Source organism: Shimazuella sp. NTD250 (genome assembly GCF_059510375.1).
This window is the reverse complement of record NZ_JCAJZS010000001.1, coordinates 230686-910600: the sequence shown is the minus strand read 5'-3', so window position 1 is coordinate 910600 and position 679915 is coordinate 230686. Positions and strand designations below refer to the sequence as shown.

698 protein-coding genes, 11 tRNA genes, 1 other RNA gene, 16 pseudogenes, 1 riboswitch and 2 other annotated features (1 of these 729 cut by a window edge) are annotated in these 679915 nt (G+C 39.6%); of the genes and pseudogenes, 461 read left to right on the top strand and 265 right to left on the bottom strand.

From position 1 onward, the window contains the following. Positions 1-423 precede the first annotated feature (423 nt). A complete protein-coding gene (gene pcaD, locus AC5WOF_RS04845) occupies positions 424-1242 on the bottom strand; it encodes a 3-oxoadipate enol-lactonase (RefSeq protein WP_496048804.1) in 819 nt (272 codons plus the stop codon). A 367-nt stretch (positions 1243-1609) separates the two neighbouring features. On the opposite strand from pcaD, the gene AC5WOF_RS04840 reads away from it, so the two are divergent. From AC5WOF_RS04840 to AC5WOF_RS04810, 7 genes are all read left to right on the top strand, one after another. Then, positions 1610-2044 (top strand): Lrp/AsnC family transcriptional regulator, encoded by a 435-nt coding sequence (locus tag AC5WOF_RS04840; RefSeq protein WP_496048803.1) that lies wholly within the window; start codon positions 1610-1612, stop codon positions 2042-2044. Between the two features lie 274 nt (positions 2045-2318). Continuing rightward, positions 2319-3191: an RNase adapter RapZ gene (gene rapZ, locus AC5WOF_RS04835; protein WP_496048802.1), complete on the top strand. Its 873-nt coding sequence runs from the start codon at positions 2319-2321 to the stop codon at positions 3189-3191. Continuing rightward, complete coding sequence (locus AC5WOF_RS04830; RefSeq protein WP_496048801.1) at positions 3152-4183, top strand: gluconeogenesis factor YvcK family protein; 1032 nt, start codon at positions 3152-3154, stop codon at positions 4181-4183. Before rapZ ends, AC5WOF_RS04830 begins: the two co-directional genes overlap by 40 nt. Positions 4184-4247: 64 nt before the next feature. Continuing rightward, entirely contained in the window at positions 4248-5204 is a 957-nt protein-coding gene (gene whiA, locus AC5WOF_RS04825; RefSeq protein ID WP_496048800.1) for a DNA-binding protein WhiA, read from the top strand. Beyond that, on the top strand, positions 5197-5454 hold the full coding sequence (locus AC5WOF_RS04820) for an HPr family phosphocarrier protein (RefSeq protein WP_496048799.1): 258 nt from the start codon (positions 5197-5199) through the stop codon (positions 5452-5454). Before whiA ends, AC5WOF_RS04820 begins: the two co-directional genes overlap by 8 nt. 83 nt (positions 5455-5537) lie before the next feature. After that, positions 5538-6209, top strand: a complete 672-nt coding sequence (locus AC5WOF_RS04815) for a hypothetical protein (protein WP_496048798.1) — start codon at positions 5538-5540, stop codon at positions 6207-6209. A 43-nt stretch (positions 6210-6252) separates the two neighbouring features. Further along, positions 6253-6606, top strand: a complete 354-nt coding sequence (locus AC5WOF_RS04810; protein WP_496048797.1) for a hypothetical protein — start codon at positions 6253-6255, stop codon at positions 6604-6606. Between the two features lie 656 nt (positions 6607-7262). Here AC5WOF_RS04810 and cshA read toward each other — a convergent pair. Next, complete coding sequence (cshA, locus tag AC5WOF_RS04805) at positions 7263-8732, bottom strand: degradosome RNA helicase CshA (protein WP_496048796.1); 1470 nt, start codon at positions 8730-8732, stop codon at positions 7263-7265. Between the two features lie 363 nt (positions 8733-9095). Then, positions 9096-9683 (bottom strand): ATP-dependent Clp endopeptidase proteolytic subunit ClpP, encoded by a 588-nt coding sequence (gene clpP / locus AC5WOF_RS04800; protein WP_496048795.1) that lies wholly within the window; start codon positions 9681-9683, stop codon positions 9096-9098. 377 nt (positions 9684-10060) lie between these two features. Between clpP and AC5WOF_RS04795 the strand changes: the two genes are divergently transcribed. The 4 genes from AC5WOF_RS04795 to AC5WOF_RS04780 all read left to right on the top strand — a co-directional run bounded on the left by AC5WOF_RS04795 (position 10061) and on the right by AC5WOF_RS04780 (position 13547). Beyond that, a complete protein-coding gene (locus AC5WOF_RS04795) occupies positions 10061-10939 on the top strand; it encodes a haloalkane dehalogenase (RefSeq protein WP_496048794.1) in 879 nt (292 codons plus the stop codon). A gap of 173 nt (positions 10940-11112) precedes the next feature. Then, the gene (locus AC5WOF_RS04790; protein WP_496048793.1) at positions 11113-11514 is read left to right on the top strand and encodes a hypothetical protein; all 402 of its coding nucleotides are present in this window, start codon (positions 11113-11115) and stop codon (positions 11512-11514) included. 230 nt (positions 11515-11744) lie between these two features. Further along, positions 11745-12146, top strand: a complete 402-nt coding sequence (locus AC5WOF_RS04785; protein WP_496048792.1) for a hypothetical protein — start codon at positions 11745-11747, stop codon at positions 12144-12146. Between the two features lie 537 nt (positions 12147-12683). Continuing rightward, positions 12684-13547, top strand: a complete 864-nt coding sequence (locus tag AC5WOF_RS04780) for a hypothetical protein (protein WP_496048791.1) — start codon at positions 12684-12686, stop codon at positions 13545-13547. 222 nt (positions 13548-13769) lie between these two features. On the opposite strand, the gene AC5WOF_RS04775 is transcribed toward AC5WOF_RS04780, so the two are convergent. Next, positions 13770-13844 (bottom strand) — tRNA-Arg (locus AC5WOF_RS04775). A 401-nt stretch (positions 13845-14245) separates the two neighbouring features. Here AC5WOF_RS04775 and gap point away from each other — a divergent pair. The 8 genes from gap to rnr all read left to right on the top strand — a co-directional run bounded on the left by gap (position 14246) and on the right by rnr (position 23671). Continuing rightward, positions 14246-15256 (top strand): type I glyceraldehyde-3-phosphate dehydrogenase, encoded by a 1011-nt coding sequence (gene gap / locus AC5WOF_RS04770; RefSeq protein ID WP_496048790.1) that lies wholly within the window; start codon positions 14246-14248, stop codon positions 15254-15256. Between the two features lie 108 nt (positions 15257-15364). After that, positions 15365-16549: a phosphoglycerate kinase gene (locus tag AC5WOF_RS04765; protein WP_496048789.1), complete on the top strand. Its 1185-nt coding sequence runs from the start codon at positions 15365-15367 to the stop codon at positions 16547-16549. Between the two features lie 10 nt (positions 16550-16559). Then, positions 16560-17297 (top strand): triose-phosphate isomerase, encoded by a 738-nt coding sequence (gene tpiA / locus AC5WOF_RS04760; RefSeq protein ID WP_496048788.1) that lies wholly within the window; start codon positions 16560-16562, stop codon positions 17295-17297. 3 nt (positions 17298-17300) lie between these two features. Next, the gene (gpmI, locus tag AC5WOF_RS04755; RefSeq protein ID WP_496048787.1) at positions 17301-18839 is read left to right on the top strand and encodes a 2,3-bisphosphoglycerate-independent phosphoglycerate mutase; all 1539 of its coding nucleotides are present in this window, start codon (positions 17301-17303) and stop codon (positions 18837-18839) included. A gap of 3 nt (positions 18840-18842) precedes the next feature. Beyond that, positions 18843-20126 carry a phosphopyruvate hydratase gene (eno, locus tag AC5WOF_RS04750; protein WP_496048786.1) on the top strand — a complete coding sequence of 428 codons (1284 nt, stop codon included), beginning with the start codon at positions 18843-18845 and terminating at the stop codon, positions 20124-20126. Between the two features lie 37 nt (positions 20127-20163). After that, on the top strand, positions 20164-20397 hold the full coding sequence (gene secG / locus AC5WOF_RS04745; protein ID WP_496048785.1) for a preprotein translocase subunit SecG: 234 nt from the start codon (positions 20164-20166) through the stop codon (positions 20395-20397). Positions 20398-20579: 182 nt separating this feature from the next. Next, positions 20580-21338, top strand: a complete 759-nt coding sequence (locus AC5WOF_RS04740; RefSeq protein WP_496048784.1) for an alpha/beta hydrolase — start codon at positions 20580-20582, stop codon at positions 21336-21338. 5 nt (positions 21339-21343) lie between these two features. Further along, on the top strand, positions 21344-23671 hold the full coding sequence (gene rnr / locus AC5WOF_RS04735; RefSeq protein ID WP_496048783.1) for a ribonuclease R: 2328 nt from the start codon (positions 21344-21346) through the stop codon (positions 23669-23671). Positions 23672-23727: 56 nt separating this feature from the next. Here the strand turns inward: rnr and AC5WOF_RS04730 are convergent, their stop codons facing one another. Together AC5WOF_RS04730 and AC5WOF_RS04725 are read right to left on the bottom strand one after the other, a co-directional pair. After that, complete coding sequence (locus AC5WOF_RS04730) at positions 23728-24798, bottom strand: LPXTG cell wall anchor domain-containing protein (protein ID WP_496048782.1); 1071 nt, start codon at positions 24796-24798, stop codon at positions 23728-23730. 825 nt (positions 24799-25623) lie between these two features. After that, positions 25624-25830: a hypothetical protein gene (locus tag AC5WOF_RS04725; protein WP_496048781.1), complete on the bottom strand. Its 207-nt coding sequence runs from the start codon at positions 25828-25830 to the stop codon at positions 25624-25626. A gap of 269 nt (positions 25831-26099) precedes the next feature. Here AC5WOF_RS04725 and AC5WOF_RS04720 point away from each other — a divergent pair. Continuing rightward, positions 26100-26175 (top strand) — tRNA-Ala (locus AC5WOF_RS04720). 289 nt (positions 26176-26464) lie between these two features. On the opposite strand, the gene AC5WOF_RS04715 is transcribed toward AC5WOF_RS04720, so the two are convergent. Next, positions 26465-26977 (bottom strand): SRPBCC family protein, encoded by a 513-nt coding sequence (locus AC5WOF_RS04715; protein WP_496048780.1) that lies wholly within the window; start codon positions 26975-26977, stop codon positions 26465-26467. Between the two features lie 169 nt (positions 26978-27146). Continuing rightward, positions 27147-27848 carry an NAD(P)H-dependent oxidoreductase gene (locus AC5WOF_RS04710; RefSeq protein WP_496048827.1) on the bottom strand — a complete coding sequence of 234 codons (702 nt, stop codon included), beginning with the start codon at positions 27846-27848 and terminating at the stop codon, positions 27147-27149. A gap of 145 nt (positions 27849-27993) precedes the next feature. Between AC5WOF_RS04710 and AC5WOF_RS04705 the strand changes: the two genes are divergently transcribed. From AC5WOF_RS04705 to AC5WOF_RS04675, 7 genes are all read left to right on the top strand, one after another. Further along, the gene (locus tag AC5WOF_RS04705) at positions 27994-28359 is read left to right on the top strand and encodes a winged helix-turn-helix transcriptional regulator (RefSeq protein WP_496048779.1); all 366 of its coding nucleotides are present in this window, start codon (positions 27994-27996) and stop codon (positions 28357-28359) included. Positions 28360-28949: 590 nt separating this feature from the next. After that, complete coding sequence (locus AC5WOF_RS04700; protein ID WP_496048778.1) at positions 28950-29624, top strand: response regulator transcription factor; 675 nt, start codon at positions 28950-28952, stop codon at positions 29622-29624. After that, positions 29614-30930: a sensor histidine kinase gene (locus AC5WOF_RS04695; RefSeq protein WP_496048777.1), complete on the top strand. Its 1317-nt coding sequence runs from the start codon at positions 29614-29616 to the stop codon at positions 30928-30930. Before AC5WOF_RS04700 ends, AC5WOF_RS04695 begins: the two co-directional genes overlap by 11 nt. A 138-nt stretch (positions 30931-31068) precedes the next feature. Beyond that, complete coding sequence (locus AC5WOF_RS04690) at positions 31069-31872, top strand: COG4705 family protein (RefSeq protein ID WP_496048776.1); 804 nt, start codon at positions 31069-31071, stop codon at positions 31870-31872. Between the two features lie 156 nt (positions 31873-32028). Next, on the top strand, positions 32029-32826 hold the full coding sequence (locus tag AC5WOF_RS04685; RefSeq protein ID WP_496048775.1) for a COG4705 family protein: 798 nt from the start codon (positions 32029-32031) through the stop codon (positions 32824-32826). Positions 32827-33032: 206 nt separating this feature from the next. Next, a complete protein-coding gene (locus AC5WOF_RS04680) occupies positions 33033-33155 on the top strand; it encodes a hypothetical protein (RefSeq protein WP_496048774.1) in 123 nt (40 codons plus the stop codon). Between the two features lie 200 nt (positions 33156-33355). After that, positions 33356-34084 (top strand): polysaccharide deacetylase family protein, encoded by a 729-nt coding sequence (locus tag AC5WOF_RS04675; RefSeq protein ID WP_496048773.1) that lies wholly within the window; start codon positions 33356-33358, stop codon positions 34082-34084. A gap of 138 nt (positions 34085-34222) precedes the next feature. Here AC5WOF_RS04675 and AC5WOF_RS04670 read toward each other — a convergent pair whose 3' ends face one another. The 3 genes from AC5WOF_RS04670 to AC5WOF_RS04660 form a co-directional block, all read right to left on the bottom strand. Then, on the bottom strand, positions 34223-35680 hold the full coding sequence (locus tag AC5WOF_RS04670) for a protein kinase domain-containing protein (RefSeq protein WP_496048772.1): 1458 nt from the start codon (positions 35678-35680) through the stop codon (positions 34223-34225). A 139-nt stretch (positions 35681-35819) separates the two neighbouring features. Next, a complete protein-coding gene (locus AC5WOF_RS04665) occupies positions 35820-38684 on the bottom strand; it encodes a protein kinase domain-containing protein (RefSeq protein ID WP_496048771.1) in 2865 nt (954 codons plus the stop codon). Between the two features lie 127 nt (positions 38685-38811). Then, on the bottom strand, positions 38812-39810 hold the full coding sequence (locus tag AC5WOF_RS04660; protein ID WP_496048770.1) for an NADP-dependent oxidoreductase: 999 nt from the start codon (positions 39808-39810) through the stop codon (positions 38812-38814). Between the two features lie 381 nt (positions 39811-40191). On the opposite strand from AC5WOF_RS04660, the pseudogene AC5WOF_RS04655 reads away from it, so the two are divergent. Beyond that, positions 40192-40987: pseudogene (locus AC5WOF_RS04655) on the top strand (DUF2935 domain-containing protein). Between the two features lie 573 nt (positions 40988-41560). Here AC5WOF_RS04655 and AC5WOF_RS04650 read toward each other — a convergent pair. The 5 genes from AC5WOF_RS04650 to AC5WOF_RS04630 form a co-directional block, all read right to left on the bottom strand. Further along, positions 41561-41637 (bottom strand) — tRNA-Arg (locus AC5WOF_RS04650). A gap of 192 nt (positions 41638-41829) precedes the next feature. Further along, entirely contained in the window at positions 41830-42474 is a 645-nt protein-coding gene (locus tag AC5WOF_RS04645) for a class I SAM-dependent methyltransferase (RefSeq protein ID WP_496048769.1), read from the bottom strand. 183 nt (positions 42475-42657) lie between these two features. Beyond that, positions 42658-43326 carry a phosphatase PAP2 family protein gene (locus AC5WOF_RS04640; RefSeq protein WP_496048768.1) on the bottom strand — a complete coding sequence of 223 codons (669 nt, stop codon included), beginning with the start codon at positions 43324-43326 and terminating at the stop codon, positions 42658-42660. Between the two features lie 204 nt (positions 43327-43530). After that, a complete protein-coding gene (locus tag AC5WOF_RS04635) occupies positions 43531-44046 on the bottom strand; it encodes a hypothetical protein (RefSeq protein WP_496048767.1) in 516 nt (171 codons plus the stop codon). A 146-nt stretch (positions 44047-44192) separates the two neighbouring features. After that, entirely contained in the window at positions 44193-44612 is a 420-nt protein-coding gene (locus AC5WOF_RS04630; protein WP_496048766.1) for a hypothetical protein, read from the bottom strand. A 273-nt stretch (positions 44613-44885) separates the two neighbouring features. Between AC5WOF_RS04630 and AC5WOF_RS04625 the strand changes: the two genes are divergently transcribed. Beyond that, positions 44886-45968, top strand: coding sequence for a low temperature requirement protein A (locus tag AC5WOF_RS04625; protein ID WP_496048765.1), 1083 nt, complete (start codon positions 44886-44888; stop codon positions 45966-45968). Between the two features lie 47 nt (positions 45969-46015). On the opposite strand, the gene AC5WOF_RS04620 is transcribed toward AC5WOF_RS04625, so the two are convergent. Continuing rightward, complete coding sequence (locus tag AC5WOF_RS04620; RefSeq protein ID WP_496048764.1) at positions 46016-46819, bottom strand: polysaccharide deacetylase family protein; 804 nt, start codon at positions 46817-46819, stop codon at positions 46016-46018. A gap of 296 nt (positions 46820-47115) precedes the next feature. Between AC5WOF_RS04620 and AC5WOF_RS04615 the strand changes: the two genes are divergently transcribed. From AC5WOF_RS04615 to AC5WOF_RS04595, 5 genes are all read left to right on the top strand, one after another. Then, positions 47116-47658 (top strand): RNA polymerase sigma factor, encoded by a 543-nt coding sequence (locus AC5WOF_RS04615; RefSeq protein ID WP_496048763.1) that lies wholly within the window; start codon positions 47116-47118, stop codon positions 47656-47658. A gap of 5 nt (positions 47659-47663) precedes the next feature. Continuing rightward, a complete protein-coding gene (locus AC5WOF_RS04610) occupies positions 47664-48182 on the top strand; it encodes an anti-sigma factor family protein (RefSeq protein ID WP_496048762.1) in 519 nt (172 codons plus the stop codon). After that, positions 48179-49057 carry a hypothetical protein gene (locus tag AC5WOF_RS04605; RefSeq protein WP_496048761.1) on the top strand — a complete coding sequence of 293 codons (879 nt, stop codon included), beginning with the start codon at positions 48179-48181 and terminating at the stop codon, positions 49055-49057. The genes AC5WOF_RS04610 and AC5WOF_RS04605 overlap by 4 nt, the downstream gene beginning before the upstream one ends. A gap of 5 nt (positions 49058-49062) precedes the next feature. Continuing rightward, positions 49063-49737 carry a phosphatase PAP2 family protein gene (locus AC5WOF_RS04600; RefSeq protein ID WP_496048760.1) on the top strand — a complete coding sequence of 225 codons (675 nt, stop codon included), beginning with the start codon at positions 49063-49065 and terminating at the stop codon, positions 49735-49737. Between the two features lie 104 nt (positions 49738-49841). Continuing rightward, positions 49842-50213 (top strand): hypothetical protein, encoded by a 372-nt coding sequence (locus AC5WOF_RS04595; protein ID WP_496048759.1) that lies wholly within the window; start codon positions 49842-49844, stop codon positions 50211-50213. Between the two features lie 82 nt (positions 50214-50295). Here AC5WOF_RS04595 and AC5WOF_RS04590 read toward each other — a convergent pair whose 3' ends face one another. Both AC5WOF_RS04590 and AC5WOF_RS04585 read right to left on the bottom strand, forming a co-directional pair. Then, positions 50296-50616, bottom strand: a complete 321-nt coding sequence (locus AC5WOF_RS04590) for an antibiotic biosynthesis monooxygenase (RefSeq protein WP_496048758.1) — start codon at positions 50614-50616, stop codon at positions 50296-50298. Between the two features lie 24 nt (positions 50617-50640). Then, on the bottom strand, positions 50641-51012 hold the full coding sequence (locus tag AC5WOF_RS04585; protein WP_496048757.1) for a hypothetical protein: 372 nt from the start codon (positions 51010-51012) through the stop codon (positions 50641-50643). A gap of 675 nt (positions 51013-51687) precedes the next feature. On the opposite strand from AC5WOF_RS04585, the gene AC5WOF_RS04580 reads away from it, so the two are divergent. Then, the gene (locus AC5WOF_RS04580) at positions 51688-52020 is read left to right on the top strand and encodes a metal-sensitive transcriptional regulator (RefSeq protein WP_496048756.1); all 333 of its coding nucleotides are present in this window, start codon (positions 51688-51690) and stop codon (positions 52018-52020) included. Positions 52021-52136: 116 nt separating this feature from the next. Next, positions 52137-52358: a hypothetical protein gene (locus tag AC5WOF_RS04575; protein ID WP_496048755.1), complete on the top strand. Its 222-nt coding sequence runs from the start codon at positions 52137-52139 to the stop codon at positions 52356-52358. Positions 52359-52400: 42 nt separating this feature from the next. On the opposite strand, the gene AC5WOF_RS04570 is transcribed toward AC5WOF_RS04575, so the two are convergent. From AC5WOF_RS04570 to mgsA, 3 genes are all read right to left on the bottom strand, one after another. Beyond that, positions 52401-52991: a hypothetical protein gene (locus AC5WOF_RS04570; protein WP_496048754.1), complete on the bottom strand. Its 591-nt coding sequence runs from the start codon at positions 52989-52991 to the stop codon at positions 52401-52403. A gap of 162 nt (positions 52992-53153) precedes the next feature. Then, positions 53154-53747, bottom strand: coding sequence for a hypothetical protein (locus AC5WOF_RS04565; protein ID WP_496048753.1), 594 nt, complete (start codon positions 53745-53747; stop codon positions 53154-53156). Positions 53748-53925: 178 nt separating this feature from the next. After that, a complete protein-coding gene (gene mgsA, locus AC5WOF_RS04560; protein ID WP_496048752.1) occupies positions 53926-54333 on the bottom strand; it encodes a methylglyoxal synthase in 408 nt (135 codons plus the stop codon). A 1100-nt stretch (positions 54334-55433) separates the two neighbouring features. On the opposite strand from mgsA, the gene AC5WOF_RS04555 reads away from it, so the two are divergent. From AC5WOF_RS04555 to AC5WOF_RS04525, 7 genes are all read left to right on the top strand, one after another. Further along, positions 55434-56120, top strand: a complete 687-nt coding sequence (locus AC5WOF_RS04555; protein WP_496048751.1) for a GNAT family N-acetyltransferase — start codon at positions 55434-55436, stop codon at positions 56118-56120. 905 nt (positions 56121-57025) lie between these two features. Then, positions 57026-59065 carry an alpha-helical endospore appendage domain-containing protein gene (locus AC5WOF_RS04550; RefSeq protein WP_496048750.1) on the top strand — a complete coding sequence of 680 codons (2040 nt, stop codon included), beginning with the start codon at positions 57026-57028 and terminating at the stop codon, positions 59063-59065. A 27-nt stretch (positions 59066-59092) separates the two neighbouring features. Further along, positions 59093-60745 (top strand): alpha-helical endospore appendage domain-containing protein, encoded by a 1653-nt coding sequence (locus tag AC5WOF_RS04545; protein WP_496048749.1) that lies wholly within the window; start codon positions 59093-59095, stop codon positions 60743-60745. Between the two features lie 99 nt (positions 60746-60844). Continuing rightward, on the top strand, positions 60845-62497 hold the full coding sequence (locus AC5WOF_RS04540; RefSeq protein ID WP_496048748.1) for an alpha-helical endospore appendage domain-containing protein: 1653 nt from the start codon (positions 60845-60847) through the stop codon (positions 62495-62497). A 29-nt stretch (positions 62498-62526) separates the two neighbouring features. Then, the gene (locus AC5WOF_RS04535) at positions 62527-64152 is read left to right on the top strand and encodes a DUF11 domain-containing protein (RefSeq protein WP_496048747.1); all 1626 of its coding nucleotides are present in this window, start codon (positions 62527-62529) and stop codon (positions 64150-64152) included. Between the two features lie 16 nt (positions 64153-64168). Continuing rightward, complete coding sequence (locus tag AC5WOF_RS04530) at positions 64169-64840, top strand: DUF11 domain-containing protein (protein ID WP_496048746.1); 672 nt, start codon at positions 64169-64171, stop codon at positions 64838-64840. Positions 64841-64858: 18 nt separating this feature from the next. After that, entirely contained in the window at positions 64859-66892 is a 2034-nt protein-coding gene (locus tag AC5WOF_RS04525) for a hypothetical protein (RefSeq protein WP_496048745.1), read from the top strand. A gap of 77 nt (positions 66893-66969) precedes the next feature. Here AC5WOF_RS04525 and AC5WOF_RS04520 read toward each other — a convergent pair whose 3' ends face one another. The 5 genes from AC5WOF_RS04520 to AC5WOF_RS04500 form a co-directional block, all read right to left on the bottom strand. Continuing rightward, the gene (locus tag AC5WOF_RS04520; RefSeq protein WP_496048744.1) at positions 66970-67563 is read right to left on the bottom strand and encodes a class I SAM-dependent methyltransferase; all 594 of its coding nucleotides are present in this window, start codon (positions 67561-67563) and stop codon (positions 66970-66972) included. Positions 67564-67816: 253 nt separating this feature from the next. Further along, a complete protein-coding gene (locus AC5WOF_RS04515; RefSeq protein WP_496048743.1) occupies positions 67817-68485 on the bottom strand; it encodes a hypothetical protein in 669 nt (222 codons plus the stop codon). A gap of 205 nt (positions 68486-68690) precedes the next feature. After that, positions 68691-70091, bottom strand: coding sequence for a YfcC family protein (locus AC5WOF_RS04510; RefSeq protein WP_496048742.1), 1401 nt, complete (start codon positions 70089-70091; stop codon positions 68691-68693). 24 nt (positions 70092-70115) lie between these two features. Beyond that, a complete protein-coding gene (locus AC5WOF_RS04505) occupies positions 70116-71291 on the bottom strand; it encodes a M20 family metallopeptidase (RefSeq protein WP_496048741.1) in 1176 nt (391 codons plus the stop codon). Positions 71292-71421: 130 nt separating this feature from the next. Continuing rightward, entirely contained in the window at positions 71422-72321 is a 900-nt protein-coding gene (locus AC5WOF_RS04500; protein ID WP_496048740.1) for a LysR family transcriptional regulator, read from the bottom strand. Between the two features lie 139 nt (positions 72322-72460). Between AC5WOF_RS04500 and AC5WOF_RS04495 the strand changes: the two genes are divergently transcribed. Further along, on the top strand, positions 72461-72799 hold the full coding sequence (locus AC5WOF_RS04495; protein ID WP_496048739.1) for a hypothetical protein: 339 nt from the start codon (positions 72461-72463) through the stop codon (positions 72797-72799). Positions 72800-72929: 130 nt separating this feature from the next. Here the strand turns inward: AC5WOF_RS04495 and AC5WOF_RS04490 are convergent, their stop codons facing one another. From AC5WOF_RS04490 to AC5WOF_RS04465, 6 genes are all read right to left on the bottom strand, one after another. Beyond that, entirely contained in the window at positions 72930-73757 is an 828-nt protein-coding gene (locus AC5WOF_RS04490; RefSeq protein WP_496048738.1) for a hypothetical protein, read from the bottom strand. Between the two features lies 1 nt (position 73758). After that, complete coding sequence (locus AC5WOF_RS04485) at positions 73759-74496, bottom strand: AAA family ATPase (protein ID WP_496048737.1); 738 nt, start codon at positions 74494-74496, stop codon at positions 73759-73761. 238 nt (positions 74497-74734) lie between these two features. Further along, entirely contained in the window at positions 74735-75457 is a 723-nt protein-coding gene (locus tag AC5WOF_RS04480) for a GntR family transcriptional regulator (RefSeq protein ID WP_496048736.1), read from the bottom strand. A 20-nt stretch (positions 75458-75477) separates the two neighbouring features. Beyond that, the gene (locus tag AC5WOF_RS04475; protein ID WP_496048735.1) at positions 75478-76335 is read right to left on the bottom strand and encodes an SAM-dependent methyltransferase; all 858 of its coding nucleotides are present in this window, start codon (positions 76333-76335) and stop codon (positions 75478-75480) included. Between the two features lie 66 nt (positions 76336-76401). Further along, positions 76402-76938 (bottom strand): SgrR family transcriptional regulator, encoded by a 537-nt coding sequence (locus AC5WOF_RS04470; protein WP_496048734.1) that lies wholly within the window; start codon positions 76936-76938, stop codon positions 76402-76404. A 12-nt stretch (positions 76939-76950) separates the two neighbouring features. Continuing rightward, positions 76951-78006 carry a tetratricopeptide repeat protein gene (locus AC5WOF_RS04465; protein WP_496048733.1) on the bottom strand — a complete coding sequence of 352 codons (1056 nt, stop codon included), beginning with the start codon at positions 78004-78006 and terminating at the stop codon, positions 76951-76953. Positions 78007-78140: 134 nt separating this feature from the next. On the opposite strand from AC5WOF_RS04465, the gene AC5WOF_RS04460 reads away from it, so the two are divergent. From AC5WOF_RS04460 to AC5WOF_RS04440, 5 genes are all read left to right on the top strand, one after another. Beyond that, positions 78141-79550: a protein kinase domain-containing protein gene (locus AC5WOF_RS04460; protein ID WP_496048732.1), complete on the top strand. Its 1410-nt coding sequence runs from the start codon at positions 78141-78143 to the stop codon at positions 79548-79550. Between the two features lie 161 nt (positions 79551-79711). Then, the gene (locus AC5WOF_RS04455; RefSeq protein WP_496048731.1) at positions 79712-80533 is read left to right on the top strand and encodes a hypothetical protein; all 822 of its coding nucleotides are present in this window, start codon (positions 79712-79714) and stop codon (positions 80531-80533) included. A gap of 216 nt (positions 80534-80749) precedes the next feature. After that, complete coding sequence (locus AC5WOF_RS04450; protein WP_496048730.1) at positions 80750-81745, top strand: DUF4097 family beta strand repeat-containing protein; 996 nt, start codon at positions 80750-80752, stop codon at positions 81743-81745. A gap of 17 nt (positions 81746-81762) precedes the next feature. Then, the gene (locus AC5WOF_RS04445) at positions 81763-81978 is read left to right on the top strand and encodes a hypothetical protein (protein WP_496048729.1); all 216 of its coding nucleotides are present in this window, start codon (positions 81763-81765) and stop codon (positions 81976-81978) included. Continuing rightward, positions 81968-82615: a hypothetical protein gene (locus AC5WOF_RS04440; protein WP_496048728.1), complete on the top strand. Its 648-nt coding sequence runs from the start codon at positions 81968-81970 to the stop codon at positions 82613-82615. Before AC5WOF_RS04445 ends, AC5WOF_RS04440 begins: the two co-directional genes overlap by 11 nt. 40 nt (positions 82616-82655) lie before the next feature. Here AC5WOF_RS04440 and AC5WOF_RS04435 read toward each other — a convergent pair whose 3' ends face one another. From AC5WOF_RS04435 to poxB, 3 genes are all read right to left on the bottom strand, one after another. Beyond that, positions 82656-83213 carry a DUF2179 domain-containing protein gene (locus AC5WOF_RS04435; protein ID WP_496048727.1) on the bottom strand — a complete coding sequence of 186 codons (558 nt, stop codon included), beginning with the start codon at positions 83211-83213 and terminating at the stop codon, positions 82656-82658. A gap of 318 nt (positions 83214-83531) precedes the next feature. Beyond that, complete coding sequence (locus tag AC5WOF_RS04430) at positions 83532-85538, bottom strand: hypothetical protein (RefSeq protein ID WP_496048726.1); 2007 nt, start codon at positions 85536-85538, stop codon at positions 83532-83534. A 285-nt stretch (positions 85539-85823) separates the two neighbouring features. Beyond that, positions 85824-87542, bottom strand: coding sequence for a ubiquinone-dependent pyruvate dehydrogenase (poxB, locus tag AC5WOF_RS04425; RefSeq protein WP_496048725.1), 1719 nt, complete (start codon positions 87540-87542; stop codon positions 85824-85826). Between the two features lie 173 nt (positions 87543-87715). Here poxB and AC5WOF_RS04420 point away from each other — a divergent pair, with 173 nt between their 5' ends. The 5 genes from AC5WOF_RS04420 to AC5WOF_RS04400 all read left to right on the top strand — a co-directional run bounded on the left by AC5WOF_RS04420 (position 87716) and on the right by AC5WOF_RS04400 (position 90431). Continuing rightward, the gene (locus AC5WOF_RS04420) at positions 87716-87922 is read left to right on the top strand and encodes an oxidoreductase (protein ID WP_496048724.1); all 207 of its coding nucleotides are present in this window, start codon (positions 87716-87718) and stop codon (positions 87920-87922) included. Between the two features lie 347 nt (positions 87923-88269). Continuing rightward, a complete protein-coding gene (locus tag AC5WOF_RS04415; protein WP_496048723.1) occupies positions 88270-88815 on the top strand; it encodes an NAD(P)H-dependent oxidoreductase in 546 nt (181 codons plus the stop codon). Between the two features lie 19 nt (positions 88816-88834). Further along, positions 88835-89308, top strand: coding sequence for a hypothetical protein (locus AC5WOF_RS04410; RefSeq protein WP_496048722.1), 474 nt, complete (start codon positions 88835-88837; stop codon positions 89306-89308). Between the two features lie 134 nt (positions 89309-89442). Further along, positions 89443-89790 carry a hypothetical protein gene (locus AC5WOF_RS04405; RefSeq protein WP_496048721.1) on the top strand — a complete coding sequence of 116 codons (348 nt, stop codon included), beginning with the start codon at positions 89443-89445 and terminating at the stop codon, positions 89788-89790. A 179-nt stretch (positions 89791-89969) separates the two neighbouring features. Further along, a complete protein-coding gene (locus AC5WOF_RS04400; protein WP_496048720.1) occupies positions 89970-90431 on the top strand; it encodes a hypothetical protein in 462 nt (153 codons plus the stop codon). Positions 90432-90584: 153 nt separating this feature from the next. Here AC5WOF_RS04400 and AC5WOF_RS04395 read toward each other — a convergent pair whose 3' ends face one another. Further along, the gene (locus AC5WOF_RS04395) at positions 90585-92366 is read right to left on the bottom strand and encodes an ankyrin repeat domain-containing protein (RefSeq protein WP_496048719.1); all 1782 of its coding nucleotides are present in this window, start codon (positions 92364-92366) and stop codon (positions 90585-90587) included. A 193-nt stretch (positions 92367-92559) separates the two neighbouring features. On the opposite strand from AC5WOF_RS04395, the gene AC5WOF_RS04390 reads away from it, so the two are divergent. The 6 genes from AC5WOF_RS04390 to AC5WOF_RS04365 all read left to right on the top strand — a co-directional run bounded on the left by AC5WOF_RS04390 (position 92560) and on the right by AC5WOF_RS04365 (position 99182). Continuing rightward, complete coding sequence (locus AC5WOF_RS04390) at positions 92560-94098, top strand: FAD-dependent oxidoreductase (protein WP_496048826.1); 1539 nt, start codon at positions 92560-92562, stop codon at positions 94096-94098. A 143-nt stretch (positions 94099-94241) separates the two neighbouring features. Beyond that, a complete protein-coding gene (locus tag AC5WOF_RS04385; protein ID WP_496048718.1) occupies positions 94242-94892 on the top strand; it encodes a hypothetical protein in 651 nt (216 codons plus the stop codon). A gap of 9 nt (positions 94893-94901) precedes the next feature. Then, entirely contained in the window at positions 94902-97091 is a 2190-nt protein-coding gene (locus AC5WOF_RS04380; protein ID WP_496048717.1) for an NHL repeat-containing protein, read from the top strand. Positions 97092-97185: 94 nt separating this feature from the next. Beyond that, entirely contained in the window at positions 97186-97806 is a 621-nt protein-coding gene (locus AC5WOF_RS04375; RefSeq protein WP_496048716.1) for a DUF4397 domain-containing protein, read from the top strand. 7 nt (positions 97807-97813) lie between these two features. Beyond that, positions 97814-98434, top strand: coding sequence for a DUF4397 domain-containing protein (locus AC5WOF_RS04370; protein WP_496048715.1), 621 nt, complete (start codon positions 97814-97816; stop codon positions 98432-98434). Next, positions 98421-99182 (top strand): DUF4397 domain-containing protein, encoded by a 762-nt coding sequence (locus AC5WOF_RS04365; protein ID WP_496048714.1) that lies wholly within the window; start codon positions 98421-98423, stop codon positions 99180-99182. Before AC5WOF_RS04370 ends, AC5WOF_RS04365 begins: the two co-directional genes overlap by 14 nt. Before the next feature lie 41 nt (positions 99183-99223). Here AC5WOF_RS04365 and AC5WOF_RS04360 read toward each other — a convergent pair whose 3' ends face one another. Both AC5WOF_RS04360 and AC5WOF_RS04355 read right to left on the bottom strand, forming a co-directional pair. Then, a complete protein-coding gene (locus AC5WOF_RS04360; protein WP_496048713.1) occupies positions 99224-100036 on the bottom strand; it encodes a sporulation protein in 813 nt (270 codons plus the stop codon). Between the two features lie 489 nt (positions 100037-100525). Continuing rightward, positions 100526-100921: a hypothetical protein gene (locus tag AC5WOF_RS04355; protein WP_496048712.1), complete on the bottom strand. Its 396-nt coding sequence runs from the start codon at positions 100919-100921 to the stop codon at positions 100526-100528. 143 nt (positions 100922-101064) lie between these two features. Here AC5WOF_RS04355 and AC5WOF_RS04350 point away from each other — a divergent pair, with 143 nt between their 5' ends. The 4 genes from AC5WOF_RS04350 (at position 101065) to AC5WOF_RS04335 (ending at position 103810) form a co-directional block, all read left to right on the top strand. Continuing rightward, positions 101065-102027 (top strand): 4-hydroxy-3-methylbut-2-enyl diphosphate reductase, encoded by a 963-nt coding sequence (locus tag AC5WOF_RS04350; protein WP_496048711.1) that lies wholly within the window; start codon positions 101065-101067, stop codon positions 102025-102027. Positions 102028-102213: 186 nt separating this feature from the next. Further along, positions 102214-103083, top strand: coding sequence for an Rpn family recombination-promoting nuclease/putative transposase (locus AC5WOF_RS04345; protein WP_496048710.1), 870 nt, complete (start codon positions 102214-102216; stop codon positions 103081-103083). Positions 103084-103150: 67 nt separating this feature from the next. After that, complete coding sequence (locus AC5WOF_RS04340) at positions 103151-103405, top strand: hypothetical protein (RefSeq protein WP_496048709.1); 255 nt, start codon at positions 103151-103153, stop codon at positions 103403-103405. A 183-nt stretch (positions 103406-103588) separates the two neighbouring features. Continuing rightward, entirely contained in the window at positions 103589-103810 is a 222-nt protein-coding gene (locus AC5WOF_RS04335) for a hypothetical protein (RefSeq protein WP_496048708.1), read from the top strand. Between the two features lie 325 nt (positions 103811-104135). Here the strand turns inward: AC5WOF_RS04335 and AC5WOF_RS04330 are convergent, their stop codons facing one another. Further along, positions 104136-105377, bottom strand: a complete 1242-nt coding sequence (locus AC5WOF_RS04330; RefSeq protein ID WP_496048707.1) for an MFS transporter — start codon at positions 105375-105377, stop codon at positions 104136-104138. Between the two features lie 791 nt (positions 105378-106168). Between AC5WOF_RS04330 and AC5WOF_RS04325 the strand changes: the two genes are divergently transcribed. Beyond that, positions 106169-106399 (top strand): DUF397 domain-containing protein, encoded by a 231-nt coding sequence (locus AC5WOF_RS04325; protein ID WP_496048706.1) that lies wholly within the window; start codon positions 106169-106171, stop codon positions 106397-106399. 65 nt (positions 106400-106464) lie between these two features. On the opposite strand, the gene AC5WOF_RS04320 is transcribed toward AC5WOF_RS04325, so the two are convergent. Then, entirely contained in the window at positions 106465-106779 is a 315-nt protein-coding gene (locus AC5WOF_RS04320) for a hypothetical protein (protein ID WP_496048705.1), read from the bottom strand. Positions 106780-106796: 17 nt separating this feature from the next. Next, positions 106797-107030: a hypothetical protein gene (locus tag AC5WOF_RS04315; RefSeq protein ID WP_496048704.1), complete on the bottom strand. Its 234-nt coding sequence runs from the start codon at positions 107028-107030 to the stop codon at positions 106797-106799. 292 nt (positions 107031-107322) lie between these two features. On the opposite strand from AC5WOF_RS04315, the gene AC5WOF_RS04310 reads away from it, so the two are divergent. Next, positions 107323-108708, top strand: coding sequence for a tetratricopeptide repeat protein (locus tag AC5WOF_RS04310; protein ID WP_496048703.1), 1386 nt, complete (start codon positions 107323-107325; stop codon positions 108706-108708). Between the two features lie 98 nt (positions 108709-108806). Here the strand turns inward: AC5WOF_RS04310 and AC5WOF_RS04305 are convergent, their stop codons facing one another. Further along, positions 108807-109025, bottom strand: coding sequence for a hypothetical protein (locus tag AC5WOF_RS04305; protein ID WP_496048702.1), 219 nt, complete (start codon positions 109023-109025; stop codon positions 108807-108809). Between the two features lie 122 nt (positions 109026-109147). Here AC5WOF_RS04305 and AC5WOF_RS04300 point away from each other — a divergent pair, with 122 nt between their 5' ends. Further along, a complete protein-coding gene (locus AC5WOF_RS04300; protein ID WP_496048701.1) occupies positions 109148-109576 on the top strand; it encodes an exosporium protein C in 429 nt (142 codons plus the stop codon). Between the two features lie 424 nt (positions 109577-110000). Here the strand turns inward: AC5WOF_RS04300 and AC5WOF_RS04295 are convergent, their stop codons facing one another. Next, positions 110001-110465: a hypothetical protein gene (locus AC5WOF_RS04295; RefSeq protein WP_496048700.1), complete on the bottom strand. Its 465-nt coding sequence runs from the start codon at positions 110463-110465 to the stop codon at positions 110001-110003. A 396-nt stretch (positions 110466-110861) separates the two neighbouring features. On the opposite strand from AC5WOF_RS04295, the gene AC5WOF_RS04290 reads away from it, so the two are divergent. Together AC5WOF_RS04290 and AC5WOF_RS04285 are read left to right on the top strand one after the other, a co-directional pair. Further along, the gene (locus tag AC5WOF_RS04290) at positions 110862-112259 is read left to right on the top strand and encodes a hypothetical protein (protein WP_496048699.1); all 1398 of its coding nucleotides are present in this window, start codon (positions 110862-110864) and stop codon (positions 112257-112259) included. A gap of 271 nt (positions 112260-112530) precedes the next feature. Continuing rightward, positions 112531-112728 (top strand): YwbE family protein, encoded by a 198-nt coding sequence (locus AC5WOF_RS04285; RefSeq protein ID WP_496048698.1) that lies wholly within the window; start codon positions 112531-112533, stop codon positions 112726-112728. Positions 112729-112885: 157 nt separating this feature from the next. Here the strand turns inward: AC5WOF_RS04285 and AC5WOF_RS04280 are convergent, their stop codons facing one another. The 4 genes from AC5WOF_RS04280 to AC5WOF_RS04265 form a co-directional block, all read right to left on the bottom strand. After that, a complete protein-coding gene (locus AC5WOF_RS04280) occupies positions 112886-113233 on the bottom strand; it encodes a hypothetical protein (protein ID WP_496048697.1) in 348 nt (115 codons plus the stop codon). Between the two features lie 178 nt (positions 113234-113411). Next, the gene (locus tag AC5WOF_RS04275) at positions 113412-113582 is read right to left on the bottom strand and encodes a hypothetical protein (protein WP_160801367.1); all 171 of its coding nucleotides are present in this window, start codon (positions 113580-113582) and stop codon (positions 113412-113414) included. Between the two features lie 261 nt (positions 113583-113843). Continuing rightward, positions 113844-114251 carry a hypothetical protein gene (locus AC5WOF_RS04270; protein WP_496048696.1) on the bottom strand — a complete coding sequence of 136 codons (408 nt, stop codon included), beginning with the start codon at positions 114249-114251 and terminating at the stop codon, positions 113844-113846. A gap of 86 nt (positions 114252-114337) precedes the next feature. Beyond that, entirely contained in the window at positions 114338-114646 is a 309-nt protein-coding gene (locus AC5WOF_RS04265; RefSeq protein WP_496048695.1) for a DUF1811 family protein, read from the bottom strand. A gap of 62 nt (positions 114647-114708) precedes the next feature. Here AC5WOF_RS04265 and AC5WOF_RS04260 point away from each other — a divergent pair, with 62 nt between their 5' ends. Further along, entirely contained in the window at positions 114709-115095 is a 387-nt protein-coding gene (locus AC5WOF_RS04260) for a hypothetical protein (RefSeq protein WP_496048694.1), read from the top strand. On the opposite strand, the gene AC5WOF_RS04255 is transcribed toward AC5WOF_RS04260, so the two are convergent. Further along, positions 115096-115278: a hypothetical protein gene (locus AC5WOF_RS04255; protein ID WP_496048693.1), complete on the bottom strand. Its 183-nt coding sequence runs from the start codon at positions 115276-115278 to the stop codon at positions 115096-115098. Positions 115279-115415: 137 nt separating this feature from the next. Between AC5WOF_RS04255 and AC5WOF_RS04250 the strand changes: the two genes are divergently transcribed. The 3 genes from AC5WOF_RS04250 to AC5WOF_RS04240 all read left to right on the top strand — a co-directional run bounded on the left by AC5WOF_RS04250 (position 115416) and on the right by AC5WOF_RS04240 (position 118474). Further along, positions 115416-116189 carry an enoyl-ACP reductase FabI gene (locus AC5WOF_RS04250; protein WP_496048692.1) on the top strand — a complete coding sequence of 258 codons (774 nt, stop codon included), beginning with the start codon at positions 115416-115418 and terminating at the stop codon, positions 116187-116189. A 206-nt stretch (positions 116190-116395) separates the two neighbouring features. Next, the gene (gene speD / locus AC5WOF_RS04245; protein WP_496048691.1) at positions 116396-116809 is read left to right on the top strand and encodes an adenosylmethionine decarboxylase; all 414 of its coding nucleotides are present in this window, start codon (positions 116396-116398) and stop codon (positions 116807-116809) included. Between the two features lie 150 nt (positions 116810-116959). After that, the gene (locus AC5WOF_RS04240) at positions 116960-118474 is read left to right on the top strand and encodes a carboxypeptidase M32 (RefSeq protein WP_496048690.1); all 1515 of its coding nucleotides are present in this window, start codon (positions 116960-116962) and stop codon (positions 118472-118474) included. A gap of 133 nt (positions 118475-118607) precedes the next feature. Here AC5WOF_RS04240 and AC5WOF_RS04235 read toward each other — a convergent pair whose 3' ends face one another. Both AC5WOF_RS04235 and AC5WOF_RS04230 read right to left on the bottom strand, forming a co-directional pair. After that, on the bottom strand, positions 118608-119186 hold the full coding sequence (locus AC5WOF_RS04235) for a hypothetical protein (RefSeq protein ID WP_496048689.1): 579 nt from the start codon (positions 119184-119186) through the stop codon (positions 118608-118610). Between the two features lie 379 nt (positions 119187-119565). Then, positions 119566-120003: a hypothetical protein gene (locus AC5WOF_RS04230; protein WP_496048688.1), complete on the bottom strand. Its 438-nt coding sequence runs from the start codon at positions 120001-120003 to the stop codon at positions 119566-119568. A 210-nt stretch (positions 120004-120213) separates the two neighbouring features. Here AC5WOF_RS04230 and AC5WOF_RS04225 point away from each other — a divergent pair, with 210 nt between their 5' ends. From AC5WOF_RS04225 to AC5WOF_RS04215, 3 genes are all read left to right on the top strand, one after another. After that, positions 120214-121017, top strand: a complete 804-nt coding sequence (locus tag AC5WOF_RS04225) for a hypothetical protein (protein WP_496048687.1) — start codon at positions 120214-120216, stop codon at positions 121015-121017. 30 nt (positions 121018-121047) lie between these two features. Next, positions 121048-121818, top strand: a complete 771-nt coding sequence (locus AC5WOF_RS04220) for a sporulation protein (RefSeq protein WP_496048686.1) — start codon at positions 121048-121050, stop codon at positions 121816-121818. A gap of 82 nt (positions 121819-121900) precedes the next feature. Further along, entirely contained in the window at positions 121901-122173 is a 273-nt protein-coding gene (locus AC5WOF_RS04215; protein ID WP_496048685.1) for a hypothetical protein, read from the top strand. A gap of 27 nt (positions 122174-122200) precedes the next feature. Here AC5WOF_RS04215 and AC5WOF_RS04210 read toward each other — a convergent pair whose 3' ends face one another. Next, the gene (locus tag AC5WOF_RS04210; protein WP_496048684.1) at positions 122201-123058 is read right to left on the bottom strand and encodes a PIG-L family deacetylase; all 858 of its coding nucleotides are present in this window, start codon (positions 123056-123058) and stop codon (positions 122201-122203) included. A 353-nt stretch (positions 123059-123411) separates the two neighbouring features. Here AC5WOF_RS04210 and AC5WOF_RS04205 point away from each other — a divergent pair, with 353 nt between their 5' ends. The 3 genes from AC5WOF_RS04205 to AC5WOF_RS04195 are packed head-to-tail and all read left to right on the top strand — an operon-like array spanning position 123412 to position 128664. Beyond that, entirely contained in the window at positions 123412-125739 is a 2328-nt protein-coding gene (locus AC5WOF_RS04205) for a 3-hydroxyacyl-CoA dehydrogenase/enoyl-CoA hydratase family protein (protein ID WP_496048683.1), read from the top strand. Between the two features lie 13 nt (positions 125740-125752). Beyond that, complete coding sequence (locus tag AC5WOF_RS04200; protein WP_496048682.1) at positions 125753-126931, top strand: acetyl-CoA C-acyltransferase; 1179 nt, start codon at positions 125753-125755, stop codon at positions 126929-126931. Between the two features lie 11 nt (positions 126932-126942). After that, complete coding sequence (locus tag AC5WOF_RS04195; RefSeq protein ID WP_496048681.1) at positions 126943-128664, top strand: acyl-CoA dehydrogenase FadE; 1722 nt, start codon at positions 126943-126945, stop codon at positions 128662-128664. A gap of 441 nt (positions 128665-129105) precedes the next feature. Here AC5WOF_RS04195 and AC5WOF_RS04190 read toward each other — a convergent pair whose 3' ends face one another. Beyond that, the gene (locus AC5WOF_RS04190) at positions 129106-130236 is read right to left on the bottom strand and encodes an SMP-30/gluconolactonase/LRE family protein (protein ID WP_496048680.1); all 1131 of its coding nucleotides are present in this window, start codon (positions 130234-130236) and stop codon (positions 129106-129108) included. Between the two features lie 382 nt (positions 130237-130618). Here AC5WOF_RS04190 and AC5WOF_RS04185 point away from each other — a divergent pair, with 382 nt between their 5' ends. The 3 genes from AC5WOF_RS04185 to AC5WOF_RS04175 all read left to right on the top strand — a co-directional run bounded on the left by AC5WOF_RS04185 (position 130619) and on the right by AC5WOF_RS04175 (position 132712). Further along, positions 130619-131146, top strand: coding sequence for a DUF6932 family protein (locus tag AC5WOF_RS04185; protein WP_496048679.1), 528 nt, complete (start codon positions 130619-130621; stop codon positions 131144-131146). Positions 131147-131151: 5 nt separating this feature from the next. Beyond that, complete coding sequence (locus tag AC5WOF_RS04180) at positions 131152-131622, top strand: helix-turn-helix domain-containing protein (protein ID WP_496048678.1); 471 nt, start codon at positions 131152-131154, stop codon at positions 131620-131622. A gap of 73 nt (positions 131623-131695) precedes the next feature. Then, a complete protein-coding gene (locus tag AC5WOF_RS04175; protein ID WP_496048677.1) occupies positions 131696-132712 on the top strand; it encodes a P1 family peptidase in 1017 nt (338 codons plus the stop codon). Between the two features lie 217 nt (positions 132713-132929). Here the strand turns inward: AC5WOF_RS04175 and AC5WOF_RS04170 are convergent, their stop codons facing one another. Beyond that, entirely contained in the window at positions 132930-133058 is a 129-nt protein-coding gene (locus AC5WOF_RS04170) for a hypothetical protein (RefSeq protein WP_496048676.1), read from the bottom strand. A 248-nt stretch (positions 133059-133306) separates the two neighbouring features. Between AC5WOF_RS04170 and AC5WOF_RS04165 the strand changes: the two genes are divergently transcribed. After that, positions 133307-134089, top strand: coding sequence for a trypsin-like serine peptidase (locus tag AC5WOF_RS04165; RefSeq protein ID WP_496048675.1), 783 nt, complete (start codon positions 133307-133309; stop codon positions 134087-134089). Between the two features lie 180 nt (positions 134090-134269). On the opposite strand, the gene AC5WOF_RS04160 is transcribed toward AC5WOF_RS04165, so the two are convergent. From AC5WOF_RS04160 to AC5WOF_RS04150, 3 genes are all read right to left on the bottom strand, one after another. Further along, positions 134270-134566, bottom strand: coding sequence for a hypothetical protein (locus tag AC5WOF_RS04160; RefSeq protein ID WP_496048674.1), 297 nt, complete (start codon positions 134564-134566; stop codon positions 134270-134272). A 246-nt stretch (positions 134567-134812) separates the two neighbouring features. Beyond that, a complete protein-coding gene (locus AC5WOF_RS04155; RefSeq protein WP_496048673.1) occupies positions 134813-135151 on the bottom strand; it encodes a hypothetical protein in 339 nt (112 codons plus the stop codon). An 87-nt stretch (positions 135152-135238) separates the two neighbouring features. After that, entirely contained in the window at positions 135239-135649 is a 411-nt protein-coding gene (locus tag AC5WOF_RS04150; RefSeq protein WP_496048672.1) for a hypothetical protein, read from the bottom strand. A gap of 243 nt (positions 135650-135892) precedes the next feature. On the opposite strand from AC5WOF_RS04150, the gene AC5WOF_RS04145 reads away from it, so the two are divergent. Together AC5WOF_RS04145 and AC5WOF_RS04140 are read left to right on the top strand one after the other, a co-directional pair. Beyond that, positions 135893-136840 carry a tyrosine-type recombinase/integrase gene (locus AC5WOF_RS04145; RefSeq protein ID WP_496048671.1) on the top strand — a complete coding sequence of 316 codons (948 nt, stop codon included), beginning with the start codon at positions 135893-135895 and terminating at the stop codon, positions 136838-136840. A 59-nt stretch (positions 136841-136899) separates the two neighbouring features. Continuing rightward, complete coding sequence (locus AC5WOF_RS04140; RefSeq protein ID WP_496048670.1) at positions 136900-137796, top strand: YitT family protein; 897 nt, start codon at positions 136900-136902, stop codon at positions 137794-137796. 159 nt (positions 137797-137955) lie between these two features. Here AC5WOF_RS04140 and AC5WOF_RS04135 read toward each other — a convergent pair whose 3' ends face one another. Then, positions 137956-139707 carry an MFS transporter gene (locus AC5WOF_RS04135; protein WP_496048669.1) on the bottom strand — a complete coding sequence of 584 codons (1752 nt, stop codon included), beginning with the start codon at positions 139705-139707 and terminating at the stop codon, positions 137956-137958. 382 nt (positions 139708-140089) lie between these two features. On the opposite strand from AC5WOF_RS04135, the gene AC5WOF_RS04130 reads away from it, so the two are divergent. The 3 genes from AC5WOF_RS04130 (at position 140090) to AC5WOF_RS04120 (ending at position 141781) form a co-directional block, all read left to right on the top strand. Continuing rightward, positions 140090-140536: a RidA family protein gene (locus AC5WOF_RS04130; RefSeq protein WP_496048668.1), complete on the top strand. Its 447-nt coding sequence runs from the start codon at positions 140090-140092 to the stop codon at positions 140534-140536. A gap of 51 nt (positions 140537-140587) precedes the next feature. Next, positions 140588-141583 carry an asparaginase gene (locus AC5WOF_RS04125; RefSeq protein WP_496048667.1) on the top strand — a complete coding sequence of 332 codons (996 nt, stop codon included), beginning with the start codon at positions 140588-140590 and terminating at the stop codon, positions 141581-141583. Between the two features lie 72 nt (positions 141584-141655). After that, positions 141656-141781 carry a hypothetical protein gene (locus AC5WOF_RS04120; RefSeq protein ID WP_496048666.1) on the top strand — a complete coding sequence of 42 codons (126 nt, stop codon included), beginning with the start codon at positions 141656-141658 and terminating at the stop codon, positions 141779-141781. Between the two features lie 100 nt (positions 141782-141881). Here AC5WOF_RS04120 and AC5WOF_RS04115 read toward each other — a convergent pair whose 3' ends face one another. Then, on the bottom strand, positions 141882-142616 hold the full coding sequence (locus AC5WOF_RS04115) for a YheC/YheD family protein (RefSeq protein WP_496048665.1): 735 nt from the start codon (positions 142614-142616) through the stop codon (positions 141882-141884). 157 nt (positions 142617-142773) lie between these two features. Further along, complete coding sequence (locus AC5WOF_RS04110; protein ID WP_496048664.1) at positions 142774-143166, bottom strand: hypothetical protein; 393 nt, start codon at positions 143164-143166, stop codon at positions 142774-142776. 191 nt (positions 143167-143357) lie between these two features. On the opposite strand from AC5WOF_RS04110, the gene AC5WOF_RS04105 reads away from it, so the two are divergent. The 3 genes from AC5WOF_RS04105 (at position 143358) to AC5WOF_RS04095 (ending at position 150123) form a co-directional block, all read left to right on the top strand. Beyond that, on the top strand, positions 143358-144494 hold the full coding sequence (locus AC5WOF_RS04105) for a transglutaminase domain-containing protein (protein ID WP_496048663.1): 1137 nt from the start codon (positions 143358-143360) through the stop codon (positions 144492-144494). 385 nt (positions 144495-144879) lie between these two features. Further along, on the top strand, positions 144880-149202 hold the full coding sequence (locus AC5WOF_RS04100; protein WP_496048662.1) for a PDDEXK-like endonuclease domain-containing protein: 4323 nt from the start codon (positions 144880-144882) through the stop codon (positions 149200-149202). A 144-nt stretch (positions 149203-149346) separates the two neighbouring features. Beyond that, a complete protein-coding gene (locus tag AC5WOF_RS04095; RefSeq protein ID WP_496048661.1) occupies positions 149347-150123 on the top strand; it encodes an alpha/beta fold hydrolase in 777 nt (258 codons plus the stop codon). A gap of 55 nt (positions 150124-150178) precedes the next feature. On the opposite strand, the gene AC5WOF_RS04090 is transcribed toward AC5WOF_RS04095, so the two are convergent. From AC5WOF_RS04090 to AC5WOF_RS04080, 3 genes are all read right to left on the bottom strand, one after another. Then, positions 150179-151381: an aminotransferase class I/II-fold pyridoxal phosphate-dependent enzyme gene (locus AC5WOF_RS04090; RefSeq protein WP_496048660.1), complete on the bottom strand. Its 1203-nt coding sequence runs from the start codon at positions 151379-151381 to the stop codon at positions 150179-150181. Between the two features lie 21 nt (positions 151382-151402). Further along, positions 151403-151891, bottom strand: a complete 489-nt coding sequence (locus AC5WOF_RS04085) for an Lrp/AsnC family transcriptional regulator (protein WP_496048659.1) — start codon at positions 151889-151891, stop codon at positions 151403-151405. A gap of 144 nt (positions 151892-152035) precedes the next feature. Continuing rightward, positions 152036-152959: a proline dehydrogenase family protein gene (locus tag AC5WOF_RS04080; protein WP_496048658.1), complete on the bottom strand. Its 924-nt coding sequence runs from the start codon at positions 152957-152959 to the stop codon at positions 152036-152038. Positions 152960-153125: 166 nt separating this feature from the next. Here AC5WOF_RS04080 and pruA point away from each other — a divergent pair, with 166 nt between their 5' ends. Beyond that, a complete protein-coding gene (pruA, locus tag AC5WOF_RS04075) occupies positions 153126-154670 on the top strand; it encodes an L-glutamate gamma-semialdehyde dehydrogenase (protein ID WP_496048657.1) in 1545 nt (514 codons plus the stop codon). Positions 154671-154814: 144 nt separating this feature from the next. On the opposite strand, the gene AC5WOF_RS04070 is transcribed toward pruA, so the two are convergent. The 5 genes from AC5WOF_RS04070 to AC5WOF_RS04050 form a co-directional block, all read right to left on the bottom strand. Beyond that, positions 154815-155222, bottom strand: a complete 408-nt coding sequence (locus AC5WOF_RS04070) for a hypothetical protein (protein WP_496048656.1) — start codon at positions 155220-155222, stop codon at positions 154815-154817. A gap of 601 nt (positions 155223-155823) precedes the next feature. Then, a complete protein-coding gene (locus AC5WOF_RS04065; RefSeq protein ID WP_496048655.1) occupies positions 155824-156078 on the bottom strand; it encodes a hypothetical protein in 255 nt (84 codons plus the stop codon). Positions 156079-156133: 55 nt separating this feature from the next. Further along, positions 156134-156922, bottom strand: coding sequence for a LamG domain-containing protein (locus AC5WOF_RS04060; RefSeq protein ID WP_496048654.1), 789 nt, complete (start codon positions 156920-156922; stop codon positions 156134-156136). 129 nt (positions 156923-157051) lie between these two features. Next, positions 157052-158101 carry a sensor histidine kinase gene (locus tag AC5WOF_RS04055; RefSeq protein WP_496048653.1) on the bottom strand — a complete coding sequence of 350 codons (1050 nt, stop codon included), beginning with the start codon at positions 158099-158101 and terminating at the stop codon, positions 157052-157054. Beyond that, positions 158094-158774 (bottom strand): response regulator transcription factor, encoded by a 681-nt coding sequence (locus AC5WOF_RS04050; protein WP_496048652.1) that lies wholly within the window; start codon positions 158772-158774, stop codon positions 158094-158096. The genes AC5WOF_RS04055 and AC5WOF_RS04050 overlap by 8 nt, the downstream gene beginning before the upstream one ends. A 222-nt stretch (positions 158775-158996) precedes the next feature. Here AC5WOF_RS04050 and uptA point away from each other — a divergent pair, with 222 nt between their 5' ends. From uptA to AC5WOF_RS04025, 5 genes are all read left to right on the top strand, one after another. Beyond that, positions 158997-159605, top strand: coding sequence for an undecaprenyl phosphate transporter UptA (gene uptA / locus AC5WOF_RS04045; RefSeq protein WP_496048651.1), 609 nt, complete (start codon positions 158997-158999; stop codon positions 159603-159605). An 80-nt stretch (positions 159606-159685) separates the two neighbouring features. Continuing rightward, positions 159686-159874 (top strand): twin-arginine translocase TatA/TatE family subunit, encoded by a 189-nt coding sequence (locus AC5WOF_RS04040; RefSeq protein WP_496048650.1) that lies wholly within the window; start codon positions 159686-159688, stop codon positions 159872-159874. Between the two features lie 115 nt (positions 159875-159989). Beyond that, the gene (locus tag AC5WOF_RS04035) at positions 159990-160199 is read left to right on the top strand and encodes a DUF397 domain-containing protein (RefSeq protein WP_496048649.1); all 210 of its coding nucleotides are present in this window, start codon (positions 159990-159992) and stop codon (positions 160197-160199) included. 206 nt (positions 160200-160405) lie between these two features. After that, positions 160406-160609, top strand: a complete 204-nt coding sequence (locus AC5WOF_RS04030; RefSeq protein ID WP_496048648.1) for a DUF397 domain-containing protein — start codon at positions 160406-160408, stop codon at positions 160607-160609. Between the two features lie 236 nt (positions 160610-160845). After that, a complete protein-coding gene (locus AC5WOF_RS04025; protein ID WP_496048647.1) occupies positions 160846-161052 on the top strand; it encodes a DUF397 domain-containing protein in 207 nt (68 codons plus the stop codon). Between the two features lie 69 nt (positions 161053-161121). Here AC5WOF_RS04025 and AC5WOF_RS04020 read toward each other — a convergent pair whose 3' ends face one another. Then, positions 161122-162081: a DMT family transporter gene (locus AC5WOF_RS04020; RefSeq protein ID WP_496048646.1), complete on the bottom strand. Its 960-nt coding sequence runs from the start codon at positions 162079-162081 to the stop codon at positions 161122-161124. A 171-nt stretch (positions 162082-162252) separates the two neighbouring features. On the opposite strand from AC5WOF_RS04020, the gene AC5WOF_RS04015 reads away from it, so the two are divergent. Further along, complete coding sequence (locus tag AC5WOF_RS04015) at positions 162253-162549, top strand: hypothetical protein (protein ID WP_496048645.1); 297 nt, start codon at positions 162253-162255, stop codon at positions 162547-162549. Between the two features lie 234 nt (positions 162550-162783). Here the strand turns inward: AC5WOF_RS04015 and AC5WOF_RS04010 are convergent, their stop codons facing one another. Beyond that, complete coding sequence (locus AC5WOF_RS04010; RefSeq protein ID WP_496048644.1) at positions 162784-163593, bottom strand: HAD family hydrolase; 810 nt, start codon at positions 163591-163593, stop codon at positions 162784-162786. A 117-nt stretch (positions 163594-163710) separates the two neighbouring features. Here AC5WOF_RS04010 and AC5WOF_RS04005 point away from each other — a divergent pair, with 117 nt between their 5' ends. From AC5WOF_RS04005 to rlmD, 8 genes are all read left to right on the top strand, one after another. After that, entirely contained in the window at positions 163711-164667 is a 957-nt protein-coding gene (locus AC5WOF_RS04005; protein WP_496048643.1) for an MBL fold metallo-hydrolase, read from the top strand. Positions 164668-164932: 265 nt separating this feature from the next. Then, the gene (locus AC5WOF_RS04000; RefSeq protein ID WP_496048642.1) at positions 164933-165082 is read left to right on the top strand and encodes a hypothetical protein; all 150 of its coding nucleotides are present in this window, start codon (positions 164933-164935) and stop codon (positions 165080-165082) included. 225 nt (positions 165083-165307) lie between these two features. Then, entirely contained in the window at positions 165308-165598 is a 291-nt protein-coding gene (gene gatC / locus AC5WOF_RS03995) for an Asp-tRNA(Asn)/Glu-tRNA(Gln) amidotransferase subunit GatC (protein WP_496048641.1), read from the top strand. A gap of 11 nt (positions 165599-165609) precedes the next feature. After that, positions 165610-167058, top strand: coding sequence for an Asp-tRNA(Asn)/Glu-tRNA(Gln) amidotransferase subunit GatA (gene gatA / locus AC5WOF_RS03990; RefSeq protein WP_496048640.1), 1449 nt, complete (start codon positions 165610-165612; stop codon positions 167056-167058). Next, complete coding sequence (gene gatB, locus AC5WOF_RS03985) at positions 167055-168482, top strand: Asp-tRNA(Asn)/Glu-tRNA(Gln) amidotransferase subunit GatB (RefSeq protein WP_496048639.1); 1428 nt, start codon at positions 167055-167057, stop codon at positions 168480-168482. The genes gatA and gatB overlap by 4 nt, the downstream gene beginning before the upstream one ends. Before the next feature lie 183 nt (positions 168483-168665). After that, positions 168666-168971: a hypothetical protein gene (locus AC5WOF_RS03980; RefSeq protein WP_496048638.1), complete on the top strand. Its 306-nt coding sequence runs from the start codon at positions 168666-168668 to the stop codon at positions 168969-168971. After that, complete coding sequence (locus AC5WOF_RS03975) at positions 168968-169717, top strand: sirohydrochlorin chelatase (RefSeq protein ID WP_496048637.1); 750 nt, start codon at positions 168968-168970, stop codon at positions 169715-169717. The genes AC5WOF_RS03980 and AC5WOF_RS03975 overlap by 4 nt, the downstream gene beginning before the upstream one ends. Positions 169718-169725: 8 nt before the next feature. Then, complete coding sequence (gene rlmD, locus AC5WOF_RS03970) at positions 169726-171102, top strand: 23S rRNA (uracil(1939)-C(5))-methyltransferase RlmD (RefSeq protein WP_496048636.1); 1377 nt, start codon at positions 169726-169728, stop codon at positions 171100-171102. On the opposite strand, the gene AC5WOF_RS03965 is transcribed toward rlmD, so the two are convergent. From AC5WOF_RS03965 to AC5WOF_RS03955, 3 genes are all read right to left on the bottom strand, one after another. Continuing rightward, a complete protein-coding gene (locus AC5WOF_RS03965; RefSeq protein ID WP_496048635.1) occupies positions 171086-171298 on the bottom strand; it encodes a hypothetical protein in 213 nt (70 codons plus the stop codon). The genes rlmD and AC5WOF_RS03965 overlap by 17 nt on opposite strands. A gap of 61 nt (positions 171299-171359) precedes the next feature. Next, entirely contained in the window at positions 171360-171797 is a 438-nt protein-coding gene (locus tag AC5WOF_RS03960; RefSeq protein ID WP_496048634.1) for a peptidylprolyl isomerase, read from the bottom strand. 531 nt (positions 171798-172328) lie between these two features. Next, entirely contained in the window at positions 172329-172508 is a 180-nt protein-coding gene (locus AC5WOF_RS03955) for a hypothetical protein (RefSeq protein WP_496048633.1), read from the bottom strand. A 405-nt stretch (positions 172509-172913) separates the two neighbouring features. Between AC5WOF_RS03955 and AC5WOF_RS03950 the strand changes: the two genes are divergently transcribed. The 17 genes from AC5WOF_RS03950 (at position 172914) to AC5WOF_RS03870 (ending at position 189889) form a co-directional block, all read left to right on the top strand. Beyond that, a complete protein-coding gene (locus tag AC5WOF_RS03950) occupies positions 172914-173585 on the top strand; it encodes a PIG-L deacetylase family protein (RefSeq protein ID WP_496048632.1) in 672 nt (223 codons plus the stop codon). Positions 173586-173842: 257 nt separating this feature from the next. Further along, a complete protein-coding gene (locus AC5WOF_RS03945; protein WP_496048631.1) occupies positions 173843-174139 on the top strand; it encodes a YerC/YecD family TrpR-related protein in 297 nt (98 codons plus the stop codon). A gap of 73 nt (positions 174140-174212) precedes the next feature. Beyond that, on the top strand, positions 174213-174923 hold the full coding sequence (pcrB, locus tag AC5WOF_RS03940) for a heptaprenylglyceryl phosphate synthase (RefSeq protein ID WP_496048630.1): 711 nt from the start codon (positions 174213-174215) through the stop codon (positions 174921-174923). Continuing rightward, positions 174924-177062 carry a DNA helicase PcrA gene (pcrA, locus tag AC5WOF_RS03935; protein WP_496048629.1) on the top strand — a complete coding sequence of 713 codons (2139 nt, stop codon included), beginning with the start codon at positions 174924-174926 and terminating at the stop codon, positions 177060-177062. A 12-nt stretch (positions 177063-177074) separates the two neighbouring features. Further along, positions 177075-179081 (top strand): NAD-dependent DNA ligase LigA, encoded by a 2007-nt coding sequence (gene ligA / locus AC5WOF_RS03930; protein ID WP_496048628.1) that lies wholly within the window; start codon positions 177075-177077, stop codon positions 179079-179081. A 249-nt stretch (positions 179082-179330) separates the two neighbouring features. Continuing rightward, a complete protein-coding gene (locus tag AC5WOF_RS03925; protein WP_496048627.1) occupies positions 179331-180974 on the top strand; it encodes a transglutaminase-like domain-containing protein in 1644 nt (547 codons plus the stop codon). Positions 180975-181082: 108 nt separating this feature from the next. Beyond that, positions 181083-181361, top strand: a complete 279-nt coding sequence (locus tag AC5WOF_RS03920) for a hypothetical protein (RefSeq protein ID WP_496048626.1) — start codon at positions 181083-181085, stop codon at positions 181359-181361. Positions 181362-181413: 52 nt separating this feature from the next. After that, positions 181414-181656: a hypothetical protein gene (locus tag AC5WOF_RS03915; RefSeq protein WP_496048625.1), complete on the top strand. Its 243-nt coding sequence runs from the start codon at positions 181414-181416 to the stop codon at positions 181654-181656. A 3-nt stretch (positions 181657-181659) separates the two neighbouring features. Continuing rightward, positions 181660-182001: a DUF2085 domain-containing protein gene (locus AC5WOF_RS03910; RefSeq protein WP_496048624.1), complete on the top strand. Its 342-nt coding sequence runs from the start codon at positions 181660-181662 to the stop codon at positions 181999-182001. A 41-nt stretch (positions 182002-182042) separates the two neighbouring features. Further along, positions 182043-182222, top strand: coding sequence for a hypothetical protein (locus AC5WOF_RS03905; protein WP_496048623.1), 180 nt, complete (start codon positions 182043-182045; stop codon positions 182220-182222). Positions 182223-182568: 346 nt separating this feature from the next. Further along, positions 182569-185196 (top strand): transglycosylase domain-containing protein, encoded by a 2628-nt coding sequence (locus AC5WOF_RS03900; RefSeq protein ID WP_496048622.1) that lies wholly within the window; start codon positions 182569-182571, stop codon positions 185194-185196. A gap of 209 nt (positions 185197-185405) precedes the next feature. Further along, positions 185406-185909 (top strand): glycerol-3-phosphate acyltransferase, encoded by a 504-nt coding sequence (locus AC5WOF_RS03895; protein WP_496048621.1) that lies wholly within the window; start codon positions 185406-185408, stop codon positions 185907-185909. Between the two features lie 54 nt (positions 185910-185963). Then, positions 185964-186169: riboswitch (cobalamin riboswitch) on the top strand. 77 nt (positions 186170-186246) lie between these two features. Then, a complete protein-coding gene (locus AC5WOF_RS03890; protein WP_496048620.1) occupies positions 186247-187167 on the top strand; it encodes an ABC transporter substrate-binding protein in 921 nt (306 codons plus the stop codon). Next, positions 187168-188178, top strand: a complete 1011-nt coding sequence (locus AC5WOF_RS03885) for a FecCD family ABC transporter permease (protein ID WP_496048619.1) — start codon at positions 187168-187170, stop codon at positions 188176-188178. 4 nt (positions 188179-188182) lie between these two features. Then, the gene (locus AC5WOF_RS03880; protein WP_496048618.1) at positions 188183-188968 is read left to right on the top strand and encodes an ABC transporter ATP-binding protein; all 786 of its coding nucleotides are present in this window, start codon (positions 188183-188185) and stop codon (positions 188966-188968) included. After that, entirely contained in the window at positions 188965-189519 is a 555-nt protein-coding gene (locus tag AC5WOF_RS03875; protein WP_496048617.1) for a cob(I)yrinic acid a,c-diamide adenosyltransferase, read from the top strand. Before AC5WOF_RS03880 ends, AC5WOF_RS03875 begins: the two co-directional genes overlap by 4 nt. Before the next feature lie 16 nt (positions 189520-189535). Beyond that, positions 189536-189889 carry an arsenate reductase family protein gene (locus tag AC5WOF_RS03870; protein ID WP_496048616.1) on the top strand — a complete coding sequence of 118 codons (354 nt, stop codon included), beginning with the start codon at positions 189536-189538 and terminating at the stop codon, positions 189887-189889. A gap of 41 nt (positions 189890-189930) precedes the next feature. Here AC5WOF_RS03870 and AC5WOF_RS03865 read toward each other — a convergent pair whose 3' ends face one another. Beyond that, complete coding sequence (locus AC5WOF_RS03865) at positions 189931-190851, bottom strand: LPXTG cell wall anchor domain-containing protein (RefSeq protein WP_496048615.1); 921 nt, start codon at positions 190849-190851, stop codon at positions 189931-189933. A gap of 362 nt (positions 190852-191213) precedes the next feature. Beyond that, on the bottom strand, positions 191214-191981 hold the full coding sequence (locus AC5WOF_RS03860) for an AIM24 family protein (RefSeq protein WP_496048614.1): 768 nt from the start codon (positions 191979-191981) through the stop codon (positions 191214-191216). 436 nt (positions 191982-192417) lie between these two features. Here AC5WOF_RS03860 and AC5WOF_RS03855 point away from each other — a divergent pair, with 436 nt between their 5' ends. The 5 genes from AC5WOF_RS03855 (at position 192418) to AC5WOF_RS03835 (ending at position 194700) form a co-directional block, all read left to right on the top strand. Then, positions 192418-192957, top strand: coding sequence for a peroxiredoxin (locus AC5WOF_RS03855; protein ID WP_496048613.1), 540 nt, complete (start codon positions 192418-192420; stop codon positions 192955-192957). Between the two features lie 70 nt (positions 192958-193027). After that, positions 193028-193477, top strand: a complete 450-nt coding sequence (locus tag AC5WOF_RS03850) for a TlpA family protein disulfide reductase (RefSeq protein ID WP_496048825.1) — start codon at positions 193028-193030, stop codon at positions 193475-193477. Then, positions 193474-193854: a glycine cleavage system protein GcvH gene (gcvH, locus tag AC5WOF_RS03845; RefSeq protein ID WP_496048612.1), complete on the top strand. Its 381-nt coding sequence runs from the start codon at positions 193474-193476 to the stop codon at positions 193852-193854. The genes AC5WOF_RS03850 and gcvH overlap by 4 nt, the downstream gene beginning before the upstream one ends. 18 nt (positions 193855-193872) lie before the next feature. Beyond that, positions 193873-194097, top strand: coding sequence for a DUF2553 family protein (locus AC5WOF_RS03840; protein ID WP_496048611.1), 225 nt, complete (start codon positions 193873-193875; stop codon positions 194095-194097). Positions 194098-194283: 186 nt separating this feature from the next. Beyond that, positions 194284-194700, top strand: coding sequence for a hypothetical protein (locus AC5WOF_RS03835; RefSeq protein ID WP_240873161.1), 417 nt, complete (start codon positions 194284-194286; stop codon positions 194698-194700). A 200-nt stretch (positions 194701-194900) separates the two neighbouring features. Here the strand turns inward: AC5WOF_RS03835 and pckA are convergent, their stop codons facing one another. Further along, entirely contained in the window at positions 194901-196472 is a 1572-nt protein-coding gene (pckA, locus tag AC5WOF_RS03830) for a phosphoenolpyruvate carboxykinase (ATP) (RefSeq protein WP_496048610.1), read from the bottom strand. Positions 196473-196743: 271 nt separating this feature from the next. Here pckA and AC5WOF_RS03825 point away from each other — a divergent pair, with 271 nt between their 5' ends. From AC5WOF_RS03825 to AC5WOF_RS03805, 5 genes are all read left to right on the top strand, one after another. After that, complete coding sequence (locus tag AC5WOF_RS03825; RefSeq protein WP_160801283.1) at positions 196744-197148, top strand: S1 RNA-binding domain-containing protein; 405 nt, start codon at positions 196744-196746, stop codon at positions 197146-197148. Positions 197149-197320: 172 nt separating this feature from the next. Beyond that, positions 197321-198124, top strand: coding sequence for a hypothetical protein (locus AC5WOF_RS03820; RefSeq protein ID WP_496048609.1), 804 nt, complete (start codon positions 197321-197323; stop codon positions 198122-198124). Between the two features lie 55 nt (positions 198125-198179). Next, complete coding sequence (locus AC5WOF_RS03815; RefSeq protein WP_496048608.1) at positions 198180-199019, top strand: hypothetical protein; 840 nt, start codon at positions 198180-198182, stop codon at positions 199017-199019. Between the two features lie 316 nt (positions 199020-199335). Next, positions 199336-200310: a threonine ammonia-lyase gene (locus AC5WOF_RS03810; protein ID WP_496048607.1), complete on the top strand. Its 975-nt coding sequence runs from the start codon at positions 199336-199338 to the stop codon at positions 200308-200310. Between the two features lie 95 nt (positions 200311-200405). Further along, positions 200406-201833: an MATE family efflux transporter gene (locus AC5WOF_RS03805; RefSeq protein WP_496048606.1), complete on the top strand. Its 1428-nt coding sequence runs from the start codon at positions 200406-200408 to the stop codon at positions 201831-201833. Positions 201834-202029: 196 nt separating this feature from the next. Here the strand turns inward: AC5WOF_RS03805 and mnmL are convergent, their stop codons facing one another. Then, positions 202030-203010, bottom strand: a complete 981-nt coding sequence (gene mnmL, locus AC5WOF_RS03800) for a tRNA modification radical SAM protein MnmL/YtqA (protein WP_496048605.1) — start codon at positions 203008-203010, stop codon at positions 202030-202032. A 721-nt stretch (positions 203011-203731) separates the two neighbouring features. Between mnmL and pdhA the strand changes: the two genes are divergently transcribed. The 5 genes from pdhA to AC5WOF_RS03775 all read left to right on the top strand — a co-directional run bounded on the left by pdhA (position 203732) and on the right by AC5WOF_RS03775 (position 209492). After that, positions 203732-204829: a pyruvate dehydrogenase (acetyl-transferring) E1 component subunit alpha gene (gene pdhA / locus AC5WOF_RS03795; RefSeq protein ID WP_496048604.1), complete on the top strand. Its 1098-nt coding sequence runs from the start codon at positions 203732-203734 to the stop codon at positions 204827-204829. A 12-nt stretch (positions 204830-204841) separates the two neighbouring features. After that, on the top strand, positions 204842-205819 hold the full coding sequence (locus tag AC5WOF_RS03790) for an alpha-ketoacid dehydrogenase subunit beta (protein ID WP_496048603.1): 978 nt from the start codon (positions 204842-204844) through the stop codon (positions 205817-205819). A 62-nt stretch (positions 205820-205881) separates the two neighbouring features. Continuing rightward, a complete protein-coding gene (locus AC5WOF_RS03785) occupies positions 205882-207171 on the top strand; it encodes a dihydrolipoamide acetyltransferase family protein (protein ID WP_496048602.1) in 1290 nt (429 codons plus the stop codon). 1 nt (position 207172) lies between these two features. After that, a complete protein-coding gene (gene lpdA / locus AC5WOF_RS03780; protein WP_496048601.1) occupies positions 207173-208579 on the top strand; it encodes a dihydrolipoyl dehydrogenase in 1407 nt (468 codons plus the stop codon). A gap of 232 nt (positions 208580-208811) precedes the next feature. Next, entirely contained in the window at positions 208812-209492 is a 681-nt protein-coding gene (locus AC5WOF_RS03775; RefSeq protein WP_496048600.1) for a DUF1361 domain-containing protein, read from the top strand. A 302-nt stretch (positions 209493-209794) separates the two neighbouring features. On the opposite strand, the gene AC5WOF_RS03770 is transcribed toward AC5WOF_RS03775, so the two are convergent. Continuing rightward, on the bottom strand, positions 209795-211261 hold the full coding sequence (locus AC5WOF_RS03770; protein WP_496048599.1) for a tetratricopeptide repeat protein: 1467 nt from the start codon (positions 211259-211261) through the stop codon (positions 209795-209797). A 291-nt stretch (positions 211262-211552) separates the two neighbouring features. Between AC5WOF_RS03770 and AC5WOF_RS03765 the strand changes: the two genes are divergently transcribed. From AC5WOF_RS03765 to AC5WOF_RS03745, 5 genes are all read left to right on the top strand, one after another. Next, the gene (locus AC5WOF_RS03765) at positions 211553-212023 is read left to right on the top strand and encodes a hypothetical protein (protein WP_496048598.1); all 471 of its coding nucleotides are present in this window, start codon (positions 211553-211555) and stop codon (positions 212021-212023) included. A 70-nt stretch (positions 212024-212093) separates the two neighbouring features. Beyond that, on the top strand, positions 212094-212261 hold the full coding sequence (locus AC5WOF_RS03760; protein ID WP_496048597.1) for a hypothetical protein: 168 nt from the start codon (positions 212094-212096) through the stop codon (positions 212259-212261). A 132-nt stretch (positions 212262-212393) separates the two neighbouring features. After that, positions 212394-213236 (top strand): alpha/beta fold hydrolase, encoded by an 843-nt coding sequence (locus AC5WOF_RS03755; protein WP_496048596.1) that lies wholly within the window; start codon positions 212394-212396, stop codon positions 213234-213236. Then, on the top strand, positions 213205-213762 hold the full coding sequence (locus AC5WOF_RS03750; protein WP_496048595.1) for a TetR/AcrR family transcriptional regulator: 558 nt from the start codon (positions 213205-213207) through the stop codon (positions 213760-213762). Before AC5WOF_RS03755 ends, AC5WOF_RS03750 begins: the two co-directional genes overlap by 32 nt. 99 nt (positions 213763-213861) lie before the next feature. Next, the gene (locus AC5WOF_RS03745; protein WP_496048594.1) at positions 213862-214758 is read left to right on the top strand and encodes a quinone oxidoreductase family protein; all 897 of its coding nucleotides are present in this window, start codon (positions 213862-213864) and stop codon (positions 214756-214758) included. A 365-nt stretch (positions 214759-215123) separates the two neighbouring features. Here AC5WOF_RS03745 and AC5WOF_RS03740 read toward each other — a convergent pair whose 3' ends face one another. Further along, the gene (locus tag AC5WOF_RS03740) at positions 215124-215729 is read right to left on the bottom strand and encodes a pentapeptide repeat-containing protein (protein ID WP_496048593.1); all 606 of its coding nucleotides are present in this window, start codon (positions 215727-215729) and stop codon (positions 215124-215126) included. A gap of 222 nt (positions 215730-215951) precedes the next feature. On the opposite strand from AC5WOF_RS03740, the gene AC5WOF_RS03735 reads away from it, so the two are divergent. From AC5WOF_RS03735 to AC5WOF_RS03710, 6 genes are all read left to right on the top strand, one after another. Continuing rightward, positions 215952-216446, top strand: coding sequence for a DNA glycosylase AlkZ-like family protein (locus tag AC5WOF_RS03735; protein ID WP_496048592.1), 495 nt, complete (start codon positions 215952-215954; stop codon positions 216444-216446). A gap of 130 nt (positions 216447-216576) precedes the next feature. Further along, positions 216577-217011 (top strand): GNAT family N-acetyltransferase, encoded by a 435-nt coding sequence (locus tag AC5WOF_RS03730; protein ID WP_496048591.1) that lies wholly within the window; start codon positions 216577-216579, stop codon positions 217009-217011. Between the two features lie 5 nt (positions 217012-217016). Further along, positions 217017-217793: an SDR family NAD(P)-dependent oxidoreductase gene (locus AC5WOF_RS03725; protein WP_496048590.1), complete on the top strand. Its 777-nt coding sequence runs from the start codon at positions 217017-217019 to the stop codon at positions 217791-217793. A 440-nt stretch (positions 217794-218233) separates the two neighbouring features. Continuing rightward, entirely contained in the window at positions 218234-218383 is a 150-nt protein-coding gene (locus AC5WOF_RS03720; RefSeq protein ID WP_496048589.1) for a hypothetical protein, read from the top strand. A gap of 416 nt (positions 218384-218799) precedes the next feature. Continuing rightward, the gene (locus AC5WOF_RS03715) at positions 218800-220389 is read left to right on the top strand and encodes an ATP-binding protein (protein ID WP_496048824.1); all 1590 of its coding nucleotides are present in this window, start codon (positions 218800-218802) and stop codon (positions 220387-220389) included. Between the two features lie 2 nt (positions 220390-220391). Then, the gene (locus tag AC5WOF_RS03710) at positions 220392-221087 is read left to right on the top strand and encodes a response regulator (RefSeq protein WP_496048588.1); all 696 of its coding nucleotides are present in this window, start codon (positions 220392-220394) and stop codon (positions 221085-221087) included. Positions 221088-221130: 43 nt separating this feature from the next. Here the strand turns inward: AC5WOF_RS03710 and AC5WOF_RS03705 are convergent, their stop codons facing one another. The 3 genes from AC5WOF_RS03705 to AC5WOF_RS03695 are packed head-to-tail and all read right to left on the bottom strand — an operon-like array spanning position 221131 to position 223910. Then, a complete protein-coding gene (locus tag AC5WOF_RS03705) occupies positions 221131-222171 on the bottom strand; it encodes an ABC transporter substrate-binding protein (protein ID WP_496048587.1) in 1041 nt (346 codons plus the stop codon). Positions 222172-222226: 55 nt separating this feature from the next. Continuing rightward, positions 222227-223084, bottom strand: a complete 858-nt coding sequence (locus AC5WOF_RS03700) for an ABC transporter permease (protein WP_496048586.1) — start codon at positions 223082-223084, stop codon at positions 222227-222229. After that, on the bottom strand, positions 223062-223910 hold the full coding sequence (locus AC5WOF_RS03695; RefSeq protein ID WP_496048585.1) for an ABC transporter ATP-binding protein: 849 nt from the start codon (positions 223908-223910) through the stop codon (positions 223062-223064). The genes AC5WOF_RS03700 and AC5WOF_RS03695 overlap by 23 nt, the downstream gene beginning before the upstream one ends. Positions 223911-224177: 267 nt before the next feature. Here AC5WOF_RS03695 and AC5WOF_RS03690 point away from each other — a divergent pair, with 267 nt between their 5' ends. From AC5WOF_RS03690 to AC5WOF_RS03680, 3 genes are read left to right on the top strand one after another with little or no spacing between them, the layout of a single operon-like run. Beyond that, positions 224178-225665, top strand: coding sequence for a spore germination protein (locus tag AC5WOF_RS03690; RefSeq protein WP_496048584.1), 1488 nt, complete (start codon positions 224178-224180; stop codon positions 225663-225665). Beyond that, positions 225662-226834, top strand: coding sequence for a Ger(x)C family spore germination protein (locus tag AC5WOF_RS03685; protein WP_496048583.1), 1173 nt, complete (start codon positions 225662-225664; stop codon positions 226832-226834). The genes AC5WOF_RS03690 and AC5WOF_RS03685 overlap by 4 nt, the downstream gene beginning before the upstream one ends. A gap of 3 nt (positions 226835-226837) precedes the next feature. Next, positions 226838-227926: a GerAB/ArcD/ProY family transporter gene (locus AC5WOF_RS03680; RefSeq protein ID WP_496048582.1), complete on the top strand. Its 1089-nt coding sequence runs from the start codon at positions 226838-226840 to the stop codon at positions 227924-227926. A 252-nt stretch (positions 227927-228178) separates the two neighbouring features. Here the strand turns inward: AC5WOF_RS03680 and AC5WOF_RS03675 are convergent, their stop codons facing one another. Further along, positions 228179-228616: a carboxymuconolactone decarboxylase family protein gene (locus AC5WOF_RS03675; RefSeq protein WP_496048581.1), complete on the bottom strand. Its 438-nt coding sequence runs from the start codon at positions 228614-228616 to the stop codon at positions 228179-228181. Positions 228617-228783: 167 nt separating this feature from the next. Here AC5WOF_RS03675 and AC5WOF_RS03670 point away from each other — a divergent pair, with 167 nt between their 5' ends. From AC5WOF_RS03670 to AC5WOF_RS03635, 8 genes and pseudogenes are all read left to right on the top strand, one after another. Beyond that, positions 228784-229323: an Rrf2 family transcriptional regulator gene (locus tag AC5WOF_RS03670; protein WP_496048580.1), complete on the top strand. Its 540-nt coding sequence runs from the start codon at positions 228784-228786 to the stop codon at positions 229321-229323. Between the two features lie 208 nt (positions 229324-229531). Beyond that, entirely contained in the window at positions 229532-231373 is a 1842-nt protein-coding gene (locus AC5WOF_RS03665; RefSeq protein ID WP_496048579.1) for a HEAT repeat domain-containing protein, read from the top strand. A gap of 375 nt (positions 231374-231748) precedes the next feature. After that, entirely contained in the window at positions 231749-233245 is a 1497-nt protein-coding gene (locus AC5WOF_RS03660; RefSeq protein ID WP_496048578.1) for a malate:quinone oxidoreductase, read from the top strand. A gap of 601 nt (positions 233246-233846) precedes the next feature. Further along, a complete protein-coding gene (locus tag AC5WOF_RS03655; RefSeq protein ID WP_496048577.1) occupies positions 233847-236627 on the top strand; it encodes a type 2 lanthipeptide synthetase LanM family protein in 2781 nt (926 codons plus the stop codon). Between the two features lie 333 nt (positions 236628-236960). Next, a complete protein-coding gene (locus AC5WOF_RS03650) occupies positions 236961-237203 on the top strand; it encodes a hypothetical protein (RefSeq protein WP_496048576.1) in 243 nt (80 codons plus the stop codon). 190 nt (positions 237204-237393) lie between these two features. Next, positions 237394-237522 (top strand): annotated as a pseudogene (locus AC5WOF_RS03645) (hypothetical protein); the annotation flags it as partial. Between the two features lie 261 nt (positions 237523-237783). Continuing rightward, positions 237784-238278, top strand: coding sequence for a DinB family protein (locus AC5WOF_RS03640; RefSeq protein ID WP_496048575.1), 495 nt, complete (start codon positions 237784-237786; stop codon positions 238276-238278). 417 nt (positions 238279-238695) lie between these two features. Then, complete coding sequence (locus AC5WOF_RS03635) at positions 238696-239274, top strand: carbohydrate-binding protein (RefSeq protein WP_496048574.1); 579 nt, start codon at positions 238696-238698, stop codon at positions 239272-239274. A 2-nt stretch (positions 239275-239276) separates the two neighbouring features. Here AC5WOF_RS03635 and AC5WOF_RS03630 read toward each other — a convergent pair whose 3' ends face one another. Continuing rightward, entirely contained in the window at positions 239277-239549 is a 273-nt protein-coding gene (locus AC5WOF_RS03630; RefSeq protein ID WP_496048573.1) for a hypothetical protein, read from the bottom strand. 198 nt (positions 239550-239747) lie between these two features. Here AC5WOF_RS03630 and AC5WOF_RS03625 point away from each other — a divergent pair, with 198 nt between their 5' ends. Continuing rightward, entirely contained in the window at positions 239748-240140 is a 393-nt protein-coding gene (locus AC5WOF_RS03625; protein ID WP_496048572.1) for an acyl-CoA thioesterase, read from the top strand. Here AC5WOF_RS03625 and AC5WOF_RS03620 read toward each other — a convergent pair. Then, positions 240128-240346 (bottom strand): DUF1128 family protein, encoded by a 219-nt coding sequence (locus tag AC5WOF_RS03620; RefSeq protein WP_496048571.1) that lies wholly within the window; start codon positions 240344-240346, stop codon positions 240128-240130. The genes AC5WOF_RS03625 and AC5WOF_RS03620 overlap by 13 nt on opposite strands. Before the next feature lie 35 nt (positions 240347-240381). On the opposite strand from AC5WOF_RS03620, the gene AC5WOF_RS03615 reads away from it, so the two are divergent. Continuing rightward, complete coding sequence (locus tag AC5WOF_RS03615; protein ID WP_496048570.1) at positions 240382-240765, top strand: DUF309 domain-containing protein; 384 nt, start codon at positions 240382-240384, stop codon at positions 240763-240765. On the opposite strand, the gene AC5WOF_RS03610 is transcribed toward AC5WOF_RS03615, so the two are convergent. Together AC5WOF_RS03610 and AC5WOF_RS03605 are read right to left on the bottom strand one after the other, a co-directional pair. Further along, positions 240739-241311: a YdcF family protein gene (locus tag AC5WOF_RS03610; protein ID WP_496048569.1), complete on the bottom strand. Its 573-nt coding sequence runs from the start codon at positions 241309-241311 to the stop codon at positions 240739-240741. The genes AC5WOF_RS03615 and AC5WOF_RS03610 overlap by 27 nt on opposite strands. After that, complete coding sequence (locus AC5WOF_RS03605) at positions 241304-241645, bottom strand: iron-sulfur cluster biosynthesis family protein (protein ID WP_496048568.1); 342 nt, start codon at positions 241643-241645, stop codon at positions 241304-241306. The genes AC5WOF_RS03610 and AC5WOF_RS03605 overlap by 8 nt, the downstream gene beginning before the upstream one ends. Positions 241646-241773: 128 nt before the next feature. On the opposite strand from AC5WOF_RS03605, the gene tpx reads away from it, so the two are divergent. Beyond that, positions 241774-242295, top strand: coding sequence for a thiol peroxidase (tpx, locus tag AC5WOF_RS03600; protein ID WP_496048567.1), 522 nt, complete (start codon positions 241774-241776; stop codon positions 242293-242295). A 326-nt stretch (positions 242296-242621) separates the two neighbouring features. Further along, the gene (locus AC5WOF_RS03595; RefSeq protein WP_496048566.1) at positions 242622-243428 is read left to right on the top strand and encodes an ATP-binding cassette domain-containing protein; all 807 of its coding nucleotides are present in this window, start codon (positions 242622-242624) and stop codon (positions 243426-243428) included. Positions 243429-243550: 122 nt separating this feature from the next. Here AC5WOF_RS03595 and AC5WOF_RS03590 read toward each other — a convergent pair whose 3' ends face one another. The 4 genes from AC5WOF_RS03590 to AC5WOF_RS03575 form a co-directional block, all read right to left on the bottom strand. Then, complete coding sequence (locus AC5WOF_RS03590; protein WP_496048565.1) at positions 243551-244081, bottom strand: hypothetical protein; 531 nt, start codon at positions 244079-244081, stop codon at positions 243551-243553. A gap of 402 nt (positions 244082-244483) precedes the next feature. Next, the gene (locus AC5WOF_RS03585) at positions 244484-246037 is read right to left on the bottom strand and encodes a hypothetical protein (RefSeq protein WP_496048564.1); all 1554 of its coding nucleotides are present in this window, start codon (positions 246035-246037) and stop codon (positions 244484-244486) included. Positions 246038-246251: 214 nt separating this feature from the next. Beyond that, positions 246252-246797 (bottom strand): hypothetical protein, encoded by a 546-nt coding sequence (locus tag AC5WOF_RS03580; protein ID WP_496048563.1) that lies wholly within the window; start codon positions 246795-246797, stop codon positions 246252-246254. A gap of 163 nt (positions 246798-246960) precedes the next feature. Further along, the gene (locus AC5WOF_RS03575) at positions 246961-248523 is read right to left on the bottom strand and encodes a hypothetical protein (RefSeq protein WP_496048562.1); all 1563 of its coding nucleotides are present in this window, start codon (positions 248521-248523) and stop codon (positions 246961-246963) included. 83 nt (positions 248524-248606) lie between these two features. Here AC5WOF_RS03575 and AC5WOF_RS03570 point away from each other — a divergent pair, with 83 nt between their 5' ends. Then, positions 248607-248735 (top strand): hypothetical protein, encoded by a 129-nt coding sequence (locus tag AC5WOF_RS03570; protein WP_496048561.1) that lies wholly within the window; start codon positions 248607-248609, stop codon positions 248733-248735. Positions 248736-249023: 288 nt separating this feature from the next. Here AC5WOF_RS03570 and AC5WOF_RS03565 read toward each other — a convergent pair whose 3' ends face one another. The 4 genes and pseudogenes from AC5WOF_RS03565 to AC5WOF_RS03550 form a co-directional block, all read right to left on the bottom strand. Beyond that, entirely contained in the window at positions 249024-249926 is a 903-nt protein-coding gene (locus AC5WOF_RS03565) for an NAD(P)/FAD-dependent oxidoreductase (RefSeq protein WP_496048560.1), read from the bottom strand. Positions 249927-249972: 46 nt separating this feature from the next. Next, positions 249973-250753, bottom strand: a pseudogene (locus tag AC5WOF_RS03560) (NAD(P)/FAD-dependent oxidoreductase). A 108-nt stretch (positions 250754-250861) separates the two neighbouring features. Continuing rightward, on the bottom strand, positions 250862-251176 hold the full coding sequence (gene trxA, locus AC5WOF_RS03555) for a thioredoxin (protein ID WP_496048559.1): 315 nt from the start codon (positions 251174-251176) through the stop codon (positions 250862-250864). A 377-nt stretch (positions 251177-251553) separates the two neighbouring features. Continuing rightward, positions 251554-251955: an RrF2 family transcriptional regulator gene (locus AC5WOF_RS03550; RefSeq protein WP_496048558.1), complete on the bottom strand. Its 402-nt coding sequence runs from the start codon at positions 251953-251955 to the stop codon at positions 251554-251556. Positions 251956-252596: 641 nt separating this feature from the next. On the opposite strand from AC5WOF_RS03550, the pseudogene AC5WOF_RS03545 reads away from it, so the two are divergent. From AC5WOF_RS03545 to AC5WOF_RS03515, 7 genes and pseudogenes are all read left to right on the top strand, one after another. Then, positions 252597-253612: pseudogene (locus AC5WOF_RS03545) on the top strand (Tn3 family transposase); the annotation flags it as partial. 638 nt (positions 253613-254250) lie between these two features. Next, positions 254251-255225, top strand: a complete 975-nt coding sequence (locus AC5WOF_RS03540; RefSeq protein ID WP_496048557.1) for a metal ABC transporter solute-binding protein, Zn/Mn family — start codon at positions 254251-254253, stop codon at positions 255223-255225. Further along, positions 255225-256061, top strand: a complete 837-nt coding sequence (locus AC5WOF_RS03535; RefSeq protein WP_496048556.1) for a metal ABC transporter ATP-binding protein — start codon at positions 255225-255227, stop codon at positions 256059-256061. The genes AC5WOF_RS03540 and AC5WOF_RS03535 overlap by 1 nt, the downstream gene beginning before the upstream one ends. Next, positions 256058-256942 (top strand): metal ABC transporter permease, encoded by an 885-nt coding sequence (locus tag AC5WOF_RS03530; RefSeq protein WP_496048555.1) that lies wholly within the window; start codon positions 256058-256060, stop codon positions 256940-256942. The genes AC5WOF_RS03535 and AC5WOF_RS03530 overlap by 4 nt, the downstream gene beginning before the upstream one ends. Before the next feature lie 5 nt (positions 256943-256947). After that, positions 256948-257769, top strand: coding sequence for a metal ABC transporter permease (locus tag AC5WOF_RS03525; protein WP_496048554.1), 822 nt, complete (start codon positions 256948-256950; stop codon positions 257767-257769). Positions 257770-258027: 258 nt separating this feature from the next. Then, complete coding sequence (locus AC5WOF_RS03520) at positions 258028-259119, top strand: permease (RefSeq protein ID WP_496048553.1); 1092 nt, start codon at positions 258028-258030, stop codon at positions 259117-259119. Between the two features lie 12 nt (positions 259120-259131). Further along, the gene (locus AC5WOF_RS03515) at positions 259132-259878 is read left to right on the top strand and encodes a TIGR03943 family putative permease subunit (RefSeq protein ID WP_496048552.1); all 747 of its coding nucleotides are present in this window, start codon (positions 259132-259134) and stop codon (positions 259876-259878) included. 94 nt (positions 259879-259972) lie between these two features. Here the strand turns inward: AC5WOF_RS03515 and AC5WOF_RS03510 are convergent, their stop codons facing one another. Beyond that, positions 259973-260785: a cation efflux transmembrane domain-containing protein gene (locus tag AC5WOF_RS03510; protein WP_496048551.1), complete on the bottom strand. Its 813-nt coding sequence runs from the start codon at positions 260783-260785 to the stop codon at positions 259973-259975. 306 nt (positions 260786-261091) lie between these two features. Here AC5WOF_RS03510 and AC5WOF_RS03505 point away from each other — a divergent pair, with 306 nt between their 5' ends. From AC5WOF_RS03505 to AC5WOF_RS03495, 3 genes are all read left to right on the top strand, one after another. Further along, a complete protein-coding gene (locus AC5WOF_RS03505) occupies positions 261092-261685 on the top strand; it encodes a hypothetical protein (protein ID WP_496048550.1) in 594 nt (197 codons plus the stop codon). 111 nt (positions 261686-261796) lie between these two features. Next, entirely contained in the window at positions 261797-263212 is a 1416-nt protein-coding gene (locus AC5WOF_RS03500; protein WP_496048549.1) for a PepSY-associated TM helix domain-containing protein, read from the top strand. A 525-nt stretch (positions 263213-263737) separates the two neighbouring features. Continuing rightward, complete coding sequence (locus tag AC5WOF_RS03495; RefSeq protein ID WP_496048548.1) at positions 263738-264388, top strand: uridine kinase family protein; 651 nt, start codon at positions 263738-263740, stop codon at positions 264386-264388. A gap of 175 nt (positions 264389-264563) precedes the next feature. Here the strand turns inward: AC5WOF_RS03495 and AC5WOF_RS03490 are convergent, their stop codons facing one another. The 4 genes and pseudogenes from AC5WOF_RS03490 to AC5WOF_RS03475 form a co-directional block, all read right to left on the bottom strand. Then, complete coding sequence (locus AC5WOF_RS03490) at positions 264564-265454, bottom strand: HNH endonuclease (protein ID WP_496048547.1); 891 nt, start codon at positions 265452-265454, stop codon at positions 264564-264566. A gap of 31 nt (positions 265455-265485) precedes the next feature. Then, the gene (locus AC5WOF_RS03485) at positions 265486-265764 is read right to left on the bottom strand and encodes a hypothetical protein (RefSeq protein ID WP_496048546.1); all 279 of its coding nucleotides are present in this window, start codon (positions 265762-265764) and stop codon (positions 265486-265488) included. A gap of 370 nt (positions 265765-266134) precedes the next feature. After that, the gene (locus AC5WOF_RS03480; RefSeq protein ID WP_496048545.1) at positions 266135-266809 is read right to left on the bottom strand and encodes a hypothetical protein; all 675 of its coding nucleotides are present in this window, start codon (positions 266807-266809) and stop codon (positions 266135-266137) included. A 139-nt stretch (positions 266810-266948) separates the two neighbouring features. After that, positions 266949-267553: pseudogene (locus AC5WOF_RS03475) on the bottom strand (recombinase family protein). Positions 267554-267751: 198 nt separating this feature from the next. On the opposite strand from AC5WOF_RS03475, the pseudogene AC5WOF_RS03470 reads away from it, so the two are divergent. Together AC5WOF_RS03470 and AC5WOF_RS03465 are read left to right on the top strand one after the other, a co-directional pair. Next, positions 267752-269624 (top strand): annotated as a pseudogene (locus AC5WOF_RS03470) (Tn3 family transposase). A 272-nt stretch (positions 269625-269896) separates the two neighbouring features. Next, positions 269897-270157: a hypothetical protein gene (locus tag AC5WOF_RS03465; protein WP_496048544.1), complete on the top strand. Its 261-nt coding sequence runs from the start codon at positions 269897-269899 to the stop codon at positions 270155-270157. A gap of 33 nt (positions 270158-270190) precedes the next feature. On the opposite strand, the gene AC5WOF_RS03460 is transcribed toward AC5WOF_RS03465, so the two are convergent. Together AC5WOF_RS03460 and acnA are read right to left on the bottom strand one after the other, a co-directional pair. Then, positions 270191-272098: an FUSC family protein gene (locus AC5WOF_RS03460; RefSeq protein ID WP_496048543.1), complete on the bottom strand. Its 1908-nt coding sequence runs from the start codon at positions 272096-272098 to the stop codon at positions 270191-270193. 184 nt (positions 272099-272282) lie between these two features. Further along, the gene (gene acnA / locus AC5WOF_RS03455) at positions 272283-274994 is read right to left on the bottom strand and encodes an aconitate hydratase AcnA (RefSeq protein WP_496048542.1); all 2712 of its coding nucleotides are present in this window, start codon (positions 274992-274994) and stop codon (positions 272283-272285) included. A 192-nt stretch (positions 274995-275186) separates the two neighbouring features. On the opposite strand from acnA, the gene AC5WOF_RS03450 reads away from it, so the two are divergent. From AC5WOF_RS03450 to AC5WOF_RS03430, 5 genes are all read left to right on the top strand, one after another. Beyond that, a complete protein-coding gene (locus AC5WOF_RS03450) occupies positions 275187-275777 on the top strand; it encodes a class I SAM-dependent methyltransferase (RefSeq protein WP_496048541.1) in 591 nt (196 codons plus the stop codon). A 40-nt stretch (positions 275778-275817) separates the two neighbouring features. Continuing rightward, positions 275818-276354: a DedA family protein gene (locus AC5WOF_RS03445; protein WP_496048823.1), complete on the top strand. Its 537-nt coding sequence runs from the start codon at positions 275818-275820 to the stop codon at positions 276352-276354. A gap of 205 nt (positions 276355-276559) precedes the next feature. Continuing rightward, positions 276560-276712 carry a hypothetical protein gene (locus AC5WOF_RS03440; RefSeq protein ID WP_496048540.1) on the top strand — a complete coding sequence of 51 codons (153 nt, stop codon included), beginning with the start codon at positions 276560-276562 and terminating at the stop codon, positions 276710-276712. 234 nt (positions 276713-276946) lie between these two features. Beyond that, the gene (locus tag AC5WOF_RS03435) at positions 276947-277687 is read left to right on the top strand and encodes an IclR family transcriptional regulator (protein WP_496048539.1); all 741 of its coding nucleotides are present in this window, start codon (positions 276947-276949) and stop codon (positions 277685-277687) included. 19 nt (positions 277688-277706) lie between these two features. Beyond that, positions 277707-278138 carry a hypothetical protein gene (locus tag AC5WOF_RS03430; protein ID WP_496048538.1) on the top strand — a complete coding sequence of 144 codons (432 nt, stop codon included), beginning with the start codon at positions 277707-277709 and terminating at the stop codon, positions 278136-278138. Between the two features lie 24 nt (positions 278139-278162). Here AC5WOF_RS03430 and AC5WOF_RS03425 read toward each other — a convergent pair whose 3' ends face one another. Further along, on the bottom strand, positions 278163-278948 hold the full coding sequence (locus AC5WOF_RS03425) for a hypothetical protein (RefSeq protein WP_496048537.1): 786 nt from the start codon (positions 278946-278948) through the stop codon (positions 278163-278165). Positions 278949-279106: 158 nt separating this feature from the next. Next, positions 279107-280486: a TcaA 3rd/4th domain-containing protein gene (locus AC5WOF_RS03420; protein WP_496048536.1), complete on the bottom strand. Its 1380-nt coding sequence runs from the start codon at positions 280484-280486 to the stop codon at positions 279107-279109. Between the two features lie 180 nt (positions 280487-280666). Here AC5WOF_RS03420 and AC5WOF_RS03415 point away from each other — a divergent pair, with 180 nt between their 5' ends. The 6 genes from AC5WOF_RS03415 (at position 280667) to AC5WOF_RS03390 (ending at position 284749) form a co-directional block, all read left to right on the top strand. Next, complete coding sequence (locus AC5WOF_RS03415; RefSeq protein WP_496048535.1) at positions 280667-281353, top strand: 7-carboxy-7-deazaguanine synthase QueE; 687 nt, start codon at positions 280667-280669, stop codon at positions 281351-281353. Between the two features lie 2 nt (positions 281354-281355). After that, positions 281356-282027: a 7-cyano-7-deazaguanine synthase QueC gene (gene queC, locus AC5WOF_RS03410; RefSeq protein ID WP_496048534.1), complete on the top strand. Its 672-nt coding sequence runs from the start codon at positions 281356-281358 to the stop codon at positions 282025-282027. Between the two features lie 47 nt (positions 282028-282074). Next, positions 282075-282467, top strand: a complete 393-nt coding sequence (locus tag AC5WOF_RS03405) for a 6-pyruvoyl trahydropterin synthase family protein (protein WP_496048533.1) — start codon at positions 282075-282077, stop codon at positions 282465-282467. Continuing rightward, on the top strand, positions 282468-282944 hold the full coding sequence (queF, locus tag AC5WOF_RS03400; protein WP_496048532.1) for a preQ(1) synthase: 477 nt from the start codon (positions 282468-282470) through the stop codon (positions 282942-282944). 343 nt (positions 282945-283287) lie between these two features. Next, entirely contained in the window at positions 283288-283704 is a 417-nt protein-coding gene (locus tag AC5WOF_RS03395; protein ID WP_496048822.1) for a BrxA/BrxB family bacilliredoxin, read from the top strand. Between the two features lie 112 nt (positions 283705-283816). After that, the gene (locus AC5WOF_RS03390) at positions 283817-284749 is read left to right on the top strand and encodes a UCP032817 domain-containing protein (RefSeq protein ID WP_496048531.1); all 933 of its coding nucleotides are present in this window, start codon (positions 283817-283819) and stop codon (positions 284747-284749) included. Between the two features lie 219 nt (positions 284750-284968). On the opposite strand, the gene AC5WOF_RS03385 is transcribed toward AC5WOF_RS03390, so the two are convergent. After that, positions 284969-285688: an alpha/beta hydrolase gene (locus AC5WOF_RS03385; protein ID WP_496048530.1), complete on the bottom strand. Its 720-nt coding sequence runs from the start codon at positions 285686-285688 to the stop codon at positions 284969-284971. 213 nt (positions 285689-285901) lie between these two features. On the opposite strand from AC5WOF_RS03385, the gene AC5WOF_RS03380 reads away from it, so the two are divergent. The 7 genes from AC5WOF_RS03380 to AC5WOF_RS03350 all read left to right on the top strand — a co-directional run bounded on the left by AC5WOF_RS03380 (position 285902) and on the right by AC5WOF_RS03350 (position 293818). Beyond that, a complete protein-coding gene (locus AC5WOF_RS03380; protein ID WP_496048529.1) occupies positions 285902-287842 on the top strand; it encodes an AMP-binding protein in 1941 nt (646 codons plus the stop codon). Between the two features lie 185 nt (positions 287843-288027). After that, positions 288028-288288, top strand: coding sequence for an AbrB/MazE/SpoVT family DNA-binding domain-containing protein (locus tag AC5WOF_RS03375; RefSeq protein WP_028777806.1), 261 nt, complete (start codon positions 288028-288030; stop codon positions 288286-288288). A gap of 183 nt (positions 288289-288471) precedes the next feature. Beyond that, positions 288472-289524 (top strand): thiamine pyrophosphate-dependent enzyme, encoded by a 1053-nt coding sequence (locus tag AC5WOF_RS03370; protein WP_496048528.1) that lies wholly within the window; start codon positions 288472-288474, stop codon positions 289522-289524. Further along, a complete protein-coding gene (locus AC5WOF_RS03365; RefSeq protein ID WP_496048527.1) occupies positions 289496-290470 on the top strand; it encodes an alpha-ketoacid dehydrogenase subunit beta in 975 nt (324 codons plus the stop codon). The genes AC5WOF_RS03370 and AC5WOF_RS03365 overlap by 29 nt, the downstream gene beginning before the upstream one ends. 86 nt (positions 290471-290556) lie before the next feature. Beyond that, on the top strand, positions 290557-291915 hold the full coding sequence (locus AC5WOF_RS03360) for a cytochrome ubiquinol oxidase subunit I (protein ID WP_496048526.1): 1359 nt from the start codon (positions 290557-290559) through the stop codon (positions 291913-291915). Next, positions 291905-292933: a cytochrome d ubiquinol oxidase subunit II gene (locus tag AC5WOF_RS03355; RefSeq protein ID WP_496048525.1), complete on the top strand. Its 1029-nt coding sequence runs from the start codon at positions 291905-291907 to the stop codon at positions 292931-292933. Before AC5WOF_RS03360 ends, AC5WOF_RS03355 begins: the two co-directional genes overlap by 11 nt. A gap of 579 nt (positions 292934-293512) precedes the next feature. Then, on the top strand, positions 293513-293818 hold the full coding sequence (locus tag AC5WOF_RS03350; RefSeq protein WP_496048524.1) for a hypothetical protein: 306 nt from the start codon (positions 293513-293515) through the stop codon (positions 293816-293818). Positions 293819-294291: 473 nt separating this feature from the next. Here AC5WOF_RS03350 and AC5WOF_RS03345 read toward each other — a convergent pair. From AC5WOF_RS03345 to AC5WOF_RS03335, 3 genes and pseudogenes are all read right to left on the bottom strand, one after another. Continuing rightward, positions 294292-294501, bottom strand: a pseudogene (locus AC5WOF_RS03345) (IS4 family transposase); the annotation flags it as partial. A gap of 131 nt (positions 294502-294632) precedes the next feature. After that, positions 294633-295727 (bottom strand): NADH:flavin oxidoreductase, encoded by a 1095-nt coding sequence (locus AC5WOF_RS03340; protein WP_496048523.1) that lies wholly within the window; start codon positions 295725-295727, stop codon positions 294633-294635. Between the two features lie 85 nt (positions 295728-295812). Continuing rightward, positions 295813-296094 (bottom strand): hypothetical protein, encoded by a 282-nt coding sequence (locus AC5WOF_RS03335; RefSeq protein WP_496048522.1) that lies wholly within the window; start codon positions 296092-296094, stop codon positions 295813-295815. Between the two features lie 150 nt (positions 296095-296244). Between AC5WOF_RS03335 and AC5WOF_RS03330 the strand changes: the two genes are divergently transcribed. Both AC5WOF_RS03330 and AC5WOF_RS03325 read left to right on the top strand, forming a co-directional pair. Further along, positions 296245-296583 carry a winged helix-turn-helix transcriptional regulator gene (locus AC5WOF_RS03330; protein WP_496048521.1) on the top strand — a complete coding sequence of 113 codons (339 nt, stop codon included), beginning with the start codon at positions 296245-296247 and terminating at the stop codon, positions 296581-296583. After that, complete coding sequence (locus tag AC5WOF_RS03325; protein ID WP_496048520.1) at positions 296580-297236, top strand: NAD-dependent epimerase/dehydratase family protein; 657 nt, start codon at positions 296580-296582, stop codon at positions 297234-297236. The genes AC5WOF_RS03330 and AC5WOF_RS03325 overlap by 4 nt, the downstream gene beginning before the upstream one ends. Positions 297237-297254: 18 nt before the next feature. On the opposite strand, the gene AC5WOF_RS03320 is transcribed toward AC5WOF_RS03325, so the two are convergent. Continuing rightward, entirely contained in the window at positions 297255-297617 is a 363-nt protein-coding gene (locus AC5WOF_RS03320) for a winged helix-turn-helix transcriptional regulator (RefSeq protein WP_496048519.1), read from the bottom strand. 198 nt (positions 297618-297815) lie between these two features. On the opposite strand from AC5WOF_RS03320, the gene AC5WOF_RS03315 reads away from it, so the two are divergent. The 4 genes and pseudogenes from AC5WOF_RS03315 to AC5WOF_RS03300 all read left to right on the top strand — a co-directional run. Continuing rightward, the gene (locus AC5WOF_RS03315; protein ID WP_496048518.1) at positions 297816-299027 is read left to right on the top strand and encodes an MFS transporter; all 1212 of its coding nucleotides are present in this window, start codon (positions 297816-297818) and stop codon (positions 299025-299027) included. Further along, on the top strand, positions 299020-299862 hold the full coding sequence (locus AC5WOF_RS03310) for an aldo/keto reductase (RefSeq protein WP_496048517.1): 843 nt from the start codon (positions 299020-299022) through the stop codon (positions 299860-299862). Before AC5WOF_RS03315 ends, AC5WOF_RS03310 begins: the two co-directional genes overlap by 8 nt. 231 nt (positions 299863-300093) lie before the next feature. Further along, positions 300094-300717, top strand: a complete 624-nt coding sequence (locus AC5WOF_RS03305; protein WP_496048516.1) for an RtcB family protein — start codon at positions 300094-300096, stop codon at positions 300715-300717. A 214-nt stretch (positions 300718-300931) separates the two neighbouring features. Next, positions 300932-301762: pseudogene (locus AC5WOF_RS03300) on the top strand (RtcB family protein); the annotation flags it as partial. A gap of 58 nt (positions 301763-301820) precedes the next feature. Here the strand turns inward: AC5WOF_RS03300 and AC5WOF_RS03295 are convergent. Then, on the bottom strand, positions 301821-302291 hold the full coding sequence (locus AC5WOF_RS03295; protein ID WP_496048821.1) for a LysR family transcriptional regulator substrate-binding protein: 471 nt from the start codon (positions 302289-302291) through the stop codon (positions 301821-301823). 5 nt (positions 302292-302296) lie between these two features. After that, positions 302297-302701 (bottom strand): LysR family transcriptional regulator, encoded by a 405-nt coding sequence (locus tag AC5WOF_RS03290; protein ID WP_496048515.1) that lies wholly within the window; start codon positions 302699-302701, stop codon positions 302297-302299. A gap of 115 nt (positions 302702-302816) precedes the next feature. On the opposite strand from AC5WOF_RS03290, the gene AC5WOF_RS03285 reads away from it, so the two are divergent. Continuing rightward, positions 302817-303734, top strand: a complete 918-nt coding sequence (locus AC5WOF_RS03285) for a PhzF family phenazine biosynthesis protein (protein ID WP_496048820.1) — start codon at positions 302817-302819, stop codon at positions 303732-303734. Positions 303735-303901: 167 nt separating this feature from the next. Here AC5WOF_RS03285 and AC5WOF_RS03280 read toward each other — a convergent pair whose 3' ends face one another. Then, on the bottom strand, positions 303902-304879 hold the full coding sequence (locus AC5WOF_RS03280; RefSeq protein WP_496048514.1) for an NADP-dependent oxidoreductase: 978 nt from the start codon (positions 304877-304879) through the stop codon (positions 303902-303904). 160 nt (positions 304880-305039) lie between these two features. On the opposite strand from AC5WOF_RS03280, the gene AC5WOF_RS03275 reads away from it, so the two are divergent. After that, positions 305040-305606 carry a TetR/AcrR family transcriptional regulator gene (locus AC5WOF_RS03275; RefSeq protein ID WP_496048513.1) on the top strand — a complete coding sequence of 189 codons (567 nt, stop codon included), beginning with the start codon at positions 305040-305042 and terminating at the stop codon, positions 305604-305606. 66 nt (positions 305607-305672) lie between these two features. Here AC5WOF_RS03275 and AC5WOF_RS03270 read toward each other — a convergent pair whose 3' ends face one another. The 4 genes from AC5WOF_RS03270 to AC5WOF_RS03255 all read right to left on the bottom strand — a co-directional run bounded on the left by AC5WOF_RS03270 (position 305673) and on the right by AC5WOF_RS03255 (position 311729). Further along, positions 305673-305999 carry a hypothetical protein gene (locus AC5WOF_RS03270; RefSeq protein WP_496048512.1) on the bottom strand — a complete coding sequence of 109 codons (327 nt, stop codon included), beginning with the start codon at positions 305997-305999 and terminating at the stop codon, positions 305673-305675. Between the two features lie 86 nt (positions 306000-306085). Then, complete coding sequence (locus tag AC5WOF_RS03265) at positions 306086-307534, bottom strand: reverse transcriptase family protein (protein WP_496048511.1); 1449 nt, start codon at positions 307532-307534, stop codon at positions 306086-306088. Between the two features lie 16 nt (positions 307535-307550). Beyond that, entirely contained in the window at positions 307551-309176 is a 1626-nt protein-coding gene (locus AC5WOF_RS03260; protein ID WP_496048510.1) for an SWIM zinc finger family protein, read from the bottom strand. A 12-nt stretch (positions 309177-309188) separates the two neighbouring features. After that, positions 309189-311729 carry a hypothetical protein gene (locus tag AC5WOF_RS03255; protein WP_496048509.1) on the bottom strand — a complete coding sequence of 847 codons (2541 nt, stop codon included), beginning with the start codon at positions 311727-311729 and terminating at the stop codon, positions 309189-309191. A gap of 476 nt (positions 311730-312205) precedes the next feature. On the opposite strand from AC5WOF_RS03255, the gene AC5WOF_RS03250 reads away from it, so the two are divergent. From AC5WOF_RS03250 to AC5WOF_RS03225, 6 genes are all read left to right on the top strand, one after another. Beyond that, the gene (locus AC5WOF_RS03250; RefSeq protein ID WP_496048508.1) at positions 312206-313447 is read left to right on the top strand and encodes an ATP-grasp domain-containing protein; all 1242 of its coding nucleotides are present in this window, start codon (positions 312206-312208) and stop codon (positions 313445-313447) included. Continuing rightward, positions 313444-314649, top strand: coding sequence for an ATP-grasp domain-containing protein (locus AC5WOF_RS03245; protein WP_496048507.1), 1206 nt, complete (start codon positions 313444-313446; stop codon positions 314647-314649). Before AC5WOF_RS03250 ends, AC5WOF_RS03245 begins: the two co-directional genes overlap by 4 nt. A gap of 617 nt (positions 314650-315266) precedes the next feature. Continuing rightward, positions 315267-315358: transfer RNA gene (locus AC5WOF_RS03240), tRNA-Ser, on the top strand. 14 nt (positions 315359-315372) lie between these two features. Next, positions 315373-315448: transfer RNA gene (locus AC5WOF_RS03235), tRNA-Phe, on the top strand. 19 nt (positions 315449-315467) lie between these two features. Next, positions 315468-315543: transfer RNA gene (locus tag AC5WOF_RS03230), tRNA-Thr, on the top strand. Positions 315544-315586: 43 nt separating this feature from the next. Continuing rightward, a tRNA-Trp gene (locus AC5WOF_RS03225) sits at positions 315587-315660 on the top strand. 154 nt (positions 315661-315814) lie between these two features. On the opposite strand, the gene AC5WOF_RS03220 is transcribed toward AC5WOF_RS03225, so the two are convergent. Next, entirely contained in the window at positions 315815-316234 is a 420-nt protein-coding gene (locus AC5WOF_RS03220; RefSeq protein ID WP_496048506.1) for a YugN family protein, read from the bottom strand. Positions 316235-316411: 177 nt separating this feature from the next. Here AC5WOF_RS03220 and AC5WOF_RS03215 point away from each other — a divergent pair. From AC5WOF_RS03215 to AC5WOF_RS03200, 4 genes are all read left to right on the top strand, one after another. Next, positions 316412-316485: transfer RNA gene (locus AC5WOF_RS03215), tRNA-Cys, on the top strand. Between the two features lie 33 nt (positions 316486-316518). After that, positions 316519-316606, top strand: a tRNA-Leu gene (locus AC5WOF_RS03210). A 64-nt stretch (positions 316607-316670) separates the two neighbouring features. Then, a tRNA-Arg gene (locus AC5WOF_RS03205) sits at positions 316671-316747 on the top strand. A gap of 41 nt (positions 316748-316788) precedes the next feature. Continuing rightward, positions 316789-316865 (top strand) — tRNA-Arg (locus tag AC5WOF_RS03200). A gap of 131 nt (positions 316866-316996) precedes the next feature. Here the strand turns inward: AC5WOF_RS03200 and AC5WOF_RS03195 are convergent. Both AC5WOF_RS03195 and mnmA read right to left on the bottom strand, forming a co-directional pair. Then, on the bottom strand, positions 316997-317659 hold the full coding sequence (locus AC5WOF_RS03195; protein ID WP_496048505.1) for a hypothetical protein: 663 nt from the start codon (positions 317657-317659) through the stop codon (positions 316997-316999). A 225-nt stretch (positions 317660-317884) separates the two neighbouring features. Then, positions 317885-318976 (bottom strand): tRNA 2-thiouridine(34) synthase MnmA, encoded by a 1092-nt coding sequence (gene mnmA, locus AC5WOF_RS03190; RefSeq protein WP_496048504.1) that lies wholly within the window; start codon positions 318974-318976, stop codon positions 317885-317887. Positions 318977-319137: 161 nt separating this feature from the next. On the opposite strand from mnmA, the gene AC5WOF_RS03185 reads away from it, so the two are divergent. The 3 genes from AC5WOF_RS03185 (at position 319138) to pepV (ending at position 322569) form a co-directional block, all read left to right on the top strand. Continuing rightward, the gene (locus AC5WOF_RS03185; RefSeq protein ID WP_496048503.1) at positions 319138-320619 is read left to right on the top strand and encodes a VWA domain-containing protein; all 1482 of its coding nucleotides are present in this window, start codon (positions 319138-319140) and stop codon (positions 320617-320619) included. A gap of 6 nt (positions 320620-320625) precedes the next feature. Then, positions 320626-320943 carry a hypothetical protein gene (locus tag AC5WOF_RS03180; protein ID WP_496048502.1) on the top strand — a complete coding sequence of 106 codons (318 nt, stop codon included), beginning with the start codon at positions 320626-320628 and terminating at the stop codon, positions 320941-320943. A gap of 219 nt (positions 320944-321162) precedes the next feature. Then, positions 321163-322569 carry a dipeptidase PepV gene (gene pepV / locus AC5WOF_RS03175; protein ID WP_496048501.1) on the top strand — a complete coding sequence of 469 codons (1407 nt, stop codon included), beginning with the start codon at positions 321163-321165 and terminating at the stop codon, positions 322567-322569. A gap of 358 nt (positions 322570-322927) precedes the next feature. Here pepV and AC5WOF_RS03170 read toward each other — a convergent pair whose 3' ends face one another. Together AC5WOF_RS03170 and AC5WOF_RS03165 are read right to left on the bottom strand one after the other, a co-directional pair. Beyond that, complete coding sequence (locus AC5WOF_RS03170; RefSeq protein ID WP_496048500.1) at positions 322928-323590, bottom strand: hypothetical protein; 663 nt, start codon at positions 323588-323590, stop codon at positions 322928-322930. Between the two features lie 19 nt (positions 323591-323609). Beyond that, positions 323610-324752, bottom strand: a complete 1143-nt coding sequence (locus tag AC5WOF_RS03165; RefSeq protein ID WP_496048499.1) for a cysteine desulfurase family protein — start codon at positions 324750-324752, stop codon at positions 323610-323612. Positions 324753-324924: 172 nt separating this feature from the next. Here AC5WOF_RS03165 and nadB point away from each other — a divergent pair, with 172 nt between their 5' ends. Genes nadB through nadA form a run of 3 tightly spaced genes read left to right on the top strand, consistent with a single transcriptional unit; the run spans position 324925 to position 328403 of the window. Then, positions 324925-326487: an L-aspartate oxidase gene (gene nadB, locus AC5WOF_RS03160; RefSeq protein ID WP_496048498.1), complete on the top strand. Its 1563-nt coding sequence runs from the start codon at positions 324925-324927 to the stop codon at positions 326485-326487. Beyond that, entirely contained in the window at positions 326453-327307 is an 855-nt protein-coding gene (gene nadC / locus AC5WOF_RS03155; protein ID WP_496048497.1) for a carboxylating nicotinate-nucleotide diphosphorylase, read from the top strand. Before nadB ends, nadC begins: the two co-directional genes overlap by 35 nt. Further along, entirely contained in the window at positions 327300-328403 is a 1104-nt protein-coding gene (nadA, locus tag AC5WOF_RS03150; RefSeq protein ID WP_496048496.1) for a quinolinate synthase NadA, read from the top strand. Before nadC ends, nadA begins: the two co-directional genes overlap by 8 nt. 31 nt (positions 328404-328434) lie before the next feature. Here nadA and AC5WOF_RS03145 read toward each other — a convergent pair whose 3' ends face one another. Further along, the gene (locus AC5WOF_RS03145) at positions 328435-328953 is read right to left on the bottom strand and encodes a hypothetical protein (protein WP_496048495.1); all 519 of its coding nucleotides are present in this window, start codon (positions 328951-328953) and stop codon (positions 328435-328437) included. 140 nt (positions 328954-329093) lie between these two features. Further along, positions 329094-329648: a hypothetical protein gene (locus tag AC5WOF_RS03140; RefSeq protein WP_496048494.1), complete on the bottom strand. Its 555-nt coding sequence runs from the start codon at positions 329646-329648 to the stop codon at positions 329094-329096. Between the two features lie 238 nt (positions 329649-329886). Between AC5WOF_RS03140 and AC5WOF_RS03135 the strand changes: the two genes are divergently transcribed. After that, entirely contained in the window at positions 329887-330597 is a 711-nt protein-coding gene (locus AC5WOF_RS03135; RefSeq protein WP_496048493.1) for a DUF1028 domain-containing protein, read from the top strand. Between the two features lie 184 nt (positions 330598-330781). Here the strand turns inward: AC5WOF_RS03135 and AC5WOF_RS03130 are convergent, their stop codons facing one another. After that, positions 330782-331195, bottom strand: a complete 414-nt coding sequence (locus AC5WOF_RS03130; RefSeq protein WP_496048492.1) for a creatininase family protein — start codon at positions 331193-331195, stop codon at positions 330782-330784. 168 nt (positions 331196-331363) lie between these two features. After that, the gene (locus AC5WOF_RS03125) at positions 331364-332461 is read right to left on the bottom strand and encodes a L,D-transpeptidase family protein (protein ID WP_496048491.1); all 1098 of its coding nucleotides are present in this window, start codon (positions 332459-332461) and stop codon (positions 331364-331366) included. A gap of 228 nt (positions 332462-332689) precedes the next feature. Between AC5WOF_RS03125 and AC5WOF_RS03120 the strand changes: the two genes are divergently transcribed. The 4 genes from AC5WOF_RS03120 to AC5WOF_RS03105 all read left to right on the top strand — a co-directional run bounded on the left by AC5WOF_RS03120 (position 332690) and on the right by AC5WOF_RS03105 (position 336034). Further along, complete coding sequence (locus AC5WOF_RS03120) at positions 332690-333811, top strand: HAD family hydrolase (RefSeq protein WP_496048490.1); 1122 nt, start codon at positions 332690-332692, stop codon at positions 333809-333811. Positions 333812-333883: 72 nt separating this feature from the next. Continuing rightward, complete coding sequence (locus AC5WOF_RS03115) at positions 333884-334492, top strand: superoxide dismutase (protein WP_496048489.1); 609 nt, start codon at positions 333884-333886, stop codon at positions 334490-334492. A 161-nt stretch (positions 334493-334653) separates the two neighbouring features. Continuing rightward, positions 334654-335427, top strand: coding sequence for a cell wall hydrolase (locus tag AC5WOF_RS03110; protein WP_496048488.1), 774 nt, complete (start codon positions 334654-334656; stop codon positions 335425-335427). Between the two features lie 142 nt (positions 335428-335569). After that, positions 335570-336034, top strand: a complete 465-nt coding sequence (locus AC5WOF_RS03105) for an SRPBCC family protein (protein WP_496048487.1) — start codon at positions 335570-335572, stop codon at positions 336032-336034. 71 nt (positions 336035-336105) lie between these two features. Here AC5WOF_RS03105 and AC5WOF_RS03100 read toward each other — a convergent pair whose 3' ends face one another. The 4 genes from AC5WOF_RS03100 to abc-f form a co-directional block, all read right to left on the bottom strand. After that, positions 336106-336243 (bottom strand): hypothetical protein, encoded by a 138-nt coding sequence (locus tag AC5WOF_RS03100; protein ID WP_496048486.1) that lies wholly within the window; start codon positions 336241-336243, stop codon positions 336106-336108. 223 nt (positions 336244-336466) lie between these two features. After that, positions 336467-337012, bottom strand: coding sequence for a hypothetical protein (locus AC5WOF_RS03095; RefSeq protein WP_496048485.1), 546 nt, complete (start codon positions 337010-337012; stop codon positions 336467-336469). 95 nt (positions 337013-337107) lie between these two features. Beyond that, positions 337108-337995, bottom strand: a complete 888-nt coding sequence (locus AC5WOF_RS03090; RefSeq protein WP_496048484.1) for a Vgb family protein — start codon at positions 337993-337995, stop codon at positions 337108-337110. A 15-nt stretch (positions 337996-338010) separates the two neighbouring features. Further along, positions 338011-339573, bottom strand: coding sequence for a ribosomal protection-like ABC-F family protein (gene abc-f, locus AC5WOF_RS03085; protein ID WP_496048483.1), 1563 nt, complete (start codon positions 339571-339573; stop codon positions 338011-338013). Between the two features lie 351 nt (positions 339574-339924). Here abc-f and AC5WOF_RS03080 point away from each other — a divergent pair, with 351 nt between their 5' ends. Then, positions 339925-340728 (top strand): HAD family hydrolase, encoded by an 804-nt coding sequence (locus AC5WOF_RS03080; RefSeq protein WP_496048482.1) that lies wholly within the window; start codon positions 339925-339927, stop codon positions 340726-340728. Positions 340729-340975: 247 nt separating this feature from the next. On the opposite strand, the gene AC5WOF_RS03075 is transcribed toward AC5WOF_RS03080, so the two are convergent. Together AC5WOF_RS03075 and AC5WOF_RS03070 are read right to left on the bottom strand one after the other, a co-directional pair. Next, on the bottom strand, positions 340976-341383 hold the full coding sequence (locus tag AC5WOF_RS03075) for a hypothetical protein (RefSeq protein WP_496048481.1): 408 nt from the start codon (positions 341381-341383) through the stop codon (positions 340976-340978). A gap of 393 nt (positions 341384-341776) precedes the next feature. After that, on the bottom strand, positions 341777-342391 hold the full coding sequence (locus AC5WOF_RS03070) for a hypothetical protein (RefSeq protein WP_496048480.1): 615 nt from the start codon (positions 342389-342391) through the stop codon (positions 341777-341779). Positions 342392-342533: 142 nt separating this feature from the next. Here AC5WOF_RS03070 and AC5WOF_RS03065 point away from each other — a divergent pair, with 142 nt between their 5' ends. From AC5WOF_RS03065 to AC5WOF_RS03055, 3 genes are all read left to right on the top strand, one after another. Next, positions 342534-342815, top strand: coding sequence for a small, acid-soluble spore protein, alpha/beta type (locus AC5WOF_RS03065; protein WP_496048479.1), 282 nt, complete (start codon positions 342534-342536; stop codon positions 342813-342815). Between the two features lie 90 nt (positions 342816-342905). After that, a complete protein-coding gene (locus AC5WOF_RS03060; RefSeq protein ID WP_496048478.1) occupies positions 342906-344027 on the top strand; it encodes an MGDG synthase family glycosyltransferase in 1122 nt (373 codons plus the stop codon). A 257-nt stretch (positions 344028-344284) separates the two neighbouring features. After that, positions 344285-345244: a bile acid:sodium symporter family protein gene (locus AC5WOF_RS03055; RefSeq protein WP_496048477.1), complete on the top strand. Its 960-nt coding sequence runs from the start codon at positions 344285-344287 to the stop codon at positions 345242-345244. Between the two features lie 58 nt (positions 345245-345302). Here AC5WOF_RS03055 and AC5WOF_RS03050 read toward each other — a convergent pair whose 3' ends face one another. The 4 genes from AC5WOF_RS03050 to AC5WOF_RS03035 form a co-directional block, all read right to left on the bottom strand. Beyond that, positions 345303-345740, bottom strand: a complete 438-nt coding sequence (locus AC5WOF_RS03050; protein ID WP_496048476.1) for a hypothetical protein — start codon at positions 345738-345740, stop codon at positions 345303-345305. 165 nt (positions 345741-345905) lie between these two features. Then, positions 345906-347069, bottom strand: a complete 1164-nt coding sequence (locus AC5WOF_RS03045; RefSeq protein WP_496048475.1) for a cytochrome P450 — start codon at positions 347067-347069, stop codon at positions 345906-345908. 373 nt (positions 347070-347442) lie between these two features. Continuing rightward, positions 347443-347778 (bottom strand): YolD-like family protein, encoded by a 336-nt coding sequence (locus tag AC5WOF_RS03040; RefSeq protein ID WP_496048474.1) that lies wholly within the window; start codon positions 347776-347778, stop codon positions 347443-347445. Continuing rightward, positions 347775-348995: a DNA polymerase IV gene (locus AC5WOF_RS03035; protein ID WP_496048473.1), complete on the bottom strand. Its 1221-nt coding sequence runs from the start codon at positions 348993-348995 to the stop codon at positions 347775-347777. The genes AC5WOF_RS03040 and AC5WOF_RS03035 overlap by 4 nt, the downstream gene beginning before the upstream one ends. 243 nt (positions 348996-349238) lie before the next feature. Here AC5WOF_RS03035 and AC5WOF_RS03030 point away from each other — a divergent pair, with 243 nt between their 5' ends. The 3 genes from AC5WOF_RS03030 to AC5WOF_RS03020 all read left to right on the top strand — a co-directional run bounded on the left by AC5WOF_RS03030 (position 349239) and on the right by AC5WOF_RS03020 (position 351643). After that, complete coding sequence (locus AC5WOF_RS03030) at positions 349239-349661, top strand: cell wall hydrolase (protein WP_496048472.1); 423 nt, start codon at positions 349239-349241, stop codon at positions 349659-349661. Positions 349662-349687: 26 nt separating this feature from the next. Then, positions 349688-349996 carry a spore coat protein GerQ gene (locus tag AC5WOF_RS03025; protein ID WP_496048471.1) on the top strand — a complete coding sequence of 103 codons (309 nt, stop codon included), beginning with the start codon at positions 349688-349690 and terminating at the stop codon, positions 349994-349996. Between the two features lie 177 nt (positions 349997-350173). Then, positions 350174-351643, top strand: coding sequence for an MATE family efflux transporter (locus tag AC5WOF_RS03020; protein ID WP_496048470.1), 1470 nt, complete (start codon positions 350174-350176; stop codon positions 351641-351643). A gap of 95 nt (positions 351644-351738) precedes the next feature. Here the strand turns inward: AC5WOF_RS03020 and AC5WOF_RS03015 are convergent, their stop codons facing one another. The 4 genes from AC5WOF_RS03015 to AC5WOF_RS03000 all read right to left on the bottom strand — a co-directional run bounded on the left by AC5WOF_RS03015 (position 351739) and on the right by AC5WOF_RS03000 (position 355683). Further along, on the bottom strand, positions 351739-352125 hold the full coding sequence (locus AC5WOF_RS03015; RefSeq protein ID WP_496048469.1) for a hypothetical protein: 387 nt from the start codon (positions 352123-352125) through the stop codon (positions 351739-351741). 177 nt (positions 352126-352302) lie between these two features. Continuing rightward, positions 352303-353427: a TolB-like translocation protein gene (locus tag AC5WOF_RS03010; RefSeq protein WP_496048468.1), complete on the bottom strand. Its 1125-nt coding sequence runs from the start codon at positions 353425-353427 to the stop codon at positions 352303-352305. Positions 353428-353512: 85 nt separating this feature from the next. Further along, positions 353513-354982: a sensor histidine kinase gene (locus tag AC5WOF_RS03005; RefSeq protein WP_496048467.1), complete on the bottom strand. Its 1470-nt coding sequence runs from the start codon at positions 354980-354982 to the stop codon at positions 353513-353515. Further along, on the bottom strand, positions 354979-355683 hold the full coding sequence (locus AC5WOF_RS03000) for a response regulator transcription factor (RefSeq protein ID WP_496048466.1): 705 nt from the start codon (positions 355681-355683) through the stop codon (positions 354979-354981). The genes AC5WOF_RS03005 and AC5WOF_RS03000 overlap by 4 nt, the downstream gene beginning before the upstream one ends. A gap of 385 nt (positions 355684-356068) precedes the next feature. On the opposite strand from AC5WOF_RS03000, the gene AC5WOF_RS02995 reads away from it, so the two are divergent. The 10 genes from AC5WOF_RS02995 to AC5WOF_RS02950 all read left to right on the top strand — a co-directional run bounded on the left by AC5WOF_RS02995 (position 356069) and on the right by AC5WOF_RS02950 (position 364392). Beyond that, positions 356069-356785: a hypothetical protein gene (locus tag AC5WOF_RS02995; protein ID WP_496048465.1), complete on the top strand. Its 717-nt coding sequence runs from the start codon at positions 356069-356071 to the stop codon at positions 356783-356785. Next, complete coding sequence (locus AC5WOF_RS02990) at positions 356782-357696, top strand: type II toxin-antitoxin system RatA family toxin (RefSeq protein ID WP_496048464.1); 915 nt, start codon at positions 356782-356784, stop codon at positions 357694-357696. Before AC5WOF_RS02995 ends, AC5WOF_RS02990 begins: the two co-directional genes overlap by 4 nt. Beyond that, positions 357693-358457 carry a cyclase family protein gene (locus tag AC5WOF_RS02985; protein ID WP_496048463.1) on the top strand — a complete coding sequence of 255 codons (765 nt, stop codon included), beginning with the start codon at positions 357693-357695 and terminating at the stop codon, positions 358455-358457. The genes AC5WOF_RS02990 and AC5WOF_RS02985 overlap by 4 nt, the downstream gene beginning before the upstream one ends. Beyond that, entirely contained in the window at positions 358454-358858 is a 405-nt protein-coding gene (locus AC5WOF_RS02980; RefSeq protein ID WP_496048462.1) for a hypothetical protein, read from the top strand. The genes AC5WOF_RS02985 and AC5WOF_RS02980 overlap by 4 nt, the downstream gene beginning before the upstream one ends. Before the next feature lie 6 nt (positions 358859-358864). Further along, positions 358865-360106, top strand: coding sequence for a beta-ketoacyl-[acyl-carrier-protein] synthase family protein (locus tag AC5WOF_RS02975; RefSeq protein WP_496048461.1), 1242 nt, complete (start codon positions 358865-358867; stop codon positions 360104-360106). 4 nt (positions 360107-360110) lie between these two features. Next, positions 360111-361211, top strand: coding sequence for a beta-ketoacyl synthase N-terminal-like domain-containing protein (locus AC5WOF_RS02970; RefSeq protein WP_496048460.1), 1101 nt, complete (start codon positions 360111-360113; stop codon positions 361209-361211). Between the two features lie 79 nt (positions 361212-361290). Beyond that, positions 361291-361710, top strand: coding sequence for an endonuclease domain-containing protein (locus AC5WOF_RS02965; protein ID WP_496048459.1), 420 nt, complete (start codon positions 361291-361293; stop codon positions 361708-361710). A 51-nt stretch (positions 361711-361761) separates the two neighbouring features. Beyond that, positions 361762-362061, top strand: coding sequence for a hypothetical protein (locus tag AC5WOF_RS02960; RefSeq protein WP_496048458.1), 300 nt, complete (start codon positions 361762-361764; stop codon positions 362059-362061). A gap of 427 nt (positions 362062-362488) precedes the next feature. Next, positions 362489-363163 carry a hypothetical protein gene (locus AC5WOF_RS02955; RefSeq protein WP_496048457.1) on the top strand — a complete coding sequence of 225 codons (675 nt, stop codon included), beginning with the start codon at positions 362489-362491 and terminating at the stop codon, positions 363161-363163. Between the two features lie 569 nt (positions 363164-363732). Then, positions 363733-364392, top strand: coding sequence for a hypothetical protein (locus tag AC5WOF_RS02950; RefSeq protein ID WP_496048456.1), 660 nt, complete (start codon positions 363733-363735; stop codon positions 364390-364392). A 176-nt stretch (positions 364393-364568) separates the two neighbouring features. Here AC5WOF_RS02950 and bacA read toward each other — a convergent pair whose 3' ends face one another. Beyond that, a complete protein-coding gene (gene bacA, locus AC5WOF_RS02945) occupies positions 364569-365405 on the bottom strand; it encodes an undecaprenyl-diphosphate phosphatase (protein WP_496048455.1) in 837 nt (278 codons plus the stop codon). Positions 365406-365541: 136 nt separating this feature from the next. Next, positions 365542-365712, bottom strand: coding sequence for a hypothetical protein (locus AC5WOF_RS02940; protein ID WP_496048454.1), 171 nt, complete (start codon positions 365710-365712; stop codon positions 365542-365544). Between the two features lie 152 nt (positions 365713-365864). Here AC5WOF_RS02940 and AC5WOF_RS02935 point away from each other — a divergent pair, with 152 nt between their 5' ends. From AC5WOF_RS02935 to AC5WOF_RS02920, 4 genes are all read left to right on the top strand, one after another. After that, entirely contained in the window at positions 365865-366170 is a 306-nt protein-coding gene (locus AC5WOF_RS02935) for a hypothetical protein (RefSeq protein ID WP_496048819.1), read from the top strand. A gap of 207 nt (positions 366171-366377) precedes the next feature. After that, positions 366378-366962: a biotin transporter BioY gene (locus tag AC5WOF_RS02930; RefSeq protein WP_496048453.1), complete on the top strand. Its 585-nt coding sequence runs from the start codon at positions 366378-366380 to the stop codon at positions 366960-366962. A 63-nt stretch (positions 366963-367025) separates the two neighbouring features. Then, positions 367026-367328, top strand: a complete 303-nt coding sequence (locus tag AC5WOF_RS02925) for a hypothetical protein (RefSeq protein ID WP_496048452.1) — start codon at positions 367026-367028, stop codon at positions 367326-367328. 239 nt (positions 367329-367567) lie between these two features. Next, complete coding sequence (locus tag AC5WOF_RS02920; RefSeq protein WP_496048451.1) at positions 367568-368137, top strand: biotin transporter BioY; 570 nt, start codon at positions 367568-367570, stop codon at positions 368135-368137. A gap of 338 nt (positions 368138-368475) precedes the next feature. Here AC5WOF_RS02920 and AC5WOF_RS02915 read toward each other — a convergent pair whose 3' ends face one another. From AC5WOF_RS02915 to AC5WOF_RS02905, 3 genes are all read right to left on the bottom strand, one after another. Continuing rightward, positions 368476-369459: an aldo/keto reductase gene (locus tag AC5WOF_RS02915; RefSeq protein WP_496048450.1), complete on the bottom strand. Its 984-nt coding sequence runs from the start codon at positions 369457-369459 to the stop codon at positions 368476-368478. A 75-nt stretch (positions 369460-369534) separates the two neighbouring features. Then, a complete protein-coding gene (locus AC5WOF_RS02910) occupies positions 369535-370386 on the bottom strand; it encodes an aldo/keto reductase (protein WP_496048449.1) in 852 nt (283 codons plus the stop codon). A gap of 57 nt (positions 370387-370443) precedes the next feature. Further along, positions 370444-370881: a MerR family transcriptional regulator gene (locus AC5WOF_RS02905; protein WP_496048448.1), complete on the bottom strand. Its 438-nt coding sequence runs from the start codon at positions 370879-370881 to the stop codon at positions 370444-370446. 83 nt (positions 370882-370964) lie between these two features. Between AC5WOF_RS02905 and AC5WOF_RS02900 the strand changes: the two are divergent. After that, positions 370965-371167, top strand: a pseudogene (locus tag AC5WOF_RS02900) (recombinase family protein); the annotation flags it as partial. Positions 371168-371244: 77 nt separating this feature from the next. Here the strand turns inward: AC5WOF_RS02900 and AC5WOF_RS02895 are convergent. Then, on the bottom strand, positions 371245-371640 hold the full coding sequence (locus tag AC5WOF_RS02895) for a cupin domain-containing protein (protein WP_496048447.1): 396 nt from the start codon (positions 371638-371640) through the stop codon (positions 371245-371247). Positions 371641-371662: 22 nt separating this feature from the next. Next, positions 371663-371980, bottom strand: a complete 318-nt coding sequence (locus tag AC5WOF_RS02890) for a carboxymuconolactone decarboxylase family protein (protein WP_496048446.1) — start codon at positions 371978-371980, stop codon at positions 371663-371665. Positions 371981-372160: 180 nt separating this feature from the next. Between AC5WOF_RS02890 and AC5WOF_RS02885 the strand changes: the two genes are divergently transcribed. Both AC5WOF_RS02885 and AC5WOF_RS02880 read left to right on the top strand, forming a co-directional pair. Further along, positions 372161-372565, top strand: coding sequence for a MerR family transcriptional regulator (locus tag AC5WOF_RS02885; RefSeq protein ID WP_496048445.1), 405 nt, complete (start codon positions 372161-372163; stop codon positions 372563-372565). A gap of 41 nt (positions 372566-372606) precedes the next feature. Beyond that, entirely contained in the window at positions 372607-373812 is a 1206-nt protein-coding gene (locus AC5WOF_RS02880) for an MFS transporter (protein WP_496048818.1), read from the top strand. A gap of 239 nt (positions 373813-374051) precedes the next feature. Here AC5WOF_RS02880 and AC5WOF_RS02875 read toward each other — a convergent pair whose 3' ends face one another. After that, on the bottom strand, positions 374052-374174 hold the full coding sequence (locus AC5WOF_RS02875; protein WP_496048444.1) for a hypothetical protein: 123 nt from the start codon (positions 374172-374174) through the stop codon (positions 374052-374054). 204 nt (positions 374175-374378) lie between these two features. On the opposite strand from AC5WOF_RS02875, the gene AC5WOF_RS02870 reads away from it, so the two are divergent. The 4 genes from AC5WOF_RS02870 to AC5WOF_RS02855 all read left to right on the top strand — a co-directional run bounded on the left by AC5WOF_RS02870 (position 374379) and on the right by AC5WOF_RS02855 (position 376088). After that, positions 374379-374540, top strand: a complete 162-nt coding sequence (locus AC5WOF_RS02870) for an NAD(P)H-binding protein (RefSeq protein ID WP_496048443.1) — start codon at positions 374379-374381, stop codon at positions 374538-374540. Positions 374541-374606: 66 nt separating this feature from the next. Next, positions 374607-375641: a zinc-binding dehydrogenase gene (locus AC5WOF_RS02865; protein ID WP_496048442.1), complete on the top strand. Its 1035-nt coding sequence runs from the start codon at positions 374607-374609 to the stop codon at positions 375639-375641. A gap of 25 nt (positions 375642-375666) precedes the next feature. After that, positions 375667-375834 (top strand): cupin domain-containing protein, encoded by a 168-nt coding sequence (locus tag AC5WOF_RS02860; protein ID WP_496048441.1) that lies wholly within the window; start codon positions 375667-375669, stop codon positions 375832-375834. A gap of 89 nt (positions 375835-375923) precedes the next feature. Then, a complete protein-coding gene (locus tag AC5WOF_RS02855; RefSeq protein WP_496048817.1) occupies positions 375924-376088 on the top strand; it encodes a Tn3 family transposase in 165 nt (54 codons plus the stop codon). 134 nt (positions 376089-376222) lie between these two features. On the opposite strand, the gene leuD is transcribed toward AC5WOF_RS02855, so the two are convergent. Both leuD and leuC read right to left on the bottom strand, forming a co-directional pair. Then, positions 376223-376819 (bottom strand): 3-isopropylmalate dehydratase small subunit, encoded by a 597-nt coding sequence (gene leuD / locus AC5WOF_RS02850; RefSeq protein WP_496048440.1) that lies wholly within the window; start codon positions 376817-376819, stop codon positions 376223-376225. Continuing rightward, positions 376803-378245, bottom strand: coding sequence for a 3-isopropylmalate dehydratase large subunit (gene leuC / locus AC5WOF_RS02845; RefSeq protein ID WP_496048439.1), 1443 nt, complete (start codon positions 378243-378245; stop codon positions 376803-376805). Before leuC ends, leuD begins: the two co-directional genes overlap by 17 nt. Positions 378246-378393: 148 nt before the next feature. On the opposite strand from leuC, the gene AC5WOF_RS02840 reads away from it, so the two are divergent. From AC5WOF_RS02840 to AC5WOF_RS02830, 3 genes are all read left to right on the top strand, one after another. Next, positions 378394-378795, top strand: a complete 402-nt coding sequence (locus tag AC5WOF_RS02840; protein WP_496048438.1) for a GtrA family protein — start codon at positions 378394-378396, stop codon at positions 378793-378795. An 87-nt stretch (positions 378796-378882) separates the two neighbouring features. Further along, positions 378883-379065 carry a hypothetical protein gene (locus tag AC5WOF_RS02835; protein WP_496048437.1) on the top strand — a complete coding sequence of 61 codons (183 nt, stop codon included), beginning with the start codon at positions 378883-378885 and terminating at the stop codon, positions 379063-379065. Between the two features lie 135 nt (positions 379066-379200). Next, a complete protein-coding gene (locus AC5WOF_RS02830) occupies positions 379201-379359 on the top strand; it encodes a hypothetical protein (protein ID WP_496048436.1) in 159 nt (52 codons plus the stop codon). 5 nt (positions 379360-379364) lie between these two features. Here AC5WOF_RS02830 and AC5WOF_RS02825 read toward each other — a convergent pair whose 3' ends face one another. Beyond that, complete coding sequence (locus AC5WOF_RS02825; protein WP_496048435.1) at positions 379365-380243, bottom strand: helix-turn-helix transcriptional regulator; 879 nt, start codon at positions 380241-380243, stop codon at positions 379365-379367. 132 nt (positions 380244-380375) lie between these two features. Here AC5WOF_RS02825 and AC5WOF_RS02820 point away from each other — a divergent pair, with 132 nt between their 5' ends. Further along, a complete protein-coding gene (locus AC5WOF_RS02820) occupies positions 380376-381356 on the top strand; it encodes a quinone oxidoreductase family protein (RefSeq protein ID WP_496048434.1) in 981 nt (326 codons plus the stop codon). 70 nt (positions 381357-381426) lie between these two features. Here the strand turns inward: AC5WOF_RS02820 and AC5WOF_RS02815 are convergent, their stop codons facing one another. Then, positions 381427-382395: a glycosyltransferase family 2 protein gene (locus tag AC5WOF_RS02815; RefSeq protein WP_496048433.1), complete on the bottom strand. Its 969-nt coding sequence runs from the start codon at positions 382393-382395 to the stop codon at positions 381427-381429. 267 nt (positions 382396-382662) lie between these two features. On the opposite strand from AC5WOF_RS02815, the gene AC5WOF_RS02810 reads away from it, so the two are divergent. The 10 genes from AC5WOF_RS02810 (at position 382663) to AC5WOF_RS02765 (ending at position 390355) form a co-directional block, all read left to right on the top strand. Then, positions 382663-383235, top strand: coding sequence for a beta-class carbonic anhydrase (locus tag AC5WOF_RS02810; protein ID WP_496048432.1), 573 nt, complete (start codon positions 382663-382665; stop codon positions 383233-383235). A 358-nt stretch (positions 383236-383593) separates the two neighbouring features. Then, complete coding sequence (locus tag AC5WOF_RS02805; RefSeq protein ID WP_496048431.1) at positions 383594-384355, top strand: dimethylarginine dimethylaminohydrolase family protein; 762 nt, start codon at positions 383594-383596, stop codon at positions 384353-384355. Between the two features lie 45 nt (positions 384356-384400). Further along, a complete protein-coding gene (locus AC5WOF_RS02800) occupies positions 384401-385255 on the top strand; it encodes a dimethylarginine dimethylaminohydrolase family protein (RefSeq protein ID WP_496048430.1) in 855 nt (284 codons plus the stop codon). Positions 385256-385294: 39 nt separating this feature from the next. Then, complete coding sequence (locus tag AC5WOF_RS02795; RefSeq protein ID WP_496048429.1) at positions 385295-386686, top strand: amino acid permease; 1392 nt, start codon at positions 385295-385297, stop codon at positions 386684-386686. 162 nt (positions 386687-386848) lie between these two features. Next, entirely contained in the window at positions 386849-387373 is a 525-nt protein-coding gene (locus AC5WOF_RS02790) for a hypothetical protein (protein WP_496048428.1), read from the top strand. Between the two features lie 26 nt (positions 387374-387399). Further along, positions 387400-387765 (top strand): hypothetical protein, encoded by a 366-nt coding sequence (locus AC5WOF_RS02785; RefSeq protein ID WP_496048427.1) that lies wholly within the window; start codon positions 387400-387402, stop codon positions 387763-387765. 257 nt (positions 387766-388022) lie between these two features. After that, positions 388023-388256 (top strand): hypothetical protein, encoded by a 234-nt coding sequence (locus AC5WOF_RS02780; protein ID WP_496048426.1) that lies wholly within the window; start codon positions 388023-388025, stop codon positions 388254-388256. Further along, positions 388253-388651: a type II toxin-antitoxin system VapC family toxin gene (locus tag AC5WOF_RS02775; RefSeq protein ID WP_496048425.1), complete on the top strand. Its 399-nt coding sequence runs from the start codon at positions 388253-388255 to the stop codon at positions 388649-388651. Before AC5WOF_RS02780 ends, AC5WOF_RS02775 begins: the two co-directional genes overlap by 4 nt. Positions 388652-389162: 511 nt before the next feature. Then, complete coding sequence (locus AC5WOF_RS02770) at positions 389163-389825, top strand: FMN-dependent NADH-azoreductase (protein WP_496048424.1); 663 nt, start codon at positions 389163-389165, stop codon at positions 389823-389825. A gap of 188 nt (positions 389826-390013) precedes the next feature. Beyond that, positions 390014-390355, top strand: a complete 342-nt coding sequence (locus AC5WOF_RS02765) for a hypothetical protein (RefSeq protein ID WP_496048423.1) — start codon at positions 390014-390016, stop codon at positions 390353-390355. A gap of 496 nt (positions 390356-390851) precedes the next feature. On the opposite strand, the gene AC5WOF_RS02760 is transcribed toward AC5WOF_RS02765, so the two are convergent. From AC5WOF_RS02760 to AC5WOF_RS02745, 4 genes and pseudogenes are all read right to left on the bottom strand, one after another. Further along, a complete protein-coding gene (locus AC5WOF_RS02760) occupies positions 390852-391208 on the bottom strand; it encodes a hypothetical protein (protein ID WP_496048422.1) in 357 nt (118 codons plus the stop codon). A 145-nt stretch (positions 391209-391353) separates the two neighbouring features. After that, positions 391354-392736, bottom strand: coding sequence for a helix-turn-helix domain-containing protein (locus AC5WOF_RS02755; RefSeq protein WP_496048421.1), 1383 nt, complete (start codon positions 392734-392736; stop codon positions 391354-391356). 42 nt (positions 392737-392778) lie between these two features. Continuing rightward, positions 392779-392907, bottom strand: a pseudogene (locus AC5WOF_RS02750) (hypothetical protein); the annotation flags it as partial. 125 nt (positions 392908-393032) lie between these two features. Continuing rightward, on the bottom strand, positions 393033-393497 hold the full coding sequence (locus AC5WOF_RS02745) for a hypothetical protein (RefSeq protein WP_496048420.1): 465 nt from the start codon (positions 393495-393497) through the stop codon (positions 393033-393035). 269 nt (positions 393498-393766) lie between these two features. On the opposite strand from AC5WOF_RS02745, the gene AC5WOF_RS02740 reads away from it, so the two are divergent. From AC5WOF_RS02740 to AC5WOF_RS02725, 4 genes are all read left to right on the top strand, one after another. Then, positions 393767-393961, top strand: coding sequence for a hypothetical protein (locus AC5WOF_RS02740; protein ID WP_496048419.1), 195 nt, complete (start codon positions 393767-393769; stop codon positions 393959-393961). Continuing rightward, positions 393939-394313 carry a hypothetical protein gene (locus tag AC5WOF_RS02735; RefSeq protein WP_496048418.1) on the top strand — a complete coding sequence of 125 codons (375 nt, stop codon included), beginning with the start codon at positions 393939-393941 and terminating at the stop codon, positions 394311-394313. Before AC5WOF_RS02740 ends, AC5WOF_RS02735 begins: the two co-directional genes overlap by 23 nt. Further along, positions 394310-394474 (top strand): hypothetical protein, encoded by a 165-nt coding sequence (locus AC5WOF_RS02730; protein ID WP_496048417.1) that lies wholly within the window; start codon positions 394310-394312, stop codon positions 394472-394474. Before AC5WOF_RS02735 ends, AC5WOF_RS02730 begins: the two co-directional genes overlap by 4 nt. A 169-nt stretch (positions 394475-394643) precedes the next feature. Continuing rightward, positions 394644-395210, top strand: a complete 567-nt coding sequence (locus tag AC5WOF_RS02725; RefSeq protein WP_496048416.1) for a hypothetical protein — start codon at positions 394644-394646, stop codon at positions 395208-395210. A 299-nt stretch (positions 395211-395509) separates the two neighbouring features. Here the strand turns inward: AC5WOF_RS02725 and AC5WOF_RS02720 are convergent, their stop codons facing one another. After that, positions 395510-399109 (bottom strand): dynamin family protein, encoded by a 3600-nt coding sequence (locus AC5WOF_RS02720; protein WP_496048415.1) that lies wholly within the window; start codon positions 399107-399109, stop codon positions 395510-395512. A gap of 126 nt (positions 399110-399235) precedes the next feature. Between AC5WOF_RS02720 and AC5WOF_RS02715 the strand changes: the two genes are divergently transcribed. The 4 genes from AC5WOF_RS02715 (at position 399236) to AC5WOF_RS02700 (ending at position 401180) form a co-directional block, all read left to right on the top strand. Further along, the gene (locus AC5WOF_RS02715) at positions 399236-399646 is read left to right on the top strand and encodes a CoA-binding protein (RefSeq protein ID WP_496048414.1); all 411 of its coding nucleotides are present in this window, start codon (positions 399236-399238) and stop codon (positions 399644-399646) included. A 240-nt stretch (positions 399647-399886) separates the two neighbouring features. After that, positions 399887-400261, top strand: a complete 375-nt coding sequence (locus AC5WOF_RS02710; protein WP_496048413.1) for a DUF309 domain-containing protein — start codon at positions 399887-399889, stop codon at positions 400259-400261. 101 nt (positions 400262-400362) lie between these two features. Beyond that, positions 400363-400929: a hypothetical protein gene (locus tag AC5WOF_RS02705; RefSeq protein WP_496048412.1), complete on the top strand. Its 567-nt coding sequence runs from the start codon at positions 400363-400365 to the stop codon at positions 400927-400929. Positions 400930-400955: 26 nt separating this feature from the next. Beyond that, positions 400956-401180: a hypothetical protein gene (locus tag AC5WOF_RS02700; protein ID WP_496048411.1), complete on the top strand. Its 225-nt coding sequence runs from the start codon at positions 400956-400958 to the stop codon at positions 401178-401180. Between the two features lie 215 nt (positions 401181-401395). On the opposite strand, the gene AC5WOF_RS02695 is transcribed toward AC5WOF_RS02700, so the two are convergent. From AC5WOF_RS02695 to AC5WOF_RS02680, 4 genes are all read right to left on the bottom strand, one after another. Further along, positions 401396-401524, bottom strand: coding sequence for a YjcZ family sporulation protein (locus AC5WOF_RS02695; protein ID WP_496048410.1), 129 nt, complete (start codon positions 401522-401524; stop codon positions 401396-401398). 33 nt (positions 401525-401557) lie between these two features. Continuing rightward, entirely contained in the window at positions 401558-401689 is a 132-nt protein-coding gene (locus tag AC5WOF_RS02690) for a YjcZ family sporulation protein (RefSeq protein WP_496048409.1), read from the bottom strand. A 34-nt stretch (positions 401690-401723) separates the two neighbouring features. Then, a complete protein-coding gene (locus tag AC5WOF_RS02685) occupies positions 401724-401843 on the bottom strand; it encodes a YjcZ family sporulation protein (protein WP_496048408.1) in 120 nt (39 codons plus the stop codon). A 69-nt stretch (positions 401844-401912) separates the two neighbouring features. Next, positions 401913-402035 (bottom strand): hypothetical protein, encoded by a 123-nt coding sequence (locus AC5WOF_RS02680; protein ID WP_496048407.1) that lies wholly within the window; start codon positions 402033-402035, stop codon positions 401913-401915. 333 nt (positions 402036-402368) lie between these two features. Here AC5WOF_RS02680 and AC5WOF_RS02675 point away from each other — a divergent pair, with 333 nt between their 5' ends. Further along, on the top strand, positions 402369-402653 hold the full coding sequence (locus tag AC5WOF_RS02675; protein WP_496048406.1) for a bacteriocin: 285 nt from the start codon (positions 402369-402371) through the stop codon (positions 402651-402653). Between the two features lie 437 nt (positions 402654-403090). Here AC5WOF_RS02675 and AC5WOF_RS02670 read toward each other — a convergent pair whose 3' ends face one another. Next, on the bottom strand, positions 403091-404170 hold the full coding sequence (locus AC5WOF_RS02670; RefSeq protein WP_496048405.1) for an isocitrate/isopropylmalate family dehydrogenase: 1080 nt from the start codon (positions 404168-404170) through the stop codon (positions 403091-403093). Between the two features lie 119 nt (positions 404171-404289). Here AC5WOF_RS02670 and AC5WOF_RS02665 point away from each other — a divergent pair, with 119 nt between their 5' ends. From AC5WOF_RS02665 to AC5WOF_RS02645, 5 genes are all read left to right on the top strand, one after another. Beyond that, positions 404290-404703, top strand: coding sequence for a DUF948 domain-containing protein (locus tag AC5WOF_RS02665; RefSeq protein WP_496048404.1), 414 nt, complete (start codon positions 404290-404292; stop codon positions 404701-404703). Continuing rightward, entirely contained in the window at positions 404690-405031 is a 342-nt protein-coding gene (locus tag AC5WOF_RS02660; protein ID WP_496048403.1) for a YtxH domain-containing protein, read from the top strand. Before AC5WOF_RS02665 ends, AC5WOF_RS02660 begins: the two co-directional genes overlap by 14 nt. Before the next feature lie 113 nt (positions 405032-405144). Beyond that, on the top strand, positions 405145-406236 hold the full coding sequence (locus tag AC5WOF_RS02655) for a bifunctional 3-deoxy-7-phosphoheptulonate synthase/chorismate mutase (RefSeq protein ID WP_496048402.1): 1092 nt from the start codon (positions 405145-405147) through the stop codon (positions 406234-406236). 194 nt (positions 406237-406430) lie between these two features. Then, on the top strand, positions 406431-406739 hold the full coding sequence (locus AC5WOF_RS02650) for a type II toxin-antitoxin system RelE/ParE family toxin (protein WP_496048401.1): 309 nt from the start codon (positions 406431-406433) through the stop codon (positions 406737-406739). Beyond that, positions 406726-407007 carry a helix-turn-helix domain-containing protein gene (locus tag AC5WOF_RS02645; protein ID WP_496048400.1) on the top strand — a complete coding sequence of 94 codons (282 nt, stop codon included), beginning with the start codon at positions 406726-406728 and terminating at the stop codon, positions 407005-407007. Before AC5WOF_RS02650 ends, AC5WOF_RS02645 begins: the two co-directional genes overlap by 14 nt. Positions 407008-407079: 72 nt before the next feature. On the opposite strand, the gene AC5WOF_RS02640 is transcribed toward AC5WOF_RS02645, so the two are convergent. Next, positions 407080-407262 (bottom strand): AbrB/MazE/SpoVT family DNA-binding domain-containing protein, encoded by a 183-nt coding sequence (locus AC5WOF_RS02640; RefSeq protein ID WP_496048399.1) that lies wholly within the window; start codon positions 407260-407262, stop codon positions 407080-407082. Positions 407263-407495: 233 nt separating this feature from the next. Between AC5WOF_RS02640 and AC5WOF_RS02635 the strand changes: the two genes are divergently transcribed. From AC5WOF_RS02635 to acsA, 5 genes are all read left to right on the top strand, one after another. Next, on the top strand, positions 407496-409430 hold the full coding sequence (locus AC5WOF_RS02635; protein ID WP_496048398.1) for a hypothetical protein: 1935 nt from the start codon (positions 407496-407498) through the stop codon (positions 409428-409430). Between the two features lie 119 nt (positions 409431-409549). Beyond that, positions 409550-410590, top strand: a complete 1041-nt coding sequence (ccpA, locus tag AC5WOF_RS02630; protein WP_496048397.1) for a catabolite control protein A — start codon at positions 409550-409552, stop codon at positions 410588-410590. Continuing rightward, positions 410587-411303 (top strand): 5'-methylthioadenosine/adenosylhomocysteine nucleosidase, encoded by a 717-nt coding sequence (locus AC5WOF_RS02625; protein ID WP_496048396.1) that lies wholly within the window; start codon positions 410587-410589, stop codon positions 411301-411303. The genes ccpA and AC5WOF_RS02625 overlap by 4 nt, the downstream gene beginning before the upstream one ends. Positions 411304-411388: 85 nt before the next feature. Continuing rightward, positions 411389-411547 carry a DUF1540 domain-containing protein gene (locus tag AC5WOF_RS02620; protein ID WP_496048395.1) on the top strand — a complete coding sequence of 53 codons (159 nt, stop codon included), beginning with the start codon at positions 411389-411391 and terminating at the stop codon, positions 411545-411547. A 162-nt stretch (positions 411548-411709) separates the two neighbouring features. Further along, positions 411710-413401 carry an acetate--CoA ligase gene (gene acsA / locus AC5WOF_RS02615; protein WP_496048816.1) on the top strand — a complete coding sequence of 564 codons (1692 nt, stop codon included), beginning with the start codon at positions 411710-411712 and terminating at the stop codon, positions 413399-413401. Positions 413402-413486: 85 nt separating this feature from the next. Here acsA and AC5WOF_RS02610 read toward each other — a convergent pair whose 3' ends face one another. The 4 genes from AC5WOF_RS02610 to AC5WOF_RS02595 form a co-directional block, all read right to left on the bottom strand. Continuing rightward, entirely contained in the window at positions 413487-414071 is a 585-nt protein-coding gene (locus AC5WOF_RS02610; protein WP_496048394.1) for a hypothetical protein, read from the bottom strand. Between the two features lie 147 nt (positions 414072-414218). Further along, positions 414219-416567 (bottom strand): transglycosylase domain-containing protein, encoded by a 2349-nt coding sequence (locus tag AC5WOF_RS02605; RefSeq protein WP_496048393.1) that lies wholly within the window; start codon positions 416565-416567, stop codon positions 414219-414221. 179 nt (positions 416568-416746) lie between these two features. Next, the gene (locus AC5WOF_RS02600; RefSeq protein ID WP_496048392.1) at positions 416747-419056 is read right to left on the bottom strand and encodes a transglycosylase domain-containing protein; all 2310 of its coding nucleotides are present in this window, start codon (positions 419054-419056) and stop codon (positions 416747-416749) included. A gap of 133 nt (positions 419057-419189) precedes the next feature. Continuing rightward, complete coding sequence (locus AC5WOF_RS02595; protein ID WP_496048391.1) at positions 419190-421649, bottom strand: transglycosylase domain-containing protein; 2460 nt, start codon at positions 421647-421649, stop codon at positions 419190-419192. Between the two features lie 48 nt (positions 421650-421697). Then, positions 421698-421927: a binding site (T-box leader), on the top strand. Between the two features lie 82 nt (positions 421928-422009). Here AC5WOF_RS02595 and AC5WOF_RS02590 point away from each other — a divergent pair. The 3 genes from AC5WOF_RS02590 to AC5WOF_RS02580 all read left to right on the top strand — a co-directional run bounded on the left by AC5WOF_RS02590 (position 422010) and on the right by AC5WOF_RS02580 (position 424251). After that, positions 422010-422159 (top strand): hypothetical protein, encoded by a 150-nt coding sequence (locus tag AC5WOF_RS02590; RefSeq protein WP_496048390.1) that lies wholly within the window; start codon positions 422010-422012, stop codon positions 422157-422159. Positions 422160-422184: 25 nt separating this feature from the next. After that, a complete protein-coding gene (gene tyrS, locus AC5WOF_RS02585) occupies positions 422185-423447 on the top strand; it encodes a tyrosine--tRNA ligase (protein ID WP_496048389.1) in 1263 nt (420 codons plus the stop codon). Between the two features lie 141 nt (positions 423448-423588). Then, positions 423589-424251, top strand: a complete 663-nt coding sequence (locus AC5WOF_RS02580; protein WP_496048388.1) for a hypothetical protein — start codon at positions 423589-423591, stop codon at positions 424249-424251. Positions 424252-424386: 135 nt separating this feature from the next. Here the strand turns inward: AC5WOF_RS02580 and AC5WOF_RS02575 are convergent, their stop codons facing one another. The 6 genes from AC5WOF_RS02575 to trmB all read right to left on the bottom strand — a co-directional run bounded on the left by AC5WOF_RS02575 (position 424387) and on the right by trmB (position 428985). Further along, positions 424387-426153 carry an ABC transporter ATP-binding protein gene (locus AC5WOF_RS02575; RefSeq protein ID WP_496048387.1) on the bottom strand — a complete coding sequence of 589 codons (1767 nt, stop codon included), beginning with the start codon at positions 426151-426153 and terminating at the stop codon, positions 424387-424389. 246 nt (positions 426154-426399) lie between these two features. After that, positions 426400-426840 carry an HAD family hydrolase gene (locus tag AC5WOF_RS02570; RefSeq protein WP_496048815.1) on the bottom strand — a complete coding sequence of 147 codons (441 nt, stop codon included), beginning with the start codon at positions 426838-426840 and terminating at the stop codon, positions 426400-426402. 8 nt (positions 426841-426848) lie between these two features. Beyond that, positions 426849-427139, bottom strand: a complete 291-nt coding sequence (locus AC5WOF_RS02565) for a hypothetical protein (RefSeq protein WP_496048386.1) — start codon at positions 427137-427139, stop codon at positions 426849-426851. A gap of 211 nt (positions 427140-427350) precedes the next feature. Continuing rightward, on the bottom strand, positions 427351-427953 hold the full coding sequence (gene rpsD, locus AC5WOF_RS02560; protein ID WP_496048385.1) for a 30S ribosomal protein S4: 603 nt from the start codon (positions 427951-427953) through the stop codon (positions 427351-427353). A 245-nt stretch (positions 427954-428198) separates the two neighbouring features. After that, positions 428199-428336: a hypothetical protein gene (locus AC5WOF_RS02555; protein WP_496048384.1), complete on the bottom strand. Its 138-nt coding sequence runs from the start codon at positions 428334-428336 to the stop codon at positions 428199-428201. Then, entirely contained in the window at positions 428329-428985 is a 657-nt protein-coding gene (trmB, locus tag AC5WOF_RS02550; RefSeq protein WP_496048383.1) for a tRNA (guanosine(46)-N7)-methyltransferase TrmB, read from the bottom strand. The genes AC5WOF_RS02555 and trmB overlap by 8 nt, the downstream gene beginning before the upstream one ends. 585 nt (positions 428986-429570) lie before the next feature. Here trmB and AC5WOF_RS02545 point away from each other — a divergent pair. The 3 genes from AC5WOF_RS02545 (at position 429571) to AC5WOF_RS02535 (ending at position 431151) form a co-directional block, all read left to right on the top strand. Next, complete coding sequence (locus AC5WOF_RS02545; RefSeq protein WP_496048382.1) at positions 429571-429918, top strand: hypothetical protein; 348 nt, start codon at positions 429571-429573, stop codon at positions 429916-429918. A gap of 285 nt (positions 429919-430203) precedes the next feature. Further along, positions 430204-430686, top strand: coding sequence for a PaaI family thioesterase (locus AC5WOF_RS02540; protein ID WP_496048381.1), 483 nt, complete (start codon positions 430204-430206; stop codon positions 430684-430686). A gap of 15 nt (positions 430687-430701) precedes the next feature. Further along, complete coding sequence (locus AC5WOF_RS02535; RefSeq protein WP_496048380.1) at positions 430702-431151, top strand: NUDIX hydrolase; 450 nt, start codon at positions 430702-430704, stop codon at positions 431149-431151. A gap of 332 nt (positions 431152-431483) precedes the next feature. Here the strand turns inward: AC5WOF_RS02535 and AC5WOF_RS02530 are convergent, their stop codons facing one another. Together AC5WOF_RS02530 and AC5WOF_RS02525 are read right to left on the bottom strand one after the other, a co-directional pair. After that, positions 431484-432749 (bottom strand): cation:dicarboxylate symporter family transporter, encoded by a 1266-nt coding sequence (locus AC5WOF_RS02530; RefSeq protein WP_496048379.1) that lies wholly within the window; start codon positions 432747-432749, stop codon positions 431484-431486. A gap of 26 nt (positions 432750-432775) precedes the next feature. After that, positions 432776-433273, bottom strand: a complete 498-nt coding sequence (locus AC5WOF_RS02525; protein ID WP_496048378.1) for a GAF domain-containing protein — start codon at positions 433271-433273, stop codon at positions 432776-432778. A gap of 128 nt (positions 433274-433401) precedes the next feature. Between AC5WOF_RS02525 and AC5WOF_RS02520 the strand changes: the two genes are divergently transcribed. The 4 genes from AC5WOF_RS02520 to AC5WOF_RS02505 all read left to right on the top strand — a co-directional run bounded on the left by AC5WOF_RS02520 (position 433402) and on the right by AC5WOF_RS02505 (position 436606). After that, positions 433402-434517, top strand: a complete 1116-nt coding sequence (locus AC5WOF_RS02520; protein WP_496048377.1) for an aminopeptidase — start codon at positions 433402-433404, stop codon at positions 434515-434517. 482 nt (positions 434518-434999) lie between these two features. Beyond that, the gene (locus AC5WOF_RS02515) at positions 435000-435482 is read left to right on the top strand and encodes a DUF2975 domain-containing protein (protein ID WP_496048376.1); all 483 of its coding nucleotides are present in this window, start codon (positions 435000-435002) and stop codon (positions 435480-435482) included. A gap of 15 nt (positions 435483-435497) precedes the next feature. After that, a complete protein-coding gene (locus tag AC5WOF_RS02510; RefSeq protein WP_496048375.1) occupies positions 435498-435719 on the top strand; it encodes a helix-turn-helix domain-containing protein in 222 nt (73 codons plus the stop codon). Between the two features lie 98 nt (positions 435720-435817). Next, positions 435818-436606, top strand: a complete 789-nt coding sequence (locus AC5WOF_RS02505; RefSeq protein WP_496048374.1) for a DUF817 domain-containing protein — start codon at positions 435818-435820, stop codon at positions 436604-436606. A 157-nt stretch (positions 436607-436763) separates the two neighbouring features. Here AC5WOF_RS02505 and AC5WOF_RS02500 read toward each other — a convergent pair whose 3' ends face one another. Continuing rightward, entirely contained in the window at positions 436764-437612 is an 849-nt protein-coding gene (locus AC5WOF_RS02500; protein ID WP_496048373.1) for an NmrA/HSCARG family protein, read from the bottom strand. Between the two features lie 159 nt (positions 437613-437771). Here AC5WOF_RS02500 and AC5WOF_RS02495 point away from each other — a divergent pair, with 159 nt between their 5' ends. Next, positions 437772-438110 (top strand): winged helix-turn-helix transcriptional regulator, encoded by a 339-nt coding sequence (locus AC5WOF_RS02495; RefSeq protein WP_496048372.1) that lies wholly within the window; start codon positions 437772-437774, stop codon positions 438108-438110. A gap of 957 nt (positions 438111-439067) precedes the next feature. Here the strand turns inward: AC5WOF_RS02495 and AC5WOF_RS02490 are convergent. Further along, positions 439068-440186, bottom strand: coding sequence for a DUF475 domain-containing protein (locus AC5WOF_RS02490; protein ID WP_496048371.1), 1119 nt, complete (start codon positions 440184-440186; stop codon positions 439068-439070). A gap of 234 nt (positions 440187-440420) precedes the next feature. Here AC5WOF_RS02490 and tnpB point away from each other — a divergent pair, with 234 nt between their 5' ends. The 4 genes from tnpB (at position 440421) to AC5WOF_RS02470 (ending at position 444880) form a co-directional block, all read left to right on the top strand. Then, a complete protein-coding gene (gene tnpB, locus AC5WOF_RS02485) occupies positions 440421-441548 on the top strand; it encodes an IS200/IS605 family element RNA-guided endonuclease TnpB (protein WP_496048370.1) in 1128 nt (375 codons plus the stop codon). A 467-nt stretch (positions 441549-442015) separates the two neighbouring features. Continuing rightward, a complete protein-coding gene (locus tag AC5WOF_RS02480) occupies positions 442016-442279 on the top strand; it encodes a CD3324 family protein (protein ID WP_496048369.1) in 264 nt (87 codons plus the stop codon). Between the two features lie 138 nt (positions 442280-442417). After that, positions 442418-443242, top strand: a complete 825-nt coding sequence (locus AC5WOF_RS02475) for an alpha/beta fold hydrolase (protein WP_496048368.1) — start codon at positions 442418-442420, stop codon at positions 443240-443242. Between the two features lie 297 nt (positions 443243-443539). Further along, positions 443540-444880, top strand: a complete 1341-nt coding sequence (locus tag AC5WOF_RS02470) for a tetratricopeptide repeat protein (RefSeq protein WP_496048367.1) — start codon at positions 443540-443542, stop codon at positions 444878-444880. Between the two features lie 924 nt (positions 444881-445804). Here the strand turns inward: AC5WOF_RS02470 and AC5WOF_RS02465 are convergent. After that, positions 445805-446794: a tetratricopeptide repeat protein gene (locus AC5WOF_RS02465; protein WP_496048366.1), complete on the bottom strand. Its 990-nt coding sequence runs from the start codon at positions 446792-446794 to the stop codon at positions 445805-445807. A gap of 166 nt (positions 446795-446960) precedes the next feature. Between AC5WOF_RS02465 and AC5WOF_RS02460 the strand changes: the two genes are divergently transcribed. After that, the gene (locus AC5WOF_RS02460; RefSeq protein ID WP_496048365.1) at positions 446961-447563 is read left to right on the top strand and encodes a TetR/AcrR family transcriptional regulator; all 603 of its coding nucleotides are present in this window, start codon (positions 446961-446963) and stop codon (positions 447561-447563) included. Positions 447564-447723: 160 nt separating this feature from the next. Here AC5WOF_RS02460 and AC5WOF_RS02455 read toward each other — a convergent pair whose 3' ends face one another. Further along, on the bottom strand, positions 447724-448185 hold the full coding sequence (locus tag AC5WOF_RS02455) for a helix-turn-helix domain-containing protein (RefSeq protein ID WP_496048364.1): 462 nt from the start codon (positions 448183-448185) through the stop codon (positions 447724-447726). A 306-nt stretch (positions 448186-448491) separates the two neighbouring features. On the opposite strand from AC5WOF_RS02455, the gene AC5WOF_RS02450 reads away from it, so the two are divergent. Further along, positions 448492-449064, top strand: coding sequence for a PadR family transcriptional regulator (locus AC5WOF_RS02450; RefSeq protein WP_496048363.1), 573 nt, complete (start codon positions 448492-448494; stop codon positions 449062-449064). Beyond that, on the top strand, positions 449048-450028 hold the full coding sequence (locus AC5WOF_RS02445) for a BtrH N-terminal domain-containing protein (RefSeq protein WP_496048362.1): 981 nt from the start codon (positions 449048-449050) through the stop codon (positions 450026-450028). Before AC5WOF_RS02450 ends, AC5WOF_RS02445 begins: the two co-directional genes overlap by 17 nt. Positions 450029-450253: 225 nt before the next feature. Here the strand turns inward: AC5WOF_RS02445 and AC5WOF_RS02440 are convergent, their stop codons facing one another. Further along, positions 450254-450952, bottom strand: a complete 699-nt coding sequence (locus AC5WOF_RS02440) for a MerR family DNA-binding transcriptional regulator (protein WP_496048361.1) — start codon at positions 450950-450952, stop codon at positions 450254-450256. Between the two features lie 172 nt (positions 450953-451124). Between AC5WOF_RS02440 and AC5WOF_RS02435 the strand changes: the two genes are divergently transcribed. After that, a complete protein-coding gene (locus tag AC5WOF_RS02435; protein ID WP_496048360.1) occupies positions 451125-452378 on the top strand; it encodes an MFS transporter in 1254 nt (417 codons plus the stop codon). 53 nt (positions 452379-452431) lie between these two features. Then, positions 452432-453184, top strand: coding sequence for a DUF6273 domain-containing protein (locus AC5WOF_RS02430; RefSeq protein WP_496048359.1), 753 nt, complete (start codon positions 452432-452434; stop codon positions 453182-453184). A gap of 136 nt (positions 453185-453320) precedes the next feature. On the opposite strand, the gene AC5WOF_RS02425 is transcribed toward AC5WOF_RS02430, so the two are convergent. Together AC5WOF_RS02425 and AC5WOF_RS02420 are read right to left on the bottom strand one after the other, a co-directional pair. Beyond that, positions 453321-453551 carry a hypothetical protein gene (locus tag AC5WOF_RS02425; protein WP_496048358.1) on the bottom strand — a complete coding sequence of 77 codons (231 nt, stop codon included), beginning with the start codon at positions 453549-453551 and terminating at the stop codon, positions 453321-453323. A gap of 43 nt (positions 453552-453594) precedes the next feature. Then, complete coding sequence (locus tag AC5WOF_RS02420; RefSeq protein ID WP_496048357.1) at positions 453595-453960, bottom strand: hypothetical protein; 366 nt, start codon at positions 453958-453960, stop codon at positions 453595-453597. A gap of 147 nt (positions 453961-454107) precedes the next feature. Between AC5WOF_RS02420 and AC5WOF_RS02415 the strand changes: the two genes are divergently transcribed. Beyond that, a complete protein-coding gene (locus AC5WOF_RS02415) occupies positions 454108-454389 on the top strand; it encodes an Fpa/YlaN family protein (protein WP_496048356.1) in 282 nt (93 codons plus the stop codon). On the opposite strand, the gene AC5WOF_RS02410 is transcribed toward AC5WOF_RS02415, so the two are convergent. Both AC5WOF_RS02410 and cax read right to left on the bottom strand, forming a co-directional pair. Further along, a complete protein-coding gene (locus AC5WOF_RS02410) occupies positions 454378-454659 on the bottom strand; it encodes a hypothetical protein (RefSeq protein WP_496048355.1) in 282 nt (93 codons plus the stop codon). The two genes, AC5WOF_RS02415 and AC5WOF_RS02410, sit on opposite strands and share 12 nt — an antisense overlap. An 87-nt stretch (positions 454660-454746) precedes the next feature. Next, the gene (gene cax, locus AC5WOF_RS02405) at positions 454747-455805 is read right to left on the bottom strand and encodes a calcium/proton exchanger (protein ID WP_496048354.1); all 1059 of its coding nucleotides are present in this window, start codon (positions 455803-455805) and stop codon (positions 454747-454749) included. A 175-nt stretch (positions 455806-455980) separates the two neighbouring features. Here cax and AC5WOF_RS02400 point away from each other — a divergent pair, with 175 nt between their 5' ends. Then, the gene (locus tag AC5WOF_RS02400; protein WP_496048353.1) at positions 455981-456796 is read left to right on the top strand and encodes an NYN domain-containing protein; all 816 of its coding nucleotides are present in this window, start codon (positions 455981-455983) and stop codon (positions 456794-456796) included. A gap of 142 nt (positions 456797-456938) precedes the next feature. After that, entirely contained in the window at positions 456939-457337 is a 399-nt protein-coding gene (locus AC5WOF_RS02395; RefSeq protein ID WP_496048352.1) for an Asp23/Gls24 family envelope stress response protein, read from the top strand. A gap of 109 nt (positions 457338-457446) precedes the next feature. Here AC5WOF_RS02395 and AC5WOF_RS02390 read toward each other — a convergent pair whose 3' ends face one another. Further along, positions 457447-457791 carry a YugN family protein gene (locus AC5WOF_RS02390; protein WP_496048351.1) on the bottom strand — a complete coding sequence of 115 codons (345 nt, stop codon included), beginning with the start codon at positions 457789-457791 and terminating at the stop codon, positions 457447-457449. A 356-nt stretch (positions 457792-458147) separates the two neighbouring features. On the opposite strand from AC5WOF_RS02390, the gene AC5WOF_RS02385 reads away from it, so the two are divergent. The 5 genes from AC5WOF_RS02385 (at position 458148) to AC5WOF_RS02365 (ending at position 463057) form a co-directional block, all read left to right on the top strand. Next, on the top strand, positions 458148-459356 hold the full coding sequence (locus AC5WOF_RS02385) for a M20 metallopeptidase family protein (protein ID WP_496048350.1): 1209 nt from the start codon (positions 458148-458150) through the stop codon (positions 459354-459356). 56 nt (positions 459357-459412) lie between these two features. Beyond that, on the top strand, positions 459413-459853 hold the full coding sequence (locus tag AC5WOF_RS02380) for a CBS domain-containing protein (RefSeq protein WP_496048349.1): 441 nt from the start codon (positions 459413-459415) through the stop codon (positions 459851-459853). Positions 459854-460705: 852 nt separating this feature from the next. After that, positions 460706-461179: a stage V sporulation protein AC gene (gene spoVAC, locus AC5WOF_RS02375; RefSeq protein WP_496048348.1), complete on the top strand. Its 474-nt coding sequence runs from the start codon at positions 460706-460708 to the stop codon at positions 461177-461179. Between the two features lie 3 nt (positions 461180-461182). Beyond that, positions 461183-462178, top strand: a complete 996-nt coding sequence (gene spoVAD / locus AC5WOF_RS02370; RefSeq protein WP_496048347.1) for a stage V sporulation protein AD — start codon at positions 461183-461185, stop codon at positions 462176-462178. A gap of 153 nt (positions 462179-462331) precedes the next feature. Beyond that, positions 462332-463057, top strand: coding sequence for an alpha/beta fold hydrolase (locus AC5WOF_RS02365; RefSeq protein ID WP_496048346.1), 726 nt, complete (start codon positions 462332-462334; stop codon positions 463055-463057). On the opposite strand, the gene AC5WOF_RS02360 is transcribed toward AC5WOF_RS02365, so the two are convergent. Together AC5WOF_RS02360 and AC5WOF_RS02355 are read right to left on the bottom strand one after the other, a co-directional pair. Continuing rightward, complete coding sequence (locus tag AC5WOF_RS02360) at positions 463054-463422, bottom strand: ThuA domain-containing protein (RefSeq protein WP_496048814.1); 369 nt, start codon at positions 463420-463422, stop codon at positions 463054-463056. The two genes, AC5WOF_RS02365 and AC5WOF_RS02360, sit on opposite strands and share 4 nt — an antisense overlap. Positions 463423-463494: 72 nt before the next feature. After that, positions 463495-464022 (bottom strand): VOC family protein, encoded by a 528-nt coding sequence (locus AC5WOF_RS02355; RefSeq protein ID WP_496048345.1) that lies wholly within the window; start codon positions 464020-464022, stop codon positions 463495-463497. A gap of 143 nt (positions 464023-464165) precedes the next feature. Here AC5WOF_RS02355 and sigZ point away from each other — a divergent pair, with 143 nt between their 5' ends. Further along, entirely contained in the window at positions 464166-464705 is a 540-nt protein-coding gene (sigZ, locus tag AC5WOF_RS02350) for an RNA polymerase sigma factor SigZ (RefSeq protein WP_496048813.1), read from the top strand. Here sigZ and AC5WOF_RS02345 read toward each other — a convergent pair. From AC5WOF_RS02345 to AC5WOF_RS02335, 3 genes and pseudogenes are all read right to left on the bottom strand, one after another. Then, positions 464655-464885, bottom strand: a pseudogene (locus tag AC5WOF_RS02345) (hypothetical protein); the annotation flags it as partial. The gene sigZ and the pseudogene AC5WOF_RS02345 sit on opposite strands and share 51 nt — an antisense overlap. 34 nt (positions 464886-464919) lie before the next feature. After that, on the bottom strand, positions 464920-466281 hold the full coding sequence (locus tag AC5WOF_RS02340; RefSeq protein WP_496048344.1) for an MFS transporter: 1362 nt from the start codon (positions 466279-466281) through the stop codon (positions 464920-464922). Between the two features lie 41 nt (positions 466282-466322). After that, the gene (locus AC5WOF_RS02335) at positions 466323-466946 is read right to left on the bottom strand and encodes an FMN-dependent NADH-azoreductase (RefSeq protein ID WP_496048343.1); all 624 of its coding nucleotides are present in this window, start codon (positions 466944-466946) and stop codon (positions 466323-466325) included. Positions 466947-467040: 94 nt separating this feature from the next. On the opposite strand from AC5WOF_RS02335, the gene AC5WOF_RS02330 reads away from it, so the two are divergent. Next, positions 467041-467559, top strand: a complete 519-nt coding sequence (locus AC5WOF_RS02330) for a MarR family winged helix-turn-helix transcriptional regulator (RefSeq protein ID WP_496048342.1) — start codon at positions 467041-467043, stop codon at positions 467557-467559. A 197-nt stretch (positions 467560-467756) separates the two neighbouring features. Here AC5WOF_RS02330 and AC5WOF_RS02325 read toward each other — a convergent pair. Further along, positions 467757-467882 (bottom strand): annotated as a pseudogene (locus AC5WOF_RS02325) (recombinase family protein); the annotation flags it as partial. 209 nt (positions 467883-468091) lie between these two features. On the opposite strand from AC5WOF_RS02325, the gene AC5WOF_RS02320 reads away from it, so the two are divergent. Together AC5WOF_RS02320 and AC5WOF_RS02315 are read left to right on the top strand one after the other, a co-directional pair. Continuing rightward, on the top strand, positions 468092-468676 hold the full coding sequence (locus tag AC5WOF_RS02320) for a TetR/AcrR family transcriptional regulator (protein ID WP_496048341.1): 585 nt from the start codon (positions 468092-468094) through the stop codon (positions 468674-468676). After that, positions 468669-469661: a glycerophosphodiester phosphodiesterase family protein gene (locus AC5WOF_RS02315; protein WP_496048340.1), complete on the top strand. Its 993-nt coding sequence runs from the start codon at positions 468669-468671 to the stop codon at positions 469659-469661. Before AC5WOF_RS02320 ends, AC5WOF_RS02315 begins: the two co-directional genes overlap by 8 nt. 63 nt (positions 469662-469724) lie before the next feature. On the opposite strand, the gene AC5WOF_RS02310 is transcribed toward AC5WOF_RS02315, so the two are convergent. The 3 genes from AC5WOF_RS02310 to AC5WOF_RS02300 form a co-directional block, all read right to left on the bottom strand. Further along, positions 469725-469964, bottom strand: a complete 240-nt coding sequence (locus tag AC5WOF_RS02310; RefSeq protein ID WP_496048339.1) for a hypothetical protein — start codon at positions 469962-469964, stop codon at positions 469725-469727. Between the two features lie 127 nt (positions 469965-470091). Next, positions 470092-470505 carry a ribosomal protein L7/L12 gene (locus tag AC5WOF_RS02305; protein ID WP_496048338.1) on the bottom strand — a complete coding sequence of 138 codons (414 nt, stop codon included), beginning with the start codon at positions 470503-470505 and terminating at the stop codon, positions 470092-470094. A gap of 110 nt (positions 470506-470615) precedes the next feature. Next, on the bottom strand, positions 470616-471986 hold the full coding sequence (locus AC5WOF_RS02300) for a hemolysin family protein (RefSeq protein ID WP_496048337.1): 1371 nt from the start codon (positions 471984-471986) through the stop codon (positions 470616-470618). A 358-nt stretch (positions 471987-472344) separates the two neighbouring features. On the opposite strand from AC5WOF_RS02300, the gene AC5WOF_RS02295 reads away from it, so the two are divergent. From AC5WOF_RS02295 to AC5WOF_RS02280, 4 genes are all read left to right on the top strand, one after another. Beyond that, on the top strand, positions 472345-472737 hold the full coding sequence (locus AC5WOF_RS02295; RefSeq protein ID WP_496048336.1) for a YlbF/YmcA family competence regulator: 393 nt from the start codon (positions 472345-472347) through the stop codon (positions 472735-472737). A gap of 373 nt (positions 472738-473110) precedes the next feature. Further along, positions 473111-473557: a hypothetical protein gene (locus AC5WOF_RS02290; protein WP_496048335.1), complete on the top strand. Its 447-nt coding sequence runs from the start codon at positions 473111-473113 to the stop codon at positions 473555-473557. A gap of 135 nt (positions 473558-473692) precedes the next feature. After that, on the top strand, positions 473693-474493 hold the full coding sequence (minD, locus tag AC5WOF_RS02285; RefSeq protein WP_496048334.1) for a septum site-determining protein MinD: 801 nt from the start codon (positions 473693-473695) through the stop codon (positions 474491-474493). A gap of 23 nt (positions 474494-474516) precedes the next feature. Then, entirely contained in the window at positions 474517-474783 is a 267-nt protein-coding gene (locus tag AC5WOF_RS02280; protein WP_496048333.1) for a cell division topological specificity factor MinE, read from the top strand. 137 nt (positions 474784-474920) lie between these two features. Here AC5WOF_RS02280 and AC5WOF_RS02275 read toward each other — a convergent pair whose 3' ends face one another. Then, the gene (locus AC5WOF_RS02275) at positions 474921-475703 is read right to left on the bottom strand and encodes a hypothetical protein (protein ID WP_496048332.1); all 783 of its coding nucleotides are present in this window, start codon (positions 475701-475703) and stop codon (positions 474921-474923) included. Positions 475704-475918: 215 nt separating this feature from the next. Here AC5WOF_RS02275 and AC5WOF_RS02270 point away from each other — a divergent pair, with 215 nt between their 5' ends. Further along, positions 475919-476323, top strand: a complete 405-nt coding sequence (locus tag AC5WOF_RS02270; RefSeq protein WP_496048331.1) for a hypothetical protein — start codon at positions 475919-475921, stop codon at positions 476321-476323. A 7-nt stretch (positions 476324-476330) separates the two neighbouring features. Here the strand turns inward: AC5WOF_RS02270 and AC5WOF_RS02265 are convergent, their stop codons facing one another. Beyond that, entirely contained in the window at positions 476331-476483 is a 153-nt protein-coding gene (locus tag AC5WOF_RS02265) for a hypothetical protein (protein ID WP_496048330.1), read from the bottom strand. Between the two features lie 200 nt (positions 476484-476683). On the opposite strand from AC5WOF_RS02265, the gene AC5WOF_RS02260 reads away from it, so the two are divergent. From AC5WOF_RS02260 to AC5WOF_RS02250, 3 genes are all read left to right on the top strand, one after another. Further along, entirely contained in the window at positions 476684-476848 is a 165-nt protein-coding gene (locus tag AC5WOF_RS02260; protein WP_240873387.1) for a hypothetical protein, read from the top strand. Positions 476849-476996: 148 nt separating this feature from the next. After that, on the top strand, positions 476997-477206 hold the full coding sequence (locus AC5WOF_RS02255) for an alpha/beta-type small acid-soluble spore protein (protein WP_496048329.1): 210 nt from the start codon (positions 476997-476999) through the stop codon (positions 477204-477206). Between the two features lie 194 nt (positions 477207-477400). Further along, positions 477401-477892: a hypothetical protein gene (locus tag AC5WOF_RS02250; RefSeq protein ID WP_496048328.1), complete on the top strand. Its 492-nt coding sequence runs from the start codon at positions 477401-477403 to the stop codon at positions 477890-477892. A 117-nt stretch (positions 477893-478009) separates the two neighbouring features. On the opposite strand, the gene AC5WOF_RS02245 is transcribed toward AC5WOF_RS02250, so the two are convergent. Then, on the bottom strand, positions 478010-478357 hold the full coding sequence (locus AC5WOF_RS02245) for a hypothetical protein (protein WP_496048327.1): 348 nt from the start codon (positions 478355-478357) through the stop codon (positions 478010-478012). A gap of 76 nt (positions 478358-478433) precedes the next feature. On the opposite strand from AC5WOF_RS02245, the gene AC5WOF_RS02240 reads away from it, so the two are divergent. Beyond that, entirely contained in the window at positions 478434-479531 is a 1098-nt protein-coding gene (locus tag AC5WOF_RS02240; RefSeq protein WP_496048326.1) for a S8 family peptidase, read from the top strand. Positions 479532-479700: 169 nt separating this feature from the next. Here AC5WOF_RS02240 and AC5WOF_RS02235 read toward each other — a convergent pair whose 3' ends face one another. Continuing rightward, positions 479701-480204 carry a gamma-type small acid-soluble spore protein gene (locus AC5WOF_RS02235; RefSeq protein WP_496048325.1) on the bottom strand — a complete coding sequence of 168 codons (504 nt, stop codon included), beginning with the start codon at positions 480202-480204 and terminating at the stop codon, positions 479701-479703. 92 nt (positions 480205-480296) lie between these two features. Here AC5WOF_RS02235 and asd point away from each other — a divergent pair, with 92 nt between their 5' ends. The 5 genes from asd (at position 480297) to greA (ending at position 486807) form a co-directional block, all read left to right on the top strand. Further along, complete coding sequence (gene asd, locus AC5WOF_RS02230) at positions 480297-481151, top strand: archaetidylserine decarboxylase (RefSeq protein WP_496048324.1); 855 nt, start codon at positions 480297-480299, stop codon at positions 481149-481151. Between the two features lie 2 nt (positions 481152-481153). Continuing rightward, positions 481154-481750, top strand: a complete 597-nt coding sequence (locus AC5WOF_RS02225; protein ID WP_496048323.1) for a rhomboid family intramembrane serine protease — start codon at positions 481154-481156, stop codon at positions 481748-481750. 40 nt (positions 481751-481790) lie between these two features. Further along, the gene (locus AC5WOF_RS02220; protein WP_496048322.1) at positions 481791-482996 is read left to right on the top strand and encodes an MFS transporter; all 1206 of its coding nucleotides are present in this window, start codon (positions 481791-481793) and stop codon (positions 482994-482996) included. Positions 482997-483138: 142 nt separating this feature from the next. Further along, positions 483139-485871 carry a DUF2339 domain-containing protein gene (locus AC5WOF_RS02215; protein ID WP_496048321.1) on the top strand — a complete coding sequence of 911 codons (2733 nt, stop codon included), beginning with the start codon at positions 483139-483141 and terminating at the stop codon, positions 485869-485871. A 459-nt stretch (positions 485872-486330) separates the two neighbouring features. Then, complete coding sequence (gene greA, locus AC5WOF_RS02210; RefSeq protein WP_496048320.1) at positions 486331-486807, top strand: transcription elongation factor GreA; 477 nt, start codon at positions 486331-486333, stop codon at positions 486805-486807. Positions 486808-486815: 8 nt separating this feature from the next. Here the strand turns inward: greA and AC5WOF_RS02205 are convergent, their stop codons facing one another. Next, complete coding sequence (locus tag AC5WOF_RS02205; RefSeq protein ID WP_496048319.1) at positions 486816-487292, bottom strand: hypothetical protein; 477 nt, start codon at positions 487290-487292, stop codon at positions 486816-486818. 68 nt (positions 487293-487360) lie between these two features. On the opposite strand from AC5WOF_RS02205, the gene AC5WOF_RS02200 reads away from it, so the two are divergent. Both AC5WOF_RS02200 and AC5WOF_RS02195 read left to right on the top strand, forming a co-directional pair. Beyond that, on the top strand, positions 487361-488491 hold the full coding sequence (locus AC5WOF_RS02200) for a metallophosphoesterase (protein WP_496048318.1): 1131 nt from the start codon (positions 487361-487363) through the stop codon (positions 488489-488491). Then, complete coding sequence (locus tag AC5WOF_RS02195; protein WP_496048317.1) at positions 488488-490683, top strand: ATP-binding protein; 2196 nt, start codon at positions 488488-488490, stop codon at positions 490681-490683. Before AC5WOF_RS02200 ends, AC5WOF_RS02195 begins: the two co-directional genes overlap by 4 nt. On the opposite strand, the gene AC5WOF_RS02190 is transcribed toward AC5WOF_RS02195, so the two are convergent. Then, the gene (locus AC5WOF_RS02190) at positions 490673-491038 is read right to left on the bottom strand and encodes a group I truncated hemoglobin (protein ID WP_496048316.1); all 366 of its coding nucleotides are present in this window, start codon (positions 491036-491038) and stop codon (positions 490673-490675) included. The genes AC5WOF_RS02195 and AC5WOF_RS02190 overlap by 11 nt on opposite strands. 100 nt (positions 491039-491138) lie before the next feature. Then, entirely contained in the window at positions 491139-491300 is a 162-nt protein-coding gene (locus AC5WOF_RS02185) for a hypothetical protein (protein ID WP_496048315.1), read from the bottom strand. A 118-nt stretch (positions 491301-491418) separates the two neighbouring features. Between AC5WOF_RS02185 and AC5WOF_RS02180 the strand changes: the two genes are divergently transcribed. The 4 genes from AC5WOF_RS02180 to tkt all read left to right on the top strand — a co-directional run bounded on the left by AC5WOF_RS02180 (position 491419) and on the right by tkt (position 496509). Further along, positions 491419-491781: a hypothetical protein gene (locus AC5WOF_RS02180; protein WP_496048314.1), complete on the top strand. Its 363-nt coding sequence runs from the start codon at positions 491419-491421 to the stop codon at positions 491779-491781. 91 nt (positions 491782-491872) lie between these two features. Next, positions 491873-494029, top strand: a complete 2157-nt coding sequence (locus AC5WOF_RS02175; RefSeq protein WP_496048313.1) for a RelA/SpoT family protein — start codon at positions 491873-491875, stop codon at positions 494027-494029. A 5-nt stretch (positions 494030-494034) separates the two neighbouring features. After that, positions 494035-494475, top strand: a complete 441-nt coding sequence (dtd, locus tag AC5WOF_RS02170) for a D-aminoacyl-tRNA deacylase (RefSeq protein WP_496048312.1) — start codon at positions 494035-494037, stop codon at positions 494473-494475. 42 nt (positions 494476-494517) lie between these two features. Further along, positions 494518-496509 carry a transketolase gene (gene tkt / locus AC5WOF_RS02165; RefSeq protein WP_496048311.1) on the top strand — a complete coding sequence of 664 codons (1992 nt, stop codon included), beginning with the start codon at positions 494518-494520 and terminating at the stop codon, positions 496507-496509. 105 nt (positions 496510-496614) lie between these two features. Here the strand turns inward: tkt and AC5WOF_RS02160 are convergent, their stop codons facing one another. The 4 genes from AC5WOF_RS02160 to AC5WOF_RS02145 form a co-directional block, all read right to left on the bottom strand. Next, the gene (locus tag AC5WOF_RS02160; protein ID WP_496048310.1) at positions 496615-496992 is read right to left on the bottom strand and encodes a hypothetical protein; all 378 of its coding nucleotides are present in this window, start codon (positions 496990-496992) and stop codon (positions 496615-496617) included. A 137-nt stretch (positions 496993-497129) separates the two neighbouring features. Then, on the bottom strand, positions 497130-497513 hold the full coding sequence (locus AC5WOF_RS02155) for a hypothetical protein (protein WP_496048309.1): 384 nt from the start codon (positions 497511-497513) through the stop codon (positions 497130-497132). Between the two features lie 179 nt (positions 497514-497692). Continuing rightward, entirely contained in the window at positions 497693-498118 is a 426-nt protein-coding gene (locus AC5WOF_RS02150; protein ID WP_496048308.1) for a hypothetical protein, read from the bottom strand. Between the two features lie 85 nt (positions 498119-498203). Further along, a complete protein-coding gene (locus tag AC5WOF_RS02145; protein ID WP_496048307.1) occupies positions 498204-498578 on the bottom strand; it encodes a DUF423 domain-containing protein in 375 nt (124 codons plus the stop codon). 242 nt (positions 498579-498820) lie between these two features. Then, positions 498821-499069 (top strand) — a binding site (T-box leader). Between the two features lie 57 nt (positions 499070-499126). On the opposite strand from AC5WOF_RS02145, the gene hisS reads away from it, so the two are divergent. From hisS to AC5WOF_RS02125, 4 genes are all read left to right on the top strand, one after another. Continuing rightward, complete coding sequence (hisS, locus tag AC5WOF_RS02140; RefSeq protein WP_496048306.1) at positions 499127-500383, top strand: histidine--tRNA ligase; 1257 nt, start codon at positions 499127-499129, stop codon at positions 500381-500383. A 5-nt stretch (positions 500384-500388) separates the two neighbouring features. After that, complete coding sequence (aspS, locus tag AC5WOF_RS02135; protein WP_496048305.1) at positions 500389-502158, top strand: aspartate--tRNA ligase; 1770 nt, start codon at positions 500389-500391, stop codon at positions 502156-502158. Between the two features lie 181 nt (positions 502159-502339). Beyond that, positions 502340-502523: non-coding RNA, 6S RNA (gene ssrS, locus AC5WOF_RS02130), on the top strand. A 39-nt stretch (positions 502524-502562) separates the two neighbouring features. After that, a complete protein-coding gene (locus AC5WOF_RS02125) occupies positions 502563-503147 on the top strand; it encodes a 5' nucleotidase, NT5C type (RefSeq protein WP_496048304.1) in 585 nt (194 codons plus the stop codon). Between the two features lie 177 nt (positions 503148-503324). Here the strand turns inward: AC5WOF_RS02125 and AC5WOF_RS02120 are convergent, their stop codons facing one another. Both AC5WOF_RS02120 and AC5WOF_RS02115 read right to left on the bottom strand, forming a co-directional pair. After that, a complete protein-coding gene (locus tag AC5WOF_RS02120) occupies positions 503325-503861 on the bottom strand; it encodes an NADPH-dependent FMN reductase (protein WP_496048303.1) in 537 nt (178 codons plus the stop codon). Beyond that, positions 503854-505170: a replication-associated recombination protein A gene (locus tag AC5WOF_RS02115; RefSeq protein ID WP_496048302.1), complete on the bottom strand. Its 1317-nt coding sequence runs from the start codon at positions 505168-505170 to the stop codon at positions 503854-503856. The genes AC5WOF_RS02120 and AC5WOF_RS02115 overlap by 8 nt, the downstream gene beginning before the upstream one ends. A 340-nt stretch (positions 505171-505510) precedes the next feature. On the opposite strand from AC5WOF_RS02115, the gene cymR reads away from it, so the two are divergent. From cymR to AC5WOF_RS02050, 13 genes are all read left to right on the top strand, one after another. Then, the gene (gene cymR, locus AC5WOF_RS02110) at positions 505511-505930 is read left to right on the top strand and encodes a cysteine metabolism transcriptional regulator CymR (protein ID WP_496048301.1); all 420 of its coding nucleotides are present in this window, start codon (positions 505511-505513) and stop codon (positions 505928-505930) included. A 165-nt stretch (positions 505931-506095) separates the two neighbouring features. Continuing rightward, positions 506096-507232 carry a cysteine desulfurase family protein gene (locus tag AC5WOF_RS02105; RefSeq protein WP_496048300.1) on the top strand — a complete coding sequence of 379 codons (1137 nt, stop codon included), beginning with the start codon at positions 506096-506098 and terminating at the stop codon, positions 507230-507232. A gap of 13 nt (positions 507233-507245) precedes the next feature. Beyond that, complete coding sequence (locus AC5WOF_RS02100) at positions 507246-507713, top strand: hypothetical protein (protein WP_496048299.1); 468 nt, start codon at positions 507246-507248, stop codon at positions 507711-507713. Next, complete coding sequence (gene recD2 / locus AC5WOF_RS02095; RefSeq protein WP_496048298.1) at positions 507710-509917, top strand: SF1B family DNA helicase RecD2; 2208 nt, start codon at positions 507710-507712, stop codon at positions 509915-509917. The genes AC5WOF_RS02100 and recD2 overlap by 4 nt, the downstream gene beginning before the upstream one ends. Positions 509918-509989: 72 nt before the next feature. After that, complete coding sequence (locus AC5WOF_RS02090) at positions 509990-510493, top strand: PRC-barrel domain-containing protein (protein ID WP_496048297.1); 504 nt, start codon at positions 509990-509992, stop codon at positions 510491-510493. 15 nt (positions 510494-510508) lie between these two features. After that, on the top strand, positions 510509-510727 hold the full coding sequence (locus tag AC5WOF_RS02085) for a YrzR-like zinc ribbon domain (RefSeq protein WP_496048296.1): 219 nt from the start codon (positions 510509-510511) through the stop codon (positions 510725-510727). A gap of 12 nt (positions 510728-510739) precedes the next feature. Next, entirely contained in the window at positions 510740-510910 is a 171-nt protein-coding gene (locus AC5WOF_RS02080) for a hypothetical protein (protein ID WP_496048295.1), read from the top strand. A gap of 265 nt (positions 510911-511175) precedes the next feature. Further along, on the top strand, positions 511176-512351 hold the full coding sequence (locus AC5WOF_RS02075; RefSeq protein ID WP_496048294.1) for an MFS transporter: 1176 nt from the start codon (positions 511176-511178) through the stop codon (positions 512349-512351). A 479-nt stretch (positions 512352-512830) separates the two neighbouring features. Then, complete coding sequence (locus tag AC5WOF_RS02070) at positions 512831-514006, top strand: MFS transporter (RefSeq protein ID WP_496048293.1); 1176 nt, start codon at positions 512831-512833, stop codon at positions 514004-514006. 80 nt (positions 514007-514086) lie between these two features. Continuing rightward, positions 514087-515505, top strand: a complete 1419-nt coding sequence (locus tag AC5WOF_RS02065) for a thymidine phosphorylase (protein ID WP_496048292.1) — start codon at positions 514087-514089, stop codon at positions 515503-515505. A gap of 109 nt (positions 515506-515614) precedes the next feature. Next, complete coding sequence (locus AC5WOF_RS02060) at positions 515615-516340, top strand: hypothetical protein (protein WP_496048291.1); 726 nt, start codon at positions 515615-515617, stop codon at positions 516338-516340. A 90-nt stretch (positions 516341-516430) separates the two neighbouring features. Next, positions 516431-517507, top strand: a complete 1077-nt coding sequence (locus AC5WOF_RS02055) for an AI-2E family transporter (RefSeq protein WP_496048290.1) — start codon at positions 516431-516433, stop codon at positions 517505-517507. Between the two features lie 130 nt (positions 517508-517637). Next, complete coding sequence (locus AC5WOF_RS02050; protein WP_496048289.1) at positions 517638-518144, top strand: GNAT family N-acetyltransferase; 507 nt, start codon at positions 517638-517640, stop codon at positions 518142-518144. Between the two features lie 57 nt (positions 518145-518201). Here the strand turns inward: AC5WOF_RS02050 and AC5WOF_RS02045 are convergent, their stop codons facing one another. Continuing rightward, complete coding sequence (locus AC5WOF_RS02045; protein ID WP_496048288.1) at positions 518202-519299, bottom strand: acyltransferase family protein; 1098 nt, start codon at positions 519297-519299, stop codon at positions 518202-518204. Positions 519300-519412: 113 nt separating this feature from the next. Continuing rightward, positions 519413-520009 (bottom strand): TetR/AcrR family transcriptional regulator, encoded by a 597-nt coding sequence (locus AC5WOF_RS02040; protein ID WP_496048287.1) that lies wholly within the window; start codon positions 520007-520009, stop codon positions 519413-519415. Between the two features lie 464 nt (positions 520010-520473). Between AC5WOF_RS02040 and alaS the strand changes: the two genes are divergently transcribed. The 13 genes from alaS (at position 520474) to AC5WOF_RS01975 (ending at position 530220) form a co-directional block, all read left to right on the top strand. Continuing rightward, complete coding sequence (gene alaS / locus AC5WOF_RS02035) at positions 520474-523107, top strand: alanine--tRNA ligase (RefSeq protein ID WP_496048286.1); 2634 nt, start codon at positions 520474-520476, stop codon at positions 523105-523107. A 57-nt stretch (positions 523108-523164) separates the two neighbouring features. Then, a complete protein-coding gene (locus tag AC5WOF_RS02030) occupies positions 523165-523413 on the top strand; it encodes an IreB family regulatory phosphoprotein (protein ID WP_240873430.1) in 249 nt (82 codons plus the stop codon). 247 nt (positions 523414-523660) lie between these two features. Further along, positions 523661-524086, top strand: a complete 426-nt coding sequence (ruvX, locus tag AC5WOF_RS02025) for a Holliday junction resolvase RuvX (RefSeq protein ID WP_496048285.1) — start codon at positions 523661-523663, stop codon at positions 524084-524086. Continuing rightward, the gene (locus tag AC5WOF_RS02020; RefSeq protein WP_240873432.1) at positions 524083-524358 is read left to right on the top strand and encodes a DUF1292 domain-containing protein; all 276 of its coding nucleotides are present in this window, start codon (positions 524083-524085) and stop codon (positions 524356-524358) included. Before ruvX ends, AC5WOF_RS02020 begins: the two co-directional genes overlap by 4 nt. A gap of 13 nt (positions 524359-524371) precedes the next feature. Then, positions 524372-524644, top strand: a complete 273-nt coding sequence (locus AC5WOF_RS02015; protein ID WP_496048284.1) for a DUF1292 domain-containing protein — start codon at positions 524372-524374, stop codon at positions 524642-524644. 138 nt (positions 524645-524782) lie between these two features. After that, positions 524783-525835 (top strand): endolytic transglycosylase MltG, encoded by a 1053-nt coding sequence (mltG, locus tag AC5WOF_RS02010; RefSeq protein ID WP_496048283.1) that lies wholly within the window; start codon positions 524783-524785, stop codon positions 525833-525835. Between the two features lie 193 nt (positions 525836-526028). Beyond that, positions 526029-527795, top strand: a complete 1767-nt coding sequence (locus AC5WOF_RS02005) for a peptidoglycan D,D-transpeptidase FtsI family protein (RefSeq protein WP_496048282.1) — start codon at positions 526029-526031, stop codon at positions 527793-527795. Positions 527796-527927: 132 nt separating this feature from the next. Then, positions 527928-528164 (top strand): hypothetical protein, encoded by a 237-nt coding sequence (locus tag AC5WOF_RS02000; protein WP_496048281.1) that lies wholly within the window; start codon positions 527928-527930, stop codon positions 528162-528164. Between the two features lie 293 nt (positions 528165-528457). Beyond that, a complete protein-coding gene (locus AC5WOF_RS01995) occupies positions 528458-528688 on the top strand; it encodes a hypothetical protein (protein ID WP_496048280.1) in 231 nt (76 codons plus the stop codon). A 295-nt stretch (positions 528689-528983) separates the two neighbouring features. Next, a complete protein-coding gene (locus tag AC5WOF_RS01990) occupies positions 528984-529322 on the top strand; it encodes a hypothetical protein (protein WP_496048279.1) in 339 nt (112 codons plus the stop codon). A gap of 252 nt (positions 529323-529574) precedes the next feature. Beyond that, the gene (locus AC5WOF_RS01985) at positions 529575-529757 is read left to right on the top strand and encodes a hypothetical protein (protein WP_496048278.1); all 183 of its coding nucleotides are present in this window, start codon (positions 529575-529577) and stop codon (positions 529755-529757) included. A gap of 147 nt (positions 529758-529904) precedes the next feature. Then, complete coding sequence (locus AC5WOF_RS01980; RefSeq protein WP_496048277.1) at positions 529905-530177, top strand: hypothetical protein; 273 nt, start codon at positions 529905-529907, stop codon at positions 530175-530177. Continuing rightward, the gene (locus AC5WOF_RS01975) at positions 530140-530220 is read left to right on the top strand and encodes a hypothetical protein (protein WP_496048812.1); all 81 of its coding nucleotides are present in this window, start codon (positions 530140-530142) and stop codon (positions 530218-530220) included. Before AC5WOF_RS01980 ends, AC5WOF_RS01975 begins: the two co-directional genes overlap by 38 nt. 276 nt (positions 530221-530496) lie before the next feature. On the opposite strand, the gene AC5WOF_RS01970 is transcribed toward AC5WOF_RS01975, so the two are convergent. Together AC5WOF_RS01970 and AC5WOF_RS01965 are read right to left on the bottom strand one after the other, a co-directional pair. Continuing rightward, positions 530497-531774, bottom strand: a complete 1278-nt coding sequence (locus tag AC5WOF_RS01970; protein ID WP_496048276.1) for a BaiN/RdsA family NAD(P)/FAD-dependent oxidoreductase — start codon at positions 531772-531774, stop codon at positions 530497-530499. A gap of 130 nt (positions 531775-531904) precedes the next feature. Continuing rightward, entirely contained in the window at positions 531905-533236 is a 1332-nt protein-coding gene (locus tag AC5WOF_RS01965) for a VWA domain-containing protein (protein WP_496048275.1), read from the bottom strand. Between the two features lie 247 nt (positions 533237-533483). Between AC5WOF_RS01965 and AC5WOF_RS01960 the strand changes: the two genes are divergently transcribed. From AC5WOF_RS01960 to AC5WOF_RS01950, 3 genes are all read left to right on the top strand, one after another. After that, positions 533484-533765: a hypothetical protein gene (locus AC5WOF_RS01960; protein ID WP_496048274.1), complete on the top strand. Its 282-nt coding sequence runs from the start codon at positions 533484-533486 to the stop codon at positions 533763-533765. 200 nt (positions 533766-533965) lie between these two features. Next, complete coding sequence (locus tag AC5WOF_RS01955; protein WP_496048273.1) at positions 533966-534841, top strand: hypothetical protein; 876 nt, start codon at positions 533966-533968, stop codon at positions 534839-534841. Positions 534842-534881: 40 nt separating this feature from the next. Continuing rightward, positions 534882-535817 (top strand): hypothetical protein, encoded by a 936-nt coding sequence (locus tag AC5WOF_RS01950; RefSeq protein ID WP_496048272.1) that lies wholly within the window; start codon positions 534882-534884, stop codon positions 535815-535817. Between the two features lie 105 nt (positions 535818-535922). Here the strand turns inward: AC5WOF_RS01950 and AC5WOF_RS01945 are convergent, their stop codons facing one another. The 3 genes from AC5WOF_RS01945 to AC5WOF_RS01935 form a co-directional block, all read right to left on the bottom strand. Next, entirely contained in the window at positions 535923-536243 is a 321-nt protein-coding gene (locus tag AC5WOF_RS01945) for a hypothetical protein (protein WP_496048271.1), read from the bottom strand. 203 nt (positions 536244-536446) lie between these two features. Beyond that, entirely contained in the window at positions 536447-536734 is a 288-nt protein-coding gene (locus tag AC5WOF_RS01940) for a hypothetical protein (RefSeq protein WP_496048270.1), read from the bottom strand. A gap of 261 nt (positions 536735-536995) precedes the next feature. Continuing rightward, complete coding sequence (locus tag AC5WOF_RS01935; protein ID WP_496048269.1) at positions 536996-537505, bottom strand: hypothetical protein; 510 nt, start codon at positions 537503-537505, stop codon at positions 536996-536998. Positions 537506-537783: 278 nt separating this feature from the next. On the opposite strand from AC5WOF_RS01935, the gene AC5WOF_RS01930 reads away from it, so the two are divergent. The 4 genes from AC5WOF_RS01930 (at position 537784) to AC5WOF_RS01915 (ending at position 540363) form a co-directional block, all read left to right on the top strand. After that, positions 537784-538209: a DUF4395 domain-containing protein gene (locus tag AC5WOF_RS01930; RefSeq protein ID WP_496048268.1), complete on the top strand. Its 426-nt coding sequence runs from the start codon at positions 537784-537786 to the stop codon at positions 538207-538209. Positions 538210-538469: 260 nt separating this feature from the next. After that, complete coding sequence (locus AC5WOF_RS01925) at positions 538470-539021, top strand: class IV adenylate cyclase (protein ID WP_496048267.1); 552 nt, start codon at positions 538470-538472, stop codon at positions 539019-539021. Positions 539022-539049: 28 nt separating this feature from the next. Then, positions 539050-539922, top strand: a complete 873-nt coding sequence (locus AC5WOF_RS01920; RefSeq protein ID WP_496048266.1) for a diacylglycerol/lipid kinase family protein — start codon at positions 539050-539052, stop codon at positions 539920-539922. 108 nt (positions 539923-540030) lie between these two features. Beyond that, positions 540031-540363, top strand: coding sequence for a hypothetical protein (locus tag AC5WOF_RS01915; protein WP_496048265.1), 333 nt, complete (start codon positions 540031-540033; stop codon positions 540361-540363). A gap of 46 nt (positions 540364-540409) precedes the next feature. On the opposite strand, the gene AC5WOF_RS01910 is transcribed toward AC5WOF_RS01915, so the two are convergent. Continuing rightward, positions 540410-540751: a hypothetical protein gene (locus AC5WOF_RS01910; protein WP_496048264.1), complete on the bottom strand. Its 342-nt coding sequence runs from the start codon at positions 540749-540751 to the stop codon at positions 540410-540412. Positions 540752-540986: 235 nt separating this feature from the next. Here AC5WOF_RS01910 and AC5WOF_RS01905 point away from each other — a divergent pair, with 235 nt between their 5' ends. The 17 genes from AC5WOF_RS01905 (at position 540987) to AC5WOF_RS01825 (ending at position 562232) form a co-directional block, all read left to right on the top strand. Next, positions 540987-542606, top strand: a complete 1620-nt coding sequence (locus AC5WOF_RS01905) for a glutamate synthase-related protein (protein ID WP_496048263.1) — start codon at positions 540987-540989, stop codon at positions 542604-542606. Positions 542607-542790: 184 nt separating this feature from the next. After that, complete coding sequence (locus AC5WOF_RS01900) at positions 542791-543228, top strand: PepSY domain-containing protein (protein WP_496048262.1); 438 nt, start codon at positions 542791-542793, stop codon at positions 543226-543228. A 282-nt stretch (positions 543229-543510) separates the two neighbouring features. Further along, positions 543511-544029 (top strand): PepSY domain-containing protein, encoded by a 519-nt coding sequence (locus tag AC5WOF_RS01895; protein ID WP_496048261.1) that lies wholly within the window; start codon positions 543511-543513, stop codon positions 544027-544029. Between the two features lie 162 nt (positions 544030-544191). Continuing rightward, a complete protein-coding gene (locus AC5WOF_RS01890) occupies positions 544192-544866 on the top strand; it encodes a response regulator transcription factor (protein ID WP_496048260.1) in 675 nt (224 codons plus the stop codon). Between the two features lies 1 nt (position 544867). After that, positions 544868-546136, top strand: a complete 1269-nt coding sequence (locus AC5WOF_RS01885) for a sensor histidine kinase (RefSeq protein WP_496048259.1) — start codon at positions 544868-544870, stop codon at positions 546134-546136. 96 nt (positions 546137-546232) lie between these two features. Further along, positions 546233-546793, top strand: coding sequence for a PepSY-associated TM helix domain-containing protein (locus tag AC5WOF_RS01880; protein ID WP_496048258.1), 561 nt, complete (start codon positions 546233-546235; stop codon positions 546791-546793). A gap of 68 nt (positions 546794-546861) precedes the next feature. Continuing rightward, positions 546862-547545: a response regulator transcription factor gene (locus tag AC5WOF_RS01875; RefSeq protein WP_496048257.1), complete on the top strand. Its 684-nt coding sequence runs from the start codon at positions 546862-546864 to the stop codon at positions 547543-547545. Then, positions 547542-548999 (top strand): sensor histidine kinase, encoded by a 1458-nt coding sequence (locus AC5WOF_RS01870; RefSeq protein ID WP_496048256.1) that lies wholly within the window; start codon positions 547542-547544, stop codon positions 548997-548999. The genes AC5WOF_RS01875 and AC5WOF_RS01870 overlap by 4 nt, the downstream gene beginning before the upstream one ends. A gap of 207 nt (positions 549000-549206) precedes the next feature. Beyond that, the gene (locus tag AC5WOF_RS01865) at positions 549207-551417 is read left to right on the top strand and encodes an ArnT family glycosyltransferase (RefSeq protein ID WP_496048255.1); all 2211 of its coding nucleotides are present in this window, start codon (positions 549207-549209) and stop codon (positions 551415-551417) included. Between the two features lie 272 nt (positions 551418-551689). Next, a complete protein-coding gene (locus AC5WOF_RS01860) occupies positions 551690-553954 on the top strand; it encodes an ArnT family glycosyltransferase (RefSeq protein WP_496048254.1) in 2265 nt (754 codons plus the stop codon). Positions 553955-553971: 17 nt separating this feature from the next. Then, positions 553972-554949 (top strand): glycosyltransferase family 2 protein, encoded by a 978-nt coding sequence (locus AC5WOF_RS01855; RefSeq protein ID WP_496048253.1) that lies wholly within the window; start codon positions 553972-553974, stop codon positions 554947-554949. Next, a complete protein-coding gene (locus tag AC5WOF_RS01850) occupies positions 554936-555448 on the top strand; it encodes a GtrA family protein (RefSeq protein WP_496048252.1) in 513 nt (170 codons plus the stop codon). The genes AC5WOF_RS01855 and AC5WOF_RS01850 overlap by 14 nt, the downstream gene beginning before the upstream one ends. Further along, positions 555348-556235, top strand: coding sequence for a UTP--glucose-1-phosphate uridylyltransferase GalU (gene galU / locus AC5WOF_RS01845; protein WP_496048251.1), 888 nt, complete (start codon positions 555348-555350; stop codon positions 556233-556235). The genes AC5WOF_RS01850 and galU overlap by 101 nt, the downstream gene beginning before the upstream one ends. Beyond that, positions 556235-557242, top strand: a complete 1008-nt coding sequence (galE, locus tag AC5WOF_RS01840) for a UDP-glucose 4-epimerase GalE (RefSeq protein WP_496048250.1) — start codon at positions 556235-556237, stop codon at positions 557240-557242. Before galU ends, galE begins: the two co-directional genes overlap by 1 nt. 14 nt (positions 557243-557256) lie before the next feature. Then, positions 557257-558978, top strand: a complete 1722-nt coding sequence (locus AC5WOF_RS01835) for a phospho-sugar mutase (RefSeq protein ID WP_496048249.1) — start codon at positions 557257-557259, stop codon at positions 558976-558978. Between the two features lie 20 nt (positions 558979-558998). Continuing rightward, positions 558999-560630, top strand: a complete 1632-nt coding sequence (locus AC5WOF_RS01830; protein ID WP_496048248.1) for an MptA/MptB family glycosyltransferase — start codon at positions 558999-559001, stop codon at positions 560628-560630. Between the two features lie 687 nt (positions 560631-561317). Continuing rightward, positions 561318-562232: an ADP-ribosylglycohydrolase family protein gene (locus tag AC5WOF_RS01825; RefSeq protein WP_496048247.1), complete on the top strand. Its 915-nt coding sequence runs from the start codon at positions 561318-561320 to the stop codon at positions 562230-562232. Between the two features lie 458 nt (positions 562233-562690). Here the strand turns inward: AC5WOF_RS01825 and AC5WOF_RS01820 are convergent, their stop codons facing one another. Next, a complete protein-coding gene (locus AC5WOF_RS01820; RefSeq protein ID WP_496048246.1) occupies positions 562691-563176 on the bottom strand; it encodes a DUF2690 domain-containing protein in 486 nt (161 codons plus the stop codon). Positions 563177-563393: 217 nt separating this feature from the next. Between AC5WOF_RS01820 and AC5WOF_RS01815 the strand changes: the two genes are divergently transcribed. The 4 genes from AC5WOF_RS01815 to AC5WOF_RS01800 all read left to right on the top strand — a co-directional run bounded on the left by AC5WOF_RS01815 (position 563394) and on the right by AC5WOF_RS01800 (position 567880). Then, positions 563394-563576 (top strand): hypothetical protein, encoded by a 183-nt coding sequence (locus tag AC5WOF_RS01815; protein ID WP_496048245.1) that lies wholly within the window; start codon positions 563394-563396, stop codon positions 563574-563576. 599 nt (positions 563577-564175) lie between these two features. Further along, positions 564176-565693, top strand: a complete 1518-nt coding sequence (locus AC5WOF_RS01810; RefSeq protein ID WP_496048244.1) for a spore germination protein — start codon at positions 564176-564178, stop codon at positions 565691-565693. Beyond that, the gene (locus AC5WOF_RS01805) at positions 565674-566768 is read left to right on the top strand and encodes a GerAB/ArcD/ProY family transporter (RefSeq protein WP_496048243.1); all 1095 of its coding nucleotides are present in this window, start codon (positions 565674-565676) and stop codon (positions 566766-566768) included. The genes AC5WOF_RS01810 and AC5WOF_RS01805 overlap by 20 nt, the downstream gene beginning before the upstream one ends. Beyond that, on the top strand, positions 566765-567880 hold the full coding sequence (locus tag AC5WOF_RS01800; protein ID WP_496048242.1) for a Ger(x)C family spore germination protein: 1116 nt from the start codon (positions 566765-566767) through the stop codon (positions 567878-567880). Before AC5WOF_RS01805 ends, AC5WOF_RS01800 begins: the two co-directional genes overlap by 4 nt. Positions 567881-567917: 37 nt before the next feature. Here the strand turns inward: AC5WOF_RS01800 and AC5WOF_RS01795 are convergent, their stop codons facing one another. Both AC5WOF_RS01795 and AC5WOF_RS01790 read right to left on the bottom strand, forming a co-directional pair. Beyond that, the gene (locus AC5WOF_RS01795) at positions 567918-568430 is read right to left on the bottom strand and encodes a DUF3189 family protein (RefSeq protein ID WP_496048241.1); all 513 of its coding nucleotides are present in this window, start codon (positions 568428-568430) and stop codon (positions 567918-567920) included. A 107-nt stretch (positions 568431-568537) separates the two neighbouring features. Next, positions 568538-569272: a DUF4183 domain-containing protein gene (locus AC5WOF_RS01790; RefSeq protein WP_496048240.1), complete on the bottom strand. Its 735-nt coding sequence runs from the start codon at positions 569270-569272 to the stop codon at positions 568538-568540. Positions 569273-569539: 267 nt separating this feature from the next. Here AC5WOF_RS01790 and AC5WOF_RS01785 point away from each other — a divergent pair, with 267 nt between their 5' ends. Next, positions 569540-569824 (top strand): DUF4183 domain-containing protein, encoded by a 285-nt coding sequence (locus AC5WOF_RS01785; RefSeq protein WP_496048239.1) that lies wholly within the window; start codon positions 569540-569542, stop codon positions 569822-569824. Positions 569825-569886: 62 nt separating this feature from the next. Next, the gene (locus tag AC5WOF_RS01780) at positions 569887-570588 is read left to right on the top strand and encodes a DUF6155 family protein (protein ID WP_496048238.1); all 702 of its coding nucleotides are present in this window, start codon (positions 569887-569889) and stop codon (positions 570586-570588) included. Between the two features lie 292 nt (positions 570589-570880). Here AC5WOF_RS01780 and AC5WOF_RS01775 read toward each other — a convergent pair whose 3' ends face one another. After that, positions 570881-572221 (bottom strand): helix-turn-helix domain-containing protein, encoded by a 1341-nt coding sequence (locus AC5WOF_RS01775; protein ID WP_496048237.1) that lies wholly within the window; start codon positions 572219-572221, stop codon positions 570881-570883. 552 nt (positions 572222-572773) lie between these two features. Between AC5WOF_RS01775 and AC5WOF_RS01770 the strand changes: the two genes are divergently transcribed. From AC5WOF_RS01770 to qoxD, 8 genes are all read left to right on the top strand, one after another. After that, the gene (locus tag AC5WOF_RS01770) at positions 572774-573064 is read left to right on the top strand and encodes a hypothetical protein (RefSeq protein WP_496048236.1); all 291 of its coding nucleotides are present in this window, start codon (positions 572774-572776) and stop codon (positions 573062-573064) included. A 175-nt stretch (positions 573065-573239) separates the two neighbouring features. Next, the gene (locus AC5WOF_RS01765; RefSeq protein WP_496048235.1) at positions 573240-573389 is read left to right on the top strand and encodes a hypothetical protein; all 150 of its coding nucleotides are present in this window, start codon (positions 573240-573242) and stop codon (positions 573387-573389) included. 75 nt (positions 573390-573464) lie between these two features. Next, positions 573465-573845, top strand: coding sequence for a hypothetical protein (locus tag AC5WOF_RS01760; protein ID WP_496048234.1), 381 nt, complete (start codon positions 573465-573467; stop codon positions 573843-573845). Positions 573846-573906: 61 nt separating this feature from the next. Further along, complete coding sequence (locus AC5WOF_RS01755) at positions 573907-574563, top strand: hypothetical protein (RefSeq protein ID WP_496048233.1); 657 nt, start codon at positions 573907-573909, stop codon at positions 574561-574563. Between the two features lie 486 nt (positions 574564-575049). Next, the gene (qoxA, locus tag AC5WOF_RS01750; protein WP_496048232.1) at positions 575050-575994 is read left to right on the top strand and encodes a cytochrome aa3 quinol oxidase subunit II; all 945 of its coding nucleotides are present in this window, start codon (positions 575050-575052) and stop codon (positions 575992-575994) included. Between the two features lie 43 nt (positions 575995-576037). Further along, on the top strand, positions 576038-577987 hold the full coding sequence (gene qoxB / locus AC5WOF_RS01745; RefSeq protein ID WP_496048811.1) for a cytochrome aa3 quinol oxidase subunit I: 1950 nt from the start codon (positions 576038-576040) through the stop codon (positions 577985-577987). Between the two features lies 1 nt (position 577988). Further along, positions 577989-578597 (top strand): cytochrome aa3 quinol oxidase subunit III, encoded by a 609-nt coding sequence (gene qoxC / locus AC5WOF_RS01740; protein ID WP_496048231.1) that lies wholly within the window; start codon positions 577989-577991, stop codon positions 578595-578597. Further along, positions 578598-578894: a cytochrome aa3 quinol oxidase subunit IV gene (qoxD, locus tag AC5WOF_RS01735; protein ID WP_496048230.1), complete on the top strand. Its 297-nt coding sequence runs from the start codon at positions 578598-578600 to the stop codon at positions 578892-578894. 376 nt (positions 578895-579270) lie between these two features. On the opposite strand, the gene AC5WOF_RS01730 is transcribed toward qoxD, so the two are convergent. Next, positions 579271-579939 (bottom strand): hypothetical protein, encoded by a 669-nt coding sequence (locus tag AC5WOF_RS01730; RefSeq protein ID WP_496048229.1) that lies wholly within the window; start codon positions 579937-579939, stop codon positions 579271-579273. Positions 579940-580695: 756 nt separating this feature from the next. Between AC5WOF_RS01730 and AC5WOF_RS01725 the strand changes: the two genes are divergently transcribed. From AC5WOF_RS01725 to thrB, 3 genes are read left to right on the top strand one after another with little or no spacing between them, the layout of a single operon-like run. Next, positions 580696-581997, top strand: coding sequence for a homoserine dehydrogenase (locus AC5WOF_RS01725; protein ID WP_496048228.1), 1302 nt, complete (start codon positions 580696-580698; stop codon positions 581995-581997). Continuing rightward, the gene (thrC, locus tag AC5WOF_RS01720) at positions 581994-583067 is read left to right on the top strand and encodes a threonine synthase (RefSeq protein WP_496048227.1); all 1074 of its coding nucleotides are present in this window, start codon (positions 581994-581996) and stop codon (positions 583065-583067) included. Before AC5WOF_RS01725 ends, thrC begins: the two co-directional genes overlap by 4 nt. A gap of 15 nt (positions 583068-583082) precedes the next feature. Continuing rightward, positions 583083-583997 carry a homoserine kinase gene (thrB, locus tag AC5WOF_RS01715; protein WP_496048226.1) on the top strand — a complete coding sequence of 305 codons (915 nt, stop codon included), beginning with the start codon at positions 583083-583085 and terminating at the stop codon, positions 583995-583997. Between the two features lie 162 nt (positions 583998-584159). On the opposite strand, the gene AC5WOF_RS01710 is transcribed toward thrB, so the two are convergent. The 5 genes from AC5WOF_RS01710 to AC5WOF_RS01690 are packed head-to-tail and all read right to left on the bottom strand — an operon-like array spanning position 584160 to position 588345. Then, positions 584160-584873 (bottom strand): GntR family transcriptional regulator, encoded by a 714-nt coding sequence (locus AC5WOF_RS01710; RefSeq protein WP_496048225.1) that lies wholly within the window; start codon positions 584871-584873, stop codon positions 584160-584162. Between the two features lie 52 nt (positions 584874-584925). Next, positions 584926-586317 (bottom strand): glycoside hydrolase family 1 protein, encoded by a 1392-nt coding sequence (locus AC5WOF_RS01705; RefSeq protein WP_496048224.1) that lies wholly within the window; start codon positions 586315-586317, stop codon positions 584926-584928. A 57-nt stretch (positions 586318-586374) separates the two neighbouring features. Then, on the bottom strand, positions 586375-587697 hold the full coding sequence (celB, locus tag AC5WOF_RS01700; protein ID WP_496048223.1) for a PTS cellobiose transporter subunit IIC: 1323 nt from the start codon (positions 587695-587697) through the stop codon (positions 586375-586377). A gap of 12 nt (positions 587698-587709) precedes the next feature. Further along, the gene (locus tag AC5WOF_RS01695; protein WP_496048222.1) at positions 587710-588033 is read right to left on the bottom strand and encodes a PTS sugar transporter subunit IIA; all 324 of its coding nucleotides are present in this window, start codon (positions 588031-588033) and stop codon (positions 587710-587712) included. A 3-nt stretch (positions 588034-588036) separates the two neighbouring features. Further along, a complete protein-coding gene (locus tag AC5WOF_RS01690; RefSeq protein WP_496048221.1) occupies positions 588037-588345 on the bottom strand; it encodes a PTS sugar transporter subunit IIB in 309 nt (102 codons plus the stop codon). Between the two features lie 165 nt (positions 588346-588510). Here AC5WOF_RS01690 and AC5WOF_RS01685 point away from each other — a divergent pair, with 165 nt between their 5' ends. From AC5WOF_RS01685 to AC5WOF_RS01670, 4 genes are read left to right on the top strand one after another with little or no spacing between them, the layout of a single operon-like run. After that, complete coding sequence (locus tag AC5WOF_RS01685; RefSeq protein ID WP_496048220.1) at positions 588511-589440, top strand: ROK family protein; 930 nt, start codon at positions 588511-588513, stop codon at positions 589438-589440. Between the two features lie 34 nt (positions 589441-589474). After that, positions 589475-590422 (top strand): mannose-6-phosphate isomerase, class I, encoded by a 948-nt coding sequence (manA, locus tag AC5WOF_RS01680; protein WP_496048219.1) that lies wholly within the window; start codon positions 589475-589477, stop codon positions 590420-590422. Positions 590423-590473: 51 nt separating this feature from the next. Continuing rightward, positions 590474-591376 carry an aldo/keto reductase gene (locus tag AC5WOF_RS01675; RefSeq protein ID WP_496048218.1) on the top strand — a complete coding sequence of 301 codons (903 nt, stop codon included), beginning with the start codon at positions 590474-590476 and terminating at the stop codon, positions 591374-591376. Between the two features lie 56 nt (positions 591377-591432). Further along, positions 591433-591933, top strand: coding sequence for an NUDIX domain-containing protein (locus tag AC5WOF_RS01670; protein WP_496048217.1), 501 nt, complete (start codon positions 591433-591435; stop codon positions 591931-591933). Positions 591934-591982: 49 nt separating this feature from the next. Here the strand turns inward: AC5WOF_RS01670 and AC5WOF_RS01665 are convergent, their stop codons facing one another. Both AC5WOF_RS01665 and ade read right to left on the bottom strand, forming a co-directional pair. Continuing rightward, entirely contained in the window at positions 591983-594103 is a 2121-nt protein-coding gene (locus AC5WOF_RS01665) for an NHL repeat-containing protein (RefSeq protein ID WP_496048216.1), read from the bottom strand. Between the two features lie 130 nt (positions 594104-594233). After that, positions 594234-595973: an adenine deaminase gene (gene ade / locus AC5WOF_RS01660; protein WP_496048215.1), complete on the bottom strand. Its 1740-nt coding sequence runs from the start codon at positions 595971-595973 to the stop codon at positions 594234-594236. 160 nt (positions 595974-596133) lie between these two features. Here ade and AC5WOF_RS01655 point away from each other — a divergent pair, with 160 nt between their 5' ends. Further along, positions 596134-596853, top strand: coding sequence for a lysophospholipid acyltransferase family protein (locus tag AC5WOF_RS01655; protein ID WP_496048214.1), 720 nt, complete (start codon positions 596134-596136; stop codon positions 596851-596853). 30 nt (positions 596854-596883) lie between these two features. Here the strand turns inward: AC5WOF_RS01655 and AC5WOF_RS01650 are convergent, their stop codons facing one another. Next, positions 596884-597477 (bottom strand): HD domain-containing protein, encoded by a 594-nt coding sequence (locus AC5WOF_RS01650; protein WP_496048213.1) that lies wholly within the window; start codon positions 597475-597477, stop codon positions 596884-596886. Positions 597478-597544: 67 nt separating this feature from the next. Further along, positions 597545-597925 carry a hypothetical protein gene (locus AC5WOF_RS01645; protein WP_496048212.1) on the bottom strand — a complete coding sequence of 127 codons (381 nt, stop codon included), beginning with the start codon at positions 597923-597925 and terminating at the stop codon, positions 597545-597547. A 194-nt stretch (positions 597926-598119) separates the two neighbouring features. Here AC5WOF_RS01645 and AC5WOF_RS01640 point away from each other — a divergent pair, with 194 nt between their 5' ends. The 9 genes from AC5WOF_RS01640 to AC5WOF_RS01600 all read left to right on the top strand — a co-directional run bounded on the left by AC5WOF_RS01640 (position 598120) and on the right by AC5WOF_RS01600 (position 610180). Beyond that, on the top strand, positions 598120-599487 hold the full coding sequence (locus AC5WOF_RS01640) for a glycosyltransferase (protein WP_496048211.1): 1368 nt from the start codon (positions 598120-598122) through the stop codon (positions 599485-599487). 310 nt (positions 599488-599797) lie between these two features. Beyond that, positions 599798-601168 carry a glycosyltransferase gene (locus AC5WOF_RS01635; protein WP_496048210.1) on the top strand — a complete coding sequence of 457 codons (1371 nt, stop codon included), beginning with the start codon at positions 599798-599800 and terminating at the stop codon, positions 601166-601168. Between the two features lie 305 nt (positions 601169-601473). Then, positions 601474-602841: a glycosyltransferase gene (locus AC5WOF_RS01630; RefSeq protein ID WP_496048209.1), complete on the top strand. Its 1368-nt coding sequence runs from the start codon at positions 601474-601476 to the stop codon at positions 602839-602841. 300 nt (positions 602842-603141) lie between these two features. After that, positions 603142-604506: a glycosyltransferase gene (locus tag AC5WOF_RS01625; protein WP_496048208.1), complete on the top strand. Its 1365-nt coding sequence runs from the start codon at positions 603142-603144 to the stop codon at positions 604504-604506. 395 nt (positions 604507-604901) lie between these two features. Beyond that, the gene (locus AC5WOF_RS01620; protein ID WP_496048207.1) at positions 604902-605723 is read left to right on the top strand and encodes an ABC transporter ATP-binding protein; all 822 of its coding nucleotides are present in this window, start codon (positions 604902-604904) and stop codon (positions 605721-605723) included. Positions 605724-605801: 78 nt separating this feature from the next. After that, positions 605802-606731, top strand: coding sequence for an iron-hydroxamate ABC transporter substrate-binding protein (locus AC5WOF_RS01615; protein ID WP_496048206.1), 930 nt, complete (start codon positions 605802-605804; stop codon positions 606729-606731). Between the two features lie 30 nt (positions 606732-606761). Then, positions 606762-607796: a FecCD family ABC transporter permease gene (locus tag AC5WOF_RS01610; protein ID WP_496048205.1), complete on the top strand. Its 1035-nt coding sequence runs from the start codon at positions 606762-606764 to the stop codon at positions 607794-607796. After that, complete coding sequence (locus AC5WOF_RS01605; RefSeq protein WP_496048204.1) at positions 607793-608806, top strand: FecCD family ABC transporter permease; 1014 nt, start codon at positions 607793-607795, stop codon at positions 608804-608806. Before AC5WOF_RS01610 ends, AC5WOF_RS01605 begins: the two co-directional genes overlap by 4 nt. A 174-nt stretch (positions 608807-608980) precedes the next feature. Beyond that, positions 608981-610180 carry an MFS transporter gene (locus AC5WOF_RS01600; protein ID WP_496048203.1) on the top strand — a complete coding sequence of 400 codons (1200 nt, stop codon included), beginning with the start codon at positions 608981-608983 and terminating at the stop codon, positions 610178-610180. Between the two features lie 39 nt (positions 610181-610219). Here the strand turns inward: AC5WOF_RS01600 and AC5WOF_RS01595 are convergent, their stop codons facing one another. Then, positions 610220-611353 carry a cation:proton antiporter gene (locus tag AC5WOF_RS01595; RefSeq protein WP_496048202.1) on the bottom strand — a complete coding sequence of 378 codons (1134 nt, stop codon included), beginning with the start codon at positions 611351-611353 and terminating at the stop codon, positions 610220-610222. A 292-nt stretch (positions 611354-611645) separates the two neighbouring features. On the opposite strand from AC5WOF_RS01595, the gene AC5WOF_RS01590 reads away from it, so the two are divergent. After that, positions 611646-612335 carry a lysophospholipid acyltransferase family protein gene (locus AC5WOF_RS01590; RefSeq protein WP_496048201.1) on the top strand — a complete coding sequence of 230 codons (690 nt, stop codon included), beginning with the start codon at positions 611646-611648 and terminating at the stop codon, positions 612333-612335. A 440-nt stretch (positions 612336-612775) separates the two neighbouring features. Here AC5WOF_RS01590 and AC5WOF_RS01585 read toward each other — a convergent pair whose 3' ends face one another. Further along, positions 612776-613852 (bottom strand): hypothetical protein, encoded by a 1077-nt coding sequence (locus tag AC5WOF_RS01585; protein WP_496048200.1) that lies wholly within the window; start codon positions 613850-613852, stop codon positions 612776-612778. A gap of 445 nt (positions 613853-614297) precedes the next feature. On the opposite strand from AC5WOF_RS01585, the gene AC5WOF_RS01580 reads away from it, so the two are divergent. From AC5WOF_RS01580 to AC5WOF_RS01570, 3 genes are all read left to right on the top strand, one after another. Further along, positions 614298-614639, top strand: a complete 342-nt coding sequence (locus AC5WOF_RS01580; RefSeq protein WP_496048199.1) for an EthD family reductase — start codon at positions 614298-614300, stop codon at positions 614637-614639. 337 nt (positions 614640-614976) lie between these two features. Next, a complete protein-coding gene (locus tag AC5WOF_RS01575) occupies positions 614977-615387 on the top strand; it encodes a YndA family protein (protein WP_496048198.1) in 411 nt (136 codons plus the stop codon). A gap of 211 nt (positions 615388-615598) precedes the next feature. Continuing rightward, positions 615599-616015 (top strand): YndA family protein, encoded by a 417-nt coding sequence (locus tag AC5WOF_RS01570; RefSeq protein ID WP_496048197.1) that lies wholly within the window; start codon positions 615599-615601, stop codon positions 616013-616015. A 60-nt stretch (positions 616016-616075) separates the two neighbouring features. On the opposite strand, the gene AC5WOF_RS01565 is transcribed toward AC5WOF_RS01570, so the two are convergent. After that, positions 616076-616945: a DUF6612 family protein gene (locus AC5WOF_RS01565; RefSeq protein ID WP_496048196.1), complete on the bottom strand. Its 870-nt coding sequence runs from the start codon at positions 616943-616945 to the stop codon at positions 616076-616078. A 269-nt stretch (positions 616946-617214) separates the two neighbouring features. On the opposite strand from AC5WOF_RS01565, the gene AC5WOF_RS01560 reads away from it, so the two are divergent. Then, positions 617215-618666, top strand: a complete 1452-nt coding sequence (locus tag AC5WOF_RS01560) for a CsxC family protein (protein WP_496048195.1) — start codon at positions 617215-617217, stop codon at positions 618664-618666. Positions 618667-618940: 274 nt separating this feature from the next. Here AC5WOF_RS01560 and AC5WOF_RS01555 read toward each other — a convergent pair whose 3' ends face one another. Together AC5WOF_RS01555 and AC5WOF_RS01550 are read right to left on the bottom strand one after the other, a co-directional pair. After that, positions 618941-619405 (bottom strand): DUF8821 family protein, encoded by a 465-nt coding sequence (locus tag AC5WOF_RS01555; protein WP_496048194.1) that lies wholly within the window; start codon positions 619403-619405, stop codon positions 618941-618943. A 20-nt stretch (positions 619406-619425) separates the two neighbouring features. Further along, on the bottom strand, positions 619426-619905 hold the full coding sequence (locus tag AC5WOF_RS01550; RefSeq protein ID WP_496048193.1) for a GyrI-like domain-containing protein: 480 nt from the start codon (positions 619903-619905) through the stop codon (positions 619426-619428). Between the two features lie 95 nt (positions 619906-620000). On the opposite strand from AC5WOF_RS01550, the gene AC5WOF_RS01545 reads away from it, so the two are divergent. Further along, entirely contained in the window at positions 620001-620963 is a 963-nt protein-coding gene (locus tag AC5WOF_RS01545) for a helix-turn-helix transcriptional regulator (protein WP_496048192.1), read from the top strand. A 90-nt stretch (positions 620964-621053) separates the two neighbouring features. Continuing rightward, positions 621054-621782 carry a type 1 glutamine amidotransferase gene (locus AC5WOF_RS01540; protein WP_496048191.1) on the top strand — a complete coding sequence of 243 codons (729 nt, stop codon included), beginning with the start codon at positions 621054-621056 and terminating at the stop codon, positions 621780-621782. Between the two features lie 276 nt (positions 621783-622058). Here AC5WOF_RS01540 and AC5WOF_RS01535 read toward each other — a convergent pair whose 3' ends face one another. The 3 genes from AC5WOF_RS01535 to AC5WOF_RS01525 all read right to left on the bottom strand — a co-directional run bounded on the left by AC5WOF_RS01535 (position 622059) and on the right by AC5WOF_RS01525 (position 624346). Beyond that, positions 622059-622379: a YnfA family protein gene (locus AC5WOF_RS01535; protein ID WP_496048190.1), complete on the bottom strand. Its 321-nt coding sequence runs from the start codon at positions 622377-622379 to the stop codon at positions 622059-622061. Between the two features lie 292 nt (positions 622380-622671). Next, positions 622672-623208, bottom strand: a complete 537-nt coding sequence (locus AC5WOF_RS01530) for a hypothetical protein (protein ID WP_496048189.1) — start codon at positions 623206-623208, stop codon at positions 622672-622674. A gap of 541 nt (positions 623209-623749) precedes the next feature. Continuing rightward, positions 623750-624346, bottom strand: a complete 597-nt coding sequence (locus tag AC5WOF_RS01525) for a class I SAM-dependent methyltransferase (protein WP_496048188.1) — start codon at positions 624344-624346, stop codon at positions 623750-623752. A gap of 442 nt (positions 624347-624788) precedes the next feature. Here AC5WOF_RS01525 and AC5WOF_RS01520 point away from each other — a divergent pair. The 7 genes and pseudogenes from AC5WOF_RS01520 to AC5WOF_RS01490 form a co-directional block, all read left to right on the top strand. Further along, positions 624789-624992 (top strand): annotated as a pseudogene (locus tag AC5WOF_RS01520) (RNA polymerase subunit sigma-70); the annotation flags it as partial. 235 nt (positions 624993-625227) lie between these two features. Then, a complete protein-coding gene (locus tag AC5WOF_RS01515; protein WP_496048187.1) occupies positions 625228-625740 on the top strand; it encodes a hypothetical protein in 513 nt (170 codons plus the stop codon). A gap of 67 nt (positions 625741-625807) precedes the next feature. Then, the gene (locus AC5WOF_RS01510) at positions 625808-626419 is read left to right on the top strand and encodes an AAA family ATPase (RefSeq protein WP_496048186.1); all 612 of its coding nucleotides are present in this window, start codon (positions 625808-625810) and stop codon (positions 626417-626419) included. Between the two features lie 60 nt (positions 626420-626479). Further along, positions 626480-627016 (top strand): AAA family ATPase, encoded by a 537-nt coding sequence (locus AC5WOF_RS01505; RefSeq protein ID WP_496048185.1) that lies wholly within the window; start codon positions 626480-626482, stop codon positions 627014-627016. A gap of 199 nt (positions 627017-627215) precedes the next feature. Continuing rightward, positions 627216-627395 carry a hypothetical protein gene (locus AC5WOF_RS01500; RefSeq protein WP_496048184.1) on the top strand — a complete coding sequence of 60 codons (180 nt, stop codon included), beginning with the start codon at positions 627216-627218 and terminating at the stop codon, positions 627393-627395. Positions 627396-627731: 336 nt separating this feature from the next. After that, positions 627732-628097: a GNAT family N-acetyltransferase gene (locus AC5WOF_RS01495; protein ID WP_496048183.1), complete on the top strand. Its 366-nt coding sequence runs from the start codon at positions 627732-627734 to the stop codon at positions 628095-628097. 339 nt (positions 628098-628436) lie between these two features. Then, positions 628437-628625, top strand: coding sequence for a hypothetical protein (locus AC5WOF_RS01490; RefSeq protein ID WP_496048182.1), 189 nt, complete (start codon positions 628437-628439; stop codon positions 628623-628625). A gap of 484 nt (positions 628626-629109) precedes the next feature. Here the strand turns inward: AC5WOF_RS01490 and AC5WOF_RS01485 are convergent, their stop codons facing one another. Further along, complete coding sequence (locus AC5WOF_RS01485; RefSeq protein ID WP_496048181.1) at positions 629110-629640, bottom strand: DUF4352 domain-containing protein; 531 nt, start codon at positions 629638-629640, stop codon at positions 629110-629112. A gap of 150 nt (positions 629641-629790) precedes the next feature. Beyond that, positions 629791-630153, bottom strand: coding sequence for a hypothetical protein (locus AC5WOF_RS01480; protein ID WP_496048180.1), 363 nt, complete (start codon positions 630151-630153; stop codon positions 629791-629793). Between the two features lie 543 nt (positions 630154-630696). On the opposite strand from AC5WOF_RS01480, the gene AC5WOF_RS01475 reads away from it, so the two are divergent. From AC5WOF_RS01475 to AC5WOF_RS01450, 6 genes are all read left to right on the top strand, one after another. Further along, entirely contained in the window at positions 630697-633537 is a 2841-nt protein-coding gene (locus AC5WOF_RS01475; RefSeq protein ID WP_496048179.1) for a UvrD-helicase domain-containing protein, read from the top strand. A 223-nt stretch (positions 633538-633760) separates the two neighbouring features. Further along, positions 633761-634036: a hypothetical protein gene (locus AC5WOF_RS01470; RefSeq protein WP_496048178.1), complete on the top strand. Its 276-nt coding sequence runs from the start codon at positions 633761-633763 to the stop codon at positions 634034-634036. Between the two features lie 138 nt (positions 634037-634174). Further along, positions 634175-634327: a hypothetical protein gene (locus AC5WOF_RS01465; protein ID WP_496048177.1), complete on the top strand. Its 153-nt coding sequence runs from the start codon at positions 634175-634177 to the stop codon at positions 634325-634327. A gap of 41 nt (positions 634328-634368) precedes the next feature. After that, positions 634369-634578 (top strand): hypothetical protein, encoded by a 210-nt coding sequence (locus AC5WOF_RS01460; RefSeq protein ID WP_496048176.1) that lies wholly within the window; start codon positions 634369-634371, stop codon positions 634576-634578. 993 nt (positions 634579-635571) lie between these two features. Further along, complete coding sequence (locus tag AC5WOF_RS01455; protein WP_496048175.1) at positions 635572-635859, top strand: hypothetical protein; 288 nt, start codon at positions 635572-635574, stop codon at positions 635857-635859. 267 nt (positions 635860-636126) lie between these two features. Then, complete coding sequence (locus tag AC5WOF_RS01450; protein ID WP_496048174.1) at positions 636127-636849, top strand: methyltransferase domain-containing protein; 723 nt, start codon at positions 636127-636129, stop codon at positions 636847-636849. A gap of 198 nt (positions 636850-637047) precedes the next feature. Here the strand turns inward: AC5WOF_RS01450 and AC5WOF_RS01445 are convergent, their stop codons facing one another. Both AC5WOF_RS01445 and AC5WOF_RS01440 read right to left on the bottom strand, forming a co-directional pair. Further along, complete coding sequence (locus AC5WOF_RS01445) at positions 637048-637485, bottom strand: beta/gamma crystallin family protein (RefSeq protein ID WP_496048173.1); 438 nt, start codon at positions 637483-637485, stop codon at positions 637048-637050. 69 nt (positions 637486-637554) lie between these two features. Continuing rightward, a complete protein-coding gene (locus tag AC5WOF_RS01440; protein WP_496048172.1) occupies positions 637555-637773 on the bottom strand; it encodes a hypothetical protein in 219 nt (72 codons plus the stop codon). A gap of 736 nt (positions 637774-638509) precedes the next feature. Between AC5WOF_RS01440 and AC5WOF_RS01435 the strand changes: the two genes are divergently transcribed. The 3 genes and pseudogenes from AC5WOF_RS01435 to AC5WOF_RS01425 all read left to right on the top strand — a co-directional run. Beyond that, entirely contained in the window at positions 638510-638677 is a 168-nt protein-coding gene (locus tag AC5WOF_RS01435) for a hypothetical protein (RefSeq protein WP_496048171.1), read from the top strand. A gap of 33 nt (positions 638678-638710) precedes the next feature. After that, positions 638711-640330 (top strand): recombinase family protein, encoded by a 1620-nt coding sequence (locus AC5WOF_RS01430; RefSeq protein WP_496048170.1) that lies wholly within the window; start codon positions 638711-638713, stop codon positions 640328-640330. Beyond that, positions 640317-640496 (top strand): annotated as a pseudogene (locus tag AC5WOF_RS01425) (sigma factor); the annotation flags it as partial. The gene AC5WOF_RS01430 and the pseudogene AC5WOF_RS01425, both read left to right, overlap by 14 nt. 122 nt (positions 640497-640618) lie before the next feature. On the opposite strand, the gene AC5WOF_RS01420 reads toward AC5WOF_RS01425, so the two are convergent. After that, positions 640619-641131, bottom strand: a complete 513-nt coding sequence (locus AC5WOF_RS01420; RefSeq protein ID WP_496048169.1) for an acyl-CoA thioesterase — start codon at positions 641129-641131, stop codon at positions 640619-640621. Positions 641132-641265: 134 nt separating this feature from the next. Here AC5WOF_RS01420 and AC5WOF_RS01415 point away from each other — a divergent pair, with 134 nt between their 5' ends. Next, positions 641266-641457 carry a hypothetical protein gene (locus AC5WOF_RS01415; RefSeq protein WP_496048168.1) on the top strand — a complete coding sequence of 64 codons (192 nt, stop codon included), beginning with the start codon at positions 641266-641268 and terminating at the stop codon, positions 641455-641457. Between the two features lie 708 nt (positions 641458-642165). On the opposite strand, the gene AC5WOF_RS01410 is transcribed toward AC5WOF_RS01415, so the two are convergent. The 3 genes from AC5WOF_RS01410 to AC5WOF_RS01400 form a co-directional block, all read right to left on the bottom strand. Continuing rightward, the gene (locus tag AC5WOF_RS01410) at positions 642166-643341 is read right to left on the bottom strand and encodes a hypothetical protein (protein ID WP_496048167.1); all 1176 of its coding nucleotides are present in this window, start codon (positions 643339-643341) and stop codon (positions 642166-642168) included. A 287-nt stretch (positions 643342-643628) separates the two neighbouring features. Beyond that, positions 643629-643832 (bottom strand): RICIN domain-containing protein, encoded by a 204-nt coding sequence (locus AC5WOF_RS01405; protein WP_496048810.1) that lies wholly within the window; start codon positions 643830-643832, stop codon positions 643629-643631. Between the two features lie 17 nt (positions 643833-643849). Beyond that, a complete protein-coding gene (locus AC5WOF_RS01400; RefSeq protein ID WP_496048166.1) occupies positions 643850-644380 on the bottom strand; it encodes a hypothetical protein in 531 nt (176 codons plus the stop codon). A gap of 520 nt (positions 644381-644900) precedes the next feature. Here AC5WOF_RS01400 and AC5WOF_RS01395 point away from each other — a divergent pair. Further along, a pseudogene (locus tag AC5WOF_RS01395) lies at positions 644901-645002 on the top strand (IS3 family transposase); the annotation flags it as partial. Positions 645003-645062: 60 nt separating this feature from the next. On the opposite strand, the gene AC5WOF_RS01390 reads toward AC5WOF_RS01395, so the two are convergent. Next, positions 645063-645374 carry a hypothetical protein gene (locus AC5WOF_RS01390; RefSeq protein WP_496048165.1) on the bottom strand — a complete coding sequence of 104 codons (312 nt, stop codon included), beginning with the start codon at positions 645372-645374 and terminating at the stop codon, positions 645063-645065. A gap of 854 nt (positions 645375-646228) precedes the next feature. Between AC5WOF_RS01390 and AC5WOF_RS01385 the strand changes: the two genes are divergently transcribed. From AC5WOF_RS01385 to AC5WOF_RS01375, 3 genes are all read left to right on the top strand, one after another. Further along, positions 646229-646495, top strand: a complete 267-nt coding sequence (locus AC5WOF_RS01385) for a phage holin (RefSeq protein ID WP_496048164.1) — start codon at positions 646229-646231, stop codon at positions 646493-646495. Positions 646496-646672: 177 nt separating this feature from the next. After that, positions 646673-646873, top strand: coding sequence for a hypothetical protein (locus tag AC5WOF_RS01380; RefSeq protein WP_496048163.1), 201 nt, complete (start codon positions 646673-646675; stop codon positions 646871-646873). Positions 646874-648456: 1583 nt separating this feature from the next. Beyond that, positions 648457-649980 (top strand): recombinase family protein, encoded by a 1524-nt coding sequence (locus AC5WOF_RS01375; RefSeq protein WP_496048162.1) that lies wholly within the window; start codon positions 648457-648459, stop codon positions 649978-649980. Positions 649981-650035: 55 nt separating this feature from the next. Here AC5WOF_RS01375 and AC5WOF_RS01370 read toward each other — a convergent pair whose 3' ends face one another. Continuing rightward, positions 650036-651205 carry a glycosyl hydrolase family 18 protein gene (locus AC5WOF_RS01370; RefSeq protein ID WP_496048161.1) on the bottom strand — a complete coding sequence of 390 codons (1170 nt, stop codon included), beginning with the start codon at positions 651203-651205 and terminating at the stop codon, positions 650036-650038. A gap of 326 nt (positions 651206-651531) precedes the next feature. Here AC5WOF_RS01370 and AC5WOF_RS01365 point away from each other — a divergent pair. Then, positions 651532-651915 (top strand): annotated as a pseudogene (locus tag AC5WOF_RS01365) (sigma-70 family RNA polymerase sigma factor); the annotation flags it as partial. A 29-nt stretch (positions 651916-651944) separates the two neighbouring features. On the opposite strand, the gene argH reads toward AC5WOF_RS01365, so the two are convergent. The 5 genes from argH to AC5WOF_RS01340 form a co-directional block, all read right to left on the bottom strand. Next, the gene (argH, locus tag AC5WOF_RS01360) at positions 651945-653390 is read right to left on the bottom strand and encodes an argininosuccinate lyase (protein ID WP_496048160.1); all 1446 of its coding nucleotides are present in this window, start codon (positions 653388-653390) and stop codon (positions 651945-651947) included. 17 nt (positions 653391-653407) lie between these two features. Then, entirely contained in the window at positions 653408-654136 is a 729-nt protein-coding gene (locus AC5WOF_RS01355; RefSeq protein WP_496048159.1) for an amino acid ABC transporter ATP-binding protein, read from the bottom strand. A gap of 14 nt (positions 654137-654150) precedes the next feature. Beyond that, the gene (locus AC5WOF_RS01350; protein ID WP_496048158.1) at positions 654151-654810 is read right to left on the bottom strand and encodes an amino acid ABC transporter permease; all 660 of its coding nucleotides are present in this window, start codon (positions 654808-654810) and stop codon (positions 654151-654153) included. 90 nt (positions 654811-654900) lie between these two features. Further along, complete coding sequence (locus AC5WOF_RS01345) at positions 654901-655722, bottom strand: transporter substrate-binding domain-containing protein (RefSeq protein ID WP_496048157.1); 822 nt, start codon at positions 655720-655722, stop codon at positions 654901-654903. 27 nt (positions 655723-655749) lie between these two features. After that, on the bottom strand, positions 655750-656700 hold the full coding sequence (locus tag AC5WOF_RS01340; protein ID WP_496048156.1) for a dimethylarginine dimethylaminohydrolase family protein: 951 nt from the start codon (positions 656698-656700) through the stop codon (positions 655750-655752). 332 nt (positions 656701-657032) lie between these two features. Here AC5WOF_RS01340 and AC5WOF_RS01335 point away from each other — a divergent pair, with 332 nt between their 5' ends. Both AC5WOF_RS01335 and AC5WOF_RS01330 read left to right on the top strand, forming a co-directional pair. Next, positions 657033-657728 carry a DUF421 domain-containing protein gene (locus tag AC5WOF_RS01335; RefSeq protein WP_496048155.1) on the top strand — a complete coding sequence of 232 codons (696 nt, stop codon included), beginning with the start codon at positions 657033-657035 and terminating at the stop codon, positions 657726-657728. An 82-nt stretch (positions 657729-657810) separates the two neighbouring features. Then, the gene (locus tag AC5WOF_RS01330) at positions 657811-658014 is read left to right on the top strand and encodes a DUF1657 domain-containing protein (RefSeq protein ID WP_496048154.1); all 204 of its coding nucleotides are present in this window, start codon (positions 657811-657813) and stop codon (positions 658012-658014) included. Between the two features lie 195 nt (positions 658015-658209). Here AC5WOF_RS01330 and AC5WOF_RS01325 read toward each other — a convergent pair whose 3' ends face one another. The 8 genes from AC5WOF_RS01325 to AC5WOF_RS01290 all read right to left on the bottom strand — a co-directional run bounded on the left by AC5WOF_RS01325 (position 658210) and on the right by AC5WOF_RS01290 (position 663992). Further along, a complete protein-coding gene (locus tag AC5WOF_RS01325) occupies positions 658210-658914 on the bottom strand; it encodes a DUF421 domain-containing protein (RefSeq protein WP_496048153.1) in 705 nt (234 codons plus the stop codon). Between the two features lie 8 nt (positions 658915-658922). Beyond that, entirely contained in the window at positions 658923-659273 is a 351-nt protein-coding gene (gene spoVAE / locus AC5WOF_RS01320; protein ID WP_496048152.1) for a stage V sporulation protein AE, read from the bottom strand. Continuing rightward, the gene (gene spoVAD, locus AC5WOF_RS01315) at positions 659270-660289 is read right to left on the bottom strand and encodes a stage V sporulation protein AD (protein ID WP_496048151.1); all 1020 of its coding nucleotides are present in this window, start codon (positions 660287-660289) and stop codon (positions 659270-659272) included. The genes spoVAE and spoVAD (AC5WOF_RS01315) overlap by 4 nt, the downstream gene beginning before the upstream one ends. Further along, entirely contained in the window at positions 660290-660772 is a 483-nt protein-coding gene (gene spoVAC, locus AC5WOF_RS01310) for a stage V sporulation protein AC (RefSeq protein WP_496048150.1), read from the bottom strand. It abuts the gene before it with no gap. 19 nt (positions 660773-660791) lie between these two features. Beyond that, entirely contained in the window at positions 660792-661646 is an 855-nt protein-coding gene (locus tag AC5WOF_RS01305; protein ID WP_496048149.1) for a DUF421 domain-containing protein, read from the bottom strand. Between the two features lie 19 nt (positions 661647-661665). Continuing rightward, positions 661666-661872 carry a DUF1657 domain-containing protein gene (locus tag AC5WOF_RS01300; protein WP_496048148.1) on the bottom strand — a complete coding sequence of 69 codons (207 nt, stop codon included), beginning with the start codon at positions 661870-661872 and terminating at the stop codon, positions 661666-661668. Between the two features lie 331 nt (positions 661873-662203). Further along, entirely contained in the window at positions 662204-663301 is a 1098-nt protein-coding gene (locus AC5WOF_RS01295; RefSeq protein WP_496048147.1) for a GerAB/ArcD/ProY family transporter, read from the bottom strand. A 184-nt stretch (positions 663302-663485) separates the two neighbouring features. Then, positions 663486-663992: a PadR family transcriptional regulator gene (locus AC5WOF_RS01290; protein WP_496048146.1), complete on the bottom strand. Its 507-nt coding sequence runs from the start codon at positions 663990-663992 to the stop codon at positions 663486-663488. Between the two features lie 325 nt (positions 663993-664317). Here AC5WOF_RS01290 and AC5WOF_RS01285 point away from each other — a divergent pair, with 325 nt between their 5' ends. The 4 genes from AC5WOF_RS01285 (at position 664318) to AC5WOF_RS01270 (ending at position 667727) form a co-directional block, all read left to right on the top strand. After that, the gene (locus AC5WOF_RS01285) at positions 664318-665214 is read left to right on the top strand and encodes a mechanosensitive ion channel family protein (RefSeq protein ID WP_496048145.1); all 897 of its coding nucleotides are present in this window, start codon (positions 664318-664320) and stop codon (positions 665212-665214) included. A 215-nt stretch (positions 665215-665429) separates the two neighbouring features. Then, positions 665430-665747 carry a DUF485 domain-containing protein gene (locus tag AC5WOF_RS01280; protein ID WP_496048144.1) on the top strand — a complete coding sequence of 106 codons (318 nt, stop codon included), beginning with the start codon at positions 665430-665432 and terminating at the stop codon, positions 665745-665747. Then, positions 665744-667273, top strand: coding sequence for a solute symporter family protein (locus AC5WOF_RS01275; RefSeq protein WP_496048143.1), 1530 nt, complete (start codon positions 665744-665746; stop codon positions 667271-667273). Before AC5WOF_RS01280 ends, AC5WOF_RS01275 begins: the two co-directional genes overlap by 4 nt. Before the next feature lie 226 nt (positions 667274-667499). Then, positions 667500-667727 carry a hypothetical protein gene (locus AC5WOF_RS01270; protein ID WP_496048142.1) on the top strand — a complete coding sequence of 76 codons (228 nt, stop codon included), beginning with the start codon at positions 667500-667502 and terminating at the stop codon, positions 667725-667727. Positions 667728-667828: 101 nt separating this feature from the next. Here the strand turns inward: AC5WOF_RS01270 and AC5WOF_RS01265 are convergent, their stop codons facing one another. The 4 genes from AC5WOF_RS01265 to AC5WOF_RS01250 are packed head-to-tail and all read right to left on the bottom strand — an operon-like array spanning position 667829 to position 671195. After that, positions 667829-668455, bottom strand: coding sequence for an ABC transporter permease (locus AC5WOF_RS01265; protein ID WP_496048141.1), 627 nt, complete (start codon positions 668453-668455; stop codon positions 667829-667831). A 10-nt stretch (positions 668456-668465) separates the two neighbouring features. Continuing rightward, on the bottom strand, positions 668466-669356 hold the full coding sequence (locus AC5WOF_RS01260; RefSeq protein WP_496048140.1) for a glycine betaine ABC transporter substrate-binding protein: 891 nt from the start codon (positions 669354-669356) through the stop codon (positions 668466-668468). A 48-nt stretch (positions 669357-669404) separates the two neighbouring features. Further along, entirely contained in the window at positions 669405-670058 is a 654-nt protein-coding gene (locus AC5WOF_RS01255; protein WP_496048139.1) for an ABC transporter permease, read from the bottom strand. Next, the gene (locus tag AC5WOF_RS01250) at positions 670059-671195 is read right to left on the bottom strand and encodes an ABC transporter ATP-binding protein (RefSeq protein ID WP_496048138.1); all 1137 of its coding nucleotides are present in this window, start codon (positions 671193-671195) and stop codon (positions 670059-670061) included. Positions 671196-671451: 256 nt separating this feature from the next. On the opposite strand from AC5WOF_RS01250, the gene AC5WOF_RS01245 reads away from it, so the two are divergent. The 4 genes from AC5WOF_RS01245 to AC5WOF_RS01230 all read left to right on the top strand — a co-directional run bounded on the left by AC5WOF_RS01245 (position 671452) and on the right by AC5WOF_RS01230 (position 678397). Beyond that, positions 671452-672027, top strand: a complete 576-nt coding sequence (locus tag AC5WOF_RS01245) for an NfeD family protein (RefSeq protein ID WP_496048809.1) — start codon at positions 671452-671454, stop codon at positions 672025-672027. 6 nt (positions 672028-672033) lie between these two features. After that, the gene (gene floT / locus AC5WOF_RS01240) at positions 672034-673512 is read left to right on the top strand and encodes a flotillin lipid rafts scaffold protein FloT (protein ID WP_496048137.1); all 1479 of its coding nucleotides are present in this window, start codon (positions 672034-672036) and stop codon (positions 673510-673512) included. Between the two features lie 217 nt (positions 673513-673729). Next, positions 673730-676102 carry a helicase HerA domain-containing protein gene (locus AC5WOF_RS01235; RefSeq protein ID WP_496048136.1) on the top strand — a complete coding sequence of 791 codons (2373 nt, stop codon included), beginning with the start codon at positions 673730-673732 and terminating at the stop codon, positions 676100-676102. Between the two features lie 27 nt (positions 676103-676129). Next, complete coding sequence (locus tag AC5WOF_RS01230; RefSeq protein WP_496048135.1) at positions 676130-678397, top strand: putative type IV secretion/conjugal transfer ATPase; 2268 nt, start codon at positions 676130-676132, stop codon at positions 678395-678397. Positions 678398-678453: 56 nt separating this feature from the next. On the opposite strand, the gene AC5WOF_RS01225 is transcribed toward AC5WOF_RS01230, so the two are convergent. Both AC5WOF_RS01225 and AC5WOF_RS01220 read right to left on the bottom strand, forming a co-directional pair. Next, positions 678454-679449 (bottom strand): inorganic phosphate transporter, encoded by a 996-nt coding sequence (locus tag AC5WOF_RS01225; RefSeq protein ID WP_496048134.1) that lies wholly within the window; start codon positions 679447-679449, stop codon positions 678454-678456. Next, on the bottom strand, positions 679442-679915 hold the 3' portion of the coding sequence (locus AC5WOF_RS01220; RefSeq protein WP_496048133.1) for a DUF47 domain-containing protein. It continues 147 nt past the right edge of the window; the window shows 474 of its 621 coding nt (coding positions 148-621); its start codon lies beyond the right edge, outside the window; its stop codon occupies positions 679442-679444. The genes AC5WOF_RS01225 and AC5WOF_RS01220 overlap by 8 nt, the downstream gene beginning before the upstream one ends.

The window sequence follows — 679915 nt, the reverse complement described above, 5'->3', positions numbered from 1 at the left end:
GAAAACCTACCATAAACGGTAGGTTTTTTCTTTTTAAAAAAGAAAGCTTATAAAACTGAGTCAAGATTTCATATAACACATATGCATAAACTAATGGCTTATAGCATGTAAAAAATAGATCAAAACATTAATCATTCAACAAACCATAATCAAATAGTTTGAGAGAATTTAGAGAATAAAAAATACTCTTTGCAAATTTATTTATAGAAAGAGTATTTTTTACATTTATAGCTTAAGGGAAAGTAGAGTTTTTGGTTTTGCTTATGGAAAAAAAATACATAGAAACTAAAAGTGCAACCAATATGAATATAGCAGCTATCCAACTCCTGTTTTCAACAGTGAAATATCCTATAACTAAACCACCAAACCCAGCCCCACTGCATTATCCAATTGAAAATTTGACATGTCTCTAATTCTTTTCCCTTACTTCGAAAGCAAAAATTCAATAACTTCACTGTGGAATCTGTCTGTATGTTCTATATTAGACAAATGAACAGCTGGTAACATGACTAGTTTGGAATTAGGTATTGTTTTAGCGATCAATTCTCCATGACTCGGGAGAGTTACTGTATCTTTTTCTCCAGCTATCACCAATGTTGGACTATTAATTAGTGCTACTGTTCTACGCATATCTAAATCACGAATTGCTGCGAATGCTCCCATAAATCCATTTGGATCAGTAGAAAGTACCATATCTCGAAACGTTGATACAATATCATTTTTTTCTTTCAACATAGATGGTGGAAACCAATTTCCAATAAACATATCAGCTAATCCAGACAAATCTTTGTTTTGCTTTAGCGAATTTATCAATTCATCCCATTGATCGGCTGGACCTAAATAGGATGAAGTATTGGATAAGATCAGTTTCTCAATTCGCTCTGGGTGATGAATTGCTAGCCACTGTGCCACTGCACCACCTAGTGATAGTCCAAGGAAATGAACTCGTTTGATATGCAAAGAGTCAATCAACTCGATTACATCTCGTCCCATTCTGTCAATAGAATATGCTCCTGATGGTGCATCTGAAGAACCATGGCCACGAAAGTCATAACGTAAAACATGGAAGTGTTTCGATAATTCTGCAATTTGTCCATCCCACATGTTGAGTGTAGTACCAATTGAATTTGCCAAAACCAATACCGGTGCGTCTGCTGATCCATCGAACTGATATGCTATACGATTTCTATCGCCAGTAGTAAAATGTTTTAGAATACCTTTGGTTTTTAATTCGCTTGTCATTTTCCTAATTCTCCTTTTAAAAATAATGGATTTATGATTTTAAATCTAATAACTGCTTGCTTCTAGGTGATAAATTGTTTATTACAATGAAATCTGCTAGTTCATTTGATAAAATATATTTAGCTAATATTTTATTTTAAAACGTTAGTATTAATAATAATGTGTATTTGCACATATTGATTATAATAGATCATATGGAATCGGAACTTCTTTGTGTGTGCCCTCCTTTTTATGTATTAATAATACTTGCTTTTGATGGAGGAATACATGGAAAAATAAAAGCATATGGTTTGATTTGCTTTTAAATTAAAAGGAAATATAAAAGGTGACTTTTGTTCTATGTAATGATGGGAGATGAATCTTAACAATGGACCAAACAGATGTAAAAATACTTGAATTATTGCAGCAGAATGCACGGACTACGATCTCTCAGTTGGGACGGCTAATTAATATGACTCAACCAGCAGTTAGTGAACGAGTGCGGAAATTAGAAGAACAAGGAGTTATTACTGGCTATCATGCGGTGGTAAATCCTGAAAAACTGGGGAAACAAATTACCTCATTTGTATTGGTACAAGCTAATGATTGTGGGAATCTATTCGAATTTTGTAAACAATCTAAAGAGGTTATGGAGATGTACCAATTGAGTGGGGATTTCAATTATATCTTAAAAATAGTGACTGATTCATTAAAAACGATGGATCAGTTCATTATAGACTGCAGCAAGTATGGTTTTACCAAAACAATGACAATACTTTCTACACCAATACAATCGAAAACGATACTAGGTGAGTCCAAATAAATTTCTACCTATATGATAGGGACAAAAACTTGAAAATTACCAACGAACAGCCTGCTATTTTGTAGGTTGTTTGTATTTTCTTATAGTTGTGTTTACTGAAATTGTTTTCCTAAAATATCCTATAAATTTTCACTAGTAAAAATTACTTATTAAGTATTATATTTAAATTAAATATATTATTTTATGCCAATGCCATGTCTATCTCTTCACTTGCTTTTTTATTGATGGAAAAGGTGCTATAGTAAAAAACATAAGAAAAAGCGGAGTGTGGGCTATGCAGAAACATAATGAAGTTCAACTTGTTGTAGTTACAGGTATGTCTGGAGCAGGAAAAACAGTCGCAGCTCAGTGTTTTGAAGATCTCGGTTACTTTTGTGTAGATAATCTTCCACCAATCCTTATATCTAAATTTGCTGAGCTATTGGGTCAATCAAATGGGAAACTACAAAAAGTAGCACTTATTATCGATCTGCGAGGCAGAGCATTTTTCTCCACCTTGTTAGACTCTTTAAAACAATTGGAGGAACAGTATGGAATCCATCATCAAATCCTTTTCCTTGAGGCAGATGATGATACACTTGTCCGGAGATATAAAGAGACAAGAAGAAGACATCCGCTTGCGCCTGACGGAACACCACTTGATGGTATTCGGCAAGAGAGGGTGTTATTGCAGGAGCTTCGAGAAAAAGCAGATAATGTGATTGACACTAGCAGACTTCGACCACTTGAACTCAAACAGCAGATTCAAACATTACAGAACGCCTCGAAGACAGATGCATTTGTTACATTTATGTCATTTGGCTTCAAACATGGAATTCCCATTGACGCTGATTTAGTTTTTGATGTGCGTTTCTTACCTAACCCACATTATGTTAATGAATTGCGTCCGCAAACAGGCAGAGAAAAGATCGTCTCTGATTATGTGATGAAATGGGAAGAGACCAAACTGTTTCTAGAAAAGATAATAGATTTGCTAACTTTTCTTATACCACAGTATAAAAAAGAGGGTAAGTCTCAACTCGTGGTAGCGATAGGTTGTACGGGGGGTAAGCACCGTTCTGTGGCAATTGCCGAGCATCTATATCATACATTGAAGGATCAGGAAAGATGCCAAGTGAAACACCGAGATATGGAGAAAGGCGGTTAAGCACAGGTATGAAACGGAAAAAACAATACCCGCGGATGGTCTGTATTGGTGGAGGTACAGGGTTATCAGTCTTGCTCAGAGGTCTCAAAAAGTTTCCTGTAGAGATCACAGCCATTGTGACAGTCGCAGATGATGGTGGTAGCTCAGGTCGATTGCGTAATGATCTACAGATGCCCCCGCCTGGCGATATTCGAAATGTATTAATCGCAATGGCTGATACAGAGCCGCTGTTAGAGAAAGTTTTTCAACATCGCTTTCAAAATGGAAACGGACTAGCAGGACATAATTTAGGTAATTTAATGATTGCTGCCATGCAAGAGATCACAGGTGATTTTACTACAGCAATCAAAGAATTGAGTAGAGTGCTCGCCATAAATGGAAGGGTTTTCCCTGCGAGTGAGCAAGATGTGGTGCTCTTAGCAGAAATGATGGATGGAACGATTGTCAAAGGAGAGTCTCAAATTCCCAAGGCTGGGAAGAAAATACGTCGAGTGTTTCTCCATCCGCCAAGTCCAAAGCCGCAAGAAGAAGCGATAGAAGCCATTCGAGAAGCGGATGGGATAATTGTAGGTCCAGGAAGCTTATATACAAGCATACTTCCAAATCTCCTAGTGAAAGGGATGGCAGATGAGATTCGGAATTCCAATGCTTGTAAAATTTATATTTGTAACATTATGACGCAGCATGGTGAAACAGATGGCTTCTCAGCGAGCGATCATATTCGCGTTATTTATGATCATGTTGGGCCTGGCTTGTTTGATTTTACATTGCTGAATAATGAAGTCCCTCCTTCTTTTTTAAAGGAGCGGTATGCTAGCAGTCAGCAAAGCATGGTTCTACCAGATTTAGAAGAGATCATGCGTCAAGGGTGCCATCCAATCATGGATAACTTGCTGCTCTATCGAACCTTACTAAGGCATGATGCTTATCGGATCAGCAAACACATCTTAAGGTTAGTTCGTGGAAGATTAAGGGAGTATCAGGGAGTTTAGTTGCGGATAAGTGTGGGAATCCATTAAAATGGATAGTAAGTAAAGTAGCTAGAAGGGACAAATCATGTCGTTTACTTCGGATACAAAAAAAGAACTAACAAAAATGGAAACCAAACCATGCTGCAAAAGAGCTGAGTTATCAGCATTAGTCCGCATGAATGGTATACTTGAAATCAAACATAAGCAACTAATGGTGGAACTTGTTACAGAGAGTCCTTCTACTGCAAGACATATGTTTTCCTTATTGCGTGGATTGTATCAAGTTCAACCAGAAGTACTTGTAAGAAAAAAGATCAGGCTGAGAAAAAATAATGTGTATTCTATCCGTCTTCATCAAAATTCAGCTAAAATACTTGCAGATTTGGCGATTTTTGAACTTGAGACGTGGCAGCGAATCCCAGGGATTTCTTCCACTTTAATCGTTAATTCTTGTTGTAAACGTTCTTACCTAAGAGGTGCCTTTCTCGCTGGTGGATCTGTCAATAATCCTGATAGTGGTTCTTATCATATGGAAATCATGACAACCTACCACGATCATGCGGAATCCTTACAGCAATTAATGGAGGAATATCATCTGAATCCCAAAATGATTGAACGGAAGAAAGGCTACATCGTTTACATGAAAGAAGGAGATAAAATTGGTGAATTCCTAAATATTATTGGGGCTCACCCATCACTCCTTCACTTTGAAAACGTTCGCATCATGAAAGATATGCGAAATTCAGTCAATCGGTTGGTAAACTGTGAGACTGCAAATCTTAATAAGACTGTACAGGCTGCGATGCGGCAAAAAGAAAATATCGAGTTGATAGCAGAACATCATGGACTGGATAATATACCTGAAAAACTCAGAGAAGTAGCGGAGCTGAGATTACAATATCCAGAAGTAAATTTTACTGAACTAGGAGAGTTAATTCCAAGCGGGAAAATTAGTAAATCTGCGGTGAATCACCGTATGCGAAAAATTGATGAGCTGGCCAAACAACTACGAGACAAATTGGGGGAAAATGACAGTGTATAATCAAAACGTAATAGTGACTTTAGATGTTGGCCTACATGCCCGTCCAGCAGCATACTTTGTTCGTGAAGCAAGCCGTTTTTCGTCGGAGATTTATGTGATCAAAGGCACAGCCAAAGTAAATGCGAAAAGTATTATGGGTGTTATGAGTTTAGCTGTTAATAAAGGGACAGAGATTACAATCGAAGCATCAGGACGAGACGAACAGGAAGCTGTAGAACGATTGGTAGAGATCGTGCAAGAAAAAAGTTAAGAGAGTGTCACAATTATAACAAGGTTGAAGGCTAAATTTTGTTATGATGGAGGGTGATGAAGAATGACATGGAGGACAACAACATGGATATTCTACTTTACCCTCTTTTTGTATTGGGTTGTATGGTTTTATTCTTTTGTTGTTTTCGTTTCTTTCAGGAATCCCCGTTTTGGGGAACAGCTTGGGTTTTTTTCCTAATCATAGCCCTTGCGTACGATAATCTTGTCTTGTTATGCGGTAGATGGATTGGGTTTGGAGAAACATTGGAGATGCTAAGTATGATTCGTTATCTCCTGCATGTATTACTCATCCCTACACTAGCCTTTGTATCTTTAGATTTTCTTCGGAGAACGGGAGCGAGATGGGTGGAAAGTGTAGCAATCAAAGTATTGTTCAACCTCTATACTTTCATCGTGACCATCATTGGAGTTTTTCATGATTTTTTGTGGGTTCATATGGAAGCAATTTCTATAAATGGGATTGACCGGTATATTGTGAGCGAATCTCCGTTTTCAATTTCGATGCTATTTGCTTTTGTACCGATGATTCTTACATCCTTTGTGGTGTGGAAAAGAATGCAATGGTCTATCCTATTTTTTGGATGTCTCTTTGTTAGTTTACTCGGAGCGATTGCTTTCTTTGTTGAATATTACGCACTTGGTTCATTTACCGAATTGATTTTTATGTCTGTTTTAGTATTGACAGAATATAGATTTAAACAGGAAGATTTCACATCCAACCTTTTTGAAGCATGAAGATAACCCTACCTAGACAAACTACTTTTAGGAGGTGGGAAACATGCTTCGACAAATAGGTTGGATTATTTTATGTTTTGGTCTTTTGCTTACGGCTTGTCAACGTACAGCAGCCCCTGAGAGAAGAACAGGTTTGGATAATGATTCTCGTTCCTATAGTTATGTGAGTTATCCAGAGAGTAAGATGGTTCAAGCTGCAAAAACAGTTGATGCTGTTTACCGGGCAAAAATGGAGTATACAGGTCGCAATATTATCATGGATATCTATGTAAAACCTGGTGTTAAGCCTCGTAATTATGCCATGATTGAAGCACAAGTAAGAAAAAAAGTTACACAAGCAGCTCCGCTAAATCCTTTTATCCTTCATATCCATCCAGCAGAAGAAAGCCGAACCTAAAGTTAGGTTCGGCTGTATTTTTGTGTTGGGGACTGGTCGGCACATGATCTACATGCGCCTGACCAGTCACAACAGTACAACCCAAACGCCAAAGCCCGTATCAAGATCCGCTGTGTAGGGGAACTCAGACCGATCCAATGGACAGAATGTAAACTGGATGCATGTCGATTATTCTATTATAAATTAACCATTATTTTCTGTAAATTATTTAGTACGATTATGTCATTAAATTTATTCTTCATATTCATCCAACAGAAGAAAGCCGAACCTGATGTTAGGTTCGGCTGTATTTTTTATGTCGGGGTCGAATTACAGGCTTGTGACCGACCCATTTGTACGTAATGTCGTACAAACGTAAGATGCAAGACGCAAGATGCTCGGACGTAAGATGCGAGACGCTCAGACGAAAGATGCAGGATGCGTGATGCTTAGACGAAAGACGTCAGGACGTACGGATGAGTGATGCAAGATGAGTAACATAATCTTTGATGTTACGATTTAATCATACTATAATAAATAAGATAATTCAATCAATGGATACTAATTCTTGAATAGAAATAAAAAAACCGGATTAAATAAATAATCCGGTAATTATTGAGGAAGTTGCTATTCCCTGTGTTTGTTTTTTTGAAGAATGTCATTCTAGAAAAATCGTTTTATCTATTCTTCGCTCGTTTCTTTTTCTCAACGAAACGATTTTTTTGTTTCCCAGAAGCAAAAGAGCCGCCTTTTCCATTACTTCGCTTTGTTTTAGGAAAAACTCTCTTTTCTGTTTTTCTCTCTGGTTTTTTTGGTGTACGTAATCTTCCTGGTGCATTTAGATCGGAAATGTTTACTTTTGTCTTATTTGGTTCCTTGGTAATCATTTTGAGAGCTGCTGCTACAAGTGCTACAGAATCATGTTCTTCTAACAGTTTTTTAGCGAGCTCGCGATAAGAACCATAATTTTTTTCTTCCACTGTACTGCGTAAGTTTTCCATTGCAGTTAACTGTTGACCTTCTAACGCTTCATGGATCGTTGGGATTGCTTCTCGTTTAATCTTTTTCTTGGTCATTCGTTCGATATAGCGAAGGTGATCCATTTCACGATAACTGACAAAGGTGATTGCTACCCCTGTTTTCCCTGCACGGCCAGTTCTGCCGATGCGGTGGACATAGCTCTCAGGCTCTTGAGGGATATCGAAGTTATAGACATGGGTTACTCCTGAGATATCGAGTCCGCGAGCAGCGACGTCTGTGGCGACCATGATATCGATTGTACCCTCTTTAAAACGGCGTACAACCGTATCACGGCGAGTTTGGTTGAGGTCACCATGCAGTCCTTCCGCAGCATAACCTCGCTTGCTCAACGCCTCAGTAAGTTCGTCTACGCGTTTTTTGGTACGTCCAAAGATGATGGCTAGTTCTGGAGATTGGATGTCGAGCAGGTTACATAAAACATCAAACTTTTGCTTAGGAGCAAGTTCAATAAAAGATTGCTCGATGTTTGGCATGGTAACTTCTTTTGCTTTTACTTTTACTTGCATAGGGTCAATCATAAATTTATTTGCCAATTTGCGAATTTGTTCAGGCATGGTAGCAGAGAAAAGCAAGGTTTGTCTCTCAGATGGTGCTTGATCCAAAATAGCCTCAATATCTTCGATGAAGCCCATATTTAGCATTTCGTCTGCTTCATCCAACACAACGATCTGGATATTTTGCAGGCGAATGGTTTTTCGACGAAGATGGTCTTGTAGTCTACCTGGTGTACCGACGATAACTTGAGGTCGTTTTTTTAGTGCTCTGATTTGGCGGTCAATATCTTGGCCGCCATAAACAGGTAATGCGCGAACGCGTTTAAATTGACCGATTCGATTTAATTCCTCAGCAACTTGAATAGCGAGTTCTCTGGTAGGTGCGATGACCAAAGCTTGAATACTTTCATCATGTGTATCGATGCGCTCGACAAGAGGTATTCCAAACGCTGCGGTTTTTCCTGTTCCGGTTTGTGCTTGCCCGATAAGGTCTTGGCCTGAAAGAGTGATAGGAATGGTTTCTGCTTGGATGTCGGTAGCTTCTTCATAACCCATTTGACTGATGGCTTGCAGAAGCTGTGGGCTTAATCCTAGCTCGGAAAAAGGTTTCAATGTGTTTAAAACTCCTTTAATTAATTTGTGGTTGTTTCTCTTATTATTTGTATAAAATCTCATCCTATGTTGCAGGATGCAAGAATCTAACTCCAGATGAGCAAATCCGCTGATCCGCTTCGCGAGAGGGGACCCCGGAACGTGTCTTCCGCGTCTTGTTGTAAAGAATACATGGGACGCTACAGCCAAGCATAGAGAGACTAGGAGCAAAGCGGCCTAGCGAGCATTTTGCTCTTGTTTGAGGTGTATATCTTCGCTGGGAATGATTTATATCTATATCTGCTCAAGTAGAGAATCTAATCTTTTAATCCCGCAAAAAATCCACCCGTCAGGGTGGATTTCGATTCATCTTATTTGTCCATCTTATTTCTTTTCGATCACTTTGTCAATCAATCCGTACTCTAAAGCTTCCTCAGCGCTCATAAAATTATCGCGGTCGGTATCTTTTGCGATTCGTTCGATGGGTTGTCCGGTAAATGTGGAGTACAAATGATTTAGTTTATCGCGCATTTTAATGATACGTTTTGCTCGAATTTCAATATCAGATGCTTGACCTTGTGCACCGCCGAGTGGTTGGTGGATCATTACTTCACTGTTTGGCAGGGCAAATCGTTTTCCTTTTGCTCCTGCTGCAAGCAAGAAAGAACCCATGGACGCTGCAATCCCAATACAGTTGGTTTCAACATCAGGCTGAATAAACTGCATGGTATCATAAATTGCCATTCCAGCAGTAATGGAGCCGCCTGGAGAATTGATATATAAGTGTATATCTTTTTCTGGGTCTTCTGCTGCTAAGAATAGCAACTGAGCAACAATCACATTTGCTACATCATCATCGATAGCACTACCAAGTAAGATAATACGATCTTTGAGAAGTCGAGAGTATATATCATAGGAGCGCTCACCACGGTTTGTTTGTTCAACTACCATTGGTATTAGGTTGTTCATCATGTTCGTCTCCTCCATATGTAGGAAATATTTTGTTCACAGGACTATCATACCTCATTGGTCAAAAAAGGTCAAATATTTTTCAGAGGGGGAATTTCTGCATAAAATCTTGTGTTGAAGTTTATCTTAATAAAATCGTATTATGTTCTTATATATTCAAATGTTTTTATTTCAATAAAAATGAATAAATGATCGTGTTATCCCTTGAAATCATACTATGAAATTTAATTTACCTCATATAGTTGACTTATCAACAATATGGAGTTATACTCTGTTTATAGTTGATAAGTCAACTAATAACCAGCCACATCATAGTACTACAAATGTAGTAACAGGTACAAAATACTATCTATGGTGTAAACAGAAGGGTGAGAGATTATATGATTAGCGGAGCATTTCCTTATCAAAAAAAGCATCAACAAGTTTTCGATTTAGAGATGGCATATGTGGAAGTAGGTAGTGGTAATCCAATCGTTTTCTTGCATGGCAATCCAGCATCTTCCTATCTCTGGAGAAATATTATTCCTTATGCGCAAGAATATGGACGATGTATTGCCCCAGATCTAATCGGAATGGGAGATTCGGAAAAATTAACTGAAAGTGATCCAGATTCATATACCTTTGTCGAGCATCGAAAATACCTAGATGAGCTTCTCAATAAACTTGGAATTCATAAAAATATCATCTTCGTGGTACACGATTGGGGTTCAGCTTTGGGCTTTGATTGGGCACGACGTCATCCTGGTGCGGTAGATGGCATTGTGTACATGGAGGCGATTATCAAACCCCGCAGCTGGAGCGAGATTCCAGAACAGGGGCGCAAAATTTTTCAGGCATTGAGATCTTCAGAAGGAGAAAAAATGGTACTGGAACAAAACTCTTTTCTCAATGTCAATCTTCCGGTTGGTATCTTGCGTGAGTTGACAGAGGAAGAAGTGGCTCAATATCACCGACCTTTTACAGAAGCAGGGGAAGGACGTCGTCCGATGTTATCTTGGGCGCGGCAATTGCCCTTTGATGGTAATCCAGCGGATGTGACAGAGATAGTCACCGCTTATGGTGATTGGTTAGCACAGAGTTCTGTTCCTAAATTATTCATCCATACAGAACCTGGAACAACTCCACAGTCTCATGTAGATTTTTGCCGCAGCTGGCCTGAACAGACAGAAATCACAGTAGCAGGGCGGCACTATCCAATGGAAGATGCTCCTGATGAGATTGGAACAGCGCTTGCAGCTTGGTTGGAAAAGTTGAAATAAAGATTTTTGATAGCTGGTTAATTCTCCAAAAAGAATTAACCAGCTTTTTTCAAATGTAAAGATAAGATGCTTAAATTACTAGAACGGTTGCATCAATAGACAGTTATTTTCATTTTTTATATAATGAAATCAACCATTCGTTGAGCCCCAATTGTGGGGGAAGGAAGGCAATCATGCGTCCCTCTCGCTCCATCGAGAAAATCGCAGCTCGTCTGGCCATCCTGTGTGGCGAAATCGAGGCGGAACTCCAGATCACCGATCAGCACCTCCGGAGCGCGAAGTGCCCCTGTGAGGTATTCATCTACTCGGTTGCGAAGGTCATGCTGGAAGCCAAGAAGCGTCGGGCGGACCTGCTGCTGACCGAGCTGCTGAAGTCGGTCCCCGAGGAACTCCGTTCGCTCCTGCTCGACAAGGGCAGGGCCTACGGCTACGCACGCCGGCTGTACGAGCGTTACAGCGTCCTCGTGAAAAAGTACCCCGGGTACGCGTGGAACTACGGCGTGGCCGTCCAGATGGAGCTGATCGCAGGGAACGACTTCCGCAAGGAAGTCTTCGAGCCCTGGCTCTCCAAGTAAGAGCCTCCTCCACGGGACTCACCCCGGGGACAGGAAGACAGCAGTGCTGATCTCCCTGCCTCCGGGTCCAAATCCAAAATTCATTTATATATAGATAAGCTGTGATTACCATTCACAGCTATTTTTGCTTTCACTAGGGCAAACAGAGTCATAGATGTTTCTTTAGAAATCTTGTATAATTTTATTAATCCTAATGTTGAGTCCCTTGAACAGGGAGAAGGAAGGGCCAAGTGGTTTCGGACTCGGTATTTATCCGAGCTCTTACTCAGGCAGCGACATGCGGGGTGATCGATGCTCTCATCGAAATCTCCAATCGGCTAAAGCGAAACTTCGAAGAGGAGCACATCTCCGGAGTCACGATGGGGCATTCCGTCCACACGCTTCAAGAATGGAAGGCTGAGGCAGATCGAAACTTCGCTGAGTATCTGAGCGAGATCCCGGTAGGTTTCCATAACCGGCTCAAGACGCTGAGGTCCTACTATCAAGCTGCTTGTGTGTGGAAGGCATACAATGGCCTTTGTGCGATCAGTCCCAATGACTTCGGTGGGGATCTGGAAAAGGCAGTGAAGGCTGAAGAGTATGCCCTAGAGAACTACTTGCTGGCCGTCATCATTTCACAGCACTCTGAGTGAAGCCCTTTTCTCACGGGGACTCACCCGGGTACAGGGAGAATAGCAGCTTTCTGCTACTTCTCTGTACCCGCACCGATTTAATCGTAGTTGATATAGATCAGTGAAAAATACACAATGGGTACACCCAACTTTGCAAAATCATTGTTGGTAATACTACTGCCATTGATTTCCCATTGTGTCGTTTTTGCTTTTCTAGCGGAATACATGGAGTACTTTGTATCATATCGAGATACTTTTTGGGACTGTTAAACACATTAATCAATTTTTATAGCCCTTTTCACCTGAAAAGGTTCCAGTTCAATTATTACTCGATTCATTAAATCATGTTGTAAATTTGGATAAGTTAACTTGTCCAATGCCGGGACTCCATCAAAGAACTGAATAAGAGCAAAATATTATGAAAAAAAGAGAAAATGGAACACAGCTCTGGAGCAGTATGGAACGGTTGTTCAAATTGTCAATTCATCTGTAGATGATATAGACGACAGCAATTTGAAATCTGCTTGTTATAATGGGATGGGTAGAGTTTATTTATTTTTGAATGATCTTGCTAACGCTCTAACGTATGTAAACCATGGAATTGAATCGTTCAAGCCTGAGAACAAACGTCACCATATTCAATATAACTTATGGATTAACAAGGCAATTATCCTTGAGAAACTGAACAGAGACATGGAAGCGTTGTTACTTGTGGAAGAAGTATATGAGCAAGGAAACAGCATAAGAAGTGATGATGCTTGGTTAAACTTATTGCTCATTCGTATTGAGTTGTTGAACAAACTAGGCAGATATGATGAAGCCATTCATTTTGCACAAGAAGGACTATTCCTTGCTCGTGTTGATGAATTATATGACCATGCCTTTGACTTGTGGTCGTCTTTAGGTGAAAGTTATTATCAAAAAGGATTTATGACAAATGCTGAACTTTGTTATCAATCAGCTCTAAAATTAGAAGGTAAAATAAAAAAGAAACGCTTAGCTATTAAAACCCATACTCATTTGGGGATTGTATACTGTGGATTTGAGAAGCTAAAAAAAGGTCAGTCTATACTTGAAAACGCTGTCAAACTAGCCCGTGAATATAAAGATGTTCAAGGCATAGTGAAAGCTCTTATCGCTTTGAGTCAATGTTTGATCATGCAGAACAAGGACATGGACGCATACAAATATCTTGAAGAAGCAAGAGAACTGGCAACTGAGTATCACTTTGAAGAGCTGATGTTTGACATTTTACTGAATATGAGTGATATTTGTAAGAGACAGAATTTACCCGATTATCATAAAATAACGGGTGAGTTCCAAGAGGTTTCAATATCTTTGGTGAAAGGTAGGAAAGCACTAATGAAACATCAAACCGCAATCCCAAAAAAAGTTGCTTTCAGCCACCCTCCAAATGACTAGAACCGCATCAAGAAAGCTCCTATCCTGTTCATGGTTAGGAGTTTTTGATTTTGTTGACCTAAAAATCACGAGTAGACGCTCGCATTATACCTTTTAAAGGTTTTATAGTCATGAAAAACGCTCTTTTCTTCGAAGTTTCGGAAGAAAAAGAGCGTGAACAGCAGTATGCAATTTCCTACGTTCAACACTTGAACCCACTGATAAACCGCATAAATATTGTTGTGGTGCGCCTACCAGGATTCGAACCTGGGCACCCGGTTCCGGAGACCGGTGCTCTATCCCCTGAGCTATAGGCGCATGATAGGACAACCGCTATTATACCATGTTTTCAATCCATAGTACAACAATAAAAAAAGTGTACAATTTGTGGTTTACCTGTACCCTAAAATATAGTAATTTAAAGTAGTAATGATTTTTGTTGACAATGATTGATCCTATACATCATTTCTCATGATGATAGGAGTTGGTAGATGGCGATCTCAAATAAACGATAATATTTATCGCATGTCGAGATAGTAAGCGGTTTCCATAAGGCATTTTGTCTTGCACCCAGAGATCAGTCAACGCATATCAACTCCCATTAGAAAGGATGATGGGATGCCATTCATCGTTAACAGTCCGATTGGACTGTTTTATTTATTTGAAATGGCATTTTTTTGGTCATACTACTAAGGAATGCGTATAAGGAGGAAGTATGTATGGGTAAAGGTAGAGTTGCAATTAATGGATTTGGAAGAATTGGGCGTAATGTGTTTCGTTCTCTGATCGATCATCCAAACTTGGAAGTAGTGACAGTAAACGATCTAACGGATAATAAAACATTGGCTCATTTACTTAAATATGATTCGGTACACGGTACTTTGGATGCCACCGTTAAAGTATCTGATAATGGTTTTAAGGTGAATGATCACGAAGTAAAAGTAACAGCGGAACGTGATCCTGAGAAGCTATCTTGGGCAGAAGATAACATCGATATCGTGATTGAATCTACTGGTCGTTTTACCAAACGTGCAGATGCAGAAAAACATTTGAAAGCCGGTGCCAAAAAAGTCATCATTTCTGCTCCTGCTTCGGATGAAGACATCACCGTCGTTTTAGGAGTAAACGAAGATAAATATGATGCACAAAGCCATCATGTTATTTCCAATGCTTCTTGTACAACCAACTGTCTGGCTCCTGTAGCAAAAGTATTGCATGAAAAATTTGGCCTCAAACGCGGGTTTATGACTACTGCACATGCATATACCAATGATCAACAAATTCTCGATCTTCCTCACAAAGATCTTCGACGTGCACGTGCTGCTGCAATGTCTATGATTCCAACTACTACAGGTGCTGCAAAAGCGATCTCGCTTGTTCTCCCGGAACTGAAAGGAAAATTAAATGGTATGTCGATCCGTGTTCCATCTCCAACCGTATCCATTATTGACCTCGTTGCTGAGTTAGACAAAGATGTGACAGTAGAAGAGGTCAACAGTGCTTTGAAAGAAGCAGCAGAAGGGGAATTACAAAATATATTGGATTACTCCAATGAACCATTGGTTTCGATTGATTACAAAGGAAATCCACATTCTTCTATCGTTGATGGACTTTCCACGATGGTATTGGAAGACAACATGGTAAAAGTACTTGCATGGTACGATAATGAGTGGGGTTATTCTTGCCGAGTAGTAGACTTAGCAGATTTTATTTTAGAAAAAGGTGTTTAATCCTTATTTTTAAACAGCATATCTGTAGAAGGGTATAAAATAATCGGTTACAATCAGATCGGTTTTAATCGAATGTTTTGTGCGCAGTCAATTGGGGAGGAATCACCTTTGGATAAACTTACTGTCTATGATATCGATTTGCATGGCAAGCGAGTATTTTGCCGTGTCGATTTCAATGTTCCATTATCAGAAGGTAAGGTGGCAGACGATACGAGAATTCGTGCTGCCATCCCTACTATTTCGTACTTGCTGGAACAGGGCGCTAAAGTGATACTGGCAAGCCATCTTGGAAGACCAAAAGGAAAAGTAATCGAAGGGTATCGTCTGACACCAGTTGCAAAACGACTTGGAGAATTGATTTCCAAAGATGTGAAAAAAGTGGATCAAGTGATTGGGGAAGAAGTAACGGAAGCTGTAGAACAGTTACGAGATGGAGAGATTCTCCTTCTGGAAAATGTTCGCTTTGAAGCAGGTGAGGAGAAGAATGATCCGGCATTAGCTAAAGCGTTTGCTGATCTTGCAGATGTCTTTGTCAATGATGCTTTTGGAGCAGCTCACCGAGCACACGCTTCCACCGCTGGTATAGCTGCCTACATACCTGCCGTTGCTGGGCTTTTACTGCAAAAAGAATTGGAAGTACTAGGAAAAGCGATTGGTGATCCTGATCGACCTTTCACAGCTATCATCGGTGGTGCAAAGGTAAAAGATAAGATTGAAGTGATTCAAAATTTATTGCAAAAAGTGGACAACCTGCTAATCGGTGGGGGTTTGGCTTTTACGTTTGTCAAAGCACAGGGTTATGAAATTGGGACCTCTTTGCTGGAGAAAGATAAACTCGATTTAGCCAAAAGCTTAATCCAGCAGGCTAAAGACAGAGGAGTAAAATTGTATTTGCCGATCGATGCAGTAGTAGCTGATCGTTTTGCAGCAGATGCAAAAGGTACAGCAGTAGACATTGATCAGATTCCAACTGACAAAATGGCTTTGGATATTGGTCCTAAAACGAGCGAACAGTTTCAAGATGTGGTACTTTCTTCTCAGTTGGTTCTGTGGAACGGTCCTATGGGAGTATTCGAAATGGATCAATTTGCAAAAGGAACGTATCGTGTGGCAGAAGCTCTAGCTCAGTCTGATGCCTATTCTATTGTTGGAGGCGGAGATTCTGCGGCTGCACTCGTAAAATCAGGTCTATCCGATCAAGTTGATCATATTTCCACTGGTGGTGGAGCGTCTCTTGAGTTTTTAGAAGGAAAAGAGTTACCGGGAGTAGTAGCTTTGACAGATAAAAGATAGGGGGTAGATCATGCGTACACCTATACTAGCTGGCAACTGGAAGATGTATAAAAATCTATTAGAAACAAAGGATTTTCTAAGACAGTTTCATGAGCAGACCATTCCTGAGGATCGAGAAGTAGTCATATGTGCTGCCTTTCCTTCTTTACCTTGGCTGACAGAAGCATGTGAAGGTACTTCGATTCAAATTGGTGCGCAAAATGTGCATTGGGAATTAGAAGGCGCTTATACAGGCGAAGTAAGTGTGGAGATGCTGAAAGCATTACATGTTACCCATGTCATTATTGGTCACTCGGAGAGACGGGCATATTTTGCCGAGACAGATGAAGTGATCGGTCGTAAACTTCGCACCGTACTTACCGCTGGTTTAACTCCAATTTTATGTGTAGGAGAAACATTGGAAGAAAAAGAGCTGGGGAAAACAAATGAAGTGGTTAAACGTCAAATTCGTACAGCATTAGAGGATGTCAGTGCTGTTGAAGTAGGCAAATTAATCATTGCATATGAGCCTGTTTGGGCTATTGGCTCAGGGCTGGCTGCAACTCCTGATGATGCGGAAACGGTTATTTCCTACATTCGCAGTTTACTGCCAGAACGATATCAAGATAAAGTTCGTTTGCTGTACGGAGGAAGTGTGAAACCGGGAAATATCGCAACATACATGAGTCAACCGAATATTGACGGTGCGCTCGTTGGTGGTGCTAGCTTAGATCCTAACGGGTTTCACCAGATGTTAGATGAGGTGTAATTCATGCATAAACCAGTAATGCTCTGTATCTTAGATGGATTTGGCCTGCGGGAGGAAACCAAAGGCAATGCAGTAGCCGCAGCAAGGAAACCAAATTTTGATCGATTTTGGAGTGAGTTTCCACATACTACTCTAGGGGCCAGTGGTAATGCTGTTGGATTACCTGAGGGGCAAATGGGTAACTCTGAGGTCGGGCACTTAAATATTGGCGCTGGTCGTGTTGTATATCAAGATTTGACAAGGTTATCCAAAGCAATTGATGATGGTTCCTTTTTCCATAATGAAACTTTTCTTCAAGCGATAAAACATGTCAAAGAACATAATAGTAGTCTTCATTTATATGGGTTGCTTTCCGATGGTGGTGTTCATAGCCACATCAAGCACTTATTCGCCTTATTGGAACTATGTGCAGAGGAAAAATTGGAGAAAGTTTTTGTACATGCATTTTTGGATGGACGAGATGTTTCTCCAGAAAGCTCGGTTGACTACATTCATCGATTGCAAGCGAAGATGAATGAACTGGGAGTCGGAAAAATCGCTACTCTGCAAGGTCGTTATTATGCTATGGATCGGGACAAACGATGGGAACGTACACAGAAATCGTATAATGCGATGGTCTATGGAATAGGTCCAACTTATCAAGACCCAATCCAAGCTGTCCATGAATCATACGAGAAAAGTGTGTACGATGAATTTGTGATGCCTACTGTTCTCGTAGATGAGCAAGGCCAACCTGTTGGTAAAATTCAGGACAATGATGCTATTATTTTCTTTAATTTTCGACCTGATCGTGCCATTCAAATCTCACAAGCATTTACCAATGCTGACTTTCGTGGATTTGATCGTGGAGAACATCCTCCAAAAGATTTATTTTATGTATGTATTACGAAGTTTAGTGAATCGGTTGACGGCTATGTCGCCTATAAACCTACTGACTTAGACAATACACTCGGAGAAGTATTGGCCCAAAATAATTTGCGGCAGCTAAGAATTGCGGAGACAGAAAAATATCCTCATGTCACCTTTTTCTTCAGTGGAGGAAGAGAAGATCCGTTTCCAGGTGAAAAACGAATCTTGATTAATTCTCCAAAAGTTGCAACCTATGATCTCAAACCGGAAATGAGTGCGTACGAAGTAACGGATGCACTATTGAAGGAGATCCACGAAGAAAGTGTTGATGTTATCATCCTTAATTTTGCAAACCCAGATATGGTAGGACATTCTGGCAAGTTAGAGCCTACTGTAAAAGCAGTGGAAACAGTGGATGAGTGTCTAGGGAAAATAGTAGATGCACTGTTAGATAAAAATGGTGTTGCGATTATAACTGCGGATCATGGGAATGCAGATATGGTTATCGATGAAAATGGAAACCCGTTTACCGCCCATACAACAAATCCAGTTCCTTGTATTGTGACATTGCCTGGGATAGAACTTCGCTCAGATGGCGTATTGGCAGATCTTTCCCCAACAATCTTGGATTTGTTGGATGTTACCAAACCAGCAGAAATGACAGGAAAATCATTACGAATTGGAGGCGCATAATAAATGACTACAATTGAAACTGTATACGGCCGTGAAGTACTGGATTCTAGAGGGAATCCAACCGTAGAAGTAGAAGTGACGCTGGAGACTGGTGTAGCTGGAAGAGCAATTGTTCCTTCTGGAGCATCAACTGGAGCTCATGAAGCTGTGGAACTACGAGATGGTGAAAAAGACCGCTACGATGGAAAAGGCGTTCTGCAAGCAATTCGCCATATCAATGGAGTAATTGCAGAAGAACTAGAAGGTATGGATGCACTCGATCAATTGATGATTGATCAAACGCTCATCCAGTTAGATGGCACGCCTAACAAAGGTCGTCTGGGGGCTAATGCTATCCTAGGTGTATCCATGGCAGTGGCACGTGCAGCAGCAAATGCACTCAGTGTACCATTGTATAACTACTTAGGTGGATTTAACTCCAAAGTGTTGCCAGTTCCAATGATGAATATCCTAAATGGCGGAGCACATGCAGATAACAACGTAGATATTCAAGAATTTATGGTCATGCCAGTTGGAGCCAGCAATATCCGGGAAGCAGTCCGAATGGGAGCAGAAATTTTCCATTCTCTAAAAAAAGTATTAAATGAACAAGGGCTTTCTACTGCTGTTGGGGATGAAGGTGGATTTGCTCCGAACCTCTCATCTAATGAAGAAGCTTTGAAAACGATTGTTACAGCAATTGAACGTGCTGGCTACAAACCCGGCACAGAAGTAAAATTGGCACTCGACGTTGCTGCGACCGAGATCTATCAAGATGGAAACTATCATTTTGCTGGTGAAGGAATTACTCGTTCTCCTCAAGAAATGATCGCTTTTTATGAGGATCTTGTGTCCAAATACCCCATTGTTTCAATCGAAGACGGACTTGCAGAAGACGATTGGGATGGATGGAAACTCCTCACGGAACGTCTAGGAGAAAAAGTACAGTTGGTTGGGGATGACTTATTTGTGACCAACACTGTACGTTTGGCAGATGGGATTTCCCGTGGGGTAGGGAATTCGATACTAGTAAAAGTAAATCAAATTGGCACTTTGACGGAAACATTTGATGCAATTGAAATGGCTAAACAAGCAGGTTATACTGCTGTTATCTCTCACCGTTCAGGTGAAACCGAAGATACGACAATTGCAGATATCGCTGTAGCTACTGGAGCCGGTCAAATCAAAACAGGAGCACCATCACGTACAGATCGTGTGGCAAAATACAATCAATTGATGCGGATTGAGGATGAACTTGGTTTTACTGCAACGTATCTAGGGGATAATGCTTTTTACAACCTGAAGTAAATGTGGTAAATTGAATGGGGCGAGGAGGTTTTATCATATGGTACTTGCAGTAAAAATATTGTTTAGCGTCGTAAGCGTAGGCCTCATTATTGTAATCCTTATGCAGTCGAGCAAAAGCGCTGGTCTATCAGGTGCAATTGGTGGCGGTGCTGAACATAATATGGGTAAAGCAAAAGCGAGAGGGATCGATTTACTGTTATCCCGGATAACAGTAGCATTGGCAATACTCTTTATGATTCTTGCTTTAGCCGTTGGATACTTTATAAAATAAAATAGTTTCCCTTTAGACAGCTGAGTTTATCGGCTGTTTTTTTTTGTTCATTATTGTTTGTCTTTTGCGATTTGTTTCCGCTCGTGGTATAATTTCGTAAGAGTTTCCAGCACTTTTCCTATTCAAACTACTAAAGCGACTCGTCTGTGAGTCGCTTTTCATATAAATCGGAGCTGAATGTGATGCAATTGATAAAGCGCTCATCTGACCCTTTTTTTTATTCAGCTGGAAAAACGGGTATTCTACTCATACATGGATTTACTGGAACACCATCTGAGTTAAGACCAATGGGAGATTACTTACATAAACAAGGTTTTACGGTATCTGCACCGCTATTGCCTGGGCATGGAACCTCTCCTGAAGATTTACAGATGACCCGCTGGCAAGATTGGGTACAAAGTGTTGAAAATGCATTTGAGGAATTGAAACAATCAGGTGTACAAAGACTATACCTAGTGGGATTATCCATGGGTGGCATATTAGCTCTTGTCCAAACCATCCAGCAGCAGTCACTCGTCAGTGGAGTAATATCGATGTGTGCTCCTATAAAGGTAAAGGATTTTCGGGCAAATTTTGTGCGGTTGATCCATTGGTTTATGCCTTTTTCGCTTAGAGGAGAAAAACATCCCGATATTGAACAGCATTTGATTCCATATGATCGCACACCACTCAAAAGTGTTGGGGAACTAAATCGATTGATCCGTTTCGTTCGAAGAAATTTGAAACAGGTAGAAGTACCAGCACTGATCATACAATCACGCCATGATGAGACAGTGAATCCAAGTAGTGCCACTATTATTTATAACAGCATTTCTTCCCAAGATAAGACACTTACCTGGTATGAAAACTCCTCTCATATTATTACGGTTGATCGAGAGAGAAAAAAGTTATTTCAAGAAGTGGAGCAGTTTATATTGCGTACTTCTTCTGAAAGGGAGTAATTTGGTTGTTAAGCCTACAAAAAATAGTGCAGTTTCTAGATGAAGAATCTTATAAACCACTATCCTTTGAGGAAATTGTGGCAGCGCTTGATTTAAAAGGAGAAGAAGATAAGCTTGCTTCTCTTTTAGAGGAATTAGAAACAAATGGTTTTGTCATCAAAACGAAGAACAAGAGATATGGAACACCGGATCGAATGAATCTCGTTAGAGGAAAAGTTCAGGGAAATGCCAAAGGGTTTGCTTTTGTTATTGCAGATAAAAGCGAAATAAAAGACATCTATATCCACTCCAGTGATATGAATGGTGCAATGGATGGAGATATCGTTTTGGTACGTGTATTTAATAAAAAGAAACAAGACCGTCGACCAGAAGGGGAGATCGTAAGAATTGTAAAACGCGGCCGTTCACAGGTGGTTGGAGTTTTTCGTGCGATCAACGAACATTTTGGTTTTGTTGTACCAGATGATAGAAGGCTGCCAGCAGATATTTTTATTCCTGAGGAGCATCGCATGGGTGCGTCCAATGGTCAAAAAGTCGTTGTTAAGCTGAGTCATTTTCCAACTGACCGCAATAGTGCAGAAGGAGAGATTATCGAAGTTCTTGGAAACAAAAATGACCCGGGAGTCGATATTGTTTCCATTATCCGCAAACATGGTCTGCCGGAACAGTTTCCACCTGAAGTGGAGGCAGAAGCAGAAACTATTAATGAGACGATTACAGATACAGATCTCCAGGGCAGACATGATCTACGTGATCGAGTAATGGTGACAATCGATGGAGAAGATGCCAAAGATCTCGATGATGCGGTGTCTGTGGAAAAATTACCGAATGGAAACATTTTATTGGGGGTACATATCGCGGATGTTGGGTACTATGTGACAGAAGGAAGTGCCCTTGACCGTGAAGCGTATGAGCGTGGATGTAGTGTCTACTTAGTAGATCGCGTAATCCCAATGCTGCCAAAAAGGTTGTCCAATGGTATTTGTAGTTTGAATCCACAAGTCGATCGCCTAACCATGACTTGTGATATGGAAATGGATAGGCGTGGGGAATTGGTGGCTTATGATATTTATCCATCTGTGATCTGTACCAATGAACGGATGACTTATAGCAATGTACAGAAGATTTTAGAGGAGCAGGATGAAGAGCTCATCGAACGTTATAAAGATCTGGTACCTTATTTTCAACTGATGGGAGATTTAGCAGAAAAACTTAGAGCAAAACGGATACGTAGAGGTGCAGTCGATTTTAATTTCACCGAAGCAAAAATCAAAGTAGATGAGAGTGGGAAGCCAATCGATATCGTAAAGCGCCCGCGTTCTGTTGCTGAACGTCTGATTGAAGAGTTTATGCTTGCTGCTAATGAAACAGTGGCAGAGCATTACAATCGCTTAGAAGTACCTTTTGTTTATCGGATACATGAAAATCCAGATGCAGAGAAATTACAGTCCTTTTACCAGTTTGTAACCACATTTGGTTATCGTATGAAAGGCAAAGCGGATAAAGTAAAACCTCGTGCCCTCCAAGATTTACTCGCAAAAGTCAGTGGACGGCCGGAGGAAAAAGTGATAAGTACGGTTATGCTCCGTTCCATGAAACAAGCAAAATATTCAACAGAAAATGCTGGTCACTTTGGTTTAGCAGCTAATTTTTATTCGCATTTCACCTCGCCCATTCGCAGATATCCAGACTTATTGATTCATCGGGTGATGAGGGAAATTTACAATAATGGGGCTTTATCCTCAGAGCGAATAGAACAGTTGCAGTTATTTCTGTCTGATGCCTCTGAGCAATCTTCTGTGCGTGAACGAATTGCAGTAGATGCAGAGAGAGAAACAGATGATCTGAAACAAGCAGAATACATGACAGAGCATATTGGTGAAGAATACGAAGGAATTATCAGTGGAGTAACTAGCTTTGGTATTTTTGTAGAGTTGGATAACACCATCGAAGGTTTGATTCATGTTAGTTTTCTCAATGATGATTACTATCGGTATGAAGAAAAGTATTATTGCTTGATTGGAGAACGCACCGGTCGAGTGCTGCGAATTGGCGATAAAGTAAAGATCAAAGTAAGTGGAGTCAATATGGAAGAGCGAAAAATCGATTTTGAGCTTTTAGAGCATACTCCACAAGATATTCCATTGCCAACAACACAAAAGGAAAAGCAAAAGAAGAAGCCTGTTCGTAAAAAGCCAACAAATAAAGCAACCCCAAGAAAGCCAAAACCAACAGGAGTCAAAAAAGAAACAGCAAAAAAAGAGGCAGACGCTCCAGCAAAACCACGAAAAAGACGTAGAAGAAAACCACGCAAAACAAGTGTAAATGGATGATCGAAGTATATAAAAAGGCTTACTACCTAGGTAGTAAGCCTTTGGAATCCTTTTTATTATTTCACCAAGCGACGATATCCGAGGATTGCACCACCAAGTGCTATGAGAACAAGTCCTGCAACCAAACCAGTTGGGTTAGAAGTAGCAGTTTTAGGCATTGGTCCACCCTTTTTAGAGTTGTTAATAACTTTATCCACGGTTCCTTTATCGACAGGTTTTGTAGGTTTGTAGTCAGTTGGAGGAGGTTTGATTTCTCCGCCATTCCCTTCTTCCGTAACCTCCAAGGTCATGAACTTGATGATCGCAGTTTCTTCACCATCCACTTTTCCTTCAAAAGCGATATAGACCAAATAAGTACCTGCTTTGATTCCTTTGAAAGTATGAGTGAAAGTAGTACCTTTAAAATTTTCAACGTCTTTAGCGTCGATAATTTTTTCGCCATTCTCATCCGATACTGCAATACCCCAGCTACCAACTGCGTCTTTTGCAGGGTTAAGAGTACCAGTAAATTTATCATTGTTGCCTACTTGTTTGTAGTCAAATGTTAGATCAGGAATGGAATGAGTTCCTTCTACTTTTGTTTCTTTCCCATCTGCTTTTCCTTCGAATACGATTTTGATCGCATGAGCTTGAATTTCTCCCGCTTCCTCAAAATCAGCATCGAGAGAGAGGTTAAAGGAAACCGAGGTTTTTTTGTTGTTTTTAGTAGCTTTCTTCTTGCCATCTACATAAAAAGTCCAAGTTCCTTCAGCAGATTTAACATCGGACAGTTGTGCATTGATCGCATAACCAACATCGTTGAGTTTACGATGAATTTCCAGCTTTGTTTCTGTAACAGGAGTAGTAGTGTTGTTATCGGTTTCTTTTGGTTTATCCGTTTTACCAGCAGGAGGTTGTGTTTCTGTGTTTGGTTTAGGAGTTTCTTTTTCTTTGTTTTCAGCTGGTTGTTGGTCTTTGCTATCAGAAGTTGTTTTTTCGTCTACTGGAGCAGGTAAAGTATGAGGTTGCTCCGTATTCGTTATGGTAGAATCATCTTTCTGAGTTTCTTCCGCCTTAGCAAGATTATGTAGAGGTGAAAGTGTAAAAATTAACGCTAATGAGAAAAAAGAGGCAAGTAAGCGCTTCATAAAAAGAATTTCCTCCTTGGGAGTATAAAATTATATTTATTAACTAGCTAATTATAGGTTTTTAAAATGGCCAAATCAACTAAAATATCAAAGATATGTTGTGATTATATCGATTTTTTGTGTCTAATTTATGAAATTTAATTTGATAATCGAAACTTTAGGGTAAATGTTTGATCGATAAGGACACCTTTCATCATGTGCAAAGTATTCCTTTTGACTTTTATTTGAAAGTGAAAAATATATAATATGGTTAAGAAAAGAAGATGGGAGAGTGCTACACTGGCAGTTTATTCCGAGAGGTCAACCGCTTGAACTACGGAATATAGTTTGGCGATTTATGAACGCTATTTTATACGTAGTGTTATCTGCCAATAAAAAAGAGTGTACACTACCCAAAAAACTAGAGAATCCTTTCGTTAGGTACGTTGTAAATAACGTAATTAACGAAAGGGTTTTTTGTTATGCCTAAAGAGAGAAAGCGAGGACGGTTCGAAATTAGAACGTGCTTTAAGCCGTGTCAATGAAGAACTGGCAAATAGAGCTTTATATATTTCATAAATAAAGGGTTCTTGAAACGCTTAATTTAAAGAAACGCCGTCTAAGGGCATTAAAAATCCGCTGAAAGGTCAAAGTACCTCAGCGGACTTTTTTTCCGTGACAGGGCGTATCAGCGGCTCTATATTTGAGTTAATTATACCGTCAAATTTATATGAACAAAAGTTGTTATCGAGCCCGAGCAGCCGCTTGATTAAAAGCAGTTGCTCAGGTGTACTCTTAGCCGGAGCACATCCTACAGGAGAAATATCCCTGTGGGGCTCTCTGTTATCACAGTACGACGTCGGTGTACGTTCCGTCCCCGTTTTTCCTCCACCTACGGTTGCCGCGGTGGTCGAGGCGGTAGTGAACGCCGTCCTCGATGACGCACTTGTTTCCCTCGCTGTCGACGTAGTCGTAGCACACCGCGCGGGAGTTCACAGGGATCTCGACCTGCGCGTCCGTACTGTCGGAAGGGGTCTCAGCGTGAGCAGACACAGGAACCTCCTGTAGAGGTTGGTTATTGACTAACTTTATTTTAAATTATTTACAATTCATTTTCAACAGGTTAACGCTAACTAGAGTGGATACCCGCTAGAGTTGGCGTATTGGATAGTGTGTAATATGGTGAATTTGCTCACTTCGGGTAGCGTGCTAATTACGTTCGGGAAACTGTATTTGCAATAATAGAGGTAACGGGGGTTATCTTTAACACTTGTTTTTTATCGGAAATTGCGCTACACTAACATTTGCAACGTATCTAATATGGGGTATTAGCTCAGCAGGGAGAGCGCTACACTGGCAGTGTAGAGGTCAGCGGTTCGATCCCGCTATACTCCACCACCCAATGTCTATAAGCGTTTTTAAACGATATGTGTACGGTATTTTATGCAAAGTGTACTCTGTAAATAATATGTAGTGTCATAACCTTCAATTAGGTACGTTATGAAAACGTGCTCGATGGAGGTTTTTTTGTTATTCCAAAGAGGGGAAACGAGGACGGGCGAAATTAGAACACGCTTAAGCTGGGTTAATGAAGAACTAGCACGATACCACCTATCTCATCTATTTCATGACAAGACCGCCACCTTTGCGAAGTGACGGTCAGTCTCATCTCTTTTCAAGACGATTTTTAGGAATATACCTGCTGAGCTGTGTGTGCCAGCCCGTCGATCCATTCTTGATGGGCGTTAAGCATGGGATTTGGCTTTTCTTGAGCCATATCTTGAGCTGGCTTCCCGTTCTGTGTCTCTTGGGTGAGGATTCGTACCCGACCGCCGGGAAGATCCTCCAGCAGCCAAGCGTGGTGAACATCTAATGCTGTATTTGCTGAACCTTCCACCCAGCCGTGCCAAGCAACTCGTGCCGGTTTACCATCGACAGGCGGTTCGTATTCAGTTACCTCCGCCTCTACTGGGAAACTGAAGGTAGTGAATCGAAAGCGGGCACCCTTACTTAACTCAGGGCCAGATCCATCGTAAAAGCGAATATCCGAAACATTGCTGTAGTAACTTGGCCATTCTGAGGTGTTATTGAGGTACTTCCACACCTCAGTTGTGCTCATACTAGGTACGATAATCTCATTAGAAACAAAGTTGTCGGTTGTACTTGGCGTATATCCTTCGGGCCAAATGATTTCATTCATGGTATAACATTCCTTTCTTTTATCTGGAAAAAGGTTAAAACGATGTGTCGTTGATTTGGTTCCATGGGAATGTTTCGTTGCATCCGATAATTATCCAATGAAACGAAACCTTTTTGTATTACGCGATTATCCAAATTGTTTTATTCGAATGACAATGGTTTGATGTTGGTTATTTCACCCACTCCACCACTTTATCGATAGACTGCCTAGTCTTCTGTCGAGGATTTTGTATGCGATATCCAAATGCAACCATTGTTGAAATGCCGAATTGTTGTCCTTGAATAATCCCCTCTGTTTTTAAAATGTCCTCTGCCTTCTCCTTGTCATATCCTTCAATGGGACAAGAATCGATTCCGATTTGAGCTGCTGCTGTCATCATATTGCCGAGGGCAATATACGTTTGTTTGCTTGACCAATCAAATATAGCACGGTCGCTTTCTAGTAGACGAAAGTCGGACTCCTGAAATTTTTTCAAAGCTTCGTATTTCCCGTTAATGTTTTTTTCTGGCAACTTCTGGATTTCTCTGTTCATATATTGAATATAAGCAGAATCATAGTGCATATCTTCTTTTGTTCTCGCTAGTATGATGACAAAGTGACTAGCGGTTGGAAGTTGACGCTGTCCTCCCCAAGTGACAGTTCGTAGTTTTTCACGTAAAAGTTCGTTTTGGACAACGACAAATTTCCATGGTTCAAATCCAAAGGAACTGGGTGATAATCGCCCTGTTTCTAAAATAAAATCAAAATCTTCATCCGAGATTTTTTTCAGTGGATCAAATTCTTTACAAGCATGGCGAAAATGATAGGTTTCGAGAATTTGTTCTTTTCTAACTTGTTTTGTTTCTATCGTAATCAGATCCTTTCTTTTTATTAGTTTGGATAGTGATTTATTTTAAAGACCTTTTATTCAGTCGAAGAATCTTTACAAAGTCTATTGTAATGAGTACAATACATATTTAAAAGTAGGCACATTTTTGTTGTATAGTATCATTTTTTATACTTATGGGGGGATGGAATTGGAATTTCAAGGCTTATCAAGTTGGGAGCCATATGGATATGCTTGCCCGGTTGAGGTAACGATCGATGTGATGGGGGGAAAATGGAAAAGTATTATTCTTTATCACCTTTTGGCAGGAAAAAAGCGTTTTAATGAGTTTCGCCGGTTAATACCTGGAATTACGCAACGGATGCTCACCTTGCAGCTTCGCGAGTTGGAACGGGACGGAATCATACATCGAGAGATATATAAGCAAGTGCCGCCAAAAGTGGAATATTCTTTGACTGAATTTGGGCAGACATTGGCTCCGATTATAAAGCAAATGATGGAGTGGGGGATAAAGCATACTAAGCAAATTGCAGAATCACGTGAGGGAACAGTGTGAATAAGGCTTGTTAAGTGAAACCTCGAAATCCTGTACAACAATTGACATATGTATACTAGGTTAAACTAAAATCATATAGTGAGTTACACTGGTAGTGTAGAGGTTAGCGGTTGAATGCCGCTATACTCGGCCACCCAAACCTCTTGTATATCAAGGGGTTTTTGATTTTTAGAGATACAAAGAAAATAGAGGAAATGTAGAACTGCAAACGAAATACAAATCTTTAGTACACTGAAGTTTTTGTGATTTTTCGGTTGGTTTTCTGTTAGCAATTGCTCAAAGCCCTCAGCAGTTTCTTGTTGTATATTGAGTAAGGTGTGGCTATATGTGTCCATTTTAATTCTTGTGTTTGCATGATTTAGTTCCGAAACAATTTTGCTGTTTCAACTTTAAAATAGCATGAGCTCGCCGGATGTCATGAACACATATTTTTGTAAGGGGATACTGTTCAATGATTCGGTAAAACTTCGTACTGGTGGGAGTGCCAAATCTGTCGCAATAATCAAATCCTAATTTGGATATGATTTAAATTAACAGCTGCTATTGCAGATATCATTTGGTTTTACTTAACTAAAGATTGGAGAGACCTTATGAAGATCCTATTAGCCGAAGATGATCATCGTCTAGGCAAAATATTAGAACATATGTTAAAAGTGAAAGAAGGGTATTCTGTAGAGTGGTATACGAACGGAATGGAAGCTTATGAATATGCCCTTGCCTCCCATTATGATTTAATCATATTGGATTGGATGATCCCTAAACTAGATGGAATCTCTGTATGCCAAAAACTAAGACAAAATGGCTATGCAGGAGCTATCTTAATGTTAACAGCCAAAGATAACGTTTTGGATCGTGTAGAAGGGCTTGATTCAGGTGCTGATGATTATCTAACGAAACCGTTTGAATTGGAGGAACTCTTTGCCCGTATCCGTGTCCTTACGAGAAGAAACTATGCCCCATTGTATGAGGATGTTGTCTCGTTAGGAAATCTCAAAATTGACCGTACGAAACGTATATTATATCGTAATGGAACTGAAACTACGCTAACTCCACGTGAGTTCGATTTACTAGATTTATTGATTCGTAACAAAGGTCAAGTTTTAACTCGTGAAGTAATTCTTGATCGTGTATGGGGTTATCATGCAAATGTAGGATTTAACTCTGTAGATGCCTACATCAAATTGTTGCGAAAAAAAATTGATGAGCCTGGAAAGCAAACAATGATTAGTAATATTCGGGGAGTAGGATACTCTATTGAAGCATAATTTGAATCTATTTTCTTCTACTAGAAAACAGCTTACACAATATAATAGTGGGATGTTAATTATTTTCTTATTACTTTTTAATGTTGTAATAAGTATTGTTCTCTTTCTTATTATTTATCAGGAACAGAGAATGGAATTGTTTGATCTCGGTAAACAAGAGATTAATGAGCTCAAGATAGATATAGATGAATATCCAAGAGAGCAAAACAAAGATAATATTCCAGTTCCTAGTATAAATAGAACAAAAGGAATTTTTCTAACTTATTTTCTAAAATTCAATCATAACCTTATCATCATTGATGAGTTTTCATCAAAAATCCGTAAGCCTATCTTAAAAAACGTAGCAAATTGGAAACCAGACAAAATGGAATTCAAATTTTTGAGGATTGAATTGTCCGAAAAGGACTCTTATTATCTATTTCTTGTTTCACAAAATGTTTATCAAAATGGCGAACGCAAAGGAACGATTTACATCGGGAAAGATATCACCTATTTGATCACCATGTATTACCACTTTTTATTTATCCTGTTAGGAATTTCGCTTCTCTTTTTTGTGATTGCCCTACTTGTTGGACGAACCATGACAAAGCAAGCAATTAAGCCAATAATTAAAGCATATACGTTACAGTCTGAGTTTATCGCTAATGTTTCCCATGAATTAAGAACTCCTTTAAGTGTGTTGCAATCAGGACTAGAGACAATCGAATTTGAAGAAGCCAAACGTTTCTCGCCAATCTCCAAAAATATCTTATCCGATCTGCAAGAAGAAGTAAGAAGCACAACACAACTAGTGAACCATTTATTATATTTAATCCGTTCCGATTTAGGTGAACAACCAACGATAAAAGAGAATTTTGATCTACTCACTCTGATGCAACAAATTATTCGCTTATTCCAACGGTTGTCCGAATCAAAGGAAATAAGATTAGATTTACTTACACAAAATCCATTACCAATTTACACAGACAAAGAAAAAGTAAAGCAATTGCTGTATATTCTCATTGATAACGCATTAAAATATACGCCAAATGGTGGTTATGTAAGTATCTCATACGAACGAAAAAATGAGATACTTTCTATTATTGTTCAGGATAATGGAATTGGCATTTCTTTTGAGCAACAGAAACGTATTTTTGACCGATTTTATCGAGCAGATAAAAGCCGTTCACGGCAAACTGGAAGTTCAGGTTTAGGTTTATCCATCGGTAAATCGATTATCGAAGCATTACATGGAACAATTAAAGTTTCTAGTAAACAAAATGTTGGAAGTAAATTTACCATTATCATCCCACTTCAAAAAGGGTAAGTTTTTTAGAATTGAGTTAGACAGTAATTATGTCTAATTTTTTTTGTTTTTTTCATGTGTTTTTCAGTCTTCTGTTTTATAGTCTTTCAGTGAGAAATAACTAGTGATATATGAATGAACAAAGGAGGATCACATAAAATGTCCAGTGATATACCGACTAGCTCATCACGAATTCAGGAAATTTGGAACAAGGTTCCCGAGGTTACGATTTTCTTCTGGATTATTAAAATCATGGCCACCACGGTTGGGGAGACTGCGGCAGACTTTCTGAATGAAACACTGGGTTTTGGTTTGACGAACACAACTTTTGTTATGAGTGGGCTCTTGCTTATCACCCTGTTCTTACAGTTTCGAGCAAAAAAATATATACCGAGTATTTATTGGCTCACTGTCGTACTAATCAGTGTTGTTGGCACGCTGGGTTCAGACAATCTCACAGACAATTATGGAGTATCACTCGAAACAACAACAACTTTCTTTTTCATCTTAATGGCAGCAACATTTATCATTTGGTATGCAAGTGAGAGGACTCTATCCATTCACTCCATAAATACTACGAAGCGAGAAGCATTTTACTGGCTAGCTATCTTGTTTACCTTTGCTCTTGGTACTGCTGCTGGCGATCTGATATCGGAAGGGTTTGATCTAGGTTACTGGGTATCAGCGCTCATGTTTGCTGCCGTAATTCTAGTGGTAACCATCGCCCACTATCGCTTTAAATTAAATGCAGTGTTATCCTTCTGGATTGCATACATCTTGACCCGCCCCTTTGGCGCCTCTGTTGGAGATTTTCTATCCCAGCCTCGAAGCGACGGAGGACTTGGTTTGGGTACAACGGGAACTAGTGCTATTTTTCTTGTCATCATCTTGAGTTTAGTCATCTACCTAACCAAGACGAAAATAGATGATTCCAACAAAACGGAACAGCTTCTTGTTCGTTAATCAGTTGACTTTAGAATCGCTTAGGAGAGGGTGGAGCATAACCTCTCCTCCATCTTTCAATCTGTAAATAATAATTTACAGTCAAATCGTTTTCATAGGACGAACTCCAGAGAATAAAGGATATATTTCGTATAAATTCGGAGGAAAAAACTACAAATGAATAAATCTGTATCTAACAACATGCAACAGGGAATGCAAATCTTTACAAAGGTTCCCGAGATTACAGCCTACTTCTGGTTAACCAAAGTACTGACTACTGGAATGGGCGAAGTATTTTCTGATTATCTAGTCAAAAGTATCAATCCCATGATTGCCGTTGGGCTAACAGGGATTGCCTTAGTCGTTTCTTTGATCCTGCAATTTTCCGTAAAAAAATATGTGGCATGGATTTACTGGTTAGTCGTTGTGATGGTAAGTATTTTTGGGACGATGGCTGCTGATGTAATCCATGTTGCCATAGGTATCCCATATGTGGTATCCACTATCTTTTTTATCATTGTAATGATTGTTCTCTTTTCCATTTGGTATGCGAAAGAGAGAACTCTCTCTATACACAGTATCTATACTCGTCGACGTGAACTATTTTACTGGGCTACGGTGCTTATCACATTTGCACTAGGTACCGCTGCAGGAGATATGACAGCATCCACTATGCACTTGGGCTATTTTTCTTCAGGAGTAGTGTTCACTGTCTTCCTGATTATACCAGCAGTAGGCTATTGGTTATTTGGTCTGAACCAGATCTTAGCCTTTTGGTTTGCATATATCATGACGCGTCCTGTAGGTGCCTCTTTCTCGGATTGGATCTCGGTTTCAACGGGCCGTGGAGGTTTGGGATGGGGAGAAGGTATTGTCAGTCTTGCAATGACCATAGTTATCTTGGTGCTTGTAGGTTTTCTGTCCATTACTCGTAAGGATATGAAAAACGAAATTGCTGGTTCTGTAATGAATTAACAAGAAACGAAGTGGTATTCATTCAAATTGAAAAAAGAGCCAAAGAACCCATTTTACCTTTCTCTAGAATGCAGCATCACAATATCATATTCCGTCTGACCAGATTGGATCTCTTACCAATCCTGAGCTTCTAATACACCAAGGAGCGCGAATTCCTTTACACATTCAAGAGTTACCCAGAGAGACACTCGGACATACGATGAACCATGGCTTTATTCTTTCGATTTGCTTTGCTTGGGTTAGTTGCTGCGTTTTTTGCAGGTTCTGCTCGTTTTAACCAATTCAGTTCGCGGAATAAAATCAGTCAGGCAAGTCTAGATCAATCATGATGGTTAGACTTCTTGTACTTGTATTCGTTGGTAATCTTGTAGTTTTATCATTCAGAGAATATTTTAGACTTAAATATGTTCGATTTCCTCTGTAAAAGATCCCGGTACCTTTTGGTACGGGATTTTTGTGATGTATGGCATTCTTTTAGGGGAAATGGACATACTACTTTCATACAATTAGAGATGGAGCAAAAGTTACTATGAAATGGTTGATTATTGGCATACTTCTATTTATTACGATAAACAATACAGGTTTAACTAGTCATCTTGCATATGCAGATGATCCTCCTAAAGATCGAAAATATTATGAGACCCATAAGGAAATCTTTTGGGATAAACCCATACATAAAAAGTGGATTGCATTAACCTTTGACGATGGTCCGAGTTCGAGAACCACAGGAAAACTTCTCTCTCTTCTTCAAAAATACCAAGCGAAAGCCACCTTTTTTTGTTTAGGCAATAAAGTAAATCGATATCCAAAGATCGCTAAATCTATTGTGGTACAAGGTCATGAAATTGCCAACCATACTTATTTCCACTTCGATTTGAATCGATTAACGGGTGAAAAATTAGACAAAGAAATAAAGATGACTCAGACAGCTATAGAACAAGTTACTGGAACGAAACCTTATTTATTTCGGCCTCCAGGTGGAGTATACAATGATCAAGTGGTGAGCATTGCAAAGAAAAATCAACTTAGGATGATTATGTGGAGTTGGGATCAAGATACAAAGGATTGGAGTAATCGGACAAAAAAATCATCTATTGTAAATAAGGTTCTAAGGAATGCTAGTAATGGAGATATTATTTTGTTTCATGATATGAACGAGAAAACAGTATTGGCTTTAAAAGAAATCCTGCCAGAATTAAAAAAACGAGGATATCAGTTTGTAACCGTCTCCCAAATGTTACAAGCAGCAGAACAATAATTTTATTAATTCCAAAATAAGTTTCGTTACCAAAAATAAGAAAGGATTATTTTGTTCCACCTCCAAGCGCTAGCGTAAGTGAAGGAGGTTCATAGAACGATTACTTGAAAAGTCAGATATTCCTCAAATTCTGTCTTATTAATGAAACTTAACAATAAGGTACATAAAGAACATAAAAAATACAAAAACACATAAAAGCACAGTCTCTTTACGATCGCTTAATATTTTTGCTGCCTCTTTATTTCCAGCATTTGCAGCAGCTTGTAACCATCGTTCTCCTTCCTTTTTATTTTGTTTGAGATACTCTCCATTTATCAAATACTTTCCCAAAGAGTACATGGCCTCTGTATACCCAGCTTTTGCAGCTGCTAGTAACCACCGCTCTCCTTCCTTCAAATTCTGTTCGAGATACTCTCCTTTGATCAAATACATTCCTAAGGAGTACATGGCTTCTTTATTCTCAGCATTTGCAGCAGTTTGCAGCCACTGCTCTCCTTCCTTTATATTCTGTTCCAGAGGTGCCCCCTCTAACAAGTGACATCCTAACCGCAGCATAGCCTCTCCATGCCCAGCTTTTGCAGCGGCTCGTAAATATTGTTTTCCTTCCTTTGTATTCTGTTCTAGCTGTTTTCCATCTAACAAATCCAATCCTAACTGGAACATTGCATTTACATCATCTGCATTTTCAGCTTGGATGTTTGTTTCGCTGTGTCTTTCTATTTCTATCGATACTGCTGCTTCAATTGCATTGTCTGCTTCAGGATTATTGTCTAAGCCCGCCAATTGGAGAAGAACATGCTGTAAATCATCAAACATATCCCTTACATGCTGATATCGATTTTCCGGTATTTTTTCTGTCGCTTTTTTGATTACTTGGAAGAGGGAAGTGGGAATATCCGGGTTGATTTGTCTTGGATCAGGAATGGGTTCCAATAGATGCATCATTACAACTGCAATATAATCATTTGCGGTAAAAGGACGCTGTCCCGTCAATAGCTCGTATAGCACAATGCCAAGAGAGTAGATATCAGACTGGTGTGTAACATCTTTATTTTGAGCTTGTTCAGGCGAAAAATAAAACATCGTTCCGATAAGTTCTCCTGTTTGTGTGAATGCGGTATCCGATGCCATTCGACGAGCTATGCCGAAGTCAGAGATTTTAATTCCTCCTGAATTCGTCATCAAGATATTCGATGGTTTGATATCACGATGAATGATCTCATTTTCATGTGCATAGGCTAACCCGCTGCATATTTGAAACATGATATGTAATACATCGATTACCGGCATCGGTTTGTTGTTTGCGATCCATCTATCCATGGGGACACCATCGACATACTCCATCACCATAAAAGGGATATCCTGATCCATATTTGCATCATAAATATTTACAATATTTGGGTGGGGTAGTTTTGCTAACAGCTTTGCTTCTCGATCAAAGCGATGATCCAATAGTTTCGCTGCATCGGAAAAGGGGACTTTCACTGCTACTCTTCTTTCTAAGATGTGGTCTTCAGCTAAATAAACCGCACCCATCCCGCCTTTACCAATCACATCCATAATCTGATATCGTTGATTTAGCAGACTTCCGATCATGAAAATTCCCCCTTTTTACTTAATATTATAACTTTTAATTGTACTAATAGGAGAGTTAACTTGCATGATATTACCAGCAGGAAAGGAGAGTATATATGCTAAATACTATGTGTTTCGGTATTCTATAAATTCGGTCTTATTAATTTAGATACTTATGAAGGAGGTAGATAATGAGTATCCAGAAGGCTATCCATCCGAGAGTATCTTCAATCGATTCTCCATTTGATGAAGAGTATACTTCCTCATCATTCCTTTTTTTTGCAGCAGCTAACCATCGCTCTCCTTCTGTAATATTCTGTTCTAGATACTTACCTACTACCAAATACTTCCCTAGACAATACATTGCCTCATCGTTCTGAGATTTAGCAGCAGCCCGTAACCATCGCTCTCCTTCGATAATATTCTGTTTAAGATATTTTCCTTCAATCAAGTGTTTTCCTAGATAACACATAGCCTCATCATTCTCTGTTTTAGCAGCAGCACGTAGCCATTGTTCTCCTTCGGAAATGTTCTGGTTTAGAAGATACTTTCCTTCAATCAAATACTTTCCTAACAGGAACATCGCAAATTGATTTTCAGCTTTTGCAGCGGCACGTAACCATTGTTCTCCTTCTACTACATCTTGTTTTAGGTGATACCAATTTCCCTCTATTAAATCTCTGCCTAAAAAGTACGAATACAACATGTTCGCTTTTGCAGCCGCATGTAAGTATCTTTTTCCTTCCGTAATATTCTGTTCTAGATACTCTCCACTTATCAAATATGTTCCTAACAGGTGCATCGAAGCAGGGTCCTTTTTAGCAGCCGAACGTAAGCACCGTTCTCCTTCCCCAATATTTTGTTCCAGATACTCTCCTTCAATCAAATGCTTTCCTAAATACTTCATCGCGTATGGAACATCTTCCAATTCCGCAGCTGCTTGTAAGTACTGTTTTCCTTCCATAATATCCTGTTTCAGATAATCCCCTTCAACCAAACACCTCCCTAACCAGTACATCGCAAATGGGTAAGATTCCGCAGCATCCCGTAAGAACTTCTCCCCTTCCGAGATATTCTGTTTTAAATGCTCCCCTTCCATCAAATGTTTTCCTAATTGGTACATCGCATACGGATCAGATTCCGCAGCAGCTCGTAAGTATAACTCTCCTTCCACAATATTTTGTTCTATCCGTCTTCCTTCAATCAAATCTAATGCTAAAAAGCACATCGAACTAGGATCAGCTTTGGCAGCGGCTATTAACCACTGTTTTCCTTCGATAATATCTTGTTCTAAATGCATTCCTTTTTTTAAATACCATCCTAACTCTTTCATTGCTTCTGCATAACCTTTCTCGGCAGAGGCACGTAACCATCGTTCTCCTTCTGTCACATTCTGTTGGAGATGCTCTCCTTCCATTAAATACTTTCCAAGCAGAAACATAGCCTCTGCATTCTCTTTCCGTACGGCATCGCGTAACCACTGTTCTCCTTCAATAATATCCTGTTCTAGATGCTCCCCTTCAATTAAGTGCACTCCTAAGTAAAACATAGCTTCCACATTCTCTTTTTTTGCAGCGGCTCGTAAGTATAGCTCTCCTTCCGTCCCATTCTGTTCTAGATGCTCCCCATCCATCAAGAGCATTCCTAAATGAAGCATAGCCTCTACATTTCCAGCCTTAGCAGCAGCCCGTAACCATTGTTCCCCTTTTTCAATATCCTGTTCAAAATGATCCCCTTCAATTAAGTGCATTCCTAAATAAAACATAGCCTCTACATTTCCAGCCTTAGCAGCAGCCCGTAACCACTGTTCTCCTTTTTCAATATCCCGCTCTAGATGCTCTCCTTCAATCAAGTGAACTCCTAAATGAAGCATAGCCTCCACATTTCCAGCCTTAGCAGCAGCCCGTAACCACTGTTCTCCTTTTTCAATATCCTGTTCTAGGTTCTCTCCTTTCATCAAGAGCATTCCTAAATGAAGCATAGCCTCCACATTTCCAGCTTTTGCAGCTGTTCGTAACCACTGTTCTCCTTTTTCAATATCCCGTTCTTGATGCCCCTCATCAATCAAATTCAGTCCTAACTGAAGCATTGCTTTTGCATCATCAGCCTTTGCGGACACTGGGATGTTTGTTTCGCTGCGCCTTTCTATTTCTATCGATACTGCTGATTCATCTGCATTATCCAATTTAAAATATCGTTCTGATCCTTCCATTTGGAGAAGAACATGCTGTAAATCATCAAACATGTCCCTTACATGCTCATATCGCTTCTCTGGTTCTTTTTCGGTTGCTTTTTTGATTACTAGGTAGAGGGGAGTGGGAATATCCGGATTGATTTGTCTTGGATCAGGGATAGGTTCCAGTATATGCATCATCGCAACTCCAACAAAATCATTTGCGGTAAAAGGACGCTTTCCTGTTAATAGTTCGTATAACACAATGCCAAGAGAGTAGATATCGGACTTTTGTGTAACTTCCTTATTCCGCGCTTGTTCAGGCGAAAAATAAAATGCCGTTCCTACAAGTTCTCCCGTTTGTGTGAATACGGTGTCCGATTCCATTCGACGAGCTATACCGAAGTCAGATATTTTAATGTCTCCTGAACTCGTCATCAAGAGATTAGAAGGTTTGATATCGCGATGAATAATCCCTTTCTCATGTGCATAGGCTAATCCGCTGCATATTTGAAACATGATATGTAATACATCAAGCACTGGCATAGGCTTCTTGTTTGCGATCCTTCTATCTATGGAGACACCATCGACATAATCCATCACAATAAAAGGAAAATCTTGATCCAAATTTGCATCATGAATATTTACAATATTCGGATGGGACATTTTAGCTAAGTTCGTCGCTTCTCGAAAAAAGCGTTGATCCAATAGTTTATCTGTAGTGGCAAAGGGAATTTTCACTGCCACTCTTCTTTCTAAAACTTGATCTTCAGCTAAATAAACCGCAGCCATCCCACCTTTACCAAGCACATCCATAACCCGATATCGTTGATTTAGTAAACTTCCGATCATGAAAACGCCCCCTTCTTACTTATATTATAGCTTTTAACACTAGTGATAAGTGATTTAAATTGCATGATATTGCCAGTCAAATAAGAAGGAGATCGTTTTTATCGCAGTTATTGAATGGACAGATATTTTATCTAATTTTTATAATTATTTTCCCTTTTGCTCTTCCTGATTCCGAATACTCAAGTGCCTTCTGGGTATCTTCAAAGCTAAAAACTCTATCAATCACAGGTTTGATTTCTCCAGATTCAATAAAGTTTGCAATAATGCTTAATTGTTTTCCACTAGGCTTCATAAACAAAAATGTATACTGTACATTATGCTTCTTTTCAAATTTAGAAAGTTTGTGACTGACTACTGAAAACAAGATTTGTTTAATGAGTCCTAAATCATTTTCTTTAGCAAAACGGGCATTTGGTAATCCTGAAACAGAAACAATTTTCCCTCCGCTTTTTATAACGTGGAATGATTTTTCTATGATTTTTCCTCCGAGTGTATCAAATACTGCATCATAATCTTTCAGTATATCTTCGAATTTTTCTGTTTTGTAATTAATAATTTTATCTGCACCAAGAGATTTTACTAAATTAATACCAGCTTCACTGGCAGTAGTCGCAACAGTTGCTCCCATTAATTTGGCCAATTGAATAGCAAATGTACCTACACCACCAGCTCCAGCATGAATCAAAATTTTCTGTCCTTTTTGTAATTGTAGGATGTCATGTAACGCTTGGTATGAGGTGAGACCTACGAGTGGAATCGATGCTGCTTCCTCCAAACTCAAATTTTTAGGTTTTAGAGCTATATCGTTTTCATGAATGGAGATGTATTCTGCGAAAGTACCGATTTTACTTTTGCGTGGACGACCATAAATTTCGTCTCCAACTTTAAAACGAGTCACTTTTGCTCCAACCTTTGCTACGACTCCAGCAAAATCATTCCCTAGAATAAGTGGCATCTTATGTTTAATCAGTAATTTTACATTTCCATCACGGATCTTAAAATCAACAGGATTTATGCTAGCGGCATGAATTTCCGCGAGAACCTCATAATCTCCAACGTCAGGTAAGGGCATATCTGCTAAAGTTACTGGGACTCTCCCATACCTTTTAATAACCATTGCTTTCATTGTCTATACCTCCAAATAAAATCTAATATAATGCTTGCCTTCAATAAGACTTCATCAACTTTTCAATATCCAACACTAGATTTTTAAATAATTCGTCGAATAGTTTAAGTTAATCAACCAAAAGAATAAGTATAAGAATAAATTATAGATCTTTCCTGTGCAATATTGGGAAAGAAAATCGAGACGAATCATATCTTACTTTTACCTATGTGCCATTGGTCTTCGTTCAGATATATACAAGGAAACTAAGGTAATTCTTTATCCTATTTCCTATCTAATTCTTTTTCATTGTCTTCTTTCATAAAGATAAGGAAGAGAATTTTTTCATATATGGAAGCGGTAATACAGAAAAACGAAAGCCATGAAGATGGAGGTAGGTGGATGTCTGATCTTTTTGTAGCTCGTTCACTAGATGAGATTCGTTTTTGGGCACGTATTATGAAGGAGCACTCCCTTTTTCTCAAGTTAGGATTTCGATGTGAGGACCAAACTAATCCAAGAAGCGGATTATTATTATGCCGTATTCGAAGACATAGAAAATAGAGCCCATGCATTCTCATTGGAAACTGATCCAAAGAAAATAAAAAGTTTTAATTCAAAAGTTATTGTTGCTGCTACTGGCATTTGGGCATTTAAAAGAAAAGTATTAGGTTTGGTCATTTGTTGCAAACTTCCAGGCCAAAATAACTTTCCATTACTAATTGACCATACAAGCAGAGAAGCAAATTACTTTCGAAGAAGATTAAAGCAACTGAATAAAGGGAATTTAGCTCCATTACAAGACGCTATTATTGATGAGAATGTATTCTTCTTACGTATTATGGCTGACCATGCAAAATTTATTGGTCATTTACTAGATCCTTCTGAACGAAAATTAGGGGAAACTGCGAGGAATTTTAGTCACGATTTTGATCAGTTACTCTTTCAAGCAAAAGATTTAGAATCCATGCGACCTCAATCACAAACAGTTCCATTGCTTGGGCAGTTTCTTGATCAAAATCGTGTTTCCGTACAATCCTTACGAGACTTCAAGAAAACCGCACGTGATTTAATCGAACAGTGTCGGATCAAAAGTATTATTCATCCATTATTAGCAGATCATGTTTTCCGGGAAGCGGAGAGATTCCTTGAAATCATTGATATGTTTGAACAGCATTTATCGCAAGTCCAATGTTAGATCCATTTATATTTTTTGATAGAAACTCATGAGTAATCTTCTTAAGAAAAATAGATCAATAGGTATTCATACAATCTTCATTTTTCATTCAGCGTAAAACACTTAATAAGAGAAGAAGGTTTTTTTTGGCTAAAAAAGTAAAGTAAGTTCCACTTCCTAAGGATTTGTAATCAATTTGCCCGGAGGGAAACATGAAATTGATCCAGGATCAGTTTGTTTAATTAGCCATGCTAGGAAGATTAATGAAACAATCTTAGGAAGGCGTACAATTCCCCTTTGGTTCGTTATCAACTTTTTTATGCTTATTTAGAGGGGTGAAAAAACGTTTCATCCTGATGTTTATTGTGTTAAGCGCTTAGGTCTTATTGCAGCTAGGGAAATGGAGCCTGTATACTCACTTTGGTTTTTGTTAAATATAAAAAATCCCGATACCATTTGGTTCGGGATTCTTTGCGTTATTATCAAACAGGTTGAAAATCACTATAGCAAAATCAACTTTATCGTCACAATTATCTCGATATGTCTAATAAAAAAATCTTGGTGCGTGGATGATCCTGAGACCATCCACGCGTGAACAGGAAGAGTGGACTTGAACCACTGACCCGCATCCCTCGCAAGGGTGTTGCTCTACCACTGAGCTACACTCCTGTTCATTGAGTATTCTATTATAAAACGAATTTTCCTACAAGTAGAGTATAAAAGCTAATTATTGAGCAGAAAAAAGATGAAACTGTAAAAATAAAAGTCCAGTGTAGCCGGACATATAAAAGTAATAGAGCAATATTCGATTTATATAATTAATGAGTATCAAAAAAACAAAAACGGCAAGACTGCACTTGGTTTTATAATTTTTTCGTTGCATGTAATAACCACACAAAATGATTATAACGAGTAAAGGTCACGTCAAATCCATGTTTTTCTAAAATGTTACGCAACACGGGAATGGTTGTATAGTACTCCCTTTGTAAATCTTCGGCTAAATGATGAAATCCACGCCGTTTTGCGTGCTTAATCGTATCCATAAATGCTTTTTCATTTTCAAACATGGTGTCAGCGAATAGTATTTTGCTGCCAGATTGAAGAAACTCCCCATACTTTTCAATGGCTTCTTCTTTTTCTGCATCGGTTAGATGGTGAAATGCATATGTGCTTACAATGCTATCGATTTGAACATCCGGTTGTGGGAATTGGAGGAAATCCCCATCTTGTATGGATATACGATTACCTAGTTTTTCCACCGCTAGATCCCTCATTGGTTTCGAGGGCTCAATTCCATATATATTTAAATTGTTGTTAAGGAGTTTTATTGTTAAATTTCCTGTTCCAACCCCGAACTCCAACACATTTCCAAATGCTAACTCTGCTGTATTCTGCAAAATAGCTTCATACTGTTCAAACACTTCCTTGTACTCTTCATCCTGTCCAGAAACCGAAGAATCATATTTTTCTGCCCAACCCTCAAAGATGTCTAAAAATTCCCGACCCATGATGTGCACTCCTTTAATGCTTATAATTTCTATAAGTATAGTGTGATTTTAAATGTTAATTTCTCTCAAATTATCACATCTCTTTTCTTTCAGCAAGTAAAAAAATAGACAAAAGGAAAAAAGGAGAAATTCACAGAGAAGTGAATGATTAACATATGGTGCGTAAATGCTATATATCTTGGCCTAGGAATGGTTTATTTGATTTTCTATGTCTTTTGCTATTTTTAACCCTATGAGGCAAATGGTTAACCAAGCTCCTCCAACAGCATACCCACCTAAAATATCACTTGGATAGTGAACTCCAAAATAAACTTTACCAATCCCAATCATGGTAACGAAAATAGAAGTGTTTATGATAATAAAAGCTTTAGCAGAATTTGATTTCATAGCTGTAACAAACAAAACACATAACATGCCATAAAAAATAATCGACCGCATCGAATGACCACTCGGATAACTAAAACCTGAATTTATTAGTATTCGATCCAAATCTGGACGTTGACGATGGAATATGGATTTCAAAAGGAGATTGAAATACTGTGCTCCTACTATTCCAATTATGAGAAAAAAAGCCTCCAGTCTTTTTTGCATCCAAATGAATAGAGTCGAAAAAATGATAAGGAGTAAAAATATGCCTTCATTTGACCCGAAAAAGGTAATAAACTTCATCGGTTTATTTAGATAAGGGTAAAAAGTGTGCAGCCAATTGATGATGGTTTGGTCCAAGTGGTAAAGCTTTCCTTCTGCTAGTTCAGTGGAAATCTTCCCAAACATTGTAATAAACAAGCCAAGCATTACAAGAGAAAATAGGATATATGTTTTGGTTGATCGAGATAGCGAAAAACCTCGCATGAAAACGTATCCTTTCAGGAGTACTTGTATATAGTTGGTTGATGTTGACTGTCAGAAATTAGTTAAGTTGGGAAGCTAAATTTTGATTGTTAAGAACATGGATATGCAAATTTACGACGAAACTTTACCATATTTTCTTATTTCAAATGTCTCAACATGTGCATATAGGAAGATCCCCTTACCAATTGGTTAAGGGGATCGCTGTTAATATTTTGAGTTATGATGATTTGTTTTAGGAAGATTTTTTTTTCTGTTCTGTCGTAACAAGTAAAGTCCAATTCGATTTACGATGATGAAACCGAAAATGGTATAGCTGATAGTAGTCCATGCACTATCTCCCATATAAATATATCCCAATACAATTTTTCCAACTAAGTATATATTCCATATGATAAGACCTAATTTAATGGAGTGTTTCCAAAAAGCCAAACACAAAAATACAGCAAATATAAGATATAGAATGGCTATAACCAAATCAGAGAGAGGGCTGTGGAATATTATTTTTTCATATTCAAGACCTGCTTGCATGTGGAGGTTATCGAACGTTCCATTTGCAATTAAGCCTACTATACTAAAAGTCATAAAAAGAAAGGTAATAACTAATCCTAGCCAGTGGCGTTTATAAGCAAAATAACAGCTGACGATTAAGAAAATCGCACGGATATACCAGTTTAGTGGATTTAAATGACGACTAAACGCTAAAATTGTATGAAATTCCAAAATAATCACTCCTGCTGTTTTCACACGAACTGTTGCTATCATTCTAGTTTACATTTATTTCATTTGGTATAGGAAAAATATAACTCACTTTCATGCATTTTTAAAATAATTCACAGGGTATATGATAACAATAAGTAAATTGCCCATTAAGGTTGTAATTTAGATTGTATAATTTTCAGTTTTATTTCTTCTTCTATGTATTTATCTAGTAATTTGTTTATTTCTATTCGTTCTGTCTGCTCAGCAAATGCAGCTTCGAAAGAAAGTTTCTGAGACTCAAACTCTAGTGTTTCTAATCTTTCATCAACTAATTTTGTAAGGCTTTGAAACTCTATTGTGTTTATTCTTTCTAATTTACGAAGTTGAAACTTTTCTTTTAGGTTCTTCAAAGCATTTAATTGGTTAGTTGTTTTCACATATTCCCTATTAGATGGAGGGTTTAAGATTGGACTGCCTTTGCATAAAAGGTGTTTGGTGAAAAATAAAATACATTCTTTGACCAGTTTTTCTAAGTAAGATAATTCATCCGGTGTTAATTTATTTTTGGCATATAATTTTGTGATCATAACAGTTGTCTCTCCTTGATCATTCTAATTATTGCCATTATAACAAATAGATGGTGATGTGGGGAGGGAGGAGCAAGATGCCTCAAAATAAGCAACTGTCGTTTTTTTGCTTGTTATGGAAAACTGTTATGGTTCTTGCACGATAATCGATAGGCTAGAAATTTCATCGTAAGTATGAAATGATACAATCGTTAAAATACTACAGTTAAAAAGAAAAAGACAATTAATCATTTGTGTAACTGCTCGAATGATTACAGCGTCGAGGGAGGAAGGATGGACAAAAAGGTTACTTGGCTGGAACTTTTCTATGATCTCATTTTTGTAGCAGCTATTGCAAAAACGACCCATGTATTACTACATGAACATCATGGTAAGATTCCATTCGAATATTTATTAAAATTTTTGTTGATGTTTGTTCCTATTTGGTGGGCGTGGGTTGGGCAATCTCTTTTTATGAACAGATTTGGAGAGGATACAGTTAGGCATCGTTTATTTATGATAGTGCAAATGTTTTTTGTTCTATTGATGACTGCAAGCCTCCATGTCGATTTTGACACCTATTATTTTACTTTTCTCATTGGATATGTTGGGATTCGTTTTCTTACTTCACTCCAGTATTTATGGATTAGTCGTAAGGAAAAAGGTGTACGCAAACAGACAGCAGCATATTTAGGTTATGGCTTTTTCATCGGCATTTTGATTTCTTTATGTTCTTTATTTTTTGATTCATGGTTAAGATATTTCGTTTTGTATTTAGGAATATTTATTGATGTATTCATTCCTGTGTTTGGACGCAAATATTTAAAAAGGGTGCCTACTCATCTCGGACACTTGTTCGAGCGGTTTGGTTTATTTACAATCATTTTATTTGGTGAATCTATCGTTAGTTTGATTGCAATTCTTAACATAGAAGATCTAAATTGGAGGACAATTGCATTTGCTTTACTCTCATTTATTATCGTAATTGTTATGTGGTGGCAATATTATGATAATTTGGAAGAAAAGTTAGATAAGCAAATAGCTTCATCCGGTCAATCTATCATTTATGGTCACTTATTTATTTATCTATCTTTAAGTGTTATTGCGGCACTTTTGCAACTATCTTCTTTATACAAGATGGATTACAAATTTTTATTGGTGTTAACTTTTTCTATCGTATTCCTGTATGTAATCTCTACCATTTTGGTGTTTCATCAATATCGAATCGAAGAGCATAAACTAAAGTTTTCCCATTTGGGTCTATTATTTGTCTTATTGGTTATCTTTTTAATCTTTGACTACTTTGTGATTGTTTCCAACTTGGTCATCTTTCTAGAACTCTGTATCTTCTTTCTAGTCTTTAAAAAAGTAACCTGATCAAACTCACTTTGATCAGGTTACTTTCAACTCTAAGGCTGTGAAAACTATGAACCCAATTGGTTCTTTTGCACATATTGTTCTGCGCCAGAATGGCTTTGTGAAGAAGCAATTGGAGGGAAGAATTTTTTTTTCACCATTTCATCTACTCTTATACAGTGATATCCTTTGTGGAGAACATTTTGGAAAACATATTCCAGTGCTTCGATTGTAAACGATGGAGCATCGATATCAGCACCCAATGTATCTCCACTATCATGTAACAGAATAATATCCCCGTCTTTTATGTTTTGAAGTAAATTTTTCTTAATTCTCTCGCTTCCTCCCTTACTTTTCCAATCGCCAACCATTAGGGACCACAGTATAATTTGAAAATGTTTTCGTAATCCAAAGTCAAATAAGTTCAGTAAACCCCAAGGAGGTCGATAAAAAATGGGACGGACTCCAGTGATTTGTTCAATAAGTGAAGCTGATCGATTCAATTCACGATGAAGGGCCCATGGTGTACGAAACCAATTAGATTTATGTACATAATTGTGCACACCGATCAAGTGTCCCTCAAGATGCATACGACGAATTAAATTCGGGTATTTTTCTACTTTCGACCCAAGAGTAAAGAAGGTAGCTTTGATATTATATTTTTTTAAAAGATCTAGCAGTTGAGGAGTATATGTTGGATCAGGACCATCATCAAAAGTAAAGGCTAATCCATGCTGGATAGGTCTTCTTTTGTATACCCCAATACCTAATCCCAAAGTAGCGATAGCCGGAAGGATTGCATAAACAAAAAATAGAATTACGATAAATATTATTTCTGTCACTAGAAAATGCCCCTCAACAAAATGTAACATTTGTGAAAACTCCTTTTTTGTAGCTTTTCGTGATATGCCACAAAGTTGTTCTTATAAAGCTAAGCCTATTATAAACAATAAAAAAGACGACTGAAGTACAAGAAAAGTTCACCAAACAAGTATTTTTTATCATTTTTTTCTTTTATTGATTTTAGATAGGACGAAAATACATTTTATCAATCGTATAAAAAAAAAGAAAATATAAATAATGAGTAGTAGATGAACTTTTGAGTGTTGTTCACCGTCTATTAAGGTATGAACTTTCTTATTGAAGTGGAGGCAGGAGAGGGTAGGGTGTGGACCAAGAGCTTTACGATCTGATCACCAAAGCAAAACAAGGGGATAAAAATGCATTTGAAGCCCTTGTAGAGCGGTACAAAAGACAGGTATACTATCAAGCTGTAGCTATGTTAAATGATACCATTGAGGCAGAAGATGTCCTTCAAGAAGCTTTTATCAAAGCCTATTTCTCTTTGGAGAATCTAAAAAGTCCCTTTGCTTTCACTTCTTGGTTAAGTAAGATTGTGTATCATTTATGCAATGATCGTTTAAAGAAGCGATATAAAGAGAAAGTGGTTGTCAGTGATTGGCTAACAAATAAAATAGAGAGTATTCATAACTCAAATCTTCCTATCGAACAAAAACAATTGGAAATGGATTTATATCAAGCTTTAGAGTCTCTATCTTCTGAGCATCGTTCCGTTTTTCTACTCAGAGAAATACAAGGATATTCATATCAAGATATAGCGAAAATGATGGATATTCCTGAAGGAACTGTCAAATCAAGAATACATACGGCTCGTATGACATTACGAAAAGAATTAAAAAGAGAGGGGTGATCAAAATGCAACATGTGGATCATTTGCTATCTGCCTATGTAGATAATGAATTGAAAGAGCAGGAAAGATTAGTAGTAGAGAAGCATTTGCAAGATTGTACAGATTGCCTCGAACTATATGAAGATTTCACTTGGATGAATGGGCAACTAAAAAATACTTTTGAAAGCATTTTATTACCGAAGGATATAACCAGCAAGGTAATGGCAGGAATATATTCTGATGAAGAGCAAACTTATCGAGAAATACAAGGTATCCTTTCGTATACGGCCTTACGTTGGAGTACCATAAGTAGTATTTTACTTCTGCTTGTCATCCATATATCTCTGTTTTTTCTATTAGGGAGTCTATTTTCTTTTACTCCTATTCGTATTTTGTACCATCTCGTTCATAGTTTTCATACCGTTTTTTCTGCTATACCATACTTAAGTCTAACTGTAGCTATTTTCTGTATTCCTTTGATAGGGGCATCGCTTTGGTCTTTACGCCTATTGTTGAGTTCAAAAAAGGTGGAGATACAACAATGAAACGGAAGTTCATTTTATTAAATCTCCTATTTTGTGTTTTTGGGTATATATGGATGGGAAGCGGAAATGTATATGCATCAAATAGTGCAGATACCTTGCCCTTTTCTAACAATAATACGGTGTTTTCACATAAAGATTTGGTAATTTCCGAGGGACAAAAAATCGATCATGTCGTCGAGTTTGGCAGTGATGTTACATTAGCAGGATCGGCTAGAGAAATCATCGTGGTAGGTGGTAATCTTCATATTAAGAAAAATGCACATGTAGAAGAATTAGTACTCGTCATAGGTGGAAAGATCACACAGGAGCCAGGAGCCAAAGTTACAGATGAAATTTTCCATCTGTCTTTTGACAATCAAATGGCAAACAATTTGCTGATCACCAGCAGTTTTATGTTTGGTTGGTGGTTCTTTCGATTCTCTTTAAGTTTGTTACTGTTCATTCTGCCTATAGCGACTGTTCTCATCACACAGCAACGAATCGAACCTTTTATTGTGAGAATTCGTCAAGAGTTAAAACAAACAATGCTAATAGGTATAACAACAAGTTTATTATTGCTTGCTATTGCTAGCCTTCTTATCATTAGTATTATTGGAATACCGATCCTCATTATTTTAGCCCTTATCCTCATCGTCTTTAGCATCATTAGTTTAACGGCTGTTTCGATCATGATCGGCGAGCAGATTTCCTTGATAAGGGGCCGCGAAAAATGGCTGATCGCAGCAGTTGGTTCAGCTATCCTTGCGTCTGTTATTAACTTTCCATTATTAGGAGGAATTTTGTTATTAGGTCTTCATTGGTTATCGTTAGGTCTCATGACTACATGGTTATGGGAGAAAAAGGATAGATGGAGCAAACGGAAAATTAAAGGATGAAATAGATGAACTGGTCTAAGGTTTTAGCACATACCAAAAATTATATACTAATTTCTACCTTGTTTTTATCCTTTTTCACTTTTGTCTTTGCCAGATTTGCTGATGAACTGGTGGAAGCTGACTTATTTCACTTCGACCAAACGATTATCGATTGGGTAGAGACATTTATTAATCCAAAACTTACTTCCATCATGAAAGTCTTTACCTTTTTTGGTTCTCCACTAGCATTAATATTATTTCTTATCATTACTGTATTGTGTATGCTATGGCAAAGAAAAAGATGGGAAGCTTTGTTTCTTGTCATTGCGATAGGAGGAGGAGGGCTGTTTAATCTATTACTCAAGTGGATTTTTCATCGCCAAAGACCAACTTTGCATCGTCTCATTCAAGAAACAGGCTATAGTTTTCCCAGCGGACATTCCATGGCTTCGTTTATTTTTTATGGAATGATTTGTATGTTATTCATGGTGTTTTTAAAATCTAGAACACCAAAAGTTATCATGTTCCTATGTACTGTTATTATGATCGTGATGGTTGGTTTGAGTCGAATTTATTTAGGAGTCCATTATCCAAGTGATGTTCTAGCTGGATATGCAGCTGGTGGAGTATGGTTAACGATTTGTTTAATAGGTTTGAGGCTTGTAATTGGGGCAAGAGAGAAGAGTGAAACTAACTTCTAGACATACAAGAAGTTAGTTTCACTCTTTGTAGGAGTATTCTTTTTATTTGGACAGACATCTGTGTTAAGCTATAGGTAACCAGCCCTAGTTGTGAGGAGGACAAGGTGAGCAGCTTGGATGATCTGTTCAACCAGATCGAAGAGGATGGTGTTGACGTACAGCAGGTGCGCGACGCAATCGAAGAGGGCGAGAATCGGTGGCTTCAGAAGCTGCTGATTCTCGCCCAAGACTCCATCAGGTGGTACCGGCGGGCAGCTGCGAAGCTCCGCGATACAGGGTACGAGATGGAGATGCTCCCCATCGGTCAGAGGGGGGTAAGCCCGTATCGAGGGGCCAAGCCTTACCTGACCAAGGCGGAGGAGTTGCTGGAGCTGGTCAACGAGCTCCGCGGCCAGACCGATCCGCACGTGATCCACGCCATCGAGCAGAAGATCGTTCGCCTCGTCCCCTTGGATCTGATGCGGTCCGACAGTTAGGGGTGGGGGGCACCGCTCTGGTACCGATGTGGTACCAGAGCCGGCGTCCCGCCGATTTAAAGCTAAAACAGCTTATAAAATACTATTCTGCTGCTTTTTTGACAGCCTTTACTTCATACTTCCTGACTTCCATACCAAGGATATATTCTGGTTTTGGTTTTCCGATTTTTGCTTTATGCTGGGCGATATGTGCTTCGCTTTTCCCCCATTGTTTCCAGTGTTCTTTTGATTCCCACCGTATCAAGACGATTATTTCTTCATCACCACGTCGAGCTTTCTTGACCATGATAGTTGAATCAATAAACCCATCTTGTTTTTCAATGATCCCTTCTTGGCTGAATCGCTGGACTACTTGTTCGGCATTTCCTTCTGTGACGGTCATTTTCCTTAGCTGCACAAACACCCTATTACCTCCCATATAAATAATTCAGTCTTCTTCTTTCTTCTCATCGTTAGAAGTCTCCATGTCGGAGAGATTTCCTTGATCTGCTTTTCCTATGCTGCTTGATCCATCTTCTTCAAATTCATGAAGTTCAAATAAGTGAACAAACTCATTGATGACCATTTCCACTGCTTTTAATTCCCCTACTAGAACGGGGTGGATGGATTGAAGTTCGGCTGAATTTAATTGTTGTTTAAGGGTAGATCGTTTCATATTCAGCATCTCCAAGAAAGCGATGGCTCTGCCTCTGCGAAACGTTTTAGCCCCATGTCTGTGCATCTTATGTTCTCTTCGCCTATGCTCCTCACCAAAGTGATGCTTGAACCTCTCATACTCTTTAAATCCGGGATATCTCATGAAACCCCTCCTGTTTGTATGCGTTTGTATACAACTGACTACGATTTTAATTGTATACGTTTGTATACAAAGTGTCAAAGTGATATTTTGTAGGTATTCATCTACTGCCATTTTTTTCTGTTAGGAGAAAGTACTTTTTTTAGTGTGTTGTATAAATTTAATCTTTTTTAAATTCGAATAATGGGATGATATTATCGTTATACTGTTGTATCCTATGATTAGAGGTAGCAATAAGGCTATCTCTGCGTCTACCTCATGGAGGTGCACATGACCGCCGATCCCACCGAAGAGAATCAGGGAACGGGTCAGTCTGAACCGCAGGATCAGACGCAGTACCCGAGTACCCCCGAAGAGCAGCGGGAGCTCGCAAGGGACTACTCCAATCTCCGGTAATAGGAGCTGATCGTTCCTGTTAGTTGGAGACAAGGCCGGCTGATCTGTGTGCGAATACAGATCAGCCGGTCACCCAATGCGATATTTCCAATTGATATAAAAGAAGGCGAGGGAAATTCCTCGTTTTTTTATTTGTAAAAATCAAACGACCGACTGACAGATGACATCAGCCGGTCGCTTTGTTCCCTAATAGCAAGCAAGGGACAAATGGAGTGGATATAGGGTAGGGGGCTATGTTAAAATAAGGGGAAGTATCAGTTTCTAAGATCGGAGAGAATGATAATGGATATAAATACAAATGAAAAATTGACACAAGAAGCTTGTCATGTAGAGGATGTCCGCAAAAGTCATCACTCTGATAAGATCAAGAAAAATTTGATGAACCGTTTAAGTCGAATAGAAGGACAAGTTCGTGGTGTCAAAGGATTAATAGAAAAGGATACGTATTGCGATGATGTGTTAAACCAAATTGCTTCCATTCAATCCGCATTGAATGGTGTTGGCAAACTGCTGCTAGAACAGCATTTGAAAACGTGTGTAGTAGAACGATTTCAGGAAGGCGATGAAGAGGTAATTGATGAACTATTGATTACTGTCAACAAGTTGATGAAATAAGAGGATAGACACCGGGACGAGTTATCCCATTTTACGTCTCTGTCTTTTTTTCGTTAAAATAGTATAAGTCCAACTGATATTTCAGAAAGCAAGCCATAGTAAAGGAGTTGTCTTTGTTGCATCCTGATCGAGAAAAGAAAGTCCATACAGGTTGGAAAATACTTGGTTATGTGTGTGTTGCACTTACTGTACTTTTGGCATTAGCCGCTGTAAACAATATTGCTGGTGCAAGTGGTGGTGATTCTGCTGAGCGTTTAGGAAGAGTTATCGGTGCTATAATCGTTCCCGTATTAGTAGGATATTTTGCACGATATTGTTTTCGTAGGTCAAATAGATAGTAAAGAAAAGGAAACCACTGCTTAATAGATAGCAGTGGTTTCCTATATGGCTCTGCGACTTAATTTTCGTCTACTATTTAGAATAAGGATTTCCAGTAATAGTCCAATTCCTGAGGAAATCCAAAGCGCTTCTGTACTGTTTTCTTCTACTCGGTTTGCGACGATAGGAGGAAACCATCCCGATGGGTCTTCTAAAATGGTTGCTTGCTGGCCTATTTTTAAACCCCAACAGCCAGTAGCTTTAGTGAGGGGATAACGAATTGGTTTTTTGTCCATTGTGACTAATTTACAATCTTGAGTTTCCTCTTGTTGATTTCCGTTGAATAGTTGTATATCTACAACGATGGCAAGCTCTTTTACTCCTAACTTTTCCATGGATACATAATGTATGGCAGCACCTGCATACATCAGAAATGCAAAAGAAGCGAAGCCGACTAATATACCAAGTGAAAATCCACGAATGGAAATTATCGCGATAATAAAAAGAGCAAGTAAATAACCAATGAACATAAAAGGTGGATGATCAATGAGCCATGCGCAGCCGATGAGAAGCAGAGGGATAACGATCAGTAAGGATATAGTGACCATCGTGTAGGAAACAGAAATACCATTCTGTGTTTTTTGTGTTTCCACTGATAACATCCTTTTCTGTGATATTATCTTTATCTTTCGATTAATTATACAATAAGGCGGAGGATAAAATACTTATCCTTTTGAATTTATTGTATTTTTCTGTAAATAAGAAGCGAGTGTGAATTGTTTGGTCTTTTTCATAAAAAAAATCACTGCTACACACTATGCAGTGATCTTTTTTCTCCGCAATCTTCCATACAAAATAAAGATTTCCATCAGCAGCCCGATTCCAACGGAAGTCCAAATTTGCTGAGTGATTGAACCATCTAAATTCGTTGCAAGCATTGGTCGAAGCCAACCAGAAGGGTCTACTACAACGTTTACTTTTTGTCCAACCTTTAAGTTATCCCAACAGCCCGTTGCTTCTGTCATCGTGTATCGTACAGGCTTTCCATCTGTTGTTACAATTGTGCAATTCCAATCTGCACCTTTTCGATTATTTTCATGAGCTATATTTGCTAAAATAGCAGAATACTGAACTCCGGATTTTTCCATTGATATGTCATGTAGTGCAGGGCCGACAAACAGTAGAAAGGCAAATGCAGTAATACTAACAAAAGTACCTGGGCCTGCACCACATAGTGCCCAAGCGATACAGATCACGAAGAGTGCAAGAAAGACGCCAATTATATCAAGAGAAGGATGCTGGGCCAGCCATGCACATCCGATGAGAAGAAGTGGAACGAAAACGATAGTCATGATAGTTATCAAGAGGTGAGAATAAGTATTTTTTTGCTGTGTCTTTTGTACCGGCATATTGTACTTCCTTTTCTGATTGGTATTCATTTTATATTCTATCTACTGTTCCATCAGAGTATTTTTTACTTTATTAGAAAAATGCAAACCAGATCCGCGGGTTTCTTTCGTTTCATATAGCGAATATTGACTCTTTTTGTATCTCAATAAAAAAACAACCATACTTGATAAAATAAACTCAAGCATGGTTGTTTTCTTCATTTTGTTCTTTTAACAGCCAGCCAATTTCTAGTGCTTGTACCAATAAAGTAGCAGTTGATTGGTTTGTTGCTAGAGGTATACCATAAACATCGCATAGGCGGAGCAAAGCACTGATATCTGGTTCATGAGGCTGTGCGGTGAGTGGGTCACGAAAGAAAAAGATCAAATCGAGATCACCCATAGCAATGAGAGAACCTATTTGTTGATCTCCGCCTAATGGACCTGATTTTAATAGATGAATGTCTAAATTAGTTGCTTCCATGATGCGTTTTCCGGTTGTTCCTGTTGCGTAGAGGGAATATGGCAGAAAAACAGATTCATATTTCCTCATAAATTCAACCATTTCTACTTTCTTTTTATCGTGGGCTACTAGAGCTATTTTCAACGTGACCGCCCCATTTTATTAGATTTCATCTGTTTATTTCTAGTAGATATTATACTTTTTTATCAGTATATATGAAAGATAGATTGAATTTAAAGAGAAAGAAATGACTGTTTGATTTTCCATTATTAGTATAGATTTATTAATTAAATATATAAAAATAATGCCAAATGGCTAATTTTTCGATATTTCTGTTGACGTCAAAGCATAATTTTATTAGTCTTATAAAGGTTCTACCAATAAAAAAACTGCACAGCAAAGAAAGGAATGAATTAATTTGGAATCTTACTTTCATTTGGAAACTTATACAAATGACACGAGAAGCAAAATTTACCGAGAAGTAAAAAGTATTCCTGCGACAGAATTGGAATCCACTATCCCAACAGGCGTTTCTACGAGCACAAAACCAAAATGGATGAATTGGTTACGTGTAGTCCCTTTTCTCAAATTCTAGGATTCCTCTTCTTCTCACTCGCTTTGCTTCTTCTGTATTTGTTATTCCAATCGTCGTTTGATTACCTAAATTCCCACTCTTCACTTTTTCTATGTCATTGTTTTAAAGGAGTTATTTTCAGATGAATATTAGCAAGAATTGCATAGTACTAGCTAATTAAGCAGTATTTATACCAGAGACAGGTTTGGATATTAGGTCAAACTCTTTTTGCCTAATGCGGAAATCTGTCTTTTTTGGTGTATGTGTCTGAAAGCGATTTCTTTTTATTACTCAGTTTTACGCGAAAAACTTGTCTTTGTCAATAATTTATTTTTGTTTTTAAATTTATTTTTGTTTTGGTTTGTGAATATCCAGTAAATGAATAGTTGAGGGAGGTTATTTTTGTAGTTTAATATTTATGGAAATAATTTAATGGTTTGATTTAAAAATTGAAAAGGGAGTTTCAGCCTTTTTATTGGGATATTAATTTAAACTCTGATAAGTCTTGTCCTTATAGGAAAATAGTTTAACTAATATCACAGGCTAAATAATAAAAAATATAACGTTCAAATAACAACAAATCATCTGTATAATAGTAATTAGCCTAATACAGGCACCTAAAGGGGGTTCCCCCCCCTGAATGTACAACCGACCTAGAAGGAGCAAAGTAGTGAACCTCTCTGAGATTTTCGCGAAGGCACTGACCGGAGAGCTGATCATCGAGACCCCCCGGTTCTGGCTCGTGCCGACGTCGGAGGAGCACGTGGACGACCTGATTCCGGTTCTGATCGAGCCGGAAGGCAAGAAGCTGTCCACGTGGGGCTTCTACCACCCCGACACCGCCGAGCGCATGAGTCCTCGCGACGGCGTGACCGCTCGTGAAGTAGTGATCGCCTTCATCAGGTCAGCTCGTGCGGCCTGTGAGGCTGGCGAGCGCCTGCCTTTCACCGCCATCGACAAGATCGATGGCAAGGCCAAGGCGGTCATCTCGTACGTCGACATCGTCGACAAGCACGAGCGGTGCACGCTGGGCTGGGCCATCGCCGGACCGGAGTACCGCGGACAGAGGGTGATCTCCGAACTCGCCATCTGGCTCATCGACTGGGCGTTCCGCGTGGCTGGTTTCGAGCGGGTTCAGGCCGACGTCTCGGCCGAGAACGAGGCCTCCATCAAGGCTGCTTCTCTGGCAGGACTCCTTGAGGAGGGCCGCCGCCGCAAGCACATGAAGGTCGCCTTCCAGAACGAAGATGGGACCCAGCAGCGTCACGACATGCTGCTGATGGGCCTTCTCGCCGAGGACTGGCCGGGCGCAGAGCGCCAGATGGAAGAGCTCTGGAAGGACTCCACCACCGGTTGATCCATCAGGATGGGGAGAACTTCTCCGAGTCGGGCACATTTCGTGCCCGGCTCACCTGATAATGAAATGAACCAGACTTTTGGTTGTATATATTTGAGTATTCATTTAGTACATTTTGCTTATATCGTCTTCTTTGAAACCCTTATATAGTAAGGGTTTCTATTTTGTTAAAGAAAAAAGAAAGTCACATACTTCTGAGTTATCTTCCAATTGTTAGACATACGGTGACACGAATGGATTGCCTCGCCATGTAGGAAAGCGGATCCATTGTCGCATAATATGAACTCCACCTCTAGAGTGTTTCATCTGAACCAGTGGGGAGGCGCCACATAAATAGATTGAATATTTTGATGATATAAACTCCTTTCAACCTGTGTTTACGCTTCTTACATAACTATTTGTATTTTTATAGCCTCCTCTTTTTTTATTTATCTATTAATAACTCCATTATTTTCTTTTCCTAGATTCAAAACTAACTCAGGTGTATGTGATGCTTACTATCGTTGATAGAGAAGAGGTGATCAGTTTATTCTCATAAAATGGAAAATATTTGTTGTGAAAAGAATTCCGCTCTACATTTATAATATCTGATCTCCTATAATTATACAATTCTTATTTTTTGTATTTATTTATTTTTTTGGGGTTGACAGACTATTTTTCCTATATGTTACAATATTGAAGTGTGACAGGAATGTTTTTCAGTTTGCTGATATACTTTGCTGCTATGTTTCTGTTTTGCAAATTTGTTGTCCCTGCAAAAATCTCCGAAATGATAATAGAATAGAAATAGTGTTCTTTCCTTACGCCGAAGAAAATAGTTGTTTTCCTCTGCCCGCTTTGGGCTGCTTTGTATGCAAAACAGATATTTTGTTCCATCATTATTTTTCCTCGAAAGGATGAAGTGGATGGCACTGCTTCGGCGGTTTTCGACAACTACGAAGGGCGCGATGACTTTTACTGGTAATACGCTCGGCTATGGCGAGCTAAATACCATCTACAATGACATTGGCGCATTTCTGACCCTCGATGTTTCTCTGCAAGTCCCTGGTTACCCTCTTGGAAGTACGCTCGATTGGAAAAAGAATTCTTCGATGGCCTATCTCAATCTCCCTACCGGCAGTGAAGTGTTATATGCAGAATTGATTTGGGGTGGATCGACCAAATCAAGTAAAGAAGATGTGACAAATGAGATCAATACTCCCGTTACGCTGATGGATTCATTAGGTGGATTGCAGTCGATCACACCTGATCCTGCAACAGCCCAGCAAGTCACCCATGAATCGCAAGTGTTTTATATTCGTTCTGCTGATATTACAGATATCGTGAAAAACAGTGGTGCTGGGTCTTATGTGGTCAATGGTGTACCAGCAACGGTACTCCATACGAGTAGAAGTAACGCTGCTGGTTGGACGCTGGCAGTTATTTATAAAGATGTATCCCTTGCTCTTCGAAACATGAATCTCTTTGTAGGTATTGCCTCGATCGACCGAACTGGATTTGTCGATCAAACCATCTCTGGTTTTGCTACCCCTGATACAAGACCATTCGCTGCCCGTGCCTTATTGACAGCGATTGAAGGTGACAGTTTCATCCCTAAAGATCAGTTTTTATTTGGGCCTGATACAAGCAGTTTGCAAGTGATTTCTGGGCCAAATAATTTAGCAGATAATTTCTTCGCCTCTCAGATCAATGATGACAATGGAAATTTGGACACCAATGGGACAGCTGGTACAAACAATGTTACCCCTGGTCAAAAGCAATCTGCCAACCGCTATGGTTGGGATATTACCAATGTCGATGTTTCTAACGCGATGGATACATCTCAGACATCTGCAATTGCACGTCTTGCCACTAAGGGAGATGGATTTGTCTTATCTGGTCTCGGTCTGCAAATTGATGTGAACAGCCCGGATATACAGATGGAGAAAACGGTTGACAAAGATATTGCTGTAGTCGGAGATATTTTAACCTATACTATTTTGGTTTCTAACAATGGATTGGTAGAAGCCGAGAATGCCATTTTTACGGATAGACTGCCTGTTGGTGTCTCGTTTGTTCCCGGAAGTTTGCAAATAGATGGGATCACCCAGCCGACAGCAGATCCTACCAAAGGTGTATCCATTGGTTCCGTTTCGATTGAAGGACCAGTAGAAATCGTATTCCAAGTAGAAGTAACATCTGTACCGCCAAGTGGAAAAGTTCTAAACAAAGGAACGTTAGATTATGAGTTTCATAGTGCTCCAAGTCTTCCCGTCAGCTATGGTTCGAATGAATCCAATGAAGTGGAAACAGTGGTCAAACGAGTTCAAATTGATGCTGTGAAAATGGAAGATAAATCAGTTTACGACAAAGAAAATGAAGTCATTACTTATACAGTTCTTGTCTCTAATAATGGCGATGTCGATGTAAATAACATTTTGGTCAAAGATGCGATTCCTGATGGAACTTCCCTTGTTCCAAACAGTATAAAAGTGAATGGTACTACCATAACAGTTGATCTAACATCTGGTATCCCAGTTGGCTCCCTCGCACCTGATCAGAGTGTAGAAATCACGTTCCAAGTGTCAGTGTCAGCTCCATTACCACAGCAAATCGATAATCAAGCAGAAGTGAGTTATGACTATCAATTAAAGCCAGATGGTGAGGTTGTATCAGAAAGCGAGACGACAAATGTTATTACAGCAGTGATCTTGACAGAATGCCAGAAAGCACAAAATCAAATTTTTGAATCAGTAGCACAGCAAGAAATCGCATTAGCTAGATTGCTACAGGCTGAGAGTACCAAAGTAAAAACGGCAGTAGAAGCTTTCTCTGAAGGAAGAATATCCGCTAATCAGCTAGCTAGAATCAATCAAAGTGCTGATCGGGTCACTCGGAAAATTGCGCAATTAGAAAATATTCTCAAACAAAAATTAGATGTTGCCAAGGAAATTTGTTGCTCGTAACGTGATGCAAAGCAAAAGGAGAGAAGCATGCCATTTTATCAACGCTTTACGAAAACGACAAATGGTCAATTGACGTTTACTGGTAATTCGTTGGGATACTCCGATGGTGGCAATGATATTGGAGCTTTTATCACAACTGATACATCCAAGCAAGTGAGTGGATACCCAGCAGGAAGTACGATGAATTGGCAAGACAATTCATCTTCGGCAATATTGCGGATGGTCGATGATGCAGAAGTGCTCTATGCTGAGTTGATGTGGGGTGGATCAACTAATTCTGATTCGGAAAATGTGATGGGATCGATCAATTCGCCAATTACTTTTATCACTCCTACCGGTACTTTTTCCGTAAGTCCGGACCCGCTTACAGCAAGAGAAGAACCAGCGACTTATGGCCAAGTATTTTATAGTCGTTCAGCGAATGTGACGAGTTTGGTGCAAGCGGCTGGAGCAGGTGTTTATACGACAGCTGGAGTTCCTGGTACCGTACGACCGAAAGCAGGAGCAACAAATACCACTGGATGGACACTGGCAGTTGCATATAAGCACCCAGATCTGAAGATTCGAAATATGAATATTTATGCAGGTTCCCAACTGATCAACAGAAATAATCCGCCTACAGACGAAATTTTATCTGGGTTTATGACCCTAGAAGCAGGTGAAATCAAAGGTCGAGTGATGTTGACCGCGATAGAGGGCGACTCTAGTATTTTAGGAGATCGTTTTGAATTTGGTCCTGATACTTCATTGTTTTCCGTGATCTCTGGCCCAAACAATCCCGCGAATAACTTTTTTTCTTCACAGATTAACGATGACAATGGGGATTTGGATACGAGTGGAACATCAGGTACATTAAACCAATCCGTTGGTTCAGATGCTTTTGGTGTTCGTTCGGGATGGGATATTACAAATGTAGATGTATCCTCTACATTACGAAACAGTCAAGATCAAGCAATTGTACGTATTGCTACAGCAGGAGATACGTATATGGTCAGCGGATATGGTGTGCAACTCGATGCCAACAGTCCAATTGTGAAAATGACCAAATCAGCAGATAAAACAAAGGCGGTAGTAGGGGAGATTGTTACCTACACCTTAGAAGTCAAAAATGAAGGATTTGTACCTGCGACCAATGTTATTTTTCAAGATTTCCTCGATCCAGAGCTAGAGTATCTTCCAGATAGCTTGCGGGTTCGCGGTGTGTCATTTCCGGGTGAAGATATGGAAACAGGAGTTAATGTTGGTACGATCTCCGTTGGTGAGACGATTATCATTACCTACCAAGCAAAGATAAAAAAAGAACCGCCAAGTAAGGTTGTTCACAACAAAGCTTCGATGACATTTGATTTCCAAAGTAGACCTGATCTACCTATCTCTACTGCGACTAGTGTAAGTAATGTGCCTGTTGTAGAAGTGATTGAACCTCCCCCCTGTGAAGAAAGCAAAAATGAGATTATCAAGACCGTGGCCGAAGCCGAAAAGGGCATCGCTCATGTCATTCGTGCAGAGGCAGAAAAGGTCGAAGTTGTCTCCCGTGCTTTTCAAGATGATACTGTATTGATTCGTGATTTGATCGCAGTGAATGACAGCGTAGAACAGATGTTGGATGCAGTGATTGAATTAGAGGAGAAATTAATAAACAAATTATCAATCGTCAAAGATGTTTGTGACTACTGTTAGGTGAAAATGTGCAGTTGGAAAATATACTCAAATAAAAATGAGATGTTGCCAAGAATACTTTGTTGCTCGTAACGAAAATCAAGGCAAAGGAGGAGAAGCATGCCATTTTATCAACGCTTTACAAAAACGACAAATGGTCAACTTACTTTTACTGGTAACACGTTGGGCTATGCCGATGGCAGCACCGACATCGGGGCGTTTATTACGATTGATACCTCTAAACAGGTAGGCGGGTATCCAGCAGGAAGTACGATGAATTGGTGGGAGAATTCATCCTCAGCAGTTTTACGTATGGTCGATGATGCAGAAGTACTCTATGCGGAACTGATGTGGGGTGGATCGACCAATTCCAATTCAGAAAATGTAATAGGTTCAATCAATACGTCTATTACTTTCATCACACCAACAGGCACTTTTTCGGTAAGTCCTGATCCGCTAACTTCTAGAGAAGAACCATCTCAACAAGGTCAAGTATTTTATGCTCGTTCAGCAAATGTGACCAGTTTGGTGCAAGCGGCTGGTGCAGGAGTATATACGACCGGAGGTGTACCCGGAACAGTTCGACCCAAAGTAGGTGAAACGGATACGGTTGGATGGACGTTAGCAGTAGCATATAAACACCCTAGTCTGAAGATTCGAAATATGAATATTTATGCTGGTTCGCAATTGATTACACAGTTTAATCCGCCAGTCGATGAACGTTTGTATGGCTTTATGACATTGGAAGCAGGTGAAGTAAAAGGTCGTGTGATGCTGACTGCGATGGAAGGAAACTCCAATCTTCCAGGCGATCGCTTTGAGTTTGGACCAGATACTTCTTCTATGCAAGTCATCTCTGGTCCTAATAATCCCGCTAACAACTTTTTTGCTTCCCAGATCAATGATGACAATGGAAACTTGGATACGAGCGGGACAGCAGGTACATTAAACAAACCTATTGGTTCAGATGGTTTTGGTGTTCGCTCAGGTTGGGATATTACAAATGTGGATGTATCCAGTACGTTACGCAACAGCCAAGGTGAGGCGATTGTACGTATCGCTACGGCGCAAGATACGTATATGGTCAGTGGGTATGGTGTGCAACTGGATGCCAATAGTCCGATTGTCAAAATGACAAAATCAGCAGATAAAACCAAGGCGGTAGTAGGGGAGATTGTTACCTACACCTTGGAGGTCAAAAATGAGGGATTTGTACCTGCTACCAATATTATTTTTCAAGATTTCCTTGATCCTGAGCTGGAGTATCTACCAGATAGTTTGCGAGTACGAGGGGTAGCTTTTCCGGGAGAAGATATCGAAGCAGGAGTAAATGTCGGTACGATCGCAGTTGGTGAGACAATCATCATTACGTATCAAGCAAAGATAAAAGAAGAACCCCCAGGTAAGGTTGTTCACAACAAAGCGTCCATGACCTTTGATTTTCAGAGCAGACCTGATTTGCCGATTTCTACAGCGACTGTGATCAGTAATGTACCGGGAATCGAAGTGATCGAGCCTCCTCCGTGTGATGAGAGCAAAAATGAGATCATCAAAACCGTTGCAGAGGCAGAAAAAGGAATTGCCCATATCATTCGCGCAGAGGCAGAAAAAGTAGAGGCTGTATCCCGTGCATTCCAAAATGATGAAGTTTTGATCCGTGATCTCATTGCAGTTAATGAAAGTGTAGAGCAGATGCTCGATGCGGTGATTGAATTAGAAGAGAAGTTAATAACAAAACTATCGACCGTCAAAGAAATCTGTGATTACTGCTAAATCAAAACAAATGGGGAGGAAGGTGTATTATGGCACTCATTCGCCGCTATGCAGCTACGATCAATGGGGCAATCACGTTTACTGGCAATACGCTGGGTCTTGCTGATCTGAGTAATCCAGGAAACTTTTATATTGGCGCATTTCTCACTACAGATACAACAAAGCAAGTATCTGGTTTTCCACCAGGAACGACGACAAACTGGGCGGAAAATAAGTCTGCGGCCGTTTTACGGCTCACAAGCAGTGCAGAAGTGCAGTATGCAGAGCTAATTTGGGGTGGTACAACAGATGCAAATGTCAATGGTGCATTGAACAATCCTGTTGATTTTACCACTCCAAACGGCATGGTTTCGCTTGCTCCTGATCCTGCCACCGCACAACAAAATGGCAACTTTTACGTTCGTTCTGCGGATGTGACTGATTTGGTGAAAGCAGCAGGAGATGGCAGGTATGCTGTTGGAAAGGTACCTGCTACTTTAGGGGCAGTTGGTTGGACATTGGCAGTCGCATACAAAGATGCTGCCATGCCAAGTCGAAATATTACGTTTTTTGTGAATGACACATTTATATACAATGGTTCGCCTCAATCGATTGAAGTTACCGATTTCGGTACTCCTACGACAGGACCAGTCAATGCTCGCTTGTTAGTGACAGCAATGCAGGGAGATACAAACCTTGTCGGAGATCAATTTTTATTTGGACCAACGGATTCCACTTTGCAGCCCATGAGTGGTCCGAATAATCCAGCCAGTAATTTCTTTGCTACCCAAATCAATGATGACAATGGAAATTTAGATACAAGTGGAACAGCAGGTAATCTCAATCCTGCCATCGGAGGTTCAAACGGTGTTGTTCGTTATGGTTGGGATATTACCAATGTCGATGCTTCCACGGCGATGATCAACAGCCAAAATCGAGCGGTTGCTCGCTTTACATCCAATAGTGATGCTTATCTCATATCTGGATTAGCGGTTCAGATCGATGTGGACAGTCCAAAGATTCGAATGGAGAAGACAGCGAACCTTTCGGAAGCAAAAGTACGAGATGTTGTCACTTATACTGTTTTGCTGGTGAACACAAAAGAGATCGAGGCCAGAGATGCTGTTTGGACCGATATATTACCAGCCGAACTTCAATTTGTTCCGGGAAGTATTCGAGTCGATGGAGTTCCCCAGCCGAGCAGTGATCCTGCAACAGGTGTTTCCCTTGGTACATTGGGCTTAAATGAACCAGTGGAAATCACATTCCAAGCTAAGATTGTGAATGTCCCTCCAGATGAGATTATCGAAAACGAAGCTTCGCTCACGTATGAGTTTGAGAGTGCCCCTGGTTTGCCAATTGCGACAGGCGAGGCATCCAGTACAATCGCAGAAACAAAAGTAGTCGTTCGACCTCCGACTCCATGTGAACGAAACAAAGAAATAATTGAAAATTCCATTCGCCAAGAAGAACAAAATATGAAATTGCTTCAAGATGCGGAGCTGCTCAAAGTGAATGCTGCCAATCAAGCATTTGCAGATGGGACCATAACCGCTGCGGAGCAGGCCCGGATCATCCAAAGTGCGGATGGTGTTTCCGATGCGCTTCGTGTGCTGCAACAAGCACTTGATGACAAAAGAGCCAGCCTCACAGATTTATGTAGTGGATGTAAATAGAGAGGAGCGGTGAAAGATGGCGGAAAAACCAGAAGTGGTGCTGACAAAAGAAGTAGATAAGACAGATGCTGTCGTTGGAGATATTTTGACTTATACCGTGTTTTTGACAAATGATAGCTTGGTAGAAACGAGTAATGTGATTTTTAAAGATGAATTACCAGAAGAACTGGCTTTTGTGCCGGGAAGTGTAAAGATTGATGATGTTCCGAATACGAGTGCTGATCCGACTGCCGGATTTCCTCTTTCCCCTATATCCATTGAAGGTCCAATCGTAGTTACCTTTGAAGTGGAAGTACTGAAACCTGATCCTAGTGGTGTTATTGGGAATACAGCAAGTGCGGAGTATGAGTATGAAGGAGAACCAGGTGAACCACCGGTCAAAGACAGCGCAGCGAGTAACGAAGCACAGACCAATGTTCCTGCTGGGCGATCAGCTTGTGAGTGGGCGAGAGATTTGATCATACACTCCATCGCCCAAGAACAAAAGGCGATTGCCGGAGTAATCGATATGGAAGGAGAAAAGATTCAAGCGGCTTCCCAGTTATTTCGCGCCGGTCTGCTCACCGTAGCGGAGTTGTTGGAGTTAAACCAGAGTGCAATAAATGCAGTGCGTTCCATTGCACAATTGGAAGATGTGTTAATTCAAAAATTAGATCAAAGCAAAGATATTTGTTGTGGTTGTAGCTAAAGGGAAAGGATGGATGAGATGAGCTTTCAAAGGCGTTATTCGACAACGACAAATGGGGCAGTTACGTTTACCGGAAACACCCTTGGATTGAGCAATACCAATACCATCTATTCAGATATTGGAGCATTTATTACCCTCGACACTACAAAGCAAGTAATCGGATATCCTCCTGGTTCTACACAGGATTGGAGGGAAAATGGTTCTGTTGCTCGCTTACAAATACCGACTGGAGCAACGGTTTTATATGCAGAGCTTATCTGGGGAGGTTCTACCAAGACAAGTACAGAAGATGTGACCAGTGAGATTAATGGAGCGATTACGTTTGCTTCACCAGTCAGTACGTATACTATCACACCAGATACCACTACTGCACAACAAGTAAACCAAGCAAATCAAACGTTTTATGTCCGCAGTGCCAATGTGACGAGCTTAGTGAACAGTGATGGGGCAGGTACGTACACAGTCAGCGGTGTACCTGCAACGGTTCAGCGATTTAAAAGTAACAACGTAGCAGGTTGGACATTGCAAGTGGTCTATCAAGATGCTTCGCTTCCTCTGCGAAATATGAATGTATACGTCGGGACAGCTTCTATTGAGCGGGCTGGTGCGATCAATCAATCCATTACTGGTTTCTCCACTCCTGATTTAGGAGATGTTCATGCCAGACTGCTCGTTACGGCTATGGAAGGTGATTCCAGAATACCAGGAGATCAGCTCCTATTTGGCAAAGATGCGTCTTCACTGAGCCCTGTATCAGGACCGAATAATCCTGTAGATAATTTCTTTGCATCGCAGATCAATGATGATGATGGAAATCTAGATACAAGCGGAACAGATGGTTCGTTAAATGCCACCCCGGGAAATGCCGCTGGAGCGGTTCGCTATAGCTGGGATATCACCAATGTGGACGTCTCTGATGCGATGGAAAATAGCCAGACAGACGCAGTTGTTCAATTTACTTCCAAATCGGATGGATATATTGTAACAGGTTTAGGGGTGCAAATCGATGTAAACAGCCCGGAAATCAAAGTTACCAAAGAAGTAGATAAGAAGGCAGAAGTAGTGGGAGAAATTCTGACTTATACCATCTTTGTAGAGAACGATGGACTAACCGAAGCACAAAACACCATTTTAAAAGATACACTTCCACCTGAGGTTTCATTTATTCCCGGCAGTCTATTGATCGATGGCGTGTTACAACCAAGTGGTGATCCAACAGCAGGAGTAAATATTGGTTCGGTTTCTATCGAAGGGCCGGTCGTGGTTGAATTTCAAGTAAAGGTAAATAAAGTTCCCCCAGATAACGTAGCAGTAAATAAGGCTTCTGTCATCTACGATTTTCAAAGTGGTCCTGGTTTGCCGACCTCTACAGGTACAGCGGAAAGCAATGAAGCGACAACGGTTATCCGTTTTGTTCAAGTAGAGATAGCCAAAAAAGAAGATGTGCCTGTGTATAATCGAGCAGGAAACACGATTTTGTACACGATCGAGATTGACAACACAGGAGACACTGATCTGATAAATGTTGTCGTAGAAGACGTCATTCCAAATGGTACAAAGTATGTCGCTGGCAGCTTAAAACGAGATGGTGTTCCGGTTAGTGGGAATATTGAAACAGGAGTAAATATCGGAACGGTTGAAGCAGGTAAACTTGTCCTCGTTACTTTTGAAGTAGAAATCGATAGCCCAGAACCAGAAAAAGTGGTCAATGATGCAAGGGTTCACTATGAATACGAACTGATCCCCGGAGACCAAGTATTTGAGAAGGATACAAATACAAATGAAGTAACAGCAACACTTGTCACCAACTGTAAAGAAGCACAAAAACTCGTCATTGGTAAAATAGGAGAAGAGGAACTGGCAATAGCAGGAGAGATTGTTCAAGAGAAAGTAAAAATTCAAGATACCATCCGTTCCATTTTTGCTGGAGCAAAAGATGCCCAAGAACTTTTAGAGGTCAACCAAAATCTAAATCAAAAATTGCAGAGAGTTATTTCTCGTGAATCAGCATTGCTTTTGACTTTAGAAAAAGGTAAGAAACTCTGTTGCTAGCTTAACTTTCCACACCAACATTACATCTAATGGAAAGCAAACGCCTAGAAGAATAGGCGTTTGCTTTTTTTTCCTCTTTATCGTTTAGTCAGAATCACAAGGCCTCCATGTAACAAAATAGGTCTTCCATCATTCATTTCTAAAGGATAGACAGGGGTTGCATCGAAAGTATCACCAAAAAATAATTTTATTGCTTCATCGGTAATGGCATGAAAACGTTCATTACTGGTATCTCTACAGCCGCGTATGAAGATTTTTCCGCCTGGTTTTAGTAAACGAGCCATCTCTTTTGCATAATCAGGCCGAATGTCATTAGGTAGCACATGAAAACATCCGCGGTCATTGATGAGATCGACAGTTTGGTCAGCAAGCGGAACATGAAGTATATTTGCTTCCTGAAAGGTGATGTCTAATCCCAAATCTTTCGCACGCTGTGTGGCAATCTTGAGAGCTTCTACACTCTGGTCGAATCCATAAGTGGTAAATCCACACTGTGCTAAAAAAATTGCTTCTGTTCCTGCTCCACAACCTACATCAATAGCGACTTTTCCAACTGTGGAACCGTAAGCAGCAGCAAAACTGACTAGTTCTTGTGAGGGATGGGACATTCCCCAAAGCTGCTGGTATTCCCCAGTCCGATAAGCTTCATCCCATTGTGAAAATGTTGGCATTTTTCGATCACCTCACATCCATTGTAAAATATGGAACCATTCCGAGCAATTGTTAAACATTAAAACCATCAGCCTAAAAAAACTGATGGTTTTACATTTATGATATGAACTTTTTCATGATTTTCTTCCATTCAGCTTTAACCATGCAAATGATTTTACGCTATAAAACGGCGACCGGCTGGATCATCTGATCCAGCCGGTTCACGTCACCCATGAGGAGGGTGGCGTTCCGTACTCTCTACTTGGAAGAAGTTCAGAGCTTCTTGGCTCCGTCCGCGGCGGGTTCGACTCCTTCCTGGCTCGTCTCCACCGTGTCCGTGTTCTTGCGCAGCTTCTTCCACTTTGCGATCAAGAGGAAAAAGCCGCTGAGCAGGAACAGTCCGGCTGCGAGCGTCAGAATGCTTCCCCACATATAGATGTTGGACAGATCGTGGAGGTTCTCGCTCAACTTCTGGCAGAGCTCAGAGACACGACCGGAGTTGCCCGGCTTCTGCCTCCAGCTCTGGGCGTTGTCCCGGTTGCTGGAGCTGAGTGAGAACAGCCACCAGCTCGCCCAGAAGTAGAACGCTGAGCCGGCCAGCGAGAGGAGCGGTTCGACGACCGGAGACAGCTTCTTCTCAGAGCGCTTGCTCTCGTCAACGACGACCAACTTGAAGCGGTCGCCAAAGGCGATCTTCATTGCACCGAGTGTCACATAGACGAAGATCGCTCCCATGATCAGGAACGAGGTGGTGGCTACCCCCAGCGCGTTGAGGCTCTGGTGCTCGTACGAGCTGGTCTGGTAGTGCTCGAACAGGCTCTGGTAGTACCGGGAGTTCTCCCCCTGAATCTCCCCCATCATGAAGAGTGGGTAGAGGATCGCCGCGAAGATGACGCTCACGAACAGCAGAGCCCGAAGGATGCGCTTGAAACGGTTGTTCATATACACTTCTTCCGGTTGAGTTACGGTTGTACGTAAAATATATCACACTAATAAGGGAGTTGGTATTGTTTTCAGCCTCTTTTCTGTAATATCTGACTAAATATCACAAACTCATCTATTATAGATTCCAGCTCTTTCCCGACAGTTTAAACAATAGAGAAGCTGCTTTCCTCTACGATGAGAAAAGCAGCTTTGTTTTTTAGCTTTACGTATAATGGATCAGATTTGCAATGATTACAAATACGGCGCCGATGATCACCCATACGATCATAAGTGGCCACATAAACTTGAGCCATTTTTGATAAGTAATCCCTGATACCGATAAGCTTCCCATCAACATAGAGGAAGTTGGTAAGATGATATTCGTAAATCCATCACCCATTTGGTAAGCTAATACAGCTGTTTGTCTTGTTACATGGATGAGGTCTGAAAGTGGAACCATAATCGGCATCGTAGTTGCAGCTAACCCTGTACCAGAGGTGATAAAAACATTCATAATAGTCTGGAAGAAATACATACCAAGGACTTGAATGGAACTTGGAAGATGACCGATGAGTCCAGATAAAGAATAGACAATGGAATCAATGATATGTCCTTCTTCAAAGACCATCAATATACCACGAGCTAAACCGATGATCAGTGCTCCATATGTCATCGATTTAGCTCCGATGACAAACTCTTTTGCTATTCTGCTCGGGCCAAACCCGGATAAGAATCCAGCGATGATGCCCATACTCAAGAAGAGTGCGGATAACTCCTCGATCCACCAATCTTGTGTAGATACTCCCCATACTAAGCTGCCAAAACCAACTAAAAGTGTGAGTAAAACAAGGTAATGTTTGCCTTCCATTTTTGGAACATCCACTTGCTCCAAAGTTTGACTGCTGTTCTTTTCTTTTTCTAACTCTGCAACAAAAGAAGATTTTGGATTATTTTTTACTTTTTGTGCATAGCGGATGAGGTAGTAACTTGTGATGATAAGTAAAACAACTAGTAAAATAGCACGCAGCCATAATCCAGAAAACATGGGGATTTGAGCGATGGTTTGGGCAATCCCTACATTAAATGGATTTAAAAGTCCTGCTGTAAAACCGATCGAAGCCCCAAGGGAAACCATCGCCGTTCCAACGATTGCGTCATATCCAAGTGATCGGGCGACAGCTATACCAATCGGAACAAACACCATACATTCGGTAGACATCCCCATCGAAAAGCCGCCAACCGAAAACAGGGTGAGGAAAATGGGGATAATGAGCTTGTCTTTGTTTTGAAATCGATGGGCTATCCTCCCAGTTATCGCATTGATAGTTCCTGTTGCCGTAATAATTTGAAAAGCACCACCGACGATAAAAATAAACATGATGATATCAGCAGAATCATTTAATCCTTTGACGATCATTTTCGGAACTTGAACAATGCTGACTGCACTTGATTCGATATGATGATAAGAATTTGGTACAAGTTCGGTCTGATCTGTTTTTTTATCTTCAACTCGTTTGAACTCGCCAGAAGGGATCAAGTATGTGAAGAAAGAAGCGATGATGATCAATAAAACTAGCAAGACATACGTGTGTGGAAACTTGAAATATTTGAGTACTTTGCTCATAAAATTTCCCCCTACTAGTCGCATCTAAGATGATTGTTTTTGTTTCCAAGCTTCAAATTCTTGTCGAACTTGCTGAAAAGCTTCTGGATTGTCGATCAGATCATATGCTGTCATAGCAAGTGCTTTAGATGCCTGAATCAGACCTGCCATACCAGCTTCGGAACCTGCAAGAGCTGCAAATTCAGATGTATGGGTGGTTTCATTTCCGATTTGAATATAAGGGTGGATAGTAGCTGTTACTCGTCCAACATTTCCAATATCAGATGAGCCTAATCCACCTTGTGTCGGCGGTTCACTTACTTCAATTCCCATGGATTCGAGGTTATGGCGAAAAAGATCTGCTAAAGCATGATTGTTATTTCGTTCTGCATAGATGAGTCCTTCTGTAATCTCGCATCTGGCTCCCATAGCTTCTGTTGCATGTTCCACTGTGCGATACACTTTTTGTCTAACAACTTCAAGGCCTTTGACAGTTGCAGCCCGCATCAAAAATTTGGCTTCGGTGAAGTCTGGTACGACATTTGTCGCTTCACCGCCATGCGTGATAATGCCATGAATCCGTACATCATCAGTGAAAAATTGGCGCAAGGCATTGATTGCATTGTAAGAAGTGATCAATGCTTCCAATGCACTGATTCCTTTTTCTGGGGCAGAAGAAGCATGTGATTGCTTGCCGAAAAATTGAATCGTCGCGTCCACGCAAGCTAATCCACCGCGAAGTACCCATGTTTTCTTTTGTGGATGGCACAGCATAGCTGCATCGATATCATCGAAGATGCCATCATCAGCCATCAAGATTTTCCCGCCACCTTCTTCTTCAGCAGGTGTTCCGATGACGACAATTTTCCCTTGCAGATCCGGTACAGCATCTTTTAACGCTAAAGCAGCTCCTACAGCTGATGATCCGATGATATTGTGACCACAGGCATGTCCAATTTTCGGCAGTGCATCATATTCTGCAAGAAAGGCAATAGCAGGTCCTTCTCCATTGTCCCAAGTAGCACGAAAAGAAGTGGGGAGTCCTGACAAGCCTTTTTCAATTTGAAAACCTGCTTTCTCTAAAGGTTCAATCAACCAGCCTTGTGCCTGATGTTCTTCAAAACTTAACTCTGGGTTCGCATGGATTTTTAATGATAGCGCTTTTATTTCTTCGCTTCGTTTTTCTACAGCAGCTTGAATTTTATTCTTGTTATTTCCCATTGAAAGTAATCCTTTCTCTATCCATTTCTAATTAAAGAGGGTGATAGCGTTATCATTACATAAATTGTACCCACTCCTCTGGGATAAGGGAATTCAAGAATTTTTTGGTTCATTCATAAAAAATTTTTGGTTAATCATGCGGATAAGTGGATTTGATATAGTTTACAAAGCGTTGAACGACTTTCAGATGTGCGGTTTCTTTTTTATGCATCAGCCAAGTGTTCCGTTTTAAAGCTTTGCTATCTTTTGCCATAAGATCATATGTGTAAAGATCGTCGTCCTGATGGATAAAAATACGAGGGACAATTGCATATCCCATCCCGTTTCGCACCATCTCCCGGCACGTTTCATAACTATCTACTTGCATGGCAATATAGGGTGGCTGGTCATAGTGATCATTCCACCATTGATCAATACTGTGGATAATTGTTGTATGAGAGCTGCTTTTCGCTTGAATGGAGTTGAGAGGTTCTCGATAATGTACTTTTGGTAGATCAGGCAGTTTATTAAGATCGATTGGATCTTTGGAGATAATGCAGATATTTTCCTCTTCTAAAAAGTATTTTTCCTCGTACCAATGGTAATCCCCGCGAATAATCCCGACATGGAGCTCATCTGCTAGTAGCCCATCGATTAACTCATTGCTCATTCCTGTTGTGACATGGATTTGAATTTGAGGAAAGGCAGATTGAAATGTTTTTAATAAGGGCGGGAGCTTGTATTGAGCAAAGTAACTGGAAACACCTAATCGAAGAGTTCCTCTCTCGTCATGACGAATGTTGATGACGAAGTCTTTAGCCTTTCGCAGATTTTTTAGTGTTCTCTCTGCGTAGGCAAGGAGGTATTCTCCTTCTGGAGTAAAACGAATTCCTTTCTTTTCTTTGACAATGATGGGGACAGCAAATTCCTTTTCGATTTGCTGGAGTCGATAGCTCAGTGCAGGTTGAGTGATATAAAGCCGTTCAGCAGTTCGTGTTAAATTACGTTCTTCATTTAGGTATATCAAAAGTTGGCAATCTTGTTCTGTCATACTGTTATCCTCCGTTATAATAATGTTAATATACGCCAGAAATAAGGAGTTATGAAAATATATAGATAAACAAATAGATTTGTAAGATGTTATAATATTTAATGGATTGTTGCAAATTCAGAAGAAGGAGGGGGATTAGATGGATAAAAGAAAAATGGCGAGAGACTTCGTGGATGTCATGGACCAGATGGAAAATGTTCGTAGCAGTCGTAATTTTATCGTGGTTGAGATTTTAATTCTTTCCGCAATTTTAGGATATTATTTCCACTCATGGCCTACATTTATTGGCTCTGTCATCATACTAGCCATATTATTTGTTATCCCATATTTACGAGTTGTATTATTTGTACCACTGAGTATCATCTGGGGACTAATCGCTTATACCGTATTGGGTATGTTTGCGAGCGGAAATATAGCAATCGGCGGCGGAGCTTTCATTGGCCTGCTTGTTTTTTTTATTCACATTGGTTCTCGGTAGAATAAGATAAAGGTCATCTAAAGATTTTCATGAACCTTTAGATGACCTATTTTATGTTGATTCACTATACTTCAATAAGTTATTTGAATAATTTGATTTTTAATACAGGAAAGGATATCAATAATTTCATTTACTTCTTTTTTAGTTTATTTGCTTCCCTGTGTAAAAGACCTGCAAGTTCCATATAATCACCTTGGTCAACTCTGCGCAGCATATGTGTTATCACATACAACTGTGCTAAATATCCATCTTTACTATCCAATATATCTTGAAATGTTTCGTACACTTGGTTTGCGATTTCAGGAACGAGTAAACTGTGGCAATACAAATATGCAGCATCATATCCAGCAGGGGCCATTCCCCAACTCTCCCAATCTAAAATACTACATAATGGATTCATTAAATTAGCCCAGTGCAGATCAGCATGTGCAGTAGTCCAGTTACAAACTTCACTATCAATATCATCACCATAGAATACAAGAAATCGCCGAGATACCTTTTCTTGGCTTATAGTAGTTCTATTTGTCTGATAGGAAGATAGAACATCTAAAAATTTTCGTAAATCTGACCACCATTGAGTGGATAATTTGATATTCGTTCGTAACTCTGGTGTAGCTGAACACACTCGACTATTTATATAAGTGTGTAACTCAGCACGGTAAAGAGTATCGCCTTCTTCATATTCTGTTACTCTGAGAACCTTCGGTTTAGAGATACTTTGAATGGCATTAGCAGCTTTATTTCCTTCCCACCAGTCTCCTTGCGCCCACCACTTTTGTTCAGAAACCACTCGAAGCCAGTATGTATCCTCCAGTTTTCTTACTTTGCATCCTATTGATCGGTTATTCCAACCAAAAAAAGGATCACCTAATAGCAATAAATCATATTGCTTTGCATATTTAACAAGTGCTTCATACATTTCAAATTGCTTACCTTCATATGGATTCGAGAAATTCATATTATTTTTCCTCATTCACAATATGACGTAAATAAATGGAGGGATTAGAGAGAAATCTTTGCCAATGGTCTACTAACTCAAGCTCTTTCCAAGGTAATCTTTTGATTCCTTCTGTGCTAAGTTCTAAAATATCAGCTTTAGGTAATGCAGTTAACAGAGGAGAATGTGTAGCACAAATGACCTGTGCGCCGATTTCAGACAGGCGGTTCATGATGGATATTAAATGGAGGCAGGATGAAAAAGAAAGGGCTGCCTCTGGCTCATCTAGTAGATATAATCCGGGTTCTGTAAACATGGTATCTAATACTTCCAGATACCCTTCCCCATGACTCATTTCCATCACATTCTTTTCCCAATAACCACGCATTCCTGTGACAAAAGACATGAATCCATGTGCGGTTTCAGCTCGTAAAAAATACCCTTTTCTTTTTTTAGGAATCGCAGACACCTTTGATCCAATAGGTGTATAGTTTAGTTTCATTACTTCACCCAAAGGGGTTTGGGGACGATCATTAACAAATTTTCGTCCCGCACGACCTCCATGAGCATCTAATCCATAAGCTTCTGCAATACCCTCTATAATGGTAGATTTACCAGAACCGTTTTCTCCTACTAAGAACGTAATAGGAGTTTGAAACGTTAATCCTTGGCGTACAATTTGAGAAACAGAAGGAACATCAAAAGGCCATCTATCTCCATCTATTAAATTACAGTCACAGATAACCTCTTCTATAATCATGGTTTCACCTGTCTTTTAATCAAAATAAGTTAGCCAACAACTGATCTTTTTATCATATCGAATTTATTGATTCTGTTTTCTCCATTTCTTCAATCCACGCACTCAGAAAACAAGTTAACCCCCTTTTCCTCACTCTCTCGGATGTATCGATTTCTCGAAATGTTTCGGTATTTCTCCTTCCGGTAGACAGTTGGGGAGGGGGGATATTTATCATGAATGCTCATATGCTAAAAAACTATCAATCCATTGTAAATTGATAGTTAAAGTCATAGACATCTGCTCGGTCTGTTAACAAGCAATATTCAAGTAATCTTCCATCATCATTGAATACTTTCCGCAAAATATTCATGATGACTACCTTGTTCTTCTTTGGATCATCGACTAACTTCAAATCTTTTATATCTTGATCAGTGGGCAATGTAGCTCGCAATGTTTCATCAATATACTTTGGTTTCAATCCCATTGCTCGCATGGATCGGTATAGACCTGATCCTTTTTCCTTAATCCTTCCTTCAAGTTCCGGTAGATTGATATAGTCTGGCATGTAAGAACGAGACACAGCAGCGAGTTTATCTTCCAACCATTGTTCATGACAGTAGTACAACACTGGTGCTTGCATTTCAGCCAATACCTCATCAGGGATATCTTTGTTATCGCTTATAATCCTTAACTCAAGTAAATTTTTATGATACTTCTTCCCTGCTGAATCTCTAGAGAAGCTTTTTCTTGTACTTTTGTGAGGTAATTTTGGGCGTACTTTTCGAGGGTTTCTGGTACTTGAAGAAATAACCAATCCTTCACGTATGAGAGCATTCACAGCAGATTGAATAGTCATTGGATGAGCATTGAATTCTTTACTTAACTCTAGATTTGTTGGGAAATTTTGACCAGGTGCATATATTTTCGTTTTGATCCGTTCTTTTAGAACTTCGAATATTTCTGTCCACTTTATTTTAGCCATCATGAGTACCTTCCTTTGTGCTATTTTACATACGCAAAAGCTATTGCTAAACCTGGAAGCATGATGCGTTTTGCATTAACCCCTTTAAAATACAGCCGTTTTAATTCATCAGATGAAGCATTATGAATATCTTTAAAACCACGATCATTTAGAAAGGACTCGATTTTTCCTTCTTCAATTCCAAAAATATAGTTTTCTCCTGTCCATCTTGCGGAACGATGTATGCTTTTTATATGGACATTGTTTGTATCTTGTAATGTTTCCTTGTAGTAGTAATCAAAAATGACTGCGCTGCCTGATGCGCTGTGGTTGGCAATGAAAGATAAGGTGCTATCTACGCCTTCTGGATTCAGATAGACTGTGACTCCTTGCCAAATAAAGAGTGTTTTCTTATTTTCCGAATAGCCATTTTGCAAAAGTCGTTCTCTTAAATCTTGTGTATTGAAGTCGACTGATACAAACGTAACATTTTTAGGCAGGGGGTTAATGATAGTTTTTAGTTTTTGTAATTTGACTTTTTGTGTCGCAGGATGATCTACTTCAAATACTTGTGTCTTCTCGATACCATCTATTCGATATCCACGGGTATCGAAGCCTGCACCAAGGATGACAATTTGATCAAAATCTTGCAGTAGGCATTTTTTCAAAAAGTCATCGATATAACGCTCCCGAGCAGTGACAAACTCTAAAGCTCCATGGTTGAATTTTTCAAATAATCCAGAAGTCATAATCCATTTGCTGAAAATATAGGTGATGCTGTTCACAAAGGAACGAGCGAATGGATCAAAACAAATACGTTCCTTTTCGGGTCTGCTCGATTCAAGAGCACGCATCAATGCGATTCCCATAGCTGTTGTACTGGATTTTTCACTTTTCAATCTGATCACTCCAATTTTACATAGGGAATAAAGAATGAAACAGCAAGTATCTTCCCACTTGAAAAGTTAAGAATCGGAATCTTTTTTTGGCCATTGAATGGTATTATGTTGGGGCATTTTTTTTCCTAATACCCACGAAGAAGTGCGATTTCCAACATAACGAACAATATGATTAAAGGTCATTTTTTTAGAAGCAGGTGAAAGCTTTTTGTCTTCTGATTGGTCTATTTGTGGTAGATTTAATCCAAATTGAGGTCGTAATTGGTTATAGCATTTCTTTTTGATATCGATAGGGATTTCTTTTCTGTCAAGAAACTGTAATGCTTCCTCCATATTATTTTGCTGGATAAGGCTTTGAAAATGAAGGATGATGACAGATGATAGAGGGAAGTTAAAGGTAAGATGAGAGCGATTTCCTCTTCCTTTGCCTGATGTCCATTCTATGAATCCATCACTGTGCATTTTTTTTAACAGAAGCCGTGCGTTGCGTGAGGAACAGTGAAGGATTTCGGATATTTTTGCGGTATCAACCGTGATAGGAGTTTTGTCTGTTACAGTATGAAACGCAAGCCTCAGTTCAATGTAGTATTCAATTGTGTTCATTTTTAACACCTCCTATGCTTTGGCAGCTATAAGATCCAATGCTTCTTGCCATCTTCCTTTTTGGCGGAGCAGCTGGATTTTTTTGGTGATAAGGTGTTGTCTTTCCATTTGGCTTTCTTCTGATAGCGCTAACGCTTTGTTGATAAATTCTAGAGAGGAATCCAACTGATTTTTAACTAGTTTCATGTCACTTAGCAGTTCATATGCCTTTATTGAAAAGGGAGTATGGTTTTCTTGTTCCGATAAGATGATGTTGCAGTAAGAAGTTGCTTCTTCCCATTCTCCATCTTGATATAAGAAGGTGGCCAATTTACTCATACATTGCAATTTCATCTGGGGTTGTTCTAATTGGAGATACAAAGACATTGCTTTTTGTAGTTCTTGAGTTGCCTGATCATAGACATGATGATATCCATAAAGAATGCCCAGATTCATATGTGTTCCGGCTAGATTTTCTTCATCTCCAGCTAACTCGAATGAAAGCAGAGCCTTTTCAAAATGTTGTCTGGATTGATGGAAATCGTGGAGCTGCATATAACAAACGCCTAAAGACATAAAAATTTGGCCTGATTTATAGGTTATATCTAGGTTTGCACTGAACTGAAGAGCCTTGTTAAAGTAATAGATAGCAGAATAGACTTCCCCTAGTTTCCCATGTTGAACCCCTAGTTGAAAGAATAGTGTTATCTGGGTATAGGTTGAAATCTGTTCATAGATGGCAATCTCATAAGCTTCTATCAACAAATGGAGTGCTTTATCTTCTTCACCTGATAAGGAGATCGTTTTACTCATGGCGATCATTGTCCGAATAAGAGGATTTTTATCTGGGTAGCATTCGAGGTTGTTCATGCTCTTGATAAAATAGGATTGTGCATTTTCTATATGTTTTTTGTGCGATTCCCACTGGCCTAAAATCCAATAAAAAATACCTTGTTCCCGACTGGGCCAAGTTTCTACTTCCTTTGCTTGGAAATCTTTGATCAAATCATAAGCTTCTTGAAATTTATACCGTTCTATTTTTTTCTCTGCCATATATATAGGACGGAGCGTCTTTTTATTCGGTTCCATGATGTTCAAATTTTCACCCTTTACATTATAATGAAGGGAAAGAGTTTAAAGGTAATCACTTCCATTATATCATTTTTTCAAAATAATTTTTATTATTGCACTCATTAATGTTTTCTAAAAGGAGAAAAGGCAAGGTGTTACAGGATAGACAGAGACTCATCGATCGGTATGACCTGATCAAAAAGTTAGGCCAAGGCGGAATGGCTACTGTATATTTGGCATGGGATACACGTTTAGAAAGAAACGTAGCGATAAAGGTGATCGATGATAGGCAGTTAAATGGAGAAGAGGGAATAGAAAGATTTATACGTGAAGCGAAAATTGTCAGCAGTTTAAATCACCCCAATATTGTTCAAATATATGATATTGTTCATCAAGATGAGACGCATTTTATCGTAATGGAATATGTGGATGGTCCATCTCTGCATCAAGTATTAAAAGAAAATGAAAACTTAAGTGAAGATCAAGTGATCCATTTTGCAAGTCAAATTTGTGACGGTTTAGCTCATGCACATGAAAATGGAATCATTCATCGTGACATTAAGCCTCATAATATTTTATGCACTGCAAGCGGCGTCGCAAAAATTGCTGATTTTGGAATCTCCAAACTAATGGATTCTACAAAGATGACGTTAACTGGTATGGTAATGGGATCGGTCCATTATTTTTCTCCAGAGCAAGCTTCTGCCCAAGCTGTACAGCCATCCTCCGATGTTTATTCTTTGGGTATTGTGATGTATGAAATGATGACAGGTATGGTGCCTTTTGATGAAGAGAGTTATATTGCCATTGCAATGAAGCATATCAATCAACCTGTGCCTTCTTTAAAGGGTTTAGGCAATAAGATAAACCCAAAGTTAATACAAATTATTTATAAGGCATTGGAAAAAAATCCTGCTCGTCGTTTCCAGACAGCAAATGAAATGAAATTATCGCTTTTAGGGCTTATGAAACCGAGTATACCTACAACATTAAAGAATAAAGAAACTGCATATCTCTACCGCAGTCCTGTAGTCTATTTGTCCATAACGATTCTATTGGTACTGGGCACTGTTGGTACATACATTTGGTATAATGCGTATCAAAGTGAAGCAACAAAACAAACACAAATCAACGAAAAAAGTGTAGATACACCAACATCGAAGGCAAAAGGGAAGTACCCTTGGTGGAAAGAACTCCCCAAAAATAATAAACTAAGCCGTATTTTTCATAATCGCAAGGTAGAAGGAGAAGATGGGGAGTATGATGTGAGTGTAGATGTGGGGGATTTACCTTCTACTAAATTTTATTACAACATTTATGTAATCGATCGGATAAGTTCAAGGCTTGTGATATCGAAGCAAACCGTTCAATACAAACGTTCTTCACAATCGACACTAACTCCTGTGAAATTTCATGTAACTGTTCCAGAACAATTGTTGCCGATAAATGAAGGCATTGCAAAAATCGAATTTTACTGGAAAAATGACCCAAATAGCAATGAAAAAAACTATGTGGCAGAAGAAAGCTTATTACAACAATGGGGAACAGCCCCTTCGTCATGAAGAAAATAGAAGAGATGGATGGAAGGCTTACTTCTCATCCATCTTTTTTCGTTAACAAAAGGGGTAAGCCTCAAACTGTAAATTACCCTTTTTCCTTTGTTATAAAGCTTTTAAACTAAAGTAGAAATAAGTATCTCATGAGGTATACGGAGGAACTTTTTATGAGGAAATTTAATTTTTTATTCTGTTTACTCCTAGCGGTTACTGCCATAATATCCGGTTGTACCATGAATTTCGCTAGTGAGAATGGACAAAAAGATATCAATTCCAATCCAAACCCAATCCGAGTCACTATTTACAAACATTATGAGGATGGAGTAGAGCTGAAATTCGAATTGCTAAATGCACAAACAGCAAAAGGAACTTGGACAATTCAAGATTGTGGAGAACAAGATATACAAAAAAATAAAGGAGCCATTGTTATTCATAGTGTTGCAGACTGTATGATCCCAGAGGGGCATGAAAACGACAAAAGCTATTACACGCAGTATATAAATTTTACAGGGATAGTAAATGGGGAAAAAGTAACATCGGATAAGGTTTATGTGTTGGATTACGATGAGGTAGATAAAGTGCCTTTGGAGCGCCAAAATCCTGATAGTGGCTGGGTGATGCTTCAAACTTTTATAAAAACAGGATATTTATATGGAGCAAGCGTTCATATTGGATCGACCCGTGCTGAAATAATTGATTTTTTTGGAAAACCTGAAACAGAGAGCCCAAATTTCCTCGATTATGGGGATATTTATTTTACCATGTACGGTGATCATGTAGGGATGATTAAGATGATAAATACAAAAGAATTCCCGATTGATGTTCCTAATAATGACAAAGATGAATTGGTCCGTGTGTTTGGAAATCCAGATCAAACTCATGAATATGATGGAATCTACTATAGTGACTACGATCTCGGAAAGAGTACGGCTACTTTTGCATGGAATGAAAAAGAATCTAAACTTGTAAGTGTCGAAGTGTCCGAATAGTAATCGAAAAGGGAACTTAGTCTGTTAAACAGGATTAAGTTCTTTTTTATGCAGTTGAAAAAGAAAAAAGGTGAAATCTAGATGTTTTTGTTTACCCTTTGTGCAATTTAGAGCAGTTTTTATTTACATGGACTGTTATATAAAACTATGTCAAAATGTATAGTATTAATTTAAAAAAATGGAACTTAGCGTCATTTCCTCGAAAGGGGTGTACAGTTGAAAAACAAAACAAAAATCATATTGACTGCATTGATTATAGTTGTACTTCTAGGAGTTGGAATCGTTTATTCTTATTCAGATCTTTTTCAAACAAAACCCGTAGATGATCGCAAAGTGGTAAATCAGGTGAAAAATGTTGATGGTATATCAGCAAAGATAATAGGGATCTACTCAAGTGGAGCAAATCTACACCTACATAAGAGTAACAATGATCAAATGCAAGCGAAAATTAACGGGAAAATACCGAAACAAGATGATGTTGAGTTGAAATGGTCGAAACAAGGGGACGAAGTATACTTAGAAGTTTATGATAAAGAAAATAATGTGAAAACAGAAACAGAAAAACAAGCATTCCCCTCAGAGCTAAGCTTAGATGCTTTCATCCCAAGTAAAGTCTATGATTCTATCGAATTGAGTACACACGATGGTAATTTAACATCGGATATTCCCCTACAGGCTAGTGAAATAAAAGTAGATACACAAGCAGGATCAGCAAATCTCTCGAATATCTCCGGAGATCAAGTTCATTTTACAAGTGATGAGGGAAATATCCAGTTGAAAAAAATCAACGCTGGGTACATGACGCTTACTTCATGGGATGGAAATATTTCACTCCTAGACTCTGTGGGACAGGTAAAAGGAGAATCACAATCTGGAGACATCAACATCACCCGCTATAATGGATCGATGATTTTGAAATCGAGCACAGGAAGTATAAGAGCTGAACAAATTGCACCTGTATACACGAGTGATGAAATAACAACAGAAACAGGAAATGTGGATTTTACGTTTCAAACCTTACCAGCTAACCTCTATCTCGCTCTTACAAGTGAAAGCGGTACGATGAATAATAGCTTACCAATTAAAAAAATGATCGATAAAGATAAAGATTATTATCATATTAGATACATCAAAGGAACCCTCGGTAATGGAACAGGAAACTTAGTTATTGATACCAAGAAAGGTGATATCCATGTATCCTTAAAAAAATAAATCAGTGAGGAATAAAAATGCGAGTAAAAAAAATAGCTTATTTCATTCCTATGTTTATGTTGCTGCTTGTTCTGTCAGCTTGCTCAGGAAAAGCTGCAAAAGTAGTAGTAAAACCGTTGACAAAAGATCAAGTGATGTCAAAGGTTTCTCAGCAATTGAAAAAACAAACGAAGCTAATCCCTGTCCAATATCATCGCAGAGACATTGATTGCTGGGGGATGGGTGGAGTCTAAAATCGAATACTATGGGGATAAGGAATACTATACGCAATCGAAATATAGCGATGGGTCTTCGGACGAACAAGTCTATCAATTACCCGGATACCAATACTATCGAAATATATATGATGGCGAGAAAAAAGCATGGGAGAAAATCCCATATGAGAGACCGTTCAAAGCGGAAGATATAGCGTCTATGACTTCTTCTGGCAGTATAAACGATTTAAAGGCCCAAACTTATTTTTCTGTTTTAAAATCAGTTGGGGATCAAGTCCAAATGAAAGAAACAGACAAAACCTATGAATTAAATGTAACAAGTACAGATCAAAATAATAACTTCAAATGGATGCAAGGCTATCTAAAACGATATGCAGACGTGATTGATCCTAAGGAAATAGCGTTTCAAAAGTATCATACGAAAATGGTAATCGACAAAAAAACTTTTACGGTTCAAATCATTGAAAATGAAGTTTTCTATACAAGACAAACGATAAATCTGGATAATGGAGTGAAAGGACAAAAACATCTCGATATCCAAACTGTTATCAAGTACCCTGGTGCAAAGAAATTAGTTGTGCCCAAAGATGTAGTAAGTGAAGCGGACAAGAATGATCCAATGAAGCAATTTGAACAACAGTTCCAGCAAAAATAAAAGCTTTGCTCCTTTTTTAGGGGCAAAGCATTTTTTACACTTAAATTGCTTTTTTCTTTTTGGGGAGAGTTAATACATTGGATGCTCTACGAAAAGGTTGGAAAGAGAAACCACCCTGAAAATGTTTAGGTTCATAAGCTACGATAAAGGCATGTGGGTCTAGTTCTGTGATCTGTTTAGAAAGTTTATGCTGTTGTTTTCGATGTGCTGTAATAGACAGAACCAATCGCTCTCCATCCATACCTTCGCCAAACCATGCAGTGACTCCATAACCAGCCGCTCTTAGCTGTCCTGCAAGTTGAATGTTCTCTTTTTTGGTGATAACGGAAATATTTAGATATCCAAGTGCTAGCTTTTCTTCTAATTTCATGCCTAAAAATAACCCAATGCCATAGCTGACACAGTAGACGATCAAATTGATCGGTTGACCCAAATTGTCCAATACAATTTTGAATCCAATTACATAAACCAATACATCCACGCTACTTAGCAATGCTGCCATAAACTGATAACCTTTGATGGTGAGTATGGTACGAACAGTAAGCATGGATACATAAACAATTTGCAGTACGACAATCAGCAGCAAAGTGGTGAACATAGGGCATCCTTCTTTTCTGGTAAAATACTGTCTCGTCCCTTTTCGAGGCATATCCAGTGCTATAAGATGATATGAGTGCATGAATGAGCGGATAGCTTCTCTTTTCATAGAGAATCATTCGTTTAGACGATAAGATTATACAACCGGCAGTTCTTATTCGGCAATAGGTTTTTGAAAATTATTCTCCTTTTTTTGTTTTTTTATTTTAATGTTCTTTTTCTCATGGTTTCATGTACCGATAAAAAGAAAAGAGCCTTGAAATAGGCCCGAATAATCTAAAAATGATGTAATTGTTTTACTTTTTCCAACAAAAGATTTTTAAGGAGTAGACTTATTTAGCTCACCTTTTTTGGGAGCAGGACTATATTTCAAGTAAGAAACCAATCCTCCCATCCCAAGTAAAGAAAGGACAATAAAAAGGGCCAATCCTGTCCAATGGATTCCTAACCATTTATAACTAGGGACATCTTCAAAAATAAGTTGCAATAGACCACTGAATAATACAACAGGAAATCCAAAAATCGTGATGAGCACAATCAAACGATTTGTCTTTAAATTAGTGTGGTTTTCAATGATTTGTTCTAACTCAGAAATAGATTCATATAATTCTTGGAGTTGGCTGTGCAAGGTCCAACGTTTTTCCAGCGTTTCACGAAAGAGTTGCAGATGATAATCCGAAGAAGAGAACATGGTTGTAAGAATGGCATAGCGAATTTTCGTCTTATTGGAGCTGATCCAATGATTGATTTCCATGAGTTTTACATTGGACAAGGTTTGTTTCATTTTTAACCATTCCAACACTTTCGACATCATCTGAATACAATCTTGATGTACGCTTTGGAAGAGAGTGACCTGCTTCACTACATGTTCGATTTCTTGCTGATATGCGGGCAGATCAAGGGACTCTGTATTCCAATCATCTAGTAAAAAAACACCATTTTCATGCACGATAGCATAACCAAATGGAGTTTCAACAAAATCAAACGAGCTTTCCGGAGGTAAAGGATAGATAGGCGGAATCTCGTCTTCTCGAATGCGTGATGCGCATATTGCTAAATATCGTTGCAGTGTTGGAGATGTCACTAAAACTTGCTGCTGTCCGAGTGAATTCCATTTTGCAGCAGTTAAAAATTTTTCTTTTGCCCAGATAGGTTTGCATTCATATATTCGGCAAGAGTCTCCAATTGTTCCATTAGATAGGTAGGGATTTACAGTAATAGATTTAGCAGGATTGTATAGCTCCCAGATAGTGTTTATTACATCAGACCACTGTACTTTGGAATGTTCTTTTTGATGATATTTACATTTTGGGGCAGTTACAGTTTGATAGTTACCGTTTTGATCATGCCAATGACAATCGGTAGGCCGATGGACACCCCAACGTTCATTTTCCAATGATTCGAGTTTATACCATAAGTCTTTTAAATGGAGATTTTGCCCTGCTTCTACTTGGATAACAATGTCACGACCAGTGCCGCTTAATTCTGGGCGATAGATGGCGAAAAATTGGAACCCTGATTCAAGCCATGTTCGTTCTTTATCATGGATAAGAAAAGATTTGAGCAGTCCGATATAGGTGTTTTCTGTCGTTATAAATGCATCGACAAGCATGGTTTTCTGCGAGTCTTTGACGGGCAGCTCTAGTTGTGTAATGGTTGCTTGTTTGATGCTCAATTCATATTTTTGATACTCTCGCTTCAAGTAAAGTAAAGCACGGTTATATTCTTCGATGTGGTCGGAGTTGGGAATCTCATAGGGGAGTACTTGATCCATCATCAGGGAAATAGCAAGATAGATACATGCCTGAAGGCCTTCTGTTACATTGGATTCATCAATGATAGTAAACATTTTACCATCTTCATTGATCTGCTCCTCAATAAGGAAAAAAGAGTGTGCCAATGCACTGTGCAAGCATCCCCAAGATTGAAATGGTTTTCCTGTTGTTTTTACATCATCTGATTCCCATCGGATGGTATAGTCTATCCATTCAAAGGGGAAATCTTTTCTGTCTACATTATGATGTCGGCAATAAAACATAATAAATGTCAGACATGCATCTAATGATAAATCTTCGAAATAAAAAGAGTACTCTTGGAAGGGTTTGTTATGGAGGAGGTGCAGTTCTTCTAAGTGGTACAACATTTCGGTTGTAGATTCATAGCCATCATTTTGATAGTAGTAAACAAGTTTGTTTTGATAATAAGAAAATAATTCATTTCCAATAAACACTTCATTGTCATAGCTAGGAATTTTGTTCGGTTCATAATGAATGGTAACTTCCTGCAACTCATTATAAAGTTGTTGCAAACAATCGATAAGTTGCAATTGTCCACATCCTTTTAAATAATTTTACTTTATTACAAATATTGTATCGAAAATATTTTAATATTTCAAATGATAAACGCCTAAAAAAGAAGAAAAGCTCACTTTTTTAGGCGTTTATTTCTATATATCGGTTACAAATGCTTTTGATATTTTTAACAATATTGTAAATAAATCTCATAAGAAGATGATTTTTGAAGGGAAAAAGTAGAATCATATGTCTGTAAAAATATCGAAAAACTCACGTGTTGGAAGTATGGTACCATAGAACAGAAACTTTTGGATAGATCACCGAAACAAGTTTGTCTTTGTCAGTTCCACTAATTCATTTCCATGACCACTCAACACTGCTTTTAGCATCCACAAAGTAAAGCCTTTTGCTTGGTCAAATGTAATGGAAGGCGGCATCGCTAATTCTTGTCGATTGACAACAACATCGACAACCACTGGACCATCCTCCTTTAGTGCTTGAGATATTGCTCCTTCTAACTCCAGCGGATTTTCCACTCGTATTCCTTTCATTCCGATAGCTTGAGCCAAAGCAGCAAAGTTGGGATTGTCGAGTTCTGTCCCCATTTCAAGATAACCAGCAGCCTTCATCTCCAATTCTACGAAAGCGAGTGAACCGTTGTTATAAACGATGATTTTTATAGGAAGTTTATGCTGTTTAAGAGTCAGCAAATCCCCCATTAACATCGATAGACCTCCATCACCAGACAAAGAAATGACTTGACGTCCCGGCTGGGAAACTTGAGCTCCAATTGCTTGCGGCAGTGCATTTGCCATCGTGCCATGAGTAAATGATCCTAAGAGTCGTCGTTTGCCATTCATACGCAAATACCTAGCCGCCCACAGAGTAGGTGTTCCAACATCGCATGTCAAAACAGCATCTTCTGAGGCAAGATCGCTTACAAGTTTAGTCAAATATTGGGGATGAATCACATTGCGTCCCGGAGCAGCCAGCTCATCTAATTCTTTACGGACATGAGCATAATGTTTGGAGAACCGCTTAAGATGGTCTGGGTCGTGGTCTGCTAAGTGAGGTAACAATTTTTCGATAGTTTGTTTTACATCTCCGCAAAGACCGTAGGTAAGTGCCGTTCGGCGACCTAGATGAGAAGGATCTATGTCTACTTGAAGAACGGTGGCCTTTTCCGGGTAAAATTGCCGATATGGAAAATCGGTTCCAAGCATAAGCAGTACATCACATTCCATGATGGCATGATATCCAGAAGAATAGCCGATTAATCCTGTGAGTCCGACAGAATAAGGATTATCATATTCTAAATATTCTTTTCCTCTGAGAGCTATGACCATTGGGGATTGTAACTTTTCACATAATTTCATTAGAGAATCATGTGCGCCTGCACAACCAGCGCCACACAACAAAGTTACACGTTTTCCATCATTTAAATATTCAGCAAGTCGTTTGATTTCATTATTATCGGGATGGATGATGGGATGAGTTGGGTGGAAAACATGTTCAGGCACATCTGTTTTATCGTACTCAAAAGCGGCAACATCCCCAGGTAACACTAAAACAGATACATCTGAATTTGCGACTGCTGACTGCATGGCCATGGTGACCATATGAGGGATTTGTTCTGCTCCCATTACCATTTCACAAAAAGAACTGCATTCTTTGAATAATTGATCTGGTCGAGTCTCTTGAAAATAACCGCTTCCGATTTCAAAGCTGGGAATATGGGCAGCAATGGCAAGTACAGGTACTCGGTTTCGGTGGCAGTCGTACAACCCATTAATGAGATGCAAATTACCAGGTCCACTGCTTCCGGCACAAATTGCGATGCTCCCATTTAAGGAGGCATCTGCTCCTGCTGCAAATGCAGCAACTTCCTCATGACGTACATGAATCCATTCGATTTTTCCTGAACGCCGAATAGCATCGATGAGTGCATTAAGTGAATCTCCAATTATTCCATAAATTCGTGTCACGCCAGCGTTTATGAGTGTTTGGACGATAGAATCAGCAATAGTTCTTTTCATCGAATCTCTCCTTTGTCATCTATTTAGTCTGTCGATTTTCAACGGAGTTATTCTCTTAAAAGTCATATGAGATCAAAAGATACAACGGTTTGTGGATCGTTTTTTCATTGGATTCTGGAATCCATATCTATACTACCTTTCAAGCTTATAGTTTAAAAGAGGAGAGGTAACTTATGATAAATACTATCACAAGCCCTGTGATGATTGGAAACTTACAGTTCAAACAGTATGTAAAATTACCGATTATAGCAGTCGGGAAGATCTATACGACAAATTTGGCAAATGCTATTTTAGCAGATCGACTAGCAGATATAATTGCAATAGGTAGACCTTTACTCGATGATCCGTTATATGGTAAAAAAATGCTCGAAAAGGAATAAAAGCGACCCCTCATGTTTTCGTTCTTCTCCGACGAGAGGAGTCGACAAGATGAGGGTTTTTTTAGGATTTGTTTTGTTAAATTTCCCCTTACGATGAAACAAGCTAAAAACAACAAAAATGAGTTATTACAAGGAAATTCAGATGTCGAATGAGATTTTCCCATTAATTCATGTATTTAAATTTTAATGTTGTTCATATTTCTTTCCCCACAATAATGATTTCTTTGATATAATCATACAGGGACACAATTTGCTCAAAGGGTATCAATTATTTCGTATGGAATATGTGGAGGATTGACACCCTAGTAAAGAGAGACTAATGTTAGCTCGTATCAGGAGGAAACGCCATGAAAGTATATGTTGTTTATGATAGTGAAGGTGGACACACAGAGTCATTGGCCAAAGCTGTAGCTCAAGGTGCAGGTAATGTAGAAGGTGCTGAAGTACATATTCACCATGTAAATGATGCAGATGTTTATCAAATGGTAGATATGGATGCTATTATTTGGGGATGTCCCGGTCATTTTGGAACAATCAGCGCTGGGCTAAAGACATGGATTGATAAACTCGGTTATTTATGGGCTGAGGGAAAACTGATCAATAAAATCGGAGGAGTTTTCTGTACCACTGCTACACATCATGGTGGTTTAGAAGCGACCCTGCTCAATTTGATAACTCCTATGTTGCACCAAGGAATGATTGTAGTTGGCCTTCCTGCCGATATTCCAGAAAATGCACTCTATGGTTCATACTATGGTGTTGGTGTTACTTGTCCAGTAGAAGATACACCTGGAGTTGCTACAACATTAACGGCAAACGATACCGCTCTAGGACGGGCACTTGGAAAAAGGGTTGCAGAAGTGACCAAACAATTTGTTGAAAATCGAGGCTAGGTAAGGGAGAGTAAGCCCCATGATTATACCTATTATTTGTTTTGCAATTGCTGCTATTCTCTTGATTGTTCTAATCGTGGTAAATGTTCGCGCTGCATCCAACCGTAATAAAGAGGAATCACAAGTTTTAGAAGCTGAATCCATTGTGGAAACACCAGAAGAAGTACTAGAATCCAATCCAGCTGAATCTACGATTCAAAAAGTGGCGGAAGAGGTAGCAGAAGAAGAACGGATTTCAGAAGAACAATTAGAAGCAGAATTGCAACCTGTAACAAAAGAGGAACATGTTGAAGAAGTAAATCTAGAATCGAAAAGAGAAATAGAAAAAGAATCAAATAAAGAGACAAAGCCTTTTAAGATCGAAGATAGTACCTATCGGGCAGCTTTGAAAAAGTTCCAATCCCAAAAGCCGGGGCTAGCTAAAAAGAAAATCCAGATTTCTGATTCAGACTATCGCAGTGCACTTCGATCGATGCAAAAGAAAGACAAATAATCATTAAAATCCCCTTGTTATGAAAACAAAGGGGATTTTTTTATGTTCAATTTATGTAAAATGGTTAATTGCATTATCTCCTTTTCCTTTTCTCTTTCATAAAATATAGCAATCTATGGAGAGGGGGTAATAGATTGGAAACATTTAACAATAACGAGCGTCACCGCAGACATCGCCGCCGTAGACATCACCGCAGACATCACCGTAGACATCACCACAGACGTCATCACAGTGATCCTCAGAGCCATTTTCGCACAGAAGTGATTGTTTTACGTCAAGGTCAAACGGCTACTCGTACCTGTGGTTCGTTTTCAGGTAGAACGATCACGGCAAGACTTCGTCGAGGAGAGGTACTTGTAGCGATTTGCCGTTCTTCTCGCCGCAGATTTATTTTTGTTTGTGAAAGAGCCATATTTACGAGAACCATATTCTTACAGCGCGGAACAAGGATTGTTGTAAGTTGTCGTCGGAGATTTACCTAATCTCATTCTATAAAAGAATCGACTCCTTTTCAGGAGTCGATTTATTTAATTTCTGGCTTTGGTGTAGGTGTTTTTAGGATAAAAATAAAGTAAATCAAGTAAATGGCTATTTGTTGTTAATAAAATATAGGGTAATATGAGGATAAGCAGTGTAATAAGGCTCAGGAAGGGAAACAGTTGTGCATCGTGTGAGTCTGTTCTCGCTCAACAAGACCAAGAAGCTTACCTTGGTCATCCATCTCTGTTCGTTCCTACTCTGGCTGCGTCTCATCGTGTTGCTCTATGTCGATGTGCAGATGTGGAAGAAAAGAGGTGCCTCCTGTTTCGGGTGGATTTTCATCGTCGCCCTGATGGGGGTTGCCACTATGGTAATCACCATTTGCACCGACTTTTTGCCGGACAATTTCGGTAAACTTCTCTTTTGGTCCATTGCTTTTTTCTACGTTTTTGGGCTCATTCCCTACAGCATCTACCGTCAGGAGAAGCTGAAGAGGAGACTTGCCAGCCTGAAGGTGCAGAAGAAGGAGATCGCTGCAAAGAAGAGAGACCGCACAACGGCAGGACAAGAGAAAGCGTCAGCTTTGAGAGTGCAGGAGCGGAGCGATCCTCAGGGAACGAATATGAAATTGGTGTTCGCTTAAACAGAAAGTGAATCACGAGCACATTGTGTTTCTCCTTCTGGGTTGTGTGCTGCTGACGGATTATCCTGATTCGTCGCCAGCACACCAGCACATAAAGATAGGTGAAATAGATAAAAGAACACATCTTTTTTGAGAAGTGTTCTTAATGTTTGTTTATTTGGATGTTTTATAAAAAGAAGTCTGCCAGAGTTCATCTAATCCAATTTGCAAAATCTCTTTGCTATAATCGTATAATTGTGCAATAGGCTGTCCCTCTTCCACATGATCCAAAGTAAAACTCGTGATCAAATCACTTTCCGCTATCACATTTTGGGTTTCCTCTCGTAATTCATCAGGACAACGAAAGTGAAATTGCGTATAGTCCACATCGGATTCTTCATTCCACCAGTTGGTATATAACATCCAAGCATCAGGATATTCTGGATGAAAGGCAAAGTATTGCGTTACCACCATCATATCTTCTCGATCGTTTGATTCAAGGTGAAGTTCTTTTTTTGCATAAAAGAAGAAATTTACTTGATTCGCAGCGATTTCATGTACTGCTACATACCGATTGACAAACCCTAGTTGATAGGCAAGGTTTAAAAATTTATTTCTATCCCAACGTATAAAGATGGCATCATTCCAATCGTCATCATGGAAGAAATGGGTGAGATGGCTTGTATCTGTTTGGAAGTCTGTTGACCTCGGTGGCAGAGCAGCTTCAGGAATAGGCTGTCCCGCCTCTATAAGAGCTGTTTCCATCGTAGCGATTGTCTTCGTTTGTCGATTAAATACAGCCCATGTGTAAGGGGACAGGCCAACTCCATCTTTGGAAGTACAGTCGGCACCATGTTCAATCAAGCCCTTTACGATATTCACATAACCTCGTTTGCTCGCTTGGAGAAGCGGAGTAACATTTTGCTTATTTGGTCTATTGATGTCAGCTCCAAGTTCAACTAAACACTCGATAATCAATTGATTACCCATGTCTATCGCTTTAATAAGCGGTGTTTCATCTATTTCGCTTATATTGTTTAAGAAATCAGGACGATGTTGGACCAGCGTTTTGATGATTTTTGGATATTCCGCTGTAGTTTGATCTACTCTTCTGATTGCGTCGTGAATAATAGATTTTTTTTCTAACGGAGCTCCTAATTTAATGAGTTCTTGTAAAATCGCATTATTACCTACGTTAACTACTGCTTCCCAGCATGCCTGATCGAGTTGATCAGGAGTAGCTATTGCGCCGTATTTATGCAGTGCTTGAACAGTAGCAGCATTGTATGCACAGCGATATAGGGAAACACCACTGTGTACATTTGGATTTGCTCCATGTTGCAAGAGAAGATCAACAATGCGATGGTAGCCAATATATATTGCGTGATACAAAGGAGTTTTCTCCCAGTAATCTGCTTGGAAATCTTCATGATTTAGTCGATTTGGGTCCACTCCAGACGAAAGCATATATCGAATAGCTGATTCTTTTCCTTGTTTTGCAGCATCATATAAGGAGATATGTAACAAATCATCTTCTAAGCCTCTTCGGGCGTTCTGTCTTGATTTCACAAATACATCACAAGTTGCTGGTGTCAAAGCGAGCTGATATGGCTTTTGTCCCCATTTGTTTTCCGCGTCTGCGTTTGCTCCATTTTGTAAGTAGGTTGCAATCGCTTCTGTAAACCCTTCATATGCTGCTAAATGTAATGGTGTATTGCCCCATTCATCTGTGCTGAGGACAGACAATCCTTGTTCGATGAGATACGAGGTCATCTCTTTTGTTTTACTAAAATAAAATAACGTGATGCCGTCTGATGTTTTTTGCTTCAAATGTACAGGAAACTCTTGTAATCTTTCTTTTACTTTCTCTAAATCATTGTTTCTCACTAAGTTACAAGTCGTTTGAAATTCTTTGTCTTGTTGGTCGATATGTCGGATAAATAAGATAAGTAGCACTCCTTTGTATTGGGGTAAATACATTATTATTTTGAAGGTTCGTTTTTCATTTTACAAGAAAAGCGAACTTTTTTTATAGGATCGTTCTCTCAAATGGGAAAAGTATTCGCTGACTATTGGAAATGTATAACCATTTTTCGTTTCGGTGAATATATCTTTTGAGTGTGTGATGTCTATGACAATGGAGGTTAATATCTTGGACGGTCAGATCCCTATCTACCCAGAACCTTACTGGAGAGATCCAAATCCTTTTCCTGGGTTTCCTAGTCTAGAGGAAGATTTGAAGACAGATGTAGTTGTGGTCGGAGCAGGAATTGCTGGTATTACAACAGCATATCTGCTTGCCAAAGAAGGGAAAAATATCATACTTGTAGATGCTGGAAGAGTGGGGAATGGAACTACAGGACACACCACAGCAAAAATAACCGCTCAGCACGATGTGATTTATGATGAGTTGATTCAGCATTTTGGTACAGTTCAAGCAGAATCGTATTATTTAGCAAATACATCTGCTAAAAAATTTATCGAAGATACGATCCATCAGCTTGCGATTGATTGCGATTTTAAACAAGATGACGCCTATCTCTATACGATAGATGATGCCAATAAAGCAAAATTGGAAACAGAAGCCAAAGCTTACCAAACATTAGGGATCAAAGGTTCCTACATCGATAAACTGCCATTGGAATTAGGGGAAAAAGCAGGATTGATGATGCCCAGCCAAGCGAGATTTCATCCGCTGCGCTATTTACAAAAATTATTAGATGAATTTGTGTCTTTTGGTGGAAAAGTTTTTGAAAATACGACAGTTGTAGATATAGAAGAAGGTCAGCATCCTATCGTTATTACTCGTGAAAATTTAAAAATCACTTGTGAGGATGTTGTTTTGTGTACCCACTTTCCTTGCTACGATAAAGGGGCGTTTTTTGCTAGACTTCATGCAGAACGTTCCTATGTTCTAGCAATAAAACCAGAAAAGGTTTACCCAGGTGGGATGTACTTATCGATCGATTCTCCAGCAACCCGTTCCCTTCGAGAAGTCGCGATTAATGGAGAACCGCATGTTTTAGTTGGAGGTCAGTCACACAAGACTGGTAAAGGTGTTTGTACGATGCAGCACTATGAGATATTGGAACAATTTGCCCGTGATACCCTTGGAATGAAAGAGTATCTGTATCGCTGGTCCGCCCAAGACTTGATTACACTTGATAATGTTCCTTACATTGGGCGAATGACAAAAAAACACCGCAACATTTATATAGCAACTGGATTTCGCAAATGGGGAATGTCTCATAGTACTGTCTCTGCGTTATTGATTACCGATTTGATCATGGAACGGCCTAATCCTTATGAAGCGTTGTATACACCATCACGTTTCCAAGCAGATCCAAGTCTTCGTAACGTAGTTGTGCAAAATCTAAATGTTGCAGGAACACTCCTTGCAGGTAAAGTAGGTTTAACCTTTAAAGAGCCTAAAGATTTAGCGAAAGATGAAGGCGCAGTTGTAATGGTGGACGGACAACGATGTGGAGCATACCGAGATACAGATGGAGATCTTCATATTGTTGATTCCACCTGTACCCATTTGGGTTGTGAAGTGGAATGGAACCATGGCGATCGTACATGGGACTGCCCTTGTCATGGATCTCGTTTCTCTACAGATGGAGAAGTCATCGAAGGACCAGCAGAAAGACCGCTAGGCAAAGTTGCATTAGAAGTAGAGCAAAGATAATGGAACCAGACCAGTTCCGAAATTGATTGTTTAGATAAAAAAATAGTATTCCATCATAAAATTAATGAAAGCGCTTATCACCTCTCTGTAGTTTTGATATGATAGGGAAACAGGCCATTTTATATACAAAAGAAAGGTCACTGATGAGCAGAAAGCTTGTAGCCAATGTTTTTATCATCGATCGAAGGGGTCCCGATGGGAACTTTCTCGATGATTGGACAAAGTGGCGGGTGCTGATTCTTCAGAGGAAGCCAGATGATTATAAGGGAGTAGAATCTCGCCAAGGTCTGGGGCTGGTCAGCGGCAGAGTATTTTCGGTGATGTGGGAAATTTCCAAGAACAACAGTGACTTGATGTTCAAAGAACACCGAGACTTTGTCGAAGTCAATGTCAACAAGGATGAGTTTTCCTCGGAAGTTTTCCAAGCCAGTAAAGCTGTTAAGGTTAAGTTTTTCGTCAAGCGAAGGATGCTAAACAAGACTGGCATCCCACGTGCCAGAGAGGTTATTCCTCAATTGATCAAGCGTAAGACCCAGCTGGATGTTGCTCAATCTTCGCTTCTCTTTGTGACTTACAGGAAGCTTGATCTGGCTCCTGGCAGGGTTGTCATCTACGTTATAGACAAGCCTGGTGGCGATCCTAAGTTTCCTTATCATGAATGTGCCTATTGGCTAGAACTTGGGAAAATCAGAGACTGGTTTGAAATTGGAAATGTGAAAACACGCCTTCCTAATTGGATTCGGCGTGGAGCTCTTCAGGCTGCTAAGGTTCTGGAGGAATCTTTGGTGTCTTAGAGAGTCCGGGTGGTAGATGAGTATGGCTACCGCCCGGAGCGCAATCATATATATGTTAACCATTTGGAGCAGGTGACGTGCCTGCTCTTTCATTTTCTTTTGCAAATAAAGAATAAGATAGACCGGGCAGATAAGACTAAACGTATCATGAAAAACATTCATCATATATCTAAATGGAAGAATGGCAGTTTTTGTTCCTCGATTCTCTTTATTGTTGGTCTTGGTTTTGGAATATGGCTTCAGGGAACAGTATATGCGGATGAAATGGAGGACCTTGGTCCACAAGTTTACGATTTGACACTTTATGAGTCTGCTTTTGGCAAAGATGTAAAGGGCAGACCTGTCGTATATGCGCCGATTGTTGGCAATCCTAGCAAATTGGTCATCGCAGATTTGAAAACAAGGAAAGTTCAAAAGGTCATACCTATTCCCGGAGCAAAAGGAATATGGACTGTTACCATATCAACAGACGGGAAAGTATGGCTGGGGTCATATAGCAATGGTCATGTCTATCGCTATGATCCAATTACAGAAGTTTTGACAGATATGGGTGTATCTCCATCTGGCAGCAATGTCCTCTATGGGCTTGACCCAGGCAAAGATGGAACTGTATATGGCGGTTCTTATGGTGCTGCAAAAGTTTTTGCTTATAATGTAGCCGGGAAATCGTATGATCTAGGGTCGGTATTTCCAGATGTGTATGCTAGAGATCTGGCATTAGATGCTGAAAATGATGTGCTCTTTGCAGGAGTTGGTGCAATTCGGGCAAATGTAGTTCGATTCAATCTGAGGACAGGAGAAAAAAGACCGATCTTACCAGTGGAGTATCAGACAGATTCTTTCGCTTATGATCTCGATTTTGTTGCCGGTAGATTATTTGTCAAATTAGAACCGTCTTTTCGTGAGGTATTGTTGGACCCTGTAACGGGTAAACCCGATATGGTGACAAATGGATTGACCAAGCAGCAACAAGAGTTTTTTTCGATTGGTTCACGTGGTGTATCTCCACTTGCACCAGATGGGCAATCCGTTTATTTCTCCTATAAGTATCAACTTTATCGGTTTGATACGACCACCAAAACCTATGCGCCTGTTCCTGGTGCATCCCTTGCAAATAATGTGATCAGTTGGGGCTGGGAAGAATTTGATGAACCCGGTTATCCTGGCAAATCATTAGTTGGAATGATTGGTAACTACGATGGTAGAGTTTTTCGTTATAATCCGACCACAGGAAATCATGAAGAGTATACGCTTCCTTTTCCACCACAGCCGCTTGATCTTTACCATGTTATTGCAGGACCAGATAGAAAATTGTATTCCAGTGCTTATATCAATGGGTCACTTGGGATTTATGATACAGAAACAGGCAAACACAGTCAGTTTCCTGGTCTAGGTCAAGTAGAAGGTTGGGTATGGGATCGTGATAAGTTATATGTTGGAACATATCCAGAAGGGAAAATATTAGAATATGATCCCAAGCAAACTTGGCGGGTAAAAGAAAATCCGGTGATGCTCTTTCATTTAAAAGAATATGAGCAAATCAGACCGTTGTCTCTTGTTGCTTTCCATCACAAGCTATACGTCGGGACTCGATCCGAATATGGGACATGGGGCGGGGCGCTAACCGTCTATGACCTCGTGAAAAAAGACAAACCAAATGTGTTCCGTAATATCGTTCCCAATCAAACGATCACCACTCTTGCAGCAAAAAATAACCGCATATGGGTAGGTACGAGCATCGAAGGCGGAGACGCGACAACCCCAAAGGAATCAGAAGCAGTATTATTTGAATTTGATCCAAATACAAATACAAAAGTCGCTGAGTACTCTCCGTTAGTCAAAGGTATACCACTAAGAATCAGTGGCTTGACAGTAGGTCCTGATGGAATGCTGTGGGGAATATCCGACGGGATATTGTTTCAGTTTGATCCTGTAAAGAGGCAAGCAGTACGACAGGCACCTCTTGTTCGAGGGGCAAGCTCGACAGGTACTTCGATGGTATTTCATCCAAATGGATACCTCTATGTTACAGTAGATGGAAGCTTATTCAAGATCGATCCAAAAACGTGGAAAAGGTGGCGAATTCCCTATAAAACCAATCTATATCGATTGGTGAGAATTGGTAATGATTTGTATATGAAAGCTGGCCCAAAGGTGAACATTGGGGTAAATCTCGTAAAATATAAACCGGAAGAGTAGGGTATAAACCCTGCTCTTTTTTATATTTTCTAACATGGGTTGCCCTTCCCATGCATAAAAGTAGTAAAGAGCTGTATGGAATGGGGGGAGAGAAGTGACAGCAGCGGGGGTTCGAATAATTCATGCGAGTACAGATATGGGCGAGTTTGATGTGTATGTCAACGATGCTTTATGTACGAAAGGGCTGCCTTTTACAGCGATCACCCAATATATGAGACTTCCTGCCGGAGACAATTGGGTAGAGGTATATCGAGTAGGAGATCAGAGCAAAGCCATTCATCGACGGATGATATCGGTACGAGGAAATAAGTGCTATACCGTCTGTTTGCAGCCAAAAAAAATATTTGTTGTAGAAGACAGTCTCCTATCGAAAAATCGTTCTTCTGGGCCTTATTTGCGATTTATTCATTTTTTAACAAAAGGACCTAATATGGATTTGGTAAACATTAGTGGTTCTTGCTTCTTTTCAAACAATAGCTATATGAGTGTGAGTCCTTATCGCGCGGTCACTCCTCAGACTACAAACTTTTCGTTAAGGGTATCTGGTACACGCAACATCTTATTTCATTCGCCTATTTATCGCTTAGAATCGAACCATACTTATTCTGTCTATGTCATGGGAACTTCCCCTGATTTCGATCTGCATGTTCTGATTGTTCCTGATCGGGAGAGCCATCTCCATAGAGAAAGGAAACATACAGGAAAAGAAGGATGAAAAAGATATGTATATGAAAAGAGAGGCTTCTACTTGTCAGATACTGCATGCTTGTACATTACTCCCGACACCAATAGATATATATGTAAACGAAATGAAATGTGTTCATTCCCTCAGGTTTGGTGAAATAACAGTGTCTTTTGAAGTGATGAGCCCATTTCCGACTATAAAGATTACTTCGTCTATGCAGCCAGAGCGAGTGTTATGGGAATCTCAAGTTGAACTTCCAGATGCAGATCATTTTACATTAGCGATTACGGAAAATCGTCATACTCCACGACTTTCGCTTTTTCGGGATGACGTGTCGCCAGTTACAGGCAGAACAAAGCTGCGAATGATTCAATTATCACCAGACATAGAGCCTGTCAGTATTGCCAATGAACGGCAAGTGTTGTTTTCTAATGTCGCATTTGGAGAGGCGCGTTTTCTAACGTTATCGCCATATACTTCAGCCCTGCAAGTTTGTTTTACACCTAACAATGAGCTGATTTACCGTGTACCTGAGTTGGCTTTCCAACCGGGAGAATCATATACCTTGTTTACAGTAGGAAAAAAACATCAGAAGCCGAAATTTCAACTTTTACTTTTGAAGTCCAATAAGGAGGCAGATAACATTGTGGAGAGATGAGCTGGAAAAAGTGACACAATACTACTTTTTGGCAAACTACTACCAAGAAGTAGACAAGGAAAAATATGAAAAATATACCGAAGCTTATCACCATCACTTAAAAAAGTACGAGGAATCATTCATACAAAGTAGTACTCATGAACAAACGATTCCAGTGCAGGCGAGAAGGGCAAGAATTCGTTTTTTACATGCAGCAGTAGTAGCTGCCAGGCAACCAGTAGATGTACATATTGATGGGAGATATGCAGCGACGATTACATATTTGACAGTTAATCCCCATATTCCCCTTAAAGCAGGAAAACATACGGTTACTCTGTATCCAACAAGACAAACTACCAATCCAATTTGGCAGCAAGAGATTACAGTGGATAGTGGAAAACGATATTTATTTGTAGTTGCCAATAAAAGTAAAAAACCCACTGATGGTGTGCAGCTGATTCGTTATGAAGAGACGGATACGATTCCCGCCAATAAAGCGAAGATTCGTTTTATTCATCTCTCCCCTGATGCACCATCGCTAGATTTGGTGGAACGACAGCAAAATATCTCTTTCTCAGATGTTCCCTATAAAGAACACACCCCATATGCAGTAGCAAATCCAGGTAGGACAAATATACAAGTAAGAGTGACAGGAACACAAAACAACATCGCTGCAATTGCTTTTGATACAACCAAAGATCATGCTTACACGCTAATTGCTGCTGGCAATGCGAACAATCTATATTGGTTATTGTTATTAGACCGTTAGGAAAGAAGCAGACAATAAAAAATAAGCTACCGCATCGTAGCTTATTTTTTTCGGCGGTCAAATTCGTTTACGAGATCATTGACAAACTTGCCCATCGCGCCCACAAATGAAGATCGGCCATGAGCATCTTTTCTTTGTTCCCTTCCATCAACCAAAGTGGATAAGGTTTGTTGTAAATAAGATTTTAATTTTCCAAGGTTTTCGAGAAGATGCATAGGAAGAATAATTTCATGTTGTTTATGTTTACTTCCGAAAAATGAATAAATGGTAAGGTCAACTAAAAGTCTTATCTGATTAGGGTCTAATGCGACAATAAAGGACATGCGTTCTAACTTGTCAAATAAAAAAGTAGTAGGAGTAAAAATAAATTCTTGTGTGACACCATTAAATAAACGTGAATCAGCTTGTTCTTGAAAACCCAATTGTTCCAGTGCTAACAAGGCTTGTCTTAGGTCGAAGGAGGGGATAACAATAATTTCATCACGGTCTGAAGCATCTATTCCACCTTGTATGTCTAAATGGGTGGAAAGATAGAAAGAAGCGGTTGGACTTGTGATTAACAAGTCTTCTGGTATCGGCAGTTCAAAAGGAACCACTCTTTGTTGTCCAGGTTGGATGGCGAAGGATGCTTGGTATGGGATGACAGCAATCAGATGAGTGATTTTTTTGTTATCTTTTGTCGTTAATTCAAAATAAAGTTCCACTTCAATTTTATTGATCACTTGTTCCACTGTGCCACCCTGTAAAACGAGTTCTCCTTTTACTTGACCGCCTAGCGGGACTTCAGCTTGATATAGAACAAGATCTATCTTTGCTGCTCCCTTTCCTAATATGGCCATCATTTTCTTAAACATGGTAAATCCCCATCCTTGTCAAACGCTATGTACTTAGTTTACCATATACAGTGGCGTTTTTCCTGTGCAAGGAAAAGAGGAGACACCATTTTCAAACAAGTAAATTCTGTGATAATGTGGTGATTAATGGGTGTAACATGTGATTTTCGTGTATAATAGACAAGAATACATCCAAGTTAAGTAGCAACATTTTATGACGATTTAGCATTAGTTCACCATTCATAACATGAAAAATATTATAGTATGGAGTGAAGATCATTATCAAAAGGTGAGGAGGTTTTGTTGGAAAATGAATGAATCTTTTCTGGACTCATCTGCTCTACTTATTTTTTCCATGAGTATTTCATTTGTATTAGCAACTTTGTATATTCGGGAGCGAATCAAGAATTCATCCAAATCATAAATGGATACCTTGCCTGTAGGGCAAGGTTTTTTTTCGCAGGGATTGGAAGAAATCAAAAAAAGGCGGGATTCCCGCCAAATGATGGTTTAGCATCCACAACCGCCGTGATGATGAGTAGAAGAGGATTCCCGACGATAAGAAGAGGATTCGCGACGAGGATCGCAAGGATCATAGCGACGAGAGTCACGATGTCTCCATTGCTCCTTGCACCATTTCATATACATTCTGAGCATTTGCATTTCATAACGATGACACATTTTCATATGGCGATACATGTGATGTAACATTTTTGGATCACATGGGACAGCACAGTGATGTTTATGATGGTGTCTGTAATGATGTTTTGGTGGATGGTACGGTGCTTGATAAGGTGGTTGGTAAGGTGGATATGTTGGTCTGGGTATTGGCATTGGCATTGCTTTTTTAGGAGGCATTGGTGGTAATACAGGCTTTACAGGTGGTCTTTGTTCCACGTTAATCACAATCCCTTCTGTTCTGATGACACGATATCGTATGTATGCCCCTAAGCAAATGTACCAGTTCTATTTGCCCAACTTTTGGGATATTCGTTTGCAACCTCATTTGGATTCGATATAATAGTTGTGACGATTGGGAGGGTTTTTAGATGGAAGTGAAAAAGATAACTCCACGTGGCTATTGCTATGGGGTTGTGGATGCTATGGTACTTGCCAGACAAGCAGCACAAGACCTAGACTTACCGCGTCCTATTTATATTTTGGGTATGATTGTGCACAACAAGCATGTTGTTGATGCTTTTACGGACGAAGATATTATTACGTTAGATGGCCCAAATCGCTTGGAGATTCTAGAGAAAATAGATAAAGGTACTGTTATTTTTACCGCACACGGGGTTTCCCCAGAAGTTCGCAGACGCGCTCGTGAACGTGGGCTGACAATCGTGGACGCTACTTGTCCAGATGTGACCAAAACCCATGATCTCATCCGAGAAAAAGTAGCGGAAGGCTATGAGATCATTTACGTTGGGAAACAAGGTCATCCAGAACCAGAAGGTGCACAGGGAGTAGCACCAGGCCATGTGCATTTGGTCGAAAATGAAAAAGACATCGAGGATCTGACATTGACAAATGCTAAATTACTTGTGACGAACCAAACTACCATGAGTCAATGGGATACCAAACACTTGATGAATAAAGTGCTAGAAAAGTTCCCAAAAGTAGAGATTCACAATGAAATTTGCCTCGCTACCCAAGAACGCCAAGAGGCAGTAGCCCAGCAAGCAATAGGAACCGATTTGGTTATCGTAGTGGGAGATCCGATGAGCAACAACTCCAACCGTTTAGCCCAAGTATCCCTAGATATCGCTGGAGTCCCTGCTTATCGAGTAGGAGATGTCAGCGAAATTCAACTCGATTGGCTGGAAGGGAAAAACTTGATCGGAGTGACTGCTGGTGCTTCTACCCCAACACCAATCACCAGAGAAGTCATCCAGTTTTTAGAACAGTACGACCCACAAGAAGAATCAACTTGGGAGCGAAAACGTACAGTAAATCCGAAAAAGATTCTTCCGCCAGTGAAAAAGAAAAAAGGTATTTCCCCGCAAAAATAAGCCCATTTGGGCTTTTTTTCGTTTAGGGAATATGATTTCTGGAAAAAAACATTTACAAACATACATTCTGATGTTAGAATTGTCCAAAATTAATCATTCTAAAAAATTCCAATCCTTCCAGTCGTAACACGATATCGAAGAGGGATTTTTGAGTGATATAATGATTATAATAAGAGGACGATGGTAATGGACGTATTAGACCCAAAGGTAGATTTTGTATTTAAAAAGATTTTTGGCAGTGAAGAAAATAAAGATGTACTTCTGTCTTTTCTAAACGATACACTAAAAGAAACAAAACAACAGCCGCTCACTCATATTATCCTTGTCAATCCATATCTTGACACAACAATGGTGAAAGACAAATTATCCATATTAGATGTGCGAGCGGTGACTGCCGATGGAAAACAAATCAATTTAGAAATTCAGCTTTTCAATAAATACGATATCCAAAAACGCACATTATTTTACTGGTCGAAAATGTATGGTGAGCAATTGAAGAAAGGGCAACCTTATGGAGACCTGAAGAAAACTATAACGATCAATATCTTAAACTTCCGTGTGATACGAAATGACCGCTATCACAGCATTTTCCACTTGCGTGAAGATCATACACAGCACATTTTAACGGATGATATCGAGATTCATTTTTTGGAACTGCCTAAACTAGTTAGTTCTAGTAATTCGTCAGATCATCTCGTTCGTTGGCTTTCTTTTTTAAAAGAAGTCGATAAGAGTAAATGGGAGGAGTTGGCAATGGATAAGCCTGAATTAAAAAAAGCAATGGCTGCATTGGAGTATTTAAGCCAAGATGAAGAAGCGCGTATGTTATATGAAATGAGAATGAAAGCGTTAATGGATGAACGCTCTGCATTGGATAAAGCTGAGAAACGTGGAGAAAAAAAAGGATTAGAAAAGGGACTAGAACAGGGAATAGAAAAAGGAAAGATAGAGATAATTAAAAACATGTTAAAATTTGGAGTTTCTATATCAGTATTAGCAAAAGCAAATGATTTAACAGAAGAAGAAGTTCTTAAAATTAAAGAGAGTATGAAGTAATCATTGCCATTTTTTTGTTGGATTAGTTTGGATTCATCAATATGATTAAGCCCTTTTGGGGAAAAAGGTGGAGTGTTTAAGTCCAGAGCAAGAAGCACGTATATTAGATCAAATGGGGGAGAGAGCGTTAATGAATGAAATTTCTGCTTTAGATTACGCTGAGAAACGTGGATATGAGAAAGGATTGGAAATAGGGAAGAGATTGGGGGAAGAAAAGATCATCAAGAAAATGATACTACTGGGAGTAGGTGAATCATTTATAGCAGAAGTAACAGATTTAACATATGAGGAAGTCCTAAAATTCGAAGAAAATATGGAATAGCTACATCAATTTGTATTAAATCGAACAAGAAAAATTATCTAAAGTTAAATGAATCGATACAATTTTGATAAGGAACGAAAGAGAAATGAACTAATTCCTTTAATCTGAATATTGAATTTGCTATAATCACAGTAAGCATTCTTCTTACAGGAGAAGAATCATGGAACCTGGAGAGGAGGTTACATGGTCGGTAAGTGTGAGCTTTGCTCCGCGGAAAATGTAGAGCTTGTCCCCTTCTACTCGAAGCACTATTGCATCGAGTGCAAGTTGGAGAGAGAAGTGCGAGAAGAGTACTTGGACAACGTCGAGGACCCGTATGCGGAAGATGCGTACTGGGCGGCAGTCGATGCAGAAGATGACTTCGACGATGACGAGTACTACGACTACTACTACGACGAAGACTAATCCAGCGTAATACCTGGACTCCTCGGTTCCTGCCCCGTGGTGTGACGGGGCACCGCAATTATTTCAATATATATTTTCTATCATGACAAACTCCTATTGAGACAAGGGAGTTTGTTTTGTGTTAAGAGAGGAATATAGTTTTCGTACTTACGGAATTTCATACTCTATCCAGCAAAAAACGTTTGGCGACTGGAATCACTCTTAGATTTAACTAAGCTTTTGTGTGATTTCAGTCGCCGTATTCTCACTCTAGAAGAGCGGAATCTATCGTTTTACGTGGACCTCTTTTGATCTTATCGAAGATCACATGATCTTATCATCAGCTTTAATGCTGTTTTTTCTCTGCTTCTTCATTTACTGGGCTTATAGGTGAGAACTTGACAAAGGGGAGGACAACCAGACTAACGAGGACAATAGGAATGCCCAAAAGCCAAAATGTCCGGTCATCTGCTCCTGTGATCATTGCAAGCATAGATGCCATCAAGGTACCCAGAGTTGATACGAGCTGGAGAGCTCCGGTGTGGGCAGCATGGTGCTGTGTGTTTTGCTTGACAAGGGTCCACAGTGAGTTGTTGATGGCTCCGTAGCTCGTTCCTGCGATCACTACGCTGATGATGAGCCAAGGTGATTGAGACGGATCATAAGCGGCCACTCCGAGTCCCATCGCCAAAGTGACGATACCGATCATGATAATCGTTTTGTTGTCCCGCCATTTAGACAGTTTTTCTGCTGCTACCCATTGTCCAAATGGGTTAGCGACAAGCATGATGATTGGGATGGAACCAGCTAGGAGCGGCTCTTTGATGAACAAGACTCCGTATGACAAGATCATGAATCCAGCCATCGTATTTCCGATGCATGACAGGTACCATCCTACGAGTTGTCCCACCACTTTAAGATGATGGAGACTTGTCCCTGAAGATTGTTTTACCCATTGTCGGGGGTTCATTTTTGCCTTGGTTTGTTTCCTCCGTTGCTGTTTGCTGTCTTGTGGGATATTCCAGACAGCCTTTAGCGTGAGTAAACTCATTCCGCAGGAAATTCCAGTCCAAACCCACAAGAAACCGGACCAGGATTCCAACAATTGAAACTGAAGGAAGCTGAGAACAATGCCAACAGATGAACCAATGCCCCATACGATCGCATTGTTTGTCATTCCTTCTTGAGTTTTGCTATCAGGCAAAGTTGAGGCAAGGAGCGCGTTGATGCTGGAGCCGCCTACTACAGTCATGAAAAAAATGATCGGGTAGGCAATCAGAATAATCCATGTTGTATGATGGACGATTGACATCGTAATCAACCATGGTCCCAAGCACGACAAACCAAATGCGATCGATGCAATCTTCTTCGGACCGATTCTGTCTCCTAGAAATAGGAGAAACGCACTACTGATAAGGTAGGTAGCCGCTGTCCCAGTTTTTGTTTCAGGGATAGATCGTGCCATTCCTTGGATCTGGAGCAGCTTGGAAATGGAGCTGTATCCTACCAAGGATACAAAAATGCCATTGAAGAAAGTCGCTAATAGTACAGTAGGGTTGGCATGACTAAGCCATTTCGGCTGTTTCATCTTTCTCCTATTTCGAGTTGTTTCGTCAAGGTTGCTTTTTCAGCATTTCTCTCTTTGTAGTTTGCTGATTCAAGCATGAAAACGATCCTTGCTCGTTCTCTTCTATTATTAAATCAAATAGATAGTAACAATGAAATGCATTCAGCAGAATAAATTGAATATTTATATGTAAGTATCTTTTTTATGTCTATAAATAAGAATTTAATACAGAGTGATGTGATGAAAGTTATAAATTGTAATATATACCATTGTAAAATCGATAGGTATACTCAGAATATTTTGTGTTATACTTATAAGTGTCCTTCCGTTGGGAAGGATTATGGAACCGGGGGAGGAGGCTATATGAACAGGTGTAATTACAAGCCTCGTTCTGAGGCTGTAGAATCCTGTACGGACAGCTCCATCAACCCTAGGTCCTGTCTCGACGGTATACCGAGTCCTGTCGAAAAAGTGCGAATCGACAAGCTGGACCCGATAGACCCTGATGACACGGACACCAATGGGAACCCGAACATAGACTGGCAAGGTGGTCTTGACTTGTAGTAACCAGTTCAGTACTTTCCGGTTCCTGCCCCTTCCCATGCGGGGAGGGGTGCCGTTATTATCATATATATTTATAACCAACAAACTCCCTTACCTTCATGGGAGTTTGTTGTTGTTCCAATACACTGCAAGGGATTTCGTATTCAATGAATTCGAAATAAATTTGTTAATTGAATTTTAAAAAAATATAGTCTTTTACTTCTGGATTGTATATAATAAAAAAGCCGCAAGAAAGATCCATCAAATAGATGGTGCAAGAAAGAGCGGCTGGAGTAAGATTGCTTTCCGCAAGCTGGAAAAAGTCATCGCGATCCCAAGGCTCATCGAACTGCGTCGAGGCGCGGGTCGATGGAGCCGAGGTCGATGTCCGTGACTCCAAGACGGTCGGGTCCGAGCAGGACAGCTCCGGGTATCCGATCCTGACCTTCTCTCAGACGGCATGGGGACAGGTCAAGCTGCTTGGTCAGGCTCTGATCTAGTCGCCTGACAGCATGAAAAGCCCCCTTGGTGGTCACAAACCATCAAGGGGGCACGTCTTTTTTATCTAAGAGTAGGCGTCATAGCTTTTTCCGTGAATATAGGTAATTCCATTGCCCATCTCGACCACTTCTGCATCCAATAACGTAATTTCCATTTTCATGCCATCTTCGCAAGTGAGCGTGAGTTTACTCACTTGTCTTGTTGTGATGCTCGGTTTCATATGGGGATTTTCATCAAAAAAGTAATCAATTCGCAGTTCATCTGCTCCAAGCGAGAGCCTTGATCGATTGTAAAACCGCCATTGTTGGCTTATTTTCAAAAAATCTACAAACTGCCTCACTTTATCTCTGCATCCTTCTACGACCAATCGCAATGCCATAGTCAATCACCTCAGTATTATTTTTGTAATTTTCTGATTTCCATTCGGATAAGGGCATGTATCCATCTGTCGTTGTCGTCCACTCCATGTGGGAATAAAAATTTCACGATATATCCTTTTTTTCGCTGATAAAGTTCATCCACAATCTGCAACTTTTGTTGGTGCATTTGATCAGCTGTATAGCGGTAATGATCTGCTATTTGCTGCAATGTTTCCGTAATTTCAAGTGGAACGGTTTTATTTTCGATCACCCATTCTAAATCCATTTCAAGTAGGTAGTGTTCATTGCAAACTCCTTTCTATATTTTTTATGTTATAAAAATGATTTCTTCATGCTGATAGGTTTGCAGCAGAAAATTGGTTTTCTGAAGAAAAGAAACTTTCTCTTTTTTAGAATTATAACGAATAGATTGGATATTTGCACTGACTGGATTCCTTCACCTAAATCCTGTAGCTGATCGTGTACCCAGTTGAAAATAATTGAAAAAGTGTCATAATTACGGTAATCAAAATTTACCAATTCTGAAATGGAGTGTCTGGAAGATGGACAAGAAGAGAATCGGATTGAAACTAAAAGCAGAGCGAAACAAAAGAGGTATATTGCAAAAGGAAATAGCAGATATACTCAAAGTGGGTACAACCACGATTAGTAATCTGGAACGTGGATTTGATGGAGTAGCAGAAGAAAAGTATATCTTATATGCCCAGCAGTTTGGACTAGCAGAAGAACTTTGTGGTGTGATACCAGAAGAAGTGAAGAAAGAACGGGATTACTTAAAGAAATTAAAAAATGTAGACGATCTCTTAGTAAGTGATCCAGATAAATGGGAGCATCAGTTAGAATTGTTGAATGAAGAAATGGAAATTGAGATGGATACGAATTTAGCTCCATTCTATTATTTTTTGCAAGGGAGATGCTACTACGAAAAACATAAGAGTATGAAAGCTAAAGGTATAAAAACCGATTCCTCAAAAAACATAGTAGCCAAAGCAGAGAAGTATTTCTTACTTGTCATCCATCAGATCGACGAAGAGCATTTTCTTTCAAATACAAATATAAAGGCAATGAGCTATAACTTTTTGTGTATACTTGCCCACAGTCGAAATGATTATGTGAGTGGAGTGAATTTTGTTCAACAAGGGATAGATTGTTTTGTAGAGGGTGGAAAACGGGAACATACCAAATATAATCTCTTATTAAACAAAGCTATTTATTTAGATGATCTCAATCAAAATGAAAAAGCTTTATCTGCCTTAAAAGATTTAGATGCAGCAATCAAACAGGCAACTGACCCCTACGAGGTAAAAATTCCTGTAGTAATCCAGATGTACTTAATCTATGCATCAGTCTTACATAAATTAGGTCTTACCAAGGAAGCATTGCAGAAAGCAGCGAAGGGAATTAGGATTGCGTTTAAAAATGGGGATTACAACAAACTTTTTTCTTTATGGTCTTGTGTAGGCATTATCTATTTTTCTCTTGGTGAATTAGAAAATGCTGAGGAGTATTTTTATAAAGCCTTGGAAGTAGATGGTATGGTAAGTAGAGAACATATCAAACCTTATAATTATAGATTTCTTGGTCCTTTTTTAGTTCAACAGCATAAATTTGAAGAAGCGAAAGTGATTCTTGACAAATCAATCGCGATCAGTGAAAAATACAATAATAGATTGTTCCAGACAGAATCCCTTTTGGGTCTAGGAAGATGGTATGTGGAGCAATCATTATTTGAGGAAGCGATAAAAACGTTAAATAAGGCAAGAGATATGTCTAAAGAGTATGGTTTCTTACATTTAGAGAAAAAGATACTGATTAGTTTGTGTGATTGTTATGAGGAAATTTCCCCTGAAGAATTGAAAAATCATTCTCTCGCTCTGTATTTGATTCTTAAAAAGGAAGGGGTTCAGGATGCACATGGAATATGGTGATGGTGAATTAGTAGATTAGCTTTGAAAAGCTAGAATAGAACAGTTGCGAATAACAAAAGTCATTGAACCTTTTTATATATGGATCAATGGCTTTTCTTTTAAGAAGAATCGTTACACAGGTTGTATGGATGCGTGAAACCTACTTCCTTCTTGGTGGAGTCCGTGGGCAATATGATGACAGTGCCCGGGTAGTCAGCGAGAACCTTTTCGATGGCGTTCGGGACATGAACTGCCTGTGGTCTCTGTACGGCGTCGTTGTAGCCGAACATGCCCAATTGACACGTCAGCATATCGAACTTCCCCGTTTGCTTGCGCATTGCACGTCCTCTATTCTAAAAGATTAGTACTTCTAAAAACTTTATAAACATATAATTTGTCCAATCATTCTCCTTTTGCCAGACATATATTGATAATAGATTAAATGAAAGGAGATGCTTTTTTGGTACATATTATTGATAAAGCTGCTGTTCAACCACTAAGTAAATTTAACTTAGCAAAGTCTTTTACTATCAAACGTTCACCAGCAAGATCTCTCCTAGCAACCATTCGTATAAGAATACCTGCTGCAAATGCCCAGCCAAATAGAGTTGAATTAGTAGCAACTGTTGGTGTTCGTGGGGTTACTGGTATCGCTCAGATTCTTTTTAGAATCTTCCGCGACGGAGTAGAGATTTTGAATACACTGCAAGGTATTGAATCGGCAGATTCTGAACAAAACTATGCTGTCACATTTCAGGCAATCGATATAAATGTAAGATCAGGTAGACATGTATACACAGTTACCGCTGAAAATCAAACCGCAAACACTCAAGCTGATGTTGTCGGCCCAGTATCATTTAGTGGACTAGCTGTTAAAACAACAATATGATATTACATTCCCTTATAGGAAACAGGGGGGTGAGATTTAGAAAAGGGCTGGTTCTTTTTATGTCCTCTAAATCTCGCCCCCTTCTTAAATGCAAAAAAACAATGTTAATAAAAGTTGCATGTACCGTTATGACTTTCCTTTCGCAGCAAACTACCTTCTTCTATTTAAAGGAATTCATTTTTCTGGAAATAAGTTAAAGAAATTATTTTTGTATGTTCAGAAAGTTAGCAGTCTCTATCCCAAGACTGTTCCTGCTGATTTATCTGGGAATGGAAACGAATAAGTGTATGATGAATACGACAATGGGAAGGTTCTAAAAGAAGCATACTAAGATAATGTAGGAAGTAAGAGGAGTATATCAATAAATTGGTCCGCAGAATGGTTTGGTATATCACCATTCTGCGGGACCGAGGGCGGAGTTGTCTCATGACCAGCAGGGGTCTTCTCCGAGCACCTTCACGAGCTCGTTTCGGACGAGTTCCTTGTTGGGGAGCTCGTCGAACGCCCTGCGGATGGCGCGTCGAACGTAAGAGCGGGCCAAGCGGATCAGCTCGGCTACCTCACCCCATGTCCTCACTGCCATCATCTTCTCACAGGTGACTTGGCGCTCGGAGTCGGTCAGCTCTTCCGAACTGAGCAGCAGGGACTCCAGCCCCAGAAGCGTTGTTTCATATTCGGGCTCCGCGTTGGAAGCATTCAGAGTGGTGACGAGCAGGAACTTCTTCGCCAGGGCACAGCTGCCGGCAAAGAGAAGTTCGTGAGCCTTCGTGGGGTTGTTTCCCAGTTCCCACTCGTACTCACCGTACACCTGCTCGATTTCCTCCCGAGCCTGCTGGATCAGCGCGTGCAGTGCAGTGCGGGTGTTCTCGGAGAGAGCAGTGTTGGTCATATTTCCTCCTCGGTCGAGGTCCTTACTTATATTATAAGCTTGACTATTTGGTTGGAACAAGCAACAGTTTTCAGTATTTGATTTATGAAAAACTTTTCGTTGTAGTCCTTCATTCCTCAAATCATTCACATAACCCCATAAACGGCAATCGGCTTGGATACGATGATTCAGCCGATTTTCGTCTCTTAACAAGGTGACGAGGAGTATGCTCTATGCGGAATGTGTTTAAAAAGCTCAAAATTTTGATCTAGGGTACTTGAGGAGCAAGTGGTTCTACCTCTACGGTCTATTTAGAAAAATAGAGAAGATTGACTCTAATCTGGTTGATTTGGATATATGGATATGCCAACATAGAAGTAACCGGTTCTGGATCAAACCCACCGAAAGGAACGAGTGATGGCGCCTTACACTCAGCAGCAGATCATCGACGAGGTGTTCGGGAACGAGGCATTCCAACACAGGCTCAACGCACGTCTCCGCGACACCCGGCAGAACCCTTATTCTGCCCATGGTGTCATGAAGATTGTACACACTCAGATGGATCTTGCTCTCTACAGGGCAGAAGAAACGATGGAGCAGCTTGGGCTCAACCTTAGCGAGTTGGAGAAGGTGAACACCTTTTTCCTCGCCACTGTTCCGTTCATCCGTGTATGGAAAGAGTTCCGGCAGGCATTCAGTAAGAGCACGGTGAACCTTGCTTCTCTGATGCCGGAGTTGAACGACGCGGATGAGTTCGTGTCTTCCGCCGTGAGGGTGGTGGACCGCGTGTTGGCTGAGGTGGTAAGTCAGGAGAAGGGGAGCTCCACTCTGTCTACAGACAGGCTGCTGTCCATCCTCTCCGGTGCTTGCCGCAAGAACTTCGATGACTCATGGAGCGACAAGGAGCGCTGGGTTTACGAGGTCGCAAGTCAAACATTCGATGTCTCTTACGAGGTCTGGGCTGTCACCATCGAGAGGGTCCTCCGTGAAGTGGAGAGCCTGCTCCCGGCTGTCCGTCAGGAGGCAATGGAGCGCAAGCTCCACCTGACTGAAGGGTGGCTGCTGGTTTATACGATTTTCTTCCTTTTCCCTTCCGTCTTCGGTGCGGGGGAAGGTCAGGAGAAGGGAACCGTGTTTCCAGTGATCAGCGATGAGCTCGCTGGTGAATTCTGCCAGACGCTCAATGAGCGGATCGATCTGAGTAGTGCAAACTCCATCGGCAAGGGCCTGTTCCAGGCCGTAAGCAGCCTGATGGAACGGGTTCGCCAGCCGAACGTGGATGAGGATGCTCTGCTGGATGTCTGCTACAGCTTCTGCTACGGCATCGTGGCTGAGCGGTTCCGCAAGGAGCAGGAAGTCGCCGAAGCGGCAGCCCAGGTGTTTCGGCGATATGACCTCTGCGTGCAGGACGACATCAACTCCATCGTAGTTGCGAGCAACGCGTTTGCTGATGCTTTGCAGCGTGTCTATGACAAGGCAAAGGAACTGCCCGCAGAGAAGGTTCTACAAGTCATCTTCGATGAGTGCTTTGTTCCTACAGAGCAGCAGGCTCATCAAGAACGCAAGGCCCGCTTGGACTCCTATGGGGCTGAGTGGGAGGAAATCACAGTGAGTGTCTCCTATGCTGTACGGCCGTACCTCGGCTTCTACAACGGTGCCCTCGCAAGGTACCGGGAGAACTTCGATGAGGCGTTCCAGAAGGTGTACCTCTGGATCAAGGAAGCTCTCCGAGCTGCGAGTCAGAGGGCGGAGGAGCTGGAGCTCATCCTGCCGACGAATCGGCTGGTATCGCTGACCATCGCGTCCCTTCGTTGAGCACAATCAAGAACCGGAGCTGAGCCGCAAGCGTCCCTGCTTGTGTGCTCGGCCCCAATTTATTTTTTAATTCTTAGTTTATGGACATTAGGAAATTTCCTCTCCTTTACGTTAATTCCATACATAGATAGCTTCTGTTGTCTCATGATTTGTATCATATAATTTGAAATACACTTCTGCTGTTTAGAGTTATACACTCGTTTTTTCAAAAGAAATAGGAAATTTCAAAGAAAAGCTTTAAAATAAGAAGAAACAATTTGGAGGCATCAAAATGGATGGAAAAACAAGAAGCAACTTACACCCTGGACTGCTCGTAGATATCATCTTAAAAAAAGATCAACGTACAGGAAATCGAACAAGGGGAGTAATAAAAGATTTACTAACTAAATCTCCAACCCATCCACATGGAATCAAAGTGCGGTTAGAAGATGGACAGGTTGGCAGAGTGATTGAAATTATTGAGGAATAAGATTGAATCAAAAAATAACGCCTTTTATTGGCGTTATTTCTATATGGTGATTAGTTGTTTAGGTTCTAAAAGAATCTATTTACTATTCCTTAATTATTGGGTCGGCGGCCAAACTACATTGTAGTCTGGCCGCCGCACTCCGAAGAGATGCTCAGCTTCAGTCGGTGAAGGTCTCCTTGAAGGCTCGATCGATTTCTGCCATGCCCTCGGGACCGAGCCCCACCCATGAGGTGAGGGTGCGCCAGTGGTTCTCCGCCCACTGCACGATGACGACACCGCTCGCCTCGTCACGCACGATGGTGGCCTGGCTGGAGTCGGTGATCACGATCCACGCGGTGGAGGGAAGGAGGCGGTACCTCAGGTTGTCACCGTTCTCCTTGATCACCTCGACGACGGCCTTGTTGGTTGGGTCGCTGGTGTTGGTGAACGTGACGGTGAACTTGGTGTTTTCACCCTCCTGAACCTCGGTGAAGTCTTGGGGGTCGACCTTGGAGTCCAGCGGCATGTTATTCCTCAGAGTTCATTGTGTAAAGCATGGTACCTTACACGGTTATCTCCATTATAGGGTGTGGCATTTTTATTGTAAATCACACTAACATGCAACAAGAAGAAAGTTCCCTTGTCACAGAAAACATCCTAAAAACAAAAGCGACCGATGGTCGCTAGAAATTTTCGAATATTTACTATAAAGTTAATTGCTTTTGATCACGATTCATAAACGTATAACATTGGTTCATCGTGCCTCTAAATTCGATCCGATGATCTTTTTTCATCGGATTGTACCAAGCGAAATAGTTATCCTCATGGATGATAGATGGGGGTAATTTCTCCGAATCTCGAATCACATAATACATACCGAGCACCTCCTAGTTGTATTATGATCGAAAAGAGGAAGAATTAACCATGCTGTACAAGTTTATTATTTTTTAAGCTAAGTTAGTTTCATAGAATTAGCACTTTTGCTTCTTATTTTCTAAAAATAAAACCAATGCCAAGTTTCAAACAAGAGGCTTTGGTTTTGTTCATCTATATAAAGTTTCGTTTGTGTTCAGGCCTCTGGACAACGATAATGCTTGTCATCCAGAGTACGCCTGTAGGCGGGCGGGGTGCTCGACCTAGAAGCCCAGAGTCAACTGGGGGTCGAACCTGTCGTCAGTGCGGAAAACAACGGACCACTTTCCTTCCATACAGAAGACGTGGGCGTAAAGCCCCTCCGGGACGGAGATCCTCACCGGCACACTTCCGTGAACCATGAGGGTCCCGCCGTGGACGATGATGTACGCGTCCAGGTGGTTGAACCCTGCGAAGTAGGGTGCCTTCGTCGAACGAACCTTTACCGATTCGTACCTGGTGATCGTTACATCCGCGGTTTTGTCACCGAAGCCAGTCGCGAATGTCGACAGCTCGATGCCAGGGACGATGGCATCCCCTTCCTTGTTCGTGTAAGGGTCTTCCACAAGGTTGGTGAAGAACAGGAACTGGTTTCCGTAGATGCCCTTGATGCGCTGAGACTCGACCATCATGGGAGCTCCTCCATTGCCTACAGGTGAATATATTTAATTATATCTTGTTTTATTGCACTTATCTATAAGAATATTAAGACTACTTTCTAGTCCTGAGGTTTTAATAAAGATAATGGAAATGCTTCTTTTTCGGTTTTTCCTTCAAATGTGCCCCATGCATATATCCCATTGAGATATTCAACATGGAAAATCTTCCATTCTCCTTCAATTTGATATTTTGCATCTAACGAAATCGTTTTTGGGTCGATGAGGTACGATTTGGCGAGATTTATTTTTTGCCTGAGGATTGCGGCATTGCTTTCTAATTTATTATTTTCAGCTTCTGCAAGCTGTTTTTCCAGTTCTTTGATGGTTTTGGTAAGTTCTTCTGGTATCATTTGGCTGTATCGTTTCACTTCGTTTGCCTCCTTCTGTATAATAATGATCATACAATAAATAGATAAGGCAAGGTGATAGAATGTCAGAACGATATGTTCCCAAAATACAAGAAGCAGCGATCCCAGAAGATGGAGGCTGGGTAGAAGGGGAAAAGCACCCTATTCTTTTATTATCCATCCCAACTTGGGAAGACTTAGAAACAGACCCAGAGCAAATCCGTGCATATGTGTGGATGTATGATCGTGAGCAAGACGCTTATCTTTTTTGCTATCAGTTAAAAGACGGCACGGAAAAAGCAATCGCCTTTATTTCTGACCATGCTGGTTTATTGTTAAAAGACGAGCATGCAAAAGGAACGTTCTCGATGATGATTATGAATCAAGGATTGCAAGAGGTGAGCTCATCGAATTCCGTTTTGCTGATTGAAGATATAAATTTGGTTCGTCATCCAAGTGCTGGTTGGTAATTAATATTCATCGATTTCATGAAGCAAATGGATATGCCCTACATCTTCATGGTGATGATCTGCGCGCAGACGATCCAATACTTTTTTGTATTCGTCTACTCGTACATAAGATTGTTCGGTTTCTAATACTTTGGTCAAGGCAAGGATCACAATTTCCTTTTCATGTTCATTTAGCGAAATCATACAGCCAGCCTCCTCAAGAGTTCATTCTTTTTTAGTATCTCCCAAAACAGCTTTAAAATTGACATCGCTATCATTTTTTTGTAGGCTGTCATGTATCGGCTTTCATTTTTGGTTTATTGGGAGAAAGAGGTGCTTCGTTGAAAGGCTTATTGGATGGAAAGAAAATAGTCGTGATGGGTGTAGCAAATCGACAAAGTATTGCATGGTCAATCGCGAAGTCGCTGCACCTTGCCGGTGCCCAGCTCGCTTTTACATATGAGAATAAACAAATCCAGCAATCTGTGAGTTCGCTTGTTCATACGGAAATCCCTAGTTCTTATAGTACTGTCTGTGATGTTACAGCAGACGAACAGATAAAAAGTTCATTTGCTCACATTTACGACCATTGGGGAAAAATTGATGGTGTCATACATAGTATATCTTATACAAAAACTGAAGATTTGCCCTATTCGTATTTACAAACTACGCGTGATCAATATACTATGACTCAAGACATTGGTATTTATTCCCTCATTGCCGCAGCAAGAGAAGCAAAACAATATATGAGTGATGGTGGAACAATCGTTACCCTCACCCATATGGGTTCAGAAAAAGTACTTCCTCATTACCATGTTATGGGGGCTGCGAAAGCGGCATTGGAATCGAGCGTTCGTTACTTAGCGAATGAATTGGGTCCGGCAAATATTCGGGTTAATGCGATTTCCGCAGGTCCCATCCGAACTTCTGTTACAGAAGGCGTGAGAGATTTCGATTATATGCTCTCAGTCGTAGAAGAACGTGCTCCGCTTCGCAGAGGGATAGACGCAGAAGAAGTAGGAGATGCAGCGCTTTTTTTATGCAGTTATTTAGGGCGGGGTATCACTGGAGAAATCATACATGTAGACGGTGGGTATAATATTATTGGGATGTAGATTAATTTTATGAAACCAATTGAATTTCTTCAGATAATATGATAAGGTACAGGATGTTGCAACCAAACCAACTTGAGCTATTAGGATCAGTGATTCACTCGAAGGGTTGGGACCTCATTGGACTAACCTTCCCCCATAAGTGATCCAATACGATCCTAGCGGAATTTGGCTCACACCAATTTTTTGCTAGGAAGGGGGGCCGAAAGATGGAAGAATATTCTACTTTCGGAAGGCATGTGGCTATGGATGCCTGGGGTGTGCCGTTTGACCTTTTAAACAATGCAGAAGAATTAAAGAAGTATATGATACAGGCAGCTGAGTCCTGTGGAGCATCTGTTCTATCGGTACAGGCCCAAAAATTTGACCCTCAAGGTGTTACAGTGCTAGTCATGTTATCGGAGAGTCATCTGTCGATTCATACGTATCCCGAAAAAGGATTTGCTGCGCTGGACTGTTATACCTGTGGTCATACCGTTGACCCACAGATCGCCATCGACTATATGGTTGAGTATTTGCAGCCATCACAAGCCTTCGCCAAAGTTTTGAAACGCGGCGATGGGCCGATTGTCGATTGGGATAAGCCCGTGATAGAGCACACAAAAAAAATTATATCAATATAGTTTGAGTTCCTTTAAATGCGGTTTTTTTTCTACTCGTATAGTAGAAAAGGCCGCTTTTTTTTGCGATGATAGTAAGGAAGTTTGGAGCAAAGCAGGAAAAACGACTGATCGTCGTAAATGTTACCTATGGAGTAGAAAGGAGTCTTTATTTTGGAACTTTATCAATCCTTTAAAAGTTACCTAAAGGAATACATGACTTTGGATTCATATATTCATATGCTCGTATGGGATCAATCCACAAATATGCCAACAGCAAATGCCGATTATCGCGGTCATCAAATCGGTTTCATCAGCAAACTGGCACATGAAAAGTTGGCAGACCCAAAAATGGGAAGAATGCTGAATCAGCTTGTACCTTGGGCAGCAATGCTTGATCCGGATTCAACAGAGGCCAGACTTGTCGCAGAAGTAGCAAAAGATTATGAGCGCGCAGTCAATATTCCCTCTGCCTTTATGGAAAAGTTTTTTAGCCATACTGCACGTGTTTATCAGACTTGGGTTGAGGCGAGAGAGAAAAACGATTTTTCCCTTGTCGCTCCTTTATTGCGTGAATCATTGGAATACAGCAAGGAGTATTCATCTTTTTTTCCCGATGCTCAGCATGTCGCTGATCCTTTAATTGATCGCAGTGATGAAGGTATGTATGTTTTTATCTTGCAGCCTCTCTTTCATGACTTACGGAAAAAGTTGGTGCCGATGATCGAACAAATCCGGGAATCGGAACCTGTAGATCGCAATTGTTTGATCCAACACTATCCGAAGCAAAAACAGTTACAATTTATCGATATGGTGCTCGATCATCTCAAGGTGGATCGAAGTCGAACGAGACAAGATTTCTCCCCGCACCCTTTTATGATTCGTCTAGCAGGAGATGATATTCGCATCACCACACGGATCAGGGAATGGGAAGTGACTGACGGGCTCTTTAGCAGTATTCATGAGTCTGGTCATGCGTTATATGAGTTAGGTATTGCACCAGAATTATTCGATACCCCTCTGATGAAAGGTGTATCTTCTGGTCTTCATGAGAGCCAATCGCGCTTATGGGAAAACTTAGTGGGCAAAAGCCGTGAGTTTTGGGAGTTTTTCTATCCTAAATTGCAATCTGTATTTCCTTCTCAACTAGGTTCTGTACCGATGGAGGCGTTTTATCGGGCGATGCATCATGTCTCACCTTCTCAAATCCGAACAGAGGCAGATGAGATCACCTACAATTTACATGTCATTATTCGTTTTGACCTGGAGCTGGATCTGTTGACAGGAAAGCTGGATATCGCCGATCTCCCAGAAGCTTGGAGACAGCGTTACAAAGAGGATTTAGGAGTAGAGGTGACAGAGGTCAAAGATGGTGTATTGCAAGACGTACATTGGTTTGCTGACTTTATCGGAGGGCAGTTTCAAGGATACACAATCGGAAATATACTCAGCTGCCAATTGTTTGATGCTGCTAAAGCAGCTCATCCTTCGATCCTAACCGAAATGGGACAAGGGCAATTTGCCACGATGCACCATTGGCTGAAATCGAACATTTATCAGCATGGCAAAAAGTTCACTACAACTGAGATCATTCATCGAGCTACAGGTCAGGCGCTCAGCATTGATCCATATGTGAAATATTTAACGGAAAAGTATCAGACGATCTATCCTTCTTTGCAAACATCATAAGCTTGAAACCCCACTTCTAAATCATACAGAAGTGGGGTTTATCTATGTCAACAAAATCAACAAATTATTCGTACTCCGGCCAGCAGGGACGACAGCTCAGGTGAACTGTCATCTCTGCTGGAACCGAAGCGCCTCAGGCGGCGTACTCTTCGGGGTGCTCCCGTACGTACTTCGCCCAGGTCTCCCAGACACGCCCGTTGATGGGGGACTGAACCGTGGTGGCCAGCTCCCTCTCGAAGTAGGCGACAGCCGTTTCGGCCATCAGCTTGGTGACGGGAACACCGATGTAGAGCGCGTTCCCGGCGTCGACCGCCTCCCGGTACGGGGCCTCGGCCTCCTGCTCCGCGGCATCGTACTGATCCTCGGGGATCGAGTTGATGTCCTCCAATTCGATCCCTAGGACGTCGTCGAGTGACTTCATGAGCTCCAGTTCGTTGAGGATCGGGATGTTGTGGAGCATCCGCTTGACGTTACGGACCAACTCCTCGTAGTACCCCGTGGCCCAGTCGATCTGGTTGTTGACGAAGAACTCCTTGTTCGAGGCGTTCTTGCCGGTGTTCTTCGGCAGCGTACCGGTGACTTGCATGTTGCCGATCACGACCCGCCACATCCGCCGAAGCTTACGGCCGTCGAGGAGTGTCCAGATGCGCTCGATGTGGATGGTTGCCTCGATGGCAGGCTGGACGGGCTGGAAGGTGCTGTTGGCGGCCATGTTCGGCTCCTCCATCAGGTTGAGTGACTGTATCCTTATTATATGGAAGTACAGTAAGTTTGTATAGATTTTAGAAAATCTAAAATCAAAGTTTTCAAATATAAGAGTTGACGCTGTTTACATGTTTTTAATGGTTTACAGCGTTATAACTTAGGAAGTTTCATGTTTATGCAAGAAACTCGGAACGAGCTATCCTTTTTTGCAAACAGCAAAGAAAAGTTAGAACCCCACTTCTAAATCATACAGAAGTGGGGGTTTATTTATATCAACAAATTAAATTCATGCTCCGGTTTCAGCGGACGACAGCTCAGGGAACTGTCATCTCTGCTGGAACCGGAGTGTCCGTCAGGAGGCTTACATGAGGTTGTTCTCACTTCCTTCAGTTGGAGTTCCACACTTTCTCAAGCTCCTGCTGGGCGTTGGCCACCGCCTCCACAAAGTAGGTGCGAATCTCTTCGGCCTTTTCCTCGGTGACTGGTTTGTCGATCTCCAGAGCTTCAGCCTTGGCGAGCTCCTTCATGGAGATGGTCCAGCCCTTGATCACCGGTACACCGTTGACCATCCGCTTGACGTTGCGGTAGATTTCCTGGAGGTACCCCCGGATCAAGTTGATTCGAGCGTTGACAGAGCGCTCCGTGTCGGTGAGCTGGTCGTAGAGCTTGCGGCCGGTCTCGGGGTCAACAGGGATCTCCGGCAAGCCGCTGATCTCGTCGATGTCGCTGACCATGACCCGCTTCATCTCACTGCCTGAGATGTCGACGATGGTGATGGTCGCTTCGATGGTGGGCCGAACCGGCGTGCTGGTCTCGGAGGCCATGGTCGGCTCCTTCGGGTGTGTGATAGGTGTTATGTATATTATATGAAAATAAAAGAAATCTGAATAGATATGACACGTTAAATGGAAAAACAATGTCATGAAGTTCACTGAATGAATATACGAACTTATGTGTTTTTATGCCAAAAAACAGGATTATTTACATCGATTAGAAGGACTTTCCTAACCAAAAAGAGAAGCAAGTTGATAACGATGAAAAGAAAGAAAGGTGCAGATGTGAATCAAGAACATGAGTACGGAATATCATCATTTCTATCAGCTCCCTCCTCTTTTCAAGAGAATGAAATTTGTCAAAAAATTGCGTTTCGACTTGCACATATGATCAAACAACGGAGGCAATTTGCGATCTCGATCTTGGAGATATATGTTACCGAGCCGATGTTTACTGATCTTATTCAAGATGTCTACCCAGACTCAGACCTTTTTTCACTCAAAATGAACGCTGATATTTTTGTTGCTTGGAATAAAAATGCTGTCGTACAGATTATCTCTCATCATCGAGATGGTATTCCAGATAAGTTTGATATTATCATCATCTCGCCTAATTGCCAGTTCCAGCGGGAGATGCCAGCATTGTTTCAGTTTAGTGGGGAGTTGTTAGAAGAAAGCGGCATTGTGGCAACGACGTTTTTTGGCCCCCATACCTTTATGGAGTTACATAATTGTTTGAGCTGGATTGATGATTCGGAAATAGGGAGTTACCCGCCTGCTCAGTTTAACCCGCGAACCTATTGGGAAAAGCGTTTGGAGCAAGACGGACTTCATTTGGAAGATGTACAAGAGGTTCAGTTCCGCAAGACTTATCACAATAGCCAAGGAGTATTTCAAATGGCCGCTTTATTCGGCTATTTTCATGCAATGGAACAAAAATTAGCAGACGATAATAACCATTTGTTGCACAATTGGATGAAAGCATATAATCAAGGATTTCGAACCAAAGATGGAAATGTATATACAACTTATCATCTCATTGATCTTATAGGGCGGTTTCTCTGATACAATAAGATCAGGAGGGTGATAACTACCATGTTGAAAAAGTTTCTGGCATCGATTGGATTTGGAGCAGCAAAAGTAAACTTACAACTGGATCAAGCAGTTATGACGATGGGACAGCCCATCTCTGGAACCATTTTCGTCGTCGGTGGAGAATCCGAACAAGTGACAGAAGGGTTAAAAGTTTCCCTTCATCTTACTTCCCGTTATACAAGGGGTGAGCATGAACACCATGTACATGAAAAGGTAACGACGATCCCGATTACCAATGAAAAGCTTATTTTGGGCCCAGGTTCTCGGTATGAGTATCCTTTTCATTTTGTTTGTCCAGATGGATTACCTGTAAGCTCTGTTTGTACTCATTATTATTTTGAAACCGATTTAGATATTGATCAGGCGGTAGATGCGAAAGATCGAGATTATATGGATGTTTTACCATCAGGAATACTTAAAAACTTTTTAGATGCTTTTCATTCTTTAGGATTTCAGCATTATGCAGAAGGATATACAGGTAGAAGAGACGCAACACAAATTATTCAGTTTCGACCCACTACTTGGTTACGTGGGAAATATGATGAAATCGTGTTTTCTTATGCAACTGAGCTTGCCAGTTCACAAATCACTGGTTGGTTTGAATTAGATAAAAAGGCACGTGGTTTGATGGGGGCACTTGCCGACGAATTAGATTTGGATGAGAAGAAAGGTCGTTATACGTTCTATTCAAGTGATCTTTCCTCTGTGGAACGTGCTGCGGAAACCATTCAACAGTTTATTATCCAACATTCGGAAGGTTTATATGGTTAATAAAGTAAAATAATTCTTTATTGAATACATCGCCTGCATCGAATAAACTTTTTATACGGATGATGCGAAGCGAGGGAAATAGATGGCAAAACCGATTAAAAAAGGAAAGTCTCGATATTCGAGTGGTTTTAATGGAAAGCAAATTGGAGGATTTATCATCGGGATTCTCTTTTTTGCAGCAGTTGCTTTCGGCATATATTGGTTATATCACAATTATAGTGCTTCCAATAGCGGAGGCAATAGTGTAGCTGCTCCTATTCAAAAATTTATAACAGATCATGGCTTCCAATCTTCTGGATTGTTAATCTTAGCAATTGGTGGAGTGCTGTTTGCATTTATCTTTAATAAAAAATAACCAGAGCGTAAAGACTCTGGTTATTTTTTATTTTTTGGTCAATACCGAATATTTGTGAGCATAGAAAGATCTGAATTGTTCGCTAACGCTGATATAACCACATGCATACCATCCATTTTCAGGGTCCCAATGGTTATAAGTGTTAATGGAAGAATCAAGGTAATAATTATCAGTTGGATTGACTAATTTGATATGAGGTCCTCTTAATTTTTTCTTGGCAAGTCGAGACATGTAGACAGATGCAAAAGTTCTTTTCTTTTTGATTTTTCCTTGTTTGTAGAGCTCATTGAGTACTTTTCCTGTCATGGAGTGTTCTGGAAGAGTATCCATCTCACTCATTCCATTATGTGTTACGTCATTGGATAGGCTTTCAAAGTATAGAGCTACTGATCTTATTAAATTCATTTTATATCCATTTTTATTAGGGTCATATACATCTCGGTGTTTTTCGTCTATGCCTAATGCTTCAGCGGAAAATAAAAATTCCCGTACCCGTGATCTTCCTAATTCTTCATGGGTAATTTTTTTCGGTGCTGCCATTTTATTTAATTTTCCTAAAATAGCGGAGCCTTCGCCATGTGTAAACAGTACCAAGAATACAATCTTGCCCGCAGTTAAATCATTTCGAATTGGTACGCCATACGTCAAAATTTCGTCGTCTGGATGGGGGACATAGTAAACTGAGATGGGTTTGTTTCTAAGTGATTCTTCTGGAATACGAAGTTTGGTCAAACCGTATGCTTTAATATCTTCCTTTTTGTGGAGTTTTCCATCGGATATGCTTATCGCATTTACTCCATAACCCATTTCAAAAAAACTATAGATCACATAACATCCTAGAAAAAACGAACATAGTAAGAAAAAACGAAATATCCACTTGCCCATCATACATTCCCCTTAAGCATAATGATTCCATATGTGCAATATCTAATAGAAAGGAGAGAAAGCTTATTTTAAGATTAACATTTATTACTAAAATGTTAATAGATAACTCTTTAAAAAATATTGACTATTTTCAAATGTAGCGAAATAATAAAGTGATGTACTACGGTTGAGCAAATTTACTAACATACATTTTGATCCAAGTCCGCTGTTGTTGAGAAACACAAAGGACGCTTCAGCTATGGATATATTCGCTGGATTATTTTTATCTCTTTTCGCTCGAGTTGAAATGTAGCTATTTTCCCTCTATTCCGAACGGTTTGTTACAGACGGATTAACGAAAAGGAGCTATGAAAATGCTAGAGATAAAACAGGTAGCAGTATTGGGTGCTGGTGTGATGGGTCGTGCGATCGCTGCCCATTTTGCTAATGCAGGTTTTGTCACATATTTGTTCGATCGGGTGCCAGAAAACGAGCAAAATCGAAATATTCTAGCAGAAAAAGCCAAAGAATCTCTTCTTCGAGAAAAGCCCTTTCCCCTTTTTTCTTCAACGATTGCTTCATCTATTCAAACTGGAAATTTCCAAGATGACTTTCACAAGTTAGCAGAAGTAGATTGGATAATTGAAGCGGTTGTAGAGGATGAAACGATCAAACAGCAGTTACTTGCAAACGTGGAGCAAGTTTGGAATGGGAGATCTATTATAAGTTCGAATACTTCTGGTATTTCCGTCAATAAAATCATAAACGATCGAAAGGTATCTTTTCAACAACATTTTTTAGGCACACATTTTTTTAATCCTCCCAGATACATGAAGCTTCTTGAGCTGATTCCAACGAAACACACACTTCCTTCTATCACCAATACAGTCCAAAAATTTTCCGAAGAACGCCTTGGAAAAGGCGTTGTTATCGGGCGCGATACACCAAATTTTATTGCCAATCGGATTGGCACCTATGGTATTCAAGTGATCCTCAAGGCGATGGAACAATGGTCTTTTTCTCCTGAGATGGTAGATGAATTAACAGGACCTCTTTTAGGCAGACCCAAAAGTGCCACTTTTCGGACACTCGATCTGGTCGGTCTAGATACTTATGTCCATGTTGTCAAAAATGTTCGTGATCAATCGCAAGATGAAGAAGAGCAAAATGCATTTCAAACTCCTGCTGTTATCCAAAAGTTAATAAATGAAGGTTCGTTAGGTGAAAAGACCAAGCAAGGGTTTTATCGCAAACAGAAAAATACGATTCAAGCTCTCGATCTTGATACATGGCAGTACAAAGATCGAAAAAAAGCAAATATCCCAGAACTGGAACAGATCAAAAGAGAGAAGAATCTGGGGTCTCGTTTGCAAGCTTTGTTTCAACTGAACCATGATATCGGGAAGTTTCTCTGGTACATCACGAAAAAGACACTGCTTTACACTGCAACCTATTCTCCTGCTATTTCCCGCCATCTCATCGATGTGGATCGGGCGATGAAATGGGGGTTTAACTGGGATGTTGGTCCATTTGAGCTGTGGGATCAGCTAGGTTTGGCTGCGACAGTAGAGCGAATGAAACAAGAAGGAGAAACGATTCCGGCTTGGATTGAACAACTCATTGCGGATGGGAAAACGTCCTTTTATCAGTCTGATCAATTCATCGATCTGGATGGTTCTTATCAGCCGATTGAGGAGCATCCAAAAATAATTCCGATTCGTCCTGCATCTCCAACCAAAATCAAAGGAAACCAAGGTGCGAGTCTTATCGATATTGGGGATGATGTAGCCTGTTACTTGTTTCATTCCCCTAAACAAGCTATTGGCAATGACGCCTTGGAGATGCTCGACTATGCTGTTACAGAAGTAGCTGCTAATTACCGTGGACTGGTCATTACAGGCAGCGGGATCAATTTTTCAGTTGGAGCCAATCTTTTGATGATGTTGATGTTTGTTGAAGATGAAGATTATGATGCGATTGATCTTATGATCCGCCGGTTCCAAAAAACGTTAGGGTCTCTGCGCACTTGTTCTCGTCCGGTAGTTGCGGCTCCTTATGGGCTGACCCTCGGCGGTGGAGTGGAGATGTGTCTGCCTGCCGACCGCATTCAAGCTTCAGCGGAGACCTATATGGGATTGGTAGAAGTAGGCGTTGGATTGATTCCGGCTGGGGGTGGTTGCAAAGAATTACTGCTGCGTATTCATGAGCAGACCAATGGAGCGAATGCAAGGGCAATAGAACCGTTTGTCCATCAAGCATTTCAAACAATCGGGCAAGCAAAAGTGTCTACAAGCGGGTTAGATGCAAAGAGCTATACCTATTTACGTCCATTGGACGCAATCACCATGAACCGCGACTTTTTGCTGCATGACGCCAAAGAAACAGTACTTGCATTAGATCGAGTAAACTATCAAGTACCCAAAACGAGCAAAATCCCTGTTTTAGGAAGTAATGGTGCCAATACGATGAAACTGGGAGCTTATCAGTTTTGGAAGTCTGGCTATATATCAGAGCACGATTATAAAATTGCTTCTAAACTTGCATATGTTTTAGCTGGTGGAGAAGTTCCAGAAGATACATTGGTTGATCCTGCTTATTTGCTCGATCTAGAGAGAGAGGCTTTCCTGAGTTTGATCGGAGAACCCAAGACACAAGCTCGAATGGCTCACATGTTGCGTACAGGAAAACCGCTTCGCAATTGAGGAGGGAAAAAAGATGCGGGAAGCAGTAATCGTGGCAGCAAAACGTTCTGCGGTTGGAAAGGCATCAAGAGGTGCCTTGCGCCATACTCGTCCAGATGATTTTGGAGCATTGGTGTTACAAGGATTGCTCCAGCAATATCCACAGATAGACCCAAAAGAAATCGATGATATCATCATTGGCTGCGCATTTCCTGAAGGGGAACAAGGGATGAATTTTGCTCGGACGGTCAGCTTACGAGCGGGATTACCTGTGGAAATTCCTGCGATGACGATCAATCGTTACTGTTCTTCCGGACTGCAATCGATTGCTTTAGCATCCGAGCGAATCATGTGTGGATTTGCAGATATGATCATCGCAGGTGGAATTGAGAGCATGAGTATGGTACCGATGGGAGGTGCTCGTCCTTCGCCTAACCCATACTTGATGGTGCACTATCCCGAAACCTATCTATCAATGGGACACACAGCAGAAGAAGTAGCGAGGCGTTATCAGATAAGCCGTCAGATGCAGGATCAATTTGCTCTTACCAGCCATCAAAAAGCAGCAAAAGCACAGCAGGAGGGAAAGTTTACGGAAGAGATAATCCCGATAGAAGTGACGGAGTGGAAAGAATCAGAGGACGGTTCTCCTGTTAGAAGCAGGCGGCACTTTAGCGAAGACGAAGGAATAAGGCTCGATACATCGCTTGAAGTCTTGGCAAAACTCCGCCCGGCATTCCAAGTAAACGGGACAGTAACAGCAGGGAATTCCTCACAAACGAGTGATGGAGCGGCAGCAGTTATTGTTATGAGCCGTGAAAAAGCGGAAGAATTAGGACTTAAGCCATTGGCTGTTTTTCGAGGGTTCACAGTAGCAGGTGTTGAGCCGGAAGTGATGGGAGTAGGTCCAGTTCAAGCGATACCAAAGCTGTTAAAGCAAACAGGGGTGACATTAGAGCAGATTGACCGCATTGAGCTAAACGAGGCATTTGCTTCGCAGTCTGTGGCAATAATCCAAGAGTTAAACCTAGATGAAGACAAAATAAATGTAAATGGCGGGGCAATTGCTTTAGGTCATCCTTTGGGATGTACGGGAACAAAGTTAACGGTATCTATTTTGCATGAACTTATTCGGGAAAAGAAGAAGTATGGAATTGTGACGATGTGTATCGGTGGCGGTATGGGTGCAGCAGGACTATTTGAACGCGTATAGGAGGGGAAAACATGGGTAAGGGAGGCTCTTTTCTCATTGCAGAAACATTACCATCTGATATATTTACACCGGAAGATTTTACAGCAGAGCAAAAAATGATGGCGAAAATGACAGAGGAGTTTGTCAAAGAGCAAGTTTGGCCAGTGCTTGCCCAGATCGAAGAGCACCAATTTTCGCATACCGTCCGTCTGCTCAAAGAAGCAGGGGAATTAGGTTTACTCGGTGCTGATGTTCCAGAGGAGTTTGATGGACTTGGATTGGATAAGATCAGTTCTACCTTGATCACAGAAAAGATGGCACTTTCTCGATCATTTGCGCTCTCTCATGGTGCCCATGTAGGAATCGGAACACTGCCTATCGTGTTTTTCGGCACAAAAGCTCAAAAACAAAAATACTTGCCTGACTTGGCGAGCGGTAAAAAACTGGCCGCATATGCCTTGACAGAGCCAGGGTCTGGATCAGATGCCTTAGGCGCAAAGACGACAGCTGTTTTAAATCAAGCAGGAACCCATTACCTATTAAACGGAGAAAAACAGTGGATTACCAACTCTGCATTTGCTGACCTGTTTATTGTTTACGCTAAAGTAGATGGTGATAAATTTACCGCCTTTATCGTGGAACGAGATTTCCCGGGAGTTTCCACAGGGGCAGAAGAGAAGAAGATGGGCATCAAAGGTTCTTCTACCCGTACTTTGATTTTACAAGATGCTCAGATACCTGTTGAAAATGTCCTCGGCGAGATCGGCAAAGGTCACCGGATTGCTTTTAATATTTTAAATCTGGGACGATTTAAGCTCGCTGCGGGAACACTCGGTTCAGCGAAACGAGCAATTGAAATTTCGAAAGAATATGCCTTAGAGCGAAAACAATTTGGCGTACCTATTGCTACATTTGCTTTGATTCGAGAGAAACTAGCGAATATGCAGATTCAAACGTATGCCTTAGAGAGTATGGTATACCGAATCGCTGGGTTGTTTGAACAAGGATTGAGTACCATTGAGCAGTCCGACGGAGCAGGAGTCGCCAAGTCGATTCACGAATGGGCAATTGAGTGTTCCTTAGCTAAAGTTTTCGGTTCGGAGACACTGGATTTTGTTGTAGATGAAGGGGTTCAAATTCACGGTGGATACGGTTTTATGCAAGAGTATGAGATTGAAAATATGTATCGCGATTCGCGAATCAACCGGATATTTGAAGGAACAAATGAGATCAATCGGCTGCTGATCCCCGGAACTTTGTTAAAGAAAGCATTATCCGGCGAGCTTCCTTTGATGGCAGCAGTGGGTGATCTGACGAAAGAAATCATGAATTATACCCCAAGTCTAGAACAGGAAACAGATAACCTTGCAGTGATCGAAAAAATCGTCCAAAACAGCAAGAAAATATTTTTGCTTGCAGCAGGTACAGCAGTAGATAAATACCGGGAAAAAATGGATCAAGAGCAGGAAGTTTTACGAGACTTAGCGGATATTGTCACTCTGCTGTTTGCCTTGGAGAGCGCATTTCTTCGCACCAAGAAACATCCTGATGAATCCAAAGAAGAGATGACCTTAGCATTGGCTTTTGACATCAAAGAGAAAATCGATAGAGCCTCTAGACATGCATTATCTGCTATTTTCTCGGGAGATGAACTGACGACCCACTTAGCGATCTTGCGGAGATACAATCGGGTGAAACCGATCAATGAAGTGAAAGTGAAGCGTTCGATTGCGGAGAATTTATTAAGTATATAACAACTCGGAACACGAGGTTGAAAATCTTTAAAATCGAAAAGTTTTTGATGGTGAATATGATTATTCCCAGTATTGACAATATGAAAGAAGGGTGGATATACTAATCTTAGACTTGAGCTAAAAATCAACAAAATCAGTAAAAATCAAAGAAGTCATAAGAATCAAAAAATCGATACACAAAATCAGTAAAACGATGCAGGATAAATTCTTATGCTCAACAACTGAACAGTTCTTCTAACAGGTCCTCCCCTCTGATGATACCTTCCTCCGAGGTGCCTAACGAGGCATTTTGTTCGATTGAAGGATAAACGAGCGGAGCGGACGAACCGTTAGGAAGAACGGGATCATGGCAGCCAGTCGTGATCCACCCGTATATAAAGTGTATAACTTTCACATATTAAAAAAGCCACTCCTTTTGGAATGGCTTTTTGGTTTTCCTGTTTATTTTACATAAGGTTTAAATAATTCTTTTCCAAGTTCTCCGGCATTCACTTTAAATACTACTTGCTTATCGTTAGGGCCATCTGCAAAGAAATCTTGGTTTGTGATCAAGACGTTCGTTCCCATGAAAGCGACGTTTGCAGGTAGGGAGTATGGAACTGCTTGCTGTTGGTTTTCCTCTGGAGTAGCTGGTGTACGAGTGATTTCTTTTCCATCTGGAGAAAGAACTAGAAAAGCACCTGGTAAAGCTAAAGCTACATACAATTTACCAGATTGACCAATCGCAAATCCATCTGGTCCTTCCCCGTCTTGTTGTGCTTGCCAGATCAATTTCTTCGTCCCAGGGCTGCCGTCTTTGTTGATAGGGAGTTTGTAAATGCGGCCTCTTCCACTGAAAATTTGATTTGGATCGGTAACATGATAGAGTGAAACAGCAAGCACAAGCGTTTTTCCGTTATCAGCGAAGCGAATACCATTGGCACCAAAGACGGAGTCTAAGTCAGGATCAGTATACCAAATTTTCGCTTTTCCCCCGCCATTTGGAACTTTCCAAATGAGAGATTGCTGGATATCTGTCACGTATAAAGTACCATCTGGAGCGAATACAAGATCGTCTGCATAAGAGGTACGATCTTCGGACTCAGCGGAGCAGTCTCCAGTAGGTTGTCCATTGACGCATGGCTGTACTTCATGGAAAGTGGCATATGTAGATTGCTCACCTGTTTTTGGATTTAGACGGATGATACGAGATGGATGGCGGTCTAAGATATAGAGGTTGCCTTGTTTATCTAAAGCCATTCCAAGGATACCTTGTGCACTGGAAGCTTGTCCTTGGATGACATAATCTTTCTTGAGGTTTCCGTTTTTATCATAAGCGAACACATGGGAAGGTGTATTTGCAGGATTGGTTCCACTTTGGTGTGTTCCAACATAGATGGTGTTATCTTCTGATACGACAACCCCTTCAGGAAATCCGGGAGCTGGTACTTTCGCGAAAACTTCTGTTTTTAATGTTGAGGCTGCTTGAACAGGAGCTGCCACCGTAGATAAAAGAAGGATAGAGATAATGAAGACAGTCAAAGCAATTCCTAAAATAGATCGATGGCTTTCTCGATTTATTTCGAAATTCATCAGTATCACCCTTTACAGAAGTTTGGATAAGTAATTTTTGGAAATTCAACATAGAGAGACTGTTAAGAAAATAAGAGATCGTCTAAGAAATAAATTCTTAAATAATTATTTGGAAATTCGCGATATATGCATACTTCCTCCTTTCTGAAACGATAACTCTATTATAATGAAGAATGAAGAAAATTGTTATAGTTAAAATTTTAATTATTTATATATATTTAGTATGGATTTAATCTGTTTTAGGAAAAAAGAATCAGAAGGAATTGCTATGAGTGAAGACAAAATCCTTAAAACGGAAACTTTTTTAAAACATCTTTATTTATGTATAATACATATGTTATATTTTACTCAAATATAATGATATAATAGATGAGGATAAAAGATGTTTGTATTAACGAGTGAAGGAAACTTGCAACTAGGGATATATTCTATGACCCTTTCACAATTTACTACTTCCATTTTCGTTCTGGGTACCAAACAGATGAATAATCAAGTCATCGCAAAGCGCAAACAACTATGGTCACATGCGGAAAAATATTTAGCTTTATTGTTAGAAAGCGAAGATGTTTTGGCAGTATTTCTTGGAGGGTCTTTTTGTTCTATACATCCTTGTAATGATTTGGATGCATTCTTTGAAATCAATATCCCACCTTATATAGGTCGAAATCGAGCTAAGGCAATCTACTATGTAGATCAGGTTTATCAGCGTTTGGATGAGGCTTGTATACAAAAAGGGTGGGAACCATTTTCTAATGATGTGGTTTGGGAAAAGGGGCTAGATGTTCATCCCTCTTATTTTGCAGAAGTACCAGGAAAGAGGAGAGGGAAATTGGTAAAGACATTTCATGAATATTTTTCAGAAGATCGATCTGGAAGACCTCGGGGTATAATCCAAGTTGAGAAAGGATGAGAAAGATGGCTCTGATTACCAATGAGGAAGAATATAAACAACTTAAGAATGACTTAGAAGAAAATCTTTCTTTTTTACAGGAGGAAATAGAGGAGCTTCGTTCAGAAGGGGTTGAAGAAACAGTTCTCGATCGAGTTTTCCGTCGGAAAAAACATCAGTTGACCCAAATGGAACAAGATATTCAAGAATATGAGGATATCTTTAACGGTAATTTTGACCCTACCCATTGCAAAGATCTTGAACTTGGACGCCATTTGATCAAGTGTCGATTATACAAACGAATGACACAAGCGCAGTTAGCCGAAAAATTAGGGGTAACACAGCCAGCAGTCGCAAGAGATGAACGTTATGAATATGCAAAGATTGGTTTTGAGAAGTTGCAGCGCGTCTGCCAAGCAATGGATATTAATCTTCATGTTTCTATTCATGAAATTGCTTCAGGAAAAGAAGAAACATCAGCAAGTAAAAGTGCTTAATAGGAAAATAATTAAATCCGCAGGAAAGGCTGCAACTAAAAAAAGCAGCCTTTTTTATATAGGAGAGGGACTAGTGAATAATGTAAATAACACACTGACAGCTCTAACAGGAGTAAAAGTAGGACATGCAACACACTTGGATAAATTAACAGGCTGTACCGTTGTCACCTTTGATCAATTCCTTCCTGTTGCCTACACAGCGTATGGAGGGGCGTCGAGTACCTTTAACACAGATACCTTACACCTTGGTAAATCATATTACCGCCGGAATGGGTTGTTTGTCGCTGGAGGATGTTTACCCGGGTTGGCAAGTGCTTCTGCCATTATGGAACGGATGATTGAAGATGGTATTGGCGATCTTGCAGCAAATATCATCAATCCGAGTATCAGTGGGGCAATTGTTTATGACTTGGGTACGAGAATCGCCCAGTTTGATGGGAATTTTGGACGTGAAGCATATGACAATGCCACAGGTCGGCCGGTGCAAAATGGCAATGTTGGGGCAGGAACAGGTACGACAGTAGGGAAATTTTATTATTTGGAAGATGGAACTAAGTTTCCAGCGATGAAGTCTGGAGTTGGGTCGGCTAGAGTAGATTTAGGTAATGGGGTGATAGTTTGTGCATTGTCTGTCGTCAATCCAGTAGGGAATGTTGTACTTCCAGATGGGAAAATTCTCGCGGGGAATAGAGGAGAGCACAAGCCTGTACTCACGTATGAGGAAGTGAATGGTTTTACGACATCCGATAGTATGAATACGACCATTTCTATCGTGGGGATCAATGCGGATTTACGGACGCGGGAAAACTATGACCGTGTAGCACACCTCGCTTCACATGGACATGTAAGGGCTATTCATCCTGTACATACCTCGCTTGATGGGGATACAATCTTTGTTTTTTCTACGGAGGAAGTAAAAGCGATAGATGACAACCCAGACTGGCCGAGTATGGAGGTAGATCGAGTAGGGAATGCTGCTGCAAGGGCGGTACTGGAGAGTATTTATGATGCTTGTTTGAAGGCAGAGTCGATAAGATTTGATGGGGGATATCAGGGGATTGTTCCTAGCTGCAAAGATTTTGGTTGGTAGAGATTAGGGATAAGGAAAAGATTATGTTTTGATTTTTATTGGAATTATGTTTATACTGAATATATCGGAGAACAACCCGTTCTCCACTTGCGAGGAAGGACCCTACAATATGGGTGGCAATGCACCGCACTACAGCGGACCCAGTGATCCGTCCCACTCCAGCGGTTCCGCCGGTTCCGACGTCTCGACCACCTACCGTTCCGGCAGCTCCAGCAGCTCAGACAACTCCGGCAGCTCGGGCTCCGGAGGCTCGGACGACTCCGGTTCGGGCAAGTCCTGGCAGCAGGAGATCGCTGACCTGTTCTAGTGGGGAACCTTCCCTGCTGGGGCGTGCAGAGAACAACATTGGGCTCTGCACGCCCGCCCGAAAATAAGCGATGAAGCTTACTATAGATTGTGAAAACCATACAATTTCTTTGAATCTAAGGAATTGTATGGTTTTGTTATTTCCTTTGGATACATTTTTTGTTTAATACTATTACAGTATGGAGGATAAATGCTTCTATAAATACGAAATAATTTTAGATTCCAAAGTGAATTTTGATTCGTTTTTGATAAAATAGATCCAAGGTTAACTTCAACAGCGGAGTACTAGTGAAACTATCTCGTTTTCAGTGTATAGCTCTCCTGATCATCCTTCTGACTTTGATCACAATGGGTCTCTGTGTTTGTAAAGTCTCCAATGCCGTGGAGTCAATCCACCAGTACGAAGTTATTGAGGCTCAGAAGAAGCCGGATGTGCGGACTAAGGTGGAACAGCCCTTCGATGGTCCCTATCAGGCGATTGCCCATCTCACGATGGATAAGCCTGGGATGACAACTTACTGCACGGGATTCGTCATATCCCCTAGAGCAGTGTTGACAAATAGGCACTGCTTGGAGGACGCTCATTCGGCACTGGTCGAGATTGTCGAAAAAAAAGAAGGGGGTATCACCACTCTCTCAGCACACATGAAGTCCACCCGCTTCCAAGTGAGTGCGAGTGGTCAGGACTACGGCGTCATTTTTCTGCCCGAACCCATCCTTTCTGCCCACTTCGGCTTGCAAGCATTCCCTGAGGATGCTGAGTCTGCTGATATGGTCTCCGCGGGGTATCCCGGTGACAAAAATTTCTTCACCATGTGGGAAAGCAAGTACCACGGTTTCGCTTATTTGGGCGAAAAGGGAGTCATTTCTGGTGGAGTGGCTTTTCATGGTCAGTCTGGTTCCCCGCTTTTTCAAGTAGAGGGAAATCGGTTTGTAGCCAAGGGGATTATTTGGGGTGGGACGGCCTGTAACAAGCATGAAATCTGTCCAAAGGAACAAGTGACCTACTTCGTTCCATTCACGGACCGAGTGCTGATAGAGATTAGAATGTGGATCACCATGAGCAAGTGAGCATGGCTCGATCTGCACTAGTACTCCCCCGGCGGGCTGCACCTCACCAAGGTAGCAGTCCGCCGCCCATTTTTGGATAAATAGTGTTACCTTATGTATTTAAACACAACAAAACCACCTATAGGTGGCTGTTTTTTTTTATCGGGTCGAGACAACTGGATGCCGCCTCGACAGTTTGGTTCAGTTTGGAAGATTTAGAGCCTTTTCATACGCATCTTTGGGGCTGGGAAGTTGTTCCCAAGCAGGTCGGTGAGATAGTGTGCATACTGCCCTGAACATTGCAATCCAAGCAACAGTGAAGGCTTTTTGTTTGTGGTGGCTTTCTTGGAGTTGATCAGAGGTGAGGTTTAGACCTCGGATGGCATTGATACCAGCTCCAAGAACCTTGTCCCTGATCTTTGTGAGATTGTGCTCATCTAGTGTTGTTAGCTCCCCCTGAATGTTACAACTAAGACCAAGAAGTTTCAATAGATACATACGAAGTCTCCATCTATGCGAGAACCTAACAACTTTAGCTTATACAAATATCTATATGAGATCAAACTTCTTTTTCGCTGTTCAGTTTGATTTGTTTAAGATTTAAAACGACCGACGGACTGTACCTATGAGGGACAGCCCGTCGAGGGTACGGCTAGCTGGGTAGCTTCCGTACGGTGTCCATCGTCACCATTCAGTCTGAATGGTGACGATGGACTTTTTTGTTCTCCCCGAACTTGGGAAGACTCAGGAAGCCGGCTGGATGAACCAGCCCCAGTGGGGATCGTCTGCCAAGATCGACAGGAACCTTGCGTTCATGCGCTCACGCGCACTGGACGAGCTGCGCTCGACCCCGCGGGGGTCACCGGAGATGGTGCTCTCCAGCAGTTCACGCATGGATGCGAGCTTGTCCGGGTGGTCGAGGAAGATCTCCCGAACAGCCAGGTTTACGAGCCAGCGGTACTGGTCGAACCATGGATCGATGGTGTTTTCCGAGGGTGTACCGACTCGCGTCTGGATCAACGCGTTGTGGACGGCCGTGTCGCAGTCGCTGAAGCTCGCGACGAGTGCGTCGAGCCGCTTCAACGACTCCGCTGCGTACTCTGCCAGTTCTCCGCTCAGGTGCTCCTCGATCAGGGCTCGTGCTGAGCGCTTGTAGGAGCTGCTCAGCAGCTAGGAGCCGTTGGCGAAGAACTCCTCCTTGTTCATCACCTCGATCTGAGGTGAGAGCCTCTTGAACTTCTCGATCTCTGCCGTGTTGAGCAGAGTGCTGACGATGACGATCGGTCCGCGGAAGTCCCGCTGGAGCAGCCAGGTGCAGAACGCGAAGGTGTTTGCGGGCGAGCAGGAGTACGGTTGGTCGTTCCACTGGGAGTTCCCCTGAACGACGACAGCCTGAACCAGGTACGTACCGTCGGTGAAGACCTGCATGGCCTCCGTGATGTGGCTTGCCATGTACAGGTATGTGCCCCCGCCGACCGCCTTCTCGTAGTCGGACCAGAGGATGGGCATGTAGTCGACCCCGAGGATGATTTCCTCGCTTTCGGTCTGGGCGGTCTGGTTCTGGGGCGCGGTGGTGTTCACGATGTCTTCCTTCGAGTTCGGGTGAACAGTTACTAAAAGTAGTATATCATTATTGCCAATCTTCTGATGAACAAGGGTGAAAATAAAATCTTATAAAAAACGCAACGGAATATTTTTTCCGTTGCGTTTTTGTGTTATAATAAAACCATAGAAATAAAGCATGATAAAATTCGCAAACAGTATTTAGGTGATAATCGAGCTTTTAACTATACAACGGAATTTTTTGAAAGAAGGTTTAACCTCATGAGAGCCCCTCTTGATCAGCGATGTCTTGATTTATTGGAGGAATACGAGCAGTATTTGCTATCTTCCAAAAGTGATCAGACTGTTGATGCTTACCTGCGAATTCTTCGGCAGTTTATCGAATGGATTGGTGAATGTCCGAGTGATAAAGGAATATTTTTGGTGGAACATTTGTCTCGTGAAGAAGTAGAAGTATTTTTAGTGAAACTCCAGCAAAAAGGTTACAGCAGTGCGCATCAACACAAAGTACGAGCGGCAATCAGCCGATTTGCAAACTGGATGATTCAAGAAAAACAGCTGTTGTCCCAAAATCCAGCGTATGCTATCTATGTACCGCCTCAAGCTACTTTTACTCCACGGGAGTTGACTGATAGACAACGAGAAGTACTGAAGAGTTTAGTGGAAAGACAGCAAAATTTACGTGGGAAAGCAATCTTCGCTCTAGGATACTGGGCAGGATGCCGGGTGTGTGATGTGTCTTGGCTACAAATGGAAGACTGTCATCTTGACTCCAAAACAGGGTGGATAACAGTTGGCACTAAGAGTGGGAAGAAACGAGATATTGATTTATTGGAAGAAGTGCGCAAACCACTCTATGCATACTTGTATAGTGAGGAACGGAGGAAGAAAGACAGCAGCTTTGTCTTCTTATCACAAAAATCAGGACACTTGACGGAAAATGGTATTCATCGTTGGTTTTCCAGTTTGAAGAAAAAGGCTGCCCAAGATGAATGGGAGTTTATTCACGATATTACGTTTCATGAGTTACGCCAAGATTTTGCGCATCGTGCTAGAAGTGCGGGATGGAGTCTGGAGGAGATCGCTTATTACCTCGGCCATGTGACCAAACAAGGAACACCCTCCATCCAAGCAACCGCAAAATATACACAGTTAAATAGAGAGCAGATAAAAGAGAAACTGAAACAAATAGAGGGGAAAAATATTTAGAAGCGTTTATTCCTCTTCCTAGCAGCATCGAAGAAAACAGATAAAGGGAGGTATACGTTATGGGAGAAGTTATAACAGCATCAGCGATCGAAAAAACAAACCATAAAAAATTGACCAGCCTAAAACTACTGAAGCGGGGAACCATGATATTACTCGGGGCTATCTTGGTAGCGATTGGACTGGAAATATTTTTGGTTCCAAACCAAGTTATTGATGGAGGAATCGTCGGCATTTCCATCATGTTATCTCATCTTTCAGGATGGAACTTAGGATTATTCTTATTTGTCCTCAACTTGCCCTTCTTCTTCTTGGGATATAAGCAGATCGGGAAAACATTTGCTATCTCCACGCTATTTGGTGTCGCTGTCATGTCACTTGGCACCTCATATCTGCATCCTGTCCCAGCTTTGACAAAAGACCCATTACTAGCAGCAGTTTTTGGGGGGATTATTCTCGGAATCGGGGTCGGCCTAGTTATTCGATATGGTGGATCGCTTGATGGAACGGAAATATTAGCGATTTTGTTCAACAAAAAAATTCCGTTCTCGGTTGGACAGACGGTGATGTTCTTCAACTTATTCATTTTGGGAAGTGCCGGGTTTGTATTTGGCTGGGATCGGGCCATGTACTCGTTGATCGCTTATTTTATCGCATTTAAAGTAATCGATATCACTATTGAAGGTTTTGAAGAAACAAAGTCGGTATGGATCATCAGTGAAAAGTCAAAGGACTTAGGAGATGCAATCCTTAACCGTCTCGGACGTGGTGTTACCTATATGAAAGGAGAAGGTGCTTATACGGGAGAAGATAAAAGAGTTATCTTCTGTGTAATCACCCGATTGGAAGAAGCAAAAATGAAGGCAATTGTCGAAGATATCGACCCTCAAGCCTTTCTTGCTATCGGTAATATACACGAGGTGCGAGGAGAGAGCTTTAAGAAACGGGATATTCACTAGCTAAAACACAATCAAATTTTACCAAGAAGTAGACGTTCAGATTACTCTAAGAAAAAAGTAGAAACCATTTTTGATTCATGCCTTTAGCTTATACCAAAAAATGACAGCACCTCCTTCCTATGAATGGGAAAGGAGGTGCTTTGGCCCTAACTTTTTTCTCTATGAAACGGCCTTAAGTGCCTTAGACCACCTATCCTCTAGTCCATAGGACAAGAAGACATCATGAAGTTCAAGTCCCGGCAGATCAAAAACTTGTACCGCATTCAGCAGGCACTCTACTTCTTCTATACCTCTCGCCTCTACATATTTGGTACTTTCACAGTACTTAGTCTCCAAAAGAGCTAGGGTACGATTTAAATATGCAGCTCCTTGGACTTTTTCAGGCCAGTAGAGCAACTTTCCAGGGAGAGAATATTTCACAAAGTCCTTTGCTCCAACCTCCTGCAAAAGATGGAGGATAATCGTTCGTACTTGTTGAATTTTCCGCTCGATTGTTTGATGGAGTGGGGAATTCAACGGTGATCCCTTTAGAGCAGCTTGTAGATAACCAAGTGCTTTAAAGGCATTTTCGATTTTTAGGACAAGCGCCCGTTCTCGATCTCCCTCTTTTACAGGTGGAATTCCATCTCCCTGTTTAATCTGAATGATTTCCCTTGCATACCTATCCACTTCTGATGGGTTAGGATTAAGCAGGTGGACACAGATCGTGTTCTTTTTAATTTCCAGACGCAGCTCAATGAAAGGTTTGGGAGGCCCGCAGAAAGTAAGAGCTGCAAAGGAGCCTAGAAGCAGTGGAAGAATGGAAATCCACATGTGGTCAGATCCCACAAGACTCCACATCAACCCTGCATAACCAGGTCCGATGATCCCCCCAAGCTGTTTTAGCAGTACAGCAGTAGCATTCGCTCTACCCAGTTGATTTCGATCTGCCGTAAAGTTTACTCTCTCCAAGATGCCTAGGTTGTTTCCAGCCATCGCAACCCCAACCATTATTCCGATTAGCAGAAGCACCCAAAATGGCTGATCTTTGCTGATAAGAATAAAACTGAGCATCAGTGTGAGAATACTTCCACCGATGACCAACTTGTTGCGGTTTACTACCAACTTTGGCATCACAGAGATTACGGCAATACCGTTGACTACAGTGGAGAGGAAAAGGATGACCCCAGCACGCTCTCCAATATATAGTGCGAAATAGGTGAGAAATGCCCAATACGCGGAACTAACACCTACATCTGGAAGGGATGCATGAAGAGAATTTTTCGCAATTATTCTCTTTGCAAAGGAATGAATGTAGGAAAGTAGTTTGTTTCCTACATTCCTACACTCCAACCGAATAGAGGAAACCGTCATAATGGTCCAATAAACCAGTATAACAGCAATTCCACCGATGATTCCCGTGGAAGACCACAGCAAGATCGGATTGTTAACCAGTTGCAGACCATAGTACATGGAGATTCCTGAGCCTGCGAAATTCAGGCTCAACATGATGCCGTGGACTCTAGCTTGAAAGACCTGATCAGTGGCTAGTACCTTCTGCCTCACCAAAACAATGAGCGCATTCATGACGAGCGAAAATAGAATCCCATTTATCACTCGTACACTGATGATTTCCCAAAGCTCATCGGCAAAAGGATATAGGAGATATACTCCTGTTAGAGGAAGCATAGCGACCAGCAAAACCTTTTTTGGTCCATACTGATCTGTCACCCATCCAAAGCAAAGTCCACAGAGCATCGTAGTCAGCGAGTATACGCCAACAATCAACCCCACTGGAAATTTCTGTTGATAAAGGGTAATGTGCAGTGGTTGAAAGATGAGGGAGGGAATGACAGCGATAGCGAGCATCTGCCCCAGCATTGCTGCGGCAAGTTCGATTCCTGCTTGTCTCCGCAAACTCAGCCTTTTCATATCTACTCCTAAAAGAACAGGTGGCCTTTTGAATATTATATTTCTTTTTTTTCCGTAATACAAAAATTTCGATTTTTTATCTCGATAAGATAACAAAACAAATCTAGGCAGTCAAAAGTATTTTGGCGGATTCATTCTGTTTTCATGATTTTAAAGGTCGCTTCCGCTTCATCTGTTGAGTCTAATGGATTTCTCATTAAAGAAGCTCATTCGAATTAGGAATAGTCATTTACATCGAATGCTGCTCATGGTTTAAGGTAAGAACCGTATCAGTGATCCGAATATAGGGGTTCCTAATCTTGGGGAATTTATGAATAATGAAACATATGGCATTTGAATAATAAATGATTGCAATTGATGACAAAATGGATATCATGAATGTATGAAAATCACACATATTAACCCAGAAAACCTTTCTAAAAATCCGGCGTTTACCCAAGTAGTGACGGTCGAAGGTTCAGGAAAAACAGTTTATGTAGGCGGTCAAAATGCAGTAAATGCAACTGGTGAAATTGTTGATGATGACTTAGGTACCCAGACGGAGCAGGCTCTTCGAAACGTAAGTACAGCAGTAGCAGCTGCAAATGCAACTCCAAAAGATGTAGTGAAACTTACTATTTATATCGTGCAAGGCCAACCGATCCAAGCTGGCTTTCAAGCAGCAAGGAGAGTAGAAGGATGGGATCGTCCGACTGCCATAACGGTTTTAGTCGTACACAGCTTAGCAAAACCCAAATTTCTAGTTGAAATTGAAGCTATTGCAACAGTAAAAGGATGGAAATCTCTGGAAAATCAAATCTCTTTCTCTTTTACACAACAAAAAGACTAGATCAGACATAATAATAAATGGACATCACAAGAAGAAACGGGAGTGCTCAAGTTGAAGAAAAAGCTATTGCTGTTGGCTACAGGTGGGACAATTGCCTCGCTTCAAGGCGATAATGGATTGGTTCCTGGAATGACTCCAGATGAATTGATTCACTTTGTGGATAAAGTTCCTCCCCTGTACCAACTTGACACGAAACGATTGATGAATATTGACAGCACTAATATGCAACCGGAATCATGGGTTACCATCGCAGAAGCCATCCGCGATCATTATGCTGACTACGATGGATTTGTGGTCACTCATGGAACAGACACGATGGCCTATACTTCTTCTGCTCTGTCTTATATGTTACAGCAGGGGAGTAAACCGATTGTACTGACAGGTTCACAAGTCCCGATGAATTTCGAACCTACTGATGCCAAACGCAATTTACAGGACGCCATTCGGTTTGCGTGTGAAGATGTAAATGGTGTATTTGTCGTGTTTAATGGTCGAGTGATTCAAGGGACAAGAGCAGTAAAAATAAAGACCAAGAGTTATGATGCATTTGAAAGCATCAATCACCCTTACATTGGTTATGTAGATGGAGAAGAGATCACATATCCTTTAGGGAAACCAACAAACGACCAGCATGTACTTCTATGTGATACTTCCGTCTGTACAGATGTGATAGTTGTCAAATTGTATCCAGGTATCAAGCCAGAGTTGTTTGATTATCTTAAGCAAGTGTATAGAGGGGTTATTATCGAGAGTTTTGGCAGTGGGGGTATTCCGATTGTCGGTCGCAATCTATTGCCAAAAATCGAAGAACTGATCGACAGTGGAATAGCAGTGGTGATTACTACACAGTGTTTGGAAGAAGGAGAAGACTTACATCGATACGAAGTAGGCAGAAAAGTAGTGGAAAAGAGTATTATTCATACAAGGAATATGAATACAGAGGCGATTGTTGCAAAATTGATGTGGACATTAGGGAAAAGCAATGAACCAAATGAAGTGAAGAAACTCATGGAGACTCCTATCGCCCATGACCGATTGGCAACGTAATTTTTTGGAAAGTGTCATTTCCCTTTTTCTGAAGTAAAATAGGAGAAGGGGCTTTCAACTTGAGGAATAGAGATGGGAATTGAGATAAACATAATCGATGATCCCGAATCAAGTGGACAAGACATCGCTATCGACTATACCAATGATCAGGGACAACTTGTAGATATTGAGATAGTCACTGTCGACTTGGATGAGTGAACTGTCTTATATGTCCTATGGAAGCACCATGACCGACAAACAGCTTACTAATTTGTCGGTCACTCCTTTTATATTGCAATCACCATCTATCGACGACCTTCTAGCCTTTCATCTTCTTCATTTTCATAATACGCTGATAAGAGGGCTGATCTTTGCGAAATACTAACATCCCCGGTTTGATGTTAATTTCATAGATCCACAATTGTCCTTTTTCATCGACACCAATATCTAATCCGAGCTCCGCCCACTTAGGAAACTCTTGGCCAAATGTTTCTGTTGCTTCTACTGATAGGGTGGTTAATTGTTCGATATATGCTTCTCTTTCCTCAACGCTTAATCCCAAATGATCTTTTAATAAAGTACGGATGGGGACTGGTGTCCCTCCGCTATAAGCATTGGTTGCAACCCCTCGCTTACTTGCCACACGACCGATTATTGCTCCCATCTCCCATTCTCCATGAATCCGCAGTAAGTGTGTACGGATATCAAATAGCCGTCCGTTTTTGGTGTAACTAGCGATGCCTTGTTGAATGAGATAAGGCCGATTCATTTTCTCACGTTGGATACATCTCATGAGTGATTCGATCGTATTTTTATGAAATGTTTTATTGCGGTCACGTGGTTTGACAAGATAACCATTGGCTTTTCTCTCTATGCGAATCACGCCTTTTCCTTGGCATGAATTATTTGGTTTAACATAAATCGTAGTATATTTGTTTAGCATGGTTTGTAGACTGGATTTGGTAAGAGAGTGATATTCCGGGATATGGGATGAAACATAAAAGTTGCTGGACAATATTTTGGCATTCCCGACTTTACTAATCTCTTTTTGCATATTTTCACCAGCCTGTCAGGATCAAGTTTCTATCAGTTTATGTGGTGAAAGATAGAATGGGAAGGGCACACGATACTGTAAGGAAATCTAGTAGAAGATAGAAACAAATGCAGGAAACATGGCGAGACCGGATTCCCAATGGGAACCCGGTCCGTGATCACCTGACAATAACTCGTTCTTTCAGGCGGTCTCGTGCAGGGAGAAATTTTCCATCCCTGAAAAACTGAAAAGGATCGGTGAAAAATGGAATGAAGTTGTTGTGGTTTCCTTTGTAGGTAATTGTGAAAAATGACTTGCCTTGATCAAGTTGGAATGCTTGCTCTTGTACTACATCGATTTCAAAAGAGATTTGCTCCGAGTGACCTTCATCTGGGATAAAGTCCAAAGTTACTAGGCCGCTCGCACAAATAACACTCCTTCCTGTCCACTGGACTAGCTCAGGGTGAAAAGTGCTGATGGTGATGATTATGGGTCCATAGATACCAGCAAAGGTATGGATCTCACCATCGACCTCAGTAGAAACCGTTTCCAATATTCCAAAAGGCTTCATCCTTCTCCCAATCGTTTCGTTTACTCTTTTAGTATATAGAATATTGGTTAAAAAAACAAAATACTTGCATTAATTTTTTTGCTTTAAGACAACAGGAAATGCTGTGGAAATGAATAGAATATAGACCTTTTCCCCATTCCAGATTAAACTATAAAGTACGGGGAAAAATCAACAAAAAGGGGACTGCTATTTTGCAAACCAACTGGATCACCATCATTGTAGTGTTTTTGCTTGTTAGCCCTCTGTTGATAGGTTTAATCAGAGGTTTACCACGTGAATTAGATAAATTGACATACAGCCTTCATTCTCTATGTTCCTCTGTTTTATGGCTTTTCTCTTATGGCATCACGTTTTGGTTACTGCGTGGCTTTGTCAAAGTTAATAACTTGCCAGATATAAGCCGATTACAATGGATACAACAACAATTACAAGCTAGTATTTTTGCATGGGCGGCAGCAGTTCCTATCCTTGCATTACTTATCTATTGGCTCCTTAAATTAATCGCATGGCCAATCATTTCGCTGTTGACTGGAAGCGTTCATCATGTGAGCAGATGGACAGAGCGACTGCCTCAGGGATTAAGTAGAGTGTTTGGAGTGATCATAAATGTTCCAAAAGCAATTTTGCAAACATTGATCTTTCTAATCGCAGTTCACATTGGATTAGCCTATCTGCCTTCTTCTGACCTCTCGAAGATGGCGGAAAATAGTGGTGTCTATCATTGGACCGATCAGAAAGTAATCACACCAGTGCTGGCCAGCACATGGAGTAAAGAACTCCCTGTCCTTGGTCAGCAAACAAAAGATTGGTTTCATCAGATCAGTCAAGAAGCAGCAAAATATGGGCCTAAAGACAGCAAAAGCTTTTGGACATGGCAAACGAGATTTGACTCCAATGCCCAAATTGATAGAACCGCAAAATCAATAGTCAGAGGGGCGAAAAGTGATCGAGAAAAAGCATATCGACTGTATAAATGGATTGGGGAAAATATTAGGTACGATGATAATAAAGCGTTAGCCATTCAATCAGGAAATTTCCGCTCGCTCACATATGGTGCGATTCCAACTTTCCAGACGAGAATGGGTATTTGTTCGGATTACTCTGCATTAATGGTAGCGATGGGGAAAGCAGTAGGGCTTGAAGTAAAACAAGAGCTGGGTCAAGCTGTATTACCTGATGGAAGCGGAGGAGCTCACGCTTGGAATGTGGTGTATTTGAAAGATGAAAACAAACAGATTCCTTGTGATCCTACATGGGAGAAATCAGGAAATTACTTTGATAACCGTGATTTCTATGTTTCCCATCACCCAGATAAAAAAGCTTTATAAAAGGCAGGAGCCTATATTCCTGCCTTTTTTCTTTGGAGTAACCAGCTCCAATGTTGTTTTTCTAATTTGCATTATTCAACGTAAAAGCGCAGATGTGCACCTCAGACAAGGGCACAAATCTCGCTATGTCGCTGTGCTCCTAGTCTCGCTTTGGGTGGATGGAGCGTCCTTTGTGTTTTTTTAACAACAGACGCGGATAACACTCATATCAAGCGATTTTATCCAGTATTCAATCTTATTTAGGCAACAACCTCTAGAGAAATATATACCTCAACGAGATTAGTTTTTACCATAAATTTCTGTATAATTAAATTTATATGTATATCTATATGCAGCGAATATAGATTCTTATTTTTATTTTTTTATTATGTGGAGGATGTTTTTTATGGACTCAGTTCAGACAAAAGTGAATCAAGTATTTCAATATCTGTGTGAACTAAAAAGATTAAATTACCGCATTCAACGTAAAATTACAGATTTTGAAAAATACTGGTGGCAAGCGGATTTAGCACGTCTTTCAGATATTTGGATTCACGATGATAGATTAGAAAACGACCAGTGGGTCATTGCGCATAGACCAGTCTTATCCCCTGTTCCAAAAATACCTGAGCAATTGCAAGAATGGGTGATCAATTGGGGAAATCCTAAGCAAAAGCCAGAAGTGATAATACAGATACCTAAAGAAAGCGGAACGGGAGAAGACTCTATTTATGAACGATTTATCGATGATAAAGCGAGAAAGGAAGTGTTTGATCATTGGTTAATAAATGAATGGATACCTTGGGCAAAGGAAAAACAGCAGGCAAAAAAGTTTTATGATGAAATGTTTACAATGTTTCAGCTGCTGCAAGATGAAGGGGATAACTGGGAGATTGTATGGGGACAAGGTTTGTTAACATGGGAAAAAGACGATGTGAAAATACAAAGACATCTCCTCACAACGCCGTTAGAATTACGCTTTGATGCTGAACGAGGTTTGTTTACTTTATGTTCCACTACAAAGGGATCACGTGTGGAAACAGATATGTTACTGCATTTAGATATTCCGAATGTGAGAATGATTCAAGAGTTAGACCAAGTGGAAGTGCAACCCAAAAACAAAGAAGAAGTAGCTAGTCTTTTAAAGCAAGTAGCAAATATGTTGAGTTCTGAAGGGAAATTTGTTGAAGAGTGGGTGCCGATCAAGCAAGTCACCCCTCATTTGACGATTTCCTACAGTCCAGCAGTTTTTATACGCAAAACAGCTGGAAGAGTTTGGGATGTGGAATATCAAACTGTAATGGATCAATTGGAACAAAATTACCCTATTCCAGAAACCCTAAAAAAACTTGTCTCCTCTGAGGATGGAAGCAGGATAGAATCCAAAGCTGTTTATTCCCGAGAGTGGAAAAGTTTAGAGGATAACTTACTCTTCCCTTTACCTGCTAATCAGGAACAAACTGAAATCGTTCATAAGTTAGCAAGAAATGCTGGGGTAGTAGTACAAGGACCACCAGGAACAGGAAAAAGCCATACCATTGCTAATTTGATTTGTCATTTACTCGCCCACGGCAAAAGAGTTTTAGTAACAAGTGAAAAGGATCAGGCTTTAGAGGTATTAAAAGAAAAAATTCCAGAAGAAGTAAGGGATCTATGTGTAAGCGTGCTTGGTGGAGATAGTAAATCCATACAAGAGATAGAAAATTCAGTTCGTACAATTGCTGACAATTTGGAGCGGAAAAATATCTCTGTTCTCTGTGAAAATATTCAACTGTCCCAAAAAGAATTAGAGGAAACACGTAGAAAAATGGCACGAAATCAAGAGGAAATCAACAAAGTACTCCAAATAGATAATGAAGAAAAAAGTATTGCAGGAGTAACATTTAAGCCGTTAGAAGCAGCTAAATGGCTAAAGGAACAGGAGCAGTATGATTGGTTTCCTGATTCTATTCTTCCCGGAACGAAGTTTCCTTTATCAAAAGAAGAACTCATCTCGTTCTATCGCATTTTAGCAAGTTTTTCAAAAGCGGATTTGGAAAGCTTGCATCTAAAAAGACCTAATCGAGAACAGTTACCGAGCCTTGATCGATTTCATGAGCAGACGCATCAATTTATTGTATTGAAACAGAAGTTCAATGAAGGAAGTCCTTATATACAAGACTGGAAAATACCTGATAGATTATCCTTTTCTCTTGAGGCGTTAATTCAGCAAAACCATAAAAATGTAAAACTTCTCGATCACATGTCCAAAGATAATTGGAAAATAGCGATTTTAACTGATATGGTTCATCATACAAACCAAAAAGAAGAGTGGATTCGTTTTTTTAAAGATTATAAAGCACAATTAGAACAAATAATTCGTATCGAAAAAGAATTGCTAGAGTATGAAATTCAGCTTCCCCCGCATCCGGAACGTAAGATACTAGAAGATATCGAAATGATTGTGGAAAGGATCAATCAAAATAAATCTACAGGCTGGATGTACAAAAAGATAGTCGGTAAAAAGTATGCTTATCTGTTTGAACAATGTTTTATTGATGGTTTGCCTGCGCAAAGACAAGAGCAGTTTGATTTGGTCAAACAGCGTTTAGTTGGTAATCAGTTGAAACGCAAATTTCAAATAAAATGGAATCGAATTATGGAAGAGGTAGATGGGCCCCTTATCGATATAGGAGATAGAAAATGGATAAGAGAAGTGCTGGAAGCTTTGAAGCAATTTGAAACGATTATTTTGTGGGAGAAAAAGATTATAGGTCCACTTGCTCCTTTTGCCCAATCATTAGGAGCAAAGGATGTAGATTGGATTAATGCCGAGTCATTCGCTGACTTTCAATATGGTTTAACAGTCTTGCAACTCCATTATCAAATCAAAGAAATAGAAGCTTTTTTTCAGCAAACTTCCTTCAAATTAAGCAGAGAAAGCGAAGAACAAAAGACCATTCATCCAATATGGGATTCCCTGCAAACGGCTTGCCAGCAAAAAGATGCTAAGAAGTGGGAGGAGGCGTGTGAAGAAGTCACTCGATTGGAAAAGATTGAACCTGATTTTTTGCACTATCAACAATTAAAAAATAGATTGACAGAAGTCTGTCCCAAATGGTGTGAACAGTTGATTTCGAGATCACTGCGTCCGTCATTACCACCTGATGATATAGATAAAGCGTGGATTTGGAGCCAATTCAATCATTGGTTAAATGAATTAAAGCAGCAAAAGTCTGTAGAAGAACTGGAAGAAGAATTCCAATTAGAGCGACGAAGAGAAGCGAATTTAATTCGTAAATTAGTTGCGGATCAAACATGGAAAGCTCAATTGGAACGGGCAGATGATCAGCAAAAGAGAAGTTTAACTACTTGGATGCAAATGATGAAAAAGCTCGGAAAAGGTACTGGTAAATATGCCTCCAAATACCGAAAAAGTGCGAGTAGAGAACTAAATAACTGTAGGGATGCAATTCCTGTTTGGATCATGCCGATTCAACGCGTCATTGAAAACATAGAACTCACAAATAACTTATTTGACGTTGTGATAGTGGATGAGAGTAGTCAAAGCAATTTATTTTCTTTGAGTGCACTGTTACGTGCTAAAAAAGCAGTTATCGTTGGGGACGATAACCAAATAAGTCCCGAAATAGTCGGTTTAGATCGCTCACAAAACGATGAATTAATCAAACAACATTTAAAAGGAATTCCTGGGGCAGATCAATTAGAGCTTTCGACGAGTCTGTATGACACCGCTAGTCGAATTTTTACCAATAGTAAAGTTGTCTTAAAAGAGCATTTTCGCAGTGTTCCTGAAATTATTCAATTCAGCAATGATCTCATGTATGGTGGAAAAATAGACCCGCTTCGTCTGCCGCTAATCGAAGAGATGTATGATGATCCTGTTTTCACTGTGCATGTGAAAGATGGATATCGGAAGGAAACGGCCAAAGCATGGAACGAACCAGAAGCAAATGCAATAGTGGAATTTATTCTTCATTGTTGCAGCCAAGAGAAATATAGAGGGAAATCAATGGGTGTTATATCTCTTCAAGGTTATGATCAAGCATTGTTAATTGAACAATTACTGCGAGAAAAATTGGGCGAGAGTGAAATGGTACAGCGTAACATCATTTGTGGAGATGCTTATCGATTTCAAGGGGCAGAAAGAGATATTATCTTTTTGTCGATGGTTGCAGCAAACAATATGACGATTGGAGTTCTAACGAAAGAATCTGATCGAAGACGTTTTAATGTTGCAGCAAGCCGAGCTAGAGACCAGCTGGTTTTGTTTCATTCTGTACAGCTGGATGATTTAAATGTGAATTGCATGCGATATCAGCTTCTTAACTACTGTCTGAACCAAAAAAAGCAAAGAACGCAAGAAATCAAAGAAGTAGATCATTTATTTGAATCTACTTTTGAGAAAGATGTGTACCGATTCATCACAGCAAGAGGTTATCAGGTAACGCCTCAGGTTCAAGTAGGGAGTGTAGGAAAGCGAATTGACCTTGTCATCGAAGGTAATGGTAACCGAATAGCAGTAGAATGCGATGGAGATAAGTGGTATGGGCTTGATAGATGGGAAGCGGATCTTGAACGACAGCGCATTTTAGAACGAGTAGGATGGAAGTTTTGGAGAGTCAGAGGAAGGGAATTTTACCGTGATCCTGAGAAAGCGATGAAGGCATTATGGGAAAAATTGGATGAATTGAATATTTATCCAGTAGAGGATCCTGTGAAGGCATGATTGCGAAGGTATGGATAGTGTTGGGGTGACAGGCGGATTTAATTACATTGTAATATGTAGTTTATCTGATAGAATTTAATAAGTATTGAGATCTCTTTATTTGGTTTGCCGTTATTGATTATACGATTATGGAGATGAATAAATATGCCTACCTTTGTTGTCAATGATGCAACCTTATACTACGAAGAAGAAGGACAAGGAAGCCCGCTTATCTTACTTCATGGACTTACCCAAGATATAGAAACACTCATTTATGAAAGAGAATTTCTCAAACCTTACTTTCGTATAATATCTTTAGATGCTCGTGGGCATGGAAAATCATCCAAACCTGCTTCCTATATTCTTAAAGATCTTGTTCAAGATGTTATTGCCCTGATGGATCACTTAGGTATTGAAAAAGCCAGCGTAATGGGGATATCATTAGGAAGTTATATTGCTCAAGGTGTAGCAGTTGAGATGCCTCATCGAGTTAAAAAATTAATACTGGTTGTTCCAAAAGCTCATGGAAAAACTTCCTCTATACAGGAGATGTTTCATCGCTATGGAGAAGAACTGGATGGTATGGATTCTCAACAACAATTGTCTTATTTGTCTAAGTATATGTTTTACGATCCAATAGCTGTTGGAAACGAGTTAAAAGAATGGGAAGAAAAAGGTACCATTCTAAGTCCAGAACAACAGGTAGCTGCCAACAAGGCATTGGAAGGATTTGATTACCGCTCAGATTTACATAAAGTAGAGGCAAAAACATTGGTTATTAGTGGACAACATGATAGATTAAATCCACCTGAACGTGGAAAAGAGGTCGCATCTTTGATACCCAATGCAACATTTGTCTTATTTGAAAAGTCGGGACATGCACCAATTATTGAAGAGAAAGATCGTTTTAAGCAAGTTGTGGCGGATTTTTTGATAAAGTAAGATTTATAATCTAAAATGATGACAACAAATAAGACCCTGATCAGGGTCTTATTTGTTAACCAAGTTGCAAATAATGTTTACTATTCGTTTGTCTTTTCTTCTCTACAAAACGTTTCATCCGCTTCATCGCTTCGTCCAGTCGTTCTAATGATGTAGCGTAAGAACATCGAATGTGCTCCGTTCCGCTTGGGCCGAATACTCCTCCTGGCACTACTGCTACTCCTTCCTCCAGTAAAAGCTGTTCAGCAAATGTTTCTGCATCTAATCCAGTAGATGCGATAGAAGGAAAGACGTAAAAAGCACCTTCTGGTTCCATACAAGTCAGACCCATTTCACTTAAAGAGTGTACGACGAAACGGCGTCTTCGATCATATTGTTGTTTCATATTCAGACACTCTTGCAGACCGTTTTGCAGTGCTTCAAGTGCTGCGATCTGGCTCATTCTCGGTGCACAAAGGGCAGTGTACTGGTGGATTTTTAACATGCCTCTCCACAAGATTTCTGGAGCAGCGATAAAACCGATTCGCCAGCCGGTCATGGCAAATGCTTTGGAAAAGCCATTTATCAAGATCGTATGGTCTTTCATTCCATCAAAAGACGCAATCGAAACGTGATTTTTGTTTTTATACGTCAATTCAGCGTATATTTCATCTGATATCACAATCAGCTCATGTTTTTTTACAAATTCAACGATAGGGGCGTAATCTTCTGCTGTCATGATAGCGCCTGTTGGATTGTTAGGAAAACTGATGATAAGAGCTTTTGTTTTCGAGGTAACGCGTCGTTCTAAATCTTCTACCCGTAATTTGAATCCTTCTCTAGCGTGAGTAGCTACAGGAACCGGGATACCGCCAGCTAATACGACACAAGGCTCGTAAGATACATAAGCAGGTTCTACTACCATTACCTCATCACCTGGGCAGATGAGGGCTCGTAAGGCTAGATCGATAGCTTCACTGCCTCCAAATGTAGTGAGAATTTCTGTTTCAGGATGATAAGATAAGCCAAAGCGTTTCAGTAAATATTCAGAAATCGCAGATAGCAATTCAGGTAGACCTTGGTTAGATGTATAGCTAGTAGGTCCGTGTTCCAATGAATCCGTTACTGTTTTACGAATGTGATAAGGAGTGACAAAGTCAGGTTCTCCCACTCCAAGAGATATAGCGTCAGGGATTTGATTGACAAGATCAAAAAAACGCCGAATTCCAGATGGAGCCATATCTCTTACAATGGGAGATAGTTTAGACTCTAAATCCATGTCAACACAACCTTTTCCAGATTAAGGGGCAATATGTAGTCGATTATCAGGACCATCTGTATCGAGAAGAACATCTGCCTCTTTGTATTTTTTTAGAATAAAATGTGTTCTGGTATTGACTACAAAATCAAGAGGGGCGAGTTTTTCGGTTACAAAAAGTCCAACTGCTTCAAGGGAATCTACTTCCAATGTGATGGAAAGATCGTATGCTCCAGACATCAAATAAACATTCACCACTTCATCATACATCGCAATCCTTTTCGCAATTACATCAAAACCATGAGCCTGCTGAGGGGTTACTTGTACATCGATGAGTGCATGAACTCTTTGCTTCCCGATTTTTTTCCAATCTATCACACATTGATAGGCAATGATAGCTTGTTTTTTTTCCAATAAACCAATAGTCTTACGTACCTTATCCTCAGGTTGATTTACAATATGCGAGATTTGTTCGATGGTGAGTCGAGCATTTTCCGATAACACAGATAGGATTTCTTCTTGCAGTTCCATTTTCTAGCCCCCTTCTTGATAAATGGCAGCCTGCAATAATTTGCTTTATATATAGTAACAAAAAAAGAGCGTTTGGGCTCTTTTTTTTCATGTAATTTCATTCTTAGCATCGTTTAAGTTTCATAAACCTGACTTTTCCATTCTTTACTTCTTGAAGAGGTTTTTAAGGATAAAAAGGGCATTTGCTGGTCGCTCTGCTAACCGTCTAGTAAAATATGGATACCACTGTTTGCCAAAAGGTGTGTAAACTCTCACTTTATATCCTTCTGCTACTAATTTCCGGGCAAGATCAGTGCGAATTCCATACAGCATTTGAAATTCATATAGGTGATCGGCAATTTTTTGCTCCTTGATCCAAGCCAGCAGGGGATAAATCATGTTCTCATCATGAGTGGCAATTGCTGTGTAAGCCCCATTGGTAAGGTGTTGTTTGACCAATTGAATAAATTGTTCATCGACATCTTTTTTTGCTGGAAATGCTACTTCTTTCGGCTCTTTATAGGCACCTTTTACAATTCGTAGATTGACCCCTTGTTTTCCTAAGTGTGCTACATCTTGCTCTGACCGATAGAGGTAAGATTGGATGACGAGTCCTATGGTAGCGTTTCCATATTCGGATAGTAAAGTTTGAAAGATGTCCATCGTTATTTCGATTCGTGGAGTATCTTCCATATCGATCCGTAAAAAATTATGAGTTTCTTTTGCTTTTGCTGCAATTTTTTTCATATTTTCTAAGCAAAAAGCGGAATCTATATCTAGGCCGAGTTGTGTTAACTTGACGGAGATGTTTGTTTTGTAGAGTCCTGCTGCATAAATAGCGGCATAAGTATCGATAGCTACACGGGTAGCTTCCAAAGCCTCTTCTTTTGAAGTGACACTTTCCCCTAAGTGATCTAAGGTTACCCACAAGTTTTGTTCATTTAATTCGCCAGCACGAGTAATCGCATTTTGCAGCGTTTCTCCAGCGACAAACCGACCTGCACCGAGCTTTAAGCCATATTTTCCAGCTATCGAGCGTATCGCTGGATTCGCGGCTAGGGATAAAACCATTTTTCTTGCAAATGACATGACTACACCTACTTCTATTATGAAATAATGAATAAACTTTAATTTACAGTTGTTATTATACAAATTATAGAGAAAATAGACAATAGAGACCCGTAGATGATTGTTTTTAGGTCGTAACTGCGTTACAATTTTATCGAGTTATAAAAAATTAGGAGGAAATACTTATATGATCCCATTTCGTAATGAACCTTTTACCGATTTCTCCGTAAAAGAAAATCGCAGAGCATTTGAAGCTGCTTTGGATAAAGTTAGATCGGAATTAGGAAAAGAATACGATCTGATTATCGGCGGTAAACATATCAAAACTGACCAAAAAGTGAATTCTATCAATCCTTCCAATACAAAAGAAGTAGTGGGAATTGTTTCAGAAGCGGATGAAAAACTAGCGGAACAAGCGATGCAGACCGCTGTTGACGCTTTTTCATGGTGGAAACATGTCGATCCGGCTGCGCGTGCCAGTGTATTGTTTAAAGCTGCTGCGATTCTTCGCCGTAAAAAACATGAGTTTTCTGCTTGGATGGTGGTAGAAGCAGGTAAGAGTTGGCCAGAAGCAGATGGAGATACAGCAGAAGCAATTGATTTTATGGAGTTTTACGGAAGAGAGATGCTTCGTCTCGATGAACGTCAACCCGTAACACCGCTTATCGGCGAACAAAATGAATTGAGATATTTACCAATTGGGGTTGGGGCAGTTATTCCTCCTTGGAACTTCCCGCTTGCGATTACAGTTGGGATGACGACGTCAGCGATTGTTGCTGGTAACACAGTTGTTTTAAAACCTGCTACTCCTACCAATGTAATCGCTTACCAATTTGTCAAAATACTTGAGGAAGCAGGTCTTCCAGGCGGGGTTGTCAACTATGTTCCAGGACCAGGTCCTGTAGTTGGGGAATACTTTGTCAAACATCCGATGACCCGCTTTATTTCCTTTACAGGTTCTCGTGAAGTAGGGCTTCGCATCAATGAACTAGCTGCAAAAACAGTTCCAGGACAAAAGTGGATCAAACGTGTTGTCGCAGAGATGGGCGGGAAAGATTCCATTGTTGTGGATGAAGATGCTGATCTCGATCTAGCAGCAGATGCGATTGTAAAATCTGCATTTGGTTTTGCTGGTCAAAAATGTTCTGCTTGTTCGCGTGCAATCGTGCATAAAAACGTGTATGACGAAGTTTTAGAGAAAGTGACTGAGAAAACCAAAAGCTTGAAACTAGGTGAAGCGGACGATGTTTCCATCGATTTAGGTCCTGTTGTCGATGATAAAGCATATAATAAAATTTTAGAGTATATCGAGATCGGGAAGAAGGAAAGTCGTCTTGTCGCAGGTGGAGAAAAAGGGGACGAAAGTGGTTACTTTATCGAGCCTACTGTCTTTGCAGATGTTGACCCCCAAGCACGTATCTCCCAAGAAGAAATCTTCGGTCCTGTGCTCGCGTTTATCAAGGCAGACAGCTTTGATGAAGCACTTGAAATTGCCAATAATACCGAGTTTGGATTGACTGGCGCTGTCATCTGCCGTGACCGTTTGAAATTGGAAAAAGCTCGCAAAGAGTTCCATGTTGGAAACCTCTACTTTAACCGCAAATGTACAGGAGCATTAGTAGGTGTTCATCCATTTGGTGGATTTAATATGTCTGGTACGGATTCCAAAGCAGGTGGACGGGATTATCTCTTATTATTCTTGCAAGCACAGTCAGTTTCAGAAGCTCTTTAATAATGTGATGTATGAAAGACCACTGGCGCAAAGTGGTCTTTTTGTATTGAACATTTATAGGAATGGTTGTTTTCGGCGGGCAGTGTCGGGTGGAAGTTTTTCTGTTCCATCCCAACACTGCCCTTCTCCCTATGAGGATTACTTCTAGCTCTCTTCCTCATCCTCCTTCAGCATTTCGCCGAGGGTCCGCAGAGCGTCGAGGAAGTGCGGGTCGGTGTCCGGGTCGAGCCCAGAGGGCATCTTCTGCTCATCGTCAGCCATCTGGCGAGCGATGTCGACGTACCGTTTGGTGAGGAAGGCTGTAAGCGGATTGAGATCGCCGAGAGCGACGCCATCCTCCTTACCGCCCTTCATCAGCTCTTCGAGTCCAACCTCGCCCAGCACCAACTGCTTGAGCTGGTCGTAAGCGTCGAGAGTCGCGTTGAGAACGTCCGCCGCCGGGTTCCCAGAGGGAATCGACTCGACGGCGTTCATCTCAGGGCGAGTCAACTCATCGATCGTCTTCTGGAAGGCATTGGCGGCCTCGTTGGACGTGAGGATGCGAGGAGTCATGCGAACCTCCGTATAGGGATGGAAGGGATGTAGCGCATTTAGTATAAATGATAAAAAATCAAATGAGAAGAATCATATATAAAACTTATTCGTTTTTTAATATTTTTTTAAATGATAGCTTTATCTTTACTATGTGCGACTTATCAACTCTGCAAACACACCTATAAAATTTATTTCACAATAGAATGAATCTATTGTGTTTTTAGATGTTTATTGCTATAATGAATTTAAGGAATCCTCCTAATAATATAGGATATCCTGATATAATCTTTGAGAAAGTCTAAGTTCATCAAGAGTGATATTTGACGTAAGGAGGAAAGCTAAATGCGCGATTTTATTCCGCCTCCAGCACACTAATATTCGTCCTATTCCTTCATGATGATTAGACAATTTGATATGAAAAGAAAAGGCCACCAGCAACCACGATGGAAATGGATGTTGGTGGTTTGTTGTGTTCCAGTCTTATTTTAAAGATTGGGTAATCATAAATACTAAAAAAAGCCCTAAAAACGGGCTTTTGATTTTGGAATTGGGGGGATGTGAGGTTCGAATGAACGAATTTCACATCCATCCTACTAAAAGTTAGGCCCCCCCATGAAAACTATCTTGATCTTCTAGCGAAGAAGTAAAGCAGATCGACGACCGGAGGAACATACTCGAACAACAGGGGTTCCCCTGCGCTCAGCCGCTCGATCTCCGTCTCGACCTGGCACGCGAAGGGGTTGTCGTACAGGAAGCAAGCGCCTCCTGCAAAACACTCCAAGACGAGAATCAAGTTGTGTTCCTCTTGATTCTTCGCCTCCTTCGCGAGCTCGGCAATGGCCGACTCAGCTTCTTCGAGAGTCTGGATAGTCATGGTTGCCTTTCCTGTAGCAGGAATACTTGGATTCCATTATACGATAGATAGGAAATTAACGGAATACTTTGACGAAATCAATATCATAATCAATTGGTTGCTTTCCCTGTGGAGCTCGTTTTCCATTGTCAACCGATAGATTGGAGATTAAAAATGCAGTCCAATTAGGTCCTACACCAGTGTTATCGGAATATACAGCTTTTAAGTTGTCTTCAGAGGAGCCGACATACCATGTGTTGTTGTTCTCGCCGATTTTTGTTCCAATGTAAATCCATTTACCTGGTCCGATGAGCGATTCGTCTTCATAAATGGAACCTGCTGGTTTAACATGATTGGTCAATTCTAGTTTGTGGGGATTATCCGAATGCCATTCAAATATATCGATTTCGTTTTTACCATCTTTCCAAGTCCAAAAGCCAGGCCAAGCGCCGACATTTCCAGTTGGAAGCTTGACATGCGTCAAAAGGAAGTCCCCTGCCTGCGCTTGAAATTGGTTGCCGCCAGAGTCACAAGAATCTCCTGTCGTGACAAGTCCTGTATCCCAGTATCCATCTCCTTTAGGAGTTGCTTGGATATGTAAATTTCCATCTATGGTCTTCATGGCATCCGTAGTGAGGTTATCTAACTTATCATGGTTAGGATTTGTCGTGCAAAATTCATAAGAGGCTGTTTTCCAGCCCCATTTCTTATCCACACCTACTTGCAGGTCATTGAAGTCTTCTTGGAAGACGATGGTTTCCTTTGTGGGATTATCTTCTTCCGCATGAGAGTTGATTGGTGAGATGGAAAGGCTTACAAGTAAAGAAAAAGTAATAATGGAACTTCTCCAAAGTATCTTTGACATTTCTCCACTCCTTGTCTTCGAACTTATTTGTATTGTAAAGCATTCCTATGCGAAACATTTTGTCTATTTCGTAAAGAAAAATTCTCCTACTGTAACGAAAATAGACATCTTTTTCAGATGTCTAGATTGCTATTTTCTATATTTTAAGGGGATGGAAACAATTATAGTGGTTCCTTCTCCTACTCTACTTTTCACTTGAATCGTTCCATGGTGGAGTTCGACAATTTTTTTGACGATGGAAAGTCCAAGACCACTCCCTCCCGCATTGCGGTTTCGTGATTTATCCCCTTTATAAAATCGTTCAAAAATATGAAGTTGATCTCCTTCGGAAATGCCTGATCCTGTATCCGTAAATTGAACAACTGTATTTTCATTGATTTGCTGCAAGGAAATGGTGATGGTACCATGTTCACTTGTAAATTTGATGCTGTTATGCAGTAAGTTTGTCCACACTTGGTTGAGCAAATCAGCATCAGCGGATATGGTTATTTCTTCTAAAATAGGTTCTACCGCAATTTTTTTGCCTAACCACTGTGGTTCATTTACTAAGATCACTTGCTGCAATTGCTTGTCCAATCGATAGTCAGTAGCAGCAAATGGATGATGTTCCGATTCCAGCGAAGTAAGTTTCATCAAGTTATCACTCAATTTTGACAGGCGGATACTTTCGGTAATGATAATATCGATATAGTGTGCACGCTGGCTTGGTGACAGCTCATCATTTTGCAAGGCACGGGCAAACCCACGGATGGAGGTGAGTGGTGACTGGATTTCATGGGAGACATTGGAAATGAAAGTTTGTCTCATTTTTTCCATTTCTCCAAGTTCTTCTGCCATATCATTAATACTGCTTGCTAATGCTGCAAAAGGATGTCCCCTATTGAGTTTTCCTAAGTTTAATTTAACTTTAAAGTTTCCCTTACTGATCTGTTTGATGGCATCAACAATGACATGAAAGACATCATCTCGATGAGAGCTAAATATTTTCCCAATTACATACATCGTAGATATCATTAACACAAAACCAATCAAGCCGATGAGCAAGTCTTTTACATATTCGCTCGTTAGAACTTCAAGGGTGGGGAATAAGAGATTTACCAACCAATAAGAGACAGACCAAAAGAATAAAACAAAACTGATTCCTACTAAAGGACCTAGTACACTTTTGAGCCTAGCCATGTTGGGCTACCTCCAAACGGTAGCCCAAACCGCGTACCGTCCGAATAGCAAAGTCGTATTGCCTTTCTGGAAATCTTTCACGAAGGCGTTTTACATGTACATCGATGGTTCGTTCATCTCCTTCAAAATCATAGCCCCAAATGCGTTCGATCAGATGTTCACGAGTTAAAGTTCGGTTTGGATAATTAGCAAACTCAAATAAGAGCTCAAACTCTTTGAGTGGAATAGAGATGGGAGTCTGTTTGTGTAATATTTCATGTCGTGAGCGGTCCAACAGTAATTCTCCTAATTGTACGCGGTTAGAGGATATAATTTGATATCTTCTAAGTAGCGCTTTTACGCGCACTACTAATTCTTCTACTTCAAACGGTTTGGTCAAGTAATCATCGGTACCAACCCGAAATCCTTTTATTTTATCGGTGGTCTCTCCTTTGGCAGTCAACATGAGAATGGGGAAATCATAAAACTTTCTAAGTTCGGCACATAGTTCAAAACCGTCCATCTGTGGCATCATGATATCTAAGATGACCATATCCACTTGGATGGAATCAAGATGTTTCAATGCTTCTTTTCCATTTATCGCTTCATCTACTTCATAGCCTTCTTGTTTAAGAAAGATACTCACTACTTCACGGATGTGATCATCGTCATCTACCACCATAATACGTGCCATATGGGATTCTCCTTTGTACATTTTCTGTTCTCTTTAGTATAGAGGAGATTTGTGAATAGAACATGAATAATTGAATTTCCTAGCTGTTTTGTAATGAGAATATGAGCTTTTGGGAAACCAAACAAAGACCGAACATCTGGATCGATTGTGTGACAATAGTGGACGAGCTGCGGATTGTCGTCTATCATCTTGTATAGAAGAACGAGAGAAAAGGAGAAATTCATGGAAAACATCTTTTTTTCAATACTAAATTGGTTAACAGATCTCGGCTACTTTGGAATCGCATTAGGATTAATGGTAGAAGTCATTCCCAGTGAAATTGTCCTCGCTTATGGAGGATTCTTGGTCGATTCCGGTAAAATTACCTTTATCGGAGCAGTTATTGCAGGAACTATCGGTGGAGTTATCGCTCAACTGTTTCTATATTGGCTCGGTTACTATGGTGGCAGACCTTTCTTGGAAAAATACGGGAAATTTTTATTGATCAAGAAAAGCCATCTCGATTTATCGGAAAAATGGTTTAAAAATTACGGAACAGGAGTAATTTTTGGAGCTCGTTTCCTACCTGTTGTACGGCATGCTATTTCTATTCCCGCAGGGATTGCGAAAATGTCTGTCACACGATTTATCACCCTTACTACGCTTGCGATTATTCCATGGTCAATCTTGTTTTTATATTTAGGAATGAAGTTGGGAAGCAATTGGAAAAATATCGAAGCGGTAGCAGGAAACTACATTCATTATATAGCGATCGGCGCGGTAGTGTTATTTATTCTTTACTTTGGTATTCATTGGTTGATCAAACGCAAGAAAAATAACTCTATTACGTAATGATGTAAGATTTTCCTTTTTGGTTTTTCCTCGTTGGTAGTATAATATAAAATGGTCAATAATGTTTCGGAGGGATAGAGATGGGCATAAACGGTTTTGAATGGATTTTGATTGTAATCGTTGCTCTCCTCCTTTTCGGTCCAAAAAAACTGCCAGAACTTGGAAAAGCAGTAGGGAAGAGCTTTCGCGAGTTTAAAAATGGCATGAATGGCGTTTTGGACGACGAAGAGAAGAAAGTTACGAAAAGCGAAGCGAATAAAAGTAATTAGTGGATAGGAAAGAACATCTCAAGAGCTGGGAGGTGTTCTTTTCTTGTTTGAATTGATATATTATTCCGTTTCTTAGTGTTAAACTAATAGTGTCGCAAGAAACATCGTCACAAGGATGGTGAACAGAGAGCGGCATGGAGGTAAAGTGGCTTTGACCGAAGACTGGACAAAGTCCAGTTACAGCACAGACGTCAGCAAATGCGTGGAGGTCATGACCCCGGACGGATCGAATGTTCGGTTCAAGGACTCCAAGTTGGAGGACTCCCCTGTGGCGTCGGTTTCCGTTCCGGCGTGGGAGGCGTTCCTCACCCTCGTCGGGAGCTGATCTAGCAACCTGACGGACACACAAAAGCCCCTCAGGTGGTTGGAATAAAACCATCTGGGGGGCGCTGGTTTTTATGCTATTTGAAATGTTAGTAACAGAAAACAATTACATAGTTCTACTTGGTTATTATACGGAGTGATAGTTATCTGTATTTTCAGTATTGTATATGCTAAACTAATAATGCCGCAAGAAACATCGTCACAAGGATGGTGAACAGAGAGCGGCATGGAGGTAAAGTGGCTTTGACCGAAAACTGGGCAAAGTCCAGTTACAGTGCACAAGGAAACTGCGTGGAGGTCAAGGCACTGGACACTGCCGTCCAGTTCAAGGACTCCAAGCTGGAGGACTCCCCTGAGGCGTCGGCTTCTGTCCCGGCATGGGAGGCGTTCCTCACCCTCGTCAGGAGCTGATCTAGCAACCTGACGGACACACAAAAGCCCCCCAGATGGTTGGAATAGAACCGTCTGGGGGGCGCTGGTTTTTATGCTATTTAAAATGTTAGTAAAAGAAAACAATTACATAGTTCTACTTGTTTATTATACGGAGTGATAGTTATCTGTATTTTCTGTATTGTATATGCTAAACTAATAATGCCGCAAGAAACACCGTCACAAGGATGGTGAACAGAGAGCGGCATGGAGGTAAGATGGCTTTGACCGAAAAGTGGGCAAAGTCCAGCCGCAGTCTGTCGGATAACAATCCCAACTGCGTGGAGGCCATGACCCCGGACGGAGTGACCGTTCGGGTCAAGGACTCCAAGCTGGAGGACTCCCCTGTGGCGTCGGCTTCCGTCCCGGCATGGGAGGCGTTCGTCGCCTGGGCACCGGAACTGACCCAGTCCATCAAGAGCTGATCTAGCCCCTGAAGGACACACAAAAGCCCCTCAGGAGGTTACCAAACCACCTGGGGGGCGCTGTTCTATTTAAGAGATAATTTTCGCTTTAATATTTTGTTTGGATATGATATTTTGTTTAGCAGTTTTCTTATTAACAAACCAAACTCCAACTAACATGGTCGGTATGGCAATAAATTGAAAAATTGTCAGTGATTCTTGAAGAAAAACCATCGATATCCACAAACCATTTATCGGGACAAAATACATAAAGGCAGATGCTCTGGAAGCTCCGATATGCTTTACTCCCAGCGAATAAAACCAGTTGGCTAAGGCAGTACAGAAGAAGCCTAAATATACTTGCAAGAGCCAAAAATCAAGTCCCAGTTGACCCCATGCTACGTTGAGCATTTTTGGGAGGGAAAGCAGGCCGAGTATGACTGCACCTACTAATGTCGCATAGGCCGTAACGGGCAAAGGTTTTAGTGTTGTTAACACTTTATTTCCTAAAATGGTATAGGTTCCCCAGCACAATGCACAGGCAAGGAAAAATAGATTGCCAAGCAGACGATGGGACGCATTATCTGCATTGTGATTCATTCCGATAAAGTAGATGGCGGCTCCGATTAAACAGATTATAAGTCCTATGACTTGACGTTTTGACAGTTTGTTTTTGAGAAAGAAGATCGCTAAAACCGTGGTCACGACAGGGCTTATCGTTGGCACAATACTGCTGCCATCAGAAGCAAACGAATACTGAACTCCCCAAAAAAAGCACAGATTATAGAGGGCGACACCTGTTATACCCAATAGTACAATGGGAAACCAATATTTTTTCCCTATCAATGTCGCATCTTTCCTGCCCGTTTTTCGACTCAACAAAATAAGAAACATAAACACTGCCCCAAACCCAAACCGCAAAAAAGCCCCTACTTCCGGCGGGACTTGTCCAACTACTAATTTGGCACCTGTAAAGGCACTCCCCCAAAAGACCATGGTAAAGAGTAATAGTATATAAGAAATGGTATTTTTATTTGTTTTTGTATCCATTTTTCTCCCTCTTTTAAAAAGTTTCATATACATATAATTTCTTCTAAACATCTTTATTAGAATGGATTTCATAACTGTTTTTGCAACTTCTCATCACCCAGCTTCTTTTGTATAATAAAAGAAGAATATTATCGGTTTTGAGCATCACTCATCGAAGGATGGAGTCATCAAATGATGGTTCAGATTCGAGGGAATGACATCTCCCTTGACGAAGTACTGACCACCGCCGTGATGAAGCACCTCGGCAGCTCCGAGGTCGGGATTGGTGAGGGCATCGAGGCGATTGAGAAGGCACTGGGAGACCTGGCCATCTGGGGCGTCGAGGGTCATTTCGACAACCTCTACCCCTATGACAACCTCAACGTCAACGGTGAGCAGTTCGACGTCTGTGGTCTGGTCTATCGCGCCCAAGGTCGTTTCGGCGAGGCCGAGGAGCGGGCAGAACAGTACGAGCTGGCCTTTCTGTGACTGACCCTCCTCTGAGCAGATCTGCTCGGAACCAGCTGTTGTTCAGCCGTGATGCAACGCATGGCGGCTGAACAACAATGGATGAAAATAATTGCATCTTTTTTATATAATTCACACAAAATAACAGCAAAAACACGGTCAATGGATCGTGTTTTTGCTTGTAATGTTTACATAAAAAAAAGATTGGTTCGTACAATGAAATATACCAATCTCCTTCTTATTCGATTCCCTAGATTATTTCTGCTGCACAGCGAGGTTTTCGTTATAAGTGATGACCCATTCTACAGCTTCAGAAACAGAAGAAACTTGTTGTTTTGCTTCTTTTTGCACGGAAGGTTTTGCGACGCTCATCACAAAGCTATGAGGGACGACCCGAAACATGGGGATGTCATTTTCGGAGTCTCCGATACAAGCGACTTCTGATAGATCAAAGCCAAGACGATCCGCTAGATGCCGGAGTCCGTTACCTTTGTTTACTCCCAGCGGCATGACATCAAGGCAGTGAGGAGCAGAGATAAAGACATCAATTTGTCCAGGGAAAGTTTTGAGCAGTAATTGTTTTAATTGCTGTAACTCAGGGCCGTCTCCTAGATAGCAAAATTTACTAGGGATGACATCTTTACCGATTCGATTTTCGATACTCGGGTCATACTCTAAGTTAATGGCGACTTGCCTGGATTTTCTTTCGATAAAGTGGTTTTTTTCTGGGATATACATCGTGCGGGCAGTACCGATAAAGCAGTACATACCAGCATCTTTCCCGACTTGGTAGATTTTTTTGGCCAGTTCTGTTTCGAAGTATCCCTCGTAAATCTTCTCTTCTGAGTTCAAATAAATGAATGCGCCATTTTGGCAGACACGATGGAAGTCACCTGGCAGGTTGTGGACAACTTGCTCAATCTCTACTTCATTACGTCCCGAAGCAACAGCGACATGAACACCAGATTGTTGAAGTTTTTCTAATGCGTCCAAATTATGTTGATCAATTTGTTTTTCGGCGTTCAATAAGGTATCGTCAAGATCAGTAGCAAAAAGGCGTATCATAAAAATCTCCCTTCAAAAATGGATGTTAAGTTATTTTAATTTTGAATAATTCTTGATATATTTATTCGCTTTCTTATGCTATTTTAGAATAAGTTAGCATTTCTTGCAAAAAGGAGTATGAATTTGAAGATGGAAATAGTAGGATGGGTACTCCTATTTATCGTCGGGTTGTTGATTTTAGTTAGTGTTTTTTTTCTGTTTATGCAGTGGCGTTTTCGTGCAAAAGTGACAGCGAAAGAACCCAAGCAGTATTTAGACCCTTCCACTTGGAAGGATGACGAAGTAACTGTTGGTTGGGTAGGTCACTCAACAATTTTGATCAATTTGTATGGTTATCGTATTTTGACAGACCCTGTTTTTGGGAAAAGAGTCGGAGTTTCACTCGGATTTTATCAAATCGGTATGGAAAGGCATGTCGCACCCGCCCTCCGTTTGGAAGATATTGGAGTGGTAGATTTGATTTTATTGTCCCACGGTCACATGGATCATTTTGATATCCCAACGCTAAGAAAAATAGCGAATAAAAAAACAAAAGTCATCACGGCAACTGGAACTGCTGGGTTGATAAAACGATTGCCCTTTGCTGAAGTTTTAGAACTCGGTGGAAAAGACTCCTTAACCATAGATGAAGATGTGAAGATTCAAGCTGTACCAGTGAGACACTGGGGAAATCGATTCCCTTGGAACACGGATTATGGCTATACAGGTTATTTGATTGAACGAAACAATACACGTATTTTCTTCCCAGGGGATACAGCTTATACAGCTGATTTTACTTGGCTGCAAGAAAAAGGAGACATCGATCTCGCCTTTATGCCGATCGGGGCGTACTCTCCAGATGCATTTCAACGGAATCACTGTACACCTGAGCAGGCTTGGAAAATGTTTTTGGATACAGGGGCAAAGTGGTTGATTCCGATACATTGGGATACATTTGTGTTATCGCAAGAGCCTGTAGAGGAGCCGATGGAGAGGTTGTTAAAAGCGGCAGGGGATGAAAAAGATCGTATTGTACTGACAGAGCATGGGCAGATGTATACATTAGCGGAGAAAGATGTATTGGCTTCTAGTTAAAGGGCAGAATCGGCACCCGGACACAGTACTGTGTCCGGGTGTTTTTCCACCCTCTGATCTGATCAGAGGGCAGCACTCCAGCACTCGGAGAGCTTCATGTTTGTTTGCGCAACTTTTGGAGTTCTTCGGTGATCTTTGTGCGTGCGATGGTGAGATCACCGTTATTGGGATCATCATACGCCTCAATTGCGGAAACCACCGACACAGGAATCACGTCCTGCCCCGTTGGCACGATGTGTGCCCAGATCAAGCGGAATAGATCCAATTGGATTTGCTCACGCTCTGTCTGTTTCAACAGAGTGAAGAAGAGCTCCCTTGGGCAACTCGCAAACGCGATGACGACAGAGTGACGGAGTGTTACCTGTCCCTTGTGGGGGTTGGCGGTTCTTACCGTCTCGATGACTTGGGTAAGTAGGGTCTCTACTACCTCCGACTGTGTCCTCATAGCTGAACCTCATTGTTCGAGTGTGGACTTAGTATCATTCTAATAAAAGTGGGAATAAAAAGAAATAATAGAAAAATGAATAAATGTAATTTGCTTTTTGGAAAACAACATGAAATAACCTGGTACCAAAACTATAAATCTAACTATTGCTTATGCTATACTGGAGGCAATGTTTACATATTGGGGTGAACGGATATGAGTATTAATCGTGCGCAAGTGGAGCATGTGGCGAAACTTGCTCGATTGTCGTTGTCAGAAGAAGAAAAAACACAGTTTACAAGTCAATTAAACGATATTCTCCAGTTTGCGGAGAAATTAAATGAATTAGATACGGAGAATGTGGAGCCTACCAGCCACGTTTATCCCGTTACGAATGTGATGAGAGAAGACGTTGTCAAGCCATCACTCGATAGAGCAAAAGTATTGCTGAACGCGCCTGATCAAAAAGATGGTCTTTTCCGTGTTCCTGCGGTGTTTGAAGAATAGGAGGAAATAGTTTGTCCATACGTGAAATACATCGTCAATTAGCAAAAAAAGAACGTAAAGTAACTGAAGTAGTAGAAGAGTCTTTAACAAAGATCAAAGAAGTTCAACCGGAAATCGGTGCTTTTCTCGCGATCAATGAAGAAGGTGCGAGAGGAGCAGCAAAGAAGTTAGAGCAAAAATTGTCTGCAACTTCTGAACGCGGTTTACTTGCCGCTATTCCTGCTGGAGTAAAAGACAACTTGGTTACAGAAGGAATCATCACTACTTGTGCAAGTCAATTGTTAGCCAATTACCAACCGATTTACAACGCGACAGCAGTGGAGAAATTACTCGCTTCTGACGCTATTATCATGGGGAAAACCAATATGGATGAGTTTGCAATGGGATCATCCAATGAAAATTCTGGCTTTTATCCAGTGAAAAATCCATGGGATACAACCCGTGTTCCCGGAGGGTCTAGTGGTGGTTCAGCCGCTGCGGTTGCCTCTGGTGCAGTGACATTTGCTCTTGGATCAGATACAGGAGGTTCGATTCGTCAACCTGCTGCTTTTTGTGGAATTGTTGGCTTAAAGCCTACCTATGGTCGTATTTCTCGCTTTGGTTTGGTCGCTTTTGCATCTTCTTTGGATCAAGTTGGACCAATTACGCAAACAGTAGAAGATGCAGCATATGTACTGCAAACCATTTCCGGTTATGATGAGTTGGATTCTACTTCGGTCAACAAAGAAGTTCCTGATTATTTATCCGCTTTAACCGGTGAAATCAAAGGATTAAAAGTAGCCGTTCCTCGTGAGATGCTCGGTGAGGGGATTGACTCTGGGGTTAAAGAGCAGATTGAAAAAGCGGTAAAACAACTCGAAAAACTCGGTGCACATATTTCGGAAGTATCGCTCCCAAATTTGGAATATGCAGTTGCTACTTATTACATACTTGCACCAGCAGAAGCCTCTTCTAACCTTGCTCGTTTTGATGGAATTCGCTATGGTGTCCGCCAAGGGAAAAATTTGCTCGATATATATGAGCAAACGAGAAGCCAAGGATTTGGTGCAGAAGTTAAACGCCGTATTATGTTAGGTACATACGCACTAAGTTCCGGTTACTATGATGCTTATTATTTAAAAGCACAAAAAGCTCGTACCTTGATCAAACAAGACTTTGATAACATCTTCGCAGAACACGACGTTATCGTAGGACCAACTGTCCCGACAACAGCGTATCGCATTGGAGAAAAAATTTCTGATCCGTTGACCATGTATATGGATGACCTATGCACCATTCCGATGAATTTAGCTGGACTACCCGCTATCAGTGTGCCTGCTGGATTAGCACAAGGTCTGCCTGTAGGGCTGCAAATCATCGGAAAGGCTTTTGCAGAAGAGACTGTGCTTCGCGTTGCTCATGCGTATGAGCAAGCGGCTGGCCGTCTTGAAATGCCTGCGTTAGGGGGAGTGAGAGCATGAGCAAATATGAAACAGTAATCGGATTAGAAGTACACGTAGAACTTGCTACCAATACAAAAATCTTTTGTGGATGTTCTACTTCCTTTGGTGCACCAGCAAATACACAAACTTGTCCCATCTGTCTTGGACACCCGGGCGTATTGCCAGTACTCAATAAACAAGCGGTAAACTTTGCGATGAAAGCTGCAATGGCTCTCAACTGTCAAGTTGCCGAAGATACAAAGTTTGACCGAAAAAATTACTTCTATCCTGATTCACCAAAAGCGTATCAAATCTCGCAGTTTGATAAGCCGATCGGTGAACATGGGTGGATTGATATCGAAGTAGATGGAGAAACAAAACGAATTGGCATTACACGTCTCCACTTAGAAGAAGATGCAGGGAAGTTAAATCACGATGGAGACGATTCATTGGTCGATTTCAACCGTGTTGGTGTTCCGCTGATCGAGATTGTATCTGAACCGGATTTGCGTTCTCCTAAAGAAGCAAAAGCTTATTTGGAAAAGATTAAGTCTATCATTCAATATACAGATGTCTCCGATGTGAAAATGGAAGAAGGCTCCTTGCGTTGTGATGCAAATATCAGCTTGCGTCCAGTTGGTGAAGAAAAATTTGGTACCAAAACCGAGTTAAAAAACTTAAACTCCTTCCGAAATGTGGAACGTGCTTTGGAGTTTGAAGAAGTTCGCCAAGCAGAAGTCTTGGATGATGGGGAAAAAGTCATCCAACAAACATTGCGCTGGTCAGAGGAACAAAATACGATCAAAATCATGCGTTCCAAAGAAGAAGCTCATGATTATCGTTATTTTCCAGAACCTGATCTCGTGCGTCTGCGCATTGATGAAAAATGGAAGAAAGCTATTTTCGCTGAGCTTCCAGAGCTGCCGGACAAACGAGTAGCTAGATACAAGTCTGAGTTTGGTTTACCTGCTTATGATGCTGGAGTACTTACTTCCACTCGTGCTTTAGCAGACTTTTTTGAGGATACAGCAGCAAAAGGAGCAGATCCCAAGCTAGCTGCCAACTGGTTACTGTCGGAGGTGCTCGGTTATCTCAATAATCAGGGACTGGAATTGAAAGATACACCACTAACTTCTGTACATCTGGCTGAGATGATTACTCTGATTCAAAAAGGAACAATAAGTAGCAAGATAGCAAAAGACGTCCTAAAAGAAATGCTGGCAACTGGAAAAAAACCGGCAGCGATTGTGGAAGAAAAAGGCTGGGTACAGATTAGTGATGAAGGTGCGATCAAAACAGCTGTTGTCGAAGTATTGAATGCAAACCCAAAAATCGTAGAAGAGTTAAAAAGCGGTCGTGATAAAGTACTAGGATTTTTGGTTGGACAAGTGATGAAAGCTACCAAAGGAAAAGCGAACCCACAACTAGTAAACCAATTGATCCGTCAAGAAGTAAATCAATAAAAGTAAGTCCAAAGAACTTGATCCCATAAGCTTGTCCCAGATGGGACGAGTTTTTTTCTGGGGAAAATTTTATTATAATGGTTCTTATTAAATAATCTTTCTCATAAGTGAAGAGATGTTATAAGATCTGCTGTCATATGTAGGTATTCTGTCCCATATGGGGAGACTGGGGAGAAGAGGTTGTTGGTATATTTTTTATTTACTTTAATTGGTATTTATCTTCTATCAGTAAATTCGCTAATTGCCATCTTATTTTTTATTCTGTCTTTGCAGCCGTTGTTTCGTTTGATGGAGAGAAGAGGACAGCCTTTCTCGCATAAAGCGTATTTATTATTATGTCTTGTATATATAGGAACAGGGTTATTTTCTATTAGTATGTTAGGAATTGCTTATATCGGAATGGGTATTGTACATATCTTTTTCGCTATTAATACTTGGTTGTCTTATCAACAGATGAAAATCGATCAGCGGGAGGACAATGAAGAATGAAGAAACAAGGTGTCCTTGTTATTTCGCACGGTTCTAGCAGTAGGAATTGGGTCGAACAAGTAGATGCATGTATAAATCTGGTGCAGCTTGATGTACCTGTTGTTGCTAGCTTTCTGGAAATGGTAGAAAATCGAACAATCGAAGATGGAATACTTCATCTAGAGCGTTTAGGTGTGACAGAAATAGTAGCTATCCCGCTATTTGTCTCTTCTGGGAGCACTCATATTGAAGAAATTCGCTACCTTTTGGGATTGGAGCAAAATCCTCGTATACCAATGGATGAGGAGCCGATTAGGCACCGAGCTTCTATTCGGCTGTTAGCTCCAATGAATGATCATCCTTATATTGTAGATATATTGGCTGAACGCATTCATGCATTGTCAACAAATACTTTAAATGAAAAAATCCTCTTAGTAGGTCATGGAAGCGACTTACCTTGGTTTCAAGCAGAATGGGAAAAAGTAGCAGATAAAATTGCAAGTCAATTGCAAGATAAAATAGATGCTAAATCCATATCGTATGCTTTTACGCTGCCTGACACATTGCGAGCGAGTCTCGAAGAGGAAAGCAAAGAGAATACAGTTGTTTTATTACCTTTATTTTTGAGCGAAGGGTATTTTACAAGGAAGAAAATACCAGCTCGTGTAGAAGGGTTATCTTATAAGTATGATGGTAAAGCATATTTACCTCATCCAAACGTATCAAAATGGATTGAAGCAGTAGCAAAAGAAAATTTATCCGCTTAGGGGAGTAAATGATGAAACAAAAGCCACCTGTGCAAAAAGGACAAATAATTGAATGTAAGGTTCATGGATTTGGACACAGTGGGACAGGTGTGGGTAGATATGAAGGTTTTGCTGTGTTCATCAGTGGAGCACTGCCAGGAGAACAGGTTAAAATCCGGATTACGAAAGTGAAAAAGACATTTGCAGAAGGGGAACTGTTAGAGGTACTTACTGCTCATCCCGAGCGCATCGAGCCGATCTGTCCTCATTTTGACAGTTGTGGTGGTTGTCAGTTGCAACATATATCCTATACAGAAGAATTAAAGTTAAAGCATCAGCAAGTAGTCGATCAATTGGAGCGAATAGGTTTACTACAGGATGTAACGATTCATCCAGTTAAAGGAATGGAGAATCCATGGAGCTATCGCAACAAAGTGCAGATTCCCTTTTCAACAAAAGATGGAAAAGTGGTAGCTGGTTTTTACCAACTCGGTACTCATCAAGTGGTCGATATGGAAACATGTTTTATCCAAAATGAATTGCAAACAGAATTAACCAAAAAAATAAAAACACTAGTGGAAACATTACGTATTCCAATCTATGATGAAACGACACATACAGGGATTCTTCGGCATGTTCTTCTTCGTCAAGGGGTTCATACAGATGAATTGATGGTAGTACTTGTGACAAATGGGGTGAAACTGCCTCACAAAGAAACGTTGATTTCGGAGTTAAGACGTTCTTTTCCAGTTATTACTTCCATCCAACAAAACATTAACACTGCTCGTACGAATGTTATTTTGGGCAAAGAAAATAAGTTGCTGTGGGGGATGCCTGTTATCTATGATACCATTGGCAAAATTCGTTTTGCGATTTCACCCCATTCGTTTTTTCAAGTCAACCCTACACAGACAGAAGTATTATATGAGCAAGCAAAAACCTATGCGAATCTCACTGGAAGAGAAATTTTGATAGATGCTTATTGTGGTATTGGGTCTATATCTTTGTATTTAGCGGATAAAGCAAGAAAAGTATATGGAATGGAAATTGTCCCTGCTGCGATCGAAGATGCAAAACAAAATGCAGCCCTTAATAAAATAAAAAATGCTCACTTTGAATTGGGAAAAGCAGAAGAAATTCTTCCCAAGTGGCAAGGAGAGGGTTGGTATGCCGATGTAATCGTCGTCGACCCGCCGCGAAAAGGTTGTGAAGAGGCCTTTTTGGAGGCAGCATCGAAAATCCAACCCGAGCGGATTGTTTATGTTTCTTGTAATCCCGCTACTTTTGCCCGAGATGCCAAATATTTGAGTGAACATGGGTATCACTTGCAAGAAGTACAGCCTGTTGATATGTTCCCTCATACAAGCCATATAGAAGTGGTTGGTCTGTTTACTTTGCAAGTATGAAGTAGTAGACAAAGACGACACCAAGTATGATTGCGATCAGATAGATAATGCTAAGTAGAATCAATGTGTTTTTTCTACTTTGGTCATAGCGTTGATTATGTTGTTTGTTTTGCGTTCTTCCGAGCTGGAAGGTAGCAATCAAGGCAAAAACACAGATGAGAATAATAAAGATAAGCCCATAAGTAAATATAATCATAACCCCCATAAGTGAGTGAAAGTTAAAAAGAGGCTTCCCTAAAGAAGCCTCTTTTTATTGATTATTTCTGTTCCGAGACTTGCACTTCTTGCATTTTTTCTCCTTGTTTCATGTTTAATACATGTTCCAAGCCAGAAGTAACCTTTCCAAAAACCGTATGTACACCATCTAAGTGGGCTTGATTTTCATGAACGAGAAAGAATTGAGAGGAGCCTGTATCTTTCCCTGCATGAGCCATCGATAATGCGCCAGGTACATGTTGATGAGGGTTTCCTTCAGTTTCACATTTAATGGTATATCCAGCTCCGCCAAACCCGGTTCCCTGAGGGCATCCTCCTTGGCTTACAAAACCCGGGATGACTCGGTGGAAAGTAAGTCCATTGTAGAAACCTTCATCTGCTAATTTTTTAAAGTTTGCTACTGTATTCGGTGCAGCTTCTGGATAAAGTTCAAACTCAATCTTTGCGCCGTTTTCAAGTAGAATTTGACCTGTTTGCAAGACTATCATCTCCTTCACCAGACATATTAACATAAAATAGAGCAGATGGAAAAACGGCATAATTGTTTCTGTAATATTAGTTTGTATGTAGGTTGCAGGAATGAGGGAAAGTGGAAGAAGGTTAATAGGGTGAATGTGTTTATCCTATCTGGGAAGGTTAAATAAAATTTCATCATTAAGCAAGGATTCTAGTCTAAAGAAAATGGTTTTCTTAATGGGGATTCTTGCTAGATCCACAAATGTATCAAAAAGTTTTTGCTTATTGTAATTCAAATTTACTGGCTCGCCCCCCTCTTGCCACTGGCAGGAGGGGGGCGAGGAGATTGTCCTTATGAACCTTCCTGAGATTTTTCCGCCTTAGCCTTAGCTTCGGCGTCTCTCATGGCATGTACAAGGACTGTCCTGGGGACAACGACGATGATGGCATCGGGACCCATGTATTCGAAGACCTCTTTGGGGAGGTTTTCGAGTTGTCCGGGGGACACATAGGTACCCATCACAGCCACGGCAGGTGCGTTGTCCACTGTCGGGTCAGGTCGCCGGGGTTGCGGTGGCATCCTCGGTTTCCTGCAGGAACTGGCCAAGGGTCAGACCCGGAATCTCGAAGACATCCGGGCAGGTCTGACCGTTGACGGACTGATGTTTTCCTCTTGCCGGGGAAGTGGGGGGGACCCCCAGCCTTTCCAGCATGATCGTGCCGAGCAGACTCATCCTCTTCTCTTTCTCTTGAGGTGGAATCTTCTGTGGGACTAGTCCCGTATTCATTATACCATTTTCCGATTATTAAGATATGTATGATACAACACAAATAACTTGTAAATAGTTTAATCAAATTGCATATTTTTGATTATCTTAAACAGACAGTGGAAACTATTACGATGGGGGTGGAGACTTAATGGTCAGAGATAAGTGGAAAAAATCAGGCAAAGATAGAAAGAAAATCACCTTATTTAATCACAGTTCATTATGTTTACATTTACGATAGAAACCAATTCAAATCAAATACAGAGAGATAACTACCTTTAAATCCGACTAATCGAATCGTATTTATTTACTTTTAAATCGGAATAAAGTATTATTTATAAGAGGTAAGAACCGTGAATAGAGAGGATAATGGTGTCTACCACGTTAGTCACGCTCGCTCATCCAGATGATGAGATTGCAGTTGGTCCTGGTACCATCGCTCATCTCGTAGCGCTTGGTGAACGCGTAGTACTTTACTACGCTACCTTAGGAGAGGGTGGTATCTCGGGTTATCGAAAAGCTTTTGGGGAGGAAATCTCTCCAGATGAGCTGGCGGAGGTGCGCTCCCGCGAATTGAGTCGCGTGGCGAATCTTCTGGGAGTGAGTAAGGTAATTGTCCGGGATTTTGGGGATGGAAAGCTGAATTTCCAGAAGGAACTTCTTCAAAAAGATATTCTTGAGGTTCTGGAGCAGGAACGCCCTGATAAGGTGGTTACTTTCCCCCCATCTGGTTTGACATACCATCCGGATCACATGGCGGTCAGCCAATGCACCACTGAAGCTGTGGTCCAGTATTCAGGAGAGACACAGCTGTTCCATCGTGTAATCAAAGACCACTGCGGTGTAGTCAATGTCGTGCATGATGATCTCCCCGCAAGGTACCGGGTATCTGTCGAGAAGTACTGGGGTATCATTTACGATGTGATGTACACACATAAAACACAGGTACGATCAATGGACCTCCTTTTTCCGGCTCTTCGAGAAGGTAGAGGAGCCGAGGATTTGTGGCCATATGAGTACTTTGCCGCTGTCCCGATCAAATAAAATAAATATGTGTGACAGCGGCCCGCCCCTTTCTCTTAAGCAGTCGATGCGAAGGAGAGAGGGGCGCTGTCTTTTTAAATAGTATAAAATGGAGGAAATAAATAATTCCAAGTGAATCACTATGTTTTGTTTTTGTAAATGCATTTTTGGTAGCCGTGCGATAAATTCAAAAATCTGATAATATTTGTGGAAAGGTTTTATTTGCATTCCACGAATAAATGCAAGCAAACATGTTGAACGGAAGCGGGAGGACCCATATGCAGCTTGATAAATTGAGCAGAAGAGAAGTGGAGCAGTTGTTCCAAGCTATCTTAAATTTAAAGTCGATGGATGAATGTTATTTATTTTTTGAAGATTTGTGTACCGTTGGAGAAGTGAAATCATTATCCCAACGATTAGAAGTAGCAAAGATGCTGCGAAATGGAAGTACATATACACAAATTGAGAAAGAGACAGGGGCAAGTACTGCAACTATATCAAGAGTGAAAAGATGTCTTGCCTACGGCATGGACGGTTATCATTTGGCATTAGACCGTATAGAAGGAAAGGCATAAGAACAAAAGGCGACTTTTTTTAGTCGCTTTTTTGTTTGTTTAAGAGTGTATAATGATAGCGGAGGTTTTTGAGATGTTACGAGAGCGAGTAAAAGCACTTCGACATGTATTTAAATTAGACCCTGCTAAACCGATTTCAGAAAAAGCGATACAGATGCTTGCGACATCAGGTACGGATGCGATATTAGTTGGAGGGACAGACGGGGTTACGTTTCAAAACACAGCTGTTCTCCTATCTCAACTGCGAAATTATGCAATCCCCTGTTTTCAGGAGATATCCACTCCTACTTCATTCGTACCTGGTTTCCAAGGTTACTTTACTCCCTCTGTGTTAAATACAGATGAAGCAAAATGGATTTTGGGGATACATCATCAGACCATAAAAGCATTTGGTTCTTTTGTTCCTTGGGATAAAGTCTTACTAGAAGCTTATGTCGTGTTAAATTCAGAAGCAAAAGTGGCAAAAAGGACAAATGCGAACACAAATTTACAAATTGAAGATGTAATCGCTTATGCTCAGATGGCAGAATGGTTGCAAATTCCCATTTTTTATGTAGAATATAGCGGAACGTATGGTCGAGTAGATATCGTCCAAGAAGTATCGGCTGTTTTGCGTCACACTCGTCTATGTTACGGTGGTGGTATAAGAAGCCAAAAACAGGCTGAGGAGATGGCGACATGGGCAGATATGGTAGTAGTTGGGAATCTCATCTATGAAGATGTAGTACAAGCAATACATACAGTGAAATGGGTAAAATCGACAAAAAAGAGAGGAGAAAGTTAGGTGCAATCGACAACGATTTCTTTAGAAGGTTTAAATGATGAACAGAGACAAGCTGTGCTCACAACAGATGGTCCATTGCAAATCATTGCAGGGGCAGGAAGCGGAAAAACAAGGGTGCTTACTCACCGTGTTGCGTATTTATTGGGGGAGAAACGAATTCATCCTTGGAATATATTGGCGATAACTTTTACCAATAAAGCAGCAAGAGAGATGAAAGAGAGGATCGCTAAACTGATCGGTTCCGTCGCTCAAGATATATGGGTATCTACTTTCCACTCGATGTGTGTACGTATTTTACGGAGGGATATTGACCGGATTGGATATGCAAATAGTTTTACCATCCTCGATACTTCCGATCAGTTATCGGTGATCAAACAGATTTTAAAAGAAGAAAATATGGACCCAAAGAAATTTGAACCTCGCAGCTTACTCTTTCAGATCAGCCAAGCGAAAAACCAATTGATCGATGTGGATATGTATCGATCAACTGCTTCAAGTTTTATGGAGCAAATCGCTGCACAAGTATATGAACGATATCAGCAAAAGCTGCGAACCAATGAGTCCCTTGATTTTGACGATCTTTTGATGGTTACGGTTCGATTATTCCAACAGGTTCCTGAGGTTTTGGACTATTATCAAAAGAAATTTCAATATATTCATGTTGATGAATACCAAGATACAAACCACGCCCAGTATATGTTGATGAAATTATTAGCAGAAGGTCATAAAAATATTTGTGTGGTTGGTGACTCGGATCAATCTATCTATCGTTTTCGTGGTGCGGATATCCAAAATATCCTTCGCTTTGAACAAGATTACCCTGATGCGAAAGTGATCAAGTTAGAACAAAACTATCGTTCTACTAAACATATTTTAGAAGTGGCTAACCAAATTATCGCCAATAATACCGAACGCAGACCCAAAAATTTATGGACAGATAAAACAGAAGGAGAAAGAATTTCCCTATTTATTGCTGAAAATGAGCAAGAAGAAGCTTATTTTATCGTAGATACGATTGCGAGACTGAGCAAAGAAAATAAAACCTACCAAGATTTTGCGATATTGTATCGAACCAATGCCCAGTCGCGTGTACTAGAGGAATTTTTACTAAAAGCGAATGTTCCCTATCAAGTAGTTGGTGGGATTAAGTTTTATGAGCGAAAAGAAATTAAAGATATTTTGGCTTATCTCCGTGTCGTTGTTAATCCACATGATGATATCAGTTTGGAAAGAATTATTAATGTGCCAAGGCGTGGTATTGGTGCTACAACGATGGACAAGATACGAGCATATGCCGCAGGCGAAGGAGTTTCTCTTTTTTCGGCCATACTGGAAGTAGACTATATCGATCTGACCAAAAGGGTGAAAGATTCACTTACTGGGTTTGTCCAGATGATTCAAGCATTTCATGGCATGGCTGACTATTTGTCGGCTGTTGAGATGACAGAAGAGATTTTATCTCGTTCGCAGTATCGAGAAGAGTATAAAAAAGACAAGACGATCGAAGCACAGGCCAGATTGGAAAATATCGATGAGTTTCTCTCCGTTGCAAAGGAATTTGAAAAAAGAAATGAAGATAAGAGTATTCTGGCATTGCTTACAGAACTAGCTTTAGTGGCAGAAGTAGATAATGAACCGGTAGAGACGGACAGCGTATCATTGATGACAGTCCATAGTGCAAAAGGGTTAGAGTTTCCACATGTATTTATTGTCGGAATGGAAGAAAATATTTTCCCACACAGTCGTTCATTAGAAGATGAAGTGGAAATGGAAGAAGAACGCAGACTTGCTTATGTTGCAGTTACTAGAGCTGAAGAAATGTTATACCTTTCAAGAGCAAGAACTCGTACTTTATATGGGTTTACAAGTATGAATACCGCTTCTCGATTTTTATCGGAAATCTCTCCTGATCTATTACTAGAAGTAGGAAAGACAAATCCTAAAGTACAAAAAAGAGTAATAAATCGTCCGACCCCGCGACCTATCGGAACTTGGACGGTAGGCGATCAAGTAAATCACAAGAAATGGGGATTAGGAACAGTTGTCAAGGTAGATGGCGAGGAGCTAAATATTGCATTTCCAGCTCCGGTTGGGGTGAAAAAATTACTCGCTCAATTTGCCCCGATTGAAAAAGTGTAGGGAGGATTTTTTATGAATTTTGCTGATGCCAAAGAACGGGTAGAATCATTGCATCAACAACTATTGGAGCATAATAGACGGTATTATGTGCTGGATGACCCGATCATCTCGGATGCAGAGTACGATCAGTTGATGCGAGCATTGATTCAATTGGAAGCAGAGTTTCCAGAGTTGCAAACAGCAGATTCACCAACACAACGGGTGGGAGCAGAGCCACTGCCTTATTTTGAAAAAGTAGAGCATACAACGCAGATGCTATCACTTGGCAATGCTTTTAATCGGGAAGAGTTAATCGAGTTTGATGGGCGTATCAAAAAGGCGACAGGATTAGATCAGATTACTTATGTATGTGAGTTGAAAATAGATGGCTTAGCGGTTTCTGTTCGCTTTGAAGACGGGGTATATATGCTGGGGGCAACAAGAGGCGATGGACAAATAGGGGAGAATATCACTCAAAATGTCAAAACCATTCGTTCTCTTCCTTTAAAATTAGCAGAACCCCTCACTTTAGAAGTGCGTGGAGAAGCATATTTACCAAAGAAAGAATTTGAACGAATCAATAACCAACGTGCAGAGAAGGGTGAACCCCTCTTTGCCAATCCAAGAAATGCAGCAGCTGGTTCCCTTCGCCAATTAGACCCAAAACTAGCCGCAGAACGTGCTCTTGATTTATTTATTTATGGAATGGATGGTGAATCCGCAGAAACATTTGCAACACACCAAGAAACATTGCAGTCCATCAGGAAACTCGGATTAAAAGTAAATCCCGAATGGAAAGCTGCACAAAATATCGATGAAGTTTGGAGTTATATTGAGAATTGGCAGCTAGAACGAAGCAATTTAGGCTATGAGATCGATGGAATCGTGATTAAAGTAGATGAGTATGCTTTGCGTAGAACACTCGGATTTACTGCAAAAAGCCCGCGTTGGGCAATTGCTTACAAATTTCCTGCTGAAGAGGCTGTTTCTATACTAGAAGATATTGAGTTGCGTGTTGGACGTACGGGAGTTATCACGCCAACTGCTATTTTACATCCTGTAGTTCTGGCTGGTACGACAGTGAAAAGAGCATCTTTGCACAATGAAGATATTATTCGGGAAAAGGGATTATTACTCGGAGACCATGTAGTGGTCAAAAAAGCTGGGGACATTATTCCTGAAGTTGTGAAAGTTATCACGTCTGAGCGCACAGGGCAGGAAACTGCTTTTCACATGCCTACACACTGTCCAGAATGTGATAGTGAACTTGTAAGATTAGAAGAAGAAGTTGCCTTGCGATGTATCAATCCAGCGTGCGCTGCCCAGATCAGGGAAGGTATTATTCACTTTGTTTCTCGTGTAGCAATGAATATGGAACGTCTAGGAGAAAAAGTAGTCATTCAACTATTTGAACATAAACTTGTTTCTTCTGTAGCAGATCTTTATTATTTGCAGGAAAACGATTTACTGGCACTGCCGAGGATGGGAGCTAAATCGGTTGGTAATATTCTCGCTTCGATTGAAAAAAGCAAAGCAAATTCATTAGAACGTCTGCTATTTGGTCTTGGTATCCGCTTTGTTGGCTCCAAAGGAGCAAAAATGATCGCGCAACATTTTGAAACAATGGATGCGATTGTAGAGGCCACAGAAGATGACCTTTTAGCTGTGGAAGAAGTAGGACCGAAAATGGCGAGCAGTATAGTCACTTATTTTGCTAAACCTGAAGTAAAAGAGCTGTTAAATAGGCTGAAAAAAGCAAATGTCAATATGTCCTACACGGGTCCTAAAGTGCGAACTAGTGAAACAGAACATCCTTTTGCTGGAAAAGTGTTTGTGATTACAGGGTCGCTTGATAGTATGACACGACAAGAAGCAGCAGAAAGACTTGAACAGCTAGGGGCACAAGTAACAAATAGTGTCAGTAAAAAAACCAATTATCTGCTAGCAGGTGAGAAAGCAGGCTCTAAATTGACAAAGGCGCGAGATTTAGGCATTACGATTTTAGATGAGAAAGCTTTCTTAGCTAGCATTTCTTCGTGAGGAATTGTTAGGATTTTAGCGTAATGGGAGCTTTGTTCAATCATTCATTTACAATTGCCCTCTATTCCATGTATACTGATGAAGATGATTGTTTTTCTCAATTTTGATCTTTGGTGTTTTGTATGAGAGAGTTGATGGCAATGGCCAACAATTCTCTTTTTTTTGTGTTGAAAAAGGGTTTAGGCAGATAGATATGGAAAGGGATAAACTGGTGAATGGCTTGTGGTCTAGAAAGGTAGGATAGACAAGGTGAAACGTATCGTCCTTTTCGTTCTCACCCTACTTACATTAGTAGGCTGTAGTAACAGGTTATCTGATCTGAGTACGATAGAACAACAATTTTACACAGGTTTAGAAAAAAGCCCTATTATCCTCACATCATTTGGCAAGCAATTAGGCGGACAAATACTCTCACCCAAATACAATGATTCTAGTGTGGATAATACTGTGGAAGTAGAGGGTTTTGTCAAACAATATCAACGACATACTGGGAAATATATGTGGATTCAAGTCAGCTATGAAGGCGAGCAAAATTCACTTTCAAAGACTTTCGAATATTACACCGAAATTAAACATGGGAAATTTTCAGAGTTTATCCGATTATTTGCTGGTATTGGCGATTACCATGTGAAAATTTTTGCTCCTGGAAGTGAAAAAACTCGTTCTTATTATCTTTTTTCACAGTTTGATGTAACGAAACAAAATCCTGAAATACAAGCAGATGTGACCTATACTTTGTTGGCAAAAGAAACAGGACTTACAATATTTAACCCAACAAAAGGTTATCAATCCAGTAAAGATTCTCTTTTTTTGCGTGGTAAAGTGGATAAGCGTTTGGCGAAAAAACAGGTGTTGTTGCAAGTGATGAAAGGGAACAAAAAATGGCAGAGGGTTATTACTATTTCCAAACAAGCTACTTTCCAAGAAACAGTACCTTTGTTGTATGGTGAAGGCGTTCATCAGATTGAAATATTACTGCCTGATGAAAACAGAACAAATTACTTTCTGTCTGGAGCTAAATTTTACGTCTATAATCGGACAAGGGATAGTCATTCTCCTGTCCAGTACTCCGTGATGTATGAACAACGAGGAATTCATCTTACTACTCCTATCGTTGGAGGTGGTCAAGGGGAATATTCTTACCAAGTCAAAGGTTACTTGGATTCTCATGCAGAACAAGCAAAAGAGACAACGCATCTCATCATACAAACAAAAAAAGATGGTCTATTGGCAACATACTTTGTACCTATTAAACATTTTTCTTTTGATAGCAGAATACCTTTGCGATTTGGTGCTGGTGACTACGATGTGATCGTTTACGTACCAGAAATCACAAAACAACAGAGAGATTATTTTCGGTTTTTTATGGTGGCCAAATTTCAAGTATCTAGTTTTGCCAAAGATGATAAACGCGATTTATTACCGAGCAGAGGGATTGAACCAGATAATCCTAAAATTCGCAAGCTTGCCAAAAAAATAACGATGGCTGCAAGTTCGGATTATGAACGAGCGAAGTTGATTTACCGCTATGTAGCTAAGACGATGAACTATGATGTGGGCAAATTTGAGGAAAATAGTTTTGCTTGGGATGATGGTGGGATAAAATCGTTAAAGCTAAAAAGAGGTGTTTGTCAGGACTATGTATTCTTAACAATATCTTTGCTTCGATCGCTGGATATTCCTTCGCGATTTATAGAAGGTGTCGCCAATAGTCAAAATCATGCTTGGGTAGAAGCTAAGATAAATGGAGATTGGTTGGTGATGGACCCTACATGGGGGTCTGGTTATATTGATCCAAATAAAGGATTTATCAAGCATTATGATAAGAGTTTTTTTGATATTCCTAAGAAAAGACTAGAGAAAACACATAAGAGAACTGGTGTTGTATATTAGTGAAAACATCCAATGGAGGATGTTTTTTTATATTTCATTTACAAATATAGTATAATGATTTCATGGAATAATTAAAATTTATATGTTATAAATAAAAGGAGGGGTAAATTGTTTTTTTTAGCTATTATTAGTTTTTTTATCTCTGTTTTAAGTGGCATACAACTTGTTGCAGGTGGATATGTCATTTCTGGAGTTCCGGCCTTAGCGGTATCTGGATTAGTTCCTCTTCTTTCTTCATTTTGGAGTAGTCGACGTTATAAAAGGCATAGCGATGCTGACGAAAGTGGAGATGATGGAAGTAGTATCTGTGATAGTTGTGAATGTCTCGACAACTTTGGAGATTTGAGTTGTTTTGACCTTGGTGACTGTGATTGTGGCTGTGATTAATAGATGTGAAGGCCCTTTTGAAATTTGTTTTACATGAGAGGGGAATAAAATTTTGTTTATTCTTACTACTATCAGCTTTTTTATTCTAACCCTGAGTGGCCTTCAGCTTGTTACAGGAGGATATATTTTATCTGGCATCCCAACATTGGCATTATCTGGGGTTGTCCCTGTTTTTGTTTCGTTTTGGCGTGATCGTCGCCGCAAAAAACATAAACATAAGCATAGTAAAACTGGGGAAGCTGTTGAGAATACTTGTGACACTTGTGATTTTTGCAATGATTGTGGATGTGATTGATAAATGAAATTTACACAACTGCTTTATAAAATTCCTTGTCATCGTCGAGCTGATCGCTCTCTTTTCTTTAAAGGCAAGCAATTTCCACTATGTGCGAGATGCACCGCGATTTACGCTTCCTATATTTTATTGCCTATTTTCGCTTTCATTCATAAAAATATATACTTTTTAATTCTTGGTATCCTTTTTCAATTACCTATGTTTATTGATGGTTATACACAATTGTTAAAATGGAGAGAAAGTAACAACACTCTTCGGATGATCACTGGTTTTATAGGTGGCGTTGGACAATGTTTATTTATCTGGTTTTGGACCGATTTTATCACCACACACTTAAAACTGTAGTATACAATAAACAATTACGAGTTTCCTAAGGAGGTATTACTTTGATCGGTACTATCGTAGGATGTCTCATTATCGTGATTGTAATTTTTCTTGTATTGTCCATTGCAGGGATTGGTATTATTGCCTACTTTTTTGGAGATGCAGTTCAGTGGTTGCAAAATCCTTATATACCGGATTGGGTGGGGGATGTAATAAAATGGATTCAAATATTTAACCAGTAAGGTGAGCCAAATAATATTTGGCTCTTTTTTGTGAGGACAAACCATATAAATATGTTACTGGTTATATTAGGAAGGTTTTCTTCATTGACAACGACTCAGAGAGCTAATATTATCCATTAGAGGGAAAACGACTAATCTTAGCGAATTATCGTAACATTACTGTAATATTTTTTGTGTAGAAACGTCCCAAAAATTTATCTTTGCGTTATAATGTTATCATGCCAAAATGGGCATAAGTTTTGGTCGTAATTTTATAATTTAATATGAATTGAAATGGAAATTAATAATTTCCAAATAAAATACGCGAATGAGTTGTGTGGAAGAAGTTTTATAGGAGGTAAGTTGGATGGATGATTTTCAACGCCGCAATAATCAACGACGTAATAATCAACAATCATTTCAGCCAAGAACGCGTACAGAAAGATTAGGTTCCCGAGTGAGTCAAATGTCCGGGAAGAACGGAAAGAAAGGGAAATATAGTCGATTTTTTAATAAAAAGTGGTTTATTTTAGTCGGGCTTACAACACTTCTATTGATCATAGGCGGTTGTTCAGCTGTAATGATGTCAGCAAACGTTTATAAAATTGGTGAATTAAATAAATTAGATTTTTCAACAAGTGTTTTTGATAACAATGGAAAACAGATTGGTCGTATTGGGAGCGTGTATCGAGAATATATCTCTATGAAAGATTTAAAAAGGTTAAATCCAGATCTCCCAAAAGCATTTGTAAAAGTAGAGGATCAACGTTTCTATCAGCATTCTGGTGTGGACTGGTATGGATTAGCTCGTGCAACGTTGAAAAACGTCGTTTCTCTCGGTAAAGGAGAAGGTGGTGGTACCATCACCATGCAGGTTGCTCGTAACGTACTATTGAAAGATAGACAAAAAACCTACACACGGAAATTAAAAGAAATTGGAGCAGCTCTCAATATTGAGCGTCAATATAGCAAAGATGAAATTTTAGAGACATATCTTAATTATATCGACTTTGGAAACCAAGTAGCAGGAATTGAGATGGCAGCAAAGATTTATTTTGGGAAAGATTTAAAAAAAGATAAACTTGAACCACAAGAGATCGCTTTTTTAGCTGGACTTCCAAAAGCACCTTCTACCTATAACCCATACCGCGGTTCAGAGGGTGTGAAAAAAGCAATCGAACGTAGAAATGTGGTATTAATGAAGATGGCGGAGAGCAATGAACTTCCACCTCTTATTACAGAAGCGGAAAAAGTAAAATTGCAAAAGCTGCCTTTAGGAACCAATGAGGAGTACTTGGCTAAGTTTAGTAAACGAGGCAAATACCAAGCTTATACAAACCAAGTAATGAAAGAAATTGAAGACCGTTATAATTTAAGTAGTGAAGACTTAAATTCAAATGGTTACAAGATTATTACCGGTATAGACATACATGCCCAACAAGTAGTAGAAGAAGCTTTAAAAACAGATTCCTTATTTAAAGGGAAGAAGAGTTATGAAGGTCAAGTAGATTCAGGGGTGACTATGATTGATCCTCACACTGGACTGATCAAAGCGATTGGTGGAGGACGTAATTATAAACCGGGAAGCCTGAATCGTGCTCGTCAAAAAGTGCAACCTGGTTCTTCCATTAAACCTCTTACTGTATTTTCACCTGCTGTAGAAGAAAAAGGATTTAATCAGTATACTCCATTTGTGGATGCTCCTTATAAAGTTGGAAGCTGGAGCCCGAAAAACTTCTCTAATAGTTTCGCAGGAGATGTTACGATGGATGAAGTTGTTTATGATTCCATTAACGTTGTTACTGTAAAAATGTTGATGGAAGATGTAGGATTGAACAATGCATTTTCATATGCAAAAGATAAATTTAAACTGCCTTTAGTAGATGCTGATAAAGCACCAGCGGCTCTCGCACTCGGTGGATTGACTCATGGTGTGAGCTCAGTCAGTATGGCACAAGCCTATACCTCCTTCCCTAACAACGGTGAGATGGCGACTGCTCATACGATTATCAAGATTGTGGACAAAAACGGTAGTGATGTGCAGCCAAAAGATGGACAAGAAATTGATGCAAAAGGAAATCCATCGAAAGTGTTGTCTCCAACTACTGCATGGTATATGACCAATATGATGCGTGATGTTGTGGAAAATCCACATGGTACCGCACATAGTGCGATTAAATTGGGAAGACAGGTAGCTGGTAAAACAGGTACGATCAGTAAAGAAGATGCAGGATGGTTTGTCGGGTATACTCCTGATCTGGTGCTTGCTGTCAATGTCTTTAACGATGTAGTAGATGGTGTAAAAGGAAATGCACAAATTACTGGTGGTTCGATGCCAGCTAAAGTGTTCAATTACATTATGAAACACACACTGGAAGGAACCCAAGCAAAAGACTTCCAGAAACCGGATGGTGTAAAAGATCCAGTACCACCATTCCAATTGCAAACACCAAACTTATCTGGAAGTTATAATGCAGATAACAACAGTATTCAGCTAAGTTGGCAACAACAAGATAGCAGAGTCGTCTACACGATTCAACGTTCAGAAGATGGAGTGAACTTTACAGATCTTCAAACCAACGTAAGTGGTAACTCCTTTACCGATACAAGTGTGCAGCAGCCCGGTGGCGTTGGTGGTATATTCGGCAGCAGTGACAGCGAGAAATCTTATTACTACAAAGTAATTGCGACTGATACTCAAGCCACAGATCAAGCAGCAGCCCAAAAAGCATCTGGAGCACTGCAAGTGAAAGTAAAAGCCAAACAACAAGACAATTCGCAACAAACTTGTGATGAGAATGGTCAACCAGCAGGTTGTACTCCGCAAGAAAATAATGGAAATGCCAACAGCGGCCAAAACAATGCTAATGGCAGCGGGCTTAACAACGGCGGCCAAACAAATGGAACAACAACAGACAATGGAACGAACTCCACAAATGATGGTGGAAATATCTTTGGTGGAAACAGTGGAAATCGTAAAAATGGTGGACAATAAGATTTAAGAAAACAGACCAGTTAAACTGGTCTGTTTTTGTGTTCTAAGTTTCTATTTTACTCATAAAGTTGTAAAGAAAACTTGCCGATGTGTCTTGCCGTTCAAGGCGTAGACAGAGGCTTAGTTGCACTTATGCTCCTAGTCTCGCTTTGCGAATAAGATAAAATTTATTTTCACTTGTCTACCAAAAAAGGACAGGATGTTAAGACATGATTATTCTTACTAGTTTGCTTGCTATCGCTATCATACTTTTGCCAGTCTCCAAATTTGTTGTGTTTCATCCACGTCATTATTCTATTTCAGTTATCACGTATTGGTTATTGGATTTAGGAAAAGGGATATGTATTACTTATTTAGCTTATTTGCTTGGTGGATGGGCAGCTGCATATTTGGCGTCTATACTTGCTGTCATCACCTCTATGTATTCTCTCAAATGCAATACCCTTGCTGTTGCCTCAGGTGCTACTTTGGTTTTAAGTCCGATTTTGATTTTGCTTGGTATTATCGTTTTTGCTATTAGTCTCTTAGTCACTAGATATTATTTTCTCTCTACTTATCTCACTGTAGCTGCGGTTATTATTTTGGGACTAGTATTTGCGGCGCATATCGCGATTTGGGCTACCATAGTTTGCCTTGGGATTGTCATCTGTATGGAGCATAGAAAACATTTTCGGCGATATAAACATGGTGTAGAAAAACAGATGAAATGGTAGTTCACATAAGAGAGTACCTGCTTTTTTGTGATCTTTTTGTGTATAATGAAGTGAACGATAAGTACAAAAATAGGTGTTTTAAAAAAGGGAAGCTGGTGTGAATCCAGCACGGTCCCGCCACTGTGATGGATGAGGCGACTAGTGAGAGACCACTGTCATTTATAAGCATAATGCTTAACCATTGATAAAAATGGTGATGGGAAGGTTCTAGAAGCTGTAGACCCCTGAGTCAGGATACCTGCCTATTTTTTTTGTTTCGTTCTCCTTCGGGATAAAGGAGATGCGACTACTTCGCATGTATCCTCCCAGAAAGTCATATAAGTTTGAGGAGGAAAAGATGAAAAAGTTTGCTTGGAGCTTTGCTTTATTGTTATTTGTATTTAGTCTCATAGGTTGTCAATCTGTAAACCTGTCTAATGAAGATTCTCCTGTAGATCCTGGGGATGTTCACTATCCACTGACTCTTAAGGATCAAGCAGGAAACAAAGTAACGATTTCTAAAATTCCTGAACGTATTGTCTCCTTGGTTCCCAGCGATACAGAAATTTTATTTGCCATTGGTGCTGGTAAGAAGGTTGTAGGAGTAACAACGAATGATGATTATCCAAAAGAAGTAAAAAACCTGCCAAAAGTAGGAGACATGACGATAAATGCAGAGAAGGTTGTGGCACTTAAACCTGATATCATTTTTGCATCTGCATTAAATGGACAAGAGACAATTGATAAATTAAAAAAACTAGGATTGACGGTGTTTGTTTTAGATGCAAATTCGATCAAAGGGGTTTATCAATCGATTGATTTAGCAGGACAGGTCACCAATCAATTACATCAGTCAGATCAATTAATTGGGAACATGGAAGCAGAGAAATTACAAGTGTTCCAGGAAGTAGCGAAAGCGAAAAAGGACAAACCTGTAAAAGTATGGCTGGAGTCTGATCCATCTCTGTACACTGCTGGAAAAGGCACACTGTTAAATGAATTAGTTACGATTGCAGGTGGAGACAATGTAGCGAAAAATTTAAATGGTTGGCCCCAAGTGCCGTCAGAACAGGTAGTGACTTGGAACCCAGATGTGATTGTTTCCATGTATGGAGATACTTCTGCTATTCGTAACCGGGCAGGATGGAATGCCATAAATGCGGTAAAAGAGAAAAAAATAACTGCAATCGATCCGAATATCGTTTCCCGGCCTGGTCCAAGAATCATTGAAGCGCTCCACCAACTTGCAAAAACGTTCTATCCAGGTCAGGTAAAATAAATGAAAAGATTTGGCAAAATGGGGTGGGGAGGATTTTTTCTCCTCACTCTTTTTCTAACATTGAGTATTGCGTTGTCAGTAGGGAGTTCTTCTATTCCATTAGTAGTAGTGTGGAAAACCATCTTTGCATTTGGAAGCAATGATCCTGCCATTAATGCAATTATCTGGAAGATTCGTTTTCCACGAGTATGTATTGCAGCATTAGTAGGAGGTTCATTGGCATTAGCAGGAGTCATTTATCAATCTTTATTACGAAATCCGTTAGCTGACCCCTATATTTTGGGAGTATCTTCTGGATCAGCTGTGGGCAGCGTTATTGCTATTACAGGGGGTTTTGGTGCTGCATTGCTTCAGGAGTGGCAAATTCCGATTTTTTCTTTCATAGGAGCTTTACTCGCTCTAACTTGTGTTTTATTGTTGTCACGTTCCCATTTTCAGGTGCAAACATTGCTCTTGTCAGGAGTAGTCGTAAATGCTTTCTTTGCTGCTATTCTCACATTTTTGCTCTCCATATCCCAAGCAGAACTAGCTAGAATACAATATTGGTTGATGGGCAGTTTCACCCTTCGGGACTGGGATCATGTACTGTTGGTGCTCCCTGTAAGTCTGATTGGGAGTATTTTCGTATGGCTTAAGAGTCCGGAGTTGAATATTTTTTTATTAGGTACACGTCCTGCTGCTCATATAGGCGTATCTGTATATCGGACTCGTCTTATTCTTTTGATTATCGCATCTTTGATTACATCGATTGCTGTTTCCGTTTCTGGGATGATTGGTTTTGTTGGGTTGATTATTCCTCACTTTGTGAGAATGTTAATTCGTACTTCGGATCATCGTTATTTGTTGCCGTACTCTTTTTTAGTTGGTGCCATATTTTTAGTCGGAAGTGATGCTTTGTCTCGTGTATTATTTGAATCTAGAGAAATACCAGTTGGGGTTGTAACCGCTTGTTTGGGAGCGCCTATTTTTGCAATCCTCTTGAAAAAAACTACTGCTTCCACATTAAGGTGATCAAATGACTATACATGCAAAAGAGATATCAAAGATTTTCGGGTCGCACACCGTTTTAGATCGTGTAGACATACAGATAGAACCAAACGAATGGGTTAGTATCTTAGGACCAAACGGCAGTGGGAAAAGTACATTACTATCTTGCCTAGCAGGAAGTAGTAAAATTGACTCTGGTAAGATTGAAATAAAAGGGAAAGATATTTATCAATATGCAGAAAAAGAAAAAGCCAAAATCATGGCTTTTTTAACGCAGGAAGCACTGCCTGATATGCCGAATACGGTGGAAGAGATTGTCCAGATGGGCCGTTATCCGCATCAAGCATCTCGTTTACCGTGGTTACAAAAACAGGATATGCAAGTAGTAGAAGAGGCGATGGTATTCACGGAAACTATTTCATTGCGTCATCGACAGATGAGTCAGTTAAGTGGAGGAGAACGGCAAAGAGTTTCTATGGCATTAGCATTAGCACAACAGCCGGAAATTCTGCTGCTTGATGAACCGACAACTTATTTAGATGTATACTATCAACTAGCATTTTTTGATCTTCTGAAAAAGTGGCAAAAAAGGAACAAAACCACCATTATTTCTGTCTTACACGATTTGAATTTAGCAAGTCTATATAGTGATCGTTGCTTATTGCTACGAGATGGCAAATTAATCGATGGGGGAGAGGTAACAGAAATCCTCACGTTAGACAATGTAAAACAAACTTATGGTATTGAACCAATTATCTTGGAGCATCCAGTGAAGAAAGTACCACAAATTTTATTGAAAGGAGAGTCTTCGTGAAAATTTATACCCGAACAGGAGATCAAGGAGAAACAGGATTAATAGGGGAAAGAAGACGAAAAGATAATCTGCGAGTGGAAGCATATGGTACGATCGATGAGTTAAATGCGTTCATTGGGGAAGCTATTGTGAGGTTGCAAGAAGACCTTTATTCGGATATGAGAAAAGATTTGGCGATTATCCAACATCAGTTATTTGATGCTGGTGGAGATTTAGCGCAAGTTGGGAAAAACCGAACTTATCTTGTAATGGCAAAAATGGTGGATGATTTAGAATATTTAATAGACCAGTATGATAGAGAGTGTTCTGAGCTTGCTAACTTTATTGTCCCTGGTGGAACAGCTCAGTCAACGGCTCTCCATCTCTGTAGAGTTGTGGCTAGGAGAGCAGAACGAAGAGTAGTTACGCTATGTTCGACGGAAGAAACAAATGAAGAAATACGTCGTTATCTCAATCGTTTATCGGATTTTTTCTTTGTTTTGGCAAGAGTTGCAAATGCGAGAGCAGGAAAAACAGATATTTCATACAAAAAGGCTCAAGAGCTCAGGTAGTGGGGGAACACGAAACATGTTAACTTTTTTTCAATATCCAAAATGCGGTACATGTCGAAAGGCGAAAAAATTTTTGAATGACAAAGAAATCTCTTATGAAGAACGACATATCGCAGAAGAGCCTCCAACGGTAGAAGAATTAAGGGAATTCATCACTATTAGCGGCCTGCCTATCCAGAAATTTTTTAACACAAGCGGGCAAGTGTATCGTAAATTAGAATTATCAAAACGCTTGCCGAATATGGCAGATGAAGAGAAATTGAAGCTGTTAGCTTCGGATGGAATGTTGGTGAAGCGGCCTATAATGTCAGATGGAGAATCAGTGACTGTTGGTTTTAAGGAAGCAGAATGGGAAGAAAAGTGGACATAAAAAAAGCTACGATATCGTAGCTTTTTTTATGTAATTCATTATTAGTTTGTTTCACGACGACGATAAGCAAGAAGTGCTGTACCAGCTAAAGCAATTGCTGCACCAGTAGCTACAGAGTTAGCGAAGTCGTTAGCGGTTTTTGGTAGTTTACCACCATTTTTTGCACCAGCGTTTGTACCAGCATTAGCACCAGCGTTTGTACCAGCATTAGCACCAGCATTAGTACCAGCGTTTGTGCCAGCGTTTGTACCAGCATTAGTACCACCGTTGTTACCAGCGTTACCAGCATTAGCACCACCGTTGTTACCAGCGTTACCAGCATTAGCGCCACCGTTGTTACCAGCGTTACCAGCATTAGCACCGCCATTGTTACCAGCGTTACCAGCATTAGCGCCACCGTTGTCGGTACCACCGTTACCAGCGTTTGTACCACCGTTGTTGTGTCCACCATTGTTGTGTCCGCCATTGTTAGCGCCACCGTTGTTGTCACCTTTGCATGGCTCGTTGATTTTCACACGAACGATCACTGGAATTTTGGAATGATGTTTACCGATAACAAGGTAAACTTTCAATGCATAGTTACCAGCTGGTCCGTTTGGATTAGCGGTAGGATCATAAACGATTTCGTAGAAGTCACCTTTTTGTTTGGTTTTAACTTCACCGGAACCTACAACTTTACCTTTTAATGCATCTTTGTGAAGATCAAAGTAGATGTCATATTTAAGAGAAACTTGAAGTTTGCTAATATCAACAATTTTATTTAGTTCTTTGGTACGAAGTTTAACATAAATTTTGTCACATTCTCCGCCCACTTTTACAAGATTTAGTACATTTGCTTCACCTAGAACCTTAACGGCTACATCCTGTTTCACCTCAGTTGCAGATGTTACGGATGGAAGAAAACTAAAAGCAGATACAGCTACAAGAGCAAGTGCAGAATAACGCTTAACAGATTTTAACATTTAAATCTTACCTCCTTGTTATGCTTATATATATTTTTTATTTCTCGAGTATCTCCTTCTCCATTTGCAAAAAAATTTGCCATTTTTGCTTAACATTAACAATTTAGACATAAATTCAGGTCAAATTGATATTTTAGTATTCGAAATGTACGTATTTTCAATAAGATTCGTAAATACTTTTCGATCGTAGTAGATTGATTAGTTAATTTATGGTGAGAAAGACACTCGAATAGTCTAACAAATAAAATATTATTTGGGAATATAGTTTTTGCTTTTGTCATATATGGAAAATTAAAGTCAAATGTTAATCGGGAGTAGACATAAAAAAACAACCAGTATATAACTGGTTGTTTCGATGTTCCTTATGGTCTTGTGGGGACAACTGGTGGATGATAGATCGAGTAGGTAGGTGCTACCCAAACGGTTCCAGTACCAGTAAACGTTTGCAAGTAACCTTCTCCACTTGTCATAGATCCAACGATCGATTTTGAGGAACGCTCTACTGTAAAGCTAATGTTCCCATTACGAAGGATAGCAAAGTTACCATCCACTTGTAGACGCTCGTTGTTCAATTGAAGTTTCATGATTTCATGAGCAGGAACTGGGCTTAAAAGGACAACTAGACCGTAACCTTTTAAGCTTGTTTGGAAAAGTCCCTCTCCACCTTTTAGTGCAGCAGAAATCGATTTTTGTGCTGCTACTCCTACAGTTACAGAGCTTTCACAAGCTACAAACATGCCTTTGTCAACAATAATTTCTTCGTTATTCAATTGATATAGAAGAAAGTGATCAAAACTAGGTTCCAAGTATACTTCACCAGAGCCGGTATAGCTTGGTTTAAAGGTGGATTCTTGAGTGAGTACAGAACTAGCGAGATTTTTCAATAAACCAGCTGCGCCTTTTCCGCCACCAATGGAGTTTTCTGCGGTAATATGCCCTTTGGCAAAGGATAGTGCACCAGCTTCGGTAATCACACTACCATTTTGAAGAGTAACACGTACTTGATGAAGGCGTGCTCCTGCTTTTTGAGCACTGTACAAGCTGGCGACTTGCAGAGGTTTGTAGCGTAAGATATCAAATCGTGCTGCTGCACCTTGGACAGACTCTACAACATCAAACATTTCTGACATATACAATTGTTCCTCCTCGAATAAAGAAAAAATAAATTTCTCCTTCTATGATACATGAAAATAGCCATAAAGAACGAAAAATTTTACTAGTTTTGAGAGTTTTTCCTGTTAAGAAAACGTTTTTGATAAAGAATGTTCTCACAGATTTTGTTTTTCGCTCCTGCATCGTTCGTTTTCTATATTGCAGGGAGATTTTCGATATTTCAGCTCGATTGGTTCAACAACTACTAGTGATTCACATTTCTTTCATTTTAGTGGATTCTTCTCGTATTTAAAACAAATAATCCTACTACCTGAGAATATTTTTCAAATTATAGTAATTTTTGTTTAGGATTGACTATCAATAAAAATATGTGTTATCTTAGCCTTGGATTGCAAAGATCGATTTGGATATATTAGGAAAAAATAGCTTTTATTTTTTAGGAGGAATTAAGCAATGGCATCACGTTTAGTAGGATTACCAGCACCAGCTTTTGAACTAGAGAGTACAAAAGATCTTGAAACTTTAGATGAAAAAGTGTCCCTTGCAGATTATGAAGGTAGATGGTTGGTTTTATTTTTCTATCCACTAGACTTTACCTTTGTATGTCCTACAGAAATCACTGCTTTGAGTGATCGTTATGAAGAATTTACCGATTTGGATTGCGAAATTCTTGGAGTAAGTACAGATAGCAAGTACTCACACCGTGCATGGATACATACATCTCGCGATGATAACGGTCTGGGTGACATCAAATATCCACTTGGAGCCGATACCACTCATAAAGTTAGTAGAGACTACGGAGTTCTTTTAGAAGATGAAGGAATTGCCCTGCGTGGACTCTTTATCATTGATCCAGAGGGTATTGTTCGCTACCAAGTTGTAACAGATAATAATATTGGGCGCAGTGTAGATGAGACATTGCGTGTGCTTGAAGCATTACAAACAGGCGGGCTTTGTGGAGCAGACTGGAAACCTGGACAAGATAACCTATAAGTTAGACTTTTGCGGCTCCTATAGTAGGGGTCGCTAAGTCTTTATGTTAAGGAGGAACTAAATGATGCCGATGCGTTTGCGTACGGAAATGCCGGAAATTTCCGGTATAACAGAGTGGATTAATGGAGAAGTTAACAAGAATGACCTTGCTTCCAAACCTGTGCTTGTTCACTTTTGGTCGATCAGCTGTGGAATGTGCAAGGAAAGTCTGCCAGCGATTAATAAAATGCGCGAAGAATATCCAGACTTGCAGATTGTTGGTATTCATATGCCGCGTTCCCAAAAAGATACGGACATCGATGCTGTAAAAGAAACAATTGCAAAATATGAATTACAACATTCCCAAGGGATCGATAACGAACATAATGTTGTAGATGCTTTTCAAAATGAGTTTGTTCCTGCCTTTTATCTGTTCGATAGAGAAGGAGTACTTCGTCATCGATCAGCTGGTGAGAAAGCACTTTCCATGCTCAAAAAACCATTAGAGAGAGTATTGCAAACAGAGGAGGCAGCTTCATGAATCTACCAGACGAACTTCGTTACACAGAAGAACATGAATGGGTGAGAGTAGAAGGTAACACTGCTATTATTGGGATTACTGATTTTGCCCAATCCGAGCTTGGGGATATCGTATTTGTCGAATTGCCAGAAGAAGGTTCTGATATCCGTACTGGTGACGTGTTTGGTAGTGTAGAATCCGTGAAAACAGTCTCTGAATTGTATGCTCCGATTTCTGGAAAAGTAATCGCAGTAAATGGCGAGCTGGAGGATACACCAGAACATGTGAATCAAGAAGCATATGCAGCAGGTTGGATGATCAAGGTCGAAATTGCAAATGAAAGTGAATTGGCAAATTTGCTCTCTGCTGCGCAATATCAAGAAAGTATCTCTGAATAAGAGACAGGGGGTTCACCGATGAGCGATTATCGAGTTAATATTACAAGAAAAATTACCGGAAAATTGGAAGACGGAAAGTTGATCTTGTATCATAATCATCAACCAATCGGTGAGTTACCTGTACAAGACCAAGGTATGACCATGTATGATGGTTTTGAATTGGACCAGTATCATGTCTATGCAGTAGGAACGTATGCTTTTGAAGAACAATATGCCAAAAACTGCGACATGGGTTGGTGTTAGTAAGGAAATAAGTAGAAAAAAGTAAGATTCTAATAGCTAGAGGCCAAAATTTAAGAAAATAAGGTCTTCTAGCTATTATTTTTTGGTTTGATAAACAAAATTTTGTGGTAAAATATTAGTAACAAACAAGTTCTTCAGACCTTTTTTGATCTTTCTTGATCAATGAGGGGTAAGGAGGGAATATACATGATCTACTGTTGTGGAGCTAGCATGATTGGGATGGTTGGATCACTGAAACAAAAATCAGTGAAGGTTCATCAGGTACCGTTGCTATTTTGTCCTGTATGCCACAATGTCGAGGTTCACCCAGCAGCCAAAGAGCAGTTTGATTTGGTGCTAGAGTATGCTTTAGAAGATCGTGTGAAAGAAACGTCCCTCTACGAACAAGTCGACCCCGAACTTATGGCTACTTGGAAGGAATCCTGTTTTAGCTTCCAGGAAGATGATGTAGAGGCAGTATTAAGAGAACAGATTGATTTATCTCTCGATCTTCTGCTCATCTCGAAACCCGACCAATCTTGGGCCAATGAACTGAAGAACCGCCTCCGAGTTCTGAGTAAACGGCTAGTCCAATTGGAAAAACAAAAGGAGAGCAGTTTGTAATAGCTTTTTAGCCCCTTGAGGGCTTTTTTTCTTTCAGTTAATTCTAAAAATGCGTATTGATTGATGTTTTTTATAAGGGAAGATAATGGATCACTATGGCAATGAAAAGGATTGGTGATACGGCGAATATAACTTATTTCCAATAGATGTATAAAAAACGACTCCTTCTTACTGAAAGGAGTCGTTTCTTTAAAACCAATCTAGAGTTTTGGTCCAGCAGCTAAAATTTTCTCTTCCACATCAGAGAACTTCGTAAAGTTTTTCTGGAAGCGCGCTGCTAGTGCCTTAGCTTGCTCATCATAAGCAGCATGGTCGCTCCATGTGTTGCGTGGATTTAAAAGCTCTGCTGGAACACCAGGACAACGAGTTGGTACAGCGAATTGGAAGACTGGATCATGGATGTAACCTACTTTGTTGAGTTCTCCATTTAAAGTTGCTGTAACCATGGCACGGGTGTATTTGAGATTCATCCGTTTCCCAACACCATAAGCACCGCCAGTCCAACCTGTATTCACAAGGTAAACTTGCGTTTGATGTTCTGCGATTTTCTTTCCGAGTAAGTCTGCATATACATGAGCAGGTCTTGGTAAGAATGGAGCACCAAAACAAGTGGAGAAGGTAGCTTCTGGTTCTGTTACACCCCGCTCCGTTCCTGCTAATTTACTGGTATATCCAGACAAGAAATGGTACATTGCTTGCTCAGGTGTAAGTTTGGAAATAGGAGGAAGTACACCAAAAGCATCAGCAGTTAAAAATAAAATAACTTTTGGATGACCAGCTTCACCAGGAATTACTGCGCCATCAATGAAGTCTACCGGATAAGCTGCACGTGTATTTTCTGTTAAAGTGTTGTCATCGTATACAGGTGTGCGATTATCATCTAAAACTACATTTTCTAGTACCGTACCAAAACGAATAGCGTTCCATATCTGTGGTTCTTTTTCAGCGGAAAGTCCGATGCATTTTGCGTAGCATCCACCCTCAAAGTTGAATACCCCATTTTCAGACCAACCGTGCTCATCGTCACCGATTAATCCGCGTTCTGGATCAGCAGACAATGTTGTTTTACCAGTCCCAGATAGACCGAAGAAAAGTGCCACATCTCCTGCTTTGCCAACATTTGCAGAGCAGTGCATTGGCATGACATTTTTGTCTGGTAACAAGTAATTCATCACGGTAAAGATAGATTTTTTCATTTCACCAGCATAATGTGTACCTGCGATGACGACGACACGTTGTTCAAAGTTAACTGCAATCAGTGTTTTGGAACGTGTTCCATCTTTCTCAGGATCGATCTCAAAATGTGGTACACAAATCACAGTAAAGGATGGAACATGTTCAGCGAGTTCTTCTTCAGTAGGACGAATAAATAATTGGTGAACAAATAAATTATGCCAAGCATATTCGTTGATTACACGAATTGGTAAGCGATAGTCTTTGTCAGCACCAGCGAATCCATCAAAAATAAATAGTTCTTTTTCTTTCAAATATTCTTCTAAGCGTTCGTAGATTTTGGCAAACTTTTCAGGTTCCATGGCTTGGTTAGTAGTGAAGTCCATTTTATCGGCCACTAGTTCGCTGTTTACGGTATATTTGTCAAGTGGTGAACGACCTGTAAATTCACCAGTTACTGCACGTAATGCTCCGTTTTCCGTCAAAACAGCTTCTTTCCGTTTAACAGCTTGTTCTGTCAACTGGGCAACGGTAAGATTTTTGTGCAGCAATCCTTGAAGGGGGATGGTATTAGCTGCTTTCCCAAGAACCATATCCATCGAGCATCCTCATTCCTTTGTTTTTAAATATTTATCAAGTATGAATGCATTCGATCTAGTATAACAAAATTCACATCTTTGTTAAACAGGGTAAAAGATAGTTGAGAATTATATTGAATATTTAAATAATATTATACTTCGGTTTATATGAATATGAAAATTGGTGTTAGAATAAGAAAATCGATTGTAAAGAGTCATAAACGCCCATTGACAAGGAATAAAAATAATGATATCTTCTTACAGAACTGATTATCCTATCGGGAGTGTTATAATGAGTGAGTTAAAGGAAGGGGCCGTCGTTACGGGAGAGGTAATCTCTACAAAACCCTTTGGTGCCTTTGTTAAATTAGAGTCGGGGGAAACAGGCTTAGTGCATATTTCCCAAATCTCTAGTAAATATGTAGAAAAAGTTGAAGATGTTCTCCAAGTAGGACTAAGCGTAAAAGCAAAGGTGCTATCGATAGACCCATCCGGAAAAATCTCCCTTTCGATCAAAGCATTAAGTGACGATCGACCAGCGCGCGACAACAAACGTGGCGGAGGAGACCGCCGTGGTGGATCACGGAGAAACAACAACAATAATCCTACCGATTTTGAAGATATGATGAAAAAGTGGATGAAGAGTAGCGAGGAACGTCTTAGTGCTTTAGCTGCGAAGCAGAAGAAAAACCGTTGATATCGGTTTTTCGCTTTTTATTTTTTAAAGTATCCCATTTATTTGGGATACTTTTTTGTTGTCTAATTCCGCTTGGAAGTATTTACTTATTGTTTGAATATATATACAATTAACATATAAATGCAATAATTATATCTTTGATTTATGAAAATTATAAAAATGGGGTGAAAAAATGGGTGCTTTTACTCCGTTTAGTACTGGATTTAGTTCTGCGGAATACAATCGTGCTAACTATGGTGAGATGCAGGCGGTTGATAAAGATGTGATCAGCCTTTTCCTCAGTGGGTTCTATGACTTAGAAATCATGCCAAGAAGCATCAAGGGAATTTGTGCTTGTGTTGGAGCAGGACCTACTCCTTTAGACGCCATGCTAGCAAGTATTTTTCTTAACGATGGTTCTAGAATTAAATCTTTGGATATTAGTGATAGTAACCTGATCGACATAGCTTTTCGTGTGGGTAATGGAACTCATGTCTACGAAAGTGAAGATATGCGCGGGAGGAAAGTAAAGATCGATACTATTCGTCCATGGGATAAGTTCGACAAAGAAATTTTAAAGCAAGGGACAGAGATATTTGGTGATCCTGTCCCTTTTAAGAATACGTTTCAGAGATATCAGCGTATTGGGGAGCCAGTCTATGGTGATATCAATCGACTTCCAACTGGAGTGTTTTCGATAGGCACTTCATTTTACTGTGCAGAGTCAGCTACATCTTTTAAAAATCAAGTTGAATACATGTGGACAAAATTTTTTCACTCTTTGATAGAAGGAGCACCATTTGGAATAGCTGCAGTGTTGGAAAGTGACGGATATAGAGCAGGGGAGTATACGAAATTCCCTGCTACAAATCTCCAAGAAGCAGATTTTCATGACATTCTCAGCAGAATGCCTATTAATTACAATTTATTCATGACTCCACACACCTTCCGCCCCGATCATGGAGGAGTTGCCGTAATCGTTGGTCGAAGGGTATAGTATCAAATTTATGTAACTAGACGTTTATTTCATTTGAGTTAAACAGGGGAGCTAATTGGATTTTTCTAAAAAAAATTATGAAAAAGGGGTATCTGTGAAAAACGTTAACATTGATTTGTGGAACCGTTACCTGAATTCTGTTAGCTATGCAAAGACTTTCGCCAAAATTCCAATAGATGATCTCGAACTCTTTACTCTTCTTTTTGAAGCACAAGAAGACTTTAAAGTACAAGCAATGAGTTTGGATTCAATAGGAATATTCAATCTTGGAGCTAATTTTACTACTGCTATGGGAATGGTGGGATTACTTAGTCCATATGGTTTGATTGATCACTTGGAGCACACTTACAATGATGTTCATTTCATGGCCTCACTCTTAAGCTATGAGAAAATCTATTATTATCGAGACGTGAATGGCAATCAATTGAGTTTTTATACTCACGAACCTTTTGAGCAGTATGATTCTGTCATAAGTCAACTAGGAGGGCGCTACTTTCGAAATTCACTGGAAAAAACATGGAAAGCTACTCGTGTGATTGCTGGTAATATGCTGGCGCCTGCAGATTTTCCGTATGGTGCTGTGGTTGCTTTTTTTGTAGGAGAGGCTTTTTCTCATCGGAAATCTATTTGTATTCGCGCTTGGCACAACATGCTTGGATATCTGGAGCCAGAAGGATTTTTTGCCACTGCTGTTATGTTGGAGTCCGAAGAATTTATAACTCCGGATGGGATTCGTATTCCGTTAGGGAGATTTACTTTAGAGGATTTGTATAAGATTTTCAATCAAATGCCAGTGGAATATAAAATTTATGTCACATCTGGGAATAATGACATTCGACTAGGATACAATCGAGTAGCTCTAATAGCAGGAAGAATAAAGCAAAGTTACAATTAGGAAAATTTCCTCCATGTTAGTTTCAACAAATTCAAAACATGGAGGAGTCGGAAAACATGTAATATAGTTGAAAATATCATTAAAATATAGATGTTAAGAAATTCTGTAATAACATCTAAAATAATTTTTATTTATTCATAATATTGAAATTGAAATATAACTAATAAGAGCTGCGCTAGAAGTGCAGAACAGTGTTTTAACTGTTAGAAATATAAGGTTGCACAAATAACTCAGTGGCGTTACCAGACCGCGGCGTTTTCAAAACGAGTTAGACTAACAGGGAAATATCAAGCAGGATAAATGGGGAGGAGACATAGTGCAGCATCATTTGGATGTAACGTACACTGATATCCGCGAGGCACAGAAGCGGATTAGTTGCTATGTGAACAAGACACCAATGGAAAAGTCGCCCAAGCTGTCGGCGATGATAGGGGCGAACAATATTTGGCTCAAGGAGGAAAACCGCCAAATGACTGGCGCGTTTAAGTTCCGCGGCGTGATCAATCGGATGCTGTTGATGACAGCAGAAGAGCGTGAAAAGGGGGTGATCACCGCTTCGTGCGGGAATCATGGCTTGGCAGTCACGTATGTAGCAAATAAACTGGGTATTCTAGCCAAAGTCGTCGTGCCTGAGTATACCATTCTGAAGAAGCGGGAAGCAATCCAATCCAATGGAGCGGAGTTGCTTGAGTATGGCAGCACATACGACGAGGCGGAGGCTCACGCCCAAGAACTTGCTTACCGCAATGATTGGATCGATATTCATGGGTCTGAAGACGAGTCGATCATCGCTGGACACGGTACGATTGGGTTAGAGGTACTAAAAGAAAATCCTGACATCGACACACTGATTGTCCCAGCTGGTGGAGGTGGTCTATTAAGTGGATTGTCTATTGCGGCCAAGGCGATCAAAAGCGATATTCGGGTCATCGGTGTTCAGTCGGTGGCATCTCCGCCTTGGTTCCGCTCTTTTCGTGCAGGCGAAATCATCAAGGTGACATACGAAGAGTCTTTGGCGGAGGGACTCAGTGGCGGCATTGGCCAAGGATGTTTTGATATCGTGACTCGTCTTGTCGACGATATTGTGCTCGTCGAAGAGAATGATATCGCTCTGGCGATGGCGTGGCTGTACAAGGAACATGATCTGAAGATCGAAGGTTCGGCAGCCGTTGGTGTCGCTGCACTGCTCGCTGGATACGTCAATGTGAAGGGGAGGAACGTAGCAGCTGTTCTTACTGGATGTAATGTAGATGAACAGGAGTTCAGAAAGATCATTCGAACTCATTCGTAAGATTTTAAGGCACGATAATCTTAGAATGAATATTAGAATCATTGCTACTTTGTAGTATACTTAATATAGTGGTATTTCTAGTGTAAGGAAAGGTAATGATTAACCGATATGTGCGAGATTTGAACAAACAAGCGTGGCCGAACATTCTCGAAAATGCACTACAAATCGGAGTGGTATTTGTAGATGCTATTTTCGTAGCGAGGTTGGGTCTAGGTGCAGTGAGTTCGCTAGGATTGGCATCCTCTATTCTGATTGTGGTAGGCGTATTCCCAAGTGCAGTCGGCAGCATGACAAATGCCATGGTAGCACAAACACTGGGTGCGAAGAAGAGGGATTCACTTACCTATAAGAAGAGGAAGCTACCCGGATCGAAGCATTTTCCTCATTGGAAAGTGAAGCACTTGCGTTCACTTGGTGTAAGGGTAAGAACAAACGAGCTTCGTCAAATGATGATCATCCAGGCGGTGTACCTATCTGCTGGGCTCAGTTTGCTCTTGGGGCTGCTATGTATCGTTTTTGCACCAGAAATGTTCCGGCTCTATGGAGCTGACGAACAGATCGTGGAGATCGGCGCGGATTATCTGCGAATCGTGGGTGGTGCTTCGATCTTTTCATTTCTGATGGTCACGTTTGGAAGTGCGCTTCGAGGAATCAAAGATAGCAAATCTGCTCTTAAGGCAGGATTTTGGATGAATGCTTTTCATCTGGTAATCGATGCAGCATTCATCTTCTGGTTCCACTTTGGAGTTGTGGGGGTTGCATGTGCAACTGTCCTTTCTCGTATGGTGGGCATGAGCTATCTGATTTTTCAGCTTCGGCGAAAGATCTTCCTTGGTAAGAAGGTTTCGTGGAAGCTGGACTGGCCAATTCAGAAAAGATTGGTGACGGAGTCCCTGCCACTCATGGGATCTAATTTGTCCAATGAGGTCACGATGTTTTACTACTTCCGCATCCTCATTTCCTATGGGCCAGATGTCTACGCTGCTTCACGAATCACACAACAGATTAAAAAAGTTCTGATGCCTCCGATGGTGTCTGGATATACCAATGCCACCATTACACTGGTAGGAGAGCAATATGGAAAGCGAAACTACCGGGAAGTGATGAGGTATTGTAGTTGGGGAATCGGTCTAGTTACCTGCTTTTCAGGGGTTGTTTGGCTCATCCAATTCCTGATCGGTGATTGGATTGTTCGTCTATTTACCAATGATCCTCGGGTATTGCAACATGCTAGTTTCATGTTGTCTGTGTTCGTGATCATGGATAGTTTCTGGGCAATCGGTTCGATCGTAAATGGTGCTTTTCGAGGTACTTCCAATACCAGACCAATTCTCTTTGGTTGGGTGGTGGGATCTGCACTGCTTGTCGGCGGGGTGTGGCTGGTCTCCCATAACCACTGGGGATGGCAACAACTGTTCATCGCACAGACTGCTCAGTACGTCTGTATTGCCCTGCTTGCATCGGTGTGGTTCTATTTCCGTAGATGGATCACTCGTCTCGATAAGAAAAAGAAAACGAATTGAGACAGATCACCCCTCCTGCTTCAACAGGAGGGGTGTAGCCGTATATGGAAGTGTAATAAGACTGAACATCTCTGATGTTTTTGTAACTTCAATTAAGTAACATCCATAAATCTCTTTAGAAGGTGGAGTGAGATCATAATGATTAGATCAATGATGTGATACTACTTTTCTAATTAATCGGTTAATCAAACTGTACTCATGCCGTTTTAATAATTTCCTTTTCATTTCTTACTTTGGCATATTTCCCTTGCCAAGACCCTCGTCTTGCCATCTCTTGATCAATCGCATTTAAAACTTCCCATTTTTTTGTACTCCACATCGGTCCCATCATGATCTCTGGCGGTCCATCACCTGTGATCCGATGGATAATGACATCAGGCGGCAGCATTTCTAGCGAATCGCATACTAAATTTACATACGTATCTTTATCCAAAAACTCTAGTAGCCCTGCTTCATATTGTTTCACCATCGGAGTATTGCGTAGAAGGTGCAAGAGGTGGATCTTGATCCCCTGAATATCCATATTGGCGCATGCTCGGACGGTTTCTAGCATTTCATCGGGTGTTTCACCTGGTAATCCATGAATGATATGTGCACAAGTGCGAATGCCATGTTTTCGCAGTTTGGCAACTCCGTCTATAAAACACTGTGAATCATGTGCTCGGTTGATCAAGTTGGAAGTGTGTTCATGGATCGTTTGCAGTCCCAGTTCTACCCAAAGATAAGTGCGTTCGTTTAATTCCGATAGGTATTCTACTACATCATCTGGAAGGCAGTCAGGACGGGTGGCAATCGATAAACCGATGACATCTTCTTGTTCTAAGATGGCTTCGTATTTTTCCCTCAATTCTTCTACTGGAGCATACGTATTGCTAAATGCTTGAAAGTAACCAAGATACTTTGCATTCGGCCATTTTTCATGCATCATTTTCTTTCCTGCTGCAAATTGTTTTACTAAATCATCTCGTCGATAACCTGCAAAATCGCCAGAGCCCCGAGCACTGCAAAACGTGCATCCGCCCACAGCGACTTCGCCATTGCGGTTTGGGCATGTAAATCCTCCATCCAGCGGAATTTTACATATTTTTTGCCCATGAACTTGGCGCAAATGATAGTTCCATGTATGGTAACGTTTGTCTCCCCATAGTAAGGGTGTATGTTGACTTGGTAAAATCATGAGTAATCATCCTTTAATCTGATGAACTTCCCTCTTAGCTTATATAGAAGCGAGAGACTTCCTGCGCAAATATGTTAAAATAAGAATGCATGTATTTTAAATGAGGGAGGTATGTTGTGTTTGTATTTTGATTTTGATCTATTAGATGGAGAACTTATTCTGTGTCCTAACTTTATTTTCAAATAGCTCTATTTTATCACAAGGTGTATGTGATCGGAATGATATTGGTAAATAATGCCATAATATTACTTTTTTAAAAAAAATGTAAGTGTTATCCAAGCATGTTTTTGCTTTTTAAATCAAGGAATCCCTAAAAAAATCCGACTTACATATGTTCAGAGCAGTCGATTGAAATACTATGCTTTTATGTATTGTTTCTTTCAGAGGAAAGCAGTAGAGTTAGAGAGGGAATTCTTTTTATGTTGTCTGTTTTTCGGGTTTACAACATTTGGAGGTATAATTGGTATAGCGACAGTTTGTTAGGCTAATGCTACTGATAAATTCATGTTTTCTTATGGGCATATGTTGCACTGCATATGTATTCTTTTCTCATGCCTTTGAAGAAGGGGCAGGCTTACGGTATGATAGACATGAGTAAAACAAGTAGGCTCGTCAGGATACATAGCATTGATTTCTTTTAATCGTTAAACTACCAAGAAAGCTCCAGATCGTTTGTTGAATCATACTTATTTTGTTGATATTTTTTTCGAGGTGATCTTTCATGGCTAGAACCAAACTGAAAGCCCAGAGTTTACTGGAATCGGAAATTAAAGTTGCACCGATTACAACTTTTTCCGTGCTTTCACCTGAAGGTAAGATCGTCAATGAAGATGAAGTGCCCAATCTCAGTGACGAACAGCTGCAAGAATTGATGAAACGCATGGTATTTACTCGTGTTTGGGATCAGCGTGCTACAGGACTTGCACGTCAAGGTCGTCTAGGATTTTATGCACCAGTTGCTGGTCAAGAAGCTACCATGATCGGCAGCCAATATGCACTGGACAAAGAAGATTTTATTTTGCCAGGATATCGTGATATTCCTCAGCTTCATTTTCATGGTTATCCCATGTATCAAGCGTTTCTCTGGTCTCGTGGACATCAACACGGCGGACAAATACCTGAAGGGGTAAATGTCCTGTTACCACAAATTATTATTGGTGCACAATATGTACAAGCTTCTGGTGTAGCGATGGCTCTTAAGAAACGAAATACCAAAAACGTCGTAATTACATATACCGGTGATGGTGGCAGTTCACAAGGTGATTTTTATGAAGCAATGAACTTTGCAGGTGTTTATAAACTGCCTGTTGTCTTTGTTGTTCAAAACAATCGCTATGCGATTTCCACACCTGTAACCAAACAAACTGCTGCCGCTTCTCTTGCTCAAAAAGGAATAGCTGCTGGAATCCCTTCTATTCAAGTAGATGGAATGGACGTACTAGCTGTTTACCAAGCTGTGGCAAAAGCAAAAGAACGTGCTGCCAATGGTGAAGGACCAACTCTGATCGAAGCATTGAATTATCGAATTGGGCCTCACTCCATGTCCGGAGATGATCCAACGAGATACCGTACCAAAGAAGAACCTACCGAATGGGAACAAAAAGAACCACTAACCCGTTTCCGTGTATATCTGGAAGGCAAAAAACTTTGGACAGAAGAGATGGAAACAGGGGTCATCGAAGAAGCAAAAAATACGGTCACTGCGGAGATCAAAAAAGCAGACCAATATCCAAAAATGAAAATTGTCGATTTGATCGATAACATGTACGAAACGACTCCTCCCCATCTGGAAGAACAAAAAGCGGAGTATGCAGACTAGGAGGACATTAACATGGCACAACTAACAATGGTAAAAGCAATCAATGATGCTATGCGTGTAGAATTATCCAAAGATGAAAATACCCTTATTTTTGGGGAAGATGTAGGGGTAAATGGTGGAGTATTCCGAGCTACGGAAAACTTACAGAAAGAGTTTGGGGTTGACCGTGTTTTTGATACACCACTTGCAGAATCTGGGATTGGTGGACTCGCAGTAGGACTTGGCTCACAAGGTTTCCGGCCAATTGCTGAGATTCAATTTATCGGATTTATTTTTGAAGCGATGGATTCTATTCTGGTGCAAGCACCTCGTCTGCGTTATCGTTCTGGCGGCCGTTATAACTGCCCTGTAACATTCCGTGCACCTTTTGGTGCTGGTGTAAAATCTCCAGAGTTACATAGTGATAGTTTAGAAGGGCTTATCGCACAAACACCTGGGATCAAAGTAGTTTGTCCTTCCAATCCATACGATGCAAAAGGACTGCTGATCTCTGCCATTCGAGATAATGATCCTGTGTTCTTTATGGAACATCTAAAATTGTATTTCTCCATAAAAGGCGAAGTGCCAGAAGGCGAGTACACAGTGCCGATTGGCAAAGCGAATGTGGTGAAAGAAGGTAAAGATGTCAGTCTTTTTACTTATGGAGCAATGGTTCACACTTCTTTAAAAGCGGCGGAAGCAGCAGAAAAAGAAGGCGTGAGCGTAGAAGTGATCGATCTTCGTACATTGAGTCCATTGGATATGGATACAGTTGTCCAGTCCATCGAAAAGACAAACCGGGCAATTGTTGTCCAAGAAGCACCTAAGCAAGCAGGTATTGCTGGAGAGTTAATTGCTCAAATTAATGAAAAAGCTATTTTTCATCTCGAAGCTCCTGTACTTCGTGTTACTGGACCAAGTACCGTACTTGGTTTCCCGCTGATTGAAGAAGAGTGGATTCCAAGTCCGGAACGTGTGAAAAAAGCGATACAAAAAGTGATGTCTTACTAAGGTAAGGCGGTGGATGCACCACCGTCTCTTAAGAGCTTTTAAGATGATTGGAGGACTTACATATGGCAGCCTATCAATTTAAACTGCCTGACGTGGGTGAAGGTATCCACGAAGGTGAAATTGTTAAGCTATTTGTAAAAGCTGGGGATAAAATTGAAGAATTTGCCCCATTTGCTGAAATACAAACAGATAAAGCAGTAGTTGAGATTCCTTCTCCTGTAACTGGAACTGTCAAAGAAGTGAAGGTAGAAGAAGGAGAAGTCGCCCTTGTAGACTCTGTCATCGCTGTTATTGATGCAGAAGGCGAAGTTCATGATCAAGCAGAAGAGGAAGCAGCACCAGAAGAACCTGCAAAAGTAGAAGAGCCAGTAAAAGAAGAAAAACCTGTTGCTGCAAAAGAGGAAAGTAAACCAGCTAGTGATAAGAAGCAAAAAGTGCTGGCAATGCCATCAACTCGTAAGTTAGCTCGTGAACTTGGTGTAGATATTCATCAAGTAACAGCTACGGGTGAAAATGGCAGAATTACCGCAGAAGATGTGCGGAAATTTGCCGAGGGTGGGGAAGCGAAAGCTGCCGAAGCAGATGAAGTGAAACTGTTGACAGAAAAAACACCAAGTACAACAAGTCCTGCTGCACCAGCAGAGATCGGTTCTGAAGAACGTATTCCATTGCGCGGCATCCGCCGTACCATTGCTAGACGTATGGTAGAGAGCAAGCATACCGCAGCACATGTAACCATCATGGATGAAGCAGATGCTACGGAATTAGTAGCCATACGCAGTTGGGCAAAGCCGATTGCACAGGAGCGCAACACAAAACTTACCTATTTGCCGTTCATCATAAAAGCTGTAATCGCTGCTCTTCGTCAATTCCCAACTTTGAATGCTTCGATTGATGATGAGAAGCAAGAGATTGTGATCAAGAACTACTACAATATTGGTATGGCTACAGCTACCGACAATGGTTTGATGGTTCCTGTTCTGCGTGATGCAGACCGCAAGTCCATCTTTGATCTTGCAGACGAAATTATCGATAAAGCTGTTCGTGGACGTGATATGAAATTAGAAGCGTCCGAGTTTAAAGGCAGTACCTTTACCATTTCCAATATTGGTGGATATGGAACACAACATTTTACACCAATTATTAATTACCCTGAGGTGGGGATACTTGGTGTAGGTACGATTAAAGAAAAACCCGTTGTATATCAAGGTGAAATTGTAGCTCGTCCACAGTTGTACTTGTCCCTTACAGTGGACCATCGCTTAGTTGATGGAGATGTGGCTGCTCGTTTCCTCAGCCAAGTAAAACGCCTCATTGAGAGCCCCAACCTATTGATGATGGAGATGAGATAAAATGGTAGTTGGAGACTTAGCACAAGAAGTAGATGTACTCGTTATCGGAGCTGGACCAGGTGGATACGTTGCTGCTGCACGTGCAGCACAATTAGGTCGTAGTGTTACGATTGTTGATAAAGATGAACTCGGTGGAGTCTGCCTCAATCGCGGTTGTATTCCAAGTAAAGCAATCATTACTGCGGCAGAGCGTTTTACCCAAATCAAAGAAGCAGAAGAAATTGGTTTGGAAGTAAAAGGTGACGTTGCAGTCAATATGCAAAAACTGATGGAATGGAAAAATGGCGTAGTCAAAAAGTTGACTGGCGGCGTAGGCCAAATGATGAAAGGCAACAAAGTAGAAGTAGTTACAGGTGATGTCTTTTTCAATGCCAAAGATGCTGTTCGCGTTGTAGGCGAAACAACAAGCCAAACATATAAATTCCAGGACATCATCATCGCAACTGGTTCCCGTCCATTTGAATTGAAGATATTGCCTTTTGATGGAAAACGCATTCTGTCTTCAACCGAAGCACTCAACCTGCAAGAAGTTCCTGAAAGACTAGTAGTCGTTGGCGGTGGATATATTGGTCTTGAACTAGGAACCGCTTATGCAAAACTAGGTGCGAAAGTTACCATCTTAGAAGGAACAAAATCTTTACTGCCTGGTACAGATGACAAACTTACCCGTATCGTTTCCCGTAAACTGAAAAAACTCGGTGTAGAAGTAATTACCGAGGCTATGGTTCAAGGTGGAGAAAACAAAGGGGAAGAAGTTGTCGTCAAGGCCCAAATAGGCGGAGAAGAAAAAGAGTTCACCGCAGATTACTGCCTTGTAGCGGTTGGACGGAAACCTAATACCGATGAAATCGGCCTTGAAAATATCGGTGTAGAACTGGATGAGCGTGGTTTCATTAAAATTGATGACCAATGCCGCACCAGCGTGGAACATATTTATGCAATCGGTGACTGTGCAGGTGGAGCACTCCTTGCACACAAAGCAAGTTACGAAGGGAAAGTAGCCGCTGAAGTGATCGCAGGACAAAACAGTGCGATCGATTATCAAGCGATGCCTTTTGTTATCTTCAGTGACCCAGAGATCGCATACACCGGTCTCACCGAAACACAGGCAAAAGAACAAGGTTATAACCCTGTTGCATCACGTTACTCCTTCGTAGCAAATGGACGCGCATTGTCCATGAACCAATCCGAAGGATTTGCCCAAGTCGTAGCAGACAAAGACAGTGGACTCCTTCTAGGAGTACAAATCGTCGGCCCAGAAGCATCCTCCTTGATCGCAGAAGCAGCATTTGCCATCGAAATGGGTGCACAAGCGGAAGACCTAAGCCTCACCATCCATGCGCATCCAACATTACCTGAGGTAATCATGGAAGCTGCTGATTCTTTGGTATTGCGGTTGAATAAGTAGAGTTAGCTTATATAGAGCATTGTCATGGCAGTTTCCTTTTGGGATATGCTCATGGTGATGCTTTTTTTTTTGGCTCTGTTAAACGATTTTGTTGATAATTGAATAAAATGAATTTTTGTTCTATAACGGTTATATAATTATGGCAAAAGTGATTGGTTTCAAATGGCATGAAAGGACATCATTAAAAATGAGTTTTCATATAAGCTTGAAAGCACTTAGGAGGGTGATTAGTGTGGATCAGTCAAAACCAGTATGGTATAAGACCTGGTGGGGTGTTCTAATCGCAATTTTCTTTATTTTTTCTGTGTTGTTTTTGATTTGGGGATTTTTAGAAAAACCCAAATGGCTCAAAATTGAAGTTTCAAATTGTACCATCGCACTTATCTCAGTAGTATTCACATATCTCTTTTTACGTGTGAGATTAAGAGTCACAAAATTTATCTTTGGTTTATTATGGTTACTCTTTTTGCCAAACACAGCTTACTTATTCACCGATTTGGGACATTTAAGTTATCAATGGAATATTACAGCATTTCCATCTAGTCGCATGCTGTTGCTTGTGCAGTATTTACTAATGGAATTGTTCGGAATAATAACGTTTCTCTTTTCATTTCTTCCATTCGAGAAAATTGTGGAACGAGTAAATGTTTTCAAAAAAAGAAAAGTTATATGGTTAATCCTTTTTAATTTCCTTGTTGCTTTTGGAGTGGTGTTGGGGAGATTTCAGCATATAAATTCTTGGATACTGTTTACCAATCCACTAAAAGTGGTTGAATTAGTGATAAATATATTCGTGTCTTTTGATCTTTTAAAACTGTTAATATTATTTGGACTACTCTGTAACTTCATTTATTTTCTTTTTCGTAGTTTGTTTTTTCAAAGAATAAAAAAATATATTCGTTTATTTGATTAGAATGCTTATCTTTCTGTGAAGGGGTAACAAAATGAAAGGACCTTAATTTAGGTCCTTTCATTTTATACGATTATCAACAATATTATTTAACAGAGCCTTCTTTTTAAAAATGTTGGGGTTTTAAAAGGAAGTAGTTGGCTAGGAGTAAAAGAAAGCTATTCAAACAAAGGAGTAATCAATTTAATTGATTACTCCGCTTGAACCTCAAAATATGTTACTGAATTTTATAAAACAGAACTAATTATAATAAAAGTCTGTTTTTTATCCTTAATAGTTAACCTTCTGGATCGCCTTCATAATAACTAGACATTTTCTAAAAGACCTCCTTCTTCTTTATCTCTAATTTGTTGCCTGATAAGATATGTCTTCTCAACAGATGTTAAAAACTCATCTTTTTGCTCAAGTTTCTTATAACACGTACATATGTTGTCCATCATCTCAAGTTTAAGATAGAGAAATTCATGATGTTCTGCAAGTTCATAGCCTTTTTCAAAAGAGGAGATAGCATCAGTGTAGGCATTTTGTACGATGTTTACATGTCCCTTTGCTTGTAATGCTTTGATTTGTCCAATTGCATCCCCATTTTTTTTACTGATAAATAAAGCTTTCTCTAAATATTTATTTGCAGTTTCTGGATCATTCTCTTTCAAATATAGCATTCCTACATTCATATAAGTAGGTATTAATAAATATTCCCGCTTTATTTTTGATTGAATGTCTAAAGCTTGAAAGAAGTATTCTTTAGCTTTCAAAATGTTACCCTTATGGAGAAATATATTACCCATTGTATTCCAAAGTGTCAATAACCTGTCGAATTCAAGGTTTAACCAAGCGATATTAATACCTTTTTGAGCAAGTTCGTATGCTTTTTCGGTCATACCAATTTTGTTCCATACATTCGCATACATTTCATAATACTGGATGATGACTGATAATCTTACAAGCTGAAACATATCCTCTGTTTTGTCAAATGCAGAAATACTTTTTTGTAACTGTTCTAATGATACGATGATTTTCTCTTGATTGTTAACCTTATCATTGTTCATTTTCTCAAGGTATACGCATCTATTTAACAATAGAAAATATTTCATATACAACCGATCACCTTGATCAATAAAACTCTGTAATCCTTTTTCAACATATTGAAGTGCTCGTTTAAAATCACTTTGGAAAAAGGCAATCCTTGCAAGATCATTCAAGCAACCAGCTAAAATATTAGACTTCTTCAACTCTTGATTTTCCTCATATTGCTCTTCTATAAGTGCAATAGCATCTCGTAAAGATTTTTCAGCCTGTGACCATTTTTTTTTCTCAAAATAACATTTCCCCCATAAATAAAAAGCAATAGGTGCAAGATTTTTACTGTGTTCGAGATATTTATTTTTATTAAGTTTATCTAGTTTCATTAGCGCTTCATCCGGTTCAGCAGAAGTAATCATTTCAATTTTTAAGAGTTCTTGTTGAGTATCCTGCATTCTTTTTTTTGCTTCTGATAGTAATCCGAATATATCTTCTTTCATCTCTATCACTTCTGCATAAGAAATCAGGTTTTCTTCTTTGACTCGGTGGTTTCCAAGTTCGATGTTACTAACCGTCGAAACAGATAATCCTGATTTGTGGGCTATATCCTCTTGTCTTAACCCAAGTTTCTTTCTAGCTGTACGAAAAATTTCTCCCAATTTTTCTTTGCTAAAATTCGGAAGGGACATGAAAATGATCCTCCTTGTATTTTTCTTAGAGTTTACATTAGTGTTTTTATAATTAAGCAAAAGAAACGGTAATTCCTTCCGATTGATGGATTTTTATTAGAAAAAACAGTAAATATATAAATTTGTAATTATTTTCTAATTAAATTACAATTATAATTGTTCAGAATAATGGAGTAGAGTACTAATTGATGTTTTTAAGATGTTTGCTTTGAAAATGACTGTGAAATGGATTGTTTTCAAATGAAATTACAATAAAGAATGTGAAATTAAACTTTTACTTGCTTGTTTTTTATTCGTGGTGTGTTGAGTATAACCTTTAAACAAACACTATTATAAATCAGGAGGATGATCATGAAAGCAAATCGAGTAAATACATCTTTACCATCTCTACCAAATTGGAAGGAAAAAGAATCAAACTTTTTTCAGCTTATCGTTGCTGGAAGTTGGGACAAAGTAAAAAGATTTTGGGAGTTTATCAAGTCTTTTTCAGGATATCGATTGTCTCATAATTACCAGAAACTATTTGATCATTTGGATCAGAAGAAAGATTTGCATATGGTCATGCAGTTAGAAGAGACACCATCCTTTCTATCTCGTTTTCGTAAGAAAGAGAGTATGGTTCAAATTCAAACGATAGATGGAAAAAAGATTGAATTCTCTTTGTTAAATGTTCAGGTCATAGAAATGCTGAATGGAATGACCTATATACAGGGGAAATCGCATGACATATTCGCCAATCCCATTCACACTCAGAGGAACGAAGTAGAAGTAGTTACATGCACAGTGGTGGATACAAAGGAAGAATGTCAGAGATGGAACTAAGAGAAACAGTGGAGACAAGCAAAGAATTATCAGAATATTTTGTTACTGTTGCGGCGAGGGAGATCACTATGTGGAGCTTGTAGAAAGATTAAAGAAAGCCGATACCCGTTACACTCTCTTGGAAGCGGTTTATATTCTCCTGCATTACGGAGATCATTATTTAAATCAAAAAATGAAGGGAATGAACCAGAAGAGACTGGAGAATTTCTTTCGATTTTTTCGAACTGGGGATAATTGAGAAGGTTAGTCAATTTTGATTTCTTGCACCGGAACCGAGTTGACATATTCTAAACTAATTCATATAATATGACTGACTGGTCAGTCTCAGTATTTGAATGGAGTATTTCCAACATCTTTAGGAGGTCTTTACATGCTCACCATTGAAACAAGCATCGGAAGGGTGGCTTACAAGGAACAAGGAACTGGAATTCCTTTGGTTCTTCTTCATGCGAATCCAGGTGATCACCAGCACTTCGAAGGTATCATTCCAACTCTTTCCCGAACATATCGCACTATTGCTCTTGACTGGCCTGGCTACGGAGGTTCTCCAGCACCCCAACCTCCTCAATCGGCCACCGCTATGTTGATGGCTGATGTGTTGGAAGAGTTCGTAGAGAAGATGAATCTCGAATCTGCCATTTTTATAGGAAATTCTGTTGGAGGTTATGCAGCCGCACGTCTTGCGATTCGACAACCTGATCGCATTCTCGGGCTTATCCTTGTTTCTTCGGGTGGATTTACGTCAAAAACGATGTTGACCCGATTGTTGTGTAGAATCAAAGGGAACGAATTTGTCACTCGTCAAATTGCTACTCGTTTTGCTAAGTTTTACCTCAAAAATCGCACACCACTTGTGGAGAAAATTATTTCACGTATAGATAAAGGACGTACAGTTTCTTCACGGGTAGCGGTTGACGCTGCTGTCTGGCGTAGCTTTCTCCATCCCGAGTATGATTTACGTTCCTCAGCCTCACATATTACATCTCCAACACTTTTAGTCTACGGTCGTTATGATCCAGTTATTCGCTTTGACCGTGATGGCCAGAATACCCTAGCAAGTGTGCCAGGTGCAACAACGGTTGTTTTGGAAACAGGTCATGAGCCTTTTTCAGAAGATCCGGAAGCATTTTTGCAAGCGATCGATCCATTTTTGCAATCTCTCTTATCGGAAAGGAGATCTTATGGTTCATCCAACACGACAAGCTCTTCTTGATGCTGGCTACGAACTCAGCGTGACCACAGGCCTCACCCGTCTTACGGTAGACGCTATAGTCAAAAAGGCAGGGGTGGCCAAAGGCACATTTTATGTGCATTTCCAGGATCGCACCAGCTTTCTTGCTGCGCTCCACGAGCAGTTTTACGATCGATTAAGTGACACAATTTTCAAGGCAATCGCAGGATTATCTCCGGGGGGAGAGCGCCTTCGTACTAGCACGAAAACGTACTTGGATGGGTGTTTGCAGGAGCGCGCAGTCAAAGCGCTTTTGCTGGAGGCGCGTTCTGAAACACTGATTAGCGCGGAGGTGCAACGGCGCAGAGCGGAATTCTTCACTCTGGCTCATGCGGATTTTACGGCACTCGGATGGCCAGATGCCGATATCAGCGCCCAACTCTTTGTTGTTCTAATAGCGGAGGCTGCACTGATAGAACTGGAAACGGGCCATAACGATGCTGTTCGACAAGCACTCTGGCGCTTTGCGCATATTGAACAGGGTGCTGAAAAAAACAATGAGGATTGAAAGGATGAAATCATGAAGATTATACGTATGTATGAATACGGCGGACCTGAAGTACTGAAGGTAGAGAAGACCGATCCTCTCAAACCGAAACCTGGCGAGGTGTTAATCCAAACCGAAGCAATTGGCGTCAATTACACCGATATTTCAGTTCGTCGCAATGCCACTAGAAAACCAGCGCCATTACCGTATACTCCTGGAGTTGAAGTGGCGGGAACAGTGATAGAAATAGGAGAGGGTGTTACAGGTGTCTCAACCGGATCACAAGTGATCGCGCTAGTTCCACACGGTGGTTACGCAGAGTATCTTACGGTACCTGCCGTTGTGGTCTTCCCAATACCGGCAGGTATGGATGCGGTGGATGCGGCTGCTCTACCATTGCAGGGAATCACTGCATACCAAATTATTTCCACTTTTGGGCGTTTGCAACCAGGTGAACGAATCTTTATTCAAGCCGCTGCGGGAGGAGTAGGAACAATGGCCGTGCAATTGGCCAGAGCATTGGGTGCAGGGCAGATCATTGCCTCAGCCAGTACCCAGGAGAAACTCGATCTAGCGCTTTCCCTTGGGGCCGACGTAGGGATCAATTACACCCAAACGGGGTGGATAGACCGCGTTATGGAAGAAACGGATGGAAAAGGAGTCGACTTGCTTCTTGAAATGAAGGGAGGGAGCACATTTTCCGAGAACTTCACCTACTTGGCACCGATGGGGCGCATTGTCATGTTCGGAGCTATTAGTGGGCAACGAGGGATCGTTGACAGCGAAAAGCTCACTTCACGATGTCATACAGTGACAGGGTATTACTCCGGGTTTATTAGTACTCGACCCGACTTGTTTCTTCAGGACTTGAGCGATCTTTTCCGTCGCGTGAGTTCAGGACAAATCAGGCCGATTGTGAATCACCTTTTCCCCTTGGAGGAGGCAGCGCAAGCGCATCGCTTAATGGAAGCTCGTCAAACGACGGGGAAAATCATATTACTTCCTACGTCTTGGTGAAGAATTAGGGTTTGGTAGAGGCTGATGCCATTGATAAACCTAGGGAGTCAGCAGAATCGAAGCGGCGTCGGTTAACAGTATGGGTTATCAACCATCGGCGGTGCGGCGCGTATGGATACCTTGACTTGGAAGAAGGCGAAACGCCCATGCCCACCTAGCCGATAACGGGAGAATCACCCGGATTGACCCCTATCAGCTCTGCTTAGGCGGGGGAATACGAGTTAAGGAAGATAGTAAGGGATAGATAAATACACTGGAAGAATTGAAAATCTTAAAGCATTTAATAGATCGACTCAATAATGGATACTCATCTTTTACAAATAATATAAAAGATCGTTTGGTCGCTAATCCAACCGATCATTTTTTTATTCTACTTTTGCACCATGGGATTTTGCTAATTGTACAGCTTGTACTAAATCCATCTGGGCTCCCTTAAGATTTAAATTTTTAAGGTCAATACCATCTAATGTTGCTCCTCTTAAATCGGTCCCTTGAAAGGAAACACCTGCTACCTGTGCGTAGGATAGATCGGCATTCTTTAAATCTGATTTTTCAAAACTCACTTGATATAGATCAGCTTCGATAAATTGTACACCGGATAGGTTACAACGATACAGTTTTTGATGTCTCAAAGAGGTGTACGACCAATTCCCGCCTCTGATAGAGACGCCCGACATGTTTGCTTCGCCAAAAGAAGAGCCTGTCATTTTACAATCTTGAAATACTACTACAAACAAATTAGCTCCTTCAAATTTGCAATTCGTGAAGGCAGTATTTTTATGGTGAGAAGAATTTAAAGAGCTATTAACAAAGCTGCAATGATCAAACATACAACTTGTAGTATTTATTTCTTGTAGATCAGCAAGATGAAAGTTGCAGGAAGTGAAGCGACAGTTCTTTAATTTAGATACTGGGAATCTTCTATGGCTAAAGTCTTCATTAATAAATTCACGGTCAATCCAGTTACCCATATCATTTCTTCCCTTTATATTGGAATAGAGTAATTATATATGAAAAGACTCTACTCAAACAGCTTTGTATGAATGAGAATCAGTAAAGTTAATAATGAACTAGTTTCTTGTTATTAAGAAAATATTTTTGGAGTTTTTTGCAAGAATGAGGAGATATGATGAGGGCTATAAAAGAAAAATTAGATAGATCAAAAGTGATGAACTATATATTTATGAAACACAATGTTCTCGCGAATTTCCAACATAAAAGAAGCGCAGAGAAAATTAGTCTATTATCATATTGATCGGTTTGGACCTGTTTCTATCAAGGATGTTGCTTGGTGGTCAGGATTAAGTGCAAAAGTAATCCGAGATTCAATAAAAGAATTAGTTGGTGAGGTAATCATAGTTGAGTTAGATGCAGCGAATACCGAGTATTATATGACTTCAAAATGTTTATCTCAGTACCTAGACACCTCTTTTCAGCATGATGGATGGCTAACTTTTTTAGCTTATGAAGACCCAACTTTAAAAGGATATTATGAAAGTCGTTTTTTGTATGTTGACCAAAAGCATTATGAACTATTGTTGAATAAGATCGGAGAATCGAGAGCTAGTATTGTCTTGAATGAAAAAGTAATCGGTGTATGGACAATAGACAAGAGTAAAAGAAACATTGATTGGATGACATTTGAAAAGGTAAATTTAGAAATAGAAAAACAGATCAAAAGCAAATAGAACAGATGCATAGCTTTTTGTTTGGTTAGTACATAATATCCAATGCGACATTGAAATTCATTTTGGTTATCTTACTCAATATTAAGGTGACCCCTACTGATATTTAAATAAATTGTTGAAGGTGATTGGAATGAGTATTAATATTTATTTCAGAAGAGTACTTCTTGAAGACGAAGAGGAATTATTTTCTTTAGCAGCAAAACTTGCGACAAGTTTTCAAATAAATAAAAGGGATTTCTCTACAGTTTTCAAAGAGATTTTAAGCAACGAAAATGCTGATTTATTTATTGCAGAGAAAGAATCAAAAATAATTGGATATGTATTAGCATTTCATCACTCAACTTTCTACGCTAATGGTGTAATAAGTTGGGTAGAAGAATTATTTGTTTTAGAAAAATATAGGGGAATGAAAATTGGGAAGAAACTGATGGTACTAATAGAAGAAAAAGCTGTTGAGCGTGGTTCCAAACTGGTTGCACTTGCTACTAGAAGAGCCAGAATTTTCTACAGCGCCATTGGGTATCATGAATCCGCCACATATTTCAAGAAAACATTAATGGAGTGATTTAGATGAAGGAGCTTCAAGACCAAGTTGTAGTTGTAACCGGCGGTTCGCGTGGGATTGGACGATCTATTGCAGAAAAATTCGCTGTTTACGGAGCCAAAGTTGTGATTGGCAGCCGAACGATTTCAGAAGTTGACGATACGGTAGCGCACATTCAAGAGAACGGCGGTCGCGCGGATGGATATACACTGGATGTTGGCGAACGTGTAAGCTGTACCGAATTTGTCGAGAAATTATATTCGAAATACAATCGGGTACATGTACTGGTTAATTGTGCTGGTATTAATTCACGTTTCCCTGCTGAAGACTATCCCGAAGATAAATGGGAGACTATTCTTAATATTAACTTAACAGGAACATACAGAATGTGCCAGGAGGTGGGAAGGAAGATGATCCTGCAAGGCAATGGTTCCATAGTCAATATTACATCGATGATGTCCCATATAACGGCACCTTACCAAGGAGCTTATGCAGCGTCAAAAGGAGCGTTGCTCCAGTACACAAAGAGTCTTGCTGTCGAGTGGGCAAAACATAATATTCGAGTGAATGCGGTTAGTCCGGGATATATTCAAACTTCGTTATCGGCAAGCGTGATGAAACTGCCGGAATATAGAAACAACCTTCTAAAAAAGACACCCCAAGGAAGGTTTGGGAAGCCTGATGAAGTCGCAGAAGCAGTGTGCTTTTTGGCTTCATCCGCAGCTTCGTTTATTACGGGAGTGGCCTTACCTGTCGATGGAGGCTTTCTAGCTGGACATCCTCACATTGTACCTGCTGAGTAAACAGTATTGTACTTTCAAGAAGGGTTACATAGAAGTTTGTTCTCTGTGACCCTTGTTCAAATTGATTCATGCAACAGCCTCTATCCATATAACAATTTGTTTTAAATGCATTATTTTACACTATCTGTTTAAACTTAAACTTTATGTAATATTCAGTACCTATCGAAGAAAGAGTAATCAATCAAGTGTTTTTAGCCTCAAAGTGATCAAGAAAACAATAATTCCAACTATAACTCCTTCAACCTATTCTTCTGACGCATGAAATAAGAAATAACCTATCAAATAACCCCATGCTAAACTCAAAACTAGAATCATAACAAACTAATGAAACTGCCAATCACTAGTATTAATTGTAAAATATTATTAAATTTGATCGGTTTGGACCTGTTTTTATCAAGGATATTGCTTGGTGATCTAGCGAATCAAGAGCTAGTATTATCTTGAATGGAAAAGCAATCGGTGTATGGACAATAGATAAAAGTAAAAGAAACATTGATTGGATGACATTTGAAAAGGTAAATTTAGAAGTAAAAAAGCAGATCAAAAACAAAATCGAGCAGATGCATAGCTTTTTGTTTGATAGTACATAGATACGACAAGGGTACGCTTGCCGCTTGGATTCTCAAGTATAATGATCGTTTGGTTATCCAATTGATCATTTTTTTACTTTACTCTTGCACCATCTGTGCTTTTGAGATGGAAAATGTAATAGGCTCTTATGTAGGATTCATTATACATACAAGCGTTCTGGTTTGAAGTGAGTAGTTCTCGTTCGTTTTTTCAATCATATAAAAAACATCGAAATCTATCAGGAGATGAAATGTATAATTGTAAACTTTTCCATTTCTTTTTTGAGAATAAATTATATAATATTTTTAAAAGAAGTTAAATTTTATATAGAAACTATCACCTCAAGTTTTATATTTCCGTGAAAGAGGCATTTTCTTATTTTTAATATTTTGAAAGGATTATATTTACCCGTTAATAGAGGTGAATCACCAAATTGATGAAACAGAATGTAAAACTTCGTACAAAAATTAATATTTTTGTAGTTTTAATTATTATGTTAATCTTAATTCTTGTTATATCCGTCTTATCTTTCAGCATTATTCAATTACGGTTTCGAGATGTTGGAAATCGTGCACTTATTCTTTCTAGAACGATTGCAGATTCTACACAAATAAAGGAAGCTTTTCGTAAAAAAAATCCTGCTGCCGAAATACAGCCATTAGCTGAAAAAATAAAGCGAGAAACCGGTGCAGAATTTATTGTTGTAGGTAATATGGACTTAATCCGCTATAGTCACCCTAACCCTGCTTTAATTGGAAAAAAGATGGTTGGTGGTGACAATAACTTGGTTTTGCACGGGAAAGAAAGCATTACTCAAGCAGTCGGTACACTTGGACTCTCCATACGTGGTAAAGTACCGATCTTCGATGATCACCATCATCAGATTGGTGTCGTCTCAGTTGGTTTTCTGATTGAAAATATATGGAATGATATTTTTGCAACGCTTAAGAACATTGGGATTGTTGCTGGGATAGGTCTTCTGCTCGGTTTCATTGGTGCTCAGTTGCTTTCTGGTCATATCAAAAAACAAATTTTCAATATGGAACCATATGAAATCGCTTTGTTAGCTCAAAATCAAGTGGCAATTATGGAATCAATCCGAGAGGGGATTTTAGCAGTAGATCAGGAAGGAAAAATTACTGCATGTAACCAAGAGGCAAAACGAATTATGGGGTTAGATCTTTCTGAGGAGATTATTAGTCAGTCGATTCAAGCTATTGTACCAAACTCTAGACTTCCAGAAGTTTTGGAAGATGGGGTTAGTCAGATTGATCAACCAATCATCATTCAAAATACATTAGTTGTCGCGAATCTATTACCCATTTGGTTGGATGGGAAAGTTATCGGAGCTGTCTCCTCCTTCCGTGATAAGATAGAATTGGATCAAATAAACCAACAGCTGAATGATGTAGGGCATTATTTAAACGATTTACGAAGTCAAAGACATGAATTCATGAACCGACTCCATGCTATTTCTGGCATGATACAATTAAAAGAATATGACCAAGTGACAGAATTTATCAGTCAAGTAAATCAAGAACAACAGCTGCTTATGGAATTTTTCTTAGCGCAAATACATGATCCAGCAGTAGTCGGTATTATAATCGGTAAAATGCATCGAGCAAAAGAGTTAGGTATTCAATTAACCGTCGATCAATCTTCACATGTGCTTGATCCTTGCCCACATAGAGAGGTTGTCATCTCTATTTTAGGAAATGCAATAGAAAATTCTTTGGAAGCGCTCTCAAAATCGATGGATATCAATCAAAATTCAACTATTCGTATCTATATCAATGATCAAGCAGATCACCTAGAAATCAAAGTTCATGACACAGGTCCAGGCCTAGATTCAGAAATTGAACAACGTATATTTGAAGATGGAATTTCTACAAAAGGAAAGAATCGTGGTTTTGGCTTGACTATTGTTCACCGGTTAGTTTCAAACATCGGTGGGAAGATTTCCATAACATCAACAAGTACTGGAACCGTTTTACAAGCAACATTGCCTAAGCAAAGAGGGGATTAACGTTGTCGCAAAAAAACATTCAAGTAGTTGTAGTAGATGATGATTTTATGATCGCAAGGTTACATGGCAAGCTAGTCAATTCTATCCCTTATTATCAATTAGTTGGAACAGCAAATAATTATGAGACTGCATTACATTTAGTAAACGAATTACAGCCAGATTTATTATTATTAGATGTATATATGCCTGATCGATCAGGGATGGAGTTAGTAAGAACCATTCGAGCCAAAACTTTGCCTTGTGATGTCATCTTAATCACGGCTGCAAAAGAATTGGAAGTAATCGAAGAAGGATTTCGCTTTGGAGTTTTTGATTATTTAATCAAGCCTTTTGATCTGGATCGTTTACAGAAGACGTTAAAAAAATATTTTCAGTACAAAATGTCACTAGCAAAATCAAATACAATTTCCATCGACCAAACTGTTGTCGATGATTTAAAACAGTTGCGCTCTGTCAACCAATCGCTAAACCAACTTCAGCAAAAAGGAATCGATTTGCGTACGCTAGAACGTGTTCGAGACTGTTTAATGCAAGCAAATCGTTTTTTAAGTGCAGAAGAAGTAGCTAGTATGTCAGGTGTTAGTCGCTCAACAGCTAGAAATTACCTTGTCCATTTAGTTGAATCTCAGCAAGCAGAAGAACAATTATTATATGGAACAGTAGGGCGTCCCCAACGATTGTATCGCTGCAAAGATTAACAAACAAGTTGCCCATTCTCATAGAGTTGGGCAACTTGTTTGGTTATTTATTGGATTTACTTGCTTGATCCACAAATTTTGTCGTATAGGTATTTTCTAACTTGATATTTGCTTGCTTCAATTTTGGCTTAAATGTAGACAATACATCATATACTTTTGCTGGACCTTCAGCAGGCATTTTCCCATCAGCAGTAAACATCGATATACTATGCGTCAATGCTTTAATATATAAGTCTTTGTCACCAGCATAGTACTCGCCAGGCATTTTGCTAGCAATTTCTTCTGGTGTATGTGTTTGAATATACTTTAATGTTTTTTGAAATGCATTTACTATTTTTTGAACTACTTCTGGATGTGATTTCACATAATCCGATTGCATGTATAAGCTGGAAGCCGGATAGTCTCCTCCAAGTGCTTGTTTGGTTCCTTCTTCACCTGACATATCTACAAGCGGAGTAGCGAGATGTTTTGCTTGCAGCAGGGAAACCGTTGGTTCTGTTGTTACTGCTAAATCAATTCTGCCTTGCTGCATGGAAGCAATCAGTGTATTACCTGATCCTACAGGGACAGGGATGTAATCTTTTGATGTATATCCACCCTTGGTAACCAGATAGTTAGCCAAAAAATTAGTCGAAGCGCCTAAAGAAGTGACACCGATTTTTTTGCCTTTCAAATCTTGTATTCCTTTGACCTGACCTAATAGTTTATTGGAAACCATCAACGTTTCACCTGGTGTAGAGGCAAACTGGATCACGGATGTGAGGTTTTTGCCTTTTGCTTGTAGGTCGATGGTATGATCATAAAATCCGACAACCCCTTCTACTTGTCCGGCGATCAATGCTTCCTCAGCAGTTTGTCCTGAGCCTTGGTTGATCAGTTGTACATCTACTCCTTCTTGTTTGAAGTAACCGAGGTTTTCCGTCAGTTTTGCTGGTAAATAGATAATTTTCTCCATTCCGCCAACCATTATTTTTACTTTGGGTGCAGAAGAATTGGTGCCGGCATTACTACTGCACGCTGTTACTAATAAAGCGATTAATCCAACGATAAATGTCCATCTTAGTTTCCTGTATTTTCCCTTCATTTTTACCTATCTCCTCTGTGCATGTATTATATTACGAATATTCGAATTTATAGGCTTAGTCTTGACGTACATTTCGCCATGCGATAAATCGTTTTTCTAATCGTCCAACAGCCCAGTCTGCAATTAATGCTGTGATAGATAATAAAACCATCGCTGCAAATACTCCAGTTGTATCGAAAGCCCCTTGCGCTTGCGAAATAAGAAAGCCTAGTCCTTTTGTCGCACCGATAAATTCTCCTACCACTGCACCTACTAATGCAAATCCAAAACTAGAATGCAAACTCGAAAGAATCCAAGTAAGTGCGGATGGAATAATGACATGAATAGCCAATTGCCTTTTGTTTGCACCTAGTAGACGTGCATTATTAACTAGATTACGATCCACTTCTCTTACGCCTTGAAAAGCGTTAAAAAATACTACAAAAAAGGTAAGTGTCACTCCGAGAGCCACTTTTGAAGACATCCCCAAACCAAGCCAAAGAATAAAGATCGGAGCTAATACAACACGAGGCAGAGCATTTAACATTTGTATATATGGTCCAAAAATGACAGATAACACTTCACTCATACCTAGTGCATAACCAGCAATGATACCCAAAATAACACCAATTACAAAGGACAGAATCGTTTCTTCAAAGGTTATTATAAAATGCGTATATAGAGGGCCTTGGCTGGTTCCATTTTGAAACCAATCTATGATTTGTAAAAAAATTGCTTTGGGGCTGGAGAAAAAGAAAGGGTCAATCAGTTTGTAATTAGCAAGCAGTTGCCAAGCACCCATGATGACAATAAATACACCAATTTGCAGCCCAAGATTACGTAAACGACGCTTTAGTGCTTTTGTACGCATTTCTTTCAAACGAGAAACCGGCTCAGAAGAGAGCGAATTATTAAGACTGATTGGATTGCTCATAGCTAATCATCACCTCATCTCGTAAATCATTCCAAATTTGTTCATGTAATCTCATAAAATCAGAGTCAAACCGAATTTCTGATACATTTCTCGGACGAGGAAGGTCAATTCGATAGTCACCTTTTATAGTCGCGGCAGGACCTGCTGTGAGTACAATAACACGATCACTAAGCGCTATAGCCTCTTCTAGATCATGCGTAATAAAGATGACCGATGCAGATGTCTCTTCCCAAATGGTGAGAAGTTCACTCTCCATTAAAGAGCGAGTGTGGACATCAAGTGCCGAAAAGGATTCATCCATCAGCAATATTTGTGGTTGAATGATCAAGCATTGTGCCAGCGCAACACGTTTCCGCATTCCACCCGATAATTGATGAGGATAATGTTTCTCGAATCCTTTTAAGCCAACGCGTTCGATCCATATCCTCGCTTCTTTGTATGCTTCTGCTTTTTCGACTCCTCTTAAAGTAAGTCCTAAAGAAACATTATCGATCACTGTTTTCCAAGGAAAAGCATTTTCTGTTTGAAATACACACGCAGCATGTTGATTCATACCTTGAAGCATTTCTCCTTGGATTTTAATGGTTCCATTTGTCGGTTGATCAAATCCAGCTACTAGACCCAACGTAGTAGATTTCCCACATCCCGTAGGCCCAACGATAGAACAAAATTCTCCTTTGCCAATTTGTAAATCAATATTGCGCAAAACAGTATGAACTTCACCTGATGGTTTGACAAACTCTTTACTAACTCCCGATAACTCGATCATGACAGAATCATTTTGGTTTGGTTTATTTGCAAGGCTTATTTTTGTTGTCAAGTTCAATTTCCTGCTCCTTTCTCCATTTTTATGGTAGCGCTTACATGAAGTTTATAAAATGTTGCAGTTTTTGCATACATTTCGTTAATTAATTACAAATAAACAATAAAAGTGATTTTGACGATTTTGTTAATGCAATGAAAAGTACATCAGCTTATAGGCGGTGTCATACAACCGATGGTGTTTTTTTTTTACTTCACAACTATGTAGAAAGAATGAAAACCATAATATTGAATCATACTACATAAGATCAACGCTTAGGGGATTATCATGATGAATATATGGTTTTCAAAGAAAAAGACTCCACTCAAACCAACTGAAAATATAGATATGTTAGATCATCCACTGTCCACAAATTTACAACAAAATATGGATGATTTAAAATTAGCCTTTAAAAACTGTTCAGATATTGTTTTTCGATCTCTTCGCCTTGATCAGGATACATCCATGTTGATTGTTTATGTCGAGGGACTGGTCGATACAAACATATTAGAACAAACCTTAGTAAAACCTCTTGTATATGAAGGGGTACCAAAAGGATTTAGACAAGAGTTGAACCTCACTGAAGCCACTGAACTCGAACTATTTCCATTACTGAATGTCAGTTCCACAAGCCAATTCAAAGAGCTGGTAACATCCATCTTAAAAGCAAAAGTGGCAATCCTAGTCGATCATGAAATAACAGCATTTATTACTAGCTTAAATAAATTTGAAAAACGATCAGTTGAGGAACCGCGCAATGAAGCAGCTATTCGCGGACCAAGAGAAGGTTTTACAGAAAGTATCCGTGTGAATACTTCTTTGCTGCGTAGACGGATTGTATCCTCTAGATTAAAAATGGAATCATTTCAAGTAGGTTCATTGACACAAACTCAAATAACCATGACATATATTGAGAATCTTGCTGATCCATCCATTTTAGAAGTGATTCGAAAACGAATCATACAAATGGCTGACTATGATGTGATTGATTCAGGTCAGGTAGAACAGCAGCTTCAAGATAACTCTTATAGCCCTTTTCCACAAATCCAAAACACGGAAAGACCAGACGTGGCAACTGCTAACCTAATAGAAGGCAGGATAGTAGTTATCGTTGATGGGAGTCCGGCTGTACTTGTTCTCCCCATTACCTTTTGGTCTGGATTACAGGCATCGGATGATTATTATGACCGTTATGTATTTGCCATAGCTAGAAAATGGGTACGGTATATTTTAGTTAGTTTGTCTCTGACCTTGCCTGCTATCTATGTTGTTTTAAGTACATACAATCCAGAAATGATGCCTGAATCTCTCATGACCAGCATTGCTACTGCCCGTGAGCGTTCCCCTTTTCCAACTGTAATCGAAGTAATTCTGATGGAATTTGTTTTTGAAGGTTTACAGGAGGCAGGAATTCGACTACCAAATCAGATTGGGCCTCTTGTTTCCATCGTTGGAGCAATTGTAATTGGCCAAGCTGCTGTCCAAGCTGGTATTATTTCCGCTCCAATCGTTATAGTTGTGGCAATTACTGGAATCGCCTCCTATGCCATCCCTCGGTATAGTTTCAGTGCTCCATTACGTTTACTTCGCTTTTTCTTAATTGTTTTGACTGGATGTTTTGGATTAGTTGGATTGGTATTAGGCATCAGTATGATTCTTATTCACATGATGATGTTGGAACCTTTTGGTGTTCCTTACCTATCTCCCATTGCTCCTTTTAGTGAGAATCGTTCAAGTGATATTATGGCTCGAAGTAAGTATAGAGAGAATCAAAAGTGAAAGCAGCCATAATCTTTTTTGTTATTCTCATAAGTTGTTTTCCATTAACAGGATGTTGGGATATGGTAGAACCAAATCAACGAGCTATAATCGAATCAACTTCTTTTGACGAAATATCTGACGGACAGGTTAAGGTAAGTTATGAAATAGCTGTTCCTGGAGGAATCAGCGGACAGTCGACAGGAAGTGGCAACAAGAAAAAAAGCTTTACTGTGATTTCCGCTGTTGGGAAGACAATTGAAGCAGCAGTTCAACATCTTCAAGAGAAATTGCCACGAAAAATATTTCTTGGTTATCGGGACGATGTTTTCTTAAGTGAACGTTTCTGTAAGCATGGAATTGGGAAGTGGATGGATTTTATAGCGCGAAGTCCTGAAAGTAATTTAAAAACGAAAATGTTTTTAATTAAAGGTATAGATGCAGTAGACTTTCTAAAAATGGAGGTTCCTTTGGAAATATTCTCAACAGATGCCGTTTTTAAAGGAAATAAAGTTAGTATGATACAGGAACGATTTACTGATTTTCGTACATATTCTATAGTTGCTAATAGTCAGGGAACCAGTCCTATCATACAAACCATTGAAATTCACCCTAAAGATAAATTTAATGAGGAACAACCAGTGCAAATCAATCAAATTGCACTGTTCAATCGAAAACAATTTTTGGTCGGTTATTTAAAAGATGATGAGGCTGCAGAAGCACTATGGGTTTCTGGAAAAATATCCAACAAAATTTTTACGCAATGGATACCTAATGGACAAGGTTATTTGTCTGTGAACATGCAAAAAATGAAGCGTAATATCTCATCCAAATTAAAGGGTAATCAAGTTTACATCGATATTCAACTTTTCGGAGCAGGAGTAATTCATGAAAACCAATCTGATTTTGACCTAACTCCACAGCAAAATTTGGAGAAGATAGAGAAGATAATCAGCAAACAGCTCCAACAAGAAACAGAACGTACAATCCAAAAGATACAACATCAATACAAAACGGACATTTTAGGATTTGGTGAGAATTTACGTCGTTATCATCCCTCTGATTGGAAAAAGATTAAATCCAAATGGCAAAAACTATTTCCACAAGCAGTTGTCAAGGTGAAAGTCAAGGTAACGATTCGTAATCATGGATATACAGGACCAAGCATACCTTTTAAGCGGGGAGAATAGCTGGTGAAAATATCTAAGTGGCAAATATTTTGGCTCTTTTTCCTGATGAGTGTCGTCTTTTGGGCTATTAGTCCTCCCGTATTATACGCGAAACAAGATGCTTGGATTTCCATGATCTTAGCAACTTGTTTTACCGTTGGCATTACTTATTTATTAGCAAAACTATGTATGTTATATCCAAATAAAACGATTGTAGAATTTAGCCAGGAAATCATGGGGAGATGGCTAGGTAAACTACTGGTTCTTCCCTATTTTATTGCCTGGTACCTGTTAATCGTAGCATGCTTTTTTGACTTAATCGGGATTTTAAATCTTGCTGTCATCAAACAAACACCTATATCCATATTATTCTTACTGTTCCTCCTAGCTATTGCCTACCTATTATTTAAAGGCGGTTTAACCGCAATTTGTCGACTTAGTGAATGGGTGGGTCCACTCTTTTGTGTCGTTATTGTCATCATTATGGTTGCTAATATAAAACTATGGGACTGGGAACAACTTCTACCTATCTATGCAGAATCAGGATGGAAAAATATTCTCTATGGGGCATTTATCGCTACTTCCATAATGAGTTTAGTCTCCTCACTACCACTAATGCTCATCCCCTACTTTTCTAAGCCAAAGCAGGAAACCTTTACAGCTCTATGGGGTGTCAGTTCCATGTTGATTGTAATTGTCATTTGGACAGTAATATGTTTCCTTGCTTTTGGCTCTAAGGTGACAGTGGATTTGTCTTACCCCCTCATTAGCTATGTAAAAATGACTTCGATCTTTGACTTTATTCAAAATATAGAAATTTTCACTGTCTCGGTTTGGATATTACAATATCTGGTTTTGCTGTCCACCTTTACGTTTATGCTTAGCTATGGGATAGCTCAATACTTTCACCTAAAAGATTGGAAAAAAGTTTTAATTGTAGTTCTTCTGCTGGTTGGTATTGGATTCTTTGCTGTACCCAAAACAGGAATGACAAATTTAACCTTCTGGAAGACCATATGGTATCAATTGATATTTATAGTGGACATCATCGGAATTCCATTGCTTTTATGGATTGTTCATTTAATCAAAAGTCGTTTTGTTCAACAAAGGTAGTAAGAAATTAATTGATGGAGGGAGATTGCGAAGAATTTAAGGATATCCTGTTCCTATGTCTCACGAATTGAAAAACGAACGATGATCGAGTTATTTCATGAGTTTAATCGGAAGTCTTGGAAGGGCGGCAGTAGTTGGCAAAAAAGGATGGAAACCTTTAACGGAATCCATCCTTTTTGTATTACAGTTGTCCTCGTCAAGAAACGATCTTTTGCAATTCTGGTTCAAAAGAACTGTGTACCAATGTCTCAATTATTGAGGAACATTACCTGTTGCGATGGAAATACGATTCCAAGTGTTGATCTGGGTAATAGCCAATACTAGATCTATAAATTGTTGTTCACTAAAATAGGTACGAACATGATCATATAGTGAATCTGGAACGCCTTTTGATGGTAATAGAGTCATGTCTTCTGCCAATTTTAATGCCGCTTTTTCTTCGTCTGTATAGAAAGGAGATTCTTCCCAAGCATTTAAACCATAGATACGTTTTTCAGTTTCTCCTGCTTTACGAGCATCTTCTGTGTGCATGTTAATACAAAAAGCACATTTATTGATTTGGGAAACACGAATTTTAACTAGTTCCCTAATTGTTTTTGAAATGGAAGATTTCATAATATATTTTTCCATTCCATATAAGATATCGAGACTTTCACTTTTTTGTCCCGCGTAATTGATGCGTTGTGCCATGTTGAACACTCCTTTGTTGTATTGTAGACTAATTATATCGTCGATAACACAAGTTGATGATACTATCGATTTACAAATATGTCAACAGTATTTTCTGTACTTGACAGATTAATACTATTCTCACTAGGATTTATACAAGGATTAGCAATAAGAAAGTAGGAATTAGTATGGCATACAGCGTTGGAGTAGAATATAGTCTGCATTCTCTCGTTTATTTAATAGATATTCCGCCTAACACTACAATCGGGATTAAGGAACTTGCTGAATTCCAAGGAATCTCAGAAACATATCTATCCAAGATGTTTGGTAAGCTATCAAAATCAGGGATTGTTGATTCTGTTCCTGGGGTTAAAGGAGGTTATCGTTTAGCCAAAACACCAGAATCCGTTTCGTTTTGGGATGTCATTGAGGCAGTAGAAGGTGCAAAACCTATTTTCCAATGTAAAAATGTCTCATGCAAAAGTATTTTGAGTGATAAGAATGATGCAGGATGTGTGGATATGGATACACCAAATCCTTTTTGTGTAATTAATAATTCGATGCTCAGAGCGGAAGAGAAAATGCGCCAAGAGTTACGCGATAAAACATTGAGATGGTTAGATAACCAGCTCAAGAAGCATCTATCAGAGAAATTTCGGGAAGATGCAAAAGCATATTTTGCTGCAATCCGGGCGGATAAGCAGATAAAGGAAACAAAAGGTAAATAAAGCTTGGCTTATGGATGTCCAGTTTTTTAGGGCATCTTTTTTGGGCTGAAAATTCAATCGATGTCAACTAATGATGAGTTTCTACCTTAATATTTTTCCACATTAGCTCTAGGTAGGATATATTAGAAACAGTGTTTTTGAGAGTACATAAGGGTGGAGAAAAAGACCTTGTGCTTTATGGAGGTTGAAAATAAAGGTGGTAGGCTTTTTGAACAGCACTTTATATGTATCTATTTTGGATTTAGCAAAAGGAAAAGAAAAGTCTCGTGTAAAAGTGGCAAAAAAACTCTTGTCTTCTTCTGTTGAGGAAAGAGAAGAGGCTATCGTGCAAGGATTATATGCAAAAGATTTTAAGGTTCGTCGAACAACCTTCGCTTTAATTGGTGAAATGCGTGACATGGGGTTTGCGGATCAAATCCTAAAAGGATTAAAAGACAAGCATTCTGATGTCGTGCAGATGGCTGTATGGGCGATGGGTAAGCTTAGATGGAAAAAAGGTATTCCTGCTTTATCTGAGTTGTTGAACAAAGGATTTGGATTCAAAGTTACAAAGACGGTTGTTTGGGCGATAGGGGAAATTGGAGATCAATCTGCTATAGCTGATTTGAATCAACTATTGCAAGGAGCGAGCGCAAGGTTAACAGAAGGAGTACTGGTTAGTGGCATGAAGTTAGGTCACTCTGCATTTATGAAACTCATTCCATCATTGGACTGTACACAAGAAGCTGTTCAAGCTGCTTTAAAAGATGCTTCTAGTTCCAGTGGGGATATTAGAGGCGCTTTTATTCGAGCAATTGTTAGAACAAAAGATAATCAAGTGTTATCGTCCTTACTCCGTGCACTACCTTATGTTACTTTTTATGATGCTGATTATAAAAGGTTAGTAGATGACTCTCGTGAAAATGTTCGATTAGCGGTTTGCCACTCGATAGCAAATTCATTGTTACCCAAAAATATTAAGCTGTCTTATCTTATCAAATTGCTCAGTGATTCTAGTAATGCAGTTGTTAAATCTTCTTTAGAACATCTTTTTCCTTATCTGAATGAGGAAAAAGTCAAGAATAGCATAGAGTCATTAAAATTAAATCATGCCTCTCCCAAACTAAGAAATCTCGCAGAAACAATGATAGAAAATGAAACAGTATTGCAGCAGATTCAATCATTAGTTCCAAAATGGGGCCGCTACATTTTAGAAACTTTACCAGGGTTGGAAAATTTTATAGCAGAAGAGGCAGCTTTGCAAGGGGTTACACTTCATAAAGGTGTAACAGGTGATGGCTGGATCGAAGTCGTACTAGACGAATTCGACTTGGAAAAATTTCGATCATTACATACCATCATGCAGGTTCACGGTATTCTAGCTTATTTCAATGAGAAGGAAAAGGAGGATATTACCATCAATCCTTATGTTCATGATCACAACATAGGGCAGCTAACCAATCGATTTAAGGAAATAAAAATACAGTCAACAATATTCCAAACGGTACCTGTTATTACAGAAAAAGAAATGAGTAGACCTGCGAGGAGATTACGTTCCACATCTCTTGATTGGCGGGTTGCCAGAGCAATGGTTTTATGTTCAAAGCCTTCTCCACATGATGTTTTTGTTGATCCCACTTGTGGATCGGGAACTTTGTTGCTTGATCGAGCGGCATTTGGAACTTATCGTTCATTAAAAGGTGGAGATCTGGATGAGGAAGCAGTGCAGACAGCTGCTGGAAACCTAAGCGAATGTGAGAATGTTGATTTACAAGTTTGGAATGCTGCATCTCTCCCGCTAGCAGACAACAGTGTGTCTGTAATGGTATCGAACTTACCTTTCGGTCGACGCGTAGGTGATCATGAGGCAAATGTTGCCCTGTATCCATCATTTATAAAGGAAGTTAACAGAGTACTTGATTCAGGTGGAAGAGCAGTCCTATTAACGCAAGAAGTAAAATTGTTACATCATGCGATATCTCCTTATAAAAATAAATTTACGCTGGAATTAGATCAACCTGTTGAAATGGGTGGATTAACTCCACATATCATTGTGCTAAAAAAGAACTAGAGTTTGGAAGAAAAGAAGAAATATCTGTTTTTCGAGGTTTTATAGTTTTTCATAAAATACATTTCATTCAAGAAGATTAATATGTCATATGAAATTGAACTTATTTAAAGTTGTTTGTAAAATAGATGATGTAGTAGTAATTCCGTCCTGGTCTCAGAAAGTCATGGAAAGCATTTCATGGAGTTAGATGAACAACATGGAACCTACCAGATTCAAACTAGTAAATAATGATATGTTTGAAGATATTTCATTCTACAAGTAATTGTAGTACGCTATGTTATGGTCATAGTGGAACAGGAAGGTGTGTGACTACGCCTTAGCTTAATGTGACGCCCACATCTTTTCTGCAAATTTCAGGGTAAAAGGTTGGTAAAAATGAGCAACAGAGAAACGAAAACAGATGTGATTTTAATTGGTGCTGGAATCATGAGTGCGACTTTGGGGACACTTTTGAAAGAGTTAGTACCAGAATGGGAAATTACAGTGTTTGAGAAGCTCCCAAACGCAGGACAGGAAAGCTCGAATGAATGGAATAATGCGGGAACAGGACATGCTGCATTGTGTGAGCTTAACTACACGACCGAAAAATCGGATGGGTCTGTAGATATTAGTAAAGCGGTAAAAATAAATGAACAGTTTCAGCTGTCCATGCAGTTTTGGTCTTATCTTGTTAATAGAAAGCTGATAAATAATCCACATGATTTTATCATGCCATTACCTCATATGAGTTTTGTACAGGGGGAACAAGATGTAGCGTTTTTAAAGAAACGTTTTGAAGCGCTGTCAGACAATCCTCAATACCAAGATATGGAGTTTTCTGATGATCCGGAAAAACTGAAGGAATGGATTCCGCTTATCATGCAGGGCCGTGCATCGAACGAACCTATAGCAGCAACAAAAATAGATTCTGGAACAGATGTCAACTTCGGTGCTTTGACGCGCATGTTATTTGACCACTTAGAGCGTAAAAATGTCGATATTCACTACAAACATAGTGTGACTAATATGAAACGTACAAGCGACGGGTTGTGGGAATTAAAAGTACGGGATCTCGATAGTGGAGATACGAAACGTCATACTGCAAAATTTGTCTTTATAGGTGGAGGAGGAGGAAGTCTGCATTTATTGCAAAAATCTGGTATTCCAGAAGGAAAGCATATCGGTGGATTTCCAGTAAGCGGAATATTTATGGTCTGCAATAATCCAGATGTCATCACACAGCATCATGCAAAAGTATACGGTAAAGCTAAGGTTGGTGCTCCGCCAATGTCTGTTCCGCATCTGGACACCAGATATATCGAAAATAAAAAATTGTTATTATTTGGGCCATTTGCTGGTTTCTCACCAAAGTTTTTAAAAACTGGTTCCATGTTCGATTTAGTAACTTCCATAAAACCAAATAATGTCCTAACAATGTTGGCGGCAGGTGCAAAAGAGATGTCACTGACGAAATACTTGATTCAGCAAGTGATGCTGTCGAAAGAACAGCGCATGGAAGAGTTACGTGAGTTTATCCCAAACGCTAAAAGTGAAGATTGGGATTTAGTAGTGGCAGGCCAGCGTGTACAAGTTATCAAAGATACGGATAACGGAAAAGGGACGCTTCAATTCGGTACGGAAGTAATTACGGCTGCTGATGGCTCGATTGCTGCATTGCTAGGCGCTTCTCCCGGTGCTTCTACAGCTGTTCATGTGATGCTTGAAGTCGTCAAAAGATGTTTCCCGCACCAGATAGAAGAGTGGGAAGCAAAAATCAAAGAAATGATACCCTCTTATGGTGTGTCGCTACGGGAAAACCCATCGCTTCTGCACGAAATTCATGCTTTAACAGTGCAGACGCTAGGTCTAACCGAAAAAGCAGCTGGTTTTTAGCTATTTTTGAAGGTGAAAATCAAGGTATAAATGAAAAAATAAGATTTTTTATTATTTTGGCGCATGTCATAAGTCTGCATGCGCTTTTTCCTTTTACAAACATGCCTATATGTTTTTTTGTAAATAGCTAAATCCAAGAAATGAAAATCAACATGGAGTAGCTTCTAGTCATGTCCCAAAGTAATGGAAATCAAATCAACCTTAAACGGCAAAAGTGATCATTATTTGCAAATTAGGGAAAACTTGTTAATTTTTGTGTTTTCTATTATAATAAGAATAGTCTTCTAAAAAGAAGAGCTATATTCCTATGATGTATGATTACGATACTATGAATTGAAGGGGTGCAGTTTAATTGGAAAAAGAGTTGTTAATGGAAACAGTGATTGGTGATATCCAAGTATCAGAAAGCGATATCGAATCTTCTCTAGGACTTAGCGATAGCTATGGTCGAACCGACATATGTTGGTAGGTTAGTCCATTAGTCTTCTAGAAAAAGACAGTTGGCAAACCGTATATAGCCCTGTAAAAAAGCTTTTCGATGCTGAACAAACCACTCGTGTGTGAACGGGTGGTTTTGATTCATCATAAAAATAGGGGGTTAATGGAGATAAAAGATATACTATCTGAATCAAAAGTAGCTATGTTGCATTTTATTGATCATGAATTAGAGGAAGCGATCGCTCAAGTAAGGACAAAGATGCAAGACTCTGATCTTGTACATGTTGACTTAGTATTGAATGATTTGATCCCATACATTCATTTCAAGACATTTCATCTATTGGGAAAAGCGTTGGTACTGGAACTCAACTATCAACGAGTAGACGGAAAATTAGAAGGAGATTCCCCGCGAACGAGATTTGCTTTTTTTTGTTATCAATTGTCTTTGAAAGAACATAAAAAAGCTTTTTGGGAGAAATATCCTGTCCTCCAAGACCAATTGTACATCTTACTCTCTAATTGGGTTTCTTCGCTCTCCTTTTTGATTGATGCTCTGCAATCGGATTGGGATCAGATCAATCATACATTTGGAGAAAACGGTGTTATTGGAAAGGTAAAGGGCATGGAGTTAGGCTTGGGAGATGAACATAATTTTGGTAAAACGGTGACAAAATTAATGTTTGATACTGGTATCGAACTCATTTATAAGCCACGATCCATTGCAGTTGAAAAACACTTTCAGCAATTGCTGTGCTGGTTAAATGAAAGTAGTGGATTTCAGTTTAAGTTGTTAACGATGATTAGCAGCCAACATAGTGGTTGGGTAGAAGTAGTGAAACAGGAAACCTGTAAACAAGAAGAGGAACTTGTCTTTTTTTATGAGCATTTAGGGGGATTATTAGCTGTTTTGTATGTGTTTGATGCAACAGATATACATCAAGAAAACTGTATTGCAGTAGGAAAATATCCCGTGATTGTCGATACAGAGTCTCTGTTCCATCCGCGAATCGGGAAGAAGGACCCATTAAGTGATTCTGTAATTCGAACATGTTTGGTACCGATTAGAATTCGAGGAAAAGATCAAACGGATGGGATTGATATTAGCGGATTTGGTGGAGAAGAAGGGCAGGTTATCCCAAATAAGAGGGGTTATTGGAAAGAGGAAGGAACAGATACCATGCATTTGGTATACAAGGAGGTCAAGTCGTCACCTTCTGAAAATAGACCATCGCAAAATGGAAAATCTGTATCTGCGTATGATTATGCGGATTCCTTTATCTATGGATTTCAAAAGATGTACCTGTTTTTAACAGAATATAAACATGAACTTATCAGGCGTACTGATTTGTTTCGATCTGATTCGATTCGTGTGATTCTCCGCGATACTAGGACTTACGGGCTACTGCTTAGAGATGCGAATCATCCAAAGCTGGTACAATCGAATGATGTTCAAAAGTCTTTTTTTGCTAATTATTTGAAACTCGCACTCAAAGATCAAGGTTATCTAGGTGACGTACTGGAGTGGGAGATAAATAGTTTAAAAATAATGGATATTCCTTATTTTAAATCATCACCTGACTCTTGTAGTCTTTGGAACGATAAAGGAGGAGAGATAAAAAATTTTTTCTCTTCTTCCTCTCAGGCGTTGGTGAATGAAAGAATTTTGTCGCTTTCCAAGGAAAATATGGAACGACAATCTTGGGTGATTCGTGCTGCTTTGTCTATTTTAGATCCAAAGAAGCACGAAGAGAAACTATCAGTCATGAGAAAAAGGGATGTAGGTATTGGTCTTGTGACAGATTGGCTGCAACCAGCATTAGCTATTGGTGATCATCTGATACAAACCTATAAAATTCAAGATGATTGGATTGGTCTTCATCAAACGAACAATGGTTGGAAGTTAACAGGACTGGATCATGATTTTTATAATGGGCTGTCTGGTATTGCTTTATTTATGGGTTATCTAGGAGAACTATCAAGAAAGAATCGTTTTACAACGATAGCAAAGGATATCTGCGAGAAAATATGGGAAATGTTTCAGAATACAGATACAAACGATTTACCTATCGGTGTTTTTTCAGGCTGGAGTGGGGTCGCTTATGTCTTTTTGCATCTCTCCAAGCTATGGGGAGATCAATCATTACTTAAGCAGGCGATATCTATCGTTCAGCATCTAGACATTCCTGAGAAAGATCAAGAACTGGATTGGATAGGTGGATCTGCGGGGACTTTGCTGATCTTGCTTCGTTTGTATGAAGCTACTGGGGACTCCCAACTGAAACAAATTGCGATTCGATATGGAGATCGCTTACTTGATATAGCGTCTCCGATGGACACTGGTATTGGTTGGTCATCAGTAAAGGATCGTCAACCTTTAACTGGCATGGCTCATGGAGCTTCTGGTTTTTCGTTATCCTTGTCTGAACTTTATACCAATACAGGTGATAAACGATATAAAGAGGCAGTGCGAAAATCGCTGGCATATGAGCGAAGTCAGTATAACCCAAACGAGAGAAACTGGATAGATTTACGTAGTTCCAGTTATGTTGTGAAATGGTGTGCAGGAGCAGTCGGCGTTGGTTTTTCTCGTTTGAGGCTGATTCCGATCATGGATGATCCTGTACTACAAGAGGAATTACACATCTCAGCAGATACTACCCTTGCAAGGGGATTTGGAAACAACCACTCTTTATGTCACGGTGATCTCGGAAATCTCGATTTCTTGGTTTTAGCCAATAGGTTTCTCGAAGATAGCCGATGGAGGAAACAAATAGAAAATATTAAATCATATGTAGGAGACAGTTTGGTGAGAAATGATTGGTGCTGTGGAACTCCTCAGCAAGTGAGAACACCAGGGTTTATGACTGGACTTGCTGGTATTGGTTATGGTGCCCTTCGTATGGTTGCTCCTGAGGTTGTTCCCTGTGTTTTGGTATTAGAATAAGACCTCATTGAAGAATTGCTGTCTAGTCGATTGGATAATAAAGTAGATAGTGATGAAGAAATATGCTAAACCACTCACGCACCGAGTGGTATTTTTACGTTCAAAACTAGAAGAGGCGGTATTCATGAAGGATTAATATTTAAAATTTGTAAGAGTTCTGTCCATAGATGAATAATATACAAAACATGGATTGCATGATATTTGAAAAAGTAATTTAGAAGTAGAGAAGTGAATCAAAAGCAAATAGAAAACCTGTCAATAAATCTAAATTATAGTATAATGATTTTATAGAAAAATCAAAATTCATGTATTGCAAAGAAAAGGAGGGGTAATTTGTTTCTTTTATCCATCATGAGCTTTTTTATCTTTGCTATCAGTGGAGTTCAATTGATTTCAGGAGGCTATTTGTTAGTTGGTATTCCAGCGCTGGTAGTTTCTGGAGTGGTTCCAGTTCTATCTTCGTTTTTCAGTGGCCCAAGTTTAAATAGTTATGGTAGTGACGGCAGTTGGGATGATGACGGTGGTTGCTGTGATGCTCAGGGATGTGGATGTGGTCCATGCTGGTATGTGAAATAATTCATGTGAGGAGCCGATAAAGTAATTTAGAAGGCTTAAAACCAGTAACGTCACACGAAGTGCATTTTAATCAAATAATGATAATCACCGATTCTCCAATTAGAATCGGTTTTTTTATTAATAGGCACAAGAAGTCCCCGGCTTCTAGCCCTGACTTCACGAAGTAGACGAATTCTATACGAGTCAGACATGTCCGGTCTGCAAGAAGAAAATCTCTTCTCGAAACTATCGATGCAGGTGGAGTATAACGAACACTGAGATATCCATGAAGCAAGAAATATCTTTTCCAAAGCTCTATATGGTAAGATACTACATATAGTCACAATTACCAATTGAAAATATTTACAAATTGCTAAAGTAAGAAGTAGTAGGTGGGTTGTTCCGCCCCTTGCACCTTCTGATGTATGTTGCTTACTTAGGAACCCGAGAGGATTCCCGGTTCTCAGACCTGAATTTCCCAAGTGTAACCTTGGTGGATGCAGGAACTTCTTTGCTTTTTATGGTAAGAAATCCCCGCCTCTAAGTTTGAGCGAAGGTTCATTTATTAGTCGTTACATATTTTTATTTCAGGAGGAATCGTATGGACATGAAAGCATTGTTATTGCACGGATGGGAAATTGGTTACGACAAACAAGACTGGTATCCTCCGTTGGCGGATGCGCTCAAAGACATTACGGCGGAGCAAGCGAATTGGAAGCCTGAAGGCGCTCCGATCAATACGATCTGGGAGAACGTTCACCATTTGACGTTTTACAAGGAACGGTTCCTGAAGCGTCTAACGGGTGAAGAAACCGAGAATCCTTCAGGTTTGACAAACAACGACACATTTGCCGTCACTTCTGTAGAACCGTCCGCTTGGGAAGAATCTGTTAAGAAACTGGACGACGTACATCAATCGATTCGCAACATCATTGCTGGGTACAGCGATTACGATTTGGAGCGCGAGATTCCGGACCCTGTTGGCATGTGGTTATACAGCCTCATTCTTCACGATGCGTATCACACCGGGCAAATTATACAAATCTGCAAACTTCAAGGTTCTTGGCCGGCTAAGCGGTCATTCGGAGAATCCTGAAATAAATTCATGGCGATAAACAGATTCTGAGGCAATAAACCCAATAGAGGAAAAGTGAAGACCTGAGGGGATGTCTTGTATCTGGCTCCATATTTCGCTTTTGGTTGCCATACCCCAATCAAGCTAAAAAATAGAATAGTATTAGAAAAACGCTATTTTTTCTATAGGGATATAGGAAGAATAGCGTTTTGCAATGAATCTCCCAATTTTTCAATTGTGATGTGGACTCAAATAAAGAATGATAACAATCCCTTCAAGTCAAAGGATTTGCTGATATATAGTATATTGTCCAGTTCAATAGACGAATATAGAACCAGGAAAGAAAAACTTAGAAATTTGCTTCCATTTTCCTCCTTTCTTTATCCGAAATATTCGGTATAATGAAAATTGGAAAGTAATTGGAAAGAAGGAAAATTTGTGGTTAGAGAGAAGCGAATGCTAGAAAGTCGTTTGGAGAAATTCGCCAGAAAAGCAGCAGTAGAAAAGCTTGCCAAAATCAGGAGATATCGAATGATGCTATTTTCAGTGGGATTGAGTATGATCGTATTTGTAGCTTACTCAGTTATTTTTCCAGTCCCAGTCAAAGAAGGTACTATGCATGTGATAAATGACCATCAAGCCCTTCCTCTTCAATCTGAAAATGCAGATTTTACGATCATAAAAGAAAAAACAAATAAGCCAATACAAACAAGAGATAAAAAAACAATGCCCCCTACAGCGTATCAAAGCATGGACAAACAAGAAGAAGTTGCACCAGCATCTAGCCAAGTTGTAACAGAAAAAATAACTGTATTCCCAGTAAAACCGAAAGAAAATCGAGCAAAAAACATTCCGTCTCAAATCTATCCCGAGTGGCATGAAAATAAAACATATCAAGCAGGGGAGCGGGTGATGTATAAGGATAAAGAATATCAAGCCAATGAGACAAACAAGAACTCTCCGCCTGATGAAAATAATGTTTTGCTTGGGGGTTCATGGGATGAAGTGGGAGAATGAGATTAACTCCATTCTACCACTAATAAAATTTGATCCATAAAAATTCGCTTCGCCAACACTCCATTTTCGATTCCAATCCATTTATCATGGAAGGAAATTTCTGTAATATATCCACTGAATTGATGATCACCAAAAGGGGTTTGAAACAAAATGAGGAGTGGTTTTTCTTTTGTAAACGCAGTTTCTAATTTGTACATAAGGTCGTTTTCCATCGTGATATAAGGAACAGCTGGTAATGAAGTAGTTTGATTGGATTCTAATAAAAGACGATTCATGGCAAAACCTCCCGAACAAAAGTTCTGTTACTCTTATTATAACCAAATATTTGTTCGGGTCAAGAGGAACAAATCATATTTTCTTTTCTAGAATAATGGATAACCATTATTCTTTCCATTCCTTCTGGTAATTTTTTGCGGGAAAACGCTTGCAAAGTAGCACAAATTGTTTATAAACTTAAAAAGGGGGGTTATAGGATGCAAGTATGTTTACCGATTGAGGTGCGATCCACAGAGATCGATGTGATGGGGCACGTGAATAATGCCAAGTATTTGGAGTATATGGAGTGGGGCAGAGAAGAGTGGTATAACCAAGCAAAACTGCCTTTTGATGAATTTACTCAGATGGGAATAGGCACGGTGACGGTTAGTATTCATATCCAATATCGGAAAGAAGCCACCCTTGGTGAAAAACTGATGATTAAAACAAGGCCGTTGCGCTGTGGAAATAGTAGTTTTGTCTTTTTCCAAGAGATTCATAATGAAAAAGGAGAAGTGGTCGCTGATGCAGAAGTCATCAGTGTAACGATCGATTTGAAAAATCGAAAGAGCAAACCACTTCCAGAATTGCTCAGGCGTTATTTTGATTGACGAAGGGAGCGAAGTTCTTCCAAAACGCCTTCGATTTCCATCAAGGTCAGTTTCCCTTGTTTCTTGCTTACATACTCATATAACTCAAAGATATCATCATAATTAGCTTCCGAATAATCTTCCGGCTGGATCAAGGCAGCATTTACCACATTTAATTGACTTTTGATCTCTAGGATCAGTGTTTCTAAGTTCTTATTGGTATTCAAAAGTTCTCATCCTTTTTGTTTGGGGAATTATTGCTATGTATGACCGTCAGTATATCATATTTTTGTACACCTTTAACGTCTTGAGAGACTATTATGAGTGTCACGATTTACTTGAAGATTTGTGGTTAGAAGAAGGACGAGAGCCTTTCTACCAAGGATTGCTTCAAGTAGCAGTTTCCTGTTACCACATGAAAAATGGGAATCGTGCAGGAGCGATCAAACTGATGCAGTCTGCTATTCCCAAGTTATCCTTATATCCAGCTAGCTGGCTTGGGATAAAAGTAGATAAAGTGATCACGGATGCAACTGTTTACTTAAATGAGTTGACAGCAGATCGCAAAAAGATACCCGAAGAGATATGGATTGAAATTTGGGACCCAAAATTGATTGAGTTAGTTGAACAAGTAAAGTTTCCATAGTGCTAGGCATTCCCGTAGTTTATGATACGGGCCAAATAATACAGTGGAGTGTGCTGGTGCAGGGGAAACCTCAAGATTAGCTTGCTTCGCATAGATTAATGCTCGATACATATGGTAGTCATGTGTGACGAGGTAAAGCGAATGAATAGGAATACCGTTCAATAAAGCCTTTGTATTTTGTAAGTTTTCTTTTGTGTTACGGGATTTATCTTCTAAAATCATCTTATCAACAGGTACACGATGCTCGAGTAAATAGGTTCTCATCGCATTTGCCTCTGATTGCTGTTCATCATCACCTAATCCACCAGATAAGATAAAATAATCTATTTTCCCCATTCGATATAGTTTAAGAGCAGCATTTAATCTTTCTCTTAGTGCAGGAGAAGGTTTATTATGCCAAAGAGAGGCTCCCAGTACAATCGCAGCATCGCGTTTCTTGTTATCAGGGTATTGGTTGTCATAAAAGGATACTTTTATATATTGGTATATGATCGAGAGACACAAAAACAGGAGACAGCCCAATATAAACCATAAGCTTTTATTCATTTTGATGTTCGTCCACCCCTTGAGGTACCATTGGGCAATTGGTTAGCTGAGAAGGATCAGGATGATCGATAATAAACTTTCCGTTTTCTCGGTTCATATCAATCGATATGCCGTGTAACCATTGTTCATCATCAGGATACCAGACAAAAGGGATATTTCGAACTTTGGTTTTTTGGTATTCAGGTTTTTGTTCGATCACTTCTAAACCAAACGATGGTGTATTGCATCCGGAAGTGAGCAGCACAATGCGGATGGCAAGGGGTATATCAATCGTTTCTTGAAATAATAATAGTCGTAGTTTTGTCGCAGCTAATTCTGTTAATTTAATTTCCATCATTATCACCACTGTTTATTTTAAACCTTAATATCACTATTGCATAGGATATGGTAAACTAAAAATTGTAATCATAGCTATAAACTTAAGTTCATTGAACTTAGATACATATGTAGGAGGGCAAACCAATGGCAATCGAACGCGAAGCAGCTATTACCTTTAAAGGCGCTGCGAAAACTTTAGTAGGACCAGAAATCAAAGTAGGAGATCAAGCTCCTTCCTTTACTGTGCTTGCAAATGATCTATCTCCTGTAACATTAGAAGATAGCAAAGGGCAAGTACGTATTATTAGTGTTGTTCCTTCATTGGACACAGGTGTATGTGATGCCCAAACTCGTCGTTTCAACGAAGAAGCTAGCAAATTAGACAATGTAAAAGTATTGACAGTCAGCGTGGATCTTCCATTTGCTCAAAAACGTTGGTGCGGAGCAGCTGGGATCGATCAAGTGCAAACCGTATCTGACCATCGTGATCTTTCTTTTGGGACAGCTTTTGGTGTTGTGATTAAAGACCTTCGTCTTCTCACTCGTGCTGTATTTGTAATCGATAAAAATGATAAAGTAGTGTATGTGGAATATTGCTCAGAAGCTACCAATCATCCAAACTATGAAGCACCAGTGGAAGCTGCAAAAAAAGCAAATCAAGCTTAATAATGGTAATAAAAAACGACTTCAATGATATTGTATGGGGTCGTTTTTTTTATCAATTTTTAGTTAGTTGAAATTATTTTCCATAAAATTATCAGAATAAACATAATAAAATTATTGATTGGTAAATGAAGGGCAAATATACAAAATTTACAAATGTGTGTTTTTTAGTAATCTCACCTTTTATTTTCCATTCTATATGATAAGATATTTCCAGATAGAATTATTTACCATCTAGATATAATTTTTAAAAGAGTAAAAAAGTTGTTTTTTAATCGGCTCAACAATTAAACTAACAAGACTTCTAATAGAAAGGATGGGAGTTTTCTTTGTGGATTGAATGGTCTCATATTACAAAAAAGTATAATACAAATAACAATAGAAACAAAGCAGGAGAACAAAAAAGTACGATCGGTTTATTAGATTTTTCTGCGACAGTACGCGCAGGTGTTACAGTGATATTAGGACCAGAAGGCGCGGGAAAATCAACTCTACTAAGACTTACAGCAGCTACGGTTTTACCAGATGATGGGAGAATCACTTATGGTTCAAAAGAAGGAGATCGTTTTATTTGGTCACGAGGTAGTGTCGTAGCCAGTGATTCTACTAGTTTAAGTGATTGGCGGGATAAGATAGCCTATCTGCCATCCGTACCAGCACTTCGTTATGACGAAACAGTAGAAGAAACCTTGCTCTATTTTGCACAGGTTCGTCGGGTGGCCTCTCCGAAAAAGTATACAGCAGAGTGCATTGCCAAGTGGGGCTTAGCAGGCTGGAGAAAAACAAGTGTTACAAAATTAATTGGGCCTGTTCTTAAGCGTTATTACTTGGCTGAATGCTTCGTTAAATCCCCTACGATCTTATTGTTAGATGAACCGACAAAAGGCTTGGACCCAATAGGTAAACATATCTTATGGCAAGAAATCACCAATCAACCAAAAGATCGGATCATTTTGATCAGCACGAGCAATTTAGCATTCGCCGAGTGTGCAGATGATTTGATTTTATTGGAAAAGGGTTCATGTCGGAGATTGGGGAGAAAGAAATATCTCACTGCAAGTGTTAAAAAGGGAACAGTCGAAGATTGGTACAGAGCCATGCAAACGTTTTCTGACTTGAAAATACAAGAACAGTGAAAGTATTACATCATGAGAAATAAAAATGCAGTCGCCCCCCTCGGAAAGATGTTACATTATCCGAGAGGGGCATTTCATGCTGCCTTCAATCTATGTTTTCTTTTTGTCCGGCAGCATTTCGCTCAGGCGGCGAGAGTCAGACGTTTGAACTCTCCCTCGTTGATCTGAGCGAGGATGTTCTCGACCTCCTCGGGGTTCTCGATCTCCCTCCAGTTCTTGAGGAGGTAGTCGAGCTCCTGCTCGAAGGTGGCGGCGTAGTCGGTGACCACACCGTCGTACTTGGTGTGTTCGTCGTAGGTGTCCTTGACGAACCCTTCGAGGAGGACAAGCACCTCTTCGAAGGTGAACTGAAGGCGACGCCGGGAGTCCAGGCGGTGGTGCACCTGATAGAGAGACCCGTGCAGTACTTGCTCCAACACGTGGTTGCCGGAGGTGTCCTTCAGGTCGGCGATCAGATCGGACAGCGTATCCGGTGTGAGCTTCTTCGGGTTCTTTCCCTTCAGGAGTTCACGGACCTTCTGCTGGAAGTGGAAGAGGTCCCACTTCAAGAAGAGCAGCGCGGTTCCACGTCCCCCGGTCTTGCTGTCTTCCACTGCGACCATGTTGCCGTGGTCGGAGAGCTGGGCGCCTGTGTAGCACGTTTGGCCATTCAAACTGCGAGTGACCCTCCCCACCAAGATGTTGAGGGAGAGGTTGAGCCTCAAACTCCTCACGAATTACCCTTCTACCACCTAACACTATCATCCTACCTTGTGTAAGGTGTTGGTTAAGTGGATTTGGAATCATTATATCATATTCTGAATAATTGATAAATTATTTAAAATACAATGCATATACTTATAAATATATAGATGATGACAATAGTGATTAGAAAATTAATAGTGTGAAATTTTGGAATGTGGATGAGAGCTGTCCAATCTTGGGGGATAAACTTTGTAGAGGAGAGCGCCGAAGTTATCTAAGCAGATTTGTTCCTAGGTAATTGGTTTTATTGTTCTTGCATCAAATTTCCCCAAAAATTCGCGGCGGCCATATGGGAACATGGCCGCCGATTATTACTTCTGTTTTTTTGTTATTTTGTCTAGGTTTCTCAGCAGGTAGGTTGTACTCATGAAGCTGAGACTTGTATACAGATCTCGTTCTTCATCCGTAAGTTCCTCTTCTCTCAACACTTTTTCTACACAGGATAGCAAAAGTGTTTGCATTTCTTCATATTCTTGAATTACGGATGAAGGGTCTGAGGGAAACCGTCGTTTCAGAGAATCCAACTTGACAAGGGTATTCATCATGTGGAAGTCTACATCCTCAATGGCAACATCCTCTTTTCCCTTCAATCGGAGCCAGTAGCTTATTTTTGCTCCAAACACCATATAGCGAATGGGGAAGAAATGCATGCCGTACATCATAAACCGCACTCCAGCCTGGTAGAGCAGAAAGAGTGTGATAAGAGTGAACATGCCAACGATGTTTGTTCCATGCATGATGGTGAACAGCTGGGAGATAAGCAAGCTCTTCCAGATCAGACGAGCAACACCACAGGAGCTTTTTGTCTTATCTTGTGAGACCAGCAAAATGGCGCACCCTATTGCCTTGATTTCAAAGTGACCTGGAAGCAATTTTTCCAACCCGAGCAATGCTGGATAAGAAAGAGATAGAAAAACGCCATAGAGAAGCAAAGTGCGCTTCTCGAGCTTTCGTGTTCTTTCTTTTTCATGGTCGTATTGAAGCACGTCCAGCAATAGGGAGCAGAAAGAAAGGAGAAGGATTGCCATAGTGAGATCGTCAGTCCAACCCTTTCTGTCCAGTACATCGAATTGAAACGTAAGCAGTCGCCATGTTTCCCCAATAGAGTGATCGCTCCATACCAAAAAACAGAACAATCCCCCAATCAGCCACATAAAGTGGTACAAGTAGAGTACTCTGAATCGATACAGACGGTTATAAGCAGAGAACATCACCGTATCGTAGATGAAATGTGTCAGCAGGGCTGTGAAGAACCCGTGGGACACATACATCATGGAGTAGAACAGTCCGCCAATAAACTGTGGCAGAACCAAGAGAAGCTTGAGTCTTACAGGCAATTTGCGATCTTCTTCACTGAAAGTCCGCCAGTGAACGACAGCAAATACGATGATTCCAGCTAGAATCAGGAGATAGAAAGCAAGCTCGCTGTCTAGAGCTGGAATTTTTCGCAGTAGCCACAAAGGCAGCCGAAAAACGAGTTCTTCTCCAAACATATAACTCACACATACTGCAAAACGCCGTGTAGGTTGACCAGTTGCGTTCAAATCTTCGTCAGAATCCGACGGAACCAACTTAGACAAAAACGCAACAATAATGATAATCGTAAGCACCAAGACTACTACCGAAGCAGCAATGATTGGAGCTGTTGATGTTGTATCATAAGACCGCACCTCAGCTAGTTCGCCTGTTAGGAAATGGGTCATGATAGGGAAAAGAAGGCCGAATCCATTCGTTGTCCAAGCGAAAATCGCGATTAGTCCCCATGTCCCAATCAACGTGCTCCATGCTGGCTTTTGTTTTTTCTTTTTTGTCGTAGCCAGGGACATGATGGCATGGTGAATGGGAATGGGAGGTAGTCGAAGCATGGCACTCCTTTAGGGTAGATCTATTTTCCCTTATTATATCATTATTTATAAAAGACATAATAGTTGTGCAAAATACAAAAGGTTGTAAATGTATTTGATCGAAGGTGGGTTGTTTACTTCATAGCTATATAAAAGCAGCGTCCCCCTCGGATGAGTCTCATTCATCCGAGGGGGACTATGTTGCTGCTAGCAGCCCTTTTCTTTTTGTTTTTGGCTACGAGACAGCGAGGAGATGCTTCTGGTTCTTCTGAAGCCAGTTGAGGAGAGGAGTGATCTCCTCAACATCCTTGAACGTTCCGCTGTCGATGTTGGCGTAGAGCCGGGCGATTGCCTCATCGACAGTGGCGGTGTAGGTGGCGCCGGCCGTGAGTTCGTAGAACTTGGCCTTGTGTACACCGTCACAGAACGCCGCGATCTCCTCTTGAGTGAAGAGGAGGTAGTAGTCCTCATCACCTTCGAGGTACATCTTGTATTCCGGCTTGCCCTTCCTGGAATGGATCTTCACCAGTACGAGCGTGTGAGACCGGAACCCTTCGGTTGTTTCGGTCAGCTCCCTGTTCAGAACCTGCCCACAGATGTAGGACAGCTCGGACACGAGGATGGGAAGCTGGTTGCTGTCCTTGTCCTTGGAGTCGCGGATGATGACGAGGTCGGGTCCGATCTTGGCGACGTCGACGCAGGTGCTTCCGTCTAGGCTGCCCCTCTTCCACTTGAGGGAGAGGACACCAAGACTGAGAGGGAGCTTGACGTTTCTGATCATGAATGACCCTTCTACTACTTAGTATGATCCTCCCTACCCTATGTAGGAAGTGGACTAAGCAGGTTCATTGTCATTCTATCACAGTTTGATTATTCTGTTAATTGTTTTGTTGCAAACTACCTAGAAATTCGTGGCGACCATATTTGAATATGGCCGCCAATTTTTACTTTTGTTTTTTGTTTATGTTTCTCTGTGCAATTGTCGTACTGAAATAGGTGAGACTTCCATACAAGTCTCGTTCCTCAGGTGAGAGATCCTTCTCTTCCAAGATTTTCTCTACACAAGAAAGCAAAGGAGTTTGCATTTCTTGAAATTCTTGGATTACGGATGAAGGGTCAAAGGAGAATCGTTGATGAAGTACTTTTAACCTTGAGTAGGTATGAATCATGTGATCATTTAGGTCCTCAAGTGCAACATCTTTTCTGCCCTTCAAAAAGAGCCAATATTTGATCTTGTGGAGATATACCACATAGCGAACGGGGTAGTAGTACATGCAGTACATGATAAACCGCGTTCCCGCTTGGTAAATCAGAAAGAGAGCGATGAGACTAAACATCGCTACAATATTCAGAGCATGCATGAGAGTCATTAGCTGGGCGATCAGCAAGCTCTTCCAGATCAGACGAGCCACACCGCACGAGCTTTTTGTCTGATCTTGTGAAACCAGCAAGATGGCAACTCCCATTGCCTTGATTTCAAAGTTGCCTGGAAGGAATATTTCCATCCCAATCAATACTGGATAAGAAAGAAATAGAAAAGCGCCATAAAGGAGCAAGGAGCGCTTCTCCAGCTTTCGTGTTCTTTCTTTTTCGTGGTCATACTGAAGTACATCCAGCAACAGGGAGTAGAAAGAGAGAAGAAGGACAGCTGCAATGAAATTGTCGCTCCAATCTTCCCTTTCCACTATACCCGACTGGAACGTGAGTAGTTGCCATGTTTCCCAAATGGAGTGATCACTCCACACCAAGAAACAAAACAATCCCCCGCTCAGCCACATCAAGTGGTACCAGTAAAGTACTCTAAATCCCCACAACGTAAGTGATGTATTAGCACGATAGGCAGAGAACATCACTGTATCGTAGATGAAATGTGTTAGGAGGGTTGCGAAGAACCCGTGGGACACATAGATCATGGTCTGGAAAAGACCGCCTACGAACTGAGGGAGAACTAGCAGCAACTTGGTGATCAGAGGCAGCTGGAGACTTTTTTCATCAAAAGTCTTCCAGTGGATGACAGCAAATATGCCGTTTCCTACTAGAACGAGTAGATAGAAAGCGAGATCTCCATCTAGTTCTGGAATTTTTGTTAGGATACCCAAGAAGAAAAGCCGGAAAATGAGTTCCTCTCCAAACAAGTAACCCAAATTTTCACCCAATTGTCGTTTTCTAATACGGGTATTGTTTGGGTCCTCATCTGCATTGGAGGGATGCAATTTAGAAATTGCAAGAACAACAGCGATCACAGTAAGAACCATCATGACAACTGTTGTAGCGATAATCGTTGCTTCAGCGGCCATACGATAGGATCGAACGGTTGCCAGATCTCCTGTCAGGAAGTGAGTCGCGATATGCAGGAATGGCACAAATCCATCTGTTGCCCATCCGTAGCCTGCAAGAAGTACCCAAGTACCGATCATTGTCCTCCATGCTTGGCTCCGTGTTTTCTTTTCTGTGGCAGCCAATGACATGATGGCCAGATCGATGTGAACGGGAGGGAGTCGAAGCATTTTGTTCTCCTTGGATGAGGAAACCTACAACATGGGTGTTTTTGCACAACGCCTCGAAAAGGTGGAATAAGGAGTGATACAAAATGCTAACAGCATTTGTTATTTTATGTCTGATAGAGTCTACTTATTTATTTGAGTTTTCTTGGAAGAAAAAATATTCGGATCGTGGTGTTCGAAAGATCCTAAAAAAATATTCAGATCAGGTGGTATAGAACAACCTATTTCTCCACTCTTGCTAACATGGCTAAAAAAATAAGGGATTGACAATGCGCTTATTCAACCTTATTCAGGACATGCAAGTCGTCAATCCCTTGAAGTATATTCGAAGCTTGCTATTGCAGAGGCACAGGGTGAGTATGAACGTGTAATCTGAATTTCCCATTTATTGGACATATGGCGGCAAAATCGGACTTCGCTACCTCCGCCCCAATTATCACCTTTGAAAAAATGCTCTTCTCTCAAAGAACTTTTCCCAAAGAGAAGGACCTTTCCATTTAGAGTTAAACGAAATCTTCTTCTGTCATTTCCATATTGATGCCAATTGCCGCTTTGCTTCCGTCTGCTGCAGCATAAATCAACTGGGAAGGCATTACGTAAGCAGCATCCCCGGCAGCATACACACCTGGAACCGTGCTTTTGCCCCACTCATTCGTTACGATACCGCCAAACTCATTCATCTCATAACCGAGCGATCCCTGAAAAGACGCCTTTGGTTTCCATTCCGGTGTAACGAATCCTCCCGTTCTTTCGATTCGCGTGCCATCCGCAAATTCCACCTCCCGCAATTTCCCCTCATGCCCGATAAACATAGCTACTGCTTGTTCAACCACTTCGATGTTTCTGGATTTCAGCAGATGTTTTTGAGTGGTGTCCAGAACAACATGCCCATTCGTGCAAATCACAAGATCTTTACTCCAGGTATAGAGCAACTTGGCCATATGAAACACTCCAGAGTTCTCGGAAACAACAATTAGCGGCTGATCTCGAAGCTCCCAACCATCGCAGTAGGGACAATTAAACAAACTTGTTCCATAACATTCACGCAAACCAGGAATGTCCGGAAAAACCTCCCGAAGTCCTGTGGTGATCAGCAATTTGCGTGCTTCAATCAGTCTTCCGGTTGACGTCACGACGACGAACCTGTTGTCGGTTCGGTGAATCTCGGTTACTTCCCAAGGTAAAAGTTCTACGGAGGGATACCCCTGAACCTCCTCATATGCAATACGCCTGAATTCGGCTGGTGTCACACCGTCTCTTGTAATAAATCCATGGGAGGCATGTGTAACCGCATTTCGGGGCTGGCTGTTATCAAATAACGCAACACTGCGCCTGGCCCGCCCAAGTACCAGAGCCGCATTTAGTCCTGCTGGGCCTCCGCCGATAATGGCACAATCATAACTCAAAAGGATCTCCCCCTTAACATGTTACCCAATAAAAATGATGTTTTCATTAAGGTTTCCAATCTAACGCAACCATACATCCACTGCTCGCCGCTGTAATCGCTTGACGATATTTGTGATCTTGAACATAGCCGCAAGCAAAGACACCCGGAATATTCGTCTCAGAAGATCCTGGCTTTACAATAATGTAGCCATACTCATCGTATCAATTTGACCCTTATGAAAACCTGTATTCGGCGTATGGTCAATCGCTACAAAAATAGCGTCTGTTTCGATAATCTCTTCCTGACTGTTCTCATTATTTTTCACCATTAAGCGCGTAACTTGTCCCGACGATGTACTAAGCGAACTTCTGTTGCAAATTTAGTTAAGAAATGGGCTTCTTCCATAGCAGAGTCCCCGCCACCCATAACGATAATCTTCTTGCCACGGGAAAAAAGCCATCACAGGTCGCGCATGTACTTACGCCCCGTCCGATGTTTTCCTTCTCGTTCGTAATGCCGAACAGCCTTGCGGAAACCGGTAGAAATGATCACTGTTTCCGTTTCTAAAGTACCTGTACTTCGACTGACAGCGTGAAAGGTCGTTTCCTCAGATCTATACTGTCAACCTTCCTGTACGAAATTCAGCGCCAATGCGTTTCGCCTGCATGCGCATATTGTGCATCAGTTCAGACCCTGTTATTCCCTCTGGAAAGCCCGGAAAATTTTCGATTTCTGTTGTGGTGGTCAATTGGCCACCCGGTTCGGGACCTTCGATCACCTAAGGATTTAAGTTAGTGCAAAATAAATAGCAGCGGTTAGTCCCGCAGAACCTGTTCCAATGACGATTGTTGCCTCCTAGCGTTTTTCAAGCCCATTCACTTGCCGCACTATTTTTTTGGAGAAAGCAGATGCTATACTTGCTAAAGCGATACCTGTCGGCTTTTGTGTGTTGATTTATTTGGAGGAAACAAGCTGCTGCAGTGCACCTTTCGGCAATATGCCTAATTCTTTATATAGGGGCTTTCCATCTTTAAATATAATGGTTGCCGGTATGCTCATAATCTGAAATTGTGAAGAGGTTACCGGATTTTCGTCTACATTAACTTTAATTACTTTAATGGAATCGTTTGCTTCCTTTTCAAACTCCTCTAAAACGGGTGCAAACATTCTGCATGGACCACACCAAGGAGCCCAAAAATTCACTACTGTTATACCTTTGTTTTGCACCATCTCTTTAAAAGTAGAATCTTTCGCGTGTTGAATAGCCATCGTGATCATCCTTTCGAATTAAATATACTAGAGATATATTATATCTTTAATTACACATGAGATTTCAACTGTTCATCTGTTGAAGTTTAAGGCCCTGTTTTCATTTATTCCAATGTCTGGAACTATCGGCAGTGCTATATTGTTGTCCTTCCATCCTACTCACCTCCTTCACAGGCCACTTTCGATTTCCGCGGGGAATTTTGTCTATGCGCGACGGGGAACCTATAAGGAATTGCTTGGGACAGCATTGAGTTCCGCCGGCCTCCACCGATAATGGCAAAATCCCAATCGTCCAATAAAATCCTTCACATGTATCATGTTTATTAATCTATATTATAGTTATATAATATCTACAAATAGTCGAAAAAACCGATCGATTAATCCATTCCCTTGAATTGCCCGGCCAGTTCATGAATTTTTTTGTTTTTCAGATACTGCTCCATTTGGTGTTCTGCTTCGGTGACGACTTGTTGAATCAAGCATTCGCTGCCGTGATCAAGGCAGCACTCGAACAGCGAAGCGGTTCCTTCAATTGCGCGGATAACGTCCAGGAACGAGATGTCTTCCCAATTGCGTCGAAGTCGGTACCCTCCGTTCGCGCCGGACATAGACTGGATGAGTCCAGCCTTAACTAGCTTGGTCAGCATTTTAGACAGATATGTTTGGGAAACGCCTAGTTTCTCGGCCAGTTGTTGCACGCTTACCGGATTGTCCGGCGCTGTTGCCACCAAATAGAACATCGAGTGAAGTGCATAATCGGTTGCTTGCGAATATTTCATAGTGCTCCTCCATCAAAAAATAAAGACTTCACGAATCCATGATAACTTTATTTTGTATAAGATGCAAGTGTCTGTAATCAACTGTGTAAGGGCAATGTTTTGCATCGATTTGACGGAACTTTAAATACATGACAATTCCCTCTATGAAATACAAAACTAACGGATTTGCCTCGTAAATCAAACCATAACTTGAACTCTTACTTCGTCGAGATTAAAGTAATACTCCCCATTTATCCTACTTACGGAGGTTCTCTTTGACGGATTGGCATACCAATTACCCCATGGATACATTCCTTTATAAAATGGGTCCCCGTACATAGCCATCAAGCTATTGACAGAAAAAGCCCCCAAAACGAAAAAACACGCTATTCTTTCCCAGTGTGGTAGAAGATTTTTTTGCGAGGATTCATATTATAATTGTTATAGCCAGTAAAGCTGACCCCACCATCCCTGAAAGGGGACATCATGAGTGTGGAAAATACTCCAGAGGCTTCCGAATCTGGCGCCAACAAGATCCTTAAAGCCTTGCCGGAAGCTGCAAACCCGGGCAGCGATCAGGTTACCTGATCAACAATGCGACGGGTGAACTCATCTTCAAGCCGACCGCAACCAACTGACCCTTCGAGGGAAGGCATCAAACCACTAATGCCACGGCGAAACTGCCCATTTTTAAACATTACAACATCGATGAGTCTCTTCTTCTAGTAGTGATGGACAAAAAAAAGAGACTCGTCTCCATACCATCAATTCTCGTCATTCTCCTAAGTACTTTGGCCTTGGGAAAGGGATTGTTTCCTACAATATGGTAGCCAATCACGTTCCCGTGAATGCTCGAATTATTGGTGCAAATGAGCATGAAAGTCATTATGTTTTCGATATCCTATACAACAACACCATGGATATCCAGCCAGATATACATTCTACGGACACACATGGAACCAATGAAGTGAATTTTGCTATTCTCCACTTTTTTGGTTATCAGTTTGCACCACGTTACAAGGATTTTCATGATAAAGTTGGTTCCTCCTTGTACGGATTTAAGCATCCTAGCCAATATGGGGATATGTTGATTAAGCCTGTTCGAAAGATTAATATAAAGCTCATTATCGAAGAATGGGAAAATATTCAGCGTATTATGCTATCCCTTGCAGTGAAATCCACCACACAGAGCATTATTATTGGGAAGCTGAGTTCTTATGCACGAAAAAACAAAACCAAAAGTGGTTTGTGGGAGTATGATAACATCATCAAAAGTCTTTATTTCTTGAATTATATTGATTCTCCTCCCTTACGTCGCAATGTGTACAAGGCATTGAATCGAGGAGAAAGTTATCATAAATTACACAAAGCGGTATCCTATGCGAACTTTGGGAAGTTACGTTTTAAAAACGAAAATGATCAACAAATATGGGGAGAGTGTAGTAGCTTACTCGCCAATTGTATTATTTATTATAATGCCAGCATCCTATCAAACATGCTTACCTATAGAGAGAGTCATGGTCAAGATTCGGATGTGTTGAAACAAATTTCTCCCGTTGCATGGCAGCATGTGAACCTTTACGGGCGATATGAGTTTAACAAACAACAGGATTTTGTTGACATGGATGCAATCATTCACGATTTGAACCAATCAAAGGCCATATCGGAAATAGAGTAATCATAGCAAAATCCCCTCTGAATTTCTAAATATTAGGAGGGGGATTTCTTATTCCACCTTTTCGAGGCGTTGTGCAAAAACACCCTATGTCTATATCTATTCTTTTTTGTTTTTAGATATGTAGGTGCTTTACAGTTGTGAACAAAAAACCCGAATAACGGGTTTTTAAAATTCCCATCATTCGGATTATAGTGATGACAGCCTCTATGGGGCTGTTTTATTCATAAAAGTGATATTACCATTCGAGATTTTAGTGTTTGCAATCAGGATCATTACAATAGCGCACATCAATCACCTCTTATCAAAAGAAAATGATTTTCTTTTATTATATCAAACAAAAGATATGGAATACATAAATATCAAAATTTTTTTAACATCATTTTTTGGGGGAGAAACTATCATTTTTTCATTATAAATCGTAATAACTACGTATATATTATTTCTCTGACCATATGAATTTGGATATTAATTACTCCCCTTAAAGATAAAATTTGCAGGTGAAATAACAAATGAAGTTCTATTTAATTACAGAGCCTTATTTAGATGTAAATCGTAAATATTACGATTTACATCTAAATAAGGCTCTGGTATAATTACCTTTGAATATAGAATAGTAATCTTTTCTAGGGGGCTGGAAAGTGAAAAGAAAGAATCTGAAAAACGGAAAGTCTGGTGGGCTAACCATCAATTATCGAAAATTTTTCACTAGTGGGATTGCTATTGGAATGTTGGTGTTAGGAATCAGTGGTTGTAGTATTGGAGCGCAAGGAAATGTTTCAAATCCAAATGTGATCCAAGTAGTTGCTGCGGAAAATGAGTATGGTGACGTAGCGAAACAGATTGGTGGAAAGTATGTTTCTGTATTGAGTATTATGAGTAATCCTAGTACTGACCCCCATACCTATGAAGCAAATACCAAAGATGCTAGTGTCATCAGTAGTGCAACATTAGTAATCAAAAACGGACTTGGTTACGATGATTTTATGGATAAACTGGAATCTGCTACGCCGAACGATAAACGAAAGGTTATCGACGTAGCAACGTCTTTGGGATATGGGAAAAACACTATGAATCCACACTTATGGTACAAACCAGATACCATGTCACGTGTAGCAAAGTTGGTTGCAGACAATCTATCCAAACAAAAACCAGCAGAGGCAAAGTACTTTCAAGCGAATTTACAAAGGTTCAATAGCTCCCTTCAAGCTTGGAATCAGTCCCTTGCTAATCTAAAAAAATCTTCTCCGAACGCTCCAGTGGCGGTAACAGAACCCGTAGGTAATTACCTGTTAGATGAAGCTGGGTTAGTTGTAAAAACGCCATGGGCTTATCAAGCTGCGGGAATGAATGGTGTTGATCCATCACCACAAGTAGTTCAAAAGCAAAATGATTTACTGAAGAATCATCAAGTGAAAGTACTAATCTATAATCAACAAGCAGTGGACAATGTAACGAAGGCACTCTTAAAACTAGCAAAAGATAACCATATTCCTGTGGTCGGAGTGTATGAAACCATGCCATCTAATCACACCTATCAAACATGGATGGAAGCGGAAACGAGAGCTTTGCAGAATGCGATACAAAACGGTACATCAACGGAGACGATTTCCTAATGAGTAAGGAGACCGTATTAGAGCTAAATCATATTGGTGTTCGATTTGGCAATCGTAAAGTTTTAGACGACATCCATGTTCAAATAAAAGCTGGGGAATTTATTGGTTTAATTGGCCCAAACGGAGCTGGGAAAACAACTCTCCTACGCATCATCCTTGGACTTCTTCCCCCTTCTGAAGGTAACGTCCAAGTTGTCGGAAAACCAGTACGTCACGGGAATCGTGCAATCGGTTATGTACCTCAAAAAATTCATCTTGATCCAAACACTCCCTTACGGGGCAGAGACCTTGTCGGTCTAGGATTCGACGGACATCGCTGGGGAATTCCACTCCCTAGTCGTAAACGTAATCAACGAATCGAAGAAGTACTTGCAGCTGTAGATGCACTCTCCTTTGCAGATACTCCAGTTGGACGACTTTCTGGTGGAGAGCAGCAACGTTTACTAATCGCTCAATCGCTTTTAACCGAACCGAAAATGCTGTTGCTCGATGAGCCTCTCTCCAATCTGGATATTCGTAGTGCAAATGAAGTAGTTCGATTGGTATCGCGCATTGGGAAAGAAAAGGGAATTGCTGTGCTGATGGTCGCACATGATATGAATCCATTGCTTTCGAGCATGGACAAGGTGTTGTATCTAGCAAAAGGACATGCCGTGATGGGAAAAGTAGAGGATGTTATCCAGAGTGACGTGTTAAGTGGACTTTATGGATACGATGTGGAAGTATTACGTGTCCGTGGACGTATCCTTGTGGTTGGAGGACAAGGAACTGATTTGGATGTTGTGGACTTGGTAGAAGGATCACACTGTAACGGTGAGGAAGTGATGATCCAGTGAGGGGATTCCTTCCTATCATCTTTGCTCCCGGATTTTTTGAAAACAGCCAAGTAATGAATGCTTTATGGGTTGGGACTTTTGTTGCCGCTGTATCAGGGATGATTGGTGTATTTGTTGTTATTCGAGGTCAGTCATTTATCGGTCACACTTTAACTGACATGGGAGCAACTGGTGCATCAGGTGCAATCTTGATTGGTCTTAACATCTGGTATGGTTTTATTTCATTTGGATTGCTAGCAGGTGCTGGTGTTGAATTATTAGGAGAACGGGCCAACCGTAGTCGTGATGTTGCTACCGGGATTATCCTTTCGTTTGTGATGGGTCTCGGTGCTCTCTTTCTCTATTTTGCTACGATTAGTTCTAATAATGCTACTGTATCCATGCTCGTATTATTTGGGTCTATTTTTGCCATGGACCAGACGATGACTCCCATTGTTATAGGGATTGCTCTAGCAACAATTGTTTTATTAGGAGTTATCTATCGTCCCTTGGTTCTGTGTTCGATAAACCCAGAAATTGCTCGTACTCGCGGTGTTCCAGTACGCTTGGTTGGATTGGTTTTTATAATGCTGTTGGCAGTTGCTGTGGAAGATGGTGCATTGGTACTTGGAGCCCTTCTTAGCACTGCATTACTGATTGGTCCTGCTGCTACTGCTGTTCGGTTAACTTCTAAAATCGGATTGGCATTGGTTTTGGCTGCTTGTATTGGAATTATCGCGACTTGGTTAGGAATTATTTTGGCCTACAACAGTTACGAATGGCCTCCTTCGGGTCGTGGATGGCCAGTAAGTTTCTTCACCTCGGTTCTCATCCTGATTTTTTACCTAGCATCCCGGTTTTGGCCTCAGCAAAACCTTACTCGGGTGGTGACCAAAAGGTGAACTTTATGTTTAATATCTTTCAGCTAGGTATGTTTTCTCAAAGTTTTATGGTGAATGCATTCCTCAGTGGTACCATTGTTGCCATCCTTGCTGCTTCAGTTGGTTTTTTCGTGATTTTGAGAGGTTCAACTTTTGTAGCACATGCTTTGCCGAAAATTGGATTTGCTGGCGCTTCAGGTGCAGTTATGCTTGGAGTCAATCCACTTTTCGGATTAGTAATATTTGCCATGGGTGGGGCACTTAGCATTGGATGGCTTAGCCAACGCGGTCGCCATGATGTGGTCACTGCTCTAACCTTAGTTGTAGCTCTTGGAACTGGATCTCTGTTTTTGGTTCTTACCGATAACTATGCAACTGGAGCCTATGCGCTATTATTTGGTCAACTGGTTGGGGTAAGTAGCTCGGAAATACTTCAAATAGCTATCCTTGGAGTTATTTGTATCGGTATTTTGAGTTTTTTTTATCGTCCACTGCTGTATGCGTCTATCCTCCAAGAAGGAGCAAAAGCCCGCGGAATTCGTGTGAGATTTTTGGAAATAGTGTTTTTAGTAGTCGTTGGAATTACCACAGCTGTTACCGTTCCAATGGTTGGTGCACTATTATCCTTTAGTCTAATGATTGGTCCTGCTGCAACAACACAGTATATAACACATCATCCACTTCGTAGTCTTGGACTATCTATAATGATCTCTATTTTTACTGTATGGCTAGCACTTTCCCTTGCATATGATACAGGCTGGCCTACTGGGTTCTTTGTAGCGACTATTTCAGCTATGCTTTATTGTATTACTCGAATTACTGCAAAGCTTAAACATAAAAATTCTTGATTTCATCCACACACTGTTCGAAGGATTGTGCAATTTTTTATGAATGCATAAGCTTAAGCTGTGTTATATTCGAATATAGTATATTGAAAAAGAATCTACCTCTAGGTGTTGGTTGTTCACAACTTAACCTCTAACAAGGTAGATTCTTTTTTTTGAGAATAATAGGAAAGAGATGATAAAATCACCTCTATTTTTTTGATTCTTACATATACTGATTAGTAGTCTTTGATAATCGATAAGCAAGAAGGGGAGATTGTAATGCTTCGTTTATTCCGTAGTATGTATATAGAGTTTACAGGACTAATAGTGTTACTGGCTGTTATTCTGTTTACAGTAAATGGGGTTACTTGGCTCAGCTCTATTTTTGATATCACAAAAGGATTACAGTTTCTTCAGGGAGAGAATGTACGGAATTTTTCCACGATCTTTTTTAGTATTTTTGTAGAAGGCTTACCATTTATCTTGCTAGGCATTCTTGTTTCTAGTTTTATTCATGTGTATGTAAAGGAAGAGATGGTGTGGCGTATCTTGCCACGAAATCCGTTTCTTTGTATCCCAATGGTCGCATGCTTGGGTCTGGTTTTACCCATCTGTGAATGTGGAATCGTACCAGTTGCCAAACGTCTCATCCAAAAAGGGTTTCCAGCCTATGTTGCGTTTACGTTTCTGCTAGCGACACCTGTGATCAACCCAGTTACCATTTTTTCTACCTACTTAGCTTTTGGGGACAATTGGCAAATGGTTTATATACGTGTTTTATTTGCTGCAGGTATTGCCATACTGATGGGTATTCTCTTCTTCTTTTTCTATGGTAAGAAATCGGCAGATGCCATTTTAAAAACAGGGTTAAGCCAATCCAATACGGATTGCTGTGATCATGATCATGACCATGGACATCAAGAGCATCACCACCACGAACATACACATGAACATAAACATAAACACCATGAGCAAGATAACAATGTAGTCCATGCGCTTTATCATGGCGTATTTGAGTTTATTGGGACAGGGAAATATTTTGTCCTGGGTGCGATGATTGCTGCTCTTTTTCAAACTTTTATTGGTGTATCGGGTATTTCACACCTTAGCACGGCAGACTGGATAACGATGCTTTTGGTGATGAGTATTGCCTTTGGTATTTCTGTTTGTTCATCGGCAGATGCTTTTATTGCTGCTTCCTTTCGAAATATCTTACCTACTTCATCCATTGTGGCCTTTCTTGTATTTGGTCCAATGGTAGATTTGAAAAATATCAGTATGATGGTAGGCAGTTTTCGTCCTCGTGTCGTAGCATTCTTTTTCTTCGGTACAACACTTATTACTTTTAGTTCTATTCTAGCGACTATGTAAGGGGGCTTTTATATGGTACGGGGATTGATCCGGATTTCCATTTGTATGGGACTAGCTTTCGTTTTAATTGGCTTCCTTCGAACAGGACAAATAGATTTATTGGTTGCTCCAAGAATGAAAAGCTTTGTTGGATTTAGTATTTTTGTTTTGCTGGTTCTTAGTCTAGTACAGATCTGGCAGCTCAAAGGAAAGGAATTGCATCGCCTTGGCTTTTTTAGTTATTTGGTCGTGCTATTTCCGATCTTTATGTTTCTTTTTGTACCACCAAAAGTGCTGGATGCAAGTGTTGCCAATAAGAAAGGAGTGCATTACTCGCAACCAAATTCGCAGCAAAACAAGGAAATAAGTCCAGAAGACGATCCATCTGCAGCAGAATATGACATTTTAAAGAAACAAAAAACAATTGTTATTACCGATCATAACTATGGGGATGTTCTAACGACCATCCAAATTCATCCCAAAGAACTTTCCGGGAAACAGATTCGTGTGAAAGGATTTGTCTATCGGGATGATACTACTGGGAAAGACCAATTTGTAGCAGGACGATATTTGATTGTTTGTTGCGTGGCTGATGCGGAGGTAGTAGGATATCTCGTAAACTTGGAGCACCACAAACGATTACCGGAGAATAAATGGGTGGAGGTAACAGGTAAGCTAAAAACCGTTGTAGGACAAGATGGAACGATTGATCCGATAATCGTCCAAAGCAAGATACAAACGATTGCGGCTCCGAAAGATCCGTATGTATACTTTTCATAGAGCTGGATCTATTAGATGCAGATAAACTATTAATTAGGTGCCCCCACCAATGGCTTAGGTGGGGGCTTTTTGCTGTCATATGATGCAGCAAATTTTAGTGATGATGGTCCTCGCGGCTTTTCTCATGATGGCTACATTCAGAATGTTTCTTGTGTAGGGCGATGACGAGACTCCCGATCTTCCATACATGTTGATTGGGAAAGAGTTTCTTTGTATCGAGCGGAGTCATCTCTTCCAGTAGTGAGCTTCCCCACTTGCACATTTTCCATCCCAGCCAAATAGTCAAAATTGGGTCAGCGAACCAGTAATCGTTGCCCTTCCACCAGATAACCCCCATCGCCATCAAGGCACAAATTGAGTGGAGGGTGTCACCAAGGCTATGGAGAAATACATCTCTCATGTCCTCCCTAACCTCCAGAACTTGGAGTACAGCAATTTGAAGCAAGTTGCATCCCAACCCAACAGCAGCAATCCATGTTGAGTTTTCAGCATGAATCGAATATGGATGAAACATCCGATTTACGCCAGAAATGCAGAGAAGAGTACCTGTTACAGGTAGCATCATCGCATTGAAGCGTTTCGCATGGATCATGCTCTTGTCTACATCCATCTGCTTCAATTTTTCCAGCAACGTTCCCAAGACTTGACTTTTAAATGTCTCTGTCTCTTGGTTTCGTGTACTCTTCCACTGGGAAAGAAGTGGTACCACTAGAGGAATGCTCAGAGCACAAAAACGGAACATGTTACCGATATTGTCTAGTACCACGTGAAATCCGTCACTGAGGACGGAGAGTGATCCGAAGAAGAATCCGCCAACGAACTGTGTGACTGCTGCAAACAAACCGATGACTAGGATGATTTTCAATGTCATTCGGTTCTTTGCGACATGCATGTGCTGGTGTGCCACGATTTACTCCTCATGTACTCGGGAAACAACTCATCCTTCGTTAGTTTAATATAAACCAACTAAATAGTAAATAGGAATAATTATTATTTATAAGAGATAAAAAGCTGTAATATCTATTTGATAAACGGTATTATTACTATTTATATGTTGTTTCTTGTAGCTGAGATAAAAATTATTCATTCTTAGTAAATGACTAATTAGAGCTATTTTTTAAAATAATTAATATTTATATAATGTTATTGACTGTATGTAGAGTTCAGAGAGAGAAGAAAGTGAAAATTCATAAATGAAGGAGTGGACTACGAATTGTACGTTATCTACCTTGGACTCCTGACTTTAATTGGATTTACCACTTATGTAATTATTCTCACCCATCGATACAAAAAGTCTTTAACACTTATGACTGGTATGATGATTTCCATGGGCATAGGGATGTTATCTAGTTTACTTCTAGGGACAATTCTTGGGCTACTCATAGGGAAGATGTTTGTATCAACGGAAATTGCTATATTTATTGGGATGGTAGTAGGATATTGTAGTGGAAAACCTATCAATTTGATTGCTTCTTTAGATGGGTTGCTGGCAGGTGTTATGGGTGGGATGATGGGAGCAATGCTTGGTGTTATGATTCTAAATGAATCTCCTATTATCACACTTGCTTATCTTACTATTGTATTTGTCCTAAGTTGTATCCTCATGATTATCCTGATTCGAAAAGAAGTTTCGAATTCCTCTGATGGAAAAGAACGACCCCTTTTTCATCCCTACTATAAACGCATATTACTAACGAGCCTGATTGGTTTTATCTTCCTCCTTATGTTAGCAATTTATTTCCAACCCTCTCTCCCTAACGAAATGAACACTCCTGATCATATGCACATGCAGCAGATGCATCACTAATATAGTTCTCCGTTCATTATCCAGACACAAAGTAGCTCTATCGAGTTATTGTATTCTATTTTCAATCGTTTATATTTTATATTGGAAGAAAAAAGGAAATGAGGATAAGATATGGCTTCTGATGTTCAAATAAACGAAGAAAACCAACAAACAAATCGTTTCTATCGTATTCTTTGGCGCTGGCATTTTTATGCTGCATTATTTATTACACCCTTACTAATTACCCTGATACTAAGTGGTATTGGCTATTTGTTTTACCCGGATGTAGAGAAAAGAGTTTATCATGAGCAATTTTATGGGGAAAGCAAGCAAACCGAACAGTTGACGATAGATCAAGGGATACAAAAGGCAGTAGACCAATATAAAGGATACGCTGTATCAAAAGTTATTATATTAGATGATCCATATAACAAACGTTTAACAATGACCAATGAGTCTGGCGATGAAAAATATGTATTTTTAGATAAAAACAATGAGATTGTCGGGAACCAAAATTCAAAGTATACCTATTCAAACATGATGAGAAATATCCATAGTTCTTTGTTTGTGGGTGGTACAGTTGTTAATTATTTAGTGGAATTGGCTGCATGTTGGGCAATTTTTATGCTCCTTACCGGTATTTATATGACTTTTAAGGGAAGGGCATTAAAGAAGGCACCTAATCCAACGAAACGACAAAAAAATAGAAAATGGCATGCTTTAGTGGGGACCATTATTACCATTCCCCTGATCGCTATCATTTTCACTGGTTTGCCATGGTCTGCGTTTATGGGTAATTTTATCTATTCAGCAGCTCAAAAGTATTCATCGATTGGGATTCCCATTTTACAACAGCAGCCTCCCACTTCAGATATGAGTGAGATTCCATGGGCAACACGAAAAAATCAGCCGCCTAATTCAAGCCAATCTCATGAACATCATGGGAATATGTCTTCTATGCCTGGTATGACACATGACAGCAACAGGATAAGCGTGGAAGATTTAATGAGTAAGGTGGAGAAAAATCATATTTCAAAACCATATTCTATTATTTATCCAGCGGATGAAAAAGGCGTTTACACCGTATCAAAAGGAAGTAACACAGGTGTCACTGGGTTGGATGTTAGCCCTTATGAGGAAATGACTACGTATTTTGATCAATATAGTGGAAAACTGATTTCAAAAGTCAGCTATCAGGATTATGGTATTTTGGCTAAATGGTTTACATGGGGTATTCCTCTACACGAAGGGCATTTATTCGGCTGGCCAAACAAACTGATCAATTTACTTGTATGTTTAAGTTTCCTTCTCGTTATCTTTTGGGGATTCAAAACATGGCTATCTCGTAAAAAACAAGGAAAATTATCTGCTCCACCAAAAATATCAAACAAGATTTCGATTGGTTTCATTATTTTTATGGTTGTTTTAGGGATAATTATGCCGTTATTCGGGCTTTCCTTGATCGTCGTGATCCTTATAGAAGGTTTCATTTATTTCATTAAGAAAGGGAAGGATCGAGATAAATTATCCACTCATAAAGAGGAGTGAAATCAATGATAAAGAAAAAGATATTATTAGGACTATTTATATTAACAATCGAGTTAGTTCCAATTGGATGTAGTAGCAGTGATAGTCATGACAATATGAAGATGGATCATTCAAAAATGCATATGAATCATGGAAACTAATCATTAATAAGAAAAAATGGACTCCTGCTATAGTTGCAGGAGTCCATTTTAGGAGTAATACCATATATGGTGACCCCATGAAGAAAAAGCAAGTCACTACCCTGTTCGCTTACTTGAATTTGATGACCACTTTTTGCGTCGAGAATTAATTATCCAACTAGCAGAGACGATGGTTGGGAAGACGTGATATCATGAGGCATACTGGTCTCAATAGTAGTGTTGTCATGCAGAAAAATATAGAAGAAGTTGACTTAAAAAAAGAAAAATTCCTACAAATGAACTTACCCCTGTCAAGTAGACAGTAAGAAAAAAGCCTATACACACTTTATGGCACAGTTATCCTATAAGTAAAAAAGAGGAGTATATCAGTAAAAGGGAGAGATTAATGGATAAGTTATTACAAGAAATCATAAATTGGGTCAAAATAAATGATGAAAAGATTGTTATTGGCATTTCAGGACATGGTGCTGCTGGAAAAACAACATTTGCCAATAGGATCGTAAACCTACTAAATCAAAATGAAGTAAATCATATTAATACGGATCCATATATTGTTAGCTCAAACCTACGAAAGCATGTGATCATCAACTATACATATCAGAATGAAACTCATCGCTATAAAATGACGGCTTGCCATCCATCAGCGCATCATTTGTCTTCTTTAGAAAGAGATATTCAGATGATTAGAGCTGGTTTAGATTTATATACACTTGATGTGCATTATAAGAAAAGCGAGTTAATTTCTTCAAAAAACAAAGTAACAATTGTAGAAGGAATGAGTGTTGCATTTATTAATCCAGAATTATTTGATTTAAGAATTTACTTTTATACAGATGGTGAAACGGAATTAATGAGAAGGTCGAACCGTGATATTGTTGAAAGAGGAACCGATATTCACTTTTTAAGTCAATCTCATGAAGAACGTAGGATTCAGTATGAAGTGTTTATGCATCCGTACAGTAAGCATTTCGATATTATTATTAAAACATCTAATAGGGAAATACATATAGAAAAAAATATATTTGAACTTAATTAAGGAGCAAAACCAGCAACTGTGTGACAAAGTGCAATTTGGGAAATAAATGGAATTTATCTAACGGACTAGAACAGGAACCTGACACTGGGCCATCAATAAATGGTTTCTAGAATTTAAGAAGTAGAAAAGCTCAACCAAAGGAATTCTTTAGTTTTAACTTATCCTGAAATTATATCTAGTCCTCATCTAATACCCAGTAAGGAATATCAAAATTGGAGGTATCGGAGTTACGATTTGACTTCTTAGAGTTGCAACTTGAACACAGTATCTGCATATTTGATGGATCATTAGTCCCAAAGTTAGCTAAGGGAACAATATGATCAATTGCTATATCTCTTACAGAATGTAAGATACCAGTTAAATCCGTTTTACATATTGCACATCTTCCCTTATCTCTATGGAATAAAGCATTTATTAACCAGGTAGGAAAGTATTTACGGGCAATTCTTTTTTTCTCTGTAAAAGCATTGGGATATTCTTCAATCAAAACATCAATGTTTTTTTCAATGTAATCAGCTAGAAATGTGTTAAAATCGCGAAGAAAAGATCGATTCTGAAAAAGATAATGAAATGCCTGATGGCATGCCGCTCTTTTCGCTTGTTCCAGTTTTTCATGAAGTTGATACCATACATCGTTTATTCTTTTACAAATCATACAGTCACAATCATCTATGAACGGAATGTCATAAGAATCTGGATTATAATAAGATAAATCTATTTCCTCTTTTGTGGCTTCACAAATTAGATCATCGTCTGAAAATTTTTCTATACCTTTTATTCCAGCATCCATAAGTACATCTATCAATTCGTTAATATAGACAACGCTTCCACCATGTTGTAAGTTTTCTTCCAACTGTTCGTTAAGCATATCAAATAAAATCGCATGTAAAACAGTCCATTTATGCGGTTTTGCTATAGTTGAAATTAATCCATTTTCAATACAATCTTTAAATATGATTGGTAATACTACTTTTTTGAATTCATCTTCATAACGAAAATTAAGCAATAATGTGCTTGCAAGAAACATAGATGACGAATTGTTTAGATACATATAGTGTTCCTTCACTTGTTTATTCCTCTCTGGAATAATAAAATTCTTATCCTTTAACAATAGGAGTTTGTTCTAGCCAAATTAGAACAGTTCGGTAACATTCATCGATTAATTCTAGAACATTATTAGCAAGTATTTGATCTTCTCCATTATCCATATTTCTTTTTCTATATCGAATATCACCTTCTGCATTCTTCAATACTTCTAGGTATTGATAAGCTTCACTAGCAGTCTTAAGTGATTGGAAGTTGGATTTTATTATTTCTTCCCATTCTTGAATCACGTATATATCAATATTATTTTCTAAAGGATGGTTTAAATCCATGTACTAAATACTCAATCCCTTCTCAATTAAACTGGCATTAATGGGGTAATACCAGCGAACGTGTCATTACCCGCAAAGTAGATTCCATTTATTGTAATCCCTAAAAAACAGGGGTTTTTTTGTTTCTTTTCCTTCTGTAGGATGAGTTCATCAATATAAATAGGGTATTTTTGCCCATCCCCTCGAAAAGGTGTATTTCGGAATTTTCTGATTAAATATCTCATACCTATCACTAATAGGCCCAGTAGGCCCAGTTTTCTGTTGAGCACACAAAACGTGCTCAACTGGCTAAAGCCTTAAAAATTGACTCTCCTGCACAGAAACTGTACAGGGGAGTCCCACATCCTAGCTGGCTTGTGCCAAGAGGACGCTACGCGCGGTTCATCTTCACCTCGCCATCGGTACCATTCCAGATGCCGGTGGTCGTGTTGAAGTTGATCTCACCAAGGATCCACGGGAAACCACAACGCAGCAGGCCATCGTCTCGACGGAGAGGGTAGCGCATTCCATCGGTAGACGTCCAGATGCCTTCCGCCCCGGTCAGCACCTGCCCATTCTGCCGCTGTTCGTAGCGGAGATAGACGTCGATTGTACCGACGTCCGGGTGCCGCCAAGTGTCGGTCAGCACCGGGTCATAGCTGAGGTCGACGACCTTGATCCGACGATCCGTCGGGATGAGGTCGTTGACGACGGTGAACTCCACCTCTTCCCTGATGACATCGCTGGGGGAAGCAGGGTTCCACTTCTCCATTTCGTAATCCAGCTTGTCACCGTTGAGGGTGAAGTACCCCCCAGTGGCGGTTTCGCCAGACTTGGGGGAGACGAACCTCTCTCCTTCACGCTTGAGAAGCGTGAACTGCACGAAGCCACTTGCCGGCTCAGCCGGAAGAAAGTCAGACGACGACTCCATCAGCGCAGGAGCAAAGCCGTTCCAGCCGCCGGTAAAGACAGCTCCAGCCTCGAAGTCGACGACGATCAGGCGCTGCTGACCCGCCGGCTTGATCGCAAAGGAGTTGTCGGACAGCTTGTGGGTGGTGTACCGCATGAGCGCATCCCTTTCTAGGATGTGGGGTCGTTTCCTTATGTACTATCTTAATTTAATTTTCACACATCTACAAGAAAAAACGCCCCATAGGCGCGCTATTTTTGTCATTCCGTATGAAAACTACCTTCCCTATAACCATTTAAAGTTTCGTTTCGTACTCTTTTACTCTTCTGTAAAAAGTATTACTTTTCATCCCCACTATTTTCATCGCTTCCACAGCTGTTATTTCTTTTGTTTCCAATCCTGATAGACAGATTGAAATGTTTCGTTAATCTCGATTTTCTTCCTACCGAATTTCGTTCCATTCTGAATCGCTACCCGTATTCCTTCTTCTTGTCGTTCTCTTATTCTTTTTCGTTCATCCTCTGCCATATAACTTAATAGTTGTAGGATCAAATCAGAAATTAACGATTCAATTCCGTTCAGATCCTTATATTTCATGGTATTAAGCAGCGGCATATCTAAAACTACAATATCAATTTGTTTAACCTTTATCAGTTCCCTCCACTCGTCCAATATCATTTGTTTATTCCGTCCTAGCCGATCCAATGATGGAATGTATAAAACATCTCCATCTCTAAACATGCGCTTCATCAATTGATATTCTGGCTGTTTAAAGTCTTTTCCACTTGCTCGTTCTATGAATATGTATTCTTCTTCAATCCTGAGTTCTTTAGCAGCTGCGATTTGTCTTTCTAATGATTGATCTTTGCTACTAACTCGTGCATAGAAAAAATTTCGCATTGGCATCTCCTAGTCATCTTTCATAATAGAGCTATTATATTTTCCTTTCAAAATATATACAAGTTTCTCGACACATCTCAAATTGGATTATGTTATGATAATGAAACACAAAAATCACGGTTTATCGACCCTTTCAAAAAGTACACTTTTTGAAAGATATGTTGTCATAGGAAGTGTACATATGGAAAATGAAAAAACATGACAAGACAAAGACGGTTAAGAATTCTTGGTGAGGATGAAATAAAAATCATCTATGACAGACCGTGTTTTACCTATGAAGATCGTTGCCATTATTTCGCACTCTCCCAGCCCGAAAAAGAGTTACTACGTACATTACGTTCGATTAAGTCAAAGGCTTATTTTGTCTTACAATTGGGCTATTTCAAAGCGAAGAAACTATTTTATACCTTTGATCTTCATGAAGTGGGAGAGGATCTTCAATATATTTTGAAGGAACATTTCAACAATGAGGAGATCACGAATCTTAGATCCATTGATAAGTTCACCAGATTAAACCAACAAGGTTTGATTCTTCAATTGTTTCATTACCGAAGTTGCGGCACAGAAGAGCGGAAACAATTAGAGGAGAAAGCATATAAGGCTGCCACTTTCTGTGGGAAACCAATCTATATCTTTCGAGAAATCATGAATTATTTGTCTGAACATTGCATTATCGTTCCTGGTTATAGTTTCATGCAAGAAATAGTAGGTCAGGCCATAACCCACGAACAGAATCGATTAGTCACGTTGATGCAAAACCATCTGAAACAGATTGATACAGAAGCCTTAGAACGATTACTGGAAGATTCTTCAGGACTGTATGAAATTACGTTGCTGAAACGCGAACCGAAAGACTTTAGTGCAACCGAAATAAAACGAGAGATGAATCGAGGGAAACAAATACAGCCTTTATATCATCTTGCCCAAGAGCTGTTACCCGGGCTAGGCATCTCCAATGAAAGTATCAAATACTATGCTTCTTTAGTAACTTATTACTCTGTCTTTCGACTGAAACGATTGAATAAATGGATTGCTTACGTCTATTTATTATGTTTTGTCCACCATCGCTACCAAAGAATGCATGACAATCTCATTAATACCTTTCTGTTTAGTGTGCAACGTTACACAGACGAAGCCAAAGGAAAAGCAAAAGAACGGGTATACGAATGTTATACAGAGAGCAATCAAAACATGGGAAAAGCAGGGGAAGTGCTGAAACTATTTACGGATGAGGATATTCCTCCTGATACTCCTTTTCAGGATATTCGAGAACGAGCATTTGCTATTTTGGAACGACAGAAGTTAGCAACAATAGCCAATCAAATTACAACAGATGTTAAATTTGATGAAACCGCATTTCAATGGGAACATATCGATCAGATTTCTCAAAAGTTTAAACGATATCTGCGCCCCATATTCATGCAGATTGATTTTGCATCCTCATCGCCAAATGATCCATTAATGGATGCAATCCATCTTCTAAAAGCGCTGCTTTTATGAAAAAATAAAGCATTAGGTCAATATCACTCCGATGACCTACCAAATCGTTTTATGTCCAAAAGTGTGAAGCGTTATATGTACCAGCAAAAAACATTAGTAGTTGAGTTCTTATGCACGAAAAAACAAAACCAAAAGTGGTTTGTGGGAGTATGATAACATCATCAAAAGTCTTTATTTCTTGAATTATATTGATTCTCCTCCCTTACGTCGCAATGTGTACAAGGCATTGAATCGAGGAGAAAGTTATCATAAATTACACAAAGCGGTATCCTATGCGAACTTTGGGAAGTTACGTTTTAAAAACGAAAATGATCAACAAATATGGGGAGAGTGTAGTAGCTTACTCGCCAATTGTATTATTTATTATAATGCCAGCATCCTATCAAACATGCTTGCCTATAAAGAGAGCCATGGTCAAGATTCGGATGTGTTGAAACAAATTTCTCCCGTTGCATGGCAGCATGTGAACCTTTACGGGCGATATGAGTTTAACAAACAACAGGATTTTATTGACATGGATGCAATCATTCACGATTTGAACCAATCAAAGGCCATACCGGAAATAGAGTAATCATAGCAAAATCCCCCTCTGAATTTCTAAATATTAGGAGGGGGATTTCTTATTCCACCTTTTCGAGGCGTTGTGCAAAAACACCCAACATCATTATATCAATCGTAGCTTATAGAATAAATGGTATGGCTAATCAATGTTCGCAATATTCATAATTATGATTACTGACAGCGTTTATATTTTTTAAACAACAGTTTTATACGGGAAAGGAATATAGAAACAATTTCATTTATAATAATATTTAATGTCTTGAAAAAGGGGTTTATAACATCATGAAAAAACAATTGGATATGGAGAAATTGATCCAAGAGGTAATGGGGTTTCAGTCAAATAAAACCAATCTAAACATAGATCAGACTGCAATGGAGTTACTTGATGCGAGACAATATCAGATTGACCTTATACGAAAACATCTTCGTGGAGATTTGGCCAGAGAATTTGCCGAGCCAAAATTGCAAGAAATACAAGAAGAGACCCATCGATTAGAAGCAGAATTACAAGTAAAATCTTATTGGTGGTTAAATAAATCTTGAGTAGTAATGGGACTGTACGATCAGTCCCTTGATTTAGATGGGAGCTTGCAAGGATTTTTGTAAAGCTTTTAATTCTGTTTCTAGGCTGGGAAATTCTTTTAGTCGTGGAATCTGTTTCGTGGCAGGAGACTTTCCTCGGGAAACAGAGTGAGCCATTTCTTCATAAAAAATCAATATTGGAGCAAGTGCAGATTCTGGTAGAGTAAGAGTACTCTCTTTTTTTGTGTAGTTCTCCAATAAGTATTCGATTTGTTCCACAAAGATCACGATAGGCCAATAATACGCTAACGTTTTATGATTAACAGGGATCTCCCCAACAGCTGTATCGTATACGGTTTTTAGATTATGAATACTTGTTTGCAGTTCCTTGATTTCCCTGCTGCCAGCAAGTGAATCTATATTTTTATCAGAGAAGAGAGCATATAAAACTTGGGCTTGGCTGCGAAGCGTATTAGATAAGAAATACGGAAGTTTGTTAGAGGCAGAACGTCTCCCTATAAAAAATACTCCGATCAAGCCAAATAGAATCCCAATAAGAATATCAACTAATCGCGTTGATGCAAAATAACGGAAGTTTCCTTGACTCATACTTTCTGCTATAAGCAGTGCATTAGGTGTAAAAAAGACTACAGCAAGACCATAATTTTTTACAATCAATAACTCAGTCGCCATGGTTAGGAAGAAAATGAATAAACCAATGAAAACACCGTTGGGATGAATGGCAAAAAGGAGTCCTGCAATCAAAATTCCAAGAACCGTACCTAAGGCTCTTTGGACTGCACGATGATAAGTTGCAATAATGGTGAATCCTGACATAACAGCAACACAAGAAATAGGAATCCAAAATGGACGAGAGAAGCCAGATAAGTATGCGATCATCGCAGCAATAGTAGTGATAATACCGAACTTACTAGCAGTGGTAAAAACAATTGAGTTTTTATCAAAAGCTTCCGAGAAGATGGTTTTTAGTGGTGTTTTATGAATTTGAATATCTTCATTAATTTTAGAAATAGTTTCGTTCATGATAGCGTCTGCATCGGTAATTTGGGTGAAAAGTTCTTTCATAGAATCATTCATTTCTTTTGGCAGTTTTATGTTTTTAGGAATGGAATGCTGGTTTTTTTGATCGAGCGACTTAGCAATTTCCTGTAAAAAAACGCTGAACTCTATAGGCAATTTTTGTTTGGTTGTTGAAAAATTTTCAAGCACATACAAAAACATAGCCTTTGCATGCTGATTTAACACCATCAACCTGTTAAAATGGTCCGTCTGTTTCCATGGTATATATCCTGCTATTAGTGTTTCTTCAGCTTCTTTTAAGTTTGACATAACTTTGCGTCTTGTTTCATCAAATTCTTTTGTTCCCACAGTATGAAGTAGATTAGCTAATTGCAGATAAACTCTTTTTATCACTCCTGTTTCAGGACCATGAGGATCAAAAAACCATCCAATCATAGCAATTAACCAAGACAAGACTCCGCCTGAAAATATGAGGCCAGCTCGAAGCAGAGTTAGTTCGAGATGAATCGGCATGGCTGCTGTCATGGAAAAAACCAAAACAAAAAATAATGCAGACGGACCTTTTATTTTTAATGCTCCAAAAACGAATATCGTACAACTACTTATTACTCCTATAAGTAATGCAATTACAAGTGGATAAGGGGCAGCAAGAGACCCCAATATTGAAACGAAGGTCATTCCGAGTAAGACATAAAATATTTTTTTTGCTCTTTGTGCATATGGGATATGAAATACATACAAATAGGTGAATCCGCCCATTCCAGCAATAAGCCCATATGTGAGATTTCCAAACAACAATCCGATAAATACGGGAAGAGAGGCAGCAAAACCTGCACCACATGCTTTTCCCCACGGAAAAGATTGCTTGTTAAGCGACAAAGATTGTTTCATTAATGAATTCGATCGGAATGTCTTTTTCATATCTATTCCTTTCTAGGAATGGTGGGAAGTATTGGTTCTATTATTCGATAATTTGCTCTGTACCATGTACAATCAAAAAAAGCGGCCAAATTTGGCCGCTTTTTTTTAAGACTTGAGTCGTAGTAAAAGATAAAACTGTGGATGGTATCGTCTATCTTTCCATTTCGATAAGCTAAGATCAAGATTAAACCGTAACACCTTGATCATCTAAAATTTGACGAAGAACGGTTTGAAGGATACCACCATTGCGGTAGTATTCTACATCTACCACACTATCCAGACGCACGATTGCTTGGAAGGAAGTAGTGGTGCCATCTTCTTTTACCGCTTTTACTGTCAGGATATCTCCTGGTTTTACTTGGTCATTTAAACCAGCGATATGGAACACTTCTTCACCAGTTAAACCAAGCGAGCTTGCAGATTCACCTTCTTTAAATTGAAGAGGCAAGACGCCCATTCCGACTAAGTTACTGCGGTGAATCCGTTCAAAGCTTTCTGCGATAACCGCTTTGACACCGAGCAAATTGGTACCTTTTGCTGCCCAGTCACGGGAGCTGCCAGTACCATATTCTTTTCCAGCCAGCACAACAAGTGGAGTGTCTTCTTTTTGATAGCGCATAGCAGCATCGTAGATAGAGAGCACTTCACCTGTTGGAAGGTGTTTGGTCACACCACCCTCTGAACCAGGAACCATTTTGTTGCGGATACGGATATTAGCAAAGGTACCTCTTGTCATGATACGGTCATTACCACGACGGGAACCATAAGAATTAAAGTCTTTTATAGCAACATGGTTATCTTGCAAGTGTCGTCCTGCTGGACTGGATGGCGCAATACTGCCTGCTGGTGAAATATGGTCCGTAGTTACTGAATCACCTAAGACGGCAAGTGCTCGTGCACCGCGGATTGCTTCGATATTTTCCAAATTGGAATCCAGATTGACAAAGAAAGGTGGCTCTTGAATATAGGTAGATTTTTCATCCCACTCATATAACATACCTTTTGGTGTTGGCAGCGCATTCCATTCTTCATTTGCATCAAATACTTTGCTGTATTGTGTACGGAATTGTTCGCTGTCGATCGCTTTCTCCATTACTTGGCTGATTTCAAATGAACTTGGCCAGATATCACGAAGATAAACTGGTTGTCCGTTTTGGTCCTTACCAATTGGGTCTGTTTCAAAATCAAAATTGACTGTTCCAGCAAGGGCATAGGCGACAACAAGTGGAGGAGAAGCCAAGTAGTTTGCTTTTACCAATGGGTGAATCCGACCTTCAAAGTTGCGGTTCCCACTGAGTACAGAAGCAACGGTCAGGTCATTATCGGTGATTGCTTTGTTCACATCATCAGCAAGTGGTCCACTGTTTCCAATACAAGTTGCACAGCCATAGCCTGCGACATTAAAGCCTAACTTTTCTAACGAAGGAAGCAAGTTTGCTTTTTCTAAGTATCTGGTTACGACTTGCGAACCTGGGGTGAGACTGCTTTTCACATAAGCTGGAACCTCTAACCCTTTTTCTACTGCTTTCTTGGCGATAAGCCCGGCACCAATCATGACAGAAGGGTTGGAAGTATTGGTGCAGCTAGTAATTGCAGCAATAGCAACAGCTCCGTGAGGCAGCTCATAGGTTTTTCCATCTCTTGTTATACTTCCAGCTGCGTCTAATTGGTCTTTTGTAAGACCAAAACCACGTTCATCGATTGGTTTTTCAAGTGTATTTTGCCACACTTTTTTCATATCGCTGAGGTTTACACGGTCCTGTGGACGCTTAGGACCTGCTAAACTTGGTTTTACATCATTTAAATCCAATTCTACCGTATCACGGAAGAATGGATCTGGTGTGTTATCGGTACGGAATAATCCTTGTTTGATGCAGTATTCACGGATCAAATCAATATGATTTTGATCTCGACCTGTTTGAGCTAGGTAGTGAAGCGCTTCTTCATCAACTGGGAAAAATCCAACAGTCGCTCCATACTCAGGGGCCATATTCGCAACAGTAGCACGGTCAGCTAGGCTGAGATTGCTAAGTCCAGCTCCATAAAACTCAACAAATTTCCCAACTACTCCTTTTTTACGGAGAAGTTCGGTGACAGTTAGTGCAAGGTCAGTAGCTGTCGCACCTTCTGGTAATTTTCCGGTAAGTTTAAATCCAACTACTTCTGGAGTTACAAAATATAATGGTTGACCGAGCATTCCTGCTTCTGCTTCGATACCACCGACACCCCATCCGACAACCCCAAGACCATTTACCATGGTAGTATGGGAATCCGTTCCGACAAGGGAGTCAGGATAGAGAATGGTTTCTCCAGCTTCTTCTTTTGATGTAACGACGCTTGCGAGAAATTCCAAGTTAACTTGGTGCACGATCCCAGTAGCTGGTGGAACTGCACGGAAGTTGGAGAATGCTTCTTTTGCCCAACGGAGCAAACGATAACGTTCTGCATTGCGCTCGAATTCCAATTTCATGTTAGTAGTGAGCGCAGTTGCTGTTCCTGCTTCGTCTACCATGACAGAGTGGTCAATGACTAGATCGACTGGAATGAGGGGATTGATTCGTTTTGGATCGCCACCAACACGTGCCATAGCAGAGCGAAGAGCTGCAAGATCTACAACAGCAGGAACTCCTGTAAAGTCTTGAAGTACAATACGTGCAGGTTTGAATGCGATTTCTTTATCGCTTTTGTTTTTTGTCCATTTCAAGAGTTGATCAATGTGCTCAGTTGTTACCGATTTTCCATCAAATCCGCGGACAGCCGCCTCTAGAATTACTTTGATGGAAAAGGGAAGTTTAGAAACATCACCTAATCCTTGTTTTTCTAATTGGTTGATATCATACATCACATAAGAACGATCTTTGATTTTCAAGGGAACTTTTACTTTGGATAAATCCATAGAAAAGGACCTCCTTTATTGGTTGTTTCATCAGGCGGAACTCGGTTTCTTTTTTCGTACTCATTATAACGTGATTTCGTAATTCTGTAAATCAACTTATAACTATTTTTCTTCAGGGAATCTTAAAAATACCTTACTTTTCATTTCATTTTTCCTTGTTGAGCTGTAATCGAAAAGAAAGGAAGTGGCGGTATGCATTTTCAGCTGCTGGAACGTTTTCTAACTTCACCAAGGAGTATAGGTAGTATTGTACCCAGTTCCAAGTTTTTGGTACATGCTTTGGTTAATCCAATTCCTTGGGACAAGATAAAAACAGTAGTAGAGCTTGGGGGTGGCACAGGTGTAGTCACCAAGGAAATTCAAAAGCGGATTGCACCAGATGCAAAAGCCATCATATTTGAAAACGATCCTATTTTTAGCAGACAACTCAGAGAGCGGTTTCCACATTTTCAGCATGCAGAAGATGCGGAGCAAATGCGATATGTGTTTCAGAAAAATGGAGTTCAAAAAGTGGATGCAATTATATCGTGCTTGCCATTTGCCAACTTTCCCAGCTACTTAACAACGAGAATCTTACAGGAATCAAGTCGTGCTCTGCATGACGATGGAGTTTTTGTTCAATTTCAATATTCCTTACAAATGCGCAAACACCTCTTGGCACATTTTTCTCAAGTAAGTGTTCGCTTTGTACCTATAAATATACCACCGAGTTTTGTTTATATTTGTAAGCCGAATGGAGGTAGATCCGATGGGAATGGAACAGTTGATGCAATGGATCAGTGAATATGGTTACTTTGCCTTATTTTTCTGTCTCTGACTAGGGATTGTAGGGATGCCAATACCAGATGAAGTAATTGTAATGACAGGCGGTTTTGTTTCGTCTCTTGGAGTGTTGCAGTTAGTTCCTTCATTTATTGTAACTTATCTAGGAGTAGTATCAGGTCTATCGATCGGTTACACATTAGGAAGGCAATATGGAGTAGGTTTAACGAAGAAATTTCAAGAGAAAGAAAAGTGGCGTCCTTATCTATTAAAATCGGAGAAATTGGTGGACAAGTACGGCAAGTTTGCCCTTATTTTGAGTTATTTCTTGCCAGTTGTGCGCCATGTAATCCCATATGTAGTAGGCAGCCACAAAATGAAATTTAGACATTATGCTTTATACTCCTATTCCATTGGACTGATTTGGACAGCAGCATTCTTTTTAGTTGGATATCAATTTGGAGAAGCGATTCCAGCGATAGCTTCAGCAAGCCGTAACTGGGGATTTGTAGCCTTAGGAGTGATTTTTGTTAGTATCGTTATTTTTCAAGTAATCCGTGTTTATCGACAAAAAAAAGTTACGAAGTTGAGCAGTTAAATACCGATAATCATTCTTGTAGTGCATGAAACAAACGGTGGCAAAGGAAAAATAACATTTGAATTCATGTTTTCCTTGTGAGAGATCAGAAATAACAAAGGCTAACGTTATCAAAACGTTAGCCTTTCTATATGAATGTGCTTATTTTCGCTGGCGGTGCAACTACTATTGACAGATGCACCACCTTGGATCATTTGAGGAGTTCTTGGGTCGAGTTACCGCTGTTCCCGGAGGTCTTGCATCTCCCGGCGCTCACCATCGTGGTACTCCTGATTTACTTCTGCCCACATGTCCGCGACAGTGGGAAGGTCGTTGGTTGGGTCCACAGCGGACGGACGGTTCTCAGACTGGCTCATGATTTCCTCTTAAGATCACATGACCACAGAACTTCTGTGGATTATATAAATTTTATAGTAGATAAAATGCGAGCACAAGATTCATGTAAAGAATTGTTTTATGAAAGGCTGTAAGAGTGAGAAATAGTAGGATCAGAGGAGTATCATCTATTAATCTATAAAGACAAGCACCTCCATAAATGTGTTTTGTTATATAATAGACAAAAGACTTTGCGAGGGAGGTCTTAAGACATATTATGGATGAAAAGAAAAATACAGTACGGGCAGCAGAACGTGCTTTGGATATATTATTATGTTTTACCAACCAAGCAGAACTAGGATTAACCGATATAGCAAAAAAGACGGGTTTAAATAAGAGTACTGTTTTCCGACTCCTTGCGACTCTTGAGGGGAAAGGGTTTATCAAACGAGATTTGCGTTCGGATAAGTATCAACTTGGGATAAGAATATGGGAATTAGCAGGGCAAATTTATCAATCTAGTGACCCTGCGGTGTTATTTTTACCTGAAATGGAACAATTACGAGATACCTTAGATGAAACAGTAAGTCTTTACATAAGAGATGAGGCAGAGCGTATTCGTGTTCAAGCTGTTGAGTCCAATCAAGCGATAAGACGAGTAGCCCCAATCGGTGTACGTATGCCGATTCTTGTCGGTGCCTCTGGTAAAGTGTTTATGGCTTTTTTACAGCAGCATGATCGAAATCAGTTATTAACAGAATCCGGCATGTCTGAGGAAGAAAAACGAGAATATGAAAAACAGTTGCAAGAAATAAGACAACATGGCTATGCATTGAGTGTAGAGGAGCGAGAAACAGGTACAGCAGCAATATCGGTACCTGTTTTCCATCGAGACGGACATTTGCTAGCTGCGCTTGCAGTTTCTGGTCCAGTATCGAGAATGAGTATCGATCAGATGTCTGCCTTTGCTAGTAGTTTGAAACGTGCAGCAGAACATTGCAGGCAGATCGCCAAATAATTTCGGGAGGAAATGGGAAATGGGAGAACGAAAAGTCCCGTTATATCAATTTTTCCCTGCCCATACAGAGCCAGAAAAAATGGTTCGCTGGTTACAGCAACAGCTAGGCACAGGACTTCAAGTGGTTGACTTTATGGAAGTTGGAGTTCATCGTTCTAGTGGGTGGTTGTTTCATCTTGATGAAAATTGGATAGCGGGTGTGGAACAGCAGGTCACCTATATACCTGTTGGACAAGAGGAGAAAATGACACAGAAATTAGAGGGTAACTATTTAGATCGAATATTGGATGTAAAGACCGGCTATCTACTGATTTGGAGCGAGCAAAGTGCTTCAATGGTTGGTACAGAGGAGGGTTTTTTTGAGGTTTTGTTCGGTCGATGGATACCCAACTTGTGGCCAGTGTGGTTTCTAGCAACGATCGCATCGATTTACTTCTGGTTAAAAGGATAAAAACTAGGGCAAATGCCCTAGTTTTTAGGTTGTAGGAGTAGTAGATTGTGTTTGGTTTTGAGCAGGAGCCTGTGTAGCACCCTGCACGACTTCGCTAGGTATAACAATCGGAGAAGTATACGTACTTAAGTCCAATTCAACTGAGCGCAAACTACCAGCTTTTGATTCATAGTTAAAGGTGTATTTTTTGGGTTCGAATGTGTTGGCGTCTATGGTAAGTTCTGTTTTACGTTTGATGGTTTCAGCCTTGGATTGTGCATACTCAGCATCGGTCATTTGTGGATCTTTAAAAATTAAATAATCGATAGAAACTACATATTCATCTCCATTTTTTGTTACGGTGATTCCAGGGAGTGCATCTTTTGTTGCGAGATTTTCGATAAGAAAGTCTATGTTATTGGTAAATAAAACACTAACTAGAACTTTTCCATCTGAATTAGCCTGTTTGAGCCATTGTCCATCTTTTTTCATGTAAACATTCTGTTTATCATAATAGTATTCTACATTTCGAGAGTTGGTGAAATGAGCAACTTCAGGATTGAGTTGTTCTACTCCTGTTTCTGTATTGTTGTAATTCGATCCACTCGTTCCTTTTTCTAAAGTAGTACGAGTAAACTTATAAGCTTTGATAGTTGGTAAAACTTTTTGGGTTTCTTTCAACACTTGAAGTGGAGTTTTCTTTTCCTCGACAACTACAGGTTTATCAGTCTTTTTTGTGTCATCGTTTGTTTTCTTGTTGGAGGTACAACCAGTAGCAAGTAAAAATATTAGTGCTAAAAAAGAAGCGATAAATCCAAGTTTTTTCATCATATCACCATGTCCTTAGTAATAAATATCCAATAACATTATTTTATTATAAAATGAATCGAAAATAAAATAATTTTTTATTATTTTAATATAAATCACTAAATTGTAATTAAATGCAAATAAAGAAAACTCCACTTTTTTAGCGGAGTTTTCAGGTGTAATTATTTAAATTCACTTTTAACCGTATTTTTACCATTAAAATATTCATCAGTGGAATAATACTGATCACTTGTTGAGGTAATCAGCCATTTTTTTGTTTTTTCGTTATAAGAAAGGACAATTTCATAGTACTCTATTTTGTCTTCAAGCGGCTCGTTTCCAGATTCAATGGAATAATATTTTCGGTATTTGGCGTGTACTTCGACAGGTACAGCTGCTTGATATACTTTCGTTTCATCATCTTGTGACAAGGTGATATGATCAAAGTCGATTCGAGTTCCAAGAGCATTTCCTTTCCAAGTATAATTCCACTGAACGTCATTGTTGATGTTTTCGATATATGCAGCTTTTAAGCTGTCGCCAACCGTAGTCAATATATTTGCATTATGTTTCACTTTGGCCTCAATGTCTTGTTTGGAAAAAAGATTGATGAGATCAATAATCGGTTTGCGAGTTGCTTCTGTTGCAAATGGAACTGGAGAAATATCTGCACTGCTTGTATCATCCTCTACTAGAATATCAGGACTTTTTTCAAGACCCCAAGGAAGTTGCAGTTCTCCATGGACACGAATTGTGCCATTAAAAGAAATCGGACCAATTTCAGGCATGTCTTTCACTGTCTTGCTGATTGCTTTTCCGTTTACGAAAATATTGGTATTTTCGAAGTTACTTTCTAATTTGAGATTGCCGCCATTTAATTCAAGGTCGGACACGGAAGTTGCAGTTTTTTCGTCAAATGCACTGACAGTATCATCTTGGCTGAGCAGAGCATAGGGATATTTCTTTTCTGCATACGTAATATAATTTCCAGGCATAAGGGGTCCCATGGTATAAGTCTTTTCTTTATCTGTTGTTTTAAAGACCTGCTTGTTATCTACTTTAATGGTTGCGCCAGGTTCATTGGTAGAAATCTCAAGAAAATAAGGACGGATTTCAATCGAATACAGACTGTAGAATAGAGGGATTTTGGTGCGTTTGAGATAATAGTCATGGTCTGCCCCGATGTTTGTGATACCATTTTCCTCATCATTAATCTGGGTCATCATATTGGATATAAGCTCAGGTAAATAATCTTGATTTTCTTTGCTATATGTGATGAGATCTTTGATATGTTTTTCATCGATGTCCAGTTTGCTGTCTGGTGAGTGAAGCAAACTTGATAGTGTCTTTACATCTCCATCTCGTACAGCTTGTTCAAAGTTGGTCACTTTGTCTCTGGGGTCCATCAAATAAGCCCCTGCAATATACGCACAGATGATAATACAAATAACTCCAAGAAGGATGAAGCTTAATTTTTTATTCCTTTGGAAAAAAGGCACTACTTTACTTGTAGCTTGCTTCATCGTATTTTGAAAATCGGTCAGCTGTTGTTTTGGTTCCAATGAAAATTCCTCCATTGCGTATCAGACTATTACGTATTTTAACAGATTTAAATAAAGATGTCTTTCGATAATAGCTATCTTAAACAAAATGTAGAAGAAAAAGGAATTTAATATTGGCACTATTTCTTTTATGCTATAATGAATCGTTATATTTCGGACATCGGAGAACGGAGTGATCACATGAAATTGCCAATGGTGGAAATTTTTGAAACGGTTGAGGGAGAAGGTTTACGGGCTGGATTTCCTACTACGTTTGTAAGAGTATTTAATTGTAATTTACGATGTACGTGGTGTGATACTACATACAGCTATGCACCATCGAAAGCGGAGTTTTACGCGACCATTGAGGAAATTGTCCAAAAAGTAACAGATTTGGGAAATGTAAATGTGTGTCTCACAGGCGGAGAACCTTTGATGCATGGGGAGAAGTCATTAAAGCTAATTGAGGAATTGGCAAATTTATCATTCATTGAAGATATTCATATCGAAACAAATGGAGCAATAGCACTTGATCCATTTGTAGCGTTACGCAAAAAAAATGAAAATGTAGGGAAAAAGATGCGGTTTATAATGGACTATAAACTCCCGGCGAGTGGCGAGATAGATAAAATGATAGAAGAAAATTTTAATCTACTCGATCATCAAGATGAGATTAAGTTTGTCGTTCAAGATCGAAATGATTATGAGGTCGCTATTCACACTTATAAAAACCTTCACCGCAAAGGAACAGGGTTGTTTAGTCCTGTCTGGGGGAAACTTGCACCAGATACCTTGGTAAATTGGATTTTAGCTGATAAACTTACCAAAGTGAAATTAAACTTGCAAACACATAAATATATTTGGGATCCAGATTTAAGGGGAGTTTAAGGATGAAAGCAGTGATCGTTCTCAGTGGAGGATTAGATAGCACCACTTGTATGGGAATTGCAAAAGATGCAGGATATGAATTATATCCCATTACTTTTCATTACGAACAAAGACATGAACGAGAAGTAGAGTGTGCCAAACAAATTGCAGCTTACTATGGTGTCAGCAAGCATCATCGTATTGTAAATCTCTCTTTTTTCCAGCAATTGGGCGGGAGCTCATTGACGGATAAAACGGAAATGGTACAAACAGATGGAATAACCGATCAGATACCAAACACTTATGTACCAGCACGCAATATGATTTTCTTATCTTTGGCGACTGCATATGCAGAAGTGATCGGGGCAAAAAAAATATATACTGGAGTTAGTTTTGTGGATTACAGTGGATATCCTGATTGTCGTCCAGAGTTTATTGAATCGATGAATCAAACCATAAACTTAGCTACCAAAATAGGGGTGACGAGTGAAGAAAAATTATCGATTGAAACCCCGATTATTCAATTGAGTAAGGCAGAGACGATAAAATTAGGTGCAAAATTGCAAGTTCCCTATCATTTAACAACTTCTTGTTATATAGGTGCTAAAGCTGCTTGTGGAGTTTGTGACAGCTGTAGACTTCGGATAAAGGGCTTTGAAGAAGCTGGTATCAGGGACCCCATTGTTTATCAATAGGATGGTATGAACAAGAAGAAAAATGGTTAATAAAGGATGTCATTTACGTGAGAGGCAAATATCGTTTAGTGAAACATTTTTGGATCGCCTGTGCACATCAAGTTTATGGGGCAGGTAAATGCGAAAGAATTCATGGTCATAACTATAAAGTTACGTTTTGTATAGAAGGTACTCAACTAGACGAGAAGCATATGCTAATCGATTATCGTGATATTAAACATGCCATCGCAAAAAAGTATGACCATCATTTGTTAAATGAGTTCCCTGAGTTTAATCCGGAAATGGGTGGATTTTCTCCTACGACAGAGCGGGTAGCTGAAGTTTTTTTTCATGAAGTGGATCGCTTTTGTAGAGAAAAGGACAATCAACCAGCAGTGATGTGGATAGAAATCCAAGAAACAGATGAAGCTACAGTTCGTTTCGAAAGGATGTTGACATAAATGGAAGAGCATAATTTGCAGCACTTAGGAAAGGAGACAGTCTACTCTTTTACCTATGATCCTGATGTACTTGAAGTATTTCCTAATCGCCATACAGATACAGATTATTTTGTGAAATTCAATTGCCCGGAGTTTACAAGTTTATGTCCCATCACCAACCAACCCGACTTTGCTACCATTTATATCAGTTATGTGCCAGATGAGAAAATCGTGGAGAGTAAATCGTTAAAGCTATATTTATTTAGTTATCGAAATCATGGTGATTTTCATGAAAATTGCATTGTGACGATTATGAAAGATTTAAAAGAGATCATGGATCCAAAATATATCGAAGTTTGGGGTAAGTTTTTACCTCGAGGAGGACTTAGTATCGATCCTTATGCCAATTACGGTAAAAAAGGGACAAGATGGGAAGAAGTTGCGAATCAGCGACTGTTCCAACATGATATGAATCCCGAAGTAATCACAAATCGATAGGAATTCTCCCCCATTTACTCTCGCACGATAGTTGGTTACAATAGCGAGAGGAGCTGCTAAAATTCCTTTCGACAAACTGATCCATGACAGAAATGGTTTGTCGCAATCGCCGTCCCTAACAGGGAGCCGCAGATTGTGTCTGATACAGTAGGTACCTGACAAGTGCAACGCTCTTTCTGACGGAATGGAGTGAGAATCTCCACGGTATGTCATCTTTTACTTGGTTCGGTGGCCCTCTTTTAGATTTTTATAGATTTTAGTAACCAGGAGGTGAAACTGTTACGAAATAAATAAGGGATACATTTCGTAACGGAAATCGATGCAAAATTTCTATTTGGATCAAATGCGTATGATGACGCAGCATATGCGTGACGAACTTACGCAATTAGGAATAAAAGAATTACGTACTACAGAAGAAGTGGATGAGGCTTTAACTGGGGAGGCCGCAAAAGGTACTGCACTCGTTGTAGTGAACTCAGTTTGTGGCTGTGCTGCTGGGCTTGCTCGTCCTGCAGTAGGTCTTTCCTTACAAAATGAAATTAAGCCAGATCATCTGTATACGGTATTTGCAGGTCAAGATCGTGAGGCGACAGAACAAGCTCGTACTTATTTTGGTCAAGAACCGCCTTCATCCCCGTCTTTTGCGATCATGAAAGACGGGAAATTGGTTCATATGATTCATCGTCATGAAATTGAAAATGTCCCAGTAGAAAATATTACAGCTAATCTCACAGAAGCTTACAATAAACACTGTAAATAATAGACCCGCCCAACACTCTCTTTATCAGAGTGTTTGGGGTGTCTTTTTTTTAGCGGTTTGTGCCTTTGCACATTTGGACAAGTTTTCTAACATAGGAGAAAGGAGAATTTTTTTGGAGCTTTTTGCTGCGTTTTTGTTGTTTATTTTGATAGGTATGATGATCATGGGTATGGTCTTTTATCGACAAGCAAAGAAAGTAAATATAGAAAAAAGCTATGTAATGCCCAATCTCGGTACGGTAAACCATGGAGAAGAATACCAAATAGCAATGAAACATATGTTGCAACATTTAGAAGAATCTTATCCTAAAAACTATCCAGCCTGGATTCAAGAAAGAGTAATACGAGAGTATTACATTAATATGGTTGAATTTGAAAATAGATGGTTTGAGTGGCAACGATTTTTAATTATGGCGGCATTGCTCAAAACTGCTCCCATGTACAGCGAGGAAATAGACGTGATCTGGCATGAAATGCTGATGTTTACAAGGGAGTATGAAGAGTTTTCCAGTCGATATATCAAGACAACACTGCATCATTCACCTAATGTTTCTAGACCTCCAGAAGGTAAATCAGATATTGTTGAGAAACCAAAAACAGCGGAAACTCCCGGGGAGCAGCGAGCTTGGTTTGATTTAATCTATTTGCTTCTTTTTGAACCAACACCATATAGTATCACAGCTTTAGGGCCGTTTTTGCGCCATGCACTCTCGCAAGATGTTATTCACGATTTTCAAACATTAACACCTGATGAACTTGAGAAAAAATATTTCCATATAAATGTCATCACGCATTTTGCCTTTATGCAGGAGATTGTTCATACCTTAATTGAAAAAATACAATCAATGCTTGAGTTATTAGCAACCCATGTTGATGTTCACGGTATAGATGTGAAACGATTCCGTCTCAATACAACTGTCCAACCGAAAAACGAACATCCACTCCAAAATCATCTCGTTGGTACGTTATTTTTAGCGATGTATCACCGTGAAGATTTTTATGAGAAAAACAAAAGGTGGTACAAAGAAATAAAAGTAGGAGCTTAGGTTTGCATATTTATAGCATTGTATTTATCGTTTGGCTCATCGGGTTATTGATGAAATAACATTTGGTGGACTTATCCACTTGCTACTGGCAGTTGTTCTCTTCTTAACCATTACAACCTAGTCACTTAAATACGATTGATCCAAAACCCATCGCGATAAATAATTTGTTTAAAAAGGACTGGATGTCTCTAAAAAAGAGAATACAGTCCTTTTTTTGTCCTATTTTGCAAAGAAAAACTGTAAAGCTACAGGCAGTTCTTTTTGCCAAGTGCCCCACGTATGATCTCCATCTTGTTCTACGTAATGAACATTGGCTCCAGCTACTTGGAAAATTTCATGTACCTCCCGATTTCGTTTGACTAAGTCGACATTTCCAACATGTGTTGGTACACTTATTTCTTCTAGACCAATCGATTGGTAAATGGAAAGCCAGTCGAGTTTTTTACCAGAAAGCAAAGAAGTGGTCTGAGGTAGAAAAGCACCAGATTGAGACAATACCTTGTTCCACAAGATAGGGTCCTGAAGAGCCATATATAAGGATACAGTCCCTCCAAGAGAAGAACCCCCTGCAACTAAGTTTTCATTATTGATTGGATAACGTTCTTGTATGTAAGGAAGTAGTTCTTTTGTCATGAAATCAATGTGAGCTTGCTGTCGATCTCCAATAGGAGAGTATTCACGTGTTCGTAATTTTTTTTCTACAGGTACTGCAATCATGATAATAGGTTCTATTTTTTGCTCGTCGATGAGCTTATTTGCCTGAGTAGCAATTCTGCCCAATGAAAAGTAATCATCACCATCATGCAGGAATAAAGCAGGATATTTGTGATTTTTATCAAAGTTTGGTGGAAGATATACCAAAGCTTTCTTCTCAGTTTCTAGGTATCTGCTCTGTAAACTTTCTTTTTTTATGGTTCGTTTCAAATATTTCTGCTCCATTTTTACTTCTCCTTCGTAGTCAAGGTAGTACAGTTCCTATTATTATTCCACCATATCGTATCAATCCATGTCGTTTTTGTCAGCAAGATTAACAGGGATTAGGTAAAATGCAAAGAGTTTGATAGAGTAGTTATTATTATTATTTAAGGATGATAGTCTTTTTATTTTCGCAATTTTAATTTATGTCCTATTTTCAAGGAGTGTTTTTTTAAGATGAAACAATCTGTCTGGATTCCGAAACAAGAACAGATAGAACAAAGCAGGCTCTACTCATTTATGCAAAAGTTAGGCTATGATAACTGGGATGATTTTTATCAATATTCTATTGATGATGTGGGTAAGTTTTGGGCTGCCGTTCAAGAAGATATGGGAATTGTTTGGCATGAAAAGTATCAACAAGTACTCGATTTGAATCAAGGGAAAGCTTTTCCTCACTGGTTTGCAGGTGGGAAGGTGAATATTACCACCAATTGTTTAGATCGATATGTAGAAGACCCGAAGATGAGAAACCAATTGGCTCTTATCTGGGAAGGAGAAGATGGAAAAACGATCAAGTACTCCTATCGTGATCTTTTGTATGAAGTAAATCGATTTGCAAAACTGCTTCTTCAATTAGGTGTTGGTCCATCTGACCGAGTTCTCATCTATTTACCAATGATTGCGGAAAATGTGATTGCACTGTTGGCAATTGCTCGGATTGGTGCAATTGCTGTTCCCTGTTTTTCTGGATATAAATCTGTTGCCCTTCAATATCGAATCAAAGACTGTGAAGCAAAAGTCGTCATCACGGCGGATGGGTTCTGGAGATGCGGCAAATTAATACATATGAAAGATGAAGTGGATAAAGCAATTGAACAAACCACTATCGAAAAAGTGGTAGTGATAAAAAAATTAGGATGTTATATTGAAAAAAATGAGGCAAGAGATGTTTTATGGGATACTCCTGTGGAACAGTTGCCTCCAGCTGTTCCTTTTATCACTCATGCAGATGATCCTTTTATGATTTTATATACTTCCGGAAATACGAGTAAACCAAAAGGGACAGTACATACACATGCTGGTTTTCCGATCAAATCTGGGTTTGATGCAGGTTATGGAATGGATGTGGGAATTGGAGATATATTGTTTTGGTCAACAGATATGGGCTGGATGATGGGACCTTGGATGGTATTTGGAGCACTGATGAATGGAAGTACCATGCTTCTTTTTGAGGGAACTCCTGACTACCCTACAGCCGATCGACTTTGGGCCATTGTGGAGAAACATGGAGTAACACATCTTGGGATTTCCCCTTCTATTGCTCGTAGGCTTATGAAGCATGATCAATCTTGGCTCACCATGCATGACATCAGTTCATTACGTGTTTTCGGTTCAACTGGGGAACCATGGACGGAAGATTCTTGGTATTGGCTATTTGAGCAAGTTGGCAAAAAACAAGTACCTATTTTTAATTATGCAGGAGGAACAGAAGTATCTGGAGGAATACTCAGCAATGTTTTAATAAAACCACATGTGCCGTGTGGCTTTAACAGTGTCTTACCTGGGATGGATGCAGATATATTAGATCCATCTGGTACTTCCATCACTCAGACAATTGGAGAGTTAGTGTTACGACAGCCTTGGGTAGGAATGACGAAAGGAATTTGGAATAACAAAGCGAGATATCTGCAAGGTTACTGGGGAAGATGGAAAGACGTATGGGTTCATGGTGATTGGGTCAGTAAAGTAGACGGTCATTGGTTTACTCATGGACGATCGGATGATACGATCAAAATAGGTGGTGCAAGACTTGGCCCGGCTGAACTGGAATCTATTTTAATGAGGCATCATGCTGTTTTAGAAGCATGTGCCATCGGAGTTCCGCATGAGGAAAAAGGTGAGTCTGTTATTTGTTTTGTTATTTTACATCATATTTCGGAAATTGAAGATACCAGTGGTATAGAATCAGAGTTAATGAACTTTGCAGCAGATAAAATGGGCAAAGTTTTTCGACCAAAACGTGTGCATATTGTTCCTGATCTTCCTAAAACAAAAACTGGAAAAATTTTGCGATCCGTAGTGAAGGCTTCTTATTTAGGAGAGCAGCTAGAAGATTATGCAACATTAGACAAATCAAAGGCTGTAGAGGCTATCAAACAATGTCGAAAATTCTGATGAAGTACCCTTGTTGAAAAGAAGAAAAAATAGACGTTAAACATATCAAAAAAGCCATTTGATGAAGAAAATCGATGGCTTTTTTGATTTGTCCCCAGATTGTCTCATTTCTAACTTCGCAAAATTTGGTATGATAGAACGGATGGCAATGTTTGCATAATTAAATAAAGCAAAGGGGATGGAACATGAACGGCATTGGCATCATACGAAAAGTAGATCATTTAGGTAGAATAGTATTGCCAAAAGAATTAAGAGAAAAATTAAATATCCAACCTCAAGATGGGGTAGAGATATTTGTTGATGAAACTCATATTGTGCTAAAACGCTATAATCCTAGCTGTGTGATCTGTGGAAGTATTGAACAACTTTTTTATTTTCGTGAAAAAATAATCTGCGAAGATTGTGTAAATGAAACATCAAAATATGCAACATCACCTACAGAATAGCCGGTTCAACCGGCTATTTTTTATAGATAAATAGAATAAATAATCTTAAATTTATGTAATTTTATATATGAAAATATTGTCTGTTTTGCGAAAAGGCAGGTTAAATATTGAGTTTGTTTTTCCACGAACGCCTAACTCCGTGATGAATAGACTAATTTAACAAAAAGATGACGGGGTGGCTCAATGTTAATTAACCATTTATTGCCATGCGGTACTTTAACAGATGATGGAGCCTCTTTTTGGTTGACACTTAGGGAGCAGGAGAAATTAGATCTCTTACGTTTACTCCGTTCAGTAAGACTTTTTGATCGTAGAATGGTCTTATGGCAACGACAAGGAAAAATTGGTACTTATGCTCCAATTGAAGGCCAAGAGGCGGCACAAGTTGGAAGTGCTTATGCATTAGATAAAACGGATTGGATTTTTCCAAGTTACCGAGAACAAGGAGTAGCTTATACGTTAGGTATTCCTATTACCTCTATCATTCAGTATTGGTCCGGACAAATCGAAGGGTGCAAACCTCCCGCTGGATGTCGTTACGTACCACCAACCGTACCAATAGCAACTCAGCTGCCTCAAGCAGCAGGGGCAGCATGGGCCATGAAAAAAAGAGGAGAGACAGGGATTGCAATTGCCTACTTTGGGGATGGGGCTACTTCAGAAGGCGATTTCCATGAAGCGTTAAATTTTGCTGGTGTATATGACTTACCCGTTCTATTCTTTTGCCAAAATAATGGCTATGCGATCAGCGTGCCCTTTTCAGAGCAATCTGCCAGCAAAACGGTAGTAGAAAGAGCAGTTTCCTATGATATGGATGCTTATCAAGTAGATGGAAACGATGTATTAGCAGTATATGATGTTGTTAAGACAGCTAGAGGTAAACAAAGGCCTGCATTGATCGAAGCGATCACCTATCGGACTGGAGCTCATACTACCGCTGATGATGCAAGTCGATATCGTTCAGAAGAAGAGGTACGTATTTGGCTAAATCGTGATCCTCTTTACCGTTATGAGCAACTATGTCTAAGAGAAGGATTACTAGACGAGGATGAGCAATTACAAGGAGATGGGCAGGTGGCAAAACAGTTAGATCAAGCAATTCGAGAAGTCGAAAAATACCAACCTGACTTACCAATAGGTTTATTTCAACATGTTTATCACCAAATACCAGAATGCTTGAAAAAGCAGCAAGAGGAGGTAGCATCATATGCTAACAATGGTTCAATCCATTGCTGATGCACAACGTGTTGCCTTAGAAACGGATGAAAGTGTTTTGCTTTTGGGGGAAGATATCGGGAAAAATGGTGGTGTTTTTCGTGCTACAGAAGGGCTTTGGAAGCAGTTTGGAAGTGAACGGGTGATCGATACACCTTTGTCAGAAGCAGGGATTGTTGGTTCATCCTTAGGACTGGCTATGGGTGGTTTTAAACCAATAGTAGAAATACAATTTCTCAGTTTTATTACACCAGCATTTGAGCAAATTGTGTCCCATGTTGCCAGAATGCGTCTGCGTTCACAAGGTACATTTTCTAATTCTATCGTCATCCGAGCACCTTATGGAGGCGGTATTGGCGCTCCTGAGCTGCATTCAGATTCAACGGAAGCGTATTTTGCTCACACTCCGGGTCTGAGGGTTGTTGTTCCTTCTTCCCCTTTTACGGCAAAAGGATTGTTGCTCGGTGCGATTGAATGTCCTGATCCAGTATTGTTTTTAGAGCCTCTGCGCCTGTATCGTACCCAAAAAGAAGAGGTGCCTGCTGACCATTACACTCTCCCTATCGATAGAGCGAAGGTGATCAAACGAGGAGAAGATGTGACACTAATTGGATGGGGTGCAATGATTTCGATATTGAAAGAAGCAGATCAATTGCTGCTTGAACAAGACATCTCAGCAGAAATAATCGATGTACAATCGCTTTCTCCGATTGATGAAGTTACGATTTTTGAATCCGTTAAAAAGACAGGTCGAGCAGTCATTGTTCATGAAGCACCTCGTACATGTGGAGTAGGAGCAGAAATTGCAGCGCGCCTTGCCGAAGAAGTGATCGATTCATTAGAAGCCCCGATAAAACGTGTTACTGGCTATGATGTCCCCTATCCGTTATTTGCTTTAGAACATGCTTATTTGCCGAGTGTTGATAAGATTGTGCATGCAGTAATGGAGCTTGTCTACTTTCAATGAATCAAAATTATCTTCCATAATTTCTCATAAAAGAGGGTTCAATAGGAAAGAATGAAGCCAAATACGTTTTTGAAAGGGCTCGAAAAATGGATCAAACGACACTCACAAGAGCCTTCTTTGGCACTTCTTTAGCTTTTCATATCATTTTTGCCACTTTAGCAGTTGGCATTTCATTCATGATTTTGGTAAGCGAGATCATTTATCAACGAACAAAAGATAAAGATTATGAGCTAATGGCAAAACGATGGACAAAAGCATTTGCTATTTTATTAGGTGTAGGTATACCGAGTGGAACGATTGTCGGTGTTCAGCTTACATTGCTATGGCCTGGTTTCATGAAAATCGTTGGGCAAGTGATTTCGATTCCGTTTCAAATCGAGATTTTTGCCTTTTTTTTAGAAGCTTTATTTATGTCTATTTATGTTTATGCTGCAGATCGCTTGTCCGGAAAAATGAGAGTCTTATCCGTTTTTTTTGTAAGTGTGGGAGCTACTGCATCTGCGACACTCATTACTTCTGCAAATACGTGGATGAACACTCCAGCAGGCTTTGATATGTATGCAGATGGAACCATTAAAAATGTGAATACTTGGGCTGCCTTTTTCAATCCAAGTTATGGATGGGCAGCATTTCATGTAGCGATAAGCGCGTTTATGGCAGGTGCATTTGCTATTGCTTCTGTATCTGCCTATCGCTACCTCAAAACGCCGACACAAGATAGAAAAGTACTCACTTTTCATCGTAAAAGTTTATTTGTTTCGTTGGTTGTGGGATTCGTGATGAGTGCCATCACAGCATTATCGGGTCATGGCTCTGCTCAAGGGCTGCATGAACACTCACCAGAAAAACTTGCTGCTGCTGAGGGCTTATTTGAAACCCAGCGTTATGCCCCCTTGTCTATCGGTGGATATACTGACCCCGCTACTCATGAAGTGAAATATGGAATCGAGATTCCTTATGCACTTAGTATTTTGGCTGGAAATTGGCCGAGTACAGAAGTAAAAGGTTTATATGAATTCCCAGAAGAAACATGGCCGCCATTTTATGTTCATACGTTATTCAACATTATGGTTGGGATCGGAATGCTGTTGTTAGCTTTATCTTTTATTGCTCTTGTCAATTGGTGGTTTTTCCATCACAAAAGGCAGCGTGCTTTCCCAAATTGGTTAGTATGGGTTCTTGTGGCTTCTGGTCCCTTAGCGATGCTGGGGATTGAGTTTGGCTGGATATTCAGTTGTAGCGGGCGCCAACCTTGGACGATTTATGGGTTTCAACGTACTTCAGAAGCTGCGACTAGAGCTGCTCATGTAGGAAATTTATTTGTTTTGTTTGGTTTGCTCTATCTTTTGCTCAGTGTATTGGTCGTAGTAGTGATGCGAATCTATTTTCAACGAAATCCATTGGCTAAAGAATTGGCGAAGCGAGGTGATGGACATGCTACCTGAGGTGATTGCCAGTTTTATCGTTGGAGTGTTTTTATTTCTATATGCGATTTTAGGAGCGATCGATTTTGGTTCTAGCTTTTGGTCGATGTATTATTTTCGCCGGAATACAGAGGCGGGAGTCATTGCCAATCGATTTTTATCCCCTACATGGGAAGTGACCAATACTTTTTTGGTTTTATTGGTGGTTTCTTTTGTCAGTTTTTTTCCAAAAGCTGCTTTCACCTTAGGAACCGTTCTGTTAGTGCCTGTCAGCATTGTGCTCATTCTCATCAGTCTGCGCAGTGCATTCATGGTGTTTGCTTATTCCGTTCAAAGTTATCAACAAACTTTGCGTATTATTTCTGGAATTGCTGGATTCTTTATACCGATTCTCTTGATCAGTGCCTTACCAGTCACCCAAGGACCGTTTATTGGGATAAAAAATGGTGTAGAAACACTCTTAACTATGAAATGGTTGACGAGTATTTCCACCTACTACTACATGTTATTTGGGCTGACATCCGAGTTGTTTCTGTCTTCTCTTTTTCTGGCAGATTACGCGAAAGAAGCTGGAAAAGAGGAGACCTATCGCGTTTATCGGAAGAAGGCGATCATCGTTGGTCCTGTGACATTGGTCTCTGCAATGCTCACCTTGCTCGTTTTAGAACCAGAAGCCAAATGGTTACTAGATAATTTATTCGATCAAGGAGAGTGGTTTTTATTATCGATCTTGTTCTATTTGATCGGTTACAGCTCTCTCTGGTGGCCTGATGCAAGAAGTGATAGCATTGGCAAACCTCGCGTAGCAGTGCTTTTGATTGTGATGCAGTATATTATCGCCAGTTATGCTTATGCATCTGCTCACATGCCCTATATCGTCTATCCTTATATGACGATAACTACAGGATTTACTGGAGAGGTAACTTTCCGGGCATTATTCTGGGTGTATGTAGTTGGTCTGGCAGTGTTGGTTCCTGGGTTTTATTTATTCTGGCGGTTATTTTTAAAAGATCGCAGGTATTTGCGGCAAGAGGAGTAGTTTTTAGGTATTGGGAAGTATATGAAAACTAATAATTTTCTATTGACTTCGAAAGATAGATTTAATATATTGAAATTAGTCAAGACGAAAGGTACTTGTTGTGACCTGGCCGTAGCGTTCACAGGTTTGACGGCTCACCGAGTCTAAGTCTCTCTAGCGAAACAACCCTGCAAGAGTAAGGACAGCGATGCCCTGGCCCTAGCGGTCAAGTTCAGCGACAGCGAGAGAAAAGATCCCGGCGGAGCCGGAAACCAGCAAGGAGCGTCCATGCCCTGGCCGTAGCAAGTACAGGCACACTCTCGAGTGTGCCGCCGCAAACAATATCATTTCCATAGATAAAAAACTTGGGGAAACCCAAGTTTTTAGTTATGTTTTGAGACTAATTACTTAAAATATATTTTTGTATAACAAAGGTAAAGGCGGGAAACTCCCCATTGCCATCAAGCTAAGAAGAGTAAAGTTTATGAGGATCAAAAAAGAAGCAGCCAACTCTGTTCCATCAGTTGGCTTGAGCAATTGCGGGAAACTAGCTATAATGAAGAGAGTTATATCGTAGCTGACCCGAAAGGGAGAAGAGAAATGCTCTCTGCTATCATCATCCTGTCCTCCGTAGCCGCTGGCGCTGGCGCTGCTCACATGATCAACCGCCAGCTGAGCGAGAAGAACCGCTTCGCCACTCCCGTTGCTATCGTGGGAGGCGCGGTCGTCGGTGGTTCTACCGCTGGTGGCACGCTCATTGGACTCTCCCTCGGGGGAGATGTCACGGGTGCTGTTATCGGTGGCACTCTGGGGGCCACGGTCGGATCAGTCGCCTGTGTGGTGCTGGGCCTCTGCATCGGCGGTGCGTTCATCATCGGGATCATGAAGGCTGCTGGAAAGGCGTAACATCTTTTTCAGCATCATGAGGCGTGGTCTCCTTCCTCTGTAAGGGGAGGGAGACCCGTCTTAGCTGTAGTTGAGCTACGAAGCTGGGTAGAGTTGTATATGGAGATTCCTTGTCATAGCAATATGGCGATTGACTACTTCATCCAACTGCCCGGCGCCGTAAATAATGGAATACAACATAAAGAAAAAAGATCACTATTCGTTGTGGGGAGTGATTTTTTTGTGATGTATGGCACCAATTCATACATTGAGAAGGTATGGCGACATGCTCCTCAAGCTAAAAACAAAATAGTCCCTTAAAAAAACACGCTATTTTTTCTATAGGATTTGAAAAACGAAAGGATGGCGTGTTTTCTGTGAATGTATCCACCAAAGAAGAACTTCATTTGTTTTCACAGGTATTGCAAAAATATCTTTCTCAAATGGAACTCGAACAGTTAGCAATAGCAACGGAATTTGTGAGATGAACCAGATTATGCTATGCTACATTTGTGGTATTCGTAGACAACACCCAGTATGTCAAAGACTGTCTTTTTCTCATAGCGGTGAGACTTTCGTCCGTTTTTCTCTAGCAGGTGAAACAGACGAAGCAAGATCTTTGCATAGGCTTGGGTGTTTTCCTGTTGGATTGCTTGGTGAAACAAAGGAAAATAGGTTTGAATCGTGTAAAAAGCTTTATGTTCACCAAACAAGCCTAACTAGGCTTGTTTGGTGTGCCTTCCTTTGTATACGACATATGCTATTTCCTTCCTTTCCAACATTCGCTTCGCTTAACTTGATGGATATGGGGAAACTCCCGCCCTTTAACTTCATCTTAGGACAATGTTTGGAGTGCTTCTGGTGAATATGGAATCATTTCCTCTGTTTTTCCTGTATGCAATTTGCTCGCCCAAGCAGGATCAACTAATAGAGCTCTTCCAACTGCGACAAGATCAAATTCTTGTTTTTGGAGTCGATCGATTAAAGCATCAGTAGGAGCATTATTGGCTTTTATTCCTGGCGCGAAGACATCATCCAATCCGACAGAGCCTACGGTGATTGTAGGTTTGTTTGTCAATTTCTTTGTCCATCCTGCTAAATTTAATTCGGAATCTGCGAATTCCGGCTCCCAAAACCGACGAGTAGAAGCATGAAAAATATCTACACCAGCTTCAGATAATGGTGTGAGAAATTGTTCGAGTTCTGCTGGAGTTTTTGCAAGTTTCTCCGTATATGCACCAATTTTCCATTGAGAAAAACGGAATACGATCGGAAAATCAGGGCCAACAGCTTCCCGGCATGCTCCAATGACCTCAACTGCAAATTGAGTTCTTCCTACCAAATCACCACCATATTGATCGGCTCGTTTATTGGTTGCTTCCCAGAAAAACTGATCGATTAAATACCCATGTGCACCATGCAGCTCCATTCCATCAAAGCCGATACGTTTAGCATTTGCAGCAGCTTCCGCATATGCTGCGACAATGGTTTTTATTTCTTCTACTGTCAATCCATCTGCTACTTTTTCTCCTGTGGAAGTGATACCAGAGGGACTAATAGGTTTTACATCTGGGAAAGGGTGACTGCCGATAGGCCGCTGAATTCCCACATGCCAGAGCTGAGGGATAATTTTACCTCCAACCGCATGAACCGCTTCTACTACTTTCCCCCACCCTTGCAAGGCTTCTTTCCCATAAAAGAAAGGAACATTGGGATCGCTAGATGCAGCAGGATGGTTAATTACTGTACCTTCAGTAATGATCAAACCAACTTCATTAGCAGCTCGTCTTTTGTAGTAAGTAGTAACCTCTTCAGTCGGTATACCATTTGGTGAAAATGCACGAGTCATCGGTGCCATGACAATTCGATTGGCAAGAGTTAGTTTGTTGATTTGAAAAGGTTGGAACAAAGCTCCAACTGATTTACTCATTAGATTTCCTCCTGATAAACTATTATTATTTCCCTTGGTTTTCTCGGAAAAAGGATTCAAATTTTATTTTACCCTTTTTTTCTAACTATTTGTCAAAAGTCAACAAGTTAGGATGGAGTTTTCGTAAATACGATAAATTTACCTTACTATTACCTTTGTTGATCCATTCATAGACCTTAGCTATTTCCTCGTCTTGTTTACGCAATTGTTCAATCGGAAATTGCTTATAGATAATCTTTTTTCCAGATACCCGGGAAATAGCTGCTGCAATATTTGGCGGAGTTACGGAATCACTTGCCAATGAAAAAGTTTTTCCCAAGTACAATGTAGCACCTAAGACCAAAATAGTTTTATCTGAATTTCTCATCTGAGCTCCTTCTTTCTTGTGTTTATCTCATCTCCTTTGATGATAAGTCAAATGATATACTTTAGTAAGAACGCACTTTTTTTGGTATAAACTCGGAGAATAGAGTTACTGATAAATAGTAAGTAGGTGGGAAAACTGAGGAAAAAAGATATGCACCCCTGTGCAATTCCAATTCAGGCAGCTTTAGAAGTGATCAATGGAAAATGGTCCTATTTTGTCATTGCTCAATTGTGTGTTAAAGCACAGTGTTTCAATCAACTACGAAGAAATATAGGCAATATAAGCATAAAATCGTTAACCGATACGCTTCGCCATCTAGAAAAAATAGAAGTTGTCCATCGAGAAGTATATCCTACTGTTCCCGTAACGGTAGAATATTCACTTACCCAAAAAGGAAGAGAATACAGAACTATTTTAGTACAAATGGGGGTTTGGGGTGAAAAATGGGGTATTGTGAATTTGGAGGAAGAGGAAGTGAAAGTTAGATGAGGGTGATCATTACAGGTGCAACGGGCATGGTGGGGGAAGGAGTGCTGCACGAATGCTTGTCACATAAAGAAGTGGATCATGTGTTAGTCCTCAATCGAAGACCGTGTGGGGTAAGTCATCCAAAATTAGAAGAGATCATCCAACCTGATTTTTTCGATTTGTCAGAAATAGAAGATCAGTTGGTGGACTATGATGCTTGTTTTTATTGTTTGGGGGTTTCGTCTTTCGGTATGAAGGAAGCGGATTATGCGCATATGACGTATGATTTGACGATGTACATCGCAAATCTCTTCGTTAAACAAAATCCAAATATGGTTTTTTGTTACGTTTCTGGTTCAGGGACGGACAGTTCAGAAACGGGTAGAAGTATGTGGGCAAGAGTAAAAGGGAGAACAGAGAATGATTTAATGAGACTACCTTTTCGTCAAACCTATATGGTTCGAGCTGGCTATATGCAACCTATAGAAGGATTAAAAAATACGAAAAAATGGTACTATCTATTTAGTTGGATGTATCCTGCATGGAAACGAATTTTTCCTATGTATGTATCTACCCTTCGCGAAGTTGGACAAGCAATGATTCATTGTGTCCAAAAAGGTTATCCTAATCCCATTTTGGAAGTAAAAGATATTGTGAAATTAGCAAAAGAGTGAACTTATGCTTCACTCTTTTCACTGGTTTAAAATGCTTTCTTCTAACATACTTTCTTTATCTCCATAGACGCGGATAATGTGCTGTTCTCCCCAAGCGCATAATGAATTCAATATTGCTTCTAAACCATGACCATAGTCACTTAGTTCATATTCGACTTTTGGAGGGACTTGTTGATAAACAATGCGATTGATGACCTCATCTTCTTCTAATTCTCTGAGCTGTTGGATGAGCATTTTTTGAGTGATGGCAGGCATCAACTTTTTGAGTTCACTAGTTCGTTTTTTTCCCCGCATTAAATGGCAGAGAATTACACATTTCCATTTTCCCCCGATTACCTCTAGTGCAGCTTCAACTGAGACATTGTATTTCTTTTTTAGCATTTTTCTCTCTCCTTCTCCATTACTTCAAAGTTACTACATTACTTTTTGGTGACTATAGCACAATAAAGTGCGTACTTCCCGATTGTTCTTTTTTCCCTCATAATAGCATCTTGTGATCGACAAAAAAACACATTTTTTGTTGTATGATTTCCATTCATCTATCAGATAATACAACTAGGATGTTAGGGGGGAATAGTAATGACGATGCAAGGAAAAAGAAGTACACTTGCATTGCTCGCGTTAGCGATTAGTGCATTTGCGATCGGAACTACGGAATTTATCAGTGTAGGGCTATTACCACTTATTTCATCTGATTTAAATATACCGGTCACCACAGCTGGTTTGACCGTTTCCTTATATGCTTTAGGTGTTACGATTGGAGCGCCTGTTCTTACGTCATTGACTTCACGAATGTCGCGAAAATCTCTCCTGTTATGGATAATGATAATATTTATCATCGGAAATAGTATTGCCGCAGCAGCAACGAATATCGGCATATTGTTACTTGCTCGTGTGGTGTCTGCTTTAGCCCATGGTGTTTTTATGTCCATTGGTTCTACGATTGCGGCCGATCTGGTACCGGAAGATCGAAGGGCAAGTGCGATCTCCATGATGTTTACAGGATTGACAGTGGCTACAGTGACAGGTGTACCGTTTGGAACTTTTCTTGGGCAGCAACTAGGCTGGAGAACTGCCTTTGTAGCGATTGTCATCGTAGGGATTGTAGCATTGATTGCTACGATATTTCTTATTCCATCTGATTTACGCAAAGGCAAGCCAACGAGCTGGAAAGATCAGAAAAAATTAATTACCAATGGTCGACTTCTATTGATTTTTATCATTACTGCTTTAGGTTATGGAGGTACATTTGTTGTATTTACGTATCTCTCACCATTACTTCAAGAGATATCTGGATTTAAGTCTTCCACTGTAGCAATTATATTGCTTGTTTATGGTATTGCCATTGCGATTGGAAACACGGTCGGTGGAAAATTGGCAAATAAAAAGCCTATCCAAGCATTATTTTTTATGTTTTTGGTGCAAGCTATTGTATTATTCGTGTTTACTTTCACTGCACCATTTCCAATTGCATCACTTGTAACGGTATTCTTTTTGGGACTGTTTGCTTTTATGAATGTTCCAGGACTACAGGTGTATGTGGTTATGCTTGCAGAGCGTTTTGTGCCAAGTGCAGTGGATGTAGCATCAGCGATTAACATTGCGGCTTTTAACGCTGGTATTGCTTTGGGATCGTATATTGGAGGATGGATTACTGACAAAATGGGATTGATTCATACTCCATGGGTCGGTGGTCTCATGGTAGTTGTAGCAATCGTTTTGACAGCTTGGAGCTGGAGCTTGGAAAAAGACGATTCATCTTATAGTGAAGGAGTTAGGAAAAGTGCCTAATCATTTACAAGATACAACAACATTAAACAATGGGGTAAAAATGCCCTGGCTGGGACTTGGTGTATTCCAAGTAGAAGAAGGTCCGGAGTTAGTACATGCAGTGAAGACTGCAATTGTTCATGGTTATCGCAGTATTGATACTGCTGCAATTTATGCAAACGAAGAAGGAGTCGGACAAGGAATAAAAGAAGGATTGGAAGCTGCAAATATTTCCCGTAAAGATTTATTTGTGACCTCAAAAGTGTGGAATGCCGATCTTGGTTATGAAGAGACATTAGCTGCTTTTGAAACGAGTTTAAAAAAGTTGAATTTGGATTACTTGGACCTCTATCTGATTCACTGGCCTGTGGAAGGCAAGTATCAAGCTGCTTGGAAAGCAATGGAGAAATTGTATCACCAAAGAAAAATTCGAGCGATTGGTGTGAGTAATTTTCAAGTCCATCACCTAGAAAACTTGATGGAAAAAGCGGAGGTAAAACCAGTTATCAATCAGGTGGAGTTTCATCCTAGGCTTACACAAAAAGAGCTACGAGCATACTGCTCAGAACATGAGATTCAAATAGAAGCATGGTCCCCATTGATGCAAGGGCAGTTGTTAAACAATGAAGTACTCCAAGAAATAGGTGAAAAATACAATAAATCCACTGCACAAGTAATCATAAGATGGGATCTGCAAAATAAAGTAGTGACCATACCCAAATCTACAAAAGAACATCGGATTATCGAAAATGCTTCGGTCTTTGATTTTGAGTTGACAGAAGGTGAAATACAGCGGATCAGCGGGTTAAATCAAGATTTACGTGTAGGTCCAGACCCAGATAACTTTGATTTTTAATCAATTAGCAAAGTACTCCTTATCAATAAAGGAGTACTTTTTTTGTGTTAACTTTTGTAAAATCATTCGCATCCAATTGGTATTTTTAGAAATATCATTTTGAAAGTTGATATTTTTCTTCGAAAATCGGATTTTAACGATAAAGAAAAAGGGATAAATTATGGCTTTATATGTGAAAAAATAGTAAAATACGAAATGTTAGTTCTTTTCCTGAAAAGGAGATTATATAAAATGTTAAAAAATCATGGCAAAAATCACAGAGAAGTAGAATTATCTCATGGAAAGCTTCATATCTTTGCCAACGATGAAGTTTTCGCATCGCTTGAAGACAAAGTGTATCATATGGCGGATAATAATTTGCAAATACCGCGAAATGTACACATGAGTTACACCCCTGATGCCCATGTGGGAATCGGAACATGTATCGGAACAACAGCCGTGTGGAATATGCGAGATGGATTTGTCTCACCATCCATTGTGGGCTCGGATATCGGTTGTGGAATGCGTGTTCATTTGACCCCATTGAAAAAAGAAGATATTCAAGATAAAAAACTACGAAGAGAACTAATAAAATCGATTGAAAAATTTGTGCCAGCCAACGAAAGGTCGGCATCTCATTATAAAAATATTCGGGTGGAAAAGATCGTTTCCGAAGGTTTGCATGGTTTGCCGCCTGAGTATATACCAGATCGTTATACCCCAAAACAACGTAAATCGATGACTCATGTTGAACATGCTAAGTTTGAATTTAACACTGATTTCTTAGAACATATCCCAGATAAAATGTGGAGCCGCGCTTGGCAGCAAGTGGGAACACTTGGTGGAGGTAAAAGGATTGCCTCCCTAGCACAGTAATGTATTAGTTAAAAACTCGTCCAAAACGGGAAACCCTGAGATGGGAATTCCGTGGGAAGCGGTAATACGCCCCGTAGAGAGCAGAGGGACTTGGGCATCCTACTAGCTTATGCTAGGGATGAAGGTGTGCTCCGAACTACAGGAAAAAAGAACCTGTAGAGGTTGACAGAAATGATCAACCCGTTACGATATAGCTTCGTAATAGTAACAAATGAATCATTTTATTGAAATTCAAGCGATCCATATTCGGGAAGAAAATCGAGAAATTGCGGAAAAATGGGGACTGAAAGATGGACAAGTTGTCATCATGATCCACTCTGGTTCTAGAGCTTGGGGAGGAATGATGGGACCCAAGTATTCCAAAGATTTTAAAGCAGCGATGAGCAGATGGGGCGTTGGAACCCCTGATCCAAACCTCGTTTATGCGCCGATTGATTCCGATCAAGGGCAACAATACATTAACCTGATGTATTCGGCCTTAAATTTTGCGGTTGTGAATCGCCATATGCTTGCTTACGGCGTGCGGGAAGGCTTTAAAGAAGTGTTCGGATCAGACTTCGAATCGCCTGTATTGTATGATTTGATGCATAACTATGCGTTGAAAGAATTTCACCGTAATCAACCGATGCTCGTTCACCGGAAAGGAACGACCAAGGCTCTGCCTGCTGGACACTTCTTAAATACAGAAGCTTATAAAGAGACTGGGCACCCAGCACTCATCCCTGGATCGATGGGTACTTCATCGTATATCATGGTAGGAGCAAAAGGCGGAGAGAAAAACTTCTATTCTATCTGTCATGGTGCTGGACGTGTTCGTTCCAGACGTGCTACCAAAGAGTTGATCACTATTGACGAATTTGCTGAGTCAATGAAAGTAGGTACAGATGAAGAAGTATTAGTCAATCAACGTACATTGCAAAGTATTCTTGATGAATGTCCACAAGCGTACAAAGATGTCGATCAAATCATTGATTCGATCGAAGGAGCAGGGCTAGCTTCTGTTGTCGCAGAATGCAAACCACTAGCAGTCATCAAAGGAGTTTAGTAGTGAAAAGTCCCCTTCATTGTTGCTCGATACAATGAAGGGGCTTTAATATAATAATTTATATTTCCTGGTCCAATTCAAGTAAACTCGTTTTTGCTGCTTGTATAAAAGCTTTCACAGCAGGAGAGGCGTTTTTTAGAGATCGAACTGCTAAGCCAATTGGACGATATACGGCTGGGGTTAATGGAATAGCACATAGCCCTGATAACGGTTTCGGTAAGGCCATTTCCGGTATGATCGTAATTCCTAATCTTTCGTGAACCATAGAGATAATCGTATTGTTATCCAGTATCTCAAACTCTGTATTTGGACTTACTTTACTAGAGCGAAAGAAACCTTTTACCTGTGCGTCACATCCTGCTTTTGGCATAATAAATGGATTGCTGCATAACTGTGCTGCACAAAGCTCTGTTTCTTTCGACAAAGGATGATCTACTGGCAAGAGTGCAAATAAATGATCTGTCAGCAGCGAAATGGTTTCCAAATCTTTATTCGGTAAGACGACAAATCCTAAATCAACAGTACCCATTGCTATCAAGAATGAATGGCATTATAGCCTCCTTCTTGGATTTCGACTTTAATTCCTGGATATATGGATCGAAAAGAACGGATAAGTTTGGGGAGTAGGTTTGCTGAGACACTAGGAAAACAACCGATTTTCACCATTCCGGTTTTCAAACCATTTAGTGCTGCCACCTCTTGTTCCATATGTTCCACATGACGAAGGATTTCTCGGATATGGGAAAGTAATCTCTTTCCAGTATCCGTTAAAGATATCCCATTACGACTCCTTATCAACAAGGAAAGCCCCAAATCCGCTTCTAATCCTGCAATGGTATGGCTTACCCCAGACTGTGTTAAATTAAGGGACTCCGCTGCACGGGTAAAACTTCCTGTCTCGATGACTTTCATAAATACTTCCAACTGCAATAGTGTCATCGGGTTCACTCCATACATGAGATAAAACTCATATTTACGATTAATAAGATTCATTGTACTAATCATAGATTATCTTGTAAACTTTCTTTAACAACGAGAAAAGGATGAGGAAATGATGAGAAATATTTCCGTTTATCATGTGGACGCTTTTACCAATGTTCCTTTTGGAGGAAATCCAGCAGGAGTTGTACCCAAGGCAGATGGACTGACGGAAAAAGAGATGAAAAACATATCAAGAGAGCTTAACCTGTCGGAGACAGCATTTCTCTTTTCCACTGATCAGCCCGGGATCGATTTCCGTGTTCGTTATTTTACTCCTACAGATGAAATTGATTTTTGTGGCCATGCTACGATTGGTCTGTCTTGGTTACTAGCTACAAAGTATGGATGGAAAGATAAATCAGACAAAATTGTATTGGAAACTAATATAGGAGTAATTCCTGTAGAATTTACGAAAGAAAAGGAAGAACTCACTGCTGTGACAATGACACAAGTTCCTCCTAAACTTCAAAATGTCCAAATAGATGTGAAGGAGATCGTCCGGGTAGTTGGCATTTCAACAGAGGCTTTGGATCAGAGGTATCCAATAAAACTAGCATATACAGGGAACTGGCATCTTATCGTTCCTGTTAAGTCTCAAAAGGATATTGAAACTGCTCAACCACTGCTGGATGAACTCAAAAAATTAAACCAGTCACAAAAGGCCAGCACGACCCATTTGTTTACTTTTGATACAGTGGAACAAGGTTATGATTTGTACACACGTGATTTTGCTCCGGCAGTTGGTATTCCGGAAGATCCTGTTACTGGTGCGGCAAACGGAGCCCTTGCTGGATATCTTTTGTTAGAAGGAATTCTCTCGTTTGATCAAATGCAAAATCTCAGAATTGCACAAGGCCATGCAATTGGTAGGCCAGGGACTTTGTTTCTCTCCGTTACGAAAGGAATGTCTGACTCGGAACCTGTGATTCAAGTGGGTGGATCAGCTGTTGTTGTGATAGAGGGATCTTTGCACCTACCTGAGAGTGAATGACTTGAGTTGCTATATTCGCAATGTACTGGTCCCCATGGTTAGACAGGACATAAAAGAACGCTATTCTTTTGAGTCAGGAGTGTCTAACAATTGGGGTGCAGTTCAGAGAATAGCGTTCTTTTACAAATAGCACAAAAAAATCTGCCTATGGATACAAAAGTAGCAATTTATAGCTCTGCCACTTGTAAAATAATTTTCCCTCTTGCCCGCCGACTCTCACTGAGCGTATGTGCTTTTGCTGCGTCTTTCAGTTGAAAAATTTGTTCGATTTTCACTTTTACTTGTCCTTCGTCTATCAGTTTTGTAATTTGATTGAGTTTGGCTGTTTCCGCTTCAAACAAACTCATAGGCTGTATATTTAAAGAACGCTTTTGAACAATGGGAGAATCATAATTTCCCCAAGTGGAAGAAGTCAAGGTTCCATTTGGTTTGAGTACTTGTAATAAATTACTTCCATCTTCTCCTCCTACTGTGTCCATTATCAAATCGGCAGTTTGATCCATTTCTGCAAAAGAAGTTTTGGTGTAATCGATGAATACATCTACTCCTAAACTACGCAAAAAGGATTCATTTTTACCAGATGCTACTCCAATAACTTTGGCTCCTTTTGCTTTTGCCATCTGTACAGCAAAGTGGCCAACACCACCTGAAGCTCCATTAATAAGCACGGTTTGACCGGATTGTAAGTTACCTTGGTCAAATAGGCTATGCCAAGCTGTCAATGCGGACATCGGTACTCCTGCGGCTTCTGCATGAGGTAGTATTTTTGGTTTTGGTGCAATATGCGTTTGGGGTGCAATGGTAAACTCTGCATAAGCTCCAGGGATCATGCCGTAAACAGCATCGCCGCGTTTAAAATCGTATACTTCACTACCTACTTCTTCTACGATTCCAGATACGTCATATCCAAGTGTATAAGGCAGTGGGAAATTTTTTTTGAATTCTTCTCTTTGCTCGACAGGTACATTTGTCAAACCAGAACGAATTTGCCAATCGCCAGGGTTCACACCGGCTGTTTGGATACGGATGAGTACTTCGTTTTTGGAAATAGCGGGGATTGAGATATTTTCATACTTTAATACTTCTGGTCCTCCGAACTCATGTATCCGAATAGCTTTCATTTCGTTTGTATTTTGATTTACCATCACAATCTTCCTTTTCTTATTAGATAAAAAACAGATGTTGTGTAACAATAACTTGTTAAGAAAATGTTATGATGAAGCATCAATGCTTTCAATCGCTAAACTTATAGATTTGTTCGTTATTCAACACTTGCAAAAAAATGTTGAAGAAGGAAGATAAAATATGGAACAAAAGTTAGATCGCCGTGTTCGGAAATCAGTTCGCCTCTTGAAACAGGCGTTTTTAGAATTAATGGAGGAAAAAGGATTTGAAGCGATGACCGTTCAAGATATCGCTGATCGAGCGGATGTAAATCGAGGGACTTTTTATACCCATTTTTCTGATAAATATATGTTATTGGAGACGATCATTCGAGAACAATTTCAACACCATTTAGCTGAAGAATTAGCACCAGATGCTAATTGGGGATTGGAAAATCTCAAAATCCTCATCCAAATGACATTAAAATATTTTAAAGTCCATCTGTACTGCCGTCCAACGGAAACGATGAACCCACTGTTTGAAAGAGCGGTACAGGAAGAGTTGTACGACATATTGCTCAACTGGCTGGAGCAAATTCCAACTCCAAAAAACGGATGGAAAGTTCCGATAAAAACGATGATTTGGATGATGAGCTGGACCATATTTGGGGTAGCAGCGGATTGGAGTAAAGGGAAAGAAACATATTCTGAAGACGAAATGGCGGCTTATATTTTGACGATGGTAACAGAAGGAATAGAAGTACAATAAGGCAGCTCCCCCTGCGGACGTTATCTGAAGTCCACAGGGGGAGACGGAACTAGCGAATGGATTCCGCTAGTTCATGAGACCGGCTCTCACGAGAGCCTCTCGTATCTTTATTATTTCTCCACGGTACGCGCTGGTCAGGAGGTGCTGGATGATGCTTTTCAGCACGGGATCTTCACTGAGGTATACCTCACGCAGATCTCCATTGGCGTCACTGGGAGCCTCCAGTCCCAAGTTGGGGCTGGAGTTCTTCTGCTGGCACTTCTCCTCGATGAAGGCGATGACCTTGATCCATTCCTCCTCCGGAAGTTCTTCGATCAAGTGAGGATTGCTCACGAAGTAGTCGACCCTCTCGTTGATCGTTCGCCTGCGCAGAAGTTCTGCAATATGTGACACTTGTCCTCCGTTCGGGGGTGAGCAGTGCTTTTTTATTATAGATGAAATTTAGAATTTTAGCTATAGATAATAAAAAACTAGGATTTTTATCCTAGTTTTTCTATGTGAATACGTATAGGCATTCCATATTTCTCTGCTATGCGTTGCACTTGGATAGCGAATTTTTGACCGATGTCTGGTCGAACCATCTGCACATAACTCACATAGCCATTGATATATTCCCAGAAGTGAGGATGGTTTCGATGGTTTTCTTGTTCTAAACCATGGTGTTCTACATTATGTAATAAGGCACGAAAACTTCGGATATCTTTACGGGTAAGGTTGGCTTTTTCATTGACGACGATTCCAGTGACACGCTGCCGGCGTCCTGCACGGAGAACTCGCGTTTTTTCTTCGTTGATAACAAACCCTTCAAAGTCGACAATACTGCGTACACTGCTCATCAGTGAACCGATTTGCTGTAATGCTTCTCCATTCCCAGAGAAGGTGAGGTCGTCTGCATAACGAGTGTAGGTGAACCCTTTTTCCTTCGCTGATTGGCTTAGTTTTTCATCTAGCCTTCTGCATAATAAGTTGGTGAGAGACGGGCTTGTACAAGCGCCTTGTGGTAATTGCCGTTCATTGATGGCTATATAATACATTTTTCCATTGAATGTTACTTCTTGACGTGGAGGCTCCGTACAGATCAAAGCAAATAAAGTGCTGATTGCACGGCTGTAGCCAAAGGACTCAAACAAACCACGTACCCGTACAAACGAGATAGATGGGAAGAAGTCTTTTAAATCAAATTTGACCACTGCATCTTTACCAATATGAGATTTGGCATTGTCAACTGTACTTTTTCCAGTTACAAAGCCATGTGCGGCAGCATGAACCGCTAACTTATCCAAGATGTTTGTTTTTATCCAAGCTTGTGCAGAACGCAGTTTTGATTTTGGAGCTGAAATTTCCCGTTTTCCACCGCTTTTTTTCGGAATGGTAAAGTGTTGATAGTGATTGATGGTTGCAGTGTTCCGATGATATGTCAGCCATTTTAATTTGGATAAGGTGATACTCATATCATTCGCTAGTTGCAAGGCAGAGCGGATGAGCGGCAATTGGTACTGCATCATTTTTTGTTCATTTACTTCAGTGGAAGCAAGCCCGGCAGATACACCATCGCCAGCATGGATCACATGATTCTCACGATATACTCTCCACTTTTCTTTCGCTTCTGCCTGTGCTATTTTCCGGGCAGCTTTGCGTTCGGCTCGTCGTTTTTTGCTTTCTTCCATCCGGTGTTTTCTCGCTTCTTTTAACAAGAAGTCAATATCTTTTAGTTGTTTAGATTTTTTTTGTAATTCTTGTAATTCTTTCCGAACCTCTTTGTATTCTTCATCTTCCTTAGCTTGTTGTTCGTGCTCTTCCTCACTTAAATTCGGTGCTTCCCAAAAGCCAAGGCGAATCATTTCACTGCGTATCGTTTCTGCTTTACCTTCTGTACGAATTTTGCTAATCCATTCTTCTCTTGTCAATACTTTATTTTCTTCTGACATACAGTCCCCTCCTTTCCTAAATGGTTTGATGGATGTGTATCAAGGCCAACATATGCTCACATGGTCCCTGCATGAGCCGATTTTGTTTGTAAAAATAACAGGAACATTGCGCTGTTGAAACGCGGCCATCTTTATCAAGTTGTACCTGTATTTTATGTTTTTCACTTGTGCCTTCAAGATTCCAACCATTTGTCTGTTCAGAGCGTTTTTTCAGTACTACTTTGTTTTGTCTTACTAGTTCTTGAGCCAATTCTTCTCTTGGATTGGTGTAAGATAGTTGATCCATTGGTAAGGGTTCACGGGTAAGTTCACGAAGGCGATACTTGCCGATTTCCAAATCAAACATGACTCTGCCTGCACTACAGAGTTGTCTTAAAGCTGCTTGTACGACTTCAATCGGTAAATGAGTCCAACTTGCTAATTCTGTATCTGTTGCAGTCTTCTTTAATTTCAGTCCTGAAAAAACAAGGGAGGACTGACTAGGTGTTGCTTTTCCTCCTGTTCCGACTAACAGATCAAAGTTTCCGGCGTTGGCCCAATCGTTGCGAGTCCAACCAGATAAACCTAATGTAAAACTTAAATTCCCCATGTCTACTACATAAAAACTAGGCATGCCTGTTCCTAGTAAATGAACCGTAATTCGATCTGCAAGCGGCAGAAGTCTTTCCAAAAGAAACAGCCTTCTGCGACCCCATGTACGAATTTCTTGGGCTGTTTCTCCTAGATATACAGAACCAGCAAAGGTAATGGACTCATTCCATGGCTCAATAATTAACTCCACTGGTGCTCCAGGTTTTAGTTTGTATTTTAAAGAGCGCGGGCTGTCTTTTTCTTTGTGCTTACGAAGAAAGTTACATATGTTATAGAGATCAATCGGTTTTAACTCAAAGGAACTGGTAGGCATACTCATAGCTGATTGAACTTGCAAAAAGCCACGAATCCAACTAGTTGGGACATCAATTTTTTTCTCTTTGTATACTTCTCTACCTTCAGTCGCAACTTCAAATCCAGTAGGATCGACTTGAAATTCCGTAGGGCGGTAAGTTCGAATTCGTTTTAATTCTGCTAGTAGATTATCCGAAAAATCAATATTGGTCGTCCCATATTGAAAGTCTTTTACATCTGTGAAAAGTTCTTCATGCACAGCTAATCTCCCGTAAGAAGACTCATCCAGCGAGAATGCTTCAAAGAAAACTTGATCTGGGGCAACAGTGATAACAGGATCTAATACAAACCAAGCATCTTTATCGTTTTGATACAGCCAATTAAAGTATTCACGTTGGGATTTATAGTAATCACCCATTCTGGCGGTACGGAGTTTGTTTAGCTCATTCATACGCTTTTGCAATTGTTGAATACGAATAGATAAGTCTGCTTTTTCACCTAAAATACCAGCGATATCCAATAAATATTGTTGTTTCACCCACTCTTGATAAGCAGTGTTATCTTTTGGTTTATAGTTGAGATCAGACACGACTACATCACGCAAGGCGATCATGGCATCACGATAACGGATGGGGTCTGCGATCTTTCCACGAAAAAACGTAGGTTCTCTTCCTAAATCAGGTGCAAAATTGACCAATGTGTTTCCACCAGCATGACTGACACCGCTGGATGAAGCGTAGGTTTGTTGAAATAACATGCCAATTCCTCCTTATCTGAGTTGTATAGGGGACTCTATTTCTGGGTAGAGAGTTTTTATTTGCGTAAGCATAAATAAAATTTGTTCAAAATCTCGTTTTCCGCCTATGTGAGCGATGTCTGATAAAAGAGGAACAATTCTCTCAGCAGTGTCACGGTCTCTTTTTCCTAATTGAAACAATAGATTTAAGGTCATCTGCTTGGCTTTTCTAGCTTGATGGACTTTAAATAAGATCGTTCGGAAGAACAACTCCAATTTTGTAATGTTATCTAAGTTCCATTCAATTTTTTCTGCGAGCGACAGTGCATATTCCTGAACGAATAAATCGGTACTCTCACTGGCGCGAAGTAATAATTCGGCTATGTCCAAGTCGGAAAAATGGATTTCTACCATTTCCATTCCAAATGCTTGTACATCTTGGCGAGCACTGTCGATTAATCCGTAGATCAAAGTTGGGGTAAATTGTTCAACAGAAAGTGTCCGAATATAAGCAAATCCCCAATTTCTTGTATCATCCCAATGTGTTTCGACAAGATTGACCAGCCATTCGTCTGTAATCTGATCTTTTACTTGAATGATCATATTTCGAGCTTCGCTTCTACACAGTGCGATCTGATTGTGTGCCAATTGGAGTAACTGATCGAAGCTGAATTGATCTACTGCTGGTTTTTTGACGGCAAATATTCTCGCACCTAACTCTTGGTAACTCGTATCGGAATGATCGAGCAATTCTAGTACTTGATCCAATGGCGTATCTGTAAGTTCAGCTAAAAATAGTGTTCCAAGTAGATCATTTAAAATATAGTTTCTGCTGATTTCAGGAAGTTCATTTTGCATCATTTCTTCCCACAGTGCATCGAGAAACTTAGAGAGAATGGGAATGAGCCAATGCATTCGATCGACGAAAAATGGTGTGAGAAATACTTGGTTATCCTCATAGGGAATGGTGCACCATTTCACTAAAAATGCTGGTGTACAAGAGAGCGACATGTAATCATTATGTAAAATAGTTCGTGCCGTCACGCGAATAGATGCTGTTTCATTTTCCAAGAAAGGAAGCAAGTCATCTGCGGTATAGGCATTTTGATCTTTTCGGATAATGGGAAGAAGCAAGGAAACAAATCGCTGGATGGTGGTTTGCCCTGCATGTTTCAATAAAGAAGCAACCTTAGAAAGTGTTAGCTTTTCAGCGAGTACATCGCGTAAGTGATTTTCAAAAATATCCAGCCATTCACTGACATAAGGTTCATTAGGATATTTCGTTATTTTTCCTAAACATATGTTTATCAGTTTTGTTTTTGTCTCATCAGACCATGTAGCTGAATGCTGCTTTAAAAAATCATTTGCCAAGGTGCGGATTTTGCTGTTTGGATGGGTGGATAAAGACATCCAGCGTTTTAAATCTGGATGATGTTTGTCCAAACGGTTCAATATCTCTCGAATTGCAAATTCTTGGCGATAGGAGTCGGTGGATTGCAGCAATTGATCAATAATTGCATCCGATAACTGAGCGACAAAAGCAGGGTTTCCAAGGCGTAAAGCCCTACCAGCAAAGTGAATGACAGGAGGTGCTTCTGCTTTTATCAACAGCATAAATAACTCATCTGGATGTTGATCCCATAGCTCAGGAAATGCTTCTTCGCGTTCCTCTGGTTCTTCCAAGTAGGCATTTGGTGTTGCTTGCCAAGTAGAGCTGCTATAGGTAAACCGTGTACTGTGGTGATAAAGAAGATGATTTAGAACCCAGTTTTCTTTGTAGGACTCAACATATTTGATTTGATCAGTACTTGGAAGTTCTAGACGAATTTGTTTTGCATCGTGCTTAGAATATTGCAGCAGCACCTCGGTAGCAAAATGAATATAGTCTTTCACGTTATGTTTTCCTAAGTTTCGTAAGGTGCGCCATGTTCTTTTTGCTAAATAGCTTCTTGTTTTTGGGGAATAAGCAAGTTTTGTCTCTGTTTTTTGTGTTTGTTGAGTAGGTGAGGAAATACGCACATAGTAATCTCGATCTTTCTCAAAACGATATGCCAGTCGAGATAAAATCTCTATATCTTGCTTTCTTTCTGCTAGTTTAAAGATAGCTTTTAAATAGCGCAGATAGTTTTTGTTGAGAGCGCTGTAGAGATACTTATTATTTCGGTAATTGTAATAATAGTAACCGATATATACACCTGCTTCGTTAGTGTATCGGTTGAATTCTTGATAGTTATAGTATTGGAGTAATTTTTTCAATCCTTCTCTCGCCAGTGGGTGATCAGTTAAATAGAGAGTCCAAATCCAAGATCTGTCCCGTTTCAGGACCTGATGCATATTGATGTAATCATAACGCTGTGTTTTTTCATTCCATATGTACTGACTTTCTAAAAGAATAGCGAATTTGATCAGTTGATCGCTAAAATTTGGGTCATTTTTGATCAGTAATATTTGTAGGTCTGCTGGAAGTGAGGCGAGAGGCTGTTCGGCTTCCCACCAAGCTACATGATTCTGAAGTTGATCCCATTCTTGTTTGAATGTAGCATCCTCTTTTTTGCGGATCTGTTTTTTTAGCACAAGCTCGCTCCTTTCTATTGTAGATAAGGATGAGTTTTACCTTATCTAGCTGGACACTAGGTTGTAAGTTTATACCTTAAATAAATATAAAACCTGACCCATTGAAAGGTCAGGTCATATCACAATGGTTTCGATGCTGAAACATATGCTAAAAATGATGATTATAAATAAATATATATGATTTTGGAGAATTCCGTCAAGAATGAACCGAAAATATATTCGCAATAGTTTGGGGTGGATCTAAATAGGATGAACAAGAAAATGGTATATGGAAACTCATGTCATCTTTTTTACCTGTGTAGGTGTCAATGAAGTGGTCATAATAGCTTCTCTTGATAAATTTTCTTGTGATTTGATTTTTTTATATCTTCTTTACATAAATTTATTTTTAATAGTAATAAATATCAATATATTAGAGTGTGCAATATGTTAATAATATATATAATTAACTTTATATTAAGAAAGGGGTAGTTTAAATGAGTGTTCTTATTTTAAACAGATTTCCGTATATTTGGAATACTTATAATAATTTTAATGAAATTTCAAATAAGGTTGTTTTTATTAGCGATCAAAAAGTAATGGAGCCATATTTTGTAGATTCATTTGCACACTATGAAGAATTTACTAGCTTTCATAACAATGATGCTGTTTCTTTGCGTGCAATTGATTTGCATGCAACATACCAATTTGAACATATTGTTGCTGTATCAGAGTATGATTTGGTTCGAGCAGCTGAATTAAGAGAACATCTAGGAATTGATGGTCAAAAGGTACACAGTGCAATACAATTTCGCAATAAAATTAGAATGAAAGAAGCCCTGAGAGCGAAATGTCAAAAAATCCGTATTCCAATATTTAAACAAGTGGAAGATATCTTTGATCTCCTTCATTTTATTGATGAAGTTGGCTATCCCATTATTTTGAAGCCGATTGATGGTGCAGGAGCTACAGGAATCACTGTACTACACAACGAGACGGATCTTTTGGAGTTTGCAAAGAGTGGTCTTCATCACAAAATGGACGCAGAACAATTTTTTGAAGGAGAAGAATATCATATTGATGGTGTTATTGAGGATAATGAATTGAAGTTGATATGTGCTTCAAAATATTTAGAGCCAATGTTTCATTATCAGAATCAAACATTCATTTCTGGCAGTTATATGATGCACAATGATAATCCATATAAAAATCAAATAGAAGAAGCGATGGCAGAAGTCATTCGAATATTGGATTTTCCTTCTCATGCAGTATTTCATGGAGAATGTTTGGTAACCTCGACAGGAGAAATTATTTTTATTGAAATTGCATGTCGACCCGGCGGCGGACGTATATCAAAAACAATGGAAGTGGCTTATGGAAAAGATTTATTGCTTGTATCTGCAGAGTTGCAAGCTGGTATTGCTTTTGGGCAAAATTTGCTCGGACAAGCTCCCGCCCGACTGAGTGGTTCAGTGCAGGCGTTGTCAAAAGAGGGGGAATTGGTATCTTTCCCTAAGTGTGAACCGCCAGATTGGGTTTATGAATATATACAAGATGTACCAGAAGGGACATCTTTCAGTGATCCCAAAAATAGTTGTGATTCAGTAGCTTCTTTTGTAGTAATTGGAGAAACAGAAGAAGAAGTAAGGACACGATTACAAAACGTTCTGAAATGGTTTGACACAAATACAATATGGATGGCAGCTGGAAATAGATCAGAAGGAGAAACGAACGAATGACCATACTAATCCTTGAAAATCTACCTTATACCGCCTGTCCCTTAAAACAAGTATTCTCCACTACAACAGAAGAATTAGTCGTTTTGGCCTCTGATCATGTTAAGCATACGTTTGATAGAAAGGATTATCACCATATTGAATTTTTTCCAAATTATATTTCAAACGACCAAGTTATTCTTCGTGCCATTGAATTACATCAGACCTATCATTTTACTTCCGTTATCGCTTTACAAGAATATGATCTAGTAAGAGCAGCAAAACTGAGAGAATATTTAGGTATTCAAGGGCAAAGCGTTGCAAGTGCGATGGAATTTCGCAACAAATGGATCATGAAGCAAAAATTACGAGAGAATGATATTCCAGTTGCAGAGATGACCTTAGCACAAACCGGATTAGATATTTCCCGATTTGCCGATCAGTATGATTATCCGATCGTAGTCAAACCCATTGACGGTCTTGGTTCAGTTTCGACTTATGTTTTGCATCATCGGCAAGAACTAGAAAATTTTTTAGCAAACGAACAACTTTCGGAAGTATTAGTTGAGAAATATATTGATGGGGAATATTTTCATATTGATGGTTGGGTGGAAGACGGGGTCATTCAATTAACTACTGTGTCCAAATATTACAATGCACCACTTGCTTCGAGTTCGATGACATATCTAGGAAGTACGATGTTACATCCTCAAAATCCTTTGAGCCGGCGACTTTCCGCAGGAACCAGAAAAGTATTGGAGATTTTAGACACACCAGCAAATACCACATTTCATGCGGAATGGTTTCATACTCCGAATGATCAAATTATTTTTGGGGAGATTGGCAGCAGGACAGGTGGTGCAAAAGTATCTGACACACATAAACTTGCATACGATGTGTCATTGTTTGATATTCATGCTCAAATTTCTGTTGGACTTCCAGGTCCAGTATTGAAGGAAGAAGTGAAAATGAATCCCTCCCATTTAGCTGGATGGTTATTGGTGAACACTAAATATGGATTATTACATGTGAACTCTACCTTGTTTCCAGAATGGGTGAAAGTGGCCCAAATTACTGGAGAAGATGGAAAGTCATATGATCAAGCGCAATTAAGTGTCGATTCCATCGCTCAATTTGCTTTTGTAGGGAGGAATGAAGAAGAATTGTCGCAGCGGTTGAATCAGCTTATTTCTATTGTTGATGAGACATTTCAATGGGAGAACTAAATATACGCAAAATCCCTGTTTCCAGCAGGGATTTTGTTGAAAAAAATATAAAAATTTGAATCGCAGTATTAGGAATAGTTTGAGATAATTTGTTCAGGTGACTAATTGCTGCTTTATATATAGGAACCAAAAAAACCTAGCCAAATGAATTAGCTAGGTTTTAAAAAGTTATCTACGAAAACACCTTGATCTGGTAACGCCACTGAGCTAGCCCCCGTGGTGGGGGGTCGATTGTGGTAGCGGCTACGCCTACTTAGGCGGCCACAATCACCCCCCACCACGGTAGGGCTAGTATAGTAACGCGGGACCGGATGAAGTATGGGAATCTTACACGCAGATACGGCGTAACACCGTACACAAGAAAGCTAGATAACTTTTAGGTATATGTACACTGTTTGGAATACTAAAAAAATAGTAACATAGAATGTATGTTTTTGCAAATGAAAATATTATGTAGATAAATGCGATGCAAGTAGTGGGAAATGCTTCCACCCCGCTATATAACTAATAAATATTCGTTTTCGAAGCATCATTAAAATAAAATGAAAAAAAGAGTTGACAACAAACCTCATTACAGGTTAAGATAGATCTCGTTCCTGACAAAATCAAAGTGTTTTGGAGAGATGTCCGAGCTGGCCGAAGGAGCACGATTGGAAATCGTGTATACGTCACAAGCGTATCGAGGGTTCGAATCCCTCTCTCTCCGCCATCTTATACATAGATGGCTCGATAGCTCAGTCGGTAGAGCAGAGGACTGAAAATCCTCGTGTCGGCGGTTCGATTCCGTCTCGAGCCACCATTTGAATGTTTTTGAATATGCTGAAATAGCTCAGCTGGTAGAGCAACTGACTTGTAATCAGTAGGTCGCGGGTTCGAATCCTGCTTTCAGCACCACATATCATCATAGCCACCAATCCATTGTTGGTGGCTATGTTATAGGGGCGTAGTTTAATGGTAGAACAGAGGTCTCCAAAACCTCCAGTGTGGGTTCAATTCCTACCGCCCCTGCCAATACAAAAAGCCACTCTGCTTCTTGATGACAGGGTGGCTTTTTTCTGCATGAAAGACAGCTTAGTGACAAGTAATATCTTTTGTGGCGAACCTCTAGAGAAGTTATCTCTAGAGAAAATGGTTTGCGCTTTTTTATAGTTGGATTGTTTTCAACTTATATGTGTAACCCTTCCACTCGATTCACAATCTCTCTGGCCCTGTCTATCCATTTTTGATCAATGGGATGATCTTCTGCTGGGATAGGAGTTGTAAACTGATTCATCATTCCGCTAAAAACACCAGAATCCCCAGTAGGATCACTAGATTCATCTGTGCGAAATTCATGTTTGATTACAAATGGTTTTCCGATTCGAACGAGAGTATCTGGATCTCCGATATCACCTCGCACCGCAAATACAGGAATGCGAAGAAAATACCGGTTTCCATGTTCTTCTTCCCAGTCCAATGGTTTGTCGAAATAACCATGATCATATGCATAGCCGCCGCCTATGTGGAAATCTTCCTCTTCCAACTGATCAGAGAGACTGGCGAATTGTGTTTGTTTGTCTTCGATGGTAGATTCAATTGGTATCATGCTGGACATCCTTTTTTGTTATAGTGTTTGAGGTTTTAGGATTTCTCATTCATCCGAAATAATACAGCGATGAACAATAAAAGTTTAAACATGGCTTTGGGTGGAGTTCAAAATTTTATTATTGACTTTTGGTGGGATTATGTTAGAATATTCAAGTGTCACAAGATTGAGTGTTATGGCGGCATAGCCAAGTGGTAAGGCAGAGGTCTGCAAAACCTTTACCCCCGGTTCAAATCCGGGTGCCGCCTCCATTAAAAACTTTTTGTATAATTCCGCTTGCTTATGCGGGTGTGGCGGAATTGGCAGACGCGCAAGATTCAGGTTCTTGTGGTCATGATGACCGTGGAGGTTCAAATCCTCTCATCCGCACCAAAAAAGTGCTTGACTTTTATGTGTGAAAGAGTTATGATGGATTTCGTTGTTGCAAAATGAATACGGGCTCTTAGCTCAACTGGATAGAGTGTCTGACTACGGATCAGAAGGTTAGGGGTTCGACTCCTCTAGGGCCCGCCATTTTTTCAACAATGAATGATAACGTCTTGCAAAATGAATATGGGCTCTTAGCTCAACTGGATAGAGTGTCTGACTACGGATCAGAAGGTTAGGGGTTCGACTCCTCTAGGGCCCGCCAAACAAAAAGATGAAAGCACATGCTTTCATCTTTTTTGATCTTTCATGCAAGTTGTTAAATATAGTTACTATAAAATTTTGAATCCATTCTTTCAGTTTAATAGAATGGGAAAATGCAGTCCACTAGAGGAGTTATTTTCTTTGGAGAATTTCCCATTCTTTTTGATATTGTTCTGCAAGATTACATTTATTAGAAATGTACTTGCGCAAAGTGGCTGAATATTTATTTTTAAAAGTAGCATTGGATGGGTTAAATTCATATTCTGTTTTTGAATCTTCCATTTCTTTGAAGTAAGTATCACAAGCCAATCTTTTACTATAGGACGAATTTATATTGGTTAAAATAATAAAGTTATCTTCTGCACCGGGAATATACTTGATCATAAATCTTTCACCTTGGTTGGGATAGATATAACCATTCTCAGGGGCTGGATAAATGTTAAAGGCTGTGCTCTCAAATGTTGTTTGGATCGTTTTATTTGCTGTTGTAAGAATCAACAAGTAATAACGTTCAATTGGAATATCATTGTAAGTACTATTTGTCATTTCTGTTTTAGTTACCACTGCCTCAGCTATTTTCCCATTTTTATTCAAAAATACATTATTTAAATCGGTTCCCCAGATCACATTTACAATACCAATTAAGAAAAATAGAACAGAAATGACGACTCCAACAGTGCCCCGCTTGGAGTATTTAAATAATAAGGGAAGTACTATCCCGACGAAGATAAATCCAAAAAGTAAAAAAAATCGATAAGCCACCAAAAAATGAATAATATTTGAGAGAAAGCTCATGTTTCCACACCCTTGTTGTCTGTGTTAGACCAATAAAAAATTGGACTCATCATAAATATAATTTTATTTATTATTAAATTCAATTTTTTATTATTTATATATTTCAATTTTTCATATACATAATTTTTGTATTTGATAAGTCCTAAATTATTTGTAAAAAAGACTTATATTGCGATAATTTCGTTTCCGGCAAATAGACACAAAAAAACAGAGGAGTGACCTCTGTTAAAATGTTTTCTCGATAATTCCACCGCCAAGGCATCGTTCTTTGTCGTAAAAGACAACAGATTGTCCGGGTGTCACGGCCCGCTCTTTTTCGGCATAGTGTACGGTGACAGTGCCGTCACTGTTTGGGGTGACGGTCACAGGTACATCTACTTGGCGGTAGCGAAACTTCGCTGTACAGGTGAAGGGTTCTTGCGGCTGTTCTGCTTGTAACCAGTTGAGATGGCTGGCGGTAAGCCCTGCGGAAAACAGCGCTTCATTATTGTGTCCTTGGGCAACATATAGAATGTTGTTTTTAACGTCTTTTTTTGCTACAAACCATGGTTCCCCTGTACCCGTTTCTGATCCTCCGATACGAAGTCCTTGACGTTGTCCGAGCGTATAGTACATCAATCCATCGTGTTCTCCAATTCGTTTGCCATCCATAGTGTGGATTTCCCCGGGTTTTGCAGGCAAGTATTGGCTGAGGAATTGTCGAAAGTTCTTTTCTCCAATAAAACAAATGCCTGTACTATCTTTTTTCTTAGCAGTTGCTAATCCGGCCTCTTCTGCTATTTTTCGAACTTCTGCTTTTTGTAAGTGTCCTATTGGGAAAAGAACGTGATCGAGCTGTGCACGATGCACCGCATATAAAAAATATGATTGATCTTTTGTAGGGTCTATACCTCGTAATAAAGTAGAGCCTTGTTCACTATGTTCTACCCTTGCATAGTGTCCAGTTGCGATGTAATCTGCGCCTAACTGCTTTGCTTTTTCTTGAAAATCGCCAAATTTGATTTCTCGATTACACATCACATCTGGGTTAGGTGTTCTGCCTGCTTTATATTCATCGAGAAAATATTGGAATACTTTATCTGCGTACTCTTTCTCGAAATTAACGGAGTAATAAGGGATTCCGATTTGAGTAGCCACTCTGCGTACATCTTCGAAATCCTCTGTAGCAGTACAGTGACCAAATTCGTCTGTGTCGTCCCAGTTTTTCATAAACAAACCGACGACATCATATCCTTGTTGTTTGAGCAGGTATGCTGTCACAGAAGAATCTACTCCTCCTGACATTCCTACTACAACACGTATTTTCCTTTTATCCATTTGGTCATCACACATTCTATTTGTTAGTTTTTCTCATTATAAGGCATGTTGCTCTTTCGCGCAAAAATGTGACCATAACAGGTAATCACGCTAAGGATGGTTGTCAAAGCGCAAGTGATCCAGTAAGCTTAGAGAAGCACTGTAGGGTGGTAGGAGGCATTATGAAATTTGTTAAACTTTCCCTTTTAGCTTGTTTTTTATTAGTGACCATAACTGGATGCTCATTGGTTATTGAAAAAATACAACAAGTTACAGGTAATGAAGTAGAGAATGTAAGTGAAAAAAAGACAGATACACGTGATAATGTAAGCGAGGAAAAACAGATATATGAGCAAGAGTTTGTCCCCCCAACTCCTTCACCAATTCTGCGGAATATTTTAGAGGATAAGGGCAAAGGCAGGTATGCAACAGAACCATATAAAGCAGGTAGTGTTGCTGAGGCTCTTAAAGTAATGCCAGAAGGTTTAGCAGAAGATGCAGTATATGCTTACTTGCTTGGTTTGGTAGGTCAAAATTACAAATATGACTTAGAGAGTTTGTCAAGTATGTTAGCTCCCAACTACCAAGCAAAGATCAGAGTATTGTCCTATGGGGAACCCGCGGCTGATTCGAAACCTCCAGCAAAACCTTTAAAACCGACCAATATAGCTGTTTTAGTAGATGCTAGCTCCACTATGGCAAATGAGTATAGAGGAAAATCACGTTATGAATGGGCTAAGCAATTTACTACTACTTATATGAAACAATTGCCTGTAAACGCTAATTTTATGGTTCGTTTTTTTGGTCATGAAGGTGGTCCAAGAAAGAAGGATAAAGAGGTTTCTTGTTCCAAAACGGAATTAGTTTACCAAGGTTATCCCACTCAACCAGCCAAATTGAATAAAAGTTTCAGTAAAGAGAAACCAACAGGCTGGAGTCCGTTAATAGAGGCACTACATAACACGATGAATGATCTGGTGAAAAATCAAAAAGCTAACAACGAAAACATCATCTATGTAATCGCAGATAGTTCGGATACTTGTGGAGCTGATTTGACTCAACAAATCGAGGCTATACGTTCGTCTAAAATGGGTGTAATGGTTAATGTAATTGGTATTGATGTTCCAACGAAAGATGAAAATGAACTCACTCAATTAGCGGAGTCCACAGGTGGAGAGTACCAGCCAATTGAAGATATAATTGATTTGGAGCAAATAGCCCGTGTGCATGCAAATGAAGTAAAACAAGTCAATGAACCTTGGCAAGTGAGATCGATTCAAAAAATGGTCAAGGGATATCAGGTTACTCAGCAGCGTCTTGATCGGAAATATCAATCGATCGTTACAAATTTGAATAATGAACACAAGCGGCTGACGGATGCGAATATACAAATCAAAAACGAAAAGAAAATCAACCCTACAGAATATAACAAGATAAAAGGTTGGATTGATAGTCGTTACGAAGGTGTACTAGGTTTTACAGAACAAAAAATGCACGCCAAAGAAGCAGAGTTAAAGCAGTCGTTTTCAGATGCAATGATAGACATGGATAAAAAATGGAAGCAAAATGAAGTGCAATTGAAACCGTACGAAGGAAAGAAAAAAGGATTGTTAAAGCAAGCGGAAAAAGTTATTCAAGATATTCCGGACAAACCTGAGGAGTAGACAGCTATGAAGTATACATTGCAGCAGGATGAGCGTCTTGGGATTTCAAAGCCAGTTCTTTTTGTAGAATACGATCAATTGAGTGATAACGAACAAGCTAACTTTGAATTATTATGTCAAACGGTCTGTGCCAAAATACCAGAAGCGATTAAAACGTTTGAACAACGATATATGGAGTACTTTGATCAGTTGGATCGGGTAGATGAGACAGGATTTTATGAGCTGATGGGAGAGATGACTGAAATCTCGAGCTGTATCTGTGATTTAAATCTGTTGTACCTTTGGATAGAAGGAAACTTTCTATCGAATAGTGTACATGCTTGATGTGAAAGCTACTTATAGGTAGCTTTATTTTTTCGTTATATTGGAAAGTTTATCGGCTGATAGGTTATACTTAATTTTTAAGTTTTTATTTGTTTATCCATTTTATTTCGACTTCTTCGATGTGAACCTCGAAAGAGTCAAAAGTCGCCTATTTTTGTGTGACAATGTTAAAAAGCGTTACTTGATACATATGGTGTAGTATGACAGGAGGAGTTCATGATGAACTGGATATCAGAGGCAGAATCAAAGAGGGATGTTTTTTTAGATAAATTAGTAGATTTTTTGAAAATTCCAAGCGTTTTAGATGAATCAACAGCAACAGAAGGAGCCCCATTTGGAAAATCGATTAATGATGCATTGCAATTTATGTTGAATCTTGGTCAATCAGATGGTTTCACTGTCAAAAATTTATCCGGTTACGCTGGGCATATTGAATATGGAAGTGGAGAAGAAATTGTTGGGATTCTATCTCATATTGATGTAGTGCCAGCTACCGAAGGTTGGACAACTCCACCATTTTCACCAGATATCCGTAGTGGAAAGCTGTATGCCCGAGGCGCTACAGATGACAAAGGGCCTACATTGGCAGCTTATTTTGCTTTAAAGATCATCAAAGAACTAAACTTACCTGTTTCGAAACGGGTTCGGTTAATCATGGGTACGGATGAAGAAACGCATTGGAGATGTATGGATCATTATTTGTCCCATGAAGAAATGCCTTCTGTAGGATTTACTCCAGATGCAGAATTCCCTATTATCACAGCAGAAAAAGGATTTCTAGATGTACAGTTAGCAAAAGATTGGACAACTGATTCGGTAGAAGACAGTCAGTGGATTTTAGAATCTTTCCAGTCAGGAAGGCGTGTAAATATGGTTCCTGAATATGCCACAGCTATTATTGGTGGGGCAGGAGACGTATTTGAGTTGAAAGAAGCTTACCAACAATTTTTGATGACTCATCGTTTAGAAGGGTATGCCGAAGAAGCAGATGATCATGTCAAATTAGTATTGCATGGTCGAGCACATCACGGCTCCGAACCGGAGAAAGGATTAAGTGCAGCTCTGGAATTGACGAGATTTTTGATCACTCTTCCCCTTGATTCCCATGGTCATCAATATGTACAAATGATCAATGATTGTTTCGTCGATAGTGTTTTCGGTGAAAAATTAGATATGGTGACAGAAGATGATATCGTTGGGAAACTCACTGTCAATGTTGGTGTTTATCGCTATGAACGTCAAAAAGAACAGTTCATTCGTGTCAATATCCGCTACCCTATCCACGCTGATGGGAAACAACTGGGTGAAAAGTTAGATGAAAAATTAGCTGCTTATGGTTTTAAACCGTTGTATACGGATAACAAACCAGGACATTCTTTTGATAACAATCATCCTTTGGTGAAAACGTTAGCGAGAGTTTATGAGGAGCAGACTGGATTGCCTTCTCAATCTTTAGCAGTAGCTGGTGCAACTTATGCCAGAGCATTGAAAAATTGTGTTGCTTATGGTCCTATATTCCCTGGAAAAGTAGAAACAGCGCATCAAACCGATGAGTATATCGAAGTAGATGATCTGATTCGTGCGATGGGGATTTATGCGCAAGCGATATATGAATTAGCAAAATAATTGATACCTCAAAAAGACTTGAACCTCGTGGTTCAAGTCTTTTTTTATGTTTTATTTCATTTGTTTGCAAATTGGGGCGGCGGCATGACTAGTTGGTTAAACTAGCCATGCCGTCGCTATGGAGGGTGATCAACCCTGTTGTCCATTTCCTCCACCGGTTCGCTTCTTTGTTTCGATCTGGTAGTCGGGATCAGTGGCCAAGATGTCGACCATGATATTCTCCCTTCATTCCGAATGGGTCAAATAGTACCTTTCTTGTCGGAGGGGAGCAGTTACACCTCTATTTTATTTAATTTTTTGATAATAATCAAGAGTTTAATTGGGATCGCTTTCATTTTTCTATGAAAAAACCTACTGTCTAAGGAGAAGTAGGCTTTTGGGAAAATAATTGGTACAAATAGGACCCTGAATCTTTTAATTCTTTGGGTAAAGGTTTCTTGATTTTGATTGGGATATCGTTTTTCTTTAAGACGGCGATGAGTTTTAAAAATTGATCTTTTCGATAGAGTGGAGAGTTATAGTTGTTTAAATCAATCGATGTACCATCATCAAAACGAAGCGTAAATAATAGACGTAAATCGTTTTGTGTATAAGTATTTTTATGTTCTTTGATTATGTAATCAAGTTCCAATTGATTGATTTCATGCCATTCTCTCACTTTGGAATCTTCGATATTAAAAAAGGTATTATACTGGATACCGTTTTGAGTAAGTAGTAGATAGTTATCAAATCCGAGCACTGTCAAAGGTCCCATGATGAGATAGAAGATGGAAAATAAAATGAATCGAAGACGGAGCTTTTTGGCATGAAACCGATTATGGATAAAGGACAAAACAAACAAAATCAAAACAAAGAAAAACACAAATGACAGCCCATAAGATAAGTTAGTGCCGATGAGATAAACCTGCTCTGGTTTTTGGTAATTCCACTGCTGGGTTAAGATGTAAAGTACCCACAAAACAGCAGAAATGATAGTGGTGATTAACAGATTACGTGATAACTTTGAGATATTGTTCCACATTTGTCAGATGGAAACCCTCCTAAATAATGGATTTCAAATAATGTGTAATTTTTTTAAGCTCGGATAAAACATAGTCGATATCTTCCTTTGTTGTATCTTTTCCGATCGTAAATCGCAAACTCTGGTAAGCATTATCCAGATCATTTCCCATAGCCATCAATACATGAGAAGGTAAATGCTTTCCAGCACTGCATGCGGAGCCGCTAGATACATAAATTTGTTTTCGATTTAGTTCAAGTAAAATGGCTTGTCCTTCTAATCGCTCGAAGCTCACATTTATGTTATTGGGCAATCGATCAGTTGGATGACCATTGAGTACAACATCTCCTAATTGTTGCAGCCCTCTCCAACAATAGTCGCGAATTTCTTCTTGTCTTGTTTTTTCTGGTGCTAATTCTTCTACAATTAACGAAGCTGCTTTCCCAAAACCTACAATCGCAGGAGTATTGAGTGTACTTGGACGCCAATTTCTCTCTTGACCACCGCCATGTAGAAGAGGTGTAAGTCTTACTCCTTTTCGGACATAGAGGGAACCAATACCTTTTGGTCCATATATTTTATGACTGCCAATCGACAAGAGGTCTACTCCTAATTCTTCGACATCGCAAGGTAATTTTCCAAAAAATTGTACGGCATCTGTATGCAAAAGTATCTCTTTGTCTTTTATCAACTGAGCGATTTGTTTAATAGGTTGAATCGTACCTACTTCATTATTAGCAGCCATCACACTTATCAAAATCGTTTTGGGAGTAATCGCTTGTTCCACATCGAAGACGCTGATTTGTCCAAATTGATCTACAGGAAGATAGGTGACTCCAAAGCCTAATTGTTCTAAATAACGACAAGCTTCTAAGACAGAAGGATGTTCGATTGCAGAGGTAATAATATGGTTACCTCGCTTTTGCTGATAGAGTGATGTGCCAATTATTGCTAAATTATTCGCCTCCGTACCGCTGCTAGTAAAAAGAATTTCCCTTGGCGAAGATGCTCCTATCGCATGAGCAATTTGTTCTCTTGCTGCTTGAATATGAGAATGGGCTTGTCTTCCCATATCGTGTATACTGCCTGGATTTCCGAATACTTCGGAGAAAAAAGGCAGCATGCTGTCTAATACTTCTTTGCGTACAGGGCTTGTGGCTCCATAATCGAGATAAAGAGACATCCTTTTCACCATCCTTTTTTTTGAGACGAAGACTTTTCCTTCATGTTTATCATTATAACGAAAACAAACGTCAGCGGAGATGTGAAATTTTTGTTGACATTATCGCAGATCCTGCGAAAATAAAAGTGATAGATCTGTGAACAAATGTATCTTATGTGAAAGGATGCACGATATGACAGCAAGAGAAACAGATTTCCTAGTTATTGGCAGCGGGATTGCTGGTTTAACTACTGCATTATCGCTTGCACAGCATGGAAATGTGATAATTATCACAAAATCCAGTGAAGAAGCATGCAATTCCTATCGGGCCCAAGGGGGAATTGCGGCAGCAATTGGAGAGGGGGATTCTGCTAGGCTGCATTTGGAGGATACACTGCGCACAGGCGTTGGCCATGCAGATGGTGATTCTGTCGAAATGCTTGTTCAGATGGGACCAGAGATAATTTCGCTGTTAGCAGATTGGGGGACACCGTTTGATCGCAATGAAACGGGATATGCTTTGGCGAAAGAAGGTTCACATAGTAAACCGCGTATTTTACATGTGACAGGAGATGCAACAGGTAAAGGCATCATCGATTCTCTCTTGCTCAAAGCAAATCAGCATCCATCGATTTCGTTTGTTTCTCATACTATGGTAGTAGACCTTATGATGGAGGATGGTGAATGTATTGGTGTCTACGCTGCTGACCTCAATCATGGTACAACGCAATACTTTGCGCACTATGGTGTCGTGTTAGCAACTGGTGGCTGCGGTCAAGTCTATCAGTACACTACCAATGATCTGGTCTCTACGGGAGATGGGCTGGCTATGGCTTACCGTGCTGGAGCAGTTCTCACAGATATGGAATTTGTTCAGTTCCATCCTACTGCACTTCATCTTGACCGAAATCCGATGTTTTTGATTTCGGAAGCAGTTCGTGGAGAGGGAGCTGTGTTAGTAACTGAAGATGAAGTACCCTTTATGAAAAAGTACTCGGATTGGGGAGATTTAGCTCCAAGAGATATTGTATCAAGAGCAATCTATCAGGAAACGATGCATGGCCATCGTGTATATTTGGATGCGAGACAACAAAAAGACAGCTTTGCCAGTCGTTTTCCAACCATTTTTGCTACTTGTAGGGAAGCTGGTATTGACCCGAGAGTAGATCTGATTCCAGTTACTCCTGCTGCCCATTTTGTGATGGGTGGAGTCAAGACAGATCGAAAGGGACGAACCACCATTCCCAGACTTTACGCCTGTGGTGAAGTAGCGTGTACGGGTGTACATGGTGCAAATCGATTAGCGAGCAATTCATTGTTAGAAGGAGCAGTATTTGCTAGAAAGGTAGCTCAGAGTCTATCTTCTTTGCCTAGAAAGACATTTACAGCTTTACAAGGTGCTGATGTATCGTTAAGATTGTGCAATAATAAACAAAATGAAGATCAGTGGAAACAACAGATTCAACAATTAATGTGGAAATATGCGGGAATAACACGGACTAAAGACGAGATGGAGCAAGGGCTAAAAGAATTAAAATCCATTTCATTACAATTGCCATCATCCTGTCTAGAATCCCAAAATATGTTACAAGTTGCACAAGTGATATTACAGTCAGCACTTTGGAGAGAAGAGAGTCGAGGAGGACATTTTCGGTCTGATTATCCCGAAACCATCGAAATCTGGGCTTCTCGACAGTATACAGTGGAGGAGAAACAACTGCATGAATCCCATTCAATTGCGTCAATCCATTCGTGAGATGTTGAACGAAGATATTGGAGCAGGAGATATTACAACCGAATCACTAGTGGAAGCAAACCGCCAAAGTTCAGCTGTATTATTAGCTAAGCAACCGGGTGTTATCGCTGGTTTGCCTATTGTTGCTCTCGTCTTTCAGGAATTAGATCCGCATTTAGAGTTCCAAGCTCAGGTAGCAGATGGTCAGAAAGTCGAAGCCTATCAAAGCCTTGCAGTCTTATCAGGATCGACAAGAGCAATATTGACAGCAGAACGAGTCGCTCTAAATTTACTACAGCGTATGTCTGGAATTGCAACGCTCACACGACAACTAGTAGATCAATTAGAAGGATTAGATTGTCGGGTCTTGGATACCCGCAAAACAACACCAGGCCTTAGACAATTTGAAAAATACGCTGTACGGACAGGTGGCGGAACCAATCACCGCTTTGGACTCAGTCATGGTGTGATGTTGAAAGACAATCATATTGCTTTTGCGGGTAGTTTGCAAAATGCAGTAAAAAAGGTCCAAAAAAGTGTTGGTCATATGGTGCAAATCGAGGTAGAAGCAGATACTTTGGAACAAGTTCAAGAAGCTTTATCACTGCCTATTCATGCTTTGCTGTTGGACAATATGGACGTCGAAACATTGCGCAAAGCTGTAGCAATGATCGATGGAAAAGTATGGACAGAAGCATCAGGTGGAATTACTCCAGATACCATTCGCAGTATTGCAGAAACTGGCGTAAACGCTGTTTCAGTTGGATATCTCACCCATTCAGCAACTGCGTTAGATATTAGCTTGGACTTTGTGGAAGAAGGGATAGAGAATCATGCTTAATATTCAAACTGATTTGCAACTACCAGAAGTGTATCGCGAGATTTCTGATGGAGAACTGGATGAGAGAATAAGAAGAGCAAAAGCAACTCTCGGACGCGACTTGGTGATTCTAGGTCATCACTATCAACGTGATGATGTGATCCAATACGCAGATTTTCGAGGAGATTCCTTGAAATTATCGCAGATTGGTGCAAGAGAGCGGGATGCCAAAGTTATTATTTTCTGTGGTGTTCATTTTATGGCAGAGACTGCCGACACACTTGCTGCTGATGATCAAATTATTGTTCTTCCTGATCTGCAAGCAGGATGTTCGATGGCAGACATGGCAGATATAGAAGATGTGGAAGAAGCTTGGGAGCTATTGGTTGAGCAATTTGGTGATACGATTATCCCTGTAACTTATGTAAATTCAACAGCTGCAATCAAAGCATTTGTTGGGAAACATGGGGGAACTACTTGTACTTCTTCCAATGCAAAAGAAGTGCTCACATGGGCGTATTCACAAAAGAAACGGATCTTGTTTTTACCTGATCAACATTTGGGGAGAAATACGGCTTATGGTCAGCTGAACATTCCTCTGGAGCAAATGGTGATCTGGAATCCACATACTGCAAGGTTAGAAGCAGTTACTGGAGAATTAGATGAGGTACAGATGATTTTATGGAAAGGACATTGCAGCGTTCATCAAAAGTTTACGACAGCACATATCGAACAAGTGCGTAAACGTGATCCCGAAATCAAAGTATTGGTTCATCCTGAATGTTCATTTGAAGTTGTTCAGCAGTCTGATTTTAATGGTTCCACTGATTACATTATCAAAATGATTGAAGCAGCCCCTGTGGGAAGTAAATGGGCTATTGGCACAGAAGTAAACTTAGTTGGGCGTCTTGCTAAGGAACACCCGGATAAACATATTGAATTGCTCAGTACCACGATGTGTCCATGTTTAACGATGAATCGTATTGACCGGCCTCATTTGTTATGGGCATTAGAAAGTGTTGTAGAGGGAAATCCAGTCAATCAAATTGAGGTGGCACCAGAGATCATTCATTGGTCTAAAGTCGCATTGGATCGCATGTTTCAAGCAGGAAAATAAAAAAGTTGGAGGACTATTCCCTCCAACTTTTTCAATCTAAATAATCAGTAGGATTAACTTCTTTCCATTCTATATTGCCTTGCGGAGTGTCGCTATCTAAATCTTTGAAATCTAAAATTTTCCAATCATCGCCTTCTTTGGTAAGGATCATATTCACATATGTGTCTTTATCCTTATTGAACTCATCTACTGCAATTGCATCTTTTGGGATTCGGACGATAATGGAATGACGAGTATCGGATTGGGGATCATTAAGGTTATCTGCAATATAATACGGTTTATTTAATCCTTTTGTCATTCCTTCTTGAATAATTTTGATGATATCGTCCCTATGTTCCGAAGGATTTGCATCAGCATTGGTGGAGATGGTGGAAACTATCTTTTGATATCTTTCCTCAGCAGATGGAGAATCAGATTTAGCATATAATGCATTTATATAGGTAGCAGCGATTTCTTGCGCATCATCTAAACCTCCAAAGCAGCCCGTCGTAAAACTAAAAATCACAAATAAGGAAATAAAAACAAGTCCGTAATGCAATCGTTTTTTCAAATCATACACCTCATGTACGTAATTTTGTCACTTTTTCATTATATATAAAAATACTTATCAAAAGAATAGTTTGCATTTATTCATATACGAAATTATTTATATATCAAAACGACAAAGAGCTGGAATTTTCCAGCTCTTTGTTAATCTAAAAAATCAGTTGGTTTTACTTCTATCCACTTCATTTTATTTTTTTGAATCTTTGCTTTGACCACATCTATGTTTTCTAAATCGATGATCTTCCAACTGTCTGATTCTTTATTTAAGGTTAAAATCGCATAAGATTCCGAATCTGCTTTATTGATTCCGATGACAGCATTCGCCTCTGTAAATGTTCCCTTCGGAAAACGAGCTATGATAGAACGCAGAGTTTCTGTTTGGGGATCATTTGGATTATCCGCTATAAAATATGGTTTGCTTACTCCATTTGTCATAAATTTTTGGATAAACTTCAACATGTTTTTTTTATATTCGGGCTGCAAGAGGTTATTGTCGAACTTATTGGAGACCAGAGAGGACATTGTTTGGTATCGCTCTTCAGCGGAAGGGTCTGTTGATTTGGCAAAATACGAATTTAAAAAGGTTACACTTGTTTTTTGCGCATCATCCAACCCGCTAAATAGAGAACAACCAATAGGAAGACTAGAGATGACAAATAGGGAAAGGAACAATAGGCCATATCTGAGCTTTTTCTTCAAGCGACCCACCTCAAGATGTTAGAGTTAATAGTATCGCTCTTTAGTATAATGCAAAGAATCCTAGTAATCCAAGTAGTCTGTTGGATTTATTTTTGCTGTTCCCTGCGTTCTCTAATGATTTCTCTACCATAGATCGCTAAGATCAACTAAATAAAAGATCTCCATTTATACAATGCAGATAATTCTGATATAATCAATTTAGTTCCTCAACAAGATAGAGATTCGAGAGGAGAGGACGTTGACCATTTCTATCCTTGGTTTTGACCCGGACACAGGTGAAATTGGAGGAGCGGTATATTCCCATAGCCGCACAGCAAGTCAGTTTTTGCATGTCTCCAGAGATGGAGGGGTTGCTACACAAGGTCATACAAATGAGCGATATGGTCCAGAAGGACTTAGATTGCTCAAGAAAGGGATGTCCCCAGAAGGCATTGTCAGGCATCTTCTGGACTCTGACCCTGATCTCCTGCCCGTTCGGTGGCCAAAGTCAGGGAGGCAGCTTGCCGTTATGAATGCCAATGGTCAAAGTAGTGTTCATACAGGTAAAGATGCGCCTGCTCCGGCTGGATATAAGCAAGGCGAGAACTGCACGGTGCAAGGGAGTTTTATGAGGCGGCGTCAACAGGTGGTAGACCTTATGGTCGAGAAATTCGAACAAACCGCCGGTTTTGCCAGCCTATCCGTCCGTCTTCTGGTAGCATTGGAAGTAGGTCGAGACAACGGTGGTGCCATTGATTTCACGGGTGGTTCTGCTGCACTCCTTATTGCAAAGAGAGAAGAGACCCCTAAAACGTACTATCAAAGCGGGGTTGTTGCTCGAATCACAGTGGATAATAAAAGAAAATCTCTAGAGGAGATGAAGCTTCTCCTCCTATCATCAGCCATAGAGAAAGAGGGTTGGTCCAAATTGGGTCTATGTTGGTCCAATTTGGGCCTACTACTCCGATAAGTAATCGTGAGGGGGACTCAGCGACCGGTACATGCAGATGTACTGGTCGAGTGTGCTTTGAATTGTAGCGGAATGAGCTTCAAACTCTTTCAGCAATTTTAGATTAGTTGGGAATTCTCAGCCTGAAGGATATTTAGAATGCATGATTCGATCTCTTAATACTTCATATATGTCTAACCATTTTTTACGTGTCAAGATTGATGAACTCCTTTACTGTTGATTCTATTTGTTTTGCTAAATGATGTAATAACAACTTACCTTTTTTAGCAGTAGCTCTTGTTGGAACGCCAATTGCTCCTGTTTCTGTATAGGCTTTCATCCCCAAAACGGATAACAGATCTCTCTTTGTTGATTCTACATCTATGTATTTTTCTGTTTTTACTACATTTTTCTCTTTGTATAAATGTAACAGTATAGAAGTTTCCCCCTCTCCTGCATGCATATCTTCTGATGTTGTGGATGAGATTCCAGATTCTCTATAAGCGATTTCCCAATGCTTTCGATTAGGAGTAATTAGTAGCCTAGGTCTATCAACATTCATTTCTTGGGCTATATTCCCCAAAAGATAATTTCCTCCATGACCATTTACAATAACCAATTTTTAATCCCTTTAAATCAGTCCAAGTTGAGAATTTGTCCATGTTTTTGTTCCCCTTTAACATGTGCCAAGATACCTATTACTATATTGTATGTCAAAATATATTCCGAATTATATCAATTTTACTTAAAAGAAAACGACGCCGTATAAAACAGCGTCGTTTACATCTTATTTTGCAACAGTCTTATGAATATAAGCGGTGGTTCCATTTGATAGACGGATCTTATGGAATTCTCCTGACATTCCTAACTTTGTCAGTACAGTACCTTTTGATACTTTTGCAACCACTGGAGCATTCATAGAAGCAGAAGCACGAATGTTAGCGGAACTTGCTGTTACGGTTACTACCCATTTCTTTGCGACCAAGTGACTGATATAAGCAACTTTACCGCTTGCAGTTTTGACTTGGTACCATTCTCCATTGTCGGCAACCAATAAGTAGTGAGAACCTTTTTTGGCCTTTTCCACCACAGAGGAGGAAAGGTTTGGTGAATTTCTTACATTTGCATTGTCTTCGGTTACTTCGACATAGCCTGATTCTGATTTAAAGGTAAGACCTGTATTGAGGTCACCATTATAAATAAATCCTTTACGGCCATTGGATAGTTTTACTTGGGTGTAGTTTCCGGAAGTTCCTGTACGAGTCAGCGTAGTATTTTTCGCTGCCGTCGTTATTTTGAAGGAACCAGTGGAAGGTCCTGTCCATGCGGTAGCATCTTTGGTTGTTTTTACATAACCCGTTGCTGGTTTTAGACCGACACTCATATCTCCACGCCAAGTGCCATTACTCGTTCCAGTGTGAATCCAAACAGGAACCCCTTCGTAAATGCGGTTATACAGATCGATTACTTGCTCGTTTAACATCCGAATACAGCCATGAGATGCATGGGTACCGATGGAGCTAGGTTGATTGGTACCATGAATGCCAAAAGATCTTCCATTATCCCCATTGACACTAAATCCGTTCCAGCGAGGACCTAATGGGTTATTTGGACCAGGTGGGACGTCTTTCCAACTTGGACCATTGATCTTTACCACAATTGGGAAAGTTCCCTCAGGGGTTAATTCTTTGGTTTTACCTGTAGCTACGCGATATGTTTTTACTACTTTTCCGTTCTCATATAAATATAGATAGTTTGTCGTTTTGTTTACTTCGATTTTTTTGGTTATTACCGATTCAGCAGCAAAAGATTTTGTTGGTAGGCCTATCAAAGGCAAAACTAGCGCGAAAGCTGCCATAATACCAATGAAACGAAACTTTCTCAAATTATTTCCCTCCAAATTTAGCTCACACTCTTCCAATAGAAGAGATATTTCCATCATATCGAATTGTCTATCTATTTGGATAAGGAAATTGTTAAAAATGTACTAACTTTTTTGTTCTTTTCATGATTTTGTATCTTTGCGAAAAGATGGCAGCGAAGTTTGCTTTACTCTCTAGGGAGACTCATTTAAGATAAAGGAATTAGGGGTTTTAAAAGGAGAGGGAATTTGATGTATCACATGATTTTATTTGATGTAGATGGGGTTTTATTGAGTGAGGAGCGCTGTTTTGATGCTTCTGCTTTAGCTGTGTGGGAATTGTTATATGGACCTCATTTTCTAGAGCTGACAGAAGGGAAATTTACGACGACTCCTGCTGAAGAGCAGATCAGATATATTCGAAAAGAAGTATTCCAAGAAGATAAGATATTAGATTGGATGAAAGATCGGGGAATAAATGCCAATTGGGATATGGTATACCTTGTTTTTAGCACGCAATTGATGCTGCTGCTGGATAAAATTGATCCAACTTTTGTGCGAGACTGGATTGCAAAACCAATTACGGAAGAATCTTTATTAGCCTTAAAAAAACAATCCCGTGAAATTAGGCCTGATTTTACTTTTTTCTCTGCTATATTTGATGAATCCAAAGGGAAACTTAATCGGGATGAGTTACTGGTCTATTTCAATCAATATGTACAAAAACAATTTGGTGTCGAGGTTGATTATTTCTCTCGCGTGAGCTCCCTGTGGGAACTTGGACGTTCTGTTTATCAGGAGTGGTACTTTGGGGAAAAATTATTCCAAGAAGAAGAAGGGTATGCTAGAACGAAAGGAAAACAAGGATTTTTATATCAAGAAATTCCATTGGCCCCAATTGAAGAATTACAACAATTATTTTCCGATCTTACGAAGCAAGGGATCACACTTGGAATTGGAACAGGTCGACCTTATTTGGAAATGGAAGTACCGTTACGAGAAATGGGATTGTTGGCGAATTTTGATGCCAATCGCATTGTGACCGCATCTGATGTTGTTTCAGCAGAGGAAAAGTATCCAGATGAAGCACCGCTTGGCAAGCCTCATCCTTTTACCTATTTGTTAGGATATCTTGGAGAGCGAGCAGCAGATCAAAAGGCACTGGGGCTGTCACTTCCGATTAAAGACGGGGAAAAGCTATTAGTAGTTGGAGATTCTGTCGCAGATTTTCTCGCAGCACAGTCGATTGGATGTCACTTTGCGGCGACGCTGACAGGCTTGACAGGGCAGGCTGCACGAGGAAAATTTGAAGAATTGGGTGCAGAGTACATTTTAGATGATGTAATGCAACTGAGAACGATCATAACAGCTTGACTAAAAGAAGATTTTTTTCGCATAATAGAAGAGAAAAATAAACAGCAACTTACTTTTTGGAGGGATTTTAGTATGCCTAAATATGAATTGCCAGCACTTCCATATGCTTTTAACGCTTTGGAACCACATATTGATGCACTGACAATGGAAATCCATCATGACCGTCACCATGCTACATACGTAAATAACTTGAATGCAGCTTTGGAAGGGCAAGATGTTGCAGATCAATCCATTGAAGAATTAGTTGCTAACTTAGATAAATTACCAGAAGGTATTCGCACTGCTGTTCGTAACAACGGTGGTGGACATGCGAACCACAGTTTCTTCTGGCAAATCCTCAGCTCAAATGGCGGCGGAGCACCAACTGGTGAAATTGCTAAGGCAATTGATGACACCTTCGGCAGCTTCGATGAATTGAAAGCAAAATTTGCAGATGCAGCTGTTAAACGTTTTGGCAGTGGTTGGGCTTGGCTTGTTGTGAAAAATGGTAAATTGGAAGTTACTTCTACTGCAAACCAAGACAGCCCGCTTACCGATGGTGCAACTCCAGTCCTTGGCTTGGATGTTTGGGAGCATGCATACTACCTCAACTACCAAAACAAACGCCCTGACTACATCGGTGCATTTTGGAATGTAGTGAACTGGGATGAAGTAAATAAACGCTATCAAGCAGCAAAATAAGTTTCTAAAAAGCAGCCATTAAGTTGGCTGTTTTTTTATTTGTCAAATCCAATTGCTGGATGGAAAGCTTTGCCGGTAGTTTGTGTATGGTGATGTCCGTATAATGGGACAAGTGTTCCGAATCCCATTGTCCCAAACAAGAAAGAGGAGGACATCATTTAATGCTTACCAAATATGTATTAGTTTTATCATCGTTATTTAGTTTTATTTTCGTACATGAACAATCGCCACGCTTGGCGTCTTCTACGATTCATCAGCAAACAAAACAGAGTATAAAAATAAAAGATGCTCAACAACGCTTACAAAAATTAGGACTGTATAAACAGACTGTCAGCAGTCAATATGATGCATATACACGTAATACATTTGCACAATTTCAAGCGAATTATGATTTACCGATCAATGGGACATTGGATCAGAAGACAAGTGAAAAACTTCATCAGTTAACAACTGTCAAACCAGCCCCAGTGAAAGTAACTGCAAAGCTTGAAAAACCGAAAGTGATCAAAGTAAAAGTAAAAGCGAAAAAACCGAAAAAATCTCATGTAAAAAAATATCCTGCTGTCCATGCGACAGAAGCAGAAGTAAGACTATTGGCAAAAGCTGTTCATAGTGAAGCTCGTGGAGAAAAATTTAAAGGAAAAGTAGCAGTAGCAGCGGTTATTTTGAACCGTACAGAAGAAAAAGGATTCCCGCACAGCATTAGAGGAGTTATTTTCCAGCCGAAAGCGTTTACAGCTGTCAGTGATGGTCAATTCAATCTAAAACCGAGTAAAGAAGCATACCGGGCAGCTCGTGAGGCGCTTGAGGGCTATGATCCAACTCATGGGGCGATTTTCTACTATAACCCTCAAATTGCAACTTCCGGCTGGATGATACAAGAAGCGAAGAAGCATGATAGTGTAAAAATCGGCCGACATGTGTTTTTTAAATAGATGGCAGGAGCAGATCCCTTTGGATCTGCTTTTTTTGGTATACTTTTTTTGTAAAGTTTGGATTTCAATATGGATCTTTTTAATTGTGTGACCTGCTAAAGAGAATGCTTATTAGAGCATCAAAACATGGGAGTGATAGGTAGTGCCTGTTATTCGATTGGAAACAATGATTGATGCACCGCCTTCAAAATGCTTTGATCTATCACGAAGTATCGATATACATATGCAATCAACAGCTCAAACGAAAGAAAGGGCAGTAGCAGGGGTAACAAGTGGACTTATTGATTTAAACGAAACTGTAACATGGGAAGCGATTCATTTTGGGATCAAGTGGCGATTGACTTCCAAAATTACAGCGTTTGAACCCCCACATTTTTTTGTCGATGAAATGGTGCAGGGGCCGTTTAAAGGGTTTCGGCATGAACATCATTTTGTGGAGCATGAAAAGGGGACAAAGATGATCGATTCTTTTGATTTTACATCTCCTTTAGGGCTACTAGGGAAGGCAGCAGATCGATTATTTTTAAAGAAGTATATGCGGAAGTTTTTGTTGATTAGAAATCAATATATCAAAGAGATGGCTGAAAAATATGATCATAAAAAATGAGCGTCCCCTAGTTCTAGCTGGTGGAGATGCTCTGTAATAAATTTGAGGTCAATGTTAAGTTGTTCGTGAAGTTATTGACTACTCATCCATGGTTGTCTCTCCAGTTGAAGTAGGATTCTTTCTTTGATTCCTAGGCGTTTTTTGATTGAGGCTTTAGCGCCATCATGTGCAAAATTCCCACTATAATCAAGTGCACCCTTGATCACCATAACTACCACATCCTATGGTCGTCACACGATCAAGGGTGCTTTCTCTCCGACACTAGGGATAAAAGCTAAAGTACATCCTTCTATGCTTTTTGATTCATATGTTTATTAAATTAGAAACAAGCAGATTATAAGGTCTGCTTGTTTCTTTATGGGAAGGTGATTAGTTTTCAGGCGGCCTCTCATCTCAGGGGATGGAGGCCAGTCTGTCCGAACTGTTCCCCGCTCAGTGGGGGTAGATGGAGTAGAGGGTGCCGAGCCAGATCAGCTCGGTGACAAGAACCACGCCGACGATCCAGGCGAAGACAGCACCAGACTGCTGACCCACACGAGTCTCGATCCGACGGCCGATGAGCTTCTTGACCCGGGGCATCACCATGAGCGTCACCAGCAGCGCGAACGAGATGCTGGCGAGCGGGAAGTTCCAGAGGATGTACACCTCGAAGACGATGAGCAGGATCGCGAACAGGATCACGCGGATGTGTTCATCGCGGTCGTACTTCTCCACGAGCTTCTTGATCATGTGACCGAGCCCGTTCAGACCCTCCCAGAAGAGGAAGATCATCAGACCGGCGCCCACGAGGGAGCAGGCGTTCACCAGGCTCACAGGAGTCAGGATGGGGGCCAGACAGAGGACGATTCCCAGCGCGATCAGGCTGTAGATGAGCCGAGCGAGAAATCGAGTCCTCCAGAGCTCCTTGATCCCAAAGTTGAGCAGGTAGTAGTTGATCTGGAGCTTGGCGATCTTACGGCTGCGGCTCGTGGAGTTCACGGCAACTCTCTTTCATGAATTCGGACAGGTTGATGTTTCTGTATATTATTGTACCGTAGTTTCCCTATATCAGGGAACAGAAAGGAGATTTTGTTTCAAATAATAGTAATCCTTCCAATTTGATTACACTCTTCTGCAAACCAAACACTACCGTCCTGTGCAACTGCAATACCATGTGGTTCTGCGTTAATAGTAGGGATGAGGTATTCGGTAATCTCTCCATTTAATGTAATCCGTCCTATTTTGTTGCTACCCCATTCCGTAAACCACAAATCTCCCTGCAAACCAGCAGTAATAGCATGAGGACGTGCATTTGCGGTAGGAAGCGGAAACTCTGTTATTTTTCCATCTACTGTAATTCTCCCGATTCTATTTCCGTTGATTTCCACAAACCAAATGGCCTCGTCGGTTCCTAATGTAATGCCCACAGGACCAGCTTGAGCGGTTGGCAGAGGGTATTCTGTTATGTCTCCATTTGAAGTAATTCGTCCAATTTTGTTTCCAGCATTTTCGGTGAACCAAACTGCTCCATCTGATCCAAGTGTCAAAAAGGAAGGATAAGCGTTAGGAGTTGGGATTTCGAACTCACTGATTTGTCCATTTGCAGTGATTTTTCCAATTTTATTAGCCAGCAACTCTGTGAACCAGATGTCTCCATGTAAACCTTCCGCAATCCCATATGGTCCTGCGTTTGCTGTAGGGAGAGGGTATTGTGTAATCTGTCCATTTGTTCCGATTTTCCCTAACTGATTGGCTCCATTCTCACTAAACCAAATTTCTCCATTCGATGTAGCTGTGATAATCATTAAACCGGCGTTTTCAGTAGGAATAGTGAATTCTTCTACTTGTTCATTTTTATCTATTCGTCCAATTAGGTTTCCTTTGTTTGCAGTAAACCAAACATCACCATTTTTTCCGATTGTCAGTCCATAAGGTGCGGCAAAAGTAGAAGGTAACGGTGTTTCTTGAACAAGTATCTGCATATGTTGTCCACTCCTCTATTGTTGTTTTAATTCGTTTCTTTGCTTGATAAGGGCAGTAAATTGTTGTTCTAATTCTGATGTAGGTGCAACACTTAGAAGACTCAACACTTCGGTTATTTTGGTCTCGATCAACAGACGTTTTTCTTCCTTTTTCGCAGGTATTTGCTGTTGTTGTTGAAGCTCTTGATAGGAGCCAGCATATGCATGGATAGTTTGCTTTTTGATTTCTACTATATCTGTTGCAACGTTTTGGATAAATTGTCGATCGTGTGAGACAAAAATAACCGTTCCTTCATAATGGGTTAAGAGGTGTTCTAAAGATTGAATGCTCTCCATATCTAGAAAGTTAGTAGGTTCGTCCATTAATAACACATTGATATCGCTCAAAAATATTTTAGCGAATGCTACTTTCACTTTTTCCCCGCCGCTAAGTACTCCAACGGATTTGAATACATCGTCACCACGAAAGAGAAGACGTGCTAACACCGTTCGGATCACTTTAGGAGGTTGGATCGCCGTAGTTTGTACATTTTCTAATATAGACTTTGATTCATCTAAAATATCGATGTGTTGGCTGAAGTATCCAAACTTTACCCCTAAGCTGATGTGAATATCATCAGATTTTGCTTGCAGTCGTTTGATCAAGGTCGTCTTTCCGCTGCCATTTGCACCGATAATGGCTGTTTTCGATCCAGTTTGAATGGAGAATGAAGCCTTTTCCCAGAGAACTTTTCCAGTGATTGAAGCGGTAATATCTTTGGCTTGGATTATGGTTTTGTTCAGTAAAGTGGATTCACTTGCCACATTCATTTTGACAACAGGCAAATCTTTTGGTTTTTCTACTTTTTCCAATTTACTGATCCGGGTTTCGAGTGCTTCGATCGACTGATGAACGCCTTTTTGTTTGGTTCCTTTTTGCATTTTCCATAACTTGGATTCGGAGGTACCCATTCGCTTAGAAGGTGGTTTGATCATTTTTTCTGCTTTTTGTTTTTTGAGCAAAATGGCGTGTTCCAGTTGTTTTTTCTTTTTTTGATATTGCTCGTATTCGATGGCTTCCCTTTTTCTTTGCTGTTCTTTCCAAGTAGTGTACATTTGATAGTTGCCAGAAAAAACGGTGACGGTTTGGTTTTCGACTTCCCATATTTTATTGCAAATGGTATCGAGAAAAGTTCGATCATGGGAAATGATGACCATTGCACCTTTGAAGCGCAGCAATTTCTGTTCAAGTTGTCGGACGTTTTCTATATCTAAATTACTCGTTGGTTCATCGGCAAACAAAATGTCAGGTGATTCAGCAAATGCAGCTTGAATGGCAGCATTTGTCTTTTCTCCACCACTTTGATTGGTCAAGTTTTTCTGTATTTGAGGGATGAGACTGATCTTTGCATGATTATGGATTTCGCCTTCATCGGACGACTCTGTTCCCATCAATATATTTAATAAAGTCGTTTTCCCTGTTCCATTTTGCCCGATCAATCCAATTCGATCTCCTTTGCCAATCCGAAGTTGATCAATCGAAAAAAGGAGTCGTTCTCCGATTGCTTTCTTTATATGATTTGCTTCTATCACTATCATAAAAAAACCCCCATCCATATTTTCTGGATAGAGGTTTAGGCGTAACAAAAGACCGTATACTCCCAATGTACGAGAGCATACGGTTTTATTGTATAAAAAAGCCTATACCAATCCTATCCAGACAAAAATTTCATATTGAAATGTCTTTTAGAGATAGGATTAGTAGATCATTGGCTTTTGGTTCACCCTTTCAAATTACAATCAAAGGAACTTTATCATAATGTTTTTATTTATGCAAGTGTTTTTGAAGAATAGCTTCTTTTCATCTGCTTTGCTATGAATTAAGATGAGATTAAGTGGTCGAACTTACAATGGCGACTCTCCAAACATCATAGCTGAGAGGAAAAATACATGATTCGTCTGTTTGTTACCGATTTGGACGGTACTCTTCTGAACAAAGATAACCTGATCGACTCGGATAATTTGAATGCCATTCAAAAGCTCCAGCAGGCAGGTATTCAAGTTGCTTATGCTTCTGGTCGCAATGAGTACGAAGTGGATTTGGTCGTGAGCACTGTTCCGGGTGTTTTCCATCGTATCTGTCAGAATGGTGCCTATGTCTATGTAAACGGTACAGACTGCATTTTTGAAGAATACTTCGCTGCCGATTTGGCAAAGCAGATTTTTCGAATCGGTCAGGCATCTAAAGCGCACTGTTTTATTGGTACAGCTCAGGAAATGATCACGACAGAGGCAGAGGACAGCTTCGGTTATCCAGAGCATATGATTCCCAAGGGTCTAGTGTGCGATATCGCTGTTGAGCAGCGAATTGGGGTAAATGTGCAACCGAGCAAGTTTTGTTTTCTTGGTAAGGAAAAGGACTTGCTTGATTTGCAGGAAGAGATGCTTGACAAATTCCGTGGCAAGATTGATACCTTTATCTCGGGGTCGTCCTATTTGGATGTGATGCCAACTGGTATTCATAAGGGAAATGGCATCCATCGTCTGGCAAAGCATCTTGGGATCGATCCCTGTTCAGAGTCAGCTGGTATTGGGGATTCAGCAAATGATATCCCCATGTTCGGTGAGGTTTCTCTTAGCTACGTGATGAGGGGCGCCAAACCACACGTTCGAAAAGCGGCAAAGCGTGAAGTCTCTTCTGTCAGCGAAGCAGTCGACTTGGTACTGGACCATAATGCGAGTCTGGCTTCGTAAAAAAGAGAAGAAGAAAAAGGTGAGCCAGACAGTTGGTATGATTCGCTGATGGGAAGGGTCTGGTCTTTTATAAGATCAGACCCTAAACATATTTTCTAACGTGCATATGATATTTAAAAATAAAATGGAAGACAAAATAAAAAACAAGGATAACCTTCCTTGTTTTTACATCTATAGAAAAGTTAGAATTTGCTGGGGCACGGCTCCCCCCTTACAGATGTAGGGGAGAGCCGTGCCGCCGCCCGTGTTACTGCCGGTGATACGGGTTGTTGGCGCCGGCGGTGCTGCCGTCGTACGTGCCACCGGTGTGGCCCATCGGCCTGTTGGCCTCACGCGCCGCCTTCGCGTCGGCGATGCGCCTTGCCTCGGCCGCTGCCTCCGCCTTCTTGTTGAAGTAGCGGACGAACGAGTAGATCCAACCGGCGACCAGCACGCTGATGATCAGGAACTGCACGAAGTACATGGCGGTGACGACCGCGTAGATCATGAGCGCCGTGAAGATCGTCATCACGATCGGCCCCGCGATGAGACCGAAGGTGTCCTCCACCGCTTCGAGGTAGGGCTTCCCCCAGGTCACGAACGCGAGGGCACGCTCCTTCAGCCACTTGAGCCTCGCCCGGAACTTGGCCTGCATCTCCTGCTGATCTTCCTGCATTGGTTCCTCCATGGAACGGACGGTACGTACACTTGCTGCTTTTATCATATCAGAATCTTTTTCTTTTGACATTGATTTTATTTAAAAAAATTAAATTTAAAGGAAAATTCTTTCTGCCATTATTAGAAATAGGTCATTTTTTCTACATTGTACAAAAAATCACTGGTGCATATTGTAAGAGAAGTTGTTGCTCTTTCTGAGGATGCTTTTGAATACATGATCCCAAAAGGAAGAGAGAAGTCTTAAAATTTATATAGAAAAACGAAAAACAAGACTCCAATAGAGAATCTTGTTTTTTGCATCTATAGGAAGGTTAGAATTTAGCGGCGGCCGATCTCCGTCTGTTTTCACAGATAGAGACCGGCCCTGTCCAACTAGTGGGTGTTTTACCGATCAGCCCTTGTCGCCCTTGGATGACTTACGCTGACGAACCAACGTGACGATGGCTGCGATGATCACGTTGAGGTCGATGATCATTTCCGCGAGGATCACATCGAGGATGTTGAGCAGTATCGAGTAGATCACATCGAGACCGATGAGAAGCATCCCAAGGATGATCAGCCAGTACTCGATGGTGCTGGTTTGCCATGCGATGACAAGGAGCATTGGGAGCAGTAGGACAAGTGCGCCCGTGTACTTCAGTACATGGTTGAGCTTGCCCAGCATCTCACCTAGCTTCACACCACCGATCAGGTACACGGCTGCGATCGACAGGTATACCATCCATCCACTGAGGTAGATGCTCACCAGTAACCCAGCACCGAAGGCGATGCTGAGCTGCCTCAGGTACGAGAGCCGGTTTACACCTTTGCCCATGGCTATGGGGATCATGATGATCCATGTGATTCCCATGATCCAAGGGGTCAAGTCGAGCATCATTATCCCCATAAAGGCGATGCTCATCGGGATGAGTCCGTAGAAAGTCCACCGCTTGATCGAGGGGAAGGACTCCTCTTCGACCCTCTTTTCTATTTGAGAGTCGAACTTACGCCTTAACGCTTCAAGCATCGTGCTGGTTCACCTTTCAGCGTGAACTGCTTTTCAGCAGATGTTGGACGGTTGTTTATCTCCATTATACAAATAGTGCAAAGAAGGAAATAGTATGTTTTCCTTTTCCTTTTCACAGACTATCATAAGGAGGTGTATCGAAATGTCTCGTCGAAGAAAGCGAAGGCCTTTAGTTGCCGATTCTAGAAATCAGTTGGATCAGTTACAGACGAAATTAATCAGTGAAGACTTAGGTCGATCTTTTACAAGTAAAGAAGAGGCAAAACTAGAACTCGCCAAAGAATTAGGGGTCCCTTTAAAGCCTGGAAGTAATCGTGATTTGCGATCAGAAGATGCAGGGAAAGTTGGAGGAGCAATGGGTGGACGGCTGGTAAAAGAACTTGTAGCGATGTCGCTGAAATCCCTCCAAAAAAATAATAGGTAAAGACAATCTTAATTTTTTTTTAAAACCAGTTCTTCTTTCCAAAAATCAGTATAATGGGGGTAGTATGGTTTCAAGGGAGGAATCAAAAATATGGAGCGTGTCTTGCTACTATCCCTTGGCTTTGGTACAGGACATAATGCCGCAGCTAAGGCATTGGAAAAACAGTTTCATCACCAGCCGGGGATAACGACGGATACGATAGACCTTTTGCAATTGATTCCAAAGACCTTTCACCCCCTGCTGCAATCAGGTTATCAAGGTATGCTTGTCAAATTTCCATCTCTTTATCATCTCTTATACGATTGGACGTATCAATTTAAATTGGTTCGGTTTGTATCCAAAGAGTTGGTAGAGAAAGTTGGTCTAACGATACGTTCGAAAATATTAGCGCGTCTGGAGCAGTTCCAACCAACAAAAATTATTACTACTCATCCTTTTTCACTATTGCTGCTGCCAACAGAATGGGAAAAGGTTCCTACGGTTGGCGTAGTGACTGATTATGAACTTCATCCTATGTGGTTAGTTGAATTGCCGGATTTACTGTGTGTACCGAAAAGAATGTTAAAACGAAATATAATTGATCGTCTGCGTTGGCGTTCTGGTGTCACCGTCATAGAGACCGGATTGCCGATTGAATCGAAGTATTATGAAGAGATCGGCAAGGGACAAGCACGATCTCGCTTATCTTTACCAGCAAATGACCCCGTTATTTTGGTAATGGGCGGAGGTCTGGGATTAGGACCTTTGGAGCAAGTTGTAGATGTATTAGATAAATTGACCCTTATGCAATTTGTTATTTTAACTGGTGCCAATCAATCGCTTTATGAACGCTTAGAGAGAAAAGGTTATCACTCTCATATACGATTAGAAAAGTTTCGACCTGATATGGAGTTATTTATGACAGCAGCGGATCTGCTCGTTACAAAACCAGGTGGAGTAACGATCACAGAAGCGTTAGCGAAAAAGCTTCCAATGTTGTTATTTGAAGCATTTCCTGGACAAGAAGAAGCAAATCAACAGTATTTGGTTCATCATCGTGTAGCATTTAAAACACGGCCTGATACGGTTTGTCTACAAATCGAAAAATTTTTCCGCTCACGGATATATCAGGAAAACATGGAGGAAAGATTTTATCCTCTCATCTCTCCTGATTCTGCTGAACGTATTGTACAAGCTACTTTGGAGGTCGGAAGATCAAAAGCATTCGTCTAATCCTTCATAAAAGATAAAAACCCGAGTTTTTAGAAATTCGGGTTTTTTACGTTGGATTACAAAAGGAAAGCTTGGACCAATTATTTCCTTTTGATAAAATGATGTTGAAATTCACATGGTTTTCATTCAAAGTAAAAGGAATATGTCATTGATTGTTTTTTCTTTTTTGTAAAAATTTAATTTTCCTTCGATCATGATATTTACATAATAATTTTTAAGATAAGGTTGATCATATAGGGATTTAGGAGGTTTTACGATTGGTTATCGAAAAAATCAGTTCTTTTGCAGGAAAAACTTTTACATTATGGGTTATTCTTTTCGCCATTATCGCCTATGTTTTACCGGATCAGTTCAAATGGATTGGGGGATATGTTGTTCCTCTATTAGGAATTGTTATGTTTGGAATGGGGCTCACTTTATCTGGAGATGATTTTAAAGAAGTATTTCGCCGGCCAAAAGATGTAGCGATCGGTGTTATCTGCCACTATATTATCATGCCGGGATTGGCTTTTTTATTGGCATGGGGATTAAATCTACCACCTGAAATTGCAGTAGGTGTTATTTTGGTAGGTTGTTGTCCAAGTGGAACAGCATCAAATGTGATGGTGTTTCTAGCAAGAGGGGATGTTGCCCTTGCTGTGTCGATTGCATCGGTTTCTACCATTTTGGCACCTCTTGTAACACCACTGCTTATTTTGGTTTTAGCGAGCAAATGGGTAGCTATCAATATGGCTTCTTTAATACTTTCGATTGTTCAAGTTGTAATTATTCCTTTAGCTCTTGGATTTATCATCAAGAAATTTTTTGGTAAGCAAGCAAAAGCGAGTGTTAAAGCACTGCCTCTTGTTTCCACCATCGCTATCGTCATGATTGTAGCAGGAGTAGTAGCTGGTAGTCAGGCAAAGATCGCCACCACAGGTCTACTTATTTTTGCTGTTGTTATCTTGCATAATGTACTGGGTTTTTTGCTTGGTTTTTTCCTCTCTCGTCTATTTGGCATGGACTTAGCCAAGCAAAAGGCAGTAGCGATGGAAGTCGGCATGCAAAATTCTGGACTGGGAGTAGCGATTGCCACAGCGAACTTCTCACCGCTAGCTGCTGTCCCAAGTGCTATCTTTAGCGTTTGGCATAATATTTCTGGTTCGATCCTCGCTTCTTTGTTTAGTCGAATGAAGGATAAAAAGGAACAAGTGCAAGAGCATACTGGGAATAAATAAGCAGATAACTTCATTTCTTTCCATAAAAGAATCCCCACTCATGTGAGCGAGGATTTGATTAGTTTGGATTTATTTGTACGGTAATATTCGATAAGCTGGCTACAGTGGTACCTCCGTTGTAACCATTGTTCCAGAAGTAGAGGCTGTATCTTCCACCGCTGACTGCATTTGGATAATAAAAATAATTATACGTGTAGGAGTTTTTTCCACAATAAACTGTTTTTTCTACCCCTGAATAATATTTTGGCTCAATGTATCGTTGCAGCTCCATTGTTTGGGTATTACCAGAACTATTTTTACACCAAACTTTTACTCCTAGTCCACCGCTATAGTAAGTAAAGGTAGAGGTATACGCAGACATTCTATAAGATGTATCTAAAATCTGATAATAAGAAGCGTATGCATTATTGGTGGAGAAAAAGAAAACAAACAAGGACAATATCGCCATCGCAAAAAATAACATTTTCTTGTTGAAATGATCCGTGATGAATGCCATTTTTAATTATCCTCCCAGTCTTATGTTTTTCCTTCTTATCGCTAATAATACTATCTTTTTATGAAAAAAATCTATATTTTATAAATAGAAAAATTTACAAAATGAATCAAAAATACAAGAAAGTCCACCATCTCTTAAAATAGGATAGTGGACTTTTGTTTATCGTTAAACTTTATCAAAGCGGATCGGCAATTCTTTAATGGAAAAGGTAACGGTGCTTTGATTTAATTGGATATCTTCGGTCTGCAGGCGGATATTTTTAATTCGCTGTAACAATTTTTTGATGGTAACACCAGCTTCTATGCGGGCAAGTGGTGCTCCTAGGCAAAAATGAATTCCATGACCAAACGCGACATGATCCATATTTTTCCGATCGAGATCAACTTGATCAGCATTTGGAAAAACACTTTCATCACGATTGGCTGATGCTTGCCAAGCGGCGACTAAATCTCCCTTTTTGATGGTTTGTCCAGCTAGTACCACATCTTGTTTGGCTTTACGGGTTTGATATTGTGCAGGAGATTTCAGGCGCAATACTTCTTCCAGCAGCAAGCTGACATCTTCAGGGTTTTTGGCTATACGTTCTTGAATATCAGGATTTTCTGCTAGCGTCAAGATGGTGCTGCTGAGCCAGTTAGTTGTTGTTTCATTACCAGCCAATAACAGTACCACACAAAATCCTAATAGTTCATCTTCGGTTAGTTTTTGACCATCGAGTTCCACTTGCAGCAAATGTGAAATGATGTCATTTTCTGGATTTTTAGAGCGTTCTGCAATTACTCTTCGGAAGTATTCTCCCATTCCTTGCTGTGCTTCAATAAATTCTTTGCCTTCCTCTGCGGTGGTAGGCTGTTTGACAATTTTAAAACTCCACTCTTTAAATTGAGGGTGATCTTTTGTTGGAACCCCTAGCATTTTTGCAATTACCTGCATCGGAATCGGAACAGCGATATCACGGACAAATTCTATTTCCCCGGAATCGGTAATCACTTCATCCAACAATTGATCTACATATTCTTCAATCCAAGGTTGTAAATCTGTCATCGCTTTGGGAGTAAATGCTTGAGAGACTAATAGGCGTAGTTTTCTATGGAAAGGCGGGTCATTGGAAGACATTGCTTTATCTAAGTAATTGCCTTGTTGTGCTGGCATATACTCCGAAGAGAAAATCTGATAATTGTTAAATACATATCTTACATCTTCATTTCGAAATACATGCCATGTCCCTATTGAACCAAACCACAATGGATAATCTTTGTCATAATAAACAGGATTGTTTTGACGGCTGTCTTTGAGCCAAGCAAAAAGTTCTGCGCCTACTTGTGTCAAGAGAAATCCTCCTCTAAGATGTTATAAAGGTAATATTACTATCGTACTAAATTTTCTGATTAAAATAAACAGTTAATTTCATTTTAAACAATAAATGTTTTTCAAATAATAGGATATTTTCAATTGGATATCTTCCGATAAATGAAGGCGAAACTAGGTGAATATACATATGAAAAGAAGAATTACAGGGCTGTAGATAGGAAACGCTTTGGCTTTTATCATAAGATGGCAGGTATTTTCCGGAAAATATAATAAATTTTCTTCGGACGGGAGAACTATCTTCAGTGATGTTGAAAAAGAGGATGGGATACGAGGGTGTATACTTTTTTCTCCGTATGTATGGCCTATCAGGGGATTCATTTCTGTTTCCTCATCAAGGCCAAGTAACATCTACTAGCAGATGAAAAGGGATTTTTTCTATCTGACTCCCATTGCTGAGTTGGATATATTTTTTTTCGGTATCTATTTTATCGATAAAGCCGCAGAAATCAGTGATCTCATAAGTTGTTGCATAGGTAGCTAGTATAGGTTGTTCATATTCTAAAGCTTCTTGGATAAGGTAAGTGATCATTTCCCATTGTTGTTCATCTAAAACCGGCGGCGTTATTTTCGTTGCTGATTTTCGCTGTTCAAGCAGTGCCTTTCGATGTTCAGGAAGAAACATACGACTTCCTTCCCATAGGAGATTTTTTCGATCCAGTTCGCTCATCGGTAATGACCTCCGATTTTCTTCGCTCGCTCTACTGCTTGACCCGCAGAAGTGAGAGAAACGGCATGAAGTATAGCTGTACTGCCATAACGTTGTTTGATTTCATCGACTGCCTTTCCAAGTGCTCGCTGCTTATTGCGATCCGCAAATAGATCTAGCTGTATCGGGGAATCGGCAGACAACCCACCGAGGCTGATGCCTAAGGATCGAATAGGAGCTCCATCCCAATATTGATGGAAAAGCTGTTTGGCTGCCTTGAAAATCGGCATCGTTTCATTTTGAGCATATCCTAAGTTTTGCTGTCTTGAAAATCCAGTAGGGCAATCAAAATCAGCACCTCTACAACCCACATGAAGTGTCATTCCAGCTAAATGGTGTCTCCGAACTCGTCGACACACTTCTTCACACAGTTCCAAGAGGATTACTTCGATTTCTTCTGTTGTACGATAATCACGCGGTAAAGTCATATGATGTCCAATCGCTTTTTGTTTTTGAAAGGAAGATCGAGTCACAGGGGATAAATCGATTCCATTGGCGGTCATCCATAACACATGCCCATTTATTCCCCAATGCTTTTGCAGTTTTTCCAATGGATATTGTGCTAGTTCACCAATGGTAGTGATGCCAATTCGCTGAAAATTTCTAGTCATTCTTCTGCCAACACCAAAACAATCGCTTACGGATAGCGGCCATAGTTTTTCTCTTATATTGGTTTCATCAAGGCGAAAAATGCCTCGTTTATTTTTTTTAGCAAAATTATCACAAGCCATTTTACTTAAAACTTTGTTAGGTCCGATGCCTACTCTAGCGTAAACTCCTGTTTCTGCTAAAATCGCTTGTTGAATTTTACTGCTGATGGTGTCACAGTCGCCAAATAATCGCTCACTGCCAGTGACATCGAGAAATTGTTCATCAATCGAGTAGGGCTCTACCAAATCGGTAAAGCGTTCTAAGATAGTAGTGATCTGTAGAGATATATTAAGATATAGTTCCATTCGCGGGCGCACTACTACTACTTCTGGACATGCTTGCATCGCTTCCCACAATGTTTCCGCGTTTTTGATTCCATAGGATTTAGCTATAGGACAAGCGGCAAGGATAACACCGTTTCTACGATTTGGGTCACCAGAAACGACGACAGGACGGTGTTTTAGCTCTGGGTTGCGGGCTTTTTCAACACTCGCATAGAAGGATTGGATATCGACGAGTAATATCATTGCGAACACTTCTTCCGGGAACATATGATTGTGATATCTATTATATGCAAATAGGAGTTCGCTTAGTAGGCTACAAATGTTTCCAGATAAATTTATTCCTAAAAGGGCTTTTGTGTATTCTGTCTTTAGCAAAATGGCACTTTTTTGTCTGGATGGAAATGATGCAAGGATAACTATTAATGAACGGAAACAGGGATAAAAAAATATTTATTTGCATAAGTTTTGCTAAGAGGTGATGACATCGTGGCCGTGATAAGGTATAAGCCAGAAGAGGTACAGCTCTTGGCTCGATTGATGCGGGCAGAAGCAGAAGAAGATGGAAATACAGGTATGCTGCTCGTCGGTAATGTGGGAGTAAATCGAGTCAAAGTCAGATGCTTGGACTTTAAAGACATCAATACCATTACCAAAATGGTATTTCAGAGACCTGGCGGGTTTGAATCGACATTAAAAGGATATTTTTATCAGCGGGCCAGAGATCGCGATGTTCGTCTGGCACAGCGGGTCATCGATGGAACACGAGTTGATCCAGCGTCAAATGCCCTTTGGTTTTTTAAACCACCTGGAAATTGTCCAGCTAAGTGGTTTGGTCAATCAAATAGTGGAAGATTCAAAGCACATTGTTTCTTTATCCCTACACCAGCAGATTGTCCCGATGTGTATTAAAAGCGGAAAGTGGAGGAGGTTATGTGATGTATTGGTATGATCCATATGGTGCATATTTGGCAAATCAGCCACAAGAACTAAGTTTAGCGCAACGAACAGAAAGGAAATACTCAGAAGATTTGCTGGCTAAAAATGTAGGGAAGAATGTTACGGTCTATTTGACGTATGAAAAGAATACAGAACGGAACAATCGGGTGGTGAATGGTGTTCTGCGTCAAGTTGGACGTGATTTTATTTTGGTAACAGATCAGGCGACGGGAAAAGATAATTTGCTGCTCAATATCAATATAGATTATGTCGAATTTAATAATCGAGCAAATTTAGCTGGAAAATAAAATTTACAAATGATCTTGTAAAAAAAGCAAATTATAGGTAATATAAGCTGATGGGAAAAAGAGCCGCTATGGCTCCTTTTTTTGAGCAGAGAAGAGGGAATAACATGCTATCTTAATCTGTATACTTCGAATCTTACTTTACAAAAATTTTATACAGTTTCAAAGGGTGTGATAACAATGGAAGAAAATACAAAATCCACTGCTTCTGTAGGGGTAATAGAAGCACCTATTCCAATGGAACCAACAGAAGTAGAAAATTCTACAGAGACAAACCAAAACATTCACCCTGACTTATTAGATCCTAAAAAATCGATGTGGAAGCCTATCATCGTTTTTCTTATACCATTGATGCTTAGCAATATACTCCAATCGCTAGGTGGGGTTGTAAGTACGATGATCATAGGTCAGGGTTTGGGAGAGACTTCCTTGGCTGCGGTCAGTACGATCATGCCTGTAAGCTTCTTCCTTATTTCCTTAGTGATTGGTCTCGGTTCAGGTAGTCTCGTGTTAATAGGACAGGCGTATGGAGCTGGGAAATTAAAAGAGCTGACGAAAACAGTAGATACCACGATTAAGTTTTCATTTTTACTAGGGATTGTAATGGCATTTATTGGAGTCTTTTTTATTGATGATATTTTGCAAATTATTGGGGCTGCTCCAAGTATTCAGCCAGAAGCCTCTGAATTTGGCAAGATTATTTTTGCCAGTCTTCCCCTCATCTTTATTTATGTAAGTTATACTACTATTTTACGGGGAACAGGAGATGCCAAAACACCTTTTGTCTTTTTGCTGATAAGTACGATATTAAATATCGTCATGACTCCTGTCCTTACGTTTGGTTGGGTTGGACTGCCTCGGATGGGTCTTACGGGAGCAGCAATTGCCAATGTTTTAGCGACCTTGCTCTCTTTTGTAGCACTCCTTTTCTATTTAAAATGGAAAAAACATGTGTTAGCACTAGATCGAGATTTCTTCCGAAATTGGAAACTAGACCTTACCATTTTAAAGTTGTTAATTAAAATTGGTATCCCATCCAGTGTGCAGATGATCGCTATCTCTTTATCGGAAGTAGCTGTAGTATTTTTAGTTAATCAGCACGGGGAACAGGCGACAGCAGCTTATGGAGCAGTGATCCAAGTACTGAACTTCGTTCAGATGCCGATGCTGAGTTTAGGAATGGCCGCAGGGGTGTTTTCAGCTCAGTTTGTCGGTGCAGGGGCGAGTCATCGATTGCAGGCTTTGTTGCGTCATTCGCTTGGGCTCAATTATTTGATCGGAATTGTTTTGATTGGGCTTGTCTACTTGTTTAGTAGTCCTATTCTGAGTTGGTTTCTAAGTGATCCCTCTACGATTGAGATGGCTGATGATGTGCTGTTCGCAGTGTTATGGGCGATGATGATTATGGGAAATGCGATGATTTTGTCAAGTGTCATGCGAGGAACAGGAAACGTGGTCGTACCGACGATCATTGTCATCGGTTGTATCTGGCTGATCATGGTACCAATAGCAGCTGTCTTATCAGGTCCATTGGGACTACTTGGTATCTGGCTCTCGTATCCGATCTCAGACACGATCATGCTCATTGTGTTATATGTGTATTACCGATATGTTTGGAAACAAAAACAGCATGGAAGTTTGTTTGCATAAAAAAGGGCCTTCCTAGGAGGCTCTTTTTTGGGTGCTGGTGCAAAAAATCGCTGTATAAATCGTGTAAGCCATTTCTTTATTCTGAAGGATTTCTTCTACCTTTTGAATTCGATAGAAGAAATCTGATCATCAAAATTACCACCACTTCTTTCGTCTATTACTTTTGAAAAATCAGAAAATTTCTTATTATTTCTAGCAAATATTCCAGCGCTTCCACCTGAACTTTTAGAATCTACCCATAAGGTAACTTCTTTCCCTTTTTTCACAATAAAGATTGCTGAAGAAGCTTTATTATTCCAATCTTTCCCTAAATCTTGACTTTTGCAAAATTTCTTACTTTCTCCTTGGAAATTTTTTTGCTTATACAAAATGACATAAGTTTTTGCACCTCTGCAAGAATCTTTAGCAGCTAAAGAGGAAGATGGTAATCCGAACGTACAAAGAAGTGTTAGGACAAAAACGAAGGAAAAGATCTTTTTCACAATAAAACAACTCCTTGAATGTTTTTTACTTTATGAATATTATGATATAACAATCAATTTAGAAATTGTTTGACTAAAATGAGTATTTTTCACATCTCTTGGACAAAACAACATGGAAGTTTGTTTGCATAAAAAAGGGCCTACCTAGGAGGCCCTTTTTTGTGTGTTGTGGAAGTCTCAAGTATGTTGACCCAATGTGATGATATAAAGAACAGGAGAGCTGTAATCTGGACCTTTGACAGGGTCAGAATAACCGTTGATGAGCAGTTTATTTCCATTAGGACTCCATTTTATCGGATCATGATCTAGAAAAAATCCAAGAACGTTGACAGCTATTAATTTAGGTTGAGGTTTATATACATCAGAGATATACAGTTCACTGGATGTACTTTTTCCGCCATCGTAAGCCACTTTCTTTGAATCAGGGGACCAACCTACTCCTCCTATATCCAAACTATTATCCACTACTGCTTGTATTTTTCCAGATAAATCCATCACAACAAGGTTTTCTTTTGTCTTTGTATTATCCTTTCCTTCGAATGTTTCGTTTGGATTAACTGGAATGATTTTCTCTGCTGCGATTTTGGTTTTATCAGGAGATATAGTGAAATTCTCAACGGGATTCATTAGCATTTTCGTTTTATTCGTCTTTTTATCCCAGACCATTAATTTATATTCGTCCAAGTAAAAAAATTTATCTTTTACTTGTGTGGTATTAAATGTGTCTTCAAAGTCTTCTACATCTTCGAGAGTATGTTTTATTTTGGCAGTTTTTCCGTTTACATAAACTTCGTATATTCCACCTCTATAGTTTGTAATAATCAATTTTTCGTTATCAGACCAAATTCTCGATTGAATAAATAGATCACTTGAGAATTCAAATGATACAGGAATTAGTTTTTTTGATTCTACATCCATCATAAACCAAAAGTTATTGGTACCATCATCACTGTTACTTGCTTCGATAAAGGCATGTTTCTTATCTGGAGAAGGGTATACATTCCAATATTTATAATTAGATTTGTTAGATTTGTAAATCGTTTCTGCTTGTTTGGTCTTTAAGTCATAACGAATTAAATCATTTTTCTCACTGGTAAAAACCTGATCATTATTCAGCCAATCAATCGCACTTACATCTTTGTATGTGTCTATTTTCTGCATCATCATTTGGTTGTAGGCAACCTCGTTATTGTCCTTTACCGTAATTTTTTCCAATGAGGTGTTCGCACTGCATCCCGTAGCTGTCAAAGTGAGGGAAACTGCCAATACAAATCCAATCCATTTGCCGCTCTTTCTTTTCATTTTTATTCTCCTCTATATGTTGTTAGGGCAATTTTATCGAGCGTATTTTTCAGAAAGATATAGGATTTGTTTCGAATATGTAAAATCATTTTCCATCATATAAAGGAAAGGTGAGACAAACTTCTGTACCATCTCCGTGCTCACTGTGGAAAACAATGGTACCTTGTTGCTTTTCTACTAATTGCTTAACTAACGCTAATCCCAGCCCTGTCCCGCCAGATGATTTGGCTCGATCTTGGTTTACGGTATAAAAGGGTTCAAATATTTTGTCGATCGCCTCAGGAGGAATACCAATTCCAGTATCTTGCAGCTTGATGTTCAAGGTATTTTCTTTTACTTCGCTGGTAAGAAGGATACTTCCACCTTGAACATTGTATTTGATGGCATTATCCAATAAATTGATAAAAATCAGATAAAAACTTTCCTTGTCCATCCAGACAAATGCTTGCCTAAGGTCGCATTTGAGATCAACATCAAACTTTTGTGCTTTTCCGCTCATTCGCTCACATAATTCTGCTAAAATATCACTTGATTCTATTTTTTCTTGTTGAATTTCAAAGTCATATTTTTCTACAGAAGCCAAGTGTAAAACTTTTTCCACTAGATTGTACAAACGCTCTGCTTCTTTTTTGATGTTTTCTCGTGCATCATCTATTAATGTTGGATCATCTCGGTACATCTCCAGCAAATCCATATAAGCTAAAATGACGGACAGCGGAGTTTTAAACTCATGGGTTATATTTCCAATGAATACTTTTTGTTGTTTCTCTAATTGTTTTAGTTTTTTTACTGCCATATTTAACTTTGCTTGTTCTTGCTTCATCGTAATAATATTTTGTTCGATTTGTTGGCTCATCGAATAAATTCCTTGGCTCAGTTTACCGAGTTCATCTGATCGTTTTAGAGGAGGATTGGTGATATATTTGCCCTGTTCGATTTGTTCGGTGGCTTCTTTTAAACGTAAAATCCCATTTGTAATGGGAAAAAAGTAAAAGTAGGAAATCAGAAAACTCAGGATGATAACAACGATGCCAAACTGAAGGAACAGGTTAAAAATGGTATGGTAAAAATAATTACTTTCTTGCAGCGAATAACCAAACCCAATAGCACCAGTGAAGCCGTTATTTAAGGGAGCAACATAATAAAACATATTTCCTGCCGTTTTGTATGCCACTTTATTTTTTAGTCCAAACTGGACTAATTTTGGATCAAAACTGCCAAAACCGGAACTGCCGATTTTTTTTCCTTTGTAATCATACAAAACGATATCCATTCCAGTGATAGTACCTAATCGCATAGCAATCTGTGGACCCATTCTTTGATAGATTTGTTGGTCATCTTCCCAATCAGAATCATCTGGACTGTTTGATTCTGCTAAAATAATCTGTTCCACATACACACTGGCGATATTGCTTTGTTCTCGTAAATATGTTTCTTGCTTTTTCTCTTGGTCATTTTTGATTCCTCTTAATATAAAAAAGCCTAAAAATGCGACTGTAGCGATTAATAGAATAGCTAAGAAAATCCCTGATTTTATTTTCAAACTATTCCTCATGATCGATTATCACCTAATATATTCGTACACTTATATCCAACCCCATGCACCGTTTTTAATAAGTTATCATAAGGGCTTCCTAATTTTTGACGAAGCCGGCGAATATGAATATCTACGGTACGCGTACCGCCTAAATACTCCATTCCCCATACCAAATCTAGTAACTCTTCTCTTGTAAAAACTCGTTCGAGGTGAGAGATCAATAAAAATAATAGATCAAACTCCTTTAATGTAAGCGAAATAAATGTTCCATTGACAACAACTCTCCGCCCTTTTTGATTGATCAACAGGTCATGAAGGGTATATTCTTCGCTCTCACTGGCAGGCTTTTGATGCTTGGATAAGCGACGGAACAATGATTTGACTCTTACTAGTACCTCCCTGATATCAAAAGGTTTGGTGATATAATCATCTGCTCCTAATTCCATGCCGAGTACCTTATCGACAATATCGTTTTTAGCCGTGAGTAAAATCACACCAATATGCTGGTCGGACTCTATTTTACGGCATATGTCATAGCCGCTCATTTTTGGCATCATGACATCTAAGATGACAACTTGAGGTTGAAACTGCCCAATTTTTTGTAATGCTTCTTCACCATCTTGTGCCAATTCAACCACATATCCTTCTCTGCGAAGTGCATAAGAAAGTATATCTCTCATACTTTTTTCATCATCAGCAACTAAAATTTTATTTTCCAAGGAAAAATCCCCTTTTCACGAATGATATAGACTATTGTCGCAAAAAAATAGTCTGATGGAAATTGAAAAAATCATTATATTCCGAAGTTGGCAGGCTGGAATTACCGCTTGACTTGTAATTCATAAGCAATATAATATTCAGCTAAATAGGGGCTTATTTATGCCTTGAAAGTAGATAAATATAATTACTTTTAATTGAGCTTTTGATTGGATAAGTATTTTTATGTAGAAATGATGATAACAATCAAATCTTACTTAAGAAATTATATTTATCGTTTTTTTATTTATAAAATTCCCCGGATTCAGGATTTATCTTAGTTTATACTTTTATTGTTTAGTCATGAGTGAAGTATTTATTTAGAGTGAGAAAAATGGAGGTTAAGACATGGATATCCACGTGGTTCAAGATCTTCTTAGCAAAATGGATATTGAAGTAGATGAATTAAAGATGAATGCTACTCTTGGGGATGATCTTGCAATGGATTCACAAGAGATTGTAGAGTTATATGGTTTGATTGAAGACGACCTTGGAATGAAATTAGAGGATGGAGAAATTGTCCGCACGAATACAATAGCTGAAGTGATAGAAGTGTTAAAGCAGAAGCAGTCAGATAAAAGCCCTTTTGAGTTTGAAAGAGCAGATGAAATCATCATAAACTGTGCACCAGAGCAATTTCGAGAAGCACTGTGGGATTTGAACAAATGGGAAGAGCGTTTGGAACACATTAAAAAGATTGAAATTCGTTATAATGATGGCCAATACCAAGAATTTTTAATGAACGTAGACACAGGTAAAAACCAAGTATCTGTGCGCTCTGTTCGACGAATGGAAAATAATAGAGTTGATTTCTTCCAACCTGAACCGCCAAAATATTTAGAACATCATACAGGATCTTGGATCATCAAAGGAATAGAAAAGAATCAAACACATGTTACCTTGATACATCGTTGGAATCTTAAGATAGATCGGATGGAAGAGATTTTTGGTACCGATGACAAAAATCAAGTTGCTTCCATTGTCAATGAACAATTACATGAACACGCTATCACGACACTAAACCAGTGGAAAAAGATTATGGAGGATGGAGGGGACAAGGGTTGAATGTCACAAAAACGATTGAAATTGGAGCCGCACTGGATGAAGTCTACGCTGCTTATGCCGATATAAAGAAGTGGAAAGAAGTACTTCCAGATTGTTTGGATGTGAAGGTTATATATGATGATGGGCGTCATCAGGAGTTTTTTATGGAAGTAGACCGTCCTACCGGATCAGAAACGGTTCGTTCTATCCGATTTTGTGATCCCATGAAGAAGATTGAAATATTTCAAACGCAAACACCGCCAGGAGTGAAACATATGAGTGGAGTTTGGACGTTTCAAACAAACGGCCAAACTGGTAATACACTTGTTCAAGCCTCTCGAAACTTTGAATTAAAATCCGAAAATTCCACCCTGAAAGATATAGCAGCATTTAAACAGAAAATCTCATTTTACCTAATACAAAATCTCACTTCCTTTAAAACATACATCGAACAAAAACAACGTGCTATTCAAGTATCACAGTTTATTCCAGCCAAAAAAAATGAAGTATTCGCTTTATTTTGGAATATTGGAGAGTGGCAGAAGGTTTGGGACCCCGTGGATAATGTATTGGTGTTGTATGATGATGGCCGTCATCAAGAATTTGCGATGCAGGTGTGGAGAAATGACGTGAAAGAATATGTTCGAACAATTCGTTTTGCTTTGGATACCAATGAAATTGTTTTCTTCAGTCCTGATCCGCCACTAGGATTGGCTTATCATACAGGATCATGGAGTTTTATTGAAGCAAATGATGGAACAAATGTGATAGCTTCTCGTCAGTTTCTTCTTTCCGAAAAGACAGGAGAAGAAAGGAATGATTACCAGTTACGAATGGATCAATACGCAGATGCTCTTACAAAACGGCTTGGGAAAATTCTAGAATCGTTTGCTGTTCATTTTAAACAAAAAAATTCAGGTGAAGCACGATGAAGTTTATTGATTTAAGTGTCACCCTAGAGTGGACTTCCAGCGAACCAGAACCCGTTGAGATTGAATACATCACTCATGAAGAAGGAGCAGAGATATTAGGAGCTCCAGCTGGGCTTTCGAAAGAAGATTTCCCTGATGGTCTTGGGCTGTCTCTGGAACGAATCAAGATAACCTCGCATTCTGGCACACATTTGGATGCTGCTATGCACTATGGCCCGATATGCGAAGGAAAATCAGCTAAGACGATTGAAGATATCCCGCTTGAGTGGTGTTACGGGGATGGAGTTGTCATTCGTGCCGACCCTCATCTTGAATATCCAGTTACATTAGACGAAGTAGTAACTTTTTTAGAGGGTATTGGATATCAGATTAAACCCTTCGATATTGTTCTCATTCAAACGAAAGCTGATCTTTTGTGGGGTAAACCTGAATATTTTACGAAGTTCCGAGGGGTTTCGGTAGAAGCAACACAATGGTTAGTAGACAAAGGTGTAAAGATTATTGGAGTGGACAGCTTTGGATTTGATCCACCGTTTGGGCGGATGCTGGAAGAATACCGATTAACAGGTGATAAAAACGTTTTATGGCCAGCTCATTGCTATGGTCGAAAGCAGGAATATTGTCAGATTGAACGATTGGCCAATCTGCATATGATTCCATGTGAATTTGGATTTAAAGTATCCTGTTTTCCCATTAAAATTCATCGAGCTGGTGCAGGATGGACAAGAGTTGTAGCAATGATAGAGGAGGAGAATCATTGATGGATGTCGTTCATCATGTGGCTAGTACAGAGATCCGTGCACCACGCAAAAAAGTAAGCGATTTTGTTTCCAAAGTGGAAAACTTACCGATTTGGACTGTTTTTTTTACTCGGGTTGTAGAGAAAAAAGATAATAAATATGAAATGGCAACAAAAATAGGGCATTCATTGACGTGGATTGATGTAAATAAAAAGGCAGCAGAAGATTATCTTCAAATTAACTCGATCTTTAGCAATAAAGAAGAAAAGGCTAATATTTCTATTCAAGATACAGATGATGGTTGCAGGGTGAACTTTCATTTATACCTTCCAAAAGACTCGCCTGAAGATTTTGTGAGGAAAAGCTTGAGTTTGTTGGAACAGGAGCTAGACACCTTAAAACAATATTTTAAGAAGGGGTAACTCCAGATGAAGAAGCGCGTCGTGGTTACTGGAATGGGGGTTGTCTCTCCAATTGGCATAGGGGTAGAGGAATTCTGGAGGAGTAATCAACAAGGAATCTCCGGTGTCAGGCATGTAACGAAGTTCCCAATACCTGAAGATTTTAGCCAAATGGCAGGGATAGTAAACGAATTCACACCTGAAAAATATGACTTTGATCCAACTATGGACCGCAGCTGTCAGTTTGCAGTAAAAGCAGCTACAGAGGCGATAGAACAAGCGCAATTAAAAGATTATAATCCGAGTAGAAGTGCAGTCTATATCTCCAGTGCGATTGGAAATATAGAGAGTATGGAACAGAGCTTTGAAAACCTTACCAAAAAGGGAACGCAGGAAATCTCAGCTTTTCATGCTGGACCTGTTGTATATGAATGGTTTCAATTTCAGACAGTCAGCCGGATATTAGCGCAAAAGTTCAACTTTACGGGTGGTCATAACGTTATTACTACCGGATGTACTGGTGGATTGGATTCGGTTGGATATGCGCTCCAAGCTATCCAAACCAATTGGGCTGATGTGGTTATCGCAGGTGCAACAGAAGCCCCTATTACGCCATTAGTAGTTGCATCTTTTGGGAAAATCAATGCCACTTCCAAGAGAAACCATGATCCGCAAGGAGCTTCACGACCATTTGATACAGACAGGGATGGATTTGTGCTAGCAGAAGGCTGTGGCATTCTTGTTTTGGAATCATTAGAACATGCGCTAAATCGTGGAGCAAACATTTTAGCTGAAGTGTTGGGTTATGGGAGCTGTAACAATGCGGAGCATATGACAGATATAGCAGAAGACGGAATCCCGATCGCAAAATCGATTCAATTGGCAATCGAGGATGCGGAAATCAATCAGCAGGAAATTGATTTTGTAAACTTACATGGATCTTCCACTCCCCAAAATGATAGAGCGGAAAGTAATGCAATGCATTACATTTTTGGAGAAAGGGCAGGAAATATACCAGTAACATCTGTTAAATCCCAAATCGGACATCCATTGTCTGCATCCAATAGCATCGAGTTAATCAGCACAATTCAGACGCTTCAAACTCATATTATTCCTCCAACGATCAATGTAAAGCAACAAGATCCCAAATGCGATCTGAATGTCATTACTAGATCCAACTATCAAGCTTCTGTACAAACTGCTCTAAAGGTGAGCAGTGGATTTTCAGGTATCCATTCCAGTCTAGTGCTTAGTAGATATGAGGGGTAATCAAATGGACAGAGAGTGCGTGATCACAGGAATCGGACTTATGACACCAGCAGGTATGGACAAAGAAGACTTCTTTCAAAAAATCCATACTGGGATATCCACTTATCAACAGCAACAGATTTTTAAAGGGGAAAATTCGTCCTATATTGTATCTCCCATAGATGAAAAAGGCTTGGCTGAGATTCCAAAAAGACAATTGAAGAAGATAGATCGTTTTACTGCAATGGCTATGGTTGCTGCTAATAAAGCATTAGATGACGCAAATTTTTTGCTGAATCCTACAAATCAAAGCGAAATGGGCATTGTTTTAGGCAATTGTTTTGGTGGGTGGAGCTATGTGGAGTCTCAACTTGCTGCGCTGCATCGTGAAGGTTTCTCTATGATTAACTCTTATGTAGCAACTGCTTGGTTTCCAACTGCTCCACAAGGTGAAATATCCATAAAAAAGAAAATCAAAGGATATAGTAAAACGATTTCATCGGATTTGTTAAGTGGAGGATTTGCCCTGCAACATGCGGTACAAACGATTCAATTGGGTAAAGCAAAAGCAGTTCTAGCTGGTGGTGCAGAAGCACCATTAACGCCATTGGTATACCAATCTTTGCAATCCAATGGATTTGTTTCTCCTGAGGGAGAATATCGACCTTATTCAGATCAAGCGAGTGGTCATATTGTTGCCGAAGGCAGTGTTATTCTGGTAGTGGAAGAGAAGGACTATGCGATAAAAAGAGGAGCTTCTATTTTAGGTACGCTAAAAGGGATTGGTCTATCGGACAACCTAGAGGATTCGTTGTCAATGGCATTAGGACAAGCAGACACACAAGTGGAGCAAATAGACTTTTTTATCCCTGACGGTCGTGCAGACGTAAAGCTAGATCAAGAAGAATTAGCGGCTTATCGGAAGTTAGGGATTCCTTTGGAGAAGCTAATAGATCAGTTTCCCAAGAAAAGTATGGGGCATTTATTATCTGCTGCCATCCCAGCGGATATTGCTTTTGGAATTTTTCGATCCCAGCATGATCAAAAGTCTCACTCTTTTATGGTGAATGCTCGAGATTGGTATGGACAAAGTATGAGTTTTCTCATACAGGTTGGTAATCATTAGTTTTCTAAGGAAAGAATTGTATGAATAGATATGATATGATGAAAATAATGTCGTTATCTACTACTAGGAGTGTAATCCATTGCCAACACCATTCATTCAGTGGATTCGTTTTCGGGATGATATAGGGAGTATTGGTCTGTTTTTTTATCAGTGGTTAAAGACGGGGAAATTGCCAGATATTCATTATATCCGTACAAGAAAAAGTCCGATTGAAAGAAACTTATATGTTGCCCTGACAAGGGCAGGTTATCGTGTGAAAGCCCAGTATGTCATGGGACCATATCGTTGTGATTTAGCCATCATTAAATATAAGCTGATCATCGAGTGCGATGGTGCAGCATATCACAGTTCGAAAAAACAAAAAGCTCGAGATCGTAAAAAAGCGTACTATATTCGCAAAAAGCACAAATGGAAGCTGCTGCGATTTAAAGGTTCACAGATCAACGCAGACATAGCAAAATGTGTAGAGAAAATTCATCTGACTACGGGGATGAAATGAGCTCCAAGTCCCATAAGGGAAGCAAGAAATTACAGATTTGAGGAATTATAAATGGATAAAAAACAATTGAGTTTTGGAAAGTCTTTACCTATTTCGGAAGAGAAGGATAAGCAAGATCCAACCGAGGAGCATCAATCATTAGCTAACCAAGTTACCGAAGACTTGGGAAAACTAGAAAGCGATGTGCGCGAAATCAAGCAAACATTACAGAAGATGGAACAGACCAGACTAAAGAATCAAGAAGAATCGAAACAGCGTCAACAAGCGATACTGGAAAGTCAGAAGAAACCGAAGTCGTTTTTAGCTAAAATGAAAAGCATGTTTACTTTTAAAAGTAAGACCAAAGGATAGTCACACTCACGCTCTGCGAAATTTTATTAAAATTATTACTTGTTATGGTTGCTAAATCCATGTAACTAAAAATACCGTGTGTAGGAGGACAAATCCTACACTTTTTTCATGTTCTTTAGCACTTCAGTTGGGATGAAAAATTGTCAGATTTGACAATCTATCCTAAACATTGAATATACGTTGCCTTTATGGTTAGGTGGGGGTATATCTTGTTTTTGATCTTGGCGGGCGTCTCGTCCCCAATCAGATCACTCCATGATGAAAAACAGCTTCATTTTAACAGTAATTAGCTATGACTGTTGGTTTAGTGTACGGTTGAACTCATTCCCTGCAAAATCAGACAAATAGTGATGCTATCTTGATGTAACCCCCTTTAGATGAAATGTTATCTGTCACTTTGACTCTAAACTTTTAGGAGGAATGATGTATGGAAGAAAAAGATAATAGCTCTTTCCCTGCTTCTGAGGAGATACTAACTGAGCAACATAACGTTACAAAGGATAAGTGGTCCGAAGAATACATAGAACTGAGATCCAGTGTAGCAGAATTGAAAGCCAGTACAGCAGAACTGGAAGCTAGTGTAGAAGAACTAGAAGTTAGTACTGAAGAACTGAAAGTCGATAACGCAAAAATGGAAGCACATGTCGTAGAAATGGAGGCCCGTACCCCGGATATGGGATCCGATGCTGCCGAATGGGAAGATATTATCGCAGAACGGAAAGTTATCATCGCAAATAGGGAAAACATTTACACAAAACTGAAAGACATTACCCCAAAAAGGAAAGCCGTGATTACAGAACTTAAAACTGAGATCATAAAATTGGAAGACATTATCGCTGATGAAGCACGTGCTACAGAATGGGAAGATATTATCACAGAACAGGAAGGCATTTTCGCAAACCTGAAAGATGTTATCACAGAAAGGAAAACTGATGTTGTAGAAATGAAAATCGGTACAACAGAACTGGAAGCCGTTGTACGGGCATTAATCCAATCATCAGATCCTGAAAAACCAATGCTTGTGCGCTTGACAGCAACGGTTTGGCAGTTAATCCGTAGTAATTTAGCTAAAATTAACAGCATCTTTGCTTCCAAAAAGTAAAACTTATGGGAAGATTGGAACACTCACGTTCTTTGAAAGAAATCTCATGATTAGTACATAACTTGTAAGAAGAAATACCAAGTGTAGGGGGACAAGTCCTACACTTTTTTCATGTTCTCTAGCACTTCAGTTGGTGACGAAAAATTGTCAGATTTGACAATCTATCCTTAATATTGAATATACGTTGCCGTTATGGTTAGATGGAGATATGTCCTGTTTTTGATCTGTTTTGGTTGAGTTGAATCGTTCCCGATTGGTTGAACGAATCCTTACCAGATAGGATCGCACTATAGTGAAAGACAGCTGCGTTAAGCGGGAATTAGCTATGGTACTGCTGGTCTTGTGTATGGTGAGTACCTCTGGTATTCCCTGCGGGATCAGCCGGATAGCGTTGTTATCCAAACAGAAACACCTTTTTTTCTGCCCTTAGGGGTGGATAATGTGGACGTGTGGATAAAAAATCGAATATACGTGTGGGCGCGATTGATCCTCCTTGTTCAGGTGAAACTTCTTGTCGCTTTGTTACTTTGACTTGAAATTTCATTTGACATTATGAGGAGACGATATGTATGAAAAACAATGTACAGTTAGATCAATTGCGTTTGGAAAAAACCTTACCTACTTCCGATGAGAAAGAACAACTGGATCAAACAACCGAGAAGCATCAAATGGCTCAAGAGCATCAAGTGTTAGTGTCGGTTATCCGAGAGCTTAACGAGAAGCTGGGAAGACTGGAAAGACTGGAAAGCGATATGAGTGAAGTCAAGCAAACATCGCAGCATACGAAACAGCATGTATTGCAGTCTGAACAGATCCAACAGCTTGTACTCTCGCATCTAGGAGAATCGAAACAACGCGAACAGTCCATGCTGCAAGGTCAGGAGAAATCTGAGTCGATGTTGAAAAAGCTTGGAGAAAATCCTGCATTCTTAGCAGTATGTGGAACCATTCTCGGTGATGTGATGAATGACTTCGGAAAGGAAGTAGTAAAGAAAATGGTTGGTGAAGGGAGATTTGAGGCAGCTGGTAATGCGTTCAAAGCATTGCTGGAGCCTTTGTCCAGTTCTGTACTGGAACTGATCACTCCATTACCGCTGTTATTAAAAATAGCTACCGCAGTAGGAGTACTGCTAGTAGCTAGGTTCTTCCTAAACCACACGGCTTCGGTTTGGCCCCCAATCCGTAGTGGTTTAGTTAAACTCAGAAGCTTATTTGCTTCTAAGAAGTAAAACCTGACGGGAGGATCGTTAGCGCTCACGCGCTTCGATCACCGTCCACATTATTTTATAAAAAACGAAGATTTCTGTCAAGAAATCTCATGGAATATATTGGCTTATAATGCGGTCTTGTAACCATGAAAATGCGTAGAAAAAATACCCCTCTTTTGAAAGATGGGGTATTTTTTCTATAGATATAAAACGAGTGCAAAAATAATGGCGACCGCAAAACGATAATAAGCAAATGGTGTTAATTTGAATTTAGAGATGAGATTTAAGAAGAAGCGAATTGCTAGTAAAGCAAAGCCAAAAGCACTTAAAAATCCGACGATAAACAGGGGAAGATCACTAGCATGAAGAGCGCCCATGTTGTCCAGCAAATCTTTGCCTGTTGCTGCTACCATCATCGGAATGGCGAGGATGAAAGTATATTCCGAAGCAGCTTTATGATTCATCCCAGCTAGTAATCCACCAGATATAGTGGAACCAGAGCGTGAAAAACCGGGCCAGAGTGCTAAGCATTGAAACAGACCAACGGTAAAAGCTTGTTTATACGTAATGTAATCTACATGCGTTGTCGTAGGACGAGATTTACGAAAAGCTTCTGCCACGATCATCAATATTCCGCCAGCTACAAGTCCAACAATAACAGTAGCGGTTGAAAAAAGCTTTTCCTTGATAATATGAGAAAAAAGTGCACCTAATATACTAGCAGGAATCATTCCTACTAGAATGTGCAATAGATTGAGATGGGGTTCCCGATCTTTTTTCACCCCATGCCATTGATCTCGAATTAATTCCCATTGCTTTGGCAGATTTAACACATTTAAGATTCGTTGTCGGAATACGACAACAACTGCTAAAATAGAACCGAGTTGGATCACAACTTCAAATGTAGAAGCAATTTGACCTTTAAAACCGAGTAAATCACCAACTAAAATCATATGTCCAGTTGAAGACACAGGGGCAAACTCCGTCAGGCCTTCCACCATCCCGAGTATAAACCCACAAAATATTTCCCACATCTTTTGTGTAGCTCCCTTCTGACTTATCCAATCTTACAATAGAAAACTAGACAAGGAAAGGAAGTAAACCCATCCAAAAATGTGAATTTTTTTATCTCTATGAGAAGGTTTCAAAAAAATAGATCACTGCTTCCTTTTAAAAAGGCAATAGATCATATAATTTTTCTGTATCTGCCATAGGTGAACTGTTGTCAAACTGGATCATTTCCACATCTCCCCATAAGCATTGTTTCTGTTGGATGCTCTGTACATAGGTATTCCAGTTGGCAAATTTCCATTTATCTCTCTCAAGTTCACGATCCTGCATTCTTTCTTTTTAAAACAGCAAAATCAATCGTGAAGGAAACTTCTGACAGCTTGTATGGCTAACCAACCTCGTTGAACGGGAAGGGTTCTGAAGTCCTTCGGGATGTAGGAATCCCCCACTTCAAGCTTGATAAGTGGGGGTAGTTCAATCCTATTCCTTATGTATCAAACATTAACACTTGTATCGTGCTGCTATCGCTCGCCTATTTTGCTTCTTCTGTTCCAACAGGAGTGATTTGGACATTGGCAAAAGATGTAGCACCAAAGAATATGGTAGCGTCCCTCGGCTCCATCCAAAACTTTGGCGGTTTTATAGGAGCTGCGTTAGCTCCAATTGTTACAGGTGCAATAGTCCAAGCTACAGGGTCCTTTGAATATGTATTTCTTATCGGTGCAGTCTTGTTAATCGTTTCCGCAATTAGTTATGGTATTTTCTTGAAAAAACCAATTACATCCTAACTTTTTATTTTATTGTTCGATAGAACCTATATTGATGTAGGTTCTATTTTTTGTGTCTCGATCTATTCATTGCGCAAAAATAGAGGAACTATTCCATTATTAAACAGCTCTATACCAATTGTAAACAAATAAAATTAAATAAGTTGACAATAAAAGTTATTAAAATTATCATAATAAAGAATGTTAATGAGAAAGGAATTATGTTATATGTCATCTTCTTCTATTTTGATTCGAAATATGGTACTAGCTGCTTTATTTGCAGCACTATTGGCAATAAGCGGCCAGATTGCCATCCCAATCGGACCTGTGCCTATCACTTTACAAACGATGATGGTTTTACTTGCTGGTAGTATTTTAGGTTCACGCTGGGGGGCAATTAGTGTACTCGTTTGGATTTTATTAGCAGCAGTTGGAGCTCCGGTGCTAAGTGGTGGGTCTGGAGGACTTGGAGTATTATTCGGGCAAACAGGAGGTTATATTTTAGGATTTTTGATTGCAGCGTTTCTAGTGGGATGGATGATTGAGCGATTGGGGAGAAATAAGCAAGTCGCTTGGTGGCAACTGCTTCTTGTATTTATCATTGGGGCTGTTGTCATTATTAACGCTATTGGTTTTCCTTGGTTTTTGTTTGTTTCTCATCTGCCTTTTAGTATGGATATCTTTAATAAAGTGTTTGTGGTGTTTTTACCAGGGGATATTGCCAAGGCGGTATTGGCGACAATTTTGACGGTTGCTCTTTATAGAGCAATGCCTTCTTTTTCACCACGGGAGAGAACAGCAAAATCTAAATGATATATTGACCTTGTAAAAAATGAATTTTAAAATAAAAGTAACACCCATCTACAGGAGGTTCCTGTGACTGCTGCTGTTGCTTCCGACTTCGCTTCCGAACTAGCTCGTGATGTGTGGTTCCTCTACGGAACCACGCTGACCTTTCCCATCCACGATGGCGAGGGGGAGCCTGCTCGCAGGACGGTCGATGTCACCGAAGAGGTGGACTCCCACGGGCAGGTCTACTACAAGGGCAAGGACGGATTGGAGTACGTCGTCGACTACCAGAGCAACACCGTGATTGGCTACCTCCTCGACGAGAAGGGGCAGCGAAAGACCGGTGTCGTCTCGAACGGAGAGGTCTTCGCAGTCCTTCGCGCGAAGTGATCACAGAGCCCGCAGGACTACTTCTGTAGAGGTGCTCCACATGGAGCACACCTGAACAACTGCTTCCGAGAAGCTGCTGTTCGGGCTCGAAAACCATATATGTTCACATATATAAAACGTATGGAGAAGGATTCCATACGTTTTTTTCATTTCTGTTTTTCATAACAAACATCGAGTTTGACAACGTATATTCTAGAAATTATCATAATATTAACCATAAACAGAAAGGAATTATGCCTATGTCATTGTCTTTTATCCGAAAGTTTCTTTTCTCTCTTGTATTTACTTTGCTTTTGATCATCTCTGGATTTATTGCGATTCCGGTTGGCGGGACTGCTTATTTCACCTTTCAAAGCATAGTTGTAATGCTGGCTGGAGGGCTTTTAGGCGCCAGATGGGGAGCGTTTAGTGTGCTGCTTTGGATTTTATTAGCTGTTAGTGGATTGCCAATACTAAGTGGAGCAGTAGGGGGTTCAGAGTTATTCCAAAGTCCTGCTGGGGGATATCTTTTAGGTTACTTGGTAGCTGCTTTTATTATCGGTGGCATGGTGCGGATAACATATAATCGTGTGTCATGGCTATCGCTATTTTTTATTTACGCAATCGGCGGGATTGGGGTTATCAACATGGTAAGTATTTGTTGGTTTTGGTTTGTCATGCATGTGTCAATTGATCTGAAAACATTTTTGCAATCTTTTGTTTCCTTTTTACCATATGATCTGATAAAGGTAGTTTTGGCTACTGTTCTTACGGTAGTGATTTATAATTCATTTCCAACATTGTCCCCTAAGGGGGGGCGACCGAGATAAGTCCAAAGGCGGCACGATAGATAGAGAAAAATGTAGACATTAGTGATGATACAGGTTTATAGCTCATGTTCAGAAAGATAATAAATTTTATTTAAAAAACAACCTAGTCATTATCATAAAACACTAGGTTGCTTTTGATATAAATGAGTACAATAACTCAGGTCTGTTGATTTACCAAAATTAATATAAAGATCTCTCACTAGAGCGTTCACGAGCCAACTTAAACAGAGCCAGTATCCATTCAGAAGAAAGCTGTCCAAGACAGAGCTTCCGCATGAATTCAAGGGTAGAGAACTTCCTTTTCGTTAATGTTTATAAAGAATTAGTTTCATCGTCAATCACAAACCAACCCTTTTAGCCATTTCAGGCGTATATCGATTCCCAACGATTTGAATTTGGTTCGCAGCTTCAGTGATTTGATTTACTGTTTCAGCTGATAATTGAACATCTGTAGCTCCGATATTCTCTTTTAACCGATGGAGTTTTGTTGTTCCTGGAATTGGAATAATCCAATCTTTCTTAGCCAATATCCATACTAAAGCAATTTGAGCAGGTGTACTGTTATTCTCTTTTGCAACATTTTTAAGTAAATTCACTAAAGCTTGGTTTTTCTCAATAGCTTCAGCTTGGAATCGAGGCAAAGACTTTCTGAAATCATTATGTTCAATTTCCTTTTCCGAGGTGACAGTACCTGTCAAAAATCCTTTTCCAAGAGGACTGAATGGAACTAGAGTGATGCCAAGCTCTTCAAGAAGCGGTAATATTTCATTTTCGGGTTCTCGTGTCCAAAGTGAATACTCGCTTTGAAGTGCTGCGAGCGGCTCAACTTCATGCGCGCGTCTGATAGTATCTGCTCCGGCTTCTGATAATCCCCATTCCTTAACTTTTCCTTCCTTTTTTAAATCTTGGATTACGCCTGCAACTTCTTCGATTGAGACATTTGGATCTACTCGATGCAGATAATATAAATCAATACAATCGGTTCTCAGTCTTTTCAGCGAGCCTTCAATCGACGAGCGAATCAACTCTGGTCTGGAATCAACCACTTGCTTGCTGTTTTCCATGTGAATGCCGAATTTTGTGGCAATGGTTATATTATCTTGATAAGGAGATAAAGCTTTTCCGACTAATTCTTCATTTTCATATGGCCCATAGATTTCAGCGGTATCAAATAAAGTAACACCTAAGTCTACTGCCTTATGCAATAAATGAATCATTTCTTTTTTATCCGGTTTATCTCCGTATGAAAAACTCATTCCCATACATCCTAAGCCGATTTCGGAAACCGAAATTCCGCTGTTTCCCAGCTTTCTTTGTTTCATTTTCACCATGTCCTTTGCTTGTTATAACTTAACTATCCCTTTGTACTTTACTCCAAGGCAAGTGAAAGTAAGTAATTAAACATCCATTTTGCGACCTGCCATCCAGCGAATCATTTCTGGATCAGCATGAGAGAAAAATTGGCTTTCTCCTTCGTTTAATGTTGCGATTTCTTTCTTGTCTTCTTCAGTTAATTCAAAATCAAATACATCAATGTTTTCTACCATTCGCTCTGATTTTACAGATTTTGCCAATACGATAATATCTTGTTCAACTAACCAGCGAGTGATTACTTGTGCAACTGATTTGCCGTATTTTTCACCGATTTTAACTAAAATAGGATTATTAAATATGTCGTTTTTCCCTTCAGCAAATGGTGCCCATGCTTCCGGCATAATGCCTTCTGCTTTTAACGCTTCAATATTTTTCACTTGCTGCTGGAATGGGTTGATCTCAATTTGGTTGACTTGTGGAGTTACTTTGTTAAATTCAGCTAAGTCAACAGCTCTGTCTACCGCAAAATTTGAAATGCCAATCGCACGAATTTTTCCTTTCTCCTGAAGTTCTTCCATTGCACGCCATGCACCATAAACATCACTATATGGTTGGTGAATCAATAATAAATCAACATATTTTAAACCTAAACGTTTCAATGAACGCTCGAATGAAGACTTAACGCCATCATAGCTGACATTTTCCACCCAAATTTTTGTGGTGATAAATAGCTCTTCACGAGGAACACCTGAACCAGCAATTCCACGGCCGACGGCTTCTTCATTCACATAGCTTTGCGCGGTGTCGATATGACGGTATCCAGCTTTGATAGCTGCTTTTACCGAAGCTTCGGCTTGTTCAGTGTCAGTGATTTGATACGTCCCAAATCCTAAAATTGGTACTTCTACGCCATTGTTTAATGTAACAGTATGCATTCAAAGTTCCTCCAATTAGCTATTTTTGATTACGTTGTTAACTATAAACTTTGGAGTTTACTCCATAGCAAGAGAATCACTTTTTCTTTCCCATAGTTTTTCAACGTTTTCGGAATTTATTTCACCAGTCTTAAATTTAGCGATATGTTCATCATAAGTTTCAATTTTATAGACGAGTAAATCTCGTACTTGATTCATTTTAGCTAATTTTTCATCCAACTCTTTCAATTGATTTTGCAATACCTGTTTTTGGGCTTTTTCAACTTTTTGCGTTTCTCGCAATTGTGCTAAAGTCGCAAACTCGATTAAAGACTCAACTGATAGACCTGCATTGCGCAAATTTTTAACTAAGTAAATCCAATTCAAATCACTTGTAGTATAGTCGCGATAGCCGCTCTCATTACGATGAACAGGCGGAATAACGCCAACTCTTTCATAGTATCGTAAAGTATCAACTGTTAAATCAAACATTTCCGCAGCTTGTTTAATATTCATAAATGTTCACCTCATATTCTGTTTGTATTCTGTTTCAATTATAAACCTTGGAGTAAACACCAAGGAAAGGCTATAGGCTATTTTTGGCCAACCCCCAAAAAGACTTTAAACGACCAGAATATCAGTTGATGAAGCGCATGTTTAGGGATGGGGATGTTTATACATTCAATCCTTGGATAGATTAGGTCGAAATAACCAAATGATATTAGACGAATGGAGGGGACTGATAAAGGTTAAACAAATTGTTATTGTTGTATTAGATATGGCTCTCCTGAATACCATGAAATAGAGGGATTTGAACTTTAAACGATTATTATATGTAAAACAAAACGCATCGAATCTATAGACCCGGTGCGTTTTGTTTTACAATTTCTTATACCTTTCATCATCTACAGGTTCTAACCAATCTGTTTCCCCTGGTGTAATGGCTAAATGCACAAGCCAACTATCTTTTGTAGCACCATGCCAATGTTTCACATTCGGTGGAATATTCACCACATCTCCAGTTTTGAGTAATTGAGCGGCTTTTCCTTTTTCTTGATACCAACCTTCCCCGCCAGTAACTAACAAAACTTGTCCAACTTTATGAGAGTGCCAGTTATTACGGGCTCCTGGAGCAAAGGTTACATTCCCGATTGGTGCATTCAATGGCGCATGATCGGTAAATATCATGTGTAAGTACGCATCCCCAATAAAGTTTGTTTCCACTTTCTGTCCCAATGGAAAGATGGTGCTATTGTTTAATTCTTCCTTTGCCATTTTTCATTCCTTCTTTCTTCTATTAGTTATAGATTTCTTTTGCGATGTTAAATGCAGACCAAGCTTTGGGCCATCCTGCATAAAATGAAAGATGTGTAATGATTTCCACCATCTCATCTTTTGTTATTCCATTTGCCTTCGCTTTCTGAAGATGTGGAATTAATTGTTCGAAATTACCTCCAGTAATTAATGCCGAGACAGTAATCATGCTACGATCACGAGGCGATAGTTCTTCCACTCTTGACCAAATTTCACCGAATAAAACATCATCGTTTAGTTCAGCAAATTTTGGTGCAAACTCTCCCAATAAGTCTCTTCCTGCCGTTTGTTTTTCTGCCATTACTATGATTCCCTCCATCCTTCTTTGTACATTACAGAATGCAGTATAGATCTTAAAGTACACTTTAACGCAAGTAACAATTCCTCAAAAAAGCTCAACAGCTTAAGAAATTTTTTTCTTGACTTAAAGTTAACTTTAAGTGATAGGTTTGATTCGTGAAAGATAGCGAGGTGAAGAACGATGAATATTGCACAGGTGGCAACACTGTTTGATCTAACAGCGGCAACGCTTCGATATTATGAACGTGTTGGCTTGATTCCACCAGTAAATCGAAGAGAAAGTGGCATCCGAGATTACGATGAGGATGATATCAAATGGATTGAGTTTATCAAATGTATGCGGGATGCTGGATTGACGATAGAGTCTTTAATGGAATATACAACTTTATTTCTTGAAGGAGATAGCACCATAAAAGCTCGTAAAAATATTCTTGTGGATGAAAGACAGCGACTGTTAGAGAAACGAGAAGAGATAGATGAAACCATAAAGAAATTAGATAGAAAAATCGAAGACTATCATGAGAAATTACTTGTAAGTGAGGCTGAATTAAAAATAAAACCTCCTGCAGAAAATAATCAAGAATAAGTACCCTCAGTGATGAAAGGAGTTGAATTATTTTGATTCAGATGGACAGGTTAAAAACATATGCCTTGCTGTCTGTTGCGTTGTTAATTTCTTCTGGTCCAGTGATTGCTGCAAACATTCCAGCAATCGCAAAAGATTTTCCGACAATAAGTCCAACACATGTAGGGCTATTAACAACTATTCCTTCCCTATTTGTGATTCTTGCTGTGTTAATTGGGAATTGGCTAGAAATGTGGATGGGAAAGAAAAAAATCATTCTGATTGGTCTAGGACTTGTTTTCCTATCAGGCATATTTCCCGCACTAAAGCATGATATTTTTTCCTTATTGTTTGTATCCCGTTGCATTTTTGGTTTCGGAATTGGATTGTTTAATCGCATAATCATTCAAATGATCAGTGATTTGTACCCAAACGAACCAAGTAAACAAGCAAGAATCATAGGAATGGAAAGCTCTTTTGAAGGACTAGGCGGTATCTTATTAACGCTTTTAGTGGGACAGTTGTTAAAAGTTAATTGGTATACCTCATTTCTTGTGTATGCGATAGCACTCCCGATTTTTTTCGCATTCTTTTTCTTTGTTCCAAATGAAAAGAAGCAATTGGAACAAAGAAAAGAAGAACAACAAATTCGGATACCAAACGGTTCTCACAATAGAAGTTCTTATGGTGGGATTATTGGTTTTGGGATTTTGTTATTTGTGATCGTAAGTCTTTTTATCAATTACAATATCCAAATTACTCCTTTGATTTTAGAAAAAAATATAGGTAATGCTACGAATGGTAGCAATATGATTGCTTTTATTGGATTAGGAGCATTTGTCGCAGGGTTTTCATTTGGAAAAATCTTTTCCGTGCTGAGGGATTACATTATGCCTTTTTCCCTGCTTTTGATGGGAATTTTTACGTATGTTGTAACAGTTTCGGAAAGTATCTTTCTCACCACATTTTGTTCGATGATCATTGGATTTTCTTTTCGATGTATGATGCCATATCTACTTCACATCTTTACTCGACAAACGGCTGCGATTGCAAAATTGGGGACAACGATGGTGTTGGTTGCTTATAACATAGGTGCTACCTTTTCTCCTTATGAGGGAACAGTATTTTCACAGTTACTACATGTGAATCGAGTTCAATCCCTGATTTTCGCAAATTCCATTTTGATATTAGTGATTGCTATTATTGGTTTTGGCGTTGTCTTGGTAAAAGAGAAAATGAGCAAGACTCAAAGAATTTATGCCAAATAATAAATTATTGACTTCGAGTTAACTTTAAGTTGTAAGGTGTATAAGAACTATTATGAAAAAGGAAAAATCATGTCAAATATTAAAGGAAAAGCAGTTATTGTTATGGGGCTTCTAGTGGAATTGGAGAAGCAACTACCAAGAAACTAGCAGAAGAAGGTGCAAAATTACAACCCTCTTAAGCGCGAGAAACATCTCACTGTCAGGAAGAGACCGATGTCCTAGTCATACTGCTGACTGTCTTAGATCAGCAATTCTAATTGGCTGAGCAAAGATAAGAGGAAACGACTTTTTCCACGAGCTGTTGCACGATCCACCGGAAATGGTCTTTGTTTCACAAGCTGAAAAAGTTCATCTGATTTCATTTTCCAGCGGTAGTTTTAGCAGTCTTGAAGAACCTTCTCCCTCCAAATGGTTCCTCGACTTGGAAAATGATTCTGGGGTTGGAAAAGCCCATAGAAACTGAATAGTAGATGGTTGGTTTAACCGACAAAAGCATTCCAAAGCCCCTGGATAGTAGCATTTTGAGGGATTGGTCTTAATTTAGCGATGATTGGAAATCTCGAGGAGTGATTGAATCTCCCCGATCTTCGCGTCGGGCAGTAAATTCTGACCTTGATTATACGCTACTACGTTTAACTTGGCTTTATAACCAGGAAAGTAACGAAGCATACGCACTGACTGTAAAAGGAGAACCATTTATTGGGGCACAGGTTACACGTCAGGCCTAGCTTTAGAGTTTACTTTAAGTTTTATAATCAATAAGGAATATTTTAATGAAAAGGTGGAAAATTAGTATGAAAGCAAATATTATGTACGCTGCTGGTGATGTTCGCGTAGAAGAGTTACCGATTCCAGCATTGCAAGAAGAGACAGATGCCGTTTTGAAGGTAGTGGTTGCCTGTATTTGTGGAAGTGATTTGCATCCTTATCGCAGCATGCATGCCCATGAGCATGGCGAAGGGGAAGCAATGGGGCATGAAGTGATTGGAAGAATCGAAGAAATGGGTTCAGAAGTTTCTGGATTCAAGAAAGGTGATTTGGTTGTCGTTCCTTTTGCTGTTGGAGATAATACATGTCCATTTTGCCAAGAAGGATTAATGACTTCTTGTGAGCATGGAGCCTTTATGACTGGCTGCCAGGCGGAATTTGTTCGAGTGCCTCAAGCACAAGGAAGTATGTTTAAGTTACCTGACGAAATTGATGAGAACTCTCCATTAATGCCATCACTGTTAACATTATCTGACGTATATGGAACTGGCTATCATGCGGCTGTGATGGGAGGAGTGAACGAGAATACGACTGTAGCGGTTATTGGTGATGGTGCTGTTGGACTTCTTGCTGTACTGTCAGCGAAGAAATTAGGTGCCAAGAAAATCATTCTCATGGGTCGCCATAAGGAACGGACAGATCTTGGTATAGAATTTGGTGCCACAGATATAATTCCGGAACGCGGAGACGAAGGTATAGCGAAAGTCAAAGAATTGACTAATGGTGAAGGAACACATGTTGTCCTTGAATGTGTCGGGCTGATGCCTGCTTACAAGATGAGCATTGGAGTTGTCCGAGCTGGCGGAGTTATTAGTCGTGTTGGTGTTCCACAGTATGATGATGCTCCTGTTGGGTTTGCAAGTCTTTTTGGACGTAATATTAAGCTTACGGGGGGTCCTGCGCCAACGCGTGCATACATGGATGAATTATTACCGGATATTCTTGATGGAACCCTTGAACCAGGTCGTGTTTTTGACGTAACCGTTGATTTGGACGGAGTTCCTGAGGGATATCGCCTTATGAATAATCGTGAAGCACTTAAAGTATTAATTAGACCTTAATGAATAGTTTAATGGGGAATTTAATATGACAAAAAAGGAAGAAGGAAAAACTATTCAATTCTTAAAAGCAGGCGATGTGATTGTCACCTATGATGGTCTCAAACACTGGCATGATGCTACAAAAGATAGTTGGTTTGAACACATTGCCGTCACTGTCGGGGACTCTGGTATGGTTGGAGCCAATAACGGATGAAGAAAAATTATAATTGGACTTAACTACTAAAGTGTTGATTTGAGAAAAAAAGTTATAGAAGTGGGCTGTTAATAAAATATTCTAGGTAAATTGAGCTTAGAAAAGAAGGGTATCCAGTAAACCCAGAGGACCTAAGTGCAATTAGTCCTTATTTGACGGAACATATTAAACGATTTGGTGATTATGTCATTGATTTGGAAAAACAACCCCAACCTTTCGATGGGAAATTAAAATTAGAGTTGGAAAGTGCTTGATAGAAAAGGTCTCTGTTCCCTTTTTTCAATTTTTCCTATCTATCGTGCCGCTTTTGGACTTATCTCGGACGACCCCCCTAAAGGTCGAAGTTAACATAAAAAAACGTATGGGTTTTCCCCATACGTTTTTGTGTTCAATAGCTTACTAGTTTTGCTTTTTCATATGCTGTGATCTTATCTTCATGCTGTAAGGTCAATCCGATAAAATCCAACCCATTTACAAGACAGTGCTGGCGATAGGGATCGAGTTCGAAAGAATATTCCAATCCAAAGTCATCTCGAATCACTAAGTTTTCTATATCCACAGTCAATTGATAACCTTCATGCTCGGCTGTTCGTTCAAATAATTCCTGTACTTGTTCTTCAGAAAGCACCAATGGCAGGAGTCCATTTTGGAAACAGTTGTTATAAAAGATATCTGCAAAGGATGGAGCGATGATAACACGAAAGCCAAAGTCGGTTAAAGACCATGGTGCATGTTCACGAGAGGAACCACAGCCAAAGTTTTCTCTGGCTAATAGTATCGAGGTTCCTTTATATGCAGGTTGATTGAGCACGAAGGAGGGATTGGGCTGATCTGCTTCATCAAAACGCCATTCATAAAAGAGAAACTGACCAAAACCGGAACGTTCAATGCGTTTTAAAAATTGTTTAGGGATGATCGCATCTGTGTCGACATGTGCACGGTCAAGGGGTGAGACAAGACCTTGGTGTTTACGAAGGGATTCCATGTTTTGTCTCCTCTCTGTTGAATTTCCAATCGCGAATATCTACAAAGTGTCCTTTAATAGCTGCTGCTGCGGCCATGACAGGGCTGACTAAATGTGTTCTGCCGCCTCTGCCTTGCCGGCCTTCAAAGTTACGATTGGAAGTAGAAGCACATCGTTCACCGGGCTGAATGATATCTGGATTCATGCCAAGACACATGCTGCAACCAGCTTCACGCCATTCAAATCCTGCATCAAGAAATATTTGATGCAAGCCTTCTTCTTCTGCTTGTTCTTTCACTTGCTGTGAACCAGGCACAACCATCGCTTGAACAGTAGCAGCCACTTGGTAGCCAGCGACTACTTCTGCTGCTGCGCGCAAGTCTTCGATACGGGAATTGGTACAGGAACCGATGAAGACCCGGTCGATTGCAATTTTTGCCATCGGTGTACCAGCAGTCAATCCCATGTATTGTAAGGCTAGTTCAGCTGCTTTTTGTTCTGTGTTTGTGGCAAAAGAAGCAGGATCAGGTACCAATTGGGTGATGTCTGCCCCCATGCCTGGGCTTGTTCCCCATGTTACTTGGGGAGCGATTTCGGTGACATCGATTTCGACACGAGTGTCATAAGCCGCTCCTTCATCGGTCACTAATTCTTTCCAAGCGGCAACTGCTTGTTCCCAATCTTCTCCTTTTGGAGCATGTTTCCGTCCTCTTAAGTAAGAGAAAGTAGTCTCATCTGGTGCGATCATGCCTGCACGGGCTCCAGCTTCGATGGACATATTACAAATCGTCATCCGTTCTTCCATCGACATATTTTGGATTGCTTCCCCGGTATACTCCACTACATATCCGGTTGCACCAGCGGTTCCAATCTGGTTGATCAAGTGTAGAACAACATCTTTTGCTGTGACTCCATAAGGCAGTTTGCCTTTGAAATGTATTTCCATTGTCTTTGGCTTAGCTTGAGGCAAACATTGAGTGGCCATCACATGCTCTACTTCACTTGTTCCAATTCCAAAAGCTAATGCGCCAAAAGCTCCATGGGTAGAAGTGTGACTATCTCCACAGACAATGGTTTTACCTGGCAGGGTAAGCCCGAGCTCTGGCCCAATCACATGGACGATCCCTTGATTTCTGCTGTCCAAGTCATATAAAGTTATTTTATGATTTTGACAATTTTCTCTCAGCGTTTCAATCTGTTGACGTGAGATCGGATCAGCGATTGGCAGGGAGCGATCTGTCGTAGGAATATTATGGTCAACTGTCGCTACAGTCAAGTCTGGTCTGCGGATAGAACGCCCGGCTAGACGCAATCCTTCAAATGCTTGTGGGGATGTGACTTCGTGAATCAGATGCAAATCTATGTAGAGGAGAGATGGTTTCCCGCTTTCTTGATAGACAACATGTGAATCCCAAATCTTATCAAACATCGTACGCTTTGATGTCATTCTTTCTCTCTCCCATCTCTATAAATAATTGATAAAAATTATATAATTTCTAAAGAAGGACTTCAAGGTGAAAATGAAAAAAATAACCATCTTTTTATCGTTCTGAGGTATAATACAGCATGATAAATGCTGGTGAGGAGTTACACACATGAATGTTGAAAAGTATTACCCGCTCATGCGTTTTTGCATCGTCGGGGTTATCAATACAGGCACTTACTATGGATTATATCTCTTATTTTTGCATATATTTGGCTGGATTTATCTCATATCGCATATCAGTGCTTTTGTGCTCAGTATGATTGGCTCTTTTTTTATGAATACGTATTTCACTTATAAAACAAAACCCAGTCTCAAGAAATTTTTCCAATTTCCCCTCACCTACGTGGTAAATGTTACCGTGACGACAAGCAGCGTTTATTTATTAGTAGATCAATTAGGAATGGATAAAAATATTGCTCCGTTACTAGCATCGTTGATTGCCATTCCTTTCACGTTTATCGTATCGAAGAAAATCTTGGTCAATAAACCAAAGCCTAGCAGTTCTTCGTAGGGTGTTGCAGTATTCCGATTTGTCTAGATGTTTACAGAAATCTTATGATAAAATAAATGCAACGTCCGTAACGACGAAGGGAAAGTGATGAAGAAGATAGGTAAGAAGGCAGGAGAAGTGGGCGGTGGTGCGCTCGCGGCACTGATTCTCGGCGTGCTCTGGATATGGGGCATGTACGAGAACGCCAAGCCGCAGAGGGAGCAGCGTTCGGCGAAGAGCCACGGCCTGCGTGCCAAGAGCAGCAAACTGCTCAAGTGGCGCCGCCGCTGAACACAACTGCCTGAACTTTCTCTCACCCTCCTGAGGCCATGTCTCAGGGGGGTGCTGCTTTTTCCTAAGGGGATGAAACATAAAGTGAAAATTATGATACCATAAACGTACGTCCGAGAGACGAAGGAGGAAGTTGTGAAGAAGGGTTTCATTGCTGGTTGCGCCTTCGGCTTCTTCGTGGCTTCTGCTGTCATTCGATTGGCAGAGGTGGGCCAGAAGAAGGCGGATGCTGCACAGCAGCGTGATGCTGACCAGCGAGCCAAGGCTTCGCTGCTTCAAGGGAAGCTCTACTAGCAATTTCAAGAACTTCCCCCACCCCCTACGACAACTGTAGGGGGTGCTGCTTTTTTGTTTTGTTCATACTTGTCCAGATTCTCTTCCTCTGCTACAGGTGTATAAACACAGCAGTGTACATTTTCTTCCCCATTGATCTGAAAAAAGGATACAATCCGATATTCCACTATATTTTTCCCATCGTGACTGCGAATTTTCAAATGAACCTCTGATTTTTGTTTGATCGGATGATCTTCCCACCATGCAGCGAACTCTGGTGACTTTTCCAATAATTCTTTTGCAAATGTTTGAAACCAAGGGTCATTTTCATTTTGATCATAATAACTGCGAAAAACACCAACTGTATATTGGGCAAACTCTTCCCAGTTTACAATTTGTTTTCGCACTTGTTCATTCATAAAAACGAGCCATGTCATATTGCGGTATTTTTCATCTTGCCTTGTAAAATCTACTGGAAAGATCAGAGAGTATAAGTCATTCCAAGCGATAACATCGGTTCGAAATCCAACAATGAAAGTTGGATAGGGGATACTATCAACTACTAGTTGTAACTCCTGATTGATCACTCGTTCCAATGGCTGTGACGGCGCAAAAACCGGATATCCCCCAAGTCGAAATATATGGCGTTGTTCTTCTTCATTTAGTTGAAGTGTTTTCGCAATGCTCGCTAATACTTCTTGTGAAACATTGACGTCTCTTCCTTGTTCCAGCCAAGTGTACCAAGTGTTGCTCACCCCAGATAAATAAGCTACTTCTTCCCGGCGAAGCCCTGGAGTTCTGCGTTTTCTGCTGCCAGTGGAAACATGTAATCCTTCTGGCGATACTTTGGCACGCCTTGATTTCAAAAATTCCCCCAGTACTTTGATGTTCTTATTTTCTTGCATCCCGATCGCTCTCCTAAGCTGTTATTGGTACTAATAGTATAACGAAAAACTCGTACAGAATGATACAGCAGCTAAAATGGAATTACAGCACAAGGGACAAAAAGAAAAACATAAACAAAAGGGGATAAGAACATGAAAGCAATTATCATTCCACAATTTGGTGAAGCGTCTGTTTTAACTCAAAAAGAAGTAATAACACCACAACCGGGTCTAGGAGAAGTTACCATTGATGTTGCTTATGCAGGGATCAATTATGCGGAAGTATTATTTCGCAAAGGAGTGGTAGCAGACTTGCCATTGCCGTTTGTACCCGGGATCGAAGTATCTGGTATCATTCGCGAGATAGGAGAAGGAGTTACTGGATTTCAAATCGGTCAAGCTGTTGCTGCATTGACTATTGTAAATGGTGGTGGATATGCGGAAGTGGTAAAAGTAGACGCAGACCTCGTAATTCCACTAGATTTGGAAACAAATGCTGTAGATATGAAAGTCGCAGCAGCTTTTTCGTCCAATGTAACAACAGCGATGATGATCTTATCCGATGTGGCGCATATGAAAAAAGGCGAAACGGTATTGGTGCATGCAGCAGCTGGTGGTGTTGGCAGTGCGATTGGACAAATGGCACGTGCTTTAGGAGCAGGAAGAGTGATCGGAGTGGTAGGAAGTAAACAGAAAGTAACATACGCAAAAAGTTTGGGATACGATGAAGTATACTTGCGTGACGAATATGTTGAAGCGATCAGAGGCAGTGGTATAGATATTGTCATTGACCAAGTGGGAGGAGATGCCAGAGAAACAGGACTATCGCTCCTGTCACCACTTGGCAGACTAGTTGTCATGGGTAATGCGAGTGAAGCAGAGGATGTATCAGTATCTGCAAACGAACTCTGGTTTAGCAGCAAAGCTGTACTTGGCTTTAATCTCCAATTGATGAGTGTGTATCATCCAAAAGTAGTAGCAAATGCAGCAAAGAAAGCATTGCCATATGTGGCAAGTGGACAAGTAAGAGTAGATGTAACGGATGTAGTTGAGTTTGAAGACATAGCAAAAGCGCATAAAAGCATTGAGGATCGTTCATCAACAGGAAAAATGGTACTACAGGTGAAAGAATAAGGAAAGACAGAAGATATTAGATGATAATAAAAAGATCCTATTCTGTACTACTTGAATAGGGTCTTTTTATTTACTTATTATATATGAGCTCTTCCTTTGCTGACTTTTCCCGGACTCGCTGGGTTTGGATTCGTTTTTCCTCAATAATATAGTGAGGTCTTTTCTTGGATTCATAGTAAATTCTACCGATATATTCTCCGATGACACCGATGGAGATGAGTTGAATGCCGCCTAACAGTCCAACGGAAGAAATAATCGTAAAGTATCCAGGGATGACGACGCCATTCATCAAAATCTGAATAAAGGAGTACAAAATATAGAAAATATCAGTGATGGTAACAAATGATCCTAAATAGATAGCCAAACGAAGAGGTTTGTTGTTAAAAGAGATCAATCCATCCATTGCATAGTTTAGGAGTTGTCCAAAGGACCATTTACTTTTCCCATGATCGCGAAGGACATTGTCATATTCAATGACATATTCCTGAAACCCGATCCAAGAAAATAATCCTTTTGAAAATCGGTTGTATTCTTGCAAAGACAAAAGCGCATCTACTGCTCTGCGGCTGAGTAAACGGAAATCCCCCACACCATCCGTCAGCATCACATCGATCATTCCATTCATCAACCGATAGTATAACTTGGCGAACATAGTTCGTGTCCTGCTTTCTCCTTTGCGATTTCGTTTGGTGATAACTTGGTCATATCCATCTCGATATGCTTGTACCATATCAGGGATAAGATTAGGTGGATGTTGGAGATCAGCGTCCATGATTATGACGGCTTCACCAATAGAGAAGTTTAACCCTGCTAACATTGCAGATTCTTTCCCAAAATTACGACTAAAGGATATATAGTGAGCATGTTGATCTTTTTCTGTAATCTCTTTTAATATCTCAGAGGTTCTATCTCTGCTGCCATCATTGATAAAGATAAGTTCATAAGGAATCTGATTTTCTTGCAGAATCGTTGTAAGTTCCTTATGAAACCGATGCATAATCGGTTCTTCATTATAACAAGGGATAACAAACGAAAACATAGTAAAAGCCCTTCCTGTGGTGATATTTTATGAAAATTAAGTAAAATGAGTTCGGTGGATTAAAATGTCGATATCGGTATAGTTATGATTCTAAAATATCGTTTTATACGACGTCAACCAAGGAAAAGTTTTTTTTCTGATAAATTATAGGTACTGGTGGAGATACATAGGAACTCCTCAAGTGACTTGGTAAGAGAGTAACAAAATGGTACACTAAAAGCCAAATGAGATAGAAATCATTATAGAAATGATTTGGAGGACTTAAACTTGAAATTATTAAATCAAATTTTAACGCATAACAAAGAATTCATCGAAAAGAAGGGATACGAGGAATTTAAAACGGATAAGTTTCCTAATAAACGGCTTGTAATTTTATCATGTATGGATACACGTTTAGTAGAATTATTGCCAAAAGCAATGGACGTGGGGAACGGTGATGTAAAAATCATTAAAACTGCCGGCGCTATTGTATCTCATCCATTTGGAAGTACGATGAGAAGTATTCTAGTGGCCATTTATGAGCTCGGTGCAGAAGAAGTTTGTGTTGTCGGGCATCATGACTGTGGAATGGCAAAAATAAAAGCAGAAAGTACGCTGGAAAAAATGAAAGCCCGCGGAGTCAGCCAAGAAAGCTTAGATTTACTTTATTATTCTGGAGTAGACTTCAAAAAGTTTCTACACGGCTTTGACTGCGTAGAAGACAGCGTAAAACACAGTGTGGAAATGATTCATCACCATCCTCTTATGCCAAAAGATGTAGCTGTGCATGGATTGGTTATCGATCCAAAATCAGGAAAACTCGATTTAGTTGTAGATGGCTACGAAGCACAGCTTGTTTAAACGAAAAAAGAACAAAAAGCAATTTGAGACATGATGTACTCAAGTTGCTTTTTTTGTTATTTATGCGACAAAGGGTCGGTTCTCTTGTTACATAAAGGCTGATTATCAACGCATCAAATTCGTACCACATTTCGGATTATTAAAATATTTTTTCTTTTATAGTTCTATGTTAATTGGACTGTAAAGATATATGAAATCTATTTAAATCACTGTACTCCTGAATCATTATAAAAATAAATTTATAATTATATTGACAGTATGCCTTTTTATCTTTTAAATAGGAATATGATCTATTTTAGGAAAGCGTTTTCATAATGTGGAAACTTATAAATTTAAGCTATTTGAAGGAGGCTTTTTGATGTTTACAAGAGCTATTGTGAAGAAAATAAGTAAGAGCTATGTAAATGGACTAACTACATCTGATCTAGGAAAACCAGATTATGAAAAAGCACAAGCACAACATGCGCAGTATGTGGTTGCTTTAAAGGAATGTGGACTTGATGTTACGGTGTTAGAGGCAGATGAAAAATATCCTGACTCAACATTTGTAGAAGATACTGCTGTGCTGACAAGGGAATGTGCCGTTGTCACAAATCCGGGCGCACCTAGTCGGAATGGTGAAATCATCGAGATGGAAGAAGTTTTGAAACAATTTTATAGTGGCGCAGAAAAAATCCAAGCACCTGGTTTTTTAGATGGTGGAGATGTATTACAAGTGGACAAGCATTTTTATGTAGGTCTTTCCGCAAGAACCAATCGAGAAGGAGCAGAACAATTTGCCGCAATCCAGCAAAAATATGGTTATGAAACAACCATTGTTCCGCTTGAGAAGTTTTTCCATCTAAAAACAGGGATCGCATATTTAGGAAACAATGATTTAGTAGTTGCAGGAGAATTCATCGAGCATCCTGATTTTGAGGGGTATAACAAAATCGTTATTGATGCTGAAGAGGAATATTGTGCGAACTGTATCCGCATCAATGACTATGTCATTATCCCAAAAGGTTATGAGACTTCCAAGAAAAAAATCGAAGATGCTGGGTATAAGACAATCGCGCTAGACATGTCGGAAATACAAAAGCAAGATGGCGGATTGAGCTGTTTGTCCTTGAGATTTTAGACTAATCAAAATGGGGATGATCTCGTGAGGTTTGGATGTCAGAGTATGGTTGGAAGTATCGAACGAATCATGGTCAAACACCCGAAGGATGCCTTTATCAGTCAAGAACACTTAGAAGAAAACTGGAGAAAATTTATCTATATACGATGCCCAAACTATGAAGAAGCAGTTCATGAATATGATCAATTTTTATCTATCTTGCAAAAGCACGTGCCTGAAATTCACTTTCTCCCACGAAACGATACAGTCGGTTTGGATTCGATCTACGCACATGATCCCGTGAAAATCACAAATAAAGGTGCCATTTTGCTTAAATCTGGAAAGTATCTTCGCAGACCCGAAGCTGGGGCAATCAAAGATTACTTCAACGATCTTTCTATTCCGATTCTTGGAAAGATTACTGGCGAAGGCAGAGTCGATGGTGGTGATGTAGTCTGGCTGGATGAACGAACTTTGGTCGTTGGAAGAGGATATCGGACGAATGATGAAGGAATCCGCCAACTGCGGGAATTGACCCAAGAGGTTGTGGATGAGTTTATCGTGGTTCACCTTCCACATGGAAATGGCCCTGAAGAATGTTTACACTTGATGTCCTTTATTAGCTTTATCGATCAAGATTTAGCAGTAGTTTACTCCAAATTAATGCCAGTTGTGTTCCGAGAGTTGTTGATCACTCGAGGTGTGAAGTTGCTGGAAGTATCTGATCAGGAGTATGACAACTTAGGATGCAATATTTTGGCCCTATCCCCTCGGAAGTGTATGCTGATTGCTGGTAATCCTCAGATTAAGCAGTTGTTGGAAGCAGAAGGGGTGGAAGTTTTGGAATACAAAGGAAAAGAAATCTCCTATTTGGGTACAGGTGGTCCGACCTGTCTCACTTCACCTATTTTAAGACGATAAAAAGGCATAAAATAACCCACTCGGGGAAGGAGCAGTTCCATGAGACAGGAGAAACACATTCAACTTGAACGATCCATGAAGAGTCGGCACCTCTATATGTTGTCTCTCGGTGGGGTGATTGGGACAGGCCTGTTTTTAAACACGGGTTATATTATTAACCAGTCTGGTTATGGCGGCGCTCTCTTAGCCTTCTTGTTCGGCGGTCTGCTTTTGTATTTGGTAATGACATGTTTAGGTGAACTTGCAGTGAGAATGCCGGAAACAGGAGCCTTTCAAGTGTACGCATCCAAATATATTGGGCCTGCTTCCGGATTTACGGTAGGCTGGGTTTATTGGCTAGGGTCTGCTACTACTGCTGGTGTCGAATTTACGGCTGCCGGTATGCTGATGAAACGATGGTTCCCCCATGTAGATGTATGGATTTGGTGTGCGATCTTTATTGCTTTATTGTTTCTGTTAAATGCATTGACAACAAAAGGGTTTGCGGAATCTGAATATTGGTTTGCAGGGATCAAAGTAGTTGCCGTAATTCTCTTTATTATCATCGGTTGTGGTGCAATTTTTGGATGGATTCATATGGATGGCAGAGCAGCTCCTTTTTTATCCCACTTTACAACGGGAAGTCTATTTCCAGCTGGTATCTCCATTGTGTTTGTTACGATGATGAATGTCGTATTCTCTTACCAAGGATCGGAATTAATCGGGATTGCAGCTGGAGAAAGTGAAAATCCAGAAAAGCATATTCCAAAAGCGATCAGAAATGTATTAGTCCGCATCTTTGTCTTCTATATTGCCTCTGTTGTCATTCTTTCCGCTATCTTCCCAGCGAAAGAATTAGGTGTTCTGGAAAGCCCATTTGTCTCTTTATTTGATATGGTTCGTATTCCTTTTGCCGCTGATATCATGAACTTTGTCATTCTCACCGCACTTTTATCTGTTGGAAACTCTTGTCTCTATGCCTCTACTCGATTGCTGTGGTCTTTGTCGCATTCTGGTATGGCTCCAAAAGTATTTGGAAAACTATCCTCGCGTGGCGTTCCGATGGCTTCTCTTATCTTAACGATGATATTTTCCCTCTTGTCCCTCTTGACCAGTGTGTACGCAGCAGACACCGTATACATCGCTTTGTCATCCATATCTGGAATTGCCGTTACCATTGCTTGGATGAGCATTGCCTTGTCGCAGTATAATTTTCGGAAACAGTTTTTGCGCGAAGGTGGAAAAGTGAGCGATTTGAAGTTTGCCACTCCACTTTATCCGTTTCTCCCGATCTTATGTCTTATACTGTGTGCCGTCTTTTTGATCTTCCCTGTTTTTGATGCTCAGCAGCGAGCGAGTTTATTTTACGGTTTAGGATTTGTGGTTGTATGCTATATCTACTATTACTTCCGATATAGTAGAAAAAAGAAAAGAGTTTCTAACGATAATTGAGAGAGTGCCCCTAGCTTTGTTTCAAAGCTAGGTTTTTTTATTTTTATGTAGAAAAAGAAAATAAGATATAATGGAAATATTCAGTAGTAGATAGGTTGTGAATATATAATGAGTAACCATCCGATGTGAGACATCTTAGTAAAAGCAATGGAATCAAATGAAATGATCTCCATTTATACGGATATTTCTGACCAAGAACATTTTAATGCGGGATTTTTGGAGCAAATAACAGAGGAATATTTTTTGATGAAACATGTGACATCAGAAGGTATAGTGGATGGTCATATTGCGAGGAGATTAGTAGATATTTATCGGGTTGATCAGTACAGTCAATATGAACAGAAACTTGAAACGCTACACAAGATACAAAATCAGCAACACTACGATTTGTTTTCATCTCCAGTAAGAGAAGATGAAAATTTGTTAGCAGAAGTATTAAAAACCGCCGCAAAAACAGAAAGATTGGTATCGATTAAAATTAGTGATGAGAGCAGAGAAAGTACAGACTTTATTATTGGGTTTGTCACATCTGTCACAAATGATATCATCAGGATTGCTAAAGTTTCCAATTATGGTGAAAAAGATGGCACAGTCACTATTTTATTACGAGATATAGAAGCAGTTGATTGTGATAGGTTAGATGAACTTGCTATTAAAATCATGTATCAGCGTGTACATAGTAGATAAGATTGATAAGTAAAGCAGGTGGAGGCTTGCGTAAGTATTTTCGTGTTATCCTAGTGGCTGGATTGTTAATGGGCATTTTGATTTTCATTATGATCGTAATGGATAAAAACGATCATTCTTTTAGTACTCAAAAGTGGAAAAAATTTGAAGATAAGCGTGTTTTTATTGTCGATGATCTACTTCGTCATCATCCGTTGAAAGGTAAAACAAAAGCAGAGGTTATTAGGTTATTAGGTTCGCCAACGGAAGATGCCTACTTTAAAAAAGCGAATAATATGGTGTATTATTTGGGGGATGAACGATCGTACCCATCGATTGACAGCGAGTGGCTTGTGATTACGTTTCAAAAGGGAACGGAAAGAGTGGAGAAAGTGGAAATATTAAGAGATTAATGGTTTTACAATAAAAAAACAGCCCTGCTCCTAGTTGAGGCAGGGCTCAGCGAGATTGTCTAGGATAAATGATTTATCCGACCATAGAATTGTCACTTGCATTTATGTAATTTTATACACCTCTGTAAAATTTGACTTGACTTAAGGGGCATGATATTCTCATCTTATCTAGGACTTATCTTATATCGAGAGTACGGAATTTTCATTATTATATCTTTTAAATTCATTAGTGAATATAAAAAAGGAGGGTATCGGTTATGTCGATTCCTCGAAAAATTGATAAAAAAACTGCAAATGAACTTCGTTCCATCTTATCGAGATTAAATATCCCAAGAAGTAAGGTTACCATTGATTTAGAATATGATACCATTGAAGTTGTTGAAGATTATTCCATCGATGATATTCTGGAATCAGCAGGAGCATTAACACCAGAACGAGCAAAGGAAATGGAAGCAGAAGTCAGGGAAATGCGAGAGGAATGGAATGGTTGAAAATTAGAGGTTATTTATTTGATACAAATATTGCTATTGCGATCTTAGCCAACGAAGAAGCTGTCATCCATTTTATTCAACAGGCACATAAGGATAAAATTCCTCTTTATTTTTCTGTGATTACTGAATGTGAAGTACTCAGTGGTGTGAAATCAGAGTTGGAACTGCATAAAATAAAATTGTTTACTCCACAGCGGTGTATCGAAGTAGATTCAAAAATTGCTCGTAAGGCGGGTCATCTTAGACGAGAACAAAAAACTAAGGGTCGCAAATTAAAAACTCCAGATGCATTAATCATTTCGACAGCTATGGAATATCAACTGGCTTTAGTATCTCGGGATTCAGATATGAATTTTATTCAAGAAGCAGTTCAGATTCCACTCATCAAACTATGATAGGTTTTGCTTGAGAGATTCTCCTATTTGTCGAGTAAACAGGCTATAACCTGTTTTTATTATTTGCCAAAAATAAAAAGACAGCCCTGCTCCTAGTTGAGACAGGGTTTTTAGTATTTTAAATTTTGTCATTAGAGCAATACAAATAATATACATTTTACTTAAACGAAAATTGTCCTCTTGAGCATTTTTTCATAGTCTATCCATTTTACTATTCTGCTAGATCTTTTACCTCAACACTTTCCTTTGAAGGAACATCAATTAAATAAGAGGCAATGTAAAGCGTATTCAACTTCGGTACGGTGTGACATATAAACTCACCTGCTTTGAATTTTAAAATTGTATCTTAGGAGTATTTAGAGTGTTTGTAAAATAAAATAAATCTATTCTGGGAATATTATACATTGGTATGACAAAGTAGATTAAAATCTTTATATTAAGGATTGAATCAATCGGCGATAATGTCGGTCTTTGATTAAATCTGGCATTTATTTAAAAGGAGAAATACAAAATGAACAAAACACTTACTATCAACGCTCATCCAAAAGTAGATGATCCTTCTTCCTTTAGCTTGCAGGTTTTTAACCGCTTTTTGAAAGTATATAAAGAATTAATTCCTGAAAGTGAAGCAATGGAACAGATTAACTTGTACAGTGATGCAGTTCCTATGGTAGATAAAACAGTTTTAAGTGCATGGGAAAAACAAGGAAAAGAGCAGGAGTTAACTAGCCAAGAACAACAAGTAACAGAGCGTATGTCCGAGATATTACAGCAATTTAAAAGTGCCAATACGTATGTCATCGTTTTACCTTTGCATAATTTTAATATTCCATCAAAATTAAAAGATTATATAGACAATATCATGATCGCACGTGAAACATTTAAATACACAGAAAATGGGTCAGTGGGACTGCTGAAAGACGGAAGAAGAATGCTTGTCATACAAGCAAGTGGATCAATCTATACAAATAATGATTGGTATACAGTAATTGAATATTCTCACAAATACCTGAAGTCAATGTTCAATTTCCTTGGGATTGAAGATTATCAAACCATTCGGGTGCAAGGAACTGCATTACTTGAACCGAATGAAATATTACAAAAAGTATATAAAGAAGCGAAAGAAGCTGCTTCAAGATTAGCAGCTAAAGAAAAAATACTTTATGAAAAGTGAGGTAGAAATGACATAGGACAGGTTTGATGCGCAACTGTCCCAGTTACAATGGAATTTCTGTATGGGGGAATTGCTTATATAACCTGTTTTTATTGTGTGATATATTTGAATAAGAACTCATCTAGCACTGCAAAAGTGCATGCTACGCGTAACACATGCGTCAATGAGTCTGGTTATAGGAGGCATCCATGTCGGAGATCATCAAGAGTGAGCTCCAGTACGTGATCAACCGCGACGGCTATGTAGAGATCATCCTCGGGATCGGCTGTGCAACGTTCCTCACTGGCAACATCAAGGACGTCATCCCCCGCGACGACGGTAATCTCACGCGGATCGAGGGTGGCGGCCTCTCTTTGATCATCGACCGGGAGAACAACAGCTTCAAGGCCAACAGGATGACGCAGTACGGCTGCGTGGGTTCGATCACAACCCGACCGTACGACGCGGACGCCTGCGGACCGCAGAAGCTCGACGGAGCCGACTGGTGGACGTTCGACGGCGAGACCGGTAAGATGGTTCCCGCCGCCTGATGCTCATTTCTCCACATGGAGGCCGTGTCCTGCGCTACTCTGCAAAGAATTTGCGCAGGACAACGGGTTCATAAATAACTGATTATTCGAAATATACAGGCTTATATTTTCAATATATTTCAAAAAAATATCGCTTATAATCAATGGCTATTGCTTGTTTCCGCGTTTCATCTAAAAGTATATAATTTATAGCAAGAATGAAGGACGACCTAAGGGGAGTTATGGCAAAGAAGCTGTTCAAGAGGGCTTCGCTCGTTCTTGGAATTCTCGTGGGTGCCTTGACTTTGGGTGGTATCTCCTTGATGCTATTCGAAATGATTCGTTCTGCGATCGAATACGATTCTGCCGAAACGACGGAGGATCGAATCAACAGTATCGAACGAGCACAATGGGGATACCTAATGTTCATTGCTGGACTGGTTCTTCTCCTGATCATGCTGATCATTCAGGGCATTCGATACAGTTTCAAGCGACCTGAGCAGCACGTATCCGATGTTCAGTCTTCGGGGACTTCCAGCTGTAAGACCGAAAGTCCTCGAACCCGACGGAACGAAAGTTTCCAAATCCGAGGCATCAAGGGACAGGGAACCGAAAGTCCCCGCACCCGACGACTCCAGAGGCAGCGGGTTGAAGCCCAGGTTCGACGCCGGAAGCCGTGAATAATCGCTTCTAGTGACATACTCTGAAGTCGTCCTGGCCCCTCGCATCCATCCAAACAGGGTAGATGCGAAGGAGCCATGGATTCTGTTTGGATGGATGATTTCGAGAGCTTATTTTGTAAAGTTATGTAATCCTTCTTGCTCTCGATAAGGGAAATCAAATAGTTGCCGTCTACGATTGACCGATCTAACATACCTAATTAGGGCTTCTTCCTGTTTGTATGTAGACCAATACCAGTTGGCTGCTTCTACCATAATATATATAGAAATGGAAAACGGACGAAAACTCGTCCGCACTGTGGGGGTATTGGGATGTTTTATTCTTCAGGCCAACCACCATCAAGTTTCATCTTTGACGTCCTCCAGTTTTTTGTTTGCGCGTATCCGATAGGATTGTTCCAAACAAAGAAGAAAATTTTCTCTATCTCCATGTTGCTCATAACTATTACTTAGATTATCTAACAAATCGAGTTGGTGTTCATATAATTCATGTTCTGTTGCTAGATGGAATCCTGTTTTAAATTGTTCAATAGCATCATCAAAACAATTCTTAGAAAGGTAACAATGACCAAGTATTTTTAGTGAATTAATTTGTCCTAGAATATCCTTGTGTCTTCTACTAATAGATAATGCTGTTTTGATATGCTCATTAGCAAGAAATAGGTCATTTTGTTGTAATAATAGCTCTCCTAAGTGAGAGTGTACTTTAGATAATAAGACTTCTTGTTTTATCTTATGTTGGATATGTAAAGCTTGTAAAAAACAATTTTTAGCTGATAACAGATCATTTTTATTTACATAGATAGTACCGAGTGTTGTCCAAAGTATCAATAATGCATCATATTCATGATTTAACCAAGCTATTTTTTCTCCTTTTTGTGCATATTTTAATGCTTTATCAGTAAATCCCATTCGGTTTAGTAAAGTTGCGTAGGTGTCGTAGTGTTGTATAATAACTGACAGTCTTACGTTTTCTAGGAGTTTTCCTTCTTTTTCGATCTTGGAAATCTTCTCTTGAGTTTTTTCCAATGCTTCATTTATTTTTTCTAAGTTATGTGTATTTTCTAGGAAAAGTTCTTTGTTATATAAAAGAAAGTAATATACATAGACTCGTTTTCCTTCTGAAATAAATGATGCTAATCCTTTTTCCGTAACTTCAAGGGCTTGATTAAGATTATTTTGATAGAAATAAATACTACTCAAACTATTATAACAAGCAGCCAGTAGATTGGAGTTTCTCAGTTCTTCGTTTAGGTCAAATTGCTGTTCAATCAATTTGGCTGCTTCTTCAAGGAACTTTTCAGCTTGTTGCCACTTTCTTTTCTCAAAATAACATCTTCCCCACAGATAGTTAGCAAAAGGTAATAGTGTTTTGCTATTTTCAAAGGTATACGTTTCATTTAACCTTGTTAGTTGATTTAGTGCCTCATCTGGGTTTGCTTTGGTTATTTTCTCAATCTTCTCCAGTTCCCTTTTTACTTCCTGTTCCTTCTGTTCCGCTTCCGAAAGAAGTCCATATATATCCTCTGCAACACCCAACACCTCCGCACAGGCAGCAATGCTCTCTTCTTTTACCGTATGATTTCCTAATTCCAAATTGCTCACTGTGGAGATGGAAACTCCTGCTTTCATCGCAACATCTTCTTGGCGAAGGCCTAATTCTTTTCTACGCAAACGAAAGATTTCTCCCATTTTTTCTTTACTTACACTTCGGTTGGTCATTATTCTCCTGCCTTTCCAATAATGAAAATAGTTAAGGTTACATTAAATAGAAAGTAAGGATATTCCTTCTTTTTGGAAAAGAATAGGTGAATGTCTATGAAAAGTATGATCGGAACCAAGGGAGATCCACTTGTTTTCACCTTGCGATATGACCACAAACTCTACTTCTCCAGAAGAGAAATTGTTTTTTAATTATTACAAGGGATAGTTATTAGATTTTTCTGTATTTTCAACTCCATAATAATATAAACGTAAATGTTAAACAGCGATAAAAAATACACCTCGAAGGAGGTGGTTTAGAGGACAATAGCTGGTTCGATTGTTTTTACTTCGTTTTTATACTCAACTTCTACCTCAGCAAGTGGAGCCGGCACATTTTCCCATAACCATGAAGCGATTTCCTCTGTATCATCAATGTTTCCAGCGAATCTATACCCATGATATCGAAAGGCAGCACGTTTATCCTTAAGCTCTGGGTTATCATATACATCAGCAAAAAACTTAGCAGCAATAGGGGGGTATCCTAAAAACTTACCAGTGACCAAAATATTTTCCCTAAAATCTACATCTTTCATCTCGATTATGTACTGGGTTCGCATCTCTTCTGTTTGGAAGAAAATTGTTGAACCGCCAAATTCATGATCATCAAAATAATAGGCGTAGCCTTGATTCTTCAGTTTATTTACGATATGCATCTCATACATGTGTGTAACTAGGTAGGCTGGTTTGATTCCGCGTAGAAATGATTCAAGCGTTTCCAAGCTTTTCACCAACTTTCTAGGAGTGATCTTTAAGAAAAAAATTTCCTTCATTTTTCTTTACTTGCTTTTATATTCATTTATCATTTTCCTCCAAGTGCCCTTATTTTAACGATGACATTTTACATTCTTAAAATAAGATGGACTCCTAGAATAAACCTGCCTATGTCACAAAAGAATGTAAGAAAGAGCAAGAAAACAATTAAAATTGACAATATTTTCTAAATATTTTAAAATTATTACAAAAGTTGACAATGAGAGGAGATGGATGAATGAATTTGGTCGTTCAAATATCAGGTGATAAGGAGTCAGTTGGAGCGTTTCTTTCCTTTTTGAAAACCGATGAGAAATACTTTTTTTATACGAGTGCTAATTATTTATTTTCACCAGCAAGGAATGCAGTGGAGTTGACCTATCAACGTTCTTTTTGCAAGGAGGAAAAGGATGGAGAAAGGGAGACCTTTTGATACCTGTAAAAAGATCGCGGGGTTTTTTGTTTATGCTTGTGAAGGAGAGCCGTATTTCTCGTTGATCGAAGCTTTTCGCGATGCGCGATCGAGAAAAGAATGGATCGATGCGATTTGTAAGCTGATTCATTGTGGTTTATCCCAGACGGAAAATGCCCATCCTTTAGAGATCACCCAACAAGAATGGCATAGTGTCTGCGAGTTTATCCAGCATGCAAATATAGAAGAGGTTCGTCAGTTACATATGGAGACAGTGCAATATATTGCAACATTGGAGTTAAAGAAAATCCATGAGTTGGAACAGTACATAACGAGTGTATTATTACAATTGGAAAGGGAGGAAGAGGGATGAAGGAAGTATCCTATATTCATTTGGAAACGACAGATGGACAGAAGATCACATTGGATTTGGTTGATGTACGACAGGAGAGGTTGGAGGAGAATCTTGTACAGATAGTTGGGAAGAACTACGATATATTTGCAGTGCCTGTGAGGGAAGAGGAAGAAGTGTAAAATAGCAGGTTAAAACAATGCGACAAGAGAACCATCCCCTTGTGTCGCGGATTTTTTCTTGAATAAGTTCAGTTTGCTGCTTATTTTCTGATAAACTATATAAAATGGGAAGTACGTTCTATAGTTGTACTTCTCCACAACAGTGTAAACACACAGAAAGGCTTGCTGTATGCGACACCTGCACATCCCGCGCTCAAACTTCAGCCGTATCCCCGATTTTGATGACAGTCCCACTGCCGAGTTCATGGGATGGGACGTCGTCGAGATCGATGGCTCGAACTACGCGTCTGTCTACGCTCGTGAGAGGGTGGTGATCAAGAACGAAAACCTTTCACGCGCCGCCATGTCGCAGGAAGTGTCTGTCGGCCTCAACGCCCCTGGTGGTGTGGTGATCGGAACGAAGAAGATCATCTACGCTGGGATGGCGCTCACGTACGAAGACATCTGCTACGAGATGGCTGTGCGTGAAACTTGGTCTCATGAGTTCGTCGGCAGGAGCATCGATGGTGTGGAGGAGCTCGTGAAGATCACTCTGACGAGGATCTCCCCCGCAGAGTGGCGACTCGAAGATCCGTGGTTTGTCAACAAGGTGGAGCTCAATACCAACGGAGAGGGACTTAAGCTCACCAACCCCTCCGGCGAGCAAGGCACGACCAAGACGGAAATCCACGGTGGCGACCACATCGACTTCAGGGGTATCCAAGTCCGAGGTTCTTTCGTCGGTGTCGTGAAATAACTAAATAGTCAGCACTGTTGTGGGGACTCGTCTCGCGGACTAGCGGGATGAGTCCCCCCGCGATTTAGTGAGATTGAAATTCTTTTACTATGACTTTTTTCTTAGAAAATAATGTTGTCTTGTTAATAATGAACAACAAAAAGAAAAAAATCCTAGCCATTTGTAAGCTAGGATTCTCTTATTTTTAACTCGAGAACCATTCATATTGCGATTCTCAAGGCTATTTTCAATGATCCACACAAGAGTTGTCTCAATCGTATTTTGAGTTCACTATTATTTTAATGTTGAACCATTTCCCCTTATTTTCCCTCTAACCCAGTGAGTAACTGACTTAACTTAGTCTTCGCTTCTATCAGCGGTTTCTCTTCCATTTGCCCCTGTATACTCGCTTCAAGGCGCGCAAAGTGATCGGTGACTTGCTCGATCCATCGCTTGGATATTTGTTTGATATTTTGCTGCCATGTAGAAGTATAGGTAGCAGCGAATTCGTCAGTCATTTCGGCAATATGAGTGTTTAGTACTTCCTCTACCTGTAATTTCAACTGTTCTTTCATCTTATCGCGGCCATTTTGTTCAAAGAAGGACTGGCCGTTTTTATAGAGTTGGATTGCTTTATGAAAGTTTGGATCGGTTTCTTCCCAAACAGGCTGTGTCCATGTTAATTCTGGTTTTATGATGTCTTCTAGTTCTATTAAGGATAAACCAGAGAGCAATCGATAATGGTGATTATTTTGTTCTTTGGTAAAGGTTTCAAGGGTTGTCTGTATCCACTTTTCTAATCGTAATGAAGTAGCTCGATATTCTTGTATCAAATCATTGCCAATAAAGGCAAGTAGTTCTTTTGCAGCGGTAGTTAATTGCTTTCTGCCTGCTCTACCAGACTCCCGGATGGCAGATGGATTGATGTAGAATGCAAATTCATCATAGTATCGCAAACGGAGTCGTTCTCCTACATAGTAAAGCAATGTTTTGATTTCTTGAGCGAGATTACGTTCTTCCGTTGTGCTGATTAGGCTGGAAAATTGTTGGACCAATGTGTTTTTAGCCTGTTCCCATTGTTGCTGTTGTGCTGCTTTCTCCGATTCGCTGGCAGAAATGGCTGTAAGCATTTCTGTGATCCAAATGCCTGCTTGCTCGACATCAGAGATCATGCGGCCTATTGTCGCAGCACGAGAGTCTTCTTGGATAAAGCTGAGAAATGCTTGTTCAAATCGAGAAAATGCAGGATTGAGCTCGCGATTTTCTTGTTTGTCCGACAGGGAGGCCAAACTGGAAACAGGGAACATTCTTGGATGGCGAATGCCATATTGATTCAGCTGGGAAGCGACATAGTCGACTACTTTCTCCAATTCCGTCTGGGAAGCTGCCAAATCCGCTGCATTGACAATAAAGTACATCTTATCGAGAGAAAAGGAATCTTGTACCCTGCCAAGCTGAATCAGAAGTTCTCGATCAGCTCTGGAAAATGCATGGTTGTAATAGGTTACAAACAATAGAGCATCCGCTTGTTTCATATAGCGAAAAGCAACATCTGTATGCCGTGCATGCAGAGAATCCGCTCCAGGTGTGTCTACTAATGTGATGCCTAGTTTCGCTAAGATAGAATCATAGTACAACGCTACTTCTTCTACAAAAGCAGATTTTGCTTCATCCGCCATATAGGAGATGGCATCTGTTTGAGACATCGCAGTCGTTTGACCTAACACCTGTTTTACATCCGCAAATCCATTTTGAATCGCACGCAAAAAAGGGATGGCCATTTTTTGGCGTGTCGTTTCTAGCTTACGGCTAAGAAGCTTTGGTATTTCTTCCACAAGACCTGTGAAATCAGATGCAGAAGATTTTTGCTGAAACAGTTCAAAAAGATGATGCAGCTCTTGGAACAAGGTTGCACTCGATTTAAAAGTTACGGTTCCTGTACCATGTACATGCTCCGAAGTTGGAGGACATATACGGCAGACGGTAGCTGTTGTTGGATTTGGAGATACAGGTAACAAGGCGTCCCCTAATAAAGCATTAGCAAAAGAAGATTTCCCTGCGCTAAAAGCACCAAACAAGGCAACCGTAAATTGTTGTTGTTCCATCTGGATGCGTTTTGCTCGCAATCGCTCAAAAAAGGGCTGCAATTCGGGCAATGATTTCAATACTTTCTCCGCTTGCAGCAATAAGTTTTGTTGTTGTGCTGTGTTCGTTTCCGAAGTTGGGGCCATTGGTATCACTTCTGATGGAGAAGTTGTTTTTTCTTCTGTGATCAGAGTGGTAGATTGTACGATTTGTTCCTGTTGCAGCCATTTTTCGATCAATTCTGTTGGCGCTTGTTCTCGTCCATCTTTTATGATCGCAAGCAAAGCCTGCTGTTCCGTTTGGATATTTGCATGTGTCTGTATATCTTGTTGGATTTGTTTGAGGTCTTTCTGGGTTACTTGTAAGTCCATCTGCCCTTGTCGGATGTGCTGTTGAAGGCTGGTTTCCAGCTCGGGTAGATGATTGGTCAAATATTGGCGGACGTGTGCCCGATATAAGGATTTGATCTGTTCCGTTAAATCGGTTGTATATGTTAGAACATAATTTCCACTTAGTCCTGCACCTTGTTTGATCGTACTACGCAATAATTCAACGGTAATATGAGGAACAGCTTGATGCAGTTCATCGGCCAAAGATGGCTGGAAAATCATAAATTTTCTGGCATGTTGACTTATCAAATCGGTGATATGTCCGGTCAACTGGGTAGATACGGTTTCTGTCAGTGATTGGAGAAATTGTTGTTCCCGCTGATTTCGTTCTTGCTCCGTCTTGCTTTTCGCAAACAAAAGACCCATTTTAAAATTGGGCTGCATCGCTTCTAGATAGGAATTGGCCAGTTCTCGCAAATTAGCTGGCATTAAGTAAGCATTTTGCAACAGATGATCGAGGTCTTTCATCAATTGATTGGAAATTTGTTGTTTTTCGTATTTCCATTGTTCCAATTGTTGTAAGTCGTTTTGTTCTTTTTTATTCCATTCTTCACGCTTTAGCTGAAGTGTTTCCAAAGCCGGAAGCAGAGCCGTCTTTTTATGGATATATTGGTCAATGAGATAGCTGATTTCACGCTCCACATTTTTCTCCATCAGCTCATTTTTTTGCTCATAAAGCTGATGAAGGAGTGCTTTCACTTGTGTTAGTTGGTTATGAGGATGATCAGGCTGTTTCAAACTTGTAAAATAAATGCCAGCGACAGCAATGTTCCAAGCTGCAAAGGAGGCTGCAACTCCCCTTTGAAAATCAGCAAACGAGAGCTCTTTGACTCGATGCTTATCGATTTGATTGATGATCAAATAAACTTGCTTTCCTCGATCTGTGAGGTCTTTTACAAATTGCAAGTTCCCTTCTGCTTGGACATGGTTGTAATCCATCATATAAAAAATAACATCTGATACATGAAGGTTTGCTTCTGTCGCAATACGGTGAGCCTCATCGGTTGAGTCGACTCCTGGGGTATCGACGATTGCGACATGAGGTGGTAACGGTACGTCCAATCGCTCGATTACTACTTCTGTAGCTTTTTCTCCATCTTGACAAAGCGCCTGAAATGCTTCATCTGTATAGGCACCTATCACTTCTTGTGTTGTTCCGTTAAAGTAGCGCATTTGAATTTTATTTGGGCCGTGTTTTACTTTTACGACATTTGCACTCGTTGGAATAGGGCTTGTTGGCAAGAGAGACATCCCAAATAAATGATTCATCAAGGAAGATTTCCCTGCTGAAAAGTGACCACAAAAAGCGATAGCAAGTTCCCCGCGATCGAGCTTCTGCATAAAATCTATACATTTATGTTGGATCTCCTGATTGTTTTCGGCTGGTACAGCTCGCATGAGCAAAGCTAATCTGTTTATCCAGAGACTTGTAGGTGTCTGTAACATGTCATATCCCTTCTATTATTCGGAAGTAATCTTTTGCTATCGTACCACAAAATAATTGTTTATTTATAGCATAGAAATTAGGAAATGATAAGATAAAAGAGCATGAAAAAAGAAAGGTGAGAAAACATGAATCCAACAGATCAAGAGCGAGCAAAATTACTCAAAGAAGCAAAAAATATTGCCGTTGTAGGACTTTCCAGTAATCCTGAGCGAACGAGTTACATGATAGCAGAAGCATTGCAACAAGCTGGATATCGGATATATCCGGTAAATCCGATGTTGAAGGAGCCGGTTCTTGGAGAGAAACCTTATGCAAGTTTATTGGAAATAGAAGATTCTATCGACATTGTCGATGTATTTCGCCGTAGTGAAACCGTTTATCCAATTGCAGAAGAAGCTGTTAAAATTAAAGCAAAAGCATTGTGGATGCAGCTTGGGGTAGAAAATGAAGAGGCTGCTAAACTCGCTAGAGAAAATGGATTAATCGTTGTTATGAATCGTTGTATCAAAGTAGATCATGCTTTGTTGATTCGCTAGTAGAGAAAGTTTAATCCAAAAGAATGTATATTTTTGCTAAAAATTTGATAAATAACGGTCACAATATCGACAAAAATATGTCATTGTGATACAATGTGCTCTGTAGGTAGGGCTGACCTCCTTGCTTACATCTTTAAGCTGCTTTTTTAGCAGTTGTTAAGCTACCACGCTTCTATTTTCTTTTTTTGACCCTCTTTCATGTGACCAGAAAATCTGGTCTTTTTCTTTTGGAGGAAATATATGAACAGTTACCATCCCTTATATATTCAATTTTTTCAGCACTATCACCAAGGTGAGTACTGGGAAGCACATGAAGTTTTAGAAGAGCTCTGGCAGCAAGATCGAACCAATGATTTCTATCATGGCTTGATTCAGATTGCCGCTGTTATGCATCAGCTAAACCGCGGGAAAGTCCGTGGAGCGAGAAAATTATCAGAGACAGCTATCCGCTATCTTACCCCTTATCAACCTGAGCATGAAGGGGTATCGGTATCGAGTATTTTGCAATGGCTGCAACTTTGTTTGCAGAAGCTGCCAGAAGGAGTAACGATTTTAGAACAAGCAAAACTAGAAAAATTGGGCATTCCCATCTGTGAATTGCCAGAAATAAAATAAAAGTTGTAAAAACCCATGTTGCTTTAGCCCGACATGGGCATTTTTTATGAAAAAAAACATAATCAATTTAATAGGAATAGAAAGTTGCTTATAGGAGGAGGATGAATGACGTGAAAGGCAGACGTTGGACCTCAGAAGAAGATCAATTGTTAAGTGAGATGGTACTCCATACGATTAGTAAAGGAGGAACACAGTTAACAGCATTTTCCGATGTAGGGAAAAAGATAGGACGTACAGCAGGTGCATGCGGATTTCGCTGGAATGCAGTACTTAGAAGCCAGAATCCAACCTCATACAGTGAGGCAAAGAAAAAGAGAGTCTACACTCAGTTAGAGAAAAAACGCAAGTCGAAAATAGAAACATTTTCAGAGGCGATAGACCTTTTAAAACAAACAGAACAAACATGGGTGAAGCAGCAAAGAGAGATATCTCGTTTAACTCAGTCTATTTCTCAAATTAAGGATAAAGTAAATACATTAAAACAGGAAAATCAAAATTTTAAGCAGGAAAATAATTCAGTCGAATGGGTGCAGCAAGAGGTAAAAATTCGATATGAAGAACTCGTTTCCTTGATTGAACAGCTCAAAAAGGAGACAGGTGTAACTAAGAGTGAATCATTTATACCCAAGAGTATCGTTGGGAAAACAAATTCAGCTCCTCCAACATAATATAGAGAAGCAGGTGTAGAAAAGAGGTGGGAGCTATTTCGAAGAAAGAAGAGCAACTACAAAAACGCCTATTGGAGATTGAAGAGAAGTTAGCTTATTATGAACAAAAGTTCGACAACTATAAAGATGAACAAAACAAATTAAAAAACGAGATGCGCTTTTTTGAATCGATGCTGCTTGAGGAATATCATTTGTTGCTGCAACTTTTAGAAAAGGATAAAACAGGAATACGTTTGCATCACTTGCCATAACAGAAAGACTCCTTGAGCGATCAAGGGGTTTCTTTTGTATGTGATATAGAAAACAGCCTAGAGATAATTCCCTAGGCTGTGTCTCCTTATTAGAAGCAACCAGCAAATACAAAAATGGTAGCGATAACAAGTAAGAAGATTAACAAACGGTGCCAACCGAAGAAAGCTCCACCAAATCCACCCATTTTATTCACCTCCTTACTGGATTTCAGGAATTAACAACATCCTCCACTGAATCCAAAGCCACCAGCAAAGACAAAGATGGTAGCGATAACTAGTAAGAAAATTAACAGACGGTGCCAACCGAAGAAGCCTCCGCCAAATCCTCCGCCAAATCCGCTCATTTTGACACCTCCTTATTTACTAGACTGCGTTGATTAGCAGCAACCGCCGCCGCCAAATCCAAAGCCACCAGCAAAGACAAAGATGGTAGCGATAACAAGTAAGAAAATTAGCAAACGGTGCCAACCGAAGAAACCTCCACCAAATCCTCCGCCAAATCCGCTCATTCTGACACCTCCTTATTCACTAAATTGAAAATGATTAGCAGCAACCGCCGCCGCCAAATCCAAAGCCACCAGCAAAGACAAAGATAGTAGCGATGACAAGTAAGAAGATTAGCAAACGGTGCCAACCGAAGAAGCCTCCTGCAAAACCGCCCATTTTGACACCTCCTTTCTCAAGAAATAGGTTCAATTAGGTAAGAATTAACGAAATCTATCTGGTGTTATCCTAACAGCATCTTCCGCCGAAACCGAAACCACCAGCAAAGACAAAGATAGTTGCAATTACTAGGATAAAGATAAGAAGGCGATGCCATCCAAATCCGAATCCTCCACCGCCAAAACCGCTCATAGTGGAAACCTCCCTGGTCATGCTTACAATTTATGCACCGAATTGAATCGGAGCTGATTTACCTTATGCGGATATTTCTCGCTTTGTACAGGTGTTTGCCCTGTATTAGAAATTTAGGTTTCTGACTAAGGCGTTTATTTGGCAGAAGAGTAGATTATAGAGACACCAGAAAAGAAAAGAGTGTTGGTATTGTTTATTTGTCTCAGTTTATTCTGCTTTTTAGAGAAAGGATTAAACAAAAACCTAGATGGAAGCGATTTTAGGCTAAAAAATCGTACCCACTTTTTACAAGTAGGCATAGGATAGCCAAGGAGAATAGATGGAGGTGCAGGAATGAGTAATGAGCCAAGTTTAGGACAATTGACAAATATGATTAATGCAGTTATGGGACAAAAAGTGTTGAGTGAAGAACAATTGAGTCAGATCATGGGTGGAGCAAAAAGAGCTTTTGATCGTGGAGGTATGCCGCTTGTTATCGAATATTTAATGAAGGTCACACAAGCAGATGTAGACAAAGAAGAAGTGACACAATTTGCAGAAACGATAAAAGCAAATCCACAGCTTGGCAAAGATATATTAGAAGGTAAAAAAAGCTTAAAATACGGAAAGAAAAAGTAAAAAATGGATGAAAAAAACAGCTTTGGCATCAGAAAGCTGTTTTTTTCTGTATATTCATATTTAGCAGCTTCACACTGCTAAGCCGTTGGATTTTTGGGACGATAGCCTTATGGCTATTTCATTACCAAGCAAACTCTGTGTGCCCCACGGTTTTCGTCTGCTGCGATATACATATATCACCATGCGAATTGATTGTAAACTTGCTTTTTTCAAAGGTTGGACTGGTGAAGGAAAAATCCTTCTCCTCGTCCAAGGCTCGCTTTTATCCCACAATTTAAACCGTGGGTTTTCTCGCTCGTAATGTTGTGAAATTTTGAGATTCCAAGTGAATCACCATTGTTATTCCTTTTTTGACAAATGAATCAATATTTTGTATATTATTTTTAATATAGCAATAATAGAAGAAAGCGACGGAAGATGACCCCCGTCGCTTTTGTTTAAAATCCTTGCAAAGTATTCCACACTTCCAACTTGGTTTGTATCTTAGCGATGATCTCATTTGTAAACTCAGTAGTAGTAGCACTCCCAGACAAATCAGCAGTTCGAATGCCTTCATGTACAGTTTCAATGGTAGCTTCATAAATTGCCCGAGATGCAGCAGTTGCTTTTCGATCGTTCATGTAGGTGAGAAGGGATGCACCTGCCAGTATCATCGCCATGGGATTTGCGATATTTTTCCCAAATAAGGAAGGTGCTGTTCCATGGGGAGCCTCAGCCATGATGGTCTGTGGTTCAAATTGATCATTAAAGCTAAGGAGGATAGATTCTGCACCTGCAATAGAACCAAATAACTGCAAGACCATGTCACTTAAGCAATCGCCATCACGGTTTAAAGCAGGAATAACTAATGGATCACCTGCATGATTGAGTAGTAATGCATAGGTAGCATCAATTAGTTGAGGTTCATAGCGTACTTCTGGGTAACGAAGGCTTGCAGCATCCATCTCTTCTTTTAGCATTCCTTCGTAAATAGGACTGACGGTATACTTAGGCCCGCCAAATACTTTGGCTTTCATCTTTTTGGCATGACGAAAAGCGTATTCAGCTACTGCACGGCATGTTTTGCGGTCGATTGTTTCTGTGCGGTATGCTACTTCGTCCATGCCATCGCCTTCCCGCCATTCTTTGGCACCATAAGCATCACCTACAGCCATTCGAATGACGGAAATAGGAGCATATGTACCGCCAATTGGTCTGACACCAGGAATTCGACGACCAGTGCGGATAATAACTTTGCCATCGATTTCTTTGCGCAAAATGGCATTTGGACTACCGATATCTCCTTTTTCTTCTGGAGTGATAGTAGCAGCTTTTAGTCCAAAACCTGCTCGTTTCATTGCCTTTGCTGCATCATGTACCACTTGGTTTTTGGTAGCACGTCTATTTTCTAAACTGAGATCGTAGGTTTCAAATTGAAGATCAAATTGAATTACACTTGGATCTAAGACGCGAAGAGCTTCATCTAGGAGTTCTTGACCAGTTTGGTCGCCTTTCATAACAACGATCGTACGTTCCATTTATATTGTCACCTCATGTTAATATATTGTGCTCCTTTTCTATTATAGATGTGGGACACTGAAAAAGAAAAGTAATCCAAATTTATGCAGTTTTGCAAATGATAAAAGGGGAGTAGAGCGTGATTATCGAAGTAAGTGTAGGAGTAATAGCGGTTGCTGTTGTACTACTGGTTATTTATCTCATTGTGACCTTAAGACAGCTTAAGAAAACACTAGCTGTGGTCAATCAGACTGTAAGCATCTTGGAAAAAGATACCCATGAGCTGCTCACGAATACAAACGGGCTCGTATCTGAAACGAAAGCCGTTGTAGCTAATGTCAAAGATAAAACAGAAAATACGAAAACATTGTTTAAAGCGATTGATCAAATAGGCCAGCAAATGAATGAAGTCTCTACCTTTGTCTCAAAAGCAGCTGCTGAAAACAAGGAAAAGCTCGGTGGTATTCTTGCGATTGTTGGTGCTGCTATGAATCTAGTTCAAGAGTGGCGTCAAAATAATGAAAAAAGGAGAATGAAAGATGTCCAAAACTGAAACTCAAATGAACCTAAAAGACTTTATGATCGGTGCAGCATTTGGAGTAGCTCTAGGTGCAACATTGGCATATTTAACAGCTCCTAAAGCGGGAAAAGAAGTCAGAGATGATATCAATAAAAAATTCAATTATGTTCGAGATAAAGGTCAAAAAATTGTGTTGGATGTAAAAACACAGAGTACAGATATGATTGGGAAAATGGCAGAAGTAAAAGATAAAGTTCAAAACAAATTGACCTCCATAAAAGAAAATGTTGGAGAAGGTGTAACAGAGTTTACGATAAATGATGAAGCAGATGAAGAAAAAGATATATATACAGCAAAATAGAAATAAAAGGCAACTATTTTAGTTGCCTTTTTTTACGGATGGTAGATGACATATAGACATATTTCAGTTAAAATGAATGAATATTTTAGTAGAGTTGAGGGGAGCGAGTAAGTTTGAGTGATGCAAATGTGAAACAATTGCGTGATGAGCTAGATTCTATCAATCTGGAATTACTTACATTATTGAGTAAAAGAGCGAGTATTGTTCAAGAAATCGCTGATATAAAAACAAAGCAGGGTGTAACCAAGTTTGATCCTGAGCGCGAGAAACAAATGCTCGATCGCTTAGTTGAACATAATGAAGGTCCATTTGATAATGAGGCAGTTCGTCACCTTTTTAAACAAATTTTTAAAGCTTCTTTGCAATTGCAAAAAGATGATTCTAAAAAACATCTTTTAGTAAGCCGAAAAAAACAAGCTGAGGATACAGTTGTTACCCTTGGTACAACTCAAGTGGGTAATGGGAAACCAACCATTGTTGCAGGTCCTTGTTCCGTTGAGTCAGAAGAACAAGTCCGTGAAGTAGCCAAAGCATTGAAGAAAAATGGGGTAACTTTAATGCGGGGTGGAGCGTTTAAACCTCGTACATCTCCATACGATTTCCAAGGGCTCGGTGTGAAAGGTCTTGAGATTTTGCGCCGTGTTGCAGACGAATTTGGCCTGCAAGTAATCAGTGAAATTGTAAACCCAAGCGATATTGAACTCGCTACAAAATATGTGGATGTCATTCAGATTGGTGCCCGTAACATGCAAAACTTCGAGCTGCTAAAAGCAGCTGGAGACGTTAAAACCCCTGTGCTGTTGAAACGTGGCTTATCTGCTACGATGGAAGAATTTTTGCATGCAGCAGAATACATTGTTCATCGTGGAAACAAAAATGTAATTCTCTGTGAGCGCGGTATCCGTACGTATGAAAAATGGACGCGTAACACATTGGATATTTCCGCAGTACCACTGTTGAAAAACGAATCCCACCTTCCAGTAGTTGTCGATGTTACACACTCTGCTGGACGTCGCGATATTTTAGTACCACTTGCAAAAGCAGCTTTAGCTGCTGGTGCAGATGCAGTTATGGTAGAAGTACATCCAAATCCTGCTGTAGCTTTATCCGATGCACAACAACAGATCGATATCCCTACTTTTGATCAATTTATGACCGATTTGCATGCTTCGAAATTGCTTCCAGCTTTGGTAGAATCGAAGTAAGTTTAACTGAGATATAGAATAAGAACCCCCAAACCATTTGACGTGGTCTGGGGGTTTTTATTGTATTTCCAAGGAATATTACTCAGCACAATTAACAATTAGTGGCATATATATCATATATGCTATAATTATAACATGAATCGGGAGATTATTTTTTATAGCAGAAAAAATGGAGAAGTACCAGTTGAGCATACTTGTTATCAGTAGACAAAAAAATGCGAGCCAAGATTTCTCGTTCCATCGCTTTGATCAGTGAAATGGGACCAAATATTGGTTTGCCGCATACCAAATATTTACGAAAAGGAGTTAGTGAACTACGTATCGTGCAAGGTAATAATATTAGTAGGGTATTTTATTTTCACTGGTATATGAATAAACTAGTACTATTAAGCGCATTTACAAAGAAAACAAATAAGACACCTCCATCTGAGTTAGAACGAGCATTACAATACAAGGAAGATTTTTTTAGACAGCAAGAGGAGGGGAAGTATGAGAAAATTTAATGATTTTTTGGAAGAGCAACTGCAAGATCCAGAATTTCGTCAAGTTTGGGAAGAAACGAAGGTAGAATATGAAGTTGCTAGGCAGCTTATTCTATTGCGTAAGCAAAAAGGTCTTACTCAAGGTCAATTGGCGGAGAGATTAAATACTAAACAGAGTGTTATCTCCCGTATCGAAAATGGAGATCAGAATATTACGTTGGAAAATCTAATGAATATTGTAAAAGCGCTTGGGGGTCATTTACACATCAGTATATCTGGACTTGACTAGACGTACTTCCTTGGAAGTACGTTTTTTTGTTTAATTGGTGTGATTTTTCGAACAGGGCATGTAAAGGAATGTTCACCAAATTTCCTTTCCCATAGGTATACCCCAATCAAATTTATTTATATTTTCCTTCGTAACTTTAGACATAAGATCTTCAAATGTATATGTTCTTTTCTTTGATTTAGGCACAGCTTTTTCAATTTTGACTTCCCCTTTTTCTGTGTTGTCTTTATATTTTTTTGACTTTTCTTGTCCCATATTTATCACCTCCATATAGGTATATCAAGAAGTGAGTATCAAATACAATTTTTATTTTTTAGATAAATAGATTTAAATACTTTCCTTTGTACACGGTTATGCTTAACATAGATGGGTACTATTTTAGTACTTTACTTGTTACTTTTGTTTGTATTCTTTGGTTTCGCATAGTAGCCTCATTTTGGTATGATAAACCTACTACTACAGGAAAGTTGGATGGGAGAAGATTGTTCGTGAGTGCGAGAGAATACCTGGAAAAAGCGAATCGCTATCAGGTAAAACCGGAGGAATTATTTCAATATTTTGCGCAGTATGTTTTACAAATAACCGTTTTATATCAGAAATCATCAATGGGGAAAAAACCTCTTTTAGCTAGAAGTAATCGACCTGGTTCCAAATATATCATCGCTTTTACGGATCAAGAAGCCGCGAAAATAGTACGGGTCAGGCAGCCGGAATTTTTAGAGATGACCGAAGAACCTTCTTTACAATTTATGCTCAAAGCTTATCGCTCCAATGCAGAAGGACTGATGTTTAATCCTGGATTGGATTCACGATTTTTTGTTGTACGACATCAGCTTTTAGACTGGATTCGCTGCTATTGTATCAATAAGTTTTCCAAGCAATCCACAGCTTGGGTGATTAAGAACGGTTCGTCTGTATTGAAAGGTTCTTATCAACCAGGTTTTTCGACAATTGTGGTGTATACAGGAGAAGAAGAAGCTAGTAAAAGTGCGGAGAAGAGCGGCGGCCAAGCAACACCAGTGAGTTGGGAAGATATTTTCCGTTATTTGGAACGATTGGGTTCCAAAACGTTATATGTAAACTATGGATTGCCAGAAGCTTTTTTACTTAATCCCGAACAAGTAAATCAAATTCGGGATGGTTCCAAAACGGGATATGTGGAGCAAACCACCAATTCATACTCCTTTATTCCTGAGGTTTCGGATGCTGCTTTATCTCCTACTGCACTAAAAGAGGAAATAGCAGTAACTATCCCTGTGGAAATTCCAGTTGAAGAAGAAAAATCGGCATCAACAGAAGAAATTGGTGATTGGGAATCAGCTTTTCTAGAAGAAGAGTCCCTTACCTCTAACAAGGATAGAAAGCTTTCCGATACATATGTACTGACTGCACCTGTAGAAAAAGCAAAAGTAGAAGAGAGAGAAAGTCTTACGACTACTCCTTCCATTGGACAAGAAGAAGCTCAAAACGAAGTGGAAGCAAAGCCATTCGTAACCAAAATAAAAGAAGAAATAATAGAACCAACACCTGCCGTACCAGAGGTAAAGCCAGAAGTCATAGAACCGCTTGCGGAAGTTGTGAAACAAGCAGAAATCCAAAATACTGTACCACCTGTTGAACAAAAACATGCTTCTCTAGAGGAAAACCAAAAACCTATCCAAAAAATAGAGAATGCGGTTCCATCTACCGAGCAAAAAACATCTTCTGATTCACAAAAAACGTATTCTGCTTTTGACAATCCGTGGGATGACGATGATGATGGTTTTTCAGAAGCCGTTCCGCAAACGAGTTTCTTTTTCCAATCCAATAACAATGAACAGGGAGAACAAAATGTTACTCCGCCAATCCAAGAATCAAAACCAGAAGCCGTGGTGGAGAAACCGGTTCAAGAGACAGAACCAGAACCTGCCCCTCAGCAAAATCAGACTCCTGTTGAAAAACAACAGGTTATCGAGGAGCATGTAGAACCTGATCCAAATCCGCTTGCTCATCAACCGATTTCTAATAATCCTGATATTCCAGAAGATGTACAGTATGGCTTGCGGGTATTAGAAACAGCAACCAATGAAGGACAAGGGATGGCAAATGGTTGGGAAGTGTGTCGAGCACTTGCTGATTTGAGGAGAATATGGGTAATTGTAGATATGGAAGGGAAAATGGTGATTTTAGCAAGTCAAAATGAAAATCAAATTGCTGATTTCTTCACTTCCGAAGAGTATGCCCAAACATTGATTGATGAAGCACACGGGCGTAACAAAAGCCTCCCTCAGATGGTACCGAGATTAATATCAACTAAAAAATTATTTCGTGCCTTAGCACCTACTGGATGTGTGATTTGGATCAATCGAGGGTCTCCCAATGCATGGACAAGTATCATGGGAGATACTCTCCCGTATGTCCTGCAACTAATGGCTCAAAAATAAAAAGGAAGACCGACACTTTTTTGTAAATATCTTTTTCAAAAACGGAAGTGTCAGGTCTTTTTTTTGCTTAATTTGTTATACTAACTATGATACTTCTATTTAGTAGAGAGGCAGAGATTATGGATAAAAAGAAAGAGACTATTACAATTTACGATGTAGCACGTGTAGCAGGAGTTTCAATGGCTACCGTTTCTCGAGTAGTCAATGGGAATTCCAATGTAAAGCCAGCGACCCGCAAAAAAGTTTTAAGTGTGATCGAGCAATTAGGTTATCGGCCAAATGCTGTAGCTCGTGGTCTGGCAAGTAAAAAGACAAAAACTGTCGGTGTCGTCATCCCAGATATATCCAATGCTTTTTATTCAGAAGTGACACGTGGTATCGAAGATATTGCAACCATGTATCGTTATAACATTATTTTGTGCAACTCTGACCTCCAACAAGAAAGAGAAACGCAGTTAATTGAAACTTTATTAGAAAAACAAGTAGATGGACTCCTTTTTCTCGGTGGAAATGTAAGAGAAGAGCACCGTCGTATTTATGATCATACGAATGTCCCTGTTGTATTGGTTGCAACAAAAGTTGAAGATAACTCTTTACCTGCTGTTGGGATTGATCAGCAGCAAGCAGCCTATGATGCAACCGTTCACTTTATTGAAAAAGGCCATAAAAAGATAGCTTTGATCGGTGGGCCATTAACAGATATGGTAAAAGGATATCCACGTTATTTAGGATATCGACAAGCGTTAGAAGATCATCAAATAGATTTCGATGAGCGTTTGATTCGGATTGGGGATTACCGATATGACTCTGGTTTCCAAGCGATGACGACATTACTTGGTTTGAGTGAATTGCCACAAGCGGCGGTTGTTTTGAGTGATGAAATGGCAGTTGGTGCCATTCATGCTATTTTAGACAGTGGCAAAAAAGTACCAGATGATATGGAAGTAATTGGATATAATAATATTCCGGTTGCTTCACAAGTACGTCCTTTATTAAGTACAGTAGATGTCCCAATGTATGATCTGGGAGCAGTGGCAATGCGTTTATTGACCAAATATATGCATGGAGAAGAAGTAGAGACAGGGCAAGTAACTCTTTCACATTCGATCAAACTGCGAAATTCTACGCAGCCACTGGTAGAAGTTGAGGGCGAAGTATGATTGGAATTATAGGTGCGATGGATGTAGAAATTGAACAATTGTTATTGAATATGGAGCGGACAAAATCAGAAGAACGGTTTGGAAATAACTTTATTACAGGTACATTAGCAGATGTCCCTGTTGTTATTACCAAATCTGGAGTAGGAAAAGTAAATGCTTCGATTTCTGCTCTCAGCTTGATCCGAGATTATAACGTATCTGCTATCTTATTCATTGGTGTGGCGGGAGCTCTGCATCCAGAGCTGAACATCGGTGATATGATCGTTTCAACGAGTTGCCAAGAACACGATATTGATGCGAGTACTTTAGGATTCCCACGTGGTACCATACCATATCAATCCGTTTCTGAGTATCAGGCAGATCCAGATCTTGTTCAGACAGCTTTAAAAGCTGCTACAAAGCTAGAATCATTGGATTCGATAAATGTAAGATCAGGTAAGGTGCTTTCTGGAGACCAATTCATTTCAGACCGTTTCATTGTGAAATTTCTCCATCAAGAACTAGGTGGGGATTGTGTCGAGATGGAAGGAGCAGCAGTCGCTCATGTGTGTTATCAGACAAGTACTCCTTTTGTGGTGATTCGCTCTATGTCTGATCGAGCGGATCATGAAGCTCCAGTTGATTTTGTCAAATTTACGGAGTTGGCAGCAATTCGTTCATGTAATTTGGTAATATCTATGTTACATCTTTTGCAGGAAAACGGGGCAGTTTAACAACTACGAGCACAGCTCGTTTTCCATAGAGTGCATCAACAAGGTTTCAAAATCTACTCGGCAAGTAAGTGAGGAGGTGTTGTTGATGCCAAAAGATGTGATGTGTGAGGTTGACAGTTGTACCTACTGGGGGCAAGGGAACTCATGTCAAGCAGATCAGATCTACGTTGTTAACCAGCGTGAAGAAGAAGCTGAAACAAGTGAAGAGACTGATTGTCATACCTTTCAGCCCAAGCATCACTAAGATACCTTAGTTTGTATACACACGGGCTAAGTTATTTAGTAGATACTTCTACAAAAGAAAAAACCAGCTTCTCATTCTTACATCTGGATAGAAGCTGGTTTTTCCTATATCATGGATGTAAGGAGGCGATTTTTTTTGGAACATCTTGCATCTATTAAACCTATGACAACAGGAAATAATCTACTGGATTATGATAAAGAAAAAGAACTATTTCAGTGGTTTGATGTAGAAAAAGTATTTAGTTGGCATCAAACAGGTAAAGTGAATGTCGCCTATGAGTGTGTGGATCGACACGTAGCAGAAGGCAGAGGGAGTAAAGTCGCCCTTTCTTATAGTGACCCAGTACGTCAAGAAAATATTACGTATGAAGAATTAAGAAAAAATTCTAATCGATTTGCTAATTTTTTAAAACGCTTACATATTCAACAAGAAGATCGTGTATTTATCTTTTTGCCACGAACTCCAGAGTTTTATGCCAGTTTTTTTGGAGTTTTAAAAGTGGGTGCGATTGTTGGTCCGTTATTTGAAGCATTTATGACTGCTGCTGTGCAGGATCGTTTGGATAATAGTGAAGCAGTAGCACTTGTTACAACACCAGAACTATTAAAGCGTGTTCCTGTTGCGGAACTCCCTCACCTAAAGAAAATTATTTTGGTAGGCGGGGAAGATAATGAATCGTTAGGTCACCACTCTTATGAAAAAGGTGTGGCAGGTCAATCTTCGGATTTTTCGATAGAATGGGTAGATTTGGAACACCCGATGATTATTCATTATACTTCTGGCTCCACGGGAAAACCAAAAGGAGTTTTGCATGTTCATCATGCGATGATTCAACACTATCAAACAGGAAAATATGTACTTGATCTTAGAGAAGATGATATTTACTGGTGTACTGCTGATCCTGGTTGGGTTACAGGTACCTCCTATGGGATTTTTGCGCCATGGCTTCATGGGGTCACCAATGTTATCCGTGGAGGACGTTTTAGTCCAGACGATTGGTATCAAACTTTAGAATCTAATCAGGTAACTGTTTGGTATAGTGCTCCTACAGCTTTTCGCATGTTGATGGCTGCGGGAGATGAAGTGGTAGAAAAATACGATCTAAGTAAAGTTCGACATATTATGAGTGTAGGAGAACCACTGAATCCAGAAGTAATTCGTTGGGGATTAAAAGTGTATAATAGACGGATTCACGATACTTGGTGGATGACAGAAACAGGTGGAATAGTAATTGCCAATTATCCACAAATGGAAATCCGACCAGGTTCGATGGGACGCCCAATTCCTGGTGTTCATGCTGCGATCATTGATGATAATGGAAATGAATTGCCGCCAAATACAATGGGCCACTTGGCAGTAAAAACTCCTTGGCCGTCTATGATGCGAACCATTTGGAATAATCTGGAAAAGTATAAAGAATATTTTCGGATTCCCGGATGGTATTATTCAGGGGATACCGCTTACCAAGATGAAGATGGATACTTTTGGTTCCAAGGACGAGATGATGATGTTATCAATACATCGGGGGAGCGAGTTGGACCATTTGAAGTAGAAAGCAAATTGGTAGAGCACCCAGCAGTTGCAGAAGCAGGTGTGATTGGTAAGCCAGATGAATTACGTGGTCAGATCATCAAAGCTTTTATCGCTCTTCGTGATGGCTATATTCCATCAGAAGAGTTAAAACAAGAAATTGCTGCTTTCGTTAAAAGTGGTCTGGCGGCACATGCTGCACCTCGTGAGATTGAATTTAAAGATAAATTACCTAAAACGCGTAGTGGGAAAATTATGCGGCGGGTGTTGAAAGCATGGGAACTTGGACTTCCAACAGGTGATTTATCTACACTAGAAGATTAGTAAAAAGCCATTCATCTTTTGATGAATGGCTTTAGAAATATTTTGAAGATAGATTTTTATAGTAATTTTTGATTCTATTCTATTATTACTCTTCGATTTTATCATCGTCATCATCGTCATCATCGTGATGATGCTTGTGATGTTTGTGATGTTTATGATGATGGTGTTTATGGTGATGATGTTTATGGTGATGTTTGTGGTGGTGATCATCGCTGTCATCATCGTCGTCATCGTCATCGTCATCATCGTCATCGTCATCACAGTCGTCGCCAGAAACACGATTGTCATCATCATCGTCATCATCATCATCATCATCATCATCATCATCATCATCATCATCATCGTCATCGTCATCGTCGTCATCATCGTCATCGTCATCATCGTCATCGTCATCATCATCGTCGTCATCATCATCAGATGCAATAGTGAGTAGCTTTTCTTCCTGTTCTTCCTCTAAAGCGGATATTTTGATTTCTTTTTCCGTATCCTCATCCTTATAACTTATGGTTAGCGGAAGTTGACTGGTTTTTATTATTCCTGCACCATACAGATCGATGGTAATCTCTCCTTTATTTTCGGTTTCTGCTTTATTTTCGAGAACTCGATTCTCTTTTCTCACTGGTCTTTTATAAGATTTTTTATTCTTATGAATTCTTTTTCTCCAAGTCATTCAAACTACACCTACCTTATATAAAATAACTGATTTATTAGTTATCATATGAAATTGTTGAGATTTGGAGTGGTTATTTTATCTAGTTTTTATACCTATTTCTCAAAATAAAAACTCACTTCTACTTGTAAGAAGTGAGTTTTTGTATTACCCGGATGCATTCTCTTCTGATTTATTTGGTTTATTTGAAAATAGTCCATTGTTATCAGGAGAGGTATTATTTGATTCGTTATCGGAAGATTCTTCCTGTTTTTTGTGCTTTGAATCCTTTGGAGGAACAATACCTGTATTTTTATTAGGCTGCTGCTCTTCTCCGTTTTTCTGCTTTTTGTCTTTCTTTTTCTGTTCATCTTTTTGAGATTCTTGGTTATCATCTGATTCTGATTGTTCTGGAACTTGACGGTTACATTCAAAACATTTATTTCCAAATGAACCACCAGGATCTTGAAAGTCAGAGCCTTTTCGTATTAGGCTAGGATTAGTAGCTGCTGCTGCTTTAAATAGCTTCACCCATGCAGTTTTCGCTAGATCATGATCGCCTTTTTTATTGTAGTCGTATCCAGACCATACACCTAAAGATATTTCTGGAGTATAGCCTACAAACCATAAATCATATTCGCTTGTGGTCGTACCTGTTTTTCCAGCGATACTATATCCTTTAATCTGACCAATAAATCCTTCCGCTGTTCCTCCTTGTACTACTTTTTTCAACATCCCTGTTAATTGGTAAGCAGTCTGTGGAGTAAATACTTCTTTTGTTTCATTTTCTTTTGCATAGTCATAAATAACTTTACCTTGGGAATCAGTAATTTTTTGGATCAAGTGAGGCTTATTAAATTTTCCATGATTCGCAATCATGGCATACGCACCAGTCATCTGTTCCACCGTGTAACCATATGTAGCACCACCTAGAACTAGCGCTTCTCCATCTTTTTTATTGGGTGGCATGCCCATCTTTCTTATGTAATCAAATACTTTTTGTTTACTTCCCAATTTATCGACAGTCGCTCGAAATGCTTTGATTGCAGGTATATTATAGGAAAACTGCAATGCTCGAGTAGCAGTAACAGGACCACTGTATTTTCCATTCGCATTTTTATATACTGCTGAGCTGAATTCTTTATTGATGGGTTCATCTACAATAATTGAGTCTGGAGATAGAATACCTTCATTAATCGCAGGTCCATAAGCTAACAGTGGTTTCATCGAAGAACCAGGTTGGTTTTGTGCGTCAAAGGCATGGTCTTTTTGGTTTTCTTCAAAATCTGTTCCTGCAAAGAATGAAAGGACAGAACCGGTTTTGTTTTCTATCATTACAGAACCAATTTGTTCCCGAACCAAAACACCATTGATTTTTCGTTGAGGGAAGTCTATATTCTTCACTGATTTATTCATACTCTCATAGAGTGCTTGATCAACAGTAGAATATATCTTTAGACCACCGCCGCGTACTTTATCACTGTAGTACTTATAAGGTCTATCTTTTGCTTCTTCTGGATGGTATTTTTTATCCATTTCTTGCAAGACTTTGATTGCTTCGCTTTCTACAGCAGAGATAATGAAAGGATAAGTTTCGTATGCATTTCTAAAATCGCTCGGCTTGGCAAGAGATTTCGTAATGTCATATTTAGCAGCTTCATCTCGTTGAGCAGGAGTAATTTTCCCATTGGCAACCATGTAATCTAAAACCATTTTCATGCGTTTCATGCCACGTTTAATTTTTGCTTTTTGTATCTCTGGATCAGTGGAGAAAGGATTGTATTTGATAGGCTGCTGAACCATTCCAGCTATATAAGCTGCCTCTGGAAGAGTCAAATCCTTTGCATCTTTATTAAAAAGTCCTCGTGCTGCGGCCATCACACCATACATATGTTTCCCATTGGCGCCTTTAAAAAAATAAACACTATTGAGATATTTCACTAAAATCTCGTCTTTTTTATAATATTTCTCCAAGCGTAGAGCATTTACAATTTCTAAGGATTTACGTTCTAAAGATCGCTCGCGATTTCCTAAGATTTCGTTTTTTACTAGTTGTTGAGTTAAGGTGCTACCGCCAGTGACTACCTCACTTCCCATAGCTTGTTGAATGGCAGCGCGTAATACAGCTGTTGGTACAACACCATCATGGGTATAGAATTGTCTATCTTCAGTTGAAAATAATGCATTGAGTAAATTAGGGCTTACATCACTTGGTTTTCTGACTAAAACTCGGTCTTTCTCGTTGTTCATGGCTCCAATTAGTTTCGGTTTTCCTGTAGTAGCGTCGCGGAAGTAAGCATAACTCGTTTCAGACCAACCATTTAAGTCTTCGTCAAAATCTTTTTTCGTTCGAACTTTTTCATTTTTTGTATAAGCTGATACGATACCGGCTCCTACTCCTAGTACAGCAACGGCAACAACTAGGAAAAAAGTTAGTATGCTATAAAGTGTCACCAAGAATATTTTCTTCTTTTTTTGTTTCTTGGGAGGCACTTTTCTATTATATTGTTCCTGCATTTCTTTAATTTCCCTCCTCATGTATGTAAGAATTATATCATAGGAGGTATTGGTGAAATTTATAGATTCTTGTGACGATTTTATTATGAAATAGAAATGCAAATCTAGCATGATAGATGTTCATCAAATCGAAAAACCCGCTCTTCCAATAGAGAAGAAGCGGGTTTTTCGATGAATGATTAATTTTCTTTACGTTTATCAATCGTGCCAGGGAGAATACCATTTTGATTTTGTGTTGATTGATTGTTATTAGTGGTATCGGATTGCCCAGCATTCGTATTTGACTGTGTGTCGGCACCTGCATTGGTACTTGGTTGCTGCTGCTGTTCTTGTTGTTGCCCTTGTGTCTGTTGTCCGTTATTGGAATTAGAGGTATCAGGAGCTTGGCGATTACATTCAAAGCACTTATCATCGGACGAGCCGCCAGGGTCTTGGAAATCAGTCCCTTTTGGTATCAGCGTTGGATTAGTAGATGCTGCTGCTTTAAACAGTTTCACCCATGCTGTTTTTGCTAAATCATGGTCACCCTTTTTGTTGTAATCATAACCAGACCAAACACCCATAGATACTTCAGGAGTGTATCCAACAAACCATAGATCATATTGGCTGGATGTTGTCCCTGTTTTACCAGCGATATTATATCCAGATATTTGTCCAATAAATCCTTCTGCTGTACCATTTCTTACTACTTGTTTTAACATCCCTGTCAATTGATAAGCAGTCTGTGGTGTAAATACTTCTTTTGGTGCATTTTCTTTTGCATAGTCATAAATAACATTTCCTTGCGAGTCCGTAATTTTAGAAATTAAGTGCGGCTTATTGAATTTTCCTCCGTTTGCAATCATGGAATATCCACCAGTCATTTGTTCCACTGTATACCCGTATGTAGCTCCACCGAGTACAAGTGCTTCTCCATCTTTTTCATTTGGAGGCATTCCAATTGCACGTATATAATCAAAGACTTTTTGTCTGCCGCCTAATTTGTCTTCGGTTGCCCGGAAAACCTTGATTGCAGGAATATTGTATGAGAACTGCAATGCTTTTGTAGCAGTTACTGCACCATGGAAATTTCCGCCGTCGTTTTTATAATATTGAGAGCTGTATTCTTTCTTTATCGGTTCGTCGACGATAATCGAATTCGGTGAGATAACACCTTCGTTAATGGCAGGTCCATATGATAAGAGTGGCTTCATAGAGGAGCCTGGTTGGTTCTGAGCATCAAAAGCATGGTCCTTTTGGTTTTCATCAAAGTCTGTACCAGAAAAGAAGGAAAGCACATTTCCTGACTTGTTTTCTATCATCACAGCGCCAATTTGTTCTCGAATCAACTTTCCATTGATTTTACGACGAGGAAAATCAAGATTTTTTACCGATTTATTCATATTATCGTAAAGTGCTTGGTCCACTGTAGAGTAGATTTTTAATCCCCCAACGCGCACTTTATCGCTGTAATACTTATAAGATCTTTCTTTTGCTTCGTCAGGATGATATTTTTTATCCATTTCTTGCAAGTCTTTGATCGCTTCACTTTCAATGGCAGAAATGACAAAAGGATAGGTTGCATAAGCATTTTTAAAATCACTTGGTTTGGCAAATGATTTCGTGATGTCATATTTAGCAGCTTCATCTCGTTGTTGAGCGGTAATTTTCCCGTTGACTACCATGTTGTCAAGCACGAGCTTCATGCGTTTTTTACCAAGTTTGATATTTTGTTTTTGTTTCTTTTCATCATTTGTAGAAAAGGGATTGTATGCATTAGGACGTTGACACATTCCAGCAATGTAAGCTGCTTCTGGAAGGGTCAAGTCTTTGATGTCTTTGTTAAAAAGTCCGCGGGCAGCTGCCATTGCTCCATACATGTGTTTACCATTTGCACCTTTGCCAAAATAAACACTGTTAAGATAACTCACAAAAATGTCTTCTTTTGAATAATACTTTTCTAGTCTCAAGGCATTTACAATTTCTAATGCTTTGCGCTCTAAGGATTTGTGTCTGTCTCCTAATATTTCGTTTTTGACCAATTGTTGTGTTAAGGTACTACCACCTGTTGTTACTTCACTACCGGTTACTTGCTGCATGACTGCTCGTAAGATGGAACTTGGTACAATCCCATTGTGAGAGTAAAATTGTCTGTCTTCGGTAGACAATATAGCATCTAACAAATTTTGATCCACATCTGACAATTTACGAACGAGTACACGGTCTTTTTCATTGTGCATCGCACCGATTAGTTTGGGTTGTCCTGTAGTGGCATCTCGAAAATAAGCATAGCTTGTTTCTGACCAACCATGTAAGTCTTCATCAAAATCTTTCTTGGTACGGATTTTTTCGCTTTTTGTGTACGCTGACACAATTCCAGACCCAACGCCAAAAATTGCAACTGCCGCAACTAAAACGAGGGTTACTATTACATAAAGTGTAACCAAGATGATTTTCTTTTTACTCCGCTTTTTCTTGGTGTTCACCGGTATATTATTTTGCTCTTGCATTTCTCCGATTTCCCTCCTCATATGTACGAATTATAACACAGCAGGTTTGAAATAAGTTTATAGATTTCTTGTGACAATGTTTTCTTCGCGAAGGTAAATATACCCAAGAAGAAAAGCCCGTATAAGGGGCTTTTTAATTATTTATCACAGGGGAGTTGTTTCCTCCATCTGTTGGAGAACCACCCGAATTACTTGAACCACCGTTGTTATTACTAGTCTCACTACCATTACTGCTACCGTTGGATGATCCCCCATTATTAGTGGTTGATCCTCCATTAGAACCATTTGAGGAACCGCCGTTCGAATCTCCTCCGTTTGATCCATCACCTGAACTGCCACCATCTGAGTTGGGAGGCTTATCGCCATCATCTTCATCTTTGCTTGGCGGAGGAGTGGAAGGAGTAGATGGTTTAGTAGATTCGGATGATTTGTGATCATTTTTCTTTTTCTCTTTCGCTTTTCCTTTTGATTTATTTGCATCCTCATAACTTTTCTTTTTGTCACATTCAAATCCGCATTTTTCTGGCCCTATATCCCCAGGGTTAACGAAATCTGTTCCTCTCGGAATGATATCCGCTGCTTGTTCAATTGCAGCATTAAAAATGTTGATCCATGCTTTTTTAGAAAACTTATCATTTGAATCCATAGGGAAGTTATAGTCGTAACCACTCCATACCCCGATTGTTACTTCAGGAGTATATCCTATAAACCATAAATCTTTTTCATCTGAAGTGGTACCTGTTTTGCCTGCTACTTCATAACCTGAAGGAATCTGTGCTCCGATGTAAGCTGCCGTTCCACTGAGAACCGTTTTTAAGATGCCCGTCATTTGATAAGCTGTTTGCGGTGAGAAGACTCGTCTTGAATTTTGCTTTCTTTCAAATAACACTTTTCCATCAGCATCTGTTACTTTAGAAATCATATAAGGTTTGTTGTACAAGCCTTCATTTGCAAAAGTAGAGAAGGCAGCAGTCATTTTTTCCACGGTGTAACCATTTGTTGCCCCGCCGATAGCTGCGGCTTCTCCGTCTTTAGGAGAAGGAGGTAGATTTAATTCCTTCAAGTAATTAAATCCTTTTTGATGTCCTAAGGCGTTAAATGTTTTGATAGCAGGAATGTTATAGGACCATTTTAATGCATCTTGAACGGTTACAAATCCCTTATAACTTCCATTTGCATTTTTGTAATAGCCAGAACCGTCACTTTTCATAATAGGTTCATCGAGTATTTGCGAGTGAGGCGATACGACTCCTTCTTCAATCGCTGGCCCATAAACAAGCAGCGGTTTGATGGAAGAGCCTGGCTGTCTTTGTACTTGCAGAGCGTGATCTTTTTGGTTATCATCAAACGACTCTGTTCCCGAAACAAACGCTAAGACAGCACCGGTTTTGTTATTGATAATGGTTGCCCCGAGCTGTTCATGTGTTTCTTTTCCACCATACTTACGATTGTTGAATTCCAGTCCTTTTGTTGCTGCTTTATTAACGGCATTATAGAGTCCTTCATCAATCGTTGTATAGAAGCGATAACCTCCAGTAACAGCTTTCTTTTTATATTCCTCTAAAGTAGAACGATATTTCCCTTCTTTGCTGAGTTGTTCTATGTTGAGGTTATCCATTTCCATCAAAGTCTCTGCTGCTTCATCTTCCATTGCAAACATGATGAATGGGTATTTCTCATAACCATTATCAAAATCAGAAGGTTTGGCGAGTGATTTTTTGATGTTGAAATGAATGGCTTCATCGTATTGTGTTTTGGTGATTTTTTTATTTTGAAGCATTTCGGTTAATACTAGCTTTAATCGTTTCATGCCACGCTTATAATTTTTTGGATCTTCATCAAGCGGATTCAATGCATTTGGTCGTTGAACCATACCAGCTATGTATGCAGCTTGAGCGAGATTGAGCTCTTTCGGAGTTTTGTTAAAAAGTCCTTTTGCAGCGGCTTGAACACCATACATCTTCCGGCCGTTTGCACCTTTCCCAAAAAAGACGCTGTTCATATAGTAGACGAGAATTTCATCTTTGCTATACATCTGTTCCATGCGAAGCGCTAAAACAATTTCATTCGCTTTTCGTTCAATATCTTTTTTTCGGTTTTTTAGTACGATATTTTTGACCAATTGCTGAGTTAGTGTACTACCGCCAGTAGTGACCTCACTGCCAACGGCTTGTTGGAAAGCGGCACGGATGATAGATCGAGGAACAACTCCTTTGTGCGTATAGAAATCTCTATCTTCTACAGAGATGAATGCATTGACCAAATAAGGAGTTACATCACTGACTTTTTTGATCATACCTCGATCATTATCAAAACGCAGTGCCCCAATTGCTACTGGCTTTCCCTTTTTATCTGTGTTTTGGAAGTAAGCATAACTGGTTTGAAATAAATTGTTTAGTTCTTTGTCAAAGTCTTGCTTGGTTCGAACTTTCTCATCTTTTACAACAGCAGAGACGATACCAGCCCCTGCACCAATCACAATTGCTGCTATTGTCAATGTAAGGATTACAATAGTAATTACTGTTCGTATACTCCAACGTACAATTTGACTGGTGTCTACATGGGGTTTCTTTATCCATTTTTGTAGATTCACCTTGATACCTCCCTGGCGATAAGGTAATATTATATCATAATTTGAAAACAATAAGTGTTGAACTAAGCGAGTAGTCCCATGTTTGTATCGTTCAGAGAGCTGGTGGAAAACAAAATGTTTTTCGTTTTGTTAGGTGCGAACCAGTCGAACACATCGGATCAAATTACACTTAGGAAGCTTTGCGTTTAAACGCACGGGAGACCCGTTATATCTTATTCGAGTGGAGAACTTTTGGTTTTCAACAAGGGTGGTACCGCGGGCATAGCTCCGTCCCTTTTTAGGGATGGAGTTTTTTTATATTCTCCACTTGTATGGCTTGGTTACTTCACTGAAAATCTCCCAAAAAGGAGTGTGATACAGTTGTCAGACCCAAAAAAAGTAACACTTGCAGATGCGTTATCCAAATTATTGCTCACCAAAAAATATAAACGCGGTGAAGCAATTCCTATTACAGAGCTATTTGCTGAGAAGCAAAAACAGCAACAAGTACCTGCTGAAATTAGGAAGTAATCTTTCACAAGGAGTGAACTTAACAATGCGTTTACTAGAAGATTTAGCTTACAGAGGATTGATCTATCAAACTACCGATCAAGAGAAACTGGACCAACGACTAGAGCAAAAACCTATCATCTTATACGCCGGATTTGATCCTACAGCAGATAGTTTGCATATTGGACATTTGCTTCCTATTCTCACGCTCCGCCGTTTTCAGCAGTATGGGCATCAGTCGATTGCATTAGTGGGCGGTGGAACGGGACTCATTGGAGATCCAAGTGGTAAAGCATCAGAGCGGACATTGAACACCAAAGAAGTCGTACAGAGTTACTCTGATAGCATTCGCTCACAACTGTCTCGATTCCTTGATTTTGAGATGACAGAAAATCCAGCTCTATTGGTGAACAATTACGATTGGCTGGGTGAGTTAGAATTGATTCCATTCTTACGAGATATAGGGAAGCATTTCCCGCTCAATTACATGTTAGCAAAAGAATCGGTGAATTCACGACTTGAAAAAGGAATTTCTTTTACAGAGTTTAGCTACATGATTTTGCAAGCATTCGATTACTTAGAATTACATCGTCGATATGGATGCGAGCTTCAAGTTGGTGGCAGTGATCAGTGGGGAAATATCACTGCTGGCACAGAGTTAATCCGCAAAACTGGAAGCAAATCAGATGATTTGTTTGGTCTGACCATTCCATTGGTCACCAAAAGTGATGGCACGAAGTTTGGAAAGACCGAAGGCGGAGCAGTATGGTTAGATCCAGAGAAGACATCTCCATATTTATTCTATCAGTTTTGGTTAAATACCGATGACGCAGATGTTATCAAATACCTCAAATATTTTACCTTTTTAACCAAAGATCAAATCGAAGAATTGACAGAGGCAGTAAAAACTGCACCAGAAAAACGCCAAGCACAGCGTGCATTAGCAGAAGAAATGACAAAACTCGTCCATGGAGAACAAGCACTTTTAAGCAGCCAAAATATTACTGATGCATTGTTCCAAGGAAAAGTGAGTACGCTAAGTAGCTCTGAGATTGCGGAAGGTTTTCAAGATGTTCCATCTGCGTTGATCCAAGAAAACGAAATTCCACTGGTTGATGTTTTGATAAAAGTAGGAGCAGCAAAATCGAAACGAGAAGCACGAGAATTTATGCAAAATGGAGCAGTGACTGTCAACGATGAAAGAGTAACAGACACAAGCGTTTTAGTAAATACCCTAAAAGCAATTGATGATAAATTTTTGGTAATCCGCAGAGGGAAGAAGAAGTACTTCTTGGCGGAATTAGGTTAATCATGAACACCAAGTCACCTTTTGTAAGGTGGCTTTTTTTGACTAGGAAAATGAATAAATAGAAAAATGATAATGTGTTCCTATGACCAAGATGGTATGCTTACAATAAGTGTCAGCAATCAACCAAGGAAGTAGGACCTCATGGGTTCCATTCACTCCATCATCCATCCCGCCGACTCCGATGACCGGTCTGTCATCTTCGGTGAGATCGAAAAGGAACGGGACATCTCTTCGAAGAAGAATGTCTTCCGGCGCAGTGTGAGGATCTACACCCCGATCAAGTTCACCTACATCGCGGGAAGCGATCTCCACGTCGTGGACCCCTACACACAGATGGTGAAGGTGTTCAAGGGAGCCGACTTCGTCACCGTTGATGTCATCAAGCTGCTGTCGATTGATGGCTACAAGATTGAGTTGGTCACAGAGGTGACGGACTCGTTCCCGAACGAGTGGGAACCGGTGGACACCTCCAGCGACTACAAGTCTGCTCTGGTCACCGAAGAGAGCCCGCTGTCGAAGATCTGTGGTGCCATCGAGGGAAAGATGACCTATGACTCTCGATCGCTAGAAGGTGGCAAGCGCTGTAAGGTGGCGATCCACTGCAAGAACTCGTTCGAGTACACCGCAGGAAGCGACCTCAACATCGTGAATTCCAGCGGCGCGGTCGTGAAGAACTACGAGGAGGAGGATGTCCTCAGCCTCACGACCATCAAGACGACAAAGCGCGATGGCTACGACCTGGAGTTGGTCGTCAGGGTGCCTGAGCCTGACTTCCTTGCCAACGTGATGAAGCTGACGCACTGAGGCTAGGCAACTAGTCTCGCGCCCGGCTGCTCACTCAAGAAGAGTGAGTAGTCGGGCGTCGCGCTTTTAACAACAAAAAAATGGATATACATAAAAAGAAGGCGCCTTTGTCAATAAAGCACCTTCTTGTATTCATTAACCTGCTAGTTCCACCTTAAACTGTTGTTGAACCAATTGTTGATAGAGTTTATTGCTCTGTAGCAATTGTTCATGGGTGCCGGCTCCGGTTAATTTTCCTTTTTCTAATATTACAATTTTATCTGCGTCCACTACTGTGGATAAGCGGTGAGCGATGACAAGTGTTGTCCGGTCTTTCATTAAGTTTTGCAGTGCTTCTTGAACCACTTGCTCTGATGCGGAGTCCAAGTTAGAAGTTGCTTCATCCAGCATCAAAATTTTTGGATCATGTAAGATTGCTCTGGCAATAGCGATGCGTTGCCGCTGTCCGCCTGAAAGCTTCATTCCTCGTTCTCCAACTTCTGTTTCAAATCCGTCTGGTAAGTTCAAAATAAACTCATCTGCATAGGCTAACTTTGCTGCCCTGAGTAATTCCTCTTCCGTTACTTCTCTTGACATCGCGTAACAAATATTATCGCGGATTGTCCCAGCGAGAAGCGGGCTTTCTTGTGAAACATAACTGATGGCAGTGCGCCAATCTCGAAGGCTGAATTCGTGGATCGAATGGTCTCCTAGGCGAATTACACCGCTGGTTGGAGAATAAAAACGTTCCATCAACGCAAAAAATGTTGTCTTCCCACTTCCGCTGGGACCCACGAGGGCAGTAACTTTTCCCGGTTCAATCTGGAAATTCAGATTGTGGAGAATGGTATCTTTGCCTTCATATGCAAAAGATACATTTTCAATGGTAATAGGTAACTGTGGATTAACCGCTATAGCTTTTTCATGTTGTGCATCTGTTTCGCCTTCATATTCCAAGATTTCTGAGATGCGTTCTGTAGCTCCCATTGCTTTTTGCAGCCCTATAAAAAACTGGGTCATCATGGTGACAGGCATGAGAATTTGGAAGAGATACAGAATAAAAGCAACTAATTCCCCTGCTGTTAGTTCTCCAGATGCGACTCGCATCCCGCCATAACCGATGATGAGGACCAGCATGGACATCATAATAAGACCTGATAATGGCTGCAAAATAGAGGTTAAACGTGATTCTTTTAAACCATATTGAAATAATCGATCGATCTCTTCTTCGCCTTGTTTTCGTTCTACGGGTTCAGCGCTATACGCTTTTACTAAGCGGATTTCCGAGACTACTTGGGTTAGTAAACTGGTGAAAACTGCTGTTTTTTCTTGGATTCCTTTGGATATTCCCCTCATTTTCATTCCAATAGGCCGCATAACAAATACAATGATCGGAACCGCAATCAACATCACCAGTGTCATGGACCAATCCAAATAAAAGAGGATACATAGAGAGCCAACTAAGGACACAACTCCGCTAAACATCGATACTAATTGGTTGGAGATCAGATCTCGAACAATCGTTGTATCGTTATTAATTCGACTGACGGTTTCCCCAGAGTGATTTTTGTCAAAGTAGGAAATAGGTAAGGTCAATGTTTTCGCCCAAATCTTTTTCCGTAGGTTGGAAACCACCAAACCACCTAGATAGGCCAAATTATAAGTAGCAAAGCTGGACATCACCGCTTGGATTAAGATAGCTCCAACAAGCAGGAGCACGGTGGATATAGTTAAAGAACCAGCTGTCATCACGTTTACGGCATCTTTGGTAAACCAAGGCACGACAAGACCAGCAATGGTAGAAAGCAAAGATAATCCGAGTACAAGGGCAATTAACGATTTTGGTAACTTCTGAAATTGAACCAAATCCAAAAACTTTTTCCACTGTGTTTTTGATTTGGGGGGTGTATCTGTTTGCTTCACGTTTTTCCCTCCAACGTCCTAATGTGGTTCTATTGTAATGCTTCTTTATGAACGGAAAATGAACAGCGAATTATGGTTTGTATCACAAGTAAAGACGTGTGTGCAGAGAAGTAGTCAAAAGAATTATCTTGTGGATAAGGGAGAAAAAGAAGGGATAGAGAGGTTTTCTTTGATTTTATGTTTGGAGCCCGCATTTGGAAAATGATCCCAATCGAGGGCTGGAGCAGTCCTTCAGGACAGGTGTGTCTAATGACCGAGTAGTTGCAGCCAAGGTTTATATGTGCTGACTACAACTTCTGCGCCTGCTTCATGAAGCAAAGCACATTTATCAGGTGTGTAGGTGAAGCCGAGGAAGCGGACATTCGCTTTTTCAGCTGCTAGGTAATCTGTAACCGAATCTCCGATCATCAGGGTTCTTTCCGGAGATACGTCAAGCAGATCGATTGCTTTTACAAGCATAAATGGACTGGGCTTGAGAAATCCGGGGTAAGGATCTTCTCGACCAAAAATGTCTCCATGGAAGTATTGAGTTAGACCTGCTTCTTCCAAGTAGATCCCTACAGCTTTTGGAGAGTTATTGGTCGCGATTGCTTGTTGGATTCCCTTTTTGTCTAGTGCAGCAATTACTTCTTGTGCGTCAGGTGTGGGTCTGGATAGTCGTGCTGCTTCACATTCCTTTTCGGTCAGCTTTTTTTCTAGTTCAAAATAGGTATCACGATGGGTCTTATAGAACTTCTTTCCCTGCGATAAATGGCATGAGGATCATTGTCTGTTCGATCTTCTACCTGATCCAGTTGCCGTTCCCATAGATAGTCTCTTAGAAACTGAGCAACAGATGGAGCAGGCAAGCCAGCAAACATGTGAGCGATAGGAATATCAAAATCCCAGAGTACACACTCAATGTTATGTTGAATTCTTTTGAATGTGTTGATTGTGGGGTATCTCCAGTTTTGATATTGCTCTCTTGTAAGACTGAGATAAGGCATTTATTTCCTTCCGTTCAGGTATGCCAAATATATTATAGCAAAGTTGATCCTATTGGTCGATGGAAAATACATTTATTTACAAGTCTCGATCAATTTAATTATTATGCACAAGAATTTTCCCAAACAAACCTTTTACTTGTTTCAAGAAGAGAATTATTTATTTTGTTATACAAAAAAACTCCTCGAAAAGAGGAGTTTTTGCAAGAAACGATTAACGAGAGTAGAACTCTACGATAAGGGTTTCGTTGATTTCAGCTGGTAATTCAGAACGATCAGGTAGACGGGTAAAAGTACCTTCTAGTTTGTTTGGATCAAAAGAAACATATTCTGGTGTAAACGTACGGTCTTCTAAAGCGTCTTTTACAATAGTTAAATTGCGGCTTTTTTCGCGAAGACTGATTACATCGCCAAGTGCTACATGGTATGCTGGACGGTCGACTTTTTTTCCATTAACGGTTACATGACCATGTACAACCAATTGGCGAGCTTGTGCACGGGTACGTGCAAGACCAAGACGGAAAACAAGGTTGTCCAAACGAGATTCGAGCAACTTCATAAAGTTTTCCCCGTGAATCCCTTTAATCTTACCAGAACGAACAAACAAGTTACGGAACTGCTTTTCGTTCATACCGTACATCAAACGCAGTTTTTGTTTCTCTTGAAGCTGGATGCCGTACTCACTTAATTTTTTACGTTGGTTTGGGCCGTGTTGTCCTGGAGCATATGGACGACGAGATAATTCTTTCCCCGTTCCAGATAGTGAAATGCCAAGACGACGGCTCAATTTCCAAGTTGGGCCAGTATAACGTGCCATATTGTAAAACTCCTTTTCATTTGCGTTTTTCTGCAAATGACAGGGGCTGATCCGCTTATGCTTACCATACTCATCCGGATAGCGGCGGTAAGAGCAGGTACCTATATCCAATAGGGCGAACCAGTGAGGGTGATCCCTTCACCTATCGTTTGCGTGCTATCCTCATTTTCCCATAGGAGGGATATTTCTAGAGCCATACAAGCAAATATTATACAAGATATAGGTTCGGAGTACAAGAGATAAAACTACTTTTCCGGATTACCAATAGTTTCTGTTGTTCTTTTTGCTTTTTCCAATAAAAATTCCATGTATTCGATCACCAATTCTTGATAGTGGAGAGGTGATTTTTCAGAGGACTTTTTCAATTGGGTTTCTTTATTCATTAGCGTTTTTTCTGCTAGGAACTGCCTTCAAATAATAAATCTGCATCCCAAGACCTGCGAACTTTTCCTCATATTCGGTCGTTATATTCGTTTCTGCCCACTGGCTATGATGTAAATCGTCGCTCTGTTCGATGACATTCCATCCGGTTTCTTGAAGCTCGTTTATGGAAAACTCATACAAATTATCGCTGTCTGTTTTTAAAATAAGGTCACCTGTTGGAGAAAGAAGTGTTTTATAAACTTCCAAAAAATCTCGGTAAGTCAAACGGCGTTTATAATGTCTTGTTTTTGGCCATGGATCACTAAAATGAAGATAAAACCGATCTATTTCTCCAGGTGCAAATGCTTCTTGGATTTTCACAATGTCTAGCCATAAGTAACGGACATTTTCATTTGCTGTTTCTTCACCTTTTCGTGCTGCTAATAAGAGAGGTTCTTGAATTTTTTCTACACCTATCCAGTTGATCTCTGGATACGCAGTAGATGCTTTTGCTAAAAATTGTCCTTTTCCAGTACCAAGTTCGACATAGATAGGATGGGGATTTTGGAAGATTTTCTTCCAGCTTCCTTTTTGATCTTCGTAGTCAGTTACACTTAAGGAATGAGTGGTCAATAACTCGATTGCTTTGGGGTTTCTACGTAAACGCATATCTGCTAATCGCTCCATTTTTGAAATAAGCATTATTATAGCAGAAGGCGTGAAAATTAGGGGGAAAAAGAGTGAAATAGGAGTATGAAAGTGGGTCGGTGGTATTTTCCAATTTGGAAGGAGAACCCACCGACTGCCAGCTCCGAAGTCAGAGCTACCCAAGAAGTTGAGAGAGACCCAGCACCGTCAGAGTGACACCGATTGGTGTGATCGTCATACCGCTATAACCCAAGACCGTGTATACACGGACACGCTTATCTGTCGAACGCCTCTCTGTTTCAGTCACGTGCCAGGGTTGAGGACGGCCGGCACGGAGAAGCTTATCGAAGAAGAGCAGATAGGTGTACAGTCCAATCAGAACAAGAACAGGACCGAGAAAGAGGTTATTCATGACGTAAACCCTTACTTTTGGGAGGGAGCCGACTTTTTTTATTTATTATACCAGATTTGTGTTATTTCATGGAATGTTCAAATTATTTAAATTTTCTTTTGTACATAAATTTTCATTTCATTCCCCCTAGTTCTATCTTTACTAGGAGAAAATCGCTATACTAGAAGTACGCAACCTAGTGACAGGGGAAGAACATGGTTCACTCGATCGCCATGCAGATGGTGCTCGCGAGCAGGCGCCGCCACGGGAGCGGAGGCATCGACTTCGATGACTTCGATGGTGGGAGCTGTGCACCATCCTCCACCGGAGTGCAGTGGCTCGACTGGCTGCTCTTCATCGGTGTCCTCCTCTTCATCGTCTGCATCGGCTACTTCGTTCTTCGCTCGTTCTTCGGCGGCACGAGGAGGAAGAAGCCGGCGGCGAAGAGGCTCGTGTCCCGTCAGGTGACTCGGCCTTCGTTCGACGAGAGCGTGACGAAGTCATCGCTCGGTCAGCAGACACAGCCGCGGACGTCGCTCGATAAGGATCTCCACGAAAAGTAAGTGGGGAACCACCCTGTGCACAACCCGCCGATGCTCGGAGATTCCAAGCATCGGCGGCCATCGGTATCTCATATATAAATCAAATAAATGAACTGCAAAAAGTATTTTGGCTTTGATTGATTTAGGGTATCTTCTAGAGGGGATGCCTTTTTTGATGGATGTAGATTTCTGCACCATTTCTAAAAATAATATTTTATATATTCTAAATTAAACAACATATCTATAGATGGGGTGTAGAGTGGACGGAAAAAAACTATAATAAAGACGAGACAAAGATGAAGGACGATGAATATGACACTTGAGAAACTAGAAGCTGAAATTCGAGATCTATCAGAAGTAGAAATCAATACCATTCACAAATTAGTCCAGGCTCTAAAACGCACAAGAGTAAGTCCCCTTGCTTATATTGAAGAAATGATGAATTTCCAATTTATGAAGTATGACGAAGAGGAAGATGCATACATCCATCGGATGTGTGTAACAGATGAATTAAAAAATCGATATAAGATCTTGCATGGTGGTATTACCGCGACGTTTATTGATACAGCGATGGGAGCAACAGCAGTTCAAGCACTGGGATTAGAGACAAGCGCGGTCACTATTGACTTGCAGGTACATTTTCTCTCACCAGGAAAAGAAGGCTGGCTCTATGCTTATACCAAGTTTGTGAAAAAAGGAAAGACCATTATTACGATGGAAAGCAAGGTAAAAGATGAGCAGGGTAAAATAATCGCAACTGCAAGTTCTACCTTTTTCCGTCTGAATTAAAAGGCAGGTGAAAAAGTGAAGAAGCCAGTCAAGATTGCACCAAAGGCGATTATTTTCGATCAAGATAAGGTACTGATCCTAACTCGTTCTAAAAAAGAACGAAAAGATCGGCAATCACACGGTTGGGATTTTCCTGGTGGCGGTTTAGAACCAGGAGAGCAAATAATGGATGCGCTTGCAAGAGAAGTGAAAGAAGAGACCGGACTCTCTATAAAAGTAATTTCCCCAGCATATATCTATGATGAGATCATGGATGAAAAACATTTGGTTATCATGAAATTTGCTTGTTGTAATCCGATCGGAGAAATCGAATTAAGCCCTGAACATGATGATTTTCGCTGGGTAGAGATGAAAAAATTAGCAGATGAACCTTTTCCAGAGTGGATGAAAGAAGAAATGAGAAGGGCTTATCGCATGTATCTGGCTTATCGCGGGACAGAAAATAATATATTAATAGAAAGATAAAAAAGCATGGCATCTGCCATGCTTTTACTATATAGGGATAATAGCGGGCGGGTGATCCGGATCGTTGCCGATCGGATCACCCAAGCACTAGTCCCGACTAGTACGGTCGCTTTCCGAAGCTAAAGTGGGAGCCATCCTTGCAGTCCGAACATGTCATTCCAGGTTTAGGAATCGCGCTTTGGCAGGTACACCCGGGTTTGGGGCACTCACATCGGTCTTCATCGAGTTTCTTCACAGCATCAGCGTCGGGCTTCACGTAACCTACCTAATCGAGCCTATTACTTATGCTTTTATTATAGAGTACTATTCACGAAAATAATAATTGTAATTTTTTACACTGCACTTTTTAAAGATTGCAGATATTCTTTCCCTTTTTCCGAATCATACTGCTTTTCCCATTTGGAAATCACAACAGTAGCAAGAGAGTTTCCAACGACATTCACAACAGTGCGAGCCATATCTAAAATCCGGTCGATACCTGCAATAAAGGCAAGTCCTTCCATTGGGATTCCTACAGAACCGAGCGTAGCCAGCAAGACGACGAAAGATACCCCAGGTACACCGGCGATTCCTTTTGAGGTGAGCATCAAGACAAGTACAAGCATAATCTGTTTGCTGATGGGCATATCGATTCCATACATTTGTGCGATAAACAGTGCAGCTAATGCTTGATAAAGGGTGGAACCATCGAGATTAAAGGAATATCCCGTCGGAATAACAAAAGAAGTCACTGTTTTAGAGCAGCCAAACTTCTCCATCTTCTCCATGATTTTCGGGAGAACGGTTTCCGAACTTGAGGTAGAGTAAGCGAGAATGAGTTCGTCTTTTAAAATCCGGATCAGATGAAAGATGTTCACTCCAACCATTTTGGCTACCAATCCGAAGATGACGATGATAAAGAATATCATTGCCCCATATACACTTATCGCGAGTTTGCCAAGCGGAATGAGGGAATGGATACCAAACTTCGATATCGTAACTCCAATGAGCGCAAAAACACCAAATGGGGCAAACTTCATCACCTGATTGGTAACCCAAAACATTGCTTCCGAGATTCCTTGGAATATTGCCAAAACGGGTTTCCCTTTTTCTCCAATCGCAGCGATCCCAAGACCTAGCATAATAGAAAAGAAAATGATAGCGAGCATATCGCCTTTTACGAGGGATTCTACGATATTGGTGGGTACAATATTGACGAGAGTATCCACAAAACTATGGCTCTCTTGTGTTTTGGCTGTTGATACATATGAACCAATATCACTTTTTTGTAAGTGCTGCATCTGAACACCATGACCTGGTTGGAAAACGTTTGCAACAAGTAATCCAATTAAAATGGCTACCGTTGTTATAATTTCAAAGTAAAGAAGCGTTTTTCCGCCTAATTTCCCTAACTTTTTAAAGCTTCCTGTTCCTGCTACACCAACGACCAGTGTAGATACTACAATAGGAATAACAATCATTTTGATAAGATGAAGAAAAATATCACCAATCGGCTGCAAGTAGGTAACTACTTTTGGGTTACCATAAAAGACGGCGCCTATGATGACTCCTAACACCAAACCTATTAAAATTTGATAAGCTAAGCTAATTTTTTTCATAAATTCTCCTTCCTAAAACCAAGGTCTTATAAAAGCGGTTTCCAGTCGGTTGCTTCCATCAAAACGGCAGCAAGCTGTTCAAGGTATGTTTTATCAACGGATTCAAAGCGATTTAAAACAGGACTATCAATATCTAGTACACCGATCACGTTGTTTCCGACGACAAGAGGGATCACGATTTCAGAACGGGAATCTGCATCGCAAGCGATATGTCCGGGAAACTGGTGAACATCTGCTACGACTTGAGTTTGCTTTTCAGCGACTGCTGTTCCACAAACTCCTTTTCCAACAGCGATGCGTACACAAGCAGGTTTTCCCATGAATGGTCCCAATACCAACTCATTTTGTTTCATAACATAAAACCCAACCCAATTTATCTCGTGGAGCGCATTCGCTAAAAAGCTTGCCGTGTTAGACATATTTGCTAACCAATCCCGCTCATCTTCCAAAAGGGATTTCAGTTGTTTGATCATGGATGTATATTGTTCTTCTTTGGTGCCAGTTGGTTGCTGAACGCGAAACATTTATGTATCCCCCTAATTTTTTATTTTTCTTTACCCCGCGAAACACTTTTTCTGATAAAATGGATGGTATTGTATTACCTTACCTATTCTACCTGTGAATCTTAATTTGGAAAAGGGGTTTCTTAATTATGGTAAATGAGCGTGTGTCTACCTTAGCTCATATTTTGGTCAATCACTCCTGTAGAGTACAACCAGGAGAAAAGGTAATGATCGATTTATTCGGCCAAGATAAAGAACTAGCTGTTGCATTGGTGCAAGAAGTATATAAAGCCAAAGGACTTCCCTTTGTACAATTAACAGATCAACTTGTACACCGTAGTCTATTACTGGGTACAAATTCAGATCACTTGGATTTCTGGACCCAAATCGGATTGGAACAGATGCAAAAAATGGATTGCTATATCGGTATTCGTGGAAGCGAAAACATCAGTGAATATAGCGATGTTCCAGACGATTTGATGAGCCAATACAGCCGTACATACTCCCATGCAGTCCATACCGAAGAACGGGTGAACAATACAAAATGGGTAGTACTTCGTTATCCTTCAGGCTCTATGGCACAACTTGCCAACATGAGTACAGAAGGCTTTACGAAGTATTTCTTTGATGTTTGCAATGTTGATTATGTCAAAATGGAAAAAGCGATGCGTCCATTAGTAGCTAGAATGGAAAAAGCTGATCATGTACATATCAAAGGCCCAGGAACAGACTTGCAGTTTTCCATCAAAGGGATTCCTGTCATCAGTTGCGCTGGGGAACACAATGTTCCAGACGGAGAAGTTTTCACAGCTCCAGTGAAAAACTCTGTGAACGGGACAGTCCAATACAACGCACCAACCATCTACAATGGATTCTTATTTGACAATGTAAAACTGGAATTTAAAAATGGCAAAATCATCAACGCTACTGCCAATAATTCGGAGAAGATCAATCAAATCTTTGATACCGATGAAGGTGCGAGATACATTGGGGAGTTTAGCCTTGCAGTTAACCCAAATATTAACCATCCAATGCGCGATATTTTATTTGATGAGAAGATCAATGGCAGCTTCCACTTTACCCCGGGTCAAGCATACGAAGAAGCAGACAATTCCAACCGCTCGGCGATTCACTGGGATTTGGTCTGCATTCAACGTCCAGAATACGGTGGTGGAGAAATTTACTTTGATGGGGAATTGATCCGCAAAGATGGATTGTTTGTTGTAGATGATCTGAAGGCACTAAATCCGGAGAATTTGAAGTAGGAAAATTATAGTTCTAGTCTATGGAGTAGATAGTTAAAAATAATGGCGATCGTTACCTTTTGCAATTGGTGACGGTTGCCTGTTTTTTTGGAGTTCTCTCATTGTAGAAGTTATGCATTTAATTTATAGCTTCATGTACATGATGAAGATTCATGTTTTTACCCGTTTGTGAAAGTGTATAATATTGATTTATGTATTTATTTAGATATTAATGAATTTAGTGATAAAATAGAATCATCACCAAAAGAGGAGGAAATCATGAGTAAGTGTTCCTCTTTTGCGTGAACTAGTGGAATGATCATAAATGAAATAGTTTTAAGTTATACAGAGCATTTCTTATCATAAGAAATGCTTTTTCTCTTGTTTAGAATCGAACAGATTCTATAACGATAATAGTATATTCCAATGGGATATTTTTTTATTGTAAAACGATAAATAAAGTGGTAAAGTCAACTTATCGACAAACAAGTGAGGTGCTTTTCATGAATCGCGGGTCTACTCTTTTTCTAAAGCTGGCAGTTATTCTTATAGGTATTCCAATCCTTGCTTTGTGCATATTTTTGGTTCCAAAGATAGCGAATCTTGCAGCAGAATTATTTCCAGAAATGGCTTATATGAAATATCTTGTCTTCATCGATTTGTATGCCACTGCGGTACCTTTTTACATTGCTCTGTATCAAGCTTTTAAACTTTTAAACTACATTGATATGAATAAAGCTTTCTCGGAATTATCTGTAAGATCATTAAAGAATATAAAACACTGTGCGATTTCAATCAGTATCTTATATTTACTAGGTATGCCACTCTTTTATCTTCTGGCGGAGATGGATGATGCTCCAGGTTTCATCGTCATCGGGTTGGTCTTTATGTTTGTTTCCATTGTTATCGCAGTTTTCGCTGCTGTACTCCAAAGACTTTTACAAAATGCCATCGATATAAAAGCGGAAAATGATTTAATAGTCTGATCTGAGGTGAATAACATGGCGATTATTATCAATATTGATGTGATGCTCGCAAAAAGAAAAATGAGTGTCACGGAACTTTCGGAGCGAGTGGGAATAACAATGGCTAACCTTTCCATATTGAAAAATGGAAAGGCAAAAGCAATTCGATTAACAACGTTAGAGGCGATATGTAAGGCTTTGGACTGTCAACCTGGAGATATTTTGGAGTACCGAACAGAGGAAGAAAACCGGATATAAGATGTTGGAATAGAAAAGATGAGATGGGACAAGAAGATTCTCATCATTTAAGGGGAGCTACTCATGTATGTAACTACACACAAATGGAGGCATAAATCATGAGAGCGGGAAAACAACTCATTCGTTTTGGATGGGAACAAGCTTTATCCTGTTTGTTTCCTGTCGTTATTTTTGCTTCTTTGGCTTTTACAAAAATAATTCCCCTTCCCTTCTTGCCACGGTATGATTGGCTGCTTCTTATCTGCCTTTTGATGCAAGTCGGGATGGTGCGTTTTGGATTGGAAACACGAGATGAGTTAAAAGTTATCACCTTGTTCCACCTTATTGGACTGGCTCTTGAAATTTTCAAAGTACATATGGGTTCCTGGGCTTACCCAGAGGAAGGTTATTTTAAAATTTTGGGAGTGCCTTTGTACAGCGGATTTATGTATGCGAGTGTCGCCAGCTATCTTTGTCAAGCGTGGAGGAGGTTCAAGGTTGAACTGGTTAATTGGCCGCCGTTTTTCGTTGTTGTCTCGCTTGCAACGGCGATTTATGTGAATTTTTTTACTCACCATTACTGGATCGATGTTCGTTGGGGCTTATGCGGACTTGTCATTATCATCTTTTGGCAGTCATGGGTAACATTCGAGGTTAATAAAACTCGTTACCGTATGCCACTCGCACTTTCTTTTGTTCTCATTGGATTTTTTATATGGGTAGCCGAAAATATTGCAACGTTCTTTGGAGCATGGCAATATCCAAATCAAATCGATGCATGGAGTCTTGTTGATTTTGGAAAAATAAGTTCTTGGCTCTTACTAGTGATTATCAGCTTTCTTATCGTGGCGACATTAAAGCAAGTAAAGGGGAAATCAGTTAAGTTGGAAAAGGCAACATTTGAGTAGGTGATATAGCAGTACTCAGTTTCTATAATCCTACTAGGGTTATTCTGAGCGATTTGAGAAATGAGGGTCATATGATCCATTGGATCAGTCAACAGTAGTACACAATGGCAAATAAACCAATTGCTTGTACGTTAAGCGTCAGTTTATTTGTTTATATCTACACTTGTATAGCGGATTGACGTAACCAAGTTTCAAAATCCAATAGCTGTTTATGGAGTTGTCGTAGAGATTTTATGTCTGACTTATAACCTTCTCTCTCAAAGAACTGGGTAGCTTTTATTCCATCATGCTCATGTACGGATTCCGGAGCTGATGATTGGTATTGTGCAGGTATAGCAAAAACTTTATGAATTGTTTCTGTGATTTGTATAACAGTAAGCTCATCTCCAGCAATTTCAAGCTCTTTTCCAATATATTCACTGGGATTATCAAATACCTTCCTAGCGAGTACACCAATATCATGCACAGCAATCATTTGTACTTTTGTTTCAGGAGCACCCATATAGGGAAGATTAATTTGTCCATTCACTTGATGAAGAACAAACTGGAAGTTATCCATAAACATAACAGGTCGAAGAATGGTGGCTGGCAGATTCAAAGAGTAAATATATTGTTCTATTCTTCTCTTATTTTCAAAAGAGGTTATCCCTGTCTTACGATCTGCACCAGCAGCAGAACTGTAAACAAAGTGTGATACTTCCGCTTTTTTGGCAATATCAGCAACAGTTTTCCCATGACGCACTTCTTTTTCAAGATCATCAAAATCCAATGCTTGAACACTAAAAACACCGTAAACGTCTTTCATTGCTTCCAACAGGGAAAAAGGTTTGTCCAAATCACCTTGTACCATTTCGACACCTTGTTTCTGAAGAAATTGCGAAACTGTTTTATTAGGATCACGTACTAATGCTCTAACTTTCCATCCGTTTTCCACTAACTGTCTTGCAACTGCTCCTTCTTGTTGTCCAGTTGCTCCTATTACTAATATTGTTTTTGAAGATGTCATTTTTCTTCTCCTCTATGTTTTTGTTGTACTTGTCTAAGTATGTGTAAATAATCCATCTATTGATATTGTAGATGCTATGGAATACTATTTAAAGTAGGCAATAGTTTTATATATTGTTTCAAATAATAAACTTACTATATTTTTGTAAGGATGAATAACATGGGTACAAATTCAGAAGAGGAAAAATGTCTTTTCTCTATTCATCAGGCAACGCAAATCCTTGGTGGAAAGTGGTCATTCTTGGTTCTCGGCCAACTTTTTTATAATGGTCCGAAACGTTTTAATCAATTACGGAGAAGTTTAGACAGCATCAGTACGAAATCATTAACAGATACACTTCGCCATCTAGAACAAAATGGCATTATCAACCGAAACGTGTTTCCTACCGTTCCTGTAACCGTGGAATATTCTTTAACGGATAAAGGAAGAGACTTTAAATATGTTCTTACTGAAATGCGAAATTGGGCACAAAAATGGGAAGATAACAAAATCAAATAAATCAACTATTCTTCTCAATTGATTTGATTACTTCAACCCGTTCTGTTCTCTAGCAAAATGTGACGTGATTTATTTGTTAGGAGTGTATATATAAAGTCATATACTGGACAGCAGTTTAAAACCTGTATGTTCTACATAGAAACAGTAACGTGAGGTGTGAACGATGATGGGTCACCGTACGTGCCCATCAAGCTAAAAATAAAATAGTCCCGCAAACCGAAAAAAACACGCTATTCTTTCTTTAGGAATGAAAAAAGAAAGGATGTCGTGTTTTTTTCGGTTTGGGTGATTGCTCTATTTTATATTAATCGAACTTTTTAGACTGGGAATCGATTCAACATTCCAAATTTGATTTGTATCCGGCCACTCGCGTTTTAGCGAGTGGCCGGAGGACGGCCAAGACGGAGGGACTTCTACACCCTCTGCAGTGATGTAGACCGATACATCATTATTCTGCAAAATCTAGCTATGCCAGACGCCTCTTGACAGGTACTCTACCCTCCACCCATCCAATGTTAAGTATAGTATACGAAAACAAGAATTTTCAAGATAATTATTTAAGAATTCTAAAAATACATGTCGACAATGGGAAGTGTGGTGGTCAGACAGACTCTTCAAATAGATATCTAATAGGATAGCTATTTTACTTTTCTTAGCCTGATGGGTGTGTACGGGGACCTCCGATGAACGAATTATTTTACAAACCAAATGAAGGGGAAAAAGCTAATGCCTGAGGAAGAAACAAGATGGGGTTAGTAGGAGAATTGAAAAATTTCCGGATGTGTCCCCTCATTCCTCAAGTCTTTCATATCTTTACCAGAAGTTTTGGTTTATAATCTCGAACTATTTATTTAAGAGGGATAAAATTTCTGATTTTACAAAAAATAGAGTGTTGCCCCCCACACACCTAGCTGGAATGCGGAGGGCAAGATGGAGATATTCGGTTGTTTTGTTGTACTACTTCGCAGCCACAGTCTTGGCCTCGGCCGCCGCCAGTACGCGGTTGCGCCGGACGGATGACCAGAAGGACCAGCCGATCAGCACGACACCGGTGAGGCCGGTGATGACCTCGTTGATCTCGTACTGGATGGTGACCATCAGGATCACGGCCAGTGCGCCGATCGCGTAGTGAGCGCCGTGCTCCAGGTAGACGTAGTCGTCGAGCGTGCCCTGGCGAACCAGGTACACGGTCAGCGACCGGACGTACATGGCACCGATGCCGAGACCGAGCGCCATCAGCACGATGTCGTTCGTGATGGCGAACGACCCGATCACGCCGTCGAAGGAGAAGGACGCGTCCAGAACCTCCAGGTAGAGGAACATGAAGAACGCAGCCTTACCCGCGAGCATGACCGCGGAACGCGGCCTGCCGGTGCGCTTGGCCTCTTCCTCCTCCTCGCGCTCCTGCTCCTCTGCTGCCTCCAGCCTGTCCTCGAAGAAGCTGGACAGGCCGCCGACGATCATGTAGGTGATCAGACCGGCGATGCCGGCGATCAGGACCGTTTGCGCCTTGTCGACGTACGCGCCGCCGTGCTGGTGGGCGTGGGTCGCGAAGGTGAAGGAGGTGATGAGCAGGACGATCAGAGCGATGCAGGCTGACAGCATGTCGACCTTGCCGAGCTTGGCCAACGGCCGTTCGATCCAGCGCAGCCACGTGATGTCCCTGTCCTCGAAGATGAAGTCGAGGAAGATCATCAAGAGGAACATCCCGCCGAAGGCTGCGATGGCCGGGTGAGCGTCGGTGACGATCTGCTGGTACTGCACCTTGTGGAACAGCGCCAGCTTGACCGCATCGATCGGACCTAGCTTACCGCTGATCGCGACGACCACGACTGGGAAGACCAGCCGCATGCCGAAGACTGCGACGAACACGCCGACCGTGAGGAAGATCTTCTGCCAGAAGGCATTCATCTTCTTCAGGATTCCGGCGTTGACGACCGCGTTGTCGAACGACATCGAGATCTCAAGGACCCCGAGGATCGCCACGATGCCGAATGCCTGCCATCCTCCGTAGAAGACGGCAGCGATCAGGCCGATCACTGTGACAGCGAACGACCAACCGAACGTTTTGAGCAACACAATGTGCTCCCATCTAATCGACGATGAGGGTAACTACCCTCACTGACTTATTCTGATTATAGCATTGCGAGCGAGAAAATCCACAATTTGAATCGTGAGATCAAAATGATCGTCAGATGCGAGATAACTTTTTGTCATCTCGCAAGTCTAAGACTATTTTTTGGATATACTTGACAAATGGCAAACATACGATCTATAATATTCCCAAAATTCCAACAGGGAGGTGATCCCATGCATAAAGCATTTTCCTACCGTCTTCGACCGACTAAAGCACAAGCAACGCTAATCAACAAATCCATTGGCTGTAGCCGTTTTGTATTCAATCATTTTCTTGGCGAATGGAACAAAGTGTATCAAGAAACCGGGAAAGGGTTGAGCTATACCATCTGTTCCCGTTTCCTGACGGAGAAAAAGCGGGAGTTAACGTGGCTGAAAGAAGTCGATTCTACTTCCCTGCAAAATACACTCCAACATCTTGCCGATGCCTTCCAGCGATTTTTCCAAAAACAAAACAATGCCCCGCGTTTCAAAAGTAGGAAAAATCGGGTGCAAGCGTATACGAGTCAGTGTAATTATCCCAAAAATAGAAGATCGACCATCGAAATCGAAGGAAACAAAATCAAATTACCAAAATTAGGATGGGTAACGTTTGTTTCCTCCCGAGAAATAAGTGGGCGTATTTTGTCCGTCACGATCCGTCGAACACAGGCAGGAAAATACAACATATCCATTCTTTGCGAGGGATGCTACTTGCGATCCGTTCCCGCGAGAAAAGAAGCCATTGGCATCGATTTGGGGCTGAAAGACTTTGCTATTTTTGATGATGGAACGAAAATAAATGCGAACCGATATTTTCGTCAATATGAACAAAAGCTAGCAAAAGCGCAGCAAACGATGGCACGTAGAAAAAAAGACGGTTCCAACTGGCACAAAGTCCGCATCCAAGCGGCCCGCATTCATGAGAAAATCACCCATGCCCGCCATGATTTTTTACATAAACTATCCACGAAACTGGTGAACGAAAACCAAGTCATCAGTATCGAAAACCTGCAAGTGAAGAACATGGTGAAAAATCATAAGCTGGCGAAATCCATCACAGATGCTTCGTGGTCGGAGTTTGTTACGATGTTAGAATACAAAGCGAAAGAATACGGAAGAAAAGTAGTGAAAGTAGGAAAATCCTTCCCATCCAGCCAGCTTTGTTCGTGTTGTGGCTATATAAACAAAGAAGTGAAGCAACTTAAAATGCGGGCATGGACATGCCCAAATTGCAACGAGCACCATGACCGGGACATTAATGCTGCCAAAAACATTTTGCAAGAAGGTAGAAGATTACTTGCCGTGGGGCACACGGTCTAAGCTTGGTAAACTTCCTTGGAATACCAAGGATTACCCAAGAATCCCACGGTTTTAGACGTGTGGAGTTGTCAAACTACGTTTATCAAAGAATTTATATTTCTAAAAAAAAGAATAATCCCGTTTATTTGAACGATTTTTCTTATGGGAACCACGACACTTGGTTCGCTCCTTTTTGGATATTATTGATAGAATGAATCTGTATTTTTTTTTCGATTTTTTCACCAAAATTTTATTCTTTTAAAGTATGATGCTATTCTTTTAGTGGATTTTTGTTTAGAGGAGGTGGTTCTAGTGAAATTAAGGTTTTATCACCTACAGCTAGATTCCGCAACGTCTCATGCAAAGACTGTTATCGAGAAGGGCGATACTTTGCATGAGGGGGAGATACTCTAAATCGCCAAAGTAAACCTCTTCGATAATAGCTTTGCCCCTTATTTCCGATCATAAAAAATAAGGAGCTGGCATCAATGGCAAGCAGAAACGCTACTGCTATTCTACCGGAGAGACTGCTGACAGAGATTCAAAAGTATGTACAGGGAGAGACATTGTATATTCCGAAGACAAAATCATCCTACAAGAAATGGGGTACATGTACAGGTTCCCGAAAATTAATGGATGAACGAAATCAACTTATCAAACAATCGTTCCAAAAAGGAAAAACAATCGCTCGGTTATCCGAGGAGCATTTTCTATCGATAGAGAGTATTAAAAAAATCGTTTATTCCCGTTGAATAGAAGAAGCACTGATTCTTAAAAATCGGTGCTTCTTTTGTATGTAAAATTTATTTCCTAATTGTTCTCTGCATTTTTTATCCTTCATACAAAAGGTACGCTTAAAAAGAAGATAAAAAAGACAGGGGTAATGAGCAATGAAGAAAATAGAAAAAGGAACATTGGCGGTTTCAGGCTCTACTATCTACTATGAGAAACGAGGATCAGGACCGCTTCTCCTTCTTATCCATGGTGGAAATGGAGATGCAGATTCTTTTCCGATTACAGATGATCTTTCCGATCGATATACAGTTGTCACTTATGATCGCAGGGGACATCGCCGAAGTAAGCTTTCTGATGAAAATGAAGTTTACCAAATAAGAACACATAGCGAAGACGCAAGTCTCCTACTGGCTCATCTCACAGATAAACCTGCATACGTATTGGGATGCAGCTCTGGAGCGGTGATCGCCTTAGATTTAGCTGCTCACCATCCAAAACAAATTAAAGTTCTTATTGCATTTGAGCCGCCGATGCCAGAACTATTAACGGGATCGGAACGGATAGAAGCAGCAAAAACCTTACATGATTTAAACAAAGATTTCCAAACAGATGGCATTAAAGCGATGACAGACTTCGCGGATAAAATGGGAATAAAAGCTGTTTATAAGCCTGAAAGACCCATAAACCTCACAGAACAAAAATTAAAAGATATTAACTTTTTCATCTTGCATGAAGTCCCTGCCTTAAAAGATTTTGTGTTAGATATTTCTAAACTGAAATCTGCTCTAAGTCACTCATCCATGAAAATCATCTCTGCTGCTGGCTCAGAATCAAAGGGTTATTTCCCTTATCGATATACAGAAGCATTAGCAGAACTCCTCAAATTACAGGTAACTGAATTTCCTGGTAATCATGTGGGATTGGTAGCACATCCTCAGGAATTTGCAAAGAAATTAGATCAAACCATCCAAAATAGCTGATATTTCCCATTCATATGATTTTCGTAGTAGCCCAACATCTTGTTGGGCTTTTTGCGTGATAGGTCTTTAAATCTAAATGCATAAATTTCCATCAATAATGAATGTTTCAATCTATGCCACTATTAGAATTGAATATTTGTGTTGATGGAAACAAAAACAACTGGAAAAACCCTTTATCCAAAATCCTTTTCAATATAATTCATAATCTCCAATGAAAAAAGAATATTTGCCATTAAATGACCAATCCATCATAATATGGGATAAATTTATGAAAAATGATCGGGGCGAGGGAAACAAATGACCTTTCAAAACGATTTACCCCTTCTTGCATACATAGCTAGAAAGATCAGATTGGATCAAGGGCTTACGTTGGAGAACTTAAAAGACGAAAATATTTCGATGGGTACCATTTCCCACATCGAAAATATGGAGGGAAACCCATCCGAGAGTAAGGTATTCTATTTGTTTCAAACTCTTGGGTATGATCGAAAGGGAGTGGAGGAGCTAAAACGGCGGGAATTGCTGGAGATGGAGACATTGCGGCGAAAGTTGGAATGTGTAGAGAACATGTTAAATGATGGGGATTTAACACAGGCAAAAGACCTTCTTAATAGATATATGCCTAAGGAATATCACGCTCTATTTCCTTATGCTAATTACTTGAAGGGATTACATGTATTTTTTCTTCATAACATCGAAAGAGCACAAAAACTATGGACAAAGACGCTTGATCTTTGTAAAAAACAGGTATTTTTAGCGAAACAACACTTGGTTGCAAAATGTTATAACGAGCTAAGTACGTGTTTTTATAGGCAAAACGATATTCATGGTGCAATTCGTTATATACAAAAAGGTCTAAAGCAATTTCAAATAGAAGAACAAAATGAAATTAAATATGCCTTAATCTGTAACAACATATTTTATTTAAACAAATCAGGACAAATCAAAGAAGCATTCAAGTGCATAAAACAAATTTGGTCATCCATTCATCAGATTCAGAGAATACAAGTGAAATTACACTTATATAAATCTCATTGTTCTCTTTTGATAAAGAATAATGAACTAGAAAAAGCAGAACAATGTTGCAAGGAAAGTATTGAGATTACCCAGCGAAACTTATTGCCAAAAAGTTTACTGCTTGATTTTTTAAATATCCTAGGTAGCATTTATTTAAAACAGGGAAAATATGAACTAGCTCACGAATATTTTAATCTTGTTTTAGACATAGATGCTGAGCGAAAATCCCCTCGAAGACATGCAGATGCTTATACCTATTTGACCAATTTGTATACAACTCAACATGAATGGTCAAAAGCTCAAGAGTGTATGGAAAATGCTTTACTTATAGGTAGGGAAATCAATGATGATGTTCGATTAACAAAAATCTTGATTGTATCTGGGATTTGTACAAAAAAGCAAGAAAAATACGAGAAGTCTATCTCATTATTTAAAGAAGCAGTTGTACTCTGCGATAAACATGGATACTTAGAACAAAAGTATACTGCTGTGTATGAATTGGCTGGTTGTTTTGATAAAATTAATGACAGAAAAGAATTTTCTCAATGGGCGGAGAAGTTATATTTTCTTCAGAGAAAACTTGGTCAGACAATGAAGGGGGATTTTTATGACATACTTTAATTTTTCGATTACCTATATGGGTGATGATGATGAAACAGTAACTTCATAAGATCAACTACCATACCAGTCAAACTAGACTGGTTTTTAAGTCAGGAACATTTTTAATGTGTATAAAGGGTTATGATGATAAATCATTCACTTCAACAACTGGATCAAAATAGACACCTGTTCATCAGCGGAATGGTGTCTACTAGATTTTAATTACACTTTTATAGAATATTGTTTCCTATCTAATATATTTACTTGTCATATAAGAAATAATCATTATAGATGTTTACTTCAGTGCCTTTTTATTGGCATAAAAATATGATTGGAAACAATTTGCAATGGATTGGTTCCCCTCCAAATGAAAACCACCCGCGTGCATATCTCAACTCCCAAATTAATTTTACATTGAACAAAAAAATAGGTTAGATACCTTTACAAACTTAAAAACCACCACATAAGATATATAGCTACTGATACTCCAATGATAGGAAGAGGTGATTCGATGATAATCTTCTTAATCTTAATTGCCATTAAATTCATTTTACCTCGTCTTGGATTTGGCAAAGGTTTCATTTAATTGATGTTGTGTTGATATAGTGGTCTGTCATGAACTGAAGCCATCCAGTTGCATTACCTCTCACGCTATATAGAAGACATTTTGCTATTCCCTCAGTGGTCTACCTTTTTAAACGCTATACACATAAGAAAACGCCCCATCTGTGTGAGGCGTCCTACTTATTACTTTTTACTCTCTGGAGCAAATTTGCTAACAAACATACACAAATCCAAGTCAAGCGGCACAAAGTACCCGTTTCACTTCTGAGGTGTATTCTAATACATGGCCTCAGGACGAATAAGAAACGGGTTATACCTAAGTTATCTGTATAACACGAAATGACTTGAGTTCCATCGACTTAGTGGTTCTCAAGTCTTTTTTCATTTGTTGGGGTGTTTCCTATTAAGTCGATTGAGGCAATCTTTAGCTTTGGAAATGCCAAAGGGAAGTTGTATCTCTTGCATATGTACAAGAGCTTTTTCATAATTTCTTCTCGCCTGCAAAATCTCGTTTTTGGTTGTTTGAATATCCCCAAAACTAATGAAGGCATTGGCTAACAGTCTTTTTATTCCGAGTTCTTCAGCAATCGCATGTGCTTGCTGAGTATGAAACAAAGCTTTTGATGTATCTTCTTTTTTTAAATAGATATCACTAATTAAAAGATGATCTAAGGGAATATAGGGTTTAAATCCTTCTTCTTCACGAAAATTTAGAGCTTCCAATGCGTAGTGAAGTGCTTGATCTAAATCACTTTTCATTAATGCTAGATATGCTAGGTGACGGGCTGGTTCAGCTTTTTCAGATAGATGATCATATTGTTCAGCAACTCTCTTAGCCTCAATGAAGTTTTCTTGAGCTAGATCATATTGTTGTCTAAACTGATAGACATTCCCCATTAAAAAATGAGACTCGCTAATTCCTTTCGTATTTTGGGATGCTTTTCGAAGATTGAATGCTTGCTGGTAATACCTTAATATTTCATCCAATTTTTCGGGAGGAAAGTGCCCTAATGCACTATTATTGAGGGTAGAGAAATAATGTGCCTGTCCAAGCAAGCTTAAGGAATCTGCTAACCTTGGTTGATCATTTGTATCTTCCGCAATTTGTTTTGCATCGGAAATGACCGAAAACATAAGTTCAGTGTCCGTATTGTTAAGAAATTGATTAACAACGAGTATTTTACCGTATGCAAGTAATAGTTTAAGATGATCCTCTTGTAGTACTTCCTTTTTATTTATTAGTAAAAGTAATTGACGAATAACTTGTTTCGCATCATCAAATCTTCCTAAAGAATAGTACCCATTGGCTATATCTCTAAGTGCATGAATAGCTGTTGTATATTTTTCACGAATCGATACTGGTGGTTGCATATTTTTTCTCCTTTATACTTTTTATATTTCTATATCATTTCCTATCCTCTATACTAAGAATGAATACACGAATCCTCAATAATCAGATATGTGTTGATGTTGAATATTGAACATAATAGAAAACTTGTTGAGAAAATCGTAATGGATGGAAAGAGGAGGATAGTCTATGGAGAATTCAAAAAGGAGAGAAGATAGACGTGTTCAGCGCACGCGTCAATTACTACAACAGTCGTTTAGGGAAGTTATTCGTGAAAAAGGCTTTATGTCAATGAGCATCCAAGATATTACAGATCGAGCTAATGTAAATCGAGGGACTTTCTATCTCCATTTTGCAGATAAATATACATTACTGGATAGTTTCATTCGCAGAAATTTCCAACAATTGCTAAAGGATGCACTCCCTCCCGAACCCAAATGGGATAAAAAGACCTTGCATATAATCATCAGAACGATATTAGATTGTTTTGAGAATAAATACCATCATCAAAATCCGCCCTCAATTGTACCAGCTCCCCTTCTTGAGGAAGTAATCCATCAAGAATTAACTCAGTTCTTGTTTGAATTAATAAAACAAAGAATACATGATGACAGACAAGATATTAGTACTCTTGAAACAATAGTAAATACTGTGAGTTGGGCAATATTTGGACCAACTGTCCAATGGAGTCAAAAACCGATATCCATTTCTTCAGACCAAATGAGTAATATTATTTTACAAGTAATCATGGAAGGAGTAGCCTCATATTCTTCCGAATTATCACCGGAATGAATCCTACAAAAAGGATAAAGCTCTAACAAGAGATTTATCCAAAATATTACGTTATTTTGTTTAGCCAAGTTCTTTTATTCGTATTGGAAATCACAGTCTCTACAAAATAACTTTATAATCCTAAATAATGAAACTTCATACGGAAAAAATAAAAATACCCCTATCCTTCCTTCGAACTAATTCTTTCTTTAAAGCGCTCATAGATGAAATCCTGATCAAACGAGCTGTCCCATCGGCGGTTTTCGTGATCCAAAATACGGTAATGATTTGTTATCACATTTTTCTGTAAAACAAATCCATTCTGCTTTTCTTTTTCCACCCACCAAACTTTCCCGCCTAACGTTTTTGGTCTTTGCCGCTCATAGTGAGTGTGAGCAATTGTTTGAAGGACTTCTAGTGGATTACCGCCTAATGCATTTTGTAGTATGGTGCTGTTTTGGAAGAGAGCACTTAAGGAAACGATCTGTATCCATGTTGCCGTTTGACGGCCTTTTTCAATTTGTACCAGTGTTTTTTTAGAAATTCCAAGTATCATAGCCATTTCTTCTTGATGGTAGTCAAATTCGGTTCTTACTAATTTAAATTGTTCTGATAATACTTGTATAATTGTCTCTTTATCCATGAAATCACCTTGTATCCTTTACGTGTAACTTTATACGATTCGATTGTTTTGTCAATTTTCTTTATAAAAAAATGGAGTAATTTACGATAGATGCTATTTTTAAAATATAACCCAATGTTGTCAGGTTAGTTCAATCCCCTCATGAACACCGGACGGTCAGCCCCGCCTATTTCTTCAGCGATCACGGCAAGAAATTCAGTCAATCAAAGCTGATAAGTCATGTTCCCTAATAGATCTGATTATTGAACTTCTATTTCACTAGTGTTATATTACATATATGAACTATTAAAATAAAGGAGCTCTTTCATGCACCCAATTTCAAATGTAGAATTTATGTTGCTGCAAATGATTGAGGAATGTCGTCAGGCTTCCGGGTACGATATTAAAAAATTAGTTGATCAACGCGGTTATCGGGAATGGGCGAATATCGGTACGACTTCGATCTACGCAGGACTGAAGAAGCTGAGCAATAAAGGTTGGATTGTAACCGAGGAATCCGACGGAAAATCCGGCAAGGGACCTGTGCCGAATCGTTTTTCCCTCACCAAAGCCGGTATTGCCAAGCTGAAACAAGAAATACTAGACAGTTTGTCATCTGCACGAGAGCGCGACAGCCGTTTCGATCTCGGCCTGGCTGCTTTGCATCTTGTCAGGAAGGACGAGGCTGTGGAAGCTTTGCGAAATCGGTTGAATTTTCTTCGAGTGACTTCAAAAAAGATAGAGCTAGAGTATGAATTGCAAGGCGGCGTTCGATTGCCGCTGAACGTAAGAGCGCTATTCTTGCATCGGATAAGCCTCATCGAAAGCGAGCGAGCGTTTGTTGCTGATCTAGTTAAAGAATTGTTAGAGGAGACAGAGGAATATGACCAAAATCATTGATGGTTTCGTTTTCTATCAAGGCGAACATTGTGAAACGACCGCCATAGGGAATTTGCTGCAATTTAAGGGAGTCCAGCTGTCGGAACCGATGCTGTTCGGACTTGGGCAAGGGCTCGGATTTATATATTGGGACTCGAAGAGGATGGACTTTCCGTTCATCGGAGGAAGGGTGAAACCGGATGTATTGACGGCCAATCTTACTGCCCGGCTGGGGTTGACCGTCAGAATCCAAGAAACATCGTCTGTCGATAAAGCGTGGCAGAATGTACAAAGCTGCATCGGACACGGCATTCCGGTCGGGTTAAAATTGGACTCTTATTACTTGGACTATTTCATGAATAAAGTGCACTTTGCCGGTCACTATGCGGTCCTATACGGTATCGATGACGAATATGCCTATATGGCGGACACTAGACAACAGGGAGGATTGGTGAAGACGCGGTTGACCAGCTTGGCTGCGGCCAGAAACGCGAAGGGGTCCATGAGTTCCAGGAATCGTTCTTTTACACTTGAGCCGATCGACGCCTTGCCACCGCTTATTCCTGCTGTACGTGCTTCCTTGACCAAGAATTCGTATGACTATTTGAACCCGCCCATTCGCAATATAGGAAATAAAGGCATTGTTAAAATGAGCGCTGAAATCTTGAAGTGGCCATCCCGCAGTAACAATATCGAACATGATTTATACCTGACAGCTTTGTTGATGGAGCGTGCTGGAACCGGCGGTGCTTTGTTTCGGAATCTGTACAGGGATTTCCTAAAAGAATGTATTGATCTATTGGAAGACCCGAAAATCGAACAAGCCCACCATTTGTTTACGGAGATTGCTCCAATGTGGGTCAGTGTTTCTGCTTCGATCGACCTTATGGGGAGAACAGGTAACCAACAAGAGCTACAGCATGCGTCGAAACTTTTGCTTGAGATTGCGGATAAAGAACGCGCAGCCATGGAGCTGCTATCCTGACAGCATTGAGCCTAATCCTATCACTTCGTGAACAGGTTATCCATGTCTTCCACGACTGTCCTCCGAAATACAAAATACCCTACAGCCAAACAAAGAAAGACTAGGTGTATAGCGACTTAACGAGACTTGTGCTCAAGGCTTGGACGGGTATCTTCGCTGGGATTATTTGTTTCTCTTTTTACTCAACTGAAGTAGTAAATGAAATTTGCCTAGTTATGCAAAGCTTCATCTCATTTGGATGTATTTCATCATTGCAGCGATCGCTTCATATTGTTTTGTCAATTGATCATTTAGTTGTTTGATAGCACGTTGAAAGGAAATTTTGACGCTTTCCAAGTTTCTTGTGTCCAGATCATCGAGCAGCTGCTTCATGCTTTCTATGAAGTAAACCGTTTTTCTTAAACTGCTGATCACGATAATTTTTCTTAGTTCACGGGCTGTAAATATCCGGTATCCATTTTGAGTATTTCGTTCTGATCGAATCAATCCTTCTTTTTCCCAATGTCGGATGGCGGAGGGATTGACTCCGCATATTTTTGCGACTTCCCCAATTGTCATCGCATCGGTTATCTTATTATTTTTGTATTTTGCAAAATCGGTTTGTTGGATCATGTTTAGGATGGATTCCACTCGCTGTTTTTCCATATGTATATCGTGTAACTGCTGATTGATTAACCAAAGCCCGTCTTCTGTTTGCCCTTGTTTTATCTTTTTCATTACTTCATAGGCAGTAGGAATATTATATCCTTTAAGCAGTGCTCGAAGGCTGGTAAAGGCTTGCAGATGTGAAGGTGTATAGTATCTGCGGTTGCTGGCTGTTCTTGGAACATCGGGTATCAAGTCCAGCTCTTCATACCTTCGTAAGGTTGTCGTACTGACATTTAGTTGTTCGGCGATTTGTTTAGGTGTATAGAAAATATCCATCGGATTCCCCATTATTTAAAGTGTAAGCTTAAAGTCCAGCAACAATATTAAATGAAAAAAAACTAGAGAAATCAAGTAGTTTTTGTTTATAAACCGAAAGATTGCGTCAATGTAGTACGATTGTACACAGGTTAAAAGGAATAAGGATGAATGAAAAAAGGAGTGAATAAATTTGAACTCAAAGCAAGAAGCTGTAAAGGAGTCGAGTTTGGTCGGCAATCGATTCGTGCAAACAATTATATTATCAAATATACTTTTGCAGATTGGAATATGGGTGCGGAATTTCGCTATATTGCTGTATGTCGCAGATAAAACCCACAATGATCCATATTCGATATCGTTAATCAGTTTGGCTGAATTTTCGCCAATATTTGTATTTTCCTTTATTGGCGGAACGTTTGCAGATCGTTGGATGCCAAGAAAGACTATGATCTGGTGCGATTTGCTTTCTGCCGTCTCGGTATTTCTAGTTTTGTCAGCTATACACTTTGGTACATGGCAGTTGGTATATTTTGTAACGTTTATCTCGGCTATCTTGTCTCAGTTCTCACAACCATCGGGAATGCGACTTATTAAGGAGCATGTTCCTGAGCATCAGTTACAGCAAATGATGGCGTTATTTCAGTCGTTAATGGCAACTTTCTCGATTCTTGGCCCCATGTTGGGAACGTTTTGTTACAGCAACTTCGGACTGGAAATATCGATTATGGTCATGGGATTTGTATTTTTGTTTTCGGCTCTTGTCCTCATACGATTGCCAAAAGATAAGATCAAACCCGCTTCGAAAATGGAAAAGAACCAATTTCAAAGAGAATTTATGGAAGGTTTTCGTTATGTATGGAAGAGACCGTTGCTCAGAACCCTTGGAGTTACGTTTGCTTTGGCTGGTTTGGCTGTCGGCCTGATTCAAGCACTCAACTTGTTCATCGTCACAGAGAGATTGGGTAAATCAAAAGAATTTTTGCAGTACATGTTGATGGTGAGCGGGGGAGCCATGCTGATAGGAGGCGGGGTCATTGCGGTTATCGCAAAGCGCATCCAACCGCAATATCTGCTTGCATTTGGAATGATGACTAGTGCACTTTGTACGGTTATCATTGGATATTCAACAAGTGTGACACTAACGCTGACCATACAATTTATAAATGGGCTGGTAACGCCATGTATTCATATTGGGATTAGTACCATGATCTTAAAATGGTCCCATTCCTCTATTGTTGGACGAGTGAACGGATTGCTCAATCCGATGTTTATGGGAATGATGGTATTATCCATGTCTTTTGCTGGAGCTTTGAAAAGCACCTATTCGCTTGTATCGATTTACACGGGTGCAGGTATGCTCCTTTTGATCGGTGCATTGGTTATGATTCCGATTATGAAATACAAATCTTCCGATTCATTAGAAATAAACGCAGACAGTGTTTAATATAAGCCTATGAAAGTTTGCCAATACTATATAACGAAAGAAGAGGTTCACACATGTTCCATTCCTATTATGATGAGGACAAACTGACCTCGCAAAGTCTGAAATCCGAATCAAGCTCAGAAACGACTTCACAATTCCAAAATACTATGCGAAAAGCAAAGTCTGGAGAAATCATTATTTTCGGCACTTATCCACAGACGGCGGATGGCACGGACAGGACTCCAATAAAGTGGCGGGTGCTCCAAAATTCAGGGAGAGAGCTGTTTCTTTTGAGCGAGTACATTTTGGACTGCAAGCGATATCACGGTATGAGTGTGGATACTACCTGGCATGATTGTGTGGATATTACGTGGTGTGACTGTGATTTGCGCAAGTGGCTGAACGATGGATTCTACAACACTGCATTCAATGTCACCGAAAAGGAATTTATTAAGACGACTCATTGCACAGACAATGGAGAAGGAACTCCAGATACAAAGGACAAAGTTTTTTTGCTCAGCGTTACTGAGATAAAGGATTTATCTGATATGCACAGCAAGAATTTGCGGCAGGCAGTTGGAACGGAATTTGCCAAAACGAAAAAACCCGATGGATGCAGTTTATACGTATACGATAAAACGAACAAAGATAACTATATCATCAGAAATGATGAAGAAGCTGGCTGTTCCTGGTGGTGGCTGCGAACACAAGGAAACAAGTCTTCACGTGCGTTTTTTGTCGGTCCAAGTTACAGTATTCGCAGCTATGCAAATTTCAGTCTGGCTCGTGACGGCGTGCGCCCTGCTTTAAAACTGAAGCTACAATAGTAAAAAAAAGACATTATACGAATAGAGAACAGTAGTTTAACAAACAGCCTGTAATTGGTACATGAAAAATAGCATTTTAAAGTAACAGTAAAAAAGGCGATCATCTCCTTTAGTTCGGACAATGATCGCCAATTTCTTAATTTTTATACTGTTTCCAAGCTCGAATGGTGAGAGGCAAAGAGACAAAGGGAAATAAAAAAGTCCAGCCAACAATTAATATGGCGGTGACGAGATGTGCATTTAATAAAAACAAGAGGCAATAACCAACTGCAAAAAGGAAGATTAAAGCTAATAAGTGGATTACAAGCTTTAATTTAGGATTTTGTGGTCCGTGTTTATTAATGGTGTTGATCAATTTTTGATTCATTTTGTGTCCTCGTCTTTTCCAAATAAGGGAAATAAGAGGCACTCTAGGCCATTTCTATTTCTCTAATACCTCTTATTGGATTATCCTTATTCGAACCATCTGCAAAGTATAGAAGTGCAGGTCCACCTTCTTTGATCGGTTTTCCATCAATGGCAAAACAGAGGTAACTGGACAGTAGAGCTGCTAAAGGAACATGAATTTTTTCCCCGTCTTGAAGATGGCAGACAGCATGCGTAGTATCCTCAGCGGGTACTGTATTGTGGATGAAGGGTTCTATTTCAATAGCTAATCCATTGGTTTCTGGGATGCGGTCTTCGAGTTCAAAACGACGGTCATCAAAGATCCATATGGTTGGATCGAGTGTGATTTTAAATTTTACATTTCCGGTTACTAGAATGATGTCATGCATAAGCTTTTATCCTCTTCTCTATAGTCTTTTGCAAAAATGATCTTATTCATGATAAACTAATTGTAGCATAGGTGCATTACGATATTTATAATGAACATAGATATTCAAGAAGAACCGTGTACCTACGGTAGATAGGGGGTTTCATTCTTGACCGCTCCAATAGAGACTGATAGTAAACAGAAGGCATTGTTCCTTTTGCGAGAAGATGCAAAAAAAATAGAGCAGTTGATCGCAGTCCAACTCGCCAACTTAACTCTACCTAAGTGTCCTTTATACGAAGAAGTTCTAGATACGCAAATGTTTGGATTGTCTCGGGAGATTGATTTTGCAGTTCGAGTTGGTTTGATCTATCGAGAAGATGGTCAGCAACTTTTACATGAACTAGAACAAAAATTAGCAGATTTATATACGATTCTTTTAGAAGGTTAGCATATCCCCGCTATTTGTAGGGGATATTTTTGTATTTGTCTCTTCCATAATTTGCTCCAGCTTTCTTTCTGCTAAGATCAGCTCTCGAGTCAGCATGCGGATTTTGCTGCTAATTTGCAGCTGTCTTCTTCGATCTTGTCTTGCTTTGGACTCGTCTCCTCTTCTCGTAGCAAGTTGGAAGTCATCTTGTTTTTCATTCATGACCTTTTCCAAACGGGAAATCTCGATTTTTATATTTTCTACTTCTCTTTCAAAGCGCCAAACGGACATTTTCCATTCCTCCTATCTCCTCTTACTTCTTCTTTATCTGTTATTTTCCTATGAGAAGCAAAGAAAAAAGCCCACCTAGCAGGTGGACTAAACAACAAAGAATACCGTACCTAAAATAATATAGACGATTAAGAGCAGGGTTCCTTCATACCAGTTCGTCGAGCCGTCCCTGGAGATAGAAGATGCGATAATGGCTGATACGCCAATGGCAGTTAATTCATATGCTGTAAAAATTAAGTTCATCTGTTTATGAAACAAAAGGCTGACAAATACAAGTACTGGAGCTACAAACAAGGCAATCTGCAAACTACTGCCGATCGCAATCTCTACAGCAGCACCGATGCGATTTTTCATCGCTAAGAAGACAGCAGCACTATGTTCTGCGGCATTGCCGATAATGGCAATCAAGAAAGCACCAACAAATAATTCTGACCAACCTAATGCTTTTGCTACATGTTCAACCGTATGTACTAACCATTCACTCTGGATGGCAACAAACACAGTAGAAACGACGAGAAGCGAGATGGACATTCCCATGGAATAATCAGGCTCTTCATGTTCGCGGTTTGGGGCCCCATCAATGTTTTCGCCAAGTTCCTTTTTATGTGTAACAAGGGAGAAGTAGAGCCATAATAAATAACCGATAATAAGTACAGAAGCGATAATAAGGCTCACATTATTGATCTTAACAGCAGGCAGATCTTTAAGAAAGACAGCAGGAACGACTAAAGCGATGACTGCAAGCATCATCAAGGACGCATTATGGCCGGCCAGAAGCGGGTTAAAATTTTGAATTTTAAATTTTAATCCGCCGACAAAAACGCTCAATCCTAACACCAGTAGTAAGTTACCGATAATAGAACCGGTGATACTGGCTTTCACCATGTCGAATAGTCCTTCTTTTACGAGAAAGATGGCGATAATTAATTCCGCTGCATTTCCAAATGTGGCGTTCAATAATCCGCCTAACCTCTCTCCAGCATAATGTGCTACATTTTCAGTAGCCTTTCCTAGCAAGCCTGCCCAAAATAATAAGGATAGACAAGCGAGGGCAAACTGGAGGGATTGATTGCCGCCGAGAAATTTTGCTGCTGCGCTGGCGATGGTAGAAAGAATGAGTACAGGGTAAAACCATTTTTGATTCATAGCATTAACTCCTTTGCGTTATCATTTGCTAATTGGCAATGGACATACAAAAAACACGAAATTTGTCAATATGTTTCCTTCAAAAGTCGAATGATTATCACCAGAAAAAAGCAGGAAAACAATAAATTTCAGAGAATATTCCCAACATGCTTAAATATGGAAGGAGGGGCTGCAAGTGGATTATCGGAAGGATACAGCTATTTTCATCGATTTAGAAAATGTTTATTACGGGCTAAAGAAGTACCATATGGACCCCGACCATCCCGATGACTCCCATAACTTGTTTGTGCGATTAACTGAGTATTATGGTAAAGATTCGATTCGTATGATGGAAGCATATGCCGATTTTGAACAAGTCGACTTGTCCATGATGAGTTTACAAAAAAAACGAGTCCATGTAAATCAAGTATACAGTAATGGGCGAGAAGGTAAAGAACGTAAAAATGCTGCTGATATTCAACTGTGTTTAGATACCATGGAGGTCTTGTATCAGATACCAGAAATTCATACGTATGTTATCGTAAGTGCAGATCAAGATATGATTCCTCTTTTAGATCGCTTATGGTCAAAAGGAAAAAGGGTAGAGTTATTTTGTTTATGGGATGAAAGTTTATCCAAGTCGGCTCAACTGCATGAGTTCTGTGATCAAGCACATAACTTACTTGAATTTCTAAATGTCGAAAAATTAAGTACTCTCTCTCAGGTAGATCGTTTAATTCACAATACAGTTGTCCAAATTTATGAATGGTATCGTGATCCGAACAACATAGGAAAAAGTTATGGGAGCACATGGATTAAAAATGATATGTCACGCAAATTCCATCTTGATGAGTTAGAATCCAATCATTTGTTTAATCGATTGGTCAAAGGAAAGTATCTACTTCCTTATGAGATAGAGATAGAAGATAAAATATTTTATGGCTATAAAGTTAATTTAACTCATCCACAAGTTCAGATGATGGTAAAAATCGCTGGCTACAAAGTGAGCTAAAGCGTTTGAAATAGTACCGTAAATTGTATAAAATGTAACTGTAACAATTACTTGCGAATTTTCCGACATAGATTTCCTCGTCCACCATGACAACCAGGAAGGGGGATAACATGCTACTTGTAAGCATGCAGTAGCAAACAATATGGCAGAACAGAATCTGATTCAAATATCTAATGATGTAGTAGCCGTTATTGCTGGTTTAACCGCAAGTAAAGTAAATGGTATTGCCAGTATGTCTGGGGGTATTACAGAAGGCTGGGCCAAACGTGTTGGCGGGAAGAATATGCGAAAAGGCGTCTTAGTGGAAGCCGGTGAGGTGGAGACAGCCGTCAGTCTTCGTGTTATTGTAGAATTTGGTGTCCCTATTCATGATGTATGCCGCAGATTGCAAAAAGAAGTGAAACAAGCAATTGAGAATATGACAGGACTAAATGTAGTCGAAGTAAACGTAAAAGTTGAAGGCGTTGAAATAAAAGAAAAAAACAGTCAAAAAAGTGACAACCATTTTGATGAAGAAAGTTTAGAAAATGGTATAGGTTAGATGTTGTATAGGAAAGAAAGCTGCCAATCGGGTAGTTTTCTTTTTCCCTTTTTCCCTACATAGAACCGAAAAGAGGTGAAGGAAATCCTTCCACCTCTTCTCTTTTCATTTATGCTGATAAATTTTTTTCCAACTCGTTAATTTTTTCGTGAACTTCCTCTTGGAGTTTTTCTGGTACAAGGGTATCATTATCTAATCCATGTGGAAAGAAATGACGGGCAAAAACAGGGGTATCTGTTTCTACGACAGCTTTTGGATTTTCCAATTGTTTGTCATTTATCACACGACATGGCAGACGCAGGTAATAATCGACTCCATCCGCAGTATATTTGTAATCATATGTAACTTTTCTGTAATCCCAAGCCCACCGAGCGAAACCGAGTTTCTTCATCAGGTGCTCAATTTCTTTAAATTCTTTTTTAAATCCTTTTGTTTTTGCTTCAGGAAAAAGCATATATTAGTACCCCCTAAAGTGTATGTTGATCTCTACTTAAATCATGATAGTATGTTACCCCATCTGAAAGCAAGGTAACAATCTCGGGAATTTACAAGGAGGTGAAAACAATTTCCATTGGATGTGCTTGTACTACAAATCGAAAAAAATTCAAAGAAAGGCAGGTGTACACTGCTACAACTAGATATGTGTCTGAATGTTATGCTGAAAATAGGTGAGATGGAGGTATGATTTCTTAATACTCGTGCAGAATATTTTTATTTTTCCTTTTTTTATCTTATTTCGACGAGTGATTAGGAAACATCGAACAATTTTCACATGGACATGTGTCTATGTGTAAACGTAGCAGTACATATATGAAACAGTGGATCGAGGAATTGTTTCCGCGAGTAGTGACATGGAGAAGAACATTTCATCAATATCCGGAGGTTTCATTTCAAGAAAGAGAAACTTCCAAGCGTGTGGCAGCACACTTGGAAAGTTTAGGATTAGAAGTGCGGACAGGAGTTGGAGGCGGCGGCGTCACAGGTCTGCTTCGCGGTCGTCATCCCGGTCCAACGATTGCCCTGCGTGCTGATATGGATGCCTTACCCATTCAAGATGAGAAAGATTGTGTCTATCGTTCTCGTGTGCCAGGGGTGATGCATGCATGCGGACATGACGGACATATGGCAATGTTAATGGGTGCAGCATCTATTCTTACGACAATGAAAGAGCAATTATACGGAAATATCTTATTTATTTTTCAACATGCCGAAGAAATGCTGCCAGGTGGTGCTAAAGCCATGATTGAGGCGGGAGTTTTAGAGGGAGTAGACGCAATTTATGCTGTGCATCTCTGGTCCCCGCTTCCTACTGGATATATGAGTTTTCGTTCGGGGCCTATGCTTGCATCGAGCGATGTATTTACCGTCAACATCATTGGTAAAGGTGGTCATGGAGGGCTGCCCCACACGACAACCGATGCAATCGCTGTTGCCTCACATGCCATTGTCAACATCCAATCCATCATCAGCCGGCAAATCGATCCTGTTCGTTCAGCTGTTATTTCCATAGGAAGTATCCATGGTGGTGATGCATCCAATGTCATCTCCGAGTCTTGTGAATGGAAAGGGACAGTACGCGCTTTTTCCCCGGATATTCGTGAATTTTTGCTTCGCCGAATTAAAGAAGTAGTGCATGATACTTGCCATATGTATGGAGCTGCTTACGAAATTGAAATTCGCAAAGGATATCCCCCGCTTGTCACCAATCATATGGAAACAGCGCGTTTGTGGAAAGTCGCTGAATCGATTGTAGGAAAAGACAAAGTCGAAGAGATGGCCCCGATGATGGGCGGAGAAGATTTTGCTTATTATTTAAATGAGATCCCGGGAACTTTTTGCTTTGTTGGTGCTGGTAACGAATTAAGAGGAATTACAGCTCCTCATCACCATCCGAGATTTGATGTGGATGAAGAAGCGATGAAACTAGGGTTGGAGCTGCTGGTCAAAGGGGCTGTCCAGTACTTGCATGAAGCTTCTCTTGAAACGAATAAACCGACTTTACTTGCTTCCTTTATGTAAGATGCATGTCCCTTATGAAATGCGGTTATGCTAACCGCAAAAGGGGGCATTGATAGATGCATAAGGTAAGGGATATTATGTCAACAGATATCGCTCATCTATCTCCAGATGACAATCTGTTTGAAGCTGCTACAATGATGAGAAATGAAAATGTCGGAATGATACCTGTTTGTGAAAATGGGCAATTAAAAGGGATCATCACGGACCGGGATATCGTCACTCGTGGAATTGCAGAAAAAAAGCCGAATTCCTCTCCATTACAGGATATCATGTCATCTCAATTGGTATATGGTACACCGGAAATGTCAGTAGATGAAGCAGCTGAAAAAATGGCAGAAGCACAAATTAGACGTCTGCCTGTTGTTGATCAAAATCAGTTGATTGGTGTTGTATCTTTAGGAGATATGGCGGTCCGCTCACCATATCAAAATGAGGCAAGTGATGCCTTAAGTGAAATTTCTGAAACACATTATCATCATACTTCTAACGATTTATAAAAATTTATAAAGCTTCCAGTGTTTTATTGCTGGTAGCTTTTTTGACATCTTAATAAATTACAAATAAATTTATATTTTCAACACGCATTTCAATTGCTTTCATGATATACTGATTATGTCGAACCCGGGTGAAGGGGCGGCGTATCTGTAAAGCTGCACAACTGAGTGCGTACTGTACCAGAAGGTATAATCTGTGGAGGAATAACAAGCTTCTCATACAATGCTGTAGTCGCTGATTTGTTGAGGACATTAGTCCTTGATATTTCTGCGAACACAGCTGAAGAGGAGCCCACAGGTTTACTGACTGGGAATGTGCGCATGAGGAAGTGTAGTGTGTAGGATACGTCGTCCTGTGAACCGCTAGTAGGCGTGGAATATATAAAACTTCTGGTGGCTCAGAGAGCCAACGCAGTGGCGCGGATGCGCCACGACTCGGTGGCGGGAGAGTCGCCATAACTCGGTGGCGGGAGAGTCGCCACAAACTCAGTGGCGCTGAGCGCCACTAAGGGGGCGGGAGCCCCAAAATCCCGCCAGGGGCTTAGGCCCCAGCCTACCCGCTTCGGCGGGTAGGAAGGGCGGGATGCCAGCACCATAATTTCGGTCGTAGCCCTCCAGGCTGCGACCGGAGAGGTCCGTCCGTCTCATAGCTGAATTTTAGCTATGGGATGGACACCACTCACCGCCCTCAGCATCCAGTTGAGGGCAACCACTTTTTATAGGGTACATTTCGATCACTATTGCAGTGGTTTTTTTATTTTCAAGAGTGAAATCAATTCAAGACGACCATTGAATCTTGTATAAATAACCTCCAAACGCAAAAAATAACGTTGTTATTATTAGGAGGTTATTTCATTGTCCACTCAACAAGCTAGACAAATCCAACAAGATCAAGCTTATGATAAATTGGCGCAAAAACATCGTCCAAAACCAAAAGTTTTAGCAAACTGTTTAAAGGCATTTTTCGTAGGCGGTTTTATATGTATTATCGGTGAAGCTTTAAACATGCTTTATAAAGGTTTTGGATATCCAAAAGATGTAGCAAGCAGTATGACAGTCGCAACTATAGTCATCATTACATGCCTCTTAACTGGTTTCGGGGTATATGACAACATTGGGCAGTGGGCTGGAGCAGGTACAGCAGTGCCAGTCACTGGTTTTGCGAATTCGATTGCCTCTGCTGCTTTAGAGCATAAATCAGAAGGTTATGTGCTCGGTGTAGGTGGAAATATGTTTAAATTAGCCGGTTCTGTTATCGTATGGGGTGTATTCTCTGCCTTTGTAGTCAGTTTGATTCGGACATTGGTCATCATGGCGGTAGGAGGCTAAAACATGATCGGTAGAACTTGGGAATTCAACCCAGACACAAGAGTTTTAGCTTCTGCTGCTGTCGGTGGACCGATGGAGTCTGAGGGGATCATCGGAAAACATTTAGATCACACGTTTGATGATTTATATGCAGGAGAGGACACTTGGGAAAAAGCAGAACGAAAGATGCTTTCCACTGCGGTAGATGCAGCTATTCAAAAATCGGGAAAGCTGCCGACTGACATCGGAGTGTATTTAGCAGGGGATTTATTAAACCAAAATATCACTGCCTCTTTTTCCGCACAAAAATTAGGAATTCCCTTCATGGGGATATACGGTGCTTGTTCTTCGTCTATGCTATCGATGACAATCGGTGCTTCGTTTGTGAATGCTGGATATTCCCAGCATGCTATTGTAGGAGTATCCAGTCATAATTGTACAGCAGAGAAGCAATACCGCTATCCGACCGAATACGGTGGACAAAAACCAAGTACAGCCCAGTGGACCGTTACAGGAGCTGGGGCAGCGGTATTAGGGAAAGCCGATGCTGGCCCTCGCGTTCGCTATGCCACAATCGGAAAAGTGATGGAACGCGGAGTAAAAAATCCATTTGATATGGGCTCTGCTATGGCTCCTGCGGCAGTAGATACTATTATTTCGCATTTTCAAGATACAGGCAGAAAACCAGCAGATTACGACCTCATTGTTACAGGTGACTTAGCTACTGTCGGACATCCAATCGCAAGAGAACTTTTATTTCAAGCAGGTTATGACATGGGAGCGCAATTTTCCGACTGCGGGCTGATGATTTATAAGCCTGAACAGGAAACCTTTGCTGGTGGAAGCGGCTGTGCCAGCAGTGCAGTAGTCACCTATGGAAAGCTGATGAAAGAAGTGGAACAAGGTAAGCTAGAACGCATTCTTGTTATCGCTACAGGTGCACTGCTCAGCCCTGTTTCGTATCAACAAGGAGAAAACATCCCTTGTATCGCCCATGCAGTTGCATTTGAAAATGATTAATCCAGTACTTAGGCGTACTGGGTTTTTTACTTTAAGGTTAAGTAAAACGTAATCTGCTAATCTACGATTTATATTTTTATATACACTGACAGTATTTGTCATGGAACCTCTTTATCATTAAGAACAAAGACATTAGAAAGAGGAGTCGCATGGATGAGAATCGTAAATCAAACAAATCAGCAAGTAGGTCTCGTATTTATTCATGGTGCAGGTTTACACAGTGGAATCTGGTCAAAAGTCTCAGGGCAATTGAGTTATCCAGTCTTACAGATTACTTTTCCAAGGAAATCAAAAAAACAGCTGTCGCTTCAAGCTTATATTGAGCACATGCAAAAACAAATAGAAACATGGGAGGTTGATAAGTTTGTTATCGTTGTCCATTCAATTGGAGGGTTACTTGGATTAAAATTAGCAAATATTTTTCATAATCAGTTACTGGGATTTGTAGGAATTGGAGCAGCTATTCCAAAAAAGGGTGGATCTTTTCTCTCGATTTTCCCTTTTGCAAAACGTTTTATGATGAGTTTAATGATGCGTGTTTTTGGAACAAAACCACCAGCATCAGCGATTCGACAAGGACTATGCGACGATCTAACGAATGATCAAGCATCTGAGATTATAAATTCTTTTATTCCAGAATCCCTCTCTCTTTATACAGAAGGTATCGAGGTTTCTATTCCAGATGTAGCAAAAATGTATGTGAAACTTATGAATGATCAAGAATTTCCACCATTGTTACAAGATCAAATGATTGTCCATCTTAATACGCAGATAGTGAAAGAATTACATACTGGACATCTGCCTATGCTTAGTAATCCACAACAGTTAGCTGAGATAATTAATGATTTCATCGAATGTATAAGCAAAAACGAGAGTTAACCATTATTTGATTGTGGATTTTTATCATTGGAACTATCAATAAAGGTGGGTTTTTCGTCATTTATATTTGATACCCAGTGGATACTATTTAACACAAGTTTTTGAAATGCTTTTGGTGTAAATGATGCATTACTGTGGCCGGGTTGAAGATAAATCACTCTCCCAAGACCATAAGTTTTTTTCCAAGCAGCTGGATACAGCTTTCCATTGTATTCAAATTCCAAAAATACATTTTTGGTAATGGAAGGATCAAACTCTACCTGATAAGGTTCTTCAAGAACACTAAAATTATCTGTTCCTGTTAATAATGGATGATCCTTTATCACTCCATAATAATTTAAAGTTTGGGCAGGGGGATGACCTATAAATCTAGCAGCAATGCTTTTACTTTACGTTTAATCATTGTTAGCTCTTCCTTTCGCAGTAAATTGTTTCGTTTATTCTCCTTCAGAAGGATAGATTCTGTACATATCAGGCGGTAAATCTAATTCTGGAGAATTTCCTATTTCGTATAAGAAACCAAGTGATTCCTCTGTATCTAAATAAAAATGTAAGTCATCGCCCAATCTGCCATCTTGAATGACAGAGATTCCATTGTTTTTGTAAGAAGATAATACTGAATCTATATTTTCGGTCGGTATTTTTTCTTTAATATGATGCAAACCTTCTCCTTTTTCTTGAACAAATTTCTCAAAAATAGTAGGCCCGTATACTGGCTGTATCATTTCAAACTGAATATCACCAACTTGAGCAACGGCAATCAAAAATTTAAAAGGTTCATTTACTTCCACTTCATGAACATGTAAATAGTTTAATGTTTTTTCTGTCACTGTAACGACAATCCAAGGACCTATCCCTAAATTTTCTACCCATGCCTTCATCGATCGTTCTATATCAGGGGTTACGATTGCAATTTGGTTTATTTTTCTCCCTTTGTTAAACTCGATTAGTTCTTTGCTGTTCATCTTTATTCCTCCTAATTATTAAGTTCAATATGGATGACGTTGATAAATAAAAAAAGATGCAAAGAGGACGAAAAAAATTTATTTCTTTTTTGTTTTGTTGTATATTTTATAAATAAAATTCGAGAGTAGGAGTGTGTTTGCAATTGAATATGGAGAGTATTTGGTGTGAATTTCAAGCACCTCTTAAGCGATTCATCTCCCTGCGAGTTCGAGATCAATCTAAAGTGGATGATATTTTGCAAATGGTATTTATGAAAATCCATGAGCATCTTACGGACTTAAAAGAAAAGCAAAAGTTGCAAAGTTGGATTTATCAAATTACCCGGAACACCATTATTGATTTTTATCGATCAGAGAAACCGACAGAAAAGCTGCCAACCGAATTGGAAATAAGCGATACATCCATAGAAGAAGAAAAAAATTTTACAGAAGAAGTAGTTGCTTGTCTGGAGTCTACTATCCAAATGCTGCCAGAAAAATATCGTGAAGCATTGCTTTTATCTGAACTACAAGGATTATCACAAAAAGAACTGAGTAAGAAATTAGGTATTCCTTATTCAACAGCAAAATCAAGGGTTCAACGAGGAAGAGAGGAATTAAAAAAACTATTGATGGGTTGTTGTCATATCGAATCAGATAAATACGGAAACATTGTCGATTTTTATATTAAGTTCAAGTACTAAATTGGGTGTTTTTGCACAACGCCTCGAAAAGGTGGAATAAGAAAATCCCCTCCTGATATTTAAATATTTCAGAGGGGAAATTTGTTTCAACACATCTGTATCTTGACCATGGCTCTCTCTATAGGCAAGCATATTCGATAGGATACTGACATTGTAATAAATAAGGCAATTGGCGAGTAATCGATTACACTCCCTCTAACACCAAAAAATTAAGTTATCTCTGTTGGATTTTTTGTCCAGCAGTTTTTGCAACAGATTTTGTTGGAATAAACAAAAAGGCGGAAATCGTACCTACTGCCCCCGCTATTGTCATGATAAAAAAGTTCCACCTAAAATCAATCATTGTCACCAGAATGGTAAAAATGGAAAGTCCAATTGCCCCGCCTACATGACCCAACATATTAAAAACACCTAATCCCACTCCAAATAATTCTCTCGGTAATGCTAGACTAACTGCTGTCATTGCAGAAGATTGTACGGTACCAATCCCGATACCTAAAAGAATCATGGTAATAATCATAGAGGGGCTAAAAATTTTTCCTGGAAATAATACCAAACTCAAGGAACCCAAGGCGGTAAATAACATTCCAAGTGTTACCAAAGTTTTTTGATTGATCAAATCAGATAGTTTTCCAACTACTGGGGAAATAATCATGATGGCAATCGAAAGGATAAATAATCCAAGTCCGATCGTTTTCGTATCAGTTTTCATCACCACACTAAAAAAGAAAGGAAGGAGAAACATCGTTCCATTGTAGATCGTCATCTGTAAAGATCGGATAAATGCGATGGAAGTGAATATAGGGTAGCTGAATAGCTGCAACGGGATGAATGAATGTGTATTTTTCCTAGAGGAGAGGATAAAAGTAACGATCAATACAATCATAATTATGAATATTGTGATATTTATTATGCTACTCCACCCAACTTTTGCTCCAAGTGTCAAATAGAGCATAAACGAAATTACGGACCCAGAAAATGTTAGAGCACCAACTAGGTCAAATTTCCCAACAATTGTCCCCTTGGTTTTTGCAAAGAAGAACAGACCAAAGATAAATCCGATCAAAGCAAATGGGATGGAGAAATAAAACAAATACGACCAACTGAGATAACTGGTTAACAATCCACCTAATGGAGTCCCTATACCGGTAGAGATTGCCACGATCATTCCAAAAATCCCCATCGCCTTGCCTCTTTCTTCAGGGGAAAATGCTCTTGAGATTATTGCCATTCCACTAGGCAATGCTGGAGCAATGGTTAAACCTGCTAATGCTCTCCATATAATCAACCAATAAATGTTGTTCGAAATACCACATAGAAAGCTAGTGATGGCAAAAGCAACCATGCTATACAAATATAGTTTTTGGTGACCGATCATATCGCCTATTTTCCCAAATAGAGGTAGGGAAGTTGCAAATAAAAGGGCATAAATGGTAATGATCCATCCGCCTAATGAAATATCTGACCCTAACTCTTTGACAATCTGGGATAAGACAACGTTTGGCATGACAAGTTCCAAAGAGCCTATAAAACTACCAATCAAAACGGTTACGAGAACCCAGTATTTGTTTTTCATCGTTAAACCCCTATGCCGATAGATTTGTATTTTGTGAGTAATCAAAAAGATCGTGCAGTTTGGATCGCGAGTTCTATTTCTTTTTCATTTAACTTACTTTCGCCAGATGGAAATATATTGCTGTGATCGATCGCAATAGTTTCTATATCATCTATACCAAATTGATTGAGATTATTGATGAGAAAGGAAACAGCCATCTCTTGGTTACTAGCAAAATGTGTAGAATAACCTTCTTCTATCGCATGTAGAATTACTACTTTTTTATCTGTTATAAGTCCTATTGGACCATTTGGTGTATAGCGATAAGTAGTGCCTGGTCGATTTAAGTAGTCAATATATGTGTGAAGGACAGCCGGTACAAACGAGTTCCAAAGCGGAAAGCTAAAGACAATTTTGTCTACATCTAAAAATTGATCTAGATATTTTGTGGCTATGTCAAAAGCTTTTTGTTCGATGGGAAGTGGAGGAGTGCCTTGTCTCGTTTTTACTATTCCGGTAAAGGCATCATTACCGAAGTAAGGCAGAGATACATCAAACAAATTAAGTTCTGTAATAGAATCACTGATATGAAATTTTTTGTATTGGACGAGAAATATATCATATAATTGAGTACTAATGGATTGTGTGCTTGGTCGATTATTGGCATTTACAAATAATGTTTTCATGCAAGATGCTCCTTTTTTTCATAAAGTGTGATAAGATAATGGTGCATTTACAGAGTATACTCCGTAAATGTTTTTGTCAAGGAGGTTAACAGTTATGAGAGAAGATAAAAAAAAGGCAGATAAACTCCATGTTTCAGCTAGTGGACTATTGCGAACTGTTTTTCGAACATCACATTATTTACACCGCCAGTTTGAGATGCAGTTGGCGGAAGACGGTTCACCTTTGCAATTGACAGGACCGAGATTACGGGTATTGGTTGCCATTGCAGAGGCAGGGAAAATTAGGATCAGTGAGTTAGCACCGAGATTGGGGATTCATCCAAGAACGGTTACACAGTATGTAGATGCACTAGAAAAGGAAAAATTTCTTATTCGAGTACCTGATCCAGAAGATCGTCGAGCCACCTTACTACAAGTAACCGAAAAATCCAAACCTTATATGGAGAAAATCAGGAAGACAATGGATACAGCAGCGGAAAAAGTAATCGCTAATTTTCCAGCCCGACAGCGGAAGCAATTGATTACACTTTTATTTGATTTAATAGAAAGTGAGAATGAGCAGGAATCAATTTATCATGAGTTGAAAAGTACTTTTGGCAATAAAGAAGTATAAAAGAATAAATAACATTCTTTCATTCGTTATAAGAGAGAAGGGAAATTTTCGATTGAAAGACATGATGTGGTGATAATCTAGGAAAAAGAACACCAAAAATAATTGAGTATTTTTTCCTAACTCTTCAAAAAAGTCCATTAATGAAAAACAACCTTTTGTAGCCACTCCAATATCAAAGGTTGTTTTTCATATAATCGCTAAATATTTGATTCGTAATCCTTTACTCTTCTGTAAAACGTATTACTTTTCATCCCCACTATTTTCATGGCTTCTACAGCTGTTATCTTCTTTTGTTTCCAATCTTGATAGACAGCTTTAAATGATAGTAACTTATTACTCTGTCTTTCGACTGAAACGATTGAATAAATGGATTGCTTACGTTTATTTATTATGTTTTATCCACCATCGCTACCAAAGAATGCATGACAATCTCATTAAAACCTTTCTATTTCATATTGCAATAAAGGGCAAGTAGCGATAAAATGACTATGGTCAAATATGACTATGGTCATTTTTTGCGAGGAGGTTGGCAATGCTAAGGGAAAACCGAAAAAAGCAAACAAGAGAATCCATTATTAAACATGCCATTGCATTATTTAAACAAAAAGGCTATGAAAATGTAACGGTTGAGGAAATCACAGCAGCTTGTGGGATTGCAAAGGGTACATTCTTTAATTATTTTCCCAAGAAAGAACATATTTTATTGCATATAACAGATACATATATGAATCGTTTGGATGAAATCATAAAACTTCATCAACAGGGATCATTAAAAGACCGGGTGCTTCATATCTTTCGAGATTTGATGACGATTTATTACAAATATCCAGATTTACTCGGTCTAACATTGGAGGAAACTATTCGATCCACCGTTCGTTCCGAAACGGAATCAAACAACATTGGAAAATTCCAATCTACATTAGCTCAAATAATCGACGAAGAGAAAGAAAACATCAATCGTTTCAAAAAATGGGATAGTGACATGGTGGCTTCTATTTTAGTGGGAATATTTATTCACACACTTTTGACCCAGTCAGCTTCGTTGCATCTTGAAACAATGATGGAGGTATTGCAGCAAAAGTTGAATATCATCTGGGAGGGGTTAGTAAGTGAATAAATTAAAAAAAATAGCAAAAAGCAAGGTTTTTCTCCTATTGGTTATTTTGGTAGCTTTTATTTACTTCAATAATACTGCCATCTTTAGTAAGCCATTGAGTGAGAAACCAAAGCTATTAGCGCATCGTGGACTTGCTCAAACTTTTTCCATGGCAGGAATCCAAAATGATACCTGTACGGCTAAACGCATCTATCCACCAGAGTATCCTTATTTGGAAAACACAATTGCTTCGATGGAAGCGGCTTTTCATGATGGAGCAGATATGGTAGAACTCGATGTTCATGAGACAAAGGATGAGCAATTCGCAATTTTTCATGATTGGACGTTAGATTGCCGCACCAATGTCCATGGTGTGACAAAGGATTATACAATGGCTGAATTAAAAAAAATAGATATTGGTTATGGATATACTGCTGACAATGGTAAAACATATCCCTTTCGTGGCAAGGGAATAGGCTTGATGCCGTCTTTGACAGAAGTATTGGACCATTTTCCAGATCAAGAACTTTTGATTGATGTAAAAAGTAGTGACCCAAAAGAAGGAGAACTGCTGGCATCCTATTTATCCAAACTTTCAAAAGATAGACAAAGCAAGCTAACGGTGTATGGTGGTGATGAGCCTATTGCTGCTTTAAAAGAAAAGCTACCAAATATGCGAGTAATGTCCAAAGCAACGATGAAAAGCTGTCTGCTCCCCTATATCGCTTTGGGATGGACAGGATATGTTCCAAGTGCTTGTGAGCATACAGAGTTGCATATTCCTGAAAAAATCGGACCTTGGCTATGGGGGTGGCCAAACAAGTTTCTGAAGCGTATGGATCGAATAAATACGAGAGTAATGGTGGTTGGTGGAGACGGCAGTGAATTTTCCAGTGGATTTGATACAGCAGAGGATCTAAAACGCCTTCCTAAGGACTTTTCAGGCTGGATATGGACCAATCGGATTGATCGAATTGCTCCCATTTATAAAAATATTCCGAAATAAGGATAGATCGTGTATAATAAGTTGAATTCTCTGTGACCTTGATAAGAAAGAGTACGAATGAAATCAGAACTTCGCAAAAAGATAAGGCAGAAGGTTTCTGCTATCCAAATGATCCTGTTTCTCTGTGGAAATGGAATACTCTTTTTTGCGATTTATCCCCAATACCTTTTCAGCCACATCGGCCTGCTGTATGTTCTTATCTGTGTGGTGGTTGTGCTTGCAATGAGTTTGTTTTTCTTGCGCATGACCCGAAAGGTGAAGGTTGTTCGGCCAAATTGTTGTGGCTGTGCTGAGCATGATCAACACAAAGACTCCTAGCGTCCAAAATCAACGTCCAACTCTCGTCACAGAGTAAACCTTCCTTCTAGCGAAGGACGACCGGCTTTGTTTATCCTTTGGGTAGACATAGTCGGTCGCTGCTTTTTTTGATTTATTTTGATTTCCATTTTCTTTCTAAGTGCTCCACATATTCCTTTGCTTCTTTTAAACCAAAGTCATATCGTTCTCTCGCTCGTTTTATCGCTTGTATTTTTTTCCCATCTTGTACCAATTCTAAAAGCTGGGCATCTACTTCCTTCTGGTGTTTTATCCTCTCTTCTTTCCGGTCTTGCAACAGCTCAACTAGATCTTCATCATGGTAGTGGACTGGTTTTATTTTTTTGTTTTCAGAAGGATCAGAGTCCCATTCCATCGCTAAATTTGTGTCGATTCCTAATCGATTTACCAGGAGTTGGATAATTTTTTCATTTCGGTTTAATCTTTTTTCCAACTTATTATACTTTTGTATACTAGAGACAATCATCACTGTCATCAACAGAATTATGATCCATCCCAGAGTTTCCATTTTTATTCCTCCGATTTGCCTAATATTCCCATAATTCTTAAACCAAATAAAAGAGCTGATTATGTCTAATGCTGTGTGAGAATAAGCCGTTTGAATGAGATCAAACGGCTTTATTGTTTACCGACGTTTACTTCTAATTTATCTGATTCATTTTCCAGTGTATCTTCTTCAGGGGGGATTTTACGGACGACTAACAGGCGGGTGACGCTGTTGTGATCCATTTCTTGAACCGTAAATGTCAAGCCATCGTATTCTACAAATTTCCCCACTTTGGGTACTTCTTGTAGACGGGAAAAGACCCAGCCTCCAATTGTATCATTGTCATCGTCTTCAATATCCGTATGGAAATAGTCGTTTACTTCCTCGATCAATAATCGAGCATCAATGGAAGTTTCGACTCCTTTTTGTTGGAAAAAGGGTCGTTCATCGTCAAATTCGTCTTGGATTTCTCCGACGATTTCCTCAATGATATCTTCTAATGTAACAAGACCAGAAGTGCCGCCGTACTCATCCACAACAATGGCCATCTCTGTTTTGTTTTTCTGCAAGGTTGCTAGGATATCTTTGATTTCCATCGTTTCCGGAACTAAAATAGCTGGACGAACGATTTGCGATAGTTGGACATCTTCGGATTCAATGATTCGTTCATAGACATCTCGAATGTGAATAATTCCGATGATGTCATCTTTGTCTTTTCCGCATAAAGGAAAGCGGGTAAATTGACTCTCTTTTATAATTTCAATGTTGGAGGCTAAATCGTCTCCTACATAAATACAAACCATATTTACACGCGGCACCATGACTTCACGCCCAACGCGATCAGCAAATTCAAAGATATTATCAAAAAGGGAAAGCTCCGTCTGATCGATCATTCCACTCTTATGACTCTGCTCGACAAGCATGCGGATTTCTTCTTCCGTATGAGCTTGTTGTTGGTCTTTTTCTAAAGATACACCTAACAATTTTAAGATGAGGTTAGCAGAATGATTTAATAACCAAATAGCTGGCCGAAAGACGACAAAGAAGATTTGCATCGGTCTTGCAACAAGCAAAGTTGTGCCTTCAGCTTTCCTGATCGCAAGTGATTTAGGCGCCATTTCACCTAGTACAATATGTAGAAAGGTAATCACGATAAAGGCAATAATACTGGAAATGATATGTAAGACGCTGTTGGAAATATGGAAATTATCTAGTACCGGTTTTATTAACTCAGCAATTACACTTTCTCCAACCCAACCAAGACCTAATGAAGCTAAGGTGATACCTAATTGTGTAGCAGATAAATAGGCGTCAAGGTCGAGCAACACTCTCTGTGCTAATTTTGCACTTACGTTTCCTTCTTCGGTTAATTGAGCAATTCGAGTAGAACGAACTCTTACCATTGCAAATTCGGATGCTACAAAGAAACCATTTAATAAAACAAGGAAAAATACGAGTGCTAGTTGTAAGATGAGACTAACCAGGTCATGGTCACTATCCAATGATGGACAACCTCCTAAAAAGTAAGTATCAAATAAAATTATAACATAAGAAAGCTACATATCATCTGATGTTTTGATAAATTTTCTCATAGTTCGTGTTCAATAATTTCCAAATGTCACATATTAATTAGAAATATTATCCAATTCGATTGAAAATGCCTACCTTGTTGCATTTCTCTTTATTATGTGCAGCATAAATCCAACTTAATAGGAATATGTTGGGGATAATTTTGGATGGACGATCATAAATAATAGGGGAAGCGTTTTTTTATAGCTTCCCCCTTCCTTGCATATAGCCCTCCTGAGCGTTTTTAGGAGGGCACTTTGTGATACAATAAAACAAGTGGAGGGAAACAAGATGAGTACGTTTGATCTAAATGAATTAATGGAAGCTGCTGAGCAATTAGGCAATCAAATAAATGATTCAGAAGAAGTAAAGCGGTATCTCGAATTGAAAAAAGAAATCCATACAAATGCAGAAGCTCAAATGTTGATAAAATCTTTTGAAAAAGTAAAGGAAGACTTTGAGGAAACGAAAAGATTTGGTATTTTTCATCCCAATTATCATGAAGCAAAAGAAAAAATGGAGTATTATCGAGAAAAGCTGAATGGACATCCCCTGATCGGTGAATATCTAAAGACCGAGCAGCAGATTGAGCAATTGTTATTCCAAGTTTCACACCTCATTGCACGGTCCGTCTCCAAAGAAATAAAGGTACCAAATGATCTAATTACAAGAAAAAAAAGGTAATAAATTAACCTTTTTTGCTCCATTTACAGTCTACACATCGATTTCCACAGCAAAAACTTTTTTCATCAGGCGCGACAAAAGCAATCTGGTAAACCACAAAGTTTGCGTTTTTTCTAATGTACAGGCATTGAAAACACCAAATTGTACCTCTTACAAATAATTTACTTTTTTGATTGAAATAGCTCATCATTACGTTTGGAGAAACATGCAGACTGGTGTATAAAAAAGTTTTTCCAGCGAAAGTCTTAAGATCCAGCTGTTTGGATGGGCACTCTGGGTCTTTTAAAAGAAAATCGATGAAATCCGTTATAAGACTTGACATTCAAGAAGCACCACCTTTTATATAAAAGATAGGAAAGTGGGGTTTAGGTTAGTGAATTTATTTGAGGATTTGCGAAATAAAATTGGAAAAAGTGTTGCAGAGACGAGTCATGCATCCAAACGAATGATTGAGCTGAGCAAGTTAAACTACAAGCGAAAAGATAAGAAACGAGAAGCAGATCAGATAGCTGAAGAAATTGGGTGGGTAGCTTTTACGGAATGGGAAAAGGAACAGAATATCAGTATCAACAAAGCGCTGAAAAGTGGGTTAGAGCGTCTGCAATTTGTACAAAGAGAAATAAAAAGCATTGATATGGAAATAGAAAAAGTGAAGAATGAAAATAAGTTTTCTTATTCCGATGGTTTATCTCCAGCGGGTCATCATACTACCTCTTTTTCTGAACCATCATCTTTGCTAATTTATTTATGTCCTTATTGTGCCCATCAAGTAGGTGAAGATGATAGACAGTGCAGGAATTGTCAAAAAAATTATTACTAAATTTACCATTTTATAGAGGAAATAAACAATATTTGTCGAATTTAGGAAAAATCACCTTCTGGGCGAATATTGTGTAGGTCAAATTAATCAACCAAAGGAAAAATAACACTGACTTCTCCAGAAAGGAGTACGTAGATGAGCCAGCGATCAGTAGCAATTACTATTACTAGTGGAAAGGGAGGAGTAGGAAAATCTACTACAGTAGCCTCCGTAGGTCTAGGTTTGGCCCAACTAGGACATCGTGTTTGTTTGGTGGATACAGATATTGGATTACGAAAGCTAGATCTCATGTTGGGTTTAGAAAATCGTATTGTGTATGACATTGTGGATGTTATTGAAGGGGTTAGCAAACTTAGACAATCTTTGGTTCGCCACAAAGAGTATCCCGACTTAGCATTACTCCCAGCAGCCCAAACTCGCTACAAAGAAGAAGTATCTCCAAATCAAGTAAAACAAGTAGTAAATGAGTTGCGTAAAGAATTTGATTTTATTTTAATCGATTCCCCAGCAGGTATAGAAGGCGGCTTTCGAAATGCTATTGCTGCAGCTGATAGGGCAATACTTGTCGTAAATCCAGAAATACCGTCTGTTCGGGACTCTGATAGAGTAATTGGTCTTTTGGAATCAGCAAATTTAGATCAGATTGACCTTGTGGTTAATCGTGTGCAGCCAGATATGGTAAAAGATGGCGATATGTTGAGCGTAGACCGTGTCAAAAATCACTTAGCTATTAACTTATTAGGTGTTGTTCCAGAGGACCGCAGAATAATTCGTTCATCAAATACAGGAGAGCCTGTCATATTGGATGGTAAATCATATGCTGGTAAAGCATTTTCTAACATTGCTCGAAGATTGTCAGGTGAGGATGTGCCTTTCCTCGAACTAGAAGAAGGTACGCTTATTTCGCGGATTAAACGATTGTTTCACATCGCGTGAAAAGAAATCGAGGTGAAACAGCATTGACCTTATTTAATATGTTTAATAAAGAGAAAGAAGAACCAACAGCAGTGACTGCTGACGATCGTCTATCTCTTGTCTTGAGTTACCAGAGATCAGATATTGATGAGAAGAAATTAAAATTATTTCAGACTAAATTGATCGAGCTATGTGATGATTTTGGATACGATGTTGTGGGACAGGTTACCATTGTACCTCAATCCAAAGAAAGAACTACCATTATTAATGCAAGTATCCCAGTACGACCAAAAAATCAAGCAAAAGAATAGAAATGATGGTTTATCATCACAGATGCACGAAGAGTCTATCCCATAAATAGACTCTTTTTCCTATACGTTATAGTAAGTATTTTTATAATAACTTGCATTGAAAGCAATATATATGATAAGTTCATTTTTAAAATAATTTAGGTATCTCTTTGCATTTTCATGGCTAAGAAGTCTGCGATAATGCTTGGAAACGCTTTATCTTCACTTAAAGTCAGCAAAGAAATAGATACCCGAGTTCCCCCATACTGGCGCATTAGCAGATTTAACTTTTCTTTTGCTTCTGATGTCAAACGACCATAACGAGATTCAAAAGCTTGGTAGATCATGGTTTCTTCTGTCTGAGATGGAGATTCTTGAGTTGAATTTGTACTCCAGATTGAGGAAAAACTTGGCGCTTGAAATTGTTCATTGGTAGTTTCTGAGCGATCTAAATTGCGAATGACGGGTCGATTGGTTTGCCACTCAGGTAACTTTCTTTTCTTTCTAGGTCGTTCGGCAGGTAAATGGGCAAATCGTTCTGACTGTTTTCTTCTGAGGGTATAAATTCTCTGGTAGATGGCCCCTTGCGTACGTGAAAGTTTCTCTTCTAAAGAGGAAATCGCGGTAGATAATGATTTACCAGCTCCAAGATGTTGATTGACTGTATCAATTACAATATCTTCTTCTGCTTCTGTCCAACTATTTAATCGTGCTGCATTATCTTTATATTGTTCATCCATCACTTCAAAGCGTGATGATTGCTCTGATTTTAATTTTCTTACATGGGACATGATACCTGCATAGCCTCGGTTTAATGTATTGGCTATAACTTTGATGGTATCTCGCTCTCTTTCCCCTTTTTTTAATCCTTCATTTACTAATTCTATAATTTTTTCATTTTCTTCTATTGAATATTTGCCTTTTTTTGGGTCGAGCAGCATATAGAAACTCCTTTCAATGTTCACATTTTTATTACTTAACAATATAACAGAAAAGACACAAACTTTTCCACTATTAAGATAGCAATTATGAACATAAGTATTTTCCAACCTGTATTTAATCGGCTAAATTTAATAAAATATGCGAAATGAAGTATGAAAAGGAAATTATTGGACAAATGATAGAGATATAAGAGATTAAAGGAGTGCTTCAGTTGTTGTCTTTAAATCAAATTCGCTCCCAACTTACTTCCAGACTGGAAGATCCACCACATAAAAAATGGTCTGAACAAGCCCAAGCTGCAATAGTCATTCTTTGGGGGCTGCTGATATATCCTCAATTGGACAAGGATATAAGAAAACAGTGGAATGCAAAAGATTACATAGAGCTTTCAAAATTTCATGATCTATTTCAAACCTACAGTGAAGATCAAACAACAGAAACGTTATTAGAGCTTTTAACAGAGTATGATTATGTTCGGTTAGATGAAAAAAATCATATTCGGTCAGGAACACAACTGTTTTCAGCTGTACATGCATTGGGGATGTATCGTTTTTTTCGATCATCTGTAATTGCCAGACAGCTTTTCCAATCCTTACAAAAAACCAGCCACTCTTCCTGAGGGCTGGTTAATTTTTTTTCTCCAATAAATGTTCAATTTCTTTTTTTAACAATTCCAATTGATCTCTACTTAATTTAGGTAAGTCTTGGATCATAAGTTCAAATTTCATGGAGCGAAACTGTTTTAAAAAAGCAGGTATATGAGGTGTGTTTGCAGACATGATGTTATCCCACCTTTGAAATATAACTTTTTTAAGAATGATGTTACTATTCTATCAAAAAAAGTAACCCATTCAAACTAAATATATACTTTTTTCTATTTTGATATTTTATGTTTATCTTATGTACATAAAGGGTATATACCTGTGTGACAAGTTAATTCTTTTTATATATCTAGATGAATAGAGGTGCTGAGTAAGACATGATGGAAGAGCTGAAAGCACTGGAAAAGCAGATAGATCTATTGATGGAAGAATACTTACTTGCAAAAGAGCGACATGAGTTTTTGGAACAATATGACCTACACCAAGAGATGAAAAAACTTAGACAACAACATAAAGAAATGCGCAGGAATCTCATAAGTTAAAGAGCAAAAAGCACGCTGTATATAACGTACAGCGTGCTTTTTATTGTTTTCCAACAAATGACATTGAAATTCCAGTTTTTCACACGAATGTTCCAAAGCAAAAAGAAGCAATATAAGAGTACACCCAGCGGAGAGGAGGTGAAACAACATGGCACAAAATCGTAACAACAATTCTAACCAATTGTTAGTACAAGGAGCAGCTCAAGCTCTTGATCAAATGAAGTATGAAATTGCTCAAGAATTTGGTGTACAACTTGGTCCTGATACCACTTCTCGTGCAAACGGTTCTGTAGGAGGAGAAATCACCAAACGTCTTGTTTCTTTAGCTGAGCAACAACTTGGTGGTGGAGCTTACTAAGACTCTTACACAAATAGTTAAATATTTGGTGATATGAGCAGTGATTTCGATCACTGCTCATTTACTTGCTTTTTTTGATTTGAAATGAATGGTGCTCACTTTCCTTCCACTACCCCTACAGTGGGTTTTCTCGCCTCTTATGTTATAATCAGCCTGGGTACATACTTAAGAAATATAAGCGAGGGGTGAATTTCGTGAAAGTATTTACTCATGGGAGCAATGTAAATTTCCAAGCTTCAGCACGGGAAATGTTTTTTCCTGATTTAGAATCGCTGCTGAAGCGAAAAAAAGAACAGAGCAAACAATTCGTGATGGGTTTACTTAAACCGGACAAAGAACAGCTTGTCGTTTATGGTCTCCTAACAAGATGTAACTTAAACGACACGGAACATACATATGAACTGGAAGATGAGACGATAAAGTGGTCTCAAGATGAGTTTTTGCTCAGTCAGGAAGCTGCATTTACGATAGAAGATGCGCGTCTTGGTAAAGTGGACTACGACATTATATATCTGACTTATGAAGACAGCGAAGGGGAATCGGTATTATTTTTTATCGATGAAAGTAGCGTCACTCATCCATTGGCTTGTGTAGTTCAGTTCTATGAGCAAGTCAAAGACGTTGGTCGCGATGTGGATTTTTCATTGACTGGATGTTCTGCAAACGAATGGAAGCCTCAAAAATAAGATTTAAAAGCCTACGATTATGTAGGCTTTTTTCTTTATCATCTAAAAAGGGCACTTTCTTAGGTGATTACATATACCGTTGGGATTTCTTTCCCATATCTTATGTTAACAAGCTCACTACTTTTTTTTCTTATTGTAATGCTCTTTAATGATCGACATCATAGCAGGTGAATTGAACACATCATATATGAAATCACCTTTTGGTCCTGAGTCTGGAGCAGAAGTGGATGGATTACTGGGTGTAGCAGTTTTGGGTGCATCTGTCTTGGGATCATCGGTCTTGGCAGCATCTGGCTTTGGATTATTAAATTTTGCCATGTGATTGATAAGTTTCATCAACTTATCTCGATCACCAAACGATGTATTCACATTATAAATAGCCTGCATCATCTCATCCAGTTGACTTGTTTTTTTGGATAGATCACTTGCTAGCTTTGCCAATTCTGCAAAATAATCGTCACTCATTTTTCCACCATCCTAATGAGAATCAATTGTTTTATAGTCTATTCTCCATACAGCTTATGAGTGAGGGGGAAAGAAAATGGAACCAGAGAATGAGAACCCTCAAAATATTAGGAATAGAAGGATTTTTTATTTAAAAGAGGGAGCAGACTTTGTAAGATGTTCCAAAGAGTTAAAAAAACAAGGCATCACGCCAATCGAATATCTTCCTCATCTGGGGATGGTGATTGGAGAATCGGTAAATCCTCGATTAAGAGTAGATAATCATCCATATGTAGAGCATGCAGAACAAGACATACGTGTAAATATTACAGAGCCTTCGTATCACGGTAGTACGTATGCGGTTAAACCTACTTTCCCTTGGGGAATAGAACGTATTGGAGCACCAATGGTTTGGACGAAAGTAAAAGGACGAGGAATTCGTATTGCGGTTATTGACACAGGAATTGATCCAAGTCATCCTGCAATTTATCGTAATTACAAAGGTGGAATGAATATTTTGGCAAGAGGTTTTCCACCGATGGATTACAATGGTCATGGAACTCACGTAGCAGGGATTATTGCAGGTAGATCGCGAAATACGGGGCTAATTGGAGTTGCACCTTGGGCAAGTCTGTATGCCGTAAAAGCATTTAACAAAAATGGAAGTGCAAATTTATCTGATTTACTCAGTGCGATTAATTGGTGCATCGAGAAGCGAATGCATATTATTAACATGAGTTTTGGGATGGAAATGGTGAGCGAATCGCTAAAAAAAGCAATTATGATTGCTCATCGAAAAAAAATTGTAATGGTTGCAGCAACAGGTAATCAGGGGTTAAAAAATACGATCGATTTTCCTGCGAGGTTTCCCGAAACAATTGCAGTAACTTCTATCGGTATGAACGATAGAATATCGCCTTTTGGAAACAGGGGAAAAGGTGTGGATATCGCTGCACCAGGAGAAAAAATCCCATCTGCTTGGTTAGGGCAGACGACAAAAGAAATGAGTGGCACTTCGATGGCAGTACCTCATGTGTCAGGTACGATTGCATTGATGTTGCAGTTAAATCCAAATTTAAATCCAGAACAAATTCGGTATTTGTTATTATACACAGGCAGAAAAATGGACCGGGAATTTATTCGGACAGTAAATACGAGTCAAGCTATTCGTTACCTCCTGCGAACAAAAAAATAAAAACATAGTATTTCCTATATGTTTCCATAGCAATTGCTATGGATTTCGCATTTGAAGATAAAAAATATTCCCACTTCTTCTATCTACTGCGTTTGACGATTTTGTGTTACACTGTATCATGAAAAAGTAGAAAATCCCAACTTGAAAAAATTGGGATTTTCTACCTTGCTTAAAATTGGTTTTTACTTTTTTTGCTATGAGAACGAGCATTTTGAGCTCGTACTTGTTGTACATTGGTAGCAGCTTCAGAAGCGAATTCTGTTTTATACCCAGCAGCGCTGTTCTGAGCTTGAGCACCAGCAGAAGCAGCATTCTGAGCTCGTACTTGCTGAGCATTGGTAGCAGCTTCAGAAGCAAATTCTGTCTGATACTGACCAGCAGCACTGTTTTGAGCTTGAGCTTGAGCATTAGCAGAAGCAGCGTTTTGAGCTCGTACTTGCTGGGCGTTCGTAGCAGCTTCAGAAGCAAATTCTGTCTGATACTGACCAGCAGCACTGTTTTGAGCTTGAGCTTGAGCATTAGCAGAAGCAGCGTTTTGAGCTCGTACTTGCTGGGCGTTTGTAGCAGCTTCAGAAGCAAATTCTGTCTGATACTGACCAGCAGCACCAGCGTTTTGGCTTTGTGCATTTTGCTTACGAACATGAGCAGGATCGGTTTTGTATTTGTTGTTCATTCGATCACCTCCTAGAAAGTATTGTGCCCAAGTAGATTTTTTTCTTCCCATCCGTTTTTTTCCTTTTAATCGTTTAGAAGTGGAGGCATTTAATGAAAGACCGAGTTTCACGCTTTATTTGGAAGATAACACCAAAAAATAGCGTATCTAGATTTGTGGGAAGTATGGCTAAAAAACGTTTTAGTCGACATTTTATTCCTTTTTATATTAAAAAATTTCAAATAGATCTTAATCCAGTGAAAAAACCTGTCGATCAATTTGAAAGCTTATTGGATTTCTTTGTAAGAGAATTAAATGCAGAAGCACGACCAATTGACGCAGATCCAGATAAAGTAACTAGTCCTGTCGATGGCATTATTACACAGATGGGTAAAATAGAAGAAGGAACGATTATTCAAGCAAAGGGAATATTTTATCGTTTGGAAGATTTATTGGCAGGAGACAGTAAGACAGATCAATTTTTTAATGGACAATTTGCCACCATTTATTTAAGTCCCCGTGATTACCATCGTATACATAGTCCGATTTCCGGTGAAATAGAATCGCTGACCTATATTCCTGGTAATTTATATCCAGTTAATAAGTCAGGAGTTCGTTTATTTCCGGGTTTATTTACACAAAATGAACGTGTTATTTCTTATATAGATAGCGAATTTGGACAAGTTGCTTTAGTCAAGGTTGGTGCTACGAATGTGGGAAGTATTAAAGTTACTTATGATCAAGAAATTACGACAAACATAGGAAAAAAACAACAAAAAAATAAAAAGATATATCCAAAGGCAATTCAGATGAAAAAAGGCGAGGAATTAGGACGGTTTGAATTTGGTTCTACCGTTATTTTGATATTCGAACCAAACATGATCAACTGGTTACCTAACATTTCTAAAGGAATATCATTAAAGATGGGACAACCTATTGCAGAGGTAAGCCCAAGAAAGAAGGATTAATTTTGTTTGGACACACACACATTCCTCTCAAACAATTCCCGCGATTTTTTCCAGTGATTACAAGCCTGATGATTGTACATACGATATGCTACTTGATGCTCTTGTTTCATAGTGGGTCTGTGTCAGGGGAAGCGCTTGTGGTCCAATATGGTGCAGTTGAAGGTTGGCGTATTCAGGCAGGAGATTGGTGGAGAGTTTTTACAGCAATATTTTTGCATACTAGTATTTTTTCTTATCTGTTAGGATTGTTTTTTCTGTATATCCTGGGTCCTCAACTTGAATGGCTATTAGGAAGATTATTTTTTCTTCTCATATATCTGTTTTCTGGAATGTTGACTTTTGTAATTGTGTACATAACTGGAATGGAAGGAATATATTTTGGTTCTTTAGGTGCTGTATATGGCATATTTGGCGTTTACTTATATTTATTTGTGCGAAAAGCAATCCATCCGCAATTTGGACTCGCAGTATTGGTTCTCACCGTTTTAAATCTTGTTGTTGATTACCCGCTTACTGGAGTGTACTTTATATGTGTACTGGCAGGTTTTGCGTTATCTTTAGTCTTCTTACAATTTCGAAGACCTGATTCAGATTCATAATCCATAGAAGCTTGGGTAGACTATTTTTAGGTGAGGCTCTATGGACTTTTTACAAAAATTAAATCGTGAGGCATGGGTCTTACTGGGAGTCAGTGGATTGCATGCTTTTTCTTTTGCTCTGTCTAACGCCTTTTTGAATGTTTTTTTATGGAAAATTAACCATGATTTATTTAAGATTGCTTGGTACAATCTTGCCAATTATTTCGCTATCGCAGTTACTTTTATATTGGCGGGATGGATAACCAAACGAGTAGATCGCGTTATTTCTATTCGGATTGGAGTGGCATTGCAAGCTCTTTTTTATTTGACAGTTCTCCTTTTAGACACGAGAGCTATTGACTATGTAGTTCCACTTGGATTTTTTCTCGGACTCGGAAATGGATTTTTTTGGATGTCTTTTAATGTTTTGTATTTTGAAATCTCAGAGCGAGATAATCGAGATGTCATGAATGGAATAAGTGGTTTTATCACTTCATTATCAGGAATGATAGCACCATTAATTTCAGGATTTATTATTACACGTGTAGATCACTTTTTAGGGTATAGAATAATCTTTGGTATTTCGCTGGGAATCTTTGCACTTTCTGTAGTGGTCAGTTTTTGGTTGAAATTGCGAAAAGCAGAGGGTAAATTTCGACTAAGGGAAGTAATGGTTATTTCTTTTCAACCAAAAACAAATTGGTTTTGGATACAAGTATCCTCTTTTTTTCAAGGACTACGAGAAGGAGTTTTTCTTTTTTTTACTGGTCTATTGGTCTACTTCATTACACAAAATGAGTTAGCGCTTGGAACTTATTACACAGGTGCTTCTATTGTGTCCCTTATTTCTTATTTACTTCTAGGTAAATATTTAAAGCCGACATGGAGGGCGAATGCTGTACTTGTAGCTACTGTTATGATGGGGTTATTGATTATCCCGTTTTTAATCTATTGGAATACATGGACAGTCATGTTATATGGTATTGGAATGTATCTTTTTTATCCATTTTACTATGCTCCAAATACTTCAATCGCATATGATGTAATTGGTGAGCATGAGAAAGCTGTCGAACTAAGAGTGGAATATGTGGTGGTAAGAGAAATAGTCATGAACTTTGGGAGATTGATCAGCTTAATCATTTTCATGATTATTTTAGCGAAAACAAATACGATAACCTCTTTAAAACCATTGCTCCTATGTTTAGGTTTTATACAAGTGGGAACTTGGTTTGCAATACGTAAAGTACCTTTGATCGCGAAACTTTAGTTTTTACCCTTTTTTCATAGGAAAGGAGGGTTATTTTTTTTCAATTTATTTCTACCAGATTACATTTTGGTCACTTTTTATGTTTTTTTAAAGTTTCAATTATGACGCATAGTACAATGGAAAAGGAGGTGTCTGAAAATATATGATAGATTTATTTGTTTTTATATTCGTTCTTATTATTTTGTATTTCTTTTATAAAAGAAACAAAACATTAGAGAAGAAAATGGAGAATTTAGACCTTTCTTTACAAGTTTTAAAAAAAAGATTGGAAGATGTAGAGAAAGAGAGAGAGAAGGTTCAGGAGGAAGTCCAAGATCATTTATCAATTGATAAACAGGAGAAAGACAGAGATGCTCAGACTCCAGTTTTTCCTCCTCTTGTAAAAGAAGAAAAGCCAAAAATGCTAGAAAAGATATTACCAGAGAAAGGTTATGCACCAAAACGTAAATCCCGAACAAAAACGGAATGGGAATTATTAATTGGAGGCAAATGGTTAAATTGGATCGGTGCAGTTGCGCTTTTTCTAGGTACAGCGTTTTTTATGAAATACGCTTTCGATAATAATTGGATTAATGAAATTACAAGAGTTGCGATTGGAGCAGTATTTGGCTTCATTTTACTATTCATAGGTGGAATATTTTCCAAAAGAGGATTAAAAATCTTCAGTCAAGGATTAGTAGGGGCAGGAATTGCGGTCTTATACACGTCTGTATTTGCGACTTATAATTTTTATGAACTTGTACCGCAGTTAGTTGCTATTATATTAATGTTACTCGTTACCGCACTTAGCTTTGGGCAAGCGATTTATTATCAGTCATTACCAATTGCAATCATCGGATGGTTAGGGGCTTATGGAACACCGTTTCTTTTTCCTGGTGAGGGGAGCACTCTTGGATTGATGAGTTATCTCGCATTCGTTACCGTCGGCATATCTGCTCTGGTATGGAGGAAACGAAATTGGACCATTCTTTATTACCTGTCCTTTGTAGCTACTTATCTGATATTTTTTGGATGGAGTATCGCATCTGAGAGTGAGGAACATACTGTATTTCTCGTCTCGTTAGCGTTTTTTTGGTTACTCTTCTATCTGTCTGATCTTCGTTTTCTCTTTCACGAGCGAGCTACAAAGTATGAAAAAATGGTTAGTATTTTCAATACTGTACTTTTAGGTCTTGGGTTAGTCTGGCATTTTCCAAATACGGTGCATTATCGTCTCTGGTTTAGCACTTGTATGCTACTGATTGCAATTTTGTATCTCATTCCGATTGTATATTTTTATGCTCGTAAAACGTTATCAAAAGCAAATCAATGGCAAACAGCAAGGCAGAGTATTACATTTCTCCTTTTTCTATTGGCAGCAACAGGTGTATTTTTCCACTTTCAGACGTTTCTTTTTATTGCTTCTATCGAGATAGGGATAATGATTTGGTGGGGTTTACGTTATCAAGTGCGTTATATCGAACGATTTGGTCTAGGATTAATGTGTATGTCTACTTTTGTCATTTTTATTTATACGCTTGGAGAAATGGGTCAACTGAAACCTTTATTCAATTGGGTATTATGGAATGATCTCATAGGTGTAACCGTATTGTTGTGGAGTGCACATTTATATAAGCAACAAAATGCTATGTTTATCCGAAATAGCTTACATGCCATATGGGCTACCCTTTTAGCAGTAGGCATTTATGTGGAAAGCAAACTCTTCTTTTTGCATGTATATCCAAGAGAAATGTACGTGAAGCTCGGGAAATGGGATTATATAAGTCATGTCAGCTATATGGAAGACTTATCGATTGCCTTTTGTTTGCTGGTTTACGCTGTATTATTAGGCTGGTTTGGTTTAAAGAGACGGGTAAATTCTGTTCTCATCGCTAGCAATGTGATATTAGCTATTATGTTGATCCAATTAGCAATCCTTGGGAGAGCATATCCGGCTCTTGATTATTTCACGCCTGTCTGGAATATTCGTGTGCTCATTTTTATCCTTACAATGGGACTGATATTTGGATCATATCGCTTATGGAGAAAGCTGGGGCTACAGCATCCTTGGTACAATTGGTACCGATTATCCATCATTTTGTCTGTGGTTGTATTGTTGTTTGAATTGGTGACAGTAGAAATTGTGGATGGATTTACCAAACAGATTAATTTGCATCAATCTACAACGAGTTTGTCTCCCGCTTCTTATCTCGGAAATCTTGAATTTTACACTTTAGTATTGGTTTGGATCTTTTTGAGTGTTCCGATGTATATATTGGGAGTACGTTTGCGATATCGTTTGTTGATGTATTTTGGTTTGTCTGCCCTTGGGCTCGGAACAATTCCTATTTTATTTCGTGGGTTGACGTTTTACTCATATAAACATTTTATACCAGTAATCAATTTGCGATTTTTATCATTGATTTGTGCAATTGGTATACTTTTCTTCTTTTACCGGTATATGAAGAAAAACGAGGATACAAAGAGCAGCTTATATTTCCGCTACATTCGACAAACACTGTTTTTTATTGGAGTCCTGGCAGTTTTTCTCTGTGTGACGATGGAAATCAGTGATACATTTGAGGCTAATATACTGCGATACATCGCTGATAGGGAAGAAGTGATTCGACTTCAAAACTTACAACAGTTGTCGATATCGATTGCATGGTTACTTTTATCTTGTTTCTTTCTATGGGTAGGTATTTGGCAGAAAAAACAATCTGTTCGAATTTTGTCGATCTGTGTTTTTGGACTATCAATCTTAAAAATCTTCTTTTTCGATCTGTCATTTTTGACGACGTTATATCGTATTTTTTCTTTTATGGGATTAGGAATTATTCTATTATCCGTATCATTTATTTATCAAAAATATAAACATTGGTTTTCTGCAAATTAAAAAAAGTCCCTAAGTTTTTTAGGGGCTTTTTCATCGTGTAAACTAGGAAAAACCATTTGAATATCAAGTTTTAGCAGGGAATTTGTATAATTATGTCGAATACATAATTATATGTCATAGGAGTCTCTTTTGTATAGAAAAAAATTCTCGCCTTACTTCCGTTCTTATAAATATACACATCCAGATTGTATTTCTTTTTTTTTAACATGCGATTTGGAGTAAAGGTGGTGGAGTAAAAGTAGTCGAACAAAAAAATTATTAAAATACTTGGTTCATAAACATAAATATGCTAAGATAACTAGCAGTCCCTTTTTTGTAATCGGTTTCTTAATTTGATAGGTAAGGAAGAAATAGGCATAATGTATTTGGACGTGACATATCATGTAGCACGGTTGTACTAGAAAATAATGCTAACAAATAGAAAGCTATGGTTTGTGTCTTTTTAAGGAGGAATCGGCAATGTCTAATCAAAAAGAAGTTTTACTTACGGAAGAGGGATTACAAAATCTAAAAGAAGAGTTAGAACTTGCAAAAACAGTGAAACGTCATGAAGTAGCAGAACGTCTAAAAGAAGCAATTTCGCAAGGAGATCTAAGTGAAAACTCTGAATATGACGCTGCTAAAGAAGAGCAAGGTCTAATAGAAGCAAGAATATTGACACTTGAAAATATGATTAGAAATGCAAAGATCATAAAACCTGGTGAAACTGATAAAACGCTTGTTTCTGTAGGGGCTAAAGTAACCATTCAAGAAATTCCAGATGGTGATACAGAAACATATTATATAGTTGGTAGTGCGGAGACAAATCCTGAACTAGGTAAAATTTCAAATGAATCACCAATTGGGAAAGAGTTAATCGGTAAAAAAGTAGGCGAAGTCGTCAACGTTCCTGTTCCATCTGGAACCATCCAATTAAAAATTGTAGAGATTGATTAATTTCCCTTTCAAATAATCCCATCATCCTTCAGAGATGATGGGATTATTTGTTGTAAAAAAATAGATAGGGAGCGTTCCGTGTGATATTCTACCCAACTTCCTTGCGAATTCCGGATTAATAGCCGAGCTATTTCGCGATGGTTTTTAGGTATCGTAACAATTACAGATTGAAATGGATACTTAATGGGGGAGAAAGCTGAAAGAACAACTGGATGATGAAACTGAACCAGAATGTATCTAGTAGGCAGCTGAAAAGAAGATAGGCCTGATAGATGATCGATTTTATTTAACAGCTGTTCCATTTCATATTGGGAGGTAGTGCTCTCTTTTACTACATGCTTTTGACCGTCTTGGACATACCACATTTGAAAATTACCCATGGATGCTGTCTTCTGTGCATATGCAGTTGCAAAACTGATACCAATTAGCAGGAATGGAAGAATTAGGAGGAGAATTTTTCTAAGTAGATGTGTAGTTTGTTGCATAAGCGTCACGACCTTTTTTACGTTTATCGTTTGTCAGAATACAAAAAAACATACACGGGTGAGGAGTTATGCAGAATATTTCTTTTGTACATGTAGCAGATTTGCATTTAGGAGCGCCAATCAAAGGTTGGAAGTGGGAAAAAGAACATATTTGGATAAGACAGGAAGAATATTTACAAACATTTGAAAGGATTATCTCGTTTGTCAAAGAGAGAGCTGTCCCATTTCTATTTATTGCGGGAGATTTTTTGGAGCATGGATTTGTTACTTCTAGTTTGTACCAATTTGTTTTTGATCAACTACAACGAATACCAGAAACACGTATTTTTATAAGTCCAGGTAACCATGATCCATATCGAGAAGATTCTATATATGTCCAAGAAGTATGGCCAGATCATGTGTATATATTTTCCGGGCAGTGGGAAACACTTTTCTTTCCTCAGTTTCAATTACATATTTCAGGTAGAGGTTTCATAGACTTTTCTGAACGTCATAGTTCTCTGCCTACCCCTATGAAAGATGCATCTGCTCATATTTATGTGATTCATGGCGATTTTAGAGAAGAGAGCTCTTTGTACTTTCCGATTTTAGAGCAAGAACTGTTGGAACATGAAGTTGATTATGTTGCACTTGGGCACATACATAAACGTCAGACTTATCAGTTAAAAAATAACAAAAAAACAATCATCCATTACCCAGGCTCTCCAGAGGCCAGGAACTGGAAGGAAACAGGATCGAGATATCTTACCTTTGGTACGGTCGACAAAACGGGAGTTAACTTAGAGGCCATTCCTATACATACCCGTAAATATGAAGAACTAGAAATTGATATAACCAATCGATTGACGCTTGCTCATATAGCTCAACTGGTTCAGACAACAATAAGGGAGGAAGATATAAATGATTACCTCAGCATTCGATTAGCAGGTAGATCAGCTATCGGTCGAGAGGATAAACATTGGTTGCACAAGCTAGAAACAATGGTACAAGCGAATCACAAATGGCTTGTTTATGAGGATAAGACGCTGCCAGAATATAACCTTCAACAATTGCGGAATCAGCAGACTTTAATCGGCACATTTGTTCATATTATGGAACAACGTATTGCACAAGAAACAGATGAGAGACAAAAACGAATTTTAGAAATAGCTCTGTACCGAGGTTTAGATGCGATGGAAAGTGAAGTGATAAATCAATGATCATTGAACGTGTTCATTTTCATGGATTTGGTTGTTTGAAGCAGCATACCATTCCTTTTCAACCTGGCCTCAATATCATTTATGCTCCAAATGAATCTGGGAAATCTACCTTGATGCGTGGAATTTATGCTCTCTTATATGGAGGTGCTCAAGAAGGAAAGCGGGTTAGAAGAGAAGCGGATTGGTATGCGGGATATAGGCCGTGGTTATCAGACCAATATGGTGGAGAAATTGATTATCTTTTACATGACATCCCTTACCGTTTAGTACGAAATCTTTCCAAGGGAAGAGAACAAGAGCAGTTAATTAATCGAGAGACTGGAGAGGAATTGCAACAGCATTTTTTATTTGATCAAAGAAAAGAAAGAAAGATTTTGGAAACGCAAATAGGTTTATCCGGGGAGTTATTTAGACGAACAGCTTATATTACTTCTTATTCTGATATGGGATTACAATTCGATAAAGAAGAAATTAAATGGCAGCAGAAATTGGCGGAAAAATTAAACGGTTTACTTGACCAAGGAGAAGAAGTGGAATTGTCCGTAATACTGGGTTATTTAGACGACCAGTTAAAGGAAATGGGAAAGACGGAAAATGCCAAACAAAAACCTTTTGGGATGTTGATAGAAAAAGAGAAAGGCTTACAAAGTAAACTGGAAAAAAATAAGGAAACTCAAAAAGAATATTTACAGACTCGAGTAGAATTCCAATTTTTATTAAAAGAACAAGAAAGATTAGAGGATGAATACCAAGTTTTATCAGAGCAACATCAGCGAATATCAGTATCCCTACAGTGTAAGGCGGATTGGTATCGTCTGGATAAAATTCAAACAGCATTAGAAGAATGGAAATGTACTCAACAATTGCGTACGGATCAGGAAGAGATGATTCAAAAATTAGAAGAAAAAAGAGCAGAGCTAGAACCACCTTTTCGGATGCAGGCGGAAGATATGGAAGAGTGTGGGGCTCTGCATTACCAAGTCCAAACTCTAGATAAGCGCATTAGCCAGTTGGAGCAAGATGTGCAAAGTGAACAAAATGTCACTTCCTTATACCATCCATGGTGGAAACCAATCTATCCTATGATCACTTCTGTTAGTGCTCTCCTAACGGTTGGCAGTTTTTTTATTTCTACGATATGGGGTTTCCTATTTTTTATCCTCATGTGTTTGGTTTGGGTGATTCCTCAGATGATTTCTGTTTATACCAACAAGCAACAAGAGATGACTCGTCACCATAATATACAAATAAATCAAAAGCTTTTGTCCCAATACAAAGCGGAAAAAAGAGTGTGTCAAGAGCGTTTAGATTGGTGGGAAAATCGGGTTGGCACCAATGATGCGGGGATTATTCGTAAGTGGTGGGATCAAACACAAGCAGTAGAAAAAGTCGAATGGGAGTTAGAACAATTATTGAGAAAACAGCCGATTTTAAAGAAAGGAGAAGGAAACTACTTACGTCAAAAATGGGAAGATGGTAAAAGAGAGGTTGTTTTGCGATACCAAGGAGCTTTTTGCCGCATATCTGATAAGCAAATTGATAGTGAAAGTCTAGGGCTTTCCAGAGAAAGCGTACATAAGTCGATTCAAATTAACAGCATGCAAATAGGAGAAAAGAAAAAGACTGTACAAGAATTGGAGCTTCAACTGCATCGATTTCAACTGCTTCAAGTTGAATGGGAGCAAGTGAAGGAGCAGCTCGAGCAATTAAAAGAAGAGAGACGAGCTATTAGCGTTGCGAATGAGGTGTTATTAGAGGCATATCGCAGTCGGCAGGGAAATGTAGCTCCGATATTACAGCAGGTATCATCTTCGTGGATCAAAACAGTAACTAATAACAGATATGATTGCCTCTATGCTGACTTCTCAGGTGAAGGTTTAAGTGCACGGATTCCTGAGACTGGAAGGAAAGAGAAGATCGATCAATTAAGTACAGGAACATTGATGCAAATGGTTTTTGCCCTAAAAATGTCCATTATTCAATACATATCCGCTGAATCGAAACAACAGCTTCCCATTTTACTAGATGATTGTTTTGTTTACTATGATAAAGAACGTCTCACTTCTATCCTTCCTTTATTGGGTAAACTTGCAAAGCGCCATCAAATATTACTCTGTACTTGTCACACAAGAGAAATAGAACAGCTTGATTATTTAGGACAACCTTATCACAGCATTTCCCTTATTTCATAATAATGTGAGGCTTTACTCCTCGAAGTAAGGCCTCTACTTTTGCCATTTGAGGGATTGGTGTATTGTATTTCCTCATCGCATTTTTAAAATGCTTAACAGCCAATTCATATTCTTCAGAAGTAATGTACAATCCCTGATGGATTTTTCTCATATTTTTTCCGTGATAGCGATTTGGACCTCCAAATAGAAAACTCACAAGCATCGTGATGTGACTAATTCGAATTTGGTGTATGTTAGCATCATGGAAATAATGAGCTAGTTTTTTATCATTCACCAATAAGTGGTAAAATTCATGGACAATAGCTGCAATGGTTTGTTCACCACCGAGATCAGCATATACATTTTTATTTTCCATATTAATTCTCCAATCTTATAAAGGTACTAATAATTGGGAAAATTATGTACAATAGGAATAAAAAAGTCCCGTTTTAAGGGACTTATTCTATTAAGGATTACTATTCTTTTTCTTTATCATGATATCCTGCTTGTGCATACATTTCAAAAAGGGCATTTTGGACTTTTTTCACAGCATGCTCTTCTCCAGTTAGTTCCTCTGCAAACTCTGTATCGATATCTTTTTGTTTGGCTTCGTTTGCAGCCTTCGTATTATCCTGCATGCTTTCACCTCCATTTAGCGTTAACATTTCACAGCAAAGAAAAACTATGCACCTTGAAAAAGGAATAAGCTAGGAACATAATGAAGTAGTAAAACTGTAAAAGTTAGGAGTAGTGCTTGTGGAATGGTTATCTAATTTTTTCTATGCATTTATCGGTGGTTTTGCCCGCATTTTTATTAGTTCTTTTATCCTTTGGATGATAGGAATTGTCGGTCTACTATTTATGGAATTATTTAATAATGAGGAGTTTCAATTCCGTGTCTATCTTCAAAAAGTATGGAAGGTATTATTGATCTCATTTCAAATAGCAGCATATGGCAGTGTGGTAGTTGGTTTGTTTTTATTATTCAAAACAGAAGAGTATTTAACTTACACACTTTTAACAATTGATGGTATTTTGTTATCCATCCTCTACATTAGTCTTCGCCGTCGTCTCGGTAATTTTCGTTCCAAAGATAACAACCAAGGCGACAAAACATAGGATTATTCTTGAACGAAATGTTTATGTTTACATTTTTTAACCGTTATAGGATAATATTTTTTAAAACATTTTTTGGTTAGGGCTGAACGTAATGATACTTGTACAAGAGCTATTTCAAAAAGCGGCTACGTATTTACCTCCCGAAGAGGTGGCCAAGCTTGAAAAAGCTTATAGATATGCGGAGAAAGCACATGATGGACAATTACGGAAATCGGGCGAGCCTTACATCTTACATCCTGTAGCAGTTACAGAAATTTTGTTAGATTTGCAGATGGATAGTTCTACTCTTATTGCTGGTCTGTTGCATGATGTTGTGGAAGATACAGGGATAACCTTAGCGCAAATCCATGAAGAATTTGGAGAAACGGTTGCATCATTGGTAGATGGATTGACGAAGCTGAAAGGGTTTAAATTTCGATCCAATGCTGAGCATCAGGCCGAAAATCATCGCAAAATGTTTATTGCGATGGCAAAAGATGTACGAGTTGTTCTCTGTAAACTCGCAGATCGCCTGCACAATATGAGAACCCTGCAACATCTGCCAGAAGAGAAGCAGCGAAAGAAAGCGGAAGAGACATTAGAGATTTTTGCACCACTGGCTCATCGATTAGGGATTTCCAAAATCAAATGGGAATTAGAAGATCGGTCTCTGCGCTATATGAATCCTCAACAGTACTACAAAATTGTTTCCATGATGAAGAAAAAACGAACAGAACGGGAAGCTTTTTTGAGTGAAATTATTGAAATGCTGTACGACAAATTCACAGAGATGGATTTGCAGGTAGAAGATATTTCTGGTCGCCCCAAGCATATTTATAGCATTTATCGCAAAATGAAAAACCAGCATAAGCAATTTCATGAGATTTATGATCTGATGGCAGTTCGTGTGATCGTAAACTCTGTAAGGGATTGTTATGCTGTGCTTGGTATGATTCATACCATGTGGAAGCCAATGCCTGGTCGTTTTAAAGATTATATTGCTATGCCCAAGACAAATATGTATCAATCCCTGCATACTACTGTTTTAGGTCCTAAAGGGGAGCCGATTGAGGTGCAGATACGGACCATGGAAATGCACCGGATCGCAGAGTACGGAATTGCAGCTCACTGGGCTTATAAAGAAGGTGCAAATGTAGGAAAACAATCTTTTTCGGATAAGCTAAAATGGTTTAGAGAAATGATGGAATTACAATCAGAGTCACGAGATGCAGAAGAATTTGTGGAGAGTCTGAAGATGGATTGGTTCACAGATACTGTTTTTGTGTTTACACCTAAGACAGATGTGATTGAACTGCCTGCGGGTTCCGTACCGCTTGATTTCGCTTATCGTATTCATACAGAAGTGGGAAATAAATGTGTTGGGGCAAAAGTGAACGGCAATATTGTGCCGCTTGATTATAAATTACAGACAGGAGACAAAGTACAAGTTCTCACGTCGAAACATAGCTATGGACCTAGCCAAGATTGGCTCAAATTAGTAAAAACATCTCATGCCCGGAATAAAATACGCAGTTGGTTTAAAACCCAACGAAGAGAAGAGAGTATCATCAAGGGAAAAGAGATGGTAGAAGCGCTTCTCAAAAAGCATGATTACGATATTAATGAAGCGATGAAATCGGACAAGATGATTGAGGTTTGCAAGCGATTTAATTTCCCTAATACCGATGAGATGTTAGCAGCTGTAGGATATGGTGGAATCTCAACCGCACAAGTGGTACATCGACTGACTACTGGTTTGAGAGAAGAATTGCCGCCTATCATTCCCGAAGTGAAGACTACTCCCCAACGTCGCCGACGATTGGATGTAGGTGTGCGAGTAATAGGGGTAGATAATGTGCTCGTGAGATTGTCTCGATGTTGTCATCCTGTTCCAGGGGAAGAAATCGGTGGATTTGTAACCCGTGGAAGAGGGGTATCGGTTCATCGGGCTGATTGTCCTAATTTGCAAAGTGTGGAATTAGACAGACGGGTAGAGGTCGAATGGGAAGGAGAACCTGCGGCTTCATATCATGTGGATATCGAAGTATCTGGCTATGACCGCCTCGGATTGTTGAATGATGTGCTTCAAGCAGTCAATGATACAAAGGCAAACTATAGTGCAGTTAATGCAAAAGTTCATCCAAAAGGATTTGCGAATATCCAATTGACCGTAGCCATTCGTAATATTCATCATTTACGATCTGTAGTAGAACGAGTTAAAGGTGTACGGGATATATACAGTGTACAAAGAACAGTTGGACAAGGGTGATTGATTTGCGAGTATTGTTACAGCGTGTAAGCAAAGCAAGTGTTACAGTAGATGGGAACATCGTAGGAGCCATTGATCACGGGCTCCTTTTATTTGTTGGTTTTACAGACGGTGATAGTGAAAAAGAAATCGTATATCTTGCTGATAAGGTAGTGAACTTGCGAATATTTGAAGATGAACACGGAAAAATGAATAAATCACTGCTGGATGTGGGGGGCAGTATTCTTTCCGTTTCCCAATTCACGCTTTATGGAGATTGTCGAAAAGGAAGAAGGCCTAATTTTATGGCAGCAGCACGTCCAGAAGAAGCGCTATCCTTATATGATAAATGGAATCAAGAACTTCTTGCCAAAGGAGTTAAAGTGGAAACAGGAATTTTCGGGGCAATGATGGATGTGGAATTAGTAAATGACGGACCAGTCACCCTTATCTTGGATAGTTTTTAGTTTTGCGTGCTATAATGAGATGGAGTAAAAGGAGGATATTTTATGACAATCGATCAACTTTCCATTAATACTATCAGGATGTTATCCATTGACCAGGTTGAACAAGCAAATTCTGGACACCCTGGTTTACCAATGGGTGCGGCCCCAATGGCTTATACGCTTTGGGCTAAGCAATTAAAGCACAATCCTCAAAACCCAGATTGGTATAACCGTGATCGTTTTATTTTATCGGCCGGGCACGGTTCAGCACTGTTGTATAGTTTGCTACATTTATTTGGATATGGTTTGACTATCGATGACTTAAAAGAATTCCGCCAATGGGGCAGTTTGACACCAGGTCACCCAGAGGTGAAACATACAGTTGGTGTAGAAGCTACAACAGGTCCGCTAGGGCAAGGGATTGCCAATGCAGTCGGAATGGCTATGGCAGAACGTCATTTAGCAGCAACCTATAATCGTGATGGATATGATGTAATCGATCACTTTACATATGCAATATGTGGTGACGGAGACTTGATGGAAGGTATTGCTCAAGAAGCAACATCTTTGGCAGGTCATCTACAACTAGGCAAATTGATCGTATTGTACGATTCGAATAGTATATCCCTCGATGGCGATCTTTCCAAATCTTTTTCCGAACAGACATCCAAACGCTTTGAAGCCAATGGATGGCAAGTGTTGCATGTAGAAGATGGAAATGATATGGAAGCTATTAATCAAGCTATCGAACAAGCAAAACAAGAATCGTCGAAACCAACTTTGATTGAAGTACGTACGATCATTGGCTATGGCAGCCCTGGCCGCGCTGGAACATCCGAAGCCCATGGGAAACCACTTGGTGCGAAAGAAGTAGCAGGTGCACGTCTTGCTTACAAATGGACAGAGGAAGCTCCTTTTTATGTGCCTGCTGAAGTATCTGAAAACTTCTCTGCGATCAGAAATGAATTAGCGAAAGCCGAAACGCAGTGGAATCAAATGTTTGAAAGCTATGCAAAGGAGTACCCAATCTTAGCAAATCAAATCAAACAAGCATTTGCTAGGGAATTGCTCACAGATTGGGCAGAACATCTGCCAACTTTTGAAGCAGATGAAAAGGGAATTGCTACAAGAGCAGCATCTGGAAAAGCGCTGCAAGTATTGGCGAAAGAAATTCCAACGCTCTTTGGAGGATCAGCAGACTTAGCATCTTCTAATAGTACGACAATGAAAGACGATGCTAATTTTGGTGCCGACGATTATGCAGGCCGCAATATTTGGTTTGGGGTTCGCGAGCATGGGATGGGTGGAGCATTAAATGGAATGGCACTGCATGGAGGGCTTCATGTTTTTGGTGCTACTTTCTTAGTTTTCTCTGACTACCTGCGTCCGTCTATTCGGCTAGCGGCACTTTCGCAGTTACCAGTGACTTATGTTTTTACTCATGATAGTATTGCTGTCGGCGAAGATGGACCAACACATGAGCCAGTAGAACACATCCCATCTCTGCGCTTGATTCCTGGATTGAAAGTGGTTCGACCTGCTGATGCAAATGAAACCGTTGCTGCATGGGAATATGCATTAAAGTCACAAGATCATCCTGTTGCCCTTATTTTAAGCAGACAAAACCTGCCTGTGCTGCCTGGAACAGTTGGCAAAAAGATAGAGATCGTAAAACAGGGGGCATATGTTGTTTCGCCAGCGCAAGGTGAGGAAAAGGGAGTGCTCATTGCTACTGGCTCTGAAGTAGCATTAGCAGTAAAAGCACAACAAAAGCTGGCAGAAAAAGGCGTACATGTACGAGTAGTAAGTATGCCATGTCGGGAAAACTTCGATCACTTGACTCATGCGGAAAAAGAAAACATCATCCCAAGCAATCTCACCGCACGTGTTGCGATTGAAGCAGCACATCCTATGGGCTGGGATAAATATGTGGGAGAAAAAGGAACAGTAATCGGTATCAATCACTTTGGAGCTTCTGCACCTGGAGACCTGTTACTCAAGAAATTTGGATTTAATGTGGAAAATGTAATGGAACAACTGGAGAAATTACTGTAAGAAAGGTATACAAAAGCCTGATCCTTATCGATCAGGCTTTTTTTTATGAGGAATTATTGTTATCGTTGCTGCCTTGCCTGATCATCGTGATCAGGCAAGGCAGCTTTAGACCGTCTGCCATATTTCACATACAGTCTTGGGTTTCACCTTGGTTTTATCTTCATCTTGATATAATGCTTCCTTAGGTGGGAGATAGTCGTTGTAGAACTTTACCGTGCAGATAATAGTGGCTTTACCACTGTCTCCTTCTACCTCATGGTAGGTGAACACCTTCGTGACCAGAGGAGTTCCATTTTTGGTTGCTGTCGCAACAATGATGAAGCCATCCTCCTGAACGGAGATGCTGAAGTTGTCCAGTAACAGCCTTTCATCTGCATCGTCAGGGTCTGGATAGCTTTTGTTCTGCCCCAACTGTTGGAGAACATACCCCATCAATTGATAGTACCAATCCCGATCCTGTACGAATTCGTCTCTGGGTTCCACTGCTGCCTCGATTCTTCAGGTGACAAGGTGTTCCTATATATTATCACAAATTTGTTTATTTTATTTTTCTGCTTCGAAAACGTCGGACACCCCTGTCCTTGAAAGGGGACAGGGGTGCATTGTGCCGAAAGAACTACCTACCAGAAGCGGATGTCTTCCGGACCAACTTCATCAAAGTTCTTGGTGATGGGTTCGATGATCGGAATCTGCTTTCCCAACTTATTTCCATTCACCTCTCGGATGTATTCAGTGATACTCACGCGCCCCTCGGATGAGATGGAGATTCTCCGAACCCTTGTGACCTTGTGCATGTCGTTCTTCCATCCCTCTGCTGTGAAGAAAAGCTTGTTGCCTGCGAAGAAGATGGTGTAGTTGGTAAGAACATACGTCTCTAGTCCGTAAGTGACATGGTCCTCGGTGGGAGGTGACAAGGGAGTAGGGACCTCAGTATTCAAGCCTTGGTTTCGAAGCCAATCATTGATCGGCTCGACCTGATGAAAGACTGTTTGAAGTTGGTTCACCGTTATCCCTTCTGTCTGACGGTGTGGAGCTATTATAGCATGTGTTTAGAAAGTCCTCATGTAAAGAGATTGTTAATTTTATTATTTCCTATCGGATAAGTATATTTTAGATAAAACGCACGAGTGCCCAGTTAGTATTCATATAGAACACAAACTGGGCACTCACTCAGTTGCTGGAACTACAGTTCGAAGAAGGAGCGGAACTTCCCGAAAGTGACCTCTCCCAAACGGCAGGGTTCATTCTCCAGAATGGAGATGGGCTGTTCCCCTGTCACGTTTTCAACTGTGACAAGGAGGACAGGAATAGGGAGTTCTTCATCATCCTGAACCGTGAAGATCAACTTCCTCGATTCGACGGTTACAACCTCAAGCTTGCCTTCATTTTGTTCGGACTCGAAGGTGTGCTTGCCAGTCAGGACGATTTCCAGCGTCTTGGCATCCTCCGAAATCTTGACTGTTTCGATCTGGATTTCGTCACCTTCAAGCGAGGTGTTTTCCAAGACCAGCATCAACTTGATGCCGGAGAGGTGAAACGGAACCCTGTTGCCGAGCAACTGGTTGAAGCGTTCAGCCAGTTCCTTGATGTCTCGGATCATGGTGTCCATCAAACAAGGAGGCATTCCATCCCTTTTTTCTCTAGGGGACTTGATTATGAATAATCATACTATGGAGCTCATAAAAATACAATCACTAAGGAATTAATTTTGCTATTGCTACAGCATAAACAATCCAGCCAGCGATAAAGGCAACTCCACCGATTGGTGTAATGGCTCCGAGTACTTTTACATTTGTAAGCACCATGATATACAGACTTCCAGAGAAAAAGATAATACCGACGAAGATCAACCAAGCAGCAGTCGTGAGCAATCCGCTATTGCCAAATTTGGCCATGGTTAATGCGATAATGATGATGGCTAGAGCATGAACGATATGGTAATGAGCACCTGTTTGCCAATTGGCGAGCATTTTTTCACTTACTTTACCTGCTAATCCATGTGCTCCAAAAGCTCCAATTGCTACAGCAAGCGCCATTAAGATACTTCCAAGAATAAAAAATAGTTTCATTTTTAACCTCTCACCTTCGTATGTAATCGCAAATATTGTAGCACACTTGGGTTCCTATAAAAATGTTAGCGGTTTCACAAATACATCTATTCTGTCACAAAATAGACATAATTAAGAGCGGTTACATTGTAAATATTAGATGTTTATATGCTTGACACCACAACATAATCTTCATATAATCTTAAACAAAGATTACACTTTCTTTCACATACTTCATTGCACTAATACATTCAACTACATACGAACCACCAATGATGGGAATAGTAATCGAGTAACGAACTTGAAGAGAGGAGAACTCATAGGCTGTAAGGTTCTCCAGTTACGATTCGGCGAATGACACCCAGAGGTTCTAGTGCGAAACCAGTAGAGGGAGTAGAGCTAGACGCATATCCTGCGATAACGGACAAGAAGTGGAAAACTTTTTATCTGTTTTCAATTAGGGTGGTACCACGGGTTTTTTAAAGATTGTTTACCAATCTCTCGTCCCTGACAATAAGGTCAGTGGCGGGAGATTTTTTAATTTCAATAAAAGGAGGTCAGCAAAAAATATGGGTATTCCACGCGGTACATATGATATCTTGCCAAACGAGGTGACTACTTGGCATTACTTAGAAAAAGTAGCCAGAGAATTGTGTGTGCGATACGCTTATGAAGAAGTACGTACACCAATTTTTGAAGAAACGTCCCTTTTTGAGCGGGGGGTCGGAGAGACGACAGATATTGTGGAAAAAGAAATGTACACCTTTTTGGATCGAAAAAAACGATCTTTGACCCTTCGTCCAGAAGGTACGGCAGGTGTTGTCCGCTCCTTTGTTGAGAACAAAATGTATGGAGAATCGCTTCCTGTAAAGCTGTATTATTTTGGACCGATGTTTCGATATGAACGTCCGCAAGCAGGAAGGTACCGTCAGTTTCACCAGTTTGGAGTAGAGGTATTTGGAAGCGATGACCCAGCACTCGATGCTGAAGTCATTTCGTTAGGTCTCGCGTTTTATCGAACACTCGGGATTTCAGGTGTGCAAGTTGGGATTAATAATGTGGGGACTCCAGAGATCAGAGCTAAATATTTTGAAAAATTGATCGAATACTTTGCCCCTTTTGAAGCGGAACTAGATCCAGATGCGAAGTCACGTCTTTATCGCAATCCGATGAGGATATTAGACAGCAAGGTGAAACGAACACAGGAAATAGCTGCAAATGCTCCATCCATCTTAGATTCACTAGACAAAGCAAGCATGGAAAATTTCGATCGTGTCCAATTTTACTTACAAGAGCTGCAAGTTCCTTTCCAAGTAAATGATCGTTTGGTTCGTGGCTTGGATTACTACACTCAAACTGCTTTTGAGTTTGTGATCGAAGCATTGGGAGCGCAGGCTGGAGTAATTGGTGGCGGAGGACGCTACAATGGCTTAGTTCAGGAATTAGGTGGCCCGGAAGTTCCAGGCATTGGGTTTGGCATAGGTTTGGAAAGAGTTTTATTGGCTTTAAAAGAACAAAATGTGGCTATTCCATCCTCCAAACCGATGGATTGTTATCTTGTTACGATGGGTGAAAAAGCGCAAGTTGCATCTGTTCGTTTGCTCGGAGAGCTGCGTGAGGCAGGGTTAAAAGCAGAACGAGATTACTTAGATCGTAAGATGAAAGCTCAATTTAAAACGGCTAATCGTTACAAAGCTCGCTATGTAGCCATTCTTGGTGATGAAGAGTTAGCAAGTGGAAAAATTCAAGTGAAACAGATGGAAACAGGTGAACAAAAATCCATAGCTATGGATCAATTGGTCTCCTATTTATTGGAGGGAAAGTAAAAGAGATGTTTCGAACGCATTATATTGATGCTTGTGTACAGGCATTAGATGAACAAGTGACCATAAATGGATGGGTACAATCCCGTCGAGACCTAGGTGGAGTTATTTTTCTTGATATTCGTGATCGTACAGGTACGATGCAAGTAGTGTTCAACCCTGATATTTCTGCAGAGGCTGTAAGCATAGCCGATTCGGTGAGAAGTGAGTATGTTGTGTCCATCACAGGGAAAGTGGTAAAGCGCTCAGCTGATACTGTTAATCCTAATATTTCTACTGGTGAATTAGAAGTGAAGGGAGAGCAAATACATCTCTTTAATTCAGCAAAAACACCACCTTTTCCGATTCAAGATCGGGTCGATGTCGATGAGAGTGTCCGCTTAAAATACCGCTATCTCGATCTGCGTCGTCCAAAAATGCAACAAACGCTGATGCTCCGCCATAAAGCAATGCAAGTAGTTCGCAGATATTTGGATAGCCAGGGATTTGTAGAACTAGAAACGCCGATTCTTACCAAAAGTACTCCTGAAGGTGCGCGTGATTATTTGGTTCCAAGCAGAATCCACAAAGGGGAGTTTTACGCCTTACCTCAATCCCCTCAGCTCTTCAAGCAATTGTTTATGGTCGCTGGGATGGAGCGTTATTTTCAGATCGCTAGATGTTTCCGTGATGAAGACTTGCGTGCAGACCGGCAGCCAGAATTTACGCAAATCGATTTAGAAATGTCCTTTTTGCCTCTAGAAGATTTATTTACGATGATGGAAGAAATGTTTGTAACCCTTTGGAAAGAGACACTTGGTGTAGATATCCAAAGTCCTTTTCCGCGCATTTCTTATCGAGAAGCGATGGAACGATATGGTTCGGATAAGCCTGACCTCCGTTTTGGGATGGAATTAGTAGATGTTTCCCGAGCTTTGCAGCAGAATTCTTTTCAAGTATTCCAAAACGCTATCCAGTCTGGCGGTGTATTAAAAGCAATCGTAGTTCCAGGTAAAGCAAACTGGAGTCGGAAAGAAGTAGAGACTTGGGTGGGTGTTGCACAAGAACTCGGGGCAAAAGGGTTAGCTTGGCTAGCTTTCAAAGAAGAAGGAGTGAAAGGATCTGTCGCTAAGTTTGTCTCGGAAGAGGAAATAGCAAAGATCAAAGAGTTAACAGGAACATCAACAGGGGACGTCATCTATATCATGGCAGATCAACCGAAGGCTGTCGCAAATGTGATGGGTGAGCTTCGTTTGCGTCTTGGTCGAGCACTTGACTTAATAGATGAAAGTAAATATGCATTTGCATGGATTACCGAATTTCCGCTGTTTGAATTGGATGAAGAATCGGGTCAGTATGTTCCAGCGCACCATCCATTTACGATGCCAGTGGAAGAAGATATTCCATTATTGGATAGTGATCTTGGATCAGTCCGCTCCCAGGCACATGACCTCGTACTAAATGGATATGAATTGTCTAGTGGAAGTCAGCGGATCTACAATCGTGAACTGCAAATGAAAATGTTTGATCTGTTAGGAATTTCACAAGAAGAGGCAAAATCGAAATTCGGCTTTTTGCTAGATGCTTTTGAATTTGGTGCACCGCCTCATGGCGGCATGGCATTTGGTTTTGACCGAATCATCATGTTACTAGCAGGCGTAAAAAATCTGCGTGAATGTATTGCTTTCCCAAAAACTGCTAGTGCCAGCGATCTCATGACAGAGGCGCCTTCCGAAGTAGATGAAAAACAACTGACAGACCTCCATATTAAAATATCAAACAAACATGCAGTGCGATAAAAATTTAAAAATGGTTTATTATTTTAAAACGCTAAGATGAAAAATCTTAGCGTTTTCTCCTGTCTATAAAGTTTCGAGCTGTTTTATTTGGAAAAGTGTGAAAACATTTCAAAAAATAAACCGCTTTCATTCTGGTTTTTGTTGCCTTCTGGTAATCTTTATGCTACTATAAATGTAAGAAAAGACCCTGCGATGTGCGAGGGCCACCGAAGTTTTGAGCCAACACTTTTTCTGCGGGAGCTTGGGTCATCTGTTGGACTGGGAGCCTCTTTAAGGGGGATCTACGAATGCAGATGCAAAGCACCCACCTGCTTTTGAATACGGGCAGGTTCAAAACTTAGGAGCCACGGCATAACGGGGCTTTTTTTGTTTTATACTATTTACAAGTAGAAAGGGGTTAAGGTATGAAGTTGAGATTTGGCATAGATATCGACGGGACAATTAAAGATACCCATAAAGCGGCAATAGAAGTCTATAACAAAGAGTTCGGCAAAGAAGTACATATAGAAGATGTACCTGATTTTTATTTAGATAAACCATTTGGTCTTACACCTCAAGAAGGCCGTAAAACATGGCGCCGGTTAGAAGAGAAGATATACACACTCGGTTTACCTCTTCCCCATGCTTCTGAAGTGTTGAATAATCTCGTCAAGGATGGGCATGAAGTTTATTTTGTTACTGCTAGACCAGGGATGGAGAAAATCCGTCGTGTGACGAAACTCTGGCTTAAAAAACATAACTTCCCGTACAACGGGAGAAATCTTCATATGAACTCGATCAATAAAGCAAAGGTGGCAAAAAAACTAGGAGTTGACTTGTTTTTCGAAGATGCAGAAGAGCATTTAAATAAGTTAGTTGCTGGTGGAATCCCAACAATAGTCGTAGATGCTTGTTACAATCGTCATCTCCATCCTAATTTACCTCGTATTACAGATTGGCACGATGTATATGGGATTGTGGAAAAGTTCCAAGAGTTAAAAAAGTGTTAATGTTTGGCTGAGGATAAAATATGATAGAGAAAGATTTCACTCCATATTATTTTTTGAGGAATAAGTGAGGAGAAATTTGGTTTGGGACAGGCAAAACAAATTTATGCGTGTATGGTTGCTGGTAGATGATCATCCATTTTCTGTTGATCGTAAATATAAAGGGGATGGTAATTCCCCTCACTTATTTACTAGGATCGAAAGTATTTGTTCAAGATCTTTCTTTAGGGAAGGATCGTTAATATTACCTTCTGTATCAATCTTTAAACTAACTTGTGGAACGCTTAAGGCTGCTCCCTCTGGAATATAGGCGCTGATCATGCCCAGCGTAAGCAACAGCGACCTCACCGCCTCTTCTCCGCCAGTAGTCATAGGTGAGGCACTAATAACAGCAGTTGGTTTATCGATAAATTCACCTGATGAGACGATCCAATCCAGTGCGTTTTTTAATACTCCTGGTACTCCTTTTGCATATTCAGGTGTACTGATAATGACTCCATCTGCCGATTTGAGTTCTGAGCGAAATGCTTCTACTTCTGTATAAGCTTGATCATGGTCGATATCGGGATTGAAGTGAGGAAGTTTCCCCAATTTATCTGTAAGTGTAAATGTTACATTCTCTGGTGCAAAATTCCCTATGTGTTTTAATATTTTTGTGCTAAAGGAGCTTTCTCTCAAACTGCCGGAAATAGCTAATATTTTTGTTGGTTTATTCATGTTGTTCTCCACCCTTCCTTTTCCCTTTGATCCAATTTAGATGCTCGATTAATTTTCCTTCGTATCCCATTGAGCTAGGTTGATATATTTGCTTGTTCTTATGTTCCAAAGGTAAATATTGCTGTTCAACAAAGTGATTTTCATAGTCATGAGGGTACTTATATTTTTCTTGCTTATGATTTTGAAGGTGAGCAGGGACTTCTCCATCGTATTCTTTTTTTACGATCTCCATTGCTTCATTAATACCTTTGTACGCAGAATTACTTTTGGGTGCTGTGGCTAGGTAGAGAGCTGCTTCAGCAAGGGGAATGCGCGCTTCCGGCATACCTACATATTCAACAGCATGAGCGGCGGCTGAGGCTACCATCAATGCTCTAGGATCAGCAAGACCGACATCTTCCGCAGCTTGTATCAATATCCGCCGGGCAATAAATTTTGGATCTTCTCCAGCTAGGAGCATTTTAGCCAAATAATATAAAGTTGCATCTGGATCAGAACCTCGCATACTCTTGATAAAAGCAGAGATCGAGTCGTAATGACCATCTCCTTTTTTATCATAACGGATGCGCTTCTGTTGGATGGACTCTTCCGCTACAGCTAATGTTACATGGCGAATTCCTTCGGAATTGGGTCTTGTCGTGATGACAGCTAAATCCAAAGCATTTAAAGCATGTCTTGTATCCCCGCCAGATTTTTGTGCGAGGTGGGTGATAGCTTCATCCTCTATTTGACATTGGAAATTACCTAAACCTCTTTGTTTATCCTCAAGTGCACGTTTTAAAATCGAGATTACTTCAAGATCCGTCAGCGGTTTCAGTTCAAATACGAGCGAACGCGATAACAAGGCGGTGTTCACTTCATAGGAAGGATTCTCTGTCGTAGCACCGATGAGAATGAGTCCGCCATCTTCTACATCTGGCAATAGAACATCTTGTTGTGCTCTGTTTAGTCGATGTATTTCATCAATAAATAATATGGTTCTTACATTTTCCATGGCAAGTCGATGAATAGCATCTTTTGCAATTTGTTTGATGTCATTTGCACCAGTACCAACAGCATGAGCTTTAACAAAGGCAGCATTTGTGCTGTTTGCAATGATTTCAGCTAATGTTGTTTTACCTGTACCAGGAGGCCCATGTAAAATGAGAGATGTGAGCTGATCTGCTTCAATGGCACGTCGCAATAAGGTACCTTTACCAATTATGTGTTTTTGACCAACAAATTCTTCTAAAGTACGCGGTCGCATTCGTGCTGCGAGTGGACCTTTTGTCCGTTTTGCTTCTTCGCTGAGATGAGTAAATAAATCCATGGAAATCACTCCTTTTATTAAACCAAAATTATCCAAGAAAATTCGGAAATCATTTATAAAGAAAACTTGGCGATGTGTCTTGCCTTTCAAGGCGCAGACAGAGGCCTAGTTGCACTTATGCACCTCAGACATGGGCACAAGCCTCGCTACGTCGCTATGCTCCTAGTCTCGCTTTGTAGATAAGATACAATTTATACACTCTTATCTACTAAAAAAACAAGACAGGTAAGAAGATTTCTCGTATAGTAGAGGATAACTAGCTTTATCTTTAGGAGCTCACGTAAGAAGATATTGATTTATGAAATGTTTTCGTTATGATAAAAATGAATGAGGTGTTATTTTGAAGATATCGACAAAAGGGCGATATGGTTTAACGATTATGATGGACTTAGCAACACGATATGGACAAGGTCCGATCCCTTTAAAGCGGGTAGCAGAAAGACATGATTTGTCTGAACATTATTTAGAGCAATTGATTGCACCATTACGTAATGCTGGATTAGTTCGCAGTATACGTGGAGCATACGGCGGTTATAAATTAGCAAAATCTCCAGAGGAAATTACTGCTGGGGATATTATCCGTGTCTTAGAAGGGCCTATCAGCCCTGTAGAATTTACGGAAGAAGATAATCCGGCCAGACGCGATTTATGGAAGCGAATTCGGGATGCAATAGCAACTGAACTCGATTCTACCACACTGGCAATGCTTATCCAATTTGATTCAGATGGTAATACTGATAACTATATGTTTTATATCTAAAGATTGGTGGAAAACCTCCTGTTTCTTTGCTGTTTTATCAAAAGGAGGTGATTTTTGCTATTTGTAGAATATATGTTCTTAGGTGATCTAACACAATTTTTTGTGTGAAAAAGGATGATCCTAATAAATAAGCTCAGGAAAAAAATATATGGAATGTGATAGCATATGTTGATTTATTTGGATAATGCTGCAACCACTCCGCTTGATGCAGAAGTTCGAGAAGCTATGTTACCATATCTGGAAGGCCTGTTTGGAAATCCTTCTAGTATTCATGCTTTTGGTCGACAAACGCGGGCAGCTATTGACACGGCAAGGAGCCAAGTAGCAAGTGCTATTGGTGCTGAACCTAGTCAGCTTGTTTTTACAAGTGGCGGAACGGAAGCAGATAATCTTGCACTCATCGGTATTATGCATGCTCAACCAGCAGAGAAAAAGCATTTAATCACGACGCAAATCGAACACCATGCAGTGTTAGACGCATGCAAGTATTTGGAGCGTTTTGGTTATGATGTTACATATTTGCCTGTGGACAAGTTTGGAAGGATACAGGTAGAAGATGTAAGAGCGTCTATTCGACCGGATACAGCTCTTATTTCTGTTCTGCATGGGAACAATGAAATTGGTACAATCCAACCAGTGGAAGAGATTGGAGAGATTGCTAGGCAGGCTGGAATACTCTTTCATATCGATGCAGTGCAGACTTTTGGATCAGAGCCATTAGATGTTCAGAAATTGCCAATCGACTTGATGAGCTTGTCCAGCCATAAAATTTATGGTCCAAAAGGGATAGGTGCTCTTTACATTCGAAATGGAGTCAAAATATTACCACGTGCATTAGGTGGAGCTCAAGAAAGACGAAAACGAGCTGGAACGGAAAATATATTAGGCATAGTTGGCTTTGGAAAAGCCGCAGAGCTTGTAAAAAAACATCATATGCAAAGACGGGATCATCTTGTCCAAATAAAAAAGTCATTTATAGAAAAATTGCAAGCTGAATCGATAAATATAGTTATCAATGGGCACCAAGAGAAATGTCTGCCTCATATAGCAAATATTAGTTTTCCTGGAGTGGAGACAGAAACTTTATTGATTCAATTAGATATGGAGGGAATTGCAGCAGCTAGTGGTTCTGCGTGCACATCAGGTACATTGTCCGTGTCGCATGTACTAAAAGCAATGCAATTACCAGAGGAAATAACCATTTCTGCCATAAGGTTTAGTTTTGGAAAAGATAATACGATAGAAGAAATAAAGGCAGCTACAACCAAAATAGGAGAGGTAGTTCGCCGTCTTTATAGATAAGGAGCTGGAGAAAGTGGAAGATTGGGAACAGCGGGTAGATGGGATTAATTGGAAAACGATGTTGGCGGAGATCGACCAAGCATTGTTGGATAATTTAGCTGCCGAAATAGGCTTTCGCTCCTATGAAAGTTTAGAGAATGCGTCAAGTTTTGTAGCAGAGGATTATCATATTTGTTACTTATCTGATAATCGCTGGGCTTTCTGGAATCCACATACATATACCAGAGAAGACCCGTTATTTTTTGATGATAAAGATAGCGTTATTGATCATATTGCCACTATGTTTGGTTTAGAAGAAGAAAAAGTAGAACAGCTGAGAAAAGGGATGGACCAAGTTCACCAAGCGCACAACTGTCAATATTGTAAATACGAATTTTTGCCTGAAACCGGTACGATGGAGTGGGACACCAAAAAGTACTGCTCAGCTGAGTGTGCCATGGAATCTGTGTTACATGAAATGAAAGAAGACTTTGTAGAATGAGTAATAGTTTTGTCAAGGGGATGGTTCTTCAAGAAGTGTTTTTTAGTGAAGATACAGGATATGGTGTATATAGAATAGAAGTGCAAGAGGCTTCGGACAAATCAGTATCGGATGAGATAACGATTGTCGGTCATTTTTTGCGTCCTATTGCAGGAGAAAATTACTCATGTGAAGGAGAATGGAGAGAACATCCTCGTTTTGGAAAACAATATGTGGTCTCCAAAATAAACAAGGAACTCCCCAAAACAGAACAAGCGATCATCAAATATTTATCTAGTGGCTTATTTCATGGGATTGGAAAAAAAACAGCAGAAAAAATTGTCGCTGGGCTAGGGGGAAACGCTTTACACATCATTGCGTCTAACCCTGCTGCCTTAGCAGAAATTCCTGGAGTATCGAATACCCAAGCAAATACGATAGCAAACAGTCTAGGGGAGCATCAAGCTTTGGAAGAAGCGATGGTCCTCTTATATGAATACGGACTAGGTGCTGCTTTAGCACTTAAAGTAGTACAGCGTTTTAAACAAGATACAGTTAAAGTGATTAAGGAAAATCCATACCAATTAATTGATGATATCGAAGGGATCGGATTTTTTAAAGCAGATGAAATTGCAAAAGCACAAGGATTTCCACCCCATGCTCCCGAAAGATATGAAGCAGCTATTTTATATTCCTTACAAGAAGCATCCAATGAAGGCCATGTATTTTTAACTCGCCAAGAAGTAGAAACTGCGTCTCAAAGTCTTTTGGGTATCATGGAAGTTTCTATTTTTGAAGATGCTATTGGCAACTTATTGGAACAAAAGAAGGTCATGATGGAAGAAGATCGTGTTTACTTGGTGACCTTATTTTATGCAGAAGTAAATATGGCCTTAAAATGCCGCCAAATGATAAGTCAAAACATCGAAAAAACCTTTCCTGCCACTGATTTATATGAAGCGATTGGTGAGTTGGAAGAAGAATTTGAAGTTCATTATGCGGAGAGTCAGCGAGAAGCGATGATGATGGCTCTCTCCTCTCCGTTAATGATTTTAACCGGAGGTCCGGGAACGGGAAAAACAACAGTCATTCGAGGTCTGTGTCATCTGTTTGCGAGACTGCATGAACTAAATTTGGATGTAGATATAAACAAAGGAGAAAACCTCCCTATTCGTCTTGTAGCACCAACTGGAAGAGCTGCTAAACGCATGACTGAGACAACTGGAATACCCGCAATGACCATTCATCGATTACTCGGATTCCGAGGTGGTTTTTTCGATCATGATGCCGATAATCCAATTAAGGGATCTTTGTTAGTGGTCGATGAAACTTCTATGTTAGACATATGGCTTGCCAATCAACTTTTCCGAGCGATTCCTCCTACCATGCAAGTAGTATTGGTTGGAGATGCTGATCAACTTCCGTCTGTAGGACCTGGGTTAGTATTGGAACATTTGTTGCAAGTCCCCGATATTCCTAGAGTTCAGCTAACCGATATTTTTCGACAAGCGAAAGATTCATCCATCATTCAGCTTGCTCATTCGATTCGCAAAGGGGAGTTACCTGACAATTTACTTATCCCATTATCAGACAGACGTTTTTTTTCTTGTCATGTGGAACAAGTTGTTTCGATTATTGAACAAACGTATGAAAATGCCATTCGAAAGGGCTATACCCTTTTTGACATACAAGTACTTGCTCCCATGTACAAAGGGCAAGCGGGCGTAAATCGAATAAATGAAAAAATACAAACGATTATCAATCCAAAACGAGAAGGTGTCAAAGAAATAACATGGGGAGATACGGTTTTTCGTTTTGGAGATAAAGTATTACAATTATCCAATCATCAAGACCATCCGGTATATAACGGGGATATGGGACTTATTTCTGCAATCGATAATTCTGCTAAACCAGATGATCCTGTACTTTGGGTACAGTTTGATCGGCAAGAGGTTCCCTATAAACGAAATCAATTGGGACAATTATCTCTAGGTTATGCTTGTTCTGTACATAAAGCTCAAGGCTCTGAATTTCCTATCGTCATTTTTCCGTTCTTGCCTTCTTATCACCGTATGCTGGCAAGAAATTTGATTTATACGGGGATAACAAGAAGTAAATCTTACCTTATCCTATGTGGAGAAGTGGACGCGATGCGCAGGGGCGTAGAAACAACAGGGGAAGCGAGAAATACTGCTTTAAAAGATTTAATTCTCGATGAATGGTAATGGAAAGACTTCCTTCGTATTAACAAAGAGAATCGAGTTACACTAAGGGATAGCGGGAGGAGGATGAATACCTTGCGCAAATCCCAGGAAGTGATAGGACTTACTGTCACCGCTCAGGAGTCTGGAAGACAGTTGGGTGCGGTTGTCGATCTTTTATTTAACAACGAGCAATTTTTAGTTGGTTGCATGTTAGAGCATTGTGGTTGGTGGCGCCATCGACGGTTTCTCCCCGTCAAAAATATTATCCAAATGGGCAGAGATACTGTAATGGTGGAGAGTGCAAAATCTCTTGTCCCATTCACCAAAAAAGAGGAAGCGTTTACAAGTCTCCTCAATGGTGATAAGCGTTTAAAAGGACGTACCGTACTACTTACCAATGGAACTTTCCTTGGATTGGTAGAAAATGTCTATTTTTCTCTCGATATGGGAACATTGGTAGGGTACGAGTTGTCAAATGGTCTTCTAAATGATTTAAGAGAAGGCCGCAAATTGTTTCAAGTTGAAGAGCCAGTTGATTGGAACAAAGATATTTTGATCGCTCCAGAAACTGGCTATGTAATAAAAGAAATGCTTTAAAGAAGGGGATTATCCATGTTACTTCGCTGCCCCAATTGCCATTCTCACGACCTGGGAAAGGTAGGCACTAACCAACTATATTGCTGGCATTGTTATATAGAAATGACAACAGATGGTACAGATATAATTCAAAATATCTACCAAGTCGAAGAGGATGGAAGTTTAACCTCTCTTAATGATTTATTTCTGGAGGATCTTAGCAGGTCGTCTCCAGAATATACCGCTTCCTTATAAGGGGGAATAAGCATGAGAAGCATCTATCTGCTGACATTTATCGGTGCGATCATTACAGGTATTGCGTATTTTCGCATGGATAACCAGAGCATGAGGAAATTAAGACGCAATCTATTTGTTGGTGGTACCTTTTCACGCTTATTAGCAAAACAATTTCTGCGGAGAATTGGTTTTGCAAGGTAACACTTTTTTAGGGTAATAAAAACCTAATATAGCACGGCCTTACCAGTATAACCAAAGGTAAGGTCGTGCTTATTTTTGATTAATAAAGTGTAAATTTAGATTATTCCATATAGTACTTGTTATTGAAAAGTTATTCTTATATGATCATTTTAGACCATAGACCTTCCTGTTAGAAGTGAAGGTTTCTTCTCTTAGAGAATAGGTATAAAGGAAAATGCTGTTCGAGGTCAGATCATACTTCAGAGACAGAATTCAAAACTTCAAAGTGCTGTGGATCACACGAGCAGCGATCAAATGGATGCTTCTTGCAGCCGTGTTCAATGCTGCTGGTGGGGGATTTATTTCCTCTTCTCTCCCCCTGATCCTGGCTAGAAGAGAACAGAGCGAATATATTCCTGCTCTTCTGACTGTAATTAATTTGGGGTATCTTACTGGTATGCTGTCCTACACGTTGGTCAGTATGAAATGGAAGATTCCACATATCAAGGTAAGTTTCGTCTGTATCATCTCGTCTGCTCTGCTCATTCCTTTCTATGCTTCATCAAGCATGAAGGTAATGATCATGGTGGTCGGTTTGAGAACGGCAGTCGATGGAGTCCTTTTCATCGCTTCTAATACGATGTTTAGGAGTTTCTTGCCAAAGAATCCACAGGAACATATTGGATTCACCTTTGTGCGTTCTACACTTTGGGCGTTCGTTTGGGCTGTGATGAGAGCTGTTGGCTATCGTTATGTCCAGAGTGATTATCCACTGGTCATTTGGAGCTCTATCGGGGGTCTGTTGATTTTGATGGGCTTGATTCCCATGATCATCGCCTTTCGGGTTCAAGAGCCTGAGCCTATCCAAAACAATAAAGAGGATAGTGCTACAAGAAGCTCTTCTGTAAATCTTCCGACTAATCCTTTAATGATTGTTCTAATTGTTCTGTCCTCTTCAGCGATTGTAACTGGCCTTAATAAAGGCAGCCAAAATTACGTACCTCTCTATCTCGACTCACCGCAACGGGCAGGGGTAGTGATGACAGGAGATACAATTGGTCTAATTCTTGGCGGGATCTTGGCATCTTTCCTTTCTAGCCGGTGGGTAAATCGTGTCATCAAAGCAATCTATGTAGTCTTGACGACAATTTCATTGGTTTTTTCGATGACCAATAACGAAGTCGTCTTGTTTTTTGGGTTGCTGGTATCGGCAATGGCTTTTGCGTTGAACAGCCAAATTATCGGTCAGCGTATGTTTGTCAGCCTAAAAAATAAGACAATGGCGACAGCGCTTCCGATTATTTCTGATTTCTTGTTAATGGCACTGCTAGTTTGGGGATATGGTACCATTGGCGTCAAGTACGGGTACGGTACCATGTATTTGTGGATGGTGCCACTGGGGCTACTTTCTTTGATCACGTTTAAGTGGCTGAAGCCCTTTTTGGAACATTCGGATAAGTAGTCTCTCCTTCACCTCGTTCCAGTTTATAGGGACGAGGTGAATCCGTTTTTTCATGTTTCTAAAAACGTATTGGAGAATTCTGGACAAACTATTTGTTGGTAGTACCTTTTCACGCTTATTAGCAAAACAATTTCCGCGGAGAATTGGTTTTACAAAGTAACACATTTTTAGGGTGAGTTAATAATACCCAATAAAGCAGGACCTAACTGGAAACGGTAGGTCGTGCTTATTTTTTATGCCATGTGCCAGTATAAATTAGCATATGGTTGAAGTTGTTGATCAAAGCGTTAAATAAAAAAAGTGAATTCAGATAATTAATTAAACTCCTATTGTCATTGGAAAATAGTTCTTATATGATTATTTTAGACCATAGACCTTCACTGTTGAAAGTGAAGGTTTCTCCTCTTAGAGAATAGGTATAAAGGAAAATGCTGTTCGAGGTCAGGTCCTACTTCAGAGACAGAATTCAAAACTTCAAAGTGCTGTGGATCACACGAGCAGCGATCAAATGGGTGCTTCTGGCAGGCGTGCTCAATGCTGCTGGTGGGGGATTTATTTCCCCTTCTCTCCCCCTGATCCTAACTAGAAGAGAGCAAAAAGAATACATTCCTACTCTTATGGCTGTGTATATTTCTGGGTTTCTTATTGGCATGCTGTCCTATGCGTTGGCCAGTATGAAATGGAAGATTCCTCATATCAAGGTGAGTTTTGTCTTTATCATCTTGTCGGCTCTGCTCATTCCTTTCTATGCTTTATCAAGCATGAAAGTAATGATTATGGTGGTCGGTTTGAGAATGGTAATCGATGGAGCCCTTTTCATCGCTTCTAATACGATGTTTAGAAGTTTCTTGCCAGAGAATCCACAGGAACATATCGGATTCACATTTATGCGTTCTACTCTTTGGATTTCCGCTTGGGCTGGATTGAGAGATGTTGGCTATCGTTATGTCCAGAGTGGTTATCCGCTGGTCATTTGGAGCACTATCGGGGGATTGTTGATTTTGACGGGCTTGATTCCCATGATCATTGCCTTTCGGGTTCAGGAGCCTGTACCTATTCAAAACAATAAAGAAGATAAGGATACAAGAAGCTCTTCCGAAAATCTACCGACTAATCCTTTGATGATTGGTCTGATCGTTCTCGCCGCTTCAGCGGTAGTAACTGGCCTTGATGCATGCAACGTAATTTACGTGCCTCTCTATCTCGACTCATCGCAATGGGCAGGGGTAGTGATGACAGGAGGTACAATTGGTTATATTGTTGGCGGGATTTTGGCATCACTTCTTGCCAGTCGGTGGGTAAATCGTGTTATCAAAGCAGTCTATGTAGTTTTGATGGTGGTTTCATTGGTCTTTTTCATGACCAATAACCAAGTCATCTTGTTTCTTGGGTTGCTGGTGACGGCAATTTCTACTACATTGAACAGGCAGATTGTCGGTCAGCGTATGTTCGTCAGCTTAAAAAATAAGACAATGGCAACAGCGCTTCCAATGCTGTCTGAAGAGTTGATAACGGTGCTGGCAGTGTGGGGATATGGTACCATTGGCGTCAAGTACGGGTATGATACCATGTATTTGAGCATGGTACCAATGGGGCTGCTTTCTTTGGTTGCGTTCAAGTGGCTGAAGCCCTTTTTGGAACATTCGGATAAGTAATCTCTCCTTCACCTCGTTCATGATCCACATGAACGAGGTGAATCTATTTTCATGATGTAACTGATTTCATTTCAAGGGGAATGGAGATAAAACATGAAAGAAATCAATGCTTTTTGATTGTTTCGATGATAGAATTAAAATGGATTTCAGTGAGCGGATTGCAAACTGGGATCATCCCACAAGAGACAAGAGAAGGGAATAACGTGTTCACTGCTGTAGATATCATTCGCAAGACAGTAGGCGGTCAGCCGCTGTCCGAAGAGGAGATCGAGCTTCTCATCAGGGAGTACACCTCTGGGGCGGTCACGAACGAGCAGATGAAGCCGTGGCTCAAGGCCGTGTACCACAACGGGCTCAGCGAGGAAGAAACCACCTCTCTGGCCCTCGCCATGGCAAGGTCCGGCGACATGGTGAATCTTGCCAGCATCAAGGGAAAGACGGTGGATAAGCACTCCACTGGCGGTGTAGGAGACAAGATCACGCTGATTCTCCTGGCGATGGTGGCTGCTGCGGGTGGCAAGGTGGCCAAGGCATCTGGTGCTGAACTCGGACACACCGGCGGAACGCTCCGTAAGGTACAGGCTCTCGGTATGAGGACGAATCTGGAGGAGCAGTTCTTCACCAAGTCGGTCAACGAGATTGGTGCTGCCCTCACGGGACAGACTGCCAATCTGGCACCTGCGGACAAGAAGCTGTATGCACTGCGGGATGCCACAGGGTGTGTGGAATCCACCCCGCTGATTGCCAGCAGCATCATGTCGAAGAAGATCGCCTCAGGGGCGGATGCCATCGTTCTTGACGTCAAGTGTGGATCGGGTGCGCTCATTCCTGACTTGGAGAATGCCCGTGAGCTGGCAGAGATGATGGTGTCGATCGGCAAGCTGTCGGGTCGTCAGGTCGTGGCATTGCTCACCAGCATGAATCAACCACTCGGCCATTCCATCGGTAATGCGCTTGAGGTGTACGAAGCGATCGAAGTACTCAAGGGACGTGGACCGGCTGATGTGGTTGACCTGACGGTCGTCACCAGCGCCTACATGCTGTACTTGGGGAAAGTGGTTGGTTCTTACGAGGAGGGAGTGGAACGCTCTCGTCGGAACCTCGAAAATGGATCAGCTTTCCACAAGATGGTGAGGATCGTCGAAAATCAGGGTGGCGATCCAAGTCTGTTGCTCCATCCGGAAAAGATGCTTCGAGCTTCTCAGATGGACGTCCTTTCTCCTACGTCGGGCTTTGTCCAAGCGATGGACACCAAGGAGATCGGTTTCTGTGCTCGGGATCTCGCTGGAGGACGGGATAAGGAAATCACCGACCTCAGCGCGGGCATCTGGCTACACAAGAAGATCGGCGACGAAGTGAAGGCGGGAGAGCCACTGGCAACCCTGTACTACAACGACTCGGGACTCGGAGAAGTAGCAGAGCAGAAGTTCCCCGGTACGTACACGATCGGTGCGGAGTACATCACACCTCCTCCGCTGATCCACGATGTACTGCGGTAGTGAGCAAATCAAAAAAATAGAGAAACCCAAGACCCTGTAACAGGGCATGTGGCGGGTCATCCATGCAAATGGGTGGCCCGTCCGACGTTAGCAGAGGAGCGGATACATTTTGATACATATACCAAAGTTTGTGTTTGCGGCTACTAGTGACGCCAAAGGAAAAGATAATGAAGTAAAATTCGGCGGATTACCTGTTGGTTTACCTATAGAGAAATGGCCAGTTTGCAAAGAGTGTGAGGCACTCATGAGTTTCTTATTTCAAATGAAACACCATCCAAAGCGACTCCCGCTTGGGAAAGAAGGTCGTGTTTTGTATCTGTTCCAATGTGAAAGTGAAGAAGGATGCAGTACATGGGAAGCAGACGGTGGTTGCAACAAAGTTCTCATTCTAGAACCGGAAGATTGGAACAATAATCCGATCACAGAGTTACCAGATGAACACATCATGATGCTTCCTGATCTGTCTGTAACGGCTTGGGAAACAATGGAGGAGATAAGTCAGGAGAATTGGACGCATTTTGGAGGGACACCGATCTGGATACAATCTGATGAAGAAATGGGGGGGAATTATCAATTTGCTGTGCAATTAGATCACGGATTTCGTGTGAAAGCAACTGATCTTTCGGAGCTGCCGATTGGAGACACATCGGAATACGATGGAAAAAAATCGTACCAGTTACAAGTAGGAGAAGATGATTTTATTTGGATTTCAGAACTAGGTTCAAATGAGTATTTTTGTCCATTTGCAAACTTTGGAGACAGCGGATCAGGTTATGTCTTTGTAGACGCAGACAGCAAAAGTCCGTCTGGTAAATTGATTTGGCAATGCTACTAATAAATAAAATAAGTGCTTTGAAGATAAACCGACTTTTGGACATAATCTAGGGAAAATTTTCGTATCCTAACAACAATGAGGTGAACGGATATGGAGAAACTTTTACAGTCCCGTTTTTTCCAACTGTCGGTATTTCTGTTTGTTCTATTAGGTAGCGTTTATTTACTCATCCAACTAGGTTCTTTGTTTCACCATATCGGATTTTTTCTAAAAGCAGTTTGTGTGCCCTTTTTTTTAGCTGTCTTTATTGCCTACTTGCTGCATCCCATTGTCAATTTGTTAGCACGGCGAAAAATGCCGCGTTTTATGGCGATTCTGCTTATTTATGTTGTTTTTCTACTCTCGATAACGGTGTTGATTATAAATTTATTTCCCATTTTAGAGAAGCAAGTTTATCAACTGGTAATGCATCTTCCACAATGGAATGAGCAATTTAATTCGTTATGGCACAAATATCATGACCATAGTGAAGATATATTGCCACACAACATGCATATCAAACTAGAACAAATGGTTGCAGGAATAGAACAAAAAGTGAGCAATTGGATGGCTGGATTGATGGGAAGCTTGGGGGATCTGTTGAATCAGATTTTCTTGTTGCTCATTATTCCATTTTTGTCCTTTTACATGTTAAAAGATATTGATCGAATTGAAAGTTTTTTTCTAACCATGTTACCCAAACAGCGAAGAGGAGAGATAGCTCGGCTGTTTCGAAGTATTGATTTAGTTTTAGGAAATTATATACGCGGTCAGTTTATCGTCTGTTTTATCATTGGGATATTAGCTTTTATTGGTTACAAAATAATAGGACTTCCCTATGCCTTTTTGTTTGCCTTTTTTGTTGCTCTGTTTAATGTCATTCCTTATGTAGGTCCTTTTTTTGGTGTAATTCCAGCTATTTTATTAGCTTGTACCATCTCATTTAAGATGGCACTCGGGACAGTCATTGTCAATTTGGTCATACAAATATTAGAAGGAAATATCATATCTCCGCAAATTGTGGGAAGATCCCTTCGTCTTCACCCCTTAGCGATTATTTTTGCTTTATTAGTGGGAGAGGAGATAGCAGGTGTCTGGGGGCTATTACTAGCAGTTCCAACCTTAGCGGTTGGGAAGGTTGTCTTTGAATTTGTTGTCACCTCTTACCTTCATCATAAAACGGATTAAAAGAATAGACATGGATTTGCCCATGTCTATTCCTGAAAGTCCAGATATTTCAAATACATCATCTAAACAAAATGACGACTATCTTAGGTATAATAGGTAAAAGTTTTTAAGTCTTATGGGGAGGATAGTCATGTCGATGTTTACTAAAAGAATAGCAGCGAAAGATGATCTGCCAAGAATCGTAGAAATTTATAACAGCACTATACCAAGTAGAATGGTCACTGCTGATCTAACCCCAGTTACGATAGAGGAACGAGAGGATTGGTTTGCTGGGCATAACCCATACGATCGGCCATTATGGGTTTATACTACTGACCAAAATGAGATAGCAGGATGGTTAAGCTTTGAAAACTTCAATCAAAGAGCTGCGTATAAGAAAACTGCTGAACTCAGTATTTATTTAGATGAGAAATTTCGTGGGCAGGGTTTAGGAAGTATCATCTTGGAAGAAGCCATTCAAGCAGCATCTAGCCTATATGCAGAGACTTTAGTAGGTCGTATTTTTGGTCATAATACACCTAGTATAAAACTGTTCGAGCGCTTTGGTTTTGAAGAATGGGGATATTTACCACAAATAGCAGAACTTGATGGAGAAAAACGTGACCTTGTTATTATGGGCAAACATATCACAACATAGAGAACTAAATTTTCCAACAGAAACATCACCTAGTATATATACTAGGTGATATTTCTGTTAAACGACTTTATTGACATAAGGAATTTTCACGATTATAGATGCAAGTAAAAAACAAGTGATAGTTCCTAGGCAGCCTACTGTCAAAAATTTGAACAGAGGTTGAAGTGATGTGCCCTTAAGTAATAATGCATATCCTACTAAGATAATCGGATGAATGATATATACGGTAAAAGCTGACCTTGATAGATTTGCCCAAAGTGCCCCAGCTTCATTGGCATATTTTCGGAACAGGGCTATTAGTCCCAAACAAATACCGAACGAAATCAAAGCTTCCCACATCGCATAAGAAAATGCTAGAAGGTTGAATCCCCCATTTGTATTTCCTTGAAAAAAGAGTAAACTAAGCGGGAAGAGTGGAGAAACAATGGCAAAACACGATACCCATTGCTTTGTTGTCTTTTTTGGAATGTTCTTTAGCCAATGTTTTCTTCCGGCCATGATTCCGGTGTAAAACAGTAACAAATAAGATGGAAGATAAGCGATTTGGATGCCCCAAATCCAAAAACCAATGGGATATACCAGACGGATCATAAAGGTAATAATACCTAATAATATAGCCGTGAAAAAAAGCTTTTTTGAAGAAGGAAATGGTTGTTCCTCACTGGAAGGATGTTTTTTCCAGATTAATCGAAAGAATACATAGATTAGAGTAAAGATCAATAACACTTCTACAAACCAGATAGGACCCGTTTCTACACTTTGCAAACTTAAAATTTTTGTTTTATAAAAGGTCCAAAAATTAAGTTTTTCTTTCGAAGCCATATACTGGACAATTGGGCTTAGGATGAACAAATACACCAAGATAGGGATACCTAACCGGAGCAGTCTATCTTTTACAAATAGGCGGGGTTTCTTGCGGTCAAGAGAAACAGGTGTAAAATAACCAGCTAAAAAGAAAAAGAAACCCATGAAAAAGGCTTGATTGATAGCTATAAAAAAGGTGAGGATATAAGAGGTTACTGTTTGCTCATGTCCCATATCTGATACATACCATACTCCTTCTAGAGGAGTATAGGGTAGTGCTGCATGATGAAAGAGAACCAGAATCGTTAGAAATACCCGAATATGATCCAAATAATAAATACGATTTTTCATGATCACACATCCTTGGTGTCATACATCTGTTGATATTTTCTTTTTATCACAGTTGTGATAAAAAAATCAAGTAAAACCGATACAAAAACAGCAAAAAAGGTACAAACCAATGCTTACTGTTTGCATATCGATTTTAAATGGGTTTGAAGCGTTTTTTTGATAATATTTTTGGTTTTAGAATTTGGTTCTATGTTCCAATGAGTAGACAAACCATTTACTAATGAATGTAATCTTTCTATTTCGATTTCTAAGTCTAGATTTTCAGCTAATAAATTACACTGTCTTAATAAGTCAATATAAGTAGCTTGCATATGTCGCACAAATTGAAATATACGTATAGATATATCTTCTAAATTTGGTTGCTTTTTTGTATAGGTGATAATCTCGTACCAAGTAGCCATATTCCTCTGATCTGTTTCATCCATTGGCATTATCTCAGCTACCAGTTGATCGATTACTTCATCACGAGATAAGGACAAATCAATTTGCGATAAAATATGCTGATGTACGTTTTCTCCTGCCGAACGGATACAGGTTCTCAGCAATTCGCTTTGCGTTGGGAAGTAGTATCGGATAGAACCTGTGGAGAGTTTCATTACATCAGCAATTTTTCTCACAGAAACCTCTTCGATTCCTTTGTTTTGAATGATCTCCCATGCAGCTTGTACAATTTCTTTTTTCCGGGTATCATGATTTACCATTTTTGGCATAAAAATCGCACCTCCTCCCTTGTCCAGTTTACCATCATGCTATGTTAGATCTGCTAATAATACAATACAAGAGATAATAGAGAGACTCAAATTCATACCAGACAGTGAGATAAAAGAACATTTTTATCAAGGGAAAAAACATCACTAATAAATGATAGTATTTTTGTGCTTTTTGTGTATAATAGAAACGATAATTCTATATTTGCATACAAAGATGGAACCAAGCTCTATAAACAACTGTAAGAGAGGAGAACCCTTGGCTGTGAGGTTTTCTCAGTGAGATTATGGAGGTAGCCAGTTCTATGAGTTAGCAGTTAATAACTGCCGGCAAAAAGCCGTTATCGATACATGAAGTGACTACGTAAGTAGTAATTAGGGTGGTACCACGGGCCTGCTCGTCCCTTGTTTAGGGATGAGTGGGCTTTTTTTGTATCGATTTCGCTTAATAGGAAAGGGTGTAAAGCATGAAAGCAGATGAAATTCGTCGTAAATTTTTGGATTTTTTCGTGGAAAAAGGTCATCAGATTGAGCCAAGTGTATCATTGGTTCCTGTAGATGATCCTAGCTTATTATGGATTAATTCTGGTGTAGCAACGTTAAAAAAATATTTTGATGGACGTTTAGTACCAGAAAACCCCCGTATTGTTAATGCACAGAAATCAATCCGTACCAATGATATTGAAAACGTTGGTTATACAGCAAGACACCATACATTTTTTGAAATGCTAGGTAATTTTTCTATCGGAGACTACTTTAAAAAAGAAGCCATCGCGTGGGCTTGGGAATTTCTCACTAGCCCAAAATGGATGGGGCTCTCTCCTGATAAATTGTATGTTACGATTCATCCAGAAGACGATGAAGCTTACCAGCACTGGCATGAAGACATTGGATTGCCAGCAGATCATATTGTGAAGCTGAAGGAAAACTTTTGGGATATCGGAGAAGGACCGAGTGGTCCAAATTCGGAGATTTTTTATGATCGTGGAGATAAGTATGGGGACCTCAGTGATCCAGAGTGTTATCCAGGTGGAGAGAATGAACGTTATCTAGAGATTTGGAACCTCGTTTTCTCCCAGTTTAATCATAATCCAGACGGTTCATATACACCACTTCCAAATAAGAACATCGATACAGGAATGGGCTTAGAACGAATGGCTTCTGTGATGCAAGATGTGCCAACTAACTATGATACAGAGCTCTTCCAGCCGACGATCCAGACCATATGTAAACAAGCTGGTGTAACTTACGGAGCAACAGAAGAAGTGGACATTGCCCTAAAAGTCATTGCGGAACATGCGAGAACGGTTGTATTTGCCATTGCTGACGGCGTTTTACCATCAAATGAAGGCCGTGGTTATGTCCTCCGCCGTCTCTTGCGCCGGGCTGTCCGATATGGTCGCAAGCTGGGACTAAAAAGACCATTCTTATATGAATTAACGGGTGTAGTCGCAGAGATTATGAAAGATTATTATCCAGAACCATATGCTGGGCAAGAGTTTATCGAGAAAGTAATTCGTAATGAAGAAGAAAGATTTTTAGAAACACTGACAGATGGTTTGCGTATATTGGGTGAATGGGTCGACAAGGCAAAAGCGGAAAATCGAGATAGTTTAACTGGGTTGGAAGCATTTAAGTTATATGATACGTATGGATTTCCAATTGATTTAACAGAAGACTTTGCAAGGGAACACGAGCTTAAAGTAGATCGAGATGCTTTTGAAGAAGAGATGCAAAGTCAGCGAAATCGCGCGCGTGCTGCTAGATCAGAAGGTAATAGTATGCAAGTTCAAGGTGGTGCGATTGCAAATCTGGAAGTAGACACTGTATTTGTTGGTTATGAACAAGATACGAGTCTTACTTTGATTGCTGCCATTATCAGAGATGGGGAAGAAGTAGACAGCTTACAAGAGGGGGATAAGGGAATTCTCGTGCTGAAAGAATCTCCTTTCTATGCAGAAAGTGGGGGGCAAGTAGCTGATTTAGGCAGTATAAGGACAAAAGAAGCTTTGGCTGAAGTTACCGATGTGCAAAAGGGACCTCATGAAGAACACCTGATATCTGTCGTAGTCAGAGATGGTATTTTGCAGAAAAATCAAGAGGTAATCGCAGAAATAGCGAAAAATCTTCGCCAAGCAACAGTGAAGAATCATACTGCTACACATTTGCTACACAAAGCTTTAAAAGAAGTATTAGGAAACCATGTCAACCAAGCAGGATCATTGGTCGCACCTGATCGTCTGCGATTTGATTTTTCTCATATTGGGGCAATGACAGAAGCAGAAATTCAGTTAGTAGAACAAAAAGTAAATGAACAAATTTGGTTGAATATACCTGTGACGACAAGCATAAAACCATTGGACGAAGCAAAAGCAATGGGAGCTATGGCACTGTTTGGAGAAAAATATAAAGCGGAAGTTCGTGTCGTACAAGTTGGGGACTATAGTCTGGAGCTTTGTGGTGGCACACATGTGCAAAACACAAGTGAAATCGGTTTGTTTAAAATTTTAAGTGAAAGTGGAATTGGGTCTGGAGTAAGGAGAATAGAGGCTGCAACGGCGAAACGTGCCTTTGAATATTTGGAACAACAATTTACTATTCTCAAATCCAGTGCTCAGCTTTTGAAAACAAACCTTCATGATGTTCCTGCACGTATTGCTCAGCTTCAAGAATCAGTCAAAGATGTGACACGTACCAATGAATCTTTGTTAGCGAAGCAAAGTCAATCTGCTGCTGTAGAACTACAGAACCAGTGGATGGAAATCGATGGAGTGCCAGTTCTTGCGGCTAGGGTAGATGCTCCAGATATGGATAGCCTTCGTAAAATAATGGATGATCTAAAAGAAAAAAGAGATGGTATTATTGTACTTGGAGCCGTTCATGATAATAAAGTAAATTTTGTTGCTTCTGTTGCATCAAATTATGTTCAAAAAGGGTTCCATGCGGGTAAATTAATAAAAGAGGTTGCTTCTATTTGTGGTGGCGGTGGCGGTGGCCGACCAAACATGGCGCAAGCTGGCGGAAAGCAACCAGAAAAATTGCAAGAAGCATTACAACAAGTTAAAGTTTGGGTCACGGAAAAAAAGGACATTCGAGCTTAAAACCGAAAAAGGTAAATAGCTGCTGATCCACACAGAAAAAAGGGGCTGAGATGATCCGTGGATGAAACGAGAAAGTTTCAGTTTCAACTGGGAAATAAGTCGAGTGTAAAACAAATATTGACACTTGTTTACCATTCTTTAGAGGAAAAAGGATACAATCCTATCAACCAAATTGTTGGTTACTTGATTTCTGGAGACCCTGCTTATATTCCCCGCCATAATCAAGCAAGGTCGTTGATTAAGAGTGTAGATAGAGATGATATCATTGAAGAGTTGGTAAAATCATATCTAAATCCAGACCAGTAAAACGTTTGTTTTTGTAGTGAAAGTAAATTCCCTTTTGGGAGGATAGCGATGGTTAGGGTTATAGTCCGGCCATCGCTCCTAATAATAACTTTACAAACATATATTCTGTTGGTAAACTCAATAAATATGATGGAAAAATCCTACATAGAGCTCGACAGGGAACATTGCTCATTTTAGTCATCTAAATAGATGGAGTTTTCAATGGAGAGGGTTGTTTGGTAGTTTTAGCAAAGAAGGACCGTTTGTAATGGTGAGAATTTTAGCTTTAGATTTGGGTGAAAGACGTATTGGGATTGCAGTGAGCGATCTCTTAGGGTTAACAGCACAAGGACTGGAAGTTATTGACAAGAAACAAACCCCTGATTGGCTGCATCGTCTAGATACCCTTATCCAAGAATATGAAGTAGGAAGAATCGTTGTCGGTTTTCCGCGAAACATGGATGGCACCATTGGATCAAAAGGTGAAGCTAGCAAACAGGTTGCAGATATGCTGAAAGAACGTTATGCTCTTCCTGTAGACTTATGGGACGAGCGTCTATCCACTGCGGCTGCGCAAAGGTCTTTGATCAAGGCTGATGTGAGCAGGAAAAAAAGAAAACAAGTAGTAGATCAAGTAGCCGCACAATGGATATTACAAGGCTATTTAGATGCAAATAGGGGGAAATACCAATGACAGAACATGAAGTAGATATCATCACAATCTCACAAGAAGATGGCGGAGAAGAGGATTTTGAGGTAGTTACTTATTTTGAAAATCCATCTACAGGTATCAAGTATGTTTTTCTCGTACCAACAAGTGCTTCGGAAGAAGAAGAACAAGATGTGTATCCTTTCCGATACTCCGAAAATGGAGACGATCTCGTACTATCTCCTGTAGAAGATGATGCTGAATGGGAAATGTTAGAAGAAGTATTGCAAACCTTACTTGATGCTGAAGAAATCTAAGGAGTAAGTGGATATGAAAGAAGTGACTCATTTACGGGATAAGTTAGAAGATGGTATGTCCTATGTACATACCAGGTCTGCGGGAGAGGAGATCTTGCGGGTTCTTCACGAAGTAGAAGTAAATGGGGTACACTATGCCTTTATGCAAGGAACTCAGCACGGTGTTGGGGAAGCATATTTATATGAAGTGTTAGCAGATGGACAAATTGGTGAAATTGAGACGGCAGATGAATGGGAAAATGTACTGGATGCTGTTCATTACCATCTGAATACTTACTATGATTGACAAATAACGAGGAATATTCCTCGTTATTTTTATTTTTAAGTATGTTAACATAGAAACTAGCACTTTAATCAACTCCCATCCTAGGGTCTTGCATGTCAGTTTTTCATGTGGGAAAGGTTGTATGAGAGGAAGTTCTTGATGAAGTGGTTTCTTCGCATTATTCTAACGTTTGTTTTACTTGCTGGTTGGATCATTACAGGCTACTACTTTATTGATTGGACACTTGAATCCCCGTCTCGATCAAAAGCAGTGGAAATTGATATCGAGCCAGATTCTTCGTTAAAACAGATAGGGAGCATCTTAAAAAGTAAAAACTTAATTCGAGAAGATTGGTTTTTTCGTTATTATGCCGTTTACCGGCAGAGAACAAATCTCCTCGCAGGGTCATATGAGATTAAGTCTAATGAAAATTTAGATGAAATTTTAAATAAGATTGCTATCGGAAAGCAAGACCTTATTAAAGTAACCATCCCTGAAGGAAAAAACGTGAATGAAATTGCAAATATTTTACAAGTGAAAGGTTTTTCCAAAGAAGATTTTTTAAAGGCAGTTAATCGTCCGAATAATAAAGATCTATTTACTTTTGAGCAGGAAATTAAGAAAACGCCAGCTCGAAAATATAAGTTGGAAGGATATCTTTTCCCAAGTACATATGAGTTCCATCGAGGAGAGTCTGGTGAAGAAATCGTTAGTGAAATGGTGCGTCAATTTGCAAAACGAATGAATGAGTTGGATGCTAGGAATAAATTGATCAATTCGAATTCGAAGTACAATATTGATCAATGGGTTACGATCGCTTCTCTGATTGAAAGGGAAGGTCGAGTACGGTCAGAGTTACCGATCATTTCTGGGGTTATCTACAATCGTTTAAAAATTCATATGCCACTTCAAGTGGATGCATCGATCATATATGCCTATAGTTTAAATGGGATCATAAAGAAAAAATTAGGCCATAATGACACGAAACTGAGTAGTCCCTATAATACTTATTTGAATAAAGGCTTACCTCCAGGGCCGATATCCAATCCTGGTATAGAGGCACTGCAAGCTGCATTAGACCCTGATCAACATTCCTATCTGTACTATGTCACAAAACAAGATGGTACCAATACTCACTTCTTCAGTAAAACCTATAAAGAACAATTAGTAAAAATAGCACAGAGTAACAAAAATGAAAAATCAGCAAAGTAGATATACAGAACGGGTGATTTTTTGCCTGTTCTGTTGGTTTTTATTGATGAGATAGACTTAACGCGCTTGTTTGTTTCATAACTAAAAATTGTCTAGAAATGAGCAAATTAACTATCTATTTTTGGTCTTATTTTTATTCGTTTATCCCTGCTCTATATTGCCTAAGCTGGTAAGGTGGAGGAGTGGAAAGCAGATGAAAATTTGGCGTATATGGATAGTGCTTTTTTTGTTGGTAGGCTTACTCTCAGGCTTGATTTATCGACTTTACCAGATTCAAGTGAGTTCCACCCACTCTTTCTCTGTTGCCCAAAAAGATTTAGTAGCTCTTGCGGAAAAAGTCCAATCTAGGGAGATCATTTTGGATAGTAAGCGAGGTAAAATATTAGATCGAAATGGGAAGCCATTCGTCGGTGAATTGCAGTGGAGATTGTTTGTCTTTCCTCAAACTCGGGATCAGATTGACTTGAGAAGAGAACAGCTATCAAGACTGAGCTCTCTTTTGGGTGTTGCTTTTCAAACTTTTCAACAACAGTTGGTTTCGTTAAAAAAACCATCTGTATTTTCTCCTTATAAACTAACAATAGATCAAGTTAATATGATAGAATCGCTTCATATTCCTGGAATAATTGCAGTACAATCGGATAATCGAATGACAGAGGGAGAAGTAGCAAAACAAGTAATCGGCAGGCTGATTCGAAATGCATATGTGTTAAAAGATCGTTACCCAAAAGAAGTAGAGTCAGGCAAATTTTCGCTCCAATCTAGGTTTGGTATGACTGGTTTGGAATACGCTTTTGAGCGTTTTCTCCATGGTGAGGGCGAGAGCCTTGTTCGCTTTGTAACGGATGGCCGAGGGAAAGCGCTAAATGGTGTTCAGGTAAAAGTAACAGGTTCAAAGTCCAAACAAGCCAGCGATCCGAAAACGATTGTGACTACGTTAGATTTGACATTGCAAACCAAAGTGGAAGAAATAATAAAAGCAGCAAAAGTCGAAGAAGGCGCAGTAGTTGTACAAGAAATATCCACAGGAAATATACTTGCGATGGCAGGAGTTTCGGCTGCGAAAGATGAATCCCTAGCTCCATGGATCAATGAAGCATTGGTTGAAACAACACCTGGTTCTATTTTTAAAACGGTCGTTGCCGTAGCTGCTCTTGAAGAAGGTATCGCTTCACCAAAAACACCATATGTATGCAAAGGATCACTCGATGGTAAGTATCATCTGCGAGATGCAGATGGAGAAGTGCATGGCAAACAGACTTTTTCAGAGGCATATGCAAATTCTTGTAATATTGTTCTAGGTTCTGTTGCAGAAAAATTAGGTGGTGCAAAGTTACAAGCATACGCCAAGAGGTTAGGACTAGCCCAAAAAATAGGGTGGAGTGGTAAAATTCCAGGTGACGATAACTTTAGTCAATTACCGGAAGAGAGTACTGGTTTGATTTATGCGAAAAGCACTTCTTTACATGATCAAGGAGCAGCAGTACAGACTGGGATTGGACAGCGGGATGTTAAAGTTACTCCCCTTCAAGCAGTAAATATGATCACAGCATTGTTTCATCGAGGTATGCCGATCCAACCAAGATTGGTCACAGAAATTAAGGATGAGAACAATAAAAGTATCTGGAAATTTACCAATAAATATATACCAAATGCAAAAGCCCTAAAACCGAGTACGATAAATGCAGTAAAAAATATGATGCGGATGGTTGTTACAAAAGGGACAGCTCGTTCCCTATCACGAGATAACTGGCAATTGTCTGGAAAAACGGGGACAGCTCAAGTAGGTGTGGATAAATTGCTATACAACAAATGGATGATTGGATTTGCACCTTATTCCAAGCCTCAGTATGCCGTTTCCGTTGTTATAAAAAATGTCAAAGATTCGGGGGATAACCGAGCGAAGAAGATTTATCAGGAAGTGATGGATGTTTTACGTACCCTAACTCCGATGAAATGATCGAAGTTGCCGATGGGTACGCTTTCTCGTTTGTGTTAAGATGAGTAGGAATACATGAAGGAGGTGCAGGCTGTCCCACAGCCACATCGGTTTACAAAAGTTCCCATTGGCAACGGGTAACAGCAGGGATAGATGAAGATAACAGTCCATCTTAGTAAAGCAGAACTAGACCTGATTGAAGAAGCTTTATTGCAATATCAAAACTTATTGTTAAAATCTGATCATAATGATCCTTTGGTTGGTCAAGAGATCAGTTTATGCCGACGCGTTCTAGAAGAATTTGGGGTAGAGGAACTGGAAATAGATCAACAAGATACTAAGCCCGATTTATCAAATCCCAAACAGTACCCATTCTCCAATCCAAGATAGATAAAATCCCCGCTAATGTGCCGGGGATTTTCTATTTAATCTGCTGTATTTTTTCCAGCTGCATAGCCCGTACATAAGGCAGCTGTAATGTTGTAACCTCCTATATACTCCCACTTCTCTGCATCTTGTAACGACAATCCTTGCAATGTTTTAACGCGAATGAAGGTTTCATTAGAAGTAATCAGATCTTCTGTTTGGCGGGGAAATGAAACTCAACTTTTTGAATGCAGCATGCTGAGTTCGGAATTTATGGTATATTTAAAGTCCAACCATCATGCGGAAAAGGGAAGACTATGAGCTCTCTCGACAAACAGTCCAAACAGCCGTATGTCACGGACGAGCAGATATCCGCACAACAGGAGGAGCTTGTCCGTAAGATCCTCGAATACATCGAGCGAATGCATCACCTTCGCGGCGTGACGGAATCGTTCGCCTTCGGCTTGAACGAAATGATGTCGGATCTCACCAAGTCGCAGCGACTCCAAATCAGGAGCAAGGCTCTGGACTGCCTGCTCAATAGCTGATGGGCATTGGAACCCATAGGGTTTCTAGGGCGGACTGGATAACAGTCCACCCGCCTAATGTTATTGGTCAAGATTTAGAACAGAATAAATTAATGCTAATTTTATTCTTCTTACAAAGGAAGGCTGACTTTAGAGGATTACAAAAAACTTCAAATGAGATGTATCCAAATAAAAATAAAAGCAAAGGTTATAATTACAGTCAGAATTAGATAACTATAAGGACTCTTATTGTATGAAAACTAGTTTCATGATATAAAAAAACTATGTTCCAGCGAATGGCAGAGGAGCAATCACTGTGAAAACCCTCGATAACGAGGAGTGGAACGCTGAGGTTCTCAAACAGAATGAGAGTGGTGCCTTCGGACGTTTCATCATAGACCTTGCAGAGACCTGGGCCAACACTATGGAAACAAAGATGATTTCCGGAGCAAGGCTTGGAGCCATTGTTCTCACTTCCCTGAGGAAGGTGAATGACATGGACACTCTTTCTGAGCGTGCTTTTGTTGAGACCGTTCAACTTCTTGTAAAGCACTGGGAACACAGGGATCAACTGCACAAGTGGTACAAACTTTACTGTAAGTACAACTACAACAAGACCATTGTCCACTTGATTTGCTGGATGCGAAGAATTTGATAGCTCAAGCTAACGAATCTCACTTACTTTCGCCAAGAGAGTAGCGACCGATCTTGATCCCATTTTTGGTGTATCTAGGTCGGTCGTGTACTTTATAAAATTTATTCAATACATATAAATGTGGATCTCGTCGCAAATCTCTAAATTCTCCCTCAAAATGTAAAAATTTTAACCTTGTACGAGAAGCTTTCGTCTGAGAAAATAAAATAGCTAAATGGAAGAATGTCCACCCAACAACTAGGAGTGTTGGTAATGGGGCTTGTTGACAAGATCAAGGGTGCGGCCTATCAGGCTGCCACTTCTGTACACCAGGCGAAGCATGGTGACGGAAGCACCGAAGAGGACTTCCTGCGCCCGGCTGGAGACAAGGGGACCGAGATACTGGGGAAGATACGCGACGGCGAGAACCTTGACGACAGCCAGGAAAATGCATAGTTCCATTTAGTACCCAAGTGGTGTAGGTTCTCTGATCCCTATACCGGCTCCTGAGGGAGCACTGTGACCTGCTGATGTCTTTGGATGTCAGCAGGTCACCTGATTTTAAAGACGAGGGCATAAGTTCGTTCGTTATTGGATGTTTATGTGAGGACGAAAAAGGCTGAGATTCGTGTTTTTGGTTCTATCACACGGTTTGAGGAAAAGAAATTGCGACTGAAAGTAAATCAAGAGAAAAGTACAGTCGATTGGTCATGGAGGAGGAAGCTTCTCGGTTTCAGTTTTACCTTTCATCTCTTCCCCGCAAGAGAAGATACACAAGATCATTTCTCGTTCCAAACCATTCCCAATGAAATAGAGGATAGAAGCATTGAACCTGCTTATAGTAGGGTGGTGCAACTACTTTGCCTTACCAGGTAGGAAAACTCCATTTCAGAATTTAGATGGATACGTTGAAAGCTGAGGATGTATCTCTGGAAACATTGGAAGAAACCTCGAAGAAAAGTGAAAAGGCTTATTACTCTGGGGATACTAAAGCAAAAAGCCTATGAATGAGGATACTCACGCAAGAAATACTGGAGAATAGTAGGAAGCCCAGTATTACACCAAGCTTTAGGAAATTCCTTCTGGGAATCTTTAGGATTAAAAGTGTGGTACAACGTTACCAATTTCATCGTTAGACTCTGTATGAACCGCCGTACACCGAACGGTACGTACGGTGGTGTGAGAGCTCCTGGGGTTATTCGGTCCCTGCTACTCTATTGTTTTGCTCAGCCGCGCTTTTACCAGCAACATAACCAGTACAAGATGCAGCAGTAATGTTATAGCCGCCCGTATAACCATGAATATCTAAAATCTCCCCACAAAAGTATAGTCCTTGCATGAGTTTTGATTGCATGGTTTTTGGATCGATCTCTTTTATATGGACTCCTCCACCAGTAACAAATGCTTTCTCTATAGGTAAGGTTCCGTTTATTTCAACTGAAAATGCTTTACATAATGAAACAAGTGAGGATAGTTGTTCCATTGACAAATGGGAACAAGTTAAGTCTTGATCCATTTTTGATCGCTCGAGCAACAAAGGTATAAGTCGTTCTGGCAGCCACTGTTTGAAAACATTTCGTACTGTTTTTTTGCTTTGTTCTCTACTTTGTTTCGACCAAGATTGTTCCAAATCATTTCTATTTCGATCAGGGAATAAATCTATTTGAATCATAACGGAGGGAGTTCCGGTTTTTTTAATACTCTTTACAACGAATTGGCTGCAACGTAAGGCAGTCGGGCCTGATAAGCCAAAATGGGTAAATAAGAGATCGCCACGATGAGTAATTAATTTCTTACCCTTCGGATTTAATACAGTTATCGCTATATCTCGTAAAGCCAATCCTTGCAATGTTTTCTGTTGGATGAAAGATTCATTTGAAGTAAGGGGAACCTCGGTTGGAAATAGTTCCGTTATGGTATGTCTGGCTTCTTTAGCCCAAATGTACCCGTCACCACTAGAACCAGTATGGGAGGCGGCGATGCCACCTGTTGCTATTACTACAGAGGGAGCGAAAAAAGATTCCCCCGTATGGGTTTCTACTCCTTTTACTTGGCCGTTTTCATATAAAACCCGTTTAACAGGAGTATTAACACGAATTTCTGTTCTTACGGATTGCACTTTTTTAATAAGTGCTTGAACAACCGTTTTTGCGCTATCCGTAACTGGAAACATCCGTCCATTGTCTTCTTCCTTTAATTCCACACCTAAATCTTCAAAAAAGTGCATGAGGTCACGGTTATTGAATACGGGGAAAACACTGTATAAAAAGCGACCATTACCAGGAATATTTTTGATCAATTCATCAATTTCTTTGATATTTGTAACATTGCAGCGACCACCGCCAGAAATCGCAAGTTTTTTTCCTAGCTTTTCTCCTTTGTCTAATAATAGAACTTTTGCTCCATGCATCCCAGCAGAAGCACTTGCCATTAAACCAGCGGGACCTCCACCTATTACGATCACATCAAACATATTTTTCCTCCCAAACGAGCTTGTTTCTTATATGTGAAAAGGTTTCCTTTGTTATTATCATTTCACTACTTTACCATGATTGATGTGAAACAAAAAGAAAACCAGCATTATTACAAGCTGGTCATGACACTTATTGTTTATATTTGTTTGTCATCTGGTCTTTTTCAATCTTAATTTTTTCCTCTATTTCTTTTCTCGCGTGTTCCAATTGGTCTTCTTTGTCTTTTGCTACTCGATCGATTTCATCGGAAATCATGTTATATCTCTTTTGGGTGAGGTTATATAGTTGACTATATCTATTTCCATCTAGTATCCCTTTGTTTTGCAAGTAGATCATTGCTTCGGCATAACGTTTATTTTCTTGGAGAATTTTTTTGATCAATGCTGTTTTTTCGTTTGTTCGATCCATCCATTTTTTCGACCACTGTTTTTCAATGCTAACCCAGTTGTTATCCCCCCATCGTGTCCACTTTAGCCAAAGGTCAAATTGAGCCTTCTGCATTTCTCTCTGTAATTCTTCCTCTGTTTTCACATCTACATATGTTCCACCGCCAGCTTGTGAGATCTTCTCTAAGGCTTGTCTGTCTTTAGAAGGGATGTCGAATCCGATAATATTGACAACTGCTTTAATATTGGATTGATGAATCGATTGTGCTGCTTGGACTGGATTTCCACCACAAGTTTCCACTCCATCACTCACAATGTAAAGGATGTTTTCTGCATCGGTTTCCTTTGTCTGATTGATCTGTGCTTTTGCATCTTCAATCGCTTTGGCAATGGGAGTCCAGCCAGCAGGTTTGGCTTGCTGCAAAGCAGTGGAAAAGGCATTGGCATCATAGGCAGAAGAGGGATAGACCACTTCTGTTTGAGAGCAGGACAACTGCTTGTCGCTATTGCTCCCGCTTCCTTTGTTTCCATACAGACGCAAGGAAATATCCGCTCCTTTTTGAAGGGAAGAAGCAAATTGGGTCACGGCTGCTTTCGCTAATTCCATCTTGGTTTTCCCACCGATTTTTCCATTCATACTGCCACTAGCATCAAGAAGAATTTGCACATGAACCTTCTTCGTTGTCTCTCCTTGGGATTGGGCAGATTCCCCAGGGCGATTTGTATCATAAGTGTAAATAGGGCTGATGGTATTAATTTTTTGTATACCGTCTTCATAATTTTCAGCCAAGTTGTAGACAAGTTGATTATATATGTCTTGGGCAGAAGTATTTTTTGTAAACTTGTTCAATACTTCTTGCTCCAATTTTTCTTTATCATAATTGTTGCCCGCATAAGGCCCTGGACCTTCTTTCAGCATTCCAGAAATATCCGTTGCTGCTTGATGACTTTCTGTTTGGTTTTGGATTTGCGTGTTTTTTTCATTTGTAGTATCCGACTTTGAAGAACAAGCTCCGGTAAGAGCTAACATTGCTATCAAGATCGTGTAAGAAAATTTTCGTATCAGTTTGATCACCTCAGTAGGTATTGTATGAATAAAATTTATTTTATATCAAGTAAAAAGAATGAGATACACAAAGAAATTGGAAGATTCACAAAGACATAATGAAGCGTATCAAAAAAATGAAGGAATAACAGAAACAGGATTATTACAATAAAATGGATATCTGTTTGTTTAAGTTGAGTTTTCTTCGATTTATACATACAATAAGGACAGTGAGCATAATACGTTCGGAGAATTGGTAAAAGGGGTACCTCCAACTATGTCCAAAGTAATGGAAATCAGATCAACCTTGATGAAAATGAGAGTAGGAGAAGCAGTTCGCTTTCCGACAAATAAGCCAGATCATTTTGTAGAGATAGACCGAGTATTCACAGGAAAAAAACAGAGTTGGGTTGTTTATGTCGATGGAGAACGAAAAGTGATGAGAAAGATAGATGAAGTTGTTGAAGTAATTCAAACAAACTGGAATCCAAGCTTGAAGAAGATCATGGATGAGCAGTTTTCTGAGTTAGAGGAGATCATTGATTTAGGCGAGTTTTAATGAAAAGGGCTGAATCCATTTGGAGGATTTGGCCCTTTTTGTCCTTTTTAGGTAGTTTTTTATGAATTTTCTCTAATAAGCAATCCTTGCGCTTATCTTGACAATCTATCTATTCCTAAATTATGTTTAAACAAAATATTATAGTTTTATATTTGTTTAAGTTTTATATTGGATAAGTAATCTTATAAGAGGTGTAGAGAGTGAAAATGAAAAGAATAAGAAACATTATTTTTCTTATGGCGATCTTAAGTTTTTTAACTGCTTGTTCTGCTGTCGAATCTATTTTGCCTGCACCAGGTGATGCGCAAAAAGTAGATGAGGTGCTAAAAAAAGTTGAACCAGTGATGCAAAAGGCTTCATCCAATATTGATTACAAATTTAGTGTAACTTCCACTGCTAAAACCAAAAGGAATACAGATGAAGAATATAAAATTCATTATGTTGACGATAATAATCTCCAAATCCAAAAAGTAAAAGGTGAATATAAGGACGAAGATCCGATTGTTTACATAAACGGTACCGAATGGGTATATGATGATATTCTCGATGAGGTTATCCCACAAGGTAAAGAAGAAAATGCTGCTAAGGCGGAATTGAATGAAGATAATTATCCTGCAATTACAAAAACATATTTCATTGAGCGGGCGAAAGCAATGGGGGATCAAGTTGTCGTAAAAGACGAAGGGAACTCTATCGTACTTTCTGGTGAATTAAAGGAAAGAAGTCAAAAAGAGAATGAAGATACAGAGTTAGAAAAGTTATTAAAACGTGAAAAACGTCTAGTTATATTTGATATCCAACTAGATACGAAATTATCGACGAATGGTATTCAGCTGGATTCTTATCAGTTCAAGATGTGGATAGATAAGAAAACCAATCGCATCACAAAGGTAGAGAGCACAACGAATGCAGAAATCATGGTTATTCTGAAAGAAAAAGATGGATATGTGGAAGACCAAAAGGGTGAGCCTGTTGTAGTAAAGGAAACTTTAACATTTTCACCAGCATCGAATACAATTGCCAAGCCAAAAGATAAAGTAACAGCAGAAGAGAAGAGCGAAGCAGAATATCACTAAACAGACCGATATTTCGAACGGAAAGAGGTATGAAAAAAATATGCCGAGAAAAGTACTCCTTTTAGGAATCATAACAATACTTAGTATGTTTGTAGTTGCATGTTCTTCCAAAACGAACACTACTGCCACTCAATCAAAAGAAGACAACACTACCAATTTAAAAAGTGCAATGGAAATAATAAAAAAAGCGAAAGAAAAATGGAATACAATGAAAGGGGAATCTTTCACCGAACAGTACAAATTGGAACATACGTTTCAATCAGAAGCAGAAGATGGAATGCCGATTAATTTTACAAATGTTCGAATAGGCAAATTTGAACATGATCGTATATTTACCCCCTATGCCAGTCATATCACTGGACAATACGAATCGAGCTTTAAGGTGAATTTAAAAGGATATAAAGATGATGGAGGGGATACAAACGTCTTCCAACAAGAGGAATACGATGTAAATGGCAAAATATATTACAAAACAAAGGAAGACAAACAGTGGAGTGTTTCTCCTCTAGGTAAGGTATCTGCACCTTTTCGAGCGAAATTTTTAGATGAGTTGCTTAAAATCAATAATGATAAAAATATAAAAGTAACCCAAGAGAATGGTTTGTATAAACTTATCTTCGACAAAGCGTATTTTAATGAAAATAAACAGCTCTTTGATTTTTATAAGAAAAATTACCCCTACTATCATGCTACGGAATTTTTGGAAGGCAAACTAAAGAAAGATTCTGGACAAACCATTTTGTATGATCAGGCTCAATTTAAAAATCCGATCATTGAGATATGGGTAGATCAAAACAACTTTATGATCAAAAAGTTTTCCGTTGTATCATCTATTCGTATTCCCACCATATCTACTGAGAGAGGGAAAAATGGGAAAATAAAAGAGTTTCCTCCGTTTTATATAGAGGAACAATGGTCGGCGGAAACAACAAAGGAATTCACTGGTACAATAACCCCGCCGCCTGATGCCAAATAGAAAACACATAAATTGGATAAGGCTAAAAACCGTCAGACCACTGATCACATTTGTGAACAGCGGTCTGATTTTCATCCATTCTCTTGATTGAATCAGAGATGGATTTCAGGACAGGGGGAGAGTACGCTTGGACGCTTCCGAGATCTCCTTGAGAAGCGCGGGAAGTACAAGCACGGGGAGTCGCCGATCGAACTCTGTGGGGACCTCCATTGCAGTCATCTGCGGGTGTTGCCTTCTTGCGGCAGTGAGCATCCTGCTGATGACAGACTGCCGTATCGAGGTGTACACCGTCGAGCTCAGCTCCGGCAGCCCGGTGTTCGGGTTGGTCTGGAGAAGAGGAACCTGGGTCAGGTTCTGATGGACGAACTCCTTCACCGTCTCGTTGACCGTGTCTTCCAGCTTGATCGGGGTCTTACCGTTCGACATCTCAACCTCCATCCGGTATTTACCTAATTTTCATTCTATTATGTTTCATTCTTCTATACAAGAAAAGAATAATTGTCATTTTTATAAGCAAAAGAACAGAGAGCCATTTATGGCTCTCTGTTACATGTATATCAATAAAATTACCATTCGACCGGCGGCCAACTGGTGCATCAGCTGGCCGCCACCGCTAAGGGGAAGAAGCGTCAGCCGCGAAGCTCGTTACGCCTATTGAGCACCTGGGAGAGGGGCTCCTCTATGGAATTGGGGAAGATCACCGTGGGAGGATTGTTCCCATCGAACTGAATGACCGCACCAGAGGTTCCCGGGAGTGCTCGGAACTCCGTCATCGTTTGCTTGATTCGGAAGCCCAACTCGTTGCCCATCTCCTTGACGAGGAAGACGAACTGCTTGAGATCGTTGAGGAGAAACATGTATGTTCCGTCTTCCTCCCGACGCTGAAATTCCATGTAATGGTCCGTGCTCCTAGCCATCTTAGCTCTATTCTCCTCAGTGGTGTATAAAACACAACTTTCGTTGTTATTTTCGATAATAATTTTAAAATTTTAATTTGTAAATACGTATAGCTATTGTAGAGATAAACATTTAATTTTATGAAATTTTAAATAAATAAAAGAAGCCTTATGGTTACATAAAGCCCCTTATTTGCATCTATAGGAATGTGATAAAAATTTGACCGGCGACCATCTGACACACGTCAGTTGGTCGCCATCCCCCAAGGGGTGTCAGCTGGTCTAGTAGATTTCCTCCAGGATCTTCGAGAGCGGGGTGATCCCACGATTCAGGCCCTCCGGGAACTCCACCATAGGGGAGTCGCCGCTTCCGTTGAAGACCACCTTGGCGTTCTCGGTACCTGGAACGTCTTCCCACTTCTCCATGATGGTGGGACAGCGGTGCTGGATACGACTGTTCGCCACCCTGGCGTCGATCTTACGCCCATGGGGTGCACTGATGCCGAAGCGGTAGCGAATCTCCAAGAAGGTGCCGATGTGCTCTCCCAGCAGCTGTGAGAGCTGGATGCTCTCCTTGTTCGAGTCCTTCGAGAACTCCACCATGGGGAAGTTCTCATCGAAGACCACCTTGGCGTTCTCGGTGTCTGGAACGTCGCCCCAGTCCTTGACGTTGGCGATGCAGTACTGGATACGGCCGTTCGCCACTTTGACGAAGACCTTGTACTCGTCGATTTCCTGGTGGCTGAAGACGTAGAGAGGCTCCGCAAAGATCAGGCTGAACCCGTCGACCATTGCTCACTCCTTAGTGGTGCGCAATTAGCGGTTACCATTGCTTATCATTATCATAGTGGAAAATGTTGTGAATGTACATGAGCCGTTTGCTCTTTAGTCTTTTAGGAATCAAGCATATAAATAATTTCCCTTTTATTGTTGTCATTCTATTTCGTGAAAAATGGGGAGATGTGAGTTTATCAGCAGTTACATCTCGAACAAGTTGTACCCAAAAACAATTATAATCCGATTGATAAACTAGGTTATAATGATTGTAATTGATGAAAGGAGATGATCTCATGAAAGGGATTCCTATTCCATTTGTACGTGCGAATCAGTGGTTCATTTTCGTTACAGTTGTTTTATCCTTAGTTATAAGAGAGTACTACCTGTTATCAATTCCACTATTTGTAGGTCTTTTCAGCATTCTTTTTAAGAAAAATCCCATTTTCTATATTGTTGCTCCGTTTTTGAAAAAGCCGCTTACTTCGTATTTGCAAGAGGATCGCGATCAACAACAATTCAATCAATGGATTTCTGTTATTTGCTTAGCTCTCAGTCTGCTTGGATTTATTGCTGGTTCTCCTATTACCGGATATATTTTTGCTATTATGGTTGCGGTTGCCTCATTGGTGGCTATTTTAGGATTTTGCATTGGTTGTTTCATTCGTTTCCAATATCTAAAATGGAAACACAGACAGAATCAAAAAGGTACTTATATGTAATTAGGATTGATTTATTTTTTAAGATATGTTTTGTTTGTTGATATCACAGAGCTATGTCCTCAAGTGGGAGCAGTAGACATGGTGTGATATAGGGAAAAGCAGGGAATGAAGAAGTGCGTTTGGTCTTTCAAAAAGGAAATGGTAGATTTTGCGGTAGAGTGGTTTAATAAAAAGTCAGAAGTATATGTACAAAAATGGTAGGTTTAAAGAAATGAAACCTACCATTGTTTTGTGGAAAGAAAAGATTTGGAGGGTTATTTTTGGCGATTGAATATGAAGCAAGGGTTTTGGATATGGACCCTAAGCAGATCAAACAGAAAATTATTGCTTGTGGAGGAACGGAAATCCGTCAATCATTGATGCGGAGATATGTGTACTCTGTCAAAAAGCAAGACTTAAGCCAATTTATTCGTCTTCGTGATACTGGATTTGAAGTGACACTTACTTATAAAGAGATCAAGCACGATGGAATCGATGGAACAGATGAAACAGAGCTCATTGTCGATGATTTTGATAAAACAGATGAGTTTTTAAGCCGGTTGGGATATCAAGAGAAATGGTACCAAGAAAACTATCGGAGCAGTTTTCAATTGGAAGGCGCTAGATTGGAAATCGATCGTTGGCCGAAGATACCTCCTTATCTAGAAATAGAAGCCGATTCATACGAAGAGGTGATTCGAATCGCAACATTGCTTGGTTATTCAAAAGATCAATTGATCGGAGAAAATACACTGAAAATATATGCTCATTATGGAATAAACTTAAAAGAGATAAAAGATCTGCGGTTTGTTTCATTTTCAAGCTATACTTGAAGAGAAGCTCCTAAGAAGGAGGTAAGTGATGCATTTATTCATTGTAAATCCACATGCTGGTAGAGGAAAAGGCCTTGCAGCTTGGAAGCAGATTGAGCTGCATCTGGAGCAGACAAAAGTAGAATACCAAGTGTTGTTTACACAGCACAAAGGAGAAGCAGTCCAATTAGCGAAAGAGGCAAGTTTAAAAGGAAATTGGACTGCTGTTATCGCTGTTGGGGGAGATGGGACAGTGCATGAAGTAGCCAATGGTTTACATGGCACAGATATCCCACTGGGTTATATCCCAGCAGGTACTGGAAATGATTTCGCCCGTGAATGGCACATTCCTTTTGATCCTTTACTTGCTTGGAATCGAATCGTTCAACATGAGGTAAAAAAGACCGATGTCCTCTTGGAGCAAAATAGAGTGATGCTCTGTTACATCAGTGCGGGCTTTGATGGTTATGTATCTCGAAGAGTGGATGCTTCCAGTTGGAAGAAATTTTTAGGGAAAGCGAGTTATTTTGTTGGTGCATTGCTGGCGCTCAGAAGGTTTAAACCGTTTACGTTAAAGCTTCGCTTAGATGAAACCGATTACGATTTTGAAGATGTCTGGCTGGTGACTCTGTCCAATGGTAAAAGCCTTGGAGGGGGTATGATGATTACCCCGCATGCAGATGCAGGGGATGGGCAAATGGATATCTGTATTGTTCATAAATTAAAGAAACTATCCTTTTTGAAAATTTTCCCTAAAGTATACGCAGGAAAACATGTTGGACATTCTGCGGTGACTTTTTTACAAGGGAAACAAGCAGTTGTGCGGACAACACCTAATATGTGGGCTTTTGCAGATGGTGAAGAAATTGGAAATCATACTTTGCATGTATCTATCATTCCCCAAGAGCTTTTTCTATTATAGTTTCATTAATAGATAATTATTTTACAAAAAATAATTATTATGTTAATTTGATTAAAACATATATTCTTAGATTAGAAAAATCTCGTTATAAAGGAGGGGGGAACGAACGTGATTATTTGGCGTGGCTGGGGTATCTTGGTATTATTGATTGCGGCATTATTTCAATGGTTAGGCTATGCGATTATTTCTGGCTTGGGTTATGGTCCACTAGAAGGGGATGCACAAATTATCGGTTATCTCCTATTTTTGCCTGCTGCTGTTGTTATTTGGTTTGTAGGGAAATATTTGAATAAACCAAAAGTATATACAGATAAAGCAACAGGGCAACAAGGATATTCAAAAGGTGGAAGACATGCTTTATTTTTTATACCGATTGAATATTGGGCATTTATTTATGTGATATTAGCTATCGTTTTAACGATTATTAAATTGGTACAATAAAAGAGCTCCCTTTTTGCGTCAATGAGTGCGAAAGGGAGCTTTTCTTTCACATAGAGCCTAATGCTCGCTTGATTTCTACTACACAAACAACAATCGGAGTAATGATGAAAGCAATGCCAACGATCGCAATTCCAAAACGATATGATCCATAATGCTTATCACTTTCTGGCAGTGATTTGTGAATAGCCCAACGGGTAAAAATGCTATAACGCCGTGCATATACATCTCTAACACTTCTTGTAGATAGGGCGATATTTAAATATTGGAAACCTAGCACAAACAAAAATAAGAAAACAATGATTGCTGTGATGACATTTAATACAGGGATTTTTGAAAATATTTTGATGACTGGTTGGATTAGTTCGTCAGCTAATAAGGGGTAAGCCATAGTTATCTCCTTTGTGTACAATTTTCTTTTATATGTAATCACACTTCTGTTTTATATACAAGATTTCTCTTTAGGAAAAACATATTAAATGATTGTAGAATCTAGGAATGTTTACTTGGGACGCTGGCGCTTTAAGCTGCTTCAGTCGATTCTGAATTGTAATCAGACAGAAATAAAAGTGCAATCTTTAATTTCATGTTAATATTATGAGTAAAATCCGTATTTCTTTTCTTTTATGAATGGAGGGCTTGTGATGGTTTATTTCCTCTTTGCCTTGTTAGTACTTGTTTTCTTGGCAATTGGTTTATTTGTATTGATGCACTTTATTTCTCGAAAACCACAGCATTCTATTATTCGTTCTCATCCATTTTTGGGTTGGCTTCGCTATTTTCTAGAGAAATTAGGTCCAGAGTTTCGGCAGTACTGGTTTGACGACGATCGATCTGGCAAACCTTTTTCTCGATATGAATTTATTGGACTTATCTTCTCTGCAAAGTATCGCACGGACATTCTCGGGTTTGGTTCCAAACAAGATTTTCAAGAGCCTGGCTATTATATAGCAAACTCGATGTTTCCTTTGTTACAGGATGAGTTAAAAGTAAATAATGCCGAACTGGTCGATGCAAAGAAATATCAAATAGAAAAAGAAGGTGTCTTTACTCGTAAAGAGAAGATGATCGACGATAAGACTTATACATGGGAGTATCCAGAAGAAGATCGTACGATAGTCGGTCCAAACCGCAAACGTCCATGGAAACTCAGTGGTATGTTTGGCGCGTCGGCAACATCTTATGGTTCGATCGGGGAAAATTACATCTTATCAACTGGATATGGTGCTGCAATGGCAGGTGGCTCATGGATAAACACAGGAGAAGGCGGGGTTATTCATGAACATTTGCAAACAGGTGCAGATGTAGTAGCTCAGATAGGTCCTGGACTTTTTGGATATCGGGATGAAACAGGAAAATTTTCATGGGAAGTGTTTGAAAAAAAAGCAGCAGAGCCCAATATCAAAGCGTTTGAATTAAAATTTGCCCAAGGAGCAAAAATTCGTGGAGGTCACCTCGAAGGTAAAAAAGTAACCGAAAAGATCGCAGAAGTACGACATGTTCCGGTAGGGAAAACGATCAATTCCCCTAACCGTTTTCCTTTTCTAAGGAACCCCGAAGAAGCACTCCTGTTTGTCAAGGAGTTGCAGGAAAAGGGCGGTAAACCAGTAGGATTAAAGCTCGTAATTGGACAACAGCCTATTTTAAACCAATTTTTTGAGACGATGATCCGACTGAACATTTACCCCGATTTCTTTACGATAGATGGTGGAGAAGGTGGATCAGGGGCAACGTATAAAGCAATGGCAGATTCCATGGGTTTACCTCTTATCCCAGCTCTGATCACTTTTGTGGACACTGCTTACCGCTTTGGGGTACGGGATCAATTTAAGATATTTGCTTCTGGAAAACTGATTTCACCTGATAAAGTAGCGATTGCTTTGGCGATCGGAGCAGATGCAGTAAACTCTGCTCGCGGCTTTATGATGGCCAATGGCTGTATCATGGCACTGCAATGTCATACAGGTCATTGCCCAGCAGGTGTAGCGACTACTGATCCAAGATTTCAAGATGCACTTGTTCCAGAAGAGAAAAAATGGCGGGTGATGAATTACATCATCAGTATGCGCTTCGGCTTATTTGCACTCGCTGCTGCAAGTGGCTTGGATAGTCCAAAGCGGTTTACGAGAGATCACATCGTTTTTAAACATGAATCAGGGCGTACGGTGACATTGAGTGAACTATTTCCTATCCCAAAGGTTGAGCCGGTAAAAACGGTTGTACCACAAGGAGAAAATGTTTCCTAGCTCATTTTCAAAAAGGATTACTCCAAGGTTTTTAGCGAGTAATCCTTTTTTTGTTTTCTAATTAAAATCAAATTTATATCTAAGGGAAATCAAATCCTTATCCAAAGAGAATCAAATTTTTGTCTGGCATAATAAGCATTGTAAGACAAACAAACAAAAAAACATTTCCAAGGAGGAATTCATTATGAATTTCAAAAAAGTATTGTTCAGTTCATCTCTAGGAGCAGCGATCGCATTTGGAGCTATCACATCAGCATTTGCAGCGGAGGCACCTAAAAGTCCAACACCAAAAGCTCCTACTCCAACAAAAGTAGTGCAACCTGTAAAACATGCGCCGAAAAAAGTAAAATCGATCACTCAAGATCAAGCAAAAGCAATTGCTTTAAAAGCACATCATGGAACCGTTAAAGATATTCAATTGAAGAAAGAAGAAGGGAAAGACCTCTATGTTGTTCTTGTCCAAGCACTCAATCATAAAAATTATCTTGTGAAAATCGATGCGAAATCAGGAAAAATTGTTAGCGATACAGAACAAAAACCAGCACATGCCAAAGCACCTGCTAAAAAAGCGCCAGCTAAAGCACCAGTACAAGCTCCAGCAAAAGCACCAGTAAAAAAATAATCGATATTGGAACAAGTATAGGGAAGTTGTACATAGGTAACAACTTTCTAGGTTACAGTCTAAAAAATATATTCTCTTGGTACGGGAATCCACTACACCTCACAAAAACATCCTTTTTACATTAGTAAAAGGGGTGTTTTTGTATTTCTGTCAGGAGTGTTCTAATAAAAATCAAATCTTTATCCAATCAAATTCAAATCTCTATCCAATGTGATTCAAAAGATTGGAAGTCATAATAACCATTGTAAGACAAACCAAACAAACATTAGGAGGAATAATAGCATGAAAAAATTATTATTCAGTTCAACCGTAGGCACAGCACTTGCATTTGGAGCGATTACCTCAGTGTTTGCGGCGGAAGCCCCAAAATCTGCACCTGTCGTTGTCAAACATGTTCAATCTCAGCAAGCGAGTATTATCACACAAGCACAAGCCAAAAAGATTGCTTTGAAGAAATATAATGGTACAGTGAAAAGTATTCAATTAAAAACGGAAACAGGTAAGAAGGTATATTCCATTTATATTGAAGGAAAGAGAGATCATAAAACATATTTGGTAAAAGTGGATGCAAAAACAGGAAAAATAGTTTACGCACAAGCACAAAAGGTTTTATATATCATCTCAGAGTCAAAAGTAAAACAAATTGCATTGCAAAAAGTACCTGGCAGCGTAAAATCCGTTAATCTAAGTAAAGTTTCTGGTAAAGATGTATATGCAGTAGAAATTGTCAGTAAAAGTGATGGACAGACCCATACAGTCAAAGTAGATGCAAAAACAGGTGTAGTACTGAGTGTGCTGTAGCAAATATAAGCAAAAATGTGTACTCCGGTATACATAAGAGTTTGGTTTCCATTATTCGATAAACTCCCTATTACATAAAAGGTAAAGGGAGTTTGCTTGTTTCAAAAATAATGTACAAACCACAGGGCAGAATAACAGTAAATTTTCAAAAGGAGGCCAAAGATGAAAATTTTAGTGGTGGAAGATGATAATTCCTTACGAGATGCGATTGTCAGGATATTAAAAGCAGATAACTACAAAATAGATCAAACTGGGGATGGGCAAGAAGGACTGATTCTTGCGGAGCAAGGGGAATACGATTTGCTGTTATTGGATATTATGCTGCCGGAAACAGATGGATTATCGATTATCAGAGCTCTTCGCGCAAAGTCGATCATGACACCAGTATTATTTCTGACAGCTAGGGATTCAATTGAAGACCGGGTAAAAGGGCTTGATTTAGGGGCAGATGATTACTTAGTAAAACCATTTGCTATGGACGAATTGCTAGCTAGAATCAGGGTTGTTTTGCGCAGGCATGGAATCTCACCAGTAAAAAATGAATTAGAGTATGGTCCGATTACATTAGTCAAAAGTAAATACGATGGCTTTATTGGAGAGACTAAGTTAAATCTTACTGTAAAAGAATACGAGTTATTGGAACTCTTTTTAACTAGTCCAGAGCAAATATTCACTCGTGAGCAAATTTTTAACCGCATCTGGGGTTTTCATTCCGAATCAAATGTTTCTATTGTTGATTTATATGTGCATTACCTCCGGAAAAAACTAGCTGAACATGGGTGTGATTCCTATATTCGTACTGTGCGTGGGATCGGATATATGCTAGGAGGGGAGTGAGTTGTTCCAACATACCCGAATGCGATTGGTTTTGATTAATGCAATTGTCTTTATCATTATATTTAACTTATGTGGCGCTTTATTGTATTTTTATGCCAAATATAATCTGTTCCATCATATCGATATTACGTTGGAACAAATAGGTGAAAGTGTAAAACATAAAAGCTTTCAAGAGTTTGAACGGAATTGGGAAGATGAGCGTAGAGGAGATCAATTGATTTTCTTCTTGTTGACAGATGATAAGGGGAATATTTATCAATATCCTCCAGATGTGAGTCCAGAAGATATTTTACCCAAAAACATACAGCCAGGGTCCCCAAGCAAACAAACGATAACGAGTTTTCAAAAAGGTCCTCGTCAATATCGCATCTTAAACATACCAGTGAATATGCAAACAGATGGGCAAGTGATCAAAGGGAAGATTGTATCGATTCAGATTATCCGTAGTCTTTATCCAGAACAAACGCTATTGGGACATCTCAGCGAAGTGATGCCCATCGTCAGCATTATAGGTTCGATTATTGCGATCCTTGCTGGATTTTTCTTGGCAGGAAAAGCTTTGGTTCCTATACGAACTGCATGGGAAAAACAACAGCGATTTGTAACCGATGCTTCTCATGAGCTTCGAACACCACTAGCAGTCATGCAAATGAATACAGAGCTAATGTTGCGTTATCCAAAACATACGATTGAAGAAGAGAGTGAGACCATTTCTGCTATTTTGAAGGAATTGAGAAGAATGAGTAATTTGGTATCACATCTGCTCACATTAGCTAGATCAGATACCAGTCAATTGCAAATCAAACACGAGAGATTTGCTTTCGATAAAACAGTAAAAGAAATGGTGGAACATTTTCGGTTATTTGCCCAGATGAAGCATATTACGCTTCATGCTTCGATCGACAATGATATTCCGTTTATTGGTGATGAAGAGAGGATTCGCCAGTTGCTCGTCATATTATTGGATAATGCGATCAAGTATACACCAGAAGACGGAAAGATATCGGTAAGCTGCAATAAGCGTCAAAATAACATTGAATTAGTGATTACAGATACAGGAATTGGTATTTCGAAAAAAGATTTGCCATATGTTTTTGATCGTTTTTACCGAGGAGATAAAGTACGATCCCGCGCAGAAGGTGGTACAGGGTTGGGATTGTCCATCGCAAAATGGATTGTTACGGTGCATCAAGGAAAAATAAATATGTTGAGTACATTGGGAGTAGGTACAAGTACGTATGTGACATTCTCACAAAAAAGTAAGGGCTGAATTCATTTTCAGCTTTTTTTCAGGTTGGATTCATATTGGATTCAGGTAATCCGATTAATATGTATGCTAAATCCAAATGAAAAAGGGGAAGCAATAGTGAAACGTACAAGACAATGGCATTTATGGATTGGACTAGTTAGTTCGTTTTTTATCTTTATTCAAGCTGCTACGGGGTTAATTATGTCAGAGCCATGGATTGTGGGTCAGTCTGAAAATGAGCGAGGGATCATGCAAAACGGTCAAAATCTTCCGAGCAGTACCGACACAAATAGTGGTACAAACAACAATTCCAACACCCAGAACGCAAATACCTCAAATACTGCTAGTAGTAATAGTTCTACCACTAACTCAAGCAGTAACACGAATGGACAAAACTCGCAGAATCAAAATGGTAATTTTCAGCCCCCAAATGGATTCGGAGGTCAAAACGGACAAGGTGGTTTAAGTGGCAGAGGTGGAGAACAAAGCGGGGTTATGGGCTTTATCAAAGGGTTGCATGAGGGACGGATTGGCAGCGTCAATTTGAAAATTTATATTGATATATTAGCCATTTGTCTGATGATTCTTACGGCGACTGGGATTGTTTTATCTTTCAGGGTATTGAATGCACAAGCGAAAAGAAATAAAAAGCTAAAGATGGCTTCCAATCTCGAATGATGATAAGGTATAGTTGTTTCCGATGGAGCATACACTCTCGCATCACGTTTTAGAAAGCAGGTAACACTATGCAATCTCTAAAAGGCATTAAAATATTGGTAGTCGATGATGAGCCAAATATCGTTCAATTTTTGGAACTTGGATTGATAAATGAAGGCTTTGATGTGAAAACAGCCCAAGATGGAATGGAAGCCCTGACACTTATGAAACAATTTCAGCCGTCTGTTGTCGTTTTGGATGTGATGATGCCAGGAATCGATGGCTTTGAAGTATGTAAAATGCTAAAAAAGATGGATAATGTAGCAGTGATCATGTTGACAGCAAAAGATGAAGTGGATGATCGTGTGAAAGGGTTAACCCTTGGAGCAGATGACTATATGGTCAAACCATTCAGCTTTGAAGAACTTTTAGCGCGAATACAGGCGAGATTGCGCAATCAATTTCCCGATTTATTTGGAAAAGTTGTCATCGGACCATTTCACATCGATGACCGCCGGAAAGAAATAAAATTCGAAGATAAAATATTGGAGCTATCCCCTACGGAATATGAATTACTGAAGTTTTTGGTAATCAATCATGGACTTGTATTGAGCAAAACCATGATATTGGACAAGGTTTGGAATTATGATTTTGGAGGAGATGAAAATATTGTGGAGGTGTATATTCGTTTGTTACGTGGGAAATTGAACGATAAAAATCATCGTTTGATTCGAACTTTACGGGGGTCGGGTTATCGAGTGGATTTACCATGAAATTAAAATCACGTATCCGTTCTCTTTTTTTACCACATTCCCTTCAAATCCAATTATTATCCCGAACATTGTTGATCCTCGCTCTCGTACTAGTTCTTATTGGACTATTGCAATATTTAATTATGCGGAGTGTTGTTTACGATAGCAAAGCGACAAGCCTCGAATCGCAAGTGAAGGCAATCCCCCCATTTGCTTGGGCAGGACTTGGTGTTTACTCCAACGATCAAGGAGAGAAACACCAAAGCAACTCTTTCTTTATACCAGATACTAGTTTAGCTTTTATTGATAAAAATGGAAACTATACAGTACTTTCAAAGGGTAGAGATGGTGCGGATCCACCAAAACTCGAAAATAATGTGTACCTCAATGAACAGCGTATGGAACATCAAAAAATAAACCAAATCGTTGCAGATGATAGCAAAGGGAATGAGCAATTAGTTATTTTTGTGAAAATTTCCTTTGATAAAGGAGATACCATTAATCTAGTTCAGATCAGCACGCCAACAGCTCCATTAAAAGAATTATTAATGAGACAACTGCTCACGTTTTTTGTCCTTTCCTTATTGGCTATGATTATCGGTTTGTTTGGTTATTTGCCTATTTTGCGAAAAATACTTGTTCCGTTGTCGAATATGGTAGCAACAACAGAACAAATAGACGTTGGAAATCTAGATCGACGTTTCCCGACCAAGCAAGGACAGATAGAGATCGACCGATTGGCGGATTCGTTTAATGGTATGTTAGAAAGACTAGAAGCTTCCTTTGAAGCCGAAAAAGAAACACAAGAGATTATGCGACGATTTGTAGCAGATGCATCGCATGAATTACGTACTCCTTTGACATCCATCCATGGGTTTTTAGAGGTATTGCTGCGAGGTGCAGCAAATAAACCAGAACAGCTAAACAAAGCTCTGCAAAGCATGTATAGTGAATCAAATCGCCTCCATAAATTGATAAAAGATTTGTTGCTTTTAACAAAGTTGGATCAATCTCCACAGATTGTTTTAACAGAGGGTTATTTAGCTGAGCTGATTCGCGAAATGGAAGCTCAAATACAAATTCTTCTTGGGGAAAGACAACTTATTTTAGAGTTGGAGCCAAATCTGAGGTGTTTGTTTGATTCAGATAAACTCAAGCAAGTTATATTAAACCTTATTCATAATGCTGTACAATACACAGATCCGAAAAAAGGTGTTATCCAGATAAAACTTATTTCTTACTATAAAGGAGTCCAATTATCGATCCAAGATAATGGGATTGGCATCAACAAAACTCACCTCCCTCATATTTTTGACCGGTTTTATCGGAGTGATTCTTCCCGCACACGTAAGTATGGGGGCGCAGGATTAGGATTATCTATTACCAAGTCTATTATAGATGCTCATGGCGGGACAATTCGTGTTGTGAGCACAGAAGGAAAAGGAAGTACCTTTTATATTTGGTTCCCATGTTAGTTTTCTTTAAGGTTTAATAAATAAAAGCACTCTTACGTTGGTATTACATCGTGAATGAGTGCTTTTATTTATTTTTTTATGCATATCGATTATTTTCAGTTAATACTCAAGGAACATTCAGGATAAATTCAGTTGTAGGAATTAGTCTAATAAAGTCTCAGCTTACAACTAAAATTATATTCTTAAGGAAGCGAAAGGGAGAACAAAATGACATCAGAATTAAAACAAGGAAAACGGATCGATTGGATTCTGGTTCTTATTCTATTACTATCTGGGGTTCTAAATTTTTTCAATATTTGGAATCAAAATAGTGATAATGACTATTACACTGCTGCTGTCACTAGTATGTTGCAGAGTTTCCATAATTTCTTTTTTGCATCCTATGATCCAGGCGGATTTGTAACAGTGGATAAACCTCCTGTAGTTTTTTGGATACAAACAGCCTTTGCTTTTGTTTTTGGCGTTCATGTTTGGAGTGTGGTTCTTCCACAGGCTTTAGCCGGTGTAGGTTCCGTTTTACTCGTATATTTCCTCGTTAAGCCAACGTTTGGAAAAACAGCATCTAGATTTGCTAGTTTGATCATGGCATGCTCACCTATTGCTGTTGTGATCAGTCGTACCAACAATATTGACAGTATGCTGGTATTTACCCTCTTACTAGCAACTTGGATGTTGTTTAAAGGAATCCGTAAAAAAAAGGTTTCTTGGGTTTTAGGTGCGTTTGCTTTGATTGGTGTAGGGTTCAACATGAAAATGCTTCAAGCGTATATGGTCGTCCCAGCATTTTATGTCTTTTATCTTATCGGATTTAAAAGTGGATGGAAGAAGAGGTTGACTGTACTTTTAACAGCGACAGTACTCATGGTTGCAGTGTCTCTTTCTTGGGCGGTTGTCGTCGATTCCATCCCAGCGAAAAATCGACCTTATATTGGAAGTAGTAAAACCAATTCGGTCTTGGAACTTGCCTTTGGTTACAATGGAGTATCTCGACTCACAGGGAATAAAGGTAACCAATCTGGTGGTCAAATGAATCAAGTTCCTCAGGGGAATATCCAAAATGGAAATGAACAACAAGGTCAGAGTCCTCAGACGATAATTCAAAACGGAAATGGACAGCAGGGGAAAAAACCTATTTTGGTAACAGGAGGCGGAAATGGTAATTTTGGTACTGGTGAACCGGGATTATTCCGACTTTTCCAGAAAGAGCTATCTGGTCAAATTAGTTGGCTATTACCATTTGTTTTGTTTGCTTGTATAGGTTTATTATCAGGTGTTCGTTATAGACAGCCATTAACGGACAAACAAAAAGAAACCTTGTTTTGGCTGGCTTGGTTGATTCCTGGGATGGTGTTTTTCAGCGTAGCAGGATTCTTCCACCACTACTATTTGATTATGCTTTCTCCGCCAATAGCAGCACTAGCGGGAACAGGATGGGTAGAGCTGCGAAATAAATACTTCAATCGAGAAGGATGGAAAATGTGGTTGCTGCCATCAGCAATACTAGTTACAACGGGTTTTGAATTATATGTGCTTTTTCCCTTTCAACAGCAAATAGGTATTGGTTGGTCATGCTTGATTGGGATAGTAGGTATCACTTCATCTCTCGTGTTGTTTTTGGATAGTAAGAAACAGGGATGGAAACCTTATGTTACATTAGCGGGAATATTGATTCTATTAGTGGCTCCTTTATATTGGTCGTCAACAGGGTTAACCAGTGGGGTGAATGGTTCCTTGCCACAGGCTGGACCTGATAGTAATCTTGATCTCAACAAAAACAACAATGGAGGACAGGGATCAGGCCAAGGTTTAGTGAATAACGGTCCAACTATGAGTAATAATGGAGGACAGGGATCAGGCCAAGGTTTAGTGAATAATGGTCCAACTATGAGTAATAATGGAGGACAGGGATCAGGTCAAGGTTTAGTGAATAATGGTCCAACTATGAGTAATAATGGAGGACAAGGATCAGGTCAAAATTCGGGAATGAGCGGACCAAGTAATTCTATGCACGGACCTGGTACTAATATAGGCGGTAGTAGAATGAAAAATACAATAAATGTTGCCGAGGTCAATACAAAATTGCTTGCCTATCTAACGAAACACAATAATGGTGAAAAGTATCTTTTTGCAACACCAGATACTGGATTAGCCTCTCCATATATCATACAAACAGGTAAAGCTGTAATGGCAATGGGTGGATTTACAGGTTCTGATCCTATTCTAACTGTTGCAAAATTAGAAGAGATGGTGAAGAACAAAGAAGTGAAATTTTTCTTGATTCCTTCAAGTGGTGTGAATAATGATGTATTAAACTGGATCCGTACACACAGCTCAAAGATTGATGGTAAAAATTGGCAATCAACTGGCTCTAATCAATTGGAGATAAACGATTTATATCAAATAAAAATTAGTAAATGAGTTGATTGTTGTAAGTGTTTCTTGAAACCTTATTATAAATACAAAAGACAAAAGCGTTTTCAATGAGCTACTTTGAATATTCCATAATAAAAGCACTTGATCACATTTGCATGTGAATAAGTGCTTTTTGTTCGTTTTGTGTCTTCTTCCATAGTTTCAGCCAATACTCAAGGTACGTTCAGGAACAATTCAGGTAAGGCAGTTATCCTAGTGAAAGTAAAGCGAAAGCAATCAAACATTGTTTTCAAGAAGGAATGGAAAGGAAGAAAAAAATGACAGAGGAAATAAAGCAAAGAAAGCGCGTGGATTGGATTTTAGTCATCATCGCGGTATTATCAGGGTTTTTGAACTACTTTAATATTTGGAATCAAAATAGTGACAATCAGTATTACACATCAGCAGTTACAAGTATGTTGCAGAGTTTTCATAACTTCTTTTTCGCATCATTTGATCCAGGAGGATATGTAACTGTCGATAAGCCGCCAGTTGTGTTTTGGATACAGACTGCTTTTGCCTCTGTGTTTGGTGTACATAACTGGAGTGTTATTTTACCCCAAGCACTAGCTCAAGTAGGTTCTGTACTCTTACTCTACTTTCTTGTAAAACCCACTTTTGGGAAAACAGCTGCTCGCTTTGCCAGTTTGATTATGGCGGTTACACCAATTGCGGTTGCGGTAAGCCGAACCAATAACATCGATAGTATGCTCGTGTTTACCTTGTTATTAGCAACGTGGATGTTGGTAAAAGGTATCCGCAGTAAAAAGGTAGGATGGATACTCGGAGCTTTTGCCATGATTGGCGTCGGTTTCAACGAGAAAATGTTACAAGCATATTTTGTGGTTCCGGCGTTTTATCTCTTTTACATCATGGCATTTAAAGAAAAAGCTAAGAAGAAATGGACTGTATTAGCTGCATCCACTGCGATCATGGTCGTGATTTCGCTCTCTTGGGCAGTGATAGTAGACTCGATCCCGGCAAAAGATCGCCCATACATGGGCAGCAGCCAGACAAACTCTGTATTAGAGCTTGCCTTTGGTTATAACGGTGTGTCCCGACTAACAGGAAACCAAGGCGGTGGAACGGGTGGAGCACCAAATCAACAAAAGATGGAGCAAAGTCAAGCATCACAAAATCAACAATCGAATCAAACAAGTAGTACAACGCAAAACAACAACCAACAAAATAATAATACGAACAACCAGCCAAATGGCAATTTTCAAGGAATGCCTTCAAATGGCGGAGAGCAAGGAAAAATGTTTGGAGCTGGTGGAGGAGGAGCTGGTGGTCAAGGTGGAGGAATGTTTAACACCGGTCAAGCTGGACCGCTTCGTTTATTCCAAACCGAACTTTCCGGTCAAATAAGTTGGCTTCTACCATTTGTGATTATTGCCAGCATTGGATTATTAGCAGGTATTCGTCGTCGTAAACCTTGGACAGATAAACAGAAAGAAACTGTATTTTGGTTAGCATGGCTGATTCCCGGATGTGTATTTTTCAGCATAGCAGGGTTCTTCCATCAGTATTACTTGATTATGCTTGCCCCGCCGATTGCAGCTATTGCTGGAGCAGGTTGGGTTGAACTCTGGAATCACTACCGAAATTCAGAAGGATGGAAAAAATGGCTATTGCCAATTGGAATATTGATCACGACGCTTTTTGAAATATATATTCTTTACCCATATCAAGACCAAATTGGAATCGGTTGGTCCATTGTCATCGGGTTAGTTGGAATTGTTTTGTCACTGCTCTTATTCTTTGCTAGTAAACAAGAGCAACTGTCTGCTTTTTCTGCACTTGCAGGTCTGCTTATCTTACTAGTAGCTCCGCTTTACTGGGCATCGACAGGATTTATCAGTGGAGTGAACAGTGTTATGCCAGCGGCAGGACCAAGTGGGAGTCAAGGATTTGGCGGCGGTGGTATGCCAAATATGACAACAAATACAGAACGATCAGGGCCTGGTATGGGAATGAACATGCCAAATGGGATGAATATGCAAAACGGAAATAATTCTCAAATGAATGACAATGCTCCACAGATGGGAGCAGGTGAAAACAGTGCCAATGCTTCACAAGGAAATAACATGTCTAATCGACAACAGGGCAGAGGCGGATTCGGTGCTGCTCAAATTAATACCAAACTATTTAATTATGTAACCAAACATAACACCGGCGAGAAGTTCTTATTTGCCACAACTAGTTCGCAAGATGCTGCTCCTTACATTATTAAAACCGGCAAGGCAGTTATGGCAATGGGTGGATTCTCTGGTTCCGATCCCATCTTGACCGTTGCAAAACTAGAAGAAATGGTAAAAAACAAACAAGTGAAGTTTTTCTTAATCCCTTCAGGCTCTGGGTCAGGCTTCCGTGGGGGAGAGAGAGGAAGTAGTGAGGTTTTAAACTGGATTCGTTCCCACAGTACGAAAGTGGCAGATTCAGAATGGAAATCTAGTCAAGGAACCAGTAATGGAATGAAAATTGTCATCAATGGTGCACAGGTCGGAGGATCAGACCAAGCACTTTATGAGATCAAACAATAACGCGGGAGGGAAGAAAAATGAAATCATCCATTCGTTACTCGGTGATCATTCCGATGTTTAACGAGGAAGCAGTCATACAAGAAACCTATTATCGGCTTACTCAAGTGATGAAATCAGTCGAAGAACCTTATGAACTTCTCTTTGTAAATGATGGCAGCAAAGACCGTACAGCGGAAATTGTAAACACTTTATCGCTAACAGATCCAAATGTTAGATTACTAGATTTTTCTCGAAACTTTGGTCACCAAATTGCAATTACTGCGGGCATGGATCATGCCCGCGGTAATGCCATCATCATTATTGATGCAGATTTGCAAGATCCACCAGAACTCATACCCGAAATGATAGAGAAATGGAAAGAGGGATATGAAGTTGTCTATGCCAAACGTGCCAAACGAAAAGGGGAGACGTTGTTTAAGAAATGGACAGCGACCTTGTTTTATCGCACATTAGCTGCACTAACAGAGATCAATATCCCCCTTGATACGGGTGATTTTCGCTTGATGGATCGCCAAGTAGTGCAGGCAATGTCTACTATCCGTGAGAAAAATCGCTTTGTCCGTGGATTAGTCAGTTGGGTTGGATATCGACAAACAGCAATTGAATATGTTCGTGAGGAACGTTTTGCTGGAGAGACGAAATATCCACTTAAAAAAATGCTTCGCTTTTCGATCGATGGGATTACTTCGTTCTCCTATAAACCATTGAAATTAGCGACTTATCTTGGTTTTTCTGTTTCATTTATCAGTTTTATCTATTTGATCGTCTCTCTGCTGCAAAAGCTTCTCACTACAAGTACCGTTTCAGGTTGGGCTTCTTTGATAGCTTGTGTCTTGTTACTAAATGGAATGACACTGATGTTACTAGGTGTTTTGGGAGAGTATGTAGGCAGAATCTACGATGAGACAAAAAATCGTCCACTATATATATTGCGAGACAGACAAAAAGTGGAGCAGCTCGTAACAGAAGAGGTGAAGTGGAGTGCTCACCAATAAAAGGAAAGTCATTCAGTTTTTCCAATTTTGTATGGTGGGTATAGGAAATACAGCTATTGATTTTATTGTTTTCTATCTGTTGATTCAAGGAGGGTTGCCTTATATAAGTGCTCAATTCCTCTCCTTTGCAGCAGGTGTGTTAAATAGTTTTGTATTTAATCGGACATGGACGTTTCGGAAGAAGGGTCATACCAACCTGCGGGAAATGATGAAGTTTTTGGTTGTCAATGGATGTGCGTTTCTCTTGTCGCTTGGTCTGCTTACTCTCTTTTATGATAAATATCATTTTCCACTACTTTGGAGTAAGGCCATTGCTTCTGTGATCAGTATTAGTGTGAGCTTTCTTGGCAGTCGTCTGTGGGTGTTTCCAGAAAATCAAACCATGAGGAGTGATCGAAATGAAAATCAGAAAAGCAGTTATTCCAGCAGCGGGACTAGGAACCAGATTTCTTCCTGCTACCAAAGCTCTGCCGAAAGAAATGTTACCGATCGTCGATAAACCTGCCATTCAATATATCGTCGAAGAAGCAGTCCAAGCTGGGATTGAAAGCATCATTATCGTAACAGGGAGAAATAAACGTTCTATCGAGGATCACTTCGATCGATCCATTGAATTGGAACAAACCCTTCAAGAGAAGGGAAAATCAGATGTTCTGCAAGAGATACAAGGGATAACCAATATGGCTTCGATCCATTATATCCGGCAAAAAAATCCATTAGGTTTGGGACATGCCATTTTGTGCGCGGAGCAATTTATCGACAATGAGCCATTTGCTGTTTTATTGGGCGATGACATCATGGTGTCGCAAAAGCCTGCACTGCAACAATTAATCGATATATATGAACAACATCACAATCCTGTGATCGGTGTAAAAACAGTACAACAGTCAGAAGTAAGTAAATATGGAATCATCGATCCATATGGGCAGAATGGAAACGTTTATCAAGTTCATGACCTAGTAGAAAAACCGTCACAGGAAACTGCCCCTTCTCAGATTGCGATTATGGGCCGCTATATTTTAGAACCTTCTATTTTCCCTATCTTACAGACAATCGATCGAGGAGCTGGGAACGAAATTCAATTGACAGATGCTCTGCGGGTGTTGGCAAAGGATGTTCCCATTCATGCTTCAGAACTAGAAGGCAATCGTTATGATATCGGAGATAAATTAGGCTATTTACAAGCGAGTACAGAAATGGGATTGCGGAGAGAAGAAATGCGTGAACCTCTACTTGCTTACCTAGAAAATATCTTAAAAAAAGAGTTGAATAGGAGTGTTTGTTGATGAACGTATTGGTTACAGGAGGGGCTGGATATATAGGAAGTCATACCGTTCAAGCGTTAATTGCCCAAAATAGCAAAGTAGTAGTATTGGATAATTTGACAACTGGACATCATCAAGCTGTGCAGACACCGTATTTTTATCAAGGGGATATTGAAGATGATGAATTGGTTCGTGAGATCATTCAAAAACATCAAATCGATTCGGTGATTCATTTTGCTGCAAAGAGTATCGTATCAGAATCCATTCAACATCCATCGCTCTACTATCATGAAAATACTGTTAAATCTTGTGCCTTTTTTGAAACAGTTGTAGGCGAAGGTGTAAAGCGGATCGTTTTCTCTTCGACTGCTGCCGTTTATGGAAATGCACATGACAAACCGATTCGAGAAGATGAGAAGACAAATCCGATCAACCCATATGGGGATTCAAAAGCCAAAATTGAAAACTATTTACATTTATTAGGTAGAGTTTATCCGATCAAATGGATTGCGTTGCGTTATTTTAATGCGGCAGGAGCTTCCTTCGATGGAATATTAGGAGAAGATCATCAACCAGAAAGCCACCTTATCCCACTTGTTTTGCAGACGGTATTGGGAAAAAGAGAAGTTATTTCCGTCTTTGGAGATGATTATCCTACCAACGATGGAACTTGTATCCGTGATTATATTCATGTTTTGGATTTGGCACATGCTCATATTTTAGCACTTCAAGCAATGCAGAGTGATCAACCGCTAAAACAGAACATCTATAATGTTGGCACTGGCTTTGGTCATTCAGTAAGAGAGATTATTCGCACTACAGAACGAGTTACAGGAAAAAAGATAAAAATGAAAATAGAAGAGAGAAGACTTGGTGATCCTCCTGTTTTGATTGCAGATAGCTCCAGTTTGCAAGAACATCTCGGTTGGAAGCCGTATTATAGCGACCTACAGACCATTATCGAAACTGCTTGGCGTTGGTATGAAACACATCCTAATGGCTATAAAAAACAAACCATTCAAGTCTAAGGGGGAGAAGTTCCATGGACTACAAAAAAGCTTATAAACGCTGGTTAAATCATGAATATCTCGATCAAGGGTTAAAAAAGCAATTATACCAACTAAATGGTCATGAGAAAGAGATTGAAGATTGCTTTTATACTTCTCTTTCATTTGGAACTGCTGGTATGCGTGGGATGCTTGGTGTAGGTACAAATAGGATGAACAAATATATGGTTCGCAAAGCCACGCAGGGTTTAGCTCAATATATTAGTAAACAAGGCAGAGAGTACCAGCAAAAAGGTGTCGTTATTGCCTATGATTCTCGGCATCAATCGTTTGAATTTGCTAAAGAAGCAGGTCTTGTCCTTGCAGCAAATGGAGTTAAGGCATTTGTGTTTCCTTGTATACGTTCCACTCCTGAGCTTTCGTTCGCCGTTCGCTATCTACATGCAACTGCGGGAATTGTCATTACAGCGAGCCATAATCCCTCTGTTTATAATGGATATAAGCTTTATGGATCAGATGGTGCCCAAATAACTGCAAGTTTAGCAGAGCAAATCACCCAAGAAATCGATAAAGTTGCTGATGAACTAAAGGTGAGAGTAGCGGAATGGAGCAGGGCACAGGAGCAGGAACTATTTGTTTGGATTGGCAATGATGTAACGGAAGCGTATCAAAACAGATTGCATTCAATCGCCTTACAGCCAAAAGAAAACAATCAAGGTTTCAAAGTCGTCTATACTCCTTTACATGGAACCGGGAGCAAACCGGTGCAGAAAATTTTGAGAGATTGCGGTTTTGACAAAGTCTATACCGTGCCTAAACAAGATGTTCCCGATCCCGATTTCCCTACTGTGCTCTCGCCGAATCCAGAAGAGCCAGCAGCACTCCAAATGGCGATTCAGTTGGCACAGCGAAATGGAGCAGATTTAGTCATCGGTACAGACCCGGATGCAGATCGAGTGGGGGTGGCGGTGCAAAATAAACATGGCCATTGGGGTGTTTTAACAGGTAATCAAATCGGAGCACTTTTATTGGATTACATGCTGACACTTCGAAAAGAACAAGGAAACCTGCCTGCAAATGGGATTGTAGTCAAAACAATCGTAACTTCAGAGATGGGAAGAGCAGTTGCGAGTCAATATGGTATCGAAACATATGATACATTAACTGGATTCAAATATATAGCTGAGAAGATCAAAGAGTGGACAGATACGAGAGAAAAACAATTTTTATTTGGCTATGAAGAAAGTTCGGGTTTTCTCGTCGGTGATTTTTGTCGAGACAAAGACGCCATCCAAGCAAGTATGCTCATAGCAGAAATGGGTGCTTATTACAAGCGACAAGGACTTACGTTATATGAGGTTTTGCAAGAAGTATATAAAAAAATCGGCTACTTCCAAGAAGATGTGGTATCTATGACGCTGTCAGGGAAGAGTGGATTGCAAAAAATGGAACACATTATGAGTCAACTAAGAACCAAAACTTTCCCTATGATCGATGGCATAGCTATTGTACAGAAGAAAGATTACATGCGAGGGATTGATCAATTACCTAAAGCCAATGTGCTGAAATTTATACTCGAAGATGATTCTTGGTTTGTAGCACGCCCATCAGGAACAGAACCTAAAATTAAGTTTTATTACGGTGTAAAAGGTTCCCGTTTATCAGAGGCAAAACAAAAATTAGAACGACTAAAGACCGAGACAGAAAGATTTATACATCTAATAATGAAAGATAATTTGAAATATTTACAAAAATAGTGATTGTGGTGTGATATTTTATGACCAAGCTAAAAAATAAGTTTCGTATTGGTTTGTTACTCCTCTTCCTGTCAGCCATTGCGATTAGTGTCTATTCACTATGGAGTATTTCCGGTAATTCCCAATCAATGGATAATGCAAATCAGCAACCTGGCCAAATGCATCAGTCAGGAGGAAATATGCAGTCTCCTCCTGGAGGATCTTCTTCTAAAGATACCTCGCAACAGAAAGGATTGCAAAGTGGTAATCGGAATCCAAATTCCAACAGCACTAAACCTAATAGTATGCCGCGTTTCCAGCAAGGAACAGCAGGGGCTAATCAGACTTTCAATAATGGCAGCATGTTTCATGGAATGAGCAATCAAAGCTCCTCTGATAAGATTTATGTGTGCATCTATGCTGTATTGTTTTTAGGTTTATTTGTAGCTGGAATTTCCTTGTTATCCAAAAAGAAGCTGCATATTCAAAAGGAAAACCAAAAGATGCTGCTGTGGACACTACTAGGAGTTGGTTTTTTTCTTAAAATCGCTGTAGCTCCTTGGGTTGATGGGTATTCATCCGATATAAATCTGTTTAAAAACTGGGCGACGTCGGCGGCGAATCAATTAAGTGGATTTTATCTTCATGGCTCCAGTGATTACCCGCCTTTTTATATCTATGTGCTGTATGTAGTTGGAAAAGTAGCTTCTTGGTGGAATAATTATTTTGAACTATTGATAAAAATACCATCGATATTAGCAGATAGTGTGACAGCATACCTGATCTACCGTCTAGCTGCTCGAAAGTTGTCTTTCGAAAAAAGTGCTTTGCTTTCAGCATTTTACCTTTTCAATCCAGCGGTATTGATCAATTCTACTTTTTGGGGTCAAGTAGATTCCTTCTTTACGATGATCGTGGTACTGGCTGTATATTTTCTAGTAGAACGAAAAGTCTATCTGTCTACTATGTTTCTTACCCTCGCTGTATTGATGAAACCACAAGGAATCATTTATTTACCAGTGTTATTCTTTGCGCTGGTTCAATTGAAAAATATAAAACAAATCATAATGAGTGTAGTTACAGCCTTCGGTACCGCACTAGTGGTCATTTTGCCGTTTTCCTTTGGTCAATCTTGGAATTGGATCATCACCCTCTATTCTCGTACGATTAGCGAATATCCTTATGCATCAGTAAATGCTTATAACTTTTTTAGCTTAATCGGTGCAAATTATAAACAAGACACCACTGATTTATTCCTTTTCAGCTACCACACATGGGGAATGATCTTTATCGTCTGTATTACATTACTAGTTGGATATGTGATTATGAAGGGACAAAATCCATCATATACCGCCCTTGCTGCCCTTTTGATTATTGCAGGAGTATTTACATTTTCAACTGGTATGCATGAAAGATATTTATTTCCAGCAGCTGCATTATCTCTGCTTGCTTGTATTTACTTTAAAGATAAGAAGCTACTCTGGTTATCTGTAGGTTTTAGTACAAGTATCTTTCTCAATACTTTTGCCATTTTGTATGGTGCTGTCCAAGGAAACGATTCTACTAGTTTTACGATGCTCGCTACATCCATGTTAAATGTTGTGCTCTTTGCTTTTCTTGTAAAAATCATTCTGGATAAAGTGAGAAGTCGTAAAGGAAAAGTATTAGAATAATAATATTGTATGATCACTTTTAGTGGTCTTTTTTTATTTCAGGGTGAAAATATTTCTTTGTTTTTCTAGTTTTTTCTTAGAATTTGTCGGTTTTTACAATTTGGAATGAAGTTATTTATTTTTTATTATTTCGTGAGTGAAATATTTTTATGAAATTTAACGAAAATTATTGATCGTAAGAAAAGAATTTAATAAAATAAAGATGGATATAGATGGACAAAGGTTCATCTCTTACGTAAGGAGTAAATCCTTATATGGCTATATTCAAGCGCAGCTCAGGAAGTGACGGAGAAAGTGCTAAGGACCCGCGTGATACAGTGGGGAAGAATCCCACTGGTAACGAAAGGAGATCCTCGGCTGGTGCACGTCGCAAGGCAGCGAGGCGATTGGACAAGGACCTTGAAGGTTCGGAGTACGAAAAGAAGGATGACCAGTGACTCCCTTAAGGCCCAAAAGCCATGACCGACTGGAGTAAAATCCAGTCGGTCAGCAGAGAGATTATTTTCAGAATAATAAAAAGGCAAATAACATTTAACAACATATACAGCTGTTTAAAATATAGAAAATTTAGAGGGGCTGCACCTTTTGGAGGAGTGGCCCCTCTTGTTTTCAACGAAGTAGCGCGACAGGGGGAGGTTCTCCATTTCGCAATTTTAATAAGAGGAAAAAGAAAGGGAGAATACACAATTGGAGAAAAGTCAAATCCTTGGAGGAATGTATGGGTTATTAATAGGTGATGCAGTTGGAGTTCCTTATGAATTTCATGCAGCAGATCAATTACCACTAATAGAAGATATCGATATGACTCCTCCTGCTGGATTTAACCGTGCCCATCGAGGAGTCCCGATAGGAACATGGTCAGATGATGGTGCTCAAGCCTTATGCTTACTGGATTCACTTGTAGAGTGTGGAGAGCTGGATCTCCCAAATTTTGCAGATAAATTATGGGCTTGGTATGACAAGGGATTATGGGCGGTCGATCATCATGTATTTGATGTTGGGATTCAAACAAGTGCTTCCTTGCAAGCCTATCGCCAAGGTGTCCCGCCGGAAAAATCCGGATTTGTAAATCCAGAGGGAAAGGGAAATGGTTCACTCATGCGAGTACTTCCGCTTGCACTATGGCATCGAGGAAGCGATGAGCAATTGGTAATTGATAGCCACAAGCAATCATTAGTAACTCATGGACATCTGACCAATCAAGTAGCTTGTGCTCTGTATAGTTTATGGGTGAGAGGAGTTTCCAAAGGATCAGAGATAGAAACAGCATATCGTAAAGCGGTCGATCACTTACGAGAAATATATGGTGCAAATAGCAAAGAACGTGATGAACTCGAACATACCATCAGACCTGATAAAGAACCGGTGAGCAGTGGGAGCGGATATGTTGTCGAAACAATTCAGAGCGTTCGGATCGCAGTGCAGGAAGCAAATTATGAAAATGTAGTCAAAAAAGCGATATCACTTGGAGAAGATACTGATACCAATGCAGCCATTGCAGGTGGCTTGTATGGAGTGAAAGTTGGATTAGAGGGAATTCCTAAGAGATGGCTTGATCTTTTACGTGCTAAAAGTGCAGTGGAGGAACTGCTCACAGGGTAGACGCCTGTACTCTCCATTGCTACATGGGTACAACCTTGATCTACCAGCCATTGACCCAATTCGAGTAACTCGTGGGTCATGGTACCAAATGTCTGAATTTCTTTCTTAGGAATGCGATCCAAAGGTCCTGTTAATACATAAACTACTACCGTTTCCTGATGAACATCTAGACCAGCACAACGCTCTAGTATTGCTTCCAACATAGGAGATCACCTCATAGAGAGAGTTGAACCAGAAAGACAACCCGAAAAAACGAAATTTTTCTATCTGGACTCTTGGTCCTATATCCTTGTGCTTCAAGGTTGTCCGTTCCGTTTTATTACGGGGTCGTACCACCGCAAAAACCCACGAACATGCTGGCTCTTTTTCAAATATGCAGGATTCGTTGACAAGAAAAAAGGCCATGATTCATTTTCATCATAGCCTGTGACCGAGAAACGGTCATGATTGTTTTTATTTTAGTAAGAAGCAGTTTTTCCGCTGAAATGGAACATGTGCTCTGCGGCTCGATAGTAGTTATTGTAGGTACCTTTTGCATATGAAGTTAAACCTTTATCATATACCATTGCTGTATAACAAGAGTTTGAACCAAGTGGGACAGTACAATAATATTCCCTGCTATCATTGTTTCGGTGAATTGTTGCTTTATTCGTATTATTAGTATCAGTGTTTGGATAGTTGGAATTAAACGTCATTCTCGCCCATGCTGTATGGCAAGATAAACTATAACGGATTTCAATTGTTCCACCAGGAATAGCATTTGAAGGCAGGTTTGGATCTCTTAACTCAGCTGATTTTACTGTAGTGGCATCATTTGCACAACCTGTTGAACTTGGATTTTGGCCATCATAAGAATAAGCAAAAGATGTTGGGATTACGAAGAAAAAGCTCAATAAGAAAACGCTAACAATACCAAATGCACGAAACTTTTTTAACAGTACCATACTTCATCCCACCTTTGATATATTTTATATACAATCCGAAATAGATTGTATATAAAATATATCATAAACTATTTATGTTAAATGTAAATAATTTTTATATAAAATAATAGATAATATCCATTTGGTGATTTCAATATGTCAGGAACGGACTCCAATGGTGGACATGACTACTTTATTGAACCGATGAATGAATCGGAAATGATTTCGCAGGAAATGCATGCAGATTTACAAATGGGAAGAAGTCATTTTAGCAGGATTTATAAAGATAAGAGGAGTACAACTGGTTCTCTTTTACAATGGTCAAGGGAAATTGATCTTAAGACTTCCTGTACCTGCACGTCATCTCAATGAAGTAAAACAGTATATAAAGGGGCGAGGAATTGAGATCAGAGAAGCATAGTTAAGGAGAAGTGTGGCTAATTGGCGTAAAATCAAATACAATCAATAACAAGCCTTGTTCCCTGATGAAAGGAGCGGCATGACTCACTCTGAACTGGATGGGGCACGCACGGTTAACACGCGCATCTTCCTGGCGAAGCGCCTCGGTGATTGCTCACTTCGCGATTCAAATGGCAAGCAGCGAGATGACTCCGAGGATTGTGGAGGTTCTCCGATCAGCCCCGACGGAAGTGGAGTAGTCTGCAAAAAGGCTGACTGTAGGATGTAGGTAGCGGACAACCGTCCTGCACTTCTCCTGCATCTGACCGGGCTGGAGTGAATTTACTCCAGCCCGCCCATTTTTCGGTATGAGGAAATGGGGTTTGCTCTCCTATTATATTATCCTATTTTTTGAGCCACTCACATGCCCAGTAATACATAATCGGTTCCATTTTGGAAGAGTAGAAAATACAACAGGAAGCCAGTTCTCACCAAAGGATGCTGCGTTCCTCCTCCATTCAAACGAGCATGACAAATGCCGCTCGTGTCATTTTTGCCGCAAATATTGTTTTTAATAGATGGTTATATTACTCTTGAAGACTTTGTGAGAGGAAATATACCATGGATTTATTTAAAAATTTTTTCCAAAATCATCATAAGAAGCAGTCTATGACTTCTGTGAGAGTCTCTCGTTCTCTAGAAGAAAATTTACAATATATTCAAGACCAATTATTTCATTCGAGTGATCTAAAATGGGAAGAAATTAAATTTAATAAAAAGAACGGGCTTCTCATCTATTTGGAATCAGTCGCAGATAAAAAACAGATTCAAAAAGAAATCATAGAACCCCTGCATAAGAATACAGAAGGAATAATTGAGCAAATAATTCCTTCTCCATATCAAAGAGTATCCCAGCTTGACCAACTTCCTAGATTATTAATTACAGGAAATTGCATTCTTTTGTTGGAAGGGAATCAGGAATCGATTGTAATTCACGTGATGGTGAGTTACACCAGGGGAATCGAAGAACCGAGTAATGAGCAAGTGGTTCGTGGAGCACATGATGGTTTTATTGAAAACCTGACTACTAATCTTTATTTAGTAAGACATCGGATTGAAAATCCAAACTTGACGGTTCGATATTATGAAATTGGAGAGGTGACGAAAACAAAACTAGCTGTTGTCTATATGCAAAACATAGCGAATCCAGATTTGATTAAAGAAGTGGATCACCGTATTTCTTCCATTTCGACAGATACAATAGTATCACCGGGTTTTATTAGTGAATTTATTGAAAGTAATCCGTTTTCTCCATTTCCCCAAATATTATTTACAGAAAGACCTGATCGGACTGTAGTGAATCTCATGGAAGGTCGTGTAGTGATTTTTTCTGAAGGGGATCCTTCAGCGATGATTTTACCTGTCACGTTATTTGCGTTTTATCAAACCCCTGATGATTATAACAGCAAATGGATGATCGGATCGTTTATTCGTATCATCCGTCTAGCTAGTTTATTCATTGCGTTTCAATTGCCAGCAGTCTATATTGCGATTGTTGGTTTTCACCCTGAAATTCTACCAATTGAATTGATATATACGGTTAAAAGTAGTGTAGATAAAGTTCCTTTCCCTCCTATTTTGGAAGCTTTACTTATGGAGTTAACATTAGAAGTGATACGAGAAGCAGGACTTCGATTGCCCAGTCGAGTTGGTCAAACCATTGGAATAGTCGGAGGTTTAGTCATTGGTGAATCTGTAGTTCGAGCTGGACTGGTCTCTTTTCCTATGATCATAGTAGTAGCGATAACAGCTATTGCTTCTTTTGTTGTACCCTCTCATGAAATGAGTTCAGCTATTCGATTATTGCGCTTTCCTCTGATGCTTTTGGCATCGCTTTTTGGCTTCTTCGGCATCATGATTGGCTTGTTATTTATTTTGATTCACCTTAGTAAGTTGGAGAGTTTTGGTACACCCTATCTAGCACCGTTTTTTCCTCTTCGAATCAAGGATTTAAAGGATACATTTGTCCGTTTCCCTATATGGCAGTTGAACCAACGGCCTCGTGATCCACATCCTCAAAAAACTACTCAAGAGGAGTATTCGAGAGGATGGGAACATGATGACCAAAATAGAAAATAAGATTACCCAAGGACAGTTCATGCTATTTCTTGTGCAAACACAAATAGGAATAGGAATTATATCTCTCGCCCATCATGTACAAAGTCAAGCAAAAGGTGGAGCTTGGATTTCGGTATTGATTGCCGGGTTAATCTCTCAATTGATCATCTTGATTCTCTGTGCACTCTGTCGTTTGTTTCCCACAGATAACATCTACAGTTTCTTACCAAAAATTGTAGGTAAATTCTTGGGGAATTTATTGAGTTTTGGATATATCGTATACTTTCTTTTTTCAACAAGTTTTATCTTAGTTAAATTTACGGAAATTATAGGGAAATGGGTGCTTCATGAAACTCCAAGGTGGGCATTGATAATCCTGATGATGGGAGCTGCCGTATATCTCGTACAAGAAAACGTACGGATTATTGCTCGTTTTTTTGTGACTACATCATTTGTAATTATAGTTATGGTGATTGTATCCTTAATTGGTTATACAAATATAGATGTAACCTATATTTTTCCGATTACTGAAGCAGGATGGATCAATATCATAAAAGCATCCAAAGAAGCTTTATTTTCAATATCTGGATGTGAAATAATTTTAGTGCTTTATCCAATGGTGGAAGGATTAAGTAGTGGGAAGTTAAAAGCAGTTTCAATAGGTAATCTTATAACTACTGTTTTTTATACATTTGAGGTTTTCACCAGTTTAATCATTTTTAGCCCAGCGGAACTTCCGCTTGTCCCTGAACCGGTTTTATATATGTTAAAGGCTTATTCTTTTCATATCATTGATCGAATCGACTTACTATTTTTATCTATGTGGCTAATAGTGGTATTCACTACGATGGCCTCTTATCTCTATTTAGGAGCGTCTGGGTTGGGGTATTTATTTCACAAAGGCCAGCATAAGAAAGCTCTTCCATATGCTGCGCTTCTCATCTTCATCATGGCAATTATCCCAGATAAACCATCTTTCTTTATGCTCTATAGTCAACTTTCTTCTACTGGTTTTACTACGTTTATTATCGTCCTTCCTATCTTTTTGTTCATTGTGGCCTTTTTGATGAAGAAGAGAAAGGAGAGAGCGGTATGAAGAAAATTTATTGTCTCCTCATTAGTCTTATTCTCCTATTCCTTTCGGGTTGCTGGGATCAAGATTTGTTAAAAAATGCTCGATTATTGTCTGTAGACGGGTTTGATCGTATTTCAAAAGGAAAATTGTTAGGGACATTTGTTATACACGATCAGTCTAAGGGAGAGCAAGCTGAGCCCAAAGACGATGTTTTAACTGCGATTGGTAATACACCAAGAGAAATTCGGGATAAAGTAGATAACAAATTATCGAATTTTATGCGCGCCTATAAAAATCGTGTTTTACTTATTGGAGAAGAGCGGGCTAAGCAAGATATTTATCCAATTTTAGATGTTTTTTATCGGGACCCGAAAAGCTCTTTAAATGCGAAGATTGCCATAGCACAAGGAAGAGCAAATGATTTGTTATCCGAGAAGAAAATAGGAAATATATTGATAACCGAAGAGATCCCTAATCTATTGACTAGTTCCGAACAGAGTACTGCTGTTACAAATGTGGATATCCAATCGATTTGTCCAGTGATGTTGGATCCAGGAGAAGATTTTCTACTGCCTTATCTCACTAAGAAAAAAGAACGTATTGATGCTTCACAGGTAGCTATGTTCCATAATAATCAACTTACGGGGCTGCTAAATTCTAATGAATCTATGATGTATTTACTTTTGAAGGGAAAACAAGGCAGAACTGCTAGAATAACTAGAAAAATGAAGTCTCAAAAAAATGAAATTGGTTATAGTTATCTAACATTTGATGTAGAAAAATCAAAACCAAAAATGCGAGTAATTGTCGAGTCCAATGATCAAATTCGAGTAAAGTATAACGTAGTTTGGCAAGTGAATGTAGCAGAGTATCCAAGTGATAAATTAGGGGATAGTGATATACTGAAAAAATTGGAAGAAAAATTATCTGCTGATATGACTTATTTAGCAAAGCAAACCATTAAAAAGATGCAAATGGCACATTGTGATGGATTCGGAATAGGCAGGAAATTGATCGCGTTTCATCCTCAAACATGGAAAAAGTTAAAGAAAGACTGGGAAAATCATTATCAAAAAATCAAATTCGAGCCAGAAGTACATGTCGAAATTGTTCATACAGGAATAATCGATTAGAAAATGCGACAAGGGAAAGGTTCTCTTGTCGCATTGATTACTTAAATATTTCATTTTCTAATATGATCACATTTTCTTTAAATGAATCTTTACCAACCTGTTTCGTATTTACCACTAACCGATAAACATTATCACAGCATTGTTTCGCACCTTTTACCAATAATGGTACACCGATAGAGTCAATTTTCAATCCCCTTGAGAAGAATCCCCCAAATGACATAACAATGGGAACAGTTGGCGATGTATTGGAGAAAACTATTTTTTCCTCAAAATGAAATTTATCTTCCAGTAGTAAAATCAATTCTTTTAGAGCTGGAACTACGAGCTTATTCCTTTTCCGCCCAATGGTATACACAAGGTTGCCATCTTCGTCTTTTCCATGAAAAATGAGTTTTCCAAAATCGTCTTTTGTCAGTTGATTGAAATATTTTACATTTAATATTTCTTCTGAAGATAGTTTTCTTTCTGATTGAGGTAATTGTTTTAAATGATATGCGGCAGCTAAAGACGTGGTATGTGTTCCTCCATAATCGTTATAAATATAAATCATAGGAATCAACCTTTTATCATGTATTTGTTTCTATTATGGGCATTTATTCCATTTCCAATTCATTGGCTTTATTTACTTATGCGACAAGAGAACCGTCCCCTGTTTCGCTATACTATTTCAGCAGAGAATTTTACTATTTCAAGAATAATTGGTGTATGGGATAAAATAATTTCACCCTGAGGGTTAATCGTCAGGGAACTAGTATTTATACTATATAGATTGCTAGGCTGCAATATCCCATTAATGTAAAAATTGCTATAACTGCTTTGATTCATCTCTGGAAAAGTAGTGACTAGATTTCCGTTGTCATCAGTGAATTGATTAGCAGGAATAGTGACAATAGCCTCAATATCGAAGTCTGCAATATAAAAAAATCTCTGAACCGTTGGCAAGATATTGACATTTGGGATAGCGACTTCCCCCGTAGGTCCAGTGGGTCCAGTAGTACCAGTAATCCCAGTACCTGTAGCACCAGTGTACCCAATAGGTCCAGTATATCCGGTAGTTCCTGTAGGTCCGATAGGTCCCGAAACGCCAAATCCCGTAGGTCCCGTAGTACCCGTAGTACCTCTAGCCCCTGTAGCCCCAGTAGGTCCGATAGGTCCCGAAACGCCAAATCCCGTAGGCCCCGTAGTACCCGTAGCCCCTCTAGCCCCCGTAGCCCCAGTAGGTCCGATAGGTCCCGAAACGCCAAATCCCGTAGGCCCCGTAGTACCTGTAGCCCCCGTAGCCCCCGTTGGTCCTGCAAGTTGCATAATCTCTAGGGCTTCATTCGAATTTGCAACGACAGGAACCTTATTTTTCGTAATATTTAACAAGTTATTGATTAATTTGTTCAGCAATAAGATTCCTCCTGTTATATCAGTTGTGTAGGCCATCTAATATGGTATGTATACACTTCATTTCAGCAATGGTTACAACATTCATATATTTAGAAGAATTCATATTTCTCTTTGCCTTGTTTTGCTTTTACACCATTTTCTTTTGTTTGTAAATTATTTACTAGCATCACTGATTCTATTAATTGGTCTGAAGAATTAATCAACTAGCCTTTCCATTTATTTATTTTTCGCATTTACTAGTTATAGATAATAAAAGGTGGTGAACTTATGGCTATTGTAAAACCCTTTGTAGCAGGTCGCCGGTTTACTGGTACAGCTGGAAGTGGTACAGGAACAGGAGCTACTTTTTCCATTGCTGCTACTGCTTTTACTGACGATACGGGTGCGGCTGCTACAGCATTTCCAGCATCATTTGCGTATTATAATCTCTATATAAATGGGGTCATTCAGACAGCTGATACTTCATCTATCACTACAACTGCAATTACAATTCCTGGAGGAAATGTACTCGATGGTTCTACTCCTATTACCATTGAGATTGTTGTAACTTAATATTTATTGAACAAATAATTAGTTATCACTCTATTGAGGGAAGTGGTTCACGTATAAAAACGGTGAGCCACTTTTATTTGAGAGGAGCACCGAATGAAATAATAGTGCCTAGTTGTTTAGAGGGAGAAAGAAACTGTCCTCCAGAGGATTGTGGAGGAATTCCGGGGTATGAACATATGTTATCTGTTTTATCAAACCCAAAAGACTCGGAATTTGAGGATATCTCTGCTTGGCTGGGTGATTTTGATCCGGAAAAATTTCATAAAGAAGAGATCAATCAACACCTGAAACGAATTGATTCTAAATTAAGATCTAAGCAAGTAGTGAAAATGAAAAAGACAGGGAAGAAAAAGACCGAAAGTAAGTTAACGATCCCCAAATTAAAGAAGCATTTAAAATCGCTGTCAACCGATGAATTGATTCAGTTAGTGACAGAGTGTTATAAGCTGAATAATGGCATAAAAGATTTCCTTATCGTTCAGTTTCTAGGTGACAATGTAACAGAGGAGTTATTTTACGCATGTCAAGAGAAAGTGGAAAATGAATTTTTTCCTGAACGCGGTGAGCCGAAGTTACGATTGAGTGAAGCAAAGAAAGCGATTCGGGAGTTTGAAAAAGTTACACAAAATGATAGATTTAGTATCGAATTGAAACTATATTACGTAGAGTTGGGTGTGGAATTTACCAATGCCTACGGAGACATAGATGAGCAGTTTTACAGTAGTATCGAATCCATGTATCGAACAGTGATCCAAATGCTATAAGATGCAGAGAATAGGGAATGGCATGATTTATTTGGTGACCGTGCCGTTGTGGAAAATACAGAGGGGATCGGTTGGGGGGGTTCATGACAGCTTGGCTGAGAGTTATTATGAACTTGATATACTATTTTGATTTGGTAATTTGATTATAAGTAAGAGGTTTGGAGAGTAGGTAATGTTTAAAATAAATGCAATACCTGTATCAACAAGCAGGTGTTGCATTTATTTTACATTTATTCAGCCTTCGGTTTCATCATCTCCACCCATATAGCGGATGGGGAATACCACTGTTGATTTAAAATATGACATAAAAGTTCTCCTCCATTTTCCAGCCAATGGTTCTTTGTAGGCGATAAAATTCCTCAGTCCACCGAGAAAATTCTTTACTGTTGCCGATTTTATCATAACATGCTGCTAATTCATACACTGCACTTGATGTTCGTTTGGAATATTCATTCTTTTGGCAAAGAGAAACAACTTCTTCAAATAAGGGAATTGCTTTATCATATTGTTTCTGTGTTTTGTTACAAATCCCAGCTACCATAAGGATTTTGGATAAACGGAAGTCATCATGGATGTCTCTTGCATATAACAACGCTTTTTCCATACATTCTTGAGCAAGAATCCAATCATTTTGAGTAGTATATAAACTTGTTAAATGAGTGTAAGTATCTGCATGTCTTCGAGAGAATTTCTTTTTTGGGTCTAGATCAAAGACTAGATTAAAATGTTCCAAAGCCTGCTTAAACTTTCCTTGTTTGAGGTAAATGCTCCCTAATATATTAAGGAAATCGAGAAGATAATTTTTTTGAGACATATTTCGATGTGCGATTTCTATACTTTCTTTGCAATGGTGCAAAGCTTCATCTAACTCTTGATTTTCAAGAAGGAGAATGCAGTAAGATTTATACAGGAGGAGCATTACACTTATGCTTTGGATCTGATTGATTGAAGGCCATACTTCTTTGACTAGTCTAATCGCTTCTTCCCTGCGTTCTGATTTTCGTAAGAACAAAATTTTATTACCAAGCGATGCATATTTGATGTCGTCTTGTTTTTCTGCTGTATATTGCTTTAATCCTTCTTCTACATAATGAAGAGCATTTGGTAGATTGTTTTGTGCATACCAACAAGTGCTCAATCGGTTATAGCACTTGGCGAGTAAATTGTTTTTCGCAATAAAAGTTTGTTTCTTGCATAGATTAATCGTCTTTTCCCAGATTTTCTGTGCCTTTTTCCACTCTTGTAATTCATAGTGATAGAGACCTTGTAAATATCTTGCAAAGGGATATAGAGCATGGTGTTCCTTTGGTTGATAGCAATCAAGGAGCTTTTTAGCTTGTTCTAACTCTTCATCATTGATTAAGTCCTCCACACACTCCAGTTTCGTCCGTAACGTCTCAATCTCTAGTAGTTCTTGCTGTTTCATTTCCTCCAGTTCTTTTTCACTAATATTTAAACTTTGAAATAAATGTAGTACTTTACTCTTAGAAGGATTCCCTTCCATATTTTCGATATGCGAAATCGTGCCGACTGAGATATTTTCATTTTTTAAGTTTTCTAATGAAAGTCCGCGATCCAATCTAATTTTTCTTGCAAGATAAGCTAATAGTGGCAAGTCATTTTGAAAATCCATTTGTTTCCCTCTCTTTTTTCATAAGGTATGTATATCTATTATGATAGGGGGTTTCCTTTATATCAAATATTGGATTTTCAGTAATGATTATGAATAGTATTGAAAATCTCTTATCTTGTACCAGTTTTTAGGACAATTATGGATTTAAATCAAAGAAAGCTTCAATCTGCTTAAGAGGGAAGATTGAAAATTTGTTTATTGATGGGGTATTGGATTCAGTAAGGGTGATAATGCTGCTAAAGCTATTCTCTCTATTCTAGGATTTAAATACTATGGAATCGCGGGCTTTGCAACTGTTACCATTTTAGGTTTTATTTTAGATGAGTTTAAAGATAGGGGTATAGGAAGTAGAGGTATTAGAGTCATGATTAGATACACTTACCGAAATTATTTCGGATCTGCTAGGTATTTGAATTATGGTAGAAAGAGACAGAAAATAATTAGGATTCAAAGTATACGAGCTGTTCGATGGGGTAAGTAAAGAAACGAAAGGGACATTCAATCATCTTTGGATGTTCCTTTATTACAGAAATTGGTGAGGTGTAAATTTTAGTGCAAAGTATATTAAATCAAATTAAACAGATTTTCCCGGAAAATTATAAGCAAGTTGTAATTATTCTTTTAATAGCTTATATAGGAATGTTTCTCGGAGCTTTCGGAGCAATTGTAGCAGATAAACTTTTAGGTTGTATAGTAAGTGTGCTATTTTTTTTGCTATATATGTTTTCTAATATAAAATATCATGTTAGAAAGAAACTTAGTGGTACTTTGTTTAAGAAGTATGTAGAGAATCCAATAATGATTCTGTACTTGGGGATGGCAATTTTTATTTATTATTTTTAAGGGATTTCTTTAAAGTAGTAAGGAGTGTTTGTACTCCTTACTATCGACAAAATTTCCTCTACAGGGTTACTTGATGGAGAATCATTTTTTTCTTAAGGGTGGTCTGGATGGATCATACTTTTTTTAGATCAGTTTTTCTGTCTTCTGTTTTTACCATTCTTCGATAGGTTCAACTATGTATAACAACAATAGGCGTATCACCTCGGTTACGTCGAATGTCGGAACAACTACCTATGTGTATGATGCACTCGATCAGTTGACCAAGCTCTATTATTTACAGGCACGGTACTATGATGCAAAAAATACTGGTCGTTTTTATAAATGAAGATAAATTCCAAGGTTCGGAAAAGACACCTCTTACTTTGAATAAGTATATTTATACTAACAACAATACGTAAATATGATTGATCCAACAGGTAACTATCCAGTCGTTTTATATGCGTTGGCTTTTCCAGAAGTAGGGCTAGTAGCAGTGGGCGCAGTTGCTGTAGTGTTGGATTATATTGGTCTACGATATCTAGTTAACTACTTTCTATCACATGCACACAGAGTTAGGCTTACTTTTGATATACCAAGTTCTTTGTTGAGTGGAAAAGGGATTATCGATTTAGGAAAATTTACAGAAAAAATTAAAGGTAAATTGGCTTATCGAAATCCAAAAACAGGTTGGTATATAGAAAAAGATACAGATGGTCACACAGGGGAAAAATGGAAACTAAAAGATGAAAAAGGAAAGAGAAAAGCTTCAACTGATGGAAAAGGAAAAATCATATCTAAGTAAAACATGAGTGATGATAACAACATTTCAAAATTGATCGTTTAATCAAAAGGGTGGGTTTATTTTGCAGTTCTTAAATACAAAAAATTTGTTTAGATCCATTCAAAATTATTATTTTTTTGATTGGGATGACGAGATTGATCAGCCAGAAAATACAGTAGTATATGGAATGCCAAAAGAAATATTAGCTAAACATAAATTGGCTCGTTTTTATGAATCATGGGGTTTTGACTCAGTAAATAATGATGATTCTAGATTGTCAATGACTCCTAATCAATGGTATCAATTAGAAAATGATTTTATTAAATGGTTGTCCTTAGCAAAAACAGTTCTATTTCCAATAGGTAATGTAATATTTACTCCATATTTTGAACGAGAGTGGACTGTTGTTTTACCAGATTGGAGCGATAACGAAAACTGGATACAGAAACAACAAAAAGATTTTGAAACAATGTTACAGATGTCGGGAATTGTGGCTTCTCGTCCAAGTTTTAGAGAAGATTATAGAGGAGGTTATATTGATGATTTTTCGGAACTATGTGTATTAGCAAAAATGTGTTTTAAAAGTTTCCCACTATTATTTCTCGTCGATGAGAGAATGGTCATTAGATTGACTGAGTATTTAACAATCAAAATAATTTTTGCAGATGACAATTATAAAAAGAAAATAAATCAGATATTAGTTAACGTGTTGAATCCTAAAATTTTAAGTATAACGTAATGATTAATGCGACTAGGTGACTGTTCTCTTGTTGAGCGACAAGCAAGGTCATAGGATTTAGCAGGTGGAACCCCAGCTTGAAAGGCGCTAACGACTTCATCAATAGCAAGTCTTGGATACGACTTGGCAATAAGTTGTATTAAGCGCAGTCAATTAGGCAGTAGACCTGAAAATGATGGAGACTTGAAGTACTATTCAATGGGAAGGTCGACGAGGTCGACAACCCGGAAGACAACATTCCTGCTGTCACAATCTATCCTTCCATATTAATGTGACAAAGTAAATAATCTAGGTTATGTAAGGGATTACAGCGATGTGATCCCTTTTTGTTGGCAATAATTTAAGTTCGTTTATTCACAAACCTGTCACCAACTAGACAACTTTATAAAAGAAATGGTTCTATAATTCAATAGTGAAGGTTGTATGTCTAACTTAGTAAACATCATGGTCAAAAGTATTTGGTAAAGGGAGTAGGTGACCAAAAAAATGCGATTGAAAACAAAATATGCAGCAATTTTTTTGACAATGGCCTTATTGCTATCAGGATGTTCCTCTTTGAAATCTGGTGTGTTAAATCCACAAGGACCAGTAGCTAGGGAACAATATGATCTTATTATTTGGTCGATTGTTTTGATGTCTATCGTTTTTATTGTTGTCATTGTTCTTTTTGTTTATATGCTTGTGAAATATCGAGCAAAGTCATCGAATGAAGATTATGTAGAAACGGAAGAAAAAGAAAATAAATGGTTAGAGGTTTTATGGACTGCGATACCTGTTGTCATTATTATCGCACTCGCCATTCCTACAGTAAAATCAACGTTTAAGCTGGAAAAATCACCGAGCCCCAATCAAAAGCCAATCACAATACAAGTCACATCAGCTAACTGGAAATGGATATTTAAGTATCCAGAGCAAGGGATTGAAACAGTCAACTATGTGAATATACCTGCAAATGTACCCGTTCGGTTTCAGTTAAATGCGGTCGGACCAATGAACTCATTCTGGGTTCCTGAGCTTGGTGGACAAGAGTACACCATGCCGGGTATGACGATGTACCTCTGGTTGGAAGCAGATAAGGATGGTACTTATATTGGAAGAAGTGCAAATTTCTCCGGAAAAGATTTCACTCATATGCAGTTTAATGTTCATTCACTTGAACAAGGAAAGTTTGATGAATGGGTAGCGAATGTTAAAAAGTCATCACCAAAGCAAACAACAGAAATGTTTAAACAGTTGTTAAAACCTGGTGTGGTAAAAGAGCAAACTTACTCTTCCTATCCTAATGTGGATGTGAACCGACTGGATGAGAATGGAAATCCAATTGTCGAATCAACTAACCCACACAAACATGGTAAGAGTGATGATACAGAAATGAAGATGGATATGAACATGGATATGAATTCTAACTCGAACCACCAGATGAACCACTAGTAAAGGAGGGTAAACCATGAAAGATTTCTTATTTAACTTTAAGATGCCGGAACACTTTTTTATAACAGGAGAACCACTCATTTATGGTGCTTATGTCTCGATCATTTTGGTCTCATTAGCAATATTATTCGTACTCACGTACTACAAAAAATGGGTTTGGCTTTGGAGAGAGTGGTTGACCACTGTCGATCATAAAAAAATCGGGATTATGTATCTGGTAGCTGCATTATTGATGTTGTTCCGTGGTGGAGTAGATGCATTACTCATGAGAATACAGCTCACTGCTCCTAATCTGCATTTTTTAGATGCCGAACACTATAATGAGATCTTTACTACTCATGGAACGATTATGATTTTGTTTATGGCTATGCCGTTTTTGATAGGTTTGATGAACGTGGCTGTTCCATTGCAAATTGGAGCGAGAGACGTTGCTTTCCCAGCTCTTAATGCAGTGAGTTTTTGGATGTTTGCCGCAGGAGCGATGTTATTTAATATCTCTTTTGTCATCGGTGGATCTCCAGATGCGGGTTGGACGAGTTATACACCACTTGCAGGAAGTGCACTCGATCCAGGACCGGGTCAAAACTACTATTTGCTTGGATTGCAGATCGCTGGTATTGGGACATTGGTTACAGGGATTAACTTCTTAGTCACTATTTTAAAAATGCGTGCTCCAGGAATGACCTTATGGAGGCTTCCGCTTTTTTCCTGGTCGACGTTGATCACTTCTGTGATTATCATATTTGCTTTCCCAGTATTGACGATTGCCCTAGCACTGCTTACTTTGGATCGTGTTTTTGGTTTCCACTTCTTTACTTTAGCTGGTGGCGGAAGCCCGATGATGTGGGCCAACTTGTTCTGGATTTGGGGTCACCCAGAGGTGTATATCGTAATCTTGCCGGCTTTTGGGTTGTTCTCTGAAATCTTTAGTACCTTTGCTAGAAAGAAATTGTTCGGCTATAGCGCAATGGTGTATTCTATGCTGGCTATCTCAGCCTTAAGTTTCCTTGTATGGGTTCACCACTTCTTTACAATGGGATCAGGTCCATGGGTCAACTCCATTTTCTCGATCAGTACGATGTTGATCGCGATACCGACTGGTGTGAAGGTGTTTAACTGGTTGTTTACCCTGTACAAGGGACGAGTTGAGTTTAAAACACCTATGTTATGGGCACTTGGATTTATTCCAATATTTCTCGTCGGTGGAATAACTGGTGTTATGTTGGCTGTTGCACCTGCCGATTATCAATATCACAATAGTTATTTCTTGATTGCACACTTTCACTATGTCTTAATCGGTGGAACTGTTTATGGATGTATCGCTGGTCTTGTTTATTACTGGCCGAAAATCGTTGGCTGGCTCTTAAATGAACGTTTAGGAAAATGGGCTTTCTGGTGGTTCACCATTGGATTTAATATGTGTTTTATCCCAATGTATATCGTTGGTCTCAAAGGAATGACTCGACGGATGTACACCTACCCAGCAGGTCTTGGATGGGAAACTTGGAATCTCATTGCAACGATTGGTGCATTTGCGATGGGGATTGGTTTTATCATCCTCGTTTGGAATATGTACTATAGTTTCAAACATCGTCAAAATGATACAACAGGTGATCCTTGGAATGGCCGTACGTTGGAATGGATGACTTCCTCACCAGCAGCAGAGTACAACTTTGCCGTTATTCCACAAGTAAAAGGTTTGGATGCTTTCCATCTGATCAAAAAAGAGAGAGCTGCTGGCGTGAAAGAAGAAGCGCCTGAAATAAAACCAATCCACATGCCTAAGCGGGAAGCATTTCCTGTCATTATATCCGGATTTATGTTTGTTGCTGGATTTGGATTTGTCTTTGAATGGCTGCAAATTGGATTTCTTGGTTTGCTTGGATCGGTAATCACCATGATTTGGCGTTCGTTCAACGATTACGACCGTGACTACTATATTCCAGTAGAAGAAGTCCAAAAGACGGAATTAGCAGCTGGAAGGAGGGTGTAAAATGGAGACAACAACTGCAACAAAAGGTTATCAACCAATGGAGTATAAATCAGAAGAAGGCAGATTGAAGATTTTTGGTTTTTGGGTATTCCTCGGTGCGGAGATTGTGTTGTTCTCCACACTCTTCGCTACTTACTTTGTATTGGTTCATCAAACCGCAGGTGGCCCTGCTGGAAAAGATCTGTTTGAGATCAACATCTTTGCCATGGAGACTTTCTTCCTTTTGACGAGTAGTTTTACATGTGGTTTGGCTATTTTGTACATGCGGAAAAACTCGATGAAGGGATATCTGATCTGGACAATTATCACTCTATTATTAGGCTTAGGGTTCCTAATTTTAGAGATAGAAGAGTTTTCTACCTTGGTAGAGATGGGTGCAGGGCCAACACATAGTGCATTTCTCTCTGCATTCTTCACTCTAGTTGGAACACACGGTTTGCACGTAAGCCTCGGGATTATTTGGGTGACTAGTGTCATGATCCAAGTGATCAAGCGCGGATTTACTCCTGTTACAGCAAGAAAAATCTTTATGACAGGACTATACTGGCACTTCCTCGATGTTGTCTGGATCTTCCTCTTCAGCACGATTTACTTGTTGGGGGTGGCGTAAATGGAACAACATCATAGTGCAAAACCTCATATTGTCGGCTATATCTTTTCTCTGATCTTGACTGTGCTCGCTTTTGTTGACATGTTGTATACTAGATTGCCGATGTCGATGAAAATAACCGTGCTTCTTATCCTAGCAGTGTTACAATTTTTAGTTCAGCTTATCTACTTTATGCACATCTGGGAAAGCAAAGAGCGGGCTTATCAAGTTATCAGTATCGCGTTTGGTATTTTTGTCGCCATTACCATTGTGGCAGGTTCTATTTGGATCATGATTTACAATACGATGCATATGTAAAGCGAAGACAGGCATGTCTATTAGCAGACGTACCTGTCTCTTTTCTTCTATTAGACTGTGATTATTACTAGAGTTACAATGGAGAGAATGTGGTACACCCTACTTTTTTATTGAGTCTGAGGCTTTAAAAACCATAAATCTCTCGAAGATATATTATGAATACCAAAGAGGTTGAACTTATTTATCATATGATTTTCTAACAAGTATACCTATTTCGATTTACCCAAACCTGTTAGGCACAAACAGCCCACTATCCAAAAACGTGGGCTTTGTTTGCGTTTAATGAACCAGCATTTCTTGACAGAAATATCTGGATTTTTTATAATGATGTGGACAGTGATCGAAAACGTGTGAACGCTTCGATCCTCTGTCAGGTTTACTTAGAAGCAAATATGCTTCTGATAAACGCTAAACCACGACGGACTGGCGTCCAACCGAATACCGTGTGGTTTAGGAATAAGGCAGCTACTTGCAGCAATGCGGTAGCTGTTTTTCTATGGAGTTCGAACTCTGGCAAAAGCACCGACAACACGGGCACCATTATAGGTGCTGCTGGGTCGATGATACTGCTTAGACCCAGCTGTATTCCCGTTGCAATTGCTGCGAGTTTTTTCTCCACAACAATCTTGATTACCTCTTTTGATAGATCTAACAGTACATCACGAGAAAAAATCACCCAAGCACTCGTAGATACACCAGCTACGCTTAACGAGATTTTGACCATATGCCGTTTGAGAAACATCACCGCAGAGCGAATAAAATCCACTCGTTTGTGAAGCCGCTCATCTCGTTTCACTTCGCGCGCCTCGATTTGACCTATGATTTCTTGGAAGTCCTGTTTGATCTCCTGCCGTTGTTGCTGTAACAGCTGTGTCACTGTCTCTTTATCCATTCCTTGCTGGATAATGACTTGGACGATGACCTGCTGCTGATCGACAGTTTCCGGTATTACACGAGCAACGACTTGTTGCACTTGCTCCGCATCGATGCTCTTTGTCAGAGGTAATTCAGATTGCTCCACACATGAAAGTTTTTTATTATCCATTATAAATCTCTCCTCAGATGATTTTTTGTCCATAAAACAAAGCGACAGTGTCATCACCTGACAAAAAATGGATCTCTCATGCGCCCACACGTATTCGTTTGTCGTACCCACTATCCACATCATTAGGGTGTTGCAGTGTTCACAAGATTGTGAACATAAAGTGTAAAACAATAAAACAACTAAGCTTGTACTACCAGTGCCATCACTCATCCAACGAGGGTGCTTGATGATGACTGATCGCGCGGGTGCACATATGCAGCCAACACACGATCGAAGCAATTGCTACAAGCGTATCCGCAAGGCGCCTGTTTGCTTGTAGCCTGATTTGGTGGGAATCCAAAGGATTCAGCCTATTTGGGAGCAGCGCTCGACCAAAAATCAAACCAAAACAGGAACTAAATGTATTTAATCATAGAAATATACTGATTTCAATAGTATTCAAAATATATACAAAGCGAAAACCACCAATATTCAGCTGTTTTAGGTAGTATACTCTTCTAAGTGAAGTGATAAAAAATAAATTGTAAAACTATCCTAATTCATTATTTGATCTTATAATGAAAATGCATTACTTCGTTGTTTTTATTGTTTATATGAAAGAGATGAGTTGATTTCTTCCGAAAAAAAGCACATTTTTCCTATAGAAGAAAAAAGATGGTTGAAATCCCTCTATCCTGCTATAATAATAGGAATAAAATTCGCTCCTTGATAGAATTTTCAGGAGCGTCTTTTTATATTTGTTATAGGAGGATAGAAATGGAAAAGAAATTAGTAAAGGTTGGCTTGTTGGGTTTTGGAACTGTTGGAACGGGTGTTTATCGAATTATTCAAGCTCATCAAGAAGACCTTTGGAAACAAACAGGCTTGCATATCGAGATTCATCGTATATTTGTTAAGGATATACATAAGGAAAGAGACATTTCTACTCCTACAAATATGTTGACAACAAAAATTGAGGATATCCTTTACGATAATGAAATTGATGTAATAGTGGAAGTAATGGGTGGCATTGAGCAAACAAAGGCATATATTTTAACGGCTTTAGATCAGAAAAAACATGTCATCACAGCAAACAAAGATTTGATGGCATTGCATGGTGCCCAAATTCTGTCAACTGCTCAAGTTAATGGTTGTGATGTGTTCTATGAAGCAAGTGTTGCAGGTGGAATCCCAATCTTAAGGGCACTGGTAGAAGGGCTTTCTTCTGATCGTATTTATAAGATGATGGGCATTGTCAATGGTACAACCAACTATATGCTCAGTAAAATGAGTAAAGAAGGAATGGACTACGACGAAGTGCTCGCAGAGGCTCAAGCTCTTGGTTATGCGGAGTCAGATCCGACAGCAGATGTGGAAGGACATGATGCAGCCCGTAAGATGGCTATTCTTTCTACACTTGGTTTTCGAGTGGCGATGAAATTGGATGAAGTGGATGTTCGAGGTATAAGCAGTGTGACCAAGGAAGATATTTCCTATGGTAAATCTCTTGGCTATGAGCTCAAACTACTAGGCATTGCAGAACGCTCGAACAATAAGATCGAAGTAAGTGTACAACCGACAATGATTCACAAATCACATCCGCTTGCTTCGGTAAACGATGTTTTTAATGCTGTCTATATTTATGGTGATGCAGTAGGAGAAACGATGTTCTATGGCCCTGGAGCAGGGGAACTGCCAACTGCTACCTCTGTTGTTTCAGATCTTGTCACGGTTGTGAAAAACATGAAACTAGGGACAAATGGTCTAGGAGTTGTAGCCCCCTATGTGGAGAAACAGCTCAAATCGGATGAGGACAAATATTCGAAATATTTCCTACGGATGATAGTAGAGGATCAACGTGGAGTGTTAGCAAACATAACTCAGCTTTTCTCCAATCATAACATCTCCTTTAAGCAGATAATCCAACAACCTTATAATGGTGGACAAGCGGAGATTATTTTAGTAACTCATAGCTCATCCAAAGCAGATATGGATCAAGTCATGGAGAAAATGGATTCTACCAAAATGATTCATCAAGTGAAAAGCTGTTACCGTCTGGAGGGAGAAGCGAAAAAATGAGTACGTCTACTACGAATAAACAGCGATTTGGAATAATCGAGCGCTATCGTGAATTTTTGCCTGTAACAGAAAATACACCAAAACTTACTTTGCATGAAGGAGATACTCCACTAATTCATGCTCCAGCATTGTCAGCAGAATTAGGGATAAACTTATATGTAAAATATGAAGGATTAAATCCTACTGGGTCGTTCAAAGATCGTGGGATGGTGATGGCTGTCGCAAAAGCAATAGAAGAAGGCAGCAAAACTATCATGTGTGCTTCAACTGGAAATACATCAGCTGCGGCTGCGGCTTATGCTGCACGTGCTGGTCTCCGCTGTATTGTTTTGATCCCAAGTGGGAACATCGCACTTGGTAAACTAGCGCAAGCGATCATCTATGGAGCAGAAGTGATTGCGATTGATGGCAACTTTGACGAAGCCTTGGATATTGTTCGTGAAATCACTGCACAAGAACCGATCACGTTGGTCAACTCCGTCAATCCTTATCGGATCGAAGGGCAGAAGACTTCTGCATTTGAGATCGTCGATGTATTAGGTACAGCTCCCGATATATTGGCAATTCCCGTTGGAAATGCTGGTAATATCACTGCTTATTGGAAAGGGTTTAAGGAGTACAAACAAGCAGGTAAAAGTGACCAGTTGCCACGCATGTTTGGATTCCAAGCTGATGGAGCTGCTCCATTGGTATATGGAAAACCTGTACCAAATCCAGAAACAGTCGCTACAGCGATTCGTATTGGAAATCCAGCGAGCAAAGATGGGGCAACCCGTGCACTAGCAGAATCCAATGGGCATATCGATGCGGTAACAGACGAAGAGATTTTAGCAGCATATCAAAGATTAGCACGTACAGAGGGGGTATTCTGTGAACCTGCTTCTGCTGCATCGATCGCTGGAGTGATCAAACAGCGAAAAGCAGGTAACATAGCGGAAGGTGCAACTGTTGTTTGTGTGCTGACTGGTAATGGATTAAAAGATCCTAATATCGCGCTGAGTACCATCGATGAGCAACCCGAAACCGTACCAGCAACAAGAGAAGCAGTCATGTCGTTGATTTCAAAATAGAAAGGGTTTCAAAGAATGAATCAACAGGGAGTAACGGTAAAGGTTCCAGCGAGTACAGCAAATTTGGGGCCAGGATTTGATGCGATTGGCATGGCATTTCAACTATACACAGTGATTCGCATGGAAATTGCATCTGAGACGGTAATTACAGTTTTAGGTGATCATTTAGCAGCACTGCCAAAGGATAAATCCAATCTGCTCTACCAAGTTGCAGCACATTTCTTTCAATCTTTAGATAGAGCAGTGCCAGAACTTTCAATCGAAGTCAGTTCTGAGATTCCACTTACCCGCGGTTTGGGAAGCAGTGCAGCAGCGGTGGTGGGAGCACTAGTTGCTGCTAATATTTTAGCAGGTAAACCATACACGATGGATCAACTATTCTCGATGTCAGCTCGAATAGAAGGGCATCCTGACAATGTAGGAGCCTCTTTCTTTGGTGGAATTATTGTTTCTTCCATGCCGAAAGAAGAACGGGAAGTACCTTATGTCTGTTTGCCAGTACCAGACTCCTTGCGTGTTTTGGCTGTTATTCCTGATTTTTGGCTATCGACAGATAAGGCGAGGTCTGCATTACCTGCCAGTTATGAGAAAAAAGATGTTGTCTTTACCCTTGGACACAGCAGCTTGCTCGTTGCTGCTTTAGCGCAAAATCGTTTGGATTTATTAGCAGAAGCGATGCAAGATAAAATCCATCAATCTTATCGAGCAAGTCTTATCCCTGGTTTATCAGAAATATTAACCGATGCGGTCTCCCATGGAGCGCTCGGTGCAGCCCTCAGCGGCGCAGGACCTACCAGTCTCTGTTTTTATGAAAACGATGAACAGCGAGAGACACTGTCACGCTTTTTAGCGAAGGTGATGGATGAACATAAAGTCAGTTATCAGTTGCTCGATCTTGTTCCTGATACAAATGGTGTGCAAGTATCTTAAAAACCAACCAAAGGTTGGTTTTTTATTCATAATGGCGTTCTTGGTAAAAATAATTTAGTTTTAGACCACGGGTTTTCAACGAGCATAATGGAAGATGTGATAAACTTTGTATTTTTTACAAAAAGAAAGGAAACCCTCTCATTTGAAAGGGTTGTTGAGAAATTATTTCTGTACAGAGAAGGAGTGAAATTCAAATTTATCATAGCGATGTCGAGAAAAAGAGTACTCAAATATGGTTCCATTATCCAGAAATGCAATTTGTTCAACTTCCAATACAGGATCATTGTCTTGGCAATGAAGATACTTTTTATCCATTTCATTTGGCTTTGTAGCACGGATAATTTTATGAGCGCTTTTGATTTTAAGTAGTAGCTCCTCTTCGATATAACGATAGACAGAAGCATACAGAACTGATTCATCTAAACTGGTGATGACAGACGTTGGCATATATGTTTTTTCTATTACATATGGTTCCCCTTCAACTGATCGTAATCGAATGATCTTATAGATAGGACTGACACTATCAATATTTAATCGTGATGCGATAAGGGGACTAGCCATTTCGACTTTAAATTCGATCAGATGACTTTCTACTTTTTGTGAGCCAACAGATCGAGTTAATCCTTTGACGCTTTGGCTGTTGATGATGGCAAGGCTCTTATTTAAAGAAGATTGAATAATAAATGTGCCGTGGCCTCGTTTACGAAAGACAAGGCCTTCTCGAACCAAGACATCCATTGATTTTTTTATCGTCATTCGACTACAATCAAATTCTTGGCAAAGAGTCATTTCATCTGGTAACGGTCGCATGGGATCGTACACTTTTTGTTGAATACGATTGCGTAATTCATCCGCTATTTGTTGGAACTTTTTCATTTGTTATCACCAATATTTCAGACGTGCTTATTACTTAAAAGTATATCCTTAATTATCTTTCAAAGCCATTTTCAAAAATGACATTTTTAAACCAATACCCGCTCTTTTTGATCGTACGCTTTCTGCCATTATCTAGATCGACAGATACAAACCCATAGCGGTTTTTATAAGCGTTTGCCCAAGACCAATTATCCATAAAGGTCCACAAATGATACCCTTTCACATTGGAACCTTCTTCTAATGCTTTGTGCACCCATGTAAGATGATCTTTAATAAAAGAAATACGATAATCATCTTGAATCATGCCGTCCTGAAGGAATCTCTCTTCGTTTTCTACTCCCATTCCATTTTCGGAGATAAAACATTCAATATTACCATAGTTATCACGCAGATTAATCAAAATATCATAAATGCCTTTTTCATAAATCTCCCAACCACGATGCACATTTAGTTTTCTTCCTGGCATCACATAGTAATCAAATAGATGTTCTGGTAAAAAAGGTGCTTTTGGGTTAGATAGGGTTTCTTTTGCTTTTACTCGGCGTGGTTGGTAGTAGTTGACACCTAATAAATCAATCGTATATTTTTTTATCGTGTTGATGTCTTCTACCGTTGTTTCAGGCAAAAAATCGTACTCTGTCAGCAATTGTACCAAGTCCTCTGGAAACTCACCTTTTACTGCTGGATCGAGGAAAGAGCGATTAAATAGCAGATCAGCAAGATGAGCCGCCCTTCGATCAGCAGGATGTTGGCTACGAGGATAAGATGGAGTTAAATTTAACACAATCCCAATCTTCCCATTTTGCCTCGATTCACGGTAAGCGCGAATAGCTAAAGCATTAGATAAAATCGAATGATAGGCAACTTGTACAGCCCGTTTGAAGTCCACTACGTTTGGATAGTGAAAGTCGTACAAATAACCTCCTTCCACAGGAACAATGGGTTCATTATGCGTGAACCATTTTTTTACTTGATCCCCAAACAACCTAAAACAAGTCTTGGCATATTCTACATAGGCGTCTACTACTTGCCGATTCTCCCAACCTCCGATCTTTTGCATTTCCCAAGGCATATCGAAATGGAAGAGCCCAACAAAGGGTTCCAAATCATGTTTATGGAGTGTTGCGATAACATCTTTATAAAAAGAAACGGCTTCTTGATTGATTTTACCTATGCCTTTCGGAAATAAACGGGACCAAGAGATCGAAAGGCGAAAGGAATTATGTCCTAGTTCTTTCATTAAAGCGATATCTTCTTGATAAAGGTGATAAAAGTCGGAAGTGACATCAGGTCCCACGTGGTTAAAAAAACGCCAAGGTTCTTGTTCATACCAGTGATCCCAGATGTTTTTTCCTTTGCCACCTTCATATTGTGCTCCTTCAGTTTGTGTGGCAGACGCAGCTGATCCCCACCAAAAGTCTTTTGGAAAAGTTAATTTTGACATCCATTGCTCCCCCTAGCTGTAAAGCAGGAAAGAGGAATATAGATTCCTCTTTCTTGTTTATTTCTTGTTATTTATCTCTACTACATTTTCGATAGCATCTTTTTCTTTTTTATTATTCATTCGGTCGATAAAGAGTAGGAATGGAATCCAAATGATCATTACGATGGCAAAGTTAATAATTTGTAAAATACTTCCTGCTATCGAGTTAGTAGCTAAGTAACCGCTAATGACAATTGGTACTGTCCAAGGAACGGTTACACCTGTAGTTAATGGGACAAGGCCTGTACTCATAGCGAAATATGTTACTGTCACTACTACCATTGGTGCAAGAAACCATGGTACGAGAATCAAGGGATTCATGACAATCGGCAACCCGAAAATGATCGGTTCATTTACGTTGAAAATACCTGGTCCAACTCCAACTTTTGCTACTTGTCGCATTTGTTTACTTTTGGCAAAAATTAGAATCGAGACGATAACAGCCAATGTCATACCTGTTCCGCCCATTCCAACGGTAAAAATATCCATAAAAGATTTTGTTATGACATTGGACGCTGCTTGACCATGACTAAATTTATCTAAATTTTCTAATGCAAGTGTATTCCAAATAGGGTCCATCACTGAGTTAACGATAATTTGTCCGTGTAGCCCAAAGAACCATAGAATCTGAATGAAGAAGATTGCGATCAAAGTAGCAGGTAAACTGCCTCCTAAACCTACCAGTGGCGCCTGAACAAGTGTATAAATAAAGTCATGAATGTTGTGATAAGGAGTTAATTCAAAGATGATATTGACAATCAGAAAAACACTTAATGTGACAACTGCTGGTATTAAGGATGCAAAAGACTTGGATACTGCTTCCGGTACGCCTTGCGGCATTTTAATCACCCAATTTTTTTGGACGAGCCTGCGGTAAATTTCGGTTGCCAGAAATCCTACCAGCATACCGACAAACATTCCCTTCGCCCCTAATCGATCGAGTGGGATCACACTATCCACGACTTGCTTATTTTCCAAAGTAGTCGTAAAAGGAGTGACAATTAAAAATGAAGCAACTGCGACAACGGCTCCAAATACTGCTTCTACATTGTATGATTTGGATAAATAATACCCTATTCCAAATACGACAAAGAGCGTCATGATGCTCATGGTCGCCTGAGATGCTGGGCCAAGCAGGCTTTGCAGTCCAGCTATTCCTTTATCACCGATAACATTTTTCAGGAAAGGTAGATTTGCTATGACGACAGCTATAGAACCAAAGATCGTCAATGGTAAACTGAGCAAAAAGGCATTACGAAGAACAGTAAGATAACGGTTGTTATTTAATTTTCCTGCGATCGGCAATAAAAATCGATTCATCCAATTCATTACTGCGTTCATTTCCCCACATCCTTATCTACTCTCAAATATGTGAATTAACTCCTTGATCATTTCTTTCATCGTAACAGTCGACATCAAATGATCTTCTGCATGCATGAGTAATAAAGAAAAGTCGGTTCCCTCTCCCGCTGCTTCTTTTTGTATAAGGTGTCCATGTGTTTTATTTGCCTCAGCTAACATTTGTTCTGCTTCTGCAAGCAATTCTTTACTTTTTTCATAATGAAGTTCTTTGCATTCTCTAAGTGCCATGATTAAGTTGCTTCTTGCATTTCCGCTATGCAATATCATTTGCATGGCTGTCACTTCAATTGATTGTGCTGCTGCAAAGGTATCCATCGCTTATTCCTCCATTAATTGAATTGCTTGTTCCAGTGCTGCTTTTCCATCAGCTAAACCATATGCCATCATGTCGATCACATCCAGTGGAATACCATGGGAAGCAGCTGTAGCTCCAAGGGAATCTTTTAAGAATCGCATCTGTGGTCCAATTAATACCACATCAGCTTTTTCCATTTCTGCTTCTGCTTGATCTTGTCCAACTGCCCAAATTTCTGCTTCCATTCCAATTGATTTAGCATATTCCCGCATCTTTGCCACCAAGATACTAGTGGACATTCCAGAACTACAAGCAAGTAATATCTTTTTCATTTGTAACCACTCCTTTTTTAAAGCGCTTTCATTATTTGATCTAATTATATATACTTTACATTTAAAAGTATATACTTTTATTATAAAAATATATTATATTGTTATTGAAATGAAGAAGCGATGCTTATTATCTTAAAAAATTAATTGCAAGGAGGAGTATTTCTTATGTCCGATTATGCAATTGGTATTGATCTAGGCGGAACGCAACTAAGAGGAGCTATTGTTGATCAAAATGGAAATATCATAGAAGAAAATTCCGCTCCTACGGAAGCCGAAAAGGGTCCAGATCATGTCATAAACAAGATGGTAAAACTTATTTCCCACTTATTATTAACAAAATCTGTTGTTGGTATAGGGATTGGTTCCCCAGGACCTCTGCATAATGGCATTGTCCATCTTCCTCCAAACCTGCCAGGGTGGAATCAGATCGCCCTTTCTGATCGAATCTATCAAGCTTTCGGTATTCCTGTTTACTTGGATAATGATGCAAATGTCGCTGCATTAGCAGAAGCATATCTGGGGGCTGGACGTGGGGTGGATTCTGTATTTTATCTTACTGTTAGTACAGGTATTGGTGGTGGCTATATATTAAATCGACAAGTGGTTCATGGAGCAATGACTTGTGCTGGAGAAGTAGGAAACATGATCATTGCTTCAGGAGGGGAGGCAGCGGGTCAATTAAATGCAGGTAGTTTTGAGTTGTTAGCTAGTGGAACAGCGATAGTCAAACAAGGAAAGAGGCTACTGGGCAAAGATGTAGGGGCGAGACATATTTTTCAATTAGCTGAACAAGGAAATGAAACCGCTTTAATGATAATCCAAGATAACATGAAATATTTAGCGATTGGCATTGCAAATATAATTCACCTTATTAATCCTCATCAAATTATTTTAGGTGGAGGAGTAATGCAATCTTACAAAAAACACTTATCACAGCTTATTATGAGCACGAATCAGTTGGTGTACCCACAATTAAAGGAGAAAACAGATATTACTTTTGCACAGTTGGAATCAAAATCAGGAATGATTGGAGCAGCTTTGTTGACAGGTATCTACGACTTCTTGAATTCTGCTGACCTTAATCAAAACACTTAAAACAGTAAGGGTGAAACAACTAGGAGGAAACATCATGAAAGCCTATCCACTATATTTTCAGCCAGTGTTCAAAGAGCGAATTTGGGGTGGAACTATTCTAAGAGATGCATTTTCATATGAGATACAAGGAGATCAGTTTGGAGAATGTTGGGGGATTTCCGCACATCCACATGGACAAAGTATGGTGAAAAATGGAATCTATCAAGGGAAATTATTAGGGGAGTTATGGACTGAGTATCGTGAGTTGTTTGGTCAAGTAGAGGAAGATTCCTTTCCGTTGATGATAAAAATTTTAGATGCGCGAATGGATTTGTCTGTTCAAGTGCATCCAGATGATGATTATGCGAAAAAATCAGAAGGGGGATTTGGTAAAACAGAATGTTGGTATGTGATCGATTGCCGAATGGGTGCAGAAATTATTTATGGTCATCAAGCGAGAACAAAAGAAGAATTTCAAATCTTGATGCAATCAGGGGAATGGGATTCTTTGCTACAAAGAAGAAAAATTCATCCTGGTGATTTTTTCTATGTACCAAGTGGCACCATTCATGCATTGGGGGCTGGGAGTGTGATTCTTGAAACCCAACAAAGTTCAGATATTACTTATCGCGTATATGACTTTGATCGATTGGATGAAAATGGTAATAAACGGGAACTACATCAAAAGCAAGCGATGGAAGTCACTCATTTTCCCCACCAACAGATACAAATTCGTCCAAGCACCATAGTAAAAGGCAACACCACAATTACAACATACTTAGAGACTTCTTTTTTTTCTGTACAGAAATGGAGTATCCAAAAATACACCTCTTTTGTTCAAGAAAAAAATTTTCTTTTGCTTACCGTTATCGATGGACAAGGGATACTTATTACGAGAGAGGAGAACTACTTTCTTCATAAGGGAGATTTTGTTCTTCTGCCGTCTGGTTTAGGAAATTTTTCTCTAGATGGAAAGATAGAAATAATTGTTTCTTATAAATAATAATGTTTATACTGTAAATGGAGACATTCCAAGAATTGAGGCGCTTGATTCATGCAAAGAGTCAAATTGGCAACAGATTTATCTTTTTCCCGAATTATATACGGCTTATGGCGCTTAGCGGATTGGAAACAAACGAAAGAAGAAACATTAGATTTGATCCAATACTGCTTGGATAATGGAATTACAACCTTTGATCATGCAGATATATATGGCAGTTACACTTGTGAGAAGTTATTCGGTGATGCTTTAGCCCAAAAGCCTCACCTGCGCTCACAAATGCAATTGGTCACAAAATGTGGGATTGTATTGCCTTCTGAGCGAAGACCACAAAATAAAACCCACCATTATAATACAAGTAAGGAACATATTATTTACTCAGTAGAACAATCACTGCAAAATCTACGGACGGATTATATCGATGTTCTGCTCATTCATCGTCCTGATTCTTTTATGGACCCAGAGCAGGTAGCTGAAGCGTTTCAAATATTACATGAACAAGGAAAAGTGCTTTATTTTGGTGTATCCAATTTTAAACGAGATCATTTTGAGCTGCTTACTTCTTATGTGAAACAACCGCTTGTCACCAATCAATTGGAGCTTTCTGCTTATCAGTTAGAAAATATAGAAGATGGAACCTTACAACTGTGTATGCAACACAGAATCCCTCCAATGGCATGGTCGCCTCTATCTGGCGGAGATATTTTTACTTCTCAAGAAGAAAAAGCAGTCCGACTTCGACATGCATTGATTTCCATTCAGGAGGAGATAGGGGCACAAGGGATAGATGAAGTGCTTTATGCTTGGCTTTTAGCTCATCCTGCAAACATTATGCCCATTGTTGGATCAGGGAAACGGCAAAGAATTCAAACAGCTATCCATGCCACACAGTTATCACTTAACCGTGATCAATGGTTTAGCGTCTTACAGGCTTCCATGGGACACGAAGTACCTTAAATAGTTAGACGTTGTCAACAATCTCACTGTCTAATCGACAAGAAAGGAAGTGGGAAATGAAAATTTTGCAGAATTATTCAAATCTGTCATGGTTACCTCAACCAAATAGGGTATCCGAAATTCTTTCTTCCGACTTACCACCTAAAAATGAGATAACAACTGTTTTTGGGATCATCACCTATAAGCAGCGAATTCTATTAGCTAACTTGTATCGTGGATGGGATTTGCCAGGTGGGCATATAGAAGCTGAGGAAAGTCTAGAAGAGACATTGGCGAGAGAAGTATATGAAGAAACAAAAGTGATAGTGGAGAAACCTGCTCTTATCGGTTATCAGCAGATGGAGATATTTGCCCCAAAACCTGAAGGGTACCGATATCCATATCCGATGAGTTATCAAGTTCACTATCATGCAGAAGTTAAGGAAATATGTAATTTTATCAGTGATAAGGAAACAAAAGGCAGAGATTTCTTTTCTTATGAACAAATAAAAACTTTACCTAATCTTCAATCGCGTATAGGATTTATTCAATATGTATGGAGCGTTTGGAACAAATAAGGAACAGCCCTTCTGAAAATGAAAATAGAAGGGCTGTTTCATTAGTTGTTTAGAAGTCATTAAAACGATATTTGACTTTTGATTTTATCGGACTTTCCATCTTAATTGCATCTGAGTCATCTGGTAGATAACGAATCAGGTTTTTTCCTGTAGTGACAGCAGTTCCGTCTTTCATGTAGAGATTGTTGCCTTGAATGGCCAATCGATATAATCCTGCTGAATATGGTATATATCTGACATACCTTAACAGAGGATTAATGGAGAATAACAGTCCATCAGTAACGGCATACATGTGATGATTTGGGTGCATTTGGATGCCGGCACCTTGTCCAATTCCATTTTCAACTACTTGCTGCTGGAATATAGATATTTTTAATAAAGGGTTGAAGGCAAAAATATAGCCGTCAGCAATTCCCCAAATGTTCCCATCTTCTCCTATGGTCAGGGCAGTGATTTTTTTTACGGTTTTAAGAAGCAGTGGGGAGTATTCTCCTGTTTTCTTCTTCGTTTTAGGATCAAAACAAAATAATTTGGCTTCTGTCGCTTTTGGCGTGGTACCACCACCGCCTTCAATGCTTGATCCTCCCCAAATTATTCCTTTATAAGTGGTTAGGGATGCGATCGATTGATCCGTTACAATATTTCGGTACACTACTGGAGTTTCAGGTTTTTTTGGGTTTACGACCGTTAGGGCACCGCCATATTTTCCGTAGTCCGGTGTAGTTCCCATATAAATATTCGTTTTATCCGCGATTACTGCCAGCGGGCGATTTTGTTCATACCCTTGTCTCAACTTAAACAGCAGTTTTGGATTTTCTTCGTCTTTCCAAGGTTTATTAGGATCATAGACAAGGAGTTTGCCATCTGGATAAGTTCCAGCATATAGTTTACCGTTATACCATGTCCATCCTTCTACTTGTCCCAATCGTCCTATTTCTTTCACGATATTATTTTTTGTCTGATACGTGCTGATTCGTCCATTTAAGTAAGCATTTGTATAGATTTTATCTTTTGAATCTGCAATCACATTAAACAAATCAATCGGCTGAGGTGGAAAGGGTAGCTGAAAATATTCGTAAGCATGAGTCTGGGGGTTGTAACGAAATGCTTTTCCCTCATAATTTCCAGCTAGACCTACCAATGTTTTTCCTGGATAATTTTTTTCTTTAAATTCCACCCACGTCCAGCCAATTACTGGATTTTTTTGGAGGTCAATCGGTTTTTTCTTATTATCGACTACAGGAGCATATGATTTACTCTTCATATCATACCGTAGTAAGAACCCTTTATTAGTATAGTAAACAGAACGTCCATCAGGTGCTAGTGGAGAGACTCCGCGAGAATCACTGGGAAAAGAATCGGTTTTTTGCTTGGTGGTAAGGTCTGTCAAGGTATCTACTTCTTCTGTTTCTGGATTTAAAACGATGGTTTGGAATGCCGAATGTAACTTCACGAACAACTTACCTGAGATATAGTTCAGATCATATGCTTCCGATTGTGTTTGATATTTGCTCGGTAAGATTTGTTTCGTAACTTTTGTATTTATATCCAGCTGAATCACTTTTGCTTTGGATGATCCAATTCCAATATAAAGAACTTTTTTGTCTGGATTATATACCGTATCTTGGGCATATGTATCTCCTGGCGATACCGAATCGAACGACAAGGGCTTGCCATCTTTGGTATATCCAAAAATCTTTGCTTTTCCATAAGAACCGCCATAGACTGAACCATCCGGTCCATTGCTTAGTCCAAATAACACATCACTGTCTGCTGGTGAACGACCAAGATCTTTTAGTTCCTCCGTTTTTGGATCATAGCAATAAACATGTCCATTGCGATAACTTCCAACCCAAACTTTCCCATCTGTTGCTACCGTTATAGCCCAAGCGCCAGTTGCTGATTCCAATGGGAGAAGTTTGAGAAGTTTTCTTGTTTTGAGATCAACTACGGCAAATTGGGCAGGTTCACCAGTTACCACAGCAAATACGACATCATTTCCTTTTTTGTCTTTGCCAAATGCGGCTTCATAAATCGTAATACCTTTGATCTGTCCACCTAAATTCGTAAAGCCTGTATGGTTAGCTGCATGAGAAGTAGGAAGTGGGAAGACGCTGTAACAAAAAATGCAAAATAGGAACAGGAAGGATAGTAATTTCTGTTTTTTCATTTTAGCCTCTCTTTTTAATGGAATTGTCCCTATTTTACAATAATTGGACAAAGCCTGTCCCTTATTTTGCAAATATTTCATAATTAGACAGAAAAGAACCGCTTTTACAAAAGCGGTTTGGCTGTTCTTTCTAGGTGATAGACACTGGAATGTGTTGAAACGTTATGACGTCAAATAGACCGATATCAGTGAGTTTAATCTCTGGTATGACAGGTAAACAGAGAAATGCGAGGATAGAAAAGGGATTTAGATGGGATGGAGCTTGTAACTCATCTAAAGCATGATGAAGTTCTTTTAGATTTTTATTCACATCTGTAAAATTACAAGAACTCATCAATCCTGCAATTTCCAATGGAAGAGAGGCGAGTGTTTTACCGTTTTTCACTGCGACTAGTCCACCTTGAAGACGAGTGATTTCTTCAATTGCAGTCAGCATATCATCATCATTCGTACCCGCTACGACGAGGTTATGAGAATCATGAGCTACCGTTGAAGCAATCGCTCCACTTGATATCCCAAGTCCAGATACAATTCCTAATCCAATATTACCAGTTTGATGATGACGTTCGAGTACTGCAATCTTTAATTGATCCATTTTTACAGAAGGTACAAAAAAGCCATTTGAAACAGTCACATCTGCCACTTGGTGTTTGGTAACAATACTATTGGGCTGAAGTTCAATGATGTTTGCTTTTGTACCGTTAATAGGTATTTGTAGATCATGCTTGTCAGCTTTTACAACATGTATCGTATTCGTAATGACAGAGGACCTCGAATTTTGTTTATCGATCGATAGGTTCATCTTTCCATTTTCTGCTACCAATTTCCCTGCTTTAAAAACTTGTTGTACTTCCAAGTTCATAAGGTCATCAAACAGTAAAAAGTCTGCTGCATATCCAGGAGCAATCGCTCCTTTTTGCTGTAATCCATAACACTCAGCAGCGTTTAGAGTAGCCAGCTGTATTGCCAAAAGTGGATCTAGCCCATGTTGAATAGCTAAGCGAACAGAGTGATCGATACTGCCTTCTGTGATTAACTCATCTAAATGCTTGTCGTCGGTACAAAACGCAAATCTTCTCGAGTTTTTTTCATTCACGATACGGATGAGTGAAGTGAGGTCTTTTGCACTTGATCCCTCTCGAATCCAAACATACATCCCTCTTTGTATTCGTTCCAATGCTTCTTCGGCTGAGATACACTCGTGATCGGTTGAAATTCCCGCACTTCGATAAACATTGATAGCATCTCGATCCAATCCAGCGGCATGCCCATCGATGTGATTTCGATATTTTAAGGTAGTAGAAATTTTTTTGATCATGTGATTTTCCCCATGCAAAACAGCGGGGAAGTCCATGACTTCGGCAAGTCCGAGCACTCTTGGGTGAGTAAAAAATGGCTCAAGGTCATTTGCTTTTAGGCGGGCACCAGCATTTTCAAACGGAGTGGCAGGGACGCTGGAAGGCAGCATCAAGTAAATATCCAAGGGTAGATCTTCTGAGTCTTCGAGCATAAAAGAGATTCCATCGTTTCCAACTACATTCGCAATCTCATGCGGGTCTGTAATGACAGTTGTAACTCCATGCGGCAACACAACTTTTGCAAATTCTTGAGGAGTAACTAAAGAAGACTCAATATGTACATGAGCATCGATAAAAGTAGGACAAATGTATTTTTGTTTTGCATCAAGGACTTTCTTTCCTCGGTAATTACCGATACCAACAATATAGCCATCTGCGATTGCGATATTGGCATGGATAATATCCAAGTTAAAAACATCGATAATCTTTCCGTTTGTAATCACCAAATCTGCCGGTTCGCGTTTGCTGGCGACAGCTATTCTTCTTTGTAGTTTTTCTGGAGATAATTTCAACTTACTTCCATCCTTTCTAAGTCATTTTAACTCAATCGTGAAGAAAAAGGGCGAACGCATTTAGAAATGTATATTCTAAATTTGATATGAAATCGTATCATTGTAATAATATGTATTGATAGATGCTTATAAAATATAAATAGAGAGTGAAGATGTTCCCATGAAAGAAATAAAGCAGTCGTTCAAGGGAATCAAACAATTGCCTATTTGGATTGTCCATTTTTTGATGGGTGGAAATCTAGTTATTACGATTTCAGAAGAGTTGGAAACATATTTAGAGATGCGTCACAAAAAAGAGGGAGTGATCCTTATTATTAATCACTCTAGTTATTTTGATCCACCTACCGTAAAATTTGCCAGCATGTGTCTTGGTTTATACCCAAAATTTATGGCAAAGGCAAGCTTATGGACACATCCACTCTTATGGTGGATTTTTCGCTATGGTAACTATATTCCTGTTCGTAGAGACAGTCCGCAAGCAAAAGATGCGCTGCAAAATGCTTGTGATCATTTAAAAAGTGGAGGTGCCATTGCAATTTACTTTGAAGGGGGAATACCGGAATGGGATGGAGTCGAGGATAGGAAACCAAAGAGTTGGAAGACTGGTCCAGCTCGTCTGCAAAACCAGACAAGTGCAGTGATTATTCCGGTGATCCAGCTCGGATCTCGGCAAGTCATGAGCGGGGGAAAGGTAAAAAGTTTTCTTGGGGCAGCGACAGCATGGTTTCGTCGTCCGCGTCGGCATGTACATTTTGGTTCCCCTATTAAGCCTATCCAACAACACCCACAACAAGATGGTATCAAGCGGGATACCAAACGATTACAGATGATCTACGAAGCACTGTGGGATGAACTAAAACCTGAATCTCTGATAAAGTAAGATTCGCTCACTATCTGAATGGAAAAAGTGTTATTTGTTATCTTTAATCAGCTTTGTTACCCGATCGATAATCTGTCGGAAAGGAGGAACATTGGATAACATAATCTTGCTGACTTCATGTGTATCGCCATATCGCTCAACCACATTTCTTACTCTCTGTGTTAAATTGGTATCTTCCCCATTAGCTGATGTGTGAAGGTCACAATAACTGACGAGGTCAATAAACATCTGATCCTTATCGTCCAGTAAGGAATGATGATCTTCGTAAATTTCTCTGATATCCGGGCGTGAATAAAGAACACCTTCGTACGCACAACTATGAAAGAGAATCGTCGCTATCATATATTTTGGATATCCTTGTCTTGCAGCAAATATAGCACCGTCCAGCTGATGATAGTGATAGTGATCTAGTTTGGGGCTATAGCCAATATCGTGTAGATAGCAGGCTTGAATCAATAATGGCTTCCATTCTTCCAAAATATTTAATTTGGTGAGCAGAGATTTCATATTCCGAACAACGCCGAGAATATGATGAAATCGGGGGATAGAAGGGTCAATATAGTCAGCTAATTTTGTCTCATTCAGATCAGGAACTTGTATACTTGCTTGTTCAAATAAATGCAAAAGAGAAAACTCCTCTCTAGCAGAATGACAGCCTACTTAATAGAAATTTTCTTTTTTAAAAGCACATCTATGGTAATTGGCCATCTATTAGTATTCTTGCGCATTTTCGGATGTCTAACCATGTTTTTTCGTCTTTTTCATTACCGATATATTTACAAATACTAGCATTATCGGAAAACCAGTCACATAATTCGATTAGATTTGGTTCTTTTTTTGGAAATTCTTCGGAATAAGATTGGTAGAGAAGGGATTTGAAATCTTTGTAAAATTGAATGGCATAGGAGGGAGTATGGTTATTCGTGTTTTTATCCAAGATCAATGATCGAAGAAATTTTTGCTTGTCTCTTCTCCAAGTCTGTAAGATTTTTCGCTTGGTAATACTATTTTGGTATTGCCAAATCATAAACTCTGTACGATTGACCCTCAGTCCGTTTAATTTTACAACCATATTTTCTATCTCCTTCAAACGACACTTTTTCCAGTCTCCTACCTTTAATAATGATACAAATCTACGTGTTATTCAATAGTTTTTGTAAAAACAAAGGTAATCACCTAGCACGATATTTAAAAATATTTCGAAGAATATTATAATAAAATAGGATGGTGTCATCACCCCCTTCAACTGCAAGATAGGAGTTTTCAGTGAATCACATCCGATATGATGAACAATCCGCTCAAGAATACATTGAAATGGCTCGGTGGAAGGCAAAGAGAAAGCAGAACAAGGGTCTAAGGAGCGATGAATGGCTTCTTCATGTCACCGATCCGAATCATCCGCTAAGGATGCTGCATATTTCCGGAGCAAGGTACAATATTGAACCTGATGGGTATGGGAAACGTGGGGTACTAGAAACCGCCGTTTATAATCTCGCTCAAGAATTGAGATTTTTGGGTCATAGTCTTAGTATTTTTGCTCCAGCTACATCCAAGATCGAAGGGCTTATCCCAACTATTTGGAAACATCCTGAGTCTTGGGATTTTCATGGAGCCTCCGCTCTCCACCATGATTTCATCTCTCGATGGCTGCGCCAAGAGACAAGAAAGCAGCGTCCACTAAGCTGGGATACGGTAACTGGACACCTCGGGTATTTCTACGATCCACCAGTGAGTGAGCTTCTTTTCCAGTTTCAAGATTACGGTGGAGTCGTGCCCATTGTGCTCAAACATTTCTTGGAATGGATGTTTGACATTAGCCGAGGGGAGCTGTTGACATTTAATCCACCAGTGGGTCCAACCGATAGGACCTATTTTGAACATTATTGGAAGAAGATACCGTTTGTGGTCAGCGAACCGGAGCGGACTGAGAACTGGAAAGTATGGGTGGTGCATACTATCCCAAGTACACTCCCAGAGGAGAACTTTGTTTCCCGCCGTGGTCCGCTGCTTGATGCTGTTGGTATCCTCGGTGATATCGCTCCAGAAAAAGGGCAGGCGGATACCATTCGTCTGGCTAAGGCAACAGGACAATCGATCATTGTCGTAGGACTAGGTGATTCGTCAACTTATTTTAATCGGGAAGTTAGCCCGCAGATCGATGTTGATCTAGGGTTTTATCCGTGGAATGAGGGGCGAGTCAATGCTCTGCTGAATGGTTCTGACACAAGCTTGCTTCAAAGTGGATCGCCAGTTTGTATCTATATTGATCGACTTGATGATCAGCAAGAACTTGATTTTTTCTCAGGTATTCGTGCATTTGTTGCACCCGTTCACTGGGATGAACCCCAAGGTTTGGAGTTTCTTAAGGCATGGGCTGCTGGAACTCCAGTGGTCGCGTATGCTCGCGGATCGGTACCGAAACTCATACAACCACACCGAGGGGAATGGGGTTTTGATATCGAGGAAGGGGATGAACGAGGTTTCGTGGAGGCGATTAAGGCCTCCTTGAAGCTGGATCGAACACGCATTCAGCAATGGGCGCGTGAGGAACATCACATGCGTATCGCTGCACAGAAATACGTCGATCTGCAACGATTTCTCTGTGCACTTTGGTGGTTGAATGGTGGCTGGTGACACTATCTTACACCTACCTTACAGGTGGCACGGTGACTGTGAAAAATATAGAATCACGGACACTGTGCCACCGAAGAGGTAGCAGAACATCCAATAAGGGAAGAAGCTGTATTCCCGCTTCAGTGGCATTTTTCTTTTGTCTGAACCTTCTGCTTACCTCGATTTACCCCATCCATTGGAATTGTTAGAACTCCTCAAATGGTTATCTGCACAATGGACTCCGATATTTAAAAATATTAGGAAAGATACTATAATAAAATAGGATAGTGTCATCCATGTCCCCTCTTCAACTGTCAGATAGGAATTTCCAGTGAGTAGTTATATCAAATATGATGAACAATCCGCTCAAGTACACATTGAAATTGCTCGGTGGATGGCAAAGAAAAAGCAGAACAAGGGTCCAAGGAGCGATGAATGGCTTCTTCATGTCACCGATCCGAATCGTCCGCTAAGGATGCTGCATATTTCCGGAGCAAGGTACAATACTCCACCTGACGCGTATGGCGGACTAGAAAACGCTATTGCCAATCTTGTTCGTGAATGGAGAGATTTGGGTCATAATCTAGGTGTATTTGCTCCAGCTACATCCAAGATCGAAGGGCTTATCCCAACTATTGAGAAACCTGCTGGGTCTTGGGATTTTCATGGGGCCTTCGCTCTCCACCATGATTTCATCTCCCGATGGCTGCGCCATGAGACAAGAAAGCAGCATCCTCTAAACTGGGATACGGTAACTGGACACCTCGGATCTCTCTATGATTCACCAATTAGTGAGCTTCTTTTCCAGTTTCAAGATTACGGTGGAGTCGTGCCCGTGTTGCTCAAGCATTCCCCCCTTCACTTGAATCGGGTTTTTGACATGGATTGGGGAGATTTGTTGACCTTTAATCCACCAGAGGGACCAAAAGATATGGCCTATTTTCATCATTATTGGAAGAAGATACCGTTGGTGGTCGGCGAACGGGAGCGGGCTGAAAACGGCAAGAAAGTATGGATGGTGCATTCCATCTCAAACGGACTCACTGAGGAGAACTTTGTCTCCCGTCGCACTCCACTGCTTGATGCTGTTGGTATCCTCGGCAGAATTTGTCCTGAAAATGGGCAGGCGAATGCTATTCGTATGGCTAAGGCAGCAGGGCAATCGATAATTTTGGCGGGGATTATTGAAAATGGTAACTACTTTGAACTAGAATGTCTCCCACAGATCGATGTTTATCTACCATATAAGAGTTATGCGGAGAAAGTCGCTGCTCTGCTGAATGGCTCTGATACAAGTCTCCTAAGTAGTGGATCACCAATTTGTATCTATGTTGGTCAACTTGTTGGACAGCAAAAGCTCGATTTCTTCTCAGGTATTCGTGCATTTGTCGCACCCATTCACTGGGATAAACCTCGCGGTTTGGTTTTTCTTGAGGCATGGGCTGCCGGAACACCAGTGGTAGCGTATGCTCGCGGGTTGATTCCAAGACTCGTACGACCACACCGAGGAGAGTGGGGTTTTGATATCGCGGAAGGGGATGAACGAGGTTTCGTGGAGGCGATTAAGGCCTCCTTGAAGCTGGATCGAACACGCATTCAGCAATGGGCGCGTGAGGAACATCACATGCGCACTGCTGCACAGAAACATGTCGATCTGCAACGATTTCTCTGTGCACTTTGGTGGTTGAATGGTGGCTGGTGATACTGTCTTACATCTACCTTACAGGTGGCACGGTGACTGTGAAAAATATAGAATCACGGACACTGTGCCACCGAATAGGTAGCAGAACATCCAAATAAGGGAAGAAGCTGCATTCCCGCTCCAGTGGCGTATTTGCTGAATCTGCTGCTTACCTCGATTTACCCCTTCCATTGGAAATGTTAGAACTCCTCAAATGGTTATCTGCACAATGTACTCCGATGTTTAAAAATATTAGGAAAGATACTATAATAAAATAGGATAGTGTCATCAATGATCCCATTCCAACTGCAAGATAGGAGTTTCGAGTGAATTCCACCCGATATGATGAACAATCCGCTCAAATACACATTGAAATTGCTCGGTGGAAGGCAAAGAAAAATCAGAACAAGGGTCCAAGAAGCGATGAATGGCTTCTTCATGTCACCGATCCGAATCGTCCGCTAAGGATGCTGCATATTTCCGGAGCAATGTACAATACTCCTCCTAGTGCGCGTGGAGGACTAGAATCCACAGTTGACAATCTCGCTCATGAATGGAGAAATTCGGGTCATGGATTTGGTGTATTTGCTCCAGCTACATCCAAGATCGAAGGCCTTATCCCTACTATTGATGAACCTGCTGGGTCTTGGGATTTTCATGGGGCCTTTGCTCTCCACCATGATTACATCTCACGATGGCTGCGCCAGGAAACAAGAAAGCAGCATCCTCTAAGCTGGGATACGATAACTGGACACCTCGGATCTCTCTACGATCCACCAGCGAGTGAGCTTCTTTTCCAGTTTCAAGATTACGGTGGAGTCGTGCCCGTCGTGTTCAAACATTCCCCCCTTCATGACTTGGATTGGCTTTACAACACAGGTTGGGGGGAGCTGTTGATATCTTATCCATCAGTGGGTCCAATCGATATGGCTTATTTCCAACATTATTGGAGAAAGCTACCGTTGGTCTTGGACGGATGGGGACTGGCTGAGAACGGGAAAGCATGGGGGGTGCATGCCATCCCAAGTGGACTCACAGAGGAGAACTTTGTCTCCCGTCCGATTCCATTGCTTGATGCTGTTGGTATCCTCGGTGATATCAGTCCTGACAATGGACAAGCGGATGCCATTCGTCTGGCTAAGGCGGCAGGGCAATCGATCATTTTGGCTGGGAAGATAGAAAATAGGGAGTACTTTCATTCGGAAGTTTTCCCACAGATCGATGTCCATATAGGACAACTTTGGAACGAGGAGAAAGCCACTGCTCTGCTGAATGGCTCTGATACAAGCCTGCTGAGTAGTGAATCACCAATTTGTATCTATGTTGGTAATATTTTTGGACAGCAAAAACTCGATTTCTTCTCAGGTATTCGTGCATTTGTTGCACCCATTCACAGGGTTGAACACCAAGGATTGGCTTTTCGTGAGGCATGGGCTGCCGGAACACCAGTGGTAGCGTATGCTCGTGGATCGGTACCAAAACTCATACAACCACATCGAGGGGAATGGGGTTTTGATATCGAGGAAGGGGATGAACGAGGCTTCATGGAGGCGATTAAGGCCTCCTTGAAGCTGGATCGAACACGAATTCAGCAATGGGCGCGTGAGGAATATCACATACGTATCGCTGCACAGAAACATGTCGATCTGCAACGATTTCTCTGTGCGCTTTGGTGGTTGAATGGTGGCTGGTGACACTATCTTACACCTACCTTACAGGTGGCACGGTGACTGTGAAAAATATAGAATCACGGACACTGTGCCACCGAATAGGTAGCAAAATGGAAGAAGCTGCATTCCTGCTCCGGTGCTGTTTTCCTTTTGGCTGAACCTGCTTCTTGCCTCGATTTACCCCATCCATTGGAAATATGAGAACTCCTCAAATGGTTATTTATACGATGGACTCCGATATTCAAAAATATTAGGAAAGATACTATAATAAAATAGGATAGTGTCATCCATGATCTCCCTTCAACTGCCAGATAGGAATTTCCAGTGAGTAGCTACATCAAATATGAGGAACAATCCGCTCAAGTACACATTGAAATTGCTCGGTGTAAGGCGAAGAAAAAGCAAAACATGGGCCCAAGAAGCGATGAATGGCTTCTTCATGTCACCGATCCAAATCATCCATTAAGAATGTTGCATATTTCCGGAGCAAGGTACAATACTCCACCTGACGCGTATGGGGGACTAGAAACCGTTCTTGCCAATCTCGCTCATGAATTGAAAGATATGGGTCATAGGTTTGGTGTATTTGCTCCAGCTACATCCAAGATCGAAGGGCTTATCCCGACTATTGAGGAACCTGCTGATTCTTGGAAATTTCAAGGGGCCTTCGATCTCCACCATGATCTCATCTCGCGATGGATACGCCAGGAGACAAGAAAGCAGCGTCCTCTAAACTGGGATACGGTGACTGGACACCTCGGATCTCTCTACGATCCACCAGTGTGTGAGCTTCTTTTCCAGTTTCAAGATTACGGTGGAGTCATGCCCGTCGTGCTCAAACATTCCCCCCTTCACTTGGATCGGTTTTACGACACAGATCGGGGGGAGCGGTTGACCTTTAATCCACCAGTGGGTCCAACCGATATGTCCTATTTTCACCATTATTGGAAAGAGCTTCCGTTGGTGGTCTTGAGCGAAAGGGAGCTGGCTGAAAACTGGAAAGTATGGGTGGTTCATTCCATCCCAAGTGGACTCACAGATGAGAGCTTTGTCTCCCGTCGTGCTCCGCTGCTAGATGCTGTTGGTATCCTCGGAAGAATCACTCCTGACAAAGGGCAGGCGGATGCCATCCGTTTGGCTAAGGCAGCAGGGCAATCGATCATTGTCGCGGGGAATATCGATAATTTTACGTACTTCCATGATCAACTAAAACCACAGACAGATGTAGACATTTCAGATAATCCAGAGCGTGTCGCTGCTCTACTGAACGGATCTGATACAAGTCTGCTAAGTAGTGGATCACCAGTTTGTATCTTTGTTGGTGAACTTGGTGGACAGCCGAAACTCGATTTCTTCTCAGGTATTCGTGCATTTGTCGCACCCATCCACTGGGATGAACCCCAAGGTTTGGTTTTTATTGAAGCATGGGCTGCTGGAGCTCCAGTGGTAGCGTATGCTCGCGGGTCGGTTCCAGGACTCGTACGACCACATCGAGGGGAATGGGGATTTGATATCGAAGAAGGAAATGAAACCGGTTTCGTCGAGGCGATTAAAGCCTCCTTGAAGCTGGATCGAACACGCATTCAGCAATGGGCGCGTGAGGAACATCACATGCGTATCGCTGCACAGAAACATGTCGATCTGCAACGATTTCTCTGTGCGCTTTGGTGGTTGAATGATGGCTGGTGACACTATCTTACACCTACCTTGCAGGTGGCACGGTGACTGTGAAAATATATAGAATCACGGACACTGTGCCACCGAATAGGTAGCAGAACATCCAATAGGGGGAGAAGCTGATTTATTCCATATACAATGAAAGATCAAGGGGAAAGACATAAGAAGAGATAAGAGTAGCTGTCTTTTGATTGAGAAATGGATATGAGAGAATGGTAAGAGTTGACCCACTATCTCAAAGTAGAATACAATGCGTTTTAAAAATATTTATTTGTAAAAAAATGATATATTCCATATCCGTTGACATCATCTTGTCCTAATTATAAAATACATATGAGTTTGATAATCATTCTCATTATAAATGAGAAATGAGTAAAAAAAGTAACAAACCATCAGGAGGTGAAAAGATGTCAAAACCGAGGTTAATAACAGAAAACTTACATATTTCTTATGGCGATCAAGAGATTGTGAAAGATGTCAGTTTAGACATAGCAGATGGGATGATCACGACTATTATTGGGTCAAATGGTTGTGGGAAATCTACCTTATTAAAGACGATCGCACGTATTCATCCAACCCGCTCTGGCGCTGTTTTTCTTGACGGGAAAGAAATTCATAAAGAATCTACCAAAAAAATAGCTCAGAAGTTGGCAATTTTACCGCAATCTCCAGATGCACCAGAAGGCTTAACCGTAGCAGAATTAGTGTCTTATGGGAGATTTCCTTATCAAAATCGTGTACGATTGAGCAGCAAAGATCACGAAGTGATCAACTGGGCCTTGAATGTGACAGGTGTACATGCATTTCGGCATAAAGTCGTAGATTCGCTTTCAGGCGGACAAAGACAAAAGGTTTGGATCGCTATGGCATTAGCACAGGAGACAGATATTATCCTCTTGGATGAACCTACTACTTACCTCGATTTATCCCATCAGTTGGAAATATTAGAACTTCTCAAATGGTTAAATGTAAAGGAAAAACGGACGATCGTGATGGTACTGCATGATCTCAATCACGCTGCCCGATTTGCTGATCGGATTATCGCGATGAAACAAGGAAAGATTGTCAAAGAAGGATGTGCAGAAGAGGTTATCACCGCTGCCACCTTACATGAAGTTTTTCAGATTGATGCTGAAATAGTAACAGATCCAAGAACGCAGAAACCGATCTGTTTGACATATGACCTTATTGACTCCATCTTGTCGAAAGTGGAAGACCAAGCGATTTAATGCAATAATGGGATATTTTTTTTAATCTCAAATGAGAATGATTATCACAAGAGAATATTGAGATGAGGTTGAACATAGATGAAAAAGTGTAAAAGCATACGGAGTTTTCTTTTCATTGCTGTTTTCGTAGCAGCTTTACTAGCTGGGTGCAGTCAAGGAACAACATCTGATGAAAGCAATACGCCCAAAATGGTAACGTTCCAATCGGAAAAAGGACCCGTTCAAGTTCCAGCTAATCCGAAGCGTGTTGCAGTTCTAGCTTCCTCTTATACTGGTAATGTTTTGTCCCTTGGTATTACCCCGGTAGGAGTAGATCAATGGGCAAAAGATAATAAATTTTACAATGGTAAATTAAAAAATGTGCAAGTGATAACCACTGATTCATTGGAAAAACTTTTAGCTTTAAAACCAGACCTTATCATTGCCTTTACCAATGATAAAAATCTCAAAAAATATCAAGAAATAGCTCCGACCGTCGCATTCACTTATGAAAAATATACGTATTTAGAAGCACATCTTCAAATTGGTAAATTGCTTGGAAAAGAAAAAGAAGCACAAGCATGGGTGGATCAATGGAATAAGCAAACAGCAGAAGCCAAGACAAAAGTAAAAGCAGCTATTGGAGATAATGCCACTGCAACTGTATTTGAAACATTTGGAAAAGAATTATATGTTTATGGAAACAACTGGGGTCGAGGAACAGAAATTATTTATCAAGCTCTTGGTATCAAAGCTCCAAAACAAGTAGAAAAAGATGTATTTGGTCCTGGGTATAAAGCGATCTCTACCGAAGTGATACCACAGTATGCAGGAGACTATTTATTTGTAGGAAAAGGAGATGCAACAGCAGATAATTCCTACCTGCAAACATCAGTGTGGAAACAAATCCCCGCTGTTCAAAAAGGAAATGTCTTCTTTTTTGATTCGGCATCGTTTTACTTCAATGATCCAATATCACTTGAAAAAGAATTAGCATTTATCGTACAAGCATTGACAAAAGGGAAATAGAAACAGCTTTAACACAAAGGATATGGATCTATGTCTATCAAAAACATACAAACTGAAGAAAATCAAATAGTTTCTAGACCGGTTATCGGTGCTTTCATCCTCATACTAGGTCTGTTGGTGTTAGCTGTCAGTATGGTTTTGGCAATTTCCGTTGGAGCTGCGAATATTGATTTTATGACAGTGTGGAAATCTATCTTTGCTTATGATCCACAAGGAAAAGCTGATCAAATTATCGCGGGCATTCGCTTACCAAGGGAACTTGGCGTGGTTATTGTTGGTGCTGCCCTAGCGGTGAGTGGTGCGATTATGCAGGGGATAACCAAAAATCCATTGGCAGAACCGGGATTATTAGGGATTAATGCGGGTGCAGGATTGGCATTGACTTGTCTACTAGTTTTGCAGCCTCATTCTTCCTATGTGTTTGTGATGACAGCTACCTTTGTGGGTGCAGCATTAGGTGCGGGATTGGTGTTTGGAATTGGTTCGGCGAGTAGGGGTGGCGTGTCTCCTTTACGGATAATCTTAGCTGGATCAGCTATTACCTTTTTCCTAAATGCACTTGCAGATGGTATTTCCCTTGTTTTCAAACTTACCCAAGACTTGAGTATATGGAAAATAGGAAGTACATCTGGAACGACTTGGTTACAACTGAAAATTTCCGTCCCTATCGTTTTTCTTGCCCTTGCTGTAGCTGTTTTTTTCTCTAAAAAGTTGACGATTCTCAGTTTTGGTGATGATATTGCTAAAGGATTGGGACAGCGTACGATTTTAGTGAAAATAGTTTTGATGCTCGTCGTCTTGATACTAGCAGGTATTTCTGTTTCTTTGGTGGGGGCTCTCGCTTTTGTTGGACTAATGGTTCCCCATATAGTGAGGTTTCTTGTAGGAACTGACTATCGTTGGGTTATTCCCTGTTCTGCTGTGTTCGGAAGTATATTATTAGTTTTATCTGATACTGCTGCGAGAATGATCAACGCTCCATTTGAAACTCCGATCGGTGCGATTGTGGCTATAGTTGGGGTTCCTTTCTTTCTCTATCTCGCTAGAAGGGAAGGGAAACGATGAATATAGTAGATGCAGCATATCAACGTAAAGTCCGACTCACTTTGATTATTTCTGTGATTCTTCTCCTTACAGCGTTTATTGTGAGTATAGCAACTGGGTACATTTCGCTAAATCCAATCCAATTAGGTAAGACGATATTTGGATATGGCACAAGTCAAGAAAACCTAATTTTGTATGGTTTTCGTTTACCTAGAATAGTAGTAACGATTTTAGCGGGCATCGGTCTTGCGGTTTCTGGAGCTATCTTGCAGAGCATCACAAAAAATCCTCTATCTGATCCTGGTATTTTAGGTATTAACGCAGGTGCGGGTTTGATGGTAGTTATTTATGTGATGTATTTTTCTAGTGAGTCCACGAGTTTTATTTATGTTCTCCCCTTGTTTGCTTTCATCGGGGGAACCTTAACAGTGATCATGATCTACTTTTTATCCTACAAGCGGGGAGAGGGAACCGAGCCGACACGTCTTATTCTTATCGGAGTAGGAATGGCAGCTGCGATCAACGGTGTCATATTTACGCTCACTGCAAGGTTAGAAGAGGAAAAGAATGCATTTATCGCCAACTGGATTGCAGGAAGAATATGGGGGGATGACTGGACATTTGTGATCGCGCTTCTGCCTTGGATTCTCATTCTTTTACCGATTGTTTTTTCTAAGTCACATATTTTAAATGTGTTGCAGCTTAATGAAAATGCATCTATTGGATTAGGGGTAAAAGTGGAAAGAGAACGAAGTATACTGCTGCTCATTGCGGTAGCACTTGCAGCTGCATCTGCTTCAGTCAGCGGCGGTATTGCTTTTATTGGTCTCATGGCTCCTCATATAGCTAGGAGTTTGGTAGGTCCTCGCCATCAAGCGTTTCTCCCTATCGCAGCTATTTTAGGAGCTATTCTTCTTCTAGTCTCCGAAACGATCGGCAGAAGCTTATTAGATCCAAGTGGCATCCCAGCGGGAATCATTGTCACAATGATTGGAGCACCGTATTTTCTGTATCTGATGGTAAAAAAATAGTGTTCATGCTAAAAGCAACTTATACAAAAGGTAAGTTGTTTTTAGCATTTGGATGTTTTTTAAAAGTATGAATAAAATGTAAAATTGCATATCTCGAAAAGAAGTATTTTAATAGTATATAGAGACCCTTTTCGAAAGGGTATTTTGTATTTACATTATAGAAGGTGAAGGAGAATGTATTGGAAACGAGTTTTATGGATATTGTGGCCAGCTAATTTTTTAATATCTGCTGGGATGAGTATGGTGGTACCATTTCTAGCTTTGTATATTGAAAAATTAGGTGTACACAATTTGCAAAGTGTAGAACATTGGTCAGGATGGATATTTTCCGCTCAATTTTTGACCTCTTTTTTATTTCAGCCATTATGGGGAACACTTGCAGATAAATATGGACAAAAATCGATGTTACTTCGCTCAGCTATTGGTATGGGTGTTGTAACTATTTTAATGGCTTTTGTTACTTCCCCTCTGCAATTATTGATCCTAAGGCTGATCAATGGATTGTTTTCCGGTTTTATTTCGATGTCTATTTTGATGCAAGCTGCGGTGACGCCAGACGAAAATTCAGGGAAAGTACTAGGTACACTGCAAACTGGTCAGATTGTAGGAACTTTGGTTGGTCCCTTGTTCGGTGGTGTACTTTCAGAGCTGGTTGGATATGATGGTGTATTTCTGCTCACTGGGATTTTGATTTTACTAGCCGGCGTTGTGGTTATGGTGTATATCAAAGAGACAGTACCAAGAACACGAATAGAAAAAGTAGTGGTAGAAAAGCCAGAATCAAATTGGAGATCACTTCGGATGCTATTGCCAGTATTTATTGCATCCACTATCACCCAATTGGCTATGATGAGTGTTCAACCCATTTTGCCCATCTATACCAAAACGATTTACGATGGTTCTCATTTGGCATTGATGGTGGGTCTTGTCAGTGCGATAACAGGAATCGCCAATCTTATCGGGTCCCCTACGCTGGGAAGAATCGGGGATAAGATCGGTGAGCGTAAGATTTTGATTTTCTCACTTGTGATGTCCGCACTAGCATTTATCCCTCAAGTATTTGCTACAAATATTACAGAGCTGCTGATCGGTCGTTTCTTTTTGGGGTTATTTATTGGAGGGATGTTGCCAGCGTTGAGTGTATTGGTGAAAAAAATGACGCCAAAAGAATTGCAAGGTACAGCTTTTGGTATTAATTCTTCAGCGCGGTTTTTGGGAAATTTAATTGGACCATTGGTCGGAAGTTTTGTCGCTACTACTCTGCAAATACAAGACGTATTTTACTTTACAATCGCATTTTTGCTTATCAATGCAGTAATGATAGTATTTGCTCACAGTCTAGATGTCGTAGCACGCAAAGTGATAACAAAGTGAAAAACAAGGGGGCTTTCCCTCTTGTTTTTTTAAAAGAATCTAGGTTGATGTGCGATAGAAAGTTTTTAATAAAACAGGAGTAATCAGCGTTGTTATCATAATGATGATGAGGATAGAGGAAGCATAAGCGGGATCGATCAGCTTCTTTTCCAATCCAATCGTTAATAAGATAAGGGCAACTTCGCCTCGTGACAGCATAGCAGCACCAATACGAATGGCTGATTTGGTAGAAAATGATGTTAATTTTGCTCCTAAAAAAGCACCAAACCATTTGGTAAAGACAGCGACTAGAGAACCGATGATAATAAACCAAATGTGATTTTGTATTCCTACAAAGGTAACAGATAATCCAATCTGTACAAAAAATACCGGGATAAAGATTGTGTAGGCGATAGGAACAATTTTACTTTTTATTTCCTTTTGACGATCTGTGCGGGAGATGGCTAAGCCGGCAGCGAAAGCTCCGATTATACTAGATACGCCAAGTACTTGGGCCAGAGCTGCAAAAACGAAGCAAAGGATCACTGCACTTACTATGTTTTCCGTAGCTTTGAAGGAAGTGCTGATTTTCATAAACCAAGGAGTAACTTTCCAACCAAGCAATCCGATTAAAAGGAAAAACAGCATTTCTTTTCCTAATAAAACCCCGATGTTTACTTCTGTTCCAGTCCATACACCCATTGAGACCGCAAGGATAAGCATAACGGTGATATCATCAACTAACGCAGCACCGAGAATCGTTGTACTTTCTCGACTGTTTAATTGACCTAACTCTCTCAATGTCAGAATAGAAATACTAACAGAAGTGGCAGCTAATAATAAGCCGAGAAAGGCAGATGGAATTGGATGGAAACCAAATAAAAGCCCTGTTGCAAATCCTCCAACCAGAGGGAAAAGAAGCCCGCCTAGAGCGACTGCGATCGATGATTTTCGATTATTGTATAAATCAGTTGCATCGGTTTCTAACCCGGCAATAAACATTAAGAAAAGTATTCCAATTTCACTCATATCATGGATAGTTTCTGTAGTGGATACCCAGCCCAGTATTGCTGGTCCAACTATGATACCAGCAATTATTTTTCCAAAAATAGTGGTTTGTCCCAAACGAGCACTGATTTCCCCGCCACATGCTGCTGAAGCTAAAATGATGAGCAATACGATAATATAATCCAAAATTAGCCTCCTTCGGTGGGTTGATTCTTAAATGGTTTAGAAGTCAAAAAGAGGAATTATTAAGTTGGATCATTAATTCTTTCTAGTGCTTTATTTTAAATCAAATTACACTCGTATTTTATTTTATCAGAATTTGTATTAGATATCGTTTATATGAATTGTTTATGCATTACTTTCATTGTCAAGAAAAAAACAAAAGAATTGACAAAGGACAGCAAACCATGCGATTTTAAATTTTCCTATGATAAAATAAAAAAGCAAGAGAAAACCGTCGACCATTGGAGTCAAGTTTATGCGAAGAGATCGTGGCAGCAAGGCGCGCTTCGTGCGACCTCTGTTGGGATCACTGAAGATCACGGGTAACACAGAGAACCTTCCGGAAGGTGGGGTTCTCGTGGTCGTCAAACACTCCAGTTTGATTGACCCGTTCTTCGTCTATCTCGCCCTGCGGAAGAAGTTTGGTCGGAAGGTATCCTTCATGGCCGCCGCCGGACTCTGGTGGATCCCGATTCTGGGATTCTTCTTCTGGTTGCTCAAGTTCATTCCGGTTTACCGGAAGAGCGCCAATCCCGGAGCTGCCCTCATTCCTGCAAAGAATGCCCTGCACGCTGGGCGCGTCGTCGCCGTGTACGGTGAAGGTGGTATTCCGGACTGGGTGGGTTCCCATGACCAAGAACCGTCCAAGTTCAGGACTGGGGCAGCCCGGCTCTGGTCAATGGCGGAGGTACCTGTTCTCATTGTCGTTCAGCTCGGTGCCCGTCGAGTGATGTCCGGCCCATGGTGGAAGCAGGCACTGGGGCTGGGGACTGCATTTCCACGTAGGAAGTTCTACTCCCGCAAGAGGGGCAAGCTTCAGATTCACGTGCACTTCGGAGAGCTGATCCCCGCGGGCAAGGTGACAGGAGATGCTCGTAAGGACACCGCATTCTTGGAGAGTGCGATGAAGCGAGCGTTCTTGGAAGCCCAGCAGCTCGCTGCGTAATCCCTTCTCACGGGCAGCTCTCACGAAGGGAGCTGCCCGTGCGGAAGGCAAGCTGTGTCACTTGTTCGTACTTCATGAATGGCACTATTTGGTCGTATCCATGTCCCATCTTAATAGGGATATCTCTGAGTGATTCTGATTCATTCGGAACACTCGGACTGGCTACTAATGGGTTAAAACATATATGATTTTTATTAAGTTATTTCTAAAAAAAATGATCCACGTTTAACTTGGATCACTTTTTTTTAAGGAAAACAGACAATTGAAAACAAAAATGAAAGATGTTTATAAAAATTGAGGTGTATAACCAACAAGAGATTAAATATTCTGGATGTCCTCTGTATATAAGAGTATGAATTAATAGTATCTAATTAGTAATGGCATCAAGCAGAAAAACATATTGCACCGCAAAGTTACTAGAGCAAATAGCAAAAGGCTATTTATTTTTCATCAGTGTTACAAAGTTGTTGGGTTAAATTCAATAATTGGGTGGCGACCTCTGTGCCGCGGCGGCCTAAACCACAGGAACAGGCAACATCTACCGGATGATTTCGAATTTCTTCAATATGACTTAAAATCTGTTTAAGCTCTTCCAGATTTCGTTTTTCATGGACAAATCCAGCGATAAAACGAATTTCTTCAGGGAGTTGGATTTGTTTGAGCGGTTCATAATACCTTTTCTCTAATGGCGGTGGAGTTTTTGCTTCAGCCAATGGAAAATGTATGTAGCTTAACTCATGTGTTTCGGGCCATTTTTTTATCAATTGATTTATGAAGTACACCATTTTATTCAGCGTTTTCGCATGCGTGATAGGCAGGTTATTGAGATCACCAAAACACAGATGCAGTCCAATTTTGCCAAGTGGATTAAGTTGCCGGACTAGATCAAATATACTATTTAGAGCGATGTTAACCAACACTTTGGGAAGTTTATATACTAACGCTAATTCTGCTGGAATTTCTATCTGCACCAGAACATCTTCTTCAGCTTGTTTTAATATTTCGTTTACTTCATAAGCTAATCGAGAGTTAAATACCTTCATATAACGAAAAGCATTGATGGGAGATAACATACAAAAGGTAATACCTAAACCTGTAGGGATGCCGACTTGAAACTTCAAGTCATTTAAGCCCTTTTGTTCTCGCAATTTTTGGAAGATAGGATAATTCGTTTGGAAATATTCATGATAACGGAAATTTAGATGTTCTTCCATACGATTGGGTGAGTGTTTTGGCCGTAATCGATCTAAACTTACATAATCATTGGGGAAACCATTTTCAGCTCGGACTGATTTTTTGGTAATTTCCCAGTTTGCAGTATCTGCTGCGCATATATCTATGGATGACATCACCCAAGCTGCGCGTTTTCCAACGGGATATACCTCTGATATCTCTCCTATTTCTCCATCTGGTAAAGCGAACAGAGATTCACCAAGTATTTCTAAAGCTTGAGTCATTGCAGCTTCTTCATTTTCAAACGGTAGGCTTCCAACTAAAAGTGTTTGACGTTTCGACATGAGAATAAAATCCTCCTCTGTAATTATTTGAATATAACTTAAACTTACTCCTATTATATCTAATTTTTTTGAATATACACATACAAGAAAATTTTAAATGTATGATAATTGGATAAAAAACAGACAAATCTATTTTTAGGAAAATTTATATAGTTAGTATTAATTTTAATCGAGTGAATTTCTAGTTTTATAACAAATACATCACAAAATCATTTCCAACATGAAAAATGAGATGAATAATAGAAATTCACCCCTATTGATGCTTGGATATAGGAAATTATCCAGAAATCCAATATGTAATCCAAAAAATAGACAAAATTCATTTGTTACGCAAGGCGAAATATTGTTCTATTTTTAGTAAAATATAGAAAGACAATTTCTTTAATTTTAATATTCATTCTTTTCTTGTTAAAAATAATAAATGCAGAAGAATAGGAGGAAGACTATGTTCTACAAGATAGTTACCATGTATGGGAATATGGAAGACCCCGAGAGTTTTTATCATTTCTATCGCAATACAATGGTCCCTAAAATATTGAGTTTAGAAGGTGTATTGAAAATTAATGTAAATAGACTCTTTTATGAGTCTTTAGGCAAAGAGGAATCTGGTGATTTAGATAAACCTAAGTATCATGTTATGGGGGAACTGTATGTAACCGATATACATCTATTTATGGAATCGTTTCGTAATAGTGATGCAGGTCAAATCATTGCTTCCTTTCTTACAAAAGATGCTATCGATTATGCCAGTTTTTACACTGCATTTGAAGAAACATTTGAAAAATAAATGGAAGAGAAGTGATCCAAATACTATATAGGATCACTTTTTCTTTGGGAGGGGATTATATATGATAAAACTAGAGACGGAACTTAGTGAATAATGGTATCAAAATGGACTATTGTAAAAGTGACTAGAAAGACCAATAAGGATTTTATTTCCATGATTATTTTCTTTTTCAATAAATGTAATAAATTATAATATAATTTAATTGATTTAATATTAGCTTTTTATGCTCTTTTCGTATATAATTAATTTCCAAGAGAGTTATCTCTAATCCATAATTCGTTTCTATTTGCCTAGTTTTTGTTACCGCTTTCATTACAAACACCAGGGGGAAGACAGAATGAATTTAAAAAAGACCGTAGTGACATTTCTTGGTTCACTTTTCGCGCTATTGTTACCGCTTTCATCAGCATTTGCAGATTCTGCTGGATGGCAGTTATTGACTAAGGAACAGGTACATTGGAACTCTACTTTAAGTTATTACATCACAGGTGTAGATAATGCACATGCCTCAGGAAATGTATTAATATGCCTTCGCTCTGGTGGGGAAACTTATTTTTATATTAAGGAATATGACCCAGATAATGCAGATGATAATATAACCTATAAGTATACTACCCCTACTTCATACACCGATTCGTCACATTGTGTATCATATGATATTAGTGCTTGGCAAGATGGATCTAATAATCAAGCAGAAATTTATGTTCAAACAACGAATAAGAATGCCGTATTCGCTATTTATGACTGATAACAAAACAACCTCTGGAAAAATCAGAGGTTGTGCTTTATTTATTTTTTAAAAAATTGAATTATAATATAATTTTTTATTTAATGTCGGATTCTATTCTATCTTTATATATTATGAATTTTCAAGAGAGTGATTCTCTCATTCGTATCACTTCCATTTATATTTACCTAGCTTTCATAAGCGTTAACATCACAACAGGGAGGAAGACAGAATGAATTTAAAAAAGTCCGTATTCTCATTTTTTATTTCCATTTTCGCACTAGTGTTACCGTTTTCATCAGCATTTGCAGATTCTGCTGGATGGCAGGCAACGAGTGTTTGGAGTAAGGGAGTACATTGGAATTCCACTCTTAATTATTATATTACAGATGTAGATGGTGCACCTGTTTCAGGAAATGTATTAATATGCCTTCTCGCTGGTGGCGGAACTTACTTTTATGTAAAGGAATATGATCCAGATAATGCAGATGATTATGTATCTTATAAGTATCTTACCCCTACTTCATACACCGATTCGTCACATTGTGCAATGATAGATATAAGCTCATATCAAGATGGAACTAATAATCAAGCCGAAATTTATGTTCAAACAACGAATAAGAATGCTGTATTCTCTATTTTTGATTGATAACAAAACGACCTCCGACAAAAAATCTGAGGTCGTTTTGTTTCTTTTTATATAAGATGTTCAATTAAGTTGATTTTGTGTTGTCAGTGCATCATTTGGAACCGTGATTGATTTTGTGCTAAATTTAAAATTATGCGTTTTGTACTCATCTGTTTTGATCATATCTCCAGTTTTCTCTTTTGCATCGATCGAAGAGACCTCATGTTGCTCTACTTTCTGAGTGAGGAGTGTTTCCTTATCTATCGTAACTTTAACGGTATACAGAGGTATTTTTCTTATGACACTGACATCCACAAAGCCTTTTCCACCTTTACCAGAGCCCATGATACTTGTTTTTTCCTCTTGATCGGTCAAAGTAAGTTCAAGTACATATGCATTTGGTGTCTGTGTGAGTTTTACTTGTTTTTGCTTGGATTTTAAGTCTGCTAACAAATAGGTAGGGTCAAGGAAATTGGGACTTTCATACAACGTTTCGGAAAGCGTTGAATTTGTGGGCTTTCCTTTTTCCCAGTGGTCAGAACCATTTGTGTCCCAATCGAAATACCGTTTATAAAGTACGCCATTTTTTACATATATTTCTGTTTGGGTGTCAGGATCTTTCTCTTTGTCAGTGGTTCGCTCTTCATGAATACGTTCATAGAGATGATACTGATTGCGATCAATAAAAGTAAAAGATATCTGATCAGCCTTTACGATATGATTGCGATAATCAGAATTTTTATTTTCTTCATCAGAAGTGTATTTTTTCGTATACTCCACTTGAAAGCTTTTCATTTTTTCCATGGCTGCTGTTGACTTATCGATTGCCTCTGACACGGAAGTGATCGGTTTGGGTGGATTCTTTTTGGGAATAACTGAAGATTTGGCATGAGAAGAACAAGCGTTTAACAGGAATAAAGTTGCGATGCAAGGTATAATCCATTTTTTCATTGTGACAGCTACTCCTTATTTAGGGATAACCTATTATAGGCATAGCCAGGGTGATTCGTATATGATCATTCCGTCATTTCGTTTAGATTAGAAGTTTGAATCAGCTTAGATGTAAAAAGAAATCCAACATGACAACACAAGAAAATGGAACAGAAGAGTATTGAAATTTGCTTTATATAATGGAGATATCAGCCCTCTCTCTTTTTTATACCAAGAATATACTATCTTAAAATCTTGTAGTCTCAATCAAATAGAGAGAGGGAATAAGGATGAGAAGATTTGTTCCAAAATGTCATATCGTTCAGTTTGAAGTGTGCAACCCAGTTCACCCTGCAAAGAAACCTCCACCACCGCCGATACCACCTCCACCTCCACCTCCACCACCACAGGGATGTAAAGTGGTTCAAAATCGTGTAGAAATGGGTTGCCCTAATGTTGTATCTTTTCCTAAAACACTAAAAGTTCCAGTAGTTCTTGCTGAGTTATCCCTGCAAATGTGTATTGATGTAGATATTACTTTAGAGCAGCCAGCATTGGAGATTAAAAGAGTAGAAAAAGATGTTTCTTTGGATGAATGTAAATTAGTTCCTACTTCACGTAAGAATCACTTTAAACTTTTTATATCAGGTTTTATCCGCAAGAACATTGAATATGCAACTGCCAGACCAGGTACCACAAATGCCAATGCAATTTGTGGCAGTATTCTCCATACTACTGCTCATGTTCCTTTCAGTTGTTGTACGGAAGTTACATTTGAGGGAAAACTTTCCCCTGATTTTTTTGCATCAAGTGATACGGAAGCTAGATTTTTAGATCAAAGTAGCAGAAGGTCTAAGCTTGATCAAAAATTATTTGGCAATTCCGTTCATTATAATGAGCAGCCATACTGTGAGCTGGAAGCCTTTGAAATTAATGAATTCGATCTTGCTAAATTCGATTCATCTGTTCCTCTAGCTAAAATCCCAAATGAGCGTATTTTTATCACTGTGCAAGAAAAGATTGTATTGGATCTACTAGTGAAAATACTACAACGCCAGCAAATCCCTATACCTTGTAAGCATGGTCATGAAGAGGAATGTGATAGCTGGGAATGTGAGCATGGGCATGGGAGTGAAGAAGAAGAGGAATGTTGTGACCATAGTCATAAAAAAAAGTGTAAAAAGAAGCATAAGAAGAAGTGTAAACATGACTATGAAGAAGAGGAATATGAGGATAGCTGGGAATGTGAGCACGACCATGAAGAAGAAGAGGAATGTTGTGACCACGGTCATGAAAAAAAGTGTAAAAAGAAGCATAAGAAGAAGTGTAAGCATGACTATGAAGAAGAATATGAGGATAGATGGGAATGTGAGCATGACCATGAAGAAGAAGAGGAATGTTGTGACCATGGTCATGAAAAAAAATGTAAAAAGAAGCGCAAGAAGAAGTGCGAGCATGACAACGATGAAGAAGAGGAATGTGAGTATGAGCATGAAGAAGATGATGAGGAATATTATGATCATGGGCATGAAATAAAGTGTAAGAAGGATGAGAAGCATGAGCATGAAGAAGAGAAGTGTCATGATCGTGGTCATCAAAAAAAGTGTAGAAAGAAACGCAACATAAATAAGCGTAATCATGTAGAGAAATACGAGAATAGATGTGATCATAGGCATAAAATAAAAGGTAAAAAACAGTGGGTAGGAAAGAGTATAAAGAAAAATAGAAAAAAACGCAGATAAGACTGTTGAGGTTTTCTCAAGAGTCTTTTCATTTTAAGAAACATGTACGATAAAATGTCTCCAGCATCGATGACAGTTTAAGGTCTAGTCTTGTTAAGTTTGCCAATTTAAGAGCATCTCCAGCAGCATGTATGGAAAAGTATCCGTTGTTTTCTTAACGAGTGAAAGCTATTTTTTACCTAGAGCGAAAATAGCTTTCACTCACTTCACTAAAGTAAAAGAATGACCAAATACAGAAAATGGCTGGATTTCTCAACTTGCGCTTTTGTTGGCTTTAATATTCTCCTTTGATGACAAAAAACGAGCCCCGAATGGTTCCTGCTAGTTTAGACTTTTGCCTAGCAAACTTAAACTTCCCTTCTAACTCCTTCGGTACCTCCATCCCCTCAGAAAGCTTAAAACCAACGGCTCGTTTCTTAGAGTTATCAACGGTATACATAACATTGACTGCAAGGCCGTCTTCATAAAAGACGTAGGTAAATTGGATATTTTCCACTTGAAAACGCGACGTTTCCAATGGCTTAGCTGCAAACTCAATATCGCGTTCTTCTTTCAAAATTCGGTTCATATAATCAAGGGATTCCTGGCTTTCGCTAGCTGGTAAAACTGTAAATTCATGTTTATATTTGTTCATAAAGTAACGAGCTTCATTCGCACGTAAACCAGCAAGAGCTTCGACTACAGGTGAAGTCTCTAAACCAACCGTAGACACCTTTTTAAAATCAACAATATAGGACATTTCCATCCCCTTTTCTCTCTTTATTTTCTAACAACAGGAATCCACATCTCACCAAAAACGAGACCGTTCCGCTGACCCATCTCAACCGTTGCATTTGGGCCACCAACATAGGCAAAATGCTTTGCTTCTGGCAAGACTTGACCGAAGGCAATGCCAGTAAGTTTTTCATTCAATTCATCAGCGGTTTTCCCTTCCCCTTTTACAACTAGGTATTCTCCCTTAGGAAATTGGATAACTCTGGTTTCTTCCGGTGCTGATACCGATATGGATGCCTCTGTCATGACGCCGGCATAATGCATCATTTTGTTATTCACTGCTTCGTTCACAGCAAAAATGTAGTCATTTGTGGCTACGGTTTTTAAAGTTTCCAGTGTTCCATCTCGTTTAACAGTCTGCCAAAAGTCTGACTTCTCCTTATCTAAGCCTGTAAAGTCTGTAAGCTCCGTTCCAAAACCTAAAACAGTAAAGCTGTCTTTTTCTTCTAGGGTATAATCTGCCATATTCTACACCTTCCTCTTTTGACTTGTTTCCTGCACTTGATAGATATATGATAATCTTAAATCATGTCAAAAAATGATACTATTTAGGAGTCCAGATGAAAAAAGTTGAACGGATTAATATTATCATGAGATATATCAACAACCGCTCCCACTTTACTATTTCTGAAATCATGCGTGAATTTAACATCTCTCGTTCGACAGCTATTCGAGATATCAGAGAAATTGAAGACATGGGAATGCCACTCGTCTCTGAAGTTGGAAGGGACGGGGGTTATTTTGTCATGCACAACTCTGTCCTGCCCGTTGTTCGCTTTACCGATAATGAGGTCAAAGCTCTTTTTATTGCCTTTATGGCCACAAGAAATCAACAACTCCCCTATTTAAAGAGCCGTCAGTCTTTAGCAGAAAAATTACTGGGACTGATCTCAGAAAACCAACAGGATGATCTCGTTCTTTTAAATCAGATTTTGCTTTTTGAAGGAACCAACCCCCATAACCCCGATTTACTTGAGCTTTCAGATCTCCCACACCCCATGTTAGAAAAACTCATCCAACTCCTTCTTTTGGATAGCTATTTATGGATTACCATCAAAGAAGAGAAGGTAATAAAGTCTTATCCCATTTATCTCTTGCACCTCTATCGTGAAAAAAGCCTTTGGCTGATTGAAGGTGTTGACTTAAAGCAAGAAAAGAAAAAGATTTTTCCTGTTGATCATCTCATCGAGATCAAGCCCTACCCGACAAAAAATAGAATAAGTAAGAAAAAGATATTAGAAAAACTAAGTAAACAGGAAGAAGGTATCAACCTTGTCCTTGAACTTGGTCCAAAAGCGATTGCCCAGTTCAAAAAATATCATCCATTAAAAGTTTCCCTTTCCTATACAAATCCTTACCAAACTACAGCCATTCTAAAAACTTTTATCAATGTTTATAAGCCCGAAGAATTGTCGGAAATAACAAATTGGTTACTTTTTCTAGGTGAGGATATCAAGGTCAGGGAAGTGGCAGAAGAAATCTTAGTAGTTTTACAAGAGAGATTAAGCTTATACTGTCCATAACAGTTGTAGTTAAAACCTAAATAATATGGAGCTTGGCCAATTTCTCTTTATGATCGAAACACTGCTAATATGTCTTGAAAGGAGTAAAAAATGCACATTCACTTTATTGTTCATGAGTTGTTTGAGGGGCCGGGAGCATTTCAGACATGGGCTGAGACCAGAGGATACAGTTTTGGATTTTCAAGGGTTTATGCTGGTGAAAAACTACCATTATCCATAGAGGGAATTGATCTATTAATTGTACTGGGTGGTCCTCAAAGTCCGAGTACAACGATGGAAGAGTGTCCTCACTTTGATGCAGCTTTAGAAATAACATTGATAAATAAATGTATAAAAGCTGGTAAGGCTGTACTAGGTGTTTGCTTGGGCGCACAGCTCATTGGGGAGTCCTTGGGTGCAAAGTACGAACATAGTCCAGAAAAAGAAATAGGTTGTTTTCCCATAACCTTTACAGAAGAAGGGAAACAAAATCGTAAATTTCCCCATTTTGGCAATACCATTGTTGTCGGGCACTGGCACAATGATATGCCGGGGTTAACCGAAGATTGTAAAGTAATTGCCTATAGTGAAGCTTGTCCGAGGCAGATTATTGAATACCAAAACTTAGTCTATGGCTTCCAATGTCATTTGGAGTTCAATCATGATTTGGTGGAGCTCCTGATTGAAAATTCAGCAGCTGAACTATCCAAATTCAGTGACCAAAGATTCGTTCAGCAGCCAGAACAACTTCGAAAAAATGATTATAAAGTAATGAATGAGAATTTATTTATATTTTTGGATAAACTCGTAATGGACTATAAAAAAATTACATCTGAGTAACGTGATGGGATTCGGCCGAGGTAGGGGGAGTTGATGCGCTAATGGCGTTTGGCTCCATGCCTCATCTATTGCCTAACAATAAATGATCTCCAAGTGCATAGTGGTCATTTGTTTTCTACTGTTATTTATTTCATCCAGAGTGATACTAAATTTTTTTGGAGAAATCAGCATATTTTCCAGAGATTTGAAATATAGTTTCCTCCTTCTAAGCAATGGTATAACCGAATGTCAAACCAGAAAAAACATATAAATAAAGGGAAGCTTAGGCTGTAATGTTTAGTTTCTAGGCATCAACATGACTACAACTCCAATTACACAAATACCAGCTCCAATCCAGTCATATAAATCTGGAGTTTTTTTGTCGATTCCCCAACCCCAGAGAATGGAGAGAACAATAAAAACACCTCCATATGCTGCATAAACACGACCAAATGAAGGGAAGCTTTGAAAAGTAGCGATAACCCCATACAACGCTAATATAATCCCTCCTGCTAATCCCCAATAAAAAGGTTTTCCTTCCCGTAGCCAAAGCCAAATTAAGTATCCCCCGCCGATTTCCGCTAATCCAGCAAGTAAAAACAATACTACTACCATCATCAAACAACCTTCTTTCTCTCCCTTTATCAATATAAAGGCGATTGAAAACTATTTTTCATTTACATTACGACTAACCCTAATACAAAAAAAGCAGCTTATCAACATGGATTTCATTTCAACACAACGGAAGTTTTTTGATGTATGCAGAAATTAAATATAACAATATCTATATTCTGATACCTCTTTCTACGAAATAAATATAAAAAAGCCACCCTGAGGGCAGCTCTTCACACATCTGATGTGTGGATAATAACACATAGACTGAACTAATATCTATTTGTAACTTTAAAAATCACTGAGCAGGTACTAGGAAGAATTTTTCAGGTTCCTGTGAAACAACTAACCATTCTTTTTGATCGCTGGTTAAGTTTAGATACCAAGCATTATTCTCATGTTCAATAACGTAACCATCCTGATATGGTTTAAAACTCCATTTGTGAGCACTAGAAGCTCTATCCAGATAGATAAAATTGTACCAAGCACTATTGCTGTGATTAATCGTAAAAGAATTATATCCTCCATGTGTTGATGCCTTCATTTGAATAATATATTGACCGCTTGTACCACTTTCGATTAAATGGACTGGTGTACCATATGGATATTTTTCGCTAGATCCATCTCTACCCGATAGACGAACATAATCCCAATTGCTCCAACCATATAATTCATAAGTTAAAGCTCGTTTTTGATTGTGTGCTGGAACGATATAGTAATCTTTATTAGTATCAATGTTTACTGCTTCTGCATGGACTGTGCTGGTCGATGGAGTTACAAGTAATAAAGAGAAACTAAAGACAAAAGCAAGTAGAATAGAAAAATATTTTTTCAAATTCATACCACCTTATATAATATTTACCATCTACTAATATTTTATCAAATCGGAATAAAATGTAAACAATTATTTTGTCAATGGAGAGTTCATTGACAATTTTTGTCATTTTTCTGTACAGCTCGCTGAGATTTTCTAATATCAAAAATGCAATTATTTGATCGTGTTTTCAATTTGTGATTTGAAGTGGATGACTTTCTATGATTTTGCCCTCAAATAGAAAGCAAAAGAGCTGCCAAATGGCAGCTCTCTGCACAACAAATGTTTCAAGTATTTATGTCTATCCTCAGAACGTATGTGTCATTCTAGCATAGATAAAAGGCAAGCTATCACTGTAAATAATCATGTTAGCTGGCTTTTTTTGTATTTTTTATCGACAACTCAGTTCTTCTGTTTTGGGATAGGTATAACTATTTTAGTGCCATCATTGAGTCATTTTTTGATACATGATAACTGTTTAACGTTGGATTGTTCCATAGGAATGGAGATAGTCCTTTGTTTTTTACACTTTCTTCCCATTAAGAAATAAAAAAGCAAGAAATTACTTTATACTACTAGATATAAACATGGAGGCATCTTGACTCATAAAAATACGATTACCATGATAAAATGTTGTAATTTCAATGGATTTAAATCCAACCTCGGATAATCTTTTTTTCAATTCTTCATGCGAAAAACCATTATGAACTTTCGGATGATTTATTTTGTCGTTTTTGTCAAAATCAATAATAATTAGCTTGCCGCCATCATTTAAAATGTTGAACAATTCTTGTAAAATTCTTTTTGTATCTGGAATATGAAGAAGGACTAGTGACATTAAAATTATGTCTGCCTTGAGTTCAGGAGTATGTTGAGTAAAATCTGAATACAATACTTTTGAATTGGTAATACCTTGGAGAGAAATTTTAGCCTTCGCAACCTCCAACATTTGGTTTGATGAATCAACCAACAAAATAGAATCTACTAAATCTGATAATTCTAAACTTATGAGACCAGTACCACTCCCATAGTCTATTAAAGATTTTGATTTACCATTACGTAATTCTGATCTCACTTCCTTCACTATCACTTTAGCTAATTCCATTCTTTCTTCTGTATCATATTTTTTTGCCATCTGTTCAAAAACGTTATTTTCCATGTTTCACTCTCCAATTGATAGCTGCATAGTAATCAAATTTTACCCTCAAACCTTTTCGTATAGACCTTGGTGGGAGTAGAAAGTCATCCTCATATAAGGTTTCTGCAAACTTTTTTGCAGTTGATTAATTTGAAATTTCTAATGTCTATATATGGATATAGAAATGCCTCTAAAATTCTATTCTACCATTAGGCTATATTATAGAGCTGCACTCTCATCAATCGGATAAGAGTAAGAAAGATCATACAAAGAAACATTTGCAACTCTTCGTAGAGAAACTTAATCAAAATCCTTTGATCAGAACTTATAGATACAGCTCGTAACATGGTTTTCTTTGAAATGTAAGCATAACGGTTTTATACCCATATTCTGATACCTTCTTGCATAAAAATAAAAATGTCAATTGTAAATGAATACATGTATAAGAAGCAGGGAGGTAACTATGTCAGGGATCATAACTGCTTTATCTCTTCTCATCAAAGAGATGATGGTTTTTGTTTCGTTTATTAAAAGCAATGCTTTTCCACAACCATTGTCCGAGCAAGAAGAAGAACTAAATTTGAAAAGGATGGCAGAGGGAGACAGCTTTGCTCGAAATCTTTTGATTGAACACAATTTACGCTTAGTGGCTCACATTGTAAAGAGATTGGGAACATGAACCGATGTAAAAAAATTGTGATGAATGCGAGGTTTGAGCTAGGACTTGTACCTGCTTCGATGAACAATGTGGTGTGGAGAAGGAGATTGTGGAGGAGAGGGAACCGAGGATTCGTCTTGAGTGAATGTGGGACAAGCCACATATTTGTTGAATGGTCTAAGCAAGATGTATTTTGATATAATAGATATCTAACATCCATCGATTCATGGGAGAACTCATGGTGATGAGCGGTGCGAACATCACGGTCTCCAAGCGTTTTGCCGATGACGATATCATTCGTTCTGTGCATCACGCGATCTTGAAACATGCTTCCTACGAACGGGGCTTCCGGAACTTCCTGTCTGACAACTACCCGGGATATCTGGAGTACAATTCGTTCGTACGGACCGTTCTGGAGCAGGTCAAGACCGAGAATCCTGGCGCATCGGATGAGGAACTCGATGAGCCCTTCCTGGAGGCGTTCAAAGGTGCGTTCGGCACTCTGATCAGCGCCTTCATCGATCATCGTCATCGTGAAGCTTGCCACCTGTGGGTCGGGCTGGGTTTGTGCGAAGTGATTCGTGCAGGCACAGCCCGCAGCAAATCTAATGGAATTCGATATATAAAAATGAAAGTGATTCAAAGTTCTTGGATCACTTTTTCTATTTTTAGGAGTTATGAGGGTTCCTGTTTTAATCCGCAGGATTATTTCCAATTTGTTGGTCAAATTACGGTTAGTTGTTTAAAGCTGATTTAAGTCTATTCATTCGATAAATTCGCTGAAATGAGATAAATATGTCTTTACAATGAGACCCACTTGACCTATGTTAAAGAGAATGCGCATTGCCTGCTCACGAGAAATACGTAGAAAATCAAACATCACTAGAAGTAATTGGGAGAAAGGTAGAGCAAATACAGTGGATTATGTGGAAGCAAATATCGTGGATATTTTAATACAACAAGAAAAAGTAGCAATCTTTGTAACGGGGACACCGGGGAGTGGCAAAACAACCTTTGCTGAACAATACCGTAATCATTTTCCTGTCATTAATCAAGATGCAATCACAGCAAATACGCTGCCATCAGAACAATTGCTACAGCCAGCGATGGTGGCTCTCTTCACTCCATCATCAAGAGAACAAGCACTTGATCAAGTGAGTGAATATATCCAAAGTAGAACTTCTTTTTTGTTGGAGATTGAAGGGGAAGATATCGCATATATACAGGAAACCATTTTACGGGCAAGAAACTATGGATTCACTATAGGTCTGATACATATTAAAACCCCGCTTGAGTTATGTTTACAACGGAATGCAAATCGTAAGCACTTCGTGTTTCCCGAGCGAATCATCGAAGTCCACCATAAAATGGAGCATTCTTGGGAACAACTCGCCCCTCTCGCCGATCTGAGCCAAGTAATTTCGATGTACAAATAATAAAGATATCCAACCAATAAAGAATGTCATTCAACTTAGATAGAGAGGCGGAAACAAAAAATGGAGCAAGTCGCAACTAGATCAAAAACCATTGTGGACATTCTTATCCCTAAGCAACCAGCAGCTATTTTTGTCACCGGAGTAGCTGGCAGTGGCAAGACGACTTTTTCAAAAAAATATCGTGATCAAATTCGAGTGATTGATTCCAAGTTAATTCGGATGAGCAAGCTGCAACAAATTCCTTTGTCGCTTGACCCATCTACCGTTTCGCTTAAAGCGATCTCTTCGCTGGCGAAGCAGCAAGCCAAAATTGATGTGACGGAAAGCATCTTGCTGCGTCAATCATTTTTATTATCCTACACAGGAAAAGACATTGATTATATGAAAACAACAATTGCTGATGCCAAGCGCCATGGCTTCTCTGTTGGGCTTGTGCGTCTAAAAGTGCCATTAGAGCTATGCTTACAGCGAAATGCACAGCGTGAGAAGTTTACAGATCCTGAACATATCATCGATTCACATCAATGGTTGGATCAATCTTGGCAAACCCTTGTCCCGCTTGTTGATCTCACCCAAGTGATCCAAAACTATTCATAATAAAAAGAGGGATGAACCGTATCATCCCTCTACACTTCTTAGACCCCCATAAGTTCCTTATTCCCTGCGATTACCAAAGCTGGTCCTACTCCCTCAATAAAAGATTAGAGGATGAGAGAACAGTGGAAGAATTTATCCATTCAAAATACTTTATACCTGTATTTTTACCATCCTTATTATAATTAGAGGAGGTTATTACATGAAACAATACAAACAGTTAGGTATAGAAATTAGTGGCACTATCTATGCAGAGGATGGACATACAAACATTAACCAAGATGAGTTTTTAGATAAATTTATTGAGTTTGTGGAGAAAAATAACTGGTTGTATGGAGGAGTAACGAAGCAAGTAGATGAGGATGGAGAGGAAGTAGAATAATTAAATATCTGTTACTCGTAAACTCAACTGCTCACTAGGATCAAAACTTTGGCGAAATTGTTTACTGGTAAATATTTTATCGGCAAACCGCATTCCATCAACACTCAAGTTTTATCAAACATAATTTGTACGTTTCGTCTTGTGATAGTGTTGATCCATACGATAATATCTTCGCAGAATGTACTCCTTTGCCATACCAGATATCCTATTGCAAAAAGGTTCCAAGAATCACCTCCTAGTAATTGTAATCTACTTTGCGGGTAATGATATCTTCGCTGATATAGAACCGAAATGATTTGTATCCGTCGAGGTGAACTCTAAAGGAGACGATAAAATTTGGATAATGATGATAAGACAATTAAACGATTTCGTGTAGACTCCGATAATGCTGAAAAAACCTTCGATTTCCAACCACACTTGAAGAGCGAATTCATCGAGGTCAGGCCTTTAAAGGAAGTAGATTTCACAGAGCTCTATACCGTGGCATCGGATCCACTCATTTGGAAACAGCACCCACAAAAGAGTCGATACAAAGAAGATGAGTTTAGGATTTTTTTTCGTGATGCTTTGAACTCTAAAGGAGCGTTGGTGGTGATCGACAATAAGAAAAATTGTTTGATTGGGTCGTCCCGCTATCATGGCTACAAAAAAGAGCGAGATGAGATCGAGATAGGGTGGACTTTCCTTGCCAGATCTCACTAGAGAGGCACATATAACCGAGAACTGAAACGACTTATGTTAGGGCATGCGTTCAAGTTTGTCAACACCGTCATTTTTTTGGTTGGAGCGAACAATTTTCGTTCACAACGGGCTATGGAAAAGATAGGAGGAGTGTTGTCAGGGGAGAGGCAAGACGCAAGTGGACTAAAGAGTCTTGTTTATCAGATCGGATAGCATCACCAAAATAAGAGACATCAGCCGTCCGAATGGATAGCTGATGTTTTTTCTTTATGTAAGTTATCAGAATCATGTAAAATAATGTTAAAATATTTATAAGTGGTAAAATTAGAGAGTACATGATTTTACAAGGAGATGAAAAACATGTCAAATAAAAAGGTATTCAATGCAATGCGAACTTTTATTAATGGGATGTTGAAAGAGGCAGAACGACAAAGGAGGGCCGCTCCTTGTAGAGAATTGTATGATTATTGTGATGGTCATGTAAGTGCGCTTAGAAACGTGCTTAGAGGAATTGAAGAGATGGAGAATGATCCATATTTAAATAGTTAAGTAGTGGTGGCCACAGTTGATATATTGGTGTGTATTTCTATAAGGGGTACTTGGAGATATGTGTAAAAATAGGACATGCCAAGGAATATTATCCAAAGTAAATTGAGTTCTTGTTTGAATCGGATAAATCCCCTATAATTTTGTTCAGTAGCTTTGATTTTGGTACACGTGTTTCTTTAGACTCATCCATTCAGAATAAAACGTAGCTGCCTTTGGAGGGAATCCAAGTATTTGACCTAATTTGAAATGAAATTCACTGGAAATATAGGCGCTGATTCATCTTATGAACCAACACTCTTAACCGTGGATATTTTCGTAAACGTAAGATTTCATTGGTGGTATAACTTGAGATATCGCTGTTTGGATTGTATAAAAACGCTGGTTTATACCCATTAAAAAAGGCATCAATATCATTTAGTGTCATACAAGTATAGTTAGATAAAAATAGTGTTTCTCCTTCAATAAAAAAAGCCCAATGATGGGCTTATTTCGCTTCTATCGTAAAGTGTATTTCCTGATCTAGCAAGAAATTAGGTTTATACACTAGGTCATATGTACCTGGTTTTGCATCGTATTTTACTTGTCCAGATATCTTCTTTCCTTGATTTACTTCTCCTGAAAGTGGAGTATAGTTCATTCCACCGAAGTATTCCTCTACTTTATTGCCATTATTATCATAAAGATTGAAATCAGTGTTAGAGAGAAACCATGAGGTTGTTCCATTATTTGTGCCTTTGATTTCTAGAGTGAGAACTTTTCCGCTTTTGGTTTGAGAATATTCATCTGGATTTCCAATTGTAGCTGCTGAGATGGTTACTTCTGTATCTGAAATTTTGACGGTGTCGCCAACTTTATACCCTCGTTCTCTTGTAGTCTCTTGCTTCGTTTCTTGTTTTGGACTGTCGCTATTTACCTTTGAAACTGGTTGATCGTTAGGGGCAAAAATAGCAGCGATAATAATCAGAGCTATAATACTAACAAAACTCCAAAGTACAATCTTACCGATTTTTCTCATACTTCGCACCTCGAATTAATATTATGTATTTTCTGATATCAGAGCTATATCATATCACTCTTTTGACGGAATAGATCATATTTACAGAAAATATTCCCTTAAAGAGTGAAATAATAAACCGCCCCTGATTGTTACTAAGAGGCGGTTTATTTAACCTAGTTTCTTTTGTAGGTCTTTTACATCTTCATCCAAGTCATTTACTTTATCGACGAGCGACTCATTGAGTATGAAAATTTCTTGTAGAGTGTTAGCTGTTGTTAGAAATCCTTCTGCCATAATTTCTGACATTTCATTGAGTTGGCTCTCAAATCGATTATGCTGAGAGTTTAACAATACATATCCAGTTTCGGATCGATCTTCCACGCTCACAGCAGTCTGCTGGACAGCTAACAATTCTTCCCTTGTTGGTAGTTGCTTTATATTTTGATCCATCTGATCCATGCGAACATTCATATTCTGTACTTGTTCCAATACTAACCGCATCATCTGCATTAAATTATCATTTTCATTCATTCGCTTCACCACCTGATGAGTCTATTATACAATTATTCGGATTCATCAAACGATTTCCCTTTTACTATTTAAAACATAATGATGAGAATGGAAGATATTGTGTTGAGTGCTATTGGAAATTATCAAGGGGTAGATACCTCTATATTGGATGAACAAAAAATTAATACCAATACAACGCACTCCTAATTGCCACAATGAGAGTGTGTTTTTATTTAAGGAACTGTATTGGTCAGTAACAGGATTTCCTAATTTCATAAAGAAAATATAAATATAAAACAAAGAAATGTAATTAAATTCGTTGTTTTTGTTAAGGAATCTGTTTGTTGAGTTCCAAAATAGAGAGGACAGAGAAATGAAAAAAATCTTTTTATTTTTTATTAAGTTATATAAAGAGTACAGATTAAGAAAAATACTAATCAAAATTAATTACCGACTTGGTGAAATCAAAGACCAGCATCATGATATCAAATCTAATATTCAAGATTTAAGAAAATCACGAGATTATCTCACAGACAGCAGATCAATGAGGTGAAGAAGCCCTATATGGCTGAAAAAGAGTATTTGGAGTTCAATAATGCTTTTTATTTAAACAAGAATGCATTTGCTTTTTACCAAAAAGAAGAAGATTGGTTGGCAAAAATGAGCTCTTATAAAAAAATACAAGATCAGTTTATGTATATAAAAGGACAATACTTGTTGCAGTTAAATGTACTTTTAGAGTTAAAAAATGAAGTAAATGCCAAAATCAACGAAAACATAAAATCCATAGAAGTTTTTCAAGCAAAGTTATCAAACGTAAAACAGGACTATATCACTTTTTCCATGAGGGAAGAACTAATTTCTTCATACTCTAATCCGTATATGTTTTTCAAAAGCGGTAACAAAACAGATAACAAACTAGTAGAAGAATTTATAGATATTTACCCTAATATTCAATCATTTGTATCAAAATGGAACAAAGAATACGTAGAAAGAGAGCTGGAAGTAAACAAAGATCTCTTTGATAATATTGATGGGAAATCACTGGATTCACAACAACGGTTAGCTGTTGTTACAGATGAAGATCATAATTTGATATTAGCTGGTGCAGGAAGCGGAAAAACACTGACCATTTCTGGGAAGGTTAAGTACTTAATAGATAGAAAGAAGATCAAACCAGAGGAAATTCTTCTTATCTCATTTACTCGAAAAGCATCAGAAGAGATGTATAATCGAATTTCAAAAAAACTGAATGTAGAAGTACCAGTAAAAACATTTCATAAGTTAGGTTTGGAAATTATTAAGCAAAATCGAAATGAAAAACCTGAAATAAGAGATAATGAGCTCGACAAAGCTATTCAATCTTACATAAGAAATGAACTATTTCATGATAAAAAGCAAATTAAGCGATTAATTGAGTTCTTTGGATGCTATCTAAATATCCCTAACGACTTTAGTAAGTTTAAAAGCTTAGGGGAGTATCACGAGTATTGTAAAAGCATGGATTTACAAACCATAAAAGGAAAAGCAGGACAAGTTACTTTTATTGAAAAAAATATAGATGCCAAGAAGAAAAACAAAAATACGTTGAAAGGAGAAACAGTAAAAAGTCTGGAAGAGATAATGATCGCAAACTTTCTTTTTCTAAATGGAATTGAGTATGTCTATGAACCAAACTATAAATATAAGACTTCCAATAAGATGTTTAGACAATACAAACCAGACTTTTACCTCCCTAAGTATGATATCTACATTGAACACTTTGGAATAACGGAGGATCAGAGAGTACCATGGTTAAGTAAAATAGAGGAGAAGAAATATTTAGAGGGGATTCAATGGAAAAGAGAATTACATGCTGAACATAAAACAAGGCTCATTGAAACCTATTCTTACTACAATCAAAAAGGGATTTTGCTGAGTCAACTTAAGAAAAAGTTAGAAGAACATGAAGTAGAGTTATGTGAGATCGATTTTCAGGAGATTTTTTCTATTATTTTTGATGAAATAATTCAGAAAGAGTATTTTAAGGAATTTCTAAAGATAATTAAGACGTTTATTGGATTATTTAAATCCAATGGTTTTAAAGAAGCGACATTTGAAAAGTTTACTTCGTTAAATGAGAAAACAGAGAAAAATCAATTTCTTCAGGAAAGAGCAAATCTTTTCTTTAGGTTAATGGAACCTATCTACGTACACTATCAGAAATTATTAGAAGAAAAGAGAGCTATTGATTTTAATGACATGATCAATAAAGCAACAGAAATAGTCCATTTAGGTAAAATTCAAGCAAAATACCGCTATATCATCATTGACGAATATCAGGACATTTCTATAAGTAGATTTCATTTAATACAAGCGATAAAGGAACAAACAGGAGCTAAAGTAATATGTGTCGGGGATGATTGGCAATCCATCTATCGTTTCGCTGGTAGTGATATTCAGCTATTTACTAAATTTGAAAAGTTTTTTGGTACCCATGAGCTTTTAAAAATCGAAAAAACATATCGTAACTCGCAAGAACTGATACGTATAGCCGGAGATTTTGTTATGAAGAATCCGAGTCAATTTAAAAAGAAATTGACTTCCCAAAAAACAACCCAAAGTCCTATTAAAGTTATCAAGTTTCAATCACAAATTCATGAATCCTTGAAATTAACGATTGATGAAATTGTGTCTAACAATGGTGTTAATGCAGAAATTATGTTATTGGGACGAAATAATTTTGATATAGAGGTGATATTGAAAGATCCAGACTTTAAGAAAGAAGAAGAACTACAATCAGAGTTAGATATGATAACATACAGCAAATATCCGTCACTTAAATTGTTTTTTCTAACTACTCATAAATCCAAAGGATTAGAGGCAGAGAATGTTATTCTTATCAATGGCTATAACAAAACTACTGGTTTTCCTAATCAAATCGTAGATGATCCAATTTTATCTTGGGTGCTGGTTGATAGCGATGATTTTTTCTATGGAGAAGAGCGCAGATTGTTTTATGTAGCCATGACACGAACTAAAAATGGTTTCTATATTCTAGCTCCTGAGAAAGAAATGTCCTGTTTTGTAAGAGAGCTAATTGATATTTATAAGGTACCATATACCTCATCTAATCCAGAGAAAATCGAAACATTAAATCCAAAATGTCCAAGATGCCAATTAGGTTATCTAACTCTAAGAAAAATAGAAGTTGAAAGCAAGGACTTTGTAGGATGTACGAATTACCCGATGTGTGATTATTCATTAAACGATATAGATGTACTAAGCGAAGATCGGAAATGTAAATCTTGTGGTGGATTTTTGATAAAAAAACAAGGAAAGTATGGGGAGTTTTTAGGTTGCAGTAATTATGATTTGTGTAAAAATACAAGAAATATAAACGAGAAAGACCCAGTTAAAGTATAAAAAATCTATCAGTAAGGAAGGTCTGATAAAAGCGAAATCATTTGATCTCGTTTTCTTCGTTCACAATCATAGTGGCCTAGAAACTATCAGTTAGGATAATATGATTATATCGAACAGTAAGAATTGTATGTGTGGATATTATATTAGTGAATATTAGGAATTTTTATCATATACTGGATCTAAGGCTGATATACAGCTTTCCGTTAATGAGAGGACTCGCATCATGCAGGTAACCAGTACTCGTGTTGAGATCAAGGACGAGGACTTCACGACAAAGGTTCAGGATAATATCATTACAGGTACAGATGGAATCGAGATTAAGTATTATTGGGCTGACTATGCGATGTATGGAAAGGGAATCGAAATCCATCTCAAGGAAAAAGAGACTGATGAGGCAGGGGAAGAGTCTGAAGTTTGGTCCTTCTATCAGATTGTTGGATCTGGTAAGACTTCGAACTCGATTCATGGGGTAACCTTCGTCAATCAAGCAAAGCAGTGATCTCAATTCGTATTACTGATTAGCGGGACATGTCTGGGCAGTGTACCTTGCTGTCCAGACACCTGAATATAAGGAAAATATATAAATGAGAGTCATCCAGTGGATGGCTTCTTTAGTTTGCATAAGGGGTGTTTTCCAATGCTCAAAACTAGGGCCAAAATCAAAATCAGAGATCGAATGGAGACCGTCGTCGATATCAAAAGGATTACCAAGTGTTATCAGGTGATGTACAGCAAGAAACAAGGGGAGCTCGTGCCGTTTGAGGATGCGGAAAAGGTCGTCTTCCATTAATGTAGAACTGACGACACTTCTTCATCTATATGAATTTACAATTGTATACAGTCCGGGCAGTTGTGGAGTCTCATCGCTGGAAGCGAGAATCTCAACAAACTGTCCGGTTTCTCCGTACAACTAGAAGTTGTCAGAGACAAGATGGCCTTCGAGAAGAGTTTATCGAACTTGGCAGGGATGAATGCCATTCCGAACCTGCTTGTTCCACTTCCTCTTCGCTCGTCGTGGCACTCGCCTTGAGTCTCGAATGAAGCTTGACTTGGTCATGCCGAACGAACTTGCGAATGCTCCGCTCTCATAGTAACCGAAGCTCAGGAACTGCTCATTAGGATCTTTGGTGACGAGAGTGATCTGATCACTTTTGATCTCCACGAACCAGAACTCGTTCCGGTTGTTTTCGACGTATTCCTTGAGTTTGCTGATGGTGGAAGTGTGATCCATCATTTTCTCTCTCGAAGGTGAAGTGGTGGTTTCGACTCATTTTATCATAAAAAAATACAAGTTCCATCCAAGATAGATGTGAGAAAAGGTCGTCAAGATCTATAGGGAAGTATTCGAATAATATTTTAGTCGTTTTTACCATGTATCAAAAACGACCGTTTTTGGTACGTAACAAGATAAGTTTTGAAAAACTTGATTTATAAAGGTTCTTTTTGTAACAAAAATGTATAACAAAATTAATTGTAACTATATCTAATATTCACCCTTTTTGGTGCAATAAAAGGAGGATAAAACAAGACAAGGGTGTTGAAAATGAAATTTGTTGATTTTGAATAGTAAACTCAAAAGTGTAAAATTCGTTTTCTTTTCTCGGATCGATTCGATGGTGTTCATCACAACTCTGATTATCAGAAAAATTATTTCATTTTAAAATAGACAGGATGATATAATTGAAAAGTCTGATAACAGGAGGGTGATATAAATGGAAATCCATACATGCTCAAATTGTGGTTCAGTTTATGAAGTTCGTCATCATTCCGTCCTCTATCATGATAAGGACACAGAGGAATGTGAAGTGTAAATATTGTGAAACACGTATGGAATCCCAAGGTGCTGATTAGGTTGAGGCTTATTTGTAACAAATCATGTGTGTAAAAAGGCGGATTATAGAGCTGGTTATGAATCATGCGTTGATATAAGAGGTAGAAATGTATCTGGTAAGCATCGATGGTATGAACCATCTAAGTATACCAGCATCCGGCGACTGAGGGATAACACAACCATATAATGGAAGAAGAGTGATCATGGAATTTACAATGAGCCAATATGTTATTAATACTAGAGTGATAAGGGATAAGTTTCTTCATCTTCGAAGATCAGTAGATTTGGATTTTATCCCACATATAGGTATGTCGCTCAGCTTGGATGGAGATGATTTTGATCATGACATAGAGCGAGTTATTTATGATGTGAAACAAAAGCGTTTTACGATTGTTTTTGAAGACATTCGTGCACTGAACACAGACCAGTATGATAAGTTTGTTAGCCGATTGAAAAGTAATGGTTGGAAGGAATTTAAACATCAACCTTGAGGCTGTTGTGATCTAATCAAATAATGAAATCTAGCTAAATCCCGCATTTTTGCCCATCCCCCTGAAAAGGGTAAATAAGAATTACAATAAATGGAACCTATCTGACTGACGAGAATACGAACCGCCTCATGGGGGTAAGTCCGAGATAACTCCAAATCCGGCACGATAGATAGAAAAATGTAAACATTAGTAATGGCAAGGTTTATAGTTCATGTTCAAGAAAAGTATAGTAAATTAGAAAAATGACTCAGTTAAGGGAATGATGAGATGAAGAAAAAAGGAAAATACGGGATAGATGCTCCCTATGTCCCGTTGATGTTTTTTGCTTTAGGTTTGGTGTTCGTTTCATTTGGTTTAGTTTTCATTAGTCAAAGATATTCATGGGTTTATTGGCTCTTCATAGTGGGAGTTTTCTATTTAATATGTGGGTCTATTTATTTACATTCGACTTTTCGGGGAAAGTTTAATATTTGGGAAAAGATCTTTGATCATCTATCCATTCATCCAGATTCAGAAATATTGGATTTAGGGTGTGGCAGAGGAGCTGTTTTGTTGATAGCTGCTAAACGGCTTGGGAGTAAAGGGAAAGTAGTGGGTGTTGATTTATGGAGAAGCATAGATCAGTCTGGTAATAATATAAACGTTACAAAACATAATTCAGTATTGGAGGGTGTCGAAGATAAGATTGAGTTGAAGACCGCCAATATGATGGATTTGCCTTTTGAAGATGAGCGTTTTGATTATGTGACGAGCAATGTTGCCGTTCACAATATTAAAGATCAAGCAGGAAGAAAAAAAGCTTTAACAGAAGCCTATCGTGTATTAAAAAAAGGCGGAACCCTTATCATAGCTGATTTAAGAAAATCAAAAGAATATGTGGAAGTTTTAAATTCGATGGGGATGAAAAATGTTCAAATGAAAGATGCCGGGTGGCAAGGATGGTGGTCTGGCCCGTGGGTACCTACAAAGATTATTAGCGCCAAGAAATAAATTGACGAGTTTCCTTACAAGGGGTCTCGCCAACATTTTGTAAAAATCCTACGCCAAGGCTCAGAACCAGCATCTGAACGACGAACCGTAATTTGACCAACAGATGGAAATAATCCTGTGGATTAGAACACGAATCCTGTCATTAGAAAACCACACGATCTCTAAGAGCATAGAGGTCATGTGGTTTGATATTTCTATTTATTTTATACGAAGCGAGGAAACAACATCGTTCCATGTTCCGTTACCAAGCTTTATCTTGGTAAAATCAGAGTATTTCCCTGGTTTCAGTTTCAATTTCTGTCCTCCGTAGTTGATGTGTTCATATAATACAACTCCATTGCCACCAGACACTTTAGCAGATGAAGCAACATCATTCCAATTCTTTTTGCCAAATTGCAATTTGTTATCTTTATTGTCTACGAGGGTACTATCATTGGAACAGAATTGGATGGAACGACCCTTGAAGTTTACATGTTCATACAGTGTTACACATGATTTGTGGTGGTTGTGATGATTCCCGTGATGGTGATGATCACGATCATGGTCATGATTGTTAGGTGCGGCCAATGACGTAGCTGGTACAGCTAATGCACAAGCGAGAGCCAAAGAAGACAACACAGCAATACTTTTTTTCATCAAAACAACTCCTATTTAAATATTATGGAAATTCACACTTTTATATTATATGCGAAAAATTTTAAATTATCAACCGAACAAATACAATTTCTGATTAGGATCAAAGTTAAGCCGAAACTGTTTATGCGTTATTACGGTGCCATTTGTATGTATGCCATCAACACTCACAGTTTGATCAAACATCACTTGTACATTGCGAGATGTGATGGCATCGATCTGAGTGGTAACACCTGCATATGGTGTTTGATCTTTGCCGTACCAGATATCATTCAATTGCAGAAGTTCCATTTGATCACATCGCTAGTCGTATCGAAAAATAAATTGTACGTTAGGCATTTCTTTGACACAATATACTATATCACCTGTACGTGAACGAAGCGTACATGGAGGGGCAACACTGGAAAATAATCCTATATTCCAAAGTATGCATGATAGCTCCTATTTAGGACATCATATAGTCAAGAGTACATAACGATTAAGCCCAACCATATATATCTTCATAAGGTGTATATGGAGGTGAGCGAAGATCATGTAAGATACTTTCAACAGGTATCTTGCATGATTGACCGAACCACTACGAATGAGCGGTATAATGTCTTTGTTATGATCGAAAGGTCATAGCCAGACATCTTATCGACTCAGCGTAGTGGCTAGGTAGATCGTTATGTACTCCCATTTGCATTTGTTCTTAGATTCAGTGACAGAGTTGTTGTTTAGCTCTCAAGATTCGTAAACAAAGAACAATTCCTTTCCCAAAGTGCCTATTTTGTTCAAACACATAGTTGGATCTAAATATTAACATTGTCTTGCGCTACAAAAACATCTAATTTATGCAGTTGAAATCTATGAAAAAGATCATTTTTTCTGCTATATTGCTTTGAGTGGCCACCACCGTAAAATTCAATAAATGAACTTGAGTATAAATTAAAGTGACTTATTCAGTGGTGGATAGGTCATTTTCTATTGCATGGGACAAAGTCTCTATTTCATAAATTGGTATATATCAAGTAAAGGCGGTGTTTGGATGAAACGAAAAACAGATCCCGTCCAATTTGTATGGGTTCAAAACCAACCTGAGAGTCATTCAACAGAGTTAGAAGAATCCTTAGAAGCAAAGAAACGGGTGATTCAAGTTTTGATGGAAATGGCACTAACAGAACAGCAGGAAAAACCAGTTCATCTGCTTGGGTGAAAAGATACTTTAAATGGAGAGGAGGGAAGGGGAGTGAAAACAGCCATCTACGCTCGTGTATCTACAGGATTGCAAGCAGTAGAAGGGACGAGTTTGGATACACAGGTGGAGTTGTGTACGGAAAAGGCACATGCATTAGGGATATATCAGTTAGAAGTTTACAGAGAATCTGGTGCATCAGGAGAGGACATCGAGCGTCCAGAGATGGATCGGCTTCGGCAAGATATGGCGCAAGGGAAGATAAATAAAGTGATTTGCGTTCATCCTGACCGCTTAAGTCGTAATTTAGTGGATAAATTGATCGTATGTGGAGAGATGGAGCGTCACGAAGTAGAACTTATTTTTTGTGATGCAGAGTATCAAAATACACCGGAAGGACAGTTATTTTTCAATATGCAGTCTGCTATTGCTCAGTATGAGTTATCCATGATACGAAAGCGAACCAGTAGAGGGAGATTAAAGGCTGTCGAAAAGAAAAAGAAGATTATGCCGATGCGTTCTGCTCCTTTTGGTTACGATTTGGTTAATGCGCAGCTGGTGGTCAATGATACAGAATCAAAGGTTGTACAGCAAATATATGAGTGGTATGTGTATCAGCATCTTTCGTATCGAGAGATTGGCCGCAAATTAGGTCAATTGGGTGTATTACCAAAGAGAAAAGAAAGTAAAAACTGGAATCGATCATCGATTTATCGCATTTTATCGAGTGATGTGTATATAGGAATCTATCACTATAATCGCCGTAAAGTGAAGAAACTAAAAGGCGAAAAAACAAGCAATGGAAATCCCAAAAAAACATATGAATACCGGGATGCTTCTCAGTGGATCACCACCGAAGTTCCAGCCATTATCGATAAAAAACTGTTTGAATCAGCACAACGACAGAAGGAAAAGAATACGACCAATAAAGGAAATAATCGCTTTTCGTATCTGCTCAAAGGTATGATCCGCTGCGGTCATTGCGGACGAATGTGGAGTGGTACGACTTACTCTGGTAGAATAAATGAACAATCAGGGAAAAAAGAGCGGTATCGCTGTTACCGCTGTCCCAATAAAAATCCTCGGAAATTTGGCGAAGGTGTGGAAAAATGCCCAACAAAAACGCTTCGTGCAGAAGTGATAGAAGAATATATATGGAACCTCATTATTCGTTCCATTGTTGATAAAGATGAGATTGTAAATCAGTTAAAAGAAGCGTCAACTCAGCACGATCAGCGATTATTTGATACAATAGGGGCAATGAAAAAACGGATTACCGAAAAGGAAAAAGAGCGGAATAAAGTAAAGATCATGTTTACTCGTGAAGTGATCTCCGAAGACGAAATGTTTCGTGATTTGAGTAAAATAAACAAAGATATCAATAGCTTGAAGACAGAGCTTCAAAAGCTCCAGCATAATCTAGAAGCACAGCAACAAAATGAGGAAGAAAAAGAACGCATAAAAATGGTGATTGATTTCTTAGGCAGATTAGTGGAAAAGGAGACAGATATTCCTTTTGAAAAGAAAAGGTATATCATTCAATCTTTAATCGATGAGATTATCCTCACCTTTAGCAACGATCAGACGAATTGTGAAGTGACCTGTGTCGGGCACCTGGACACATTACTCGGTCGAATTGACATCGTTTCACGTTCACAACATGAAAAAGTTTGAGAATACAGGAGAAGACGCAGAAGATCTTATATCGATTGGGACGATTGGTTTAATTAAAGCAATTGAATCATTTCAACCCAACAAAGGAACCAAGTTGGCAACCTATGCTGCTAGGTGCATTGAGAATGATATTCTAATGTCTATAGTGTGGCGTAGGAGGGCAAGAATAAATGGATGGTTTCGTGTGAGTGTTGGAGGCACTCACACGAAACCGAGAATCCTGCTGTGTATCATAATTTTTATATTCAAAGATAAACACTGATCTTTATAGTAACAGAAGTCTTTTTATTATTCCCAAGGGTTTTTTAGTGTTAGAAAACTAGCCAATACTTTGCTCTCTTCTCTTCTTAATTTACGGATTTCTGCTCTAGCAGGTGCTGTTTCATGTAACTTAACTTCTTCTTCTGTTTCTGGAATCACGGCAGGAACAGAGATAGGTCTGTTATCTTTGCTAAAAGCAACAAAAGTTAGAAATGACGTAGCTGCTATTTTTCTCTCTCCATTATATAAATCTTCTTTAATAACTTTCACGAACACTTCCATAGAAGTATTTCCAGTCCAGGTAACATAAGCTTCTAAACTAACCGAATCAGATGGTCTAATTGGATGTAAAAAGTCCACAGAATCAGTGGAAGCAGTGACTACTGTTTGACGACAGTGTCTAGTTGCGGCTATGGATGCAATATCATCAATATATGCCATTAATTTTCCGCCAAATAAGGTATTGTGATTATTGACATCAGTGGGAAAAATCCTTGATGTTTTGTAGCTTCGAGATTCTCTTGAAAATCGTTTTTCCATTTCCATTTTCCTTTCAATAATATATTCATTATTAATTCTATAAGTGGCTGCTTTGGTATTGATGTCTTGCTTTTTTCAAATATTATAGCAGAAGAAACCAAACAAGAAGTAGTTTGTTTAAAGGTGGAAGAAGGTTGGATGCACTTTTCCATCAAGGATTTCAATATATGACGAGTGAGTATGAGAAAAAGCTGGAAAACCTTAAACTTCAAGGAAGTCGTTCCAGACGGGGGAATTTCTATGACAATGCTTGTATCAAATGTTTTTTCTTATTTGGGGTAGAACCACATGCCCATCAAGCTAAGAAAACGAATACCCTTTGCTGAAACAAACTTGAATTTTCCCTAAAAATAGAATAGTATAATTTTAGGAGCGTCCAAAGAATGCTCCCTGATCCCCACCGGACACCTTGGATAAAGGTCACTCCTGCCTCAGGAAACTGAGGATAGATACTTCGAAAAGAGACCGGTGAGGCACCACTCTTGAGATTACTCTAGAGTGGAATGTAACTAAAACCAAGAACAATTAATTGGTCTTGGTTTTTTTGAATCTGGGATCACTGTACATGACCATTCAAGCTAAAACAATATAGGCACACTAGTGGAAAAAATGCTATTCTCTCTTTAAGGATTGAAAAAAGAAAGAATGGCGTTTTTTTCTGTTTTGGAGGACTATTTTGTTTTAACTTGCAGGATATGGGAAAACCGATTTTTTTATTTTCATATGATTTCTTACACTAGGCGTAGTGACAGGGTGCTATTATTAACCGCAAAGTAGCGCAACACCCTTATATATCAATGGATTTGACCTCTGATACTGAAACATAGATCAATCCCTAGACACCCCTCATTTCATCATAGAGAAATTCCCCTTTGTTACGATCACCGGTATATTCGTCATGCTTATAATAGTGGGAAAATTCGATAACGTAATTACTTTCTTTTGTGATGTTTTTGATTTCTATTCTTGGGAGCGTCGTCAAAAACTGAATTGGGAGCAATGAGACAAAGACAGACAGCGACGACAAAGAAAAATTAGTCAAACAAACCGTAACCCATGTCATCATTGTTATCGTCGTCATCAACTGTATTGTCACCCAAAACGGAATTGGGAGCATCGTCATCAACTGTATTGTCACCCAAAACGGAATTGGGAGCATCGTCATCAACTGTATTGTCACCCAAAACGGAATTGGGAGAATTGCCATCAACTGTATTGTCATCCAAAACTGTATTGAGAGCGTTGTTATAAACTTTATTGATCGCGTCTCTGTGGAACAAAATCGCATTACCTGATCGTTGCACTAACCCTTCTATTTCAGGATACAGAAACCCGTGATTTTGCCACTTTTGTTCTACAGCTTCGACCGTTTCGCCCACTAAAGGTGCAAATTCCTCCATTGTGTACCAGTCTCGTGGAGGCAGATCATCTTTTGTCGTCACAAAAAGAGTTTGCTGCACTATCTCAAGCGGTTCATCTCTACAAGAAATCAATTGACCGTCAATATCAGTAATAAAATACGAAAAAATCCCGCTTGAACTATAATCTTCCAACTCGTTGTACTTCTTACACCATTCTACGACTTCGTTCAATCCATTCAGCTTGTTGTGTCTTAGCTTGTTATGTTTTTCCGCCACTACGATCCACTTGGTTGTATCTTGATTACATCGGCAAGTGAAATACCATTCTAGCTCTATTTCCTTTTCACCAAATAAGATTGGTATTTTGACTTTGTCTTCTCCCTCAACACTATTGATCTCATGCCTACTTTCTTGGCATTTTACACATTGGATAAACACATCATAAATTTTATTGATCTCCATGTTATCGTCGTCATAAACTTTATTGATCGCGTCTCTGTGGAACAAAATCGCATTACCTGATCGTTGCACTAACCCTTCTTTTGCAGGCTCCAGAAACCCATGATTTTGCCACTTTTGTTCTACAGCTTCGACCGTTTTGCCCACTAAAGGTGCAAATTCCTCCATTGTGTACCAGTCTCGTTGAGGAAGATCATCTTCTGTCGTCAGAAAAAGAGTTTTCTGCACTACCTCATACTCATACCGATCCTGCGGATAAACAGGATTCACTTGATCGTTATTATCCATCTTAAAATAATAATTATCCCTTTTGTTTGCAAAGGTCTGCTTGTTGTACCATTCTACGATTTCGTCCCATTCTTTTAGCTTATTGTGTTTTTCTGCCGCCACGATCCACTCGGTTGTATCTGGATAACATTCGCAACCGAGATCCCATAGTAGCTTTTCACCAAAAGAGTAGATTGAAGATTCTTTGTCTAGCCATTGGGGTCTGGAAATTGGACAAAATTGTCACCTTTTTGGCATTTTACACATTGGTAAAACACATCATAAATTTTAATAATCTCCATATTTATCAGCTCCCAGTGTACCCTTAAGGGTACAATTATCTATATCTCTATTAGGGGTAGCAACCCTGTCACTACCATTAACCGCAAAGCAGCGAAATACCTTATATATCAATAGATTTGACCTCTGATACTGAAACATATTTTTTTGATCGCTATTGTCTTTGTCACCAAGTACCTTACGACAGTATTTAGATATGAATTTGTAGGTTCCTCAGAATTCTTAATTACATTCCACTTTTGAGTATCATTAATTGTAGGATTCCATTGAATAAGAGGAGTCCAATCAACTTTTGAGTCACCATGTACATCCAGATTCTTACCACTATGGACTACTTGAAGATTGTAGCATCTGGACCTTGTACTTTTTGACTTTTAGTTATATTAACTCCATCATCTTCCATTCCATCCGTTTTACCTAATTGAACAATCCGAATACTAACATTTGGAAAAGTCAAGTTAGCATTGTTACGTAGATTGGAGTCTTCATCATCAATCTTTAGTTGTAAGATGGCATGTGTATTTCCTTCGACATTGAAAATGGCTCCTCCTGAAAGACTAACATACGTGCCATCAGAAGTATCTGGTACCCAAACTCCTGAACCAAGGATATTTTTTCCATTCAGTACAAGTACAGTTTCAGCAGCAAAATTTTTCCCTCGTTCTAAAAGGACGTTATATTCTACTGAATAAGTGTAGGTAGGAGCTAGTAGGATGTCTTTTGAATCAGGTGAATGAGAAATGTCTGATCCATTTATAACGATATTATGACTTAAAGGTAAGATTTTATCAGATTCTGTAGTTGTGAAAGGCTTAGCGTTAACGATAAAAGCATTGTTAGATGTAGGAAATTTCTTGGACAAAATTTAACCCTACTTTCGTTGAATGATTTTTTCTATACAACCATCAAATGTAAATATAGGTTTGTTTTATAAAATGAAACTATATTAAAATTATAACATACTATTCAGTTATTTAATTATATTATAAATATTCCCTCTATTTTTGCACTTTTAGTTCCTAATATGGTGTTACCATGATATTGTGGATCACATAGACAGTTGATCACTCACGATACTTCGCATCCGGTCTATAAAGTAGCGCAACACCTTATATATCAATAGATTGACCTCTGATACTGAAATATAATTTATTGATTTTGGTATTAGTTTGAATAATACATAATTTACGGAATATTGGAGGCACTACCCCATAGCCATCAAGCTAAGCGATTGGATTGGCAAATCACTAACTAAATAAGGACTTTTTCTGAGGATACTCTCAAAGGAAAGACTTTTTTCGTTTTAGGGATATTCATGTTTCTTAACTGGATGGTCATGTGGTTCTACCCCCATTGAAGACAGAAAAACTATATTTTATCCGAAAGCGATCCTAGCATATATTCATTTTTACAATTACAGTCGTTTTCAAGAAAAGTTTAACGGCCTTTCCCCGATTGAATATCGAGAAAAAGCCGCAGTTTAACTTACTCTATTTTCATTGTCTAACTTGACAGGGCTATGTGCAAACGGTCACTTTGTGTGTTTATACCAAAGGTACAGAAGGATTTGGAGCTTGTGTTTGCCAATGAGCTTGTGGTTGAGTCATTGCATAAGATGCACCAGCAGGTTGTTGGAATTGTTGTATAGGAGCTTGAGCAATTTGATTACTAACTTGAATACATTGAGAAACAGCTTGATCTACTTGTTGAGCAAGTTGTCTGCAATGTGCGGCATCGGCGATATGTTGTTGTTCGGTTTGTTGGCGACGAGCCTCCGCTTGTTGTAATTGTCGAGCCATAGATTGGATGTGAGATAACTGGCTGGTTATCTGGTTGATTTGTTGCTGATGATACATGTACATCTCTCCTAGAGAATAGTATTAGTTACGAAATATAGGATGTGCATTTTTCTTCTTACTATTCATGGAAATAAAGAAGGCGATCTAGTTACTTAGAACGCAGTCGTTAACCCTCATGTGGCTCTCCCATCAGAATGACTCCGTTCCATCATCACTACAACGATTTAAATGTTCGTTTAATATGTGTTTATACTGATCATACTCATTTTGAGCTGCTAACTTCCTTCCAAATCTATAGCAGATTGAAAACATCTTTCTGCATTAACCTATATAATATTCTGTTATCAGGCTTTGAAAGATCACGATGATTCTGTATAATTTAGTTGTCAGTCATATAGATTCCCTGTATGCATTAGTGACGAGAGGAACCATCTCCATGGGCGAGATCGCGGACGCAGCCCGGAGGGCGGCGGGGGAGCAGCAAGAGAAGGATCAGGAGAGCTGACCTAACCCTCGGCACAGTGACGCTCGGTGTTCGTAGTATTATTAGCGGACACCGAGCGTCCGTTATTTTATATTCAATTATGGATTTAGTACAGGTATCTACAATTTAATGAGAAGTTTCTTTTTGGCTTGCCTGTAGTACTTTTGATTGCCTTTTGGTAAACTATTACTATAAGAAAGAATATATCAAAATTTACATTAATTACAAAAAGCGCAAGAACGAAGAAAATCATTGTGAAGCATGTAAATGTGACCACAAAACATACTGAAAATATTGAAAATAACTCACATGACATTATCCGTGATGGTGGCGATGGTGATCGTGAAGGACTAGACCCACCTAATCTCAATAGTAGTCATAACAAGAAGCGTAATACTATGCGCAAATTACCAAAATAACGAAGGGAATGGTATCAATAAGCAGCAAAAACAAATGGCGGAATCGGGGAATGTGGATCCTTGTGATTGGAGTATCATTATCCGTGATCAAACAAATCGCAAACCTATTTGGCTATCCAATACCAGATCCAACAATAGACTCAGTGACCAACATATTAACAACAATAGTAAACGCATTAGCAATCTTGGGAATACTCTCAGATCCCCCACAAAGACCACCGACAGACGAAAACAATAGCCCAAACCAAAATCAAAATCAAAATCAAAATCTATAGACACAAAACCCAACCACAGAAACCGAATCCAGAACTATCACAATCAAATAAACCGGAATCGCCTCCAACGCAGAGCGATCCGGTTTATTTAGTTACATGGAGTACACTTGTAGCAGAAGTTAAAGTGATTCCCTCCGAGGATGAAGTTATCAATCGTGGCTGATAAAAGGCAAAAAAGTGATGCGCTTCCTGAGTTTTTTCGAATCGAACTCGAGCCAGCACAAGAGATTTGTTATTGCAACTACTCCTGTGATAAAAGATGATCCACAAGAAATTGTTATACCGTTAAAACGTCAAATAGATAAGGAGACTCACAAAAAATTGCAATATGATGTTGTCGATCATGATTCTACTATGCAAGAGGAGGTTGTTGCATAATTACTACCAAAAGCGCAGATGTAAGTGAGTGAAGCGTCCTTTGTGTTTTTGGGCAACAGACGCTTAAAAACACACACATCAAGCGTCTTTCCCAACTGATTCAAGGTCGATTAATGCAACAACCTCTTCAACCATAAGCGCACCGCAAATAGATATCCTAACATAATTATTGAAATAATTGCCTACTTAGAATATTACCATTAAGGATATTGTGATTATCTTTTGATTATATTATACTAATTATATAGTGCACGCTGAAACCACGTGCAGAGCCATCGGTTTGCAAAAACCGCGTTAGGCTCGGGCAGGCCCACCGAAGGCCGCTCCAAAAAACTCGACAACCGGAGGAGCGTTGAAGCTCGAAGTTTGCCCCCACCCGTAACCGAATGAGGGATGAGCCCTAGTGTAGGAATGGGTCGGGGGTGGATACCTCCCATGATCTTAATGCGCTCGAGAGAGGTACCCATGCTACGAAAGCTGAAACTCCGCCCCTGACCCGCTTAGCGGGTGCGCGAGAAGCGAGGCCTCTAAACTCGATCTAGTACACAACCAGGTAGAGAAAACTCTCCCTAGTATTAGCTGAGAGTAGCGCAAGCCTCCAGGGGGATAGTACCACGCGCCTCCGGGGTTCTTCTATTTCTGGGATCGCCAAAGGCCACGGCGACAAGGAAATTAGATGAACACTCATGACCACAAACCAGTGGTCGTGGGGGGACTGACTTAGATTCGGCTTTAGTGTTTCGTCCATAAGCGATTCCCTAGCCCGTCTGAGCAGTTCCCGGTGCTAATAATGGAATACCCATAGAAAAAAACAGGAAGGTAGCTTACCTCCCTGTTTTTGTTGTTTTATTCCGCAAACAAACTATGATGTTGCTTTTTCTTCCACACAAATTGATAAAATACATATAGTTAGACAAGCATACAGGTATCACAAATCGGATATGCTGATCAAATGCCTAGTAATGCATAAGGTTTAGATAACACATAAGCAACTGGTACCATGATTACCCAAAGACATTGCAATTGTAATTGCTGTAGGCATAATGAAAGTCCCACATCCTCGCATTTCCTATTATCATTAATACCAATTCTCGAAAACCAATAATTCGATAAGATACTTGATACACAACGCATTTCAGAATTTGCAAATGACTAAAAACAGGTCGTCTCCCAGGTCCAGTCCGTTGTTCTATATTTGCTTCGTCCAAAAGCCTTTCTAATTGTGTGAACCAAAGGAATGAGGGGATGTTCTTCTAAGATGTTTTTTGCTAAGATCTAGAGAAATCCGTCTTCTTGGTGATGTTGGTCTGCAAACTACATCTTACCAGAAGATTGGGTTTTTTCGTTTATTCAAAACTATTTATGCTACAGACTCAAGAGGTTTTAGAAAAAGCCATCAAAAGACTTGTCGAAGAAGACAAAAAATAGCATATGTCGCTGTAGTACAAGCATCTCTTGCATACCTATATATTAGGTGGTGATTGAGATGCTTGTTGTTATTGTACAAGGTGAATTAGCGGACAAACTTCGCCGGAATTGTTATAACTTTCTTATTGATAAGTATAGAAGGGAGAAGTTAAACGTTGATTGGAGTTTACGCACGTGTGAGTACAGAAGAACAAGCGAAGAAGGGGTTCAGTCTCCAGGATCAGATAAAGGAATGTCGGAAGAAAGCAAACAGTGCAGAGATAATTGAATATATAGATGATGGTTTCTCCGGTGAGTTTATAGATCGTCCTGCTCTCACCCAATTGAGAGACGATGCACGTAAAGGGTTGATAAACAAAGTTATTTGTCTCGATCCAGACCGCTTATCAAGAAAACTAATGAACCAGCTAATTATTACGGATGAACTAGACAAAAAAGAAATCAAGTTGGAATTTGTAAACGGTGAATATGCTAAGACACCAGAAGGGAATTTATTTTATAGCCTTCGTGGTGCAATATCCGAGTTTGAGAAAGCAAAAATAAAGGAGCGTACAAGTCGAGGTCGTAAAGAGAAAGCAAAGCAAGGAAAAGTATTACGGGATTTTATCATATATGGTTATACATACAACAAGCAGACAGAACAATTAGAAATCAAGGAGGAAGAAGCGAAAGTAGTAAAACTAATTTTCGATCTTTTTACTAAGCCTAATGATCAGGTAAAAGGAATTAATGGTATTGCAAAACTTCTCACAGCTCAAGGCATACCAACCAAAAGAGGTGCTAAAGTTTGGCATCGACAAGTGGTACGACAAATCATATTAAATCCTGTTTTTATGGGCGAGTTTTACCAGAACAAGTGGAATACAGAAGGAATGCTGGGCAACCAATTTCGCTCTAAGGAAGAAAAGGTTTCCATGAAACTACGATCAAAAGATGAATGGATTAAAATTCCCTGTCCTCCTATAGTTGATGAAGCTACCTATCATCATGCACAAAAATTAATAAAAGATTCTAGAAGACGTTTTACTAAAGAGAGTTTGTATTCTTATTTATTAAGCGGGTTATTACGCTGTGGGAAGTGCGGTAATACCCTTACTGGAAGAAGGGCTAGAAATTGGGGTAAATATGAATTTGAGTATACGGATAAAAAAAATTATTCAGGTGCAAAACATCCAGGTTGTGGTTTTCGTATGAAGTGTGAGGAACTGGATACTCATGTTTGGAACCAGTTATTAGAGTGGTTGGATCAACCAGAAGAGATTACAGCTACTATTGCTGATGAGCTCACTCCAGAAGATGAAATTGCAACATTTGAACAAGTTGAGATGGAGAGATTAGAAAAGGAAATTGAAAAAACAAGGAAGGCAAGGAAAAAGGTATTAAAGCTCTTTGCGTTTGCAGATGATGAGGATATGACAGAAGAGGAAATAAAGCAATCTATTCGAGAATTAAAGGATAAAGAGGATGAGTTGGAACAAAAGTTAATGAGTTTAAGGCAGAAAGTGAAGCAAGATAAGGAGCATCATTATACTGTGGAAGTCTTGAGAGAAGCAGCTGAGTATTATTTGAGCAAAAAAGGGGAACAAGAGTTAACCTTTGAGGATAAACAACATTTAATCCGCCAAGTGGTTAGAGAGATAGTGCTGCATGATGATCGTGTAGAAATCTACACGTTTTAAAAAGAGTCTTCAAAATAAATTAATAGGTCCTGACATTTGCCAGAACCTTTTTGTTTTAATACTTACGTATTTTGAAGTTTTCTTGGAGCAGGGACCAGTTCTTAGAGAAATCTTCACCGAGTACCCAATAAGCGATACCTCGAAGTCCATACTCCTTAATTAAGTTAAATTTAGCTTGGGCACTTTGTGTGTTTTCGTACCAGATTACGTGTTTTTTGTCCTGATTATCTGTATAGAAATAATATGGAGCCTGATCTCGATTACTGTATTGCGTTCTAAGCGACTTTATTTGAGCGAATGTCTCAGCTTCTTGAGGGGACACTCGTTTTGCTTTCGGACCACCTTTTTGATATGGCAGTGTCCAGTCATAACCATATAGAGGTGCCCCCATAATGATCTTTTCTCTGGGGATCTTTGAAATGGCATAATCTATAACTTTACGAACTTGGGGGATCGGAGAGACTGCCATTGGTGGCCCACCAGTCCAACCCCATTCATAGGTCATGAGGATTACAAAATCTGCTATTTTCCCATGAAAAGCATAATCATGTGCTCCATGCCAAGGGCCATCCTGTTTGTCACTAGATTTTGGAGCTAAAGCGGTGGATACAAGATAGCCTTCTTTCTTAACCACTGGCAATAGAGTTGCCAAAAATCCGTTATACAACTGACGATCTTTTACGTAGATATGCTCAAAGTCTACGTTTAAAGCTCGATATCCTTTTTCCTTCATGACACGAATCACATTATGAATCAACCGTTTAGATGATGTTGGATTCGTAAAGATCTGATGGGCGATATCTGGTTGGAAATTTCCTTTAGCGAAGTTAGTAATTACTAACATTGGAACTGCATTTTTCTGTTTTGTAGTTGCCAAGGGGGATGCATCATCGATCGAAATTAAATCTCCATTGTTTTGAGCACGGTAACTAAAAAAAGCAACATAAGTCAAATTTCGAGCTGTTTCCTTAACGTCATTAACAGCTTGCGTTGGAATTATGGGTTCCAAAAAACCAATGGACTCAATGTGTGGTCTGACTCTATTTGTTGGAAGTGTATTATCCCCCCTTTTTCCAGGAAGCACTCTGCCTCTACTCGTCATTCGTTCTAATTTTGATTGGGTTGATTGATTACTTGGAGTATTTTCCTTCCTGCTTTGTGGATTTGTATTGCATCCTTGCAATAGCATGATAAATAAAATGAAGATAAGAGAAATTTTTCGCATTTTTATCCCCTTTTTATGGTTGTTAAACTTAGTGCTTCTCTTATTTTGTTTTTTTATTCACTTGGTAAAACCAAGTTAGTGAGTGGAGCTTAAAACTGCATTTGAACTGGGAAATGAAGAGATTGAAACAAGAATTGAAAAAAATTATTGGAAGCGGATGGCTTTGCCAGTAATCAGAAGATTGCAAAAGAGGAGATGAAACAATCGATTAGAGTAAAAAAAGGAAAAGGAGGGATAAAATCCAAATGTTGGCGAGGGAAATGTGTCGTTCAATGACCGTGTAGAAATCTACACGTTTTAAATATATCTTACGCACCACTATAGACATTAGGTTAGAAATTTTAATGCACTTACGTTCGCTAAAAAAAGCACGGAAAGATGTATCCTTACATGATCCCATCGGAACAGATAAAGAAGGAAATGAAATAACCTTGTTGGACATTTTGGGAACAGACAGAGATGAGATTGTGGATTTGGTTCAAATGAAAATTGAAAAGAAACGAATCATGAACCATCTGCACATTTTGGATGATCGGGAGCAAGAGGTGATTCGAAATCGGTTTGGATTGGATGGTTTAGAAGAAAGAACGCAAAGGGAGATAGCAAAGGAATTAGGGATATCTCGGTCCTATGTATCACGAATTGAAAAGCGGGCGTTGATTAAGTTATTTCATGAATTTTATCGGAAGCCATGGAAAAAACAGCAGTGATGGGACACTGCTGTTTTTATCGCATAACCTCAAACGCCGGAATGTCTTAATAACCAATTGCTTAATTCAGTTTTTTGTTTATGTTGATGGACCCATTCTTTGCTGGATTCTATCCATTTCTGATGGGCATCTAATTGTGATTCCACTTGATTCCGGGCAGTTCCACCTAAGACATTTCGTGCGTTTACTACGGTTTCTACTTCAAGGGCGTGATATACATCTGATTCGATCAACGGGGAAAATTGTTTGAACTCCTCTAAAGATAAATCCTGTAAGAATTTGTTTTTTGTGATGCAATAGAGAACTGCTTTCCCTACAATCTCGTGAGCTTCACGAAAGGGAATATTGATTCGTACAAGATAATCAGCTAAATCAGTTGCATTGGCAAAATCATGTGTAACTGCTTTTTTCATTCTCTCTCGATGAACATGCATGGTCTCTATCATCGGTGCAAGTATTGTAAGTGCTCCCTTTAAAGTGGAGAGTGTATCAAACATACCTTCTTTATCATCCTGCATATCTTTGTTATACGTGAGCGGTAACCCTTTTAAAATTGTCAGCATACCCATGAGATGTCCATAGACTCGTCCCGTTTTACCACGAATTAATTCAGCTACATCTGGATTCTTTTTTTGTGGCATAATGCTGGAACCTGTACAATAAGCATCATCCAGTTCAATAAAGGAGAATTCTTGACTACTCCAAATAACGAGCTCTTCACAAAGACGAGAAAGATGCATGGATTGTAAGGAAGCCTGAAATAAAAATTCTGCAAGGAAGTCTCTATCACTCACTGCATCCATACTGTTACGGTAAACGTCATCAAAATGAAGTATCTCGGCAACGTATTCTCGATCAATTGGAAAGGTGGTACCTGCTAGTGCGCCTGCTCCAAGTGGGAGTACATTGATTCGCTTCCAATTATCTTGGATTCGTTCAAAATCTCTTTGCAGCATACTTACATACGCTAGCAAATGATGACTTAGGAGAACAGGCTGCGCTCGTTGCATATGAGTATAACCTGGCATAACGGTATCCAGATGCTTTTGTGCTTGGTTTAGAAGTGCAGTTTGAAGCAGAAGTGTCTGTTCTGCGAGCTCAAGTGTTTTTCTTCGTAAATATAAATGTAAATCTAATGCTACTTGGTCATTTCTACTGCGCCCAGTGTGTAATTTTCCAGCTAGGGGACCGATTTCTTCTCTTAACATTTTCTCGATATTCATATGAATATCTTCGTTTTCAATGGTGAAATTGTATTTTTCCTCTTGGATGCCTCGGAAGACGTGGTGTAATCCTTCTTTGATTTGCTCAACTTCTTTGGAATCAATGATTTTGCATTTCCCTAACATTTGGATATGGGCTAAACTGCCTACAATATCTTCTTTCCATAACTGATAATCAAAAGGGATAGAAGCAGTATACTCTTCTACTAATGCATCGGTTTGTTTGGTAAAGCGTCCTCCCCAGAGTTTCATTTACCTTGATCCTCCTATTAATGATTAAGGACTTTATTTAAAAAGTCTTTGCCGCGATCACTTTGCGGTTGGGTGAAGAATTGCTCAGGTGGAGCTACTTCTACGATTTTTCCATCAGCCATAAACACGATTTGATTACAGATCTCACGGGCAAATCCCATCTCATGAGTAACGACTACCATTGTCATTCCTGTTGTCGCTAATTTTCGAATTGCATCTAATACTTCTTTAATCATTTCTGGATCAAGTGCAGAAGTAGGTTCATCAAATAACATAATTTTTGGATCCATGGCTAATGCCCTAGCAATGGCTACCCGCTGTTGCTGTCCTCCTGATAACTGTCCAGGAAAGGAATCTACTTTGTTTCCAAGTCCTAATGAAGACAACAATTCTTTAGCTCGAGTTTCTGCTTCTTTTTTAGAGATCTTTTTTACATAGATGGGAGAGTAGGATACATTTTGAAGTGCAGTGAGATGCGGATATAAATTAAAATTTTGAAAAACAAACCCTATTTCAGATCGTAATGTGTTGATATCTGTTTTTTTATCATGTACAGAAATACCATCGACTTGAATTTGTCCTTCCTGAATTTCTTCCAATGCATTTATCGTTCGGATCAATGTACTTTTTCCAGCGCCACTTGGTCCGATTAGAGCAAAAATTTGTGACTTAGGTATTTCTAAGTCTATATTTTGGAGTACTTGATGCTTGCCATAGTATTTATTGACTTTTTGTATGTTGATCATTGCATGTCCTCCATTTATTCCGCTACCTTGTATTTTTTCTCTAAAAATCGAATTACTTGGGAAATGATAAATGTCATTGCAAAATAGAGCAATGCGATAAATGTCCAGACTTCCAAGGAACGAAACGTGGTACCTACAATGTTTTTACCAGCTAAAGTCAAATCGGCTACCGATATGACGGAAACCAAGGAGGAATCTTTAATCAAGATGATAAACTGAGAAGCCATTGGCGGTAAGACTTTTCGAAATGCTTGCGGGAGGATGATCAATCTCATTGCGGATATATAATTCATTCCTGATGATCTTGCAGCCTCCATTTGTCCACGTGGAACAGATTCAATTCCAGCACGAACAATTTCAGCGATAAAAGAACCAGAAAAGAAAGCGAGGCCGATAATGGCGGACCAATAAGCACCTAAATGCAAAAATTGATTGAGTACAAAATATATCCAAAGAAGTAAGACCAAAAGAGGTACTCCGCGAATAAATTCAATATAACAAGAAGCTAGAAAAGAAACAAAACGATTACGAGATATACGCAGCAAACCAGCAAGGATGCCGATGGGGATACTAATTAAAAGAGCTAATGCGGAAATTTGAAGTGTTAACCAAAGTCCCTCTAGTATGGCATCCATATTTTGGGGAATAACGCTCCAATCCAAGTTATATTCCATAACTTCAGGTCCTCCTAATATAAGTTGATTCATAGAATAGGAAGAGTATAGTTTCCTAGACTCTTCCTATTAACGAGGTTGAAAGTAGCATTATTTCTTGTTTTCTACTTGATTCATCCAATCAGTAGATTTAAACCATTTGTTAATGGATGCTATATCGTCAGGACTATTACGATAAGATTCAAGGAAAGAATTTAACCATTGTGTTGTTTTTAAATCGTTCAATTTAACCGCAATTCCTAAATTCTCGGAGGATATTAACCCGCTTACTTGTTTTACTTTAGTAGGATTCATATTGACAAACAATTTAACGGCAGGTTCATCATAGATAATTCCATCTGCTTGACCTTGTGTCATCGCCATACCAGCAGAAGGGAAATCAGGATAGTCAACTACTTTTGCTTTTTTGAAAACTTGTTTTGCCAGTAATGCGCCTGTTGTTCCTTGGGACACAGCAATCGTTTTTCCTGCTTGATCCAGTTGTTGATAGTTTGTTGTGGTCGAATCACTTTTTGGTACCATCAACGCTTGACCAGTTGCATAGTAAGGATTCGAAAAACTAACACTTAACGCACGATCTCCACGAATGGTCATACCAGCGAGAATCATATCAATATCGCCAGTTTGTAATGCTGGAATCAGTCCACTAAATTCATATTGTTTAAACTCCACTTTTACATTTAGTGCCTTACCAATTGCTCTAGCTAAATCCATATCGTAACCGATGTAGTTACCTTTTTTATCTTTCATATCAAATGGCAAGTATCCAGGGGCAGTACCAATGACTAGTGTCTTTTTCTTCACTATATTATCAACTGTGGATGTTTCATTGGAGCCGCTGCTATTTCCTCCGCTACAAGCTGTAAGCAAAACTAGAAAAAGAGAAATAATAAGTACGAGATACTTTTTCATATTTTACACAATCCTCTCTTTTGTTTACTAGGTGGATAGGGGGTCCCTTTTTAAAGGAGCTGTCATGCAGTGAATAGCGCCCCAGCCTTTCATAATCTCATCCATTTTGACTTCGATTACCTTTATTCCCGATTCTTCCATTTTTGCTTTCGTTTCAGGACTGCCAGCGGGCATAACTACTTTACCCGGTTCTAAGGCTACGAAGTTTACGGAAAAATTTGATTTTACTTCTTCTATGTTAGTAGCTTCCACAATCGTGAAATCTCGATCTAATAACGCTTTCACGACATCATAGGGAACTTGCCAAGGAAATAATACGGCTGTTTTTTTATCAGCGATATTTAATAACCCGTCTATATGTGCATGGCCATATGGGATCGGAAAGTGAATGAAATCGGTTACACCAATGTTTCTCAATTCACTTTCTACTTGTTTTGCTCCTGACTCATTAGCACGAGCACCTGTTCCAATAATGACTGTATGACGATCCACCCACATCAAACAAGCTCCATCAAAAATACCATCACCATTTATCGTTTTAATTATGGGAACACCTAGTTGACTCAATGCCCCGGCAGCATATCGTTCTTCTCCGCGTCGAGCTTTGATTCCTGGTCGACAAACAATTGCCCCTTCTGGTGTCATAATAACCAAATCACGCATATATAATGCATTTGGTCGATCATTTCTCATATCTTCCACATAATTAACTTCAATGCCATGATCTCGATATATTTGAGCTAAAGTATCTTGTTCCTTCCGCGCATTCTCCGGGTTCATGGAAGCTTTCCAGCGAAAATCTTGATAATTCTTGTTTGTCACAATCTCAATTTCGCTGCCAGGTCGTCTAAGCAAAATAGAACGCAGACGCCCTACTTCCGAGTCACAATACCAATCTCCCCATAATTCTTCTTTTTCATCAAAGAAGGAATTTTCAGGTGGAAACCATCGCTCGCCTTGAACATGAAATTTTGCCAAATGTTCTCCTCCTAAAACCATTTTTAGAATTTTATATTTAAAGATTTACATATAATTATCATAGGAGGAGGTGCTTTTTGTCAAGAATAATAAATATTTATACATAATTTTACCAAAAAATATTGTAGAATTCATTGGTTTGTATTGTTCGAAAGGGAATAAATATAAATCTTTCTTTGTGGATCGATGAAATAAAGTTGGATTTAATGTATAAATATTCACATAGAATGATAAAAAATTATAAAATGAAATATTTTATAAGGGTAGTATATCTCGATTTACACGGAAGAATATTTTAAGTAATTTAAGTAACACTAAGCTCAGGTGATGATATGGACAAATACATGATGCAATTGTTTTGGGAAGTACCCATTATCTTTATCGCTTTACTGCTTTTAACAAGACTCCAAGGGAAAAAGGCAATTTCACAACTTACTTATTTTGATTATATCACTGGGATTATTTTAGGAGATATTGCAGCTGTTCCTTTAGTGGATGAGAGTGTTCCAGTAACTAGAGCCTTGCTGTCATTAGCATTATTTGGAGGACTTTCTATTTTGGCTTCTTACTTAGGTACGAAATTTCGGAATGTTCGTCTCTTAGCTGAAGGAGAACCTGTGACGATTATTAAAAATGGAAAAATTCTCGAAAAAAATATAGAAAAAATCCGTTTAGATATCGATAATCTTCGTATGTTATTACGAAAGAAGGATGTATTTTCCGTTGCAGATGTTGAATTTGCAGTGATGGAAACAGATGGATGTCTATCGGTGCTGAAAAAAGCAGCACAAGGTACTCCGACTCGAAAAGATTTAGGTTTGAAAACAAAACAGGAAAAGCCCGGAATGGAAATAATTATTGATGGAGTATTTGATGAACAGAAATTAAAAGAAGCAAAGTTAACAAAAAAGGATGTACAAAATATATTGAAACAGCACAAGATCAAGGACATAAAAGAGGTAAGTTATATGGAGATTACCGGGGATGGAAAAGTGTTTATAGACCGCTATCATGATCAGCTTCACTAAAACATGCAACTTCATGGAATACTTTTCTCATCTTTGTAAAAAATAATGGCAGAAATTAAATCTTAAATAAAGGGTGAGCGTCATGACAGTAGGGACAAAAATTCAACAAACCATAGCAAGTGCGGAGTCTATTGCTGCGAGTTTAAAAGGATTTGCATTAGATACAGACAATCAACAAGCAAAGCAAACCTATCAACAGCTAAGTCTGCAAATGGAGACAGTAGTTCAGCAGTTAAAAACACGTGAACAACAAATTATGAGTGAAGAGCCACAGTATAACCAATAATTTTCTAAAAGTCGTCTTTCAGAGGATAGGCGACTTTTATCTTTTATTCATATAATTACTCTACTTAAGCAAAATAGATACAAAAAATCCTAAGCGAAGATATATACGACTGTAGCGTCCTTTGTTGCTCTTTACAACAGACGCGGAAGACGTGCATATCAAGCGGGATTTGGAACGAAATGTTAGTGAATTTGTTCATCTGGAGTAATTATTTTTGGTTTTGGAGTGGTGACCTTTTCCGCTGTCCACATAAATACTTGATTCATAGTCCATTATGGATGCATATGTAACTTGGTTTATATCGAGAAATCCTTTTTTCTGTAATTCTTGTTTAAGCCAGTCCACATCTTTTTCGATTAATAACAAATTATGATGCTGTATTTTTCCGTCTATAACCAAAGAAAGCGCTAAGCCATGATAAGTTGCTTTTATCTTTAAATCGTTACGTGTAACAGGGTAGTATTTTTCCCATGGAAACACACTCACTGCACCAGTAGGTTCCAAAATGGCATATTGAATAGAGCGTATATCTGAGTATCCTTTTGAGCGAATAGTAGATAACAGTTCAGATAAAGAAAATTGGCAACGCTGAAGATTCTCTTTCACGATTTTTCCATGCTTGATCAGAATGGTTGGTTCCCCAAGAATGAATTGATTTGTCCACTGATAGAGTGTCAACTTTCTAAATATCACATGTATAATAACGATCAAAGCAATAGCAAGTACGGTGCTTAAAAAATCATCGACGATAATGGGTTGTGTTGCTAATGCAGCAATAATTACAATCGCCATTAAATCGTGGGGAGCAAGTTGGCTTAATGTTGCTTTTCCCATTAACCGGATTGCTGCTATTGCAATGGTAAATAAGACAATAACCTTAACAATATATAGCAAGTCCATACACCATCTTATCCTTTTGATTTGAATAGTAGTGAAGCTAAGAAAGAAAATACGATAGCTGAAGATATTCCAGCACTTGTCACTTCAAAGATACCTGTTATAACCCCAACAAAACCATCTTTTGAAGCCTCTGCTAGTGCACCATGTACCAATGCATTGCCAAAACTTGTAATGGGAACGGTGGCACCTGCACCTGCAAAATCAATCAGAGGTTTGTACCAGCCCAATCCGCCTAAAATGGCACCGACTACTACTAAAGTACTGGTGGTATGTGCAGGTGTTAGTTTAAACCCATCCATCATAATCTGACCAATAACACAGATCAGTCCTCCGATAACAAATGACCATAAAAAAATCATTCTGTTTCTTCGCCTCCTTCTGCTTCAAAGGCTACTGCATGTGCGATGCAAGGGATACTTTCTTTTTGCTGATAACTAATCGGAGACAATAAAGCTCCTGTTGCTACTACCAAAATCTTACGAAGTTCACCTCTTCGCATACGATTGAGAATATGTCCAAATACAACACAAGCTGCACAAGCACAACCACTTGCGCCGGCTAAAACTGGTTGATCTTCTCGATAAATTAATAACCCACAGTCTCCAAACCTGTCTTCTGTGATTTTTAAGCCATGTTTTTTTAATAAATCAGCAGCTATATGGTGTCCGACTTTCCCTAGATCACCTGTTAAAATCAAATCGTAAGTGGAAGCATTTACATTCAAATCCCGGAAGTGTGCTTCTATCGTATCGACAGCTGCCGGTGCCATTGCGACTCCCATGTTAAAGGGATCTTGAATTCCCATATCGACAACGCGTCCAACTGTAGCAGAAGTCACCTTTATGCCCGTTTTTTCTGAAGTGACCACTGCTGCTCCAGCACCTGTTACTGTCCATTGAGCAGTAGGTGGTTTTTGTGAACCGTATTCGGTGGGATAACGAAATTGCTTTTCGACAGAAGCATTATGACTAGATGTTCCTACTAGTACACGTTTTGCATAACCACCATCTACTAATAGTGACCCTAAGGCAAGACTTTCCATCGAAGTAGAACATGCCCCAAACAGTCCCAAATAGGGTATCGTTAAAGTACGAGCCGAAAAATTGCTGGAAATGACTTGGTTCATAAGGTCTCCAGCTAAATAAAATTGCATGTCATCTTTTTTATATCCAGCTTTATCAATAGCTTTTTCGCAAGCTTGTTCCAATAGTTTTTTTTCGGCTTTTTCAAAACTATCTTCTCCAAGCCATAAGTCACCGTGCAGAATATCAAAATCATCGGCTAGAGGTCCCTGAGCTTCAAAAGGTCCTCCAACGGCTGCTGAAGCGGAAATATAAGGAGTATTGGGAAATACCCAGGTTCTACCTTGTAACACTTAAAATCCTCCTAAAAACTGCGAAATAACCACTTTTATGATTCCGATTACAAATGCAGCAAATACACCAAAAACAATGACAGAACCCGCTAATTTAAACATGTTTCCGCCAACTCCGAGTACATATCCTTCCGAGCGGTGCTCGATTGCCGCAGATGCCATTGCATTTGCAAAGCCTGTTACAGGAATAGCAGTACCAGCACCTGCTTTTTGGGCGATATGATCATAAACTCCTAAAGCTGTTAATAATACAGAGAGGAAGATGAGAGTAGCTACTGTTGGGTCTCCTGCTGTTTCTTTCGTAAAGCCAAAATAGTGCATATAAAAGGTTGAAATCAATTGTCCAAGGAGGCATATTCCTCCTCCATAAAAAAATGCACGAACACAGTTTTTAACGATTGGTCGTTTTGGTTCTCTTTGTGTCGCAAAATCTTGGTATTCTTGTTGTATTGGTGTCAATTTCTTTTTCTTTTTATCTGACATGTTTTTCCTCCATTTTTATTTATTTCAACATTGGTTTAAGGTCGTAAATAATCAAGGTTAAATCTTCTGCACATTGCTGATACATTTGTTTTGCTTTTGTATCATTCGTTTCTAATAAAAAGCTTTCACAATCTGCTTTTGCTTTTTCTAAAGTTGCTAACAATAATTGTCGTGTAGATGCTTGTGGAATTTGAATTACATCATCAAATAAATCAAGGTACAAGTCACCTAATGTATCAATTTGAGCAATGAATACATTGTCAACAGATACTCCGATTTTATCTAATTCGGTATGGAGCCAACCTCGATTTAATCCCATGACTGTCAAAGGTTCATCCATAATGGTTCCATCTAAAATCACGGTTTGAACCCCTGTACTAGGAGATACTTCTACACCTACATCTTTAGGGGTTATAGGTTGACGATTTGATTTTAATAAGGCATTTATTTCTCCATCTGATTCCATAACCGCAAATTCTACATCTGATACGTTAAATATTTGCTTACTTCTCAATTGTTGTAATAAATCTTCAGGTGAATATCGGAGTTTCATTAATTGATCTTCCATTATCTTTCCATCTTTCATGACAACTGCTTCTCTTCCGTGAATGAAATCTCGTACCCATTTGCTTTTTAAGGAGAGAAAACTGAGACCAGTTCCTAGTAAACCCCAAGTAAGCAAAGCAATAGAACCCAACACGACAGGAACAAGATTTAAGGAAATTGCAGCTGCAATAACTCCTATTGTCATCGCAAACACAATATCAAAGTAGGTCATCCTTGAGGCAACTTTTCTCCCAAGTACTCTTGTTAGAGCAAGGACAAGCAAAAGAAAGACGATAGAACGAATAATAATCTGAAGCCAATCTGGCACTTTCGTTTCTCCTTCCTAGCTAAAATCCCTTGTAATTTGGTTCTTCGAATTCCATTTTTTGAACACGTTTCTTTAATCGAGTGATCACAACATCCAATTTTTGTGCATTAAAACGTAGAGATTGCGCAGCTTCTTCCTTTTGCGTGATTTGTTCCAGTATTTGCATAGTCGACTGCGCTCCTTCTAAACAGACCAATGTCTGCTTAACCTTTGCATATGTAGTCATTTGTCTCTCCTTACCCAAACCTCATTTTTGTCATTTATTTCCTATAGAAATGGGTTTTAAACAAACTGATGCTAGATTGTTCTAGAAAACAAGTCGTTACCGGATTATGTTTTTTGCAAATCTCTAAGTAGAGATAGAAAAGCAGAGTTATAGATTGAGGGCAATCTCATAAACGAAAAGATGAGATGCAGGAGTGATAGGAGATGATTTTGTTTGAGGGACGAATACAAAGTGAGATTTCAAAAGCAGCTTGGTATTTCGTGTTTGCGAGTTGAGGAGTGGGAAAGTTGTTGAAGTAGATTTTTTTTGCGGGAAAAATAATGGATTATCATTAATGATTCATAGAACTTTTCTTCCTCCAAATTGTGATTAAGAACAATGCAGTTGAAACCAACATGATGAAACATGCACCAGTATAACCAAGCAGATTACCAAAATGAAATAAATCATTTATGTTTCTTGGAGACATAGTAATAAGATAAATAATCGGTGCAGTACAATAAATTATACGAATCGTCTCTATGTTTGTTAATTGACTAAAACCAATCACTGCAAAATAATAACAAGCGACAAAGGAAGTGAAGATTTTCAAAATCCAAATGGCAAGCATGAAGGTTTCAAATCGTTCAAATAAAATACCAGTAAATTCAAACTGACGAAACAATTCAATAACTGGCCATGTTTTAATAGAGGCTCCTTCTATTCCGAGACTTCCAATAGTCAAAAGAAAGGTTGTCACATAAAAAACTAAAGGTACGACAATACCTATAATAGATACTTTGATGGCTTTTTGTGGTTCTTTCATAAAGGCAAAAAGGACAAGCATGGATTCCATTCCTGTTAAAGGGAATAGAGTAACTTTCAATCCTTTCATTACGGGTATAATTCCAGATTCCATTACAGGGCGTAAGTTATTAATTTCAAAGGTTTTTAAACTAAGAAGAAAAACCAAGACAAAAACGAGGATCGTGGGCGGTAATAAAACCTCAAGAAGACGTACAATAGGGTTGATCCCTCCAACTACTACATAGACTCCTAGACAGATAAAGGGTATGGCAACTGCCATCGAAGGTGTTGTAGGAAGTAAGTAAAGTTTCATTAGTTCGGACATTCCACGAACCTCAAACCCACACCATAATAAAAAATACGCAATAAAACAGATGCTAAGTAGTTTTCCAAGCCACTTCCCAATAATCTCTTGACTAAACTGATAAAATGTTTTTTGTGGAAATCGTTGACAAAGTTTTACGATCATGATGCCAAATAAGATATGAATCAGTTCTGAGATCAGTATCGATATCCAACCATCAGCATTTCCCGTAGCTTCTGCAAGGCTTCTTGGCAATTGCAGAATGCCAAGAGCTAAAGTATAGGAGATAATAACGACAGCAGCCTGTGGAGTGGTGATCTGGTCTTTCCGATTGAACATTGTCCTACCTCTTTGTTCTAGGAGTTTTAGACGGTTAACGTTAGTATTCAGTTTTTCCTTACATAAGGTTTAATATGTGGGAAACCGATTGTAGTTGGAAGAGGATATTTTAAAGAGGAAATAAAAAAAGAACAAACAGAGGGAATAACATAGTATACCCTCTGTTTTAAGCGTTCATGATAGCTTATATCTTTGATAGTAAATGATCAATCCATTTTATTTCTTGTTGTATTCTTATTGTAGAAAACTGGATTACTTCATGTGTAAAAATGCTATTTTCTATTGGATAATCAGCAGGGAATCTTTTGGCTAATAGGTTTGTTAGGTATGATTTTCTCATGTTTAAAATATGAAAGCGATCCGCTTTTTCAATATGATCAAATAAAGCAACTCTTATTAAGAACTCTATGTCATTCTTGGCATTTTTAGGGTGGAAGTCTTTGATGATCTGACAGAGCAATACTCTGCCTATGTCTGTTATATAATAGACATGTCGATTGGGTTTTCCAGTCTGTTCATCGGTTTTTTTTAAGATTGCTCCTTTTTCTTCAAAACGACGTAAAGCAGGGTATAACAAATTATGATTAACATCCACTAAATCGCCAAGTTGATGCTGGATGTTTTTTTTGATTTCATAGCCATACTTAGGTGAAAGTTCGATTTGATATAATACTAATAAATCAATATACATATTTATCCTTCTCTTTACTTGTACTTTTGGGTGAACTGTTTTTATCATAACAAGTTGGGTGAATGGGATCAATGAATGTGTTTTTAACGATAATTTTAAATTTGTGTTTGCAGTATTCTAAAAATGATCATTACCGCTACTTTTGTAATTTTGACTAGAATCCGATCGATGCTTTATTCTCTCTTTTTTCCCATTTTCCAGGATGCCGCATCATAGTGGATTTCTCCTATTTTATTAAAAAAGTATTTGTTAGTCTGTTCGTTTCTTTGGGAATTCTATATAATGATGTTAGTTTTATTCCATAAAATCGGAGGTCTATTTTTCCGTGTTTGAAAAGCAAACAAAGTTAGAAATACATACAGAGTCTTTGATAAACCAAACAAAATCAATCTGGAGCAGTATGATAAATGATCCTGTGTCCTTTCTTCTTATTCCGATAGTGAAGACAATTTTTATCATTTTGCTTACTGTTATAGCTGCAAGGTTTACGGATCGATTGATGGATTGGTTGTTTCAACATAGTAGAGTAAAAGGAAGCCAAGCAAATACCTTTCATAAATTGATGAAATCAATAAGCAGGTATGTGATCTATTTCATCTCTTTTATTACCATTTTAATAAATATGGGATTTAATCCGGTTCCTGTTTTCGCTAGTGCGGGAATTTTCGGTTTAGCCATCGGTATCGGTGCCCAAAATTTAGTACGGGATATAATATCAGGGCTTTTTCTTATTTTTGAAGGTCAATTAGAAGTTGGAGATGTAGTTCAAATAAATAATGATATTATCGGTACAGTGGAAGAAGTCGGACTTCGTATCATCAAGATTCGTGAATACAATCAAAGGCTTCATTATTTACCGAACGGAGAAATCATGCAAGTTACGAATTATAATCGTGAGAAAATGAGGGCAATTGTTACTGTAACTGTGCCATTTGAGATAAATATGATAAGAATGGAGAAAATTTTATCTGATGTTTGTGATGATATCTATGAAAAATGTGATTTGTGGATTTTAGAAAAGCCAGAAGTAACGGGGATTACGAACATAGATCAATCTGGTGTTCATGTTACGGTCACTGCCTTATGTGTACCTGATGAATATATCAAAGTGGAGCGGCAGATGCGGATAGAAGTAATTTTGGCTTTTCAGCGCAATGGGGTGGAAATCAGTTATCCAAGTCACTTGATCCTGCAACCTGCTCAGTCGGTTCACAACACATAGTATCATTCTAATTTAATTCTGTTTAAGAATAATGCTTTTATAAATTAATGAAAGACAGCAGTATGGTAATGACTGCTGTTTTTCCTAGTGTTTTTGAATTCGGAAAGCATTGAAACTCATTTGAAAATACTTAACAGAGTTAATAATCATAATAATAAATTAAAGATAGACATCATATTCATTATTAGATACTCTATTAAAAAGGAGGCTGATGTTTGTTGAAAAATAGTGTTGAAAGCGATTACAAAAAGATTGTCCAATCTCCGCTCTTTCAAGAATTGATGAGCAAGAAGAAGAGATTTATCATCCCTACTACCATTTTCTTTTTTGTATTTTATTTTGCCCTTCCGATCCTTACATCTTACAGTACTGTTTTAAATCGTTCTGCTATAGGTCCTATTTCTTGGGCTTGGATATTTGCGCTGGCTCAATTTATTATGACATGGGGATTATGTATCTTATATTCAAAAAAGGCTAAATCATTTGATTCTATGGTGGAAAAGATTAAAAAAGTTGGAGGCGAAAATAAGTGAATTATACTGCGTTTTGGCTATTTTTACTGATTGTCGCTATTACACTTGTCATCACTTTTTTCGCAGCCAAAAAAACGAATACGACCAATGAATTTTATACTGCTGGTGGCGGTTTATCAAGTTGGCAAAATGGATTGGCGATTGCAGGAGATTATATGTCAGCAGCATCTTTTTTAGGGATAGCTGGAATGATTGCGCTTACTGGATTTGATGGATTTTTTTATAGCATTGGCTTTTTGGTAGCATATCTTGTCGTGCTCTATCTGGTCGCAGAACCACTGCGCAACCTTGGAAAATATACAATGGCAGATGTCATTGCATCCAGATTTAAAAATAAAAATATTCGCGGTGTTGTCGCTTTGAATTCGATTGCAATTTCTATCTTTTATATGATCGCTCAGTTAGTCGGAGCTGGTGCATTAATTAAATTATTATTAAATCTGGACTATGCTACAGCAGTATTAATTGTCGGAGTCTTAATGACGGTTTATGTTGTTTTTGGCGGTATGATGGCAACCAGTTGGGTTCAAATTATTAAAGCTGTGCTGTTATTAGTCGGTACATTGATTATTTCTATTATGGTTTTTGCAAAGTTTGATTTTAGTATCACGAACATGTTCCAGCATATGAAAGAAGCTACTCCATTGGGAGATGCTTTTTTAAACCCCGGTAACAAATTTAAAGATGGCTTGGATAATATTTCGCTTAACTTGGGACTTGTCCTCGGAACAGCAGGATTGCCTCATATTTTAATTCGATTTTTTACCGTGAAAGATGCACCTACTGCTCGTAAATCAGTGGTAAATGCCACTTGGATTATCGGAATTTTTTATATTATGACTATCTTTTTGGGATTCGGTGCAGCTGCTTTTGTGGGTACAAATGTCATTGAAAAAGCTAATAAGGCAGGGAATATGGCAGCTCCATTACTGGCAAAAGCGTTGGGTGGAGACTTTTTATTTGCCTTTATTTCTGCCGTTGCTTTTGCCACCATTTTAGCAGTAGTTGCAGGTTTAGTATTGTCAGCTGCTTCGTCTTTTGCTCATGATTTTTACAGCCATATCATTCGAAAAGGTGATGTGAGTGAAAAGGAACAGATGAAAGCAGCAAAATGGGCATCTGTCGGGGTATCGGTAATTTCAATCCTATTAGCGTTATTTGCGCAAAAACTAAATGTAGCTTTCTTAGTTGGGTTAGCATTTGCCGTTGCCGCTAGTGCGAACTTACCCGTTATTCTGTTTACGATGTTCTGGCGCCGCTTTAATACGACTGGCGCTATAGCAAGCATGTTAGTTGGTTTGTGCAGTTCTATCATTTTGGTGGCGATCAGTCCAAATGTATGGAGTCCAGAAGTAGGAAAGGCGATATTGGTAGGAGATCCGCTGATCAACTTAACCAATCCGGGAATTATCTCCATACCGCTAGGTTTTTTGGCAGCATATCTTGGAACGATTTTTTCTTCTAACAAGGAAGAAGACAATTTTGATCAAATCTTGGTACAGTCACAAATAGGGTTAAAGGAATAGTAGAATAATGTTTTGTACTACATTTGGTTTGGGATAGATATCGTTTTAATATTGAATGTAACAAGGAGGTTAGGAGATAGCCTCCTCTTTTATAGTGTGATCATTAAGAATGTGATCACATTGACTTATAAGTTATTTTTATTAAAATTAATAATGGAGCATTAATCGATGCTTCTACCCAACATGTCTCGAGGAGGCAATGTGACCACCCCGTCGAATGAGAGCGATGAACAGGACACTTCCCAGACTTCCCAGGCCCGAATGGGTGACATGGGGCAGACACACCCGTATCCGGGGATGGACTGGACGATGGAATCAAGAAGCTGGACTCCCAGCAGCAGTAGTCAGTCGCTCCATCCTTGATTGGTGCGGTACATGGTTTGTGTGGCTCAGCTCGAACGAGCCGCACAAACTCCAATTTTTTACGATCTTCATGCGACTCTTTGAAGGATAATGTCCAGAGGAATTCCATATACAGTAAAAAGAGCCTCTATCTTAAATTTGATAGTGGCTCTTTGATTACCATTTAAATTCCTCTTAGCTAACTGTGCTTTTCTATTCTACTCGCGTTTTCTTTTCTGCTTTTCCCAGCAAATAATCTGCTAGTATCGCTAGGATTGCCGTGATGATCGCACTGCTGTAAATTTTAACCGGGTCACGCAAGTTTATCCCGGAATAAATTTCTTTTCCTAATCCTTCTCCGCCGATGAATGGAGCAAGGGTAGCTACTCCAATGGCGATAACGGCTGCAAGCCGGATGCCGGAAAAAATAAAGGAGAGAGAAAGTGGAATTTGTACCTTGCGCAAAATTTGAAACTTGGTCATTCCTACACCTTTACCTGCCTCTAAAATACTTTGATCTACTTCCTTAAGCCCAACATATGTATTGCGAATGATCGGCAAAAGAGAGTACAAGAATAGTGCAATCACTACCGAATAAAATCCGATCCCGAATATAACCATTAACATGGCCAGTAGTGCAAGGCTGGGAAATACTTGGATTAAGTTTGCAACGGCTAAAATATATTTTCCCACTCTTTCATTTCTAGCAGACAAAATCCCAAGTGGTATGCCGACGATCAATGCTAACAGCAAACCACATGCCACCATGACGATATGTTGACCAATAAGCACGAGCAAGTTGTCCCAGTTGTATTGAAAATAGCGGATTACTGTGTCCATTTTTCTCACCTCACTTCTTGAGAAGTCCTTGTTGCTGCAAAAAATCTTTTGCCACTTGTTCCGGTTCTTGCATATCAATGTCTACTTTTGCATTTAAGGTACGAATCGTATCGATATTTATTTTCCCACTTAATTTTTGAAGAGCTTTGTCTACGTTTGGATATTTTTTCAACGTGTCCTCTGAGACGACGGTGGATGCATCATAAGGTGGAAAAAAGTGTCGATCGTCCTCTAAAGTCACAAGATGATATTGTTTAATCCGCGCATCAGAGGAATAGGCCAAGACGATATCCATTTGCTTACTTGCAACTGCTTTGTAAACTAAGTTAATTTCCATTGGAAACACATTTTTAAAAGATAAACCGTATGTTTTGACAAATGGTTTGTATCCGTCATTGTCCCGTTCCATCCAAGAAGTGTCTACACCAAGACGCATATTTTTGGATACTTTTTTAAGATCAGAAATCTTTTTCAAGTGATATTTGTCTGCTACTTCTTTCGTTACGGTAAAAGCGTATGTGTTTTCAAATCCGAGGGGATTGAACCATTTAAAATGATAATATTTGGAAAAGCCGCGTTGAGCTTGGGACAGTACTTTTTGTTTATCTTTTGTCTGCTGGATAGGAAACCAATTATTAAAGATCTCACCTGTATAGAGGGTGCCTAATTGAATTTCATTTTCTCGCAGAGCATTGACGATAAAAGGGCTGGAAGAAAGGTCCGTCTTTACATCGACATTTACATTGGAATTTTGTTCAATTAAGTATTTGTACATATATCCTAATATTTTCGTCTCGGTAAAGGTTTGTGTTCCTACGGTGATGGTGTCTTTTGAAGAGCATCCAGCTAGCAAGATCATGAATGATAGTGCAATAGGAAGTAATGCTTTTTGTAGTTTCATATGTATACAACAGAATCCTGTTGGACTACCTCCTGTTCTGCTGAGAACCTATGCGGATTGTTCCCGGCTTGTAGTTTGATTGGTTAAAAACTTCTCCAAGACTCCAAGGAGAAAGTCGATTACAATTGCTAAAATCATAGTAGTAATAGAGGAAGCAAAGATGAGAGGTTTATCATAAACACTCAAACCTCCATAAATTAATTCACCAAGTCCACCTGCACCGATCAATGTGGCTAAAGTTGCCCAACTGATAATATAGATGGTGGTTAAGCGAATTCCCGACATCAGGTAGGGAATAGCTAGTGGCAGTTCGATCCGGAATAATCGTTGCTTTCCATCGTAACCCATTCCTCTTGCAGCTTCGATGATACTCTCATCGATGGATTCAAACCCTGAGTAGGTATTACGTAAAATAGGAAGCAAAGAGTACAAGAAAAGTGCAACGATAGCTGGAAACTTTCCGATTCCTATGAGGGGAATCAATATTGCTAATAACGCTAAGCTTGGTATCGTTTGAAAAACGTTTGTGATGGAAAAGGCGATAGATCTAAGCCATGTGTGTTTTGTTTTCACTAAGTAAATTCCAAGAGGTACAGCAACGATAATTCCAAGCAATAAAGCAGTTCCAGAGATAATGAGATGCTGGATCATAGCGTTCCACAAATCACTTCCACGAGTAGCAAATATTTTTATATATTCCATTTAAGACCCTTCATTTCCATTCGTAGAATAAATATCGGATAGATGACCGACGATGGAACCTCTCGTGACCAATCCAATTAAGGTTTGATCCTTTTTGACGACTGGTACATAAGGCAGTTTGTGTTCATCCATCAGATCGATCGTCTGGTTGAGCAGTGTGTCAGGAGAAATGACATGTTCAAAAGTGTGCATAATATCCCCTACACGTTTGCTTTCATCTCGAAATTGTTGAATAACATCATAAATCGTGATGTAACCTTGAAGCCGATCATTAGCATCTACGACGATTAAAGAATCCACTTGTTTGCGTTCCATGATTTTGATAGACTCTGCAAGCCCTTTAGAGGGAAGGATGGTAACAGGTTTACGAGTCATGACTTCTTCCGATTCAGGAATTGCCTCAAATTGTGCCAGTCTTTTTTTGCCGATAAAGTTTTTCACAAATTCATTGGCTGGACGGCGCAATATTTCTTCTGGTGTTCCTTCTTGCAAAATTTTTCCGCTCCGCATTAGAACGATTTTATCCGCAATTCGAAGCGCTTCATCCATGTCATGTGTAACAAAAATAATGGTTTTCTTGATATCTTTTTGCAGGTGTATCAATTCATCCTGTAATTGTTCTCGACTGATTGGATCAAGTGCACTAAAAGGTTCATCCATTAAAATAATGGATTGTTCGGCAGCAAAAGCACGGATAACCCCTATACGTTGCTGCTGTCCACCGCTTAGCTCCGAAGGGTAGCGACTTCGAAATGTATTTGGTGCAAGTTTAACCATCTCTAAAAGTTCATCTACTCGTTTTTGAGTGCGCTCTTCATCCCATTCTAAAAGACGAGGAACTACTGCTACATTGTCTGCGATTGTCATGTGAGGGAACAATCCAACATGTTGAATTACATATCCAATGCTTCTCCGCAATTTAACGGGACTGATGGTAGAGATATCTGCATCATTGACGAGTATTCGTCCTTTTGTTGGATCAATCAAGCGATTGATCAGCTTCATAGTGGTGGTCTTTCCACACCCACTTGGACCAATGAATACAGTTATTTCTCCTTCTTTGCAATGTAAATTTAAATTTTTCAACACAGTATGGCCATTATGATATTGCTTGTAAACATTTTCAAATGTGATCATTCGTTTTCAACCCATCCTTTACTCTCGTAAAAGTTTCTGTCAGTTATAAAATAAAATGATTTCTCGATTTTCATCATGCTGTTATTGTGTCCAGAAGAGGATAAAAAGATGAGGCATTGATTTGAAAGATTTACATAAGTAGAGGTGATATTTCGCTGAACGAAGAAAAATCTTTTAAACTAATGGTAAATGTTTTTATATTATTATGCAAATCAATGACAATTAACTATTATTAAGAAATTTACAAACAGTTAACATTGTATGGAAGTACGAAGAAAAATATTTTGTTTTTCTATATAATAAAGACAGAGAGAGGAATGAGAAAAATATTGATATTTTATTTGGAGTATGTTTTTTAATTGGGATTGTTTTTTGCTTATTCAGTTTCTTTGTGGGGGATTTTTTTGGTGATGTATTTCATATCCACATCCCATTTTTACAGCCCATATCCTTATTTGTAGGGATAACCATCTTTGGTGGTGCAGGATTTATTCTTACTAATTGGACATTTCTAAATTTAGAGCAAATACTCCTTTACTCCGCTAGTTGTGCTCTGTGTGGAGTTGCATTTTATTATTATTTGGTAATCCGTCCAGCTGAACGAACAGAAAGCTCTACAGGATTTAGTGTACAAGATTTAATAGGGAAACAAGGTGAAGTCTGGATTGGGATACCCGATGATGGATTTGGCGAAGTGCTGATTACCATGGCAGGTGGCAATACAAATCATATCGCAGCAAGTATGGATGGTAATCTGATTCCCGAAGGTGCCAAAGTGATTGTACGAGAAGTGAAAGATTCGATTATTTATGTAGAGAATGTGGAAGGATGAATCTATTTGTTAATTTTACAAACTGCGGGAATCGTTGTTGGAGTTATTATTATTTTTTCCATTGCCTTTTGGGCTAGATACAAAACAGTTGGTGCTGATGAAGCAATGATTGTAACTGGTAACATCTTAGGAAAGAAAAATGTACTTGCAGATGACTCTGGTCGGAAGCTAAAGATTATTCGCGGTGGCGGAGCTTTTGTTGTTCCGATTTTCCAGCGAGCAGAAAAATTAAGTTTGCTGTCTCATAAATTGACGGTTCACACACCAGAAGTCTATACGGAACAAGGTGTTCCCATTATGGTAAATGGTGTGGCAATCATCAAAATTGGTAGTTCTTTGGAAGATGTGGCAACTGCTGCCGAACAATTTATGGGGAAAACAAATGAAATATTAAATGATGAAGCCCGTGAAGTATTAGAAGGTCACCTTCGTGCAATTTTAGGAACGATGACAGTAGAAGAAGTGTACAAAAATCGTGAGAAATTTGCTCAACAGGTGCAAACAGTGGCTGCGCGTGATTTGAAAAAAATGGGTCTGAGTATTGTTTCTTTTACCATCAAAGACGTAAAAGACAAAAATGGGTATTTGGATGCTCTTGGACGTCCTCGGATTGCCGTAGTTAAACGAGATGCAGATATTGCGGAAGCAAATGCGATCCGTGATACAGAAATTCAAACTGCAAAAGCAAGAGAAGAGGGAACAAAAGCTACTTTGATAACGGAGACCAATATCGAAGAATTCAAAAAAGATAAGGAATTAAAAATAGCTGCATTTAAGATTGAACAAGATAAGAAAAAAGCAGAAGCGGACCAAGCATATTCCCTCCAAGGAAACAAAAATAAACAGCAAGTTGTCGAAGAAGAAATGAAGATTGAATTAGTCCGGAAGCAAAAACAAATTGAGTTAGAAGAGAAAGAGATTTCGCGTCGAGAAAAGCAATATGATGCAGAAGTACGCAAAAAAGCGGACGCAGATCGTTATGCGAAAGAGCAAGAAGCGATAGCAAATGGTTTCCAACAAGAAGCACAAGCAAAAGCAGAGGCTGCTGCGATAAAAGCAAAAGGGCATGCTCTGGCAGAAGCGGAAAAAGCAAAAGGTTTTGCTAAAGCAGAAGTAGAAAAGATGGAAGGTACAGCAGAAGCCGAAGTCATTCGGGCAAAAGGGTTAGCCGAAGCAGAGGCCAAACAGAAACTTGCAGAAGCCTTTAACAGGTATGGGCAGGCAGCTGTCTTGGACTTGATTGTAAAAATGATTCCAGAACTAGCAAAACAAATCGCCAGCCCCCTTCAAAATATTGATAAGCTGACAGTAATTGATTCTGGTGGTGGCGAAGGAGCTACAAAAGTTAGCAATTATGTTACTCAGTTAATGGCTCAAACTCCGGAAATGGTAAAGCAAGTATCCGGAATTGATGTCGAAAAAATGCTGACAAATTGGAATTCTACTCCAAAGGCTCCCCAAGAAGAGGATGAAGAAAGCGAGTAGGTAGTTTAGGGTGGTTATCTAATGGATAGCTGCCCTTCTTTGTCTCATTTAACAGTTGATTTTTCGTTTATAATCTAAATATGTTACTTTATACCTTTTGTCAATAGGTTGCAATTGATCTAGTAACAAATCAATGATAATTTTAAGATATATTAACTTTTGAACGTGAAAAATGAATAAATGAGTATAAATAATTTACAGGAAAAGGAGGATGACGGTGAACAGGTTTTATTTGTTTCCACAATTGCGTCCTAAGGGAAAATACTACCAACTGAAACGAACGCCAAGCCCAAGTCAGCCATCTTCCCAACAAAAATTAGCTTGGGATGGAGTGATTGAATATCTCACTTTAAAAAAATGGTTTCGACGCTTTCCGTTTCGTTTCAAAGAACCTTGGATTTCTTGGGAATTACATGCAAATGGATCAGAGTTAAATTATTACTATTGGGCTCCTGATGCCACACATGGTTATGAAATTGCTCAGCGGCTTGCTGTCGTCGATCCAACGCTAGAAGTTACGCAATCCGAAGCTCCAGAGCCTTTAAATTTTAAACAAGCACACTACGGGTACAAAATGCAATTTGAAAAGAATTTTTGCTTGCCTGCTGGGTGGGACGCTTCGCTCGAACAAGCATTACATGAATATTTAAGTAAATTAAAAGAGAAACAACGCATTGTTTGTCAATTTCTCGTGAGACCTGTATATGATTACCAAGTCACTCGTTCTTTTACCAAATCATTGCACTCCCTAGAACGAGGAGGAGGAGATACAGACGAAAAAAACCGCCTCCATGCAGCGATATTTCAGAAGCAGCAACAGCCAAAAGCAGAAGTAGTTATTCGTTTACTCAGTTTTGCAGAGACACTTGAGGAAAGCAAGCAAATTTTAGAGCCTTGTGCCCAAATCTTATCCGTATCGGATTCTGCTGAAAGCAATTATTTAAACTGGCGAGAATGGTGGAGAATGATCCGGCCGCTATTTCGATATGAATTTGAACATAAATTGTTTCCCTTTCGAAAAAAACAAAATGCTTTGATCATGGGGTCAAGTGAGCTTGCTAAGTTAATTCATCCGCCCAGTTATACACCGTCATCGAAAATGACTTGGTTAGGTGGTAAGCGAATAGCAGAACCACTAGATGTAAGAAACCAACAAAATCAAAACAAAGGTATTAAGATTGGGACGATGGAAAAAAACTTAAATATTCGTTCCAATCGGTTATCTATCCGAAATTTAGAGAGTCATTTTGCGGTTTTTGGCGAAGCTGGCACAGGAAAAACCACTACTTTGCTCAATGTGCTGGTTGATTATATAAAGGAGAGAACAGATGAAAATCGGCTAGGTTTCACGGTGATGGATATACAAGGCAAGTTAGCTAATCAGTTGTTAGCGAGAATTCCTAAATCATTGCATCACTTAGTGAAAGTCATTCGCTTTAAAAGAGGACAGTATCCGTTTAACTATTTTGATATCGATTATGCAAAAACAGATTATGAAAAAGCTAGGATTGTTTTGGAGATTTTCCGGCGGCTTGGAAAAGATTATTGGACGCCATTTGTTTCCGATCATTTATTATATGGTGCACAGGCCTTGTTGAAACTGAATCGAGCGACGTTGTTCAATTTGCAATTATTAATTGAAGATAATGATTTTTGTCAAAAAGTGATCCGCGAACTCAATCCAGCACATCCCATAGAAGCATCTATGGCAAAATTTTTGCAGCGCTATTTGCAAAATCCAGAAGAGAGTAACTGGAAAGAGGAATTTTTCAATAATTCGATGATTACTCGTTTAAGAGAAATCAATATGTCTGGAATGAGTAATACACTCAATCATTACTCCAATGGAATTCGATGGACAGAGGCACTAAATGAAGGACACTTTCAAATTTTTGATCTTTCTGGGTTGAATTCGGGGGACCGTCCAAGAATGGGCGTATCCGTCATTACGATGTTCCATTGTGCCATGCTTCTCCGGGAAAAACAACGAACAAATGGAGAGTATATTCCATTGCATCCTTTTGTGCTCGATGATGCCAGTATTTACTTAAATCAAGCATTTGGGGATTTAGAGTACTTTCTGCATGAGGCGAAAAAGTATCGGATGCCGCTTTGGATGGGGTTGCCGGGGATTACAAATTATATCAATCAATCAGTAACAGAATCTATCTTCCGAAATGTAGAGACGATACTTAGTTATCGGGTAGCTAACGCAGCAGATGCAGATTTTATTTATGAACATATGCATACTTTAGGTTTGGATTCCCTTGATTTCCAGACGCTTGACCCCTTCTATGGTTATTTACAGATGGCAATCAATAATGCAGGTCAACGAACTTATGCGTTTACAAATCGAGGATATCTACCTGAAGCTCCTGTTTCTACCCAAGCGGAAATAGATGAGCTCGAGATGGCTTACTTAGGCGAAATCAATAAAAGGGAGCAAGAGTGGGAAATGGCTCCTTGGAAGCCTGAAAGTGAGCCGGCAGAAAAAGTGAATCAAAAGGCCGTGGGGTTAGATGGAATCGATGAATATATACAGATACTATATGGCAACTCTTTAGGTGCAAATTCAATCAAACCCTTTTAACCATGAAATACATGTGGAGGTACCGGAATGAAACGATTTCATCTTATGCCTTTTGCGATTCCGAAAGGAGTATACTACAAGTTAACCATTCAAGCTGGCGATAAACCAAAGTACAAACCAATGGCGCAAGTATGGAATCAAATGATTCGATTTATGAAACGACGTTGGTATGAACGTTTACCTTTTCTGATCCAGGAACCTTGGGTTGCTTGGGAAATTCATGGTCATGCTGGAATTACACAATATGGTTGTTGGGCGTCAAACAAACTTTATGGAGATAGAATGGTTGATTCCCTGCAATCAGCATATCCAGATATTCAAGTAAATCCATCAGAAAAGCCACCAGCAATTGATTATACTCGTCCCCATTCAGGAGCTCGTCTGATGTTGCAATATGATTATTCCCTGCCCTTAAATGTTGCCTATCCTGATGATCTAGAAACACATGCGAATTTATTGGAATTGATCAGTCAGCTAAAAGAAAATCAGTCTGTGATCTGTCAATTTCTCATTCGTCCTATGTATGATCGTCAAGTAGAGGGTGCATTCTCTCGAGCCATCCGGGATATAAAAAGAGATAAACGTGCACCTAGCGGGGAAAATCAGTTGTATCTGCAAGCATTGCAAGCAAAGAAGAGTCGGATGAAAGCCGAAGTGGTTATCCGAATTTTAGCATTTGATCAAACGAGAGAAGATGCTGACCAACTTGCAGATCAATGCAGCAAAGCTTTTAGTTGGATGGAACATTCCCATTTTAATCGTTTCCATGTACGGGAATGGTGGCAGACGATTAAACCATTATTTCGCTTTGAATTCTCCAATCGCATTTTTCCATTTCGGTTGAAAAAAAATGTGGTTGTACTGGGTGATCAGGAATTAGCTGGATTGGCCAGGGTTCCGGCGATGCCACGGACAGCCTTTATTCATAATCAAAATATGCAACTTCCCTTAGCTCCAAAAGAAATACAAAAAAATGCAGGAAAACCCGAGACGGTATATTTAGGTATAAATGCTCGCGGTCCCATCGAAAATAAGATCCACCTCCCGATTGATCATCTCGCTGAAAATATGGTTATTTTTGGTCGGGATGGAATGGGAAAAACGACATTTTTGCTTCATTGGTTGCTGGATTTTTTAGAAAAGCGAACAGATGAGAATCGATATGGGTGCACCGTGCTGGATATGGACGGTACGTTAGCTGATCGTTTATTAACGAGACTTCCAGAGAAGTTACATCCATATGTGACCACTGCCCGCTTTCGAGATTGGAAGTTTCCCTTTAATCCTTTTGATATTGATTTTCCTCAAGCAGAGTATGGCTATGTCGGAGAGATTTTACGCCGCTTGGATGCAGAATTTTGGGGTCCTCATGTACCAGATAGCTTTATGATGACTGCCTCAGCTCTGGATTTATTGGATCAGGGATCTTATTGGAATATGCAGCGTGTATTCGAAGATCCAGAATACGCTAAGGCGATATACGATGGGGTTCCGGAAGATAGCGATCGAAATCGATCATTGCGGGAACAATTGAGAAAATATATTCATGCGGAAACAGGAGTCGTCAATTGGCCAAAAGAGTTGATTCGAAGTCCTTCTCTGACTCGTTTGCGGTTATGGAATTCAGGTCCGATGGGGCGAATTTTAAACCAACGGACAGATGGTTTCAGATGGCTGAAAGCGATTAACGAAGGACATATTCAAATTTTAGATCTAGCAGGCCTTACCTATGATCAGAAAAAATTAATCGTATCGAAAGTCTTTATGTTCTTTGAAATATTTTCTTATCCTAGAGAAATGAAACGGATGAGAGGTCAATATTTACCGCTTCATCCGATCATTCTAGACGAAGGTTCCTACTATATTAATGATGTAATGCCCAATCTATACGGATTTCTAAAAGATTTTACGCATAATCGAACCCCGTTAGTATTGACTGCATCAGGTGTAAAGGATTATTTAAGTCCCCAAGTTTTAGATAGTTTATTTCGTCAAGTTGGCAATGTCGTTTCGTTCCAAGTTTCTCCCACTGATGCAGAAGTGATCGCAAGGGGGATGAAAGATCGAGCTGGACAAGTAACACCAAAAGATTATGAATGGATTTTGCCTCATCATGCTTATATGAAATTGGTTCCCAAAAAAGATGCGATCTTTGTCAATAAAACACCAGAACTCGAGATTATACCAGATGAAAAAAAGATTCAGCAGTTGTTGGATCAGTCTTATGACAGAGCAATGGCATATGAGTTAGAGAGAAGAGAAAACAAGCCAAGAAAACATACACCTATTGTTTAAGGTGTATAGTAAAAAGAACTTGTCCGATTGGACAAGTTCTTTTTACGTGTAGAAGATTACAATCCGAAAAGGGTAAGCAAATGAAACAAAAGAAAAGCAATAATTGCAGTTATCGGCAGGGTAAGAATCCAAGCATACACGATTTTAGTGGCAATACTCCAGCGAACACTTCGAATACGATCTGCTATTCCTACTCCGATAATTGCGCCTGTGATCGTATGGGTGGTGCTGACGGGTACACCGATTTTGGCAATGGTAGTGAGTAATATCGCTGCCCCGGTCTCCGCAGCAAATCCTTGTGGTGTTTCCAATCGACTAAGCCTAGAACCTACAGTTTGTATGACTTTTGCTCCTCCAATTGCAGTTCCTAGTGCCATGGCAAGACCGCAAGAGATCATCACCCAAAAAGGTACACTGAATTCTTTATGGTAATTTCCAGCAACAAGTGCCATTCCGATGATACCCATCGCTTTTTGGGCATCAGATGCGCCGTGGCTGAAAGCCATAAACGCAGCAGAAATCAACTGCAAAGGACGAAAGGTACGCTTAACTTTGGATGGTTGTTTATTGCGAAAGATACCGCGAATGATCTTAATGATAATAAAACTGATCAATGCACCTAATATAGGAGAGACAACCAAACCAAGAAGAATGATAAGAATTCCATGAATCTTAAGAATACCAACCCCTTTGAAGGCAACAGCAGCACCGATGAGACTGCCGATAAGAGCATGAGAAGAACTAGTAGGCAGTCCCATCAGTACGGTGACAACATTCCAAACAATCACAGAAAGGAGTGCTGCTATAAGCACTACTAGGGAGATATTTTTAGGATCGACGATATCTTTTCCGATCGCTTTAGCTACTTCGGTAAAAAAGAGGGCTCCTACTAAATTTAACACGGCTGCCATCATAATCGCTTTTGCTGGGGAGAGCGTCCTTGTTCCTACAACGGTAGCGATTGCATTTGCGGTGTCATGCCATCCATTTGTAAAGTCGAAGGCTAGCGCTAAGAGGATGACAACGATGACTAATAAAGTAAGCTCAGGCATACTTCATGACCACTCTTTCCATCACATCCATCAAATCTTCAAATGTATCACTGACATCTTCCAGTCTTTCATATATCTCTTTCATTTTTATAAGGTTTAAGAGATCTACTGGTTCTTCGAATAACGTATGTACACTTTCTCTCATGAGGCGATCGCCTTCATTTTCTAATTCATTTATGTCAATAGAAATCTTACGAATGGTTTGGAAGTCCTTTTTTTCTAAAGCGACAAATGCTTTATGCGACAAATTGGCACATTTGACGAGGTTATCTGCAAATTGAATGAGGTAAGGAGTGGTTTGATCTATCTTATAGTAAACAAATCTTGCGGTACATGCTTCTACTTCATCAAGGACATCATCAAGGTGTCCAGCTAAAGCCATGATATCTTCACGGTCGAGTGGAGGTACAAAAGTTTGATCCAATTCTTTCAGTATGAGGTGAGTGTATTCATCTCCTTTGGACTC

What these genes read in the sequence shown, in the direction of transcription:
- AC5WOF_RS01345 (WP_496048157.1), bottom strand. Translation starts at nt 655,722, where the DNA reads ATGAAAAAGTATCTCGTACTTATTATTTCTCTTTTTCTAGTTTTGCTT.
- AC5WOF_RS04445 (WP_496048729.1), top strand. Translation starts at nt 81,763, where the DNA reads ATGCGAGTAAAAAAAATAGCTTATTTCATTCCTATGTTTATGTTGCTG.
- AC5WOF_RS04035 (WP_496048649.1), top strand. Translation starts at nt 159,990, where the DNA reads ATGGTGAACAGAGAGCGGCATGGAGGTAAAGTGGCTTTGACCGAAGAC.
- AC5WOF_RS02690 (WP_496048409.1), bottom strand. Translation starts at nt 401,689, where the DNA reads ATGAGCGGATTTGGCGGAGGATTTGGTGGAGGTTTCTTCGGTTGGCAC.
- AC5WOF_RS01775 (WP_496048237.1), bottom strand. Translation starts at nt 572,221, where the DNA reads ATGGATTTTCAAAATGACTTGCCACTATTAGCTTATCTTGCAAGAAAA.
- AC5WOF_RS02910 (WP_496048449.1), bottom strand. Translation starts at nt 370,386, where the DNA reads ATGCATACTGTTACATTAAACAATGGCGTAGAAGTACCAATTTTAGGA.
- acsA (WP_496048816.1), top strand. Translation starts at nt 411,710, where the DNA reads ATGACAACAGGAAATAATCTACTGGATTATGATAAAGAAAAAGAACTA.
- AC5WOF_RS01450 (WP_496048174.1), top strand. Translation starts at nt 636,127, where the DNA reads ATGAAGAAAAAAGGAAAATACGGGATAGATGCTCCCTATGTCCCGTTG.
- AC5WOF_RS01325 (WP_496048153.1), bottom strand. Translation starts at nt 658,914, where the DNA reads ATGGACTTGCTATATATTGTTAAGGTTATTGTCTTATTTACCATTGCA.
- AC5WOF_RS04345 (WP_496048710.1), top strand. Translation starts at nt 102,214, where the DNA reads ATGGACGTATTAGACCCAAAGGTAGATTTTGTATTTAAAAAGATTTTT.
- AC5WOF_RS03625 (WP_496048572.1), top strand. Translation starts at nt 239,748, where the DNA reads ATGCAAGTATGTTTACCGATTGAGGTGCGATCCACAGAGATCGATGTG.
- aspS (WP_496048305.1), top strand. Translation starts at nt 500,389, where the DNA reads ATGTTTCGAACGCATTATATTGATGCTTGTGTACAGGCATTAGATGAA.
- AC5WOF_RS04585 (WP_496048757.1), bottom strand. Translation starts at nt 51,012, where the DNA reads ATGAGATATCCCGGATTTAAAGAGTATGAGAGGTTCAAGCATCACTTT.
- AC5WOF_RS01290 (WP_496048146.1), bottom strand. Translation starts at nt 663,992, where the DNA reads ATGTATATTGATTTATTAGTATTATATCAAATCGAACTTTCACCTAAG.
- AC5WOF_RS03485 (WP_496048546.1), bottom strand. Translation starts at nt 265,764, where the DNA reads ATGGATTTAAACCATCCTTTAGAAAATAATATTGATATATACGTGATT.
- manA (WP_496048219.1), top strand. Translation starts at nt 589,475, where the DNA reads ATGAAAGCCTATCCACTATATTTTCAGCCAGTGTTCAAAGAGCGAATT.
- AC5WOF_RS02085 (WP_496048296.1), top strand. Translation starts at nt 510,509, where the DNA reads ATGTTACTTCGCTGCCCCAATTGCCATTCTCACGACCTGGGAAAGGTA.
- AC5WOF_RS02740 (WP_496048419.1), top strand. Translation starts at nt 393,767, where the DNA reads ATGAATTTGGTCGTTCAAATATCAGGTGATAAGGAGTCAGTTGGAGCG.
- AC5WOF_RS02970 (WP_496048460.1), top strand. Translation starts at nt 360,111, where the DNA reads ATGGACAGAGAGTGCGTGATCACAGGAATCGGACTTATGACACCAGCA.
- clpP (WP_496048795.1), bottom strand. Translation starts at nt 9,683, where the DNA reads ATGATGAACAACCTAATACCAATGGTAGTTGAACAAACAAACCGTGGT.
- AC5WOF_RS04830 (WP_496048801.1), top strand. Translation starts at nt 3,152, where the DNA reads ATGCCAAGTGAAACACCGAGATATGGAGAAAGGCGGTTAAGCACAGGT.
- recD2 (WP_496048298.1), top strand. Translation starts at nt 507,710, where the DNA reads ATGAGTAATAGTTTTGTCAAGGGGATGGTTCTTCAAGAAGTGTTTTTT.
- AC5WOF_RS03525 (WP_496048554.1), top strand. Translation starts at nt 256,948, where the DNA reads ATGTTTAATATCTTTCAGCTAGGTATGTTTTCTCAAAGTTTTATGGTG.
- AC5WOF_RS03385 (WP_496048530.1), bottom strand. Translation starts at nt 285,688, where the DNA reads ATGGAGCAGAAATATTTGAAACGAACCATAAAAAAAGAAAGTTTACAG.
- AC5WOF_RS03065 (WP_496048479.1), top strand. Translation starts at nt 342,534, where the DNA reads ATGTCTCGTCGAAGAAAGCGAAGGCCTTTAGTTGCCGATTCTAGAAAT.
- AC5WOF_RS04280 (WP_496048697.1), bottom strand. Translation starts at nt 113,233, where the DNA reads ATGCCGCTGGACTCCAAGGTCGACCCCCAAGACTTCACCGAGGTTCAG.
- AC5WOF_RS03880 (WP_496048618.1), top strand. Translation starts at nt 188,183, where the DNA reads ATGACTATACATGCAAAAGAGATATCAAAGATTTTCGGGTCGCACACC.
- AC5WOF_RS02305 (WP_496048338.1), bottom strand. Translation starts at nt 470,505, where the DNA reads ATGGAAACTCTGGGATGGATCATAATTCTGTTGATGACAGTGATGATT.
- AC5WOF_RS01485 (WP_496048181.1), bottom strand. Translation starts at nt 629,640, where the DNA reads ATGAGAAAAATCGGTAAGATTGTACTTTGGAGTTTTGTTAGTATTATA.
- AC5WOF_RS04495 (WP_496048739.1), top strand. Translation starts at nt 72,461, where the DNA reads ATGGATAAAAGAAAAATGGCGAGAGACTTCGTGGATGTCATGGACCAG.
- AC5WOF_RS02920 (WP_496048451.1), top strand. Translation starts at nt 367,568, where the DNA reads ATGTCATTGTCTTTTATCCGAAAGTTTCTTTTCTCTCTTGTATTTACT.
- AC5WOF_RS04305 (WP_496048702.1), bottom strand. Translation starts at nt 109,025, where the DNA reads ATGCGCAAGCAAACGGGGAAGTTCGATATGCTGACGTGTCAATTGGGC.
- AC5WOF_RS02835 (WP_496048437.1), top strand. Translation starts at nt 378,883, where the DNA reads ATGAAGAAGATAGGTAAGAAGGCAGGAGAAGTGGGCGGTGGTGCGCTC.
- AC5WOF_RS04680 (WP_496048774.1), top strand. Translation starts at nt 33,033, where the DNA reads ATGGCTTTATTCTTTCGATTTGCTTTGCTTGGGTTAGTTGCTGCGTTT.
- AC5WOF_RS04685 (WP_496048775.1), top strand. Translation starts at nt 32,029, where the DNA reads ATGAATAAATCTGTATCTAACAACATGCAACAGGGAATGCAAATCTTT.
- AC5WOF_RS03465 (WP_496048544.1), top strand. Translation starts at nt 269,897, where the DNA reads ATGAAAAAACAATTGGATATGGAGAAATTGATCCAAGAGGTAATGGGG.
- AC5WOF_RS01455 (WP_496048175.1), top strand. Translation starts at nt 635,572, where the DNA reads ATGGAATTTACAATGAGCCAATATGTTATTAATACTAGAGTGATAAGG.
- AC5WOF_RS02055 (WP_496048290.1), top strand. Translation starts at nt 516,431, where the DNA reads ATGGAGAAACTTTTACAGTCCCGTTTTTTCCAACTGTCGGTATTTCTG.
- AC5WOF_RS04810 (WP_496048797.1), top strand. Translation starts at nt 6,253, where the DNA reads ATGCTTCGACAAATAGGTTGGATTATTTTATGTTTTGGTCTTTTGCTT.
- AC5WOF_RS04170 (WP_496048676.1), bottom strand. Translation starts at nt 133,058, where the DNA reads ATGTTGTTCTCTGCACGCCCCAGCAGGGAAGGTTCCCCACTAGAACAG.
- AC5WOF_RS02730 (WP_496048417.1), top strand. Translation starts at nt 394,310, where the DNA reads ATGAAGGAAGTATCCTATATTCATTTGGAAACGACAGATGGACAGAAG.
- AC5WOF_RS04665 (WP_496048771.1), bottom strand. Translation starts at nt 38,684, where the DNA reads ATGATCGGAAGTTTACTAAATCAACGATATCGGGTTATGGATGTGCTT.
- AC5WOF_RS03090 (WP_496048484.1), bottom strand. Translation starts at nt 337,995, where the DNA reads ATGCAGATACTTGTTCAAGAAACACCGTTACCTTCTACTTTTGCCGCA.
- AC5WOF_RS04215 (WP_496048685.1), top strand. Translation starts at nt 121,901, where the DNA reads ATGGCAAAACCGATTAAAAAAGGAAAGTCTCGATATTCGAGTGGTTTT.
- AC5WOF_RS02885 (WP_496048445.1), top strand. Translation starts at nt 372,161, where the DNA reads ATGAATATTGCACAGGTGGCAACACTGTTTGATCTAACAGCGGCAACG.
- galE (WP_496048250.1), top strand. Translation starts at nt 556,235, where the DNA reads ATGAACGTATTGGTTACAGGAGGGGCTGGATATATAGGAAGTCATACC.
- AC5WOF_RS04135 (WP_496048669.1), bottom strand. Translation starts at nt 139,707, where the DNA reads ATGAAAAGGCTGAGTTTGCGGAGACAAGCAGGAATCGAACTTGCCGCA.
- AC5WOF_RS03365 (WP_496048527.1), top strand. Translation starts at nt 289,496, where the DNA reads ATGCTAACAATGGTTCAATCCATTGCTGATGCACAACGTGTTGCCTTA.
- AC5WOF_RS02610 (WP_496048394.1), bottom strand. Translation starts at nt 414,071, where the DNA reads ATGACTTGGAGAAAAAGAATTCATAAGAATAAAAAATCTTATAAAAGA.
- rpsD (WP_496048385.1), bottom strand. Translation starts at nt 427,953, where the DNA reads ATGGCACGTTATACTGGCCCAACTTGGAAATTGAGCCGTCGTCTTGGC.
- AC5WOF_RS01960 (WP_496048274.1), top strand. Translation starts at nt 533,484, where the DNA reads ATGTCCAAAGTAATGGAAATCAGATCAACCTTGATGAAAATGAGAGTA.
- AC5WOF_RS04195 (WP_496048681.1), top strand. Translation starts at nt 126,943, where the DNA reads ATGGGTAAGGGAGGCTCTTTTCTCATTGCAGAAACATTACCATCTGAT.
- AC5WOF_RS01985 (WP_496048278.1), top strand. Translation starts at nt 529,575, where the DNA reads ATGGGGCTTGTTGACAAGATCAAGGGTGCGGCCTATCAGGCTGCCACT.
- AC5WOF_RS02145 (WP_496048307.1), bottom strand. Translation starts at nt 498,578, where the DNA reads ATGAAACTATTTTTTATTCTTGGAAGTATCTTAATGGCGCTTGCTGTA.
- AC5WOF_RS02245 (WP_496048327.1), bottom strand. Translation starts at nt 478,357, where the DNA reads ATGAGTGACGATTATTTTGCAGAATTGGCAAAGCTAGCAAGTGATCTA.
- AC5WOF_RS03080 (WP_496048482.1), top strand. Translation starts at nt 339,925, where the DNA reads ATGATTCGTCTGTTTGTTACCGATTTGGACGGTACTCTTCTGAACAAA.
- AC5WOF_RS01645 (WP_496048212.1), bottom strand. Translation starts at nt 597,925, where the DNA reads ATGGTTGTAAAATTAAACGGACTGAGGGTCAATCGTACAGAGTTTATG.
- acnA (WP_496048542.1), bottom strand. Translation starts at nt 274,994, where the DNA reads ATGGATTTATCCAAAGTAAAAGTTCCCTTGAAAATCAAAGATCGTTCT.
- AC5WOF_RS01390 (WP_496048165.1), bottom strand. Translation starts at nt 645,374, where the DNA reads ATGTATCATCAGCAACAAATCAACCAGATAACCAGCCAGTTATCTCAC.
- lpdA (WP_496048601.1), top strand. Translation starts at nt 207,173, where the DNA reads ATGGTAGTTGGAGACTTAGCACAAGAAGTAGATGTACTCGTTATCGGA.
- AC5WOF_RS04520 (WP_496048744.1), bottom strand. Translation starts at nt 67,563, where the DNA reads ATGCCAACATTTTCACAATGGGATGAAGCTTATCGGACTGGGGAATAC.
- pcrB (WP_496048630.1), top strand. Translation starts at nt 174,213, where the DNA reads ATGTTACGAGAGCGAGTAAAAGCACTTCGACATGTATTTAAATTAGAC.
- AC5WOF_RS01475 (WP_496048179.1), top strand. Translation starts at nt 630,697, where the DNA reads ATGGCTGAAAAAGAGTATTTGGAGTTCAATAATGCTTTTTATTTAAAC.
- AC5WOF_RS02770 (WP_496048424.1), top strand. Translation starts at nt 389,163, where the DNA reads ATGAACAAAACACTTACTATCAACGCTCATCCAAAAGTAGATGATCCT.
- AC5WOF_RS02355 (WP_496048345.1), bottom strand. Translation starts at nt 464,022, where the DNA reads ATGAACAGCAAAGAACTAATCGAGTTTAACAAAGGGAGAAAAATAAAC.
- AC5WOF_RS03170 (WP_496048500.1), bottom strand. Translation starts at nt 323,590, where the DNA reads ATGTGGAACAATATCTCAAAGTTATCACGTAATCTGTTAATCACCACT.
- AC5WOF_RS01265 (WP_496048141.1), bottom strand. Translation starts at nt 668,455, where the DNA reads ATGGACACAGTAATCCGCTATTTTCAATACAACTGGGACAACTTGCTC.
- AC5WOF_RS02735 (WP_496048418.1), top strand. Translation starts at nt 393,939, where the DNA reads ATGGAGAAAGGGAGACCTTTTGATACCTGTAAAAAGATCGCGGGGTTT.
- AC5WOF_RS04580 (WP_496048756.1), top strand. Translation starts at nt 51,688, where the DNA reads ATGGATATAAATACAAATGAAAAATTGACACAAGAAGCTTGTCATGTA.
- AC5WOF_RS04010 (WP_496048644.1), bottom strand. Translation starts at nt 163,593, where the DNA reads ATGATACGCCTTTTTGCTACTGATCTTGACGATACCTTATTGAACGCC.
- AC5WOF_RS04130 (WP_496048668.1), top strand. Translation starts at nt 140,090, where the DNA reads ATGAAAATCACACATATTAACCCAGAAAACCTTTCTAAAAATCCGGCG.
- AC5WOF_RS03835 (WP_240873161.1), top strand. Translation starts at nt 194,284, where the DNA reads ATGATCTACTGTTGTGGAGCTAGCATGATTGGGATGGTTGGATCACTG.
- AC5WOF_RS02710 (WP_496048413.1), top strand. Translation starts at nt 399,887, where the DNA reads ATGAACAGTTACCATCCCTTATATATTCAATTTTTTCAGCACTATCAC.
- AC5WOF_RS01860 (WP_496048254.1), top strand. Translation starts at nt 551,690, where the DNA reads ATGACAGAGGAAATAAAGCAAAGAAAGCGCGTGGATTGGATTTTAGTC.
- AC5WOF_RS04690 (WP_496048776.1), top strand. Translation starts at nt 31,069, where the DNA reads ATGTCCAGTGATATACCGACTAGCTCATCACGAATTCAGGAAATTTGG.
- rlmD (WP_496048636.1), top strand. Translation starts at nt 169,726, where the DNA reads ATGATGAAACAAAAGCCACCTGTGCAAAAAGGACAAATAATTGAATGT.
- AC5WOF_RS04675 (WP_496048773.1), top strand. Translation starts at nt 33,356, where the DNA reads ATGAAATGGTTGATTATTGGCATACTTCTATTTATTACGATAAACAAT.
- AC5WOF_RS04085 (WP_496048659.1), bottom strand. Translation starts at nt 151,891, where the DNA reads ATGGAACTGCAAGAAGAAATCCTATCTGTGTTATCGGAAAATGCTCGA.
- trxA (WP_496048559.1), bottom strand. Translation starts at nt 251,176, where the DNA reads ATGGCTATTCAACACGCGAAAGATTCTACTTTTAAAGAGATGGTGCAA.
- AC5WOF_RS02455 (WP_496048364.1), bottom strand. Translation starts at nt 448,185, where the DNA reads ATGGATAAAGAGACAATTATACAAGTATTATCAGAACAATTTAAATTA.
- AC5WOF_RS01810 (WP_496048244.1), top strand. Translation starts at nt 564,176, where the DNA reads ATGGATTTATTTAAAAATTTTTTCCAAAATCATCATAAGAAGCAGTCT.
- AC5WOF_RS04140 (WP_496048670.1), top strand. Translation starts at nt 136,900, where the DNA reads ATGGGAGAAGTTATAACAGCATCAGCGATCGAAAAAACAAACCATAAA.
- AC5WOF_RS04095 (WP_496048661.1), top strand. Translation starts at nt 149,347, where the DNA reads ATGCCTACCTTTGTTGTCAATGATGCAACCTTATACTACGAAGAAGAA.
- AC5WOF_RS02335 (WP_496048343.1), bottom strand. Translation starts at nt 466,946, where the DNA reads ATGAAAACATTATTTGTAAATGCCAATAATCGACCAAGCACACAATCC.
- AC5WOF_RS04325 (WP_496048706.1), top strand. Translation starts at nt 106,169, where the DNA reads ATGGTGCAAGAAAGAGCGGCTGGAGTAAGATTGCTTTCCGCAAGCTGG.
- AC5WOF_RS04030 (WP_496048648.1), top strand. Translation starts at nt 160,406, where the DNA reads ATGGTGAACAGAGAGCGGCATGGAGGTAAAGTGGCTTTGACCGAAAAC.
- tnpB (WP_496048370.1), top strand. Translation starts at nt 440,421, where the DNA reads ATGCATAAAGCATTTTCCTACCGTCTTCGACCGACTAAAGCACAAGCA.
- AC5WOF_RS01585 (WP_496048200.1), bottom strand. Translation starts at nt 613,852, where the DNA reads ATGTCGAAACGTCAAACACTTTTAGTTGGAAGCCTACCGTTTGAAAAT.
- AC5WOF_RS02260 (WP_240873387.1), top strand. Translation starts at nt 476,684, where the DNA reads ATGATGGAAGAGCTGAAAGCACTGGAAAAGCAGATAGATCTATTGATG.
- AC5WOF_RS02860 (WP_496048441.1), top strand. Translation starts at nt 375,667, where the DNA reads ATGACAAAAAAGGAAGAAGGAAAAACTATTCAATTCTTAAAAGCAGGC.
- AC5WOF_RS04120 (WP_496048666.1), top strand. Translation starts at nt 141,656, where the DNA reads ATGGGAATTGAGATAAACATAATCGATGATCCCGAATCAAGTGGACAA.
- rapZ (WP_496048802.1), top strand. Translation starts at nt 2,319, where the DNA reads ATGCAGAAACATAATGAAGTTCAACTTGTTGTAGTTACAGGTATGTCT.
- AC5WOF_RS01385 (WP_496048164.1), top strand. Translation starts at nt 646,229, where the DNA reads ATGGTATCAATAAGCAGCAAAAACAAATGGCGGAATCGGGGAATGTGG.
- AC5WOF_RS04185 (WP_496048679.1), top strand. Translation starts at nt 130,619, where the DNA reads ATGTTTGTATTAACGAGTGAAGGAAACTTGCAACTAGGGATATATTCT.
- AC5WOF_RS01525 (WP_496048188.1), bottom strand. Translation starts at nt 624,346, where the DNA reads ATGGAAAATAACGTTTTTGAACAGATGGCAAAAAAATATGATACAGAA.
- minD (WP_496048334.1), top strand. Translation starts at nt 473,693, where the DNA reads ATGAGCCAGCGATCAGTAGCAATTACTATTACTAGTGGAAAGGGAGGA.
- AC5WOF_RS01945 (WP_496048271.1), bottom strand. Translation starts at nt 536,243, where the DNA reads ATGTCGAACGGTAAGACCCCGATCAAGCTGGAAGACACGGTCAACGAG.
- AC5WOF_RS03430 (WP_496048538.1), top strand. Translation starts at nt 277,707, where the DNA reads ATGGGAGAACGAAAAGTCCCGTTATATCAATTTTTCCCTGCCCATACA.
- AC5WOF_RS03520 (WP_496048553.1), top strand. Translation starts at nt 258,028, where the DNA reads ATGCTTCGTTTATTCCGTAGTATGTATATAGAGTTTACAGGACTAATA.
- AC5WOF_RS02660 (WP_496048403.1), top strand. Translation starts at nt 404,690, where the DNA reads ATGTCCAAAACTGAAACTCAAATGAACCTAAAAGACTTTATGATCGGT.
- AC5WOF_RS03640 (WP_496048575.1), top strand. Translation starts at nt 237,784, where the DNA reads ATGGACATGAAAGCATTGTTATTGCACGGATGGGAAATTGGTTACGAC.
- AC5WOF_RS02820 (WP_496048434.1), top strand. Translation starts at nt 380,376, where the DNA reads ATGAAAGCAATTATCATTCCACAATTTGGTGAAGCGTCTGTTTTAACT.
- AC5WOF_RS03355 (WP_496048525.1), top strand. Translation starts at nt 291,905, where the DNA reads ATGCTACCTGAGGTGATTGCCAGTTTTATCGTTGGAGTGTTTTTATTT.
- AC5WOF_RS02840 (WP_496048438.1), top strand. Translation starts at nt 378,394, where the DNA reads ATGAATGTTGAAAAGTATTACCCGCTCATGCGTTTTTGCATCGTCGGG.
- AC5WOF_RS02620 (WP_496048395.1), top strand. Translation starts at nt 411,389, where the DNA reads ATGCCAAAAGATGTGATGTGTGAGGTTGACAGTTGTACCTACTGGGGG.
- AC5WOF_RS02975 (WP_496048461.1), top strand. Translation starts at nt 358,865, where the DNA reads ATGAAGAAGCGCGTCGTGGTTACTGGAATGGGGGTTGTCTCTCCAATT.
- AC5WOF_RS01710 (WP_496048225.1), bottom strand. Translation starts at nt 584,873, where the DNA reads ATGAAAAAGTTCCAACAAATAGCGGATGAATTACGCAATCGTATTCAA.
- AC5WOF_RS02500 (WP_496048373.1), bottom strand. Translation starts at nt 437,612, where the DNA reads ATGACATCTTCAAAAACAATATTAGTAATAGGAGCAACTGGACAACAA.
- mltG (WP_496048283.1), top strand. Translation starts at nt 524,783, where the DNA reads ATGAAGTGGTTTCTTCGCATTATTCTAACGTTTGTTTTACTTGCTGGT.
- AC5WOF_RS03550 (WP_496048558.1), bottom strand. Translation starts at nt 251,955, where the DNA reads ATGAAATATTCGCAAGCAACCGATTATGCACTTCACTCGATGTTCTAT.
- AC5WOF_RS01515 (WP_496048187.1), top strand. Translation starts at nt 625,228, where the DNA reads ATGAGCGGTGCGAACATCACGGTCTCCAAGCGTTTTGCCGATGACGAT.
- AC5WOF_RS04715 (WP_496048780.1), bottom strand. Translation starts at nt 26,977, where the DNA reads ATGAATGAAATCATTTGGCCCGAAGGATATACGCCAAGTACAACCGAC.
- AC5WOF_RS01225 (WP_496048134.1), bottom strand. Translation starts at nt 679,449, where the DNA reads ATGCCTGAGCTTACTTTATTAGTCATCGTTGTCATCCTCTTAGCGCTA.
- AC5WOF_RS03790 (WP_496048603.1), top strand. Translation starts at nt 204,842, where the DNA reads ATGGCACAACTAACAATGGTAAAAGCAATCAATGATGCTATGCGTGTA.
- ccpA (WP_496048397.1), top strand. Translation starts at nt 409,550, where the DNA reads ATGGATAAAAAGAAAGAGACTATTACAATTTACGATGTAGCACGTGTA.
- AC5WOF_RS03700 (WP_496048586.1), bottom strand. Translation starts at nt 223,084, where the DNA reads ATGAGCAATCCAATCAGTCTTAATAATTCGCTCTCTTCTGAGCCGGTT.
- AC5WOF_RS03320 (WP_496048519.1), bottom strand. Translation starts at nt 297,617, where the DNA reads ATGCTAAAAAAGAAATACAATGTCTCAGTTGAAGCTGCACTAGAGGTA.
- AC5WOF_RS03250 (WP_496048508.1), top strand. Translation starts at nt 312,206, where the DNA reads ATGAGTGTTCTTATTTTAAACAGATTTCCGTATATTTGGAATACTTAT.
- galU (WP_496048251.1), top strand. Translation starts at nt 555,348, where the DNA reads ATGAAAATCAGAAAAGCAGTTATTCCAGCAGCGGGACTAGGAACCAGA.
- AC5WOF_RS04160 (WP_496048674.1), bottom strand. Translation starts at nt 134,566, where the DNA reads ATGTATCTATTGAAACTTCTTGGTCTTAGTTGTAACATTCAGGGGGAG.
- AC5WOF_RS02540 (WP_496048381.1), top strand. Translation starts at nt 430,204, where the DNA reads ATGAATATGACACTTGAGAAACTAGAAGCTGAAATTCGAGATCTATCA.
- pepV (WP_496048501.1), top strand. Translation starts at nt 321,163, where the DNA reads ATGAACTGGATATCAGAGGCAGAATCAAAGAGGGATGTTTTTTTAGAT.
- AC5WOF_RS02215 (WP_496048321.1), top strand. Translation starts at nt 483,139, where the DNA reads ATGATAGATTTATTTGTTTTTATATTCGTTCTTATTATTTTGTATTTC.
- AC5WOF_RS04255 (WP_496048693.1), bottom strand. Translation starts at nt 115,278, where the DNA reads ATGATTTCGCTAAATGAACATGAAAAGGAAATTGTGATCCTTGCCTTG.
- AC5WOF_RS04610 (WP_496048762.1), top strand. Translation starts at nt 47,664, where the DNA reads ATGCAACATGTGGATCATTTGCTATCTGCCTATGTAGATAATGAATTG.
- AC5WOF_RS03075 (WP_496048481.1), bottom strand. Translation starts at nt 341,383, where the DNA reads ATGCAGGAAGATCAGCAGGAGATGCAGGCCAAGTTCCGGGCGAGGCTC.
- AC5WOF_RS03850 (WP_496048825.1), top strand. Translation starts at nt 193,028, where the DNA reads ATGCGTTTGCGTACGGAAATGCCGGAAATTTCCGGTATAACAGAGTGG.
- AC5WOF_RS04025 (WP_496048647.1), top strand. Translation starts at nt 160,846, where the DNA reads ATGGCTTTGACCGAAAAGTGGGCAAAGTCCAGCCGCAGTCTGTCGGAT.
- AC5WOF_RS03705 (WP_496048587.1), bottom strand. Translation starts at nt 222,171, where the DNA reads ATGAAGGGAAAATACAGGAAACTAAGATGGACATTTATCGTTGGATTA.
- tpiA (WP_496048788.1), top strand. Translation starts at nt 16,560, where the DNA reads ATGCGTACACCTATACTAGCTGGCAACTGGAAGATGTATAAAAATCTA.
- mnmL (WP_496048605.1), bottom strand. Translation starts at nt 203,010, where the DNA reads ATGATTTTACCAAGTCAACATACACCCTTACTATGGGGAGACAAACGT.
- spoVAE (WP_496048152.1), bottom strand. Translation starts at nt 659,273, where the DNA reads ATGATTTTTTTATGGTCATTTGTTATCGGAGGACTGATCTGTGTTATT.
- AC5WOF_RS02815 (WP_496048433.1), bottom strand. Translation starts at nt 382,395, where the DNA reads ATGTTTTCGTTTGTTATCCCTTGTTATAATGAAGAACCGATTATGCAT.
- AC5WOF_RS03195 (WP_496048505.1), bottom strand. Translation starts at nt 317,659, where the DNA reads ATGAGCTTTCTCTCAAATATTATTCATTTTTTGGTGGCTTATCGATTT.
- AC5WOF_RS02275 (WP_496048332.1), bottom strand. Translation starts at nt 475,703, where the DNA reads ATGCTGCTCGACCCAAAAAAAGGCAAATATTCAATAGAAGAAAATGAA.
- AC5WOF_RS03805 (WP_496048606.1), top strand. Translation starts at nt 200,406, where the DNA reads ATGATTAACCGATATGTGCGAGATTTGAACAAACAAGCGTGGCCGAAC.
- AC5WOF_RS04235 (WP_496048689.1), bottom strand. Translation starts at nt 119,186, where the DNA reads ATGGCCGCCAACAGCACCTTCCAGCCCGTCCAGCCTGCCATCGAGGCA.
- AC5WOF_RS03870 (WP_496048616.1), top strand. Translation starts at nt 189,536, where the DNA reads ATGTTAACTTTTTTTCAATATCCAAAATGCGGTACATGTCGAAAGGCG.
- AC5WOF_RS01970 (WP_496048276.1), bottom strand. Translation starts at nt 531,774, where the DNA reads ATGTTTGATGTGATCGTAATAGGTGGAGGTCCCGCTGGTTTAATGGCA.
- AC5WOF_RS03060 (WP_496048478.1), top strand. Translation starts at nt 342,906, where the DNA reads ATGGAGCGTGTCTTGCTACTATCCCTTGGCTTTGGTACAGGACATAAT.
- AC5WOF_RS04420 (WP_496048724.1), top strand. Translation starts at nt 87,716, where the DNA reads ATGATAAATACTATCACAAGCCCTGTGATGATTGGAAACTTACAGTTC.
- AC5WOF_RS01465 (WP_496048177.1), top strand. Translation starts at nt 634,175, where the DNA reads ATGCTCAAAACTAGGGCCAAAATCAAAATCAGAGATCGAATGGAGACC.
- AC5WOF_RS04730 (WP_496048782.1), bottom strand. Translation starts at nt 24,798, where the DNA reads ATGAAGCGCTTACTTGCCTCTTTTTTCTCATTAGCGTTAATTTTTACA.
- AC5WOF_RS04505 (WP_496048741.1), bottom strand. Translation starts at nt 71,291, where the DNA reads ATGGGAAATAACAAGAATAAAATTCAAGCTGCTGTAGAAAAACGAAGC.
- AC5WOF_RS03165 (WP_496048499.1), bottom strand. Translation starts at nt 324,752, where the DNA reads ATGTCTCTTTATCTCGATTATGGAGCCACAAGCCCTGTACGCAAAGAA.
- AC5WOF_RS02450 (WP_496048363.1), top strand. Translation starts at nt 448,492, where the DNA reads ATGCACCCAATTTCAAATGTAGAATTTATGTTGCTGCAAATGATTGAG.
- AC5WOF_RS01250 (WP_496048138.1), bottom strand. Translation starts at nt 671,195, where the DNA reads ATGATCACATTTGAAAATGTTTACAAGCAATATCATAATGGCCATACT.
- AC5WOF_RS02695 (WP_496048410.1), bottom strand. Translation starts at nt 401,524, where the DNA reads ATGAGCGGATTTGGCGGAGGATTTGGCGGAGGCTTCTTCGGTTGGCAC.
- AC5WOF_RS04435 (WP_496048727.1), bottom strand. Translation starts at nt 83,213, where the DNA reads ATGTTCACCACTTTGCTGCTGATTGTCGTACTGCAAATTGTTTATGTA.
- AC5WOF_RS02705 (WP_496048412.1), top strand. Translation starts at nt 400,363, where the DNA reads ATGAATGACGTGAAAGGCAGACGTTGGACCTCAGAAGAAGATCAATTG.
- AC5WOF_RS03020 (WP_496048470.1), top strand. Translation starts at nt 350,174, where the DNA reads ATGGAAGAAAATACAAAATCCACTGCTTCTGTAGGGGTAATAGAAGCA.
- poxB (WP_496048725.1), bottom strand. Translation starts at nt 87,542, where the DNA reads ATGAAAAGAACTATTGCTGATTCTATCGTCCAAACACTCATAAACGCT.
- AC5WOF_RS04515 (WP_496048743.1), bottom strand. Translation starts at nt 68,485, where the DNA reads ATGAACAACCGTTTCAAGCGCATCCTTCGGGCTCTGCTGTTCGTGAGC.
- AC5WOF_RS01895 (WP_496048261.1), top strand. Translation starts at nt 543,511, where the DNA reads ATGAAAAAATTATTATTCAGTTCAACCGTAGGCACAGCACTTGCATTT.
- AC5WOF_RS01335 (WP_496048155.1), top strand. Translation starts at nt 657,033, where the DNA reads ATGGACAAATACATGATGCAATTGTTTTGGGAAGTACCCATTATCTTT.
- AC5WOF_RS04795 (WP_496048794.1), top strand. Translation starts at nt 10,061, where the DNA reads ATGATTAGCGGAGCATTTCCTTATCAAAAAAAGCATCAACAAGTTTTC.
- AC5WOF_RS04535 (WP_496048747.1), top strand. Translation starts at nt 62,527, where the DNA reads ATGGCACTCATTCGCCGCTATGCAGCTACGATCAATGGGGCAATCACG.
- AC5WOF_RS04840 (WP_496048803.1), top strand. Translation starts at nt 1,610, where the DNA reads ATGGACCAAACAGATGTAAAAATACTTGAATTATTGCAGCAGAATGCA.
- AC5WOF_RS03305 (WP_496048516.1), top strand. Translation starts at nt 300,094, where the DNA reads ATGTTAAAAAATCATGGCAAAAATCACAGAGAAGTAGAATTATCTCAT.
- AC5WOF_RS04630 (WP_496048766.1), bottom strand. Translation starts at nt 44,612, where the DNA reads ATGATCACAAAATTATATGCCAAAAATAAATTAACACCGGATGAATTA.
- AC5WOF_RS03580 (WP_496048563.1), bottom strand. Translation starts at nt 246,797, where the DNA reads ATGATCAGAAACGTCAAGCTCCCTCTCAGTCTTGGTGTCCTCTCCCTC.
- AC5WOF_RS01930 (WP_496048268.1), top strand. Translation starts at nt 537,784, where the DNA reads ATGAAAGGGATTCCTATTCCATTTGTACGTGCGAATCAGTGGTTCATT.
- AC5WOF_RS04320 (WP_496048705.1), bottom strand. Translation starts at nt 106,779, where the DNA reads ATGGCATTGCGATTGGTCGTAGAAGGATGCAGAGATAAAGTGAGGCAG.
- AC5WOF_RS02220 (WP_496048322.1), top strand. Translation starts at nt 481,791, where the DNA reads ATGGACTTTTTACAAAAATTAAATCGTGAGGCATGGGTCTTACTGGGA.
- AC5WOF_RS01865 (WP_496048255.1), top strand. Translation starts at nt 549,207, where the DNA reads ATGACATCAGAATTAAAACAAGGAAAACGGATCGATTGGATTCTGGTT.
- AC5WOF_RS02395 (WP_496048352.1), top strand. Translation starts at nt 456,939, where the DNA reads ATGGCAGAACAGAATCTGATTCAAATATCTAATGATGTAGTAGCCGTT.
- AC5WOF_RS01590 (WP_496048201.1), top strand. Translation starts at nt 611,646, where the DNA reads ATGCGAAGAGATCGTGGCAGCAAGGCGCGCTTCGTGCGACCTCTGTTG.
- AC5WOF_RS02985 (WP_496048463.1), top strand. Translation starts at nt 357,693, where the DNA reads ATGAAGTTTATTGATTTAAGTGTCACCCTAGAGTGGACTTCCAGCGAA.
- pckA (WP_496048610.1), bottom strand. Translation starts at nt 196,472, where the DNA reads ATGGATATGGTTCTTGGGAAAGCAGCTAATACCATCCCCCTTCAAGGA.
- AC5WOF_RS02380 (WP_496048349.1), top strand. Translation starts at nt 459,413, where the DNA reads ATGCATAAGGTAAGGGATATTATGTCAACAGATATCGCTCATCTATCT.
- thrC (WP_496048227.1), top strand. Translation starts at nt 581,994, where the DNA reads ATGAGTACGTCTACTACGAATAAACAGCGATTTGGAATAATCGAGCGC.
- AC5WOF_RS03690 (WP_496048584.1), top strand. Translation starts at nt 224,178, where the DNA reads ATGAATATATGGTTTTCAAAGAAAAAGACTCCACTCAAACCAACTGAA.
- gcvH (WP_496048612.1), top strand. Translation starts at nt 193,474, where the DNA reads ATGAATCTACCAGACGAACTTCGTTACACAGAAGAACATGAATGGGTG.
- AC5WOF_RS02950 (WP_496048456.1), top strand. Translation starts at nt 363,733, where the DNA reads ATGAAAAACAATGTACAGTTAGATCAATTGCGTTTGGAAAAAACCTTA.
- AC5WOF_RS03660 (WP_496048578.1), top strand. Translation starts at nt 231,749, where the DNA reads ATGAGCAACAGAGAAACGAAAACAGATGTGATTTTAATTGGTGCTGGA.
- AC5WOF_RS04530 (WP_496048746.1), top strand. Translation starts at nt 64,169, where the DNA reads ATGGCGGAAAAACCAGAAGTGGTGCTGACAAAAGAAGTAGATAAGACA.
- AC5WOF_RS01510 (WP_496048186.1), top strand. Translation starts at nt 625,808, where the DNA reads ATGTTAAAGAGAATGCGCATTGCCTGCTCACGAGAAATACGTAGAAAA.
- AC5WOF_RS01875 (WP_496048257.1), top strand. Translation starts at nt 546,862, where the DNA reads ATGCAATCTCTAAAAGGCATTAAAATATTGGTAGTCGATGATGAGCCA.
- AC5WOF_RS01355 (WP_496048159.1), bottom strand. Translation starts at nt 654,136, where the DNA reads ATGATCAACATACAAAAAGTCAATAAATACTATGGCAAGCATCAAGTA.
- AC5WOF_RS03825 (WP_160801283.1), top strand. Translation starts at nt 196,744, where the DNA reads ATGAGTGAGTTAAAGGAAGGGGCCGTCGTTACGGGAGAGGTAATCTCT.
- pcaD (WP_496048804.1), bottom strand. Translation starts at nt 1,242, where the DNA reads ATGACAAGCGAATTAAAAACCAAAGGTATTCTAAAACATTTTACTACT.
- AC5WOF_RS02185 (WP_496048315.1), bottom strand. Translation starts at nt 491,300, where the DNA reads ATGCAGGATAATACGAAGGCTGCAAACGAAGCCAAACAAAAAGATATC.
- AC5WOF_RS02105 (WP_496048300.1), top strand. Translation starts at nt 506,096, where the DNA reads ATGTTGATTTATTTGGATAATGCTGCAACCACTCCGCTTGATGCAGAA.
- AC5WOF_RS03110 (WP_496048488.1), top strand. Translation starts at nt 334,654, where the DNA reads ATGCTTACCAAATATGTATTAGTTTTATCATCGTTATTTAGTTTTATT.
- AC5WOF_RS03860 (WP_496048614.1), bottom strand. Translation starts at nt 191,981, where the DNA reads ATGTCAGAAATGTTTGATGTTGTAGAGTCTGTCCAAGGTGCAGCAGCA.
- AC5WOF_RS03070 (WP_496048480.1), bottom strand. Translation starts at nt 342,391, where the DNA reads ATGCTTGAAGCGTTAAGGCGTAAGTTCGACTCTCAAATAGAAAAGAGG.
- AC5WOF_RS04145 (WP_496048671.1), top strand. Translation starts at nt 135,893, where the DNA reads ATGAGAGCCCCTCTTGATCAGCGATGTCTTGATTTATTGGAGGAATAC.
- AC5WOF_RS04490 (WP_496048738.1), bottom strand. Translation starts at nt 73,757, where the DNA reads ATGAATTTCTCGAATCCATATGAAGGTAAGCAATTTGAAATGTATGAA.
- AC5WOF_RS01820 (WP_496048246.1), bottom strand. Translation starts at nt 563,176, where the DNA reads ATGGTACTGTTAAAAAAGTTTCGTGCATTTGGTATTGTTAGCGTTTTC.
- AC5WOF_RS03740 (WP_496048593.1), bottom strand. Translation starts at nt 215,729, where the DNA reads ATGGGTAACTGGATTGACCGTGAATTTATTAATGAAGACTTTAGCCAT.
- AC5WOF_RS03100 (WP_496048486.1), bottom strand. Translation starts at nt 336,243, where the DNA reads ATGGTGATCAAGGGTGCACTTGATTATAGTGGGAATTTTGCACATGAT.
- qoxA (WP_496048232.1), top strand. Translation starts at nt 575,050, where the DNA reads ATGCGATTGAAAACAAAATATGCAGCAATTTTTTTGACAATGGCCTTA.
- AC5WOF_RS01870 (WP_496048256.1), top strand. Translation starts at nt 547,542, where the DNA reads ATGAAATTAAAATCACGTATCCGTTCTCTTTTTTTACCACATTCCCTT.
- AC5WOF_RS04790 (WP_496048793.1), top strand. Translation starts at nt 11,113, where the DNA reads ATGCGTCCCTCTCGCTCCATCGAGAAAATCGCAGCTCGTCTGGCCATC.
- AC5WOF_RS01565 (WP_496048196.1), bottom strand. Translation starts at nt 616,945, where the DNA reads ATGAAAAAATGGATTATACCTTGCATCGCAACTTTATTCCTGTTAAAC.
- AC5WOF_RS01540 (WP_496048191.1), top strand. Translation starts at nt 621,054, where the DNA reads ATGCACATTCACTTTATTGTTCATGAGTTGTTTGAGGGGCCGGGAGCA.
- AC5WOF_RS04415 (WP_496048723.1), top strand. Translation starts at nt 88,270, where the DNA reads ATGAAAGTATATGTTGTTTATGATAGTGAAGGTGGACACACAGAGTCA.
- AC5WOF_RS02555 (WP_496048384.1), bottom strand. Translation starts at nt 428,336, where the DNA reads ATGAATAAAGAAACCCAATTGAAAAAGTCCTCTGAAAAATCACCTCTC.
- AC5WOF_RS01675 (WP_496048218.1), top strand. Translation starts at nt 590,474, where the DNA reads ATGCAAAGAGTCAAATTGGCAACAGATTTATCTTTTTCCCGAATTATA.
- AC5WOF_RS01300 (WP_496048148.1), bottom strand. Translation starts at nt 661,872, where the DNA reads ATGACTACATATGCAAAGGTTAAGCAGACATTGGTCTGTTTAGAAGGA.
- AC5WOF_RS02440 (WP_496048361.1), bottom strand. Translation starts at nt 450,952, where the DNA reads ATGGATATTTTCTATACACCTAAACAAATCGCCGAACAACTAAATGTC.
- AC5WOF_RS04465 (WP_496048733.1), bottom strand. Translation starts at nt 78,006, where the DNA reads ATGGAACCGAATAAAAAGACGCTCCGTCCTATATATATGGCAGAGAAA.
- AC5WOF_RS02800 (WP_496048430.1), top strand. Translation starts at nt 384,401, where the DNA reads ATGGTTGGAAGTATCGAACGAATCATGGTCAAACACCCGAAGGATGCC.
- AC5WOF_RS02530 (WP_496048379.1), bottom strand. Translation starts at nt 432,749, where the DNA reads ATGAAAAAAATTAGCTTAGCTTATCAAATTTTAATAGGTTTGGTGTTA.
- AC5WOF_RS02685 (WP_496048408.1), bottom strand. Translation starts at nt 401,843, where the DNA reads ATGGGCGGTTTTGCAGGAGGCTTCTTCGGTTGGCACCGTTTGCTAATC.
- AC5WOF_RS01690 (WP_496048221.1), bottom strand. Translation starts at nt 588,345, where the DNA reads ATGAAAAAGATATTACTTGCTTGTAGTTCTGGAATGTCCACTAGTATC.
- AC5WOF_RS01440 (WP_496048172.1), bottom strand. Translation starts at nt 637,773, where the DNA reads ATGGAACTTCTGCAATTGAATGATATCTGGTACGGCAAAGATCAAACA.
- AC5WOF_RS02045 (WP_496048288.1), bottom strand. Translation starts at nt 519,299, where the DNA reads ATGAAAAATCGTATTTATTATTTGGATCATATTCGGGTATTTCTAACG.
- AC5WOF_RS04230 (WP_496048688.1), bottom strand. Translation starts at nt 120,003, where the DNA reads ATGGCCTCCGAGACCAGCACGCCGGTTCGGCCCACCATCGAAGCGACC.
- queF (WP_496048532.1), top strand. Translation starts at nt 282,468, where the DNA reads ATGGAAGAGCATAATTTGCAGCACTTAGGAAAGGAGACAGTCTACTCT.
- AC5WOF_RS02875 (WP_496048444.1), bottom strand. Translation starts at nt 374,174, where the DNA reads ATGAAATCAGATGAACTTTTTCAGCTTGTGAAACAAAGACCATTTCCG.
- AC5WOF_RS01615 (WP_496048206.1), top strand. Translation starts at nt 605,802, where the DNA reads ATGAAAAAGTGTAAAAGCATACGGAGTTTTCTTTTCATTGCTGTTTTC.
- AC5WOF_RS04455 (WP_496048731.1), top strand. Translation starts at nt 79,712, where the DNA reads ATGAGGAAATTTAATTTTTTATTCTGTTTACTCCTAGCGGTTACTGCC.
- AC5WOF_RS02175 (WP_496048313.1), top strand. Translation starts at nt 491,873, where the DNA reads ATGATACTTGTACAAGAGCTATTTCAAAAAGCGGCTACGTATTTACCT.
- tkt (WP_496048311.1), top strand. Translation starts at nt 494,518, where the DNA reads ATGACAATCGATCAACTTTCCATTAATACTATCAGGATGTTATCCATT.
- AC5WOF_RS03325 (WP_496048520.1), top strand. Translation starts at nt 296,580, where the DNA reads ATGAGGGTGATCATTACAGGTGCAACGGGCATGGTGGGGGAAGGAGTG.
- qoxB (WP_496048811.1), top strand. Translation starts at nt 576,038, where the DNA reads ATGCCGGAACACTTTTTTATAACAGGAGAACCACTCATTTATGGTGCT.
- AC5WOF_RS03350 (WP_496048524.1), top strand. Translation starts at nt 293,513, where the DNA reads ATGCTCTCTGCTATCATCATCCTGTCCTCCGTAGCCGCTGGCGCTGGC.
- AC5WOF_RS02520 (WP_496048377.1), top strand. Translation starts at nt 433,402, where the DNA reads ATGGTAAATGAGCGTGTGTCTACCTTAGCTCATATTTTGGTCAATCAC.
- pdhA (WP_496048604.1), top strand. Translation starts at nt 203,732, where the DNA reads ATGGCTAGAACCAAACTGAAAGCCCAGAGTTTACTGGAATCGGAAATT.
- AC5WOF_RS01260 (WP_496048140.1), bottom strand. Translation starts at nt 669,356, where the DNA reads ATGAAACTACAAAAAGCATTACTTCCTATTGCACTATCATTCATGATC.
- ligA (WP_496048628.1), top strand. Translation starts at nt 177,075, where the DNA reads ATGAATTTTGCTGATGCCAAAGAACGGGTAGAATCATTGCATCAACAA.
- AC5WOF_RS01760 (WP_496048234.1), top strand. Translation starts at nt 573,465, where the DNA reads ATGATTGATCCAACAGGTAACTATCCAGTCGTTTTATATGCGTTGGCT.
- AC5WOF_RS02890 (WP_496048446.1), bottom strand. Translation starts at nt 371,980, where the DNA reads ATGGCAGAAAAACAAACGGCAGGAAGAGACTTATTGGGAGAGTTTGCA.
- AC5WOF_RS04080 (WP_496048658.1), bottom strand. Translation starts at nt 152,959, where the DNA reads ATGTCATTTGCAAGAAAAATGGTTTTATCCCTAGCCGCGAATCCAGCG.
- AC5WOF_RS03535 (WP_496048556.1), top strand. Translation starts at nt 255,225, where the DNA reads ATGAGTAAGGAGACCGTATTAGAGCTAAATCATATTGGTGTTCGATTT.
- AC5WOF_RS03035 (WP_496048473.1), bottom strand. Translation starts at nt 348,995, where the DNA reads ATGATATTACTCGTCGATATCCAATCCTTCTATGCGAGTGTTGAAAAA.
- nadC (WP_496048497.1), top strand. Translation starts at nt 326,453, where the DNA reads ATGAATCCCATTCAATTGCGTCAATCCATTCGTGAGATGTTGAACGAA.
- AC5WOF_RS01765 (WP_496048235.1), top strand. Translation starts at nt 573,240, where the DNA reads ATGTATAACAACAATAGGCGTATCACCTCGGTTACGTCGAATGTCGGA.
- AC5WOF_RS04625 (WP_496048765.1), top strand. Translation starts at nt 44,886, where the DNA reads ATGGACAAAAAGGTTACTTGGCTGGAACTTTTCTATGATCTCATTTTT.
- mnmA (WP_496048504.1), bottom strand. Translation starts at nt 318,976, where the DNA reads ATGGATAAAAGGAAAATACGTGTTGTAGTAGGAATGTCAGGAGGAGTA.
- AC5WOF_RS01665 (WP_496048216.1), bottom strand. Translation starts at nt 594,103, where the DNA reads ATGAAAAAACAGAAATTACTATCCTTCCTGTTCCTATTTTGCATTTTT.
- AC5WOF_RS02475 (WP_496048368.1), top strand. Translation starts at nt 442,418, where the DNA reads ATGAAGAAAATAGAAAAAGGAACATTGGCGGTTTCAGGCTCTACTATC.
- AC5WOF_RS01500 (WP_496048184.1), top strand. Translation starts at nt 627,216, where the DNA reads ATGAAACAATACAAACAGTTAGGTATAGAAATTAGTGGCACTATCTAT.
- AC5WOF_RS02825 (WP_496048435.1), bottom strand. Translation starts at nt 380,243, where the DNA reads ATGCAAGAAAATAAGAACATCAAAGTACTGGGGGAATTTTTGAAATCA.
- AC5WOF_RS03715 (WP_496048824.1), top strand. Translation starts at nt 218,800, where the DNA reads ATGAAACAGAATGTAAAACTTCGTACAAAAATTAATATTTTTGTAGTT.
- AC5WOF_RS01815 (WP_496048245.1), top strand. Translation starts at nt 563,394, where the DNA reads ATGCAGATTTACAAATGGGAAGAAGTCATTTTAGCAGGATTTATAAAG.
- eno (WP_496048786.1), top strand. Translation starts at nt 18,843, where the DNA reads ATGACTACAATTGAAACTGTATACGGCCGTGAAGTACTGGATTCTAGA.
- AC5WOF_RS02000 (WP_496048281.1), top strand. Translation starts at nt 527,928, where the DNA reads ATGAAGATAACAGTCCATCTTAGTAAAGCAGAACTAGACCTGATTGAA.
- AC5WOF_RS01795 (WP_496048241.1), bottom strand. Translation starts at nt 568,430, where the DNA reads ATGATTTATATTTATAACGATTATGGAGGAACACATACCACGTCTTTA.
- AC5WOF_RS04600 (WP_496048760.1), top strand. Translation starts at nt 49,063, where the DNA reads ATGAACTGGTCTAAGGTTTTAGCACATACCAAAAATTATATACTAATT.
- AC5WOF_RS04525 (WP_496048745.1), top strand. Translation starts at nt 64,859, where the DNA reads ATGAGCTTTCAAAGGCGTTATTCGACAACGACAAATGGGGCAGTTACG.
- AC5WOF_RS01940 (WP_496048270.1), bottom strand. Translation starts at nt 536,734, where the DNA reads ATGGCTAGGAGCACGGACCATTACATGGAATTTCAGCGTCGGGAGGAA.
- AC5WOF_RS02905 (WP_496048448.1), bottom strand. Translation starts at nt 370,881, where the DNA reads ATGAATATTAAACAAGCTGCGGAAATGTTTGATTTAACAGTTGATACT.
- AC5WOF_RS04275 (WP_160801367.1), bottom strand. Translation starts at nt 113,582, where the DNA reads ATGTATTATGTGATTCGAGATTCGGAGAAATTACCCCCATCTATCATC.
- AC5WOF_RS02955 (WP_496048457.1), top strand. Translation starts at nt 362,489, where the DNA reads ATGGAAGAAAAAGATAATAGCTCTTTCCCTGCTTCTGAGGAGATACTA.
- AC5WOF_RS03180 (WP_496048502.1), top strand. Translation starts at nt 320,626, where the DNA reads ATGAAGTATACATTGCAGCAGGATGAGCGTCTTGGGATTTCAAAGCCA.
- AC5WOF_RS02930 (WP_496048453.1), top strand. Translation starts at nt 366,378, where the DNA reads ATGTCATCTTCTTCTATTTTGATTCGAAATATGGTACTAGCTGCTTTA.
- AC5WOF_RS03495 (WP_496048548.1), top strand. Translation starts at nt 263,738, where the DNA reads ATGGATAAGTTATTACAAGAAATCATAAATTGGGTCAAAATAAATGAT.
- tpx (WP_496048567.1), top strand. Translation starts at nt 241,774, where the DNA reads ATGGCAATCGAACGCGAAGCAGCTATTACCTTTAAAGGCGCTGCGAAA.
- AC5WOF_RS02445 (WP_496048362.1), top strand. Translation starts at nt 449,048, where the DNA reads ATGACCAAAATCATTGATGGTTTCGTTTTCTATCAAGGCGAACATTGT.
- AC5WOF_RS02755 (WP_496048421.1), bottom strand. Translation starts at nt 392,736, where the DNA reads ATGACCAACCGAAGTGTAAGTAAAGAAAAAATGGGAGAAATCTTTCGT.
- AC5WOF_RS03785 (WP_496048602.1), top strand. Translation starts at nt 205,882, where the DNA reads ATGGCAGCCTATCAATTTAAACTGCCTGACGTGGGTGAAGGTATCCAC.
- AC5WOF_RS02995 (WP_496048465.1), top strand. Translation starts at nt 356,069, where the DNA reads ATGGATATCCACGTGGTTCAAGATCTTCTTAGCAAAATGGATATTGAA.
- AC5WOF_RS02190 (WP_496048316.1), bottom strand. Translation starts at nt 491,038, where the DNA reads ATGGAAAATAAAAATGTATATGCTGATCTCGGTGGTGAACAAACCATT.
- AC5WOF_RS02505 (WP_496048374.1), top strand. Translation starts at nt 435,818, where the DNA reads ATGAGAGCGGGAAAACAACTCATTCGTTTTGGATGGGAACAAGCTTTA.
- cax (WP_496048354.1), bottom strand. Translation starts at nt 455,805, where the DNA reads ATGAATCAAAAATGGTTTTACCCTGTACTCATTCTTTCTACCATCGCC.
- AC5WOF_RS02240 (WP_496048326.1), top strand. Translation starts at nt 478,434, where the DNA reads ATGGAACCAGAGAATGAGAACCCTCAAAATATTAGGAATAGAAGGATT.
- spoVAD (WP_496048347.1), top strand. Translation starts at nt 461,183, where the DNA reads ATGATCGGTAGAACTTGGGAATTCAACCCAGACACAAGAGTTTTAGCT.
- AC5WOF_RS03675 (WP_496048581.1), bottom strand. Translation starts at nt 228,616, where the DNA reads ATGGCACAACGCATCAATTACGCGGGACAAAAAAGTGAAAGTCTCGAT.
- AC5WOF_RS04700 (WP_496048778.1), top strand. Translation starts at nt 28,950, where the DNA reads ATGAAGATCCTATTAGCCGAAGATGATCATCGTCTAGGCAAAATATTA.
- AC5WOF_RS01550 (WP_496048193.1), bottom strand. Translation starts at nt 619,905, where the DNA reads ATGGCAGATTATACCCTAGAAGAAAAAGACAGCTTTACTGTTTTAGGT.
- AC5WOF_RS04005 (WP_496048643.1), top strand. Translation starts at nt 163,711, where the DNA reads ATGAATTTGAAGATGGAAATAGTAGGATGGGTACTCCTATTTATCGTC.
- AC5WOF_RS03840 (WP_496048611.1), top strand. Translation starts at nt 193,873, where the DNA reads ATGAGCGATTATCGAGTTAATATTACAAGAAAAATTACCGGAAAATTG.
- AC5WOF_RS02940 (WP_496048454.1), bottom strand. Translation starts at nt 365,712, where the DNA reads ATGCAGGATCGTGAACTTGAGAGAGATAAATGGAAATTTGCCAACTGG.
- AC5WOF_RS01730 (WP_496048229.1), bottom strand. Translation starts at nt 579,939, where the DNA reads ATGGATAATAAAAAACTTTCATGTGTGGAGCAATCTGAATTACCTCTG.
- AC5WOF_RS01620 (WP_496048207.1), top strand. Translation starts at nt 604,902, where the DNA reads ATGTCAAAACCGAGGTTAATAACAGAAAACTTACATATTTCTTATGGC.
- AC5WOF_RS03220 (WP_496048506.1), bottom strand. Translation starts at nt 316,234, where the DNA reads ATGATACCAATTGAATCTACCATCGAAGACAAACAAACACAATTCGCC.
- AC5WOF_RS04330 (WP_496048707.1), bottom strand. Translation starts at nt 105,377, where the DNA reads ATGAAACAGCCGAAATGGCTTAGTCATGCCAACCCTACTGTACTATTA.
- AC5WOF_RS02120 (WP_496048303.1), bottom strand. Translation starts at nt 503,861, where the DNA reads ATGAATAAACCAACAAAAATATTAGCTATTTCCGGCAGTTTGAGAGAA.
- AC5WOF_RS02545 (WP_496048382.1), top strand. Translation starts at nt 429,571, where the DNA reads ATGGTTCACTCGATCGCCATGCAGATGGTGCTCGCGAGCAGGCGCCGC.
- AC5WOF_RS01575 (WP_496048198.1), top strand. Translation starts at nt 614,977, where the DNA reads ATGAATTTAAAAAAGACCGTAGTGACATTTCTTGGTTCACTTTTCGCG.
- AC5WOF_RS03945 (WP_496048631.1), top strand. Translation starts at nt 173,843, where the DNA reads ATGCAGCTTGATAAATTGAGCAGAAGAGAAGTGGAGCAGTTGTTCCAA.
- AC5WOF_RS03615 (WP_496048570.1), top strand. Translation starts at nt 240,382, where the DNA reads ATGTATGACCGTCAGTATATCATATTTTTGTACACCTTTAACGTCTTG.
- AC5WOF_RS03425 (WP_496048537.1), bottom strand. Translation starts at nt 278,948, where the DNA reads ATGATGAAAAAACTTGGATTTATCGCTTCTTTTTTAGCACTAATATTT.
- AC5WOF_RS03265 (WP_496048511.1), bottom strand. Translation starts at nt 307,534, where the DNA reads ATGTCAGAAGAAAATAAAGTATTGACAAGAGAAGAATGGATTAGCAAA.
- AC5WOF_RS02515 (WP_496048376.1), top strand. Translation starts at nt 435,000, where the DNA reads ATGAATCGCGGGTCTACTCTTTTTCTAAAGCTGGCAGTTATTCTTATA.
- AC5WOF_RS01580 (WP_496048199.1), top strand. Translation starts at nt 614,298, where the DNA reads ATGTTCTACAAGATAGTTACCATGTATGGGAATATGGAAGACCCCGAG.
- AC5WOF_RS03570 (WP_496048561.1), top strand. Translation starts at nt 248,607, where the DNA reads ATGCTAACAGCATTTGTTATTTTATGTCTGATAGAGTCTACTTATTTA.
- AC5WOF_RS04225 (WP_496048687.1), top strand. Translation starts at nt 120,214, where the DNA reads ATGAAAAGAAAGAAAGGTGCAGATGTGAATCAAGAACATGAGTACGGA.
- AC5WOF_RS03115 (WP_496048489.1), top strand. Translation starts at nt 333,884, where the DNA reads ATGCCTAAATATGAATTGCCAGCACTTCCATATGCTTTTAACGCTTTG.
- AC5WOF_RS02460 (WP_496048365.1), top strand. Translation starts at nt 446,961, where the DNA reads ATGGAGAATTCAAAAAGGAGAGAAGATAGACGTGTTCAGCGCACGCGT.
- AC5WOF_RS02495 (WP_496048372.1), top strand. Translation starts at nt 437,772, where the DNA reads ATGGGTACAAATTCAGAAGAGGAAAAATGTCTTTTCTCTATTCATCAG.
- AC5WOF_RS03335 (WP_496048522.1), bottom strand. Translation starts at nt 296,094, where the DNA reads ATGAGAAATTCAGATAAAACTATTTTGGTCTTAGGTGCTACATTGTAC.
- AC5WOF_RS01670 (WP_496048217.1), top strand. Translation starts at nt 591,433, where the DNA reads ATGAAAATTTTGCAGAATTATTCAAATCTGTCATGGTTACCTCAACCA.
- AC5WOF_RS03450 (WP_496048541.1), top strand. Translation starts at nt 275,187, where the DNA reads ATGCATTTTCAGCTGCTGGAACGTTTTCTAACTTCACCAAGGAGTATA.
- AC5WOF_RS03895 (WP_496048621.1), top strand. Translation starts at nt 185,406, where the DNA reads ATGATTATTCTTACTAGTTTGCTTGCTATCGCTATCATACTTTTGCCA.
- AC5WOF_RS02675 (WP_496048406.1), top strand. Translation starts at nt 402,369, where the DNA reads ATGAGTAATGAGCCAAGTTTAGGACAATTGACAAATATGATTAATGCA.
- AC5WOF_RS04310 (WP_496048703.1), top strand. Translation starts at nt 107,323, where the DNA reads ATGGACAAGAAGAGAATCGGATTGAAACTAAAAGCAGAGCGAAACAAA.
- AC5WOF_RS02235 (WP_496048325.1), bottom strand. Translation starts at nt 480,204, where the DNA reads ATGAACAACAAATACAAAACCGATCCTGCTCATGTTCGTAAGCAAAAT.
- gatB (WP_496048639.1), top strand. Translation starts at nt 167,055, where the DNA reads ATGAGCAAATATGAAACAGTAATCGGATTAGAAGTACACGTAGAACTT.
- AC5WOF_RS03275 (WP_496048513.1), top strand. Translation starts at nt 305,040, where the DNA reads ATGGAACAAAAGTTAGATCGCCGTGTTCGGAAATCAGTTCGCCTCTTG.
- AC5WOF_RS03630 (WP_496048573.1), bottom strand. Translation starts at nt 239,549, where the DNA reads ATGAATCGTCTTTTATTAGAATCCAATCAAACTACTTCATTACCAGCT.
- tyrS (WP_496048389.1), top strand. Translation starts at nt 422,185, where the DNA reads ATGCGTTTACTAGAAGATTTAGCTTACAGAGGATTGATCTATCAAACT.
- AC5WOF_RS04510 (WP_496048742.1), bottom strand. Translation starts at nt 70,091, where the DNA reads ATGAGCAAAGTACTCAAATATTTCAAGTTTCCACACACGTATGTCTTG.
- AC5WOF_RS02565 (WP_496048386.1), bottom strand. Translation starts at nt 427,139, where the DNA reads ATGCCTTATCTCAGTCTTACAAGAGAGCAATATCAAAACTGGAGATAC.
- AC5WOF_RS02050 (WP_496048289.1), top strand. Translation starts at nt 517,638, where the DNA reads ATGTCGATGTTTACTAAAAGAATAGCAGCGAAAGATGATCTGCCAAGA.
- AC5WOF_RS03435 (WP_496048539.1), top strand. Translation starts at nt 276,947, where the DNA reads ATGGATGAAAAGAAAAATACAGTACGGGCAGCAGAACGTGCTTTGGAT.
- AC5WOF_RS04180 (WP_496048678.1), top strand. Translation starts at nt 131,152, where the DNA reads ATGGCTCTGATTACCAATGAGGAAGAATATAAACAACTTAAGAATGAC.
- AC5WOF_RS02065 (WP_496048292.1), top strand. Translation starts at nt 514,087, where the DNA reads ATGGAGATAAAACATGAAAGAAATCAATGCTTTTTGATTGTTTCGATG.
- AC5WOF_RS03415 (WP_496048535.1), top strand. Translation starts at nt 280,667, where the DNA reads ATGAAATTGCCAATGGTGGAAATTTTTGAAACGGTTGAGGGAGAAGGT.
- AC5WOF_RS04660 (WP_496048770.1), bottom strand. Translation starts at nt 39,810, where the DNA reads ATGAAAGCAATGGTTATTAAAAGGTATGGGAGAGTCCCAGTAACTTTA.
- AC5WOF_RS02330 (WP_496048342.1), top strand. Translation starts at nt 467,041, where the DNA reads ATGAGAGAAGATAAAAAAAAGGCAGATAAACTCCATGTTTCAGCTAGT.
- AC5WOF_RS01920 (WP_496048266.1), top strand. Translation starts at nt 539,050, where the DNA reads ATGCATTTATTCATTGTAAATCCACATGCTGGTAGAGGAAAAGGCCTT.
- leuD (WP_496048440.1), bottom strand. Translation starts at nt 376,819, where the DNA reads ATGGAATCCCTTCGTAAACACCAAGGTCTTGTCTCACCCCTTGACCGT.
- AC5WOF_RS02670 (WP_496048405.1), bottom strand. Translation starts at nt 404,170, where the DNA reads ATGGAACGTACGATCGTTGTTATGAAAGGCGACCAAACTGGTCAAGAA.
- AC5WOF_RS01270 (WP_496048142.1), top strand. Translation starts at nt 667,500, where the DNA reads ATGAACAGGACACTTCCCAGACTTCCCAGGCCCGAATGGGTGACATGG.
- AC5WOF_RS03295 (WP_496048821.1), bottom strand. Translation starts at nt 302,291, where the DNA reads ATGGGTACTGTTGATTTAGGATTTGTCGTCTTACCGAATAAAGATTTG.
- qoxC (WP_496048231.1), top strand. Translation starts at nt 577,989, where the DNA reads ATGGAGACAACAACTGCAACAAAAGGTTATCAACCAATGGAGTATAAA.
- AC5WOF_RS04385 (WP_496048718.1), top strand. Translation starts at nt 94,242, where the DNA reads ATGAGCAGAAAGCTTGTAGCCAATGTTTTTATCATCGATCGAAGGGGT.
- AC5WOF_RS04205 (WP_496048683.1), top strand. Translation starts at nt 123,412, where the DNA reads ATGCTAGAGATAAAACAGGTAGCAGTATTGGGTGCTGGTGTGATGGGT.
- pruA (WP_496048657.1), top strand. Translation starts at nt 153,126, where the DNA reads ATGATCCCATTTCGTAATGAACCTTTTACCGATTTCTCCGTAAAAGAA.
- secG (WP_496048785.1), top strand. Translation starts at nt 20,164, where the DNA reads ATGGTACTTGCAGTAAAAATATTGTTTAGCGTCGTAAGCGTAGGCCTC.
- AC5WOF_RS01480 (WP_496048180.1), bottom strand. Translation starts at nt 630,153, where the DNA reads ATGAATGAAAATGATAATTTAATGCAGATGATGCGGTTAGTATTGGAA.
- AC5WOF_RS04090 (WP_496048660.1), bottom strand. Translation starts at nt 151,381, where the DNA reads ATGGATTTAGAGTCTAAACTATCTCCCATTGTAAGAGATATGGCTCCA.
- AC5WOF_RS02365 (WP_496048346.1), top strand. Translation starts at nt 462,332, where the DNA reads ATGAGAATCGTAAATCAAACAAATCAGCAAGTAGGTCTCGTATTTATT.
- whiA (WP_496048800.1), top strand. Translation starts at nt 4,248, where the DNA reads ATGTCGTTTACTTCGGATACAAAAAAAGAACTAACAAAAATGGAAACC.
- AC5WOF_RS02005 (WP_496048282.1), top strand. Translation starts at nt 526,029, where the DNA reads ATGAAAATTTGGCGTATATGGATAGTGCTTTTTTTGTTGGTAGGCTTA.
- AC5WOF_RS01605 (WP_496048204.1), top strand. Translation starts at nt 607,793, where the DNA reads ATGAATATAGTAGATGCAGCATATCAACGTAAAGTCCGACTCACTTTG.
- leuC (WP_496048439.1), bottom strand. Translation starts at nt 378,245, where the DNA reads ATGACATCAAAGCGTACGATGTTTGATAAGATTTGGGATTCACATGTT.
- AC5WOF_RS03315 (WP_496048518.1), top strand. Translation starts at nt 297,816, where the DNA reads ATGACGATGCAAGGAAAAAGAAGTACACTTGCATTGCTCGCGTTAGCG.
- uptA (WP_496048651.1), top strand. Translation starts at nt 158,997, where the DNA reads ATGGAAAACATCTTTTTTTCAATACTAAATTGGTTAACAGATCTCGGC.
- AC5WOF_RS04040 (WP_496048650.1), top strand. Translation starts at nt 159,686, where the DNA reads ATGGGCATAAACGGTTTTGAATGGATTTTGATTGTAATCGTTGCTCTC.
- AC5WOF_RS04065 (WP_496048655.1), bottom strand. Translation starts at nt 156,078, where the DNA reads ATGACTATCCAGACTCTCGAAGAAGCTGAGTCGGCCATTGCCGAGCTC.
- AC5WOF_RS04285 (WP_496048698.1), top strand. Translation starts at nt 112,531, where the DNA reads ATGGATGGAAAAACAAGAAGCAACTTACACCCTGGACTGCTCGTAGAT.
- AC5WOF_RS01255 (WP_496048139.1), bottom strand. Translation starts at nt 670,058, where the DNA reads ATGGAATATATAAAAATATTTGCTACTCGTGGAAGTGATTTGTGGAAC.
- AC5WOF_RS02790 (WP_496048428.1), top strand. Translation starts at nt 386,849, where the DNA reads ATGATCTCCATTTATACGGATATTTCTGACCAAGAACATTTTAATGCG.
- abc-f (WP_496048483.1), bottom strand. Translation starts at nt 339,573, where the DNA reads ATGATAGTGATAGAAGCAAATCATATAAAGAAAGCAATCGGAGAACGA.
- AC5WOF_RS02465 (WP_496048366.1), bottom strand. Translation starts at nt 446,794, where the DNA reads ATGCAACCACCAGTATCGATTCGTGAAAAATATACAACAGCTATTCAT.
- AC5WOF_RS01295 (WP_496048147.1), bottom strand. Translation starts at nt 663,301, where the DNA reads ATGTTCAATCGGAAAGACCAGATCACCACTCCACAGGCTGCTGTCGTT.
- AC5WOF_RS02720 (WP_496048415.1), bottom strand. Translation starts at nt 399,109, where the DNA reads ATGTTACAGACACCTACAAGTCTCTGGATAAACAGATTAGCTTTGCTC.
- AC5WOF_RS02480 (WP_496048369.1), top strand. Translation starts at nt 442,016, where the DNA reads ATGGCAAGCAGAAACGCTACTGCTATTCTACCGGAGAGACTGCTGACA.
- AC5WOF_RS02715 (WP_496048414.1), top strand. Translation starts at nt 399,236, where the DNA reads ATGAATCCAACAGATCAAGAGCGAGCAAAATTACTCAAAGAAGCAAAA.
- AC5WOF_RS04620 (WP_496048764.1), bottom strand. Translation starts at nt 46,819, where the DNA reads ATGTTACATTTTGTTGAGGGGCATTTTCTAGTGACAGAAATAATATTT.
- gpmI (WP_496048787.1), top strand. Translation starts at nt 17,301, where the DNA reads ATGCATAAACCAGTAATGCTCTGTATCTTAGATGGATTTGGCCTGCGG.
- nadA (WP_496048496.1), top strand. Translation starts at nt 327,300, where the DNA reads ATGCTTAATATTCAAACTGATTTGCAACTACCAGAAGTGTATCGCGAG.
- AC5WOF_RS04470 (WP_496048734.1), bottom strand. Translation starts at nt 76,938, where the DNA reads ATGAACACAATTGAATACTACATTGAACTGAGGCTTGCGTTTCATACT.
- AC5WOF_RS01435 (WP_496048171.1), top strand. Translation starts at nt 638,510, where the DNA reads ATGAAACGAAAAACAGATCCCGTCCAATTTGTATGGGTTCAAAACCAA.
- AC5WOF_RS03120 (WP_496048490.1), top strand. Translation starts at nt 332,690, where the DNA reads ATGTATCACATGATTTTATTTGATGTAGATGGGGTTTTATTGAGTGAG.
- AC5WOF_RS04640 (WP_496048768.1), bottom strand. Translation starts at nt 43,326, where the DNA reads ATGCGAGGTTTTTCGCTATCTCGATCAACCAAAACATATATCCTATTT.
- AC5WOF_RS02865 (WP_496048442.1), top strand. Translation starts at nt 374,607, where the DNA reads ATGAAAGCAAATATTATGTACGCTGCTGGTGATGTTCGCGTAGAAGAG.
- AC5WOF_RS03370 (WP_496048528.1), top strand. Translation starts at nt 288,472, where the DNA reads ATGTTAATTAACCATTTATTGCCATGCGGTACTTTAACAGATGATGGA.
- AC5WOF_RS01995 (WP_496048280.1), top strand. Translation starts at nt 528,458, where the DNA reads ATGAGCTCTCTCGACAAACAGTCCAAACAGCCGTATGTCACGGACGAG.
- AC5WOF_RS01855 (WP_496048253.1), top strand. Translation starts at nt 553,972, where the DNA reads ATGAAATCATCCATTCGTTACTCGGTGATCATTCCGATGTTTAACGAG.
- AC5WOF_RS03670 (WP_496048580.1), top strand. Translation starts at nt 228,784, where the DNA reads ATGGCATACAGCGTTGGAGTAGAATATAGTCTGCATTCTCTCGTTTAT.
- AC5WOF_RS03755 (WP_496048596.1), top strand. Translation starts at nt 212,394, where the DNA reads ATGCTCACCATTGAAACAAGCATCGGAAGGGTGGCTTACAAGGAACAA.
- AC5WOF_RS02080 (WP_496048295.1), top strand. Translation starts at nt 510,740, where the DNA reads ATGAGAAGCATCTATCTGCTGACATTTATCGGTGCGATCATTACAGGT.
- AC5WOF_RS03375 (WP_028777806.1), top strand. Translation starts at nt 288,028, where the DNA reads ATGAACGGCATTGGCATCATACGAAAAGTAGATCATTTAGGTAGAATA.
- AC5WOF_RS04070 (WP_496048656.1), bottom strand. Translation starts at nt 155,222, where the DNA reads ATGACTCCTCGCATCCTCACGTCCAACGAGGCCGCCAATGCCTTCCAG.
- AC5WOF_RS03185 (WP_496048503.1), top strand. Translation starts at nt 319,138, where the DNA reads ATGAAATTTGTTAAACTTTCCCTTTTAGCTTGTTTTTTATTAGTGACC.
- AC5WOF_RS03730 (WP_496048591.1), top strand. Translation starts at nt 216,577, where the DNA reads ATGAGTATTAATATTTATTTCAGAAGAGTACTTCTTGAAGACGAAGAG.
- AC5WOF_RS04670 (WP_496048772.1), bottom strand. Translation starts at nt 35,680, where the DNA reads ATGATCGGAAGTCTGCTAAATCAACGATATCAGATTATGGATGTGATT.
- AC5WOF_RS03735 (WP_496048592.1), top strand. Translation starts at nt 215,952, where the DNA reads ATGTTCTCGCGAATTTCCAACATAAAAGAAGCGCAGAGAAAATTAGTC.
- AC5WOF_RS04540 (WP_496048748.1), top strand. Translation starts at nt 60,845, where the DNA reads ATGCCATTTTATCAACGCTTTACAAAAACGACAAATGGTCAACTTACT.
- AC5WOF_RS03500 (WP_496048549.1), top strand. Translation starts at nt 261,797, where the DNA reads ATGGCTTCTGATGTTCAAATAAACGAAGAAAACCAACAAACAAATCGT.
- AC5WOF_RS01685 (WP_496048220.1), top strand. Translation starts at nt 588,511, where the DNA reads ATGTCCGATTATGCAATTGGTATTGATCTAGGCGGAACGCAACTAAGA.
- celB (WP_496048223.1), bottom strand. Translation starts at nt 587,697, where the DNA reads ATGAACGCAGTAATGAATTGGATGAATCGATTTTTATTGCCGATCGCA.
- AC5WOF_RS04110 (WP_496048664.1), bottom strand. Translation starts at nt 143,166, where the DNA reads ATGAAGCCTTTTGGAATATTGGAAACGGTTTCTACTGAGGTCGATGGT.
- AC5WOF_RS03750 (WP_496048595.1), top strand. Translation starts at nt 213,205, where the DNA reads ATGGTTCATCCAACACGACAAGCTCTTCTTGATGCTGGCTACGAACTC.
- AC5WOF_RS01600 (WP_496048203.1), top strand. Translation starts at nt 608,981, where the DNA reads ATGTATTGGAAACGAGTTTTATGGATATTGTGGCCAGCTAATTTTTTA.
- AC5WOF_RS03285 (WP_496048820.1), top strand. Translation starts at nt 302,817, where the DNA reads ATGAGAAATATTTCCGTTTATCATGTGGACGCTTTTACCAATGTTCCT.
- AC5WOF_RS02115 (WP_496048302.1), bottom strand. Translation starts at nt 505,170, where the DNA reads ATGGATTTATTTACTCATCTCAGCGAAGAAGCAAAACGGACAAAAGGT.
- AC5WOF_RS01695 (WP_496048222.1), bottom strand. Translation starts at nt 588,033, where the DNA reads ATGGATACCTTTGCAGCAGCACAATCAATTGAAGTGACAGCCATGCAA.
- AC5WOF_RS02040 (WP_496048287.1), bottom strand. Translation starts at nt 520,009, where the DNA reads ATGCCAAAAATGGTAAATCATGATACCCGGAAAAAAGAAATTGTACAA.
- AC5WOF_RS02580 (WP_496048388.1), top strand. Translation starts at nt 423,589, where the DNA reads ATGGGTTCCATTCACTCCATCATCCATCCCGCCGACTCCGATGACCGG.
- gatC (WP_496048641.1), top strand. Translation starts at nt 165,308, where the DNA reads ATGAGTATTAATCGTGCGCAAGTGGAGCATGTGGCGAAACTTGCTCGA.
- AC5WOF_RS01535 (WP_496048190.1), bottom strand. Translation starts at nt 622,379, where the DNA reads ATGATGGTAGTAGTATTGTTTTTACTTGCTGGATTAGCGGAAATCGGC.
- AC5WOF_RS02020 (WP_240873432.1), top strand. Translation starts at nt 524,083, where the DNA reads ATGACAGAACATGAAGTAGATATCATCACAATCTCACAAGAAGATGGC.
- AC5WOF_RS01935 (WP_496048269.1), bottom strand. Translation starts at nt 537,505, where the DNA reads ATGGTCGACGGGTTCAGCCTGATCTTTGCGGAGCCTCTCTACGTCTTC.
- AC5WOF_RS02410 (WP_496048355.1), bottom strand. Translation starts at nt 454,659, where the DNA reads ATGTCCGTTTGGCGCTTTGAAAGAGAAGTAGAAAATATAAAAATCGAG.
- AC5WOF_RS03965 (WP_496048635.1), bottom strand. Translation starts at nt 171,298, where the DNA reads ATGATTATATTTACTTATGGGCTTATCTTTATTATTCTCATCTGTGTT.
- AC5WOF_RS02385 (WP_496048350.1), top strand. Translation starts at nt 458,148, where the DNA reads ATGAAACAGTGGATCGAGGAATTGTTTCCGCGAGTAGTGACATGGAGA.
- spoVAC (WP_496048150.1), bottom strand. Translation starts at nt 660,772, where the DNA reads ATGTCAGATAAAAAGAAAAAGAAATTGACACCAATACAACAAGAATAC.
- AC5WOF_RS02780 (WP_496048426.1), top strand. Translation starts at nt 388,023, where the DNA reads ATGTCGATTCCTCGAAAAATTGATAAAAAAACTGCAAATGAACTTCGT.
- nadB (WP_496048498.1), top strand. Translation starts at nt 324,925, where the DNA reads ATGACAGCAAGAGAAACAGATTTCCTAGTTATTGGCAGCGGGATTGCT.
- AC5WOF_RS02470 (WP_496048367.1), top strand. Translation starts at nt 443,540, where the DNA reads ATGACCTTTCAAAACGATTTACCCCTTCTTGCATACATAGCTAGAAAG.
- AC5WOF_RS03050 (WP_496048476.1), bottom strand. Translation starts at nt 345,740, where the DNA reads ATGGCATTCATCACGGATCATTTCAACAAGAAAATGTTATTTTTTGCG.
- AC5WOF_RS01900 (WP_496048262.1), top strand. Translation starts at nt 542,791, where the DNA reads ATGAATTTCAAAAAAGTATTGTTCAGTTCATCTCTAGGAGCAGCGATC.
- AC5WOF_RS02680 (WP_496048407.1), bottom strand. Translation starts at nt 402,035, where the DNA reads ATGAGCGGTTTTGGCGGTGGAGGATTCGGATTTGGATGGCATCGCCTT.
- AC5WOF_RS04050 (WP_496048652.1), bottom strand. Translation starts at nt 158,774, where the DNA reads ATGGCACGTATTATGGTGGTAGATGACGATGATCACATCCGTGAAGTA.
- AC5WOF_RS04190 (WP_496048680.1), bottom strand. Translation starts at nt 130,236, where the DNA reads ATGAATTTCGAAATAAATCGAGAAAGCCATCGATCTATTTTAGGAATT.
- AC5WOF_RS03655 (WP_496048577.1), top strand. Translation starts at nt 233,847, where the DNA reads ATGGAGATAAAAGATATACTATCTGAATCAAAAGTAGCTATGTTGCAT.
- AC5WOF_RS01655 (WP_496048214.1), top strand. Translation starts at nt 596,134, where the DNA reads ATGAAAGAAATAAAGCAGTCGTTCAAGGGAATCAAACAATTGCCTATT.
- AC5WOF_RS01890 (WP_496048260.1), top strand. Translation starts at nt 544,192, where the DNA reads ATGAAAATTTTAGTGGTGGAAGATGATAATTCCTTACGAGATGCGATT.
- AC5WOF_RS04485 (WP_496048737.1), bottom strand. Translation starts at nt 74,496, where the DNA reads ATGATTATAGAAGAGGTTATCTGTGACTGTAATTTAATAGATGGAGAT.
- speD (WP_496048691.1), top strand. Translation starts at nt 116,396, where the DNA reads ATGGAAGAATATTCTACTTTCGGAAGGCATGTGGCTATGGATGCCTGG.
- AC5WOF_RS02640 (WP_496048399.1), bottom strand. Translation starts at nt 407,262, where the DNA reads ATGGGACAAGAAAAGTCAAAAAAATATAAAGACAACACAGAAAAAGGG.
- alaS (WP_496048286.1), top strand. Translation starts at nt 520,474, where the DNA reads ATGAAAGCAGATGAAATTCGTCGTAAATTTTTGGATTTTTTCGTGGAA.
- AC5WOF_RS04295 (WP_496048700.1), bottom strand. Translation starts at nt 110,465, where the DNA reads ATGACCAACACTGCTCTCTCCGAGAACACCCGCACTGCACTGCACGCG.
- AC5WOF_RS01350 (WP_496048158.1), bottom strand. Translation starts at nt 654,810, where the DNA reads ATGGAATATAACTTGGATTGGAGCGTTATTCCCCAAAATATGGATGCC.
- AC5WOF_RS04740 (WP_496048784.1), top strand. Translation starts at nt 20,580, where the DNA reads ATGCAATTGATAAAGCGCTCATCTGACCCTTTTTTTTATTCAGCTGGA.
- AC5WOF_RS03855 (WP_496048613.1), top strand. Translation starts at nt 192,418, where the DNA reads ATGGCATCACGTTTAGTAGGATTACCAGCACCAGCTTTTGAACTAGAG.
- AC5WOF_RS04260 (WP_496048694.1), top strand. Translation starts at nt 114,709, where the DNA reads ATGTCAGAACGATATGTTCCCAAAATACAAGAAGCAGCGATCCCAGAA.
- AC5WOF_RS01490 (WP_496048182.1), top strand. Translation starts at nt 628,437, where the DNA reads ATGTCAAATAAAAAGGTATTCAATGCAATGCGAACTTTTATTAATGGG.
- AC5WOF_RS04015 (WP_496048645.1), top strand. Translation starts at nt 162,253, where the DNA reads ATGATGGTTCAGATTCGAGGGAATGACATCTCCCTTGACGAAGTACTG.
- AC5WOF_RS04115 (WP_496048665.1), bottom strand. Translation starts at nt 142,616, where the DNA reads ATGCAAAAAGAGATTAGTAAAGTCGGGAATGCCAAAATATTGTCCAGC.
- AC5WOF_RS01835 (WP_496048249.1), top strand. Translation starts at nt 557,257, where the DNA reads ATGGACTACAAAAAAGCTTATAAACGCTGGTTAAATCATGAATATCTC.
- AC5WOF_RS03010 (WP_496048468.1), bottom strand. Translation starts at nt 353,427, where the DNA reads ATGAAAAGAAAGAGCGGCAAATGGATTGGATTTGTATTGGCAGTTTCC.
- AC5WOF_RS01610 (WP_496048205.1), top strand. Translation starts at nt 606,762, where the DNA reads ATGTCTATCAAAAACATACAAACTGAAGAAAATCAAATAGTTTCTAGA.
- AC5WOF_RS01705 (WP_496048224.1), bottom strand. Translation starts at nt 586,317, where the DNA reads ATGTCAAAATTAACTTTTCCAAAAGACTTTTGGTGGGGATCAGCTGCG.
- AC5WOF_RS04060 (WP_496048654.1), bottom strand. Translation starts at nt 156,922, where the DNA reads ATGTCAAAGATACTTTGGAGAAGTTCCATTATTACTTTTTCTTTACTT.
- AC5WOF_RS02880 (WP_496048818.1), top strand. Translation starts at nt 372,607, where the DNA reads ATGGACAGGTTAAAAACATATGCCTTGCTGTCTGTTGCGTTGTTAATT.
- AC5WOF_RS03515 (WP_496048552.1), top strand. Translation starts at nt 259,132, where the DNA reads ATGGTACGGGGATTGATCCGGATTTCCATTTGTATGGGACTAGCTTTC.
- AC5WOF_RS01785 (WP_496048239.1), top strand. Translation starts at nt 569,540, where the DNA reads ATGGCTATTGTAAAACCCTTTGTAGCAGGTCGCCGGTTTACTGGTACA.
- AC5WOF_RS02255 (WP_496048329.1), top strand. Translation starts at nt 476,997, where the DNA reads ATGGCACAAAATCGTAACAACAATTCTAACCAATTGTTAGTACAAGGA.
- AC5WOF_RS04550 (WP_496048750.1), top strand. Translation starts at nt 57,026, where the DNA reads ATGGCACTGCTTCGGCGGTTTTCGACAACTACGAAGGGCGCGATGACT.
- AC5WOF_RS04565 (WP_496048753.1), bottom strand. Translation starts at nt 53,747, where the DNA reads ATGCCGGTACAAAAGACACAGCAAAAAAATACTTATTCTCACCTCTTG.
- AC5WOF_RS02125 (WP_496048304.1), top strand. Translation starts at nt 502,563, where the DNA reads ATGAAGTTGAGATTTGGCATAGATATCGACGGGACAATTAAAGATACC.
- AC5WOF_RS03480 (WP_496048545.1), bottom strand. Translation starts at nt 266,809, where the DNA reads ATGCGGTACACCACCCACAAGCTGTCCGACAACTCCTTTGCGATCAAG.
- AC5WOF_RS03885 (WP_496048619.1), top strand. Translation starts at nt 187,168, where the DNA reads ATGAAAAGATTTGGCAAAATGGGGTGGGGAGGATTTTTTCTCCTCACT.
- AC5WOF_RS02765 (WP_496048423.1), top strand. Translation starts at nt 390,014, where the DNA reads ATGTCGGAGATCATCAAGAGTGAGCTCCAGTACGTGATCAACCGCGAC.
- AC5WOF_RS01445 (WP_496048173.1), bottom strand. Translation starts at nt 637,485, where the DNA reads ATGAAAAAAAGTATTGCTGTGTTGTCTTCTTTGGCTCTCGCTTGTGCA.
- AC5WOF_RS04480 (WP_496048736.1), bottom strand. Translation starts at nt 75,457, where the DNA reads ATGGCTAAAATAAAGTGGACAGAAATATTCGAAGTTCTAAAAGAACGG.
- AC5WOF_RS03380 (WP_496048529.1), top strand. Translation starts at nt 285,902, where the DNA reads ATGAAACAATCTGTCTGGATTCCGAAACAAGAACAGATAGAACAAAGC.
- AC5WOF_RS01570 (WP_496048197.1), top strand. Translation starts at nt 615,599, where the DNA reads ATGAATTTAAAAAAGTCCGTATTCTCATTTTTTATTTCCATTTTCGCA.
- AC5WOF_RS01230 (WP_496048135.1), top strand. Translation starts at nt 676,130, where the DNA reads ATGAAACGATTTCATCTTATGCCTTTTGCGATTCCGAAAGGAGTATAC.
- AC5WOF_RS01560 (WP_496048195.1), top strand. Translation starts at nt 617,215, where the DNA reads ATGAGAAGATTTGTTCCAAAATGTCATATCGTTCAGTTTGAAGTGTGC.
- AC5WOF_RS03245 (WP_496048507.1), top strand. Translation starts at nt 313,444, where the DNA reads ATGACCATACTAATCCTTGAAAATCTACCTTATACCGCCTGTCCCTTA.
- AC5WOF_RS01545 (WP_496048192.1), top strand. Translation starts at nt 620,001, where the DNA reads ATGAAAAAAGTTGAACGGATTAATATTATCATGAGATATATCAACAAC.
- AC5WOF_RS02340 (WP_496048344.1), bottom strand. Translation starts at nt 466,281, where the DNA reads ATGAAAAACAAATACTGGGTTCTCGTAACCGTTTTGATTGGTAGTTTT.
- AC5WOF_RS02200 (WP_496048318.1), top strand. Translation starts at nt 487,361, where the DNA reads ATGCAGAATATTTCTTTTGTACATGTAGCAGATTTGCATTTAGGAGCG.
- AC5WOF_RS02420 (WP_496048357.1), bottom strand. Translation starts at nt 453,960, where the DNA reads ATGCATGACATCATTCTAGTAACCGGAAATGTAAAATTTAAAATCACA.
- AC5WOF_RS03395 (WP_496048822.1), top strand. Translation starts at nt 283,288, where the DNA reads ATGCGTATGATGACGCAGCATATGCGTGACGAACTTACGCAATTAGGA.
- AC5WOF_RS03765 (WP_496048598.1), top strand. Translation starts at nt 211,553, where the DNA reads ATGAAAGCAAATCGAGTAAATACATCTTTACCATCTCTACCAAATTGG.
- AC5WOF_RS02795 (WP_496048429.1), top strand. Translation starts at nt 385,295, where the DNA reads ATGAGACAGGAGAAACACATTCAACTTGAACGATCCATGAAGAGTCGG.
- AC5WOF_RS04410 (WP_496048722.1), top strand. Translation starts at nt 88,835, where the DNA reads ATGATTATACCTATTATTTGTTTTGCAATTGCTGCTATTCTCTTGATT.
- AC5WOF_RS01805 (WP_496048243.1), top strand. Translation starts at nt 565,674, where the DNA reads ATGACCAAAATAGAAAATAAGATTACCCAAGGACAGTTCATGCTATTT.
- AC5WOF_RS03260 (WP_496048510.1), bottom strand. Translation starts at nt 309,176, where the DNA reads ATGTTATTTCAACAAACCTACGCTTCATCCAGCGGTGTCAGTCATGCT.
- AC5WOF_RS04020 (WP_496048646.1), bottom strand. Translation starts at nt 162,081, where the DNA reads ATGGATACAAAAACAAATAAAAATACCATTTCTTATATACTATTACTC.
- AC5WOF_RS02150 (WP_496048308.1), bottom strand. Translation starts at nt 498,118, where the DNA reads ATGGACACCATGATCCGAGACATCAAGGAACTGGCTGAACGCTTCAAC.
- thrB (WP_496048226.1), top strand. Translation starts at nt 583,083, where the DNA reads ATGAATCAACAGGGAGTAACGGTAAAGGTTCCAGCGAGTACAGCAAAT.
- AC5WOF_RS03975 (WP_496048637.1), top strand. Translation starts at nt 168,968, where the DNA reads ATGAAGAAACAAGGTGTCCTTGTTATTTCGCACGGTTCTAGCAGTAGG.
- argH (WP_496048160.1), bottom strand. Translation starts at nt 653,390, where the DNA reads ATGAAACTCTGGGGAGGACGCTTTACCAAACAAACCGATGCATTAGTA.
- AC5WOF_RS03025 (WP_496048471.1), top strand. Translation starts at nt 349,688, where the DNA reads ATGTATTGGTATGATCCATATGGTGCATATTTGGCAAATCAGCCACAA.
- qoxD (WP_496048230.1), top strand. Translation starts at nt 578,598, where the DNA reads ATGGAACAACATCATAGTGCAAAACCTCATATTGTCGGCTATATCTTT.
- AC5WOF_RS04055 (WP_496048653.1), bottom strand. Translation starts at nt 158,101, where the DNA reads ATGGCTAGGCTCAAAAGTGTACTAGGTCCTTTAGTAGGAATCAGTTTT.
- AC5WOF_RS01830 (WP_496048248.1), top strand. Translation starts at nt 558,999, where the DNA reads ATGACCAAGCTAAAAAATAAGTTTCGTATTGGTTTGTTACTCCTCTTC.
- AC5WOF_RS04645 (WP_496048769.1), bottom strand. Translation starts at nt 42,474, where the DNA reads ATGGGTCGGGAATTTTTAGACATCTTTGAGGGTTGGGCAGAAAAATAT.
- AC5WOF_RS04290 (WP_496048699.1), top strand. Translation starts at nt 110,862, where the DNA reads ATGGCGCCTTACACTCAGCAGCAGATCATCGACGAGGTGTTCGGGAAC.
- AC5WOF_RS03725 (WP_496048590.1), top strand. Translation starts at nt 217,017, where the DNA reads ATGAAGGAGCTTCAAGACCAAGTTGTAGTTGTAACCGGCGGTTCGCGT.
- AC5WOF_RS04210 (WP_496048684.1), bottom strand. Translation starts at nt 123,058, where the DNA reads ATGGGCAAGTGGATATTTCGTTTTTTCTTACTATGTTCGTTTTTTCTA.
- hisS (WP_496048306.1), top strand. Translation starts at nt 499,127, where the DNA reads ATGGGTATTCCACGCGGTACATATGATATCTTGCCAAACGAGGTGACT.
- AC5WOF_RS03360 (WP_496048526.1), top strand. Translation starts at nt 290,557, where the DNA reads ATGGATCAAACGACACTCACAAGAGCCTTCTTTGGCACTTCTTTAGCT.
- AC5WOF_RS03820 (WP_496048609.1), top strand. Translation starts at nt 197,321, where the DNA reads ATGGGTGCTTTTACTCCGTTTAGTACTGGATTTAGTTCTGCGGAATAC.
- AC5WOF_RS02015 (WP_496048284.1), top strand. Translation starts at nt 524,372, where the DNA reads ATGAAAGAAGTGACTCATTTACGGGATAAGTTAGAAGATGGTATGTCC.
- AC5WOF_RS04200 (WP_496048682.1), top strand. Translation starts at nt 125,753, where the DNA reads ATGCGGGAAGCAGTAATCGTGGCAGCAAAACGTTCTGCGGTTGGAAAG.
- AC5WOF_RS03575 (WP_496048562.1), bottom strand. Translation starts at nt 248,523, where the DNA reads ATGCTTCGACTCCCTCCCGTTCACATCGATCTGGCCATCATGTCATTG.
- AC5WOF_RS02525 (WP_496048378.1), bottom strand. Translation starts at nt 433,273, where the DNA reads ATGTTTCGCGTTCAGCAACCAACTGGCACCAAAGAAGAACAATATACA.
- AC5WOF_RS04545 (WP_496048749.1), top strand. Translation starts at nt 59,093, where the DNA reads ATGCCATTTTATCAACGCTTTACGAAAACGACAAATGGTCAATTGACG.
- AC5WOF_RS02295 (WP_496048336.1), top strand. Translation starts at nt 472,345, where the DNA reads ATGAGTACGTTTGATCTAAATGAATTAATGGAAGCTGCTGAGCAATTA.
- AC5WOF_RS01370 (WP_496048161.1), bottom strand. Translation starts at nt 651,205, where the DNA reads ATGCGAAAAATTTCTCTTATCTTCATTTTATTTATCATGCTATTGCAA.
- AC5WOF_RS01420 (WP_496048169.1), bottom strand. Translation starts at nt 641,131, where the DNA reads ATGGAAAAACGATTTTCAAGAGAATCTCGAAGCTACAAAACATCAAGG.
- AC5WOF_RS01725 (WP_496048228.1), top strand. Translation starts at nt 580,696, where the DNA reads ATGGAAAAGAAATTAGTAAAGGTTGGCTTGTTGGGTTTTGGAACTGTT.
- AC5WOF_RS03340 (WP_496048523.1), bottom strand. Translation starts at nt 295,727, where the DNA reads ATGAGTAAATCAGTTGGAGCTTTGTTCCAACCTTTTCAAATCAACAAA.
- trmB (WP_496048383.1), bottom strand. Translation starts at nt 428,985, where the DNA reads ATGCGTTTACGTAGAAACCCCAAAGCAATCGAGTTATTGACCACTCAT.
- AC5WOF_RS02265 (WP_496048330.1), bottom strand. Translation starts at nt 476,483, where the DNA reads ATGTCTGCAAACACACCTCATATACCTGCTTTTTTAAAACAGTTTCGC.
- gap (WP_496048790.1), top strand. Translation starts at nt 14,246, where the DNA reads ATGGGTAAAGGTAGAGTTGCAATTAATGGATTTGGAAGAATTGGGCGT.
- AC5WOF_RS02960 (WP_496048458.1), top strand. Translation starts at nt 361,762, where the DNA reads ATGGATAAAAAACAATTGAGTTTTGGAAAGTCTTTACCTATTTCGGAA.
- AC5WOF_RS03910 (WP_496048624.1), top strand. Translation starts at nt 181,660, where the DNA reads ATGAAATTTACACAACTGCTTTATAAAATTCCTTGTCATCGTCGAGCT.
- AC5WOF_RS03330 (WP_496048521.1), top strand. Translation starts at nt 296,245, where the DNA reads ATGCACCCCTGTGCAATTCCAATTCAGGCAGCTTTAGAAGTGATCAAT.
- AC5WOF_RS04605 (WP_496048761.1), top strand. Translation starts at nt 48,179, where the DNA reads ATGAAACGGAAGTTCATTTTATTAAATCTCCTATTTTGTGTTTTTGGG.
- AC5WOF_RS02320 (WP_496048341.1), top strand. Translation starts at nt 468,092, where the DNA reads ATGCTAAGGGAAAACCGAAAAAAGCAAACAAGAGAATCCATTATTAAA.
- AC5WOF_RS01800 (WP_496048242.1), top strand. Translation starts at nt 566,765, where the DNA reads ATGAAGAAAATTTATTGTCTCCTCATTAGTCTTATTCTCCTATTCCTT.
- AC5WOF_RS04370 (WP_496048715.1), top strand. Translation starts at nt 97,814, where the DNA reads ATGTATATGAAAAGAGAGGCTTCTACTTGTCAGATACTGCATGCTTGT.
- AC5WOF_RS04270 (WP_496048696.1), bottom strand. Translation starts at nt 114,251, where the DNA reads ATGATGGTCGAGTCTCAGCGCATCAAGGGCATCTACGGAAACCAGTTC.
- AC5WOF_RS02760 (WP_496048422.1), bottom strand. Translation starts at nt 391,208, where the DNA reads ATGTTAGATCGGTCAATCGTAGACGGCAACTATTTGATTTCCCTTATC.
- AC5WOF_RS03890 (WP_496048620.1), top strand. Translation starts at nt 186,247, where the DNA reads ATGAAAAAGTTTGCTTGGAGCTTTGCTTTATTGTTATTTGTATTTAGT.
- AC5WOF_RS02430 (WP_496048359.1), top strand. Translation starts at nt 452,432, where the DNA reads ATGTTCCATTCCTATTATGATGAGGACAAACTGACCTCGCAAAGTCTG.
- AC5WOF_RS01905 (WP_496048263.1), top strand. Translation starts at nt 540,987, where the DNA reads ATGAATGGAGGGCTTGTGATGGTTTATTTCCTCTTTGCCTTGTTAGTA.
- ruvX (WP_496048285.1), top strand. Translation starts at nt 523,661, where the DNA reads ATGGTGAGAATTTTAGCTTTAGATTTGGGTGAAAGACGTATTGGGATT.
- AC5WOF_RS02915 (WP_496048450.1), bottom strand. Translation starts at nt 369,459, where the DNA reads ATGAAACAAAGAAAGCTGGGAAACAGCGGAATTTCGGTTTCCGAAATC.
- asd (WP_496048324.1), top strand. Translation starts at nt 480,297, where the DNA reads ATGAAAGACCGAGTTTCACGCTTTATTTGGAAGATAACACCAAAAAAT.
- AC5WOF_RS03955 (WP_496048633.1), bottom strand. Translation starts at nt 172,508, where the DNA reads ATGAGTCTGCTCGGCACGATCATGCTGGAAAGGCTGGGGGTCCCCCCC.
- AC5WOF_RS02390 (WP_496048351.1), bottom strand. Translation starts at nt 457,791, where the DNA reads ATGCTTTTTCCTGAAGCAAAAACAAAAGGATTTAAAAAAGAATTTAAA.
- AC5WOF_RS03605 (WP_496048568.1), bottom strand. Translation starts at nt 241,645, where the DNA reads ATGGAAATTAAATTAACAGAATTAGCTGCGACAAAACTACGACTATTA.
- greA (WP_496048320.1), top strand. Translation starts at nt 486,331, where the DNA reads ATGTCTAATCAAAAAGAAGTTTTACTTACGGAAGAGGGATTACAAAAT.
- AC5WOF_RS02725 (WP_496048416.1), top strand. Translation starts at nt 394,644, where the DNA reads ATGCGACACCTGCACATCCCGCGCTCAAACTTCAGCCGTATCCCCGAT.
- AC5WOF_RS03040 (WP_496048474.1), bottom strand. Translation starts at nt 347,778, where the DNA reads ATGAGCGAACTGGATCGAAAAAATCTCCTATGGGAAGGAAGTCGTATG.
- AC5WOF_RS01950 (WP_496048272.1), top strand. Translation starts at nt 534,882, where the DNA reads ATGCCGAGAAAAGTACTCCTTTTAGGAATCATAACAATACTTAGTATG.
- AC5WOF_RS04335 (WP_496048708.1), top strand. Translation starts at nt 103,589, where the DNA reads ATGGTCGGTAAGTGTGAGCTTTGCTCCGCGGAAAATGTAGAGCTTGTC.
- AC5WOF_RS04500 (WP_496048740.1), bottom strand. Translation starts at nt 72,321, where the DNA reads ATGACAGAACAAGATTGCCAACTTTTGATATACCTAAATGAAGAACGT.
- AC5WOF_RS01330 (WP_496048154.1), top strand. Translation starts at nt 657,811, where the DNA reads ATGACAGTAGGGACAAAAATTCAACAAACCATAGCAAGTGCGGAGTCT.
- AC5WOF_RS02195 (WP_496048317.1), top strand. Translation starts at nt 488,488, where the DNA reads ATGATCATTGAACGTGTTCATTTTCATGGATTTGGTTGTTTGAAGCAG.
- AC5WOF_RS03585 (WP_496048564.1), bottom strand. Translation starts at nt 246,037, where the DNA reads ATGCTTCGACTACCTCCCATTCCCATTCACCATGCCATCATGTCCCTG.
- AC5WOF_RS03005 (WP_496048467.1), bottom strand. Translation starts at nt 354,982, where the DNA reads ATGAGGAATAGTTTGAAAATAAAATCAGGGATTTTCTTAGCTATTCTA.
- AC5WOF_RS04100 (WP_496048662.1), top strand. Translation starts at nt 144,880, where the DNA reads ATGGACTCAGTTCAGACAAAAGTGAATCAAGTATTTCAATATCTGTGT.
- AC5WOF_RS02645 (WP_496048400.1), top strand. Translation starts at nt 406,726, where the DNA reads ATGAGAAAATTTAATGATTTTTTGGAAGAGCAACTGCAAGATCCAGAA.
- AC5WOF_RS02510 (WP_496048375.1), top strand. Translation starts at nt 435,498, where the DNA reads ATGGCGATTATTATCAATATTGATGTGATGCTCGCAAAAAGAAAAATG.
- AC5WOF_RS04360 (WP_496048713.1), bottom strand. Translation starts at nt 100,036, where the DNA reads ATGTTTAAGAAAATGATGGCCATATTAGGAAAGGGAGCAGCAAAGATA.
- AC5WOF_RS02425 (WP_496048358.1), bottom strand. Translation starts at nt 453,551, where the DNA reads ATGAATCAAAAATTGATCAACACCATTAATAAACACGGACCACAAAAT.
- AC5WOF_RS02205 (WP_496048319.1), bottom strand. Translation starts at nt 487,292, where the DNA reads ATGCAACAAACTACACATCTACTTAGAAAAATTCTCCTCCTAATTCTT.
- AC5WOF_RS03610 (WP_496048569.1), bottom strand. Translation starts at nt 241,311, where the DNA reads ATGAATAAAAGCTTATGGTTTATATTGGGCTGTCTCCTGTTTTTGTGT.
- AC5WOF_RS02895 (WP_496048447.1), bottom strand. Translation starts at nt 371,640, where the DNA reads ATGGCAAAGGAAGAATTAAACAATAGCACCATCTTTCCATTGGGACAG.
- AC5WOF_RS03280 (WP_496048514.1), bottom strand. Translation starts at nt 304,879, where the DNA reads ATGGTAAATCAAAATACAAACGAAATGAAAGCTATTCGGATACATGAG.
- AC5WOF_RS04815 (WP_496048798.1), top strand. Translation starts at nt 5,538, where the DNA reads ATGGATATTCTACTTTACCCTCTTTTTGTATTGGGTTGTATGGTTTTA.
- AC5WOF_RS01555 (WP_496048194.1), bottom strand. Translation starts at nt 619,405, where the DNA reads ATGTCCTATATTGTTGATTTTAAAAAGGTGTCTACGGTTGGTTTAGAG.
- AC5WOF_RS03900 (WP_496048622.1), top strand. Translation starts at nt 182,569, where the DNA reads ATGGATGATTTTCAACGCCGCAATAATCAACGACGTAATAATCAACAA.
- AC5WOF_RS03460 (WP_496048543.1), bottom strand. Translation starts at nt 272,098, where the DNA reads ATGAAAAAGACATTCCGATCGAATTCATTAATGAAACAATCTTTGTCG.
- AC5WOF_RS02605 (WP_496048393.1), bottom strand. Translation starts at nt 416,567, where the DNA reads ATGCAGGAACAATATAATAGAAAAGTGCCTCCCAAGAAACAAAAAAAG.
- AC5WOF_RS04350 (WP_496048711.1), top strand. Translation starts at nt 101,065, where the DNA reads ATGGAAGTGAAAAAGATAACTCCACGTGGCTATTGCTATGGGGTTGTG.
- queC (WP_496048534.1), top strand. Translation starts at nt 281,356, where the DNA reads ATGAAAGCAGTGATCGTTCTCAGTGGAGGATTAGATAGCACCACTTGT.
- AC5WOF_RS01910 (WP_496048264.1), bottom strand. Translation starts at nt 540,751, where the DNA reads ATGGCTTACCCCTTATTAGCTGACGAACTAATCCAACCAGTCATCAAA.
- AC5WOF_RS01505 (WP_496048185.1), top strand. Translation starts at nt 626,480, where the DNA reads ATGGAGCAAGTCGCAACTAGATCAAAAACCATTGTGGACATTCTTATC.
- AC5WOF_RS03290 (WP_496048515.1), bottom strand. Translation starts at nt 302,701, where the DNA reads ATGACACTATTGCAGTTGGAAGTATTTATGAAAGTCATCGAGACAGGA.
- AC5WOF_RS02805 (WP_496048431.1), top strand. Translation starts at nt 383,594, where the DNA reads ATGTTTACAAGAGCTATTGTGAAGAAAATAAGTAAGAGCTATGTAAAT.
- AC5WOF_RS02600 (WP_496048392.1), bottom strand. Translation starts at nt 419,056, where the DNA reads ATGCAAGAGCAAAATAATATACCGGTGAACACCAAGAAAAAGCGGAGT.
- AC5WOF_RS01470 (WP_496048178.1), top strand. Translation starts at nt 633,761, where the DNA reads ATGCAGGTAACCAGTACTCGTGTTGAGATCAAGGACGAGGACTTCACG.
- AC5WOF_RS04220 (WP_496048686.1), top strand. Translation starts at nt 121,048, where the DNA reads ATGTTGAAAAAGTTTCTGGCATCGATTGGATTTGGAGCAGCAAAAGTA.
- AC5WOF_RS02625 (WP_496048396.1), top strand. Translation starts at nt 410,587, where the DNA reads ATGATTGGAATTATAGGTGCGATGGATGTAGAAATTGAACAATTGTTA.
- AC5WOF_RS03865 (WP_496048615.1), bottom strand. Translation starts at nt 190,851, where the DNA reads ATGTTAAAATCTGTTAAGCGTTATTCTGCACTTGCTCTTGTAGCTGTA.
- bacA (WP_496048455.1), bottom strand. Translation starts at nt 365,405, where the DNA reads ATGTGGGAAATATTTTGTGGGTTTATACTCGGGATGGTGGAAGGCCTG.